This window comes from Pigmentiphaga kullae, assembly GCF_004216695.1.
GTDB classification, from domain to species: domain Bacteria; phylum Pseudomonadota; class Gammaproteobacteria; order Burkholderiales; family Burkholderiaceae_B; genus Pigmentiphaga; species Pigmentiphaga kullae.
The window spans coordinates 1675681-2579659 of sequence record NZ_SGXC01000001.1 but is presented as its reverse complement, the minus strand read 5'-3'; the positions used below and the strand labels follow the sequence as shown (position 1 = coordinate 2579659).

The following is a 903979-nucleotide window of genomic DNA, read 5'->3' as shown; positions in this document are numbered from 1 at the left end:
TCCTGACCCTGGACGACAAGTACACACGGCCGCGCGGCCGCGTCTACATGACCGGAACGCAGGCGCTGGTGCGCCTGATGCTGGCGCAGAAGCAGCGCGATGAAGCGGCCGGGCTGAACACCGCGGGCTTCGTCTCGGGCTACCGGGGCTCGCCGCTCGGGTCGGTGGACCTGGAGATGTGGAAGGCCGCCCGCCACCTGGAAGCCCACCGCATCAAGTTCGTGCCGGGACTCAACGAGGAACTGGCAGCCACCGCGGTCTGGGGCACGCAGATGGTCAGCCTGGACGCCCGGGCCACCACCGACGGCGTGTACGCGCTGTGGTACGGCAAGGGCCCCGGCGTGGACCGCTGCGGCGACGTGTTCAAGCACGGCAACATCGCCGGCTGTTCGCGGCATGGCGGCGTGGTGCTGGTGGCCGGCGACGACCACGCCTGCAAATCGTCCACCCTGCCCCACCAGAGCGAACACGCGTTCATCGCGGCCATGATCCCGGTCCTGAACCCGGCCGGCGTGCGCGAGCTGATCGAGTTCGGCCTGCACGGCTATGCGATGTCGCGCTATTCGGGCTGCTGGGTGGGACTGAAGGTCGTCAGCGACACCGTGGAGTCGTCCACCTCCATGGACATCGATCCCATGGCGGTGAACATCCGCGTGCCCGATACCTATCCCATTCCGGAGGGCGGTTTCCACATCCGCTGGCCGGATCCGCCGCTGGAGCAGGAGAATCGCCTGCAGCGTGAGCGCCTGTACGCGCTGCTGGAATACGTGCGCCAGAACGGCCTGAACCGCCAGGACTGGCACGTCCCGCGCGCCAGGCTGGGCATCGTGACCACCGGCAAGAGCTACCTGGACGTGCGCGAGGCCCTGGCCATGATGGGCATCGACGAGGCGGCCGCCCGCGCCATGGGACTGCGGCTGCTGAAGATAGGCGTGTCCTGGCCGCTGGAGCCCGAGTGCATCTGCGAATTCGCCGAGGGCCTGGACGAGATCCTGGTGGTCGAGGAAAAGCGCCAGATCATCGAATACCAGATCAAGGAGCATCTCTACAACGCGTCCATATCCGCGCGGCCGCGCGTGGTCGGCAAGTACGACGAGACCGGCGAATGGGTGCACGTGCCGCACGACGGCATCCTGCTGTCGCCCAACGGCGAACTGACGCCGGCCGCCATCGCCGGCGTGATCGCCTCGCGCATCGCCAAGGTGATCGGCCGCGACGCCCTGGACGCGCGCGCCTTGCCCTACCTGGCCGCACGCAAGCCGCCCGAGGGCTGCACCCGCGCAGTGCCCGGCGCGCCGCAGCGCCTGCCCTACTTCTGTTCGGGTTGCCCGCACAACACGTCCACCAAGGTGCCCGAGGGCTCGCGCGCGGTCGCCGGCATAGGCTGCCACTACATGGCGCAGTGGATGAACCGCCATACCGAGACCTTCACGCAGATGGGCGGCGAAGGCGCGACCTGGATAGGCCAGGCATTCTTCACCGACACGCCCCACATCTTCGCCAACCTCGGCGACGGCACCTACACGCACTCCGGCTCCCTGGCCATCCGGGCCGCGCTGGCGGCGGGCGTGAACATCACCTACAAGATCCTCGTCAACGACGCGGTCGCCATGACCGGCGGACAGCCGGTCGAGGGCGCGCCCACGGTGCCGCAGATCCTGCAGCAGATGGTGGCCGAGGGCGTACCCCACATCCACCTCGTGAGCGAGGAGCCCGACGCGCTGCGCGAGCTTCCTGGCCTGCCGGCGGGCATCGCCATCAGCCATCGCGACCGCATGGACGACATCCAGCGCGAACTGCGCGAGAAACCCGGGGTGTCGGTCATCGTCTACGTGCAGACCTGCGCCGCCGAGAAACGCCGCCGCCGCAAACGCGGCAAGCTGGCCGACCCGCCCCGCCGCGTGCTCATCAACGAGGAGGTCTGCGAGGGATGCGGCGATTGCGGCGTGCAGTCCAACTGCGTGTCCATCCTGCCGCTGGAGACCCCGCTGGGCCGCAAGCGCACCATCGACCAGAGCTCCTGCAACAAGGATTTCTCGTGCGTGAAGGGGTTCTGCCCCAGCTTCGTCACGGTCGAGGGCGGCGCGTTGCGCAAGCCCGCGGCGCGACAGGCCACGCCGCCGCGAGACCTGCCGGCGCCAGCCCTGCCCGGCCTGGAACAGGCCTGGAACATCGTCGTGACCGGCGTGGGCGGCACGGGCGTGGTCACGATAGGCGCGCTGATGGGCATCGCCGCCCACCTCGAAGGCAAGGGCGTCATCGTGCTGGACATGGCCGGACTGGCGCAGAAAGGTGGCGCGGTGATGTCGCACGTGCGGCTGGCCGCCACCCCCGCCGCGCTGCATGCCACCCGGGTTCCCTCCGCCCAGGCCGATGTCGTGCTGGGCTGCGATCTGATGGTCGCCTGCGGCCAGGACGCCATCGACATGATGGCCACGACGCGCACCCGCGCGGCGCTGAACCTGGACGTGTCGCCCACTGGCGCCTTCACCCAGGATCCCGACTGGCACGCCTCGCCCGAGGCCATGCTGCAGCGCGTGCGCGAAGCGGCCTGGCAGACCGAGGCGGTGGACGCCACCGAGATCGCCACCGGCCTCCTGGGCGACGCGATCGCCACCAACGTCTTCATGCTCGGCTACGCGTGGCAAAAGGGCTGGATCCCCCTGCGCGAGGATTCCCTGATGCGGGCGATCGAGCTGAACGCGGCGGCCGTGGAAATGAACAAGGCCGCGTTCGCGTGGGGCCGGCAGGCGGCGCTGGACCTGCAGGCGGCCAGCGTCGCCGCCGGGCTCAAGCGGCCCGGCACGGTGGTGGTGATGCCGCCGCGCCCGTACTCGCTGGATGCGCTGCTGGTCGACCGCACGCAGCGGCTCGCCCGCTACCAGAACGCCGCCTATGCCGCCCGCTACGAGACCTTCGTGCGCGAGATCGCCGCCCTGGAGGAAGAACGGATCGCCGGCAACCGGCTGGCGCGCACGGTCGCGGTCAGCCTCTACAAGCTCATGGCCTACAAGGACGAGTACGAAGTTGCCCGGCTGTTCGTCGAGACGGGTTTCGCCGAGCGCGTCGCGCGTCAGTTCGAAGGCGACTACCGCCTGCGCTTCCACCTGGCGCCGCCGCTGTTCGCCCGCCGCGACGCGCACGGCCATCTGGTCAAACAGACCTATGGCCCATGGATGCTGACCGCCTACAAATGGCTGGCGCGCGCCCGCGGGCTGCGCGGCACGCCGCTCGATCCCTTCGGCTACCTGCCCGAACGGCGCGCCGAGCGCGCGGCGATCGGCGGCTACGAGGCCCTGATGCGCCAGCTCGTCGCCACGCTTACCCCCGAACGCCTGCCCCTGGCACTGGAACTGGCCAGGCTTCCCCAGGAAGTACGGGGCTTCGGACACGTCAAGGAGGAAAACGCACGCATTGCCCGCATCAAGCAGGAACGCCTGCTGGCGCAGTACGCCGCGCCCACCGGCTCGGCCTCGCCGCAGGACCATCAGGCCCCTCACGCCGTGGCCTGACGCCTTCCTTTCCGCAGCAAGACAAGAATCGGAGACTTTCCATGATCCCGCTGCCTTCCCTGGATTTCGGCGTGAACGACACCATCGAGATGCTGCGCGAGGTGGTCCGCAGCTTCGCCGCCAACGAGATCGAGCCGCGCGCCGCGGCCATCGACAAGGACAACACTTTCCCCCGCGACCTGTGGAAAAAAATGGGCGAGCTCGGGCTGCACGGCATGACGGTGGGCGACGACTACGGCGGCATCGCGCTGGGCTATCTGGCGCATGTGGTGACCATGGAAGAACTATCGCGGGCATCGGCCGCGGTGGGCCTGTCCTACGGGGCACACTCCAATCTTTGCATCAACCAGTTGCACCGGCATGGCACGCCCGGGCAGAAGGCACGCCACCTGCCGCCGCTGGTCGCCGGGGATCACGTGGGCGCGCTGGCGATGAGCGAGACGACATCCGGCTCGGACGTGGTATCCATGCGCCTGCGGGCCACGCGCAAGAGCGGGCGCTTCGTGCTGAACGGCTCGAAGATGTGGATCACCAATGGCGGCGACGCCGACATCCTGATCGTGTACGCCAAGACCGACCCCGAGGCCGGACCGCGCGGCATCACCGCCTTCATCGTCGAGAAAGGCTTCCCCGGCCTGACCTTCGGCCAGAAGCTCGACAAGCTCGGCATGCGCGGCTCCAACACCTATCCCGTGTTCTTCGACGACTGCGAGGTCCCCGAGGAAAACGTGCTGGGCGGCGTCGGCAACGGCGTGGGCGTGCTGATGAGCGGACTGGACTACGAACGCGCGGTGCTTGCCGGCGGACCGCTGGGCATCATGGCGGCCTGCATGGACGTCGTGCTGCCCTACGTGCACGAGCGCAAGCAGTTCGGACAGAGCGTGGGCGAGTTCCAGCTGATGCAGGGAAAACTGGCCGACATGTACACCACCTGGCAGGCCTGCCGCGCCTACGTCTACGCGGTGGCGCGCAGCTGCGACAAGCCCGGCCACGGCCGCTCGCTGCGCAAGGATGCCGCCGGCGCCATCCTGTACGCGGCCGAGAAGGCCACCTGGATGGCCGGCGAAGCCATCCAGGCGCTGGGGGGCAACGGCTACGTCAACGACTATCCAACGGGCCGCCTGTGGCGCGACGCCAAGCTGTACGAGATCGGCGCGGGCACCAGCGAGATCCGGCGCATGCTGATAGGCAGGGAACTCTTCGCCGAAACCCGCTGACCCCTTCGCCCAGGAGCCAGGCCATGCATGCCCACCCCAGCCGGCTGGATACCCGTTCCCCGGAATTCCAGGCCAATGCCGATGCCATGCGCCGCCTCGTGGCGGACCTGCGCGCGCGGGCCGCGCAGGTCGCGCAAGGCGGCGGGGACGCCGCCCGCGCCCGCCACGCGGCGCGCGGCAAGCTGCTGCCGCGCGAGCGCATCCGCCTGTTGCTGGATCCCGGTTCCCCCTTCCTGGAAATCGGCCAACTGGCCGCTCTGGGCCTGTACGGCGACGAAGCCCCCTGCGCCGGCCTGATCGCGGGCGTCGGCCGCATCCACGGCGTGGCCTGCATGGTCGTGGCCAACGACGCCACGGTCAAGGGCGGCACCTACTACCCCATGACCGTGAAGAAACACCTGCGGGCCCAGGAGATCGCCCAGGCGAACCACCTGCCCTGCCTCTACCTGGTGGACTCCGGCGGCGCCTACCTGCCGCTGCAGGACGAGGTCTTCCCCGACCGCGAACACTTCGGCCGCATCTTCTACAACCAGGCCAACATGTCGGCCCAGGGCATCGCGCAGATCTCGGTGGTGATGGGGTCGTGCACCGCCGGCGGCGCCTACGTACCCGCCATGAGCGATGAAACCATCATCGTGCGGGGCCAGGGCACCATCTTCCTGGGCGGCCCGCCGCTGGTGAAGGCCGCGACCGGAGAGATCGTCAGCGCCGAGGACCTGGGCGGCGGCGACGTGCACACCCGCGTCTCGGGCGTGGCCGACCACCTGGCCGAGAACGACGCCCATGCGCTGCACCTGGCGCGCGGCATCGTCGGCAACCTGAACCGTCCCGCCGCGCCCGCGCTGGCCGAGGGCGACGAACCCGTTCACGACCCCGGGGAACTGTACGGCATCGTGCCGCAGGACGTCCGCAAACCCTACGACGTGCGGGACATCGTCGCCCGGCTGGTGGACGGGTCGCGCTACGACGAGTTCAAGGCGCGCTACGGCCCCACCCTGTTCACCGGCTTCGCGCGCCTGTACGGCATGCCCGTGGGCATCGTCGCGAACAACGGCATCCTGTTCTCGGAATCGGCGCAGAAAGGCACCCACTTCATCGAGCTGTGCGCCCAGCGGGCGATCCCGCTGATCTTCCTGCAGAACATCAGCGGCTTCATGGTGGGACGCAAGTACGAGAACGGCGGCATCGCCAAGGACGGCGCCAAGATGGTGACCGCGGTCGCCACCGCCCGGGTGCCCAAGCTGACCGTCATCATCGGCGGCAGCTTCGGCGCGGGCAACTACGGCATGTGCGGGCGCGCCTACGGCCCCCGCTTCCTGTGGATGTGGCCCAACGCCCGCATCGGCGTCATGGGCGGAGAACAGGCCGCCTCGGTCCTGGCGACGGTGCGGCGCGACACCGAGCAGTCGCGCGGCGAGGCTTGGAGCGAGGAGGAAGAGGAAGCCTTCAAGGCGCCCATCCGCCAACAGTACGAGACCCAGGGCCATCCCTATTACGCCACGGCCAGGCTGTGGGACGACGGCATCATCGATCCGGCGCAGACGCGGCGCGTGCTGGGCCTGTCGCTGGCGGCGGCGCTGAGCGCCCCCGTGGAACAAACCCGCTTCGGCCTGTTCCGGATGTAGTTGCCTGAAAGGAAAGCCCATCGTGTTCGACAAGATCCTGATCGCCAATCGCGGGGAAATCGCCTGCCGGATCATGGCCACGGCCCGGCGGATGGGCGTGGCGACCGTGGCGGTGTATTCGGACGCCGATGCCGGCGCGCGGCACGTCCGACAGGCCGACGAGGCCCGGCGCATCGGTCCCGCGCCGGCGCGGGACTCCTATCTGCGCGCGGACGCGCTGGTCGAGGCCGCGCTGGCCAGCGGCGCGCGGGCGGTCCACCCGGGCTACGGCTTCCTGTCCGAGAACGCCGCCTTCGCCGAGGCCTGCGAGCGTGCGGGCCTGGTCTTCATCGGGCCGCCCGCCGACGCGATCCGTGCGATGGGGTCCAAGTCCGCCGCCAAGGCCCTGATGGAACAGGCCGGCGTGCCGCTTACCCCGGGCTACCACGGCAGCGACCAGGACCCCGCGCTGCTGGCCCGCGAAGCCGCCCGCATCGGCTATCCGGTACTGATCAAGGCCAGTGCGGGAGGCGGCGGCAAGGGCATGCGCCGCGTCGACCGGGACGAGGACTTCGATGCGGCGCTGGCCGCCTGCAAGCGGGAGGCCGCCGCGGCCTTCGGCGACGATCGCATGCTGGTCGAACGCTACGTCCTTCGTCCGCGCCACATCGAGATCCAGGTCTTCGGCGACCGCCACGGCAACATGGTCCATCTGTTCGAGCGCGACTGCTCGGTCCAGCGCCGCCATCAGAAGGTGCTGGAAGAGGCGCCCGCGCCGGGCATGGCCGCCGGCCGGCGCGAGGCCATGGGCCGGGCCGCCATCGATGCCGCGCGCGCCGTGGGCTACGTGGGCGCCGGCACGGTGGAGTTCATCGTCGACCCGGACGGCGGCTTCTATTTCATGGAGATGAACACACGGCTGCAGGTCGAGCATCCGGTCACCGAAATGATCACCGGGCTCGACCTGGTCGAATGGCAGTTGCGCGTGGCCAGCGGCGAACCCCTGCCGCAGGACCTTCGGCCGCCGGCCCCGTCCGGCCATGCGCTGGAAGCTCGCCTGTACGCCGAGGATCCCGGGCAGGGCTTCCTGCCCGCGGCCGGCCGGCTGCGATATTTCGTGCCCCCTCCCGCCGCCCCCTGGCTGCGGCTGGACGCCGGCGTCGACCAAGGCGACACCATCACGCCCCACTACGACCCGATGATCGCCAAGCTCGTCGTCCACGGCGCCGACCGGCGCGAGGCCCTGGCCCGCATGCGGCAGGCCTTGTCCGCCTGCCGCATCGTGGGCCTGCCCACCAATCTCGCCTTCCTGTCGCGGCTGGTCGCCACGCCCTCGTTCGACCGGGCGGATCTGGACACCGGCCTGATCGAACGCGAGCATGACAAGCTGTTCGCGCCTGACGCCGCGCCGCCGCGCGAGGCGTGGCTGCTGGCCGCGCTGGCGCAGATGCGGCATGTCGCCGAGGCGGCGCCGGCCGGCTCGCCATGGCACGCGGACGGCTGGCGCCTGAACGCGGACGCCGCCACGGTATTCCTGTTCTCGTGCGGCGACCATCGCCGCGAGATCTCGATCACGTCCGCGCCCGCAGGAATGATCGCCGGGCTGGAGGGCTCGACCGTTGCCGTCGGCCTGCGCGGCGAAGGCTCCCGGCTGGAGGCGGTGCTGCCCGATCGCACGCTGCGCGCGGACGTCTACCGGGACGGTGCCCGCCGCATCGTGTACGGCGACGGCGGGACCTGGACCTTCACGCTGGTCGATCCGCTGCTGGCCTGGGAGCAAGGCCAGGACGCCGGCACCGGGCTGGCCGCGCCCATGCCGGGCCGGATGGCCGCCCACCTGGTGGCGCCCGGCGCACGGGTGGCCGCCGGCACGCCGCTGCTGGTGCTCGAGGCGATGAAGATGGAACACACCATCGGCGCCCCGGCCGACGGACGGGTAAAGGCCTTCCGCTTCGCGGTCGGCGATGCGGTGAACGACGGCGACGAACTGGTGGACTTCGAGACCTGACGTCCCGCCGGCCTCAGGCCTCGCCCGCCTCCGGTGCCGACACCGCCTTGCGCCGTTGCCTGGCGGCCAGCACGGCGCCCCACGCCAGCCCCGCCGTGGCGGCCACGGCCGATGCCGTCAGCACGCCCAGCTTCGCCGCCCCCAGCAGGTTCTCGTCGCCGAACGCCAGGTTGGCGATGAAGATGGACATCGTGAAGCCTATGCCCGCCAGCAATCCCACCAGCGCGACCCCGCTCCACGTGGCGCCGGGCGGCAGCCTGCACCATCCCAGCCGCACCGCGATCCAGCTGGCCGCGACGACGCCCAGCGGCTTGCCTGCCACCAGCGCCACCGCCACGCCCAGCATGACGGCCTGCGACGAGGACGCCGACAGGTCCACGCCGTCCAGCGTGACGCCGGCGTTGGCCAGGGCGAACAGCGGCATGACGACATAGGCCACCCACGGGTGCAGGGCCATCTGCACCCGCGTCACGGGCGCCAGCAGCTCGCGCTGCGCCCACCGCAGCCGCCGCGCCTGCTCCGCCGTGCCATCGGTGTCGGCGGCACCCGCGCGCACCAGGAAATCCGCCGCGCGGCGCACGATGTCCAGTGGGTGCTCGTGACGCGGCGCGGGCAGCACCGGCGTCATCAGGCCCAGCACGACGCCCGCCAGCGTGGGATGCGCCCCCGTCTGCAACAGGCCGATCCACAGCACCGCGCCGGGCAGCACATAGGCGTAGGCCGTCCCCACCCCCATGCGCTGCAGGGCCAGCACCATCAGGATGCCCACGGCGGCCACGAGCAATCCGGTGTAGTCCAGGCCGCCCGAATAGAACATCGCGATGATCAGGACGGCGACGATGTCGTCGATGATCGCCAGCGCCAGCAGGAAGATGCGCACGCTGCCGGGAATGGACCGGCCCAGCAGCGCCAGCACGCCGACCGCGAACGCGATGTCGGTGGCGGTGGGCACGGCCCAGCCCTGGCTTTGCGGCGCCTGGCCGTTGAACGCGAGATAGATCAGCGCCGGCACCGCCACGCCGCCCAGCGCGGCCGCCAGCGGCAGCGCCGCCTGGGCCAGGCTGGCCAGCGCGCCCTCATGGATCTCGCGCCGTATCTCCATGCCGACCACGAGAAAGAACACGGTCATCAGCGCGTCGTTGATCCAGAAATGCAGGGACTGCGAAACGACGTAGCTGCCCACGCCGAAGGTGAGCGGCGCGTGCCACAGGGCGTGGTAGCCGGAAGCGTAGGAGGAATTGGCCCAGACCAGGGCGAGGGCGGCCGCGGCCAGCAGCACGATGCCGCTGACGGCTTCGATGTGAAGGAATCTTTCCAGCGTGAGCAGGGCTCGGGCGGCAAGGTCCTGGGCGCGCGGAACGGGTCGGCGCGGGGCGTGTCGGTTCATGCAGATCATCCAAAGGCGATGCTGCACCGGCGGCCCGACCGATGCCCAGAACCTGCTCCCGCATGTACAGCGGCAGCACCCGGCGTTATTTTATACGAACCCGCGCCGCATCCTGCCAGGAGAACCCGTCATGAAAGCCATTGCGCTCGGAGCCCCAGGCGGGCTCGACCACCTCCAATCGATCGACCTGCCCGACCCCGGCGCGCCCGCCGCCGGCGAAATCCGCGTGCGCCTACACGCCAGTTCGCTGAACTACCACGACTATCTCGTCGCGCTGCGCACGGACGAGCGGTACTTCGGCCGCATCCCGATGGCGGACGGCGCCGGCGTGGTCGAGCAGGTGGGCCGGGGCGTCGAGGAGTTCGCCGAAGGCGACCACGTGGTCTCGACCTTCTTTCCCCACTGGCTGGACGGCGAGGCCCGGGTCGGCAACTTCTCCACGGTGCCCGGCGACGGCGTGGACGGCTACGCGCGCGAGGCCATCGTCCGCCCGGCGACCTGGTTCACGCGCGCGCCGCGCCACCTCGATCATGCCGAATCTGCCACGCTGACCACGGCCGGGCTGACTGCCTGGCGCGCGCTGGTGGGCGACGACCGGCTCAAGGCGGGCGACACGGTGCTGGCGCTGGGCACGGGCGGCGTCTCCATCTTCGCGCTGCAGCTGGCCAAGGCCATGGGCGCGTCCGTCATCATCACCTCGTCGTCGGACGAGAAGCTGGCGCGCGCCCGCGCCCTGGGCGCCGATCACGTCATCAACTACCGCGACGATCCGGAGTGGGGCGACACGGTGCGCAAGCTGACCGGCGGCGGCGTGGACCACGTCATCGAGGTCGGCGGCCCGGGCACGCTGGCGCAGTCAATCAAGGCCGTGCGCATAGCAGGGCACATCTCGCTGATCGGCGTGCTGACCGGCGGCAGCGGCGAGATCCCCACCGCGGCGCTGATGGCCAAACAGGCGCGCCTGCAAGGCCTGATCGTGGGCAGCCGCCGGCAGCAGCAGGAGATGGTGCGCGCCCTGGAAGCCATCGACCTGCACCCGGTGATCGACCGCCGCTTCCCGCTGGAACAAATCGCCGACGCCTTCCGCCACGAGGCGGCCCACGCCCATTTCGGCAAGATCTGCCTGGAGTTCTAGACACGAAGGAGCCCGCATGACCTACGAGTTCTGGTACTGGAACGGCATACCCGGACGCGGCGAATTCGTCCGGCTGGCGCTGGAAGCCGGCGGCATCCCCTACCGGGAATGCGCGCGCGAGCCCGGCGTGCAGGCCTCGGACCTGGTGGCCGACATGACCGCCGACCGCGACAGCCCGCCCTTCGCGCCGCCCTACCTGGTGGCCGGCGACATGACGATTTCCCAGACGGCCAACATCCTGCTGTTCCTGGGCGAACGCCACGGCCTCGCGCCGGCCGACCTGGCGGGACGGCTGTGGATCAACCAGATCCAGCTGACCATCGCCGACATGGTGGCCGAGGCCCACGACGTCCATCACCCCATCGCCTCCGGCCTTTACTACGACGAACAGAAAGCGGAGGCACTGCGGCGCGCGGGCGATTTCCGCGGCCAGCGCATGCCCAAGTTCCTGGGCTACTTCGAACGCGTGCTGGCCCGCCGCGGCGACTGGATCGGCGGGGGCGACCGCTGGACCTATGCCGATCTCTCGCTCTACCACCTGGTCGACGGCCTGCTGTACGCCTTCCCCCGGCGGATGGCCACGCTCGCGCGCGATTACCCGGGCGTCATGGCGCTGCACGCGCGCGTGGGCGGCCTGCCGGAACTGCGGGCCTACCTGGCAAGCGGGCGGCGCCTGCCCTGGGGCGACGGCATCTTCCGCCACTACCGGGAACTCGACGCCGGCTAGCGGGCGTGTTTGCGGGGAAAGGGCGGGAGCCTGTACGCTTGGGGCGATGTCTCTCCGTCCGCCTCCCATGCCCGCCCTCCTTGTCCGCCACCTGCTGTGGGCGGCCGCCCTGTGCGCCGCTGCTCCCGTCCATGCCGAAAGCTTCATCACCCGCCTGCTGAACAAGCCCGTTCCCGGCGGCGTGGCGGTCGTTCCGCTGGGGGACGGCCCCACCGCCCCCGTGGCGACCTATCTCGACCGCAGGACGATGGTCCTGCGCGACGACGGCGGACAGTGGATCGCGGTCGTCGGCATTCCGCTCGGCACCAGGCCGGGCACGCAGCGCCTGGCGGTACAGGAAGAAGCGGGCACGCGCACGCTGGACTTCCAGGTCGGAACCAAGACCTACGTCGCCCAGCACATCAAGCTCAAGAACAAGCGCCAGGTCAATCCCGATCCGGCCGACCTCGCGCGCATCGAGAAGGAAACCGCCGAACAACTGGCCGCCTACCGCGCCTTCCGCCCGCAGGGCCCCAGCAACGTCATGCTGGATCGCCCGGTGGCCGGCGGCCGGCTGTCCAGCCCCTTCGGATTGCAGCGCTTCTTCAACGGCGAACCCCGCAACCCCCACTCCGGCCTGGACTTCGCCGTGCCCGCCGGCACGCCGGTCAAGGCGCCCGCCGCGGGGCGCGTGGTCCTGGTGGGCGACTATTTCTTCAATGGCAAGACCGTGTTCGTGGACCATGGCCAGGGCTTCATCAGCATGTTCTGCCACCTGTCCGGGATCGGCGTGCGCGTGGGCCAGGACGTCGCGCGCGGCGAGGAAGTCGGACGGGTCGGATCGACCGGCCGCGCCACCGGCCCCCATCTGCACTGGAACGTCAGCCTGAACGACGCGCGGGTGGATCCGGCCATCTTCATCGGCGCCTTCAAACCCTGAGGTCGGCGCAACACTTCATTACACATCTTCCGCTTGCGCGCCGGCCGGGCGTATGGGATGAATGCCTGGATCGCCCGCGCGGCACCCCAAGGAGGTTCCATGAGCAAGGTCCTGGTTCTCTATTACTCGTCATACGGCCACATCGAGAAAATGGCCGAGGCCGTCGCCGAGGGGGCGCGCGGCGCCGGCGCCCAGGTGGACATCAAGCGCGTGCCGGAAACCGTGCCGCCCGACGTCGCGAAGAATGCCCACTACAAGCTGGACCAGGCCGCGCCCGTGGCCACGGTGGCCGACCTGGAAAACTACGATGCCATCGTCATCGGCACCGGTACGCGCTACGGACGCATGTCCTCGCAGATGGCCGCCTTCCTGGACCAGACCGGCGGTCTGTGGGCGCGTGGAGCCCTGAACGGGAAAGTGGGCGCGGCCTTCGCCTCCACCGCCACGCAGCATGGCGGGCAGGAGACGACGCTGTTCTCCATCATCACCAACCTGCTGCATTTCGGCATGGTGGTGGTGGGCCTGCCGTACAGCTACCAGGGCCAGATGACCCTGACCGAGATCGTGGGCGGCGCGCCCTACGGCGCGACCACCATCGCCGGCGGCGATGGCTCGCGCCAGCCTTCGGCGGCCGATCTCGCGGGCGCGCGCTTCCAGGGCGAACTGGTCGCCCGCACCGCCAACAAGCTGTTCGGTTGACCGTTTGTGCGCATCGCGGGCGCCTGCCCGCGATGCGCCTTACTTGGCCATGTCGCGCGCGCGCTGGGCCAGGTTGGGATTCTGCTCCACGGCCTGGCCGATGCCGTTGAACTCGTCCACCGTCAGGCCTTCGCGGTGCACGGCGTCGACCATCTTGTCGTCGGCCTCCTTGTGCACCTGCTGCTGCGATGCGGCGTCCGTCGCGGCGTTGAGCCTGGGCGTGTACTCCTGCGAAATCATGGCCACCTTCTGCGCGGCGCTCACGAACTTGCGCAGTTGATCGTCCGACACGTTGGCCGCGGGCTGGGGCTGCGCGGGCATCGCGCCTTGCGTGGGATCGGGCGCGGGCGCCTGTTGCGGGGCCTGCGCCATCGCGGCCGACGCCATCGCGATCAGGCAGGCGCCCACGGCGGGGATGTAGCTTCGTTTCATGGCAATCTCCAAATGGGGTTCCTGGTGCCACCATCCTGCCAAAACCGCGCGGTGCGCCGGGTTGCCGTATGTATGCGAGAAAGCGCCACGGGCCTCACAGGCCGTAACATCCGCGCGCCGCTCGGCGCGCCTGCAAGGCATGGACGAGCCCGATGTGCCGCTGCGTCGGGACCGAGGACACAAGACCGCCGACGCCCCCGGCGCCGATACGGGCCGCCGGCGGCGATGCCGACGCTTACATCTTGGCCGCGGAGCGGCTGACACGGCCCACGGAAGTGGGGGGAATCCAGACCGTGGCCGCCATGACCAGCAGCGCGATGACCAGCACGGCCCAGAACGTCATGTGCAGCGAATCCTGCATGGCTGCCTGGATGACGGGGTTCGCGCTGGCGGACTCCAGCGCGTGCTTGAGCTGTTCGGAGGAGATAGGCGAGTCGCTGGTCGAGCGGGCCAGCCCGAAGTTGAATACCGCGCCCAGCGCGGTGGCCCCCAGGGTGCTGCCCAGGTTGCGCGCGAAGATGTTGGAAGCCGTCGCGCTGCCGCGGTCGGACACATCCACGATCTCCTGGATCAGCACCAGCGAACAGACGCCCAAGAAGCCCATGCCCAGGCCCACGATCAGCGAGCCCGCCCCCGCCAGCACGGGCGAATTGTCCGGCCGCAGCAGCAGGAACGCACAGGCCCCGATCGGCACGAGCACGCTGCCCAGCAGCAGCATGGGCCGCAGGCCGTAGCGGGGAAACACCTTGGCCGCCACGGTGGAGCCCAGCGGCCAGCCCACCATGATCATGGTCAGCGCCAGCCCCGCCACGACCGGCGTGCGGTGCTGCACGCTCTGCACATACATGGGCAGGAAGGTCGTCAGCCCCATGATGACCATGCTCCCCAGCAGCATCGCGACGTTCGCGGCGGCCACCGGGCGCCGGCTCCACAACGCGAAGGACACGACGGGATGCTCGGCGCGCCGCTCCTGCAGCACGAACAGGACCAGGCAGACGACGAACGCGCCCGCGGCCATCCACGCGCGCGAGGCCAGGCCGTCGCCGGCATCGGTCAGGGCGATCATCAGCGCCGCCACGGTGGCCGTGAACAGCGCGGCGCCGGTCACGTCGATGGACATCGGCCGCCGCTCGCGCTGCTCGTGCAGGAAGAACACGAAGCCCGCCGTGGCCAGCAGGCCCAGCGGCACGTTCATCCAGAAGATCCACGCCCACGAGAACTGGTGGATGATCAGCGCGCCCAGCATGGGGCCCAGCACGCCGGAGATCGCCCACACGCTGGCCAGATACCCCTGGACCTTGCCGCGCTCGCGCACCGGATACAGGTCCGCCACGATGGTCATACCCACGGGCTGTATGGCGCCCGCGCCTATGCCCTGGATGAGCCGGAACACGATCATCGACGGCATGGACCAGGCGAAGCCCGCCAGCACCGAACCCAGCAGGAACGCGGCGATGCCGGCCAGCATCATCGGCTTGCGGCCGTAGATGTCGGACAGCTTGCCGAAAACCACGGTCATCGCGGTCTGGGTCAGCAGGAACGACGCGAACACCCAGCTGTACAGCTTCAGCCCGCCCAGGTCCCCGGCGATCTGCGGCATGGCGGTCGCCACGATGGTCGCCTCGATGGCGATCATGAACATGGAGGCCATCACCGAGGCAATGACGAGGGGACGCGAGGAACGTGATGCGGCGGAAGACACGATGCGGAATCCGTTGCGGAGGGTGGCTCGGGCGGGCCCGACGAGTGTAGAGCACGGGGCTCGATCCCGGAAATGCGGCATGTCAGCCGCCTGTCAGGATCGGGATCGGCAACCTGTTGTCAGCATCGGTATCGGCAACTGGTTCGCGCCACCGTCCTGGTATACGCTTGAGCGGCATCCGGCGACGGGCCCCCGGCCCTTGCCGGACCATCCACGCCGTCAAAGGAGATCAAACATGTCGACCACTGCCCCCCGTCTCGCCGCCATTGCCCTGGGCCTCTTCCTCGCGGCTTCCACCGCCCAGGCCCAGCTCCTGGATTCCGTCAAGGGTGCGCTGGGCGGCGGCGGCCAGCAATCGTCGGGCGGCGGGGGCTCACTGCTGGGGGGACTGGGCGGCGCCTCCATGCCATCGCTGGGATCGGTCGGCACCGGCAACATCACCGGCATCCTGAGCTATTGCGCCAAGAACAACTACCTGGGCGGCGGCGCCTCGTCCGTCAAGGACAAGCTGCTCGGCAAGCTGGGCGGCGAACAGCAGGCCCAGTCCGATCCCGGCTATCGCGAAGGCCTGAGCGGCATCCTGGGCGGCAACAGCGGACAGAAGGTGGAACTGGGCGGCGGCGGGCTCAAGCAGCAGATCACCGAAAAGGTCTGCGACCAGGTGCTGGAGTACGGGCAGTCGCTGCTGTAGCCCGGCAGCACGATCGCGCCGGCCTGGCTGGCCCGGTACGGACACGGGCCGGCGCGGAGCTCCTATGAACCTTATAAGCTTATTAGCAATAATACGTTGATGTTTTGTTGACGAAAGCATAACGTTTACGTCGATCCACGGCCCCGCCGGCCTTCGCGTCGCGGCGCCGTTTCCCCACCATCGACCGAGAACCGACGTGCCGACGCGACTCCCCTTCCGCCGCCTGCTGGCGGCCACCGCAGCCTCCGGCCTGTTGTCCGCCCCCGCACTGGCCGCGGAATCCCCGATCACCATCGGCCTGTTCACCCACCTGTCCGGCAACTTCGCCGAGTACGGCGCGAGCTTCAAGAACGCCGTCGAGCTGTATCTGGACAAGGTCAATGCCGACGGCGGCGTCAACGGCCGGCCGGTCAGGCTGGTGGTCGAGGACGACCGCAATTCGCCGCAGGAAGCGGCCACCGTGGCGCGCAAGATCGTGGCCACGCCCGGCGTGGTGCTGGCCATCGGCTCCTGGTCGACCACGGCGTCGCTGGCGGCGGCGCCCATCTTCACCGAGGCCAGGATCGCGCAGATCAGCCCCACCTCGTCGCACCCGGACTTCAGCAAGCAAAGCCCCTACCAGTTCCGGCAGAACAATACCGACGACGTGCTGGCCCAGTACAACGCCGACACCATCCACAAGCAGCTCAAGGCCAGCCGCATCGTCATCCCGTACTCGCAGGACGACTGGGGCCTGTTCACCGTCAAGGCCACCTCGGCCGCGATCGAGAAGGACGGCGGCAAGGTGCTGCTGACCGAGGCCGTGATGCCCAACGCCCGGGACTTCCGGCCGCTGGTCAGCAAGATCAAGTCGCTCAAGCCCGACGGCGTCTTCCTGGCCCTGCCCTATCAGGAAGCCTCGATCTTCATCCAGCAACTACGCCAGGCCGGCGTCGACATCCCGGTGGGCGGCGGCGTGCCGCTGACCTCGCCCAAGTTCATCGAACTGGCGGGCAAGGCCGCCGAGGGCGTGGTCGTCCACAGCATCTTCTTCGCCGGCGATCCGTCCAAGAAGGCCTTCGTCGACGCCTACCGCGCCAAGTACAACCGTACGCCAGACCAGTTCGCCGCGCTGGCCTATGACGCGGCCGGCGTGGGCGTGGCCGCCATCCGCCGCGTCGTGCAGTCGGGCAAGCCGCTGACCGGGCAGAGCGTGCGCGACGAACTGGCGGGCGGCCCCGCCTACGAGGGCGTCACCGGCGTGACCAAGTACGAGAACGGCAACGTCCGCAAGGCACCCACTTTCCTGGTGATACGCAACGGCGAATTCCAACTGAACAAGTAATTTCCTTCAGCGCCTGCCGCCGGCCCGCCTCACGGCGCGGCCGGCGCAGCCTTTTCCGGCCACCGCACTCACTCCCATGCTCGAATTATTCGCCAGCCAGATTCTGAACGGCCTGGCCATCGGCCAGGTCTACGCCCTGATCGCGCTCGGCTTTTCGCTGGTGTTCGGCGTTTCCAATCTGATCAATTTCGCGCAGGGCGCGCTGTTCATGCTGGGCGCCTTCATCGCCTTCACCGGCGTGGCCGTGCTGCAACTGCCGCTGCCCGTCGCGGCCACCGGCTCGGTGCTCATCGTCGCACTGCTGGGCATGCTGCTCGAACGGGTGGCGCTGCGGCCCCTGGAGAACGCGCCCTATATCGCCCCCGTGCTGTCCACGCTGGCGATCAGCCTGATCATCGAGCAACTGGCCGAGATCATCTGGTCGCCCGAGAGCCAATCCTTCCCGCTGTCGTTCGACGAAGCCACCTACTACTTCGGCAACGCCTACATCACCAGCACCGACCTGCTGATCTTCGGTTTCGGGGCGCTGGCCACGCTGGCCCTGACGCTGTTCCTGTCGCGCTCGTGGTGGGGCCGCGCACTGCGCGCCACCGCGCAGGATCGCGACGCCGCGGCGCAACTGGGCGTGCGCACCGGCAGCGTGCGGCAACTGGCCTTCGCCCTGGCCGGCGCGCTGGGCGCCCTGAGCGGCGTACTGGTCGCGCTCTATTTCAAGAGCGTGTTCCCGCAGATGGGGCTGCCCTTCGGCCTGAAAGGCTTCGCGGCAGCGCTGCTGGGCGGCTTGACCAGCACGCCGGGAGCGGTGCTGGGCGGCCTGCTGCTGGGCGTGGTCGAGACCCTGGCCAGCGCCTACATCGGAGAAGGATCGCGCGACCTGGTGGCGTTCTGCCTGGTGCTGGTCTTCCTGGTGTTCCGGCCGCACGGGCTGCTGGGCGACCGGCGCCTGGACGCGCTGGGCGGCGCCAGCGGCGCGGCGGGCGCCATGCCGACCACCAGCGTGCTGGCTTCGTCCTCCAGCCAGCGCGGCGCCGTGCGCGCCTGGGAACTCCCGCCCTGGGGCTTCCTGGCCGTGGCGGCCGTGCTGGCACTGCTGCCGGCGCTCACGCAGAACGCCTATTTCCTGCAAGCCGTGGTCTACGCCATGATCTTCGCGCTGCTGGTGGCCAGCGTCACGCTGGTCTCCGGCGCGCTGGGCGTGCTGTCCATCGGGCACACCGCCTTCTACGGCGTGGGCGCCTACGCGGTGGGGCTGCTGGCCCGCAATCTCGGCTGGCCGGCAGAAGCCGCGCTGATCGGCGCCGCCGCGGTCACCGCCTGTGTGGCCGTGGTGGCCGCCCTGCCCCTGCTCAAGCTCAGCGGCCACACCGCCGCGCTGGGCACGCTGGCCGTCGGGCAGATCGGCTATCTGGTGTTCATGAGCTGGCTGGACGTCACGCGCGGCCCCATGGGCTTCATCGGCATCCCTGCGCCCAGGCTGGCGCTGCTGGGCGGACTGCCGCTGTCGAGCCTGGCCGGCAAGTTCTGGCTGGTGGCGGCCGTGGCCGGAATCGCCCTGTTTCTGGCCCAGCGCCTGCTGGACTCCGGCGTGGGCCGGGCCTGGCGCGGCATACGCGAGGACAGGCTGGCCGCCCACACCGCCGGACTGCCGGTGCGCCGCTACCTGCTCGTGGGCTTCGCCTGTTCCGGCCTGCTGGCGGGCCTGGCGGGCGGCCTGTTCGCCTATGTGCAGAGCGTGGTCAGCCCCGAGAGCTTCACCGTCAGCGCCTCCATCCTGCTGCTGACCATCGCGGTGCTGGGCGGCCTGGGCAACCTGACCGGCGCGGCGCTGGCCGGCTTCGCGCTGACCCTGCTGCCCGAACTGCTGCGGCCCTTCGCCGAATGGCGCATGGTGGCCTACGGCCTGGCGCTGCTGCTCATGCTGCGCCTGCGCCCCCATGGCCTGCTGGGAGCAAGATGAAACCCACCCCCTACGCGCTACGCGCGCCCCCTCAAGGGGGCGGCACTGGCGGACCGGCAAAGCCGGATCCGCTGTGCCCTCGATCGAAACACGCGTCGCAACGGACTCCTCTTTGCCATGAACGACTGATATGACGACTCGCGATGAACAACGAGGACTGCGGGTGGAGCGCCTGAGCCGCCATTTCCGCGGCGTCAAGGCGGTGGACGACGTCAGCTTCGCCGTCGCCCCGGGCCAGACCGTGGCGCTGGTGGGCCCCAACGGCGCCGGCAAGTCGACCCTGATCCAGTTGCTGAGCGGGGTCGAGAAACCTTCGTCGGGACATGTCTTCCTGGACGGCCGCCGCATAGACGGACTGGCCCCCGAGCGCATCGCCCGGCTGGGCCTGGGCCGCAGCTTCCAGACCTCGCGCGTGTTCCCCGCCCTGAGCGTGTGGGACAGCGTGATGCTGGGCACCCAGGCCGGGCTGCTGCGCCGCACGGGATCCGCGCGGCTGGTCGATCCGCTGACCGAGATCGCCGGCGAACTGCTCGGCCTGCCGGCCTGGCGCCGCCGCCGCGCCGAGGCGCATGAACGCGCCCGCGCGGCCCTGCAACGCTTCGGCGAACGGCTCTGGCCCCGGCGCGACCAGCCGGCCTACAGCCTTTCGTACGCGAACCGCCGCCGCCTGGAACTGGCGCGCGTGCTGGCGGCCCGGCCGCGCTTCGTGCTGTTCGACGAGCCGGCGGCCGGCATGAACCCCAGCGAAACCGCCGAGCTCACCGACCTGTTGCTGGCGCTGCGCGCGGAACAGCCGCAGCTCGGCATCCTGGTCGTCGAGCACAAGCTGTCGCTGGTCCGCCGCATCGCCGGCCACGCCATCGTCCTGAACCAGGGGCGGATACTGGCCACCGGCACACCGGCCGAGGCCCTGGACCATCCCGAAGTCGTCGAAGCCTATCTCGGCCGCGCCCGCAGGCGGCCGGTCAACTCGGATGCCCATCTTGGCTGAGCTGCCCTCTTCCACCCCCTTGCTGCAACTGGACGCGGTCGACGTCCACTACGGCGCCGTCCAGGCCCTGTTCGGCGTCAGCCTTCGCGTCCAGGCCGGAGAAGTGGTTTCCGTGCTGGGCGGCAATGCCTCGGGCAAGTCGACGACGCTGAAATCGGTGCTGGGCCTGGCCCGCCCGTCCAGCGGCCGCGTCCTGCTGGACGGCCGCGAGATCCAGGGCCTCGCGCCCGCCGAGGTCATCGACCTCGGCGTAGCCAGCGTGCCCGAGGGACGCCGCGTCTTCCCCGACATGACGGTACGCGAGAACCTGCTGCTGGGCGCCTACCCGCGACGCCACGACAAGGCCGCCGTGGCCGCCGACCTCGACGAAGTGTTCCAGGCCTTCCCGCGCCTGGCCGAGCGCCGCGGCCAACTGGCCGGCACGCTGTCGGGCGGGGAACAGCAGATGCTGGCCCTGGGCCGCGCGTGGCTGCGGCGCGGGCGGCTGGTCTGCATCGACGAGCCGTCGATGGGCCTGTCGCCGAAATTCGTCGACGCCGTCTACGAGGTGCTGTTCCGCTGGAAGGCCTCCGGGCAGACCATCCTGCTGGTCGAACAGAATGCCCGCATCGCGCTGGAACTGGCCGACCGCGCCTATGTGCTGCAGCACGGCCACGTCGTGCTGCAAGGCCGGGCCGCCGACCTCGCGGCGGACCCCGCCGTGCAGCAGGCCTACCTGGGCGCCGAGGCCCCGGCCCGGGAATTGGAGGGGGCGCCGCCCCCCAACGGAGAATGAACATGTCCCATCCCAACCTGCACACGCTGGAAACCGACGTGCTGGTGATAGGCGCCGGCGGTGCCGGCATGAGCGCGGCCATCGCCGCGTCCCAGGCCGGCAAGCGCGCGCTGCTGGCCGACCGCAGCCTGATCGGGCGCGGCGGCGCCACCATCATGGCCCAGATGACCGTGGCCGCCGCCCTGGGCGAGCAAGGGCCCGACCACTGGCAGCATCACCTGCGCGACACGCTGGCGGCCGGCCGCGGCCTGTGCAGCGAGCCGCTGGCCCGGCTGCTGTGCGAGGAAGGCGTGGACGCGATCCGCCTGCTGGACCGCTGGGGCGTGGGCTGGGCCCGCGACGGCGAGCGGATGGCGCAGACCCGCGCCCCCGGCCACGACCGCCCCCGCTGCGTCTACGTGGACTACCTGAACACCGGCCCGGCGGTGGCCAAGACCCTGCGCGCGCAGGCCGCGCGCGAAGCCGGCGTGCGGCGCGTGGGCGACCTGCTGGTGGTGGAACTTCTGCGCAAGAACGGCCGCGTCGTCGGCGCGGTGGCGCTGCACCTGGGCACCGGCGATCCGGTCCTGATACGCGCCGGAGCCACCATCATCGCCACCGGCGGCCTGACGCGCCTCTACCGCCGCAACAGCGCCTCGCTCAACATGGGCGGCGACGGTTTCGCGCTGGCCCTGCGCGCGGGCGCCCGGCTGATCGACATGGAGTTCGTGCAGTTCTTCCCCATCGGCCACCTGGCGCCGCGCCTGGTCGGCTTCGACCCCATCATGTGGGATCCCTTCCGCTACAAGCTGGGCGGCAAGCTGCTGAACAACCAGGGCGAGGAATTCGTCGAACGCTACGGCAACGCCGCCGAGGGCCAGGGCTACACCACCACCCGCGACGCCGCGACCTACGCCATCCTGAAGGAAGTCGAGGCCGGCCGCGGCACGCCGTCCGGCGGCGCCTGGCTGAGTTTCCGCCACGTGCCGGAAGACACGCTGCGCGCGGCGTTCGGCCCCATCATCAACAAGCTGGCCAAGGCGGGCATCGACCTGACCAAGCAGATGATAGAAGTGGCGCCCATCGCCCACTATCACATGGGCGGCATCCGGGTGGACACCGACCTCGCCACCGACGTGCCCGGCCTGTATGCCGCGGGCGAGGCCGTGGGCGGCGCCAACGGCGCCAACCGGCTGTCGGGCAACGCCATTACCGAAGCGATCGCCTTCGGGCTGCGGGCCGGCCGCGTCGCCGCCGCCGACTGCCCGCCGCCGCCCTCGCTGCAAGAACTCGAGGCCCTGGCCCACCCCTGGCTGCAGCGGCTCGCGCCGAGCCACGGCGAACCGGACGGGCTCAATGCCGCGGCGCTGATCGAGGAATTGCAGGCGCTGATGCAAACCCACGTCGGCCCTTTCCGCACCGAGGAAGGCCTGCAGCACGCGCTGAGCGAACTGGACGCGCTGCGGACGCGGGCCGGCGACGGCCTGCCGGGCGGCGGGCCGCAGGATCCCGTGCGGCTGGACACGCTGGACCTGCGCAACATGCTGCTGGTGGCGCAGGCCGTGACGCGCTGCGCGCTGGCGCGGCGCGAAAGCCGGGGCGCCCACCAGCGCGAAGACCATCCCGGGCAGGAAGACGCCTGGACGCTGAACCAGACCATCGCATGGCGCGACGGCAACTGGACGCTGGCCACGCAGCCCGTCCAGCGCCTCGAGACCGCGCAGGAGGACATCGCATGACATCGCCCAACGACTCCATCCACCTGAAGATCCGGCGCGCCGGCCCCGACGCCGAGTCCCGCGTCGCCGAATACGACGTGCCGCCCCAGGCGGCCGCCTCGCTGCTGGACGCGCTGCGCTGGGTGCGCGCGCACCAGGACGACACGCTGGCCTTCCGCTATGCCTGCATCAACGCCAATGCCTGCAAGGAATGCATGATGCGCCTGGACGGCAAGGTCGTGTACGCCTGTCTGGCCAAGCTCGAACCCGGCAGCTCGCACACGGTCGAACCCCTGCCCAACAAACCGCTGGTGCGCGACCTGGTGACCGAGATCGCACCGCCCAAGGAACGCCTGTTCGCCGGCGAGGACGACGACGATGACGAATGACCGCCGGCGCGGCGACGCGCCGGACGATGCCGGCGAACGCCTGCGCATCCTGTCCTCGGCGCACCTGGCCACGGGCCCGCACGCGGAGCTGTCCGAACTCGAGTTCGGGCTGATCATCGCCCACAACGCGTTCAGCCGCTGGGTGGTGCGCTGCATGGCGGCCGCCGGCACGGCCGATCTCGCGGTCACGGACGTGCTGGTGCTGCACCACGTCCACCACCGGGAGCGGGGCAAGAAGCTGGCCGACATCTGCTTCACCCTCAACTACGAAGACACGCACGTCATCAACTATTCGCTGAAGAAGCTGGCCGGCCTGGGCCTGGTGCGCGGCGAAAAAAGCGGCAAGGAAGTGCTCTACGCCACCACCGACGAAGGCGCGGCGCTGATCGACCGCTTCCGCGCCGTCCGGGGCCGCTGCCTGCTTGCCAGCGTCGAGGGCGAACTGGCCGACGGCGCTTCCCTGTCCGACGTGGCCCGGCGCCTGCGCATGCTGTCGGGCCTTTATGACCAGGCCGCCCGCGCGGCCTCATCGCTATGAACACTGCCTCTCCCTCTCCCGCCGACGACGCCCGCTGGGAATTCTGGATAGACCGCGGCGGCACCTTCACCGACGTGATCGGACGCCGTCCCGACGGCTCGCTGGCAACCGCCAAGCTGCTGTCCGAGAACCCCGGCCGCTACGACGACGCCGCCGTCGAAGGCATACGCCGCCTGCTGGAGCTGGCTCCGGGCGAACCCGTGCCTGCCGATCGCATCGAGGTCGTGCGCATGGGCACCACGGTCGCCACCAACGCGCTGCTGGAACGCAAGGGCGAGCGCGTGCTGCTGGCCGTCACCCGGGGCTTTCGCGACGCCCTGCGCATCGCCTACCAGAACCGGCCGCGCCTGTTCGACCGCGAGATCATCCTGCCCGAACAGCTCGCCAGCCACGTGGTCGAGATCGACGAACGCCTGGCCGCTGACGGCGCCGTCGTGGCCGGACTGGACGAGGCGCAGGCCCGGGCGGCCCTGGCCGAGGGCCGATCGCAAGGCTACCAGTCCATCGCCATCGCGCTCATGCACGGCTACCGCAACCCGGCGCACGAACTGCGGCTGGCGGCGATCGCGCGCGAACTCGGCTATGCGCAGGTCTCCGCCTCGCATGCCGTCTCGCCGCTGATCCGCTTCGTCGCGCGCGGCGATACCACCGTGGTGGACGCCTACCTGTCGCCCGTGCTGCGCCGCTACGTCGACCGCGTCTCGTCCGCCCTCCCCGGCGTGCGCCTGCAGTTCATGCAATCGAGCGGCGGCCTGACCGACGCCCGCGCCTTCCAGGGCAAGGACTCCGTCCTGTCGGGCCCGGCGGGCGGCATCGTCGGCATGGCCGGCGTGTCGGCCGCCGCCGGCTTCGACCGGATCATCGGCTTCGACATGGGCGGCACCTCGACCGACGTATCCCACTATGCCGGCGAATACGAGCGCACCTTCGATACGCTGGTGGCGGGCGTGCGGCTGCGCGCGCCCATGATGAGCATCCACACGGTGGCCGCCGGCGGCGGATCCATCCTGCGCTTCGACGGCACACGCCTGCGCGTGGGCCCGGAATCGGCCGGCGCCGACCCCGGCCCCGCCTGCTATCGGCGCGGCGGCCCGCTGACCGTCACCGACGCCAACGTCATGTTGGGCCGCATCCAGCCCGCCCACTTTCCCGCGGTGTTCGGCCCCGACGGCAACCAGCGGCTGGACGCCGAGGTGGTCCGCGCGCGCTTCGCCGAACTGGCCCGCGAGGTCGAGCGCGCCAGCGGCCGCCCCACCACGCCCGAGGCGCTGGCCCACGGCTTCCTGGAGATCGCGGTCACCAACATGGCCAACGCGATCAAGCTGATTTCCGTACAGCGCGGCTACGACATCACCCGCTACACCCTGACCACCTTCGGCGGCGCCGGCGGCCAGCATGCCTGCGCCGTGGCGGACGCGCTGGCCATGCCGCGCGTGCTGATCCACCCGCTGGCCGGCGTGCTGTCCGCCTATGGCATGGGCCTGGCCGTCGCCACCGCCGTGCGGGAACGCTCGGTGGAGCGCCGCTTCGACCCCGACGGCCGCGCCGAGGCGCGCCGGGTGCTGGACGAACTGGGCGCCGCGGCCAAGGCCGAGTTGCAGGCCCAGGGCTGCGAGGCGGCCGACATACGCGTTGCCGAGCGGGCTTACCTGCGCTACGAGGGCACCGACACCGCGCTGCCGGTCCCGCTGGGCGAGACCCCGGCCATGCTGGCGGAGTTCGAGCGCGCCTATCGGCAGCGCTTCGCCTTTCTGATGCCCGGCCGCGCGCTGGTGATCGACTCCGTGATGGCCGAAGCCACCGCCGAGGAAGGCCCCCAGAGCGCGCGCGCCGCCTGGTTCGACCGCCCCGCGCGCGAGGCCGGCACGCGGCTGCAGGCCCGCGACAGCGCCGCCATCCATGCCGGCGCCTGGCAGGACAGCCCCCTTTACGCGGCCGCCGACCTGCGCGCCGGCGACGTCATCGCGGGCCCCGCCATCATCACCGACGCCAACGCGACCACCGTGGTCGATCCCGGCTGGCGCGCCACCGCGACCGCGAACGGCGACATCGTGCTCGAACGCGCCATGCCCCGGCCCGAACGCCGCGCCGTCGGCACGCAGGCCGACCCGGTGATGCTGGAGATCTTCAACAACCTGTTCATGTCCATCGCCGAACAGATGGGCTGGCGCCTGCAGAACACCGCGCACTCGGTCAACATCAAGGAGCGCCTGGACTTCTCGTGCGCGATCTTCGACGCGCGGGGAGACCTGGTCGCCAACGCGCCCCACATCCCCGTCCATTTGGGGTCCATGGGCGCCAGCGTGCGGGCCGTCATCGACAGCACCCAGGGCACGCTGCGGCCCGGCGATGCCTACGTGCTCAACGATCCCTATGCCGGCGGCACCCACCTTCCGGACGTCACGGTCATCACCCCCATCTTCGACGAGGCCGGCACCCGCGTGCTGTTCTACGTGGGCTCGCGCGGCCACCACGCCGACATCGGCGGCCTGACGCCGGGTTCCATGCCGCCGGACTCGCGCACCATCGACGACGAGGGCGTGCTCATCACCAGCTTCCTGCTGGTGCGCGACGGCCACCTGCGCGAGTCCGAGATGCGGCAACTGCTGGCCGCCGCGCGGCATCCGGCGCGCAACATCGACCAGAACATCGCCGACCTGCGCGCCCAGGTGGCCGCCAACGAGAAGGGCCGCGAGGAGCTCATGGCCATGGTGCGCTACTTCGGCCTGGCCGTCGTGCAGGCGTACATGGGCCACGTGCAGGACAACGCCGAGGAATCCGTGCGCCGGGCCATCAGCCGCCTGCGCGACGGACGCTTCACGGTGTCGCTGGACAACGGCGCCCAGGTCCGGGTGGCCGTCACGGTGGACCACGCCACCCGCAGCGCCACGTTGGACTTCACCGGCACCTCTAAGCAACTGCCCAACAACTTCAACGCCCCGCGCGCCGTCACCTCGGCCGCCGTCCTGTACGTGTTCCGCACCCTGCTGGACGAGGACATCCCCATGAACGCGGGCGGCCTGAAACCGCTCACCATCGTGGTTCCCGAAGGCTCGATGCTGAACCCGCGCTATCCGGCCGCCGTCGTGGCCGGCAACGTCGAGACCTCGACCTGCGTCACCAATGCGCTGTACGGCGCGCTGGGCATCATGGCCAGCAGCCAGCCGACCATGAACAACCTGACCTTCGGCAATGCCCGCCACCAGTATTACGAGACCATCTCGGGCGGCTCGGGCGCGGGCGGCCGCTTCGACGAAGCCGGCGACCTGGCCGGCGGTTTCGACGGCACGTCGGTGGTCCAGACCCACATGACCAACTCCCGCCTGACGGACCCGGAAGTGCTGGAGCTGCGCTTCCCGGTGCGGCTGGAGCGCTACGAGATCCGCCACGGCTCGGGCGGCGACGGCCGCTGGCGCGGCGGCGACGGCGGCGTGCGCACGCTGCGCTTCATGGAACCGATGACGGTTTCGCTGCTGGCCAACGGCTGGCACCATCCCGCTTTCGGGCTGCGCGGCGGACAACCCGGCGCGCCGGGCCTGGCCCGCGTGCTGCGCGCCGACGGACGGGTCGAACCGCTGGACCACGCGGATCGCGCGGAGTTGCAGGCGGGCGACCGGGTCGAGATCGAGACGCCGGGCGGCGGCGGCTACGGGGAAGCCTGACCACGGCCCGTGGCCGGCCTCAGCCCCCCTGGCAGGTGGCGTACAGGCTGGCGATCTCTCGCGTCAGCAGGGCCTGCCAGCGCATCATGACGTAGTTGCAGACGGCCGACGAATGAATGCCCTCGCACGGCCAGTTCAACGGCAAGGTGCCGTTGTCGGCCCTGGCGATGCTGTTGCCGCCGCCGTCGCTCTGGTTGGCGGTGGTGGCCGAATCGCGCGCCGCCTGGTCGGACTGTTCGGCCTGCTGGCGCAGCACCTCGGCATTGCCGCCGCCGGCCTTCACCTTGGCCAGCGTCGAGGCGACATCCATCTGCAAGGCTTCCTTGCGGACCTCGGCCAGGAGGGGGTTGGTATAGGGCCGCAGCTGCGGGGCGAGGTGCGCCATCGTCCCCGTGCAGCGCCCACCACCGCCCTGGCCGCTGGAAGCCCGTGCCGCCGCGGCCCCGGAACTTGCCTGCGCCGCGCCGCCATCGCGCGCGCCCGCCGCCTGCGGCCTGGGCTGCGCCTTGGGCGCGGGGCCGTCGGGCAGCACCAGCTTCACCGTCTGCCCGGCCGGCGTGGTCACGCTGGCATTGCGCAGTTCCAGGTAATCCTCGTCAATCGCGCGCAGCTCGCCCGTCACGCTCATTTCCTTCGCGTCGGCGAATTGCCGGGCCTGCGCCGGCGGCAGCGGCACCATGACCGGCACGTTGCGCCAGGAGCCGATGAACATGCCCCGGTCGGCGTCGTAGTCCCGCAGCGCGACCTTCATCGCATGCGGCAGCGTCAGCGTGGCCAGCCGCTTCTGGTACTCGGCCGAGGTCTCGAACCTGTCCTTCTTCAACGCGGCCAGGAACGCCGCGGCCGGCTTGCCCGAGTCGTCGTGGGCGAACCGCCAGAGACGGGTGCGCCAGTTGTACGACTGGCCGGTCAGCAGGTCCTGCTGGATGATGAAGCCCGACTGGAACCGCCCTGCCGGCAAGGTGCGCAGCAACTGGCCCGTCTTCGTGTCAAACAACTGCGCGGGTATCCGGGACTCGGTCGCATACGACGTCACCAGCACCTGGTCCGGGTGGCCCGGCAGCTCCTGGAACACGCCGGAGAACGACCGGTCCTGCGGAGACTGGCGGTGCAGCGTCTGCAACGTGATGCGGCGCTGCCACGTCGACGGATCCAAGACGTCGACCTTGCCGGTCTGCTCGTCGTGCAGGTAGGCGTTTTCTCCCCAGCCCAGCAGCCGCTCGTTGCCGTTGCTGACGCGCGCCATCGAACAATCGGGCAGGTTCACCCTGACGGGCGGCTGTGCCGTCAGGACATTGCCCCGCTTGTCGGCATACGGTATCCCGGCGACATGGCCGGGCAGCTCGCACAGCATCCTGCCGTGGGCCACGTCCCAGATCCGCAACCGATGCGACGGGCTGCTCCAGTCGCCCATCTCGGAATAGGCATAGGGCGTGTTGCCTATCCAGCGGTAGTCCAGGCGCTTGTACTGGTCCGCCGGCCGCCGGTCGTCCCCACGGAACTCGCCGGCCTTGGCGCCATTGACGTAATAGCTGACCACGCCGTCCTTCTGCGCGAAGAACTCCTGCCGGCCCTGGTCGTCGATGCGGGCGGCGCAGGCGTCGGCATCGTCCACCGACACGCCTCCCAACTCGGCTCCCCTGGCGTCGTAGTAGCTCACCCCCAGGCAGCGCCGCCCCTTGTCGAAATCGGTCATCCGCAAGTGCTCGACGACGTGGCGTCCGCCCACCTCCTTCGGCCACGGGAAATACCCGCCAGGCGGCAGCGTGCGCAGCGAATTGCCTTGCAGGTCGACCAGTTCGGAACCGTTCTTCAGCTCGCTGACCAGCAGCGCCTCGTTGCCGACGAAGCTCAGCGTGCGGGAAGACTGGCCTGACGGCACGCGCGTCGGCACCGCCCGGTCCTTGCCCGTGGCCGTATCGCGCAGCATGATCCGCCCGTCCGTCGCCTCGAAGGCCAGCCAAGCGCCATCGGGAGAGATGCTGGTGGTGCTGCGCGCCGTGATGTCGAAATCGGGCCGGGCATTGCCCGTTTCCTGCATGCCGAGCAGGCGCTTGTGGATCACGATGCGGCCCTGGTATTCGGGCGGAGGCGCCAGCGCCTGCAAGGCCTGCTCCTGTTCCTGCCGGACCGCCTCCTGCTGCTGCCGCTGCCGCGCCGCGGCCTCGCGCTCCCGCTGCGCCTGCTGCTCCCGCTCGCGGCGGGCATTCTCGGCGGCGCGCTGCTCCTGCTCTTCCTGGCGGCGCTGGTCCTCGGCAATGACCCGGCCGGTCTGTTCGATCATCTGGCCGAGCTGGCGGAACAGTGCGCCGGAATCGGCGGCCGATGCCGGCCAGCAACAACCCGCGGCAGCCAGCACGGCCACGCCGCGCAATACGCGAAAACGGGGGAAAGACGGGATATCCATGATGTCGAATCGGCCAGGCGAACAAACCGGGAAACCTGGGCGGAAACCGCCCAGGTCCCAGAATATCGTTACGGCAGAACCGTCACATCACTCAAATGAGGGGCAAACCCTGGAACGGGCGCAGGCAATCAAGGCAAACCCTATTGCTGCATTTGGTTTAATCAATTGGCAGGATATGGAAGCACCCACTATCATCGCAGGGCATTCGCCCTAACTTCGATGTTGGATGAAACCCATGCTTCTGGAAGTTCTGCTGGTCTGGCTGGCCTGTGCGCTGCTGGTGGTATATAGCGTCGAGCGCAAGAGAAGAAGACGAGATTCGGCCAGGAATGACCACGCCGTGCGCTAGCACGGCCACGACGGCCCGTTGCCCTTACAGGCACCCCACGGCAAAGCTGGACAGCAGCCGGGACTCCGGCACACCGCCGGCATGGCAGGCAAGGCGCAGGATCGCGGCGTTCAGGAAACACACGGCCAGGAAAGCGACGAGGACACGCAGGAATCGCTTGAGTCCTGGCCTTTCTGTCTCGCTGTAATAGCTCATACAAGCGCTTGGCAATTGATTCTAATTGCTAAACACGTTACAGCATCCTCCCTTTATTCGCAATTATGCGAACGACGTAGGTGTGATATAGACCGCCGGCCACAAGCTAGACGGACATGCCTCCCGACACCTCCAACGCCACGCCATTGACGTAGCTCGCGTCATCGGAAGCCAGAAAGGCGTATACGCTGGCGATTTCCTCCGGCGCCCCCAGCCGCCTCATCCAGCAGGCGGTCCGGAAACCGTCCAGCACCTTCTCCGGCATGCTCTTGAGGATGTCGGTCTCGACGAAGCCCGGACAGACCGCGTTCACCCGTATCCCCTTGGGACCCAGTTCGCGGGCCCAGGTCTTGGTGAAGCCGATCACGCCGAACTTGCTGGCCGCGTAGTTGGTCTGCCCGAAATTCCCGTACAGGCCGACCACGCTCGACGCATTCAGGATGACGCCGCGCTGCTGCGCCAGCATGGTGTCGACGACCGCCTGGGTGCAATTGAACACGCCCTTCAGGTTCACGTCGATGACCTGGTCGAACTGCTGTTCGGTCATGCGCGCCAGCCGGGCATCCTGCGTGATGCCCGCGTTATTGACCAGGATGTCTATGCGGTGGAACCTGGCCTTGATGGCGGCGACCACCGCGTCTATCCCTTCGCGGTCGGTCACGTCCAGCGCATGGGCCTCGGCCTGGTGGCCGGCTTCCCGCAGGGCCCTGGCCTGCTCGCGCGCGGCGTCGGCCGCCCGGTCGCACAGGATCACCGTGGCGCCCTCGCCGGCGAATTTCCATGCGGTGGCCCGGCCGATGCCGGCGGCGGCCCCCGTGATGATGGCTACTCGGTCTTTCAGCTTCACTGACATCCCCCTCCTGGATGGAATCCGGCCTCTTCCGCAACGCCGGGCCGGGCGCCGCATCGGCGCCAGTGTGTTTTTACCCTGTCCGGCAAAACCCCGCATCCGCAGCAATGACGCGGTCATATCGACCCCCTAATCTGCGCCGCTTTCGGGGGAACAAACGATGTCCATACGTATCGCCAAGAGTATCGCCAAGACCGGGCGCGGGGCGGCCGCCGCCCTGGCGCTCGCCGTGCTGTCCACGCTGGCCGCCTGCGGCGGAGGTGGAGACGGCTCCGCTTCGACCGATCCCGGTACGCCTGGCGGCCCGGGCACGCCGACCGATCCCGTCACGCCCACGCTGCGTGTCGGCATCCTGCCCGACACCCAGGGCGGCGATTCCGGCGTCGCCCTGCATCCCATGAAGGCCATCCTGGACCTGTACGCCAGATCGGGCGTCAACGTGGTCCTGGCGGTGGGCGACCTGGTGGAGAACGGCACGCCGGCCGAATACGCGCTGTGGCGCGGCCTGGCCGAGCAGTACAAGGGCAGGATGACCATTCTGCCCATCATGGGCAACCACGACCCCAAGGGCATAGACCAGGACTGGTACGACACGGTGGAGGGCTTCATCCCCGCCGACGCGCAGCACATGCCCGGTTCGGCCTACAAGAACTACGCGCTGGTGCGCGACAACGTGCTGTTCATCAACATCTCGTACGGCTGGCTGGAGCGGGCCTACGATTTCGTGGAAAGCATGGTCAAGGAGCACCGCGGCAAGGTCGACCACATCATCCTGCAGACCCACAACTCCTTCGCCGGCAACCGCTACGGGCTGGTGCGCGAGAACCTCGTCGACGGCAGCCTGGCCATCGTCAACGACGTCAGGTTCCGCGAGGCCTACGACAAGTACCGCAAGCTGTTCGCCGAGCACGACGTGATCTATGTCTCGGGCCACGAGCATCACTATGCGCGCAGCCTCATCCGCGACGATTCCGACCTGGGCTTCCAGCAGATCATCTCGGGCGATTCGGCCTACAAGGGCTACGAGACCCGCTTCGGCGAACACGAGCGCATCCAGAACGTGCTGATGCACAAGGTGCAGCACGAGGACACCGGCTTCGTCGACGCCAACGCCTCGATCTTCACCATCCAGGGCGGCATGCTGGACTACCGCTCCTACTTCGCCACCCATTCGGTCGCCCGCAACGAGGACGGCCCCAAGGAACTCGCCACGCCGCAGTGGAAACTGCTGGACCGTTTCGTGCGCTCCACGCAGCGCTGCGAAAAGGTCGTGTTCCCCGGCAGCGTGCCCGCGGACATCCAGCGCAACAGCGCCTACGACCCGTCCTACCGCACCAGCTACTGCGCCTCGGCCAGCGGCCATCGCGCGCGCCTGCTGGACGGCACCAACCGCAGCTTCAACCGCTACGACACCCGCACCCGCGGCATGAGCGCCACGCCGGGCTATTCCTATGCCGGCAGCAACATGGAAATGCTGTCCATGATGTACCGCTACATGTTCATCAGCGACGAGAGCTTCAGCCGCAACCTGAACAACAGCCGGCGCGCGCGGCTGGTGAACGAGGGCACCGGCGACGAGGAGATCGAGGTCCGCGCCACCACCATCGACCTGAAGAAACTGGTGGCGCTGAACTGGCGGAAGCGCGGCAAGGACACGGTGTCCGACGTGCTGTGGGTCAGCGGCATCGCGGGGCAGACCGGCACCTACATCGATCCCTGGGGACGCGCCAAGGACATCACGACCGCGACGGGCCTGCCGGGCAGCTACGGCGACGGCTCGGAAAGCGGCAAGCTGCCGGTGCGGTTGCCGGCCCACGCCACGCGCCAGTGGGAACTCAGCGCCGACCAGAGCGGCGACGCCTACGTGCTGGAGTTCGCGCTGCCCGAGGGTGCCGACGCAGGCGCGACCACGCTGGCGCGCCGCGACGCGAACGGCAAGTGGATCGCGCTGGCGCCGGCTTCGTGCATCAGCAAGCTGCCCTACCAGGCCGCGTTCCTGTCCGCGCTGCCGGCCGACGTCGACGCCTCGTGCGCCGCGGCCGTGGGCTATGACGCCACGAAGTCGGCCTACTGGGCCAGGGTCGACAAGGAAGGAGCGTTCGCGGTAGTGACGCGCTAGGCTGAAGCGAGACACGTCCGGCGTTTCCAGGAGCCGGCCATCCCTATATCATTCCAGGGAACATGGCCACGATCCCTCTTTCCTGACATGCCGGCGGCGGCCAGCAGCCCCACTCCCGCCACCGCGATCTCGCGCGGATCCCTGACGATCGCCGCCCTGTCGACGATCGTCGAGTGGTACGACTTCACGCTGTACCTGTACTTCGCGACGGTCCTGTCCCGCGTCTTCTTCGGCGGAGGCGACCTGTCGCTGCTGGCCACCCTGGCCGGCTTCGCCGTCTCGTACTTCATGCGGCCCCTGGGCGCCCTGGTGTTCGGCCATATCGGCGACCGCTTCGGCCGTCGCCGGACACTGCTGCTGTCCATGGCGCTGATGACGGCCGCCATGCTGGCGACCGCGCTGCTGCCCGCCTACGGCAGCCTGGGCGCCACCGCCGGCGTGCTGCTGCTCCTGCTGCGCTGCCTGATGGCGTTCTCGGTGGGCGGCGAATACACCAGCGTGGTGGCCTACCTGCTGGAAGGCGCGCCGCCCGGCCGCCGGGGCCTGGTCACGTCGCTCGCGTCAGCCGCCAGCGAAGTCGGCGCGCTGCTGGCGGTGGCGGTCTCGGCCGCGACCGTCGCCCTGCTCGCCCCCCCCCGACTCGACGCCTGGGGATGGCGCATTCCCTTCTTCGTCGGCGCGGCCCTGGCGGGCAGCATCTGGATCGCGCGCTCGGCCATGCAGGAATCGCCGGACTTCGAAAGGCAGCGGCGCCAGGGCACCATACCCGCCTCGCCCATCCTGCACACGCTCACCCATCATCGCGCAGCCGTGCTGCGGACCTTCGCGATCTCGGCGCTGGGCTCCATCACCTATTACGTCGGCATCACCTACGTGCCCGCGTTCCTGACCTCGGCCGGCGGCCGCGCGGAAGCCGAATCGCTCTGGCTGTCGACCGTCGCCGCCGTGGCCGTCATCGTGGTCACGCCCGCGGCCGGCGCGCTGTCGGACCGACTGGGACGCCGGCGCATGCTGATGGGACTGGCGGCCCTGGGCGCGGCCCTGCCCTTGTTCATGTTCACCTACATGGCGCACGGCACGACCGTGCAGGTCGCGCTGGGCGCGATCGCGCTGGCGCTGGTCGCCGGCGGCGTCAGTGCCGTGGGCGCTCCCGCCACGGCCGAGCAGTTTCCCGGCGAAGGCCGCCTGAGCGGACTGGCGCTGGGCGCGACCGCGGCCACCGCGCTGTTCGGAGGGCTGACGCCTTTCCTGGCGCAATGGCTGGTCCAGGCCACGGGCTGGACGGCCGCGCCGGGCGCGATGATCGCACTGGTCGCGCTGGCGGTGCTGCCCGTCCTGTGGAAAATGCCGGAGACCGCACCTTCGCGCTAGGCGCCCCACGCCTCCAGCGCGCGCGCCAGCACCTGGAAGATCCTGCCGTCGCCCGATTGCGAAACGTTGAAGCGCAGGAAACCCGCGGCGCTGCGCGACTGGCTGAACGCATTGCCCGGCGCCAGCACCACGTCGTCTTTCAGGCACGAACGCGCGATGTCGGCGGCATCCACGCCATCGGGCAGGCGGCACCAGACGAACATGCCCGCGGGCGGGACGAGCCAGGGCTGGATGTCCAGGGTTCTCAGCCGCGCGACGGTCTTGTCCATCGCCTCGGCCAGCCTATGCCGGACCTCCTCCATGTGCTTGCGATAGCCGCTGTGGGTCAGCGCGGCAAGCAGGACCGAGGCCGCCAGGTGTCCGTTGCCGAAGGTCGTGGCGATCTTCAGGTCGACCAGGTTGTCGATCCAGTCGGCCCGCGCGGCCACGTAGCCGCAGCGCAGCGAAGCCGAGACGGTCTTGGAGAAACTGCCGATGTGGATCACGCGATCCAGGCCATCGAAGGCGGCCAGCCGGGGGGCCGGCGCCGTCTCGAAATCGGCGAAGATGTCGTCCTCGACGATGACCAGCCCCGAGCCGTCGGCCAGCTTCAGCAGCCGGTGCGCCGTCACGGGCGACAGCGTCGCCCCCGTGGGATTGTGGATGGCGGAATTGGTGATGTAGAGCCGGGGCGCATGTTCCCGCAGCGCGGCCTCGAAAGCCGCGACATCCGGTCCGTTCGGCGTGTAGGGAATCCCCACGGCCTTGGCCCGGTGCGCCTTCAGCAAGGCATGGAAATTGAAGTAGCACGGATCGTCGACCAGTACGGTGTCGCCCGGCTCCAGCAGGAAACGGCAGATGAGGTCGATGGCCTGCGTACCCGAGTCGGTCAGCATGATCTGCTCGGGCGCTGCCTCGATGCCGGTGGCGGCCATCCTGCGGGCAAGCAGCTGGCGCAGCGGCGGCAGGCCCAGCGGCGTGCCGTAGTCCGCCAGCACGGGCGCGTCGGCGCGCGCCATGGCCCGCAACGCCCGGCGCATGCCGTCCTCGTACATCCATGCGGGAGGCAGCCAGCCGCAGCCGGGCTTGGGCACGGCATCGCCGGTCTCCAGCGACTGGCGCGATATCCACAGCGGGTCGACTTCCCGGTCCAGCTTCGGACCGATTTCCGACAGGGCCAGGGGCGCCGCCGGCCCGGACACGTAGAACCCCGAACCCGGACGGGACCGGATGGCGCCTTCGGCCGCCAGCCGCTCGTAGGCCTCGACCACGGTCGAGACCGACAGCCGCATGGCCTGGGCCTGCGCGCGCACCGAGGGCAGCCGTGCCCCCGGCGGATAGGCGCGCGAGGCGATCCTGGAGCGGATCGTTTCCATCACGGCGTCGATGCGCGTTCCCTGTCCCTTCATGACACCCCCGACTGTACCGATCCAATATCCATAACAGTTATCTTGAATTGTACTGGACCGTATCTGGGCCCGGATACCCGCCCATGCTCTACTTAGAGCCCCATGCACAGGTGGCACATGAACAAGACGACGAACGGATGGATCAACGGATTGATAGGCGTGGTGATTTTCGCCGGCTCGCTGCCGGCCACGCGGGCCGCGGTCATGGACCTGGATCCGATGTTCCTGACCGGCGCGCGGGCGGCCATTGCCGCCGTGCTGGGCGGGATGCTGCTGCTGGCCTTCCGCGAGCGCCGTCCGGCCCTGGTTGACCTGCCGGCACTGGCCGTGGTGGCCCTGGGCGTGGTGGTGGGCTTTCCGCTGTTGACCGCGCTGGCGCTGCGGCACGTCTCGTCCGCGCATTCCATCGTGTTTCTGGGACTGCTGCCGCTGTGCACCGCGATCTTCGGCGTATTGCGCGGCGGCGAACGCCCCCGTCCGGCATTCTGGCTGTTCTCGCTGCTGGGCAGCGTGTTCGTGGCCGGCCACGCCGCCCTGGGCGGCATCGGCGCATCGCTGCGCGGCGACCTGCTGATGCTGGCCGCCATCGTCGTGTGCGGCCTGGGCTACGCGGAAGGCGCACGCCTCTCGCGCCGGCTGGGCGGCTGGCAGGTCATCAGCTGGGCGCTGGTGCTGTCCCTGCCCGTCATGCTGCCCATGGCGCTGCTGGCCCGCCCCGTGTCCTTCGACCACGTGGGCGCGCCGGCCTGGTTCGGCCTGGCCTACGTGTCGTTGTTCAGCATGTTGATCGGCTTCGTGTTCTGGTACCGGGGTCTGGCGCAGGGGGGCATCGCGGCGGTCGGGCAATTGCAATTGCTGCAACCCTTCCTGGGCCTGGGACTGGCCGCGCTGTTCCTGCACGAATCGGTCAGCGGCACCATGGTGGCCGCGACGCTGGGGGCGGTGGGATGCGTGGCGGGCGCCAGGCGATTCGCGTGAACGAGCCGATACCGCGCGCTATTCCTCGGGCACCTTGAGCAGCACCGTATCGTCCGGCCCCACCGACCGCCCGTCCGGCGTACGGATGTCGAGACGGACCGGCAGGCCGGTCTCGCGATCGACCAGTTCCGAATGCGCCTCGCCCGGCTTGAACAGATGCCGCTCGCCGAACTGGCGCAGGGCGACCATCACCGGGAACAGGTCCCGGCCCACGGCCGTCAGGCGGTACTCCATCCGCGCGCCGCTATCCCCCACCGGGACGGCCTCCAGGATGCCGCGCGACACCAGGGTGCGCAGGCGCTCGGTCAGGATGTTCTTCGCGATGCCCAGGCTCTTCTGGAATTCGCTGAAACGCGTCAGGCCGTCGAACGCGTCGCGCACGATCAACAGCGACCACCAGTCGCCGATCACGTCCAGCGACCGGGCGCTGGGGCAGTAATCCCCCTTCAGGCTTTTTCGTCCAACCATGGCCCGCACTCCATCGAATTTTAAGTTGCATTATAAAACTTAAAATCTTATCCTTCCGAACGGTTGCGTAATAAAACCAAATTATTCGGGAGTCTTGAACATGGGTTCCACAACAGGCGCGGCGCCATCGCCGCTCACGCGTCCCGTCACGCTGCTCTTCGCGGTCGCCAGCGGCCTGGCCGTCGCCAACGCCTATTTCGCCCACCCCCTGCTGGACGTCATGGCCGACGATCTCGGCCTGTCCCGCGCGGTGGCCGGGCTCATCGTGGGCGCGACCCAGCTCGGGTACGGGCTGGGCCTGGTCCTGCTGGTGCCGCTGGGCGACCTGCTCGATCGCCGCAAACTCATCGTCGGGCAGTCGCTGCTTTCCGTGCTGGCCCTGGCCTGCGTGGGGTTGTCGTCGACCGCGGCCATGCTGCTCGCGTCCATGGCGGCGGTGGGCCTGCTCGCGGTCGTCACGCAGGCGCTGGTCGCCTATGCCGCCACCCTGGCCCGGCCCGGGGAACGGGGCCAGGTCGTGGGCGTGGTCACCAGCGGCATCGTGCTTGGCATCCTGCTGGCGCGGACGGCCGCGGGCCTCTTGACCGACCTGTCGGGATGGCGGACGGTCTATCTGGTGTCGGCCGCGCTGACGCTGGTGATCGCCGGGCTGCTCTACAAGGCCCTGCCTCGCCAGGGGCGCACCGGGCCGCGGATCTCCTATCCGCGCCTGATCGCCTCGGTGTTCACGCTGTTCCTCAAGGAACCGGTGCTGCGCATCCGCGCCGTCATCGCGATGCTGATCTTCGCCGACATCACCACGCTGCTCGCGCCCATGGTGCTGCCACTGGCCGCGCCGCCCTTTTCGCTGTCCCACACGGAAGTCGGCCTATTCGGGCTGGCCGGCGCCGCCGGCGCGCTGGGCGCCGCCCGGGCCGGCCGCTGGGCCGACCGCGGACATGGCCAGCGCACGACCGGCATCGCGCTCGCGCTGATGCTGGCCGCGTGGCTGCCGATCTCGATGCTGCCGCACTCCATCCTGTGGCTGGTCCTGGGCGTGCTGGTGATCGACTTCGGCCTGCAGGCGGCGCACGTCACCAACCAGGGCATGATCTACCGCGTGCGGCCGGAAGCGCAGAACCGCCTGACCGCCGCCTACATGGTGTTCTATTCCATCGGCAGCGCGGCCGGCTCGTCCATCTCGACCCTGGTCTATGCCCGCGCGGGCTGGAACGGCGTCTGCCTGATGGGCGCGGGCATCGGCGCGCTCGCGCTGCTGTTCTGGGCCGCCACCCTGCGCGCGACGCCGGCGGCGGCAACGTGTCAAACTAGCGCACCGACATTGTCCTAGGACGACATGAGAATACGAGGAAAGAGCGCGGCCGAGATCTTCGACAGCGTTCGCGCGCAGGTCCAGGCCCAGCAGCTCCTGCCCGGCCAGGGCCTGCCGCCCGTGCGCGAACTGGCGGCGCAGCTGGACGTCAACCGCAATACCGTGGCCGCCGCGTACAAGCGCCTGGTGGCGGCGGGCATCGCCACCGCGCAGGGGCGGCGCGGAACGACCATACGCGGCCAGGGCCCCGGCGAACAGGAAGGCGCGCTGCCCGATTCGCCGCTGGTGGACCTGGCCAGCGGCAACCCCAACCCGGCCTGGCTGCCGGACCTGTCCGCCGCGCTGCGCGCCAGGCCCTACCGGCCCCGGCTCTACGGCGAACCGTTGATCAACGCGGGGCTGGAGGCGCGCGCCCGTGCCTGGTTCGCCCCGGACTGCCCGGCCTCGTTCGAGGTCGACCTGGCCCATGGCGCGGTCGATGCCATCGAACGCCTGCTGGGCGCCCTGCTGGTCCCGGGCGACAAGGTCGCCGTGGAGAACCCCTGCTTCCTGAGCAGCATCAACCTGCTGCGCGTGGCCGGCCTGCAGGCGGCCGGCGTGCCGGTCGATGCCGAGGGCATGCAAGCCCAGGCCCTGGATGCCGCGCTGGCCAAGGGCGCCCGGGCGGTCATCCTGACGCCCCGGGCGCACAACCCCACGGGCTGCAACCTGAGCGCGCGGCGGGCGCGGGCCTTGTCGCGCGTGCTGGCCAAGCACCCTCACGCCGTCGTGATCCTGGACGACCATTTCGCCCTGCTGTCGAACGCCGCCTACCATTCGGTGCTGCCGGCGGGCCCCCGGCGCTGGGCGCTGGTGCGCTCGCTCACCAAGGCACTGGGGCCCGACATCCGGATGGCGCTGGTGGCAAGCGACGAAGCGACCTCCCGGCAGTTGCGCCTGCGCCTGGCATCGGGCACGAACTGGGTCAGCCACCTGCTGCAGGACATGGCGGAGACCACGCTGGGCAGCCCCGAGGCGGCACGGCTGATGAGGCGCGCCGGCAAGGACTATGCCTTGCGCAGGAAGCGCCTGGAAGACGCGCTGGACGGACAGGGCATCGCCTGCCTGGCCGGCGGGGACGGACTCAATCTGTGGGTACCGTTGGCCACCGATGACCAGGCGGTCGCCCGGGCGCTGGCCCGGCGGGGCTGGCTGGTGCGCCACGGGCAGGCCTTCGGGGTGCGCGATGCCGTGCCGGGGCTGCGTATCACGCTTTCCGGGATCGAGCCGGCGCAGTGCCGGCGTCTCGCCTCGGACCTGCGACACTGCCTCGGCTAGGGCGCCGGCGCCACGCAGGCCTCCGGACCGCATCCCGCATCCGCCGGTCCGTTCGCGGTCGGACCGGCGCCACCTTCGCCCCGCGCCGCGCCCTCTTCCAGCAATCGGCCGATGGCCGAGCCCAGGGCCAGGTCGTCGATGCTGCCCAGGTGATGCAGGCGGATGTGCCCCCTGCGGTCCAGCAGCACCAGGCTGGGCGTGCCGCCCAGGGCATAGTCCCGCATCGTCATCGGAATGTTGCCGTCCGGCGCGGGACGGTCGATGCCGATGGGGAAGCTCCAGCGATATTCCTGCGTGAACGCCCGCAGCGCGGCCGGCCCCGTCACGTCATGGTGCTCGAACACCGTATGCAGGCCGATCACGGCCACGTCGTCCTCGCGGAACATGCGATGCACGCGCTCGGCCTGCGGCAGGCCATGCGCCAGGCAGGCCGGGCACAGCATCTGGAAGGCGTATAACAACACCACCTTTCCCCGCAGGCCGGCCAGATCGACGGGGGCGCAGACATTGAGCCACTCGTCCACCTGCAGCGGCGGCGCTTCCACGGTATGGACCTTGGGTCGGGACATGTCGGACTCCTGTAGTCGTGCCCGAACATGATACTCTTTTGGCATAGGACAAAACCAACGAGCCGGACATGAGCGCGGACAGCGAAGCCCCCGGGGCCGATACCCCCACCCAGCACGACCAGCATGGCCGCTGGCCCCAGGCCACCTCGGTCGAGGATTTCCGGCGCAACCTGGCCACGGTGCGCGAACGCATCGCCACGGCCTGCCGGCGCGCCGGCCGCGACCCGGCCGGCGTGCGGCTGCTGCCGGTCAGCAAGACCGTGGACGAAGCGCGCATCCGGCTGGCCTATGACGCCGGCTGCCGCTTCCTGGGCGAGAACAAGCTGCAGGAAGCGGCGCGCAAGTGGGAAGCGATGTCCGACCTGGCCGACCTGAAGTGGTCCATCATCGGCCACCTGCAGACCAACAAGGCCAAGCTGGTGGCGCGCTTCGCCGCCGAGTTCCAGGCGCTGGACAGCCTGAGGGTGGCCGAGGCGCTGGACCGCCGGCTGCAAGCCGAGGGCCGCGCGCTGGACGTGTTCGTGCAGGTCAACACCTCGGGCGAGGCCAGCAAGTACGGCCTGCATCCGGACGATGTCGAGGACTTCCTGCGCGCAATGCCTGCCTTTTCCGCCCTGCGCGTGCGCGGGTTGATGACCCTGGCCCTGTTCTCCGCCGAAACCGAACGGGTCCGGCGGTGCTTCGTGCTGCTGCGCACGCTGCGCGACCGCCTGCGGCAGGACGCGCCGGCCGGCATCGGCCTGGACGAGTTGTCCATGGGCATGTCGGGCGACTACGAGATCGCCATCGAGGAAGGCGCGACCGTGGTGCGCGTGGGCCAGGCCATCTTCGGCGCCCGCAGCACGCCGGACGCCTACTACTGGCCCGCCGCCGACCCGGAGCCCGCATCATGAACAATCCCGGCCCGCTCCCGCTGGACGTGCTCTCCATCATGTCCCAGGTCGTCTACGGCCGCGTCGGCAATTCCGTCGCGGTGCCCAGGCTATGCCGCGCCGGCCTGCATGTGGCCGCCGTCCCCACCGTCGTGCTCAGCAATACGCCCCACTACCCCACGATGCATGGCGGCGCCCTGCCGCTGGACTGGTTCCAGGGCTACCTGGACGACCTCGTGGCCCGCGACGCGCTGCACCGGCTGCGCGCCGTGGTCGTGGGCTTCCTGGGCAACGCCGCGCAGGCCCAGGCGCTGGGCCGGTGGCTGGACAGGATACGGCCGGACCACCCGGACCTCATGCTGATCGTCGACACGGTCATCGGCGACCACGACCACGGCATCTACGTCGACCCGTCGCTGGTCGACGCCTACCGCGACCACCTGGTCGGCCAGGCTCGCGGCCTGACGCCCAACGGCTTCGAACTCGCGCAACTGACCGGCCTGCCCGTGGACGGCATCGACGACGCCATCCGCGCCGCGCGCCAGTTGCTGACGGGCAATACCGAATGGGTGGTCGTCACCAGCGCGGCGCCCGCGACCTGGACCCCGGACGACATGAAGATCCTGGTCGTGACCCGCGCCGGCACGACGACCATCGTTCATCCCCGACTGGCCCTGACGCCCAAGGGCACCGGGGATCTCTTCACCGCTTCGCTGGCCGCGCACCTGCTGGCAGGCGCGACTATCGAAACAGCGGCGCGGCGAGCCGCCGATGACGTCCTGTCGGCGCTGCGGGAAACGCAGCGCGCAAATTGCGCCGAACTGCTGCTGCCGCCCCATCCCTGAACGCCGAACCGGAGTCCCCGAAGATGAACCGTCAAGCCCTGGTTGTCCGCCACGTCGCCTTCGAAGACCTGGGCACGCTGGCCCCGCTGCTGGCCGAGCGAGGCTACGGCGTGCGCTACCTGGAAGCCGGCGTCGATGCGATCGATCCCGGCCCGCTGGCCGCGGCCGACCTGGCCGTGATCCTGGGCGGCCCGATCGGCGTCTATGAAACGGACCGCTATCCTTTCCTTGAAGCGGAGCTGGCGGCCATTGCCGAACGGCTGAAACAGGACCGGCCGACCCTGGGCATCTGCCTGGGCGCGCAATTGATGGCCAAGGCGCTGGGGGCGGACGTCAAGCCCACCGGACGCGTCGAGATCGGCCATGCGCCGCTTGCCCTTACCGACGAAGGGCAGCACTCGGTGCTGCGCGGCATCGGACAGGTGCCCGTGCTGCACTGGCACGGCGACCAGTTCGACATCCCGCCCGGCGCCGCTAGACTGGCGCAGACGCCCGGCTTTCCCAACCAGGCCTTCTCCCTGGGACCCCGCCTGCTGGGCCTGCAATTCCACCTGGAAGCCCAGGCCTCGCACATCGAACGCTGGCTGATCGGCCATGCCTGCGAACTGGCGGCGCACCGGATCGACGTCGCCGCCATCCGGCGGGATGCGGCGCGCCACGGCGCCGAACTCGAACGCGTGGCGCGCCAGGTCGTCGGCGACTGGCTGGACGGCTGCTGACGTCCGCGCCTCAGATCCGCGCCGCCTCGTCCCCCATGGCAGCCTCGGCCGCCTGGATGCCCGACAGGACGGCGGACGGCACGCCATAGCCCGGGAACGTGGTCTGCCCGGCCAGATACAGGCCGGACAGCGGCGCGCGGTGTGGAAAGAAGCGGTCCGGCGATGCGCCGGGCGCCACGCCATACAGCGCCCCCTCGTACAAATACCGCTGGCGGGCGAAGTCCTGCGGATCCAGCACACGGACGGCGTCGATCTCCAGCCCCGGCACGCACCGCCGCATGGCCTCCAGATAGCGGTCCACGGTCGACCGGGTCATGTCGGGCGTCCAGTCGTGGGCCGAGGCAATGCCGGTGGCCGGCGCGTACAGCTCCAGGATGGACCGGCCCGGCGGCGCCAGATCCGGCAAGACCTGCGTGGGGCAGGTGTACGCCAGCCAGCGCGGCGCATCCGGCGACGACACATGCAGCCGCCCCTGCTCGCGCATCGCCGGCACGTGGTTGACGATGAACGCGTCCGGCCTGGCGGCGACGGAGCCCCCCAGCTGGATCGATATCGCGCGATGGGACAGCGGCGCACGGCGCGCGCGCCGCGCCAGCGCCCGCGGAACCGCCTCGGCGGGCAGCAGGCGATTGACCACGTCGAAGCCCGAGCAGGCGGCGATCACGCAATCGGCCTGGATGCGCTCCCCACCCGCAAGCATGATGCCGCGCGCCACGCCGCCAGCCACCGCGATACGCTCGACCGGCCGGCCGCACAGGATGCGCACGCCATGACGCTCCGCCGCGCGGTACAACGCCTGGCTGATGGCCCCCATCCCGCCCCGGGGAAGATGGAAGCCCTCTTCCAGCAGGGCCACCAGCCCGATGATCTGCGTGGCGGGCAGCCGTTCCGGGCCCATGCCCGTATACAGCAAGGTGGACGCGACGGCGGCCTGCAGCCCGGCATCCGGGAAACGCCCGGCGATGAGGCGATCGGCCCGCCCCGACAGCGTGGGCAGGTAGCGCCACAGCCGCCCCAGCGTCCTGGCCAGGGCCGGCTCGAACGGCAGCACTTCCCGGACCAGCGTGCGATAGATCGGCGCCCAGCGGTGCCGCAGTTCGCCCAGACCGTCCCGCAGCATGGCCGTTCGTGCCTCGTCGCCCTCGACCAGGGAATCCTCCACGCCGGCCAGCCGTACCACCGTGCCGTCATCCAGATGCGTCGCATGTGGACGCGCGATGGCGACCAGTTCGGCCTCCCGGTCCAGATCCATGCCCAGCCGCGCGAAACCCGATCTCAACAATGAAGGAACCGCCACGTACACGGCGCCGTTGTTGAAGGTGAACCCCTGTTCGCCGACGGTGGAGCAGCAGCCCCCCGCCGCCTCGCCGGCTTCGGCCAGCACGACATCGATGCCCCGCCGGGCCAGCGCCACGCTGGCCGCCAGGCCCGACAAGCCCGCGCCGATGACCACCGCCGACCGTATCGACCTTCCCATGGCACTGCCTCCTTGCCCGCAAAAATTAGACAATGTACAAAATTCTACACTGTATAATTCCTTCATGACCAAGTCCGCCCTTCCCTCCAAGCGCCAGCGCACGCGCGACCACATCGCGACCGTGGCGGGCGGGCTGTTCGAACGCCACGGCTACGAGGCCGTGACGATGGAACAGATCGCCGTCGAGGCGGGTGTCGTGCGGGGAACGCTATACAACCACTTCGCGGTCAAGGAAGCCGTGCTTGCCGAATGGATGCACGCGCGCCTGGCCCGGGACCTGGCACCGCTGATGCAGGCGGTCATGAAGCGCAAGGCCTTCGCGTCCCGCGTCGCGGCGATCCTGGACGCCTCGGCCCGGTGGTGGGAGGAACATCGGCCGTACGCCGCGCCCTATATCCGCTTCCGCTTCCAGCAGGTGCGCGACGGGGCGGGCGGGCAGGCCTCCTCCGACATGGTCGCCGCGTACGCGGCGCTGATCCACGCGGCGCAGCAGGCCGGAGAAATCCGCAACGGCGAATCGCCCGGACGCCTGGCCAACTACCTGCATTTCCTGTATCTGTCGGCCCTGATGGCCTGGCTGGAGGACCCGAAGGCTTCGCTGCGCAGGGAGTTCGCGCGCGCCTTCGATTTCTTTCTTCAGGGCGCGTCGCGCCCCTGAGCTTCGCCGCCGTCCCCGCGCCGTCCACCGACCGCGATCCGGAAGGCCCCCAGCGCCATCACCGTCAGGAAGATCTGCACCACCGCGCAGGAGATGGCCGGATCCGCCCCATAGCCGACGAGCTTGGTGCCCAGCGCGCCGGCCGCCATCTGCCCGAACCCGTACAGGCCCGCCGCCGAACCCGTCAGCCCCGGGGCCGAGGACAGGGCTCGCGACAGCCCCGCCGGACTGGCCATGCCGCACCCCATGGTCAGCACGAAAGTGATGGCGATCAGCACCGGCACGTTCAGCCAGCCCATGGCCTGCACACCCAGGAACACCACGGCCATGGCCAGGCTGAGCCCCGCGCCCATGTAAAGGAACAGCTCCGTGTTCAACCGCCCCACCAGCCGCCGGGTCGTGGCCGAACCCAGGCTGGCCCCCACGATGGTGATCGCCGCGAACCAGCCGATCTGCGAGATGGGCAGGCCCAGCTGTCCGTGTACGATGTAGGGCGCCGTGGCCAGATAGGGATAAAGCGCCGTGCTGGAACAGGCCCCGCCCACCATGAACCCCAGGAACCGCCGGTTGCCGGCCAGATGGCCGTAGTCCCGCGCGATCTTGCCGAAGGCCAGCGGCGAGCGGTTCAGGTTGGTCTCGGGCAGCAGCCGCCAGGCGCACAGCACCATCGCGGTCGCCATGCACACCAGGAAGACATAGATCGCCCGCCAGCCAAAGCTGTCGGCCAGGTACGACCCCAGGATGGGCGAGAGCCCCGGCCCCACCAGCGTCAACAGGTTCAGCAGCGCCAGATCCTTGGTGGCCCGCTCGGACGTGGAGATGTCGCGGACGATGGAGCGACCCAGCGTAATGCCCGCCGCGCCGCCCAGGGCCTGCGCCAGGCGGGCGGCCAGCAGCCATTCGAGCGTGGGCGCGAACAGCGCGAACACGCTCGCCGCCAGATAAATGCCCAGGCCCAGCAGCAGCGTGGGCCGGCGCCCGATGGTGTCCGACACCGGCCCGTAGATCAGTTGCCCGAACGCCAGCCCCACCACGTACAGCGTAATGGTCTGCTGCATGCCGGCCGGGCTCGCGCCCAGGTCGGCGCCGGCCAGCGGCAGGGCCGGCATGAAGATGTGCATGGCCATCGTGCCGCTGAGCGTCACCAGCACCAGAAGCCACAAGGGCGCCCGGACGGAAGGGGCAATGGGCGGATGCGCGGGGGTCATCGAGGGCCTTTCTACAGCGTGTCGAACCGGCGCGCGATCTTTTCCAGGGCCTGGCGGGTGATGCGCAGTTCCTGCGCGGTCAGGTCGTCCAGCAGGCTGGCTTCGATTTCCAGGCTCTTGGCCACGATCCGTTCGGCCAGGGCGCGCCCGTGGGAAGTCAGGCGGATGGCCTTCGCGCGGCGGTCGTCCTCCGCCGCTTCCCACTCGATCAGGCCCAGTTCGCGCAACTGCGACAGGATGCGGACCAGCGACGACTTCTCCAGCGACAGCGTCTCGGCCAGATCCTTCTGGCGCACCACCGGTTCACGGGATTCGTACAGGGCCAGCAGCGGCGCGCGCGTGGCGTCCGTCAGCCCCATTTCCTTGAAATGCTGGTCGACCACCCGGCGCCACTTGCGGTAGACCGCGCCGACCAGCCGGCCGAAGCGGGCCCGGACGTGCTCGTCGAGCTGGGGAGGGGTCGCGGAATTAGGTTGCATGCGAACTATTTTCCCAGAAAATTAGTTCGCATGCAACCTAAGTCACGGACACGCCGCCTGTCGAACTGCCTTATATTCCGTAGCTCGGATGACAGCCCCTCTACCCATGAGCCCCCCCTACCCATGAGCCCCCCTACCCATGTCGATACGCCCTGAACAGCCGGACGACGCCGCGGCCATCGCGCACATGATCACCCTCGCCTTCGCCACCGCGCCGCATGCCAGCGGCACCGAGGCGAAAATCGTCGACGCCCTGCGCGAAGCCGGCGCGCTGGCCGTTTCGCTCGTGGCGCAAGCGGATGGACAGGTGGTGGGCCATGTGGCCCTGTCTCCCGTGGCGCTGTCCGACGGCACGCCCGGCTGGTACGGCCTTGGTCCGCTGGCCGTCGCCCCCGGACACCAGGGCAAGGGCATGGGCGGGCATCTGGTCGCGCATGCGCTCGATACGCTGCGCGCGCGCCACGCGGCGGGATGCGTGGTGCTGGGCGAGCCGGAATACTACGGCCGCTTCGGGTTCCGGGCCGATCCCGACTTCGTGCTGCCAGGCGTGCCGCCGGAATACTTCCAGGTAATCCGGTTCACGCCTGGAGCGGGTGGAGGAACGGTGGCGTATCACCCGGCGTTCGAGGTGGCGGCCTAGGGCCTGTTCACACTAAAGGGAGGCTCGCACAGGCCCTAGAGATCGCGGCCCCGCTTGCGGTACTCCCACGGCGCGACGGGCGCCGGCAAGGCCCACAGGCCGCGGCGCCCCGCCTTCGCCTCCCCCTGCATATCCACCAGCGCGCGTTCCGCCGTGAACGTGGGATAGACCCAGGCGTAGCCGTGCCGCAGCATCGTTTCCTGCACGCTGCCATGGCCGCAATCGACGTCGCCCAGCGTCCGGCCATAGCGATCACGGCCATGCCGCGACAGCCTGGCCTGCGTGCCCACCGGGCACAACGCCCGCAGGAAATCGCGCGAGGCGATCCCCGCGGCCTGGCCGATCTCCGGCGCATCGATCCGCTCCAGGCGCACCGGCGCGCTTTTCTTCTGCGAAGGACATAGCAGGCGCATGGTGTCGCCGTCGTGAACGGACGTGACAGTGCAGACCTGCGCGTAAGTGGCCCATGGCAAGGCGAAGGCCGCGATGCCTGCCAGATACCGAATCGTCGAAATCGTCATTTTCATGGCCCGCATTATCCCAGCCCCGGCCATCCGGCCCGCCGCACCATTACCGGGCGCGCGCGCCCCCGAGTCGAGCGCGCTGGCGCGCCACTCCTGTGCGCGGCCGGGCATCGCGGCCGCGCACCCACCGGATCCCCGCGGTTTTCCTGCCTGGCACGGCTCTTGAATAGGTTCATCCGAACTTGTACACAAGAGGGAATACCAGATGCGCGGATGGACGATTTCCGACTGGCTCGACGCATACCGGGCCGGCGCCCAGCCGGCACGCTTGCTTGGCGAGTTGCTGGAATCCCTGGCCGGGCCGGATCCGGCCTGGATTTCGATCGCCAGCCAGCAGGCGCTTCAGGCGCAGTTGTCGGCGCTCGACAACCGGCTGCGGTCGGTCGGCGGAAACATCGGGAAGCTGCCGCTGTACGGTGTGCCGTACGCGGCCAAGGACAACATCGATGCCGCCGGATTCGCGACCACCGCGGGCTGCCCGGCGTTCGCCTACACGCCGGCGGCGAACGCGACGCTGATCGCGCGGCTCGCGCAGGCCGGCGCAATACTGATCGGCAAGACCAATCTCGACCAGTTCGCGACGGGGCTGGTGGGCGTGCGTTCGCCCTATGGCATACCGACGAATGCCTTCGATGCCGAATACATCTCGGGCGGATCGAGCTCCGGCTCGGCCAGCGTCGTGGCGCGGGGCATCGTTCCGTTCTCGCTGGGAACCGACACCGCCGGCTCGGGCCGGGTGCCCGCCGGGCTGAACAACATCGTCGGGCTCAAGCCGACGCGAGGCGCGTTCAGCAACACCGGCGTCGTGCCGGCGTGCCGGACGCTCGACTGCGTGTCGGTGTTCTCGACGACCGTGGAAGATGCGGTGCGGGTCCACGAGGTCGCCGCATCGCTGGACCTGGCCGATGGGCTCTCGCGGCAGGCGCCCGCTGCCGCGCTGACGTGGCGGGTTCCCGGCACCCCGCGCTTCGCCATCCCGGCGGACCCCGAATTCTTCGGCGACGCCCTGTCCGAGCAAGCCTTCAAGGCCGCGGTCGCGCACATCGAGGCGCGCGGCGCGACGTGCGTGCCGGTCGACTTCTCGGTATTGGACGAGGTGGCCGCGCTGCTCTACGACGGCCCCTGGGTGGCGGAACGGTATGCGGCCATCCGCGCCTTCGCGGCGGAGCACGAAGCCGACATGCATCCCGTCGTTCGCGACGTCATCTTCAAGGCGCGCGATTTCTCCGCCGCCGATGCCTTCGACGGCATCTACCGGCTCGCGGACCTGAAACGCCGGGCCGATGCGCTGCTGGCGCAGTTCGACGCGCTGCTGGTTCCCACCGCGCCGACCCACTACCGGATCGCCGAACTGCTGGCCGATCCGATACGCCTGAACAGCAACCTGGGCAAGTACACGAATTTCGTCAACCTGCTCGACTGGAGCGCCATCGCGGTGCCGGCGAACCTGCGCGAAGACGGACTGCCGTTCGGCATCACCCTGATCGGCGACGCCTGGCGCGAAAAGGCCCTGGCCGGCTTCGCCGCGTCGTGGCACAAGGCGACCGGCTTGACGCGCGGCGCGACGGGGCTGCCGCTTGTCCCGGATGAACCCGCCACGGCGCGGGCCGCGGACGTCGCCCCGGCGGACGAGGCTATCCGCGTCGCGGTGGTCGGCGCCCATCTGCGCGGCATGCCCCTGAACCACGAACTGACCTCGCGGGCGGCCCGCTTCGTCGAGGCGACCACGACCGCCGCCGACTATCGGCTCTATGCGCTGGCCAACACGACGCCGCCCAAGCCCGGCCTCGCGCGCGCGGGTCAGGGCAAGCCGATACGGGTGGAACTCTGGGACGTTCCGGCGGCGGCATTCGGCTCGTTCGTCGCGGGCGTTCCGGCGCCACTGGGCATCGGCACGCTGACCCTGGCCGACGGCCGGCAGGTCAAGGGCTTCATCTGCGAACCCTACGCCCTGAACGACGCCAGTGACATCACCGAATTCGGCGGCTGGGCGAATTACCTCGACAGTCGGCGCCAAGACACCGAGCCGTCACGTTCCTGAATCCGGAGCCCTCATGTTCGATACCGTACTGATCGCCAATCGAGGCGAAATCGCCTGCCGCATCGCACGCACGCTCAAGCGGATGAACGTCCGTTCGGTGGCGGTCTATTCCGACGCGGACCGCAACAGCCTGCACGTCTCGGCGGCCGACGTGGCCGTGCCGCTGGGCGGCAACACCGCCGCCGAAAGCTACCTGCGCGCCGACCTGATCATCGCGGCGGCCAGGCAGACCGGCGCGCAGGCCATCATTCCCGGCTACGGCTTCCTGTCCGAGAACGCCGAATTCGCCGCCCGGTGCGAGGCCGAAGGCATCGCGTTCGTCGGCCCCACCTCGCGGCAGATGGAGCAATTCGGCCTGAAGCACGCGGCGCGCGAACTGGCCCGGCAGGCCGGCGTTCCGCTCACGCCCGGCTCGGGCCTGCTGGCCGATGCCGACAGCGCGCGCGCCGCCGCCCAGGCCATAGGCTATCCGGTCATGCTCAAGAGCACGGCGGGCGGCGGAGGCATCGGACTGACGCGCTGCGACGACGACACCGAGCTGCTCGCCGCCTTCGAGTCCGTGCAGCGGCTGGGCCAATCGTTCTTCGCGAACGGCGGCGTATTCGTCGAGCGCTTCGTCGACCGCGCCCGTCACGTCGAGGTGCAGATCTTCGGGGACGGCAACGGCAACGTGGTCGCGCTGGGCGAGCGGGACTGCTCGCTGCAGCGGCGCAACCAGAAAGTGGTCGAGGAAACGCCCGCGCCGGATCTGCCCGCCCAGGTGCGCGGCAGGCTGCTGGCCGCGGCGGAAAGCCTGGGCCGCTCCGTGGGCTACCGCTCGGCCGGCACGGTCGAGTTCATCTACGATGCCGCGCAGCAGGCGTTCTACTTCCTCGAAGTCAACACGCGGCTCCAGGTCGAGCATGCGATCACCGAGAGCGTGACCGGCATCGACCTCGTCGAGTGGATGATACTGACCGCCGCCGGCACGCCCCCCGCGCTGGACCGGCCGATCACGCCCAAGGGGGCATCGATCGAGGTGCGCATCTACGCCGAGAACCCGCTGCGCAACTTCTCGCCCAGTCCCGGCACCCTGACCGAAGTCAGCTTTCCGCCCGGCATCCGGGTGGACGGCTGGGTGGAAACCGGCACCGAGGTATCGGCCCACTACGATCCCATGATCGCCAAGCTGATCGCGCACGGGGCCGACCGGCCCGCCGCCATCGCGGCGATGGCGCGCGCGCTCGACGCGACCCGCCTCTGCGGCATCGCGACGAACCTCGACTACCTGCGCAAGATCGTCGCAAGCCAGGGGTTCCGCGACGGCGATGTCTCGACCCGCTATCTGGACGGCTTCGCCTACCGCCCGTCGGTCGTCGAGGTGATCGACGCCGGCACGTACACGACCGTCCAGGACTACCCCGGGCGCGTGGGCTACTGGGACATCGGCGTGCCACCGTCGGGTCCGATGGACGACTGGGCCTTCCGTCTGGCCAACCGCATCGTGGGCAACGACGAAAAGGCGGCCGGCATCGAGGCGACGGTGCTCGGCCCGACGCTGCGCTTCCACGGCGACACCGTGATCGCGCTTACCGGCGCGCCCACGGATGCGCAACTCGATGGCTTGCCGGTCGAATTCTGGGCGCCGGTCACCGTCCGGGCCGGACAGACCCTGAAGATAGGCAAGGCCAAGAGCGGCTGCCGGACCTACCTGGCCGTGCGCAACGGCCTGGACGTACCGCTGTACCTGGGCAGCCGGTCCACGTTCGCGCTCGGCCAGTTCGGCGGCCATGCCGGGCGCCCGCTGCGTCCGGCCGACGTGCTGCCGATTGCCGATCCGGCGCTGGCCGCGACCGCGGACCTGGCGCCCATCCATGCCCCCGCTCCGCTACCGTCCGCTCTGGTGCCCGCCTACGGGCGGGAATGGGAGATCGGCGTCCTGTACGGCCCGCACGGCGCCCCCGATTTCTTCAAGCCGGAGTCGATCGAGACGTTCTTCGCCAGCCAATGGGAAGTCCATTACAACTCGAACCGCCTGGGCATCCGGCTCAATGGTCCCAAGCCCGAGTGGACGCGCTCGGACGGCGGGGAAGCCGGCCTGCATCCGTCGAACATCCATGATTGCGAATACGCGATCGGCAGCATCAACTTCACGGGCGACATGCCGGTCATCCTCACGCGCGACGGCCCGAGCCTGGGCGGCTTCGTCTGCCCGGTCACGATCGCCAAGGCCGAGCTGTGGAAGGTCGGGCAGGTCAAGCCCGGCGACCGCATCCGCTTTCGCGAGATGTCGTTCGACGAGGCGCTCGCGCTGGAGCGGCGGCAGGATGCCTTCATCCGCGACTGGAATGCGGCATCGATCGATGCCCCGGCGTTTTCCGCGCACCGCGGCTCGCCCATCCTGTTCGAGGCGCCCGCGCTGGGCGAAAGGCCCAAGACCGTCTTCCGGCAGGCCGGCGACAAGTACATCCTGGTCGAGTACGGCGACAACGTGCTCGACCTGAACCTGCGATTCCGCGTCCACGCGCTGATGGAGGCGCTCAAGGCGGACGGCCTGGCCGGCGTGCTCGAACTGTCGCCGGGCGTGCGATCCCTGCAGGTGCGCTACGACAGCCGGATCATCGGCCAGCGGGCGCTGGTCGATGCGCTGGCGGCGACCGACGCAACGCTGGCCGGCATCTCGACGATGAAGGTGCCGAGCCGGGTGGTGTACCTGCCCATGGCCTACGAGGATTCGGCGACGCTGGACGCGGTGGCGCGCTACCGGCAGTCGGTGCGCGACACCGCGCCATGGCTGCCCAGCAACACCGAGTTCATCCGGCGCATCAACGGCCTGGGCTCGGCCGGGGACGTGCGCGATACGATCTATCAGACGAGCTACATGGTGCTGGGCCTGGGAGACGTCTACCTGGGCGCCCCCTGCGCGGTACCGGTGGACCCGCGCCACCGCCTGCTGACCTCGAAGTACAACCCCGCGCGCACCTACACGGCCGAAGGCACGGTCGGCATCGGCGGCGTGTACATGTGCATATACGGCATGGACTCGCCCGGCGGATACCAGCTGGTGGGACGGACACTGCCGATCTGGAACAAATTCCTCAAGAACGAAGCATTCGTCGATGGCAAGCCATGGCTGCTGCGCTTCTTCGACCAGGTCCGCTTCTACCCCGTTACCGAGGTCGAACTGGACCGGCTGCGCAGCGACTTCCGGGAGGGCCGCCAGGGCGTGCGCATCGAGGAAGAGATCTTCGATCTCGGTGAATACAACGCCTTCCTGGCGCGGATCGAACCGGAGCTGGCGGTGCTCCGGGCCACCCAGAAACAGGCGTTCGACGCGGAAGTCGCCCGCTGGGCAACCCAGTCCGACGCGGTTGGCGCCGCCGAAGGCGGCCCGGACGACGCCGTTGTGCACGAAGACCCGACGGGCTCGATCGTTGCCGCCGACATCACGGGCAACGTCTGGAAGCTGCTCGTCGAGCCCGGGGCAGCCGTGAAGGCGGGAGACTCGCTGCTGATCCTGGAGGCGATGAAGATGGAATTCCACATCTCCGCGCCGCACGACGGCCTGGTCAAGAGCCTGCACTGCCGCCCCGGCATGATGATCAGCGCCGGCGATCCCCTGGTGTCGCTGGCATGACCGCCGCCCCATAACCATTCCTGGAATTCCGTATGGCGGACAACCGCGCGCCGGGCGAGCCGGCGCAGAACGCGAACAACCTCGCGACACAGATCTACGCCCGCTTGAAGGCGGACATCTTCGACTTCCGATTGCTGCCCGGCGACAAGTTCAGCGAAGGCGACGTCGCCGCGCGCATGCAGGTCAGCCGCACGCCGGTGCGGCAGGCGCTGTTCTGGCTGCTGCGCGAGGGCTACGTGGACGTACACTTCAAGAGCGGCTGGCAGGTACGGACCTTCGACTTCAAATACTTCGAAGACCTGTACGAGATCCGCGTGATGATGGAAACGACGGCAATCGGCCGCATCGTCGCCGGACGCCAGACGGCGCAGCTCGATCCGCTGCGGGAGATCTGGTGCGTGCCGCCGGCAATGCGCGAGCACGACCCGGCCAAGGCGGCGGCGCTCGACGAGGGCTTCCACGCGGGGCTGGTCGCCGCGACCGGCAACCTCGAGCTGGCGCGGATGCACACGGACGTGGCCGAACGCATACGCATCATCCGCCGCCTCGACTTCACGAAGCCGCCGCGCGTGGCCGCCACGTACGACGAACACGCGGAAATCCTCGAGGCCATCGGCAAGGACGACGCCGCGCTCGCCCAGCGGATGATCCGCGCGCACATCGCCGAGAGCCAGGCCGAAGTCAAGCGCATCACGCTGTACATGATGCAGACCGCCCGCGAGCGCTACGCGTCGCGCGAGCAAGCCTGAATCTCCCGGGATGCGTGCGGGGCGCACCAGCATGGCGCCGCCACGCACCGACATCAGTCACGGCCAGGCACGCACGGCCCGTCGCATCTCTTCTTCCCAAGGCCGAGCGCGCGGCCCATCCGCTGGCCCGGAAGTTGCATCTTCAATGCCGTCTTGTATCCAAGACGAAATACAACCTTCCACTTCCAAGGACGATCAATGAAAAAGCGTGAGTTTCTGAAGGTCGCATCGGCAGCGGGCCTGGCGGGAATCGCCGGCAGACTCCCTTCCGCATTCGCGCAGGGTGCGAACAAAGGGCCGATCAAGGTGGGCATCCTGCATTCGCTGTCGGGCACGATGGCGATCTCGGAAACGTCGCTGAAAGACACGGCGCTGATGACGATCGCCCAGATCAACGCGGCGGGTGGGGTGATGGGCCGGAAAATCGAACCGGTCGTGGTCGATCCGGCCTCGAACTGGCCGCTCTTCGCGGAAAAGGCGCGCCAGTTGATTTCGCAGGACAAGGTCGCCGCCGTGTTCGGATGCTGGACGTCGGTATCGCGCAAGTCCGTGCTGCCCGTGTTCGAAGAGCTGAACGGCCTGCTTTTCTATCCGGTGCAGTACGAGGGCGAGGAGATGTCGCGCAACGTGTTCTACACCGGCGCCGCGCCCAACCAGCAGGCCATCCCCGCGACCGAATACCTGATGAGCGCGGAAGGCGGCGGCGCCAAGCGCTTCTTCCTGCTGGGCACCGACTACGTCTACCCGCGCACGACCAACAAGATCCTGCGGGCCTTCCTGCAATCGAAGGGCGTGCAGGACGCCGACATCCAGGAGGTCTATACGCCGTTCGGCCACAGCGACTACCAGACCATCGTCGCGAACATCAAGGCCTTCGCTCGCGGCGGCAAGACCTGCGTCATCTCCACGATCAACGGCGACTCGAACGTGCCGTTCTACAAGGAACTCGGCAACCAGGGCCTGAAGGCGGCCGACGTGCCCGTCGTGGCGTTCTCGGTGGGCGAGGAAGAACTGCGCGGCATCGACACCAAGCCGCTGGTCGGCAACCTGGCCGCGTGGAACTACTTCATGTCGCTGCGCAATCCGGAGAACACGAAGTTCAGGGAAATGTTCGCGGACTGGGTGAAGAAGAACAACCTGCCGGGCGGCGCGAAGCGCGTGACCAACGATCCGATGGAGGCCACCTACGTCGGCCTTCACATGTGGAAGCAGGCGGTCGAGAAGGCCAAGAGCACCGACGTCGACAAGGTGCGCGCCGCGATGATAGGCCAGAAGTTCGCCGCCCCCTCGGGCTTCACGCTGGAGATGGACGGCAACCACCACCTGCGCAAGCCGGTGATGATCGGCGAAGTGCGCGCGGACGGCCAGTTCAACGTCGTCTGGCGCACCAAGGCGCCGGTGCGCGCCCAGCCGTGGAGCCCCTACATCCCCGGCAACCAGGGCAAACCGGATGTAGTCGGCGCGCTTCCCGGGCTGCCGCGCCTGGCTTGAGCCCGATGGCCGGGGCGCGGCGCGGTTGCCGCGTCCCGGCGGATTTCCGCCCTTGTTCAACCCGATCCCGCTTACATGAACCTGCGCCCATACCTGCGTGCCGTGGCCGTCTCGGCGGCGCTCGCGTGCCCCGGCCCGGCGGCCTTCGCCCTAAACGCGGCCGACGTCGCTCCGCTGGGCGGTGACGACTTCGATGCCAAGCTGACTGCGATCGACAAACTGATCGAGACCCGCGACGAGCCCTCGTTCGCGCTGCTCCAGGCACTTTCCGACGACAACGCGCTGGCCACCGACGCGGGGCAGGTGTTGATCCGGTCGGACGAGACCACCCGCGACGCGGCGACCGGCGGGCCGGTCGGCCAGGACGTGGCCGATGCCGCGCAGCCTGTCACGCTGAACAATCTGCTGCGCGCGAAAGTCGCCGGCGCGCTGGCCGGCCTGCAGCTCGCATCGCCCGATGCCGCCGCGCGCGGCGCGGCGATCGACGCGCTGCTGAAGAATCCGGATCCGTCGATGAAGCCCCTGATCGACGCCGCGCGCGCGCGGGAAGCCGATCCCGCCCTGAAGCAGCGCCTCGACACGCTATGGTCGATGACCGCGCTGCACGCCCCGGATGCCGCGACCCGGCTCGAAGCGGTCAAGCTCGTCGCCGCCCGCAAGGATCCGGGCATGTACGAACTGCTGCGCCCGCTGACGGCCAAATCGGCGACCGGCGCATGGCAGGAACCCGACCCGCAGGTACGGGCCGTCGCCCAGCAAGGGCTCGACACGCTGGACGGCATCGAGCGCCGCGGCCGGATCGCCGGCACGCTCTTCGCCGGCCTGTCGCTCGGCAGCGTGCTGCTGCTGGCCGCGCTGGGCCTGGCGATCACCTATGGACTGATCGGCGTCATCAACATGGCACACGGCGAATTCCTGATGATCGGCGCCTACGCGACCTACGTCGTGCAGACACTGTTCCAGCGCTACGCGCCCGCGGCCTTCGACTGGTATCCCCTGGTGGCGGTGCCGGTCGCGTTCATGGCGGCGGCGCTCGGCGGCGCGGCCATCGAACGCCTGGTCCTCAAGCACCTGTATGGCCGGCCGCTGGAGACGCTGCTGACCACCTTCGGCATCAGCCTGATCCTGATCCAGGGCACGCGCATGATCTTCGGCGCACAGAACGTCCAGGTGGAAAACCCTTCATGGATGAGCGGGGGCGTGACCGTCATGCAAAGCCTGATCCTGCCCTACAACCGGATCGCGATTCTTGCGTTTTCGCTGGCGGTGGTCGCGCTGGCCTGGGCCGTGCTGACGCGAACGCGCCTGGGCCTGTTCGTGCGCGCGGTCACGCAGAACCGCCGGATGGCCGCCTGCGTCGGCGTGCGAACCGCGCGCGTGGATGCCTATGCGTTCGCGTTCGGCGCCGGCATCGCCGGTCTGGGGGGCTGCGCGCTATCGCAGATCGGCAACGTCGGGCCCGACCTGGGCCAGAGCTACATCATCGACTCCTTCATGGCCGTGGTGCTGGGCGGAGTCGGCCAGATCGCCGGCACGGTCATCGGCGGCTTCGGACTGGGTCTCGTCAGCAAGGCGATCGAACCGTTCTGGGGCGCCGTGCTCGCCAAGATCGCCGTGCTCGTGCTGATCGTCCTCTTCATCCAGAAACGTCCGCAGGGCCTGTTCGCCCTGAAGGGCCGCAGCGCGGAGGCCTGACATGGCTGTCACGATATCGACGATGCCCGGAATCCCCCCCGCCGCCCGCCAGGACACCGCCCGGGCGCTGGGCCTGCCGCCGCGCCCCGCGCTGCTCTCGCGCAACGCCTGGCTGGCGCTGCTGGCCCTGAGCCTCGCGGTGGGCATAGGCGTGCCGGTCGGCGCGCTGGTGGTGCCCGAGACGAGCGCCTTCCACCTGTCCGCCTACGCGATGACGCTGGCCGGCAAGTTCATGTGCTACGCCATCGGGGCGCTCGCGCTGGACCTCGTCTGGGGCTACTGCGGCGTGCTGAGCCTGGGGCACGCGCTGTTCTTCGCGCTGGGCGGCTACGCGATCGGCATGTACCTGATGCGCGCCATCGGCAGCGACGGCGTATACGGCAGCGAACTGCCCGACTTCATGGTGTCCCTGAACTGGCAAGCCCTGCCCTGGTACTGGGAAGGCACCCAGCACCTGGGATACGCACTGCTGCTGGTGGTGCTGGTACCCGCGGCCGTCGCCTGGATATTCGGCTTCTTCACGTTCCGCTCGCGCGTCAAGGGCGTGTACCTGTCCATCATCACCCAGGCCCTGACCTTCGCCGCGATGCTGCTGTTCTACCGCAACGAGACCGGATTCGGCGGCAACAACGGCTTCACCGACTTCAAGCGCATCGCCGGCTTCGCCATCACCCACCCCGGCACCCGCACCGCCCTCTTCCTGCTGACGTTCGCCACCCTCGTGCTCGCGTTCATCGCCGCGCGCGCCATCGTCACCTCCAAGCTCGGCCGCGTCGTCACCGCGGTGCGCGACGGCGAGACCCGGCTGATGTTCCTGGGCTACAACCCGCTGGGCTACAAACTGTTCGTGTGGACCGTATCGGCCATGCTGTGCGGCATCGCGGGCGCCCTGTACGTGCCCCAGGTCGGCATCATCAACCCCGGGGAAATGTCGCCCGGCAACTCCATCGAAATGGCGATCTGGGTCGCGGTCGGCGGGCGCGGAACGCTGATCGGCCCCATCCTCGGCGCCTTCACGGTCAATGGCGCCAAAAGCTTCTTCACCGCCAACTTCCCCGAATACTGGCTGTTCTTCCTTGGTCTGATCTTCGTGCTGGTGCCGCTGCTGCTGCCGCGCGGCATCATGGGCCTGATCGAAAACGTCTTCAAGCGGAGCAAGCACTGATGGACACGCATCCAGCAACTGACCGCGCGAAGGCACCGGCGCCACGCGGCGCGCCGGGACTCGGCGACGGCCTCGACCGGCCCGCCCTGTCGGGGGCCCCCGCCCTGGGACACGTGGTCCAGCCCAACGCCATCGACGTGTCGCACGGCACCATCCTCTACCTGGAAGACGTGACGGTCAGCTTCGGCGGCTTCCGCGCATTGAACAAGCTTTCCCTGACGGTCGACGCCGGGGAACTGCGATGCGTGATCGGCCCCAACGGCGCGGGCAAGACGACGATGATGGACGTCATCACCGGCAAGACCTCGCCTGACTCCGGCAAGGTCTACCTGGGCCAGAGCATCGACCTTACCCGCCTGAACGAACCGCAGATCGCCCAGACCGGCATCGGCCGCAAATTCCAGAAACCCACCGTGTTCGAACAGCACCCGGTATGGGAAAACCTGGAGCTCGCGATGAAGGCGGACAAGCGCTGGTGGGCGTCGCTGCGCGCGCGCCTGGACCGCCCGGCCCAGGCCCGGATCGAACACACGCTGGAAGTGATACGCCTGGAGAGCGATGCGCGCCGGCTCGCGGGCGAACTCTCGCATGGCCAGAAGCAGCGGCTCGAGATCGGCATGCTGCTGATGCAGCAACCGGCCCTGCTCTTGCTGGACGAACCCGCCGCCGGCATGACCGACGACGAAACCATGGAACTGGCCGTGCTGCTGAACCGCCTGCGCGGCACCTGCTCCATGATGGTGGTCGAACACGACATGGAATTCGTCGCCGCGCTGGCCGGCGCAACCGGCCGCGTGACGGTCATGGCCGAAGGCCGCGTGCTGGCCGAAGGCTCCCTGGACCACGTGAAACGGGACGAAGCCGTCATCGAGTCCTATCTGGGACGCTGATCTTGCGGGAAACAGACGATGCTGAACATTGAAGGATTGAACCAGTTCTACGGCGGCAGCCACATCCTGCGCGACGTCTCCATGACCGTGCCCGACGGCAAGCTGACCGTGCTGCTCGGCCGCAACGGCGTCGGCAAGACCACCCTGCTGCGCTGCCTGATGGGCGTCGTGCCGGCCAAAAGCGGCACCATCGCCTGGCACGGCCAGCCCTTCACCAAGCTGCCCACCTACGAACGCGTCGCCCGCGGCCTCGCCTACGTGCCCCAGGGGCGCGACATCTTCCCGCGCCTGACGGTCGAGGAAAACCTGCTGGTCGGGGCGGCCAGCCGCAGGGCGCCCGCCGGCGTGCCCGAGCACATCTACGCGCTGTTCCCGGTACTCAAGGACATGCGGGCCCGGCGCGGCGGGGATCTCTCGGGCGGCCAGCAACAGCAACTGGCCATCGGCCGCGCCCTGATGAGCGAGCCGCAGCTTTTGATCCTGGACGAACCCACGGAAGGCATCCAGCCCTCGATCATCCAGGAGATCGGCAGGACCCTGCGCCGCCTCGTCGACGAAATGGGACTGACGGTGCTGCTGGTCGAGCAGTATTACGACTTCGCAAAGGCGATCGCGGACCGGTACTGGGTGATGAACCGGGGGGAAATCGTGGCCAACGGGCTGGGTGCGGACATGGATGCGCAAGGGGTGCGGGAGATGATTGCGGTCTGACAACCGGAGCCGCCGCAGGCAGCAGGTGCCAGCAGCACGCAGGTGCTGATCAGGGTGCGCGGGAACATGTATGGCGTCTCCGGCGACGGCCCGAATATCGATCAGCGCTCGTTGGATCATGCTCCTTCTGTCTGGCTTGCGCTGTCGCTGGGATTTGTTACCAACATAAAATCTCGACGACGCCCGAGCGCAATAAACTCCACTTCCCGCATCCATAGGAAATTCCATGAAGCTAGTAGCCGCTCTCGTTTTTCTTGCCTCGACATTGACTGCCTGTGCCGTGTACACGCCTGATGGAGCAGTGATCGTCGATCCAGGGATGAGCCGTGGAGGTGGGGGTGGAGGCGGTTTCTGTCCTCCGGGCCAAGCGAAAAAGGGGAACTGCTGACTGCTCCCCGGGGGCGCTACAGCTGCACGGAGGCATGAGCTACTAGTTGCCGGAGTCCCCGCTATCCGGCGGGCACGCCATGCCGCCAGATCGGCCAGGGAATCGCGCCTGGTGGCCGATTCCTGGACCTCACGCTTGGTCGGAAAGGCGACGGTTTCGCGGCGACCTTGACGCATGATCTCTGTGCGCCATGTGTCGCCGCGCTTGCGATAGGACAGCATCGGCGGTTGGCGCCAGGAGTGTGATGGCCGATGTATCCGTGGTGCCCCGGGGCCGGAATCGAACCGGCACGCCTTGCGGCGGGGGATTTTGAGTCGGTGATTTACAGTGTTTCTACAGGGAAATGGGGCGAATTCTAGCGTAGGGTGAAATAGGTAAAACCAATTTAGAATCAGTAGGTTAGCGTATTTTTACTTAATTGGTGAGAACTGGTCACTGTACTTATACTGTACTGAAATTTCGGTACAGTGTTGACGAGGGAAGGCCACCGCAACTGACCGCACTCGACCCGAGGAAAAGTTCGGATGTGCTCTAGACAATGCCGAATGACGGCTTAGCGGTCCTTGGGTCTTTGGCAGGAAGCTGCTATTGGTTCACTCGTAACCGATGCCAACATCGTCGCATCAACTTTTCTTATGAATTTGAAGGCAAGTTGGGACGCAAGGCGTACAGCCGAGTGATGTACTGGACGTAGGCAGTCTCCAGTAGTTCTAGGTCCGACAACTTAGACTGACCTAAATTTCGTTCCAAAATTAGTCTAGGGACAACGCAGTGTTAGCCCTGTGGGGAGGCCACCTCCAACTTCGGTTCGCGAACCAAGTTGATGGTCTTGAAAGATTCCCCCATAAAGCTAAATTTCTTTGAAAACAGCGATGCGACTCGAGTGTCTGCGGTGGCAAAGAAGATTTGCCTTCCCGAGTTTACGGCAAGGTCACGCAGGTAATCTAGGAAGGACAGAGAATTCAGGTCGTCGATGTGCGCAATTGGATCGTCGATTAGCAAGACCGGAGGCGCGGACGTAGCTGTGCGATTTCTAGCAAGGAATATTGATAGCGCGAATGCGGCGCGTTGCCCCGTGCTGACCTGAGCCAGCGAGCGAGCTTCATGACTATCTGCAGTCTGGAGAAGAACGTCTGGGCTACCGACATATTCGTATTCTTGAGGCGAATGGATTCGCGAGAACACTTCATTGATTTGCGCACCGATTGCATCGAGTGCCTCCCTCGTGGCGTTTTCCAGCGAAGCGTTCTCTAAAAGGTCGTCCAAGATTTTGCCTGCTTCGTGCAGCGCTGTCTCTTCGCTTCGAGCCTTCCCCAAATCCCGTTTATAACTCTCAATCTTGGATGGCAGATTTCGCTGTTCGGTCGAAATCTCTGAATCGCTGCGTGACGCTTCATCAGCTTGCTTGAAGGCGGAGGCTACGGCAGCGATGCGTGCTTGTACCTCGGCGAGCGGGACCTCGTTACCCACCTCGAGGTATGCTCGAAGATCCTCCGAATTCTTCGCGACAGCAGTGAACTCGTCCTGTAGCGCCACAAGTGAAGCGAACGACCCGATGTGCGGGATTTGCGTGACCCAGCCATCAACGTCCATGGCCCGCGAAACGCTCGAAATGGCCTGAGTGAGAGTATCTATGTTTCGACGGCACTCGTCGAGCGTCTTTCGAGCTTCTTCCAACGCATCCGACTGACGTAGCCGCTCCGCAGACGCGACGTCTACGGTGAGGCTGTGCAAGTCAGGCTCGAACAGCCCGACAATTCGGCTCCAGACCAAGTCAGCCTCGTTGCTTGAGAAGCCAGCATTGCGCAGGTCCTGCCCTTCTCGAGTAATGCGTTGCAGCTCCAGCTGTGCCTGGCTGGCGCGTTCCCTCAGTCCAACGAGCTCTTCAAGCGCTTCCTTGGGAGTAGACCCTTTCAACTCTAATAATGCCGCGTTCTTCTGGTAGAACTCAACGCCAGCCGCAGATCTCCTCGCTTCGTTGGCTTCTTGTTCGGCGAGACGCAATGACTCAGCCAGACTCTGTACCTCAAGAGAGGTCTCTGATCCGGAGGTGAGCTCTTCGATGAGATGCATCAGAGCGCCGCTGGCATGCACCGTGCGACACACCGGGCACATGTCAGGGTTCTCGGACGATTTGAGTGCCTCCTTAGCGGCATCTTTCAGCTTCGCTGCCGTGGTAGCGCGGGCCGATGCCGCCCTGCCGTGAAGGTCGAGCGCTTGCTTAGCACGGGTGAATCTCAATTCAGCAGCCGTGGACGCTTCGACCGCGGCGCGCAATGCATCTTGAAGAGGCAGGGAAGCATACTGAGGCGGGATCTGCGGCAGGTCACCGGCGATCATTCCGCCGAGACGAGTGGCCAGCTGTTCCGAGACCCTTCGTGCTGACTGATACCGCTTGCGCACGTCATGGAATCCCGCAGTCTCGTAGGCAATCCAGCGGTCGAGATGGCTGATGTTGGCGTCCAGTTGTTCAATCTTCGTGACAAGTCCCTTCTCTTGATTCGTCAGACCCGCAAGCTGCGCATCGAGCGGCTTGGCTCTGCCAACCGCAGCCTCCAGTTGCGTGAAGCGATGTTCGATATCTTTAAGGGACCGAGCTGCTGGTCCCAGAGAGGTGAGGGCTTGTACGAGTGACAGGGCCGCCAGAAGCTCTTGACCTTCTTTTGACATGGGTGCGTCGGCTTCGGAACGTCTCTTCCAAGCAATGGCCGCAAGCGCAGAGCGATAGGCATCCGTCAGAGTCTTCGCTGTGGATGGCTTGCTTTGCAACTCCTTCAACCGCTTTTCGAAGACAGCTAACTCTGCCTGCAATTCACTAGCCCGGCGTTGGGTTTTGTCCCATGCTTTATCGACGTCTGCACGAATCTTCTCTAGATAGTCGAAGGTCGTAGCAGCTGACGAGCCGACCAGCAACCGGCTCAACTCGGCAGTGACGTCCGCCGGCTTCAGGTTGGCGGACAGGCGATATGCGGCGTCCGTGTCGAGAAAGTTGTACAGCGAGAAACTATCAACAATCGCATCGACGCTGTGCTCCTTGCGGTTGTACCAAGCGAGGCAACGAGACTTTATGCGAGGTCCGTCAGACGTCGATCGAAGTTCGATGGTGCTGCCACCTGAGGTTGGCAACAGCTTTCCTTTGAGACGAACCAAGCCGACGGACTTACTTCTGCGGGTGTTCCCACAGTAGAAATGCTCGATGGCCTCGAGTAGCGACGTTTTTCCCGTACCGTTCGCGCCGACGATTAGGGTAACGTCGCCGAAAGAGTAGCTTTTACCGTCATGTACCGGACGGAACTGCGCAACTTCCAAACTCAACAGCTTTGAGGCCGACAGCGGCACGTCGGCAGCATGCAGTTCCTTTCCCCTCTGCCGCTCGTCTGGGGCCACACCTGCTCTGCGTTGGGCAATCTTTTCCACAACTCCGGTGCGAGGGGTGACGCAGTCAAGTAAGAGCTCGAGCTGCCCCGCTGCTAGTCGTTGGCGCCAATCCGACAGTACGTCGTAGGCATCGCCGCACTCAGCGGTCTCGAACAGCTTCGCCCCTCCCAGCAGGGATTCAAGGTCCGCCTCGGAGATGACGCGTTTACGAGCGTAGTCCTTGTCTGCTTCGATTATGGCCTTGGCTGCGGAAAACTGAGGATTCTTCCTGGAGTTCGGGCCTGCGATGATGTAGAGGTACTTGTTCCAGCGTAGGTCGCCCGGCGAGTCGAAGAAGTCATCAGCAAGAATGCGCTCCTGGAAGTTGCGGAGATGCAGCGAACGTTCAACGACCTCATCAGCGAAGTCGACGTAGGCAACCGCATAGGTCTGCTCGCCGAGCTTCTTTTCGCCACGGACAACCGAATCGTCAACGTCGTGAAGCTCGACGAGAAGATGAGTCAGCGCTTCACGCGCAGCGTGCATCTCAGGCATGTCACTGTCCTCCTGTGATGGACGCCATGCTGCTTCCATCATATGTAATGTCAGTTTGTTGTTTGATATCAGCGAACTTCGTGACGCCAGTCACCGTGCGATAGCAGATGGCCACGCGGTTCTTGTGATCCTTGTTTTCTCTGCGAAGGAGTTCGAAAGCGCTTTCGCAAACTCTCTTGACCATATCCATCGACGGGTTCTCCCCGAGATAGGCCACCAGGGCAGGGCGCACGCCGGCCTTAAAGACGTTGGTGTTGGGTGAATCGGGAGACCAAGCGATGAAGGCCCCTCCGCCGCCGAGGTCTTTTATCTGTGCCGGAAGCGGGGCAGTTTGAAGGATGTGGCCAAGCACTGTGACACGACTTATGCGCTGTTGACGTTCTCGCGTGGCGGCGACGTCGCGATCGAGCTGGAGAGTGGCGCGGGCGATGACTTCCGACTCGGGGATACGGCACACGTCCAGGTTGTCCACGCGATGCCACTGCTCCTTCATGCTATGAGGACCACAGGAAAGTGAGATCGCTCGCTCGATATTCAGCCGGTTCGCGACGTCCTGAAGGCTTTGGAACGCTGCGGTGACTTCCGGGTCGGCGTTGATGATTTCGGCCCACCCAGTCTCCGGACAGCTTGTGCTTTTCAGCCATGTCCCGGCGTCTGCATCCCAGACGAACCGCGTATCAAGTTGTGGTCCGATGAGCACGTCGTGGACCGCCGGACCAACCTGAAGAACTTTGGGGACTGTCAGCGCGAAAACGGCCTCGTCGTAGTGGAAGTGCAGGACGTGGCGCTTCTTCTCATGCCAAGTGTAGTAAAGGCCCTTGGCTTCATTGCTGGCAACCTCGTCGTCTTTTACCGAGCAGCGACGCTCAGGGACATACCAGGCTGAGCCGCTCTCATTTTTCCAAGCGTGCGGCCCATGGTTGGGTGAATCATATTGGACGACGTTCTGCGCCCAGTTCAAGCATAGGACGTCGCAGTCGGTCGTGACCGGACTGCGTCTGAATACCTCGTTCCGATACCTGCGGTAGTCGGTGTGCTTCGGCTTCGGGTTTAGCTGGATGTGGATGAGGATAGTTCTGTCTGACAGCTTCTTGTTGGCGTCAGCGTCCTCGCCAAGGTCTAGCGCGTCGGAACAGATGATGGTGGAAAGCTTGATATAGCCGTCTTTCCCCTGGAAGCGGTAGATGGCGCGGCCGCAGCGCAATTGCTTGTTTTCAAATCCATGGTCGTCCCGGGATGGCGCGGTCTTGAACTGAAATAAAACGACTCGTTTGAGCATCTTCTCCGAGTCAAGGGTGACAAAGCAGTACGCCACGGGGTCGAAGTAGTTGCCCTGCACCGCTGGAAATGGGTCTTCTTCGTAGATGACGTCGCAATGGCCAGCGCAGTCAGCCTTGAAGCTCTCGAGCCTTGCGGGGGTCATGCTTTCGCATCCAAGCACCCAAAGAGCGCCTTCTGCGGGAAAGGGGCCACCCTGCGCAGCCTTTTCGAGAGAGCTCACGGGGAGAAAGTACTCAGGTGTGACCACAAGTTGGTCGCCGCGCTGTGCAGCCAACTCAAGGAAGCTGTCCGCCCGGGCGGCTGCGGCGGCCAAGTCTAAGTGCCCAATTCGCTGGCTGTCTGCGTAGATTGGTCCCGAAGGCTGGAGAAGCAGGGCGCGGTAGCTTTGGTGTGTCGCTTGAAGCAACGCAAGGTCGGGCGTCTCAAGACCTCGCAAGGCAAGGACGTCTTCAACGTCTCTGATGAATACAGGTGAAGCCATTTTCCCTTCCTGGCGATGCTTGCCCTATTTAAGGTAATAGTGCCTGCGTGTTGGGCAGCCACGTGTAGATGTGCCACATTCCGCAATAAGTTGGTGTCGACCAGACCATCGTATCTGCAAATTTAAACCGATCACGGCTTCGATCAGGCGAACCCTCAGCAGCCGCTGGAGGAATGTCCGGTAATGGCTGAAAGCTGCCAATTCTTAATCACCGCCTCCGCAAGAGATTCGTCTCATCTGAATACGGAGTTGCATAGGTATTACAAAAACCGGCGACAGCCTATCCTGCACTAGTCCCCAAATCCTAAATTTCTTCGTCATGACGAAGACTTTGGGAGCGTTAACGCGTCAGCGCGCGGCTGCACAAACTCTTGCAGGCTGATCTGAGCATCTATGAAACGCTGGGCGTGGGCCTCATCTGCTTCACTGAGCGAGAAACCTTCTAGACCGACGGAGGCCCGCGCGTAGTTAACAGCCGATTGGCGTCGACCGCGTTCGGCATCTGATATGGTTTTGTGGGGCTGTAACCCGCATTTACCTTTGCCAGCCATGGTGTCCCCTTGCTGTAGGTAACGCGATTTTACAAGAGGTACGGGTATTTTGGTTTAGGTACACGCAACCTCCAGGGCGGTACGCTGAAATTGTCTTGTTTTATTTGCTATGGATCGCCTGTGTTGGCCGCGTACTCGCCTGCATCGTAGTTTCCAAAGAGGCTTTGCCTCTCTGGACTCTCCACCCTCGCCGGCGGGAGCCTCGGGAGCAGGGGTTGCGGGCCTTTGGCCCGGAACTCCTGCCCCTGGGCATAGCGTGGGGCGCTCCTGCCGCGTCAAGGGGCCGTGTCCTCGCCCTGTGGGCTGCGGGCCGCACCAACCCCTTGACCCGCCATTCGCTCGACGGCATTGCTACTGACGTCGTTTGGCCGGAAGAGGTGTCAAGGGCGGGACCGGAAGCCGCAGCCCGAAGCGCAGCGCAGGGAACGGGTGAGAATCCCGGGCGAAGCCTTCACCCTTGATGCCTCTGGAAGCCATGCTGCCTGTCGGCCGGGGGGGAGGGGGGGGGGGGGAACAAGGCGAAGCCGCTGGGCCTGCCCCCGCGGCCAGTCCGGCAAGAACGGACGCGGGATGCAACCGAAGGGGTTGCCCAAGCGTAGCGCGGAGATATGTGCGGCCGTAAATGAAAAGGCCTCGCTGATGGCGAGGCCGATGCGGACGTAACATGCACATCACTTACCGTTCACGGAGCCGCCCGTTGCCGGTCCCCAGTTCTTGCCCATGTTCTGCAAGACGTGTTGCCGATAGGCTGGGTTCCACATGGTGTTGCCTGCAATCATGTGGTTGGTTCGGCCAGCAGTAACCATCATGCCCGACTGCATATCGCGGCGAGTCGTCTTAGGATTCACCACGTTGCCAATACCCTGCGCCATGCTCCTGAATGTCACAGCGTCAAAGGCGATGCCGCCAGCCAGTCTCGCCCCTAACCTTGTGGACCGAGGCCCTGAGTCAGCCGATGTTCTGAAATGGTTGGAGCGCCCGTGGTTTCACGCGATCTGTGGGAATCACGACCTGATGACGTGGCGACGGGCGATGGGCAATCCGATTCCGGACGTTGATCATCGCGCCCACGGCGGCGGATGGTTGGATGCCTGTGCCGGCGATGTTCGTGAACGCATTGCGGCCTGCTTGAGTGCCTTGCCGCTGGCTATCGAGGTGGAAACGCCGAGTGGTGTAGTGGGTATGGTTCACGCCGACTTCCCCTATGACGATTGGCAGGCCATTCATGGCGCTACTTTCAGCCCGGAGGATGAGGATGCCTGCCTATGGTCCGTAGACCGCTATCGAATGCAGTATTCCCAGCCTGTCCGCAATGTACGTGCGGTAGTCCATGGACATATGACGCTGCGCAAGCCTGCACAGCTTGGCAACGTTTACTACATCGATACAGGTGGATGGCAGGATGCGGGGCGGTTCACGTTGCTGGATTTGCACACGCTTAAGTGGTGGCCACGCTAATTTCATTCTGCCACCTCTGGAATACATCGCGTAGCCTTTAAAGGCCGACATACGGGCAGATGAGAGAAGTGATCAGTTAGGGCAAAAGAAAAGCTTCATCACCGATTTCCGGGGAAGGTTTCTCGCGTGACTTTTTCGAGATTGCGCAATAGCAGCCAGCGCGAGGACCTGACGATCTTGCGCGCCACTCGGTCGCCGCGTAGGTGGGGTTGCTTCGCTCAGGAAGACATAAGGCCGAGTTCGGCCAAGAGCGGACAGTCCTGGCATCCGTAGATCTTGAGGTTTTAAGAGACAGTGGAAGATTTTTCGCGGAGGCTGTGACAGTAGAGTCGTACGGCTCATAACCGCATATCCTGGTGCAAGTCCGGGCACGCTCCGCACCTTCTCAACTCTTAGCTTTTTCGGTCAGTTTCATTCGCTTCGCGCAAAGGTTTTGGCTTGAAGCGTCGCGGCTTTCTCAAGCATAGCGCCTACAGCTATCATTCAGTTTCGTCCCGCCGGGTTGAAGGTCCCAACACCTAACCCGGCGGTCAAGCGGACTTGCTACGCAAGCCGCATACCTTGTGCGTTAGGTTTACCCCAGTGCAAGTGGGTTTCAATAAAAGGAAAAATCAATGGCTTACGGAGTCGTTTGCACTTTTGACCTGAAAAATGCATCCAGCACGGACTATCAAAATGCATATTCTGATCTTGAAGCGCTCGGCCTCAAGCGCGCACAGGCAAATAGCAGTGGAGGTGAAACTGTTATTCCTACAACAACGGTTCTTGGCTCATACAACGGCGAGAGCGCAGCATCTGTTCGAGACCATGTTCGCACGAAGGTGCAGGCCGCTTTCAAGGCTCGCGGCTTGCGCTCTGAGATTTTCGTTGTTGTGGGAGGGCAAGACTGGACTTGGGGATCCACAACATCCTGAAGACTAGAAAATGCACGTTCACCGCATTTACCTCACCATTAGCTCAAGCCGAGCGCCTTCGGCGGCAGCTTGGCTTGTTCGTCAGGTCGCATAGAAAGTGATCGAAATCCTCAAAAGTTTGGATTCACGGGAACTCGCAACAGCGATTTGGCTCGGTATTTTTATTGTTTGGTGCCTGACAAAGCCAGGCGTACGCAAGAGCTTCGGAAGCGTACTTTCGGCGGCGACTGCTCGCCCAATCGTAATAGCTTTCTTTCTCGCAATAGCATATCTGGTGGCCGTGACGGTAATATTGCGTCACTTTGATTTGTGGACGCTCAAGCAATTCAAGATCACGGCACTATGGCTCGTTGTCGCCGGTATTCCGGCTCTCGCGGACACCCCTGAAATCAGCAGAAATCCAAGTTTGCTTAAAACCGCTGTTGCGAAGAACTTCAAGTTATCTCTGCTTCTAGATTTCTTTATCAATCTTTTCAAGCTTCCACTGCTTGGCGAGCTCATCTTTGTTCCATTTACAGCGCTGCTGGGCGGCTTGCTGGCCGTAGCACAAAGCGATGATAAATATGCCCCCGCCCACAAATTTCTCAACGGAGTTTTGATTGTCATGGGCCTAGGATTTCTGGTATTTGAAAGCTATAAGGTTCTAACAAGCTTTGACACAATCGCCCATCTAGATACGTTGCGTGATTTCATACTACCGGTCATCTACAACATTGCATTCATTCCTCTTCTCTGGGCAATGAGTATCTACGTAGCATATGAGTCTGTGTTCGTTCGGCTGAGATTCGTCATCAAGGATCAAACGCTGCATTCCTACGCAAGGCGCAAGCTAATCACTGGCTTCCGCACCGACATTGGTGCATTAAACGCATGGTTCAAGGAAGCCTGGTCCGGCGCATTTACTTCCCGCAGCGACGTAGCTCAATCAATCGCAGCTATCGAAAGGTCACGAGATGCAGCCTAACAATTTATTCAAGCCGAACCCGCTTCGCGGGTCGGCTTAATTAAGGTGTTATGTGCTTATTTCCATATGAATCATTCACTGACCAGTTTGGGTGGTTCCGCGACCCCCAACCGCCTCGCAGATTGGCGTAGCCCCAAAGAGAAGGCCCTTCACTCCAGGTGAAAGGCCTTTCGTTCTACAGCTGGCTCAGGGTTATTATCCGCGCTTGAACAGGCGCTCGTGCATCCATCCATCGTTGGTCAGGATGACAGCCGCCTTACCCTGTATATCTCCCTGAGTCTGTTCTGCAAAATTCTTGTAATTGGCACGCATGCTTTCCGATTTGGTCCAGTCATCTGCACCTTCTACCTTATAGCGGTAGTTCACCTGCGACAGCTTTACGCCCATCATGTCGCTGGGTTCAGTGAAGTTGCTCACTTCCACAACGGTGTACTTGCCGGTGCAGAAGGCATCTTGTCCAGCCATCGTATTGGCACCATTGGCGACGAGGAATTTCTTGCCGGTGTCAGTGATTTGGTACTCGGTGGCCGGCTCCATCTTGTTGCCAAACATGGCTTTGACTTCGGTGTCTCGCTTCTTCAGCAGCCCGGCATCGACCAGCGCGTCGGCGCGCTTCTTGCTCTGACCGCCCAGCATGTCTTGATTCGCCAGGGTGAACGGCACGCCCTTAGCAGGAATCGCAGCGCATAGGCCGTTTTGAGTGTCCAGGTATGCCTGTATGGCCTTGCTGAAGTTGCTCTTGTTGGCGTCTTTTGCGCTGCCGCACGCGGCAAGGGTAAGGGCAAGGCTGCTGATGGCGACGATCTTGATAGCGGTATGCAAAACTAGCTTCCTCCGTAGGTTAAGACAATCGGTTATTCATTATGGCAACGCGATGGAGCGATTATGCGTTGTTCTCTGTTTGGGAGTCGGCCTCACTCCGTTGTTTAGAAGTGGACGGCGCGCGACGCGCAAGGCGGTCAAGCTTCTGCACCAGGTCTTCGGCCCGCAGGTGCGTATAGCGCTTGAGCATCTGCATCGACTTGTGGCCGCTGATGGCCGATACCTCCTGATCGCTCAAGCCGGCTTCCACGAACCGGCTGACAGCCTCGTGCCGCAGGTCGTGAAAGCGGAAGTCTTCAAGGCCCGCTACCCGCTTGGCATCGGTCTACGCTTTGTCGAACAGGTAGGGGCGTCGTATGCCATCCCGGCCGGGTTCGCCGAAAAACACCAGTTCGGTTTCGGCTGGGCGCAAGGGGTTGGCAAGTGCCTCGGTGAAAACGCGCGTTGCCTCGGCAGTCAACGGGACGGTGCGGGGCGAAGAGTTCCTGGTGTGCTCCAGCCGAACGACGCGCCGCTCGATGTCCGCTTGCCGAATGCGCAGCGTCGCAATCTCAGACAGTCGCATGCCAGTCTGGACGGCAATACGGACGATCCAGCCGAACATCGGGTTCGAATGTTTATCGACGGCTTGCAGCAGACGGTTCTGCTCTTCAGGAGTCAAGCGCCGGTTGCGGCCCAAGCCGGGGCCGGGCGGCGAATGTTGGACACGAGATCGAAGAGCAGGCCGATGCCCCATTCCTTGATCGCGACGATGAACAGGTGGCCTAGCAGGGCCAGTTCCAAGCGTACCGTGTTGTTACTGCGAGGCCGTAGCTTGCCATTCTTGTCCGGGTCGCCCGCCAGTCGCATGTCCCGGAACTGCGCCACGATCTCGGCGTTCAGGGCGGCCAGCGAGTACTTGTCAAGATGGCGGATGATGACCTGTGCTTTCTTGTGTTCGCCGGCTTGGGTCGAAGCCCGCTTGGTCGGCGTGACTTCCTTGAGGTAGCGGGTCAGCGCCGCTTCGACGGTCATGCGCTCGGCGGGCGCCCGCTGGGTGTATACGCCGCGCACCATTTCGTCTTCGGTCCGGCGTGTCTAGTCTTTGGCGTCCCGCTTTGTGCCGAACGTCTTGGCCGTGGCTGCTAGCTAGCCAGTCTTGCGGATGTGGGATTTCCAAGTGCCCGAGGAAGTCTTAACGATCGTAGCCATGCGTACTCCGGTATGAGGCTAGCGCCGCATCACTGTACCGAAACTGTACCTGACCACAATTTTAGGAAAATCCCCCGGTGCGGGGTTTGTACTGGGACATCTTCTAATGGCTTGAATCATCAGAAGATTTTTAGATGGTGCCCGAGGCCGGAATCGAACCGGCACGCCTTGCGGCGGGGGATTTTGAGTCCCCTGCGTCTACCAATTTCACCACTCGGGCAGGTTCTTCCGGCGCGAAGGGCCGAAAGGAAGGGAGCCATAAATTATACCCGTAATTTGCGGTACTCTGCTTGCTCTTACCAAGGAGCAAATCATGGCCCATGCAAGCGCCCGCCACATCCTGGTCTCCACCGAGGCCCAGTGCAACGAACTGAAAGCCGCCATCGAAGGCGGCGCCGACTTCGCGCAGGTCGCGCGCGAGCATTCCAGCTGCCCCTCGCGCGCCCAAGGCGGCGACCTGGGCACCTTCGGTCCCGGCCAGATGGTGCCGGAGTTCGACAAGGTGGTGTTCAGCGCCCCCGTCAACGTCGTCCAGGGCCCGGTCAAGACCCAGTTCGGCTATCACCTGGTGGAAGTGACCAGCCGCCAGGACTGACGCGCCCCGCCCGCGGCCGCGCTGGGGGTTCGCCCCTCAGCCCGCCGCAACGACCCGCTGTGTCTGGGTTCCCAGCACGCCGCCGCCCAGCGTGACCACGTCACCCGCTTCCAGGTAGCGCGGCGGGCGGGCCCCCATCCCCACCCCGGCCGGGGTACCGGTGATGATGACGTCGCCGGGTTCCAGCGTCATGACGCGGCTGCACTCGCTGACCAGTCTGGCGCAGGAGAAGATCATGTCGCCGGTGTGCCCCGTCTGCCGGCGTTCGCCATTGAGTTCCAGCCACAGTTCCAGGTCCTGCGGGTCGGGCACTTCGTCCGCCGTGACCAGGTAGGGCCCCAGCGGGCCGAAGCTGTCGAAGCCCTTGCCCTTGCCCCACTGGCCGCCGCCACGGTCGATCTGGTATTGGCGCTCGGACACGTCGTTGGCCAGGCAGTAGCCGGCCACGTGGCGCAGGGCGCCGGCCTCGTCGACGGCCCGCGCGCGGCTGCCGATGACGATGCCCAGTTCCACTTCCCAGTCGACACGGGTGCAGCCGGTCGGAATGACGATGTCGTCGTCCGGGCCCGAGATGCAGCTGGTCCATTTGCAGAACAGCGTGGGTTCGGCCGGGATGGCCATGCCGGCCTCGGCCGCATGGCGCCCGTAGTTCAGCCCGACCGCGACGAATTTGCCGATGCCGCGCCAGGGCGTGCCCAGGCGCGGCGCGCCGTCCACCATGGGCAGGCGCTGCGGATCGAGCGCAGCCAGCGCTTGCAGGGCGGCCGGCGACAGGGTGTCGGGCCCGATGTCGGCCAGCAGGCCGGACAGGTCGCGGATCGCGCCGCCGGCGTCGAGCAGGCCGGGCCGCTCCAGGCCCGGCGGGCCGTATCTCAACAGCTTCAAGGAAACTCTCCGTATGGACGCGTTCAGTTGGGGGTGATGTCGGCCAGCTTGACCGCTTTGCCGAACTTGTCGAGGTTGTTGCGGATGTTGGCGGCATAGCCGTCGGGGCTGCTGCCGATGGCGGTGGCGCCCATGGCTTTCAGGCGGACGACGGTATCGGGCTGCTTGAGCGCCCGCGCCACCGCGGCCGAGAGCCGCTGCACCACGGTCTGCGGCGTACCCGCCGGCACCACGATGCCCATCTCGGAACTGAAGTCGTAGCCGGGCACGGTTTCGGACACGGCCGGGATGTCGGGCGTCATGGCCGGACGGTCGAGCGTGGTGACGGCGATGAATCGCGCCTTGCCGGTCCTGACGTATTGTTCCAGCGCCGGATAGGCGGCGATCACCAGGGAGGTCTCGCCCCCCATGAAGGCGGGCACCGACTGCCCCGACCCCTTGTACGGCACGTGCACGACGTTGATGCCAAGGCCGTGCAGCATCGATTCCATGGCGATGTGGTGGATGCTGCCTATGCCCGACGATCCGTAGGTCAACGCGCCCGGCCGGGCCTTGGCCAGGGCGACGAGCTCGGCCAGGTTGTGCACGTTCAGCGACGACTGCACGGCGATGTAGAGCGGAATGGTCGCGGCCAGGGTCACGGGCGTGAAGTCCTTGTCGGCGGCATACGGCAGCTTCGCGAACAGGTAGGGGTTGATCGCAAGCTGCTGGATGTCGGAGAAGAACAGCACGTGGCCGTCCGGGGCGGCGCGGACCACGCTTTCGGCCGCGCCGATGCCGCCCGCGCCGGGCCGGTTCTCGATCACGAACTGTTGCTTGAAGAACTCCGACAAGCCCGGCGCCAGCGAGCGCGCCAGCACGTCCGGCGCGCCGCCGGGGGCGTACGGCACGATCATCCGCACGGGGCGGGTCGGATAGTCATCGGCCTGGACGGCCGGGGCCGCGGACGCCAGGATCGACATACAGGCCAGCACGCGGCCGATGCGCAACAGGGATTTCATCGTGAACCTCCATGGGCAAGAGCGCCGACGCGCATCCTTAGAACGGCTGGGTCAGTTGCGGGAAGCTCTGGTCGCAGTTGGTGAGCCGCACGCACTTCTGGACGATTTTCAAATGCGCGCCGTCGAGCCGCAGCGTGTGCAGATAGCGACCGCCATACACGCGGCGGTCGGCGCCGGGCCGGTCCTCCAGCATGATGAATTTGCTGCGGACGCGGAAACGGTCGCCGTCGGCGGCTTCCAGACCGAAGTTCGACAGCACGCGCACCGTCGTGGAAGGCGGGTCCTGGCAATGGATCATCGGGTGCTTGAGCCGCGCCACGCGCGTCTTCATGGTGTGCTTCTCGTCATAGTAGAGCGACACGTGGCTGATCCAGTCGGCCTGGTCCTGCGCGGCCGGCACCCAGTACACGGCGTCGTCGCTGTACAGGTCCAGCCAGTCGTCGAAGCGGCGGCTGTCGAGCAGGTCGGCCTCGTGTTCGACGAAGTCGCGCAGGGTGTCCAGGGACGGCGCGGCGTGCGCGGCGGGGGTAAGTCTTGCTAGCGTGTTCATGGTGGCTCTCTGGTGGAATCAGGCGCTCATCAGGTCGCGCCAGGCATAGTGCTTGGCGCGCTGGCCGACTTCGCTCGAACGCGCGCCGAACAGCACGCCGTCGCCTTCGTCGACCTCGGCGCCCATGCCGCGCGCGACCAGCACCCAGTCGCTGCCCTGTGCCTTCAGTCCTTCCTGGCAACGCTCGAAGGCTTCGAGATCGTCGGTCTGGATGAACGACGACGCGGAGTGGGTCATGTTGACGTACTTGACCAGGTCGTCCGAAATCACGGCCGGCGCGCCCGCCAGCCTGACCGGCCAGATCTCGACCTCGGTCAGGTCCACCGCGATGGGCTTGACCACGCGCACCGAGGTCTGGGCGATCAGGATGTCCAATGTCGGGAACAGCGTCAGGCTGTGCCGGCGGTTCTTCAGAATGTCGGCGGTGCGTTCCTCGCCATGGCGCGCGACCATCAGGGCGCGGTAGTCGTCCCAGACGCCGCCGGCCTGCTCCTTGTCGAACAGGGATTGTTCCGAACTGTGGCCATGCGGGAAGCCGCGCACGCCCAGCTGCGACACCACCGCTTCGCCGTTGGGCGCGAAGAACAGGGCCGCGCCGCCCTGGTCGCCGGCACGCCGCTGGAACTGGCGGCCGTCCGGCCCGACGGTCGAGCCGTGGGCCGCCGCGGGATGGTAGGTGTCGGCCATGTTGTCCATCTGCAGCTTCCAGTTGCCGCGAAAGTGGTAGCGATGACAGCCGGCGGCGAACTCGACCCGGCCTTCGGGCGAGCGGTCCACCAGTTCGTCGATGCCCTTGCGCGCCTCGCCCAGGAAATCGAGCAGCGGCATCACGCCAGGGTCGAGCGAGGCGAACACGAAGCCGCGATAGCTGTCGACGCGCGGCAGCGGCTCCATGCCCGCGCGTGGCTCGCGCAGCGCCTCCTCGGGGAAGTCGGCCCGCATGGGCACGCCCGCCAGCTCGCCATTGGGGCGGAATGCCCAGCCGTGATACATGCACGAGAACACGCGCGCGTTGCCGCGCGTGCGCGACAGCACCTTGGCGCCGCGATGGCCGCAGCGGTTGTACAGCACGTGCACCGAACCGCTCTCGTGGCGGCTCAGCACCACCGGCTGGCCGGCCAGCGTCGTGCAGTAATAGTCGCCCGGGTCGGGCACCAGGCTGTCGTGGCCCACGTAGACCCACACCTTGCCGAATACCTTGGCCATCTCGGCCTCGAACACGGCCGGATCGGTGTAATAGGCCCGGTGCACGCGATCCGCCTGGACCAGGCCGGCGAGTTGCTCTTTGCTGTACGTCATCGAGTTTCCTGCTGAAGAATGAAGAAGGGTCAGCGCCGCAGGACGCCGCGGCCGGCTTCCTGGTCGTAATGGAAAATGCCGTTCAGGAACATCTTGTGCCGCTCGTAGTGCATCGGCCTGCGCGGCGCGGGCGGCGTGCGGTCCACCGGGCGGCCGGCCTTCAGGATGAGGTCGAAGCGCGACGGTTTCTGCAGCAGCCCGATGTCGGCCAGCGGATCGCCGTCGACCACGATGATGTCGGCGTAGCGCCCGGCCTCGAGCTTGCCGACCCGCCCGCCGAAGCGGCGGAACAGGCGCGTGGCGCCCAGCGTGCCCGCATGCAGGGCCTGCCCGGGCGACAGGCCCAGGTCGTCCACGAATATCTGCATCTCGCGGGCGTGCCACTGGCCGTAGGGCACCGGCGACCAGCCGCTTTCCGAGCCGGGCACCAGCGGGACGCCGGCACGGCTGGCGCGCCCCAGGTTGGTCAGCGCCGCGTCGACCTCGCGCTGGAACCCGGCATTGGCCGGATTGGCCGACCCGCCCGTGGCCTCGATCGCGTTGACCAGCAAGGGCAGCGTCGGCACGATCACGCAGCCGTTGCGCAGGCACAGATCGATGCCTTCGTCGTCGATGAACGACGCATGGAAGATCACGTCGAAGCCGGCGCGCGCGGCATCGGCCACGGCATCGCGGGAACGCGCATGCACCGTGCACATGCGGCCGAGCCGGTGGGCCTCGTCGGCCACGATCCGGTACTCGTCATAGGTGAAGGCCGAGCCGTCGAGCGAATCGGGGGTGATGAAGGAATCGTTCGATCCCGACACCTTGATGGCATCGACGCCGTCCTTGACCTGGTAGCGGATCTGCTCGACCAGTTCGTCGCGGCTGCGGATCAGCACGCCCGCCTGCCCCGGCGGAAACTCCATCCAGTTGGGGAAGGAATCCTCCAGCCCCTGGTGGGAGGTCAGCTGCCGCCCCGACACCGCGAGCCGGGGCCCCTCGAACATACCGCTGTCGATCGCATCGCGCACCGATTGCGCGATGTTGAACGTGGTGGCGGCATCGAAAGCGCTCGTCACCCCCGCCTGCAGCACCTTCTTCGCGTTCCACACCGCCTTCAGCGTCCGGAACTCCACCGGCGTGTACAGCGCGAGCTCCTCTTCGGAGCGCGCCTCGCCGAAGGAGATGTGGATGTGCCCGTCGACCAGGCCGGGAAGGATGCTGCGGCCGGGAAGATCGATCACCTGGGCGCCGGACCGCGCGTAGCTCGGGGGCAAGGCGGCCTCCTCGCCCACCCACGCGATCTCTTCGCCCTGCGTCACGACCGCGCCGCGCGCGATGGGCGCATCCAGCGTGCCGTCGATCACCTGGCCCTTCAGGATGTAGGCCGGCTCACCCATGCGCCCCCCCGGCGAAGAACGGCACGGCCAGCGCCAGGAACTTCTCCGGCCACTCGAAGGCGACCGAATGGCCGCAGCGGCTCAGCAGGTGCACGTCGGCCCGGGCGATGGAACGCGACATGGGCAGCGTCAAGGCGTCGGCGGGGAAACCGCGATCGTCGCGGCCGTGCAGCATCAATACCTCGCAGCCGATAGCGGCCAGTTCATCCGCGGTCAGCGCCACGTCATCGATGAAGCGCTGCTTGTCGCCCGCGAACATCTGTTCGAAGCGCCGGCCGTGGTCGCCCTCGCGCAGGATGCGTTCGCGGCCGTCCAGATAGGCCTCGTCGATCAGCGCCGGATCGTGCACCAGCAGGCGCGAGGCCCGCTTCAGCGCCTCGCGGTCGCCGGGAAAGCTCCAGGCGGTTTGCGTGGCGGGGTTGGCGGCGAACGACGCGCCCATGGTCGCCGTCGTCAGCACGCGCGCCACGCGCGGCTCGCGGGCAGCCAGACGCAGGGCCAGGGTGCCGGACAGGGAATGCCCGATCACGCCTATCCGTTCGCCCGGCATGCGCGCGATCATTTCGCGGCACTGGCGCAGCCACAGGGCATAGTCGAAATGCGGTCCGGCTGGCTTGGCGCCGGACCGGCCGAAGCCGATCAGGTCCATCGCGTGCACGTGGTGCCGCTCGGCCAGCCGCGGCAGCACGCGCTGCCAGTTGCCATGGCTGGACGCGCCCGCCCCCGAGCCGTGCAACAGCAGCAGCGGCAGGCCGACGCCCCCTTCGACGTAGCGCACCGGGATGCCGTCCAGCTCGAACCCGCCCTCGCGCAAACAGGAGTTCATAGCGCCGCGACCGCCTGCACTTCGATCAGCAGATCCTCGCGCACCAGGCGATCGATCATCAGCAAGGTGTTGGTCGGATAGGCCCGGGTGCCGAACATGCCCGGAAAGGCACGCTCGCGGTAGGCGCCCAGCCGGGGGATGTCCTGCGAATGCACCAGGTAGGTCGTGAACTGCAGCACGTTCTGCCAGGTGGCGCCCACTTCCTTCAGCGCGATGTCGATGTTGCGGAAGACCTGCACGCACTGGGCGTCGAAGTCGCCCGCGCCAACGGTGTTCCCGTGCTGGTCGGTCGCCACCTGCCCGGCGATGAAGACGAACTCCGAGGCCTTGACGCGGGCCACCTGGGAATACTGGGCAAGCGGGGTACCAAGGCCAGCGGGGTTGAGGATCTGGATATCGGGCATGGCGTGTCCTGGGTGGTTTTCAGATTAGACGCACTAACTTGATGCATCCGGAGTATCGTTCTGGCGCCGGATAGGCCCCTCTGATTTACGGACTACTATAGGGAGCACCCCCAGGGCTGTCACACGAATTATCTTCCCTCATGAAGTTAGAAAAACTAATCTGAAAAAATGAGCCATACGCTGCCCCCGCTGACCGCGCTCCGGGCCTTCGAGTCGGCCGCCCGCCACCGCAGCCTGAAGAAAGCGGCCGAGGAACTGAACGTCACGCCGGCCGCCGTCAGCCACCAGATCCAGATCCTGGAGGACATGCTGGGCGTGCGCCTTTTCCGCCGCGTCCATCGCGGCATCGAACTGACCGCCAGCGCCGAGATCTTCTTTCCCAAGCTGGAAGAAGGCTTCGACTGCCTGCGCCAGGCGGTCGGGCGGCTGCGCGACCATCGCGGGGCCGACGTGCTCGAGGTCGGCGCGCCGCCGTCCTTCATCTCCAACTGGCTGATGCCTCGCCTGCATCGCTTCGTGACCGCCTGCCCCGACATCGACGTGCGCGTCTCCACCCGGGTGCGGCAGTTCTCGCGCCTGCCGCGCGGGCCGCGTGGCGACGTCGCCAGCGTGATGGGCTGGGTGGACGAGGTCGACGTGCTGATCGTGTTCGGCAACGGCGGCTACCCGGGCATGCGGGTCGACCAGTTGATGCCGCTGACCGTCACCCCGCTGTGCAGCCCCGCCCTGCTCGAAGGCGACGACCCCCTGCGCGAGCCCGACGACCTGCGCCGCCACGTGCTGCTCCACGACGATCGCGGCGTGCTGTACGAAGGGCCGTCGTTCTGGGACATGTGGCTGGAAAAAGCCGGCGTGACGGGCATCGACACCTCGCGCGGCCCCCACTTCTGGCACTCCATCCCCGCCATGGAGGCCGCCGTCGCCTGCAAGGGCGTGGTCGCGACCACCAAGGAACTGGCCCGCCTGGACCTGGCGACCGGGCGGCTGGTGGCGCCCTTCCCGCTGGAGGTCCGGCTGGCGTCCAGCTACCACATCGTCAGCAACGAGCCCGCCTCCAAGCGCGAGGTCGTCAGGCTGTTCCGGGACTGGCTCGGGAAGGAGGCGCGGACGGCGGGAGCCGGCCGGGGGGACGGCGATTCCAGGCTATGATGGTGGGTTGCCGTGCGCTTTCCCAACCCTGTCTTACCCGTGCCAGATCTCACTCTCGACGATTTCGACTACGAACTTCCGCCCGAGCTGATCGCCCAGACCCCCGCCGCCGACCGCACCGCCAGCCGCCTCCTCCACCTGGATGCGCAAGGCGGGCTGCACGACCGCCGGTTTGCCGATCTGCCCGGCCTGCTGCGCCCGCACGACCTGCTTGTCTTCAATGACACGCGGGTGATCAAGGCGCGCCTTTTCGGCGAAAAGAGCAGCGGCGGCAAGGTGGAGGTGCTGGTCGAGCGCATCACCGAACCCGACCGCGCGCTGGTGCACCTGCGCGCCAGCAAGTCGCCCAAGTCCGGCGCGGTCATCCGCCTGGCGGGGGCCTTCGACGTGACCATGCTGGGCCGCCAGGGCGATCTGTTCGACCTGCGGTTTCCCGGCCCCGTGCTGGAGCTGCTGGCCGAGCACGGCCAGACGCCGCTGCCCCCCTACATCACGCACACGCCGGACACCGGCGACGACGCCCGCTACCAGACGGTCTACGCCCGGGAACCCGGCGCGGTGGCCGCCCCCACGGCGGGGCTGCATTTCGACGACGCACTGCTGGCCACGCTGCGCGCCCAGGGCGTGCGCACGGCCTTCGTGACGCTGCACGTGGGCGCCGGCACCTTCCTGCCAGTGCGGGTGGACAAGCTGTCCGAGCACGTCATGCACAGCGAGCTGTATACGCTGCCCCAGGCCACCGTGGACGCCATCGCGCAGGCCCGCGCCGCCGGCGGCCGGGTGGTCGCCGTGGGCACGACCAGCGTGCGGGCCCTGGAATCGGCCGCCGCCACCCACTGGCCGCTGCGCGAGACGCGCGGCGACACGCGCCTGTTCATCACGCCGGGCTTCGAGTTCCGCGCGGTGGACGCGCTGGTCACCAATTTCCACCTGCCCAAGTCGACGCTGATGATGCTGATCTCGGCGTTCGCGGGCATGGACCCCATCCGCCGCGCCTATGCCCACGCCGTGGCCCAGCGCTACCGCTTCTTCAGCTACGGCGACGCGATGTTTATAGAACGATGAACGGACTCAAATTCGAACTCCTGGCCACCGAAGGCCAGGCGCGCCGCGGGCGCGTGACGCTGAACCATGGCGTGGTCGAGACGCCCATCTTCATGCCGGTGGGCACCTACGGCACGGTCAAGGCCATGGCGCCCTACGAGCTGGACGAGGTGGGCGCGCAGATCGTGCTGGGCAACACCTTCCACCTCTGGCTGCGGCCGGGCACGCAGATCATCGACGCCCACGGCGGCCTGCACGGCTTCATGCAGTGGCACAAACCCATCCTGACGGACTCGGGCGGCTTCCAGGTGTTCAGCCTGGAGGGCCTGCGCAAGATCACCGAGGAAGGCGTGCGCTTCGCCTCGCCCATCGACGGCGCGCGGCTGATGCTCACGCCCGAGGAATCGATGCGCATCCAGCGCAGCCTGAATTCGGACATCGCGATGGTGTTCGACGAATGCACGCCCTACGCCATCGACGGCCGGCCGGCCACCGTGGACGAGGCGGCCACCTCGATGCGCATGTCGCTGCGCTGGGCGCGCCGCTCGCGCAACGAGTTCGACGCGCTGGAGAACCCCAATGCGCTGTTCGGCATCGTCCAGGGCGGAATGTACGAGGCCCTGCGCGACGAATCGCTGGCTGGCCTCACGGACATCGGCTTCCACGGCTACGCCATCGGCGGGCTGTCGGTGGGCGAGCCCAAGGAAGACATGCTGCGCATCCTGGCCCACGTGGCGCCCCGGCTGCCGCAGGACGCCCCCCGCTACCTGATGGGCGTGGGCACGCCCGAGGACCTGGTGGACGGCGTGGCCGCCGGGGTGGACATGTTCGACTGCGTGATGCCCACGCGCAACGCCCGCAACGGCTGGCTGTTCACCCGCTACGGCGACGTCAAGATCCGCAACGCGCGCTACCGCGACGATACCCGTCCGCTGGATGAAACCTGCGGCTGCTATACGTGTCAGAACTTCTCCCGCTCGTACCTGCACCACCTGTTCAGGTCGAACGAGATCCTGGGGGCGCGGCTCAATACGATCCACAACCTCCACTATTACCTGCAATTGATGCAGGAAATGCGCGATGCCATCGCCGGCGGCGTTTTCGCCGCCTGGCGCGCGGAATTCGCCGCCAACCGGGCGCGTGGCGTCTAGAATTGCACCTCCCGGCCCCGCCGTGGCCAACCAGGAGCTCGCGGCCACTGGTCAGCATGGCGGATCCGGCCGGGGTTATCCCTAAAAGAGGCCCGGTTCCGCCCTGGGCGGGCTGGGCTACAATTTTGAGTTATTTTCGACGCAAGTCATTGATTCTGGAGAAGAAATGCTGACATCCAACGCGCTCGCCAATGTCCTGGCGCAAGCTCCTGCGGCCGGAGGCGAAGGCGCCCTGATGGGGATGCTGCCCATCGTCCTGATGTTCGTGATCCTCTATTTCCTGATGATCCGTCCTCAGATGAAGCGCCAGAAGGAGCACAAGAACATGGTCGCCGCCCTGGCCAAGGGCGACGAAGTCGTCACCGCCGGCGGCATCCTGGGCAAGGTCGTCCAGGTCAACGATACCTACGTCTCGGTGGAAATCTCGCGCGAGGGCGACAAGGCGGTGGAAGTCCTGGTCCAGAAGACCGCGGTCCAGACCGTCCTGCCCAAGGGCACCATCAAGGCTCTGTAAGCCAGGCGCTCGCGTCCATGCCGCCCGCGCGGCATCGATGCACTGCCGGGGGCTGGCGCCAGGCGCCGCCCCTTTTTCGCGTTCTGCGGCCGGGCCCGCCGCGGGCACCGGCGCCGATGCGCCAGCCTTCCGAGGTTTGATTACCGATGAATCGCTATCCTCTCTGGAAGTACATCATGATCGCCGTGGTGGTCGTGATCGGCTTCGTCTACACCTTGCCGAACTTCTTCGGCGAATCCCCCGCCGTCCAGGTCTCCAGCGCCAAGGCGACCGTCAAGGTCGACAACTCCATGATGGAGCGGGTGGACCAGACCCTGCAGGCCGCAGGCATCTCCAACACCGGCCTGTACTTCGAGCAGAACGGCCCGGTGGGCACGGTGCGGGTGCGGCTGAACACCCCGGACCAGCAGTTGCGCGCGCGCGACCTGCTCGAGAAATCGCTGAATCCCGATTCGTCCGACCCCAGCTACGTGGTCGCGCTGAACCTGCTGTCGGCCTCGCCCGCCTGGCTGCGCGCCTTGCACGCGCTGCCCATGTACCTGGGCCTGGACCTGCGCGGCGGCGTGCACTTCCTGCTGCAGGTGGACATGAAGGGCGCACTGACCAAGCGCTACGACGCCATGACCGGCGACGTGCGCTCGCTGCTGCGCGACAAGAACATCCGCCACAACGGCATCGACCGCGTCGGCCAGAGCATCGAGATCAAGTTCCGCGACGCCGCCACCCGCGATGCTGCGCGCGACGTGCTGCGCACCAGCCTGCCCGACCTGCAGCTGAGCGACCAGGACGCCGGCGGCGACTTCAAGCTGACCGGCGCGCTGACCCCGCAGGCCATCAAGACCGCCCAGGACAACGCGCTGCGCCAGAACATCACGACGCTGCACAACCGTATCAACGAACTGGGCGTGGCCGAGCCGGTCATCCAGCAGCAAGGCGCCGACCGCATCGTGGTCCAGCTGCCGGGCGTGCAGGACGTGGCCAAGGCCAAGGACATCCTGGGCCGCACGGCCACGCTGGAAGTGCGCATGGTGGACGATTCGCCGGAAGCCACCAGCGCGCTGGCCAGCGGCACCGTGCCCTTCGGCCTGGAACGCTACACCGACCGCGACGGCCGGCCGGTGCTGGTACGCCGCCAGATCGTGCTGACCGGCGAGAACCTGCAGGACGCCCAGGCCGGCTTCGACGGCCAGACCCAGCAGCCCGCCGTGCACCTGACGCTGGACGCCAAGGGCGCCCGCATCTTCCGCGACGTGACCCGCGACAACGTGGGCAAGCGCATGGCCATCCTGCTGTTCGAGAAGGGCAAGGGCGAGGTCGTGACCGCGCCGGTGATCCGCACCGAGATCAGCGGCGGCCGCGTGCAGATCTCCGGCAGCATGACCACGGTCGAGGCCAACGACACCGCCCTGCTGCTGCGCGCCGGTTCGCTGGCCGCGCCCATGGACATCATCGAGGAACGCACCATCGGCCCCAGCCTGGGCGCCGACAACATCCAGAAGGGCTTCCACTCGGTGGTCTACGGCTTCGCCGCGATCGCCATCTTCATCATCCTGTACTACGGGCTCTTCGGCGTGTTCTCGGTGATCGCGCTGGCGGTCAACCTGCTGCTGCTGATCGCGCTGCTGTCCATGCTGCAGGCCACGCTGACCCTGCCGGGCATCGCGGCCATCGCGCTCACGCTGGGCATGGCGATCGACGCCAACGTGCTCATCAATGAGCGGATACGCGAGGAACTGCGGGCCGGCGCCGCGCCCCAGCAGGCCATCCACCTCGGCTTCGAGCGGGCCTGGGGCACCATCCTGGACTCCAACGTCACCACGCTGATCGCGGCGGTGGCGCTGCTGGCCTTCGGGTCGGGTCCGGTGCGGGGCTTCGCCATCGTCCACACCATCGGGATCCTGACCTCGATGTTCTCCGCCGTGGTCGGCGCCCGCGCGCTCGCCAACCTCTGGTACGGCCGCCGCAAGAAACTCGCCAAGCTGTCGATTGGCCAGGTCTGGAAACCCAAAGAGGTCTGAGCAACATGGAATTCTTCCGCATCCACAAGACCATCCCGTTCATGCGCCACGCGCTGGTGCTGAACCTCATCAGTCTGGTCACGTTCCTGGCGGCGGTGTTCTTCATCGCCACCAAGGGCTTTCACCTGTCCATCGAGTTCACCGGCGGCACGGTCATGGAGGTGGCCTACCCGCAGGCGGTGGAACTGGACAAGGTGCGCGGCACCATCTCGCAGAAGGGCTACAGCGACTTCCAGGTGCAGAACTTCGGCACCTCGCGCGACGTGATGATCCGGCTGCCCAACGTCGAGGGCAAGACCTCGACCCAGCAGAGCAACGAGGTCATCGAGGCCTTGAAGGCCACCGACCCCGCCGTCGAACTGCGCCGCGTCGAATACGTCGGCCCGCAGATCGGCAAGGAACTGGCCCACGACGGCCTGCTGGCGCTGCTGTTCGTGGTGGTCGGCATCATGATCTACCTGGCGTTCCGCTTCGAGTGGAAATTCGCCGTGGCGGGCGTGGTGGCCAACCTGCACGACGTGGTCATCATCCTGGGTTTCTTCGCGTTCTTCCAGTGGGAGTTCTCGCTGCCGGTGCTGGCGGCGGTGCTGGCGGTGCTGGGCTACTCGGTGAACGAATCGGTGGTCATCATGGACCGGATCCGGGAAAACTTCCGCAAGCAGCGCAAGGCCTCGGTGCGGGAAGTGATCGACAGCGCCATCACGGCCACCATCTCGCGTACCATCATCACTCACGGATCGACGCAGATGATGGTGATCGCGATGCTGATCTTCGGCGGCCCGTCGCTGCATTATTTCGCGCTGGCGCTGACCATCGGCATCTGGTTCGGCATCTACTCGTCCGTGTTCGTGGCGGCCGCCATCGCCATGTGGCTGGGCGTCAAGCGCGAGGACCTGGTCAAGCCGGCCAAGAAGGATACCGGCGAAGTCGTGGGCTGACGCCCGCGCCGTCCCAGACGACGTCCCGAAGCGCCCGGCTCCGCCGGGCGTTTTTGTTTGTCATCGGGCCATCCGACCCGACGGAGCACTTCCATGAATCCGCGATTCGATCTGCTGACCCTGCAACTGCTGCGCAAGGTCGATGAAACCGGCAGCGTGGCGCGCGCGGCCGAGACCATCCACCTGACGGCCTCGGCCGCCAGCAAGCGCATCCTGGAGCTGGAATCCCAATTGGGCATCGCCCTTTTGACCCGGCGGCCGGAGGGCGCGCGCCTGACCGCCGCCGGCCAGGCGGTGGCGCGGCGCACCGAACGGGTGCTGGAGCAATTGCAGGGCTTGCAGCAGGACCTGGCGGGGTTCGCCGACGGCACCTCGGGCACCGTCAGGATCGCCTCCAACACCTCGGGCATGTGCGCGGGGCTGGCCGACCTGATGGCCCGGTTCTCGGCGCAATACCCCGGCATCCGCATCTCGGTGCGGGAAGCCACGAGCGCGGCGGTGCTGGAGGCGGTGGCCAACGGGTCGGTCGATCTCGGCATCGCCCACGCCGGCGCCCAGGCGGAGCATCTGCAAAGCCTGCCCTATACGCGCACGCCGCTGGTCCTGGCGGTGCCCGCCGGCCATGAGCTGGCCGGGCGGGACGCCGTGTTCTACGAAGAAACGCTGCGGTTCCCGCACATCGCACGCTCGGCCGGCAGCGCGCTGGCGCAGTTCTCGGGCCAGGACGGCCCGGGCACGCCGCACCCGGCCGCCGTATCCACCCAGGTGACCAGCTTCCCCGCGGTATTCTCGCTGGTCAGCGCGGGGCTGGGCGTGGCCGTGGTGCCCGCCGCGCCCGCCGACTGGCACGTGCCGGCCAACATCCGGCAGGTGCCGCTGGCCGACGACTGGGCCAGCTTCGAACTGCGCCTGGTGGTGGATCCCGGCGTGGTCCCCACGCCCGCGGTGTCGCGCCTGCTGGAAGCGCTGTTGTCGCAGGCCGCCTAGTCGATGCTGACCGAGGCGTCGCGCACCACCTTGCCCCACTTGACCTTGTCCGAGGCGATCAGGGCCGAGAAAGCATCCACCGTGTCGGACGCGGGCTCGTAGCCGTTCTCGATCAGCTTCTGTCGCACGGCCGGCCTGGCCACGTAGGCCCGCATCGCCGTGTTCCACTTGCGCACCACGTCGGCCGGCGTGGCCCGGGGCGCCGCGACGCCCCACCACTCGTCGGCCACGTAGCCGGGCAGCCCGGCCTCGGTCACCGTGGGTACATCGGGAAAGCTTGCCGCGCGCGCGGCGCCGGTGGTGGCCAGCAGCTTGACCCGGCCCGACTTGATGTAGGGCGTGGCCGGCCCCAGGATGGCGAACATCATGGATATCTGGCCGCCCAGCAGGTCGTTCAGCGCCGGGCTGGTGCCGCGGTAGGGAACGTGGCGGATGTCGATCCGCGCCATGGACTTGAACAGTTCGCCGGGCAGGTGCCCCGCGGCGCCGTTGCCCGCCGATCCGAAGGTCAGCATGCCCGGCTTGCTCCTGGCCAGCGCGATCAGCTCGCCGATGGAGTTCACCCCCAGCGACGGATGCACCAGCACGCCGAACACGGTCGAGGCCACGCGGCTGACCGGCGTGAACTGCTTCTCGGGATCGTAGGGCAGCGACTTGTACAGACTGGGATTGATGGCCGAGACGCCCGCGGTGGTCATCAGCATGGTGTAGCCGTCGGCCTTGGCCGCGGCCACCGCCGCCGCGCCGATGGCGCCGCCCGCGCCGGGACGGTTCTCGACGATGACGGGCTGGTGCCATTGCTGGTCCAGCTCACGCGCGAGTTCGCGCGCCAGGATGTCGGTGCCGCCGCCGGCGGGGAAAGGCACCACCAGCCGGATGGGCCCGGCCGGGTAGGCATCGGCCGCCTGCGCGGCGTACGGGCCCGCCAGCGCAAGGCCGGCGATCAGAAGGACACGGAACGATTTCATGCGAGCACTTCCCTTGCAGGCTCGGCGGCGGGCGCTTCCAGCGTCGCCTCCGGAAAATAGACGATACCGGCGTACAGGCGCCGGGCGGTGCGAAGCAGGCTGGCCGAACGGATCTGCGTACCGGCGTCGCCCTGGCCCGCGTCGATCCCCACGCGCAGCGTGCCCGCGGGGTGCTCGATGGCGACCTCGCCCGCATCTGCCCGACCAGCGATCCGCGCGGCCACGGACCCCGGCACCTGCACGGCCGCCGCCAGGCACACCGCGCCGGTCACGGCGAACGAGGTATGGCAGGTGTAGGGCATGAAATACCGGGCACTGATGGTACCTCCCGCCACGGGTCGCGCCACGGTCACCAGCTTGGGCATCTCCAGCCGCGAGACGTCGCCCAGCCCCATCGCCCGGCCGGCCGCGCAGCGCACGCGCTCGACGCGGGCCAGCAGATCGTCGCGGGCGTTGATCTCGTCGGCGGTCTCGTAGCCGGTCATGCCCAGCTCGGCGGCTTCGACGATGGCCATGGGCACGGCCGCGTCCACGCAGCTCACGCGCACGCCTTCCAGCGTTTCGATGGCCTGCCCCGTGGGCAGCAGCCTGCCGGTCTTGGCGCCGGCCACGTCGCAGAAGCGCAGCCAGACCGGCGCGGCGGTGCCGGCCACGCCGTCGATGGCCGCTTCGCCCGCATAGACGGCGCGGCCGTCCCGGGTCCGCACGGTGGCGACGATGCGCTTGCCGGTGTTGACGTTGAAGATGGCGACTTCGGTGGAAGCGCCCCCGGCGGCCGCGACCAGGCCCTCGTCGATGGCGAACGGGCCGACGGCGGCCAGCATGTTGCCGCAGTTCACCGAGTAGTCGATGGTGTTCTTGTGGACGCAGATCTGGGCGAACAGATAGTCCACGTCCACGTCCGGCCGGGTGCTGCGCGAAATGATCGCGACCTTGTTGGTAAGCGAATCGATGCCGCCTATGCCGTCTATGCGCCGCGGCTCCAGGGCCCCCATCAGCCTGAGCAGCGCGGCGTCGCGCCGCGGTCCGGCCGGCGGCAGGTCGTCCGCCAGGAAAAACGGCCCCTTGGACGTGCCGCCGCGCATCAGTACGCAGCGCAGCCCCAGTTGATCGGAAAATGTCTGCATGGCTTTCCTCCTTGCGGGGCAAGTCTGGGCCGTCCCGGCGGGCCGGGCAAACGACGAATCGGCGCGGGGGGCGCGAAAAAAATTCACGTCTGCCCGGGGGCCGGCCCCACGCATACTGGCGGCCATGCGACACCTGGACTATTTCCGACTGTCGGCCGGCGAGATCGCCGCCCGCCTGCGCGACGGCGCCTTGGCCCCGGCCGACATCTCCCGCAGTGTGCTGGAGCGGCACGCCTGCCTCGAACCGGCCCTGAGCGCGTGGAGCTGGTTCGAGCCCCGCCGGGTCGAACTCGCCTATCGCGACGGCCTGCCTCCCGCCCATCCTGCCCTCCCCCTGCTGGGCGTCCCCGTGGGCGTGAAGGACATCATCGACGTCGAAGGCATGCCGACCGGACTCGGCCTGCCCGGCGCTGCGGCCCCGGCGCCCCGCAGCGCGGCCTGCGTCGAGTTGCTGCGGACGGCCGGCGCCGTGCCGGTCGGCAAGACGGTGACCGCCGAACTGGCCTTCTCCCACCCCGGCCCGACGCGCAATCCGCACGTGCCCGGCCATACCCCCGGCGGGTCGTCCAGCGGCTCGGCCGCGGCGGTGGCCGCCGGCATGGTGCCGCTGGCGCTGGGCACGCAGACCGGCGGGTCGATCATCCGGCCCGCGGCCTATTGCGGCGTGGTGGGCGTCAAGACCTCGCTGAACGCGGTGCCCTCGGCCGGCGTCGCCCCGGTGGCCGACAGCCTGGATTGCCTGGGCTGGTTCGCCCGATCCGTGGCGGACGCCATCCTGGCCGGGAGCGTCCTGCTGCCGTGGCAGGACCTGGCGCCCCGCCCCCCCGGGAACGGCTTGCGCGTCTGGCGCCTGGACGCCACGGAGCTGGGGCCGCTGGCCCCCGAGGCACGGCGGGCGCTGGACGATGCGTCCGCCGCGCTGCGCGGGGTGGGCTGCGCGGTCGTGGAAGCGCCGCTGGCCGGCCTCCTGCCCGCGCTGGCCGAATGCCACCGCCGCATCATGCTGCACGAGCTGGCCCGCACGCTGCTGCCGGTCATCCGCACGCAAGGCCGCGAATTGAGCCCGACCATGCTGAAGGCGATCGAGGCGGGACGCGCGGTCAGCGCCAGCCAGTACCAGGAGGCCAGGCACCAGGTGCGCGAGGCACGCGCCACGCTCGATGCCCGGATGCGGGAGGCCGACGTCATCCTGACTCCCAGCGCGGTCGGCGAAGCGCCGGCGGGCCTGCATCATACCGGCGACTCGACCTTCAACCGGATCTGGTCGGTGCTGGGCTGGCCCGCTGTCCACCTGCCGACGGACTGGTCCCCGCGCGGCCTGCCGGTGGGCGTGCAACTGGTGGGCGGGCCGGGCGAAGACGAGACGCTGCTGCGACACGCCCAGGCCGTCCACCCCCTGATCGACCGGCGCGGACCGGCACCGCGCATCCAGGCACCGATGGCACAATAGCCACTCTCCCGCTTCCTCGGTGGCTGCCCCATGTCCAACCCAAGCAAGATCCGCGTCTGGGACCTTCCCACCCGCCTCTTCCACTGGCTGCTCGTCATCTGTGTGATCGGGGCCTTCGTCACCATCAAGGTCGGCGGGCTCTGGACCGAATACCATCTGCTGTTCGGCTACGCCGTGCTGGGGCTGATCCTGTTCCGCATCGTCTGGGGATTCGTGGGCAGCAGCCATGCCCGCTTCGCGCGCTTCGTGCGCGGACCGCGGGCCATCGCCGCCTACCTGGGGGGCGCCATGCCGCGCACGCCCGGCCACAATCCGCTGGGGGCGCTGTCGGCGGTGGCCATGATCCTGCTGCTGGGCTACCAGGCCGTCACGGGGCTGTTCGCCAACGACGACATCTTCACGGAAGGACCGCTGGCCGGCCTGGTCGGCAAGGATTGGTCGGACCGGCTGACCGGGCTGCACAAGCTGGACGAACTGCCCATCCTGATCCTGGTCGGGCTGCACGTCCTGGCGATCGTCTGGTATCGCGTCGCGAAGAAGCAGAAGCTGACCCGCGCCATGATCACCGGCGACGCTCCGGCCGAGGAATTCGCCGCCGGCGCCGACTCCGCCCGCGATACCGCGGGCACCCGCCTGCTCGCGCTGGTCATCGCGGCCGCGGCCGCCGCGGTGGTCTACGGCATCGTGTCGCTGCGGCCCGCCGCCATGTTCTGATTCGCGCCGGGCCCCAGGGTCTGTTCCCGCTAAAAGGAGGCTAGCACAGGCCCTAGCGGTCAGCGGCCGCCGTGATGGCCGCCACCACCTCCGCCGCCGCCGGCCATGCCCACGCTGCCGCCGCCACGGCCTTCACCGCCATGGCCGCCTCCGCCCGCGCGGCCGAAGTCGCGTCCACCGCCGAAGTCACGTCCACCGCTGAACTCGCGGCCGCCCTGCGGACCGCTCCAGCCCCGGCCCGCGCCGGGCCCCGCCTGGACTCCGCCGCCTTCGCCACGGCCACCGGCCCATTCCCGGCCACCGGACGGACGCGAGGGCATGCCCGCGGCGCCGCGCGGGCCGTCCTGGCCCGGACGCGACGCCTGGGGCCCCTGCCCGCGTCCACCCTCGGCTCCCGGCATCCCCGCGCCGCCACCGGGCACGCGGCCCGGCATCGCGCCCGGGTTACCCGTCTCGCGGCCCCGGCCGCCATCGGCCCTGGGGCCGCTTCCCGGTCCATCGAAACGGCTGCCGGGCGTGCCGCGGTCGCCCGCCGCTCCCGGCCGCCCGCCGTCGAAGCGGCTGCCCTGGCCACCGTCGAACCGGCTGCCGTGGCCGCCGTCGAAGCGGCTGCCGAAATCCCTGCCCGGGTCGCGCAGCGATGCGCGGTCGATATTGGGCAGGTCGCGCCGCCAGGCATCGGCCCGGGCGCGATACGCCTCGCGCGCGGCGAAATGCCCGGCCGGATCGCCGCCGTAGAACTGGCGGCCGCGCCCAGGATCGCCATAGCCCACGTTGCGGCGGTGGTAGGGGTCATGCCGCCAGTCGACGTGGCTGAACCGCGTGCGGTTGAAGTTGTTGTAGTTATAGATGTTGACGACGTTGACCCGGTGCGCGTGCCAGTCGTAGCCGCCCCACAGCGCATGCCCGATGAACAGGCCCACGCCGAACGAGAACACCACGCCGGCGGCCACGTAGCCCGGCGGGTACCAGTAGAACGGCGTGTAGGCCGGATACAGCCACGGCCCGTAGACGACCGTGGGGTTGTAGACCGGCACGTAGACCACGTCCGGGCGCGTGGGCTCGATGCGGATGACGGTGGTGCCGCCCGAGGCCGGCACGGTGGTGACCGTCTGCTCCGACCCCGAGCTCAGGTTGCCGGCCGCCTGGGCCCGCGACCGCAGCACCTGGACCTGGTCCATCAGCGCATCCTGCTGCGACAGGAAGACATCGCCCAGCCGGGTGGTCCAGCTCAGGCGTTCGTTCATCATGTCCAGCACGTTGGGGAAGGCGACCAGCGACTTGACGCTGGGATCCCAGTCCTGGTTCTGCATCGCGCCCTCCAGGTCCGCGCCCGTCACGCTGGGATGGTCCTTCTGCCAGCGGGCGGCCTCGACCACCTCCAGCGGATAGGTGGACGCCATCAGGATCTGCGACAGCAGCGCATCCGGATACAGCGCGATGGGCGCCACCAGTTGTTCGAGTTCCGCGGGCTGCGCGACGCCGTTGCGCGTCGATGCCGTGGGCTGGGCCGCGACGGGAACAGGCAGGCCGGCCACGGTGGAAAAGGCGGCGGCCATGCACAAGACGATTTTCGATACGGAAGCCATGATGGGCCCCCCATGAGCGGGAATACACAGGTATTCGACCGCCCGGAAACGAAAAAAGCCAGGGTGGACCTGGCTTTTTTTTGAAACAACGGGCTTACAAGCCCTGAAACCTATTTCGATCGATTACCGGTTCCGGAAATTGTCGTGACAGGCCTTGCAGCTGGCGGCAACCGCGCCGTACGCGGTCCGCACCTGGGCCAGATCGCCGGTGTCGGCCGCCGCCACCAGCTTGTCGATGTCGCCGTGCAGACGCTCCTGGCCCTGCTTGAACCTGGCGTTGTCGGACCAGACCGCGGGTTTGGCGCCGCCGCCTTCCGTTCCCGGGCCGAACGCGCTCCAGGGCAGCTTGGACATCATGGCGACGATGGCCACGTCGGCCTTCACCTGCGCCGCATCGTAGGGCTGCTGCCCCCGCACGACCGGCGCGATGCGGCCGAAGTGGCTGGACATGACGGTAAGCGCCGATTGGCGATACTTGACGGCGTCCTCGGGCTTGGCGAACTGGGCGGCGGCCGTGGCGGGCAGCAGCATGGGGGCGGCGGCGATACAGGCGACGGACAGTACGCGCAAAAGTCTCTTCATCAGGGGCTCCTGGGTAGGACGGACAGGGGGGAGGATCTACCGGACGACAGACCGGTCGGACAACGATTCCAACGTGTTCGATGCGCGCGGCGCGCCAGGGTTCCCGGGATGTGGGCGCCGGCGCCCACATCCGGCGGGTTGCCTTGCTACAGCTCGCGCGCCAGCTTGGCCGCCAGGCCGATGTAGTTGCGCGGCGTCATCGCCAGCAACCGGACCTTGGGCTCGTCGGGCAGCTCCAGCCCCAGGATGAACTCGCGCAGCGCCTCTTCGCTGATGCCCTTGCCGCGGGTCAGGGCCTTCAACTGCTCGTAGGGCTGCGGCAGGCCGTAGCGCCGCATGACGGTCTGCACGGGTTCGGCCAGCACTTCCCAGCAGGCGTCCAGGTCGGCGTCGATGGCCGCGCCGTTGATCTCCAGCTTGTCGAGCCCGCGCAGGCAGGCATCGTAGGCCACCAGGCAGTAGCCGAAGGCCACGCCCAGGTTGCGCAGCACGGTGGAGTCGGTCAGGTCGCGCTGCCAGCGGGACACCGGCAGCTTGTCGGCCAGGTGGCGCAGCGTGGCGTTGGCCAGCCCCAGGTTGCCTTCGGAATTCTCGAAGTCGATGGGGTTGACCTTGTGCGGCATCGTGGACGAGCCGATCTCGCCTTCCTTCAGGCGCTGCTTGAAGTAGCCCAGCGCGATGTAGCCCCAGATGTCGCGGTTCACGTCGAGCAGGATCACGTTGGCGCGCGCCACGGCGTCGAACAGCGTGGCCATCCAGTCGTGCGGCTCGATCTGGATGGTGTGGCGGTTCTGCGTCAGGCCCAGGCCCTGCAGCACCTTGGCGCTGAAGGCTTCCCAGTCGATCTCGGGATAGGCCGACAGGTGGGCGTTGAAGTTGCCGGTGGCGCCGTTGAGCTTGGCCAGCGGTTCGACGCGTTCGATCTCGGCGATGGCCCGGCCCAGGCGCGCCGCCATGTTGGCGAACTCCTTGCCCATGGTGGTGGGGCTGGCGGGTTGGCCGTGGGTGCGCGACAGCAGCGGCTGGTCGGCATGCTGCTCGGCTAGGGCCGCCAGCTTGTCGTAGACCTTGCGCAGCGAGGGCACGAGGGCCTGGTCGCGGGCGGCACGCAGCATCAGCGCGTGCGAGGTGTTGTTGATGTCTTCGGAGGTGCAGGCGAAGTGGATGAACTCGGCCGCGGCGGACAGCTCGGCGTTGTCGGCCACCTTTTCCTTCAGCCAGTACTCCACCGCCTTCACGTCATGGTTGGTGGTGCGTTCGATGTCCTTGATGCGGGCGGCGTCGGATTCGGAGAATTCCGCCACCAGTTCCGCCAGGCGCTGGCGCGCGGCGACGGAGAAGGGTTGCAATTCGGGCAGTCCCGCGTCGGACAGCGCCACCAGCCACGCGACCTCGACCTGCACCCGGTGATGCATGAAGCCGGCTTCGGACAAGAGCGGGCGCAGGAGCGCGCCGCGGCTGGCATAGCGGCCGTCCAGCGGCGACAATGCATTGAGGGGGGTCAGCTGGTCGGAAGTCTTCATAAGCGCTTGAAAGTAAAAAGAAATTGTAGCACCGCACCTTATCCGGGGACGGGTCCGGATGGTATACTCCGCGGCCCATCCATGCCCGCCGGCCGGCCCTGATTTTAGGACCATCCGGCTCTCGCCCTATGAAACTTATCGGCTCGTTGGCCAGCCCCTTCGTCCGCAAAGTCCGCATCGTCCTGGCAGACAAGAAGCTCGACTACCAGTTCGAACAGGAAAACGTGTGGGCGGCGGACACCCGCATCCAGGACTCCAACCCGCTCGGCAAGGTCCCCTGCCTGATCATGGAGGACGGCGGCGCGGTCTTCGATTCCCGGGTCATCGTCGAATACCTGGACACGATCACGCCCGTGTGCCGGCTGCTGCCCCCGTCGGGCCGCGAGCGCTCCGAGGTCAAGTGCTGGGAAGCCCTGGCCGACGGCCTGCTGGATGCCGCCGTGCTGATACGCGCCGAATACACCCAGCGCCCCGAGGCGCTGCGCAGCGAGAGCTGGATCGCGCGCCAGCAGGGCAAGATCGACGCCGCTGTGGAAGCCATGGAAACCGGCCTGGGCGAAAAACCCTTCTGCGCCGGCAACAGCTACACGCTGGCCGACGTCGCGGTCGGCTGTGCGCTGGGCTACCTGGACTTCCGCTATCCCGAGCGCGACTGGCGCGACGGCCACCCGAACCTGGCCCGCCTGGCCGAGAAGCTGGCGCAGCGCCCCTCCTTCGCCGACACCGATCCGCGCCAGGGCTGATCCCGGCCCCGCCGTCCCGCGCTGCTATGCTTGACTCCGTTTCAGCCCCAAGGAGTCGCGCATGTCCTGGTTTGCCCCCCGATACACCACGCTATGGCTGGCCGTCCTGGGCACCGTGGTATTCGGCCTGCTGGCCGCGGACGACGCCGACTGGGGGATCCCGGCGCTGATATTCGCGGCGCTGCTGGCGCTGGGAATCTTCGACCTCCTGCAGCGCAAGCACGCCATCCGCCGCAACTATCCCATCCTGGGCAACCTGCGCTTCCTGTTCGAGTTCATCCGTCCCGAACTGCGCCAGTACTTCTTCGAAGACGACACCAAGGCCGCGCCGTTCTCGCGCAACCAGCGCTCCATCGTCTACCAGCGCGCCAAGCAGGACATCGACAAGCGCCCGTTCGGCACCCAGGAAGACGTGTACGAACGGCGCTACGAATGGATCAACCACTCGATGGCCCCGGTGCACATCGAGAACTTCGATTTCCGCGTGACCGTGGGCGGGCCGGACTGTACCCAGCCCTACAGCGCCTCGATCTTCAATATCTCGGCCATGAGTTTCGGCGCCCTGTCCGCCAACGCGGTGACAGCGCTCAACACCGGCGCCCGCAAGGGCAATTTCGCCCACGATACCGGCGAAGGCGGCATCAGCCGCTATCACCGGGCGCCGGGCGGCGACCTGGTCTGGAACATCGGGTCCGGCTATTTCGGCTGCCGCGACGCCGACGGCGGTTTCAGCGAGGAAGCCTTCGTGGCCAACGCCACCTCGCCGCAGGTGCGCATGATAGAGATCAAGCTCTCGCAAGGCGCCAAGCCGGGCCACGGCGGCATCCTGCCGGGTGCCAAGGTCACGCCCGAGATCGCCGAGGCGCGTGGCGTGCTGGTGGGGGTGGACTGCAACTCGCCCTCGCGCCACGGCGCGTTCTCCACGCCCATCGGCCTGATGCAGTTCGTGGCGCGCCTGCGCCGGCTCTCGGGCGGCAAGCCCGTGGGCTTCAAGCTGTGCGTGGGGCACCCCTGGGAATGGTTCGCCATCGTCAAGGCCATGCTGCAGACCGGCATCACGCCGGACTTCATCGTGGTGGACGGCGCCGAAGGCGGGACCGGCGCGGCGCCGGTGGAATTCACCGACCACGTCGGCGTGCCGCTGCAGGACGGCCTGCTGCTGGTCCACAACACCCTGGTCGGCGTGAACCTGCGCGACCGGATACGGATAGGCGCCTCGGGCAAGATCATCACCGCCTTCGACGTCGCGCGCACGCTGGCGCTGGGCGCCGACTGGTGCAACAGCGCGCGCGGCTTCATGTTCTCGCTGGGTTGCATCCAGGCGCAGGCCTGCCACACCGACCGCTGCCCCACCGGCGTCACCACGCAGGATCCGCTGCGGCAGAAGGCCCTGGTCGTGCCGGACAAGGCCGAGCGGGTCTACAACTTCCACCGCAATACCCTGCGCGCGTTGAGCGAACTGGTGTCGGCGGCGGGCATGGACCATCCGTCCAAGCTCAGCCCGGAGCACATCGTGCGCCGGATCTCGGGCAACGAAGTCAAGCTGCTGGCCAGCCTCTTCCCCTTCCTGAAGCGCGGCGAGCTGCTGGCCGGCACGCCGCCCTACGAGGTCTACCGGAAGTACTGGCCCATGGCCCAGGCCGAATCCTTCGAGGCCATGCTGCCCCAGACCCAGGCCGCTTCCTGACGGCGGCCACCTACCCCTCGCTTCCCTTCCGGCCGTCCGGCCGGAAGAAACGGATATCAGGCTTCAGCCGTTACCGGGTTGCGCAGCAGGCCGACCTTCTCGATCTCGATTTCCACCACGTCGCCCGGCTTCATCCAGACCTGCGGATTGCGCGCCTGGCCCACGCCGGCAGGCGTGCCCATGACGATCACGTCGCCCGGCTCCAGGGTCAGCACTTCGGTCAGCAGCTCGATGGTCTCGGGAATGTCGAAGATCATGTCGCTGGTGTTGGCGTCCTGCATGACCTGGCCGTTCAGGCGGCACTTGATCGACAAGCCCTTGGCGGCGGCCGGCAGTTCGTCGGCGGTGACCAGGTGCGGACCGAAGGCGCCCGTGGCGTCGAAGTTCTTGCCGATGGTCCACTGCGGCGTGCGCTTCTGGTAGTCGCGCACCGAGATGTCGTTGAAGCAGGCATAGCCGAACACGAGGTCCATGGCCTGGTCGCGCTTGACGTGGCGGCCGGCCTTGCCGATCACCACGGCCAGTTCGGCTTCGTAGTCGAACTTGTCGGACACGCGCGGACGCACCGTGGGTTCGCCATGGGCCAGCAGCGAGGTGGCGCCGCGGAAGAAGAACCAGGGGTATTCGGGCTTGTCGCGGCCGCCTTCCTTGGCATGGTCGAAATAGTTCAGGCCCAGGCAGATGATCTTGCCGGGACGGGGCACCACGGGGGCGTAGGCGATGGAGTCGGCCGGCAGGCGCGGAGCCGACGACGCGATGGCGGCCTTGGCGGCGGCCTGGAGGTCGACGCCGGCCTGCAGCGCGGCGCCCAGGTCCGCCGGGACCTGCGGCTGGGCCTGGTTCAGGTCGATGATGCCGTCATCGGCCAGGACGCCCAGGCGCACGGCGCCATCCTTGCGGAAACTCACGAATTTCATCTCTAACTCCGATAGTGGGGTGAAAACGCACGTGCCTGCACGCGCAAAGACGCCGGCCCCGCGGGGCGGTTATTCCTTTGGTTCCGCCATTTTATATACATTTTTCAGGAAGGCAATTTTTTATACATATTTTCCATTCATGCGGCGTTTTATACACTTTCATATAAAATCCACCGGGCCGGCACCCCGCACGGCTGCCCCGCAACGGGCCTCATGGAGTTTTCGTGGCCAAGACCCCCGCCCCACCGGCCGACCCCGGCGCCCCCGCCGCCACCCAGGCCACCACGCTGTACGACCGCATGCGCGCCGATCTGCTGGCGGGCCGGTTGCTGCCGCCCGGGCGCAAGCTGCAGATCGAATTCCTCGGCCACCACTACGGCGCCGGCCAGACCCCCGTGCGCGAGGCGCTGAACCGGCTGACCGCCGATGGCCTGGTGGAGCAGCGCGACCAGCGCGGCTTCGCCGTGGCGGCGGTCAGCCCCGCCGACCTGGTCGAGATCACCAACACCCGCTGCTGGCTGGAAGAGATCGCCCTGCGCAAGTCCATGGCATCCGGCTCCGCGCAATGGGAAGAGGACCTGGTCCTGGCCTTCCACCGCCTGTCCAAGACGCCGCGCTCGCTGCGGGACGACCGCTTCGAGGCCAACCCGGAATGGGAACAGCGCCACCGGGCCTTCCACCGGGCGCTGATAGGCGGATGCGGGTCGCGCTGGCTGATCGGCTTCTGCGAACAACTGGCGGACCAGTTGTACCGCTATCGCCAGTTGTCGGTGCAGAAGATCTTCCCGGACCGTCCGATCCAGGCCGAACACGAAACCTTGATGGAAGCCATCACGGCGGGCGACGCCGATCGGGCCGTCGAACTGCTGACCGAGCACTACCAGAAGACCGCGCGGATCGTGCTGGATGACCCCGAGGCCTTCGAGGGATAGTCCGCCGCGCCGGCGCCCCCCCTTTGATAAAATCCCCCATGGATCCGAACGAGTACCCTCCATGGTCTGGACGCCCCGAGTCACCGTCGCCGCCGTGATCGAGCGCGACGGCAAGTTTCTGGTCATCGAGGAAGACACCGACGACGGCGTCAGGCTGAACCAGCCGGCTGGCCACCTCGAAGCCGGCGAGTCGCTCGAGTGCGCCGTCAGGCGCGAAACCCTGGAAGAGACCGCGCATCCCTTCGTACCGTCGGGATGGCTGGGCACGTACCTGTGGCGCCCCGAAGCCGCCGATGCGCCGACTTTCCTGCGCTTCGCCTTCGTGGGCGAGGCAGGCCAGCCGATTCCCGGCCGCGCCCTGGACGAAGGCATACGCCGCGCGTTCTGGATCTCCGCCGACGAACTGCGCGCCCGGCAGGCCGAGCACCGCAGTCCGCTGGTCATGCGCTGCGTGGACGACTATCTGCGCGCGCGGGCGTCGGGCCGGCCGTGGCTGGCGCTGGACGCGCTCTACACACATACGGCAATCGTGGATACGCATCATGGCAAGCAGTAAGGGACGCATCGTAGTGGGCATGTCCGGCGGCGTGGATTCGTCGGTCAGCGCCTGGCTGCTGAAACAGCAGGGCTACGAGGTGGTCGGCCTCTTCATGAAGAACTGGGAAGACGACGACGATTCCGAGTACTGCTCGACCCGCCAGGACTGGCTGGATGCCGCCAGCGTGGCCGACGTCATCGGCATCGACATCGAGGCGGTCAACTTCGCCGCCGAATACAAGGACCGCGTGTTCGCCGAATTCCTGCGCGAGTATTCGGCCGGCCGCACGCCCAATCCCGACGTGCTGTGCAACGCCGAGATCAAGTTCAAGGCCTTCCTGGACCATGCCATGCGCATGGGCGCCGAACACATCGCCACCGGCCACTACGCGCGCGTGCGCCGTGTGGAGTCGGGGCCGCAGGCCGGGCGTCACCAGTTGCTCAAGGCCCTGGACCACACCAAGGACCAGAGCTATTTCCTGCATAGGCTGAACCAGGCGCAACTGTCGCGCACGGTCTTTCCGCTGGGCGAGATCCGCAAGACCGAGGTGCGGCGCATCGCGCACGAACTGGGTCTGTCCAATGCCGCCAAGAAGGACTCGACCGGCATCTGCTTCATCGGCGAGCGGCCTTTCCGCGAATTCCTGAACCGCTACCTGCCCACCCAGCCGGGACCGATCCGCACGCCCGAGGGCCAGGTGCTGGGCCAGCACGTGGGCCTGTCCTTCTACACGCTGGGCCAGCGCAAAGGCCTGGGCATAGGCGGCGTCAAGGGCCGGCAGCAGGAAGACGGCACCGCCGACGCCTGGTACGTGGCGCGCAAGGATCTGGCAAGCAATACGCTGTATATCGTGCAAGGCCACGATCATCCCTGGCTGCTGGCCGATAGCTTGCGGGCCCAGCAGGCCTCGTGGGTGGCGGGCGAGCCGCCGGCGCCGGGCAGCTATGGCGCCAAGACGCGCTACCGCCAGCCCGACGCCCCCGCGATGCTCGCCGCCGCCGGCGGCGAAACCTTCGAACTGAGTTTCCCCGAGCATCAATGGGCCGTCACTCCCGGGCAATCCGCCGTTCTGTACGACGGCGAAGTCTGCCTGGGGGGCGGGATCATTTGCTGACCCCCTTCGGGGCGCGGGGGCGCGGCTAGATATCCAGTACCAGCTTGCTGCCCTTGCAGCCCGACACGCAGACCATCATGGTCTTGTTCGATTCCCGCTCGCGCTCGGTCAGCACCGAATCGCGGTGATCGGGCGTGCCTTCCAGCACCGCGGTTTCGCACGCGCCGCACACCCCTTCGCGGCAGCTGTAGTCGGCGTCGATACCCGCTTCAAGCAGCGCATCGAGCAGCGCCATGCAGGCCGGCACGTCGATGGTCTTGCCCGACTTGGCCAGTTCGACCTGGTAGCTGCCCTCCTGCGCCGCCGTGACTTCGCCGGCGGCGGCGAAACGCTCGATATGCACGTTCTGGTAGCCCAGTTCCTTGCAGGTGGCCTCGAAGGCATCCAGCATGGGCGTGGGACCACAGCAATAGAAGTGCGTGTCGGCAGGCTGCGAACCGAGCAGCTCGCGCAGGTTGGGCGGACCGCCCGCCTGGTCGTCGAAGCGCGTCGTGACCTTGCCGCCCGAGGCCACCAGCTCGTCGACGAACGCCGCCTCGCTCTTGGTGCGCGCGCAATAAACCAGTTCCACCGGCTTGCCGATGGCGCGCAGGCGGTTGTACATGCAGAAGATGGGCGTCACGCCGATGCCGCCGGCCAGCAGCACCGACTTGGCCGCCGACTCGTCCAGCTCGAAGTTGTTGCGCGGCGGCGCGATCTTGATGGTCGAGCCCACGCGCAGCTGCTCGTGCACGAAGCGCGAACCGCCGCGACTGTTACGGTCGTTCAGCACGCCCACCACGTAGCGATGCCGCTCTTCGGGCGAGTTGAACAGCGAATAGCTGCGCACCAGGCCGTTGGGCAGATGCAGGTCGATGTGGGAGCCCGCGGCGAAGGCAGGCAGTTCTTCGCCCGTGGGCGAGCGGAACTCGACACTGATGATGCCCTGCGCTTCAAGGCGGATGGCGTGAACCAGTACCGTAAGGAGTGAGCTGCTGTTCATGAAGGGATCGTTGAAGAAACAGGTGAGGCAACGGCGCGCAAGGCGGCCGCGCCCCGCTTCGCCACTACTGCTCTATCTCGAGGTTCCGCTCCTTGGCCAATTTGGACCAGCGAAGCGTGTCGCGCGCCATGATCGAGGCAAGTTCGGCGCCCGTCGACCCGACCGGTGTCATGTAGAGCGCTTCCATCTTCGTCCTGACGGCCGGCTCCTCCAGCACGCGGCGGATGTCCTGACCGATCTTGTCGACGATGGCCTGGGGCGTACCAACAGGGGCGAATGCGCCGACCCACATGTCTGCCTGGTATCCGGCCACGCCCTCTTCGGCAATGGTCGGCAGATCCGGAAACGCCCGGCTCCGTTCGGAAGAAGCGATCCCGATCGGACGCAGCCGGCCGCTCTTGATGAAGCCGCTGGCGCTGGCCAGATCGGCGATGGTGATCTGCGTATCCCCCGCGATCGTACTGGCAAGCGCCAGCGCAGCCCCCTTGTAGGGAACCTCGAGATACTCGATGCCGGCCATGGCCTTGAACAACTGGGACGGCAGCAAGGTTCCCGGGCCGCCATTGGCATGATTCAAGGCGCCCGGCCGTTGCCTGGCAAGAGTGATCAGGTCCTTGGCCGTGTTCGCCTTCAGGGACGGATTGGCCAGCAGCACGAGCGGAATGCTGTTGATCAGCGAAATCGAGACGAAGTCCTTGCCGGGTTGGTAGCGCAGCGTCTTGTAGACAGCCGGATTGATGGCCATGGCGCCGTCGTGGACCACCATCAAGGTATAGCCGTCCGGCTGGGCGCGCGCGACCGCTTCGGCCCCGATCATCATCGACGCGCCGGGCCGGTTCTCCACGACCACCGGCTGGCCCCAGACCTCGAGTAGCTTCTCGGCAAGAATGCGCGCGGTCGTGTCGATCGATCCGCCGGGCGCGGTCGGGACGACGATCTTGACCGGACGCGACGGGAATTTGTCGGCATCGGCCGCGATGGCGGCGCCCGTCGCCACGCAACTACAGGCGACGACGATCCAGGCGACATGGCGCCGCAGGCTGAAACTCGTTTTCATACAGTCTCCTTCATGGTAAATGCGCGCCAGTCCACCTCCGAACCGTCGAAGGAAACCGACCTGGCGTGGATCGACGCATAGTCGAAGCCGGTACGCCACGGCGCTTCGCCGGTGCCCAGCCGCTTCAAGGCCTCGAGAAAAAGCCGGCGCACCTTGACGATGATGATGTCGGCCGACCCCAGTTGCTCTTTGGTCCGGTCGACCCGCTTGCCCATCGACGACTGGACGACGAAATCCTCGAACGACAGGTTGGTGGTAAGCCCGCTGAAATGCCCGTTCTTCATCGCGGCGCGATCCTGGCCCCACAGGTGTTCCGGCTGGCCGAGATTGGCGGCGAAGTTGTCCGGATCGTCGGCGGTTCCATGGAACAGCGTCGTGATCGCTTCCTCGGACAGCGGTCGGGTCGGGTGATAGAGGATGTACCACTCCGCGCTGGTCTCGTCGTCGATCGGCACGCTGATCCGGGCGCTGAAGGGGCCTTCTTCGGGACCGGGGATGAAGGTGTAGAACGGCATGACGATCTCGCGGATGCGGGCATAGACCGAACCATCGTCCAGGCCGCGCAACGCCGCTTCCTGCAAGCCGTAGGGCGTATCGTTCATTTCGAACTTCGGCGTCGTATCCTGCATCATCATGGCAAGATTGTCGCGGGTGCTCGTCTCGATGGGACCTTCCTCACCCAGGAAACCGCGGTGCAGGAATGCCACGTGGGACGAATCGATGTGAGCCTCCACGCCTTGCATCCAGTTGTACGGAACCACGCCGCGCCGGATGCACACCTGTTCCGCAGGCAGGGTGTTGAACAGGAAATCCGGGAATGGCGGCGCTTCGCCCTGTCCCAGGTAGACCCAGACCACGCGGCCCGCTTCCCGCACCGCGTATTGGCTGACCCGCACGCTCGCGCAGAAGCGTTCACGGCGCGCCTCGGGCTCACAGGGTGCATCGACCAGACGCCCCGCGGTGTCGAATTTCCAGCCGTGGAAAATGCACCGCAGGCCGTTTTCCTCGTTGCGCGCCAGCGCCATCGACACGCCCCGGTGCGGACAGGCCTCGTCCAGCAATCCAACGCGGCCGTCCGTCCCCCGGAAAGCGACGAAGTCCTCATTGAAAAGACGCACGCGCACAGGCGCGCCATCCCGCTCCAGCGCGCCCGACCGGATCGCCGGTATCCAATACTGGCGCAGCAGGGTACCCATGGGCGTACCCGGCCCGGTACGCGTCAACAGTTCGTTCTCTTCCGCTTTCAAAGGCATGTCGAATGTCCAGGTCTGACTAACATGCCGGCATGATAGGTTGAGAAATAACTCAATAAAATTGAATTTTGATATATAACAGTTGAGATAAAACTCAACCGCAACGCCAGGACGGACGACAGATGAAATCCGAGGCGATCGAAAGATTCTTCCGGACACGGCTCCGCATGAGCCAGATACGCCTGATCGCGGCCATCGACGATCTCAAGCAGCTACGCCGCGTGGCCAGCCTGCTCAACGTCACGCCCCCCGCGATCTCGAAGCAGATCGCGGAAATGGAAGGGGACCTGGAAGAGAAAATTCTTCGGCGCGTCGGCAACCGGGTGGAGTTCACCCCGACCGGCACGCTGCTGGCCCGCCATGCCCGCCAAGTGCTGGATCAGATAGAACGGACGCGGATCGAGCTCATCGAGTTGCTCGCCGGCGCCGCCGAGCAGATCGGCATCGGCGCGGTCCCCACCGTGGCGCCTTTTTTTCTGCCCGCGCTGGTGCGCGATCTGCGCGCGAGGTTTCCGGGGACGACGATCCGGCTGCGCGAGGGCCGGTTCGCCGAACTGGCGCCCTTGCTGGCGGACGGCACGCTGGACATCATCCTGGCCCGTGATACGGAGCACCGGCTGTCCCCCCGCTTCGAGCAGCGCGTGATCATGAAAGATCCGCTCGCCATCGTGTGCGGCCCCGGCCATGCCCTGGCGACGAGACGAAGCGTGCAGTGGCGCGACGCGGATGGCCTGCCCTGGATACTGCCGATCCAGGGTTCGTCCACCGCCATCCTGCTGGAACGGATTTTCCATGCGCAAGGCATCCGGCCGGGGAACGGTTCGGTCGAGTCGATCGCGCTGTCGGTCAACACGTCGTTGCTGCGCGCGAACAGCATGCTGGGAATCATGCCGACCGCCTACGTCCGCGACTATGTCAAGGCGGGAGACATCAGCGTCCTGCCGCTCTCGACCGCGGCCGCGCAGGACGAGATCAAGGTCGTCTGGCGGCTCGACGACACCGCGCCGGCCACCGACCTGCTGCTACGGTTCGTTCACGAACACGCCAGGCTGCTGTAGAACCGGCTCCAGCAGCGAGGGGACACCCATTCGTGGACGGCGATTCAGTCTTCTCTCAACCCCGGCATGTCGAAGCCCAGTTCCTCCAGCTTGCCGATCAGCTCCGCTTCCTGCTCCCCCGGCAGCTCGGTCAACGGCGGACGCACGGCGCGCCAGGCCTGGTCTTGCGCGAAATAAGAGATGACCGCCTTGAGCGCCGGGATCATCGAGTACTTCTGCACCAGTTCGCGGGTCTGGGTGACCTTCTGCTGCAGGGCTTCGGCGTCGGGGCCCTGCCAGTTGGCGTAGAGCTGGCTGATGGGACCGGGGTTGATGTTGCCGGTGGCAGTGATGCAGCCCTTGCCGCCCGCGCGCAGGCCGCGCAGCAGCAGCGTTTCGCTGGCGGGGAAGACGTCGAAGCCGGTCGAGGCGAAGGCGTCGATGACGGACTTGGAGTAGTTCCAGTCGCCCGACGAATCCTTCAGGCCCACGACGGTGTCGGGATAGGCCTTGATCAGGCGCTCGATCAGCGGCAGCGAGATCGGCACCTGCGACACCGGCGGGATGTGATACAGGTAGACGCGCAGCGCCGAGTCGCCGACGTTCTCGATGACCTGGCTGTAGTAGCGGAACAGGCCTTCGTCGGGCACGCCCTTGTAGAAGAACGGCGGCAGCATCAGCACGCCGGCCGCGCCATGCTTGACGGCGGCGGCGGTCAGTTGCGAGGCCTCGGGCACCGAGCACGCGCCGGTGCCGGGCATCAGCTTGGCGCCGGGGATGCCGTCGGCGACGAGCTTGCCCATCAATTCGATCTTCTCGGTGGCCGACAGCGAGTTGGCCTCGCTGTTGGTGCCGAAGATGGCCAGGCCGGCGCAGCCGCTGTCGAGCAGCCACTGGCAATGGCGAGCGAAGCGGTCGGCATCGGGCAGCATGTCGGGCTGGAACGGCGTGACGACCGGGGCAAGCAGGCCTTGCAGGCGGGGAGGTGCGGACATGTCTCTCTTCCTTGGGTCAATGAGATTGGATGCGTTGCAGGCGGGCCATGGCGTTGCTCATGTGGGCATGGGCGGCCTGCCGGGCGGCGGCTGGATCGTGCGCGGCGATGGCCTCGTAGATGGCCTCGTGTTCCATCGTGATGTCGGCCAGCCAGCCTGCCTGCTCGCAATTGCGGCGGCTGATGGAGAGCTGGTTGCGGGTATGGCGTTCCAGGAATCCGAAGAAATCGTCGTAGACCGGGTTGTTGGCGGCGCGCGCGATGGCCCGGTGGAACAGGATGTCTTCCTCGACCCCGTCGCCGCCACGCTGGCTGGCCTGGTTCAGGATCTTGAGCGCCTGGCGGATGTCCTTGACCTGAGCCGCGGTGGCGCGGGCGGCGGCCAGGGCCGCGGCCTCGGTCTCCACGCCTATGCGCAGTTCGAACACCTGTTGCACGATGGCGTTCGCCTCCTGCCGCTCGCCATCGATGCGGAACGGCCGGCCCGCGGGCGTGGCCGCGACGAAGGCGCCCAGCCCCTGGCGGGTGGTGACCAGGCCGTCGGACTTCAGGCGCGCGATGGCCTCGCGCACCACGGTTCGGCTGACGCCGAAATCTGCGGCCAGGCGTTCTTCGGTGGGCAGGCGGCTGCCGGCTTCGCGTTCGCCCGACACGATCTGCGTGGCGAGCACTTCGCTGAGCTGTTCGGCCAGGTTGCTGCTGCGCAAGGGAGTGGATGACATGCGGTGACGAAAGCGGTGGGAAAACATCGAAGCAAGCATATTGCCCGGTTATCATACAACCCGTCAACCAGAGGAGAATTGCGTGCCGTGCCGTGCCGGCCCGAGCGGCCGATTTGACGGGGCATGCTAGGATGCTCCGGGCGACGCGAGGGGAATCGCCACAGGCCGCGCAAGACGGCAACGCCCTTGTGTTCGACCGCCACAACGCAACGAGGAGAATCTCATGAAGATTGGGGTCCCGACTGAAATCCGGCCGGGGGAGACACGTGTTGCCGCAACGCCGGAAACCGTGAAAAAACTGTCGGCAGGCGGCAACCAGGTGCTGGTGCAGGCCGGCGCCGGGCGGCAGGCCAGCTTCCCCGACGAAGCCTACGCCGCCGCGGGCGCCACGCTGCTGCCCGATGCCGCGCAGGTCTACGCGCAGGCAGAACTGGTGCTGAAGGTCCAGGCCCCGCAGGAGTCCGAACTCGCGCTGCTGCGCGCGGGCCAGATCCTGCTGGGCATGCTCAACCCCTTCGACGCGCAAGGCCTGGAGAAACTCGCCGCCACCGGCGTGACCGGCTTCTCGCTCGAGGCCGCGCCGCGCATCACGCGCGCGCAGAGCCTGGACGTGCTGTCCTCGCAGGCCAACATCGCGGGCTATAAGGCGGTCATCGTCGCGGCCGACCACTACGGCCGCTTCATGCCCATGCTGATGACCGCCGCCGGCACCGTCAAGGCCGCGCGCGTCGTCGTGCTGGGCGCGGGCGTGGCGGGGTTGCAGGCCATCGCCACCGCCAAGCGGCTCGGCGCGGTGGTCGAGGCCTCGGACGTGCGTCCCGCCGCCAAGGAGCAGATCGAATCGCTGGGCGCCAAGTTCATCGACGTGCCCTACGAGACCGACGAGGAACGCGAGATCGCCCAGGGCGTGGGCGGCTACGCGCGCCCCATGCCGGCGGCGTGGATGGCGCGCCAGGCGGCGCTGGTGGCCGAACGCTGCAAGCAGGCCGACATCGTCATCACGACCGCGCTGATTCCGGGCCGCCCCGCGCCCGTGCTGGTCAGCGAGGAAACCGTGGCCGGCATGAAACCGGGTTCGGTCATCGTCGACCTGGCCGTGGAACGCGGCGGCAACTGCCCGCTGTCCCGGCCCGACCAGGTGGTCGAGGCGCACGGCGTGAAGATCGTCGGCTACACCAACCTCGCCGCGCAGGTGGCGACCGACGCGTCCGCCCTGTATGCCCGCAACCTGCTGGACTTCCTGAAGCTGGTGGTCGCCCTGGACGGCGCTCCCGCCATCCAGCGCGAAGACGAGATCGTTGCCGCCTGCATGGTGTGCGACGCCAACCGCGTGCTGAGGAACAAGTAATGGAACTCATCGACCATACCATCATCAACCTCATCATCTTCGTGCTGGCCATCTACGTGGGCTACCACGTGGTCTGGAACGTCACGCCGGCCCTGCACACCCCGCTGATGGCCGTCACCAACGCCATCTCCGCCATCATCATCGTCGGCGCCATGCTGGCCGCGGCGCTGACCGACACCGGCCTGGGCAAGACCATGGGCGTGCTGGCCGTCGCGCTGGCCGCGGTCAACGTGTTCGGCGGCTTCCTGGTCACGCGGCGCATGCTCGAGATGTTCCGCAAGAAGCCCAAGGCCGCCCCGGCCGACGCCGCCAAGCAGGAGGCCCGCTGATGCTATCGCTCAACGTCGTCACCCTGCTCTACCTGATCGCCTCGGTGTGCTTCATCCAGGCGCTCAAGGGCCTGTCGCACCCCACGACCTCGCGCATGGGCAATACCTTCGGCATGGTCGGCATGGCCATCGCCGTGCTGACCACCGCCGCCCTGATCGGCAAGCTCGCCGCCGAACCCCTGGCCGGCCTGGGCTGGGTCGTGCTGGGCCTGCTGGTGGGCGGCACCGCCGGCACCATCATGGCCAAGCGCGTGGAAATGACCAAGATGCCCGAGCTGGTCGCCTTCATGCACAGCATGATCGGCCTGGCCGCGGTGTTCATCGCCATCGCGGCGGTGGCCGAACCGCATGCCTTCGGCATCGCCGATCCAGGCATCCCCATTCCCACCGGCAACCGCATCGAGCTGTTCATCGGCACCTTCGTGGGCGCGATCACCTTCTCCGGGTCGGTCATCGCCTTCGGCAAGCTGTCGGGCCGCTACAAGCTGCGCGTGTTCCGCGGCGCGCCGGTGGTGTTCGCCGGCCAGCACATGCTGAACCTGCTGCTGGCCCTCGTCATGATCGGATGCGGCATCTGGTTCGCGGCCACCCAGGACTGGACGCCGTTCGTCATCATGACGGCGATCGCCTTCGTGCTGGGCGTGCTCATCATCATCCCCATCGGCGGCGCCGACATGCCCGTCGTGGTGTCGATGCTCAACAGCTACTCCGGATGGGCGGCGGCCGGCATCGGCTTCTCGCTCAACAACCCCATGCTGATCATCGCCGGGTCGCTGGTGGGCTCGTCGGGCGCGATCCTGTCCTACATCATGTGCAAGGCGATGAACCGGTCGTTCTTCAACGTGATCCTGGGCGGCTTCGGCGGCGACGCCTCGGCGGCCGGCGCGGCGGGCGAACAACAGCAGCGCAGCGTCAAGTCGGGCAGCCCCGACGACGCGTCCTTCATGCTGACCAATGCCGAGACCGTGGTGATCGTGCCCGGCTACGGCCTGGCCGTGGCGCGCGCGCAGCATGCGCTGAAGGAACTCACCACCAAGCTGACCGAGAAGGGCGTGAACGTGAAGTACGCGATCCATCCGGTGGCCGGCCGCATGCCGGGGCACATGAACGTGCTGCTGGCGGAAGCCGAAGTTCCCTATGACCAGGTATTCGAAATGGAGGACATCAACTCCGAGTTCGGCCAGGTCGACGTGGTGCTGGTGCTGGGCGCCAACGACGTGGTGAACCCCGCCGCGAAGAACGATCCCAAGTCGCCCATCGCGGGCATGCCCATCCTCGAGGCCTACAAGGCGCGCACCATCATCGTCAACAAGCGGTCGATGGCGGCGGGCTACGCCGGCCTGGACAACGAACTGTTCTACCTGGACAAGACCATGATGGTGTTCGGCGACGCGAAGAAGGTCGTCGAGGACATGGTCAAGGCCGTGGAGTAGGTCCGGTGGACTGATTGGCCGGAATCTCGCGGCGGGCGCGCCCCGCCGCCGGGATTCCGCCATCCCCTGGCGGGATCAGACGTCGTCCTCGCCCGCCGTGCCGCCTTCGGTTTCCCAGCGCCGTATGGCCTGGACCGCCCTTCGGTTGAACTTCAGGCGCACCCCTTCGCCCGCCCCGTTCTCGGCCAGGAACACCGCCCCGGCCTGTTCCAGGGCCTCCTGCAACTGCTGACGAACCGGGTCGCCGGGTTGACGGGTTCGATACTCGAAATCCCGGATGACATCGACGTCGATGCCGGAAGCCTCGGACAATTGTTCGCGGGACCACTCGATCAGGGCACGTGCGGCTCGGCACTGGGCAGCGCTAATCATGGCAACATCCTTTTCAAGATTGCGGGTTCCTGCAGGCGACCACGATGGATCGCTTCAGCTCCCCCATAGTGCCATGACCGTCAACCGCTGAGAACCGCACCGCCGATCAGCGCGCGCAGGACGGCGACCAGCGCCACCGGCTGGTCCAGCATCAGATAGTGGTAGGCCTGTGGCACGACCACAGGCCCGCGCCCATGCCTGAGATGAGCCACGGTGCGCTCGGCATCCTCCTGCCGGATGACGCTGCTGAACTCCCCACGCACATAGTCCACGGGTATATCCAGGCCGGCCAGCAGGCCCGACATGTCCGCCTCATGCGGTCCCGGCGGCAGGTGGGGATCGAATTTCCACAGCCAGCCGCCCTGCTGCCGCCTGAGGGAATGATGGGCGACGTGATCGACCAGGAACCCGTTGTCGCAGGGCTGCGGCGGCGTCAGCCGGTAACGGGCCCGCGCGCTGGCGAAGTCCGGATACGGGTCGAGCCTGGGACGCCGGGGCGGCGCGGCATGGCTGGGCGGACTGTCGGCAAAGCGACAGATGCTGTCCACCGCCACGACGTGCCGGATCCTGTCGGGAAAATCCGCGGCGGCGCGCAGGGCCCGCGCGCCGCCGAAACTGTGTCCCACCACGACCGCCGGCCCCAGCGCCGCATGCTCGATCACGGCGCCGATGTCGGCGGCAAAGCCCCGGGCCGTGTAGGCAGAGCGATGGCCGCTGTCGCCCATGCCCGACAGGTCCATGGCCACGACCCGGAAAGCGTCGGTGAAATACGGGGCGATGAAATCCCAATAGCGGGCATGCGCGCGATAGCCATGCACGAACAACAGACCGGGCTTGTGGGCGTGCTCGAGCCCCCAGGCCAGGTAGTGCAGGCGCGCGCCTTCCGCCATGACCCAGTGCGATTCGGCCGGCCGGGCCATGACGCGGAGATACCAGTCTGGGCCGGACAAGGGGACCGCCGCTTCGCTCGCCTGCATCGGTCAATCCAGGCGGGCGCGGGGTTGCGCGCCGGCGGCGTCGAGAATGGACGCATGGCGGCTGGACTCGGCGATGTCCAGGCGGGCCTGGGCAACCTCCTGGATATGCCGGACGATGGTGGCGCGGCGCTCGGCCAGCACCAATCGCTTGGTCAGGCGGTTGGCGTGGAAGGAGTTGCCCGCCAGCGTGCGCGCCAGCGCCAGCGCCTCGGCATAGGGATCGGCGGCGATCCGGTTCACCAGGCGGATCGCCTGCGCTTCTTCGGCCGAGTAGGCCCGGCCGGTCAGCATGATCTCGAGCGCAGCCGCTTCGCCCACCAGGCCCGGCAACGTGATGTCGCTGATGCCGGACAGCATGCCGTGTTCGACCTCGGGGAAGGACAGGCGCGCGTCGGGGCCGGCAATGCGCAGATCGCAATGGATGGCCAGCGTCAGGCCGAAGCCGATGACATAGCCGTGCAAGGCGGCGACCACGGGCTTGGTGAGCTCCACGCCCACGGACGGAATCGCATTGGCCAGGACGTCGGTACCGACGGTGCCGCCGGTCTCTTTCATCGCCTTGAAATCCGAACCGGCCGAGAATGCCCGCGGGCCTGCCCCCCGCATCACCAGGGCCCGCACCTCGTCACGCGCCTCGGCCTGCCGCCATATGTCGGCCAGCGCCTGTTTATGCGCGGCATCCAGCGCGTTGAGCCGCTCCGGACGGTTCAGCGTGACGACGAACACGCCGTCGCCCATGCCTTCGAATTCGATGCTCATCGGTTGCTCCGCCGTGCCCCGGTTGCGGGGCACATCCTGGGCGATTTTAGGAAGAGTTTGTATAGAGCACAACTTGTGTTTATTATGAACATACCTTTTCCCATTCGACGCCATGACCCTCCCTGCGCTTCTCGAACAAGCCCGCCGGGCCTGGCCCGACCGCTGCGCCGTGATCGACGCGGACAGCGGCCGGCGCTATGGCTTTCCGGAGTTGGTGGACGAAGTGTTCGCCTTCTCGCGCCGGCTGCTCGCGGCTTGCGGCACCCGGCCGGGCGACCGTGTCGCGCTGCTGGGGGATGCCACGCCGGACTTCCTGTTCGCGGACTATGGCGTCATGAGCGCGGGCCGCGTCCGGGTATCGCTGGACCCCGCCCTGGATCCGGCCGAGCAGCTTGCCCAATTGCGCGACGCCGGCGCCAGGCTGTTGCTGTACTGCCCCTCCCAGGCCGACCGGGTGCAAGCCTTGCGCCCGGACTTGGCGGCCGGCGGCATCGAGGCCCGTCCGCTGGACAGTCTTGCCGACGCCGCCGGCCCGATCCCGCCCGGCGCGCCGCCACCCGTCGCGTGCGAGCCGGACTGGATCGCCGCGCTGAACTACACGGGCGGCACCACCGGCCTGCCCAAGGCCGTGGTGCACACGCACGGCAGCTATTGCGCGGCCCTTCACAACATCGTGGCGGCGCGCCGGCCGTGGACGGGCGACCGGATGCTGAACGTGCGCCCGCTCTGGCCGATCGCGGCGATTTCGCTGCTGGCCCATCTGCTGCAAGGCGGCACGCTGATTCTCGGCGCCCACTTCGAGCCCCGGCGTTTTCTCGACCTGGTGGCGCGCTACCGGCCGACCTGCACCTCGCTGGTCCCGACGCACCTGGTCCGCATCCTGCGGGCCTTGCCCGAGGAGCGCACCGGCCTCGACACGCTGTCGTGCATCGAAATCGGCGCCGCCGCGATGCCGCCGGAACTGTTCGAACAGGCGGTGGCCGCCTTCGGCCCCGTCTTCTCCGTCATCTACGGCCTGACCGAAGCGCCGTGGACCTGCTACCGGCCGCCGCCCGCCGCCTCCGAACTGCTGGCCGATCCGGCCGGCACGCTCGGCCTGGTCGGCCCCACGACCGACCGTGCCGAAGTCGCCATCGGCGACGGCCGGGCTCCCCTGCCCGCGGGCACGGTCGGCGAGGTGCTGATACGCGGCGCCCACGTCATGCGCGGCTATTGGAACCAGCCCGGACTGACGGCGGCCGTCCTGGACGGAGGGTGGTTCCATACCGGCGACCTGGGCTGCCTCGATGACCAGGGGCGACTGCGCATCCAGGGGCGGGCCAAGGCCATCATCCGCACGGGCGGCAAGTCGGTGCAGCCGGCCGAGGTGGAGCAGGTGCTGTGCAGCCACCCTTGCATTCTCGAGGCAGCCGTCGTCGGCATCGCGGATCCCGAATGGGGAGAGATCGTCGCCGCGGCCGTCGTCGCGCGGCCCGGCACCCATCCGGGCGGCGATGAACTGGCGGCCTTCTGCCGGGAACGTCTGTCCGCGCACAAGCGCCCCAAGCGCCTGGTATTCATGGACGCCCTGCCGCGCTCCCATTACGGTAAAGTGTTGACCAGGAAGATCCAGGACGCGATCGCCGCCCGCCAAGACTGCCCCCCTTTAGCGTGAACAGGCCCTAGCCTTGCAGATGACGCCAGAACACCGCCCGCCGGACGCCGAAGGCACCGGGCGGGTGCAATCCGTAGACCGCGCCTTCATCGTGCTGCGCGAACTGGCCAGCACGCCGCAGGGCGCCACGGCGCTGGACCTGTCCCGCCGCACGGGCATAGAACGGACCACCGTCCATCGCCTGCTCAAGACACTCGTGCATTGGGACATGGTCACGGCCGACGACGGCGTCTATGCGCTGGGCCCCGAGTGCCTGCTGTTCGCCACGGCGCATGCCAGCCGGCTCAACGTGCGGCGCGCGGCGCTGCCCTACGCGGTCGAGCTGCAGGAAAAAGTCCTGCACGGACGTTCGGCGCTGGTTTCGATATCGGTGCCGGCGCGCGACCGCGTCATCATCGTCGAACGCATCTGGACGCCGCGCACGCCCATGAACGTCATCATCGACATCGGCAACCAGTTCCCCATCGACGACTGCGCCAGCGGCAAATCCATCCTGTCCACGTATCCCGATGATCTGTGCCTGGCCACGCTGGGCCAGGCCCGTTACGACAAGGTCCGCCCCACGCTGCGCAAGATACGCCAGGCGGGCGGATTCTGCGCCACCGTCGGGCAATACAAGCGCGGGCTCGCCTCGCTCGCCTGCCCCTTCCATGGACGGGGTCCGGCGGCGCTGGGCGCCATCGTCGTCTCCGGCCTGGACCTGGACGACTGCCTGGACACGGACTCCTCGCTGGCGCAGCACCTGTACCGGGCCTGCGAGAACGTCTCGGCCGCGCTGCAGCACGGCTGACGCCGCGCGCGCGTCAGGCCTGCGGATAACGGCGCGGCCGCAGGCCCGCCTGGAACCAGTTGATCAGCGACACGCCGTCGAACACCGGGATGCCGAAGCGTTCGGCGATGTCGGCGCTGAACGGCGTCATGTTGGCGCATTCGGACACGATGGCGCCGACGTCGGGATGGCTGCCCAGCAGGCGCTCCGCCGCCTGCAGCACTTCGGCGCGCATGGCCTCGAACCGCGGCACGGTATCGCCCGACTTGATGGCCGTGACGAACACCGAATCGGCCGGCATGCCTTCCACCGGCGTGTCGGCCGCCACGCCCACCGCCTCGAGATGCGAGGCATGCAGGCTCTCGCGGCTGAAGGTCAGTATCCCCACCCGCTTGTCCGGCGCGATCAGGCGATGCGCCAACGGCACCTGCAGCAGGCTGCTGGAGGCCACCGGCACGCCGCAGGCCGCCGTCAGTTCCCGCTGGTACAAGGCCAGGAAACCGCAGGTCGTCGCGATGCCGTCTACGCCGCCGGCAACCAGGTCCAGCGCGGCGGCCTTGAACTCGTCCAGCAGCCCCGAGGACTCGAGCGCCATCATCTTGTCCGGCGTCGCGCCTTCGACGACGCGGTACTGCACCGGGAAGTCCCAGGTACCCGCATGGCCGACGTCGCCCGGCAGGCGGCGAAACCCGGTCTTGACCATCAGGATCCCCACGGACACGCCGTGGAAAGTTTTCTTGCGTCCGGCCACCCTTGCTTTCTCCGTCGCGTTCACTTGGGTTCGATCTTCGCGTCCGCGACGGCCTGCGCGTACTTCTTGCTTTCCTGCAGGACGTAGTCGCCGAACTGCTTGCCCGTGACCGTGCCGGCCACCATCCCCTGCTTGTCCAGCCACGACTTGAACTGGGGCGACCCCAGTACCTTGGTCAGGCCGGCCTGGATGCGCCTGGACACGGCTTCCGGTATGCCGGCGGGCCCCCACATGCCGTACCACGAGACGAAGTCCATGTTCGGCACTCCCGCCTCGCCCAGGGTGGGTACCGAAGGCAGCAGCGCGCTGCGGCGCTCGCCCGTCACGGCGATGGCCTTCAGGCGGCCGGTGCTGACGAAAGGCAAGGTTGTCAGCACGGGATCCATGATCGCGCTCAACTGGCCGCCCACGATGTCGGTCAGCGCCGGGGCCGATCCCTTGTAGATCACCATGGGGATCGACGTGCCCGCGCGGACGTTGAAGGTCTCCATGGCCAGGTGGCCGCCGGAGCCGAAGCCGCCGACGCCGAAGTTGATCTTGTCCGGATGCGCCTTGGCCTGCTTGATGAAGTCGCCCACGTTGTCGATGCCGCTTTGCGGCGAGACGACGAAGACCAGCGGCGTGCTGGCCACCATGCCGATGGGCGTGAAGTTCTTGTGCAGGTCGAAGCGCTGCTTCTCTTTCATCACGAGCGGATTGACGATGACCGTGCTGGCCGTCAGCAGCAGCACGTGGCCATCGGGCTCGGCACCGGCGACATATTCGGCGCCGATGTTGCCGGAGGCCCCCGCCCGGTTCTCGACCACCACCTGCTGGCCGAACTCTTCGGACAACTGCGCGGCAAGCGCGCGCGACAGTGCATCCACCGTGCCGCCGGGCACATAGGGCGCGACGATCCGCACCGGCTTGACGGGGAACCCCTGCGCAAAGGCCTGGCCCGCCACGAGAGCCAGAACAGCCGTTGCGCCCACCGTCATTCTCTTCATCATCCTGACCGCTTTCTGCATTCCGATACCCTCGATCGATTGTTCGCAATATGGACAACCTGTGCGAATCAAGGTTAGGTTATGCGCGGCGCCGGGTTCGGTCAACGAATTTTTGGGAAGACGCTTATGGCTCCCGGTATGAACGCACCGCTTGTGCGTCCAGCTTCTGAGCAAATGCGAATTTCTTGGTTGGGTTCCGGGGCCCGCGGGCTTATGGTGACAGCCTCGACATTCGGCAGCCCGCCATGTACTCGATCCTGACCATTACCGGCAGCCCCTCGGCCGTCTCGCGTTCCACCCTGCTGGCCCACACCCTGGACGCGCACCTGGAACAGGCGGGCTACGCGACCCGCACGCTGAACGTGCGCGACCTGCCCGCCCAGGCCCTGCTGGCGGCCGATACCGCCGACACCCGCATCGCCGCAGCGCTCCGGCCCCTGGCTTCGGCAGATGCCGTGGTCATCGCCACGCCCATCTACAAGGCCGCCTACAGCGGGATCCTGAAGACCTTCCTGGACCTGCTTCCCCAGACCGCGCTGCAAGGCAAGATCGTCCTGCCGCTGGCCACGGGAGGCTCGCCGGCCCACCTGCTGGCCGTGGACTATGCCCTGCGGCCCGTGCTGAACGCGCTGGGCGCGCGCCATATCCTGAGCGCGGTCTTCGCCGCCGATGCGCAGATATCGGGCGATGCCGTGACCGGCTACCAGCTCTCGGCGGAGATCGCCGACCGGCTGCACGCCAGCGTGCGCGAATTGAACGCCGGCGTGGCCGCCAGCCGCCCGCGCGTCCAGCCGGTGGAGCGGGAACGGCTGTACGCCTGAACGAGCGGGCGGCCACCTGCCCGCGAAAGGCTACGGCGCCGAGACCCAGGGGTCGAACAGTTCGCGGATGTCCGCATCGCCGATCGCGACGCCGTTGTTCGCCTGCTGGGACTGGATGTACATGTTCATGATCATCTTCATGCCATCGACCGGATAGTTCAGCCTGACGCCCTGCCCCTGGGCGATGCGCCGGCTCCATTCGGCGCGTATGCGGCGCCAGTAATCCGACGTATTGTCCCAGTAGGCATAGCCGGTGCCGAAGTTGAAGCCGGTGATGCGGCGATAGTCGTTGACGCCGGTCTCGTTCACCAGCGTCGCGCGTTCCCGCTCGCCTTCGCGCACCACCTTGCGGTTCGCCTGTTCGTGCAGCCAGCCCTCGGCCGTGATGCGATGCGTGTTGACGATGCCCAGCGCGTTGTAGTCGCTGCGCTGGGTGTATTCGCGGCGGGGCAACGGCCTCCACCCGGCATCCGAGGTCCAGGTCGGCACGTCGTTCTCGTAGGTCCACTTGCCGGTGCCGCAGTAGCGCGGCGCATCGCTGACCTCGTAGACGCACTGCGTCCAGGCTCCCTTGGTGACGGCCGGGTCGATGGGACGCAGGCGCCAGGTCTGGTTCTCGGTGAATTCCAGCCGCGCCGGCGCCTGATAGCGCCAATCCTGGCGCCAGTGCTTGACCACGAAACCGGCGGTGCGATGCACCAGCAGGTGCTGGAGCACGATGCGGTCGCCCTGGTCGTCGGCCACCAGCACCATCTCGTAGGCGCCGCTGCGGTAGCGCCGCCTGGGCTCGTAGCCAGGCGCGGGATCGCTTTCCTCGAAATTGAAGCTGACCCGGTACTCGCCCGCCATCGCCAGGATGGCTTGCCGGTCGCGCGCCAGGCCTTCGGCATGGCTGATGACCTGCGGGCGCTTCTCGTCCGGCACGGCGCGGACGTGGGCGGTGGACAGGCAGCCCCCCAGCAGCAACGGGAGCAGACACGGGAAGAACAGGTGTCGGAGTCGGGTCTTCATGATGTGGTATTCCTTGCGGGGTCGTCAAAAAACCTTGGTGAAGCCCAGCGTGAGGCGGTTCTTCTCGTAGGTATGAAGGTGCGGGATGCTGCTGCGATTCTTGCGGTACTCGTAGCTCAGGGTGGGCGTCATCCCGTGCCAGGCGTAGCCGGGTAGCGATACGTTCACGTACAGGCTGCCCTCGTGGTCGCGCTGGCGCTTCTCGAACAGCGCGACAGCCTCGTCCGCCTGCCGCTGGCGGTAGCCGTAGGCCATGTTGACGGCCACCTTGCCGCCGAACGATTTGTAGATTCCCAGACGCGCGCTCTTTTCGCGGTAGGCGAAAATCCCCAGGCGCGCCCCGCTCTCGCGCCAGACCAGGCTGCCGTACACCAGCAGATCGGGGCGGATGACGTACTGTCCGAACAGCCCTATGCTGCGAAAGTCGCCTTCCAGGCTTTCCAGCCGCTGCGCGAAATGGCGACGCTTGGTCTCGTAGCTGGCTTCAAGCATCGCGCGCGGGCTGAACTGCCGGCTGATGCTGGTTCGAAAACCGAAGGCGTGGTAAGCCTTGAGCCCGCCTTCGCGGTCGTATTCGAACAGCGGCAGGAACTGGAACTGATTGCGCGCCGACCCGTACTGGTAACCGAGGTAGGTGGTCGATGCGAGGTTGCCGTAATCGTCTTCGTGCCGATAGCGGTTGCCATAGTTGAGGCTGCGCAGCATAAAGGCGTGGTTGCCCGCCAGCGGCCATAGCTTGTTGAGAGTGCCTTCAAAATAGGCGCCGGTGTCGGCGACCTTGCGACCCGGCACGTTCTCGAAGCAGGCGTCGAGGAACCGCAATGCGCACGGGTCCACGATCGTCGAGGCATTGTTCAGATTGTCCTCGCGTACCGCCGACAGGGACAGCGTGATCCGCATGCGTGTGCGCTGCTCGATGGCCGCGAGATAGTCGGCTATGTGCCGTTCGATTTCCGGAGGAAGCGGCCGGGCCTGCAGCCGCTGGAAGATCTCCTGCGCATCGCGCAAGCGATTGTCGACGAACAGCACGCGCGCCAGGTCCAGGTCGCCTCGGGTGAACAAGGGATTGGCCTGCAGCACCTGGCGGTAGCGGTCGATGGCGTCGGCATGATCGCCCAGTGCCGCCAGGCGGCTGGCCTCGACGAACGTGAACAGTGCCGGATCGTGCCTGGGAACCTGTCGGTACTGGCGCAGCAGCCGGTCCGCACCGAACCAGTCGTGCTGGTTGACGGCGTTCAGGATGGCGAGCGTGAGCTGCCCTACCCGGGCTTCGGGAACCTGCCAGGCCGACAGCATGGACTCGTGGACCCAGCTTCCCTGGCCATCGGGTCGGGACGGGACCGCCTGGCGGCGGATTTGCCGGGATTGCTGCTCGGCCCCCTGCCAGAGCCGGTCAGCCGTGTCTTGCTGGGCCCAGGCGGTGCCCAGGCCCAGGCACCACAGCCATGCGATCCAGCAGAGAGAGCGAGGAAATGAAACTGTCATGGGGCCGGCGCGATACAAGTCGACCAGGCCCCATCCGTAGGCGGGGCCTGGAGAAACCGCGCATCGCCTTGTCAGGCGGCGGCTTCTTTTTTGGTGGACATCAGGGAAGACGGGTACCGCTTATTTCTGGCGCGCGCCGAAAGAAGCGACATAGCCCGTGCCGAGATACGTGCCGCTGGCAACCCCCGCCAGCGCGCTGGCGCTCGCGCCGGCATCACCGAAGAATTGGCCCTGGCTGGTACCGTTCGTCGCGCCCGGTGCGGTCGTCCCCACGTAGTACTTGGCGGTTCCGCTGAAAACCGCGCCGCCGGTGGCCGCGATTTCCAGCGTTTTCTTGCCTGTGCCGCTCCCCGCGGTGAATTGCCCCGAAATGGATGTGGCGCCCGACGACACCGTCAACTGGCCAGGCAGCACGCTCGGTGCGTTGACGGCGGTGCTCGGGGTGGCCACCAAGGCCACGCCCACGTAGTCGGTCGACGACGACGGCAGGACCCGGTCCTTCTTGTCGCCCACGTACCATGCCTGGTGGTCCACCAGGCCCGGCGTGGCGGAGTCCGCGCTGGCGATGCCGAAATAGACGCTCTTAGCCAGGCCGGGAATCTTGATGCCGTCCAGGCCGACCGCCAGCGGTTCCTCGCCCTCGTGTTCCGGCTCGGTATGGATGAAGCCGGGCGCCAACTGATGGTAGGTGAAGACCCAGTTGGTGCTGGTGCCGGCCAGGGTCTGGTCCAGCGCGGAGACGTGGGTGAACGACTCGATGCTTTGCAGGCTGATGTAGTCGCTGGTGCCGGCGGCCGCGATGCCCGGTGCGCCGATCGGACCATGGAATCCACCCACGGTGGTGGGGCCGAGGTTGACGAGGTTCACCACGCCCGCCTTGTCGCTCACGACCTCGTAGGTCTGCGCCTGCGCCGCGCCGGAGACGGCGAGAATGGCCAGTGCAATCAGTGCTTGCTTCATGATCATCACTCCTTCGATGTGTGCCAGGCACACGGGACGCCCGTGGCGGAATGCCGCGGACAGGCGGCCCGGCGCCCGCCGGGCCGCGGCCTCTCCAACCGGCCGCGAACGTTCAATTGAGCGGCCCCCGATGCAAGGTGTAGCCTTCCTTTTCCGCGACCCGGAAAGACCACGTGAACTGATAGGCATCCACGATCCTTTGCAGGCGCGCTCCCTCCGCATTGCCCTCGGCCGTATTGCCCAACGCCGTCCATGCGGCATGGAGCCCTGCTTCATTGGCGATGGGCGGACGCTCCAGGGAAAACTCCACCGAGTCGCCCTTGCGAATCACCTGGTTGTTCCGAAGACCGTTGAAGACGGGCTGGTAGCCCTCGACCACCGTGGACGTGCCCAGGTCCACGATGGTGTAGTCGCGGTCGAAGGCCGTCAGGCGAAAGCGTTCGACGGCCAATGACGTGGCGCCGCTTTCCACCGGCTGGACGTTGCTGAAGCGCGCATTCGCGGCAGCCGTGAAGGGGAAGAACAACTGGATGTTGCCGTCCACGTCCGAATCGCGGTCATTGGCCGGGAGCCGCTCCAGCAATAGCGTCGGATAGTTCTCGCGCCCCCTGATGACCGTGAAAGCCACGCGCTTGGGTTCCGAAACGGCAACCCCGTCGCTGATCCTGGCTTCCACCACGTAGTCGCCGGGTACCACGAGGTCGAGGCTGCTGCCATTGGGATGGCACCTTTCCCCGGCCGCCGTCGAGCACGAATAGGAAGGGAAGCTGGCGCCTTCGGGCTGCTTGACGACAGAAATGTCGTAGTACAGCGGCGAGTCCTGATCCGGGTCGAACATATATTGGACGTTCGAGGTGATAAACATCGGGGCGGACTCGGCGATCACCGGCTGGCCCGGCGTGGTTCCGCTATCCAGGCCGCCATTGCCGTTCGGATACCAGATGTAGTGATTCTGAAGCGAAAGGCGCGTCAGCACCGGCGGGTTGTTGCCCACCTTGGCGAAGGCGCTGGCGCTGGTGGTCGCCCCCACCCGGTTGCTGATCGCTCCCTTGGAATCCTTGACCTGCAGAAAGGCGATGTACGGGCCGGGCCTATCGGCCACCACGCTGGCCGTTGGATCGTTCTGGCTTTGCGTCAGCACGGCGCTGCTGCCGGCCGGGCGCTCCAGGGTCCAGGTGTAGAAAAGCTGGTCGCCGTTCTTGTCGGAGCTGGCGCTGCCGTCGAAGGTGATGGCCTGGCCGACCAGTACCTTGGCCACGTCCACCCTGGCGCTGGCCACCGGTGCGACATTGGCGCCCGTCTTGATGCTGAGCGCATAGTCCGCGACCGCGCTGTCCAGCTTGCCGTCGCTGACGACGAGCTCGAACCGCCAGTTGCCCGTCTTGCTGCCATCCAGCACCACGGAGCTGGCCGTCGACGTCAGCCGCTCGCCCGGGCTGGCCTGGTTCCAGTAGGTCCACTGGTAGGTCAGCGGATCGCCTTCGGGATCGTAGGAGGCATAGGCGGCGATCGTGCAATAGGGATAGTAGATGGAGGTGCCGCCGAGCTCGCATTCGCCGGTGCCCGAGATGCCGGCGACCGGTGCTGTATTGACGGTATCGTCCGCGGCTTTCGAGACGTTCACGATCACGCGCTGCGTGGTGGCGGCGTGTCCGTCGTAGGCCATGAAGTCGAAGGTGTACTTGCCGACGACATCGGGGACGAACTCGGCCTTGGCGCTATCGGCGTTGACGATCGCGGCCTTGCTGCCGACCGGAATGGCGGCGGTGGCCGGGAACCGCCAGCGGTAGCCCAGCGCATCGCCGTCGGGATCCTTGCTGCCGCTGCCGTCGAGCACCACGGGCCGGCGCAGCGTGCCGGCAAAGACCAGGTAGCCGTTGCGGTCGTACGCGGCATCCGCCGGCGCGGCGATGGAAACGACCGGCAGGCTGTTGCCGGTATTGACGGCGATCCTGACGTCGGCCGGCTCGCTGGTCTTGTCTCCATGGCGCACGACGAGGCTGGCTCGGTAGATGCCGACGCGGTCTGCAAGAAAACTGGCCTTCGCGGTGGTCGCGTCTTTCAGGGCGGTGATCAGCTCATTGTCGGGTTGCTCGATCAGGGTCCATTGATACCGCAGCTCGCCCACGGCCCCGCCGGTGGGTGCAAGACTGTGGCTGCCGTCCAGCACGACGGTGGCGCCACGCAATACCGTCTGTTCCGCGGGGATGACCACTGCCAGCGGATTGACGCTGGTCGCCGTGATCGTGACGCGCGCGCTGCCGCTGGAAGTGCCGTCGCTGACGATCAGATCGGCCGCGTAGTCGCCCGGAAGATCGGGGGTCAAGGTCGGCTTGGCGGTGGCGTTGCCGGACAACACCGCGCCGCTGCCCTCGGGTTTGGCCGACAAGGTCCACGCATAGCGCAGCGTGCCGCCGTTGGGCGTGGTGCTGGCGCTGCCATCGAGCGTGACGGCCGTGCCGATGGGCACGCTGGTCCGGTCGGCGGTGGCCACCGCGGTGGGCCGGGCGGCGCCGGAGCCGGCATCGCCGCCGCCATCTCCGCCGCCGCATGCGGCAAGCAGCATGACGGCGATGCCCGCCAGCCCTGCCCTGAGGTTGCGCAAGGAAAGAATCATGGCTGTGGAACCCTCTGGTGGTTGAATGGAATATCCAAGGTCTCAGTACCTCAAGGTCACGCTTACCCGAGCCGTACGGCCCGGCGCGGGAATCAGTCCCAGGCTCAGGGCGTCGAGGTAATAGCGGTCGGTGATGTTGTCGAGGTTGAAATCGATGCTGACGCGGTCGTTGACCCGATAGCTGGCGAACAGATCGAACACCCGGTAGGCATGCCAGGGCACGATGGACAGGAAGCTGCGGTGGGTGTCGTCGTTGTATTGCGGCGCATTGGTACGCTGGCCCATGAAGGTGCCGCGCACGCCCAGTACGAGCCGGTAGTCCAGCAGGCGCGCCCCCAGGGTGATGCTGCCGTGCCACTTGGGCGGCACCATGTTGTTGATGTAGCTGCCGGCGATGCCGTAGTCGTTGCAGCGCTCGGCCCGATAGCTGCCGGTATGGCAGATCTCGATCTTGTTGTACTTGGTGGCGCCGAATTGCGTGAACACCACGCCCAGGTCGTACGAACCCGACAGCTCCAGCCCGTTGAAGGTCGCGCTGTCGATGTTGCGCATGGTGAAGTTGGAGGCCTGGCTCAGCTCGCCGCCCGCGCCGCCCTCTTCCCACAGGTTGGGCGTCGTACGCGTCAGGTAGTCCTTGGTGTGGTTGCGAAAGTAGGCCAGCTTCAGGCGCAATCTGTCGCGGCCAGCCAGGATGCCGTCCTTGAGATAGTTGACGCCGACTTCCTTGCTCCTGGTGTGTTCTGGCTTGAGGATGACGTCGGGCGCGGCATCGAACGAAAAGCCGGAGGTGCTCTCGAACAGGCTGGGCATGCGGTAGGCCTCGGCATAGCGGCCGTAGAACTGCAGACCGTGCTTGCCCGGTTCCCAGCTCAGGCTGATGACCGGCGCGGTGCCGCTTTGCTTGTTGCGGTTGGGCAGCGGATCGCAGGCGCCATCGCCATCGGCATCCACGCAGTTCGGGCTCTGCGGGTCGTAGACCGTGATGGGCTTGTCGTCATGCGACTTGAAGCGGGTATGGCGCACGCCCACGTCCAGGGCCACGGTTTCCACGGGCTTGTACAGCCAGGCCACGAACGCGCTGTATTCGTCGCGGCTGCCCTGCCGCCCCGCCAGCCCCCGGAAGTCCGGCGTCAAGGGCGTGGTGCCGACATCCTCCCATTGCCCGGCCAGGCCATAGCGCAACTGGCTTTCGCCCCAGGCGCGATGATCCAGGCTGGAGGTGTTCTCCAGGGTCAGCCCCCAGCGCCGGTACTTCTCGCGCTCGTTGTTGTAGAGATCGGGCTGGGTCGCGCTGGGACTGTTGTTGGTGGCGCGGGTGCGGGTGTGCCAAAGATTGGCGCGCAGGTCCAGCAGGGGCATACCGGCCGGATTCCAGTGGTAGCGGCTGGTGTAGGTATCGACGGTGACGTCGCTGTTGCGCGGCTGCGTGATCGGCGCGAAGTTGGCGAAGCGAATGATCTGCGAGGGCATGATCTCGCTGTACACGCTGCGGTAGCGCAGGTAGCTCAGTTCGAGTTCCTGGTCGTCCGGCAGGTAGAACGTGCCTTTGAGCAACGCGGACTTGCTTTCATAGTTGGTGCCGGGAATGCGTTCGCCGGCCTGGAAATACGAGGCCCCGCGGATCTCGGGGCGAACCTCGGTATAGAACGGCAATCTGCGCCGGTTCGAGACATCGACCCAAGCCGAGGGACCGTGCGCGCCGGCGTAATAATTGCCTTGCTCGCGTTGCGCATAGGCCGCGACCAGATCGAATTTCTCCCAGCGCCTGGCGATGGCCAGGCTGCCGGCATAGCTCTTGGGCCGGAAGGTGCCGGGCCTGTCCAGCCCCTCGGGGTTGCCCCATTCCTCGGGCAGGGCGTATCGCCCGGAGCAGGCGGCGGGCGTCACGCAATCGGTCCGATAGACCGGCGCAACGCCCAGCGTGCCGCCGGTATACAGCCCGGCCGGCGTATCGGCTGCCACGGGCGAGCCGCTGTTGTTGCCGATCGCCTGCCCGCGCACGCGCAGGCCGAAGTCCTGGCCGGGCCGGACGATGTCCTCGGCCTTGATGGTCCGCATGCTGACGAGTCCGCCGGTGGCGCCGGTGCCTTCGGCCGACAGGGTCGGCCCCTTGTCGATCTGGATGCCGCCGATCAGGTCGGGGTCGATGTAGCTGCGCGAGACCGCGCCGGAATATCCCCGATACACCGTGGTCTCCTGGCGCGCGCCATCCACCAGGACCGGCACCCGTCCCTGGCCCTGCATGCCGCGGATGTTGATGTCCAGCCCGCCGCTGTTGCGAAGCTCGCCCACCAGCACGCCGGGCGTGCCGCGAAAGATGTCGCCCACCGACGTACCGCGATTGCGCTCGATGTCTTCGCGGGTCAGCACGCTGCGCGAGCCTGCGGTCCGGTAGACCTCGTCCTTGGGATCCTGCTCGCGCATGCCCTCGACCGTGATGGTCGGCAGCATCGACTGACCCATCGAACTGCGCCGCAGGGAATAGATGCCGGCATCGTGGGCGGTCTCGAAGCCGCTGGCCTCCAGCAAGGTGTTGAAGCCCTGCTGCACCGTGAACGTCCCGCGCAGGCCGGGGCTGCGCATGCCGGCCAGCCAGGAAGCATCGAACGACAGCACGACGCCCGCCATGCCGGCGAACTGGCTGAGCGCCGCCCCCAGCGGCCCGGCCGGCACCTCGTAGTAGCGCGCCTCGGTCGCCGCGGCGGCGCCCGCCTGCAACATCGCCGGCAGGCTGGCCGCCAGCATCAAGCCCCATAACAATCGACGCGCGACAGTGCGCCGGCAAGCGCACACGCAGCCCTGCAACATGGTCATCCTTTGGCCAAGACGTTCGTGGAATTCGTGCTCCTGATAGGGAGTCGAACGAACGCGCCCAAAAGGACAATCGCCCGGAAAAAAATGTCGCGGTCCGCTAGCGGCGGACGATGCGCGTCCAGTAGCGGGTCCGCCGCTGGATCTCCACCGGAAAGGTGCGCCGCAGGGCTGCCAGCGCGGCATCGCTGTCTTTCAGGGGAAACGAGCCGGACACCCGATAGCCGGCGACAGCGGGGTCGCAGCCCAGCCAGCCGGGCCGGTAGCGGGCCAGCTCCGCCACCACCTCGGCCAGCGGCCAGTCGGAAACGACCAGCACGCCCTTGGCCCACAGCGCCCGCGCGGGATCGGCCTGCATCACCGCCTCGACCTCCCGCGCCGACATGACGGCCTCCTGCCCCGCCCGGATCAGGCGCGACGGCGCGGATGCCTGGGCGGAACGCAGCAGAACCGCATGTTCGAGCACGGCGACGCGGGTGGCGTGCGCCTCCAGCCGGACGGTGTAGCGTGTCCCGACCGAGGTTGCCAGGCCATGGACCGTTCCAACCCGGAACGGACGCCGAGCCGGATCGGCCGCCGTCTCGACCAGCACGTTGCCGGCATGCAGCCAGACCAGGCGCTGGGTAGCGTCGAAACGGACGTCGACGGCGGCCTGGCTGTCGAGGACCAGTCGCGTGCCGTCCTCGAGCACGAGGGGGAGAATCTCGCCCTTGGCCGCCTGGTAGCCGACGCCGGGAAAGACCGAGCGACGGACCACCAGCAGCCCCCCGCCCAACATGGCAAACCCGCCCAGGCCCCGCAGCACCGCCCGGCGGCTGCTTGCCCGTGATCCGGCCAGCTCCAGCGCCGCCGCCGACATCTTGCCCGGCACGCTGCCCAGGCGGCGTTGCAGCCGTTCGAGCTGGTCCCAGGCCCACTGGTTGTCGGCATTGCCATCGCGCCATCGGACCCACCGTTCGCGCTGCACGGCGTCCAGCGGTTCGGCGCACAATTGCGCATGCCATTGCGCGGCTTCGCGCAGCGCCAGGAGACGGGGGGCGGAAACGGCACCCGGGCCGGCGGCCGTCACGCGGCGAACTCGCCGGCCCGCACCAGGAAGAGCAGGCATTGCTCCGTCGCCCGCGCCATGTACTTCTTGACGGAACTTACCGTAACCTCCAGACGCAGGGCGATCTCGGCGTAGCCCAGCCCCTCGAGCTGCGACATCAGGAACGCCTGCCGTGGCTTCGCGCCCAATCCTTGCAGCATCGCATCGATCTCGCAAAGCGTTTCGATCGCGGCCAATTGCGTCTCGGGCGAGAACTGGACGGGCTCGGGAGCGAGCGCCAGCGCGTCCAGCCATGCCCGCTCCAGCGCCTGGCGCCGGAAATGGTCGACCATGACGCGGTTGGCGATGGTGACGAGGTAGTGGCGCGGTTCATGCAGCACCGGCGACTGCCCTTTGGCGACGCCCGCCAATATCCGCAGGAAGGTGTCCTGGGCGAAATCGGCGGCCATGTGCGTATCGCCCAGCTTGCGCCGCAGCCAGTCCTGCAGCCACCGCTGGTTCTCGCGGTACAGCGTCGACATGGACTGAGGCGACGGTGAAGTATTGACGGCATCCATGGAGAATCGCCCGCCCCGTTTTTATGGATCTTAATGATAATGATACTTGTTATTATTTAATAATCAAGAAGATCCATGACGCCCCCGGGGTGTTGCCCACCCCACCGCGCCCGGCCTGGCCGGGCGCGTAAGAGACGATCAATCGCCCACGATCTTGCGGTCCCGGATGATGGCGCCGAAGCGCTTGGCATCGTATTCGGCCCGTTCGTGGAACTGCTCGGGCGTCATGGGCGCGGGATCGCCGCCCAGGGCCACCAGGCGCTCGCGGAAGGCGGGCGTGCTCACGATCTTGTTGATCTCGGTATTGAGCCTGGCGACGATGTCCTTGGGCGTGCCGGCGGGCGCGTAGAACCCGAACACGGTATCGGCATCGAAGCCCTTCAGGCCGGCCTCGTCCAGCGTGGGCACGTTGGGGAACATGGGCGAACGCGTCATGCTGCCCACGGCCAGCATGTTGAGCTTGCCCGATTGCACGTGCTGCATGGCGATGCCCGGGTCGAAGGCGAAGTCGATCTGTCCGGCCAGCAGGTCCACCAGCGCGGGCGCGGCGCCGCGGTACGGGACGTGGACGGCGCTCACGCCGGCCTGGCTCTGGAACATTTCGGCCGCCAGGTGGGGCGAGCTGCCGTTGCCCGGCGTGCCGTAGGTCAGCTTGCCGGGGTTGGCCTTCAGGTAGCCGATGAACGACTTGACGTCGGTGGGCAGCTTGCCCGGCTTGACCACCAGGAACACCTTGACCTTGGCGGCCGCGGCCACCGGCGCGAGATCCTTGATGGGGTCGAAGGACATCTTGGGATAGATGTACGGGTTGACCGAAACCATGCCGCCGGAGCTCATCAGCAGGGTGTAGCCGTCCGGCGCCGAGCGGGCCACCGCCTCGCCGCCGATGTTGCCCCCCGCCCCGCCCTTGTTCTCGACCACCACGGGCTGGCCCAGCACCTCTTGCAAGGGACCGGTGATGGCGCGCGCGATCTGGTCGGCGGCGCCGCCCGGCGGGAAGTTGACCACGACCTTCACGGGCTTGGTCGGATAGGACTGCGCCATGGCCCCGAAGGCCACCGCGCATCCCAGCGCCAGCGCGCTCCATCTGGCCGCGAAGGCCGGCTTGCCTGCTTGATGGTTCATGTCTGTCTCCTGTTTTGTCATGAACGAACACGGGTCCCCGCACTGCGTCCGGCCGCGGCGTGCGGCCGGCGCGGGGCGATCAGAACGGGTAGTGTCGAGGCGTGGTCTGCACGGTGATCCAGCGCAGCTCGGTGAACTCGTGGATGCCGGCGTTGCCGCCGAAGCGTCCGATGCCGCTGGCCTTGACGCCGCCGAACGGCATCTGCGCCTCGTCGTGCACGGTGGGGCCGTTGACGTGGCAGATGCCCGACTCGATGCGCTTGGCCACCTGCATGGCGCGCGCCACGTCGCGCCCGAACACGGCCGAGGACAGGCCGTACTCGGTGTCGTTGGCGCTGTCGATGGCGGCCTCGACGCCGTCGACCCGCACCACCGCCTTGACCGGCCCGAAGGACTCTTCGCCGTAGATGCGCATGTCGGGCGTGACGCGGTCCAGGATGGTGGCGGGCATGAGCGTGTTCTCGGCCTTGCCGCCGCACACCAGCACCGCGCCCTTGGCCAGCGCGTCGTCGATCATGGCGTTGCAGCGTTCGACGGTAGCCATGTCGACCACCGATCCCAGGACCGCGGGTCCCTTGCGCGGATCCTGCAGCGGCAGCGACCTGGCCTTGGCGCCGAAGCGCGCGATGAATTCGTCGGCGATCTTCTCGTCGACGATGATGCGCTCGGTGGACATGCAGATCTGGCCCGAGTTGGCGAAGGCGCCGAAGGCGGCGGCGCTGACGGCCGCGTCCAGGTCGGCGTCGTCCAGGATCACCAGCGGCGCCTTGCCGCCCAGCTCCAGCACGACCGGCTTGAGGTACTTGGCGCAGGTCTGCGCGATGATCTTGCCCACGCGGGTCGAACCGGTGAAGTTCACCCGGCGCACGGCGGGATGCGAGACGGCGGCCTCGACCACCGCGCCGGCATCCGCCGGGGCGTTGGTGACGAAGTTGACCACGCCCGCGGGAAAGCCCGCTTCGTTCAGCGCCTCGACGATCAGGCCATGGGTGGCCGGGCACAGCTCGGATCCCTTGAACACGACCGTGTTGCCGCAAGCCAGCGGCACGGCCACCGATCGGACGCCCAGGATCACGGGCGCATTCCACGGCGCGATGCCCAGCACCACGCCGGCGCCCTGGCGCACGGCCATGGCCAGGCTGCCCGGCACGTCGGACGGGATGACCTCGCCGCTGATCTGGGTGGTCAGCGCGGCGGCCTCTTGCAGCATGCCCGCCGCCAGGTGGACGTTGAAGCCGGCCCACATGGCCGACGCGCCGGTCTCGGCGGCCATCGCCTCGATGAAGGCCGGCGCCTTGGCTTCGAGCGCCTGGGCGGCCTTGAGCAGCAGCGCCCGGCGCTCGCCCGGGCCGGTCTCGCGCCAGCTCGTGAACGCGCGCGCGGCGGCGTCGACCGCCTTGGTCATGTCCTCGGGGGTGGCGGCCGGTGCCCGGGTCGCGACCGAGCCGTCGAGCGGATTGCGGCGCTCGAAGGTCGCCTTGCCGGTGGCCTCGGCCGATTGGCCGTCGATCAGCATGGTCAGGGTTTTCATGTCAGTCTCCTGCTCTGGAAGAATGGGGATGGGGACGGCGGACTCAGGCGATTTCCACGTCCACCAGGATGGGCACCGGCGATGCCAGCGCCTCGCGCAGCACATCGGCCAGCCTGGCGGGGTCCGACACCCGGATGCCTTGGCAGGCATGCCCGCGCGCCAGCGACACGAAGTCGAGATCGGGCAGGTCGGTGCCGGCCAGCGGGTCCTCGGGCTTGAAGCCGAAGGTGGGGGCGAACTCCGTCAGGGCAGCATAGCGCCGGTTGTTCAGGATCACGAAGGTGATCGGCAGCTTGAGCTGCGCCGCGGTCCACAGCGCCTGGATGGAGTACATGCTGGAGCCGTCGCCGATCAGGCCGATGACCTTGCTTTGCGGCTTGGCCAGCGCGACGCCCACGGCGGCCGGCATGCTGTAGCCCAGGCCGCCGCTGCACATGGTGTAGAAGGTCTCGCTTTGCAGCATGGGCAGATACTTGTGCATGACCGGCCGCGCGCTGGGCGACTCCTCGACCACGATGGAGGCGGGATCGCGCACCTCGGCCAGCGTCTGCAGCACATAGGCGACCGACATGGGCGAGGACGGCTCGGCGCGCGGCAGCGGCGCCCGCGGGGCCGGCAGTTCGCGGACCGGCGGCGACGTCCGCGCCAGCAGTTCGCGCACCCCCAGGCTGATGCTGCCCACCGCCGCGGTGCCCACCGGCGCCCAGGCCGCGACCTGCGGGTCGTCGGTAAGCTGGACCAGCTTCGCGCCGGACGGCAGATGCGGCCCGAAGCCCTCGACGTGGTAGGTGAAGGCCGGCGCGCCGATCACGAAGATGCAGTCGTAGCCGCCCAGCATCGAGACGATCTTCTCGCGGATGGCGGGCAGGAAGCCCATGAACTGGCGATGGTCCTCGGGGAAGCCGCAGCGGCCCGACATGGGCGCGACCCACACTCCGGCCTTGTGGCGCTCGGCCAGTTGCACCACGTCGTCCCAGGCGCCGTCGCGGTCGACGGCGGCGCCGATGACGAAGGCCGGACGCCGCGCCGCGTCCAGCGCGCCGGCGATCTCGGTCATGATCTCGGGATCGGGCCGCAGCAGCTTGCCGACGCGGCGCGCTTGGACCGGCTCGCACTCGCGCGACCAGTCATCCGCGGGCACCGAGATCAGCACCGGCCCGCAGGGCGGCTGCATGGCGATGTAGTAGCCGCGCGCGATCGCCAGCGGCACGTCCTCGGCCCGCGCCGGCTCGCAGCTCCACTTCACGTAGGGCTTGGGCAGCTCGGTGGCCTGCGCCGAATGCAGGAAGGGATCGAAGGGCAGGATCGAGCGCGACTGCTGGCCGGCGGTGATGACCAGCGGCGTGCGGTTCTTGTAGGCGGTGAAGATGGTGCCCATCGCGTTGCCCACGCCCGCCGCCGAATGCAGGTTGATGAACGAAGCGTTGCGGCGGGCCTGCGCGTAGCCGTCGGCCATGGCGACCACCACGCCTTCGTGCAGCCCCAGCACGTAGTCGAAGTCGCTGGGGAAATCCAGGAACAGCGGCAGCTCGGTGGATCCCGGGTTGCCGAAGATGGTGGTCATGTCGAAGGCGCGCAGCAGGTCGAGCACGGCTTCGCGGACGGTGGTCATGGGGGTCGTCTCCGCGTTGGGGTGGGTGCGGGCTGGAGCCCGGCGAATTCCGAGAGTATGGCGAGCGTACCCTTGCCTGAACATTGCTTTTTCAGGAAAAAGTCATTACCTTTTGGCATGACCTTCGACATACGCCAGCTCAACGCCTTTCTGGCCGTGGTCCAGCACGGCACGCTGGGGCGCGCGGCGCAAACGCTCAACATCACCCAGCCCGCCCTGAGCCGCACCATCCGCCGCCTGGAAGACCAGGTCGGCGCCCCGCTGTTCGAGCGCTACGCCACCGGCATGATGCTGACCAGCTTCGGCCAGGCCCTGCTGCCCCATGCCACGCTGCTGCAGCGCGAGGCCGAGCAGGCCACCGAGGAGATCGACGCGCTGCGCGGCCTGTCGCGCGGCACCATACGCGTCGGCGCGGTGGCCAGCGCGGTCAGCCTCGTGCTGCCCATGGCCATCGGGCGCGTGCTGGCCCAGTGGCCGAACCTGCAAGTGCATCTGGTCGAAGGGGTGGGCGACTTGCTGACCGACGCGCTGCTGACCCACGACATCGACCTCGCCATCGGGGTGTCGATGCCCAATACCACCGACATCTGCGTCATCCCCGACTGCGAATGGCAGGACACCAGCCAGGTCATCGCCGCGGCCGCGCATCCGCTGCGCAAGCGCGCGCGGCTGCGGCTGGAAGACACGCAGGGCCACAAGTGGGTGCTGCCGCCGCGCGGCACCGCGCCGTTCGACGAACTGATGCACCTGTTCGCCGCGCGCGGCCTGCCCCCGCCCGACATCGTGGTCGAGACGCGCTCGATCATCGCCATCAAGAGCATGGTGGCCCACGCCGGCTTCCTGAGCTGGATGCCGCACCCCATGTTCGAGGCCGAGCGCGGCGCCGGGCTGGTCGATGTCCTGTCCATGCCCGGCGCGGCCCTGCAACGCCGGCTGATGGTGTTCCGCCGCACCAAGGGCATTCTTCCGCAGCCGGCCGTCAAGCTGCTGGACGAACTGCGGCTGATGTGGGCGCGGCCCGCTAGCCGCTGACGCGGCTGCCGGACAGCGCGGCGTCGACCGCTTCGATCCAGTGCATGACGGGGGTCGCGGTGCCTGCCTGCAAATGCGCCAGGCAGCCGACGTTCGCCGACAGGATGAGATCGGGATCGGCCTTGTCCAGCTCGGCCAGCTTGCGGTCGCGCAGTTCGCCGGCGATCTCCGGCTGCAGCACCGAGTAGGTCCCCGCCGATCCGCAGCACAGATGGCTTTCGGCGAACGGCCGGAGCGCGAAACCCAGGTCCGCCAGCAGGCGTTCGACCAGCGGCCTCAAGCCCTGCCAATGCTGGAGCGTGCACGGCGGATGGAAGACCGGCCGCGCGGCCAGCCGGCCGGCCAGGCGCGGCGCGAGTTCGCCCGCGTGCGGCGCCAGGACCTCCGCGATGTCGCGCACCATGCCCGACACCCGAGCCGCCCGGCCGGCATAGGCCGGATCGTCGCGCAGGTGGTGCGCATATTCACGCACCGTGGCGCCGCAGCCCGAGGCGTTCATCACGATGGCTTCGATCCGGCCGGCGTCGATGTCGGCCCACCAGGCGTCGATGTTGGCGCGCATCTGCGCCAGCGCCGCCGCCTGCTGGTTCAGGTGGAAACGCGCCGCCCCGCAGCAGCCCGAACCGGCCGCGACCGATGCCGAGATCCCCACGGCATCGAGCACGCGCAGGGTGGCCGCGTCGATGGCCGGCATCATGGAAGGCTGCACGCAGCCCGCCAGCATCAGCACCTGGCGCTCGTGGCGGCGGCGCGGCACCGGACCCGCCGGCCGCCGCGGCGGCACCTTGGCCGCCAGCGCGGACGGCAGCAGCGGGCGCAGCGCCTGCCCCAGCCTCATGGCCAGCCCGAAGGCCGGCGTGGCCATCGTCCTGCCCAGCACCGCGCGCTTGAGCTGGTCGCCGGGCGCCCGCTCCACGCGCGTCTCGACCATGCGGCGGCCGATGTCGATCAACTGCCCGTACTCCACGCCGGACGGACAGGTCGTCTCGCAATTGCGGCAGGTCAGGCAGCGGTCCAGATGCAGCTGTGTGCTGGCCGTGACCTCGCCGCCCTCCAGCATCTGCTTGATCAGGTAGATGCGGCCGCGCGGGCTGTCCAGCTCGTCGCCCAGCACCTGATAGGTGGGGCAAGTGGCGGTACAGAATCCGCAATGCACGCACTTGCGCAGGATGGCCTCGGCCTGCCTGCCATCGGGGGTGTCCTTGATCGACTCCGTCAGCCGTGTCTGCATGGAATGGGTGATGCGTATCTAGAGGTCGGGATACATGCGGCCGGGATTGAGCACCCCTTCCGGATCGAATTCGTTTTTCAAGCGCCGGTGGATGGCGGCCACGGGCGTGGCCAGCGGATGGAACACACCCGATGCCCGCGCCTCGTCCGCCGACGCGGCGCGAAACAGCGTGGCATGCCCGCCCGCCAGCGCGGCGGCCTGGCGCACGCGCTGGGCCGACTGCGGGCCGCACAGCCATCGCTGCGCGCCGCCCCATTCGATCAGCGTGGGGCCCAGGCCCAGCGGCCGGGTCACCGAAGGCACCGACAACCGCCACAGCGAACGCACGGCCAGGAAAGGATGCGTATGGTCGCGCAGCGATCGCCACCATGCCTGGGCCTCCTCGTCGGCCAGCGCCTCGCCGCCCAGCGCCGCGCGCGCCGCGGCGATCGCGGCCTCGGCTCCAGACAGGCGCACGGTCAGGCACCCGGCGCCGTCGCCGGCGCTCCAGGCCGTGGCGCTGACCGGCAGCGCCTGCCCGCCCCAGGCGTTCATCCGGCTCAGCGCCGTCGCCTCGTCCATCTCGAAACGCAGCGTGGTCTCGCAGGCGGGCCGGGGCAGCACCTTCAGCGACACCTCCAGGATCGCGCCCAGCGTGCCCAGCGAACCGGCCACGAGGCGGGACACGTCGTAGCCCGCCACGTTCTTCATGACCTCGCCGCCGAAACGCAGCACGCGCCCTTGGGCATCCAGCAGGCGCAGGCCCAGCACGAAGTCGCCGACCGAACCGGCGCTGGCCCGGCGGGGTCCGGCCAGCGCCGTCGCGATGCAGCCGCCCAGCGTCGCGCCGGCCGCGAAATGCGGCGGCTCGAAGGCCAGCATCTGGCCCTGCTCCGCCAGCATCTCCTCCACCTGCGCAAGGGGCGTGCCCGCCCTGGCGCTCAGCACCAGTTCGCTGGGCTGGTAGTCGATGACTCCCGCATAGGGCAACAGGTCGAGCACGGCATCGTGGTCCACCGGCAGCCCGTAGAAACCTTTGGTGCCGCCGCCGCGGATGTACAGCGACTTGCGGCCCACATGGGCCATCAGCACGCGGGCGCGAAGATCGGATAACAGAACGTCCATTGGATGAGGATCAGAAGCGGGGGATTTCAGGAAAGCGGATGGCATCGCGGTGCACGTGCCGGCGTCCGTATTCGTTGCACCGGGCCAGCGTGGGGATGGCCTTGCCGGGATTGAGCAGGCCGGTCGCGTCGAAGGCGTGCTTGATGCCGAAGAAGACGTCCAGTTCCTCGCGCGCGAACTGCACGCACATCTGGTCGATCTTCTCGGCCCCCACCCCGTGCTCGCCGGTGATCGTGCCGCCGACCTCGACGCACAGCTCCAGGATCTCGGCGCCGAAGCGCTCGGCCCGTTCGACCTCGTCGATGTCGTTGGCATCGAACAGGATGAGCGGATGCAGGTTGCCGTCGCCGGCATGGAACACGTTCGCGCAGCGCAGGCCGTACTTGTGCTCCATCTCGGCGATGGCCGACAGCACGCGTCCCAGGAAGCGGCGCGGGATGGTTCCGTCCATGCAGTAATAGTCGGGAGAAATCCGGCCCGCCGCCGGAAAGGCATTCTTGCGGCCCGCCCAGAACAGCAGCCGCTCGGCCTCGGAACAGGAAACCTGCAGGCGCGTCGCGCCGCATTGGGCGAACAGCGATTCGACCCGGCAGATCTCGTCGGCCACTTCCTCTTCGGTGCCGTCCGATTCGCACAGCAGGATGGCCTCGGCATCGAGGTCGTAGCCCGCGCACACGAAGGGCTCCACCATGTGCACGGCGCGCCGGTCCATCATCTCGAGTCCGGCGGGAATGATGCCGGCGGCGATGACCCGCGCCACCGCATCGCCGGCCGCCTCGACCGACGCGAAACTGGCCATGACCATCCGCGCCACGGCCGGACGCGGGATGAGCCTGACCGTGACCTCGGTCACGATGCCCAGCATGCCCTCGGAGCCGACGATGATGGACAGCAGGTCCAGGCCGGGTTCGTCCAGCGCCGACGAACCGAGCTCCAGCACCTCGCCGTCCATCGTGACCACGCGCGCCGCCAGCACGTTGTGCACCGTCAGGCCGTACTTCAGGCAATGCACGCCGCCCGAGTTCTCGGCCACGTTGCCGCCTATGGTGCAGGCGATCTGGCTGGAGGGATCGGGCGCGTAATACAGCCCGTGGGGCGCCGCGGCCTCGGAAATGGCCAGGTTGCGCACGCCCGGCTGCACCACCGCCTGGCGCGCCTCGGGATCGACCTGGATGATGCGGTTGAACTTCGCCAGGCCCAGCAGCACGCCCTCGGCATGCGGCGTCGCCCCACCCGACAACCCGGTCCCCGCGCCGCGCGCCACCACCGGCACGCTCATCCGCTTGCACAGGCGCAAGACCTGCCGCACCTGCTCCTCGGTCTCGGGCAGGACCACGACCATGGGCACCTGGCGAAACAGCGACAGGCCGTCGCATTCGTAGGGACGCGTGTCTTCTTCCCTGAACAGCACGCAGTAGTTGGGAAGCACATCGCGCAATGCCTGCACCACCTCTACCTGGCGCTCGGTCGCGATCGGGTCCAGCCCGATTTCTGTTGGGGCGTTCATGCACATCTCCAGTAACTTCTGAAGATAGCCTGCCCCCGCCTTCCCCAATAGTGGTATTACCCCCCCCTACGCCCTAAGGGAAGCCCACCCCCTACCCGCTACGCGGGCCCCCTCAAGGGGGCGAAACCGGCGGACTGGAAGGGAAGCCCACCCCACGCGGCCTATGGCCGCGCCCCTCAAGGGCGGCGCTGGCGGACCGGCAAAGCCGGATCCGCAGCGCCCAGGATCAAAGCAAGTATGCGATGCTCCGCACCAAGACAACCCCACCCAGACCACGACACGGTGGATCCGGCTCCGCCGGTCCACCGCCGTCGGCCCCCTGGGGGGCGCGCGTCAGCGCGTAGGGGGGGGCAATATCTTCCCGGGATTGAGAATATTCAACGGATCGAAGGCCTGCTTCACCTGCCGCATCAGCGCCAGCGCGTCTTCGCCATGCTCCTCGGCCAGGAATTGCATCTTGTGCAATCCCACCCCGTGTTCGCCGGTGCAGGTACCGTCCATGTCCAGGGCGCGCCGGACCATGCGGCGGTTGATGGTCTCGGCTTCGGTCCATTCGGCTTCGCTGTCCGGGTCCAGCAGCATCTGCACGTGGAAATTGCCGTCGCCCACGTGTCCGACCACGCAGGTCGGGAAGCTGGCCCGGGCCAGGTCGGCGTTGGTTTCCCGGATGCAGTCGGCCAGCCGGGAAATGGGCACGCAGACGTCGGTGCTGGAGGCGCGGGCACCTGGACGAAGTTGCAGGGTCGCGAAGTACGCGTTGTGGCGCGCGGCCCAGAGGCGGTTGCGGTCCTCGGGATGCACGGCCCATTCGAAATCCATGCCGCCGTGCTCGCGCGTGATCTCCTGCACCGTCGTGGCCTGCTCCTCGACCCCCGCCGGGCTGCCGTGGAACTCGAACAGCAGCAGCGGCGTCTCGCGCAGGGTCAGCTTGCTGTAGAGATTCAGCGCGCGCACGGTGGCGGTGTCCAGCAGTTCGACCCGGGCGACCGGAACGCCCATCTGTATGGTCTGGATGACCGCCGCCACGGCCGCGTCCACGCTGGGGAAGTTGCAGACCGCCGCCGACACCGCCTCGGGCTGGGGATACAGGCGCACCGTGACCTCGGTGATGATGCCCAGCGTGCCTTCGCTGCCGATGAAAAGACGGGTCAGGTCGTAGCCGGCCGAGGACTTCTTGGCGCGCCGCGCCGTGCGGATGACCTTGCCCTGGGCCGTGACCACCGTCAGGGACACGATGTTGTCGCGCATGGTGCCGTAGCGCACCGCGTTGGTCCCGGACGCCCGCGTGGCGGCCATGCCGCCCAGCGAGGCGTCGGCGCCCGGATCGATGGGAAAGAACAGTCCGGTATCGCGGATCTCGTTGTTGAGCTGCTTGCGCGTGACGCCGGCCTGCACGGTAACGGTCAGGTCGTCGGGATTGACCGACAGGACCCGGTTCATGCGGGACACGTCCAGCGTGATGCCGCCTTCGACCGCCAGCACATGCCCTTCCAGCGACGAACCCGACCCGTAGGCGATCAGCGGCACGCCATGCGCGGCGCAGGCCTGGACCGCCGCCACCACGTCATCGGTGCTCTCGGCGAACACCACGGCGTCGGGCGGCACGGCCGGATAGGGGGATTCGTCGCGGCCGTGGTGTTCCCGCACGGACGCGTTCAGCGACAGGCGGTCGCCGAAACGGGCGGCCAGCGCATCGAGACAGGCCTGGGGCACCGGACGGCGCAGGGAGGGGGCTAAAGCGGGGGCATTCATGAATCGACAGCCTAAGGGTGGATCCCCCGATTCTACGCCCTGCCCCGGCCCCGATCAGGCCCGCCGCACCGCCGGCGGCTCGAAAGCGGTGACCGGCGGCGCGTCGTCGAAGCGCTCGATCTCGACCAGCGCGGTCTGCGCCATCGAGCCCTGCGTCAGGCTCGACGTGCCCTTGTCCAGCGTCACCATGTTCGGGTTGCCGTGCTTGTCCAGCGAGCCGGACTCGCCGCCCCGCAGCGGGTCGTACCAGGCGCCGGTGGCGATCTGGGCGACGCCCGGCACCAGGTGCCCGGCCAGCACGGCCCCCGCCAGGAAGGCCCCGCGGTCGTTGAACACGCGGACCACGTCGCCTTCCCGGATGCCCCGCGCCGCCGCGTCGCCGGGATGCAGGGAAATGGGCTCGCGCCCGGCGACCTTGCTGGCGCGGCTGGCCTGCGCCGGATCGAGCTGGCTGTGCAGCCGGGTGGCCGGCTGGTTGGACAGAAGATGCAGCGGATAACGCGCGGCCCGCTCGCCGCCCAGCCACTCGGCCGGCTCCAGCCACGCGGGATGGGCCGGGCAGTCGGCGTAGCCGTAGCCTTCGATCGTGCGCGAATGGATTTCTATTCTGCCCGAGGGCGTGGCCAGCGGATGGGCGCCGGGATCGCGCCGAAAGTCCTCCAGCAGGATGCTGCCGGCCTCGGGCTGCGGAAAGGCGAACTGCCCCGCCTGCCAGAACGCATCGAACCCGGGCGGCGCGTAGCCCGCCTCCCGCGCCTTGGCGGCCGCCACTTCGTACATGTGGCGCAGCCAGCCCATCTCGTCGCGTCCTTCGGTATAGGACGCCTCGAAACCCAGCCGTCCCGCTACCTCGGCCAGGATGTCGAAGTCGTTGCGCGCCTGCCCCACCGGCGGGATCACCTGCCGCATGGCCAGCCAGTACGGGGAGTTCTCGTGCGCCAGGATGTCGTTGCGCTCCATGGTGGTGGTCGCCGGCAGCACGATGTCGGCATGCCGGGCGGCGGGATTCCACCAAGGTTCGTGGACGATGACCGTTTCCGGCGCCTGCCAGGCGCGCAGGAAGCGATTCAGGTTGGTGTTGTGATGGAAGGGGTTGCCGCCTATGGAATAGACCAGGCGGATGTCCGGGAAGGTGATGGCCCGGCCGAAGCACTCGATCTGCCTGCCGGGGTGCAGCAGCATGTCGGCGATGCGGCCCACCGGCACATAGGTCTTGATCGCGTTGGGCCCGAGCGGCAGCGTCGGGCGCGGCATGCCCTCGACGCGCGGCGCCATCATGCCGTTGACCGCGCCGAAGCCGATACTGAAGCCACCGCCGGGCAGCCCGATCTGCCCCAGCATCGCGGCCAGGGTGACCAGCATCCACACCGGCTGCTCGCCGTGGTCGGCGCGCTGCACCGACCAGCTCAGGTTCACCATGGTGCGGCTGGCCGCCATCCTGCGGGCCAGCGCGCGGATCTCGCCGGCCGGCACGCCGGTGATGGCCGCCGCCCAGTCGGCGCCGCGGGGCGGCCCGCCCTCGCGGCCCAGCAGATAGGACTCGAAACGCTCGTAGCCTTCGCAATGGCGCGCCAGGAACTCCCGGTCGTGCAGGCCTTCGGTGGCCAGCGTATGGGCGATGCCCAGCATCATCGCGGTATCGGTATGCGGCCGGATGGGCATCCACTCCGAGCGGGACGCGGGCGGCTGGTCCGCGCGCGAGGGGCTGATGGTCACGAACAACGGCCCGCTGCCCCCGGCATGCCGGTACCAGTCGGGGTTGTCGTGCACCACGGCGCCGCCGGGATCGAGCTGGGTGTTCTTCAGGGCGGCGCCGCCGAACATCACCATCAGTTCGGTCGAGGCCATGACCTCCGGCCACGATGCCACGAGATTGGTGATGTCCGAGCGCCCCAGGACATAGGGCATGATGCCCAGCGCGGCCCCGAAGCTGTGGTTGCCGCGCTTGTCCACGTAGCCGCCGTGCAGCCCCAGGAAACGCTTGAGCACGCTGGGCCCGTGGTGCAGCCGGCCGGCGCTGGCCCAGCCATACGAGCCGCCGTAGATCGCCTCGTTGCCGTGCTCGGCCTTGACCCGCGCCAGTTCGTCGGCGACCAGGTCCAGGGCCCGGTCCCAGCCGACGGGCACGAACTCGTCGCCGCCGCGCCCCTGGCCGTTGCGGTGGCGCAGATAGCCGGCCCGCACGTAGGGCTGGTCGATGCGCAGAGGCCCGCGCACGATCTCGGGCAGGCCCCGCACGAAGCTGGCCGGGTGCGGGTCGGCATGGAACGGCACGGTGTCGACGATGGCGCCGTGTTCGTCGGTCACGACGTCGTAGACGCCCCAATGCGAAGCGGTCTGGGTGGTTCGGGTCGCCACAAAGCCTCCTGGAAAGATGGAACCATTGCCGGCCGTCAATCGGCCTGTATCTTCAATTCGTCGATCAGCCGCCCCAGTTGCCGGTAGTCGGCGGCCACCTGCGCCCCGAGCCTGCCGGGCGAGCCACCCGCCGGCACGGCGGACATCGCCGCCAGCGCCTCCACCACGTCGGGCAGCGCGAGCACCTGTCCCAGCTTGTCGTTCAACCACGCCACCACCGGCGCCGGCGTGCCCGCCGGCGCGAAGAACGCGTTCCAGGCGCGCAGGCGCACCTCGGGATACCCGGATTCGGCAATGGACGGCACGTCCGGCAGGAACGGCGTGCGGTCGGGATCCGCCACCGCGATGGCCGTCAGCTTGCCGGCCTTGAGATACTGCCTGACCGGCCCGATCGTCACAAGCGCGACCGGAATGTGGCCCGCCACGACATCCGTCACCGACGGCGCGACGCCCTTGTAGGGAATGTGCTGCAATCCCGTCCCCGCCGATCGGTTCAGCCATTCGCCCACGATGTGCATGGGCGACCCGGATCCCGAGGTGCCATAGGAGATCCGCTGGCCGCGGCGCGAAGCCTCGACGATGTCGCCCAGCGTCCTGAAGCCCGAACCGGGATGGGCGACCAGCAGCAGCGACGAGGTCGTCATCTGGATGACGGGCTTGAAGTCCGTCACGGGATCGTAGCCGGCGGCGCCGGCCTGCCTGAGCACCAGCGGCGCCGTGGCGAAGGTCGAGGGCGCGAACAGCAGGGTATGGCCGTCCGGCGCCGCGTGCGCCACGTGGCTGCTGCCCAGCATGCCCGACGCGCCGGCGCGGTTGACCACCAGCACGGGCTGCCCGGCGCGGGGAGCGAGCTTCTCGGCGTACAGGCGCGCCATGACGTCGGTGTCGCTGCCCGGTGGATAGGCGACCACGATAGTGATAGGCTTTTCCGGATAGCGTTGCGCGTAGCCGGCCGCGCTCCAGACGACCCCCGCGGCGGCCAAGGCCGCGCCCAACCGCCGGCGAGTGATTTTCAACATGACGTTCCTCCGTGGAATTCCCGGCACTATAGGAATCGCCCGCCCTCCCCACTGGCGAGAAACCGTCAGTTTTCGGCGAAGAACCGACATATGAATGCATTGCCCGTGCCCCTGTCCGTGGACATGGCGGGCGAGCCGCTGCGCGTCGTCGTGCGCGAAGGCCAGGCGGGCGAAACCTCGCTGCACACGCACGCCTGCGGCCAATTGCTGTATCCCGAACGCGGCGCAACGCTCCTCCAGACCGAACATCACCTGGTCCGGCTCGGCCCCAGCCGCGCCGCCTGGATCCCGCCCGACCTTCCCCACGCGGTGCTGATGGAGCGCCCCTACCGGTATCACAGCGTCTATGTCGACGCGGCCGTGTATGCCGAACCGGCCTTTTCCGTGACGGACATCAGCCCCTTGCTCAGGGAACTGATCTTCGACGCGGGGCGCTGGGATGCCTCGGGCGCCGACGCGCCGTCGCGCCACTGGAAAATCCAGGGCATCCTGGACGAGATCCGCCGGGCGCCGCGCGTGGCCGCCGGCCTTCCCATTCCCGACGACGCGCGCATCGCCATGGTCTGCCGGGCGCTGGAGGCGGACCCGTCCGACGGACGGACGCTAGCCGAATGGGCAGCGCAGGCCGGGGCCAGCGAAAAGACGATGCAGCGCATCTTCGTCAGGCTGACCGGACTGTCGTTCCAGCAATGGCGCAACCATGCCCGCATGACCCGCGCGATCGAGCTGCACAGCCTGGGCCGCCGCATGCTCGACATCGCCGTCGAGCTGGGCTATTCCAGCGAAGGCGCCTATTCCCACGCATTCAGGCAGTTCTACGGCTACTCGCCCGGCCAGTTGAAAAGAAAGAAAACGGAAGCACCCTGATCATGGAGCATTCATGGGACATCGATTGAGCGTGATCGCCACGCGCACCGGCGACGACGGCACCACCGGCCTGGCGACCGGGCCGCGGGTGGCCAAGGACTCGCCGCGCATCGCGGCCATCGGCGACGTGGACGAACTGAACAGCGCGCTGGGCCTGCTGGCGACGGAGGCCCTGCCGCAGGACATCGCGCACGACCTGCTGGACATCCAGCACGACCTGTTCGACCTGGGGGGGGAACTCAGCATGCCCGGACAGGCCCTGCTGGCGGAAGCGCGCGTGGCGCACCTGGACGGCCTGCTGGCCGACTACAACGCCCGGCTGCCGCCGCTGCGCGAATTCGTGCTGCCCGGCGGGAGCCGGCCGGCGGCCCTGGCCCACGTGGCCCGCACCGTGTGCCGACGGGCCGAGCGCGCTGTGGTGGCGCTGGCCCGCGTCGAAACCGTCCACGCGCCGGTGCGGCAATACCTGAACCGCCTGTCGGACCTGCTGTTCGTGCTGGCCCGCGCCATCAACCAGGACGCCGGCACGCCGGAAGTCCTGTGGCGCTCGGGCCGCACCCGGGGCGGCTAGCCCCGGGGCCTGTTACTTGCCGCTGCTGGTCGCCACCAGCCGCCGCGCCTGCACCGCCTGCGCCAGGCGTTCGAGCACCTGCACCGAGACATCCCAGTCGATGCAGCCATCGGTGATGCTCTGGCCGTAGACCAGCGGCTTGCCGGGAACCAGGTCCTGGCGGCCGGCCACCAGGTGGCTTTCCACCATCACGCCGACGATGCGGTTGTCGCCCGCTTCCATCTGGCGCGCCACGTCGTCCAGCACCTGGGGCTGGTTCTCGGGCTTCTTGCTGCTGTTGGCGTGGCTGGCATCGATCATCACGCGCTGCGCCAGGCCGGCCTTGGCCATGTCCTGGGCGGCGGCTTCCACGCTGGCCGCGTCATAGTTGGGGGCCTTGCCGCCGCGCAGGATGACGTGGCAGTCCTCGTTGCCGTTGGTGGACACGATGGCCGACACGCCGCCCTTGGTCACCGACAGGAAATGGTGAGGCTGGGACGCCGCCTTGATCGCATCGACCGCGATGCGGATGTTGCCGTCGGTCCCGTTCTTGAAGCCCACCGGACACGACAGGCCGGACGCCAGTTCGCGGTGGACCTGGCTTTCCGTGGTGCGCGCGCCGATGGCCCCCCAGGAGACGAGGTCGGCGATGTACTGGGGCGTGATCATGTCCAGATATTCACACCCCGCAGGCAAGCCGAGGGCGTTGATCTCCAGCAGCAGTTGGCGGGCGGTGCGCAGGCCCTTGTTGATGTTGAAGCTGCCGTCCAGGTCGGGATCGTTGATCAGGCCCTTCCAGCCCACCGTGGTGCGGGGCTTCTCGAAGTACACCCGCATCACGATCTCGAGTTCGCCGGCGAAGCGGTCGCGCTCGGCCTTCAGGCGGGAGGCGTATTCCAGGGCGGCCTTGGTGTCGTGGATGGAACACGGCCCGATCACCACCACGAGGCGGTCGTCCATGCCGTGCAGGATGCGGTGCAGCGCCTGCCGGGTGGAGTAGACCGTCTCCGAGACGTTGGTGGTGCAGGGAAACTCGCGCATCAGGTGCGAAGGCGGAGCCAGCTCCTTGATTTCTCGAATGCGCAAGTCGTCGGTGTTGTGGGACACGATCCTCTCCTGGATTTCAATGATGTCTGGTGTACATGTCTTGGGGGGTTTGCCCCACCGTTTCGTCCAGGCACAAAAAAAGCCGCCAGGACGCTGGCGGCTTTTTTGGGGCAGGAATCCGTTAGATACGACGCTTCCTTTCCTCCGCCAGCGGCTTTGGAAATCCAAAAAAGTAAAAGTAAAAATACGTGGAAGCGTAGTTCATAAAATATATCGTAGCAGGCGCCGGCCGCTTCGGCAAGCAGCGGGCACCGTTCTTGCGGACGGCGTGCAACCATGGCCACACATGCCTCTTCCTCGTGGGGTCCGCCACGCCGGCGGCGCCACCGCCTGCTTTTCTGGGCGCTGGCGGCCGCGGCGCTGTGGCTGGGCTGGCCCGTCGTCCGGCCCGCCCTGGAAATCCCCCTGTACGGACTGCGCCTGGCGACCATGCCGGCCCCGGCGCGCCTGCCCGTGCCGGTCGAGGGCGTGCGGCCGCGCGACCTGCGGGACACCTGGAACGCCCCGCGCGCCGACGGCCGGCGCCACGAAGGCATAGATATCTTCGCCCGCCGCAACACCGCCGTACTGTCGGCCACGGAAGGCATCGTGACCCGGATCGGCCCCAACACGCTGGGCGGGAACACGGTCTGGGTCATGGGCCCGGGCCGGCAGATGCACTACTACGCCCACCTGGAACGCTATGCCGACCTGCGGCCGGGGCAGCGCATCCAGGCCGGGATGCCGCTGGGCTACGTGGGCAACAGCGGCAACGCGCTCGGCACGCCCACGCACCTGCACTACGGCATCTATGCGGCCGGAGGCGCCATCAATCCGTATCCGCTGCTGGCCGGGCGCTGAGGGCGCCTCCATTCATCCTCGGCCGAAGAACTCCAGCAGCATCCGGTTCGTCGCCTCCGCCTGCTCGAACTGCACCCAGTGCCCGGCATCGGGAACCACGCGCCACTGGCGCTCGGGCCGGCCGTCGACCCACCACGGCCCCACCCGATCCGGATGCGCGGTCACGTCGTGCTCGCCCCAGGCGAACAGGATGGGCATGGAAAAGCCGTCCAGGATGCCTTTGGTGGGACTGCTCTGCGACAGGGCCTTGCTGCGAAAGCGCGTGGCCTCGCAGGCCTGGCGGTGCACCGCGACGGCCAGCGCGTCGATGCTGCGTTCGTCGTGCAGCATCAGGGCGCGCAGGTTGTGGCGCAGGTCCTCGACCAGGGCCGCCTCGCCGCTTGCCAGCCGCCAGTTGACCATCGCGGCCTTCTGCCGGCGCGGCGTACCGTGGCCGGCGGCGCCCAGCAGGGCCAGGCGCGCCACGTGCCCGCGCCGGGCGGCCAGATGGGCCGCGCACAGGCCGCCGAACGAGAAACCGGCCAGGTCGATCGGCGTTTCGGCCCCCACGAGCTGGTCCAGCGTCGCCGCCGTGGTCGCCACCAGATGGTTCAGGTCGGCGGGCGATGTCAGCGTGCCGGATTCGCCGAACGACGGCATGTCCGGCACCCATACGGTATGGCGCAGCGCGAGCGCCCCGAGGTTGCGTATCCAGTGCCGCCAACTGCCATGCCCGCCGTGCAGCAGCACCAGCGGACTTCCCTGCCCGGCCGAACGCCAGACGACGCGCGTACCGGCATGCTCGGCCTCGTGGCGGACGGTGGCGGCGTCCATGGCGGCGATGGCCGCCTCGGCCTGGGCACGGTCGTCGTTCGGGAAAAGAATGGGATCGATGTCGCTCATGGCGGGGAATCGCGGGAAGCAGCCGGGCAAAGGCGCAAGCTTAACCCGGCGGGCGGCGGCCCCGGCCCATCCACTACACTAGCGCCTCCGCATCGATTCTTTCCCGTGGCCAGCATGTCCGAACCCGTCCGCCTGTCCAAACGCATGTCCGAACTGGGACTCTGCTCCCGCCGGGAGGCGGACGAATGGATCAGCCGTGGCTGGGTGCGCGTGGACGGCGCGGTGGTCTCGGTGCTGGGCAGCAAGGTGCTGCCCGGCCAGAAGATCACCATCGAACGCCAGGCCAGCGCCGAGCAGGCGCAACGGGTCACGATCCTGCTGAACAAGCCGGTCGGCTACGTCAGCGGCCAGGCCGAAGACGGCTACCAGCCGGCCGTGACCCTGGTCAAGGCCAGCACCCGCTGGACCGGCGACCGCTCGCCCACCCGCTTCCAACCCAGCCAGTTGCGCAGCCTGGTGCCGGCCGGACGGCTGGACATCGACTCGGTCGGGCTCCTGGTACTGACCCAGGACGGCCGCATCGCCAAGCACCTGATCGGCGAAGACTCCACCGTCGACAAGGAATACCTGGTCCGCGTCCAGTACACGCGCCCGGGACGCCTGCCCGACGCCGACCTGAAGCGGCTCAACCACGGCCTGTCGCTGGACGGCAAGCCGCTGCGGCCGGCCGTGGTGCGCTGGCAGAACGACGACCAGTTGTCCTTCACGCTGCGCGAGGGCAAGAAACGCCAGATCCGCCGCATGTGCGAACTGGTCGGCCTGAAAGTGGTGGGCCTGAAGCGCGTGCGCATCGGCGGCGTGACGCTGGGCGACCTGCCGCCGGGGCAATGGCGCTACCTGCGGCCCGACGAGCAGTTCTGAGCGGGTCCTAATCGTGGTCCTGCCGGGCCAACGCCTCGTAGACGTAGACGGCGGCGCCTTCGATATGAGCCCGCAGCAGGCCGCAGGCCTTGTCGGCGTCGCGCTCCAGGCAGGCCTCGACCAGTTGGTGATGTTCCAGCACGACGCGCTGGTCCACCGTGCGGTTGGCCAGGAACAGCCGCCGGTAGCGGTCGCCCCGGTCATTCAGCATGGAACAGAACTGCAGCAGCAATGGCATGCGGCAGGCCGAAATCAGGCTCATGTGCAGTTGCCGGTGCAGGCGTTCCCAGCGCTCCACCCGCTGCTGCCCGTTGTCGGTCTTCTCCTGGCGCGATAGCTGCATCAGCGTGCCGGTGATCCGGACTTCCCATTCCTCGTCGGCATGCAGGATGGAGTCGCGCAGGGCCTTGGGCTCCAGGTCTGCGCGCAACTCGACCACCTCGGCCAGGTTCTCGGCGGACACCGGCGCCACACGCACGCCGCGCTGGTCTTCGATCAGCAGCAAGCCCTCGGACCCCAGGCGGGACACCGCCTCGCGCAGCGGACTCAGGCTGACGCCGTAGCGGTCGCGCAATTCCTCCAGCCGGATCCTCTGCCCCGGCAACAGTTCCCCCGACAGCACTTCCTGCCGCAAGCGTTCCACCAGCGATGTCGCCAGCGTGGCCCGGCCTCGTTCGGGGGCGGGCTCGGAGCCGATCGGGATCTGTCTTGTCATGAGGCGGGCGGGGCGGAATGGGATCCCGGGATTTTAGCCAGTTGTTGACCTGAAAAACGATAATGAGCAAAATATCGATGATTTAAAAATAATCGATATTCAAGAACGGGCCGTCAGCGACGGCTTTCCGCAAGCAAGGAGACACGATGGAATACACCCCGCTCAGGCTGCTGATCGATGGCCAATGGCTGGACGGCCAGGGGCGCGAGACGCTGCCGGTCATCAATCCCGCCACCGAGGCCGTGCTCGGCCAGTTGCCCGTGGCGTCCGAGGCCGACGTCGAGCGCGCGGCCCGCGCCGCGGAGCGCAGCTTTCCGGCATGGCGGGACATGTCCGCCTACGACCGCGCGAAGATCCTGTTCCGCACCGGGGAAGTGCTGCGCGACCGCGTCGAGCGCATCGCGCGGCTGATGACCCTGGAACAGGGCAAGCCCTTGAACCAGGCGCGCCAGGAAGTCGTCCATCTGCCCGACATGCTCATCTGGCATGCCGAGGAAGGGCGCCGCGTCTATGGCCGGACCATTCCGGCCCGCGACCTCGGGCACCGCCAGGTCTCGGCGCGCGAGCCCATGGGCCCCATCGCCGCGTTCACGACCTGGAACTACCCCGCCGTGATTCCCATGAAGAAGGTCTGCGCCATCCTGGCGGCCGGCTGCACCTGCGTGCTCAAGGGCGCGGAAGAAACCCCGGCTTCGACCATGGAACTGGTCAGGGCCTTCTCCGACGCGGGGCTACCCGACGGCGTGCTCAATCTGGTCTACGGCGCGCCCGACCGCATCTCCAGCCAGTTGATCGCCTCGCCTGCCATCCGGGGCATCTCGTTCACCGGCTCGACCGCCGTCGGCCGCAAGCTGGCGGAACTGTCGGGCCGGCACCTCAAGCGCACGGTCATGGAACTCGGCGGCCACGCCCCCGTCATCGTCATGGACGACGTCCGCGACCTGGCGGGCCTGGTGCGCGCGTCGGTCCTGCGCAAGTTCCGCAACTCGGCACAGGGCTGCGTAAACCCGAGCCGCTTCTTCATCCACCGCAAGCTCTACGAACCCTTCGTCGAAGCCTTCGTTGCCGAGACCCGGGCGCTGGCCATCGGCGACGGCTTTTCTCCCGGCGTCGACATGGGACCGCTCGCGCACGAACGCAGGCTGGGCGCGATGCGGCACTGCGTCGACGATGCATTGGCGCACGGCGCCACGCTGCGATGCGGCGGCAAACGGCTGGACCGGCCGGGCTACTTCTGGGAGCCCACCGTTCTGACCGATGTGCCGACCGGCGCGCTGGTCATGAACGAAGAGCCCTTCGGCCCCGTCGTTCCCATCAATGCCTTCGACGACGTCGAGCAAGTCCTGGCCGAAGCCAACCGGCTGCCGGTGGGGCTGGCGGCCTATGCCTTCACCAACTCGACGCTCTGGGCCAACCGCCTGTCGCGGCGGCTGGAAGCCGGCATGGTCGCGATCAACTCCTTTGCCTTCGGCGCCGCCAATGCCAGCAGCACGCCCGAGGTTCCGTTCGGCGGGATCAAGGCCAGCGGCTTCGGCGCCGAATGCGGCAGCGAGGGCATAGAGGGCTACCTGAACATCAAGTTCGTCAGCGAATACGAACAGGCGTGATACGCGCCGTCATAACCATCCAGGAGACAAGCATCATGACCTTTACCCGACGCATTCTTGCGGGCATCGCGCTGGCGCTGGCCGCCAGCGGCGCCAGCGCCACCTACCCCGACCGGCCCATTCGCTTCATCGTTCCCATGGCGGCCGGCGGCCCCGCCGACCAGACCGCCCGCCTGCTGGCCCGGATGATCAGCGACCAACTGGGGCAGCCCGTCGTGGTCGACAACCGCAGCGGCGCGGGCGGCGTGGCGGGCACGGACGTCATCGCCAAGGCGGCGCCGGACGGCTACACGATAGGCATGGGCACCATCAGCAGCTTCGGCATCAATCCGGGCCTGATGGCCAAAATGCCGTTCGACGCGCAAAAGGATTTCACGCCCATCGGCAACGCCTCGGCCACCAGCGGCATCATCCTGGCGACCCGCGACGCTCCCTTCAAAGACCTGCCCGGCCTGGTCGCCTATGCCAGGCAGAACCCCGGCAAGGTCACCTACGCGTCCGCCGGCATCGGCTCGGTCGGCCACATGGTGGGCGAGTCCCTGAACCACGCAGCCGGCATCTCGCTGACGCACGTGCCCTACCGCGGCACCACGCCGGCAGCGCAAGGCCTGCTGGCCGGCGACGTCATGCTGTTCATCGAGACCTCGTTCAGCACGGCCATGCAGTATCTGCCCACGGGCCGCATCAAGGCCATCGCCGTCACGCGCAAGCAGCGCTCGCCCCTGCTGCCCGACGTCCCCTCGATGGGAGAAGGCGGATTCCCTCAGATCGACAGCCCGGCCTGGTTCGGCGTGGTCGGTCCGGCGGGCATGCCGCCGGAGGTCGTCAGGCAGTTGAACGCCATCCTGCAGAAGGGATTTTCCACGGCGGAGACCCGCGAGCAACTGGCCCGCTTCGGCGCCGAGCCCGTACCCTCGACGCCCGAAGCCTTCAGCGCCTACATCGGCGAGGAAATCGGGCGCTGGACCCGGGTCATCCGCGCCGCGGGCATCAAGCCCGAGTAGCGGGCCGGCTCAATCCAGCGACGCGCCCGATTCCTTCACCGCCGCGGACCACAACTTGTTGTCCGCCACCAGCTTCCTGGCGAACTCCTCGGGCGTATTGCACAGCACGCTGACGCCGATGGCGGCGAGCTTGGCGCCGAACTCGGCATTCCGGCCCGCCTCGGCCAGGGAATCGGCGATCTTGTTGACGATCTCGGCCGGCGTGCCGGCCGGGGCCGCCACGCCGTTCCAGGTCTCGGTCGTGAAACCCGGATAGCCCTGCTCGGCAACGGTCTTGACACCCGGCAGGTCGGCGGAGGGCTTGGTGCCGGAGGTCGCCACGATGCGCAGCCGGTTCGTCGTCGAATAAGGCAGCACCTCGGCCACGTTCGCGAAATACATCGGCACCTGCCCGCCCACCACGTCGGCGATCGCCGGCGCGCCGCCGCGATACGGCGCATGGATCATCGACAATTCCGCGCGCTTGACGAACATCGCCATCGTCAAATGGCTGACCGACCCGCTGCCCGCCGAGGCATACGCCACCTGGCCGGGATGCGCCTTCACGTAGGACACCAGCTCGGGCAGCGTCTTGGCCGCGAAGCTCGGATGCACCGCCAGCGCGAACTCGTTGGTCGCCACGATCGACACCGGCGCGAAATCCTTGATCGGGTCGTAGCGTACCTTCTGCAGGTACGGCACGATGGCCATCTGCGGCGCCGTCGCCATGAACAAGGTGTAGCCGTCGGGCTTGGCCCGCGCCACGTAATCGGCGGCGATCGCGCCATTGGCGCCGGGCCGGTTGTCGACCACCACCGTCTGCTTGAGCCTGGCGGTCAGCCATTCGGCGGTGATCCGCGCGATGCTGTCGGTGTTGCCGCCGGCGGCGAACGGCACGACCAGCGTGATCGCGCGCTCGGGCCATGCCGCGTGCGCGGTGCCCGCCGTGGCCAACGAAAGAAGAATCCCTGCAAAAGATCGCCACTTCATTTTCATGCCCATCCCCGACGTACGTGGTTGAAAAATCAGGCTGCGTGATTCATTTCCCGGTAGACGTCGCGCGCTTCGGCCTCGGCCGCCTTCACGTGCGCCACGGCCACGGCGCGCGCCACGCGGGCGTCGCCTTTCTCCAACGCGTCATAGATGGCCTCGAGCTCGCGCACGCTGTGCTTGGCGCGGCCGGGGCTGGCCATGGTCCGGGCCCGCAGGAAGTTGATGCGTGTCAAGAGGCCGTGCAGCACCTCGCCCATGACCGCGTTCCCGCAGCATTGGATGATCACTTCATAGAAATCCGCCGTGGCCGAGATGCGCGTCTTCCAGTCCTGCCGGTCGACGGCGGCGGCAAAGGTGTCGAGCGCCCCGCGCATGCGGCGCAGGTCGTCCGGCTTGACGCGCCCGGCCGCCAGCGCCGCGGCCTCGCCTTCGAGCAGCGCGCGCAGGTGATAGATGCTCTCGGCTTCTTCCCAGCTCAGTTCGGCCACCGACGGCCCTTTGTTAGGCACGATGGTGATCAGTTTTTCCGTCGCCAGCACCCGCAGCGCCTCGCGCACGGAGGTGCGGCTGACGCCCAGCAGGCTGCACAGCTTGGCCTCGACCAGCCGCTCGCCCGGCTTGAAGTAGCCGCTGGTGATGGCTTCGCGGACCAGGCGCACCGTTTCCTGTTGCACCGAGCGCGGAGATATCTTCAGGTCCATGGTGTCGTCTCCGGTCACAGCGGCGGCAGTTGCCGGGCCTGGCGGCGGTCGAACAGGTCGTAGGCCCCCTTGAACCAGGGCTGGTCGGCCAGGCGCGCGCGCCAGGGCGTGGCGCGCGCCTTGGCGCGGGCCGGCGACTCCAGCGCCCCGGCGTCGTCCAGGTAGTGCAGCGCCAGCCGGTTGTAGCGGCCCGGCTCGCCGTCCTTGACGTGGAAGCGCCGCACCGCGCGCCACTGCGGGCACTCCAGCAGCAACGGCACGTGGTCCTGTTCGTACCAGGCATCGAAATCAGCCAGGTGTTCCTCCGGCACGTTGAACCAGACGGCATACAGCACCGGGGCATCGAGCGCTTCGGCCGAGGCGTCGCCGGCGCTGCCGATTTCCTCGCACAGGTAGCGCGTGAATCCGGTCACGTTGCGCAGCATCCAGGCCGTTTCCTCGGAAGGGTGCTGCTTGATGGCCTGGTAGGCGACGGTGCGCAGCGCGGCCAGATCGTCCATTTCATAGACGGCCAGGTAGTTGCGCTCGGGCGCCGCATACCGCTGGGCGCTGACGAAACCGCGCAGGCCCATGCGGATGGGGATGTGTTCGGTGTCGTACCAGCGGTTGAACTTCTCTTCCCACTCGGGGGCCGGCTTCATCTCCGAGAACAGAATGGCGCGTCCGCGCATGGCGTCCTCCTGACCTTCATTGACTTTATGATTGTATGACAATAATATCGTCAAACATTCGGTTCAACAAGAATTTGAAACCCTCGCCGAGGGTGGCTGACGTCAGGAGCGACACATGCAATTGAAAGTACGCAGGTGGCAGGCGATCGTGGAAGAGAAGCTCGAGGAAGCCGGCCGGCCCGCCGACGAATCGCTGCGCAAGGCGGCCATCGTGGCCTTCGTGGAAAACCCCTACGCCGGCCGGTACGTGGAAGACCTGTCGCCCATGATCGAGGCCAGCCCCGAACTGGGCGCCCGCATGGCCGCCCGGCTACGCGCGGCCTACGGCGACCACCCCATCCTGTCGTACGGCAAGGCCGGCGTCGTCGGGCTGGGCGGCGAACAGGAACACGCCAACGCGCTGCTGACGACGGCGTCGGCCGAACCGCTGCGCAAGGAGATCGGCGGCGGCAAGGCCTGGATTTCGTCGGTGACCAAGATAGGCGGCCCGGGCACGGTGCTGGACGTGCCGCTCGCCTCCAAGGATGCGCTGTACGTGCGCTCGCTCTATAACGCCATGACGCTGTATTTCGCCGACGGCCCCCTGCCCGACGAAATCGCGCTGGTGTTCGCCGTCTCCAACCGCGAGCGGCTCAACGCCCGCGTGGGCGGCCTGCGGCTGCGGGACGTGCAGGGCAAGGACGGACTCGTTTAAGGAGCGCACGATGAAACTCGCCATCGTCAACCTGGGCCGGATACTGACCGGCGAATGGCGCGAGCCCTACGCCTCGGGCGACGCCATCCTGATGCAGGACGGACTGATCGCCAAGGTCGGCACGCTAAGCTCCGCGGAAGTCGAGGGCGCCGACGTGGTCATCGACGCCGCCGGCACCACCGCCATCCCCGGCCTGATCGACTCGCAGGTGCACAACACCTTCGGCGACTACACGCCGCGGCAGAAGACCGTGGGCTTCCTGGAAAGCTACGTGCACGGCGGGGTCACCACCGGCATCACCGCCTCGGAAGTGCACACGCCCGGCCGCCCCAAGGACCCGGCCGGCGTGAAGGCGCTGGCGGTGGCCGCCCAGCGCTGCTTCCAGGACTACCGCCCGGGCGGCATGCGCGTGTACGCCGGCTCCATCATCATCGAACCGGGCCTGGTGGAACAGGACTTCGCCGACATCGCCGCACAGGGCGTGTGGCTGGCCAAGGCCGGCTTCGGCGCGGTCAAGACCCCGTACGACTACGTGCAGGCCATAGGCTGGGCGCGCAAGCACGGCATGATCACCACCGTGCATACCGGCGGCTCGTCCATACCCGGGTCGTCGGGCATCTGGGCCGAGCACCTGATCGCCATGAACCCGCATGTCTCGTTCCACGTCAACGGCGGCCCCGTGGCCATGCCCGACGAGGGCTTCCCCAAGATGGTGCACGAGTCGGAAATCGCGCTGCAGGTCTGCACCGCGGGCAACCTGCGCACCACGCTCATGCTGGGCGACATGGTGCGCAAGGCCGACCAGTTCGACCGCTTCCTGATCGCCACCGACACGCCCACCGGCAGCGGCATCATGCCGCTCGGCATGATGTACACGATCACCCACCTGGCCAGCCTGACCGACATGCCGGTGGAATGGGCCATCGCGGCGGCCACCGGCAACAACGCCCGGGTCTACGGCATCAACAGCGGCTTCCTGAAGCCGGGCAAGGATGCCGACGTGGTCCTGCTGGATGCCTGCGTGGGCGGGTCCAAGGACGATCCGCTGGATGCCCTGCGTAACGGCGACATCGCTGCCGTGGCGGCCGTCGTGACCGACGGCGTTCCGCGTTTCGTCGGCAAGAGCCGCAACACCCCGGCCGGCAACCGCCCCGTCCGCGTCGCCCGCTGCGACATTCCCCAGGACTACTCCACCGGAGGCCATTGAATGAGCAAGCACATCGCCATCGTCGGCGCCGGACCGGTCGGCGTCGTCGCGGCGCTGGCCGCCGTGCAGCAAGGCTTCCGGGTCTCGTTGTACGAGGCCGAGTCGCGCGTGGACGACAGCCCCCGCGCCGCCACCACCCATAGCTCGACCCTGGAGATGATCGCCCGCGTGGGGCTGATCGACCGCTTCGTCAAGGAAGGCCTGACGGCGCGCTACTTCCAGTTCTGGGACCAGGCCGCGCAGAAAATGGTCGCCCAGTTCGACCACGAGATCCTGAAGGACGAGACGCCCTACCCCTTCGTCGTGCAGACCGAGCAGCACAAGCTCGGCAACATGGGCATCGAGAAGCTGCGCACCTGCGCCGACGCGTCGGTCCACTTCGAGCATCGCATCACGGCGGTCGCGCAGACCGACGACGGCGTGACCCTGACCGCGCAGGCACCCGACGGGCCGGTGCGCATCGAGGCCGACTACGTGATCGCGGCCGACGGCGGCCGCAGCGCGCTGCGCAAGGCGCTGGACATCCCGTTCGAAGGCATGACCTGGCCCGAGCGCTTCATCGTCATCACGGTCAAGGACGACTTCGAGCGCCTGATGGGCTGCTGCTACCGCAACTATCTCGCCCACCCCGATGCCTGGACCAACCTGTTCAAGATCTCGGGGGACGACATGCAGGGGCGCTGGCGCGCGGTGTTTCCATCTGGCGTGGACGAGACCGACGAAGAGGCCCTGAGCGATGCCGCGGTGGCCCGCCGCCTTGCCCACGTGTTCCCCAGGACCGAACCCTACGAGGTGCTGCACCGTAACATCTACCGCGTCCACCAGCGCGTGGCGGCGCGCTTCCGGCAGGGCCGGGTGTTCCTGGCGGGAGACGCCGCGCACGTCAACAATCCCATCGGCGGCCTGGGGCTGAACTGCGGCATCCACGATGCCATGGAGCTGGTGGACATGCTGACCGCGGTCGAACGGGGCGAGGAAGACGCGTCGGTCTTCGATCGCTACGAGCGCCGGCGCCGGCAGATGAACATCGAATTCGTGCAGCAGCAGACGGTGAACAACAAGAAGCGCCTGGAGGAAAAGGACCCCGCCGTGCGCGCGCAGGCGCTGGACGACATCCGCAGGATCGCCGACGATCCGCAGCGGCACCGCCAGTTCCTGCTGCGCAGCTCGCTGATCGACAGCGTGCGCAAGGCCAGGACGATCGCCTGAGGCCCCGGGCCGGTTCGCCGGCCCTATCTCGCCGCGCAGTACGGCGCCCGGCCGCCGCCCGGCACCGCGCGTACGCTGGCGGCGATGGCATCGGCCACCAGGGCGACCAGGCCCTGGTGGGCCGCCACCACGTCGGCGACCGACCCACCGGCCGCGGCCTGCTCGAAGCGGCCCAGGCAGACCTGCCCCGCGCCACCCGCCGACGGTTTGACCGACCACGCCACCGTGGCCTCGACCGGTCCGCCCAGGCGCGCGTCCAGGCGCGAGAACTCGACGTTGATGCGATAGGCGGGCTTGCCCGCCACGCCGCCCTTGGCCACGTCCACCGCATGCAGCCGGCCCTGGAGCGCCGAGGACAAGGCATCCTGCAACTCGTCCCCCAGCGTGGCGGACCACCGCTGCCCTTCCAGCATCTGCAGCTTCGCGCCATCCTCGCGCAGCACGATCTGGCGGCGGCGCAGGCGCTCGGGCAGCGCCACGGGAGCCAGGTCGATCACCATGGCCGGTCCGGCCGAGGGCACCGCTGCCGCTTCCCCCGACGGGACCTGCAGCGTGTAGACGTCGGGCGCCGGCGGCGCGGCGCATCCCGACAGTCCGGCGGCCAGCACCGCCACGGCCAGCGCGTGTGTCTTCATCGTTCTTCCTTGGGCTTTCCGCGCAGCAGAGACTGCGGGTTCTCTTCCAGATAGTCGGTCAACTGGCGCAGCGAATTGGCGGTGCGCATCAGCTCCTGCAACGCGCGCCGCAGGTCCTGCTGCATGGGAGCATCGGCCGAGAACGTGCCTTCGGCGGCCTTGAGCGTCTTGCGCGCGTCTTCCATGGTCGCCACGATCTCCGGGGCGACCTGCCCGTCCAGCCGTTTCACCAGCTTGTCGGCCGACGCCATGGTCTCGCGCATGCCGGCCAGCGCCGCCGTCAGGTCGCGGCCGATGGCGTCGAACGGCACCTTGCCGATCTTGTCCACGATGTCGGCCAGCTTGCCCTGCAATTCGTCGAAGGCGCCCGGTATCGTCGGGAACTCGTCCAGGCCCTGGCTGCGGCCCATGCTGGCGGGCATCGGCACGCCCTTGAAGAAGTCGATGGCGACATACATCTGCCCGGTCAGCAGATTGCCGTTGCGCAGCTGGGCGCGCATGCCGCGGCGGACCAGCACGTCCATCAGCCGGCGCTCTTCATCGGCATTCAGCGCGCCCGGCTCTCCGGACCGGCGCAGGCCCAGGCGCGAGGGATAGAAGTCCACCACCACCGGCAGGCGGAAGGAATTGGTGGACCGGTCGAACTCGATGCCGATCGAGCGGACGGCGCCGATGACGACCCCGCGGAAGTCGACCGGCGCGCCGGGCGATAGACCCCGGACCGACTGTTCGAAATACATCACCGCGCTGGTCGGCGGACCGTCCTCGACCTTGAGCGCGTCGTCCTGGTTGCCGGCAAGCTGGTACACGGCGTCGTCCTGCGCCGGCTGCCCCGGCGGCAGATGGGGCGAGTCGATGAACGAGACGCCGCCCAGCAGCACGGTGGAGATCGATTCGGTCTGCAGCTTCAGGCCGTCGGCGTCGACCTTGAGGTTGACGCCGCTGGAATGCCAGAACCGGGTGCTGGTCGTGACGAAGCTGTCGTAGGGCGAGCGGACGAACACGCGCACGGTCACGCCCTTGCCGTCCTGGTCCAGGTCATAGGCCACGACCTGGCCCACGTTGACGCGGCGGAAATACACCGGCGAACCGATGTCGAGCGACCCCAGGTCGCCGGCGTGCAGCACGAACTGCTTGCCCGGCGTGTCGGCGGTCACGATGGGCGGTACCTCCAGGCCCGTGAACGAGTCCTCGCGTTCCTGCGAGCGTCCCGCATCCACGCCTATGTAGGCGCCCGACAGCAGCGTGCCCAGGCCGCTGACGCCGCTGGCGGCGATGCGCGGCTTGACCACCCAGAAGCGGCTGTCTTCGACGGCGAAGCTGGAGGCGTTGGAGGTCAGCTCGACTTCGACGATGACGTGCGACCGGTCCTTCGCGAGCTCGATGGATTTCACCAGGCCGATGTCCACGTCCTTGTAGCGGACCTTGGTCTTGCCCGCCTCGATGCCTTCGGCCGAGCGGAAGGTGATGTCGATGGTGGGCCCGCGGGCATACCAGCTGTTGACCGCGAACGAGAGGCCGGCGATGGCCGCGACGATGGGAATCAGCCAGACCAGCGACGGCAGCCACCGGCTGGGGCGGCGGCGCGCCGGTTCGCCCGGCGTCGCGTCGGAAGGGATATCAGGCTTGTTTGTCATGGGCGTCTATGGGGTCCCAGATAAGGCGAGGATCGAAGCTCATCGAGGCAAGCATGGTCAGCACCACCACCGCGCCGAACGCGATCGCGCCCGGCTCGGGCCGGACGGTGGCCAGCGCGTCCAGGCGCACCAGCGAGGCCAGCAGCGCGACCACGAACACGTCCACCATGGACCAGCGCCCGACGGCTTCGACCATGCCGTACAGGCGGGTGCGTTCGACCGGCCGCCAGGTCGAGCGGACCTGGACCGTGACGACGAGCATCAGCAATACCGCGAGCTTGAAGATGGGAATGACGATGCTGGCGCAGAAGACCACGGCGGCGACGAAATAGGAGCCGTCCTCCCACAGGTAGACGACGCCGCTCAGGATGGTGTTGGTCTGCGAGCCCAGCAGCGTGCCGGTGGTCATGATGGGCAGGATGTTGGCCGGCAGGTACAGCGCCATCGCGGCCAGCAGGAAGGCCCAGGTGCGGTGCAGGCTGTCGGGCTTGCGCAGGTGCAGCGCCGCGCCGCAGCGGTCGCACGCGGTGCCGCCGCGCCGGCGGGGATGGATGGCCGAGCACTGCGGGCACTCCATCACGCCCGCCTGCGCCGCCGTGCGCACCGGGCTCATGGCCGATCCTCCGCGGCAAGCGGGTAGCCGGCCTCGATGGCCTCGGCATGCTCCCACAGGTCGGCGGGATCGAAGCTGACCACGACCGCCAGCAGCACGGTCAGCGCCCCGAACGCCCACAGCGCCACGCCGGGAATCACCGTCGCCATGGCGGACAGCTTCACCAGCGAGGCCACGATGCCCAGCATGAAGACTTCGATCATGCCCCAGGGCCGGCCCAGCCGGATCAGGCGCACCACCGGGCCGAAGCCGACCGGGATCCGGCCCAGCCACAGCGGCACCAGCAGGTAGGCCAGCAGGCCCAGTTCGACCAGCGGCATCAGGATGGTCGTGACGAAGACCAGGGTCGAGACCGACAGCATGTCCTCCAGCGCCAGCACCCGGACCGCGCCCCAGACGGTGGTGCGCGTGCTCACGCCCTGGATCTCCATCGTGACGATGGGAAAGGCGTTGCAGCAGATGAAGACGATCAGGCTGGCCAGCACCACCGGCAGCAGGGCCCCGTAGCGCCGGTCGTTGTTCCGGTACAGTTCGGTTCCGCAGCGCGGGCAATAGGCCCGCTCGCCCGGGTCGAGCCGGATCCGGCGAAACGCGGCATCGCAGTGTTCGCACAGCTTCAGCGACGTGTCGGCGCGAGGATCGGAATAGTCGGGCATGAAGGGGTCTGTCCGCTTCCGCCGCGGGCGGATTGGGCAAGAAGGCATTTACAGACAAGCGTGTATGTATATGCCAGAGCCATGATATCGCAGATTGCCGCGGACGCGCATCGCCTCAGGGCGACTGCGCCAGGGCCCGGGCCTCTTCCTCCAGGCATTCGATCAGTGCCCGCATGGCGGGCGAAGGCTCCAGGCTGTCGTGGCGTATCACGCCGATGGGGCCGAACACCGGAGGCAGTTCCACCGCCAGGATCGCCAGCGCGTGGCGGCGCGCATGATAGGCGGCCACCGCGCGCGGCATTACCGACAAGGCCTGGCTGTTGTCCATCAGGACCATGTTGTTCAGCACCGAGGCCGATTCCACCCGCGAGGCCGGCCGGACGTCCTCGCGCTGGAACAGCATGTCCAGCCCGGCCCGCACCGGACTGCCGCGCGGCGGGAGGATCCACGGGTAGGCCGCCAGGTCCTTCCAGGACGGCCGCTTCCTGGCCGCCAGCGGGTGGCTGGCCGACCCGCACACGCACATCGGTTCTTCGCACAGGATGCGCGTGGCGAGTCCGGCGCCGGCCGTTCCCGCCCCCAGCCGCGCCACCACCAGGTCCAGCTTGCGGGTCTGGAGATCGGGCAGCAGCGCCTCGATCGAACCTTCGCGCACCAGCACGTTGATGCCCGCCGCCCGGCGCTCGAGCCGCAGCAGCATGCGCGGGACCAGGAAGGCCGCGGACGAGGAATTGATGCCCATGCTCAGGGTCTCGATGCCCAGGCCGCCGGGCTCGGACCATTCCCGCCCCATGCGTTCGAGGTCGCCCAGCACCCAGCGCGCGTGCCGGATCATCGAGGCGCCATGCACGGTCGGAAAGGTCCCCTTCGAGGTGCGCTCGAACAGCCTGGCCCCGACCATCTCCTCGAGCTCGGCCAGCATCCGGGAGACCGCCGGCTGGGTGGTGGCCATGCGGCGCGCGGCCTCGCCCACGTTGCGCACGTCGTCCATCACCACCAGCAGGCGCAGGTGGCGCAGCCGCAGCCGGCCGCGCAGGAACCAGTCCGCGCGCAGCGCGGCCTCGGGAGCGTCTGACATTACATACCAGTTCTGATATGAGAATGGCCAAATATATCATTGGACCGCAATGATCGAGATCGGCCATCATCTGCCGCAGATGAAACGTCCGCCGCCAGGAACGGGCGTGTCGAAGGAGACAACCATGCTGAAATCCGCGACCGGCCTCGTGGCCGCCCTTGCCTTCTCGGCCGGTGCCCAGGCCGCCTATCCCGACCGCCCCGTCACGCTGGTCGTGCCCTCGGTGCCCGGCGGCGCCGCCGACATGGTGGGCAGGCTGGTGGCCGAGCAGCTCGGCAAGCAGTGGAACGTGCCGATCATCGTCGAGAACAAGCCCGGCGGCGCCACCATCATCGGCACCCAGGCGGTGATCAAGGCCGCGCCCGACGGCTATACCCTGCTGCTGGGCATCGACGCCTCGTTCGCCGCGGTGCCTTTCCTGATGGAGAAGATGCCCTACCAGCCGCAGAAGGACCTGGAACCGGTCGCCACGCTGTCCACCCTGCGCTATGTGCTGGTGGCCTCGCCCACGGCCCCGTTCAAGTCGGTCGAACAACTGCTGGCCCAGGCGCGCGCCCGCCCCGACACGATCACCTATGCCAGCGGCGGCGAAGGTTCCACCCACCACCTGGGCATGGCGCTGTTCGAGCAGGAGGCCGGCGTGTCGTTCAAGCACGTGCCGTACAAGGCGGCGCCGCAGGGTTTCGTGGACGTGATGGGCGGGCACATCGACATGATGTTCCTGGCCGCCAGCACGGCCATCCAGCCGGTGCGGGGCGGCAAGGTGCAAGGGCTGGCCAACACGGCCGCCACGCCCATCCCCGATCTGCCTGATCTGCCCATGCTCAAGGACAAGGTGAAGGGCTTCACCTTCGACAGCTGGTTCGGCCTGTTCGCGCCCGCCGGCACGCCGCCCGCGGTGATCGACAAGCTGACCGCGTCGGTCCGGTCGGTACTGCGCGACCCTCAGGTGCGCGACAAGCTGCAGGCCCAGGGCCTGGCCGCGGGCGAAGGCGGCCCGCGCGAGCTGCGCGAGCGCATCGGCGCGGACACCCGCCGCCTCGCCCCCGTCATCGCCAAGATCAAGAGTCAGCAGAACAAACCATGAAGCGCCCCAACATCCTGCTCATCACCACCGACCAGCACCGGGGCGACTGCCTGGGTTTTGCCGGACGGCGCGTGAAGACGCCCCACATCGACGAGCTGGCCCGCACCGGCACGCACTTCTCGTCGTGCATCACCCCCAATCTGGTGTGCCAGCCGTCGCGGGCGTCCATCCTGACCGGCCTGCTGCCGCTGACCCATGGCGTCTGCGACAACGGCATCGACCTGGACGAGCGCACCGGCGAAGCCGGCTTCGCCGGCAGCCTGTCGGCGGCGGGATACGCCACGGGCTTCATCGGCAAAGCGCATTTCTCCACGCACCACACCTTCGCCCGCACCGGCCGGCCCGAGTGCCAGCACACCGAGGCCGAACTGGGGCCCGACTGGTCGGGTCCCTACATGGGCTTCGGCCACGTGGAACTGGTCGTCGAAGGCCACAACTACTGGCTGCCCACGCCGCTGCCCGGCGGCCTGCACCACTCGCGCTGGCACTACGGCGACGGCTTGGGGGAAATGCGCAACCGCCTCTACCAGACCGACCTGGGTCCACCCAGCGGCGCGCCGCAGACCTTCAACTCGGCCCTGCCCGTGGCCTGGCACAACTCGACCTGGATCGGCGACCAGACCATCGACTACCTGCGCGCGCACCGCGACGAGCCCTTCTGCCTGTGGGCCTCGTTCCCCGATCCGCACCACCCCTTCGACTGCCCCGAACCCTGGTCCCGGCTGCACCATCCGGACGACGTGGACCTGCCCCGGCATCGCACCACCGACTACGACCGCCGCCCCTGGTGGCACCGCGCCAGCATGGAAAGCCGGCCGGTGGGCAGCGCCGAAGTCCAGGCGCTGCGGCAGAACTTCTCGCGCATCCCGACCCAGCCCGATGCCCAGTTGCGCAACATCATCGCCAACTACTACGGGATGATCTCGCTGGTGGACCACCAGGTGGGCCGCATCCTGAAAGCCTTGCACGAATACGGGCTGGACCAGGACACGCTGGTCGTCTTCACCTCGGACCATGGCGAATGGCTGGGCGACCATGGGCTGATGCTCAAGGGACCCATGGCCTACGAAGGCCTGCTGCGCGTGGCGATGGTGGCGCGCGGCCCGGGCGTGCGGGCCGGCGTGCAGGTACGCGACCCGGTCTCGACGCTGGACCTCGCGGCCACGATGGCCGACTACGCGAACGCCGCCGCGCTGGGGCCGCAGCACGGCCGCAGCCTGCGGCCGCTGCTGGAAGGCGCGGACGCCGGCCGGGACTACGCGTTGAGCGAATGGGACGTGGCGGCCTCGCGCTGCGGCGTGGAGCTGAAGCTGCGCACGGTACGCACCCGCGACTGGAAGCTCACGCACGAACAGGGCAGCGGCGCGGGCGAGATGTACAACCTGGCCGACGATCCCGACGAGATGGACAACCTGTTCGACGATCCGGGCTACGCGGGCCGGCGGCGGGAATTGCTGGACATGCTGAGCGAGCGGCCCGACGATCGGTTGCCTGGGCGGCTGCCTGCTTCGGGTGTTGCCTGAGGCCCGGCGCCCGACGTTTCTCCTGTTGACGGAAGCGGTCTAAATATTTATCGTACATAACGTACTTAAGTTAAATATTTAGGCCATGCTGACACCCTATCAAGCAGAAACGAAGAAATTCCGCCAGGGCACCGACACGCCGCGCGATTACCTGGAGCGGACAATCGCGCGCCTGGAGGAAGTGGAACCCCGGTTGCGCTCCTTTGCCTCGCTGGCCATCCCCAGGGCCAGGATCGCCGCCGACATGGCATCCAGGCGCTGGAAGGCCGGCGCGCCGCTGTCGCCGATCGACGGCATGCCAATAGGCATCAAGGACGTGATCGAGACCTTCGATCTCCCCACGATGATGGGCTCGCCCACCTACGACGACTGGCGATCGGGACGCGATGCCGCTGCGGTATTCGCGCTCAGGGACGCAGGAGCCGTCATCCTGGGCAAGACCAAGACGACCGAATACGCCGGCAGCTATCCGACCGACACCCGCAATCCGCACGACTACGAACGCACCTCGGGCGGCTCCAGCGCCGGATCCGCCGCCGCGGTCGGTGCGGGCATCGTGCCCACCGCTCTGGGAACCCAGGTGATGGGCTCGATCATCCGTCCTTCCAGCTTCTGCGGCGCGTTCGGCTACAAACCCACGGTCGGCGGCATCAATCGCGGCGGCAGCCACGATTATCAGAGCCATAGCTGCATCGGCGTCATCGGGGCCAGCCTGGAGGACATGTGGGCCACGGCCCATGCCATCGTGGAACGGGCCGGGGGCGATCCCGGCGCCATGGGCCTGGTCGGCACGGCCGCGCTGAGCGGGTCGGCCCGGCCGGCCGCGTTGGTTCTGTTCGAGACGCCGGGCTGGGACAGCGCGACCGCCCAGGCCCGCGAGGCATTGATGGCCCGCGTGGATATGCTTGGCCGGCTGGGGGTGCGCATCCTATCGCGCCACGACGACGCGCGTGTCCAGGCACTGGAAACCGCCTTGGCCGATATCCGTGAACTGGGACTCAGCATTTTCGGCTTCGAATCCCGCTGGCCCGCCAACAGCGCCATGTACCGGGACAAACTCGGCCTGAGCCCCTTGGTCCACGATCGCATGGAACGCGCGGCCGCGTTGGGTCTGGAAGGCTACCGCGCCTGCCTCGCGCAACGAGCAGCGCTGCGGGCGCAGTTCGAGGCCATCGCGGGCGAGGTCGACGCCTTCATCACCTTGAGCGCCCCCGGCGCCGCGCCGCGGGGCATCCAATGGACAGGCGATCCGATCTTCAACGTCTCGGCGTCGGTGCTGGGCGCACCTTCGGTCTCCCTTCCCATCCTTGCCGATGACGGCATGCCTCTGGGGCTGCAATTGATGGGCGCCCAGCACCGCGATCAGCACATCTTCGAAATTGCGCAATGGGTCCTGGCGCAGTCGCGCTGAGCCCCTTCATCGTTCGGCCTCGACCGGGACATGCCATGCCAGAGAACACCATCGGCAGCAGGGAACAAGGTTTCATCTACACATCACAGCAGGGTTGGGGCCACTTGCGGTTCGAGCGCCCCCAGGCCGGCAATCGCGTGAGCCTGGACATGCTTCGCGCGATGACCGATCTGCTGCGCCAGGAAAGCGGCAGGACGGGCGTGATCCTGATATCGGGTCAGGGCGCGGATTTCTGCCTGGGCCGCGAGCGAAGCGAACAGAGTTCGCCGGTCGCCCCCTTCGATGCCTTCCGCCCCGTCGCCGCGTTCTACCGTGCGCTGTCCGACTTTGCCGGGTTGACCCTCTCGGCCGTCCATGGCCGCGCGCTGGGCTTCGGGGTCGGTATCGCCCTGCGCTCGGATATCTGCCTGGCGGCCGACGATGCGAGTTTCACGCTGGATGAAGTTCCCCATGGGATCCCTCCCATGTTCGTGCTGGCCGAACTGGTCGACCACCTCCACCCCAAGCACCTGATGGAAATGGTCATGACCGGCCGCTCGGTGGATGCTGCGGAGGCCGTGGCCCTGGGCATTGCTTCGCGCATGCATCCCGCGGCCGAACTGGCGCAGGCGGCCGAAACCGCGGCTCGGCGCATGGCCGAATCCCATGCGGGGCTGATCGTTGCCTGCAAGCGCTATATGCGGCAGATCCGGGCTGTGCCGCACGCCAACCGCCTGGACACCGCTCTGAGCGCGCAGACCATGTACGCAGTAGGCTGAGCCGGCCTCTCAGCTCAGGTCGAGTCCGAAACCCGCGTAGAAGGCGAAGATCTCCATGGCTGCCCGCTGGTCGGTTTCGGACAGCTTGCCATGGAAATACTGCACTTCACGATGCAGATCATCGACGATGGCGTGCAGGATCTCCACTCCCGCAGGCGTCGTGCACGCCCACGTAGCTCGGCGATCCTCTTCGGAAGGTACGCGGCGCACATAGCCGCTGTCTTCGAGCTTGGTGACCAGCCTGGAGGCCAGCGCCGACGAGGAGATGTCCAGCCGTTCGGCCACCTGTCCGATCGGCAGGCGCTGCTCGGGTGCTCCATAGATCTGCACCAGGGCCTGTTGCTCCAATGGCTCCAGTCCGTGCTTGCGGACGCAATCGTCGATGATGCGCTGGACGCGCCTGATGACGTAGCGAGCAGCCGCCACGCTCTGCATGTAGTCGTGGAATTCGTACGAGTGGAAGCCATGATTGGTATCCACCCATTTGACGAAACGCAAACCTTCTTTCGTAGCGGCGCGCTTTCCTGCCATGTGTCGTCCTCTTGATTATTTCAGCCACCAGGCGGATACCTCGGCAGGCGCAAGAAACTTGCCTTTGGTAGTTTATCAAAAACACTTACCTGGAACCCCTAGTGCCTCTGGGTGGCCGAACACTGTCCGCTTTTCTTTCTTCGCACTTTTATACTTTACTTAAGTAAGGTATATTGAGCACATATAAGCCGGGCTAGACGCACGGCCCCACCACGGGAATCCGGAACGATGAACATTCACGAACGACCATTGCTCGCGTGGCCCCAGGAACCAGGGCGCGTCCCGTACTGGGTCTATACCGACAGGCGCGTCTACGAGCGGGAGCTGGCACGCATCTTCAACGGTCCGACATGGAGCTACGTCGGGCTGGAATGCGAGATCCCGGAAACGGGCAGCTACAAGAAGACCACGCTTGGCGAACAATCCGTTCTGGTCGTGCGCGGCAAGGATGGCCAGGTACGAGTCTTGGCCAATCGATGCGCGCATCGCGGCGTCGAGCTGTGCCAATCCCAATCGGGCAAGGTGCAGGATTTCATGTGCCCGTACCATCAATGGGTCTACGACCTGGAAGGTCAATTGCGCGGCGTGCCGTTCAAGCGGGGCGTACAGGGCAAGGGCGGCATGCCCGAATCCTTCCGCACTGGGTCCGTGTCGTTGCGCCGCCTGGCTGTGCATACACGCGGCGGCGCCATCTTCGCCAGTTGGAGCGAGGATCCACCGCCTTTCGAAGAGTATCTCGGCCCCGCGATCCTGGGCTTCTACGATCGCGTGTTCGATGGCCGGCCGCTACGGCTGCTCGGCTACCTGCGACAGAAGATCGCCGGCAACTGGAAGCTGATGCTGGAAAACATCAAGGACCCCTATCACGCCAGTCTGCTGCATGTCTTTTTCGTCACCTTCGGCTTGTTCAGGGTGGACAATCCGTCGCGCGTGATCACGGACGAATCCAAGCTGCACACCGCGCTCGCCTCGCGCCGCGGCAGGCAGGAACTCAACGATGGCACGTCGCAAATGCGATCCTTCAACGCGAAGCTATCGCTCAGCGGCCCCGAGTTGCTCGACTCGCAGAAGGAGTTCCCGGGCGACGAAACAGTGGTCATGCATACGATCTGGCCCAATCTCATCCTGCAACAGCAGTCCAACACGCTGGCCTGCCGGCAGATCGTCCCCTGCGGACCGGATGCCTTCGAATTGCACTGGACGTTCTTCGGCTACATGTCCGACAGCGACGAAATGACCGAACGCCGGCTGCGCCAGGCCAACCTGATGGGCCCCGGCGGCCTGGTATCGATGGATGACAGTGAAATCGTGGCCCGCATCCAGGACGGCATACGCGCCAATGCGCCCGACGAGGCGGGGATCGTCGAAATGGGCGGGCTGGGAGCCGAGACAGAGACCGACCATATGGTGACCGAGGTCGCCATACGTGCCTTCTATGAAGGATATCGCAAGGTGATGGATCTATGAGCGCGCCCACCCAGCAACAGATTTTCGACCGCATCTACCTTGACTACGCGGACGCCATCGATGGCGGCTCGCTGGCGGAGTGGCCCGGATTTTTCACCCGGGAAGGCGTCTATCGCATCCTTTCCAGGGAGAATCACGACCGCAATCTTCCGCTTGGCCTGATGTACTGCAAAGGCATGGGCATGCTCAAGGACAGGGCCCACGCCAGCGCGAACCTGAACGTCTACGCTCCCCGCGCATGGCGGCACCTGATCTCCAACATGCGGGTGCGGGAAGAACGCGGCAGCTTCGTCGCTTCCGCGAACTTCGCGGTCCTGGAGACCATCGAGGGCAAGTCCACGCAACTCCTGGTGGCTGGCCGGTACGCCGACCGCATACATTGGGATGGCGAAATACGGCTCGCGCACCGCCTCGTGATTCACGACACGAACCTTGTTCCCGGCTCCATCGTTTTCCCGATCTGACCCGATGCGGTGCCGCGCCTAGGAATCGGAAGCGGCACCGCGCATGGCGACGAGTCTTTCGCGCAAGGTCTTGCCGAGCAGCATCGTCATCATCACGGTGTGGTAGGTCATTCCCATCGCCACGTGCTCGCCGTATTCGGCCTGCGAGAACGCATTTGCCCCCACTGCGATGCCCGCTTGCCTGCACGCGCCCACACACTCGGCCACGGCGGCAACGACCTTGGGGTGCCGGCCGTCGCCGGGAACGCCCAACGAGTAGGACATGTCCGTCGGGCCGATACACACCGCATCCACGCCCGGCACCGCCAGGATCTCGCCCAGGCGCTCCATGGCCGCCGCCGTTTCGATCATGAGCACCACGGCGATGCCTCTGTTCGAGGACTCGATGTGCCCTTGCCTGTCGGCAAAACCGTAGTGCGCGGCGGGAGTGGAGAACGCGACCGATCGTCCCCCCGCCGGGGGGTAGCGGCATGCCCGCACGATCCGCTCTGCCTGTTCCGGAGTTTCCACCAGGGGGACCTGGATACCACCGGCCCCCGCGTCGAGCAGGCGGGAAATATCCGGCTCGAACGTGCGGACAATGGGGACCAGGCCCACGCCCAGGGCGGCGCGAATCGCCTCGCCCGTCGTCTCGATGCTGGCCGGCCCGTGCTCATTGTCCAGTACGACGAAGTCGTAGCCGGCGTAGCCGCACATCTGCACCAGCGCAGGATGCGGCACCCCGACCGAGACTCCATGGACACGGTTGCCTGCCTGCAGGCGAGGAGCCATGCCAGCGCCATGGACCATCGATGTTTCCCCCATCGCCGCGCCTACTGCGGCTGCATGTTCATGGTGGCGGCCACGCTACGCAGGCGCCCATTCTCTTTGCGCACATTGCGTGCGGCGTCCTCGCCCACGCTCCATGACGGCGTCAGCCCCAGGCGCAACAGTTGCTCGTTCATGTCGCGATCGCTCGCGACCTTGGCCAGGGCATCGACCAATCGCCGCTGTACGTTGGCGGGCAGGCCCCGGGGCGCGAACAACCCGAACCAGCCCCCTGCTTCGAATCCTGGAAACCCTTGTTCCGCAATCGTTGGAATGTCCGGCGCCAGCGGGCTGCGCTGCAAGGATGAGATGCCCAGGGCCCGGACCTGGCCCGCCTTGACCAAAGGGATGACCGCCGAGGTATCGGCCACGGTGAACGCAACGTGCCCCGCGGCCACATCGGCCAGGCTGGGCCCCGTGCCTTTGTACGGGACGTGCAGGAACTCGACCCCCGCCTCTTTCTCGAACATGGCGATGAAGAACGGGTTGGCGCTCCCTCCGGTCGCGGCGCTGAGGGGACGTTTGCTACTTTTCGCGTAGGCCACCAATCCTGGAATGTCGCGCACCGGGACCTTCTCATTCACCACGAAGATCTGGACCCCCGTCGCGGCGATCGCCAGGGCCGTGAAATCGCGGTCGGGATCGTAGCGCACGCTGGAATTGATCAGCGGCAGGATGGAAATGGTCGCCGTGGACCCCAGCAGCAGCGTATAGCCGTTCGGCTCGGCCGAAGCGGCCGCTTGGGCGCCGATGCCGCCGCCGGCACCGCCCTTGTTGTCGACATAGACCGACTGCCCAAGCTCTGCGCCGAGCTTGCCGGCAAGCAGCCTGCCCACGGAATCGACCGGCCCGCCGGGAGGAAATGGAACGATGAGCCTTACAGGCGCGGCAGGATACGGCTCGGCAGCGGCGGACCGTCCCGGCACGGCCGCCATCGCGACCATGACCAGAAAGGAAAGAAGAACAAGGTTCCGAACGTTCATGATCACCCCATTCACCAACTAATTCCATCCTTAAATTAAATACCAAAATACCTTACTCTAGTAAATTATTTTGTAAAACCGCCCGGCATTGCTTCGGCATGGGTACTCGATCATTTTTATTGCACTAAAGTATGGTTTTAAAGTACGATAAAAAATCCATTCGAAGGGAGACTACGATGGCCTTGCCCGCGTCCAAGCAAATATCCGTTTCCGAAGTGCCAGTCGTCGACCTGGCCGCCATGCATGTCGGCTCCTCGCACGAGAAGGCGCTGCTGGCCGAACGCATGGCAACGGTCTGTCGCGACATCGGATTCTTCTATGTCGTCAATCACGGCCTCTCGCCGGCCGACATGCGGGCCCCATTCGACGCGGCACGCCGCTTCTTCGCCCTTCCCGCCGAACACAAGCAGGCAGTCGCCATGGCCGGATCGCGCGACTATCGGGGCTACCTGCCGATGAAAACGCTGGGCGACGATCCCGCCCTGAAAGGCAACATCCACGAAGCCTTCCACTTCTACCTGGAACGCGATGCGGACTATCCGGAGAACCTGCCGCTGCGCGGCCCCAACCAATGGCCGGCCGACCTCCCCGGGTTCCGCGAAACACTGCTGCGCTACTACACGCAAGTCGATGCACTGGCCTATCGGATGCTGTCTGTCTTCGAACAAGGACTGGGACTGGAGGAAGGCCGGCTGCGCCGGTACTTCTCGGACCCCATGACCATGGTCAGGCTGCTTCATTACCCCCCTCAGCCACCGACAGACTCCGGCGAACACATAGGCGTGCGCCCGCATACGGACAATGGCGCCTTCACCATTCTTTCCCAGGACGAAACCGGGGGACTCGAGATCCTGGGCCGCAGCGGCGAGTGGATCGCCGTTCCCCCCATTTCCGGCAGCTTCGTCATCAACCTGGGCGAAATGATGAAGTTGTGGAGCGACGGCCTCTTCCTTGCCACGCCGCACCGCGTGGTGAACCGCTCAGGATTGGAACGCTATTCCGTCCCCTACTTTCTGATGCCGGACCACGACGTTCGCATCGAGCCGCAGATCAAGAACGATGGGGAATTCAACGAACCCGTCCTGCACAACACCATTGCCCGCGGCCAGGACCTGAGCTGCGGCGAAATCCTGGGCAAGGTGTGGCAGCGCATCTGGCCCAGCCTGGACCGCCAGCGCGCAGATTGACCGCCTCCATGATCCCCATCGACTCGCAAGGAGCCTGAACATGGCCTGCTATCTGATCAGTGAAATCGAATGGCTGGATACCGGCCCGATGCAGCGCTATCTGCATCTGGTCGCGCTGTCCAAGCAGAAATACGGGGGACGCTACCTGGTACGTGGCGGTGACCCCAGGCTGCTGGAAGGTAGTGGAGACGTACGCCGCATGGTGGTTACCGAGTTCGATTCGGTCGAGCATGCCATGCGCTGGTGGAACTCCCCCGAATACGCGGAAGCGAAAGCGATCCGTCAACCTGTGACCCGCTGCCGCGTGGTCCTGGTCGATGGCGTATCCGAGCGGGAACTGGCCAGCGCGGCCTAGCCGCTCAGTCCACGCGCACGTTGGCGCTGCGGATCAGCGAGCGCCATTTTTCCGTCTCCTGCTGCACCCGAACCTTGGCCGACGAAGCGTCGGTAATGACGGGCAGCACACCGGCCGCCTGCAGACGTGCTTGCACGGCGGGCTTGGACAACTGGGCAGCCAGCCTGGTGGAAAGACCATGGACGATGCCCGGGGGCGTCCCCGCCGGGGCAAAGACACCGAACCAGCCACCGCTCTGGACGCCTTTGAGCCCCTGTTCATCGAGCGTGGGCACGTTAGGAACCAGGGGGTTGCGCTGCATCGCGGCGATACCCAGAGGCTTCAAGCGGCCGGCCTCGAGAAAAGGCAGAAGCGCCGAGGCATCGGCCGCAATGACCGGTACGTGCCCGGCGGCGACGTCGGCGATGGCCGGGCCCGTTCCCTTGTACGGAATATGCGAGAGCGCGATGCCCGCCTCTCTCTCGAGCAGATAGAGCGCCAGGTCGTCCGGCGTTCCCGCCCCTCCAGCGGCCGCGGCAAGCGGTACGGATTGCGAGCGGGCATATGCGACGAACGATTTCATGTCGTCGGCCGGTACCTTGGGATTGACGGCAAAGATATGGACCCCCGTGGCAACGACGCTGATGGGGATCAGGTCGCGCAACGGGTCGTAGCCGACATTGGCCTTGAGTGAAGGCAGGATGGAGATGGTCGCGGTCGATCCGATCAGGAGCGTGTAGCCGTCCGCTTGCGCATGGATGGCGGCGAGCGTGCCCACCGTCCCGGAACCGCCCGGCCGGTTGTCCACGTAGACGTTGTGTTCCACGCTCTCTCCCAAGGCCTGGGCTACCAGCCGGCCGATCACGTCGACGGGACCGCCCGGCGCATAAGGAACGATCAGGCGGATCGGACGGCTGGGATAGCTTTCCGCACACGTTGCGGGAGCAGTTGCCGCGGCGCCGGCCAAGACAATGATGGCGCTCAGGATCGGTCGTCTCAGGAACATGTCACGCTCGCATGGGAAAGTCGAGAAACCCGGCGTCATCCACCGAATGCCACTTCGGCGATCTGCCCGAAGCCATAGCCGTTGTGCTGAGGAAAATCGGGCGCCAATCGCCGCCTGTTGCGGCTGCTGAGCCAGAGCCGCAACATATGCCGCCGCCGATCCGGCTCATCCCAGTCCTCGAAATCCGTCCGGGAGTGGAGGATGGTGTAGTTATTGCACAGTTGCATGTCGCCCGGCTGCAAGTCCATGTCCACATGCAACCGGGGATCGGCGGCCAGTTGGTCCACGCAATCGAGCGCTTCCTGCTCCAATGCGGACAGGGAGGTACCGGTACGGGCACAGGCGGCTTCGATCTGCGCACGGATGTAGCGGCAGCTGACGATGCCGTCCGTCTGCCCGAACACGGGCACGCGAGAGGCGGTGACCGGATCGTCGGTCATGGCAGCCTCGCGCTTGATGTAGTGGAACCCTCGATACAGCACCGGCAGGAACTCCGGATGGTGCGCCTGTATTTCGTTGTGCACCGCAAGCGCGCTGACGATGCTGCTCAACCCGCCGGCTTTTGCCTTTCTCAGGCACATCAATCCCACCAGATCGCACCCGTCCGTATGGAATGGCAGATGCGCGTTGGTTTCATAACCTCGAACGTCCAGCCCTCCGAACTTACGACCGTAGTCCATGACGTGGCCCATCAACTCCCCCCTGGGGTTCTGGGTGACAGGCTGCCCCAGGTAACATCCCAGCCCCCAGAAAATCTTCTCCACGTCCTGCGGCGTGTATGCCTGGGCGGGAAAACCCTGGACCAACACGAAACCGCGGCCGCGTTCGATTTCGTCGGCCCAGGCGGAGAGCCGCTCGGCCAGGCGGGGTAGCGGGAACCGATCGCGGCCGATGTGCGCCAGATCCAGGCCCATGCGGTTGACGCCACGTAACGCGGTATCCAGTTCGGCGACGTCGTCCGCATCGAGACGGTGCGTCCAGACTCCGGAGATATCCAGATCGGCACGTACCCAGGCGGCCGGATGAGTAATCGGTTGCTCGTAGATTTCGGACATGAACGGACTCCAGCAATGAAGTGATTCACTCGGAAGGCTTGATGCCGAACTCGGCCACCGCCTTGCGCCATCGTTCGCCTTCCCGGGCGACATGGGCCGCGAACTCCGGCCGCGTGCTCGTGGCCGCAGTCACCCCTACGCTGGCCAGCCTGGCGCGTACTTCCGGATCAGCCACGGCCTGTTGCAGCGAGCGTGACAGTTTGTCGAGCACGGGCTCGGGCGTTCCCGCTCTTGCGAACACGCCAAACCACCCCCCGCTCTCGATCCCGGGCAATCCTTGTTCCGCAACGGTAGGCAGGTCGGGCAGCACCGGACTGCGCTTGTCCGCGGCAATGCCGATGGCCCGCACATGGCCGCTCTCGACGAACGGGAGCGCGGCAGCCAGTTCGACGACCATGAACTGGATCACTCCACTGGCCAGGTCGTTGAGCGCGGGGCCGCTGCCTCTGTAAGAGACTCGCTGCAGCGAAAGCCCCGTGTCCCTCGCGAAGAGATATCCCGCGAGATCCTGCGGCGATCCCAGGAAAGTCCCGAAGCTCACCGGCCGTCCCTGCTTTCTGGCATAGGCAACGAACTCGCGGACATCGCGAGCCGGCGTACGGCTGTTGATGACAAGAACGTGGGGACCGGTCGCCACCAGTCCGACCGGCGCCAGATCGTGGCTCGCGTCGTACTGGATGGCCGGGGAAATGTTGGGAAGAATGGAGATCGGAGTGGGCGATCCCATCAATAGCATGTAGCCATCCGGACTCGACTTGGCGACTGCCTGGGTTCCGATTGCTCCCGAGGCGCCGGAGCGGTTCTCGACGACCACCGATTGCCCCAGGCTGCTGGTGAGCTTCTGCGCCAGCACCCTGCCGATGATATCCAGCGACCCGCCCGGCGGATATGGCACCACCAACCGCACAGGCTTGTCCGGGTAGGCGGTGTCGGCCGCCATCCCGGTGCCGAAGGCGGCGGCGAACACACACGCGATACCGCCACGAACCCACCATCCAGACAGACGCATGAGTTTCTCCAGGGAGAGAATCGTTGCTGGCGGCCATGATCCACGGCCACCAAATACCACCTAAAAAGCAATGACTAAAATATGGTACTCAAATTACCTATTTTATTGCCTTTAGTCAACGATCCCTGCGAGAAGAACGATGCCGTCCTCTGGAATACCCCTATTTCCTCATTGAGGCTTGACCCCCAGCTCGGCGAACAACGAACCCTTGGTTTCGTAGCTCTTGCGCGCCTCGGCGGCAAAGGCGGCGCTTCTCATGGGCACCACCGCCGCGCCTTGTTTCTGAGCCGCCGTCTGGTATTCCTCGGTCTGCACCGCCTTGATGCACATGCTCTCGAGCTTGGCGATCACCGGCTTGGGCGTCTCGCGCGGGGCATACAGCCCCTGGTAGCCGGTGAAGAAATTGGCATAGCCCAGCTCGACCACGGAAGGCACGTCGGGCAGCGCGGGATGCCGGCGGTCCCAGAACACCGCCAGGGGCCGGACATCGTTGCGGGACGCCACCGACACCACCGAGTTGATGGTGAACTCCAGATCGCCGGCCAACAGCCGCAGCAGATTGGGGCCGTCGCCGCGATAGGCGATGTCCTGCACCTGTATGCCCGCCTGCCTGGCCAAGGTCAGCATGTTGAGATGGACGTCGGTATAGGTTCCGGAATGCCCATAGTTGAATTTCCCCGGCTGCTTGCGCGCCGCTTCGACCAGATCCTCCAATTTCTTGTAGGGAGAATCGGCGCGTACCGCAAGCACGAAGGCATTGACGTTGAGTTGGCAGACGAAGTCGAAGGAATCGAACGTGTAGGACAGGTCCTTCTGCGTATAAGGCAGGTTCGTCATGACGATGGAAGGACCGATCATCAATGTGTAGCCATCGGGCTGCGCCCGGGCCACCGAGGCGGCGCCGATCGCGCCGGAGGCTCCTTCGCGATTGATGTAGACGAATTGCTCTCCGCCGATCTTCCTCATCGCCATGGCGAACACCCGGAACAACGAGTCCGTTCCGCCGCTGCCAAAGGGATAGATCAGTTGAACCGGCCGCGCCGGATACGTGTCCTGCGCCGCCGCCGGCCCACCGAGAGAGAACAGTACAGCGAACAACCCTGCCCATTTGACGCTCTTCATGATGCGACACACTCCGTAGTTGGTTTGTCCCTGTCCCTGCCCTTTAGGCATCGACGCGCTGCACCTTGGTCGACGGCCAGATACGGCCATACAGATATGTCAGGATCTCGCCGCAAGTGATCGGACGATCCCCGGCCACCGAAGTGGCGAACCGGGGCATCTCGGCAGCCTTCTCCCGGTCCGGGTTGGACAGCAGCGGCGTGATCACCGCATCGAAATCCGGCGTGGCGAAGAAAGGCATGGAGTAGCGTTCCAGGCCGTAGCGATTGATGACGCGGTGCGGCGTGGCGGCATACATGCCATCGGTCCAGATCTTCATCATTTCGCCGATGTTCATCACGAAGCTGCCGCGCAGCGGCGGGACGGTGATCCAGTCGCCCGCCGGGCTGAGGATTTCCAGGCCGCCGACCTCGTCCTGGGCAAGGAAGGTGAAAGCCCCGGAATCCGTGTGGGGCCGGGTGCCCAGGTGATCGCCCGACTCCGTGGGTTCCTGGGGCGGATAATGCATGATGCGCAGTTGCATCATGGGGCACTGGAAATAGCGGGTGAACGAATCCGGCGGCAGGTCAAGGCCGACCGCGAACATACGCAGAAACGTCTGCGACAGCGCCGACATGTCGCGGAAGTAATCGAGCATCGCAACCTTGAGCTCGGGCAGGGATGCCGGCCACTGGTTGGCGCCATGAAGAGGCTTGCCCGCCAATACGGCCGGATGATCCGGCGGCAACTCGGTATGGATCTGAAAGGCCTCGTGCAGGTTGCCCTTCAGACTCGGATCCGCGCCCATCATCTTGAACGGCAGATAGCCGCGATATTTGTCGGACAGCGCCAGCCGGATCGCCATCTTCTCTTCCAGGGGCAACGCGAAGAATCGCCTGGCCACGTCGAACATCGCGTCGATACGGCTCGCGGGCATGCCGTGATTGACGACGTAGAAGAACCCCATGGTGTGCGAGGCCTCGGCAATGCGATGAGCGATGTCGCGGTACACCGCCGGGTCGCCGGACTTCAGGACTGACAAGTCGATGACGGGCACCTCGTGGGCAAAGACTTTCTTGAACTCTGGTAAGGCCATGATCATCCCCAATCAAATGCGGGCCCCGCCCGCTCCGACTACACAAGAAGCCTGGACAATGCGCTAGCCCGGCGCCCCCTCGCGGGCGGCCGCTACCTCCCTGGCCAGCCGCATGCAGGTCATCGCCGCCGGAAAGCCGCAATAGACGGCCGCATGCAGGAATACCTCGGCCACTTCCTCCATCGTCATGCCGTTGTTGATGGCTCCGCCGATGTGCGTCTTCAACTCGGTGGGCCGGTTTTGCGCGGCAAGCATGGCGATGGTCGCCAGGCTGCGGTCGCGCAGGCTGAGCTGTCGGCGCGACCATATGTCCCCCCAGGCGAACTCTGTCAGGTATTGCTGCAAGTCCGCGTTCAGCTCGCCTTGCGCCGAGCTCACCCGCTGCGCCACCGGCGCCTCTCCCAGCACCTGCTTGCGCACGGCCAGGCCTTTGTCGAAACGTTCACCCATGGATATCTCCAGATAAGGGCCGGCGGTTCAAGCCGCGGCACGGTCGGCCGGAAGTGCGACGCCGGCAAGCGCCCGATCGACCAGCGACGTGGCCGCATCGAAATCGTAGGTCCGGAACATGTTCTGCTTGACCAGGAAGGACGCGCCGCCGTAGAACTTCTCGTACTGCTGATGGCGGCCAGCGAATTCGCTGCCGATCAAGTCCCAGGCCATCTTCAACAGCGCCACCCGGTCACGCGCGGGATAACCGGGCGACGCGATGTACCGTTCCAGGTCACGCGCCGCGTCGGGATGATCGAAGTCGGCCAGCGACGGCGGCAACATGATCATCGAACCACCCGATAGCTCTCTCAACATGTCGACCATGCGGGAATTCAGTTCGCCCTGCAGCGACATGACCGCATACAGTGCGGACTTCGCGGGCCAGACCACGCCTTCGTCGTCGATCGTGGCCCGCGTCTCCTGCGCGTCGATCATCAGCTCGACCACCGTGGCATGGGCGGCCAGTTCGCCCAGTTGCACGCGCACGGGCGGCATGGAACCGACGCCGGTGATCTCGGTCACCCGCTTGGCCAGTCCCAACAGAAAGCGCAGCTTGGTCGCATAGCGCACCTGGGCCTGGTAGTTGCCATAGGAATGCGCGGGGGTCTTCCACCACTGGTTCCAGCACACGTCCAGGTTCCGGTGAATGAATACGTGCTCCCAGGGTACGAACACATCGTCGAGCACCAGCAACGCGTCGGTTTCGTCGAAACGGGCGGACAGCGGGTAGTCGCGCGCGTCGCCAGCCTGGGCGAAGGACTTGCGGCTGTAGACCTTCAACCCGGGAGCGTTCATGGGGATGACTACGCCGAACGCGTGGTTCTCGTCCCCTGGCTGAAGGGGATGGATGCAACTCACATAGACATAGTCAGACAGCACGGCTCCCGTGGCCAGTTGCTGTGCTCCCTTGAGAACGATGCCATCGTCCCGCTCGGCGACGACACCCGCGTACAAGGTCGGATCGGACTGCTGGTGCGCCGGTTTGCTGCGATCGATCTGCGGCGGCACGATGGCGTAGGACACATAAAGATGCCGATCGCGGGCGAACTGGAAGAAACGCTGGACGTTGCCGGCGTATGCCTCTCCCCCAGCGGCGAACAGCGACGGCTTGGCGGCGAATCCCGACAGGAATCCCGCCACGTGATCCGGCGTTCGGCCCATCAGTCCGCAGGTCGCCTCGGCCCAGACCGCGGACATGCCGCGCGCGGCCCGCAGGTCTTCCACCGACCGAGGCACGCGGTAACAGTGCAGCGCCCGGCGGCCCGAGGCGTCGACCTCGTACGTCATCCGCTCGCGGTTGCCGGGGTGCGCGGCCAGGTCGTAGAGCGATGCCACCGAGGCAATCGCTCCGCGGAAAGCAGGGTGCCGGGTCACATCTCGGACGATTTCGCCGTTGTAGTAAACGGTACGCCCGTCGGCGCGTATGGCATCCATGTAGTCGGCCCCGGTACGCAAGCCACCGGACGTGGCCGGCGACCTCGAGACAAGCATGTTCATGCGGTTCTCCGAATGACGCGATCGTTCGTGGAAATGAAGGAAGGTGCGACTGGCGCGGCATAGGCGCCGTCGACGTACAACAGCGGAGCCGCCGCATCCGGGACATGGACGCGCGCGACCGACCCGATCAGCACAGCATGGGTATCCATGACCAGCATCTGTTCGACCAAGCACTCGAACACCGCCGCGGCATTGCCCAGCACGGGCAGTCCGTCGGCATCGCGCCAGTCGGCATCGGCGAAGAGCTTGTCCAGGCACTTGTCCGCGCTGGAAAAATCGCGCGCCACCTGTTCCTGGTGCAGCGCCAGCACGTTCACCGCCATGCGGCGGCTGGCGCTGGCGAAGCGGTAGGTGGCCCCGCGCAGGTTGACGCAGGCGAGCAGCCGGGGGGGCGATGCCGACAGGGAGCAGACGGCGGTGGCCGTCATGCCGGTAAGCTGTCCTTCCAGGCACGTGGTGATCACGGTCACCCCGGCGGCCAGGCGCCTCATGCCCGACCTGAAATCGTTCGCGTCGCAACTCATGCACGGCTCCGTCGTCGGCGTTTCAACGGTTCCATCGAACCGTTTCCGGCATCCTAGTTACGTCAACATATATTTGTCAACTAGTTTAGTTAACTAATATAAATGCGAGAAAAGGCAGGGCTGATTACAATGGCGGCGCAGGCCGATTCGCCACGCGCGACGCCGCCATCGAAGTCGAGAAGGAGACCCGAAGGTGCCAGACACCATAGACGCACACAGACTGGAGAAGCGCCGCCAGGCAACGATCCGGTCCCGTTCCAGAAAGGACAAGCACGTCTACTTCCAGGGTGTCGCCAACGCACGCTACCTGCTGCGCAAGGTGTTCCGCATGGTCGAGGAACGGGCCAAGCGTGCCCGTATCGATCCGCTCGCGCATCAGGCGCTGATCCAGATCTACGGCAGCCAGGGCAAGAGCCTGCGCGTCAAGGATGTCGCGGACCGCCTCGACATTTCCCAGGCATTCGCTTCCAGCCTGGTGCGCGTGCTGGTCGACAACGGCTACGCGATCCGCAGCCGGGAAGGCGAGGACAAGCGAGAGACGCGGGTGACGGTCACCGAGGCCGGCGTCGCCCTGCTGATCGGCATCGACGCCGCGGTGCAGGCCGATGTGGACGCGTTCACCGAGAGCCTGAGTGAAGAAGACAAGGAGCAGGCCTTGTCCATCCTGTTGTTCTACGTGGGAACGTCGATCGAATCGTCAACCAGCGACGCTCCGCTCTGAAAACCCTAGTCCGCTAGACGGGATCCGGCTTGAGCCGGCCCAATGCGCCGGCAACCCGGTCGGCCGATTCGACCAGCCTGGCCAGATAGCGGTCCACCGCCTCGGTCGACGTCATCACCGAAGAGAACCAGGTCAGGCCCAGCGTGGCGGCAACGCCGCCGCGGTGAAAAACCGGAACCGCCAGCGTGCAGGACTGCTGGCTGAGCTCCGGCACGCGCAGGGCATAGCCCTGCCGGCGGGTCTCGTCCAGCAGCCGCTCCAGCCCCTGCGGGTCATGCGCCAGCGCGTCTTCCTCGCGGCCCGTGCGGCGAACCACGTCCAGGATGAACTCGCGCTCCTGAGGATCGCAGAACGCGAGGTAGGCCAGGCCCAGCGCCCGCCCCACCAGGCTGCGCCGCAGGTTGATCGACGAATGCAGCAGCGACAACGGCGATTGCGGAATGGTACTGTAGCGCACGACCATCGCGTCGACGTCCAGCAGCGCCAGCGTGACCGGCCACTTGAATTCGCGCGTCAGCGCGTCGCACACCGGCGTGGCCACCTCGATCACCTGCGGCTGGTGGTTGTAGCCGCAGCACAGCGACGCCACGCCCGAAGCGAGGTAATACGCGCCGAACCGCACCGATTGCGCCACCAGTCCCCTGGCTTCGAACGTGCGCAGCAGCCGCGCGATCGTGGACTTGGGTATGCCCGTGCGCCGGTGCAGATCGTCGATGCTCGATACCGACTGCCGGTTCAGGGCCTGCAACAGCTCGATCGCCCGCTCCACGCTGCGGATACCGCCGCGGGCACGTTCGTCCGGCGCATCCGGATGCGGCCGGGTCATGCCGGCCGCGCCCCGTCGGCACGCGCAGCCATGTGCTGGCGGTAGGTGCTCAGGCGATAGCCCAGGTCGGGGGAAGCCTCTTCCACATGCATGGAGACCGCGATCGGCAAGCGGTCGGACAAGGGCTTGAACCGCGCGAGGATGGCTGCGAACAGGCGGTCGGTCGACGCCTTTTTCACCTCCGGATCCCGGCCGGGCAAGGTGCGCAGGACGAAATGCACGAAGACGTTGTCGGGATGGGCGTCGGCGATGCGGTAGCGCCGGACCGGCACCGCGCGGGTGCGCAGCCCCGCCAGCGGAAAAACGCCATCGGCCGCCACCTCGCGGTGCACGTCGTCGAGCAGCGCGTCGACATCGACGTGCGACTCCAGGTTGTCGGAATACTCCATCCACAGATGCGGCATGTCGGTCCCCTGGTTTTACTGGATGCGCAACTGATGGCGCTGGATGAAACCGGCGATGTCCTGCGCCTCGCCACGATACTTCTTGCCGAAGGCCGCCGCACTCTGCACGTCCAGGATGATCCCCTCTTCCCCCAGCTTGCTCCGGACCGCCGGATCGCCGAGCGCGGCATTGATGGCCGTATTGAGCCGCTCGACCACCTCGGGCGGCGTGGAGGGCGGGGCGAACACCCCCAATGCGCCGCTGGCGTTGAAGCCCGGCGCGCCGCTGCGGGCGATCACCGGCAGCTTGGGAAAGGCCGGGCTGGGATCGGGCGAGCCGATGGCCAGCGCCCGCACGGTACCGCTTTGCAAATGGCCGGCGGCCAGCGACGACGAGCTGAAGATGGCCTGCACCCGGCCGCCCAGCATGTCGGTCAGCATCTGGGCCGCGCCCTTGTACGGCACCGCGGTCATCTTCAGGCCGAAGGCGGCGTTCAGGTGCTCCAGCGCGAAATGATTGGGCGAGCCTATGCCGCTGGTGCCGAAGTTGTAGATGCCCGGCCTGCTCTTGACCAGCGCCACGAACTCCTCGAAGGTCCTGGCCGGAAAATCGGCGCGCACCAGCAGCAGCGTGGTCGGCCGCCCCACCGAGGCCACCGGCAGCAGGCCATTGACCGGATCGAAGCTGAGCCCCTGGTTGGTGGCCGCGGCGATCTGCAGCGAGGTATAGGCGGTGAACAGGATGGTGTGGCCGTCGGGCCTGGCCTTGGAGGCCAGGTTGGCGCCGACCAGGCCCGCCGCGCCGCCCTTGTTCTCGGGCACGACGGTCTGGCCCAGCATGGGGCCCAACACGCTCGACAACTGGCGCGCGACGGTATCGACGATGGCGCCGGGCGGATAGCCGATCAGCATGGTCACGGGCTGGCTGGGATACGTACCCTGGGCCTGCGACGGCGCGGCGGCCAGCAACGCGAGAACGGCGCCCAGCAGGCGCGCGGCGGTACGGACGGCGCGCGGGCAGGCGCGCGCCGCCGAAAGCTCGGAACGGTACATGGATGTCTCCTGGAATGAATCGTTATGGGTGCGGCGCCCCTCAGGCGCCGGCGGCCGGATCCTCGTAGTCGGCCGAGTTGCAGATCCAGTGGTGCGCGATGAAATCGCGCCGGGGCGGTGAAAACACGTCGATCAGCAGGTGGTAGCCCGGACCGACGCCTTCCGTGGTGTGGACCAGGTTGACCGGGATCACCAGCAGCGTGCGCGGGTCGGCCTGCAGATGCATGTCGTCGCGCCAGCGCGTCGCGTCGCTGCCCCACGGCGTGCGCAGGTGGTGCACGAACTTGCCTTCGATGGCCAGCGAGCCCTGCTCGAAGCGCGAATGGCTGTGGGGGCTGAGTTGGGTGCGGTCGCGCGGGCCGTCGTACTCGACCCAGTTGATGCTGAGGGTGTCGGTCTGCAGCATCTTCAGGCGCTTCTTGTCGGGCGGCGGAATGATGTCGTCGACGGGAACGACGACCAGCTCGCCCGCCTTGCGCACGCGGCGGAAGGCCGGCGTCGAGGCGACGATGCGCGGGTCGTGCTCCACGGCGTTCAGGTAGTCCTGCTCCCGCAGGTCCGGGCGCGAACTGGCGATCAGGATGCCGGGGCCCGGCGCATCCAGCGTGATCGTGCAGCTGCCGGCCGGCACGATGCACAGCGAACGCCCGGGCGCATCGGCCCGCCCCCCTTCGTACTCGATGTGGGCCCCCGCGCCCGGCAGCAACAGCAGCAGTTCGTGCTCGCTGCGGGCCACATGGGGCTGGGTGCTGTCTATCCATTCGACCGAGAAGTTCTGGGCGCGGCCGATGCGCCGGCCCGCGGCCGGCTGCGTGGTGTCCAGGTCGATCAGGTCTGCGTCGTGCAGCACCGTGGAGTCGTTATCGCTTGCCATGGCTGGATTCGTAGCGTGTCGTTCAGTTGAGCGGAGGGTTGGGGCGGGTCAACTCGACCAGTTCGCCGACGGAGGAATACTGCGAGCCGCCCAGGCGCGTCAGCGGACGCGTGCGGGCCACGTCGAAATGGCCTTGCGGCGTCATGAACGCCTCGTCCAGGTGCACGCCGACGATGCGGCCGAACACCACCGAACTGCGGGTCTCGCCGGGCCGCTCGGGTTCGATCTCGACGATGCGCAGCAGGGTGCATTCGAGATGGGCTGGCGAGGCGCCCACGCGGGGCGGACGCACTTTGACGCTGGGGAGCTTCTCCAGCCCCGCCAACGCGAATTCGTCGGTGCCATGCGGCACGTTCAGCGAAGTCTGGTTCATCGCCTCGCGCAGGTCCCAGGTGACCAGGTTGGCGACGAATTCCCCGGTGGCGCGGACGTTGGCCAGCGTGTCTTTTTCGGGACGATCGCCCGCCGCGTTGCACGAGAAGATCAGCACCGGCGGCGCGGTGGAGACAAGGTTGAAATGCGAGAACGGGGCGAGATTGGCCACCCCCGTGGCGCTCAGGGAGCTGATCCAGCCTATCGGCCGCGGCGCGACGATGGCGTTGAACAGGCTGCGCTTGAAACCGGGTGCGGTCTCGGGATCGAGAAACATGGCGGCGGGACGAGAAAAGCGGGTGATGGGCGCAGCGGCGACATGCGGCTGCGTGCGGTTCGCGAAAAATATACGAACCCGCGCATCAGGCTGTCCATCGACATTTCCCGACTTTTCTCCCAGTGGAAAGCTCGGCCGCCGCCGGGCTTGCCCCAGGCGCGGCTGCTCAGGCGGTGCCGCCCACCGTCAGCCCTTCCATCCGCAGCGTGGGCTGCCCGACGCCGACCGGCACGCTTTGCCCGTCCTTGCCGCAGGTGCCCACGCCGGAATCTAGCTTCATGTCGTTGCCGATCATGCCGACCCGGGTCATGGCGTCCGGGCCGTTGCCGATCAACGTCGCGCCCTTGACCGGATAGGTGATCCGGCCGTCCTCGATCATGTAGGCCTCGGAAGTCGAGAAGACGAACTTGCCGTTGGTGATGTCCACCTGGCCGCCGCCGAAGTTGACCGCATACAGGCCGCGCTTGACCGAGCGCACGATTTCCTCGGGGTCCTTGTCGCCGGCCAGCATGTAGGTGTTGGTCATGCGCGGCATGGGCAGGTGGGCGAACGATTCGCGCCGGCCGTTGCCGGTCACCGCCGTCTTCATCAGCCGCGCGTTCAGCGAGTCCTGCATGTAGCCGCGCAGGATGCCGTCCTCGATCAGCACGTTGCGCTGCGAGACGTTGCCTTCGTCGTCGATGTTGAGCGACCCCCGGCGGCCGGGGATGGTGCCGTCGTCGACCACCGTCACGCCCTTGGATGCCACGCGTTCGCCGACGCGGCCGGAGAACACGCTCGACCCCTTGCGGTTGAAGTCGCCTTCCAGCCCGTGGCCCACGGCCTCGTGCAGCAGGATGCCCGGCCAACCCGAGCCCAGCACCACGGTCATCTCGCCCGCCGGCGCCGGACGCGCCTCGAGGTTGACCAGCGCCTCGTGCACGGCATGGTCCACGTACTGCTGCAGCAGCTCGTCGCTGAAATAGTCGAAGCCGGTACGCCCGCCGCCACCGCCGTGGCCCACCTCGCGCCGCCCGTCCTGCTCGACGATCACGGTCAGGGACAGCCGCACCAGCGGCCGCACGTCGGCGGCCATGCGGCCGTCGCTGCCGGCCACCAGGACGACGTCGTATTCGGCGCCCAGGCCGGCCATGACCTGCACCACCCGCCTATCCTTGGCCCGCGCCATCCGTTCCACGCGCTCGAGCAGCGCGACCTTGTCCGGGGCCGGCAGCGAGACCAGCGGATCCTGCGGCAGGTAAAGCGAGCGCCCCTCGGTGGGCCGATAGCCGCTGGCGACCTTGACGCGGCCGGCACCCTGCCGCGCGATGGTGCGCACCGCGCGCGCCGACGACAGCAGGGCATCCCGGGACAGCGAGTCCGAATAGGCGAACGCGGTCTTCTCGCCGCTGAGCGCGCGCACGCCCACGCCCTGCTCGATGGAGAAGCTGCCGGTCTTGACGATGCCTTCCTCCAGGCTCCAGCCTTCGCTGCGGGTGTACTGGAAGTACAGGTCGGCATAGTCGACCTTGTGGGCGAAGATCTCGCCCAGCGCGCGGGACAGATCCGCCTCGTCCAGGCCCCAGGGGTCCAGGAGCAGGGATTTGGCGATGGCCAGGGACTGGATGTTCGGTTCTACGAGTTGCATGGATGGGTAATCAGGAAATCGTTGCGAAACGCGGCGGGCGCCACGGGGTCTACAGTACACGATGGCGCAGCGCAGGCAGCGCGGCGCGCACCTCGGCGATGCGGGCGGGGTCCAGCAGGCCGTCGATCACGCCCGGGCCCTCGGGCAGCACGGACTGCACCGTCCCCCAGGGGTCGACCAGCATCGCGTGGCCCCAGGTCCGGCGCCCGTTGGGATGCGTGCCGCCCTGCGCCGGCGCCAGCACGTAGCACTGGTTTTCTATCGCGCGGGCGCGCAGCAGGATTTCCCAATGCGCCTGGCCTGTGGTGTAGGTGAAGGCGGCCGGCACCAAAATCAAGTCCACCTGCCCCAGCGCCCGGTACAGCTCGGGAAACCGCAGGTCGTAGCAGGTGGACAGGCCGACCCGCCCCCAGGCCGCGTCGAAGCCCACGGGCGAGGCGCCCGGCCGGATGCTCAGCGCCTCGTCGTAGGACTCGGCGCCGCGGCGGAAATTGAACAGGTGGATCTTGTCGTAGCGCGCCAGCGCCGCGCCATCGGGACCGTAGACAAAGGCGGTGTTGTAGACCCGGTCGGGATCCGGGCACTCCAGCGGCAGGGTTCCCCCCGCCAGGTAGATGCCGTGCCGGCGCGCCTGGGCGGCCAGGAACGCCTGGACCGGCCCGTGCCCCTCGCGTTCGCGGATGGCCACTTTCTCGCGGTCGCTGCGCCCCATGAAACAGAAATACTCGGGCAGGGCCACCAGGTTGGCGCCACGGCCGGCGGCTTCGGCGATCAGGACCTCGGCATCGGCCAGATTGCGCTCCACGTCCGGGGTCGAAACCATCTGGATGGCCGCCACGCGCACGGCGGCGTCGGAAACTGTCATGGGCGGGGGTTCCTGGCTGTGTGTTGCACGGGCATGCCGCTATTGTCGCGCAGAATCACGGCGGGGGCGCCGCCGGCTCGGCCACCGGCGGCGCCGCTTCCTTGCCCGCCGCGTCGACCTTGGCGCTGCCGACCTTGGCTACCTGCGGATCCGTCCAGGTACCCGTGACCTCGTACTGGTAGGCCAGGACCTTGGACAGCGGATCCTTCAGCAGCAACTGCGTCAGAAAAACGCCCAGACCCACGGCCGGATTGACCGCCAGCCCGTACAGCAGCGAGGCGGCGCCGGCATCGAGCTTGGGCACCACCACCACCTGCAGGCGCTGGGTCTCGCGCGCCAGGTCGGCATCGCCGGCGATGACCACGGTGGCGTTCACGCCATTCATCTTGAAATCGTCGGTATGGGCCACGCCGTCGGCGATGGATGCGTGCGCCCGTATCGTGTCGTAGGCGAAACCTTCGCTGAAGATGTCGCGGAAATCCAGCGTCACCCGGCGCGGCAGCGATTGCAGCGACAGCACGCCCAGCAGCTTGGCGATGCCCGGCTCGGCCTTCAGGAACTGGCCCTTGTCCAGCGACAGCTCGACCTTGCCGGACAGGCTGGCCAGGTCCAGCGTATAGGGCAGGCCCCGCCACGACACCTGGGCCGACATGCTGCCCGAGCCGCCGGCCATGGTGCCGTGCACGCCCATGCGCTCCAGGAACTTGCCGGTATCGGCCAGCTTGAGCACCGCGTCGAGCGACATCGCGCGCCGCCCGCCGGGGCGGGCGCCGGCCTCCAGTTTCCAGACGCCCGATCCGTCCAGTTCGGCGTCCGGGTTCTTCACGTTCAACCGGCGCAGCCGCCACTCGCGGCCCCGGTCCGAGCTCTGGGCCAGCACCTCCAACCGCCCCAGGGCCTTGCCGAACAACTCGAAGTGCTCGGCCACCAGATCGATTTCCGGCACGTCCTGATCGTCCGCGGCGGATTCGTCCAGCGCGCCGCCGCGATCCGCGTCCTCGGTCTCGCTGTCGACCACCAGCCGCGACAGCCGCGCGCTCAGGCGGTTGGGCCCGTCGCCGCCGCGGGTTTCGGCCCACGACAGGCGGCCGGCCAGCTGGGCCGATTCGACATCGGCGCGCCAGTTGGCATTGCCGCCGGTCTCCTGCCGCACGGCGAACAGCGCGACCTTGTCGAGCTGGCGGCCATGCACGCGCAGCACCGGCGTCGACAGGCTGACGCGGTTGAGCGGCACGCCCGCGCCGCCCCCCTGGCCGGATTCCGCCGCCGCGTCCCGGGGCGGTTCGAACTCCGCCGCGACCTTGCGCAGGCTGTCCACGTCCACCTCGGGCAGCGAGGCGCTCACGCTCAGCCCCGCACCGCTGATCGTGGCGGCGCGGTTGACGCCGATGGCGCCGCGCGTGGCGGCCACGGCGCCGTCGGCGGCGTAGTCGCGCTCGACGTGCAGGTTGACCGCGGGCCCCACGCTGCCGGCGAACCAGTCCATCCTGGGCTTCTCGGCCGTGGCGGCGGTGCCGCTCCATTCCAGCCGCGACGGGCGCGCCTCCTGGGCCGTCTTGCCCAGCGGCGCGGGCAGGTCGGCGGCCAGCCCCACCAGATCGGACTCCACCAGCACCGTGGGCATCTTGCCGGGCGGGATCCGGACCGAGGCCTTGTAGGCCGTGCGGCCGGACAGCCGTGCCATGCCGGGGGCCTTCCACCAGAAATCCAGCGCCGCGGCCGATGCGGTGCCCTCGGCCCGCAGCAGGTCGGTACCGTCCGGCTGCGGGCCGCCGGACAGTCTCAGCGGGCCGTCCAGGGCCGTGCCCGCCACGTTGCGCAGGGCGATGCCATGCTGGTCGAACGCCACCGTCCCGGTCAGCCGCGAGAACGGCGGCACGGCGGGCGCCAGCGCGAAATCGTTGCCCGACAGCCGGACCTCGCCCTTGACCTGCACCTCGGCCTGGGCGGGATCGGCCTCATGATGGTCGAGCGGTATGCGCAGCGACAAGGGCACCACGAAATTGCCGCTCGCCGAGGCATCGTCCAGCGCGCCGCCTATCATGCGGCCCACGGGCGAGCGCTTGACGAAGGCCAGGAACGCCGGCGCGGCCCCGCGCGTCTCGCCATCGATCTCCAGCAGCGGCCCATGCTCGAGGTTGGCGATGGAGGCGCGCGTGCGCCCCATGGCCACGGTGGTCGAGCGGTCGACCCGCACGCGGCCGGAACGGACGTCCACGCCCATGGAAACGCGGTCGAACACGAGATCCCCCACGAGATCTTCCAGCCGGGGCCAGAAGTCGCCCTCGGCCAGGGGCTCGGGCAGGTAGTCCAGGGTCACGCCCCTGACCTTGCCCGCCACCCGGAACTCCCCGGACTTGTCCGTTCCGTACGGGAAAGTGTCCAGGTCGCCGCGCACGCGCACCGCCACGTTCTCGGCCTGCCCCGAGACCAGCGCGTGCTGGAGCCAGGTCCGGACATCCGCGCCGACCACGATGGGGATGTAGCGGTAGACCTCGCGCACGTCGGCGCGCGCCAGCGTGCCCCGCAGGTCCAGGGTCCCGGCGGGACTGCGGCCATGGCTGCTCCAGCTGCCGCTGAAACTGCCCTCCACGCCCCGGCGGCTGAAATCCAGGTGCTCGACGTCGACCGTCCAGGCGCCGTCGGTCCCCTTGCGCGCCGCGGCCCGCGCGTTGAAGACGTCCATGGGCAGGTCGGGCTCGGCGAACACGCCCGGAAAGCGCAGGACGGCGTCGCGCGCCTGCACGTCGATGCGTCCGCCCTGTGCGTCCACCTCGATGCTGCCCCGCAGGTTGGCGAAACCCGGCCGCTGCGGATGGTTGCCGTCGTTGACCGCCGGCTCCGGCGCCGCCGCGATCGACAGCCCCGAGAATGTCGCGCGGCCCGATACCGACTCGGGCTGCGTGGGCGCCCCCTGCCAGCCCAGCCGCAACGCCTCGATCCGGCCCTCGGGCCGCAGCTCGGCCAGCTTCTCGCGCGCCGTACCGGGCAGGGGCAGGCGATCCGCCAGGTGCAGGCCCGTGGCGAGGTCGAACCCGTCCGCCTCGATCTGCGTGGCCGGCGGCGTGCCCTGGCGTCCCGGGGTCCAGGTGGCGGCCAGCCGCTGGGGGTGCAGCGCCAGGCCGTCGGCGGTCGTCGCATCCAGTCCGGCCAGGTCCAGCTTATAGCCGCCGCCGGCCACCGGCGCCAGTTCGGCCCGGCCGGCCAGGCTGGCCACGTCCAGCGGCGGCAGTTCCGGCCCGAGCCGCACGCTCAGGTCGCGCAAGGCCAGTTGCGCGGTGCCGGCGCGGACGTGTCCGCGGTCGTAGTCCACCCAGGTCCGCAGCGTGCCCGTGCCCCGCGAGGCCTCGCCCGGCAGGTCCAGCCAGGGCCGCCATCCCGCCAGATCGACGCGATCCAGCGCCGCGTACAGCGATCCCCGCCATTGCTGCGGATCGGCGGCATCCAGCGTGAACCAGCCATGGGTGAAGTCCGCGCGCACGTCCAGCATGGCCCCCAGCGCGGCGGGCGGCTCGGCCCTGAGCGCGGCGCGATGGTGGCGCCCGCTGTTGTGCATCACGAAGGCCACGTTGCCGATTTCCAGCGGCGGGGCTTCCCGCAGGGCATCGTTCCAGCGCAGGCGGGCGCCGCGCACGACCACCTCGCGCTGGGCCAGCAGCCAGTCCAGGCCTTCGCGCGATCCGCCCCGGGCCTGGGGGTCGACTTCCCAGCCGGCGACCCAGTAGCGCCCCTGGGCGTCCCGGCGCGCATCGAGTTCCGGTGCGTCGAGCTGCAGGCGCAGCAGGCGCGGCTCCAGCACCAGCAGGCTGCGCCATGACAGGATGGCCGACACGCGGGGCAGGCTGAGCCCGGGCTGGCCGGAGGCATCCGAGACCTGGACCGAGGACAGTTCGAAGCTGGGATGCAGGCCCAGCCATTCGGCGTCGATCCTGCCGATGGTGACCGAGGCCCCGATCGCCCGGCCGACCATGCGCTCGATGCCCGGCCGGTAGTCGTCGATGGCGGGAAGCACGGCATAGCGCACGACCACCAGGGCAACCGCGAACAGGAAATAGGCGGCCAGGATCACCCAGACCAGGGGCCGCACGACAAGGCGATAGAGATAAGCTAGGTCGATATGCACGAAGAAACGGCGAAACGCAGTCGTTCCGTCGAAGCGGCCGCGATGGCCTGGGTGGAGGAATGGGAAAATGGAAGCTTATACCGCCCCGCATGTCTTATGCTGGCTTATGCGCAAAACTTCTTCGCGGCGCACAATTCTGTAACGCACTGCCACAACTTTCGCCATGACAGATACCTCGCTGCTCACTCCCGCGCTTTCCTGGTCGGGCCACCTGCGCCGACGCATAGACGCCCAGCCCGACTACGGGCGGTGGCTGGCCGACGCGGTGACGCGGCCGGTCGACGCCGTGGCCCTGTCGGCCTGGTTCGACGAATTGCGCGCGGCCCGGGGCGCGCCGGCGGCCGGCCCGCTGCCGGTGGCCGACTGCCGCGCGGTGCTGCGCAGGCTGCGCGAGCGCGTGTTCTGCGCCGTCATGGCGCGCGACCTGGCGGGCCTCGCGCCGCTGGAGGAAGTCGTGGGCGCGATGACCCGGCTCGCCGACCTGGCCATCGAGCAGGCCTATCGCAGCGTCGCGGCCGAACTGGCCGAGGTGCACGGGATCCCGCGCGAGGCCGGCTCCGGCCTGCCCCAGGAAATGCTGATCGTGGGCATGGGCAAGCTGGGCGGCGAGGAACTGAACGTCTCGTCCGACATCGACCTGGTCATGCTGTACGGCGACGAGGGCGAGACCGACGGCCGCCGGCCCATTTCCCACCATGAGTTCTACGGCAGGCTGACACGGCGCATGATGCCGGTCATCTCCGAGATCGACGCCGACGGCCACGTATTCCGCACCGACCTGCGGCTGCGGCCCGACGGCGACGCCGGACCGCTGGCCTGGAGCCTGGACGCCTTCGAGAACTACCTGATCTCGCAGGGCCGGGAATGGGAGCGCTATGCATGGCTGAAGGCGCGCCGCATCGAGGCCCAGGCCTTCGAGGGCAGCGACCCCGCCGCCCAGGCGGCGCAACTGGAAGCGCTGCGGCGCCCATTCGTCTACCGCAAGTATTTCGACTTCGACGCGCTGGCGGCGCTGCGCGCGCTGCGCGAGCGCATACGCGAGGACTGGAACCGCCGCTCGTACAACGGCACGGGCGAACAGGCCACGCAGGCCGACAACGTCAAGCTGGGCGAAGGCGGCATCCGCGAGATCGAGTTCGTGGTCCAGCTCTCGCAGTTGATACGCGGCGGCCGCGCGCCGACGCTGCAGGAACGCGGCCTGCTGGCCGCGCTGCACGCCGAACGCGAGGCCGGCCTGGTCCGGCCGGAGGATGCCGAACGCCTGGAGGCCGCCTACCGCTTCCTGCGGCGGGTCGAGCATGCCCTGCAATACCGCGAGGACCAGCAGACCCACCTGCTGCCCCGGGACGACGAGCGGCGCGCCGAACTGGCCCGCGCATTGGGTTTCGACGACCCCGCCGCCTTCGAGCGCACGCTGACCGCGCACCGGGAGTTCGTCGAGACCACCTTCCGGGGCGTGTTCGGCCAGAACGACGGCGAACAGGCCCACGACGGCCGCGGGGCCGGCGACCCCGAGGACCAGTTGGTCGAACGCATACGCGCAACCCTGCCGGCCGAGGCCGACAGCCTGCTGCCGCGCGCCGCCGCGCTGCTCGACAGCCCTCGCATACGCAGCCTGCCCGACAACAGCCGGCGGCGCCTGGCGGCCCTGCTGCCGGCGGCGGTGGACGCCTGCGCCGGCACCAAGGCGCCCGCCGCCGCGCTGGTCCGCATGTTCGGGCTGATCGAGCACATCGCGCAGCGCAGCGCCTACATGGCGCTGCTGGCCGAGTACCCCGACACACTGGCCCGCGTGGCCCGCATCTTCGCGGCCAGCGACTGGGCCGCGGGCTACCTGACCCGGCATCCGCTGCTGCTGGACGAACTGCTGGACTGGCGCACGCTCATGGTCGAGCCCGACCTGCCCGCCATGGCCCGCAAGCTGAGCGACGAACTGGATGCCTGCGTGATCGACGGCACCGGCGCGCCCGACGTCGAGCGGCAGATGAACCTGATGCGCGACACGCAGCGCCAATGGGGCTTTCATCTGCTGGCGCAGGACCTGGAAGGCCAGTTGACGGTCGAGCGGCTGGGCGACTACCTGTCCATGGTCGCCGACATCATGCTCGCGGAAACCCTCAAGCGCGTCTGGTACAGCGTATCCAGGGACGAAGGCCGCACTCCCGCGCATTTCGCGGTCATCGCCTACGGCAAGCACGGCGGCAAGGAACTGGGCTACGCCTCGGACCTCGACCTGGTGTTCCTGTTCGACGACCCGCGCGAGGACGCCGGCGAAATCTACGCCCGCTTCGGCCAGCGCATCCTGTCGTGGCTCGGTTCCATGACCGCCTCGGGACGCCTGTACGAAGTGGACCTGCGCCTGCGCCCCGACGGCCAGGCCGGGCTGATGGTGATCTCGACCGAGGCCTTCGAGCGCTACCAGAAGGAACACGCCTGGCCCTGGGAACACCAGGCCATCACGCGCGCCCGCTTCGCCGCCGGCGACCCCGAAGTGGGCCGGCAGTTCGAGCGCATCCGGCGCGAGGTGCTGCTGATGCCGCGCGATGCCCGCCAACTGGCCGACGAAGTCATCGCCATGCGCCGCAAGATCGGCGAAGGCCATCCCAACCGCACGCCGGACTTCGACCTCAAGCACGATCCGGGCGGCATGGTGGACGTCGAGTTCGTCACCCAATACCTGGTCCTGCTGCATGCCCGCGAACACGAGATCCTGGTGCAGAACCTGGGCAACATCGCGCTGCTGCGCCTGGCCGCCGAAGCGGGCCTGATCCCCGCCGACCTGGCGCGGCGGGTGGGCGACGCCTATCGCACGCTGCGGCGCGAGCAGCACGCGCTGCGCCTGCAGGACGTGGAGAAGGCGCGCGTGCCGCAGGACGCGCTGACCGCCGAACGCGCCGCCGTGATCGAACTGTGGGAACAGGTGCTGGGCCCCCGTTCCTGATCCCCCCGGGGGTTTTGCCGCCCCCGCCTTTTCCTTTCCCTCTCCCTGTCTGCTGCCGCTTTCCCCTGGGAAGCGGCACGCGGCCGCCTGCCCGCTTTCCACTCCACCTAGGGTTTCACACAGGTCTTATTTTTGAGTTTTTTACGTAATATGCAAAAAACTCTATTTTTAATGGCGATTATTCGCCGCACATCAGGCCGTATTTTTCATCATGACCCAAAGACCCGGTCTTTCCTTCAGCCACGTCGGCATCTTCGTCACCGATATCCAGCGGATGGCCGATTTCTATTCGCAAGTGCTGGACTTCACGATCACCGACCGGGGCATGCTCGACGGCCCCCACGGCCCGATCGAACTCGTGTTCACCAGCCGCGATCCGGACGTCCACCACCAGATCGTGCTGGTATCGGGGCGGCCCGCCGATGTCCGTTTCAACGTCATCAACCAGTTGTCGCTGATGGCCGACTCGCTGGAAACCCTGCAGCGCTACCACCGCCGCCTGGTGGACGCCGGCGTCGCGGAACTGGCGCCGGTCACGCACGGCAACGCGCTGTCGCTGTACTGCCGCGACCCGGAAGGCAACCGGCTCGAGCTGTACATCGACACGCCCTGGTACGTCTCGCAGCCCATGCGCGTCCCCATGCCCATCGAGCTGCCGCCGGCCGAACTCATGGCCTGGGCCGAGCGGCACGCGCGCGCCCTGCCCGGCTTCCGCAGCCGCCAGGCGTGGCGGGCCGACATGGCCCGGCGCATGGGCGTGGAGCAGGCGCCCGCATGACGGAAAGCGCATCCAGCCTGGGCCGCATGCTGACGCTGCTCGATGCCTATACGCACGACCGGTATGCCTGGACGGTGGACGACCTGGCCAGCCACTTCGGCTTCACGCCCTCGTCCACCTACCGCTACGTCAAGGAACTGTGCGCGGCCGGATTGCTGATACGGCTGCCGCGCGGTATCTACGTGGTGGGCGCGCGGGTGGTCGAACTCGAGGCCCTGATCCGCGAGACCGACCCCGTCACCCGCGCCGCCCAACCCATCCTGCGCGGCCTGGCCCAGGAAACCGGCTGCCACGTGCTGCTTTCCAACGTCTACGGCGAGCACCTGCTGAACGTGGCGCACGAAGCCGGCGTCGAACCGCTGGAACTGACCTACATGCGGGGCAAGAGCCTGCCCTGGTTCCGCGGCGCGCCGTCGCTGTCGGTGCTGGCGTTCTGGCCGCGGGCGCGCGTGCGCAGCCTGTTCGAGCAGATCCACCCCGGCGCCGGCGAGCAGGCCTGGAACGCCACCTGGGCCGGCCTGAAGGCCATACGCAAGGCGGGATACGCCATCAGCCACGCCGGGCTGGATCCCGACGTCATCGGCTACGGCGTGCCCGTGATGGCCGAGGACGAAGTCATAGGAACGATCTCGCTGGTCTGCTCGAAACAGCGGGGCGAGTTCCTCAACGGCGCGGCCCTGGGGGCCGTGCTGCAACAGAAAAGCCGCGAGATTTCCGCCCTCCTGCAGACGGCGGACTGAGCGGCCTCACGCGCGCCCCCGACGGGGCCGCACGAAAACGGGGACGAAGAGGAGACCCACCATGCACAAGAAAATCACCGGCCGCCGCCATGCCCTCGCCGCGGCGGGCATCCTGGCCGCGGTACTGGCCTGCCCCGCGCACGCGCAGAACACCTACCCGAACCGGCCCATCAAGCTGCTGGTCGGCTTCGCGGCCGGAGGCGGCAGCGACGTCGTGGCCCGGCTGGTCGGCAAGGCGCTGTCCGAGCGGATCGGCCAGCCCGTCATCGTCGAGAACCGCGCCGGCGACGGCGGCAACATCGCCTCGGCCCAGGTCGCCAAGAGCGAGCCCGACGGCTACACGCTGGTGCTGATGACCAGCGGCCACGGCACCAATGCCGCCATGCGCAAGGACCTGCCCTTCGAGCCGGTCAAGGGTTTCAGCTGGGTCTCCACGATCACGACGTATCCGTTGACGCTGGCCGTGGCGCCGTCGTCGCCGATCAAGTCCTTCGACGACTTCGTCCGCCGCATCAAGACCGAAAAGGACCGCTACACCTACACCTCGGTCGGCGTCGGCACCGCCATGCACCTGGTGGGCGAATGGATCATGGCCGAAAGCGGCGGCAGCGCGCTGCACGTGCCCTTCAAGGGCGGCGCCGGCCCGATGACCGAGCTGCTGGCCGGCCGCGTGGACGTCATGATCGACACGATGACCAACACCGCGCCGCTGTTCAAGTCCCAGCGCGTGCGCCTGCTGGCGACCACCGCGCCCAAGGGCGTGCAGGCGCTGCCCGGCGTGCCGAGCGTGGCCGACACGCTGCCCGCCGTCGTCTTCGAATCGTGGCTGGGCATCGCCGCGCCCGCCGGCACGCCGGCCGACGTGGTCGCGCGCCTGAACCGCGAACTGCGCGCAGTGCTGGATACGCCCGCCGTACACCAGCAACTGGTCGACTGGGGCGGCTCGCCCAAGGCCTCCACGCCCGACGAATTCCAGGCGCGGGTCGAGAACGACATCCGGCGGCTGCGCGCGGTCGTGGTCCAGCGCAACATCCAGGCCGAATGAAAGAAAAAGGGGCGCGGGCGCTCAGCCCGCCAGCCACCTCAGCAGCCACAGCGTGGCCATGCCCGCGCCTATCATCGCGATCGTGTTGCGGGTGGCCACCATGACCCCCACCGCGGTCACGGCGGCCAGGGCGCGCCAGTCGAACACCGGCAGGCTGCCCGGCGCCCAGGGCAGCAGGTCCGGCACGATCACGGCCGCCAGCGCGGCGGCGGGCGCGTAGCGCAGCGCCCGCCTGACGCCTTCGGGCAGGGGCACGTTGTCGCCCAGCAGCAGAAAGCCGGCGCGCGTAAGCACGGTGCACAGCGCCAGCGCGATGATGACCAGCCAGACATAGAGCGAATCGGACACCGGCGGCAGCGTGGACGGACTCATGCCCCGACCCCCTTGCGGCGCTCCAGCGCCCGCTCCGTGGCCACGCCGGCCCAGACCCCCGCCACCACCGCCAGGACCAGCCCCAGCCGCAACGGCAGCGGCTGCCCCGCCCATCCGGCCAGGGACGCCGCCCCCACGGCCGCGGCCACCGGCCAGCTCGCGACCATGGGCACCACGATGGCGATCAGCGCCAGCACCGCGGCGAATTCCAGCGACCAGGACTGCGGCACCACCGCGCCCAGCAGGATGCCGGCCACCGAGCACACCTGCCAGGTCACCCAGTTGCCCAGGGCCGAGCCCAGGAAGAACCAGGTCTGCTCGGGCGTGCCCTTGACGGCCGCGTCGCCGTAGCGGGGCATGAACAGCACGAAGCCGATGTCGCTCGTCAGGAAGCCCAGCCCCAGGCGGCGCCAGCGGGAGAAGCGGCGGAAATACGGATGCAGCGCCGCCGCGAAGATCACGAATCTCAGGTTGACCACGCAGCCGGCGGCGAACACCAGCCATACCGGCGCCCCCGCCACGATCAGCGGCAGCGCAGCCAGCTGGGCCGAGCCCGCGTACACCAGGAAGGTCATCGCCAGGGCCAGGGACTGGCTCAGGCCGATCTTGACCATGGCCACGCCGCTGACCATGCCCCAGACGCCGATGGCGACCGTGGTGGGCGCCAGCGCCTTCAGGCCCGCGACGATGGCCGCCCTGCGTTCCTGCGGGGAAAGGCCGGGCACTGCGGCGGACGGACGCATGGCGGACATGGGGATGGGGGAACGGCGGCTGGCTCCCGGCGGCGGGCCGGGAAGGAGTAAAGTGACGGCTTACAGCTATTGTAAGTGATTACCCGAATCTCCCTGGATTCCCGGGAAGCATCGGGCGCGGATTCCTGCGCGCCCGCTTTGCCGCTGGATCCCGTCGCAGATTGGTACAATATCTGGTTCATTTCGGAGATCCTCATCATGTCGATGTCAGACCGCGACGGCTTCATCTGGTACGACGGCAAGCTCGTGCCCTGGCGTGAAGCCAACACCCATGTGCTCACACACTCTCTGCACTACGGGTTGGCGGTATTCGAGGGTGTGCGCGCGTACAAGACCGACATCGGAACCTCGATCTTCCGGCTCAAGGAACACACCGACCGCCTGGTCAATTCCGCCCACATCTACCAGATGCAGATCCCGTACAGCCGGGAAATCCTGATGGAAGCGCAGAAGGAAGTGGTCCGCGTCAACAAGCTGGAATCCTGCTACCTGCGTCCCATCGCGTTCTACGGTTCGGAAAAGATGGGCGTCTCGCCCAAGGGCGCCAAGGTCCACGTGGCCGTCGCCGCCTGGGAATGGGGTGCCTACCTGGGCGCCGAAGCCCTGCAGAAGGGCATCCGGGTCAAGACCTCGTCCTATGCCCGCCACCACGTCAACGTGACCATGCCCCGCGCCAAGCTGGCCTCCACCTACGCCAACTCCATCCTGGCGAACCTGGAAGCCACCGAGGACGGCTACGACGAGGCCCTGCTGCTCGACACCGAAGGCTTCGTGGCCGAAGGCTCGGGCGAGAACGTCTTCATCGTCAAGGACGGCGTGCTGATCGAGCCCGAGATCGCCTCGGCCCTGACCGGCATCACGCGCTCGACCATCCACAGCCTGGCCGCCGACCTGGGCATCAAGGTCGTCACCAAGCGCCTGACGCGCGACGACATCTACATCGCCGACGAAGCCTTCTTCACCGGCACGGCGGCGGAAGTCACGCCCATCCGCGAACTGGATCGCCGCAAGATCGGCGCCGGCCAGTGCGGCCCGGTCACGGCGCGCCTGCAGCAGGCCTTCTTCGATCTGGTCGCGGGCCGCAACGCCAAGTACGGCCACTGGCTCACGCACGTCTGATCGGGAGGAACGGCCATGACCACCGAAGCCGCCAACGCCATCATCGAAGTCGATGCCGACGCGCTTCCGCTTTCGTGCCCGGGGCCGCAGACTCCGCTCTGGAACATGCATCCCAAGGTGTTCCTGGACATCGGCACGACGGGCGAAGCGAAGTGCCCGTACTGTGGCGCCGAATACCGTTTGAAGGGCCCCCTCCCTACGCACTGACGTGCGCCCCCCAGGGGGCGGCACTGGCGGACCGGCAAAGCCGGATCCGCTGTGCCCACGAAAGGGGGACATAGCTGACGCTGCCCCGGTCCGCCGGGGTTTGCTTTTTATTCACAGGACCTCCCCGTGCAGCACAACGATTACATCCTGACGCTCGCCTGCCCCGATACGACCGGCATCGTGTACCACGTGTCGGGATTCCTGTTCGAGCGCGGCTGCAACATCCTGGACTCGCAGCAGTTCGGGGACGAGGACACCCGGCTGTTCTTCCTGCGCGTGCACTTCACGGCTCCGGACGGCCTGGACGCCGACACCGTGCGCAAGGAATTCGCCGCCGTGGGCGAGCGCTTCTCCATGCAGTGGCAGATCCGCGACCCGCACCGGCGCGCGCGCGTGCTGCTGATGGTCAGCAAGCACGGCCACTGCCTGAACGACCTGCTGTTCCGCGCCAAGAGCGGGCAGCTGCCCATCGACATTCCCGCGGTGGTCTCCAACCACCCCGACTTCGCGCTGCTGTCCGCCTCGTACGGCGTGCCCTTCTACCACCTGCCGGTGGCGCAGGGCGGCAAGGAACAGCAAGAGCGCCAGGTGCTGCAGATCGCCGAGCGCGAGAACGTCGACCTGGTCGTGCTGGCCCGCTACATGCAGATCCTGTCGCCCGAGATGTGCCGGGCGCTGGCCGGCCGCGCGATCAATATCCACCACAGCTTCCTGCCCAGCTTCAAGGGCGCGCGCCCGTACTACCAGGCGCACGACCGCGGCGTGAAGCTGATCGGCGCCACCGCCCACTACGTCACGCCCGATCTCGACGAAGGCCCCATCATCGAACAGGACATCGCCCGCGTGGACCACAGCATGTCTCCGGAAACCCTGACCCAGGTCGGCCGCGACGTCGAATGCCTGGTGCTGGCGCGCGCCGTCCGCTGGCACGTCGAGCATCGCATCCTGCTGAACGGCCACAAGACGATCGTATTCGCGTAATGGTGCTCAAATCCCGCGGCGCGCCGCTGTTCGCCACCTCCGAAGAAGCCGAGCAGGCGTTCTACGACGCCCTGGAGCAAGGCGACCTCGCCCAGCTGATGGCGGTCTGGGCCGACGACGAGGACATCGTCTGCATCCATCCGGGCGGGCCGCGGCTGATCGGGCACGACGCCGTGATGGAATCGTGGCGCGAGATCCTGGGCAGCTCCCCGGTGCCGATACGGCCCACGCGCGTCCACGCCGTGCAAAGCATGATGAGTTCGGTCCACACCGTGGTCGAACAGCTCGTGGTCGACACCTCCCAGGGCAAGCAGCTCGTCAACTGCTATGCAACCAATGTCTTCCATAAAGGTCCCACAGGCTGGCGGCTGGTCCTGCACCACTCGTCGCAAGCCCCTGCCGACCTCGGTCCGACCGAGCTCCAGGACGTTCCCGACCTCCTGCATTGAGTCGCCCGCCCATCCCGCATGCCCGCTTACCTGGACACGACCCCCTGCCCCACTCCCGCATGGTTGCCCGAAGGACATAGCCAGACCATCTTCGCGTCGCAGCTCTCGTCGCACCATCACGCCTCGTTCCAGCGCGAACGGGTGGACACGCCCGACGGCGATTTCATCGACTTCGACTGGACGGCTCCCGGCCTCGGACCCGACACGGGCGTCGGCCCCGACCTGTTCGCGCGGCTGGCCGAGACAGCCGGCACCGCCGCCGCCTCGCGCAACGGCCTCGTGCTGTTCCACGGACTGGAAGGCAGCAGCGCCAGCCACTATGCGCAGGCCATCTCGCAGTATTTCCGGGCCCGCGGCTGGACCGTCGTCGTGCCGCACTTCCGCGGCTGCTCGGGCGAACCGAACCGCCTGCCCCGCGCCTACCACTCGGGCGACTCCGCCGACGTCGGCTTCATGCTGGACGCCGTGCGGCAGCGCCTGCCGCAGATGCGCTGGCACGCCGCCGGCATTTCGCTGGGCGGCAACGCGCTGCTGAAATACCTGGGCGAGGCCGGCGGCACCGCCGGCTGGCTCGCGGCGGCGGCGGGCGTCTCGGCGCCGGTCGACCTGATGGCCGGCGGACGCACGCTGGGCACCGGGCTGATCAACCGCCGGATCTACACCCACATGTTCCTGCGCACGCTGAAGTCCAAGACACTCCAGAAGGCGCAGCGCTTCCCCGGCACCATAGACGTGCTGCGCGTGGCCAACGCGCGCGACCTGTACGAATTCGACGACGCCTACACCGCGCCCACGCACGGCTTTCGCGACGTCGCCGACTACTGGACGCGCGCCTCCAGCAAGCCCCTGCTGATGGACATCGCCATCCCGACGCTGGTGCTCAATGCGCGCAACGACCCCTTTCTGCCCGGCCGCTACCTGCCCACGCCCGAGCAGGCGTCCGGCCACGTGGTCCTGCACCAGCCCGAGCAGGGCGGCCACGCGGGCTTTCCCACGGGAAGCTTCCCGAGCAACCTGAACTGGCTGCCGCGCAGGCTGGCGGATTTCTTCCGGACCGGACGCTAGGGCCCGTTCCCCCATCGGGGCAAGCCCCCGCTGACATCCCTGGCGTTTTCTTCGACAATGGGGAAAACCACACGGATGCTTCCATGGCCTCGAATTCCACGGTTTCCAACGCTTCCACCACCACCGGCGGCCGCCTCCTGGTCGACGCGCTGACCGCCAACGGCGTCGACCGCGTCTTCTGCGTCCCCGGCGAAAGCTACCTGGACGTGCTCGATGCCCTGCACGCCCACGCCGACATCGACGTCGTCGTCGCCAAGCACGAAGGCGCCGCCGCCAACATGGCCGAAGCCGACGGCAAGCTGACCGGACGGCCGGGCATCTGCTTCGTCACGCGCGGCCCGGGCGCCACCCACGCCAGCATAGGCGTGCACATCGCCCAGCAGGACTCGACGCCGCTGATCCTGTTCGTCGGCCAGGTCCCCACGCGCGAGCTGGGCCGCGAAGCCTTCCAGGAAATCGACTACCCGTCCATGTTCGGCGGCATCGCCAAGTGGGTCGTCAGCGTCGACGATGCCACGCGCATTCCCGAACTCGTGGCGCGGGCCTTCGCCTGCGCCACCTCCGGCCGCCCCGGCCCGGTGGTGGTGGCCCTGCCCGAGGACGTGCTGAGCGCCGCCTGCCCGTCCGCCCCCGCCGCGGTCGCCCCGACGGCCGCCAGCGGCCCCGATCCCGATGCGGCCCCGCGCCTGCGCGAGATGCTGGTCCAGGCCCGCCGTCCGCTGGTCCTGCTGGGCGGATCGAACTGGAGCGAACGCGCCGCCTCGGATTTCTCCGCCTTCGTCCAGGCCTGGAACCTGCCCGTGGCCTGCGCCTTCCGCCGCCAGGACATCTTCGACAACCGCCTGCCCCAGTACGCCGGCCACCTGAGCCTGGGCATGAACCCCGAACTGGCTGCGCTGGTGCGCGATGCCGACCTCATCCTGGCCGTGGGCACGCGGCTGGGAGAAATCGCCACCGGCGGCTACACGCTGCTGACGCCGCCTCGCCCCGCCCAGAAACTGATCCATCTGCACGCCGACGCGGCCGAGCTGGGCCGCGTCTACCAACCCGACCTGGCCATCCAGTCGGCGGCCGCGCCCGCCGCCGCCCTGCTGCGCGGCCTGGAAGCCCCGGCCTCGCGCGCCTGGGACGACTGGACCCGCCGGGCCGGCGAACTGCACGCGCGCTACCAGGTCGTGCCGGCGCCGCATGCCGAGGCCCGCGGCATCGACCTGGGCCAGGTCATCGCCCATCTGGACCGCACCCTGCCCGACGACGCCATCATTGCCAACGGCGCCGGCAACTACGCGGTGTGGCTGCACCGGTTCTACCGCTACCGCCAGCCGCGCACGGAAATCGCCCCCACCTGCGGCGCCATGGGCTACGGCCTGCCCGCGGCGATAGCCGCCAAGCTGCGCCACCCCGACCGCACCGTGGTCTGCGTGTCGGGCGACGGCTGCTTCCTGATGTATCCCCAGGAACTGGCCACCGCGCTGCAGTTCGATTCCCCCGTGGTCGTCATCGTCGTCAACAACGGCATGTACGGCACCATCCGCATGCACCAGGAAAAGCGCTTCCCCGGCCGGGTCAGCGCCACCGACCTGCGCAACCCCGATTTCGTCGCGCTGGCCCTGTCGTTCGGCGCCCACGCCGAACGGGTGGAAAGCGCCGATGCCTTCCCCGCCGCGTTCGAGCGCGCCCGGGCGGCCGGCCGCCCGGCGCTGCTGGAGCTGCGCACGGATCCCCGGCAGATCACGCCGCAGTCGTGGCTGGCGGGGCATGGATAGCGATGTCCTTGCCGCCATGGCGCGCTGGCCCGATGTGCCGGACGCCTATGGCTGGTTGTCGCTGGATGCGCGGGGCCGCTGGCGCCTGCATCCCGCCGGCGATGCCCTGGCGGGCGGGCCGGGCGTCTCCATTTCCAACATCGGGATCCTGGCCTTCATCGGGCGCAACTACGCGCACGACGAACAGGGGCGCTGGTTCTTCCAGAACGGCCCGCAGCGCGTGTTCGTCAGGCTGGACGCGGCACCGCTGATCCTGCGCCAGGCGGATGCGGCCGGCACCCTGGCGACCCATGCCGGCCAGATGGTGTCCCGGGTGGACAGGTGGGCGCTGGACGCCGAAGGCAGGCTCTACGCCGCGACCGAACACGGCCCCGCCATGGTCGAGGATCGCCACCTGCCGGAGGTGCTGGAACGCATGACGCTGGCGTCCGGCCAGCCGCTGCTCGATGCGGCGCCCGGCTGGCTGGCCGCCCCGGGGCCGGAACCGGCGGCCTCCGACTCAATCCTCGTGGCCTATCCGCCCCTGATTCCGGCCACCGCGCCCCTGGAGCGGCTGCGGGTGCCCGCCAGCGACGCATTCGGGTTCGTCGACCGGCCCGCTCCCCGCCCCTAGCGGGATGTCCCGATGCATCCTGACGGTCTCGGGCGTGGGCAGGCGAGCCACCGCCGCGACCAGTCGCTGGCCCAGTTCGTCTCCGGCCGGCGTCATCGGCAGACGCAGCTCGTGTGCAATCAATCCCTGCCCGGCAAGAAAATGCTTCAACGGAGCCGGATTGGGCTCGGCGAAAACCAGGTCGATCACCGCACGCATGGGGTCGAACAATCGACGCGCGGCGGCCTCCCTGCCCGACCGCGCCAACGCCATGACGGCAGCGAAAAGATCCGGCCGGATATGCGCCGCGGCCGTCACCGCTCCCGCGCCGCCAAGCAGGAAATGATCCAGGAAACAGGCGTCGTCGCCGCACAGCAGCGGCGCGACCCCTTGAACATTGCAGTCCGACAGCGCAGCGGGGTCGCACATCTTGATCGCGGCGCAATCGCCGTCCCGAAGCAATGCGCCGACGGTCTCTCCGGACATCCTGCAGCCGGTGCGCGCCGGGACGTCATACGCGATCACGGGCACCCCTCCCGCGGCCTGCGCCACCTTCCGGTAGTGCCAGGCGATGCCGGCCGGCGCGGGCCGCAGATAGTAGGGCGGAGGCACCAGCCAGCCCTCGGGGCGCAGCGGCGCCATGCGCCGCAGCGCCGCGCAGAGGTCCAGGGTATCGACCCCGCCCGCCCCGATCACCAGCGGCAGCCCCGGCGCGGCCTCGCGCACGGCCCGGACGCCCAGTATCTTCTCCTGCTCCGAGATCAGGCTGCCCTCGCCCGTGGATCCGAACAAGACGAAGCCATCGAGGCCTGCTTCGGCATACGTGCCAGCCAGGAGACGCAGGGCATGCAGGTCGATGAAACCGTCCCGCAAGGGGGTCACCAGCGGCAGCCAGAGCCCTTGAAACGTCGAGGGGCTCATTGCTCGAAGGCCCGCGCGCCCGCACGTATCGCCCCGAACTCGGCCTCGGGCAGGCCAGCCATGATGGCGCTCATCAGCGTATCGACCGAGCAGCATCGAAGCCTCACCTGGAATGTGCAGCGTCCGGTGCGGTGATCGTCGCGTATGGAGTAGAGCGAAATCCTGTCGCCCAGGCACGCATGCAGCACCTGCCTGGCCAGCGCGGCATGGCAGGAATCGACTCTCAGGACTATCAGCACACGGTCGACCGCGGCATTGGGCATCGGCCGTTCGACGGCTCGCGGTCGTGGCAGGACGGCAGGGGATCTGGGCGCCATGGCGTGGAAACGCAGGAAGTTTCGACGCCTCCACTATAGGAAGCCGAGTATATAAATGGCGCAAAAAAAAGCCGGGCAGGCGTAAAAATAAAAGCCGGGCAGGCGTAAAAATGCCGTCCTGGCGGACGGCATCGCTCAACTCTGGAAACGCTTGAGCAGGTCGCGCTCTTCCTTCAGCCGGCGCTGGTATTCGCGCACCTTGGCATCGATCTGCGACTGCTCGTAGAAGTCTTTCGAGGCCGCGCGCGCCTGCTGCAACTGCTCGACCGCGGCCGGCAAGGCGCCGGTCATCGCGTAGTAGTCGGCCATGTTGCGGCGCTCGTTCACGGCGCTGCCCAGCCGCGAATAGCTGACCGCGGCCATCTGGTAGAAGCGGGGCTCGTCGCTCCACTTGAGCATCTGTTCCTTCAGGAAATCGACCGCCTCCTGGTTGCGGCCGGCGCGCTGCAGCGATTCGGCCATCGCCATGGCCAGGCCGCGCTGCTCGGGCCACCGCGCGACGGCGCTGCGCGCCAGGCTTATGGCCTGCTGCGTGTCGTTGCGGGCCAGCGCCAGGTCGATGGCCAGGTGCTCGAGCATGAAATGGGTGCGTGCGCCGGACGTGGCGGCCAGGTACGCGTCGTTGGCCTTGTCGTACTGACGCTGGCGCACGTAGCCCAGGGCCATGCCGTAGTAGGCCGCGGACCGCTCGATGCCCTGGGCCTCGGTGGTACGGTTCTCGAAATAGCGGATGGCCTCGAGGGTGTCCTGCCCGCTGTTGGCCTGCAGCATGCGCATCTTGGCGCGCACGAAATAGAAGTCCGAGGAGCTCGGACGGTCGTGGATCACCACGCCGCGCGCCCGGTTCTGCATGTCGGACATACGCTCGATGGACAGCGGGTGGGTGCGGGTGAAAGCCTGGCCGGTCCGCTCGTTCAGCCCCGACGCCTGCATCAGGCGGCCGAAGAACGAGGCCATGCCGTTGACGTTGTAGTTGGCTGCCTCCAGCATCTGGAACCCGGTACGGTCGGCTTCGCGCTCGGCCTCGCGCGAGAAGCCCAGTTGCGAATTGATGGCCGCCGCCTGGCCGAAGGCCATCGCCGCCTCGGGCGCCTGCGAATTGCCGCGCGCCGCCACCAGCGCCGCCAGCAGGGCCGCCACCATGATCAGCGTGTCCTGCTTCTGCTGCACCAGGCCCCGGGCGATATGCCGCTGCACCACGTGGCCGATTTCGTGCGCCAGCACGCCGGCCAGTTCGGACTCGGACTGCGCGGCCACCACCAGCCCGGTATGCACGCCTATGTAGCCGCCCGGCATCGCGAACGCGTTGATGCTGGGGTCGCGCACCGCGAACACGTTGATGTTGGGCGTGCCCACGGGCGCATGGGCCGACAACTGGCGCGCCATGCCGGTCAGGTACTGGAGCAGGTCCGGATCGTCGATATAGGCCGGATCGCGCAGGGATTCCATCATGATGGCGTCGCCCAGCCGCTGTTCCAGCCTGGGGGAAAGCTCCTGCGCCGCCGAATCGCCCAGGTCGGGCAGCCCCACCGGCTGGGCGGGCGCCAGCGCCGGCGCGGCCGCCGCCAACAGGGCCGGAAGCAGCAGCGCGGCGGCCTTGCGGCGCAGCGACGGGGAACGTTCGGAATTCGGCATACCGGTATGATAGCCAGCTTGGGCGACGGGTTCCCGCTTCCCAGGCGAAACGTGAAAAATTTACCAATGCCGGCCGGAGCCAGACCGGCCGCATGGCAACGCTTACAGGACATGCCATGAGCATCAGCACCCTGATTTCCGCGCAGGCGCTGCACGCGCTGCTGCAATCCTCCTCGCCGGCCGTCGTGTGCGATTGCAGCTTCGACCTGGCGGACACCGGCGCGGGCGAGCGCGCCCACGCGGCCGCGCATATTCCCGGCGCCCGCTACGTCCACCTGGACCGCGACCTGAGCGGCGCCAAGACCGGCGACAACGGCCGCCACCCCCTGCCCCGGCGCGAGGACTTCGCCGGCCTGATGGCCCGCCTGGGCGTCTCGGGCGCCACCCAGGTGGTGTGCTATGACACCGCCGGCGGCGCCATGGCCGCACGCCTCTGGTGGCTGCTGCGCTGGGCGGGCCACGAGGCCGCCGCGGTGCTGGACGGCGGCCTGGCGGCCTGGCGCGAGGCGGGCTACCCGCTGGAGTCCGGCCAGCCCGCCGCGCCGGCGCCCGGCACGTTCACGCTGCGGCCGCCGCTGGTGGCGACCACTACCTACGAGGACGTGCGGGCCAACCTGGACGCGCCAGCCCCGCGCCTGGTCGTCGATGCCCGCGCCCCCGACCGCTTCCGTGGCCAGAACGAGACCCTGGATGCCGTGGGCGGCCACATCCCCGGCGCCGCCAACCGCTTCCTGCGCGACAACCTCCAGCCCGACGGACGCTTCAAGCCCGCCGCCCAGTTGCGGTCCGAGTTCGAGGCGGTGCTGGGCGGCACGCCCGCCGACCGGGTCATCAGCCAGTGCGGCTCCGGCGTCACCGCCTGCCACAACCTGCTTGCCATGGAAGTGGCGGGCCTGTCCGGGGCGGCGCTGTACCCCGGCTCGTGGAGCGAATGGAGCAGCCGCCCCGGCTCGCCCATCGCCACCGGAGACGCATGATGGCGCAATCCCCCCTGACCCACTTCGACGCGGCCGGACAGGCCCACATGGTGGACGTGGGCGCCAAGCCGGCCACCGCGCGCGTGGCCGTCGCCGCCGGCACGATACGCATGCAGCCGGCCACGCTGGCCCTGATCCGCGACGGCAACGCCAAGAAAGGCGACGTACTGGGCATCGCCCGCATCGCCGCCATCATGGGCGCCAAGAAGACCTCGGACCTGATTCCGCTGTGCCACCCGATTCCGCTGACGCACGTGGCCTGTGACTTCGCCCTGGACGACGAAGCCGGCGCCGTGCACTGCACCGTGCGCGCCGAGACCGTGGGCGGCACCGGCGTCGAGATGGAGGCGCTGATCGCCGTCAACGTCGCGCTGCTGACGATCTACGACATGTGCAAGGCGGCGGACCGGGGCATGGTCATGACCGACGTGCGGCTGATGGAGAAGAAAGGCGGGAAATCGGGTCACTGGACCCGGTAGACCCCGCGCCGGGACGCGGACCGGGTCCGGCGCGCGTCACAGGCTGGACCACGCGGGCGTCGTCATTCCTTCGGGCGTGACGGCGCTGTACACGCCGCGCGCGATGGCGCGGGCCAGCACGTCGGCGGCCAGCGCGCCCAGCCGGCAGACGATGAAGGGCCGCGGGTCCACCGGCCCTTCCATCGCCGGCGCCTCGCGCCGACCGGTCGAGATCGCGAACACCGTATCGCCGTCGAACGGCGCGTGGATGGGGCGGATGGCCCGGGCCAGTCCGTCCTGCGCCATGGTCGCCACGCGCTGCAGTTCGTCGGGCGACAGCGCGACGTCGGTGGCGATGCAGGCGATGGTGGTGTTGGCGCGGGGCTGGGGATCGAGCTTGGCGAATTCCCAGTTCTCGCCCTCGGCCCGGGTATCGGCCGGCCCCAGGCCGCCGAACTCCTCGCCGATCTCGAAGGCTCCAGCCCAGAAACGCCGGCCTTGCGGCGCCACGACCGAGCCGAAGCTGTTGCAGGCCACGATGGCGCCCACCGTCATGCCGTCGTGCGTGACGTAGGACGCGGACCCCAGCCCTCCCTTGAGCGAACCCGCCGAGGCGCCGAAACCCGCGCCATGCGTGCCCAGGTCGAAACCGGACTGGACACTCCGGGCAGCCCGCATGGCCAGGTCGCGATAGGGCGGCGTCTCGCCCCATTGCTTGTCGCCGCCGTTGGCCAGATCGTACAGCACCGCGGTCGGCACGATGGGCGAAGGCGGCACGCCGGGCTGGCGCAGCAGCGTGAAGCCGCGGCCCTGCGCTCCCAGCCACGCGGCCACGCCGTCGCCGCTGGCCAGGCCGTAGACCGAACCGCCGGACAGTACGATGGCATCGACCGAACGCACGAGATTGGATGCGCCCAGGGTATCGGTCTCGCGCGTACCCGGCCCGCCGCCGCGGATGTCCACCGCGGCCATGGCCCGCTCGTCCGGCAGGATCACGGTGACGCCGGTGCAGGCCCGCGCATCGTGCGCCTGCCCCACCCGCAGGCCGGCGACGTCGGTGATCAGGTTGCGCCCGCCGGGGCGGCCGGCCATTGCGTCGCGTGCGTCCATGCGGGAACTCCGTCGGGGAAATGAAGTGGAGGCTATTGTAGGGACCGGCCGGCAAGCCGGCCACCCGCCCGCTTCATTCCTGGTCGCTGAGCTGCCTGGCCCGCGCGATGAAGCTGTCCAGCATGGTGAAAAACCGGGCCATGTCGGCCGCGGAATGCCCATCGAGCACGTGCCGGTTCCGGGCCTGGGCGGCGGCGGTCAGTTCCGCGTGCATGGCCAGCCCCTGCGGCGTCAGCGACAGTTCCGCCTCGCGGCTGTCGCGCGCGCTGCGCGCGCGGTTGACGTCGCCCCGCGCCACCAGCGCCGACACCGCGCGGCTGATCTGCGCGGCATCGAGCATGGCGTGATAGGCCAGTTCCCGTATGGACACCGGCTGGAACACGCCCAACAGGGTGACCACCTGCCATTCCACCTGGGACAGGCCGTACTGCGCCTTGGCGAACTGAACGGCGCTGCGGGTGAGCGCCTTGCTCAGGGTACTGACTCGCGGCGCCAGCAGGCCGCCCTCCGGAAAGGCCTGGGCCTGACCGGGCCGGCGCGGCGGGTTCGCCGATGAGGATCGCGCCATGGCCTACTCCGTACCCGCGCGCGCCAGCGCCGCGTCGAGTTCGTCGAAGGACGGCGGCGACACGGCCAGGAGCCGGCCTTCCCGCACGACCAGGCGGTCGGACTGGGGCCGGGCCAGCAGCCGGGAAATGCCCCCAGCGTCGAAAATCACGAAGTCCGCCATTTCGCCCGGTTCGAGCCGCCCCGATCCTCCCTGGCGCATCAAGGCCGCGGGAGTCGCCGTCACGCTGGCGGACCAGTCGCCGGCGTGGCTGTCCAGGTGGCCGTTGCGCACGGCTTCGCGGAATACTTCCAGCATGTCGTAGTCTCCGTAGGCATGAAACGCATCTGCGCAATTGTCGCTCGATAACGCCACGGCAATGCCACGGGCCGAGATTTCCTGCAGCGGCGGCAACCCGCGCAGCCTGGGCGTGCGGCCCGGCGCCCGGTCCTGCAGGAACAGATTGACCAGCGGCAGGCTGACGATGGCCAGGCCCGCGTCGCGGCAGGCATCCAGCACACGCTCGCGGGTTTCGTCCGCCTGTACGGCCAGGCTGCAGCAATGGCCGCATACGACCCGCCCGCCCAGTCCGCGCGCCTGGGTCCGCCGCGCGACCTCCAGCAGGGAGTCCGCCTCGGGTTCGCAGGATTCGTCCACGTGCAGGTCCACGTCCAGGCCGTAGCGCACGGCCCAGTCCAACAGCGCATCCAGGGCCAACCCCAGGCGCTGCCGCGCGGCGGGCGGCGGCAGCCCCGGCATGCGCGTCACGCCGCCCAGTACGCCGCCGGTCTCGGCCACCCGGCGCACGAAGTCCTCGGCGCCGTCGCCCAGATAGGTTTCCATGGGCGCCATGGCCACCATCTGCACCCGCACCCGGGACCTCCATCGCTCGCGCAGGGCGAGCATGGTGTCCCAGGCCATGCGCGCCTGCGGCCCCGCCGCGTCCAGGTGCGTGCGCAGGCCGGCCGTGCCGTGCGCCCAGGCGCAGCGCAGGGCGAAGTCGGCGCGCGCATCCAGCTCGCCCGGACGCCAGCGCGCGTGGTCGGCCATCACGGCCTTGACCGCGCCCGGCAGCGTGCCGTCGGCGTTGGGCGCGCGCGCCAGCGTATGCGTCTTGTCCAGGTGGGTGTGCAGATCATGGAAGGCCGGCCAGACCTGCCGGCCGGCCAGGTCCGGCCCCGCAGCGCCCTGCAGCGTCCGGGCGGGCGCGACCGCGCTCAGGCGCCCTCCTTCGACCGCCAGGTCCACGTCCGCCAAGCCCTGCCCGTCGCCCAGTCCGGCCAGCTCGGCGGGCAGCAGCGCCACGGGCACCCGCGCGCCGCTCAGAACGTAGGCGCCCGCCGCCCGTTCGAGCTCCGCGGCCAGCGATTTCAAGATTCGCGCTCCATGGCGCTTTCGTGCCAGCGCCGCAGGATGCGCTGCGACCCCCACGAGGTCGCCAGGAAGATCAGCACGCCGGTGCAGGAAATCATCAGCAGGGCCGCGAACATGCGCGGCGTCTTCAACTGGTAGCCGGCCTCCAGGATGCGATAGGCCAGCCCCGAACCCTGCCCGCCCGCCCCGGCTACGAATTCCGCCACCACCGCGCCGATCAGCGACAGGCCGCCGGAGATGCGCACGCCCGCCAGGAAGTACGGCATGGCCGACGGGATGCGCAGCCGGCGCAGCGTCTGGCCAGGCGTGGCGCCGTAGAGCCGGAACAGGTCGCGCAGGTTGTGGTCCGCGCTGTTCAGGCCGACGATGCTGTTCGACAGGATGGGAAAGAAGGCCACCAGCCACGCGCAGATCAGCAGCGCCACCTGGACGTTGTCCACCCAGATGATCAGCAGCGGCGCGATGGCGACCACCGGCGTGACCTGCATGATGACCGCATAGGGAAAGAAGGTCAGCTCTATCCACTTGGACAGGCTGAACAGGATGGCGATGGCGCCGCCCACCAGCACGGCGCTGACGAAGGCCGACGCGGTGATCTTCAGCGTGACCCACAGCGCCGCCGACAGCAGCGGCCAATCCTCGACCAGCGCCCGGCCGATGTCGGCCGGACCGGGCAGGATGTGGGGCGAGATGCGCAGGCCGCGCACGATCGCCTCCCAGGCCACCAGGCACAGCACGCCCATGACGACGGGCAGGACGATGCGCGCGGTACGGAGCTTGGAGTTCATGCGTTCATCGCCTTTTCGAGGGCTTCCGAGGCCTGCCTGCACAGGTGCGCGTATTCGGCCGAGGTGCGGAACGACTCGCCGCGTTCGGCGTCGGGAGAAATGGCAAGATCGGCATGGAGCCGCCCCGGCCGCGCGGCCATGACGATCACCCGCTGGGACAGGTACACCGACTCGAACACCGAATGCGTGACGAACACGGCGGTGAAGCGCTGGTCCTGCCACAGCCGCAGCAGGTCGTTGTTCAGCTTGAACCGCGTGATCTCGTCCAGCGCCGCGAAGGGCTCGTCCAGCAGCAGCACCTGTGGCCGGGTCACGATGGCCCGGGCGATGGAGACGCGCATCTTCATGCCGCCGGACAGCTCGCGCGGCAGGGCATCCTCGAATCCCTTCAACCCGACCTTATCGAGCGCCTCGGCGGCGCGACGCCGGGCCTCGTCGCGCGGCACGCCCGCCAGGTCCAGCGGCAGCGTGGTGTTGGACAGCGCCGTCTCCCACGGCATCAGCGTGGGCTCCTGGAAGACGAAGCCGATCGCCCCTTTGGTCCCCTGCCGCACGACATCGCCGGAGGTGGGCTCGGACAGTCCGGCGATCATGCGCAGCACCGTGCTCTTGCCGCAGCCCGAGGGTCCGAGCAGGCTGACGAAGCTTCCCCGCGCCAGCGACAGGCCGAGGTTCTCGACCGCCAGCGTACCGTTGCCGAAGCGCTTGGAGATGTTCCGCAGTTCCAGCACCCGGTCGATATCCATGGCCGTTTCAGTCATCGCATGCCGACCTTCTTGTTGACGAACCTCAAGGTGTAGGCCTTGCGTACGTCCAGGCCCTTGGGCAGCACGCCCACGTCCACCATGGACTGGTAGAAATGGTCCCAGCGCGCGTCGGTCATCGCGCCGATTCCCAGCCGCTTCGCATCGCCGGAATCGATCAGGCCGCGTTCCTTCATCGCGCTGATCGCGAAGGCGATCTGCTCGTCGGTCATCTCGGGATTGTTGCGCTTGATCAGCTCATTGCCGGCCGACGGATCGTCGTACAGGTAGCTGTACCAGCCCTCGATGGACGCATCGACGAACTTCTGCACGAACTGCGGCCGCTTCTCGACGTTGTCGCGGGTGGTGACGATGGTCGTCATGTAGGGATCCCAGCCATAGTCCGCCAGCAGGAAGGACACCGGATTCTCGACCCCGGCCTTCTTCAGCGCCAGCGGTTCGTTGGTGATGAGCCCCTGCTGCACCACCTTCTTGTCGGCCAGGAACGGCGCCAGCGAAAAGGTATAGGGCTTGACCTGGTCGTCGGTGAAGCCGAAGCGCCCGCGCAGGTAGGGCCAGAAGGTCGCCATGCCCAGCGCGCCCACCAGCACCGTGCGGTCCTTGATCTGCTCGATCCTGTCCACGCCCTGGTTGGGGTGGGCGATCAGCACCCGCGGGTCCTTCTGGAAGATCGCGGCCACCGACATCAGGGGCGCGCCCTCGCGCGCCGCGTTGAGCGAGGTGCCGCTGCTGCCCGCCGTGAAATCCACGCGCCCGGCCAGCAGCATGGGCGTGGGATTACTTTGCGGATTGCCCAGGCGGATCTCGACGTCCAGCCCGTGCTTGCGGTAGATGCCCTTGGCCACGGCCTGGAAGAAACCACCCCACTCGGCCTCGGCCCGCCAACCGATGAACATGACGGCCTTCTCGGGCGCGGCGGCGGACGGCTGGGCGCCGGCCAGGCCCGGCTGCGCACAGGCCAATGCCGCGCAGAACAAGAGCGCGCGGCGAACCCTGGAATCGGACTGCTTCATGACGATCTCCCGATAGTGACAAACACCCATCCGCGCGCGGCGGCTCCGAAACTCAGAAGAACTGCTCCACGTCGATGTCGTGGTCGAGCAGGCCGGCGCCGCGCAGCACGGTCACCCAGCCGCGGTACATGGCCTTGACCTCGGGATCGTCCATGCCGAAGGGATGGAAAAGCGTGGTCTTGAATCCGATCTCGCGCAGCAGCGCGGAATCCTGGCTGGTATGGCGGGCCATTGCATCGAGCGCGGCCGACGGATCGGCGTACACGACGCCCACGGCCTCGGCCAGCGCATCGGCCGTGGCGGCGAACAGTTCCGGATTGCGCGCGCAGGCCGCCTGCGTGGTCCACCAGTTCGACACCAGCGACGGATTACCCGTGCTGGCCATCGCCAGCGAGCCCTCGCCCAGCACCTCGTCCACCGCGCGGCCCAGGCCGCGCCTGAGCATCAGGGTGACCAGCGGCTCGACGCAGATGGCGACGTCGATCTCGCCCGCGGCCAGCGCGTCGGGCATCTTGTGGAAGGGCATGGGCACCCACTGCACGCGCGAGACGTCGACGCCGTGCTGGTTGAACAGGTGCAGCGGCGCCGAATGGGTGATGCCTCCGTCCAGCGCGAAAGCGCCCAGGCGCTTGCCTTCGAAGTCCGAGGGCCGCTCGATCACCACGTCGTGGCGGGCGATGAGATTCATGAAATCGGCGCTGCGCCCGGCATAGGTACCGCGCAGCGCGGCGGCCGAGACGAAGCGGGACGGCAGGCCGAACCGTTCGCGCGCCATGATGGTGAGCGTGGGGCCGGAGAAGGTCAGATCCATGCGGTCGGCGCGCATGTCCTCGATGGCCTGCACCGCCGACCGCTGCACGAACACGGGTTCGATGCCGCGCTTGGCGAACAGGCCGGCGTCGATGGCGGTGAACAGGGGAACCAGCCCCATCATGGGGTCGGGATGGGCATCGATTCTGAGTTTCATGTCGTTCCAGCCACTGGGTGGGTCATGACGATTTACATGACTTTATCATGCAAATTTTGGCTGTCAATGAAACCCGGGACAGGGACAAACCCTGGGCTGGAGGACGACTGGCGGGCCTAGTGCAGCTTGACGCGGGGCTGCGAACGGCGGCTCAGGAAGCGGCTGAGCGAGCGCACGCTGGCGCCCCACCAGCCCAGTACCGCGGCGTAGTGGGACCAGTGCGTGCCGGCGTACATCATGCGGGCGATCCATCCTTCCACCAGCAGCTTGCGGCCGGAAAGATTACCCATCAGGCTGCCCACGCCCTCGGCATGGCCGATGGACACCAGCGAACCGAAATCGCGGAAGCGGAACGGCTCCGCGAACGCCGACTCGCCGCGTATGCGGGCGGACAGCAGCGGCAGCAGATACGATGCCTGCTGGTGCGCGGCCTGGGCACGCGCGGGCACGGTCTTGCCGGTCTCGCGCCACGGCGCCGCGGCGCAATCGCCCAGGGCGTAGATGTCGGGATCCTGGGTACGCAGCGTCTCGTCCACCTGGACCTGCTGCATCGGGTTCAGCGGCAGCCCCAGCCGCGACAGCAGCGACGGCGCCTTGATGCCCGCCGCCCAGACGCACAGATCGGCGTCGAACACCTTGTCCTGAGCCACCACGGTATGCGGCGTGACCTCGGACACGCGGCAGTCGGCCACCACCGCCACGCCCCGCTCCACCAGCAGTTCTTCGGCCGCCTTGGCGACGCGCTCGGGCAGCGGTCCGAGTATGCGCGGCCCGCCCTCGATCAGCGTGATGCGCAGGTTCTGCCGCGTCATGCCGGGCAGGCCGTAGGCCGAGATCGTATTGCCCGCCTCGTGCAGTTCGGCGGCCAGCTCCACGCCGGTGGCGCCCCCGCCCACGATCACCACGTTGACGACGCCCGGCGTGGCCTCGTCGATGCCGGCCGAGGCGCGCGCCATGGCCTTGAGCAGCGCGAGCCGGAAACGCTCGGCCGCATCCGTTGTGTCGAGCGAGATCGCATACCGGTCGGCGCCCGGCGTGTTGAAGAAATTGCCCAGGCTGCCCACGGCCAGCACCAGCGTGTCGTAGGGCACGTTGCGTTCGGGCAGGATGATGGTGCCGTCGGCGTCGCGCAGCGCCGCCACCCGCACGTCGCGCGCCTGGCGGTCGACGTCCTGGATTTCTCCCAGCACGAAGCGAAAACCGTTGTCGTGCGCCAGCATCGCGTAGGAAAGCCCGTCGCGGTGGATGTCCACCGTGCCCGCGGCGACCTCGTGCAGCGAGGGCTTCCAGATGTGGAAGGGCGTGGCGTCGATCAGCGTGACGTGCTCGGGACCGTGGCGGCGTCCCAGGCGCACGGCCAGTTCGAGCCCACCCGCGCCGCCGCCGGCGATGACGATGCGATGCACAGACTTTGCGTTCATAGGCTTTCCCCGATGACTGGCGCACGAAACGCCGGACGGCCCCGCTCCGGCGGCAAGACCTTCAGCGTCCGGCGATCGACATCTCCGGCAACAGGATGGACCCGGTCGTCTTGGTGCCGCGCGTAAGCGTGTCCGCCCCCACCGCGGCGATGCCGCCGAACATGTCCTTCAGGTTGCCGGCGATGGTGATCTCCTGCACGGCATGCTGGATCTCGCCGTTCTCGACCCAGTAGCCGAACGCGCCGCGGGAATAGTCGCCGGTCACGTAGTTGATGCCCTGCCCGATCAGCTCGGTCACCAGGAGGCCGGTGCCCAGCTTGCGCAGCATGGCGCGGAAATCGTCGCCGCGGCGCGTCTTGCGCGAGGCCAGTACCAGGTTGTGCGAGCCGCCGGCATTGCCGGTCGTGGCCATGCCGAGCTTGCGCGCCGTGTAGCTGGACAGGAAATAGCCCTGGACCACGCCGCCGTCGACGACCTTGCGCGCCTGCGTGCGCACGCCTTCGTCGTCGAACGCGCCGCTGCCCTGGGCCCCCTTGATGGTGGGATCTTCGAGCACGTCGATGTGCGCGGGAAAGACCTGCCGGCCCAGGCTGTCGACCAGGAAGCTGGATTTGCGGTACAGCGCCCCGCCGCTCAGGGCCTGCGTGAGCGAGCCCAGCAGGCCGCAGGCCAGGGGCGCCTCGAACAGCACCGGATACCTGCCGGTGGGAATGCGGCGCGCGGACAGCCGCGACAGCGCGCGTTCGGCGGCGTAGCGGCCGACGCTGACGGGATCGGCCAGCCGGGCCCAGTCGCGGTCGCTGGTGTACCAGTCGTCGCGCTGCATGTTGTTGCCACGCCCCGCGATGGGCGATACCGACAGCGAATGCCGCGAATACGGGTAGCCGTTCAGGAAGCCCCGGGTGTTCCCCATCACGAAGTGCCCTTCGTACGAGGACACGGACGCGCCGTCGGAGTTGGCGATGCGCCTGTCGGTGGACAGGGCCGCGCGCTCGGCCTGCAGCGCCAGTTCGGCTGCCGCCTCGGCCGGCAGGTTCCACGGGTGGTAGAGGTCCAGGTCGGGGAATTCGGTGGCCAGCAGGTCGGCGTCGGGCAAGCCCGCGGCCGGATCCTCGGCGGTGTGGCTGGCGATGTGGAAGGCGGCCTGGACGGTGTCGCGCACCGCCTGGTCCGAGAAGTCCGAGGTCGAGGCCGAGCCCCGGCGCTGCCCCACGTACACGGTGATGTCCAGCGACCGGTCGCGCGTCTGTTCGACGGTTTCCAGCGAGCCCCGGCGCACCGACACGGCCAGCCCCTGGCTTTCGGACACCTCGGCCGCGGCGTCGGTGGCGCCGACGCGCCTGGATTCGTCCAGCACCCGTTCGATCAACTGGCGGAACGCGGCGGGGTCGGTATCGAGCGCGGGACGGGTGGGCGCGGCGGTCGTTTTCTTGCGGGACGGGGAAGTGGCCATGGAGTTTCTTCGGGAAGGAGGCGGCCCGGACATGCGGGCAAGGCGGCCCGGGCAGGAAGGCAAGGCTTTATGATAGCTGGTGTCAGCCTTCTTACCGTCGAAGCACGCCATTTTCCATGTCCCGCTCCAAACGTAGTCCATCGCCCCTGGTCCCGGTGCAAGAAGCCGATCCGGACGGCGAATACCAGTCCCCCAGCAAGTCGCAGCTCAAGCGGCAGATGGCCGCCCTGCAGGACTTGGGGGAACGCCTGGTCGGGCTGCCCGACGCCAAGCTGCGGCAACTGCCCCTGGCCGAACGCCTGTACGACGCCATACGCGAGGCCCAGCGCATCACCTCCCACGAAGGCAAGCGCCGGCAGCTGCAGTACGTCGGCAAGCTGATGCGCGAAGCGCACGTCGAGCCCATCCAGGCCATGCTGGCCGAGTGGGACGGCGAATCCATGGAACAGATCGCCGCGTTCCACCAGCTCGAACTGTGGCGCGACCGCCTGCTGGCCAGCGACGAACACTTCACGGGCTTCATGGACCTGTACCCGCACGCCCAGGCACAGCCCCTGCGGGCGCTGATACGCGGCGCCCGCAAGGAACAGGCCGCCAACGCCGCCCTGCTGCCCGGGCGCGAGCCGCAGCGCAAGCACTATCGCGCGCTGTTCCAGGAAATCAAGCGGCTGCAGGCCGCCCCCGATGCCGGGTCGCCGTCCCCCGACGGCGACGAAGACGAACACTGATCCCACCGCCGCCATGACCACTTCCGCCAAGCGCCTCGTGCGCAACCATCCCGACGAACTGCTGTGCGGCCTGGTGTCCATCAGCGACCGCGCCTCCAGCGGGGTCTACGCCGACGAAGGCATCCCCTCGCTCAAGGCCTGGCTGGACGGCGCCCTGCGCACGCCGGTGCGCTACGTCGAGCGGCTGATCGCCGACGACGCGCCGGCCATCTCCGCCACGCTCACGGAACTGTGCGACGAAGTGGGCTGCGACCTGATCCTGACCACCGGCGGCACCGGCCCGGCGCGGCGCGACGTCACGCCCGAGGCCACGCTGGCGGTGGCCACGAAGGAAATGCCCGGCTTCGGCGAACAGATGCGCCAGATCTCGCTGCGCTTCGTACCCACCGCCATCCTGTCGCGCCAGGTCGCCGTCATCCGCGAACGCGGCGCGTCGGCGGCGGACGGCGCCGCCCTCATCATCAACCTGCCCGGACAGCCCAAGGCCATCCGCGAGACCCTGGAAGGACTGCGCGAGGCCGACGGCAAGCTGGCGGTGCCCGGCATCTTCGCCGCCGTCCCCTATTGCATCCAGCTCATCGAAGGCCCCTACGTCGAAACCGACGAGACCGTGTGCAAGGCGTTCCGCCCCAAGACGGCGATCCGTCCCGCGCCCTGAGCGCCGGCACCCTCCTTCATCGAGAACGCCATGACCGATACCCTGCTCGACTGCGTCCAGGCCGAAACCGGCCCGAATCCCACCCGCGCCGTGATCTGGCTGCACGGCCTGGGCGCCGACGGCCACGACTTCGAGCCCATCGTCCCCGAACTGGACCTGCACGGCCTGCCACCCGTGCGCTTCGTCTTCCCGCACGCCACCGTGCAGCCCGTGACCATCAACGGCGGCATGGCCATGCGCGCCTGGTACGACATCATCGTCAGCGACCTCGTCCGGCGCGAGGACGATGCCGGCATCCGCGCCTCGCAGCGCCTGGTCGAAAACCTGATCGCGCGCGAAAACCAGCGCGGCATCGCCACCGAACACATCGTGCTGGCCGGCTTCTCGCAGGGCTGCGCGATGACCCTGCACACCGGGCTGCGCCTGCGCGACAAACTCGCCGGCCTGGTGGCCCTGTCCGGCTACCTGCCCCTGGCCGCCACCTTCGCCGCGGAACGCAGCCCCGCCAACGCCGGCACGCCCATCTTCATGGGCCACGGCACCGCCGACCCCATCGTCATGCTCGACCGTGCCACGGCCTCGCGCGACCTGCTGCGGCAGGAAGGCTACGACGTCGAATGGCATGCCTACCCCATGCCCCATTCGGTCTGTGCGCCGGAACTCGGGGACATCTCGGCCTTCCTGCGCAAGGTACTGGCTTGATGCCGATCAAGACACAGCCGCCCAAGATGTGGTGTACTGCGCGGTAACGAAAACGCCCGCGCACCGCACCGGCGTTCGAGCGGTCATCTTCGTGATCTTCAAGGAGAAAACGTCATGTTCAAGAAAATCCTGATCCCCACCGATGGCTCGCCGCTGTCCGCCCAGGCCGCCAACGCCGGCGTCAGCTTCGCCCGCTCGGTGAACGCCGAAATCGTGGCCCTGCACGTCACCCAGCCCTTCGCCGCCACCATCGGCTTCGACGGCATGGCCGCCGCCTACGCGATCACCGACGACGCCTACGAGAAGGCCTCGGCCGAACAGGCCGCCAAGTACCTGGACGCCGTCACCAGCCGCGCCGACACCGCCGGCGTCAAGAGCACCGCGCTGTCCGTCTCCAACTTCAACGTCGCCGACGGCATCGTCCAGGCCGCCGCCGAAACCGGCTGCGACCTGATCTTCATCGGCAGCCACGGCCGCAGCGGCCTCTCGCGCCTGCTGCTGGGCAGCGTCACCGCCAAGGTCCTGTCCCTGGCCCACGTCGCCGTCCTGGTCTACCGCGTGAAAGAAGAGAAAGAAAAGAAGGCCGCCGCGCCCGCCCGCTGACCCACGGCCGGCACATCAGGGGCCCCGGACGCCGCACGTCGGCATCCGGGGCCCTGCTCATTCCTGCCGATAGCCCAGCATCCCCTGCGTGGCTTGCACCGCCTGCCTGAGCAGCGCCAAGCTTTCCACCCGTTGCGCCGAGCCCATGCGCGCCGACAGGTCCAGCACGGCCAGCGCCCCGCAAATGTGCCCCGTGTGGTCGAAAATGGGAGCCGCCAGCGCGCAGCATCCCGCATCGGCATAGAACTCGGCCTCGGTCATGGCGTACCCCTGATCATGTACGGCCTGCAGGCGGGCAGCGAAGTCGGCGTCCCGAGACACACCGGCACGTTCCTTGGCCACGAAGGGCCCGGTCAGCGCCGGACTCTGATGCGCCAGGAACACCAGCCCGGTCGCCGACGAGCACAGCGGCACCACGAAACCTATGCGCACCGGCACCGGCACCGGGCACGCTCCCTCCAGGTTCTTGACGACGGTAGGCCCATAGTTGCCCCAGATGGAGAGATGCACGTGATGCCCGGTGGCGGCGTGCAAGCTGCGCATGGGGACATCGGTAACGTCGACCACGTTCGATTTCTTCAGCGCAGCCAGTCCCAGTTGCAGGGCATACGGCCCCAACAGGTAGTGGCCATTGCCGTCGCGCGCCAGGACGCCCAGCTCCACGAAGGTGGACAGATACAGGTGGGCATTGCTGCGCACCATGCCGGCCTGCTGGGCCACTTCCTTCAAGGATAGCGCCCGGCCCGCTTCCTCGACGGCGCGCACCAGGCGGAATCCCACCTCGAGCGACTGAATCTTGCGGGCGCCGGCGGCGTGTTTCTCAGGGTTAGTCGGCATATCGGCGTGCATCCATGCTGCCTATCATCGTTATTAAATAACGAACATCATTATATATTATATAACAAAAAGGAGGCAAGCATGCTCGCAGAGGCGCTGGCAGGCTGCGTTGTCGACGACCCCGACCAAGGCATCTTCACGGTGCACCGCGACGTCTACCGCGACCCCGCCATATTTGCGCTCGAGATGCGATACATCTTCGAGCGCACGTGGGTCTTCCTGGGCATCGAGGACCAGATCGCGCGGCCGCACGACTACCTCGCCACATGGATCGGCCGCCAGCCCGTACTGGTGATGCGCGACGGCGACGGCAAGGTGGGGGCCTTCCTGAATACCTGCCGTCATCGCGGCGCCGTGTTGACGCAGCGCGAGCGCGGTAACGCGCGGGTCCACGTATGCGCCTACCACGCCTGGACGTTCCACAGCAACGGCCGCTGCGCCAGCATCAAGGACCATAAGGATGGCGGCTATAGCGAAGCCTTCGAACGCGAAGACCACGATCTGGTACCGGTGGCGCGCTTTGCTTCGTACCGCGGCCTGATGTTCGGCAGCCTTGGCGCCGACGTGCCGCCGCTGGAAGAGCACCTGGGCGACACGCGCTTCTTCCTGGACCTGATACTGGATCAGAGCCCCCATGGCATCGAGTTGCTCCCGGGTTCGTCCACCTATGTGTACAAGGGCAACTGGAAGATGCAGTTGGACAACGCCCTGGATGGCTACCACCTGACCTCGGTGCACCCCAGCTTCATGAAGATCGTCAAGCAGCGCCAATCCGGAGAGTCGCAGAACCAGTTGGCGACCATCGATTTCGCGGCCTACCGGCAGCGCGGCGGCTTCACGTTCGGCAACGGCCATGCGGCGGTCTGGACCCGCAATCCCCTGCCCCAGATCCGCCCGCTCTATGGACTCGTCGATGAACTGCGGCAGCGGGTGGGCGAGACGCGTGCCGGCCTGATGCTCGACACACGCAACGTGGTGCTGTTCCCCAACGTCCAGTTCGCCGAGAACGCCTCGTTGCAGTTGCGGGTGCTGCGCCCCCTGGCGGTGGATCGCACCGAGATGCGCAGCTACGTCATCGCGCCCAAGGGCGAACCGCCCGAAGCGCGCGAGTTGCGATTGCGGCAGTTCGAGGATTTCTTCAACAGCTCGGGACTGGCGACGCCGGACGACACCACTTGCTACGAAGACTGCCAGACCGGCTACCGGGCCCAGGACGTGGGCTGGACCCAGGGCTATGCGCGCGGGATGACCAGCGTGCGGCGCGGCGCCAACGCGCTGGCGAAGCAGCTCGGCATCGAACCGGCCACCAGCCAGTACGGCGACGTCGCCATTCAGGACGAAACCGTATTCCATTCGGGCTACCGCGAATGGAGGCGGTTGATGGTCAAGGGGGCCAACGACGATGCGGTGGCAAAGGCCACCGGCCGGGAGGGCGGACGATGAGTTCCGACTCCATCCTGGGCGCTGCGCTGCTGTACCGCGAGGCCGCGCTGCTGGACGAACGCCGCTGGGACGACTGGCTGGCCCTTTTCACGCCGGACGCGGAGTACTGGGTGCCCGCCTGGCGCAACGAAGACGAACCCACCAGCGACCCGCGCGCCGAGCTTTCCCTGATCTACTACCGCACCCGGGCCGGCCTGGAAGACCGGGTATGGCGCGTGCAGTCGCGGCGCTCGGTGGCCTCGGCGGTGCTGCCTCGCACCCAGCACGCCGTCACCAACATACGCCTGGCCGAAGGTTCGGGCCCCACCCTGCTCAAGCTGCGGTCGAACTGGACAACCCAGCAATTCCTACCCAAGGAAAAAGAGGTCGAGATCTACTTCGGCCGCCAGGAACACGACTGGCAACTGGTGGGTGGGTCCTGGCGCATCGTGCGCAAGAAGGTCCTGCTGCTGAACGACTATCTGAACGCCAAACTCGATTTCTACAACTTGTAGGAAGCAGCGCAATCCCCATGGGCCATGACGATGCGCCACGCACGCATCGAGCCCCCGCCGCAACGAAAAGGAGGCGACAAATGAACCGCAGAACCCACCTGGCGCGGATGCGCACCGCTGTCATGTCATTGGCCTGTCTGGCCCTCCCGGCGGGCGCAGCCCCGGCCGATACCTACCCGAGCAAGCCCATCCAGATCGTGCTGGGCTTTCCTCCGGGCGGCAGCACCGACATCCTGGCACGCATGGTGGCCCAGCACCTGCAGCAGGCCTGGGGCCAGCCCGTGGTGGTGGTCAACAAGCCCGGCGCGAGCACCATCATCGCCACCGAATCGGTGGCACGCGCCGCCCCTGACGGCCACACGCTGCTGGTGGGAGCCAGCAGCGCCATGACGATCAATCCCGTGATCTACAAGGCCCTGCCCTATGACGCGAAACGCGACTTCGCGCCCATCGCCATCATGGGAAGCTTTCCGCTCGTCCTGGCGGTGCAGCCGTCGATGAAGGTCAAGACCGTATCGGAATTGATCGCCGCTGCCAGGACCGAGTCGCTCAACTACAGCTCGGCTTCGACCCTGTTCCAACTCGCGGGCGAGATGTTCAAGCAGACGGCCGGCGTGGAAGTCACCCACATTCCCTACAAGGGAAGCGTGCAGGCGCTGACCGCGCTGACCTCCGGCGATGTGCAGATGCTGTTCCTCGATCCGGCTCCGGTCATCACGCAGATGAAAGCCGGCAAGGCGCGAGCGCTGGCCGTCAGCACGGCGCAGCGGTGGTCGCTGATGCCTGACGTGCCAACCATGACCGAATCCGGCGTGCCGGGCTACGACTTCGCCGGCTGGATCGCGCTGTTCACGCCCAGCGGCACCCCGCCCGACGTGGTCGCCAAGGTACAACGCGAGGTGGCGCGCATCGTCGAACTGCCCGACGTGAAAGGCAAGCTCGAAACCCTGGGCATCGATGCCGGCGGCCGCGCGCTCGGCATCGGACCGGCCGACAATGGACCGGCGGCGCTGTCGCGAGTCATCCAGACCGAAGGGGAGCGTTTCACCAAGGTCATCCAGACCGCCAACATCAAGCCCGAATAAGGAGTCCGCCATGAACGCCCCTGCCCCGCAGCCCGGCATGTTGCTCGAAGTCCGGCCCGAGGGACTCACCATACCGGAGCCGCCGCGCTTCGACGACCCGCACGCCGAACGCCTGCATCGCAAGCAGCGGCTGGCTGCCTGTCTGCGCATTTTCTCCATGCATGGCTTCGACGCCGGCATCGCCGGACACATCAGTTGCCGCGACCCCGTCCTGCCCGACCACTTCTGGGTAAACCCGCTGGCCCTGCACTTCAGCCGAGTCAAGGTGTCGGACCTGGTCCTGGTGGACCACGACGGCCGTATCGTCGAAGGCCGTCATCCGGTCAACGCCGCGGCCTTCTCCATTCATTCGCGCATTCATCGCGCACGGCCCGACGTAGTGGCGGCCGCCCATTCGCATTCGTTGTACGGCACCACTTACGCGTCGCTGGGCAAGCCGATCCCCCCTATTACCCAGGAGGCCTGTGCCTTCTACCAGGACCACGCCGTCATGCAGGCCTACAACGGCATCGCCTCCGAGTTGTCGGAGGGAGAGTCCATCGCCCGCGCCCTCGGACCTGGCAAGGCGGTGATCTGCCGCAATCACGGTCTCTTTACCGTTGGACAGACGGTGGAAGAAGCCGTGTCCTGGTTCCTGCGCATGGAGCGCTCGTGCGAGCAAGTCTTGCGGGCCACTGCCGCCGGCCGGCCCATCGAAGTGGACGAGGCCACGGCCCTGATGACCCGCAAGCAGGTGGGTTCGCCCAAGGCCGGATGGTTCGGCCTGCAACCGCTGGTGGACAAGGTATTGGCCGAACAGGCCGACGTGCTGGGCTAAAGCGCATGAAACTCTGTGTATTCGGTGCCGGCGCGATCGGGGGACTGATCGCCGGACGCCTGGCCCAGGCCGGCCAGTCCGTTTCGATCGTGGCGCGCGGCGCCCATCTCCAGGCCATTTGCCGCGGCGGGCTGACGGTGCGCAGTGCCCAGGGCGACTGGAATGGTCCCGTGCATGCCGCGGCCCGAGGCGAAGAACTGGGTGTGCAAGACGCGGTGATCGTGGCCGTCAAGACCTGCGGCCTGGCCGCCGCGCTGCCCGCCCTCTCCCCGCTCGTCGGTCCGTCCACCGTAGTGGTGCCGGCCATGAACGGCGTCCCGTGGTGGTTCTTCTCGGGCTTCGAAGGCCGCCTGGCCGGAACCAGGCTCGACAATCTCGACCCTGGCGGGCGCATCGACGCCGCCCTGCCCAGACGCCAGATCCTGGGCTGCGTGGTGTATCCCACCGCCTACCTTGCGGCACCGGGAGTGGTGCAACACACCGGCCGCTGGGAACTGCACCTGGGAGAACCGGACGGCAGCCTGTCGCCACGCGGACGAACCCTGCAAACGCTGTTGTCGCATGCCGGTTTCGCCTGCAGCCTGACCACGGACATCCGGCGCGAGATCTGGCTCAAGTTGATCGGCAATGCCGCCTTCAACCCGGTCAGCGCATTGACTCGGGCCACGCTCGACCGCATGTTGGCCGACCCCGACGTCCATGCGCTGCTGCAAACCTTGATGAGCGAGGCCATCGCGGTAGGAGCAGCGCTCGGCCTGGACACCGGCGAAATGCCCCGGGCCCGGCTGGAACGCGGGCGGCCCCTGGGACAGGTCCGATTCTCGATGCTGCAGGACCTGGAACAGGGCCGGCCGCTGGAACACGAATCGCTGAGCGGCGCGGTATCGGCGATCGGCGACCTGTTGGGCGTACCCACCCCGGCCATGCACGCCGTGCATGGGCTGGTGCGCACGCTCGCGGCGCGAAGCGCCGCCTAGCGGCGCCCGCCGAGTCAGGAATCCCCCTGCCCCCTGACCACTTCCCTCAGACACTCCAACGCCACCTCCACCCCCGCCGGCCGCAATCCGTCATTGCGCCAATACATTTCCACCGACCCGAACCCTGACAGCCGCAGCGGCACGATCCGCACCGCGTTCATCGTCACCAGCCGCATCGCCGCCCGGTGCGACGCCACGCCCACCATGTCGCTGTGGGCCAGCAGGGTCATGTTCAGCGTGGCCGAATTCGACTCCACGTAATCGACCGGCAGATCCCGCCCCGCCGCCGCCAGCGCCGAATCCAGCGCGTTGCGTATCGGCGTGCCCCGGGGCCACAGAATCCATCGATGGCCCATCACCGCGTCCCACGTCGGCTCGCCGCCCTCGAACAACGGGTGCAACGGCCGCGCCACGAAATGGATGGGCTCCAGGTATAGCGCCTCGGACCGGATGGCGGGATCGTGCAGTTCAGGGGCGGAGCGGCCCACGACGATATCCAGTTCCCCCTGCGCCAATTGCCCCATCAACTGGTCCATCGTGCTTTCCACCACCCGGATCCGGGCCTGCGGCATGCGCCGCAGCAGCGCCAGCATCGCCAGGGGAACCGTGTCCGGCGCCGCCGCGCCCGAGGTGCCGATCAGCACCTGCCCGCTGCCCCCTTCGCGCATGGCTTCCATGTCGCTGTGGGCACGGTCCAGCTGGGCCTCGATGCGCCGGGCATGGGCGATCAGCGCCTCGCCGTAGGACGTGGGCCGCAGCCCGCGCGCATGCCGCTCGAACAGCGGCAGCCCGAGGTCGTCCTCCAGTTCGCGCAGCCACTTGGACAGCGCGGGCTGCGTGGTGTTGAGCGCGGCGGCCGAATGGCTGATGTTGCGGGTCTGGGCAAGGCTGAGCAGCATCTGGAGGTTGCGCAGCCGCAGGCGATGGGTCCAATCCATGGGCGAACACCGGAAACGAAGGGGTCATCCCAGCCATATCGCGCTGGATATGGATGAGAACAAAAATTCATTTTCCAAAGCATATCGCTTTCCGCATACTGGCAGGAGACCATATCAAGGAGACATCGAGATGCTTAGACCCCTGCGCGCGCTGGGCGCCCTTGCCCTGGCCTGCTCGTGCGCCAGCGCCTACGCCTGGCCCGACCGCCCCATCACTTTCATCGTCCCCTACACTCCCGCCACCGGCATCGACCTCGTCGCCCGCCAGCTCTCCACCCAGCTCGGCAAGACCCTGGGCCAGCCCATCGTGGTCGAGAACGTGGCCGGCGCCAGCGGCAACATCGGCAGCGAACGCGCCGCCCGCGCCGCGCCCGACGGCTACACCTTCATGGTGCAGGTCAATACCCTGGTCATGAACCGCAGCCTGTACAAGTCGCTGCCCTACGACCCGGTGGCCGACTTCGATCCCGTGGCGCTGACCTCGTGGGGCACGCTGCTGCTGGTGTCGCCCGCCTCGCGCAAGCCCGCGACCGTGGCCGAACTGGTGGCCGCGGCCAAGGCCGAGCCCGGCAAGCTGACCTACGCGACCCCCGGCGTGGGCACGCCCCACCACCTGTCCATGGCGCTGTTCCTGCAACAGACCGGAGCCCAGATGATGCACGTGCCCTACAAGGGCACGGCGGGCGCCGTCACCGACATCCTGGGCGGACGCATAGACGCGATGTTCCTGCCCGTGCACGTGGCCCTGCCGCAGATCAAGGGCGGCAAGCTCAAGGCCATCGCCACCGGCAGCGCGAAACGCCTGGCCCAGTTGCCCGGCGTCCCCACCCTGGAAGAAGCGGGCATCAAGGGCGGCAATGTGGACATGTGGTACGGCGTCTTCGCGCCCAAGGGCACGCCGCCCGAGATCATCGCCCGCATGAACAAGGAGATCTCGCAGGCGCTGCAATCGCCCGCCACCGCTTCCGCATTCGAGGCGCAGGGCATGGTGCCGGCCACCTCCTCGCCGGCCGAATTCGGCAAGCTCGTCGCCAAGGACGCCCAGCGCTGGGCGGACGTAGTGAAGGCGGCGCACATCACGGCCGAATGAACCGGCGGGCGGCCGGGAAAGCCGCCCGTGGCCTGTGGTAAGGTGGGTCGGCGCGGGGCGAAATCCCCCACGGCCCGTGGGCTTGTTTCGGCCGCGAGCGCCCCTATCCTCTCCTAGAGAACTCATCCGGGAGGCCCACTTGGCCGATCTACAGACGCTGCTCGTGCTCTATGGAGCATGGCTGGTCTTCTTCAACGTGCTGCTGGAACAGGCGGGGCTGCCCATACCCGCCTATCCCCTGCTGGTCGTGGCCGGCGCGCTGGCCGCGCAGGACCAGCTCTCATGGCCGCTGATCCTGGCCGGCACCGTGGCGGCCAGCCTGATCGCCGACAGCGCCTGGTACGCGGCCGGACAGCGCCACGGCGCGCGGCTGCTCAGCACCATCTGCCGCATCTCCCTGTCGCAGGACTCCTGCATACGCCAGACCCAGAGCCGGTATCTCCAGGTGGGGCCGCGCCTGCTGCTGGTGGCCAAGTTCCTGCCCGGCGCGGGCGCCCTGAGCACCGTGATGGCCGGCCTGACCCGCGCGCCCTATCGCACCTTCGTCGGCTACGAGATCGCCGGCACGCTGATCTGGGGCGGCTCGGCGGTGCTGCTGGGCGCAGTCTTCCATCCCGTGGTGGCCGACATCCTGCAGGCCATCGACCAGTACGGCCAGATGGGCCTCCTGTTCCTGGGCACCCTGCTGGCGCTGTACATCGCCTATCGGCTGGTGCAGCGGTGGCGCGTCGTCAAATACCTGCGCACCGTGCCCCGCCTCCCGGTGGACGAACTGGCCTCCTGGGAACGCGCGGGCCGCCGGCCGGTCTTGCTGGACGTGCGGCCCCGGCCCGACGATCCCCTGCCGGGCGCCATCGCGGTGGACGTGCACGCACCGCTCGACGGCCTGGAGCTCGGCCCCTACGACACCGACATCGTGGTGTACTGCGCCTGTCCCAACGAAGTCTCGGCGGCCATGCTGGCGACCAAGCTGCGCGCGGCCGGCTATACCAACACCTGGGCGCTGCTGGGCGGCCACGACGCCTGGCGGGCCTACCGCGAGACGCCCGAATCCCCACTCGCCTCCCCGGCAACGGAGCAATCATGAGCGTACACGTCAAATCGAACATGCCCGGCGGCATGCGCTACACCATCTCCCTGGGCGCGCACGACGTGCCCCTGGACATGCCCGCCCCCAAGGGCGAGGGCCCGTCTCCCCATGATTATTTCGATGCCGCGCTGGGCGGCTGCAAGGCGCTGACGCTGATGGTCTACGCCAAGGGCAAGAACATTCCCCTGGATGGCGTCGACGTGGAAATCGTGCGCGACGACAAGGACGAGCGGCGCGGCGAATACCGGCTGACCGCCCGCCTGCTGCTGAGCGGCGACCTGACCGACGAACAGGTGGCGGAGCTGCACGCCGTGGCCGACCGCTGCCCCGTGCACAAGCTGATGACCACCACCACGATCAAGATCGACAGCGAGGTCGCGCGCGCCTGAGCGGTCCGCTCAGCTGGCGGCGCCCGCCAGCTTCAGCAATTGCCGCGTCTCGGCCTGCGCCACCTCGCGCAGCCATTCGATGAACAACTGCGCGGGCGGTCCGGCGTCCGGCGCCACGCCGTAGTAGTAGCGGTCCAGCCCCAGCCGCAGGTCGGGCAGGGGCGCCGCCAGGCGCCCCCTGGCCAGGTCGTGGCCCAGCAGCGAGACCGGGGCCAGCGCCAGCCCCAAGCCGTCCAACGCCGCCTGCATCACGAAATGCAGGTGGTCGAACTGCAGCGTCTGCTGCTGGCGCGCGCGCGGCCGGCCGACCTGCGTGAACCAGGCTTCCCAGTCGGACCGGCGCGAACGCGAATACAGCAGGACGTGTCCCGCCAGGTCCGCGAGGCGCTCCACCGGCCGCTCGCGCAGCAGTTCGGGCGCGGCCACCACCAGTCCCTCGTCCTGCATGAAGGCGCGCGCCTCGATCGAAGGCGGCCAGCCGCGGCGCCCGCGCCGGACGGCCACGTCGAAGCTTTCGAGCGCCCTCTCCGGCGCCAGGGTGCTGGTCACGACTTCCGGCTTGACCTGAGGATGGCGAGCCACGAAATCCGGCAGGCGCGGAATCAGCCAGCGCACGGCGAAGCTAGGACGCACGTTGATCCGGACCACCCGCGGCGCGCCGCGCCCGACGAAGACGTCGGCGGCAGCCGAGATGCTGGCCAACGCGGGCGCGGTGTCGGCCAGGAACTGCGCGCCCGCCGCCGTCAGGACGATCTGCCGGGTCCGGCGTTCGAACAGCTCGACGCCCAGGTAGTCCTCCAGTTGCCGGACCTGGCGGCTGATCGCGCCATGGGTCACGCCCAGCTCCTGTCCGGCGCGGGTGAAGCTGAGATGGCGGGCGGCGGCGACGAAAGCCCGGACGGCATTGAGAGGCGGAGGGCGATGGACCATGCGTGCAATTTTCTCACGTGTGGCGCCAGTTTAAATCGTTTGTCGCGCTGTCACGCCACCGTCACCATGTCGGCCTATGTCCGATCCCGACGCTTCCACCGCCGATCGCCACTCGCGCGATGCCTCCATCGTCCTGGGCCTGTGCCTGCCCGCCGACACCGTCCTCTACCTGCTGCTCCCCGTCCACGCCCAACAGTTCGGCGTCAGCCTGGCCCAGGCCGGCATCCTGCTGGCCGCCAACCGGCTGGTGCGGATCGCGGGCTATGGCTGGGTCGCGAGGCTGTACGCCGAGCGCGGCGATCGCGCCGTCTGCACGCTGGCGGCGCTGGCCTCGGCCTGCTGCGCGCTGGGCTATGCGCTGTTCCCGGGCTTCTGGCTGCTGCTGGCCGTCCGGCTGCTGTGGGGCCTGTCCTACGCGGCGCTGAACCTGTCCACCCTGGCGCTGGCCACCGCCAGCCTGTCCGGATCGGCACAGCGCACCGGCCGCTCGCGCGCCCTGATCGCCGCGGGCCCCATGCTGGCGCTGCCGGCAGGCGCGTGGCTGGCGGACCTGGCCGGACCGCGCTTCATCTTCTTCATCCTGGCCGCCCTGGCCCTGCTGGCCCTGCCGCTGGCGCGCCGCCTGCCCGCCCACAACCGGCCCCGGAGCGCGCCGCAGCTCGCGCGCCGGATACGGCCGCCGGGCAGCCTGGATGCCTGGTCCTTCATGGAAGGGCTGACGCTGGACGGCCTGTTCATCATCGGCCTGTCGCTGCTGGCGCAGGATGCGCTGCCCGACTGGGCCCTGCTGGCCGCCGGCGTGCTGATGGCGCTGCGCTACCTGTCCGAGATCCTGCTCAGTCCGCTGGGCGGCCGCATCGCCGACCGCCTGGGCGCAGAACGCATGCTGGTCGTGCTGTCGCTGGCCACCTCGGCCGCCCTGGTCGGTTTCGGCGCCGGCTGGCTGTGGGCCTGCGCCTTCCTCATCGTCGTGCTGCGCGCCCTGCAACTGCCGCTGCTGGCCCCCATCGTGGCGCATCGCCATCCCGGCCACGAACGCATCCAGGCACTCGCCTCGCGCGCGGTCTGGCGCGACATCGGCGCGGGCACGGGGCCCATGCTGGCCGGCCTGCTGCTGCCGGCCGCGCCCGCCGTGCTGATCTACGGCGGGGCCGCCCTGCTGCTGTCGGCCGCGGCGCTGGCCTGCCTGCGCCGCGCCTGATCCGCCAGCGCGGTCCGCGTCAATCGATGCTGATGCCCGTCTGCCGCACGACCTGCCCGTAGCGCTCGACCTCGCGCGCCATCATCGCCGCCAGATCGGCCGGCGTGCCGGTCTGGATCTCGAAGCCCTGCATGGCGAATTTCTGCCTGACGTCCGCGTCCTGCAACGCGCGGTTCATCTCCGCATTGATGCGCGCGACGACCGCCTCCGGCGTTCCCGCCGGCGCGAACAGGGCCAGCCCGCTGGGCACGTCGACGCCCGGCATACCGGCCTGCACCATCGAAGGCACGCCCGGCACCAGCGGCGATTCGGCCGCCGTGGTCAGCGCCAGCGCACGCAGCTTGCCTTCGCGTATCTGCGGCACGACGGCGACGTCGGCGATCATGAAATCCACCTGGTTGCCCAGCAGCGCGATCACCGCCGGCCCCACGCCCTTGAAGGGCACGTGCGTGAACGACACCCCGGCGGCGCGCGCGATGATCTCGGTCACCAGGTGCGGCGCGGCGCCGTTGCCGCTGGAGGCATAGCTCAGCCGCCCAGGCTGCCTGCGCGCGGCCTCCAGCAGGTCCTTCAGCGACTTCGCCGGCGAGGCGGGATGGACCACCACGATGAACGGGGACACGGTCATGTTGCCGACCGGCGCGAAACCGCGCAGCGCGTCGTAGGGCAGCTTCTTGTACAGCGCCTGCGAACTGGCATGGGTGATCGGCCCGGTCACGTACAAGGTGTAGCCGTCGGGCGCCGAGGAGGCGACATACGCGGCGCCTATGGTGGTGCCCGCGCCGGGCTTGTTCTCGACGTAGACCGGCTGCCGGAACCCTTCGGCCAGCTTGGCCGCCAGGATACGGGCCGCCACGTCGGTCGAGCCGCCCGGCGGAAACGGCACCACGATCTTGACGGGCTTGCCCGGATATTCCTGCGCATGCAGGGCCGCCATCGGCAGCAGCGCGGCCAGCGCCAGCGCCGCGATGCGGCGCGCGCCCGTCATGCCTGCCTCCCCGCGGCGGCCATTTGCGCCGGTTCGCGCGCCACCTCGATCCCGGCGCCGCGCAGCAGCTGCTCGATACGCCGGATCTCCTCGGCGCGCGGCTCGGGCATGGGCGGACGCATGCGCGGCGACTCGATCAGGCCGCGCAGCCAGGTCGCGATCTTGTAGCGCACGTGCAGCCGGCCCGGCTCGGCGTAGATGTATTCGTGCAGGCGCGCCAGGCCCGCGTCCCAGATGCGGCGGGCGGCGACGAGGTCGTTCGCGCGCATCGCCTCGATGTGGTCCAGCATGGGCTCCAGCGCATAGTTCCACGAACCGCTGATGGTGCCGTCGAAATTGCCGCTGGCCAGGTACTCGTGGAAGAAATGCGCGCTCGAGCACAGCAGCGCGACGCCGGGCGCCTGCTCGCGCATGGCCCGCGCCAGGATGCGATGCCCCTGGTAGGCGTAGGTGGTCTTCCAGCCCACGATGTTGGGCACCTCGCGGCAGAATTTCAGCGTGGGCTCCAGCGGCAGGCCCAGCCCCCATGGCTGCGACGCGTTGGTGATCGGGTGGGTGAAGATGGGCAGGTCCACGGCCGCGTCCTGCGCCTTGATCTGGTCCAGCCAGACCTCCGGATAGCGGACCGAGTCCCAGGCGATGGCCACGTCCATGGAACCGGCCGGCGGCACCACGAAGATGCCCTGGACGCCCAGCGCCTTCGCGTCCAGCGCCGTCTGCACGGTTTCCGCCGTGGTCCAGGCAAAGGTGCCGGCCAGCACCGGCATCCTGCCCGCGGCTTCCTCCATCACGATTTCCAGCACTCGCCGCTTCTCCTCGCGGGTCAGGTAGAAGGCTTCGCCCGCCTCCGGGTTGGCGATGAGGCCCCCCTCGGCGGCGAACCTCGGCTGTTGCAGGTAATAGCGCACCAGCCGGCGCAGGCCCGGCTCGTCGATGCCGAGGTCGTCCCTCAACGGCAGGACCAGTGCCGTGTAGAGACGGCGGGCGATGGGATGGAACGAGGTGTTGCTCAACGGAAGCTCCTGAAAGAAAGAATGGGGCGGTGCATCATTCGGGGGCGATGCCCGCGTCGGCGATGATCTGTTTCCACTTGCGCCGGTCGCGCGCGACGCGCTCGGCGAAGGCCGCGCTGGTGCCGCCCGCGGGGTCGGCCGCCAGGTTGGTGATCTCGGTGCGCAGGTCGGGCGAGGCGATCGCGGCGTTGAGCACGCCGTTGAGCCGCTCGACGATGGGCGCGGGCGTGCCCGCCGGTGCCCACAGGCCGAAATAGGCTTCCATGTCGAAGCCCGGCACGCCGGCCTCGATCAGCGTCGGCACGTCCGGCAGCACCGGCGTACGCTTGCGCCCGGCCACGGCCAGCGCGCGGATGCGCCCGCCCTTGAGCACCGCCAGCGCGGACACGGCGCTGTCGAACATCATCGTCAGCTGGCCGCCTATCAGGTCCTGCACGGCCAGCGACATGCCCTTGTAGGGAATGTGCGTCATCTCGACGCCGGCGGCGCGCTTGAAGGCTTCGCCGTTCAGGTGCGCCAGGGTGCCCACGCCGGCCGAGCCGAAATTGTTGCCGGCGCCGCGGCTTTTCATCAGCTTGACCAGCGAGGCCACGTCCTGGATGCCCGAAGCGCTGGATACCAGCAGCACGCTCTTGCCGTTGGCGATCTCGACGATGGGCGCGAAGCTCTTCTCCGGATCGTAGGGCAGCGAGGACTTGATGGCGGCCGCCAGCGAGTGGGTGCTGGTGGTGGACAGCAGCAAGGTATAGCCATCCGGCGCCGCGCGGGCCACCGCCGCCGCGCCGATGATGCCGCCCGCGCCGGGCTTGTTCTCGACCGCCACCGGCTGGCCCAGCGATTCGCTCATCTTGCGCGCGACCAGCCGCGCCATCACGTCGGCCGCGCCGCCCGGAGGAAACGGCACCTGCAGCAGGATGGGCCGGCCGGGATAGGTGTCGCCGCGCGCCACGGTCGGTGCGAGCAAGGCTCCGCCCGCGACCTTCAATAATTGACGTCGATCCATGTTCGTTTCCAGGAAGGAAGAAGGGAGGGCCGGCCACGCCGGCCCCGGTCACTTCGGGGGCTGCCTGCCGCTCTGCTCCAGCGTGCCGCCGTGGCCCCAGGTGCTTTCATAGTCGGGACGGCTGTCCTCGGCCAGGAACCGGCGTTCGAGTTCCATCACTTTCGGAATGCCCGACAGGGTCTTGTAGTCCGCCGGCCCGTCCGGGCAGGCATGGACCTGGGCGGCCCAGTCGGCCAGCGCGGCCTGGCCGCGCCGGCGGAAATCGTGCAGCACGCGCCAGGCGGCCTGCATCCCGGAGGACGCGGCGATGGTCGGATACAGCACCACCCGCAGGCCCAGCTCGCGGTATTCCTCCAGCGTGGGCGCCGGGCCCTGCCCGCCCCAGATGGTCAGCACCGGCACGGGGATCTCGCGGCAGGCGATCTTCAACTGCTCGCGGCTTTGCACTGAATTGAGCCAGACCAGGTCCACGCCGCCCTGCTCGGCATAGGCGACGCAGCGGTTCAGCGCGGACTCGAAGGTCTCGCCGGCGGCCCCGAGCGCGTCGCAGCGCGCGCACACCACGAACTCCCGGTCGATCTCGTCGCGGGCGGCGACGGCCGCGCGGTACTTGCCCACGGCCTCGTCCACCGGAATGCAGCGGCGGCCCGCGCTGGTCCCGGACTTCTTGGGCGCTTCCTGGTCCTCGATCTGCAAGCCCGCCACGCCGGCCCGCACCGCCTCCTGCACCGCGTACCAGACATTGACCGCGTTGCCGAAACCGGTGTCGAAGTCGAGGAAGATAGGGATGTCGGTCCGGGCCGCGACGTGCCGCGCATGGTCGACCACGTCGCGCATGCCCATCACGCCGGTGTCGGGGTATCCATACAGGAACGCGCACAGCTGCGAACCGGCGATGAAATAGCTTTCGAACCCGGCATCCTGCGCGATGCGGGCCAGCAGGGGACTGAAGCCTCCGGGCATGACCAGCAGTTCGTCCCTGGCCAGTAGTTCGCGGAATTGCCGCCGCTTGGCTGTCGCCTCGTTCATCGCCTCGTCTCCCGTCGCCCCGTCCGGTCTGGCCGGCGGGTGCATCTGTGCTTGCTTGCGGGAAATTCTAGGAACAGCCGTTTAATTTGTCTAATATATCTCTTATATCTATTGATTTACATTACTTATGAATCTCTCGATCCGGCATTTCAAGGCTTTCCTTTCCGTGGTGCATACGCGCAGCTTCACGCGCGCGGCGGAGCAGATGCACATCAGCCAGCCCGGCCTGAGCCTGATGATGCAGGACATGGAGGGCCAGCTGGCATGCCGGCTGTTCGAGCGGACGACCCGCTCGGTCCACCTGACCGCGGCCGGCCAGCGGCTGGTACCCGTGGCCCAGCACGTCGTGGACGAAGTGGAAACCATCGCGCCCGTCCTCAGCCAGCTCTCGGAAGAACGGCGGCGCACGCTGCGCGTGGGCGCCACGCCCATATTCTCCGCCAGCGTGATGCCGCACGTGTACATGAAGCTGCGCGTTGCCCAGCCCACGCTGGACCTGCACGTGTTCGACCTGCCCAAGCCCGAGGTCGAACGCCGCGTGCGCAGCGGGGAACTCGACTGCGGGCTGGGCATCTTCCCCCGGCACGTGCCCGAGGTCTCGCGGCGCCCGCTGTTCGAATTCGACTTCCTGTACCTGGAATGCCGCAACGCCCCGCTGCGGCTGAAGGCGCAGGGCAGGCCCCGGCGCATACGCTGGGACGATCTGCCCGACGTGCCCTTCGTCGAGCTGCACCCCACCTCGGAACTCCAGCAACTGATCGACAAGCGCAAGGCGGCGTCGAAACGCCTGCGCCCGGAAGGCGGCATCCGCATGAACAACCTGGAGTCGCTGATCGGCATGGCGGCGGCCGGCGTCGGTCCCACCATCATTCCCTCCTTCGCCGCGCCGGTCGGGCCCGACGTGCCGGTCGTCACCGCGCTGCTGACCGACCCCGTGCTGTCCCTGGGCTTTCACCTCATCACCAAGCGCGGACGGGAACAGCCGGCGGTCCTGGAAGCGTTCACCGGCACCCTGCTGGAGGTGATCGCCGAACGCGGGGAGCGCACCTACGGGACGCCCGAAAACTGACGTTCCGCTGAACGATCCGGGCCACGGAAACTCGACATCCCTTCAACGAAAATTCGACGCGCGCCCGACCATACTGGCGCCGTTTCCGTCGTTCGTTCCGAGTGTTCCATGGATGTCCAACACGATCTGGATGGCTTCGGTCCGGCGCTGCCCGGCGTGGTCCTGCCTCGCCCCGAGGCGGCCGCAGTCCGGGACGGCACCTTCCACGACGTCCACGTCAGCTGTGTGCTGCCCTGCCTGAACGAAGCCCGCAACCTGCGCGAGCTTCTCCCCCTCTTGCGGACCCGCCTCGACACGCTGTGCCGAAGCTGGGAGATCATCGTGGTCGACGACGGCAGCACCGACGAGACACCCGAGCTCATGGCCCGCTGGAGCCAGGTTCCCGGTTTCCGCTACCTGCAGCTGTCGCGCAACTTCGGCAAGGAGGCCGCGCTCAGTGCCGGCCTGGAAGCGGCGGACGGCGACGTCGTCATCAGCATGGACGCCGACCTGCAGCATTCGCCCGAACTGATCGACCGGATGCTCGCCCGGTGGAGCGCCGGCGCCGACATGGTCTATGCCGTGCGCAGCCATCGCGACGACGAGCCGGCGCTCAAGCGCCTGGGCTCGCGCCTGTTCTACCGGCTGCTGAGCTCGCACGGACGCGTCGACGTTCCCGCGCATGCCGGCGATTTCCGGCTGATGGATCGCCGCGTCGTGGATGCCCTGATCGCCCTGCCCGAACGCACCCGCTTCATGAAGGGCCTCTACGCGTGGGTAGGCTTCAAGGCAGAACCGCTGCCCTACGTCCCGGGCGACCGCGCCCACGGCAGCAGCCACTTCCGGCCGCTGCAACTGGGGCGCCTGGCCCTGGACGGGCTGACCGCGTTCACCACCTGGCCGCTGCGCATGGCCAGCCTCGTGGGCGGGCTCTTCGCCACGCTGTCCATCGCCTATGGCTGCTACGTGGTGGGCGAATACCTGGTCAAGGGGAACATCGTGGCGGGCTGGACGACCATCGTCGCCGCGCTGCTGTTCTTCGCCGGCCTGAACCTGATCTCGCTGGGCATCGTGGGCGAGTACGTCGCCCGCATCTTCGACGAGGTCAAGGGCCGGCCGCTGTACGTGGTGCGTTCGCGCCGAGGCACGGGGACTCGCAGCCGCCGCGCAGGCATGCGATGAAAAACGGCCCCCACGCTTGCCGCCGCGCGGCGGCGCTGCCCCCAAGGGGGCGTTTTCATCTTGGGGCGGCCCGGCGATGAAAAAAACCAGCCTGTTCTTCGCCGCCATCGCGGCCTGGCTCGCCATGCTGTCCTGGGTGCGGCCGCTGATGCTGCCCGACGAGGGGCGCTATGCCGGTGTGGCGTGGGAAATGTTGCGCAGCCACTCCCATGCCGTGCCGCTGTTGAACGGCATGCCCTATTTCCACAAGCCGCCGCTGTTCTACTGGCTGGCCGAGGCCTCGTTCTCGGTGTTCGGACTGAACGAGTTCGCGGCGCGCCTGCCCTCGGTCCTGGCGGCCTGGCTGGCGGCGGCGGGCCTGTACCTGTTCGTGCGCCGGCGGCGCGACGCCGGCACCGCCGCGGTCGCCACGCTGATCCTGGTCACCCTGCCCTTCTTCTACGGCGCCGCGCAGTTCGCCAACCTGGACATGCTGGTGGCCAGCCTGATCTCCCTGTGCATCCTGGCCGGCGCCGAAGCGCTGCTGCGCGCCCGCGAAGACGCCTCGCCCCGCGGCATGATGCTGGCCTGCGCGGTACTGGCCGGCCTGGCCGTGCTGGCCAAGGGCCTGATAGGCGTCGCGCTGCCGGCGGCCGTGCTGGTGCTATGGGTGGCGTCGGCGCGCCGCTGGAAAGACCTGCTCGTCCTGCTGTGGCCGCCCGCCATCGGCGTCTTCCTGGCCGTGGCGGTGCCGTGGTTCTGGCTGATGCAGCTGCGCTATCCGGAGTTCTTCCACTACTTCTTCATCTACCAGCAGTTCGAGCGCTTCTCCGCCGGCGGCTTCAACAACGTACAGCCGGCCTGGTTCTACCTGCCGGTGCTTGCCGCGCTGGCGCTGCCCTGGTCGGCCTGGGCGGCCGGCCTGTTCGACAAGCGCTTCTGGAGCACGCCCGACGGCGGACTGCGACGGCTGATGCTGGTCTGGCTGGCCGTGATCCTGGCCTTCTTTTCCATCCCCAGTTCCAAGCTCATCGGCTACATCGTGCCGGCGCTGCCCGCCTTCGCCTTCCTGCTGGCCGAGGTCGTCATGTCGGTCCGGCGCGGCGGCCGCGGCCTGCGCTGGCGGCGCCTGTTCCCGCTGTCCGTCATCGGCGCCGCCACGCTGTGCGGCGCGGCGATGGCCGCGGCCGCCGCCTATTCGCACCAGGCGCCCAAGTCCCTGGCCACCGATATCGGCACGCGGCTGCGGCCCGGCGACACGCTGGTCGCGCTGCACGAGTACCCCTTCCAGCTACAGCTTTATTCCCGCTCCCCCGCCCCCATGTGGGTCGTGGACGACTGGCTGGACCCGCAGATTCCCTTGCGCGACAACTGGCGCAAGGAACTGTACGACGCCTCGCATTTCGACCCGGTCCAGGGCCAGCAGGTGCTGCTGTCGGACCGGCTGCTGCGCGAACGCCTGTGCGCGGCGCCCGCCGGGGAACGCTACTGGATCTGGGGCGGCGCCGACGACGCCGCGCGCAAGCCATTCCTGGCGAACCGGCAGCCCGTGCTGAGCGAAGACCGCAGCCGGGTATGGCTGGTCGAGGCCGGCGACGGGCTCATGCGCCAGGCGTGCGGCGAAACGCCCATAGCCGGCTTGCAATGAAGGTACCCACGGCAATCCCCGCCAACACCGCTGCCAGCAAGACGTCATACCGCACCGAGGACACATGGAGCAGCCAGGCATAGGCCATTTCGTTGACTGCGAAGCCGCCCGCGGATACGAGAAAGAATCTCGCCGCGGCGTGCTGCCACGCATGCAGCGGATGCCGGAATGTGAACAGCAGATGGCCCGCGAACGACACGCAGAAAGCGGCCAGCCAGCCCACCACGTTGGCCCGCAGAGGCGCGAGGCCCAGCATTTCGACGCAGGCCACGGCCACGACCCAGTGGGTCGCGGCGGCCAGGCAGCCGACGGCGACGAAGCGGAGGATCTGTCCGGCAAGCAGGCGCATGAAGAGCCATCCAACGGATACGTGATGAACGGAACGCCATTATCCGGCAGGCGGATCGTCGTGTGTGCGGACGACTTCGGCATGGACGCATCGGTCGACCTGGCCATCCTGGCCCTGGCCGCGCACGGGCGCGTCAGCGCCGCCAGCTGCATGACGCTGGGCCCCAGCTTCGGCGCCCATGCCGGGCTGCTGGCCGGCTCGGGCATCGAGACCGGCCTGCATGTGGACTTCACGGCCTTTCCTGACACGCCCGCCGAGCGGCTGTCCCTGTCCGCGCTGATTGCCCGCGCCTATGCGGGCCTGCTCGACGGTGGCTGGATCGACGCAAGGCTCGCCCGGCAGTTCGACGCCTTCGAACGGGCCTTCGGCCGCCCGCCCGACTACGTCGACGGCCACCAGCACGTGCACCAGTTGCCCCACATCCGCGCCCGCCTGGTCGCGCTGCTGGCGCGGCGTTATGGCGACGCCCCGCCGTGGCTGCGCGCCACGCGCGCCGCGTCCCTGCCCGGCATGCCGCACCCGCCGCGCCTGAAGGCGCACGTGATCGCCGCGCTGGGCGCCGCCGGGCTGGCCCGCCTGGCGCACGGCCATGGCATGCGGACCAATGCCCGCCTGCTGGGCGTGTACGGTTTCCAGGGCGGAGAACAGCACTATGCCGCACTGGTGCGCAACTGGCTGCGGCACGCGGGCGACCGGGACGTGCTGATGTGCCATCCGGCCGTCGCCCCGGTGCCCGACGATCCTCCCGGCGGGCAGCGCGTGGCGGAATACCGGGTGCTGGCCGGCCCGGCCTTCTCGCGCTGGCTGGACGAGGAAGGCCTGCGCGTGGGGCCGCTGGCCTGAGCGGGCGCGCGCGCCTCCCGGCTCAGTACCTGGCGAACGGCAGGCTGCGCGCGTTCTCGATGGTGATGCCGATGGGCGACGGTCCGCGCTGGTCCAGGCACAATGACTTGAACAGCTCGATCGAATTCATCAGCACGTTCTTCTTGTGGACGATGCCGATATCGACCAGGATGGGCCGGCCCGCGCAGCGCAGCAGGCTCAGCCGGCGGCTGGCCACCTCGTCGGCCAGCGCGTAGACCGGCATGAGCGCGACGCCGGAACTGATCGAGACGATGCGCTTGATGAACTGCGCGTCGTTGGACTCGGTCAGGATGGACGGATAGCCGCCGTCCGGCAGGAACAGTTCATCGGTGATGGCCCGCGTACCGCTGCCCGGCTGGAACAGGACGAACGGAAACTCCCGCAGCTGGTCCAGCGAGACGGTTCCCCGCTTGGCCAGCGGATGGCCGCTGCGGACGATGAACGCGTGCTCGGTGCTGCCCAGCGCCACCCGAACCATCTGGCTGCTGCCTTCGGCCAGCGGACCGAACGCCACGTCGGCCGTCCCGACCTGCACCCGCCTGACGGCGGCCTCGGCGCTTTCGGTGGCGGTGAAGATCAGTTCGATGCCCGGATACTTCTCGATGAAGGCTTCGCACAGGTCGCCCAGCACGTAGACGATGGACAGCGTGGTGGCCGCGATGCGCAGCGTCCCCGTGACCGGTCCGGTCTTGGAGCGCGCGAAGCGCGCTTCCAGCGCCATGATCTCGGCGCGTATCTTCTGCGCCGAGGCCAGCACCGCCAGCCCCGCCGGGGAAGGATAGACCTTGGGCCGGGCCCGGATCAGCAGGGTTTCGTCCAGTTCGGCCTCGAGATGGCGCACCTGGTGGCTGAGCGCCGACTGGGTCAGGCCGAGCTGGGCCGCCGCCTCGCCGAAACTGCCGGTGTCGGCGATGGCCTGCAGCGCTCTGAGTTGCTTCAATTCCATGGCGGTATCGCGAAAGTCGTCCGGGAATGCGCATGGCGCGCACCGGCATTTTGGCATCGATCGCGCCATGCGGGCGCACCAGCGGCGTGCATGAAAAGAATTCATCGCATGCCGCAGGAAATCGCGTTGACGGGTCTCGCGGCCGCCCTCTAACCTCGGTCCGCCTCGCCATCCCATCCATCCAACCCCGTACCGCCGCCCTCGCGGGCCCGCGCTCCGCGAAAGAAGCCGGCAATGGAGACAACATGCTCAGGTCCCTCGTCAACCCCGGTCCCCGTTCCCCGCAAGGAAAGCGCCGCGCCCTCCTCGCGGCCGCCGCGCTCGCCTGTCTGGCCGCGCCGGCCCTGGGCCAGGCCCAGCAGGTCACCCTGCGCGCCGTCAGTTCCTTCGACGAGAAGACCTTCTTCTCCCGCCACTTCGAGCGCTTCGTGGAGAAGGTCAACCAGGAGGGCAAGGGCCTGGTGCAGATCAACTACATCGGCGGCCCCAAGGCCATCCCGCCGTTCGAGGTGGGCAACGCCGTGCGCAACAAGGTGGTCGATCTGGCCAACGTGACGGGCGTCTTCTACACCAACATCGTGCCCGAGGCCATCGCCATGTCCTACACCGACCTGACGACCCGGGAACTGCGCGCGAACGGCGCCATCGACTACATGAACACGCTGCTGGCGCCCAAGGGCCTGGCCTACCTCGCCCGGCTCAGCGACGGCGTGCCCTATCACATCTACACCAACAAGGGCTTCACCGGCGACCTCAAGGGCCAGAAAATGCGCATCACGCCGGTCTACCGGGACCTGTTCCTGAGCCTGGGCAGCACCGTGGTGCAGACCGCGCCGGGCGAACTCTACACCGCCCTGGAACGCGGCGTGGTGGACGGCTACGGCTGGCCCATCGCCGGCATCTTCGACCTGGGCTGGCAGGAAAAGACCAAGTACCGCGTGGACCCCGGCTTCTACGGCTCGGAGAACGGCATCCTGATGAACCTGTCGTCCTGGAAGAACCTGACGCAGGCCCAGCGCGATTTCCTCCAGAAGCAGTTCGCCTGGGCCGAGGAGCAGAACGCCACCTACAAGGACGAGGTCGCGGCCGAGAGCAAGCGGCAGGCCGAGGCGGGGGTCAAGACCATCGCCCTGTCGCCGGAAGACAGCCGCAAGCTGCTGGATGCCGCCCACGATGCCGCCTGGAAACGCATGGCCGAGGTCAGCCCCACGCACGCGGCCAGGCTGAAGTCGCTGTTCTCGCGCCCCTGATCCGCCATGCAGACGATTTCACGCGCCTACGGGCAGTTGCTCTATCTCTGCTTCTCGCTGGCCTGCCTGATCCTGCTGGCGATGACCGTCATGATCTGCGCCGACGTGTTCACCCGCAACACCGGCCTGGCCGACCTGTCCTGGAGCAACGAGATCTCGGAGACGATGCTGTCCGCCATGACCATGCTGGCCGCGCCCTGGCTGCTGCGCCAGGGCCAGCACATCCGCGTCGACATCCTGCTGCAGGCCTTGCCGGCGCGCGCCGGCTGGGCCTGCGAATGGGCGGCCGACCTGCTCGGCTTCGCCTGCAGCGTCGCCCTGGCCTACCACGGCTGGCTGGTCACGCATGAAAGCTACCTGGGCGGAGGCATGATCACCAAGACCCTGGTGACGCCGGAATGGTGGGCGACGGCCCCCTGGGTGCTGAGTTTCTCCCTGTTGTCGGTCGAGTTCCTGTTCCGCATGGACCGGCTGCGCAAGGCCGAACACCGGCCGCGGCACGACGCCGTGTCGGCCAGCTAGGAGGCGCCCATGACCTGGCAACAAGCCTCGCTGCTGCTGTTCGGCGGCTCCACCGCCCTGCTGTTCCTGGGCCTGCCCGTGGCCTTCTCCTTCCTGGTCGTCAACCTGGCCGGGGCGCTGCTGTTCCTGGGCGGCGAGCCCGGCCTGGGCCAGTTGGTGCGCAACGGCTCGGCCTCCATTACCAGCTTCTCGCTCACGCCCATTCCGCTGTTCGTCCTGATGGGCGAGGTCCTGTTCCATACCGGCGTCGCGCTCAAGGTGATCGACGGCATCGAACGCCTGATCCGCCGCATGCCGGCGCGTCTGGCCGTGGTCGCGGTCGTGGCCGGAACCATTTTCTCGGCCATCTCGGGCTCCACCATCGCCACCACGGCCATGCTGGGCAGCCTGATGCTGCCGCTCATGCTCCAGCGCGGCTATCACCCGACCATGGCCTGCGGCCCCATCATGGCCATCGGCGCGGTCGACATGCTGATCCCGCCCTCGGCCATCACCGTGCTGCTGGGTTCGCTGTCCGGCATCTCGATCTCCAAGCTGCTGGTGGGGGGCGTGACGCCCGGCTTCATCCTGAGCCTGTCGTTCATCGCCTACATCGTGGTCCGCGCCAGCCTGCGGCCCGCCATCGCGCCCAACGGCCCGCTGGACGAACACCGGGGCTGGGAGCGCGTGCGGCCCTTCCTGGTCTACGTGCTGCCGCTGGCAACGATCTTCGGCGTGGTGGTCGGCTCGATGATCGCCGGCTGGGCGACGCCCACGGAGTCGGCCGCGCTGGGCTCGATGGCGACCATCCTGGTCACCGCCTGCTACCGGGCGCTGACGCCGGCCCGGCTGTTCGCCGCGCTCAAGGGCACGCTGGTGATCTCGGCCATGATCCTGTTCATCATTCTGGGCGCCACCACCTTCTCTCAGATACTGAGCTTCTCGGGCGCGACCAACGGGCTGGTGCAGACGGTGACGGGCACGGGGCTGTCCCCGCTGGCCATCGTCGCGGGCATGCTGGCGCTGTTGATCTTCCTGGGTCTGTTCGTGGAGCAGATCTCCATGATGATGATCACGCTGCCGGTGTTCATGCCCATCGTCAACCAGCTGGGCATCGATACGGTGTGGTTCGGCATCATGTACCTGATCTGCATGCAGCTGGGCCTCCTGCTGCCCCCGCACGGCATGCTGCTGATGACGATGCGCGGCGTGGCGCCGGCCGAAGTCCGGATGACCGACATCTTCAAGGCGGTCACGCCCTACGTGGCGATGACGATGCTGCTGCTGGTGGCGATCTTCTTCTGGCCCGCGATCGCCACCTGGCTGCCCACGAGGTTCTAGGGAAGAGACATTTCCCGCGCACCGCGCGCGTCCCCCGCTCCTTCTTCCCCCATGGTGGCCGTCCGTCGACGGCCGCCGGGGTCCCTTTCATCTTTTTTCCGGAACGCTTATGGCAGAGCGATCATTCAAGCAGGAAGTCACGAAGCTGCGCCTGGGCGCAGGCCAGGAGTTCGAAGGCGAAGGCATCCTGGCCGTGACCAAGGCCCTGCTGCAGTCCGGCGTCTCGTACGTCGGCGGCTACCAGGGCTCGCCCGTCTCCCATCTCATGGACGTCCTGGCCGATGCCAGCGAAATCCTGGACGAGCTGGGCGTGCACTTCGAAAGCAGCGCCAGCGAGGCGACGGCGGCCGCCATGCTGGGGGCCTCGGTCCACTACCCGCTGCGCGGCGCCATCACCTTCAAGTCCACCGTCGGCACCAACGTGGCCTCGGACGCGCTGTCCAACCTCGCCTCGGGCGGCGTGACCGGCGGCGCGCTCATCATCCTGGGCGAGGACTACGGGGAAGGGTCCAGCATCATCCAGGAACGTTCCCACGCCTTCGCGATGAAGTCGCAGATGTGGCTGCTGGACCCCCGCCCCAACCTGCCTTCGCTGGTGCGCGCCGTGCAGCAGAGCTTCGAACTGTCCGAGGCCAGCAACACGCCCGTGATGCTGACGCTGCGCATCCGCGCCTGTCACGCCCACGGCCGCTTCGCCACCACCGACAACAAGCGCCCCGCGTTCTCGCTGAAGGACGCCGTCGAGCAGCCGCGGCGCGACGTGGAACGGATGGCCCTGGCCCCCGCCACCTTCGTGCACGAACACGAGAAGATCACCCGGCGCTGGAAAGCGGCCGAGGATTTCGTGCGCGCGCACGGCCTGAACGAATGCTTCGACGGCGAGGCCCGCCATGTGGGCATCATCGTCCAGGGCGGCCTGTACAACACCCTGATGCGGGTATTGGAGCTGATGGGGCTGGCCAACATCTACGGCGACACCGCCATACCCATCTATGTCTTGAACGTCGTCTATCCCGTCGTGGAAGACGAGGTGCTGGACTTCTGCCAGGGCAAGGATGCGGTGCTGATGCTGGAGGAAGGGCAGCCCGAGTTCATCGAACAGGCGCTGCATACCATCCTGCGCCGCGCCGGCGTCGCGACCGTGCTGCACGGCAAGGACATCCTGCCGCGCGCCGGGGAATACACGCCCCGGGTCGTGATGAAGGGACTGCGCCGCTTCCTCGAACGCCACGCTCCCGAGCTGGCCGGGCGGCGGCCGCTGCCCGAGGGCGTGGCCCGGATGCTGGAGCCCAGGATCCCGCCCATCGTGCCGTCCATGCCCGGCGTCGCATTGGAGAAGGTGGACGAGGTGCTGCCGCGGCCGCCCTCCTTCTGCACCGGCTGTCCGGAACGCCCCATCTTCACCGCGATGAAGATGGTGGAGCGCCGCATCGGCAAGCACTACGTCAGCGCCGACATCGGCTGCCACCAGTTCGCCGCGCTTGCCCCGTTCGACATCGGCGCGACCTCGATGGGCTACGGGCTGGGCGCCGCCGGCGCGGCGGCCCTGAACACCGGCGAGACCGACCGGCGCACCGTCAGCATCATGGGCGACGGCGGCTTCTGGCACAACGGCCTGACCTCCGGCATCGGCAACGCCGTCTTCAACCGCAGCAACAACGTCACGATCATCGTCGACAACGGCTACTCGGCGGCGACCGGCGGCCAGGACATCCTCTCGTCCTCGGCCGACACGCCCACCCGCTCCACCCGCCACGGCATCGAGGCCGCGGTGCGGGGCGTGGGCGTCGATTGGGTCCGCACCGTCACCCATACCTACGACCTCCAGCAGATGCAGTCGGTCCTGGACGAGGCGCTGACGTCCGACGAACCCGGTCCCAAGGTCGTGATCGCCCAGTCCGAATGCATGCTGAACAAACAGCGGCGGATCAAGCCCCGACAACGCCAGATGGCCAGGGAAGGCCGGCGGGTCGTCAAGGAACAGTTCGGCGTCGACCACGACACCTGCACCGGCGACCACTCGTGCATCCGCCTGTCCGGCTGCCCCTCGCTGTCGATCAAGGACAACCCCGACCCGCTGCGCCGCGACCCGGTCGCCACCGTGCTGCCCAGCTGCGTGGGCTGCGGCCTGTGCGGCGAGGTCTCGCACGCCGCCGTGTTGTGCCCGTCGTTCTACCGGGCCGACGTGGTGACCAACCCCACCCGCCTCGAAACCCTGGGCGCGCGCCTGGCCGGAAAGATCATCGGCTTCCTGCAGCGCCGCCTTGCCAAGCAGGAGTACCGCCATGCCGCTTGAGGCAACCCCGCGCCCCATCAAGATCGCCATCCTCGCCATGGGCGGGGAAGGCGGCGGGGTGCTGGCCGACTGGATCGTGGCCACGGCCGAACACGCGGGCTTCCACGCCCAGTCCACATCCGTGCCCGGCGTCGCGCAGCGCACCGGCGCCACGATCTACTACGTGGAGGTCCTGCCCGGCCCCCGCGACCGGACACGCACGCCCGTGCTCGGCCTGATGCCCGTCCCGGGCGACGTGGACGTGGTGATCGCCTCCGAGCTGATGGAGGCGGCCCGGGCAGTGCAGCGCGGGCTCGTGACCCCGGACCGGACGGTGCTGATCGCCTCGTCGAACCGCGTCTACGCCCTGCCCGAGAAGATGGCCATGGGCGACGGGCGCAAGGACTATGCATCGCTGTACGAGGCGGGACGCGCGGCCGCCCTCGAATTCGTCTGCCGCGACTATTCGGCCCTGGCCGAACGCAGCGGCAGCGTGATCAGCGCGACCCTGTTCGGCGCGCTGGCCGCCACCGGCGCGCTGCCCTGGGACCGGCAAGACTTCGAGGCCGCCATCGAGCGCGGCGGGATAGGCGTGGCCGCCAGCCTCCTGGCCTTCGACGCGGGCTTCCGCGCCCATGCCGACGCCCCCGCGCCCACCTCGGCGCCACAGACGACCGGCGCCGCCATCGACGCCCGGCTCGCGCCGCTGGACGCCCGCATCGACCGGGAGTTTCCCGCCCGGCTCAAGGAGATCCTGCGGGCGGGCATCGTCCGCACCGCCGACTACCAGGACCCGGCCTACGCCGCCCTGTACCTCGACCGGCTGCGGCCCCTCGTGGACGCCGTCCGGAACGTCGACCCGGCCGCCCGCCTGCTGCGCGAGACCGCGCGCTATCTCGCCCTGTGGATGACCTACGAGGACACGGTGCGCGTCGCCGAACTGAAGATCCGCGCGACCCGTTTCGACCGTGTCCGGCAGCAGCACGGCGCCCGTGCCGGACAGATGCTGCGCATCAACGAATTCTTCCACCCCCGTCCGGAGGAAATCGCCGACATGCTGCCGGCCGGCCTGGGGCGATGGCTGCTGGACTCGCGCTGGGCCGGCCCGCTGCTGGCTCGCGCTACCCGCCGCGGCCGCATCGTGCGCACGTCGAGCCTGCGTGGCTTCCTGCTGCTGTACGGCGTCGCGTCTTTCAAGCGGCTGCGGCCACGGTCGCTGCGGCAGGAGCGGGAGACCGCCGGCATGCGGGACTGGCTGGACCTCGTCGCGCGGCACGCGTCCGAGGACTACGACCTGGCCTGCGAAATCGCCGAATGCCCGCGGCTGATCAAGGGCTACGGCGACACCCACGCGCGCGGCCTGGGCAGCTACCGCAAGATCATTGCCATGCTGCCCGCCCTGCGCGGCCGCGGCGATGCCGCGCGCACCGTGGCCAGCCTGCGCGAGGCCGCGCTGGCCGACGACAGCGGCGAGCAGCTCGCCCGGCAACTCTCCGGCATCGAGCCTGCCGCGCGGGGAGCCCGGGCATGAGGTCTAATTGAGGGCCGCGGCCCCCCCCCCCCCCGCGCCCGCCCGTTCCATCCATCGAGGAAACCGCATGGTAACCATCCATGTCATGCCGGTCGAGATCGGCTTCAAGCACTGCGACCCCGCCGGCATCGTGTTCTATCCGCGCTATGTCGAGATCCTGAACGACACCGTCGAACACTGGCTCCGGCACGGCCTGGGCACCGGCTTCGCGGCGCTGCACGGCGAACGGCACATCGCCATCCCCATCGTCAACCTGCAGGTCGATTTCCTGGCCCCCAGCCGGCTGGGGGAGGACATCGTCTCGGCGCTGCGGATCGACGGCGTCGGACGCACCTCGCTGAAGATCGCCATCGAACTGAGCCGCGCCGGCGACGACCAGCCGGTGCGCCTGCGCGCCGCGCTGGTCCTGGTGTTCATCGACATGCACACCATGCGGCCCATCGAGGTGCCCGAGGACGTGCGCCGCGCCATCGAGGCGGGCGGCTATTGGCGGGGCTGAGCGGCCAGCATCCCGCGCCCCGGTTCCGCGGTTACCTATTCCCGAGGCCTCGCTCCGGAAAATGTAACTCGGCCATCATGGCCGGCCATGCTCCCGCCATGTGTATCCGTTCGCTAGCAAGCGAGCCGTTCGTCCTCGGCCACACGGCCTTCGTTCCGGGTTTCCCCGCAAGTTTCATCCCTCATTCAGCCACTGTTCAGGCGCCTTTGTTGCTCCTGGAGCAATTTCCCCCGCCCGCTCGACGCGCTTTTCGCAGAAAAAAGAAATGGGCTCTTTCTAACAATTGAGACATCCTGCAAACTTCCGATAACACACGGCCCCTATACTCGTTCGCGCAATTACAACGGGAAGAGCATGATTGTTTTCATTGCCATCATCGCTGCCATCTGCGTAGGGGTCCTCGTGGTCAAGGCTCGCCAACGGGCGAAGGCGCGCGAAATCGCCCGTGAAAAGCATGGCAAGCAGTGCCCGAGCTGCGGCAAGTACGTGCATCCCGCCGCTGCCATCTGCAAGCACTGCTACGCCCGGCTGCCGGCGTCCAAGACCTAGGGTTTGCGGAATTTCAGCAGGAACCCGTCGGCTTCCCCGATCGCGGCGTAGCGTTCGCGGTCCTTGTCGCCCAGCCGGAAGGTGGGCGGCAGCGTCCAGACTCCCGCCGGGTGATCCTTGGTATCCCTGGGATTGGCCAGCGCCTCCGAACTGCCGACGAAGACAAAGCCCGCCTGCTGCGCGAGCCGTATCGCGTAGTCCTGCCGCACGTAACCGTCGGCCGCGCGCGGGTCCTGGGGCCTGTCGGTCCGGCCGCGGTGGGCCTCGATGCCCAGGATGCCGCCGGGCTTGAGGGCGCGGTAGAAGGCGGCCAGCACCTCCTCGGCATAGCCGTCGTTCATCCAGTTGTGCAGGTTGCGGAAGGTCAGCACGATGTCGGCGCTGCCAGGCGGAGCGATGTCGTAGCGGCCCTTGCCGAAGGCCGTCACCCGGACCCGGTCGTACAGGGCCGGATTGGCGTCCAGCTTGGCGCGGAAATTCCGGTAGTACTCCTGGTAGTAGGCGCGTCCGCCGCCGTCCTGCGGATACTGGGCCGCATAGTAGGTCCCGCGCGGCTTCAGGTACGGCGCGAGGATCTCGGTCCAGTAGCCGGCCCCGGGCGAGATCTCGACCACGGTGGCGTCCGGCCGCAGTTCGAAGAAATGCAGCACCTCGTAAGGCTTGCGGGCGGCATCGCGGGCGGCGAACGCCGGCGTACGCGCCGGGCTGGCGATGGCCTGCTTCAGCGCGGCGTCTTCGCCGGCGGGCGCGACGGCGCACCCCGCGGCGGCCAGCGACATTCCAACTACCGCGACCAGGCTTTTGAATGACATGCGAAAGGCTCCTGTGGACGAGGACCATGCAGGGGGCGGGGCACAGTCCGTGGCTGCGCATACAATGGCGTCGTTCCACGTTTTAACACCGGCCCGCCCCAGCGGGCCATGCCAAGACCGCATATCGATCTGCGTTTCCCGTCGCTGCCCCACTTCGCGACCGAAAGGCAGCCCCCTCCGGGGCCGCGGCGCTTTTTCCCTTTCCCTTCATGATCTCAAACGCATGCGGCGTCGATTTCGGGACGTCCAACTCCACCGTCGGCTGGCACCGGCCCGCCGCCCCCTCCCTGCTGGCGCTGGAAGACGGCCAGCCGACCTTTCCGTCCGCGGTCTTCTTCCACGCCGAGGACATCGAGACCAGTTTCGGCCGCGCGGCGGTCCGGGACTACCTGGAAGGCTATGACGGCCGGCTGATGCGGGCGCTGAAAAGCCTGCTGGGCACCCCGCTGATGGAAGGCCACACCGAGGTCCAGGGCCGGGCGCTGCCGTTCCGTCTGCTGCTCTCCCGCTTCATCGGCGAGCTCAAGCGGCGCGCCGAGCGCGCGGCCGGCAGGACTTTCGACCAGGCGGTATTCGGCCGCCCCGTCTTCTTCATCGACGACGATCCGCGCGCGGACGCCAAGGCGCAGGAGACGCTGGCCGACATCGCCCGCGAGGTCGGCTTTCGCCACGTCGAATTCCAGTACGAGCCGATGGCGGCCGCCTTCGACTATGAATCGCAGATCACCGGCGAGGAACTGGTGCTGGTGGTGGACATCGGCGGCGGCACGTCGGACTTCACGCTGATACGCCTGAATCCCGCGCGCGCCGCCAATGCCGACCGGCGCGACGACATCCTGGCCAACGGCGGGGTCCACATCGGCGGCACCGACTTCGACAAGTACCTGAGCCTGCGCACCGTGATGCCGCTGCTGGGATTGGGCAGCCGCCTGGCCAGCGGCAAGGAGATGCCGTCGACACCCTACTTCAACCTGGCATCGTGGCACACCATCAACCAGGTCTATGCCCGCAAGTCTGCCACCATGCTGGCCGAGCTGTTCCACGAATCGGCAGAGAAAGACAAGCTTGCCCGGCTGCTGGAACTGGTCAAGGAACGCGCGGGCCACTGGGTGGCCTTCCAGGTCGAGGAAGCGAAGATCGCGCTGGCCGCCGAGCCCGAGGCCCGGATGGACCTGGGCCGCGTCGAGCCCGGGCTGGTCCAGGTGGCGACGCGCGCCGACCTGGATGCCGCCATCGAACACCTGGTGGACCGGATAGGCGGGACGATCGCGGGACTGCTGGACACCGCCGGCATTGCCGCGCACGCGGTCGATACGGTGTTCTTCACGGGAGGATCGAGCAGCGTGCCGCTGCTGCGCAATCGGGTGGCGTCGCTGCTGCCCGCGGCGCGCGCGGTCCAGGGAGACACGTTCGGCAGCATAGGAACGGGCCTGGCCCTGGACGCCGCGCGGCGCCTGGGATGAAACGCCGGCCGGGGCTCAGCGCCCCGACACCTGCTCGCTTTCCACGGTCATGTCCAGCACGTAGGCGTAGCGCGAGGCGTCGGCCGGCGGGTTGGCGACGGTATAGCGCTTGATCCGCAGCACGTTGCGCACGCCGGCCGAGTGGGTATAGCCCTGGATGTTGCCGTAGAAGGCTTCCCAATCGCCGTAGCCCTGCTTGATGCCGGCGCCGTCGTAGCTGACCGTGCGCACCCGCATGCACTTCATGTTGGGGATCAGGGGATGGCTGCACGGCACCAGGTCGGGCGCCACCTCCAGGAACATGGTCTCGCCCGCCGAGCCGTAGCGCGTCTGGTCGGTGGGCGTACCGGCCAGCCGCCATTGGCTGCCGTCGGCGAAGGTCAGCTTCAGGGCGGGCTGCGCCGCCGCGTCAGGCCGCGCGGCACCGCCCAGGATCTCCCAGCCCGACACCGTCGGCAGCCGCTCGGCCACGTCCCGCTCGTATTTCATCAAGGCCTGGTCGGGACACATGCGCAGGGTGCCGACCATCTGCGTGATGGACATCCGCCCGCCATCGACGCGGTAGCCGCCGCCCAGCGTATTGCACAGGCCGGCCACGGCCACGCGCTCGCCGGCGAAGGTCAGTTGCAGCGCCTGGCCGCCGTGGGTGTTCACCGCATCGGGCTGGGGCGCGCCGGTCGCGTTCAGCGCCTGCTGCAGGCGCCAGTGATAGGCCGTCAGGATCGAGGCATCGGTCTTGGCGCCTGAGCCGCCGGCCGCGCCGCCCTGCTGGGCGCAGGCCGCCAGCCCCTGCACCACGACCGCCGCGAGCAGGATTTTCCAGGTCCGTTTCATGGACGTTCTCCTTCTTCTTGAGGCCATCAAGCGTAGCATTCCACGGCGCCCACGCGCGCGGCGGCCCGCCCGGGGGGTGCTACAACTGCAATAATCGCCCCATACCCGCAACAAGTCCTGACAAAGAAACGATGCCGGCGCACTATTTCATGGCCATCGGCCTGACCGTGGTCTTCTCCATCGGTACCGTCGCCCTGCACTACGAAGCCTTGCGCTTCATTTCCTCCATCCATCCGCGGCGCTGGAGCGGGCGGGCGAACATAGGCGTGCTGATCTGCGCCATCATCGCCGCCCATTGCCTGGAAGGCCTGCTGTTCGGCGCCGGTTACTGGATAGGCGCGGAATGGCTGGGACTGGGGCACCTGACCGGCGCGGCCAGCGCGGGCCCACTGGCCTACATCTACTTCGGACTGGAAACCTTCACCACCCAGAGCCTGGGCGACATCTTTCCCACCGGGCCGCTGCGCCTGCTGGCCTCGGTGGAACCCCTGGTGGGCCTGATCCTGATCGGCTGGTCCACCTCGTTCACGTTCATTCTCATGCGGCGCAACTGGCGGGAGCGCCAGGGCGGCGCAGACCGCCGCTGAGCGCCCCCGCACCGTCCAGGCCTATATCCTTCCCATCAACAGCAGGACGATCAGCACGACCAGGATCACCCCGATGATGCCCGAGGGTCCGTATCCCCAGTTGGCAGCATGGGGCCATGCGGGAAAGGCGCCGATCAGCGCCAGCAGCAGGATGATCAGAATTATTGTGGTGAGCATGGCGTTCTCCTCGATAGCGAAGGAAGCGGCCTTGGCAAGGCCTGCCTGCCCCTCAGCAAGATGCGCGCCCGCCCTGCGCTTCAGACTCCCAGCCTGGCGCGCAGCGCCTGGCGATAGGGCCGCGACACCGACCAGGGTTGACCCAGGCCGCGCAACTGGACGGTCCACGGCATCGAAGCGCCCCGCTCCAGCGCCTTGACGTGCCCCAGGTTGACCAGCGCCGTACGGTGGATGCGCATGAAGCTCTCCTGCGGCAGCAGCGCCGCCCAGGCGGACAGGGGCCGCATGTCCCGGACCGAACCGCCGCCCGCCAGCCAGATCTGGGAATAATCGCGCGCCGAGCGCACGCCCAGGATGTCCGCCGGGGCCAGTCCGCGGGTTCCGTGCCCCAGCCGCAGGTAAAGCAGGGGCTCGTAGAGCTGCGCCCGCGCCCGGCTGCGCTCGGTTTCCGTGCCGCCATAGCGGGCCTGCGCGACCAGGTCCGCGCACAGGAACAGGCCCAGCGCCTGCGCCGGCTGCCAGCGCACCGGCGCGCGCGTCGCATCGAAGCCTATGCAGGCGCGCAGGCGGCCTTCATGGAACACGGGCACGCTCAGCACGCTGCGATCCTGCTGGCGCAGCATTTCCGCCTGCACCGACCTTGCCGCGCGCGGCATGCGCGCCACGTCATGGATCATGACGGCGCGCCGCTGGCTCAGGGCGCGATGCAGCCACGCGATCATCGTGACCGGCGCATCCTGGAGATCGCTCACATGGGAGGTGATGCCGGACCGGCACCATTCATGGGTGTTGCGAAAGCGCAGGGCGCGCGCATCGTATTCGAACATCCATGCGCGATCGACCTGAGCCAGCGTTCCCAGCGCCTGCAGGGCAAGGAAAATGGCCTCGTCCTGGGGCCGGCTCATCAGGGCCAGGGCAACCTGGTGGACCCAGGTCCCCAGCGCCGGAGCCGGCGCGCACTGGTCGCGCTCCAGGGTCTCGAAGGGCGCGTCGCTGTCCATGGCTGGCCTCTTGCGGCGCTATTTGCGGATGGCGTCCACGCACGCCTGCAACACCGGGCGCACGGCCTTCACGAACGCCTGGAAAGGCGCGCCCGTGCTGGTTTCCGGGCCGCGCCAGTTGTAGGTGAAGCAGAACGTGACCGGCACCCGGTCGACGATCATCTGGCCGGGAAAGCTGATGGTGTGGAAGTCCAGCCAGTCGATGCTGCCGCCCTTGCCATACGCGATGATGTCCGCCGGCACCACCAGCGAGATCGCGTCGGCCATCGCCAGTATCCGCTTGTACTCCGTCAGGGTCGCCGGCTGGGTGAAGAACTTGCCCGACAGCGATTGCCGGTACCACGCCACCAGCTCGGTGGCCGTGCTGAGCATCGACTGCCTGTCGTTGATCGCCTGCCGCGCATTCGGCAGCGAAGGCTTCGCCAGCTCCGCCATCAAGGCCTCCCAGCCCAGGTCCACGCCGTCGGGCGCCCCGGCCAGGTACGAGAACAGGCGGCGTGTCGAATCCGGGATCCGGGTGCGCGTCAGCCCCGCCCGGGCTATCAGCTGCCGCACCCGGTCCGCCCCCACGGCGGCATAGGCCATGTCGGTGGCGGTGTTGTCGCTGTGGGCGATCATCGCCTCCAGCGCGTACTTGGCGGGCAGCGTGCCGTTCAGATCGACGAATACGGGGCTGCCGGGCGAGCGGACCTCGTCGCCGATGGTCTGCGGCATGTTCCCGGAAATGCCGTTGTACGACGTTTCCGCGTCGATCACGAACTGGCCCAGGATGAAGGTCTTGATCGCGCTGCCGATGAACAGTTGCCGGTCGGGGTTGTAGCTTGCGCTCCACGAAGCATCGGGCACGTCGGCCCGCACCAGGCAGTGCGTGCCTTCGGGCGCCAGCGCGCCGAAATCGGCCACCGCCTTGAGAACCGCGTCGCTGGCATTGCCATCGGCGGCATGGGCATCGCCCCCGCACGCGGCCACCGCCTGCACGGCCAGCGCCGACGCGGTGAACTTGAAAAGCCTGCGGCGCTGCAGATCGGCCGGGTCGATGGGGAATTGCATGGTCGGGGACACTCCGCTGGTTGACGCCCGCTCCCGCACGGCCCGCCGCATCGGCAGCCGTCATACGGGGCACGCATGGACGTCGCGGATATTGGAAGTGGGTGTGGCAATTGTCAACCAGGAACGATCAATCGACATCATTCGCCGACGAATCGACATACGCCCCGCTGGCAGCCGGCGCCCGCCAGCGAAGGCGGGCGCCAGTTTCCGCGACTCATCGCTGCATCGAGCCTCCCGGCGGCGAGCCGCTGTCAGGCGAAGGAACCTGCTTGCCCGACGCGCCCGACGACGGCCCCATGTCAGTCCGGGATTCCCGGTCGTTGCCGCCGGGCCGGGTGCGGTCGCCGGAAGGCTGAGCCGCGTCCGAGCCGCCGCGGCCGGCGGGCAAGGGCTTGCCCGAGGCTCCGCTGGACGGCCCCATGTCGCTGCGGCTTCCGTGCTCGACGGGCCCGGTCCGCTTCGTGGACTCGGGCTGCGGACTGTTCTTCCCCTGGCCCGCGGGCAGGGGCTTGCCGGACGAGCCGGTGGATGGGCCCATGTCGGTCCTGGCATCCTGGCTCGTCTGGTTGGGCGAGCTGGTCTGCGCGATGGCGAGTGGCGTGGCAGCCGCCAACAGGACGGCGAGCAGCGTGTTGCGAGTGGAACTCGAGCATTTCATGGCATCACCTCTTTGGTCTTTGGGTATGGAAGCGGTATTCCGCAAATCGCATGCCCGGCTCCGCGAGGCGGCAAAAGCCATGACCAACGCCCAAACAAAAAGGCTAGTGGCTGCTAGCGCACTAACCCTTGGAATTCCTTGGCGGGCTACGCCACATGCGCCAATCGAACGAGGGGTACTGGACTAGCCATGAACCGTCTCGCCGCGTTGGAGCATCTCGACGAAATCAGCGATACGCTTGGCGCGCGTTTCGGACCTTTTCGCCGTGCTGACGCGATAGAGGATCGCGTAGCGGTTCGCACCTTTCAAAGTCGCGAAGAACTCTGCGGCCCGGGGCGCGGCATCGAGCGCGGCCTGCAGATCGGGCGGCACCTGCGCGGAGCTCGCGGGCGCATAAGCAGCATCCCACCGACCGTCGGCCTTGGCGGCCTGCACCTCGGCCAAGCCAGTGGACTGCATCTGACCCTGCTTGATCAACTCCACAGCGCGGGTCCGATTGACCTCGGACCATTTGCTTGCGCGCTTGCGCGGCGTGAAGCGAACTAGCCAGCTCTCCTCGTCATACTTGTCGAGCTGGCCGTCGATCCAGCCATGGCAAAGCGCCGCGTCGATTGCTTCCGCTTTCGAGAGACTGGTAACCGCCGCGCCCTTTTTGGCGAGTTTTAGCCACAACCCCCTCGAAGTCCTCGGTTCCGCCGCCAGCCAAGTGCCGAAGGCGGCGGCGTCCTCAAAGCCGATTATTGGAAGGCCCGCTCGGATCTCCATTTCCATCTCCATCAGGTGGGGAGCATATTACGCCTGCCTCGTGGGGCAACGGCAGATGTCTGCGTCGGGCTGCCTTAGGCCAAGTCCCACAAGCCATCATTCAGCAGCCGAGCGTAGCGGCGACGGCTCAAAAGTCGAAACGGCGGCGAATGGCGGAATGGCGGGGCACGCCGATGAAGATGAGACTATGTCTACGCTGTAGCACTACGATAAACGTTGTGGTCTCACCGCGACCATGGCCCAACGTGGAGGTCGATCGCGAGGAAGTCCGGACATGGGCTCAAAGAGCAACCTGCTACGCGTGCTCACCCCTAACGGCGTAGGAACGGCGGCGGGCGGAGTGCCCACTGTTGTTCCGAAGTGGCGGAGCGGACGGGACTCGAACCCGCGACCCCCGGCGTGACAGGCCGGTATTCTAACCAACTGAACTACCGCTCCGCAGCGGCGTTTTTTACTGCTGCCAACCTGGGCGATTGGCGTCCCCTAGGGGATTCGAACCCCTGTACTCACCGTGAAAGGGTGATGTCCTAGGCCTCTAGACGAAGGGGACCTGGAACTGCTTTGTGGTGGAGGTAAGCGGGATCGAACCGCTGACCTCTTGCATGCCATGCAAGCGCTCTCCCAGCTGAGCTATACCCCCACTGCGTACTGCCATCCATCTGGGTGGATGCCCGCGGAAATTTTTTCAAGCGGGATCTGGATTATAGCCATATTTTTGCTTGCGGGTCCAAGCAGGGCGGCACTCGAACCCAAGCATCTCACCCATGTTCTCAATGCGTGGACACAGCCTCTTCGATGGTCTTCGCAATCCATTGATTGAGGCTTTCGCCCTCCGCCGCCGCGGCAATGCTCGCGGCTTCGTGTACCTTCGCGGAAACACGCAGATTGAATTTCCCTGAAAAGTGCTTACGCGGCTCAATGCCACGCTCCTCACATATGTCGAGAAAGACCTTGAGCGATGCCTTCCCTTCGCGAACGAGGCCGGGAACATCCGACGCGTAGAAGTCGGCCCCACCATTGAGTCCGACGAACTCTCCCCGGAACATCTTTTTGGTACCAAAATCCAAGACTCGAAAGCTTGATGGGCTCCCAAGAATGCCGGGACAGAAAAGCAAAAGCCCTGCTAAACACGGGAATTTAGCAGGGCTTTCTGATTCTTGGCGGAGCGGACGGGACTCGAACCCGCGACCCCCGGCGTGACAGGCCGGTATTCTAACCAACTGAACTACCGCTCCGCAGCGGCGTTTTTTTACTGCTGCCAACCTGTGGCGGTTGGCGTCCCCTAGGGGATTCGAACCCCTGTACTCACCGTGAAAGGGTGATGTCCTAGGCCTCTAGACGAAGGGGACCCGGAACTACAGTACTGCAACAACTTCTTCCCGGACTGGTGGAGGTAAGCGGGATCGAACCGCTGACCTCTTGCATGCCATGCAAGCGCTCTCCCAGCTGAGCTATACCCCCGTCCTGCGAAGAAGCGAGATTATGCACGGTTTTTAAACCGCGTGCAAGCGGGCCAGCACTTTCTCGCGACCGAGCAGTGACAGGACCGCATCGATGGCCGGCGTCTGCGCCCGCCCCGTCACGGCCACCCGCAGCGGTATCCCGAGCGCCGGCATCTTGACGCCATGCTTGGCCAGGGTGGCCTTCATCAGCGCCGCGATCTGCTCACGGGTCCATTCGATCGAGCCGGCCTCCTGCGCGAAGTCGCGCAGGATGGCGCGCGCAGCGTCGGTCAGGTGCTGCGCGACCAGTTCAGGCGGCGTGGCGGCGGCATCGAATTCGCCGCAGAACAGCATGGCATCGTCGGCCAGTTGCTCGAGCGTTTCGGCCCGCTCCTTGAGCAGCGCCATGATGGCCGGCAGGTCCACGCCCTCGACCGCCCCGCCCCGCCTGGCGATGCGCGGCGCAACGCGCGCGGCCAGGTCGGCATCGGCGCTCTGCTTGATGTAGTGGGCGTTGACCCAGTTGAGCTTCTTCGGATCCCATTGCGCGGCGGACTTCGACAGGCTGCGGGTATCGAACCACTCGACCAGCTGCTCGCGCGTGAAGATCTCGTCGTCGCCGTGGCTCCAGCCCAGGCGCGCGAGATAGTTGATCATGGCTTCCGGCAGGTAGCCCTGGTCGTCGTACTGCATGACGCTGACCGCGCCATGGCGCTTGGACAGTTTTTCGCCGTCCGGCCCCAGGATCATGGGCACGTGGCCGTATTCCGGCAGCGTGGCGCCCAGGGCCTGCAGGATGTTGATCTGGCGCGGCGTGTTGTTGACGTGGTCGTCGCCGCGGATGACGTGGGTGATGCCCATGTCCCAGTCGTCCACCACCACGCAGAAGTTGTAGGTGGGCGTGCCGTCGGGCCGGGCGATGATCAGGTCGTCCAGTTCGGCGTTGGCGATGGTGATGGGCCCCTTGACCAGGTCGTTCCAGGTGACGTCGCCGTCCAGCGGGTTGCGGAAGCGCACGACGGGCTTGCGGCCCTCGGGCACCGGCGGCAGGGCCTTGCCCGGCTCGGGCCGCCAGGTGCCGTCGTAGCGCGGCTTGCGCCCTTCGGCGCGGGCGCGCTCGCGCATGGCTTCGAGTTCGTCGGGCGAGCAGTAGCAGTAGTAGGCCGACCCCGCGGCCAGCATGCCCGCCAGCACCTCGCGATAGCGGTCCATGCGCCGCATCTGGTAGAACGGGCCTTCGTCGTGCTCGAGCGCCAGCCACGCCATGCCGTCCAGGATGGCCTGCACCGCTTCGGGGGTGGAACGCTCCAGGTCGGTGTCCTCGATCCGCAGCACGAAAGTGCCGCCATGATGGCGCGCGAACGCCCACGAGAACAGCGCGGTGCGTGCGCCGCCCAGGTGCAGGAAGCCGGTGGGCGACGGCGCGAAGCGGGTACGGACCGCGGGATTGCGGCCGGACGACGAGGAATCGGTGCTCATAGGAAAACGGCTCTCGTGCTGAGGTGAATACTGGGCGCGCGAAGCGCGCGAGGGTCGACTGACCGGGGTAGTATTGTATGGCAGCGAGACCGTGCGGCCCCCGAGGGCCGCCGCGCACCGCCGCGTCCTCATCCAAAAAGGAGGGCCATGTCCCAGCACGCCCTGTCCCCGCTGTTCGATCCCCGCTCGCTGATCGCCGTCAGCGACCGCCCGCTGCCGCTGATGGCATCCCTGCCCGCCGCGCTGCGCGCCCGCACCACCGAACTGCGGCTGGACGAGCGGCAGGCCTGCGCGCTGCCCGCGGAACTGGCGCAGGCGGCCGAACGGCCCGATCTGGCGGTGGTGTCCGTCCCCCGCGAGGCGCTGCGGACCACGCTGGAGACGCTGGCGCCGGCCCGGCCGCGGGCAGTGGCGGTGCTCACGCACGAGCCGTCGCTCGAGGACAACGATTTCTGCCGCGCCTGGGCCTCGGACCACGACTGCGTGCTGCTGGGGCCGCACAGCTTCGGGCTGCAACGGCCGCACGCCGGCCTCAACGCCAGCGTGCATCCCTCGCTGGGGCGCTCGGGCCGCGTCGCCCTGGTCACGCAGTCGCGTTCCATCATGGCGGTGGTCATGGACTGGGCCGACGACAACCGGACCGGCTTCTCGACCGTCGTGTCCCTGGGCAGCGAAGCGGCGCTGGACGTCCCCCGCGTGCTGGACTTCCTGGTGGCCGACGCGCGCACCGACAGCATCGCGCTCTACCTGGAGGACGTGCGCGACGCCCGCGAGTTCATGAGCGCGATCCGCGCCGCCGCCAGCGTCAAGCCGGTGGTGGTGCTCAAGGCCGGACACGCGGGCCGCGAGCGCACCAGCGTGCGGCCGCTGGCCGCGGACGAGGCGGCCTGCGCCTTGCCGCCGGGGCCGCCCACCGTCCCGTCCGACATGGTCTTCGACGCCGCGCTGCGGCGCGCCGGCGCGGTGCGGGTCCGCTATTTCGTGCAACTGTTCTCGGCGGTCAAGGCGCTGGGCTTCGCCAAACTGCCCAGCGGCCGGCGCATCGCGGTGCTGGCCAACGGCAGCGGTCCGGCGCAACTGGCGCTCGACCAGTTGGGACCGGGCCGGCCGGTCATGCGCGCGGAACTGAGCGAAGACACGCGCCGGCAACTGGCGGACACCCTCAGCGCCAATGCCTGGACCGACAACCCCGTGGTCGAGTTCTCGGCGCCCGATCCGCAGGCCTGCGCGCGGGCCGTGCAGGCCATCGTCGCCGACGCCGGCGTGGACGGCGTGCTGGCCGTGCTCTCGCCCGACCCCGAGGCCGACATGCGCGCGGTGGCGCAGGCCCTGGCCGCCAGCGCCCCCAAGGCCCCGAAGCCGGTCATCACCTGCTTCATGGGCGACGCCGCCATGCGGCCGCTGCGCCGCATCCTGGACGATGCCGGCTCGCCCTCCTTCCGCACGCCCGAGGCCGCGGTGGACGCCTTCGGCAATCTGGCCACCTATCACTACAACCAGCAGTTGCTGCTGCAGACCCCGCCGCCCGAGCCGCCCGGCCAGGAACCCGACCTGGCCGGCGCGCGCATCCTGCTCGACGGCGCGCGCAGGGAGGGCCGGCTGACCCTGACCGAACCCGAGAGCAAGGCGCTGCTGGCGGCCTTCCACATCCCGGTGGTCCAGGTCCTGCTTGCCCGCACGCCGGCCGAGGCGGTGATCGCCGCGCAGCAGATCGGCTTTCCCGTGGCCATCAAGATCGACTCGCCCGACGTGGTGCGCAAGTCGGCCGTGCGGGGCGTGCACCTGGACATCCGCAACAGCACCGAACTCGTCACGGCGTACCAGCGCATGCTGGCGAACGCCCACGCCGCCGCGCCGCAGGCCTACATCGAAGGCATCACGGTGGAAGCCATGGCCGGCCCCCCCGGATCGGCCAAGGTCTCCATGGGCGTGGCGCGCGACGCGTTGTTCGGACCGGTGATCCGCTTCGGGTCCGCGCGTTCGCGCAGCGAAAGCCCCTCCAACCGCAGCCTGGAACTGCCGCCGCTCAACGGCTTCCTGGCACGCCGCCTGATGGAACGCTCGCCGGTCTGGCGCTACGCGCTGGCGGGCCAGCTCTCGCCGCGCGCCCTCGACGCGCTCGAGGACGTGCTGGTCCGCATCTCCGAAATCGTCTGCGCGCTGCCCGACATCGAGACCATCGACATCGACCCCGTCATGATCGACGGCGACCGGGTCGTCGCGGCCGACACCCGCATCACCCTTACGCGCGAGACCGCGGGCGAGGCCGACGCGGGGCTGGGCGGCTACGCCCACATGGCCATCCACCCCTACCCCGCCCGCCTGGTCCGGCACCTGCAGTTCAAGGACGGCTCGCCCTACACCATCCGCCCCATCCGGCCCGAGGACGCCGCGCCGCTGCAGGACTTCACCCGCCAGTTGTCCGAACACACCCGCTACATGCGTTTCATCTCGTTCATGCGCGAACTCTCGCCGCGGACGCTGGCGCGCTACACCCAGGTCGACTACCACCGCGAACTGGCCCTGGTGGCGACGGTCTGGGAAACCGACCCCGACCACCCCGGCGAGCTGCGCGAGACCGTCATCGGCGTGGCGCGCTACCTGCTGAACGCCGACGGCGAAAGCGCCGAGTACGCGCTGGTCATCGGCGATGCGTGGCAGCGCCGCGGGCTGGGCATCCAGCTCATGACGACGCTGGTGGACGCGGCGCGCAGGCAGGGACTGGCCATGATCGAGGGGGTGGTGCTGGGCAACAACCGGCCGATGCTGACACTGATGGGCAGGCTGGGGTTCCACATCGACGTAGACCCCGACGACTTCAGCATGCGGCGGGTGTGGCTGCGCCTGCAAGGCGGCGACGCGGCCACGGACGAAAGCGCGGCAGGCTAGCGCGCGCGGGCGCCCTCGTGCCTGGCCAGGCCGGCGACGAACCCCAGCGCGGCCAGGGCCGCCAGCGCCGACACGGCAAACCCCAGCACCGCCCCATGCGCCAGCAGACCCGCGCCCAGCGCGGTCCCCAGGGCGATGCCCAGGTAGATGCAGGAGGCATTGAGCGCCACCACCAGCGGCGCCTCCTGCGGCGCGGCGTTGGTCAGGCGAAGTTGCTGCGGCGGCGTCTGCCCCCAGCTGCTCATGCCCCAGACCAGCACCAGCAGCCCCACCGCCACGTCATGCCCGGCGCCGGCCACGGCCAGCCACGCCATGATCCCGAATGACGCCGCCATGGCCACATAGGCGGTGACCGACACCGGCGTGGGGCCCCAGCGATCGGTCGCGTAACCGGCAAGCAGATTGCCCAGCACCGCTCCGACGCCATAGCAGAGCAGCATCATGCCGATGCGCCCGTCGGCGATCCCCAGGGCCTGCAACGCGGGCACGCTATAGGCATAGACAATGTAGCAGGCCGTCATGCCGACCACCGTGAGCGGCAGCACCCAGGCCACCGCCGGCCGGCGCAGCACCGCCAGGCGCGCGCGCAGCGACGAACGCGGCTGGCCCGGCAGGGAAGGCATGATCAACGCCACGCCCGCACAGGCCAGCCCCGCCAGCGCGGCCACCATGCCCAGCGCCGTGCGCCAGCCGAACCACTGGCTGACCAGGTTGCCCAGCGGCACGCCCAGCGCCGTCGCCACCGTCAACCCGCCCGTGACCAGCGAAAACGCCCGCGCCCGCAACTCCGGCCGCACCAGCGCCCCACCCGCCGCCGTCGCCGTCGGCGTATAGGCCGCCGCCCCCACGGCAGCCAACGCACGGCTGGCCAACAGCGTCCAGATATCCGGCGCCAGCGCCGACAGCAGATTGGCCACCGCCAGCACCACCAGCGCCCCCACCAGCACCCGATTACGCGCCCACGGCGCCGTGACCGTCGCCAGCACCGGCGCCAACAGCGCATAAGTCCCCGCGAACACCGTGACCGACAACCCTGTCAGGGAATTCGACGCCTGCAACGACTGCGCGATCGACGGCAGGAACCCCGACACGATGAACGCATCCGTCCCTACCGCGAACGTCCCCAGCGCAAGAATGGCAACCGATCCCAGCCCCTGCCCCGGCAAGGCACTGGCGGACGAAGAAGAGCTACGCGTCATGATGAATAACTCGACAGGAAGCAAGGCAACGCCTCAATCTAGATATCTTATATCCAGATTAAGAACAAAACAAACCCCAAATCCAGCCAGCGAAGCACAGATGCCACAAACCAAGACAACAGCACCAGACCCAGGAAACCGCGGATCTGGCTCCGCCAGTCCGCCGGTTTCGCCCCCTGGGGGGCGCGCGAAGCGCGTAGGGGGGGGCCTACTTCAAGCTGAAATCCACCCCCGTCTGCTTCGCGCCCTCGGCGGCCTTGGCCTCGACCTTGGGCGCAACCACGAAGGCCCGCTCGCCCAGCTTGGCTTCGCGCAGCACGGCCATCACGGCCTGCGCGCGCCGTACGGCCAGTTCGCGCAACTGCTCGGGCCCCACGTTCACGCTGGCGGCCAGCAGCGATTCCATCTCTGGCCCGGGCAAGGACTTGGCAAGCCCGATCATGTTGCGCGGCTTGTCGATCTTGGCGGCCTTGTAGGCGCTTTCCAGGTAGCGGGCCCGCTGCGCGGCGTCCAGGGGCGGCAGGTCCTTCGCGTCGCCGTCGTCGCCCTTCTTGCGCAGGTCTTCGCGCTGCTGGGCGCGGATCAGGGCCTCGACACCCGCCTTGCGCAGGCCGTCGGTGTCCACCGATGGGTTGGCCCGGCCGGCCACGTCCAGCTTCAACGCCGGGCGGTCGTTCAGCGCCTTGACCAGCGTCTCGATGCGCTTGCGCGCATCGTCGTCGAGCACGGCGCGGCCCGGCGCGAAGTCGATGTGGGACAGTTCCTCGCCCGAGCCGAAGGCCGAGGCCAGCAGCGAGAACGGCGCCGTCACGGCGCGCACGATCAGGTTGACCAGCGCGCGGAAGATGATGCCGCCCACCGAGAACTGCGGATCGTCCAGCGACCCCGAGATGGGCAGCTCGATGTCGATCTCGCCCCGGCTGTTCTTGAGCAGCGACACCGCCAGCAGCACCGGCAGCTTCAGGGCGTCGGGACTGTCGACGCGTTCGCCGAAGGTGAGCTGGTCGAGGAAGATCTTGTTGGTGGCCTGGAGCTTGCCGTCCTGGATCAGATAATGCACGTCCATCGACAGCTTGCCGCGCTCGATGGCATAGCCGGCGTACTTGGCCGCGTAGGGCGTCAGCGCCGGCAGCTCCACGCCCTTGGCGCTGGCATGGATGTCCGTGTACAGCCGCGGCCCGAAAGGATGGAGCTTGCCGGTGATATCCACCGGCGCGTCGCCGTCCACCTTGGCCGTCACCTGCACGTCGGCCGGCTGGCTGTCGGCCGATGACACGGCCGAGATGCTGCCGGCGATGTCGGTCAGGTTGGCGCGATAGTTGGGCTTGACGAAGTTGTCGGTGAAATTGATGTGGCCCCGCGCCAGCTGCACCGCGCCCACACGGATGTCGCGCGGCATGCCGCCCGCCTCCGGGGCGGCACTGGCTTCCTTGGCCGGCTGGGCAACCGCGGGTTTGCTTTCCCCGGGTTTGCTTTCCCCCTTCGCGGCCGGTTCCGCTGGCTTTTCGGCCGTGATGGACCCGGCCTCTTCGCCCGGCTGGACGATCAGTTGCGACAGGTTCAGCCGCCCCTGCTCGCTCAGGATCACGCGCGCGAAGAAGTCCTCCAGCGAGATGTCGCCCAGGTCGGCCTTGAGCGTCTCGCCCGCGCTGACCACGTTCAGGCGCTTGAACGCCAACCGCTTCCATTTCAGGAAATCCGCCGCGTTGAGCTTGTCGACCAGATCCAGGTTGGAAACCTCGGCGGCGCCGGTCCAGACCGCGCGCTGCGGCTGCCTGCCGGTGGCTGCCGCGAATTCCAGCCTGCCGTTGGCGCCCGCCACGACGCTCTTGACGGTGGCGTTGAGCCGCTCGGCCAGGTAGGGGGCCAGCGCGGTCAGGTCGAGCCGGTCGGCGCGCACCTGGGCCTTGACCGCAAGCGGCTCGGGCACGACCGTGCCCTTGATGTCGGCGGTGCCGCGGCCCTGGACGGACGAGCGCAGCGAGAAATCGACGGGGGCGCGCAGGTCGGAACCGACATTGCGCGCCTCCATCTGCAAGCCGTCCAGGCGCAGCGCCACACGGGGCGACACGGATTCGTCCGTCAGCCGCAGCGAGCTCTTGGCCACCGACAGCGTGCCGGCGGTCACCTTCCACGCGGCCTGGGCGGGCGCCGAAGAAGCCGGGGCCGGCTTGCCGGCGGACCGGGCGCGGGGCGCGGCGGGAACCGCGATGTCCGCCCAGCTCACGGCCGACGAGGCCGACCGGGTGGCCGCCAGGGCCAGGCCGTCGATGGCGATGCGCTCGATCCGCGCCGTGCGTGCCGCCAGGTCGCCCGCCAGGCCGCCCACCTCCAGCGATTCCAGTTTCAGACTGGAGGCCTTGTCCGAAACGGGCGCCGCGGCCAGCTTGCGCAGCGCGACGCTGCCGTCGCTCCAGCGCACCGCCAGGGATTCGCCCTGCTCGACGTGCAGCTTGGCCGCCGCGCCCAGCGAACCGTCGTCGATGCGCAGCGCCAGATAGGGTTTCCACAGCGGCGCCAGCGCGGGCAGCGCCAGCGCATCCAGCTTGAGATCGAGGTCCGCCGAGAAAGGCTGGAGGCGGATCGGGCCGCTCACGTCCAGGCGCCCGGCCTCGCCCACGCGCGCGGCCACGGTCAGCGGCGTGGCCTGGTCCTGCGCGGCGGGCAGGTTCAGGCCGCGCAACTCGGCCGCGAACTCGGAGATGCGGTAATCGAAACGGTCCTGCTCATCGTGCCAGGCAAGCTCGCCGTCCTGCAACGCCACGGTTCCCACCGACACATGCCAGGCATCGGCCTGTGCGGGGGCCGGCGCGGCGGGCGTGGAAGGCTGCGGGGACGAAGGCGCCGGAGCGGCGCTGGCGGGCGGCTGCGGCGGCGCGGCCGCGGGGGCAGGTGTCGCCGGCTGCTGGAAACGCGCGGCCACCTCGGCCAGGTTCACGCGCCCGTCGGCCGAGCGGCTGGCATGGATCGACGGGCCGGCCAGAACGATGCGTTCGGCCTGGAAACGGCGCGCCAGCGGCTCCAGCGCGAATTTCTCCAGCGCCAGGCTCTTGAACGCCAGCAGCGCGGCATCGCCCTGGTCGCGCACGTCCACCTCGCGCACGGTGGCGCTGCCCTCCAGGCGCACCTTGGGCGCCGCCGAGCCGCCCTCCTCGAACACCAGTTGGGCATCGCTGTCGAGCCGCGCATGCTTGAGCACCACCGGCACCGCGCCCGGCACGGCATCGGCCAGCGCATCCAGCCCCAGGTCGTCGATCTTGAGATGCAGCGAGGACGTGCGCGGCGTATCGAAGGGCCGCGCGGTGCCCTCCAGGTTGAACGGACTGCCGTTGACCAGCGCCGACAGCCGGGGCTGCACGTCGATGTCGGTGGCATAGGCCAGCGTGGACAGGAAAGGAATGCCCACCTGCAGGTCGCGCACCGTATGCTGGCGGCCCGTGACCTTGTCGTCGATGGTGATCTCGCCGCCGTCCAGCTTGAGGTTGTTCAGCGAAAAGCGGGGCGGTGGGCCGTCTTCCGAGGGCTTGGCGGCCAGCCGCTCGAGGATGTCGCTGATGTTGAAGCGCTGCGGCCCTTCGCGCACCAGCGAAACGCGCGGCGCGGTGATCGCCAGCCCGTCCACCACCGGCGCGAACCGGAACAGCGACGAGATCGAGGCATTGACCTCGACCTGCTCGACCGAGAAATCCGGATTGGCGCCGGCCCGGTCGAGGATGGCGAAATCATGGACACGCAGGCGCAGCTTGAAGGGATTGAACGAGACCTCGCCCATGCGGGCCGTGCGGCCCAGAACCTCCGGCACCTGCGCCAGCGCCACGCTGCGGACCAGCCGCGGAATGCCCCAGGCGGTCAGGGCCAGGAACAGCAGCCACAGCGCCAGCAGGACGATGAGAATACGCACCAGCGGCTTGCGCCGCCGCTTGATGCCGTCGACCGCACCCGCCAGCGTGAAAGCCACGTCGCGGTCCGGTCAGAGGGAATTGCTGGCCGACATGAACAGCTTGGTCGATCGCGCCCCGCTGCGGCAGAAGGCCAGGACCGGCCCCGGCAGCGTCTTGAGCAGCGACGCGAAGGTGGAAACGTCGCCGGGCTGGATGTTCGCGCCGTTGACCGGCTGGTGGACGTAGTTCAGCCCCGCCGCCTGCGCCGCGGCCTCCATCTGCTGGCTGGAGGGCTGGGCCGGGCCACCTTCGAAGTCGGGCCGGTTGTTGATGACGCTCTTGAAACCGGCCGCCGCGACGGCCGCCATGTCATCGGGAGCCAGCTGGGGCGCCACGGCAAAGTTTTCGGTAAGGGAAGTGAATGCGGACATGCGTGTCTCCGGAAGGCCCCCCCACGCGCCGCGCGCGCTCCCGAAAGCGCCTTGCGGGGCGCGCGTTGCGGGAGATCGATAAGGGGTAATCCTAACTCGGAGACGTCCGCCAGACAAACGAAATGCGCACTGTAAGCCGAGGTTCCGCGCCGCCCCCGGGGGCGGCGCGGACCGGCTCACGACGAACCGGCCTTGCCCTGGATCTCGATGACCACCCGGCGATTCGGCGCCAGGCAGGCGATCAGCTCGTTGCGGTTGCGCTGGTCGCACTGCACCACCGGTTCGCGCGAACCCCTGCCGTCCGAACTGATCAGATTGGACGGCACGCCGGAATTGACCAGGTAAGTCACCACCGTGGCGGCCCGCTGGCGCGACAGCCTGTCGTTGTAGCTCGCGCTGCCCAGCCGGTCGGCATGGCCGATCACGCGCACCCGCTCGACGTCCACGCTGCGCAGTTCCTTGCCGATCTCATTCAGGCGGCGGCGCCCCTCGGGCGAGATGCTGGCCAGGTCGGACTTGTCGAACGCGAACAGCGCGTCGGCGCCCAGCGTGATCTGCCTGGGAGCCGGCTTGACCGGCACGGGCGCGGGCGGCGGCGGAGGCGGCGGCGCGGCCACCGGGCGCGGGAATACGAAGTCCGCGCACTCGCGCCGGTTCCAGTTGCCGGCCTCGGTCTGCATGTCCTTGTTGAAACGCAACTGGTACTGGCAGGTGATGAACTCGTTGCCGTTGCCGGTGCGGAAATTGAAGATGTAGTTCCAGGTGCGCACGCCGAACACGCCCTCGCTGAAGTGCGGAGGGCCCAGCAGGTCGTAGACCTGCGGCTTGGTCATGCCCGGGATCATCTGCCTGAGATTGTCCAGGTTGACGAATGTGCCTTCCTTCAGCGACGCGGATTCGCGGGCCGGGAACTCCACCGCGGACCCGTTCGCCGCGGCCGCCGAGGACGGCGCCGGCGAGGCGGGCTCCTTCGAGCTGCGGAACATCGAGCAGCCGCTCATCACGGCCAGCGAAACCACGCATGCGGTCAGCAGCGCGAGACGCCTGCCGGCCTGGCCGGCGCGGCGGGCATGGGGGTTCTTTTCTTGCATCCTGACCTCCGATGATTCGTTCATGCGCGCTACCACTGGTAACCCGCGCCGATGACGGCGCCCACCTTGCCCTGCGAATTGACGTTGCCGGCAATCTTGTAGACCCAGCGGCCATTCTCGGAAATGGTGGACAGCCCCACGGCAATGGCGGACTGTCCGAGATAATGGCTGGCGGCCGCCGAGGCCATGCTGCGTCCCGGGGTGTACGCCTGCGGCAGGCCCGCCACCGCCATGGCCGAGGCCGCGCCGGCGTTGGCGTTGCGCTCGACCTTGCGCAGGTCGTCGCGCACGCTGCTGATGCTGCTGGTGAAGTCCGAGGTGGCGCTGCGCAACTGCCGCAGGTTGACGGCATCCGTATCCGCGGTGCCGTCTCCCACGTTGACGATCTGCCGCTCCTGGCCCGCCGCGCCCACCGACACCACGTTGGGCCGGTTCGCCACCGAGTTCGTGCCCAGGGCCACGCTGTTGGCGCCGCTGGCCTGCGCCCCGGTGCCCAGCGCCATGCTGTTGGCCACCGTGGCCTGGGCGTTGTTGCCCAGCGCGACGGTGTTGCTCTGGGCGGCATTGGCCTGATTGCCGATCGCGACCGAATTGGTGGCCGCCGCGCCCGTCTGCGCGCCGTTGCCCATGGCCATGCTGCCGCTGCCCTCGGCCTTGGCGCCGGTGCCGAAGGCCGAGGCGTTGGCGCCGGAAGCCAGCGCGGAATTGCCCACCACCGTCGAGTTGGCGCCCAGCGCCTGCGCCGAATTGCCGACCGCCGTCGAGTTCTCGCCCTTGGCGATGGAGGCATTGCCGACCGCCGTCGCCGCCGCGCCTTCGGCCACCGCGCCCGCGCCGCCGGCCACCGAATCCTTGCCGGTGGGCTTGGGCTTGTCCCGCGCGAGCGAGTTCTCGATCTGGAACATGCCGTCCTTGCCTTCCTGGATGTTCGTCACGTCCTTCTTGATATTGGTGACGTCGCCCGAGACTTCCTTCAACTGCGCGTAGTTGACGGCGTCGGTATCCTCCGTGCCGCGCGCCACGTTGGTGATCTGGCGCTCCTTGCCCGCGGCACCCACCGATACGGTGTTGTCGCGGTCGGCCACCGAACCCGCACCCAGCGCGACGCTGTTGTTCGCCTTGGCCTCGGAATTGGCGCCGATGGCGGTCGAATCCGTACCGGTGGCCTTCGAGCCCGACCCTACGGCGGTCGCGTTGGCGCCGCTGGCGGCCGAGCCGGAACCCATCGCCGTCGACTGCGCGCCGGTGGCCTTGGCATCGGAACCCACCGCCGTCGAAGCCGCTCCGGAGGCCGTCGAGGCGCCGCCCATGGCCACGCTGTTGTCGGTGGCCGTGGTCGCGCCGTTGCCGACCGCCACGCTGCTCGCGCCGTTGGCCACCGCAGCCGGACCCGCCGCGACGCTGTTCGCGCCGACGGCCTGGGCCCCGTCCAGGGTCGAATTGGCCTTGAAGTACTTGGTGTCGACGCTGATGTCGTTGATGCGCTTGTACAGGCTCAGGTTGCTCATGACGTTGGTCTCGTCCTGAGTCCATCCCCACAATTGCGAACCGTTGATCGCCTCGGTGCTGGTCGAGGTGACCGCCCCCTTGGCGACGTTCGAGATCACCGTGCCGGTGCCGCCCGGATTCAGCGTGATCTTGGTCTTGGTGTCGTCGTCGTACTTCACCGCCAGCTTGTCCACGTCGCCGATGCGGTTGTCCACCGCCTTCAATTGCGCGATGTTGGCCGCGTCGTTGTCGGCGCTGCCCGCCGACACGTTGGTGATGCGGCGCGTGGCGCCGGCGCTGCCCACCGAGACTTCGCCCGCCGAAGCTTGCCGTGCGGTCAACGCATAGGCGACATAGTCGGCCTGCGCGCCCACGGTCGTGGTCGAACCGGCGCCCAGCGCAACGCTGTTGGCCATGCTGGCATTGGCGCCATTGCCCAGCGCCACGGCATTGGCGGCCGAGGCCACGGACGCGCCGCCGGCGGCCACGCTGTCCGCGCCGGCGGCCGAGGCGGCCGCCAGGGTGGAGTTCGCCTTGAAGTACTTGGTGCCGCTGTTGTCGATGTTGGTGACGCGGTTGTCCACGTTCGTCACGCGATTGTCGACGTTGGTAATGTTGGTATTGGTGTCGTTCAACTGCGAGCCGTTCACCGCGTCGGTGCTGGTCGCGTTCACGGCGCCGGCCTTGACGTTGGTCACGACCGTGCCGCCGGCGCCGGCCAGCGTCACCTTGCCGCGGGTAGCGTCGTCGTACTTGACCGAGTTGACATCGACGTTATCGATCTGGTCGGACACGGCCTTGAGCTGGCGCACGTTGACGGCATCGGTATCGGCCGTGCCGCCCGCCACGTTGATGATCTGCCGCTCGTTGCCCGCCGAACCCACGGACACCGCGCCGCGCACCGGCACCGCAGCGTTGGAGAACAATTCCTTGCCGCCGCCTTCGCGGTCAGACACGGACTGGAAGCCCAGCGCGACGCCGCCCGCCACGGTCGACGACGCGCTAGCGCCGACGATGGTCTGGCCGTTGGCGTTGCCGTAGGTGCTGTCGCCGATCAGGACCGAGTGGCCCTTGCGCGCCGCGTAGTTGGTGTCGGGCACGCCCGGCATGTTGGGATCGGTGAAGATCGTCCCGGCGTCCTCGTTGGGCAGGATGTGCTTGGCGTTGGTGCCGATCACGACTTCCTGCGAACCGTTGGCCGAAGCGCCGTCGCCGATCAGCACCTGATTGTTCTGCGCCGCGGGAATGTCCCAGCAGGTGGCGCCGGCCAGGCCCAGCACGTTCAGGCAGTTGTTCTTGTCCACCCACGACGGCGGCTGCGTGCCCGGCAGCAGCAGGCCATTGTTGTAGGTCAGGCCGGAATTGATGTTGGTGATGTAGTTGCCCGAGGTCACGCCGCCCAGCAGGGTGAGCTTCTGTTCGGGCAGCGAACCGCCCAGCGTGCCTTGCAGCGTGCCTGTGACCGGCGCCAGGTCCAGGATGGGAATGCCCAGCACGTTGACCACGCTGAAGCGGGCGTTGATGTTCTCGCGGTTCACGCTCAGCGCGCCGGAGCGCATCCACGCTTCCTTCTGGCCGAACAGGCTCATCGTCAACGGCTGCAGGCCCTGCCCGACGCCGCCCAGCAGGCCGGCCGTGCCGATCACCAGGCCGGTGGGCGCGGGTGGATTGAGCGGCGGCGGCTCCGAGCCCGACGAGGCGGCAACCGCCATGGTCTGACGGTTGGAGCTGCTGGGGAACAGCGAGCCTCCGGTCGGCAGGATGCCCAGCGTACCGTTGCCGCTCAACGGCGACATGGGCGAAGCCGGCACGCTGTTGGACAGCGTGGCGACCGACCCCAGCGACGCCGCCGAAGCGACGGCGCCATCGACGGGCGAGGCGGCATTCCGGCTCTTGTCGACCGGCGCGGAAGCCAGCACCTCGGCCAGCTTGGCGGGGACCGACTCGACGGCGGTGCCGACCTTGCCCGGCAGCGCCGAGGCGACCTTCTTCGTCACCGCGGCGGGCGCGGCGGCGATGGCCTGGACCGCGGCGGGAACCGGCGCGGCGGCCAGCACCTCGCTGACCACGGGCAGCGACGGCACGGCTTCGGCAATGGGTACCTGCTGCAATGCCGAGGCCGGCGGCAACATGGGCGAACCGATGCCGGCCAGGGCCGCCGCGGTCTGCGAAACGCCCTGCTGCACGGCCGACGCCACGGGGGCGATGCTGGGCGCCGCATTGGTCGTGGCCTGCAGCAGCTGGCTCATCACGCCCACCGCGGCGCCATCGGTCAGCCGCGCGTTCGACAGGCCCGGCACGCCGTGCATGCCGTCGGCCGCCGCCGGCGCCGCCCAGGCGCCTGCCATCAGCGCCACGGCAAGCGCGCCGGCCTTGGCGGCGCCGCCCTTACCCCTGGCACGCGCGGTCTCGGCAACCGCCACCCAACATCCGAGCCTCTGGCTCCACACGGTGCGATAGGTCTTGTTCAATTTCAGCCCCCACGGATAGGTATCCCACCAGTGCCGCGATCCGCCGGATGGGGAATCGGTCGCTGCTGGAAAACACGTTTGCGGGAGCTTCGAGCAAAAGCTATGCCATCGGCTTCGGACCTATGCGGCACGGGCCTGCGCGGACCTTGAAACCAAGGCTCGCGAAGCGGCGGAAACGTTGAAAACAAACGGGATATCGGCAATCCGAAGATGTTCCTTCGGTGCGATAGTCACACCGATTCCCGGTCCCGCGACCGGGCCGCGGAGCCGAAACGTTACGTACCATACGCAGGAGCGTTACGTAACGCGCAGGGGCCGGGAACGTCCCGCGACGACATCGCGCGCCACCTCGATGAAGGCCGCCGCCGCGGCCGAGGGCGAACGGAAGCGGTCGCGTATCAACGCGATGTCGGAGCGGACCACGGGATCGCGCAGCGGCCGGACCACCGAGTTGCCTTCGCCCGGGACCAGCGCGCCATAGGGCGGCATGATGGCGGCGCCGAACCCGGCCTCCACCAGGCTGATGACGGTGCTCAACTGGACGACCTCGACGGCGATCCGCGGCTGCAGGTCCAGGCGGGCGAAACATCCGTCCAGGAATTGGCGGAAGGAATTTTCCGGCGTGAGCGCGACCAGGGGCGTCGCCGCCAGGTCCGCCCACTTCAGATGGCGGCGGCGCGCCAGCGAATGGTCGCGAGGCAGCAGCGCCACCAGCGGCCCCTCCACCAGGGCTTCGGCCAGGTATTCGTCGCGATCCGCCGGCAGCATGCCCAGGCCCAGGTCGATGTCGGCCGAGGCGATGCCCGCGGGAATGGCTTCCGAGGGGATGTCGCGCAGCGTCAGCGCGATGTGCGGATAGGCGCTGCGGAACCGCGCGGCGATGCCCACCACCAGACGCGACATCAGCAGCGGCGGCGCGGCCACCGTCACGTGGCCATGCTGGCGCGAGGCCAGCCCCTTGACGTTGCCGACCGCCGCCGACAGGTCGGCCAGCAGGCGGGCCGCCGGCACCCGGAACTCGCGCCCGGCGTCGGTCAGGCTGACCTGGCGTGTGCTGCGGTCGAACAGCCGGCACTCCAGGCTCTGTTCCAGTTCACGAATCAGGATGCTCAGGCCCGACTGGGAAATATGGATGCGCTGGGCCGCCTTGCTGAAATTGCCTTCGTTGCACACCGCGACGAAGGCCTCGAGTTGGCGCAGGGAGATCGACATCGTGCGGATCCGCCGGTGAAGTATTGGAAATCACTATGAATCTATATGAATATTTCAATTTTTACAATTAGTCGACTCTGCTAGATTTGCCGGAACGCTTACCGCAGGAGCCATCCGGCCGTGCCGTCCACCCTGGTCCTTCACCGAGGCAAGATCATCACCTGCAACGACCGCGGCGACATCGCCCCGGCCGTCGCCATCCGCGGCCGCCACATCGCCGCCGTGGGCCGCGATGACGACGTGCTCGCCATGGCCGGCCCCGATGCGCGGCGCGTGGACCTGGGCGGCAAGGCGGTGCTGCCGGGGCTGACCGACGGCCACGCCCACATGGACCGCGAGGGCCTGCGGCGCCACCTGCCCAGCCTGGCCGGCGCGCGCACGCGCGACGACGTCCTGGACATCATTTCCGCCGAAGTCGCCAAGGCGCCGCCGGGAACCTGGATCGTGACCCAGCCGGTCGGCCGGCCGCCCGAATATCCCGAACCCGACGACGCGCTGGCCAACGGCCCCTACCCCACCCGCGACGACCTGGACCGGGTCAGCCCCGACCATCCCGTCTACATCCGGCCCATCTGGGGATACTGGCGCAACCGCGCGCCGCTGGTCTCGGTGGCCAACAGCCGCGCCCTGGCGCTGGCGGGCGTGACGCCGGCCACGGCCTCGCCCTCGCCCGACGTCGACATCGAACGCGATGCCGCCGGGCGCCCCACCGGCCGGTTCGTCGAGCGCACGCTGGTACCCATCGTCGAACACACCCTGATGCGCGCGGCCCCCGGCTTCTCCGCCGAACAGCGCGCCAGCGGCCTGCGGCACGCGATGGCCGAATACAACCGCTACGGCACCACCGCCGTGTTCGAAGGACACGGCGTGGCCGGCGAAGTCATCGACGCCTATGAGACGGTCCGCGGCCAGGGGGCGTCGACCGTGCGGTCCACCCTGGTCCTGAGCCCCTATTGGGGACCCCGTGGCGAAGGACAGGCGCTGGAGTTGCTGCGCGAATGGAGCGCCTGGCTGGCGCGCCGCGGCCGGGGCGACGACATGCTGCGGGTGCAGGGCCTGTATGCCGAGATCGACAAGGATCCGCTTAACAACATGCTGCGGGCCGGCAACCACCCCTGTACCGGCTGGGCCGGCTTCCAGGCGGGCGCGGCCCTGGATGCCGACACGCTGGCGCCGCTGCTGGCCGAGGCCGCCCGCGCCGGCATCCGCGTGGCGGGCATCTGGCCCGACCTGCTGCCCCTGTTCGAACAGGCCCACCGCCTGCACCCCATCGACGGCCAGCGCTGGGTACTCGGCCACCAGCCGGTGATCGACGCCGACACCCTGGCCCGGATACGCGACCTCGGCCTGGTGCTGACCACGCATACCAACCGCCACATCTACAAGGACGGCGATCTCTGGATGCAGCGCCGCGGCGCCGCCGGCCAGGACGACATCGTGCCGCTGCGCCGCCTGCGCGAGGCCGGGGTGGCGGTGGCGTTCGGCAGCGACAACCTGCCCGTTTCGCTGTTCGGCCCCATCTGGCACGCGGTCGCGCGCCGCAGCCGCGGCGGCGGCCGGGTGGCCCCCGGCCAGGCGCTGAGCCGGCAGGAAGCGCTGGACATCGCCACGCGGGGCGGCGCCTGGCTGACATTCGACGAAGACACCCGAGGTTCGATCGAGCCCGGCAAGCTGGCCGACCTGGCGGTATTGAACGCCGATCCGCTGACCTGCGCCGAGGACGAGATCGCCACGCTGCATTCCCTGTTGACGGTGGTCGACGGCCACATCGTCGCCCCACCCCCTGAAGGAGCTTGCCCATGAAATCCGTTCCGTTCCCGGCCCGCCGGCTGGCGGTCGCCAGCATCGCCGCCGCCTGCGTCCTGGCCTCGACCGCCGCCGTGGCGGCCGATGCCTGGCCCTCGCGCCCGATACGCGTGGTGGTTCCCTACGCGCCCGGCAACACCGGCGACATCACCCTGCGCTTCGTCCAGCTGCAACTGGAGAAGCAGTTCGGCGTGCGCATCCTGATCGACAACAAGAGCGGGGCCTCGGGCAACATCGGCGCCGACGAAGTGGTACGCGCCACTCCGGACGGCTACACCTTCCTGCTGGGCGCGACCAACAACTTCGTCACCAACCAGTATCTGTTCAAGGGCATGCGCTTCGATCCGACCAAGGACCTGGTGCCCGTGTCCCTGCTGAGCAACGGCCCGTCCGTGCTGGTGGTCAATGGCTCGCCCGAGATCCGCACCCTGTCCGATCTGACCGCCGAGGCGAAGAAGAACCCCGGCAAGCTGAACTTCGGCTCGCCCGGCAACGGCACCCCGCCCCACCTCGCGGCCGAGCTGTACAGCCAGCTCGCCAACGTGCAGCTGACCCACGTTCCCTACCGGGGCTCGCCGCCCGCCGTCCAGGCGCTGATGGCGGGCGAGATCCAGCTTTACGTGACCGCGCTCAGCTCGGTGGCCGGCCACGTGGCCAGCGGCAGACTGCGCGCCATCGCCGTGGCCGACGGCGAGCGCCTGGCCATGCTGCCGTCGGTGCCGACCACGGCCGAGCAGGGCCTGCCGGGCCTGGTCACGGGCAACTGGTGGGGACTGGCCGCGCCGGTGGGCACCGATCCGCAGATCATCGACAAGTTCTCGCGCGCGCTGCGCGAGGTCCTGAAGGATCCCGCCATCCGCAAGCAGTACACCGACATCGGCGTCACGCCCATAGGCAGCACCCCGGCGGAGTTCGCCGCGCGCATCAAGCAGGAGGCGCAGGCCTGGAAGGCCGTGATCGACAAGGCCAACATCCAGCCGGAATGACAAGGACGCGCGCGGCGCCTCAGAATTCGGTGTGCAGGCGCAGCGCGAACACCTTGGCCGGTCCCCGGTCGCGGTTGTAGCCCGGATGCCGGATGTATTGCGCATCCGCGGTGATCCACAGCCGCTTCAAGGGGCGCCAGCTGTAATAGGCTTCGGCGATCTGCTCGGGCCCGTAGTTCAGCGTGCCGTCGCCCAGAAAGGCGCCCAGCCCGCCACGGCGCAGGTATTCGCGGTGGGAGGCGCTGAGCGCGTTGACCGCGGCCGCCACGCCCGCGGTGTCGCCCGCCCGCCCCCAGGCCACGCCGTCGAACGCCACGCCGCCCGAGACCGAGCGGTCGATTTCGGTGAAGGCATAGGTTTCGGTCTTGCCGTCGGCCCAGTTCAGGCGGAGAAAGGCCGTGGCGCTGTCGGTCAGGGCCTGCTCCAGGCTCACCCCCATCCCCAGCTTGGTTCGTTCCTTGCGCACCGCCGCCAGTTCGGGCGTCCCGCCCCGCGCCGCCACCAGCGCGTCGTCGTAGCTCCCCATGTTCGCCTTGTTGCGGAAAGCCAGCACGCGCAGCGTGCCGGGCCGATCCAGCACGGCGTAGGATTTCTCGAACTCGACCTGGTCGCCATGGTGGCGGCCCAGCCGCCGGTCCAGCGGCAGGCCGTTGGACTCCCGGGGCTGCATGAAGCGGCCGGCGCGCACCGCCCAGCCGTCATCGATGTACTCCAGCGCCGCACCCCAGGTGTAGCCCCGGGCATCGGCGGCATAGTCGTAGCTGCCATGGGCCATGAAGGCCCAGTTCATGAACTGCGTGCGGGGGTCATGGCTGACCGACACCCCGTCGAACACGTCCAGCACCGAGATGTTGCCCGCCGTCAGCACGATGCGCCGCTTGTCGGCGAAGCCGGCGAGCTGGTTCATGTCCGGCTCGACCGCCTCGCGTCCGCCGCCCAGTCCCCAGGTCTGCCGCAGGAAGGCGCGGGCACGGTAGAAGACCATGTCCGAGCCAGCCGTCTTGGCCAGTTCGCCGTTGGGCAGGCCGCCCAGGCCATGCAGGCCGGAGAACGCGATGCCTTGCGCGCCTTCGCCGTTGAAATGGACCTCGGCACCCTCCCACAGCCTGGCGCCCAGGTCCACGGTGGCCGTCAGCGAATAGCTCTTTGCGCGGGTTCCCGACAGCGAGTTCTCCCCCTCGTACGCAGAGGCGAACGAGGGCTTGCGCTGCCAGACGTAGGTCGATTGGGCATGGATGGCGAAGTCCTCCGCCCGGACCGGCGGAGATTCCTGCGCCATGGCCGGCACAGCCAGGAAACCGGCCAGCAGGAGCCCACACACCCGCGGCCGGCGGAACACGACCCTCATTCTTCTTGTACTCGCGACGCAATCACCCAACGTACAATTATGCCGGCCCCGCGTGACACAGCGGTGACGCGGGGCGCCGAACGACGAGGAGACACCACCCCATGACCCAACCGCCGGCCGATCGTCCGCGCCAACGCCTGATCATCGCCATCACCGGAGCCAGCGGCTCCATCTACGGCCTGCGCCTGCTCGAGGCGCTGCGCGAACTGCCCGACTGGGAAAGCCATCTGGTCGTGTCCGAGGCCGGCGTGCTCAACACCATGCACGAACACGGACTGGGCCGCAAGGACCTGGCATCGCTCGCCGACGTGGTCTACCACCCCGGCGACGTCGGCGCCGCCATCGCCAGCGGTTCGTTCCTGACCGCCGGCATGGTCATCGCCCCCACCTCGATGAAGACCCTGGCGGCCGTGGCCCACGCCTACGCCGACAACCTGATCACCCGCGCCGCCGACGTCGTCCTGAAAGAACGCCGCCGCCTCGTGCTCCTGACCCGCGAAGCCCCCCTGAACCTCGCCCACCTGCGCAACATGGTGGCCGTCACCGAAATGGGCGGCGTCGTCTTCCCCCCCGTCCCCGCCTTCTATTCAGGCGCCCAGAGCGTCGACGACATCGTCAACCACACCGTGCTGCGCACCCTGGACCTCTTCGGCATCCACTCCGACCGCCTCAAGAGATGGAAAGGTTTAGGCGGCCGCTAGAAGCCCCCCCTACGCGCTGAGGGGAAGCCCACCCCCTACGCCCTTCGGGCGCCCCCCAGGGGGCGGCGCTAGCGGACCGGAAGGAAAGCCCACCCCACGCGGCCTATGGCCGCGCCCCTCGAGGGGCGGCGCTGGCGAACCGGCAAAGCCGGATCCGCGGCGCCCAGGATCAAAGCAAGCATGCGGTGCTCCGCACCGAGACACCCTTACGCAGACCCAGGATGCGGTGGATCCGGCTCCGCCGGTCCACCCGCATCGCCCCCTGGGGGGCGCCCGAAGGGCGTAGGGGGGAGCTCAATACGGCAAGCCGACGTAGTTTTCCGCAAGGGCTGTGGAGGCGGCTTCGGAACCGACCAGGTAGCCCAGTTCGGCATGCTGGATCTTCTGACCGAAGTCCCCGTTCTCCGGGAACTTGTGCATCAGCGAGGTCATCCACCACGAGAAGCGGACGGCCTTCCAGACCCGGTCCAGGCAACGTTCGGAGTACGTGTCGATGCCCTGCCGGTCGCCGCCGTAGTGGCGGATGATGGCATCGGACAGATAGCGCACGTCCGAGACCGCCAGGTTCAGGCCCTTGGCGCCCGTGGGCGGGACGATGTGGGCGGCGTCGCCGGCCAGGAACAACCGGCCGAAGCGCATGGGCTCGGCCACGAAGCTGCGCAGCGGCGCAATGCTTTTCTCTATCGACGGACCGGTCACCAGCGATGCGGCCGCCTCGGCGTCCAGCCGGCTGCGCAGTTCGTCCCAGAACCGTTCGTCGGACCAGTTCTCGACCTTGTCGTCCAGCGGGCATTGCACGTAGTAGCGGCTGCGCGTGTGCGAACGCATGCTGCATAGCGCGAAGCCGCGCTCGTGGTTCGAGTAGATCAGCTCGTCCGACACCGGCGGCGTCTCGGACAGAATGCCCAGCCAGCCGAAGGGATAGATCTTCTCGTAGGTCTTGATGGCCGAAGCCGGCACGCTGGCCCGGCTCACGCCGTGGAAGCCGTCGCAGCCGGCGATGAAGTCGCACTCCACCACGTGCTCGACGCCATCCTTGCGGTAGGTGACCTTGGGATGATCGGTGTCGAAGTCGTGCACGCGAACCTGCTCGGCCTCGTAGACCGACGCATAGCCGGCCGCCTCGCGGGCGTCCATCAGGTCGTGGGTGACTTCGGTCTGGCCGTAGACCATGACGCTCTTGCCGCCCGACAGCGCCTTCAGATCGATGCGGTGGCGCTGGCCGTCGAAGCACAGTTCGATGCCGTCGTGCACCAGGCCCTGCTCGTGCATGCGGCGGCCGGCGCCGATCTCGTCCAGCAGGTCGACCGTGCCCTGCTCCAGGACGCCCGCGCGGATGCGGCCGAGCACGTATTCCTTGCTGCGCTGCTCGATGATCAGCGTTTCGATGCCTGCCCGGGAAAGGATCTGCCCGAGGAAAAGCCCGGCCGGACCGGACCCGATGATTGCGACTTGGACCCTCATGGCGTGTCTCCTGCATGGGTTCTGACTTCCAGGCATCTTAAGAGCCGGGTCGTCGGCGCGCGATAGATTATGGAGACATCTTCATGGATAATCCGAACATCTTCGGCGCCAGGAACCGTGGCCATGAAAAGCATCGTCCCCACCTATGCCCTGTATGGAGAACACGGCAAGAACCTCGTTCCGGAAAGCCTGCATTGCGAATCCATCCCGCAGCGCAGCCGCCTGTACGACTGGGAGATCAAACTGCACCGCCACGACCTGTTCGTGCAAATTCTGTACATACGGTCAGGCACCGCCGAGATCCAGTTCGACGACCGCCGCTTCACGGTCCACGGTCCGTGCTCCCTGTTCGTGCCCGCCCTGCACGCGCACGGCTTTCGCTTTTCCGAGGACATAGACGGCGCGGTCATCACCATCGTCACGCAGCAGATGGAAAGCCTGCTGGCGCACCACGCGGACCTGTTTCCCCATTTCCAGGCGCCGCGCCACGTCCCGTTCGATCCCGAGGAAGCGGCCTATGCACCCTTCGCGCAATCGATCGAGCTGCTGCTGGCCGAGTACGACGAGACCCACGCCTGGCGGCTGGCCCTGCTCGAATCGCTGCTGGGCACCGTGCTGGTCCTGCTGGCGCGCAAGGTCGCCACGCTGGCGGGCCCCCGGCCCGGCCGGCGCAGCTCGCGCGGCGTCATGCACCTGCACCGCTTCAAGACCCTGCTGAACCGCAGCTTCCGCGAACAGCGCGACATCGCCTATTACGCCGAACGCCTGGGCATCACGCCCACGCAGTTGAACCGCATCTGCCGCGACGAACTGGGCCTGTCGGCCCTGGGCGTCATCAACGACCGCCTGCTGACCGAGGCGCGCCGCGACCTTGCCTATTCGTCGCTGAGCGTGAAGGAAATCGCCCTTACGCTGGGTTTTTCCGACCCCAGCTATTTCTCGCGCTTTTTTACCAAGCATGCGGGCGCATCGCCCAGCGACTTCCGCACCATGGTGCGCGACCAGCTCGACCGCAACCGCGCCGCGCCGCCTCCGGGGGCTTGACCGCCGTCGGCTTTCGCCGGTACTTTCAGGAACTTGTAAGTTTTCCGCCCGCGCGCCGCCGCCGGGCGCGCCGCTTGCCGCCGCTGGACGATCACGCACCCCTGCCCCTGCATCGAGGACCCTCCCGTCATGAGCAACGCGTTTCCCGCATCGCCCCCGCATGCGTCCAATCCGGATGCCGCCGCCAAGCCCGCCACGCGCCCCCTGCTGGGCACGCTGGACATCATGGCGCTGGTCGTGGGCATCGTCATCGGGGCCGGCATCTTCAGCGCGCCGTCGCTGGTGGCGATGCACGCCGGATCCCCGACCGCAATGATGATGGCCTGGGTCGTGGGCGGCATGATCTCCGTCGCCGGCGCGCTGTGCTACGCGGAACTGGCCAGCACCTACCCGCACGCCGGCGGCGACTACCACTACCTGCGGCGCGCCTTCGGCACCCGGCTGTCCTTTCTGTTCGCGTGGGCCCGCCTGACCGTCATCCCCACCGGCTCGATCGCCCTGCTCGGCTACATCTTCGGCGACTACGCCTCGCAGATCGTCAATCTCGGGCCGGCTTCGCCGGCCATCTACGCCGCCGCGATCATCGTCGTGCTGACCCTGGTCAACGTGGCGGGCCTGAGCACCGGCAAGTGGACGCAGAACCTGCTGACGGCCCTGGAAGTGGGCGGGGTCGTGCTGATCATCTCGGTGGGCCTGCTGTTCGCCCCCGATGCGGCGCCGGCCGCCCCGGCCGCGCCCGCCCCGGGCGTCGCCAACTGGGGCCTGGTCCTGATCTTCGTGATGCTGACTTACGGCGGCTGGAACGAGGCCGCCTACATCTCGGCCGAAGCCTCCGGTCCGGGAAGGACCCTGCCGCGGGCGCTGTTCTGGAGCCTGGCGCTGATCACCCTGCTGTACCTGCTGGTCAACCTGGCCTACCTGAACGTGCTGGGCCAGGACGGCATGGGGGCTTCGTCGGCCGTCGCCGCCGACATGATGCGGCGGGCGCTGGGCGAACCGGGCGCGCAGCTGATCGCGCTGCTGATCGCGATCTCGGCGCTGACCTCGGCCAACGCCACCATCCTGACCGCCGCGCGCACCACCTATGCCTTCGGCCAGGACACGCCGGCCTTCTCGATGCTGGCCAAATGGCATCCGCAATGGAACACGCCGGTCAACGCCCTGTGGGTCCAGGCGGCCATCTCGCTGGCGCTGGTCGCGCTGGGGGCCTTCACCCGCAGCGGCTTCGCCACCATGGTCGAATACACCGCGCCGGTGTTCTGGCTGTTCTTCGTGCTGAGCGGCGTGGCGCTGTTCGTACTGCGGCGCAAAGACCCCGGCGCCCACCGCCCCTTCCGCGTGCCGCTCTATCCGCTGACGCCGCTGCTGTTCATCGCCACCAGCGGCTACCTGTTCTATGCCAGCCTGCGCCACACCGGCGTCGGCGCCCTGGTGGGCGTGGCCGTGCTGGGCGTCGGCGCGCTGCTGATGCTGACCCAGCCCCGGGGCGGCACACCCCCCGCATCCTGATCCGTCCAACTTCCAGGAGCCTTGCAGCCATGAACCGCCGCCAGTTCTGCCTGACCACCCTCGCCGCCGCCGCGGCCGCCCCCGCCTGGGCCCAGTCCTTCGGCACCGCCAAGCCCGTTCCCCGCACCCCCGACGTGATCTACGTGCCCACGCCCCAACCGGTGGTGGACGCCATGCTGCAGGTGGCCAAGGTGGGCCCCAGCGACGTCCTGTACGACCTGGGCTCGGGCGACGGCCGCATCCCGGTCACCGCGGCCAGGCGCTTCGGCACGCGCGGCGTGGGCATAGACCTGGACCCCCAGCGCATCAGCGAGGCCAACGCCAACGCGCGCAGCCAGCAGGTCACCGATAAGGTCCGTTTCATCCACGGCGACCTGTTCGAACAGGACCTGAGCCCCGCCACCGTCATCACCCTCTACCTGCTGCCCCATCTCAACCTCAAGCTGCGGCCCACCCTGCTCGCGCTCAAGCCCGGCACCCGCATCGTCTCGCACGCGTTCGACATGGGCGACTGGGAGCCGGAACAGACATTGACGGTGGACAACAAGCGGATCTACTTCTGGACCGTGCCGGCTCGCTAGGCTGAATCGACATTCATGATGTCTAAGGATGCCAGGGCGTTTCATCAATTGCAGGATGGAGTTCTTGATCCGCCCTTGGTCGGTGGGGCGGGCGCCCCGGACAAGACCGGATAAAGAAAATGAATGTCGAGTCAGCCTAGGTTGACAGCGGATCAGAACCTCTCGACCCGTTCCAGAATCTCCTGGCCATAGGCCTCGAGCTTGCGCGCCCCCACCCCGCTGATCGCCCCCAGCTCGGTAAGCGAGTCCGGCCGCGCCAAGGCGATTTCCCGCAGCGTCGCGTCGTGGAAGATGACATACGCCGGCACGCCGTGGCTGCGCGCCACTTCGCCGCGCCAGGTGCGCAGCGCGGTGAACAGCGCCTCGGCCTCGGGCGGCAGGGTGACGGCGGAACGCGCCCGCGAGCTTTCGCGCGCGCGGGCCGGCTTGGCGGGCTCGCGCCGCAGCATCAGCGTGCGCTCGCCCTTGAGCACGCTGCGGCTGCCCTCGGTCAGGGCCAGCGTGCCGAAGGCCTCGTGGTCCACCGTCAGCAGGCTTTGCGCGATCAACTGGCGCAGCACGTTGCGCCAGTCCTTCTCGCTCAGGTCCGCGCCTATGCCGAACACGCTGAGTTCGTCGTGCCGGTGCTGCTCGACCTTTTCGTTGCGCTTGCCGCGCAGGATGTCGATGACGTGCCCGGCGCCGAAACGCTGGCCGCGCTCCTTCCACAGCCGGTAGACCGCCGACAGGATCTTCTGCGCCGCTTCGGTGCCGTCCCAGGCCTGCGGCGGTTCGAGGCAGGTGTCGCAATTGCCGCAGGCCTGCGAGGCCTGCCCGAAATACTGCAACAGCCTAACGCGCCGGCACTCCACCGTCTCGCACAGCCCCAGCATCGCTTCCAGCATAGAGGCCGAGCGGCGCTTGTAGGCTTCATCGCCGGTGGACTCGTCGATCATGCGGCGCTGCTGCACGACGTCCTGCAAGCCATAGGCCATCCAGGCCGTGGCCGGCAGGCCGTCGCGGCCGGCGCGGCCGGTTTCCTGGTAGTAGCCTTCCACCGACTTCGGCAGATCCAGGTGGGCGACGAAGCGCACGTCGGGCTTGTCGATGCCCATGCCGAAGGCAATGGTAGCCACCATGACCACGCCGTCCTCGCGCAGGAAGCGCGCCTGGTTGGCGGCCCGCGTGGCGGCATCCAGCCCGGCGTGGTACGGCATGGCATCGATGCCCTGGGCCCGCAGGGCCTCGGCAGTTTCCTCGACCTTGGCGCGCGACAGGCAATAGACGATGCCGGAATCGCCCGCGTGCTCCTGCTTCAGGAAATCGAGCAACTGGCGGCGCGGATCGTTTTTTTCGACGATGCGGTAGCGGATATTGGGGCGATCGAAGCTGGACACGAAATGCTGCGCGTCCTCCAGCCCCAGCCGCTGGGCGATCTCGACCCGCGTCGCCTGGGTGGCGGTGGCCGTGAGCGCGATGCGGGGCACGTCCGGCCAGCGCTCGTGCAGCGCGGACAGGCCCAGGTATTCCGGCCGGAAATCGTGGCCCCACTGCGACACGCAGTGGGCCTCGTCGATCGCGAACAGGGCGATGCGGCCGCGCTCGAGCAGGGACAGGCAGCGGTCGGTCAGCAGGCGCTCGGGCGCCACGTACAGCAGATCAAGCTCGCCATCCACGAAGGCGCGCTCGACCTCGCGCACGCGGGCGAAATCCTGCGTGGAATTGAGGAAGGCGGCCCGCACGCCCAGTTCGGTCAAGGCATCGACCTGGTCCTGCATCAGCGCGATCAGGGGCGAGACGACCACCCCCGTTCCGCTGCGGACCAGCGCCGGCACCTGGTAGCACAGGGACTTGCCGGCGCCGGTGGGCATCAGCACCAGCGCATCGCCGCCGCCGATCACATGCTCGACGATCTCCTGCTGCGGTCCACGGAACTGGTCGTAGCCGAAAACCCGGCTCAGTACCTCCAGCGCGCCGCCGTCAGCCATGCGCCGCGGCCTTGCCGTCCTGCAGCAGGTCCAGTCCCTGGCGCAGGTCGGCGATCAGGTCGGCCGGATCCTCCAGGCCGATGTGCAGCCGCACGGCGGGCCCCTCGGGCTGCCAGCGGGTGGCCGTGCGATAGGCCGCGGCGTGCACGACCGTGATCAGGCTTTCGAAGCCGCCCCAGCTCGAACCGATGCCGAACAGCTTCAGGCCATTGACGAAACGCGCCAGCGCGGCGTCGTCGACCGGCTTGAGCACCACCGAGAACAGCCCCGAGGCGCCCCGGTAATCGCGCTTCCAGAGCGCATGGCCCGGGTCGCTTTCCAGCGCCGGATACAGCACCCGCGACACTTCGGGCTGGGCTTCGAGCCAGCGCGCCACCTGCAGCGCGTTGCGCTCGTGCTGGCGCAGGCGCACGCCCAGTGTGCGCAGGCCGCGCAGGGCCTGGTAGCAGTCGTCGGGACTGACGCTGTAGGCGTAGTCGTACACCGTCTGGCGCACCGGCTTCCAGTAGCGCTCGTTGGTGGCGACCACGCCTATCATCAGGTCGGAATGGCCGCCGATGTACTTGGTGCCGGCGTGGATGGAGATGTCCACGCCCAGTTCGAACGGCGACGCGAAATACGGCGTGACCCAGGTATTGTCGGCCAGCACCGGGATGTCGCGCGCGTGGGCCGCCGCCGCGATGGCGGGGATGTCCTGCATTTCGAAGGTGAGCGAACCCGGGGATTCGCAGAACACCGCGCCGGTGTTCTCGCGCAGCAGGCCGGCAATGCCGGCGCCGATGAGCGGATCGTAGTATTCGACCTCGATGCCCAGCGGGACGAGCCTGCGGTCGCAGAAGCCGCGCGCCGGCGAATAGGCCGAATCTGCCACCAGCAGGTGCTGGCCCGGCTTCAGGACCGCCAGCAGGGCCACGACGATGGCCGACAGCCCGTTGGGCGTGGCCACCGCCTGGTGCGCCCCCTCGAGCCTGGCCACGGCCTCTTCGAAGGCGAAGGTGGTGGGCGTGCCATGGCGGCCGTAGCTGACCGGTTTCTTCATCAGGTCGCGCGGCGCCTCGTACGACTCGATCGTGGGGTGGATGACGGTGGAAGTGCGGAAGACGGGCGTGTTGACCATGCCGGCATAGGCTTCGGGAGCGCGTCCGGCATGCGCCAACAGCGTATCGGGCTTGGGCATGGACATCTCTGGCAGGTTCGGGCGGGGCGCCGATCAAAGGGGGATTTTAGCGAAGTCGGCTGGGTACCGAAGCCGGGCCGGCCCGAACCGGGACAAGAAGGACTCAGTGGGCGGCCGGTTCCCGCCCCCGGGCCAGGTCCGCGACGATGCGATCGACGATCTCCCCAGGCGTGCGCTCGGCATCGACCACGATGCCCCGCCGGGGCGCCTCCAGCGTCTGGAACTGGCTGCGCGCCAGGGCGGGATCGAAGAAATGCCCCCGGCGGCGCGCCAGCCGCTGCATGACCGTCTCGTAGGACACGTCCAGATGGACGAACACGACGTCGTCGCCGGGACGGGCCAGCGCGTCGCGATAGCGCTCGCGCAGGGCGGAACAACTGAATACGTGGGTGCGGCCGCCGGCCAGGACGGTCTGGATGGCGGCGCGCATGGCCCGCAGCCATGGCTCCCGGTCGGCATCGCCCAGCGCCTCCCCGCGGGACATCTTCTCGATGTTGGCCCGGGGATGGAACTCGTCCGCGTCCGAATAGCCGCAGCGCAGACGGGCGGCCAGCAGCTTGCCTATGGTCGTCTTGCCGCTGCCCGATACTCCCATGATGATCACCACCATGCCCGTCTCCCGTCATGGCCGTCCGCGAACGCCCGGCAAACCCGCCTTTCGCAAGAAACATACCTCGTCGCGGCGAAAAAAAACCGGCGCATCGCTGCGCCGGTTTCACTGCCTGCCGGGATCAGCCCTTGGACGGAGCGTCCGGGCGGCGATGCTCGCGCATGCGGTCGCCCCGCTCCAGACGCTTCTTGACCGCGTCGGTCACGACCTGCTTCTGCTTGCCGTCCAGCGAGTCGTAGGCGGCCAGCCAGGCGTCACGGGCGGCATCCAGCCTGGGCTTGGCGGCCGCGCGTTCGGCGTCGTGCCGGGCGCTCAGGGCGCGCAGGTCCAGGGGGCCGGCGGCGACCTGCGTGCGCAGGTCCTTGATGCCTTCCTCGCGCTGGGCCCGCATGGCCTGTCCGGCTTCACGGCTGGCGTTCTGCGCCGCGTCCCACAGCTTCTGCTGCGTATCGGTCAGGTTCAGCCTGGACCTCAGGTGTCCCAGCATGGCCAGCGGCGACTGCTCCATGCCGCCCCGGAAGTGATGTCCCTTGGCCCCATGGTGCCCCATGGGGCCCCGGTGGCGCTCCGGCGCGGGCTTCTGTTCGGCCTGCGTGGTATTGTCGCCCGCAGCCTGCGCATGGGCGGCCTGCAGCACGCCGGCGCCCCCGGTAGCCAGGGCCAGCGACAGCGCGATCGTACGAAGGGCGTTCTTGGTCATTGCGTTACTCCTTGTCGACACCGCATCGGACTGCGGCGGTGAGGGCATTCTTGTTCCAGACCCGTTTCGGACCGGTTGCGAGGCGGGGCCCATCTGTTTCAACCGATTTCAGGCCGCTTGCGGGTCCGGCCCCGCCACGCGAACATTCCCCCATGGAAAAATCCGCCCTCAAACTGCTCGTGGTCGATGACGACCCGGCCCTGCGCCAGTTGCTGGCCGACTACCTGAACAAGCAGGGCTACGACACGCTGCTGGCGCCGGACGCCACCGACCTGGAAGCGCGCATCACCCGCTACGCCCCCGCGCTGCTGGTACTGGACCGCATGCTGCCGGGCGGCGACGGCGCGGAGGCCTGCCGCCGGCTGCGCGAGCGCGGCGAGGACCTGCCGGTGATCCTGCTGACCGCGCGCGACGAAACGGTGGACCGCATCATCGGCCTGGAATCCGGCGCCGACGACTATCTGGGCAAACCCTTCGATCCGCGCGAACTGCTCGCCCGCATCGAGGCGGTGCTGCGGCGCAAGAGCGGCCCCTCGGCGCTGGTCAAGGATGCCCCGGTCTCGTTCGGCCCCTTCATCTTCGACGCCAAGGCCCGTACGCTGCACCGCGGCACCGAACAGGTACGCCTGACCGGCGGCGAATTCAATCTGCTCGAAGCCCTGCTGCGCAACGCGGGCAAGCCGCTGTCGCGCGAACGGCTGCTGGCCCTGGCGCGCGACGACGAGGCCGGCGAGCGCAACGACCGCGCCATCGACATCGCCATCCTGCGCCTGCGCCGCGCCATCGAGGACGACCCCAAGCAGCCGAAGTGGATCCAGACCGTCTGGGGCATCGGCTACCGTTTCTCGCCCCTGACGCCGAACGACGACCCGGCACCGGCCTCGCCGTCGCAGCCATGAACAGCCCCGCGCCTCGCGGCTGGGCGAGCCGCCTGATGCCGCGCTCGCTGCGCGCGCGCCTGGTCCTGCTGATCCTGGGCGCGGTGCTGGTCGCGCAGGCCACGACCTTCCTGGCCATCGAGCACTACCGCCGCAACGTCCTCGAGAACGTCACGCCGGACCTCATGGCGACCACCATCCGCACCCTGCGCGCCTCCATCGCGCAGATCGACGAAAGCGAACGCGCCGCCTTCGTCGCGGCGGCCTCGCAGGGCGAATGGCGGCTGGTCTCCCGGCCCGCGCCGCCCCGGCCGCGCCCCGGCGAGCACCCACGGCGGGAAGGCCGCCCGGCCCACCCCCGTTTCGAACCGCTGCCGGGGGGGCGCATGCCGCCCGACTACCGGTCCGGCGAATTCCGCTTCGGCCCCGAGCGCCGCGGTCCGCGCGAGGCCCCGCGCTGGGCCGACGACGATCCCCGCCACGCCATGCGGGGCCTGATCCAGCGCCTGAACGCCCAGTTGGCGGACGGCTCGCGGGTGGCCCTGTCGCGCGGCCCCGAACCCGCCCTGTTCATTTCGCTCACGCCCGGGCTGGGCAACGACGAGGAGCCGCTCATGCGGTCCTGGCTGGTGATTTCGCTGGAACGCATCAGCCCGCCCGTCAAGACGCCCCTGATCGTCATGTGGCTGGGCGGGGTGGGGGCGATCCTGCTGCTGGCCGCCTGGTTCTCCTGGCACATCACGCGCCCCATCACCTCGCTCGCCCATGCGGCCGACCGCCTGGCGGCCGGCAAGCCGGAGCGGGTGGAACCGGCCGGTCCGCACGAAACCCAGGTCCTGGGCGAACGCTTCAACGCCATGCTCGACGCGCTGAACGAGTCGGACACGGTGCGCCGCACGCTGCTGGCGGGCCTGCCGCACGACCTCAAGGGCCCGCTGTCCAGGATGCGCCTGCGCACCGAGATGGTCGACGACCCGGCGCTCAAGGACGGTTTGCGCAAGGACGCCGAGGACATGCAGCACATCGTCGACCAGTTCATCGGCTTCGTGCGCGGCACCGACCGCGCCACCTACCACTTCACCCCCATCGACCTGGGCGACTGGCTGCGGGAACGGCTGCACACCTGGCAGGGCACCGGCTGCCAGGTCGAACTCACCTCGACGGCCGAAGACGTGGTGGTGGCCGGCGATGCCGTCGCACTGGGGCGGCTGGTCGACAACCTGATCAACAACGCGCTCCAGCACGGGGCACCGCCCATACACGTCGCGCTGTCCGCCGCCAACGGCCAGGCCCTGCTGACGGTGGCGGACCACGGCAAGGGCATACCGCTCGAGCGGCGCGCCGAAGCCCTGCAGCCCTTCTCGCGCCTGGACGCGGCGCGCAGCCGGACCGGCAACGTGGGACTGGGGCTGGCGCTGGTCGACGCCATCGCGCGCGCCCATGGCGGCGGCATCTCCCTCGGGCAGGCGCCGCACGGCGGCCTGCAGGTGGACGTCAGGCTGCCCTTGACCCCGGCGTAGGCGCCGGTGAAGACCGTGGACCCGGTGTCCTTGAAGCGGCCGCCTCTAGGGGGAACCCTAGTTATGGCAAAATCGAAACAGGGACACTTCGTCCAACCCATACAACGATGACCACACCGAACAAACCTGCCCCGGCTCCCGCCACCAATTTCCTGCGCAATATCGTCGAGGCCGACCTGGCCGCCGGGCGGTATGCCGAGAAGCACTGGGCCGGCCATCCCGGATCGGCGTCGGAACTTGCTGGAGCCCCGCTGGATCCGGCCCGCATCCGCACGCGCTTTCCGCCCGAGCCCAACGGCTACCTGCACATCGGCCATGCCAAGAGCATCGCGCTGAACTTCGGCCTTGCCCGCGACTACGGCGGCGTCTGCCACCTGCGGCTGGACGACACCAACCCCGAGAAGGAAGAGCAGCGCTACGTCGACGCCATCGTCGACGCCGTGCGCTGGCTGGGCTACGACTGGACGGCGTTCGGCACCGAACACTACTACCACGCCAGCGACTACTTCGACTTCATGTACGAGGCGGCCGAGGCGCTGATCATGGCCGGCCACGCCTACGTGGACGAACAGAGCCCCGAGGAAATCCGCGCCATGCGCGGCACGCTGACCGAGGCCGGCACCGATTCGCCGTGGCGCGACCGCCCGCCCGAGGAATCCGTGGCCCGCCTGCGCGAGATGCGCGACGGCAAGCACCCGGACGGCTCGATGGCGCTGCGGGCGAAGATCGACATGGCTTCGCCCAACATGAACCTGCGCGACCCGGTGCTGTACCGGATCCGCCACGCCACCCACCATCGCACCGGCGACAAGTGGTGCATCTACCCGATGTACACCTACGCCCATCCCATCGAGGATGCGCTGGAAGGCATCACCCACAGCATCTGCACGCTGGAATTCGAAGACCAGCGGCCGTTCTACGACTGGCTGCTGAACCACCTGCGCGAGCTGGGCCTGCTGGAGGCGCCCCTGCCCCACCAGCACGAGTTCGCGCGGCTGAACCTGACCTACATCATCACCAGCAAGCGCAAGCTGCTGCAACTGGTCAACGACGGCCACGTCAGCGGCTGGGACGACCCGCGCATGCCCACCATCCTGGGCCTGCGCCGCCGCGGCTACACGCCCGAGGCCATCCAGTTGCTGTGCGAGCGCACCGGCGCCTCGAAGTCGGATTCCTGGATCGATTATTCGCTGCTGGAACAGGCGCTGCGCGACGATCTCGACCCCAAGGCGCCGCGCACCGTGGCGGTGCTGCGGCCGCTCAAGCTGGTCATCACGAACTATCCGGAAGGCCGGACCGAGGAATGCTCGGCCCCCCGCCATCCCCACCACCCGGAAATGGGCAGGCGGACCTTCCCGTTCGGGCGCGAGCTGTGGATCGAACAGGAAGACTTCGAGGAAACCCCGCCCAAGGGCTTCTTCCGCCTGTTCCCCGGCAACATGGTGCGGCTCAAGTACGGCTACGTGGTCAAGTGCACCGGCTTCGTCAAGGACGAAGCCGGCAAGGTGGTCGAGGTCCAGGCCGAGTACCTGCCCGACACCAGGAGCGGCACGCCCGGCGCGGACAGCGTCAAGGTCAAGGGCAACATCACCTGGCTGCACGCCCCCACCGCCGTGCCCGCCGAGATCCGCCTGTACGACCGCCTGTTCACCGAGGCCAACCCCAGCGCCGGCGGCAAGGACTTCATCGAGTACCTGAACCCCAGCTCGGTCGAGACCATCCAGGGCTACCTGGAACCCGGCACCGACGGCACGCCGGGCACCTCGTACCAGTTCGAACGCTTCGGCTACTTCGTCGCCGACCGAGAAGACTCGTCCACCCTGGCCCCGGTCTTCAACCGCACAACCACCCTCCGCGATACCTGGAAGTAGAGGATCCCCAACTGATACTAGACCCAGGGCGCCGCGGATCCGGCTTGGCCGGTCCGCCAGCGCCGCCCCCTTGAGGGGGCCCGCGTCAGCGGGTAGGGGGTGGGCTTCCCCTCCCACTCGACACAACCGCTAACGCCCAGGAAGCGCCGCGTACCGGTAGAATCTGGACTTTGCGCATTTGCGCCATTCGGCGCCGCCCATGGAAGCCAGTCCCGTACTTGATATCAAGAGCACCTCGCTCTACGCCATTCGCGTGGTGTTGCATTCCTCCGACCTCCGGGCCGTGCTGGCCGCGCTGGACCAGCGGATGGAGGAAGCCGCCGGCTTCTTCGAAGACGAGCCGGTGGTCATCGACGCCTCGCGGCTGGCCGAACCGCTCGACTGGAACCAATTGGCCGAGGCCCTGAAGCGGCACGGCCTGCCGACCATAGGCATCATGGCTCCGGCGGATCTGGCCGAATCGGCGCGCCAGGCCGGCCTGGCCCTGTTGTCGCTGCCCGCCGCACCGGCCCGGTCGCCCGCGCCCGAGCCCGAGGCCGCCGCCGAGCCGGAACCCGCGCCAGCCGCCCAGGCCGCGCCGGCTCCCGCCCCCAGCCAGCCGGAAACCCCGCCCGCCACCGAAACCGTGGCCGAGCAGCCGCCCGCGGCGCCGCACGCCGTGCCGACCATGGTCATCGACAAGCCCCTGCGCTCGGGCCAGCGGGTCTACGCCCGCCATGCCGATCTGATCGTCATGGGCGTGGTCAGCCACGGCGCCGAGGTGATCGCCGACGGCAACATCCACGTCTACGGGCCGCTGCGCGGCAAGGCCATGGCGGGCGCCCGCGGCGACACCAAGGCGCGCATCTTCACCACCCGGCTCGAAGCCGAGCTGGTCGCCGTGGCCGGCGTCTACCGGACGCTGGCCACGGCCCTTTCCCCCGACATCCAGGACAAACCGGCACTGATCCGCCTCGACGGCGAGAAACTGCTGGTCGAACCGTTGCCCATCTAACTCATAAGGATCCACTCCCCATGGCACGTATCGTTGTCGTGACTTCAGGCAAAGGCGGCGTCGGCAAGACCACCTCCAGCGCCGCCTTCTCGGCAGGACTGGCACTGCGCGGCCATAAGACCGCCGTGATCGACTTCGACGTCGGCCTGCGCAACCTCGACCTGATCATGGGTTGCGAACGCCGCGTGGTCTACGACCTGATCAACGTCGTCCAGGGCGAAGCCACCCTGAACCAGGCCCTGATCCGCGACAAGCAGCTCGACAATCTCTACATCCTGCCGGCCTCGCAAACGCGCGACAAGGACGCGCTGACGCAGGAAGGCGTGGAAAAGGTCATGGAAGGCCTGAAAGAGATGGACTTCGAATACATCGTCTGCGACTCGCCCGCCGGCATCGAGTCCGGCGCGCTGATGGCGGCCTACTTCGCCGACGACGCGCTGGTCGTGACCAATCCGGAAGTCTCGTCGGTGCGCGACTCGGACCGCATCCTGGGCATCCTGTCGGCCAAGTCGCGCCGCGCCGTCAACGGCGAAGACCCCGTCAAGGAGCACCTGCTGCTGACGCGCTACAACGCCAAGCGCGTGGCCGACGGCGAAATGCTGTCGCTCAAGGATGTCGAGGACATCCTGCGCATCAAGCTGATCGGCGTCATTCCCGAATCCGAAGACGTGCTGCAGGCCTCGAACCAGGGCCTGCCCGCGATCCACCTGAAGGGCACCTCGGTGGCCGAGGCCTACCAGGACGTCGTCGACCGCTACCTGGGCGAGGACAAACCGCTGCGTTTCATCGATTACGAGAAGCCCGGCCTGTTCAAGCGTCTGTTCGGAGGGAAATAATCGATGTCGCTGCTCTCCTTTTTCCTAGGACAGAAAAAGCCTTCGACGGCCGGCGTCGCCAAGGAACGGTTGCAGATCATTCTCGCCCACGAACGATCGGGCGCCGGCGCCTCGGCCGACTACCTGCCGCAGTTGCAGAAAGAGCTGGTGGCCGTCATCTCGAAGTACGTCAAGATCAATCCGGACGACATCAAGGTGCACCTGGAACGCCAGGACACCCTGGAAGTGCTGGAAGTCAAGATCGAGATGCCTTCGGCGACCTGACGCCGCCGCTTGCGCGCGGCCCCGGCGCCCCCGCGCCGGCGGCCCGCCAGAACGCCTCGGCCGCGGCAGGCTCGGCCTCGCCGCGGCGGTACAGGCGGATGTCCAGCGCGATGCGCCAGGACGCCTCTCCCGCCTCCATCAGTTTCCCCTGATCCAGTTCGTCGCCCACCAGGCTGGCCGGCAGCCAGGCCACGCCGCGGCCGCTGCGCGCCATCGACTGCAACACCGTCGCCAAGTGGGCGGTTACCGCCACGTCGGCCCGCAGCCGCGCCAGCGCGGCCCCGTGCACGGCCCGGACGATGCGGCCCAGGCCCGACTCCGCGCTGTACGCCAGGATGGGCACGCGCCTGCCCGAGGCCCCGCCCAGCATGAAACGCGGCCGGCCCTGCCGGTCCGGCGCGCAGACGGGCACCAGCACGTCGTCGCCCACCTTGACCGACGGATAGGCCGACGGATCCAGCCGCGCCGGCGCCTGCTCGTGGGCGTGGCACAGGAAGAACTGCGCCCGCCCCTGGGTCATCAGCGCCTCGCACTGCTGGGCGACGTCCGACACCAGCTGGATGGGGCCCAGGCTCAGGCCGGACTCCAGGCCGCGCAGCCAATCGGGCAGGAAGGTCAGCGACAGGGCATGCGTGGCCGCGAAGCGCAGCGTGGCCGAACTGGCCTGCGCCACCCGGCGCGCCTCGTCCGGGATGCGCTCCACGCGCGCCAGCATGTCCTGGGCCGTGGTCCGGAACCACAGGCCCGTTTCCGTCAGGGTGACCGGATGCGTGGCCCGGTCGAACAGGGTCACGCCCAGCCATTCCTCCAGCATGCGTATGCGGCGGCTGAAGGCCGGCTGGGTCATGTGCCGCAGCTCGGCCGCACGCGAGAAGTTGCCGCACTCGGCAAGGACCAGGAAATCTTCCAGCCAGATCAGGTTCATGGCCGATGCTTACAGAGCATGGAAAAAGAGAAAACTAGCATTGGCCGCCCCGTGCGGCAAACGGCATGATACGTCCACGCAGCCGGCCATCCGCCCGGCCCTTCTGGAGTATCCATGTCCGTCCGCATCCTTGAAATCCGCGAAGTCACCAAGCCCATCTCCTCGCCCATCCGCAACGCCTACATCGACTTCTCCAGGATGACCAGCAGCCTCGTGGCCGTGGTCACCGACGCGGTGCGCGACGGCAAGCGGGTGATCGGCTACGGCTTCAACTCCAATGGCCGCTACGGCCAGGGCGGACTGATCCGCGAACGCTTCGCGCCGCGCATTCTCGAGGCCGATCCGAAGTCGCTGCTGAACGATGCCGGCACCAACCTGGATCCGCACCGCGTCTGGGCCGCCGCGATGTCCAACGAAAAACCCGGCGGGCACGGTGAACGCTCGGTGGCCGTAGGCACGATAGACATGGCGGTCTGGGATGCCGTGGCCAAGATCGAAGGCAAGCCCCTGTTCCGCCTGCTGGCCGAACGCCATGGCGTGACGGCCGATCCGCGCGTGTTCGTCTACGCCGCCGGCGGCTATTACTACCCGGGCAAGGATTTGTCGGCCCTGCGCGCCGAGATGCGCTCGTACCTGGAGCGCGGCTACGACGTGGTCAAGATGAAGATAGGCGGCGCCTCCATCGACGAGGACCGCCGGCGCATCGAAGCGGTATTGGCCGAGATCGAGGGCCGCGGGCAGCTGGCGGTGGACGCCAACGGCCGCTTCGACCTGGATACCGCCATCGCCTACGCGAAGATGCTGCGCGACTATCCCCTGTTCTGGTACGAGGAGGCCGGCGATCCGCTGGACTACGCCTTGCAGGCCGCGCTGGCCGAATACTATCCGGGCCCCATGGCCACCGGCGAGAATCTGTTCAGCCACCAGGACGCCCGCAACCTGATCCGCTACGGCGGCATGCGGCCGGACCGCGACTGGCTGCAGTTCGATTGCGCGCTGTCCTACGGCCTGGTCGAATACGAGCGCACGCTACAGGTGCTGCGCACGCACGGCTGGTCGCCGCGCCGCTGCATTCCCCATGGCGGGCACCAGATGTCGCTGAACATCGCCGCCGGGCTGGGGCTGGGCGGCAACGAAAGCTATCCGGACCTGTTCCAGCCCTACGGCGGCTTCCCCGACGGCGTGCGGGTCCAGAACGGACACATCGTCATGCCCGAGCTGCCAGGCATCGGCTTCGAGGGCAAGAGCGACCTGTACGCGGAGATGCGGCAACTGGCGGAGTAGATCCGCCAGTCCGCTCCTTGCGTTTACAGGTCGCCCTCGGCGATCGACGTGCTCTTGCCCGAGGAAGACTTGACGGAGATCGTCGTGACGCCCTTGTCCGAAGTGGCGATGGTCGTATCGACGGTCTCGGCGTCGGTCTTGGCGCGCAGGCCGCCGCTGATCAGCTCGCCGAAAGCGATCCGGGCCACGACGGGCGAAGTCATCGACACCCGGTAGTCGAACTCGCCCAGCGGCGAGCGGGAACCCTTGGCCCGGTAGTCGACCTTGGTCATCGTGTCGGTGTCCGTGGCATGGTCGGTGCTGAACTCGGAGGCATACTCGCTGATCTCCATCGACACGCCGCTTTCGGTCAGCTTGACCGCGCCCGAGATCTTCAGGGTGCTCGTGCCGTCGTCGGTGTCCGGAGCGCCACCGGGCGTGGTAGCCGCCTTCAGCACGAAATCGCCGTCCAGCGTGGTGTCGTCGTCCACTTTCATGCCGCGGAACGGAAACGTCATCGTCGCCGCGGCCGGCTCGTCGTCATCGAAGATGTCGCCGCTGACGTCGCTGAACGTGACAGTCGTCTTGCCTGTCAGCACCACGTCATCGTCATTGCACCGGTCGAACTGGATGTCGACCTTGTCGCCGTTGCCCGGGATGGGGCCGCTGCCGGCCCGAGTAAGCGTGGCCGTATAGGTGCCGCCGTCGTCACACGGCTGGGGACCGCTCGGCGCGCCATCGTCCAGGAAGCTGAGTGCCTGGCCGGCCGCGGACATCGTGACCTGCGGCACGCCCAGGCTGATACCTATCACATCGAAGGCGAGCTCCTGGAGCTGCTTCTCGGAATAGGTGGGCTTGGCGGGATCGTCGCTGCCGCCACAGGCGGCCAGCAGGGCCAGCGCGACAGCGGCGCCGGTGGTTTTCAGGACATGGTGCATCTGGATTCCCCCAGGGTGTTTTCTTGGAATGGCTCGATGGCCATCTGCATCCTAGGAGGCGTACTTCCCGGCGACAATCCTCCAAATTGAGGATTTCTCATCGATCAGATTTTTCTTGACAGCCGCGTCCATGAAATCCGGATACCGGGAATATTGATTAAAGCGACCACTTACTCCTTTTTCTGGTGGCCTGGTAAGGTGATGGAAACACGAAGGCCGCCCAGATCCGGGGAACGCGAGAAACCGATCACGCCCCGGTAGGCCTCGACCAGATCCCGGGCGATCGCCAGGCCGAAACCCGTGCCCGGGCGGGACTCGTCCCAGCGGCGGCCCCGCTCGATGCGCAGGGCTTCGTCCTCGGGCAGCCCCGGGCCGTCGTCCTCGATGACCAGCGTCCAGTCCCTTGCACCGGCTTCGCGCGCCACGAGCCGGATCTGGCCGTGTGCCCACTTGCGCGCGTTGTCCAACAGATTGCCGAGGATTTCCATCAGATCGCCCTCGTCGCCCGCGAAGCAGAGCCCCGGGGCGACCTCGGCGTCCCAGTCCAGCGACTGCGCGCCCGGCAGCGTCTGCAGCGCGCGCAGGGTCTTGTTCACCGCGTCGCCCACCGGCGTCGAGCGATACCCGAGGGCGGCCGCCATGCCGGCGCGGGCGCGGGCCAGCGTGCGGTCGACCTGGCGCCGCATGGCGCCGACCTGCTCGTCGATCTCGTCGGCCAGCGCCGCCTGGCCACCGTCGCGGGCCCGCCGAGCCGCCGCGCCCATGACGGCCAGCGGCGTCTTCAGGCCATGCGCCAGGTCGCCGGCCTGGGTGCGCGCGCGTTCGAGCGAGGCATCGTGGAAGGCCAGCAGCCGGTTCAGCTCGTCCACCACCGGCTGGACTTCGTCGGGCACGCCGCGCGGCAGCTCGCGGCCGTGCCCGCTGCGCACCGCCTGCAAGTGGGCCTGGAGATCGCGGAAAGGCCGCAGCGCCAGATGGATGAACCCGGCCATGGCGATGATGAGCAGCAGGCCCAGCCCGACCAGCGAGGGAACGAGCAGGCTCAGGAACGAGCGGCGTTCGGCCTGCAGGTCGGCGCGGTCGAGCGCCACCAGCAGGTGGACCTTCGTGTCGGTGGCGGTATCGTCCAGGACGATGGTGCGCTCGACCGACAGCAGGCGGGATCTCTCCGGCCCGTCTATCCAGCGCGCCCGCAGGGGGCGCCCCGGCGGCGTATCGACGGTGGGCAGGGCCTCGTCCCACAGCGAGCGTGAACGCAGCTGCTGGCGCCCGGGGCCGTCGATCTGCCAGTACAGGCCGCCATAGGGCTGTTCGAAGCGCGGATCGCTGGGCGTGGCCTCCAGCCCCATCGTCCCGTCGGCGTCCAGGCGGACCTGCGCGGCCAGCGCCTTCAGGTACAGGCTCAGTTCGGCCACCGCGCGCCGCTCCATCTGGCGATCGAAGATCAGCGTGAGCCCCGCGCCCCCCGCCGCCAGCGCCAGCAGGATCATCAGCGCCGCGGCGCAGCCCAGCCGGACGAGCAGCGACCGGCGGTTCATCGCGCGTCGTCGGGAATCAGGTAGCCGTGGCCCCGCCGCGTCTCGATCAGGTCCACCCCCAGCTTGCGGCGCAGCCGGGCGACCAGCGCCTCGATGGCATTGGTGTCGCGGTCGCTGCCGGTTTCGTAGATGTGCTCGATCAGCTCGCTCTGCGACAGCACGCGCCCCGGGTGGTGCAGAAAATAGGCCAGCAGCCGGTATTCCAGCGACGACAGCGTCATCGCGGTCCCGTGCACCGTGACCAGCCGGGTGCGGGTGTCGATCTCGACCGGGCCGGCGCGCAGGATGGCCGACGACTGCCCCGCCGCGCGGCGCGTGATCGCGCGCAGCCGGGCCAGCATTTCTTCCATCTGGAAGGGCTTGGCCAGGTAGTCGTCGGCGCCGGCGTCGATGCCCTCGACCTTGTCCCGCCAGCCGTCGCGCGCGGTCAGGATCAACACGGGGGTGGCGATGTCCGCCGCGCGCAGGCGTTTCAGCACCGTCAGCCCGTCCAGTTTGGGCAGGCCCAGGTCCAGCACGATGGCGTCGTAGTCCTCGGTGCCGGCCCGGAACCACGCGGTTTCGCCATCGGCCGCCTCGTCCACGGCATAGTGCGCGCGCTCCAGTCCGGTGCGGATGTCGGCCGCGATGCGCGGCTCGTCTTCGACTACCAGTATGCGCATGTCTACTTGATCTTCAGGATTTCCAGGGTACGGGCGTCGATCTCGAGCTTCTTGCGCCGGCCGCTGGGCGGCAGCACCTTGACCTCGTAGACCCAGATGCCGTCTTCGCGATCGAGCTCGATCTCAATGATATCGCCCGGCACCTTGTCGCGCACCACGCCCAGCACCTCGGACAAAGGACGGATCTCGCCGTGCACCAGCGCCTCCCGCGCGCAGTCCTGGTCCCGCCTGCAACGGTCGTCTCGGGCCAGGGCCGGCGACGCCGCGCAGGCAAGCACCGCGGCGAGCAGGATGGCGGACAGGCGGGGAAAACGGATGAAGCTTGCAGACATGGACGGCACACTAACAGTCGCTGGCTGATAAAACGCTGACACCGGCGGTCAGGAAGGCGGGGCGCATGGTGGCTATTCTGCCAGCCATGGACCACCCACCCACACCAACGAGGACCGCCATGCGCATGCTGCCCACCCTGATCATCGCCCTTGCCGCCACCGCTTCCTACGCCACCGCCGCCCAGGCCGCCGACAAGTGCGCCTACGTTCCCCACGACCGCTGGATTCCCATCGACCAGGCCATACGCAAGGCCGAATCGCTGGGCTACGAGGTGCGCGAGGTCGAGCGGGACGACGGCTGCTGGGAAGTCGAAGGCTTCGACAAGAACGGCGCCAAGATCAAGCTGTACCTGGATCCGGCCAACGGCGAAGTGGTCAAGCCCTCGGACTGGCTGCCGGGCAGGAGCCGCAAATGATCGCCGCCCAGACGCTTTGCCGCACTCTAGCCCCGAGGAAAGATGCCGTGAACCAGCCCGCGTTCTCCGATGACAGCGAACCCAGCCTGTTCGACACCCATCATGCCCCGGGAACCATCGGCGCCGACGCCGGCCTGCGCGGCCGCATCGAAGCGGCGCTGGCCGACCTGGGCCGGGCGCGCGAGGAATGCTTCGGCTACGCGGCGTACGGCGCGGTGGTGGCGGGCCTGAAGCGGGACTTCGCCATCCCCTCGTACGTGCCGTGGACGGACATCTGGAACTGGCCCGCCGATCGGGCCGATGAAATCCTGAACTACCTGCACGGCCGCCACGCCGAGACCCTGGGACGGCCGGCGCAGCGGCGTTCAGCGTAAGGCGTAGTGCACCATGCGCGCCAGCGGCGGCTCGATGCCGTTCAGCACGCGGGCGGGCAGGTTCAGCGGCTTGAGGAACATCTTCACGCTCATGTCGGCGCTGACGTTGCGCTGGACCAGGCGCCGGGCATCGGCATTGATGCGCTCGATCCAGGCCTTGTCGTTCGCATGTTCGGGATGGCGATGGTTCAACACATGGCGGATGGCGCACTCGGCGTCGTCGTTGCGGATCTCCAGCAGGCGCCGGACCAGCGCGCCCAGCACCTTCACGCGCCCGTTTCCTTCCAGCGTGTTGTAGCGGTTGAAATAAAGATAGAAGTACTTGTAGTGGCGGACCTCGTCCGTCCGGATGTTCGTGGTGATCTCGCGCAGCACGGGTTCGGCGGCGTACTCGGCCAGGCTGCGATAGAGCGTGGCGGTGCCCATCTCGACCACGCAGCGGGCAGCCAGTTCGAGCGCCCGCGTGGGTTCGAACTCCTCCAGCGTGCAGCGCCGGGAATATTCATCGAAGAAACTGTCGAACGCGGCCTGCCAGTCGAACTCCGGCCAGACGTGTTCGATATAGGCGCGCAGCGCGCGGCCATGCTGCAGTTCTTCCTGTTCCCAGTGCTGGCCCAGCCAGCCAGCCACATCCTGGTCGTCCTGGTAATAGTTCACCAGATTGCGGGTATAAAGATCGGAACCGCTTTCTATGAACGAAGCGCTGCACAAGAGGTAGAACAGCGTTTCGTCGTCCCGGACCAGGTTCCGTTCGATGCGGCTCAGGTCGATATCCTCGAGCCGCCAGGGCATTTCCGTTGCAACAGCGTCCACCGAAAAATCTCCGAAGTGCGCAGTTCATCCTTGCAGCATAAGCCCAATCGGCCCTTGATTCGAGTCCCGACAGGCTTCCGGATGCATCCGGCGGGGGTTACTTTGTGTAATGCTTGTCGAGTTCGTTCACAGACAGCCTGGGGCGAATCTGTCACTGTTGATCCAAGCTGCGGCGCGACGGTCGATGCCGCCAGTACACGACTACGTACTATAGGGAGTCACTCATGAACAAGAATCTCATTGCCAAGCTGATGATCGGTGCTGCCCTGGTGGGCTCGGCAGCGGGGTGTGCCAGCTGGGACAGCATGTCCGGGCGGCAGAAAAGCACCGTGGTCGGCGCCGGCGTCGGCGGCGTGGCCGGTGCGGCCGTGACCGGGGGCGGCATCCTGGGCACCGTGGGTGGCGCGGCCATCGGCGGCGTGATCGGCGACCAGGTCGGCAAGCGCCGCTGATGCCGCGGGGCCGGCTCCTGGCCGGCCTCTTCCAACGACGCCACAGCCCCGGCTCCTTGCGGAGATCCGGGGCTGTTGCTTTTATACGACAAAATGTATCAGAAGTGGCGGACCGCCTATTCCGGCATGATGTTGGCGGCCTTGACCACTTCCCGCCACTTGGCCAGCTCCGCCCTGGAGGCATCCCCCAGCGCCTGCGCGCTCATGGGACGCGGCGTGACGCCCTGTTTGAGCAGGGTACCGCGCACGTCGTCGTTTTCCAGCAACCGGTTGAACGCGTCGTTGTAACGGGCGACCTGCTCGCCCTTCATCCCCTTGGGCCCCCAGACCGCGTACCAGGCATCGGCGTCGTAGTTCGGCAGCCCCGCCTTCGCCAGCGGCGGGATCGCGGGGTAGACGGGGTCCTGTTCGCGCCGGGAGGCGCCCAGGATGACCAGGCGCTTCTCCTGCTGCATGGGCACGGCGACATGCATGGGCTGGAACATGGCCTTGATGTGGCCGGCCAGGAGGTCGGTCGTGGCGCCGGCCGACCCCTTGTACGGCACGTGCACCATGTTCAACCCGAGCTGGGCGGCGAGCATCTCCATGCACAGGTGATGGAAAGTCCCCTTGCCCGGCGAGCCGTAATTGACCGTGCCGGGATGCCGCCGGACGTACTCGATGAACTGGGCCAGCGTCGTCACGCCCAGTGACGGGTGCACGCACAGCGCGAAATTGGTCGAGCCCAGCATGGCGATGGGCGTGAAGCTGTCGATGACGTCGAACGGCACCGACGAATAGACCAGCGGTAGCGTCAGGGCCGTGTTCGTGCTGAACGCGATCGTGTGGCCGTCGGGCGCCGCCTTGGCCACTGCCCCCAGGCCGATGATGCCCGAGGCGCCGGGCTTGTTCTCCACCACGAAGGTGCGGCCGGACCGTTCGGCCAGCCGGGGCGAGAACAGCCGGGCGCACAAATCCGGGGTGGTGCCGGGCGTGAAGGGTACGACCACCTGGACGGTCTTGTCCGCCAGGCCCAGGTCGTCTCCGGCGGCGATCAGGCGGGCCGGCACGAACGCGCCCGCCGCCAGCGTGGCGACGAACGCCCGGCGTCCGGTAAGGGTTGCGGAATCGTGCATGCTTTGTCTCCTGGTTCTTTATGGGGGTCTTGGCCGGCAGCGGCCGGCTATTGGATTTCGTTTGCCCGCCTCACGCTGGCGATCATGGACGAGTTGATCAGGTACTGGCGATGGGCGTCGGCGTCGGCCACGGTGGCGCGCAACTCGTCCAGGCGTTCCTGGCGCACCTTCGGATCGCGCTCTTCCAGCAGGCGCTTGTTGCGTATGGTGATGGCCTGCACGTATTCCACGTTCACCGTGCGCCGCTGGCGGTGGTAGCGATCGAGCAGGTCGTCGGGCGCGCCGTGCAGCATGACCTCGGCCAGCTTGCCGGTCAGGTTCATCGCGTCATGGATGCCACTGTTCAACCCCATGCCGCCCAGCGGATTGTTCACGTGGGCGGCATCGCCCGCCAGGAATACCCGGCGGTCGCGGAAATCCTTGGCAACCCGCTGGTGGACGCGATAGACGCTCTTGTAGGGAATGTCATAGTCCTGGTCAGGAGACAGGAAACCCTTGATCTTGCCCTGCACGAAATCCGGCGCCAGGACCTCGGCTTCTTCCATGCCCGGGGCGATGGGAAACGCGATGCGCCAGATCGGCGGCGGCCCGTCGTGGGGCTGGATGAAGATCGCGCTCCATTCGTCCGGATCGGCGATATAGGCATTGCCGGTGTAGCCCTGCTGGCGCAGGTCGTAGCGCGTGGCGAACACCAGGAAGCGTTCCGGCCAGGTGAAGCCCTCGAACTCGGTGTCCATGGTCTTGCGCACGATGCTGCGCGCGCCGTCCGCGCCGATCAGGTAGCTGGCGCGGATCTCCTGACGCCCGTCGGGTCCGGCGACCTGCACCGTGACGCCGTCGGCGTCCTGCTCATAGCCGGCGCACTCGTGCGCGAACAGCAGGCGCGCGTTGCCGTGCCCGCGCAGCGCCTCGGCCACGATGGCCGACAGCTTGTGCTGTTCGACGTGCAGGCGGAAGGGATACGGTGTCAGGTCGGCGATCATGCCCAGGTCGAACTGGGCCACCAACCCATCCTTGCGATCGCGTATCTGCCACTCGGGCACGCGCAGCGCGCGCGAACGCAGGGTCTCGCCTATGCCCAGCGAGTCGAGCATCTCGACCGTGGGAGGGTGGAAAGTACCGGCCCGAAGGTCCTGGGGAATATGGTCCTCGCTTTCGAGGACGACGACGTCCACGCCCTTCTGCGCGAGCGACAGGGCGGCCACCAGCCCCACGGGGCCGGCGCCGGAAATGACGACAGGATGCTGTTGCATGATTCGGTTCTACGATGACTGGAATGATTCGAATACGGAGCGGCCGGTCAGTCCCGGCTTTCGCGCCACAGGCCCAGCAGTTCCTGGACCGGGCGGTCCGAGAAACTGAACAGGACCGACGGTTCCCGCGCCACCAGCCGATGCGCGGTCCAACTGGGAATGACGAAGACGTCGTTGGGCTCGGCCACGAAGACGCGATCGTCCAGGACGGCCTCGACCCGGCCTTCGAGCACCGTGAACACCGTGCCCGACGAGCAGCGATAGGACGCCGTGGAGAAATCCCTGGGCAGCAGCTGCGCGTAGGCGCCCATGGTCGGCATGGGCGAGCCGCCGGTCAGCGGGTCCACGTAGCGCAGCTTGTAGCCAAGGTGCGGATCGGGCGCGCCCGCGGCCTGCATGCCCAGCAGCGACTCGCGCGTGCGCTCGTACGGATAGCAGAACAGCGGCGAGGCCCGGTTGGCCGGCGGCGCCCAGTCCACGGGCGCCAGCCCGTTGCCATAGCGCAGCAGGCTGTCGCCCACCGGACGCCGGAGCTCCTGGCGGTCCTCGGACGAGGCCTCGGCGAAGCTGGCATCCAGCATGGCGACCAGTTGCACGTCCAGGCCGTCGAGCCAGATCATCGGGGCGTCGCTGTCGTTGCCGTGGTCGTGCCAGGTCCATGAGGGCGTGGTGACGAAATCGCCGCGCCGCATGATGGTCTTCTCGCCCTCCACCGAGGTATAGGCGCCGCTGCCCTCCAGGATCAGGCGCATCGCGGCCTGGCTGTGCCGGTGGGCGCGCGCCACCTCGCCCGGCAGGATGGCCTGCAGGCCGGCGTACAGCGAGGTCGTGATGGCCGCCTTGCCCCGCAGCCCGGGGTTCTCGAGGATGAGCACCCGGCGCTCGGCTTCCTCGGCGGTGATGAGCGAGGTCGCCTCGGTCAGGTAGGGCCGCACCTTGCCGTACGACCAGTGGGCCGGCTGGCAATCGGAACGCGGCGTGCGCGTGACCAGGTTGTGCAGCTGTTCCCACAGCGGCGCGAGATTGTCGGCGCCGATGCGGGCGTAGAACGCTTCGCGCTCCGCCCGCGTCGCGGCGGCCGCCGGTGCTTGCCTGGAATCGTTCATGTGTCTCCTCCGCCCTGTGGCATCGCTGCCGTTCAGCGCACCGCCACGTCCATCTCGCCCAGGCCCTCGATGCGGGCATGCATGACGTCGCCCGGCTGCACCGTGTTCACGCCCTCGGGCGTGCCGGTCATGATGACGTCGCCCGGATACAGGGTGTAGACGTGCGAGGCCACCTCGATCAGCTCGGCGATGCCCGTGATCAGGTCGCGCGTATTGGCGCGCTGGCGCGGTTCGCCGTTGACCTCGATCGAGAAATCCAGGTTGCCCGCATCGGCGATCTCGTCCGCCGTCACCAGCCAGGGGCCCAGCACGGTGTAGCTGTCGGCCGACTTGCGATAGCTGCGGTCTTCCGTGCCGCGCACGGTCATGTCCAGGCCGATGCAGTAGCCCGCCACGTAGGCCATGGCGTCGGCGGCCTTGATGTCCTTGCCCTGCTTGCCGATCACCACCGCCAGCTCGACCTCGTGGTCGTTGCGCCGCCCCGGAAAGGCGATGCGCACGCCCTGGCTCGCGCCCACGACCGACTGCGCCGATTTCAGGAACACCCCGAATTTGGCGACCGGGCTCTTGAAACCCTCGTAGTGGGCGATGTGCACATTGTTGTGGATCTGGGCATCGGCCAGCGACTCGTCCACGTGGGCGTGGTAATTCAGCGGCGCGGCGATGACCTTGGACGGCGTGGCGACCGGGCTCAGCAGCCGGACGTCGGCGAGGCGGCGCGTGGCGGCGCCGGCCTTGGCGGCCTGGATGGCGGGCACGAGCTCGCCCAGCCGTTCGATGAACAGGTCGCCCGGCGGCACCGGCCAGGCCAGCGCGGGCAGTTGGTCTTTCACGGACGACACGTCATAGACGGTGTCTCCTTCCACCAGGCCGATCCGGCCTTCGTCGTAGCGGCAAATCTTCATTTGGTCTCCGGTGCCGCTGGGCGGCGGCCTTTCAAAATTTTGAGCACGTTCAATTTTAGGGAGAACGAGGGCCGATCGTCAAGGCGGATGATTGCTGACATCTGGCAAATTGACGGCGTTTGCGCATCCCCGTTTTGGGGGATGCGTCTGCAAGAACCCCACCCCCATACTCGATCCATCGACAACATGCGCGGCAAATCCGCGCGATTTCCGGGGGGAATCCGACATGAACACCACAATCAAGACAGCCGGCTCCATCCTTGCCCTGTCCATCCTGGCCGCCTGTGGCGGCGGCGATGGCGCCTCGAGCAGTTCGGGAGGCAACGGAGGGGGCGGAGGCGGAACGCCGCCGGCCAAATACACCAAGCAGCAACTCGAATGGGCCAGCCATGAAAGCGTCTATGCGGCGTTGGGCGTCACCCAGATCCCGGGTTTCATCGCCGACCTGGCCATCGATTTCGTCGGCTACGCGGCCGCAGAAGACATCACGACGGACACCGCCACATGCGATGGCGCATCTCCGGGCAAACTCGTCGCCACGCTTACCGACACCAACGGCGACCACAAGATCGGCAACGGCGACAAGGTAGTCTTCGATTTCGACAACTGCCATCTTGAAGACGAAGACCTGCTGCTGGACGGCGTGGTCACCGTCACGTTCAGCGGCGTGTCCGGCGACGTCCTGGACGAAGCGACCTCTTCCGCCGTTACCATGACCCTCCCTCTAACGGGCTTCAAGCTGGATGGCAGCGAGACGCTCGACGGCACGGTCGTCATCGCCTACAAGCATGACAGCAAGGGGACAGCAAGCGACAACGACGATACCTACTCGTATAAGACCACCGTCGCGCAACTGGACATCGCCCGCTCGGACGGCGGCAAGAGCTACGCCACGCGCATCGAAAACTATCTCAGCGACTACGTCTACGACTACGCCACCGACCTGAACACGTTCTCGGCGATCAGCTATGGCACCAGCGGCACCGACCCGCTTCTCGGGTCGTTCGACTACGACGTCACCATGACCACGCCTCTCGTCTACTGGGAACACTCCGATACCGGTGAACCCGATGCGGGAGCCTTCAAGACGGTTACCGCAGCCGAAACCTTCACGACTACCTTCGTCCCCAATGACGGCAAGGGGCAGGTGAAAATCGAATCGACCTCGGGTGTCTCGTCGACGATGGACTTCTCCGCCTTCGACGATCTCTGACCTCCCGGCTTCCAGGCAACTCCTGCAAGCGGCCCGGCTCTTCTCCGGGCCGCTTTCGTTTCAAGCAGGACTTTAGTCCAATGCGCCGCGCGGCTGCCGCAGGCAAGATGCTCTCCAGCCATTTCTATCGGGGGGCACCATGAAATCAGGATTGAAGACCGCCGGCGCGCTGGCGCTGACCACGCTGCTGGGCGCATGCGGCGGGGGCGACGGAGACGCAGGCAAGGACAGCGGTGGCGGCACTCCCGTGCCGATGAGCCAGGCCGAACTACGCCTGTTCGCTGGCGGCGCCTACGAAACGGGCCTGTTCCTGCCCTACTTCGCAATGGGCTTCATCAACAGCCTGCTCGACCACGTCGGCGACGGCATGCCCGACGAACCGCAGCCGTGTGCGGACGGGCAAGGCAGCCGCACGTCGGTCTACGTCGACGCCGATCGCGACGGCAAGATCAGCGCCGGGGATTCGTTGACGATAGACATGACCGATTGCGCCACGCGCGGCCTGGGCGATGCGCTGAACGGGCGGGTCAGGATCGCGGTAAAGGAGATACAGGGCGACATCCTGAACGCGTTCAACACCGTGGGCGTTTTCACCCTGGAAGTCCCGGAACTGAAGCTGTCGGCCAGCGAATCGATGTCGGGCACGCTGCAGGTCCGGTTCGAGCAGACCACCCACGACGTCCCCGAGGCCTCGGCCGGCATCGAAGACGTCGAGGAGACCATGGAAGTCAGCCAATCCGGCGGCGGCGATTTCAAGCTGCGCTACACGGAAGACGGCAAGGACTATGAACAGGCCATCAGCGGGTACGACAGCAAGTCGCACTTCCTGTATGCGACCGGCACGGAACGCTACACCGCCCTGGGGTTCACCCATCGCGGACAAGGTGTCACCCTGGGCGCCTTCGACTACCGCATGGCGCTGGTCGACCCGCTAGTCACCGTCTATGACAAGGACGGCAGCACCCCTGGCTCGATAGCCGGCCGCTACACCGTGGAGACGCGCGGTGAAACGATCACGACGACCTTCAGCAGCCCGACCGCGGGCACCAGCGACGTCCGGATCGAGTCTTCCTCGGGCGTAAGCTGGAGCGGCTCGTCCGACGACGAGGGCGATCTCTGAGCTTCAGGCGCCGCAAACGGCGAGGCCGGGCCTGCCACGCAGGCCCGGGCATCCGCTACTTCAGCGGTTTGAACCGCACCCGCTTGGGCTTGGCCCCTTCCTCGCCCAGGCGGCGTTTCTTGTCGGCCTCGTACTCCTGGTAGTTGCCGTCGAAGAACACCACCTGCGAGTCGCCCTCGAAGGCCAGGATGTGGGTGGCGATCCGGTCCAGGAACCACCGGTCGTGGCTGATCACCATGACGCTGCCGGCGAACTCCAGCAGGGCGTCCTCCAGCGCGCGCAGGGTTTCCACGTCCAGGTCGTTGGACGGTTCGTCCAGCAGCAGCAGGTTGCCGCCGGCCAGGAGGGTCTTGGCCAGGTGGAGCCGGCCGCGTTCGCCGCCCGACAGGTTGCCGACGGTCTTGTTCTGGTCCCCGCCCTTGAAGTTGAAACGGCCCAGGTAGGCGCGCGACGACATCTCGAAGCGCCCCACCGTCAGGATGTCGGCGCCGTCGGCCACGGCGTCGAACACGGTCTTGCCGTCTTCCAGCGCGTCGCGCATCTGCTCGACGTAGGCCAGCTTGACGGTCCCGCCGCGCACGACTTCGCCGCTGTCGGGCTGCTCCTTGCCGGCGATCATGCGGAACAGGGTCGACTTGCCGGCGCCGTTGGGGCCGATGATGCCGACGATGGCGCCGGCCGGCACCTTGAAGCTCAGATCGTCGATCAGCAGGCGATCGCCATAGCCCTTGCTGACGTTCTTGAACTCGATGACCTCATTGCCCAGGCGCTCGGCCACGGGAATGAAGATCTCGGAGGTCTCGTTGCGCTTCTGGTATTCGTGCGAGCTGAGTTCCTCGAAGCGGGCGATACGCGCCTTGGACTTGGCCTGGCGCGCCTTGGGATTCTGGCGCACCCACTCCAGTTCCTTCTTGATGGTCTTCTGGCGGGCGGATTCGTTGGCCTCTTCCTGCTTGAGGCGGTCTTCCTTCTGTTCCAGCCAGGAGCTGTAGTTGCCCTTCCACGGAATGCCGTGGCCCCGGTCCAGTTCCAGGATCCATTCTGCGGCGTTGTCCAGGAAGTAGCGGTCGTGGGTCACCGCGACCACGGTGCCCGGGAACTTCTGCAGGAACAGCTCCAGCCAGTCCACGCTTTCCGCGTCCAGGTGGTTGGTGGGCTCGTCCAGCAGCAGCATGTCGGGCTTGGACAGCAGCAGGCGGCACAACGCGACGCGGCGCTTCTCGCCGCCCGACAGGTGGCCCACCACCGCATCCCAGGGCGGCAGGCGCAGGGCATCGGCGGCGATTTCGAGCTGGTGCTCGATGTCGTCGTTGCCGCTGCCGCTGCCCGCCGCGATGATGGCCTCGAGCTCGGCCTGCTCGGAGGCCAGCGCATCGAAGTCGGCGTCGGGTTCGGCGTAGGCGGCATAGACCTCGTCCAGCCGCTTCTTCGCGGTGAACACACCACCCAGCCCGGTCTCGACCGCCTCGCGCACGGTATGCTCGGGATCCAGCTGGGGTTCCTGCGGCAGGTAGCCGATGCTCAGGTTGGCCATGGGGCGCGCTTCGCCCTCGATGTCCTGATCCACCCCGGCCATGATCTTGAGCAGCGTGGACTTGCCGGAACCGTTCAGGCCCAGCACGCCGATCTTGGCGCCCGGGAAGAACGACAGCGAGATGTCGCGCAGGATCTGCCGCTTGGGCGGCACGATCTTGCCGACGCGATTCATGGTGAAGACGTATTGGGCCATGGATGGACGACGAAAAGGAAAAATGGGCGCGGGGCCGGCCAGGCCGGCCCCGCTGTGACGAAGCAGACAGTGTAGGCCGGTTCGCGCGGGAAAGGCGAACCGGGGGCCGGCGCTACTCCAGCTTGATGCCGGCCTGCCGGATGATGTCGCGGTTGTTGTCGTACTCGGCGCGGATCAGGCGCGCGAACGCCGCCGCGCTGCCGCCGGTGGGCACGTTGTCGCTGTCCACCAGGCGCGCGCGCAGGTCCGGCTGCGCCAGCGCCTTGTTGATTTCGGCGTTCAGCCGGTTCAGCACCGCCTCGGGCGTGCCCGCCGGCGCGAACACACCGAACACCGACATCAGGTTGGCCTTGGGAAAACCGGCCTCGGCGAAGGTCGGCACGTCGGGCAGCAGATCGATGCGCTCGGGCGCGCCCACGGCCAGCGGCCGCAGCTTGCCGGCCTTGATGTGGCCGTTCAGCACTGGGCCGAGATTGGTGGACAGCAGCTCGAACTGGCCGCCCAGCGCATCGTTCTGCTGCTGGCCGCCGCCCTTGTAGGGAATGTGGGTGATGTCCACGCCGGCCGCGCGCTTGAACTGCTCCAGCGTGATGTGGCCGACCGTGGCCAGGCCCGAGGTGCCCCAGCGCAGCGCACCCGGGCGGCTGCGCGCCTGCTCGACCACGTCGGCCAGGCTCTTGCCCTGGAACGCCGGCGTGCCCAGCAGCACTACCGGCGAATACATCACGCTGGCGACCGGCGCAATGTCCTTGAACGGATCGTAGTTGACCCGGCCCAGCAGCGGATTCAGGGACAGCGGGCTGATCGAGGAAAAACCGACGGTATGGCCGTCGGGCGCCGCCTTGGCGACCGCGTCCATGCCCAGGGTGCCGCCGGCGCCGGCCTTGTTCTCGACGATGACGGTCGTGCCGAGCTGGCCGCCGAGCTTGTCGGCCAGGGCGCGCGACACGATGTCGCTGACTCCGCCGGGCGGATAGGCGACGATGATGCGCACAGGCTTGGCGGGCCAGGTCTGGGCCGTGGCGGCGGTGCCGGCCAGCGCCAGCAGGCCGGCGCACAGGGGAAGCAGGATACGGTTCATGGTGGTAACAAGGAAGCGGCCGCGACGAAAGCCCCGGATGGCGCGCCGGCGCGGCCCGGCGGACGGCGTCCATTGTAGTGGAGTGCCGCGGCCCGGCCCTTGGTATGCTGTGCTCCGGGACGACTACCGGTAAGCGACGCCATGCTGCCTTTCGACTGGAATTTCCCCTATCCCTCGCAGAAGATGCCGCTGCTGGCGGCCAACGCCGTCAGCACCAGCCAGCCGCTGGCCTCGCAGGCCGGCCTGCGCATGCTGTACGAAGGCGGCAACGCCGTCGATGCCGCGCTGGCGGCCGCCATGGTGCTGACCGTGGTCGAGCCGGTCATGAACGGCATAGGCGGCGACCTGTTCGCCATCGTCTGGCACGAGGGACGCCTGCACGGCATCAATGCCAGCGGCCGCTCGCCCGCCGCCTGGACCCTGGACCACTTCCGCGGCCGCGCGGCCATGCCGGTCACCGGATGGGACGCCGTCACGGTGCCCGGCCAGGTCGCCGGCTGGCGCGCGCTGTCCGAGCGCTTCGGCAAGCTGCCTTTCGAACAACTGTTCCAGCCCGCGCTGCACTACGCCAGGGAAGGCTTCCAGGTCACGCCGCAGATCGCCCGCCTGTGGGCCCGCCAGGCCCCCAACCTGGCCAGGGAACCCGGCTTCGCCGAGGCCTTCTTCCGCGACGGCCGCACGCCCCGGGCCGGCGACCGCTGGCGCTTCCCCGAGCAGGCCGACACCCTGGCCGACATCGCCCGGACCGGCGGCGACAGCTTCTACCGCGGCGCGCTGGCGCAGAAAATCGTCGACTTCGCGCAGCGCACCGGCGGCGCGATGACCCTGGCCGACCTGGCCGCCCACGAAGTGCAGTGGGTCGAACCCCTGCGTCAGGATTTCCGCGGCTACACCCTGCACGAGATCCCCCCCAGCGGCCAGGGCATCGCCGCGCTGGCCGCGCTGGGCATGCTGGAACGCCTGGACCTCGAAGGCATGGGCCTGGACAGCCCCGCCATGTACCACGCCATGATCGAGGCCATGAAACTGGCCTTCTCCGACCTGCACGAACACGTCGCCGACCCCGCCGCCATGCGCCTGGGCCTGGCCGACCTGCTGGACCCCGCCTACCTCGCGCAGCGCGCCGCCCTGATCGACCCCACGCGCGCCGGCACCCCCACCGCCGGCACCCCCAAGCTGGGCGGCACCGTCTACCTGGCCGCCGCCGATGCCGACGGCACCATGGTCTCGTTCATCCAGTCCAACTTCCAGGGCTTCGGCTCGGGCGTCGTGGTCCCCGGCACCGGCATCTCGCTGCACAACCGCGGCATCGGCTTCAACCTGCGCCCCGGCCACGTCAACTGCGTCGCCCCGTCCAAGAAGCCGATGCACACCATCATCCCCGGCTTCGTCACCCGCGCCGGCCAGCCCGTCATGGCCTTCGGCGTCATGGGCGGCTCGATGCAGGCCCAGGGCCACATGCAGATGCTGGTGCGCCTGGGCGCCTTCGGCCAGAACCCGCAGGCCATGAGCGACGCCCCGCGTTTCCGCGTGGAGCCCGGCGAGGTCCGCCTGGAAGCCCACACCCCCGCCGCCGTGGTCGACGGCCTGCGCAAGCTGGGCCACACCGTCGAGGTCTCGGAGCGCCACAGCCTGGACTTCGGCACCGCCCAACTGATCTACCGCAGCGACGAGGGCTACATCGCCGCCTCGGACTCCCGCCGCGACGGCCAGGCCGTCGGGTACTAGCGCCCACCCCCGCCCGGGGCCTCGGCCCCGGCGGCCTCTTCCTCCTCCACCTCCCGGCTCTCCAACCGGACCAGCCGGCTCCCCACCTTCCGCAGCGGTCCCAGCACGCCCCCGATCAACCCCAGCTGCGTCAGCACCAACCGGTGCCCGTCATCGGCATCGTCCTCGGGCAACTGCTCCAGCGCCCGCGCCAAGGCCCCTTCCTCCTCGCTGCTGGCCGCCAGCCCGCCCTTCCCGGCCAAGCCCGCCGCGATCCCGTCCAGCGCGTCGATCACCCCCATCGTCATCCGCGCGATCTGCGCATCGCTCGCATGGTCCGACAGGCTTTCCCGATGCGCCCCCAGCCCCGACAGATAATTCAGCAAGGTATGCGACAACGTCAGGAAGCGCAGCCCCGCGTCGGCATCGCGCCGGAAATGCCCCGGCTCGGCCAACATGTTCGACATCGCCATCGACAAGGCCGCATCCGCGTTGTGCGCGTTGCGCCGCGCCAGCCGATAGGCCAGGTCGTCGCGCTTGCCCGTCTCGTACTGGATCATGATCTCGCGCAGATACCGGCTGTTCGCGGCCAGCGCCCTGGCCGCCGCCTGCGTCAGCCGGCGCCCCTGCCAGTCCGGCATCACCACCAGCACAGCCAGCCCCGCGATCCCCGCGCCGATCAACGTATCCACCAGACGCGGCACGAACAGATCGTAGCCGTTGCCGATCTGGTTGAAACACAGCAGCACCAGCACCGTGATCGCCGCCGTGCCGATCATGTAGCGGGTGGAACGCGTGGCAAAGAACGCCACCCCCGCCACCACCGCGAACAGCGCCTGCACCAGCAGGCTGGAGAACAGCTTGAACAGCACCCACCCCACCAGCAGCCCCAGCACCGTGCCCAGCACCCGCTGCACCAGCCGGGTACGCGTGGCGCCATAGCTGGGCGCGCAGACGAACAGCGTGGTCAGCACGATCCAGTAGCCCTGCTGCGGATGGACCAGGTGCAGCATCCCGTAGCCCGCCGCCATCGCCAGCGTCAGCCGCACGGCATAGCGGAACACCGGCGCGCCCGGCGTCAATTGCAGCCGCACGCGGTCGAAGGCCTCGCCCACCGACTGCGGCGACCGGTCCAGCAGGCTGTTGTCCTGCTGCTGCTCGTCCAGCTTGTCGGGATTGCTGGCGCTGCCCAGCCGCCGGTCCAGCTCCGCCAGGTTGGCCGACAGCGCCCCCACCGACCGCAGCAGCCGCGCCCACTCGGGCCGGCCCTGCCGGCGCAGGTAGTCCAGCGAGGCGTCCAGGTCGGCCCGCGCCTGCCGCGCCTCGTCGCCGGCATCGAAGGGCTGGCGCATCCGGATCGCCCGCGCCAGCCGGCGGCAGGCCTGCCCTTGCAGGCCCAGCAGCCGCTGGCAGCGGAACATGATGTCGCTGTGGAAGAAGGCGTCGGCCAGTTCGTCATAGGGATAATGCGAGGAACTGGCGCGCTCGTGCACGTCCTGCGCGATGAAATACAGCCGCAGATAACGGGCCGTCTTGCGGCCCGGCCGGCTCTGGCCCAGGCGGCTGAAGATGCTTTCCTTGGCCGCGTTCAGCGCCACCACCACCTTGCTGTTGAGCTGCGCCAGCTCCAGCCGGCGCGCCTCCAGGTCGATGCCGCGCACCGGCTCGAACAACGACGCCTTCAGCAGCAGGTAGTCCCCCAGCACGGCGTACAGCCGCGCCAGCCGCTGCTGCACCGGCTGGTGCACGAACAGCGCCGCCCACAATACCGACAGCAGGCCGTACCAGGCCGCGCCGGCCATCAGCAGCGCCGGCTCGTGCCAGAAGCCGCCCTCGCCCCGGCCCTGCTCCACGCCTATGGTGGTGTAGATGGCCAGGATCAGCGTCGCATACCCGATGGCGCGATAGCGCTCGCCGATGGCTCCCAGCATGGTCAGGCAGAACGTGGACAGCACCATCCCCGCCAAGAACAGCCACGGATGGGGGAACAGCGCCTTGACCGCGACGGCCGCCACGGCGAAGCAGGCCAGCGTGACGACCTGGGCCAGCAGCCGGCCGCGCCAGTTGTCGTCGGTCTCGGCCAGCGCGCAGGCGATGACGCCCAGGAACGCCGGGATGACCAGGTCCATCCGGTCGTGCCACCAGCACAGCGCCATGACGCTGGCCAGGGCGATGAACACGCGCAGGCTGTAGACGAAGGTGTCGTGCGCCCAGAGGCGGCGCAGGGTATCGGGAATGGAGGCGGAATGCATCGATGCGGCAGGGGGGACGGACAGACGTAACTATCGCATGCAGGACTCGTGCCAGGGTCCCCGGCCTGCAACGCCCGGCCCGGGTTGCGCGGTCTTCGCGCCACCTGGCCGCCCCCGGGGACATGCGATAATCATGGCTGGCGGGCGCCTTTCGCCCGGCCGTCGCATCTGTGCAGCCCAGGCCCATGAAACAATACCTCGACCTCGTCCAATCCGTCCTCGACAACGGCTCGTGGCAAGTGAACAGAACGGGCATCCGCACCCTCAGCCTGCCCGGCGCTTCGCTGCGGTTCGACCTGCGGCAGGGCTTCCCCGCCGTCACCACCAAGAAGCTGGCGTTCAAGTCCGCCATCGGCGAACTGGTGGGCTTCCTGCGCGCCTCGCGCAGCGCCGCGGAGTTCCGCGCGCTGGGCTGCAAGGTCTGGGACCAGAACGCCAACGAGAACGCGCAATGGCTGGCCAACCCCTACCGCGAAGGCGACGACGACCTGGGCCCCGTCTACGGCGTCCAGTGGCGCCAGTGGCCGGCCTACAAGGTGCTGGACGCGTCGCGCGCCGCCCGGTTGCAGGACGCACTGGGCCGCGGCTATGCCCGCGTGGCCGAGTTCGACGAAGACGGCACGCGCAAGGTGCTGCTCTACAAGGCCGTCGACCAGTTGCGCCAGTGCCTGGACACCATCCACAGCAACCCCGGCGACCGCCGCATCCTGTTCCATGGCTGGAACTGGGCGCAGATCGAGGAAATGGCGCTGCCGCCCTGCCACCTGCTCTACCAGTTCCTGCCCAACGCGACCACGCGCGAGATCTCGCTGTGCCTGTACATCCGGTCCAACGACATCGGCCTGGGCACGCCGTTCAACCTGACCGAGGGCGCCGCGCTGCTGCACCTGGTGGGCCGGCTGACCGGCTACCAGCCGCGCTGGTTCAGCTACTTCATGGGCGATGCCCACATCTACGAGAACCACCTGCCCATGCTGCGGGAACAACTGACCCGCACGCCCTTCCCCGCGCCGCAGCTGGCCCTGTCCGACCGCATCCCCGACTACGCCGTCACCGGCAAGTACGAGCCGGAATGGCTGGAGCGCGTGGAGCCGGGCGACTTCTCGCTGGTCGGATACGAACACCACGCGCCGCTGACGGCGCCCATGGCCGTCTAGGGCAGGGTCACTCCGGCGTCAGCCCCGCTGCCTTCACGCCCTCGCGCCACCGGGCCAGGTCCGCCTGGATCTGCTCGGCATAGCGCCGGGGCGTCGTGCCTTCCGGCGCCAGCCCCAGCCCCTCCAGTTGCCGCGCGACGTCCGGCAGCTTCACGATGGCGGCGATCTCGCCCTGCAGCTTGTCGATGATCGCCTGCGGCGTCCCGGCCGGCGCCATCATCCCGTACCAGGAATTGATCTCGTAGTCCGGAAACCGCTCGGAAATGGCCGGCAGTTCCGGCTGCAGCGCCGACCGCCGGCGCGTGCTGACCGCGATGCCGCGCAACTGCCCGCTTTTCAGATAGGCCACCGCCCCCGAGATGTTCAGGAACGCCATGTCGATCTGCCCGCCCAGCATGTCCGTGATGACGGGGGCCGCGCCCTTGTACGGCACGTGCAGCAGTTCCACGCCCGCCTTCTTGCCCAGGATCGCCCCCGCCAGGTGCGTGGTGCTGCCCGGCCCCACCGACCCATAGGACAGCTTGCCGGGATGCGCCTTGGCGTAGGCGATGAGTTCGCCCAGGTCGTGGATGGGAAGCTGCGGCCGGACCACCAGCACCAGCGGCGCGGACACCACCTGGGTGATGGGCGCCAGGTCCTTGACCGGGTCGTAGGGCATGTCGCGCTGCAACGCCGGGCTGATAGTGATCGGCCCCACGTGCGAGAACAGCAGCGTGTAGCCGTCCGGCCGGGCGCGGGCGACCATGGCCGAACCGATCACGCCGTTGGCGCCGGCGCGGTTCTCGACCACGAACTGCTGCCCCAGGCGTTCGGACAGCTTCTGCAGGATGGGGCGCGCCACGGCGTCGGCCGGACCGCCGGGCGTCCAGGGATTGATGACGGTGACCGGACGGACCGGATAGGACTGGGCCAGGGCGCCGCCGGCAACCAGCAGTCCGGCAACCAGCGCCGCCCAAGGCCGGCGCGGTGGGTGGCGCCCGGCGGGACGCACGCATTCGATCGACATGACAGGTCTCCTTTATCGTTGTTCGCGTCCCGCGTTCAGCACTCGGGAATCCTGGCGCCGAGATCCGACACGCCGTAGAACTGCAACACCTGCTCGAAGCGGCGCGGATCCGGCGACTGGTGGAAGTAGCCATGGTTGCTGGGCCGCATGCCGCTCAGGCGGCGCAGGTCCACCATCATCTCGGCCATCTTGAACGAGACGGCCAGCCCGTCGACCACGGTGGCGCCGCCTATCCGGTCGACTCCCGCCTTCGACAGCAGCAGGTTCATCGGCATCTCCCCCGGCACGATGACGTCGGCCCCGGTCTCGCGCACCAGCTTCTCGCCCTGCTCGACGATGCGGGCCACCACGGCATCGCGTCGCGACGGATCCATGTGCCCGGCCAGCACGTCCTTGAAGGACACCCCCGCGTGCTCGATGCCGGCGAAGCGGTTCTCCAGCCCCCAGTGGCGCAACTGCTCGGGCCAGAAGTCCAGCCTCTCCTTGATGAAGAACAACATGCCGGCGCGCCGGCCGTACAGGCCCGCCAGGTTGAACGCCGCCTCGCCGTAGCCGACCACGGGGATGTCGACGATGGTCCGGATCTCGCGCGCCATCGGGCCGGCGATGCTGGCCAGCACCATCGCGTCGAAGCCCTGCCGCTGCGCCTCGCGCGCCGCGGCCAACCATTGCAGGCCGTGCATCCAGTACAGCACGCCGTAGGCCAGGTCCGAGCCCGGATAGTCGCTGGTATAGGTGCCGGGTATCTGCCCGTGCAGGACGACTTCGGTATCGGGCCGGACCACCTCGCCTATGCGCAGCTTGAGCGCGTCGGCGTAGGCCGGCAGGTCCTGCAGTACGGTAAAGCTCTGGTGCCAGATGCGCATGATGGTTGCTCCGGGGATCAGGGGATAGAGGCTTCGCGCCGGCGCGCCCACTCGCGCAGGACGTGGCGCTGCAGCTTGGAACCGTTGGCCGCCGTATGGTAGGGCAGCTCGTCGACGAAATAGACGGCCCGCGGCGTCTTGAAATTGGCGATGCGCACGCGGCACCAGGCGATCAGTTCATCCGCGCCCGCCGACATGCCCGGATGCAGCTTGACGAATGCCACGGGCACCTCGCCCAGCCGCGGATCGCTGCCGGCCGCGACCGCGACGTCGGCGACAGCCTCGTGGGTCCGCAGCAGCTCTTCGACCTCTTGCGGCGCCACGTTGAAACCGCCCACCTTCAGCATGTCCTTGAGCCGGCCCACGTAGAACAGGAAGCCGTCCGCGGTCCGCACGCCCAGGTCGCCGGTATGGAACCAGCCGTTTCGAAACGCCGCGGCGGTGGACTCGGGATCGTTGTAGTACCCCCGCATGACCGTCGGCCCGCGCACCACGATCTCGCCTTCCTGCCCCGCCGCTCTGTCCTGGCCGGAAGCGGGGTCGACCACGCGCACCTCGACGCCGTCGGCCACGCGGCCGCCCGCCCTCACGCTGACCTCGAACGCGTCGTCCAGGCGGTTGTACAGGATCATGGGATTGGTCTCGGTCATGCCGTAGGCATGGATGAAACGGTGGATGCCCAGCCCGGGCCCCATCTCGCGCGCCAGCGCCTCGTCCAGTCCGGCGGTGAAGGCGATGGTGGCCCGGCGTTCGGGTTCGCCGCCCGGGGGGTGGAGCCGGCACGCCGCCATCAGTTCGCGTACCTGCACGTCCACGCCATGGATCACGGTGCAGCGCTGCGAGCGCAACAACCCGGCCGCTTCGTCCGGCCGGTAGCTGTCCTGGAAGACCAGCCGCGCGCCGGCGCCCAGCGTGGACAGGACCTTGTTGGCGCCCCCCGAAATCCCGAAGAACGGGTACAGCGTCAGCACGCCCTCGCCCGGCTCCAGCTCCAGCCAGCGCCCGCCTCGCACCGAATGCGGCAGCAGGTTCGCATGGGTCAGCGGCACGCCCTTGGGGAACGAGGTCGTGCCCGAGGTGTAGAACAACGCCGCGACGGCATCGGCGTCGTCCGCGCGGGGCGGCGCGCCACGCTCGCTCAGCCGCCGGCGGCCCGCTTCGAGCAGGTCCGCCGTGTCCCGCGCATCCGCGGCGGGCGCCGTATGCACGCCGATCACGGTCTCCAGCGCCGGCAGCGCCGCATCGGCGCGGGCCTCGGCGATCTGGCCGGCGTAGTCGTGGCCCAGATAGCTGCCCATGGCGATCAGCGCGCGGGCGCCGGAATGGCCCAATACGTGCCGCAGCTCGCGGCCGCGGAACCGCGGGTTGACCGGAACGAACACCGCCCCCAGCCGCGTGACGGCGAACAGATACAGCACCCATTCCGGAAAGCTCGACAGCATCACGCCGACCCGGTCGCCCGGCCGCACGCCTTGCCGCATCAGCGCCCATTGCAGCGCGCACGCATCGCGCGCCAGTTCCGCGTAGGTCCACCGGCGCAGGCCGGGACCATGCTGCCGGTCGCTGGCCACCAGGGCCAGGCCATCGCCGAAACGCGCGCCGATCTCGTCGGCGAAGCGCCCCAGGGTCCAGCCGTCCACGTCGGCCAGCGGCCCGTTCGCGGCCGCGGTCATGCGAACATCTCCCGGCCCAGGCATGCCCGCGCGATCTGATTCTTCTGGATCTCGCTCGTACCCTCGCCGATGCGAAAGGCGCGGACATCGCGGTAGATCATCTCCACCGGCGATTCGGCCATGTAGCCCGCGCCGCCCAGCAGTTGCAGCGCGCGGTCCGCCACCCGGCCCCCCATCTCGGTAGCCGACAGCTTGGCCATGGAAACCGCCGCGCGGGCGTCCACCCCCCGGTCCATCTCGCGCGCCGCCGCATAGAGCAGGGCGCGCGACTGCTCGATGTCCACCGCCATCTCGGCCACCATCCATTGCAGGCCCTGGAAGCTGCCCAGCGCCCGCCCGAACTGCCGCCGCACGCGCAGGTGTTCGGTCGCGTAGTCGTAGGCGCGCTGGGCCATGCCCACGCAGTGCGCGGCCACGCCTATGCGCGACTCCAGGATGTTGGCCAGCCCCAGCCGCAGGCCGTCGCCGATCTCGCCCAGCACGTTCGCATCGGCCACGAACACCTCGTCGAACACCAGCTCGCACACGGGATAGCCGCGCCATCCCATCTTGCGATGCACGCGCCCCACGGTGAAACCCGGCGCGCCTTGCTCCACCACGAAGGCGGCCGGCGCTTCGCCGTCGCCCCGCCGCGCCTTGGCGATCACGATGATCCGGTCGGCATGGTTGCCGTGCGAGATGAAATGCTTGGTGCCGGTCAGGCGCCAGCCGCCTTCGACGCGGACCGCGCGGGTCCGGATGGCCCCGGCATCCGATCCGGCGCCCGGCTCGGTCAGGGCGAAGGCCCAGACCTGCTCGCCGCGCACGGCGGGCGCCAGCAGGCGTTCGCGCTGCTCGCCGCGGCAGGCCAGCAGGGCCTTGGGCGGACGGCCCGCCATGTCGGCCAGCGCCACGCTCGCCTGCCCCAGTTGTTCGCGTATCAGGACCTGCGCCAGATAGGGCAGCCCGGGGCCACCGGCCTCTTCCGGCATGTTGAAGCCGAACAGGCCCAGTTCCACCGCCTTCGCCCGCAGGCCGCGGGCCAGATCGGGCGGCATGCGGTCGGCGCGCTCCACGTCTTCTTCGTGGGGCCACAACTCCTTCTGCACGAACTGGCGCGCCAGATCGGCGAACTGCACGAACTCCGCGGGGATCAGGTAATCCATGTCAACCTTCTGCAACGACGAATACGGGTATCGATACGGCCGGTTCGGGCGACGGAGCGAAGCGGCAGCGCACCCGCAGGCCCGTACGCAGCGCGCCGGCGCCGGTGCCGACGATGCGGGTGAACAGGCGCACGCCTTCATCCAGCTCGACGAAGGCCACGACGTAGGGCACGTCGGCCTGGCATTCAGGCCGCGGTGCGCGAGTCACCACGCTCCAGGTCGACAGACGCCCGCCGCCGCTGGCCTCGCGCCAGTCCGGCGCGCCGCCGCAATGCCGGCAGGCGGCGCGGGGCGGCCATTGCCACGTCCCGCAATCGACGCAGCGAGGCAAGAGCAGCACGCCCCGCCCGGCCGCCTCGCGATACGGCGCCAGCCGTCCCGAAGAAACGGAAATCATCGCGGCGCTCCCAGCAGCAGTGCGCCGTGCGTGGCGAACACGCCGCCCATGCCATGCGCCAATGCCAGCCGCCTTTCGCCGGCCTGGCGCGCGCCGGCTTCGCCGCGCAATTGCACGACCGCCTCGACCACGTTGCCGATGCCCCCGGCCCGGGCGGGATGGCCGTGCGACAGCAGGCCGCCGTGGGTGTTCACGGGCAGCGCGCCCACCGGGCCGAAACGGCCGTCCAGGAACCCCCTGCCCGCCCGTCCCGGCCCCGCCAGCCCCAGGTCCTCCAGGTTCACCAGCATGGCGATCGTGAAGCAGTCGTAGACCAGCGCCAGGTCGATGTCGTCCCGGTCTGCCCCCGCCTGCCGCAATGCCGCCTCGAGCGCCCTGCCGGCCGAGAATGACGTCAGCGATGCGGCCGCCGACAGATGCATGTGGCCGGCGGCGAATCCCGCGCCCCGGACCGGCACCCGGCGCGCGCCCGGCACCCCGGTCACCACCAGCGCGCCGCCGCCGTCGGACACCGGCGCGCAGTCCAGCAGACGCAGCGGATCGGCGATCAGTCGGCTGGACCGATGGGCCGCCGCGTCGATGGCCTCCCGGTGATGCGCGTTCGGATGCGCGGCCGCGGCCGTCCGGTCATGGACCGCCACGGCGGCCAGTTGTTCGTCGGTGCCGCCCCAGCGCTGCGCATAGGCACGGGCGACCAGCGCGAACATCGCGGGAACGGTGGGACCGTAGGGCACTTCCCATTCCGGATGCACCGGCCCCGCCTCGGCCAGGGTCTTCACATAGGCGTCCCGCGACGCGGCGCCCAGCGGCATGTCGGCGGCCACGATCAGGACCGTGGCCGCGCTGCCGCCGCGTATCAGGCCGCGCGCGGTCTCGACCATCGCCATGGGCGCCGCGCCGCCGGCTTCCAGGGTCCAGGCCACGGCGGGTTCGATGCCCAGGTGTTCGGCCAGGGCGGCGGCGTGGATCAGATAGAGGTCGGTGCGGGGCGGGACCGTCAGCACCGCGTCCACCTGCGCCAGTTCCATGCCGGCGTCCTCGAGCGCGCGGCGGGCCAGCTCCGCATGCAGCGCCATGGTGTCCGGCAAGGGCGACCGGCCCTGCGGCAATTCCCCCACGCCGGCGATGTAGGCCTGGTCCATGATCAACCGGCCTGCGTCTGGCGCCGGAACGCCGCGCAGACCGCCACCCGTCCGTCGGCGCCGCCGAACTCGACCCCCAGTCCATGCACGCCGGGAGACTGTTCGTAGGCCCTTACCACGGTGGCCAGCGCATCCTCGATATCGACCGGCTCGGCCGGCCATTCCTGCAACTGTTCCCCCAGGTCGTCGACCAGGGCCAGCAGGTCCGCGCCGGTAGCGGGCAGCGCGCGCACCACGCGGTGCGTGCCGACCCGGTACGCCGGCAGCCAGTTGGCCATGATGACCGGACCGAAGTCCCTGTCCCGCGCGATCTCCACCCGCAGCCAGGGTACGGCCGACGCCGAGACGTCCAGCCCGTGGCGCGCCAGCAGCTCGCCCGCCTGCCGGCCATGGACGGCCCGTGCGTCCGCCGTCCGCGCCGGCAGCGGCGGCGCGGGCACGGGTTCTTCGGCCGGACGGCAGGCGATCCGCGCCAGCGCGCGCAGGCACAGCTCGGGATCGAGCAGCACGGCAATGCCGTGCTCGGCCAGGGCCGCGTGGACGTCGGGCGCCAGCGGCACGCCGCAGCACACCACCATGGCCTTGCCCGTGGCGTTCACGAACTCGATCAGCATGGGGTAGTAGCGGTCGATGATGGGCCGCCCGAACAACATCCAGACGTTGATGCTGTCGTCCTCGCGCAGCGCCGCCAGCGTGTGCCCGAGGATTTCCCCGCGCGCCACCACGTCGGCCGACAGGTCGACCGGATTGCTGGACGAGCCGTAGACCGGAATGCCGCGATCCAGCGTCTGTTGCAACGCGGGCGGCAGTTCGGGCAGCTCCAGCCCCGCCTGGATCACGTGATCGGCGATGACCGAGCAGGCGCCGCCCGAGGCGGAGATGATGCCCACGCGCGGCCCCAGCCGGTCGCCCACGCTGGTCAGCAGCGTCATCACATAGCTCAGTTCCGACAGCGACACCACCTGGATCACGCCCAACTGCCGGAAGACGCCCGCGTAGACGTCGCGGTCGGTGGGATGGCGGGCGGTGTGCGCGATCGTGGAACGCACGGAATCGGGATACTCGCCGGCCTTGAGCACGACGATACGCTTGCCGGTGCGCCGCGCCGCCTCGGCGGCGGCGATGAACTTGCGCCCGTCCCGTATCCCTTCCATGTAGCAGATGATGGTGTGGATGTCCGGGTCGGCGCTGAAGTGGGCGATGAAATCGGCCGTCTCCAGCGTGGCTTCGTTGCCCAGGCCTATCCAGTAGTCCACGCCTATGCGATTGAGCTGGAGCGACGAGAAGATCAGGCCGCCCACGCTGCCGCTGTGCGTGACGATGGCCACGCCGCCGCGCTGGCCGGTGTCCCGGCCGTACCAGTCCGCGAAGGTCAGCGGCAGCCGCTTGCGGAAATTGACCATGCCGACGGTGTTGGGCCCGACCACGTGCATGCCGGTCTCGCGGCACAGGTCCTGCAATCGCGCCAGGCGGGCCCGCCCTTCGTCGCCGCTGCGCCCCTCGCCGAAGCCGCCCGTCATCAGGACGCAGAACCGGACGCCGCGGCGCGCCGCCGCCTCGATCGAATCGAAGGCGGCGGCGATGGGCACCACGCACACCAGCAGATCGACCGCTTCGGGCAAGGCCTCGACCGACGGATAGCACGGCATGTCGGCGATGGTCTCGTAGCGGGGATTGATGGGGTAGACCCGCCCCTGGAAACCGCTGCGCGACAGAAAGCCCAGGATCATCCCGGACAGCTTCGAGGGATCGGCCGACGCCCCCGCGATGGCGACGGAACGCGGCTCCAGCAAGCCTTGCAGATTCATGACTAGGTTCTCCGTCCTGGTGCCCGGCTAGCGGCCCGAGAAGCGCGGTGGCCGCTTCTCCAGCCAGGCCGCCACGCCCTCCGCCTTGTCCTCGGTGCCGCAGACGATGCCGAACAGGCGCCGTTCGTAGTCGAGCCCGTCGGCCCGCCCCAGGTCGCCCGCGCGGCGGACGCACTCCATGATGGCGCGCATCGCCACCGGCGGCCCCGCGGCCAGTTCCTGCGCCAGCGCCAGGCCCCGCTGGCGCAGTTCGCCGGCCGGCGCGATCTCGGTCACCAGGCCCATGCCCAGTGCCTCGTGGGCATCGACGATGCGGCCGCGCAGCATCAGTTCCAGTGCCCGCCCTTCCCCCACCAGCCGCGGCAGGCGCTGCGTGCCGCCCAGCGCGGGGAAGATGCCCAGCTTCACCTCGGGAAAGCCGCCCCGGAAGTCCTCGGAGGCCAGCCGCACGGTGAACGCCAGCGCCAGTTCCAGTCCGCCTCCCAGCACGTACCCGTGCAGCGCGCCGATCACCGGCTTGGACAAACCCTCGACCATCGTGTCCAGGCGCTCCGGCGCCCACCCGGCTTCCAGCATGGTCCGCGCCCGCAGTTCGCGTATGTCCGCGCCGGCGCAGAAATGGCGCCCTTCCCCGGTCACCAGCACCGCCCTCACGCCCGGGTCGGCCTCGGCCTGCCGGAACGCCGCAGCCAGCGCCTGGCGCACCGGCGTGTTCAGGGCATTGCGGGCATCGAGCCGGTTCAGCGACACGTGCATCACCGCGCCCTCGCGGCGCACCAGCACCGTGTCTTCGGCAGGTTCGCAGGCGGGGTTATCCATGGGCATGTCCTGCACGATCAGTTATCCAGCTTGATGTTGAGCCGGCGCATCAGTTCGGAGAACTTGCGGATCTCGGCCTTGACGAAAACGCCCGCCTCTTCCGGCGAGGTCCCGCGCGCTTCGCCGCCTATGGACTTGAAGCGCTCGGACAGTTCCGGCGACTTGAGCGCCGCCAGCGTGGCGGCGTTCAACCTGGCGACGATCGCCGGCGGCGTCGTGGCCGGCACGAACAGCCCATACCACCCCATGGTCTCGACATCCACGCCCTGTTCCCTGGCGGTCGGAATGTCGGGCAGCATCGGCGACCGCCTGGCGGTGGTGATCGCCAGGGCCCGCAACTGGCCGCTCTGGATGGCCGGCGTGGCCAGCGACGAACCGGCGATCACGTAGTCCACCTGGCCGCCCATGAGATCGGTGATGGCCGGCGCCACGCCCCGGTAGGGCACGTGCAGCGCCTCGATGTCGGCCGCGGCGTTGAACGAGGCCTCGGACAGGTGGATGGAGGTGCCTATGCCCGAACTACCGTAGCGCAGCTTGCCGGGGTGGGCGCGCGCGTAGGACACCATGTCCTGCAGCGTCTTGAAGGGGCTGTCCTTGCTGACCAGCAGGATCTGGGCGCCGGAGAACAGCACCGAGACCGGCGTCAGCTCGCGCAGGAAGTTGTAGGGCAGCGAGCGGCCGCTGGCCGTGTTGATGGTAGCGGCGTCGCCGCTCAGCAGCAGCGTGTAGCCGTCGCCGGGCGCCTTCGCCACATAGTTCACGCCGACGATGGTGCCGGCCCCGTCGCGGTTGACCACCACCACCGACTGGCCCAGCTCGCGCTGCAACTGCTCGGCCACCGAACGCCCGATCACGTCCGCCGCGCCGCCCGGCGCAAAGGGCACGACCAGCCGCAGCGGCTTGGATGGAAACGCGTCGCTTCCCTGGACCAGGCACGGTTGCGCGACCAGCAGCGGCGCCAGCGCGGCGGCGGCCGCGAGCACCGCGCGCCGCGCGGAAGAATGAGCGGACATCGATGACGGACGGGACGGACCCATGGTTGTCTCCTCGTGCGGCGGCAGGCCGCGGCGCCCGGATGGGCGGAAGTCGCGGCTGCGTGCTTCGCGCGGCCGGCTGTTGATCGGCGGCCATTGTGGAATCGGCCCCGGGAGGCGTCCAATGAAGAATGCGGACGGGTTCATTACCCCGGGGTAATGCTGCACCGCACCCAGATACGGCGCCGGCCGCCCCGGTGCTAAGATCGCCCGCACTTCGTCCGACGGAAGCAGGCATGACGCAGCTCGACTGGTACATACGGAACGAATTGCGGCCCCGGCACCTGCGTTTGCTGGTGGCGCTGGACGAGCTGCGCCACATCGGCAAGGTCGCCGCCCACATCAACGTCACACAGCCGGCCGTCTCCAAGATGCTGGGCGAGATGGAGAAGGGGCTGGACCTGAAGCTGTTCGAGCGCACCCCCAAAGGCGTGACGCCGACGCTCTACGGGGAATGCCTGATCCGCCACGCGCGCCGGCTGCTGAACGATTTTTCCCAGGCGCGGGACGAACTCAAGGGCTTGCTGGACGGCGATACGGGCCGCATCCGCGTCGGCGTGCTGTCCAACGTCGTGCCCGCCCTGCTGCCGCGCAGCGTCGCGCTGCTCAAGCAACGCGCGCCCAGGACCAACGTCCTGTTGCGCGAAGGCACGATGGAGCGGCTGCTGCCGCAGTTGCTTCAGGGCGAACTGGATCTGATCGTCGGACGCCTGGCCGAGAAGCACGCCTTGCCCGAACTGGGCGGCAAGGTGCTGTCGCAGGAACCGGTGGTGCTGATCGCCCGGCCCGGTCATCCTCTGGCGCGGCGCAAGCGCCTGGAGTGGGCGGACATCATGCACTGCCCCTGGGTGCTGCCTTCGTCCGAGGGACTGCTGCACGAACCGCTGGAACGCACCTTCGAGCAGCACGGTTTCCCGATGCCGGCCGATTTCGTCGAGGCGCTGTCGGTGCAGTTCGTGCTGGCCTATCTGCAGGAAACCGATGCCATCGCCACCATGACGCGCGACATCGCCCACCACTACCGGCGCCAGGGCCTGGTGTCGGTGCTGCCCTTCAATTTCCCAAAGCTGATGCGCCCATTGGGCATCACCTGGAACCTCAACCGGACCATGTCCCCCAGCACGACGCTGCTGATCGAATGCCTGGAGGAAGCCGCTGCGTCCGGCGCGCCGGCCTAGGAGCGGTTTTCCCCAGAGCCTGCGGCCGGACGGCGTTTCGCGTCAGCCCACGTGCTGGCGCAGGAACTCCAGCGAGCGCGACAGCGCCAGGTCGGCACTGGGCTTGTCGTACGAACCCCGCATCTCGCAGTTGAAGCCGTGGCCGGCCGCATAGGTGTGGACGATCACGTCGGGCTGGGCGGCGCGGATTTTCTCGACGTCGGCCATCGAAATCGAGTGGTCTTTCTCGCCGAAGTGCGCCATGGTCGGGATGCGCGGCTTCTTGTCGGCCATGCCGGCGATGCCGCCGCCATAGTAGGGAATGGCGGCCGACAGGCCGTCCAGGCGGCCCGCGGCGGCCCATGCCACGGTGCCGCCCCAGCAGTAGCCGACGATGCCGACCTTGCCCGCCTCGCTGGCGATGGCCAGGGCGGCGGCGACGTCCTTCAGGGCGTTGTCGATGGAGACCTTCTGCATCAATTCGCGTCCCTTGGCGATGTCGTCGGGCTCATAGCCCAGTTCCACGCCCGGCTGAACCCGGTCGAAGAACGCGGGGGCGATGGCCAGGTAGCCTTCCTGGGCATAGCGGTCGCACACGCCGCGGACATGGACGTTGACGCCGAAGATCTCCTGGCACACGATCAGGCCGCCGCGCGGCTTGCCGGCGGGGTCGGCGCGGTAGGCGGAAATGGTGACACCGTCTGAAGCGGTCAATTCGATCTGCGTTCCCATGATTCCCTTGTCGATTGGTGATGGATGATTGTCGTTGCGGTCCGGCCGCGGCGCGAACCGGGCCCACAGCCTTGCGTTGTATCAGAAATCACGCGGTCTGGCAGCCATCCGTCTCAACCGGCGAGCCACCGGAGACCGGTGGCGTTCATGCTAGATTGCGGGCTGGATACGCCAGATTCTTTCCCGCCATGCCCGCCCAGCTCATCCTTATCGTCGCCTACGCCAGCAACCGCGTCATCGGACGCGACAACGCCCTGCCCTGGCGCCTGCGCGGCGACCTGGCGCACTTCAAGCGCACCACGCTCGGCCATCCCATCGTCATGGGACGCAAGACCTGGGAATCGCTGGGCCGGCCGCTGCCGGGCCGGCAGAATATCGTCGTCACACGCGACCCGGCCTATGCGGCCGAGGGCGCGACAGTGGTGCACACGCTGGAGGAGGCCCTGGCCGCGGCCGGGGACGCCGGGCAGGTATTCGTGATCGGCGGCGCCCAGATCTACGCCGCGGCGCTGGACCGCGCGGACATGCTGATCGCGACCGAGGTGCACGCGGAGGTGCCGGGCGATGCCTGGTTTCCGCCGCTGCCCGCCGGCCAATGGCGCGAGGCCTCGCGCGTAGCGCAGCCGCCCGAAGACGGCCTGGGCTACGACTTCGTGACCTACGACCGGGTGCGGGCGTAGCCTGAACCTAGGCCAGCGCGCGCCCGGCCAGGCCGTGCAGCCAGGCCAGGAAGGGCAGGGTCAGCAGGACGCGGTCCCCACGCGTTTCCTGGCCCGCCGCCAGGGCCAGCGGGCAGAACTCCGGCGACAGCATCACCGAATGCAGGGGCGAGCCCGGCTGCTGGCGCCGGCACAGGGTGGCTTCGGACTCCAGCCATCCCATGCCCAGCGACGCGCTGCGCTTGACCAGCAGCGTGGCCTGCCGGTCCGGCACGTCCAGCACCAGCAGCGTGACACGGCTGCCCGCGGCCATGCCGGCGGCGAGCGCCGCCGCCAGCGCCACCAGCACCGCTGCGACCACGATCGGCTTGCGCATCGCCGCCTCCCTCAGCGCGCCACGGGACGCAGGGTCCACGAATCGGCCTTCACCGCGTCGATCGCGCCGCGCGTATAGACCATCGGGAAGTAGTCGCCCTTGGCCCAGGCCTCCAGGAGGTTGTCGTAGTACGGGCTGGCCGGATCGGCGGACTGCCCCGGCACGTTGATCGCGAGCGACTTGTCCCAATCGGCCACGTCGATGATCTGCCGGTAGGATGCGCCGCTGGTCACGCGGTAGTCCGACGTGCGGTACGAGGCGCGATGGACGGTGTCGCCGGTGCCGCCGACCTGGAAGCGCTGGGTGGCCAGGTCTCCGGCCATGCCGGCATCCAGGAACGCCGCCAGTTCGTGGTCGAACTTGATGTGGTGCAGCGATCCCCACTTCCACGCCGAGACGTCGCCGCCCAGCCGCGTCTTCAGGTCGCCCATGGCCGACTTCAGCGTGTCCAGCAGCAGCGCGTTGCGCCCCGCCACCGGATCGGGCCCGAACACCGCGTCGGGCGCCGCCAGCCGCGCGAACACCACGGGCTTGGACAGCGTCCCGAACAGCGAACGGCCCGCCGGGGGCACGACCAGACTGGTGACCTGCGCGGACACCTTGGGCAGCCACGCCTCGAAGATGGTAGCGGCCACGGAGTCGACGCTGGCCACGTAGTCCCAGGCGCGCAGGCGCTGCAAGGCATCGGCCACGTCCGCGTCGCCGGAGTTCAGGCCGGCCAGCATGGGCACCAGCGTGCGCGCCGGGATCGACAGTTCGTCGATCTGCAGCTTGGCCGAATCCTGCACGGTATGCCGCGTGGAGGTCTTGAGCACCTCGACGATGCGGTCGTAGCGATAGGGTTCGGCCCAGCCCATGGTGTTGGTCAGGTCGCGGTAGGCGTAGTCGTCGGGCACGTTGAACTGGTTGGCCGTGGCGAAGTAGCCCTCGCGGGGATTCAGGATGCGCGGCAGCAATGAGCCGGACAGATAGCCCGCCCACTCGTAGCGCCCGTCGCCCGGCACCGGCAGCAGTCCCGTCCAGTCCGGGTTGGGCCGTATCGGCACCAGCGATCCGCCGAACCAGCCGATGTTGCCGTCCACGTCGGCATAGACCATGTTCTCGCCCGGCGTGAAATGGCGCGCCATGCCCTCGCTGAACTCGGTCCAGTTGTTCGCCTGGTTCAGCCGCAGGCTGGCCAGGTAGGCCGCGGTGCCCGGGAACTCCAGGTAGGCGGCGCGCACGGCGTAGGCCTTGTTGGCCCCCGCGTCCTCGTACACCACAGGGCCATGGCGCGTGAACTTGAGCGTCACCGTCTGCTCGGCCTGGTCCCTCACGGGCACTTTTTCCTCCACCTTCCTCATGGTTTCCCAGGCGCCCTTGTAGCGGTACTGGTCGGGATTGGCCGGATTGGTCTCGTAGACGTACAGGTCTTCCTCGTCGCCGTAGGCGAAGATGGTCAGGCCGAAGGCGATGCGTTCATTGTGTCCCATCGACACGCCCGGCAGCGCCGGCTCGCCGGCGCCGATCACGTTCCAGCCCGGAGCATGCAGGTGGACCATGTAGCGCAGCGAAGGCATGCTGATCGCGCGGTGCGGATCGCCCGCCAGGATGGGCTTGCCGGAGGCGGTGCGGTCCCCGGACACCGTCCAGTTGTTGCTTTCGTGCTGGAGGGCCAGCAGTTCCTCGGGCTCGCGCTTGGCCGTGCCGCCGCTGGCCGACAGGGCGGAAGCCAGGCGCTCGCGGTCGAGCGGCGCAAGCGGGCTGCGCGGGAAATCGCCGGCCTCGAACGCCATGCCGCCGCGCGCCAGTTGATACTCGGCCAGGATGGCCGTGGTCAGGGTCCCGACATCCAGGCCCGCCGGCACCTGCAGGGTCCTGGGCGGCTGCTGGTCGGTCAGTTCCTGCGTGGTCGGCAGGCCCACGGCCGCGATGCGGCGCGCCATGGAAATCTCGGTGCTGACGTTGCGCGTGATGCCGTAGATGCGGATCAGCGACGAGGTGGGCGACCAGCGGCCGGGCTCGGTGCCGGTCAGGCGGAACTCGATGGGCAGCTTGGCCGGATCGGCCTTGACCTCATCGACGTAGGCGTTGATGCCGTCGGAGAAGGCGGTCAGGATTTCCTTGCCCTGCGGATGGTAGCTGGCGAACTCCGCCTCGGCGTCGCCGCGGAACAGGAACTTGCGCGCCGCGCGGTCGGCCGGCACGAAGCGGGCGCCGAACTGCTCGGCCATCTTGCCCTCGCCCCGCCGCCGCCACTGATCCAGCTGCCAGAGGCGGTCGCGCGCGGCGTTGTAGCCCTGGGCGAAGAACAGGTCGCGCTGGTTCTGGGCAAAAATATGGGACACGCCATGGCGGTCCCGTACGATTTCCACTTGCTCCTTGACTCCGGGCACCTGGGCGCCGGGCCCCGGTGGCGGACTCGAACCTCCGCCATCACCATCGCCGCCCCCGCAGGCGGCCAGCAACAAGGCGGCCGCCGCCAGCGACGACCATCGGATTCGTCCGTACCTGTCCATGTCTGTCTCCGTTTTTTCTTTGCGACACATCAGTCATCGCAGGCCACCGCGCCGATGCGGCGGACGGCAGGCGGACCGTGCAATATCCATGCCATCGGGCGCGGCCCGCGCGCATATGAAAACCGGCCCTGGTGGGGGCCGGTATTGCCATATCTCAGAAAAACAACGAAAAATTTGTCCGGACAACCGCACCGGCCGGCATACCCGGGGTCAACCGCCGGGCTGCCACAGGTAGTCGCAGCGCGCCACCTCGCTCATCCAGACCAGGCCGTCGCCGACGTGGCCGGTCGTGGCCGCCTGCTTCAGGGCCTCGTACAAGGTGTCGGCATATTCGTCCGCCGCCACCATCTCGATGCGCACCTTGGGCGAGAAATCCAGCAGCTCTTCCTTGAGATTCTGCGGCTGGTGCCGCCCCGGCGCGCTGCACCCTTCGACGTGCGTGACGGTCATGCCGGGAAAACCCGGCGTGCGCATCAGCGCCTCGCGCACGTCGTCCAGGCGCACCGGCCGTATGATCGCCTTGATTTCCTTCATTCGATTTCTCCTTGCATTCGTCTATGCCTCGGGCGACTCTTCGTCGAACCACCGGTACAGCATCGGCAGCACCAACAGCGTCAACGCCGTGCACGTGATCAATCCCCCGATCACCACCACCGCAAGCGGCTTCTGCACTTCGGACCCGGGCCCCGTGGCGAACAGGAAAGGCACCAGGCCCAGCATCGCCACGGTGGCGGTCATCATGACCGGGCGGAAACGCATGGTCGCCCCTTCCACCACCGCCTCGGCCAGCGGCCTGCCCTCCATCCGCAGCTTGCGTATGTAGGACACCATCACCACCCCGTTCAGCACGGCGATGCCCCACAGCGCGATGAAGCCCACCGACGCAGGCACCGACAGGTACTCGCCCGTCACGAACAGGGCGATGATGCCGCCGATGGAGGCGAACGGCAGCACGGTGATGATCAGCGTCGCGTAGCGCACCGAATTGAACAGCAGGAACAACAGGAAGAAGATGGCGGCCACGGTGGCGGGCACGATGATGGACAGGTGGCCAAGCGCCCGCTCCATGTTCTGGAACTGGCCGCCCCACTCCAGGTAGTAGCCGGTCGGCAACTGCACCTTGCCCTGCACCGTCTGCTGCAGCTCCGCCACGAAACCGCCCAGGTCGCGGTCCTGCACGTTGATGGCGACCACCACGCGCCGCTTGCCGCCTTCGCGGCTGATCTGCGCCGGTCCGTCGCGCACTTCGATGGCGGCCAGGCTTTCCAGCGGCACGCGCACGCCGTGCGGCGTGGTCAGCAGGATCTGGCGGATGGACTGCACGCTGCCGCGGAAGCTCTCGGGCAGGCGCACGGCCGCCGAGAACCTGCGCTCGCCTTCGTAGATCTCGGTGGCGGTCTTGCCGGCGATGGCCACTTCGATCACATCGTGCACGTCCGACACATTCAGGCCGTAGCGGGCGATGGCCTGTCGGTCGATATTGATGGACAGGTACTGCTGGCCGCTGACGCGATCCACCCTCACGTCGCGCGCGCCCTGCACCGTCTCGGCCACCCGCGCGATCTCCTGGGCCTTCTGCAGCAGCCGGTCCAGGTCCTCGCCGAATACCTTCACGGCCACATCCGAGCGCACACCGGTGACCATTTCGTCGACGCGGTCGGAAATCGGCTGCGCCATGATGATCTGCGCGCTGGGGATCACTTCCAGGCGCTTGCGGATCTCCTCGGCGATGGTGTCCTGGGTCCAGCCCTCGGGCCATTCGTCCTGCGGCTTGAGACTGACGATGGGCGTGGACTCGTTCTGCGCCTGCGGATCGGCGGGACTTTCGCCCCGGCCCACCCCGGATATCGCCGATTTGACGCCTGGCACGCCCATGACGATCTTCATGGCCTGGCGCTCCAGCTCGATCGACTCCTCGAGCGAGATGTTGGGCACGCGGTTGATGCCCGGTACGATCGATCCCTCCTTCATCTCCGGAATGAAGGAGGTGCCCAGGAAGGGCAGCACGGCCACCGAGGCGCCAAAGGCCAGCACCGCCATGACGAGCGTCTTCTTCGTGTTGCGCAGCACCCAGTCCAGCATCCGCAGGTAGTGCCGCTTCATGAAGGCGATCATGCGCGTATCGTGCTCGGCCCCGCCCTTGAGCAGATAGGACGACAACACCGGCGACAGCGTCAGCGACAACACCAGCGAGATCGCCAGCGCGATGGCGATGGTGTAGGCCAGCGGCGCGAACATCTTGCCTTCCATGCCCTGCAGCGTCATCAGCGGCAGGAACACCAGGATGATGATGCCTATGCCGAACACCACGGGCGTCGCCACCTCGGCCACCGCCTTGAGGATGATGCGGACCTTGCTCTCGCCGCTGTCCTTGGCGTGGCCCAGATGGGCAAAGGCGTTTTCCACCACCACCACGGAACCGTCCACCATCAGGCCGATGGCGACCGCCAGTCCGCCCAGCGACATCAGGTTGGCCGAGATGCCCAACCGGTTCATCGCGAAGAAGGTCAGCAGCGGCGTCAGCACCAGGGTCGCCACGACGATCAGCGAGGACCGCACGTCGCCCAGGAACAGGAACAGGATGACGACGACCAGCAGGACGCCTTCCAGCAGCACCTTGGCCACGGTCCACAGGGCCGCGTCGACCAGTTCGCTGCGATCGTAGTAGGGCACGATCTGCAGGCCGTCGGGCAGCATGCCCTGGCTGTTGATCTCGGCCACCCGCTGCTTGATGCGCGCCACCACCTCCTTGGCGTTCCCGCCGCGCATCATCATGACGATGCCGCCCACGGACTCGGTCACGCCGTTCTTGACCACGGCGCCGTAGCGGACCTCGTGTCCCATGCCGACCTCGGCCACGTCGCGCACATAGACCGGCGTGCCGTTGGACTCGGCCAGCACGATGTTGGCGATGTCCTGCAGGTTCTCTATCAGGCCCACGCCGCGTATCAGGTACTGCTCGGCGTAGTGCGGCAGGATGCCCCCGCCCGAGTTGGCGTTGTTGCGCGCCAGCCCTTCGTACACCTGATGCAGCGTGATGCCGTAGTGGCTCATGCGGTCGGGATTGACCAGTACCTGATACTGCTTGACGTAGCCGCCCTGCGAATTGATCTCGGCCACCTGCGGGATGGACCGCAGCAGCGGACGCACCACCCAGTCCTGGACGATGCGCCGTTCCGTCAGTTCCTTCTGCGTCAGTTCCCGGTCGCCGTCATCGGGCCGGTCCAGGGTGTACTGGTAGACCTCGCCCAGGCCCGTGGACACGGGCCCGAGCACGGGCGTCACGCCGGTGGGCATGCGCGAGCCGATCTCGATCAGCCGCTCCATCACCAATTGGCGCGCGAAATAGACGTCGGTCGCGTCGGTGAAGACCAGGGTGATCAGCGACAGTCCAGGCTTGTTCAGCGAACGCATCTCCTGCAGTCCGGGCAGGCCTGTCATCGCGATCTCGATAGGCACGGTCACGAAGCGCTCGACCTCTTCCGGCGAACGGCCGGTGGCGTCGGTCGCGATCTGGACCTGGACGTTGGTGACGTCCGGGAAGGCATCCACCGACATCTTGCGCATGGCGTCCAGGCCGACCACGAGGGCCACCACCGCCAGTACGGCGATGATCAGCCGCTGCTGCAGGGCAGCGCGGACGATTTTCTCGAGCATGATCGTTACTCCGGATCGACGCCAGCGCGCTGGTTGTTGAGGTGGAAGGCCCCTTCGACGACGACTCGGTCACCGGCCTTCAGGCCCGAGGCGACCACGCGCTTGCCGTTGTACGAGGCGCCCATCTGTACCTGGGTCGCGCGAAAGCGTCCCGGTTCGATCTCGACGTAGACCAGGTCTTCGTTCTCGAAACGCACCACGGCCGAGGCGGGTATCACGAGCTGTTCTGTCGGGCGGCTGACGATCAGCATGGTCGCCAGCATGGCCGGCTTGAGCCGGCCGTCGGCGTTGTCGATGGACGTCCTGACCGGCACGGTGCGCGTGGCCGGGTCGACCACCTGGCCGACGAAGATCAGTTCGCCCGAGATCTTGCGGTTGCCCAGCGCCGGCACCTCGATGTCGACGGTCTGGCCCGCCGCCACCAGGTCCGCCTGCTGCTCGGGCACTTCGGCCACGGCCCACACGCGCGACAGGTCGGCCACCGTAAACAGCGCGTCGGCGGGCTGGACCACCTGCCCCGGCGACACATTCAACTCGACCACTGACCCGCGCAGCGTGGACACCACAGGCGAGAAGGAACTGATCTCGCCCGATTTCCCCATGCGGGAGATCGCCGACGGCGACATGCCCAGCACGCTCAACTGGTCGGACGCGGCGCGCAGCTCGGCCGCGGCCACCGCGTATTCGTTCTCGCGCCGCTGCAGTTCGGCCTTGCCGATCACGTCGGCGGCGAACAGCAGGCGAGCCCGCTCGCGGGCGTTCTGTTGCAGTTCGGACTGGGCCTTGGCCTTCAGGTAGGCCAGCTGCGCGCTACCCAGCTCGGTGCTGTGCAGCCGCGCCAGCACGTCGCCCGGCTTGACCGCCGCGCCCAGCGTGGTGTTGATGTCGGTGACCCGCCCCGTCACGGGTGCGCCGATCCGGGCCATGCGCTGGCGGTCGAAATCGATGCGGCCGGCCACGCGCAGCACGTCGCTGAACGGCTCGGTCGCGATCGGGGCGACCTGGATGCGGGCCTGCATGGCCTCGCTCGCGACCACGATGCTGGGGTCGAGCGCTTCGGCCGGCTCGGCCTCGATCGCGGGCTTGTCGCCGCAGGCGGCCAGCACGAGGCAGAATGCCGCCAGGAAGCTCCACCGTCCGGCGGCAGGCGGGACACGGCGTGCGCCGTCGGAAGTCTTGCGGGAAGAACGCGGAATCATGAGGGGTCACCTGCGAAAGAGTTGGCCAGCAGCCGCTCGATTTCCACGGCGGCCATCTGCAGATCGAATTGGGCGGCGATGAGGTCGTTGCGCGCGGTGCGCAGCACGCGCTGCGCATCGAGATAGTCGATGATGCCGCGCTCGCCGTAGCGATACGCGGCCTCTGCCACGTTCAGCGCGGCCTCGGCCTGGCGCACGATGCCCGACTCCAGCGCCTCGACCTGCGAGGCGGCGATCTGGAACTGCTGGTAGGCGGAGTCCAGTTGCTGGGTCAGCTCGAACTCCCGCGCCTCGAGCTGGCTGCGCGCGCGGATGACACCGGCTGCGGCTTCGTTGACCGGGCCCTCCCGGCGATCCCACAGCGGCACGCTGACCACCACGCCGAATTGCGTATCGCGCACGTCCGGATCGCGGCTGGACGTGGCCTTGAGCGCGACCGACGGCAGACGCAGCGAACGCTCGTAGTCGACCGATGCGCGGGCCCGCTGCAAGGCGGCCCGGTATTCGGTCAGTTCGGCATTGCCCGCCAGCATCGTCTCGCGCAGCTTGGCAAGCGGCTCCAGCGACCATGTCCGCCCCAGCCTTCCCTGCAGCGCGAAGCCGGCGGGCAGGATCTCGCCGACCTGCTGGCGCAGGAACGACTTGGCCTGGTTCACGCGCAGCAGCGCGCTCTGGTTGTTCTTCTGGGCATTGAGCAGTTCCGCCCCGACCCGTATGGCCTCGTACTTGGGCGCATCGCCCACGTCGACCCGGATCTGGGCACGGTTGTACAGCTGCTGGGTCAGCGCGAGGTCTTCCTGGGCCGCCGAGAACTCGGCCTCGCGCCGGAGCGTTTCGTAGAATCCGCGCTTGACCCTGGCCACGAGATCCACGACGAACGATTCGTGGCTCGCGGTGGTGGCCCGCAGCGTTCCCGTGGCGACCTCGTAGCGCAAGCGCCGCTGGTTGGGCAGGTCGATGCGCTGGGTGATGGACAGCGTCTGTCCGACGCCGGTGGCGGAGCCGGGCTGGCGCGCGGAAACGCGCCCCGTGGTGAATTCCACCTCGGGATTGGGATAGGCCCTGGCGGTGGTCAGGCCGGCCCGGGCGACGTCGACGCCGGCCGAAGCGGCCTCGACGCCCTTGTTGCCCTGCAGGGCTAGGGACAATAGCTGGTCGAGCGTGTAGGGCTGCGCCGCAGCCGCATGGGTACACATGCCCGCCAGCCACACTGACAAAACGAGTGTGATGGGCTTCATGATGGTCGTAGGAACGGACACGCGCGGCGGCCCGAGGCCGCCGGCAAGGCGCGTGCGGCGGCTACCAGCCGCCGCAGACGAGGGTGACGCGGATCAGGCCGTCAGCGACGGCGGCCGGTAGGCCCGGAATACCGGGGCCGGCGCGGGGGGATGCTGCGAAGCGACGAACAACGTATCGCCCAGGGCGGGCGCGGCGATCGCGACGCACAGGGGAAGGTCGAACTCGTGGGGGTCGAGCGGGGCGCCCCCGTGGGAATTGTCGTTGGCCGGCGGCCGGCAGACCAGGTCGTCCACCGCCACGTCGCCCCAGTCGGGCTCGGAAATCTGCTCGACGATGTCGAATTCCTCGTCCAGCTCGAACTCCCAGCGCGGCATGTCGATCCGGACGGCCGCGCCCACCTGGGGCGCCTCGCGCAGTTCCTGGCCGGCCGCCACCGGCAGGTGGGACGCGACACGGGCGTGCTGGTAGCTGGCCACCACGTGCGCCTTGAGCTGGCACGCGGCGGACTCCGCCCACACCCATTGCAGGGGCAGGAACAGCAATACGAGAAACACGTACCAATGTCGCATGTGCAGCATTTTAAGCGCTGCGACAGTTTTTGCAATTCACTCTCATTTCGCCGCGGATACGCACCGGCGCGGTCCCCGAATGGATCACCCCGCGTCCGGCGCGGCCATGTTGTTGCGGACGCGTTGCAGCAATCCTATCAACTGGCCTTGCTCGGCCTCGGTCAGGCCGCGCAGGGCGAAATCGGCCAGTTCGTCGCCCACGTTCAGCGCCTCCGCCAGCATGGACTCGGCCTTGGCCGTGGCCTCGACGCGGAACGCCCGCCTGTCGCCGGGCACCGGCATGCGCGTGACCCAGCCGCCGTCCTGCATCCGGTCCAGCATGCGGGCGACGGTCATGGGCGTGACATCCAGGGTCTCGGCCAGTTGCGCCTGCGTCATCGGCCCCAGGAAGGACAGGTACAGGGCCAGGCGGCACTGCGCGCGGCTGAGCTCCAGCCGCCCGCGCGCCCGGCGATCGAATTCGGTGCTCATCAGCCGGCCGATGTCGGACACCAGGAAACCGAAGCGCTTGTCGTAGGGAGTCGCCATGGGAAGACCGCAAGAGGAACGCGCGTTATTGTCGCCCATCGCCGCGCGTTCGGGAATATGTAAGCAAGCATATGATATACCTACATATCATTCCAGTCCCGCCGGGCGCTTACCGTGCAAACCCCCGCCGCGCCGCTCAACCGGCGCATGATCACCCTGTCCATCATGCTGGCCACGCTGATGCAGACCCTGGACAGCACCATCGCCAACGTCGCGCTGCCCCACATGCAGGGTACGCTGTCCGCCTCCCAGGACGAAATCAGCTGGGTCCTGACCTCCTACATCGTGGCCGCCGCCATCGCCACGCCGCTGACCGGCTGGCTGGCCGCGCGGCTGGGCGTCAAGCGCCTGCTGGCGGTGGCGGTCAGCGGCTTCACCGTGGCCTCGCTGCTGTGCGGCCTGTCCGAAACCCTGGCCCAGATCGTCGGCGCACGGCTGCTGCAAGGCCTGTTCGGGGCCGCGCTGGTGCCGTTGTCCCAATCCATCCTGCTGGACATCAATCCGCGCGACAAGCAGCCGCAGGCCATCGCGATCTGGGGCGTGGGCGTGATGGTGGGGCCGATACTGGGCCCCACCCTGGGCGGCTGGCTGACGGACAGCTACAACTGGCGCTGGGTGTTCCTGATCAACCTGCCCATCGGCGCCTTCGCGCTGTTCGGCGTACTGACCTACCTGCCCCGCTCCAAGCCATCGGCCAGGCAGGCGCTGGACTTCTTCGGGTTCATCACCCTGTCGCTGGCCATCGGGGCGCTGCAGGCCATGCTGGACCGCGGCCAGCAGCTGGACTGGTTCGGCTCGCTCGAAATACGCATCGAGGCCGCCGTCGCGCTGGTCAGCTTCGTCTTCTTCGCGCTGCACACGGCCACGGCGGGCAAGGGATCCTTCTTCCGCTACGAACTGCTGAAAGACGGCAATTTCGTCACCGGCACCTGTTTCATCTTCGTGATCGGCGCGGTGATGTACGCGACGCGCGCCCTGCTGCCCCCCATGCTGGAGGCACTGATGGGCTATCCGGTGGCCACCACCGGCCTGGTCACCGCGCCAAGCGGCGTGGGCACCATGGTAGCCATGCTGATCGCGGGACGGCTGGTCGGGCGCATGGACGTGCGCATGATGCTGCTGGCCGGCTTCCTGGTGTCGGCGGTCGCGCTCTACCAGATGATGGGCTACACGCTGGTCCTGTCCGAAAGCGACATCGTCTGGCCGGGCGTCATCCAGGGCGTGGGCCTGGGCTTCGTATTCGTCCCGCTGAGCGCGGTCACCTTCGCCACGCTGGCCCCCGAACTGCGGGCCGACGGCACGGCCATCTTCAGCCTGATGCGCAACATCGGCAGCAGCATAGGCATCTCGGTGATCCAGGCCCAGGTCACGCGCAATACCCAGGTCGTGCATGCCTCGCTGGTCGAGCACATGAATCCGGCCAACGCCGCGCTGGTGCAGAACTACGACCTGAGTTCGCCCACGGCGCTGGAGTCGCTGAACCGGATGGTGACGCAGCAGGCCTCGATGATCGCCTACGTCGACGCCTTCAAGCTGATGTTCATCGCCACCCTGTGCGTGGTGCCGCTGCTGGCCATCGTGCGCTCGCGCCGGCGCGCGGCAGGCGAGGACGCCCCGCACGTGGCCATGGACTGATCGCGGCTAGGCATAGTCGCTCGTGGGCGGGCACGAGCAGGCCAGGTTGCGGTCGCCATACAGGTTGTCCACCCGCCCCACGGGCGGCCAGTATTTGTGCTCGCGCAGCGACGGCACAGGATAGGCCGCGCGCTCGCGCTCATAGGGGTGCGGCCAGTCCCGCGCCAGCAGCGCCTCGGCGGTATGCGGCGCGTTCTTGAGCAGGTTGTCGGCGCGGTCCTGCTGCCCTGCTTCGATCTCGGCGATCTCGGCGCGGATGGCGATCATCGCTTCGATGAAGCGATCCAGCTCGGCGCGGCTTTCGGATTCGGTCGGCTCCACCATCAGCGTGCCGGCCACCGGAAAGCTCATCGTGGGCGCATGGAAGCCATAGTCGATCAGGCGCTTGGCCACGTCCTCGGCGTCGATGCCGCAGCGCTGCTTGATGGGCCGCAGGTCCAGGATGCACTCGTGCGCCACGTGGCTGCCGCGGCCGGTGTACAGGACGGGATAGTGTTCGGCCAGCCGGCGGGCCACGTAGTTGGCATTCAGGATGGCGACCTGGGTCGCCTTGCGCAGCCCCTCGGCCCCCATCAGCGCCACGTAGGCCGCGGGAATGGGCAGGATGCCCGCCGACCCCAGCGGCGCGGCGGCCACGGGGCCGCAGGGCGTGCCCGCCGGCAGCCGGCCGTCCTCGCCCACCACGCCGGGCAGATACGGCGCCAGGTGCGCCCGCACCGCCACCGGCCCCACGCCCGGCCCGCCGCCGCCATGCGGAATGCAGAAGGTCTTGTGCAGGTTCAGGTGGGACACGTCGGCGCCGATGCGGCCGGGCTTGACCAGGCCGACCAGGGCATTCATGTTGGCGCCGTCCAGGTAGACCTGCCCGCCGTGGTCGTGGACGATGCGGCAGATCTCGCCGATGGCGTCCTCGAACACGCCATGGGTCGACGGATAGGTCACCATCAGCGCCGCCAGCCCCCGCCCCGCCTCGGCCGCCTTGCGGCGCAGGTCCTCGACGTCGACGTTGCCCTGCCGGTCGCACGCCACCACCACGACGCGCATGCCGGCCAGTTGGGCGGAGGCGGGATTGGTGCCATGGGCCGAGGCCGGGATCAGGCAGATGTCGCGCGCCGATTCGCCGCGCGCGGCATGGTAGGCGCGCACCGCCATCAGGCCGGCGTACTCGCCCTGCGCCCCGGAATTGGGCTGGAAACTGATGGCGTCGTAGCCCGTGATTTCGCACAGCGCGCGCGACAGCCCGGCGACCAGCTCGCGATAGCCCTCGGCCTGCCACGCCGGCGCGTACGGATGCAGCGCGGCGAAGCGCGGCCAGGTGATCGGCATCATTTCGGCGGTGGCGTTGAGCTTCATCGTGCATGAACCCAGCGGGATCATGGTGCGATCCAGCGCGAGGTCCATGTCCGACAGCCGCCGCAGCCAGCGCAGCATCTCGGTTTCCGAACGGATGGAGCGGAACACGGGATGGGACAGCGCCGGCGTATCGCGCGCCAGGTCCGGCGGGACCGCGGACGGCCCGGCCGCGCCGGCCGCGGCCGCACCGCCCTTCCTGCCGCAGCCTTCGGCGAACACCGCCAGCAGGGACGCCAGGTCGGCGTCGGTCACGGTCTCGTCCAGCGACACCGCCAGATGCGCCGCGTCGAGCTTGCGCAGGTTGATGCGCGCCGCCTCGGCCGCGCGGACGATGGCGGCGGTATGGTCGCCCGTGCGCAAGTGCAGCGTGTCGAAAAAGGATTCATGCCTCGCCTCGATGCCGAGGCGGGCCAGCGCGTCGCGCAGCGCCACCGTCTGGCGATGCACGCGGGCCGCCATGCGCGCGAGGCCATCGGGGCCGTGCCAGACCGCGTACATCGCGGCCATGACGGCCAGCAGCACCTGCGAGGTGCAGATGTTGGAGGTGGCCTTCTCGCGGCGGATGTGCTGCTCGCGCGTTTGCAGCGCCAGCCGCAGCGCCGGCCGGCCCGAGGCATCGCGCGACACGCCCACCAGCCGTCCGGGCAGGTTGCGCTTGAGTTCGTCCCGGCACGCCATGAACGCGGCGTGCGGGCCGCCGTATCCGGGCGGGATGCCGAAGCGCTGCGACGAGCCGACGGCGATGTCCGCCCCCCAGGCGCCCGGCGGCTGGATCAGCGCCAGCGCCAGCAGGTCGGTCGCGCACGCGACCACGCCGCCGGCCGCCTTCACCTCGGCGGCCAGCCGCGCGTAGCGCCGCACTTCGCCGGTGCTGCAGGGATACTGCAACAGGATCCCGAAGCACGCGGGCACGCCGGCGGCTTCGTCGCCGACCACGACGTCGATGTCCAGCGCGCAGGCCCGGGTGCGCAGCACCTCGATGGTCTGCGGATGGCAGCCCGAGGACACGAAAAACACCCGGCTGTCGCTGGCGGAGCCGCGCCGCGCCAGGGTCATGGCCTCGGCGGCCGCGGTGGCCTCGTCCAGCAGCGACGCATTGGCGATGTCCAGGCCGGTCAGCTCGCACACCATGGTCTGGAACACCAGCAGGGCCTGCAGCCGGCCCTGGGATATCTCGGGCTGGTAGGGGGTATAGGCGGTGTACCAGGCCGGGTTCTCCAGGATGTTGCGCTGGAGGACCGGCGGCGTGTGCGTGCCGTAGTAGCCCTGGCCGATATAGCTGCGGAAAAGCATGTTGCGCCCCGCCAGGGCCTCGAGTCCGGCCAGCGCGCCGGCCTCGGTCATCGGGCCCGGCAGGTCCAGCGGAGCGGTTTCCAGGATGGCCGCCGGCACCACGCGGCGTACCAGGTCATCCAGGCTGTCGGCCCCGACCACGGCCAGCATCGCGGCCTGGTCGGAATCGGAAGGCCCGATATGGCGGGCCGTGAATGCCGCATCGTCTTCAAGCGCCTTGAGCATGGGAACCCGTCCTGTCGTGGGCCTGCGATGGAATGGCTAAGAGGCGCGCACCCGTTCGCCGCGCGGGTGCCGGCCGCGGCCCGGACGGGCCGCGGCGGTGGCGTCATTCGGCGTCGACCGAGGCCTGGTAGCCCGCCGCGTCGAGCAGGCCGGCGGTGTCTGCCATGTTGTCGGGCCGCAGCTTGAAGATCCAGGCGGTGTAGGGCGCCTGGTTCAGCTGCTCGGGGCTGGCCGAGAGGTCTTCGTTGAAGGCCACGATTTCGCCCGCCACGGGCGCATAGATGTCGGAGGCCGCCTTGACCGACTCCACCACGCCCGCCGTCTGGCCGGCCTGGAGCCTGGCCCCGACCTTGACGTCGCCGACATAGACCAGGTCGCCCAGCTGGTCCTGCGCATGGTCGGTGATGCCCACCACCAGCAGATCGCCGTCGGCGCGTATCCATTCGTGGGTCTTGGCGTACTTGAGTTCGGAAGGAAGATTCATGGAGGCGGATCCTGGTGATGGGGAAGAGTCTGGAGGAATTGTAGTGAACCTTGGCGACGGCGGGCGCGGATCAAGGCTCGCCGCTGTCGAGCACCTTGCCGCGCCGCACGAAGGGCAGCCGGCAGACCACCGCCGGCACGCGCCGGCCGCGAATCTCCACCTCGGCCGCGTCGCCGGGCGACACGCTGTCCGGCAGGCGGGCGAAACCGATGGACGTGCCCAGGGTGGGCGACATGGTGCCGCTGGTGACCATGCCGGCGCCCTCGGCCGTCTCGACCGCCATCTGGGCGCGCATCACGCCCCGGTCCAGCAGCTTGAGCCCCAGCAACTGCCACTTCAGGCCGTAGGCCAGCGCCGCGCGCCCGACGAAGTCGCGCTGCGGATCGTGGTCGGACACCGTCCAGGCCAGCCCGGCCTCGGCCGGCTGGGTCAGTTCGTCCATGTCCTGCCCGTACAGGTTCAGGCCGGCCTCGATCCGCAGCGTGTCGCGCGCCCCCAGGCCGCAGGGCGCGACGCCCGCCGCCAGCAGGTCCCGCCACAGGGCGGGCGCATCGGCGCCGGGCAGCACCACTTCCACGCCGTCCTCGCCGGTGTAGCCCGTCCGCGCCACCAGCACGCCCTCGGCCCCTTCGGCCGTGAACGGCGCCAGGCCACGCGCCAGGCGCCCCAGCGCCGGCCTTGCCTGCGCCAGCCGGTCGCGGGCCTGCGGCCCCTGGACCGCGATCATCGCCAGTTCGCGGCGCGGCTCGATCGCCACGTCGTAGCCGCCCGCCTGGGCGACGCGCGCCATCCACACCAGGTCCTTGTCGGCCGACGCGGCGTTGACCACCAGCCGGTAGTGCTCCGGCGTCAGCAGGTAGACGATCAGGTCGTCGACCACGCCCGCCTGGGGATTGAGCATGCAGGAATACAGCGCCCTGCCCGGCTCGGCCAGGCGATCGACGTCGTTGGCCAGCAAATGCCGCAGGTAGGGCCGCGCCTGGCTGCCCACCACGTCCACGTTGAGCATGTGCGAGACGTCGAACATGCCCGCGCCGCGCCGGACGGCATGGTGCTCGTCGATCTGCGAACCGTACGAGACGGGCATGGACCAGCCGCCGAAGTCGATCATCTTGCCGGACAGGGCCAGATGCTCGGCGAAGAGCGGGGTCTGTTTCAGGGGGAGGGACGCGGTCATGCGGATTCCTGCGTAACGGAATGGACGGACGGGATGGACGGACGTCAGCCGCGCACGGCGGACCACGAAGCCGGCTTACCCCCGGCGCGCGTGCCTTGCATGGTGTTGCCATTGACCTTGCCGCGATAGCGTACCCCGTTCACCGAGAACGAGATCTCGTCGCCGCGCAAGGTGGCATCGTCGAGGGGCCGGGCATCCAGGGTGCCGCTCAGCCGCTGGTACTGCTGGGCGAGCTTCAGTTCGCGGCCGTCGAGTTTCCACGCGCCTTCGACCTTGGCGGGCACGATCCACAGCAGCGCCGAGCACCAGGTCTGGCATTGCTCGGTGACCGTGGCCTGCTCGTCGGGCCGCCAGTCGCCCATGGGAAAGGTGTTGGACACGACGCGGGTGCCGGGCTTGAGGTCCAGCAGGCGCGGCCGCAGCTTCTCGTTGATGGTGGGCAGCAGGAACAGCGTGACGACCGTGGCGCGGGAAAGGTCGGTCTCGAACAGGTCCGCCTTCTCGAAGGTGGCGCGGCCGGACACCCCGGCCGCCTGGGCGTTGCGGCGGGCCAGTTCGACCATCTCGGGGTTGTATTCGATGCCATGGGCCTTGATGCCGCGCTGGGCGGCGGTGATCACCAGGCGCCCGTCGCCCGAGCCCAGGTCGATCAGGGTATCGCCGGGCGCGGCCTTGGCCATGTCCATCATCTTGTCGACCAGGGTCTGGGGGGTCGGCACCCACACCACGTCCTTGCCTTCCTGGCCAACGTCGGGCACATACGACGAATCCGGCTTTTCCGCCGCCTGGACGGCGGCCAGGGCCGGCAGCGCGCAGGCGGCCAGGACGGCCATCCCCCGCGCGCACCGGCGCAACGCTTTCGACTGCAACGAACTACCCAACAACGCGAGCATCATGGGGTTTCCCCTTTTCTGGTGAACGAGTAAGCGGGACGTGGGTGCGTCGGATTCGATTGTGCCTGACTCGATGTCGGCGCGAAAGCAGGCTGGGCTTGCAGGGGATTCTCAACGACCGAGACGGGTGTTTGACCCGTCGTGCCGGGACGCGGCACGATTCCCCCATGAAAAATTCGAGGAGACAGCCATGGCCGCATTCCCGTTCCCCCTTGCCTGGCGACCACTGGCCGCCCTCTGCCAGATTGCCCTGGTGGCGGTCTGCGCTGTGCCGCAGGCGGCGGCGCAATATCCCGATCGACCCGTGCGCATCGTCACGCCCTTTCCGGTCGGCAGCGGCGTCGACGTGAACCTGCGCATGGTGACCGAACGCCTGTCCAAGGCCTGGGGCAAGCCCGTACTGGTCGAGAACAAGCCAGGCGCGGCCGGCTTCATCGCCATCGAAACCGCCAAGCGCGCCGCGCCCGACGGCTATACCCTGCTGCAACTGGACAGCGCGCAGATGGCCGCGCAGCCCTACCTGTTCAGCAAGCTTCCCTACGATCTGAAGCGTGACTTCACGCCGGTCACGACCTTGTTCCGCAATTATTTCTTCGTGGCGGTTCCCGCTGACAGCCGCTACCGCAGGGTGGGCGACCTGATCGCCGACGCCAAGGCGGCGCCGGGGAACATCGACTACGGATCCTGGTTCGTGGGCAGCCCCGGACATCTGGGAGGCGCCATGCTCGACCAGGCGGCGGGCACGTCCATGACGCACATCGCGTACAAGGAAATGTCGCAGCTCTACACGGCCGTGGCGAGCAGCCAGGTACCCTGGGCATTCGGCACCATAGGAAGCATGAACGCGCTCTACAAGGGGGGCAAGCTCAGGCTGCTGGCGGCCGCGGCGCCTTCGCGGGTGCAAGGGTTCGAGTCGATTCCCACCATGGGCGAGGCCGGCGGCCCGCAAGGTTTCGAGCTCAGCGCCTGGGTGGGCATCCTGGCGCCCCGGGGCGTTCCCGATGCCATCGCGGCCAGGATCCGCCGCGACATCGCCACGGCACTGCAGGACCCGGAACTGCGCGAGCGCTACATGCAGCTGGCCTACGAACCGCTGGCGATGACGCCCGAGCAATTCCAGGCCCAGCTCGATGCCGATTCGCGCCGGTATGGGCAGGTCATCAAGCGCTTGAACATTTCCTTGGATTAGGCCCGGGCCTGGGCCAGGATGCTGCGCAGCATGTCCACGAGTTTCAGCGCCGCCGGCGACAACGCGTGGCCGGGCAGCGTCACGATCGCCATGCTGCGGACCAGGGTGGGACGGACGATGCGCAGCTTCTGCACACCGGCGCCCAGCGTGCGCGGCAGCGCGGTCGTCGGCAGGATGGCGGCGCCCAGGCCGGCCGTCGCCATGGATATCAGCGTCTGCGAATGCATGAACTGGAAGCGCGTGGCCAGCTGCAGCCCCTGCGCGGCCATCGCTTCCTCGACGATGGCGCGCAGCGCGGTGCCCTGTTCCAGCACCAGCAGCGGCATGGCCGCCAGCGCCTTGAGCGAGATGGTCTTGCGGTCGCCGTCCAGCAGCGCGCGCGGCACCAGCGCGACCAGCTCGTCGGTCAGCAGGGGCTCGAAGCGGAACTCGGGCGAACCGGTCATCACGCTGATGCCGAAATCCACCTCCCGCTGCCTGACGCTTTCGAACAGCGCCGCCGCGGTGATCTCGCGCACGAAGACCTGGATGCCGGGATACCGGCCCTGGAAGGCCGCCAGCACGTCGCCCAGGTAGGCGCCGGCGATGGTGGGCGCGCAGGCCAGCGCGATGCGCCCGCGCTGGACGTCGGCGGCTTCCTGGATCGCCTGCAATCCGCCTTCCACCTCCTGCAGGGCACGCCGGACGCACTGGAGCAGTTGTTCGCCTTCGCGCGTCAGCGTGACCTGGCGCGTGGTGCGATGGAACAGCGGCACGCCCAATTGCTCTTCCAGGCGGCGGATCTGGCCGCTGACCGCCGAACCGGAGCGGTGGGCGCGCCCGGCGGCGGTACGGAAGCTGCGGCTCTCGCCCACGAGCATGAAGGTATGCAGCAGTTTCAGGTTGACCGAAGAGATCGGATCGCCGGGTCTGGCCATGGACGCTCGCCTGGTTTCACGGACCAGGAGATTGTACGGAAAATCTTCTTAATCCTAACAATAATCGCGATTGTCGTTCCACCAGACGCTTCCTAAACTGCGCGGCATGGAAACCGCACGATGCCCGCGACCGGCCGGCACGATGCGGCCGGGCCATCCGGGCCCGGACCTTCTGGAGACAAGCCATGAACCGTCCACGCCCCTTCGGACTCCTGCTGTCCGCCCTTGCCGCGGCCCTGCTCGCGGCCGCTCCGGCCGCCGGCCAGGGCTATCCCGCCAAGCCCATCCGCATCATCGCGCCCTTCCCGCCCGGCAATTCGTCCGACGTCGCGGCGCGCTTCCTGGGCGAGCAACTGGCCGCCCGGCTCGGCCAGCCGGTGGTGGTCGAAAACAAGGTCGGCGCCTCCGGACAGGTGGGCGCGGCCTATGTGGCCAAGTCCGATCCCGACGGCTACACGCTGCTGATGACCTCCACCTCGGCCACCATCAGCCCGGCCATCTACAAGTCGATTCCGTTCGACATCCTGGGCGATTTCTCGCCCATCGTGCGGGTGGCCGTGGCGCCCATGGTGCTGCTGGTCCGGGCCGACGCGCCGTATGCCAGCCTGGAGGATTTCGTGGCGCAACTGCGCAGCCACCCCGAACGCTATACCTACGCCACCGCGGGCAGCGGGACGATCCAGCATCTGACCATCGCCGCGTTCCTGTCCCGGCTGAAAACCGACGTGCTGGGCGTGCCTTACAAGGGCAGTCCGCAGGCGCTGACCGACCTCATCGGCGGCCAGGTGCAGTTCATGTTCGACGCCGTGTTGTCGGGCAAACCCCACGTGGATTCCGGACGGCTCAAGCCGCTGGCCGTGGCCAGCCTGGCGCCCATCGCGCAGATGCCGGGCGTGCCGGCGGCCGCGCAGTCCGCCATTCCGGAGCTCAAGGACTTCGAGATCGAAGGCTGGGTCGGCCTGCTGGCCCCCCGCGGAACGCCGGCCGCGATCACGCAGCGCCTGAACCGCGAGATCGTGGCGGTCCTGACCTCGCCCGACATGCGCGAGCGGCTGGCCAAGGCCAACATCGCCACCGCCGCGGCCAATACGCCGGAAGAGTTCTCGCAGTTCCTGCGCAAGGACGCGCAGCGCTGGAAAGACATCGTGACCGCCGCCCGGATCCCCCAGGAATGACCATGTCCCCAGACACCGACGCCGTCGCGGCGCTGTGTGCCCTGCTGCGGCAGGCATCGGCCGCCGCCGCCTATGAAGCCATGGAGCGCGGAGGGCACATGTCGCCCACGCTGTCGGCCCTCGTGGCCGGCGTGCTGTGCACCGGGCCGGCGTACACCGTGCGCGCCCCCGCAGGCTACGGCGACGAGATCGTGCGCGCGGCCGATGAAGCGCCGCCGGGCTCGGTCATCGTGATCGACGTCGGCCCCGCGCCGGACGCCTGCACCTGGGGCGGCACGGGAACGGTCGTCGCCCAGCGGCGCGGCGTCTCGGGCGTCGTCAGCAACGGACGGGTGCGCGACCTGGCCGAGATACGCCGCGCACGCTTTCCCGTATTCGCCCGCGGCGCGGTCGCCACCGGCTGGTCGGGCGGCCGCCGGGGCGAGACGGGCGTGCCGGTGTCGGTGGGCGGCCGGGTGGTCCAGGCCGGCGATGTCCTCTGCGCCGACGACGACGGCATCGTCGTCATCCCGCGCGCCGGCGCGGCCCCCTTCCTGGAGCGGCTGCGGGCGCGCCTGGACTTCGAACGCGAGGCCGCCCGCATCGTCGACGAAGGCGGCCGCTACGCCGACGTCATGGCCCGCAAGCCCGCCTGACACCGCCCCCATGAACCGTATCGCCTCCAGAATCCCGCAGACGGGCGCCGAGAAGATCCTCGCGCGCGCCAGCGGCAAGCCCTGCGTCCGCCCCGGCGACATCGTTTCGCCGGAACCCGAACTGGTCATCATCCACGACGGCTACGTGGAGTCCGCCTACAACGAGTTGTCGAACCTGGGGTACCGCCGCATCGCCCGCCCCGAACGCGTGATGTTCGTGACCGACCATGAAGTGGCCTACGCCAGCCCGGCCTCGGCCCTGCGCGCCCGCCGCATCCGCCAGATCGCCCGCGAATGGAACGTGGGCCGCTTCTTCGACGCCGGCCGCGGCGGACATGGACATCTCTTCCCCATCGAGGCCGGCCTGGTGCGGGCGGGCATGTTCCTGTCCTGCTACGACATGCACGCCACGAATTTCGGCGCGGTCGGCGCGGTGGCCTGCGCGCCCGGACCGGAAATTGTCTCGGTGCTGGCCACCGGTTCGGTCTGGGAACAGGTCCCCGCGACCGTGCGCGTGCGCCTGCAAGGCGCCACGGGGCCGGCGCTGACCGCGCGCGACGTCGGCTTCCATGTCACCCGCCTGTTCGCCGACGGCCGGCTGCCGGCGCACGACAACCGCATGATCGAGTTCGCCGGCGACTATGCGGCCGGGCTGCCGCTGTCGGAACGCGTGGCCCTTTGCAATTCGCTGACCGAGATCGGCGTCGCCAACGTCTGGTTCACCCCGGCCGGCGACGGCTCCATTCACGCCGGCGATGCCGACGCGCCGGTCGAGGCCGAGGTCGACATCGACCTGGCGGGCCTGGCGCCGCAGGTCGCCCTGCCCGGCGGCCCGCATCTGGGCGTGGACGTAGACGAGGCGGCCGGGCGGCACGTGGACCACGCCTACATCGGGTCGTGCGGATCCGGCATGTACGAGGATTTCGCCGCGGCCGCGGCCCTGCTGCGCGGCCGCCGGATCGCAGACCACGTGCGCATGTTCATCGTCCCGGGCACCGTCGAGACCTCGCTGCGCATGGCCCGCGACGGACTCGCGGAGGTGTTCCAGCAAGCCGGTGCGATGCTGCTTCCCCCCGGATGCGGCCCCTGCGCGGGCGGCGTGATGGGGCCCCTGGCCGAGGGCGAAACGTCCATTTCCACAGCCGCCACCAACCATGCCGGCCGCTTCGGCGCGAAGACGGCCCAGGCCTACCTGGGCAGCCCCTTGACGGTGGCGGCATCGGCGCTGGCTGGCCGCATCGCCGATCCGCGCGCGCTGATGCCAGAACGGGAGCCCATCCGATGACCGGCACGATGCGACGCGTCGGACGCTGCCACGTGTTCGGCGACGACATTCCCCTGGACGACGGCCTGATCCCCTTCGAGATGGCGATACGCCGCATCGACGATCCGCAACGCTTGCGGCCCGAGCTGCTCAGGATGGTGGACCCGGCCTTCCCCGAGCGGGTAGAGCCGGGGGACATCGTCGTGGCCGGCGCGAACTTCGGCTGCGGCAAGCCGCACTTCCAGGGCTTCATCGCGATGGCGGCGCTGGACCTGTCGGTGCTGTGCGTATCCATGCCCTACAAGACGCTGCGCGGCGCGATCTCGAAAGGCGTGCCGGTCCTGGCCGGCCTGCCCGGCATCGATGCGGCCCTGCGCACCGGCCACCGGCTGGACGTCGATTTCGCCAGGGGTACGGTCGTCAATCTGGACACCGGTCAGCGCATCGAGGTTCCGCCCTTGTCGCCGCTGCTGGCGGACGTCGTCCGGCGCGGCGGCACGCGCGGCACGCTGGCCGCCTGGCTGGATGCCCATCCGGACATGCGCCTGCCCGCCCCGGCAGCGGACGCGTGATCAGACCGCCTGGCCGCAGGCCACGCCGGACGCCCAGGCCCACTGGAAGTTGTAGCCGCCCAGCCAGCCGGTCACGTCCACCACCTCGCCGATGAAGTGCAGGCCGGGGACGGCCTTGGCTTCCATGGTCTGCTGGTCCAGGCCGCGGGTATCGACGCCGCCGCGCATGACCTCGGCCTTCCGGTACCCTTCGGTGCCCGACGGCGTCAGGGTCCAGCGCTTCATGCCCTCGGCCACCTGGCGCAGCGCCTTGTCGGGCAGGTCGGCGATACGCTGCTCGCCCAGGCCGGGATGCGCCGCGGCCAGCCACTGTTCGGCCAGCCGGCGCGGCACCATGCCGGCCAGCACGTTGGCCAGGTGCTGGCGGCCCCCGGCCTTGGCGGCCAGCAGGTCCGCCACCAGGTCCACGTCCGGCGCCAGGTCGATCACGATGGGCTCGCCCGGCTGCCAATAGCTCGATATCTGCAGCACCGCCGGACCGGACAGGCCGCGGTGGGTGAACAGCAGGTCCTCGCGGAACGAGGCCGCGCCCCGGCCCGAACCGGTGCGGATGTCGACCTCCAGCGCGACGCCGGCCAGGGGCACGAAGGGCTGCCATGAGGCGGCGTCGAAGGTCAGCGGCACCAGCGCCGGGCGGGGTTCGACGATCTTCAGGCCGAACTGCCGCGCGATGCGCAGGCCGAAGTCCGAGGCGCCGATCTGCGCGACGGGCAGCCCGCCGGTCGCGATGACCACGCGTTCGGCGCCGATGGCGCCGGACGAGGTACGAAGCATGAAACCCGCATCGCCCCGCTCCACCGATTCGACCGTGCAAGGCATGCGCCACGCCACGCCGCCCGCGTCGCACTCGGCGCGCAGCATGCGGATGATGTCCTCGCTGGATTCGTCGCAGAACAGCTGGCCCCGGTGCTTCTCGTGCCAGGCGATACGGTGGCGCGCCACCAGCGCCAGGAAATCGCGCGGCGTGTAGCGCGACAACGCCGAGCGGCAGAAGTGGGGATTGCCGGAAATGAAGTTGGCGGGTCCGGCATCGCGGTTGGTGAAATTGCACCGCCCCCCGCCCGAGATGCGGATCTTCTCGGCCAGCCGCCGGGCGTGGTCGATCAGCACCACGCGCCGGCCGCGCTGGCCGGCCACCGCCGCGCACATCATGCCGGCGGCGCCCGCGCCGATCACCGCCACGTCGAAGGCCGCGTCGCGCGGCCCGTCCGCCGCCATCAGGCGTCCTTGACGCAATCCACGTAGAAGCGCATGTCGCCGTTGGGCAGCACTTCTTCCACCAGCCCATGGATGTCGGTGTCGAAGCCCGGGAACTGGGCGTTGAACTTGCGGGCGAACTGCAGATACTTGACGATGGTGCTGTTGAAGCGTTCACCCGGGATCAGGAGCGGGATACCCGGCGGGTAAGGCGTCAACAGCACGCTGGTCACGCGTCCCTCCAGGTCGTCGATGTCGACCCGCTCGATTTCCCGATGCGCCATCTTGGCGAAGGCCTCGGACGGCTTCATGGCCGGCACCATGTCGCTCAGGTACATCTCGGTGGTCAGGCGCGCCACGTCGTGAGAGCGGTACATCTCGTGGATGCGGGTGCACAGGTCGCGCAGCCCCACCTGCTCGTACTGCGGATAGTCGTGGCAGAACTCGGGCAGGATGCGCCACATGGGCTGGTTCCTGTCGTAGTCGTCCTTGAACTGCTGCAGCGCGGTCAGCAGCGTGTTCCAGCGGCCCTTGGTGATGCCGATGGTGAACATGATGAAGAACGAATACAGGCCGGTCTTCTCGACGATCACGCCGTGCTCGGCCAGGAACTTGGTCACGATGGAAGCGGGAATGCCGGTCTGGCCGAAGGTGCCCGACACATCCAGGCCCGGCGTGACGATGGTCGCCTTGATCGGATCGAGCATGTTGAAACCGGGCGCCAGGGCGCCGAAGCCGTGCCAGTTGGCGTCGGTCTCGAGCAGCCAGTCGTCGCGCTCGCCGATGCCGTCGGCCACCAGGTTGTCCGGGCCCCAGACCTTGAACCACCAGTCGCTGGCGCCGAACTCGGCCTCCACCTTGCGCATCGCGCGGCGGAAGTCCAGCGCCTCGAGAATGCTTTCCTCGACCAGCGCCGTGCCGCCCGGCGGCTCCATCATCGCCGCCGCCACGTCGCAGGACGCGATGATCGCGTACTGCGGCGAGGTCGACGTATGCATCAGGTAGGCCTCGTTGAACACGTAGCGGTCCAGCCTGCGGGTCTCGGATTCCTGCACGATGATCTGCGAGGCCTGCGAGATGCCGGCCAGCAGCTTGTGCGTGGAGTGGGTCGCGTACACCATCGCCTCGGTGCTGCGCGGACGGTCCTTGCCGATGGCGTGCATGTTCCGGTAGAACTCGTGGAACGCCGCATGCGGCAGCCAGGCCTCGTCGAAGTGCAGGGTATCGATGCTGCTGCCCAGCAGTTCCTTGATCATCTCGACGTTGTAGACCACGCCGTCGTAGGTGCTCTGCGTGATGGTCAGGATGCGGGGCTTGCGGCCGGCGTTGTCCTTGGCGAAGGGATTGGCGTCGATCTTCTTCTGGATGTTCTCGGGGCGGAACTCCTCCAGCGGAATCGGCCCGATGATGCCCAGGTGGTTGCGCGTGGGCCGCAGGAACACCGGCACCGCGCCCGTCATGATGATGGCGTGCAGGATGGACTTGTGGCAGTTGCGGTCCACCACCACCACGTCGCCCGGCGCCACGTTGGCGTGCCAGACGATCTTGTTGGACGTGGACGTGCCGTTGGTCACGAAGAAGCAGTGATCGGCGTTGAAGATGCGCGCCGCGTTGCGCTCGGACGCCGCGACCGGGCCGGTGTGGTCCAGCAGCTGCCCCAGTTCGTCCACCGCGTTGCAGACGTCGGCGCGCAGCATGTTTTCGCCGAAGAACTGGTGGAACATCTGGCCCACCGGACTCTTCAGGAACGCCACGCCGCCCGAGTGCCCCGGACAGTGCCAGGAATACGAGCCGTCCTGCGCATACTTGACCAGTTCGCGGAAGAACGGCGGCGGCAGCGATTCGAGATAGCTCTTGGCTTCGCGGATGATGTGGCGGGCCACGAACTCCGGCGTGTCCTCGAACATGTGGATGAAGCCGTGCAGCTCGCGCAGGATGTCGTTCGGGATGTGCCGCGAGGTGCGGGTCTCGCCGTACAGGTAGATGGGGATCTCGGCATTGCGAAAGCGCAGTTCGCCGATGAAGGCCCGCAGCTTGCTGACGGCATTGGCCACGTCCTCGGGCATGCCCTCGCCGAATTCCTCGTCGTCGATCGACAGGATGAACGCGCTGGCGCGGCTCTGCTGTTGCGCGAACGACGACAGGTCGCCGTAGCTGGTGACGCCCAGCACCTCCATGCCCTCGGCCTCGATGGCCGCGGCCAGCGCGCGCACGCCCAGTCCGGAAGCGTTCTCGGAACGAAAATCTTCGTCGATGATGACGATGGGGAAACGAAATTTCATTGAAGTCCCCCCCTACGCGCTGACGCGCGCCCCCCAGGGGGCGGCACCGGCGGACTGGCGGAGCCAGATCCGCTGTGCCCTGGCAGGGCACGTGGCGGCAGGGAAATCGGTTGAAAAACGGCCGGCCGCAAGCAAGTTGCCTCGCACAGCGCCTCCGGGCGTAAAAAACATACAACTAGCGTAAAACAATTCAGTGTCGGTTTGAGGACCACCCTCGCCCCAGCCAATGCCCCCCAGACCACGACACGGGGGATCCGGCTCCGCCGGTCCCCCGCCGTCGGCCCCCTGGGGGGCGCGCGTCAGCGCGTAGGGGGGGGCTACGTCCGCGGCAGCGTCACGCCCTGCTGGCCCTGGTACTTCCCGCCGCGGTCCCGGTACGAAGTCTCGCAGACTTCGTCGCTTTCCAGAAACAGCATCTGGGCGCAGCCCTCGCCCGCGTAGATCTTGGCGGGCAGCGGCGTGGTGTTCGAGAACTCCAGCGTCACGTGGCCTTCCCACTCGGGTTCCAGCGGCGTGACGTTGACGATGATCCCGCAGCGCGCATAGGTGCTCTTGCCCAGGCAGATGGTCAGCACGCTGCGCGGGATGCGGAAGTATTCGACGGTGCGGGCCAGCGCGAAGGAATTGGGCGGGATGATGCAGACATCGCCCTTGAAGTCGACGAAGGACTTCTCGTCGAAGGCCTTGGGATCGACGATGGTCGAATTGATGTTGGTGAAGATCTTGAATTCGTCGGCGCAGCGCACGTCGTAGCCATAGCTGCTCGTGCCGTAGCTGACGATGCGCTTGCCGTCGTGCGCCCGGACCTGGCCGGGCTCGAATGGCTCGATCATGCCTTCGGCCGCCACGCGGCGGATCCAGCGGTCGCTTTTGATACTCATGGACGGGGGTCTCGTCAGGGGACGTCTACGTGAAAGGGGGAATTGTAGCTGGACTGGGGATACCCCCAATACCCCCCGCCGTCCCCGCCCCCTGCCCCCTCAGTCCAGCCGGATGTCGAGCGCCTTGATCACCTCGCCGTACCTGCGCGAATCCTCGGCGATGGCCCTGGAAAGATCGTCCGGCGTTCCCCCCAGGCCCACCGTGCCCTGGCGCGCCAGCAGTTCCTGCGCCTGGGGCGACCGCATCGCCCGGGTAACCGCCCGGGCGATCTTCTCGCGCAGCGCCAGCGGAGTCGCGGCCGGCGCCATCAGCCCCGACCACGACACGGCATCGCCGAAGGAAAGCCCGGTGGTTTCCTTCAAGGTCGGCATCTCGGGCACCAGCGGCGAGCGTTGTTCCGCGACCACACCCAGCGCCTTGACCCGCCCCCCGCGGATGAACGGCAGCGCGGCCGGCAACTGCGCGATCATCATGTCGATCTGGCCGCCGGCCACGTCCGCCAGCGCCGCCGACACGCTGTTGTAGGGCACGTGCAGCAGGTTGACGCCCGCACGCCCGGCGAAGATCTCGGCGGCCAGGTGCGCCTGGCTGCCTATGCCCGGCGACGAATAGCTCAGGCGCCCGGCCCTGGCCTTGGCGATCAGCGCCCTGGCATCGGCCACGCCCAGCGTGTTCGACACCACCAGCACGTTGGGCACCGCCCCTACCTGGGCCACGGGCGCCAGGTCGCGGGCGATGTCGAACGGCCGCTTCCGATACAGATGCGGGTTGACCGCCAGGTCCGACACCGGCACGGACACCAGCGTATAGCCGTCGGGCGCGGCCTTGACCACGGCCGAGATGCCTATGGTCCCCACCCCGCCGGGCTTGTTCTCGACGATGACCGGCTGGCCCCAGTCCTGCGCCAGGCGTTCGGCCAGGACGCGCGCCAGCAGGTCGGCCGCGCCGCCCGCGCCATAGGGCACGACGATGCGGACGGGGCGCTCGGGATAGGCATCGGCGGCATGGTCCTGGGCGAACGCCGGCGCGGCCAGGCAGGCCGCCGCGGCGCAGGCGGCCGCCCGCAGGAGGCTCGCCCGGGCTAGGGAAAAACGAGTGGTCTTCATGGACATATCCTTGGAAACGATGGGATCCGGGCGCCGCAGGCGGCGCCCCCGGGCTATTCGCAATCGGGACAAAAAGAAGGCGGGCACATCATCCGGGCGGTGCGCCGCAGCGGGTCCCAGTCCTGGACCTGGCCCCATACCTTTTCCGCGAAGGCCTGGGCCTCGGCCCGCAGGCCGCCCAGGTCGACGTCGGGAATGCGGCCGTCGCGCATGCGGATCTCGCCGCCGGTGACGACCAGGTCCACGTCGTCGCCCACGCCGCACTCGACCAGGCTGCATATCGGGTCCCAGATCGGCCCGTAGCGCAGCACGTCCTTGCGCCCCAGGTTGATGGCGACGATGTCCGCCCTGGCGCCCGGCGCCAGCCGGCCCAGGTCCTCGCGGCCCAGCGACCGGGCGCCGCCCAGCGTGGCCGCCTCGAACACCTCCTGCGCACTGGCCGCCGTCAGGTCGTGGCTCATGACCTTGCCATGGTAAGAGGCCGTGCGCATGTTCATGATCATGTCGCGCGGATAGGTATCGCTGCCTATCGTCATGTTCACCCCGGCCTCGCGATACGACTTCCACGAATCCAGCACGCGGGCCCGGCGCACGATGTTGATCGGGCAATGGGACACCGAGACCTGGCTCTTCCCCATGCGCTTGAGATCGCTGCCGCCCGAGTAGTTCAGGCGCGGACTGTCCGAGATGAAGTTGGCGTGCCCGATGTTCAGCGCGGGGGTCAGCATCTCCACGCTGTCCAGCAGCTCGATGGGCGTCTTGCGGTGCTCGCGCACGGTCTCGTAGAACTCGATGACGTTGTAGCCCGCGTGCGTCGCCATCGGCACGCCCAGGTCGCGCGCGGCCGCCACCGTCCGGCGCAGGATGTCGACGCTGCAGTTCTCGACCTCGCGCGGCACCAGGATGCCGTGGACCAGATCGCTCGGATCGCGCTCGACCCGTTCGATGAACGCCACCGCGTCGTTGAACAGGTGCAGGCCGCCGTCGGGATAGGGCACGCGCGTCAGGTTGCCGTCATCGTCCGAGGCCCAGCGGCCGCTGTCGTAGCCCGGTCCCAGGTAGCCCCGCACCCCCAGCGCCTCGCACTGCCTCCACAGCGCCTCCTGGACGATCACGTGCCCGCCCAGCTCGACGAAGGTGGTCACGCCGTTGCGCAGCAGTTCGCTGACCGTGAACGCCGCATGCAGGGCGATGCCGGGGTCCACCTGCGCCTGCTCCCTGGTCAGGTAGTTGGGATAGCCCTGTATGCGCGTGCCCGACCGGGCAATGGTGACGTCCATGTAGGGCTGGCCGAACAGGTCCGGCCGGCCGTGGTCGGTCAGCAGCTTGTGCAGCGCGCGATGGCCCGAATGCACGTGCGTGTCGATGAAGCCCGGCGACAGCAGGCAGCCCGGCGCCTCGATGACGCGGTCTGCCTCGCCCCGGTAATCGTCTCCCGCGTAGACGATGCGGTCGCCGTCGTAGACCACGCAGGCCTGCCGGTAAAGCACATGCCCGCCGTCCTGGAATCCCACCACCCAGTCGCCGTTGATCCTGGTTTTCATGCTGGTCTTTTTCCCTCGTTCTGCGAATATTGATACCGCGATGCACTGCCACTGACAGGTTCTCAGCATGCTGAGCAATTGCCGGGACTGTCAACGCGGGGAGACCGGCCATGGGGAGCCCGAAGCCCTGCTCGCAGAGGCCATGGAACGAGAACGGACACGACGCGAAAATGCGCGAGATCGATGCAGAACGAGCGTGATGAAGGAAGAAGCGGGATGGAGAACACGCGGCCCCATAGCGAACATCTGGTCGAGCCGCGCCTTGCGGCCAAGAATGGCTATCTCGATTCCGTTGTGGAATATTTGATTATGACGGCCGCCCGGCGGCCCCGACGAAGCCCGGACCCATGGACATCAAGCACGTCGACCTGCACCTCCTGATGATTTTCGATGCGGTACTGGCCGAGGGCAACGTGACCCGCGCCGCCAATCGCATCGACATCAGCCAGTCCGCCGTCAGCAAGGGGCTGGCGCAGCTGCGCGAGATCTTCCACGACCCGCTGTTCCTGCGGAACGGACGCGGCGTCGTCCCCACCCACAAGGCCATGGAGATGGCCACCGGCGTGCGCCACGCCATCCTCGCCCTGAATGGACTGGCCTCGCCGTCCGAGCCCTTCGCGCCGCATGCCGCGCGCATGCACTTCAACATCGCGGCCACGGACTACGTTACTTTCACCCTGCTGCCCGCGCTCATGCGGCGCCTGGCCTCGGTGGCGCCGTCGGTATCGGTGGCCATCCATCCGATCGAGCCCCTGATGCCCGAGGAATTGCTGCTGCTGGGCAAGGTGGACCTGGTGCTGTCGCCGGTCGCCACCGCCACCTACCCGATCTACCGGCAGGAACTGTTCAGGGACGACTACGTCTGCCTGCACCGCATCGGCCACCCGCTGGACGGCCAGGCCCTGGGCCCCCGGCAGTTCGCCTCGGCGCGGCACGTCGCCATGCCTCGCCAGAACGGCGCGCGCGAACGGGTGCTGCAGGACGCGATGCAGCAGCACGGCATCTCGCGGGACGTCGCCGCCCAGGTTCCCCACATGCTCGCCATCGCCCCCACGCTGGCCTGCACCGACCTGATCGCCACCGTCACGCGCCGCATCGCCCAGGCTTTCTGCGCCCTCTATCCCCTGCGCATGGCGCCCCACCCGCTGCCGCTGGGCGAGTTCGTCGTCTCGCAGCTCTGGCACGAACGAACCCATCCCAGCCAGTCCCAGCGCTGGCTGCGGGAATTGATCTTCGAGGTCTGCCGGGAATTGTGACGCGCTCAGCAATTTGCCGGCGCCATCCTGGCCGCGGTCCATTTCCGCTCGTACTCCATGCGCGCGAAATGGCTGGTCAGGAAATCGATGAATACCCTCGTCTTGGCCGGCAGGTACTTGCGGGTCTGGTAGGCGATGTTGATCGACAGCCGCGGCAGATCCCAGTCTTCCAGCACCGGCACGAGACGTCCGGCCTCCACGTCGTCGTAGATGCTGTAGGCAGTCTGCACCAGGATGCCCTGGCCCTCCAGCGCCGCAGCGCGCAGCAGCACGGCATCGTTGGCCTCCAGGCTCGAGCGGATCCTGACGCGCCGGGCGGTCGCGCCGCGCGACAGATGCAGCACGTGAGGGTGCAGGGAGTAGCTGTAGACCAGGAACCGATGTGCAGCCAGGTCTTCGGTACTGCGCGGCACCCCGCATTTGCGCAGATAGGCCGGCGCCGCGGCCAGGATGCGGCGCGTCTGCGCGAGCGGGCGTACCGTCATGCTGGAATCGGCCTCGTATTCGCGGGTGCGGACGGCCACGTCGATGCCGGCGTCGATCAGGTCCAGATAGCGGTTGGCCGCGATGAGCTGCACATCGATGTCAGGGTATGCGCTGGCGAAGGAAGACAGCAGCGGCACCAACTGCGTCATGCAGAACGACAGCGAGCCCGTGACCCGCAAGGTGCCCGACGGTCGCGAAGCGACCGCGTTCGCCTCGTCCTCGGCTTCCTGCATCTCGGCCAGGATGGCCTTGCTGCGGTGATAGAAGGCGTCGCCCACGTCAGTCAGCACGAAGCGCCGCGCGCTTCGGTCGACCAGGCGCGCATTCAGGCGTCGCTCCAGCGCGGCCAGCTTGCGGCTGGCGGTCGCGTTCGAAACCGACAGACACTCGGCTGCCTTGCTCAGGCCGCCGTGCTCGACCGCCTGCACGAAGAGTTCCACCTCGGCCCACCGATCCATCGCCTGTCTCCCTTGTTTGCATTTTCCGCAATCTTAGTTTGCCGTGACGGCCTTCATCTTCATTCCATGAGCCACTACAGTGAGCCGATCCCGAGACTCATAAGAAAGGAGACCTCCGATGAACCGACTCCATGCCGCCGGCGCCTGTCTGACGGCCTTCGCCGCCCTGGCCGCCCCGGCGTGTGCCGACGACTATCCCAGCAAACCGATCCGGCTGGTTGTGCCTTTCGCCCCAGGCGGCGGCACGGACGTCGTCGCACGCATCCTGGCCGAGAAACTGCAGGCCAGGCTGGGCCAGCCCGCCATCGTCGACAATCGCCCCGGCGCGGGCGGCAACGTCGGCGCCGAACTGGTCTACCGCTCCGCACCCGACGGCTACACCTTGCTGCTCACGCCCCCACCGCCCCTGGTCATCAACGAAAGCCTGTATTCCAGGCTCGGTTTCAAGCCTGAGCGATTCACGCCCGTCTCGCTGATCTCGGCCAGCCCCAATATCCTGGTGGTGCATCCTTCGGTGCCGGCAAAAACCGTGCGGGAATTGATCGACTACGCCGGCGGCCATCCGGACAGTCTCAACTACGCCTCGCAAGGAAACGGCACGACCTCCCACCTGACGGCGGAAATGCTGAAATCCATGGCCGGTATCTCGCTGACGCACGTGCCCTACAAGGGCAGTGGGCCGGCAATGGCCGACCTGATGGGCGGCCAGGTGAACATGATGTTTGCCGAGATCAGCACCGCAGTGAACCTGGTCCGCTCCGGAAAGCTGCGCGCGCTGGCAGTGGCCAGCGCGCAGCGCAACCCGTCGCTGCCGGATACCCCAACGATGCAGGACACCCTGCCTGGCTTCGTGTCGGCCACCTCGTCCAGCCTGGTCGCGCCGCCCGGCACGCCGCCCGCCATCGTCGACAAGTTGTCGGCCGTGGTCGCCGAGGCCATGCGCGACCCCGCCGTGATCGACAGGCTCACCCAGTTGTGCGCCGAACCGCTGGGCACCACACCGGCCCGCCATGCCCAATACCTGGACGAAGAACGCAAGCGCTGGGGCGACGTGATACGCGCAGCCGGCATCCAGCTCGATTGACGGTCCCACGGAGACAACCATGAGCAACGCAATCTGGGACCCCTTCCTGACATCGCGCGACCGGGCAGTCATCTCGGCCAGCGGCTTCGGCGCCGAACAGGGATTCGGCGACCGGCCCGCCCTGCTGGTGATCGACGTCAACTACAACTTCTGCGGCGACCAGCCCGCTCCTATTCTGGAATCGATCAAGACCTGGCGCACCTCGTGCGGCGCCGACGCCTGGGCCGGCATCGCGGCGATCCGGCCGCTGCTCGAACGGGCACGCGCCAAGGGGCTGCCGGTGATCTACACCACGGGCGTACGGCGTCCCGACAACTGGGACGCCGGAGCCTGGGCCTGGAAGAGCACGCGCAGCCACGAGCGCAGCGTCACGGCGGGCACCCAGGCCGACGGCGATGCCATCGTGGCCGAGATCGCGCCGCAAGCACGGGACATCGTGGTCCTCAAGCAGAAACCCAGCGCGTTCTTCGGCACGCCGCTTGACAGCTATCTGACTCTGCTACAGGCCGACAGCCTGATCGTCACCGGCGCGACCACCAGCGGCTGCGTGCGCGCCAGCGTGATCGACGCGTTCTCGCGCAACTACCGCGTGGCGCTGGTCGAGGAAGGCTGCTTCGACCGTTCGCAATCGAGCCACGCGATGTCCTTGTTCGACATGCATGCAAAATACGCCGACGTGGTCGGCCTGGAGCGTGCCCTGGCGCACATCGAGCAACTGCCGGCGGGCCTGTTCGAGCTGCCGCCGGTTCGCTAGTCCGAAGCGGCAACGCCCGAGGGAGCCGCCAGCCCCGCCGCCAGGAAATCCAGCAGACGCGCCAGGGTCAGGTCGACGCTGGCCGCGGACACCGGCGCGGCGCGCACGTCCGGCATCAGCCGGGCGACGCGGCCATTGTCGGCACGGATGTACATCATGCTGCCGAACACGCATTGCAGGCGCAGATACAGCTCGTCGCGCGCCAGGTGCGGACAGGCGCGGGCCAGGATGTCGACGAACAGCCGGCCCACCTCGTCGTGGACGCCGAACACGATGTTCTTGACCGCCGGATCGGGCTCGACCGAACAGATGGCGGACAGCCGGTTGAAACGGGCGCCTTCCTCGGTCTGCCCCACGCGCATGCCGGGCCCGATGAAGGCTTCGAGCACGGCGCGGACCTCGGGCCGCGCCTGCGGATCGGCGGGCACGCAGGCTTGCAGCAGCGCATGGCGCTCGTCGTTCATCCGGCCCACCCGCGCCTCGAAGATCGCCCGCAACAACCCTTCCTTGGTCCGGAAGTAGTAATGCACGGCGGCCATGTTGACGCCCGCGGTGGCGGTGATCGTGCGCAGCGACACGCCGTTGTAGCCGTGCTCGGCGAACAGCCGCTCGGCCACGTCCACGATGCGGTCGCGGGTGGAGGCGGATTCGGCGGGGTCGGCGGCGGGAGTGGGCATGAACGCGTCCGGAAGGCGGTGGGGAGTCTATGTTACCCGTAAAGCCCCCGGATTTGTTTCAGTCGATTGATTAAATCATTCGTTTGACCGAATCACCGGGAATTCCTATGATAGCCCCTGACACGCGCCATCCGGCGCATCCGCATGAGGAACTCCATGAACGGAAAGATTCGCCGCGTCGTAACCGGCCATGACCAGCAGGGCCGCGCCGTGGTGCTGGAAGACGGCTATGCGCCCAACGTCCGCCACGACGCCAGCCGCCCTGGCTACTACCTGACCCAGCTGTGGCTGACGCCCACGGCTCCCGCCCCCATCGATAACGGCGCCGACCCGACCCTGGGGCCGGTATCGCTGGCGCCGCCCGCGCTGGGCACGGTCGTGCGCATCATCGAATTCCCGCCGTCCGGCCTGGAACTGCGCGACGTGGATGCGGATGCCGCCAGGCAGGCGTTCTCGATGTTCGGCGGCCAGCATGCCTTGACCGGCCAGGGCGGCAAGCAGCGCCATCCCTTCATGCACCGCACCGAAACCATCGACTACGCCATCGTGCTGTCGGGCGAAATCACCATGCTGCTGGACGAGTCCGAAGTCACCCTCAAGGCCGGCGAAGTCCTGATCCAGCGTGGCACCAATCACGCCTGGACCAATCGCACGGACGAGGCGGCCCGCGTGCTGTTCGTCCTGGTCGACGGCAAGTTCGACCCCGCTCTCCCGCAGCAATAACCCCCACTCCAAGAGGAGACCAAGCATGTCGTTCAAGAAGATCCTGTTCGTTCCGCTCCTGGCCGCCATCTGCGGTTCGGCCGCCGCGCAGACCTACCCGTCGCGTCCGGTCGAACTCATCGTCCCGTATTCGGCGGGCGGCAGCGTGGATGTCATGGCGCGCGCCTTCGGCCGCGAACTGTCCGAGATCCTGTCCACGCAGGTCGTCATCAACAACCGCGACGGCGCGGGCGGCACCATAGGGGTGGCCGCCGTGGCCTCGGCGCGCGCCGACGGCTACACGGTGCTGTTCTCTCCCTCCTCGCCGCTGACCCAGGCGCCCTTCCTGATGGGCCGCCTGCCCTACCAGCCCGACAGCATCACGCCGATCTGCCAGATCTTCGAGAACCCGTTCGTCATCGCCGTGCGCAAGGACTCGCCCATAGCCAGCGTCAAGGAACTGCTGGAGCAGGCGCGCCAGCAGCCGGGCAAGCTGTCCTACGGCCACGCCGGCCCCGGCTCGGTACCGCACCTGGCCACGGCCAACCTGGCCAAATCCTCGAACGTGAGCTTCAACGAGATCGCCTTCCGCGGCGACGCCCAGGTCATCCCCCAGCTTCTGGGCGGCCACATCGACTTCGGCGCGCTGGGCGTCTCGTCGGTGGTGGGCAAGGACCTGCGCATCCTGGCGGTGTACGGCGACAAGCGCCTGCCCGGCCTGCCCGAGGTGCCCGCCATCACCGAGTTCGGCATCAAGCACGCGGTCATCGCCCGCAACGGCCTGTACGTCAGCCAGGGCGTCCCGCAGGCCGCGCGCGACAGGCTGCAGCAGGCATGCCGCGCCGCCACGGAAAAGGCCGAGTTCCAGAAGGCCGCCGGCCAGCTCTACCAGCAGGTCAACTACCTGGACAGCGCCACCTTCGCCAGCCGGCTCGCCAGCGACAACGAGACCAACCGCGCGCTGATCCAGTCGCTCGGCCTGCTCAAGACCGGCAACTGAGCGCAGCCATGTACGAAATCATCGATGCGTCGCTGCGCGCCTTCGTCGACGTCGAGCCCGACAGCGACTTCCCCATCCAGAACCTGCCCTACGGCATCTTCTCCACGCCCGAGGGCGGGGTCCGGGCCGGCGCCGCGCTGGGCTCGTGGGTGGTGGACCTGCACGTGCTGGAGCGTGCCGGGCTGCTGCCCGCGCCCGCGGGACCGGCGCTGTTCGGCCAGGCCAGCCTGAACGCCTTCGCCGCCGCCGGCCGGCCGGCATGGAACGCGGTGCGGGCCCGGCTGGCGGCCCTGCTTTCCGGTTCGGACGCCCGTCTGCGCGACGACGCCGAACTGCGCGCCCGCGCCTTGGTGCCCATGGATGCGTGCACGCTGCACCTGCCGTTCGAGGTCGCGTCCTATACCGACTTCTATTCGTCGGAGGACCACGCCACCAACGTCGGCAAGCTGTTCCGCGATCCGGCCAACGCGCTCACGCCCAACTGGAAGCACCTGCCCATCGGCTACAACGGCCGCGCCAGCTCGGTCGTGCTGTCCGGGCACGACGTGCACCGTCCCATGGGACAACTGCCGGTCGCGGGCGGCGCGCCCGAGTGGGGGCCGTGCCGACAACTGGACTTCGAGCTGGAGACGGCCTTCTTCGTGGGGCCGGGCACGGCGCTGGGCAGCCGGCTGGACCCCGACGCCGCCGCCGGACGCATCTTCGGCATGGTGCTGATGAACGACTGGAGCGCGCGCGACGTCCAGCGCTGGGAATACGTTCCCCTCGGCCCCTTCCAGGCCAAGGCGTTCGCCACGTCGATCTCGCCATGGGTGGTCACGCTGGACGCGCTCCAGCCCTTTCGCGTCGACGCGCCGGAGCAGGATCCGGTACCGCTGCCCTATCTGCGCGAAGGCGATCGCCATGCCTACGACATCGAGCTGTCGGTCGAACTCGGCACGCCGAACGGCGCGTCCACGACCATCGCGCGCAGCAACTTCCGGCACCTGTACTGGACCATGGCCCAGCAGCTCGCGCACCACACCAGCAGCGGCTGCAACCTGCGCACCGGCGACCTGATGGGTTCGGGCACCATCAGCGGCCCGAGTCCCGAGGCGCGCGGCTGCCTGCTGGAACTGACCGAGAACGGCAAGCGGCCGCTGGCCCTGTCCGATGGGGCCACGCGCGACTTCCTGCAAGACGGCGACGAAGTCGTGATTCGCGGCCATGCCCGCCGCGGTGCGCTGCGCGTGGGCTTCGGCAGCGTGCGGGGCCGGGTGCTGCCGGCCATCCCCTGAACGACGCGAGGACCCGTTTTACCGGGCCCTTGCGCTTTCATCGGTCAGTCGTCGAACAGCACGAAATAGAGCAGGTCCAGGCCGTTCAACGTTCCTCCCTTGGCAACCGCCGACAGGCGGTTGCTCAGGCGGTAGCTGAGCTTGACCACGCCGTCGCGGCCGGACAGCGCCTGCTCGAAGCTGGCGTAGATCCGGTCGGACAGGCGCTTGCCCACCACCAGGAACTGGTTGTTCGACAGGGTATAGGCCGACGAGGTACTGTCGCCCGCCACCGTACGGTCCGGCAAGAGGCCGCGGCTGCTGCCCACGTTGCCCGAGCGCACGCCGATCTCGTCCAGGCCCAGTTGGCGCGAGATCGGCTCGCTGCCCTGCGGTCCCAGCAGCGAAGTCGCTGCACTGAGCAACAGCGTGGCGTCGGCGCCGCCCCCGCCTTCGTCGGGGCCCCGCCCCAGCAGCAGCCACGAGAGTTTTTCCACGTCGCTGACCTCGGGCGTGGAAACCAGCGCGATGCGGGGCCGGCGGGCCGTGCCGCTGATGCGCACGCCCGCCTCCACGCGCGGACCGACGCGCACCGCCACGACGTCCAGCAAGGGATCGTCGATCGGCCCCTGGAAGGTCAGCACGCCGCGGCGCACCGTCAGCGTCTGGCCGTAGGCATCGAAGCGGCCGCCACGCGTGCGCACCGTGCCGCTCGAGGACAAGGCTCCCACCATGCCGACGATGCGCAGGTCGCCGGTAATGCCGGTGTCCAGGCCATAGCCGCGCAGGTAGAAGCGTTCGCCCAGCTTGGCGCCCACGTCGATGGCGATACCCAGCGTCTTCTTCTGCCGTTCCTCGCCGGTGCGGCGCACGTAGACGTCGTCCGACAGCTTGGCGGGCGCCTGGGTGCCCATGTCGACCCAGCCGGTATCGGCCTCGAACAGGCCCGCGATACGCATGCGGTCCGGGATGATGTCCATGTCCACCCGTCCGGATCCGGCCACGAAGCGGTCGGCGCGCTGGATGGCGGGGAAGCGTTCGGCCTTGAGGGTGGCGTGGCCCGAGGCCTGCGACATCCGCCAGTCGGCGCTGATCTCCATCCAGCCGCCCTGGCTCTCGTTCTTGATCCACTGCTGCACCCGCGAATCGCGCGGGTTGACGCGGATCACGCTGGGAAAGCGCAGGGATTCGAGCACGATGCGGTCATCCTCCAGCGTCGCTTTCAGCTTGCCGTCCAGAAGCCTGAGCCCATCGTCCAGCCGCACGACCCGGATGCCTTCGCCCTGCAGCCCGCCGGTGGCGTGCCACTGGCCGCCGGACTGGGTCACGCGCGCCGAGCCCGCCACCTTGCCGCCCACCTCGACGCTGTCGCCAATGAACAGGCTGACCCAGCTCAGGTCCTTCAGGTCGACCTGGGCCTCGAGCTGGGCCGGACGGTCGCGGTCCAGGCCGATCGCGCCGTCGCGGGCCACCACGCCGGCCTCGCCGTCCACCCGCACGCTGCCCACGCGCTCGCCCTCGACCAGGGCTTGCAGCACGACGCGGCTATGGCCGGCATTGCCATCCGGCGTCGCCCGCACGCTGGCATCCAGCGTGCGCAGGCCCAGCGCCAGCGGCGGCGTGCCGGGCACCCACAGGTCGCCGGAGCGGCGGCGGATGTTCGCCGCCCCTTGCAGCGAACCGGCGAAACGCATGTCCCACTCGGCATCCAGCACGATGATGCGCTCGCGCGGAATGGGCTTGCCGCCCAGGGCTTCCAGCAGAATCTCCGGCGCCCAGGCCAGCCCCTCGGCGCGGCCGCGCGACTCCCAGCGGCCACCCCCGCCGCGCGCCCCCTCGTTGACCAGCCTGCCGGTCTGCCCGCCCGGCAGGCGCAGGGCGATGCCCGCGGAACCGACCTCCCATTGCCATTGCGGCGCCGCGGCGGCCGGCACGTAGCTCAGGTCCACCGGCGCTTCGAGCGACATGCCCAGCGGCGCGCGGGCCAGCTCCAACTGTCCCACCTTGCCGCGCCACCCTGGCAGCGCGCCGCGTTCCGGACCCGTACCCCAGCCGCCGTCGAAACGGACCGCCAGCGTGGCCGGCGCCGACCGGTCGGCGGGCACGAACTCGGCGTCCACCGCCCCTTCGTGCCGTGCCATCGTGCCCTGCAGGCGCAGGGTTCCATGGCTCATCGTGGCCTGCGGCGCGCTGGACACGGCCACGTTGTCGATGCGCAGGTCGAGGTCGGCCGGCGCGGCCGCGAACCCGCCCTGCGGACGCTTGCCGTTCACCGGCGATCCGCCCAGGTTCGCGCGGCCCTGGACCTTGCCCACGCGCACGCCGCCGGGCAATTGCAGCTCGCCCGCGTCCAGCGTCATGTCCAGCACCGGCGCATCCAGCGTTTCACCCAACGAGCCGCGCGCGGACAAGCGGCCGTTCAGCAACGACGACAAGGTCTGCAGGCGTGGCGCGTCCACATCGAAATTCAGTTTGTCGCCCGGACGCCCGAACGCGCCCTTGGCCGTCAGCCGGTTGTTGCCGGCGTTAAGCGCTGCGTCGGCGCGCGTGACGCGCATGCCCGCGAAGACCAGTTCGCCATGTCCGCCCAGGGGCTGTCCGTTCCAGCGGCTGCCGTCCTCGATATGCAGTTGCGCCGTCCCGCCCGGTTCGGGCAGCAAGGCCCCTTTCACCTCGGCCCGCGCCGAGACCAGGGCCGGCGGCAGGGCCTCGCTGCGCACCCAGTGGCTGGGATCGAAGCGGTCCAGCCGCAGCTCGGCGGCAAAGCGGCGCGGCTCGGCCAACTGCAGTTCGCCCTTGCCGGTCGCGCGCGCCTCGCCGGCGGTCAGCGCGAACTGCGGCACGCGCACGACCTCGTCGCGTAAGCCCGCCTCGAGCTTGAGCGCCAGCGGCACCTTGCGCGACCGGTCGGACAGGTCGGCGGTCAGCGACTGGGTTGCCGTGTCAGCCGAAAAGGCCAGCGTTCCCGCCAGCTTGGTCGGCAGCGCGGCACCATGCAGCCGCGACGCGTCGACGCCGGTGGCCTGCAGCCGGCCCTGCACGCGTCCCGCGTCGCCGGCCGAGGCATCGCGGCGCCAGTCCATCTGGCCCGCCAGGCGCCCGCCGCCCGCGAACTCGATCACGAGCCCGGCGACATCCAGCGCGTCGAAAGTCTCGACCGGCGCGCTCAGTCGCCCCGAGACGGCAGCCACCGGCACGCCGTCCTTGTCCAGGGGGCGCGGCGTGGAATTGGTCAACGCGAATGGGCCTTGCAGCAGCGCCGGCCCGGCGCCCCCGGCCACCGTCAGGTCGGCGGTCAGGCCCAGGTTGGCGGACGGCGCGCCGGGCACCCAGGCCGAGGGATCGATGCCGCGCAGTTCCAGCTTGAGCCCGCGCAGCGGAAACCCCTCCAGCAGCGCCGCCTGCCCTTCGGCATTGACGTCCACGCCCGCGCCGTCGCCCTTCACGGCGAAGGCCAGGCGCTCCAGCGATCCGGTGGCCGAGGCGCCCAGGTCGAAGGCGTGCGCGGCCTGACGGCCGCCGGCATGCAGCGCCAGCTTCACGGGGAACGGCGCGTCGGCGCCGACGCTGGCTTCGCCCCGCAGCGTCGCCTCGGCCTGCGGGGCCGCCACGTGCAGGTTGGCCAGCAGGATCCGATGCTCGGCGCCCGATGAAGTCGCGCGCAGGTCGATGCCGTCGAAACTGGCGGGCAGCCGCTGGCCGTCCATCTCGATGTCCAGCGTGCCGAGCCCCAGCTTGTCCACGTCGATGGCAAGCGGCAGCCGCAGCGAAGTCAGCGGCGTGCTGGGTTCGTCGGACGGCCGCAGATTCAGCCTGGCCCGCCGCGCCGACAGCTCGGACACGTGCAGCCGCGCGCCGCGCAGCGCACGCCACCGGACGTCCAGGCGCAGCTTTTCCAGGTCTGCATCCACCGTCGGCAGCCGCAGCTCCAGCGTGTCGATGTCCAGCCCGCCCAGCAGCGAGCCGCGCACGCCCTCCAGCCGCGCCGACCCGCCCGCCAGCTGCACGCCGGTGCGCACGGCCCAGGCCGCGCCGCTGGCCGAGGACGCGATCCATGCGCCCGCGCCGGCCACCGCGGCCACGCCCAGCGCGAAGACGCCCGCCACGGCCCAGGGCCAGCGGCGGCGACGCGGAGCGGGCTTGGGGGAAGGAGTGACGGGCCCGTTCAAAATGCGATCCCCAGGGAAAAGTGCAGGCGGATGTTCTTGTCGCGCAGCGCGTAGGCCAGGTCCACGCTCAGCGGCCCCGCCGGCGTGCGGACCCGCAGGCCCGCGCCCACGCCGGTCGCCAGCTTCATGTCCGAGAAGCGCGAGGCGACGTTGCCGGTATCGACGAAGATCGCCCCGCCCAGCCGGTCGTCGAAGTAACGCGTGGCCTCCACGCTGGCGACGAACAGCACGGCATCGCCCAGCACCGCGTTGCCCACCTGGCGCCCCAGGCCCAGGTAGCGATACCCGCGCACCGAACGCGCGCCGCCGGTGCGGAACGAGAAATCGTCCGGCACGCGGTTGATGTCCTGCGCCCACAGGCGCCCGACCTCGCCGCGCACCGTGATGACGTCGCGCTTGGTGGGCGACCACCAGAACTGGCCGCGCGCGGTCAGCCGGTTGAAATGATTGCTGGCATCGAGCGCGGTACCTGCGCCGGCTCCCAGCGCGAACAGCGTGCCTTCGCGCGGATCGTACTTGTCGTTGACGTCGCGGCGGATGATCTCGGCCGTGGCGGTGGCCGTGTTGGTAGTGAAGGAGTTGTAGCCGTCGATGTCGATCATTTCGTGCGCGACCCGCGCGCCGTAGCGGGTCTCGTACTCGACGCGGCTCTGGAAACCGGCGGGATAGGTCTTGGCGCGGATGGCGCCCACCGCCAGCCGCCGCACGTGCAGGCCCTGCACGTCCGAGTCCTGCGCCAGCACGCCGAAGCTGTCGCGAAAGCCGTTCTCGTTGGGCGCGAGATGAATGTCGGCATAGCCGAGCTTGCGCAGGCGGTCCAGCCGCAGCCCGGTCTCGAGCTCCACCGGCTGGCCCAGGACCACGTTCTGCCGGTAGACGGTCTCGATGCGCGGTCCGGCCTCATCGTCCACCCCCAGCGCGACGCTCATGCGGCGGGGGCGCGACTCGACCACGTCCGCCAGCACCGGCAGCGTCAGGTGGCTGGGACCCTGGTAGGCCCGCTCGGTGCGCGTCTGGTCCGGCTCCAGCCCCTTGGGCATCAGGGCGGGATCCTCTTCATGGTTGGGCGCGATGCCCTGGCGGTCGATGTCGAGCTTGGCGCCCGAGAAGAACGGCGAGGACTGGAGCGTCTGCTGCCAGTCGACCATGCGGTCGCGGTCGTAGGGCTCGCCCGGACGGATGCGGACATAGCGCTCGACCGTCCCCCGGGGCACACGTTTCAGGCCGCGGACCTCGACGCCCGACAGGCGCACGGCCGGGCCGCTGTCGAGCTTGATGTGCAGGGCCGCCCGGGCACGGTCAGCGTCCACGTCGGCCGCCGTATCGACCAGGCGGGCCACCGGGAAGTCGCGCTCGGACGCCGTGTCCAGCAGATTGCGCTTGGCGGTCTCCCATTCCTCGTTGCGAAAGGGGCTGCCTTCCTTGAGATCCCAGTCCTGCCGCAGCTTGGCGACGCGCTCTTCGAATTCCGGACCGGATATCGCGCCCAGGAAGGAGATGTCCACGGTCTCGACCAGGGTGCGCTCGCCCGGCACGATGGTGATGTCCCAGGTCGGGCCGGCCACGTCGGTGCCGGCCTCGAGTTCGACCTGGGGCGAGAAATAGCCTTCGGTGGCCAGGGCGTCCAGCGTGGCCTCGCGGGCGCGGCGGCGCAGGCGTATGCCTTCGCCGCCATCCTGGTCGTCGGCCATGTCGGCCATGCTGTCCACGGCGTGCGTGACGGCCTCCAGGGCACTGGCCGGCAGGCCCCCCGGGTCGATGGTGATCTCGGGCCGCGCCGCGAACGCGGGCTGGGCCAGCAAGGCGCACAGGAGGACGGGCGCGAAAGGCAGGCGCATCACGTCCGCGGGGCAGGCAATACGTTTCCGTTCGCGACCGCGGCGCCAGCCCCGCCGGCGCCCGAGAGAGGATCGATCATGGTGTGCACGGCCGCGCAGGCCCGTTCGACTGACAAACTCATGACGCTTCCGCTGTATTGGTTTTCAAACGCAAGCATAGCGGATCGCGCGCGCGTTCCGTGATCGTGCGACGAGTATTGTTTCCATGTGTTTACGCGGGCTGCGGCGCCCGTAAGTAGCATTGCTCATTTGGAATACGGCCATCCTCGGCTATGCTACGGGGTCTTCATAACAGTAGGTGGGGGAAATTCGGTCAAATAAGACCGGTTTCGCTGGCGTTACAAGCGTTTTCCAAACAAAAAGGGGAATGCCCGCCTGACCGACCCGCCTGAAAAAATGGAAATTGGCTTACTTCTGATTCTATTCATCGCCAACGGCATTTTCGCCATGAGCGAGATCGCCGTTGTCACCGCCCGCAAATCCCGCCTGCAGCAGCGCGCCGACGAAGGCGATGCCAAGGCCCGCGCCGCGCTCGAACTGGCCGAACACCCCACGCGCTTCCTTTCCACCGTCCAGATCGGCATCACCTCGATCGGCATCCTGACCGGTATCGTCGGCGAAGGCGCCCTTGCCAAGCCGCTGGCCGAGGCCATCCGCGACCACTTCCCGGCGCTGGCCGAGGCCGCCAGCGCGATCGCGCTGACGCTGGTGGTCATCGTCATCACCCTGATGTCCATCATCATCGGCGAGCTGGTCCCCAAGCGGCTGGGCCAGATGCATGCGGAAACCATCGCCGGCCTGATCGCCGCGCCCATGCGCCTGCTGTCCTGGATTGCCACGCCCTTCGTCAAGCTGCTGTCGCTGGCCACCGATACGGTGCTCAGGCTGATGGGCGTCAAGGAAAACAACGACCAGCTCGTCACCGAGGAAGAAATCCAGGTGCTGATGGCCCAGGGCGCCACGGCGGGCATCTTCGAGCAGGCCGAGCAGCTGATGGTGCGCAACGTCTTCCGGCTGGACGAACGGCGCCTGTCCTCGCTCATGGTGCCGCGCTCGGACATCGTCTTCCTGGACGTCAACGCGCCGCTCGAGGTCTCGCGGGCGAAGATAGAAAGCTCGCACTACTCCCGCTTCCCGGTCGTGCGGGAAGACCTGTCGGACGTGATCGGCTTCGTGCGGGCCAAGGACCTGCTGGCCCAGCTCATGGCTGGCGAGCCGCTCGATCTCGCCAGCCGGCTGAGCCCGGTACTGTACGTGCCCGAGACGCTGACCGGTACCGAACTCGTCCAGAACTTCCGCGACTCGCACACCCAGACCGCGCTGGTCGTGGACGAATACGGCGAAGTACAGGGCCTGGTGACCCTGCGCGACGTGCTCGAGGCCATCGTGGGCGAATTCCATACGTCCACGGCGCCCGAGGAGTCCTCGGCCGTGCAGCGCGAGGACGGTTCATGGCTGCTCGACGGCCTGCTCGACGTGCACGAGATGGAGGATATGCTGGGTTTGCAGCATCTACCGGAAGGCGATTCGGGCACTTACCATACGCTGTCCGGCATGCTGATGCTGCTGCTGGGACGCATCCCGCACACCGGCGAACAAGTCGACTGGGCGGGCTGGAACTTCGAAGTGGTCGATATGGATGGCAAACGCATCGACAAGGTCATCGCCACCCGTATCGAACCTGCCGAGACTCCGGAAGAACCCTATTGAACCCGGCCGCGGGACCCCCATTTACAGGGTAAGACCCAAAAATCGGGAACTTTTCCAACCCCGTGGCCGACCAAACGCTTTGATCGCCCGTTACCGGGCCGCTCCCGCCCGACGCACCATCTATGACTGACACCATCGCCAAATTGCTACGCACCGCCTTCGTGGCGGGCATCGCCCTGGTCGGCATGATCATGGCGGCCATCCTCCTCGCCTCGACCGCCGTCGCCCTGGCCATCGTCTACGTCGTGGCCAAGCTGCGCGGCAAGCCCTTCGTCGCCAATACCTACTGGAAGCGCTCGCAAACCCGCTGGGGCTTCGGCGGCAACGCCCAGGAGGGCGCCACCGCGGCGGCGGCTCCCGCCCGCTCCACCAGCGGCTACGCCAACCGCATGAAGCGCAGCGACATCGTCGACGTCGAGGTAAGAGAGCTGTCCTGAAAGGAAAGAGGAAAGCCCTCCCCCACGCGGCCTTCGGCCGCGCCGTCGTCAACCTACCGGTACAACCCGCGTTTGGCCAGCCACTCGTTGATCAGCGCGGACACTTCGAGGTTGTTCTTGTCCATCATCACCATGTGTGAATTGCCCTTGATACCCACCTTGGGCAGATCGACCTCGTCCACCTGGCCCCCGGCCTCCCTGACCGCCTGAGCGAAGCGCGCCCCCTTGGCGCGGATCGCCGGCCAGCGCGAATCCTGTTCGATGTAGTCGCCGTAGACCATCAGCGCGGGCACCGACTTCAGCGCGGCGATCTTTTCCTTGTCCTCATCACCGACCTCGGCGGGCTCGACCGCCACCACGGCGCGGATCTTGTCCGGGCGCGCCTGCGCGGCCTGGAAGCCGAACTTGCCGGCCTGGCTGTGCACCAGCAGCACGCACGGGCATACCTTGTCCACCAACTGCAGGTAGGCCTTCAGCGTCGGTTCGTCCGTCGTGATCCAGCGGGGCACGAATTGCCGCGAGAACTGCCAGATCTGGTCGGCCGGGAACTGGTTGCCGGGCAGGAGCTTGCGCTGCGCCGGATCCTCGCTCCACGATCCCGCCCCGCCGATGCGGAAGCGTTCATAGGCATTGGCCGCGGTGACCAGCACCGGATCGCCCTTCCACACCGGCTTGGCCGTGGCCGGCCACCCCGAGCGGCCGCGTTCGACCGCATCCGAGTTGTAGACCGCCCATCCCTTGCGCAGGAAATCGTTCAGCCACCCGGGCCGGCCGTCCGGCGTCGTCTCGTACGTCACCCCCGTCAAGCCGCCGCCATGCCACATCAAGAGCGGCACCGCGCCCTTGCGGGGCTCGGGGATGAAGTACTGCACGTACATCTGCCCGACCATGTAGGTGCCGTTGGGATCGATCTTCAGCGGCACGCCGTTGGCGGTGAACTTCACCTCCTTCACCGGCTCGCCCGACACCACGAAAGGCTCGCCGCCGACATGGAACGACCCCATGTCGCGCAGCACGATAGGCTGCGCCACCGCCGCCACCGCCCAACCCGACACCACCACCGCAACCGCTGCAACTGTCCTCTTCATATCTCCTCCTGATAAAGAAAAAGGCGGTGCAAGCACCGCCCGCACCGCCCTCTAAACGACTCTGCCCCCCTCGAGGGCACAGCGGATCCGGCTCCGCCGGTCCGCCAGTGCCGCCCCCTGGGGGGCGCGCGAAGCGCGTAGGGGGGGGCCTCTTATTCAGTCGTGATCTTCGCCGCTTCCACCACCTTCCTCCAGCGAGCCACTTCCGACTTCACGAATTCGCCCAGTTCCTGCGGCGTGCTGCTCTTCGTCTCGGCGCCCTGCTCCTTGAACTTGGCGATGACTTCGGGGTCATGCAGCGCGGCGTTGAGTTCCTTGTTCAGGCGATCGACGATGGCATCGTCGGTGCCGGCCGGCGCGAACAGCGCATACCACTGGGGCACGCTGACGCCCTTGACGCCCAGTTCTTCCAGCGTCGGCACGTCCTTCAGAACGTCGGAACGCTTGTCGCCGGCCAGGGCCAGGGCCTTGATCCGGCCCGAAGCCAGGTGGGGATAGGCACTGAACAGGCTGGGGAACATGACTTGCGTCGTGCCGGCCAGCGTGTCGGTCATCGCCGGCGCCGAACCCTTGTACGGCACGTGCAGCATGTTGGCGCCCGTCACCATCTTGAACAGCTCGGCCGTGACGTGCGGCGCGGTACCGGCACCCGCCGAGGCGTAGCTCAGACCCTTGGGGTCCTTCTTGGATTTTTCGATCAGGTCCTTGACCGAGGTGATTCCGGAGGCCGAGGACACGACCAGCAGCGTGGGCGAGCTGGCCAGCAGGCCGATGGGCTTGAAGTCCTTGACCGGGTCGTAGCGCAGCTTCTGCAGCGCGGGGTTGATGCCGTGCGTGGCGATGTAGCCGAACAGGATGGTGTAGCCGTCCGCCGGGGCGCGCGCGACGTACTCGCTGCCGATGGCGCCCTGCGCGCCGGCCTTGTTGACGACCACGACGCTTTGCTTGAGGCTGTCGCCCATCTTCTGGGCGATGACGCGCGCGAACGCATCGTTGCCGCCGCCGGGAGCGGTGGGAACGACGATGGTGATCGGACGCTCGGGCCAGGCGGCCTGGACGCTGACGGCGCCCAGGGACAGGGTAAAGGCAGTGACGAAGGCGGCGATGGCCGGCACTCGGAACGAGGCTTGCATTGAAGGGTCTCCGTTTGGTTCTTCGGATCTACCGAAGCGTAAGCGGCTTCCGCCGGGCGCGATGAAAGCGCCCGATGGCGGATGACGCGGTCCTAAAAAAAGCGGGCAGGAATGTAAAGCTGCCCTTCCATGATTTTCCGGGCTGTGCGAATCAGGCCGGCACCGCACACTTCGATCGAAGGCGCCGTGCCGCGCAATTCGACATCGACCTCGATGCGTCCCGAGGGATGCGCCACGGCGATGCGATGCATGCCGGCCGCGCGAGGCGCGCCCAGCTCGAACGCCACCGTGCCCGGAGTCACGAAGGCGGTTGCCACACCGATAGCGCCGGTCACGGCATGCGAGCGGTGGCACTTGTGCGGCGTGAAATACCGCGACACCACCGTATCCGCATCCGCCGACGCGCTGACCAGTACCGGCTTGGGAATGACGCTGTCCGTGACGTCGCCCAGCCCCATGCGCCGGCCGGCTTCCAGGCGCAGCGCCTCCAGCCGTTCGAGCATGGCCTTGTCGGCATCCAGCTCGACCGCCGTCTCGTCGCCCTTCACGCCCAACAGCGACGCACGCACGATCATCAGCGGCATGGCCGCGTCGATGCACGTGACGGGCACGCCGTCGATGACGTCCTGGGTGTTGCCGGTGGGAAACACCTTGCCCGTGACCGAGCCCCAGGCGTCGAGGAAGTTCAGCCGGATCGGCGCGCCGGTGCCCGGCACGCCGTCGATGCGGGCGTCGCCCTCGTATTCGGTCTTGCCGCCCGGCGTCTGCACCACGGCGTCGATGGTCGAATTCGTGTTGACATTGTAGATCCGCACGCGGGTCTCGCCGTCGCTGGCGGCGACCATGCCCTGGTCGATCGCGAAAGGCGCGACGCCGGACAGCATGTTGCCGCAGTTGGGACGGGTGTCCACCAGGGCTCGGTCGACCGACACCTGCGCAAACAGGTAGTCGACATCGCAGCCGGGACGCGTCGAGGGCGACACGATGGCGACCTTGCTGGTCAGCGTGTTCGCGCCGCCCAGCCCGTCGATCTGGAGTTCGTGCGGCGAGCCCATGGCGGCCAGCAGCACCTGATCACGCTTGGCGACGTCCTGCGGCAGCCATTCGGCGCGAAAATAGGGACCGCGGGACGTACCGCCCCGCATCAGTACACAAGGTATGGCTTTTTGCATGACGAAATGATGCACCTGGCTTGTGCATTAGTAAATTGCATTTTTTATATAATTTGATGCATGGCACGCATTAGTTTCGACCTCCAGGAATTGCAGGCTTTCGTCGCGGTGGCTGAACGCTCCAGCTTTCGCGCGGCCGCGGACGACCTGCACCTTTCCCAGCCCGCGCTCAGCCGGCGCATCGAAAAGCTCGAGGCCATTCTTGGTGCGCGCCTGCTGGACCGCACCACCCGGCACGTTTCGCTCACCAATGTGGGGCGCGTGTTCCTCGAACGGTCGCGCGCCGCACTGGACGAGCTGGAAAGCGCCATGCTGGGCGTGAGCGACCTCGCGGCGCAACTGAGCGGCCTCGTCACGGTGGCCTGCGTACCATCGGTGGCCTATTACTTCCTGCCCTCGGTGCTGCGCGACTTCACCGCCAAGCACCCGCGCATCCGGGTGCGCGTCATCGACGAAGGCGCCAACACCGTCCTGAACGCCGTCATCTCCGGCCGGGCCGATTTCGGCGTGAACTTCATCGGCACCCAGGAGGCCGAGGTCGATTTCAAGGCCATCTTCAAGGAAAACTTCGTGCTGGCCGCGCGCAAGGACCATCCCCTGGCCCGGCGCAAGTCGGTCACCTGGGAGGACCTGACGCGGGAACGCGTCATGACCGTCGACAAGGGCAGCGGCAACCGCCTGCTGATCGAGGCCGCGCTGGCCAAGAGCGGCAAGCGGTCGCAGACCGCCATCGAGGTCAGCCACATCCTGACCCTGCTGGGCATGGTGGAGGCCGGCCTGGGCGTGGCCGCCGTCCCGCAACTGGCCCTGCCTCTGACCACGCACGCGACCCTGGTCGGCATTCCGCTGTCGCAGCCACGCGTCAGCCGCACCCTGGGCCTGATCTCCAAGCATGGGCGGCCGCTTTCCCCGGCCGCCAACCTGCTCTACGACATGCTGCGCAACGCCGGCCGCGCGGCACGCGCCTGACGGCGCCCGCCTTCAGGCCGGCGGGTCGATCAGGGCCAGCGCCTCGCGTATCTGCCCCGCCTGGCCGGGGCGCACCAGGCGCGCCACTTCGCGTCCCCGGTCCAGGAACACGAGCGTGGGCCACAGCTTCACCCCGAACGAGCGCCCCAGCGGCCGGCCCTTGCCGTCCTCGACCTTCAGGTGCCGGACCCTGGCGTGCCCCTCGAAGGCGGCCTCGATCAGCGGCTGGGCCGCCAGGCAATGCCCGCACCAGGGCGCGCCGAATTCCAGCACCGTGGGCTCGCCCAGGGCGTCGATCTCGTCCCGGGCGGGTTCCCGGGTCGCGTAAACGGTGTTCATGGACATGGATGCCTCCTTGCGCCCAGTATGGCAAAAACGGCGGCCCGGCGGCGCACGCAAGCGCCGTGCCCGGCCATCGGCCGCCCCAGCGGCTAAAATCCCTTATTCGATACTTTCTTCGCCCCCTCGTTTCCGCCCCATGTCGCGCACACTATTCGTCACCACCGCCCTGCCCTACGCCAACGGATCCTTCCACATCGGCCACATCATGGAGTACATCCAGGCCGACATCTGGGTCCGCAACATGCGCATGCAAGGCCATACGGTCCACTTCGTGTGCGCCGACGACGCCCATGGCGCGCCCATCATGCTCAAGGCGGAAAGCGAGGGCATCACGCCGCGCGAACTCGTCGCCCGCATCGCCGCGGAACGCCCGAAGTACCTCCAGGGCTTCCATGTCGCGTTCGACCACTGGCACTCCACCGACACCGACGAGAACACCGAGCTGTCGCGCCAGATCTACCTGAAACTGCGCGACGCCGGCCTGATCGAGACCCGCACCATCGAGCAGTTCTACGACCCGGTCAAGGGCATGTTCCTGGCCGACCGCTACATCAAGGGCGAATGCCCCAAGTGCGGCGCCAAGGACCAGTACGGCGACTCCTGCGAGGTCTGCGGGGCCGTCTACGCCCCCACCGACCTGCGCAACCCGTACTCCACCCTGACCGGCGCCACGCCCGTGCTGAAAAGCTCGGACCACTTCTTCTTCAAGCTGTCCGACCCGCGCTGCTACGCCTTCCTGCAGGAATGGACCGGCAGCGTCAACGGCAACGGCACGCCGCGCCTGCAGCCCGAGGTCTATGCCAAGACCCGCGAATGGCTGGGCGAGGAAGGCAGGCTGGCGGACTGGGACATCTCGCGCGACGCGCCGTACTTCGGCATCGAGATCCCCGACGCGCCGGGCAAGTATTTCTACGTCTGGCTCGACGCGCCGGTGGGCTACCTGGCCTCGCTGAAGGCTTATTGCAAGAAGACCGGGCTGGACTTCGATGCGCTGCTCGACCCGCAGTCCGATACCGAGCAGTACCACTTCATCGGCAAGGACATCGTCTATTTCCACGCCCTGTTCTGGCCCGCGATGCTGCACTTCGCGCAGCGCAAGACGCCCGACGGCCTGCACGTCCACGGCTTCATCACCGTCAGCGGCGAGAAGATGTCCAAGAGCCGCGGCACCGGCATCTCGCCGCTGCGCTACCTCGACCTCGGCATGAACCCGGAGTGGCTGCGCTACTACATCGCGGCCAAGCTCAACGCCCACGTCGAGGACATGGACTTCAACCCCGACGACTTCATCGCCCGCGTCAACAGCGACCTGGTCGGCAAGTACGTCAACATCGCCAGCCGCGCCTCGAACTTCCTGATCAAGCATTTCGACGGACAGCTGTGCTTTGACGGCGGGACGCCCATCGAACTCGAGAACGAGCTCAACGCCGCGGCCACCCTCGTGCGCAACGCCTTCGAGGCGCGCGAGTTCGGCAAGGCGATCCGCGAGATCATGGCCACCGCCGACCGCATCAACCAGGCCTTCGACGCGGCCCAGCCCTGGGTGCTGGCCAAGCAGCTGGACGATGCGGACAGGAAGCGCGAACTGCACGAGATCTGCTCGCGCACCATGATCGGCTTCAAGGCGCTGTCGGTCATGCTGGCGCCGGTCCTGCCCGAGCTGACGCGGCGGGTGGCGCACGAACTGTTCGGCCTGGGACGCGACTTCGAATGGCGCGACGTGGTCGTGCCGCCGCAGCGCATCGCGCCCTACAAGCACCTCGCGCAGCGGGTCGACCCCAAGCTGCTCGACGCGCTGCTGGAAGCGCCCGCCGCGCCGGCGCCCTTGGCGCCCACGCCCGGCGGCGAGGAGATCGCGCCCGTCATCACCATCGACGACTTCGCCAAGATCGACCTGCGCATCGCCAGTATCGTCAATTGCGAATACGTGGAAGGCTCGGACAAGCTGCTGCGGTTGACGCTGGATGCCGGCGAAGGCCGCACCCGCAATGTTTTCTCCGGCATCAAGTCGTCCTACAAGCCGGAAGACCTGATCGGCAAGCTGACCGTGCTGGTGGCCAACCTCGCGCCGCGCAAGATGAAGTTCGGTGTATCCGAGGGCATGGTGCTGGCCGCGAGCCACGCCGATGAAAAGACGCAGCCCGGCATCTATGTGCTGGAGCCCGTGGCGGGCGCCCAGCCGGGCATGCGCGTACGGTAGGCGGCACGGCGGGCCGCGCCCTTGCCGCGGGCCGCGCCCGCCGCCCCTAGCGCGCCCGGGCTTGCGATGCTTGCGAGGCCGGCACGTGGCCGGCCTTGACCCGGTTCACCACCATCCTGTCGTTCAGGTTCTTGATGATGGACGAACCGGTGCGCACGCACAGGAACGGGAACAGGCCATGGACCAGGGCCGCCAGCCCCCCCATCAGCATGCGGAACGCGAACCCCCACGAGGCGGCGAGATGTTCGAAGTACGTCTCGCCCACGGAGGCGGGATGCGAAGTGAACGACCATTTGCTCATGGGATTGCCGGAAAGTAGGGAAACTGCGGATACTTTATCAACGGAGTCCCGCAAAATTACTGCAAATTTACGTCCCATCCGCGCCAGGATATGAAAATTATTCCCCAAATCCGGCAGAAAAAAGAAAATTCCACCCATCGCTCCCGGCCACCCGTCCAGGGGACCGTCCGGCCGGCGCCGCGGCCCGGCGTGCAGTAAACTCCCGGGTGCACAGAAGACGTTCCGACCGCCGGCCCACGCGCCGGCGGCACGGCATGCCAGAACAAAGGTTAGTCATGGCCAAGAGTTACGAATCCGAAATCACCCAGTTCCTGCAGGACCTGAAGCAGCGGCGCCCCAATCTCGAAAGCGAGCAGAAGCAGGGTCGCGCGCGCCTGTGGGACAAGACCATCGATCCGGAACTCGTCGAAGGTTTCAAGGCCGGGACGGTGCCGCAGAAGCCCTATGTCTATCAGACTGAAGACTGAACATCTCCCGCATGGGCTCTTCCCCGCCCCCCAACGACGGGCTGGCAGCATTGGCTGAACCCCCGGTCGACAGCACGCCCGACGTCGTCGACGGCGTTGCCATCGCCCGGCTCTACGGCGAGCCGCTGTTCGCGCTGCCCCAGGACCTGTACATCCCCCCCGATGCGCTCGAGGTGTTCCTCGAGACCTTCGAGGGGCCGCTCGACCTGCTGCTCTACCTGATCCGCAAGCAGAACTTCAACGTGCTCGACATTCCCATGGCGGAAGTCACGCGCCAGTACCTGTCGTACGTCGACCAGATCCGCAAGCACAACCTGGAACTGGCGGCCGAGTATCTGCTCATGGCGGCGCTGCTGATCGAGATCAAGTCGCGCATGCTGCTGCCCGTTCGCAAGGCGGACACCGACGAGGAGGTCGAGGATCCGCGCGCCGAACTCGTCCGGCGCCTGCTCGAATACGAGCAGATGAAGCTGGCGGCGCAGAAGCTGGACCGCTTGCCCCAGCTGGGCCGGGACTTCGTGCGCGCCCAGGTGCTGCTGGAACAGACCACCGTGCGCCGGCTGCCCGACGTCAACGTCGAGGAACTGCGCGACGCGTGGGCCGACATCGTCAAGCGCGCCAAGCTCAATGCGCACCACCACATCTCGCGCGAGGAACTGTCCGTGCGCGATCACATGAGCCAGATCCTGCGCCGGCTGCAGAACGTGCGCTACATGGAGTTCACCGAACTCTTCATGGAGCGCGTGCAGGACGGCGCCGGCGTGCCGGTGATCGTCGTGCACTTCATCGCCATGCTGGAACTGGCCCGCGAGTCGCTGCTCGAGATCACCCAGGCCGAGCCGTACGCGCCGATCTACGTGCGCCTCGCCTTCACTTCCGTCCATACCCACTGAGGCTCCGGCGCGCGGCCCCGCCGCCCGCCCCGCCGGCCGCCAAGCCCACCTTACCGAATCCAACGCCATGAAGGTCGTTCACACCATCGAAGAATTGCGCGATCAATTGCGCGGCCAGCTCCGGGTCTCTTTCGTTCCCACGATGGGCAACCTGCACGAAGGCCATCTCGCCTTGATGAAGACGGCACGCCAGCACGGCGACCCGGTCGTCGCCAGCATCTTCGTCAATCGCCTGCAATTCGGGCCCAACGAGGATTTCGACCGCTACCCGCGCACACTGCCCGCCGACATCGAGAAGCTCGAGCGCGACCGCAACGTGTACGTGCTGTTCGCGCCCGACGAGCGCGAGATGTACCCCGAGCCGCAGAACTTCCGCGTCCAGCCGCCCGACGACCTGGGCGGCATCCTGGAAGGCGAGTTCCGCCCCGGCTTCTTCGCCGGCGTCTCGACCGTCGTGCTCAAGCTGCTGTCCTGTGTGCAGCCGCGCGTGGCGGTGTTCGGAAAAAAGGACTACCAGCAGTTGATGGTGGTGCGGGCCATGTGCCGGCAGTTCCAGTTGCCGATCGAAATCGTGCCGCAGGAGACGATACGCGCTGACGACGGCCTGGCCCTGTCCTCGCGCAACGGCTACCTCAGCGCGGACCAGCGCGCCGAAGCGCCGCAGTTGTACGCGACGCTGCGCCGCGTGCAGGCCGACCTGCGGGGCGGCAACCACGACGTCGCCGCGCTCGAGCGCGGGGCCGTCGCCACGCTGGACGGACGGGGCTGGAAGGTGGACTACGTTTCGGTGCGGCGCCAGCGCGACCTGCTGCCGCCCACGCGCGAGGAAGTCGAAGAGGGTGAACCGCTGGTGGCGCTGGCCGCCGCCAAACTCGGCACGACCCGGCTGATCGACAACCTGGAACTGTAGGCGGGCCTGGCCATCCGGCCTCGGTTGCGAGGCTTGCAAGCAATTGATACAGCGGCAGGCGGCCGGGTTCCCGGCTGCGTGCCGTTCGCTACAATTCCCGGCACTGGATGGTTTACGATACGCCCATGATCGAAGATCTCGACCTTCTCGCCAGCCGCATACGCCAGCTCACCGAACTGACGCAAAGCCTGCGCGACGAAAACGTGGCGCTGGGCAAGAGCCTTGCGCAACGCGATTCGCACATCCGCGTGCTGCGCGATACGCTGGCCGCCGCGCAATCGCGGGTCGAGGGCGTGCTGGCGCGCCTGCCCGGCGGAGAAGCCCCCGCCGAGGAAGTCGAGGGCGACGCCGATGCGCCGGACAACGCTTCCTCACCTGGATCAGAAGGCGCCGACCCGGGCGCTCGGAGTCTATATGGAACGTCTTGACGTCACGATCCTCGGCAAGGATTATCCGCTGGCCTGCGAACCCTCGGAAAAGGAAGCGCTGCTGACCGCGGCCACCATGGTCGACCGGGCCATGCAGCGCATCAAGGCCGGCGGCAAGGTGGCGGGCACCGAGCGCATCGCGGTGATGGCGGCGCTGCAATTGGCCGCCGAGTTGATGAATGCGAATTCTCCCGACTCACGACTTGCAGTCGGCGACTACAAGCGTAAAATTGAAGACATGCATCGCATGGTCGATGCAGCCCTGGGGGCCCAAGAGAAGTTGTTTTAAGTTTTGATGTTTGTGCGGTACTTTTCTGTGCGGCACAAACGCGTATGATCAGTCTTCCCTGCCGTGCTCGTGTTTGGCCTTATATTTCTTGGACCCATGCTTATGGCATGAGGTTGTGGAAATTGCCCGCGGGCGTGATCGTCTCTCCGTCAGACGAACCCGAAGCGCGGCTGACCGCGACCACCTTGAACCCCGGTTCAAGATGCCGGCCTAGCGACACAGGCGGGGATCCTATCCGACCCGGAGCATATACGCTATGCTCCGGGTTTTTTTATCCCCCCTACGCGCTTACGCGCGCCCCCCAGGGGGCGGCACCGGCGGACCGGCGGAGCCGGATCCGCTGTGCCCTGGATGGGCGGGGGAGTTGCCGAGGTAGTGTTCTTTCGGTGCGGTAGAACTACTAGAACAAGCGGGCGGGTCTTGGGGAGAAGAGACGCGTCCACCGATTTACCAACTATCGTCAAGACTTCAACATGGATCCATTGTTTATCGTTGCCTTGCTCGTACTTGGGGCCTGCACCGGCTTTGCCGCGGGGCTGCTCGGCATAGGCGGGGGCATGATCATGGTGCCCTTCCTGACCATGCTGTTCACGTGGCAGCGCCTGCCGCCCGAGCTGGTGGTACATGCGGCGATCGCGACGTCGATGGCGTCCATCCTGTTCACGTCCATCTCCAGCGTGCGCGCGCACCACAAGCGCGGCGCGGTGCGATGGGAGATCGTGGCGCGCTTCGCGCCGGGGTTGGTGATCGGCGGGCTGCTGGCGGGCGGGGCGGTATTCTCGGCGCTCAAGACCGGCTGGCTGGCGCTGGTGTTCGCGGTGTTCGTCGGCTATTCGGCCATCCAGATGCTGCTGGACAAGAAGCCCAAGCCCAGCCGCCAGATGCCGGGCACACTGGGCACGTCGGCGGCGGGAACCGGCATCGGCTTCCTGTCGGGGCTCGTCGGCGCCGGCGGCGGTTTTGTTTCCGTCCCTTTCATGACCTGGTGCAACGTCCCGTTGCACAATGCCGTGGCCACCTCGGCCGCGCTGGGTTTCCCCATCGCGCTGGCCAATACCGCGGGTTACATCTGGTCAGGCATGCAGCATCCCAGCGGGCAACCCGGCATGCTCGGGTATGTCTATTGGCCGGGGCTGATCGTGTTGATCGTTTCCAGCGTGCTGCTGGCACCGGTGGGTGCCCATACCGCGCACAAGCTGCCGGTACGTTCGCTCAAACGCATCTTCGCTTACCTGTTGATGCTGCTGGCGGTCTATATGCTATACAAGGCCGTCACCGCGCTGACGGGGGCCTGACAGGCGCCGCGGTCCGGGTCGCGGTGCAAGTGGTCAGCCCTTCCATCAATCAGAACAAGGACTCACACCATGGCTTACCGCCCCACCCTCGCTCCCACCATGCGCCGCGCCCTGTGCGGCGCGGCACTGGCCGTCTCGGCCGCGATGTCGTCCATCGCCGTCGCCCAGGCCGCGCCGGACACCGCCAAGCCCGACCGGCCGACGCTGTCGCTGTCGGCCGCCGCCACCTCGGAAGTGGCGCAGGACAAGGTGACCATCACGCTGGCCAACGAGATCGAGGGCAATGACCAGGCCAAGCTGTCGCAACAGCTCAACCAGCTGCTCGAAGCCACGCTGGCCGAGGCCAAGCGCAACACCGCGGTCACCGCACGCAGCGGCAACTACAACGTCTGGGCCAACACCGACCGCAACGGCCGCATCACCACCTGGCGCGGACGGGCGGAACTGATCCTGGAGTCCAAGGACTTCGGCGCCGCCTCCAAGCTGGCCGGCGAACTGAGCCGCCAGATGGCGGTCTCGAACGTGTCGTTCTCGTTGTCGCGCGAAGCGCGCGAGGCCGAGGAACAGCGCCTGCTGGCCGAAGCGGCCAAGGCCTTCACCACGCGGGCGACCCAGGCCGCCAAGGCATTCGGATTCTCGGGCTATGCGGTCAAGCAGCTCGACCTGAGCGGCAGCGGCACGGTCACGCCCATGCCGCGCGCCTACGCGATGGCGGCTCCCGCCATGGAAGCCAAGGCGGCCGACCTGCCGCTGGAAGGCGGCAAGTCGTCGGTGTCGGTCTCGGTGCGCGGCACGGTCTATCTGCAATAGGCGGTGCCTGCCGGTCCGGCGGTCAGGCCGCCGGCGCCGGCCGGCGTGCCCACACGAACAGGGCCAGTCCCGCCAGCACCATGGGCAGCGACAACCACTGCCCCATGCTCAGCCCTCCCGCCAGGATGCCGAGGAAGCTGTCCGGTTCCCGCGTGTACTCCACCATGAAGCGGAAGAATCCATAACCCATCAGGAACACGCCGCTGACCTGGCCCACCGGCCGGGGCTTGCTGGCGAACAGCCAGACCAGCGCGAACAGGGCCAGGCCTTCCAACCCCACCTCGTACAACTGCGAGGGATGACGCGCGACACCGTCGCCCGCCTGCGGAAACACCATGCCCCAGGGCACGGTCGTCGCCCGGCCCCACAATTCGCCGTTGATGAAATTACCCAGGCGCCCCGCGGCCAATCCCAGCGGCACCAGCGTCGCGACGAAATCGCCCACCTGCAGGAAGCGGAAGCCGCGGCGCCGCGCGAACAGAGCCATGACCAGCAGCACGCCCAGCAGCCCGCCGTGGAACGACATGCCGCCGTGCCAGACGGCAAGGATCTCCAGCGGATGCGCCAGGTAGTAGGCCGGCTTGTAGAACAGGACATAGCCCAGGCGCCCGCCCAGCACCACCCCCAGCACGCTATAGAACAGGAGATCGTCCAGGTCGCGTGCCGTGAGCGCGGTCTTGCCGTGGCGGATGCGCCAGCGGCCCAGGGTCCAGGCCAGGAGGAACGCGACCAGGTACATGAGGCCATACCAACGCACCGCCAGGGGTCCGATCTCGAACGCGATGGGAGAAAACTGCGGGTGAACCAACATGTTTGCGCGCGCCTTTCAAGGAAAGGCCGGGCGCCTGCCCGGCCACGGTGTCTGTCGAACAGTGGCGATGATAACGCCCCTTGTCCCGGCCCCCTGTGACAGATCGACGCAGGCGGCCCCGGATCCGGTGTACGCCGGATCCGGTTGTATATACTCTGCCGCGTCGAAAAGTACGCGCCTTGCGCATTCAACGGAGAAGCCTTCATGTCCATTCGTTCCCTCAGCCTGGGCGCGGTGGTGGCCCTGGCCGCCCTGCACACGACCGCTGGAGCGCAGACTACCGGACTCGATCTCGCCAAGGCCAAGAACTGCATGGCCTGTCACGACGTTGCCTCCAAGCGCGTCGGCCCCTCCTACCAGAGCGTGGCCGAGCGCTATGCCTCGGACGCCGAAGCGGCCGACAAACTGTTCGCCTCGATACGCAAGGGCAGCTTCCGCAAGTGGGGCGCCATTCCCATGCCCGCCCAGAACGCCGTCAACGACGACGAGGCGCGCAAGCTGGCTCAGTGGATCCTGACGCTGAAGAACTGACGCCCGCAGGGACCGGCCCACGGCCGCTTCATCCCGAGCGCATACACTATCGTCATGGGCGCCCCTGGCGCCGGCTCTCTTCAAGAGGACGATCATGCCCGCACAAGTCGAGACAGCCGTGTTCGGCGGTGGCTGCTTCTGGTGTATCGAAGCCGTGTTCCAGCAGATCGAGGGCGTACTGCGCGCCGATTCCGGCTACGCCGGGGGACATGTAGACCGCCCCACGTACGAGCAGGTCTGCGACGGCGATACCGGCCACATCGAGGTCGTCACCGTCTCCTACGATCCCGCTTCCGTCACCTATCACGAACTGCTGGAAATCTTCTTCGCCTCGCACGACCCGACCACCGTGGATCGCCAGGGCAACGACGTCGGGCCGCAGTACCGCTCGGCCATCTTCTGGCAGTCCCCGGCCCAGGAAGAGGCTGCGCGCGAGGTCATCGCCGACCTGGAAGCGCGCCAGGTATTCGGCGCTCCCATCGTGACCCAACTGCTGCCGCCCGCCACCGTCTGGCCGGCCGAGGACTACCATCGCGACTACTTCCTGCGCAATCCCGGCCAGGGTTATTGCGCCTTCGTGGTCGCGCCCAAGGTGGCCAAGATGCGCAAGAACTTCGCCCACAAGCTCAAGCAATCCTGAAGGAACATCCCTCATGAACCGACGCCGGGTCTTGCTCGCCTGCGGCGCGACGATCGCGGCGGCCTGCCTGTCCGGGCCAGCCGCCGCGCAGGACGCCGCCTATCCCACGCGCCCCATCCGCTTCGTCGTCCCGTATCCTCCCGGCGGCCCGCTGGACATCATGGCGCGCGCGCTGGCCGAAAAGGTCCGCCCCACGCTGGGCCAGCCCGTGGTCGTGGAGAACAGGCCGGGCGCCGGCGGCAATATCGGCGCCGACCTCGTCGCCAAGTCGGCGCCGGACGGCTATACGCTGGTGATGGGGGCCGTCGCCACGCATGCGATCAATCCTGCGTTGTTTGCGTCCATTCCCTACGATCCGGTCAAGGACTTCGCCCCCATCGTGCTCGTGGCGTCGGTGCCCAACGTCCTGGTGATGAACCCCGCCACGTCCGCCAGGCTGGGCATCCAGTCCGTGCAGGACCTGATCGGCTACGCCCGCCGCAACCCAGGCAAGCTCAACATGGGCTCGGGCGGCAACGGCAGCGCCGGGCACCTGGCCGGGGAACTCCTGAAGACCCGCGCCGGCGTGTTCGCTGCGCATATCCCCTATGCCGGCGCCACGCCGGCGCAGGTGGCGCTGATGAGCGGGCAGACCGATTTCATGTTCGACAACCTGGCTGCCGCCTCGCCGCTGATCGCCGCGGGCAAGCTCAAGGCCCTGGCGGTCACCACGGCGGTCCGGTCGCGCCTGCTGCCCGAAGTGCCGACCATGATGCAGGCCGGCGTGCCGGACTTCGACCTGGGAACGTGGTTCGGGATCTTCGCGCCGGCGCACACGCCTGAAACCGTGGTGCAAAAACTCCATAATGAATACGCGCAGGCGCTCGGCAGCACCGACATGCGCCGGCGCCTGGCCGACATGGGCTCGGACGCCGCGCCCGGCACGCCCGCGTCGCTGGCCGCGCTGGTGCAGTCCGACCTGCGCAAGTACGCCGAGATCGTCAGGGTCTCGGGCGCCAAGCTGAACTGAACCCGGGTCCGGCTCAATCGGCGCGGCGGTCCCAGCCATCCGCGCCGCCCTCGGCCACCCGCAGGCCCTGCATCTCGGCCACCACGGCCATCCTGTCCGTATGCATGCGCCAGACCAGCTCGACCGCGTTGCGCGCGCCCAGCTTGGCCAGCACCCGCGCGCGATGGACCTCCACCGTCCTGATGGATATGCCCAGCCGGTCCGCGATCACCTTGTTGGCGCGCCCCTCGACCAGCAGGTCCATGACTTCGCGTTCCCGCGGCGTCAGCGACTTGCCTCGCTCCTGGCCATGGCGCCACCCGTGCATCGACTTCATTGTTCTTCCCCCTTCATTGATAACCTTGTCCTGGGCGGGGCCTTGCGCCCCTGGGGGAGTCTGGCACGACACTTTCGATGCGAAAAAGCTGTCAAGGCTGACAGGAGTCTGAATGTCCTATGGATCAATTTGGCACAAAGTTGTGCCGATCCATCATTTTTCGGGAAAACCCCGACTCATTGCGAGCAATTTCGTTATTCACGCTCGCTTCGCGTGAGCTAACATGCCGGCCTTGCAAGTGAAGTCAGATAGGAGCCCACTTCCAATGCGCATTCAGTCAAAACAAAATTTCTGGTCCGGGGTGATGTTCGTCTGCCTCGGGCTATTTTTTGCCGGGTTCGCCGTCGAGTACCAGATGGGGACGGCAGCCAAGATGGGGCCGGGCTACTTCCCGTTCTGGCTCGGCGTGATCCTGGCGATCCTCGGTGCGATCATCGGCATCTCCGCCCTGTCGCCCAAGGCTGAACCCACGGAGATCGCGAAATTCAATCTCAAGACCACGGGCATCATCCTGGGCAACGTGGTGCTGTTCGGCATCCTGCTGCGTCCCCTGGGCGTGTACGTGTCGGCATTCCTGCTCGTGCTGCTGTCCAGCATGGCCAGCCACGAATTCAAGTGGAAAACGGCCATCATCAACGGCATCTGCCTGGTGGTCGCCGTCCACCTCATCTTCATTGTGGGCCTGGGTCTGATCTTCCCGCTGTGGCCTTCGTTTCTCGGTTTGAACTAAGGAAAGCCATCCATGGAAGTGTTAGAGCACTTGGCCCTAGGTTTTGAAACGGCGCTTTCGTTTCAGAACATCATCTACGCATTTCTCGGTTGCCTGATCGGCACCTTGGTGGGCGTGCTGCCCGGCTTGGGTCCCGTTCCGACCATCGCGATGCTGCTGCCCATCACCTACGCGCTGCCTCCCGTGGCCGGCCTGATCATGCTGGCCGGTATCTACTACGGCGCCCAGTACGGCGGTTCGACCACCGCCATCCTGGTGAACCTGCCGGGTGAAACCTCCGCGGTGGTGACCTGCCTCGATGGCTACCAGATGGCGCGGAACGGCCGCGCCGGACAGGCGCTGGCCATTGCGGCCATCGGGTCGTTCTTCGCCGGCTGCGTGGGCACGCTGCTGATCGCCGCCTTCGCGCCCCCGCTGGCCGAAGTGGCCTTCCAGTTCGGTCCCGCCGAATACTTCTCGCTGATGTGCCTGGGCCTGGTTGGCGCGGTCGTGCTGGCGTCGGGTTCGCTGGTCAAGGCCATCTGCATGATCTTGCTGGGTCTTTTGATCGGCATGGTCGGCACGGACGTGAACTCGGGCGTGGCCCGCTTCTCGTTCGGCATCCCCGAACTGACCGACGGCATCGACTTCGCCGCGGTTGCCATGGGTGTGTTCGGCTTCTCGGAAATCATCAACAACGTCGAGCAGAAGGAAGAGCGCGAAGTCTTCCTGGACAAGATCGGCCACCTGTATCCCACCTGGCCCGACCTGAAGGAAGCCGCCCCCGCCATCATCCGCGGCACGGCCATCGGCTCGGCCCTGGGCATCCTGCCCGGCGGCGGCGCGGTGATGTCCTCGTTCGCCTCGTACACGGTGGAAAAGAAGCTCGCCAAGGATCCCTCCAGCTTCGGCAAGGGCAACATCCGCGGCGTGGCGGGTCCGGAATCGGCCAACAACGCCGGCTCGCAAACCTCCTTCATCCCGCTGCTGACGCTGGGTATCCCGGGTAACGCGATCATGGCCCTGATGGTCGGCGCCATGACCATCCACAACATCCAGCCTGGTCCCCAGGTCATGACCAGCAACCCGGACCTGTTCTGGGGCCTGATCGTGTCGATGTGGATCGGCAACCTGATGCTGGTCATCCTGAACCTGCCGCTGATCGGTATCTGGGTCAAGCTGCTGAAGGTTCCCTACCCCATCCTGTTCCCGGCCATCCTGCTGATCTGCTCGATCGGTGTCTACACGCTGAACTACAACGTGTTCGATATCTGGATGACGGCAGCCTTCGGCCTGATCGGCTACACCTGGTCCAAGCTGAAGTGCGAAGGCGCTCCGCTGCTGCTGGGCCTGGTGCTGGGTCCCATGATGGAAGAGAACTTCCGCCGTGCCCTGCTGCTGTCGCGCGGTGACTTCTCGACCTTCGTGACCCGCCCGCTGTCGGCGACCCTGCTGGTCATCGCCGTCATCCTGGTGCTGATCGTGGCCTCGCCCACCATCCGCAGGAAGCGCGAAGAAACCTTCGTCGAAGACTGACGACACCAGCCGCTTCGGCGGCTGCAAGAAAAAAGGCGCCCACGGGCGCCTTTTTTCTTGCCTGCGCTCCGAACGTCCCCCGCGTCGCCATCCACCGGAAACAGGGATCCGGGACGCTATACACTTGCCTCTGGCAATGGAGAATCAGCATGGCATCGATTGGCACCAAGACCTACGACAGCACCTCCCCGCTCAACCTCAGCTTCATCGGCCTGGGCGTCATGGGCTTTCCCATGGCCGGCCACCTGGCCCAGGCCGGGCATGCGGTCCGGGTCTACAACCGCACCCCGTCCAAGGCCCGCGACTGGGTACAGGAATTCGGCGGCAGCCACGCGCCGACGCCGCGCGAAGCCGCCCAGGACGCCGACATGGTCTTCCTGTGCGTGGGCAACGACGACGACCTGCGCAGCGTCGTGCTGGGCGCCGACGGCGCGCTGGCGGGCATGAAGACCGGCTCGCTGCTGGTGGACCACACCACCGCCTCGGCCAAGGCCGCGCGCGAACTGCATGCCGCGGCCCTGGACCAGGAGATCGCCTTCATCGACGCCCCCGTCTCAGGCGGCCAGGCCGGCGCGGTCAACGGCGTGCTCACGGTAATGTGCGGCGGCGACGCCGACGCGTTCGAGCGCATGAAACCCGTGGCGCTGGCCTATTCGCGGGCCGTCACCCTGATCGGCGAACCCGGCGCCGGCCAGTTGGCCAAGATGGTCAACCAGATCTGCATCGCCGGACTGGTGCAGGGGCTGTCCGAGGGCATCGCGTTCGGCCAGAAGGCCGGCCTGGACATGAAGCTCGTCCTGGACGTGATCTCCAAGGGAGCGGCGCAAAGCTGGCAGATGGAGAACCGTGGCGCGACCATGGTGGACGGCCAGTTCGACTTCGGCTTCGCGGTGGACTGGATGCGCAAGGACCTGGGCCTGGTGCTGGACGAAAGCCGCAGCAACGGCGCGCGGCTGCCCGTCACGGCGCTGGTCGACCAGTTCTATGCCGACGTGCAGCAGATGGGCGGCAGCCGCTGGGACACCTCGTCCCTGATCAAACGACTAGGCTAGGCCCCCCCTACGCGCTTACGCGCGCCCCCCAGGGGGCGGCACCAGCGGACCGGCAAAGCCGGATCCGCGGTGCCCGGGCAACCAACAGGCTGATGAATGAGGTCTGTTAAGCGCTCAGAGCGGCCAAGGTTCGGTCGAGGGGCCAGGCCAGATCCACGACCAGATTGGCGATGCCGGGAAGGTCGTCCAGGTCGACGAAAGGCAGCGACGCCTGGCCGGCGGGGGGCACGTCGCTGACGACGGCGCCTATGCTGGCGTCGTCGGGATACAGCCACGGCTTGCCATTGGCGGCGCGGTGGATCTCGATCTTGACGTGCGGATCGCGCTTGAAGCCCTCGACCAGGATGAAGTCGACGGGCGAAAACTTGTTCAGCAGCTCGCCCAGCCGGGGCTCGACCTGGCCGCGCAGTTCGTGCATCAGCGCCCAGCGGCTGCCCGAGGCGACCAGCACTTCCCCGGCGCCGGCCTCGCGGTGGCGATGGGAGTCCTTGCCCGGCTTGTCGATGTCGAACGAATGGTGCGCGTGCTTGAGCGTGGACACGCTATAGCCCTTCTCCCGCAAGGCGGGGATCAGCCTCGTCAGCAAGGTGGTTTTGCCGGCTCCGCTCCAGCCGGCCAGCCCCAGGACGCGCGTCATCAGATCAGTCCGTCGAAAGGCAGGACGTCGACCGGGTCGCCGGCCGCCACGTTGCCCTGCTCGTGCCCCAGCACGACCAGGCCGTTGGCCTGGCTCATGCTGCGCAGGATGCCCGACCCCTGCGAACCGGTGATGCGCACTTCCCAGCCGCCGCCCGCGGCGGGCGTGACGATGCCCCGCTGGTATTCGGTGCGCCCCGGCTTCTTGCGGATGGCGCCCGCGCTGGCCGCGCGCAGCATGGGCAGCGGCTGGGCCGGCGCGCCGGCCATGGCCAGCAGGGCGTCGCGCACCAGCGCGTAGAAGGTCACCATCACGGCCACCGGATTGCCGGGCAGGCCGAACAGGATGGCGCTGCGCCCCCCGGTGGCGATGCGGCCGATGGCCATGGGGCGGCCCGGCCGCATGGCGATGCGCCAGAACAGCACGTCGCCCAGCTTGGCCATGATGGCCTTGGTGTAGTCGGCCTCGCCCACGCTCACGCCGCCCGACGTGATGACCACGTCGGCCTGCGCGGCGGCGTCGCGGAACGCGGACTCGAGCGCCCGCGGATCGTCGCGCACCACGCCCATGTCGAGCACCTCGACGCCCAGCCGCTGGAGCATGCCCCACAGCGTGTAGCGGTTGCTGTCGTACACGCAGCCCGGATCGAGGGGCTCGCCGATCGAGCGCAATTCGTTGCCGGTGGAGAAGAAAGCCACGCGCAGGCGGCGCCAGACCGGCACCTCGGCGCGGCCGAGCGAGGCCAGCATGCCCAGGTCCGCCGGGCGCAGCACGCGGCCGGCCGACAGGGCCACGTCGCCCCGGGCCAGGTCCTCGCCCGCCAGCCGGCGGTTCTCGCCGGTCTTGACCGCGCCGGCGGGCACGACGACGCGGTCGCCGTCCTGCCGGACGAATTCCTGCGGAATCACGGTATCCAGCCCGTCGGGCATGGTGGCGCCGGTCATGATGCGCACGCACTGCCCGGGCGCGACGCTGCCCGCATAGCCGTTGCCGGCCAGGCCGCTGCCCACGACCTGCAGGACCGTGTCGCCGCCGGCGGCCAGATCGGATCCGTAGAGCGCGTAGCCGTCCATGGCCGAGTTGTCGTGGGCCGGCACGTCGATGTCGGACACGATGTCGCGCGCCAGCACGCGCCCCATCGCCGAGCGCAGCGCCAGCATCTCCACGCCTTCCACGCGCGGCACGAGCCGGGCGATGAATTCGCGGGCCTGCTCGACCGGCAGCGCGTTCGGGTCGTAGCCGCTGACACAGGACGAGATTTCTTCTAGCGAGGGGGCGGGCTTGTCGTTCATGGCATCAGAGCTGCTGCAATTCGGCGATCGTGTTGGCGCCCGCGAACGCCGCGGGGTCGTCGAAAAGGACCTCGACACAGCGATGGGTGGCGGTCCACTTGTCGATCTTGCGCCCCCCCGCGGCGGTGAAAGCCACGAGACTGTCCAGCAGTTCCGCCCGCAGCAGGCAGAACACCGGCTGGGTCCGCACGGCGCCGTCCTGGCGGGTGGCCACCATGGCAATCTCGGCGCAGGCGGCTGACAGCTCGCCAGCCAGGCGGGCGACGAGGTCCTCGGGAAACTTGGGGGTATCGCAGGGCACGGTGGCCAGGTACTCGGTCTCGCAATGCTCGAGCCCGGTCAGGAATCCGGCCAGCGGCCCCGCGTAGTCGGGCAGCGCGTCGGGCCACACCGGCACGCCCATGGACTCGTAGGCCGCCAGGTTGCGGTTGGCGTTGACCAGGAGCTGCCCCACCTGGGGTCCCAGCCTGAGCAGCGCATGCATGGCCATCGGAATGCCCTGGTAGTTCTGCAGGCCCTTGTCGACGCCGCCCATGCGGCTGCCGCGCCCGCCCGCCAGGATCAGGCCGGTAATGGAGTCCTTGTCGATCATGCGGCTGAGTATAGACGAGGCGCCACGGATTTCGCCGCCCGCGGGCTGGTGGTCTAATATCCCTCATCGGCCTGCGACACGCAGCGTCCCACTTACGAGTCCGCCCCCTTCCCATGGCCACTTCCGAAACCCTGCTCCAGGCCCTGCAAACCGTCGTCGATCCCAACACCGGCAAGGATTTCGTCTCGACGCGAGCCATCAAGAACATCGAGATCAACGGCGGCGACGTCTCCTTCGACGTCCTGCTCGGCTATCCCGCCAAGAGCCAGGTCCCCGCCCTGCGCAGCGCGCTGATCGCGGCGGCCCGCACCGTGCCCGGCGTCGCCAACGTCAGCGCCAACGTGCGCAGCGAGATCATCGCCCACGCGGTCCAGCGCGGCGTGCCGCTGCTGCAGGGCGTCAAGAACATCGTCGCCGTCGCCTCGGGCAAGGGCGGCGTAGGCAAGAGCACCACGGCGGTCAACCTGGCGCTGGCGCTGGCGGCCGAAGGCGCGCGCGTCGGCCTGCTCGACGCCGACATCTACGGCCCCAGCCAGCCGCTCATGATGGGCATCGACGCGCGCCCCGTCAGCGACGACGGCAAGACCATGGAGCCGCTCGAGAACTACGGCGTGCAGGTCATGTCCATCGGCTTCCTGGTCGCCCACGACGAAGCCATGATCTGGCGCGGCCCGATGGCGGTGCAGGCGCTCGAGCAACTGCTGCGGCAGACCAACTGGAAAGACCTCGACTACCTGATCGTCGACATGCCCCCCGGCACCGGCGACATCCAGCTCACGCTCAGCCAGCGCGTGCCCATGACCGGCGCCGTCATCGTCACCACGCCGCAGGACATCGCGCTGCTGGACGCGCGCAAGGGCATCAAGATGTTCGAGAAGGTGGGCGTGCCCATCCTGGGCGTGGTCGAAAACATGGCCGTGCACGTGTGCAGCCAGTGCGGACACGTCGAACACATCTTCGGCGCCGAGGGCGGCAAGAAGATGGCGGCCGAATACGACACGCCCTACCTGGGCGCGCTGCCGCTGGACATCAACATCCGCTTGCAGGCCGACAGCGGCAAGCCCTCGGTGGTGGCCGACCCCGACGGCGAGATCGCCGGCCTGTACAAGACCGTCGCGCGCCAGGTGGCCGTGGCCATCGCCGCCCGGAACAAGGACTTCTCGTCCAAGTTCCCGACGATCTCCATCAGCGCCGACTCCTGACCGAGGCCGCCATGACCAGCCAGGCTCCCCGTATCGACGTCGCCGTGATCATGCGCAAGGAGCGCGTCCACGGCCCGATGAGCCGGTGGCAGCCCTGGCGGTGGACGCTGGCGGACGTGGTGGCCGACGAACCGGCGTTCGGCGGCGCGCCCCACCGGCTGCGCAAGGACGCGCACGGCGAACTCTGGCTGCATCCCGGCTTCGCGGTCGAGCTGTTCAAGGACGATGCCGAGGGCTACTACCTGAACGCCACGACCGAAGCGCCCTGCTGGTTCGTGATGTGGCGCATGGAGGAAACCGCGGGCCTGGACGATGAACCGCTGGCGCGGCCGGAGCTGGTCACCCTCAGCTACTACCACGCGGGCCGCCTGCTGGACGCGCAGGAAACCGTTGAGCAGGTACCCGCCCCCGACGACGTCGTAGGGTGGCTGCGAACCTTCGTGGCGGAGCACTACGTGGCCGAGCCCAAGCGCAAGCGCCGTCCGGTCAGCTTCGTGCCGCTGCAGGACCGCTTCGGCAACCCGGCGTCGGTCAGCACCGGCAGGCGCAAGCACACCGAAGAGCCATGAACGACGACGGCGAAGGCTTCCTCGGCCGCTGGTCGCGGCGCAAGGCGCGGTCCCGGGCGGGCGTGGACGAGTTGCCCGCCGACGCCGACCTCCTGCCCGAAACCGGGGCAGGCCCGCGTGAGGCCGCGCCAGTCGTACCCGCCACGCCATCCGCGCAGGCCCAGGACCGCTCCGCCGACGAAACCACGGCCCCCGCCCGCGCGGCGCATGCTCCGGACGCTGCCGGCCAGCCCGCGCCCGCCCCGACGCGGGAAGACCTGGCCGCGCTGACGCACGACTCCGATTTCTCGCCCTTCATGCGGCCGGCGGTCGAGCCCGACGTCAAGCTGGCCGCGCTCAAGAAGCTTTTCTCCGATCCGCACTACAACGTCATGGACGGGCTGGACGTCTACATCGACGATTATTCCTCGCCCGAGAAGCTGCCCGAATCCACGCTCAGGCAGATGGTCAGCGCGCGCGTGCTGGCCCTGGTCCAGGACGATCCCGCCCCGCCCACCGGCGATGCGGCGCCCGGCCACGACCCCGCAGGCGAGGCGCCGGCCGATGATCGCGCGCGGGGTTCCGTGCTAGAGTCTGGCGCATCCACCGGCCAGACGCCCAGCGACGGCCAGACGCATTTCGACTTTCCCGAGCCCGATTCCTCCAGGTAGCCGGGCTCTCCAGAGCGCCCATGCCTACACTGATCTGCGACTGCAACAAGACCATGCCCCTGGACGCCGACGCGCTCGGCGCGGCGCTGGACGAAAAGCTGGTCCTGCACTCCACGCTCTGCCGCCACGAGGCCGGCGCCTTCCAACAGGCCGTTGGCGGCAGCGCGCCCGTCACCGTCGCCTGTACGCAGGAAAAGCGCCTGTTCGCCCAGATCGGCGAGCACACCGAAGCCGCCGTCGCGCCCGTGCGCTTCGTCAACATCCGTGAAACCGGAGGCTGGAGCCGCGACGCCTCGCAGGCCATGCCCAAGCTGGCCGCGCTGCTGACGGCCGCGCGACTGCCGGATCCCGACCCGGTTCCCACCGTCGGCTATCGCAGCGCTGGGCGGCTGCTGATCGTCGGTCCGCTGGACGAGGCCGAACGCGCCGCGGCCATGCTGGACGACACGCTCGACGTCACGATCTTCGCGCGCGGCCCCGGCGCGGCGGGCGCAAGCCAGGAACGGCGCCATCCCGTGCTGGCCGGCCGCCTGGAATCGCTGCAAGGCTGGCTGGGCGCGTTCGACCTGGCCTGGGTGCAGGACAACCCCATCGACCTCGACCTGTGCACGCGCTGCAATGCCTGCCTTGCCGCGTGCCCCGAAGGCGCGATCGGCCTCGACTACCAGATCGACCGCGACCGCTGCCGCGACCATCGAGCCTGCGTGGCATCCTGTACGACCGCGGGCGCGATCGACTTCGCCCGCGCCCCCGAACGGCAGGAAGCGCGCTTCGACCTGGTCCTGGAACTGGGCGGCCGCACGCTGTTCGAGCAGCATGCGCCGCCGCAAGGCTATTTCGCCTGGAACGGCGCGGATCCGGCTCCGCTCCTGCGCTTGCGCGAGCTCGTCGGCGAATTCGAGAAACCCAAGTTCTTCGACTACAAGCAGTCGCTGTGCGCGCACAGCCGCAACGACACGATCGGCTGCCGCGCCTGCATAGACATCTGCTCGGCCCGCGCCATCGAAAGCGACAAGGCGCGCCAGCAGATCAAGGTCAATCCCAACCTGTGCGTGGGCTGCGGCGCCTGTACCACCGCGTGCCCGACCGGCGCGATCACCTACGCCTATCCGCGCATGACGGACCAGGGCGCGGTGCTGCGCACGCTGCTGTCCACCTACGCGCGGGCGGGCGGCCAGGCGCCGGTCGTGCTGGTGCACAGCCAGGAGGCCGGCCGCGCGATGGTCGAACGCCTGGGCCGCGATGCCAGCCTGGGCAGGCTCCACGGCGTGCCCGCCAACGTCATTCCGCTGGCCGTCTGGCATACCGCCAGCCTCGGGCTGGACGCGTGGCTGGGCGCCATCGCGCTGGGCGCCTCGCAAATCGCCATCCTGGCCACGGCCGAGGAAGCACCCCAGTACCTGGACAACCTGGCCGCGCAACTCGCGGTGGGCCAGGCCATCCTGGACGGCCTGGGCTACCCGGGACCGCACCTGCACCTGCTGCGGCCCGATACACCGCAGGCGCTGGACGCGGCGCTGCGCGAACTGGCGGCGCGCCGCCCCGGCGTGCCGGCCGCGCCGGCGCGCTTCGCCATGGTGCGCGAGAAACGCAGCACGCTGGACTTCGCGCTGGACCATCTGATCGCCCATGCCCCCGCCGCGCGGGACGAGATCGCCCTGCCCGGCGGCCCGCCGGGCAGCGGCTCGCCCATCGGCGGCCTGGCCATCGACAAGGACGCCTGTACGCTGTGCATGAGCTGCGTGGGCGCCTGTCCGTCCAGCGCCCTGCTCGACAACCCGGACGCGCCGCAGTTGCGCTTCCTGGAAAAGAACTGCGTGCAGTGCGGCCTGTGCGTCGAGACCTGTCCCGAGAACGCGCTGGCCCTGGTGCCGCGCCTGCTGCCCACGGCCGAGCGCGCCCGGGCGCGCGTGCTGAACGAGACGGCGCCCTACCACTGCGTGCGCTGCAACAAGCCCTTCGGCACGCAGAAGGCGATCGAGGCCATGCTGGCCCGGCTGGGCGGCCATCCGATGTTCCAGGGCGCCGGCCTGGAACGGCTGAAAATGTGCGGCGACTGCCGCGTGATCGACCTGTACTCGGGCGCCAACCAGACGCGCATCACGGACCTATGAACGCATCCATCTCCCCCGCCGACATCGGCTCGGCCTCGCTCGACGAGGAGATCGCCCGGGCCGAACTCTATGGCGTGCTGGCACGCCTGTTCTACGCGCCGCCCGACGCCGCCTTCGCGGCCAGCCTGCGCGCGGCGGCCACCGAGGCCCCCATGGCGGGCGCCTTCCTGGAAACCCCGTGGCGCGACCTCGTGGCCGCCGCCCAGTCCGCCGACGACACGGCGCTGCGCGACGAATACGAAACCCTGTTCGGCGGCCTGGGCAAGCCCGAGGTCTACCTGTACGGGTCGCACTACCTGAACGGCTTCCTGAACGAGAAATCGCTGGTCGGCCTGCGGAACGACCTCGCCGCGCTGGGCCTTGCGCGGGATCCGGCCATGCCCGAGACCGAGGATCACATCGCCTACCTGTGCGAGGTCATGCGCTACCTGATCGCCGGGGACGACGCCGGCCAGTGCCACCTGGCCAACCAGCGGAAATTCTTCGGCAATCACCTGCTGCCGTGGGTGCCCGCCATGTGCGACGCCCTGTCGGCCCACCCGCGCGCCCGCTTCTACGCGGCGCTGGGCGAATTCACGCGGGCCTTCGCCAGCGTGGAGGCGCAGGGCTTCGACATGCTGCCCTGAACTCGCCACGGTCGAGGGTATACCCGAGGCACAGAGAGGCCCGCGGCATTGCCTGTAACCGGTTACCGGGGGTACAGTATGCACAACACTTCATATCTGCCAGCCCCAACGGAGACAGAGATGCCCAAGACCGCCGCCAACCTATCCCGCCGGGGCTTCTTCGTAGGCGCCGCCACCGCGGGCGCCGCTGCCGTCGGCGCGGCCGTCGCGCCCTCGCTGCGCCCCGACCCGGCTCCCCAGGCAGCCGCCAGGCCCGCCCCCGAACGGGGCGGCGGCTACAGCGTGACCGATCACGTCAAGCGCTACTACAAGTCCACGCTGGTCTAACCACCGGAGCACGGCATGTTGCTGACCAAGAAAACGGGCGCCGGCGACTCCGGCGCAGCTTCCTCCTCGTTCGTCCACAGCCTGCGCCGCGGCATGGCCCACGCGCTGCCCACCATGGACCGCCGCACCTTCCTGCGCCGCTCCGGCCTGGGCGTGGGCGCGGGGCTCGCCGCCACGCAGCTCGGCCTGGTCCGGAAGGCCGGCGCGGCCGACGGCGACCAGAAGGCCGGCATGGGCAAAGGCAAGGTCGCAGTCAGGCGCACCGTCTGTACGCACTGTTCGGTGGGCTGTTCGATCGACGCCGTGGTCGAGAACGGCGTCTGGGTCCGCCAGGAACCGGTGTTCGATTCGCCCATCAACCTGGGCGCGCACTGCGCCAAGGGCGCCTCGGTGCGCGAGCACGGCCACGGCGAGCACCGCCTGCGCTATCCGATGAAGCTGGTCGACGGCAAGTACCAGCGCATCAGCTGGGACACCGCGCTCGAGGAAATCTCGGCCCGCATGCTCCAGTTGCGCAAGGAAAGCGGCCCGGATTCGGTCTACGTGATCGGCTCGTCCAAGCACAACAACGAGCAGTCCTATCTGCTGCGCAAGTTCATGAGCTTCTGGGGCAGCAACAACTGCGACCACCAGGCGCGCATCTGCCACTCGACCACGGTCGCCGGCGTAGCCAATACCTGGGGCTACGGGGCCATGACCAACTCGTACAACGACATGCAGAACTCCAAGGCTGCGTTGTACATCGGCTCGAACGCCGCCGAAGCCCACCCGGTGTCCATGCTGCACCTGCTGCACGCCAAGGAAAAGGGCTGCAAGGTCATCGTCGCCGACCCCCGCTTCACCCGCACGGCCGCCAAGGCCGACCACTACGTCCGCATCCGTTCCGGCACCGACATCCCCTTCCTGTTCGGCGTGCTGTATCACATCTTCAAGAACGGCTGGGAAGACAAGAAGTACATCAACGACCGCGTCTACGGCATGGACCAGGTCAAGGCCGACGTCCTGGCCAAGTGGACGCCGGACAAGGTCCTGGACGCCTGCGGCGTGGACGAGGCCACCTGCTACAACGTTGCCAAGACCATGGCCGAGAACCGCCCCAGCACGCTGGTGTGGTGCATGGGCCAGACCCAGCACAGCATCGGCAACGCCATGGTGCGGGCCTCCTGCATCGTGCAGCTCGCGCTGGGCAACGTCGGCGTCTCGGGCGGCGGGGCCAACATCTTCCGCGGGCATGACAACGTGCAGGGCGCGACCGACATCGGCCCCAACCCCGATTCGCTGCCTGGGTACTACGGCCTGGCCGAAGGCTCGTGGCGCCACTTCGCCAAGGTCTGGGACGTCGACTACGACTGGATCAAGGGCCGCTACGCCTCGCCCGCGATGATGACCAAGTCGGGCATCACCGTCTCGCGCTGGATAGACGGCGTGCTGGAAAAGAACGACGTCATCGACCAGGACTCCAACCTGCGCGCCGTCTTCTACTGGGGCCATGCGCCCAACTCGCAGACGCGCGGCCTGGAAATGAAGCGGGCCATGGACAAGCTCGACCTGCTGGTCGTGGTCGATCCGTACCCGTCGGCCACCGCCGCGATGGCGGCCATGCCCGGCAAGAGCGAAGACCTGAACCCCAACCGCGCAGTCTACCTGCTGCCCGCGGCCACGCAGTTCGAAACCAGCGGCTCCTGTACCGCCTCGAACCGCTCGCTGCAATGGCGCGAGAAGGTCATCGATCCGCTGTGGGACAGCCGCACCGACCACATGATCATGTACCAGCTCGCGCAGAAACTCGGCTTCGGCGCCGAACTGTGCAAGAACTACAAGATGCAGAAGGTCAAGGGCCAGGACGAGCCCGTGATCGAGGACATCCTGCGCGAGATCAACCGCAGCAACTGGACCATCGGCTACACCGGCCAGAGCCCGGAACGGCTCAAGGCCCACATGCGGCTGATGCACGCCTTCGACGTCAAGACCCTGCGCGCCAAGGGCAGCGTGGTCGACAAGGAAACCGGCTACGACATCCAGGGCGACTACTTCGGCCTGCCGTGGCCCTGCTTCGGCACGCCCGAGCTCAAGCACCCCGGCTCGCCCAACCTGTACGACACGTCCCGCCACGTCATGGACGGCGGCGGCAACTTCCGCGCCAACTTCGGCGTGGAACGCAACGGCGTCAACCTGCTGGCCGAGGACGGCTCGCACTCCAAGGGCGCCGACATCCCCACCGGCTATCCGGAATTCGACCACGTGCTGATGAAGAAGCTCGGCTGGTGGGACGAACTGACCGACGCCGAGAAGGCCGCGGCCGAGGGCAAGAACTGGAAGACCGACCTGTCCGGCGGCATCATCCGCGTGGTGATGAAGAACCACGGCTGCCACCCCTTCGGCAACGCCAAGGCGCGCGCGGTGGTCTGGAACTTCCCCGACCCCATCCCGCAGCACCGCGAACCGATCTACGGCACGCGTCCGGACCTCGTCGCCAAGTACCCCACCCACGACGACATGAAGACCTTCTGGCGCCTGCCGACGCTGTACAAGTCGCTGCAGCAGAAGAACGTGGACGACAAGCTGTACGAGAAATTCCCCATCATCCTGACCTCCGGCCGCCTGACCGAATACGAGGGCGGCGGCGACGAGACCCGCTCCAACCCCTGGCTAGCCGAGCTGCAGCAGGAAAGCTTCGTCGAGATCAACCCGAAGGCGGCGGCCGAGCGCGGCATCACCAACGGCTCGCGCTGCTGGGTGGTCACGCCCACCGGCGCGCGGCTCAACGTGCAGGCCCTGGTCACCGAACGGGTCGGACCGGACACCGCCTTCATGCCCTTCCACTTCGCCGGCCGCTGGCAGGGCAAGGACCTGCTGGCCTACTACCCCGAGGGCGCGGCCCCCATCGTGCGCGGCGAGGCGGTCAATACCGGCACCACCTACGGCTACGACAGCGTCACCATGATGCAGGAAACCAAGACCACCATCTGCAACATCGAGAAGGCATAAGGAGCGCGCCATGGCCAGAATGAAGTTCATCTGCGATGCGGAGCGCTGCATCGAATGCAATGCCTGCGTCACCGCCTGCAAGAACGAGCACGAGGTGCCGTGGGGCGTGAACCGCCGCCGCGTGGTCACGCTGAACGACGGCGTGCCGGGCGAGAAATCCATCTCGGTGGCCTGCATGCACTGCAGCGACGCGCCCTGCATGGCGGTCTGCCCCGTCAACTGCTTCTACCACACCGACGAAGGCGTGGTGCTGCACAACAAGGACACCTGCATAGGCTGCGGCTATTGCTCGTACGCCTGTCCGTTCGGTGCCCCGCAGTTCCCCTCGCAGGGCACCTTCGGCGTGCGCGGCAAGATGGACAAGTGCACCTTCTGCGCCGGCGGCCCCGAGGCCCATGGCAGCGAGGAAGAGTTCAAGAAATACGGCCGCAACCGGCTGGCCGAAGGCAAGCTGCCCGCCTGTGCCGAGATGTGCTCGACCAAGGCGCTGCTGGGCGGCGACGGCGACGTGATCGCCGACATCTTCCGCACCCGCGTCGTCGCGCGCGGCAAGGGCGCCGAAGTCTGGGGCTGGGGCACCGCCTACGGCTCCAAGCAGGCCGGCCAGCCGCCGCAGAATCCCCAGCCGGGCGGTACCACCACCGGAGGCAAGTGATGAAAGCCAGCGTCTTTCTCGCCATCCTGCTCGTTTTCGGCACCGCGGCCTGCACCGAACGGGACCAGTCGCTCTACCAGGGCAAGGTCCAGAACGGCGAGCCCGCGTACAAGGGCACCGGCGTTTCGGCCTTCACCGCGCCGGGCTGGACCCCGGGCGACCGGAACAGCTGGGAACAGGAACTCAAGACCCGGGCCCAGCAAGGCCAGAACGAATACAACCGGGTGAACTGACCGGAGGTCGCCATGATACGGTCGCTACTCGCCACGCTCGCGCTGTCCGGCGCCATGCTGGCATCTCCCGCCGGCTTCGCGGCGGATGCCGCGCAGCCCCCCGCCGGCACCTCGATGGGCGCCATCCAGAGCGCCAACATCTTCGAGGTCAAGCCCGACGCCAGTCAGGATCCGGGCTATGCCGACCAGACCAACGCCGAGCGCGCCAAGGTCCAGCCGGGCAACAACGCGCCGAACTGGCGCCTGGTCAATTCCGGCCAACCCGGCTATAGCAGCCTGCCGCACAGCCAGGCCCCGGAAGCCGGCGTGCTGATCCAGCGCTTCGTGCAGTACCCCGGCTCGAAATACACCTCGGCCGGCGAAGCCTGGCGGCAGGTGCGCAACGACTGGCTGATCCCCTACGGCGGCTCGCTGCTGCTGATCGTGCTGGTGGCCATCGCGCTGTTCTATTTCACCAAGGGCCCGCTGACCGTCCACGGCGCAGAGACCGGCCGCAAGATCGAACGCTTCACGTATTTCGAGCGGGCGGCCCACTGGGTCAATGCCGCCGCATTCGTGATACTGGCGATCTCGGGCCTGATCATGGCCTTCGGCAAGTTCTTCCTGCTGCCCATCATGGGCAGCGCCCTGTTCGGCTGGATGACCTGGCTGCTCAAGACCGCCCACAACTTCGTGGGCCCGCTGTTCGCGGTTTCGCTGGTGGTGGTCTTCCTGACCTTCATCCGCGACAACCTGCCCACGCGCGACGACATGGTCTGGCTGCGCAAGGGCGGCGGGCTGTTCAACGGCCAGCACGTGCCCACCGGCCGCTTCAATGCCGGGGAAAAACTCGTGTTCTGGGGCGGCGTGCTGTTCCTGGGCTTCATCGTCATCGGCTCCGGGCTGGTGCTGGACCGGGTCATCCCCGGCCTGGTCTACACCCGCGGCACCATGCAGGTCGCCCACATGGTCCACGCCGTGGCGACCATCCTGATGATGTGCATGTTCCTGGGCCACATCTACCTGGGCACCCTGGGCATGAAGGGCGCCTACAAGGCCATGAAGACCGGCTACGTGGACGAGGCCTGGGCCCGTGAGCACCACGAACTCTGGTACAACGACATCCAGGCGGGCAAGATCCCCGCCCAGCGCACCCAGCCTGCGCAGAAGAAGCCGGACACCCGGCCGGCAAACGCCTGACCCCGTCGGCCTCGACCAGGAGATTCCGCATGAAAACCGCTCTCGCGCTGCTGCTGGCCGTCTTCTCCACCGCGGCCATGGCCAAGCTCCCGCCGCCCAGCCCCGAGGCCCAGGCCAAGGCGGCCGAGGCCGCCGCGCGTACCGCCTGGACCGGCAAGGTCGACGGCTACAAGCTCTGCCAGGCGCAGAACAAGACCGCGGCCGCCTATTTCGCCAGCGCGCGCGCCGCCGGCAAGTCCGTGCACGAGCCCGCGTCCACGCCGCCTTGCGCCGATCCGGGCCCGTTCGTCTACACGCCGCCCGAGGCCAAGCCGCTGGAAGCCGCCGGCGCGCACTCTCCTTCGGAAACGGCCAAGGCGCCGCACAACACCGCCGCGCCCGACGCCGCCACGCCCAAGCAGTGACCGCGTCGTCCCGCCACCGTCCTTTCCTGACCGACGCCCGGGCGCCGCTGACGCGCGAGATCGCCGTCGTCAATGAACATGGCCTGAGCGACACGGTTTCCATCCCGGCCGAACGGTCGCTGACCGTCTACGTCGACAAGCGCGAACTGGTCACGCTGATGACCCTGGGCGCCATGCCCGAACTGCTGGTGCTGGGCTATCTGCGCAACCAGCGCCTGGTCCGCTCCATCGACGAGGTCGAGGCGGTCACGGTCGATTGGGAAGTCCAGGCGGCGGCCGTGCAGACACGCCACGGCATCCGGGATCTGGAAGCCCGCACTTCCCAGCGCGTGGTCACCACGGGCTGCGGCCAGGGCAGCGTCTTCGGCGGATTGATGGACGAGATCGACGAGATCCGCCTGCCCGACGACGCACGGCTCACCCAGGGCCAGCTCTACGGCCTGCTGGATGCCATCCGGCAGCAGGAGACCACCTACAAGTCCGCCGGCTCCGTGCACGGATGCGCGCTGTTCCAGGGCGAGCGCATGCTGATGTTCGTCGAGGACGTCGGGCGCCACAATGCCATCGATACTATCGCCGGATGGATGTGGCTGCAGGACCCGGCCCGGATGGCGGGCCGCGACAAGGTGTTCTACACCACGGGCCGGCTTACCAGCGAGATGATCATCAAGGCGGCGCAGATGGGCATTCCCATCGTCGTCTCGCGCAGCGGCATCACGCAGATGGGTTTCGAACTGGCCGAGCGGCTGGGCCTGTGCGCGATCGGCCGCGCCACCAACAAGCATTTCCTCTGCTATACGGCGCCCTGGCGGCTGGTCCTGCAGCCGGAACTGGCCACCGCGCCCCGCCCGGTTCGAGCCGCGCCGCAGGACGCCTGACCGGACCGCCTCAGCCGCGCTTGCCGGCCTTGGGCGTGCGGAAATTCCACCAGGGCAGCACGCGCCGCATCGACAGCACCTCGCCGCTTTGCTGCGGCCGGTACCCCGGCATGGCCGCCAGCCTGCGCTGCCAGGCCTCGCTGCGCAGGATGCCCAGCAAGGCTTGCGTGGACGGCAGTTCCAGCGTGGACTTCAGGCACACCAGGAAATAGTTTTCGGACACCAGCGGAATGAAATCCAGCCGGCTGGCCCGGGCGGCGACCTCGATGCCCAGGCCCGCGTCCGCGGCGCCCGAGGCGACCGCGTGCGCCACCGCCGTGTGCGACGGCTCGGTATGGGCGTAGCCCTGGATGGCCGACGGCGGCAAGGCCTGCCTGGCCAGCAGTTCATCCAGCAGCACGCGCGTGCCCGTGCCCAGCGGGCGATTCACGAAACGCACGTCGGGCCGCGCGAGATCGGCCAGCGAGGCGATGCCCAGCGGGTTGCCCCGCGCCACCATCAGCCCCTGGCTGCGTCGCGCGAAGCCGATGATCTTGTGCTGGCCGGGTTCGAGCAGCGGCTTGTAGGTGCGCTCGGCCAGCGAGCCCGGCGGAGAATCGGCGGGGGCATGAAAGCCCGCCATCACGCACCGGCCTTCGTTCAAGGCCTTGATCGCGTCGACGCTGCCGGTGAAGCGTATGTCCAGGTGCAGCTTGTCGCTGGCCACGGCGTGCTCGCGCAGCGACGCCAGCGCGTCGTCGTGGCTGGCATGCAGGGCGACCACGTGGGCCGCGTCGTCGAAAGCGACCGCGAAGGCCCGCTCCAGGTCGGCATACAGGGCGCCGATCTGCGGCGCCAACCGCGCCTGCGCCTGCCGCTCGGCCCACAGCAGCTTGTTGCCGAATTCGGTCAGCCGCGCGGGCTGGCCCTTGTCCCAGACCACCAGCGCGTGTCCGAGCTGTTTCTCCCAGCGTTTGAGTTCGCCCCATACGTGGCGATAGGACAGGTCCAGGGCCTTGGCGGCGGCCGAGATCGAGCCCTGTTCGCGGATGGCATGCAGCAGGTCCATCAGCGGATTGCGGATGGAGGCGGCATGGGCGCGCGGTACGCCAAAGGTATAGGAAAGCTCGATCTGATGCACTGCTGGAGTATAGCCCCCCCTACCCGCTTGCGTGGGCCCCCTCAAGGGGGCGAAACCGGCGGACTGGCAAAGCCAGATCCGCGGTTTCCTTGGTGTGTCCGGCGCCTATGCAAACTACTTCATATCGCTTCGTCTGTTCCACTCCGTTACGCTGGGGCGGCACATTTGAAGACGGCATGAACACTCTTGCGGAAAGCGCGGTCACAGCGCTGCGCCTCATCACCTCTCTCGATCCCGTCCTGCTCGACATCGTCAGGTTGTCGCTGGCGGTCAGTGCCTGTGCCTGTCTGCTGGCCTGTGCCGCCGGGCTGCTGCTGGGGGCATGGCTGGGGGTGGCGCGATTCCCGGGACGGGGGGCCGTGCTGACGCTGCTCAACACCATGCTCGCCTTGCCCTCCGTCGTGGTGGGGCTGCTGGTCTACCTGCTGCTGTCGCGTTCGGGGCCGCTGGGCTTTCTGGGCTGGATGTTCTCGTTCCAGGCCATGGTGGTGGCGCAGTCCATCCTGGTGCTGCCGGTGGTCATGGCGTTGACGCGGCAGGTGGTCGAGGATGCCGACCGCAGCCATGGCGAGCAGTTGCGTTCGCTGGGCGCGGGCACCTTCATGCGCGGGCTGCTGCTGACCTGGGACGAGCGTTTCGCGCTGCTGACCATCCTCATCGCGGCATTCGGCCGGGCGGTCTCGGAAGTGGGCGCCGTGATGGTCGTCGGCGGCAACATCGAGGGCTACACGCGGGTCATGACGACGGCCATCGCGCTCGAGACCAGCAAGGGCGACCTGCCCCTGGCCGTGGCGCTGGGCATGGTGCTGCTGGCCGTGGTGCTGCTGCTGAACACGCTGATCTCGCTGGTGCGCCGCTGGCGCGAACGGCGCGACGCGGGCCTGTCCGCGTGGCTGCGCATGCCGGGTCCGGCCGCATGAAACGCGTGGCCTCGATCATGCCCCTGGACGCCGACCCGGCCCTCGCGATTCCGGCCGCGGCGGACGTGCGGGAGCCAGCCCCTGCGCCGGCCCTGTTCTCGCTGCGCGACGTCGATCTGCACTACGGGCGGGTGCGCGCGCTGCACGGGGTCGACCTGTCCATCCACGCGGGCGAGCGCGTCGCCCTGGTCGGTACGAACGGCAGCGGCAAGAGCACGCTGCTGCGCGTGCTGCACGGCCTGCTCGCCCCCACTTCGGGCACCGTCTCCTGCCTGCCGCGCAACCGGCAGGCCCTGGTGTTCCAGCGGCCGCACATGCTGCGCACCTCGGTACGGAACAACGTCGCGCTGGGACTGTGGCTGCGAGGCATGGGATGGCGCCAGGCGCGGCAGTCCGCGGTGGACGCGCTGGCGCGCGTCGACATGGCCGAACTGGCCGGCCGCAACGCCAAGGCGCTGTCCGGCGGGCAGCAGCAGCGCGTGGCGCTGGCCCAGGCCTGGGCCATGGATGCGGACGCTCTCCTGCTGGACGAACCCACCGCCAATCTCGATCCGCACGCCAAGCGCGAGGTGGAAGCCTTGATGCAGGAATTCGCGCAGCCGCGCTCGGGACGCACCATGACCATGGTGTTCAGCAGCCACAACCTGGGCCAGGTCAAGCGCCTGGCCAGCCGCGTGGTCTATCTGGAACGGGGCCGCGTGCTGGCGGACCTTCCCGTCCACGCCTTCTTCAACGGGCCGCTGCCCGAGGAAGCCGGTCTTTTCGTCAAAGGAGAAAAAATATGAAGCTCTTCCATCGCCTGCGTCCGCTGGTCCTGGGCTGCCTGCTGCCCGCGGCCGCCGCCCTGGCCAGCCTGCCCGCGGCGGCCGAGACCATCGTCATGGCCTCGACCACGTCCACCGAGCAGTCCGGCCTGTTCGCCCACCTGCTGCCGGCCTTCAAGAAGGCCAGCGGCATCGACATCAAGGTGGTCGCACAGGGTACGGGCCAGGCGCTGGACACCGGCCGGCGCGGGGACGCCGACGTGCTGTTCGTGCACGACCAGGCCGCCGAGGAGAAATTCATCGCCGAGGGCTACGGCGTCAAGCGCTACCCGGTCATGTACAACGACTTCGTGCTGATCGGCCCCGCCGCCGATCCCGCCGGCGTCAAGGGCAAGGACATCGTCCAGGCGCTGAAGAAGCTGTCGGCGGCAAACGCCGAGTTCATCTCCCGCGGCGACAAGAGCGGCACGCACTCGGCCGAGCTGCGCTACTGGAAGGAAGCCGGCCTGGACGACAAGAAGGGCAGCGGCTACAGGGCCTGCGGCTGCGGCATGGGCCCCGCGCTGAACATGGCGTCCTCCACCGGCGCCTACGTGCTGTCGGACCGAGGCACCTGGCTCAGCTTCAAGAACCGGGGCAAGCTGGCCGTGCTCGTGGAAGGGGACGAACGCCTGTTCAACCAATATGGGGTGATGGTGGTCAATCCGGCCAAGCATCCGCACGTCAAAGCCGCGGCCGCCCAGAAGTTCGTCGACTGGGTCATTTCCCCCGCCGGCCAGCAGACCATCGCCAGCTACAAGATCGACGGCCAGCAGTTGTTCTTCCCCAACGCCAAGCCATGACGGCCGGCCCGGCCCAGCCGCCGGGCCTTGCCACGCATTCCTGCGGAGCGGCCTTTCCAGGCCGCTTTTTTTGTCCTTCGCAAGCTGTCCCGAACGATCCGACTCTTACAACTTCCCCATTGAAATAGAATTGATAATAATTATCATTAAAAGATTTATTTCCACCCACGTCGGACGTCGTTCCCATGCCATCCTTCTCCACCCCACTGCGCCGCGCGGGCCTGGCCGCTGAAGCGCCGCGCGATATAAGCGGCCCGATTGGTGCGATAAATCTCCGGTCGAGGGATTTCACCACCAGTAACCTAATTCCACGCTAGAAAAGCCCGGCCGGCTCGGCGTCCCGGTCCCAGCTGTAGATAATCAGCTCGCGCCGGTCGGCCGCCTTGCCAACTGCCAGCGTGTACGAGATGTCGACGGCCTCCATCTGGAACCCCTGGAACGCCCGCCGGACGTCCGGATGGTCGTTCAGGCTAACCAGCGCTTTTCCCTTCAGGGACCTGAGCACATCGGCCATGCGCTCGTACTGCTCCCAGGCGAACGCCACGCCATAGCCCTCGGTCTCCCAGTACGGCGGATCCATGTAGAAGAAGCTGTGGGGGCGATCGTAGCGCTGGATGCACTCCTGCCAGTCCAGGTTCTCGATATAGGCGCTGGCCAGGCGCAAATGCGCTGCGCTCAGGTTCTCCTCGATCCTAAGCAGGTTGACCGGCGGCGCCGTAGTCGCAGTGCCCCACGACTGGCTCTCGACCCGCCCACCGAACGCGTTGTGCTGTAGGTAGAAGAACCTGGCCGCCCGCTGGATGTCCGTCAGCGTCGCCGGCACGGTCAGCTGCAGCCACTTGAACATCTCCCGGCTGGCCAGGGACCATTTGAACTGCCTGACGAACTCCTCGAGGTGGTGCTTGACGACCCGGTACAGGTTCACCAGCTCGCCGTTGACATCGTTGATGACCTCCACCTCGGCCGGGTGCCTCAGGAAATAGAGCGCGGCCCCGCCGGCGAACACCTCGACGTAGCAGGTATGGGGCGGGAAGCGGGTGAGCAGCGTGTCGGCCAGGCGGCGCTTGCCGCCCAGCCACGGGATGATCGGTTGAGGGTTCATTCTTGCAAGCCTATTTCGTAGGTTGAAATATTTCTGGTAGGCTTGGCACGCTCTGTACAGGGTGGCGGGCCTTGCCTGGCTTGCAGCTCGCTCTGCAATCTGGGGGCGTGGCCAGGTGTTCCAGCACCTGGCCACGTCGCCCGTCTTCAAACCGTTGCTTCGAGGGTCGCCCCTTCAATCGCGATGGGCGTGCCCGCCGCCTTCGGCAGCACGTGGATGTCGAGATGGGTGCCGGCGGGATAGGCCGGTAGCAGCAGCTCCCGGCCCGCCACGGCGATCGCCCCACTGATAGGCACCTGTTCGAACGGCCCATGATTGGCCGCCACGGTTACCTCGGCGCCATAGGCGTTGTCCAGCTCCCACCGCAACATCCAGGCGCCAGCGGCCGCGGGAGCCAGCGCAGGGTTGAACGCCCGGGCGACCAGGCCATCGTCCGCCGGGATGGCCGGGGTGCCGCTCCAGCCATATTCCAACGGGTAGTACTCCTCGTATTCGTCGCGGGCGGTGATCCGGACGCGTCCGCGCTCGCCCGGCTCCATGGCCATGATCCGCACTCGCTTACCCGGGGTGGGCGTCGGGCCAGCGAACAGCGTCCAGTCCTCCGGGATTGACCTCGGGAACACGCTGCCAGCGTTCTCGGTGCCTAACGTCGACGACAGCACGCCCGGCGCGCTGGCCACCGGCCACGCGCTGACCACGTCCAGTTCCTGTACCCGGCCGACTGGCGGGACACACTCCACGCTGGCCCAGGTGTTGTCCGGCCGCCGCACCCAGACGTAGAACGTCGCGGCGCCGGACGGATTCTCGACCCAGCACGACAGCGAGATGCGGCGGATCTGGCCACCGGCGGCCTCGAGGCCGACCAGGCGGCCGCTGTACGCCCATTGCGTGAGATCGTGGGCCAGGGCCACGATGTCGCCGCGTTGCACGAGCGCGGCATCCCAGCCGCTCTGCCACATGATCCTGCGCCGGTGGAAGTACTTGGACGCCGCGACCAGGTTGTTCTGCCGCTGGGCCTGGCTACGAGGCATGGCGTAACCGGCCGGGCTGGACTTCTGGTTAACCGGCAGCGGCACACCCGGCACTGGGGAATACACCGTGTCCGCCGCGTAGTCGTCGTCGCTGTTGGTGTAGGCCAGCACGAACTCGTCGACCGATTCATCGGTGTCATACGCGATCTGGAACGAGCCTGCGACGATGTTGGCCATGCCGAACGAACCGACGGTCGGCTGGCCAGGCGCCTCCCAGACGACGCCCAGCCGCCCCGTCGCCCAGGTTTTCGAGGCGCGGCCGGCTCCAGCGATGACGTCCAGAACCTCCCCGGCGGACATCTGCTCGATGACCACCATGCGGCATTCCAGGCCGTTTGCCTGGCAGAACTGCCCCCAGGCGATGATCGCGGCATAGTCCAGCCGGTCATTCGTCAGGCCGGCGCCGAACAGGCGGGGGCCGTTCGTAGGGTCGGGCCGATCCAGCCAGCCCTGGCCACCGCCCAGGTAGGCGGGCGTCGCGCTGCTGTTCAGGAAGCCGCCCCGGGCGTAGTAGAGGAAGAGCCAGGCGGGGTTCGTCGTGTTTCCCCACACCCAGGGCGCTGCCCCGTCGCCGGGATAGAGCCCTGGCGTCCACGGCGCTGCGCTGTCCCAGATCCAATGCCGGGGCCTCACGAACGCGCTCAGGCGCTCCAGACGCCCATTGAGCTGGCCCGAGGCCCTGATCAGCAGCGCCAGGCGCCGCTGGGCGGGGTATAGCGCGGGATCGGGGCGAAAGAATTTGATCCGCGTCAGCTCCAGCTCGCTGACGTCGTTCGCCTCGGTCGGGTCTGGGGTGAGGCGTCGCACGCGTACGTCGTAGTTGGCCACCTCGGGCATGTAGTGCCGGAACGTATGTCGCACCGGCGTTGTGCTGCCGCTCGAGATCGAGATCGAGAACGGAAACGCGGTCCAGCCCGCGTCGCCGACCTTGCGATACTGGCCCTCGAAATCGCAGGCGAGCGTCTCAATACCGCCGCCGGCAGACCGGAACAGCCGGCCGGCGATGTCGAACTGGACGTAGTTGCAGCCCACCCCGCTACTGCGGCGCTCGATCCAGCCATCGTTGTCGACGCCCTCGTGCTGCTCGAGTTTTCCGCCCTCCGCGATCTGAACGTTGGTCGGGAAATCGTCGCCGATCCAGCCGTCCGTCGTGTAGCCCGTCAGCCGGGTGCGATCGAGCTGGCCAGCGGGCACCCAGCTGTCATGCCGGGACCACGCGGAGTACTGTTCGAGAGGCGAGGAGCCGATGCGCAGCGCCGAGACCTCCAGGTCGCCGAAGCCGAGATTAAATATGCTGCAGAGCCGCTCGCTGTTGAACGTCTCGTAATACCCATAACCAACGATGATGTCGAGATACGTGCCGGGGTCGTGCCAAGTTGGCGGCGGCCCAGGGAATTCGCCACCGGTCTGCCAGGCCGCATAGCTGTCGTAGGTCGCAATGTGCTCGAATGGGCCGCCGGGGTTGTACCGCGTGACGAACGTATGGGGCTGCGTAACCGTCCCGCCCACCCGTTCGTATTCACGGACTTGGCCATCACCGTAATACCCGTAGCCGGAGATGTCGGGCGGCAGCAGCTCGACCCAGGGCGCCTCAGGCTCGTCGGCGATCGCATCCCAGACGAATGCCGGCGCGGTCTGGGACTCGTAGCGCGGGGTGTTGTTGACCACCTCGTGCGTGGTGCTCGGGTCAGGCACGTTCTCGGACCATGGCCGCGACGCGTAGTCCGGGAACACCTGGTGTTCGCCCAGCACCAGAGGAAGCGGGCCGTAGGTGCGCACCTGGTTGCTGCCGCCGTCCAGGGAATAGTTCGCCGGATCGTTGCGGGCCTTCGCGGCCGCCTGGCGCTTCGGGCCGAACAGCGCTTGCGCGACGAACGACAGCGCCACGCCGATTGCCAGGTTCACCGCGAAGGTCACGGCCAGATTGATCGCCGCGGCCGTGGCTGCGGTCTTCCCCGCGGCAACAGCCGAGGCCGCGGCGGCCTCACCCGCACCGGTTCCCCGCACGACCTGCCGCATGACCAGCAGATCCCCCGCACGAACGCGCACCCGCGGCCAGCGCCGCCGCGGGATGGACCTGGCGTTCAGCGTGACCTCGAGCGGGGTCGCCTGCAGCGCCAGGCGCCGCACCACGCTGTCCACTGTGTCGTGGCCGGTGCCCAGCAGCCGGGTGATCGTGCGGCGGCTGGCGGGCATCAGCGGGTTCGGCAGATAGACCGCCTCGAGGACGCCGGCTTTTTTAGAGCCAGGCGTAGTAGCCTTGGATGACATACCGGTTTTCCAGACGGTTGACGGGTTCGCGCACCGATGCGCCAAACCACTCGTCGCTGTGAAGGATGTACCCCTGCTCGATCGCGCAGTACAGGCCGATGTGTGCTGCCCGGCCCCTGGCCAGGATCAGCACGCCGGCCCCATCGAACGGCGCGTCGACGGGGCGCGCGAAATCCTGGGCGTACTTGGTGATCAGGCGCGCGCGGTGCAGCAGGTTGGACGACTGCTTGCGGGGAAACGTCATATCGCGGCCGAACACGTCGCGCAGCACCAGCTCCACAAGCTCGCCGCAGTCGCGCTGCGCGTGGGGAATATCGATGTAGGAATCGGACCAATGCGGCATCAGAACAACCCCGGGGCCGTCTCCGGCCGATAGGTGTAAGGCGTACCGGGTTTGTTGAGCACGTCGTCGTAGCCTAGGTCGGCCTGGATGGTTGGCACGGCCGCGACCACGTTGCTCATGTCCAGCACGAACTCGTCTTCGATGAAATCGGGCTGGCTGCGCAGGATCTGCAACACCTTGAGGACCGCGCCCCGGCCGCCGTGTGTGCGCTCGAGGAACGCCGAGATATCGCCTCCCAGGGTATCGATGGACAGCCTGGCCCGAGGCGTCGTCCGATCCTGATCGGACGGCAGCTGCACCGCGAACGCGCAGGCGACGTAGTTGTTGCCGTTGCTGACGACGTCCTGGTTGTCGTTGACGAATCGCAGCGGCGTGGCCACGAGAACATGCGAGATCTCGAGCAGGTAGATCGGCGCCTCGTCGGCCGACAGCGCCAGGGCATTTTCGACGTACCGCGAGGACTTGAGACGCGCCATGTCAGACCCAGTACTCCAGGGAGAACGAGACCGTCCATTCGTCGAATCGGTCCGTCAGCGGGGTGTATTCCACCGTGCCGCCGACGATCCTGGCCCGGCGCAGCTCGTGGTAGACCGGGTCGTACCACTCGAAGTGCAGCGCACCGGACCGCAGGGCCTGCCGCCGCCAGGATTCGAAGGCGAGCTGCTCGGCCTGCGTATGCAGCCGGTACTGCACGGGCACCTCGTATCGCTGGCGCGTATTGAGGGGATCCTGTTTGACATAGCCGTCCTCGAACTCGGTGCGATCGACGTTGTCCGCCGGCTGCAGCTTGTAGTTGTCGACCAGGAACTCCGGGTAGTCCGGAAAGGTTGGGTACGCCACGTCATGCCCCGCCGCGGTTGAAAACGGTCGGCAGCCCCCGGCTGATCGGACCGCCCGTCTCGATGTCCTCGAGCACGACAGCCAGCACCAGATCCCGGCCAGACAGTTCCTGGCTTTGGCTAGCGATGCGCTTGGGCGTGCCGTTGTTGGTGAACTGGACGACGACGTTCGGCGCGGCATCGGCGCTCGATGCCGCGACCGAACCACCCGTCGCATACCTGGCGATCGCTTGCGACGCGCGGACCAGGCCGCCGAACGCAAAGGACGGCCGGGGGAATTTCAGCGTGCGGATCGACTCCATGAAGCCGACGCCGTAGTGATTCACCGCACGCTCTGGCTGGATGAACTCGTTGTTGGCAACCCGGATCGGGCGCGACCCATCGACCACGGCCGGGATGCTGTCGCTCGTCCCCGTCCCTGGCCCGCGGATCAGGCCGCCCTGGGCGAAGCCGAAAATGCTCCCCACCGCGCTGAACAAGCTCCCGGCCAGCGATCCACCGCCGCCGCCGGCGGAGCCCGGGGTAAACGCGTCCGTGAGCAACTGCTTGATGCCGCTGCGCACGATGTCCCCTGCGATTTGCTTCAGGGTGCTCGCCGCCGCGTCACGCAGGTTGTGGAAATTCGCCACGGCCGACCCTGCCGCGTCGGCCAGCCCGTCAATCACCGTGTTGCGCATGCGCGTGCCCAGGTCGACGACAACGGGAGTCGTCGCCGCGATCTGGTTCTGCAGCGTACCGAGGCTCGTCGTCATGCTGTCGAGAGTCGCCGCGGCACCGGGCGGCAGGGCGTCGCGCACGCGTTGCAGCTCCGCGGCGATTGCCTGCAACATGGGGATCTGGGCGGCGCGGGCGTGATTGATCTGCCCTTGCGCCTCGATCTGACTAATCGCCCCGGTGCTGGCACGCTGCTGGATGGCTTCCTCCAGCACCGCGAGCTGCGCCTGCAGCCGCTGGGCCTCAGCCAACTTGTTGTTGAACTCGGCCTGGGCGGCGCCGGCCTGGATCAGCAACTCGATCCGTTCGCGGTCTTTCGCAGCAGCGGCTGGATCCTCGTTCCTGCCTGCAACCTCGAGATCAGCAGCGTATTGCTGCCGCAACTGCGCCTCGATTGCCGCCCGGTCGAAGTTCCCCGTGATCGCGGCCGTGTCCACCCGTAGCCGGATCGTCAGGTTGACCAATTTCAACTCTTCGGCCCGCTTCCAGGCGTCGAGGTCACGGCTCGCGGCGGCTTTGGACTGCTCCAGAACCTTGATCTGGGCAGCGATTTCGATCTTCCGAGACGACGTCATCCCGGGCGCGGTCAGTTCCTTCTCCAGAGCCTCGCGCTGGGCGTCGTAGTCGCGGTTGATGTCCGCGATCCGGCGGGCGTAAGCGTCGTTCAGGCTCATCCGCCCGCGCTCGAGTTCCTGCACCACCAGGGCGTCGCTGTCCCGAATCTGGGCCTGCAGGATCTGCAGGTCGGCCTTGATCCGCGCTGCGGCCACCTGGCCAGCGCGGTCGCCGGCCGGCGTGCCCTTGTTCGCCCGGTCCCGGATCGCCTTGAGGCGCGCGTCGTACTCCGCCTGGCTGATGCCACCGCCATCGGGGCCGGCGGCGAGCAGCTCGTCCAGCTTCTCCTTTTCTTTCTGGAGCTGCTCCGCGCCAGTCTGGTACGTCTTGGTCTCCGCATCGAACTGCTCGCGCAGCAGCTTGATGCGGCGATCCTTGGTTACCTTGGCCGCGCTCTCGTCGGCCTTGGCCGCCTCCGTCGCCTGTTGCTGCTGCAGCGTGGCCAACTGCTCCTGGGCCGCCTTCAGCATCGCTGGCAGCTTGAGGGCGGCCCGGGTGCCGCCTGCGGCGATCTGGGACTCCAGATTGGCGATCGCGGTCTTCTGCGCCTCGATCTGCTTCTCGAGGGTGGGGGCCTGGCCCCACCGCAGCATCGCGGCGAACGCCCCGCCGATGGCGCCAGTTACCCCCTCCCAGGCGCGTTGGAGCACGCCCAGGTTGCGCGGCAGGACCGTGCCGAACTGCTCGGCCAGGCGTTGGCTGAGCTGGAGCTGGGCCTCCTCGGTGCGCCCCTGTTCCACCAGCAGCGCGATGTGCCGGCGCTCGGCGGCGGTCAGCAGGTTGAACTGGTCGTCGAGCTGCTTGGCGGCCTGGGCCGGGTTCACAAACAGCTTGGCCAGGTTGGCCGCGGCGGCGTCGGTGCTGGACTTGGTGGCCTTGGCGTAGCCTTCCACCGCTGTGACCAGGTTGGCGATGACCGGCATTCCCAGGCGACCGGCCTGAACCATGGCGACGGCGGCGTCCTCCGCCACACGTTCGTTGATCCCGCTGATGCGGTTGGCCTGCTCGGCCACCGCCTCGATACGACCGGCCGTGGCGCCCGCGGCGTTGCCGGTCGTCTGCACTGCTACGGCCAGCGCTAGCGCCCGCCGCTCGGCCGCGACCATGTTCGCCACCAGCAGGCCGCCGACGGCCGCCAGGCCACCCAGCGCGAGAGATGCAGGGCCAATCGCGGCACGCATGGCTGCCAGCGCAGGCTTGATCCCGCCGAACGAATCTTTGATCTGGCCGCCCTGCTGGATAGCGACCATCCAGATCGGCATGCCGGAGACGATCGAGGTCGCGATGTCCGTGAACTGCGCCGGCAGCATGCGCATCGCCGCGGCGGTCTGGGCAGCCGAAACCCGCGTGCCAGCATAGCGCTGCTGCACAAGCGCCATCATGCGGGTGTGCTGATCAGCGGAGATCGCCCCTTTGTCGAGGGCGGCGTTCAGCGTTGCCTGGGCCGTGGCGAGCTGCTGGGCCTGGCCAGCGGCCGGATCCAGGATGGCGACCAGGCGGTCCAGGGCCTGGCGCTCTTTCTCCGTTGCGTCGCCGGCATCGTTGGCGGCCTGGGCCTGTTTCTTCTTGAACTCCTGCGCCTTGCGCTCTTGCTCCTCGTTCGGCGCCGACTGAGCGAGTGCGCGCGCCCGGCGCTCCTCCGCCGACGTGACCTGGTCGACGGCCTCGGCCAGGTCCTCCTGAGTGGCGACGACGGTCTCCGCCGCCCGGGCGGCATCGCGGGCCGATTTCGCAGCAGCATCGAACGGCGCCGTGGCGCCATTTGCCATGCCGGTGGTCGCCTGCTGGCCCGCCTGGCCCAGGTCGACAATGTCGCCCTTCAGGCTTTGGACAGCCTTGCGTGCATCGTCCAGCTTGGCCTGGACGCGCAGGGCTACTGTGAGATCAGCCGCCATGGAGCACCCTAGCCGCCGCCATGCAGGGCAACAGCCGTATGCGCTGCCTGGCGTTCGGCGTTTCGTTCATTCTGAGCTGCGATCGCGTTGAGATAGCCGATCAGTTCGGCGTAGGAGTAGCGGCGGATATCATCCCTGGCGTGACCGGCAGCGATGAGCTGCTGCGCAACTGCAAACCAATCGACATCAGCCGCTGCTGTATCGGCTGGATGGCCGCCAGGGTTGCCATAAAAAAATCCAGGTTCTCCTCGAGAACGACGTAGACGGCCTCGGCGATCGCCGCGATCGGCATGGCGCCGATGTCTGCAACCGTCAGCGCTACCGCCTGGTCGTCCTCGATCGGCATGACGCAGGCCGCCAGCAGGCGGTCCAGCGCGGCGCGCACCGGGTCGCCCTTCCGGAGCGCCTCCAGGGCTGTGAGATCGAACATGTCGCTCCGGTCCTGCATCCAGTTGCCGACGGTCAGAGCATCGTCAAATACCTCGAATGGGAGTTTCAATATATCGACCGCGCGGCCGGCTATTTCGCGTCGAGCTGGGGTTTGAAAAACGGATCTGGTCATTTGTGTTTACCTACTCTGAATCGTTGGTCGTACTGATGAACGGCGTCTGGCTATATGACGGACACGATCGACTCCAGGAACAGCCGCCGACGATCTCGCAGTGCCTTGAGCGCATTGAGGGTCAGCGGTGCCGAGGTAATCCCACACTCGGCACAGTCGAATGACCCCCCTTGAGTGCTCGTATAGGTATCCCGCCCCAGGGTCAGAAACGGTGTCGCACCGGATTTCGGCAGATAGGAGCCGGAACCGGTACCGTCGTAGCCGCTGGAGCTGTTCCCAACCAGCGCGGTCGCGCGCGTGGGAGTCGCGCCCATGTTGACCGTCGTGGCGAGAAAAACCCATTGCCCAGGCTGAACCGTTCCGACGATCGTGCTGTTGAAGGTTGTGCCGCGAAATGTCAGCCCAACATTGCGGACCCCTGAGCTAGCGGGTCCCGCGTACATGCCACCTCCCACTGACGCCTCCAAACTGCCAAAGGGCGTGTAGAGATACGCATCGTCCGGGAATCGATAGATCCCCCAGAGCGTGCAACGCCGGTTCTCTGAATCAGCGTAGTCGGTGCGCATCCCCTTGCCGGTAGCGTTCGGAATGGTGATGTGGGTATCGTTGTCGGTCGGGGCGGTAGAGATTGGCGTGAGTTCGTGGCCGGTGACCGGGTCCACCAGGCCGCTGGCCGGGTCGTAGAACTGCCAGTGTGCATATGAACCGACTTCGTAACCAGCAGGTGCGCCAATCAGTTCGAAATCGTCTGGCGACAATTCCGGCACGGTCGGGTCGTCGGCCATGTCGATAGGAATCATCAGTGTCAGCGTTCCCATATCGTCCTCGTTCAATGAAAAATTCTGATGATGTCGCGTTCGAAGTGGGGGCAGGCGTTAAACAGTCGATGCTCAATGCCATGATCGATAACCACCTCGTCTTCGGAGTCGCGCAGGTTGGTACTGGCTCCTTCGAGCACGATCAGCCCAGACCCTAGGTAGTCGAGGCCGGCCCGCAACTTCGCGCCCGCCTCCAGCGGTCGATCATGCGTCCACCGAACCTTGTCGCCGTCAACAATGGACTGGCCGGTGATCGTGACAGGTCCGAAGTTATCGACAATCCGGAATCCGTAGTCCGTGGTGGGAGCGAGGTTTTCAACGTCGAACCGCAACGGCTTCACCGGTACATCGAACACACCGGTGGTGGTGTTGCCCGACGAGTACGCCGACTTGAGTCGTAGCCAGCGTGGGCGCTCCCCCAGCGTGCTGATCGCATGTCGCTGCCGCGCGGCCAGCAAGCCAGTCTTGATATAGCCCGGCGCCAGCAAATGGACCTGATCCGACGCATATGCGCAGTGGTACGTGGGGCTGACGAGAGCAAAATTGTCGGGCTCCTCCTCGCACAGGTCATAGATGGCCAGCGCAGGACCTGGATTCGTTGTGAGCCGATAGCTCTCCTGCTGCAGGAGAAACTTGACCTTGTTGTTGCGGCCCGTCTTCGTGTGATAGGTCGCTTCTACCGACGCGCGCCAGGTGCGCAGCTGGCTCTTGAACGCGGCATAGGTCGTCCCTTGACCCGCGTCATTGGCCCCTATCAGTATGTGAACCGCATGCATCGCATAGGTCTTGGCCAACGCGGTAACCAGATCGAATCCCGCCTGAATGTGTGCCTCGGTCAGCCCGTACCAGCTGGCCCCCTCCCACACCTCTACGATTTTCGCCCCGCCTTTGCCTGCAGTGCTGCCTAGCCGGATGTTGGCACTGGGCGGTATGCCCGACGAGATGGCAGCTAGCTCGACCACCCGGTTGCTCGCGGCGCTGCACGGCGTTTCCCCGCGGTTGACGCCGGCATCAGGGGCTGGCGTGAGATCGTTCTCAACCAGCGGCGTCAGCGATGTCAGGCCTCCCAGACCGGATCGTGGTCCATCCGTGAATGTCAGATTGGCGTACGGTTGGGCTACGGTCAGCACGGGAATGCCGCGCGCACCAACCGACAGCGATTCACCTAGAACCAGATCGTGGACTACATCGGCGCGCGGCACGACCTCCCCCACTGGCAATGGGGTCGACGGAGTGCGTTCCGGAAGCTGCCCGCCAGCACCTTGACCAATCGGCCGGTTGGTCAGGGTGTCCCAGCCATTGATCACGCGAAAGTCGCGGGAAATCTGAAAGGCGATATACCGGCCGCCAGCCCGCTGCCGCAAGACCGATATAGAACTCAGCGTTCGGCCCACCGCACTGTCGGCCAGTGTGGCCACCGTATCGGGCGAAACCGCACCCCGGTAGACGAGTTCGCCGTTCCATTTGACGTAGACCAATGGCCGCCCGGTCACCGGATTGTGCGCTAGCACCCCGGCGACCTCCGGATGTGAACCCCGCCACACGGCAACCTGGGCGCGAGCAAACCGCTGGTTCAGCGTGTTGACATCGGCACGAACGGCGTTCACCTGCGATGCTGTTTGAACCGGCTCACCTATGGGCGTGGCGCTGCTGTTGCTGTCCTTGCGGTAGGGCTGCAACGAGCCATCCGGCAGCAACACCGAGAAATTGGCACCGATCGCGATCGTCGCATCGTCCAATCCTTCCAGGACGGAATCGCGGATGGCGGCGACTGCGAACGCGGAGTCACGCGCAATCTCTGAGCGGCTCGCCTCATTCGTTGCTAGCGTGACCAACGGCTGGATGGCGGCGGTTGCCGCAGCGACGGCCGGCTCGGTGTCAACAACGCTAAACGCTTCCCAACTGCTGCCCGTGTTCAGCCAGCTCTCCGTTCCACCCACCAGCCCCGCCCGGACGCCACGCCGAGGTTCGTAGTGTTTCCACGTCCCGGCGTTGAACGTTGCGTAGGTCCCATCGGAGTAAATCTGACCGTCTCCATTGGCCGGATCCAGGGGGTAGGACGTACCAGGCGGCTGCGGCGCGCTCAACGTGTACAGCCCCATGTGATCGTCGAGGCGGCGCAGGTTCTCATCCATGCCGTTGGGAGAATCAAATGGGTTCGTGTCCGAGCCGAACCCGACGAACAATCCTCGTGCTAGCTGATCAGTCATGGGTCACACTCATTGTGCGGTACCAGCGCGGCCGGACACTCAATGGCGGCAGCACCGGCTCGATGTTGATGTTGAGGGCGACAGCCGAGATGCTGTCGGCGATCACGTCCAGCGACTGGGTCGGCTGGATCTGGGTGCGATATGCGTCGACGCGCACGGGACGCTGCGTGATCGCATTCACCCCGTGGTAGACGATGCCCACGTAGCGGCCAGGCGCCGCGTGCCCCTCGATGATGTCCGTCCCGCTGGCACTGCGATAGCGGATGTCGACGTGAGTCCCATACGGGGCGGAAAACCCCCTGAGCATCCGGACGCCGAATGCTGCCCGTTCCCAGTGCTCACCCTCAACCCACGTCGTCCAGCTCGGTTCGACAACCACCGGCTGCGCCAGGTCGATCGGCTCACTCGAGAACAGCATGCTCTCTCGGATGACGGGAGCGTTTCCGACGTAGAGCCGGTCGGAGATATCTCGTCCCACGGATTCCGACCAGGTCCCGCCCAGACAGTCCGCCAGATTCGCGGCGCCCAGGCCGTACAGCGTCAGAGTCGCTGCGGTTGAGAGCACGATGGGGCCACCCCGTCGCTGACCGGGTCGTGGGTACGCGGCAACCCGAGGCATCTGCACCTGCTGCGTGATGGTCAACCCACCCGCGTTCCCAATGAACCGCCCCGGCGGCATCGCGAGCCCGGGTGTGGCAGGTTCGGTCGGCCAGTTGTTGCCCACGGAACCGCCCGTCGCATCGACGGCGCCGTTGGGCAGCAGCGGCGCCGTGAAATGCACACGGCCGCGGCCGACGTGGGCGTGCTGCGCAGGCATTTCAGATCTTCAGCGTGCCGTATTGGCTGAACGGGTTGCTGATCGTGCCTAGCGGGCGGGTCGGATCGCGCAGGACATTCCCCGTCAGCTCGAGCTGGGCGATGTTGTCGCTGATCACGTTCACTGTGGCGGCCGGGCCGAACTGCACTCGGAACAGGTCGAAATGAGTGGGGTCAGCACCACCTTCGGCCACGTTGTACCCGTCGAAATGCAGGGTCAGCTCGCGCGCCGGCTGCGAGTAGAGCTGGATCAACCTCTGCTCGCGGCGGGTGTAGCTAACCGCGATGTTCGGTTGGCCCTTCCCGGTCGTGATGGTCGGCGCGGGGATACTGCCGCCGACCACGTGCTCGATCGATCCGGACGGCGTGACGATGTAGTCGACGCCGGCCACATACGTTGTATCCCCATCCGGACTGGTGACCACCACGGGAATGTTGTCGTCGATCAGGTGCGTCAGCGGCTCCACAGCTCCCAGATGCAGCACGTGGGGTTCGTCCTCGACCGCAGCGCTGGCGATGGTGTTGTCGTAGCCGCTGCCGCTGGTGGCCAGCGCCCAGTTGTGCGGCGAATGGCAGCGCAGCGTCAGGGCAACGGCCACCGCGTCGATTTCTCGGCGCGAGCAGAAGGTGCCACCGGCCGGCGACGTGTAATCCTTGACGGTCTCGGTGGTTTCGGTGGCCGTCAGATTGAGCACCGGAGCGTTACCGAGGGGGATAAGGCCGGCGACCTTGGCCAGGTAGTCGGCATAGCCGGCGGCACTGATGACGCCGCGGCCGAGGAAGCAGCAGTATTGACGGGTGGCCACGTTAGGCTCCTTTCATGTTGCGTTGATGGGCAGGCTGGCGCGACGGGCGCGTGGCCGGACTGGAGGGAGCGGGCGGCGGGTTGGACACCGGCGGCGGGACGATCGCACCGCCGCGCTGCAGCCGCTCCTGTTGCCGAGGGCTGACAGGTGGCAGCTCGCCCCCGGGCTGGACTTCGACCACGGAGCCATCCCCGCGATGGAGAATGATCAGGCGGGCCGCGATCAGCGGAGCGGGCAGCGCGGCCGCTGGCGTCTCCACGAGGGGGGCGACCGCCGGCGTCGTGTCGGTGATCTGTTCAGATTGGTCCATGATTCACACACCCATATTCGTCTGACCACCACAGGTGTCCATCGCCCGTGAACTGGACGAGTTGGCCACCCATGAACTCCACCGGGTCATGATGTTGGTCGGGTTGCCAACCGCGCAGCGCGCCGGCAACGGCGCGGCGCAGGGCAGGCAGTTCGGCGAGGGCCTCGCCTCCGGTTGCATCGCGCACCTGGTCGACGACCAGCAACACCGCGTACAGCTCTATCCGGCCGCCGGCACAGCCGAGTTGGTCATTGCCTCTCTGCCGTGGCCGGTCCGACAGCGGCACAACGTAGATCGACCGGGGTCGCAGCGTGCCGCGCCTGGCGGCATCCAGGTCTGCGGCGCCGCCGATCTCCGCTACGTCGCGCAGCGTGATGCGTTCCTTGAGACGGTCGACGAGGAATCGCACGTCCATGCGTCCCCCTACCGGAAGTGCCGCAGCTGTTTGCGGCCGAAGGCGTTCGGCGCGCCGGTGATCCGGACGTCCGTGGGACTGGTGCGGCTGCCGGCAATCGGGTCGGTTTCACCGAGACTGAACTTCCCGTCAGCGGCGAGCTGGAGCAGCCGGAGCGCGTCCTTGTAATCCCGGACCACGGGGTCCGTCGCTTCCTGCGTGACCCGGTCCTTGTTGAGGAGGTAGCGGGTGATCGCCCTGGACCAGGACGTGACGACGTTCTTGCCAGTACTCGTCGGCGGTAGCTGTAGCGGCAGCACGTAGCGCTGCGCCAGGAATCCGTCGATCAGGGCGTCCGCTTCGCGCACCGCATCGGAGATCCGCGCAGCTGCTGCGTCCGCGTCGGCGATTTCCTCGGGCGACCAAGCACTGCGGTCCAGGCCGCGCAGCGTGGCGTCCATGAGCGCGAGGTCCCGGACGTCATGCTCGCGGGTGCTACCCAGCTGCGCGAGTTCGCGCGGGCCGGGCCGCTCAGCAAGTTCGGGCAGCGTGATGTAGGCCACTTACGCCTCGGTCGAGGTTTCTGCGGCGACGCCCAGCTCGGCGGCGGTCGGCGCGTCGATGGTCCCGCGTTCGGTAACCAGGTCTGGGTCGTTCTCGAGCCGCTCGAGCTGTTCGTCGGTCAGCCCCGAGATCACGATGCCGTAGGGTTCCTGGGAAAACCGGAAACCACAGCGCCGGATGGTGGTCGGGATGCTGCGAACCATGATCACGTCGACCTGCGGCTGGTTCGTCGAGGCTCCGGCCGACTCGTCGACCGGCCGAACCTGCGCCGCTGACACCGTGGCCACGGGCTTCGCCCTCGTTGCGGGCGCGCGCGGGGTCTTTCTGGGGGATTTGGTTGCCACCTGTTGCTCCTGTTGATTCCGCAGCCCACAAGGGCCAGGGCTGCGGGTGCATCCAGCTCTCACGCTTCAGGCCATCGCGTGGAGTAGTTCTGCTTCGCGCTCTCGGGGTGTATCAGGCCAGCCGGGGTGTAGCGAGCACGTCGACCACGTCGCGGTTGATGTTGGTCGCGCCGGCGGCGTTCCGCTCGGCCTTGACGACTTCAAGGGCGGCGGCGCGCAGCGAGGGCGGCACGAGCAACAGCTTGGGACGGATGCCCAGCGGGTTGCCGTTGTCGCCTTTGAGGGACTGCATGGCGGCGTAGACGTCGTTGAACGACTGGCTGTCCAGCGGCTCCTTGCTGGCATAAGCCAACTGCCAGAGGCCGAACCCAGTGTTCACACGCGCATCGGTGCCGTAGATGTACTCCTTGCGCATGAAGACGTTTTCGTCGGTTTCGTCCTGCAACGCCACGAAGTTGTAGTCCTTCCGCTTCTGGAAGATGATCGGTTTGATCACCCGGGTGAGGTCCAGCAGGTACCAGGCCGTGCCCGTGCCGCCCTGGAAGTTGCTGACGCTCACCTCGCGATTGCCGACCTTGACGGGGTGGTCGGTATCGAAGAAGTTCTGCCCGTCGTAGCACTTCTGGTTGAATCCGTCCGCTAGCAGGCGGAATACCAGCGTGTCGGGGTGCTCCTTGGCGTCCTGTCCCAGCTGCGCCATCAAGGGGCTGAAGACACCATAGCTGTCGTCTTCGATGGCCTCGCGATTTACGCCTACCGTGTTTTCGAAGGGCTTGTTCTTGATCGTGTAGTCGTGCAGCTCGAGGTTCTGGATGACGCGATCGCCGATCCACTCCCGAAAGCCCGTCGTTTTGCCTAGCCAGGGATAGGTTTCCTTGGACGTGGTGCTTGGCACGGTCAGAGCGATCTGCTGATACTCGCTCGGGGCACCGGCGAACGCGTTCTGAAACGCGGTCTGGTAGCCGATGAAGAGGTTCCGCAGGTTGGCGCGGTTGATTTCCATTTTGCTTGCTCCAGTCTGAATTGACGTTGCGAGATGGCCAGCGATCAGGGGGCGGCAGCCGCAGCGATAGCGGCGGCCAGCACCGGAGCCTGACTCACATCGACCCAGACCTGGCCGTCCTCGATGTCGATCACCAGGCCGGCCACCGCGGTGCCCGTTTTGCTGACGGTCTGGTCATCGGCCACGTAGGCCACCTTGCCGATGTCGGCGCGGGTCAGCTCGCCGGCTCCCGCCGAGTTGTCGAACAGGTACGTGCTGCGGCGCCCTTCGACGCGGCTGTCACCGGCGGCCAGGGACACTTGTTCCTGGGCTACGGCCCGGACGGTGTTGCCGGCCGCCGTGGCCGCGACGGCGTTGCCACTGTTGTCCAGGGCGTACATCGCGCCCACGTAGAGCACCGCGGCGGCGGCGAGGGGGTCGGAAACGAGTTCCCCGTCGCGGCGCGGGGTATTGCGGTCTGCTGTCAGAGCGGTCATGGCTGTCTCTCGATGTGGTGGAGGACTGGCGGTTAGGCGGCAGGCAGGTTCTTGGCGTAGGCGGCCGGATCCAGTCCCATGTTGGTGCAGATGGCCAGTTGGTCGGTGGTGAGTTGGGATGCGGCCTCACCGCCGTCCTTCGGCTTCCTGCCGCCGGTCTGCGTCCCGGCCAGCGCTGGGATCGGCTGGGCGACGTCCAGGTACGAGGTCAACGCGGCCAGGTTGGTATTGCCCAGGTCACGAGCCCACTTCTCCTGGGCCGGCAGCAGCTTCCCGGTCGCCAGGCCGTCCTTGACCAGCTGGTCCACCTCACCGTTGGTCAGTTTCTGGTTCAGCGCGGCCAGGTCGTTCTTGACCTGCTCGAACGTGGCCAGGGGCACGTACTGAGACAGGTCGGGGGATGCGCCGGCCGCGCGCGTTTGCAGCGCGCCGACGGCCGTCAGCACCGCGGTCATGGGCGAACCGGCGGGCACGCCCACCGCGGCGCACAGCGCGGCGACTTCGGATTCGGCCGGGGCGGCAGTCTTGGACTTGAGCCCGTTGACGGCCTCGATCGCTTGGTCGGCGGTGCTGTCGGCCGGCAGGCCCAACGCCTCCAGCAATCGCTTGAGCAGTTCGTTCATGGGAATCTCCTGTAGGGCAGTGAGGCTGGCCAGGCCGAATTGAGCCGCGGCCGCAGCGACGTCGCGCAACGCGATGGGCTGCATGCCGTCGATACCGGGGGTGTTCGTAATGGCGCCCATCAAAAGTTCGTGGACGCCGCCGGTTTCGTCGAAGGTGAAAACCGGCGAGAAGAAGAGATATTCCTTGGCATCGACACGCTGCCGTGCCAGAGCGGTCAGATCCACGCGGGCGAAGAGTCCTTCGCCGTCGCGCCAGAGCAGCTCACGAAACCAGCCCGCCGCTGGCGCCGGCTGGCCGTTCTTCTCCTTCAGGAGCGTCTGGTGCTCGTAGTCGATGACCAGCGGCGTGATCCGCGCATTGAATCGTGCGATGGCCTGCGCGGCGAGTTCGCTGTCGATATGCCAGAACGGCACTTTCATCTCGCGCCCATCGTTCGGCCGGAACTCGCCCGCAGGCGTAACCTGAATCTCGACCTGGCCGCTCGACATCGCCGGCAACTGAAATGCGCACGCGGCCACGGCAGCGCCGAGGACGGAATGTAGAGGCGGAGGGGTGTGGCGTTTGCTCATGCCTCGCATCTTGGCGAGGGGGGAGCCGGCTGTATTTTTCCCGCGGGAAAAATCGTGCAGGCCGTTGCAGCCCGCTGGTGGAATTCTGGCGGAGATCGGGACTCACCGCCAGTCGGCAGGGGTTGCCCCGGAGCCGTCGGGGTCGGACGGCCCCACAGAGGCGTTTATAAACGTTTAGGGGCGCTCGCGCATGCCGCCGCCGTACACGTGGGGGCAACGGGCAGAAAAACGCCCTAGAGGCGCTCTAGCCGAATGGGGTCACGAGGCCGCCGCAGCCAGGTAGTCCTCGACCAGGTCATTGATCTCAGCGAGGTCATCTGCGGATGTGCCGAGGTATGGGCGCGCCGGGAGCGTCACCGAGCTGAGGAATCGGCCACCTACACGCAGCGCTCGGCCCGTGCGTGGCTTGATGGTCCCGCCGAACTGCTGGATCGCCGCATAGACCAGGTTCGATCCCACGACAGCCTCATCATCTGTCGCCTGAGCCACCAGCGTGCCGCTGAGGTAGCCATTCAGCGTCAGGATCTTGTCCTGGTTCTTGGACTTCTGTCGCTGATACTCCGGATTGAGTGCCGCCCACGGGGTGCCATCCGGGGCCTGCTGTGTCCTGAATCGCTCACGCGAGCTGTTGTAGAGGTACTGGGCAATGTCGTCCATCAACGGCTGCGGGTGCTCCAGCGCGGCAGCTTGCCGGTCCAGGCCGGCTTCCGCGGCCCGGGTATCGAGGTCGATATCGACAGAAAGGAACGCACCAGCCATCAAAATCTCCTAAAATGGGCACGCGGCCCATCGATCGAGCAGCCCCTGCCGGGGCCTCCAATCCTACGATCGGGGGAGCCGGGTGCGGCAGCGCCCGGCCCGCACCGCTCACTCTCCATCCCTGCGGTACAACCGCACACCCAGTCGCATCGCTTCCAGGTACGCACCATCATTGGCCTGGAACGTTGTCACCCCAGCCCAGCCGTCCGCACCCACCTCGAATACCGCCAGCGCAGGCGTCGATTCGCCTTGAATCTGGAACCGGGCCAGGTAGCGCCGCCGCACGACCGCGCGGGCCGCACGGGCGAGCCATTCGATGCGCACCCAGATCTCGTCCGGATCGAGCAGCGCCTGGGCGAGGAGCGGCAAATAGCGTTCACGCCCACGTTTCAGCACCTTCCACTCGCCGTTCGTGACGTCGCGGAAGAGATCCGCTCCGACGACCAGGCGTTCGCCCACCACGTCCTGCACGATGGCGGGCCGGTCCAGCGTCGCTCCGAACTCCTGCAGGTAGTTCTCGACGTAGTACTCCGGCGTACCGCCGGCGGGCAGCAGCTGCTCCGCGTTGAATCGGCGGGGAGGTGGAAGCGGATCGGATGGGCGACGGTTCGGCACGCCAGGCCCCGACGAGCTGCTCGGACCAGCATCGTCGGGCCGCTCGCGTGGGATCGCCGACTGCAAGCGGCCGCGGCCTGGCGTGTAGGCCCACCCGGGATCAACCCCCTCGGGAACTCGCACCGTCCGCGGTCCGGTCGCGCTGTTCTTGCCGATGACCTGGTCGACCCACTTGATGGGTGGGGCCGTGTCCGGCCCTTTCTTGCCCATCCTGGCCAGGTCGCGGTCGTTGTGCGCGGACACCCAGCACTGACAGCCCCAGCCGTTCGGGCCGAAGTGGGTCTCCCACCAGGGATCATCCGCATGCAACACCGTGCCGTCCCATTCCAGGTGCAGCGGACGAGGATGCTCGACTGCATCGGAGTGGTTGTACCGCCACCAGGGGCGGCGCTCCTTCACTGCCTGCAGCTGCTGGTAGCGCCCGGCGGCATAGCTGCTGCGCAGGTTGGCGTCGTAGATCACCTTGCTGCGCCAGTTGCGCGAGCCGTTGTAGTCCCAACCGTGCGTGGCAACGATGCGATCGAAGTCCTGGCGGAACTGCTCCAGAGTTCCGCCTTGGGAGATGACCGCGTCGACAGCCTGGCGGAAATCGGTCAGCAGATCGTCCCGATTCGCTCCGGCGACCACGAACGCCCAGTCATGCTCGGCGCCGTAGATGTCAGCGTAGCTGGTCGTCCCGAGATTGAGTTTGCGGCGAAAGAACGCGATCTGCTCGGGAAACGGCATGGCGCCGTAGCTAACGCCCGTCGCCACCGGCAACCTCCTGCAGAATCTCGTAGCGGCCGGCCAGGGCCGCAGCGGTCAGGGCCTGGGCCATGCGCAGCGCATAGTCGTCCACCGACAGGTTCGGGTACAGCGTATCCAGGCCGTCACGGATCTCCTCGAGCGACTGGGCACGTTCGACCAGGCCGCGGATCTGGTCGACCCAGTCGGTTACCGCAGGCCCGACCGCCCGCGACGTTCGGGGCACCCACTGTGCTGGCGGATCGCCTACGGGCTGCCGGGCAGGCTGGGCGGTCAGCGCCGCCAACCCGGTGGCCGGCGCTGCGGCCGGTGCGGTCAGAATGTCCTCGCCTTCATCCGGTTCAGGAATACTCAGTCGCTCCTGCGCCCATTGCCTGCCGATCCGCATCCCCATGCCCACCAATTTCGGCAGGGACTCGGCGTATTGCCCGATGTCCTCTGGCTCCTCGATCGTTAGTTTCAGGCGCGGGGCGCGGCGGATTCCGCCAGGCGCCAGTCCGTTCAGCCACGCCATCGGGTAGATCAGATCGCGCGACAACGTCGACGAGATCTGTCGGCAGTCCGAAACCTGCAGATCCTTCCGGACCTCGTTGTGGACGTTGCCTAATGCGTTGGTGCTGCTCTTGCCGTCAGCCTGGCTGGTCAGGGTGCCACCCAAGATCGCCTTGCTTTCGCTGCGTTCGCACCAGTTGATCATCAGCTCGAACCCGGCCGGGTCCCCGCTGGCGGCATCCTTGAAATCGATCTTCATGCCTTCCGGGATGATCCCGGCGGCGTTGTGGCCAATCGATACCAGGGCGCGCAACAGGGTCGCCTTTTCCGCCTCCGAAGCGTTGGGCGGGTAGCTGCCCAGGCGCAGGGGAATGCCGGAGATCTCCAGGAACTCTGCCAGATCCCCTACGGAGTAATTTTTGAACAGATACGGCCACACCAGGACCCGGAACAATGCGGCACGCTCGATGTAGCCCGACTTCGCGCGGTGCGTGTGCGTGATCCAACCGAAGGGCTGCAGGGGTTCCCCCTGGCCACCGTTGCGCAGCAGGATCTCCTGCCGGTAGCCCCGAGCCAGTTTGAACCAGCTCTGAGGGCGATGGGTGATCGATGCGGGGATCCACAGACCCTCGACCCGGTGCCAGGCCAGCTCCAGGTTGGCAAATCCTTTGCCGATGGCGTCCGAGACATCAAACAGGGTTTCCTCGAAGTCGGGGATGTCGGTCATCATCTCCTCGAGCTGCTTCGCGTCCCGTTTCTCCCGGGCGGACGGGTTGGGCGGCGGCAGGATCTCATAGTCGCGGATGATGGCGCGGCGGCGCTTGCCCATTTCGCTGGCGATATGGGCGTCTTTCTCCTCCATGTCCTCAAACAGCTCGTACTGGGCAACGATGTCGCCCTGTTCGGCCGTGTCCAGGATCTGGGCCAGTCGGGACGGCGTCAGGCCGCGGGTCGGATGCCCCTGCCATTCGTGGCGCAGCATCGCTACGCGCGAGGTCTGCGGCTCTTCCAGGATGTCACGCGTAATGGGCCGGCCGTCCGGCCCCAGGATTTGCGGGGTCACCATGCTCCATGCTCCGGCAGGTTGATTTCAGGAATGTCGTCATCCGGCGCGCGCATTCGGCCGCGGCCGGTGCGATCGACCACGTTGTCGAACCCGCGCGGCGGGACCGGGATGGGCGTAAACGCGATCGCGCTGGACAGGTTCAGCGTGGCGTAGTTGGCCAGGCACAGCGCGATCGCGGAATCGCCGTGGCGCAGCAGCTCGGCGTCGACCAGGTCGCGGGTCCGAACCTCGGGCACCATGGGGATGCCATCGACGTTCTCGACTACGCGCAGATCGCTCTCGATATTGGCGTCCCGCGGCAGGTCGATCATCCCGTCCTCGAACAGATCCACCATCTTCGGCATCCACACGCCATACCACGCACGATTGAGCGTGACCTGGTGGACTCGGGTGGCACCGAACTCATCGGCGGTGTACTCCGCCATGATCTGGCCTGAGCCTGTGGCATCAATCGCCGCAGTGAATAGCCCAAGGAACCGAAGCACGTGCCAGAGGATCTGCTCCTGCTGGCGGCTCGGCACCTTGTGCAGCTCGATGATGAATGGGCAGGTCCGGCGCAACGTGCGCGTCACGCCCAGCGGCACGATTTCCGAGAAATCCCGGTGACGGGCGTAGTCCATGCCTATGCCCCAGCGCAACGATCGGTCCAAGGTGGCTAGCACCGGGTCGAGTTCCTTGGCAATCCAGTCCGCCACCCACGCTTCGCGCACGGGGGGGAGCCAGGACGTGAACGAGTCATCCAGCGTCAAGCGCAGGACGGGGCGTTCCTCCGGCATGGCGGCCTCGATCCAGACGCTCGGGATACATACGCCGTTGCCGTCCCGGGGAACGGCGTCCAGTTCTTCGCGCATGGCCGACACCCGTGGGCCGTAAGCGTTTCGGATCCGCATGTACCAGTCGCGTTTGCCGTCGGCAGTCGCGGGCGTCCCGTTCATCATGCAGACCCGCTCGTACAGGCCGTTGGCGACCGCATCGTCGAATGTCACCGTCATGACGATGGCATCCGGCCCGTACCGGCCCGCCTCGACGTCCTTCACGAACTGATTGAACGGGTTTTTCTTGCCGTTGTGGGACGAAATGACCGTGATCTGGCCGCCCCAGATCAACAGGGCAATGGCAGCGTCGAGCACACCCTGCACGTCCGGGTGAAACGCCGCCTCGTCGATGACCACGTGGCCCTGCAGGCCGCGAATGTTAGCCGGACGGCTCGACAGTGCACAGATCTGGAAACCGGAGGCAAATCGAATCCGATAGGCGTTGATGTGTCGCGTATTACCCTGGTCGTCCTGGTCCTCGAACAGGAATTCCTCAATGCTGGAGACACCTTCGCCCTGGGCCTGGACGATGACACGGGCGAACTTGGCGCAATAGCCAACAAATTCCAGCCCTTTTTCTTTCGTATCGCCGATGTAGTAAACGTTGTCCCCGCCGGCGGACTTGCGGGCGGCGGCGACGAGGGTTTTGTCCAGCGCCGTGGCGAAAGTGATCCCGGTCCGGCGCCCCTTCGGGCATACCTTGATCGACGCCGTCAGGGCTGCGAACTCCCGCTGGTGGCGCATGAGTACGCCCTCGGTCAGCGGGTTGAATCCGGCCGGGATCTCGCGGACGCGTGCCGGCAGCTCTTCCCAGTCGATGACTCGCTGGGTGCTCGATAGCGGCTGAACGCCGCTCATGACGCCATCCCGAGGACTTTCTTGCGCCAGAACTCGACCTGGTCGGCGTCCATGCCCTGGGCCTGGGCCACCTCCTGCAGGTTCGCTTCCTGCTCCCGCTGCAGCCGCTCCCGCGCGTCCTGTTCAATGGCCCGGCGCTCTTTCAGGCTCATGGTGCGGGCCTCCATGGCGGCCTTGGCCGCGCGGGCGAGCTGAGCGACTTCCTTGATGGACACGTCCTTGTCACCATGGGCCGACAGCGCCGCGTTGGCGGCCAACGTCGTCACGGCCTGGGCCAGCAGCGCCCCGGCGCGATCGCCGATGCCTTCGCCCAGTTCGCCGATCATGGCCCGCGCGCCTTCCTCGATCTCCCGCATGCGGGAGGTCAGCTCGGCAAAATTGGCCTGGTATCGATGGACGGCCGACCGGCTGGGCGTCTCTTCTTCCGGAAAACGGTCGCGCAGGTCGGCAATCATCTCGTTGAGGGTCAGCCGGTCCTCGCGGAGCAGCTTCTCCAGATGAGTGCGGACGGCCGGCGGCAACTTCTTGACGCTCGACTTACGGGCCATGTCAGGCCCCCGGCCGCTTGACGCCGGGCGCGACTGCGCGGCCGGTGGCCACGTCCTGGCCGCGCTCCCGCAGCGTGGCGACCAGGACGACATCCAGATTCTCGATGTCGAGCAGCCCCTGCTCCTCTAGCCAGCGCAGCTCGGTCTTGACCTGATCGCGTGACATCGAGTGGCCGAAGCTCTCCAGCGCGGCCCGCAGCACCGAGCTGTTCGCGCGATAGGCGGGCTGCTCGGCCAGCAGCCGCAGGATCACCAGACGCTGGTCCTCGCGCAGGAAATCCGAGAATTTGCTCATTGGGGGTTCCCCGTTACTTGTTGTTCAGCAGGTAGTTGTTGATGCGGTCGACGGTTGTCGTCAGAGGCACCAGGGCCTCGCGCAGCGCATCCAGCGTCGCCTTGACCGCCTTCACGTCGCCGGCCAGGTCGTGGACCAGTTCCTGGTCCGGCAGATGCCGCACGTGCTCCTCCAGGGCCGCGAGCTGCTGGCGCAGTGCCGCAACCTCCGCGGCATTGGCCGCATTCCGGCCCATCAAGTGCGCGTAGAGGGCGATGGCGCCCATCACCAGCCACTGAAGCAGGCCAACGCCCCATCTCAGGTCTTCGATGCTCATCGGCGTGATTGCTCCGTGGCCAGCCAGTTGATCAGGTCCATGTGGATCCCGGCGCATTTGCCATACAGCCCGTACATCACATCCAGCGCCTCGGTCATGTCGTCCCCATGGTTGCTACTCGGCGCCGCCGGCTCCGGACACGGCACCGCCATTTCCGCGGGCAACACCAGCGGCGGTGCCGGAGGTGGCGGCGGTGGCGGCCCGGATTCGGGAGGCTTCCAGGCGGCGCATGACGTCGTCGTCATAGCGGCAACCAAGGCGATCGCCAGCGGTTTTCTTGAGCGCATTGCGCAGCTCCTCGGTGGATTGAGAGTTGATGCGCCCAGCCTCGGCCAGGAGCCTGCTGAGTTGCGAGCTGGCAGCATTGCTGCGCGCAACCAGGTCATTGGTCCCGCGCAGCACGGTATTGAGCTGGTTCACCACGTTCGTGCTGCTGGCCGCGGTCACGCTGTCCTTGCCGGCCTGCTTGCCCTGCGCGAAGCCCGCCCGCTGGCCCAGGCCATACCCGGCCCCGATTCCCAGCAGAACCGCCAGGACCACCACAACGCCTGCGATCCATTTCATGGACATACCCCCGGCCCCCATCCAGCCGCGGCATACAGCGGCTGATGGCGGCGAATGATCCGATCGGGATAGGCACGGTTCTCGCGCCAGTTCGCCGCCGAGCGGCCTGCGTTGACCCGCTCGACGGACGAGAACCATGCCAGCGGATCGAGCCCCAGACTCGATGCCAGCGCCTGGTCACGGCTGATCCAGCCGAGGCCGCCGTTGTACGCAGACAGGGCCATGGCCATCCGCTCGCAGTCATCGCGTGCGCGGATGCGGTCGAACAGCCAGCGGTCGTAGGTTACGAGGGCGCGCAACGCCCATGCCGGGTTGTAGGGCCTGTTCTCGGCCAGCGCGGGGTACAGCCGCGAGATCCAGGCGGCGGTCGCCGGCATGAACTGGGCGAGGCCCTGGGCCCCCACGGCGGATACCGCATCCGGCCGCCAGGTGCTCTCCTGGTGAATCTGGCCTGCGAACGTCGCTACCGGGGCGTTCAGACCCCAGGCGTAGCGTGCGTTGCGCACCAGATCGTCTCGATACGCCAGGGCCGCGCGCGGAACATCCGCCGCGGCTGCGCAGCCCAGCCAGAGGATCAGGGGCAACAGCACTGCTGTCTGGATGCGCATCACAGGCCCAGCGCAACGCCCACGACGACAGCGAGGACGACGACAGCACGACGGATCATGGCCGCGCAGAAGACGAGCGCATAGCCATCCGCTACCGGGTAGTCGACGGATTCACACCCGCCACCGTCCAGCTCGCACCGCCAATCTTCCTTGAGGTAGCCGTCCGGCCTCGCGTAGGGGAACAGCGCACGATCCAGCCAGTACGCCACGACGGCGGCCAGGCTGATCAGCGCCAGTTTGTACAGGGCCACCGGCAACTGGGCGGGCGATACCAAGTAGATGGCAATGACCAGGATGATCGAGAGGATCAGCCAGGTGGTCAGGCGTGGGAGGAAGCGATAAACCGGGGGGACCAGATTGGCGGACATGCGACGTCTCCTGAAGGAACGTCGCCATCGTGCCGCTGCCCGCTATGGGCGTCTTTTGGACGAGGGAAAAATACGACCGAAAGACACGAGGGCTAAGGTACTACGAGCCCTCCCGTGGAATTGATCAATCCCGATCCATCAGCTCGATTATCGCTTTTTCCAATGCGTCGAAATAAGCTCTCCAAGCGTTCAGGGCCCGTCCGATTTGCTCAATATCGGAGCTGGCGGCCAGGGTTTCGCACTCGGCGGTGGCACGGTAGTACCCCTTGGCCAGGGTGCGCACAGAGGGTATCCCGAGCAATGCAACGGCGTAGGCTTGCGCGGCAACGGTGGACGGTAGCTCTTCGGCAGGCGTTTGCGGCCAACGTCGCCCCTCATCTCGCTGATTCAGCATTCGAGTCTGAGATTGCAAGATATACCCCCAGAACTCCTGGACAAGAGCCGCTTGCCGATCCTCCTTTTCCTTGGCTTCGGTGCGTCGCCAGCTCGCTTCTTCTCGCTCTTGTTGTTGGGTTACTTGTTTACTGGCTGCTCGTGCTGACAGGAGTTGGCTGACGATCCCCGCGGCCAAAGTCCCCACCGCTGTAATCAGGGCAACAAGCACCACATCGCTGATCTCGGACATCTCGGTTTCCGCCTCCCGCTTGACCGTGCCTACATGTCCCGTTTCTTCGCGGCTTCCATCGCCGCACGGCGGCGGGCGATCTCGTCAGCACCGTAGGCCGAGGTAATGGTCAGGAAACCGTTTTCGCCGACCAGCTTCTCGAGAAGCGAGATTGAGTTGCCCTGGGCATCCTTCCATTTTGCCCTCCGTCGATCCGGAATCGACGTGTCCAGTGTGGGAGGCCCATATTTCTCTGTCAGCGCGGCAACGATCTCATTGAAATACACCCGCCACGGGTCGACTTCGATGCTGACAACGCGCCCGTCCAGTACATAGGCGCGCAATTGAGTTGGCTTTCCCATGTAGGTCTTGTCTGGAAACGAGTCTGGTAAGCAAATCTCGTCATAGGGGCCATGCTGTGGTTTTACAGGCGTGCATTTCCAATGATGAAGCTGAAGAAAGGCTTCCTGGCTCTCACCAATGGGAAAACCCTTGAATTCAAATGCTGTGGCTTGAGCCGCCACCATTGAAAATGCTATTCCGAGCACTGCACGGAGAAAGACGCTCATCCCATCCCCCACATCAAGTATTCAGTAAACGAATCACGCGGAACTCAATTTACCGCCATGTCCGCCGTTTTTTTTATGTCTTTCGGCGAGGGGCAGCTGTAGCCAGGCGACGCCGCCAGTCATTTTTTTTGCGGGACATAGCTCGGCAATATCCGACGGTCCCAACACCAACACCGTCACGACCCGGTCTCCCTTCAACCGCAGATGGATGTGCTGTCGAATATTCGGTTTGTAGTTATCGATCGTGTGTGCTGCTTGCCCCACCCACCTCTTCATTTCTTCTTTTTCCCCACGTTGATGGTCAGTCCGTCCTGTCTGACTGGCCCGTGGATGAGCTGACCTATTTCCAGACGCTCTGCCTCGACTGAGTACTTGGCGGCCTTTTTATGAGCCACAGCACCCCGAAGTGCCCCCACTGCTGCGGCCTTACCAGCAGTCGGGGCCGTGCGATATAGCGCCAACAGTGCAATCTCGTCTTCAGAAAGAGACGGCGCTGGCGCCTGAGTGGTCGCCCAATCTCCTGTAAGCACATAGAGAACGTCGACCCCAAGCGTCGCTAGTGCCGAAAGCTGCACTGCTGTTGGGGACGAGACGCCCTTTTCCCAATCGATCAGCGTTCGCTTCTTGGCACCAGCAGCATCCGCAAACGCCGGCTGGGTGAGCCCGAGCCGTTCTCGTTCGGCCTTCAGACGCGCGCCAATGGCGCAGATATCCGCATCTTCCATGTTGACAGGTGCAGATTTCCGCACCAAAATATGTTGAAGAAATTGCCAATTTCATCGCATCAACTCCGGCCAAGGACAGCGCGAGAAATTGGCACTCCACCGTCAATCCGATCAGGAGCCCAGCATGACCTCTGACCAAATCAAGGCCAAATTCCGCCGCGAGGGCCGGACGTTCTCGGCCTTCGCTCGCGAGCACAACTACCGTTTGAACGATGTCTACCGCGTTCTGAACGGCCAATACAAGGGGCATTACGGCAAGGCGCACGAAATCGCTGTCGCCCTGGGCCTCAAAGCCAGCGCTGACCGTCAAGCCGCGTGAATGCGGCCATGTCCGATCCACAAGCGCCATGCCAATTATGCCCGCTGAAATGATTTTCTACACGTCGAAATCCCGGCTTTGTTTGGACGCCGGTATTCAACGCCGCTGAGGGGACCGTCCAACCATGCGCAGGAACTGGAAATCGGTTCAACCGAATAGCTTGCTGGAGGCGCTACGACTCGCGAAGGATTTTGCGATCGAGCGGCGCAGGCTCTCGGTTGAACGAATCGCCGATCTCATGGGCGTCACGCATGACGCCCTCTACAAGTGGCTCAGCACGGGCCGCATGCCCGCGAATCTGATCCCTGTCTACGAACACGCGTGCGGATGCAATTTCGTGACTCGCTGGCTGGCCGCAAGCAGCGGAAAACTCGTGATCGACCTCCCGGTCGGCCGCGATGCGACCGCGGCTGACATGCAGGCACTGCAAGAGCAATTGCATGGGGCGGTTGGCGCGCTCCTGCAGTTCTACGCGGGCCGCGCGGACCAGGATTCAACCATCTCGGCAATTCAGCTAGGCCTGGAAGGTCTGGCATGGCATCGCCACAACGTGCAGCAGCACGAGACCCCTCAACTTGATCTAGGAGTCCAGTCATGACCCGTGACGACATTCTCTATGCACTGGCGAAGCAGGTCCCGGATATGGAGCGCGGCTTCGAGATCCATACCAGCTACGGCGCCATCGTCATTCCGGCCGGGCCGTTGGCCGATTGCCTGCAGGCGGCCGTTCGTAAGGGCCTGCAGATCCAAGAGCACGCTGCGCGCAAGCTGGAGCAGATGACCAAGTGCTGCTCTCAGCACGCCGAGCGCCCACCTACGTGGGTGCCGAATCCTCTGTTCCCGACGACGGCTGATCACGGCGATTTCCTGCGTGCACTTATCCGTCCGAATCCCCAGGCCGTGCAAAGGGTCGTAGAACGGGCCTTAGCCAATCCGGAGTCCTATCGAGCTCAGACAGCGAGTCTGCGTGCCGATATAGAACGGCTAGCACTGGAGCACGGGATGCCTGATCTCGCTGCATCCCTTCGAGCCTTGTGTACAGGCTCTGAGCAATCGCCTGCCGGGCCGGTAGATCCTCAAGGTGGAGCCCCCAAATGAGTTCCTCCACGAGGATTTCCATGACCTGCAGGCGCTCTTCGAGCGTCAGCGGCTCGCTTTCGGCTTTGTTCATGACGGCTGTTCCCGGTGTCAAGAACTGGACGGTATCACACGGGGGACTGTCGAAATGAGCGATGACCGCTACGTCAGCGACCAGGTCCAGCGCACGCTGAAAGTCATGCTTGCCCTGGCCGCCCGCGATTTCCAAGGGTTGCGGCTCAAGGACGTCGCCGCCGCCGTCGATATCCCGGCCCCAACGGCATTACGCGCGCTGGAGAACCTGCGGGCCGCCGGCCTGGCCGAACGCGATCCGACCCAATCCGATATGTGGCTGCTCGGACCGAAGCTGGTCCAGGTCGCCCATGCATTCGACGCCGCCATGGGCCGCGCACAGACCGCCCTGGACGAGCGCCGCCAACGCTATACCCGCCTGCCGTAAGGAGCACATACCGTGGCCAGAAAGAAAACCGAAGTCGCCGTCGCGGCACCATTGCCCGAGGTGAACACACAGGCATACGTCGAAGACGTCATCGCCGTCCGCACGGTCGCCGACATACAACGGCAGGACGAAATGGACGAGGTCCTCGCGGCCGGAGTCGACCTCGGACGGCTGGAGGCGCTCGACTTTGTGGCGACCGTCGCCAATTCCGCCTTGATCCAGATATTTGAAAACGTAAAGAAATCAAAGGCTTGGAGGTTGCTGCGGAATCCCAAGAGTGGCGACGGTCGCCATTTTGAAAGTATTGACGAGTTCTGCGAAGCCAAGCTGGGCAAGAGCTACAGGCGCATGCGCGAGATCGCATCCAACCATCGGCTCCTGGGCCAGGAGGCGTTCGAGCAAGCGGAGCGCATCGGCCTCCATCAGCGCGACTACAACGCGATCAAGGCGCTGCCGGCGCCCGACCAAGAGCTGATCCGGCGGGCCGTCGAAGAGGCCAAGACCCGGGATGAGGTTGTGGACCTCATGCAGGAGCTGGCGGTCCGCCATGGCAAGGAGCGGGAAGCCCATGGCAAAGAACTGGAGGACGCCAAGGCCGAACAGCGGGCGCTGGAGAAACTGTCCGCCGACGCAGCGAAGGAGAAACAGCGCCTGCAGGTCAAGCTGGAGAAACTGCAACTGGGCACCGCCTCCTGGGAAGACAAGGTTGCCGAGTTCAAAGAGGAGATCGGCAAGCGCCAGGCCATCGTCGACGAGGCGCTGGGCCGCCACCTGGAGGCTGCCACGGCGCTGGATGCGTGGTGGACTGAACAGGTGACCAGCCGCGACGGCTACGACCCTGAAATGCAGGTTGACCTGCCGGTACCGGTACTCACGGTGCTGATGCAGTTGGTGGACGCTGTCGATCGCAGTGCGCAGGTCGTGGCGGCGGTCCAGGCCGATCTGCACAACCGGTTCGGCCAAGAGATCGACCAGTTCCGATCGCACCGGCTCGCCGACTCCGATGAGGGGGGCAGCGATGACGACATGGAGGCATAGCGTCATGGCGATCGCACACGACTCGCTGACCTACCTGCGCGACGTGGCCGCCCAGCTGGATAACCTGGGAGCCCGAGCCGGCCGCCGCGCGTTGATCGAACGTGCCGCGACGTTCCTGGGCTGCTCACCGCAGACCGTGTACCGACAGCTGCAGACGAATTGCGGTTGGACATCGGGTCGCAAGGCCCGTATCGACAAGGGCTCAACGTCTGTCGCCACGGAAGCCCTGCAGGCCCTGGGCGCCGCACAGCGCGAATCAGTGCGGGACAACGGCAAGCAGACGATGTTCACGCCGGTGTCGCGCAGCATCCTGGTCAACAACGGCGTCACGTTCGGCGTCAGCAACAGCCAGCTCAACCGGCTGATGCGCGACCGGCGCCTGAATGTCGCCGCCCAGCGCAGCGGCAGCACGGTGCAGCGACTACGCGCACTGCACCCGAACCATGTTCACGAGATCGACCCGTCGCTGTGCCTCGTTTACTACCTGCGTGGCAAGCAATACATCATGCGCGACTCCGAGTTCTACAAGAACAAGCTGGAGAACTACGCCAAGGTCAAGTTCAAGGTCTTTCGTTACGTGCTCTACGACCGCGCGAGCGGTGTCGTCATCCCCTGGTACACCGAAGCCGCGGGCGAGGACATGCACGGCCTGTTCGACTTCCTCATGTTCGCCTGGGGCCAGCAGGACGGGCGGCTGTTCCACGGCGTGCCGCACCTGGTGCTGTGGGACAAGGGCTCGGCCAACCGCGCAGGCCCGATCCTGAACCTGCTGGAGGCGCTGGATGTCCGGTACGAGACCCACGAGGCCGGCCACGCGCGAGTCAAGGGTGGCGTCGAGAACGGCAACAACTTGGTCGAGACCCAATTCGAGAGCCGCCTGCGGTTCGAGCCCGTGCATGACGTCGTCGCGCTCAATCGCGCCGCCAGTGCCTGGACCAATGCGTACAACGCCAACCTGATTCCGGAGCAGGACACGCGCCTGCGGCGCAATGGGCGAGTGGTCGGTGCCCGCCTGGATCTGTGGCAGACCATCACCGCCGATCAACTGCGCATTCTCTGGCCCGTCGACATCTGCCGGGCGCTGATGGCCAGTCGGCCGGAGGAGCGCAAGGTGCGGCCCGACCTGACGATCACGTTCAAGCACCCGAATGCAGCGAGCGCGAACAGCTATCCGCTGCGCGGCCTGGCCGGAGTCAACCGCGGCGACACGGTGCTGGTGCAGGCGCTGGCCTACGGCGACGACGCGATCCAGGTGAAGGTGCCGCGATACGACGGCGAGATGCTGGTCTATCGCGTCGAGCCCGAGCGTGACGTCGATCGGTACGAGCAGCGCCTGTCGGCCGCCGTCATCGGCGAGGAATACAAGGCCGCGCCGCAGACCGACATCGAGCGAGCCGCCCGGGTGCTGGATCAGACCGCCTATCCCGGCCTGAGCGTCGAGGAGGTCAAGAAGGCGCGGTCACGCAAGGCCGTCCCGTTCAACGGCCAGCTGAACGCGCATTCCCACCTGGAGGATGTTGCGCTGCCGGCCTATCTGCCGAAGGTTGGCGAGGAGATCGACACGCCCGCGCACGTGGCCGCGGTCATCCCAACGTTGTCGGCCGATGCCGCCATGCTGCGACTGGTCGATGCGTTGCGCCGCAGCCTGACCCCGGAGGAGAACGCCTGGTTCCGTCGCTCGTATGCCGAGGGTGTGCGCGAGGACCAGGTCGACGCCCTGATCGAGCAATTCCGACAACCCCGGCGCCCCGAAGTCGGTGCCCCAACGCTGCGCATCGCATAGGAGGCATCGCGCCATGTCGCTGAAACTCAAGCTGGTCCTGGCTGATAACCGGATTTCCTACAACAAGCTGGGAATGCTGATCAAGTCGCAGGGCGGAGCCACCTGGTCGCCCGCGACGTTCTCTCAGATCGTGAATCACAACCGCTGGCCGACCGGAACACCGCTGCACGAGCAACAGCAGCAGATCCGCAAGGCCCTACGGGCGGCAGGTGTGCCGCCCACCGAGTTCAACCAGTTGTTCGACGAGCTGAAAGCCGGCGTGGACGTCCTGGCAGATACCACGCCGGCCGAGGCTGATCCCTTAGACGAAGAGGAGCCCCACAAGATGTTACTCCGAAAGCAACCCCTGACCCCGGAATGCCGCCGGCATTTCAAGATCGTGCGCGACCCGTTCACCGACGAGATGGAGTCGTCCGAGGACGTCTATCTGTCCGACGACATCCGCTACGTGCGGGCCGCAGTACGCCAGTGCGCCAAGCACGGCGGCATGCTCGCCGTCGTGGGGGAGTCGGGCGCCGGCAAGACGACCATCAAGCGGGACCTGAAGGAGTGGATCTCCACCACACGCGAGCCGATCACTGTGATCGAGCCCTACGTGCTGGGCGTCGAGGACGGCGAAAGCGCCAAGTTCAACCGCACGATGCGCGCGCAGGACATCGCGTCCGCGATCATTCGCGGCATCGACCGCCTGGCCATCGTGCGCCAAACCGCGCAGTCGCGCAGCGAGCAGGTGCATGAGCTGCTGCGGTCATCGGCAAAGGCTGGCCACCGGCATGTCCTGGTCATCGAGGAGGCCCACGACCTGCCCATCCCGACGCTCAAGCACCTGAAGCGATTCTACGAACTCGAGCCCGAGAGCGGATTCGGTCGGCTGCTGTCCATCCTGCTGATCGGCCAGACCGAGCTGGCCTGGAAGCTGGACGATCGCAATCCGCGAGTTCGAGAAGTCGTCCAGCGCATGGAGATCGCCACGCTCGGCCCGCTGGATGACGAGCTGCAGCCGTACCTCAAGCACAAGTTCAAGCGGGTCGAGATCGATGCCGATTCCATCTTCGACGCCACCGCGTTCGACGAGATGCGCACCCGCCTGCAGGCATCTCAGACGGTCGGCCGCGGCCAGGGGCGGCGCGTTGTCACGCGTTCGATCTGCTACCCGCTCGCGGTCAACAACCTGGCCAGCATCGCGCTGAACCAGGCCGCCCGGATCAGCGCGAAAAAGGTGACCGGCGAGCTGATCGCCGCCGCCATTCGCGCGCAAGTGGAGTTCTGACCATGACCACGACCCTGCAACTGGTAGAGGCCGACACCGTCGACCTGCGCCCCTCGCGCATCTTCACATCCGACTTCATCGCTCGACTGTCTGCGCTGAACGCGGCGGGCCGCCGGCTGCGCGAACTCGGCTTCACGATCAACGGGGAATGGGTGCGCATGGATCGCGGCTGCCCGCTCATCACCCTCGACGTCCACCCCTACGACTGGCAGTCGCAGCGGCTGCTGCGCCGGTTCATCTCGATTCGCTGCCTGGTGGCCGAAGGCATGAACCGTACTGAGCACGGATCGCTGGAGGGCGTCGATGTGTGCTGGCCGGCGTCGCCCGATTTCGTGGGCATCGACGAGTCGGCCACGGGGAGCGGGCTATGAGCGGACGCATCCAGATCACCCAGGGGCCGACTCTGGCCAATCCCGACGCCATCCAGGACGAGCGAGAACTGCGGGCAGAGCTCGATCGCTTGAACGAAACCTGCCTGCAAGCGACGGCGTTGCTGCACGAAATGACCGTCATCGCTCGACGCCAGGCGGACCTGATCAGCGGCCTGATCGACATGTACGAATCGGGGGATGCAACGGGTCTCTCGCGGCAATTGCGGCACCTGGCCGGCCACCGCCTACAGCAGCTCCAGATCGGCAAGCCGGTCGCCCATTGAGCTGCAGATTCTCAACCTTCGACAGGAGTACTTCGATGACCAAACCCGTTCCAGACGGCTACATGGAGGACGGCCAGGGTCGACTGATCCCGGTGGACGCTATCAAGCCGATCGACCTGGCCCGCGACGCCCTGGTGCGCGAGATTGCGGAAAAGGCCCGCGCGATGTCCGGCCAGCTCAAGGCGTTGAAACAAAGCACGTTCGCTGACATCGAGGCGTTCGTTGACATGTCCGCCGAGCAGTACGGCATCAATCTGGGCGGCGCCAAGGGCAATGTGACGCTGCTGTCGTTCGACGGCCGCATCAAGATTCTGCGCGCTACGGACGACCAGATCGTCTTCGACGAACGTCTCCAGGCCGCCAAGGCTCTGATCGACGAATGCCTGAACGAATGGACGGCCTCGGCTGGCCCCGAACTGCGGGCGATCGTTGATCGCGCGTTCGAGGTCGACAAGGCCGGCAAGCTCAGCACCAGCCGCGTGTTGTCTTTGCGCCGTGTCGATATCAAGGATGCCCGCTGGCAGGAGGCAATGCGCGCAATCAGCGACTCGATACAGATCGTGGGCAGCAAGAGCTACGTGCGTGTCTACGAGCGCATCGACGACACCGATCGGTATCGCCAGATTCCGCTCGACGTCGCGGGAGCCTGAGATGCGGATCGAGCTGCTCACGCGCCCCTGGCCGAGCTACTTCAATACGCGCCTCGGCGCGCTGGTCGGCGAAATGGCCGAGGCCGGCAGCGACGACGTGGCGATGACCTTCCTGAAAGACGGACAACCCGTATGCGCCGTGATCGTCCTGACCAGCGATCCGGCGACCGTTCGGGCCTACATGGACGCGGTCACCGCCGTGGGCGACCGCGTCCAGATAGGCCCTACCGACGTTTAAACCCGCAGCCGGCCGGGTATCTCCGCCGGCACAACCACAAGGAAATCGACATGAGCCTCACCAAAAAAGAATTGATCGCCAAGGTCGCCGACGAAACCGGCTACTCGCGCAAGGACACCGAGCTTGTGCTCGACAGCCTGGCTGGCACGCTGTCCCAGGCGCTGGCCAGCGGGGCCGAGTTCGTCCTGCCGGGCGTCGGCAAGTTTTCGACTAGCCAGCGCGCCGCGCGCACGGGCCGGAATCCGGCCACGGGCGAGTCCATTCAGATCCCGGCCTCCACGTCCGTGAAGTTCAGCGCCACCAAGGCCCTGAAGGACGCCGTGAACGCGTAGGGAAGCGAAACCGCCCGGTGGGGCGGTCTGCCGAGCGTGGTGGCTCGGTACTGATGAGCAGCCATAGGAGATTCACGATGGAAAAGAGCTTGGCAGCCGAAGCGGCCATTGCACAGATCAAGGAGGTGGTGCGCCAGTACACCGCACCGGCGGGCATTCCGAAGTACGAAGCACTGCGACAGATCATCGACATCGTCGAGGACTATGTGGCTCCAGCGCAGTCTGCCGAGGTTTTCGCGGAGGAGATCACGGCGGCCATGATTGCAGCCGGGGCTGCTGCGGCACGGATCAATGTTGAGCGTACCGGCGGCAACGATCCCGTTGTCATTTACCGGGCGATGCGCACCGAGGCCATCAAGGCCGCCCTGGGCGCGCCGGCATGTTCCTCTGGAGAATGACATGCCCACGAAAACTGACCAGATCCTGGATATGATCGCCGCCCGGCCGGGTATCCGCTCGGTCGAGATCGCTGAAGAAATGGCCATGGAAGCCACGGCTGTCTCGAGCCTGTTGAAGAGGTTGGTCGACGGAGGAAGGCTGCGCGCTGAACAGGTAACAGCTCCCAATGGCCGCAAAGTGACCGCATACACCATGATCGGAACGTTTGGCGATGGCAGCGAAGTACTTGTGCCGCGACAGCTCTGGAGCCGCGTAGTGGGCATACCCGAGAAGGGGCCATTCTCCGTTGGGCTGGCAAGCAACGGCCGGCTGACCCTTGAACTCGGCCGCAAGTCCATGGTGCTGTCGGCGGAGCAAGCACGCCAGCTCGTGCAGTACTTGGATGGCATCAACGTCGAGAAGATCCTCGGCCCAGGGAGCGCGGCGTGAACGTGCCCGACAGGCGCCTCCAGCTGATCCGCCTTGTCCATGTTGCCGCCCGCGAGCTGCAACTGGACAAGGACACCTATCGTGCCGCCCTGCAGGCTGCTACGACGACGGCTGCCAGACCAGGCAAATCCAGCGCGGCCGAGATGTCGGCGGTAGAGCTGGAGCGGGTGCTGGCCCATTTCAAGCGCACTGGGTTCAAGGTTCGCTCCAAGGACAGTGGAGGCCGTCAGGGGAGGCCGCTGGATCAATCTCCCACGGCTAGCAAGCTTCGCGCCGTATGGCTCGATCTCGCAAGCCTGGGCATCATCCGCGACGCGTCGGAGGCGGCTCTGGCCGCGTGGGTCCAGCGGGAAACCGGCATCGCCGCGATCGACTGGCTGGACGGGGAGCAGCGTAGCAAGTGCATCGAGAAGGCCAAGAAGTGGCGCGACCGAATCATCCACGGCCGACGCGTTGCTCTAGCTGGTGCGCTGGGCGTCGCGTTTTCATCCCGTGGCGCCGGATTGGCGGCTCTCCGCAAGGCTATCGACGCGGCCGCCCAGAAAGTCCTGGGGCGATCGATCGACGTCGAGAGCATGCATGAGGACGAGTACCAGCTGCTGCTCCGCTCGGCGGGGCGGCCCCAGTAGGAGGCGACATGGAAGCCCCACAGCCTAAGCGCGTATCCCCCGCCGAGATCAAGCGCCACGAGCTGCTCTCCGACATCATGGCGCACGCGCGCCAGGTGCTCCTCGAGCACGGGGTGGCCGATGCTGTGGCTGAGCAGGTTGCCGTCGCAATCGCCGACCACCTGGCCCAGCATTGGCGCGGCCAGGTCATCACGATCCCGGCCGACTACCACTATGGGATCGCGGTCCGTGACGAGGCGCTCTACAGGCAGTTTCGTGGGGATTACGGCGCGCTCGCCCGGCTGGCGGGCATGACCGAGAGCGGGGTGCGCAAGATGGTCGCCCGCGTCCAGCAGCGCCTCCACGCCCGAAACCAGGGCCGCCTGTTCGACTGATTCGGCCGCCCGGCTGAATTACACCCCTCGCAACGCTATTTCAAACAGGTTCCCGATATTTCCCGGTTCATCCCGGCCTGTTTCGGATTTATCGCGGTTATCGGGGTGGATATATCTCACCTCTGTTCAGGCCGCCGCGCTGGGCGCGCTCCCCGCCGCCCTGCTCGCGCAGACCACCGAACCGGCCACCTTGCAGGAAATCCGCGTCGAAGCCACCCCCGAGCGCGAGACCGCCACCGGCCCCGTCTACGGCTACGCCGCCAGGCGCTCGGCCACGGCCACCAAGACGGACACGCCATTGCACGAGACGCCGCAGTCGGTCACCGTGGTCACGCGCGACCAGTTGACGGACCAGGGGGCCACCAATCTGCAGGACGCGCTGGGCTACGCGGCCGGCGTGCGGTCCGACGCCTATGGCATCGACTCGCGCGCCGATTCGGTCCGCATACGCGGCACCGAGCCCACCCTGTACCTGGACGGCCTGCGCCAGCACTACGACTACTACACCAGCACCACCCGTATCGAACCCTACACGCTGGAGCGCCTGGAGGTGCTGCGCGGGCCGGCCGCCATGCTGTACGGCCAGGGCAGCACCGGCGGCATCATCAACATGGTCAGCAAGCGCCCGCAGGCCGAATTCCAGGGCGAAGCGGGCATACAACTGGGCAACCGCGGCCGCAAGCAGGCGCAGGTGGACCTGACCGGGCCGCTGACGGCCGACGGACAGTGGCTGTACCGGCTCGTCGCGCTCAAGCGCGATGCCGACACCCAGGTCGATCATGTGAAGGACAACCGCAGCCTGGTCATGCCCTCGCTGACGTGGCGTCCCAGCGCATCGACCTCGCTCACGCTGCAAGGCCTGTGGCAGAAGGATGAAAGCGGCTCGACCGCGCAGTTCATGCCGTGGTCGGGCATGCGCACCGACAACCCCAACGGCAGGATTCCCACCAGCCGCTTCATCGGCGAACCCGGCCACGACCGCTACGATTCGCGCCGCACCTCGTTCGGCTGGCTGTTCGAGCACCGCTTCAACGACCAGTGGTCCTTCAGCCAGGGCTTTCGCCATGCCAACAACAAGGTGGATTACCTGACGCATTATGCGGACTCGTTCACCGATCCGGGCGGCTGGGCCGCCGACCCGATCAACCAGCGCCGCATCGCCCGCTATGCGGACGACGCCATCACCAAGGTACGCATCGACACGCTGGACCAGCACCTGACCGGCAAGCTGCAGACCGGTATCGTGCAGCACCAGGTCCTGCTGGGCTTCGACTGGACCCGCTACCGCCGCGACCGGCGCAGCGGCATCGCCGACGGCGGCACCATCGACGCCTACGATCCGGTCTACGGCAACTACACGCCGCCCGAATTGACCGACGAGCCGCGCTACACGCTGCGCCAGGCAGGCCTGTATCTGCAGGACCAGATGAAGATAGGCAGGCACTGGATCGTGGCCGCCGGCATCCGCCACGACCGCACCACGGCCGGACTGGCCGGCAGCGCCGACGAGAAGGACAATGCCACGACCAAGCGCCTGGGCGTGATGTACGTGGCCGACAACGGCCTGGCGCCCTACGTCAACTACAGCGAATCCTTCACGCCGGTACCCGGCACCGACAAAAGCGGCGCACGCTTCAAGCCCCTGCGCGGCGAACAGTGGGAAGTGGGCGTCAAGCACCAGTCGGCCGACGGCCGGCGCATGGCCACCGCCTCGGTCTACCAGCTCAAGGAAAAGAACCAGTTGGCGGGCGACCCGACCAATCCGCTCTATTCCGTCCAGGTGGGCGCCACCAAGACCAAGGGCCTGGAGCTCGAATACCGCGGCGCGATCACCCGCAGCTTCGACCTGATCGCGCACTACAACTACATCGACCTCGACAAGTCGCTCGAAGGCATGCCGCGCCACCAGGCGGCGGCATGGGGCAAATGGCGCTTCGCCGTGGGCGACGTGAACGGCTTCGCGCTGGGTGCCGGGGTACGCTGGATGAGCTCGTTCCGCGACGGCGTGGCCCCCACCACGCCCTCGGTCACGCTGTTCGACGCCATGGTCTCGTACGAGACCGACCACTGGCGCTACGCGCTCAACCTGAACAACCTGACCGACAAGACCTACGTGGCGACGTGCCTGTCGCGCGGGGATTGCTGGTACGGCGCGCGCCGCAGCATCATCGCCAGCGCGACCTACAAGTTCTAGCCGCCGGCGCCAGCCATACCCCTCACGTATGGCTTCCAGCCGAAACCCGTCTTGGACAGGGCCGCCTCCCGCGCGGTCCAATTCTCCTCCAGAGCCACCGAGTGGCCGTTCACATTCCATGGAGGAGAAATGGACCAGGACTTGCAGATCGACGACCCCTTGTTCAAGGAAAAGGGCTTCGGGCGCCGCATCGGTTTCGGGCGCCACTGCGCGCTGATCGTCGTCGACATGATCCGCGGCTTCACGGACCCGGCGCAGCCCCTGGGCGCCGACCTGAAGCAGGCGGTGCTCGCCACCAACCGCCTCGTCGCCGCATGCCGCCGGATCGGCGCGCCCATTCATTTCTTCACGGTGGGCTACCGGGCCGACCTGTCGGACGCCGGCGTCTGGCAGCGCAAGATGGGCGGCATGGCCAGCCTGCTGGAAGGCAGCGACAACGTCCGGCTCGATCCGCGCCTGGACACGGTGGATGGCGACTCCATCATGTCCAAGAAATACGCGAGCTGCTTCGCCGGCACGGACCTGGCCGCGCGCCTGGTCTCGCAAGGCGTGGATACCGTCATCGTGACGGGCTGCACCACCAGCGGCTGCGTGCGGGCGACGGTGGTGGACGCGGTGCAGAGCGGCTTCCGCCCCATCGTCGCGCCCGAAGCCGTGGGCGACCGCTCCGGCGCGGCCCATCGCCAGAGTCTGCTCGACATGGATGCGAAGTACGGCGACGTCGTCCCGCTGGACGAGGTCATCGCCCATCTTTCCCGCATCGCGCAACCGGTGGAGGCCTGACATGAAAAAGCCAGCTCTATTCGCCGCCCTGCTGCTGGCAATGGCTCCCGCCGCTGGCCATGCCGACGCCGGGTTTCCCAGCCGTCCGATCAAGATGGTGGTGGCCGCGCCCACCGGCGGCGTGCCCGACGTCATCGCGCGCCTGGTGGGCCAGCACATGTCCGCCTCGCTGGGGCAGCCCATCGCCGTCGAGAACAAGACCGGCGCGGGCAGCATCATCGCCCTGGAATCGGTGGCCAAGGCCAATCCCGATGGCTACACCCTGCTGGTGGCCGATTCCAGCCCGCTTACCATCAACCCCACGCTGTACAAGAAGCTGCCCTACCAGGGCATGGACAGTTTCGAGCCCATCGCCTTCCTGGGCGCGGCCCAGCTCTTCCTGACGGCCGGCCCCTCGCTGAAGGCCAACTCCTTCCAGGAAATGGTGACCCAGGCCAAGGCCGCCCCGGGCAAGCTCACCTACGGCACCATAGGCATCGGTTCGCTGCACCACGTCATGTTCGAGGAAATCCGGCGCTCGGCCGGCATCGACATCATGCACGTCCCGTTCCGCGAACAGCCTTCCGCCCCCGTCGCGGCGGGGACGGCCGACATGCTGCTGGCCGGCCTGCCCTCGATAGAAGGGCTGGTGCGGGCGGGCCGCCTGCGGCTGCTGGGCGTGACCAGCAAGGCGCGCGTCGCGCAGTTGCCCGACGTGCCGACGCTGGAGGAAAGCGGCCTGCCCGGCTACGTATTCACCGCCGACATCGGCCTGCTGGCACCGCGCGGGACGCCGCCCGAACACCTGCGCAAACTGGCCGAAGCCGCCCGCCACGCCGTGGCCCAGCCCGACGTGCGGCGCAAACTGGCCGACCTGGGCATCGTCCCCGACGGCCGCGTCCTGGCCGAGTACGGGGACTACATGCGGCGCGAGATCGACCGGTTCGGCGGCATGGTCCAGCGCGCGGGGCTGGCCGGCACCCAATAGCTCGCCACCTTCCGCCGCGGTGCCGGCCGCGGCGGAATCGGCCTACTATAGGGCGGAATCCCCCATGCCTGCCGCCTATGATCACGCTGAAGCGACTCGAATACTTCGCCAAGGTCGTGGAGACGAGAAACATCACCCGCGCCGCGGAACAGCTGCACATCGCCCAGCCGGCCCTGGGCACCCACATGCGCGAGTTGGAAGCAGCCCTGGGCGTGCCCCTGCTGTCGCGGCATTCGCGCGGCGTGGATCCGACGCCGGCCGGCCGCCTGCTGCTGGAACGGTCGCGCCAGATCTTCGAGCTGGTCGCGCGGACCCAGGATGACGTACGGCGCGCCGACCAGGCCGCGCCGGTGCGCTTCAACCTGGGGCTGACCTCCAGCATCATGCTGCTGATCGGCTCGGACCTGCTGCTGACCTTGAAGCGCCGGTACCCCCACATCGACCTGCAGTTGTACGAGAACCCGAGCTTCCTGCTGGTGGATGCGCTCGAGCGCAAGGACATCGATGCCGCGCTGGCCTATTCGGTCGCGCCCCGTCCCGGCCTGTCGACCACCCCGGTACTGAAAGAACAACTGCTGCTGACGGTCCGGGCCGATCTGGCGCCTTCCTCCGGCCCCGTCGCCATGGACGAAGTGCTGGCGCACGAACTGGTCCTGGGCAACGAACGCGACGTCGCGCGCCGGCTGGTCGAAGCCAGCGCCTTCGAGAAAGGCACGCAGCCCCGCATCCAGTGCGAGACGCACTCCATCACCAGCCAGCGCGACCTGGTGCTGCGCGGCGCGGCGGCGGCCGTCATGCCCCTGGGCGCCATCGTCCGCGAGTTGGAGCGGGGCGAGGTCGTCGCGCGCCCCATCACCGACCCGGGCATGCACATCACGCTGTTCATCGTTCGCCGGCAGGCGCCGGACGAGGCCAGCCGCCAGTATGTCGACCAGACCCACCCCATCGTCCAGGCCTGCGTGGATATGATCGCGGCGCGGCTGGGGGAACTGGGCAGCGCCGTCTAGAACGCAAAAGTTGCGCTTGCCTCTCGTTTGCGGCTATGGTGGCCGTTACCCTTCGACACATCCCCAGTCCTTCCGCCCGGCATCTGCGGCCACGGCGGTCCGCCTGGATACACAAACTCATATATAAGATGGACACGAACGGGACAGCGCTCCAGTTGCTGGAGCGGCTTTATGACGGCGTACTTTCGGCGGACAGTTGGAGGCAATCGCTGCGTGACATCAGCCTGTCGCTCGGTGCGGCCAGCGCCGGGCAGGTCGCCCTGCACACGCCGACGGACTCGCTGGAGCTCGATGAACTCATCGGCATGCCACCCGGAATGGTCGCGCATTTCAACGAGATGCAGGACCTGGATCCTGGCCGGGCCGCATCGGCGCTGCTGGCCGCGGGCCGCATCTACGTGGACTACGAATTCCATGGCCGGGCGCGCCTGCAGCGCGAGCCCTTCTACCAGGAATTCCTGAAACCGAACGGCCTGGGCACCTATGCCCTGCTCCCGCTGGGGCAGGACGAAGAACGCATCTACACCTTCTCCGTGCAAAGAGAGCACGGCCGTTCGCCACTGAGCGACGACGAGACCCGGCTGATGCAAGCCGTACTGCCTCATCTTCGCACCACCTTGCACCTGCAACTTCGATTCCGCCAGCAACAGGCCGAATCGCTGCTGCTGCGGCACATGCTGGACCGGCTCGGCTTCCCCTTGCTGGTCTGTTCCGCGCGTGGCGGCATCGTGCAGTCCAACCACCTGGGCGACATCTGGCTGCAACAGCCCGACTGCCCCCTGAGCGTCCGCGCTTCCAATCTGCCCCAACCCATCCGCCGGCTGCTGGACAGAGCCTGCGGCCACGGCATCGAGGCGCCAGCGGCCGGCTCGCTCGCGTTGCCGGACGGCGGCCGGCTCATCGTCCTGCCATGCCCGCTCACCCAGGACCTGCGAGGCGGCGACGCCCTGGCGCTGCTTGCCGCGCAGGGGCCGCAATGGCGCCCCACCCCGAGGGGCACGCTGCTGCGCACCCTGTTCCGGCTGACGCCGGCGGAAATCCGCCTGGCCCATCACCTGGCCCGGCACGACGACCCGCTGCCCTCCGTTGCCGAAACCCTGGGCGTTTCGCTCAACACACTGCGCACGCAGCTGCGGTCGATTTTCGACAAGACCCAGACCCGGCGGCAGGCGGACCTGGTGCGGCTGATGGGACACCTGGGCCTGCTGACGCCGGGCGACTGACGGCGATTACAAGTCGTCGAACTCCCGGTAGCTCATCGTCTTGCTGCCCCCCAGACTGGACGAGAAGGTGACCGTGCCCGGCGCGTTGCCATCCGCCAGGAAGCGGGTGGTGATCGTCTCGGCCGAGGTCTTCGTGGCGAACGCACCCGCCAGGAAACCGCCCGCCTCGTGCGAGAAGAGAACCGTCTCGGTCATGCTCGCATCGTAGGCATAATCGGGACCGAGCACGGGATCCGAGCCGCCGACCGAGAACGAAATGCGCGAATAGGTATCGGCATCCGTACCGGGATCGTAGGCCACGGCCACGGCGTAGTCCTTGAACTTCATCGTCACGGCACCGCCATCCTCGGTCAGGACGAGCGAGGGAATATCGAACTCGGCGCGCTGCCCCTTGGGTTCGGCCGAACTCACGTCGTTGGACGCCTTCACGGAAGCCGTGCCCGACGCGGACGTCCCGTCGAAGGACGCGCCCTCGCCCAGCGTGACCCTGGCGGCCAATGTCCAGTCCGACTCCTCTTCCAGCAGGTCTCCCTCCACCTGGTCGAAATCGACCGTCGCCTTGCCCGTGAACGGAATGCCGTTGTCGGACACGCGACAGTCGTTCATGGTCAATGCCACCGAGTCCCCGGCCGACAGGGTGCCGCTGTCGTCCGCATCGGTCCAGACGCCCGAGACCGTCCCGCCGTCCAGGCACTCGGGCGTGCCGTCCCGGCCAATGACGATTCCGTTCTCGAGCATGGGTTCGAACGCCTGGTGCAGGGACACGGCCGAGAACGCCGTCTCGTGGCCGTACCAGATCTGTTTCTCGCTGAGCGTCTTGCCGTCGCCGCCGCCCCCACCGCCGCCTCCGCCACCGCCCGAATCATCACCGCCGCCGCCCCCGCAGGCGGCCAGCGATGCCGCCATCAAGGCGGCGCAAAGTGCGGTCAACGATTTCGACATGCTCGACTCCTTACTGAATGAATAGGCAATGTCGGCATTCTCGAAAATCGCGCCGCCCGGCGCATCACAGGATCCAGTGAAGAAAACCGGGCGGGCCCGGCTGGCGGTCCTGTTCAGAACACGCCGCGATACGACCCTCCATCCAGTTGCAGGTTCTGCCCCGACAGATAACCTGCCTGCGCGCTGCACAGGAAGGCGCAGGCGTCGCCGAACTCCCGCGGCTGCCCCAGCCGGCCGGCTGCGATGGTATCGACGATGCGCTGCCTCGCTTCTTCATAGCTCAGGCCCTGCTCGCGCACCATGCGCTCGGCCATGAAGCGCTGGCGATCGGTGTCGAAACGCTCGGGCAACAGGTTGTTGATGGTGACGTTGTCGGCCACCACCTCGCGCGAGATGGCCTTGCACAACGCCGTCAGGCCGGTGCGCGCGGACGTCGACAAGCCCATGGCCGGGCTGGGCGACTTCACCATGGCGGAGGTGATGTTGACGATGCGGCCGAACCGCCTGGCCCGCATACCGGGCAGTACCGCCCGGATCAGCAGGGCGGGCGCCAGCATGTTGGCCTCGATCGCGCGCAGGTAGTCCTCGCGCTCCCAATCGACGAAACGTCCGGGCGCCGGCCCCTCGTTGTTCGTCACCAGAATGTCGGCATCCGGGCAGGCCGACACCAGCGCCGCGCGGCCCGCATCGGTATTGATGTCCGCCGCGACCGCGCGCACCACGCCGCCGGTTTCGGCGGCCAGTTCCCGGGCGGCAGCGGCGGCCGAGTCCGGCGACCTTCCATTGATCACCACGTGCACGCCCTCGCTCGCCAGCGAAGCGGCGCACGCACGCCCGAGCCCGCGGGTGGACGCGCACACGATGGCCTTGCGGCCGCGAATCTGCAGATCCATGAGTCTTCCCGCCTATGCCTGTTGGTGGGCCGGCACCGGCCGGCCGATGGATTGCATCAGATGCCGCGCAAGCTCGGCGCGCGTGCCTATCCAGATGTCGTCCGCCGCCGTGGCGATCTCCAGCAACCGCTGGAACGCCGCCATCCCCGCCGGGCGTCCGCATACGTGGGCATGCACCGTGGGATCGATCTTCTGCGGCGTGCGTTCCCACTTGCGGACGTAGTCGAGCCAGTCTTCGAAGATGTCCACCATGGCGCTGGGCGGCTGGCCGTGGCGCATCACCAGCGGCAGGTCATTCACTTCCATGGTGCCGGGCACGGCCACGATCGCGTGGTCGCCGAAATCGACCAGGTAGGGCATGTCGTCGTTCAGCGTGTCGCCATGCCAGAGATAGCCGGCCTGCGCCAGCAGGCGCGCCGTGCGGTGGCTGGGCGTGCCGCGCGGGCTGATCCATCCCAGCGGCGTCCGGCCCGTCGCCGCCGCGATCAGGTCGGTCGTGCGGCGGATGTTGTCGCGCTCCTGCGCCTCGTCCAGATAGGCGGGAATCACGTCCATCGCATACGAATGCGCGACGACGTCGTGGCCGGCCTGGGCGATGCCCTTGACCTCGTCCGGGTAGCGCTCGGCCATGATCCCGCTCACCAGGATGGAGGCCCGGACGCCGTTGCGGGCCAGCGCCTCGAGCACGCGATGCACGCCGCGCCGGTGGCCGTACTCGGCCCAGCCGACCGCGTTCAGGTCGGGAATGCCGCCCTTGAGCGGATTGCCCATGGGACCGATACCGGGCCACGCGCCGTCCGACCACCATTCGTAAGCCATGCGGAACACCACGCCTATGCGCTTGCCGCCGGGCAGCAGGAAGCCGGCGGGCGGATGGATCTCGGTCGCGCCGGCGTGCAGGTTCAATACATCCATGTTGGTTCCTCGTTCGGTCAGGGTCATCGGATCATTGGGCTTCGATGCCGGCACGCTTGACGGCTTCCGCATAGCGGGCGGAATCGGCGCGCACCAGTTCGGCGAAGGCCTGGCCGGCGCGTGGGTCGGGCTCGTAGCCGCCGTCGCGCAGCATCTTGGCGAACGCCGGCTGGGCGACGATGTCGCGCACCGTGGCGGCAATCGTGTCGATCGCCGCCTGCGGCGTGCCGGCCGGCGCGAACAGGCCCTGCCAGGCCGCCGGCAGCACGAAGTCGGCAACGCCCGCCTGCGCCATGGTCGGCGCATCGGGATACTCGGGCGTGCGCTGTTCCCCGGTGAAGCCCAGCGGACGCACCTTGCCGGACTGGACGTAGGGCAGCGCGATCGTCGGCGGAATGAACATGATGTCCACGTCGCCCGCCGCCACCGCGTTCAGCGCCTGCGACGCGCTCTTGTACGGCACGTGCAGCATGCTCATGCCGGCACGCGCGGCGAACAGCTCGCCCGCCAGGTGCAGGGTATTGCCTATGCCCGGCGACGAATAGGTGATCGGCTTGGCGGCCTTGCGGCCATAAGCCACCAGCTCCCCCACCGTGCGCACGGGCAGCGCGGGATTGACCATCAGCAGATAGCCCGTGCCCGTCGCCACGTTCGCCACCGGCACGAAATCCTTGCCGATGTCGTAGGGCAGCTTCTTGTAGACATGGGGATTGATGACGAACGAGGTCGTCACGTGCAGCAGGGTGTAGCCGTCGGGCGCGGCCTTGGCCATGTCGGCCGCCCCGATCACGCCATTGGCCCCGGGCTTGTTGTCCACCACCACGCGGGTCTTCAGCCGCTTGTCCATCTCGGCGGCCAGTTGCCGCGCCACGGTGTCCGGCGTCCCGCCCGCGCCGAACGGGACGACCACCCGGATCGGATGCGACGGATAGGGCGCCTGCCCATGGGCGAGCGGGCCCAGCGCCATCATCGCGGCCAGCCCCCACCATCGGATCGTTTTCATAGTCTCTCCTTTTTTATCGATAAAAAATATTTCTTTTCTATTTTTATCGATCACAGACGAAAAACAAAACCACGGAGAAACCCGTACATGCATCGCCCCAGTGCGATCCCCAAGCTGTGTATGATTTATCGATAAAAACTTGATCCATCATGCTGGAATCCAACGACTCCCTTCCCCCCGGCCGCACCGTGCCCGCCACTCTCGCCTCGCAGACCTACGAGCGCCTGCGGCGCGACATCGTGGATGCGCACTACGCGCCCGGGCAGAAACTGGGCACCCGCCAGTTGAGCGAGCGCTACGACGTCGGCCTTGCCCCGCTGCGGGAGGCGCTGACGCGGTTGTCGCGCGAAGGACTGGTCGTCCAGCACGACCGGCGCGGCTTCGCGGTGCCCAACTTCGGCGGCGCACATCTGGAAGAGCTCTCGCGCACCCGCGCCTGGCTCAACGACATCGCCCTGCGGGCCTCCATCGACTACGCGGACCAGACCTGGGTCCAGGGGCTGGTCCAGGCCTATCACCGGCTGACGCGGCTGGACCGCTACCTGGAAGGCGAAGCCGGACCACGCGAGAATCCCGAGTGGGAAGCCGCGCACCGGGACTTCCACACCGCCCTCATCGCCGGCTGCCGGTCGCGCTGGATGATCGACTACTGCAACCAGATGTTCGAAGCCTCCACCTACTATCGCCGCTACTCCCGCATCACGGCCGAGCATCGCAAGGGCCGCGAGAACGAACACGAGAGACTGTTCCAGGCGGCGGTATCGCTGCAGGCCGACGAAGCCGCGCGCCTCATGCGCAAGCACGTCATGGAGACCGCCCAGCGCGTGCAGGAACGATTGCTGGCCGAGTCGGCCAGGCCGGGCCTGCGATCCTGACACGCGCGATGGTGCAATGCGCAAGCGATGCGCGTTGGACATTGGCCGCCGCCAGCCTATACTTACGCCCGTGACGCAGGGGTACTCATCGCCGGTTCGGCGTGGGTTGAGATGACACCCTCAGCACCTGTACGGATAATGCCGATGCAGGGAGCGTTTTCCGGCGGAACCTCGCGTTCCCGGCGTGCGGCCCACAGCCCTTCTCCCAGTCCGTGCACGGGCATCATCGGGAGGCCACCCGGAAAATCCCTTCCTTCGTTCGGCTCCGGAAACCTTTTCTTGGAGCTTCCATGAACGCCAATCCCAAGTTCATCGCCGCCACGGCCCAGGTCGACCAGGCCGCCATCCAGCCGCTGCCCCGGTCGCGCAAGATCTACGAGCAAGGCTCGCGCCCCGATATCCGCGTGCCCTTCCGCCAGATCGAGCAGGCCGATACGCCCACCATGTTCGGCGGCGAACAGAATCCGCCCATCACCGTCTACGACACCAGCGGCCCCTACACCGATCCGGACGTCAAGATCGACATCCGCTCGGGCCTTGCCCCGCTGCGCGAGAACTGGATCGCCGAACGCGGCGATACGGAACAGCTCGACGGCCCCAGCAGCGCCTACGGCCGCGAACGCCTGGCCGACCCCAAGCTGGCCGAACTGCGCTTCAACCTGCACCGCGCCCCGCGCCGCGCCAGGGCCGGCGCCAACGTGACGCAGATGCACTACGCGCGCCGCGGCATCGTCACGCCCGAGATGGAATACGTGGCAATCCGCGAGAACCTGCGCCGCGAGCAATACATCGAGTCGCTGCGCGCCAGCGGCCCGCAAGGCCAGCGCCTGGCCGAACTGCTGGGCCGCCAGCACCCGGGCCAGTCCTTCGGCGCCTCGATTCCCGCGCGCATCACGCCCGAGTTCGTGCGCGACGAAGTCGCCCGCGGCCGGGCCATCATCCCGGCCAACATCAACCACCCGGAAATCGAGCCGATGGCCATCGGCCGCAACTTCCTGGTCAAGATCAACGCCAACATCGGCAACTCGGCCGTCACCTCCTCCATCGCCGAGGAAGTGGAAAAGATGACCTGGTCCATCCGGTGGGGCGGCGACACGGTCATGGATCTTTCGACCGGCAAGCACATCCATGAAACGCGCGAGTGGATCATCCGCAACTCGCCCGTGCCCATCGGTACCGTGCCCATCTACCAGGCGCTGGAGAAGGTCGACGGCAAGGCCGAGGAACTGACCTGGGAAATCTTCCGCGACACGCTGATCGAACAGGCCGAACAAGGCGTGGACTACTTCACCATCCACGCCGGCGTGCGCCTGCCCTTCGTGCCCATGACCGCCAAGCGCATGACGGGCATCGTCTCGCGCGGCGGCTCCATCATGGCCAAGTGGTGCCTGGCGCATCACAAAGACAGCTTCCTGTACGAGCGCTTCGAGGAAATCTGTGAAATCATGAAGGCCTACGACGTCAGCTTCTCGCTGGGCGACGGCCTGCGTCCCGGCTCGATCTACGACGCCAACGACGACGCGCAGCTGTCCGAATTGCGCACCCTGGGCGAGCTGACCCAGGTCGCCTGGAAGCACGACGTGCAGGTCATGATCGAAGGCCCCGGCCATGTGCCCATGCACATGATCAAGGAAAACATGGACCTGCAGCTCGAGCACTGCCATGAAGCGCCCTTCTACACGCTGGGCCCCCTGACCACCGACATCGCCCCCGGCTACGACCACATCACCTCGGGCATAGGCGCCGCGCAGATCGGCTGGTACGGCACGGCCATGCTCTGTTACGTCACGCCCAAGGAACACCTGGGCCTGCCCAACAAGAAGGACGTCAAGGACGGCATCATCACCTACAAGATCGCCGCCCACGCCGCCGACCTCGCCAAGGGCCACCCCGGCGCGCAGATCCGCGACAACGCGCTGTCCAAGGCCCGCTTCGAGTTCCGCTGGGACGACCAGTTCAATCTGGGCCTGGATCCGGACACCGCCAAGGAGTTCCACGACGAGACCCTGCCCAAGGACTCGATGAAGGTGGCCCACTTCTGCTCGATGTGCGGACCGCACTTCTGCAGCATGAAGATCACGCAGGACGTGCGCGAGTACGCCGAGCAGCAGGGCGTGAGCGAGGCCGAGGCCCTGAACAAGGGGATGCAGGAGAAGGCGGTGGAGTTCGTGAAGAAGGGGGCGGAGATCTATCACAGGTCGTAAGCCGTACCGCCCGTTCGGTTCGGGGCATGCAAGCCCCTTGGGTACACTGCACCTATTCACCCCGGGCACAGCGGATCTGGCTCCGCCAGTCCGCCAGTGCCGCCCCCCGGGGGCGCGCGTGAGCGCGTAGGGGGGCATTCCTCTAGGATCCAACCATGACAGACACATTCACTCTTGCCGGCAAGACCTACTCCTCCCGCCTGTTGGTGGGCACCGGCAAGTACAAGGATTTCGACGAGACCAAAGCGGCCATCGACGCCAGCGGCGCCAATATCGTGACGGTGGCCATCCGCCGCACCAACATCGGCCAGAATGCGGGCGAGCCCAGTCTGCTGGACTACCTGCCTCCCAGCGAATACACCATCCTGCCCAACACCGCCGGCTGCTATACCGCCGACGATGCCGTGCGCACGCTGCGCCTGGCGCGCGAGCTGCTGGATGGGCATGACCTGGTAAAGCTGGAAGTGCTGGGCGACTCGCACACCCTGTTCCCGAACATGCCCGAGACCCTGAAGGCCGCGGAAACGCTGGTCAAGGACGGTTTCAAGGTGATGGTGTACTGCACGGACGATCCCATCCAGGCGCGCATGCTGGAAGAGATCGGCTGCATCGCCGTCATGCCGCTGGCCTCGCTGATCGGCTCGGGCATGGGCATCCTGAATCCGTGGAACCTGCGGCTGATCATCGACCAGGCCAACGTGCCCATCATCGTGGACGCGGGCGTAGGCACGGCCTCGGATGCGGCGATCGCCATGGAGCTGGGCTGCGACGGCGTGCTGATGAATACCGCCATCGCAGCGGCCAAGGATCCGGTGCTGATGGCCAGCGCGATGAAGAAAGGCGTGGAAGCCGGGCGCGAAGCCTTCCTGGCGGGCCGCATGCCCAAGAAGCTCTACAGCGGATCGCCCAGCTCGCCTACGACCGGGCTGATCCAGTCATAAAGCCGCGCCCGGCCCGTCACCCTTGCCGCAGCTTGGCGATCGTCGCCCGCGGCGAGATCACGTCGGGGTCGGTCTTCAGCGCCAGCAGGGCCGGCCGGCCCGCCGCCAGCGCCCGGGCGAACGCGGCGGGGAAATCGGCGGTGGTCGGGACCTGCTCGGCGTGCAGTCCGTAGGCCGACGCCAGCGCGACGAAATCGGGATTGCGCAGGTCGGTGCCATGGACCCGGCCCGGGTAGTGCCGCTCCTGGTGCATGCGTATGCTGCCGTACATCCCGTTGTCCACCACGATGAACACGGCATTCGCGCCGTACTGGACCGCCGTCGCCATCTCCTGCGAATTCATCAGGAAACAGCCGTCCCCCGCGAAGCAGACCGCGGGCCGATCGGGGTGGACGAGCTTGGCGGCGATGGCAGCCGGCACGCCGTAGCCCATGGTCCCGCTGGTGGGCGCGAGCTGCGTGCGCCAGCCCCGGTACTGGTAGAAGCGCTGCACCCATAGCGTGTAGTTGCCGGCCCCGTTCGTGATGATGGACTCGGGCGGCAGCACCTCGCGCAGGTGGGCCATGACGTCGCCCAGGTCCACGGGGCCAGGCATGGGCGCGTGCCGCAGGTTGTCGAGATAGTCCGCGCGGGCCTGCGCCGTCCAGTCGGCCCAGGCCGGAGGCGCGGCGGGCGCCAGTTGAGCGGCCGCCGCGGCGAAGGACGCCATGTCGGCGTTGATGGCGACGTCGGCGCTGTAGACGCGTCCCAGTTCGCCCGCGTCCAGATGGACGTGCGCCAGCTTCTGGCGCGGCCGGGGCACGTCCAGCAGCGCATAGCCGTTGGTGGAGGTCTCGCCCAGGCGGGGCCCGACCGCGACGATCAGGTCGGCCTGCCCGATGCGGCCGGCCAGGCGCGGGTCCATGCCCAAGCCCGACTCGCCCACGTAGCGGTCGTTGCGGTTGTCGAACAGGTCCTGCCGCCGGAAGGTGCAGGCCACGGGCAGGTCGAAGGCGCGCGCGAAGCGCTCGATGTCTTCGCAAGCCGCGCGCGACCAACCCCCGCCGCCCAGCAGCATCATGGGCCAGCGGGCCTCGGCCAGCAAGGCCGCCAGATCGTCCATATCCCGCGCCGCGGGCGCCTGCGCGATGCGCCGGTAGCGCGGAGCGTCGTGCGCCACCGCCATCTCCGCCAGCATGTCCTCCGGCAGGGCCAGTACCACCGGACCGGGGCGGCCCGAGGTCGCCACGTGGAAGGCGCGGCTGACGTATTCCGGAATACGGCGTGCATCGTCGATCTGTTCCACCCACTTGGCCTGGGTGCCGAACATGTGGCGGAAGTCGATCTCCTGCCAGGCTTCTCGCCCCATGTCGCCGCGCGCCACCTGGCCGACGAACACGATCAGCGGCGTCGAGTCCTGCCGCGCGGTATGGATGCCGATGCTGGCATTGGTCGCGCCCGGCCCGCGCGTCACGAAGCAGATCCCGGGCTCGCCGGTCAGCTTGCCATAGGCCTCGGCCATGTGCGCGGCCCCGCCCTCCTGGCGGCACACGACCAGCCGTATCGCGTCGCGCGCTTCGTACAACGCGTCCAGCACGGCCAGGAAACTCTCGCCCGGGACGCAGAAGGCGGTGTCCACGCCGTGCGTGCGCAGGGCGTCCACCAGTATCCGGCCGCCGCTGCGTGCCTCGGATGTTCCACTCATGTCGGTTCCTTGAAATCTCGTTGGGCGCGCCTCAAGCCACGCCGGCGCTGCGGTAGATGTGCTTGGTTTCCAGGAAGTCGCCCAGCCCCTCGTAGCCATGCAGCCGGCCCAACCCACTCTGGCGGTAGCCGCCGGTTTCCGCCTCGGCGAACAGGCGGTTGTGGTCGTTGATCCAGACCGTGCCGTTGCGCAGAGCGCGTGCGACACGCAATGCGCGGTCGCCGTCGGCGGTCCAGACGCTGGCGGACAGCCCGTACACCGTGTGATTGGCGCGCCGCACCGCCTCGCGCTCGTCGTCGAAGGACTCGAGCACCACGAAGGGGCCGAAGATTTCTTCCTGGCAGAAGAAGGCCGAGCTGTCGCGATGCGCGACCAGCGTGGGCGTCAGATAGCTGCCGCCGGCCAGCGCCCCCTGCGGCCGGCCACCGCGCAGCAGGACTTCGTCGCATTCGTCCAGCGCGCGCTGGACCGCCTCGTCCACGGTGCGTACCGCCTGCGCGTCGATCAGCGGGCCCATGCCCGAGGACTCGTCCGCTCCGGGGCCGACCACGATGGCGGACAGGGCCTGCGTCAAGGCACGCTTCATCTCGTCCAGGCGCGAGGCATGGACCAGCACGCGCCGCGCGGCCGTGCACTGCTGCCCGGAAATGATGGTGGCCGCCGCTGCCAGCTGGCGCGCGGTCGCCTCGATGTCCGCATCGGGAAAAACCAGGCAGCACGACTTGCCGCCCAGCTCCAGCGACAGCTTCTTCATCGTGGGCGCGGCCGCCGCCATGATGTGCTGGCCGACCAGGTTCGAGCCGGTGAAGCTCAGCACGTCCACGTCGGGCGACGCGACCAGCTCCCTGGCCACGTCGCTGCCGGTCTCGCACACCAGGTTCAGCACGCCGGAAGGCAGGCCGGGCACCTGCGCCAGTTCGTGCAGCACCGCCGCCGTGATCTGCGCAGTCTGCATCGCCGGTTTGACAATGACGGTGCATCCGGCTGCCAACGCCGGCGCAAGCGCCCGGATCAGCAGCACCACCGGAGCGTTCCAGGGAATGATGAGCCCCGCCACTCCGGCCGGTTCGCGCAGCGTGGCCGCGAAGGCTCCGGGCTCCACTTCCATGAAATGCCCGGGCATGTGGCGCGCCAGCCCGGCGTAGTAGCGGATCTCGGAAATGGCGCCGGCCATCTCGCCGCGCGCTTCGCGCAGCACCTTGCCGTTCTCGCGCGTCAGCAGCGCTGCCAGGTCCGTGCGGCGTTCGAGCCGGTCGGCCCATTGCAGCAGGACCTGCTGCCGCACGCGCGGGCTTTGCGGCCAGGCCGTCGTGTCGAAGGCATGGCGGGCGGCGGCGATGGCCGCCCGCGCCTCGGCGCGACCGCCGTCGGCCAGCGTGCCGATGGTCTCGCCCGTGGCGGGGTCGATGCTGGCAGCCGTGCGGCCGTCGTTGGAAGGCTGCCAGTGTCCATCGATCAGATGGCGGGCGTCGAGCAACTGCATGAACAATCTCCGGAATGGGTGCGGAATGCTGAAGGCGGGCCGGGCCGGACCAGGTATCGTCGATCCAGGTCCTCGATGTCGGCGCACCCCAGCAGGGCGAGGTCGACGTCGATCTCGCGCTTGAGCAGGGCCAGCACATGGGCGACGCCCGCCTGGCCGCCCACGGCGAGTCCGTACATAAAGGGACGGCCGATGAAGACGAAGTCGGCCCCCAGCGCCAGCGCCTTCAGGATGTCGGTCCCGCGGCGAAAGCCGCTGTCGACCATGATCGCCAGCCGCGGCGCCGCGGCCGCGATGGCGGGCAAGGCATCCAGCGGCGCCAGCGCACTGTCGAGCTGGCGGCCGCCGTGGTTGGAGACGATGAGGCCGTCGGCGCCGATGGCCTGGGCCCGCCCGGCATCCTCCGGATGCAGCAGGCCCTTGATCACCAGCCGGCCGCGCCAGCGCTCGCGCACCCAGGCCAGATCGTCCCACGACAAGGCGGCGCGGCCGGCGCGATGGTCGCCGGTCGCCGCGGTGATGATGCGGTTGCCGCGTACCGCGGAGAAATTCTCGAACCGCGGGATGCCCTGGCGCAGCAGCGTCCTCAGGAAGGTCCGCGCCAGCCAGCGGGGACGGACCAGGCCGCCGGCCACCAGCCGCGGCGTGAGCCGCAGCGGCAGGCTGAAGCCGTTGCGCAGCTCCACCTCGCGCGTCGAGGCGATCGGCACGTCCACCGTCACCACCAGCACCGTAACGCCCGCCCGCTCGGCGCGCTGCAACAAGGCGCCGATCAGTTCCCGGTTGGACGGGACATAGGCCTGGAACCAGCTTCCCGGCGCCTGTTCCAGCACGCGCTCCATGGGCGTGGTCGAGGCGCCGCTCAACACGAAGGGTACGCGGGCCTCGGCCGCCGCGCGCGCCATCGCGAGGTCGCCGTCGAAACCGCAGATGCCGGCCACGCCCATGGGGGCGATGCCGAACGGCGCGGCGTATTGCGTACCGAACAGGCTCCTGGCCTGCGACCGGCGCGACACGTCCACCAGGAAGCGCGGCACGAACCGCCAGGCATCGAAAGCCTGGCGATTGCCGCGCAGCGCGCATTCGGTTTCCGAGCCGCCCGAGACATAGCCGTACACGCTGGGCGGCAGGCGCCGCCGCGCGGCCTGTTCCAGATCGCCGGTGGACAGGATGGAAGCCAGAGTCATCGCCATTCCTCGCGCGTCGCTAACCGACCGTGCCGGTTTCCCAGTCGACCACGGCATTGGGCACGATCTGGGCGGCGATGTCTATCTCCTCTTCGCCCGGGATCCTGACCTTGGTGAAGATGTGGCCCGCATAGGCCAGCGGCCGCGTGGCGTCCAGCCCCATCTTGGCGCCGATGCCCTGCAGGGCGGGCGGCAGGTTCTCGATGTCGTCCACACCCACGGTGGTGGAGGGATCGAGCACCGAGCCCTGGGCACCGCTTATCACCACCAGGTCGCGGTCGGCCTGGAAGCGCGTGGCCACGGCCCATTCGACCTGCTTGGGATCGTGCACGTCGACGTCGTCATCCACCACGATCACCTGCTTGAGATCATAGTGCGCCCCCAGCGCACACAGCAGCACGTTCTTGGGCTCGCCCTCGCGGCGCTTCCTGAACTTGACGAACAGGTGGTAGCGCCCCACCCCGCCCATGCTCAGATGCACGTCCAGCACGCCGGGAAAGCTGCGCTGCAGGTGCGACAGCAGCGTGGCCTCGCGCGGGATGGATCCGAGCAGCAGGTGCTCGAGTTCGGCCGGCACGATGGTGTGGAAGACGGGACCGCGCCGGTGCGTGATGGCATCGACCGCGATCACCTCGCGTTTTTCCTTGGCGCTGTAGTAGCGCGGGAACTCGCCGAACGGCCCTTCCTCTTCCCGCACGCCCGGCAGCAGACGCCCCTCGATCACGATCTCGGCGCGGGCCGGGACGCGCACGTCGCTGGTCAGGCACTTGACGACTTCGAGCGGTTCGCCGTGCAGGGCGCCGGCGATCTCCAGCTCGTCGTAGTCGATGGGCGTGATCGCCTGCGACGCCAGCAGCGTCAGCGGGTCGGCGCCGATCACCACGGCCACCGGCAACTCCAGGCCGCGCGCCTCCGCCTCCTGGTAGAACGCGTGCAGATGACGCGGCAGCAGCAGGATGGCCATGCGATCGCGCGCATGGACCTGGATGCGGTTGATCGAGACGTTCTGCACGCCGGTGACGGGATTGCGCGCGATCACCATGCCGGCGGTGATGTACGGGCCGCTGTCGAACTCGCTGTGGGTGGGAATGGGCAGTTGCGCCAGCAGGTCGACGTCGCGCAGCACGACCTCCTGGCAAGGCGCCGAGCCGGCCTCGACCTCGCGCCACGGCAGCGGCGACTCGGCCGCCGTCCGGAAGGCTTCCAGCAGCCCGGCCGACTCCACCCCCAGGGCCTCGGCGATCCAGGCGCGCTGCGCCATGAAGCCCGACACGACGGGCATGGCATGGCCGCCGGGGCGCGGGAAATAGGCGGCCTTATGGCCGTCCAGCAGCTTGGCCATGGCCGCCAGCGTGTGCTTGAGCGGCACGCCCTCGCGCAGGACCGCGAGCCTGTCCGTCCGCGCCAGGTGCGCCAGCCACTGTCGCATGTCCCGGGGCCTGTTCTTGCCTGTCATGATTCCTTTCCTCTTCAATTGCGCCAGGCTCCGCTACTCCAGGGACACCTTGGCGTCGTGCACGACCTTGGACCAGCGCTGGGACTGTTCCTTGAAATAGGCCGAGAAATCCTCCAGCGATCCGCCCAGCGGCTCCACGCCCTGGTCGGCGAAAATCTTCCTGACCTCGTCGGTCGCCAGGATCCGGTTCAGTTCCCGGTTCAGCTTGGCCAGGATGGCGGGTGGCGTCCGGGCCGGGGCGCCCAGGCCGTACCAGACGGCGACCTCGAAGCCGGGATAGCCCTGCTCGGCGATGGTGGGAAGATCGGGCGCGAGCGGCGAGCGCTTCGCGCCGGTGATGCCCAGCGCGCGCATCTTGCCCGCGCGCACGTGGGGCAGCACGTGCGGCATGTTGTCGAACATCACGTCCACCTGCCCGCCCAGCAGGTCGGTCACCATGGGCGCGCTGCCCTTGTAGGGCACCTGCGCGAGGTCGATGCCCGCCACGCTCTTGAAGTACTCCATGGTCAGGTGGTTCGAGGTGCCGTTGCCGGCGGTCGCGTAGTTCAGCTTGCCCGGGCGGCGCCGGGCCTCGGCCACGAGATCCTGCAGGCTGCGTATGCCCGAGTTCGCGCTGACCACCAGCAGGTTGGGCGAACGCGCGCCCAGGATCACCGGCGCCACGTCCTTGACCGAATCGTAGGGCAGCTTCTTGTACAGGAACTGGTTGGCCACCAGCGGGAAGCCCACCACCACCAGCGTATAGCCGTCGGGCTCGGCACGGACCCCGTGCTCGGTCCCGATGATGGTGCCCGCGCCCGGCTTGTTCTCGACGATGACCGGCTGGTGCCAGCTTTCCTGCAGCTTGCGCGCGAACACGCGCGCCATGGCGTCGTTGAAGCCGGCCGGCGTATAGGGAACGATGATGCGTATGGGCTTTTCCGGGTAGGCGTCGGCCACCCGGTCCGCCAGGGCGGGCGCGGTGGCCGCCAGTGCCGCGGCGCCCGCGGCGATCCTGATCCACGTCGTGAAGTGCATGTTCCTGTCTCCGTTTGTCTGTTTGATGGATTGCTGCGTCATACGTAGGCCGGCCCTTCTATGGCCGGATGGGCGCGCAGGAAGTCCTCGTCCACCTCCACGCCCAGGCCCGGCCCCTCCAGCGGCCGGACACAGCCGTCGTCGCCGATCGCGAACGGCGTGCTCGTCAGGCGGTCGCGAAACAGGTTCACGCGCGAGACGTCCGCCTCGAAATACCCGCCGTTGTCCACGGCGGCGAGCACGTGGACGCAAGCGGCCAGGTTGATGCCCGTCATCGACGAGTGCAGGTGCACCGGCAGCTTGTGGGCCGAGGCCATCGCGGCGATGCGCAGCGTCTCGGTGATGCCGCCCGCCTTGGACAGGTCGGGCTGCAGTACGGTGACCACGCCGTCGTCCACGAGCCGGCTGAACTCATAGCGGGTGTAGTGGTTCTCGCCCGCCGCCAGCGGCACCCGCCCGAAGGTCCGGGCCTGCGCATAGCTACGATGGTCGTGCGCAGGGAAAGGCTCTTCCAGCCAGCCCACGCCCAGCTCGTCCAGCCCCGGCATCGCGGCGCGTGCGTCGTCCACCCCGTAGGCGGTATTGGCGTCGGCCAGGATGACCAGCTCGCCGCCGAACGCCTCGCGCACGGCGCGCACGCGTGCCAGGTCGCGCGCCACGCTGTCGCCCAGCCGCAGCTTCACCGCGCGGTAGCCCGCCTCGACGTGGCGGCGCGCCTCCTCCACCAGCGCGGCGGGATCCTGCCAGCCCAGCGCCACGCCTCCGGCATAGGCGGGCACCGCCCGCGCCGCGCCCCCCAGCAGCCGGTGCAGCGGCCAGCCGACCGCCTTGCCGCGGATATCCCACAGCGCCATGTCGATGCCGCTCATGGCCATCGCGCAGGCGGCGCCCAGGCCATGGCTGGCGAGCTGGCGCATGTAGATGTGATGCCAGATCCCGTTCACGTCGGCCGCGTCCCGGCCCACCACGAACGGCCGCAGCGCGCTGTTCACGAAATGGGCGATGGTGGTGTGGGCGCGCCCGTGATGCGATTCGCCATATCCCACCAGCCCGCATTCGGTCGTCACCTTGACCACCACGGCATCGCGCTTGATCACCCGCCCGACGCCCAGCGTCACGCTGCTGGAGGCGGGAACCGGAAACGAGGTAGCCCACGCCTGCACGTCGCGCACCACCAGCGGAGCGGCCGCCTTCATTGCGGCACGATCCCGGCCTGCCGGACCACCTGTTTCCAGAGGTCCATCTGCCCGGCGATGAAGGCGCGGAACGCCTCCGGGCTGCCGCCATCGGGCACCACGCCCTGCTGCTGGAAGACCTTGCGCACGTCCTCCATGGCCAGAATGGCCTCGATCCGGGCATTGAGCTTGTCCACCACGGGGCGGGGCGTGCCGGCCGGCACCACGAATCCGTGCCAGGACGACACTTCGTAGCCGGGCACGCCCGCCTCGGCAACGGTGGGCAGTTCCGGCATGAGCGCCGACCGCCGCGCATCGGCGATCGCCAGCGGCTTCACCCTGCCCGACTGGATGAAGGGCAGCACGTGCGGAAAGGCGTCGAAGGCCAGGCCGACCTGGCCACCGGCCAGATCCGTCAAGAGCGGCGTGCTCCCCTTGTACGGCACCGAGGTCATCTTGACGCCGGTCATGCCGGCGAAACGCTCCATCGCCAGGTGATTGGAGGAACCGTCGCCCGAGGTGCCGTAGTTCAGGCTGCCGGGCCGGGCCCGCGCCGCCGCCAGCACGTCGGCCACGGAACGCAGGCTGGACTCGGCATTCGCGACCAGCAGCATGGGCGAGCGCCCGGCCAGTATCACCGGCGTGAAATCCTTGACCGTGTCGTAGGGCAGGCGCTTGTACAGCCAGGGGTTGGCGGCGAACGGAAACTGCACGACCAGCAGGGTGTAGCCATCCGCCGGCGCCCGCGCCACCGCCGCCGAACCGATCTGCGTGCCCGCGCCCGGTTTGTTCTCGACGATCACGGGCTGGCCCCAGGCCTCGTGCAGCTTGGCCGCCACCAGCCGCCCCAGCGTGTCATTGAAGCCGCCCGTCGGATAGGGCACGACGATGCGCAAGGGCTTGGAGGGATAGCCATCGGCCGCCTGGGCGGTCCCGGCCGACACCACAGCCAGGCCGGCTGCCGCCACCACCGCCAGGGCGGACAGGCGCAAGGGGGAACGGGTCATATCGCGTCTCCACTTCTCTTTCTTGTGGAGCGGAAGTCTAAGATCGCGTCATAATCAGTTCAATTAATATTTAATTATTGTCTATATCAATTTTTCTGAATATAAAGACGAGACGAATGCGCTTTTCTCCTTGTGTAGAGCGGCGATAATTCACCAGACAGAGATCGTTGTCTGCCGCCATTCGTTCATGGCTTTTTATGATCTCCATCAGAAAAACTGAACATACGGACTCGGCATGGAATTCCGGCAAATCCAATACTTCATCTGCCTGTTCGAGGAAGGCACGGTCACGAAAGCCGCGCGCCGGCTGAACATCGTCCAGCCCGCGCTCAGCATGCAGATCTCCAAGCTCGAACAGGAGGTCGGACAGCGGCTGTTCGAGCGCAGCCCCCAGGGCATGCTGCCCACCGCCACGGCGCGGCACATGTACAGGCTGTTCCTGCCCATCATGCGCGACTTCTCGCAGGCCCGCGACGAAGTGCTGTGCAACGACGGAGAAATCGCGGGCCACGTCAACATCGGCCTGATCGCCTCCATCACCGAAGGCGTGCTGGCCGAGACCATGACCAAGTTCTCGGCCAGCCATCCCAAGGTCTCGGTTACCGTGGCCGACGGCTACAGCGCCACCCTGAGCGACTGGGTGGCCGGCGGACAGCTCGACGCCGCCATCATCAACAAGCCGCGGCGGCCGCTGGCGCTGAGCGTGGACCACATCGTGGACGAGGAACTGGTGCTGATCACCGGCACCCGGCATGCGGGCAACCTGCCCGCGCGGCTCACGCTGGGCCAGATCGCCTCACAGAACCTGTCGCTGGTGCTGACCACGCGGCGCCACGGCCTGCGCCACATCATCGACAGCTTCGCCCAGCACGACAACGTCGAGCTGGCCCCCTCGCTGGAAGTCGATTCCCTGGTCACCGTGGTCAAGCTGGTCGAGCAGAACCAGCTGGCGACGATCCTGCCGCGCATCGCCGTGCACGACCGGCTGCGGGCCGGCATCCTGCGGGCGCACGCCATCGTCTCGCCACGGTTGATACGGCAGGTGGTGTCGGTGGTCCATCCGCGCCGGCCGCTGAACCCGGCGGCGGCGGCCTTCATGGCCATGCTTACCCGGCAGATCCGGCTGCGGGCACAGGAGCAGGCGCCCGGGGCGAATGCGGCGCCCGACTCGCCCGTTGGTTGATTTTCGCTGCGAGGTCTAGAGGTACGGCCGTCCAGGCCATGGCAGCGCCTCATAGAAAACTCGGGCCACCTCGTACGCCACCGTGAACGGCGGCGGCACATCAACCAGTTGCTCAAGCTCGCTGTAACGTTCGCGAGTACGCGCGATCAGCCCCTCGTCCCTCATTTCCATTCCCGTCGGCACCGGCAACTTGCCCTCGGCCGAACGCAAGAGTTTTGCCAAGACCGCCGCGCACAGCACGCCGTCGATTTCGCCGCATGTGGACAAAAGCAAGTGCAGATCGTAAACATCCTGATAGCGGGTACGATTGCGCACTGTCTGCTGCAACAAGGAACGATATTTTTCCGCGATCAAGTCGGTCAGGTCATAGGCCTGAATAGGCGTCCCTTGATCGACCGCAATCACTTCGGTCGCAGCTGGCCACTCGTTGAAGCTGTAGTCGATGGAAAAAGCATGCGGAGCCATCCCCGCGAACAGCCGCCGCAATTCGGGCGCCCTGCTCAACCGAGCCACGCCTACCTTGACCTGAAGCGTGGGAAACGTTGCCTCCGGGCGTGGAGGATTGACCCGATGCCCCTGGATGCGGCAGGCCATGTCGTAGCCCAGCGCATCCGCTTCCCGCTGTAGACGCGCAGCAAGGTCGCCGACGAAGATGGCCACATCCATTTCGTCCAAACGGGCAGTGGTCGAGTAATCGACGTCCGTCGTAAACCGTGCGCTTCCATATCGCACGGCCATCAATACCCCCCCTTTCATGACCATGGCCGGAAACCTGCCGTCGAGCCGAGCCGTGGCCAGCATCACCGCATGCATGCCTTGCCTGACCAACCCGCGAACGGGATCGATCTCCGCTTCCACCCATTCGGCCAGACTACGCATCGGGATCGTCCAGAAAGTCGACATTCAAGGACAAGCACCAGCGAGCCGAATAATTCGGACGGTACTCTTCCTTGGGATCGAGCTTGCGCGACCCTCCTCGGGCCGCCAGACGAACCCATTCGTCGAAGATCGGATGCGCAAGCCCGCAGAACTCTTCGAGGATATAGCCTGCCCGGACCTTGTCTATGGCTTTGCCGTGCCGTTCCACCTCGTCCACGATCGTCGCCAGGTTCGTGGACGCATGGGAACGAAAGACCGTCAACACATGCCACATTCCCCCGCACAGTCCCGGCTGCTCGAGCATGTCGAGATAAGTGCGCCCCAAGGTCGCGACACGCAAGGGGCTCCCCCGCACGATTCTGAACGCCCCCGAATGCAGGCTGTTGAACTCGATCACGGTCCGGCCACCGATTTTCTTTGCAAAAACCGGCCGAGCCAAGCTCGGCACCCCTGCCTTGAGCGCCATCTCATGGTCTTCGCCGTAATCGCCGCGCATGCGCTCCCTGGCAAACCGGCTCCAGGCACGAGGCGCCGGCCGCGTGATGTGCAAGACTGCGGGCAACCTGTCCGTCAGGCCATGGTGCTCCATGGCGCTCAGATGGGACACATAGCAAAAGGGATCGGCGCTGCAGACGATCTCGGCCGGCTGCAGAGCGGTTCGACCCAACAGCGCATACATGCGTGGTGAAACGACCGCCCCCACGGCATCCAGTACGCCAGCCTTGGCCAGTTGGTCGATTGCGCGGGCGACGTCCTTCTTTTCAGGATGAATCTTGCCAAGGCCGAGCGATTCGCCACGGAATTCGCCGCTGCGATAAAGCCGCCAGAGGATCAGACCGATCACATAGGGTGAAACGATGGCGCCATCGAGCTCACCCAAAGAAAGAAGCACCGCTTTGGATAGGTGCATAATGTCCTGGCTTTATAATGACGTCCTTAGGACGTCATTATAAAGCCAGGATCTATCCCTTTTCATTCCTGCGACGCGAACACTTGCAAGATCTTTAAATATAATATAAGCTACGCCCGTCCTTAGGACGGGCGTAGCTTATATTATAAATCCAGAACGAAACGCACGTTGAATCATTATCCTGCGCCAGAACTACCGCTACCACCACCCGTGGAAATGATGCACCGGCCCGTTCCCCGACCCCACGCCCAGCCGGTCCGCATGGCGGATGGCTTCGGTCAGGTAATGCTTCGCCCGGCGTGCCGCCTCGGGCACGTCCTGCGCCTGGGGCAGCAGCGCCGCCAGCGCGGCCGACAGGGTGCAGCCCGTGCCGTGGGTATTGCGGGTCTCGATGCGCGGTGCGGCCAGCTCGATCATCCGGTCGCCGTCGTGCAGCAGGTCGATGGCCATGTCGCCCGGCAAGTGCCCCCCTTTCAGGAACACCCAGCGATGGCCGTTGTGGGCCAGTTGTTCGCGCAGCCGCTCGGCCACGCGCCGCATCTCCTTGACCGTCTCCACCGGCCGCTGCTCGAGCAGCACGCCGGCCTCCGGCAGGTTGGGCGTGATCATCGTCACCTGCGGCATCAGCACTTCGCGCAGCGCGCCGATGGCGTCGCGCGCCAGCAGGGCGTCGCCACTCTTGGCGATCATGACGGGGTCGAGCACCACGTGCGGCGGCTTCCAGTGCGCCAGCCGCTCGCCCACGACCTGCGTGACCGGCCGGCTGCCCAGCATGCCGATCTTGACCGCGTCGGCCGGCACGTCGGCGAACAAGGTGTCGATCTGCTGCGCGACGAAGGCGGGATCAACCGGCAGCACGCCCGTCACACCCTGGGTGTTCTGCGCGGTCAGCGCCGCGATGACGCCGCAGGCGTATGCGCCCAGCGCACTCATGGCCTTGACGTCGGCCAGCACCCCGGCGCCGCCCGAGGGGTCCACGCCCGCGATGGTCAGGGCCTTGGGAATGGGACGAACGGCAGACATGGCGATCCTCTGGAAACGAAACGCGCCGCCCCGCGGGCGACGCACGCCGCCAGTATAGTCCGCCCGCCGCGCGCGAACCCGGGTAACATGGCAGGCCGTTCTGTGGAAGGCCAACCATGATCTACGAACTCGCGCACATCGAAATCCAGCCCGGCACCCAGGAAAAATTCGAGGCCGGCGTCCAGGAAGCGGCCCCCCTCTTCCAGCGGGCCAAGGGCTGTCACGGCATGGAACTGCACCAGACGCTGGAGGATCCCAACGCCTATCTGCTGGTGGTGCAGTGGGAAACACTGGAAGACCACACCGTCCACTTCCGGGGTTCGGAAGACTTCCAGGCCTGGCGCGCGCTGGTGGGCGGCTACTTCGCCAAGCCGCCCGAGGTCCGTCACGCAACCACGGTCGCCAAGCCGTTCTGACCCGGTTAGAATGGTTCGTTTTGTTACGGTTTCCTGCCCAAGTACTGCCATGAACGCTGCTTCCCTTCCCGACGTCGAACACGCCCGCTTCAACATGGTGGAACAGCAGATCCGCCCCTGGGACGTCCTCGACCCCAAGGTGCTGGAACTGCTGTTCAAGATGAAGCGCGAAGAATTCGTGCCCCCCCCGCTGCGCACCCTCGCCTTCGCCGACACCGAGATCCCGCTACGGCTCGACGACTACGACAGCGGCGAAAGCATGCTCGCGCCCAAGGTCGAGGCGCGCCTGCTGCAGGAACTCGCGCTCAAGCCCACCGACAGCGTGCTCGAGATCGGTACCGGCTCGGGCTACCAGACGGCGCTGCTGGCCAGCCAGGCCCAGACGGTCACCTCGGTCGAGATCCTGCCCAAGCTGGCCGCCTTCGCCCAGGCCAACCTGAAGCGCGCCGGCATCGCCAACGCCACCGTGCAGGTGGGCGACGGCAGCAAGGGCTGGGGTTCGACCGAATACGACGCCATCCTCGTCACCGGCTCGGTGCCCGAAGTGCCCGACAGCCTGAAGTACCAGCTGCGCGTGGGCGGCCGGCTGGCCATCATCGTCGGCCAGGCCCCGGTCATGACCACCCTGCTCATCACCCGCACCACGGCCGCCAGCTTCGAGACCACCTCGCTGTTCGAAACCCTGGTCAAGCCCCTGCGCGGCGTCACCGTTTCCAAGTTCAAGTTCTAAGCGGAGCTTCGTGCCCATGCGCGCCAGGCCGTACTACGTCCAGACGCTGTGCGCGCTGTTCGGCGCCTGCGCTTTCGTTCCCGCGGTCGCGGCACTGGACCTGGAACAGGCCTACCAGTCGGCCCTGGCCAACGACGCGACCTTCGCGTCGGTACGCTCGGCCTATACCGCCACGCTTGAAAAGCTGCCCCAGGCGCGCGCCGCGCTGCTGCCCGCCATCTCGCTCACCGGCAGCCGCGCCGAGGCTTCCACGACCCGCCTGCCGGGCGTGACCTACACGAACGAGACCTATACGCTGCAACTGATCCAGCCGCTGTTCCGCTGGTCGGGCTGGCACACCTACGAACAATCCAAGCTGCAACTGGCCGTGGGCGAAACCCAGCTCGCCCAGGGGCGCCAGGACCTGATCCTGCGGGTGGCGCAGGCCTATTTCGACGTGCTGGCGGCGCAGGACAACCTGGCCTTCATCGGCGCCCAGAAAATCGCCATCTCGGAACAGCTCGAATCGGCCAAGCGCAATTTCGAGATCGGCACGGCCACCATCACCGACACCTACGAGGCCCAGGCGCGCTACGACCTGGCCCAGGCCCAGGAGATCCAGGCCGAATCCGACCTCGCGGTCCGCATCGGCGCGCTGCAGCAGATCATCGGCACGCCCGCGGGCGACCTGGCCAAGCTGCCGCCCTCGGTCAACGTGCCGGCGCCGCAGCCGGCCCGGATCGACGCCTGGACCGAACAGGCCGCCGCCAACAACCTGGCGGTCGCCCAGGCCACGCTGAACAGCGAGATCGCCCAGCGCGGCATAGAAATCGCCAAGAGCGGCCACTACCCCTCGGTCGACCTGGCGGCCAACGTGGGACGCACGCGGGGCCTGGTCGGGCAGACGGTGGTCAACGATTTCTACACCACGCGCTCGGTGGGCGTGCAGGTTTCCGTACCCATCTTCGCCGGCTTCGGCACCACCTCCAAGGTGGACGAGGCCGTCGCGCTGTCCGAGAAGGCCCGCAACGATCTCGAAGTCGCCCGCCGCGCCGCCGTGCAGAACACGCGGATCGCGTTCCAGGGCGTGAACGCGGGCCTGGCCCAGGTCCGCGCGCTGGAAGCGGCGGAAGTGTCCAGCCGCAGCGCGCTCGACGCCAACAAGACCGGCTACGAAGTGGGCGTGCGCATCAACATCGACGTGCTGAACGCCCAGCAGCAGCTCTATTCCACCGAACGCGACCTGGCCAAGGCGCGCTACGACGCGCTGCTGTCGGGCCTGCGGCTGAAGGCCGCGTCCGGCATCCTGACGGAAGACGACGTCCGGCAGGTCAACGCGCTGCTGCGCTAGGCGCGGTTCTTCAACCTGCCGTACACCCGGTAGGCATTGCCCGAGTAGATGCTCGCCCTGTCGGCCTCGCCCAGGACGGCGGCGTCGATGTAGCGGCGCGTATCGTCGAAATGATGGCCGGTCTCGGGATCCACGCCGCGCACCGCCCCCACGGTCTCGGACGCGAACAGGATGTTCTCCGGCGGGATCACCTTCAGCAGCAGGTCTATGCCCGGCTGATGATAGACGCAGGTGTCGAAGAACACGTTCTGCAGCAGTAGTTCCTTGAGCGGCGGCAGGCCCATGTCCTGCGCCAGTCCGCGATAGCGCCCCCAGTGATAGGGCACCGCGCCGCCGCCGTGCGGGATGATGAACTTCAGCGTCGGGAAGTCCTTGAACAGCGAGGACGTCAGGAACTGCATGAAGGCGGTCGTGTCGCCGTTGATGTAGTGCGCGCCGGTCGCGTGGAAATGCGGGTTGCAGGAGCCGCTTACGTGGATCATGGCCGGCACGTCCAGCTCGACCATCTTCTCGTACAGCGGATACCACCACTTGTCGTGCAGCGGCGGATCCTTCCAATAGCCGCCGGTGGGATCGGGATTCAGGTTGCAGCCGATGAAGCCCAGTTCCTTCACGCAGCGCTCGAGCTCGGGTATGCACCGGGCCGGCTCCACGCCCGGGCTTTGCGGCAGCTGGCAGACTCCGGCGAAATTCTCAGGGTACAGCTGGCAGGCGCGATGGATGAGGTCATTGCAGACGATGGCCCACTCGCTGCTGGTCCGTTCGTCGCCGATGTGGTGGCCCATGCCGACCGCGCGCGGCGAGAAGATCGTCAGGTCGGTGCCGCGCTCGCGCTGGATGCGCAATTGCTTGGTCTCCAGGCTTTCGCGTATCTGGTCGTCCGAGATGACGGGGCGCGGGAAGATCTCGCACTTGCCGCATTCGCAGGCCGACACCTGCAGGCGCCGGTACTCGTTCAAGGCTTCGGGCGCGGTCGTGTAGTGCCCATGGCAATCGATGATCATGCGGACTCCTTGCTCCTGTCGTCGTGAGTCGTGGGCGGGCCGGCATCGGCCCGCAATGCCGGATACAGGCGTTCAGCCGTCCGGTGGAAGATCCAGGCGAGGTCGTCGTCGCCCGCCCAGGCCAGCGCCTGCAGCGCCTCGTCCAGGAGGGTTTTCAGCGATCCCGCGGTGGCGGGGAAGTTCGAGCCCCAGGCGATGCGCGAGGCGCCGAACTCGGCCAGTACGCGCCCGAAGAAGGATTGCGGGCTGGCCTGGCCCAGATGCGCTCTGGCCAGGATGACCGGGGTCAGCTTCAAATGGATGTTCGGATGCGCGGCCAGGCGGAACAGCTCCTGCGCCGACGCGTAGGGCGGCCCCTCGTCCAGCGGCAGCGCGAAGAAATGGTCGAGCACGATGGGCACGCGTGGATAGCGCGCCAGCAGCACGCGCAGTTGGGGCACGCCGGCGATGCGCATCTGCACGCATACCGGCAGGCCCAGGTCGGCGGCGCAGTCCCACGCGGCAAAGCTGCGCGGATCGTCCAGCCCGGACACCTGCCCTTCCACGGTGCTGCCCGCGGTGAACAGGCGCAGCCCCGTCAACCCGCGCTCCACCCAGTGGCGCATGCGCGCGGGCGCGTCGGCCGCCAGCATGTCCACGGAAAAGACACCGGTGAAGCGATCGGGATGCGCCGCCACCGCATCGGCCACATAGCTGTTGTCATAGCCGTAGCAGGTCGATGCCTGCACGATGGCGGCCCGGGCCACGCCCGCCTCGTCCATGGCCTGCAGCAATTGTTCCGTGCTGGCCGGCCGCTCCTGCGACCAGACCGATGGGCGGCCCCACAGCGGGTCGCGCGGATAGGCGCGGGTATCGGTGCTGATAACGTGGGGGTGGATGTCTATGACTCTGCGCTTCATGCGATGCCTGTCCTGGATGGCGTCTTGGAATCGGGGGCCCGGTCTATTGCAGCGGGATCTCGGCGGTCTCGATCACCGCCTTCCATTTGGCGGCGTCGCGCTCGATACGCGCGGTCATCTCGGCCGGCGTGCTGGCGCTGGCCACATAGCCCATGGCTTGCAGCGAGGACTGGACCTCGGGCGACTCGACCGCCGCGCGGATCTCGCGCGCCAGGCGTTCGACCACCGGCGCGGGAGTGGCCGCCGGCACGCTGATGCCGGCCCAGGACGAGGCCTCGAAGCCCGGCACGCCGCCCTCCGCCACCGTGGGCACGTCCGGCAGGCCCGGAAAGCGCCGGGCGGAGGTCACGCCTATCGCCCTGACGCTGCCCGCCGACAACTGGCCCAGGATGGGCGACAGCACTTCGAACGCCACCTGTACGTCGCCCGCGCGCACGGCCGCGATCATGTCGCCCGTGGTCTTGTACGGGACGCTGACGGCGTCGATGCCGGCCATGGACTTGAACAGCTCGGCGGCCAGATGCTGCGTGCTGCCTATGCGCGAGGTCCCGATATTGAGCTTGCCCGAATTCGCCTTGGCGTAGGCGATGACGTCGGCCACCGACTTGAAGCGCGAATTGCCGTCGGTGATCAGCGCCAGGTCGAACGACGCGACGGACGAGACGTGCCGGAAGTCGCGCGACAGGCTGTACGGCAGGCTCTTGAACAGCACGGAACTGATGGCCGTGCCGTTGCCGGTCAACAGTGCCGTATAGCCATCGGGACGGGCCTGGGCCACCGCCACGGCCGCGGCCGCCGCGCCGGCGCCCGGCTTGTTCTCGACCACCACCGGCTGGCCGATGCGCGCCGACATGGCCTGCGCGATCTTGCGCGTGACGAGATCGCCCGCGCCGCCCGGGCCGAAGGCCACGACGATGGTGATCGGCTTGGAAGGATAGGACTGGCCCTGGGCACACGCGCCCGCCGCGGCCAGCGCGAGCACGGCCGCGCCGGCCATCCGGGCGAAAACATTCCTGGGGTGCATAGCGTCTCCTGGATCTTGTGGGCTTGCGTCGGGCACCAGTCCCGCGCAGGCATTCCGCATTCTGCCGGCGGCCAGGCACGCGCACCCATTGAGTAATGCTTCCGCCGACTTGAGGAAACGCTCAACCCCCGCCGTCCCGCGCGGCCGCCTTAACCATCCGCTCAACCCCGCGGAAGTTTTACTCAATAGACCCCGCCGCGCCTCGCATGCAACCATCCTTGCCAGTACGACATCGGCGCACCCCAGAACGCCGGGACAAGGAGACGAGCCGTGACATTCCCCGCATTGCGTATGCTGAAGTACCCCGTTGTGCTGTTCACCGCCGCGCTGTCGGCCGGCATCCCCCCTCCGGCCTGCGCGGCCGACTATCCGGAACGGCCGATCCGGATGTACCTGCCCTACGGACCCGGCGGCATCGGCGACCTGACGGCGCGCGTGGTCACTCAGAAGGTCAGCGAGATCCTGGGCCAGCAGATCGTGATCGACAACAAGCCCAGCGCGGGCGGCGTGCAGTCGTTCCAGGCCGGCCTGCAGGCCCCCGCCGACGGCTACACGCTCGTGCAGGGCGGCAACGGCACGGCCATCACCCAGACGCTGGTCAAGGACCTGCCCTACAGCATCGTGGACGACTTCACCCAGGTCGCCACGCTGTCCAGGTTCAACCTGATCCTGACGGTCAAGCCCGATTCGCGCTTTCACAACCTGAAAGAGCTCATCGCCTACGCCAAGGCCAACCCCGGCAAGCTGAGCCTGGGCACCACCAACGTCGGCTCGAGCCAGCACCTGGGCGCCGAGCTGTTCAAGTCGGTGGCTGGCATCAAGGCCGAGACCATTCCCTACAAGACCAGCGCCGCGCTGCTGACCGGCGTGCGCTCCGGCGACATCGACGTGGGCTTCGATTTCGTGCCGCCCATGCTGTCGTCGATCAAGAGCGGCGCGGTGCGCGCGCTGGCGATCTCGGCCGACAGCCGCAACGCCAACCTGCCGGACGTGCCGACCACCGCCGAAAGCGGCCTGGACGGCTACGTGGTCGCGTCGTGGAACGGCGTGTCGATCCGCCAGGGCACGCCGCGCGCCATCATCGACAAGCTGAACCAGGCCTTCGTGGCCGCCGTCAATTCGCCCGAAGTCGCGCAGAAGCTGCGCGAGATGAATTCCGAACCCTACGCCCTGGGCGTGGACGAATCGCGCGCCCTGATGAAGGCCGACATCGCCAAATGGAAGGCGGTGATCGAGAAGGCGAACATCCCCATCAACTGAACGAGAGCAACATGAAGAACGTCGTCGTACGCAACATCCCGCGCGGCCCGCAGGACCTCATCGCCGAGCTGGCCACGCACGGCGTGGCCACCGTGCACGAGGCCATGGGACGCGCCGGCCTGATGGCGCCGTACCTGCGCCCCATCTACGCCGGCGCCAGCATTGCCGGTTCCGCCGTGACCGCGCTGACCGCGCCGGGCGACAACTGGATGCTGCACGCGGCCATCGAGCAATGCCGGCCGGGCGACATCCTGGTGGTGGGCGTCATGTGCGAGAACACCGACGGCATGATCGGCGACCTGATCTGCACCTCGCTCAAGAAGCGCGGCGTCCTGGGCGTGGTCATCGACGCCGGCTGCCGGGACGTGCGCACCCTGACCGAGATGCGCTTTCCCGTGTGGTCGCGCGCCATTTCCGCGCGCGGCACGGTCAAGGCCACGCTGGGCCACGTCAACCTGCCGGTGGTATGCGCCGGCATGAACGTGAACCCGGGCGACGCCATCGTGGCGGACGACGACGGCGTGGTGGTCGTACCCCGCCTGGAGATCGCCCGCACGCTGGAACTGGCGCGCCAGCGCACCGCCAAGGAAGAAAAGTCGCGCAAGCGCTACCTGGCCGGCGAGTTGTCGCTGGACGTGGCCAACATGCGCCAGGACCTGGAAGCCGCCGGCCTCCTTTACGTCGATTGCGCAGAGGATCTGGCCAAGCTAAACGCCTGACATTCCCACACCATTCCCGCCTTCCCTCCGACCAAGCAGCCATGACATCCAAGCAGCCCCTCCCCCTGAAGATCGCCATCGCCACCTACGGCCACACCGCGGCGCTCAAGCGCGGCGACGTCTCCATCGACGGCGTCCAGCCGGACTTCGTCGAGATCAAGCCCATCATCGCGGCCTTCCGGCGCATGGTGCGCGACGTCGAGTTCGACGTCTGCGAAATGGCCCCCGCCACCTACATGATCGCCCGCGAGGCCGGCGCCCCGTTCAAGGCGCTGCCCGTATTCATTTTCCGCCGCTTCCACCATGCCGGCCTGGTCTACCGCGACGATGCCGGCATCCGCGAACCGCGCGACCTCGAAGGCAAGCGCGCGGGTGTGCGCGCCTATTCGGTCACTACCGGCATCTGGACGCGCGGCATCCTGACCAACGACTACGGCGTCGACAACGCACGCATCACCTGGGTGGTGGACGACGAGGAACACGTCTCCTCGCTCCAGCTGCCGCCCAACGTCGAACAGGCCAGGGACGGCAAATCGCTGGTGGACCTGATGGCCAGCGGCTACCTCTCGGCCGCCTTCACCGACAACGCCGGCATCGGCCGCGCCGGCGCGCCGGCCGACGGCTGGCAGGCGGGCGGGCGGATCAAGCCGCCGGAATACCTCGAAATGTTCCCCGACGCCGACCGGCTCGAAGCAGAGTGGTACCGCAAGACCGGCATCTATCCCGTGCACGGCCTGATCACCGTCAAGGACGACGTGCTGGCCAAGCACCCGTGGGTGGGCAAGGCCCTGTACGACGCCTTCCTGGCCTCGAAGAACATCTACCTGCGCCAGCTCGCCGCCGGCGAATCGGTGTCGGACAAGGACGAGCACTACCGCGCCATGGGCCGCATCGTGGGCGACCCCCTGCCCTACGGCATCGAGGCCAACCGGCCGTCCATCGAGGCCATGATGAATTACTGCCACCAACAGGGCCTGCTCAAGAAGCGCTACGCCGTCGACGACATGTTCATCGACGTCGGCGTCTGACCCCGCGCGACTCCCCGACGACACCTATTCCTTGCTCGACACCGCCATGACCACACGCCTGATCGACATCCATCCGCACATCATCTCGCCCGACACCACCCGCTACCCGCTCGACCCGCTGGGCGGCGAACGTTCGGGCTGGTCCGCCACCCGGCCCGTCACCTTCGAACAATATGCCGCCGCCATGGACGCCGTCGGCATCGACAAGGCCGCCATCGTCCATTCCTCGACCACCTACGGCTTCGACAACTCCTACGTGGCCGACTCCATCGCCGCGCAGCCCAAGCGCTACGCCGGCGTCTACTCGGTCGACATGCTCGCCCCCGACGCCACGCAGAAGATCCGCTACTGGCGCGGACGCGGCCTGGCCGGCCTGCGCGTCTTCACCACCGGTAGCACCATGCCGGGCCAGGCGCCCACGCTGGAAGATCCCGCCCTGCACCCCGCCTGGAGCCTGGCGGGCGAACTGGGCATTCCCGTGTGCGTGCAGATCACCAAGGCCGCCATCCCCGCCCTGGAGAAACTCCTGACCGCCTTCCCCCAGACCCTGGCCATCGTCGACCACATGATGAAGCCGGACATCAGCAGCGGCCCGCCCTATGCCGGCGCCCAGCACCTGTTCGACCTGGCCCGCTTCAAGAACCTCTACCTCAAGCTCAGCAGCCGCAACACCGAGTCCGCGTATTCCGGCAAGGCCACCCCCGAGACCTTCTTCGGCCGCGTGGTCCGGGAATTCGGCGCCGACCGCATCGCCTGGGGCTCCAACTTCCCCGCCGCCGAGGACAGCCTGGCCGACATCGTCAAGGCTCTCAAGGACTACATCGCCTTCCTGCCCGCCGCCGACCAGCACTGGATCATGGCCGGCACCGCGCAGAAGCTCTACCCTGTGCTGAAGGACTGACCCCATGACCACCGCACACGCCACGCGCGTCACGCTGAAAACCAACCTGGCCGACTCCCCCGTGGCCGCGGCGATGAAGGACGGCCGCGTCGCCTCGGACATCGTCCGGCTCGACTTCTGCGGTCCCAAGACCGCGCACGACGGCTTCAAGCCGATGATCCGCGACAACGCCTTCGACGCGGGCGAACTGGCCATCGTCACCTACCTCCAGGCCAAGGCCTACGGCAAGCCGTTCGTGATCCTGCCCGCGCCCATGGTCGGCCGCTTCCAGCACCATTGCGTCGGCTTCAACAAGGAATTCGGCCACCTCGACCCCCAGGACATCGAAGGCAAGAAGGTGGGCGTGCGCACCTATGCGCAAACCACCGGCCTGTGGGTGCGCGGCATCCTGCAGCACGAATACGGCGTCGATCCCAACAAGGTCGAGTGGTACACCGTGGACGAATCCCACCTGGCCGAATACCGCGACCCGCCCAATTGCCACATGCTGCCCAAGGGGTCGTCGATTCCCGAGATGATGCTGAACGGCGAACTGGCCGCCGCCATCCTCGGCAACGACATGCCCAAGGACCCGCGGGTGCAGACCCTTGTCCCGGAACCCATCGCGGCCGCCAAAGCCTGGTACCAGCGCGAAGGCGTCGTGCCCATCAACCACGTCTTTGCCGTCCACCAGGACGTCACCCGCAAGCATCCCGAGGCCGTGCGCGAGATCTACCGGATGATCGCGGAAAGCCGCGCGCTTGCCCCGGCCGCCGCGCTGGAGACCCTGCCGCCGCTGGGCCTGGAAGCCAACCGCAAGGGCCTGGAGATGGCCATCGAGTGGTCGTACGAACAGAAGATCATTCCACGCCGGTTCACGGTGGACGAATTGTTCGACGACGTCACCGGCGCGCTGGGTTGATGCGGCACACCGGTGCCGGTTGAGTAAAATCCCCCCGCTTGAACAACCGGCAACGGACCTTACCCCGGGGGGCGGCATGACGCAGATCGACTGGTATCTCCAGATCAACTTGAAGGCACGCCACCTCCGACTCATCACCGCGCTGTACGACCACGGCAATCTCAAGCAGGTGGCCGAAAGCTCGCACGTCACCGTGCCCGCGGTCTCCAAGGCCCTGGCCGAACTCGAGAAAGGCCTGGGCCTGGAGCTTTTCACCCGCACCGCCCAGGGCCTGCGCCCCACGGCCTACGGCGAATGCCTGGTGCGCCATGCCCGTACCCTGCTGACCGAACTGCATCAGGCGCGCGACGAACTCAACTCGCTCAGCTCGGGCGCGGTGGGCAAGATCCACATCGGCGCCTTCCCCGCCGCCACCTCCATGCTGCTTCCGCAGGCCATCGCCATCCTCAAGCAGCGCTCCCCCCACACCAACGTGCTGGTCACCGAAGGCACCGCCCAGACCCTGCTGCCCGAACTCTGGCAGGGCCGCGTGGACCTCGTGGTTGGCCGGCTGCCCCTGCGCAGCGCCGCCGACGGCTTCGAGGAAAAGGAACTGCTGGACGACCCCGTGCAGCTCATGACGCGGCACCAGCACCCGCTGGCCCGCCGCAGGCGCCTGAAATGGTCCGACCTGCAACCCTACCCGTGGATCCTGCCGCCGGCGGGCAGCATCCTGCGCGCGCCGCTGGAGCGCACGCTGGAGGAACACGGCATGACACTGCCCAACAACTACGTCGAGACCCTGTCCACGCACCTGGCGCGCGCCTACCTGCACGTCACCGACGCCATCGCCGTCATGGCCGGTGCCGTCGCGGCCGACGCGTCGGAACCGCTGGCGGTGCTGCCGCTAAGCTTCCCGCACCTGATGCGGCCGCGCGGCGTGCTATGGAATCGGAACCGAGGGCTGACGCCCGGGGCGGAGTTGATGATCGCCTGCCTGGAAGAAGCTGCGGCGGGGATGCAGCATAGAGGCGAGCCGTAAGTCATCGTGCCGACACCTTCCGCGTCGTCTACTCCATCCGCCTCCGACACGCCGTTCATGTGCTGCATGCGTTTCAGAAAAAATCGGTGTCTGGCATTGCAACGCCTAGACCCGATGTGGCCGTGATCGTACAGCGCTGGAAAATCGTGCTGGCACGCGAACAGGCGAGCCATTGACATGCGAGGAAATGATCATGGATGCAGGAACCCCATCAGGCGGTACCGACAATGTCTTGTTCGATCTTGGCTTTGCTGACGCCGGGGAACTTTCGGCCAAGGCGTCTTTGGCAATGAAGCTCAATCGACTGATCGATGACCTTCATATCACCCAGGCGCGAACGGCCGAGCTCACCGGCATGACGCAGCCCAAGATCTCGCAGGTCCGCAACTACAAGCTACGGAACATCTCTCTGGAGCGCCTGATGCAGGCGTTGGTAGCCCTGGACCAACACGTCGAAATCGTCGTTCGTCCGGCTCGACGTGCCCAACAGGCTGGAATCACCGTAGCGGCCTGACACAAGCCACGACGCGAAGCTCCATGGGCGTCACCCCAGCCAGGGCCCCACCGCCCGCATCACCCGCTGCGTCGCGCCGGTATGCGTGGCGCTGAACCGGCCCGCGGCGGCGCGCATGCCGGCGCGGCGGTCGCCGTCGTCGATCAGTTCCAGCGCGAGCCGCCAGGCCGCCTGGGCGCTGTCCGCGCGCAATGCGGCGCCCGCTTCGATCGCATCTTCCGAGGCTTGCGCGAAATTGAAGGTATGCGGACCGACGATGACCGGCACACCGCAGGCAGCGGCTTCGATCAGGTTCTGCCCGCCCAGCGGCGCGAAGCTGCCCCCCACGATGGCCACGTCGGCGCCGGTGTAGTAGAAAGGCATCTCGCCCAGGCTATCGCCCAGCAGCACGGCGGTGTCTTGATCGATCGGACCGAACGGCATGCCGGGCATGGACGAGCGGCGCCGCATGGACAGGCCCGAGGCCAGCACCATGGCCGCCACCTCGTCGAACCGCTGGGGATGCCGGGGAATCAGGACGGCCAGCGGCGCCTGTCCGCCCTTCGTGCGGGGCATGTCGCGCAGCGCCGCCAGGATGGACTCTTCCTCGCCCTCGCGCGTGCTGGCCCAGGCGATGACCGGCCGGCCCAGGCGCTGGCGCCAGGCGGCGCCAGCCTGCATCAGGTCGTAGGGCAGTTGCAGGTCGAACTTCAGATTGCCCACCACCTGCGGATCGCGCGCCCCCACCTGCCGCAGCCGTTCGGCGTCGGCCCGGGTTTGCGCCAGCACCGCATCCAGGCGCCCATAGGTGCGGCGCGCCAGACTGGCCACCCGCATGGTCTTGCGTGCCGACGAGGCCGACAGCCGCGCGCTGACCAGGGCGATCGGCACCGCATAGCGCCGCGCGCCCGCCACCAGGTTGGGCCAGACCTCGGTCTCGACCAGCAGGCCGCAGCGCGGCGCGAAATACCGGTAGAAGCGGTGCACGGCGCCCGGCATGTCGTAAGGCAGCCAGACCTGGCGCAACCGGCCTTGCACGATGTCCTGCTCGAACAGGCGCGCCCCTTCGGTACGGCCGGTGGCCGTCATGTGGGTCAACAGCACCGGCAGGCCACGATCCAGCAGCGCCCGGACCAGCGGCTGCGCCGCCCGCGTCTCGCCCAGGCTGACCGCATGCACCCAGACCGGCGCGGCCCGGAACCCGCCGCGCGCCGGCGCATGCCGGCCGCTGCCATAGAAACCGAAGCGCTGGGCCGGGTGGACGCCATACACCGGCTCGCGCCGCGCGCGGCGCCAGATGCGCCACAACAGGAAGGGCGTGGCCAGCCGCCACAACGACGAATACACGGCCTGCAGCACCGCGCCCCGCATCAACGTACCGCTCCGGACACGGCCGCCTCGGCCGGCAGGGCCTGCCCGACGGCCGCCAGCACCTGTTCGCACGAGGGCGGCGTCCCGCGCCCGCCCAGGCTGGCCGTATAGGCCGAGCCGGTCACCGGCGCCAGCGCCGGATCGTAGTCCGCATAGATGCCGATGGTGGGCCGCCCCAGCGCACCGGCCAGATGCGTCAGCCCACTGTCCAACCCCACCACCACCGATGCGCCCGCCAGCACGCCGGCCACCTCGGCCAGCCCCATGCGCGGCAGCGCCCGGGCACCGGGTATGCCGGCGATCAGGCGCTGCGCCCGGGCCGCCTCGTCTTCCGTGCCGGCAAACACCAGCGGCGTATGCCCCGCCACCGCCAGCCGCTCCAGCACCGTGCGCCAAGACGTCTCGGCCCACAGCTTGGTCGGCCGGCTGGCCGACGGCATGATCGCGGCATAGCGGGCAGGCAGGCCCGCGGGCGGCTCGGCGCGAATGCCGAAATCCGGCGGCCCAGCCAGCTCGTATCCCAACGAAAACGCGGCCAGTTCCCGCATGCGCACCACCGCCGACTGCTCGAACACCACCCGGTAGCGATAACGGTAGAAAAAGGAAGCGAAAGGGTCGCGCGCCGAGCGCAGGTCGCAGCCGTGCAGCGGCCCATTCGCCATGCGCGCCACCATCGCCGACTTCCAGAGCCCCTGCATGTCGATCACGGCGTCATACCTATGTTCGAGCAGCCGCTTGCGAAAGGCCGCGCGCTCGGCCTTCACCGACGCCGACCACCAGGCCTTGCGCCAACGGCGCAGCGCCACGGGAATGACGGCGTTCAGCCGCGGATGCAGGGCGGGAATGGCGGCGAATGCCTCTTCGGCCACCCAGTCGATCCGCGCGTCCGGCATGTGGCGGACGATATCGGAGACGGCGGGCAGCGCATGGACGATGTCGCCCATGGACGAGGTCTTGACGAGGAGAATTCGGGGCACGGACGGAAGCCGGCGGGAAACCGGCTGCGTGGAAAGGGCGGATTTTAACCGGAGGGAAGGACCGGCACTCAATCGCACGGATCGGCCCCGAATGAGAACCACCGCTTCGACCGGCCCCGCCGGTGCCGATTTATTGGACAATACCCAGGCAGGCTGGCCGCACGGCCTGTCCACTTTCTTCTCCAACAAGCAATCGCTTCATGGCTCTCGACTCCCTGCTGCTACGGTCTCCCCCCAATCTCACGAGCCTGCCCGAACAGGTCGCCGAAGCCATCGCCGAAGCGATCATGAAGAACGAGATCGCGCCCGGCGCCAGCCTGCGCGAAATCCCGCTGGCAAGCTACTTCGGGGTCAGCCGCAGCAGCGTGCGCGAGGCCCTGCGCATTCTCGAACGCGACGGCGTGGTGTCCATACAGCCGCGGCACGGCGCCAAGGTCACCGCGCTGAGCCACGACGAAATGGTCGAGATCTACCAGATCCGTGCCGCGCTGCTGGGCGTCGCGTGCGATCTTTTCGCCCGGTCCCGCACCGACGCCCACCTGCGCCGCCTGGACGATACGCTGGCCCGCATGGCCGCCCTCGAAGGCACCGACGAACAGGCGCGCGCGCTGGAGCATGCCGCGCTGTCCGCCAGCATGGCCCAGTTGATCTGCGCACACTGCGGCAACAGGAAACTGGCCAGCATGCTGAACCAGATGTCGCTGCAGATCGCCCGCTACACCAACCTCGGCCTGTCCGCCGCCACTCGCCGCGAACAGTCGCTGGACAACTGGCGCAGGTTGCTCGATGCGCTGCGCAGGCAGGACCATGCCGGCGCCAATCTTTGCGGCCAGAAACTGGTCCAGGACAACCTGGCCTATGCGTTGAGCGTGCTCGCGGCCTGACAGCGCCGCACGCCGGGTTCATTGTCGACAAGACAACACAATGAATCGGAATGCATCTTCGAATTCACCCTGATGTGCATTTAATCCCTTAATTTTCAGTAAAAACCCCTAGATTGACATCACGGCCATTTATTGTCGACAATCAAACAAAACGAGGAGACATGATGGACGAGACGACTTTCGCAGACAGCTATCGCACCGCCAGCGGCCTTACCGTCCGCAAGCTCACCGAGCACATCGGCGCCCAGATCGTGGGCGTCGATCTGTCCCGGCCGATCCCCGCCGACGCCGTCGCGGACATCCGCAGCGCCTGGGAACGGCACGGCGTGGTGATCTTCCGGGACCAGGACCTGCCCGCCGCCGCCCACCGCGACTTCAGCGCGCACTTCGGTCCACTGATCGGCCACGTGGTCAATCGCTTCAACATGGCCGATTGCCCGGAAGTCACCATTCTTTCCAACATCACCAACGAGAAAGGGGAAAAGATCGGCGCCGACCGCGCGGGCATGCTCTGGCATTCCGACATGTCGTTCCTGCCCCGCCCGAGCATGGGCTCGCTGCTGTACGGGGTCGAATGCCCGCCGCAAGGCGCGGATACGGAGTTCGCCAGCATGTTCGCCGCCTACGACGCGCTTCCCGCCGAAGAACGGCAGCGCCTGGCCGGCCTGCGCGGCATCCACGACTATCCGTGGCACTACCGCACCTACCTGAGCCACCGCCAGCCGCTCACGCCGGAAGAAGAAGCCAAGACGCCGCCCGTCGCGCATCCGCTGGTGCGCACCCATCCCTCCACGGGCCGGCAGGCGCTGTACGTCGGCGAAGGCCTGACCCGCAGCATCGAAGGCATGGACGACGATGCCGGCCGGCGCCTAGTCGTGGAACTGAGCGACTTCGCGACCCAGCCCGCCTTCGTCTATCGCCACAAATGGCAGCCGGGCGATCTCGTCTTCTGGGACAACCGGTCGACCATGCACCGGGCCACCGACTTCGACAATACCTACCGCCGGCTGATGCGGCGCACGACGATCCAGGGCGATGCGCCGTTCTATCGCCCTGCCGGGCATTGACGCGGACCGCGCCGCAACCTCCAAGGAAACCGCCATCATGAAACGCCGAACTCTTCTCGGGCTGACGGCTGCCGCGGCCATCGCCCCCGTCATGCAAGCCGCGCAGGCCAAGGAAGACAGCTGGCCCAATCGGCCGGTACGCATGATCGTCCCCTTCCCCGCCGGCGGGGCGACCGACATCATCGCCCGCATCCTGGCCGACAAGCTGTCCGCGTCGCTGGGCCAGAGCTTCATCGTCGACAACCGGGCCGGCGCCTCGGGCATCATCGGCCAGGAAGCCGCCGCCCGGGCCCCCGCGGACGGCTATACCCTGCTTCTGACCGGCAACGGCCCGCATGCGGTCAACATCAGCCTGTTCGAACGCATGCCCTACGATCCGCTGAAGGATTTCACGCAGATCTCGCTCACGTCCATCCTGCCGCTGGTACTGAACGTGCATCCCTCGGTCCCGGCCAAGACCCTGGCGGAATTCATTCGATGGGTGAAGGCCAACCCGGGCAAGCTGAACTACGCCTCGCCCGGCGTGGGCTCCCCGCCGAACCTGACGATGGAACTGCTCAAGAGCCAGCAGGGACTCGACATCGTGCACGTGCCGTACAAAGGCAGCAGCCTGGCCTTGGCCGACCTGATCAGCGGACAGGTCTCCGTGATGTTCGACAATGCGCTCGCCTCCTACCAGCACATCAAAAGCGGCAAGGTGCGCGCGCTTGCGATCGGCGCCGACCAGCGGCTGTCTTCGCTGCCCGATGTCCCCACCTTCGTCGAATCGGGCATGGCCGGCTTCGAGGCCTACACCTGGACGGCGCTGGTAGGCCCCGCCGGCCTGCCGCGCGCCATCGTCGATCGCCTCGCCCGCGAAACCGCGCTTGCCCTGTCGGATACGGCCGTCAAGGAAAAGCTGAATGCGCAAGGCGCCATCGCCGCCAGTTCCACGCCACAGGAACTGGAAGACAAGACGCGCCAGGAAATCCGCAAATGGGCCGGCGTCATCGAACAGGCCCATATTCCGCGCGTCGCGCTTTGACCGCACCGGCACAACCCATCATCCATCACCCATGAAACTTCTACGCCATGGCCCCAAGGGCCGCGAAAAACCCGGCCTCGTGGATGCGCGCGGCACGATGCGCGACCTGTCCTCGCATCTGGACGACATCACCAACGCCACCCTGTCTCCGGCCGAGCTCGGCCGCCTGCGCGCGCTGGACACCGAGCACCTGCCCATCGTCCCGGCCGGAACGCGCCTGGGCGCGCCCTACCGCGGCACGGGGAAATTCATCTGCGTCGGACTGAACTACAGCGATCACGCGGCCGAGTCCAACCAGCCCGTCCCCCAGGAACCGGTGCTGTTCGCCAAATGGAATAGCTGCATCCAGGGTCCCGACGACCCCATCGTCATGCCGCGCGACTCCACCAAGACCGATTGGGAAATCGAACTGGGCATCGTCATCAGCACGCGCGCCCGCTACGTCGACCCCGCGGATGCCCGCCGGCATATCGCAGGCTTCTGCGTCATCAACGACGTCTCGGAACGCGAGTACCAGCTCGAGCGCTGCGGCCAATGGGACAAAGGCAAGGGCTGCGACACCTTCGGCCCGATCGGCCCGTGGCTGGTGACGGCCGATGAAGTGCCGGACCCGCAGGACCTGCGCCTATGGCTGGACGTGAACGGCAAACGCCGCCAGGACGGCAGCACGCGCAACATGGTCTTCGGCGTGGACTTCCTGGTCAGCTACATCAGCCGCTTCACCACGCTCGAACCCGGCGACCTGATCGCCACCGGCACCCCGCCCGGCGTCGGGCTGGGACAAAAGCCCCCGGTCTACCTCAAGGCGGGCGACGTCGTCACGCTGGGCATTCCCGGCCTGGGCGAACAGCGCCAGGTCGTCCACGCCTGGGACCCCGCGCTGCTGGATTGAAGGCCTGCCGGCCTACATTCCGCCATTGCCCCACTGCGCCACCCAGTACGCGGTGGACGCATCGTGGCCGCCAGCCGGCGCCTTGCCGGCCAGTTCCCGGGCAATGCCCGTGGCCAGGACCTTGCCGTATTCGACGCCCCACTGATCGTAGGGGTTGATGCCCCATACCAGCCCCTGCACGAACACCTTGTGCTCGTACAGCGCCAGCAGCGCCCCCAGCGCATGCGCGCTCAGGCGCGGCAGCACGATCAGCGTGGACGGCCGGCCGCCGGGATGCATCTTGTGGCGCGCCAGCCAGGCCGCGCGCGCCGGGTCGCTTTCCTTGGGCGCCAGTTCTGCCTCGAGCACGGACGCCGATTTGCCGCGCAACAGCGCCTCGCGCTGGGCCAGGCAATTGGCCACCAGCAGCCGATGGTGCTCCGGATAGGGATGATCCGCCTCGCGGCAGATGATGAAATCCACCGGGGCGCCTTCCGGCCCCTGGTGCAGCCATTGAAAGAACGTGTGCTGGCCATCGGTGCCCGGCATGCCCCAGACCACGGGCCCGGTCGGCACCGTGACCGGCCGCCCCTCGAGGTCGACCGACTTGCCCAGGGACTCCATCTCCAGCTGCTGCAGATAGGGCACGAGATGGACCAGCCGCGCGTCGTAGGGCGCAATGTTCAGCGACGCATAGCCGAACGCGTTGCGGTTGGCCAATCCAGCCAATGCCAATTGCACCGGCCCATTCGCGGCCAGCGGCGCCGTGGCGAAATGCACGTCCATCGCCGCCGCGCCCTGCAACAGCCCGTCCAGCGCCTCGGCGCCCAAGGCCAGCGCGATCGGCAGCCCGATGGCCGACCAGACCGAATAGCGGCCCCCGGCCCAGTCCCAGAACGTGAAGGTGCGCTCGGGCGCCACGCCCATGTCCCGCGCCGCGTCGGGATTGGCCGTCACGGCCACCACCTGCTCCCACGGATCGGCGATGCCGGCCTCGCGCAGCCAGCGCAGCGCACAGTCGGCGTTGTGCAGCGTTTCGGTCGTGTTGAACGACTTGGACGACACCACCACCAGCGTGCGCCTGGGGTCCAGCCCGATCAGGCCCGCCTCGATGGCATGGCCATCGATATTGGACACGAAGCGCATCTGCCTGCGCGTACCCGCGTAGCCCAGCGCGGCCACCACCAGCTTGGGGCCCCAGTCGCTACCGCCGATGCCGATGTGCACCACGCTGTCATAGCGCCCTTCGGCATCCACATGACGCACGAAGGCACGCACCCGGTCGCGCTCGGCCAGCACCCGGCCCGCCACCCGCCCGGGCGGCTCTTCCGCGCGCAGCGCGGTGTGCCAGGCAGCGCGGTTTTCCGTGCAATTGGCAATGCCGCCTTCCAGCAGGCGCGCACGCGCGGCCTCGAAATCCCGGGCTGCCAGCAGCGACGCGCCGGCAGCCGACAGTTCGTCCGATTGCGCCTGGGTACTCAAATCCACCGACAAACCGGCGGCTTCCACCACCCGCAGCGTGCCCGCGCGACGATCCGCCCGATGAGCGGCCTCGACGAAGGCGCGCCACTCGGCCGTCCCGGCCAATGGTGCGAGCCCTTCCTGCATGGCCTCGCCTCCTTAGAACGGCAGCTTGGCGTCGGGCGCGACGCGCAGCAACTGCGTGCGGAAATCCTGCTGGATGCGCGCCAGCGCGGCGTCGTCATCCGCCTCGAAACGCAGCACCACCACCGGCGTCGTGTTCGAGGCACGGGCCAGCCCGAAGCCATCCGCATATTCCACCCGCACGCCATCGATCGTGATCACCTCGCGCGCGCCGGTGAACTGCCCCTGCTCCTGCAGGCGCTTGACCACCTCGAACTGCTCGCCCTCGGCGGTTTCCATCTTCAGCTCGGGCGTGGACCTGGCCTGCGGCAAAGCTTCCAGCACGGCCGACGGATTGTCCGAGCGGGACACGATCTCCAGCAGCCGCGCGCCTGTATACAAGCCATCGTCGAACCCGTACCAGCGCTCCTTGAAGAAGATATGCCCGCTCATCTCGCCCGCCAGCGGCGCGCCGGTCTCCTTCAGCTTGGCCTTGACCAGCGAATGCCCGGTCTTCCACATCAGCGGCTTGCCGCCCGCCGCCTTCACTTCCTGCGCCACGTAGCGGCTGCACTTCACGTCGTAGATGATCTCAGCGCCCGGATTGCGCGACAGCACGTCGCGCGCGAACAGGATCAATTGCCGGTCGGGCCAGATGATCTGCCCCGACTTCGTCACCACGCCCAGGCGGTCGCCGTCGCCGTCGAAGGCCAGGCCGATCTCGCAATCGGTTTCGGCCAGGCAGCGGACCAGGTCTTCCAGGTTGTGCGGATCGGCCGGATCCGGGTGGTGGTTGGGGAAGGTTCCGTCCACGTCACAGTACAGCTCCACCACCTCGCAGCCCAGCACTTTGAACAACTGCACCGCCACCGGGCCGGCCACGCCGTTGCCCGCGTCCACCGCGATCTTCATCCTGCGGGCCAGCTTCACGTCGCCCACGATGCGCTGCAGGTACTCCGGCACGGCATCCCATTCCTTGCGGGAACCCGGAGTGGCCGCATCCCCGCCGGCATTCTTCACCATGGGCTCGCGCAGCGCGGTAATGGCATCGCCGTACAGCGTCGTGCCGGCCAGCATCATCTTGAACCCGTTGTACTGCGGCGGATTGTGGCTGCCGGTAATCGCCACGCCCGACCCCGTGCCGCCGACGTTGGCCGCGTAATAGACCAACGGCGTCGGCACCATGCCCACGTCCAGCACGTCGATGCCGCCGGCCATCAGGCCGGCCTGCAGCGCCTGCGCCAGATCCGGCCCGCTCAGGCGGCCGTCGCGGCCGACCACCACCTGCCGCACGCCGGCCCGATGCGCTTCCAGCGCCAGCGCCGCGCCCAGGCGGCGGGCGAACTCCGGGCTGAGCGGCGACGGAACCACGCCCCGGATGTCATAGGCCTTGAAGGCGGAAGCGGCGATGTCGACGGGTGAAGATGAGACGTTGGTCCCCACGGGATGCTCCTGATTCAGATTCGTTCGATGGGTCGTAATGGTGCGATGCGTCCGCCAGACACGGCCAAGCCGCGCAATCAGCACTCACTTACCTGTTTGGATGTTCATGCACCGCCCTTCCAGGCGATATAGTCCGGTGCAAATCCCGGAAAGTTCACTGGGACTATAGATGAAGTTGAGGTACGAAAACCCTGTTTTCTTGTATGACGTAACCCGGCGTAACGGGGCGACAATTATGCGATACCTCGCGATACCTGGAATCGCGTGACACACCCCCGGTTGTCGGATATACGAATAACAGGCTAAACAATCCTTTGCGCCGGCAGCGGACCGGCGTTCACCTGCGGCGAGCATGCATGCTCAATCTGACGATCAGTTTCATTGTTTCCCTACTCGTGACCATGCTTATGGTGCGCTTCGCCAATCGCGACAGCGCCGCGGCGGACCACGACCTGGACGGCGTCCAGAAATTCCATGTCCGGCCGGTGCCCCGTATCGGCGGTCTTGGCATCGTCGCGGGCTGTACGGTCGCGGTCGCCGCCCTGACCACGCGCGACTTTCCCCTGGCCATCGACCTTGCCTTGCTGCTGCTGTGCTCGGCCGTGGTGTTCGGAATCGGACTGGCAGAAGACTTCACCAAGCGCGTCAGCCCGACCCTCCGCCTGCTTTGCGCATTCGCCGGCGCCGCCCTGGCCGCCGTCCTGCTGCAGGCCACCGTCACGCGCATCGACATCCCCGTGGCCGACGCCTGGCTGGCCATCCCGGTGGTGGGCGGCCTGGCCGCCGTGGTCTGCGTGGGCGCGATGGTCAACGCCGTCAACATCATCGACGGCTTCAACGGCCTGGCCGCCGCCGCGGCCCTGGCCATGTTCGCCTCACTGGGCTACGTCGCCTTCAAGGTCAGCGACCCCCTGATCCTGGGCGGCTCGCTGCTGATGATCGGCGCCATCCTGGGTTTCCTGGTCTGGAACTATCCCTATGGACTGATTTTCCTGGGCGACGGCGGCGCGTATTTCCTGGGCTTCATGCTGGCCGAACTGGGCATCCTGCTGGTGGTCCGCAATCCCGTGGTCTCGGCCTGGTATCCCGCGCTGCTGTTCATCTACCCCATTTTCGAGACGCTATTTTCCATATATCGAAAGAAATATCTCCGGGGCATGTCCCCCAGCATGCCGGACGGGGTGCATCTGCACATGCTGATCTACAAGCGGGTCATCCGGTGGGCCATCGGCACCCGCAACGCACGCTTGCTGACCCAGCGCAACGCCGTCACGTCCCCTTATCTGTGGGCGCTCAGCCTGGTCGCCATCGTCCCGGCCACCGTGTTCTGGGACCGGGGACTAGTGTTAATGCTATTTCTCGCCACCTTCATAGCTGTCTATACTTGGCTGTATACAGCAATCGTGCGCTTTCGCACCCCCCGGTGGCTGGTCCTGCACCGGTCCAGGGAATGACTCCAGCGCGGGGACTTTCCCAGATGGGCAAAGACCGCAAATCTCCGAACATTAGTTAAACAGCGTAACAAATTGTAAGCGCTGACATCCCAGGGGCCCGGTGTGGGGCCACCCGGGCATTACCCCATTCTGGGGACCATCTCCCGTATTTTGTTACATAGCGGAAGTGGAGTGTCATACTTCCCCGCCTATGCTGTCGTCCGTGTGGCTTGCGTTGGCTAAACGGCAGATTTCCATAAAAGCCGTAGTGGGGAATCATGGCGGCCTGTCTCTACCGGTGCTCCGATAAAAAGGAACGCCAGGCGTCGCTTTCCTCGTCAACCAAGCAAAGAAGCATGAGGCAATAAGAACGCACGGAAGAAATCATGGCTGCAACACAAGTTAAATATTTCGGCACCGATGGCATCCGGGGCAAAGTGGGCGGCGCGGTCATCAATCCCGCCTTCGCCCTGCGCCTGGGCCACGCCGCCGGCCAGGTCCTCCTGGCCCAGGCCCCGCGCGGGCACCGCCCGTCCGTCCTGATCGGCAAGGACACCCGCATCTCCGGCTACATGCTCGAATCCGCGCTGGAAGCCGGCCTTTCCGCCGCCGGCGTGGACGTCGTCCTGGCCGGCCCCATTCCCACCCCCGCCGTCGCCTACCTGACCCGCGCGCTGCGCCTGTCCGCCGGCATCGTCATCAGCGCCTCGCACAACCCCTTCGACGACAACGGCATCAAGTTCTTCTCGGCCCAGGGCAGCAAATTCCCCGACCAGACCGAACAGGCCATCGAAGCCGCGCTGGACCAGCCCATGGGCTGCACGCCTTCCGAAGGGCTGGGCCGGGTCAAGCGCCTGGACGACGCCGCCGGCCGCTACATCGAGTTCTGCAAGGCCAGCTTCCCCCCGGACATGGACCTGAACGGCCTGCGCATCGTGGTCGACGCCGCCCACGGCGCCGCCTACCACATCGCTCCCAACGTCTTCCGGGAACTGGGCGCCACGGTCATCACCATCGGCTGCGAGCCCAACGGCTTCAACATCAACGAAAAAGTGGGCGCCACCCACCCGGAAACCCTGGCCGAGAAGGTCAAGGAACACCGCGCCGACCTGGGCGTTGCCCTGGACGGCGACGCCGATCGGCTGCAGATGGTCGATGCCAGCGGCCGCATGTACAACGGCGACGAACTGCTCTACGTGGTCGTGCGCGACCGCATGACGCAAGGCCCCGTGGCCGGCGTGGCGGGCACCGTCATGACCAACTACGCGTTCGAGCGCCGCATGGCCGACCTGGACGTTCCCTTCGTCCGCACCTCCGTTGGCGACAAGAACGTGATGCAAGCCCTGCAGGACAAGGGCTGGCTGTTCGGCGGCGAAAGCTCCGGCCACATCCTGTGCCTGGACCGCCACTCCACCGGCGACGGCGTCATCGCCGCCCTGCAGGTCATGGCCGCCATGCGCCGCAGCGGCAAGGGCCTGCCGGCCCTGACCTCGGAACTGCACCTGCTGCCGCAGAAACTGGTGAACGTGAAGCTGCAACCCGACCTGGAATGGGAATCCCACCCGGGCCTGGCCGCGGCCTACCGGGAGGTTTCCGCCACGCTGCAAGGCCGCGGACGGGTCTTGATCCGGCCTTCGGGCACCGAACCCAAGCTACGCCTGATGGTGGAGGCGGACGAGGAAATGCTGGCGGTCCGGTGCGTGGACCGGCTGGCTACCAGCCTGGCTTGATCGTCATTCCGGCGTCCGGGGTTCGCAATATATATGTAGATATTACAAATCCGGGCTCGTCCCAGAACCGCGCGGCCTATAACGAGGGGGCAGGAAATCGGCGAAGCAATCACGGCAACCGGCAAATGATCGCTACGTTTTGCATTTCTCAAAAATGAGATTGCCTATTTCGCGCATGCACAAACTGATGCAATCTTTTTGCAAGCTTTTACGATAGGCGCATCGCGACATGCTAATCTTTCAGACCGTCCTGAATTCGCTGGAAAGACCGTACTCCGGCTTTCCGCAATCCCTCAAATCGGGGATTGCCGCAATTCGGCGCGCCAACCAGAATACCGCCGCCGCACTACCGAGTGCCAACTGTCTTCCTGCCGGGCAGTCGATGGGGAATGAGTCACGAAGGGGTGTGTATCCCCCGGGGGCCAGATTCGTCACCCGCGATCGGATTGGTACAAGGTAATCATGCAGACGAAACTACGCGACTTTCTTCTTTCCCTTTCCCGGCCGCAAAAGATCGCGGTCATGCTCATGGCGGATGCTATCGCTCTTCCCGCCAGCCTCATCGCTGCCTTCTATCTCCGCTTAGGTGATGCTGGCATTCTGCAAAGATACGGAATCAGCGCACCCATTATCATGGCCCTGGCGGCCATACCCATTTTCTATTTGTGCGGGCTGTATCGCAACGTAGTGCGCTACATGGATATCTCCATGCTGCGCTCTACGGGCTTTGGGCTGGCCGTCTTGGCCATCGGTACCTACATCGCCTGCGTATTGTTCAACGTGCCCCCCCCTCCCCGCAGTACGCTATTGATTTATTGGTTCATTGCTTTCTCGTATGTAGTCACTTCCCGCTTCGGTGCCCGCCACATACTGCGTACCCCACTTCGCAAGCACATCGTCGCGCCTCGGGTTGCCATCTACGGTGCCGGCGAAGCCGGCTTCCAGTTGGCCGTCGCCATGCGAACCAGCCATGCCTATACACCGATCTGCTTCTTCGATGATGATAAGCGCCTGGCCAACAAGCATGTGGGCGGCCTGAAGGTCTATGCACTAAGCCGGCTCAGCGACATCGTGCGCAAGTATGAAGTACAGCAAGTAATTCTGGCCATCCCCTCAGCATCCCCCGAGCGCCGACGCACGATCGTCAATCACCTATCCACCCTAGGCATTCCAGTACGCACGCTTCCGACTATGGCGGAAATGGTGGAAGGTAAGGTCCTGGAGAGCACAATACGGGAAGTTCAGGTAGAAGACCTGTTGGGCCGCAAACCCGTACCCCCACGACGTGATCTGTTCTCAAAATGCGTCACAGGCAAATCGGTATTGGTGACGGGGGCCGGTGGCTCCATAGGCAGCGAACTATGTCGCCAGATCGAATCGCAGAAACCGACCCAACTCGTACTCTTAGACCACTCCGAATACGCTCTGTATGCAATCGAGCACGAATTGCGGGAACGCTTTCCTGCGACCGTCTTGGTCGCCTATATGGGAAACGTATGCGACAACGAACTGGTCTGCCGCATCGTCCGCGAACATCGAGTCAACACCATTTACCATGCCGCGGCCTACAAGCACGTGCCTCTGGTAGAGAACAACATGGTTGCAGGCATCCGCAACAATGTGATGGGGACTTGGTCTGTAGCACTAGCAGCAGCCCAAAACAATGTCGACACTTGCGTATTGGTTTCGACCGACAAGGCAGTGCGCCCCCCTAACGTCATGGGCGCCAGCAAACGCTGCGCAGAACTGATCTTCCAAGCCTTTGCCCTCCGTCCCAACAATCGTACGGTGTTCAGCATGGTCCGCTTCGGTAACGTCCTGGGCTCATCCGGCTCAGTTGTTCCGTTGTTCCGCAATCAGATTCGACGGGGCGGGCCCATGACGGTTACTCATGCCGACGTGACCCGCTACTTCATGCTGATCCCTGAAGCTGCGCAACTGGTCATCCAAGCTGGCGCCATGGCGCGCGGTGGTGAAGTCTTCGTGCTGGATATGGGGGAACCCGTTCGGATCATCGACCTGGCTCGCACCATGATCCAGTTGTCTGGTCTGACTGAAAAAGGGCCGGGAAGCCCCAACGGACACATTGAAATCAAGGTGATAGGTCTGCGGCCAGGCGAAAAACTGTACGAGGAGTTGCTGATCGGCGGAGACACCATGGCAAGCGACCATCCCCGCATTCTCTGTTCGCGCGAGCACTACCTCACACTGGGACAGCTCGAGCCGTTACTGGAAGCGCTGCACACAGCGTGCCGGAGCGGCTCCAGCCAAGCCGTACGCACCGCTCTGCAAAAGCTGGTCCCGGAATACACACCATATTCTTTGCTTAGCGATAGACCGGCCACGCCAATGGCGAGCGAGCCTGCCACAATCCCCTCCCGCGAAGACAGGGATGCCTCTTCCGCACCAAGCTACAAACAGAATGTAGTCGTAGGCCACCCCGCATAACCTCTTCGTTCCTATCAGACCCGTAACGGTTTCCAGCACCTTCGTCACAAGACATAGTTTCATGGCAAAACGAGTATTCGACATTGTCCTGGCAGCGATAGCTCTTCTATTACTCAGCCCGATCATCCTGCTGTTATGCATCGCAGTCCGGCTGAAGCTTGGCTCACCGATATTTTTCCGCCAAATCCGCCCGGGCTTGCATGGCAAACCGTTCCAGATGGTCAAGTTCCGCTCCATGCGCGACGCCGTGGGGTTCGACGGCCGCCCCTTGCCGGATGAGCAGCGTCTGACCTCATTCGGACGGCTTCTGCGAAGCACCAGCCTGGACGAACTGCCCGAACTCTGGAACGTCCTTCGGGGAGACATGAGCCTTGTCGGCCCCCGCCCTTTGCTAATGGAATATCTGCCGCTGTACGACTCGTATCAATCGCGACGCCACGAAACCCGTCCCGGCGTAACCGGTTGGGCGCAGATCAATGGGCGTAATGCATTGTCTTGGCCCGAGAAATTCGATTTGGACGTCTGGTACGTGGACAACCACTCGCTGTCGCTCGATCTGAAGATCCTGTGGGTAACAATGCGTAAAGTCCTGATCCGCGAAGGCATCAGTGGCGAAGGCCAAGCCACGATGGAACGCTTTCGCGGCAATAACCCATGAAACGCCTAGCGATACTGGGCGCTGGCGGTCATGGCCGCGTCGTCGCAGATGCGGCAGAGGCGAGCGAGCAATGGCAGGAGATTGTCTTTTTCGATGACGCATGGCCTGAAAGCAGGAACAAGGGGCCTTGGCCCATCCTGGGGGGCCAGACCGCCTTGCTCCGACAATGCCAGGAGTTCGATGGCGTCGTGGTCGGTATAGGCGTCAATCGAGTACGCCTCTCCAGTAGCGAAACCTTGGTTGCAGCGGGAGCCCGCTTGGCCACCATCATTCATCCACGCGCCACGGTCAGTAGGCACGCCAGGGTCGAGGCCGGCAGCGTCATATTCGCGGCAGCGGTCGTTAATATTGGGGCTCATATCGGCCGCGCTTGCATCATCAACACCGGGGCGACCGTGGACCACGATTGCCAAATAGCAGACGGCGTCCACCTTAGCCCCGGGGCCAACCTCGCAGGAGGGGTCACAGTAGGCGTTTGCAGCTGGATTGGTACCAACGCCGGCATTCGCCAGCAGATATCCATCGGCGCTCACGCCGTGATTGGCATGGGTGCGGTTGTCGTCAGCCCACAACCAGACGGGATCACTGCAGTGGGCAATCCGGCAAAAGCTTTGAACAGGAGCACGTAAACATGCTGAATGTACCTTTTTCTCCCTGGCCGTCCTTCACCGAAGAGGAATCGGAAGCAGTTAAACAAGTGCTGCTGTCGAACAAGGTCAATTACTGGACTGGGCAGGAATGCAGGGAATTCGAAAAGGAGTTCGCGGTATGGTGTCATACCGAACATGCAATAGCGTTGGCCAACGGCACGGTAGCGCTGGACCTGGCCTTGAAGGCACTGGAGATCGGGCCAGGCGATGACGTCATCGTCACCCCACGCACCTTCCTTGCGTCTGTTTCGAGCATCATCAACGCTGGTGCGCGCCCGATCTTCGCCGACGTCGACTTGGACAGCCAGAACATCACCGCCGCTACCATCCGCGAGGTTCTGACACCCAACACCCGAGCCGTGATCTGCGTCCACTTGGCGGGCTGGCCGTGCGACATGGACGCCATCATGACCCTGGCGAAAGAAAAGAATTTCTTCGTAATTGAAGATTGCGCCCAGGCTCACGGCGCCACATACAAAGGCCGCCCCGTGGGCAGCATCGGTCACATCGGGGCTTGGTCATTCTGCCAGGACAAGATCATGACTACCGGCGGAGAAGGCGGCATGGTCACCACCAATGATCATGCGTTGTGGTCGCGGATGTGGTCTTATAAGGATCACGGCAAGTCCTGGGAAGCCGTCTATGAACGTCAACACCCCCCTGGATTCCGTTGGGTTCACGATTCATTTGGGACAAATTGGCGCATGACGGAGATGCAGGCGGTCCTCGGCCGGCTGCAATTGCGCAAGATAAAAGCCTGGGGTGATGCGCGGCGAGCCAACGCTTTGGCTTTATCCGCAACCATTGCCAACCATTCCGCCCTTCGCGATCCCATCCCTGGCGAAGAAATTGTCCACGCAATGTACAAGAAGTACGCATTTGTCCGCCCTCAATCTCTCAATACCGGCTGGTCTCGGGATCGTATTATCGAAGAACTCGCTCACCGCGGGATTCCCTGCTATCAAGGGTCCTGCTCGGAGGTTTATAACGAGAAGGCCTTCGAGGGAACTGGCTATGCCCCGTCATCTCCTCTACCAAACGCTCGGGTGCTCGGCGAGACCAGCCTTATGTTTCTGGTCCATCCCACGCTTACGCAGGACGAAATCGGCCGGTCCGCATCGGCGATCACGGAAGTCCTAAAACTCGCCAGTTCCCCTTGCTAGTTCAGACACACTCTATAAACATCGACGATGCCCGCTCAACCCACACTGCGAGGAAAACGGGCCCTTGTGATAGGGGGCCTCTCTACGTCCCTCATCAAATTTCGGTGGCCGCTCATCGTTGGCCTAGCAGACCATGGCTATCAAGTATATGGCTGCGCAGCCGAACCGGATGATGACGTAAAATCCCGGTTTAAAGAACTTGGCGGGGATTACTTTTCGGTTCCACTTGCCCGGGCTGGCCTGAACCCGATAAAGGATCTCCAGACTTATTGGCGAATACGTGCACTGGCTTCATCTATCCAGCCTGACTTGGTCATTGCCTACACGGTCAAACCTATCGTCTATGGACTCATGGCCGCCAGGCATGCTGGTGTCAAACAAACCTATGCGCTGATAACTGGGCTCGGCTATGCCTTCACAGACGCCTCATTCAGCCTTCGCCGACAAATCGTCGGTCAGCTGGCCCGTCGTCTGTATCGCGCCTCCCTGCGCAAGACTGATCATATTTATTTCCAAAACCCTGACGATCAGCAAGCGTTTTTTTCGTTAAAGATCATGGATCCCGACGCCTCGACCTCTGTCGTCAACGGTTCCGGGGTCGATCTGTCCGAATTCGGCGTCGCCGCCTCGCGCTCCGAGTCGGAATTTCTGATGATTGCACGACTGGTTGCAGATAAAGGTGTCCGGGAATATGTTTCTGCCGCTCGAATCATCAAGGCCAAGTACCCTGAAGCTAAATTCCTGCTTGCGGGACCTCTAGACCCCAACCCCTCGGCCATCTCGCCTCAGGAACTCTCCGTATGGCAGGAAAATGGGCTGATCAAGTATCTCGGTGCCCTCAATGACGTACGGCCGGCCATAGCACAGGCCTCGGTCTACGTACTGCCGTCTTACAGGGAAGGTACCCCCCGTACCGTGCTGGAAGCCATGGCGATGGGGCGTTCAATTATCACCACTGATGCTCCTGGCTGCCGGGAAACCGTCGTCCCCGGCTACAACGGACTGCTGGTCCCTCCCCGAGACTCTGAACAACTCGCGAATGCGATGGAGCAAGCTATTCTTAATCCAGAAAGATTCGCGCAGTATGGTCACAACAGCCGTAGCCTCGCAGAAGAAAAATATGATGCACAAAAGGTGACCAGCCAGATGCTCGCCCCCATTTTGTCCAGAACAGCCGAATTTTGAACTTCTAACTTTTCGATTTCTAAAATGACAATTCGCCTATCAGACATTAAGCTCGCAGTTATCGGCCTCGGCTACGTAGGTCTGCCGCTTGCAGTGGAATTCGGCAAGAAAAGAGCCGTTCTGGGATTCGATATCAATACAACCCGAATCGACGAGCTTCAGGCCGGCCACGACAACACTCTCGAGGTCAGCAATAAAGAGTTGCAGGCCGCCACTCAGCTCGCATACAGCGCCGACCCGCAGGTCTTGAAAAACTGCAACGTGTTCATCGTCACTGTCCCCACTCCAATCGATGCCCACAAACGACCCGACCTGACGCCACTGATCAAAGCATCCGAGACCATCGGCAAGATTCTGAAAAAGGGCGACATCGTCATTTACGAATCCACGGTCTACCCTGGGGCGACCGAGGAAGATTGCGTTCCGGTTCTGGAAAAGCATTCGAACCTGCGCTACAACATGGATTTTTTTGCCGGTTACAGCCCCGAGCGCATTAATCCCGGCGACAAACAGCATCGAGTCTCGACCATCAAGAAAGTAACATCCGGGTCGACACCCGACGTCGCGGAACTGGTCGATAGCCTTTATCAAGAAATCATTACTGCCGGCACCCATAAGGCCGAGAGCATTCGCGTAGCCGAAGCAGCAAAAGTGATCGAGAACACTCAGCGAGATCTCAACATCGCGCTTATCAACGAACTGGCTATCATTTTCAACAGAATGGGCATCGATACCGAAGCGGTGCTGCAAGCAGCAGGTACGAAATGGAATTTCTTGCCATTCCGCCCAGGCCTCGTGGGCGGTCACTGCATAGGAGTTGACCCCTATTACCTGACCCATAAGGCCCAAAGCATAGGCTATCACCCGGAAGTCATTCTGGCTGGCCGCCGCCTCAATGATGGCATGGGCGCCTATGTCGTATCCCAGCTGGTCAAGGTCATGCTGCGCCGGCGCATCCAGGTGGAAGGCTCCCGAGTCCTTGTGATGGGGCTTACATTCAAGGAAAACTGCCCCGATCTTCGCAACACCCGTGTCGTGGATATCATAAAAGAACTACAGGAATATAACGTAGTTGCCGACGTTTATGACCCCTGGGTTGATGCCAATGAGGCTCTGCATGAATATGACATCACGCCGATAGACAAGCCGACCACCAACACCTATGACGCGATCATAATGGCTGTTGCCCACGACGAGTTCAAGGAAATGGGAGAGACAGCGATTCGCGAATTCGCCAAATCGCGACATGTCCTTTACGACCTCAAGTACATCCTGCCTCGGCACAGCGCCGATATGCGTCTGTAAGCCTTTCCATTACCATGCCATTAAGCGCGTCCTAGACAATGCTCTCTCAGCAAATTTTTCGTCGCATTCAATCTACGCCAAGAAAATGGCTCGTCACAGGCGCGGCTGGGTTCATTGGCAGCAATCTCGTTGAAACCCTTCTACGGCTGGATCAAGACGTAGTCGGACTCGACAATTTCTCGACCGGGCACCGACGCAACCTGGACGAAATTCGGGAAAGGGTATCCAATCAGCAATGGCAACGCTTTATATTCATTGAAGGCGACATCCGAGATTTAAACGTCTGCACACAAGCCTGCTCCGGCGTCGATTACGTGCTCCACCAAGCGGCCCTGGGTTCCGTGCCGCGCAGCTTGGAGAACCCTCTGCTGACGAACTCGGTCAATATAGATGGGTTTTTGAACATGCTTGTCGCCGCGCGCGATGCGCAAGCAAAAAACTTCGTCTATGCGGCGAGTAGTTCTACCTATGGTGATCACCCCGATCTTCCCAAGATTGAACATAGGATTGGGAAGCCCCTTTCTCCGTATGCCATCACGAAGTATGTAAACGAGCTATACGCCGAGGTGTTCGCTCTAAGTTACGGTTTCAAGACAATCGGGTTGCGATACTTCAACGTATTCGGACCTCGCCAAGATCCCGAAGGCGCCTATGCTGCTGTCATTCCGAAATGGATCGCCTCAATGATCCGCAACGATGCGATCTATATCAATGGTGACGGACAAACAAGCAGGGATTTTTGTTTCATAGACAACGTTATTCAGGCCAATCTCTTGGCAACACTCTCCCCAGCAATAGCAAGAAACGAGGTCTACAACGTTGCGGTAGGTGGGAAAACCACCCTAAACCAGCTTTTCTCCATCCTCAAAGATGGCTTGAAAGAAAAAGACATCGTCTATGAACAACAGCCCATCTACAGAGACTTTCGAGCTGGAGATGTCCTGCACTCGCAAGCGGACATCGCAAAAGCCCGTGAACTTCTCGGATACGTTCCCACTCATGATGTCATAGCCGGCATAGAAGCCGCTATGCCTTGGTACATAAGCCATTACTTGAACCTATCAGCAGCAAAGAATTAAGCACAGATAGGCCCTTCTTTGGCCCCCAGATCTGTGCCCTGAAAACTCCCGACCGCATCTTTAAGCGAGCCCCCTATGTTTACAGTTTCTCCTATTCAAGGCCGAAAAGTTCGATTTGCTCTCGTTGGATGCGGTCGAATTGCTCAAAATCACTTTTCCGCGATTGCCAGCCACGCTGACAAATGTGAACTCGTAGATGTATGTGATACATCGCCCGCCGCCCTGGAGGATGCAACAAAAAAAACTGGCGCCCGGGGCCACTCCCAGTTGGGAGAGTTGCTGGAAAATACCTCCGCTGACTGCGTCATTCTTACCACGCCCAGCGGCCTGCACTCCTCCCAAACGTGCAGGATTGCCCCTACCGGCAGGCACGTCATGACTGAAAAGCCGATGGCGACTAGATGGCAAGACGGGCTTCGCATGGTTGAAACGTGCGACAAATCCGGCGTCTATCTCTTTGTTGTCAAGCAAAACCGCCGCAACGCCACGCTGCAGCTCTTAAAACGCGCCGTCGAACAAAAACGGTTTGGCAGGATATATAACGTTGCAGTCAACGTTTTCTGGACCCGCCCTCAGGATTATTATGATAGTGCGAAATGGAGAGGCACCTGGGAATTCGATGGCGGGGCGTTCATGAATCAAGCAAGCCACTATATCGATTTACTTGATTGGCTAATAGGACCAGTCGAGAGTGTCATGTCATACACCGGCACGCAGGTGCGCAACATCGAAGTGGAAGACAGTGGGGTGGCTGCCCTTCGCTGGCGCAGCGGAGCAATGGGAACCTTGAACGTTTCCATGCTCACATACCCCAAGAATCTTGAAGGCAGCATTACCATAATCGGAGAGAAGGGTACGGCTAAAATAGGCGGCGTGGCCGTAAACGAAGTACTGCATTGGGATTTTTCCGATAGTCGACCCGAAGACGCGGAAATCCAGCAAGCAAGCTACAGCACTACGTCAGTCTACGGCTTCGGGCATCCGCTTTATTATGAGAACGTCATTCAAACCTTGCGAGGCGAAGCACATCCGGAAACGGACGGGCGGGAAGGACTGAAGAGCCTAGAACTACTTATCGCCATGTATATGTCCGCCCGCGATGGCTGCAAAGTCGCTCTGCCCTTGGAATATTGAGCAATGCGCATAGCTGTTGTCGGCGCCGGCATTATTGGGGCTTCCACAGCCTGGTCACTAGCGCGCCGCGGAGCCAAGGTAACACTCATTGAACGAAAGCAGCCGATGGAGGAAACCAGCCGAGCTTCCTCCAAACTGCTTCACGGTGGGCTACGCTACCTCGAAACCTTTCAGATTCGCCTGGTACATAAAGCATTGCAAGCTCGCAGCCAATGGCTGCGACAAGCGCCACATCTTTGCTCGCCCTTGGAATTGCTCCTGCCCCTGTATCAAGGTCAAATGCGGCCCACCTGGCTGGTCGGCGCAGGAATAAAATTGTACGACCTACTGGCCTCAGGTAGCGGCTTTCCAAAAGCATCCTGGCTCACGCCCAAACAGGTTCTCATGCGGCAGCCCGCGCTGACTCAGCGCAATCTTCTTGGCGCATATTCATTTTATGACGCGCAGATGGACGACTACGCTCTGGGGAAATGGGTAATCGAGCGATTCCAGGGAGACGGCGGCCAGCTCGTAACCGGCCACACAATAACCGATTTTGACGAGCTTGAGCAGTTTGATCGAATCGTAAATGCGGCCGGCCCTTGGGCGATGGATTTGCGTTCCACACACGGCACCCGGCCACCCTACTCCTTGGATTGGGTTCGCGGCAGCCACATCGTGCTTGCGCGCCCCTGCCCTACCGCGCTTTTTTTACAAGTCCCGCACGAGAAACGCATCATATTCGTCCTACCTTACAAGGGCGAGACATTAGTGGGGACCACCGAAATTCGGCAGGACAACCCTTCTAACCCTGGTGCTAGCCCAGAAGAAATCAGTTATCTACTCAAAATTTTTAATCATTATATAGAGCCCTCGGCAAGCATCACTGAAATAACAAAAACATATTCTGGCATACGCCCGCTCATACGAAGTGCCAATAATCCGTCGAACAACACCCGAGAATGGGCTTTTGAGCGTATCGGCAATGTCTTGCATATCTACGGAGGCAAATGGACAACCGCGCAAATTCAGGGAGAAGAAGCCGCGATGAGGATTCTCAAATGACAAACCGGAGCAATTATACTGTCCACCCGACTGCCGTGATAGATGAAGGGGCGCGCATCGGGGAAGGGTCTCGGATATGGCACTTTGTACATATCTGCGGCGGCGCACAAATCGGCAAGAACGTGTCTCTAGGTCAAAACGTTTTCGTCGGAAATAATACCCAAATAGGCGATCATTGCAAAATACAAAATAACGTTTCTGTGTACGATAACGTGACACTGGCCGATGGTGTTTTTTGCGGCCCTAGCATGGTCTTTACAAACGTTTACAACCCTCGCGCCCTAGTCGAGCGAAAAAGTGAGTACCGAAATACTCGAGTAGGTCGAGGTGCAACGCTCGGGGCCAATAGCACCATCGTTTGCGGCATAACAATTGGACCATTTGCTTTCATAGGGGCAGGGGCAGTGGTAAATAAAGATGTCCCCGCCTATGCTCTAATGGTTGGCGTTCCCGCCCGCCAAATCGGATGGATGAGCGAATACGGCGAGCAGATACCATTACCGTTGGAAGGCACAGGCGAGTACATTTGCCCCCATACCGGTAGCCACTACATCCTGACTCAAAGAAAACTCTGCAAGGAGGAAGTTTCGCAATGATCGAATTCTGTGACCTCAAATCCCAGCAACAGCGCCTCAAGGAAAAAATCACCGCAGGCATCGATCGGGTCCTTGCACACGGACGGTATATTCTAGGCCCCGAGGTAGAAGAACTAGAGAACAAACTCGCACAATACGTAGGCTCCAAGTATTGCATAACCTGCGCCAACGGCACCGATGCGCTTCAGATAGCCGAGATGGCTTTAGGAGTAACCTCCGGCGATGAGATCATCACCCCGGGATTCACTTATATCGCCACCGCCGAAACCAGTGCTCTTTTAGGAGCAAAGCCGGTTTATGTCGACATCGAGGAGAAGACGTATAACCTAGACCCGGCAAAACTCGAAGCGGCGATTACGCCTCGGACCAAGGCAATCATTCCGGTATCGCTCTATGGCCAGTGCGCGGATTTTGACGCCATCAACGCAATTGCCGAGAAATACAACCTTGCTGTTATCGAAGATGCAGCACAGAGTTTTGGTGCCACATATAAAGGCCGGTACTCCTGCAACCTCAGCACAATTGCATGCACCAGCTTCTTTCCCAGCAAACCACTCGGCTGCTACGGAGACGGGGGGGCCATCTTCACCAACGATGACGATCTAGCCAAGACGATACGCCAAATTGCCCGTCATGGACAAGACCGCCGGTACCACCATATCCGGGTGGGCGTAAACAGTCGCCTAGATACGTTGCAGGCGGCGATCCTCCTGGCAAAACTCGAAATTTTCAGTGACGAAATGGATCAGCGCCAACAAGCAGCTACCCTATACTCCAAGTTGCTCACACAAGCGGGGGTCGCTTCCATTCCTCGCATTGAAGATCATAATGTCAGCGCCTGGGCTCAATATACCATTCGCGTTTCACAACGCGACGAGGTACAACGTGCTCTGACCGCTGCAGGTATCCCAACGGCTATTCACTACCCGATCCCACTCAACAAGCAGCCTGCAGTCGCTGACTCTCAAGTCGTCCTTCCTATCGGAGACTTGGTCGCCAAGGAAGTGCTGAGCCTGCCTTTTGGCCCATATATTAGGGAAGCCGATATCCAGCAAATTGCTGATCAACTCAAGAAAGTGCTGTGATACTCCAATGAAGGAGAGCAGCTACCGTCGGAATGTGCTTACGTTGATGTCCGGCTCAGCAATAGCTCAGGCTCTGCCAATAGCCGCATCCCCAATTCTCACCCGACTTTATACGCCGGATGACTTTGGACTTGCCGCGCTGTTTCTGGCTATCGCTGCCGTGGCAGCATCGGTTGCCAATGGCAGGTACGAATTAGCCATTGGTCTTCCTGAATCGGATGAAGACGCCATCAACATAGCGGCTCTTGGTGCGGCTCTCGCCGTAATTGTTTCCGCTTTGTTCCTCGTCATCGTGGTTTTTTTTGGCAAGTGGCTAGCCGTTTTACTACAGGCGGAATCCATTGCCCCCTGGTTATATTTGATTCCGGTTTCAGTACTTCTAACCGGAATTTTCAACGTGCTTAACTACACAAACAATCGCATCGGAAAATTCAAAGACATCGCCGCTGCCAATCTATACAAATCCCTTTTCTCCACAGCCACGCAGTTAGGCCTCGGCCTCGTGACTAGAGGAAGTGCGGGACTGATCACCGGCGGCATGATCGGACAGCTTACGTCAAACCTCAAACTCTACCGCAATGCAAAAAAACATTTCGACTTTGGGGCCATCACCTGCGCTAGGGCGGTCTCTTTAGGAAGACGTTACCAAAGCTTTCCGAAATATAGCATGTGGTCCGGCTTTTTTAATACCTCAGCAACCAATGCGATTAACTTCCTTATGCCCATGGTCTTTGGTCTTAGCACCTTGGGCTTCTACAACATGGCAATGCGCATACTGGGAACACCAGCCACATTGATTTCTTCTGCTTTTGGGCAGGTTTTTTTACGAGAAGCCACGCTGGAGAAGCAAAAAACGGGATATGCGAGGACTGCATTCAACAAAACCGTCAAACGACTTACGCTCATTGGTGCGCCTATTTTCATAGCGGCTTTCTTTCTCTCGGAACCCTTATTCAGCTTAGTCTTCGGTGAACAGTGGCGGATTGCCGGGACCTATGCCGCAATCATGAGCCCTCTTCTTTTTATCCGCTTCGTCGTCTCGAGTCTTACTGTGATGAACGTCGTTTTCGAAAAAAATCACATCGGTTTCTACTGGCAACTGATCCTAGTGCTCCTGAGCGTCGGACTAGTTTACACAGCCCACATATTGAATTGGTCATTCTCTCAATATCTTCATATTAACACGGCCGCCCTGACAGCCCACTACATGGTTCTGCTAGCCATTATGTTCACCTACAACCGGAGAGCGGAAAAAATATGAAAATCCCACTTGATCTAACATTCAAGGGCAATCGCCACTACATACAAGGCGGAGACCTCTTTAATAGCGCTGAAGCAGTCATACAAGCTTTCTTCAAATCTGAGAAGGCCTATATCAATCGACTCAGCTTTACCCGGTTTGCTTATAATCAATGTGATCTTCTCATTGGGGATATCCCGTCGCCCGAGGAGAAAATTGGCGAAGGCTCCCTAACGCTACCAGATGGCGAAACCAGACTCTTTTATCTGTGTGAAAAATCGACTAAGCTGCTTGAGCGTCGACCTTATGATGAAGAGTCTATGGTCGCTCCGGCAACATACGAAGATCGCTCCGCAATGTTGCTGGCGCCTCTCCCCTACACAAGCATCGAAGCCGTTATAGCACTTACGAAAGTACTTAGCTACAGATTGAACGAGCCAGCCCAGGGAAAATGGGTTTTTGGCAAGATCGATCTACAACAAAAGCTGCCAGCCATACGCGAAAATCTTACGATCAGGCAGGTCAAAGCTTTGCCTGGTCGCTTTTCAGTCAATGATGTCGTCATAGACAATATTCGAGTAGCTCAGATTCACTTCATCGTGGGGGCGCCATGACTATTCGACTGCAAGCTATTGCATCGTACATACCTAGGGGGGGTATTGACAATCTCCTTCAAGCGGCGGCCTTTGGAGAAACGGAGGATTCCGTTCTGCATAAAATCGGAGCCCGTTGGCTCCCTAGAAAAGCGGAAGATGAGGAAACGTCCGATCTGGCCACCAAAGCGGTGGCCATCCTACTAGAGAAGACGCAGTTAAGCCCTGGTAATGTAGGAGCCTTGGTGGTGGTAACTCAAAATGGCGACGGCTATCATCTGCCACACACCTCCGCATTCGTGCATGCAAAACTCGGACTTCCGACGTCCGTACCAGTTTTCGATATCTCTCTGGGATGCTCGGGATATGTTTACGGACTGCATATTCTGAGGAGCTTGATGCAGGCCAGCAATCTTGATAACGGCATTCTCGTTACCGCGGACCCCTATTCCAAGATAATCAACCCGCAAGATAAAGCTACCACCCTCCTTTTTGGCGACGCTGCCACGGCCACACTTTTGAGCAATCAGGGACACTGGTCCCTATCGAATCCCCGCATGGGATCTGATGGTAAAAATGCCGAGCAAATCATGGTAAAAGACGGTCAATTTTTCATGAATGGCCGCCAAGTCTTCAATTTTGCAGCGCTCTTGATACCAAAAGAAATTCAAGCGCTTTTGCAAGAAAATGGCTTGAATGAAACAGATATCGACAGCTATTGTCTTCACCAGGGTAGCGCTGGGATTCTGGACGCCATCGCTCGCAGGTTTCCAGCCGTGAAAGATCGTTTTATTAACAAACTTTATTCGACAGGCAACACCGTTTCTTCTTCAATTCCCCTATTACTTGAAGAACAAATATCTCGAGCCGAAACCAAAAGAGTACTCATATCCGGTTTCGGCGTAGGTCTGTCCTGGGCCTCAATGATTCTTAACCGAAAGGAAATTTAAATGCAAATCAGTCACGATGAAATTCGCGAAATAATAAAGAACGTTGCCTCCTCTGTCGACGTGGCAAAGATCGACCCCAACACCAAGCTCAGGGAGTACGGGGTAGACAGCTTGGATTTCTTTGATATCGTGCTTCAGCTGCAAGAGAAACTCGGAAGAGAAATCTCTGATGAAGAGGTTGATGAGTTGAGGACGCTCAATTCCATTCAATCTTTTTTCCTGAAAGACTCCAACTAATCATCATGAAGTTCACCCACCGGCGCTACCAGAACGGCGATGCCGAGCGTATAAACGCTCTTTACTTTTCAATAAGCGGCATACAAAGAAGCCTGCCTGAGTTCTCATGGCAATGGCTGGAATCGCCGGCGGGTGAATCTGAAATCTGGCTAATAGAAGCGGAGCTTCCGGGCAGTGAGCCAAAGCTGATTGGCCACCATGGAGTTATGGCGGAGAATTTTTGTTTCCGTGGCACGCCGATAAGAGGCGGAAAGACGGAAAACACCATGGTGCTGCCGGAGTACCGCGACAAGATTTTATATCCAAGACTCGAGAAGGATTTTCTCTCGAATTATCAGGATAAGTTCGACATCCTGTTTTCTACCACGGGGCCGGCCCCGGCTCTACGCTTGCGGAAAGCCCTGGGATATACCTTTGAGCAAGCCTGGCAGACGGTTTATTTCGGCTCCGAGCCAGCGATCAGTCTGTCCCTTTTTTCAGAGAAAATCCTCCCAAAATTGGCAATCGATCCAGGTCCGGTTTTGGACACTCCCGGCAAAGAATCCTGGCAGGGTCTAACGATTGAAACAATCCTACCCCAACAGTCAGAGTTTGACCTCGACAACCTGTGGGCCTCTGCTTCTGCTAACTACGGAGTTACACCTTCCCGAACCAGGCGAGATCTCGAGTGGAGGTTTTGGAATAATCCATATAAAAAGCATTGGATGTTAAAGATAGGCCACGAATCGGATATTTTCGTTTGTGTACTTTCCCATAGGAAGGGAAGGGGGTTATTTGTCGACGATATTTACGGAACGACACCGGCGAAAACCATCCAGATCGCTAATCAAGTACTATCCTGGTGCCGAGTCAAACTGGGGGTAACGTATTTACGGACGACGACCACCACTGACTGCGAGTCTTTCTTTTCGGGTGCGCGGTATTTCGCCGACACCTGGCTGATGAGAGGCGCTTCGCTCATTGGTCAGGAACGTGAGCAACCCAAAATGCCTCGCAAGGTTACAGATCGCGGCAAAAAAATGGGAATAACAGATGATTCTCTTTGGTATGTAACGCCATTCTTTTTGGAAGGGCGCTAGCCATCTGAGGAAATAGCTGGCAATGGAGCTTCGTCTTTGAGCATTCGTCACCTATGAGACTTAACCAGTTTACCAAAGCTGCTATTTTGTGGCTCGAAACCCTGCTTTTCGAGCGATATGGACATCGTTTTTCTTTGGAACAGAATGGCGAGACCATTCGCATACATTTATCTGGCTCGGAAAGATACATCATCTTCCCTCAGTGTGTTCCAGAGTTTCGCTCATTTGATTCGCAATTCGGCTGCATGGTCTGGAGTGCGGAAGCCGAATCCTTCTCCTCTCCCCTTGGTCTTCCCATCCCTACCCCGTCACCCACTCCGCTTGCAAAGCCAATCATGGAAGACCAAGGGGATCATTATGTCGTCAACTACGATATTCCCGGGCTAACCTATTGGATGCTCTCCCGCGTCGAGGAAGTGAATGCAAAGGATTTGGATAATCATTCGCGCTTTCCTGCGAAGGCCTCCCATGCGTTCAAGCACTCCTATCTGGAACGTCCCATCGTGGATGAATGGCTTGATATACTCCGCCAAGTCATTCACCGTGTTTGGCCTGCACTTGAACTGAAAACTCATCGGTTTTCCGTCCGAGTGTCGCACGATGTGGATTGCCCCAGTAAATATGCCTTCACCGATGTAGCTGGCTTTCTGCGAGTATTAGCGGGTGACATCATAAAAAGAAGAGATTTCCGTAGCGCACTGACTGCGCCACTTATCAAGTTTGCCTCCAGAACATCACTTCACCGTGCGGATCCAATGAACACGTTTGAATGGATTATGGATGTCTCCGACGCCCACGGGTTGAAAAGTGCATTCTATTTCATTTGCGGTAGAACGGACAAGCACTTCGATGCTGATTACAACATCACGGATCCAGCCTTAAGATCTCTTATACGCAGGATCTACGAGCGTGGCCATGAAATTGGTCTTCACCCTAGCTATAAAACGTACCTAAACTCTCAACTCCTCGCCCAGGAAGCAAAAGCCTTGTGGAGCGTCTGCGACCAGGAGGCCGTTTACCAAGAAAAGTGGGGGGGGCGGATGCATTTTTTGCGTTGGTCCCATCCATATACACTTCGCGCCTGGGCCGATGCCGGAATGGATTACGACAGCACGTTCAGTTATGCGGACCTTCCCGGCTTTCGTTGCGGAACATGCCACGAATATCCAGCATTTGACCCAGTCGATCAGATCCAACTCGGTCTCCGCATACGCCCATTGGTAGCAATGGAATGCACCGTCATAGCAAAGCGTTACGCGAATCTGGGTACAGGAAACGTTGCGCTGCGGAAGTTTTCTGCACTGAAAGATGCATGTCGAGCTGTACAGGGTACTTTCACTTTACTTTGGCATAACTCGTTGTTTTCCACAGAAGGCGAACGAGATTTGTATTGTAAAATATTGGAAAACTAGTTAGAAATTCGTCCATACGATATCTCTAACAGCCGTCCGAAGCAAAGCAAATCGAATATCATGAAAATACTCACAGTCGTTGGTGCCCGGCCGCAATTCATCAAAGCGGCGGTTGTTTCTCGAGAAATCGCCGATCGGCCTGGGATCACCGAAATCATTGTCCATACCGGCCAACATTACGATGCCGAGATGTCCGAGATTTTTTTTGAACAAATGCACATCCCGAAGCCGCACTACAATCTTGCGATTGGAGGTGGAAAACACGGAGAAATGACTGGACGGCAATTGGAGAAAATCGAAGGTGTCCTGCTAAAGGAGGCTCCCGACTGGGTACTCGTTTACGGCGACACGAACTCCACATTGGCAGGTGCCCTTGCTTCGGCCAAGTTGAACATACCCGTAGCGCATGTTGAAGCAGGCCTCCGTTCGTTCAACCGGAAGATGCCCGAAGAAATTAACCGCATTCTGACCGATCATGCTTCGACGTTGCTTTTCGCGCCTACAGACACTGCCGTGCAAAACTTGGAGAATGAAGGCAGGCCTCCACAATCAATACGGAGGGTTGGTGACGTCATGCTCGATGCGACGTTATTTTATGCCCCCAAGGCGGTGGAGCCCCCCTGGTTTCGCCAGATGACACTTACCCCCCAAAAGTACGTGCTTTGCACCATCCATCGAGCTGAAAACACCGACGATATCGGCAGATTGGTGTCGATCCTCGAAGGATTAGCGCGGAGCCCTTTGCCCATCATCCTGCCGCTCCATCCACGAACGAAACAGGTGTTGGCGAAAGCTAATTTGAATCTACCCTCCACTGTCAGGCTCGTTCCCCCTGTCGGATATCTGGAGATGGCTTGGTTGGAGAAGAATTGTGCCTCCATCGTCACTGACTCGGGAGGCGTTCAGAAGGAAGCCTATTTCCACAACAAACTGTGCATCACGATAAGAGACGAAACGGAGTGGACGGAGCTGGTTACTGCAGGAGTCAACATCCTGGTTGGCACTGCTCCTGACAGAATTGAAGCTGCCCTAAAATCGCCGAGCCCGGAGATCTATCCATTTGGCCTATATGGTGATGGGCACGCCGCCTCCAAGATTGTTGAGGCGCTGCTATGAGCCTGAGAGTCGGCCTTATTACATACAACTGGCCGCCACGCAATGCCATAGGTACTTTTCGCGCTTACAGTTGGGCCAAGTACTGGGCGGAAGAGAACGGAGTAGAAGTCTTCGTATTCACTCCAACAAAACAAGCTTTTGACGCGCCTTTAGATCTGCATTTACCCATTTCCTCTAGAATAACGGTTTTTCAAATTGAATCCACCAAACCGCCCACCGGCTCAGTGCTTGGCAAATCAAAAAAACTCATGAAATTGGGGCGGGCTCTCAACTCTTGGTTGAAGATCAGACTTGGCCTCGTACTTGATCCCAGAGATTACTGGATTGCACCAGCTTGTCAAAAAGTAGATTGCGTTGCCGCGAACCTCGACGTCATTGTCAGCACTCATGGCCCCAGATCCACTCATCTCATCGCTTCCCATGTAAGAGCCAGACATCCTCATTTAAAATGGATCGCTGACTATAGAGACTTGTGGAGTCAAAACCACCTCGCCTCTTACGGGCCTACCGCTCAAAAAAGAGAAGCGGCCATCGAACGACGAGCGATGAAAGAAGCAGATGCCTTTATCACGGTATCCGACGAGCTTGCTGCACAATTAGAGACACTAGTGTGCTCCCATGTCCATGTGATTCCAAATGGCTTCGATCCCGAAGACTATCTTGGCTATCCCGACGCACCGACCCACGAAGATCCCCCTAGGCTTGTCTACACGGGCATGCTGTATCGACAGCACCGCGACCCGAGCCCTCTGTTCCAGGCCCTATCAGAACTGCACCAGGAGGGTGCGATAAGTCCCGGAGACATTCACGTCGATTTCTATGGCCCACCCGATTCATGGCTTGATGAGTTGATTAATCGCTTCGGCGTCCATCCGTTCGTCAACCTCATGGGTCGGGTACAAAGGCCTGATGCCCTAAAAGCACAATCACGAGCTTCGGCCCTCCTATTGATAGAGAGTGCAGCCCCCGAGGCGCGCGGAGTTTTAACGGGTAAACTATTTGAGTACTTGGCAATGGGCAAGCCGATCCTAAGTTTGGGCAGCCCGCCTGGCTCTGCTATCGGACGCGTTTTGAGCAGCACAGCTACCGGCTTGATTGCCGAGAATGATGTGCAGAAGGTTAAGTCCTTCCTCCTCTCGATGATGAAGAGAGAGCCCCTTAAGTGGCACTCTCCTCGAAAGGATGTAATCTCTCAATTTTCGAGGCCCTCTCAAGCCAAACAAGTTCTCCAGATCATGCAAAATCTAATGGCAAAGTCTGGAGATTAGGCCACTCACACAATGTTGAATCTACGACGAATCCTCTCTTTCTGGATGACGCTTGGCCTCATAATGCTCCCTCTTTATCTGTGGGGATCCGGTGGCGTACAACCCTCGCACTTCATCATATTCGCTGGCGCTGTTTGCCTCTTCTTGTCCAGAGGACTTAGACTGGACGCCGGGGGTTTGATTCTTCTAATCCTTTTCTTCTTTGTGGCTCTGCGAGAAAGTGCTTTCGCTCTTCAGGGGAGCTCGTTGCGAAACACTTTGCCTGCATTCTATATCGCATTTTCCTGCTTTATATATATAGCGATGCGACAATGGTTATCTGATACGAAGAATTTGATATTTTGCGTGGTTGGACTTGCAGCAGCCGCTCTCATAGCCGTTGGCGGAGTATTCTTCATGGGTTACGGATCCACCATCGACTTCGAAGGCGGGCGATCTATTGGAACTTTCAACAACCCGAATCAGCTCGGGTATTTTTCCGTCTGCCTTTTTTCTCTGGCTGCAGCCTTGTATCTTAGAGGATCGATTTCGCGCCTGATTCTTCTCGCTTTCATAGTAACAGCTGTTTTTCTTGCCATTGCCTCTCTCTCGAAAGCAGCGATGGTGGCTTGTGCTTTCGGAGTTTTGAGTATTGTTTATAGGATGAGCAAATCCAAAGCGGGCATACTCTTGGGACTTCTTCTAAGCGCGATTCTAGTGCTGGCTTCCTTCTTTCTTTTTACGTCCGGACAACTGGACGACTACAAATTTACCCACCGACTCTCCAGCATAGGGAGCCAAAGTGATGACTCCTTGGAAGGGCGAGGATATGGAATTCTGCTTGACGTGGATGCCATCCAACTTCTCTTCGGACATGGCTCCGAGGGCGTAAGCAAGATCCTTGGCCATGAGCTTCATAGCACGATCGGTAGTTTTTTTGCAAACTACGGATTGATTGGTGGAATTTTATTTATAGTTTTTTTGATTTTCTGGTTCAAGAAAACTTGGAACAACTATGGATTTACGGGTTTGCTCACTATTGTTGTCCCTCCTATGCTTTACGGCCTGACGCACAACGGTAGCCGATTCACGGTTTTCTGGTTGCTGCTGGCACTCTCTACGGTTCAGCTCCCTTCGAGTGTTCGTCGAAAGAAACGCACTCTGCCAGGAGATACCGTCACCCTTTCCCCTGCGAAGTAGCCGGCTTAAGATCTTTGTGGCAGTTAACACTGCCACACCCCAAGATGGAGTTTTTTTGTGCGCTACCGCCCTGAAATTGACGGCCTTCGTGCTCTGGCAGTTCTTCCTGTCTTATTTTTTCATGCCGGCATTCCCTCTTTCAGCGGAGGGTTTACCGGCGTTGATATTTTTTTTGTGATTAGTGGCTATTTAATCACCACTATCATCCTGCAGGAAATTAGAGGCGGCACCTTCAACCTGCTTACCTTTTATGAACGCCGAGCCAGAAGGATTCTTCCCGCGCTTTTCATTGTCCTTGTGCTCAGCGTCATTGCGGCTTGGTTCATTTTGCCGCCGCGGGACATGAGGGATTTTTCGAAGGGCCTAGTAGCAACGTCTTTATTCTCAACGAACATTCTGTTCTGGCTAACCAGTGGGTATTTTGAGACAGCTTCGGAACTTAAGCCATTATTGCACACATGGAGTCTGGCCGTAGAAGAACATTTCTACCTTCTCTTTCCACTTCTGCTGATCATCACGTCGAAACTGACGAAGCGCAAACTTCTTATCCTTTTCGTTGTATTTCTAGCCTTCAGCCTTCTTCTTGCTGAAGTGATGATTCCGACAACACCCGATGCAGCGTTTTACTTATTGCCTACTCGCGCCTGGGAACTTCTGGTTGGGTCAATAGTATCTTTGATTTTGACGAAAGAAATGGCTCTTCCTCGATGGATGCGGGAGGGAGGTGGAGTCATTGGACTTCTTCTCGTCCTTTACGCCATTTTTCGCCTGAATCATTCCACCCCATTTCCTGGAGTTTATGCACTCATTCCCACCGTGGGCGCCGCGTGCATAATTTTTTTCTCGGATAGTCAAACCACAGTCGGAAGGCTGCTTTCTTTTCGGCCCGTGGTATTCATAGGCCTAATCAGCTATAGCTTATATCTCTGGCATCAGCCCCTTTTTTCACTTTTCAGAGTATGGCACTTCGGAAATACACACACCATCGACTTCCTTTATCTAATTCTTTTTGCGTTGTTTCTCTCCGTTCTCTCCTGGAAATATGTCGAAAAACCATTTCGAGACAAGGGACGAATAAAAAAGGGCGATGTTTTCAAGTTCTCCATTTTTGGTCTTACCCTTTTCCTCAGCGTCGGGGTCGCGGGCTTTTTTTCAAACGGCTTCGTCAAAGCCAGAGCAACGCCGGAGCAGCTCTCTGTTCTTTCCACTGCCAAGTTCAGCCCCAAGCGAGAGCATTGCCATACCGACGGCAAGCAGTATTTAAGGCCGGAGAACGCATGTGAGTATTATGACGGGCAACTCTCCTGGGCCATATTCGGCGATAGCCACGCCGTCGAACTGGCCTATGAAATGGCGAAAGTGCTGCGGCCTCATGGCGAAAAACTTCGCCATTTGTCATTCAGCGGTTGCTTTCCTACCTATGGGCGTCAACTCGATGGAAGATACGGCCCGTGCTCCGAATGGACCGAGCTGGCAATCAGGAATATTATTCACACCCCTCAGATCAAGAACGTTGTTATTGCTTATCGGATCAACTCCGAGCTTTTCGGGGACCACACCCAAACATACCCGCTTTTGCCCAATAAGGTTGCTGAATCCGAAAGAGAGCTACGGTGGCGTTCCTACGTGGCCACGTTGAAAACTTTCGTCGACGCACACAAGCGCGTATTCCTGGTTCTGCAGGCTCCGGAGCTTCCAAAGCCCATTGATTTTCTTATTTTTAACTCCAAACAACCGGAGGGAGATATTCCCGGAGTCAATATAAACTGGTGGAGCGAGAGAAGTAATTTTGTCAAGCAGCGGTTAAGCCAGCTTCCACCCTCGGTCGAGGTTATTGATCCAGCGAAGCTACTGTGTACTAAAGAGAGATGTTTCGCCGCAAGGAACGGTACTTCATTTTACTTTGACAATCATCACCCATCGCTTGCGGGTGCATCGCTAATAGCCGCAGAAATCGCGAGCAAAGCCGTCAGCGTCCGTGGCACTCCAGTTAAGTAGACAACAACCGATAGAGATTCAAAGCTTTGGTTCGCCGAGACATGTACAGCTTCGGCGGGACTCCGCTCTGAACTCATGTGGGCGATATTCGTCGCCGGCGGCTAATCATTGATCGGTGATGGCTTGAACCTGTTCCAGATTGGCCAACAAATAGGCGTCAAGCACTTTGGTCCGATAGGTTTAAGTGAACCGCTTGATGAAGGCGTTGTGGTTTGTTTTCCCGGTTGGATGTATCTCACGACAATGCCTTTGGCCGCGCTACCCAACCGCAGTCCGCAATGCAGAGCGTGTGCATGAAATCCAGCGCCCAGCCCTTGGCTCCTCCGCAGGCCCAAGGGCTGGCGTGGCCGCTTTAGCAGCCGCTTCTTGCTACGACATGCCAAGTTTCATTCCATCTTGCAAGACGCCCGCCGAACGCGCTTCTTGTTCCAACGGCAGCCATCGAGCCCTGGCTAGGCGAAGCACTTCCAGAGTACCCATCGCCCATGCCTACTCACCCGACCTTGCTCGATCACTTCTGCATCGCTGTATTGACCCAGCAGAACCTGCTCAGGTTAAGCGGCTAATGCAAATGCCTGAGCCGGGGTCTTCATGCCAAGCGCCTGGTGCGGGCGTCGGCCGTTGTAGAAGCGTATCCAATCGCCGATCACGCGGCTGGCGTGTTGGATCGTCTCGAAGCGGTGCCGATGCACGCACTATTCCTTGAGCGTGCGGATCACCCGTTCGATCATGCCGTTCTGCTGAGGGCAGTGCGGCGTGATGAACTCCTGGCGCAAGCCGTAGCTGCGCACGAGGGCGGTGTAGCTGCGCGAGGTAAAAACCAAGCCATTGTCCGAGCGCAGCAGAAACGGCATCGGCACGCGCCCCAGCGTTCCGAAGCGAGCGATCAGAGCGTGTTCCAGTGCAGCACCCGCCGTGCAGGCCCTACCGCTTCGCGACAGGTGTCAGCCAAGCGACTCACGTGTGTGGCAGTCGATCACCAGCGCCAGCGTTGCCCAGCCGTCCCGTCCAGCCCATACCCGGCACAGATCCGTGGATCAGCGTTCGTTGGGCATCGTTGCCACCGATGGCAGCGCCTGGATGCGGGGCCTGAAGCCTATGGGCCGCTTGCGAACCTGCCAGCCCATCAGTTGGAACACGCGTTGCACGGTGTTCTTGTTGAACCCCAGCAGGTGCGCCACCGTCCGGTACCCGAACGACGGCGATTCCTCGATCGTCGCCTTGATCGGCACGGCGAGCTTGGGATCAACCTTGGGCGCGGACTTCACCGGCTTGTAGTACACCGTGCGGCGCGGCACGCCGAACCAGCGGCGCAGCTTGGAGATCGAGACGGTGATGCCGTCGGCTTGCAGTCCCTGGCGGATCGTCTCGATCACTTCTCGTCCTCGCCCAGCAGGGACTGCAATTTTTTTCTGGCGCGCAGCTCCAGCATCGCCTCGCCATAGGCTTCTTGCATGTCCTTGAGCTGGCGTTCGTACTGTTCGCGCAGGTCCTGCGGGTTGGCTCTCAGGGCGTTCTCCATGCCCCGCTTGCCGTCATCGACCCACTGTTCGACCTCCGACGGCGACAGATCGTACTGCCGGCTCGCCTCGGTCACGGTGGTCTTGCCCTGAATGATGTCCAGCACCAGCGCGCTCTTGCGCTTGGCTGTCCAGCGTTTGATGTCCTCTTCCATCTTCATGCTCATCGTCAACTTCCTCGATTATGACGTGAGCAGGATTTCACTGGGTCAATACATGCAGACCTGACATATCACTCTCTTCTCAGCCCGGCCTATTTAAGAAATGCGTTGTTTCGCGCCGCTTCCTCTCTCCGCGGGACACCTCTTGACGCTTCTTAAGGTGATGTCCTGCTGGCTTCCGCGCAGCCGGCAGGGCTGCATGCGGGACCCGCTCTATACTCCACTTGCCATATCGAGCCGCTATTCAACGTTTTTGGCAACAAGTCACTGGATCAACACAACTTTGACTAAAGCGCTTGATGCCCCCGAGTACAGCATCGAACGATAAAAACTCAGGCGCCTTTCATCTTGATACGCCGGTGCAGTCGTTGAGAAAAATCAGTACAAATCCAACTTTCTTTCAACCCCCCTTCCCATCGCATATTTTCCCGAACTAGTTTCTCTCCAACTTTCTTTTTTATAGCGACCGGAGACAACGACCCGATAACTTCTCGATGCATTCTTGTTTATATGCAAATAAAATCCATGCACATTCGAAAAATCGACATTCTGCAGAATCAACTCTGAGTAGGTCCCTTCATCTGCCCCTGCATTGAACGCAACACGCCTTCCTGCAACTTTTCCTCCGTCAAACTCCCAAACCCCGCACCTGTACGCATTGCAAGTTCCTTCCAATCTGGAATCAAAATTGCAATCAGCAAATTTGAATTTTGGCGCTTGCTGCTCCTTCGCCGGCGCCCCGATCAGAGCGAAACCTCTGGGATTGATGGCGTCGTCCCCCGCATCTATTACAAAGCTGCACTTATCAAATACGGCGCTGACGGCATACCCTCCTTTCGTAGGATTTCTAATGTAAAGCCCCTGTACTCTATTTTTTTCTTTTTCATACGGTAATTTTATTTTACTATTAGTTACCTGCAAGGTTATCGGTGATTGATAGTCCTTCGTTTTCCATTCAGAATTGATGACCTTTGCGTGCACCCCTCTCACTAAAAATTTTTGAGGTATCTTCGAGTCAAAAACTTCGATATAGCTGAAACCCCCTCTGTCAGTATATTCGACAACACCAATGGTGGAATTCCGTATCGTCGTTTTCCTCAACCTACTTGTGTCACTAGGCTCTGTGGGCTCACTTTGAACGTAGATAGCTCGACAGCTATCCACCACTACGTTCTCACAATCACACTGAAACTCGAAATCCCCCCTTTGTCCCCAGCTCTTGTTAGCCGCCGTTGGGTGTTCTAATGACTCACAGTTCGTGACCAAAATCTTGGAGAATTTTGTCGGCGAGGTGCTGAAGTTTACGCATGCTCCCGCCCGATCTATAAAAGAACAATTATTAAAAACTACTTCAGCTACAAGAGATCTACTCCCTCCGGCCCAACAAAAGGTATGAGCTTGCTCATAGCCATATCGACGTTTCGGATACCGATTGCTGCGAGCATTTTTATCAAAGGTCATTTTTTGAAAAACGAAACTTCCGCCCTTGAGCTTCGTATCGTCTATCGAATAGTAGAACATCTTAGTGAATCTCCCGCCCCTTTCCGTCGCACCGTCGGCTTCGACAAAGATGGTTCTATTTATGCCCTCTCCAATCATGTACAGGCCTTGCGAATCTCGAGACAGATTGTTCAGCCTTACCGCTCCATCCACGGAAGGATCGATGACATACAATCCAGCGGGCACATACAAATCAGTGCTGTTCTGAATACATTTATCAACCGCTGCTTGAATATAAGGCTTCAAATTCTCCCTATTTGTTCCGTTTTTTATGCTCGCATGCAGATCCTTGGGGATGAACTCCAAAATGGAAATCCTTGAGCGGTTCGCCGATGCGATGTCCTTTGCTGAAATCTCCTCCTTCGCTCTTTCAAGGGCCAAACTCTTTTTCGGAAAAAAAAGCATAGCCGCAGCAGAAAGTCCTGATTGAATCAGCAAGCGTCTTTTCGACTTTTCCATCCCAAACTCCTAGCTGAACCCATTGTCGATCGACCGGCGGAACGACCATCATCACTTTCATTCTAGAACAACAGGGGGGAGAGGCATCAAGCGCAATTACACAATGACGGATCGTCCGAGAAAAGATGGCCATACCGGAAATCGATGTCCTGATGGGATTCGATGGGCGTTCCATTTAGCCCTTCCCACGGATGGATCTGTTTGTTCTCGTTCCGCGCGAGCGCTATAGGCTTCCGACGCTCCAGAAGCGAAAGGTCGCTTGTGCAATCTCGATATTGCAGACAAGCGACCTAGAGACGATTTTGAATTGTAAAAGGCCCTAAGGCCTTAGGAGTACCAATGTCACTTCGAACCGTAGCTGTAGTAGTAGCGATAATTGTAGCCGTAGGCTATCCGCTTCCTCTTGATACCATTGAAGATAAATCCCTTGACCACACCACCGGCCGAGCTGAGTTTCTTCACTGCATCCTGAACTTCACCCACGGTACTGTACTCAGATCTGACGACCATGAACACAGCGTGAGCAACACGCGCAACCGCAAGCGTATCGCCAACCGGCAAGATCGGCGCAGAGTCAAAAATTATATAATCATATTTTGACTGTACAGATTCGATCAATTCCGAGAATCCCTCGGTGAGCAACAACTCTCCCGGATTGGGAGGAATCGAACCTGAGGGCAGAACATCCAACTCACCGCCGAGCAGTTTTTCGTGATAAATGACTTCCGAAAAGGTCGCGGCTTTCGCCAGGACCTCAGCCAACCCCTTCTTTTCTTTATACCCAAAATAGGTACCCAGCTGCGGGCGCCTCATATCTGAATCAATCAGCAAGACCCGCTTTCCACTAGCAGCCAGGAGCGCACTCAGGTTTGCCGACACAAAGCTCTTTCCTATGCCAGCCGTGGCACCAGTGATAACGATGTTTTTGTTTTCCACCCCCATTAGAGCAAAGGCAAGTCCTGTCCTCAGAGAACGCAAGCTCTCGATGGCGGGATCCTCGGGAGCCAGCACAGCCAATAGCTGACTTCGCCCCTCTACAACAGCCTTGCGCCCCTTGCGATCCCTATGATGGGAATCAAGTTTCTCTTGCGACTGGCTCTCGGGGATACTTGCATAAGAAACAAGTCCAGTAGCCCGTTCGATCTCCACCGCTTCCCGTACTGTTGGCCGAAGCACACGGGCAATTGCCGCCGCTCCGATTCCCAGCACCAACCCGGCAAAAATCGTAATTGCGATCGCGACGGGTTTATTGGGAGCTACCGGAGTCTCATCTCGAACAGCGTAATCGACGACACGAACATTCCCAACTGTCCCCGCTTTTGCCACGCTCAACTGCTGCACATTGTTCAGAAGTGCGATATACAGCTGATTGCCGACTTCCGCATCTCGCTGCAACCTGAGCATGTCTCTTTGCGACGCAGGCAGCTTGTTGACTTGCTCATTCACCCTGGCGGCTTCGCGCTCCATCTCACCTAATTGGGCTTCAATTGCTTTCAACTGCGGATGATCTGACTTAAAACGTTGCTTAAACTCGTCTCTTTTCAGCTGAAGCTCGAGCCTGTTTCTCTCAACATCAACAGACTGCTTCAGCAAGCCGTCGGCCTCGCGCTCTACACTTACCGTATTGGTTTTGGTACGAAAATCAGTCAGCGCGTTCTCGGCTCGCTCCACATTCCTTTTAACTTCAGGCAATTGACCATTGAGGAATTTCAGGCTCTGATCTGCTTCGGCGCTACGACGTTCGACGTTCTGAGTTAGATAGGCTTTCGCAATAGCGTTAACGAGATTCCTCCCGAAATCGACATCGTTGCTCTCATAAGATAATCTTATAATTCCGCTTTGACGGGTGGCTTCTTCCGCCTTCAAATCGGCTACGATGCTTTTATATGCCCGTGTAAGCGGGATCTTTCTTACTTCAAACGTAACACCGGAACGAGCCTTCAAAGCAGATATGGCTCCCCGAACCTTTTTTGCACCAGAGCCGAACTCAAAAACCTGACCAACTCGGGCCTTGGCAAGCGGAGATCCATCTTCGCCTCTTATCTCAACGCCATCTTCCGCGGTTACGAAATCGAAAGAATGGCCCAGTAGCGCATCTCCAATCTCCAGAAAACTCAAGGCCAGTGATTCCCCGCCCCACGCGTAAGAATTCATGCCTAGCGGCACTTTATCAATATTATCGTTCCTACGGGCATACCACGCCCCCAGGACAGGGAAACGCTTGGGCGCGATATTGATGTCTGATCCCGTTTCAGTGATCGCTTTTAGAACGACCTCTCGCGATTTGAGAATCTCTACCTCGCCGCTCACGGGGCTGGAACTCGTCCCCAAGGCGTCGGCAATAGCTTGCACGCCAGTCAACGTGGCGGGCTTGTTGTCTTCGACCTGGATCAGAGCGTCAGCCCTATAAACCGGGGGAGCGAGGACGACATAGGCTCCCCCTAGGACAAGGACAAAAGTAAAGACCGCGACGATTGTCCATATATACTGAAGCAAAACATCCAGTATATCTGCCAATTTTAGATCATTCGAATCATCAGCAATGTTTTCAGCACTCATTTCACGATCGGGTCTTAGTTTTGAATGTAGGGACGGGCCACAGTAGCCGTTGGAAGTATGTTTCTCAGCACTCGGCTAAATCGAGCCACCGCGGCAGGATCGACGTAAACAATGTCGCGAGGTTCCAACTCAAACTGATCCGCCAACATGAGAGCATCCGGACTGGCCGCATTAAGATGCCAGATTTGGGGACGCTCATTTTGCCCCATACGAATGACGTAAAGCTGGCCGGCATTGGCGGACAGAGGATCAAACCCTCCAACATCCGATATGGCCTCGGCTAAGCTGAACCTGCCTCGGGGCATGACCAATGACTGGGGCTTTCCAACTTCGCCCAAGACAAATACCTTGTTATACCTGTTCTCAGGAATGGTAACAACATCTCCCGCTCTAAGCAGAATGTTCTGTGATATGTCGCCCTTGTAATAAAATCCGTACAAATCTATCGTCTGCGTCTTGTTGTCACGCATCAACGTTGCGGAATTCAGATTGGCCTCGGGTTTTAGTCCACCAGCAGCCGAAATCAAATCGGCAATCGTCATGGGGACATCAGTCAAAGGAACAACCCCTGGCTTCTCCACCTGCCCCAGGATGTACGCTCTCTTACTCCGATAGTGAAGCACAGATACGTCTACCTGGGGATCGACCAAGACCTTAGTCAAGCTCTTGACGAGGGCGGCCTGGATATCAGCGACAGTCTTGCCTACAGCGGGAACCCTTCCTACATAAGGGAAGAAAAAGCTCCCATCCTCATTGACCACCCGCCCCGTCAGCGCCGCATTCATAGAGCCCGCCGGATTATTGATCTCGGGATGATTCCACACGGTTATAAGCAAGACATCCTGAGCCCCAACGCGGTACTCCGTGGACGGGCTTTGGCGGAAAGAGCTTTGATGCGCCTTTATCTGGGCATCGACCTCTTGCCGCTTCTGGATTTGCTCAGCAATGGTTGTAGGATTGATGGAAAAAACGTCTGCACGCTCTTCCACGGACTGCACATCCGAAGCATCGTAGACATAATCTTTATCGGTCTCATTAATTGTTGGCGTAACACCCAAATACTGACCAGGCACCAGGGCGCAGCCACTGACAAGCAAGGCTCCAGCACAACTCATCCAAAACTTGAATTTCATTTTTTTCAGAAAAAACGGAGAGATCATATAGGCAGACGCATTTAACATGGGCTTAATTAAAAGATCCTTTCCAATACATCATCTGCCTAGGACAACATGCCGACCTTTTTCAAACGCCCAACCCACTCGCGAGCGCCTTCGTCACACTGTGCCCAGACGCTCTCAAAAAAAGACTCCGGCTTGTCGATCGGATCCAGAATTTCACAATTCTGCCACTGTCCCAGCAGGAAAGTTTTTCCCGCAGATCCTGGATAGTTTTTTTGAATATCCCTGCGATGCTCATTATCCATTACAAAAATCACGGAAGCTGCGGCCATATCTCCCCCCGTAACTGACGATGCCCGCTTGTCAGATCGAATAGGAACACCCCGTGCTTCGGCAATTTTGCGCGCATGTTCATGAGGAGATCGCCCCACCGGAGCAGCCAGGCCCCGCGAAAGAACAGTAGCCTTCAGGTTTTGCTCGGCGAGGTGGTAGCGCAGCAGAGCTTCAGCCATTGGGCTCCGGCAAACATTTCCGGTACACAAAACCAGAATAACGGTGGAAGAAAATTCAGACGACATACCATCAACACGCTTAAAAAACCCTCTAAAAGCCGCTCAGAGGGATGTCCATTCCAAGAAGCACAGAGAACGTATTATCAAACTTCCCTGCGGTACGCCTTAACACTACGAGCCCGGCTTTTAGATTGACAGGCCGCAGCCGCCAGCTGTAGGAAAGCTCCGCACCATACCAGCGAGCCGAATCAGGAAAGACCTGATTGATTTTCTGGCTGGCCTCATTCACCTCAGCCTGCAGAATCCGGAATTTATATCTGGAAAAATAGCGAAAATCATCAGGAATTACGGTTACCCCTGCAGAGACCAAACGCCCCGACCCCCCAATCGGGTAGCCTATGGGCATTCCGTCGTGATACAGTCCATTGCTATACGTCGAATGACGATAGGCTGTTCCTATCATCCCTTGTCCCAGTCCGAACACTCGTCGAGCGGTCGTATCTGCAGCCTCCGCATACCAGTGAAGGCGAGTGCTTCCTATGGCATGCTTAAACTGCATTCCCATCTGAGCTAAAAAATGGGAAGGCATTCCGCCTGCCTCGTCTTCGCCAGCCAATTGACCGTAAATGGTGAGCGGATTGCCCCTTGCGTTAATGGTGTATCTAAAATCAACGCCAGACAACTCATTGCTCGGATCGTTCGCCAAATTATTGGAATTCCCCTTCAAGGCATTCCAAATCGCATTGAATCCGTTATTTTTCCCGCTGCCTCCCCATTCGATAAAGCGGGAAGCTCCCAGTTCCAGCCCCACAAACGGCCGAAAGAAGAGACGCATATTCATCACTCTGGCATCCGGGACGGCCGTATCATGCTGCAACTGGCCGAGAAAAATGTCGTATCCCCAAGGCCCAATCCACGACAACCACTTGCTTTGCGGGGCACTTTGCTTGGCTCGTTGCAAGCCAATACCTGGAATAGCCGTTCCAGCGTTACCCCAGTTCAGGCTTCCGTCAACCCCCGGGCCCCAGTAATGCGCGAGCTGGCCGACATACAACGCTTGTCCGAGAAAGCGAGCCGACACATAGCTCCCTTCCACGTTGGCCTTCGACTGTTTGCTGGTGAGGGGATCCAGCAGTCCGTTAAGTTGCAGCTTTCCTGCAAAGGTCTCATTCCCCCCGCGCAGGTACACGCCTCCGGTAACCACAGCACGACTTTGGTTCGCAAACCCCAACTGCGGCACGGAATCCGTATTGATTTGCGTGGTGACCCCGAAATTGAAACTCTTCTGGTCATCCAGGTAACGGCGCACGGCAAGGATTGCATGCACATCCGCGCGTGTCAGGCCCTTCTTTTTGCGAACTTCTAAGGCTGACTCCAGTGCTGAAACCGGAATCGGCCACGTTGAAGTGGATACATATCCGATGATCCCTCGATCAACCAGCCACTGGACGTCATCTCTCAGTTCCTGATTGCCTGCCTCGATCATGGCAGCATCCTGCGCCCGGGCGGTCCCAGTCCCATCGAAAAGGGCACAGGCAGTGCCCAGCACGCTAGCCGCAATCAAGCGGCAGACATGTTTGTTGACGGGCAAGTCCAAGCGGATTAGAGCACTTTTGTGCACGATAGGCGTCAAGAGGAGGGAGGTGCCCGTAGAGCATAGGCGTTTACCCTAGGTTTCGCGAAAAAAGGAAAGGCGAGCAAACATACCATGAAACCCTACACCTCCATATCGCACTTAATTTCTATAACAAATTTGCGATCATCCCGCTATGAAGGTTTCACGTACGTCTGATTGCGTCTCCCGTGTGGGCAATGATAGCTCCCGTTACGAGAGTTTGATCAACGGTAACAAGCGCTTTTTCCTTTTTCTTCCCGCTCAATTTCGCCCCCCCTTGCCCCCCGGGACGAGAAGCAAGTCGAGTAACATGCCTAGCAACACAGCATTCTCACCCTTTCTCGAGTCGCTTCTATGAAACCCATCCGCACTGCCGTCTTTCCTGTTGCCGGCCTGGGCACGCGTTTCCTTCCTGCAACAAAAGCCATGCCGAAGGAGATGCTGCCCGTCATCGACAAGCCCCTAATCCAGTACGCCGTCGAAGAAGCGGTAGCGGCAGGGATCTCTACTATGGTCTTCATTACCGGCCGCAACAAGCGGGCAATCGAGGATCACTTCGACACGATTCCCGAGCTGGAGGCCGAACTGGTGGCCAAGCACAAGATCGAGTTGCTGCGCACGGTGAAGAACATCATCCCGCCATCGGTGAACTGTATCTATATTAGGCAGCCTGCTCCCCTGGGGCTGGGCCACGCTGTGCTGTGCGCCGAGCCGGTGGTGGGCAAGGAGCCGTTCGCGGTACTGCTGGCCGACGATCTGATCGATGCCGACGTGCCTGTTACAAAGCAGCTTGTCGATGCCGCCTTGGCGAACGGCGGCAGCGTGTTGGGTGTGCAGGACGTGGACCGGCAGGATACGTCGAAGTACGGAATCGTCGACACGCGGGACGCTTCGGGGCAGACCGCCCAGGTGTTCAACATGGTTGAAAAACCCGCTCCGGAGGACGCCCCGTCCACGCTGGCGGTGGTGGGCCGCTATGTTCTGGAAGGCGAGATATTCGATCACTTGCGTACGTTGGGCAAGGGCGCCGGCGGCGAGATCCAGTTGACGGACGGGATCGCGGCGCTGATGCAGGCCAAGCGCAAGGTATTCGCGCACCGCTACGACGGCAAGCGTTATGACTGCGGCAGCAAGACGGGGCTGTTCGAAGCCACGGTCGCGCTGGGCAAGAAGTACCACGGGTTCGAGGTGAAGTAAGCCGCGGCGGGGTCGGCCGTCCCGCGCCGGCCATCCTTTACACTAACGGCCTGTCCCTTCCCCTATACGCCGTGAACACCGCCCGCCGCTACCTGGCCACCGAAATCTATCGTTCCTCTTCCGTCGTCCTGATGGCGCTGGTGGGGTTGTTCTCGTTCTTCGCCCTGGTGGACGATCTGGACCAGGTGGGTCGTGGCGGCTTCAAGCTGTACCACCTGCTGTTCCTGGAACTGCTGGCGTTGCCGACGCGGATCTACGACATCCTGCCCATCGGGTTGCTGATCGGGGCGATCCTGGCGTTGGCGGGGCTGGCGCAGCGGCACGAACTGGTGATCCTGCGGGTATCCGGGGTCAGCGGGATGCGGCTACTGGGGATGCTGTGGCTGGTGTCGGTGCCGGTGATGCTGCTAGCGATCGTGCTGGCCGAGTGGTTGACGCCGGCGGCGGAGATCAAGCTGAACGAGACGCGGCTGACAATCACGGGTAGCGCTGGGGGGCGGTCGTCGGGGGTGTTGCGCAGCGGCTATTGGTTCAAGGAAGACGCCCCGGGCGGTGAGCGCATCATCAATGTGGGCACGATGCAGGCGGGCGGCAGCGCCACGGACGTGACGCTGTACGACTTCACGTCGTCGCGGCAGCTGGCGTCGATCACGCAGGCGAAGACGGGCAGTTTCGGGACGAATGAGCTGCGTCTGCATGACGTGGCGATCACGACGGTTTCCCCGACGCTGGAATCGGCGCTGCACGCGGGAACGCGGGCCACCGAGGCCCCAGTGGTAGTAACGCATGAGGCCGAGCGCACGGTGCCGACGACGTTGACGCCGGAACTGTTGCTGGCACGGGTGCTGACGCCGGAGCGGATGTCGTTCACGGATCTGCTGGACTATGTGGGGTATCTGAACAAGAACCACCTGACGTCCGACCGGCAGATCGTTGCCATCTGGCGAAAGCTGATCTATCCGTTCACGCTTCTGGCGATGATCACCATCGCCGCGCCGATCGGGTTCATGCAGACGCGGCGCGGTGGGATCGGGGTGAAGATTTTCCTGGGCATCCTGCTGGGCGTGGGCTTTTTCATGTTGAATCAGTTGGCGCTGAACGTGGGCATGCTGAATCGCTGGCCGGCCTGGGTGACGGCGGTGGCGCCGAATGCGCTGGCATTGGGTGCCGCGCTGCTGGCGATGCTGGGGATGGAGTACGGCAATCTGCTGCGCGCCCGGTGGCGTCAGGCGGCGGGTGCGACGACATGAGTATCTGGATGATCGGCGACTTGCAGGGGTGCTGCGCACCGCTGGAGTCGCTGCTTGCGCGGCCGGAGATCGCGGGCGATGCCGATGCGCGGTTCTGGTTCGCGGGTGATCTGGTGAACCGGGGGCCAGCCTCGCTGGCGACGGTGCGCAAGGTGATGTCGCTGGGCGAACGCGCGGTGGCGGTGCTGGGCAATCATGACTTGCATCTGCTGGCGGTGGCGGCCGGGCTGCACAAGGTGGGCAAGTCGGACACGATCCAGGAGGTCCTGGATGCGCCGGATGCCGCCGACATATTGGCCTGGCTGCGGCATCGGCCGTTGGCGCATTTTCAGTTGGGACATCTGATGGTTCACGCGGGCGTACTGCCCGCCTGGACGGCGGCTCAGACGCTGGCGCTGGCCGGCGAGGTGGAGTCAACGCTGCGCGGGCCCCACTGGCGGGATTTCCTGGCGCAGATGTATGGCAATCAGCCGGCGGCCTGGGATGACGGGCTGCAGGGCGCGGATCGGCTGCGGGTGATCGTGAATGCGTTGACGCGGATGCGTTTCTGCGCGGCGGACGGCACGATGGAGTTCGCGGCCAAGGCCAATGCCAAACATGCGCCGGACGGGTTCATGCCTTGGTTCGACGTGCCGGGCCGGGCGACGGAGTCGGTCACGGTGGTATTCGGGCATTGGTCGACGCTGGGGCTGCTGGAGCGTCCGGGCCTGCTGTCGCTGGACACGGGCTGTGTCTGGGGCGGGCAATTGACGGCCGCGCGCCTGGAGGACCACAAGCTGGTGCAGGTGGCCTGCCAGCAGTATCAGGTACCGGGCTGATCGCCCGCCGGCAAAAGGGGTAATCGTGGACGTGCTGGAGACCCGCCTGCCGGAAGTGCTGGTGTTCGCGCCCGAGGTGCGGCGCGATGCGCGCGGGTATTTCGTGGAAACGTTCCGGGCGAGCTGGCTGGAGCAGGCGGGCATCCAGGCGGAGTTCCTGCAGGAGAATCAATCGCTGTCGCGGCGCGGTGTGCTGCGCGGACTGCATTTCCAGTGGCCGGGCGCGCAGGGCAAGCTGGTGCGGGTGGCGCGGGGCCGGATTTTCGACGTGGCGGTGGACGTGCGCTTGGGGTCGCCGCGTTTCGGGGCCTGGGTGGGCACGGAGATCGATGGCGATACCCACCGGCAGGTCTGGATTCCTCCGGGCTTCGCACACGGTTTCTGCGTGCTGTCGGACGAGGCCGAGGTCGTCTACAAGTGCACGGCCTATTACGACCCAGCCGCCGAAACCGGCGTGCGCTGGAACGATCCCGCGCTGGACATTGCATGGCCCGACGTCGGGCCCTACGCGCTGTCGGCCAAGGACGAAGCGCAGCCATTGCTGGCGGAGCTGCCGCGCGACCGTTTGCCGGTCCATGCAGGCACGCCATGAGCATCCTGGTGGCGGGAGCAGGCGGGCAGTTGGGGCGCGAACTGGTGTCCCGAGGAGCGGCCCTTGGGGTCGTGGGGCTGGATCACGGGCAGTGGGACCTGACCGATCCCACCACGACCGACCGCATCATGGCCGGGCATCGCCCCCAGGTCGTCATCAACGCAGCCGCCCATACAGCGGTGGACAAGGCGGAGCGTGAACCCGCGCTCGCCCTGGCGGTTAACCGGGACGGGGTGGGCCATCTGGCCCAGGCTTGCGCGGCTCGGGGGGCTGCGCTGCTGCATCTGTCGACCTGTTATGTGTTCGATGGGGCCAAGGGCGCTCCCTACGTCGAGGATGACGAGCCCCGGCCGCTGAATGTGTACGGCCGCAGCAAGTGGGAGGGGGAACGGCTGTTGCGCGCGTCGCTGACCCGCCATCTGACGCTGCGGGTATCGTGGGTGTTCGGCGCGCAGGGCGACAATTTCGTCCGCACGATGCTGCGGCTGGCGCGCGAGGGCCGGTCGCTGCGCGTGGTGGCCGACCAGGTGGGCACGCCTACGCCCGCGGGCGCCATTGCCGGGGCTTTGTTGCAGTTGGCCACGCGCATCCAGGGCGGCGAAGAGCTGCCGTGGGGCACCTATCACTACCCAGGCGGTCCGGCGACAACGTGGCACGGCTTCGCCCAGGCCATTCTGGCCGAGGCGCACGAATTGGGTCTGCTGGATTCGACACCCGAGGTCGCGGCCATCGACAGCGGCGACTACGCGACCCCGGCCCGGCGGCCACGCCATTCGGTGCTGGACGGCACGCGGGCGCGCGAGGTCCTGGGCCTGGCGCCGCCGGACTGGCGCACAGGATTGCGAGAGGTATTGTCCGCATGGAAGGACGCGGCATGAATCATGTTCCCCGGCATGTCCTGGTCACGGGCGGCGCCGGCTTCATCGGCTCGAACTTCGTGGCCTGTCTGCTGGCCGGCGATCCCGGCGTGCGGGTGGTCAATCTCGACCTGATGACCTACGCGGCGGATCCCGCCATCCTTCCCCGTTTCGACGCCAGCGGCCGCCATGTCTTCGTCCACGGCGACATCTGCGACGCGGCGCTGGTCGATCGGCTGCTGCGCGATCACGACGTCGATACCATCGTCCACTTCGCCGCCGAGACGCACGTGGACCGGTCCATCAGCGGGCCGGGCGATTTCGTGCGGACCAACGTGGACGGGACCTTCGTGCTGCTGGAGGCGGCGCGGCAGGCCTGGCTGGCCGAGGGCCGTTCCGTGCAGGGGCGGCGTTTCCATCACATTTCCACGGACGAGGTCTACGGTTCGCTGGGGCCGGACGACGCGCCGTTCACCGAGTCCTCGCCGTACGCGCCGAACTCGCCCTACTCCGCCAGCAAGGCGGCCTCGGACCACCTGGTGCGGGCCTATCACCGCACTTATGGGCTGCCGGTAGTGACGACGCATTGCTCGAACAACTACGGCCCCTATCAGCACGACGAGAAGTTCATTCCCACGATCATCCGCTGCTGCCTGGCGGGCGAGCCCATACCGGTGTTCGGCACCGGCGGCAATTCGCGCGACTGGCTATATGTGGACGATCATTGCCGCGGCATAGACCGGGTGCTGCGGGACGGACGCACGGGCGAGACCTACAACATCGGCGGCGGCTGCGAGCTGAACAATATCCAGGTGGCCGAGAAGCTATGCGCGTTGATGGATGAACATCATCCCGAGGGCGCGCCGCATCGCCGGCTGATCAGTTTCGTAGCGGACCGGCCGGGTCATGATTGGCGGTATGCCATCGATGCGGCACGGATGCGCGATGAGCTGGGATGGGAGCCGAAGGAAAACTTCGACGGCGCGATGCGGAAGACGCTGGCCTGGTACCTGGCCAGGGCCGCCGTATGATGGACGGCATCGCCCGTATGCCGCGAAACACGGGCAACACCAATTCGGAAAACGCTCCATGACCCACGACGCGGACGACTACGCTTCGCTCACCCGCCTGCTGAACGACCGCTGGAGCTGCCGCGGCTTCCTGCCCGAGCAACTGCCCCGCGACACCATCCAGCGCATCCTGGCGCTGACGCAGCGCACGGCCTCCTGGTGCAACACGCAGCCCTGGGAAGTGATCGTGACGGCGGGCGCGGGCACGGAGCGGTTCCGGCAGGCCCTGTTCGACCACGTGATGTCGCGGCCGCAGGCGCATCCCGATTTCCCGTTCCCGCGCGAGTACCCTGGCATCTACCGCGAGCGGCGGCGGGAATGCGGCTTCCAGCTGTACGACAGCGTGGGCGTGCAGCGCGGCGACCGCGAGGCCTCGGCCCGCCAGGGCGCGGAGAATTTCCGGTTCTTCGGCGCGCCGCACGTGGCCATCATTACCACGCCCGAGGCGCTGGGCGTGTACGGGGCCGTGGATTGCGGCGCCTACGTGGGCAATTTCATGCTGGCGGCGCGCAGCCTGGGCGTGGCGACGATCGCGCAGGCCGCGCTGGCGGAGTATTCGGGCTTCATCCGCGGGCACTTCGGTATCGGGCAGGATCGCCAGGTGGTCTGCGGGATTTCGTTCGGCTTCGCGGATCCGGGCCACCCCGCCAACGGCTTCCGCACGTCGCGGGCGGCGGTGGATGACGTTGTCAGGTGGGTGGAGGAGTAGAAAATCCTCACGGTCCTAAGGATTTTTCCGTAATTCCGAGTTCATCATAGAAAATCCTTAAGTTCATGAGGATTTTCTTGTCAAATTGGGCATACTGATCAAGAATCCTTTTGACCGTGAGGATTTCATGAAAATTACGCTCGCCGACGCAACCAGCCTTGGCCCGATAGTACGTGCTGTCCGCAAAGCTCAGGGCATCCGCCAAGACGATGCCGCTGGAAGCATGGGTGTAAGCGAGAATTTTTTGGGCAAGATCGAGCGTGGCGGCGAAACCGCGCAGTGGGGCAAACTCTTTCAAGTCCTTGACGGACTGGGGATCCGAATCATCCTCGATCTACCGGAAGATACCGCAGGCCGTCTTCCTGCTTCGTTCGGAAGTGATGCCCAAAGACCATGAGCAGACGCACGCTCATTGCCAGCATCAACGGTCGCCGTATCGGTGAACTTTGGGAGCAGGATGGCCTGTGGGCCTTCCAGTACGACGCGGCCTGGTACGCCGACAGCAGCGGCTATCCATTAAGCCCCCACCTTCCATTGCAGCGTGCACCGTTGATCGACGGCGCGAGCAAGCGTCCGGTGCAATGGTATTTCGACAATCTATTGCCGGAAGAAGGCCAGCGCGTCTTGTTGGCCGCCGACGCACACATCGATGCAGCGGATGCGTTCGGGTTGCTAGGCTATTACGGTGCGGAATCCGCGGGCTCTGTCACGCTGGAAGCAGGTGACACACCGGACACCGGTACTCCCGAGGGCCTGAAGCCACTGCCCGACAGCGAGCTGTCACGCCGGATCCGCCAGTTGCCTCGCGTTGCACTGACCCATGGGTCGAGCAAGCGGATGTCCCTGGCCGGAGCGCAGCACAAGCTTGCCGTCGTACTGCACAACGACGAACTTTATGAGCCATCGGGTTCACTGCCTTCGCTCCAGATCCTGAAACCAGAACACGTGGATCCGGCCTATCCGCATTCCGTCGCCAACGAATGGTTCGTCATGCAGTTGGCATCCAGGATGGGGTTGGACGTACCGACCGTACGGCGACGCTACGTTCCTGAACCGGTCTATGTCATCGACCGATTCGACCGCGTCTCGACCAGCGGAGCCTGGGAACGACGTCACGTCATCGATGCCTGCCAGCTTCTGGGACTGGACCGCACGTTCAAGTACGCGCAGGGCAGTCTCGAGAATCTCGCGCGCCTGGCCGACGCGTGTCGAAGCTCCGCCATCACGCGTACGCGGCTCTATTCATGGCTGGTCTTCAACATGCTGACCGGGAACGGCGACGCACACCTGAAGAACCTGAGCTTCTTCGTGTCGGCCTCCGGCGTACAGTTGGCTCCGCACTATGACCTCGTCAGTACCTCGGTCTACGATACGCCAGCCTTTGACGGGCGAGACTGGCCCGATGCGACGCCGTTGGCCTGGCCGTTGCTGAATGCTCGAAGATTCGCGGAAATCGACCGGCCGTTGATGATTGAGGCAGGCACGGCGCTGGGCATTCGCCGAAACACGTCGACAAGACTGCTGGATGTTCAACAGCGCAGCGTGGTGAACTCGGCCGTCTTGCTGTATGAGGCATTCCTGGCCGATGCGAATGATCGAATGCACGCTCAACCTGCGCTTCAAGCCGTGATCGCCGGCGAGGCTCGCTGCCTGCGCGCCATCGTTTACAACGTGATCAAGGAAATGGCCGAGCGCCTGGCCTGAACGCTACAGCCCCGCCAGCCCGCGCGCCGCGACCACCGCCTCGGTGCGGTTGCGCACGTCCAGCGCGCGGAAGATGGCGGCCAGGTGGATCTTGACGGTGCCTTCGCTGATGCCCAGGTCGCGGGCGATGAGCTTGTTGGGTTTGCCCTGGGACAGCAGACGCAGCACGTCGATCTGCCGTTCGGTCAGCAGGCCTCGCAACTGGTCCAGTGAAGTCGAGCGGGCGCCGCCGGCGGTGTCCGCCGCGGCCACGGGGACGCCGGCCGGCTGGTGGGACATGCCGGACAGCATCATCTGCGGCACGAACACGCCGCCGGCCAGCACCAGCCGCACGGCCGAGAGCATGACGTCGGGCGAGTAGGCCTTGGGGATGAAGCCCAGGGCGCCCAGGTCGATGGCGGCGCGCATGACGTCGGGGTCCTCGACGCCGGACAGCACGATGATGGGCAGCGCGGGCAGGCGCTCGCGCAGTTCGGCGATGTGGCTGTAGCCGTCGGCGCCGGGCATGGTGAGGTCGATCAGGGCCAGGTCGAGATCGTCGGTGGCCGCGTGCCGCAGGTCCTCGACCTTGAGCGCCATCCTGAATTCGACGTCGGGCCCCAGTTCGGCCAGCTTTACCTTGACGGCCTCGATGACCAGCCTGTGGTCATCAGCAATCAGGATCTTCATATTCCCCCCATATCCCTGACACCGTAAAGATAGTCGGCCCGTCCGCGCTAGGCAAGGACTGGCGGCTTGCACCAACGATATAGGCCGCTCGGAATATGGCCCGGACATATCCCGTCTGAAAGAATCGCCTTCACTTTCTACGAGGACGCGGACCATGGGACTGCACTCCCGCCCCCCGTGCCGGTCCATGCCAGGTTTATGGTCGGCGCTGCGATCGTTGTTGCTGGCGCTGGCCTGCGCGGCGGGGGTGCCGGCGTTCGCGTCGGCGCAGCCGGGCGCGGCGCAGCGCGAGGACGAACCGCCGGTGGAGGCCTGGCGCCAGTGGCGCAGCGTCCTGTTCCGGGTGCAGGCGCCTGCGGCGGCCCCGGACGCGGCGGGCGGCGCGGCGGCCGAGTCGGTCAATTTCATCTTCGGCACCATCCATTTCGGCGACCCCCGCGAACTGGCGCTGGATACCGGGGTGATGCGGGAGGCGATGAGCCATACCCGGATCCTGGTCAACGAGGTGGCCAATGACGCCCATTGGGACGCCTCGAAGGAACGCTACCGCCTGCTGGCCGACCAGGCCGGCCTGCCCGGCCTGATCGGGCCGCAGGCGTATGCCGAGCTGCAGCGGCTGCTGCCGGCGGTGCCGCCGGCCCTCTTGCATCGCCTGAAACCCTGGGCCGCGCTGGCGCTACTGGAGGCGCGCGGCGAGGTCGCGGGCGAACAGACGCTGGACCGGCGGCTGGAGCGCTGGGCGGCGGACATGCAGCTGCGCACCGAGCATCTGGAAACGCTGGACGAGCAATTGGCGGCGCTGGACTGCGTGCCGTCGGCCGAGCAGGCGCTGGTGTTGAAACAGCGGTTGCAGACGCCGTGGCTGTTCAGCGAGCAGTCGGCCCGGGTGCTGGAGTACTACCGCAACCGCAACCTGGCGGCGTGGCTGGACGAGATCGACGCGATGGTGGGGCTGGACGCGCGTGCCCGCCCCATCGAGGACAGGGCGCGGCGCTGCCTGATCGAGGCGCGCAACGAACGCTGGCTGCCCCGGCTGGACGAGCTGCTGAGACGAGGCGGCATGTTCGTGGCCGTGGGCGCCATTCATCTGACGGGGGCCGCCGGGCTGCTGGAACGCCTGAGGCAGCGCGGCTTCCTGATCGTGGCGGAACCGCTGTGAAACGGCGGCGCGCCATGGGGAGGACACGGGAATGTTGAACCGACAGCAGGTTTTCTGGGGCCAGGGCGCGTTCCTGGCCCCGCAGCATCTGCAATGTCACGAGGAATGGACACGGGCCTACGGCTGGGCCCTGCACGGCCTGCACGCGCCCTACCCGCGCGGCTTCGAGGTGCTGGAGCTGGACGAGCAGGCGCTGGCGGGCGGGGTGGTCCGGATCGTGCGCTACGCGCTGCTGACGGCGGATGGCCACTGGGTGGGCGGCGGCTCGGCCGGCGCGCCGCAGCCGGGCAATGCCCAGGTTCCCGAGCGCAGCCTGCTGGAGATGGCGGTGGCGGGCAACGATCCGATCTCGCTTCATCTCGTGCTGGCCCGCGATCCGACGGTGCAGGGGCTGGGGCCGGACCAGAAGTCGCTGCTGCCGGCGCGGCATGCGCTGCGCACGGAGCACGTGGCCGATCCCTTCGACCCGCAGGCGCCGTCGGTGGACGTGGATTTCGTCGATTGCCAGCCGCGGATCGTGTGCAGCCTGGACGAGCATGCCGAGGCGGTGCTGGGCAGCGCGGAATCCTGCAAGTTCGCCGAGATCCTGCCCAACGGCCCGGGCCGCTTCAAGCTGTCGCAGGACTACGTGCCGCCGATGGTGTCGCTGAACGCCTCGCCTAACCTGGCGCGCTGGACGCGCGCGCTGCGCGACCTGGTGGTGTCGCGCGGCCAGGATTTCGCCTCGGCCAAGCGCCAGCGCGGCATACGCGCGGCCTCGACCAGCGCGCAGGAAGTGATGCGGGTGCTGATGATGCAGACCTTCGCGCGCTACATCCCGCTGTTGCAGGAACACGTGCGGCTGGGCATGGTGCCGCCCTGGCCGCTGTACCAGGACCTGCGGCGGCTGGTGGCGGAATTCTCGGTGTTCTCGGAGGAGATCGGCTACGCCGGGGGGCTGCAACCCAACCCCGCGGAAACCGAGCTGCCGGTGTATGACCACGACGATCTGCGGCGCTGCTTCAAGCTGGCCTTCGCGCGCGCGGAAAGCCTGATCAAGGCGCTGACGGTGGGCGCCGAAGTGGGCATCACGCTGGCCTACGACGGCCGTTTCCACAAGGCCGACCTGCCGGTCAGCCTGTTCGCGTCGGACAAGACCCGCTTCTATCTGGCCTTCGAATCGTCGGTGCAGGGCATGGAGCTGGCCCAGCGGCTGCAGCGCACCGGCAAGATCGCCTCGAGCGAGGAAATGCCGCGTTTGCTGCAGGCGGCGCTGTTCGGCCTGAAGATCGACCTGCTGCCGGTGCCGCCCGAGGAACTGCCGCAGAAGACGCCGAACACCACGTATTTCCTGATCGATACCCGGCACCAGTTCTGGCAGTTCATCAAGGATCGGCGAAACATCTCGATCTTTTCCGATCTCCCCGCAGACGAGACGGTCATCAAGCTGTTCCCCGTCGGCGCAGAAGAATAGCAACAAGCGCCCAACCAGGAGTCATCCATGGCACGCCTGCTGGATTTCTTTTCACCGGTCTTCTCGTTCGGGCTGGAGCTGGACGAGCGGATCGCCGCCGGCACGGCCGGCAACGGGGCCGCCGAGGTGCAGGAGCACGCGCGCAGGCTGATCGCCGCGGCGAAGGCGGCGGCGCTGGCGGCCGGCAAGCGGCCCGAGCACGTGGAGTCGGCCTGCTTCGCGGTGGTGTCCTGGTTCGACGAGATCATCACGCGCAACCCGGCCTACTGGAACAGCGTCACGCCGCTGCAGGTCGCGCTGTTCAACACCAACAATGCCGGCAACGAGTTCTTCCACCATCTGTCCATCCTGAAGTCGGACGAGGACGAGGTGCGCGAGGTCTACTACCACGCGCTGCTGCTGGGATTCGTCGGCCAGTATTACTTCGAGACCGGCGACACCGGCGAACTGGGCAAGCTCAAGGAACTGCACAGCCGCCAGCTTCCCGTGCCGCCCGCGGCCCTGCACACGCTGCGCGAGGAACCCATCACGCCGCAGCCCTACCTGATGAAGGACCCGTCGGGGCCGCGCTATCCCAAGCAATGGGACAAGCTGCTGCTGAAGGCCGGCGCGGCGGTGGCGCTGCTGATCCCGATCGGCTATCTGCTGTGGCTGCTGGTGGCGGGCCCGCGCGAGACCGGTCCTTCGGTGGCGGACCTGGTGCAGGGGCAATTGCAGACCTACGCGTGTTCGGAACTGGGCGCCCAGGTGGCCGAGAACGGCGCGACCGCGGTAAGCGGTTTCGTCTCGCGCCCCGAGGACATCGCGCGGGTGCAGGCCGACACCGCCGGCATCAAGGGCGTGAAATCGCCCACCTTCGACGTCAAGGTGCGCATCTGGCCGCATTGCGAGGTGGTGTCGCTGCTCAAGCCTTACCGCGCGCGCAACCTCGACCGCCGGCATGGCTTGCAGGTCACGCCCACCACCGGCCACTCGGACCGCTTCACCGAAGGCGAACGCGTCACGGTCAAGCTGGGCCAGGCCGACTACGACGGCTATCTGTACGTGGACTACTACACGGTGGACGGGTCGGTCATCCACCTGTACCCCAACAAGCGCGAGCCGGAGAACGGCCGGCTGATACGCGCGGGCGAGCAGTTCAACGTGGGCGAGAAGATACCCGAGGGCTGGATCGTCGGGCCGCCATTCGGGCAGGAATTGATCACCGTGGTCAGTTCGCCCACGCCGCTGTACACGGCGGAACGGCCCGAGTACGAACCGGCCTCGGCCTACCTGCCCAAGCTGCGCGAGTTCCTGGACGCGCACCGGGGCAACGACAAGCTGGCCGCGAATTTCCTGTTCCTGCAAACCGAACCGAAGCGGTGACGCCATGAGTTTCCTCGACCGTATCGCCCAGCCGCTGGAACGCCTGCCCGGCATGAAAAAGCGGGCCGTGCGCGTGGCCACCGCGCTGGTCCTGCTGCTGGTGATCGCCGCGCTGCTCGTGCTCGTGGCCACGCTGGTGCTGCCGCTCCTGCCGGCCCGGTTCTGGCAGGTGCTGGCCCTGTGCCTGGTCGCCTTCGCCGTGCTGTGGTGGTTCGCCTCGGGTGCGAAGCGGTTCTCGCGGCGGGGCTTCGCGCGCAAGCGCATCGGCGACCTGGGTCCGGGCAATCCGGAGGACGAGAAGGTGGCGCTGGAGCGCATGCGCGCCGCCATCGCCCAGGCGCGCCAGGCCATCCAGCGTTCGCCCGAGATCGGCAAGGGCCGCGACCCGCTCTACCGCATTCCCTGGATGCTGTTCGTGGGCGACGAGCAGGCCGGCGTGGACGGCCTGCTGCGCGCGGCCAACCGGGTCTCGCCCTTCCCCCCGCCCGATCCCCAGCCCGACGGCTATTGGCGATGGTGGTTCTTCAAGTCCATGATCGCCATCGAGACGCCGCCGTCGGCGGTGTGCGACGCCTCGGCCCGCGTGGAGCGGGGGCTGTGGTACCAGGCGCTGATGCTGCTGTCCACCGAACGCGACAAGCTGCCGCTGAACGGCATCGTCGTGTGCATGGGCGCGCGCACGCTGCTGGCGGGCCCGGACGCGGTGCGGCCGGTGGCGATGCGGCTGCGGCGGCTGGTGGACGAGGCCCTGGAGCACTTGCAGGTCCAGCTTCCCGTGTACCTGGTGGTGACCGGGCTGGACCGGGTGCCCGGCTACGGCGCCTTCGCCGCCGCCGTGCCGGAGCAGGCGCTGGCACAGGCGGTGGGACACCGGTTGTCGGATACGGAAGAGATCAGCGCGGCCACCGGGAACCGGCTCGAGGAACTCTACGCGCCCATCGTGCAGCGCCTGCACGCGCTGCGCATCACCGCGCTGCGCAGCCAGGCCACGCCGGCCGGACGGCGCGCCATCTACGAATTCGTCGAGCACGTGCGGGCGCTGGCGCCCGGCCTGGAGACCCTGGTCGGCCTGATGCTGGAAGACAATCCCTTCCAGCGCACGCCCCGCTGGCGCGGCCTGTTCCTGACCGGCTCGCCGCCCGAAACGGCCGCGGGCAAGAGCGGCGCCGCGGGCGGTTTCCTGGACGATCTCTTCACCCGTTTCCTGCCCGCCGACCAGCCCCTGGCCTCGCCCAGCTTCCGCGGCAATGCCGGCAAGATGGCGATCGCGGCGGTGGGCGTGGGCGCGATGCTGGGCCTGTCGGCCATGTTGAGCTACGGTTTCGTCAACGCCCGGCAGGACGACGGCAAGCTGCTGGCGCAGACACAGACGGCCTGCCGCGAGCCCAGCGACGCGGTGGCGGCCGCGCGCATAGGCTGGCTGGCCCGCTGCGGCCGGACCATCGAGCAGTTGGAGGTGGCGCGCGCCGAGACCGGCCTGGGATTCGGACTGCGGCGGGCCGACTCCGACATCGAGCGGATGAAGGAACAGGTGCTGCGCGATTTCTCCAACCTGATCCTGGCTCCCTATGACCAGATCATCGAGACCGACCTGGCGCGCAACCAGGCGGGGCTGGAACACTTGCTGGCGGTATCGCAGCGGCTGCGCATGCTGGACCATTGCCGCCGGCAGAGCGATGCGTGCCAGCAGGAGGCCACGACCAACCTGGCATTCGACCAGGATGCGAGGCTGTTCAGCCCTTTTGTCTCGGGTGAGCAGGACGCGCGGGCCGATCGCGAACACGCCGCCGCCCTGCTCACCACCTACATGGGCTACCTGCGCTGGCAGCAGTCGGCCACGCTGGACGCGGAAGCCCAGCGCCTGCGCGCGCTGCTGGCCCGCCTGCTGGCGGCCCATACGCCGCGCCCGGAGGACGTCCGCGCCTGGGCCGACCAGCGGCGCGACCCGATCGCGCTGACCGCCTTCTGGCTGCCGCCGGACCGCGTCGTGGGCGTGGAGGCGGCCGCCATGCCCACGGTCTCGGCCGCCTTCACGCGCCAGGCCTGGCGGGAGGTGCTGGCGCCCATGCTGCGCACCGCCGTGGATGCGGTCCCCGAGCGCAAGCCTGTCCTGGAAACGTTCCGAGCCCAGTACTTCAGCGAGTACTTTCGCGCATGGGGGCGTTTCCAGGCCAGGTTCTTCGAAGGCACCCGGCTGTGGCGCCCGCAGCTCGACGCCATGGGCAAGCGCGCGGGAACGGCCGAGGATCCGTACGTGCTGCTGGCCGCCGCCACCGATCGCGAACTGCAGGGGCTGGACCTGGCGCTGCCCCTGGGCACGCGCTGGACCCGGACCTGGGCCCGCGCCAAGAGCGATTGGCTAGGCGCCTGGCGGCCCCTGGGCGGCTTCCTGGCCAGTGCCGTAGCGGGCATGTTCGGCCGATGGTGGGGCGCCGAGCCCGTCCAGCCCCCCGCCTGGCTGCTGGCCGAAATCGACACCACCGAACGCGTGCTGCGGCCGCAGCGTCCGGACTACGCGCGCGCCTATCTGCGCCTGCGCGCCGACGCCAGCGGCCAGGACGCCTACGACGTCGCGGCCGAGCTGTTCCGCGCCAAGGGCGCGCCGCCTCAGCCGCCGGCGGCCGATTATGCCGCGCTGCTTTCCTCGGTGGACAAGCCGGGGGAACAGTTCGCCGCGGTCTTCAAGGGCGACGACCTGGCCGCCTGGTCCGTGGTGCAGGGGCCATCGCGGCTGCTGCTGTACCTGACCGTGCAGCGCGCCGGCCAGTTCGTCCAGGCCCGCTGGAACGAGAGCGTGGTCGCCGCGCTGCGCGGCATGCCGCCCAAGGAGCAGGTCGACGCGCTGTACGGCGAACAGGGCCGGCTGACGGCCTTCGTGAAGGACTGGCTGCAGCCTTTCATTACCGAGCGCGAACGCACGCCCACGCGCATCGCCGGCATCGGCCTGCCGCTGTCGCCCGCCTACCAGGGCATGGTCGCGGCCGAACGGCGCATCCTGTCGACCCAGGTCAACAAGCCCTTTCTTGCCGGCAGTTTCCAGTTCTCGCAGCCCACGCGCATGGGTGCTGCCAGCGAAGGGCCGCAGGGTACGGTGCTGGAAGTGGTCTGCCGCGAGCGCACCTACCTGGCATCGACCCGCGCGGAATCGCTGGCCGAAGCGACGGCCCAGGTGTTCTGGTCGCCCGACAGCTGCATCGAGGCGCGCCTGCACATCTCGCTGCCCGTACCGCCGGAAGCACCCGCTGCCGCCGCGCCAGGCGCCGCGCCCGGAGCCGTGCCCACACCCGTACCCGCCGCCGCTCCCCCGCCCACACTAGGGCCACGGCTGACGCTGATCTACCCTGGCGCCGAAGGCTTCGCCACGCTGATCGCCGATTTCCGTTCGGGCTCGCACGCCTTCCGGCTGCCCGACTTCCGCACCTCGTACGGTCCCATCCAATGGAAGGAGCTGTCGGCCCGGCTGGCCCAGCAGGGCTTCACCGAGGCCCGGGTCTTCATGGACGTGCGCCCGTCCGACGAGATGCTGCGCTTCCTGAACGCCCGGACCGAGCCGGTCGCCGCGCTGCCGACCTCCATCCTGGAATGACGACCTGGAGATTCCCATGGCCATCGATATCGCCGAACTGATGCAACCCATCGCCGGGGGCGACCCCTGCGGCGAGGACGCCTCGTTCTCGGACACCTACGACCGCATCCGGGAAGCGCGCCGCGCGGACGACCCCTCGCTGTCGCAGGGCGACTGGCAGACCGAACTCAAGACCGCCGACTGGCGGGCCGCCGCCGACCTGGCGGCCGAGGTGCTGCAAAGCCAGAGCAAGGACCTGCAGGCCGCCGTCTGGCTGGGCGAGGCCCTGATCGCCCGCCACGGACTGGCCGGCGCCGCGGACGCGATGGGCGTGCTGCACGGCCTGCTCGACGCCTACTGGGACGGCCTGCATCCGCGGCCCGACGGCGACGACCTGGAGGAACGCGCCAGCAAGCTGGCCTGGTTCAACGTTTATGGCGGCCTGGCCTTGAAGAAGGCGCCGCTGACCGCTTCCGCGCCTTATGTCACGCTGATCGATTGGCAGGACTCGCGCGAGGTCGACAACCTGGCGCGCCAGAACGCCGCCGCCTACCAGGAGGCCCTGGACGCGGGCAAGCCCACGGGGGAATCGGTGGACAAGGCCATCGAAGGCAGCGGCCCGGGCTTCGTGTCGGAGACCCTGGCCGCCGCCGACGCGGCGCAGGCCGCCTTCGACCGCTTGCAGGCGCTGGTCGACCAGCGCTTCGGCCGCCAGGCGCCCAGCCTGGCCGACCTGGGCGACGGGCTCAAGCGTGCGCGCCAGGTGCTGGGGCGGGCGGCGCAGAACCTGGGGATCGCGCCCCGGCAGGGGCAGGAGGCCGGCGAAACCGCGGTCGTCGTTCCCACGGTGCCTGCCGCGATGCCGGCGCCCGCGGTGCAGGCCGTGCCCGCGGCCGCGCCTGCGATGACCGTGCCGCGCGTGATGGTGGACTTCCAGGCCCGCGCGGAACTGCTGCGCACCCTGGGCGAGATCGCCGCCCACTTCAAGCGCGTGGAGCCGCACAGCCCCGTGTCCTTCCTGCTGGAACGCGCGGTGAGCTGGGCCGACATGCCGCTGGATCAATGGCTGGCGGAGGTGGTGAACGACGATTCGGTGCTGGGGGTGATACGGGATCGGATAGGGGTGCCGCGGGGGTGAGGGGCTCAGCCGTGCATCGGCTCGAACTTCAGCTTGAGACCGAATGCTTGAATCAGCTTCCAGACGGTTTCATAACGCGGCTTGGAGCCCGGCGCCAGGGACTTGTACAGGCTTTCTCGCCCCAGGCCGGTACGCTGGGCGACTTCGGCCATGCCCACCGCCTTCGCAATGTCTCCCAGAGCAAGCAGGAAAACATCAGGGCCTTCCTCAATGGCGGCGGAGAGATATTCCGCGATCATCTCTTCGCTGTCCAGGTATTCCGATGCGTCGAATGGCCTGATTTCACGCCTCATGATCCACCTCTTTTGCAGCCCACACTCTGTGGGCTGTCTTGATGTCGTTGGCCTGGGTCGATTTGTCGCCGCCACAAAGCAACAGGTAGACCACCGCCCCTTGCCTCGCGTAATAGATCCGATATCCCGGACCCACGTCGATCTTCATCTCCATGACTCCGCGACCAAGCGCGCGATGGTTGCCGAAGTTCCCGGTTCGTGCGCCCTGGATCCGGGCGATGATCCGGGCCCTGGCCCGCAGATCCTTCAGGCCGTGCAGCCATTTTTCGAAAGCTTTCGTTGCAAGGATTGCGTTCATTAATAGTATCCCATTGGATACAAAAATCAAGCAGGACGAGGCGATTTTGCGGATAGATCCCTGTCATCGCCAAGGCACCTCAAGGACAATTTCGTCCCACCTCCCCCCTACCCCTTCCGGCCTATCTCCACGTCTGGCCGTCTGGCTACTACCGCCGCCGGCCCCGGCTTTCTAGACTGCACCGCATTCCCGTTCGACCGCCGGCTACGCCAAGGAGAGCGATCATGGCCAAGAAGGAAAGCACCCAACACAAGCTCGACCGTGTCCGCGCGCCGCGTGTCCAGCTGACCTACGACGTGGAGATCGGCGACGCCATCGAGAAGAAGGAACTGCCCTTCGTCGCCGGCGTGCTGGGCGATTTCAGCGGCAAGCCCGAGGAGCCGCTGCCCAGGCTGAAGGACCGCAAGTTCGTCAACGTCGACAAGGACAACTTCGACGACGTGCTCAAGGGCATGAAGCCGCGCCTGCAATACCAGGTGGACAACAAGCTGTCCAACGACGGCTCGCGCATAGGCGTGACGCTGGATTTCAAGAGCCTGTCCGACTTCGAGCCGGAGAAGCTCGTGCAGCAGATCGACCCGCTGCGCAAGTTGCTGGAGGCCCGCCAGAAGCTGGCCGACCTGCGCAACAAGATGGCGGGCAACGACAAGTTCGAGGAATTGCTGAGCGAGGTGCTGCAAAACACCGACAAGATCGCCCAGTTGTCCAGGGAAGTCGCGAAAGACGACAGCCCCGAAGCCTGACGCACCGCAGCCACCGGAGAACGCCCATGGCCGACACCCAACAACAAGGCGCGGCGCCCGCCGCTGCCGCCGCAGCCGAGTCCGCTTCGCTGCTCGACTCCATCCTGTCGCAAAGCCGCATCGCGCGCTCCGATTCCGAGAAGGAACGGGCGCGGGACCTCATTGCCGAGCTGGTCAGCCAGATCGCCGACGGCGAGGTCACGATTTCGCGCGATGCCATCGCCTCCATCGACGCGCGCATCGCGCAGTTGGACGCGGTGCTGTCCGACCAGTTGTCGGCCGTCATGCATGCGCCCGAGTTCCAGCAACTGGAAGGCAGTTGGCGCGGGTTGAAGTACCTGATCGACAGCTCGGAGACCAGCACCACGCTGAAGGTCAAGCTGTTCAACGCCAGCAAGAAGGAACTGGTGAAGGACCTGAAGAGCGCCTCGGACTTCGACCAGTCGGCGCTGTTCAAGAAGGTCTATGAAGAGGAATACGGCACCTTCGGCGGCGCGCCGTTCGCGACGCTGATCGGCGACTACGAGTTCACGCGCCATCCCGAGGACATGTACCTGCTGGAGGAGATGTCCCACATCGCCGCCTCGGCGCATGCGCCCTTCCTCTCGGCCGCCTCGCCCGAGCTGTTCGGGTTCGAGAGCTTCACCGACTTGTCTGGGCCCCGGGACCTGGCCAAGATCTTCGACACGGTCGAATACGCCAAGTGGAAATCCTTCCGCGCCTCGGAGGATTCGCGCTACGTCGGCCTGGCCATGCCGCACGTGCTGGGGCGCCTGCCCTACGGCCCCGACACCGCGCCGGTGGAGGCCTTCAATTACCAGGAAGACGTGACCGGCAAGGATCACTCCAAGTACCTGTGGAGCAACGCCGCATACTCGCTGGGCGCGCGCATCACCGATGCCTTCGCCCGCTACGGCTGGTGCGCGGCGATCCGCGGGGTGGAGGGCGGCGGACTGGTCGAGGGGCTGCCCACGCATACCTTCGCCACCGACGACGGCGAGGTCGCGCTGAAGTGCCCGACCGAGATCGCCATCACCGACCGGCGCGAGAAGGAACTGGCGGACCTGGGCTTTATCCCGCTGGTGCACTGCAAGGGCACGGACTACGCGGCCTTCTTCTCGACCCAGTCGGCGCAGAAGGCCAAGGAATACAACACCGATGCCGCCAACGCCAATGCCCGGCTGTCGTCGCAGCTGCAATACATCTACGCGGTCAGCCGCATCGCGCACTATCTGAAGACGATGATGCGCGACAAGATCGGCAGCTTCGCCTCGAAGGCAAGCGTCGAGACCTACCTGAACAACTGGGTCGCGCAGTACGTCCTGCTGGACGACATGGCCTCGCAGGAACGCAAGGCTCAGTTCCCGCTGCGCGAAGCCCGGATCGAAGTGGCCGAGATACCCGGAAAGCCGGGCGCCTACAAGGCCGCCGCCTTCCTGCGCCCGCACTACCAGCTGGACGAACTGAGCGTCTCGCTGCGCCTGGTGGCCGAACTTCCGCAATCGGCCCGCTAATTCACCACGAGGAGTCTGAATCATGGCATTCGATGCATTCATCCAGCTTGAAGGGATCAAGGGAGAAAGCACGGACGAGAAGCACAAGGACTGGATCGAGATCCAGAACTACGGCTTCGGCGCGGCCCAGCCCCAGTCGAACACCGCATCGTCGTCGGGCAACCTCGGGTCGGCGCGGGTCGAGGTGAAGAACTTCAGCTTCCTGCACAACCTGGACATCGCCAGCCCCAAGCTGTTCGAATACTGCTGCACCGGGGCCACGATTCCCAAGGCGACCATCACTCTGAACCGCGCCGGCGGGCAGAAAGAGAAGTACATGGAGTACAAGCTGACCGACGTGATCGTGACCTCGGTCAACCGCGACGGCTCCTCGGACAACACGCAGGACGTGCCGCTGGAAGCCGTTGCGCTGGGCTTCGGCAAGATCGAGATGACCTACAGCAAGATCGGCATCGACGGGAAATCATCGGGTAACGCCTCCGCCGGCTGGGACCTGAAGAAGAACGTGAAGGTGTAGAGGTCCCCCCCCTGCGCGCTGACGCGCGCCCCCCCAGGGGGCCCGCGTGAGCGCGTAGGGGGTGGGCTCCGCCCCCCATGAAGAGCCTGATCGAACGCCTGGAATCGGCGTCGGCCGACAGCGGCCGCGCCGATATCTACGCGCTGCGCGAAGCCGTCTCGCGCGACCTGGAAGCGCTGTTGAACACGCGCTCGGAAGGGGCGCGCCTGATTCCGCAGGCCTACGCCGAATGCCGCAAGTCCTCGCTGACCTACGGCATTCCCGATTTCTCGTCCTACAGCCTGCTCAGTCCGCACGACCGCGACCGCATACGGCGCGCGCTGGAGGCGGCCATCAGCCAGCACGAAAGCCGCCTGTCGCGCGTCAGGGTGGGGCTGGAGCCGCCTCGCCAGTACGAACGCGTGCTGCGCTTCAAGGTGGACGCCCTGCTGTCGCTGGGGCCCGACCGCGAGAAGGTGCAGTTCGACGCGGTATTGCAGCTCAATACGCAGGCCTACGCCGTCAAGTAGCGGTCGCCGCGCGCATCGCGCAGCACCGCAGCCAGCGCCTGCCTGAGCACTTCGCTGGTCACCGGCTTGTGCAGCACCGCGATGCCGGCCTCGGCGATCTCGCGCAGCCGGTCCGGCTTGGTCTCGCCCGTGACCAGCAGGCGCGCCGCGCGGCGGCCGTGCATGCCGGGGTGGGCGTCGAGCGCCCGCAGCACCTCCAGCCCGTTCTCGCCGTCGCGCAGCAGCAGGTCGGTGATCACCACGTCGGGCGGCCGCGCCCACTGCCCCGCCAGGGCCAGGACCTGCGCCCGGCTCTCGGCCACGGCCACTTCGGCGCCCCAGTTGCGCAGCACCAGCGACAGCCCTTCGAGGATGTTGGGCTCGTCGTCGACCACGAGCATGAACATGCCCGTGAAATCGACCTGGGCCCCCTGCGCCGGGCAGGGCGGCGGCGCCTCGGCCGGCGCCGCGGCCGGCGCGACCACGGACACCACGGTCCCCCGGCCCACGCGGGATTGCAGCCGCAGCGGCATGTCCAGCAGGTCGCACAGGCGGCGCACCGTGGCCAGGCCCAGCCCCAGGCCCCGCGATCCTCGCGAACTGGACGCATCGACCTGGTAGAACTCCTCGAACACCTTCTGCTGATGCTCCGGCGCGATGCCCACCCCGGTATCCCAGACGCCGATGCGCATGCCGCCCGCTTCCCGGCGGGCACCGACCAGCACGCCGCCCTGCGTGGTGTGGCGCAGCGCGTTGCTGACGAGGTTGTTCAGGATGCGCGACAGCATGACATAGTCGCAATCGACCCACGCGTCGGTCTTGCGCACGACCAGCCGCAGTCCCTGCTCTTCGGCCTGCGGGCGGAAGTTGCGGCTGATGTCGTCGAACAGGTGGTCCAGCGGGAATACGGCGCGCTGCACGCGCACAGCACCCGCGTCGATCTGCGACAGGTTGAGCAGTTCGGAGAACAGGCGGTCCAACGAATGCACGCACTCCTGGATGGAGGCGATGCAGGCCAGGCGCGGCGGATCGGTCTCGTCCGAGCGCAGGGCATCGGCGAACAGGGTGAGCGCATGCAGGGGCTGGCGCAGGTCGTGGCTGGCCGCGGCCAGGAGGCGCGTCTTGCCCTGGTTGGCGGCCTCGAGCTGGGCGTTCTTCAGGGCCAGTTCCTGGGTGGCCTGCACGATCTGGCTCTCCATGGTCCTGCGGCTGTCCGCCAGCGCCTGGGCCGCCACCTTGAAACCGTGCTGCAGGCGGCCGACCTCGGCGGTGGCGCCGGTGTCGACCACGACCTCGTCGCCTTCGCCCAGCCGGTCGACGACCTCGGCCAGCTTGCGGATGGGGGCGCTGATGCGCCGCGCCGCCCACCAGCCGGCGATGCCCACGCCCAGCAGGCAGGCGCCCAGCAGCGCGGCCAGGGTGGACCACAGGTTGCGGCGGGCAGCGTCGATGGAGTCCAGGTCGAACTCGACCATGACTTCGCCGGCGCGCGCCGACTCTTCGCTATCTATGGGTTCGAGCACCTCCAGCCCCGGCGGATCGGTGGGCTTGGTCCAGAAGCCCGACTGCGCGACGATCTCGCCATCCAGTGTCCGGATCTGCACCTGCCTGACGCCCGGCTGCTGGCTGCCGACGCGGGCGGCGTTGAGCAGCGCCCGGCGGTCCATGCGCATCAGCGACGTGCGCGACAGGGTCGCCACCTGGCGGGCCACCGCCCGGGCGTTGTTCTCGGTCAGTTCGGTCAGTTCGGTCAGGTAGTGGCGCGCCAGCACCGACATCGCCAGCAGAATGGCCACCGCGGCCGGCACCAGACTGAGCAGCATCAGCCGCACGGCAAGCGGCACGCTGCCGACGGAGCGGCGGGAAAGATCGGCGAGACGCGACGGCGTGGCCATGCGAAGGCGGAAAGTGACAGTCTCGTGATTGTGGATAGCGCCGTTCGCCAAGACAAGCGAAATCGATTCTTGCAGATTCTGTTGCTAAATATGTCGTCGCTTTCTGTCCGCACGGGTTGATGCGATGATCCGGTGCCCCGATCCACGCTACCGTCACCGTGTACACGCTCGCCCAGCTTCTCGTTCGCCGGATGTCGTTCGCGCTGCTGCTCGCCAGTGCCGCGCTGGCCGTCCTGCCGGGTGTGTCGCGGGCACAGGAAGCCGCGCTGCGCTTCGGGGTGCTGCCCCTGGGCGGCGCGCTGGAGTCGCGCCAGGACTGGAAGCCGCTGCTGGACGACATGGGCACCTCGGTGGGCCGCCCCGTCGTCGCCCTGTCCTTCACCTCGTACGAAGGCCTGCGCCTGGCCATGCAGGAGAACCGCGTGGACCTGGCCTTCGTATCGGGCAAGCTCGCGCTCGAGGCGGTGCTGCAGTACGGCATGGTGGTCCTGAACCAGGTCGTGCGGCCGGATGGCCTGCCCGGCTACCGCTCGGTCCTGATCGTGCGCAGGGACGGCCCCATCCAGGCCCTGGACGACGTCCTGAACCAGCCCGGCAAGTGGCGCCTGGGCATGGGCGAGACGCAATCGATGTCGGGCTACGTCATTCCCCAGCTGCAGCTTTTCGCGCCCCGCGGCATTGCCATCGAACGCCATTTCCCGAGCGAACTCGTCGACGGCCACCAGGGCACGGCGCTGGCCGTGGCCAACGGCGACGTGGACGTGGCGACCAACAACACCGCCGACCTGGACCGCTTCCGCACCCACTTTCCCCAGGAAGCCGCGCGCCTGAAGATCATCTGGGAGTCGGATCTGATTCCCCATGGCGCCATCGTCATGCAGCGGGGTTTTCCGGACGCGATGCGCGACCGCGTGCGCACCTTCCTGAGCGGCTACGGCCACGGCACCGGCGCGCGCGCCGACGCCGAGCGCGTGGTGCTGAGCCGGCTGCATGGCCTGGCCGGCTTCCCGACCGCGGACAACCGCATGCTGCTCCAGGTATTGCGATTGGAATACCAGCTCTCGCAGCGCCAGGCCCTCCAGGGCCAATGGGTGTCGGAGCAGGCGCGCCAGGCCCGGCTGGCGCGCCTGGCCGCCGAATACGAGGACCAGCGGCAGCGGCTCGCGGTAGCGCCCGCGCCTTAGGCCCTAAGTGGTATGGAACGGGCGCCGGCCAGGCGTCACACTGCATGGCCAGGATCCTGTCGGGAGAAGCGCCATGACGCCCGAGACCAGCCATGTTCAAGCGGGCCAGCCAAGGCGGGCCGCGCCGGGCCGGCTGTCCATGACGACCGCCGCCGGTGCCGGCCTGCTGGCGCTGGCCGCCTGTACCGCGCCGACCACTCGGCAGCCGGCGCCCGCCGTGCCCCCGGCCGCGACGGCCACGCCCGCCCCATCGGCGCCACGCACGCCCACGCCCCCGGGCGCCGCCCGCCCCGTGCCGGCCGCCGCTCCCGCCATGGACAGCGGCGCGCCCGCCCCCGGGCCAACCCCGCCGGACGACCTGGGCACGCCCTTCGCCACCCGATACGCCCGCTTCGAGCCGGTGCCGTTCTCGGCCCTGCCCGGCTGGTCGGCGGACTCGGCGCGCGAAAGCCTGAGCGCCTTTCGCCAAAGCTGCCTGGCCCTGGGCAGGAAGCCGGTCTGGGATGAACTGTGCACCGCCGCCGGCCGCATCCAGGCCAGCGACGACGGCGGCATCCGCCGCTTCTTCGAGCAGCGCTTCCACGCCTATTCCATGCAGAATCCGGACCAGAGCGACGAAGGCGTCATCACCGGCTACTACGAGCCGCTGCTGGAAGGCAGCCGCACGCGCAGTTCCCGCTACCCCTACCCCGTCCACGGCGTGCCGGCCGACCTGCTGTTCCTGGACGCGCAGGTGGCGGCGGCGGGCAAGCGGCAGTGGCTGCGGCTGGACGACCGGCGCCTGACCCCCGCCGCCCCCGGGTCGCCCGGCGCGCGGCAGTACGACGTGGACATGGGCGGCCTGACGCCCGGCATCCGCGACAAGCGTTATCGCGTGCGGGCCGAGGGCGGCCGCATCGTGCCGTACTGGTCGCGCCAGGATATCGAGCGGCGCGCGCTGGACGCGCAGGTGCTGGCCTGGGTGAACGATGCCTACGCGCTGTATTCGCTGCAGATCCAGGGCTCCGGCAAGATCCGGCTGGCCGGCGGCGAGACCCTGCGCGTCGCCTATGGCGAACAGAACGGCCATCCTTTCCTGCCCCAGGCATCGAGCGCCGATACCGCCACCGTCGGCGCCGCGATCAAGACCCGCGGCCTGGCGCTCGGAGCCAGCAGCGCCGCCGCCACCTCGTCGGCCGCGCAGCCGATGGCGAGCCCGCGCGCCGCCCCGGCCATCCAGCGCGATCCCGACGTGGCGCGCATCATCGCCGCGTTGCAGGGGCGCGGCAGCGCATCCCCGGCGCGCCCGGCCACGCCCGCGCCGGCCGCCGCGACGCCGGTGGCCGCGGCGGCCCCCTCCGCCCCGCCCGCCAGCCGGCCCGCGGCCCCCGATCCCGATGTCGCGGCCATTATCGCGGCGCTGGGCGGAAAGGCCCCGGCGCGGCCCGCCGCGAGTCCCGCGCCCGCTCCGGCCACCGCTTCCGGCGACAGCCCTCCGGCCGCGCCCGCCGCCATGGGCGGGGCCGGGCAGGCAACCGGCATCCCCGACCCCAGCTACGTGTTCTTTCGCCTGATCCCCGACGGCCCGCAAGGTCCGCTGGGCGCGCTGGGCGTGCCGCTGACGGCGGGCCGTTCGATCGCGGTGGATCCGCGCACGACGCCCCTGGGCTACCCGGTCTTCGTTTCCACCGGCGACCCGTCGCCCACGGCCGGCAGCGTCAATCGGCTGATGTTCGCGCAGGATACCGGCGGCGCCATACGCGGCACGGTGCGCGCCGACTACTTCTGGGGCTTCGGCCCCTCGGCCGGCGACCGTGCCTCGCGCATGAAGGAAACCGGCCGCATGTGGCTGCTGCTTCCGCGCGACCTCCAGACCTCGGCCATGACGGCGGCGGTGCGCACCCGCTCGGTGGGCGGCCCGGCGGTGTTGGCCGAATGCGTGGTGCCGGATCCGGACAACTGCGTGGAGTAGCGGGCGCCGCGGCGCCCGCCCCGATGCCACGAGTAATAGGCCATTCGGCGAATGGCCCGGGGCGCCGTCCCCTCCTAGACTGCATACTCCAACGCGCCGCATCGCCCCGCCCATGCTCGAGGAACTCCTTCCCTACTACGAAGACGAGCTCACGCACCTGCGCAAGCTCTCGAAGGAATTCGCCGCGCGCTATCCCAAGATCGCCGCGCGGCTGCTGCTGGACGGCGACGTCTACGAAGACCCGCACGTCGAGCGGCTGATCGAGTCCTTCGCCTTCATCGCCTCGCGCATCCACAAGAAGCTGGACGACGACTTCCCGCAGATCACCGAGGCCTTCCTGTCGGTGCTGTATCCGCACTTCCTGCGGCCGGTGCCCTCGATGTCCATCGCCCAGTTGCTGCTGGCGCCGGGCGCGGAACTGAGCGGCGCCCAGCGCGTCGAGCGCGGCACCACGCTGCTGACGCGTCCCGTGCAGGGCGAGCCCGTGCGCTACCGCAATGCCTGGCCGGTGGAGGTCTGGCCGCTGGAGGTCACGGCCGCCCGCTGCGAGTCCATCGAGCGTTCGGCCTTCGCGCTGCGCGGCGCGGAGACGGCCGCCACCATCAGCGTGCGCGTGGAGACCCGCGGCCAGGCCAGCTTCGCCAAGCTGGGCGTCGATACGCTGCGCTTCTACCTGGATGGCGAAAGCCCGCTGGTGCACGCGCTGCACGAGCTGCTGCTCAACAGCACCGGCCGCGTGCAGATCGCGGCGGCCGAGGGACAGCCCGCGGTCGAGCCCCTGGAATTGCCTGCCTCCTGCCTGCGCCCGGTGGGCCTGGGCGAAAGCGAAGGCTTGCTGGACTACGATCCCCGCTCGTTCCTGGGCTACCGGCTGATCCAGGAATACTTTGTCCTGCCGGAGAAATTCCTGTTCGTGGATCTGGCCGGCCTGGACCTGCGCCGCTTCGCGCGCGGCATCGACATACGTTTCCTGATCGCGCCCTTCGGCCGCCAGGAACGCCTGGGCCGGCTGGAACAGACGGTGGGCCGCGATACCTTCAAGCTGCATTGCACGCCCATCGTCAACCTTTTCTCGCAGCCGGCCGAGCCGGTGCGGCTGACCCACGAACTGCACGAGTATCCCGTGATTCCCGACGTGCGGCGCCCGCTGGGGCTCGAGGTCTATTCGGTGGACGGCGTGCGGCGGCACACCCGCGGCGTGTCGCAGGAACAGGTGCGGGAGTTCCTGCCTTTCTTCTCGGTGGCGCACGGCCTCGAACAGGAGCCGGGCACCTACTGGATCGCCCGCCGCGTGCCGTCGGCCCAGCCTTCGGACGACGGCACGGACATGCGCATCGCGCTGGTCGACAAGGACATGGACCCCAGCGTGCCATCGGTGGACACACTGTCCATCACGCTGACCTGCACCAACCGCGACCTGCCGGCGCTCCTGCCCTTCGGCGGCGAGGACAGCAATCTGCAGCTTGAGGACGCCGGCGCCGTTGCCGGCGCGCGGCTGCTGAAGAAGCCCACCGCCACCTGGCGCGCGCCCATGCGGCTGGCCAACCAGTGGCGGCTGATCTCCCATCTGGCGCTGAACCACCTGTCCATCGTCGAAGGTGGGCGCGAAGCGTTGCTGGAAATCCTGAGCCTGTACAACTTCACCGACTCGGCCAGCCTGCGCAAGCAGATCGCCGGCATCGTGGACGTGGCCGGCGCGCCGTCGGTCGCGCGCGTGGGCGCGGCGCCCCGCCAGGCCTTCGTGCGCGGCACCGACATCACGCTGACCTTCGACGAGAACCAGTACGTGGGATCGGGCGTGTATCTGCTGGCCTGCGTGCTCGACCGCTTCTTCGGGCTGTACTGCACCGCGAATTCCTGGACCCGGCTGACGGTGCGGACCTTGCAGCGCGAGACCGCCATGGCCACCTTCGCCCCGCGCTCGGGCGACCAGCACCTGGTGTAGCGACATGGCCGCCCCCATCCATAGCCACCTGGCCCTGCTGCAAGCACATCCGGAGCGGTATGGATTCTTCCAGGCCGTGCGGCTGCTGCTGCGCGGCGCCGGCGTGCCGGCGGGAGCACACGCGATTCCCCCCGGCACCCTGCGTTTCGGCACCACGCTGGGCCTGTTCTTCCCCCCTAACGAGATCGCCTCCATCGACCGTCCGGCATGGGCCGGCTCCGACGGACCGCAGTTGATGCGGGTGAATTTCATGGGCCTGGCCGGCCCCTCCGGGGTCCTGCCCCGCCACTACACCGAGTGGCTGATGGCGCTGCGCCAGGCGCGCGACCCGGCCGCGCAGGATTTCCTGGACCTGTTCAACCACCGGTTGATCGAATTGTTCTGGCGCGCCTGGGCCCGCCATCGGCCCGAAGTGGCGCTGGAATCGGATGCCGAATCGGGCGTGCACCGGCACGTCTACGACCTGATAGGCATGGGCACGCCGCATCTGTACGGCAGCCTGTTCCCGCGCCGTGCGACCGAGTCGCAGGCGCGGCGGCGCCCGCTGCCCGGCGCGGCGCTGGGCTATTACGCCGGCCTGCTGTCGCAGCGGCCGCACGGCGCCGGATCGCTGGCGCAGGTCATGAGCGACTACCTGCGCGCACCGGTCACGGTGGAAAGCTGCGTCGGCACCTGGCAGGACGTGCCCGCCGGCGACCGCACGCGCCTGGGCCGGCAGGCCGCGGCGCTGGGCCGGCAATGCGTGTTGGGCAGCCGTTTCTGGGACCGGCAGAGCACGCTGCGGCTGCGGGTGGGGCCGATGCGGCGCCGCCATTTCGAACAATTGCTTCCGCCCTCCGACAAGCGGACGGGCTGGCTGGACGGCACGGTGGAGCTGGCGCGGTTCATGACCGGGCTGGCGCTGGACCTGCGCATCCGGCTGGCGGTCCGTGCCGACGAAGTCCGGCCGCTGCGGCTGGGCGGCGCCGCCACGGACGCCGCCCGCCTGGGCTGGAACACCTGGCTGGGCGGACGGCGCGGCGCGCGGCCGGCGGACGACTGCGAATTTCAATTCAGCGCAACGGGAGGCCAGTCATGGCGGTGAACCTGCGGGCATTGGTGGGACGCCTGAACGGCGTATGCAAAGGCGCCATGGAAGGCGCGGCCGGCCTGTGCCTGTCGCGCACCCACTACGACGTCGAGATCGAGCACCTGCTGTACAAGCTGCTCGAAGCCGAGAACACGGACGTCACGCGCATCCTGCGTCAGTTCGACATTCCCCCCGATCAGGCGCGCAAGGAACTCGACCGCGCGCTGGACACCTTCAAGACCGGCAACTCGCGCACGCCGGCGCTGTCGCCCCATCTGCCGCTGCTGCTGGAGCGCGCCTGGGTGTTCGCGTCGGTCGAGTACGGCGAAGCCAGGATACGCAGCGGCCATCTGCTGATCGCGCTGCTGGCCGATGCCGACCTCAAGCGCCTGCTGGCTCCGGCCATCAAGTCGGTGCAAGGCATCAACCTGGAATCGCTGCAACAGAACTTCCACGCCATCGCCGCGGCGTCGGCCGAAGCGCGCGACGCGCTGGCGCTGGGCGACACCGGCGCGCCAGCCGACCAGCCACCGGCCGCCGACGGCGCGGGCGGCAAGCCCAGCGCCACGCCCAACCTGGACCGCTTCTGCATCGACCTGACGCAGCGGGCGCGCGACGGCCACCTGGACCCGGTGCTGGGCCGGGACGAGGAAATCCGGCTGATGGTGGACGTGCTGTCGCGGCGGCGCCAGAACAACCCCATCCTGACCGGCGAGCCGGGCGTGGGCAAGACCGCCGTGGTCGAGGGCCTGGCGGCGCGCATCGTGGCCGACGACGTCCCGCCCGTGCTGCGCGGCGTGACGCTTCTGTCGCTGGATCTGGGCCTGTTGCAGGCGGGCGCCAGCGTCAAGGGCGAGTTCGAGAACCGGCTCAAGGGCGTGATCGACGAGGTCAAGCGCAGCCCCAAACCCATCGTCATGTTCATCGACGAGGCCCACACGCTGATCGGCGCGGGCGGCGCGGCCGGCCAGAACGATGCGGCCAACCTGCTCAAGCCGGCCCTGGCCCGGGGCGAGATGCGCACCATCGCCGCCACCACGTGGAGCGAATACAAGAAGTACTTCGAGAAGGATGCCGCGCTGACCCGCCGCTTCCAGGTGATCAAGGTAGAGGAACCCGCCGACGCCAAGGCCGTCGGCATGCTGCGCGGCGTGGCGGCGGCCATGGCGAAACACCATGGCGTGCGCATCCTGGACGAGGCCGTGGCCGATGCGGTGAAGCTGTCGTCGCGCTACGTGGCGGGACGGCAGCTGCCGGACAAGGCCGTGAGCGTGCTGGATACGGCCTGCGCCAAGATCGCGGTTGGCCAGCATGCCACGCCCGCCGCGGTGGAGGATGCCCAGCGCCGGCTGGAGGCCATGGCCACCGAGCGCACGCAACTGGAAACCGAGGCCGCCACCGGGCTGGATCACACGGCCCGGCTGGAGGAAATCGCGGCCGATACGTCCCGCGTGCAGTCCGACCTGGACCGCCTGAAGGAAAAATGGGAGGCCGAACGCAAGCTGGTGGCCGAGATCGGCACCCGCCTGGACGCCCTGGCCAGCCTGCCGGGCGATGCGCCCGAGCGTGCCGGCGCCGCGCAGGAACTCGACCGGCTGCGCGCCGAGCTGCGCGCGGCCCAGGGCGATGCGCCCATGGTCCATGCGCTGGTGGACGGCAGCGCGGTGGCGGAAGTGATCGCGGGTTGGACCGGCATCCCGGTGGGCCGCATGGTGGCCGACGAGATCGACGCCGTGCGCCGGCTGGACTCCCTGCTGGCCGAACGCGTGATCGGCCAGGACCACGCCCTGCAGGCCATCGCCCAGCGCGTGCGCACCTCGCGCGCCAACCTGGAAGATCCGAACAAGCCCAAGGGCGTGTTCCTGCTGGTGGGCACCAGCGGCGTGGGCAAGACCGAGACCGCCATCGCGCTGGCCGACATCCTGTACGGCGGCGAGCGCAACATGATCACCATCAACATGTCCGAGTACCAGGAGGCCCATACCGTCTCCAGCCTGAAGGGCTCGCCGCCGGGCTACGTGGGCTACGGAGAGGGCGGCGTGCTGACCGAGGCGGTCCGCCGGCGCCCCTACAGCGTCGTGCTGCTGGACGAGATCGAGAAGGCCCACCCAGACGTGCTGGAACTGTTCTTCCAGGTATTCGACAAGGGCAACATGGAGGACGGCGAAGGCCGCGAGATCGACTTCCGCAACACGCTGATCATCCTGACCTCGAACGCCGGCACCGACGTCATCATGCAGGCCAGCGACAACGGCCGCACCCGGCCGCCCGTGGACCAGTTGCTGGACCTGCTGCGGCCCGACCTGCAGGAAGCCTTCAAGCCCGCGTTCCTGGGCCGTTGCGCGCTGGTGCCCTACTACCCGCTGCGCGACGAGAACATGAAACGCATCGTGCGGCTGAAGCTGGACAAGATCGCCCGGCGCATACGCGCCAACCACGCCGCGGCGTTCGAGTACGACGAGGCGCTGGTGGACGCGATCGCGCAGCGCTGCACCGAGGTCGATTCCGGCGCGCGCAACATCGACAACATTCTGACGGGCACCCTCTTGCCCGAGGTGGCCGATCTGGTGCTGGCCCGCATGGGGGCGGCCGAGGCGATCGCCCACATAGGCGCCGGCATCGGGGCCGACGGCGGCTTCGCCTACACCATCCGCTGACGGCCATGGCTATCTCCACCGCCGAACGCCTGTTCGACCTCGCCACCCCGCTTGGGGAGGACGCGCTGCTGGTCGAGCGCTTCGAAGGACACGAACGGCTGTCCGAGCCCTTTCGCTTCCACCTGACGCTGGCCTCGGAACAGGAGGACATCAAGCCTTCCGCCCTGCTGGGCCAGCGCGTGACGCTGCGCATCTACACCGAGGACGGCGAGCGCCACTGGACCGGCTGGGTGTCGAGCTTCGAGCGCGCCGGCGAGCCGCGCCAGAACGACGGCGACAACCACAGCACCCGCTACGTCTGCGACGTGGTGCCCTGGTTCTGGTTCCTGCAGTTGCACGAGGATTCGCGCATCTTCCAGAACCTGAGCATCCCCCGGATCGTCGAGGCCCTGTTCAAGGAATTCAGCTTCTCGGATTACGAGCTGCACCTGACCGAGGACTACCCGGACCTGGTCTATTGCACCCAGTACCGCGAGACCACCTTCAACTTCATCTCGCGGCTGCTGGAGCGGGCGGGCATCCACTACTTCTTCCGCCACGAGGAGGATGCCGAGATCATGGTCCTGACCGACAACCGGGACAACAACCCCAAGTTGGAGGCGGCCACGCTGCCCTTCCACCAGCAGATTCTGCTGGAAGAGCGCGACGGCATCTCGTGGCTGTCGCGCCGGTTCGCCTCGCGCACCGGCCGCTACGTGTCCAACGACTACGACTTCACCAAGCCCGGCACCGACATGCGGGTCTCGATCAATTCCCTGATCCGCGTGGGCAACAACGCCGAGTTCGAACGCTACCGCCACCCCGGCGGCTACGCCGAGCTGGCCGACGGCGACCAGTTGACCCGCGTGGAGATCGAAGCCGAGGAAGTCGAGTACGAGACGCTGGACGGCGCCAGCAACGTCCGCACGCTGACGCCGGGCTACGTGTTCGAACTGGAAGACCACCCCATCGACGCGATGAACGAGGAATACCTGGTCGTGTCGGTGGAGCACAGCGGCACCAACAACCTGGGCGACTTGGGCGGCGAAGACGCCAGCACCTACGCCAACCGGATCTCTGTGATCCCGCACCGGGTCACGTACCGCGCGCCGCTGCGCACGCCGCGCGGCCGCGTGAACGGCCCGCAGACGGCCGTGGTCGCGGGCCCCAAGAGCGAAGAGATCTACACCGACGAGTACGGCCGCATCAAGGTCCACTTCTTCTGGGACCGCCGCAGCCACCGCAACGAAAAAAGCTCGTGCTGGCTGCGCGTGGCCCAGGTCTGGGCGGGCAGGCAATGGGGCGCGATGTTCATCCCGCGCATCGGCCAGGAGGTCATCGTCGACTTCCTGGACGGCGACCCCGACCGGCCCATCGTGGTGGGCAGCGTCTACAACGCCGACAACATGCCGCCCTACGCCCTGCCCGCGGAGCAGACCAAGTCCACCATCAAAACCATGTCGAGCAAGGGCGGCGAAGGCTTCAACGAGATCCGCTTCGAGGACAAGAAGGGCGAGGAACAACTGTTCGTGAACGCCCAGAAGGACATGGACGTGCGCGTGGGGAACGATCGCCGCACCGCCATCGGCAACGACGACCACCTGGTGGTCGAGCGCGACCGGCTGACCGAGATCAAGCGCCACCGCCACGAAAAGATCAAGCAGGACCGCGTGGCCGAGATCGGCGGCGACGACCACCTGAAGATCACCGGCATGCAGGCCGTGGCCATCACGGGCTCGCAATCGGTGAAGGTGGACGGCGGCGTGGGCGAATCCTTCAAGAGCCACAGCGAGTCCGTCTCGCAAAGCTACTACCTGAAGGCCGGCATGAACGTGGTGCTGGAGGCCGGGGCCAAGCTGTCTCTGAAGGTCGGCGGCAGCTTCATCGACATCTCGGCGGGCGGCATCTACATCCAGGCGCCCATGGTGATGATCAACAGCGGCGGCGGCCCAGCCTCGGGCAGCGCGGCCTCGCTCGTGGCCCCCATGCAGGCGATGCAGGCCGCGCTGGCCACGCACGCCGACCCCGGCCAGGTCTTCAAGGGCGGCGGGGACGGCGACGAGCCGACGCACGACCAGACGTCGGAAGAGAACAAGGACAAGACGCACTACATCGAGGTCCAGTTGCTGGACGAGGAAGGCCAGCCCGTGACGGGGGAACGCGTGAAGTTCAAGCTGCCCAACGGCAAGACGGCCACCCGCTCCACCGACCAGGAAGGCGTGGCGCGGGTGGCCCGCCTCGACCCGGGGAACTGCGAGATCAGCTTCCCCGGCCTGGACGACTCGGCCTGGGAGTAAGCCATGCCCAACTACACGGTGGGAGAGAACGACAGCATCGCCAGCATCGCCAAGGACCACGGTTTCCTGTGGAAGACGATCTGGGACCACGGCAGCAACGCCAGCCTGCGCGCCAAGCGCAAGGACCCCAACCAGCTCGTGCCGGGCGATGAGATCTTCATTCCCGACAAGGGCACGAAGTCGGTCAGCAAGCCGGTCGACGCCCGCCACACGTTCACGCGCAAGGGCGAACCCACCAAGCTCAAGCTGCGGCTGACGGTGCTGGACGAACCCCGCGCCAAGGAAGCCTATACCCTGGTCTTCGGCGACAAGGTGATCCACGGCGTGACCGACGGCGACGGCAAGCTGGAGCACCCCATCCCGGGCGAGACGCGCAGCGCCACGCTGACGCTGTCCGAGGGAGCCGAGGTCTACGACATCGCCATCGGCGCGCTGCGCCCGGTCAGCGACACCGCCGGCGTGCAGCGCAGGCTGGAGAACCTCGGGTTCGATTGCGGCGGCGAGAGCGGGAGCATCGGCGACGCCACGCGTGATGCGCTCAAACGTTTCCAGACCCAGTATGGGCTGGAGGCAACCGGCGAGCCGGATGATGCCACCCGCGCCAAATTGGAAGAACTCCATGTGTAGGGGATATCTTCAATCGTCGCGAAGAATTGAGTTCTTGATCCGGTTTTGTCTGGTGGGGTGGGGGCAGGCAGGGGTAGGCTGGCGCAGCGAAGCCGGTCCCGCTGCGCCCCAGGGGCTGGGCGGCCCCGCCGCTTCGAACAAGACCGGATCAAGAACTCCCGTCATGCAGGCCCCGACGACGACCGAGGAGAAATAAGCGATGGGACTACTCGAAAGCGCCGCCGGCACAGCAGCGGACAAGGCCGATAGCGTCGCAGGAAAAGACTCGACCATAGGCGGACTGATCGACGACGTCGCCGGCAAACTCGGCGGCGGCGCCGGTGGCGTACCCAATGGCACACCGTACTACTACGCCCGCGAAGCCCTCAACGACAAACTCGGCCAACCACAGAAACTCTTCCTCAAACCCACCGCCCAGGGCTCCGAAAGCCAATCCTCGGATGAAAACCGCGGCAGCCGCCCCATGCCCATCGAATTCATCCACTTCGGCAAAGTCCACGGCGACATGAACGACACCTTCGCCGGCAAGGGACCGCCAGGACACGGCATAGGCTGCCGCGACGCCCTGCTGCGCGAGACCATGCTGCTGTTCAGCTTCGTCGACGCCGCCAAACACGTGCTCGAAACCAACATGCAAGGCGCGATCGGCGGCGCCATGGAAACCGTCGGCTCGCTGCTGGGCAGCGGCCAGAAATCCGCCGCGGTCGGCCCCGAGCAGTTCATGCCCCTGCTGGTCAAGATCCAGACCACCGGCGACAAACTGAACGCCGGATCCATCGACTACCCCACCCTGCACCAGGCCGGCGTGGACCTGCACCAGGCGCGCGCCGACTTTGCCGTGCTGTGCGCCTCGGCCTTCAAGCCGGGAGCCGGCGGCGGCGCGGGGCTGCCGTCGCTGCCCCTGCCCGGGCCGCTGGGGGCCGTCGGCGGGGTGGGCGGATTCATTGCCGACATTCCCAAGTACCTGTTCAAGGCCCAGGATACCTACAAGGCCATGTTCCAGGCGGCGCGCGCCGAATACGAAGCCGGTATCGAGGAAGCCTGCCGGGCCTTCTCCGTGGCGGCGATACGGGACGGCCGCGAACCCACCTTCGGCATCTGGTTCTTCGAGAAGGAAGCGGCGGGCGCGCAAGGCACGGCCTCGCCCGAACCCCCCAAGACCTACGCCGACAACCCCCTGGGCAAGGCCGAGAAGGCCGTCGACGATGCCCAGGACAAGATCGAAGAAGCGCAGGACAAGGCCAAGGGCGCCCAGGAATCGCTGACCGACTGGCTGGAGACCTCCGGCGCACGCACGCGCCCCGGCAGCGATGCGCTGGCCGCGGCTTTCGCCACGCTTTCGGGCGGCACGCGCTGGAACGAGCCCCGTACGGACCTCAAGAACCTCAACAAGATCGTTCCCGCGCCGGCGCTGATTTCGCGGGCGATCGCCGAGGGCACCGGCATCCAGCCCCTGCCCGGCTTCGTCGATACGGTGGTCCGGGAAATCGCCAAGGCCTCGGTCGCCATTCTCGAGCGCATCTACACCAACCTGCTGCTGGCCGCCGGCGACGGCGACCTGCGCGTGCTGACCGCGCTGTCCACGCGCGAAGCGCTCAGCAAGATGATCGTGGACCTGGTGTTCAAGCTGGCGGGTTTTCCTCCGCCCGGAGACAACAAGAAAGCCGAGGGCGAGACCCAGCTCGGCAAGGTCAGCATGGGCAAGCAACAGTTGCTCAACAAGGGCGCGGAGCTGCTGCGCGATTTCCTGACCAAGCACGCCGCCCACCTGGACGTCATCATCGACTTCATCGTCGAGGAGCTGAGCGGGGAATTGCAGAAGATGCGCGGGCAGGCGTTCAGCAAGGATGCCCGGACCATGGAGATCTGGCTGGGCCGGCTGCCCATGCTGCTGGCCCTGCAGGTGCGCAACACCCTGTTCCCGCTGTTCAACCTGCTGCTCGATGCCTTCGGCCTGGGCGATACCGTGGGGCAGACCGTCTGGAATCCGGTGCGCGACAAGATCAAGCAGGCCACCGGCGTGGTCCAGGACGTCAAGCACACCAAGGACAACCTCCTGGAGGCCACGGAACAGGCCAGGGAAAGCGGCAAGAAGATGGACGACGCGGTCAGCCAGCTGGGCGACAACAAGTTCAACTTCCTGGACCCGGCCAACAGCGCCAAGGACATGAAGGACAAGGTCGGCAATGTCGACCGGGCGCGCAAGGACGGGGTGCAGGACGTGCTGGACAAGGCCACGGGCGCGGACGAGGACAAGGCCAGGTCGCTGCTTGCCGGCGACCAGGATGAACCGCCCGCCGGCGATGCGCCCTTCAGCAATATCCGGGTGGACGACAGCGAGGCCATCCGGCCCGAGAAGCCCGACATCGATCGGGTCGGCAAGGTCGTGCTGGGCACCGAGGCGGCATAGCGGCGGGCCTGGCGTCCCTGTTCCGTCAAGGCACGAGTTCGGTCATCTGCCCCGGCATGGTGATGGTGATCACCCCGCCCCAGTTGCACATGCAGGTCGAGGTGTTGTTCAGGACCGGCTGGTTGGCCAGCATGACGGTGGGCGAGCCGGGTACCCAGGGAGAACTGGTCGCCGGCACGCAGGGCATGGGCGTGAGCACGCCCAGGGCGGCGGAGGTCGCCGAGGCGACCGAGGGGTTGCCCAGGCTGGCGCACATGCCGAAGGGCATGATGTTGACCATGGGCTTGTGGTCCATGATGTTGGCCGCCGGCTGGCTCGAGGACATCATCTTGTTGACGGGCAGCACCACCAGGGACGAAGGCGCCACGCCGAAGCTGCATTGCAGCAGCGCCCCGTTGACGACGTGCATGGCCATGGCGGTCCTCCCGCGGCGCGCCGGAACCCGGCGCGGTTACGAGCCGGTGGCGATGATTTCCACGCGCCGGTTCTCGGCGGCGCGCGGATCGGCCGGATTCAGCAATTCGGTCGGGCCCTTGCCCACCGTGCGCAGCCGCGCGGCATCGACGCCGTGGCCCACCAGATAGGTCTTGACCGAGGCGGCCCGGCGCTGCGACAGGCGCATGTTGTAGTCGGCCGACCCCACGCCGTCGGTATGGCCCGCCACGGTGAACATGCGGCCCTTCAGTTCATCGGAGGCCAGCGCCGCGGCCAGGTTGTCGATGGACCGACGCGAGCTTTCGGCGATCTGGTCCGAGCCGAACGCGAACTGGATCTGCATGGAAATGGCGGCGGGCGCGGCGGGGGCCGGCGCGGCCTCGGGCATCGCAGTGGCCTGGGACGAGGCGCCGGGGCGCAGCGCGCGCGTGCGCACGCCGGCGGTGGCATCGTCGCCGCCGCCGGCCTTGAGCTGGTCGATGATCTGGTTGACCGAGGGCGTCTCGGTGCCGAAGTTGCCGGACTGGGCATGCCCCGCATGCGGGATCGCAAAGGCGGCCGCGCAGGCCAGGGCCGCGGCGGCAAGAGGACCCGAGGGAAAGACGCGGGGCCGGACGGAGGTTTTCATGGCGCGCACTCCAGGAAGGTGGACAGGCGGATGCCATAGTGTGCGCAAATCCCCGGTCCGTATCGATATGCCAAGCGGCCTATCCCATCGCGCGCGGGCCTGGCGCGCCCGGCGGCGCGCCGGCCGGTGGCATAGGCCCTCTGCCCTATCGCCGCGCGCGCCGGGCTTACGTAGATTGCGGATACAGCTTCCACGAATCCTTGCAACGTGTTTCGACTCTCCGCGCCTCTGTTGCCGCTCCTGCGCCGGTTGGCCGCCCTATGGCTGGCCGCGCCGCTGGCCGCGCCCTGGGCGGCCGACATGACCCTCATCCTGGACGATACGGGCCAGCAGTATGGCGAATTCGCCGCGCAGCTGCGCAGCGTCAATGCCGCCTCGCACCGGCTGACCCAGGGCAAGGTCGACATCCTGCCGCTGGACGCGCTGCGCCAGCTCGACGGACCGCAGGCGAGCGCGCCGCGGTCCTCTGCGGACGACGGCGATTCCGTCCTGGCCGGCGTGCGCACGCGCAGCGCGCGCGGCTCCATGCTGCCCGACACGGGCGCATCGGCTTCGCCGCCGCCGGTCCGCGCCGAGAGCGGCGACCCGGGCGTCCTGGTCGCCGTGGGCCCCAGGGCGGCCCGGGCCGTGGTCCAGCGCGCCGGTAATGAACCGGTCCTGCTGGCCCTGCTGGGCCGCCTGGAATACGAGGAGTTGCGCGCGCTGCCCGCGCTGCGCCGCCCCGAGCGCGCCATAGGCGTGCTGCTGCGCGACCCTGCCGCGGCCGAACAGCTCAGCCTGATCGACGCCGTGCTGCCCGGCAAGCGCCGGGTGGGGGTCGTGACCGCGCCCCAGGCCGAACCGCTGATGCGCGAACTGGCCAGCGCGGCCCTGACCTGGCCGGCCCAGCATCCGTCGCGCGGCGGCCGCCCCTGGGCCATCGCCGCCGCCGACGCGCCCGACGCCAATGCGTTGACCGGCGCCTTGCAGACCGTGGTGCCCGCCAGCGACGCGCTGCTCGTGCTGCCCGACCCGGTGGGATCCACGTCCGCGGCGGCCCTGGCGCTGCTGCAATCGGCGGCCACGGCCAACCTGCCGGTATTCGCCACCAGCGAGGCCATGGTGCGCGCCGGCGCCCTGGCGGCGCTGGTGCCCGGCAGCGCGCAACTGGCCGAACAGGCCCATGCCCTAACCGTGCGGCTCAAGCAGGCGCCTCCAGGTCCGCCCGTGGTCGAGGCTCCGCGGCGGCTGACGGTGCGCACCAACCCGCACGTGGCCAGGCGGCTGGGGCTGGCCCTGCCGCCGGACGACGTCCTGACGGCGGCCGTGGCGCGCCGGGACTAGGGTTCCGCGCCGACATGCCTCCCATGCTCCCCGCCGCGCTTCGATCGAACAGCCTGCAACGCGACCTGATACGACTGGGGGTGCTGCCCTGCGCCACCGCCGCCGTGGCGTTGACGCTGTGGTTCACTCACGAGCGGCTGGATGCGCTGGAGCAGGCCTTCCGCGCCAACGGCGCGGCGATCGCGCGGCAACTGGCCGTGGCCAGCGACCTGAGCCTGTATGCCGGCGACGTGGAAACGCTGCGCGACCTGGCCGAGAACATGGTGGCCAAGGGCATCGCCTCGCGCGTCGAGATCGGCAACGGCACGGGCATCGCCATCGCGGCCGGCCCCGAATCGGAAAAGCTCAAGCATGCCCGCCCCTTCGCCGAACCGGTGCGCCTGCGCGCCACGCGCGGCCTGACCGACTACCCCCGCCCCGGCGGACCGGCGCTGGACATCGGCACCGTGCGGGTGTTCCTGGACGACGCCGAGCACCGGAGCGCGCGCGCCGCCTCGATGCTGGCCGGCGGCCTGATAGGCGGCACGGCCCTGCTGCTGGCCTGGCTGTCGGCCCGCCACATGGCGCGCGCCGTCGCCCGTCCGCTCAAGCGGATCTCGGCGACCGTCTCGTCGCTGCAGGGCGGCAAGCTGGACGCGCGCTGCGGCCCCTGTGGCCGCAACGAGATCGCCGCCCTGGCCAGCGACGTCGACCACATGGCGCAGCGCCTGCAGGACGCCTATTCGTCGCAGGAAGAGCGCATCCAGGCCGCCACCCGGGAAGCGCTGGCGCGGCTGTCGCAGGCCGAGCAGGCCACGCGTTCGCGCACGCGCTTCCTGGCCACGGCCAGCCACGACCTGCGCCAGCCGGTGCATGCGATGGGGCTGTTCATCGACGGCCTGCTGCCCACCGCCAGCGCGGCGCAGTTGCCCGCCATGCAGCGCCTGCAGGAAGGCACCCAGGTCATGAGCGCGCTGCTGGACGCGCTGCTGGACATTTCCCGGCTCGACGCCAACGTGCTGTCGCCGTCCTACGCGCCGGTGCGCGTGCGCGACCTGTTCGAGCAGCTCGACGCCATGCATGGGGCGATCGCGCGCGAGGCGGGCGTGGACCTGGTGTGGCGCGACCGGGGCCGCGCGGTCATGACCGATGCCAGCCTGGTCATGCGCGTGCTGGACAACCTGGTGCGCAACGCCGTGCGCCACAGCGAGGGCGGCCGGGTACTGGTGGCCGCGCGGCGCGACGGCGGCGGCACGCGGATCGAGGTCCGCGACAACGGCATAGGCGTCGCGCCCATCCAGCAGTCGCGCATCTTCGAAGAGTTCTACCAGGTCGCCAATCCCCAGCGCGACCGACGCAACGGCTTCGGCCTGGGGCTGTCCATCTGCGCCCGCATCGCCCGCCTGCTGCGCACCGACATCCGCGTGCGGTCCGCGCTGCGCCGGGGCAGCACGTTCTCGCTGCTGCTGCCGGCAACCGATGCACCGCCCGTGGCGCCCCTGGCCGCCGCCCCCGAGGCCGCCGGCGCGACCTCCCTGGACCTGGACTGTCTGCTGATCGACGACGACGAGGCCATCCTGGAAGGAACGGCCCACCTGCTGCGGCAATGGAACTGCCGCGTGGACCAGGCGCGCACCGCCGACGACGCGCTGCGCAAACTGCGCGACGCGAGCCGGCGCTACGACGTGATCCTGTGCGACCTGCAACTGGGCGACAGCGACGACGGACTCGCGCTGCTGCTGCAGGCGCGGGAGCTGCGGCCGCGCGCCACCGCCATCATGATCTCGGGCACGACCACGCCGGACATCCTGCAGCGGATACGCGAAGCCTCGGTCACGCTGCTGACCAAGCCGGTCGCGCCCGCCAAGCTGCGCGCGCTGCTGGGGCGCTGGACGCCGGCCGGGCGCGGTGCCCGGTCGGCCAGTCTCTAGAAGTCCGAGCAGGCGTTCCGGCGATCGGTGGACACGCAGTTGCTCAGGTTCGGCCGCGTCCGCACCCGGGACCATTCCCGGGCCAGCACGTCGCCCGCCTGCTCGACCCGGTCGCCGGCTATCGGTCCGGTGGCGAAACACATGGCCACGGGGGCCAGGTTCCGGTCGTACAGATAGGTGGTCGGTATCTCGCGCTGCAGGTCCACGCTGGGCAGGGTGTAGCTGTTCACGGTCAGCACGCCCGGCACGACGTTGATGAGATATCCCTCGGCCGAGACGAAGGGTGTGGCCGCCGTCACGGCATAGGTGCCGGCCGGGCTCGACGCATTGGCGGCCGAGCCGGCCGTGCCGCTGATGCCCGCCCCGGTATCGCCCAGGATCAGGCCGTCCAGGGTGTAGCCCAGGGCGGGATTGCCGATGCCGGCCGGCCGCGCTGCGCTGTCCAGCGTCACGGTCACCGTCGGTTGTTGCCGGTAGATGAAGTGGTTGTCCGCGTCGGCGATGGACGCGCCATAGGCGCGGCCGTACAGGTTGGGCAGCGTGCCCGAGCCGGCCATGCCGCCGCGCGTCTCGCCCTCCCAGGTGTCGGCCCACACGCGCCAGCGCCCGGAGGTATCGATGCGGGCGCCGTCCGGATTCTGGAAGCGCGCCGCCGCCACCAGGTCGGCGGTGCCGCCGGTCACGTCCGCATCCAGCGTCAGGTCGCCGGACTGGGTGCGCACGACCGAGGAAGCGGCGGCGATGCCTCGCTCGGCGCCCGCCAGCACGCCCTCGCCCGATCCCAGGGTCGGCAGCGTGACCTCGCCTATGCGCAGGGCGTCCGCATCCGTATAGGCGAATGCGTCGCGGGCCCCGCCCGCCACCGTCCCGACGCGGTTCGAGGCCTGGTCCAGGCCGACGCTGCCGCCGGTGCTGCGGGCCGCCAAACCGTCGGCGGTGATGGTTCCCGACGCGCTTTGGCCGATGTCGCCGCCGGCAAGCAGCGCGACCGTGGCCGCCTGCACGGACTGCCCGAGCGCGACGTTGCCGGTGTCCGCCTGCAACGACAGCCCCCCCGCCGCGGCCGATGCGGCGGCGATGGACAGATTGCCCGAGGTGACCCGCACGGACGCATCCTGGGCCGTCACGCCCGAGGCGGAGGCCGCCTGCGGCGCGCCCGCCGCATCGAGCATGCTGGCCGCCACGGCCGTCACGGCCAGGTCGCCGGCGCCGCGATAGCCCAGGCTGCCGGCCGCGCTACCGGCCAGTGCGCGCACGTCGTTGCCGCCGTTCTCCAGCAGCACGTCGCCGCCGGTCGAACGCGCCAGCAGCGCATCGGCCGCGATGCCGCCGGAGGTCGATTCGGTCACGTCGCCTGTGGCGAGCAATGCCACGGTCCGGGCCCGCACCGCGGCGTTCACGGCCACGGCGCCGGCATCGGCCTGCAGGCTGGCGGCATCGGTGGCCGTCACGCCCGAGGCGACCGTCAGGTTCCCCGTCCGCGCCGCGAGCCGCACCGTGCCGGCCTGCGCGCCGGCCACGGTCGATGACGACAGCCCGCCCGCCGCATCCTGAGTGGCGACGATGGCCTCGCCGACGGTCAGCGCGTTCGCGTCCGCGTAGCGCAGCTCGGTGGCCGCACTGCCCGCGAACACCCCGGCGTCGTTGCCGGCGGCGGTCAGCGTCACCGCCCCGGCCGTCGACCAGACCGCCAGCGTGTCCGCCGTGATGCCGGCGCCGGCCTGTTGGCCGATGTCTCCGCGGGCCAGCAGGGCCACGGTTCCCGCCTGCAGCGATTGCCCGACCTGCACACTTCCCGCGTCCGCCTGCAAGGTCAGCCCGTTGGATGCGTTTGAAGCCGCCTGGACCGACAGGTTGCCCGTGGTCGCCTGCACGATCGCATCGGTGGCCGTCAGGCCCGAGGCCGCGACGGCCTGCGGCGCGCCGACGGCGTCCAGCGCACCCGCCGTCACCGTTGCCACCGCCAGGTCGCCGCTGCCGCGATAGCGCAGGTCGCCCGCGGCGGATGCCGCCAGCGTGCGCACGTCATTGTTCCCCGCCGCCAGCAGGACGTCGCCCGCCGTGGACCGGGCCAGCAGTGCGTCGCCGGCAATGGCGCCGGTGGCGGCCTGCGTGATGTCGCCGCTGGCCAGCAGCGCCACCGTACGCCCCTGGACCGCGGCGCCCACCCCGATCGCGCCGGTATCGGCCTGCAGGCTGAGCAGATCGGCAGCCGAGACGGCGGCGGCGACGTCCAGGTCGCCCTTGCGGGCCGCGATCTGCGCCGTGCCGGCCGAGACGCCCGATACGGCAACGGTCTGCACGTTGCCCGCGGCGTCGTGGCCCACGACGGAGGCATTCCCCAGGGTCAGGCCGTCGGCGTCCGCATAGCGGAAATCGGTGGCCGCGCCGCCCGCCAGGATCCCGGCCCGGTTGCCCGCGTCCGTCAGCGTCACGCCCGCGCCGGTCGAACGGGCGACCAGCGTGCCGGCGGTAATGGCGGCGCCCGCCTGCTGGCCGATCGCGCCGGACGCCAGCAGGGCGACCGAACCGCTGTCCAGGGTCCGGTTGAGCTGGATGGCGCCGGCATCCGCCTGCAGCGTGATGGCCGTCGGCGCGGTGATCGCGGCGTTGGTCGTGACGTTCCCGGAACGGGCCTGCACGATGGCGCGGTCGGCCGAGATGCCATCCTGCGTGCGGTTCTGCACCGCGTTCGTCGCTGCGTCCATGCCCAGGGCCGACACGCTGCCTATCGTGATGCCGTCGGCGTCGACGTAGCGGAAATCGCCCGCCGCGCCGCCGGAAACCGTGGCCACGGCATTGCCCGGGTGGGTCAGCACGACGTCGCCCGTGGCCGACCGGGCCGTCAGCGCATTCGCGGCAATCGCGGCGGTGGGCGACTGGGTGACGTTTCCGCCCGCCAGCAGCGCCAGCGTGGCGGCCGTCACGCCGCCGCCCATCGCGATCGCCCCGCCCCCTTCGTTCTGCAGGGTCAGGTTGCCGGCCGTCGCCACGGCGCCGTCCACCGAGATGTCGGCGGCATGGGTATTGCTGCCGATGATGAGATTGGGCGCGTCCAGGTTCCCCATGTCGGCATCCGACAGCGAGAACCCGTTGCCGCCCGCCCCGCCCACGGAAATCCGGGTGGCGGCATGATCGGTGGCGTTGCCCGCGGCATCGACGCCGCCCGGCCGCAGGTTGATCGACACGCCCGACCTGACCGAAGCCTCGAGCGCAATCGCATCGGCACTGCCGTCGTTGTCGGCCCGCAGGACCACGCCTTGCTGGCCGTCGATGGCGTGCGACGACAGGCTGGACGATCCGCCTTGCAGGTCGATGCCCAGGCCGCTGCCTTCGGATTGCCCCGCCACCCGTACCCGGCCCGCCTGCGCGACCAACGAGGAACCTTCCAGGATCACGCCGGCGGCGGTCGTGCCCGCGCCCTGCGCCAATCCGCGCACATCCACGTCGCCGCTGGCGGACTGCACGTGCGCCCCCTCCAGCCTGACGCCTTCCGCGCCCGCCGACGAATCGCTGCCGCCGATACCGACGATGGAGATGTTGCCGGCGGTGGTCGTGATGCTGGCGTCGTCGCTGCCGCCCGACGTTATCTGCACGCCCTCCCCATAGTTGGAAGAAACGCCGCGCACCGTGACGCTGCCGGTGGCCGCGTCGATGCGGCCGCCCTGGATGTCCACGCTGGTCACCCCGTCGCCCGCGCCCCGCAGCACGACGTTCCCGCCGGCGCCGGCATCGCTCTGGCCGACGCGCGTGTCGATGAAGCTGTCCACCAGGCGGATGGCCGGCCCGCGGTTGGAACTGGCGCTGCCCGCGACCGGGTCGCTCTGGCCATACAGGCTGACCGATCCGCCGTTGGTGGTCAGCGTCGCATTCTGGAAGGCGATGGACTGGTCGCCCGACAAAGTGCCGCTGGCGTTGCTGTTGAACGCCAGGTCGAGCGCGCCCGCCTCGGACACGATGCTGAACGAATCGCCCTGTATGCCGCGGTAGGCGTCCAGCGCGAACTCCAGCGGCGCCGCGCCGGTCGTGCGGCGGATATCCACGCCGCTGGCGATGGTGATGTCGCCGCCCGTGCCGCTGCCCGCCCCGGTCCCTATGCGCACGCTCGTGCCCGCGTCCAGGGCGGTGTTGATGCTCGAATCCTGGATGGTGGTGTCGGCCACGGCCTCGAACGGACTGTCCACCGGCGCGCCGGGTCCCACGCCGTGGACGATGCGGACGTCGTAGGGATCGACGATCCAGTTTCCGGCCGCGCCGGTGCCGGTCCCGGCGTTGATCCGGACGCCGCTGGCATCCACGCCGCCGCCGGAAGTCTCGATCCGCCCGCCATTCCCCGCGCCCGTGCCGCGCGCCTGGAGCGAACCATGGACACGCAGGCCGTCCTGCCCCGTCAACAGCAGCTTGCCGCCGTCGCCATTGGCGCCGGTCGAGTTGGCCTGCACGCGCGCGAAGTCGTCCACCGCCGCCACGGCCTCGGCCTGCACCGTCACCTCGCCCCCGCCGGTAGCGCCATCGGCCAGCAGCGCAGTCGCACCCAGCACCCCCACGTTGCGTCCGGTAACCTCGACGCTGCCCCCCCGGCCGTCCGCGCTGCCGGCATCCACCTGCAGCGTCGCGCCCACCTTGGTCGGTTCGCCCGCCAGCCAGATGTCGCTGTCGCGGCCGGCGATGCGGATGCGCCCGCCGTCCGTGGCGATGTCGGGCGCCGTCCCGCCCGGCGCTTCCAGCGCCTCCACGCTTTTCTCGATGCGTACGCCGCGCGCGGCGATGGCGGAGTAGGTCGATCCTGATCCGCTATCGATGATCAAGCCGTCGCCGCCCGCAGCCCCGGTGATCAGGATGTCGCGGCGGGGACCGGCCAGCACCCGGGTATCGAGCATATGCACGCCATCGATGGCCTCGATGATGTCGTAGCCGAGCACGCCGAAGATGTCGGGCGACCGGGTCAGCGCATCCAGATTGGAACCCTTGCCGTCTATCGTCACGTCGCCGCCCGCCGACAAGGTCGTGTTCCGGATCGCCACGCCGGCCTCCGCGGTGTCCACGGGAAGATTGTTGGCCAGCGTGGCGTCAGCCGCCGTGCCGACGATGGTGATGTCGCCCCCGGCGCTCATAGGGTGCTGGGTGCCGCCTTCGCGGCGCCCGTCTATCCGTACGCCTGCCGCCGCCACGCCGCCACGGCCGGTGATCGAGATGTCGCCGCCCGCCGCCACGCCGGTCCCGCTGAAGGCGACGCCTTCGCCCCCTTCCACGCCCCGGGTGGAGGTCGCATCGACGGTGGTGATGCCGGTCCCCGCCGCCGCCAGCGAGCCGCCCGCCGCGCAGGCATCGTCGGCGCACAGCGACACGTCGCTCCAGCCCACGAAGATGCCGGTGCGGCGGGTCTGCGCCCGGCCGTTCACGAAGGACGTGCCGCCGATGGCCTTGCCGCCGGCGACATCGCTTTGTCCGAACAGGCGCAGGTCCCCGCCCCGGGTGGCGATGGTGGCGCCTTCCAGGTCGATGCTGCCGCCGCTTTCCTCGGCGAAATCGCTGGCGCCCTCCAGCCGGCGCATCGCGGCCTTGCCCGAGGAGTCGGCGTTGAATTCCACGTTCAGCGCGCCCGCCTGCGATTCGATGCGCGATCCGTTCCCCATGTCGATGTTGCGCATGGCATCCACGCGCAAGGTCGACGTTCCGCCCTGGGTCTTGACCACACTCGCGTCACCGTCGAACACGACGTTGCCGCTCTGCCCCCGGCCGCCGTCGAGCGCGAAGCCGGTGGCGGCCACGGTCACGTCGGTGCGGTTCCCCAGTGCTTCGCCCACGGCGCCACCCGACACGCGGCTGTCGCCGTCGGCCGCGGATACCTCGGTGGCGGGCCGTGCCGCCGGCGCGGCGCCCACGGTCACGTCGCCCTGCGAGGCGATCGTCCACTTGCCATTCGCGCCGCTGCCCGCGCCGGCCGCCGAGACATGGGCCGCCCCGACCTCGACCACGCCGCCCGACGTCGTGACGGCGCCACCCGCGCCGTTGCCCGCGGCATTCGCCGTCATGATGCCCGCCGCGTGCAGCCCCGGGGCATCGATGTCGATGGTCCCGCCATGGCCGGAGGCCAGCGCATCCGCATGCAGGCTGCTGCTTGCGTCCATCGTGATCGCGCGCCGGCCTTCCAGCTCGATGCCTCCGCCGCCGCCGTCGCCGGAGGCATCCAGGCGCGCCGAGCCGGTCCGGATGCCCCCGGCCTCGACACGGATGGTACCTCCCGATGTCCCCGCGGCGCCCGACGCATCCAGCGTGCCGCCCACCGTCACGTCGGCCTGGCCGGATGCGCCCAGGATGATCTCGCCATTGCGCGCGGTCAGCGATTGCGCGCGTATCGTGCCCTGCTGGTTGACCACGCGCTGCGCCACCTGGGTCGAATCGGCCAGCACCGCCACCCGGCCGCCGTTGGCCTGGAGCACCGCGCCGCTTTCGTTGCTGACCGCGGCCATGCTGGCGCCGGCGTCCGGCGCGAAGCGGAACGTGGTCAGGCCATCGCCCTGGAAGTCCAGGGTCACCTGGCGGGCCGACACCAGCCCCACGGTGCCGCCGTCGGCCACGATCTTCCCTTCGCCGCCGTTGACCACCGTCGCGGCCATCAGGGCGATGGTCGATCCCGGCGCGGTCAGGGTCCCCAGGTTCGTCACGGAGGCGTTGTTGGCGTCGTCGCGCTCGAACCGGAAACGGCCCGCCATGAAGTCGGCGTTGCTGATGTTGAGCGTCGAGGCGACCAGGCCGCCGGTTTCCACCTTCGATCCCTGCCCGAACAGCACGCCCGCGGGATTGATCAGGAAGATCCGGCCGTTGGCCGACAGCTCGCCCGAGATCCGCGACAGGTCCCCGCCCAACACCCGGTTCAGCGCGATGCTGGAGGCGCCGGGCTGCAGGAAGCGGACCGCATTGCCCGCGCCGATCGAGAACGTGCCCCACTCGATGATGGCCCGATCGCTCTGCTGCTGGATGGACATGGTATTGCCGCTCGTGACGGGCGCGAGCACGCTGCCCTGCACGGGGTTGAATCCGGTCGGCATCTGGGCGCCCGCGCTGGTGCCCACCAGGGCAAGGGCCAGCGCCAGCGGACGAGGATTCCAGCGCGCCTCCGGCGCCGGGAACGCGGGCCCGCGGGCCTTGCGCGAGGAACGGCTAGCTGCACTCATGTGATTCTCCTGGTCCCGGAGCGCGGTTCGCGCGCCGTGGGCGCCGGTCCCCCGCCGCCCCCGGGCCCTTAAAACACTTTCTGGAATTGCACGAAGATCCTGGGCTTGCGATCGCCGCCATCGGTGACCGGCGCCGAGGTGTTGCGGCGCCACGCCAGCGAGACGTTCACCATGAAATCGCCCGGCCGCGACCAGACGGCGCCAATGCCGAAGCCCTGCATGCTGCGGGTGTTGTTGGTGTCCAGGCTGGTGGGCGTATGGAACATCCGGCCCTTGCCCACGTCGTAGAACACGTAAGGCGTCAGGTCCTCGGTGGCGGACCAGCGCCACTCGACCACGCCCAGCACGCCCTCGTCCACCAGCAGTTCGCTGGACGGAAAGGCGCGCACGGCGCGGGCCCCGCCCAGCGCCAGCTTCTCGGACGCATCCAGGTTGCCATTGGTAAGCTGCCCGCCCAGGGACACGTACAAGCTATGGCGCGGCAGCACGGATTGCAGGCGCGACACCTGCCAGGTCAGCTTGGTGAATCCGCCGTCGGTCCGGTGGCCCGCCGGGCCCTGGTCCATCGCGCGCGTCAGGTCGTCCTTGATGTCCAGGCGGCCGTGGTACAGCGTGCCGGTGCTGGCCCAGTAGCCGCCGCCGAACAATTCGTCGCGCCGCTCCCAGCTCCACCCCAGCCCAACGCCCACGATGTTCTTGCGCGCCGAATACGAGAACATGGAAAGATCGTCGCGCAGTTCCTTGTGGTCCACGCCCAGGCGCAGGAACAGGTTCTGGCCGCGCTGCCGGATGACCGGATAGTTCAGCGACAGGTCGGCCACCGTGGCCCGTCCCTTCGCGCCCAGTTGCGACCAGGGCTGTCCCAGCTCATAACGCACGCGCGAGATACCCGCGCCCAGGCGCAGGCCGTCCGTGCCCAGCGGCGCCTCGTAGCCCAGCCGCCCGAAGTTCACCGAATTGCCCTCGGACATCATGAGGCGGGCGTCCAGGTTGTCGCCCAGGCCCAGCGGGCTGGCCACGCGCATGGTGCCGCCCGCGCGGACCCGGCCCGATTCGCGCGTGCCGTGGTTGTCCGCGTCGAAGGCGAAGGTCACGCGCCGCGCCTGGGTCACCTCGACCACCAGGTCCGTCGTGCCGGGCTCGCTGCCTTCCTGCAGGCCGGACGACACCTTGATGCCGGGCAGGTCGGACAGCAGCAGCATGGCGCGTTCGTAGCTTTGCGCGCTGACCGGCTGGCCCGGCTGCAGCGGCGCGAGGTAGGCGCGGATGCGCCCCTCGGAGATCGGCGCGTCCGGCGCGACCTGGATGTCCACCTTGCCCAGGCGCCCCTCGACCACGCTGATCTCGACCCGGCCGTCGCGCACGGTCTGCACCGGCACCAGCGCCTGGGCCAGGAAGTAGCCGCGGCTGCGATACAGCCCGGTCACGTCCCTCGCCAGCGCCTCCAGGTCGGACAGCGAAACGTCGCGCCCCACATATCCGGCCGCGAGCGCCTGCAACTCCTCCACGGGTATGGCGGCGGCGCCGGTGAAGCTCACCTGCTGCAAGCGGAAGCCCGCTTGCGCGGCGGGCGCGGGCGGCTCGGGCAGGCGCTGCGACGGCGCCTGCGCCAGCGGCCCGGGCGTCTGCGCCAGCGCGGCCGAGCACGCCAGCCCCATCGCCGCGGCGGCAATGCCCCGGCGATTCCATGTCTTGTCGGCACCCCGCATGCTTCAGCCCTCCACCGTCAGGCGCCAGTTCCCGATCAGGTTGAACGGCGCCCAGAAGAACGGGTGCGCCATCTTGTTACGCTTGAGGACGGCAAGCTGGCCGGCCTGCATCGCCCGCTGGATGTCGCTGCCCTTGGCCAGTTCGGCGTACAGGGTGCTCATCAGCAGCTCCGCCGCATCATCGGACACCGGCCACAACGACGCGATCAGGCTGGAGGATCCGGCGGACAGAAAGGACCGCGTGAAGCCCAGCACCTCGTCGCCCTGCGCGATCCGCCCCAGCCCCGACTCGCACGCCGACAGCGTGACCAGGGCCGTGCGGTTCATGTCCAGCCCCAGGATCTCGCGCGCCTCCAGGAAGCTCTGCCGGCCGTCCTCGTTGGCCAGCAGGATGCGCGAATAAAGCGGATCCACGGTGTCGGCCTGCGCGTGGGCGGCCACGTGGATCAGGGGCGCGCGGGCGGCGGCTTCCTTGAACTGGGTCTTGGTGGCGGCCGTGCCCATGTAGACGTTCTTCTGCGGGAACAGCCGCGCCAGTTCCTGCACCTCGCGCTCCGCGCCGGGCAGGTCGTACTGGTCCTCGATGCGTGGATTGCCGAAGGCGGTCAGCGTGGGCGAGACGCGCGGCGTGCGACGCGCCAGTTGCACGGCGATGCTCATCGACGGCGCCACCGACATCGCGTGGCTTTCGATCAGGTAGGCGCCGTTCAGGCGCAGCGCCTGGAACGGCAGATAGTGCAGCGGGCCGTGCGGCACGACGATCAGCCGCTGTCCGGGCGCGATGCCCAGCGGCGCGATCAGCAGTTCGCCCACCTTGGCCGCCCCATCCACCGCGCCGCGCTTGCCGTTGACGATCAGATCGCGCAAGGCGTCGACCAGTTTCGCCAGGTCGTCGCGTCCAATGGGAATGGACACTTCCCGCAGTTCGGACGGCCCCACGATCCATGCCTGGAGGCGCTCGGGCAGGGCATGGAACTGGATCACGCGTTCGTCGGGCGCCAGGGACTGCTGCAGGCCCGACAGCGACAGCGTGGCCATGGCGGCATCCGGCACGCTGCCGCGCCCCCGCACCGCGTCCAGCAGCGCGCGGCTGCGGCTGCGTTCGCTCAGTTCGAACGCAGCCGACGCATTGCCGAGATCGCTGTAGAGGCCGATCGCGCGCTCGAACACGGATTGCATGTCCGAGAACAGGCCCATCTTGAATTCGTCGCTGCGGAAACGCGCGCGCACGGCGTCCACGCCGTCGAGCGCCTTGCCCAGCGCGTCGGCCGCCGCCGGCTTGTTGCCCAGCGCCATCTCGCTGCGCGCCACGCCGTCCCAAGCCCACAACCGGTAGTAGCCGCTGTCGGTGCCGGTCTGCCGCGTCGTGAGCGAACGGTACAGGTCCGCCGCTTCCTGCGGCCGGTTCTCGGCCAAGAGGACCCGCGCGCGCGTGCGCTGCCATTGCGTGGCCAGGACCGGATCGGACGGCTGCGCGGTGGCGTCCAGCATCTGCCGCGCCCGCGCGGCGTCGCCGGTCTCGGCCAGCGCATTGACCAGCGACACCCGCACCAGGGGCGCGTAGCGTTCCGAACTGCTGGCCAGGGCCGCCTCGTAGCTCTTGATCGCGGCGGGATAGTCGCCGCGCCGGGCCTCGACGTCGCCCAGCACCTTGTGCACCGGGCCCAGGACCTTCTCGGGTTCCTTGGGCGTATGCCGCAGCGCCTCGCGCGCGAAGGACTCCGCCTTGTCCAGGCGGCCCGCGTAGCTGTAGGCGATCGCCAGGTCGCGATTGGCCAGCGCGGCCAGGTTGGGATCCTTGGTGGCCTGGGCCAGGTGCAGGGCCTTGCTGGCGGCGCGCACGCTCTGCCGGAATTCCCCCTGCTCGGCCAGCGCCACCGCCTGGCTGCAATATTGATAGCCGCTGAGCTTGACCGGATCCTGCGCATACAGGATGGCGCCGTCCTGGGTCAGCGCCAGCAAGGTGTCGGCGTCGGCCAGCCGCTCCTGCGCGACCTGCCCCACCTCGGCGTCCGGCACGGGCTCCTGGGCCCAGGCCGCGGAAAAGGCCAGTCCGAGCGCCAGCGCGCAAACGGCTCCGCGCGCGCCGCTCCAGAACATCTCCTTCCGCATCGCCCGCCCCATGCTGTCGTGCTCCACGTTCGCAGCGGGCAGCTCCCGCCATGGATATAGGAACGAAGTCTAGGTAGCGTGCGCTAACATGCCTATACGCAATAGGACATAGCGCTAAAGGGGTAAGGCCGCGTCATGCAGCTGTCACTCGATCTCGACGATCTGATGCTGTTCCAATCCGTGGTGGAAAGCGGCTCGCTCACGTCGGCCGCGAACAAGCTGGGCGTGCCGCGCGCCACGCTCAGCCGCCGCCTGATCGCGCTGGAGAAAAGCTGCGGCGCGATGCTGCTCAAACGCAATACGCGCAAGGTCTCGCCCACCGCGCTGGGCCTGGACCTGCTGCAGGAATGCGCCGACATCGCGCGTGCCCGGGACAGCATCGCGCGCAAGATCGCCCGCAGCGCCACCAGCATGTCCGGCACGCTCCACGTCGCAATGCCCATCGAGTTCGGCACCGCTTGGCTGGGCCAGGCCATCTCGGAATTCGCCCTGGAACACAACGACCTGCAGATCGTGGTCGACACCACCACGCGTCCCATCGACCTGATCGGCGAAGGCGTGGACATCCTGATCGCCTTCGGCGAACCCAAGCCGTCGCGGCTGACGGTGCGCAAGCTGGGCGAGATCCGCTACGGGCTCTATTGCAGCCCCACCTATGAGGCCGGCCTGCCGCAGCCCATATCCCTGGCCACGCTGCCCGCGCTCGACTGGGTGGTGACCGAGCTGCAATCCGGGCAAAGCCTGTGGAACACCGTGCCGTCGGGCGCGGGGCGCTCGGCGCTGGGCCGGGTGCGGGCGCGCGTGAACAGCATCCGGCTGCTGCGCGAGATGGTCTCGTGCGGAACCGGCGTCGGGCTGATCCCGGAGATCCTGGGCCGCGACTACGTGCCGGGCGGGCGCCTCAAGCGCATCGTGCCCGAGTGGGAGCCACGCCTGCCGCTCAACGCCTACATCGTCTCGCGCACCAGCGTGCCCCGCGCCACCCGGGCAATGCTCAAGTACCTGGCGGACGCCATCCGCAAATCGCAGGACGCGTAAAGCCCTACGCCTTGCCGAAGTGCCCCGCCATCATGGCCTCGAAGGCGGCCGGGTTCTCGAGCTGGGGCAGGTGGCCGGCGCCGGGGATCTCCACCCACTGGGCATGCGGCATCGCCCGCGCCTGCTCGCGCATGGCCGGCACGATGACCCCGTCGGCCTCGCCCGCCGTCAGCGTCGCCCTGACCGGGCTGCGCGCCAGCCCGTCGCGATAGTCGAAGCGGCTGATCGCCCGCGCGCAATGCGCATAGCCCTCGACCGGCGTCTTCAGGATCTGCTCGCGGACCTGCGCGACCAGGGCCGGTTCCCCCGCCAGCGTGGGCGGCGTGAACCAACGCGCCAGGGTCTCGTCCACCAGCGCCGCCATGCCCTCGCGCCGGGCGCGCGCGATCCGCTCGTCCCACAGCGCCGCGTAGTTGTCCGGCGTGCTGGACGGCGCATCGCAGGCCACCAGGCTGGCCAGCCGGTCCGCATGGCGCGTGGCCAGGTCGAATCCGATCATGGCGCCCAGCGATACCCCCATGAAATGGAAGCGCGCGAAGCCGAGCGTGTCCGCCAGCCGCGTAACCGCATCGGCCAGGCCTGACAGCGTCACCTCGCCGGCGACGGGCGCCTGGCCGTGGCCCGGCAGGTCGATGGCGATCACCCGGTACGTGCGTGCCAGCCAGGCCGACTGCCGCGCCCAGCTGGCCCCGTCGGACATGATCGAATGGACCAGCAGCACCGCCTCGCCCGCCGACGGCCCCTGCGCCGTGTAGTAAAGGCCCGATCCCGCATCGAACTTGCCCTGCGCGTTCATCACCGCATCTCCTCTGTTGAAGTACCCGGCATCATAGACGCCTGGCGCGCTTCAGGACACAGGCATGCCCGTCCCGGTCTCGACCGGCAGGGCCGCATCGCTGCCCCATTGGGTCCAGGAGCCGTCGTAGACCCGCACGTCGCCTTCGCCCAGCTTGTGCAGGGCCAGCGCCAGCACGCAGGCCGACACCCCGGAGCCGCAGGAGCAGACGAAGCTCGTACCGCGCCCCAGCTCCAGCCCATGCGCCCGCATGACCTCGGCCAGCCGGTCGTCCGGCAGATAGGCGTGCGAGACCGGATCGAGCAGTTGCTCGTAGGGCAGGTTGACGCTGCCCGGGATGTGGCCGGCCCGCAGCCCCGGCCGCGGCTCGGGCGCCAGGCCCCGGAAGCGCTCGGCGCTGCGCGCGTCCACCACCTGGGACGAAGCGTGCGCCGCGGCGGCGCGCGTCGCGGCGGCATCGGCTACCGCGTCATGCTCGCGCATCGCGCGCCATCCCCCTTCCCGCGCGGGCGCGGCCGGGCCCGAGGCCACCGCGCCGCCGGCCGCCCGCCACGCGGGCAACCCGCCGTCCAGCACCGCCACCCGCTCGTGGCCGTAGCCCCGGAACATCCACCACAGGCGCGGCGCGGTCCTGATGCCATGGACGTCGTAGACCACGACCAGATCCCCCGCCTGGATGCCCAGCCCGCGCATGACGGCCTCGAACTGCGCCGCCGGGGGCAGCATCGTGGGCAGGCCGGACGCCGGATCGCTGATCTCGGCCAGGTCCACGAAACGCGCGCCTGGAATGTGCGCCGCCTCGAACTCGCGGCGCGCGTCGCGCCGCTCCGTGGGCAGGTGGCTGGTGCAATCCAGGATGACCACCCCCGCGCCGCCGGCCAGGCGGGCCAGGTCGGCGGCGGCGATCAGCGGTCCGGACGGCGGCGCGGCCGTTTCACGCTCGTTGGCCATGTCTATTCCACCTTGATGCCGGATTCGGCCACGAAGCCTTGCCAACGCTTGATCTCGCCAGCCATGAAGGTCCGGAACTCCTCCGGCGACATGTCCCCGGGCGGGCTGCCCATGGCTTCGAGCTTGTCTTTCATGGCGGGTTCGTTCAGCGCCTTGCGCACCACCGCCGATATCTTCCGGACGATGGCGGGCGGCGTTCCGGCAGGCGCCAGCAGGCCCGTCCAGCCGTCCATGCCGAAGCCCGGCACGCCCGATTCGGCGATGGTGGGCAGGTCGGGGTTGCGCGGATAGCGCTTGGGACTGGTGATGGCGATTGCGCGCAGCCGGCCGGACTCGATCCAGGGCTGCACGTCGGAGTAGTTGGCGAAGGTCATCTGTACGTCGCCGGCCACGGCGGCCGCCACGGCCGGCGCGCCGCCCCGGTAGGGCACGTGCACCATGTCGGTCTTGGTGTCGTACTTGAAGACCTCGCCCGCGAACTGCGTCAGGCCGCCGGCGCCGCCGAAGTTCAGCTTGCCGGGATACTTGCGCGCATAGGCGATCACGTCGCCCACCGTCTTGACCGGCAGCGTGGGATGCACCGCCAGGATCAGCGGATTGGTGTTGAGCAGCGCCACCGGCGCGAAATCGTTCAGCCCGTGGTAGTCGAGCTTGTAGATGAACTGGTTCAGGGTCTGGGGCGCGGCCAGGCCCACCAGCAGCGTATAGCCGTCGGGCTTGCTCTTGGCCACGTACGACGTCGCCAGGCTGCCGCTGGCGCCCGGCTTGTTCTCGACGACGAAGGGCTGGTTGAACGCGGCCTGCAACGCCTCGGCCGTGATGCGCGCCATCTGGTCGGCGATGCCGCCCGGCGCGTAGGGCACGATCAGCCGCACGGCATGCCGCGGCCAATCGGTGTCGTCGGCCGCCTGCGCCGAGGCGATACAGGCGGTCCATGCCGCGGCGGCCAGGCCGGCGGCCCTCAGGCTTTTCTTCATGATGTGTCTCCTCCGGTGCGCGGCGCGCCCGTTATAGTGGAATGACGGTCAGCACGTCGACGCAGCGCGAATCCAGCACGACCACGCGCTCCCGCAGGCGGGGTCCGTCGCCCTGGGCATGGACGATGTCCAGGTACTTGCCGACCCCGTACAGCCGGGACTCGCCGGTCTCGAACGTGCGATAGACGCTGAAATTCGAGCGCACGCGCCAGCTGCCGTCGCCCACCGCGGCGATGCGGCTGGGACCCAGCACGTGCGTGTAGCAGTGCGGCTCGAAGATGTTGGCGGTACGCAGCGCCGCGACCCGATCGCGCAGCATGCCGCGCCCCTCGCAATGGATGATGCCCACCGGCAGGCCGGCCGCGACGTTCTCGCGCGTGGTCAGCCGGTAGGTGCCGTCGTCGGTGAAGAAGTCCGGCCAGGACTCCAGCTCGTCGTCGTCCAGCGCGTGGGCGTAGTCGGCCATCAGCCTGCCGATCGCGGCCTGGACGTCCTCGCGCACGGCGGGGGAAGAAGAAGTGCGTATGGTGGTCTGCATGATCAGCGTTCCGTCAGAATCCCATGATGTCGCGATAGCCGTGCCAGAACCCCCGCACGGAAGCCTCGGTGGCGCGCGACGACTCGTTCGACTCGGCCACGCGGCCGCCCATCTCGATGAACGCCGCGCGCCGGCCCGACCCCACCGTGCCGCGCTGCACGAACTCGTTGATGCAGCCGTCCTCCAGCGCCACCAGGCCGGCCGCGCCGGTCAGGTTGGACTGCATGATGCGCATCTTCGACTGTTCGGGCGTGTCGCGCTCGTAGCCCAGGAATATCCATTTCAGCTCGGTCTTGTCCACGCCCTGCGGCACGAAGAAGCGGATGGCCAGGGAATTGAGCGTGAACTGGAACACCACGTTGGGGAACACGGTCTGGATGCTGTGGGTGATGCCGTCGTCGAACTCCTCCCAGGCGTCCAGCAGTTCGGGGCCTTCCAGCGCCGATTCGCCGTGCTTGGCGCCGTACTTGGCGGAGTGCACCTCGGCCGTCAGGTACTCCTTGTCGAGGTTGAAGGTGGCGCGCTTGGAATAGCTGATGTGGTGCCACTTGCGGTCGGACAGGATGATGCCTCCGTCCATGTCCAGCCGGTTGACCTTGAACGTGGTGTAGAAGGTATGCAGCAGCGTCGCGTGATAGGAATCCCGCACGTTCTCGGCATACAGCTTCCAGTTGTTGTGGATGATCTGGCTGTGCCGGCCCAGCACCTTCAGCGGCCGGCCGAAGTTGCGCTGGATGAAGGCGCCCATGCGCGGGCCCAGGAACTCGTCCAGCGGCGGCGTCTCGTCCGACAGCGTGCCGAACACCAGCCCGCAGAAGACCTGGACGCGCACCGGTTGCAGCCGGTGGGCCTCGACGTCGAAATCCTCCGGCATGCCGCCCTTGCCGTTGACGCCATTCTGGAAGGCGATGGACCGCAGCCGGCCGTCCAGCCGGTACGACCACGCATGGTAGACACAGGTCAGGTTTTTGACCTTGTCCTTGCTTTTCAACGCGACCAGCGCGCCCTTGTGGGCGCAGCGGTTGACCATGGCGTTGACCTGGCCGTCGTGGTCGCGCGCGACGATCACCGGCGTCTCGCCCATCCAGGACGTGACCACGTCGCCGGGCTCGGGAATGTCCTGTTCGATGCAAAGAAACTGCCAGACCGGGCCGCGGAAGATCCGCTGCTGTTCCCGGTCGTAGACCTCCTGGTCGGAAAAGACCTGGAACGGCACCCGGGTGATGCCTTCGCTGGGCCAGTCGACCAGCGCCTCTGCTGCCTCCATCGTTTTCTCCAATGCGCCTCGCGAACTTGGGGCGACGGAAGCGATGGTAAGGATTAGCCCGGGCCGGGCATAGCCACATGGCTGGAACTCATCATCCCATTTTTGATGCAAATCACATTCAATTTTGGGCGGAATCGACATTCATGTTCTTTACCCGGTCTTGTCCGGGGCACCGTTGACCACGCAGATCCGCGGGCTTCAGTGCGGTCGGTCTTCTCTTCTTGAATGGGATAGAGAACTCTCATCACCGTCGGTAGTCCTTGATCGGTGGGGTGGGGCGGCCCGCGGTGGGGCGCATTCGGAGCCGCCGGAGTTGGCGCGGTTGGCGGGGAAGCAAGGGCGTGCATGTCTGAGCGCGGCCTTAGGGACAGTCCGGGGGACTGTCCCCGCGCGAGTTCACGCCCGCCCCGCCAACCGCGCCAACTCCGGGAAGTCCCGCGCAGCGGGACCGGCTTCGCTGCGCCCCACCGCGGGCCGCCCCACCCCACCGGTCAAGGACGGTTCAAGAACCCGATCCCTGTCCTTGAGGTCGACCATCTGCATGCCATGAATGTCGATTCAGCCCAGGCTAGCCAATCATCTTCGGCAGCCAGGTGGCGATGCCCGGCAGGAAGAACACCGCGCCCAGCAGCAGCAGGCTCATGACCACGTAGGGCACCACCGCGATGAAGATCGTGCCCATGGACACCGACGGCGGCGCCACCCCGCGCATGGTCATCAGCAGCAGGCCGTGCGGCGGCAGGAGCAGGCCGAGCTGCATGCAGATCAGGAACATGACGCCGAACCACACCGGATCGATGCCCAGCACCCCGACGATGGGCATGAAGATGGGCAGCGTGATCATCATCATGCTGATCTGGTCCACGAAGATGCCCAGGAAGATCAGCATCAGCATCATGCCCAGCACGATCATGCCGGTGGACAGGCCGTGGCCGGTGATCGTCTCCACCAGGCCGTTGCTCGCGCCCGAGAACGACAGGATCTGGGCGAAGGTCGTGGCCCCCAGGATGATGAACAGGATCATGCCCGAGATGGCGGCCGTTCCCTTGAGCGACTTGACCACGGCCTCCCAGGTCAGGCGCCGGTAGAGCGCGGCCAGCAGCATGGTGGCGAAGGACCCCAGCGCCGCGCATTCGGTGGGCGTGGCCCACCCCGCCGCCAGCGCGCCCACCACGACGCCGAAGATGGACAGCGTGGGCAGCACGTAGGCCACGAACAGGTTCCACCGATCCCAGCCGGTGCGCCGCTCGCCCGTGTCGGACGCCGGCGCCCAGGACGGCGTGATGCGCACCCGCACCACGATCCACAGCACGAAGGCCACCGACAGGATGATCCCCGGCATCACCCCGCCTATCAGCAGCTTGGAGATGGAGATGCCCGACAGCGAGCCCAGCAGCACGGTCAGCGCCGAGGGCGGGATCAGCATGTCCACCGCGCCGATGGCCATGATGGGCCCGGTCGCGATGCGCGGATGGTAGCCGCGCGACAGCATGACGGGCAGCATCAGCGATCCCAGCATGGCGGTGGTGGCGATGGTCGATCCGGAAATGGCCGAGAACACCGTTCCGGCCACCACCGCGACCACGGCCAGGCGTCCCGGCACGCGCGTGATCAGGCGTTCGATGCCGTCGATGACCTTGAGCGCCAGGCCGGTGTGGAACAGCACCTCGCCCATCAGCACGAACAGCGGGATGGGCGTGAGCGAGAAGGCCGCCACCGAACTGACGCTGTTGCGGGCGAGCTGCATCAGCCCGATCTCGCCCCCCATGTACAGCCATGCGCCGATGATGTTGATGGAAATGAAGGTCAGCGCCACGGGCATGCCGATGAACAGCAACACCGTGGATCCGCCCAGCAGGATCCAGGCCGCGATCTGCCAGCTCATGATGCGCTCACCGCTTCGTTGCGCGGACCCGCCTCGGCATGCAGCAGACGGTGCATGCGGAACAGCATTTCCACCGCCAGCAGCAGGAACACCACGGGCAGCGGCGCCAGCATCCACCACTCGGGCGTCACCAGCGTCTTGATGTTCATGGCGCCCGACTGGTAGCTGGCCCAGGCCGACTGGGCGCCGTACCAGGCGATCGCCAGGCAGCACCCCAGGCCCAGGACGTCGCCGAGCCACTCCAGCCCCCAGGCCAGGCGGCGCGGAATGGCCTGCAGCACGATGTCGACGCGGATGTGCTGGCCCTGGCGCAGCAGCCAGGGCGCCAGGCACAGCGTGATCAGGTACAGCATGGCCTCGGACACCTCGTTGCTCCAGGCCAGGCCGCGCGGCAGCCCGGCGATGGCGAGGTTGCGCAGCAGCACGTCGGCCACGATGACCAGCATCATGGCCAGCAGCAGCGCGCATCCCACGGCGGCGAGCGCCGTCAGCAGCCGCCCGTAGGCGGCGGACACGCGCGCGATCATGGGCGGCTGCCGGCGGCCGGACGGGACAGCAGCGACTTGAAGCGGGCCGCCACCTCGGGGCTCTGCTTGGCGGCGGTGGCCCAGCCCACGTCGTAGGCCATGTCGCGATAGCGCCTGGCGGTGGCGTCGTCGAACTTGATGGTCTGGATGCCGGCCTTGGCCTGCCGCGCCGTTTCCTCTTCGGCGTAGCGGTCCCAGAAGCCGTTCTGCGCCTCCAGCGCCAGCAGTTGCTTGTTCAGGTAGGCCAGTTGCGGCGGGGTCAGCTTCTTGTAGGCCGGCAGGTTCATGATCAGCGAGACCTCGGCGTCGTAGAAGCCCGGATCAACGCGGAACTTGGTCTTCTCCTGCCAGTTCAGGTCGAAGATCCCGCCTATGGGCCAGCCGTAGCCGTCCACCACGCCGCGTTCGAGCGCGGTGTAGACCTCGCCCGGGGGCGTGGTGATGACGTTGGCGTTCAGGGCCTGGAAGAATTCGCGGTAGACCGGCGTGATGCGGATCTTCATGCCCGTCAGGTCGGGCTTGTCGATCTTCTTGTTGATGTACAGGTGGAAGGGCTGGTGTTCGACCATCCGGGCCAGGTACTGCATGTTGCCCTTCTCGTTCCAGACCTTGTTGATGGCCTCGAAGGCGCCGTTCTTGCGCTGCTCGGCGACCGGGATGTCGCTCAGCTTCAGGAAGTCGGACTCGGGCAGCACGTTGGTGTAGAAGGCGCCGGTGTTCAGCGCGATGTCGACCACGCCGGTCTTGACCGCGTTGCCCACCTCGAACGGGGGCATGGTCTTGGGGCCGCCCAGGAAGTTGAGCTGCAGCACGCCCTTGCCTTCTTCATTGAACTTCTTGACCCACGCCTGCAGGTGCTGCACGTAGATGCCGTTCTCGGGAAAGGCCGAGATCAGGCGCAGCGTGGCCTGCTGGGCCTGGGCGGGGCCGGCGGACATGGCCGCGCAGGCCAGAAGCGCGGCGGCAGCCTTGATGAGCGGAAATTTCATGCGTTGTCTCCTTTCTTTTTGTACCGACGAAGTGCTGCTTGATAACGCCGCCTTATCCTAGACGGTCGCGAGTCTTTCCTCCAGCGCGCGGCCGCTGTCGTCCGCCAGGGCCGCCTTGACCAGCACCCGCAGGCGCGAGGGGCCGTCGGCGGCCTGCCGCAGCGCCGGCAGCGCCGACATGATGCGCTGGAAATTGCCCCAGCCGCGCACGTGGGTGTCGCCGTAGCCCTTGATCAGCCGCTGCGCGCGCGCCACTTCCACGGCCAGCGCCGGCTGGCCCGCAACCAGCGAGACGATGGTATCCATCCATCGCGCCATGCGTTCGCGTTCGACCTGGTAGCGCAGCGACCCGCGGCGTATGCCGCGCAGCCCGGCCACCGCGTACAACAGCAGGAAGCCGCGCAGCGAACTGGTGCGCACCACCCGGCCCTTGCGGGTGAAAGGCATGATGCAGGCGCGCGCGAAGGCGCTGCGCATCATCCATCGCCCCAGCCAGGCGGGCATGGCGTCGGCCAGTTCCTCCAGCCGGGGATGCATGAATTCATTGATGTCCAGTTGCTGCGCCGGCGTCAGGCGCACCTCGGCGGCCACGCGGGCGAAGCGCGTGCCGCGCGTCTTCAGGTCGGCCACCCGCGCCACGTCCTCGTAGGTCATCCACAGGGCCAGGTGGCGTGCGGTCTCGGACAGGACCTCCACGCTGGCGGGGCTGCGGTCCGGCAGCGCGGCCAGCAGCGGAGCGAGCCGGTCCAGGTACTCGCCGGCATAGGCCACGTCCTGGTAGTCCGCCGCGCGCACCAGGCCGGCGCGCAGCACCGCGTGGCACTCGGCCGGGAACTCGCGCGCCATGCGCTCGTGCACGGCCGCCAGCCGGGGGCCGACGGCGGCGGGCAGGCGGTCCGTGGACGCGGGTGCCCCGGCCGGCGCGACGGCCGCCGCCTCGCGCCGCACGGGGGTCTCGTGCAGCACCGTCTCCTGGCCGGCCATGGCGGCGTCGAAGCCCGCGGCGAAGGCCTGCAGGCTGGCCTTCACCCCCACGCCCCCGCGCCGGATGGCATCCTCGAACAGTTCGCGCCCGAAGGGCAGCGCGCCCGTCGCCGCCAGCGCCCCGTACAGCGCCGGGCTGATGGGGCTGCCGGCATCTTCGGCCATGCGGCTGAAGTCGGCGGCCACGAAGCGCCGCGCCGCCACCTGGCCGCCCTCGAGCAGTGCGGCCGAATCGACCCGGTCGTCGCCCATCGCCGTGCGCTCCGTCATGGAATACACGCGATGGGTGGACGCGATCAGCGTGGTGCGGTCGTCCGCGACCAGGCCCCGCTGCAAGGCGCGGCCCGCCTCCATCAGCTCGGACGCGATGACGACGTCGACCTCGCCGGGCACCGGCCCCAGCGCCATGACCGGGGCCCGGCCCGGCGGCACGTCCGCCTCGCGGAACATCTCGATGTAGTACACCGTGGCGCCGGTGCGCTGGGCCACGCCCGGCACCGAGGTGGTCTGGGCCAGGTAGCCGTTGTGCTCGGCCAGGTCCACCAGCCAGTCGGCCAGCACCCCGCCGCCCTCGCCGCCCATGGCCAGCACGGCGATGGTCAGCGCGCGCGGCGCGCCCGTGTCGTGGTTGAGGCTCATGCCGCCAAGCCCTCCAGCCGACGGTCGATGCGGCGCTGCAAGGCGCCGATGACGGTCTTCCTGAGCCGCGCCTTGAACTTGTCCCAGCGCCCCGGGTTGTTGATGATCTCGGCCCGGTAGAACGACGGGCACAGCACGGCGGCGTGCGAAACCTCGCCGCACAGCCCGCAGCCGACGCAGCTGTCCACCACCGCCGCGACCGGATCGGTGCGCAGCGGATCGGGATTGTCGCGGATGGTCAGCGAAGGGCAGCCGGACAGACGGATACAGGAATGGTCGCCGGTGCACGTGTCGGGATCCACGCCGAAGCGCTCGCGCACGACGCGCCGGCCTTCGCCTATGGCCTTGCGCATCAGCGGACGCACGCGGCGCTGCTTGTTCAGCATGCATTCGCTCTGCGCCACCACCACCTTCGGCCCCTTCTCCCGCGTGGTCAGCGCCTCGCGCAGCGTGTCGCGCATCTGCGCCACGCCATAGGTACGCGTCACCGTCCGCACCCACTTCACGCCCACCCCGCGCACGGCGTTCTCGATGGGGTTGTTGGTGCTGCGTATCGGGTTCTCGGCCTTGGACGACAGCACGTCCTGTCCGCCGGTGGCGGCCGAATAGCCGTTGTCCACCACCAGCAGCACGTTGTCGGTCTCGTTGAACACGGCGTTGCCCACGCCGCTGGTCAGCCCGTTGTGCCAGAAACCGCCGTCGCCCATGATGGAGATGGTGCGGCGCGAGGTCTCGCGCGTGTTCAGCGCCGAGGCGCCGGCCCACCCCAGGCCGTAGCCCATGGTGGTGGCGCCGAGGTTGAAGGGCGGCAGCACCGAGAACAGATGGCAACCGATGTCGCAGCTGATGTGGTGCTGGCCCAGCTCGCGCTCGACCAGCTTGATGGCGGTGAAGATGGGCCGTTCCGGACAGCCGGTGCAGAACGACGGCGGCCGCCCCTGGACCTGGTCGGAGGCCCGCTGGATGGCGAAGGCCTTGGGATTGTCCGGCATGCGCGCGGGCGTGGCCGGCCGCGCGGCGCGGGGCAGCGCCCGCCCTTCGAGCAGGCCGGGCTCGTAGCGGCGCACGTACTCCGCCAGCCCCTTGAGCAGCACGCCGCCGGTGTATTCCCCCGCCATCGGCAGCACGTCCTTGCCGTGGACCCGCGTATTCAGGTCGGCGCGCCGCAGGATGGCGTGCACCGCCTGCTCGATGTAGTCGGGCTGCCCTTCCTCCACGATCAGGATGCTGCGCTTGCCGGCGCAGAAGCGGACGAATTCTTCGTCCACCAGGGGATAGGTCACGTTCAATACGTACAGCGGGATCCGCGACTGGCCGAAAGCGTCGGCCAGCCCCAGCAGTTCCAGCGCGCGCAGCACGCCGTTGTACATGCCCCCCTGCATGACGATGCCGATGTCCTGCTCGTCGGCGCCGAAGAATTCGTTCATGCCGTGCTGGGTGATGTAGCGCACGGCCGCCGGCCAGCGCCTGGCGATCTTCTCGTGCTCGTGCAGGTAGGAGGCCGGCGGCAGCACGATGCGGTCGACGTCGCGCACGGGGTGCTCGATGGCGTCCTTGAGCGTGAACGCCGGACGCCGGTTGGCCCGCGTCGTGAAGCGGCCATGGACGTGACAGGCGCGGATGCGCAGTTGCAGCATGACCGGCGTATTGCTGGCTTCGGACAGCTCGAAGCCCCGCTCGACCGCGCCCACCATGCTTTCCAGGTTGGGCCGGGGGTCCAGCAGCCAGACCTGCGACTTCATCGCGAAGGCGTGCGAGCGCTCCTGCATGATGCTCGAGCCTTCGCCGTAGTCCTCGCCCACGATCAGCAGCGCGCCGCCGGTCACGCCGCCCGAGGCCAGGTTGGCCAGCGCGTCCGAGGCCACGTTGGTGCCCACGGTGGACTTGAAGGTGACGGCGCCGCGCAGCGGATAATTGACCGAGGCCGCCAGCGTAGCCGTGGCCGTCGCCTCGGAGGCGCTGTGCTCGAAGTGGACGCCAAGTTCTTCCAGGATGTCGTTCGCGTCGGTCAGCACATCCATCAGGTGCGAGATCGGCGCCCCCTGGTATCCCGCCACGTACGACACGCCGGACTGCAGCAGGGCCTTGGTCACGGCCAGGATGCCCTCGCCGCGGAACTCCTCGCCTTCGCCCAGCTTCAGCTTGCCGACCTCGTTCGTGAACGAACGCTCCGCCATGGTCCCGTTCTCCTCTGCCTGGTGTCAGCGCATCATTCTTCTCCTGCACCGGACCGCGGGCCAATGGTTTATTCGTATATTCCACATTCGTTTGGTGAATACCCCGTAGTATCCCTATAAAGATCATCCATGCATGCCGAGCCCGGTGTGTCGTGATTCCCTACATTTTCCGGTATTGATAAATCCATCCTTTGCTGCCAGCATGGCATTTGCGGTTTTGCTGCAAGGAGCGTGCTGTGAAGCAAGATCCTGGCTGGAACCCGACGGCCCGCGCGGACGCCACCGGCGCCGGCATGTCCCGCCGCGGCTTCCTGAAGGCCATCGCGGTGGGCGGCGTCACGGTGTGGATAGCCCCCTTGTACAGCGCCGCCTTCGGCGCCCTGTTCGAGGAACGCATCCTACGCGGCGCGCAGTGGAACCCGGCCGACGGCCGCACCCGCTTTCGCATCGACGGCCACGAGAAAGTGGTGGGCGGCAAGGTCTTCGCGCGCGACATCCGCGCCGCCGACATGCCGCACTGGCCCAGGCAGCAGTCCCATGCGCTGATCCTTCGCGCCACGCTGGCCGACCGGACCTACGAAGGCTTCGACCTGGGGTCGCTGGGCGACGACCTCAAACCCGACCGCGTGGTCACGGCCGAGGACCTGGCCCGCGACAGGCTGGCCTTCCCCAGCTTCTACGGCGACGACATGCTGCTGCCCGCCGGCAAGACGCCTGCCTACCTGGGACACGCGGTCGCCATCCTGATCTTCCACGATTTCGCCCGCTACCAGCTCGCCCGCGGACGGCTGCGCGCCACGCGGGACGTCATCCGCTACGGCGCGGCCACGGGGCCGCTCGACCGCGAGCCCTGGGGCGTGTTCCGGTACGTCCGCGTGGGCGGCGCCTCGCCGGACGACGAGGATGCTTACTCCAGCCTGAAAGACAGCCCGCTCTTCCCCACTGAAAAGAAGACCCTGATCTGGCCTTCGAGCAAGCCCGAGGACAGCCTGGATGCGCGCGGCATGCGCGCGGCCGAGCAGATCGGCGCGGAACTGGCCTCGCCGCCCGCCGACTGGCTGGTGATGAAGCGCCGCTACACCACGCAGTCCATCGACACCGCCGCGCTCGAGCCGGACAACGCGAATTGCTGGTACGACCCGGCCACCCGATCGCTGCACATGGTGCTGGCCACGCAGTCGCCGCAGGAAGTGGCCGAGGCCGCCGCCAAGATGGTGGCCGACAGCGGTTTCCCGCTGGAACACCTGTTCGTGCACCCCTGCTACACGGTCGGGTACGGCTCCAAGGACCACTGCAACGTGCCTTTCTACGGCCTGGTCGCCGCGCTGTACGGCGACGGCCATCCGGTGCGCTTCGCGGTCGACCGCTTCGAGCATTTCCAGACCTCGCTCAAGCGCCATGCCTTCGACATGCAGTACACGATGGCAGTGGACCGCAAGACCGGCAAGCTCCAGTCCTTCCAGGGCACCTTCACGGGCAACGGCGGCGGGCGTTCGAATTTCTCGCCCTCGGTGGTCATGGTGGCCGCCACCGCCGCACAGTCGGTCTATTACTTCCCCAAGAACGACCTGATCGCCGTGGCCGAGGCCACCCGGGCCATCGACGCCGGCTCGGCGCGCGGCTACGGCACGCTGCAAAGCATGGCCGCCACCGAGATGATGATCGACGAGATGGCCGGGGAACTCGGCATCGACCCGATCGAGTTCCGCATCCGCAATGCGCTGCTGTCGGGCATGAAGAACACCCAGGGCGCCATCGCCGGCGGCGCGCTGCGGGTGGACGAGGTGCTCGAGCGCGCGCGCCGCCACCCGCTGTGGACCGAACGGGCGCAGCGCAAGCTGGACTACGAGGCGGCCCATCCGAACGAGCGCTATGGCGTGGGCTTCGGCTGTGTGCAGAAGGACTTCGGCACCGGCGGCGAGGCCGCCTTCGTGCGCGTGGTGCTGACACCGGAGGGACGCATCGAGCTGCACCATACGGGCGTCGAGATCGGCACCGGCATGAGCACTTCGCAGGCCGTGATGTGCGCGCAATGGTTCGGCCGCCCCGCCGACGACGTGCGCACCGCGGTCACCGACTGGTCCGACCTGCCCATGGTCGGCAACGTCGACACCTATACAGTCAAGCAGGAAGAGCAGGACCGGCTGGCCGCCGACCCGATGTGGACGCCGGTCCACGCTTCGCCTTCCAGCGCCAGCAACTCGGTCTACTTCTTCGGGCACGCCACGAAGGAAACGGCCCGCGTCGTGTTCGAGCACGGCCTGTGGCCGGCCGCGATGGCGATCTGGAGCCGCGGCATCGGCGGCGGCCAGGCCGCGCCCCTGGTGGTGCGGCGCGAGGACGCGCGCTGGACCGAACGCGGCCTGACCGCGAACGGGCTGGAACCCCTGCCGCTCGAACGCCTGGTCAAGACCGCCTACGAATCGAACTTCGTGACCGCCGCGGTGGGCCATACCTTCAACCGCTGGCAGTGGGCCGAGGCCGACTTCGACGTGGGCGGCCAGAAGATCCGACGGCCGCTGGACGGCCTGGCCGTGCGCTACGGCGACGGCAGCCGCTCGCCCCAGCCTTACGACGTCATCAGGCGATCGAACGTCTTCTATCCGCCGGCCCAGCGCAACAACGCCGGCGTCACCTACTACAGCGCCAACGCCGCCCTGGCCGAACTGGCCGTCAACCCGACCAGCGGCAAGGTGCGGCTGCTGTCGCACCACTCGGTGCTGGAATGCGGCAAGCCGGTGGTCGAGGAACTGGTGTCGGGGCAATTGCAGGGCGGCATCGCGATGGGCATCGGCCACGCGCTGCACGAGTACCTGCCGCTGTACGAGGACGGCCCCGGCAACGGCACCTGGAACTTCGACCGCTATCACCTGCCGCGCGCGCATGACGTGGCCGTCTGGAGCCAGACCGGCGACATCCTGCCGCCCATCTCGGACACCGATCCCCCCAAGGGCATCGCGGAAGTCGTCATGATCCCCATCGTCGCCGCCATCGTGAACGGCATCGCGCATGCCATCGGCCACCGCTTCACCGACCTGCCGGTCACGCCGGAAAAAATACGGGAGGTCCTGGAACCATGACGATCACGACCTCGCCCCTGACGCTGACCATCAACGGCAAGCAGGTCGGGCCCATGGACGTGCCCGACGCCTTAATGATGGTCGACTTCCTGCACGAGTATCTGGGCCTGACCGGCTCGCGTCTGGGCTGCGGCATCGGCGTCTGCCATGCCTGTACGGTGCTGCTGGACGGCCCCGGCGGCGCCGAGGAGATCCGCACCTGCATCACCGGCGCCCACTACTTCAACGGCAAGCGCATCCGGACTATAGAAGGCCTGGCCGAGCGCGACGACCAGCGGAAGATCATCGCCATCACCCCCGTCCAGCAGGCCTATCTGGACCACTACAGTTTCCAGTGCGGCTACTGTACGCCCGGCTTCGTGATCGGCGCGACCGCGCTGATGGAGCGGCTCAAGGCCCACCCCGTGCGCGCCGACCAGCTGGAAGAAACGATTACCGAACACCTGGGCCGCCACATCTGCCGCTGTACCGGCTACGTGCGCTACTTCGAGGCGGCCAAGGCCGTGATCCTCGCCACCCCTGGCCTCGTCCTCAAGGAGAGCTGAGATGACCCGCCCGTCCCCCCGGCGACGCGGTCCCATCGTCGCCCTCGTCATCCTGGTCCTGATCGTCGCCGCCATCGCCGCGGCGATCCTGGGCAACCGCGACGCGCCGCCCGACCGCGCGCCGCAGCGGGTCCAGGCCACGCAGGAACAATTGCAGCTGGGCCGCTACCTGGCCCGCGCCGCCGATTGCGCGGCCTGCCACCAGACCGCCGACGGCGCCGCCTACGCCGGCGGCTTCCCGCTGCAAACGCCCTTCGGCACGCTGTACGGCACCAACATCACGCCCGACCCCGACCACGGCATCGGCCGCTGGACCGCCGACGAATTCCATCGCGCCCTGACCGAAGGCAAGGCCCCCCACGGCCGCAACCTCTACCCCGCCATGCCGTACACGGCCTACCACGACATCCCGCGCGCCGACGCCGACCTGATCTACGCCTACCTGATGAACGTGCGGCCCAGCGCCCAGCCCAACAAGAAGCCCGAGATCCCCTTCCCGCTCAATCTGCGCGTGCTGATGACGGGCTGGAACCTGCTGTTCGTCGACCACGACCCGCTGCCCGCCGCCTCGCAGGGCGAATCGGCGCAATGGGTGCGCGGCCGCTACCTGACCAACGTGCTGGGCCACTGCGGCGAATGCCACACGCCGCGCGGCAAGCTGGGCCAGCTGCACCGCGGCGACTGGCTGCAGGGCTACACCCTGAACCGCTTCGAGGCGCCGTCCCTGACCCCGCAGGCCCTGGCCGAACGCGGCTGGACGCCGGAAGACCTGCAACGCTTCCTGCGCATCGGCCTCGCGCCCCAGGGCATCGCCGCCGACGAGATGTACCCCGTCATCCTGCACAGCACCCAATACCTGACCGACGACGATCTGAAGGCCATGTCCGCCTTCCTGCTGGGCGACCAGCCCCCCAGGCTCGCCCCCGCCCCGCAAGCCAAGCCCGACAACGCCGCCCCCTCCCCCGGCCGGCGCGTCTACCTGAACACCTGCGCCGCCTGCCACGGCGTCGACGGCGAAGGCCACCCACCCGGCATGCCCCCCCTGGCCGCCAACAGCACCGTCCGCCTGGAAAGCCCCCGCAACCTGCTGCTCTCCATCCTGGACGGCCTGCCCGCCCAGCGCCTGCCCGACGGCACCAGCATCGGCGAGATGCCCGGCTTCGCCCACCGCCTGACCGACGACGAGGTCGCCCAACTGACCAACTACATGCGCACCACCTGGTCCACCCGCGAAGGCCAGGTCACCGCCGGCGACGTGGCGACACTGCGCGAGGGCAAATGAAAGGGGGTAAGCCCCCTTCATTTGCTCGCTGAATATTCCGTAGAATCCCCATAAGGCCCCCGGATACCCGCCCGCCCCTCATCCAGGACGCTCACCACCATCACACAGGCAGATGGCGCAGGCCGGCGGCAGGGGCGCAGGCCATGGGGGCGCATTCGGAGCCGCCGGTGGGTGGGTAGTCGGCGGGGAAGCAAGGGCGCAGCTGTTTGAGCGCGGCAGTAGGGACAGTCCGGGGGACTGTCCCCGCGCGAGTTCTGTGCCCGCCCCGCCGGCTGCCCACCCACCGGGAAGTCCCGGCAACGCCGGGACCGGCTTCGCTGCGCCCCCATGGCCTGCGCCCCTGCCGCCGGCCGTCTCAAGAACTCAAACCATCATGAACTTCCGCCAACTAGACCTGAACCTCCTACGCGTCCTGGTCTCCATCCACCAAACCCGCTCCGTCACCGCCGCCGGCAAACTCCTCTCCCTCTCCCAACCCGCCACCAGCAACGCCCTGGCCCGCCTGCGCTACTTCTTCGACGACGAACTCTTCCTGCGCACTCCCCAGGGGCTGGTGCCCACCCGCATCTGCGAACAGATCGCGCCCACCGTCGCAGCCGAGCTGCGCGCCCTGGAAACCGCGGTGACCGGACGCGAAGCCTTCGACCCCCAGCACAGCCACGTCGAATGGCGGGTCTCCATGTCCGACCTGGGCGAAATGACCTTCCTGCCGACCCTGGCCGCGGCGCTGCACACCGAAGCCCCGCACTCCCGGCTGACCAACATTTCCGTGCCCGCCAACGACGTCGCCGCCGCCCTGGAAGCGCGCGAAATCGACTTCTGCCTGGGCATCCTGCATCCCAAGCAGCGCGGCATCCAGGCCGACGTGCTGTTCCACGAACCCTACGTGGCGATCACTTCGCCGGACTGGACGCCCACGCCCGGACACAAGGGCAGGACGCTCAGCCCCACCGAACTGGCGAGCGCATCGCTGCTGGTGGCCTCGCCCACGGCGACCTTCCACGACAGCGTCAGCGAAATGCTGACGCGCCTGAAGCTCGACGACCGCATCGCCGTGCGGGCACGCCATTTCGGCGCGCTGCCCGAGATGGTCATGAACTCGCGCATGCTGGCCATCGTCCCCACGACGTATGCGCGCAACGCCCAGCCGCGCTATGGATTCAAGGTATGGACCCTGCCCTATGCGCCCGCCTACGACGTGCGCCTGCTGTGGCACGCCAGCACTGCGCGCGATCCGTCGCTGCAGTGGGTGCGGGCGCTGGTGCACAGGCTGTTCCGGGTGCCCACGGCGGGCGAGGATGGCGCCGCTCCGGCCAAACGCGCGCGGCGGCGGGCGGCGCCTCAGTGATAGTCGTCTTCGCGCTGGTGCCGTACGGCAAGGATGGTGACGGAATCAGGCCCATCGATCTCGAACAGGGCTACGTAACCCGTACCGCCGAAAGGAATCAGCAGTTCGCGCAGGTAGGGCGAATGCGGCGTCGCTTTTCTGCAGGTATAGGGCGAACGCTCAAGAATCTCGACGCCATCCCGGATTGCGGCCAAGGCCTGGCCGGCCAGGCCCGGATCATCGGGATCCCTCTCCAGGACAAAATCATAGAGCCGCAGAAGGTCCTGCTCGGCTTCCCGCGTGAAACGAACGCGGTACATCAAGACCGCTTGCGCCGGTCGACCTTCGCTGCCTCCAGGCGCTGCTGCAGCTTGTCCAATACGGCTTGCGACGATGCGTAGTCCCCCGACTCCCGCGCCCGGTCACGCGAGGCCAGGGCCCGGGCCAGGAAAGCAGCCTGCGCCTCGCGGCGCGATACAGCCGAACGAACAGCCTGCTCGACAAAGCTGGACAAACTCTCCCCGGCTTCGAGGACTCTTTCAGCAGCCTCGCGCAGTTCCGGCTCTACCCGCAGGGGGGGAAGCGTGGCGGTTTTCATGGCAACCCCCAAATGCATCGCATTTGCAATACATTAACGCAACGCAGGGCCATCGGCAAGCTAGGGGACGTATTCAATCCGCCTAGCGCACCTCGGCCCGTATGGCTTCCCGCACCCGCGCCGCCATCGCATGGCGGTGGTCCTCGTCGCCGTTCTCGGCCGTGATGGGCGGCAGGTAGACGACCTGCACCGCCACGCCGGTCGAGCCCAGTACCCGCCAGGCATTGCCCATCAGCGTTTCCTCGCCCACATAGGAAGGCAAGGTGCTGCGCGCGCCATGATGGAGATAGCGCAGCGCCACCGGCAGCACCGGCACGCCGGCACGCCGCGCGGGTTCGAACAGGGCGGCGTGGAAAGGCAGCACATCGAAACCATCGGAGGTGGTCCCCTCTGGGAACAGTCCGATCAATTGCCCCCGGTCGAACCGTTCACGCATGGCCTGGGCCACGTGATGCAGCGCGCGCCGGTTGCCGCGTTCGATGAACACCGTGCCGACCCCGGCGATCAGCCAGCCCAGCACCGGCCAGGAACGCAGTTCCTGTTTGCCGACGAAGATGGTGCAGCGCACGCTGCTGAGCGCGTAGATGTCCAGCCACGACACGTGGTTGGCGATCAGCAAGGCGGCGCCGTCCACGGGCGGATGGCCGCTGACATAGACCCGCACGCCGCACCAGCGCAGCAGCCAGCGGGACCACCAGTTGTTGATCCGGTCGCGCTGTGCCACCTCGAACCGCCGGAACACCGTGGCCAGCACGATGAGGCCGAATATCACCCACAACGTGACGAGCAGGAAACGCAGCGAGAACCGCAGCAGGTGGGCAATAAAGCGCAACCAAGCAATCACGTCAGTGTCTCCGCGTGCGAAGCTGCACGCTCTGATCCAGGGCACAGCGGATCCGGCTTTGCCGGTCCGCCAGTGCCGCCCCCTGGGGGGCGCGCGTCAGCGCGTAGGGGGGGGACACGATTCGTAGGCCACGTGACCGGCGACGATGGTCATGCGGACCTTGCCGGGCAACTCCATGCCCAGGAACGGCGTGTGCTTGCCCTGGCTTTGCAAGCTGTCTTCGCTGACCAGCCAGTGCGCGTCCAGGTCGACCAGGCAGAGATCGGCCAGCGCCCCGGCGCCCAGTTGCCCGCACGAGGCCAGCACCCTGGTGCCCAGGACCCGGGCGGGTTCGCTGGTGACCCGCGCCACCGCGCGCGCGACAGGCAGATCGGTGTCGCGGGCCCATTTCAGCGCCAGCGACAACAGCAGTTCCAGGCCCGTGGCGCCGGGCTCGGCCTCGCCGAAGGGCAACAGTTTGTAGTCCTCGTCCACCGGCGTGTGGTCCGAGCAGATCGCATCGATGGTGCCGTCCGCCAGGGCGGCCTGGATGGCGTCGCGGTCGCGCTGGCCGCGCAGCGGCGGCGTCAGCCGGCAATGCGCGTCGAAGTAGCCGATGTCGACGTCGGTCAGATGCACGTGGTGGGCGCTGACGTCGCAGGTCACCGGCAGGCCCTCGGCGCGGGCGCGGCGCACCAGCTCGATGCCGGCGGCGCTGGAGATGCGGCACAGGTGCAGGCGCGCACGGGTGGCGCGCTGCAGTTCGAACAGCGTGTGCAGGGCGATGGTCTCGGCCTGCTCGGGAATGCCGGCCAGGCCCAGGCGCGAGGCCATGGCGCCGCTGGCGGCCACGCCTTCGCGGGCCAGCCACGGGTCTTCCGGACGCAGCCACAGCGCGTAGTCGAAGGTGCGGGCGTACTGCATGGCGCGCAGCAGCACGTTGGTGTCGGCGATGTGCGCGTCGGCCTGCGAGAACGCCACGCAGCCGGCCTCGGTCAGCTCGGCCATCTCGGTGATGATCTCGCCCTTCAGGCCGACCGTCATCGCGCCCAACGGGTAGACGTGCGACTGGTTGAGCTGGCGCGCGCGGTGCTTGAGCATCTCGACCAGTCCGGGCTCGTCCAGCACCGGATCGGTGTCGGGCGGCAGCACCAGGCTGGTCACGCCGCCGGCCAGCGCCGCCTGCAGTTCGGATTCCAGCGTGGCGCGGTGCTCGAAGCCGGGCTCGCGCAGCCGGGCGGACAGGTCCACCAGGCCAGGCAGGACCGCCAGGCCCCGCGCATCGATCAGGCGATTGGGCACGAAGCCCGCCGGCGCCTGGCCGATGCCGACCACGCGCCCCGCGGCGATGTAGATGTCGTTGACGGCGTCCACGCCGTTGGCCGGGTCGATCAGGCGGCCGCCCTGGATATGGATTTTCATGGGTCAGGCTCCTGCGACGATGCTCATGACGGCCATGCGGACCGCGATGCCGAACGTGACCTGGTTCAGGATGACGGCCTGCTTGCCGTCGGCCACCGGGGAGTCGATCTCCACGCCGCGGTTCATCGGTCCGGGATGCATGACGATCGCATCGGGCTTGGCCAGCGCGAGCTTCTCCTGCGTCAGGCCGTAGTGCTTGAAGTATTCCTGCGCCGAGGGCAGCAGCGCGCCGCGCATGCGCTCGTTCTGCAGGCGCAGCATGATGATCACGTCCACGCCCTTGAGGCCTTCGGCCATGTCGGTGAACACGCGCACGCCCATCTGCTCGAGGCCGGAAGGCAGCAGCGTCAGCGGGCCGATGGCCCGCACCTCGGGCACGCCCAGCGTGGTCAGCGCGTGGATGTCGGAGCGGGCCACGCGCGAGTGCAGGATGTCGCCGACGATCGCCACCGTGAGCTTGGTGAAGTCCTTCTTGTAGTGGCGGATGGTGTACATGTCCAGCAGCCCCTGGGTCGGGTGCGCGTGGCGGCCGTCGCCGGCGTTGATCACGTGCACGTGGGGCGCCACGTGCTGGGCGATCAGGTGCGGCGCGCCGCTGGAGGCGTGCCGCACCACGAACAGGTCGGCCTGCATGGCCGACAGGTTGTTGATGGTGTCCAGCAGCGACTCGCCCTTGCTGGCCGACGAGGCGTTGATGTTCAGGTTGTAGACGTCGGCCGACAGGCGCTTGGCCGCGATCTCGAACGTCGTGCGCGTGCGCGTGGAGTTCTCGAAGAACAGGTTGAACACGCTCTTGCCGCGCAGCAGCGGCACTTTCTTGATCTCGCGATCGGCCAGCGGCACGAACGACTCCGCGGTGTCGAGGATCTGGTTCAGGATCGCGCGCGGCAATCCCTCCACGGTCAACAGGTGGGTGAGTTCGCCGTTGCTGTTGAGCTGCGGGTTACGCATGGTGCGGCTCCTGGGGCGGCAGGGTTTCGAAATCGATCTTGAAGGCATCCCCGGCGCGCGACAGCACGAGGCTTTGTCCCGGCGCCAGGTCGACGGTGGCCGCGGCGAAGTCGGCCGCCACGGGCAGCTCGCGCCCGCCCCGGTCCACCAGCACGGCCAGCCGGATGGACGCCGGGCGCCCATAGTCGAACAGCTCGTTCATGGCCGCGCGCAGGGTGCGGCCGGTGTAGAGCACGTCGTCGATCAGGACCAGGTGCTTGTCGTCCACGTCGAAAGCGATGTCGGAAGGCTTGACCTGGGGATGCAGGCCGATGCGCGCGAAGTCGTCGCGGTAGAAACTGATGTCCAGCTTGCCCGGCGCCTCGGGCAGGCCGAGGTCGCGGTGCAGCCGCTCGGCTATCCACGATCCCCCGGAATGGATGCCGACCAAATGGGTGCGGTCGGCCGGCAGCGTGCCCAGCAACTGGCGCACGGCGTCGCGCAGCCGCGCATACAGCGCCTCGGCGTCGAGGTTGGGAGGGGTTGGATTCATGGCAGTCTCGGATCAGGGAGAACGGGGCGTGTCGAAGTAGCTTTGCAGGATGATGGCGGCGGCCACCGCGTCCACGCGCAGCCCGCGGCCGGCCGCCCCCATCTCGGACTGGGCGGCCAGGCTGGTGCCGCGCTCGTCCACCAGTTCCACGGGCAGCCCGTAACGGCCGTTCAACTGGTTGGCGAAACGCCGGCACAGGGCCGTCATGGGCTGCTCGCCGCCGTCGGCGTCCAGCGCCAGGCCCACCACCAGGCGGGACGGCTGCCATTCGCTCAGCAATTGCTCGATGCGGCCGAAGCGCGCCTCGCGCGTGGTGTTGGCGATGACTTCCAGCGGACGCGCGTGGCCGGTCAGCGTATTGCCGACGGCAACGCCGATGAACTGGGTTCCGTAGTCGAAGGCGAGCAGCGTTTCGTCAGGCATGGCCGGCTTCGCCCGCCAGCATGATCGGGGCGATGCCCAGCAGCGCCAGCGCGGCGTCGAAACGGTCGGCAGGCGGAACGTTGAAGATGATGTCGGACGACGCCGACACGCTGAGCCAGGCGTTCTCGGAGATCTCGTCCTCGAGCTGGCCCGCGCCCCACCCCGCGTAGCCCAGGGTGACCAGCAGCTTGCCCGGCCCCTGGCCGTCGGACACCGCCTGCAGCACGTCGCGCGAGGTGGTCAGGGCCAGGTCGCCGACCTTGATGGAGGAGTTGTAGTCGCCCACCGGGGCGTGCAGCACGAAGCCGCGGTCGGTCTGGACCGGTCCGCCGAAGAACACCGGGGCTTCCGCCTGCGGGGAATCGTCCAGCGACAGCTCGATCCGCTCGAACAGGCCCGCCAGGGTCAGGTCGGTGGGACGGTTGATGACCAGGCCCAGCGCCCCCTTGGGGGTGTGTTCGCATACGTAGATGACCGCGCCGGCAAAGTTCGGGTCGGCCATGGCGGGCATGGCGATCAGGAACTGATTCGTGAGATCGATATTGGCGCGTTCGCTCATACCTGAATTGTAAACGCCCGGGGCGGGTCAGATCTCGACCATCTCAAAATCTTCCTTGCGGGCGCCGCATTCGGGACAAACCCAATTGGGCGGCACGTCTTCCCACTTGGTGCCGGGAGGAATACCCTCTTCCGGCAGGCCGGCTGCCTCGTCGTAGATCCAGCCGCAAATCAGACACATCCAGGTACGCATCGTCGTTCAATCTTACCAAGCCCCGCCCCCGCGAACCGGGAACCATCGGGCATCCATTAGAATCTCGCATCTTACCGAAACACCGTGGGCCTCGCCCGGATCCCCGCCGGACGACCCTGCCTTTCGAGACTTTTCGTTGCCAGCCGCTCCCACGCCACCCCTCGTTCTGACCTTCGCCCCCTCCGACCCCAGCGCCGGCGGGGGTATCCAGGCCGACCTGCTGACCTGTGCCAGCATGGGATGCCATGCGCTGACCGTGCTGACCGGCTACACCGTGCAGGACTCGGCCGGCCTGGAGGACGGCGAAGCCGTCGCGCCCGAATGGATCGACGACCAGGCCCGCAGCCTGCTGGAGGACATGCCGGTGCGTGCCTTCAAGATCGGCGGGCTATTCTCGGCCGAGGCGGTGTCGGCCGTGGCCGAGATCCTGGCCGACTACTCGGCCGTGCCGGTCGTGCTGCACCTGGGGGCCGATCCCCCGGACGCGGACGACGCCGAAACCGAGGACTCGGCCGAGGAAATCATGGCCGCCACCATCGAACTGCTGGTACCCCAGGCGACCCTGGTCGTGGCCGACAGCCTGCGGCTGGAGCAACTGGTGGCGGACGGCCTGCTGGACCTGGACTCGGCCGACGAGACCGCCGCCCAGGCGCTGCTGCGCCGGGGCGCCGCCTGGGTGCTGGCCACCGGCCTGCACCAGCCCGGCGACATCGTGGTCAACACGCTGCGCGGCGGCGGCGACAACGCCGCCGAACCCGCGGGCGAATACCGCTGGCCCCGGCTGCCCGGCAATTTCCGCGGCGCCGGCCCCACCCTGTCGGCCGCGCTGGCCGCCCTGCTGGCCAGCGGCATGGACGTGCGCGACGCCACGGCCGAGGCCCAGGAATACACGTGGCAGGCGCTGGCCTCGGGCTTCCAGCCCGGCATGGGCCGGCTGCTGCCCGACCGCTTCTTCTGGGCCAAGCAGGGCGAACAGGCGGCGGCCGGCGACGAGGCCGCGCCCGATTCCACCGAGGAGCCCACGCCATGAGTCCCGATCCGGCCCTGGCCCACCCCCTGCGCGGCCTGTACGGCATCACGCCCGAATGGGACGACACCGCCCGGCTGGTGGCCGCCGTGGAAGCGGCCGCCCGCGGCGGGCTGCGCGCCGTGCAGCTGCGCCGCAAGCTGGCCGAGCCGGCCAAGCGGCTGGAACAGGCGCGCGCCTTGCGCGCCGCCTGCGACCGCCTGGACGTGCTGCTGATCATCAACGACGACTGGCGGCTGGCCATCGAAGCCGGCGCCGACGGCGTCCACCTGGGTCGCGAGGACGGCGACATCGCCCCGGCCCGCCAGGCCGGCGGACCGGCGCTGCTGATCGGCGCCTCCTGCTACGACGAACCCGGGCGCGCCCGCGCCGCGCTGGCCGCCGGCGCCGACCACGTGGCCTTCGGCGCCGTGTTCGACTCGCCCACCAAACCCGCGGCCGTGCGCGCCCCGCTGTCCTGCCTGACCGAGGCGCGCGGCCTGCGGCGGCCCGACGGCACCCGGCCCGCCATCGTGGCGATCGGCGGCATCACGCCCGCCAACGCCGGGCTGGCCGTGGCGGCGGGCGCCGACGCGCTGGCCGTGATCACCGCGCTGTTCGGCGCCGACGACATCGAAGCCGCCGCGCGGGCCTTCGCCCAGGCCTGGGCCGAGGACCCCGCCGGCAATCCCACCAAGGCATGACCATGATCCGCAACGCAGAACTCTTCGAACGCGCCTGCCGCACCATTCCCGGCGGCGTCAATTCGCCGGTGCGCGCCTTCCGCTCGGTGGGCGGCACCCCGCCCTTCATCGAACGCGCCGCCGGTCCCTACACCTGGGATGCCGACAAGAAGCAGTACATCGACTACGTGGGCTCCTGGGGCCCGGCCATCCTGGGCCACGCCCATCCGGAAGTGATCCGGGCCGTGCAGGAGGCCGCCGTCAACGGCCTGTCGTTCGGCGCCCCCACCGAGGCCGAGATCGAACTGGCCGAGATGCTCGTGCACCGCCTGCCCTCGATCGAACAGGTGCGCCTGGTCAGCTCGGGCACCGAGGCCACCATGAGCGCGATCCGGCTGGCCCGCGGCTACACCGGCCGGGCCAAGATCATCAAGTTCGAGGGGTGCTACCACGGCCATGCCGACAGCCTGCTGGTGAAGGCCGGCTCGGGCCTGCTGACCTTCGGCAACCCGACCTCGGCCGGCGTGCCGCCCGAGTTCACCTCGCACACCCTGGTGCTGGACTACAACGACATCGCCGGCGTGGAAGCCGCATTCAAGCAGTACGGCGACGAGATCGCCTGTGTCATCGTCGAGCCCGTGGCGGGCAACATGAACCTGGTCCAGCCCGTGACCGGCTTCCTGCAGGCGCTGCGCGACCAATGCACCCGCCACGGCGCGGTGCTGATCTTCGACGAGGTCATGACCGGCTTTCGCGTCGGCCCGCAGGGGGTGCAGGGCCGCACCGGCATCGTGCCCGACCTGACCACCCTGGCCAAGGTCATCGGCGGCGGCATGCCCATCGGCGCCTTCGGCGGCCGGCGCGACATCATGGCCCACATCGCCCCGCTGGGCGGGGTCTACCAGGCCGGCACGCTGTCGGGCAACCCCGTGGCCGTGGCCGCGGGCCTGACCACCCTGCGCCTGCTGGCCGAGCCGGGCTTCTACGAAAAGCTGGAAGCCCAAACCGGCAAGCTGGTGCAGGGCCTGCGCGCGGCGGCCGCCAGCGCGGGCGTGCCCTTCAGCGCCGACCACGTGGGCGGCATGTTCGGCCTGTACTTCCGCGATACGGTGCCGACCACGCTGGCCGAGGTCTCGGCCTCGGATACCGCCGCGTTCAACAAGTTCTTCCACGCCGCGCTGGTGCGCGGCGTGAGCTTCGCGCCGTCGGCGTTCGAGGCCGGCTTCGTCTCGATCGCCCACGACGACGACGTCATCGCCCGTACCGTCGCCATCGCCGGCGAAGCCTTCGCCGAACTCAATCCCTGATCCGGCGGGGCGCAGGCCGCGCCCCGCTCCTTCCGCTCCGCGAGGACAGCCATGGCCGTCAATCTGCACATTCCCGCTCCCGAACTCGTCTTCCCGGTGGACGGCGTCGAAATCGGCGTCACCGAAGCCGGCATCCGCAAGGCCGGCCGCCGCGACCTGACCGTTTTCCGGCTGGCCGAAGGCACCAGCGTGGCCGGCGTCTTCACGCGCAACCGCTTCCGCGCCGCGCCGGTGCAGGTATGCGAGGAACACCTGGCGCAATCGCTGCCCATCCGCGCCATGGTCGTCAACACCGGCAATGCCAACGCCGGCACGGGCGAGCCCGGCCTGGCCGCCGCCCGCGCCACCTGCGACGCGCTGGCGAAGCTGCTGGGCCTGGATCCGCGCCAGGTCCTGCCTTTCTCGACCGGCGTGATCCTGGAGCCGCTGCCGGTGGACCGCATCGAGGCCGGCCTGCCGGCCGCCGTCAAGGCGCTGGCGCCCGGCAACTGGACCGAGGCCGCGCACGGCATCATGACCACCGACACGCTGCCCAAGATCGTGTCCAGCAGGGCCAACATCGGCGGCCACCCGATCACCCTGACCGGCATCAGCAAGGGCGCCGGCATGATCCGCCCCAACATGGCGACCATGCTGGGCTTCCTGGCCACCGACGCCGCCATCGCCCCGGCCCTGCTCAAGCGCATGGCAGGCCAGGTCGCCGACGTCTCGTTCAACCGCATCACGGTGGACGGCGACACCTCCACCAACGACTCCTTCATCATCGCCGCGACCGGCCGCGCCGGCCTGCGCATCGAGTCCGAATCGGATCCGCTCTACCCCGAGCTGCTGGCCACGCTGAAGGCCGCGGCGACCAAACTGGCGCAACTGATCGTGCGCGACGCCGAAGGGGCGACCAAGTTCATGACCATCCGGGTCGAGGACGCCGGCAGCCAGGAAGAGGCGCTCAAGGTCGCCTATTCGGTGGCGCATTCGCCGCTGGTCAAGACCGCGTTCTATGCCTCGGACCCCAACCTGGGACGCATCCTGGCGGCCATCGGCTACGCCGGCATCGACGACCTGGATGTGGGCCGGGTCAACCTGTGGCTGGACGACGTGTGGGTGGCGAAGAATGGAGGACGCAATCCCGACTACCGGGAAGAAGACGGCCAGCGCGTGATGAAGCAGGCCGAGATCGCCGTGCGCATCTCGCTGGGCCGGGGGAAAGTGACCGAGACGGTGTACACCTGCGATTTCTCGCATGAGTACGTGAGCATCAACGCCGACTATAGGTCGTAGAGGCCCCCCTACGCCCTTCGGGCGCCCCCTCGAGGGGGCAATGCGCGAGGACCGGAAGGGAAGCCCACCCCCTACGCCCTTCGGGCGCCCCCTCAAGGGGGCAATGCGCGAGGACCGGCAAAGCCGGATCCTCCGCATTCTGGATTAAAAGACCGCAATATCAGTCCTTATATCTATTAAGGACTGATATTGCGGTCTTTTTTGATTTTTGAGAATATGTCTGCAATTTCGGTCCTTAAGTTATTTTAGGACTAATATTGCAGACATGAAACGCGACGAAACTCCGCTGCTGCCTGATGGCCGGGTGACCGAGGCACGCTTGCTGGGCGAACGGATCACCCAATTGCGCCAGGGGCTGAAGCTGCGCCAGGCCGACGTCGCCGCGCGCGCGGGCGTCTCGCGCTCCACCGCCGTGCTGATCGAAAAAGGCGACCCCGGCCGCACCCTTGCCCAGGTTCTGCGGTACATCCATGCGATGGCGCCGGACGTCTCGCTGTTAGCCCTGTTGTCGGGCGAGGCGCCCGCCCTGATCGCCCTGCACGCGCGCAAGCTCCCGCAACGCGTGCGCGCCGCGACCAGGAACGAGCTGCGCGACCTGGACTTTTGAGGACTGACCTTGCCCCCCCGTCGCTCCCACGACCGCGTCGCGATCTTCGCCCACATCGCCGACCATGCCGACCACCGGCACCATTTCGTGCCTGCGGGGCTGCTGGACAAGGAACGCGCGGCTTCGGACCAGCAGGTCATGAGCTTCGCCTACGGCTTGCGCTATCTAAAGCGCCCGGAGGCCTTCGATGTCGACCCTCGCGCGTTGAGCCTGGCGCGAGCGCGGGAACGTCCCGGTACACGCTGGTATCCATCGGCCGGACTGGATGAATTCGGCGGCATCCGTGACGCCGCCCCCGACGCCTGGGGCCGGCGCGTCATCGAAGCGCGGCTGAACGCCGCGCCCAACAGCCTGGACGAGTTCACCTATCTGCTTGAAGCGGGCAGCGATCGCGTGGGCGCGCTTGACGTACGTGAAGCGCTGGATGCACCGACCCGAAATCCGGCCGGGAATCTAGCGAGCCTACGGTATCTGCTGCAAGCCGCTGCCGCCGTGGACGCGGGCGAGCCCGTCCCCGGCCATCTCATTCCGTACCTGGGCGGCGCTCCCTCGGCGGGCGGGGCACGCCCGAAGGCGTCCTTGCGCGACGAGGACGGCGTGCTGTGGCTGGCCAAATTCCCCGCGCGAAACGACGCCTACGACATGGCTATCGTCGAAGCCGGCGCCCTGGACCTGGCTCGCGCGGCAGGCCTCACTGTGCCACCGCTGCGAGTCCTCGCCGTCGGAGTCCAGCGCGTGCTGCTGGTGCGCCGCTTCGATCGCTACTGGGCGCCGGCCGGCCAACCCTTGCCGGTCGGCTCTCGCGGCTATGACTCCCGGCCCCAGGTCGGTTTCACCGAGGGGCGTATCCCCCAAGCCAGCGCGCTGACGATGATGGGATGTCCGGAGATGGACTCCGCGGCCAAAGGCTACAGGGATCTTGCACAGACCATACGCGAACAGGTGGCGCCTGCCTGCATCGCGGCCGACAACGAAGAATTGTTCGCCAGGATGGCACTGAATATCTTCATCAACAACGATGACGACCATCTGCGCAATCACGCCTTCTCCTATGACGCCCAATTGTCCGGTTGGCGGCTGAGTCCGCTCTATGACGTCGTCCCGCGTCCGACGGTCGCGCGAGAGCGCCGGCTGCACCTGAGCGTGGGCCTGCAAGGAAAGCTCGCCACACTGGACAACGCCATGAGCGAGTTCGCGGCTTTCGTTCCCGACAAGCCCGCCGCGCTGGGCGTGATCCGCCGCGTATGGGGTGCCGTACGCGGCTGGAAGCAAGTATTCGAAGCGCACGGTGCCACACCTACGCTCATCCGCACGCTGGAGCAGGCCATCCGCCCCTTGAGCGACATCGCCAGCCCGGAATTGGAACGCGAGTTGCGACGACGTCCGCCCGCCCCGCCGGGCGCACCATTGAAAAAAATGGTGCAATACCCGATGCCGTAGATGGATACCGGCCCGTGCGGCCTGCCCGCCCGGGCCGGTATCCATCGTTCAAGAACACGATCCGGGGCCCGCGCGGCGCCGGCCGAAGATAGGAACGCCGCTGTGCCGAACGAGTCCTCCCCACCTGTCGATCTGGCCTCTTTCCTGAAACGCGCCGAGGGCGTTCTCGCCCAGCTCGAAGCCTGGCTGCCCCCCGCCCCGCCTCCCGTGGACTGGAATTCCCACGCCTTCCGCTGGCGCAAGCGCGGAACGCGGGGCTGGCTGGAGCCGGTGCGGCACATCGCGCGCATCGACATGGACGACCTCCAGCACATCGATCGCCAGAAGGACGTGATCAACCGCAACACGGTGCAGTTCCTGGAAGGCAAGCCGGCCAACAACGTGCTGATGACGGGCGCGCGCGGCACCGGCAAGAGTTCGCTGGTGAAGGCCATGCTGGCCGCCCATGGCGACCGCGGCCTGCGCCTGATCGAGGTCGACAAGAGCGACCTGGGCGACCTGCAGGAAATCGTCGAGACCGTGGCCGAGCGGCCCGAGCGCTTCCTGATCTTCGCCGACGACCTGTCGTTCGAGGAAGGCGAGGCCGGCTACAAGGCGCTCAAGTCGGTGCTGGACGGCTCCATCGCCGCCTCGACCCAGAACGTGCTGATCTACGCCACGTCCAACCGGCGCCACCTGATGCCGGAATACATGCACGAGAACCTGCAGGCCAAGCACCAGAGCGACGGCGAGATCCATCCCGGTGAGACCGTCGAGGAAAAGATCTCGCTGTCCGAGCGCTTCGGCCTGTGGCTGTCGTTCTATCCGTTCAAGCAGGACGACTACCTGGACATCGTCGCGCACTGGCTGCGCGAGCTGGGATGCAGCGAGGAGTCCATCGCCAGGTCCCGTACCGAAGCGCTGCAATGGACGCTGGAGCGCGGCTCGCGCTCGGGCCGGGTCGCCTGGCAATTCGCGAAAGACTGGGCAGCGCGGAATGACTAAGATCGTCGATGTCGCGGTGGGCGTGATGCTGCGGCCGGACGGCAGTCTGCTGCTGGGGCAGCGGCCCGAAGGCAAGCCTTATGCGGGGTGGTGGGAGCTGCCCGGCGGCAAGCTGGAGCCGGGCGAGACGATATTGCAGGCACTGGCGCGCGAGCTGAAGGAAGAGCTGGGGGTGACGGTGCTGGAATCGTCGACCTGGGTCACGCACGTGCACGCCTACTCGCACGCCACCGTCAGGCTGTATTTCTGCCGCGTCACGCGCTGGGAAGGCGAACCTCGGGGGCTGGAGTCGCAGGCCCTGCAATGGGGGCGGATACGGGATGCGAGCGAGGCCGAGGTGCGGGCGGCAAGGCGCGATCACGAGGAACGGCTGCAGGCGCTGGAAGCGCGCATCGCCCGGGGCGAGCAGCCCACCGACCTGGAAGCGGCCCAGGCGCGCGCGCAGGCGCCGGAGGATGCGCTGGGACTGGCGCTGGAACCGCGTATCGGCCCCCTGCTGCCGGCCACGCTGCCGCCGCTGCGGTGGCTGCACGTGCCCGATACCTATGCCATCACGAACATCGGCGCGCCCGCCAACGTCGACACCTTCCTGCAACGCCTGGACGCCGCGCTGGCCGCGGGCCTGAAGCTGGTCCAGTTCCGCGAACCGGGCTGGCCCGGCGGCGCGGCCGACGAAGGGTTGCGCCAGGTGCTGGAACAGGTGGTGGCGCGCGCCCGCTCGGCCGGCGCACGGGTGCTGGTCAACAGTGCCCACCCGCGCGACTGGATCGCCGATGCCGACGGCCTGCACCTGCGCGCCGCCGACGTCCCGGCCCAGCGCCCCGCGCTGCCGCCCGGCGCGATGCTGGGCGTATCGGCCCACGACGCCGCGGAACTGGAGCGGGCGCGCCAGCTGGACGCCGACTTCGCGGTGCTGGCCCCGGTGCTGCCCACGCCCTCGCATCCCGGCCAACCCGGCCTGGGCTGGGAAAGCTTCGGCACGCTGGCGCTGCATGCCGGCCTGCCGGTGCTGGCGCTGGGCGGACAATCCGCGGACACGCGCGCGACGGCCGTGGCGCACGGCGCGCACGGCATCGCGGGCATCAGCGGCTTCTGGGGCGGCTGACCCCGGACGCCGGGCCGGCGGCGAGCGCCGCCGGCACCCTGGATCCCGGCCGCATCACTGCACGGTGATGCTGGCCTCCTTGATCACCTTCTCCCAACGCGCGGCCTCGGTATCGATCAGGCGCTTGAACTCGGCGGGCGTATTGCCCACCGTGATGCCGCCATGCGCCTGCACCTTCTCCTTGACGTCCGGCGACCGGGCGATCCGCGCGAAGGCGGCGGCCAGCTTGGCGACGATCTCCGGCGAAGTGCCGGCGGGCGCGACCACGCCGTTCCAGACGGTCGCCTCCAGGTCCAGACCCTGCTCCTTCAGCGTCGGCAGCTCGGGCATGGACGCCACGCGTTCGCCGCTGGTCACGCCCAGGCCGATCACCCGGCCCGACCGGATCGGCGCCATGCCCGAGCCGGTGAAGGCGAAATGGATGCGGCCGGCGTTCAGGTCGACTTCGGCCGAGGCGGTGGACTTGTACGGCACGTGCTGGGTGTCGACCCCGGTCATGGAGGCGAACAACGCGCCCACCAGATGCGGCGACGTGCCCGACCCCGGCGACGAGTAGTTGAGCTGGCCCGGCCGGGACTTGGCCAGCGCGACCAGATCCTTCACGGTCTTGACGCCCAGCGTGGGGCTGGCCATCAGGTAGAACGGCAGCGCCGCGACCATGGAAACCGGCGCGAAATCGCGCTTGGGGTCATAGGTGATGTTGGGATACAGGAACGGGTTGATCGACAGCGTGGTCACCGACGCCATCAGCAGCGTGTACCCGTCCGGGGCGGCCTTGGCGACGTAGTCGGCGCCTATCATGGTGCTGGCGCCGGCCTTGTTCTCGACGATGACCGGCTGCTTGAGCTCGCGCGCCAGGGCATCGGCGAAGATGCGCGACACGGTGTCGGCAACGCCGCCGGGACCGTGCGGCACCACCAGCTTGATGGGCCGGTCCGGATAATCGGCGTGCGCCGCCAGTGCCGGGACCGCCGCCAGCGCCAGGGCCGCGGCAAGAGTCTTGATGCGTGTCTTCATGCTGTCTCCTGTTTTCATGCGCCGGACGGGCACCGGCCTCCCGGCTCCGTCCGGCGGAAAGGCTTATTGCGCGCCCGCGTCCAGGGACACGTTCCAGGCGTCGTAACCATAGACCCAATCGGGGTTGGTGGACTCGCGCATCCAGTTGTTGGCGCTCGACCCGGCCTGCACCGCCGACGTCCGAGGCTTGCGGACCTGCTCGAACAGGCGGAACGCCGCGTCGAGATCGCTGCCGTGGGCGGCCACGCAGCGCGCCAGCACGACCGAATCCTCCAGCGCCATGGCCGCGCCCTGCGCCATGTAGGGCGTCATCGGATGGCAGGCATCGCCCATCAGCACGATGTTGCCCCGCCCCCAGTTGGGCAGCGGATCGCGCTGGAAGATCGCCCATTTGTGCACGTCGGGGCATGCCGCCAGCACCGCCCGCACGTCGGGATGGAAATCGGCATAGGCCGCGCGCAACACCTCCAGGTCGCCCTTGGCCGACCATGACTCCGGCGTCAGCCAGCCCGCGTCCTCGGGCTGGCTGGTGACGAAATAGACCTCGTCCTGGCGGCGGGTGACGTAGTAGATGACGATGTGGCGGTCCGGCCCCCACCATTTCGTGCGCGACTGGCCGATGTCCAGCGAACCCAGCCGGCTGGCCGGGAACGTCGTCCGATAGGCCACGCGGCCGGTAAAGCGCGGCTGCTCCTCGCCCAGCAGCAGTTCGCGCACCAGGGAATGCACACCGTCGGCGCCGATGACCGCGCGGGCGCGGGCCTCGGAGCCATCCTCGAAGCGCAGCGCGACCTCGCCATCGCCCTGTTCCAGATGCACCAGCTTCTTGCCCAGCGAGATATGCGCCTGCGGCACCTGCGCCGCCAGCGCCGCATGCAGGTCGCCCCGGTGCATGGCCAGGAAGGGCATGCCATAGCGCTCCAGGACGGCGCCGGCCAGCGGGAACTCGTTCGTCACCGCGCCGGTGTCGTGCGCCCGGTTCAGCGACGACCGGGGCGAAAAGGCGATCTCTTCCAGTTGCGGGCGCAGCCCCAGCCCATCGAGCACCCGCATGGCATTGGGCGTCATCTGGATGCCCGCGCCGATGCGCGCGAACTGCCGCGCCTGCTCGTAGACCTGCACGGCCACGCCCTGCGCGCGCAGCGCGGTCGCCGCCGCCAGTCCGCCTATACCCGCGCCGATGATCGCAACCGGCAACTCCGACTTCTTCATGAAACTCCTCCAAGGGTCCGCCATTGCGGAAGCGCCCATTATTGGAGCCAGGACATATCGAGTAAATTGCAGAACAGCTCTAGCAGCTATAGAACTTCTCTATGTGAAACGAGATCAGCATGGATATCAAGCAACTCGAGTACTTCGTCCAGGTAGTCGACGCCGGCAGCTTCACGCGCGCGGCCATGGTGCTCGAAATGACCCAGCCCTCCTTGAGCCGGCAGATCCGCCTGCTGGAGGTTGAACTGCACGAGCACCTGCTCTACCGCAACGGCCGCGGCGTGGAACCGACCGAGGCCGGCAGGCGCCTGCTGGAACATGCCCGGGTCGTCCTGGCCCGCCTGGCCACCGCGCGCCAGGAAATCCACGAGCTGAAGGCGGTGCCCCGGGGCAAGATCGTGGTCGGCTTTCCGCCGCGGATCGCCCACCTGCTCGCACCCAGCCTGGTACGCGGCTTCCGCCAGCGCCTGCCCGGCGCCGCGCTGACCGTGACCGAAGGGCTGAGCGTGAGCCTGCGGGAATGGCTGCACGAAGGCCGGGTCGACGTCGCGCTGCTGTACGACCCCGCCCCGGGCGAGACGCTGGACTACGAGCCGGTATTCCAGGAGGAGTTGATGCTGGTGGGATGCGTGCCGGGTCCGGGCGAACGCCTGCCCGAATCGCTGCCGGTCGATGCGCTGGCGGACTATCCGCTGATCCTGCCCTGCGAGCCCAACACCATCCGCGCGGTGGTGGATGCGGCCTGCCGCCGGCGCGGCATCGCGCTGGACATCGTCGCCGAGGTCAACGCCGTTCACACCATGGTGGCCCTGGCCGAAAGCGGGGAAGGCTACGCACTGCTGTCTGCCAGCGCCATCGGGCCGCAGCGCCGCGCCGGCACGCTGGCCACCGCCCGCGTGCACTCGCCATCCATGCACAACAACCTGATCATGTGCACGGCGCGGCTCCAGCCGCTGACCCGGTTGACGCGGGAGACCATGCAACTGCTCCGGTCGCTGGACATCCGGACCCTGCTGGAGAACAGCTAGTTCAGTTCATCGACTGCGGCGGAGGAAACAGCCGGCCCGAGGAGTCCCCGCTCAGATCATCGGTTTCCAGGGGAGCGCCCGGAATGGCGAATTTCTCGGCTGCCCAGGCGCCCAGGTCGATCTGGCGGCAGCGTTCGGAACAGAAGGGCCGCCAGGCGTTGTCGGGGCTCCAGGGAGCCGGCCTGGCGCAGGTGGGGCATTTGACTTTCTTGACCATGGCCGCATTGTAGCCAGGGGACGAGCGATCCGCCGCCTTCAGAAGCTGTTGCACAGCGTCAGCTGGAAGGGCACGTCGGCCACCACCGGCTGGGGCTTGAGATCGCCCCCCTGGGACGAGAAGCGCACCGACACCATGTACTTGTTGGCGCTGACCTCGGGAAACACGCCCAGCGCCTCGTCGACGTAGATGCGCAGCAGCTGGTAGGCCTTGCCGCCCAGCATCTGCTGGAAGGCCCCGCCCTCGGCCACCACCGCGACCTGCCGGCCCGATTCGCGCAGCATCTTCAGCACGATGGCCAGGCCGTCGCGTATGGGCAGGAAGGGTTCGACCCACTGGGCCAGGTCCTGGACCCGATGCTCGACGGGTTTGTGCTTCCAGGCGTGAAAGGACGGGACGTCGAACTCGCAGGCCCCGCCCGGGATGGCCAGGCGGCTGCGTATGCTGGTCAGCCACTCGTTCTGCCGCAGCGGCTGGCCGGTCTTGCCCTGGGCCACGAGCGAGCCCGTGGCCTGCTCGATGCTGGACAGCATGACGTCCAGGGTCTGGCGATCGACGCCGGGATGCTCGCGCAGCGAGCTCAGGGATTGGCGGTAGCGCTCCAGGTCCTGGAGCAGCTCGGACTTGAGGTCGGCGCGCGCCGACACATCCAGGATTTCGAACAGCGTGGTCAATGCGACGTGATGCCCGCGGGCATCCGGTTGCCGCACGAAGAAGAACAGATTGTCGAAGAGGCTTTCCAGACGCAGCAGCGTTCGGACGCGCTCGTTGAATGGGTATTCGTAAAGAACCACGTAGACCGTCCGGTATCGGAATTTCGTAGAAATATACCTGCACGGCATGGACACGGCGACACTTGCCTTGCCAGCTTCCGGACGGCCCTTGCGCGGGCGCCTCGGAACACCTCCCATCATTGTAGAGACGGAGCCCGCCGGAAAACACTCAACCGTAGCCCGATCCCCCTTTACTTTGAAGCAGGCGGCCCGGCAATACGGTTTCGAGTTGTGACGCCGGCCGCGTCGGCTGCCTGCAGCAGCGCCTCGTGGAAGTCGCGATGCAGTGCCGTATCGGGCGCGTCGCGATGGCGCAGGATACCCACCGTGCCCTGCCGGCGGGTGGGCAGGTCCAGCGCCACCAGATGGCCGGCGGACTGGAAATAGTCCAGCACCCGGCGCGACAGCGCGGTCAACAGGTTGGCCCGCTGCATCATCGCCACCAGCATCAGGATGCCGACCGCCTCCACCCGATAGCGGGGCGCGGGCAGGCCGGCCAGCGCGAATTCGGCGTCCAGTTCGCGCCGCAGCGGATTGCCCTCGGGCGGCACCACCCAGCCGCATCCGTCGAGATCCGCCCATGCGAGGCCGCTGCGGCCGGCCAGCGGGTGCGTCGGAGGCGCGGCCACCGCGATGCTTTCGCTGTAGACCGGCGTGCAGCGCAGGCGGTCGTCGATGGCGCCGCCTTCCAGGCGCGTCACCACGAAATCCAGGCGGCGCTCCAGCAGCGGCGGCAGAAGCTGGTCCAGGGTCGATTCGGTAATGGACAGATGGGTTTCGGGGCGGCGCGACAGCAGCAGGGCCACGCTGTCGGGCAACAGGCCGGTCGATACCGTGGCCGTCACCCCGATCGACAGGTGGCCGTCCGCGCCTTCGGCCATCAACGCCATGGCCTGGCTGGCCCGTTCGACCTCGGCCAGCATGATGCGGGCGTGTTCGGCCATGGCCGCGCCGAAGCGCGTGGGCACGAGGCCGCGCGAATGGCGTTCGAACAGCGGCACGCCCAGTTCGGTCTCCAGCTCGGCCAGCCACTTGGACAGGGCCGGCTGCGTCATGGAGAGGCGATCGGCGGTGTGGCTGAGATTGCACGTGTCGGCCAGGCTGCTCAGCACTTCGAGCTGCCGGATGCGCAAACGCCGGGTCCAGTCCATTGCCATGAATTTTATGTATGACAGACTGGAATTTTATCATTGGAAACAAATACCTCTCCGTTCCCATAATGCAGGCACGGCGCCGACCAGACTGGCCCAGCCAGCCCCGCCCCCCTTCCACGGAGACATCTCATGCGATTGCCTGCGCGCCTTTTCCTTGCCCTTTTCCTTCTTGCCGCCGCGCCCTGGGCCCGGGCCGCCGGCTACCCCGACCATCCGGTCAAGCTGGTCGTCAACTTCGCCGCCGGCGGACCGCTGGACCTGATCGCCCGCTTGATCGCCGAACAGGCGGCATCGCGCCTGAAACAGCCCGTCATCGTCGAGAACCGCGCGGGCGCTGGCGGCAACATCGGCGCCGAGTACGTTGCCCGGTCGCCCAAGGACGGCTACACGGCGCTGGTCAGCATCGACCACCTGCTGACGATCAATCCCTCGGTCTACAAGAACATGGGGCTGGACCCCCACCGCGACCTCGTGCCGGCCGGCATCTTCGGCACCACCTCGCAGGTGCTGGTGGCCCACCCCAAGCTGGGACTGAAGGATTTCCGCGATTTCCTGGCGCGCGCCAGGAAAGAAGACCTGACCTACGCCTCGGCCGGCCTGGCCTCGCCCGGCCACCTGACCTTCGAGCTGCTCAAGGCCAGGACCGGCATACGCGGCACGCACGTGCCCTATAAGGGCAATGCCCCCGCCCTGTCGGATGTGGTGGCCGGCCACGTGCCGCTGGCTTTCGTGGCCTCGACCAACACGCTGCCCTATGTGCGGTCCGGCGCGCTGCAGGCGCTGGTCACGTCCGCCGCCACGCGCAACCCCCAGTTGCCGCAGGTACCCACCGCGCAGGAACAGGGCGTGCCCGACTTCGACGTGCAGTTCAGCCAGATAGTGCTGTTTCCGGCGGGCACGCCGGCGGCCGTGGTCAAGACATGGGAAGGCCTGCTGCACGACATCCTGGAAAGCCCCGAGGTGCGCCGCCAGCTGGATCAGATGGCGGTCACGCCCTTCTGGGCGGATTCGGCGCGGACCACGGCCTGGCTGCGCGACACGCGCGCACGCTGGGATGCGTTGATCCGCACGCTGGACATCCAGTGAAGCCTTGGCGGGCCGCTAGCCGCGCAGCGCAAGCAGATCCAGCCAGGCGCGGTGCTGGGCCAGGGTCCGTTGCGCCAACTGCTCGGGCGTGGTCTCGCCATCGTTGACGATGACGTCGTCGGCCACCGCCAGGCGCTGGGCGCGCGTGGCCTGGGCGGCCATGATGCGGGCGACCATGTCGGGGGCCAGGCCGCTGCGGCGCTGGACGCGCCGGAGCTGGGTGGCCTCGTCGCAATCGACCACGCAAATGCGGTCCACCCGGTCCCGCCAGCGGCCGGACTCCACCAGCAGCGGCACCACGAAGACCTGGTAGAGCCCCTGGCGCCCGGCCGCCTCGCGTTCGACCTCCTGGCCGATGAGCGGATGGATCAGCGCTTCCAGCCGCGCCTTGGCCTGGACATCGGAGAACACCAGGGCCCGCATGCGGGAGCGGTCCATCGCGCCGTCGGGACCGATCATGTCCGGGCCGAATTCGCGCCGCAGGGGCTCGATGGCCAGGCCGCCCGGCGCGGTCAGCGCATGCGCGATGGCATCGGTATCGATCACGGCCGCGCCCCGGGCCGCCAGGAGATCGGCCACGGCGGTCTTGCCGGATCCGATCCCGCCCGTCAGGCCCACGCGCAGCGGCTGGGCGCGGGCAGAAGAAAGTGTGCCTACCATGCCAGCAGCTTAATCCATGCATCGCCCGCGAACAGCGCGGCCACGCCCGCGGCCGCCAGATACGGTCCGAAGGGCAGCGGCTGGCCGCGCTGCACCCGGCCGGCGATCATCAGCCCTCCCGCCACCGCCACGCCGGCCAGCGAGGCCACCACCATGACCAGCGGCAGGCTCTGCCACCCCAGCCAGGCGCCGATGGCGGCCAGCAGCTTGAAATCGCCATAGCCCATGCCTTCCTTGCCCGTCAGCAGGCGGAACAGCCAGTACACGGACCACAGCACCCCATAACCCGCCATCGCGCCGATGACCGCATCCGGCAGGAAGGCGAAGGCGCCCCACAGGTTGACGAACAGACCGGCCCACAGCAGCGGCAGCGTCAGGTCGTCCGGCAGCAGCGAGGTCTGGTGGTCGATCACGGCCAGCGCCAGGCAGACGGCGCAGAAAGCCATGGCCGCCAGGCTGCTCCACGTCACGCCGAACACGGCCACGCAGGCCGCGAACAGCGCCGCCGCCGCCAGTTCCACCAGGGGGTACTGCCAGGAGATGGGCGCGGCGCAATGGGCGCAGCGGCCGCGCAGCACGAGCCAGCCCAGCACCGGGATGTTGTGGCGCCACGAGATCGGGCGCCGGCAGGCCGGGCAGTGCGAAGCGGGATAGGCCAGGTCGAAACGCGCCGGTTCGGACTGCGCCTGCCCGTGCAGCTCGGCGCACTGTTCCTGCCAGGCGCGCTGCATCATCTGCGGCAGCCGCGCGATCACGACATTGAGAAAGCTGCCCACCACCAGCCCCAGCACGGCGGCAGCCGTGTAGGCCAGCCACGGCGTGGCCGCGAGTATCTGCACGAATGACATAGACGAGAATGAAAACGCCGCCCCGGCGGCCCCCCGCAAGCTTAACCGCCCCACGGGTCCGGCGTGGACTTTCCCGTCGCATGCCGGCAGACGCAACAGGTTAGACTTGCGGTAAATCTCAAGAGCCGGAGCCGCGATGACCAACCCGCCCCTTTCCTCCCGCCCCGCACCTTCCCGCCTTGCCACCCTGGCCGCCGCCGTGGTCGTGGCAGCCGGGCTGGGCGCATGCGCCATCCCCCTGCCCGACCGCGACCGCTCCGGCACCCTGACCGCCGCCGACGCCGTGATCCCGCCGCCGCCCGCCGTGACGCAGGAACAGGCCGAACGGGGCAGGCAGGACCGGGGGGTGCCCCTGGCCCAGCCGCAGACCTTCCGCGGCGTGATCCCCTGCGCCGACTGCGCCGGCCAGCGCGTCACCCTCACGCTGCTGCCCGACTGGACCTGGCGCATGCGCCGGGTGTATTTCGGCACCCGCGACAACAAGGAACTGAGCTTCGTCAGCACCGGACGCTGGGAACGCCTGGTCGATTCGCCCGACCAGATCCGCCTGATCGGCGACCGCAACGAAGGCGGCCTCTACGAATTCGTTTCCGGCACCACGCTGCGCATGCTGGACCAGAACGGCGAACCCATCCAGTCCACGCTGAACTACGCCCTGACCCAGCAGTTCGAAGCCGACTTCATCACCGACACCTTCACCATGCGCGGCAAGGTCGTCCCCAAGGACGGCCAACCCACCTTCGCCATCTGCAGCACCGGCAAGCGCTACCCCGTGGCGTCCACCGGCCAGGCCCAGGCGCTGGCCGACGCCTACGCCAAACTGCGCGTGGCGCCCGGCACCCCGGTCCTGATGTGGATAGACGGCCACATCGCCCGCACCGGCGAACCCCCGGTGGAATCGGTAGTCGTGGACAAACTCGCCCGCGGCACCCTGGACAGCCCCTGCGAGGACTAGGCCCCCCCCTACGCGCTTACGCGCGCCCCCCAGGGGGCCGACGGCGGGGGACCGGCGGAGCCGGATCCCCCATGTCGTGGTCTTGTGGGGCCATCTTGGTACGTCGCACGGTTGCTACCGCTGGCAGCCAGCGATAGCAACCGCGCCACACTCCAAGATAACGGTACCAGACCCAGGATGCGGTGGATCCGGCTCCGCCGGTCCACCCGCATCGCCCCCTGGGGGGCGCGCGTAAGCGCGTAGGGGGGTTCTTCTACCTAGCGCGTGAGATCCGGACCTCGGCGCCGCGGCGCTTCACTTCCAGGCCTTCGGACGGCAGGATTTTCAGGCCTTCCAGGCCCTTGGCGTAGCTCGACCCCTGCATCTGCATGACGCGGATCTTGTTGCGCATCACGCTGGGGTTGTGCACCGGCATGCCGAACAGCCAGACCTCGTCCAGGATGCGGGCGGAGTTGAATTCGCCGGTGTGCTGGGCGGCGGGGCCCAGGCACAGCATGTGGCCTTCGCGGCCGAAGACCGGCAGGCGGTCCAGTCCGCATTCGAAGGTCCAGCTCGTGCCGCCCTCGTAGCGCCAGCCCGTGTTCAGGTCCCACCAGGCTTCGCCCTTGGGGAAGTAGACGCGGATCTGGTTGCCGGGCTGCACCGCGGGCACGACCAGCAGCGCCGGGCCGAGCAGGTACTGCAACTCGTGGGCATGCGCCTCGGGATCGTCCGGGAAGGACAGGGCCATGGAGCGCTGCACCGGCAGGCCGGTGCGGGCGGCGTCCTCGATCACGCCCAATACGTAGGGAATGAGCCGGTAGCGCCACTGCATCAGCGTTTGCGCGTGCTGGAAGGCCTCGTCGCCGAAGTCCCAGGGCAGCAGCCCCGGCACCGCATGGAAGCGCAGGTGCGAACTGAACACGCCGGCGGCCAGCCAGCGCAGGTACAGCTCGGGCGTCATGGTTCCCAACGGATGCTCTGGCGAACCGATGTCATGGGCATGGGCCGGCAGGCCGCTGGCGCCCGAGGTCAGCGCGGCGCGCAGCGATTCGGCCAGGCCTTCCCAGGTATTGGGCACGGACACCGGCGCCTGCATGGGCAGGCGCTGGCCGGTCGGGAAGAGATCGCGGCTCCACACCACGCCCTCGGGCGGCGTCTTGTTCCAGGCCGCCGCCTCGAACAGGCAGCGCTTGGCCAGCATGGGATAGGCCGTGCGCAGCCGCGCGCCGGTATCGCCGTTGCGCGCCTCGACGCCGTCGGGGATGTCGAACTGGATGTCGCAGGACACCGCATCGACGCCCTCGTCCATGATCTGCCGGATCTTGTCGCGCCAGAAGGTCCACACGTCGCGATGGGTCAGGTCGAGCAGGCCGAAGCTGCCGCCGGCGCTGGCGGGCACGCCGGCGAACACCTGGGCGGCGCCGGTCTCGTCGGTCAGCAGCCAGCCCTTGTCCTCGAGTTCGGCGAACATGGGGCTGTGGGTGGGCACGCCCGGAAAGCCCGGCGCGCACACCTTCAGATCCAGGCCCTTGAACTCGCCCAGCACCTGGCGCGGATCGGGGAAGCGGGCGGCGTCCCATTCGAGGTTCAGCTTGGCGCGGATCTCCCAGGCCGCGGGCGGCCGGAACGACACGGCATCGACGGGCACGCCGCGGCTGCGCATCTGGCCGGCCACGGATGCGAGCTGTTCGGCGCCGGTGTCGGCAGCCTGGTGCAGCCACGCGCCCATGCTCCACAGCGTGGGCTGCCCGGCGCGGCCGGTCAGCTGGGTGTACTGGTTCAGGATCTCGGCCGGCTCGCCCACGAACAGGAACACGTCCAGCTGGGCGTCGGCCACGGTCACCACATAGCTGTCGGGCGCGAACTCGGGCAGGCCGATGTCGTGCACGACGGATTCGAGCGTATTGACGTACAGGCCCCAGCCGCGCGGGCTCCAGGCCAGCGGCAAGGCGCGCGACCCGGCCTCGTCGGAGACGACGCGTTCGGCGCGGCGATCCAGCATGATGCGGCTTTCGCCCAGGCCGTGGACGGCTTCGCCGGCCGCGAGGTCGAAGCACAGGGCCCACGACGCCGGGGCCGAGGCGTCCTCGGTGCCCAGCGGGCACAGGTCCTCGTCGGCGGACGAGGCCAGCACCTGCTGCCCCTTGCGGTACAGGGCCAGCCGCACGGGATGGGCGGCGATCTCGAGCACGTTGTCGCCCTGGACGATGCGCCAGCCGGGCTGGCCGCCCACATCCGCCTGTTCAACCACGGCCTCGCCTATGGCCTCGTCCCGGGCCAGCAGGTCGTGCAGGGCGGCGGCGCGGGTGGCCGAGCCAGAGGCCGGCTTGCCGGTCGCGGCCGGCGTGCCCATGCTCAACCGGAACACACCTGGCGCGCTGGCCTCGACCAGCACCGCCTGGCCCTGGTCCGTCGTGAAACGGATGGCAGCCGGGCTGGACGTGTTGAGAGACAGGGATTCCAGACGCTGGTAGCGGGAGGAGTCGAATTGAAGTGGCACAGGTTTCCCTCGATCGCTTTCGACAGATTGGCAATAGCAAAGACGCAAGCCTCGCGAGGCCCCGCTATCCGCCCCAAATGCGGTAGATGACCGCACTTTTTCGCCAAAACCTCTATTTTGACGGATTCGGAGAGGCAAATAAACCGTGGAAGCAGCCTTCTCCCGCCCAAGCGCGCCTTGCGGGGCCCCACGGGAGGCCCGGCAAGGCCGTATCCGGGGCCATCCTGCGACCCTGAAAGCGGCGGATCGGGACGCACGGGCCGGGCACCGCGCGCCCTTGGGCACGTCTTTTTTGCTGTTAATCCCTCTATTTTCCCACGATTCGGCCCGAGATCAGCGCCAGGCGATCATCCGCAGCAAATCCCCCTCCAGCACCATGGGCTCTCCCTCCAGCGAAGCGGCCAGGATGTCGCCCCCCAGGGCCGACCAACTGAGCCCGCGCGAGGCGTAGCCCGAGGCGGCCCAAAGCCCGCCGTGGACGGGCGATTCGCCTATCACCGGCAGCCTGCCGGGCAGTACGGCGCGCCAACCGGCCCAGCCCGTGAACGCGCCAGGATCCAGGCCGGCCCCGGCCAGTTCCGGCAGCAGCCGGGCAGCCCGCTCCAGGTTGACGGCGTGGCCCTCGGCCGTGGCGACGGCCCGCGCGGCATCGTGCACATAGGTGCTGCCGGCCACGCAATCGCCGTCCACCGCGGGCAGCACATAGCCGTCGCCCGCCACCACGCAGTGCGGCGGGCGCCAGCCGGCATCTTGCGCCGGCAGCAGCGTGATCTGCCCCGCGATGGCCTTTTGCCCGAAGAAGCCCGGCAGTTCGCCGCCGGTGGGCCCCAGGCTGCTGGCAGCCAGCAGCCGAGGGGCCTGGGCGGCATTGGCCAGCACCACGATCTCGGCCTCGGCCAGCGTAGCGCCCAGCCCATCGACGGCCCGCCACCGCCGCCCCGAGGGCACGTCCGCCTGCAGCGCCTCGATGCGGGCCACGCGAGCGGCCCGGACCTCGATGCCCGGCCGGGACAGCAGCGCCGCGCCCAGCAGGCGCGGGCGCACCCGCAGCCCGCCGGGGAAATACACGCCGCCACGCGCCGTCGGGCAGCCGGCCAGCCCGCTGGCCTCCTCCCGCGTCACCGCGCGCACCCAGTCGGCCGGAAAACCCAGTTCCGCCAGCATGGCATGCATGCCGGGCTCTTTGTCGTCGGACTTGGCCTGCTGCACGGTGCCGCAGCGGGCGACGATCCCGCCATCCATCCACGGCGCCCAGCGCGTGGCCGCGCGCAAGGCCCCGGCGCGGCTCAGGCGCGCGCGCGGGCTGTCGTCGCGGGCCAGCAGCGGCGTCAGCGCGGCGGCCAGGTGGCCGGCCCCCAGCGCCGGGGCTCCCCACGCCGCGTCGAACACGGACACGCGCCAGCCGCGCAGCGCCAGCGCATGCGCCACGCCGGCCCCGGCGATGCCCGCGCCCACCACCACGGCATGGCGCTCGGCGAAGGACGGTGGTTCGGCCGGCGCGTGGCGGCGCTCGAAACGCGGCGCGTAGCGCGCCACGGTCATGTGCAGCTTGCCGCCGAAGCCGTCCCGGCGTTCGACCTCGAAACCCGCCGTCTGCAAGGCCCGGCGCATCGCGCCGGCGCTCGCCCAGGTCGCCGCCGTGGCATCCGGCGCGGCCAGCCTGGCCAACGCGCGCATCAGCGGCTCGGACCACATGCCGGGATTCACCGAGGGCTTGAAGCCATCCAGGAAGAAGGCGTCCGCGCGCAGGACCAGCCGCGGCACGACCTGTTCGGCCAGGCCGAAAGCCAGGGTCAGCGTCACCGCGCCGCCATCCAGGTCCAGCCGGTGCAGCCCCGGCAAGAGCGGCGGCCATTGCGCCAGCAACTGCGTGGCCATGTCTTCCCAACCGGCGGGCAGCCGCGCGCGCAACAACTGCTCCAGGTCCTCGCGGGCGAAAGGATGGGCCTCGACGGACACCACGTGCAGCCGCCGGCTGCGCCGCGGGTCGTCGCGCCAGGCCCGCCACAGCGTCAGGAAGGTCAGCCCCAGCCCGAATCCCGTCTCGCACACGGTGAAACGCTCGCGCCCGCGCCATCGCTCCGGCAGACCGTTGCCCGCCAGGAACACATGGCGAGCCTGCTCCAGCGCCCCCTGGGCGGCATGATAGATGTCGCCATAAAGCGGGCTGTAGGGCAAACCATCCTGATCGAAGGCCGGCCGAGAAGGAGTCAGGGGCGTAAACACGGCGAGGATGATAACCCCCCCTACGCCCTTCGGGCGCCCCCCAGGGGGCGAAACCGGCGGACCGGCAAAGCCGGATCCGCGGTTTCCTGGGTCTGGGACGGCTTTCTTGGGACGGCAGCGGTGCTGCGTAGGGGGAAACCTCTTCATGGCGTACACTGGGCTCATGAGCATCCCTGCAGCTCCCACCATGGACAAACCCGTCCCGCTGGATCTCTTCAAGGCGCTCGAAGCCGCCGTCACCGCCGCGCATGCCGGCGCCGCGATCCTCCAGGCCTATGCGCACAAGCGCTCGGAACTGGTGATCGACCTGAAGGCGCGCAACGACCTGGTCTCGCAGGCGGACCGCGAAGCCGAGATCGCCATCATCGAGGTGCTGCGCGCGCGCACGCCGCAATACGGCATCGTGGCCGAGGAAACGGGCGGTTCGCCGTCGGGCCCCGCCAGCTGGTACATCGACCCGCTGGACGGCACCACCAACTTCGTCCACGCCATTCCCCACTACGCCGTCTCCATCGCGCTGGTGGCCCAGGAAGGCTGTGGCATCGCCTTCGAGGAAGCCCGGTGCGAACCGGGGCCGGTGGTGGCCGTGATCTACGATCCCTGCCGCGAGGAAATGTTCACCTCGGTCCGGGGCGTGGGCGCCTGGCTCAACAGCCACCGCATCCAGTGCTCGCGCACCGCGGCCTTGTCCGATGCCCTGCTGGCCACGGGCTTCCCCTACAGCGACATGTCGTTCACCGAAAGCTACCTGCCCATGCTGCGCGATGCCATGCACGGCACGCGCGGCGTGCGGCGCAACGGTGCCGCGGCGCTCGACCTGGCCTGGGTGGCCTGCGGGCGCTTCGACGGCTACTGGGAACTGCGGCTCAAGCCGTGGGACGTCGCCGCCGGCACGCTGCTGGTGCGCGAGGCCGGCGGACAGGCCTTCGATCCGTTCGGCCAGGCCCCCTGGCCCGAACAGGGCAACATCGTCGCGGGCGGCCCCGGCGTGGCCAAGGCCCTGCACGAGCTGATCGGCCCCAACCTCAAGGCCGCCGGCGCGGCCTGACGGCCGGGGCAGCCGTTCAGCGCACGATCATCAGGCCGATGCGCACCTGGGACCTGGCGCGCACGTTGTAGTCCAGCAGCGTCTCGCCGTAGCCGTTGAAATACTGCACGTGCAGGAAGCCGTTCAGGCGGCCCAGCCCCAGCTTGCGCAGCGGGTAGGCCATGTCCAGTTGCAGCGATCCCTTCTCGTGGCCCTTGCGCACCAGCGCCGACACCATCAGGCCGTCATCCTTGGCCCAGCGCAGTTGGTAGTCGACGTGGCCCCGATAGTCGGCGATGTCCGGATTGCCCTCGCGGGTCATGTAGTACTTGATCTTGGGGCCGAAGCTGAGCGTGCTGCCGTCGTCCAGGCGATAGCGCAGCGTGGGCCGGGCGTACAGGGAATTGATGGCGCGCGAGGTATCGCCGTCGCGCCCGTTGGATTCGTGCTCGAAGCCGCCGTCGAAACCCAGCGACTTGCGGCGGTCCTGCGACTCCCAGACCCGGTCGGACAGCCAGAAGACCGCGGGGCGATAGCTGCTGTCGCGGAACGGGGCCGAGTTCTCGCCTATGTCCCACAGCGAGGTCTGGCTATAGCCCAGGTACAGGTTGTTGAGAAAACCGGTTTCCTCGCCGTCGTAGGGCTGGAACAGCCGGAACTTCAGGCTGACCTGGAAGCGCGCGTTCAGGTTGGGGCGGGCGCCGAAGCTGAAATACACGGGCTCGTAGGGCGACAGCGCGCTGCGGAAGCGGCTCAGCACGTCATGCTCGTCGTTGCCCGGGGCGGTGGCGTCCGACGGCGCCGGCCCCGACAGCGCGGTGCTGCCCGGCCCCGAACCGGCCGACAGGCCGCTGACCGCCGCCAGCACGCCGTTGTCCGGCACCTGCGGCACCGCGCCGGGCGCGCGCGGATCGACGATGGGACCGATCGCGCGCGACCCCACGATGGCCCCTTTCTCGGCGGGCGTCGCATCCAGCGCCAGCAGCACCGGCTCGCCTTCGATCGCGATGGCCTGCAGGCCGCGCGCCTGCTCGGGCACCACGGCCGACCAGGTCGCGCGCGAGAACTGGCCCACGGGAATCTGCAGCACGGCGGTGCCGCCGTCCAGCCGCGCGGGCGCGCGCACGACGCGGCCGGCGGCATCCCGCCATTGCAGCACCAGTTCGCGCGGCGCGTCCCAGGTCGCCGTGGCGTTGCCGTCGTTGAAGAACATGGCCTCGATGCGCACGGTCTCGCCCGGCCCGGCCTGCATGCGGTCCAGCTTGAAGGTCACGCCCGCGTCGGCCCGCAAGGGCGCCGCGGCCATCAGGGCGAAAAGGCCCGCGGGCGCGAGCGCGCGGCGCACGATGCCATGCTGCGCACGAAGACGATGGTCAGCCATCCGACCTGGCATGTGGACTCCCGGACAACGCCCGCGATGGGGCAGACGCCGCCATTGTAGGGGCATGCCGGGAATAGTCCGTTACGCGGCGGCCTCGGTGCCGGTCCGCAGTTCGCGCCGCAGGATCTTGCCCACGTTGGTCTTGGGCAGCTCCGACCGGAATTCCACATAGCGCGGCCGCTTGTAGCCGGTCAGGCGATCGCGGCAGAACGCCTTCAGGTCCTGCTCGGTCAGCGCCGGGTCGCGCTTGACCACGACCACCTTCACGGCCTCGCCGGAATGTTCGTCTGGCACGCCGATGGCGGCGCACTCCAGCACTCCCGGGTGCTGGGATACCACGGCCTCGACCTCGTTGGGATAGACGTTGAAGCCCGACACCAGGATCATGTCCTTCTTGCGATCGACGATGCGGATGTAGCCGCGTTCGTCCATGATGCCGATGTCGCCGGTCTTGAAGAATCCGTCGGCCGTCATCACGCGGGCGGTCTCCTCCGGCATGTTCCAGTAGCCCGGCATGACCTGCGGGCCGCGCAGCGCGATCTCGCCGCGCTCGCCGATGGGCAGCGCGGCGCCGTCGTCGTCCAGGATCGCCGCGTCGGTGGACGGCAGCGGAATGCCGATGGTGCCGGAATATTCCTTGATATTGATGGGCGTGCAGCAGGCCACCGGCGACGTTTCCGACAGGCCGTAGCCCTCGCACAGAGGCGACCTGGTCACCTCGCGCCAGCGGTCGGCCACCGCCTTCTGCACCGCCATGCCGCCGCCCACGCTCACGCGCAGGCCCGAGAAGTCCAGCGACCGGAACTGCTCGTTGTTGAGCAGGGCGTTGAACAGGGTGTTGACGCCGGGAAACAGCGTGAAGCGGTAGCCCGACAGCGTCCTGACCAGGTCGGGAATGTCGCGCGGATTGGGCACCATCACGTTGAGGCCGCCGGCCCGCATGCCGAGCAGGGCGCACACCGTCAGACCGAAGATGTGATACAGCGGCAGGGCGCAGACGAAGATGTGCTGGGTGCGCTGTCCGCCCTGCCTGGCGGGCTGCTCGTCGGTCAGCAGCCAGGCATCGCATTGCAGGACGTTGGCGACGAGGTTCCGGTGCAACAGGACGGCCCCCTTGGCCACGCCCGTCGTGCCGCCGGTGTACTGCAGGAAGGCGACGTCGTCGGGCCCGATCTCGGGGCGCGCCAGTTCCCGCGCCGCCCCTTGCGCCAGCGCGCGCCGGAAGCTTACCGCGCCCGGCAGGCTGAACGGCGGGACGAGCTTCTTGACGTGGCGCACCACGGCGTTGACGAGGGCCCCCTTCACGCCGCCCATCAGGTCGCCCATGGACGCCACCACGATGTGCCGGATGGCCGTGGCGGACAGCACCCGCTGCAGGGTGTGGGCGAAGTTCTCCAGGATGACGATGGCCTCGGCGCCGCTGTCCTTGAGCTGGTGCTCCAGTTCCGGGGCGGTGTAGAGGGGGTTGACGTTGACCACCGTATAGCCGGCCCGCAGCACCGCCGCGATGGCCACGGGGTACTGCAGGACATTGGGCATCATCAGGGCCACGCGCGCGCCGCGCGGCAGTCCGCGCGATTGCAGCCAGGCTCCCAGCTTGCGCGACATGGCGTCGATGTCGGCGTAGGCAAGCGTCCTGCCCATGCAGACGAAGGCCGGGCGCTCGGCGTACTGCGCGAACGATTCCTCCAGCAACTGGATCAGGGACCGATAGCGTCCCGGGTCGATGTCGGCGGGAATGCCCGGCGGGTAGTACGCCAGCCACGGTCTTTGCATGCACGTCTCCTGGTCTAGTCTGTGCCGCGTGGTGTCGGCCTATGGGGCCGATGATAGCCCAGCGGCCTGCACGCGGTCGGTTTCCGCCTGCAATCGCCGCCGGCGCTCGGCATACGGCAGCCGCGCCAGCTCGCGCGCCTCGTCCAGGAACGGCGTCAGGCTGCCGTCGCGGCAACTCTCGCAGCGGCGCGCCATGGCCCGCAGCGCCGGCACCCACTGGTGGTACGCGCCCATGGCCGCGAACTGCGCGTTGTTCAACGCCTGCGCGAACCAGGCGTCGTAGCCGGCGTAGCCGTTCCAGCGCTCGCGCTTCATCCGTTCGTAGCGGGACCGCAGGTCGGCGATGATTTCGGCCTTACGCGCGCGCCGCCGCTCGATCTCGTCCGGCCCCAGGCCCACCGGATCGGGCGTGGTGGGCGCCGGACCCTGGCGGGCGCCGGTCTCGCCATAGGCCTGCGCCAGTTGCCGCCGGGTCTCCAGCAGCAGCGCGACGAAATCGCGCCGGCGCGCATCGAAGGCCTCGTAGGCCGGCCGCAGCGACTGGTTGCGGGGCTCCCGCAGCCAGCGCTCGACGCCGATCTGCTCGACCGCCGTGGCCAGCGACTCGTTGAACGTCGTGTCGTTCTTCGCGTAGACCGCCTGGTGGGTCAGTTCGTGGAAGACCAGGCGCGCGACCTCGGCCGGCGGCAGACGGATGAAAGTGTTGACGAAGGGGTCGGGATACCAGCCCAGCGTGGAATAGGCCGGCACGCCCCCCACATGCACGTCCCAGCCCTGGGCCTTCAGTTCGCCGGCCATCCGCCGCGCGTCGGCCTCGCTGTAGTAGCCCCGGTAGTCTATGCATCCCACCACCGGAAAGCAGGACTGCTTGAGCCGCAGGGACAATTCCGGCGTGGCGAACACGTTCCAGACGACATAGGGCCGCTTCACGTCGGCATATTCGGTGTAGCTGCGGTTGTCGGGCAGGCCCAGCGCCTGGCTGGCAAAGCTGCGGGCATCCTGCGCGTAGCGCAAACGCTGGCGCAAATCGGGCGATATCGACGGATCGGCCAGCACCTGCTCCACCGGCCGCGCGGCCTGCAGCAGCGAGGAATGCCCCCCTATGGATTGCGCGTAGTAGCGCAGGTCGGCGCATCCCGCCAGCGCCCCGGCCAGGACCAGGGCGCCCCAGGCCGCCCGGCCCCTTGTCGTTACACTCGCCATAGACCAGCTCATTGGAGATAATGGCTATGGTAACCGCCGGACTTCGGGCCCACGGCGCCCGGCCGGCGACGCCGGATACGGCGCGGCACATCTGCCCTTTCCGCCTTCGCGACCGCCTGGACAAGGCGCGGCGCGCTCGACCCCGCGGCAGGGCAACGTTCAGGAGTTCCCCATGAATCTGCTCGAACCCATCGTCGCCTTTCAAAGCGACCTGAAGACGATCCGACGCGACCTCCACGCCCACCCCGAACTGTGCTACGAGGAACACCGCACGTCGGACACCATCGCCCGCCTGCTTGAAGACTGGGGCATCCCCGTCGTGCGCGGCCTGGGAGGCACCGGCCTGGTCGGCGTGCTGGAAGGCACGGACAGGAACGGCCCGGCCATCGGCCTGCGGGCCGACATGGACGCCCTGCCCCTGCAGGAACTCAACACCTTCGAACACGCCAGCGTGAACCCGGGCAAGATGCACGCCTGCGGCCACGACGGCCACTGCGCCATGCTGCTGGGCGCCGCCCGCCACCTGGCGGCGCACCGGGACTTCCCCGGCACCGTCTACCTGATCTTCCAGCCGGCCGAGGAAGGCGGCGGCGGCGGCAAGGCCATGATCGACGACGGCCTGTTCACGCGCTTTCCCATGGAAGCCGTGTTCGGCATGCACAATTGGCCCGGCATCCCGGTCGGCAGCTTTGCCGTCACGCCGGGCCCGATGATGGCCTCCAGCAACGACTTCCGCATCGTCGTCCGCGGCAAGGGCACCCACGCCGCGCTGCCCCACCTGGGCATCGACCCGGTCATGATCGCGGTGCAGCTCGCGCAGTCGCTGCAAACCATCCTGACCCGCAACAAGAAGCCGATCGACACCGCAGTGCTCAGCATCACCCAGATCCACGCGGGCACGACCACCAACATCGTCCCGGACGAGGCCGAGATGGTCGGCACGGTGCGCACCTTCACCATCGAGGTCCTGGACCTGATCGAGCAGCGCATGCACGAGATCGCCCGGGGCATGGAGCTGGCCCACGGCGCCCGGATCGAGGTCGATTTCCAGCGCAAGTATCCGCCGCTGATCAACCATCCCGACGAGACCCGCTTCGTGACGGACGTGCTGCGATCCCTGGTCGGACCGAACCAGGTCGATGCCGCCACCGAACCCACGATGGGCGCCGAGGATTTCGCCTTCATGCTGCAGGAGAAGCCCGGCTGCTACGTCTTCATCGGCAATGGCGACGGCGCGCACCGCGAGGCCGGCCACGGACTGGGGCCGTGCACGCTGCACAACGGCAGCTACGACTTCAACGACGACCTGCTGCCGCTGGGCGCCAGCTTCTGGGTGAAGCTGGTCAGCGACTGGTTCGCTCGGCCTCGATCAGTATGACGCGGTAGTCGTTGACGTTGGTCAGCGTGGGGCCCGTCGTGACCAGGGTGTCGAGTTCGCGGAAATAGCCCCAGGCGTCGTTGGCGTCCAGCCACGGACCGGGCATAACGTCCCGGGCCGCCGCCCGGCGCAGGCGTTCGCTGTCCCACCAGGCGCCGGCGTTGTCCTCGCTGCCGTCGATGCCGTCGGTATCGCAGGCCAGGGCCGAGATCCTGGCTTCGCCGCACAACTCGGCGGCCAGCGACAGCAGGAATTCGGTGCAGCGCCCGCCGCGGCCGCCGCCGCGCACCGTGACCGTGCATTCTCCCCCGGACACCAGCGCCACCGGCGCATCGAAAGGTTCTCCATGCCGCAGGATCTGGCGCGCCAGCGCGGCATAGACCTTGGCCACCTCGCGGGCCTCGCCCGTGACGGTATCGCCCAGCACCACCGCCTGGATGCCCGCGCGCCGCAGGACGCGCGCGCCGGCCTGCAGGCTTTGCTGGGCGGTGGCGATGACGTGGTTCTCGACCCGCTCGAATACCGGATCGCCGGCCTTGGGGGTCTCGGGGTGGCGTCCGGCGGCGCCGCCTTCCAGCCAGTCGAGCACCGGCTGCGGCGCCTGCACGCCGTGGCGGCGCAGGATGTCCAGTGCGTCGGCGTAGGTGCTGGGGTCGGCCACCGTGGGGCCCGAGGCGATGGCGGACGGATCGTCGCCCGCGACGTCGGACACGATCAGGCCCAGGACCCGGGCCCGCGTCGATGCGGCCAGGCGCCCGCCCTGCAATTGCGACAGGTGCTTGCGCACCACGTTCATCGATTCGATGGGAGCGCCGCTGCGCAGCAGCGACTGGGTGACCTCGCGCAGCGCGGCCATGGGCACCGCCGGCACCGGCAGCGACAACAGGCTGGAACCGCCGCCGGACACGAGCACGATCAGCAGGTCGTCCTCGCCCAGTTCGCAGGCCAGCCGCAGAATGTCGCCGGCGGCCCGTTCGCCGGCCGCGTCGGGCACCGGGTGGCCGGCCTCGACGCAGGCGATGCGATCGAGCGGCATGCCGTGCCCGTAGCGGGTCACGACCAAACCTTCCAGCGGAGCGTCGGCGGGCCAGGCGGCCTCGACGGCGCGGGCCATGCTGGCGGCGGCCTTGCCCGCGCCGACGACGACCGTGCGGCCCCTGGGCGGGGCCGGAAGGTGGCGGGCGGTGATGTGAAGGGGGTCGGCGGCGGCGACGGCGGCTTGAAACGATTCCAGGAGGAGCTGATGCATACGCGGGAAACGGCTGATGTCTCTTTTCGTGGTAGCAGCCATTATGGCGGCCCGCCGCGGCTTGGCTAGCTGGATGAAATCCCTATTCCACCCGCCGCGCCGGCATGCGCCACGATCCCGCGTAGCACCTTGTTGCAACCGCCCTCAGGCGGCGGGCGCGGCCGGAATCTGCAAGCCCCGCTGCACCGCGGGACGCGCCACGAAGGCATCCAGCACCCGCTTCACGTTGGGAAAATCGGAGAACCCCACCAGTTCGCCCGCGCCGTAGAAGCCCACCAGATTGCGCACCCAGGGAAAGGTGGCGATGTCGGCAATGCCGTAGTCGTCGCCCAGAATCCAGGCCTTGCCTTCCAGATGACGCTCGAGCACGCCCAGCAGGCGGCGCGACTCGGCCACGTAGCGGTCGCGGGGGCGCTTGTCCTCGTAGTCCTTGCCGGCGAACTTGTGGAAGAACCCCACCTGGCCGAACATGGGGCCGATGCCGCCCATCTGGAACATCACCCACTGCATGGCCTGATAGCGGCCGGCGGCATCCTGCGGAATGAACTTGCCGGATTTTTCTGCCAGGTAGATCAGGATGGCGCCGGATTCGAACAACGGCAGCGGCTTGCCGCCCGGGCCGTGGGGATCGAGGATGGCGGGGATCTTGTTGTTCGGGTTGAGCGACAGGAACTCCGGCGACATCTGGTCCTGGCTGTCGAACGCCACCCGGTGCGGCTCGTACGGCAGGCCGGTTTCCTCGAGCATGATCGAGGCCTTCACGCCGTTGGGAGTGGGCAGCGAATAAAGCTGGATGCGGTCCGGATGCTGCGCGGGCCATTTGCGGGTGATCGGGAAAGCGGACAGGTCCGTCATGGGGAATCCTTGCTCGATGAAAGGGTCGATCCGCCGGACTATACCAGCCGCCCACCGCGGCAATAACGAAGGGCCGGGCCGTAGAATATTGATGAAGATCGATCAACCTTGAAGACCATGCCGCACAAGGACTACCTCAGCGCCAAGGAAGCCGTGGAACTGCTGGGCATACGCATGCAGACGCTCTATGCCTACGTCAGCAAGGGCTGGATACGCAGCGTCAAGCAGCCCGACACGCGGCAGCGCCTGTACCTGCACGAGGACGTGCTGCGAGCCAAGGCGCGCTCCAGCGCCCGCTCGGGGCACGGGGCGGTGGCCGCCTCGGCCATGAACTGGGGCGAGCCCATCATCCCCACCTCGATCACCGAAATCCGGTCCGACGGCCCGCACTACCGCGGCCACTCCGCCGTGCGCCTGGCCCGCGGGCATGCCAGCTACGAAGCGGTGTGCGAACTGCTGTGGACCGGCGTCTGGCACGATGCTCCGCGCCGCTGGGAAACCGGCATCACGCCCCGGCTCCAGGAAACCCTGCTGGAATCGCTCGCGCCGCCCAAGTCCAACAGCGGGCTGCTGGAGATCATGGCCATCGTCACCCTGCGCCTGGGCATGTCGCGCGGCTCGGTGGAGGATCGCATGCGCGGCGGCCACATGCACGAGGCGGCGCGGCAACTGATCAAGACCCTGGCCGGCTGCATGGGCCTGGTCTCGCGCCGGCGGCGCTTCCACGCCATTGCCGACGACGCGCCCATGGCCGAGGGCCTGCTGGCGGCCCTGGACCTGCCCGCCAACCCGGCCAACCTGCAGGCCATGGAAGCCTTCCTGGTGCTGTTCGCCGACCACGAGCTGTCCCCCAGCACCTTCGCCGCGCGCGTCGCGGCCTCGGGCGGATCGACGCTGCACAGCTGCGTCGCCTCGGCCATCTGCAGTTCGGCCGGCGTGCACCTGGGCCGGATGTACGACCGGATCGAGGATTTCCTGCGCAGCGCCGACAACGCCGCCGGCCTCATGCAGCAGGCGCGCGCCCAGCACGAACGCGGCGCCAGCGTGCCCGGCTTCGGCCACCCGCTCTATCCCAAGGGCGACGAGCGCGCCGAACTGCTGATCGAACTGGCGTGCAAGCGGCCGCGCCAGAAGGCGGCGCTCGAACAGATCCATCGCTTCATCGATGACGTACGCGGCGAGTTCGGCCTGCATCCCCGGCATGAACTGGGCGGCATCGTCCTGGCCATGGCCATGGGCGTGCCGCGTCAATCGGTGGGCACCCTCTTCACGCTGGCGCGCATGGCGGGCTGGGTCGCCCACGTGCAGGAACAGCGCCTGAGCGGCATGCTGCTGCGGCCCCGGGCCAAGTTCGTGGGCACCAGCGGCGAGCCCTGACCCTCAGGCGTCCGACGGCCAGAACGCCTCGATCTCGGCCCACAGGGCGTCGGGCGCTTCCTCGGCGATGTAGTGGCCGCAGTCCAGCGCCCGGCCGTCGACCTGCGAGGCCTGCCTGCGCCACAGGTCCAGCACGTCGAAATAGCGCCCCACCACGCCCTTCCCGCCCCACAGGACCCGCAGCGGGCAATCCACCCGGTTGCCCTGGCCGCGGTCGGCGCGATCGTGTTCCAGGTCGATGGTGGCGGCGGCGCGATAGTCTTCGCAGATCGCGTGCGCCCAGTGCGGATGGCGCGCGCAGCGTTCGTACTCGGCCATCGCGTGGCCGGTGAAGGGCGCCAGGCCCGCGTGGCGCCCGCCCATCACGGAACGCAGGTAGAAGGCCGGATCGGAACCGATCAGTTGTTCGGGGAAAGGCGCCGGCTGGATCAGCCAGAACCAGTGGTAGTAGGCCTGCGCGAAGCCGCGCGTGGTGCCCTCGTACATGTCCAGCGTGGGCGCGATGTCCAGCAGCATCATGCGCTCGATCCGCTCGGCATGGTCCAGCGCCAGCCGGTGCGCGACGCGCGCCCCGCGGTCGTGGGCCAGCACGCCGAAAGTCTCGTAGCCGATGCAGCGCATCACCTCCACCGCGTCCACCGCCATCGTCCGCTTGGAGAACGCCTCGTGCCCGGCCGGCTCGTCCGCCGGCATGCCGCTGTCGCCGTAGCCGCGCAGGTCGATGGCGACGCAGGTATAGCGATTGGTCAGCCGGCCCCACAGCTTGTGCCACATGGCATGGGACTGGGGATGTCCGTGCATCAGCAGCAGCGCCGGCCCGGTGCCGCCCACGCGCGTGGCGATGTCCACGCCATTGACGTGGAAGTGCTGCAGCCGGTCGTTGAAGAGCGAGATCTCGGACATGACAGGCCCTAGCTTTTCGCGACGATTTCCGCCACCGCCTTGCCGACATCGGAGGTGACCGCCTTGCCGCCCATGTCGGGCGTGCGCGGGCCGTCGGACAGCACGGTCTCGATGGCCGACAGGATGGCGTCGTGCGCCGCCTTGTGGCCCAGGAACTCCAGCATCAGCGCGCCCGACCAGATCTGGGCGATGGGGTTGGCCACGCCCTTGCCCGCGATGTCGGGCGCCGAGCCGTGCACCGGCTCGAACAGCGACGGGAAACGGCGGTCGGGATTCAGGTTGGCCGAGGGCGCGATGCCGATGGTGCCGGTGCAGGCGGGCCCCAGGTCGGACAGGATGTCGCCGAACAGGTTGGACGCCACCACCACGTCGAACCAGTCGGGATGCAGCACGAAATTGGCGGTCAGGATGTCGATGTGGAACTTGTCCACGCGCACGTCGCCATACTTGCCCGCCATCGCCTCCACCCGCTCGTCCCAGTACGGCATGCTGATGGCGATGCCGTTGGACTTGGTGGCCGAAGTCAGGTGCTTGCGGGGCCGCGACGCCGCCAGGTCGAACGCGAACTTCAGCACCCGGTCGACCCCGGTGCGCGTCATGACCGTTTCCTGCAGCACGACTTCGCGGTCGGTGCCTTCGAACATGCGGCCGCCCACGCTGGAATACTCGCCTTCGGTGTTCTCGCGCACCACGTAGAAATCGATGTCGCCCGGCTTGCGGTTGGCCAGCGGCGAGGGCACGCCGGGCATCAGCCGCACCGGACGCAGGTTCACGTACTGGTCGAACTCGCGGCGGAACTTCAAGAGCGAGCCCCACAGCGAGACGTGGTCCGGCACCGTGGCCGGCCAGCCCACCGCACCGAAGAAGATCGCGTCATGGCCGCCGATCCGCTCCTTCCAGTCGTCCGGCAGCATCGAGCCATGCCGGGCGTAGTACGCGCACGAGGCGAAATCGAAGCGGTCGAACGACAGCCCGATGCCGAAGCGCGACGCCGCCGCCTCCAGGACACGCAAGCCTTCTGGAACGACCTCGGTACCGATGCCGTCGCCGGGTATCACTGCAATGCGGTGGGCCATGGATGAAACGTCCTCGTCGTGGTGGCGCCGGCGCGCAAGCCTGTCGCGGAAACCGGCGCGGAATGGAATGGATCAAGTGTATCTCGCGCTTGCCCTTCATAATTGAACGAGATAAAAACCATTGTTGAACTGAAGTTAACGATGGACACCATCTCCGACCTCGCCTTCTTCTCGCTCCTGATCCGCCACGGCAGCCTGTCGGCCGCCGCCCGCGAACTGGGCCTGTCCACCCCCGCCGTCAGCAAGCGCCTGCAGCGGCTGGAACGGCGCCTGGGCGTGCGCCTGCTCAACCGCACCACCCGCCGCATCGCGCTGACCCATGAAGGCGAGCTCTACCTGCGCGAAGGCAACCGCATCCTGGCCGACGTCGAGGAACTCGAACACACGGTCGGCCGCAGCCGCGACGAACCCCGCGGCCTGCTGCGCATCAACGCCACCCTGGGCTTCGGCCGCCACCACATCGCCCCCGCCCTGTCCGACTTCCTCAAGCGCTTCCCCGCCGTCCAGGCCCAGCTCCACCTGACCGACCGCCCCGCCAGCCTGCTGGACGAATCCTTCGACGTCTGCATCCGCATCGGCGACCTCCCCGACGCCCGCCTGACCGCCCGCAAGATCGCCTCCAACCGCCGCCTGCTGTGCGCCTCGCCCATCTACCTGAAGCGCCATCCCCCGCCCGCCTCCCCCCGCGACCTTGCCCGCCACCCCTGCATCGTCATCCGCGAAAGCGACACCGCCTACGGCACCTGGCACCTGCGCTCGGGCACCCGCGCCGAAACCGTCAAGGTGCGCGGCCCCTTGAGCGCCAACGACGGCGAAAGCGCCCTGTACTGGGCCCTGGAGGGCCACGGCATCATCATGCGTTCGGAATGGGAGGTCGGCGCCTACCTGCGCTCGGGCCGGCTGGTGGCCGTGCTGGAGGACTGGCACACCCCCTCGGCCGACATCTTCGCGCTCTACCCCGAACGCCAGAACCTGTCCGCCAAGACCACCGCCTTCGTGGACTTCCTGGCGGAACGGTTCGCGCACCGGCGACGGGACGGGGAAGAAGGCTTGTCGTGGTAGCGGGGCCGCCGCACAAGCCGCCCCCTTCCAAATCAATGCGGCAAGATCTTCGACAGGAAATGGCGGGCACGCTCTGACCGCAGCGCCGACGGATCGAAGAACGCGTCCTTGTCGGTGTCTTCCACGATCTTCCCCCCGTCCATGAACACCACCCGATGCGCCACCTTCCTGGCGAACCCCATCTCGTGGGTCACCACCATCATCGTCATGCCCTCTTTCGCCAGATCCACCATCACATCCAGCACTTCGTTCACCATCTCCGGATCCAGCGCCGACGTCGGCTCGTCGAACAGCATCGCGATCGGATCCATCGACAACGCCCGCGCGATCGCCACCCGCTGCTGCTGCCCCCCCGACAACTGCCCCGGGAATTTCTCCTGATGCGCCTTCAACCCCACCCGGTCCAGCAGCTTGCGCGCCCGCTCGGCCGCCTCATCCTTCCCCCGCCCCAGCACCTTCACCTGCGCCAGCGTCAGGTTGTCCATCACCGACAGATGAGGAAACAGCTCGAAATGCTGGAACACCATCCCCACCTTCGACCGCAGCTTCGGCAGATCCGTCTTCGCATCTCCCACCGAAATGCCGTCCACCACGATCTCGCCTTCCTGGAAGGGCTCCAGCGCATTGACCGTCTTGATCAGCGTCGACTTGCCCGACCCCGACGGCCCGCACACCACCACCACCTCGCCCTTGGCCACCGACGTCGTGCAATCGGCCAACACCTGGAAAGACCCGTACCACTTGCTGACATGCTTGATCTCGATCATTCGAGACTCTCCTGAAAGTATCCCGGGCCCCGTCAGCGGACGATCGCCACCCGCTGCTGCAACCGCCGCACCAGCCTGGACGCGGCGAAGCAGATGATGAAATACACCACCGCCGCGAACACATACATCTCCACCAGACGCCCGTCGCGCTGCGCCACCTTCGAGGCCGCGCCCAGGAAATCCGTGATCGACAGCACGTAGACCAGCGACGTGTCCTGGAACAGCACGATGGTCTGCGTCAACAGCACCGGGATCATGTTGCGGAAGGCCTGCGGCAGAACCACGCTGCCCATGGTCTGCCAGTAGTTCAGGCCCAACGCGTAGGCGGCATAGGTCTGCCCGCGCGAGATCGACTGGATGCCGGCCCGCATGATCTCGCAGAAAAAGGCCGCCTCGAACATCGTGAAGGTGATCACCGAGGACCAATAGGCGCCGACCTTGATCGGCGTGGACGACCCGATGATCCACGCGCCGATGTAGGGCACGAGGAAATAGAACCAGAAGATCACCAGCAGGAGGGGCAGCGAACGCATCAGGTTCACGTAGGTGCCCGCCACCGCCGACAGCCAGCGGAAGCGCGACAGCCGCATCATCGCCAGCAGCGTGCCGAAGACGATGCCGCCCGCCGTGGCCATCGCGGTCAGCGTCAGCGTGAAGGTCATGCCCTCCTTGAACAGGTAGGGCGCCGTGCGCCAGATGACGTCGAAATCGAAATCGCCGAACATGTCCGCCCCCTTCAGTGCGAGCCGTCGCGCGCCGGCCCGATGAACCCGGGCACGGCCACGCGCCGCTCGACCCAGCGCATGAAGGTGACGACCACCAGGCTGACGATCAGGTACAGCACCGTGGCCGCGGCGAAGGCCTCGAACACCTGGAAGCTGAATTCCTGCATCGACCGGGCGCGGCCCGTCAGCTCCAGCAGGCCGATCGTCATGGCGACCGACGAGTTCTTGATGATGTTCATGAACTCGGAGGTAAGCGGCGGCAGGATCACCCGGTAGGCGATGGGCAGCAGCACGTAGCGATAGACCTGCGTACCGCGCAGCCCCAGCGCCGTGGCCGCCATGCGCTGCCCGCGCGGCAGCGATTCGATGCCGGCCCGCACCTGCTCGGCCACCCGCGCCGAGGTGAAGAACCCCAGGCACAGCACCGCCGGCCAGTACGCGCCCCACGGCGGCGCGATCTGCTTGATGGCGTTGCCCAGCGCCTCGGGCAGCAGTTCCGGCAGCACGAAGTACCACAGGAAAAGCTGCACCAGCAGCGGGATGTTGCGGAACAGCTCCACATAGGCACCGGCCAGGCGCACCGCCCACCTGACCTGCGTGGTGCGCACCATGCCGACGATGGAACCCAGCACGAAGGCGATCACCCACGCCGCCAGCGCGGTGGCCAGCGTCCACTGCAGGCCCGACAGCAGCGTATCCATGTAGGTGCCCTGGCCGTCGGGCGACAGCTCCCAGAAGATCTTCCAGTTCCAGTTGTAGTTCATCGCGGCTCCGCCCCGTGCTTACCCGGCCCGGCACCGGGCCGGACCCATGGAAACAGGGGACCGCTGGGGTCCCCTGGAGTCCTGCTCGATCATGCGCAGCGCATGGCCGGCTGCCTGGCCTTCCGGCCCGGCATCAGCGATAGGCTGCCGGATCTCCCGAGTCGGTCGGATTGGCGATGACCTTCTTGAGCGCGTCGCTCATCGGCACCTTCAGGTTGACGTTGCGCGGCGGGATGGGCGAGTTGAACCACTTCTGATAAAGCTTCTCGACCTCGCCGGACTTCATCAACGCCACGACCGCGTCGTCCACCACCTTCTTGAACGCCGGATCGTCCTTGGGCTCGATCATGCCGTAGGGTTCGACGGTATACGCCTTGCTGCTGACCATCCACTGGTCCGGGCTCTTGGAGTTGGCCACCAGCCCGTACAGCAGGATGTCGTCCATGAAGAACGCCGCGGCGCGACCGCTGTCGACCATCAGGAAGGCGTCGGCATGGTCCTTGGCCGGGATGATCTGCATGCCCAGGTTTTCCTTGCCGTTGGTCTCGGTCAGCCACTTCAGGTTGCTGGTACCGGCCGTCGACACGACGGTCTTGCCCTTGAAGTCTGAAAGATCGTTCAGTTTCGAGCTTTTCTTGGCGACGAAGCGCGTGGCCGTCACGAACGTGGTCGGCGCGAACGACACCTGCTGCTGGCGCTCGGCATTGTTGGTGGTGGAACCGCACTCGAGATCGACCGTGCCGTTGGCGATGAGGGGGATGCGGGTGGCCGAGGTGACCGGGGAAAGCGCGACGTTGAGCTTGGGCAGCTTCAGGTGGCTCTTGACCGCATCGGCGATCTTGTAGCAGATGTCCATCGAGTAGCCGATGGACTTCTGGTTGTCGTCCAGGTAGGAGAAAGGAATGGAGGAATCGCGATAGCCGAGCGTCAGCGTCCCCGTATCCTTGATCTTCTTGAGCCGGCCAGTCAGGTCTTGCGCCGAGACAGACGACACGGCGACCAGGGTCAGCGCGGCGGAGAGCAGCACGAGCTTCTTCATGGAATCTCCCTTCCGTAACTATGTCGGCCGAGTGTATCAACAAGCCGACAGTACGGACATGGATTTTTACCCGAGCCCAAGCCCCGGAACGTGCCGTCACTCTCCCAGGCCAGCCCTCATCTCAAACTGCCACCTTCTTGAACCGGTAGGGCCGCGTCAGCACCTCCGGCTTGAGCACCTGCTCCAGGGTTTCCGCATCCAGCAGCCCCGCCTCCAGCACCAGGTCCGCCACCGGCCGCCCCGTCCGCATCGCATCGCGCGCGATCCGCGTCGCCGCCTCGTACCCCAGCACGGGGTTCAATGCCGTCGCCAGCCCCGCCGACCGCTTCACCGCCTGCGCCAGCCGCTCGCGATTCGCCGTGATCCCCTTGACGCAGTTGTGCGTCAACGTGGTGCATGCCGCTTCCAGGTGCGAAATGCTCTTGACCAGGCTCCACGCGATGATGGGTTCGAAGGCATTGAGCTGCAGTTGGCCGCTCTCGGACGCCATCGTGATCGTCATGTCGTTGCCGATGACCTCGAAGGCGACCTGGTTCACCACTTCCGGGATGATGGGATTGACCTTCCCCGGCATGATCGAACTGCCCGCCGCGCGCTCCGGCAGATTGATTTCGTTCAGCCCCGACTGCGGGCCCGACGACAGCAGCCGCAGGTCGTTGCAGGTCTTGGACAGCTTGCAGGCCACCCGCTTCAGGACGCCGGACAACTGCACGAAGGCCCCGGTATCCTGCGTCGCCTCGATCATGTTCGCCGCGCGCACCAGCGGCAGGCCCGTGATCTCGGCCAGGTACTGCACGGCCAGCGGGCTGTAGTCGGGATCGGTGTTGATGCCGGTGCCGATGGCGGTCGCGCCCAGGTTCACCTCCACCATCAGCGTCCGGGCCTCGCCCAGCCGCGCCTCGTCCTCGCCCAGCATGACGGCGTAGGTCAGGAACTCCTGACCCAGCGTCATCGGCACCGCGTCCTGCAACTGCGTGCGGCCCATCTTCAGCACGTCGTCGAATTCCAGCGCCTTGGCCTCGAAGGCGCCGCGCAGTTCGGCCATGGCCACCAGCAGGCGCTGCAACGAGAAGCACATGGCGATGCGCAGCGCGGTGGGATAGACGTCATTGGTGCTTTGCGAGGCGTTCACGTCCTGGATGGGGTGCAGGACGTCGTAGTCGCCCTTCCTGGCGCCCAGCAGTTCCAGCGCGCGGTTGGCGATGACCTCGTTGGCGTTCATGTTGGTCGAAGTACCCGCCCCGCCCTGGATCACGTCGACGATGAACTGGTCGTGCAGCGCGCCCTCGATGATTTCCTGGCAGGCCTGGACGATCGCCCCGGCCCGTTCGGCGGGCAGCACGCCCAGGTCCTGGTTGGCCCGGGCCGCTGCCAGCTTCACGCAGGCCAGCGCCCGCACCAGATCGGCCTGGCCGCCTATGGTCGAGCCGGAAATCGGAAAGTTCTCGCGGGCGCGCAGGGAATGGATGCCCCAGTAGGCGTCGGCGGGAATCTCGCGCTCGCCAAGCAGGTCGTGTTCGATGCGGAAGAGGCCGGAAGCGGCATTGCTGCTCATTTGGATGTCCATCGGAAAGCCGCCGCACCATGCGGCGCACTATGGAAAACACTATAGGCAGGCGTCCCCCGATAGCGCCAATGCCGTGTTCGCATTGGCCAATGTTTTTTTTGCATTGCCAGGAAAACGCCCGGCGGCGGAAAACGTCAGCGCGCGCCGGACAGGTAGCCCCACAGGGCGTCGACCAGCGGCTTGGCGGGCGCGCCGGCCGGCGCGCGCTCGCGGTAGAGCCGGATCTCCATGGTCTCGGTATAGGCCTCGCCCGCGCAGGCCAGGCGGCGCGAGGCGACCTCGCGGGTGACCGCGCTCTCGGGCAGGAAGGCCACGCCGTGCCCTTCGAGCGCCATGGCCTTCAGGCCCTCGGCCATGTCGGTTTCATAGCGCTCGTCCAGCGGCGGCCGGGGATGGGCGCCCGCCAGGATCAGATCGACGATGCGGCCCAGGTAGGCGTTGGGCGCGTAGGCCAGGTAGGGCGCCGGGCCGCCTTCGCCTAGCACGTATTCCGGCGTGCCGTCGGGCTTGCTGCGCGCATAGGGGTAGACCGCCTCGCTGCCCAGTACCAGCATGTCGTAGTGGCGCGGATCGAGCTGGACCGGCTGGCGGGGATGGTAATAGACCATGACCAGGTCGCTGCCGCCCTGGACCAGGCTGATCGCGGCGTCGTGGACGTTCAGCGCCATCAGGCGGGCCGTGAAGTCGGGCAGGCCGGCTTCGGCCCGGATGCGGCTCAGCCAGCGCGGGAAAAAGGTCAGCGACAGGGTGTGGGGCACGGCGAAGTCGATCACCGCCTGCGAGGCGGGACGCATGCCGCGCAGCATGGCGCGGGTCTCGTCCAGCTTGGCCAGCATGGCGATGGCTTCGGCGCGGAAGGTCTCGCCGGCGGGTGTCAGGCGGGTGGGGTAGACGGCGCGGTCGACCAGATCGGTGCCGACCCAGGCCTCCAGGGCCTGGATACGGCGCGAGAAGGCGGGCTGCGTGATGTGTCGCAGCTCGGCCGCCCGCGAAAATGAACGGGTTTCGGCCAGCGCGATGAAATCTTCGAGCCACTTGGCTTCCATGCTTGCAACCGTCGAGGAACCGGCGGAAATTGTACCGTGGGCCGTTGCCGCGTCCGGCCGGGCCCGGCATACACTTGCCGCATGGCCCCGTGCCGCCGACCCTTCCCTGGAGCCCTGCGTGACCGATACGCTACCTTATCCGCCCCCCGCCCCCAATTCGCTGCCCGCCGGCCAGATGCCGGTGCTGCGCGTCATCCCCATGCCGGCCGATTCCAACCCGTCGGGCGACGTGTTCGGCGGCTGGATCATGGCCCAGGTCGACCTGGCCGGGTCGGTGCCCGCCCAGGGCCGCGCCAACGGCCGCGTCGCCACCGTGGCCGTGACGTCCTTCATATTCAAGGAACCGGTGTTCGTGGGCGACCTGCTCAGCTTCTACGCCCACATCGTCAAGACGGGCCGCACCTCGATCACGGTGGCGGTCGAGGTCTACGCCGAACGCATCCGGCTCAACTCCGAGGTCGTCAAGGTCACCGAGGCCACCCTGGTCTACGTGGCCACCGACCACCAGCGGCGCCCGCGCGCCCTGCCGGACCTGCGCGCCGGCTGAGCCCGTCTGGACACCCATGGCGATTAGTGGCACATTGACCACAAGGACGTCACCGCCCCAGCCCCGCCGGCACAGACCGGCCGGCCAGCCAACACGGCAGGCACGCAGGCCCTGCCCCCACGGCGAAGGAGACTCACCATGGACATATCCGGTTCGCGCCTGATTCCCGCCTCCCAGGAACACACCTGGAACAAGCTCGTCGCTCCCGAAACCCTCAAGGTCTGTATCAGCGGATGCGAGAAAGTCGAGCGCATCTCCGAGAACGAATACCGGGTCAACCTGCGGGCCGAGGTCGGCCCCCTGTCGGCCCGCTTCCACGGCCGCCTGCAACTGAGCGACATCCAGGCCCCGAATTCCTACCACCTCACCTTCGAGGGCGAAGGCGGCATGGCCGGATCGGCCAAGGGCCACGCCGACATCCGGCTGACGCCCGAAGGCGACGGCACGCGCGTCTCGTACACGGCCCACGCCGACCTGGAAGGCAAGCTCAGCCAGTTGCGCACCGACCAGGCCGAGAAGATCGCGCGCAAGATGATGGACAACTTCTTCGCGCTGTTCTCGGTCTGCGCCTGCCGGGCGCTGGAGCGCCCCGCGCCCCGGCCGCCGCGCATGGCCAGGCCGATGGCCGCGGGCGGCGGCGCGCATGCCCTGCACCTGCCCACGCAATGGGTCAACCGGCTGTCGTGGCTGGTGGCGGCGGGGGTCATCGCCGGGCTGGTCGTCTACCACACCTTCCTGCGCTGAACGCGGGAACGCCGCGCGCCGCGGCGTTCAGCGGCGCACGTTCTTCATCTTGATGCGCTGCGACAGGACCATCATCGCGGCGCAGAGCACGATGGCCATCACCATGCCGGCCTCGATGCCGGTATTGACCGACGTGCGTGCGATGACCAGCCCCACCAGCGCGGTGCCCACCGCGCTGCCCAGGGTGCGCATGGTCTGGATCAGCGCCGAGGCCACGCCCACGTCGCGGCGCTCGGCAATCATTTGCATGAACAGCGTCAGGTTGGGGATGATGAAGCCCATGCCCACGCCGGCCAGGCCGAACGAGACCACGGCGAAGGCCATGGACGAGCCGCGCTCCAGGAACATCACCCCCAGGCAGCCCACGGCCAGCAGCAGCGCGCCGAACACCATCAACCGCTGGGGCTGGCTCTGGCGCGGGAACAGGCGGCCGTTGATGACGCTGCCTATCGGTATGCAGGCCACCAGCGGCGCCAGGATCATGCCCGCCTGGGTCGGGCTCAGCCCCACTTCCACCTGCAGCAGCAGCGGACCGTAGTAGATCAGGATGAACATCACCGCGCCGGTCATCACGCCGACGACGTTCAACAGGCGCGACTCCTTGCGCTCGAGCACGCGCAGCGGAAACATGGGCTGCTCCAGGCGGCGCTCGTACCAGACGAGCAGGAAGACCGACACGACGGCCACGGCCAGGAACAACAACCCCAGTACCGGACGCGGATGGGTGGAGAAGCCCAGTTCGAGCGCCGCCATGGGCGTGCCCACGGCCAGTGCCAGCAGTGCCCCGCCCAGCCAGTCGATGCGGGGCGGCGTGTCGTGCCGGGGCTTGAGCGGCGGGAAATACCGCCACAGCATCACGAAGCCGACCACGCCCATCACCGGGCTGACGAAGAAGGCCGCCCGCCAGCCGAAGGCCTCGGTAATCGCCCCGCCCAGCAGCGGCCCGACACCGCTGGCCACCGCGAACGAGGTCGAGATCAGGGCCTGCCAGCGCACGCGCCGCATGGCGTCGGGGAACAGATCGGCGGGCGCCGCGAAGGCGGTGGCGATCATCATGCCGCCGCCCACGCCCTGCAGGGTGCGGGCCGCGATCAGGTGCGGCATGGACTGGCTGATGCCGCACAGCACCGAGCCCAGCGACACCAGGCCCAGCGAGACGAGGATGAAATATTTGCGGCCGAACAGGTCGCCCAGGCGGCCGAAGATGGGAATGACGATGGCCGAGGCCAGCAGGTAGCCCGTGCCGACCCAGGCATACAGGGGCATGCCGCCCAGCTCGGCCACCACGCGCGGCAGCGTGGTGCCGACGATGGTCGAATCCAGCGCCACCAGCATCACGACCGCGCAGATCCCGATCAGCGCCAGGATCAGCTGGCGCTGGTCTTCTACCGGTGAATCGAGATCGGAAGGCGGGCGGGGGCTGGCGTGCCCGGGCTGAGATGGCGGGTGCGGCGGGTTCTCGGACATTTGCGCATAATCATATACCGCGCCCCGGGTATACCCCTACCCCCCATGGCCCGCCGTTCAAAAGCGATAGCCGATAGCGATGGTCGGCACCCACGGATCGATGCGCGCCTTGCCGATCTGGCTGCCGTTCAGCTTCACCTTGGACGAAATGTCGATGTAGCGCAGGCTGGCGTTCAGGAACCAGCGCTCGCCCATCTTCACGTCCACCCCTACCTGCGCTGCCAGCCCCCACGAGTCGCCCAGGCTCAGGTCCTGGCCGGCCAGGGCGCCCGCGGCCCGGGTGTGGAAGAAGCGCGTGTAGTTCACGCCCAGGCCGACATAGGGCTGCACCTGCGAATCGGGCAGGAAGTGCCATTGCACGCTAAGCGTGGGCGGCAGTTGCCGGGACGAACCGATGTTGCCGCCCACCGCGCCGGAAGCGCCGATGTCGTGCCGGAAGGGTACGGCGGCCAGCAGCTCGATCCCGACGTTGCGGGTGGCCATGTAGGTCAGACTGGCGCTGGGCCGCGTCGAATTGCCGGCGTCCAGGCGCACGGCCCCGTTCAGGACGGTGCCGTTGTCCGATTTCGGCCGGACCTGGCTGATGCCGGCCTTGAGCAGCCAGTCGCCGGCTTCGTGCGCCTGCGCGGCCGAAAACGCCGCGGCAAGAAGGGCGGCAAGCAGGATGGGCGGCGTGCGGCGGGAAAACATGAGGAGCTCCATATCGAACGATGAGGCTCCAGCTTGGCAGCCCCTCGCCCCGCGCGCCTTGTCCCAGATCAAGCCGCCCTCGGGCACGCCGCTTGCTGGGGCATCCGGCTGCCCACGCGGCGCCCCACTATGGAGATCGACATGGCCAAGCCGTTGCAAGGACTCACCGTTGCCATCGTGGCAACCGACAATTTCGAACAGGTCGAACTGACGAGCCCGAAGGAAGCGCTGGAACGCGCGGGTGCCACGGTGCACATTCTTTCCGCCCAGGCCGGCGAGATCCGGGGCATGAAGCATGACGAGAAGGCCGACCGCTTCCGCGTGGAGGCGAGCTGGAACGACGCCGACCCCACCCGCTACGCCGGCGTGGTCGTGCCCGGCGGCGTCTTCAACGCGGACGTCATCCGCACCGACAAGGGCGCGCAGCGCTTCGTGCAGGCGCTGCACGACACGGGCAAGCCGGTGGCCGTCATCTGCCACGGCCCGTGGCTGCTGGTGTCGGCCGGCATGGTCGACGGCCGGCAACTGACCAGTTGGCCATCGCTGCAGGAGGACATCCGCAATGCCGGCGGACAATGGGTGGACGAAGAGGTCGTGCTGGACGGCAACCTGATCACCAGCCGCAAGCCGGACGACCTGCCGGCGTTCAACGCGAAGCTGATCGAGGCGCTGTCCAACGTCGAGAGCGCCGACACGCCCTCGGGAGCGCAGCCAACCTGAGTCCGGGTATGTGCCCGGCGCGGCCGCCGCCGGCAGCCCCTATACTTGCCGCGACCAGGCAAGAATAGGTGGCCTCGCCGTATGAATGTGACCCTGCGCCAGATGCGCGCGTTCGTCGAAGTCGTGCATTGCGGCGGTTTCACCGCGGCCTCGCGGCGGCTGCACCTGACCCAGTCCGCCACCAGCCTGCTGGTGCGCGAACTCGAAGGCCAGCTGGGCTTGCAGTTGCTGGACCGGTCTACGCGCAAGCTCGCGGTCACCGAGGGCGGCGCCGAATTCCTGCAGCATGCGGAACGCATCCTGGGCGAAGTCGAGCAAGCCATCCGCCGCACCCAGGACCTGGTGCAGATGCGCCGCGGGCGCGTCACGGTGGCGACCACGCCGGTCATGGCGGCCACACTGCTGCCCGACGCCATCGCCACCTTCCAGGCCGCCCATCCCGCCATCGAAGTCCGCCTGTCCGACGCGCCGGTCGACGTCATCCTGCGGCAGGTGCAGCAGGGCGAGGTCGACCTGGGCGTGGGGGTGTTCACCGGCAATGAGGTGGAGCTGAACCGCAGCCTGCTGATGCGCCATCCGCTGGGCGCCATGATTCCCAGCGCATGGCCGCTGGCGCGACGACGGCGGGACCTGGCTTGGGCCGACCTGGCCAGCCAGCCGATGATCGTCGTGCCGCAGTCCAGCGGCTCGCTGCCGCAGATCGACCGCGTACTGCACCAGTCGGGCATCGCGGCCGAGCCGCGCTTCGAGGTGCACTATCTGTGGTCGGCCATCGGTCTGGTCGAGGCCGGCCTGGGCATCGCGGTACTGCCGTCCTACGCGGGGCTGCTGGCCCGATCGAAGCGCGCGCGCTTTCGCGTGCTGCACGACCCGGTGGTGTATCGCAAGATCGAGCTGGTCACGCAGCCCGGCCGCTCGCTGTCGCCGGCGGCCGCGTCCTTCCGCGCCCACCTGGCGGCCCACTGCAAGCAGTTCGAGGAACGGGGCTGACGCCACGCCGGCCCGGCGGCCGGCGCGCGTTCACCGCGCGGCCAGCTCGCGCGCGGACTGGGCCGCGTCGCGCACGATCTGCGCGGAATCGCAGGCGGTCCATTGCCCGTGCCGGCGCAAGACCCGTCCGTCGACGATGACCGTGTCCACGTTGGCCGGCTGGGCCGAGTAGACCAGCGAGAAGGCCGGGTCCACCACCGGCGCCATGTTCAGGTCCGTGGTGCGGACCAGGATGACGTCGGCCCGCTTGCCCGCCTCGAGCGAACCGACGTGGTCCGCGATGCCCAGGTCGCGCGCGCCATCCAGCGTGGCCAGCCGCAGCAGGCGGCGCGCCGTAAGCGGTACCTCGGCGCCGAAACGCTGGCGGTGCGACCACAGCAGGGTGCGCATGCAGGAGAAGAAATCGGCATTGGCCGAGGCCGACGAACTGTCCACCGACAGGCTCTGCCGCACGCAGGCGCACTCCAGCTCGTGGAACTGGATCACGCCGCGCGATGCCTGGGCGTACAACACCTCGATCACCGGCGAACACGAGAACGAGACGCCGCAGGCGGCCAGCCGCAGTTGCTCCTGCGGCGACACGCCCTGAGGATGCACCAGTTGCAGGTCCGGCCCCAGCAGGCCGTGCGCGTCCAGCACCGACACCACGCCGGGACGCGCGTGCATGGTGATGGGCAGCCCCAGGCGCCGCACGCCCGCGAATTCCGTGCGCACGACGTCGATGGGTACGGTGCCGCGCGGATTGGAAACCGGCGTGCGCAGCGCCGCGCCCAAGTGGATCATGGGATCGCCGGCCGCTTCCCGGGCGACTTCGGCGAGGCCCGCCAGGTCCATCGCGCGGTCCAGCGGCAGGTCCTGCCCCCAGCCGTAGGCCAGGCGGCCCCGTATGCCCAGGCTGCGCATGGCCGCCAGTTCCGCGCGCGCGTGATCGGGCGTGCGGGTGTTGTGCGACCAGTTGTGGACCGTGGTGATGCCGCCCGCCAAACCTTCGGCCAGCCCCAGCCGCACCGAATGGTAGGAGTCGTCCGGCGTGAACTTCGGCCCCACGGACAAGGTCACGGGGAAATAGCCGCGCGCCGCCTCGTCGCCGCTCATCAGCGCGCGCAGCGAGCAGTTCCACAGGTGCCAGTGCGTGTCGACGAAGCCCGGCATCACGATCATGCCGCGCGCATCCAGCTCCCGCGCGCCCGGCACGCGCAGCCCCCGGCCGATCGCCACCAGCGTGCCGTCGCGGACATGGACGTCGGCGTCCGGCAGGTCGTCCATGCCGTCGGCCATGGTCATTACATGGCCGCCGCGTATCACGAACTCCTCGCGCGCGGGCAGGCCGGCCACGTGTCCGGCCGCCTCGCGCCATCTTGCTGACTGCATGCCCATCCCCTAGTCGGCCTTGGCACCGGTCAGGCGGATCAGGCGTTCCTTGTGGCGCATCTCGTCGCGCAGCGCGGCGGTGAACGCCGCCGGCGACGAGAACACCGGGTCGAAGCCGCGCGCGGCCACGAAGCGCTGCTGGAATTCCGGGTCGGCGGCGATCGCCTTCACGTCGGCATGGATGCGCTGGATCACGGCGTCGGGCGTGCCGCCGGTGGCGAACAGGCCGAACCAGGATTCGCGCGGGTCGATGTCGGCATAGCCCGCTTCCGCCAGGGTGGGCACGTTCGGTTCGGACGGCAGCCGGCTGGCCCGCGCGATGGCCAGCGGCTTCATCTTGCCCGCGCGGATGTGGGGCTCGGCGATGGCCGCGCCCACCATGGCCAGTTGCACCTCGCCGCCGAGCAGCGCCGTCACGGCCGGCATGATCCCCTTGTAGGGCACCTGGGTGATCTGTATGCCCGTCTTGTGCCGCAGTCCCTCGAACAGCAGGTGGGGCAGGCTGCCCGATCCCATCGAGGCATAGTTCAGTTCGTCGGGGCGGGCCTTCGCCAGCGCGACCAGCTCATCGAGCGAATTGGCCTTCACCGAGGGATGCGCCAGCACCATCTGCGGCAGGCTGACCAGTTGCGAGACCGGCGCCAGGTCGCGCACGGCATCGTAGGGCAGCTTGTCGTACAGGAAGGGGTTGCTGGTGATGGTCGATTCGCTCGTCACCAGGAGGGTATGGCCGTCGGGCGCCGCCTTGGCGACGGCGTCGGCGCCGATGATGGAAGCCGCGCCCAGCTTGTTCTCGACGATGACCGGCCGGCCCCATTTCTGCCCCAGCCGTTCGGCCAGGGCCCGGGCGATCACGTCCACGCCGCCTCCGGGTGCGTAGGGCACCACGATCCGCACCGGCCGCGCCGGCCAGGCCGGCTGTCCCATCGCGGGCACCGCGGCCGCGATACCCACGGCCGCGGCGCATGCCGCCAGCCACCGGCGACGACCCTTGCCCGCCTCTGCACTTCCCTGCCTCATTTCGTCTCCTTCCCGCCGGACGGCCCGGAAAGCAAGGCCCGCCTTCCGATGCCCCGCGGCGACATGGCAGGCATTTCACCCGTGGGCGGCGAGACAGGCAAACGAGAAAAAGTTGTGGTTCTATCAGTTGGCCATCTGAATCGCCGGCCCGCCGTGCTTACACGCTGTCATGAAAAAAGACGCGAAATCTGCAAGAATCGGGCGCTCCGCCTTCGCCGGCCGCGTCCCGCGGCCCTCTCTTGCGAGTCCCCATGGCCTACATGCTGCTCATCGTCGAACCCACCGGCCAGCGCGCCGAACGCAGCGAGGAGGCCGGCCGCGAACTCTACGACCGCATGGTCGCCTTCGGCGCCGACCTGAAGACGCGCGGCCTGCTGCTGGCCGCCGAATCGCTGGCCTCGCAGGACAGCGCCGTGCGCGTGCGGAAACAGGACGGACGTGCACGCCTGGTGGACGGGCCCTTCGCCGAAGCCAAGGAAATGATAGGCGGCTTCTTCCTGCTGGACTGCGCCACGCGCGAGGAAGCGGTGGCCATCGCGCAAACCTGCCCGGCGGCGCAATGGTGCACGGTCGAGGTCCGGGAAGTGGCGCCGTGCTATCGCTGAGCCGCTCGATCTGGTAGTTTCCCTAGGTCGCCTCCGCCATGTCGATTCCGGCACGCGCCGATCGTCGTAGGGTCAGAAGCCCACGTGCGGGCTTGCAACCACCGGAGAAACCGCCATGCGATTCATGATCATCGTCCGCGCCACCGCGGACACCGAGGCCGGCGTCATGCCCGAGGAACCCCTGCTGGCCGCGATGACCGCCTACCACGAGGAACTGGCCAGGGCCGGCGTGCTGCTGGACGCCAACGGCCTGAAGCCGTCGTCCCGGGGCTGGCGCGTCCGCTACCGGGCCGGCAAGGGTACGGTCATAGACGGCCCGTTCGCCGAGACCAAGGAACTGATCGCCGGCTACACGCTGATCCAGGTCCGCTCGCGCGAGGAAGCCATGGAATGGGCCCGGCGCTTTCCCTCGCCCATGGCGGATGCCGACGGCGAGATCGAGGTGCGCGAGCTCTTCGAGCTGGACGACCTCGGCCCGAGCGAAGCGGTGGACCGCTTCCGCAAGCTGGAAACCACCAGCCGATAACGCGCCCATCTTCCAAGGAACCCGCCATGCACAAGCAGATCTTCGTCAACCTGCCCGTCTCCGACCTGCCGCGCACCCAGGCCTTCTTCGGCCAGCTCGGCTTCACTTTCAACGCCCAGTTCACCAACGAAAAGGCCGCCTGCATGGTCATCGGCGAGAACATCTACGCCATGCTGCTCACCACGGATTTTTTCCGTGGTTTCGCCAGCAAGCCGATCAGCGATGCCCGGCAAAGCACCGAAGTCCTGGTGGCCCTGACCTGCGACAGCCGGGAAGCCGTCGACGACATGGTGCGCAAGGCCCTGGCCGCCGGCGGCACGGCGCCGCGGCCTGCGCAGGACCACGGCTTCATGTACAGCCATGGCTTCGACGACCCGGACGGCCATGCATGGGAGGTCTTCTACATGGACCCGGCCACGGTCGAGCAGGGCTGAGCCTGTGACGCAGGCCGCCACCCACCGGGCCATCGAAGCCGTCTGGCGGATCGAATCGGCCCGCATCATCGCGGGCGTCGCGCGGCTGGTGCGCGACGTCGGCCTGGCCGAGGAACTGGCGCAGGACGCGCTGGTGGCTGCGCTGGAGCGATGGCCCGGGGATGGCGTGCCGGACAATCCCGGAGCCTGGCTGATGACCACCGCGAAGAACCGGGCGCTGGACCGCCTGCGCCAGGCCGCCCTGCATGCGCGCAAGCACGAGGAATACGGCCACGAGACCGAACTGCTGGGCGCCGGCCACGCGCCGGACCCGGCGGCCCTGGTCGAGGCGGCGCGCGACGACGACGTGGGCGACGACCTGCTGCGCCTGATCTTCACCGCCTGCCATCCCGTCCTGTCCACCGACGCCCGCGTCGCGCTGACGCTGCGCCTGCTGGGCGGACTGACGGCGGGCGAGATCGCGCGCGCCTTCCTCGTGCCCGAGGCCACCGTTGCCCAGCGCATCGTGCGCGCCAAGCGTTCGCTGTCGGCGGCCAGGGTGCCGTTCGAGGTCCCCCGCGCGCAGGAGCGCGAGGCGCGGCTCGAATCGGTGCTGGAAGTGATCTACCTCATCTTCAACGAAGGCTATTCGGCCACGGCCGGCGACGGCTGGATGCGGCCGGCGCTGTGCGGCGAAGCGCTGCGGCTGGCGCGCGTGCTGGCGGAACTGGCCCCGAATGAAGGCGAGGCGCATGGCCTGTGCGCGCTGCTGGAGATCCAGGCCTCGCGCCTGCCCGCCCGCACCGACGCCGACGGCCGCCCCGTGCTGCTGATGGAGCAGGACCGCGCGCGCTGGGACCCGCTGCTGATACGGCGCGGCCTGGCGGCCCTGGCCCGCGCCGAAGCCTTGGGCGGGGCCCACGGCCCCTATGCGCTGCAGGCCGCGCTGGCCGCCTGCCATGCCCGGGCCCGCACGCCGGACGAAACCGACTGGGAACGCATCGTGGCCTTGTACGATGCCCTGGCCCAGGTCGCCCCCTCGCCCGTGGTCGAGCTGAACCGCGCCGTGGCGGTCGGCATGGCGTTCGGTCCCGCCGCCGGGCTGGCGCTGGCGGACGCGCTGCGCGCGGAGCCGGCCCTGGAGAATTACCACTGGCTGCCCAGCGTGCGCGGCGACCTGCTGCACAAGCTCGGGCGCCACGCCGAGGCGCGCGAGGAATTCCTGCGCGCCGCCGCCATGACCCGCAACCTGCGGGAACAGGAACTTCTGCTGGAACGCGCGGCCCAAGCCCTCCCCTCCCATTGACTCCTCCATGACCTCATCCCCGTCTCTCAAGGCTACCCGCAAGGAATGGATAGGGCTGGCCGTCATCGCGCTGCCCTGCATGGTCTACGCGATGGACCTGACCGTGCTCAACCTCGCCCTGCCCGCCATCAGCGCGCAGTTGAACCCGTCCAGCTCGCAGCTCTTGTGGATCATCGACATCTACGGCTTCCTGGTCGCGGGCCTGCTCATCACCATGGGCACCCTGGGCGACCGCATCGGGCGGCGCAAGCTGCTGCTGATCGGCGCCGCGGCATTCGGTGTCGCCTCGGCCATCGCGGCCTTCTCCGACAGCGCGGGCATGCTGATCGCCATGCGGGCCCTGCTGGGCATCGCGGGCGCCACCCTGGCGCCGTCGACCATGTCCCTGATCCGCAACATGTTCCACGACGAGCACGAACGCCAGTTCGCCATCGGCGTCTGGATCGCCAGCTTCTCGCTGGGCAGCGCCATCGGGCCGCTGGTGGGCGGGGTGCTGCTGCAATTCTTCTGGTGGGGATCGGTCTTCCTGGTCGCGGTGCCGGTGATGCTGCTCCTGCTCGTGCTCGGCCCGGTGCTGCTGCCGGAATACCGCGACCCGGACGCAGGCCGCATCGACCCGCCCAGCGTGGCGCAGTCCCTGTTCGCGGTGCTGGCGATGATCTACGGACTCAAGCAGATCGCCCAGCACGGCGCGTCGTGGGCCGCCGCCGCCATCATCGCGGCGGGATTCGCGGTGGGCGTGGCCTTCGTGCGGCGCCAGCGGCGCCTGCCCTATCCGCTGCTGGACCTGAACCTGTTCATGCGGCCGGCCTTCAGCGCCGCCATCGCCGCCTACGCGCTGTCCTGCCTCGCCATGTTCGGCGTCTACATCTTCATCACGCAGTACCTGCAACTGGTGCTGGGCCTGGACCCGCTGCGGGCGGGCCTGGTCACCGTGCCCTGGGCGCTGGGCTTCGTCACGGGCTCGCTGCTCGCCCCGAGGCTGGCCCGGCGCGTGCCGCCGCTGTCCATCTTCGTGGGCGGACTGCTCGCGGCCGCTGCCGGTTTCCTGATGGTGCTGCTGGCCGACCGCCCCTACGGACTCGAAGCCATCATGGCGGGCCTGATCGTGATGAGTCTGGGCATGGCGCCGGTGTTCACCATCGGCAACGAGATGATCATCACCTCGGCGCCGCCGCAGCGGGCGGGCTCGGCCTCGGCCATCTCCGAAACCAGCGCCGAATTCAGCGGCGCGCTCGGCATCGCGGTATTCGGCAGCATGGGCACGATGATCTACCGTTCCGGCCTATCGGCGGGCATGCCGGACGGCATTCCGGCACAAGTAGCCGAGGCCGCCTCGTCGACGCTGGGCGCCGCGGTGGCGGCGGCGCATGCGCTGCCCACGCCGCTGGCCGACGCCATGCTGGCGGTGGCACGCGGGGCATTCGTCGATGCGCTGCAACTCTCCGCGGCGGTCGGCGCCGTACTGACCCTGTGCGCGGCCGTGGCCGCGGCCTGCATCCTGCGCGGCGGATCCGCCCGCGCCCAGGCACTGCGCGACGACGCGGCGTAGCGCGGCCGGCCGCCGCTCAGCCGCCGAAGGCGAGCACCAGCGCGTGCAGGCCGATCCCGATCAGCCCGCCCACCAGCGTGCCGTTGTAGCGGATGTATTGCAGGTCGGGGCCCACGCTCAGCTCCAGCGCCTGCACCAGCCGCTTTTCGTCCCAGCCCTTGACGGTCTGGGCGATATGCTCGGTGACCCCTTCGCGCAGCCGGGCCGCCAGGCTGCGCGCGCCGGTCATGACATGTTCGTTGATCGCTTCGCGCAGGGCGGGATTGGCGGCCAGCTGGCGGCCCAGTCCCAGCAGGCTCTGCTCCAGGTGCCGCGCCAGCGGCGAGTCTTGCGCATCCAGGTTGCGGCGCAGGGCCGCGTGGATCTCTGCCCACAGCCCCTGCACGTACGCCTGCACCGAGGGGTGGTCGATCAGCCGCGACTTGATGCCGTCGATCTGCTCGCGCAGTTGCGGATCGTCGCGCAGCCGCGCCACGTAGTCCGCCACCCAGGCCTCGTAGTCCTGGCGCAGCGGATGATCGGGCCGCGACAACACCTCGTGCAGTTCATCCAGCAGCGCGCGCGCCAGCCGGTCCGCCAGATTGTCGGCGATCCCTTCGACCGGTTTCACCAGGTTCACGGTCCCGACGATCCTGGGCCATTCCTTGCGCGCGTATTTCACCATCAGGTCCGACACCCGCTCCTTGACGCCCTCGTCGTCCAGGTAGCCGCCCAGGCGCCGCAGGGCCTCGTCCAGCAATTGATGATGGCGGCCGTCGCGCGTCAGCAATCCCAGCACCTCTCCCGCCGTCGCCCCGGCATCCCACGCCCGCAGGCGGGCGACGACAAAAGACTGGATGGCCTCGCGCACGACCCGCTCGTCCAGCAGGTCCAGCGCCTGCGACAGCCACGTGCGCGCCATGCCCGCCGCCATGCGCGCCTGGGCCGGCTCGCTCAGCCATGCGCCCAGCCGGCTGGCCGGGTCGAATACCTGGAGCCTGGCCAGCAGCGCGTCGGGCGCCAGGAAATGATCGCGCACGAACACGGCCAGGTTGTCCCCCAGGCGCGCCTGGTTGGCGGGAACGATGGCGGTGTGGGGAATCGGCAGGCCCAGCGGCCGCTTGAACAGCGCCACCACCGCGAACCAGTCGGCCAGCGCGCCCACCGTGGCGGCCTCGCAGAAGGCCCGGACCCAGGCCCAGGCGCCCTGCCCGCCCATCGCATGGCTGAGCCCGAAACCCGCCAGCGACGCGGCAAGCAGGCCCAGCGCGCCCAGTTTCATGCGGCGCAGGCGGGCCAGGCGGGGATCGGCGGATGGGGAAGGATTCAAGACGGCGGTGCTTCGGTGGGCAAGCCTCCACTTTACCCACGGCCGCGGCGCGCTTCCAGCCGCGGGGGTCGCGGGCGATAGAATCTCCGGTCAAGATTCGCTTCCGGAGCACGACCGCCATGACCGTCCGCCGCATCGTCGCCAATCTCTCCACCCCTGACCCCGCCCTCGCGCGGGAGTTCTACGGCAGGCTGCTGGGCCTGGACGTGGTCATGGACCACGGCTGGCTCATGACCTTCGCGTCCGGCGGCAGCCAGACGCCCCAGGTCAGCGTGGCCAGCGAAGGCGGTTCGGGCACGCCCGTGCCGGCGCTGTCCATCGAGGTCGACGACGTGGACGACGTGCTGGCCCGCGCCCGCGCGCACGGGGCCGAGATCGTCTACGGGCCCTGCGACGAAGCCTGGGGCGTGCGGCGCTTCTACGTGCGCGACCCGTTCGGCAATCTGGTCAACATCCTGACGCATCGCTCGTAGGCCGGCACCCGGCCGAGCAGGCGTCCCGACGCGCGACGCCCCTATGTTCTAATCTGCCGGCAGGGCCGTGCCGGCCGCCGACTTACAGGAAGCAAACCATGGCATCCCAGATCCACATCCTTTCCTCGATGGCAACCAAGCAGTTGCTTGCCGATCTCGTCGCCCAGTACCCGCAGGCGCAGGCCCGGGACGTCCTGGTGGAGTCCGTCGGCGGCGTCGATGCCGCCCGGCGCGTGCAGTCCGGCGAAGCCTTCGACGCCATCGTGCTGGCCGCCAACGTCATCGACCAGATGACCGAGGCGGGCCATATCGTGGCGGGCAGCCGCGTGGACCTGGTCGAATCGGGCGTCTACGTGGCCGTGCGCGCCGGCGCACCGCGGCCGGACATCGGCTCCGAGGCCGCGCTCAAGCAGGCCGTGCTTGCCGGAGGCACCATCGGCTACTCCACCGGTCCCAGCGGCGTCTACCTGTCCAAACTGTTCGAACGCTGGGGCATCGCCGACCAGATCAAGGACCGCACCGTCCAGTCCAAGCCCGGCATCCCGGTGGGCACGCTGATCGCCAAGGGCGAAGTCGACCTTGGCTTCCAGCAGCTGAGCGAGATGATGAACGTGCCGGGCATCGACATCGTGGGGCCCCTGCCTCCCGGCCTGCAGATCATGACCACGTTCTCCGCCGGCGTCGCCGCTACGTCGGCCCAGCCGGACACGGTACGCGAGCTGCTGGCCTTCATGGCCAGCGCCGAGGCCGACGGGATCAAGCGCAAGAACGGCATGGAGCCCGTCTAAGGCCGCCATGAACGCCGCGGCGCCCCTGTTCCAGGCCGACCGGCTGACGCTGGGGCTGGCCCTGCCCTGGGTCGACGCCGCCGAACATGCCGGCCGGCGCGAGGTGGATTTCCCCCGCCAGTTGGATCTCGCGGCACAGGCCGAGGCGGCGGGCTTCGCCGCGCTGTGGGTGCGCGACGTGCCGCTGAACCATCCCGGCTATCCCGAAGCCATCGGCCACCTCGATCCCTGGACATGGCTGGGCGCACTGGCCACCCGCACCCGGCGCATCCATCTGGTGACCGGCGCCATCGTGCTGACGCTGCGCCATCCGCTGCACGTCGCCAAGGGCGCCGTCTCGGTCGCCGCGCTGGCGCCGGGGCGCTTCGTGCTGGGACTGGGATCGGGCGACCGACCGCCCGAATACCTGGCGTTCGGCCGAAACTCCGCCACGCGGCGCGAGGACTTCCGGGCCCGCTGGGAACAGTTGTCGGCCGCGCTGGACACGCCGCCGCGCGTCGTGCCCGACTTGCACGACGACCCGCCCGTGGCCTTCAGCCTGCGGCCACGCCCCGCTACCCCCGTGCCCATGCTGGCCGTCGGCTCGGCCGGCCAGAGTCTGGACTGGATCGCCCGCCACGCGGTGGGCTGGACCACCTACCATCGTCCGCCCGAGGTCCAGCGCGGCCGTCACGCCATGTGGCGCCAGGCGGTGGAGCGCGCCGCACCGGGCCAGTTCCGCGCGTTCGGCGTCGCCATGCGCGTGGAGTTGCTGGACCGCCCCGATGCGCCCGCCGAAGCCATCGAACTGGGCTACCGCACCGGCGTGCGGGCGCTGGCCGGCATCCTCGCCCGCATGCGCGAGGCCGGCACGCATCACGTCAGCCTGAACCTGCCGGCGGGCGCCCGGCCGCTGCCGGACATCATCGACGAACTGGCCCCGTTGAACGCCGGGCTGGCCTGAACCGCGGCGTCAGGACAGGCCCGTCACCGGCACCACCGCGCCGTGGATGGCGCGCGCCGCCGGCGAGGCCAGGAAGCGGATCACTTCGGCCAGGTCGGCCGGCGCCACCCAGCGCGCGGGATCGGCATCCGGCATGTCGCGCCGGTTCTCGGGCGTGTCGATGATGGTGGGCATGACGCCATTGACGTTCACGCCCCGTTCGCGCAGCTCCGCGGCCATCGATTCGGTCAGCCGCATGACCGCGCTTTTCGAGGCGCAATAGGCGCCCATGCCGGCCACCCCGCGCTGGGCGGCATGGGCGGCGACGTTGACGATCCGGCCTTCGCCCCGCTCCACCATGCCGGGCACGACGGCGCGCGCGGTATGGATGATGCTGCGGGCGTTCAGGTCCAGCAGGAAATCCCAGGTGGCGTCGCTGGTCTCGTGCACCGCCTCGCCCATGCGGAAACCGCCCGCGATATTGCACAGCACGTCGATCGCGCCGTAGCGGTCGCGCGCGCGGCCCGCGGCGTCCGCCACCGCGCCGGCATCCAGCAGGTCCACCGCCGCGACCAGGCACAAGGCCGCGTCCGGCCCCGCCGGCGGCCGCGCCTCGCGGCGGTCCAGCAGCACCAGGTTGGCGCCCTCGGCGGCAAAGGCCGCGGCAACCGCGCCGCCCAGCGTTCCGGCCGCGCCGGTGATCATCACCGTGCGCCGGCCCGTCTGTGTCGATGCCATGTCAGTTCCCTTGCGCCCGCGCGGCGTGGTAGGTGCCGGTGCCCCGGGTCATGATGTCGTCTCCCGGCAGCAGGACGCCGGGCTCCAGTTCGGCTTGCTGACGGATGCGCTCGTAGATGGGCGCGAAATCCACCTGCGCCAGCTCCAGCAACTCTTCCAGATCGTGCAGCACGAAATAGGTTTCCTGGAAATCGTCGATGCGATAGCGCGTCCGCATCACGCGCTCCAGTTCGAAGCGGACCCGGTTGGGCGAGGGATCGTCCAGCGCGAACAGGCTTTCCGCGTACGACGAGATGATGCCCGAGCCGTAGATGCGCAGGCCCTCGGCCTGCTGCACCAGGCCGAACTCCACGGTGTACCAGTACACGCGGGCCAGGTTGGGCAGGACGCCCATGCGCTGGGCCCGCAGCCCGCCTTCGCCGTAGGCCTGCACGAAATCCGCCAGGATGGGATTCATCAGCATGGGCACGTGGCCGAAGACGTCGTGGAAGACGTCGGGCTCTTCCAGGTAATCGAGCTGGTCGGCGCGGCGGATGAACTGCCCGGCGGGAAAGCGCCGGTTGGCCAGGTGGTCGAAGAATACGTCGTCGGGGACCAGGCCGGGCACCGCCACGACCTGCCAGCCGGTGCGCCGGGACAGCACCTCGCTCAGGCGGCGGAAATCGGGAATCTGGTCCGCGCCTATGGGCAGGTCGCGCATGCCCGCCTCGAATTCCCGGCAGGCGCGGCCCGGCACCAGCCTGGACTGCCGCTCGAACAGGAACTTCCAGACCGCGTGTTCTTCCTGGGTGTAATGGTCCCAGCCCTGGTCCACGGTCCAGTCCGCCCGCTCCGGCCGGCCCGCCTCGCCGGCGGCAAGACCGTGCTTGGGCGCGGTCGATGGCTGCTTCATCCTGGCCTCTTACCTGGAATGGGCGCGCGCGGCCTCGTCGGCATGGCGCGCCAGGTCGATGTCGCGCTGCGTCAGGCCGTTCGCGTCATGGGTGGTCAGCGTGACGTCCACCCGGTTGTAGACGTTGGACCACTCCGGATGGTGATCGTTCTTTTCCGCGTACAGGGCGATGCGCGTCATGAACGCGAAAGCCTGGCTGAAATCCTCGAACTGGAACCGGCGCCGGATGGCGCCCCGCTGCGCGTCCAACTGCCAGTCGGGCAATTCCGCCATCGCCTGCTCGATGTCCTGCGCATTCAACTTCTGCATGGCCTGCTCCTCGCGCCGGGAGTCCGCACCGCCAGCCGCGCCCCGGCTGTCCGCGCGGCCTGCGCTCCCCAGCAAATCTTATTCCGTTGCCTTGAAACCGGAAACCCGCATCCGGTCGCTCCACTGCCCCCGCTCGCGCTCCAGCCGGGGCCCGAGCCCGGCCGTGGGCCGGCCCGGCAAGGCGTAGCCCAGATCGGCGACCGCCTTGCGGTAGGCCGGGCTGGCCAGCACCGCATCGGCACGCGCCTGCCATTCGGCCAGCCTGTCGGCCGGCGTTCCCGCCTTCACGAAAAGACCGAACCAATCCACCGCCTCGAGCTGCGGCAGGCCCGCCTCGCGCGCGGTCGGCACACCGGGCAGCTTGGCGTTGCGCTGCGGCGAGGTGATCAGCACCGCGCGCAGCTTGCCCTGGGCCTGGTAGGGCACCAGCAGTTGCTCGGTCGTGATCAGCGCCGCGACCTGTCCGCCCAGCACGTCGGTGACGGCATTGGCGCCCCCGCGGTAAGGCACGTGCGTAAGCGGCGTACCGCCCTGCCTGGCCAGTTCCGCGCCCAGGAAATGCTGCGGCGTGCCCAGCCCGGGGGTCGCGTAGTTGGCCTGGTCGGCATGGCCCTTGGCCCAGGCCATGAACTCGGCCAGCGTGGCTCCCTGCGCGGCGGGTCCCAGCGCCACGCCGAAACCGTATTCGGCCAGCGCGGACACCGGGGCGAAATCCCGGACGGCATCGTAGTTGGCGGACTTCAGCACCATGGGCGTCAGCAGCAGCGAACTGGCGGGCATCACCATCAGCGTCTGGCCGTCGGCGGGCGCCGCCTGCACGGCGTCGATGGCCAGCTTGCCGGTCGCGCCGGCGCGGTTTTCCACCACCACCGGGATGCCGGCAACCTGCCGCAGGTGCTCCGCGAATACCCGCGCCACGGCATCGGGCGCGCCGCCGGCGGGATAGCCCACCAGCAGGCGCGCGCCGGCCTGCTGCGCCTGCGCCACGCCGGCCGCGGCGGCCAGCATGGCCGCGAGCAGTCCGCGCAGGACCTTGGAATACCTCATGTCATGTCTCCTGCCTGTTCGTTCTGTCGATGACGCGGCGCCAGGCGCCGCGATGAAAGCCATTCCTCACGCCGACACCGGCGTGTATCCCCCTATGCCCGCGCCCGCCCGGATCGCCGCGTCGCCGCCGTAGCGGCGGATCAATTCGGCCTGCCGGGCCCTGGCGCGGCGATCGACCTCGCCGGGGTCGCAGAAGCCGGCCAGCCGCTCGCGCCAGGCCCGCACCCGTCCCGGCGACTGCGCGGCGATGTCGCGCAGCTCGTCCGGATCGTCGTCCAGGTCGAACAACTGGGGAGGATGGTCGCAGTAGTGGACGTACTTGGTGTGGGCATCGCGCAGCATGAAGACGCCTGCGCGCGAGCCCACGGTATGGTATTCGGACAGCACCGCGCGGCCCGCGGGCAGCTCCCGCAGCAGCGAGCGCGCCGTTGGCGAGGCCCCTCCGGCCTCGGCCGGCACGCCCACGGCGTCGAGCACGGTATCGTAGACGTCGGTCTGGCCGACGGGCGTGCGCTCGATGCGCCCGGCCGCGATGTCCGGCCCGGACAGGATCATCGGTATGCCCACCGACTCGGCGTACATGGTGCTCTTGCCCCACAGCCCCCGGGCGCCCACGTTGTCGCCGTGGTCACTCAAGTACATGACACGGGTGCTGTCGTCCAGCCCGCAGGCCTTGAGCGCCTGGAGCAGCGCGCCGACCTTGGCGTCCAGGAAACTGACCAGGCCGTAGTAGCCGGCCAGCGCCCGCCTGACGTCCGACTCGTCGCGGAAATGCACGTTGTAGCCGGTCTCGCGCGCATATTGCCGGATAAAGGGATGGGCCTCGTCGTCGATGCCGAACCGATAGGCCTTGGGCAGGCGCAGCGGCAGCCCGGCATAGCGGTCGAAGAAGGGCGCGGGCACGGTCAGCGGAAAATGCGGCGCAACCAGCGACACCATCAGCACCCAGGGCTTGTCCGGGACGGGCGCCGCCGCCTTGCGCCGCAGCCATTCGACCGCCGTGTCGCAGATGCGGTCATCGTAGCGGTTGTAGTCCGACTCGCCCGCGCGCGCCGAGGCCAGCATGTTGGCGCCGTCGCCCAGCGAGGCGGGCGGATTGCGCAGCAGCATCTTGACCTCGCCCCGGCCGCCGTGGATGTGCATGGGCAGCAGGCTCTCGGAAAAGCCATAGTCGTCCCCCTGGGCGCCGCGGTAGTGGAGCTTGCCTATGGACACCACCTCGTGCCCGCGCTCGCGCAGGACGTGGTGCCAGCCGGGCACGGCGCCGTCGTAGGCATCGACGTTGTCCCAGTACCCGGCCTCGTGCACGGCCCGCCCGGTGGCGAGCGCGGCGCGGGCCGGCACGCAGATGGGACTGGCGCACACCGCGTTGGCGAAGCGCGTGCCCGAGGCGGCCAGCGCGTCCAGGTTGGGGGTCGACACCTCGCCATGGCCGGCACAGCCCATGACGCCGGGACTGTGTTCGTCCGACAGGATGATCAGGAGATTGGAAGCCATGAAGCGGGTCGTTGAACGATGCGGAAGAGACGATGCGCGTTTTTTGTTGTGTTGTCAATGATGTTTTGACAACGAATTGGCGTCCGACACGCTCTTCTGTCAACATGGCGCCTGTTCGTTCCACTCTCGTCCCGGCCGATGCCCATGACCGCCCCCTCCCGATCCTCGTCCCGCCGGCGCGGGCCCGCGCCGGTCGATTTCGAATTGGCTTCGCTGCTGGGCTTCGTCATCTTCCGCCTGTCGTCCAGCCTGGGCGGCCTGGCCGAACGGGATGCGCAGGAGGTGGCCGGCCTGACCCTGCCCGAATACCGCTGCCTGGTGGTGCTGGCCACGCGCGGCGACATGGGCGTCACGCCCCTGTGCCAGGTCATGCACATCGACAAGGCCTGGATCAGCCGCACACTGGCCAAGCTGGCGCAGGCGGGACTGGTGGGCTCGATCCCGGACCCCGCCGATGCCCGCCGCACCATCTTCAGCGTGACGCCGCGGGGCCGGCAGACCAGCCAGGCGCTGATCGCCCGGGCCATGGACAGGCAGGCCAGGATGCTGGAAGGATTCGACGGGGAAGACGTGGAACGGCTGCTGGAACTGCTGCGCCGGATGCAGGAGAACGCCGATCGCGCGAAAGGCCCGTAGGCGGGCGGCCTAAGCGTCGCCGGCCGGCGTCCCGCAGTCCGTGCACTTCATGGGCCCCCGGCGGGGCGGGAAGATGACGCTGCTCCAGCATAGCGTCACCAGCGCCAGCGCCACCTGCGGCCAGTTCACGTCGCGCGCGAACCGCGTGCCGCCGCAGGCCTCGCATCGCGCGGCGATGGGCTGGTCGAACACTTCCTGTTGGTATTCCCCGCTGTTGCGGCGCGCCAGCACGGCCTGCGCGCGCGGCAGCGACGTTGCGGGAACCTGCACCTGCACGCCGCCCAGGGCCAGCGAGAAGGGCCAGTTGGCCCATACCTGATGCTCGTTCTGCAGCAGCACCGGGATTCCCTCGCTTTCCAGCAGCCCGCGCGTGATGTGGGCATCCCAAGGGTTGGTATGGACTTCCAGGGTGACGAACTCGGCCATTGCGCATCCCTCCCGTCGCCGCGCGGCATCCCCGGCCGCATCTAGACCCGCTCGAAGATTCCCGCGGCGCCCATGCCCGTGCCCACGCACATCGTGACCATGCCGTACTTCAGGTTCCTGCGCCGCAGCGCATGCACCACGGTCGAGGCACGGATCGCGCCGGTCGCCCCCAGCGGATGGCCGAGCGCGATCGCGCCGCCCATGGGATTGACCTTGGACGGATCCAGGCCCAGGTCGCGGATCACCGCCAGCGACTGCGCGGCAAAGGCCTCGTTGAGCTCGATCCAGTCGATGTCGGGCAGCGACAGGCCGGCCTGCCGCAGCGCGGCGGGCACCGCTTCCTTGGGGCCGATACCCATGATCTCCGGCGGCACGCCCCGCACCGTGGCGGTCACGAAACGCGCCAGCGGCACCAGGTTGAATTCCTTGAGCACCTTCTCGGACACCAGCACCAGCGCGCCCGCGCCGTCCGAGGTCTGGGAACTGTTGCCCGCGGTCACGCTGCCCTTGGCCGCGAACACCGGCCGCAGGCGGCCCAGCGCCTCGGCGCTGGTATCGGCGCGCGGCCCCTCGTCCAGCGACATCGTGCGCTTGCGCACCGCCACCTTCTCCGCCTCCAGGTCGGGAAGGCGCGTCACCACTTCGATGGGCGCGATCTCGTCCTTGAACTCGCCCGCCTGCTGGGCGGCCAACGCCTTCTGGTGCGAGGCCAGCGCAAACGCATCCTGGTCCTCCCGCGACACCTTCCACTGGGCGGCCACCTTCTCGGCGGTCAGGCCCATTCCGTAGGCAATGCCGATGTTCTCGTCGCCCTCGAACACCTTCGGGTTCAGCGACGGATTGACGCCCATCATCGGCACCATGCTCATCGACTCGGTGCCGCCGGCGATCATCACGTCGGCTTCGCCCACGCGGATCCGGTCGGCGGCCATCGCGATGGCGGTCAGCCCCGACGCGCAGAAACGGTTCACCGTGACCGCGCCCACGCTTTGCGGCAGGCCGGCCAGCAGGGTGGAAATCCTGGCCACGTTCATCCCCTGCGCGCCCTCCGGCATCGCGCAACCAATGATGGCATCCTGGATCCGCTGCGGATCCAGCCCCGGCACCTGCGCCAGCGCCGCCCGCAGCGCATGGATCAACAAATCATCCGGCCGCACCGTCCGCAGCGCCCCCCGCGGCGCCTTCCCGATCGGCGTGCGCGACGCGGCAACGACATACGCATCCTGAACCTGACGTGACATCCCCATCTCCTTCAATTCGTCCGTGGCGCCGGCAAGCGCCGCCATATTCCAAAGCCCTGCTCACCCAGGATGCGGTGGATCCGGCTCCGCCGGTCCACCCGCATCGCCCCCTGGGGGGCGCGCGTCAGCGCGTAGGGGGGGGCCACATCAATTCCTCACAGGCTTGCCGGTCTGCATCATGCCCATCAGGCGCTCCTGGGTCTTGGGTTCGCCCAGCAGCGACATGAACGTCTTGCGCTCCAGCGCCATGATCCACTGTTCGTCCACCAGCGCCCCCGCCTCGATCTCACCGCCGCACAGGATCTCGGCAATCGCATGGCCCAGGCGGTAGTCGTAGTCCGAGATGAAACCGCCGTCGCGCATGTTCACCAGTTGCGCGCTCAGCATGGCGATGCCCTCGCTGCCGGCGGCCGCGAAAGGCGCCTTCCACGGCGCGCGCCAGCCCGTGTCGTGCAGCGACTGCGCCTCGCGGATGGCGGCGTACAGCACCTCGTGCACGTTGAACACGATGGGATCGTCGTCCAGCAGGTAGCCCATGCGCCGGGCCTCGACCGCGGACTTGGAAACCTGCGCCGTGGCGGCCTGGAAGGCATATTTCTTCAAGAAGGCCATCAGCGGCATGTCGGGCGCCAGCGCCCGCTCCTGCGCCGCGCGCCGGGCCAGGTAGGTCAGGCCGCCACCACCCGGGATCAGCCCCACGCCCACCTCGACCAGGCCGAGATAGGTCTCGAAGTGCGCCACGCGGCGCGCGCAGTACACCGACAGCTCGCAGCCTCCGCCCAGCGCCATGCCCGCCAGCGCGGCCACCGTGGGCACCTGGGCGTAGCGCAGCCGCAGCATCAACTGCTGCAGGCGTTCCTCCTCGGGCGCGACAGCCTGCACGCCGCCGCTCATGAACAGCGGCACGATGGCCTGCAGGTCGGCGCCCGCCGAGAACGGCTCGCCCGGATTCCAGACCACCAGCCCGCGGTAGCTTTCCTCGGCCAGATCCACCGCGCGCAGCAGCCCCAGCGTCACGGCGGGGCTGATGGTATGCATCTTGGTCTTGAACGAGGCGATCAGCACATCGTCCAGGCCGGTGCGGTCCAACGTCCACAGGCGCACGGCCTCGTCCTCGAAAACCGTCTTGCCGGCAGCCAGCGGCACGATGCCCTCGCCCGCCAGCGGCGCGCGGAAGATCTGGCGCGCGTAGACCGGCAGGCTGGAGCGCGGCTCGAACCTGCCCGCCGCCGGATTCCACGACCCTTCCGGCGTGTGCACGCCGCCGCGCTCGGCCACCGGACCGCTGGTCACCCAGGCCGGCAGCGGCGCGCTGGACAGCGTCTTGCCCGCCGCGATGTCCGCCTGCACCCACTCCGCGACCTTCAGCCAACCCGCCTGCTGCCACAGCTCGAACGGGCCCACGCCCTGGCCGAAGCCCCAGCGCATGGCGAAGTCCACGTCGCGCGCGGTGCCGGCGATGTCTGCCAGGTGCACGGCGATGTACTGGAAGGTGTCGCGCAGGATGGCCCACAGGAACTGGGCCTGCGGATGCTCGCTGTCGCGCAGCGCCTGCAGGCGCTGCCCGGCGTCCTTGTTCTTCAGGATGCGCGCGACCGCGTCGTCGGCCTTGCCGTCGGCCGGCACGTACTCGCCCTTGGCCGGGTCCAGCCGCAGGATGGCCTTGCCCTGCTTGCGGAAGAACCCCGCGCCCGTCTTCTGCCCCAGCGCGCCCTGCTTGATCAGCCCGGCCAGCACCGGCGGCGTGCCGTAGTGCGCGGCGAACGGATCGTCGGGCAGGTAATCCTCCATCGTCTTGATGACGTGCGCCAGCGTATCCAGCCCGACCACGTCGCCGGTGCGGAAAGTGCCGGATTTGGCGCGGCCCAGCTTGGCGCCGGTCAGGTCATCCACCACGTCGTAGGTCAGCCCGAAGCGCTCGGCCTCGATCATCGCCGACAGCAGTCCGAACACCCCGACGCGGTTGCCGATGAAATTGGGCGTGTCCTTGGCCCGCACCACGCCCTTGCCCAGCACCGTGGTCAGGAAGGCTTCCAGGCGGTCCAGGATGGCGGGCTCGGTATGCGCGGTGGGAATCAGCTCCACCAGGTGCATGTAGCGCGGCGGATTGAAGAAGTGCACGCCGCAGAAGCGCGGCAGCAGCGCCGGCGCCATGCCCTTGGACAGCTCGGTGATCGACAGGCCCGAGGTATTGGTGGCGAAGATGGCCTGCGGACCGATCGCCGACGCCACCTTCGCGTACAGATCATGCTTCCAGTCCATGCGTTCGGCAATGGCCTCGATCACGAGGTCGCATTCCTTCAGCTTGGCCAGGTCGTCTTCGTAATTGGCGGGCTCGATCAGCGCCGCCAGTTCCGGCACCGCCAGCGGGGCGGGGCTGAGCTTGCGCAGATTGTCGATGGCCTTCAGGACGATGCCGTTCTTGGGGCCTTCCTTGGCGGGCAAATCGAACAGCACGACCGGCACCTTGGCATTGACGCAGTGCGCGGCGATCTGGGCGCCCATGACGCCGGCTCCCAGCACGGCGACTTTGCGGACAATGAAATTCGACATGATCTTCCTGGCGGTAAGCGGGCCGGCATCGCCGGCCCCATCTATAAGGGGCATGCGTGGCGAGGCCGGCGCATGAGCGGACTGAGGAAACCCGGCATCAGGCGGCCACCCGCGCATCGGGCGGCCCGTCACACCGGATAGTCTACCGCCGTGGAGAACTTCCTGCGTCCTGGCGGCCACCCATGCGAAGCGTACGACTCCCTCACAGCGCCGGAGTCGCCGCTGCATGGTGCGCGAAGAATACGCCGGAACCGCCCACGGTGCACTTGCCACTCATGTCCACAGGCACCACTTCGCCTCCCGTCAAGGAGCTTGCCATGCGCAACAAGGCCTACGTCATCCTTTCCCTGCCCGTCTACCTGCTGGCCGCATGCTCGGCGATCCCAGCCAAAGTCAGCCTGCTGTCACAAGAAGACGGCAGCTACCGCAGCATCGCGATTGCTGCCAGCGAGCAACATTCATTGAACGATTCGCTCGGACTGGCCAAATCCACTTGTTTCAATCGGCAGCTTCGCCACATCGTAATCAAGACCCACTCTCGCCTTTTGGGGCCTCCCCTGAAAGCAGCCGGCCGACGCGGCCAACCCGCTGAACTGGCTGCCTATGTCAACACACCGGTGTTCCCTTCATTAAGCACCAGCAACGACTACGAAACAGACACCCAGTTCAGATGTGTATAGGACTACGCCGCGCGCTCCGTCTTACTGGTCCGTGCGGCACAGCGTCGCAGAAACCTACCGCCGCCCATCCATCACCCATGCGAAACATCGTTGAGGCATCTCTTCCTACAGGATAGCCACGACGGTCTCACTCAAGGAAATATCATGCATGTCACCCCTCACAACCCCTCACCGCTGGATACGGCTCACGCATCCGAGCCTCCCCCTCAAGAGGGCTCGAACCGTGAACGGCCTCCGCCTCCAACTTCGTTGAATACTTCTTCGAACGAATTGGTCAGGCGGGGCAACTCCATCGAACTGTCGCTTCGCGATGCCGTATCCATCCACAACACTTCTACGGCAACTCGGGTGGCACTTCGTGCGGACCTGCTCGCGGTAACCCAGCGACAGTTCGCCTCGTTCAAGAACGGAGAAAACGACGCCGCGGTCGAAGTGCTCGCGCAGCAGCGGGCGGACCGACTGCTTGAGCGGGGCGAAAACCCGCACGAATTGGAAAGCCTTTTTACCTTTGCCGATCTGGCTATCGATCTTCCCGCCAACGCCCTAAAGGGTTTCGCCAATGGCGCTCCATTTGCCATGGCCAATCTGATCGCCAAATTCCTGCCGGCGATGGCCCCGGCCAAGCAAGGTGCCCTATCCGGTGCGATAACAATTCTTCTGGTTCATTTCGGATCGAACATCAATAGCAAGGCAACGGACACGCCGTCGTGGGGCAAGACTCGCGAATCGCTGGAACCAACCTTAGCCGAAGGCGACCGCCGCGATCAGATGACCGCAATCGATGTATTCAAGAAGATAGGCACCACCTTCCAACTGTTCCCAGTCTCGTTCGCTGCCTCCGGTGCGATCAACTCCGGCCTCGCCCAAGCGAACCTTGATGCTGGAATCAAAGCTCAATTTGCCATCGGCCCGGCTACTGCAATGGTCGGCAGCGCCGTGGTGGACAGCGCGGGACATTTCGTGGAACTCAGTCCACGCTGAAGGCGTCCCGATGCGACTTGGTGCTGTAGAGCCCCGCATCGATCTTGCGCAACTGCGGCAGGCCGGTGCCCGCCTTGGGTTGGGCCGCGATGTACTCCAGGAACACATCGGCATCCAACACGCCCACGTCCAGCCTGCGCGACGCCGGGACCGCCGCCAGCGTGGCATAGCCGTCGCCGCCGTTGGCATTGAAGCTCAGCACGAACAGCTTGTAGGTGCGGGTGGCATCGCCCAGGTCCAGCAGCGCCCAGTTGCCGGTGGCGCTGTCGCGCAGCTCGATGTTGGCGACGCGGCTGCCCTTGGGCCGGGTGGCGTCCACGTCCCAGCGCAATCCGCCGGTGTAGGGATAGGGCCCGGTGGCGCCGGTGCCGCCATAGGTGGCCTCGATACCGTCTTCCAGCAGGTTCTTGATTTCCGTGGCGGTCACTTCCAGGCGGTACAACTGGTTGCCGAAGGGGACGACTTCGATCGCGCGTCCGGCGGTGATGTCGCCTTGCAGGGGTACGCGCACTCCGCCGCCGCTTTGCAGCGTCAGGTCGGCGCCGCCATAGGACTTCTGCGCGATTTCGAGGAAAGCCTGCGCGACGATCTGCTGGATGTCGCCGCCGCGGCGGGTCACGTCGCCCTGCGCATTGCAGGCCGCGCTCGAACGGCCGTAGTCGTTCCAGCCGGCGGTCTGCGTGGGCGATCCGCCCGGGACGCGGCGCGAGCACAGTTCCTCGGGAGCCTGCGCGACGACGGTCTTGTTGAACTCGTCCACCTTCAGCTTGAAGGGTTGCAGCCGCTGCGCGGCCGCGGCGTTGGGCGCGGTCACCTTGAGGAAGCCGCTGGCCTGCACGTCCGCCAGGATCGCGGTCCGGTCAGCCGCACCCACCGCCGCGCCGCCGATGGCGAAGTCATCGCCGATCAGGGCATGCGGCGTGCCCTCGCACTTGCTGACCTCGCCCTTCGCGTCGAACTCGACTTTCAGCTCGCCCACCACCCGGCTGTACTCCCAGACCTGGACCAGGCACACCGGCTTGCCCTGCTTGTCGGTCACCCGCGTGGGATACGCGCCGCCCGGCGTCGCGCCCATGCCGTAGGTGGCCGCCATCGCGTCGGGACCCAGCAGGGTGTGCGAATCGCCGCCCACCAGCACGTCCACGCCGTCGAGCCTGGCGATGATCTGCTTGTCGTAGCCGTAGCCGGTGTGGCTGAGCAGGATGATCTTGTCGATGCCCTGCTTGCGCAGCGCGTCGATCTGGCGCTGGGCGGCCACCGCCTCGTCCTCGAACACCGTGCCCTTGTCGGGGCTGGAGGAAGCCTGGGTTTTGGCCGCGATCGTCAGGCCGATGATGCCGATCTTCTGGCCGTCGCGTTCGACGATGGTCGAGGGCGACACGGCGCCCGGCGCGCGCGAGGGATGCAGCGCCGACGCCGCGGCGAAGCTGACGTTGGCGCTCAGCACGGGCGTCTTGCAGCTTCCGGCGTGGAGCAGGTCGATGAAACCCTTCAGGCCACTGTCACCTTTGTCGAACTCGTGGTTGCCCAGCGCGAAGGCGTCGAAGCACACGGTATTCATCATGGCGGCATCGGGCTCGCCCACCGCGCCCGCCCGGTTGAAATACAGCGTACCGGTCAGCGCGTCGCCGGCGTGCAGCTTCAGCACGTTGGGGGACTTCGCCGCCAGCTCGTCGATCGCGCTCTTGACCCGGGGGAAGCCGCCGGCCGACACCGTGACCGCCTTGCGCGAGCCGTCGGCCACTTTCAATTGCAGCGTGGACGAAGTCGCGTCCAGGTGGGAATGGTGGTCGTTGATATGCAGGATGGTCAGCGCCAGGGGCCGCGCCTGCGGCCCCGGGTCGACGGGAATGGGATCGTCGTCGCCCGACGACAGGCACCCCGCCGTCAGCAGAACCGCGGCCAGGCCCGCGCCGGCCCCCAGGATCTTTTTCATGGTCTTCGTCCGTATGTCCACAGAAGATCGCCAAGCATGGCGACCTGTCATGTAACGGTCGTGAAGCTTCCATGAACATCCTGTTGCACCCGTCAGAACAGCCCGAACAACGCAGCCAGCCCCAGACAGGCGAAGATCAGCGCCGCGATGCCATGCACCAGGCGCACCGGCAGCCTGTGGGCCAGCTTGTCGCCCAGCAGCACGGCCGGCACGTTGGCGATCAGCATGCCCAGGGTGGTTCCGGCCACGACGGCGTAATAGGCCTGGAACTGGGCGACCAGCGCGACGGTCGCGACCTGCGTCTTGTCTCCCATCTCCGCCAGGAAGAACGCCACGACCGTGGTGCCGAACACGCCCAGCCGGAGCCTGCCGGTGTCGGCTTCGTCGAGCTTGTCGGGAACGAGCATCCAGGCCGCCATGGCGATGAAGGAAACGCCCAGTATCCAGCGCAGCGCATCGGGGCCGATGACCTGCGTCAGCCATGCGCCGACGGCGCCGGCCAGGGCGTGATTGACGATGGTTGCGGTGAAGATGCCCAGGATGATGGGCCAGGGCCGCCGCCAGCGGGCAGCCAGGAACAGGGCGAGTAGTTGGGTTTTGTCGCCGATCTCGGCCAGGGCGACGATGCCGGTCGAGACGAGGAAGGCTTCCATGTTTGATACGCGCTCCGGGCCGGACGGTTGACCGAATGATCGTGCAACAGCCCCGGCCCACCGGAAGCTGCACGATCAAAGGTCTTGCCAAGTCCTGGACCGCCTGCGCCATGCCCGTAGGCAAGTGTGTTGACGCAGGCCCTTGCACCCGAAGGCAAGGAGGCTACTCCCCAATGACGGGCGCAAGTATAGCGCAACTGGCCCGCCGCGCGCCGTACGCCGCATAATATGCGCTGCTTCAAGATGGAATGCCCGAATGAAGAACCGCTCCTCCGACCAGGACGACCGGCGCCCGGCCGGTTCGCTGGCGCAAGCCACCGGCGCCTGTCTCGCCGCCGCGGCGCTGCTCTCGCCGGTCGCCCACGCCCAGGAAGACCCGCTTCTTCCCATCCCCGTCGGCTTCGTCCACCTGACCGACGTCGCCCAGACCGTGCGGCTGGACATCCGCTATCACGGCAGCGCCAACTTCATGGGCCGGCCGGCGGCGGGCTACGACGCCCCCACCTGCATCCTGACCGAACCCGCCGCGCGGCGCCTGCTGGCCGTGCAGCGCGAAGTCCGGCCCCAGGGCCTGACGCTGAAGATCTTCGATTGCTACCGGCCCCAGCGCGCCGTGACCGATTTCGTGGCCTGGACGCGCGACGCAGCCGACCAGAAGACCAAGGCCGAATACTTCCCCGGCGTGGACAAGGCCGCGCTGCTCGAACTGGGCTACATCGCCGAGCGATCCGGCCACAGCCGGGGCAGCACGGTGGATCTGACGCTGGCCGCGCTGGAGCCTGAAACCGCCTCCGCCCTGCCCGTCCGTGGTCCGCTGCTGGCCGGCGGCGAGGTCGACATGGGAACCCCCTTCGACCTTTTTGATGTAAAGTCGCATACAGACAATCCTGATTTACCCGAGGCTGTCCGACACAATCGCCGGTTCCTGAAGGAACTGATGGCCAGGCACGGTTTTCGCAACCTGCCCGAAGAGTGGTGGCACTACACTCTGGACGAAGAGCCGTATCCGGACACCTATTTCAATTTCCCCGTACGCTGATCCGCGCGCCGCGCGCACGGCGCACGCACAACAAGAAGATGCATCCCCTGGACGGACTTACCCCGCCGCGCAAGTACTGGGCCCTGGCAGCCACGATGCTGGCGATGGCGATGACCGTCCTGGAAACCACCATCACCAACGTCGCGCTGCCGTCCATCGCGCGTGACCTGGGCGTCTCGCCTGCCCAGGCCGTCTGGATCGTCAACACCTACCAGCTCGCGATCGTCGTCGCCCTGCTGCCCTTCTCGTCGCTGGGCGAAATCCTGGGCTACCGGCGGGTGTTCGGCGCGGGCCTGACGGCCTTCACCATCGCCTCGGCGGGCTGCGCGATGTCGCAGTCGTTCACGATGCTGATTTCCTTCCGCGTGTTCCAGGGCCTGGGCGCGGCGGCGGTCATGAGCGTCACGCCGGCGCTGCTGCGCTTCATCTATTCGCAGAAGCAGTTCGGCCGGGCCATCGGCTATAACGCGCTGGTCGTCGCGACCTCGTCCGCCGCCGGACCGATGATAGGATCGCTGATCCTGTCGGTCGCCTCCTGGCCATGGCTGTTCGCGGTCAACCTTCCCATCGGCCTGTTCATCCTGTCCATCGGCAGCCGCATGCTGCCCGAGACCGAACTCGCCAAGCGCCCTTTCGATGCCCTCAGCGCCGCCCTCAGCGGGTTGACCTTCGGCCTGATCGTGGTCGGCGTGGACCGGCTGCTGCACGATTTCATGACGGCGCTCGCGCTGCTGGCCTGCGGCGCGGTCAGCGGTCTGGCGCTGGTCCGGCGCGAACTGACCCAGGCGACGCCGCTGCTGCCGCTCGACCTGCTGCGCATCCGCCAGTTCGCGTTCTCGGTCGGCGCCTCGGTCTGCGCGTTCTCGGGCCAGACCATTTCCTACATCTCGCTGCCCTTCTACTTCCAGCAGACCCTGGGCCGCAGCCAGCTGGAAATGGGCATGCTGATGGTGCCCTGGCCGCTGGCGGTGGCCATCGCCGCCCCCGTGGCCGGGCGCTTGTCGGAGTCCATCGCGCCATCGATCCTGTGCTCGATAGGCGCGGGGCTGGTTGCCGGCGGCCTGGTGGTCATCTCGCTGCTGCCGGCCAGCACGCCCAACGGCTGGATCATGGCCTGCATGGTGGTCTGCGGCACAGGCTTCGGCATGTTCCAGACCCCCAATAACCGGGTCATGCTGACCGCGGCGCCGCGCCATCGCAGCGGCGGCGCGGGCGGGCTGCAGGCCACCGCGCGCCAGTTCGGCATGGCCCTGGGCGCGGCGCTGGTGGCGCTGGCCTTCACCGCCGCCTCGGCGCACGGGCCGACCACCGGCCTGGTGCTGGCCGCCGTGTTCCTGGCCGCGGCCTCCGCGGTCAGCGCGGCGCGGCCCGGCACGCAGTTGTCAGGGTAGTTCCAGTTCGGCCAGCAGCGGCGCGTGGTCGGACAGGCGCGTCCAGGGCCGGCCGTACAGCACGCTGGCCTGCCTGACCGAGAAGCCGCGCTGGTAGATGCGGTCCAGCCTCAACCACGGAAAGATGGCGGGGAAGGTGCGGGGCGGACGAGGCGCCATCAGCTCGTTGCCCAGGCCCAGCTTGGGCGGCCCCTGGAACCCCGGCCGCAGCCGCCAGGGCGAAGCTTCCCCGCCCCGCAGCACCCGGCCCAGCATGCGGACCGAATCGCGCAGGCGCGGCAGCTCCACGTTGTTGCCCCGCGGCGCGGTCGCGAACACCTCATGCAGCCCCAGGCGTTCGACCAGGATGTCCGACAGCACGTTGGTCCAGTCGTTGAAGTCGCCCGCGATCAGGATGGGGGCCGAAGGCGGCACGACTTCCTCGATGCGCGACACCAGCGCGCCGACCTGGCGCGAGCGGCTGCCCGCGAACAGTCCAAGATGGACCACGAAGCAATGCACCTCGTGTCCGCCTATGCCCACGCACGCGTGCAACAGGCCGCGCTGCTCCATGCGGTGATCGGAGATGTCCTGATTCTGGTGCGACAAGATGGGGAAGCGCGACAGCAGCGCATTGCCGTGGTCGGTATGCCGGTAGACGGCATTGCGCCCATAGGCGGCCTCCAGCCGCAGCGCCGCGGCCAGCATCTCGTGCTGCTCGTGCAAGGTGCCGGACCTGTCATTGCGGCCCTGGACTTCCTGGAGGAAGGCCAGGTCCGCGCGCAACCCGTGCAGACCAAGGCGCAGTTCCTGCACGGACTCGCGCTTGCCCAGGGCGGACACGCCCTTGTGAATGTTGTAGCTGACGATACGAACGACTGACATCGTGAGCATCAAGATGGGACAAGGGATACATTCTAGTGGATTCGCTGCGCTATCATGAATCGGCAGTTCCCCGCTCCGGAGCGGCCGGCCGCCACGCGTGGCCACCGCGCTCCGGCATCCCCTTTTCGCATCCAGATCCGGGAATCTTCATGAGCACCACCAAGATCGGCGTGATCATCGGCAGTCTCCGCAAGGAATCGTTCAACCGCCAACTGGCGAAGGCGGTGACGAAACTGCTGCCGTCCCACTTCCAGACCGAAGAAATCGCCATCGGCGACCTGCCCCTGTACAACCAGGATCTCGATACCGCCCTGCCGGCGTCCGTCGTCACGTTCAAGCAGCAGGTGGAGTCCGTGGACGGCCTGCTGTTCTTCACGCCGGAATACAACCGGTCGTACTCCGGCGTGCTCAAGAACGCGCTGGACTGGGGCTCGCGCCCCTGGGGCAAGAGTTCGTGGCCGGGCACACCCGCCGGCATCATGGGCGCCTCGCCCGGCCAGGTCGGCACCGCGCTGGCGCAGGAACACCTGCGCATGGTGCTGTCGGCGCTGGACGTGCCCGTGCTGCCTCAGCCGAGCATTTTCGTGCAGTACACGGGCGGGTTGGTGGACGCGGAAGGCAAGATCACCAACGAGGCCAGCGCCAAGTTCATCCAGGGATTCGTGGATCGGTACGTGGCTTGGGTGGAGAAGTTTCCCCCCCCTACGCCCTGAAAGGGAAGCCCACCCCCTACGCCCTTCGGGCGCCCCCTCGAGGGGGCGGCACTGGCGGACCGGCGGAGCCGGATCCGCTGTGCCCTGGCAACCAACGGGCTGGTGGGGGTCAGCGGTGGTTGGGCATGAGGGCGGCGATGGCGACGCCCAGCCAGCCTACGATCATGGCGCCGCCGCCGAAGGGGGCGGTGCCGCCCAGCAGTTTCATGCCGGCCAGCTGGCGCAGGGCCAGGTCGACGGAGAACAGCAGCGTGCCGGCGATGATGAGGGCCGCGGCGCCGATCAGGGCGGTGCGGCCGCGCTGGACGTGGGGCACCATGGCGGCCAGGCCGGTGATGGCGGCGGCGTGCAGCAGCAGGAACAGCGCGGCGGTGGACAGGATGCCGCCTCCCGTCAGGTGCGTGGCCATGGCGGCCAGCATGACGCCGGCGGCGCCCATCGGTGCGGCGCACCCCAGCAGGACTCGAGAAGATAACAACATGCAGCGCTTCCTTGAAAAATGCCCCCACGCTTGCCGCTTCGCGGCGGCGCTGCCCCCCAAGGGGGCGTTTTTCATCTTGGGGCGGCCCGGCGATGAAAAACCGGCCTGGCCGGGATCGCGCCGCCTGCCGGCTACTTCGCGAACACCTGGCCGAGGTCGCCAAATGCCTTGAATTCGAGCGCGTTGCCCGAAGGATCCAAAAAGAACATAGTAGCCTGTTCGCCCACTTCGCCCTTGAAGCGGACGTGCGGCTCGATCACGAACCGCGTGCCGGCCTGGCGCAGCTTCTCGGCCAGGGCCTCCCATTCGTCCATGGGCAGGATGGCGCCGAAGTGGCGCACGGGGACGTCGTCGCCGTCGACCGCGCTGGTATGGCGCGTGCCGGCCTCGCCCGGCGACAGGTGAGCCACGATCTGGTGGCCATGGAAGTTGAAGTCGACCCAGGCGTCGGAGCTGCGGCCCTCGGGACAGCCGAGCAGCTCGCCATAGAAGGCCCGCGCCTGCGCCAGGTCGTCGACGGGGAAAGCGAGGTGGAACAGGGGAATGCCAGCCATGAGGAAACTCCGGTGCAGGCCCGCCATCCGGGCCCGGGCTATGATTGTATTGAACGAAAGTTCCGATGCGAAACGAAAGTTTCCCGGCCTTGCCATCGATTTTTTCTATTAACTCCCCGCTGTTCCCATGGTGATCCGCTACCTCCAGACCTTCATCGCCGCCGCCCGCGGCTCGTCCTTCTCGGCCGCCGGCGCGCGCCTGGGGCTGACCCAGTCGGCCGTCAGCACCCAGATCAAGCGGCTGGAGGAAGACCTGGGCTGCCTGCTGTTCGAGCGGGCAGGCAAGTCGGTGCGCCTGAGCGAGCGCGGGCGCCAACTGCTGCCCGAGGCCGAGCACATCGTGCAGCGCTACCAGGCCATGCGCGGCGCCAGCCGGCAGCCGGCGCCGATGGCGATCACCGTGGGCGCGATCTCGACGGCGCAGACCGGGCTGCTGCCCGGCGCGCTGCGGCGCTTCCGGCTGTCCCAGCCCGCCGTGCACGTCAACGTCGTGCCGGGCATGTCCTCGCAGCTCCTGACGCAGGTGGACGAGCAGGAACTGGACCTGGCCGTGCTGATCAAGCCGAACCTGAACCTGCCCCGCCACCTGAAGTGGACGGCGCTGATGCGCGAGCGCTACGTCGGCATCGCGCCGCGCGGGACGCGGGGCGACTGGCAGGCGGTGGCGGCGGCGCTGCCCTTCATCCGCTACAACCGCAAGTCGCATGGCGGACATCTGGTCGATCAGTTCCTGCGTCGCCTCTCGAGCGGCGTGGACGAATTCATGGAACTGGACGAACCGGCCGTCATCCTGCGCATGGTCCGCGAGGGGCTGGGCTGCGCCGTCATCCCGGGCGCGCTGGTGGACGCGGCCGCCGACCGGCAGGTGCGCATCGTCGAGCTGCCCGGACCGCCCTTCTTCCGCGAGATCGGCGTGGTCGCGCACCCGCGCGACGCCAACGAAACCGTGCTGGCAGCGCTGATCGACGACATGCGCGAACAGGCGGTCGAGCTGGAAGCCCGGGCCTGACGCGGCGCCTTGTTCGCCACGCGGGCGCCGTGCTACGGTTTTCGTACGCCCCCCATGCTTTCCCGCTCCAGGAGACCGTTCATGACACGCACCTCCATCATGCCCTGCCTGGTCTATCGCGACGCCCCCGCCGCCATCGACTGGCTCTGCCAGGCGTTCGGCTTTGTCCAGCACCTGGTGGTACCGGGCGAAGGTGGCACGATCGCGCACGCGCAGCTCACTCTGGGAGACGGCATGATCATGCTGGGCTCGGGAACGAGCGAACTCATGCGCCAGCTCACCGCCTTTCCGGCCGACATCGGCGGCCGGCAGACGCAGACGCCCTACGTCGTGGTCGCCGATCCCGATGCGCACTACGCCACCGCCATCAAGGCCGGCGCCCGCATCGTGCGCCCCATCCAGGAAGAGGACTACGGCGGCAAGGGCTATACGCTCGCCGATCCCGAAGGCTACGTCTGGCACTTCGGCAGCTACGACCCGTGGCAGGACTCGGAACTGAATCCTCCGTAGCCGTTCGGCTTCAGCCCGCCACGCGGCGCGACAGGAACACGGCCAGCGCGGGCGCCACGGCGAAGGCGCCGAACAGCCAGAGCGCGGCGCCCTGGGCGCCGGCCACCCCACCCGGATCGGCCAGCCCGGCCGCGTTCGCCACCATGCCGGCCAGCGCCGAAGCCAGCGACATCGCGTACAGCTGCACCGTCGTGATCGAGGCCGACGCCAGGTTTTCTTCCCCGGCGGGCGCCGCGACGAACAGCCGTGTCAGCAGATGCGGCCAGCCCACGCCTATGCCCAGGCCCACGCCGGCCAGCGCCAGGCAGTACAGCACCAGGCCCGGCACGCTTTCCAGCCAGCCGGCGCGCGGCGTCAGGACCGCCAGCGCCACCAGCGCCGCCAGGCTGATCCACGGACCCGCGCGCACCATCCGGTCGGCCGCGGTGCCGCGCCGGCCGGCGCTGCCCACCGAACCCAGCGTCCAGCCCCCCGCCATGACGGCGGTCAGGTAGCCCGCAGCCAGCGGCGTCATGCCGTGGATGACCTGCAGGAAATACGGCACGAAGATCTCGGTCGTGATGCCGACCACCAGCAGGCTCATCAACGCGTACAGCATGCCCAGCCGGGCCGACAGCGAATACGCGCCCGTCGGCAGCAGCCGCGCGGCGGCGCACCGGTCGATCGCCGCGATGCCCACGGCCAGCAGGCAGCCCACCGCGACGCCGGCCAGGTTCCATAGCGCGCTCGAGGTCAGGCTGCCCAGGGACACGGCCAGCACCGACACGACCAGGAGGCCTATCGTCGCGTAAGGCGGACACATGCCGGCATCGCCCGCGGGCCGCGTCCGGCCCGGCAACTGGACGGACACGATGGCGGCCAGCACGGCGGCCACCGGAATCAGCGACCAGAAGGCCCAGCGCCAATGCCCTTCCCCGGCGAACAGTCCGCCCACCGCGGGGCCGCACAGCGTCGCCACGCCCCACATGCCCGACACCAGCCCCATCGCCCGGGGCCACAGGCGGGCCTCGAACACCTGGCGGATCAGCGCGTAGCTCAGCGCGAGCAGCACGCCGCCGCCGAAGCCCTGCACCGTTCTGGCGGCCAGCAGGCTGGGCATGGAAGGGGCCAGCGCGCACCATGCCGATCCCGCCGCAAAGGCGGCCAGCGCCAGCAGGTAGGCGCCGCGAGGCCCCAGCAGTTCCAGCAGCCGGGCCGACAGCGCCGACCCCACGATGGACGCGACGACGAACAGCGAGGTGTTCCAGGCGTAGTACTCCAGCCCGCCTATGTCGGCGATCATGCTGGGCAGGATGGTAGTTACGACATAGACGTTGATGGCATGCAGCGCGACGCCGCCGGCCAGCGCGATGGACCGCAGCGCATTGCGGCCGTGGAGCAGTTCGCCCCAGGAAGCGTCGGGCAAGGCCGATGCGCTCATGAATTTTCTCCTGCTGCGCCCATACCCCAGCCCAGGGCCTTGTACAAGGCCACCGCGTTCACGTACGAGGCGGTCTCCGCTTCCGTGGCCTCCTGGCTGATCTGGTAGTAGCTGCGCTGGTTCTCCAGCACGGCCAGGTACGGTCCCGCGCCGGCCCGATAGCGCCGCGTGGCGATCTCCAGCCCCGAACGCGCGTGCGCCGCGGACCGCGCCAGCGCCGCCAGGCGTTCCTGCTGGTGGGCCAGCCGCGTCAATGCCCCCTCGACCTCTTCCTGCGCCAGCAGCAGCGTCTGTTCGTAGCGGGCCTGCGCGCCGGTCGACTGCGCGTGCGCGGCGCGCAGCCGCGCGCGGGCGCTGCCCAGCCGGAACGCCGGCCAGTCGACGGTGGGCGCGACTTCGAACGCCCGCGCGGCGCCGCCGAGGTCGCCGCCGCGCAGCGCGAAAAAGCCGATGAACCCGCCCAGGCTCACGCGCGGATAAAGGTCGGCGGTGGCCGCGCCCTCGTTTTCGGTGCTGGCGGCAAGCAGTCTTTCGGCGCGCACCACATCGGGCCGGTTGCGGATCAGCGCGTCGACGTCGCCCAGCGGCAGGCGGCCCACCAGCGGGGCCTGCCCGCCGGCATCGGCCGGCACGGCCGTCTCGCCCGGCCGCCGCCCCAGCAGCACGTCCAGCCGGTAGCGGGTCTCCTGGCTGGCCGCCCACAGCGGCGCGATGGCCGCCTCGCTGCGGGCCAGGTTCGCGCGCGCGTTCTCCAGGTCCTCTCGCAGTCCGCTGCCGGCGCGGACGCTGGCGTCCACCAGCCGCACCGTCTGGCGCCAGCTCTCGGCCTGGGCCCGCGCGACCTCCAGGCGGCGCTGCAAGCCCTGGTACTCGTAGTGATAGCGGGCGACGTCGGCGGCGATGGCCAGCCGCACGCGGTCCAGGTCGGCCCGCGCCGCGTCGGCCTGTGCCTGGGCCGACGCGGCCAGGTGGGCCAGGCGGCCGAACAGGTCGATTTCCCACTGCGCATCGAACCCGGCGCGGAAGTTCTCGAAGGGCTTGCGCTCGGGATCGCCCGTGGCCATGGCCTGCTGCTGGACGCCACGGCGCCAGGCGGCCTGCGCGGTCACGGCGGGATAGCGATCCAGCTCGCGCTCGTCGTACATCGCCCGCGCGCCTTGCAGGCTGGCATAGGCCTGGCGGACATCGTGGTTGCGTTCCAGCGCGGCGGCGATCAGGCGCTCCAGCGCGGGATCGTCGAAGAACGACCACCAGGGCGCCGCGGAAGGTTGGGCGGAGAACCGGGCCTGCTCGGGACTGGCCAGCGCGATCGTAGCCACCGGCGGCGCCTCGTAGCGGGGCCCGACGGCGCATCCGGCGATCAGTGCCGCCATGGCCAGCATGGCGGGCATGACAGGTTGCTTGTACATGCGATGCTCCTCAATGCGCCTGCGGCGCGGCGGCGCCGGCCTCGGCCAGTTCACGCCGGCGCGCTTCGCCGGTGGCGTGGTCGCGGGCCAGCAGCGAATAGACGGTGGGCAGCACGAACAGGGTGAACAGCGTGCCCACCACCATGCCGCAGACGATGACGATGCCCAGGCCGAAGCGGCTTTGCGCGCCCGCGCCGGAGGCGCCCAGCAGCGGCAGCAGCCCGAACACCATGGCGGCCGTGGTCATCAGGATGGGCCGCAGGCGGATCTGCGCGGCGCGCAGCACGGCCTCGATAGGCGTCAGGCCTTCGGCGGCGCGCAGTTCGTTGGCGAACTCCACCATCAGGATGCCGTGCTTGCTGATCAGGCCGATCAGCGTCACCAGCCCGATCTGCGTATAGATGTTGAGCGTGGCCCCGCCCAGCGCCAGCGGCATCAGCGCGCCGCAGATGGACAGCGGCACGGTGATCAGGATGACCAGCGGATCGATCAGGCTTTCGTACTGGGCCGCCAGCACCAGGTAGATGACGATCAGCGCCGCGGCGAAGGCCAGCGCCAGCGCATTGCCCTCCTGCTTGTACTGGCGGGCGTCCGATTGCCAATCGTGGCTGAAGTCCGCGGGCAGGCTCGCCGCCACCGATTCCAGGAAGGCCACCGCATCGCCCAGCGTCACGCCGGGCGCGGGAATGGCCTGGAAGGTAGCCGAATTCTGCTGGTCGAACTGGGTCAGCTTGTTGGGCTCGACCTGCATCGACACCGCGACCACCGATGACAGCGGCACGAGGTCGCCCTCGGCGGTGCGCACGTACTGGAGTGCGAGCGCCTCGGGCGTAAGCCGCCGCTCGCGCGTGCTTTGCGGGATCACGTCGTACGAACGGCCGTCCAGGCCGAAGCGGTTGATGTAGTTCTCTCCCACCAGCACCGCCATCGATTCGCCGATGTCGCGCATGCCTATGCCCAGGCTGTTGGCCTTGGCACGGTCCACTTTCACCTGCACGACGGGATTGTTGTAGTCGAGGTCGCTGTCCACCACCACGAACAGACCGCTCTGCCGGGCACGCTGCTTGACGTCCTCCATGACATCGAACAGGGTGCGGTAGTCCAGCGAGCTGCGCAGCACCATCTGCACCGGCAGTCCGCCTGTGGAGCCCGGCAGCGCAGGCAGCTGGAACGCGAAGATGCTGCTGCCCTCGACGTCGTTCACGGCCGCCTGCAGCGCCGACTGGACCTCGGCTCCCGAACGGTCGCGCTCGCCCCAGGCCGACAGGTCGATGCCGCCTATGCTGGACGCCAGTCCGTCGCTGCCGTTGATGATCCAGCGGCCCGTGGTCTCGGGCAGACTCTTGTAGACGTCGTCCAGCTTGCGCGAGAAGTGTTCGACGTAGTCGAGGTTGGCGTACTGCGGCGACTTGACCGCGGTCAGCACGCTGGCCTGGTCCTCCACCGGCGCCAGTTCGCGCTGCGGCATCGAATACAGCACCGGCAGGCTCACGCAGACCGCCAGCGCCAGCGTGCCCGTCACCCAGCGGTGCCGCAGCGAACGTTGCAACACCGCTGCGTAGCCGCGCGTCAGGCCGCCGAAGAAACGCTCGGCCAGCCGGGCCATGCGCCCTTCGTTCTGCTGCGCGGGCAGCAGAAAGGAGCTCATCACCGGAGACAGCGTCAGCGCGATCACGCCGGACACCACCACCGAGCCCGCCAGCGTGAACGCGAACTCCTTGAACAGGGCGCCGGTCAGCCCGCCCATCAGGCCGATGGGGGCATACACGGCCGCCAGGGTCAGCGTCATGGCGATGACCGGGCCCGCCACCTCGCGCGCGCCGATCAGCGCGGCCGCGGCGGGCGAGCGCCCTTCCTCGATGTGGCGATGGACGTTCTCGACCACCACGATGGCATCGTCCACCACGAGCCCGATGGCCAGCACCATGGCGAGCAGCGTCAGCAGGTTCACGCTGAAGCCGAACGCCAGCATCAGCGCCGCCGCGCCCAGCATGGACAGCGGAATGGTGGCGATCGGCACCAGCACCGTGCGCAGCGACCCCAGGCACAGAAAGATCACCGCCACCACGATGACCAGCGCCTCGATCAGCGTGTGCACCACCTCGTCGATGGACGCCTTGATGAAGCGCGAGGTCTCGAACGCCAGCCGCGCGTGCACGCCCGGCGGCAGGGTCTTGTCGATCTCGGCCAGTTGCTTGCGTATGCCGTCCACGATCACCAGCGGATTGCCGGACGGCGTGGACGCCAGGCCCACGAAGATCGCCGGCGTGCCGTCCATGGTGGCGCTGCTCTCGGTCGAGGCCGCGCCCAGTTCCACGGTGCCGACGTCGCGCAGCCTCACCAGTCCGTTGGCGTCGCTGTGGACCACCATGTCGCGGAATTCCTCGACACTGATGAGATCGGTATCGACACGCACGTTGGCGATCACGTACATGCCCTTCACCTTGCCCGGCGCCGCCTGGTAGTTGTTGCGCCGCACGGCCTCGGCCACGTCGGCCGCGGTCAGGCCCCGCCCTGCCAGCCTGTCGGGGTCCAGCCACAGCCGCATCGCCAGCCGCTGCCCGCCATAGACCGAGACCTTGGCGACGCCCTCGATGCCGGAGAACTTCGGCTCCACCACCCGGCGCACGTAGTCGCTCAGCGCCGGCATCGACAGCGTGTCGCTGGCGAAGCCGACATAGGCGACGTCGGTGGACTCGCCGGCCGACCGCTCGATCACCGGGTCGTAGGCCTGCTCGGGCAGGCGGTAGCGCACCTGGTTGACCTTGGCCATGACCTCGGCCAGGGCCTGCGTAGAATCGCGATTCAACTCCATGCGCACCGTCACGATGCTGCGTCCCTGCACCGAAGACGAGGACAGGTAGTCGATGCCTTCCACCGAGGACACCGCCTGGGCGATGGGCTGCGTGACGAAGCCCTGCATCAGCTCGGCGGAGGCGCCGGGATATTCGGTCGTGATGGTGACGGTGGAACTCTCGAGCAGCGGATACTGGCGGATCGGCAGCCGGCTCAGGGACAACAGGCCCAGCAGCAGGATCAGCGCGCTGACCACCAGGGCCAGGACCGGGCGGCGGACGAAGACGTCGGTGAATGTCATGGCGGCACCCGGTTCAGATGCCGGAGACGCGCGTGGCGGACGCGGAGTCGCGCAGCGTATCGCCCGCGCTCAGTTCCACCGGCATGCCGTCGTTCAGCTTGAGCTGGCCCGAGGTGACCACGCGGTCGTTCTCGCGCAGGCCTTCTTCGATTTCCACCAGGCCTTCGTGGCGCGTACCGACCTTGACCGCCACCCGCTTGGCCACCAGCCCCTTGCCCGGCGCATCCTGCACGACGAACACCGTATCGCCGTAGGCGGTATAGGTGACCGCCGTCTCGGGCACCGCCAGCACCGAGGCCGGGCCATCCTGGCGCTCGACCCTGACGCTGGCGTACATGCCCGCTTTCAGCGCGCCTTCCGCATTGGCCAGGCTGGCCTGGACCCGCACGGTGCGCGAACGCGAGATCATCGGATCGATGGCGTTGATCGTGGCGCGAAAGCGCTTGCCCGGATAGGCGTCCACCCGCACGTCCACGGGCTGGCCGGTCCGCAGCCGCGGAACGGCCTGTTCGTCCAGCGAGAAATTGGCCCGCAGCGACGCGGCATCGACTAGCGTCGCGATGGGATCTGCGGCATTCAGATACTGCCCGGCATGGACACGGCGCAGACCCAGCACGCCGTCGAACGGCGCGCGGACCGTCTTCTGCGCGATCAGGGCCTGGACCCGCTGCAATTCCCCCTGCGCCATGTCCCGCGCGGCGCGGGCGTTGTCGAGCTGTTCGCGCGTGGCGGCATCCTCGTCCAGCAGGCGGACCACGCGGGCGAGCTGGAGTTCGGCGTTGCGCAGTTGCGCCTCCAGGCGACGCGCCTCGGCCTGTTCCGGGGCATCGTTCAACTGCACCAGCACCTGTCCGGCCTTGACTCGCTGGCCCGACTCGAAGGCGATGCGCGTGATGCGCCCGCCCACTTCGGTGGCCAGGAGGACCTGGCGGACGGCCTCCAGTTCGCCGACGCCCACGTAGACCTGGGGCAGCCGGGCGCGCTGCACGCCGGCCACCGCCACCTTGGGCGCGGGATAGGAGGCGGCGGGCGGAGCGTCGTCGCCGCCCGATGCGGCGACGCGCACGCCGGCCAGGACGACGGCGGCCAGTATCGCCGTGCCCACCAGGATTTTCTTGCGCATGATGCGAACCTTGAAGGAGGGAGGGAGCCCGTCCGGGCGCGGCCGCGGGACCGGGGAAACGCAAACGGCAACCCGGATTCCTCGACAACGGGACCGGCAAGGCCTATTATCAAAGCAGTTTCTTGCATATTAGAGAGCACCTTTTATTTATGCAAGAAAAACCTTGGAAAATTGAATGGTATTCCCTACCGCCGATCGCATCCTGTTCTTCATCAAGACCCATGGGCCGGTCTCCACCGCCACCCTCGCCCGCAAGCTGGACCTGACCTCCGAGGCCGCGCGCCAGCAGGTGCAGAAGCTGGTGGCGGCGGGTCTGGTGGAAGGCCGACAGCAGCCCGCGGCGGGCGCCGGCCGGCCACGCCAGGACTGGGTCCTGACCGAGGCGGGCAACCGTCGTTTTCCCGACACGCACGCCCAGTTGACGACGCAGTTGATCGATTCGATCCGGCAGTTGTTCGGCGAGGAAGGCCTGGACCGCCTGATCGCCAAGCGCGAGGCCGAAGCCCGCGTCGCCTATGCGGCGGCCTGCGATGGCGAAAGCCTGGAGGAACGCCTGCGCCAACTGGCGCAGGTCCGTTCCAACGAGGGCTACATGGCGCGGGTGGAGCGCGACGGCGCCGATTGGCTGCTGGTGGAGGACCACTGTCCGATCTGCGCGGCGGCGCAGGCATGCCAGGGCTTTTGCCGCTCGGAACTGCAGTTGTTCCAGGAGATCGCAGGCCAGGACGCCCAGGTGGCGCGCGAGCAGCACCTGCTGGCGGGGGGTGGCCGCTGCGTGTACCGCATCCACAAGGTGTAGGGGCGCTTACAAGAAAAAAAGAAAAAAGCCCCCACGCTTGCCGCTGCGCGGCGGCGCTGCCCGCCAAGGGGGCGTTTTTCATCTTGGGGCGGCCCGACGATGAAAAAAGCCCCGCCTCTTTCGAAGCGGGGCCCGGATGGCCGCGTGGCGAAGCCGGTCGCTTACTGCGCCGTCTTGACCTCGGCGGCGCGCAGGCGCACGTGCAGTTCGCGCAGCTGCTTCTCGTCCACTTCCGACGGCGCGCCCGTCAGCAGGCACTGGGCGCGCTGGGTCTTGGGGAAGGCGATCACGTCGCGGATGGACTCGGCGCCGGCCATCATCGTGACGATGCGGTCCAGGCCGAAGGCGATGCCGCCGTGCGGGGGCGCGCCGTACTGCAGCGCGTCCAGCAGGAAGCCGAACTTGACCTGGGCTTCCTCGGCATCGATCTTCAGCGCGCGGAACACCTTGCTCTGCACTTCCTCGCGGTGGATACGGACCGAGCCGCCGCCGATTTCCCAGCCGTTCAGCACCATGTCGTAGGCCTTGGCCAGGCAGGCGCCGGGATCGGTCTCCAGCAGGTCCTCGTGGCCGTCCTTGGGCGAGGTGAAGGGATGGTGGGCGGCGGTGTAGCGCTGCTCTTCCTCGTCGTACTCGAACATCGGGAAGTCGACCACCCACAGCGGCTTCCAGTCGCCCTCGAGCAGGCCCTGCTTGCGGCCGAACTCGCTGTGGCCGATCTTCACGCGCAGCGCGCCGATCGAGTCGTTGACCACGCGGGCCTTGTCGGCCCCGAAGAACAGGATGTCGCCGTCCTGCGCGCCACTGCGCTTGAGCAGCTCGGTCAGCGCGGCATCGTGGATGTTCTTGACGATGGGCGATTGCAGCCCGTCGCGGCCCTTGGCCAGTTCGTTGACCTTGATCCATGCCAGGCCGCGCGCGCCATAAATGGCGACGAATTGCGTGTAGGCATCGATCTCGCTGCGGCTCAGCTCGGCGCCGCCCGGCACGCGCAGCGCCACCACCCGGCCGCCTTCGCTGTTGGCAGCGCCGGCGAACACCTTGAAGTCGACGTCCTTCATGACGTCGGTCAGGTCGGTGAACTCGAGCTTGACGCGCAGGTCCGGCTTGTCGGAACCGAAGCGGCCCATGGCCTCGCTCCACGGCATGACCGGGAACGGGTTGGCCAGCTCGACGCCCTTCACCTCCTTGAACACGTGACGGATCATGTTCTCGAAGATGTCGCGGATTTCCTGTTCGTTCAGGAACGAGGTCTCGCAGTCGATCTGGGTGAACTCGGGCTGGCGGTCGGCGCGCAGGTCCTCGTCGCGGAAGCACTTGACGATCTGGTAGTAGCGGTCGAAGCCCGACACCATCAGCAGTTGCTTGAACAGCTGGGGCGATTGCGGCAGCGCGAAGAAATGGCCGGGGTTGACGCGCGAGGGCACCAGGTAGTCGCGCGCGCCTTCGGGCGTGCTCTTGGTGAGCATGGGCGTTTCGATGTCGATGAAACCCAGGCCGTCCAGGTATTTGCGCGACTCGATCGCCACGCGATAGCGCAGCATCAGGTTCTGCTGCATTTGCGGGCGGCGCAGGTCCAGCACGCGGTGCGTCAGGCGGGTGGTTTCCGACAGGTTCTCGTCGTCGAGCTGGAACGGCGGCGTCACCGACGCGTTCAGGATCTCGATGTCGTGCGCCAGCACTTCGATTTCGCCCGATTTCAGCGCGGGGTTGGTCGTGCCCTCGGGGCGCTTGCGGACCAGGCCGGTCACGCGCACGCAGAATTCGTTGCGCAGGCGCTCGGCGATCTGGAAGGTGTCGGCGCGATCAGGATCGCAGACGACCTGGGCCAGGCCTTCGCGGTCGCGCAGGTCGATGAAGATGACGCCGCCATGGTCGCGGCGACGATGCACCCAGCCAAACAGGGTCACGGTTTGTCCCAGGTGCTCGGTCGAGACCTGGCCGGTATAGCAGGTACGCATGAAATCTCCGTCTAAATTGGTGTGTATCGATGCAGGGCCGGGCCGCGCACGCGCGCGCCGGACGTCCTTGGGGACGTCAATTGCCCCGCGCCGGAGAACCCGGCGCCACCACCCCCATCGATACGATGTACTTCAAGGCCGCATCCACAGACATGCCGAGCTCGACGATATCGGCGCGCGGCACCATCAAAAAGAAGCCCGACGTCGGATTCGGCGTCGTCGGTACGTAAACGCTCACGCAGTCGGCGGGCAGGTGTTCGGCCACCTCGCCGCCCGGGGTCCCGGTCAGGAAGGCCAGCGTCCAGGATCCTTCGCGCGGATACTGCACCAGCACCGCCTTGCGGAAGGCCTGGCCGTTGGGCGCCAGCACCGTGTCGCTGACCTGCTTGACCGAGTTGTAGATGGAACGCACCAGCGGGATGCGGCCCAGCAGGCCTTCCCAGACCTCGAGCAGCTTGCGCCCGAGCAGGTTGGCCGCGCCCATTCCCGTCAGCAGCACCACCAGGATCACCACCGCCAGGCCGAAGCCGGGTATGTGGGTGCCGAACAGCGACTCGGACGTGAGCACCGACGGCACGACGGCCTCGAGCGTCGACACGACCAGGCCCAGGACCCACAAGGTGATGACCAGTGGGACCCAGATCAGCAATCCAGTGACGAAGTAGCGTTTGAACACGAAGGTTCCAGTAGGAGCGGACGGCGCCGCGTCCGGGTCAGGTCGAGGCTGGCGGCGTGCTCGGCGCGGGCGTGGCCGGCGCCGACGAAGCCGCGGAATCCGAGCCGGACGAAGCACTTGCCGTGGACGAGCTGTTTTCCGTGGACGAGCTGCCTTCCGTGGACGACGTCGACGAGGCGGCCGAACCGCCGGACTTGCCGCCACCGTTGTTGCGGAAATCGGTTACGTACCAGCCCGATCCCTTGAGCTGAAAGCCAGCCGCGGTCAATTGCTTGGAGAAAGTGGACTGCCCGCACTGGGGGCAGTCGGTCAACGGGGCATCGGACAGCTTCTGCAAGACATCCTGCTGGTGTCCGCAGGCACTGCACTTGTAGGCGTAGATAGGCATCGCCAAGACTCCTCAGGCATACCGGTTCATCCCCGCGTCCGCGGGGAACACTCAAAGAGCGGCCAAAGCTATCTGGACCGGCGGGCCGGACTTCGGGAAATTGATCAAAGCCTTGAATTTTAGCGACTTTTTGGGTATTTAGCGCGACGAGGCGGAAAAACGGCGCCGGCGGGAAATTCACCGCCCCTAGACCGGCAGCAGGAAGAAGACCGCCGCGATCGCCGTAGGCAGCGCGGCGCCCAGCAGCAGGGCGAGCGGCGTGATGGTCCCGCCCGGGAAGGAACCCTTCAGGACCGCAAAACCGGCCGGATTGGGTGCATTGGCGATGACGGTCAACCCGCCGCCCGTGACGGCGCCCGCCACCAGCATGGTGCGCCAGGCTTCCGAGGTGCCGTCCACCAGCGAACCCAGATAGGTCAGCGCCGCGTTGTCGGTGACGGCGGTCAGCGCGGTCGCGCCCCAGTACAGCACCAGCGGCGACATGTCGGCCAGCAGGTCCTGCAGCCACCATTTCTGCAGGCCGCCCAGCACCACCAGACCGGCCAGGAAGAACCCCACCATCAGGCCTTCCTTGATCATCAGCGGGCGCTGGTACTTCCGGTAGGCCTCGGTATAGCCGATGAACAGCAGGAACAGCCCGACGAACACCGCCGGATGGTGCGCGAACAGCACGACAGCCGCCAGAAAGGCCAGGTGCACGGCCGTCACGGTCAAGGGCACCCGGCGCTCCTGCCCGGCTTCGCCCGAGGCGGCGGGCGTCTGGGCCCGGACCAGGCGGTGGAAGCAAAGCGTCACGATCAGCGCGTTCAGGACCACCGCGCATGCCGCGCGCCAGCCGAAATGGGCCAGCATGTAGGCGCTGTCCCAGCCGAAGGTGGACGCCACCATCAGCACAGGAGGCGCCGCGTACGAGGTCAGGACCCCGCCGATCGAGACGTTGACGAACAGCACGCCCAGGGTGAAATACTTGAAACGCGTGTCCTCGATGCGGTGAAAGCTGGTGTCGCGCAGCATGACCGCCGCCAGCGTCATGGCCGCCGGCTCGGTGATGAACGAACCCAGCAGCGGCACCACCGACAGAGTCAGGAAGTAGACCGCGACCGACCGGCTGCCCGGCACCAGCGCGGCAACGGCGCCCACCAGTTGCGTCACCAGGTTCAGGATGGGCCGGCTGGCGGCGATGACCATGATGGCGAACACGAACAGCGGCTCGGTGAAATTGCGCGTGTCCATGTACTCGACGGCCGCCCCGGCGCCCGACAGGCCGGCCATGGCCACCAGCAGCACGAAGGCCCAGAACCCGAATACCGCCTCGACCTCGGACAGCAAGTGCCAAAGCCCCGCGTGCCGCCCACCCTTGTGCGCCAGCGCGGCAAAGGCGGGCACCGAAAAGGTATGGATGATCGCGATCGCGAACAGGACGGTGGCGATCAGCTCGATCGCGCTGACGGAGGCGAGAGTCATTACTGGTGGGCGTCTTAGACTGGCAAGGTGCCTGTGGAGTGTAGCCCACCCCCTACGCCCTTCGGGCGCCCCTCACGTCCTCAAGGTGCGGATGGTCTCGTCCAGGACTTGCGCCTGGTTCTGCAGCGACTCGGCCGATGCGACCGATTGCTGCACCGCCGCCGCCGATTCCTCGGAATACTGGGCGATCTGCTCGACCCGGCTGGCGATCTGCTCGGACGCCGATTTCTGTTCCATGGCGGCGTTCGAGATGTCGGCGATGACTTCGGCCGTGCGACCGGCGGCCTCGCGGATGCGGACCAGCACGTCGCCGGCCTGGCGCGCGCCTTCGGCCGAGCGCTGCATGTCGGCGTTGACCTGGCGCATGGCATCGGCGGCCACCGAGGTTTGCTTCTGCACCGCGGCGATGACCTGGGCGATCTGCGCCGTCGAGGACTTCGTCCGCTCGGCCAGGCCCCGGACCTCGTCCGCGACCACCGAGAAGCCGCGCCCTTCCTCGCCGGCGCGGGCCGCCTCGATGGCGGCGTTCAGCGCCAGCAGATTGGTCTGCTCGGCAATCTCCTGGATGGTCTTGACCACCGCCGAGATCTGCCGCGACGAGGCTTCCAGCTCCTGCACCACCTCGGCCGAACTGGCGACCTGGCCGGCCATCTTCTCGATTTCGGACACCGTCTGGGTCACGACCACCGCGCCTTCCTCGGCCGCCGTGCTGGACGTGCGGGAGAAACTGTTGGCTTCGCGGGTGTTGTCGGCGATCTGCGAAATGGACACGGTCAGTTGCTCGACCGCGGCGGCGACGCCGCTGGCCGCCTCGGACTGCACCTCGGTGCCCTTGCCGATCTGGTGCAGGGCCTGCAGCGTCTGGGTCGTGGCCGTGGCGACCTGCGAACCGGTGGAATTCATCTGCTGGGCGAGATGGGCGATGCGGGCGCGGGTGGCGTTGATGCGATCGGCCATGATGTGGATCTCGTTGCGCGAACCGCGCGGCCCAGCCGGCACGTCGCGCGTCAGGTCGCCGTCGCCCAGCCTCGCGATCCCTTCGACCACGTCCCGCACCGGCCGCAGCGCGGTGGACATCTGGTAGTAGATCAGGAGGCCGGTCAGGAGGCCTCCGGCCACCAGCAGGCCGACGATCAGCGCGAGCTGCCTGTACTGCACCGCCATGAACGCGGCCTTCGGCCCCGTCGCCACCAGCGTCCAGCCCCAGTTGGGCACGGTCTGGTACGAGACCAGCATATCGGAGTCGTCGGTGGAAAGGTGGGCCTCCAGGGAGCCCAGTCCATGGTCGACCAGGTCGCGGAAGAAGGGCCGGTCGGCTTCCGGGGTTTCCTCCACGGTCTTGCCCTTGTAGAGGGGATGGACCAGGAACTCCGAGGTGCCGTTCACGGACGGCGTCATCGCGAACATGGTGCCGTGGCCGGCCACCTCCGTCCTCTCGATGAAATCGAGCGCGCTGGCGACGTCGTCCGACATGTCGACCTGGAGGGCAATGCCGCCGAAGATCTTGCCGTTGTCGTCCTTGAGCGGCCGCACGTGCAGCGCATACCACCGCTTGTTGCGATAGACGACGTTGGTCGCCGCCTGCTGCGAGTCCATGGTGGTCGCGACGAAATCGTCGGCGGGCACCGGCTGGCCGGTCAGCGGCGAGCCATCGGGGCCACGCAGCAGGGTCGCGGCGCGGATCCACCGGTTGTTGTGGCGCACCACGAGTTCGGGCTCGGCGCCGGTGTAGCTGCGCATGCGCTGCAGGATGGCGGAATTGCCGTTGAGGACGTTTTCGCCCGCCCGCACCGTCATCACTTCGCCGGCGACCCCGGTTTCCGTAAGCGTGCCGTCCGGCGACGGGAGCTCGCCGAGCATGCGCTGGAACACCAGCAGTTGGCGTTCGACCCGCCCCCGCGAGGACTCGAAGGAGGACACGAGGCTGGAATTGACAGAACCGAGCGCGTCCATCATTTCGCGCTCGACCGCCTCCTTGCCCGCCTTCAAGCCCTGCCAGGCCACGACGACGGCGGTCACCAGCGAGACGACGGCGCTGACGGAAAGCGCCAGCACCAGTACCTGTTTGGCCAGCGAACGCCGACCCAAGCCGAGAGACACAGCCATTCTTTACCCCAAACCGTTGTTGCCGGCTCGTGCCGGTCGTTTCGTGCGCACACGTGCCCTTCGCGTGGCGGGCGTTTCCGTGTTTACGGCAGCGGGGGGCGGGAGTTGAGCATTTTTTGCTGGAGGATGACGGGCCGGCGCATCCGGGATATCCCGGTAGGCGGCATGGGAACGATTCCTGCGGGGCGAAGCGTTCGTTCCTCAAGGAGATCTTCATGTTCGCGCACAACAAACGCCTGCAATACACCGTCCGCGTCTCGGAATGCAATCCGGGGCTGGCCAACCTGATGCTGGAACAGTTCGGCGGCCCGCAGGGGGAGCTCGCGGCCGCGTGTCGCTATTTCACCCAGGGGCTGGCCGAGGACGACCCCGGCCGCAAGGACATGCTGCTGGACATCGCCACCGAGGAGCTGAGCCACCTCGAGGTGATCGGCACCATCGTCGCCATGCTCAACAAAGGGGCCAAGGGCAAGCTGGCCGAAGCGGCCGAGGAAACCGCCGAACTCTACCGGTCCATCACCGGCGCGGGCAACGACTCGCACCTGACCCAGGTGCTCTACGGGGGCGGCCCGGCGCTGGTCAATTCGGGCGGCGCCCCCTGGCATGCGGGCTACATCGACTCGATAGGCGAACCGACGGCGGACCTGCGGTCGAACATCGCCGCCGAGGCCCGCGCCAAGATCATCTACGAACGGCTGATCAACCTGACCGACGACGCCGGCGTGAAGAACGCGCTGCAATTCCTGATGACGCGGGAGATCTCGCACCAGCAGTCCTTCGAGAAGGCCCTGTACGCGATCACGCCCAACTTCCCACCCGGCAAGCTTCCGGGCGACCCGCACTTCGCCAACGTCTATTTCAATATGTCGCAAGGCGAAGGCGACATGCGCGGCTCGTGGAACGGCGACGGCCATTTCACCTACGTGTCCGAGCGCAAGGAGCAGTGCGCGGTGGATGGGGGTGACGGCCAGCCCCGGGTAGCGCTGGACCCGGACGAGGAAACCGCGCTGGAAGACCTTGCCGCGCGTACGGCCTCCGACCCCGACGCGGACCCCACCACCGGGGCCGAGCTGGGAGCGGAAACCGGACGCTAGCGCACGGCGGCCGGGACGGGCGAAGGCCGATGCGCCGGATGGCCGCCGGCCCGTCCCACGCCTTCATAGTGCAGGCCGCAGGATCGTACGTAGCCGGGATCGTACAGATTGCGGGCGTCGAAAACGGCCCGCGCGCGCAGGGCCCGGGCCAGGCCGCGGAAATCCGGCGACTTGAATTCGCGCCATTCGGTCATCACCACCAGCGCATCGGCCCCCTGGCACGCGGCCCGGGCATCGTCCGCGATGGAGAACCCATCCTGCCCCAGGACCCGCAGCGCATTGGCGCCGGCGACGGGGTCGTAGCCTCGCACCGTGGCGCCGGCGCGCAGCAGGCGCCCGATCAGGTCGATGGACGGCGCCTCGCGAATGTCGTCGGTGGCCGGCTTGAAGGCCAGGCCCCATACCGCGATGCGACGGCCGGCCAGCCTGCCGCGGAAGAAGCGGTCGATCTTCTCGTACAGCAGGGCCCGTTGGCGCAGGTTGACCGCTTGCACGCTGCCCAGTATGTCGGCCGCCGCGCCGTACTCGTCGGCCAGGCGTATCAACGCGCGCACGTCCTTGGGCAGGCAGGACCCGCCGTAGCCGGCCCCGGCATACAGGAAGTCATAGCCGATGCGCGGATCCGAGCCGGTGCCACGGCGTACCGACTCGATGTCGGCGTCCACCTTCTCGGCCAGGCAGGCCAGCTCGTTCATCAGCGAGATCCGGGCCGCCAGCATCGCGTTCGAGGCGTACTTGGTGAACTCGGCGGACCGGATGTCCATGCAGATGAGCCGGTCGTGGTTGCGGTTGTAGGGCGCGTAGAGGGTACGCAGCAAGGCGCAGTCATCGTCGTCGGAGGTGCCGATGACGATGCGGTCGGGACGCTGGAAATCCTCGACCGCATGCCCTTCCTTCAGGAACTCCGGATTGGAGGCCACCCTCAGTTCGCACGGGGCGCCGCGGCGGGCCAGTTCCGCCTCGACGACTTCGCGCACACGGTCGCAGGTCCCCACCGGCACGGTGGACTTGACCACCACCAGCAGGTCGCGCGTGGCCGAACGCGCGATGTCCGCGGCAGCCTGCAGCACCTGGCCGATGTCCGCCGCCCCGTCCTCGCGCGAGGGCGTGCCCACCGCGATGAATACCGCATCGGCGTCGGCCACGGCGCCCGGCAGGTCATCGGTGAACACCAGCCGGCCCGAGGACGCGTTGCGCGCGGCCAGCGCATCGAGCCCGGGCTCGTAGATGGGCAGATGGCCGCCCCGGAGCTGATGCAGCCGGGCGGCGTCGCGGTCGACGCAGTGCACCCGGTTGCCCACGTCGGCCAGGCATGCGCCGGTCACGAGTCCTACGTAGCCGGCACCGATGACGGCGAGATTCATGGCCTGCTCCCTGTGAATGTCGGATCTTCCATCCAGCAAGATCCGTTCCCCTGGCGCGGGTCTCAATCTCGTTACACCTGTTCCGCCCGGCCGGTGGCAAGGTAGCCGCCATGAGCCATTCACCACCTGCCCCGATCATCGTGTCCCCCCATCTGGACGATGCCGTCTTCAGTTGCGGCGAGCTGCTCGAGCGCACGCCCGGCGCCACGGTCGTCACCGTTTTCGCCGGAACGCCCACGGACTCCTGCCTGACCGACTGGGACCGCCGATGCGGTTTCCTGGACGCGGAACAAGCCATGCGTGCCCGCCGCGCCGAGGATGTCGCGGCGCTGGCGATGCTGGGCGCCAGGCCGGTGTGGCTGGACCTGCTCGATGCGCAGTACGGGGGCGACTATCGGCCCGAAGACATCGAAGAACGACTCGCCCCCTGCCTGGAGCGCCAGCGCGGCGGCATGGTGGCCGTGCCGATGGGCCTTTTCCACTCCGACCACCTCGTCGTCCACGAGGCGTGCCTGCGCATGCACGCGCGGTATCCGGACCTGGACTGGCTATGCTACGAAGACGCGTTGTACCGCCGCCTTCCCGGCCTGCTGCAGGAACGGCTGGCCTCGCTGCTGCGCTCGGGCTGGCGGCTGACGCCCGCCATCGCGCCGCCGGCCCGCGGCTTGAAAGCGCGCGCTGTGCGCGCCTACGCGAGCCAGTTGCGCGCCTTCGGCGAAGGCGGCCATGAGGATACGGATCTGCCCGAACGCCTATGGAGGCTGGCGCGCCATGGCACCGGCTGAACCCCGCGTCACCATCGTCGTCCTGACTCATGACCGGCGCGACGAAGTGCTGCGCACGGTCGGCGGACTGAGCGCGCTGCCCGACCGGGTCCGGCTGTGCGTGGTGGACAACGGCAGCCGCGACGGCACCGCGGACGCGCTGCGCGCAGCCTTTCCGGACCTGCACGTGATCGAGGCGGGCGGCAACCTGGGCGCCGCCGGCCGCAATCTGGGCGTGCAATGGACCCGCACGCCCTACGTGGCCTTCTGCGACGACGACACCTGCTGGCAGCCGCACTCGCTGGACCTGGCCGCTGACCTCCTGGACCGCCACCCCGACATCGCCGTGTTGTGCGCGCAAGTACGGGTGCGCGCCGAAGAACGTCCCGATCCCGCCTGCGAGCGCATGGCGCGCAGCCCGCTGCCTTCGCGCGGGCTGCCGGGCAAGGCCCTGCTCGGCTTCCTAGCCGGCGCCGCCGTCATGCGGGCCTGCGCCTTCCTGGAGACCGGGGGCTACCATCCCGCCTTCTTCATCGGAGCCGAAGAAGCATTGATGGCCCTGGACTTCGCCGCCGCCGGCTGGCGCATGGTCTATTGCCCGCGCATCGTCACCCGCCACCAGCCCTCGCCCAGGCGCGATACCCCGCTGCGGCGCCGCTTGCTGGCCCGCAACGAGATCTGGACGGCGTGGCTGCGCCTGCCCCTGGCCGAGGCCGGCCGGGAAACCCTGCGCATCCTAAGCGGCCTGCGGGGCACGGATCGGCTTGCCGTCGCCGTGTCGGCGCTGGGCGGACTGCGGTGGATTCCCGGCCAACGCCGCGTCGTTCCGCCCCGGGTGCTGGCCATGCGGCGGACCCTGGCGCGCGGCATGGAGGCAGGGGGCAGCCCCGTGCCGCCGCCCGGCCGGCGCTCGGCGCCATCCTCGCGCGAACGCTAGCGCTGCCGCATCCCGGGTATGCATATTGCTGTGGGCCGCGTTCCGGCGCGACCGCGCCGTCACGGGAGTCCGTCGTCCATGGCCCAGGCCACGAGCGCCAAGCCCCTCAGCCAGCAGCTCGCACGCACGCTGGGTCCGCCCCTCTGGGTGGCGCGGCGGCGCGTATTCGCGGCGTTGGCGCTGCTCATCCTGGCCAAGCTGGTCATGGTGGCGGTTCCCATGCTGCTCAAGAGCGTCGTGGACGAACTGAGCCAACCCGCTCATCCGCTGGTGCTGCCCGTCTTCCTGCTGCTGGCCTACGCGCTGTTGCGCTTCCTGGGCACCCTGTTCAACGAACTGCGCGACGTGGTGTTCTCGCCGGTGCTGCACGAAATCGTGGCCGGCTTCAACGAACGCACCTTCGCGCACCTGCACCGCCTGGGTCCGCGCTTCCACGTCGCGCGCCAGACGGGGTCGCTGGCACGCGACGTGGACCGCGGATCGGCCGGCATCACCTTCCTGCTCGGCACCACCTTGTTCACCGTCGTGCCGACGCTGTTCGAGATCGGCGTGGTCGCCGTCGTCCTGGCGATCGGCTACGACATCTGGTTCACCGTCATCGTGGCGCTGGCGCTGCTGGGCTACAGCATCTTCACCTTCGCGCTGACCGAGCGCCGCGCGGCGCTGCAACGCGAGATGAACGTCGCGGATTCCGCCACCAGCGGGCGTCTGGTCGATACGCTGCTGAACTACGAGACGGTCAAGTTCTACACCAACGAACGCTACGAACTGGTGCGCTTTCGCAAGCTGCTGGAACGATGGCGCGAAGCGGGCGTGGCCAACCAGCAGGCGCTGTCCGTGCTGCATGTCGGCCAGAGCGCCATCATCGCGATGGGCGTGGCCTCGGTCATGCTGCTGGCCGGCCGCGAGGTGGTCCTGGACCACATGACCGTAGGCAGCCTGGTCCTGGTCAACGCCTACATCATCCAGATCAGCCTGCCGCTCAATACGCTGGGCATGGTGTTCCGCCAGTCCAAGGATGCCGTCATCAACGCCGAGCGCCTGTTCGCGCTGCTCGACACCCCACCCGAGACGGACGAGGCGCGCCAATTGCCGCCGCTGGATTTCAAGCGGGGCGAGGTCCGGTTCGACTCGGTCGACTTCGGCTACGAACCTGGCCGGCAGATACTCTGGAACGTGGACTTCCGGATTGATCCCGGCGCCACGGTGGCCGTGGTGGGCGGCAGCGGCTCGGGCAAGTCGACGCTGGCCCGGCTGCTGTTCCGCTTCTACGAACCGGACGCCGGCCGCATCACCATCGACGGCCAGGACCTCGCGTCCATCGACCAGAAGAGCCTGCGCGCCCACATCGGCATGGTGCCGCAGGACACGGCGCTGTTCAACGAAACCGTGGCGTACAACATCGCCTACGGTCGGCCCGGCGCTTCGATGGCGGAGATCATCGAAGCGGCGCGGGCGGCGCGCATCCACGAGTTCATCAACGCCCTGCCCGCGCAGTACGACACGATGGTGGGCGAACGCGGCGTCAAGCTGTCCGGCGGCGAACGCCAGCGCATCGCCATTGCCCGCGCCATCCTGAAGAACCCGCCCATCCTCATCTTCGACGAGGCCACCTCGGCGCTGGACACCATGGCCGAGCGCGCCATCCAGACCGAGCTCGCGCAGTTGTCGCGCGACCGGACCACGCTGATCATCGCGCATCGGCTGTCCACCGTGGTCGATGCCGACGAGATCCTGGTGCTGGACCAGGGCCGCATCGTCGAGCGCGGCACGCATGAAGCGCTGCTGGCCAGCCAGGGCATGTACGCCCAGATGTGGAACCTGCAGCTCAAGCAGAGCGAACTGGAGCGCACCAGCCGCCAGCTCAGCCGTCAGCCCGTCAACATGGTGGCGCTGGTGGCCAGCGTGCTGGACGGGCTGCGGCCGTTGATCGAGGAGCGCGCCATCGAGCTCTACACCTTCATGGGGTCGCACCCATATCGGGTCACCGGCGACCCCAGCACTTTGCAGCAAGTCGTATCCGAACTCTGCATGAACGCCATCGCCGTCAGTCCGCCCGGCGGCCGCATGGAACTGCGGCTGGACACGACCGACGGCAATGCGCGGTTGTCCGTCACCGACGGCCGCGACGACGAGGCCATCGTCGCGCTGGAGCACGGCTCCGTGCCGCCCCCCGTGTCGCCGGACGGTTCGACGGTGTTCGATCCCATGCACATCCGGGCCGTGGTCGAGGGCCAGGGCGGCAAGCTGACGACACACGCGGTGCGCACGGGCCGGGGCGAGACGCGGGTGCTCAGCCTGCCGCTGCGCGCGGTGGCCGAAGAAGCTCCGCCCGCACACGGCAAGGCGGGCGCGGTGTCGCTGGACGGCATCAGCGTGATGGCCGTGGACGACCAGGCCGAAGTCCTGGAGCAGATCGGCGCCGTGCTGGAAACCTATCGGGCGAAGGTGCTGCCCATGGACTCCGGCCATGCCGCCCTGTCCTACCTGGAACGCACCCCGTCGGAGCAGTGGCCGGACGTGCTGCTGTGCGACCTGTCGCTGGGCGACGAAGACGGCCATCAAGTGCTGCAGGAGATCCGGAGCCTGGAATCCCGGCGTTCGGTCTCGCTGCCCGACCTCATGCCGGCGGTCGCGTTGACCGGCCGCACCCAGCCCATGGACCGCATGCGCGCGCTGCTGGCGGGTTTCCAGGTGCACCTGGCCAAGCCGGTGGACCCCGACGAACTGGCCGCCACGGTCGCCACGCTGGTGCGCGACCACACGCGCCCCGGCCCGGGTCCGACCGCCTGAGCCCCCCCCATTCCCACCACCAAGGAGTCTTCCCATGAACGGCAATCCCTTTCTTGCCTCGGCCTCCACGGTGTCCGCGCCCAGCTTCTACGCGGACAGGCAAGCGGCCGCACAGGCTGTCCGCATGGCGCTGCCGATGATCGAGGCCGCGATGCGCGACACCCGCGTCGGCGAAAGCGGCTTCCTGTATCTCGTCATCATGGATCCGGCCAGTTCCCCCGGCCGGGACCAGTTCGAGGAGGCCATTCTCTACGAACACGCCGTCGGCGACCCGCAGCAGTGGGATGCCGACTACGCCGCCTTCGCGCGCGGCAAGGCCCGGATCAGCTGGCGTACGGGTATCGAAAGCCACCTCGTGCAGACCGCGTATCCGCAACTGCTGCGGGAAACCGACTCCACGCTGTGGGGCACCGCGTGCCTGGACGGCTACGTGGTCGCGTCCAGCGGCGCCAACCCCTGGTACGACGAGGCCTTCGCGATGACCGTTGCCGCCTGCCTGCGGGCGATCGTCAAGGGCCGGGCACTGTCGGAGTCCCGCGGACTGGTCCTGTAGGAAACGTCGGCAAGAAGTTCACGCTCGTGTAGGCCTTACTGGTGTGGCCGGAAAGCCCATGGAGACTGGAGCCGCTTCTCGGGCCGGGAACGGAAGATGCGGTGCCTGTCCCCGTAGTTGTGCTGATCAACGAAAGGGACATCACCATGCGCACCATCGCCCTCGTCAGTGAACATGCATCCCCGCTGGCGCCCCCCGGCAGCGTGGACAGCGGCGGCCAGAACATCTATGTCGCGCACCTGGCGCGCGAGCTTGCCGCCCAGGGCAACCGGGTCGACGTCTTCACCCGCCTGGACGACCCTTCGCTGCCCCGCACGCTGGCCTGGCAGCCGGGCGTGCGGGTCATCCATGTTCCCGCCGGCCCCGCGCGCCCGATTGCCAAGGAATCGCTGCTGCCCTACATGGGGCACTTCTCGGAATTCCTGCTTCACTACTTTCGCAACAACTGGCCGATCTACGACGTCGTCCATGCCAACTTCTTCATGTCGGGCCTGGCGGCCCTGCCGGTCACGCGCGAATTCGGCGTGCCGCTGGTCATGACTTTCCACGCGCTGGACCGCGTGCGCCGCAAGCACCAGGGCAGCGCGGACCGGTTTCCCGCGGAACGCTACGCCATCGAGCTGGAACTGGTTCGCCGGGCCGAGAAGCTGATCGCCGAATGCCCGCAGGACCTCGAGGACCTGGTCGAGCACTATGCCGCCGACCCCGCGAAGATAGACATCATTCCCTGCGGCTTCGATGCCGACGAACTCGCGCCCATGGACCGGGCCGCCGCCCGCGTGGCGCTGGGATGGAGCCCGGAGAAATTCACGCTGCTGCAGCTGGGCCGCATGGTGCCGCGCAAGGGCGTGGACAACGTCATACGCGCGCTGGCCGTCCTGCGTCGCCGCCATGGCGTGGATGCCGTCCTGTGCGTGGTGGGCGGCGACGCGGCGCGGCCCGACGACCTGGCCACGCCGGAACTGGGACGGCTGCGCGGCATCGCGCACGAGGAAGGCGTAGGCGAGGCGGTGTCCTTCTGCGGACGATGCGACCGCGATCGCCTGGCGCTGTTCTACGGCGCGTGCGACGTGTTCGTCACCACGCCCTGGTACGAGCCCTTCGGCATCACGCCGGTCGAGGCCATGGCCTGCGCCAGGCCCGTCGTGGGCGCGGCGGTGGGCGGCATACGGTCCACCGTGATCGACGGCAAGACCGGCTATCTCGTCCCGCCGCGCGATCCCGAGGCGCTGGCCGAACGCCTGGCCTTCCTGGCCCGGCACGAGCAGACAGCCAGGCGGCTGGGCCGCAACGGCCTGCGGCGCGCGCAGAAGCTGTTCACCTGGAACTTCGTTGCCCGCGACATGCTGCGCGCCTATGCCGGCCTGGCCCAGGCCCCGGCCCTGCCCCGCCGCACGCGGCGCGAACCGATGGCCGAAGCCGCCTTGGCCGCCAAATGACATCAAGGAGAAAAGCATGACATCCCGGACACCCACGAGCATGGCAGGCAGGACGGTACTGGTGACAGGCGGGGGGCAGGGACTGGGCGCGGCCATCTGCCAGGAACTGGCGGCCGACGGCGCCCACGTCCTGATCGGCGACATCGACGAGGGCAAGGCGCATGCGATGGCCCGGCGCATCGGCGCGCACACCGATGCGATCGGCTTCGACGTGGGCAACGAGAGCGACGTGCGGGCTGCCATCGACCGCGCCATCTCTCGTTTCGGCCACCTGGATGCGGTGGTCAACAATGCCGCCATCGACCTGACCGTACCCATCGACGAACTGGGGCTGGCGGACTGGGACCGCATCCTGCGCACCAACCTGACCGGGCCCTTTCTGGTGTCCCGGCATGCCTGCGCCCACATGAAGCAGCGCGGACACGGACACATCGTCAACATCGCCTCGACCGCCTCCAAGCGCGCCTGGCCCAACGCCGCCGTCTACCACGCAACCAAGTGGGGCCTCCTGGGCCTGTCGCACGCCCTGCACGCCGAGCTTAGACCCCAGGGCATCAAGGTTTCGGCGGTGGTGGCCGGCGGCATGCGCACGCCCTTCCTGCTGGACCGCTTTCCCGACATCGACACGGACACGCTCCAGGACCCGGGCAACGTCGCGCGCACCGTGCGCTTCGTCCTGCTGCAACCCGACGAAACCGTCATCCCCGAGGTGATGGTGCTGCCGATGCGAGAAACGTCATGGCCCTGAAACCGGCGATATTCCTGGACAAGGACGGCACGCTGCTGGTGAACGACGCCTACAACGTCGATCCGGCGCGGATGCGCTTCGAGCGGGGAGTGGAAGCGGGCCTGCGGCGCCTCGGAGGCACGAACGCGCCCATGGTCGTCATCACGAACCAGCCCGGCGTCGCGCTCGGACTCTTCGAAGAAGAGGCGCTGATAGGCGTGCACCTGCAACTGGCGCGCATGTTCGAAGGCGCCCATGCGAGGCTGCACGGGTTCTACTACTGCCCCCACCTGGCGCGCGGCGTGCGCCGTCCCTATGCCCTGCCCTGCACCTGCCGCAAACCCCGACCCGGGCTGCTGCGCCAGGCAGCGCGCGATCTGGACCTGGACCTGGAGCGCTCCTGGTTCATCGGCGACATCCTGGACGACGTGGAAGCCGGCCGCCGCGCGGGCTGCCGCACCGTGCTGCTGAACAACGGCCATGAAACCGAATGGGTGGGGGGTCCGTTCCGCGAGCCCGACTACGTCGTGGATGGCTTCGGACAGGCGGCCACCATCGTGGCGGTGGCGCTACGCGCCAGGGAGGTGGCATGAGTGCCCCCGCGCGGCAGGACGACATGCCGGTGAACACGGGCTGGGACCGGGCCGCGAACCTGCTCTGCATCAGACTGGACAACCTGGGCGACGTGCTGATGACCACGCCGGCGCTGCGCGCGCTGAAGCAGTCGGCGGCCGGCCGGCGCGTCACGCTGCTATGCTCGCCCGCCGGCGCCCGGCTGGCCCCGCACCTGCCCAGCGTAGATGCGACGATCGCCTACGAGGCACCGTGGGTGAAGAACCTGCGGACGGCCAATCCCGCCCCCGACCTGGCCATGATCGAGCGGTTGCGCGCCGGAGGCTTCGACGCGGCGGCGATCTTTACCGTGTACAGCCAGAGCGCGCTGCCTGCCGCCCTGATGTGCCGGCTGGCCGGCATCCCGCGCGTGCTTGCCCATGCCCGCGAGAACCCGTACCAGTTGCTTACGGACTGGACGAAGGACGATGTCCCCATGGATGGCGGACGCCACGAGACCCGGCGCCAGCTCGACCTGGTGGCGTCGATCGGTGCCCGCCCGGCGGCCGAGGGACTGGAGTTCGCCGTGCGGCCGGCCGATCGTGCATCGATGCGGGGAAAACTCGCCGCCCGCGGCATTGCAGACGCAGCCTCCTGCATCGTGGTCCACCCGGGCGCCAGCGCGCCGTCCCGGCGCTATCCGCCCGAACTGTTCGCCCGGGTGGTCCGCGAACTGTCCGCCACCGCTCCGGTCGTGCTGACCGGAGACACCGGGGAACGGCCGCTGGCCGAGCACGTCGACGTCCTGGCGGGCCGGCGCGCGACCGACATGGCGGGTGCGTTGAGCCTGGGGGAACTGGGCGCGCTGCTGGCCGAAGCGGCGGTGCTCGTGTCGAACAACAGCGGACCGGTGCACCTGGCGGCGGCCGTCGGCACGCCGGTAGCGGACCTGTATGCGTTGACCAACCCCCAGCACGCGCCCTGGGGCGTCGAACACCGCCTGCTGAACCGCGACGTGCCCTGCAAGTACTGCTATCGCAGCGTCTGCCCGGAAGGCCACCACGCCTGCCTGGCGGGCGTCGACCCCGCCGCCGTGGTCCGGGCCGCGCACGAACTGCTGGCCTGGCGGCGCCGCTCAGGCGCCGCCACGCAGGCCGCCTGAACGTCCTTCAAGGAGTCCGTCCATGTACACACTGGGAATCAACGCGGTCTACCACGACTGTTCCGCGACACTGGTCCGCGACGGCGTGGTGCTGGCGGCGGCGGAAGAAGAGCGTTTCACCCACGTCAAGCACGGCAAGCGGCCAGTGCCGTTCACGACCTGGCAACTGCCTTTCCACGCCATCGACTACTGCCTGGCACAGGCCGGCATCGACCTTCGGCAGGTCGACCACTTCGCCTATTCGTACGACCCGTCCCTGCTGTTGCAGGAACAGGCCGTGGATGGGCACATCCTGCTGCCGCTGGAGCCCTCGCGCAGCGGCAGCCCCACGGCGACGACTTCGCCCTGGGATCCGCTGTTCCTGTCGTATGTGGTCAACGCGCCCCGCCAACTGGCCGACGGCGCCCCGCATCATCTCCAGGAACGTTTGCGCGGAGCGACCTCCGGCGACATCCTGCGGCGTTGGCATTTCGTCGAGCATCACCTGGCGCACGAGGCCAGCGCGTTCCTGGCCGCTCCCTTCGACGACGCGGCGGTCCTGACCATGGACGGCCGGGGCGAGCGCGCCACCACCAGCTACGGACACTACGCCGGCGGCGCCTACCGGCGCATCAAGCAGATCGACCTTCCCCATTCGCTGGGTCTGCTGTACGAGGAAGTCACCCGCCACCTGGGCTTCCTGCATTCCTCCGACGAATACAAGGTGATGGCCCTGGCCTCTTTCGGCGAACCGCGCCACGCGGATTTCTTCGAGGAGGTCATGCGTGTGGGCGACGACGGCGGCTATACCGTGTCGCCGCTGTCGCTGGCGCAGCGCTTCGGCCCGGCGCGGCGCCGGGGCGGCCCGCTGGAAAAGCATCACTACGATCTCGCCCGGTCCTTGCAGTTCGCGCTGGAGCAGACGGTGGAGCGCATGGCGCGCTGGCTGCATCGCGAGACGGGTTCGCCCAACCTCTGCATGGCCGGCGGCGTGGCGCTGAACTGTGTCATGAACGCGCGCCTGCGCGAGCGCGGCCCCTTCCGCGAGGTATGGGTGCAGCCGGCCGCGGGAGACTCCGGCACCTCGCTGGGCGCCGCGCTGTGGGTGGACAGCCGGCAGCGCGCGGGACAGGACCGCCGCTGGGTCATGGAGCACGCATTCCTGGGACCGGAATTCGGCGACGATGAGATCGAGGCCTTCCTGCAACGCTCGAAGCTGTCCTACCGCAGGCCGGCGGACATTGCCGAAGCCACGGCGGATCTGCTGGCGCGGGGCGGGATCGTGGGATGGTTCCAGGGCCGCATGGAATTCGGGCCGCGCGCCCTGGGCGCGCGCTCCATCCTGGCCTCGCCCATCGATCCGGGCATGCAGTCCCGGCTCAACGAGATCAAGGACCGCGAAGACTTCCGGCCGGTGGCGCCGGTCGTCATGGAAGAACGCGCCCGCGACTGGTTCGCCACTTCGCGCCCCGGCCCCATCGTCGCGCCCTTCATGCTGTTCGTCTTCGACGTCCTGGCGGACAAGGCCGATCGCATTCCTGCCGTGCGTCACACCGACGGCACCGCGCGGGTGCAGACGGTTCGGCGCGACCAGCATCCGGCGTACTACGACCTGCTTGCGGCGTTCGAACGCCGCACGGGCGTGCCGGTCCTGGTGAACACCTCCTTCAATACCCGGGGCGAACCCGTCGTATGCACGCCGCGCGATGCGATCGAATGCTTCTGGACGTCTCCGCTGGATGCACTCGCCATCGGCTCCTTCCTGTTGGAGAAATCGGCATGAGTACCTTTCCGGCCCCGCTGGTCTCGGTAGTCGTGCCGACCTATCGCCGGCCGCGCATGCTGCGACGCTGCCTGCGGGCGCTGACGTGGCAGGACCTCGATCCCCGGCGTTTCGAGCTGCTGGTGGTCGACGACGGCCCGGATCGCGAGACCCGCCGCGTGGTCGAAACGCTGGCCCGGGAACATGCCGCGCGCGGATTGAGCGTGCGCTGCCTTGAAGCCGAAGGCACGCAAGGCCCCTCCGGCGCACGCAACCGGGGCTGGGAAGAAGCGCGCGCCCCCATCATCGCCTTCACCGACGACGACACGATTCCCACGCCATCCTGGCTGCGCCGCGGCCTGGACGCGATGACGGAAGACGTCGATGCTGTCGTCGGCCGGATACGCGTGCCGCTGCCAGACCGGCCGCGCGACCATGAGCGGGATACCGGCGGCCTGGAACACGCGGAGTTCGCCACCGCCAACTGCCTGGTGCGCAAGCGGGCGCTGGTCGCCGTGGGCGGCTTCGACGAGCGGTTCACGCTGGCCTGGCGCGAGGACTCCGACCTGCAGTTCACGCTGCTGGCGCACGGCCGCCGGATCGCGCGGGCCGAGGACGCCGTCGTGCTGCATCCGGTCAGGCCGGCGCCCGTCGGCATCAGCGTGGGCCAGCAGCGCAAGGTGTTCTTCGACGCCCTGCTCTACAAGAAGCATCCGCTGCTGTACCGGTCGCGCATACGCCGCCGCCCCCCCTGGAACTACTTCGCCATCGTCGCGGCGGCGCTGGCCATCCTGGCGGGCGCCACGGCCGGCCTTCCGTTGCTGGCGTGGGGTGGGCTGGCGGTCTGGTCGGCCCTGACTCTGCACTTCTGCCTCGTCCGGCTGCGCGGCGCGTCGCTCGCACCGTCGCACGTGATCGAGATGCTGGTCACCTCGGTCCTGATCCCTCCGCTTTCCCTGTTCTGGCGGCTGCGCGGGGCGTGGCATTTCAAGGCGAAATTCCTATGACGGACACGCCGGACGTCCATCCGCTGTGGCAACCCGAACCCCGCCGCATCGCCGTGTTCCGCGCGCTGCAGCTGGGCGACATGCTGTGCGCCGTGCCGGCCCTGCGGGCGTTGCGCGCGCGCTTTCCCCACGCCCGGATCACCCTGGTCGGCCTGGCGGGGGCGCGGGCGTTCCAGCAGCGCTTCGCCCGCTATGTCGACGAACTGGCCGCCTTTCCCGGACTGGAGGGCCTGCCGGAACAACCTGCCCGCCCCGAGGCGCTGCCCGCCTTCTTCGACCGGGCCAGGGCGCAGCGCTTCGACGTCGCCCTGCAATTGCACGGCAGCGGCCGCCTGACCAACGACATCGTGCGCCGCCTGGGCGCCGCACGCCTGGCCGGCTTCCAGCCCGGGCAGGCGCCCGGCTCCGAGCGCAATGCCTGGTGGCTGCCCTGGCCCGATCGTCTGCCGGAAGTCGAGCGCTACCTGGCGCTGATGCGCTTCCTGGACGTTCCCTGCATGGACGCCGCGCTGGAGTTTCCGCTGGCGGACGAAGACAGGCAGGCGGCCGCCCGGTTGGCCGCGCGGGAAGGATTGCGGCCGGACCGCACGGTACTGGTCCACCCCGGTGCCCGCCTGTCCTCGCGCCGCTGGCCGGCGGACCGCTATGCGGCCGTGGCCTCGGCGGTCGCGCGGGCGGGCTTCGACGTGGCCTTGACCGGAAGCGGCGAAGAACGCGCGCTGACACGCCAGGTCGCGCGCCTGGCCGGTACGCCGCTGCGCGACCTGGCGGGCCGCACGGACCTGGGCACACTGGCGGCCCTGCTCGAACGATGCCGTCTGCTGATCTGCAACGATACCGGCGTCTCGCATGTGGCGGCGGCGATGCGCACCCCCAGTGTGGTGGTCGCCAGCGGCAGCGACGTGCATCGCTGGGCGCCGGCCGACCGTACGCGGCACGTGGTGCTCTGGCATGACGTGGCCTGCCGGCCCTGCGCCTACCCCGACTGCCCGATCGGCCATCCGTGCGCGCTCGGAATCAAGGCCTCGGAGGTGATCCGCCAGGCCGAACGCATGCTTTGCAAGGAGCCCAGCCATGCCTGATACCCCCGCGCGACCATTGCGCATCCTGACCTGGCACGTACACGGCAACTACCTTTATTACCTCACCCAGGTGCCGCACGAGTTCCACGTCGTCACGCGCCCGGACGGCGGGCCCGGCCATGCGCCGCTGGGACGCGGCCTGCCGTGGGGCCGCAACGTCCACGAAGTCTCCGCGGGGAAGGTGCGCGACATGCGCTTGGACTGCGTGTTGTACCAATCCCGGCAGGCCTACCTGGAGGATCGCGGTCAATTGCTGTCGGCCGCGCAGCGCCAGCTGCCGCAGATCTACCTGGAACACGACCCGCCGCAGCAGCACCCCACCAATACGGTGCACTGGTTCCAGGAGCCCCGCGGCACCCTGGTCCACGTCACCCCGTTCAACGCCCTGATGTGGGACAGCGGCTGCACGCCCGCGCGCGTGGTCGAGCACGGCGTGCGGCTGCCTCCGGACGTCGAATACCAGGGCACGACGCCGCGCGGCATCGTCGTGGTGAATCACCTGAAACGCCGCGGCCGGCGCCTGGGGGCCGATGTCTACGATGCGCTGCGCGCCCGCGTGCCGCTGGACCTGGCCGGCATGGACGCCCAGTCGCTGGGCGGCCTGGGCGAGGTGCCCAACCTCGAGCTGCCCGCGCTCATGGCCCGCTACCGCTTCTTCTTCAACCCCATCCGCTACACCAGCCTTGGGCTGGCCGTAATCGAGGCCATGATGGCGGGCGTGCCCGTCGTCGGCCTGGCCACCACGGAAATGAGCACCGTGGTCGAGAACGGCGCCAACGGCTACGTGGACACCCGCCTGGACTGCCTGGCCGACGTCATGCACGAACTTCTGGCCGACCCCGAACTGGCCCGCGCCTGGGGCCAGGAGGCGCGCCTGCGGGCCTTGCAGCGCTTCGGCATCGACCGCTTCGTACGCGACTGGATGGACGTCTTCGCGCAAGCGACGCGCACGTCCCCCGACCTGGCCGCCCACTCCGAGGAGATGCAATCATGAACCCACGCCTGCCACGCCGCATCGTCGTCACCGGCGGTGCCGGCTTCCTGGGGTCGCACCTGTGCACGCGGCTGATCGAAGCCGGACACGAGGTCCTGTGCGTCGACAACTTCTATACCGGCACCAAGGCCAACATCGCCCACCTGATCGGCCATCCTGCCTTCGAGCTGCTGCGCCACGACATCACCTTCCCGCTCTACATCGAGGCCGACGAGATCTACAACCTCGCCTGCCCCGCCTCGCCGGTGCACTACCAGCACGACCCGGTGCAGACCACCAAGACCTGCGTGCACGGCTCCATCAACATGCTAGGCCTGGCCAAGCGCCTGAACGCGCGCATCCTGCAGGCCTCGACCAGCGAGGTCTACGGCGATCCGGACCGCCACCCCCAGCGCGAGGACTACTGGGGCCACGTCAATCCCAACGGCATACGGGCCTGCTACGACGAAGGCAAGCGCTGCGCGGAAACGCTGTTCGCCGATTACCAGCGCCAGTATGGACTGCAGGTCAAGATCGCCCGCATCTTCAACACCTACGGCCCCCGCATGCGGCCCGACGACGGGCGCGTCGTATCCAACCTGATGATGCAGGCGCTGGCCGGAGAATCCATGACGGTCTATGGCGACGGCGGCCAGACCCGGTCGTTCTGCTACGTGGACGATCTGATCGACGGCCTGGTGCGCCTGATGAACAGTCCCGACGGCTTCCACGGCCCGGTGAACCTGGGCAACACCCACGAAACCACGGTGCTGGAAATAGCGCGGACCATCCGCGGACTGGCCGGTTCGGCGTCGGACATCGAGCTGCGGCCATTGCCCCAGGACGACCCGGTACGGCGCTGTCCCGACATCGATCTCGCCCGCCGCATGCTGGGTTGGGAGCCCGGCACGCCGCTGGAAGAAGGCCTGCGGCGCACCCTGGCCTATTTCCGGCAGCGCTTCTTCCAGTCGGGGCCGGCGCCCGCCGCCAAGCTTGTAACCAGCCTTGCTCATGCATCCGCCAGCCCTCTCTAGGATCTACAATCCGCCGGCAAGCATGCCGGCACCCCGTCGTGCAGCGCTATCCCACGCGTGGCCATATATGCCGGGAGGGGCTATGAGACTGGCCGACTTCATCGACGCGAACCTGGACCTGCTACTTAGCGACTGGCGCAATTTCGCCCGGCAACTGGACCTGCGGCGCTCGGCCGTGTCCGAGCATGCCCTGCAGACCTCGGCCCGGTCCCTGCTGCGCCAACTCGCGGCCGAGCTGCGGGCCGGCCCCCAGGGGACCGACAACGGGGAAGCCGCGCATGGCGTCACCCGCCAGGCGCACGTCCACGCCCGCAACCGGCTGCGAGCCGGCTTCACCCTGACCGAGATGGTGGCCGAGTTCTGCGCGCTGCGCGCCAACATCCTGGAGCGCTGGGGGCGCGAAACCGACGAGATGGGAACCGATGCGCGCGAAGACCTGGTGCGCTTCAACCAAGCGCTGGACCTGGCGCTGAAGGAATCGATTTCCCGCTACTCGGCGGGCCTCGAACGAGCCCGCGACCTGTTCGTCGGCATCCTCGCCCATGACCTGCGGACGCCCCTGGGCGCCATCGCCATGTCGGCGCAGGCCCTCATGCTGACCGACGAGCTTCCCGACCGGTGCAGGGAAGCCGCCACGCGCATCGGGCACAGCGGCTCGCGCATGCAGCGCATGATCGACGACCTGCTGGACTTCACCCGCACCCGCCTGGGCAGCCCGCTTCCGCTGGCGCTCTCGAACAGCGACCTGAAGGACGTCTGCGCGCGCGCGCTGGACGAGATCCGGGCCGTACATCCGGAACGGGACTTCTTACTGGAATGCCAGGGGCGGCTTGCCGGCCGCTGGGACGCCAACCGCCTCGCGCAGTTGCTGGCCAACCTGCTGGCCAACGCGGTCCAGCACGGCGACACCGACCGCCCGGTCGCGCTGCGGGTGCGCCGCGCCGAGGACGGCGTGATCGCCGAAGTCCACAACCAGGGAACGCCCATCCCGCCCCACATGCGGCACCAGATATTCGATCCGCTGATGCGGGGTCCGCGCCACGGCATCGAGCGGCGCCGCACCGGCCTGGGGCTCGGTCTCTACATCGCCCGGCAGATCGCGGTGGCCCACCAGGGCACCCTGACCGTCGCGTCCTCGGAATCGGGCACCACCTTCACCTTGTGGCTGCCCGACGATCCGTCCCCCGACTGACCGGCGCCGGCCGCGCTCAGCTCCGGTTGTCCGTCTCCGGAGCCTCGGGCGTCTGCCGGCCCGGATCGGCGGCGGCTTCACGGTCGACCCCAACTGGCAGCCCGATGCGAGACGGCATGCTGTTGGGATCCACCGGATGGTTGCCCACGGTGCGCTCGTGCTTGGCGCGGCCGGACCGCCCACCCCGTTCGTCGGGCGGAATGCCGGCCTGCTCCTGCTTTTCGTGCTCGGGCAGCTCGGTCAGCTCGGCGCCGGGATCTTCGTTGCCGGTCTCGTCCACCGCGGCTTCCGGCAGATTCGAGGGCGTGGACGGATGGGATGGGCGGGAAGCGGGCGATGCGGGTCTGCCGCGCCTGGGGTCGATGGGCATGGTGGCCTCCTTCGTGTCTGGCAAGCGCCAGCAATACGCGTGCCCGCCGTGCGCGCGGCCGCCCGCCTCAGGTGCCCTTCCCAGTATCGCTCCGTAGCACGCGGCATGGCGCGCGACCATCGCTTGTTCGGTAAAGTGGTCGACATAGCGCCGGCGGGCCGCTTCCCCCCAGGCCGTGGCCTGGGCCGGCTCCAGCCAGAAACGGTCCAGGGCGGCCCCCAGGGCCCGGGCATCGCAGGGCGGAACCACCAGGCCGGTTTCCTGGTGCAGGTTGACGAAGCTCGTACCGGTTCCCACCTCGCAGGAAATCATGGGCAAGCCATGCACCGATGCCTCGACCAGGGGCAGGCCGAAGACTTCGTCGCGGCGGCACGAAGGCAGGACGAAACCGTATGCCGCGGCCAGCAGATCGTGCTTGTCGTCTTCGCCCAGCGGGCCCAGGAAGCGGACGCTGCGCAGGCCCGCTGCCCGGGCGTGCGCCTCGAGCGCAGGCCGCTCGGGCCCGTCCCCGGCGACGGCGAGGGGGTAGTCGCGCCCCTGCATCGCATCCAGCAGATAGTGCAGGCCCTTGTAGTCGCGCAGGCCGCCCAGGAACACGAAGAAACGCTGGCCGATGCGTTGCCGCCAGCGCCACACGGCCTCGGGATCGCGTGCGGGAAGGTCCTCGATGCCCGCGGGCACCACCTCGACCTTGCCGTGCAGGCCGCGCAGGATCGCGCTTCCTTCCAGGTAGTTGGGCGACGTCACGATGATGCGGCGCATGCGCGCCAGGAACCCGTCCCGCCCGCGGCGAGCCAGGAGTCCGCCACCGGCCGCGTCGGCATGCACCGTTGCCATGGCCGGCACCGCGACGCGGCCGAGCAGATAGGCCCATTGGGCGCAGGGCCACGGAAAGTGGAAGTGCAGAAGATCGGCCCAGGCAGCCTCGCGGCGGAACCTGGCGATGAAGGCGGGAGAACCGCCGCTGCGCCATGCGGCATAGCGCTTGATGCGATATCCGGACAGATCGGCCTCGTCGCAGCCGCCGCGCGGCGACACCGTCAGCACGCGGCTGTCGATCCCGTGGGCGCCGCCCTTGGAAGCGATGCTGTGGACGGCACGTTCGGTCACGCCACATCCGTCAGGAAAATAGACTCTGCAAATATGGAGCACGCGCATGGAGAAAACAGACCTTGCTCGAAGCCCGGTCCATTCTACCGGCCATGCTGGGCGGGAGTCGATGCGCCAGCGCGCGAATCCTCCCTCTGATCGGCGTTTTCCGCTTCAGGTCTTGCGCCAGTACAGCAGTGTCAACAGGCCTATGCACGTGGCCAGCACCGCGGCCATGGTGCCGAACGCGCCGGTTACCGTGAATGCCTCCGAAAACGAACCGACCAGCAGATAGCCGAAAGGCATGGTGCCGTTGTAGGCCATGCCATAGAGGCCGACCAGCGCGCCGCGCACGGACTCCGGGCAGCGGCGCTGGATGGTGGCGTTGGTCGAGGTGGCCGAGAAGCTCAGGCAGAAGCCCAGCAGCACGAAGGCCAGGCCGCTGACGGCGCTGCTCCAGCTGATGGACAGCAGCGCCAGCGCCACGCAGGCGATCCAGGGCGCGAACCGCAGCAGGCTGGCGGTGCGCGATGCGATGGAGGACGACAGGACCACCGCGGCGGCCAGCGCGCCCATGCCTGCGCAGGCGAAGAAGACGCCGGTATATCGGGCGGCGTCGTGGAAGACCCGGTCCGCCAGCAGCGGCACCAGCGTCTGGTAGCTGCCCGCCAGCAGGCCCATGCAGGCCAGGATGGAAAGGTACTTGGCGGTGAAACGGTCGTCCAGCACGTAGACCAGCGCGTTGCGCAGGCCCCCGCGATCATGCGAAGGCGACGAGGCTGCCGCCGCGCGGCGGGGCATCGACCGCACGCACCAGGCCATGAACACCAGCGCGGCGGCATAGGTCAGGAAGGCCGCGGCCTGGCCGAACATGGGATAGATGATGGCGGCCATGCTCGGCCCCACCATGCGCCCCACGTTGTAGACCATGGTGTTCATGGCGATGGCGTTGGGCAGCAGCGCCGGGTCTTCCAGGCCGGTCAGCAGCAGGACCTGGCGGGACGGCGTCTCGATCGCGTTCAGCACGCCCGCGCACAGCGCCAGCGCCAGGATGATGGGCAGCGTCAGCCAGTGCAGCAGCGACAGCGCCGCCAGGATGCAGGCCACGGTCATCGAGGAATAGAGCACGCCGAGCGTCGAGCGGCGCGCGTTGGCCGCGTTGACCCGCGCCCCCGCCAGCGGCGCGACCACCAACTGCGGCCCGTACAGCAGGAAGTTGAGCAGGGCCAGCACGGCGGCCGATCCCGACAGATGGTAGACGACCAGGTTGAGCGTGACGTTCTGCGTCCAGCTCCCCAGCACCGATACCCCCTGCCCCATCAGGTAGCGCCGCATCGTGGGTTCGGACAATGCGGGGAATACGCGTTCGAGCTGCAGCATGGGACGGGGCGGCGTAAGTGGGCGGGACGACCCTGGATGTTAGCTCACGCCGTGCCGTCGAACTCGTCCACCCAGGCCCGCAGGGCCTCGATGGGCATGGGCCGGGCATACAGGAAGCCCTGCGCGTAGTACACCCCCTGGGCGGCAAGATAGTCGAGCTGTTCGCGCGTCTCCACGCCTTCGGCGGTCAGCTCCACCCCCAGCCGCGACGCCAGCCCGATGATCATCTCCAGCACCGAGGCATTGACCGCGTCCGTGCCGATGGCCGACACGAAACCTCGGTCTATCTTCAGGTAATCGACCGGAAACCTTTCCAGATAGGCCAGCGAACTGTGGCCCGTGCCGAAGTCGTCGATGGCCAGCTTCACGCCGCTGGCGCTGAGCACCCCCATGTTCTCGTAGACCTGCTCGATGGGAGGCAGGGGCTCGCGCTCGGTGATCTCCAGCACGAAATCCGCCGCACCCGAACCGACCACCTTGCGCAGGCGGGCAACGTCCTCGACGATGCCCGGCTCCACCAGATGGCTGGCGGTGACGTTCAGGCCGACACGGAATCGCGGGCCCATCGGACAGCGGCGCAGGTCCCGCCCCACCAGCTTGAACAGATGCCGGGTCAGCGGAATCGCCAGGCCGCTGGTCTCGGCCACGGCGAAGAACAGGTCCGGCCGCACCGCGCCCTGGCCGGGGCGAAACCAGCGCATCAGCGCCTCGGCGCCCGCGCACGATCCGTCGCGCAGATCGATGACGGGCTGATAGTGGACTTCGAACTCGCCGCGCCGCATGCCGCGCCGGATGGCGGCCACCAGCGAGAACCGGTACTTCAGGAAGTGGTGGCACAGATAGCCCAGCAGCAGGGCAAGCAGGACGACGAAGGGTGCGTAGCTGCCCGCCAGCCGCTTCCGATATTCGGCCAGCAATGCCGCATCCGCCAGGGACCGTACCCGGAACGGATAGATCGTCGATACCACGTCCTGCACGAAATGGGCGCCCGGGGGCGGAACCCCTACCCGCCGCCCCGCCAGCCCGTGCCGGCCATCCAGCGCCTCGATGCCGATCCGGTAGCGGCCGGTGCCGCCGACCGAGTCCAGCAGATCCCGCAGGTAGCGGCCATCCACCGTGACGATGACGCCGTCGCCGGCCTCGTCCAGGCGGATCGCCATCACCGCGGGCCGGTCCGGGACCATGGGAGTGCCGGGGACGAAATGAAAGGATCGCCCCGGCGGCACCTCGCCGTCCGGCAGCAGCCGCGCCAGCGGCAGCGAAAACGCTTCCGTGATCGAGGAACAATAGAGCACGCGGTGCCGAACCAGGACGATGGCGCGGAAATACGGCTGGAAGGCCGCCTCGCGCAGCGTGGCGTCGGCTTCGGCACAGGACTTGCCGGCCTGCGGCGCCATCTCGGCGGCCAGCCTGTCGGCCTCGGCGAACATGGCATCGGCCTGGCGCATCACCACTTCGGCGGCGCCGCGCGCGTCGTGGCGCGCCAGCAGGCCGGCCTGCATGTAGACGAAGGGCACCGCCACCACCAGCGGCAATGCGGCGGCGGCCGCCACCAGCAGCCACCTCAGCCACCAACGCTTGTCGTGCCGTCCCCCGGTCGCCACGCCGCCCCCTTTCACGCACGGATCATGGATCGCATCCTACCGTGCGAGTAGCACGCCCCGCTACTGGAACGCGGTCTCCAGGAAACTGCGCAGCTTGCGCGAATGCAGCCGCTCGGGCGGCATCTTGCTCAGGATCTCCAGCGCCCGCAGCCCGATGTCCAGGTGCTGGCCCACCTGCCGGCGATAGAACGCGCTGGCCATCCCCGGCAGCTTCAGCTCGCCATGCAGGGGCTTGTCCGACACGCACAGCAGGGTGCCGTAGGGCACGCGGAAGCGAAAGCCATTGGCCGCGATGGTGGCCGATTCCATGTCCAGGGCGATGGCGCGCGACTGCGAGAACCGTTGCACCGGCTCCAGGTGCTCGCGCAGTTCCCAGTTGCGATTGTCTATGGTCGCCACCGTGCCGGTGCGCATGATGCGCTTGAGTTCCCAGCCCGACAACCCGGCCACTTCTTCCACCGCCTGCTCCAGCGCCACCTGCACCTCGGCCAGCGGCGGTATCGGCACCCAGGTCGGCAGGTCCGCGTCCAGCACGTGGTCGTCGCGCACATAGCCATGCGCCAGCACATAGTCGCCCAGCCGCTGCGAGGCCCGCAGCCCGGCGCAATGCCCCAGCATCAGCCAGGCATGCGGACGCAGCACCGCGATATGGTCGGTGATGGTCTTGGCGTTGGACGGCCCCACGCCGATGTTGACCAGAGTGATGCCCGAATGCCCTTCGCGCACCAGGTGATAGGCCGGCATCTGCGGCAGCCGCGACATCGGTGCCGCCGGATCGGGCAGCGGGTCGCCCGCGCGGGTGACGCGGTTGCCCGGCTCGACCAGCGCGTCGTACTGCCCCTGCGCCACCAGCGTGCGGGCGCGCAGGCAGAATTCGTCCACGTAGAACTGGTAGTTGGTGAACAACACGAAATTCTGGAAATGCGAGGGCGCGGTGGCGGTGTAGTGCTGCAGGCGGTGCAGCGAGTAGTCGATGCGCGGCGCGGTGAACGGCGCCAGCGGCTGCGGCCCGTCCGGCGGGTGGCGATGGGAGCCGTTGACGATGGCATCGTCCGTGACCGCGAGATCGGGCGTATCGAACAGGTCCCGCAAGGGGCGCTTGAGCGCCTCGATGTCCTCGCCCTCGACGTAGATGCCATCGGGAAAGGCGAAATGCAGCGCGATGGGCACGTCGGATTCGCCGATCTCCACCGCGACGCCATGGTTGGCCATCAACTGCCGCAGTTGCTCGGTCAGGTAGGAGCGGAACAACTTGGGCTTGGTGACGGTGGTCTGGTAGACGCCGGGTTCGGCCACGTGCCCATAGGACAGGCGCGAATCCACCTCGTCGTAGGTGTTCACGCTGATCCGGATGAACGGATAGCAGGCGCGGAACCGGCCGGGCGAGGACGCCTGCGTGGCGACCACTTCCCGGAAACTGTCGCACAGGAAGGCGGTATTGCGCGTGTAGATGTCGATCAGGCGCTGGACGGCCGCGTCGGGATCGCGGAAGGATTCGGCGGGCCAGGGAGCGGGATGGCGAAGGAGGACACTGGCGGGCGGAGTCATGATCGGCTTTGAGAAGGGCTTGACATAGCTTAGCCGAACGCGGCTTGGCCGGTCCCGCGGCCTCGTACTACACTACCCCGCCTTCGCAAGGAGTCCCTCATGCTGCTCGCGGTAATCGCGATCGCCATCGGCGCCGCCGTCGGGGCGCTGCTGCGCTGGGTCCTGGGGCTGGGCCTGAACGCCCTGCTGCCGGCCATGCCGCCGGGCACCCTGGCGGCCAACCTCATCGGCGCCTACATCATCGGCCTGGCCGTGGCTTATTTCGCCAGCAATCCCGCCCTGCCGCCGCATTGGCGGCTGTTGATCATCACCGGCTTCTGCGGCGGGCTGACCACCTTCTCCACCTTCTCGGCCGAACTGGTCGCCCTGATCCAGCAACAGCGGCTGGGCTGGGTGGCCGCGACCATCCTGGTCCACGTGGGCGGATCCGTCGCGATGACCCTGCTCGGCATCGCCACCTACGCCGGACTGCGGCAGTCCTGACCCCGCAAGGAGACACATCGTGAACGGCTTCCAACTGACCTTCTTCACCCAGCAGGACCGGCGCCACGACGGCCAGCCCCTGGCCCACTGGCTGCTGGCCTTCGCCAAGACGCAAGGCGCACTGGGCGGCACCCTGGTGCCCGCCGGCGAAAGCTTCGGACACACCGGCCGCTTCCATTCGGCGCGCTTCTTCGAGCTGGCGGACCAGCCGGTCGAAGTCGCCATCGCCGTCGACGCGCCAACCAGCGACCGGCTGCTGGCCGCCCTGGCGCAGGAACCGATCGACCTGTTCTACGTCAAGCAAGCGGTGGAGTTCGGGCGGGTGGGTGCCCAGGCGCCGACGAAAGGCTGAAGACCGGCGGCGCGCTCAGACGCGCCGCCCCTGCGCATCGACCACGGGTGCGCCGTCCTCCTTGGCGTAGGCCCCGCGTTGCGGCGACGGCAGGATGTCCAGCACGGTTTCCGACGGCCGGCACAGGCGAGTGCCCAGCGGCGTGACGACGATGGGCCGATTGATCAGGATGGGGTGCTGGAGCATGCAATCGATCAGCGCCTCGTCGTCCCACTTAGGATCGTCCAGGCCCAGTTCCTGATAAGGCGTTCCCTTGATGCGCAGGACATCCCGCACCGGCACGCCCATCGCGGCGATCAGCCGCTTCAGCGTATCCCGGTCCGGCGGCGTCTTCAGGTATTCGATGACGACCGGCTCTTCACCGCTATTGCGAATCAGGCCCAGCACGTTGCGCGACGTGCCGCAGGCGGGGTTGTGGTAGATCGTGACTGCGCTCATGGGGACACCCCTGGGTTGGACGATGAAGCGGCTGCATTCGCGGTGCCGGCGTCATACCAGCCCCGGGAGCGGTTGACGATGCGCACCACCAGCAGCATCACCGGCACCTCGATCAGCACGCCCACCACGGTCGCCAGCGCCGCCCCGGAATGGAAGCCGAACAGACTGATGGCCGCGGCCACCGCCAGTTCGAAGAAGTTGCTGGCGCCGATCAGCGCCGACGGACAGGCGATGCTGTGCTGCTCGCCCACCCGGCGATTGAGCCAGTAAGCCAGGCCGGAATTGAAGAACACCTGGATCAGGATGGGCACCGCCAGCATGGCGATCACCAGCGGCTGGCGCAGGATGGCCTCGCCCTGGAACGCGAACAGCAGCACCAGGGTCAGCAGCAGCGCGGCGATGGAAAGCGGCCCGAGGCGGGCCAGGGCGCGGTCGAAGGCGGGCTGCCCACGGCGCAGCAGCGCTCGGCGCCAGAGTTGGGCGAGCAGGACGGGAACCACGATGTACAGACCGACCGACACCAGCAAGGTCGCCCATGGCACGGTGATCGCCGACAGGCCCAGCAGCAGCCCCACGAGGGGCGCGAAGGCGAACACCATGATGGTGTCGTTCAGCGCGACCTGGGACAACGTGAACACCGGATCGCCGCCGGTCAACCGGCTCCAGACGAACACCATGGCGGTACATGGCGCCGCGGCCAGCAGGATCAGGCCGGCGACGTAGCCGTCGAGCTGGTCGGCCGGCAGCCACGCGGCGAAGACGTGCCGGATGAACAGCCAGGCCAGCAGCGCCATCGAGAACGGCTTGACGGCCCAGTTGATGAACAGCGTGACGCCGATGCCGCGCCAGTGCCGCCGGACCTGGCCCAGCGCGGCGAAGTCCACCTTCAGCAGCATGGGCACGATCATGACCCAGATCAGCCCCCCCACCGGCAGGTTGACCCGCGCGATTTCCAGCCTGCCGATGGCCTGGAAGACGCCTGGCGCGGCCTGGCCCAGCGCGATGCCGGCGACGATGCACAGCGCCACCCACAGGGTAAGGAATCGTTCGAAGACGTTCATGGGGTCAACACTCGCATCGGGAGGCGGACACGTCGCAGACGGCCCCCTGGCAGCAGTGTTCGGTCAGGTATCCGATCAAACCGTTCATCTCGCCATACTCGGCCCGGTAGATCAGGTTGCGCCCCTGTTGCTCGACGCTGACGAGTCCGGCATGAGCCAGTTCCTTCAGGTGGAAGGACAAGGCATTGCGCGCAACCTCCAGTTGCCCGGCCAGGACGCTGGGGGTGAGCCCCTGCGGCCCGGCCACGACCAGGGCGCGGAACACGCGCAGGCGCTGGGGGTGGGCCAGGGCTCCCAGGGCGGCGATGGCTTGGTCTTCTTTCATAATTCAATGATACAACGATTATTGAATTATCGGCCATGAAAAAACTCCGCCAAGGCGGAGCGGGATTCGGCCGGTCAGGCCGCCGTGTTGATGACGGCCTCGATGCGGTTGCCTTCCGGGTCGACCACGAATGCCGCGTAGTAGGTCGGGCCATAGCGGGGCCGCAGCCCTGCCGCCCCGTTGTCGAGGCCGCCGTGGCGCAGGGCCGCTTCATGGAAGCGGTCGACGGCATCACGGCTTGGCGCGGAAAAGGCGAGATGGAAGCCTGGCCCCGGCACGGCAACCCCTTTCGTGCATTGCTTGAGTGCGAGCTTGTCGCCCCCTCCGGGAATGCCGTAGCCGATGGCTTGCGTATCGGGCTCGCCGTCGAAATCCGTCCAGACGCGCGCGTATCCCAGCGCCCCGAGCACCGCGTCGTAGAAACCGGCGGCCCGGCGCAGGTCGGCCACGCCGAAAGAAACGTGATGGAGCATCGAGGAGCCAGCCGTGCCCGTCAGAACGGGATGTCGTCGTCCATGTCGGCGAAGTTCGGCGCCGAGCTGGACTGCGAAGCCGGACGCTGGCCGCCGCCACCGCTGGCCGGACGGTTGGACGGGCGCTGGGCCGGCGCGGAATCGCCATAGCCGCCTTCGCCACCACCACCGCCGCCTTCGCGGCCGCCCAGCATCTGCATCTGGTCGGCGACGATCTCGGTCGTGTACTTATCGGCGCCGGTGTCCTTGTCCTGCCACTTGCGTGTCTTCAGGCGGCCTTCCACGTACACCGAACGGCCCTTCTTCAGGTATTCGCCGGCGATCTCGGCCAGGCGGTTGTAGAACACCACGCGGTGCCACTCGGTTTCCTCGCGGCGTTCGCCCGAGTTCTTGTCCTTCCATTGGGACGTGGTGGCGATGGACACGTTGCAGATCGCGGCGCCATCGGGCGTGTAGCGAACTTCAGGGTCGCGGCCCAGGTTGCCGACCAGGATGACTTTGTTGACGGATGCCATTACCACACTCCTATTGACTTATTCACCGGCCCGCGGCGAAGCGGAGGGATTGTAGCCACCCCCGCCCGGCGCGGCCACGGGCCACAAGAAAAAAACATCATTGGTTGAAAATGCGCCGACCGCAATACGGTCTCGTGCGTAAATGGGACAGGAAGGGCTCAGATGGCGGGGTGGGATACCCGCTCCGGCTGCGCGGCCCGCCTGGCGGGCAGGGGTTTCATCCCCCAGGCCGCCAGCAGCCATATTACCGCCAGCCCCGCCGCCACCTGGAATACCGCCGCGGCCCCCAGGTGGGAAACCAGCCAGCCCCCCAGCGCCCCGCCGGCGAAAAGCCCGATGGCCTGGCTCGTATTATAGAAACCCAGGGCCAGTCCCTTGAGCGACGGCGGCGCCACGCGGGACACCAGCGAAGGCTGCATGGCCTCCAGGATGTTGAAGACCGAGAAGAAGGCGATCATGGCGCCGACCAGCCAGCCGTAGTGGTCCTGCGCCCACGGCAGGAACATGCATACCAGCACGAGCCCGGCAACGGCGCCCAGCAGGGTCTTGCGGTGGGTGGCGTAGCGTTCGGTGACGCCGATCACCGGCACCATGACGACGAACGAGGCCAGCACCACCGGCAGGTAGACCTTCCACAGCGTGGAGGCGTCCAGGCCGCCGGTGTGCACCAGCGCGGCGGGCACCACCACGAACAGCGCGACCTGGATCAGGTGCAGGGTGAAGACGCCCAGGTTCAGCCGCAGCAGGTCGGGGTGCGACAGCACGCTGGACATGGATGCCGGCTCGCCCCGCGGCGCCGGCGGCGCGGCCGGGACCACCCAGGCGGCCACGCCCAGCGCGGCCACGCCCAGCGCGGCAATGGTCCAGAACAGGCCGGTCAGCCCGCCCCAGCCCACCACCACGGGGGCCAGCACCAGCGATACCGCGAAGGTCAGCCCGATCGAGGCGCCTATCATGGCCATGGCCTTGGTCCGCACCTCGTCGCGCGTGGCATCGGCCAGCCAGGCCGTCACCGCCGCCGAAATTGCGCCCGAACCCTGGATGGCCCGGCCGATCGTGATCCAGAACAGGTCGTCGGTGGTCGCGCAGACCACGCTGCCGGCGACGAACAGCACCAGCCCCATCACCACCACCGGCCGCCGGCCCCAGCGGTCCGAGACCAGCCCGAACGGAATCTGCATGAACGCCTGGGTCAGCCCGTACATGCCCAGCGCCAACCCCACCCGCGCCGGATCGTTCCCCCCCGGCAAGGCCTTCGCCGCCACCGCGAACACCGGCAGCAGCAGGAACAACCCCAGCATCCGGCACATGAACAGCGCCGCCAGCGACAAGCTCGCGCGACGCTCGAAAGGAGTCATCCGAAATGAAGGGTTAGCCATTCGTCAAAAAGCAAAATTAAAGGGGACCGCCCCCCCACGCGCCGACACGCGGCACCGCAGCTCCCCCTGCCAGCCAGCGAAGCACAGATGCCCCGCACCAAGAAAGCCGAACTAGACCAGGGCACGGGGGATCCGGCTCCGCCGGTCCCCCGCCGCCCGCCCCCTGGGGGGCGCGCGTCAGCGCGTACGGGGGGGTTATATTACCAAGTTGGCTTTCGCCACCGCTCGCGTAAAAGGTTTGCTTGATGGATGTCATCCGCATCAGGGGTGCGCGCACCCACAATCTGAAGAACGTCTCGCTGGAATTGCCCCGCCACCAGCTTGTCGTGATCACAGGGTTATCCGGTTCGGGCAAGTCATCCCTGGCATTCGACACCCTGTATGCGGAAGGCCAGCGGCGCTATGTGGAAAGCCTGTCCGCCTACGCCCGCCAGTTCCTGCAATTGATGGACAAGCCCGAGGTCGACCTGATCGAGGGCCTGTCGCCGGCCATCTCCATCGAGCAGAAGGCCGCCAGCCACAATCCGCGCTCGACCGTTGGCACGGTCACGGAAATCCACGATTACCTGCGCCTGCTGTTCGCGCGGGTGGGTACGCCCTACTGCCCCGATCATCAGCTGCCGCTGCAGGCGCAAAGCGTCAGCCAGATGGTGGACATCACGCTGGCCCTGCCGGCCGAAAGCCGGCTGGCGATCCTGGCGCCGCTGGTGCGCGACCGCAAGGGCAGTTTCGAGGACGAACTGGCCAACCTGCAGGCCCAGGGTTTCGTGCGGGTGCGCGTGGACGGCGAGGTGCTGGACATCGACAGCGTCCCGCCGCTGAAGAAAACCGAAAAGCACAGCATAGACGTGGTGATCGACCGCCTGCGCGTGCGGCCCGAGGCCCAGCAGCGGCTGGCCGAGAGCTTCGAGACCGCCATCGGCCTGGCCGAGGGGCGGGCCATCGTGCTGGAAATGGATGCCGGCGCCGACGACCATGAACGCGAGCACCTGTTCTCCAGCCGCTACGCCTGCCCGGTGTGCGGGCACAGCCTGCCGGAACTCGAACCGCGCCTGTTCAGCTTCAACAACCCCATCGGCGCCTGCCCGAGCTGCGACGGCATCGGCCACGTGGGCTTCTTCGATCCGAAGCGGGTGGTGGCGTTTCCCGAACTGAGCCTGGCCGGCGGCGCGATCCGCGGCTGGGACCGGCGCAACCCCTTCTACCATCAGTTGCTGACCAGCCTGGCGGCCTTCTACGACTTCGACGTCGACACCCCTTTCGAGGAACTGTCCGAGGACACCCAGCAGCGCGTGCTGTACGGCTCGGGCGAGCAGGAAATCGCCTTCACCTACGTGAACGAGAAGGGCCGCACGACCGTGCGCTCGCACCCCTTCGAAGGCGTGATCCCCAATCTCGAACGCCGCTGGAAGGAAACCGACTCGGCCACCGTGCGCGAGGAACTGGGCAAGTACCGGAACGTGCGGACCTGTCCCGACTGCGGCGGCTCGCGGCTGCGTGCCGAAGCCCGCAACGTCCGCGTGGGCGAGGACGACCAGGGGCGCGCGATCTACCAGTTGGAGGCCCTGCCGCTGTCCGACTGCCTGCACTGGTTCGAGCAACTGGCGCTGACCGGCGCCAAGCGCGAGATCGCCGACCGCATCGTGCGCGAGATCTCCGCCCGGCTCAGCTTCCTGAACAACGTCGGGCTGAGCTACCTGTCGCTGGACCGCAGCGCCGACACCATCTCGGGCGGCGAGGCCCAGCGCATCCGCCTGGCCAGCCAGATCGGCTCGGGCCTGACCGGCGTGATGTACGTGCTGGACGAGCCTTCCATCGGCCTGCACCAGCGCGACAACGACCGGCTGATCGGCACCCTGCGGCACCTGCGCAACCTCGGCAACAGCGTGATCGTGGTCGAGCACGACGAGGACATGATCCGCGAAGCGGACTGGGTCGTGGACATGGGCCCGGGCGCGGGCGAGCACGGCGGGGAGGTCGTGGCACAAGGCTCGCCGGCCGACATCGTGGCCGATCCGCAGTCGCTGACCGGCCAGTACCTGAGCGGCCAGAAGACCATCGCCATTCCCGCCCGCCGGCCTGTGGCCGGCCAGGACGAACTGCCGTGGCTGGAGCTCAAGGGCTGTTCGGGCAACAACCTCAAAGGCGTGGACCTGCGCATCCCGGCGGGCCGCCTGGTCTGCATCACCGGCGTCTCGGGGTCGGGCAAATCGACGCTGATCAACGATACGCTGGTCAACGTGGTCTCGCGCCACCTGTACAACAGCCAGACCGAGCCCGCGCCCTACGAGTCCATCGAGGGGCTGGAGCATTTCGACAAGATCATCAGCGTGGACCAGAGCCCGATCGGCCGCACGCCGCGCAGCAACCCGGCCACCTATACCGGCCTGTTCACGCCGATACGGGAGTTGTTCGCCGGCGTGCCGGAGGCCCGGGCCCGGGGCTACGATCCCGGCCGATTCAGCTTCAACGTCAAGGGCGGCCGCTGCGAAGCCTGCCAGGGCGACGGCGTGGTCAAGGTGGAAATGCACTTCCTGCCGGACATCTACGTCCCCTGCGACGTCTGCCACGGCAGCCGCTACAACCGCGAAACGCTGGAAATCCGCTACCGGGGCCGCAACATCAGCGAAGTGCTGGACCTGACCGTCGAGCAGGCGCTGGAGTATTTCGAGGCCGTTCCGGCCATCGCCCGCCGGCTGCAGACGCTGATCGACGTGGGACTGGGCTACATCCGCCTGGGGCAAAGCGCCACCACCCTGTCGGGCGGCGAGGCGCAGCGGGTCAAGCTGTCGCAGGAGCTGTCCAAGCGCGGCACCGGCCGCACTCTGTACATCCTGGACGAACCGACCACCGGCCTGCACTTCCACGATATCTCGCTATTGCTGGAAGTGATCGGGCACCTGGTGGACGCCGGCAACACGGTGGTCGTGATCGAACACAACCTGGACGTCATCAAGACGGCGGACTGGATCGTAGACATGGGGCCGGAAGGCGGCGGCGGGGGCGGCAGCATCGTGGCCCAGGGCACGCCCGAGGAAATCGCGCAGGCGCCGGGCAGCCACACCGGCAGCTATCTGAAGAAATTCCTGGCCGCCGGCGCGCCGCCCAAGGCTGTTCGCGCGCCCCGGCGCAAGGCCGGCTGACGCGGCCGGCCGATCACTCGTCGAATTCGCAGACGGTGTAGAGATTCAGCCCCGAATCGCGTATCGCCTTCGATCCGCCCAGTTGGGGCAGGTCGATGACGGCGGCCGCCTCGACCACGTTGGCGCCCAGCCGCTGCAGCAGCTTCATGCCGGCCAGCATGGTGCCGCCGGTGGCGACCAGGTCGTCCACCAGCACCACCCGCTGCCCCGGGCGCACGGCGTCGGCGTGCATCTCCACCGTCGAGCTGCCGTATTCCAGGGCATAGTGCTCGGCGATGGTGTCGTAGGGCAGCTTGCCTTTCTTGCGCACGGGCACGAAGCCGAGGTTCAGTTCGTGCGCGATCACGCTGCCGACGATGAATCCCCGCGCATCGATGCCGGCCACCAGGTCCAGGCGCTGGTTCATGTAGCGGTAGACGAACAGCTCGATCAGCACGCGGAAGCTGCGGGGGTCCTGCAGCAGCGGCGTGATGTCCCGGAACTGCACGCCGGGCTCGGGCCAGTCGGGCACCGTGCGTATGCGGTCTCGGATGTAGTTCGGGTCCAGGAACATGGCGGGCTCGACAGGAAGGAATCGGGGGGCAACCAGAGGGCGGCGCCCCGGCGGCACAGGACGCCACTGTAACGCAAAGAGCGTGAAGCAAGGATCGTGCCCTTGCTACTATACTGGTAGATCGTCGCAATTGAATGACCGTTGCCACGCGAGGCGACGCGAGGCGCGTTTTTTCGCCGCCCGCCCTCCCGCGGCACCGGCCCGGACCCATCATGAACACCTCAGACAACGGCACGTCCAACGTATACGTTCCCGGCGCTTCCGGCCCCGTCGACGTCATCGACTCGGCCCGCAGCACCCTGGCGGTGGAAATCGAGGCGCTCAAGGCCCTGTCCAGCCGCCTGGACCGCACTTTCGTGCGCGCGGTCGACATCCTGCTGGCCTGCCCCGGACGCGTGGTGGTCAGCGGCATCGGCAAGTCCGGCCACATCGCCCGCAAGGTCGCCGCCACCTTCGCCTCGACCGGCACGCCCGCCTTCTTCGTCCATGCCGCCGAGGCCGTGCACGGCGACCTGGGCATGATCACCGCCAACGACGTGCTGGTCACGATCTCGTATTCGGGCACCACGGCGGAACTGCTCACCATCGTGCCCGTCGTCAAGCGCCTGGGATCGCCGCTCATCGCCATCACCGGCAACCCGGACTCCGAACTCGCGCAGCTGGCCGACGTGCACCTGGATGCCAGCGTGCCGCAGGAAGCCTGCCCGCTGAACCTCGCGCCCACGGCCAGCACCACCACCGCGCTGGCGCTGGGCGACGCGCTGGCGGTGGCCTGCCTGGAAGCGCGCGGCTTCGGCCCCGAGGACTTCGCCCGCTCGCACCCGGGCGGCGCCCTGGGCCGCCGCCTGCTGACCCACGTCAGCGACGTCATGCGCACCGGGAAGGACGTGCCCATCGTACCGATCACGGCATCGGTCACCGAAGCCCTGGTCGAGATCACCCGCAAGAGCATGGGCATGACCGCCGTGGTCGACGGCGACCGCGTGGTCGGCATCTTCACCGACGGCGACCTGCGCCGCCTGATCGAGCGCGAAGGCGACATCCGCAATCTGACCGTGGTTGCCGGCATGACGCGCAACCCCCTCTACATCGGCCCGGACGCCCTTGCCACCGAGGCGGCCGCGCTGATGGACGACAACCGCAAGAACCAGTTGCTGGTGCTCGACGCCACCGGCCGGCTGGTCGGCGCCCTCCATACCCACGACCTGATGGCAGCAAAGGTGCTCTGAGTTCCATGGCGATTCCTCTCCCTCCCCATCCGGCCGAAGCCCTGATCCTGGCCCGCGTGCCGCAAGACGTGCGCGAACGCGTCGCCCGCCTGCGGATGATGATTTTCGACGTCGACGGCGTCCTGACCGACGGCCGCCTGTACTACGGCGAGCACGGCGAAACCGTGAAGCGCTTCCATGCGCTGGACGGCTTCGGGCTGCGCATGCTGCATGAAAGCGGGATCGAGGTCGTGTTCATGACCGGACGCGACTCGCCTACCGTGTCGCGGCGCGCCGCCGAGCTGGGCATCTCCGAGGTCCAGCAGGGCGTGCGCGACAAGAGCGCGGCCGTCACCGCGCTGGCGCAGCGCTGCAACGTCGAGCTGGACGACGTCGGATTCATGGGCGACGACATCATCGACCTGGCCGCGATGCAGCGCGTGGGCTTCGCCGCCAGCGTTTCCGAGGCGCCGGTCTACGTCGCCCAGGCCGCCCACTGGGTGGCCACCCGCCCCGCCGGCGACGGCGCGGCGCGCGAATGCTGCGACCTGATCCTGGCCGCGCAGGGCCGGCTGGGCGGCTACATCACCAGCCGCACCCGCACGACCATCACCGCCGGATCCTCTCCCCAATGAAAGACCGATTCGCCTCCGGGGTATCGATCGCGCTGCTGGCCGCCCTGGTGGCCGGCACGTGGTGGGCGGCCGACTACGCCAAGCGGGCGGTACGGGAAGATCCCCCGCGCCGGCTGACCCACGAGATCGACTCCTTCGTCGAGCAGTTCGTCATGGTCCGCAGCGACGAGCACGGCATGCCCATGACGCGGATGGAAGGCGACCGGCTGGAACACTACCCGGACGACGACTCGTCGGAAGTCACGCAGTTCCGCGCGGTCAGCCAGCGCACCGAGCGGCCGACCATGACGGCCACCTCGCAGCACGCCAGGATGGACCAGGACGGCGCGCGCGTGGTCATGCGCGGCGACGTCCAGTTGCGGCGGCTGCCCGGGCAGGGGCGTCCCGAGCTGAACATACGCAGCGAGGAAGTCACCCTGCTGCCCGACGAGGATGTCGCCTACACGGACCTGCCCGCCACCGTGGTCAACGGCACCACACGCGTACAGGGACGCGGCATGCGCTATGACAACGTCTCGCGCGAACTGAAGGTCAACGAGCAGACACGGGTGCAGATCGTGCCGGGCAGCACGCGGCCGGCCGCGCCCCCGGCCCGACAGCCATCCAAAGGATAGAAACACCGTGCCACATCACCGATTCTCCCGATACGCCGCCCAGGCCATGCTCGCCCTGGCGGCCCTCGCCTGCGGCGCCCAGGCGCTCGCGGCCGCCGCCGACCGCAACCAGCCGACCACGGTGGATGCCGATTCGCTGCGCTACGACGATCTGAAACAGACCAGCATCTTCACCGGCAACGTCGTGCTGACCAAGGGCTCGCTGATCCTGCGCGCCGACCGGCTCGAACTGCGCGAGGACGCCGAGGGCTATCAATTCGGCGTCGCCACCGCCAACGGCGGCAAGCTGGTCAACGTGCGCCAGCGGCGCGAGGGCACCGACGAATACGTCGAGGGCGTGGCCGAGCGCGTCGAGTACGACGGCCGCGGGGAGCTGATCCATTTCATCTCGAAAGCGGTGGTCAAGCGGCTGGCCTGCGAACAGATGGTCGACGAAGTGCGCGGCCAGCGCGTGACCTACAACCAGCGCACCGACACCTATACCGCGACCGGCGGGCCGCAGGCCCCCACGCCGAACCAGCGCGTGCGCACCATCATCCAGCCGCGCGGCCAGACGGCCGCCGGCACGCCGGCGGCGGGCTGTGGCGCCCCGGCTTCGGGCAAGGCCGCGCAATGAACGCGCCGATCGTCGAGGCCGGAAAGCCGGCCGGGGCGCCGCGCGCCGAGGAATCCGCCCAGGGCGAAGGCCGCCTGCGGGCCGAAGGCCTGCGCAAGTCCTACCAGGGGCGCACGGTGGTCAAGAACGTGTCGCTGCACGTGGACGGCGGCGAGGTGGTCGGACTGCTGGGCCCCAACGGCGCCGGCAAGACCACGTGCTTCTACATGATCGTCGGACTGGTGCCGGCCGACGCCGGCAGCATCGACATCGATCGCGTCTCGGTCACCAGCCTGCCCATCCACAAGCGCGCGCGGCTGGGCCTTTCCTACCTGCCCCAGGATGCCTCCGTCTTTCGCCGGCTCAACGTCGAACAGAACATCCGCGCGGTGCTGGAACTGCAGCGCGACGAACAGGGTGCGCCGCTCGGCACGAAACAGGTGAACGAAAGCCTGGAGTCGCTGCTGGACGAATTACAGATCGGACACATCCGCAGCAACGCCGCGATCTCGCTGTCCGGCGGCGAACGCCGCCGCGTCGAGATCGCCCGCGCGCTCGCCACCAATCCGCGCTTCATCCTGCTGGACGAACCGTTCGCCGGCGTAGACCCGATCGCCGTCATCGAGATCCAGCGCATCGTGCGCTTCCTGAAGGGGCGCGGCATAGGCGTGCTCATCACCGACCACAACGTGCGCGAGACCCTGGGCATCTGCGACCGCGCCTACATCATCAGCGACGGCACGGTCCTGGCCAGCGGGCACCCCGAGGAAATCGTCGGCGATCCCGCCGTGCGGCGGGTCTACCTCGGCGAACACTTCCGCATGTAAGCGGTGCCCATGCTCAAACCCGGACTCCAACTTCGCACCTCCCAGCACCTGGCGCTGACGCCGGCGCTGCAGCAGTCGATCAAGCTGTTGCAATTGTCGACGCTCGAACTCGAACACGAGATCGAGCAGATCCTGCAGGAGAACCCGCTGCTCGAACGCGAAGACGATCCCGTGGCGGCCACGCTGCGGGTCGACGCCGACGGCAGCATGCACACGACCACGCCCGCCTCGCCGGACGCCGACGGCGAACCGGCCGGCGACGCCACCGAGGCCCCGTCGCCGGCCGATGCCGGCGATGCGGCGGACCCGCCCGACCTGCCCGACATGCCGGAGCTGCACCGCCCCGGCGGCGAGCACGACGACGACACCGCGCCGCAGCTGGCGGCGCCCGATGCCTCGCTGCGCGAGCACCTGCTGGGCCAGCTCGCGCTCACGCAGGCCACGCCGCGCGATGCGGCGCTGGTGACGGCGCTGGTCGACGAACTGGACGACAACGGCTACCTGGACGTGTCGCTGGAAGAACTGGCCGCGCTGTTCCCGGCCGAGCTGGAGATCGATGCCGACGAGCTGCGTTCCGCGCTGGGACTGCTCCAGTCCTTCGACCCGGCCGGCGTGGGCGCCCGCAACATTTCCGAGTGCCTGTGCCTGCAATTGCGCGTGCCGGACCTCGATTGCCTGCCCGAGGCCCGCGATGCCGAAGTGCTGGCGCTGGCCCGCCAGATCGCCGCGCAGCACCTGCCGCTGCTGGGCGCGCGGGACTACGCCAAGCTGCGCAAGGCGCTGGGCTGCAACGACGACCAGTTGCGCGCGGCCCAGAGCCTGATCCGCCGGCTCGACCCGCGCCCCGGTTCACGCTATTCGTCGCCCGCCGCGGACTATGTCGTGCCCGACGTGATCGTGCGCAAGGCCGGCAGCCAGTGGCGCGCCATGCTCAACGGCGAAGCCATGCCGCGGCTGCGCATCAACCAGATGTACGCGCAGATCCTGAAATCGGAACGCAGCTCGGCCCATCCCGGGCTGTCCTCGCAGTTGCAGGAGGCGCGCTGGCTGATACGCAATGTCCAGCAACGCTTCGATACCATCCTGCGCGTGGCCCAGGCCATCGTCGACCGGCAGCAGGGTTTCCTCAACCATGGCGAGGTCGCCATGCGGCCTCTTGTATTACGCGAAATAGCAGATACACTAGGCTTGCATGAGTCGACGATCTCACGCGTCACCACGCAGAAATACATGCTCACCCCGCTGGGGACTTTCGAGCTGAAGTATTTCTTCGGCAGCCACGTCGCCACGGAGACCGGAGGAGCGGCATCGTCCACGGCGATCCGTGCGCTGATCAAGCAACTCATTGGTGCGGAGGATCCTACCCAGCCACTATCCGACAGCCAACTTGCGCAGACGCTGGGGGAGCAGGGTATCGTCGTGGCCCGCCGCACGGTGGCCAAATACCGCGAAGCGCTCAAGATTCCGCCGGTTTCCCTGCGTAAGAGCATCTAGTACGGATCGCGCCCGCGCGGCATCGCATGCCGCGTATCCATCACCCAATCGCGATGCTAGGGTTAGACCGTACTTGAAAGCCCCGGATAAAGGCTCATCTTTATAGCAACCGCTGAAAACGCATGTGCCAGCCACTTCGATTGCGTGGCGACATCCGGAACGTCGGAGCGACGCAAGCAAAGTGGCACGCTCGTGCCACAAGCGCCCATGCCCTGCGGACATGGGCGCGGGCTCCGGGAGATCTCCCGGTACATTGCTTCAAGGAGGGCTTTACATGAATCTGAGCATCAGCGGACATCACCTCATCGTGACCCCTGCCATACGTGAGTACGTCCTGAACAAGCTCACGCGGGTGCTGAGGCATTTCGATCACGTCATCGATATCCAGGTGCTGCTTTCCGTGGAAAAACTGCGCCACAGCGCGGAAATCACCATGCATCTCCGAGGCAAGGACGTCCATTGCGAGGCCCAAGAAGAAAATCTATACGCGGCCATCGACGCCCTTGTCGATAAAGTCGACCGGCAGGTCATCAAGTACAAGGACAAGGTCCAGCGACCTCGGGTCGAGGAAGCAATGAAAAGAATTCCCCCCCCTACGCCCTGACGGGCGCCCCCCCGGGGGGCGGCACTGGCGGACCGGCGGAGCCGGATCCGCGGTGCCCTGGATAAAACATCGGCTGGCGGGGAAAGGAGGCTTTTCCCGCCGTTGTTACGTTTAAAGGATGGGTTCGCGTCCAGTATCCGTGACCGGGATCGAGAAATGTCGCGCTGCGCCATGGTTTTCGGGGAAGGTCGTCTTGCCTCAGGTGGGCGCTTCCTTCGGGGAACGAGGGCATGCGGCGGTACGCGGAGGTACGGACGGGTTGTTTGCGGGGCACAAAAGTGCCGCTTTTCGTGACAGAACCGGGACGCTGGCTATAATCGACGTCCATCTCCAAAAGATGTCGCCCGGTCCATCCATTGTGCGAATTTGTATCGCCCGACCGGCGCATACGTTATGAATCTGATCTCGCGGATACTCCCCCCTTCGAACGTGCTGCTTGATCTGGAAGTCACCAGCAAGAAGCGCGTTTTCGAACAAGTCGGCCTATTGTTCGAGAACAATCACGGCATCGCCCGCTCGGTGGTGTTCGACAGCCTGTTCGCGCGCGAACGGCTCGGCTCGACCGGCCTGGGGCAAGGCGTTGCCGTCCCCCACGGCCGCATCAAGGGGCTGACCGATGCCGTGGCCGCCTTCGTGCGCCTGGCCCAGCCCATCAATTTCGACGCTCCCGATGGCAAGCCCGTGCAGATGCTGGTGTTCCTGCTCGTGCCCGAGCAGGCCACCCAGGTGCACCTGGAAATCCTGTCCGAGCTGGCGCAGATGCTGTCCAACCGCGCGCTGCGCGAGGCCCTGGCCACCGAACCTTCGGCCAGCGCGATCCACTCGCTGCTGACCCACTGGGAACCGGCCCAGTCCGACGCCGCGGTCTGACCCGGCCGGCCCCGGTCGGCCGCCTTTTCCGTGTGCCCCATGCTTACTATCGAAAAACTGGTCGACGAGAACACCGACAAGATTTCCTTGAGCTGGCTGGCGGGGCGCTCGAACGCGAATCGTTCGCCGCTGCCCGATACCTGCCTGGCCGCCGCCGACCTGGTCGGCCACCTGAACCTCATCCACCCGTCCCGCATCCAGGTCTTCGGCCACGAGGAACTGGCGTTCTACGCCCGCCTGGAAGCCCGCCGGCGCGCCCATCACCTGGATGAACTGCTGGCCAGCGGCGTGCCGGCCATCATCATGGCCGACGGCCTGGCCGCCCCCGCCGACCTGCTGGAACACTGCGAGCAGCGCAACGTGCCGCTGCTGGCCTCGCCCCGCTCGGCGGCGCAGGTCATCGACCTGCTGCGCATCTACCTGGCCAAGAAGCTCGCCCCCGTCACCACCGTGCACGGCGTGTTCATGGACGTGCTCGGCATGGGGGTGCTGATCTCCGGCGAATCCGGCCTGGGCAAGAGCGAGCTGGCGCTGGAGCTGATCTCGCGCGGCCACGGCCTGGTGGCCGACGACGCCGTGGAGTTCTCGCGCATCGCCCCCAACCTGATCGAGGGCCGCTGCCCGCCGCTGCTGCAGAACATGCTGGAAGTGCGCGGCCTGGGCCTGCTGGACATCCGCGCGATCTTCGGCGAGACCTCGGTGCGCCGGAAGATGAAGCTCAAGATCATCGTCCACCTGGTCCGCACCACTTCGCCCGAAGCCAATTTCGAGCGCCTTCCCCTCCAGGCCATGACCCAGGACGTGCTGGCCCTGCCCATACGCAAGGTCGTCCTGCCGGTGGCCGCCGGCCGCAACCTGGCCGTGCTGGTCGAGGCGGCGGTACGCAACGCCATCCTGCAACTGCGCGGCATCGACACCATGACCGAGTTCATGGAACGGCAGATGGACGCGATCCAGAACGGCGAGCCGTAGAGGCCCCCCCTACGCCCTTCGGGCGCCCCCCAGGGGGCGGCGCTGGCGGACCGGCGGAGCCGGATCCGCGGCGCCCTGGCAACCAATAGGCTGGCGTGGCAAGGGGGAAAGAGGGACAGGTCCAGGAGTGTGCGTTATTGTTCAGGCTTCGAACGAACCTCTTTTACGAGGCAAAGCCTGCTGTGTTACGTGTCGTTTTCATCACCGGTATCTCGGGCTCGGGCAAGTCCGTGGCTCTTCGTACCCTGGAGGATGCCGGCTACAACTGCGTCGATAATCTTCCTGTCCGCTTTCTTCACGATTTCATCGCGGCCGCGCACGATGAAGGGCTGCAGCGTGTCGGGGTGTCCATCGACGCGCGTTCCAGCGGGGCGATCGCCAGCCTGCCCGGCACCATCAATGCGCTGCGCGCGCTGGGCACCGAGATCCGGGTGGTATTCCTGGACGCCGACACCGGCACGCTGGTACAGCGCTATTCGGAATCGCGCCGCCGCCATCCGCTGACCGACAAGCTTTTCCACGAAGGCGTGGCCCCCTCGGTCGAAGCCTGCATCGCGCACGAACGCGAATTGCTGGGGCCGCTGCGCGAGCTGGGCCACGTCATCGACACCACGGGGCTGACGCCCTCGCAACTGCGGTCCTGGGTGCGCAACGTGGTGCAGGCCGATACCGTGCCGCTGGTGCTGACCTTCGAGTCGTTCGCGTTCAAGGAAAGCGTGCCGCTGGACGCGGACCTGATGTTCGACGTGCGCTGCCTGCCCAACCCCCACTACGATCCGGTCCTGCGGCCATTGACGGGGCGGGACGCCCCCGTGGCGAACTTCCTGGCGGCCATCCCCAGCGTGGGGCGCATGATCGACGACATCGCCGCCTTCATCCGCACCTGGCTGCCGGAGTACATGCAGGACACGCGCAGCTACCTGACGGTGGCCATAGGCTGTACGGGCGGCACGCACCGGTCGGTCTACGTGGTCGAACAACTGGCCGCGATGTTCGCGGGCCAGGGGCAGGTACTGGTGCGCCACCGTGCTCAAAAGCAGTTCGACCTTTATGATCCGGGCGGTGGCCCCGCCGAGGCGCCGCCGCCTGCCAGACCTTAGCATCCAGGACCCCAGACGATGAAGCAGACCGACCGGCCTCCCCTGCCTGGCGCGCGCCCCACCACCAGCCGCCCCCCGCGCGGGAGGATCGATGGCCCCCTGCTCTGGGCGGCGGTCTGCGCCACGGTGCTCCTGGCCGCCTGCGGCACCACGCCCAAGGGGCCGTCGGGCTCGGGTTCGCGCGGCGGCGGCTACTACAAGGACGATGGTCCGCCGTCCAACCCGCCCGCCAACCTGGACCTGGTGCCCGATCCGCTACCGGCCGTGGAACCCCTGGCCAGCGGCGCCAACAAGCCCTATGTGATCTTCGGCAAGCGCTACGTGCCCGACACCTCCATGCAGCCCTACAAGGTACGCGGGATCGCATCGTGGTACGGGCGCAAGTTCCATGGCGCGCGCACGTCGAACGGCGAAATCTACGACATGTACGCGATGACCGCGGCCCACACCACGCTGCCCATCCCCAGCTACGCCCGCGTCACGCGGGTCGGGACGGGCAAATCGGTGATCGTGCGCGTGAACGACCGCGGCCCCTTCCACAGCGACCGCATCATCGATCTTTCCTACACCGCCGCCTACAAGCTGGGCCTGCTGTCGCAGGGCAGCGGCGAGGTCGAGGTCGAGTGGCTGGGTCCGGAGGAAATCGCCAGGATCCGCAACGAACGCGGCAGCGCCCCCATGCTGGCCTCGGCCCCCGCCCCGGTGGCCGAGGCCGAGGTGGTCGCCATACCGGTGGCCACGCAGGCGCCGGCCGGCCAGGTACGGGAACTGCCGCCGCTGGCTTCCGCCCCGCCGGCAAGCCCCGCTCCCATGGCGGGCGGCGTCCAGGTCCCACTGGCGGCCGCAACGCCGGTGGTGTCGTCGCCGCAATCGGGCATTTTCCTGCAAGTGGGCGCCTTCAGCGGCCAGCGCAACGCCGAGGACCTGGCGGCCCGGATCCGGACCCAGCTGGGGGACCAGACCGAACCGCTGCGCATCGTGAACTCCGACAGCCTGCACCGCGTGCACCTGGGCCCCTACCCCTCGCGCGAGAGCGCGCTGGCGGCCGCGCAGCGCGTGCAGGCGCGGCTGGACATCGCCCCGGTCATCGTCGTGCGCTGACCGGGCGCCGCCGCTATTCCAGCTCGCCGCCCTTGGTCTCGGGCAGGAAGAAATACACGATGACCGCGGCCAGCGCAAAGAACCCTGCAGTGGCTCCCAGGGCGCTGGCGACGCCGTGGGTGGCCGAGAAAAAGCCCACCGCGGCCGGCGCCAGCGCGCTGGTGGCCCGGCCGGTGTTGTAGATGAAGCCCTGCGCGGTCGCGCGGATGCTGGTCGGGAACAGCTCGGCGAAGGTGGGCGCGAAACCGCTGTAGAAGCCGGTGCCGACGAAGGCGACCAGCGGCCCGAACGCCAGCAGCACCAGGCTGGATTCGATCTGCACGTACAGCGGCACGCACACGGCCGAGAGCAGGAAGAACAGGATGAAAGCCATGCGGCGGCCGATCCGGTCGGCGATGTAGCCGAAGCAGATGAAGCCCAGCGCCGCGCCCACCTGCATGATGACGATCCAGGTCGTGGACTTGGTCAGGTCCAGGCCGGCGCCACCCGCGCTGACGGGCGTGGCCAGATAGGTCGGGATCCAGGTGAACAGGCCCCAGTAGCCGCACATGGCCGCGGCGGTGAAGGCCAGGCCGACCACCGTGCTGCGCAGGTGCTGGCCGAACAGCAGCTTCAGGGTGGCGCCGACGCCCAGGCGCTCTTTCTGGCCCGCCCAGATCTCCGGCTCGGACGCATGGCGGCGCACCCAGAACGCAAACAGCGCCGGCACCAGGCCGACCGCGAACACCCAGCGCCAGCCCAGCGTGGGCAGCACCAGCGCCGCGACGATGGCCGCCAGCGCGTAGCCGGCGGCGAAGGCGCTCTGCACCCAGGCCATGACCTTGCCGCGGTGCTTGGCCGGCCATGTCTCGGTAACCAGGGCCGCGCCGGCCGACCATTCCCCGCCCACCCCCAGTCCCAGCAGGAAGCGGAAGATCAGCAACTGCGTGACGTTCTGCGAGAACCCGCACAGGGCCGTGCCGATGGAATAGCACGCGATGCTGAGCACCAGCGATCGCGTGCGGCCCAGCCGGTCGGCCAGGAAGCCGAAAATCAGGCCGCCGAAGGCCGTGGCCAGCAGCGTCATCGAGGCGATGACGCCGGCCGCGCCGCTGTCGAAGTTCAATTCGGCCCGCATCTGCGTGATCACCATGGCGAACAGCATCAGATCCATGATGTCCAGCATCCAGCCTATGTAGGCCGAACCGAACGCGCGCCATTGTTCCTTGGTACGCCCTACGTACCATTTTTCCTGGGCCACGCCGGATAGCGAGGTCGCGGAGGATGCCATACTTCGTCTCCTTGATGTATCGATTAACGATACAAACGTATCGATAAATATTCTATCCGAATATTCACAAGCCATGCATTCATGGTTTACGATAAATGATACGAACGTATTGTTTATCGATACAAACTGGTCCGTTGCCCGGCATGGGGCCGGCCATAGCCTCAGGAGTCATCCATGCGCAGTTTCATCATCAGGCTTTACGAAGACAGCATTCCCGCCGGCCATGCGCCGGTCTATCTGCCGCGCATGCCGCGGTCGGTCTACGTCGTGCAGGGCGGGGTCACGGTGGAATTCCCGGACGGCACCCAGCACCAGCGCCAGGAATCGGCCTGGGTGGGCCAGGACCCGATCGCGCTGGTGGCCGGCGAGGAAGACGCCGTGCTGTGGCGCTGGGAACTGGTGGCGCCCGATGCCCCCGCGGGCACGCTGCGCAGCGCCCCCGGCGCCACGTCCACCCTCAAGCTGCAACAGGAGATCGAACTGGACAGCCAGTTCGACTGGCTGATGCGCTGCGACCGCGTCGACTTCCCGCCCGGCGGCGTGGCGCTGACGCACGTGCACCAGGGCCCCGGCATCCGCTGCTGCCTGAAGGGCGAGATCACCATCGAGACCCAGGGCAAGACCACCGTCCACCCGGCGGGCTCGGCCTGGTTCGAACTGGGCCACGCCCCGGTCCTGGCTCCCACCACCGAGGCCACGGATACCAGCTTCATCCGGTGTTTCATCCTGCCCCAGGGATGCCGCCAGCGCAGCTCCCTGCGCTACGTTCTGCCGGAAGACGCCGGCAAGCCCAAGCGTCAGCATTATCATGTGTACGGCGAGCGCATGCTGACCCTGCCCTGACGGGCATCTTCCCGGCCCCCGGCCGGGGCGGACATGCGTCCATCGAGAACCCACCGGCCTTGCCAAGACACGCTTCGATCCATGCATCCCCCCGCCCCGGACCTCCTGCCCCCCGACGCCACCGCTCCCGCCGCGGACGACGCCCAGACCGGCCATGCGCTGCCGACCTCGGGCGACGAGGCGGCGATCTCGTCGACCTCGGTCATCTCCCTGCGCATCCTGGAATTGATGGCGGCCCAGGGCACCGAATGCGGGGTCACGGAACTGGCCGAACTGCTCGGGATGCCGAAGGCGCGGGTGCATCGTCACCTGACCGCCCTGCGCCAGCAGGGCTATGTCACCCAGAACAAGCGCACCAGCCGCTACCGCGTGGGCTGGCGCCTGTTCCTGCTGGGACGCAAGCTGGTGCAGCAGTTCGACGTCGTATCGCTGGCCAAGCCCATCATGGAAGACCTGCGCAACCGCGTCGGGCAGACTATCGTCATCACCACCTTCGACCCCAACAAGGTCGTCGTGCTGGACGTCGTACGGGGCCGCAGCGCGCTGGAGATCCTGCTCAGCCCCGGCACCCAGTTCCCCGGCTTCCACACCGTGGCCCAGGGCAAGGTCGTGCTGGCCTTCGGCCCGCCGTCGCTGCGCGACGCGGTACTGTCCCAGCCCCTGGCGGCCAGCACACCCAAGACCATCACCGATCCCGACCGCCTGCGGGCCGAGATCCAACTCGTCCACCAGCGCGGCTGGGCCGAGGCGCCCGAGGAAATCTTCACCGGCATCAACGCCCTGGCGGCGCCGATCTTCCAGGCCGACGGCTCGCTGTTCGGCGCCCTGGCCATCGTCGCCTCGATCCACTACCTGCCGGCGCGGGCCCATCCCGACACCGTGAGCGAGCTGATGCAGGCGGCCGCCGCGATTTCCGCCGTCCTGGGCGCGGGTCAGGCGGGCACGGCCGCGCGCTGAAACCGGGACACGCCTGTCCTACCCGCGCGCCGGCGCCCGTCCGATTGAGGCATGCTGGACGACCCGCGTTCCGGTCGCCACGCCATGCTCCTTCCCGCTCCTGCCCGCGCCGGCCTGGCGTCCTTTCCGCTACGCGTCCTTCAGCGCCAGCGCGCGGGCATACAAGGCGTCCCGCGGCGCGCCGGTGATACGGGCCGCCACCTTCGCGCTGTCCCGCACGCTCAATACCTCCAGCAGCGCCCGCAACACCTCGTCGGCCCGGGCATCCAGCGCGCCCGCCGCTTCCTCGGGCGCGGCCTCCACGATCAGCACGAACTCCCCCTGCGCGCGCTGCGGATGCGCGGCCAGCCAGGCCTGGGCCCCGGCCAGCGGCACGGTGGCGATTTCCTCGAAGCGCTTGGTCAGCTCCCGCGCCACGGTCAGTTGCCGCGCGGCGCCGCAGACCGCCAGCAGGTCGGCCATGGTCGCGGCCATCCGATGCGGCGATTCGTACATGACCACCGGCGCCGGCAACGCGCACCACTGGGCCAGCCAGCGCTGCCGGGCGGCCGCCTTGGGTGGCGGAAAGCCGGCGAAGACGAACGCCGGGTTCTCGTCCGAGGTCGCGCCGCTGGCCATCAGCGCGGCGATCACGGCGCTTGCGCCGGGCACCGGCACCACCGGGTGGCCGGCCGCGCGCACCTCGCGCACGATACGCGAACCGGGATCGCTGACGCCGGGTGCGCCCGCATCCGAGACCAGGGCTACCCGTTCGCCCGCGGCCAGCCTGCCGACGATGGCCTGGGCCGCCTGCGCCTCGTTGTGCCGGTGGGCGGCCATCAGCGGGGTGGAAATGCCCCAGGCATCCAGCAGGGGGCGAGTCATGCGCGTGTCTTCGGCGGCGATCACGTCGGCCCGCTGCAGGCAGGCCTGGGCGCGCAGGCTCAGGTCGCCCAGGTTGCCGATGGGCGTGGCCACCACATACAGCGCCGGGGCGGGCCAATGTTGCGCCGCCACCTTGTCCGCCAGCCGTTCCCAGGCGCCCGCGGCGGGCCGGGAGGATTCGATTTCGTTGTCCATGGCGCGAGGATACCGCGCGGGCGCCCATGACGGCGGCGGACACCCAGGCCGACGTCCAGGCCTACGCCCTGGCCCATGCGGCGCAGCGGCGGGCGGCACGCCGCCGCCCCCGTCCGGATCGCCGGCGGGAAACGGCCCCGCCGCCCCGCCGCTCGCCCGCGCAGCAGGCCGGCGACCGGGCCGAGAGCGAGGCGCTGGCGCACCTGCGCGCCGCCGGGCTGGTCCTGGTGGCCCGCAACGTGGCCTGCCGCGCCGGCGAAATCGATCTGGTCATGCGCGAGGGCGCCGTCCTGGTCTTCGTCGAGGTCCGCGCGCGTGCCCGTGGCCGCTACGGCGGCGCGGCGGCCAGCGTGGGCCCGGCCAAGCGGCTGCGCCTGGCGCGCACGGCCGCCTATTTCCTGCGCACCTGCTGGAAGGGGCCGCTGCCCGCCTGCCGCTTCGACGTCCTGGCCTTCGAGGCCGATGCCCCGCCGCGCTGGATACGGCACGCCTTTTCGCTCGAAGCGCTGCCCGGCTTCCGATAGCGAACGGACTCCCATCGGCCGGCCAGGGAAACTATCATTGCCCAAACCGCTCCAACGCCATGGCCGCCGCCCGCAACCGGGGCGTCACGGCCGGTTACAGCGGACACACTTGCCGGCGCGGCCGGCAAGCCGGCCGTTTCCCCTGCATGAGATAATCCCGGCATGGACCTTATCGCCCGCATATCCGCCCATTTCCGCGACGCCGTCGCGCTGTTCGAACACTGCCAGGACACCCTGTCGGCGCCCACCGCGGCCGCCGTGGACGCGCTGGTGTTCAGCCTGTCCAACAACGGCAAGATCCTGGCCTGCGGCAATGGCGGGTCGGCCGCCGACGCCCAGCACTTCGCCGCCGAACTGGTCGGCCGCTTCGAACGCGAACGGCTGCCGCTGGGCGCCATCGCGCTCAATACCGACACCTCCATCCTGACCGCGGTCGGCAACGACTTCGGCTACGACCGGGTGTTCTCCCAGCAGGTCAACGCGCTCGGCCAGCCGGGCGACGTGCTGGTGGCCATCTCCACCAGCGGCAACTCGGCCAACGTGATCGAGGCCATCGAAGCCGCCCATTCCCGCGAACTGCGCGTCATCGCGCTGACCGGCAAGGGCGGCGGCCGCATCGGCCAGATGCTGACGGAAGACGACGTGCACCTGTGCGTGCCGCACGACCGCACCCTGCGCATCCAGGAAGTCCACATCCTGCTGCTGCACGCCATGTGCGACGGCATCGACGCTCAACTGCTGGGAGATCTCTGATGTTTCGCAAACCGGCCGCTTCGGTACGCCCCCTGGTCCTGGCCCTCGTGGTCGCAAGCTCGGCGTGGGCGGTGTCCGCCTGCGCCCCCATCGTCCTGGGCAGCGCCTACGTCGGCACGATGGCCGCCACCGACCGCCGCACCGTGGGCATCCAGGTCGAGGACAAGAACATCGAGCTCAAGACATCCAGCCGCCTGTCGGGCCGCTATGGCGACAAGGGCCACATCAACGCCAACGCCTACAACCGCAAGCTGCTGCTGACCGGCGAAGTCCCCGACGAGGCCGCCAAGCGCGACGCCGAGGAACAGGCGCGCGGCGTCGAGAACGTCCGCGCCATCGTGAACGAGCTCCAGGTCGGCATCCCCACCTCGCTGGCCACCCGCTCGAACGACGTCTTCATCGAAGGCAAGATCAAGGCCTCGCTGGTGGACGCCAAGGACCTCTTCGCCAACTCCTTCCGCATCACGGTCGAGAACGGCGTGGCCTACCTGATGGGCCGCGTCACCGAACGCGAAGGCAAGCGCGGCGCTGAGATCGCCGCCGGCGTGAGCGGCGTCAAGAAGGTGGTCAAGGTATTCGACTACATCACCGAAGAAGAACTGCAGGACCTGTCCAAGGTGAAGGCCGAGCAGGACCAGTCGCAGGCCGCCAGCGGCGCGTCCGGCAGCCGCTGACCGCCGCCCCCGCCCGCCGCGACGCGGGCGGGCCGCGCATCCCGGCCTATAATGGGCCGCATCGCGGGCGCGGACACGCGCCGCCCTGCCCGCCACGCAACGGATCGCCCCCTATGCCGATTTCTGCCCCCTTCAACGGAACCGCCCGCGCCCAGCGCGGTGCCGCCAAGCTGGCCGCCATCCTCGTGGTCGCGCTGCTGGCCGCCGCCGGCGCCTGGTTCGCGCTGGCCCCCGCCGCCAAGGCGCCCGACACCACCTTCACCTCCATCCACGGCGACACGTTCACCACCGAAAGCCTGCGCGGCAAGGTGGTACTGGTCAACTTCTGGGCCACCAGCTGCGTGACCTGCGTGAAGGAAATGCCGATGATGGTCGAGACCTACAAAAAATACGCGCCGCAGGGCTATGAAATGGTCGCGGTGGCCATGAGCTACGACCCGGCCAACTACGTGCTCAATTTCGCGCAGTCGCGCGAGCTGCCCTTCAAGGTCGCGCTCGACCCGATGGGCGAGATCGCGCGCAGCTTCGAGGACGTCAAGCTCACGCCCACCTCGTTCCTGATCGACAAGCAGGGCCGCATCATCAAGCGCTACCTGGGCGAGCCCAACGTGGCCGAGTTCCACGCCACGATCGAGAAGGCGCTGGCCAGCTGACGCCATGAGCGCGCCCTCCCGCATCGTCCGCATCGATCACCGCTCCTGGAACGACGCGCCCGGCCAGGCCGGCGCGTCCACGCCCGTGGCCGAACTGGAACAAGGCAAGGTCCTGTACTTCCCCGAATTGCGGTTCGAATTGAGCCAGGCCGAGACCGGCCTGCTCGACCCCGCGCTGGTCGACCCCAAGCGCAAGAACATCAGCCTGAACGCCACGACCGGCAAGCTGACCGGCGTGGCCGTGGAAGACGAGCGCCAGGCCGCCATCGGCGCGCTGGTGCGCCGCTACTACGAGACCACGCGCCGTTTCCTGGACCGCCTGCTGCCCGAGTACGCCTCGCACCTGCACGCGCCCACCACCAGCCTGCGCCTGCATCGCATCGGCACCTGGAAGATGTCCTGGCGCAAGGACGACACCCGCCTGCACGTCGACGCCTTCCCTTCGCGGCCGGTGGGCGAACAACGCATCCTGCGCGTCTTCAACAACATCAACCCGCACGGCGACACCCGCCTGTGGCGGGTGGGCGAAGCCTTCGACACGCTGTCGGCGCGCTACCTGCCGCAGATGCCGGCCTACCGCCCCGGCGTGGCCTGGCTGCTGCACAAGCTGCACATCACCAAGAGCCGCCGCAGCGCCTACGACCACTTCATGCTGCAGTTGCACGACCGCATGAAGGCCGATGCCGGCTACCAGCGCGACGGGCTCCAGGAAAGCATCGAGTTCCCGCCGGGCAGCACCTGGATCTGCTTCTCGGACCAGACTCCGCATGCGGCCATGACGGGGCAGTTCATGCTGGAGCAGACATATCTGCTGCCGGTATCGGCCATGGCGCATCCGGATGCTGTCGCCCCAGCGGGTGCTGGAGCGGCAGGTGGCCGCCGCACACTAGGGCCTGTTCACCCTAAAAAGAGCCTCGCCCGCGCGGCCGCTTCAGAGATTTCCTTCGGCCCGCTCGCGCCGCTGCGCGGCCGCGGCGCGTATGCATTCGATCAACGCCCGCACCGCATGCGAAGGCACCGCGTCGCTGCGCAGCGTCAACCCGACCGAGGCCGAGGTGTGCTGCGTGTCGCAGGCCAGCCGCACCAGGCTGCCGGCGCGCAGGTCGTGCTCGACCACGCCCAGCGCGATCATCCAGACCGCGTCGGTATGGGCCACGTAGGACCGGGCGAAGGCATCGGACAGGGTCTCGATCGCCTCGCGCCCCACGCCCACGCCGTGCCTGACCATGTACGAATCGATGGTGTGGCGGATGGCCGTGCCCGGCAGCGGCACCACCATGCCGCAGGCAGCGATCTCTTCGGGCTCCACCCGGCGGGCCCGCGCCAGCGGATGCCCCGGCCGCGCCACCACCACGACCGGCTCCTCGTACAGGTGCTCGTACGACAGGCCCAGCATTTCCGAGGGCTCGGCCACGCGCCCCAGCACCAGGTCCAGTTCGCCCTGCTTGAGCAGCGCCAGCAGCCCGGCGTTCACGCCCGTGTGCACGCTGAGCCGCACCGACGGCCACTGGCGCTTGAACAGGCTGGCCGCCTGCGGTCCGATGGTGGGGGCGACGGTGGGCAGCGTGCCGATCGCGATGACGGCCACGTCGTCCCGCACGGCCGACGACACGTGGTCCAGGCCCTCGCGCAGCGTGCGCAGGCTGCTGCCGGCGTAGCCCAGCAGCACGCGCCCCTTGTCCGTCAGCGACGCGCCGCGCTTGCTGCGGACCACGAGCTGCGCCTGCACCACGTCCTCGAGCTCCGCCAGGGTCTTGGAGATGGCCGGCTGCGAGATGCCCAGCGCATCGGCCGCCTGACCCATGTGGCGGTACGCGGCGATGGCGACCAGGCATTGGAGGTGCCGCAGCTTGATGCGGCCCAGCCCCATGGTTATGCCGTGTTCCTGCATGCATCCTCTCCTGGTCAGCCCGAATCATAACCAAAAGGAAATCATCGCTTCTTATTTTTCATTTTTCATAACCAAAATAACTAAATACACTGCGGCAAAACATCAGCATCAGGAGCGAGACCATGCCCGTCCTTCGACCAGCCCTGCTGGCCGCCGCCATTCTTGCCATCTCTCCCTTCGCGCACGCGCAATCCGACTACCCGGCCAAGCCGGTACGCGTCCTGGTCGGCTCGCCGCCGGGGGCGCCCTCGGACATGGTCGCCCGCGTCCTGGCCGAGCGCCTGGGCAGCCGCTTCAAGCAGACCTTCGTGGTCGAGAACCGCGCCGGCGCCAACAACGGCCTGGCCGCGCAGCAGGTGGCCAAGGCCGCGCCCGACGGCTACACGCTGCTGGTCACGCCCGACACCGTGGTCACGGTCAACCCCTTCGTCTACAAGAAGATGGACTTCGACCCGCGCACCGACCTCGTGCCGGTTTCGCTGGTGGCCAACTTCAACCAGATGATGGTGTGCAACGCCGCGCTCAAGCTCACGTCCATGGAGCAACTGATCGCGCGCGCCCGGCAGACGCCGATGACCTATGCGTCCGGCGGCCAGGGCTCGCCCGGCCACCTCGCGGCCGAACTGGTCCTGAGCAAGGCCGGCGTCGCCATGACCCACGTTCCCTACAAGGGCCCCAGCCCGGCGATGACCGACGTCATGGGCGGCCAGGTCGACTGCGGCTTCCTGGCGACGCCCACCGTGCTGCCCAACGTCCAGGGCGGACGGCTGACCGCGCTGGCCGTATCCTCGGCCCGGCCCTCGCCCATGGCGCCCACCGTGCCGACCTTGCCGCAGGTCGGCCTGCCCAACATCGACGCCTCGTTCAACCAGTACCTGATGGCGCCCAAGGATACGCCGGCCGCCGTGGTGAAGGCGCTGCAGGAAGCCGTGGCGGCGGCCTTGCAGGAAGCGCCCGTGCGCCAGCGCCTGACTTCGCTCGACCTGACGCCGGTGGGCCAGGTGGGCGCGCAGGCCGCGGAAACGCTCAAGCGCGACACAGCGAAATGGGCCGAGGTGGTAAAACGCATCGATATAAGGGAATAGGCCTTCCCGGCTACTACACTACGGGGGCAGGCCGCCACGCAGCGGCCGCGCCGACAAGACATCCGCCTTCGGAGACCCCCCATGCCCGTATTCACCCGTCTGGCCGCCACCGGCATCGTTGCCACGCTTGCGCTGGCTGGCGCATCGCCCAGCCACGCCCAGGACTATCCCAGCCGCCCCATCCGCGTCATCGTTCCCTACTCGGCCGGCGGCGGCGCGGACAATGCGGCGCGGGTGATCGCTCAGCGGCTGGGCACCGCGCTGCGCACACAAGTCGTGATCGACAACCGGCCGGGCGCCAGCGGCATGATAGGCGCGCAGGCGGTGGCCCAGGCCGCGCCGGACGGCTATACCGTGCTGTACGACGCCTCGACCTACGCGGTGAACCCCGCGCTGCGCAAGATGCCCTTCGATCCGGACAAGGACCTCGTGCCCGTGTCGCTGGCGATCACGGTGCCGAACATCCTGGTCGTCCACCCCGACGCCCCCTACAAAAGCTTCAAGGAATTCGTGGACTACGCCCGCCAGCATCCGGGCAAGGTCAGCTACGCCTCGTACGGCGCCGGCAGCCCCGCCCATCTGGTGGGCGAACTGCTGAAGAACCAGGCCGGCATCGACATGCTGCACGTGCCCTACAAGGGCGGCGCCCCGGCCCTGGCGGACGTCATGGGCGGACAGGTGAACGCCTACTTCGCCAACGCCGCGTCGGGCCTGTCCTACGTCCAGTCCGGCCGCCTGAAAGCGCTGGCCGTCACCTCCGCCAAGCGCATGGCCGCGCTGCCCGATACGCCCACCATCGCGGAAAACGGCTTCAAGAACTTCGAAGTGCTGGAATGGAACGGCTTCTTCCTGCCCAAGGGCACGCCGGCGGCGGTGGTCGACCGCCTGGCGAAGGAGGTCAAGGCGGCGGTCCAGGATCCGGACACGCGCGCCAAGCTGAACAAGCTAGGACTGGACACCGTGGGCAGCACGCCGGCCGAGTTCGCCAGCTTCATCCAGGGGGAGACCCGCCGCTGGAAGGATCTGGCGACGGCGAACAAGATCACGGTGGAGTAGAAGCCCTCCAGGGCGCGATGCGGGATGGGACTCGGTCAAATTAGGCGTATCCTAGTCAGCTGATTTTTCTTCTCCTGTGTTAGAGCAGCATGGCTAGCCTGTCACGCGATGAACAGATCGCGGCACTGCGCCGGGATGGTCTGGTGGTGGTGCGCAATTTCCTGGATGACGATGCCTGCGCGGCGCTGCTGCAGATTGCGCGCGCGCAGCTCAATGCCCATATCGAGCCCATCGAGTACGAGGCGGACCTGGGTTATCCCGGCGCCCCGACCTCGCGCGAGGCCGACGGTGGGCGGACGGTGCGACGGCTGCTGGATGCATGGTCGCGCGACGAGGCCTATCGGCAGTACGCGACCTGTGCGCCCATCCGCGACTGGATGGCGGCGTATTTCGGCGAGCCGGCCAGGCTGTCGCTGGCCCATCACAACTGCGTCATGACCAAGCACCCGCGCTACGGCACGCTCACGGGCTGGCACCGCGACTTTCGCTACTGGTCGTTCCAGCGCGACGACATGGTCTCGATCTGGCTGGCCCTGGGCGACGAAGCGGACCGCAACGGCGCGCTGCACCTGGTGCCGGGATCGCACCGGGAAAGCTTCGATGCCTCGCGCTTCGACGAGCGCAAGTTCTTCCGCGACGACCTGCCCGCCAACCGCGCGATCATCGAGCGCGCCATCGTGCCGGAACTGCATGCCGGCGATGTGATGTTTTTCCACTGCAATACCCTGCACGCGGCCGATCGCAACGCCACGGACGAGGTGAAGTTCTCGGCGGTGTTCACCTATCACGCCGCCAGCAACCGTCCCCTGCCCGGCACCCGGTCGGCGGCCAAGGGCAGCATCAGCCTGGAAGGCGGCTGAGCCTAGCGCGCATGCGCGCGCGACTCCTGGGCCGCCAGTTCGTCGGCCAGCGCGCTGGCCTGCAGCAGGAACGGTGAACGGTCGTCCCGGCGGCGGCTCACGATCACCGGCGAGGTGAAGCCCGGGCTGTCCAGCGGCACATAGGCAATGTCTTCGCGCTGCAGGCGCTGCACCGACGCGGGCACCACGGTCACGCCCAGTCCGGCCGCGACCAGCCCGATGGCGGTCTGCAGTTCGTTGGCTTCCTGGACCACGTCCAGCCCATGGCCGGCCGCGCGGAACAAGCCCAGCACATGATCGGCATAGCTGGGCCGGGGGCGCGCCGGATACAGGATGAAGGGCTGCACCGCCAGTTCGGCCGCGCGCACCCCGTGCCGCGCGCGCCTGGCCAGCGGGTGCGAGCGCGCCACCACCGCTACCAGCGGCTCGGCCATCAGCACCTTGCGTTCGATATCCGGATCGTCGAACAGGATGCGCCCGAACCCGATGTCGATGCGCCCCGCCTTGAGCGCCTCCATCTGCTGCAGGGTCGTCAACTCGGACAGGCCCACTTCGACGTGCCGGTCCGCGCCCCGCAGGCGGCGTATCAGCTCCGGCACGAAGCCGTACAGCGTGGACGGCACGAAGCCCACGCCGAACCAGCGCCGCCCTTGCTGGCCGATGCGGCGCGTGGCCTCGGCGATTTCCTGGAAGCGCGCCGTCAATTGCAGCGAATGCTCGAGCAGGAAGCGGCCGGCCTCCGTCAATCGCAGCGATCGCCCCGTGCGCTCGAACAGGAGCACCCCGAGTTCGTCTTCGAGCGCACGGATCTGACGGCTGAGCGGCGGCTGGGCCATGTGTAGTTTCTCGGCCGCGCGCGTGACGTTCATTTCCTGCGCCACGGCCTGGAAGTATCGGAGCTGCTTGACGTCCATCGATACTTTTTTGGTATTGAAAACGCCGAATATAGTCTTGGACGCACGAAAAATCGAATCCCATACTGACTTCCCGAATCAAAACGAACCGGAAAAGTATGGTTTCCCCCTGCATCGAGTCGATCGAGGCCATCCTGGTCGACCTGCCCACCATCCGTGCCCACCAACTGGCGATGACGGTCATGAACGTGCAGACGCTCGTCATCGTGCGCCTGCGGTGTTCCGACGGCATGGAAGGGCTGGGAGAAGCCACCACCATCGGTGGGCTGAGCTATGGCGAGGAAAGCCCCGAGGGCATCAAGCTCGCCATCGACACCTACCTGGCCCCGGCGCTGCTGGGGCTGGATGCCTCGAACGTGCTGGCCGCGGCGCAGCGCATGAACCGGGTGGCGCGCGGCAACACTTTCGCCAAGTCGGCGCTGGAGACGGCGCTGCTCGATGCGCAGGGCAAGCGCCTGGGCGTGCCGGTCTCGACGTTGCTGGGCGGCGCCGTGCGCGATGCCGTGCCCGTGCTCTGGACGCTGGCCAGCGGCGATACCCGGCGCGACATCGAAGAGGCCGAGTCCCTGCTGGCCGCGCGGCGGCACGACACCTTCAAGCTGAAGATCGGCCGCCGCTCCGTGGCCGAGGACGTGGCCCACGTCTGCGCCATCAAGGAGGCGCTGGGCGCGCGGGCGCGCGTGACCGTGGACGTGAACCAGGCCTGGAGCGAATCGCAGGCGGCCACCGGCATTGCCCGGCTGGAAGCGGCCGGGGTCGACCTGATCGAACAGCCGCTGCCACGCGCCCATCGCGCCGGCATGGCCAGGCTGGCGGCGCGCTTCGTCGTGCCCATCATGGCCGACGAGGCCGTGCACAGCCCCGAAGACGCCATGGATCTCGCCCGCCAGGGCGCGGCCGACGTCCTGGCCTTGAAGATTTCCAAGTCGGGCGGCCTCTACGAAGTGCTGCGCACCGCCGCGGTCGGCGACGCCGCGGGCATGGCGCTGTACGGCGGCACCATGCTGGAAGGCAGCATAGGCACTGTGGCTGCCGCGCACGCCTTCGCCACGCTGCCCCGGCTGGAATGGGGCACCGAACTGTTCGGCCCCTTGCTGCTGGTCGACGACGTCGTCCGGCAGCGCCCCGCCTATCAGGAATTTTCGATGGCGCTGCCCACCGGACCAGGTCTGGGATTGGCGCTGGACGAAGAAAAACTCAGGCGCTATCGCCGCGATCGCTGAAGCGCCGCATCACCAGGAGAATCACATGTTGTTCCTCGTCCGCATGGATGTCCGCCTGCCGCCGTCCATGCCCAAGGAAGAAGCCGATGCGCTGAAGGCCACCGAGAAGGCCTATTCCCAGGGCCTGCAACGGCAGGGCAAATGGCCGCAGCTCTACCGCGTGGTGGGCGAATACGCCAACTACAGCATCTTCGACGTGGCCGACAACGACGAGCTGCATACCCTGCTGTCGTCGCTGCCGCTGTTTCCGTACATGCAGATCCACGTCACGCCGCTGGCCCGCCACCCCTCGTCCATCCACTGAACGCCCCCGGCGGCCCATCCGTATCTACTATTCATATCGGAGACAACGATGAAACCCTTGCACAAGACGACCGCCCTGGCCCTTGCCGCCCTGTCTGCCCTGCCGCTCGCCGCGGCCGCAGGCGACAATTATCCGGACCGTCCCGTTCGCTGGATCGTTCCCTTCCCGCCGGGCGGCGCCATGGACAACATCGCCCGCACGCTGGGCGAAGCCATGGGCAAGAGCCTGGGCCAGTCCTTCGTGATCGAGAACCGCGCGGGCGCTGGCGGCAACATCGGCGCCACCGCGGTGGCGCGCGCCAGGCCGGACGGCTACACCATCATGATCGTGGCCAACGGCATGGCGGTGAATCCCGCGCTGTATCCGGACATGGCCTACGATCCGGTCAAGGACTTCACGCCCATCTCGCTGCTGGCCGTCGTTCCCAACGTGCTGGTGGTCAATCCGCAGCGCATCCAGGCCAGGACCGTGCCGGAAGTCATCGCGCTGGCCAAGGCGCATCCCGGCAAGTACACCTATGCCTCGGCCGGCGTGGGCACCTCCATCCACCTGGCGGGCGAGCTGTTCGCCAAGATGGCCGGCGTGCAGATGCTGCACGTGCCCTACAAGGGCAGCGGCCCGGCGATCGCCGACATGCTGGGCGGGCAGGTCGACTACATGTTCGACAGCATCACCTCGTCCAAGCCGCACATCGACGCCGGCAAGCTCGTCCCCATCGCGGTCACCACCAGGAAGCGGTCGGCCGCGCTGCCCAACGTGCCGACGGTGGCCGAGGCCGGCCTGCCCGGCTATGAACTGACGCCGTGGTTCGCTGCCTTCGCCCCGGCCGGCACGCCGCCCGCCGTCATCGACAAGCTGAACCGGGCCATGCGCGACGCGCTCAAGACACCCAAGGTGCAGGGCACGCTGGCCTCGATCGGCGCCGAACCCATAGGCGGATCGCCCGCCGAGCTGCGCGACTACCTTGCATCGGAGATCAAGAGCGGGCGCGAGCTGATCGAGTCGCGCGGGATCAGGATGGAGTAAGGCGCAGGCGGGCCCTGCTCCCAAGGGCTGTTTCCGATGCGCATCCTCGCGCATAATGCGCCGTTCATCGAAGCGCAACCTGCGGAGACAGCCCATGAAAATAGAAACCCTGGCGGTACACGCCGGCTACAGCCCCGAACCCACGACCCACGCGGTGGCCGTGCCCATCTACCAGACGGTCGCCTATTCCTTCGACAGCGCGCAGCACGGCGCCGACCTGTTCGACCTGAAGGTGCCGGGCAACATCTACACCCGCATCATGAACCCCACGACCGACGTGCTGGAGAAGCGCGTGGCCGCGCTCGAAGGCGGCGTGGGCGCGCTGGCGCTGGCCTCGGGCATGGCGGCCATCACCTATGCCATACAGACCATCGCCGAAGCCGGCGACAACATCGTCGCGGCCAGTACCCTGTACGGCGGCACCTACAACCTGTTCGCCCATACCTTCCCGCAGCAGGGACTGGAGACGCGCTTCGCCGATCCGTCCGACCCCGCCTCGTTCGCCCCGCTGATCGATGCGCGGACCAAGGCCATTTTCTGCGAATCGGTGGGCAACCCGCTGGGCAACGTCACCGACATCGCCGCCCTGGCGGACATCGCGCACGCCCACGGCATCCCCCTGATCGTGGACAACACCGTGCCCAGCCCCTATCTGTGCCGGCCGTTCGAGCACGGCGCCGACATCGTGGTGCACGCGCTGACCAAGTACATGGGCGGCCACGGCAACAGCATGGCGGGCGCCATCGTGGACAGCGGAAAATTCCCCTGGGCGAAGCACAAGGACCGCTTCCGCCGGCTGAACGAGCCCGACGTCTCGTACCACGGCGTGGTCTACACCGAAGCCCTGGGCGAAGCGGCCTTCATCGGCCGGGCGCGCGTCGTGCCGCTGCGCAATACCGGCGCCGCGCTGTCGCCCTTCAACGCCTTCCTGGTGCTGCAAGGCATCGAGACCCTGCCCCTGCGCATGGACCGCATCTGCGACAACAGCCAGGCCATCGCCCAGTACCTGCAGGACCACCCCAAGGTGGGCTGGGTCAACTACGCCGGGCTGCCGGGCCACCCCGACCACCGTCTGGCCCGGCGCTACATGGGCGGGCGCGCCTCGGGCATCCTGTCGTTCGGATTGAAGACCGGCGGCCGCGAAGCCGGCGCCCGGGTGCTGGACGCGCTCAAGCTCTTCACACGGCTGGTCAATATCGGCGACGCGCGCTCGCTGGCCACGCATCCCGCTTCCACCACCCACCGCCAACTCGACGCCGACGAGCTGAAGAAGGCCGGCGTGAGCGAGGACATGCTGCGACTGTCCATCGGCATCGAGCACCTGGACGACCTGATCGCCGACCTGGACCAGGCGCTGGCCGCGGCCTGATCCGGGAACAAGGCAGCCCCAGGGCTGCCTGTTGCGACGGCTCAGGCCGCCGCGGGCGGCACGAAGGTCTGCCAGTACCCGGGGCGCGAGTCCTGGTCGGCGTAGGACGCCAGCCGGTCGGCCGCCACGCCCAGCAGGTCGGCGGCGCGCTTGCCCCGGCTCTGCACGTACTCGTCCAGTTCGCGCACGCTGCGCGCCAGCACCTCGTAGCCGCCGGTGAACACGGCCGAGGTCATCTCGGTGGCACAGGCGCCGGCCAGCAGGAACCGGGCCACGTCATGGCCGCTGCGCGCGCCGTTGGTGGCCAGCAGCGGATAGTCCGGCCCGAGCCGCCTGCGGCTCAGCGCCAGCCAGCGCGCCGTCAGCGGCAGCGCCCAGCCGCCGCCCAGCGCGGCGGAAGTGCCCAGCACGGGCGCTTCGGTGTCCAGGTCGGGCAGGAAGCCCATGAAGCGTCCCATCATCACGACCGCGTCCGCGCCCGCCTGTCTGGCCGCGTCGGCCAGGGCCGCGACGTCCTCGCTCTGCCCGGTCAGCTTGATCCACAGCGGCAGCCGGGTCGCGGCACGCAGCGTGCGGACGATGGCCGTGATGCGTTCGCTGCTGCGTTCCAGCACGATGGCGCCGCGCGCCGCTTCCTCGCCATGGGGCGCGCCGATGTTCACTTCCAGTACCCGCAGGCCCATCTGCTCGATGGCCCGCGCATAGCGCGCGCACTGGTCGAGATCGCTCAGGATCAGGCTGGGGATGACGTAGGCGCCCTGCGCCGCGGCTTCGCGATCCAGCGCGACCAGTTGCTCCATCCAGGGCTCGAACTCCAGTTGGATCAGGCCCGAGCGGCACAGCAGCTGCGCGTCCGCCGGCGGCGCGAAGTTCCAAGGCAGCCGGCGCCAGTCGCTGCCCAGCAGCGCGTAGTCGGTGCGGTCCAACTGCTGCTTGGCCGCGGCCGATTCATTGACGGACTTGGCGACCACGGCCCCCACGCCCGCCCGCAGGGCGGCGCGGATACCGTCGGCCGTCATGGTGTGTTCCCCCGATCCGCAGATCACGGGATTCTTCAAGGGCAGTGCCCCCACTGCCACTTCGAGTCTGGACATGGAATTCTCTTCGGATTGCGACGGGCACGCCCGGATCGCTTCAGTTCTTCCCGGCGCGGGCCAACCCCAGGCGCTCGTAGGAAACCCCGTTCAGGCGCTCGGTCAGCGCCGCCGCGGCCTGCTGCACCAGCTTGACCATTCCGGGGGGCGGCGGCGAAGGCACGTCCTTGCTCGCGCCGATCACGCCTATGATGCCCATCAGCTCGTCGCCCTTCTCGGCGCCGCGGAAAATGGGCGCGGCCAGCACGTTGATGCCTTCGAGCACTTCGCCGTTGGCTTCTTCGAACAGCCGCTCGCGTATCAGCGCCAGCCGTTCCAGGATGCGCGCCGGTTCGACCATGGAGCGGTCGGTATAGGCTTGCAGCTCGCGCCGGAGGATCTTGCGCTGCGTGGCGGGGTCGCAGTAGGCCAGCACGATCCGACCCTGGGCCGAGCAATGGTGCGGCACGCGGTTGCCGGGCTTGACGGTGATGCAGACCTGGTTGGTCGACTCCACCGACGAGATCACCAGCGCCGAATCCTCGGTGACCGCGGACAGCAGCGCCGTCTGGCTGGTCTGGTCGCGCAGCTGCGTCAGGTAGGGATCGGCGATCAGCCGCAGGTCGAACTGCTCGCCCGCGGCCGTTCCGTAGGACACCAGCTTGGCGCCCAGCCGGTATTTCTCGCTGACCAGGTCCTGTTCGACGACGCCGAGCTGCCGCAGGGAAGCCAGGTGCCGGTAGACGCGCGGCTTGGGCTCGTCGATGGCCAGCGCCAGCTCGGTCACGCCCAGCGGACGTCGCGCCGCGGCCAGTTGATCGAGTATCGTGAAGACGATGGCCACCGACTCCAGCAGCGCGGGTCCCGCCCCCTTGGCCGAGGTCGCGGGTGCTTCCGGTTCCGTCTTCTTTGCGGCGCTGGTCCTCATACCTCTCCTTAGATACCCATCAGGGCGGATGCGTTCGTGGAAGTCATTTTACGAACTTCCGCCTCGCCGTAGCCCAGGTCCAGGCAGGTGCGGATCACGTGGCGGAAACCGTCCACGATCCGCGGATTGCCCTGCTGGCCCAGATCCGACCCGAGTATGGTCCGGTCCACCGTGCCGGCCTCGATGATCTGGCGCAGGAACTCCGGCTCGTAGAACTTGAACTTGGAGCCGGGCACCCACATGCACATCGAATGCTCCATGTAGACGCCATCGCGCGCCAGCACCTTCATGTCGTCGAGCGTGGCATCCACCACGTAGGTGGGATGATTGACCAGCAGGCGCTTGACGCCCCGCTTGCGGGCCTCGTCGAACAGCGGCCAGATCTCCGAGATATGCAGGTGCCCCGCCGACAGCACCACGTCGGCCTCGGCGATCAGGTCGAGGATGTCCTTGACCTCTTCCTTGAGCTTGCCGTTGGCATCCAGCACCGTGAGCGGCACCGGATCGATCATCTTCTTCTTGGTCTGCGGGAATTTCTCGGTGAACTTGTGATCCTGCTTGTGATGGTCGATGTGGTTGGCCGACGAGAACGTCGGCATCCACACCAGGCGCGCGCCCAGCTTGATGCCGTGCTCGACCGCGTGCACGTTCAGGCCGCCCACCGCGTTGTTCAGCGGCACGCCCGACAGCATGAGCACGCCCAGGTTGCTGAAGTGCTTGTTCAGCAGATAGGTGACCGGGGTGGCCGAATAATAGTGGTCTTTCAGCAGCACGGCCTTCAGACCGGCCTCGGAAGCTTCCCGCATGGCCTCCAGGTGGTCCAGGTAGCGAGCCATCACCGACGGGCCGCTGTGGCAATGCAGGTCGATGGCGCCCCGCACGAGGTTTTCGACGCGGGGATCCAGCTCGGCGGCCGGTGTTGCGACGGCGGAAGTATTCATGGTTTGCACTCCGATGTTTGAAGAAAGGCCGCGGTCATATGCCCGTTCAGGCCCAGCGCGGCGGTACGCAGCCAGCTCTGGTCGGAGCCGATCACGAACAGACTGACGCCGCGGGCGGCGTAGGCGGCCAGCGCGCCGGCGTCGGGCAGGAAAATGCCCACGGCGACCCCGGCGGCCGCTCCGGCCTGGATCACCTTGTCGACCGCCTGCGCGACCAGCGGGTGATCGAGCTCCGCCACGCCATAAGAAACGGCCAGGTCCGCGCGTCCGATGAACAGGCAATCGACCCCGGGCACGGCGGCGATCTCGTCGATGTTGTCCACGCCCGCGCGGTCCTCGATCTGGCACAGCACGCTGGCGCCGGCATCGGCCTCCCGCATGTGGCGGGCCATGGGCAGCGCGCCGTATCCGCCCGAGCGCGGCGAATTGCTGTAGCCGCGGACACCGCTGGCGTAACGCGTCCGCGCGACGATCTCGCGGGCGCACGCGGCGTCGACCACGTGCGGCACCAGCACGCCCGCGGCTCCCATGTCCAGCACGCGCAGCACGCTGGAGGCGCCGGGATCGGGCAGGCGCACGACCGCCGCCGTGCTTGCGGCACGGGCGGCCAGCACACACTGGTCCAGCTGGGCCGGATCGAACACGGCATGCTCGGCATCGAGCACGACGAAGTCCAGGCCGGCGCCGCCGGCGATCTCGACGTGCTGGTACGCGGGCGTCTTGACGAACGTCCCGCCCAGCGGCGCGCGCTCGCGCAGGCGGGTGCGGAACGCCTGGTTCGCGGCGGCCATGGTCATTCGAACTCGGCGCGCTGGTACTCGACCAGATGCTTGTAGTCTTCCCGCAGCGGCGCGAACACATCCAGGTTCAGGACCACCTCGTCGCCCACGGGCTCGGCGTAGTGCACCACGTGCGGCGGAATGCGAATCATGCTGCCCGGGCCGCCCTCGACCACTTCGTCGCCCAGATGGAAGCGCACCCGCCCCTGCACGATGATCACCAGTTGTTCGAACGTGTGGCTGTGCGGATTGGTATCCATGCCCGGCGTGAGCCAGTTCATGACGCACATCACGTCGTCGCCGCGAAAACCGACCCGCTCCACGCCCTTGCGAACGGTCTCCCTGGACAGATCGTTCCAGTTATGCAGATTCGCCAATGCCATACCGCCTCCTTGAGTTCGCTTCATTGCACCGTGACGCCCGCGGTTTCCAGCAACTTGCTCCAGCGCGGGATGTCCAGCTTCAGGCGCGCCGTGACGCGGTCCGGCGCGCCCCCTTCCGGCTCGGCGCCGATGTCGGTGATGCGGCGACGGACGTCCTCCTTGGCCAACCCTTCGTTCAGAGCGCGATTCAGCTTCTGGATGATGGCCGCCGGCGTGCCGTGCGGAGCGTTCAATGAAAGCCAGGAGCTGGCGTCGAAGCCGGGATAGCCCAGCTCGGCCACGGTGGGCACCGACGGCAGCATGTTGGAGCGCTTGGGCGTGGTCACCGCCAGGGCGCGCAGCTTGCCCGACTTCACCAGCGGCGTGGCGGTCGGCACGATGTCCATCATCACTTGAACGTTGCCGCCGACCAGATCGGTCAGCGCGGGCGAACTGCCCTTATAGGGCACGTGCATCCAGCTGACGCCGGCCACCTGCTGGAAGTACTCCCCCATCAGGTGATTGATGCTGCCGCTGCCGGCCGACCCCATGGCCAGCGGGCGCGGGCTGGACTTGGACAAGGCGATCAGCTCGGCCACGTTGTCGGCCTTGAGCGCGGGATTCACCACCAGGATGCCCGGCGTGCTGGCGTACCAGATCACCGGGTCGAGCCGCTCCAGCGGATCGAACCTGCGCTCCTTGAACAAGGCCGGGCTGACCGTGAGCGGTCCGGCGGCGCCGACCGCGAGGGTATAGCCATCGGGAGCGGCTTTCGCCACTTCCTCCATGACCAGCAGGCCGCCCGCGCCGGGGCGGTTTTCCACGATCACGGCCTGGCCCAGGCTTTCGTTCAGCGACTGCGCCATCAGGCGGCCGACGATGTCGACCGCGCCGCCCGGCGCGAACGGCACGATGAGCCGGATGGGCTTGGCGGGATAGGTCTCGGCCACCGACACGCCACAGGCGGCCATGCAGGCCAGGAAAATGGCGCCGCCGCGCCAGGCGGTGGCGGGGAAAAGCCGCGGGAATGACATGATGCGTCTCCTTGTTCGAGCGTGAGCGTCCTCCTGCCTGCACGGCATGGACGCGAGATTCCGGGAACGAGGGAAAGGCGGGGAGATGGCGGACCCTGGGCCCGCTTTTGCCTCTCTTTTGTTCTTCTAAAAAGAAAATAATTTCTTTGTAAGAAACATGGTAAAGAGCCGGGCCAGGGGTGTCAAGCGCCCGCGCGAGCGATGGGCGAAAAAAAACGAGGCCCGAAGGCCTCGTTCTCGGCGGCGGAACCGGGACGCGTCAGGCCACGCCCGCCGCGTGCGCCTGCTGGTCGGCGTGGTAGGACGAACGCACCATCGCGCCCACCGCGGCATGGGTGAAACCCATGGCATAGGCCTCGCGCTCGAACATCGCGAAGGTATCGGGGTGCACGTAGCGCAGCACCGGCAGGTGGTGCTCGGAAGGCTGCAGGTACTGGCCGATGGTGATCATGTCGACGTTGTGCGCGCGCATGTCGCGCATCACCTGCAGGATCTCCTCGTCGGTCTCGCCCAGGCCCAGCATCAGGCCGGACTTGGTCGGCACGTCGGGATGCAGCGCCTTGAACTCGGCCAGCAGCTTGAGCGAATGCTCGTAGTTCGAGCCCGGGCGCGCCTGCTTGTACAGGCGGGGCACGGTTTCCAGGTTGTGGTTCATCACGTCGGGCGGGCCGGCGTTCAGGATGGCCAGCGCGCGGTCCAGGCGGCCGCGGAAATCGGGCACCAGGATCTCGATGCGGGTCGCGGGCGACAGCTCGCGCGTCTTGGCGATGCATTCCACGAAATGGGCGGCGCCGCCGTCGCGCAGGTCGTCGCGGTCCACCGAGGTGATCACGACGTAGTTGAGCTTCAGCGCGGCGATGGTGCGGGCCAGGTTCAGGGGCTCGTCGGTGTCCAGCGGATCGGGACGGCCGTGGCCCACATCACAGAACGGGCAGCGGCGGGTGCACTTGTCGCCCATGATCATGAACGTGGCCGTGCCCTTGCCGAAGCACTCGCCGATGTTCGGACACGAGGCTTCCTCGCACACCGTGTGCAGGTTGTGCTCGCGCAGGATGCGCTTGATGTCGTAGAAACGCGAACCCGGGGACGCCGCCTTCACGCGTATCCACTCCGGCTTCTTGAGCCGTTCCACCTGCACGACCTTGACGGGAATGCGCGAGACCTTGGATTCGGATTTCTGCTTGCGCAGCGGATCGTAGGCCGGCGCCGCCACGGGTGCGTCGGCATTGGCGCCCAGGGCGGACGTTTCGGGCACAGAGCTCATCGACTGTTTCCTGTTCGGCGTGACCGGGGTAGAACCGGGGGCCGGGATTAGTAAAGACCCTTATTCTACCGCCGCCGGGGTCGGGGCGGCCAAAGCCCCTGCCGCCGGCCGGGCCGCCAGGGACCGCTCCAGGTGCCGCGCCAGGAGGTCACCGGCCTCTTCCAGGCCGATCCGGACGCCGCAGGACGCCAGGTCCACGGTGCGCAATCCCGCATAGCCGCAAGGGTTGATCCAGGTGAAGGGCGACAGGTCCATCGCCACGTTCAGGGCGACGCCGTGATAAGTACAACCACGGTGGACCTTGATGCCCAGCGCGGAAATCTTGGCCAGTTCCAGCGCCGTCTCGGGGGGGCGGGGCCAGTCGACGTAGACGCCGGGCGCATCCGGCTTGCGGCGCGCGTCGGGCAGGCCCAGCCCGGCCAGCAGGTCGATCACCGCCTGCTCCACCCGCGCCACGTATTCCTTCACGAAGTAGCCCGCCCGCTTCAGGTCCAGCAGCACATAGGCCACCACCTGCCCCGGGCCATGGTAGGTCACCTGCCCGCCCCGGTCGCTCTTGACCACCGGCACGTCGCGCGGCGTCAGCACGTGCTCGGGCTTGCCGGCCAGGCCCAGCGTGAAAACCGGCGGATGCTCCACCAGCCAGATCTCGTCCGGCGTCTCGGGCCCGCGCGCGGCCGTGAAGGCCCTCATGGCCTCCCAGGTCTCGTGGTAGTCAGCGGGTGACGGCAGCCAGCGGATCAACATGCGGCGTTACAGCACGTACTTGACCATGGGGTGCGAGGTCAGCTCGCGGTACAGGGCGTCCAACTGCTCGCGCGAGGTGGCGCGCACGATGAAGGTCAGGCCCACGTAGTTGCCGCCCGAGCTGGGCCGCTTTTCCACCGATCCGGGGTCGAACCCGGGATCGTGGCGCAGCACGACCTCGGTCAGCACCGCGACGAAATCGGGGTGATGGGCACCCATGACCTTGATCGGGAAGTCCGACGGATATTCGATCAGCGAATCGGGAATTTCAGGTAAGTCTGCCATGATGGATCAAAGCCTTGCGATCGCCTCGTCGTATCCCTCGCGCAGCCGCGCATAGACCGGCCCGGGCCGGCCATCGCCGACGGGCTTGCCGTCCAGGGACACGACGGGCAGGATTTCCTTGGTGGCCGACGACAGCATCAGCTCGTCGGCCGCGTCGACCTCGGCCCGGGAAATCGGCCGCATCTCGAGCGCGATGCCGCGGGCCGCGGCCATGTCCTCGATGAAGCCGTAGCGGATGCCTTCCAGGATGAGGTTGTCCTTCACGGGCGCCAGCAGCCGGCCCTCCTTGACGACCCAGACGTTGCTGGACGAACCCTCGGAAAGATAGCCGTCGCGGAACATCACCACCTCGGGCACATCGCGATCAGCCGCGAACTGCCGCGCCAGCACGTTGCCCAGCAGCGAAGTGGACTTGATCTCGCAATGCAGCCAGCGCTCGTCCGGCATGCTGACCGTCTTCACGCCGTCCCGGCGCGCCTGCGCCGAGGGCCGCGCGAAGGGACTGCTCATGCCGAACACCGTGGGCACGACCTGCGCCGGGAAGGCATGGTCGCGCTTGGCCACGCCCCGGGTCAGCTGCAGGTAGACGATCTGGTCCTGCGCATCCGAGGTCTCGATCAGCTTGCCCACCAGGTCCTGCCACTGCTGGACCGTATGCGGATTCGGAATCCGGATCGCCGCCAGGCTGCGTTCCAGCCGGGCCAGGTGCTGCGCCATCCGGAACGGCTTGCGCCCGTACACGGGCACGACCTCGTAGATCCCGTCGCCGAAGATGAACCCCCGGTCCAACACGGATATCTTGGCCTGCGACAACGGCGTGAACTCGCCGTTCAGATAGACCCGAGGATCACCCTCGATACCAGGAATCATTTCCACTCCACGATGAGAGCCCGGACAAACATACCGCACGACAACCATCCTACACCCGCCATCACCCCGGTGTTACCCAGGATGCGGTGGATCCGGCTTTGCCGGTCCACCCGCATCGCCCCCTGGGGGGCGCGCATCAGCGCGTAGGGGGGTGCTTCAATTGAACCAGAGGCGGACCGCGTCGAACGCCCGGCCGAAGATGCCGGCCACGTCCACCGGTTCGAGCACGGTCAGCGGCACTTCGCGCACCGGCTTGTCGTTCAGGGTCAGCTTGACCGTGCCCACCTGCTGGCCGGCCTGCAGCGGCGCGACCAGCGGATCGGTGCGTTCGATGGTGGACTTGACGTTGCCGGCCTGGCCGCGCGGCACGGTCACCCAGATCGCCGACGGCGAACCCAGCTTGGCCTTGCCCACGCTGCCCTTCCAGACCTTGGGTTCCACCACCGCCTGTTTGGCGTCGTAGACCTTGACGGTATCGAAGTTCTGGAAGCCCCAGTTCAGCAGTTTCAGGCTTTCCTGCGCGCGGGCGTTCTCGCTCGCTGCGCCCACCAGCACCGTCAGCACGCGGCGGTCGCCCCGCATCGCCGAGGCGATCAGGCAATAGCCCGCGGCGTCCGTATGGCCGGTCTTCATGCCGTCCACCGACGGATCGACCCACAGCAGCCGGTTGCGATTGGGCTGGGTGATCTTGTTGTAGGTGAACTGGCGTTCCTTGTAATAGCCGTAGTAGTCGGGATGGTCCTGGATCAGCCGCTTGGCCAGCAGGGCCAGGTCGCGCACGGTGGTCACGTGCTGCGGATCGGGCAGGCCCGTGGAGTTGGTGAAGTGCGTCTCCTTCAGGCCCAGGCGCGTGGCTTCCTGGTTCATCAGCGCGACGAACGCGTCCTCGCTGCCGGCCACGGCCTCGGCCAGCGCCACGGTGGCGTCGTTGCCGGACTGCGTGATCATGCCGCGTATCAGTTCTTCGACCGTGACGGGCTTGCGCGGCTCGATGAACATGCGCGAGCCGCCGGTGCGCCACGCCTTCTGCGACACGTTGACCGTCTGGGCCAGCGTCAGGCGTTTTTCCTTGAGCGCGTTGAACACCAGGTAAGCCGACATGACCTTGGTGAGCGAGGCGGGCTCGATGCGTTCACCCGAACGTTCCTCGGCCAGGATCTGGTCGCTGGTGACGTCGATGGTCACCCAGGCGCGCGCCGCGATCGCCGGCGCCGGCACGGAGGACAGCAGGCCGACGGTCGACATCGGCGGTGCGGTCGGCGTCGCGGCGGAAGTGGTGGCGGGAGGCGCGGCGGCGGCCAGGGCGGAGGAAGGCACGGCGGCCGGGAACGCGAGGAAGCAAGCGGAAGCCACGGTGGCCAGCGCGAACCGACGTCCCGGACCAAACGAGAAAAAGCGCAGTTTCATGTGGGAGGATGGTCGTGCAAGAGGGGCGTGCCGCCGGGCCTGGCCTGGGAGCCGCCTGGCGCCCGCCCCGCGATGCGGGGTGGAAAACGTGATTATAGGCACCCGGGCCGCCGGGCCGGCGACGCGGCGCCGGACACCTGATGAAACCGAATGCTACAGCTGGGTTTCAGGCCGGCGTTCAGCCCAGGACCCGCGCCAGGTAGGCCAGCACCAGCCGTTTGACGACCACGAGGTTGCCGTGGAAGAAGTGGCCCGAGCCGGGGATGACCGTCACGGGCAGGCCTTGCGGGCGCGCCCAGTCCATGACCGATTGCAGCGGCACGGTGTCGTCCTGTTCGCCGTGGACGACCAGGGTGTCCTCCGGCACGCTGGCGACCGAGAACCGGCTGGCCGCGGTGCCCAGCAGCACCAGGCCCGCGATGTCCAGTCCGCGCTCGCTCTGCGGTCCGCAACCGGCGTGTACCTGGCTCGCGACCGCGCTGCCGAACGAGAAGCCGCCCAGCACGAAGCGGCCGCCGGCCAGCGCCGGGTAGCGGTCGCGGAACTGGTCCACCACGCCCAGCATGTCGGCGGCTTCGCCCTGGCCGTTGTCGAATTCTCCCGCCGATGCGCCCACGCCCCGGAAATTGGGCCGCAGCGCCGCCAGCCCCTGTTGGACGCAGGCGCGCGCGATCGTGGTGACGACCTTGTTGTCGCGCGTGCCGCCGAACAGCGGATGCGGATGCAGGACCAGCGCCCAGCCGCGCGCGGCCTCCAGGCCGCCTTCGGGGATATCGAGCGCGCAATCGACGGCGCCGGCGCCGCCTTCAAGAACCAGATGTTCCGTGGAGATGGCCATGCGGACCTCAGATCCTCAGGCGTTCGACCGGCTCGCCCCGCACCAGGTGCGAGTCGATGATCTCGTCGATGTCGCTCTGGTCCACGTAGGTGTACCAGACGCCCTCGGGATAGACCACCAGCACGGGGCCTTCCTCGCAGCGGTCCAGGCAGCCCGCCTTGTTGATGCGGATCTCGCCCTTGCCGGCCAGCCCCAGTTGCTTGATGCGCTTCTTGGCGTAGTCCTGCATGGCCTGCGCGCCCTGGCGCGCACAGCTGGGCCGGGGGGCATCGGCCCCGCGCTCGTTCAGGCAGAAGAAGACGTGGTGTTTGTAGTAGGACTCCATACCGGCTCGCAAAGGAATGGGGACTATCGAGATGGTCAGGCGGAACGCCGCCGGGCCAGGAAAAAGAGGGCCGCCAGCGGCCAGATCACGGACAGGCCGAGCGTGAGCGACTCCAGGTGCAGCCAGCCCGTGCGGGCCATCGCGGTCGTCATGTCGAAATACTGGTCGGACGGGAACAGGTTGACGATGGCCAGTTGCACGCACAGCGCCGTGATGCCCAGGCCGCGCTGCCATGCCGGTTTCAGGTAGGCCATGCCGGTCGCCAGCAGCAGTCCGGCCGCCGTGCCCACCGCGGCACCGGTGGTGACCCACGCGCCGGGCGCCTGCCCGGGAACGGCCAGGGGCTGCAAGGCCGCCTTGGCCAGCACGGCGCAGGCAACCAGCACGAGCGGAAGGATACCGCGCGCCGGCACCGGGCGCGCCATGTGCAGGAGCAGCATCGCGGCCCCCACCACCGCGGCGGCGGTGCAGACCTGTTCGGCCACGATGCGCTGCGCGGGCTCGGGCGACCACAGGAAGCCCACCACGTCCGACGGCAGCGCCGCCCAGTCGCCCAGCAGCAGCCACAGCTCGCCGGTGCCGAACAGCATCGGCTGGCGCGGGATCTGCATGAACACCCACAACATCGCCAGGATCAGCGCGGGACCGGCCTCGGCCCGGAACCACCGCTGGCGCCACCGCGCCAGCGCGCCGTGGCCGATCAGCCAGGAGGCCGTGGCGGTGCCGGCCAGCGCCCCCAGCAGGGCGCCGGCGGTATTGGCCGCGAGGTCCACGTTCGAAGCGATGCGATTGGGCAGGTAGGTCTGCAACGCCTCCAGCGCGCCCGACAGCAGTCCGCAGCACGTCGCGGCCAGGACCACGGCCAGCAGGCCGCGGCAGGCCGGATAGACGGCCCAGACGAACAGCGCGCCCACGGGCAGGTAGGCGGCGACGTTGGCGATGATCTCGGAGCCGACCCAGTATTGCGGCCACGGCGCCCGCAGGTAGGCGAACGCGGGCACGCCGACGTCCACCCAGCCCGAGAACGGATACAGGCTGGCATAGACGACCAGCAGGACGATGATGGACAGCGCCAGCCGCGCCAGCGGCGCGCCGTGCAGGCCCGGTGGCGCGGGCACGGCGGACGAGGGAATCGGGGTACCCTCGTGTCGCTGCGCGACATCCTCCGTGTGGGAGGGAGCACGTCCTTCGGGCGGCGTGCTCATGGGCGACGGGAGCAAAACGTAAACGACATGACTCAAGTTTATGCGTTTTGCGGGCCCCGGCATGCGAAATCCGCCGGCTCTGCCTACAATCCCGTCTTTCCGCGTTCCGCGCGCGGCCCTCGACGAAGATCCATGGTTGCACCAGATTCTGCCCTCTCCGATGCCCGGCTGGCCCCGCCGGCGGAGCTTGCCGCCGGCTTGCGGCGCCTGCTGCCGGACTGGACCGTGACGTGGCTGGACGCCACGGCATCCACCAATGCCGACCTGCAGCAATACCTGCGCCGCGGCGGCGCCGGGCCGGCGCTGCTGGGCAGCCACGAGCAGACCTCGGGGCGTGGGCGAGCCGGCCGGCCCTGGCGCACCCGCGCGGGCGACGCGCTGCTTTTCTCCTGCGGCTGGCAGGCCGATATCCCGCCCGCGCGCCTGCCGCCGCTATCGCTGGTGGCCGGCGTGGCCGCGTGCGAGGCCCTGAGCGGCCTGCTGGGCAGCGGTACCCAGGGCGCGCTGGCCCTGAAGTGGCCCAACGACGTGCAATGGAACACCGCCAAGCTGGCGGGCATCCTGGTCGAGACCGTGGCCGTGCCGGCTTCGGGGCGCATGGGCCTGATCCTGGGTATCGGCATCAACCTTCGCGGCGCGGCTGCGCTGTCGCGGGCGCTGGACCGCGAGGTCGCCGATTGGGCCCAGACCGGCGCGGCCGGCGACCCCGCGCGCCTGGCCGCCGCCGTGGCGCGGTCCTGGCACGACGCCATCGCCCGCTATGCCGCCGAGGGCTTCGGCCCGTTCCAGGCGTGGTTCGCCCGCTGGGACGCCTTGTTCGGCCTGCCGGTCCGGGTGGTGGACAACGGCCGCATCCTGTTCGAAGGCACGGCCCGGGGCGTGGACGAAGGCGGCAAGCTGCTGGTCCAGACCGCCGACGGCACGCGCGCCGTCACCGTGGGCGACATCTCCGTGCGGACGGCCGAGACATGAGCGCGCCCTCCCGGCCGCCCGAAGGGCGCGCGACCTCCCACGGGGAGAATGTCGCGCAGCGCGCGGGCACGCTGCTGATCGACGCGGGCAACACCCGCGTGAAATTCGGCTGGCGGGACGACGGCGCGGCCTCGGGACAGGCCGTGCCGCGCACGCCCCTGCAGGTTGCCTTCCGGCACGAGGAAGTCCCCGAGGCCCTGCTGCCCTGGCTGGACGAGGCGGGCCTGCGACCCCGCGCCGCGATGGGCTCGAACGTGGCCGGCGACGACAGCGAGCGCACCATCGCCGCGCTGCTGGCGCGCAACGGCTGCGCGGTGGACTGGATACGCGCCGGCCGGCGGCTGCTGGGCGTCACGAACGGCTACCGCCATCCCGAGCGCCTGGGCGCCGACCGCTGGCTCAGCCTGGTGGGGATCTGGAATCGCTGGCGCCGCCAGGCCGCGCCCGGCACCCCCGCGCCGGTGCACGTGCTGGCCCATTTCGGCACCGCCACCACCGTAGACACCCTGGATGGCGCGGGCCGTTTCGTCGGCGGCCTGATCCTGCCCGGCCGCGACCTGATGCGGCAATCGCTGGCGGCGGGCACGGCGGGCCTGCCGCGCGCCAACGGCCAGGTCGCGCCCTTCCCCGACAACACCGGCGACGCGATCATGTCCGGCGTGGCGGCGGCCCAGGCAGGCGCCGTGGCGCGCCAATGGCTGGCCGCGCGCGAACGCTTCCGGCAGGAACCGCTGCTGGTGGCCAGCGGCGGCGCGTGGGCCGCCATCGCCGGAGAGGTCGCCCACCTGATGCGCGCCGCCGGCTCGACGCGCCAGGTACTGGTCGTCGATAATCCCGTCCTCGACGGCCTGGCCTGCCTGGCCGAATCGGGGCTCGCCCCCTCCCCCTGACCCTTCCTTTCCCGGCTTTCCATGCGCAGCCTGTTCGTCGTCTTGCTCCTGGCCAACGTGGCGCTTTTCGCCCTGGATCGCGGCTGGTTCGGCCAACCTTTCTCTGAACGCGGCCGCGACCCCGCCCGTATGCGCTCGGAACTGCGCGCCGACACGATCCAGGTTCCCCGGCTGCCCGGCATCAACGCCGCCGACGAGGCGCCGGTCGCGCCCGCCGCCGAACCGGCGGAATCCGGCCAGGCGGCCCCGGCCACCGAGCCTTCGGCCAGCGCCGATGCCGCGCCAGGCTCCGCGGCAGAGACCGCCGAGCCCCCCCCGGCCGGCGCCATCATCCCCGCGGCCGCGCCGTCCGACGCCGCGCCGGCACCGGCAACTCCCCCTGCCGCTCCCCCTGCACCTGCCGCTGCCCCGGCCAACCCGCCCCCGCCGCGCGAACCGCTCGCCTGCGTCGAATGGGGCACGTTCAGCGAAGCCGATCTCATCATCGCCAGGAAATGGGCGAACGAACATCTGCCGGCCGCGAAACAGGGCACGCGGCGCGAACCGGGCAAGCAGGGATGGATGGTCATCGTGCCGCCGCAACCCAGCGCCTCGGCCGCGCAGGCCGCCGCGGCCCAGCTCGGCAGGAACGGGGTCAAGGACTACTTCGTGATCCAGGAAAGCGGCCCGCTCCAGCACGCCATCTCGCTGGGCGTCTTCAGCACGGAAGCCGCCGCGAAGAAACAGGCCACGGCCCTGCAAGGCCAGGGCGTACGCAACGCCAAGGTGGTGTCGCGCGGCGCCCAGGGCGGCAAGAGCTGGCTGCGCCTGGACGGCGTCGCCGCCACCGGCCGCCGCGCCATCGAAGGGGCGCGCAATCTGTTCGACCGCCCCTCGGTGCAAGACTGCCGCTGACGGCGCTCAGCGCGTCCGGATGCGCTGCACGAGCTTGGTGGTGGAGCGGTCGTGCTCGAAATCGATGGCCACCGCATCGCCGCCCCAACTGCGCACCAGCGCGGTCTCGGGCAACGTGTCCATGTCGTAGTCCCCGCCCTTGACGATCAGGTCGGGCCGCAACTGGCCGATCAACTCCAGCGGCGTGTCCTGGTCGAACCATGTCACCGCATCCACCGAGGCCAGCGCCGCCAGCAGCGCCGCGCGGTCGTCCTGGCCGTTCAGCGGCCGGTCGGGGCCCTTGCCCAGGCGGCGCGCCGAGGCGTCGGTGTTGACCGCCACCACCAGCATCGCGCCCAGTTGCGCCGCGGCATCCAGGTAGGTGACGTGGCCGCGGTGCAGGATGTCGAACACCCCGTTGGTGAAGACCAGCGGGCGCGGCCAGGCCGCGCGGGCGGCCACGCATTCGGCGGGACTGAGGATCTTGGATTCGAAGCGGGCTGGCACGGTCTGGCGGCGCGGAAATGGCGGAACGGCCCATTGTAGAGGGCTTCGGCGCGCGCATGGGGCGATACACTGTGCGCGTCCATGGCCGGGACCTGCCCCGGGACGAGGGAATGCGATGCGACTGCTGCTGGTCGAAGACGATCCGATGATAGGCGAAAGCGTGCTGGACGTGCTGCGCGCCGAACACTATGCGGTCGACTGGGTCAAGAACGCCGGCAGCGCGGACACCGCGCTGCGCACCGAAACCTACGACCTCGTGCTGCTCGACCTGGGTCTGCCCGACGGCGACGGCCTGGAGGTCCTGCGCGAGCTGCGCGCACGCAAGGCGCGCATCCCGGTCATCATAGCCACGGCGCGCGACGCCATCGGCCAGCGCATCGCCGGCCTGGACGCCGGCGCCGACGACTACGTCGTCAAGCCCTACGACGTGGACGAGATCCTGGCCCGCATCCGCGCGCTGATCCGCCGCAGCGCGGGCCGGGCCGAACCGCTGTACGAACACGACGGCGTCGTCCTCGATCCCGCCACGCATACCGCCACCGTCGATGGCCAGCCCGTCACGCTCACCGCCAAGGAATGGGCGGTGCTCGAACCCCTGCTGGCGCGGCCGGGCCTCATCCTGTCGCGCGCCCAGCTGGAAGAAAAGCTCTACAGCTGGAAGGACGAGATCAGCAGCAACGCGGTCGAGGTCTACATCCACGGCCTGCGCAAGAAACTGGGCACGCAATTCATCCAGACCGTGCGCGGCGTCGGCTACGTCATCCCCAAATCATGAAACTCGTACCCGGCCATTCCCTGCGCGCCCGCCTGCTGGCCTTCCTGCTGGCCGCCATCTTCCTGGCCGCGCTGGTACAGGGCGCCATCGCCTATCGCGGCGCGCTGGTCCAGACGGACGAGATCTTCGATCATCTATTGCAACGCACCGCGGAATCGCTCGGCAGCGGCAATCCGCTGTTCAGCACCGGGCCGGAAGGCGGACTGCTGGACGACCCGGCCGCGCGCGACCTCATCATCCAGATCTGGACGCCGGACGGCGTGCGCCTGTTCCGCTCCACCCCCAAGCTCGTACTGCCCGACCGCGTCGTCCTGGGCTTCTCCACCGTCCAGGCCGACGGCGCCACCTACCGCATGTACTCGATGGAGGCGCCGCTGCAGATCATCCAGGTCGCGCAGGACGTGCGGGTGCGTACCGGCACGGCGCGAACGCTGGCGCTGCGCACCATCTGGCCCATCGCAGCCATGGCACCGCTGCTGATGCTGGTCGTCTGGTGGGTCATCAGCGTCTCGCTCGGCCCGGTGGACCGCGCGCGCCGCCAGGTCGCCTCGCGCCAGGCCGACGACCTGTCGCCCGTCGGCGAAGCCGGCCTGCCCGACGAAGTGCGCCCCCTGGTCCACGAACTCAACCTGCTGCTCGGTCGCGTCCGCCAGGCCTTCGACGCGCAGAAACAGTTCGTGGGCGACGCCGCGCACGAACTGCGCTCGCCGCTGGCGGCGCTCAAGCTGCAGCTCCAATCGCTGCGCCGCGCCGAGGACGACGCCACCCGCCAGGTGGCGGTGGCCCGGCTGGCGGCCGGCATCGACCGCGCCACCCGACTGGTCGAGCAACTGCTGTCGCTGGCGCGCCAGGAAGCGCACGAACCGGCGCTCGCGACGCTGGACCTGGCCAACGTGGTGCGCACCGCGCTGGCCGACATCCTGCCCCAGGCCCACGCGCGCGGCGTGGACATCGGCATGGAAGGCGCCACCAGCGCGCGCGTCGCGGGCCAGGACGAAGCCCTGGTCCTGCTGGTGCGCAACCTGCTGGAGAACGCCGTCAAGTACGCCCCGGAATCCGGACGCGTGGACATCCGGCTGTCGGCCGGCCCGCAGGGCGTCACGCTGGACGTGGACGACGACGGCCCCGGCATCCCCCTGGTCGAACGCGGCCGCGTCTTCGACCGCTTCTACCGCGCCCAGGCCGCCGACACCCCCGGCAGCGGCCTGGGCCTGGCCATCGTCAAGGCCATCGCCGACCGCCACCATGCCACGATAGAACTCCTGGATTCTCCCCTGGGCGGCCTGCGCGCCCGGGTGCGGTTCCCCGTCGCCCCATAGCAACTCAAATTGTGCACGCGTCAAATCTTGCCGATTAAGCAGCAGGTTGCGCTTCCATTCCTCGTGGATCTCGCGACTCCATCGCGCCCGAAACCGACCTGATAACCCCAACCACATCAGGAAGTCTCTCAACGGCGCGGGATAAAGCACACATGCATCGTAGATAACCGTGAAGGGGGAATGCCTCATTCATACCCCATCTTCAACTCCTGCGACTGCCGCGCAAGTTCGCCCATGGCCTGCTCGGCGGCACAGTCACGCGCATCCTTGTACCGCATCAGATCGGCGAACCGCACACGGCGGTGCTTGCCCGTCCGGTGAAAGGGCAACACGCCATCCTCCAACAGCTTGACCAGATGCGGACGCGAAACATTGAGCATATCCGCCGCCTCCTGGGTGGTGAGTTCGGCGTGAACAGGCACGACCTTCACCGCATTGCCATCGGCCAGTTCGGCCAGTATGTCCACCAGCAGGCGCAACGCGGAGGTAGGCAGCTCTACCTGATGAGCCTGGTTCTTGTCATCGAAGATCTGGATTCGCTGCGTCTCGACACGCGTCGCCAGATAGGCCGCCAGCGCACGCTGGCCTTGCACGGCGGCTTGAACCTCCCGCTCGACAGGCAGCATCATCTTGGATGAAGCATTGGCCATGGCAAAACTCCCGAACGAAAAAACACCCCCATATTAATCGAAACACTCGAAAAACGAAACAAACGAAAATCCGTCTATCCCCCGATAGCAAACCCCGACCAAGCAAGAACACAGCCCCCACTAGACCCAGGATGCGGTGGATCCGGCTCCGCCGGTCCACCCGCATCGCCCCCTGGGGGGCGTGCGTCAGCGCGTAGGGGGTCTTAAGTTCCATTTAAGACAGCCGCTCCACCATGACGCCATGTTCCATCACCTGGCAGAGGAGCCCACCATGAACACCCGCAAATTCTCCGCTTCGCACCTGGCTGTCGCCCTGGTTGCCGCCGGAGTGTTCGGCGCCGCCGGCGCCGCCGCGTTCCAGCGCACCGCCACGACGCAGGCCGTACCGGTCTCCGCCGCGAGCACGCTGGCGGCCGCGCCCGTGGGCGCGGTGACACCCCCCGATTTCTCGCAGATCACTCAGCGCTACGGCCCGGCCGTGGTCAACATCAGCGTGACCGGCACCACCAAGGTCTCGGACGACGACGGCGATCCGTTCGCGCAGTTCTTCCGCGGCTTCCCGGGCTACCCCGGCGGTGGCGGCGGTTCGCACAGCGTGCCGATGCGCGGCCAGGGCTCCGGCTTCATCGTCAGTCCCGACGGCATCATCCTGACCAACGCCCACGTGGTGAAGGACGCCAAGGAAGTCACCGTCAAGCTGACCGACCGGCGCGAATTCCGCGCCAAGGTGCTGGGCTCGGACCCCCAGACCGACGTTGCCGTGCTGAAGATCGATGCGCGCAACCTGCCGGTCGTGGTCGTGGGCAACCCCCATGACCTGCACGTGGGCGAATGGGTGCTGGCCATCGGCTCGCCCTATGGCCTGGAGAACACGGTGACGGCGGGCGTGGTCAGCGCCAAGGGCCGCTCGCTGCCCAATGACGGCTCGGTGCCGTTCATCCAGACCGACGTCGCCGTCAACCCGGGCAACTCGGGTGGGCCGCTGTTCAACTCGCGCGGCGAAGTGGTCGGCATCAACTCGCAGATCTACAGCCAGACCGGCGGCTACCAGGGACTGTCATTCGCGATCCCGATCGACGTGGCGGCCAAGGTCAAGGACCAGATCGTGGCGCACGGCGAAGTCCACCATGCCCGCCTGGGCGTCACCATCCAGGAAGTCAACCAGGCGCTGGCCGACTCGTTCAAGCTGGACTCGCCCACCGGCGCGCTGGTCGCCAGCGTGGAAAAGGGCAGCCCCGCGGACAAGGCCGGCCTGAAGTCCGGCGACATCATCCGCAAGATCGACGGCAAGCCCGTGGTGGCCTCGGGCGACCTGCCCGCGGTGATCAGCCTGGCCACGCCGGGACAGGACGTCAGGCTGGAAGTCTGGCGCAACGGCTCGCCGCACGACATCGTCGCCAAGCTGGGCAGCGCCAAGGCCGAAGCCACCGCCAGCGCCGATACGCGCGGTGGCGCGGCGCACGGCCGGCTGGGGCTGGCGCTGCGTCCGCTCACGCCGCAGGAACGGATGGCCGTGGGCGACAGCGGTGGGCTGGTGGTCGAGCAGGTGGGCGGCCCGGCCGAACAGGCCGGCATCGAACCCGGGGACTTGCTGCTATCGCTGAACGGCGTCCCGGTGCAGAGCGTCGACCAGGTGCGCACGCTGATCGCGAAGTCGGGCAAGAACGTGGCGCTGCTCGTGCAGCGCGGCGATGCCAAGATCTTCGTGCCGGTGCAGCTCGGTTGATCCCCCGGCCCGGGATCGCGCCAGGGTTGGCCGCCGCTCAGCCCGCGGCCAGTTCCTTGCGGTAGCGGTTCAGATCCTGCACGGTCGCGAAGCTGCGGCCGAGCAGGGTCGACATGGTATGCAGAATGCGATCGGCCACCTTGCCTTCCCACTCCCGGTCGAACTGGATCTGGTCGTCCAGCCAGCGGTCGAGCCAGCCCGGCTCGGGCAGCCGGGACTGCACGGTGTCGTTGGGGAACAGGCTTTTGTTGACGTGCAGGTTGGTCGGGTGCAGCGCCTGCGAGGTGCGCTTGGCCGATGCCATCAGCACGCCTATCTTGGCGAAGGCGGCGCGCGCCTGGTCGGCCAGTTCCTTGCCTCGTTCAGTCAGCGCCCGCCTCATGTAGCGCAGGTAGGCCCCGGCGTGGCGAGCCTCGTCCTGCGCGATGAGCTTGTAGATGGCCTTGATGACCGGCTCGCTGTGCCATTGCGCGGCACGGCGATACCAATGGTTGAGCCGGATCTCGCCGCAGAAGTGCAGCGTCAGGGTCTCGAGCGCAGGCGCGGCGTCGAACTCGAAGCGCACGTGGTGCAGCTCGTCCTCGGTCGGCAGCATGTCGGGGCGGAAGCGCTTCAGGTATTCCTGCAGCACCAGCGAGTGCTTCTGCTCTTCATAGAACCAGATCGACATGAACGCGCTGAAATCGCTGTCCTCGCGGTTGTCCCGCAGGAACATCTCGGTGGCCGGCAGCGCCGACCACTCGGTGATCGCGTTCATCTTGATCGTGTGCGCCTGCTCGTCGGTCAGCAAACTGGCGTCGAACTGGTCCCACGGCACGTCCTTTCCCATGTCCCAGCGCACGGACTCCAGGGATTTGAATAGTTCCGGGTACAGCATGATGAGCCCTTGTATGGAAGCCGGCAGCTTGAGCATTCCAAGTCGCCGGAAGGTCGGCGAACGATATAGCGGGAGTCTTACCCCCGCATGACACATTCCTTCCAGATCCGGCCGGGCATGGCGCGGGACGCGCCTGTAACAGAATTTACAGGACCGGATGCAGCGCGGGCCGCTGGCGCGCCCGCACCACTTGGGGAAGCAGGCTGCCGGCCCAGATGCCGACGAATCCCGCCAGCAGTCCCGCCAATTGTGGCGGAAAATCTTCCGCGGCAAAAGCCCTGACCAGCAGCCAGGCGGCCACCCCCATCACCGACGACAGCAGCGCGCCCTGCGTGGTCGCGCGCCGCCAGTACAGGCCCATCAGCAGCGGCACGAAAGCCCCCACCAGCGTCACGGTATAGGCGCCCGCCACCATCTCGTAGATGCTGTCGGACGTATTCAGCGCGAAAGCCAGCACGCACAGTCCGAACAGCACCACGGACACGCGCATCGCGCGCAAGAAATGCTTGTCGGACATGCCCGGCAGGAAATGGCGCAGGATGTTCTCGGCGAAGGTGGTGGAAGGCGCCAGCAGCGTGGCCGAGGCGGTCGACATGATGGCCGACAGCAGCGCGCCGAAGAAGAACACCTGCGCCAGCGTGGGCATGCGCTCGAGGATGAAGGTGGGCAGGATCTTCTGGGGATCCTCCTGCAGCAGCGTCCCGACCGTGTCCGGCATCACGCTGAAGGCGGCCACGCCGATGTACATGGGGATGCAGGCGAACATCAGGTAGAGCAGCCCGCCGATGACGGGGCCGCGCCGGGCCGTCTTCACGTCCTTGGACGACATCACGCGCTGGTAGACGTCCTGCTGGGGAATGGAACCCAGCATCATCGTGACCAGCGCCGCGAAAAAGAACAGCACGTCGTGCGCCGTGGCCGGCGGCAGGAAATTGAGCAGGTCGCGGCTGGTCGCCTCGTGCACGACCACGCCCACGCCGCCGGCCAGGTCGGTGGCGAAATAGGCGATGGTGAAGAGCCCGGCCACGATCACGATCATCTGGAAGAAATCGGTCAGCGCGACCGACCACATGCCGCCGAACAGCGTGTAGGTCATCACGATCAGCGTGCCGATGATCATGCCGCTGGTCTGCGAGAACACGCCCGGGTCCAGCATGTGGAACACCAGCCCCAGGGCCTTGACCTGCGCGGCCACCCATCCCAGGTACGAGATGATGATCGCCAGGCTCATCAGCACCTCGACGATGGGGCCGTAGCGTTCGCGGTAGTAGTCGCCCAGCGTCAGCAGGTTGTGCCGGTAGAGCCGCGCGGCGAAGAACACGCCCACCAGCACCAGGCACATCGACGCGCCGAACGGGTCCTCGACCACGCCGCCCAGCCCTTCCCGCACGAACACGGCCGACACGCCCAGCACCGCCTCGGAGCCGAACCAGGTGGCGAAGGTCGTGGCGACCACGATGAACAGGGGTAGCGACCTGCCGGCCACCGCATAGTCGGTGGAGTTCGACACCCGGCGGGCGGCGACCACGCCGATGCAGATGGAAACCAGCAGGTAGAGCAAGACGAACCAGAACACCATGATGCCGAGCCCACCCGGGAAAAAAAGCCAAAACCGCGCGAGTATCGCACAGCGGGCCGGGGCTTTCCAGGCCCGTCAGGACTGGCGTATCGGTGTGCGGGGATGGGTGCGGCGGCGGGTCAGAAGCACAGATACAGGCCCAGCAGGCCGAGCCCCGTGAAGAACCCCCGGCGGAACGCCGCGGGGCTGATGCGGTGGCGCAGAACCTGGCCCGCCCACATGCCCGCCATGGCCGGCACCAGGGCCACCAGGGAGGCCGCCATCTGCTGGTAGCCCAGGGCACCGCCGCGCGCCAGCGCCAGGGCCAGCGCCAGCGTCGAGACGGTGAAGGCCATGCCCAGCGCCTGCACCAGTTCGTCCCTGGCCAGGCCCAGCGCCTGCAGGTAGGGCACGGCGGGAATCACGAACACGCCCGTGGCGGCGGTGACCGCGCCGGTCGCCAGGCCGGACAGCGCGCCCAGCCAGCGCTCGGCGCCGGGCGGCACGCGCAGTTGGAAGGCCATCAGGCCGAAGGCCGCGTACAGCACCAACGCCACGCCCAGCGCCCGGACCGCCCAGGGCTGCGACCCCGTGCCGGCCAGCGCCGCCGTCAGCCAGGTGCCGGCCACCACGCCGGCCAGCAGCGGCCACAGCCGCCTGGCCAAGTGCACGAAGCGCCCGCCGGCGGCCAGTTGCCAGACGTTGGTCACCATGGATGGCACCACCAGCAGCGCCGCGGCCTGCGCCGGAGCCATGGCCAGGCCCAGCAGCCCCATGGCGACGGTGGGCAGCCCCAGGCCGATGACGCCCTTCACGGCGCCGGCCACGAAGAAGGTGCCGAGAATGAGAAGGATCAGGGGCCAGCTGGCCGCGGAATACATCGAGAGCAGGGAGTCCATGGCGCCATGCTGCCGCAGGCCGCGCCGGCTGGAAATGCGGATTGCGCGGATCCAGCCTTCGGAAAATCCGTAGCCAGGAACAAGGCTAGCGAGCGACCGCCCACAGGGCCACGGCCACGCCCACCGCCAGCACGCCGGCGATCACGGCCATCAGGCGATTGGTCTGCTGCTGGGCGGCCCGCAGGCGCTGCAGCTCGGCCAGGGTATCGGCCGAACGGTCCGGACGGGCCAGCTGATGATGCACCAGGCGCGGCAGCTCGGGCAGCATCTGCGCCCACTGCTGCGATTCGCGCCGCAGGTTGTTGCGCAGCGCCGCCCAGCCGACGCGCTCGTTCATCCAGCGCTCCAGGTAGGGCTTGGCCGTCTTCCACAAGTCCAGCGAGGGGTCCAGCTCGCGCCCCAGCCCTTCGACGTTGAGCAGCGTCTTCTGCAGCAGCACCAGTTGCGGCTGGATCTCGACGTTGAAGCGGCGCGAGGTCTGGAACAGGCGCAGCAGCACCTGCCCCAGCGAGATCTCGGCCAGGGGCCGGTCGAAATAGGGCTCGCAGCAGGCCCGGATCGCCCCTTCCAGTTCTTCCTCGCGTGTGCCGGGCGGCACCCAGCCGGACTCGATGTGCAGGCGTGCGACCTGACGGTAGTCGCGCCGGAAGAAGGCCAGGAAGTTCTGCGCCAGATAGTTCTTGTCGAACTCGGACAGCGAGCCGACGATGCCGAAATCGAGCGCGATGTAGCGGCCCAGCGTGCGCGGATCGTCCGACACGTAGATGTTGCCCGGATGCATGTCGGCGTGGAAGAAGCCGTCCGCGAACATCTGGGTGAAACAGATCTCCACGCCATCCCGCGCCAGCTTCTTCAGGTCCACCCCCGCCTCGACCAGCCGCGCGGCGTGATTGACGGGGATGCCGCGCATGCGCTCCATCGTGAAGATGGACGACGAGCAATAGTCCCACATCACTTCCGGCACGATCAGCAGGTCGCCGCGGGGCCCGCCGGGGGCGAAATTGCGGCGCAGCTGACTGCAGTTGGCCGCCTCGCGCAGCAAGTCGAGTTCGTCGTGCAGGTATTTGTCGAACTCGGCCACCACCTCGCGCGGCTTCAGGCGCCGCCCATCGGCCGAGATCTTCTCGATCAGCGTGGCCGCCGCCCGCAGCAGCCGCAGGTCCTTGTCGATGACCGGCGCCATGTTGGGCCGCAGCACCTTCACCGCCACGTCGCGGCCGTCCTTGAGCACCGCGAAATGCACCTGCGCGATCGAGGCCGAGGCCACCGGCTCGCGCTCGAAGCTGGCGAACAGTTCGTCCGGGTGCCGGCCCAGTTCCTTGCGGATGCTGGCGATCGCCACCTCGGACGGAAACGGCGGCACGCGGTCCTGCAGGCGCGCCAGTTCGTCGGCGATGTCCGCGGGGATCAGGTCGCGCCGCGTCGACAGCACCTGGCCGAACTTGACGAAGATGGGGCCGAGCGTCTCCAGCGCCAGGCGCAGCCGCTCGCCGCGCGGCGCGTGCAGCTTGCGGCCCAGCCGCATCACGACCAGCAGGCGCTCGGTCCATGGATGCCGGATGCCGGAGATCACGAGTTCGTCCAGGCCATAGCGGAAACTGACGAACATGATGCGGATCAGGCGCAGGAAGGTGAACATGGCCTAGCCCTCCGCGCCCGGGCGGGTTTCGAGCCGGGCCAGCCGCGCCCGCAGGTGCTCGACCCGCTTGCCCGCGCGCTCGGCGTCGTCGCGCAGGCGCCGCACCTCGCCTCCCCAGGCTTGCAGCGCGTGCGAGGACGCCACCGCCCCGCTTTCCTCGGTCAGGTACTCCGCCACGTTCTCGGCCAGCCGCCAGGCGCCGGCGCGCAGCCCGTCCGCCACGCCGCGCGCCGTACGGACCAGGCGGGCGGCGGGTATGTCGCCGACGATCCCGGCCAGGTCCTCTTCCACGTCCCAGCGCAGGTCCCGCGCCAGGTCTCCCAGCACGTGGGCCAGCGCCGCATCGCCCTCGATGCGCACCGCCCCCATCCGGCGGGCGGCATCGCCCGACAACAGTTCCGGCAGCCTGCCGCCGTCCACGGTCAGCGTCACGTCGGGCACGGCCTCGGCCGCCGCGGCCTCGACCAGGCCCTGCGGAGTGACCGTCAGCACCACACGCAGGGAACCGGCGGCCAGGCAGGCCGTCTTGCCGGCATGCGGGCGCAGCCGCTCGCGGGCCCAGGGCTCGCGCAGCAGCAGCGTGTCGATCGCCCGGATGGCGGCGGCGGAAGAGTACGGCAGGGACACGGGCATAGGATGCAAGGCGGAAACCAGTAGGGAGAACCGACCGGCGATCCGGCCTACCAATGAAAAACAAAAACGCCCGTCCGAGGACGGGCGTTCCACGGGGTTCGACCCCGCAAGTTTACCGGTTGTGTTCCTGCACCGGGATCTGCTGCACGCCGGCCAGCAGCCAGCCACCGTCGTTGGGCTTGAACAGGTTCCAGACTTCCTCGAAGCGGAACGCCTCGGTGCCAGGGGCCTCGCGCAGCATGCCGGAGAAGCGGACGCTGGCCAGATGGCCGTCGGAGACGGTCTCGATGCCGAGCAGTTCCGCGTTCAGCAGCACCACCTCGGTCACGTTCTGGCCCTGGCGCTGGCCGATCTGCTGGCTGAGTTCGGCCAGCAGGTCGTCGGTGACCAGGTCGCGCAGTTCGTTCACGTCGCCGCGGTCCCAGACGCCTTGCAGCTGCACGAAGTAGTTCTTCGCGTGGCTGAGGAAGTTCGCGGTGTCGAAATCGCTGGGAATGCCCCACTCGCCGGTGGGGGCAGGACCCGCGGCGGCGACGGAAGCGGCAGGAGCGGCCGACGGCGCGGCGGCCGCGGGCGCCACCGATTCGCGCGCCATGGTGGCGGGCGGCTCGTTGCGCTGCTGGAAGCGGCTGTTGCCCGCGCTTTGGAGCGCCGGCTGCTGGCCGACGCCGCGCAGCCGGCGAACGATGAACAGCACGGCGAAGACGGCCAGCGCGATGAGCAGCAGGCTGCCGATGAACTCGGCCGCGGCCGCGCCCAGGCCCAGATGCGACAGCAGGGCCGCCAGGCCCAGGCCGGCGGCGATGCCGGCGATGGGACCCAGCCAGCGCGACATGCCGCTGCGCGCGGCGGTGGCGCCCGCAGCGGCCCCCGCGGCGGCAGGCGCCGCCGACGGCGCGGCCTGCTGGTTCTGCTGGGGCGTACGCGCCGGCGGCGTGGCCTGCCGCTGCGTCACGTTGCTGGACTGGCGGCCCATGCTGCCGCCCCCGCCCAGGCGCTTGGCCAGGGCGTCATGCGAGACACCCAGCATCGCCACCGTGGAGACGGCGATGACCAGAGCCGGGATGAACCTGGAAAAAAATCGTCGGGACATTGTGTGGATTCTCCTGTAATCAATGTCGTGGCGCCGTCCTGCCGGTCCCGATGCCGGGTCTGCCGGGCAGCGTGGGCGCCATTGCTGCCAGGTGGGGATGCCCGGCGCCGCGACGTCCCCGCAGACGGGCGGTCGTAGCAGCCTTTCCTGACAATAAGCTGAAATTTAACGGACTACGGCGCAAATCGCCAGTCGGAACGCCCCCGATTCGCGAAGGAATTTGCAACAAGGGAAGCTACAGCCGCACGCCCTCGTGCAGGGCGACCACCCCGGCGGTCAGGTTGAAATATTGGACACGCGCCAGGCCCGCCTGTTCCAGCATCCCGGCCAGGGTGTCCTGGTCCGGGTGCATGCGGATGGATTCGGCCAGGTAACGGTAGCTGGCCTCGTCCTGGGCCACCTTGCGCCCCAGCCAGGGCAGGATATTGAACGAATACCAGTCGTAGGCCGCCCGCAGCGGCCTGGCGACCCGGGAGAACTCCAGCACCAGCAGCTTGCCGCCGGGGCGCAGCACCCGTGCCATCTCGGCCAGCGCCCGATCCTTGTGGGTCATGTTGCGCAGCCCGAACGCCACCGAGACCCGGTCGAAATAGCCGTCCGGGAAGGGCAGCTTCTCGGCGTCGCAGACGGCGGTGGGCAGCATCAGCCCCGCATCCAGCATCCGGTCCCGCCCCACGCGCAGCATGGAATCGTTGATGTCGGTCAGCCAGACCTCGCCGGTGGGGCCGGCGCGCCGGGCGAATGCCTTGGCCAGGTCGCCGGTGCCGCCCGCGATGTCCAGCACCTTCATGCCCGGCCGCACGCCGGCGCGGGCCACGGTGAAAACCTTCCAGGCCCGGTGCATGCCGCCGGACATCAGGTCGTTCATGACGTCGTAGCGCGCGGCCACCGAGTGGAAGACCTCGGCCACCTTGCGCGCCTTGTCGGTCTCGGCCACCTGCTGGAAGCCGAAATGGGTCGTGCCCGGCGGCGTGTCGCCGGCCGGCGCGGAGGGGTGCTGCTTATCGCTCATTGCTTACCTTCACGGCGTACTTCGGTTGTTGCCATCCCGCCCTGGGGCTCGGGATCCCGCGAGGCCCCCGCCGCCTCCAGCGCGGCGAGATACTCCGCCCACAGGCGGTCCTGGTCGCGGCCCAGCGCATACAGGATGTCCCACGAATAGATTCCGGTCGTATGCCCGTCGGAAAACCGGGGCTGGACCGCGTAGTTGCCCACCGGTTCAAGCGAGACGAGATCCACGTCGCGCTTGCCCACCTGCAGGGTCTCCTGGCCCGGCCCGTGGCCGCGGACCTCGGCCGAGGGGCTGTAGACGCGCAGCAGCTCGAAAGGCAGCCGGAAACTGCTGCCGTCGTCGAAGGCGACCTCCAGCGTCCGGGACTGCCGGTGCACGACGATATTGGTGGGAAGAGGGGTATTCTTGTCCAGGCCAGCCATGTTGTTCTCGCGTAGGGACTCCATGGTAGCCGATGGGGGCCGCGGCCGCGCCCGGCGGCCTTCCCAGGGGCCGAATCATGTCACATACCTGAAACAATACCGCCATACTATGGACATGCTTCAGCAACCCAACCGGCATACCCATGTCCAGCACCATTTTAGTCGTCGAAGACGAACCGGCCATCCAGGAGCTGGTCTCGGTCAACCTGTCCTTCGCGGGCCACAAGGTCCTGCGCGCGGCTGACGCCGAACAGGCCCAGACCCTGATCCGGGCCGAACTCCCCGACCTGATCCTGCTCGATTGGATGCTGCCCGGCACCTCGGGCGTATCGCTGGCCCGCAAGCTGCGGACCGAGGAGCGCACCAAGGCCGTTCCCATCATCATGCTCACCGCCAAGGGCGCCGAGCAGGACAAGGTCGACGGCCTGGAGGCCGGCGCCGATGACTACATCACCAAACCGTTCTCGCCCAAGGAGCTGATGGCCCGCATCAAGGCCGTCCTGCGGCGGCGCGCGCCCCAGTTGACCGACGACCTGATCGACGTCGCCGGGCTGCGGCTGGATCCGGTCACCCACCGGCTCAACGGCAACGGCGTGACCCTGAACATCGGCCCCACCGAGTTCCGCCTGCTGCACTTCTTCATGACCCACCCCGAGCGCGTGTTCTCGCGTTCGCAACTGCTGGACCAGGTGTGGGGCGACCACGTCTTCGTCGAGGAGCGCACGGTGGACGTGCACATCCGGCGCCTGCGCAAGGCCCTCGAGCCCAGCAAGCACGACGGCCACGTCGAGACCGTGCGCGGCAGCGGCTACCGCTTCACCGCCCATCCTGTAGTCCAATAACCCCCCTACGCGCTGACGCGCGCCCCCCAGGGGGCGGCACGGGCGGACCGGCGGAGCCGGATCCGCCGTGCCCGGGAAAATTCACAAAAAAACCATAAAAGACGGCAGGGTCCGGGCTCCGGGCAATGCGACAATTCGCTCCATGGTCTGGATACGCAACCTCATCGTCGTCCTCTTGTGGGCCGGCCTGGCGGCCCTGACGCGGCCGATCACGGGCAGTTTCGGCTGGGCCGTCTTCAGTTTCGGCCTGGGCACGCTGCTGGTCTGGCATATCTGGCAGCTCTCGCGCGTCACGCGCTGGACCAACGACCTGCAACGGCCGCCGCCGCCCTCGGCGGGCTCGTGGGACGAAGCCCTGGCCCGCATCTACCGGCACCTGCGCAACCAGGAACGCCAGCTCGCGATGCTGGAAGGGAACGTGCAGGGCTTCTTCGCCGCCGCCCAGGCGCTGCCCGACGGACTGGTCACGCTGGACAAGGAATTCCACATCGACTGGTGCAACCGCATCGCCCGCCAGCACCTGGGCCTGCGCCTGCCGGCCGATCGCGGCCAGAGCCTGCTGAACCTGGTGCGGGCCCCCGAGTTCGTGAACTACGCCCGCCAGGAAGACTGGCCCGCGCCGCGCCTGGTGCGCAGCCCCGGCGGCGGCGATCGCCTGCTGATGGTGCAGCTCATCTCGTACAACAAGCACCAGCGCATGCTGCTGACGCGCGACGTGACACAGATCGAACGGCTGGAAACCACTCGCCGCGATTTCGTCGCCAACGTCTCGCACGAGCTGCGCACGCCGCTGACGGTGCTCTCGGGCTTCCTGGAAACGCTGCGCGACATGCCCACCGAAGCGCTGAGCGACGAGCAGCGCGAACAGTACATGAAACTGATGCTGGACCAGGCCCAGCGCATGCAGGCCATCGTGGCCGACCTGCTGACCCTGTCCACCCTGGAATCGTCCCCCACCACCGACCCGCAGCCGGTGAACATGCCGGCCCTGATCGAAACGGCCCTGAGCCAGGCGCGCGCCCTGTCGGGCGGCCGCCACGAGATCGTCGGCGAGATCGACGAAGGCCTGGACGTCCTGGGCACCGGCACCGAGCTCGCGTCGGCCATCTCCAACCTGCTGATCAACGCCGTGCGCTACACGCCCGAGGGCGGCCACATCACGGTGCGGTGGCGGCGCGAAGCCGACGGCGATGCCCGCTATTCCGTGAAGGACACCGGCATAGGCATCGCCTCGCATCATCTGCCCCGCCTGACCGAGCGCTTTTACCGCGTGGACCGCAGCCGTTCGCGCGAATCGGGCGGCACGGGGCTGGGGCTGGCGATCACCAAGCACATCGCCATGCGGCACGACGCCGAACTGGAAATCGCCAGCGAGCTAGGCCAGGGCAGCACCTTCGCGCTGCATTTCCCCGACAGCCGGGTGGCGTAGGATTGCGGGCGCCTGAACCCCTGACGCCCGTAGGCTCAAGGCCGTCCGCCGGCGGACCAGGCGTTACCATAGGACGTCAGCCTTTCAGCCGGAGCTGCTTTCCATGGCACAAATCGTCTTGCTCGAGAACATCCACCCCAGCGCGGTCGAGGTCTTCGCCGCCGCGGGCTACAGCGACATCGCCACCCACGCCGGCGCCCTGCCGCCCGACGCGCTGCGCGATGCCCTGCGGGGCGCCAGCGTGGTCGGTATCCGCTCGCGCACCCACCTGGATGCGAGCATCATCGACAGCCTGCCCGACCTGCGCGTCATCGGCTGCTTCTGCATAGGCACCAACCAGGTCGATCTCGCCACCGCGATGGAGCGTGGCGTGCCGGTCTTCAACGCGCCGTTCTCCAACACGCGCTCGGTGGCCGAACTGGTGCTGGCCGAGGCCATCCTGCTGCTGCGCCGGATCCCCGAGAAGAACCTGCGCGTGCACCAGGGCCACTGGGACAAAAGCGCGACCGGCGCCTACGAGGCACGCGGCAAGACCCTGGGCATCATCGGCTACGGCAACATCGGCTCGCAGGTCGGCATCCTGGCCGAGGCCCTCGGCATGCGGGTCATCTTCCACGATGTCGAGGCCAAGCTGCCGCTGGGCAACGCCCGCGCCTACCCCGACCTGTCCGCGCTGCTGGCCGAGTCCGACGTGGTGACCCTGCACGTGCCCGGTGGCCGCTCCACGGAAAACATCATCAACGAGGCCACGCTGTCGCAGATGAAGCGCGGCGCCATCCTGATCAACGCCTCGCGCGGCACCGTGGTCGACATCGATGCCCTGCGGGCCGCGCTGGATGCCGGCCTGCTGCGGGGCGCCGCGCTGGACGTGTTCCCGGTCGAGCCCAAGAGCGTGGACGAACCGCTCAAGAGCCCGCTGATCGGCCTGCCCAACGTCATCCTGACGCCGCACATCGGCGGCAGCACGGTCGAATCGCAGGAAAACATCGGCAAGGAAGTGGCCGAGAAGCTGGTGCGCTTCATCCAGGGCGGCACGACCAAGGGCGCGGTGAACTTCCCCGAGCTGTCCCACCAGGACCTGGCGGGCACCTCGCGCATCCTGCACGTGCATCGCAACGAACCGGGCGCGCTGGCCCTGCTCAACGCGGTCTTCGCCGAGCGCAAGATCAACATCTGCAGCCAGCAACTGCAGACCAAAGGTCCGATCGGCTATGTGCTGACCGATATCGGCAACCAGGCCGACGCGGCGCTGATGGACGCGCTGCGCGCGCTGCCGATGACGGTGCGCTGCGACCTGCTCTAAGGCGAAGGCAGGAAGCGCACCGCCAGGCGTTCCTGCAGGCGGCGGTGGAACTCGGGCACGCGCAGCGCCGCTGCCCGGGTCAGTTCGCGGAACGCCTCGGGCTCGGCGCCCGGCGCGACCCGGGGCGCGGCCCAGATCGCATCGGGAAAATGGCGGTCGCCGCGCCAGCGCGGAATGACGTGCCAGTGCAGGTGGGGCACCATGTTCCCCAGCGCGGCCAGGTTGACCTTGTCGGGCCGCATGTGATCGCGCATGACGGCCTCCACCTCCAGCACCACCCGCATCACGTGCAGCCGGTCCTCGTCGTCCAGGTCGGTCATCTCCGCCGCGTGGGTGCACCAGATCACGCGCACGTAGCCCGGATAGTCCGCATCGTCGACGGCGATCACGCGCAGCCGGTCGTCGCGCCACACGGCCGGCGCGCCGTCGCTGGCGCAAAGGGGGCAGGAATCGGCGGGAGAACTCATCTCGGAAACACCTTGGTGGTCATGACGAACCGCTCTGGCGCAGCTGCGCCTGGCTGATGAAATGCTGCAGGGCCCGCAGGCCGTCCTCGTCCAGGCCGTCCAGGGTGCAGCCCATGTGATGGCCCTGCTCCGGCGCCCGGCGCGGCGTGACATGCATCACCTTCAGGTCCACCCGCAGCCGGATCGCGGGCCCCAGGACCAGCGTCGCGCGCGGCAGCGGCGTGCCCACGGGAAAAGGCAGGCTGCCGGACGGCAGCAGCAAGCCGACCCCGGTCATGCTGATGTCGATCACTTCCAATTCGACGGGAGGGTCGGCCTGGCCGCGGCGCGCCCGCACCACCGGCGCGGGATGGACGGCCGGCCGAACCCGGAAGTACGAGCGCCGCTGGAAGCGGTACAGTTCCAGCGGCAGCAGGCAGGCCAGCCGGCCGCCGTCGGCGCCGGGCAGCCATTGCAGGTTGTGGACGCGAAACTGGATCTTGACGTGGTCCAGGTAGCCGACGGCCACCTTCCATGGCGAAGCGAGCAGGTGTTCCAGGCGGGCATCGCCCCGGGTGCCGAACAGCCACAACAGGCGCCTGCCACGGTCCACCCCGGCAATGGCCGACAGGCAGGACTCACCGTCGGCGGCAACCAGGGCCACGATTTCGGACTGCTCGGCCATGCGTCCGAGCAGTGTCAGGATTTCCAGCGGCTGGGAGATGCGGAAGTCCTCGAGCGAGGCGTCGTCGCTGGCAGGCTCGGGCGTCAGAGGCAGCAGCGGGTGCTCCCTCATGGCTCGCCCTTCCGTGCGTGCGCGCCCGTTCCCAATGCCGCGCCTACAACAGGACCCGCTCGATGCCGCCGTCGTTGGCGCGCCTGACGTAGTCCTCCATCCACTGCTGCCCCAGCACGTGGCGGGCGATCTCGACCACGATGTAGTCCGCGTCCAGGCTGGCGTCGTCGTTGTAGCGGCTGAGCCCCTGCAGGCACGACGGACAGGAGGTCAGCACCTTGACCTCGCCCTGGAAACCGTCGGCGCGCAGCTTGTCGGCGCCCTTGCGCAGTTCCTCTTCCTTGCGGAAGCGGATCTGCGTGGAGATGTCGGGGCGGGTCACCGCCAGCGTGCCCGACTCGCCGCAACAGCGATCGCTCTTGTCCACGCCCTCGCCCACCAGCGCCCGCACCGTCTTCATCGGATCCTGGAGCTTCATGGGCGTATGGCAGGGATCGTGGTACATGTACCGCGCGCCGGTCACGCCTTCGAGCTTGACGCCCTTCTCCAGCAGGTATTCGTGGATGTCGATCAGGCGGCAGCCCGGGAAGATCTTCTCGAACTCGTAGCCGGCCAGCTGGTCGTAGCAGGTCCCGCAGCTGACCACGACGGTCTTGATGTCGAGGTAGTTGAGCGTGTTCGACATCCGGTGGAACAGCACCCGGTTGTCGGTGATGATCTTCTGCGCCTTGTCGTCCATGCCGTTGCCGCGCTGCGGGTAGCCGCAGCACAGGTAGCCCGGCGGCAGCACGGTCTGCACGCCGGCATGCCACAGCATGGCCTGGGTCGCCAGGCCCACCTGCGAGAACAGCCGCTCGGATCCGCAGCCCGGGAAGTAGAACACCGCCTCGGTATCGGCCGAGGTGGCGCGCGGGTTGCGGATGATGGGGATGTACTTGGCGTCCTCGATGTCCAGCAGCTTGCGCGCGCCCTGCTTGGGCAGGTTGCCGGGCATCTTCTTGTTGACGAAGTGCACCACCTGTTCCCGCATGGGCGGCTTGCCCACCGTGGCCGGCGGATGTTCGGTCTGCTTGCGCGCGAACTTGGCCAGCACGTCGTGGGCCAGGCGCTGCGCCTTGTAGCCGACGTCGACCATGGCCTTGCGCGTGGCGTTGATGGTGCGCGGATCCTTGGCGTTCAGGAAGAACATGGCCGCGGCCGTGCCCGGGTTGAACGACTTGCGGCCCATGCGGCGCAGCAGGCTGCGCATGTTCATGGACACGTCGCCGAAGTCGATGTCCACCGGACAGGGCTTCTCGCACTTGTGGCAGACCGTGCAGTGGTCGGCCACGTCCTCGAATTCTTCCCAGTGCTTGATGCTGATGCCGCGCCGCGTCTGCTCTTCGTACAGGAAGGCCTCGACCAGCAGCGAGGTCGCCAGGATCTTGTTGCGCGGGGAATAGAGCAGGTTGGCGCGCGGCACGTGGGTCGCGCACACGGGCTTGCACTTGCCGCAGCGCAGGCAGTCCTTGATGGCGTGCGAAATCGCGCCGATGTCGCTCTGCTGCATGATCAGCGACTCGTGCCCCAACAGGTTGAAGCTGGGCGTATACGCGTGCCGCAGGTCGCCGCCGGGCATCAGCTTGCCGGCGTTGAAGCGGTTGTGCGGATCGATGCGGCGCTTGTAGTCCTGGAACGGCGCCAGCTCGGCCTCGGACAGGAACTCGTACTTGGTGATGCCGATGCCGTGCTCCCCCGAGATCACCCCGTCCAGGTTGCGCGCGACGTCCATGATGCGCGCGACGGCCTCGTTGGCCTCCTGCAGCATCTCGTAGTTGTCGGAGTTGACGGGGATGTTGGTGTGCACGTTGCCGTCGCCCGCGTGCATGTGCAGCGCGACGAACACCCGGCCCTTGAGTTCCTTGTCGTGGATCTCCTGGGCCCGGACCAGGATGGGCGCGCAGGCCTGGCCGGAGAAGATGCGCGACAGCGGCGCCTTCAGCTCGGCCTTCCAGGACACGCGCACCGTGCGGTCCTGCACCACGTCGAACACGCGCGCCGTGGGCTGCACCTGCAGCCGCTCCTGCAGGGCCGGCAGCAGTTGCCCCAGCCCGATGCGGGCGAACTCGCCCAGCGTGTCGGCCAGCGGCAGGTCCATGCTGCGCAGGATCCAGTTCCAGCGCTCGCGCACCGACTCCAGCAGCTCCAGCGCCTGCACGGCGCGGTCGCCCAGGATCTCTTCGCGCGACAGCTTCTCGCCCTCGCCGTCCTCGCTCTTGCCCACCGGCAGCTCGCCGTCGAAGAACTCGGCCAGCCGGTCGATCAGCCTCAGCTTGTTGCGGGTCGACAGCTCGATGTTGATGCGTTCGATCTCGTCCGTGTACTCGCCCATGCGCGGCAGCGGGATCACCACGTCTTCGTTGATCTTGAAGGCGTTGGTGTGGCGCGCGATGGCGGCCGTGCGCGAACGGTCCAGCCAGAACTTCTTGCGGGCCTCGGCGCTGACCGCGACGAAGCCTTCGCCGTGGCGGGTATTGGCCAGCCGCACGACCTCGCTGGCGGCCACGGCCACGGCGTCCTCGTCGTCGCCGACGATGTCGCCGATCAGGACCATCTTGGGCAGCGTGCCGCGCTTGCTCTTGGTGGCATAGCCCACCGCGCGCAGGTAGCGCTCGTCCAGGTGCTCCAGGCCGGCCAGGATGGCGCCGCGCGCCCGCCCTTCGCCGTCCAGGTAGCCCTTGACCTCGACGATGGACGGAATGGCGTCGCGGGCCTGCCCGAAGAACTCCATGCAGACCGTGCGCACGTGCTTGGGCATGCGGTGCAGCACCCAGCGCGCCGACGTGATCAGGCCGTCGGTGCCTTCCTTCTGCACGCCCGGCAGGCCGGCCAGGAACTTGTCGGTCACGTCCTTGCCCAGGCCTTCCTTGCGGAACACGCGGCCGTGGATGTCCAGCGTCTCGGTACGCAGCAGGTGTTCGCCCGGCTTGCCGGCGCCGTCGAACCACTTCAGCTCGAAGCGTGCCACCGCCACGTCGTGGATCTTGCCCAGGTTGTGCTCGAGGCGCGTGACCTCCAGCCAGTTGCCCTCGGGATCGACCATGCGCCACCAGGCCAGGTTGTCCAGCGCCGTGCCCCACAGCACCGCCTTCTTGCCGCCGGCGTTCATGGCGACGTTGCCGCCCACGCAGGAGGCCTCGGCCGAGGTGGGATCCACGGCGAACACGAAACCGGCCTTGTCGGCCGCGTCGGCCACCCGCTTGGTGACCACGCCCGCGCCGGTGAACACCGTGGCGACCTCGCGGTCCACGCCAGGCAGCGGCCCGACGGTGACTTCGCCCAGGGTCTCGAGCTTCTCGGTATTGATGACGGCGGACTTCCAGGTCAGCGGCACCGCGCCGCCGGTATAGCCCGTGCCGCCCCCGCGCGGGATGATGGTCAGGCCCAGCTCGATACAGCCACGCACCAGCGCGGCGATCTCGTCCTCGCTGTCGGGCGTCAGCACCACGAACGGGAATTCCACCCGCCAGTCGGTGGCGTCGGTGACGTGCGAGACCCGGGACAGCCCGTCGAACTTGATGTTGTCGCGCGCCGTCGTGCGGCCCAGCACCTTCTGCACCCGGCGGCGCAGTTCGGCGGTCTCGTTGAACTCCTGCTCGAAGGCCCGCACGGCGCTGCGCGCCATGTCCAGCAGCCGGCCCACCTTGCCGTCGCGCTCGGCGTCGTCGGGTTCGCGCCGGCGCTCGACCTCGCGCAGCCGGTGGTTCAGCGCCTCGACCAGCAGGCCGCGGCGTTTGGGGTTGTCCAGCAGGTCATCCTGCAGATAGGGATTGCGGCGCACCACCCAGATGTCGCCCAGCACCTCGTACAGCATGCGCGCCGACCGGCCGGTGCGGCGCTCCCCGCGCAGGTCGCACAGCATTTCCCAAGCCTGCGAGCCCAGCAGCCGCTGCACGATTTCCCGGTCGGAAAACGACGTGTAGTTGTACGGAATCTCCCGCAGGCGGGTCGGTGCGTGCGCAGGGGCGAGGGCGATGGGCAGAGGGGCGTTCATGGTGGGGGCTGTACTTCATCCCGAGGGTAGCCGACCATTCTAGCCGATTGCCCCGCCCTCTCGCCGGGGCCGCCCCCCTTTCCCGACCCGTGAAAAGGGTCATATCTCGCGGGAATTGCGTCGAACGCGAGGGAATCCGCCCCGCCGGCGGGCCTAGGAAGCCACGCCCAGGCGCCGCGCCCAGCTCGTTTCCGAGAACCCCACGCTGGCCACGCCGTCCGCCGTCACCAGCACCGGCCGCTTCACCAGCGTCGGATGTTCGGCCACCAGCGCCAGCCACTGCGCCTCGCCGGCGGGCTGCTTGCGGTCCTCCGGCAGGTTGCGCCAGGTCGTGGACGCCCGGTTCACCAGCTTCTCCCAGCCCCCCACCTCCCCCGCCCAGTTCCGCAGCGCGTCCGCGCCCACCGGATGCTCGCGGTAATCGATGAAATCGGCCTCCAGCCCCTGGGCAGCCAGCCATTTACGCGCCTTGCGGCAGGTATCGCAATTGTTCAGTCCGTAGACCCGCGTCGTCATGTGTCCAGATCCTGTTCCAGCTATTTATCGGGAAACACCCACAGCAACGCGGCGGTCATCGTGGCGTAGCGCCCGAACTTGCCGATGGCCATATAGACCACGCAGGCCCGGAAATCCAGGCGCAGCCAACCCGCCACCGCGCACAGCGGATCCCCCACCAGGGGCACCCACGACAGCAGCAGCGTCTTGGCGCCGAACCGCTCTATCCACGCGTGGGCATAGGCGTGCCATCGATCCTTCCGCGTAGGCGCATGCGCCTCGCCCTCGTCCGGCTCCGCCTCGTGTTCGTGAGGATGCCGGGCCTCGTGCCGCGCCTTGATGCGCTCCACCGCCCGCTTGGCCCCCACCCCCATCCAATAGCTGATCACCCCGCCCACGGTATTGCCCGCCGTCGCCACCAGCACCGCCACCCAGAACATCGGCGGCGCCAGCTTCACGTAGCCGAACACCGCCGGCTCGGACCCCATGGGCAGCAGCGTGGCCGATACCAGACTGACCAGGAAAACGGCCGACAGCCCCACCTCGGGCAGGGCCAGCGCGTGGAGCAACCAGTGAACGGAGGATTCCAGCCATTGATGCATGGCGAGAGTTTAGACCACCCCGTACCCGCTTACGCGGGCCCCCTCAAGGGGGCGGCGCTGGCGGACCGGCGGAGCCGGATCCGCGGCGCCCTGGGTAGGAGCCGGACCCGACTATTTCAGGGGGCGAAGCGCCTCTTGAGTCATCTGTGTCAAACTAAAGGACTACGGTTTTTCCACCAACCCCTGACGCAGCATCATGGCTACCGACTATCTCAAGCGCATTCTCACCGCCAAAGTCTACGACGTCGCTATCGAGTCCGCCCTCGAAGCCGCTCCCCAGATTTCGGCGCGAATTGCGAACACGGTGCTGCTCAAAAGGGAAGACACCCAACCTGTCTTCAGCTTCAAGCTGCGGGGGGCCTACAACAAGATGGCCAACCTGCCGCCCAAGGCGCTGGAACGCGGCGTCATCGCCGCCTCCGCGGGCAACCACGCCCAGGGCGTGGCGCTGGCCGCGCAGCGCATGGGCTGCCGGGCCGTCATCGTCATGCCGGTCACCACCCCCCAGCTCAAGATCGACGCGGTCAAGGCCCGCAACGCCGAAGTCGTCCTGCACGGCGAAAGCTTCACCGACGCCTACAACCACGCCAAGCAGTTGGAAGCGAAGGAAAAACTCACCTTCGTCCACCCCTTCGACGACCCCGACGTCATCGCCGGCCAGGGCACCATAGGCATGGAGATCCTGCGCCAGCATCCCGGCCCCATCGACGCCATCTTCGTGGCCATCGGCGGCGGCGGCCTGATCTCCGGCGTGGCTGCCTACGTCAAGCAACTGCGTCCCGAGATCCGCATCATCGGCGTGCAGACCGAAGACTCCGACGCCATGGTCCAGAGCGTGAAGAAAGGCCGCCGCGTCACCCTGCCCGACGTCGGCCTGTTCTCCGACGGCACCGCCGTCAAGCTCGTGGGCGAGGAAACCTACCGCCTTACCCGCAAATACGTGGACGACTTCGTCGTGGTCGACACCGACGCCATCTGCGCGGCGATCAAGGACGTGTTCGAGGAAACCCGCAACGTGCTGGAACCCGCCGGCGCGCTGGCCCTGGCCGGCCTCAAGAAATACGCCGCCCAGCACCGCATGAAGGGCAAGACCCTGGTGGCCATCGCCTGCGGCGCCAACATGAACTTCGACCGGCTGCGCTTCGTGGCCGAGCGCGCGGAAGTGGGCGAGGCCCGCGAAGCCGTGTTCGCCGTCACCATGCCCGAGGAACGCGGCAGCTTCCGCCGCTTCTGCGAACTGGTCGGCAACCGCAACGTGACCGAGTTCAACTACCGGATGGCCGACTCCGAACAAGCCCACGTCTTCGTGGGTCTGCAGACCGCGTCGGCCGGCGAATCCACCAAGATCGCCGCCAACTTCCGGCGCAACGGCTTCACCGCCATCGACCTCACGCACGACGAACTGGCCAAGACCCACCTGCGCCACATGATAGGCGGCAGCGGTCCCCAGGCCAATCACGAGCTGCTGTACCGCTTCGAATTCCCCGAGCGGCCCGGCGCGCTGATGCGCTTCCTGAACTCCATGTCGCCCAACTGGAACATCAGCCTGTTCCACTACCGCAACCAGGGCGGCGACTACGGACAGATCGTCGTGGGGCTGCAAGTGCCGCCGTCCGACAAGAAGACCTTCGCGGCCTTCCTGGCGGAACTGGGCTACCGGCACTGGGACGAGTCGGAAAACCCGGCCTACAAGCTGTTCCTGCGATAGGGCGCGGTCAAGCCAGCTCGAAAACGATATCCTGCGCGCCTTCCCACAGCGTCTTCACGCCCAGGGCGCGCAGGTTCTCCCTGCCCTCGACCACGGTCAGGAAATGGTTGCCCGCCAGTTGGCCCATCTTGCTGGCGAACATGCAGCTGCCATAGGCCAGGATGATTTCGGTCTCGCTGTAGCCGCCCGGATAGAACAGGATATCCCCCACCGACGGATGGCTGGTGTGGTTCTCGAACCCCACGCCCAGCTTGAACTCGCCCAGCGGAATCCAGCAGCCCTCGCCGCTCCAGCGCACGTGGATGATCTTCTGTTTGTAGGGCAGCAGCTTCAGGAAGGCGGCCACGGTCTCGGGAGCATCCGGATTGGTCTCGGCGATGAACTCGTATTCGGCGGCGCGTATGCGGATTCTTGTCATGGTTGCCTGCGTGAGGTGGGGCCGGTGACGGGCCCGGGATGAGGAGAAAAAGGCCGGCGAAGCCGCCTCGGTTTAATCAAATGGCCGGCCGGTTCAGGCCGCGGAGACGGGATCGGGATCGCCGATCCACTTCGTGACGGTCGGCGCCTTCCAGTCCGCCAGCCCATCGAGCAGCGCGCCCGGGTCGGCCTCGATCACGATCATGTCGCGGTGCTCGGGCTTCATGAAACCCTCCTGCACCGCGTGCGTCAGCATGGCGCGCATGGGCTCGTAGAAGCCCCGCACGTTCAACACGCCGCACGCCTTGGTATGGTCCCCCAGCTGCGTCAGCGTGGCGGCCTCGAACAACTCCTCGAAGGTCCCCAGTCCGCCAGGCATCGCGATGAAGGCATCGGCCAGGTCCGCCATGCGCGCCTTGCGCGCCCGCATATCCGCCACGATCTCGTGCGAAGTCAGGCCCGGATGCAGATGGCCGCGATCATGCAGGCGGCGATTGATGATACCCACCGCCTGGCCGCCGGCCTCCAGCACCGTGTCGGCCATGATGCCCATCAGGCCCTTGTGGGTGCCGCCGTAGACCAGCGTCAGACCCCGGGCCGCGATCTGCGCGCCCAACTGCCGCGCGGCCTGGGCGTACTCGTCCGAGAAACCGAAATTCGAGCCGCAGAAGACCGCGACCCGGCCCAGAGCAAACGCTGTGGTGTCCATGAAAAAACCCCCGTGCCGAAGCGTGAAAGTGTAAACGCAATGCCGCGCCTTCTCGACGGGAGTCACCACCGTGTAACGCGAGGCACGCAGGATGGCAGCGCTCCACACCCGAGCCTCCACCCACCCGCATCCCGAGAACGATGAGCGAACACACCTATCCCGTCATCCCCCTGGACTTCTCCCTGCGCCGGGCCTTCCTGCTCAAGACCTTCCGCACCGCCGGCGCAGTCAGCCTGACGGGCTTCCTGGCCGCCTGTGGCGGCGACGGCGACGACACCGCGCCGGTCGACCCCAAGCCCCCGGTCGAGAAATTCAACCCCTTCGCCAAGTTCACCGAACTGCAGCCCGCCGACGCCAACGGCGTGATGCTGCCCAAGGGGCTCTCGTCCCGCATCGTCGCGCGCAGCGGCAAGGCGCCGGTCAGCGGCGGCAGCTTCCTGTGGCATGCCGCGCCCGACGGCGGCGCCTGTTATGCCACCGACGACGGCGGCTGGATCTACGTCAGCAACGCCGAAATGACCGCCCCGCTGGGAGGCGTCAGCGCCCTCAAGTTCGACAAGGCCGGCAAGGTCATCGACGCCTACCCCATCCTGAAAAGCACCTCCGGCAACTGCGCCGGCGGCCCCACGCCCTGGAACACCTGGCTGTCGTGCGAGGAATTCGAACTCACCCAGCAGATCGCCGGCATGGTCTGGGAATGCGACCCCTACCACCCCTGGTCCGACGCCAACCCGCCCCGCGCCTGGCCCGCCCTGGGCAAATACGCGCACGAAGCGGTGTGCGTCGACCCGTCCAACCGCATGCTGTACCTGACCGAGGACGCCAGCGGCGGACGCATCTACCGCTACGTCTGCGACTCGACCGACTGGCCCGCCGGCGCTGATCGCCCCGTCAAGTTCGAATCCGGCCAGTTGCAAGTGCTGCGCATCGACGCCCTGCCCCGCGACGCCGACTCCTCCGACGCCGCCTACGCGAACCTCATCGGCTTCGGCAAGACACCGGTTTCCGTCACCTGGGAACCCGTGGCCTTCCCCGACCAGGGCCAGAAGAACATCCGCGACACCTTGCGCAAGGGCGGCATCCTGCCCCCCGGCAACTACTTCCAGAAAGCCGAAGGCATCTGGTTCTTCAACGGCATCGTGTTCTTCGTCACGTCCCGCAACAGCCGCATCTGGGCCTACGACACCGCCCACCGCACCCTCGAAGTCATCTTCGACGGCAAGCTGGGTCCGGCCGAGACCCACAGCATCGACGAACCGGACAACATCACCATCACCTCGTTCGGCGAAATGCTGGTGGCCGAGGATGCGGGCAACCTGGAGATCGGCGTGCTGCGCGACGATGGCACGTCGCAGGCCGTGATGCGACTGGTCGGCCACGACGACAGCGAAATCACCGGCCCCGCGGTGTCGCCCGACGGTACCCGGCTCTACTTCAGCTCGCAGCGCGGCACGGCGGGCAAGTCGGAGGAAGGGATCACGTTCGAGGTGTTGTTGCCGACGAAGCTGGTGATGTAGGGCTGCGGGGGCGGGCTGCCAGCCATAGGGCAGTCCGGACAAGCTGTACCGGGGGACGCGCAGGAAGGCAGAATTTGCTTCCTCCATCCTCTGGTTTTGTCCCCGCGGGAGCGGGGAACACTGCACCGCCTGATTGTTCAACTGCTCGCCCTTCGGTTCATCCCCGCTTGCGCGGGGAACACTTTACCCAAAAGTGCTACGACGGGCAGAACTTCGGTTCATCCCCGCTTACACGGGGAACACTCGTGGACATTCTCGGTCTCCTGCTGCGCCTGCGGTTCATCCCCGCTTACGCGGGGAACACACATGCCGCAGCCTCCAGCCGCGCGCCGAGTCCGGTTCATCCCCGCTTACGCGGGGAACACAAGCGCCAGGAGCCAAGGCTGGACGCCCTGCGCGGTTCATCCCCGCTTACGCGGGGAACACGGGCGTCGCGTTCGTCACGCTGGACCCGAAGCCAGTTCATCCCCGCTTACGCGGGGAACACATGATGCCGCCGAACGACAGCGCCCGTCCGCTCGGTTCATCCCCGCTCCCGCGGGGAACACCGAAGCGCGGCGCCCAGAACGCGGCGATCTCCGGGTTCATCCCCGCTCCCGCGGGGAACACACCAATTCTAACCACTTGTTTTCAAAGGAAAAAATTGGATGCCCAAAATCTACCAACTTTTTGTTAAAGAACCCTGCCCCCGACAAGCAAGACACCACACTAGAGCACTTCGTAGCCCTCGAGTCTCTACGACTGCCCCAAAACATCCATGCAGCCAGCAACCTCGCCGAACCTCCTGCCTCGCAACCGCGGCAAGACCTTGCTCCACCTGCATACGAAGCTGCCACCCAACGATCGAAACCGTCGACGACCCAAGTGTATCGACTTTGGCTGCAACCCTCTGGCCTGTCGTCACGAGGGTCCGAAACCTACGTCCGGGGCAACAGCTGAAATACCAGATAGCGATTCGTTGATCGGTATCTCTAGTCCCAAGGCAGCCAAGCCGGCCGCATGAGCGGCGTCATGGGCCAAATCGAAACGGTTTTCGATGGACAAAGAAAGATTGAGCGCATCCTTCAGCCTTGCATGGTCTGATGGCTTCAGGCCATCAGGGGCACCATCGTCGACCAGCATCACGCCATGGCCATGTCGTTCTTGCGCTGCGCCCACCCGGTCAGCCTGACTTCGACCAGGGCAGAAATCGCATACAGCGCGACGCCCAGCACCGCCAGGATGAACAAGCCGGCGAACACCAGCGGCACGTCGAAATTGCCGCTTGCGATCATCATCACGTTGCCGATGCCTTTGTTGGCGGCCACGGTTTCGGACAGCACCGTGCCGACGAAGGAAAGGGTAATCGCGATCTTCAGCGACGCGAACAGATAAGGCAGCGCGCGCGGCAGTCCCACGTTCCAGAGCACGTCGCCCTTGCTTGCCCCCAGCACCTTCAGGACGTCCTCCAGTTCCGGCTCGGTGTTGGCCAGCCCCGTGGCGACGTTGACCACCACGGGAAAGATGCTGATGACGAGCGAAGTCAGGATCGCGGGCATGGTGCCGGCGCCGAACCAGACGACGAAGATGGGAACCACGGCGACTTTGGGAATGCTGGAAAAGCCGACCAGCAGCGGATAGGCCACGTCGTAGGCCAGGCGCGAGGAACCGATGATCACGCCCACCACGATGCCCACCAGTACACCAAGCACGAAGCCGGTCACCGTCGTGTAGAGCGTCTGCACGGTATGCGGCCAGAGCAGCGGCATCTTCTCCACCAGCACGCCGGCAATCTGGCTGGGGCGCGGCAGGACCAGGTCGGATACGCCCGTTGCCAGGCAGACGGCTTCCCACAGCAGGAAAAAGCCCGCCAAGGCCAGGACGGACAGGATGCGGCGTTTCGCCTTGGGCGAAAGCAGCGGCGTGTTCTCTTCGTTCATGCGACTCTCCTGGCGAGCGGCTCGATCTTGGCGGGGGCGGTGTCTTGTTCCGTGCGCGCATGGGCGATGCGCATGCGCAGTTCCTGGACCAGGGTGGCGAACTCGGGCGCGTAGCTGTCCTCCAGCGTGCGCGGCCGGGCGAAATCGACCGTCCGGTCTTCCAGAATGCGGCCGGGGCGCGAACTCATCACGCAAATGCGATTGGCCAGGTATGCGGATTCGCGCAGGTCGTGGGTTACCAGCAGCACTGTCGGCCGCTTGGCGATCCAGAGATCCTGCATGATGGCCCACAGTTCTTCGCGGGTGAACTGGTCCAGCGCGCCGAACGGTTCATCCAGCAACAGCAGTTGCGGATCATGCACCAGCGCACGGCACAGCGATGCCCGCTGCAGCATGCCGCCGGACAACTGCCATGGGCGCTTGTCGCCGAAGCCTTTCAGGCCGACCTGCTCCAACAGCGCCTCGGCCCGCTCGGCGAACTCGCCCCGCTTCTTCCGGCCATAGTCGGCGCGGAATGGCTGGACGATCTTGAGCGGGATCATGACGTTCTCGCGTATGGTCAGCCAGGGCAGCATGGTGGGGTTCTGGAACGCCAGGCCGATGCGCACGCGCGGCGTATGCGGGTCGACCGGTCCGGCGCCTTTCGCACCCGCCTCCCGCCCGCCGACGATGACCCCGCCGGAACTGGGGCGGAGCAGTCCCGCCACCAGTTTCAGGATGGTGGATTTTCCGCAGCCGCTGGGGCCGACCAAGGCGACGAAGTCGCCCTGGCCGATGTCCAGGTCGGTATGGTCCAGCGCCAATGTGCCGCCGCCATAGCGCAGCGTCACGTCGGCCAGTTCGATGAAGGATCGAGTCATGGAATCATCCCCTGAGGAGAGACGGCGCGCCGATGCGCAGGGTGGCGGCCACGGGCCCGCCGCCGGCCGGCTTATCGAGGATGTTCGACGTGTAGGTCTCGACGTTGCGCGGCTTGGCGGCCGGCATGCGCTGCACGTCCTTGATCGACCGCCCCCACCCGGCGGCCTCCTCGACCAGCCGGCCATCGCGCATGACGAAGCGCCCGCGCACCAGCGTGTGCAGCGGATACCCCTTCACGGCGCGGCCGTTCCATGGCGAGATCTTGCTGATGCTGTGCAGCTTGCCTTCGGACAGCACCCCTTCGCGCTCCAGGTCCACGACGGCGATGTCCGCATGCGCGCCGGCGGCGATCACGCCTTTCGTGCCATAAAGCCCCCAGGCCTTGGCCGGGTTGACCGAACTCCAGCGCACATAATCCATGAGGCTTGCCCGACCTCGGCTGATTTCGGTCAGCATCAGCGGCATCTGCGTCTCCACGCCGGGAAAGCCGCAGTCGCATTGCCAGATATTGGGCCGGCTCTTCTCCTCCGGCGTGTGCGGAGCATGGTCGGTGGCGATCATGTCGATCACGCCCTCCATCAGGGCATCCCACAGCGGCTGGTTGTGATGAGGCTCCCGTATGGGCGGGTTCAGGCGCAGGATGCCGCCCAGGCGCGTCATGTCGCCGACGTTCAGCAATAGGTACTGCGGGCAGGTCTCGACCGTGACATCCACACCGCGCCGTTTGGCATCGCGCAGCAGGAACAGCGAATCGCGCGAGCTGTGATGGGCGATGTGCACCCGGGCCCCCGTCCATTCGGCCAGCGTCAGGACCCGGCCGATGGCCTCGATCTCGCACACTGCGGGCCGCGAGGCCAGATGGGCCATGGCGTCGATGCGGCCCGCCTCTTCCATGCGCTGCTGGCGGCGCGCCATGATGGAGGAGTTCTCGGCATGCACGACCGTGCGTATGCCCAGCGGCGCCAGTTTCTCGAACCCCTCCAGCAGCGCGCCGTCGGTCGGCGCGGGCAGATTGCCGAACGTATTGCCGACGAAGGCCTTGAAGCTGGTCACGCCCGCGTCCAGCAGTTCTTCCAGCCGGTCTATGGTGTCGTCGCCCAGGAGGCCATGGATGCCGTAGTCCACATACGAAGACTCCGCCGCCTTCTGCTTGATGCGCAGCGCCTCGACCGTGCCGGTGGCGGGATTGGTGTTGGGCATCTCGAACACGGTGGTGACGCCGCCGCAGGCCGCCGCCGCCGATCCGCTCTTCCAGGTTTCCTTGTTGGGATACCCCGGATCGCGAAAATGCACGTGGCTGTCGATCGCGCCGGGCAGGAGATACAGGCCGTCGGCCTGCAGCGTCTCGCGCGCGGAAGGCATCATATCGTCGTGGCCGACGGCGACGATGCGGCCATCGGCAATGGCGACCGACGCCTCGACGATCTGGTCGGGCGACACGATCCTGCCGCCACGGATGAGAAGATCCACCTGGCTCATGCGTCTTCTCCTTACAGTGCCGCCCAGCCGCCGTCGACCGGCAGGTCGACGCCGGTGATCTGGCGGGATGCCTCGCTGGCCAGGAAGAGGCAGGCCATGGCGACGTCCTCATCGGTGGAAACGCGGCGCAGCGCATAGTCGGCGGCATGGCGCGCCATGGCCTCTTCCAGCGGAATACCCTGCTTGCTCGCCAGGTCGGCGCAGACCTTCTCGCGAAAACGCGGGCCGTCGACCATGCCGGGAGCAACGCAGTTGACGTTGACGTTGTGCGGACCCGCCTCCAGGGCAAAGCTCTTGGTAATGCCCCGCAGGCCCCATTTCGATGCGGAATACGCCATGCGGCCGGCGCGGCCGCGCATGCCGAACGTACCTCCGACGTTGACGATCTTGCCGTAGCGCCGGCTGATCATGCCCGGCAGCACCGCGTGCATGGTGTTGAAGCAACCTTTCATGTTCAGGCCGACGATGTCGTCGAACTCCTCGGCGGTGGTCTCCCATCCGGTCTTGCCGATCGGGCCCGACCCGCCGGCAACGTTGACCAGGATGTCGACCCGGCCGAACAGCTCTTCGGCCTCCCGCCCCAGCGCCTCGGTCTGGCCGGCGTCGGTCAGGTCGCAACGGACCACCCTGACCCGCACCCCCAGCGCGCGCGCCTCGGCCGCGACCGGCTCGATGGCGGCGACATCCCGCCCGGCCAGCACCAGTGCGCATCCTTCGCGGGCGAAGGCCAGGGTGATCGCCCGGCCCATGCCTTTGGCGGGGCCGGTGATGACGGCCACTTTGTCTTTCAGCTGCAATTCCATGTTTTATCTCTCGTCCAATGCGGTAGTACTCGATCCCGCCCACGCCCGGCCGCCGCCGGCGCTGCGGGGGGTTCAGAAATGCGTGGGCCGCTCGGCGCGCGCCGGCAGGAAGCCGCGATCGAACACCGTCGATACGGCGGGCGTGCTGCCCAGCTGGTTGGCCTGCACCACGAGATCGATGGCCCGCTTCAGGCGGGCATCGTCCACGTCGCCGAGCCCGATCCTGGCGATCTCGGGATGGCTCATGTCGCGCTTCATGGTGGCCAGCAACTTCTCTTTCTCCAGGTCGGCCCTAAGCAGCGGTTCGCGCTTGAGCACCGCGGCGATACCGGCATCGGGATCGGCCACGACCTCCTTGAGCGCCTTGTTGAGCGCGCGCAGGAAGCCCTTGACCGCCTCGGGGTTCTCCTTGGCGAACTTGCGCGAGAACATGATGGTGTTGGAGTAGAGGTCCAGGCCGTAGTCGGCGTACTTGATGAAGCGCAGGTCCTTGTCGGGATCCATGCCGCTCAGCTTGGCGGCGAACCACACCGTGTTGACGTAGCCGAACACACCGTCGACCTGGTCGCGCAGCAGCATCTGCTCGCGCAGGTTGGGCGCCATGTTGTTGATCCTGACCTTGGCCGGGTCGAACCCCGCCACCTTCGCCAGCGTCGGGAACAGCTTCAGGGCGCCATCGGTGGCCGGCCCGCCAAGGGTGCGGCCTTCGAAGTCCCTGGGGCTCCGGATCGGACTGTCCTGCTTCACCACGACCGTGAACGGCGCGACGTTGTACAGCATGTAGACGGCCACCGGCGCATCGTCGGGGCGGCGCGCGGCAAAGTCGATCAGCGCGTTCATGTCGCCGAACGCAGCCGTATACGTGCCGGCGGCGACCTTGGGCACGCCGGCGGCCGATCCCTCGCCCTGGTCGATCTGGACATCGAGCCCCTCGGCCTTGAAATAGCCGCGCTCCTGGGCCAGGAAGAACCAGGCCTGAGCCCCCTCGTACTTCCAGTTCAAGGTCAGCTTGATCCGGGTCTGGGCATGGGCCGCCGCGGGAAGCGCCAGCAGGCACAATCCCAACGCGGCGGCACCGGCCGCGGCACGAGCCAGCCGTTTTAGACGATCGATCATGGAGCGACTCCCAGGGAGCGAGGGGTGGAGGAAAGCCCCGGCGATTGCGGAGCGTTGGCAGCCAAGGCGCCGGCCAGGTCTTGCGCGCTGGCGACAAAGCCGTGCAGTTGCCTGACCAGGAAATGAATGGCCTGGGTGACGTAGGCGGGCGACGGCGACCCGCAGGCATCGGCCAGGAGGATGTTGTCGTAGCCGAGAAACCCCGCGTCCTGCAGCGTGGAGAACACGCAGCGGTCGGTGTTCACGCCTGCGTAGAACAGTGTCGTGATGCCCTGCTGGCGCAGCAGGCTGTCCAGTTCGTTGTCCCAGAAGCCGCTGAGGCGATGCTTGTAGACGACCGCGTCGTCCGCCGCCAAGGGCAGTTCATCGACCACGCGCGCGCCCCACTCGCCGGCCACGACGCTGGGGCCGCGATCGTCGGGCGAGCGCTCGGCATAGCCCACGCCATCGGCGCTGCGCTTGCCCTTGAAAAGAAGCGTGGGACTCAGGTTGAGGCGATCGGCGCGCACGCCCCAGTTGAGCCAGACGACCCGGCCTCCCGCGGCACGCCAGGCCGGCAACAGCGCGGCAATGGCCGGGATGGGCGCGCGCATGGGCGAGACGTCCACGCCCTTCTGGCCGAACCAGCCGCTGGCATGACAGAAGTCATTCTGCATGTCGACCACGATCAACGCCGAGCGGGCAAGATCGAACTCCAGCGCCTGTCCGTCGGACGGCAGACGCAGCGGCCGGGGTGGGCGGGGCGAACGGACGAGACTCAGGCAATCGTCTCGTTGCGTCCAGGCGTTGTCCGGCGAAGGGCCGAAGGAATGGGTGAGAGCAGTCGGTACGGTCATGGTTGGGACGATGCGAGGGTCCCGGCGGATCCCGGAACATGATTTGCTCTATGCAATGACCGTACCCGTCCACCCGATTCAGCGATCCCGTTCAATGCCATTTAACGGACTACCCGTTGCCGTATCGGCAACGATGCGTAATCTGCCCGCGCCGCCCCTGGCGGGCGGCCTTTCCGCTCGGCAGGCCCCCTCGCCCATGCGGCGACCCCGCCGCCGCCGATGCGCCTCGGACACGTGCCGGCCCACGCACCAAATCGAAGCGGCATGCCCGCCGCCGGGCGGCCCGGGCCACGAAACGGTGCGCCCATCCTTTTCCCACTTCCAGGCCCTTCACTCATGAACCACCTGCGCTTTCTCCGCTACGTCGACGAAGTCGCCCGCGTCGGCTCCATCCGCCAGGCCGCCGAGCGGCTCCACGTCGCGCCGTCGGCCGTCAACCGCCGCATCCAGGACCTGGAGGAAGAACTGGGCACGCCCATCTTCGAGCGCCTTCCCCGGGGCATGCGGTTGACCACCGCGGGCGAGCTTTTCGTGCGCTACATACGCGGCCGGAGCGCCGAACTCGACGGCGTCCGGTCGCAGATCGAAGAATTGAAGGGAAAGCGCCGCGGCACCGTCCGGATAGTCGCCAGCCAGGCGCTCGGACCGGTCTACCTGCCCGGCGCGGTGTCCTCGTTCCGTGCCGCCCATCCGCTGGTCTCGTTCGAGGTGACCTTCGGCGATCACCTGCAGGCGCTCGAGGCACTGCGCGCTTTCGACGTGGATCTGGCGCTGGTCTTCAACCTCGCGCCGGAGGCCGACATCGAATCCATCAGGCAGTTCGACCAGCCCCTGGTCGCCCTGATGCACCGCAGCCATCCCCTGGCCGGGCAGCCCCGCGTCTACTTGCGCGACTGTGCCGACTACCCTGTCGTACTGCCCGATCGCGACATAGGCGGCCGCCAGTTGCTGGAGCGCTTCATGATGCGCAGTTCGGTCAAGCTGCGCCCGATGGTGGAAAGCAACTCGTTCGAATTCCTGCGCGGCTGCCTCTACTACCAGCAGGCCATTTCCTTCCAGATTGCCATCGGGGCGGTCACCGAGGGCGGGGAGCTGGTCGCGCGACAGTTGGAGGACCGGCATTTCCCCAGGGGCAAGCTGGTGCTGGCGAGTTTGCGGCACCGCCAGCTGCCGGTGATCGCGCATGCCTTCGTCGAGCACATCCAGCAGACGCTGGAGGCAGCCGAAGCTTGAGGCTCCGCCCCCGGGCGCGGATCAGACCACGCGCAGCGGCCCCGCCATGTGCATGCCGCGCTTGAACACGGCAAGCCGGGCCGCCTGCCGCAATATCGCGTCGGGCACGGAATGCGCATCCAGCAACACCAGATCCGCATGACGGCCAGGCTCCATGCCGTAGTCACGCAATCGCAGCATGCGCGCCGCATTGCCGGTCATGGTCGTCCAGATCCGCTCCAGTCCGGCGTTGTGGAGTTGGCGCGTGATCTGCGCGAGCAGCAGCATGGCCTTGAGCGGGTCGGCATCGCCATAGCGCACGAACGGATCGCGCATGTTGTCGGTGCCACAGGCCACGTTGACCCCGGCCTCCATCAACTCGAGCACGCGCGTGAGCCGCATGCGGGTCGGCAGTACGCAGACGTTCACCTCGGCGCGCCTGACGGCGTCGATCGCGTCGGCCGCCTCGGCATCGCCGACCGCGGCCAGCGATGCGATGTGCGATACCGCCACCCGCCCCTGCCATCCCTGCTCCAGCGTTTTGTGCGCCACATAGGGCAGGGTGAACGACTCGGGCGTATCCCAGTTGTCGAGGTGATAGTCGATGTCGCAGTCGTAGCGCGCGGCCAGCGCGAAGCTCGCGTCCACCTGGCGCTCGGGATCCGATGGCCACAGCGCCCGGTTGACGTTGCCGCCGACGATGCGCACGCCGGCCTCCAGGGCCTGCTCGATGTACGGTGCCGCGCCGTCCTCGATCGAGCCCGCGGTCTCGAACCAGCCTTCCTGGGGAAACGCGATGACCTGCACGTCCACCGCGCCGGCCAGCGCCCGGGCCGCCGCGCGCACGCCGGCCACGGCCCGCAGGCCGACATGGCGGTCAGCCTCGCAGTTGGTGCGCGCCGCGGTCGTGCCATGCGCCAGCCCCATTCGCAAGGACGCCGCCGCGCGGGCGGCGACGTCCTCCTCGGTGAAGCCGGCCTTCAGGCGGCGCACCGCCCGGATCGCCGCATCCAGGTCGGACGCGGCCACGGCGTCGTCCACCCGGTCGCTGGTCAGCGCCTTGTCCACATGGACATGAGGGTCGACGAAGGCCGTCGAGAGCAGCCGTCCGCCCGCGTCCCAGGCGTCGGCATATCGGCCGCCGTCGCCCTCCGGCGCGATCTCGGCAATGCGTCCCCCGGCCACGATCACGCGCCACCGCCCTTCGCGCCCGGGAAGGACCGCATTGCGGATGCCCCAGGCATCCGTTGCCGCCGGCACGGCCGTCATAGCGGCAGCTTGGCCGCGCGTTCGGCCTTGGGCGGCAGGAAGCTCCGGTTGAACACCTCGCCCACCGACGGCTTGCGGGGCAGGCCGTAGCTGTCGGCGATCTGATCGATGGCGCGCGCCATGCGCTCGTCCCGCACGTCGCCCAACCCGATTTCGGCCACCTCGGATGTCAGGATGGAATGCTTGAGAACGTACAGCATGCGGCGCTTCTCGATGCTCTTGTCGATCAGCGGTTCATTGCGCGCCAGGTTGTCGATGCAGGCGTCCGCCGCGGCGATGCATTCCTTCATCGCCCGATTGACCGCCTTCACCAGGCCACCCACCGCGCGCGGCTGCTCGGCCAGCAGCTTGGGAGATACCAGCACGCCATTGCTGTACAGATCGAGACCGTTGTCGTTGTAGAAGATCCAACGGATGTCCTTGTCCGGATCCACATGCTGGGCGACCAGGTTCATGTAGCTGGTGGCGGCGAATACCGCCGAGGCATCCACCTGCCCGCGCAGCAGCATCTGCTCCTGCAGGTTCGGGGCCATGTTGGTCCAGCTCACTTTCTTCTCGTCGATGCCGTTGCGCCTGGCGAGCGCGGTGAAGACCTTCAGCGCCGCCGCGCCCGCGGGCGACCCCAGCGTCTTGCCCTCGACGTCCTTGAGCGTCTTGATGGGCCCGTCGGCCTTGGTGATCAGCGCAAACGGCGCCTGGTTGTAGATCATGTAGACCATGACCGGCGCCTCGCCGGGCTTGGACGCGGCGTTCTGGATGATGGCGTTCACGTCGCCCACGCCCGCCTGGTAGCCCCCGGACATGACGCGTGTCACCGCCGCCGCCGACCCGTCGCCCTGGTCGATGGCCACGTCCAGGTTCTCGTCCTTGAAATAGCCCTTGTCCCTGGCCCAGTAGAACCAGGCATGAACACCCTGGATCTTCCAGTCCAGCATGAATCTGATCTTGGCGGGCGACTGCGCGGCGGCGGGCAAGGCGCACGCCAGGGCGACCAGGCCGGCGCCCCGGGTAATCCAGCGAAAAATAGACATGTCGGATCGTTCCTTCGATAAGGTTTCGACCCGGAAGGCAATCCGCCTCGCTGCTACGAGCGGCGGGATGCCCGCTGGTGGTGCATGCGGGGCCCCGCTCCAGGCCACGCCCGACTCATGCATACCTTGTGCCAGTTGGCGTACTCGAACCCTGCCTTTTCACGGCCCGTCCGTTGCCGTATTGGCAACGGACGGGCGGGCTGGCGTGCTCAGTGTCCGGATTTGCGCTTGCCGCCCGGTTCCAGCAGCCGCGGATCGAGCGCGTTCAGGTGTTCGTAGATGTCGAGCATGGCCGACTTCAGCCGGGCCACTTCGCTCCTGCCGAAACTGTGAATGGCCACTTCCTCGAACTCGACAGCCTGCGGAATCAGTTCTTCCGCCAGCCGTCTTCCTTCCACGGTGAGATTGATCGCTACGGCGCGCGCATTGTCCTCCAGCCGGTTCCGGACCACCAGGCCGCGCTCCTCCATGGTGCCGACCAGCCGCGACAGCGACGACACCTCCAGCGTGGTCGCCTTGCCCAGTTCGTTCAGTCTCTGGTCGCCCGTCTCCCATAGCGACACCAGCACGCGATACATCGGCAGCGTGAGGTCATAAGGCTTGAGCCGCTTGCTGAACAACTCGCCTATGCGCACACCCACGCGGTTGAGCAAGTAGGGAAAGGAATCGGTCAATCGATACATGGTCAAGGCTGCGCTCAGGAACCGGGGCAGAGAAAACCCCTATCTGATTTGAACTTTACAATAGTTGTATTTTCAATTGTTGTATGTGAAACTTTACGAACAGCACAAAGAACATGGAGGAAGACATATGGCCGCCACGCCTTCCGGCAACATGCAAGCCGCATTTCGCCAGGCCATGCGCAGCATCGCCGCCACCGTCTCCATCATCACCGCTGGCGACCGCGAGCGCGGCCATGGCATGACCGCCACCGCGGTCACCTCTGTATCGCTCGATCCCGCGGCGCTGCTGGTCTGCATCAATAACCGCACGCTGCTGCATCACATCATGTCCTCGACCGAGCGGTTCTGCGTCAACGTATTGGCGCAGGAGCACCAGGACCTTTCCGCCGCCTTCAGCGGCGCGGTCGCATCCGGCGAACGGTTTGCCCTGGGCGACTGGGCCGAAACCGAAGAAGGCATCAAGCACCTGGCCTCGGCGCAGGCTCGCATTTTCTGCGTCAAGAAACTCGCCGTTCCTTTCGGCACGCACACCGTCTTCATCGGCGAGGTCGACGACGTGCAGTTGTCAGACCGCAGCGCCCCGCTGCTTTACCAGAACGCAACTTATTGCCGCGCGATCCCCATGGCGTCGGGCTAGCGCATTTCCACTCTCTTGCACCGCGTACCGGGAGGCCGGTCATTCATGTACACAACTCGGAGGACCATCATGAGCAGTTTCGCGGAACACGCAATTCTGTCGCCGCCGGGCGGCACGGACGCTCCCTCCCCGACCCTCGTCGCCGCATTGCGCGAGCTGGCGCCCGGCTTGCGCGCCGCTGCGCGAGAAGTGGAGGCCGCACGCCGCATACCCGTTGCTCACATGGAACTCGTGCGCGCCACCGGCTTTTTCGACTTGGTCAAGCCGGCTGAATACGGCGGCGCCGAGCAAAGCTTCGCAGCGCTGGTCGAGGCCAATCTACTCCTCGCGCAGCACTGCGCATCGACCGCCTGGGTGTGCGGCCTGCTGGCCGCGCATCAATGGCTGCTGGCGGGCTTTCCGGCGGAAGCGCAGCACGACGTCTGGGGCGCCGACCCCGATGCGCTGCTATGCGGATCGTATGCACCGGCAAGCCGGGCGCAGCCGACCCCAGGCGGCCTGCGGTTGAGCGGAAGCTGGAGCTTTGCCAGTGGTTGCGAGAACGCCCGGTGGGCGCTCTGCGCCGCCATGGTGCCGTGCGCCGACGATCCGGCTCGCCTGGAGCCAGCCTTCCTGCTGGTACCCGCGGCGGACTATCGCATCGTCGACACATGGGATGTGGTCGGGCTGGCGGGCACGGGCAGCAAGACACTGGTGCTCGACGATGTGTACGTGCCTGCACATCGTCTGCTGACCTTCGCCCAGACCACGTCGGGCAACACTCCAGGCGCGGCGCATTACCGGCCAGTCCCTGGCTACCGCATTCCCATGCTGACCGTCATTCCCTCGTGCCTGGCCTCGGTCGCGGTAGGAGCCGCGCAGGGGGCACTCGACGAGTACGTAGCGGCCGTCAGCGGCCGCGTCACCCGCGGCGCGGTGGCCGGCGCGCATCAGAAGATGGCCGAGTTCGCCACCGTCCAGTTACGCGTCGCGGAAGCGGCAGCCAGCGCGGACGCGGCGCGGGAGATACTTCTACGCGACCTGCGCTGGGTCACCGCCAGGGTCGGCGGTGGCCATGCCGTGACCGAGGAAGACCGCATCGTTTGCCGGCGCGGCCAGTCGTTCGCGGTATCGCTGGCGCTGCAGGCGATCGAGGCCCTCAACGCGTCCACCGGCGGCGCGGGCCTGCAGATGGACAACCCGGTGCAGCGGGCCTGGCGCGACATCAACGCGGTCGGCCGCCACATCAGCATGAACTGGGATGCGGTGGGCACGATGTACGGTCAGATGGCGCTCGGGTTGACGCCGCGCGGGCAATATTGACCCCCCCCTACGCCCTTCGGGCGCCCCCCAGGGGGCGATGCGGGTGGACCGGCGGAGCCGGATCCACCGCATCCTGGGTCTAGTACCCGTTTCTTGGGTTGTGGCGCCGGTGCTTCGCTGGCTGCCAGCGGTAGCAGTGGCGTGACACCTCAAGAAGCTCGTACTAGATCCCGGGCACCGCGTGCTGCGTGAATTGGGATCTTGCATTTTCTGACTGCATGTAAAGGAGAGAGGAATGAAAGGAAAAATCGCGCTGGAAGAACATTTCGCCACGGAAGAGACCCTGATGGATTCGGCGGGCTTCGTGCCGGAGAAGGACTGGCCGGAGCTGAAGTCGCGGCTGCTCGATATCCAGGACAGGCGGCTGCGCTTGATGGACGAGCATGGCATCGAGGTCATGATCCTGTCGCTGAACGCGCCGGCGGTGCAGGCCATCGGGGACCACAGCAAGGCGCATGAGACGGCCCGCAGGGCCAACGACTTCCTGGCCGAGCAAGTGGCCAAGCGGCCGGACCGGTTCCGCGGCTTTGCCGCGCTGGCCATGCAGGAGCCGGAACTCGCGGCGGCCGAACTGGAGCGCTGCGTGAAGGACCTGGGTTTCGTCGGCGCGCTGGTCAACGGATTCTCCGAAGACGTACGGCATTCCAAGCCGCTGTACTACGACATGCCGCAGTACCGGCCGTTCTGGGCAACCGTCCAGACGCTCGACGTCCCGTTCTACCTGCATCCGCGCAATCCATTGCCACTCGACGCCGGCATCTACGACGGACACGGCTGGCTGCTCGGACCGACGTGGGCATTCGGGCAGGAAACGGCGGTGCATGCCCTGCGGCTGATGGGCTCGGGCCTCTTCGACCAGTTTCCGGCGCTGCGCATCATCCTGGGCCACATGGGAGAAGGCCTGCCCTACAGCATGTGGCGCATCGACCACCGCAACGCCTGGCTCAAGGCCAAGCCGAAGTATCCGGCCAAGAGAAAGATCGTCGACTACTTCAACGAGAACTTCTACCTGACCACCTCGGGCAACTTCCGCACGCAGACGCTGATCGACGCCATCCTCGAGATCGGCGCCGACCGCATTCTGTTCTCCACCGACTGGCCGTTCGAGAACATCGACCATGCGGCCGAATGGTTCGACTCAACCAGCATCAGCGAAGCCGACCGGCTCAAGATAGGCAGCGCCAATGCGGCGCGGCTGTTCAAGCTGGACCGGTAATCGCGCCCCCGCGGCCGGACATCGCATCCGGCCGGCAATCCCATCCCATAGATGGCCCGAGCCATCAGGAGGAAGACAATGAAGACGATCAATCGATGGTGGATCGTGGTCGGATCCGTGTTCGGCCTGTTGGTCGGCAATGGTCCCATCATGCAATTCACCTTCGGCGTGTTTCTGCTGCCGGTCACCAAGGAGTTCAACTGGTCGCGTTCCACCACATCGCTGGCCCTGGTGATCGGGCTGTGCGTGACCGCGCTATGCGTGCCGCTGGCCGGAAGGCTCGCCGACCGCCACGGCGTGCGCGCCGTCACCCTGCCGGCCATCACGCTGTTCGCGCTCTCGATGGTCGCGCTGGCCTTCCTGGCCGACACGCCCGCGAAGTTCATGATCATCTATGCGCTGATGGGCATCGCCGCAGCGGGCCAGACGCCCCTTCCCTACGCCAAAGCCATTGCCGCCTGGTTCGATGACAAGCGTGGGCTGGCGCTGGGCGTGGCCATGTCCGGCGTCGGCCTCGGAGCGGCGCTGGTTCCCCAGTTCGCCCAGGCGCTGGTCACGCACGTGGGCTGGCGTGGCGCATACGTCGGGCTGGCGGCGCTCACCTTCGTTGTCGGATTTACCGCAGTCGGCCTGGCGGTGCATGAACCGCCCCAGCGCACTGCGGCCGCCGGCCTGCCTGCGTTGCCCGGACTGACCGGCCGTCAGGCGCTGCGCAGCCCCCTGTTCTGGAAACTGGCCATCGCCTTTGCGGGCGTCGCCCTCGCCACGAACGGCGTTATCGCCCACGTGGTTCCGTTGCTGGTCGACCGCGGCATTGCCGCCACGCTCGCCACCTCGGCGCTGGGCTTCGCCGGTCTCGCGCTCATCGGAGGCAGGCTGCTGGCGGGCTTCCTGCTCGACCGCATCTTCGCGCCCTACGTCGCGGCCTTCTTCTTCCTGGTCCCGGTCGCCGGCATCACCCTGCTACTCGCCAACCCGTTGCCCGCCTATGCGGCCGTCGCGGTCGTGCTGATAGGGCTGGGCCTGGGCGCGGAAGTGGACCTGATCGCCTTCCTGCTGTCGCGCTACCTGGGCTTGAAGAGCTTCGGCGAGATCTATGGCTATCTGTTCGCCGCCTTCATGGCGGGGTCCGGCGCAGGCCCCTATGTCATGGGGTTCGCGTTCGACGCGACCGGAAGCTATTCGTCGGCATTGACTGGATTGAGCCTGGTCCTGCTGGCTTCCGCGATGCTGGTGCTGCGGCTCGGCGCCTATGCCTACCCGCGACAGAATAGCGGCGGCAATCGGTCGGAGGTGTTGCAGGGAACGCATTGACGAGCACGGCCTCACCGCGATGTAACGGGAAGCGGGGAGGATGGTAGCGCTTTGCACCTGCAGGCGCCTCCTCCCGACTGCTCCGGACCGCTACTCGTCGCTGACCAGAAACAACCGCCGGTGCTCCTTGATCGCATACCGGTCCGTCATCCCCGCGATGTAGTCGGCGATCGCGCGCGGCTGGTCGACGTTGGCGCGCGCCTGGTACTGCGGCGGCAGCAGGCGCGGGTCCTCCAGGAAGGCGATGAACAGATCGCGCAGCACGCGCTTGGCCTTGGTGGTCATGCGCAGCACGCGGTAGTGGCGATACAGGTTGTCGCGCAGGAATACCTTGAGCTCCTCGGCCTCCGCCTTCACGTCGGGGCTGAAGCCGGCCAGCGGCGGCGCACGGCGCACGTCGTCGATGGAGGCGGGCTGGTGCCGGGCGATGCGGGCCGCCGTGGTTTCGGTCAGGTCGATGATCAGGGTGTTGATCATGCGCCGCACGGTTTCGGTAATGGCGCGGCGTTCGGGCAGGTCCGGGTAGCGCTGCACGACTTCGGCATGATGGCGGCCGAAGATGCCGACCTGCCTCATCTGTTCGAGCGAGACCAGGCCGGAGCGCAGGCCGTCGTCGATGTCGTGATTGTTGTAGGCGATCTCGTCCGACAGATTGGTCAGTTGCGCTTCCAGCGAAGGCTGGGTGCGGTTCAGGAAGCGCTCGCCCACGTCGCCCAGCCGGGCCGCCCGGGTCAGCGAGCAATGCTTGAGGATGCCCTCGCGCGTCTCGAAGCACAGGTTCAGGCCGTTGAAGTCGCCGTAGCGTTCTTCCAGTTCGTCCACCACGCGCAGGCTTTGCAGGTTGTGCTCGAAGCCGCCGGCCTCGGGCGCGAATTCCTGCATGCAGGCGTGCAGCACATCCTGTCCGGCATGGCCGAAGGGGGTGTGGCCCAGGTCATGGGCCAGGGAAATGGCTTCGACGAGGTCTTCGTTCAAGCCCAGGTTGCGCGCGATGGACCGCGCGATCTGCGCCACCTCCAGGCTGTGCGTGAGCCGGGTGCGGAACAGGTCGCCCTCGTGGTTGACGAAGACCTGGGTCTTGTACTCCAGCCGCCGGAAGGCGTTGGAATGGATGATGCGATCGCGGTCGCGCTGGAATTCGGAGCGTCCCTGGGGCGGGGCTTCGGGGTGGCGCCGGCCGCGGGTGGCGGCCGGGTCGGCGGCGTAGGGAGCGAGGACTTGGGGCATGAACGTCGGGGCTCCTCCGAGCGGTGGGGTCAGGCAAGCGTGGCTGGTTGCTCGCCCGCTGTCCTGGCGACGGTCCGGTCCAGGACCTGCCGGACCAGGCCGGCCTCGGCCGGGGTCCGTACCGCTTCCCCCAGCCTGGGCAAAAGGATGAAGCGGATCTGGCCGGCTTCGGTCTTCTTGTCGCCCTGCATCAGGTCGAACCAGCGGTCGGTGCCCAGGTCGGGCGCGTAGACGGGGCAGCCGATGGCCAATACCAGGCCGCGGATGCGTTCGGCGTCGGACTGCGGCAGCCCGGCGGCACGCGCGGACAGTTCGGCCGCCTGCACCATGCCGCAGCCGACGGCCTCGCCGTGCAGCCAGGCGCCGAAGCCCAGCCCGGCCTCGATGGCGTGGGCGAAGGTGTGGCCGAAGTTCAGGATGGCGCGCAGGCCGGTTTCCCGTTCGTCCTGCGAGACGACGTAGGCCTTGAGTTCGCACGAGCGGGCGATGGCGACGGCCAACGCGCCCGGCTCGAGCGCGCGCAGGTCCTGGGCGTGGGCCTCGCACCAGGCGAAGAAGTCGGCGTCCAGGATGGCGCCGTACTTGATGACTTCCGCCAGCCCGGCGGACACTTCGCGCGCCGGCAGCGTGGACAGCACGTCGGTGTCGATTTCCACGGCGATCGGCTGGTAGAACGCGCCGATCATGTTCTTGCCGATGGGGTGGTTGACGGCGGTCTTGCCGCCCACCGAGGAGTCGACCTGCGACAGCAGCGTGGTGGGCACCTGGATGAAGCGGATGCCGCGCATGTAGACCGCCGCGGCGAAGCCGGCGATGTCGCCGATCACGCCGCCGCCCAGCGCGACGATGACGGCCTTGCGGTCGCAGTGCCGGGCCAGCATGGCGTCGAAGATCAGGTTCAGGGTCTGCCAATCCTTGTATTGCTCGCCATCGGGCAGTTCGATGCGCAGGATGGGCCGGCCGGTGGCCGCCAGAGCCTGCTCGGCGCGTTCGGCGTACAGCGCCGCCACGGTGGGGTTGGTGACCACGACCAGGGTGGTGGCGTCGGCCGGCACGGCCTCGGCCAGGCGATCGAGGCGGCCGGGGGCGATCCGTATGGGATAGCTTCCGCCCGGCGTCTCGACACGGACTTCTTTCATAGACACTCCAGCGGGGGCAGGTCGTCGGCGGGCGGCCGGACCGGCTTGTTGCAGGTTGCGAGCATGGGCAGGATGCGGCCGACCAGCCGCGCCACCGACACCTTGCCGGTGTCGACGACCAGGTCGGCGATTTCCTCGTACAGCGGTTCGCGCTGGCGCAGCAGCTCGGTGATGCGGCCCAGCGGGTCGGCCGTCTGCAGCAGCGGCCGGTTGCGGTCGTAGCGGGTGCGCTGGTAGAGCTCCTCGGCCCTGGCCCGCAGGTAGACGACCGTGCCGCGCTGCTGGAGCATGCGGCGGTTTTCCTCGGCCAGCACGGCGCCGCCGCCGGTGGCCAGGACCACCCCGGAAATCCGGCTGCACTCGTCCAGCGCGTGGGTTTCGCGGCGCCGGAAGCCGGCCTCGCCTTCCAGCTCGAAAATCGTGGGCACCCGGACCCCGCAGCGCTCTTCCAGCACCAGGTCCACGTCCAGGAACTGGCGCGACAGCGCCCGGGCCAGGCCGCGGCCGATCGTGGTTTTGCCCGCCCCCATCATGCCGACGAGGAAGACGGGCGGCACGAATACCGTGCCTGACGGCCCCGTGGCGGCGGCCGCGCATGAATCGTAAGAGACCTGATCCACTAGCTCGTGAGGCCGAAGCCACAGAAAGATATCGATATAAGATGCATTATCCCGCAAGAGGGCCGGAAGCGGAAAATCGGCCCCCCGGCGCCGGCACACCAACTGTTACAGGAACGCCCGGGCCGCCGGGCGGTCTATAAGCCGATCCGTTTCGATGTTCCTATAATGGGTCTCGTCCTCGCACGAGAAGCTGCTTCCTCATGTCCCGTATTCTCCTGAAGGTCGCCGGCGTTCTGGCCGGGCTGGCCGTTTGTGGCGCCCTCCTGGTGGGGCTGGCGCTAGCGCTCGCCTACCCGAACCTGCCCGACCTCGACGCCCTGACCGACTACCACCCCAAGATGCCGCTGCGCATCTATACCGCGGATAACGCCCTGATCGGCGAATTCGGCGAGGAAAGGCGCAACGTGGTGCGCATCCGCGACGTGCCGGATGTGCTGAAATCGGCGATCTTGTCGGCAGAAGACGACCGTTTCTACCAACATGGCGGCATAGACTGGTCCGGCGTCATGCGCGCGGCCCTCACCAACATGGTGAATCTGTCCAAGAGCCAGGGCGCCAGCACGATCACCATGCAGGTGGCACGGAATTTCTATCTGTCGTCGGAAAAGACCTGGACCCGCAAGCTCTACGAGATCCTGCTGACCTTCAAGATCGAGGCCAACCTGACCAAGGACCAGATCCTGGAGCTCTACATCAACCAGATCTACCTGGGCCAGCGCGCCTACGGCTTCGCCTCGGCCGCCCGCATCTACTACGGCAAGCCGCTGTCGGAAATCACCGCCGCCGAGGCCGCGATGCTGGCCGGCATCCCCAAGGCCCCGTCGCGCTACAACCCCGTGGTCAACCCGACCCGCGCCAAGCTGCGCCAGCAATACGTGCTGCAGCGCATGCTGAGCCTGGGCTACCTGACCGAACCCGAATACCGCGCCGCGCTGGACGAAAAGCAGCAGGTCCGGCAACTGGGCGGGGAATTCGGCGTGCGCGCCGAATACGTAGCCGAGCTGGCGCGCCAGCTGGTCTACGACATCTATAAGGAAGAGACCTACACCCGCGGCCTGAACGTCTACACGACCGTGAACCGCGACATGCAGGATGCCGCCTACGACTCCCTGCGCGACGGCGTGCTGGACTACGAGCGCCGCCACGGCTACCGCGGCCCCGAGGCCTTCGTCGACCTGCCCAGCGGCATCGACAACAACCCCGAGAAGCTGAACGAGGCCGTCGACGACGCCCTGAACGACTACCCCGACAGCGACACCCTGCTGTCCGCCGTGGTCCTGGCCGCCGATGCCAGCAAGGTCCGCGTGGCCCGCAGCTCGGGCGAGATCATCGACATCGCCGGCAAGGGGCTCAAGTTCGTCCAGCCGGCGCTGTCGGCCAAGGCCCAGCCCTCGGTGCGCATCCGCCGCGGCGCCATCGTCCGCATCCTGAAGACCGGAAACGAGTGGGAAATCCTGCAGACGCCCCAGGTCCAGGCCGCCTTCGTCTCCACCGACCCGCAGAACGGCGCCATCCGCGCCATGGTCGGCGGTTTCGATTTCCACAGCGGCAAGTTCAACCGCGTCACCCAGGCCTGGCGCCAGCCCGGCTCCAGCTTCAAGCCCTTCATCTACGCGGCCTCGCTGGAACGGGGCCTGACCCCCGCCACCATCATCTCCGACGACCCCTTCGTGCTCGAAGCCTCGGCCACCGGCTCGCAGCGCTGGGAACCCAAGAACTACGACGGCAAGAATGAACCGCCCATGACCATGCGCCAGGGGCTGGCCAAGTCCAAGAACATGGTGTCGATCCGCGTGCTGCAAAGCATCGGCCCGCAGTACGCCCAGGACTACATCACCCGCTTCGGCTTCGACGCCGCGCGCCACCCCGCCTACCTGACCATGGCGCTGGGCGCGGGCTCGGTCACGCCGCTGCAAATGGCCGGCGCCTATTCCGTATTCGCCAACGGCGGCTATCGCGTCACCCCCTACCTGATCGACAAGGTCACCGACAGCACCGGCCGCGTCCTGATGCAGGCCCGCCCGACCAAGGCCGGCGACGAATCGCTGCGCGCCATCGATGCCCGCACCGCCTACATCGCCGATTCCATGCTGCGCGACGTGGTGCGCACCGGCACCGCCCGCGCCGCCCTGTCGCTCAAGCGCCAGGACGTGGCGGGCAAGACCGGCACCACCAACAACTCGGTGGACGCCTGGTTCGCCGGCTACACCCCCGGCCTGGTGGGCGTGGCCTGGCTGGGCTACGACCAGCCCCGCTCGCTGGGCGTGCGCGAAACCGGCGGCGGCGCCGCCATGCCCATCTGGCTCAAATACATGCAGCGCGCGCTCAAGGAAATCCCCCAGCGCGAACAGCCCATGCCGTCCGGCATCATCGTGCAGAACGGCGATTACTACTTCGCCGAATTCCCGCCCGGCCAGGCCGTCGCCTCCGTCGGCCTGCCGCCCCCCTCCACCGATCCCATGTCGCGGCTGATCGACAGCCTGGGCAACCTGATCAATGGCAATGGCGGCAGTTCGTCGGGCAGCAGCGGCGGCGCCAACAACCGCCAGGAATACCTGCCCTAACCGTCTTTACACCCGCCCGCGCCCCGCGGGCGGCCGCTCCCAAGCCCCAACCGGGCTCAAAGCCTGACCGGCAGCTCCTCGACCACGACTTCCTCCCCCGACTGCTCGGAACAAATCCGAGACAACGCCCGCGCCAGCTCCTCCCCCGACCGCGTATCCAGCCACTTCCCGTCCTTCAGGCGATAATGGAACCCACCGCTGCGCGCCGCCACCCACATTTCCTGCATCGGCGCCTGGCTATTGACCACCGCCTGGCTGCGATCCGCGAAGGTCAGCGTCAGCACGTTGCCGCTGCGCGTCGCCTCGATATCGATGTCGCGCTGCTCGAACCACACGTCGGCCTGCCGCTCGATGGAATCGAGAATGGCGTCGGCCAAGGCAAGAAACTCGCTTTCGTTCATAATTTCGACTATGTCCGACATGAAACCCACGCGCCCTGCGCGCGCCGCATGCCCAGACCTCTCGTTGGTTGCTGATACCGGCATTGTAGCCAGCGGCGCCCGGCCGGCCCTGCGCCGCCTGGTCCCGCTGCTGGCGGCCCTGCCGCTCGTGCTGCTGGCCGCCTGCGGCATCAAGGGCCCGCTCTACCTGCCGGCCACGCCCGCGCCCACGGCGTCAGCGCCGGCCGCGCAGCCCGCCCCCGCGCCAGCCTCCAAGACCACGGGCGATATCGACGACATTTCCCGGCGCAACGAATCCCTCTCGCATACCCCCCTGACACAATGACCACCCCCGTTTCCCTGCCCACCCCGGTCGGCAGCCCCCACTTTGCCTATCGCGACGGCGTGCTCCACGCCGAAGGCGTCTCCGTGGCCCTGCTGGCCGACAAGCTGGGCACGCCGCTATACGTCTATTCGCGCGCCGCGCTGCATGCCGCCTACGACGCTTACCGGCGCGGCATCGGCTCGCGCGACGTGCTGGTCTGCTACGGCATGAAGGCCAACTCCAACCTGGCGGTGCTGCGCGAGTTCGCGCGCATGGGGGCCGGTTTCGACATCGTGTCCGCGGGCGAACTGCAGCGCGTGCTGGCGGTGGGCGGCGATCCGGCCAAGGTGGTCTTCTCGGGCGTGGGCAAGCAGGCCGCCGAGATGCGCCTGGCGCTGGAAGCCGGCGTCAAATGCTTCAACGTCGAATCCGTGCCCGAACTGCACCGCCTGTCCGAGGTCGCGCACGCAATGGGCAAGCGCGCCCGGGTCTCGCTGCGCGTGAACCCCGACGTCGATCCCAAGACCCACCCCTACATCTCGACCGGGCTGAAGGAAAACAAGTTCGGCATCGCCATCGACGACGCCCCCGCCGCCTACCGGACCGCGGCCGCGCTGCCCGGCATCGAGATCGTGGGCGTCGATTGCCACATCGGCTCGCAAATCACCGAGACCGCGCCCTTCCTGGACGCGCTGGACAAGCTGCTCGACCTGCTGGACAAGCTGGCCGCCGACGGCATCCAGGTCGAGCACCTGGACCTGGGCGGCGGACTGGGCATCCGCTATGCCGACGAAACCGCGCTCGCTCCGGCCGACCTGCTGTCCCGCGTGTTCGAGCGCATCGACGCGCGCGGCTACGGTTCGCGCCAGATCGTGCTGGAGCCCGGCCGCTCGCTGGTCGGCAACGCCGGCCTGCTGGTGACGCGCGTGGAGTATCTCAAGCCTACGGAAGCGAAGAACTTCCTGATCGTCGACGCGGCCATGAACGACCTGATCCGTCCGACGCTGTACGAGGCCTACCACGGCGTGCTGGCCGTGGCCCCCCGCGCGGGCGAGGCGGCCGGACGCTACGACGTGGTCGGGCCGGTGTGCGAAAGCGGCGACTGGCTGGCCAAGGACCGCGATCTGGCCGTACGCGAAGGCGACTACCTGGCCGTGGAGTCGGCGGGCGCCTACGGCATGGTCATGGCCAGCAACTACAACACCCGCCCCCGCGCCGCCGAGGTCATGGTGGACGGCGACCACTATCACGTCGTGCGCGCCCGCGAGACCGTCGCGCAATTGCTGGCGCTGGAATCGACCCTGGGCTGACCGGCCCCCGGGCCGCGCGAGGTCATTCCTCGCGCGGTTCCGCGCAGGCCGCACGCAACGCATCGGCGACCTGCCTGGCCTGCGGCGTGGGCGAGCGGTGGACGTGCAGCAGCACCTGGGTGCGGGCATCGCATTCGGCCAGCGCCACCAGGCGCACGTCGGCCCGCGCGTCGGCCGCCATGTCCGCCGGCACCAGCGCGACGCCGAACCCCAGCTCCACCAGCCTCAACAGGGTTGCCTTGCGGGACACCGCCTGGGCGGCCTCGGGAAAGAATCCGGCCTGCCGGCACAGCTCCACCACCCGATAGCTCAATCCGCCCCGATGGGGATGCGGCAGCGACACGAAGCGTTCGCCGCGCAAGGCGTGCAGCGGTACCTCCCGCCGCGTCGCCAGCGGGTGCCCGGGCGGCACGGCCAGCACCAGCGCTTCTTCGTACAGGACCTCCGTCAGCACGTCGGGCAGTTGCCGCAGCACGGGCGCGCGCGCCAGCCCCAGGTCCGCGCGGCCATCCTGGATATCCTGCGCCTGTTGCTCCGACGATGCGGTCGAGATCGACAGACTGACGCCGGACCGGCGCGACAGGTGGCGCCGCAGCGGCGCCAGCAGCGCCCGGCCCAGCGGCACGGAACTCGAATGCAGCAGCGCCACGCTGCCCTGCACGCCGCGCTCGGCCTGGCGGGCCCGGCTGGCCATCTCGCCCAGGCCCGCCAGCATGCGCACCGCGTCCCCGTGGAAGGCCCGGCCCGCCGCCGTCATTTCCACCTGCCGCGTGGTGCGCGCCAGCAGCGCCACCCCCACCTCTTCCTCCAGCAATTTGATCTGCCGGCTCAGCGCCGACTGCGCGATGTGCAGCCGCTCGGCCGCCTCGCTGAAGCTGCCGGCCTCGACGATCGCCACGTAGTATCCAAGCTGCCTGACCGAGATCATTTATCGCGCAAAGAGATGGGTGAGGCCTGATTTTAGAATTGGACCGCCGCGCGCCCAGGGCCCAGACTGCGGCCGTTGCCCCGATCGAGCCCCGCCGTGGATGCCCTCCTGTCCCTACTACCCGTTTCCTTGCCCCAGTTCGCGCTGATGTTCGCCGGCGTGGCCGCGGCCTACGTCATCTTCGGCATGGCGGGCTTCGGCACCGCGCTGGTCGCCGGCCCGCTGCTGGCCAACTTCGTGCCGGTCGCCACCATCGTACCGCTCCTGGCGCTGCTGGACTTCGCCGCCGCCACCGCCAGCGTGGCGCGCGACGTCCGCCACGCCTCGGTGGGCGAGCTGCGTAGGCTGGTGCCGGCCATGGTCCTCGGCAGCCTGGTGGGCGCCGTCGTCCTGCTGCGCAGCCGGCCCGACGCCTTGCTCCTGCTGCTGGGGCTCTTCGTCATCGCCTACGCGCTGTATTCGCTAAGCGGCTTTCGTCCGCACCGGTCGCTGCCGCCGCGGTCGGCCTACGTCTTCGGCACGGTGGGTGGCGTGTTCTCGGCGCTGTTCGGCAGCGGCGGCTTCATCTACGCCATCTACCTGGCCGGCCGCCTGCGGGACAAGAACGACATCCGGATCACGCAAAGCACCCTGATCGGCCTGGCCACCTTCACGCGCGCCGTCTTCTTCCTGGCGGCCGGCGTCTATGCCGACAGCGGCCTGCTGGCCAGCGCGCTGATGCTGGCACCCGCCATGCTGCTGGGCACCTGGGCGGGCCGCCGCATCACGCTGGCGCTCAGCCGCGAGGCCTTCCTGCGCCTGGTGGCGCTGGTCGTGCTGGCCTCGGGCGCGGTCCTGGTCGTGCGCTACTTCACGTCATGACCGGCGGCCTCAGCCCAGCGCGCCGGCGATCTTGCGCTCCTGCTCTTCCCGCACGGCCGAGCCGAACAGCTGCTCGAACCATCCTTCCTTGGCCAGCTTGAGCACCAGGCCGTTGTCCACGACCTTGCGCAGGTCCAGCTTGCGCACGGCCGGCGTCTGCTCCGCCAGCCGGTCGATGGTGGCCTGGATGGCCGCCTTGGAAATCAACGGCACGCGGTCCAGCACGTTGCGCTTGACGTAGATGTCGTAGACCCGGCTGATGTCCGCTTCGCTCTCGGGCTGGTCGAATGCCTTGAAGGTCGCCACGGCGAAGGCCTTGTCGTCGTAGAAACGCTTGATCGCCTCGGCGTGGGCGCGGATCAGGCCCTCGGCCCGGCCCCGCTGCTCGGCCAGGTAGCTGCGCTTGTGGAGGAAAGCCGTGCTGACGTAGATGTCCTCGTGGTCCGGCAGTTCGGTCAGCACCTTCAAGCCCTGGGTTTCCAGCTTGAAGTACGACGGCGCCGTCAGCAGCCCGGCGTCCACCTGCCCGCCCAGCAGCATGCTCGCGCGCGACGCGGCGTCGGTGCCGGTCGACACCCATTGCACGTCATTGGGCGCGAGGCCGTACTTGCGCAGCAACTCGACGGTATAGAAGTACGGTGGGTCGCCCAGGCGGCCGACGCTGATGCGCTTGCCCTTCAAGTCCTTGACGCTGGCGATCTCGCCGCGCGCCACCAGCGCGAAGTTCCCCTTGTTGAGCATGCTGTGCGTCATGACCATGCCGGGATCGCGCACCAGCGCGGGGATGACCTGGTCCAGCCCGGAGTTGATGCCCTGCGCCTCGCCGCTGACCAGCATCGCCACGCCGGCCGGATGCACGCCGAATACCAGTTTGGCGTCGATGCCGTATTTCTCGTAGAGACCGGCGCGCTTGGCGATCCACATCGGCCAGGTGGCGCCGCTGCGGGTCGGGTAGGCCAGGGTCATCGCGGCCGGCTTGTCCGCCGCCGCGCCCAGCGCCGACCAGCCGAGCATGGCCGCGCCGGAGGCACCCGCGATGAACCGGCGCCGACCGGATTGCGATGGAGTGTCGTTGCGTTCGTTCATGGTCTTGCTCCTTGCTTCCGACATGTCTAGCGCCCGCCTACGTGCTCGGGCCGCCAGCGCTGGAACCGGCGCTGGATGCGCTCGGCGCCCCAGGTGATGACCATGCCGGCGAAGGCCGTGACGAGCACGCCCACCATGAGCGTGTCGGTGGCGAACATCTGCCCGGCGTAGGCGATCATGAAGCCTATGCCTTCGTTGCCCGCCGACAGCTCGGCGATGATGACGCCGATCAGGCCATGCGCCACACCCTGCCGCACGCCAGTCAGGATGAAGGGCACCGAATAGGGCAGCGCGACGGTGGTGAAGATCTGGCGGTCCGTGGCGCAGAAGGCGCGCGCGGCGCGCAGGAGGTCCGCGTCGATGTTGCGCACGCCGGCCAGCGTATTGACCATGATGGGCAGCATGGCCGACAGGAACACCACGAAGATCTTCGAGCCGCTGCCTATGCCGAACCAGATGATGATCAGCGGATACAGCGCGATGCGCGGCGTCGCATACAGCGCGTTGATCAGCGGATCGAACATCATCAGCGCGCGCCGGTACCAGCCCAGCAGGATGCCCAGCGGCACGCCTACGAAGAAGGCCAGCACCAGGCCGATCAGGTAGTTCTTGCCGCTGTACAGCGCGTTGGCGGCCAGTTGTCCGTCGGCGCACAACTCGACGAACTTGCGCGCGATGGCCGACGGCCCGCTGAAGAACAAGGGCGAGATCCAACCCATCTGCCAACAGAATTCCCAAATGGCGATCAACACCGCCAGGGTGGACAGACCGAGGATGGCGGCTTCGTGCCGCTTGTAGAAGCCAGCCTTGCGCGCTGCCGGCCGGCTGACCGGCAGCGAAGGAGCGATGCTTGCCATGTTGTCTCCCGGGGTCATTCCGTACGGATCACGTTGATGCGGTCGGCCTCTTCCTCGATCAGCCTCCAGATGCCGTCCGACATCCGCAGGAAGTCGGCCCCGCGCTTGAGCGACAGTTCGCGCGGGCGGGGGAAGTCCACGCGGAACTCCCGCTTGATCCGGCCCGGCCGCGTTCCCATCACGACCACGCGATCGGCCAGGTATACGGCTTCGTCGATCTGGTGCGTGATGAACAGCACCGTCTTGCGCGAACGCGCCCAGATGTTCAGCAGCTCGGACTGCATGAACTCGCGCGTCTGCGCGTCCAGCGCGGCGAAGGGTTCGTCCATCAGCAGCACGTCGGGATCGGTGGCCAACGCGCGGGCCAGGTTCACGCGCTGCTGCATGCCGCCGGACAGTTCGGACGGGTAGCGTTCCTCGAAGCCCGCCAGGCCCACCATCCTGATGAACTGTTCCGTGCGGCCGTCCATCGTGGCGCGGTCGAAGCGGCGCTGCATCTCCATGCCATACCGGACGTTGCCCCGCACGGTGCGCCACGGCAGCAGGCTGGCGGACTGGAACACCATCGAGCGCCCCACCCCGGGACCGTTGACCGGTTCGCCGTTGATGCGCATGGTCCCTTCCTGGTAGCGCAGCAGGCCCGCCACGATATTCAGCAGCGTGGTCTTGCCGCAGCCGCTGGGGCCGACGATGCAGACGAACTCCCCTTCGCGCACGTCCAGCGACACGTCGTCGAAGGCCAGGAATTCCGTCTGGTTGCGTTCGACCCAGTAACGATAGGTCATGTGGTCGATTTCCAGCTTCGACCGGCTCGTGGCCGCGTGTCGCCGGACCTGGGCCGCTACCGCGCTCATACCGTCTCCTTGTGGATCACGCCCTTCTTATTCTTATGAATATAATACAGTTATATTGTTATCAACCTCCTAGGGATTTCACGGGAGAAGCGCGCGGCGCCGCCTCCCTGGCGGGATGAACGTCCAGCAAACGGAAGGGTTCTTTCAGCCGCGCGCCGGCGCGCGCCATGCCTCGGCGGCGCCCACCCGCGCCAGCCGCCGGCTCATCGCCTTGCGCGCCCCCTCGGCATCGCCGTTGGCGATCAGGTCGTACAGGCGGACGTTGTCGGCGATCACCCGTTCGGCGATCTCTTTCTTGTTCGACATCGAATAGGCCGGCTGCAGCACGTGGCGCAGCGCGCGGAAGTGGGCCGAGAGCCCGCGGTTGTGCGCGGCCTCGACGATGGCGGCGTGAAAATCCATCGCGCGCGCGGCGAAGGCGGCGGGGTCGTCGATGCAATCGGGCATGCCGTCCAGGATGGCCTGCATGCGCGCCAGGTCGTCGCGCGTGGCCCGCGCCGCCGCCAGGCCCGCGGCGTGGATCTCGACCGCCGCCTGCGTCTCCAGCATCTCTTCCCGGGAAATACTGATCAGCTTGAGCTGGATCGCCAGCGCATCGGCGAAGCGATCGAGCTTGCCATTGGCGATCCAGGCCCCGCCATGCTTGCCTGGGCGTATCGCCACCACGCCCAGGGCCGCCAGCGACCTGAGCGCATCGCGCGCCGCCATGCGGCTGACGCCGTAGCGCTCGGCCAGCGACGCCTCGGTGCCCAGGAAGTCCCCGCTCTTGAGCTCATCGGCGAACAGGGCCTCGCGGATGTGCGACACGATGCGCCAGGACAGCGTCTCGGGCGGCGTGGCGGCGTGGGCGACGCCCGCCGCGCGCCGGGGTTCGGCGGCCGGCTCCTGGCCGGCGCCGGAAGTTGGAATTTTCATGGGGAAGATCATAGCCATAAGTTCTTCATGTCATAAAAATATTATCTTTTATGCAACGAAACGATTGTTTTTCCCAAGCAAACTCTGTGAATCTCCAACAAAAAACTGCTTCTTCATAATTATTATTATGATATTTTATTGACCGAGCTGCCGACATCTCGGCAGCCGTCGCATCACCCCCGCCATCAAAGGAGACACACCATGGGCAAGTTTTTGATCGGACCGCACATGCGGCTGCAGGAGTGGGTTGCCGAGGAAAAAGGCTATTTCGCCGACGAAGGACTGGACTACGAGTTCGTCGCCAAGGGCGGCTCGAAGAACCTGTCGGTGAAGTCGGCGGTGGAGCTGCCACGCGACCAGATCCGCGGCGCCTACCAGACCATCGAGGAAGGCCGCACCTGCGACGTGTCCAGCGCCTGCCACTGGACGGTCAACATGGCGGCCGCCGCGGGACACGGCAAGCTGTGGGCGGATGCCTATTCGGTCGCCGCCGCCGGCATCTACGTTCCCGAGGACTCGCCCATCCGCCGGCCCGAGGACCTGGCGGGCGTGCCCATCACCGTGGGCTACCAGTCGGGCAGCCACTACGCGACGCTGCAGGCGTTGGAATCCGTCCTGCCGCGCGACCAGATCAAGCTGCACTTCGGCGGCATGCTGATGCACCGCCTGGACCTGCTGGTCGATCGCCAGGCCCCCGCCGCCACGATGTTCAACGCGCCGATGTACTTCGCCGAGCAACTGGGCTTTCGCAAGGTCATCGACTGCACGTTCATGATCGCGTCGGTGGTGCCCGGCGACGCCGCCACCGAGGACATCGCCAGGTACTTCCGTGCGCTCCAGCGCGCGCAGCAGGACATCGACCTGCGATTCGAGCGCTACACGCACTACTACAAACGCGAGATGCCCGAGAAGTACCGCGACCGGATGGACACCCGCCTGTACGGTCCGGGCGAGCGCCTCGTCTTCCTGCCCTATACGCAACAGATATTCGAAGAGACCCAGCAATGGGTGAACGACTGGCAGATCTTCGACGACAAGCCCGAGCAGCGCATGGGCTACGGCGACTCGGTCCTGCATGCCTGAACCGGCGGGGCGCCGCCGTGTCGCCCCGCCCGCGCTTGCGAGTGAAAGTAAAAAAATAACTAAAAAATTTTACTAACCTCAAAAACACGCATATACTTTTATTGTCATATTAAAAGTAAAGGCGGATCGCCACACGCGGTCCGCTCCGCCCCCTACCCCCCGGGGCCTGTCCAGACCTCAGTTCCAGCAAGACCCGCTGCATCCGCAACCCGACCGCCCCGATCGCGGGGAGTCCGCTCGCGCGTGCCGGCAGGACCGGTTGCAGCCACGAGCCGCGCGCCCCAATGCGGGCCGCGATCGCTTCGATTCATGCGTCATTTCCGGAGGAGACATCCATGAGCGCATTCTTCGACCACCTGGGCCAGTCCGGCCTGGGCACGACCCGTCGCGAATTCCTGGTGAAGGCCCTGGCCGCGGGCGGCAGCGGCCTGTTGCTGGCGACCATGAACGCGTGGGGAGCGGGCATCGCTTCCACCGCCGGCGCCCCGCCTGTCCTGCAAGGCGGCGGCCGCGGCAAGAAGGTGGTCATCCTGGGGGCGGGCCTGGCAGGCATGACCGCCGCGCTGGAACTGGGCAAGGCAGGCTATCAGTGCGAAGTGATCGAGGCGCGCAGCTACGCCGGCGGCCGCTGCCAGACGGCGCGTCGCGGCTTCACGCTGAGCGAACTGGGCGGCGAGACCCAGGTCTGCGATTTCGACGAAGGGCAATACATCAACCACGGCCCGTGGCGCATCCCCTTCTGCCATCGCTCCACGCTGCATTACGCCGCCGAGCTGGGCGTGCCGCTGGAGCTCTACAACAACGACAACGACGCCGCCTACATCTATTACGAGAACGCCGGCCCGCTGTCGGGCAAGCGGCTGCGCCGCTTCGAGGTCAAGGCGGACATGCGGGGCAACGTGGACGAGCTGCTGGCCAAATCCATCCGCAGCGGCCAGATGGACCAGACACTGAGCGCCGAGGACAAGACCCTGCTGCTCGAATACCTGGTCAACGAGGGCTATCTCAACCGCGACGACCTGACCTATCGCGGCACCAACGGCCGGGGCTACAAGGTCTACCCCGGCGCCGGCAACCAGCCCGGCGTGGAGTCCGATCCGCTGGGCTTTGGCGACCTGCTGAAGTCCAAGCTCGGCCGCATCTATCGCTCCGTCAACGACATCATGAGCCAGTCCACCATGCTGCAGGCGGTGGGTGGCATGGACCAGATCGCCAAGGCCTTCGAGCGCAAGGTGGGACATCTCATCCGCTACGGCACCGAGGTCACGCAGATTCGCAACGGCAAGGACAAGGTCACGGTCCAGTGCAAGGATCTGAAGACCGGCGCCCTGCGCACCCTGGAAGCGGACTTCTGCCTGTGCACCATTCCCCTGTCGGTGCTCAAGCAGATGGATACCGACTTCTCCGCCGAATTCAAGCAGGCCATGCAGGGCAACGCCTACATGCCCACCGGCAAGATGGGCCTGCAATTCAACCGCCGCTTCTGGGAACTCGACCACCAGATCTACGGCGGCCACATCGGCAACGACATCAAGAACATCGGCATCATCTCGCTGCCCTCCACGCAGTGGCAAGGGCCGAAGGGAACGATGCTGGGCTACTACAACTTCGGCGCCACGGCGGCCGAGGTCAGCGCGCTGTCGCACAAGGAGCGGACGGAACTCGCGCTGGCCGCAGGCGAGAAGATCTTCCCCGGCGAATACCGCAAGCACTTCGCCAAGTCGTTCTCGGTCGCCTGGCATCGCGTGCAGTACAGCCTGGGCGGCTTCTCCACCTGGTCGGGCGAATCGCGCAAGACCGCCTTCCCGCGCCTGCTCGAAGGCGAAGGCCGGACCCTGCTGGCGGGCGAGCACATGAGCTACCTGGGCGGCTGGATGGCCGGCGCGATCGAATCGTCGTGGCAGCAGATCGAGCGCATGCACGCGCGCAACGCCGCCTGACTCCCCGCCATCAAGGAAACCGAACCATGACGTCCAAGCCGCTCATCGCGCTCATCGCGCTGATCATTCCCTGCGCGACGCAGGCCCAGGAATCGGGCGCGTCGCTCTACCAGAAGAACTGCCTGGCCTGCCACCAGGCCAAGGGGCAGGGCATCCCCGGCGCCTTCCCCGCCCTGGCTGGCAGCGCCTTCGTCGCCGGCGACCGGACCGAGCTGCTGGCCACGATCCTGAAGGGGCGAGGCGGCATGCCCGCCTTCGCGGGATCGATGAACGACGAGCAGATCGCCGCCGTGGCCAGCTATCTGCGCGACGACTGGAACGGCAAGGCCGGCGCGGTGCAGGCCGCCCAGGTCGCCGCCGTGCGCAAAGGCGGCAACGCCGTGCAGTACAGCCAGTCCCAGGCCCGCCCCAACAACTGATCCCACCCCCGAACGACAACAAGGAAACCTCATGTCTTTCACCGCTCGCGCCGCGCTCATGATCCTTCCCTCCGCTCTCCTGCTCGCGCAGGGCGCACAGGCCGAGGGCATCGTGCGCCATGCCTCGTCCAACCCGAATGCGCCGATGTCGTCGGCGGTCCAGATCCCGCCGTCGGCCACCACCTACTACCTGAGCGGCCAGGTCCCCGCCGCCGTCAACCCCAACGCTCCGCGCGAATCGCGCGAGGCCTTCGGCGACACCGAGACCCAGACCGTCAGCGTGCTCGAACGCATCGAGGCCACGTTGAAGCCGCTGGGCCTGGGCATGAAGGACGTCGTCAAGATGCAGGTGTTCCTGGTGGCCGACCCGCAGAAGAACAACAAGATGGACTTCCGCGGCTTCATGGCCGGCTACGCGAAATTCTTCGGCAAGACCCAGCCCAACCTGCCCGCGCGTTCGGTGATGGAGGTGGCTCGCCTGGCCAACGACGGCTGGCTGGTCGAGATCGAAGTCATCGCCGCCAAGGCCAACTGAATCCACGCCACGCCCGCCGGACGCGCCCCGTAGGCAGCAACGCCCGCTGACGCGGGACGCTTCCGGCGACACGGATCCACCACGCAAGTCCGCATATCGGCGCACAGCCGCCGAGGGGGAGGCTCGCGCCCGAGAAAGCGCGGGTCCGCAATAACGACATAAAACGAGGAGCAGGCCATGTACCAGAGGATACTCATCGCGGGAGCCGCGGCACTTCTATCGACGCAGGTCCACGCGCAGTCCAGCGTGACCATCTACGGCGTCGCCGACGTCAGCATCCGCTATCTCACCCACGCCGACCGCGCCACCGGACGCAGCAAGCTGTCCATGGAGAACGGCGCCGTCTCGAACAGCCGCTGGGGATTCCGCGGTGTGGAGGACCTGGGCAACGGCTTGTCCGCCCTCTTCAACCTGGAAGGCGGCATGAACCTGGACGACGGGACCCAGTCGACCGCCGGCAGGATCTTCAACCGGCAGTCGTTCATGGGCCTGAGCAGCCGCACCGCCGGCACGCTGACCATCGGCCTGCAGAACAACCCGCTGTTCGATTTCATGGTCGGCCCCTACGACCCCATGACCCTGGGCAACTACAGTCAGAACTCCTGGATGGGCACGGTGTTCAGCGTGGCCGGCCGGCGCGGCAAAGACAACTCGATCAAATACACGAACACCTTCGGCGATTTCCGGGTCGCCGCGTTCTACGGCATGGGCGAACAGCCCGACAACCATCGCAAGAATGAGGCCTGGAGCGGCACGGTGTCCTACACCAAGGGCCCGTTCAGCACCGGCGGCGGCTTCGTCCTGACGCATGATGCCCTGGGCAACAAGCAGACCGTCTACAACCTGAACCTGCGCTACAAGCTCGGACCCGCCACGCTGTTCCTGGGCCACTTCAACAGCAAGGACCATACGGGCTTCGTCGACGCGTTCCTGAACGGCGGCGCCACGCCCAGCGCCACGGCCCCGCGCCGCGACAACGCCTGGTTCACGGGCCTGACCTACGATGTCATGCCGTCGCTCAAGCTGACCAGCGCGTTCTACTACGACCGCAGCAAGAACGTGCGCGCGGTCCAGGGGGACGCCGGCGAAGGCACGCGCTACGCGCTGGTGCTGCTGGCCGACTACTATCTGTCGCGGCGCACGACGCTGTACGCCACCGTCGACTACAACAAGGTCAAGGATGCGGCGCGCGTCGACATCCCCGGCGGGAACAGCCAGACCGGCGTCGCGATCGGCCTGCGCCACCGTTTCTGATAGACATCGTGACGGGGTCCAGTAAACTCGAGAGGATCGAGCACAGCCACTTGGGAACGATGTCGACTCGCGCCAGCAAGGCCAAAGCCAAGGACAAGGACTCCGCCTCGGACGAGACCTTCGTCTGGATAGGCGGGCAGATCCGCAGCCTGCGCAAGGCGCGCAACCTTTCGCTGGACGAGCTCAGCCGCGCGACCGGCTTTTCCATCGGCTATCTCAGCCAGATGGAGCGCGGCCTGGCCAAGACCTCGATCGGTTTCCTTAAGAAAGTCAGCCTCGCGCTGGACGTGCCGCTGGGCTGGTTCTTTCCCAGCGGCCAGCCCAGCGATCCCACCGACCGCGGCGTGGTCGTCCGCGCCGCGCGCCGCCGTCAACTGACCTCGAACGCCGGCGTGTCCGACTTCCTGCTGTCGGCCAATCTGGACGGCCAGCTCAAGCTGTTCTATTCGGTGCTGGAACCCGGCGCGCGCAGCGGCGACGCCTATGCGCACCAGGGCGAGGAAGGCGGCTACGTGGTCAGCGGCAGCCTGGACCTGTGGGTGGGGGACGATCACTTCGTCGTCAACGCGGGCGACAGCTTCAGCTATCCCAGCACGACGCCGCACCGCCACGCCAACCACGGACGCGATGCCGTGGTCATCATCTGGGCCGTCTCGGGCGGCCCGGGCAAAGGGTAGGAAAGCGGGGGCCATGCGCCCCCGCCCGCGGATCACAGGAACTTGGTCGGCCAGATGATCGTGCGCCACATGTGCGCCACCGGGCTGCCGTCGAAGCCCAGGCCTTCCTTGGGCTGCTTGAAGTTGCGGCCGATGATGTCGATGAAGTCATCCATGCTGACCACCGCGTTCGGATCGAACGAATAGATGTCGTTCAGCGTGATCAGCCGGCTCGTCATGTACCACTTGTGGTTGCGCGCCTCCTGATAGGCCTGCTCCACATAGGGCTCGGGCCGGTAGTCTTCGCCGAAGTAGCGGATGTAGGCATCGGGATAGGCATAGCCCACGGACTCGTCGGGGAAGAAACGCAGCGCCTGGTGGTAGCGGATGGCCCAGCTCACTTCCTCGTCCACGTAGGGTTCGAGCAATTGCGCGCCCCAGTAGCCGTGGTCGACGCGGATGAAGCCGGACACGGCGATGTCGTGCAGCAGACAGGCCAGCACGACCTTCTCGCTATGCCCGCCCTTGAGCGCGTGGGTCGCGCTTTGCAGCAGGTGGTTGGCCGGCGCGAAGCGGTACTTGAAGAAGTCCAGCAGCGTGGGTTTCTCCGGCATCCTGGGCAGGCGCGGATCGTCGCCCATCAGGAAATGCTTGGGCTTGCCCTGCTCGCGCGCTGCCCCCTGCGGCATGATGGGTTGTCTCGGGTCTTTTTCGCCCGAAGTGAACAGCACGGACTTCACCACCTTGCGATCGAGTTCCTCGATCATCTGGTGTTCGAGCGCGTCCGCGCGCTGGGACAAGGTCATTGCCATGATTGCGTCCTTAGCAGGTACTGGATTTCCGCGCCGCGGCCCTTGCATGACGATGGGCCCAGCTAATTAGCATACAGTATGCGTCTTAACGAAAAGTGTCAAGGCTGGGCAGGCCCGGCATGGGCGCGAAGGCAGTCTGCTAAGATTCCAGCCCGTCGCGCGACGCACGCCACGCATTCATCCGAGATCGCCGCATGTCGAGCCCCCTGCCCCATCCCGCCGCCTTCCCGCCCAACGGTGCCGACCTCGGTGCGCCCGCGGGCAAGACGGGCAGGATCCTGCAGATCCTGCAGGCGCGCTTCGCCAGCGGGCACTACCGCTTCGGCGAGAAGCTCTCGGTGGTGGACCTGGCCCAGGAGTTCGGCGTCAGCCGCCAGCCCATCATGACGTCCATGCGCGACCTGGCCGGCGACGGCTTCGTCATCATCACGCCCCAGGTCGGCTGCGAAGCCGCCGCGCCCGACCGCAACGAGATCCAGGATTTCTTCTCGGTCTTCGCGAAGATGGAAGGACGCATGGCGGGCATGGCCGCCGAACGCCACGACGACGCCGATATGGTCCAGTTGCGCGCCGCCCAGGCCAGCTTCGAGCAGTCGCCCAGCGGCGGCGGCCATTGGAACCTGGACAGCGTCAGCCATTTCCACAGCGTCATCCGTCACATGGCCCGCACGCCGGCCCTGGCCAACCGCATCGGCAAGTTCTGGCACATGGCCAACTACATCCTGCGCAACGGCCAGCGCGACTACCCCGAATCCGTGCGCACCGTCGGCAATCGCGAACGCGCCGGCATCGTGGCCGCCATCGCCGAACGCGATGCGCAAGACGCCGAACGTGCCATGGAACTGCACGTGCTGGGCAAGCCGCGCCGCGTCGGCCTGCTCTGACCCTTCCTTCCCGCGCCGGCCGCCAGGCGGCCTTTTTTCGCGCGCCCGACGGCATGCCCGCACGCACCTGAAGCCCTTCCCGTCCCTTGCTTCGGCGGTTTCGCCCCAATTGACATACTAGAATCTTAGTTATAGAGTGCCGGCCATAGACCTGCCACGGAGGCCCGGTGAAGCTGCTGATCGTCGACCACTATTTCAGCCAGGCGTACGCCCTGGCCCTGCAATCCCGGTTTCCCGGCCTGGAGATCGCGCACGGCCGCAGCTTCGCCGAAGTTGCCGCCGCGCACGGCAGCGCCGAAGCGGTCTTCGCGCTGGGCCATCTGTTCAACGACGCGCTGGTCTCGCGCATGGCCTCGCTGCGGTGGGTCCAGGCGCTTACCACCGGCACGGACGCGATACAGGCGCTGTCGGCGCTGCCGCCCGGCGTGACGGTAACGTCGGCCCGCGGCATCCATGCCCCGCAGATGTCGGAAATGGCGTTCATCCACATGCTGGCGCTGGCCCACCAGTTGCCCCGGATGCTGCGCAACCAGGCGAACAGCCGCTGGGAGCGGTGGCCGCAGTCGCTGCTGTACCGCAAGCGCGTGCTGATCCTGGGCGTGGGCGTCATCGCCGAAGGGCTGGCCCGGCGCTGCAAGGCCTTCGACATGGAAGTGGTCGGCGTCTCCGGCACGCCCCGCACCGTCCCCCACTTCGATCGCGTGGCGCCGCGCGCCGACCTGCACGCCGAACTGGCGCAGGCCGACTACGTGGTCAGCCTGCTGCCGGCCGGCCCCGAGACCGACGGTTCGATCGGCGCCGCGTTCTTCCGCGCCATGCGCCCCTCGGCCTGCTTCGTCAACATGTCGCGCGGCAGCGTGGTGGACGAGGCCGCGCTGCTGGATGCGCTGCGGTCGGGCGCCATCGCCGGCGCCGGGCTGGACGCCTTCGCCGTCGAGCCCCTGCCGGCCGACCACCCGTTCTGGCGCGAGCCCCGGATCCTGATTTCCCCCAAGCACGGCGGCACCACCGACATCTATGTCGAGCAGGTGATGCCCATCCTTGAACACAACGTGGCCTGCTACCTGGACGGCCGACTGGACGACATGAAGAACATCGTCCTGCGCGGTGCCACCCCGGCGGCCCTTCACTCCCTGGAAGCACGATGAGCCATCCCCTTCCCGACTCGCCCGAGCAGCGGGTCCTGCATCCCATCCCCCGGCGCGAGCTGGAGCGCCGCTGGCGCGCGGTCCGCGAACGCATGGACGAACTCGGCATCGATGCGCTGGTCATGCAGAACTCCAACGACTGGCTGGGCGGCTATGTCAAATGGTTCACCGACCGGCCTGCCACCAATGCCTATCCGCGCGCCGTCGTCTTCCCCCGCGAGGGCCGCATGGTGTCGGTCGAACAGGGCCCGACCGGCGGCATCCGCGAGGTCCCCCCCGACGACCTGATCGACCCCGGCGTCGAGAAAATCGTGTTCACGCCCAGCTATGCGTCCATCCACTACACCGGCACCTACGACGCGGAACTGGTGCAGGCCGAACTGCGCCGCCGCGGCTACAAAACCGTGGGCCTGGTCGGCACGGCCTGCATGTACCACGACTTCTGCGCCCACCTGAAGCAGACGGCAGGCTCGGTGCGCTTCGTCGACGCCACCGACATGGTTGATCACATCAAGGCCATCAAGAGCGCCGACGAGATCGAGGCCATCGGCCGCATGGCGGCCATGCAGGACGAGGTGCTGCAGGCCCTGGCCCGGCACATCCGCCCCGGCATGAAGGACTTCGAGGTCGCCGCCTACGCCCAGTACGCGGGCCAACTGCGCGGCAGCGAGCAGGGGTTGTTCATCGGCTCGTCCTCGCCCGCCGGACGCGCCGCGATGTACAAGCCGCGCCACCTGCAAGGCCGCGAAATGCGCGAAGGCGATTCCTTCACGCTGCTGATCGAGAACAACGGACCCGGCGGCTACTACGGCGAACTCGCCCGCACCTTCGTGCTGGGCAAGGCCTCGCAGGAACTGCTGGACACCATGGCCCTGCTGGTCGAGGCCCAGCGCCACACGCTGGACCACTTGAAGCCCGGCGCGATGCCCGCCGACATCCTGGCCGCCCACAACGCCTTCATGCGGGCCCGCGGCATGCGCGAGGAAACGCGCCTGTATGCCCACGGCCAGGGCTACGACATGGTCGAGCGTCCGCTGATACGCGAGGACGAGACCATGCCCATCGCCGCCGGCATGAACATCGTGGTCCACCCCGGCCATGCCACCCCCAGCGTCTTCACCACCGTCTGCGACAACTACATCATCGGCGCCGACGGACCCGGGGAATGCCTGCACAAGACGCCCAAGACCATCATCGAACTCTGAACCCACCCGCCGCGCGGCCCGCGCGGCGCTTCGCCGCATTTCCCCTGCCCTTCCCCATCTGGAGGCACGCCATGCAACGCAACGGATCGACCCCTTTCCGCCTTCCCGCGCGATACATCCTCGCGCCCACCCTGACGGCCGCTGCCGCGGCGCTCGCGCTGGCCGCCCCCGCGGCCCACGCGCAACGCTACCCGGAACGTCCGGTTCAGGTCATCGTGCCCTACGCGCCCGGCGGCAGCGTGGACGTGATCGCGCGCTCCCTGGCGCAGAAGCTGACCGAACGCATGGGCCAGACGGTGTTCATCGAGAACCGCGCCGGCGCCGGCGGCACGATAGGCGTGAGCGCGGTAACGCGCGCCAAGCCCGACGGCTATACACTGCTGCTGACCTCGCTGGGCGCGGTGACCGTGACGGTGCATCTGACCAAGGCCGGCTACGATCCGTTGACGGATCTCGCGCCCATCTCGCTGCTGGCGACCAGTGGCCTCGTGCTCTCGGTCAAGGAAGGCTCCCCCATCCGGTCGGTGCGCGACCTGATCGCCGCGGCGAAGGCCAGGCCGGGCACCATCAATTATTCCGTGACTGGCGTGGGCAGCCAGACCTTCCTGGCGGGCGAACTGCTCAAGCGTTCGCTGAACCTGGACATGGTGCCCGTGCAGTACAAGGGAGGCGGCCCCGCCGCGGCGGCCGTGGCGGCGGGCGAGGTACAGGCGGGCATCACCGACTCCGGCCCCATCCAACCGCTGCTCCAGTCGAAACGGGTGCGCGTGCTGGCCGTGACCGGCAGCCAGCGGGCCTCGGCCATGCCCGACGTGCCGACGATGGAAGAAGCCGGCGTGCCGGGCTTCAAGATCGACTCGGCCATCGCGCTGTTCGCGCCAGCGGGCACCCCGCCCGAGATCGTCGACAAGCTCAATGCCGAAGTCGCCGCCGCGCTGAAATCGCCCGACCTGATCGACCGCGTCCATGCCGCCTCGCACGACCCGAAGCCGAACAGCCCGGCCGAGATGAAGACCATGCTCAAGTCGGAGTTCGACCGCTGGGGCGCGATGGTGCGCGAGGCCGGCGTCAAGCTGGAATAGCGCCATGAGCGGACTCGAGCTCAGTTTCGCGGCGGGTCCGTACGACCGCCTGCAAGGGCTGTACGACGGCAGCGTGGCGATCGACGGCGTGCGCATCCTGCCGCACGTCCGCCAGCGTCCGGTGGACATCTTCAGCCCCATGATCGAGCACGGCGCCTTCGACATCGCCGAGATGTCGCTCACGCACTGCTATGCCCTGACGGCGCAGCGCCGCGCCAACTTCGTCACGCTGCCGGTGTTCCCGTCGCGCATGTTCCGCCACGGCTTCATCTTCGTGAACGAGGCGGCCGGCATCCGCTCGCCGGCCGACCTGGCGGGCAAGCGCATAGGCGTGCAGGGCCACCAGATGACGGCCGCGGTCTGGATACGGGGACTGCTGCGCGACGGCCATGGCCTCGACCTGGCCGACGTCGAGTGGTACGAAGGGGGCGTGAACGAATACGGCGTCGCCGGCGGCGACATCATGGAACTGCGGCCCAGCCGCCCCCTGCGATGGCAACGCATCCCGGCCACCACCTGCCTGTCGGACATGCTGGCCGAGGGCAGCATCGATGCGCTCATCGGCGCCTTCATTCCGCGCTCGTACGGCAAACACCCCGCCGTGCAGCGCCTGTTCCCGGACTACAAGCGCGCGGAAGCCGCCTATTACGCGAAGACCGGCGTGTTCCCCATCATGCATGCCCTGGTGCTGCGGCGCGACCGCCACGAGGCGCATCCGTGGCTGGCTCCGGCGCTGGTGCGGGCTTGCGAGCAGGCCAAGGACCAGGCCTGGCAGCGGCTGCGTTTCAGCGGCGCGCTGGCCGCCACGCTGCCCTGGCTGATGGACCACGTCGAAGAGACCGTGGCCGCGTTCGGCGCGGACCCATGGCCTTATGGCGTGGCCCCCAACCTCGCGACGCTGGACGCCTTCTCCGCCATGTTGCATGACGATGGCTACCTGGATCGCGCGTTGCCGCCGGACGAGGTGTTCGCGCCACTGCCCCAGCCGCGGGCGTAGCGGAACATAGCCCGCGCCCGTGAAAAGCCTTAGCATGGAGGCTTCGCAGCCAATAATTAATTAACCGCTTATGAAATTGGTCAGCGGCCGCCGGGGCACCCCCGCAGCCCAAACCAGGCGCAAGGCCGGACAGAAGGGCCCCGGCCGGCCCGAGGGCACCAGCGTCGTCCGGGACGACATACTCGATGCAGCGGAAGAACTCTTCTCCAACCTGGGCTACGCGGGCACCACGCTGCGCGAGATCGCCGACCAGGCCAAGGTCACGCAGGCGCTGATCAACTACTACTTCGGTTCGAAGTACGGCCTGTACGAAGCCGTGTTCATGCGCCGCAGCCAGATCATCTCGCAGCAGCGCCTGGAGAACCTGGCGCAGCTACAGGCCAAGCCCGGCCGCCCCAAGGTGCGCGACGTCGTGCAGGCCTTCCTGATGCCGACGCTGGCCTTCCGCTCGACGCCCGAGGGCCGGTCGTTCCTGCGCCTGCAGGCCCGCCTGCACACCGAACCGCCGCAGATTTCCTACAAGCTGCGGACCGACGCCTACGGCAACTCCACGCGGCTCTATGTGGAAGCGGTGCGCAAGGCCCTGCCCAACCTGCCCGAACTGGACGCGTACTGGCGCGTCACCCTGATGGTGGGCACGTATCTCTATGCGTTCTCGGATACCCACCGCATGGAAGAAATGGCGCCCGCGGGCCTGTACGATCCGGACGATACCGACAGCCTGATCGACCAGGTCACCCGCTTCGTGACCGGCGGCATGCAGGCGCCCTGAAGCCGGGGCTCCCGCCCCGGCCCCAGGATGCGCGCAGCCTAGGCCAGCCGTTCCTCGATCAGCCGACCATCGATCACCACCTCGCTGCCGTCCAGCGACACCGTGCAGCGGCGCAGCGGGATGTCCATGTGGCAGGCGGTGCTGCGGGACCCGCCCACCTCGTTGTTGGGGCCGAGCGAGAACAGGAAATTGCCGGCATAGGCGCGCGCGTCCATGCCTATCGTGGCCTCGCGGTCGTACAGGCCCAGCGTGGACCAGCGCGCGCGGTTCTGCGCCCCCCAGCCTATGTGCGACATGGCGTAGGCTTCCGGATCGCCGAAGGACTCCATGTAGTCGCGAAGCAGTTCGGCGTCCATCCCGCCCTCGATGGACGTGACGTAGCCGTCCTTGACCTCCATCACAATGGGATCGTTCACGTACGACTTCATCGGCAACAGGATGTCGCCCTTGTCCACCACGATGCGGCCGCGCGTGGCCCGCTCGTTCGGCCAGGTCAGCGCGAAGCCGCTGGGCCAGTGGTCCCAGCGGCCCGGCTCGTCGACGAAACCGTATTCCTTGACCACCGGGAACTCTCCCAGCGGGCACACCAGGTCGGTGCCCGCCGCCGACGTCACCCGCATCTCGCGCGCGTTTTCCAGCAGCGCCCCGCAGGCCAGCACGCGCGCGCGGTCGGCCTCGGTGGGCACCATGCGCAGCAGGATCTCGGGCGGCTCGACGGCCAGCAGGATCTTGCCACCGCCTTGCAGGATGTCGTGCTGCTCGGGCGAGAAGAGCAGCGTCATCAGGTCGACCACGAGGTCGCTGGCCTTGAGCGCGGCGATGGCCGCGCGGTTGCCGCTCAGGGGCGTGGTACCCAGATAGGCCAGCGAATCGCGGCTGAGCGATTTCTCGCCATTGACCGGCGCCAGGTCGAGCCGGTTCACGCGCGCCCCCAGCAGCCCGGCCGCCGTCACCGCGCAGCGCAGCGTCTGGGGATGAGTCACGCCTTCGGTGGTCAACACCGTGACGGTGTCGCCGCGCTTCAGGCGCGACAGCGTCAGGACCTGGGTCCATGCCCGGATCAAATCGGAATCGCTGACAGCCATGGTCTGCTCCTTGCTAAAGAGGGGTTCCCAGAAAGGTGCCGAAGCCCTGGAAGAAACCTTCCTCGTCGTCCCAGGGGATCATGTGTCCGGCCTGCTGCACGGTGCGCACTTCCAGCCGGGGCACGAGCCTTCGGATCTCGTCGATGTCGGCCGCCTCGATGACGCCGCCCTTGCCCGCGACCATCAAGAGCGCGGGCACCGCGACCGCCGGTAGGTCGGCATGCATGTCGTGCGTGCCGAAGGCGTGGTAGGCGCACACGATGGCGTCCTCATCGCAGGTGTGCAGCCATTCGGCCCGCAGCCGCAGCTGCGCCTCGGTCCAGGTGGGCGAGAACGGCTTGAGCTGTTCCCAGTCCGCGCCCGCGCGCATGAGCCGGATGGAGTCCACGTACCAGTCGAGCCTGGCCGGATAAGGCCGGCGGCCCGGCCCCGACACGGGCGGGTCCACCATGACCAGACGCGCGAGCCCTTGCGCGTGATGCGCCGCCACGATGGCGCCGATACGCGCCCCCATGGAATGCCCGACCAGGAAGTAATCCTCCAGGCCCAGCGCCTGGGCAAAGGCGCCCACGTCGGCCGCGCAGGCCTCCAGGCTGTAGTCCATGCCCGGCGCGGTCTCGGACAAACCACGCCCGCGGACGTCGAGCACGTAGGTATCGAACTGCCGCCCCAGCCGTTCGGCCACGAAGGCCCAGGTCACCGCGGGGCTGGTAATGCCGGGCACCAGCACCAGGGGGCGGCCCTTGCCGCCGAAGCGCAGGTAATGCTGGCGTATGCCGTTGGCGCGCACGTTGGCGCCGTATAGAAACGTGCTGCTTGCGCAATCGTGGGATGTCATGGATGCTCTCCGCCCGTCACGCCGCCAGCGCCTGCCGGCCGAAGCGCTGCGCGCACGTGGTCGCGTCGTAGATGTAGACCCAATTGGCCTGGATGCCCACGGCATTGGGGTTGATCAGTTCGCGCCACCGGTACAGCAGGTCGCGCTTGAACTGCGCCCACGGCGACGGCAGGTGATAGGTCTTGCCGCGCTCGCGGGCTTCCAGTTGCACGCGGCTGGTGCGCGGCCGGCGCTCGGCCTCGTAGGCCTGCAGCGCCGCGCCGATGTCGCGGCCGTAGTGCTCCAGCGCCGCGCCCAGCACGTAGCCGTCCTCGATGGCCATGGCCGCGCCCTGCGACAGGAAGGGCAACATGGGATGCGCCGCGTCGCCCAGCAGCGTGACGCGGCCCTTGGACCAGGCCGGCATCGGGTCACGGTCGAACAGCCCCCACTTGTAGACGTCCTGGGTCCGGCTGAACAGTTCGATCACGTCGGGATGCCAGCCTTCATAAGCCTTGGTGAGTTCTTCCCGGCTGCTGCGCACGTTCCAGGATTCCTCCACCCAGTTGCGCGATTCGTTCACGGCCACGATGTTCACCGCCGCGCCGCCATTGACGTAATAGGTGACCAGGTGGCCGTGCGGCCCCATCCAGAAGGCCGCATCCGGGCTGACGAACTTCAGCGGATGGCGGTCGACCGGCACCAGGGCCCGCCAGCACATGTGGCCGGTGAACTGCGCCGACTCCGTGCCGAACAGGGCGTCGCGCACCACCGAGCGCACGCCGTCGGCGCCCACGATCAGGTCGGCCTCGTATTCGCTGCCGTCGCTCAGGGTGGCCACCGCCATCTCGCCTTCGGTGCGCACGCCGGTGCAGTGGGTCCCCAGCGTCGCGCCCTTGCCGTCGGCCAGGTGCTGCGACAGGATGGCGTGCAGGTCGGCGCGATGGACGTGATAGAACTCGGCGCCATAGATCTGCGGGCAGCTTTCCTTCAACGGCGTGCGGAACAGCTCGCGCCCCGAGCGCCAGTTGCGCCCGACCATGGCCTGCGGCAGAAAACCCACCCGCTTCAGGTCGTCGCCCAGGCCCAGCGCCTTGAGGACCTTGACGGCGTTGGGCGTGACCTGCACGCCGGCGCCGACTTCGCCGAACGCCGACGCCCGCTCGAACACATGATTCTCGATGCCGCGCAGCGTCAAGGCGCGCGACAGCGCCACGCCCCCGATCCCGCCACCCACGATGCCTACGCGCAAAGGACGACTCATACGGCTTCTCCTTTCCTTCCTGCGGGAACAGGCGGCTTGCCGGCTCCCAGAAAATAATTAAACAGAAAATTAATAATTGCTTGAGCGGGACTTTGGTCCCACCCGGCCTAGCCGCCGAGATAGGCGGTCAACAGTTCCGGGTCCCCCAGCAGGCCGGCGGACTCCCGCTCGGCCACGACCCGGCCGGTCTCGAACACATAGGCGCGCGACGCGGCGGTCAGCGCGTTGTGCACGTTCTGCTCGACCAGGAGAACGGTCACGCCCTGCCGGCTGATCTCGCGCACCACGTCGAACACCTCGTCGGCCATCTTGGGGCTGAGCCCCAGACTGGGTTCGTCCAGAAGCAGCAGCACGGGCTCGGACATCAGGGCCCGGCCGATCGCCAGCATCTGCTGTTCGCCGCCGCTGAGCGTGCCGGCCAGCTGCTGGTGGCGCTCCTTGAGCCGCGGAAAACGTTCGTACACCTTGGCCACGCGCTGCTGCACCGTGGCCTGCGAACGGCACAGATAGGCGCCCAGCACGAGGTTTTCATAGACCGTCATCGAGGGCCAGACATGGCGCTCTTCCGGGCTCTGGGCGATGCCCAGCCCGACGATGCGGTCCGGCGCCATGCCGCCGATGTCGCGCCCGTTGAAGCGGATGCTGCCGCGCGTGGGCTTGAGCAGGCCTGAAATGGCGCGCAGCGTCGTGCTCTTGCCCGCCCCGTTGGCGCCGATCAGCGCCACGGTCTCGCCCGGCTGCACGCGCAGGCTCACGCCATGCAGCGCGGCGGTCTTGCCATAACCGACGTGAAGATTGTCCAGCTCCAGCAGCGGAGCGGTTGCAGCCTGAACGGTGCTCATGCCGCCCGCCCTCCCCCAAGATAGGCCTCGATCACGCGCGGGTCGCGCTGCACGTCCGCCGGCACGCCCTCGGCCAGTTTCTCGCCGAAGTGCATGACGACCACGCGGTCCGATACGCTCATGACCAGCCCCATGTTGTGCTCGACGATCAGGATGGACTGCACCTGCGTGCCGCGCAGCCTTTTCAGGATGCGCCCCAGTTCCATGGCCTCCTGGCTGTTCAGGCCCGCGGCCGGCTCGTCCAGCATCAGGATGTCCGGCCTGGCCGCCAGCGCCAGGCCGACCTCCAGCAGGCGCAGTTCGCCGCAGGACAGCAGGTAGGCCGGCGCGTTCATGCGCTCGCCCAGCCCCATGATGTGGACGATGCGCTCGGCCTCCTCGCGCACGGCGCGCTCGGCGGCACGGACCGCGCGGCCCGGGAAGAAGGTCCGCAGCAGGCCCTGGCGGGCGCTCAGGTAATGGCCGGCCAGGATGTTCTCGAACACCGACAGCGACTTCAGGATGTTCGTCTTCTGGAAGCTGCGGACGATGCCCTTCCTGGCCATCTGGTAGGGCTTGGCGCCGGTCAGGTTCTCGCCCTTGACGTGGACCTCGCCCGAGGTGGGCGCGTAGAACCCGGTGATCAGGTTGAAGCAGGTCGTCTTGCCGGCGCCGTTGGGCCCGATCAGGCCGACGATCTCGCCGGCCCCGACCTGGAAGCTGATGTCCTTGACCGCCTTGATGCCGCCGAAGGTCTTGCACAGCCCGCGCACGTCCAGCATGGGGGCGTGGCCAATTGCATGCACAGTTGTCATTTCGGTTTCCCAAGGCGCCACGCGCCGCTTACACCGGATAGAATGGCGCCCCCCCGACCCAGGGCACAGCGGATCTGGCTCCGCCAGTCCGCCGGTGCCGCCCCCTGGGGGGCGCGCGACAGCGCGTAGGGGGGAGTCCTCATCTCTCGGCGGGTCGTCAGGAAACCCATCAGGCCGCGCGGCAGGAACAGCACGATGGCCATCACCGCCAGGCCGAACAGCGACAGCCGCAGCTCCTTCGCCTCGCGCAGGTATTCCTCCAGGAAGGTCACCAGCAGCGCGCCGATCAGCGGCCCGACCAGGGTGCCCTTGCCGCCCACCAGCACCATGATGATCATGCTGACCATGAAGGCGAAGCGAAACACTTCGGGCCCGACGAACGAGATGTAGTGCGCATAGAAACCCCCGGCCATGCCGGCCAGGAAAGCGCCCAGCACGAACGCCAGCATGGCGTAGCGGAACGGCCGGATGCCGATGGACTGGGCGACGTAGCGGTTCTCGCGCACGGCCACCGCGGCCCGCCCCGCATTGGAATAGACGAAGCGGTACGCCAGGTAGAGCGACGCCGCCAGCACGCCCCAGGCCAGGTAGAAGAAGAACTGCCTGGTCGCCAGGTTGCCGGCCTGGGCCAGCCACGCCGGCTGCGGCACCCCGGCGATGCCCATGGGGCCGTTGGTGAAGGCGACCCAGTTGTCCGCCACCAGCCGCAGCACCTCGGCGAACGACAGCGTCACGATGACGAAGAACGGCCCTTGCAGGCGCAGCGTAATGCTGCCGATCAACAGGCCCATGGCCGCCGCCAGCACGCCGGCGGCGGGAATCGTGGCCCACATCGGCCAGCCCAGCTGGGTGGACAGCAGCGCCGCGGCATAGGCCCCCGTGCCCAGAAAGGCCGTATGGCCGAGCGAGAACTCGCCCACATAGCCCACGACCAGGTTCAGGCTGGTGGCCAGCACGGCATAGAACAGCACCATGATGGCCACGTGCAGCAGGTACTGGTCGTGGACCACCAGCGGCAGCAGCCCTGCGACCAGCAGCGCAACCAAGATCGCGTTACGTTCGAACTGCATCTCAACTCCCCATGACGTATGCAAATGCCCTGCCCGATCCAGGGCGCCGCGGATCCGGCTTTGCCGGTCCGCCAGCGCCGCCCCCCTGGGGGCGCCCGAAGGGCGTAGGGGGAGGCGTCATCTAGGCTCTCTCGGCGCGTTTGGAAAACAGGCCGTAGGGCCGGAACACCAGGGTAAGGATGACGATGACGAAGCCGATGATGTCGACCCAGCCGGTGGCGACGTAGCCGCCCCAGAGCGCCTCGGCCACGCCCAGCACCAGTCCGCCGACGATCGCGCCGGCGAAGCTGCCCATGCCGCCCAGGATCACCACCACGAAGGCCTTCATGCTGACCAGCCCGCCCACCGACACCTGCGCCGAATAGATGGACCCGAGCAGCATCCCCGCCAGCGAAGCGATGACCGTCCCCAGCGCGAAGGTGCAGGCGTAGACGTTCGCCGTCTTGATGCCCGCCAGCTGCGCGGCCATCGGATCCTGGAACGTCGCCCGCATCGCGCGGCCCAGGCGGGTCTTCTGGATCAGCAGATAGGCGGCCACGATCAGCACCGCGCACACCGCGACGGCGAACAGCCGGATCTTGGTGACCACGATGGGCCCCAGGAAAACCGGCCCGCTGGAGACCGGCCCTGCCACCTTCAGCGGCGCGGTGCCCACCACCAGCAGCGCCGTGTTGGCCAGGAAGATGGACAGGCCGATGGTCAGCAGGATGCCCGGCTCTTCGCCCTGTCCGCGGATGCGCTCGATCAGCACGCGGTCGACCAGCCAGCCGAACACGCCCATGATCAGCGCCACCAGCGCCAGGCCCGTCAGAAAGTCCAGGCCCAGGGCGGTGGTCACCCACCAGCCCAGCACGCCGCCCAGCATGTACAGCTCGCCATGGGCGAAGTTGACGACCCGCATCAAGCCGAGGATAAGCGTGAGCCCCAGCGCCGACAGCGCGTAGAAAGATCCGATCACCAGTCCGTTGGCCAGGAACTGTGGCAACAAATCCATGGTTTCTCCCGACTCGGGGCGCGCGGATCAGGGCCGCTCGGTGGGGGCCTGCGCCACCACCTTCGGCTCGCGGTTCTGGATCTGCACCAGCACGACGTCGAAGCCGTAGCCCTCGCCCTTCTCGGTGAACTTGAAATGGCCGTTGGGCGCGGCGTAGTCCGTCTTGCGCAGCGCATCGCGGATCGCGTCGGCCTGCGTGTTGCCCGCCCGCGCGATCGCCTCCATGACGATGTTCAGCGCGTTATAGCCGGCGGCGCCGTACTTGCCGGGCTTTTCCTTGTAGGCGGCGCTGTAGTACTGGACGAACGACTGATTGCGCTCGCCCGGCATGCTGGAGGCATAGGGCACGGCCGCGTAGATGCCTTCCGAGGCATCGCCCGTCAGGCCGATGAAATCGGACGTCGCCCACGACCCCACGCCGAATATCTTGGTCTGGATGCCGAATTCCTTGAACTGCTTGACCAGGATGGAGCCGTCCTGGGTTTCGGCCGCGACGAAGACGCCGTCGGGCTTGGCCGCGCGCAGCTTGGTCAGCAGGGTGTAGAAGTCGGTGGCGCCGTGGTCGAAGTACTCCTTCATCACGGTCTTGACTCCGAGCGCGGACAGGTCCTTGGAGAAATCCTCCACGCCGCCGCGGCCCCAGTCGTCGTTGACGCCGATGTAGGCCACGGTTTTCAGTTGCAGCTTCTGCGCCAGGATCTTGCTGAAGGTCTTGGACATCAGCCGGTCGGTTTCGGCCGAACGGAAGAAGTACTGAAGCCCCTTTTCGGTCAGGTCCGCCTTCGAGGACACCCCGGTCAGCATGGGCAGCTTGTACTTCTCGGCCACGGGCATGACCGCCGCCGTGGCCGAGCTGCAGAAGGCGCCCGTCAGCGCCACGACCTTGTCGCGCACGATCAGCTTTTCGGCGGCGTTCACCGAATTGGCGGGACGGCACTGCCCGTCCTCGATGACCAGTTCGATCTTCCTGCCCAGCACACCGCCGGCGGCGTTGCGGCGCTCGACCGCGAGCTTGGCACCGTTGACGTAGGTCAGCCCGTTGTAGGCGACCGATCCCGTCAGCGGCTGGATGACGCCGATCTTGATGGTTTCCTGCGCCCATGCCACGGGGGCTGCCCCGCCCATGGTTCCCGCCAGCAACAACGCCCAAGACAGCTTACGCATAGCGACCTCTCGCAAAGGTTTCGATTGAGAATTGCCCACCGCCTACGATTAATTAAACAAGTAATTAATTTATCGATGAATTAGGGTTTACGGCAATCGGGATGAGACCATCGCTTCGTAAGCATGAAGAGTGCCAGCACGCCCGCCTGGCCAGCGTGCCGGCCGGGCGCCCATGCGGTGCGCGCACCGCACCGGCAGCGGGGAGCGCGCACCGGCATGGCGCGGCGCAGGCGGCGAAACAGGTTCTACTCCAGCTTGGCGCCCGACGTCTTCACCATCCGCTCGACCACGGGCGCCAGTAGCTCGTATTCCTTGCGGGCGTCTTCAGCCGAATTGCCGATCGCATCCATGCCATAGGCCTGGATACGCGCCTGCATCTCGGGGGTCGCGATCGCGGCGCGCGCCTCTTTCTCCAGCAGCCTGGATACGGCCTCGGGCATGCCCGCCGGCGCCAGCATCGCGAACCATCCCATGGGCTTGAACTCGGTATCCTTCATGCCCGCTTCCGCCATGGTGGGCACGTTGGGAAGCTCCTTGGGCCGCTGATCGGCAATCACGGCCAGCGCGCGCAGCCGGCCGGTCTGCAAATGCGGTACGACCGGCCCCAGGGTCGTGAATCCCCACGACACCCTGCCCCCGACCAGTTCCTGGATCAGCGGCACCTCGCCCTTGAAAGGCACGTGCGTCATGTCCAGGCCACGCGAATGGCTGAGATAGGAAGCAACCAGGTGGCCCGAAGTGCCCACGCCGAACGAACCGTAGTTGACCTTGCCGCGATTCCGCGCGGCCCAGTCCATGAACTCCTTCATATTGCGCGCCGGTATCTCGTGATTGACCACCAGGACCAGTTGGCCGCTGGAGATCTGCGTGATGAAGCGCAGGTCGCGGTTCACGTCGTAGGGAACCTTGTCGAACATGTAGGGCAGCGTCAGCACCGGCGTCGAGTTCGTGACCAGCAGGCTATAGCCGTCGGGCTTGGCGCGCGCCACCGCGTTGGTGCCGAGCATGCCGGATGCCCCCGGCCTGTTCTCGACGATGAAGGTCGTGCCCAGCCGGCGTCCCATTTCCTCGCCCAGGGTGCGCGCCAGGGCATCGGCGGCGCCGCCCGCCGGCTGCGGCACGACCAGGGTAATCGGCCGGCTCGGAAAAGATTCGGCCGCTTGCAGCGTTCCACAAGCCAGCGCCGCAGTCAGCAAGAGCAGGGGTTTGATCATGTGAATGTCTCCTGATTTCAATGGGCGACCGCCGGCAATTCGGCTCCGGCAATCTCCTTGCCGAATTCGAAATCGCCGGGCCGGCGCCAGGTCTTGAGCGGCTTGCCGTCGCGCAGCGCGCGCATCTCGCGCGCCCACATGCGGCGCAATACCGCGATAGCCCTGTCCGACTGTCCGAGATGCTCGGCGTCGCGGTCCGCGATCACACCCTGCCCGCCCAGCGCGACCGTGTCCTGGATAATCGGCAGCAGGGGATGATTCTGGTCCACTTCGTCGAGCGTCATTTCGCAGCGCATGACGCGCGCGGCGATCTCGGCTGGATCCTCTACCTCGCCCGGATCGGGCAAGGCTGTGTTGAAGGTGCCGACACGGTTGACCATGGCGCTGAAGGTCGTCGTATCGTCCATCGGCACTCGCCATGCGAGCAGGATGGACATCTTCGAGCGGTCCTGCGGAATGGGAACCTCGCGCAGCAGGACATTCGGCATGAAGCCGTAGCCGACACGCTTGCGGCCATCCTTTCGCGTGGAAACGACCACCAGCCCATGTTCGGTTTCTTCCGCGGCGACTTTGGGGATCTGGTCCAGGCCGTACTTCGCCATCAGGTGCTTGTGCGTGAAGAACACATGCGCCTCGTCGTGGTCGTTCTCCACTCGCTGGAAGAAGTTGTAGTCGAGTACGACAGCCTGGGTGAGCAGCGTGCCGCGGCTGTCATCCTCCAGTTCAGGGAAGCGCGGAAACTCCGGCGGTTCCCCTTCCCCGACATAGCAGAAGATCAGGCCCAGATACTCCCTGACCGGATAGGTGCGCAGCGACAGGCTACGCGCATAGGCCGCGCTCTCGGCGGGAAACTCCTCTCCCCTTCCTTCGGCGTCGAACTTCCAGCCATGGTAGCGGCAGCGTATGCCGTTGCCTTCGACCCAGCCGTAGGCCAGGCTCGTCCCCCGGTGGGGGCAGCGGTCCTGCGTCATGCGCGGCTGGCCGTCCTCGCCGCGGTAGAGCGTGTAGTGCGTGCCCAACAGCTTGACGCGCATCGCGCGGCCGGCCACGCATTTCTCGGCCAGCGCCACGGGCTGCCAGAAGCGGGCGACCAGGCGGCCGGCGAGCGCGTCGCCTTCGACCCGGGCGAAGTCGATGTCGGGGTAAAGACTCATGGCGGATCTCCTCGAAAGCTTGGGATTCTTTATCGAAAAATACTATGCTTCCATAGCAATGGTAAATTTGGCGCAAAGAATTCACAATGCTTGTTTCGCCCGCCTCGTACTAGTATTTCCCCTAGCGCCCAGCCATGAACAAACCGACGAGCAGCAAGCCCACCCCCGGGAAAATCGCCACCCAGCCGTCCGAAGACAGCGTGGGCTACCAGCTCAGCGCCACCTACCGAGTACTCAACCGCGCGCTGCAGGCGCAGGTCGCCCGGCTCGACGTTCCCGCGGGAACCTGGATATTCCTGCGGACGATATGGGAAGAAGACGGGCTGACGCAGCGCGAGGTCGGCCGACGGGTGGGGATCATGGAAGCCGCGGCGGGCTCGGCCTTGAACAAGCTGGAGAGCCGCGGCCTGATCCGGCGCGTGCGCAATGCCGACGACCGGCGCAAGATAAACATCTACCTGACCGAGCGCGGCCGCGCCCTGGGACACGAACTGATGCCCAAGGCGGACGAGTTGACGGCCCGTATGGTGGAAGGATTCGAGCACTTCGAGGTGGCGCAGTTGTGCAACTACCTGATGCGGGTCAGGCGAAACCTGCGTGCGGTCGAATCGGCGGCGGGCATCAAGAGCGAAGACACTGAAAATACTATTGATTCATAGTATTTAGGCGCGTCGCTCGTGGCCGATCAGGTCTTCATCTTGTACCCGGTGCGGAAGATCCAGGCCACGATGCCCAGGCACACCAGCAGGAACACCAGCGTCATGCCCAGGCTGACCACGACGTTGACGTCGGACTGGCCGTAGAAGCTCCAGCGGAATCCGCTGATGAGGTAGACCACGGGGTTGGCCAGCGTGATCTTCTGCCAGATCGGCGGCAGCATGCCGATCGAGTAGAACGCGCCGCCCAGGAAGGTCAGCGGCGTGACTACCATGAGCGGAATGATCTGCAGCTTCTGGAAATCGTCGGCCCACAGGCCGATGATGAAACCGAACAGGCTGAAGGTGACAGCGGTCAGGACCAGGAAGCCGACCATCCAGACGGGATGCTCGATGTGGTACGGCACGAAGATGCGCGCCGTGACCAGGATCAGGAGGCCCAGCATCATCGACTTGGTGGCCGCCGCCCCGACGTAGCCGACCACCGCCTCGACGGGTGACACCGGCGCCGACAGCAGCTCGTAGATGGTGCCCGTCCACTTGGGCAGGTAGATGCCGAACGAGGCGTTGGAAATGCTTTCGTTCAGCAGCGACATCATGATCAGGCCGGGAATGATGAAGGCTCCGTAGCTGACGCCGCCGATCTCGCCCATGCGCGAACCGATGGCGGTGCCGAACACGATGAAGTAGAGCGACGTGGACAGCACCGGCGAGGCGATGCTCTGGGTCAGCGTGCGGAAGGTGCGCGCCATCTCGAACCGGTAGATCGCCCGGATTGCGTAGAAGTTGATCATGCTTGCTCCCGCACCAGGCTCACGAAAATATCCTCCAGCGAACTTTCGCTGGAATGCAGGTCCTTGAAGTCGATGCCCTGCTCGTTCAGGGCCCGCATCAGCGAGGCGATGCCTGTGGCCTCGCCCTGGGTGTCGAAGGTGTAGACCAGCGCATTGCCGCCGTCGGCCAGCTCCAGCGCGTAGCCGGCCAGCGCCGGCGGCAGCGCCTGGAGCGGGGCCTGCAATTGCAGCGTCAGTTGCTTCTTGCCCAGCTTGCGCATCAGCGCCCGCTTTTCCTCGACCAGCACCAGCTCGCCCTTGTTGATGACGCCGATGCGATCGGCCATGTCCTCGGCTTCCTCGATGTAATGGGTGGTCAGGATGATGGTCATGCCCTCGTCGCGCAGGCGGCGCACCATCTTCCACATGTCCCGCCGCAGCTCGACGTCCACGCCGGCGGTCGGTTCGTCCAGGAACAGCACCTTGGGTTCGTGGGCCAGGGCCTTGGCGATCAGCACGCGCCGCTTCATGCCGCCGGACAGCGTCATGATCTTGGCATTGCGTTTGTCCCACAGCGACAGGTCGCGCAGGATGCTCTCGATGCGCGCCGGATTGGCCGGGTGGCCGAACAGGCCGCGGCTGAAGCTGACGGTGGCCCACACCGATTCGAAGGCATCGGTGGCCAGCTCCTGCGGCACCAGGCCGATGCGCGTACGCGCCGCGCGGTAGTCGCCGATGATGTCGTGGCCGTCCACCAGCACGGTGCCGGCGGTCGGGCGCGACAGTCCACAGACGATGCTGATCAAGGTGGTCTTGCCGGCGCCGTTGGGGCCCAGCAGGGCGAAGATCTCGCCCTTGCGTATCTGCAGGTCCACGCCCTTGAGCGCGTGGAAGCCATTGGCGTAGGTCTTGGCGAGGCCCGAGATGGAAACGATCGCGGGCGCCTCGCCGGGAAGCGGGGGGCGGGTCGAGACTGGCTGCATGGCGTGATGAGCACACCGCGGGGGAATGGGAGGGGAAATGGCACGGTCCCGGCGGCGGAAGTCGAGTGTATAGGATAGGTCCGGAGGCGTCCTCAAGCCTGTTCCGCCAGCAGGGACATTTCCCGCGTGGCCGACCCGGTATCATCCTGTTTTCGCGGCCGGCACCCCGCCCGCCGCCGCACGACCGGAGCATTCCCCCATGAACCATCCCCCGGAAAACGTCAGCATGGCGCTGTTCTGCGACTTCGAGAACGTGGCCCTGGGCGTGCGCGACGCCAAGTACGAGCGCTTCGACATCAAGCTGGTGCTCGAACGCCTGCTGCTCAAGGGCAGCATCGTGGTCAAGAAGGCCTATTGCGACTGGGACCGCTACAAGGGCTTCAAGGCCACCATGCACGAGGCCAACTTCGAGCTGATCGACATCCCGCACGTGCGCCAGTCGGGCAAGAACTCGGCCGACATCCGCATGGTGGTCGACGCGCTGGACCTCTGTTACACCAAGTCGCACGTCAACACCTTCGTGATCATCAGCGGCGACTCCGACTTCTCGCCGCTGGTCTCCAAGCTGCGCGAGAACGCCAAGCAGGTCATCGGCCTGGGCGTCAAGCAATCCACCTCGGACCTGCTGATCGCCAATTGCGACGAATTCATCTTCTACGACGACCTGGTCCGCGAGACGCACCAGGCGGCCCGGCGCGAGCCGCGCGGCGCGCAGCCCGCCAACCGCCGTCCGCACGACGAGGACAAGTCGCGCAAGGACGAACTGGAATCCCGGCGCGAGAAAGGCATCGCGCTGGCGGTCGAGACCTTCGACGCGCTGCTGGCCGAGCGCGGCGACACCGGCAAGATCTGGGCCTCGGTGCTGAAGGAAGCCATCAAACGGCGCCGGCCCGACTTCAACGAGTCCTATTACGGCTTCCGCGCCTTCGGCAATCTGCTGGAGGCGGCCCAGTCGCGCGGGCTGCTGGAATTCGGCCGCGACGAAAAATCGGGCGCCTACGTATACCGCGCCAGCGGCGAAACCGCGCCGGTCGAGCCAGCGGCGCCCAGGTCCGTGCCGGTGCCGGTGCCGGCCCCTGCCCCGGCCATCGAGCCCGCCGAGGTCCCCGCCGGCGAAACGCCCGCCCCCCGGGCGGATAAGCGGCGCAACACCCGCAGCGCCGGCAAGAGCGCCTCCCGCCGGGCACGGCCCGAGGCCGAGGCGGCCGGGGACACGGCGCGGCAAGAACCCGCCACCACCCTGCCCCTGGTTGCCGCCGAGCCGGCCGCGCGGCCCGCGCCGGTCGCACCAACGCCCGAACCGGTCCAGCCCCCCGCCGCTGAGACCACCGGCACCGGCGGCGCCGATGCCGCCGACACCCCGGCCGGCGCGCCCGCCAAGAAGGCGGCACGCAAGACCGCCCGCAAGACGCCCGCGCGCCCCCGCGCCCGCAAGACCGCGGCGAAGGCCCAGGAAGGTTAGGCGCCAGCCGGACGGCCGCCGAAGGCGCGCGCCAGCGTCAGCACTTCGCCGGTCGCCACCGGCTCATAGCCCGGCAGCGCCTCCAGGCGCCGTATGAAGCCGGGCGCCTTCAGGATCGCCAGTACGTCGTCCAGCCGCCGGGCCTCCAGCGCCGACTGCTCCACCGCGAAGAAGTAGCGCTCGGTGACCAGCGGCACGAAATCCAGCCCGAAGCGCCGGGCGGCGGTCTCGATGCCGAACCCCACGTCGGCCATGCCGCTGGCGATGTAGGCAGCCACGGCCGCGTGCGTGAACTCGGTGCTGTCGAAACCGTTGATGGCCTGCTGCGCCACCTGGTCGCGCGCCAGCATCAGCTCCAGCAGCATGCGCGTGCCCGAGCCCGCCTGCCGGTTGACGAAGCGCACACCCGGCCGCGCAAGATCCCCCAGCGCCCGGATGCGCTTGGGATTGCCCGGCGCCACGCACAGCCCCTGCACCCGCAGCGCCAACTGGACCAGCACGTGCTTGCGCGGATCCAGCCATTGCAGGTACTGGCGCACCGCGTCCCGCTCGAAGGGACCGATGGGCACGTGGAAGCCGGCCAGGTCGCATTCGCCGCGGGCCAGCGCGGCCACCGCCTCGGTGCTGTTGCGGTAGCGCAGTTCGACCGGCATCTGCGCGGTGTTGATCCAGTCCACCAGGGCCGCCACGGCGAAACCGTGGCTGGCATACAGCCGCAGCGGCGAGCGTTCGGGCGCTACGGCCTTGCGGATCTCGGCCTCGAGCTCCGAAGCCAGGCTGTCCAGCGTGGGCGACAGGCGGGCGCGGATGCGGTCTTCAGCCAGCAGCAGGACCGTACCCAGGTGGCTGAGCCGCGTGCCCTTGCCCGGCCGCTTCTCCAGCAGCGGCGTGCCGAACAACTGCTCGGCGTTGCGCAGCAGGCCCCATACGTGGCGATAGGACAGCCCTTCCAGGCGTCCGGCCGCCGCGATCGAGCCCGATTCGCGGATGCTGGCCAGCAGGCGCAGCAGCAGGGACGTATCCACCGCGGACGAGGCTTCGGCCCCCGTCCCCTGGATGTGCCAGCCGGGTTGGATCGCGATCTTGAACATTTATGTAATCCTGAACATATTTTTCGCGGGAAGTTTCTTTGTTAGAGTGGGTTGCGTAGCGAGACATATGTTCTGAATTTCATATATTAGCCGTTTCCGCCCACCGCGACGCACGGCATGGAACCCCATGGACCAGAAAGTCATCCCCATCGTCGCGGCGGCGCCCACGCGCGAACGCAAGCGCCAGCAGCCCAAGGGCCGCCGCGTCGACCCCGCCGCGCTGGCCGAGGTGCGCGCATTGCTGGGGGACGCGCCGCGCCGGCGCGACCTGCTGATCGAACACCTGCATCGCATCAACGACCGCTACGGCCAACTGGGCACCCGCCACCTGGCGGCGCTGGCCCAGGAACTGCGCATGGCGCAGGCCGAGGTCTATGAAGTGGCGTCCTTCTACCACCACTTCGACGTGGTACGCGACGACGGGCAGGCCGAATCCGGCACCGCGCCGCTGACCGTGCGGGTCTGCGGCAGCCTGTCCTGTGAACTGGCGGGCTCGGGGCCGCTGCTGGAGCGCCTGCCGCAACTGCTGGGCACCGGCGTGCGCGTCGTGCCGGCGCCGTGCCTGGGACGCTGCGAACAGGCTCCCGTGGCGATGGTGGGCCAGCGCCCCATTGCCTGTGCGACGGCCGATACGGTGCAGGCAGCCGTCGCGAGCGGCGACACCCGCGACCTGCCCGGCGCCTACATCGACTACGCCGGCTATGTCGCGCAGGGCGGCTACCGCGTGCTGCGCGAATGCGCGTCCGGACAGCGCGACGTGGAGTCCGTGCTCAAGGCCATGGAAGACTCGGGCCTGCGCGGCCTGGGCGGCGCGGGCTTTCCCGCCGGCCGCAAGTGGCGCGCGGTGCGCGCCGAACCCGCCCCGCGCCTGATGGCGGTCAACGTGGACGAAGGCGAACCCGGCACGTTCAAGGACCGCCACTATCTCGAGCGCGATCCGCATCGCCACCTGGAAGGGCTGCTGATCGCGGCGTGGGCGGTGGAGGCGCAGGCCGTCTACATCTACCTGCGCGACGAATACCACGGCTGCCGCGCGATCCTGCAGACCGAACTGGACCGCCTGCGCAACGATCCGCCCGTTCCCGGCCTGCCCCGCATCGAATTGCGGCGGGGCGCCGGCGCCTACATCTGCGGCGAGGAATCGGCCATGATCGAATCCATCGAGGGCAAGCGCGGCATGCCCAGGCTGCGCCCGCCCTACGTCGCGCAGGTCGGCCTGTTCGGTCGCCCCACGCTGGAACACAACTTCGAGACGCTGCACTGGGTGCGCGACATCCTGGAACGCGGCGGCGCCTGGTTCGCCTCGCAAGGCCGGCGCGGGCGCAAGGGCCTGCGCTCGTTCTCGGTGTCGGGGCGCGTGCGCCAGCCCGGCGTCCACCTGGCGCCGGCCGGCATCACCATCCAGGAACTGATCGACGAATACTGCGGTGGCATGCAGGATGGCCACGATTTCTACGCCTACCTGCCGGGCGGCGCGTCTGGCGGCATCCTGCCAGCGTCGATGAACGACATCCCGCTGGATTTCGACACGCTGCAACCCTACGGCTGCTTCATCGGCTCGGCGGCGGTCATGATCCTGTCCCATCGAGACACCGCCGTGGGCGCGGCGCGCAACATGATGGGCTTCTTCAAGGACGAATCCTGTGGCCAGTGCACGCCCTGCCGCGTGGGCACGGCCAAGGCGCTGGAGCTGATCCGCCAGCCCGACTGGGACATCCCGCTGCTGGAGGAATTGTCCGCCGTCATGCGCGACGCCTCGATATGCGGGCTGGGCCAGGCGGCGCCCAACCCCGTGGACTGCGTCATCAAGTATTTCCCCCAGGAACTGGGCCCAGGGTCATCGGGCTGCGCCACGGACCATTGACATGAATGCCATCAATCGCCGCGAGCTCGGCCTCTCTCCCGTCACCGTGAACTTCCGCCTGAACGGGCAGGCGGTCAGCGCCGCCGACAACGAAACCCTGATCCAGGTGGCCGACCGCCTGGGTATCGAGATTCCCCGCCTGTGCCATGCCGACGGCCTGGAGCCGGCCGGCAACTGCCGCTCGTGCGTGGTCGAGATCGCCGGCGAACGCGTGCTGGCGCCGTCGTGCTGCCGTACGCCGCGCGAGGGCATGGAGGTCACGACCGACAGCGAGCGCGCAGTGCGCGCGCAGAAGATGGTGCTCGAGCTGTTGCAGGCCGACATGCCCGAGACCTCGTACACGCGCGACAACGAAGTGGACCTCTGGGCACGCAAGCTGGGCGTGGGCAAGCCGCGCTTCGCGCCGCGCTCGCCGGTGGCCGCCGACACCTCGCACCCGGCCATCGCCGTCAACCTGGATGCCTGCATCCAGTGCACGCGCTGCCTGCGCGCCTGCCGCGACGAACAGGTCAACGACGTGATCGGGCTGGCCCATCGGGGCGACCATGCCAGGATCGTATTCGACATGGACGACGCCATGGGTGCCTCGACCTGCGTGGCCTGCGGCGAATGCGTGCAGGCCTGCCCCACCGGCGCGCTGATGCCCGCGCGCGAAGTGGCGCTACAGGTGCCGGACAAGGAAGTCGCCTCGGTCTGCCCCTATTGCGGCGTGGGCTGCCAGCTGACCTACCACGTCAAGGACAACCGCATCCTGTACGTCGAGGGCCGCGACGGCCCGGCCAACCACGCGCGCCTGTGCGTGAAGGGCCGCTACGGCTTCGACTACGCCCATCATCCCCACCGCCTGACCCGGCCGCTGATCCGCCGCGCGGACGCGCCCAAGCGCGGCGACGCGGTCATGGATCCGGACCGCGTCATGGAGGTCTTCCGCGAAGCGACGTGGGACGAAGCGCTGGATCTGGTGGGCGAGCGGCTGCGAACGATCCGCGACACGCACGGCAAGCGCGCGCTGGCCGGCTTCGGCTCGGCCAAGGGCAGCAACGAGGAAGCCTATCTGTTCCAGAAGCTGGTGCGCACGGGCTTCGGCAGCAACAACGTCGATCACTGCACGCGGCTGTGCCATGCCTCGTCTGTGGCGGCGCTGCTGGAGGGCATAGGCTCGGGCGCGGTGTCCAATCCCGTGATGGACGTGGGCAAGGCCGAAGTGGTGATCGTGATCGGCGCCAACCCCACGGTCAACCACCCGGTGGCGGCGAGCTGGATCAAGAACGCGGTGAAGAACGGCACCCGGCTCATCGTGGCCGACCCGCGCCGCTCGGACCTCGCGCGGCTGGCGCACCGCTTCCTGCAATTCAAGCCGGACACCGACGTGGCGATGCTGAACGCCATGATGCACGTGATCGTCCATGAAGGTCTGGTGGACGAGGACTTCATCGCCAGCCGCACCATCGGCTACGACGAGCTGCGCAGGAACGTGGAAGGCTACAGCCCCGAGAGGATGGCGCCGATCTGCGGCATAGACGCGGACACGCTGCGCGAGGTGGCCCGGCTATACGCCACGTCCAAGGGCTCGATGATCCTGTGGGGCATGGGAGTCTCGCAGCACGTGCACGGCACGGACAATGCGCGCTGCCTGATCGCGCTGGCACTGATGACCGGCCAGATCGGCCGCCCGGGCACCGGCCTGCATCCGCTGCGCGGCCAGAACAACGTGCAGGGGGCGTCGGACGCGGGGCTGATTCCGATGATGTATCCGGACTACCAGCGCGTGGACAACGCGGCCGCGCGCCAGAAGTTCGAGCAGTTGTGGGGCATGCCGCTGGATCCGCAGCCGGGGCTGACGGTGGTGGAGGTGATGCACGCGATCAAGGCCGGCACGGTGCGGGGCATGTATGTGATGGGCGAGAATCCGGCGATGTCGGATCCGGATGCCAATCATGCGCGCGAGGCGCTGGCGGCGCTGGACCATCTGGTGGTGCAGGATATCTTCCTGACCGAGACCGCCTATCTGGCGGACGTCATCCTGCCGGCCTCGGCCTTTCCCGAGAAGACGGGAACGTTCACGAATACGGACCGGGTGGTGCAGATGGGCCGCCAGGCGCTGGAGCCGCCGGGCGAGGCGCGCCAGGACTTGTGGATCATCCAGCAACTGGCGGCGCGCATGGGGCTGGACTGGCGCTATCGCGACGTGTCGGAGGTGTTCGACGAGATGCGCCATTCGATGCCGAGCATAGGCGGCATCACGTGGGGCCGCCTGCAGGCGGAGCATGCGGTGACGTATCCGTGCCTGGTGGAGGGCGACGCTGGCGATCCCGTGGTGTTCACCAGCACGTTCCCGACGGAAACGGGGCGCGCGCGTTTCGTGCCTGCCGACATCATTCCGGCGAATGAGCGGCCGGATGAGGAGTATCCACGGGTGTTGATCACCGGGCGGCAGCTGGAGCACTGGCATACGGGAAGCATGACGCGTCGGGCGTCGGTGCTGGATGCGATCGAGCCGGATCCGGTGGCGTTGGTGCATCCGCTGGATCTGGAAGAGATCGGGGTGCGGCCGGGGGACGTGATCACGCTGGAGTCGCGGCGCGGGGAAGTGTCGTTGTATGCGCGGGCGGAGGAAGGAACGCCGCGGGGGGCGGTGTTCGTGCCGTTCTGTTATTACGAGGCGGCGATCAACAAGCTGACGAATGCGGCGCTGGATCCGTTCGGGAAGATTCCGGAGTTCAAGTATTGCGCGATACGGATCCGGGCGGGGGGGATGGAGCCGGTGCAGAGCAGTTACGGGGGTGGGCAGATATTGGGCTTGGGTTCTTGAGCCGGTCGTTGGTGAAAAGGGTCACAACAAGCCCTGGTCAACCTTGGGCACTTCCGGCGCAATCCGAATCAGCCGTTCGGCTTGAGTGACCACGAACTGGGCAATGTCCTGTACCCGTCCGCGTTCGTCTCCAAGATACACCGCATCCCGGGCCAGGCCAGGCGCCAGCCTCCTGGCTTGCCTTGCCATGGAAGTCAGTTCCCGAGCGACCAATGTCGCGGGCAAAGCGGTGCGATGGGCAAAGTCCGCCAGATCGAAGGCCGTCATGGCCTGGCAGTGAAACTCATCGCCATAGCCCATGGCCATCTCCTGCTCGATGGCTTTGCCATAGGTATGGGCGCAGACCAGATCGTAGAGATTGGCGGGGGCAAGTCCGACGCCACTCAGGAAGAACGATAGGTTCTTCCCGTGGGCGTCACTGTTTCCGATGAGCAACTGCAAGATCGCCCAGCGCAAAAAAAATTGGCGCGCGACGGCGGGGTTCTCGAAATCCTTGGCCAGCATGAAAAGCTTTTCGAAGCTCACGCCATCCCGAATGTGCCGGACATGCTCGGTGCTGCCCATGTTGCGCTCGTACTTGAGCGCGACAGGTACATCCAGGGCCTGGCAAGCGTCGATGACATGTCGCCGGTGCACTGCCGTGGCAACATGGCCATCTTGTGCTCGAACGACGGTCCTGTCGAATCGTTCGATGAGAAGGATAGGCTCGGGTATGCGCCGGATGTGTACAGGCGCCACCGGCAGTCCCATGCATGAGGCCAAGGTCATGCAGAAGTGCTCGTTGGCCACCATGAAGGGCGTAGCGGGGTTGTGCGATTCCGGCTTGAGGATATGCGTGGACGCCAGGGGCGCCTCGACCAGGCTGATTTGCTCGCCTTCTAGAAGCACTTGCAGTTTGTCCTGAAAGCCTGCCACCGATAGCCGAACCTGCCCGTCCCAAACGGGGAAGGGAATGCTGTCGCGTTTGCGAATTCGCTCGCTCAATTCCGCGTCGGCGATCAGTCGGCGCTGCGCAGGGGCCGCCGCCTGCCCCGCCTCGCCCCCTTCAGGCAGAAAGCTCAACGCCCCCACGGGTTCGCGGCCAAGGAGGTTGATCAGCCCGAAGATGTTGTTCTTGGAAATGTGGTGAAGGCTTGATGCGACATCAAGCGCACGCCCCTCTGGCAGCAGGTTTTGCAGAAACCGGGCGACCACGCCGGAAGCGGCGGGCGGCCCGGCCAGCGGGATGTGTGGCGACAGAGGAAAGGCCTGCGCGACCCCTGGCCAACCGGGATCGTAGGCAAATTCGTACCGGTCCTCCGTGGATTCGAAAGCCAGGATTCCTACATGCCCTTGCGGTGCGGTGACATTCAAGGCATGGCGAGCCATCAGTCGACTTCCTTCATCCCGGGATCGCCCTTGATCGCATTCAATGCCGTGGCAGCCTGGGGCTTGTCCACAACGAAGAACGCCAAGCCCAGCCCTTGGAGAACAGCCATCAGCTTGTCGGTGCCGACAGCTTTGCCGTTTTCCAGGCGCGACAAGGTGTCCTTGGACACGCCAACGAGAGCGGCCGCATCGTCGATGCGGAGCTGCGAATGCACACGTCGATTTCGAACCAGTTGCCCAAGGACGTGAAGATCCACAACGAGCGGACTCTGCGGCTCGGTGGGCTTGGTAAGCGTTCTGGCCATAATTCTCACATTTCAGGAATAATAGCTGCAACGACTCCAGCCGTCTGATTATTCCTTAAATATTAGAACTAATCAATGAAAGGTCTTTGTCTCGCTATAATTCCTTATAAATGCGAACAATGGAAGCGGGCGGCCATACACCGCCCCCCACCGCCAACAACCTCACAGCGAATTGCTGTCCTGGTAGATGACCTTCGACTCCGTGAAGTCGTTCAGCGCCTCATGCCCATGCAGGCGCCCCAGTCCGCTGCGGCGATAGCCGCCGGTTTCCGCTTCGGCCATCAGCTTGTTGTGATCGTTGATCCACACCGTGCCCCGGCGCAGCTTGCGCGCGACGCGCTGGGCGCGGGCGCCATCGCGGGTCCAGACGCTGGAGGACAGGCCGTAGACGGTGTGGTTGGCACGGGCGACGGCTTCGGCTTCGTCGTGGAATTTCTCCAGGACGACGAAAGGGCCGAAGATTTCCTGCTGGACGAAGAAGGCGCCGGTGTCGCCGTGGGCGACCAGGGATGGCGTCAGGAAGGCACCGTGCGGGTGCTGGCTGTCCAGCGTGGAGCCCTCCAGCAGGACTTCGTCGGCCTCGTTCATGGCGCGGTGGATCTGGGACTGGACGCGGTCGCGCGAGGCGCGGTCGATCAGGGGGCCCAGGTGGTGGCCGGGCAGCCAGCCGGGGCCGGTCTTCAGCGCGGCCAGGGCGTCGCGCAGGTGGGTGCGGGCGGCGTCGTAGGCGTTGGCGTGGACCAGTACGCGGCGCGCGGCGGTGCATTGCTGGCCGGAAATGATGGTGGCGGCGTCGGCGATCTTGCGCATCACGTCGGGGATGGGCGCGTCGTCGAAGACGATGCAGCTGGCCTTGTCGCCCAGCTCCAGCGACAGCTTCTTCATGGTGGGCGCGGCCGAGGCATAGATGCGCTGGCCGGTCTCGTTCGAGCCGGTGAAGCTGATGACGTCGACGTCGTCGGACTGGCAGATCAGTTGCGACACCTCGACGCCATCCTCGACCACCATGTTGACCACGCCCGGCGGCAGGCCCGGGATCCTGATCAGTTCCTTCAGCATCTCGCAGGTGACGAGCGCGGTCTGCCAGGCGGGCTTGATCACCGTGGCGCATCCCGCCGCCAGCGCGGGCGCCAGGCTGCGCACCAGCAGCAGCGCCGGGGCGTTCCAGGGCACGATGATGCCGGCCACGCCGGCGGGCTCGCGCAGCAGGGTCGACAGCACGCCCGGGCTGACCTCCTGCGCGTTGCCGGCGATGTAGCGCGCCAGGCCGGCGTAGTAGTTGATCTCGGAGATGGCGCCGTGCAGCTCGCCCGCGGACTGGGCCATGACCTTGCCATTCTCCATGGTCAGCAGCATCGCCAATTCTTGGGCGCGCGGGGCGAGGTTGTGCGCCCACTGCAGCAGCACGTCCTGCCGCAGGCGGGGGGAATTGGCCCAGGCCGAGTCCTCGAAAGCCTGGCGGGCCACACCGATGGCGGCCCGGGCGGTGGCGGCGTCGGCCGTGGCGACCGTGCCGACGATCTCGCCGTTGGCGGGGTTGATGTTGTCCAGGATCGGCGCCGTGCCGGATTCCTGCAGGGCGCCGGCGATGATCAGGCCGGAGTGGTGTCGGGTCGTCATGTTTTCTCCAGGTTCTCTCTGGCTACTCGACCTTGATGTCGTTCTCGCGCGCCACCTTGGTCCAGAGCGGCACTTCCTTCTCGATCAGTCGGCGGAACTCGTCGGAGGTGCTGGCATGGGCCAAGCAGCCGAGAGTGGCCATCTTCTTGCTCACCTCGGGCAGGGCGACTACGCGCGCGATCTCCCGCTGCAATACCTGGACCACGTCCGCCGGCGTCCCGGCCGGCGCCAGCAGGCCCGCCCACAACTCGACATCCAGATCCACCCCCGCCTCCCGCATGGTCGGGACCTCGGGCAGGAAGCCGGCCCGCTGCGGAGAGGTCACGGCCAGCGCCCGCACGCGCTTGCCCTGCAAGCCCGTCATGGCCGGCGCCGGATCGGTGATGGCCATGGTGACGTTGCCCGCCATCACGGCCTGGATCGATTCGTTGCTGCCTTTGTAGGGAATGTGCGCGAAGCGCGCGCCGGTCTTGCCGTTGAACAGTTCGGTCACGAGCTGGAACGAGGCGGCGCTGGAACCGTAATTGGCCTTGTCCGGATGCTGCTTCGAATAGGCCACCAGGTCGCTCACCGACTTGATGGGCAGCGAGGCATCCGAGACCAGCACCAGCGGGAACTTCGCCGTCAGCGAAACGGGGGTGAAGTCTTCCACCTTGTAGGGCAGCTTGGCGTACAGGGCGGGATTGAACGAGATGGGACCGCTCGCCCCCCAGAACAGGGTATAGCCGTCGGGCCTGGCCTTGGCCACGTAGGCCGCCCCCACGATGGAGGCCACGCCGGGGCGGTTCTCGACGATCACGGGCTGCTTGAGCCCCTTGGTCATTTCCTCGGCCACGATGCGGGCCAGGACATCGTTGCCCCCGCCCGCGGCGTAGCCGACGATAATGGTGATGGGGCGCGCGGGATAGGACGGCTGCGCGTGCGCGGCCGGCAGGCCGAGCGGCGAGATGGCCAGCCCCAGCGCGGCCAGGTTCAGGATGCGGCGTACTTGCATGGTGTCTCCTTCCGTGGGACTCGTTCGTTCCCTTGTTTCCGGCCACGGGCGGCGTCGGCCGCCCGCGCCGCTAGATCCCGCCGATGCGCACGTGCAGCACCGCGGCCCGGCCTTCATCGACGGCCTGCAGGCAGCGGGCGATCGCGGCCGGCACGTCGTCGGGGTCCTCCACCATCTCGCCATGGCCGCCGAAGGCCTGGGCGACCAGTTCGAAACGGCGCGTCTCGCCGTGCAGGCGCGCATGGAACTCGTCCGTATCGGCCGCCGAGCCATCCGGATGGACGCGCAGCACGGCCTCCTTCACCGCCTGCCAGCCGCCGTTGTCCAGCACCACGGTCAGGATGGGCAGCCGGTAGCGCTGCGCGACGTCGTAGACCGAGGTGGGCGTGCCGAAGTGGAAACCGCCGTCGCCGACCATCTGCACCACGCGCGCATCCGGCCGCGCCAGCTTGACGCCCAGCGCCATGCCGCCGCTGTAGCCCAGGCCGCCGCCGGCCGTGCCCAGCAGCGTCAGCGGCCGGGTCCGGCGAATGTGGCCCAGCACCGCGGGCGCGTTGCGGATGGCTTCGTTGATGACCACGTCGTCCTGGGACAGCGCCGCGCTCAGTTGCGCGCACAGATAGGCGGGCGAGATCGCGCCGCGCGTGCCGCGCTTGCCTGCGGCCTGGGACAGGCCCTCGGCGCGGGCCTTGGCCTGCGCCCGGTAGCCGTCCAGGCGCACCCGCACCCGCTCGTGGAAGTCCTGGCCGGCACGGGTCCGGACGATGTCGATGACCTGGCGCAGCACCGTGGCGCAATCGGCCTGCACGCGCACGTCGGTCGCGAAACCCCACATGGGGAAGTCCTTCTTGATCGGATCGACGTCGACATGCAGCCAGCGCATGTCGGGCCGCTCGGCCACGTACTTGGGCAGCCAGGGCACGTCCACGTCCAGCAGCAGGCCCAGGTCGGCATCGGCCTGCGCCGCGCCGGGATCGAAGCCGCCGAAGCAGGGCGAATCGCGCGATATGCCCAGGTAGCTGGGCGCGAACTCGAAGACGCGGATGCCGCACAGCAGGGCCAGCTCCTCCAGCGCCTCGACCGCCTCGGCCTTGCGGCCGAGATAGGCGGTGACGGCCATGGGCCGCTCGGCGCCCATCAGGGCCTCGGCGATCTGTTCGGCGCGCGCCGCATCGATGCCGCCGGCGGCGACCGGACCGTAGCGGTCCTGGCCGAAGGCCTGGACCTGCTCCTCGGCCCATTCCTGGGTCAGGGCCTCGCGCGGCAGGGTCAGGTAGACGGGACCCGGCGGATCGCTCTGCATGACCGAGTGGCCGCGCCGCACCACCTCGCGCGCGTTGATGCCGGTCGACAGCGAATATTCCCATTTGACGTAGGGGCGCACCAGGCTGGCCATGTCGAACGGGTCCTGCACGAAATGCACATAGTTGTCGCGCGACCCCGGCAGCTCGCCGCGCACGGTGCCCGGCGCGCGCCCCGCCATCAGCATGACCGGCAGCCGCGAGCGGAACATGTTGTGCATGCCCATGGCGGCGTTGGCCGTGCCTGCGTCCACGTGGACCATCACCGCCTGCCCCTGCCCCGTCATCGCCGCGTAGCCGGCGGCCATGTGTATCGCGACGTTCTCGTGCGGGCAGAGCATGAAGCGGGGATGCCGGCGCCCCTGCTCGCGCCAGCGAGCGAGCTCCTCGATGACGGAGGCGTGGTCGGTACCCAGGTTGGAAAACACGTACTCGATGCCGAGGTCGGTGAGTCCCTGGAGCAAGTAGTGGGCGCTGCTGTACATGGGGTCTCCTGTAGGGGTTCGCCCATCTTAGGAATGGCAGTGAAATCCGTAAAATGAAATGAACTGATGTCTGACATGCACGAGAGGTATATCTACCCCATGGCCAAGCGTCTTTCGCACCAGGTGGACCTGAATCTGCTCGAGCTCTTCCTGGCGGTGTACGGCAGCCGCAACCTCACCACCGCTGGCCGGGAACTGGGCCTGAGCCAGCCCGCCATGAGCCGTGCCCTCGCCCGCCTGCGCGACGCCTACGGCGACCCGCTGTTCGTGCGGCAGCCGCACGGCCTGCTTCCCACCCCCTTCGCCGACAGCCTGAATTCATCGCTGCACCAGGCCCTGGACATCGTGCGCTGGACCCTGCATACGCCGGCCTTCATCCCCGCCAACGAACGGCGCGTGTTCACCCTGGCGATGTCGGACATCAGCGAGCAGGTGTTCCTGCCCGGCCTGGCCCGGCGGGTGGCGGAACAGGCACCCGGCGTGCACCTGCGCACCAGCCAGCTGCAGGGCAAGGCGCTGCGCGACGCCATGGCGGAAGGAGGCGTGGACCTGGCCATCGGCCACCTGCGGCTGGACCCGGAAGGCTTGCAGGCCGACCGCCTGTTCTCCGCGCGCTATGCCTGCATCGCCCGCAGCGACCACCCCGCCATAAACGGCCGGATGACCATGGCGAATTTCCGCCAGCTCGGCCATGTGATCTCGGAAGGCTCGATGACGGGCCATGCGCACATGCTGGAAGGCATCCTCGCCTCGCGCAAGGTGGGCGCATCCGTCGCCCTGCGCGTGGGCCATTTCCTTTCCATCGGCCGCATCGTCGCCCAGACCGACTACATCGCCACCATTCCCCGCACGCTGGCAGCCACCTTCGAGACCGCCTGGGGCGTCAGGAAATACACGCCGCCGATGCGGCTGCCCGCCTACGACGTGTCGCAGTTCTGGCACGAGCGCTATGCGCGCGAGCCCGGACTGGTCTGGCTGCGGACCGTGATCCGCGAACTATTCGGCCGGCTCCCCCCGGCGCCGGCGGTTCTGTAACCGGGCTCGACATCCCGGACGGCCCGTTGCTATGTTGCCTGACCATGGATGCACACGATACGAACTCCGGCGGCCGTAGCGACGGCGGCTACGGCTGGGTCATCGTCGCCGCGGGCGCGCTGATCACCTGCGTGGCGGCCGGCGCCATGTTCTCGCTGGCGGTCTACCTCCAGCCCATCTCGGCCGACACGGGCTGGTCGCGCGCCGGCATCTCGGCGGCCATGACGCTCGATTTCCTGGTGATGGGCATCGCCGCCTTCGGCTGGGGCGCGCTGAGCGACCGCTACGGCACGCGCCCCGTGGTGCTGGCCGCGTCGCTGCTGCTGGGCCTGGGGCTGCTGCTGGCCAGCCGCTCCACCTCGTTGCCGGCCTTCCAGCTCGGCTACGGCGTGCTGGTGGGCGCGGCGGGCGGCGCGTTCTTCGCTCCGCTGATGGCCCTGACCACGACCTGGTTCGAGCGCCACCGGGCGCTGGCGGTCTCGCTCGTTTCGGCGGGCATGGGGGTCGCCCCCATGACGGTCTCGCCATTGGCGAGCTGGCTCATCCTGGAATACGGCTGGCGCGCGGCGATGGCCGCCACAGGTATCGCCGCCCTGCTGCTCCTGATCCCCGCCGCCCTGCTCATCCGCCAACCGCCCACCGCCAGCCTGGCCCGAGACGTCCAACCCGAGGCCGCCGGTCCCGCCCCGTCCGTGCGGCAGGCCCTGCGGTCGGCGCCGTTCGTCGCGCTGGCGCTGACTTTCTTCCTGTGCTGCGCCGCCCATTCCGGCCCGATCTTCCACGTGGTCAGCTTCGCCACGTTCTGCGGCATCGCGCCCATGGCGGCCGTGACCATCTACAGCGTGGAAGGACTGGCGGGACTCGGGGGACGCCTGCTGCTGGGCGCGCTGGCGGACAGGCTGGGCACCAAGCGGGTGCTGATCGCGGGCCTGCTGCTGCAGGCGGTGGTGATAGGCGTCTATTCGCAGGCGCGCCAGATCGGCGAATTCTACGGCCTGTCCATCCTGTTGGGCGCCGCCTACGGCGGCGTGATGCCGCTGTACGCCGTGCTGGCGCGGGACTACTTCGGGCCGCGGATCATGGGCAGCATCTTCGGCGCCGCGGTCATGGCCTCGAGCCTGGGCATGGCCTTCGGGCCCCTGGCCGGAGGCTGGATCTTCGACCACTTCAACGGCTATGCCTGGCTGTACCTGGGCTCGGCCGCGGTCGGCATCGGCGCGGTCGCGATGGCGTTCGCCTTCCCGCCGTCGCCGGCCAGGGCAGCGCTTCAGACGGATTGAATCGCGGCTTTTCCCTCCCGCCAAAATGTTACTATATGTGTCTAATTATTAGTAACCTGAATCGACGAGGGGAGTGGAATGATACGCAGTGTTGGTGCGATGGTTGTCGCGATAGTGCTTTCAGGCTGCGCCATGAACGCGCCGCAGTACTCGGCCCGAATGGACAATGTGCTCAAGCTGAAGGAAGCGGAATTCCGGGACGCCAAGGTGGCGGACTTCAGCAGCCTGGCCGCCAAGGACAACGCCAATCCGATTTCCCTGCGCGCCGACCGGCTCGAGTCGCCTTACGGCAAGTCCTATTCCGCCTACCTGACCGAGGCCATCAAGCAGGAGCTCACGCTCGCGGGCAAGTACTCGCAGGCCTCGAACGTGGAAATCTCGGGTGAACTCCAGAAGAACGAGCTGAACGCGGGATCGTTCACCACCGGTGACGGCTTCATCGCCGCGCGGGTGGTGGTCAGGAAAGGCGGGCAGGTCGCGTACGACCAGGTCAAATCCGCCACGATCACCTGGCCTTCCTCCTTCGCAGGCGCCGTTGCGATCCCCGCCGCCGCTCAGTCCTATCCCACGCTCGTGCAGACGCTGCTGGACACACTGTTCAGCGACAAGGCGTTCCTGGACGCGCTCAAATAATCGACACGGAGTCTCCGCATGAACCTCATCAAGCGCCTGGGCGCCTTGGCGGCGGTCCTGGTCCTGGCCGGCTGCGCCCATCCCATATCGATCGCTCCCGACGTCGCCAAGCTGGCCCCCAGCGAAAGCGGACGGCGGATCGAGGCTCGCGTGGCCTACCACATTCCCGATTCGCTGCAGGAGAAGGACGTCATTACGGCGGGTGGTGGCGGAGACAAGGTCCAGTACAAGCCGTACAAGGACATGGAAGCCGCTTTCTATGTGATGCTGGGCAACGTCTTCGCGCAGGTCACCAAGACGAAGGCCGTCCCCCCCGCCGCCTCGGAGAACGTCAGCTACGTGATCACGCCCGAGATACTGACCGCCTCATCGTCCGAAAGCCTGCTCACCTGGCCACCGACGCGCTTCCAGACCCAGTTGACCTGCGTCGTCACGGATGCCGCGGGCAACCCCGTGACCACGGTCAGCGTAATGGGGGAAGGACTCGCAGAATTCGACGAGTTCAAGACCAACTTCAATCTTGCGGCGCAGCGGTCGACGGAAAGCGCCCTGCTGAAAATGCGGGACGCCTTGCTGGCCGATGCAACGCTGAAGAAATAGCCTGGAAACCCCCGCCCCTCAGGCGGGGTACATCGGCTTGTTGTCGTTCAGGTTCAGCCAGCCCTTCACGATGCGGTAGATGTACCAGATGAAGGCCACGAACCACACGACCCAGCCGATGAAGGCCCACACCGTCAGCGCGCCCACGATGGCCCACAGCACCGAGAACCAGAACGTGCGGATCTGCCAGCGGAAGTGGCTGTCCAGCCAGGTGCCGGCCATGTCGCCCTTCTTGACGTAATTGATGATGATCGCGACGATGCTGCTCAGGCCGATGAGAATGGCCAGCGCATACAGCGCATAGACCACGGTGGTCAGGTTCTTGGCGGATTGAAGCTTGGCGGTGTCGACCGTGACGTCGTTCATGATGCACCTCTTGTTGTTGTCGGCAGCGGGCATCGGGAAGCGCATGGCCGGGCGGCCCGCGCCGCCTGCCCCGCTTACGGCCTGGCGGCCCGCCGGCGCACCAGGCGCCATCCCATCAACCCCGCGAAGACCACAGTGTAGAGAAACACCGCCGAAAAATCATTCTTGCCGGCCTTCTGCCACCAATAGTGCAACAGCACGAGCACGCCGATCAGGTAGACCAGCCGGTGCAGCGACTGCCAGCGCGACCCCAGCCGCCGCATCCAGCCGCGCGTGGAGGTGGCCGCGAGCAGACACAGCCCCAGGAAGCCGGCGAATCCCATCGTGATGAACGGACGCTTGGCCACGTCGCGCGCGATGGACATGAGGTCGAACCACTGGTCCCACCAGATGTAGGTGGTGAAATGCAGGCAGGCGTAGAAGAAGGCGAACAACCCGCACATGCGGCGCACCCGTAGCAGGGCCGGCTGGCCCAGCAGGACGCGCAGGGGGCTGATCGCCAGCGTGACCAGCAGCGCCACCAGGGTCCAGGTGCCCGAGGAACGGGTCAGGAACTCGACGGGATTGGCCGTCAACCCGTCCGTTGCCCCCAGCCACACCCAGCGCGCCAGCGGCAGCAGCGCGACGATGAACAGCAGGACCTTGATGCGCCCCACGGCCAGCCCGAACACGCGCGGCTCGGACGGCGCTGCCCGGGTGGCGGTACGCGGCGGCGCGGCGGGCATGTCCGCCATCTCAGTAGTCGCGGGCCAGGTCCATGCCGGCGTACAAGCTGGCGACCTGGTCGCCGTAGCCGTTGAACATCAAGGTCTTGCGCTTGGGCGAGAACAGGCCGTCCTCGCCGATGCGACGCTCGGACGCCTGGCTCCAGCGCGGATGGGGCACGTTGGGATTCACGTTGGCGTAGAAGCCGTATTCCTGCGGCGCGGCCTTGACCCAGCTGGTGGCGGGCTGTTTTTCCACGAAGCGTATCTTCACCAGCGACTTGCCCGACTTGAAGCCGTATTTCCAGGGCACCACCACGCGCACCGGGGCGCCGTTCTGGTTGGGCAGGGTTTCGCCGTAGACGCCGAAGGTAAGCAGGGTCAGCGGCTGCATGGCCTCGTCCATGCGCAGCGCCTCGACATAGGGCCAGTCGAGCACGCGCGTGCGCAGGCCGGGCATGGTGTCGGGCTGCACGGCGGTGACGAACTCGACGAAGCGGGCGTTGCCGGTGGGTTCGACCCGGCGGATCAGCGCCGCCAGCGAATATCCGGTCCAGGGAATCACCATGGACCAGCCCTCGACGCAGCGCAGCCGGTACACCCGCTCTTCCAGCGGCGCCAGCTTGCGCAGGTCGTCCAGGGACAGCACCTGCGGCTTCCTGACCTCGCCCTCGATCGCGACGGTCCAGGGCGAGGTGCGCAAACGCCCGGCGTAGTCCGAGGGATCGCCCTTGTCGGTGCCGAACTCGTAGAAATTGTTGTAGGTGGTGACGTCCTTCTGCGAGGTCGGCTTGTCCATCACCACGAAAGCGCCATTGCGCTGCGCCGCCAGCTTCACGCCCGTCGTCTGCGCGAACGCCCGCCGGTCGCTCCACCCCGCCAGCCCCATCGCCGACGCGGCCAGCCCCGCCTGCAGCATCAACCTCCGCCGGTCGCGATAGACCGCCTCGGGCGTGATCTCGGAAGGCAAAACATCGGAAGGCCTGCGTATCAGCATGACGGTCTCCAGTCCGTATAAAGCCCACCCCGTACCCGCTTACGCGGGCCCCCTCAAGGGGGCGACGCGGGTGGACCGGCAAAGCCGGATCCACCGCATCCTGGGTCTAGGACCGCTATCTTGGGGTGTGGTTCCGTTGCTATCGCTGGCTGCCAGCGGTAGCAACCGTGAGCCAATGTCAGAGCTCTCCATAGGAGTGCAGTCCCGACAGGAACATGTTCACGCCCAGGAAGGCGAAACCCGTCACCAGCAGGCCCACCAGGGCCCAGTAGGCGGCGGCGTTGCCGCGCAGGCCCTTGATCAGGCGCATGTGCAGCCAGGCGGCGTAGTTGAGCCAGACGATCAGCGCCCAGGTTTCCTTGGGATCCCACTGCCAGTAGGCGCCCCAGGCGTCGGCCGCCCACAGCGCGCCCAGCACCGTGGCGACGGTGAAGAACGCGAAGCCCACGGCGATGGCCTTGTACATGATGTCGTCCAGCACCTCGAGCGCGGGCAGGCGCTCGGCAAGCTGGCGGCGGCCCAGCAGGATGCCGCCGACGATCAGCGCGGCCACGCCGGCGTAGGTCATCCAGTAGGCCGGCATGCCGCTCTGGCGGAAGATCATGGGCTCGACCGCCAGCAGCACGCCCAGGACGAACAGCGGCGCCAGCTTCACCCACGAGGAAGTCTTGCCGTGCGCCTTGACGAGGTAGGCGAAGGCGACCATGGCGGCCAGCGAGAACGTGCCGTAGCCGATGAAGTTGGCCGGCACGTGCAGCTTCATCCACCAGCTTTGCAGGGCCGGCACCAGCGGCTGGATCTGCTGCGCGCCGCGGTCGAAGGTGTACCAGACCAGGAAGGCGACGGCCGAGGCGATGACCAGCAGCACGAAACCGCCCAGGCTGCGCGTGTCGTACTTGCGCTCGTAGTACAGGTAGAACAGCGCCGTGATCAGCGAGAAGAGGATGAAGACTTCGTACAGGTTGCTGACGGGGATGTAGCCGATGTCCGGGCTGAGCAGGTAGCTTTCGTGCCAGCGCACCAGCAGGCCCGTCACGCCGGCGAACACCGCGCTCCAGGTCAGCGCCGTCCCCAGCCAGGAGGCGGTGAAGCTGCGGGCGATCAGGCCTATCCAGTAGCACGCGGTGGCGATGACGAACAGCGCGCACATCCACAGGATGGCGGATTGCGAGGACAGCAGGTACTTGAGCAGGAAGGCCTGGTCGGCCCGCGCGAGGTCGCCCTGGTAGAGGGTGACGGCCAGGCCGCCGCTGATGGCCACCGCGATCATCAACGCGCGCAGCGGGCGCCACAGCCAGGCCAGCCAGGCCAGCACCACCACGGCACCGGCCAGGATGGCCTTGTCGTAGTAGTTCATGATCCCGCCCACCCGCTGGAACGCGAAGGCGGCGCCCGCGGCCAGCAGCACGGCGAAGGCGATGTCGGTCCAGTCGATCCCGCGCGGGCCGTCCATGCCCCGGCGGGCGGTCCGGCCGGCGCCGTCGTGCGCGGATGAGGTCAGTTCCATTTAGCTACCCTTTCTGCTGCGGCGGCAAGGCGGCGATGTCCGCCTTGAGCCGCTCGAATTCCTGGTTGAAATCCAGCGTGCGCCGCTGGGAAGTCATGGCCATCAAGGTCTGCGCGCCGTGCCCGTCCTGCCCCGGCTTGACCCACAGCCAGACTCGGCGCTCGCGGATGTAGAACATCGAGAACACGCCCAGGATCAGCAGCACGCAGCCCAGGTATACCGCATTTTTGCCGGGGGTCCGGCTCAATTGGAACACGCTGGCCTGGACGTGATGGAAATCCTTCAGGCTGAGCACGACCGGCGCCGGATACAGGAACAGGTCCGACATCGCGCCCACGGCCGCCTGGGTCCAGGCCACCGCCTCGGCGGCTTCGGGGCCGCCGGTGGGCAGCGCGGGCAGTCCGGCGCGCTCGCGCTCGACCGCGCGCAGCTCGGCCATCGCGCCGCCCAGCAGCTTGACCACGACGTCGGCCGCACGCTGTTGTTCGCCGGACGAGACGTTGGTTTCCAGGAAACGGGCAATGGATTGCAGGCCGCCGTCGGCGAAGGTGTCCAGCGCCCGCTCGGCCGAGGCCTGCAGCTGGGCGGTCAACTCGGCGTCGGCGGCGCTGCCCGCGGCCATCCGGTTGGCGTGGGCGAAGCGGCGCGCGGCCAGCGCGCGGGCCTGCGGATCCTGCAGGATGGCGCGCAGCCCCAGGAATTCCTTCAGGGAGTTGTCGGCGTCGGCCGGCATGCGCACGTAGCGGAAATCCTCGTCGGGATTGGTGCGCACCCCGGACAGGAAGACCTTCACGCCGTCGACGTCGACCGGCAGCATGTAGTTGTGGAACTCGTGCGCCTGGCCGCTGGCGTCGCGCAGCTTGTACTGCACGCTGGGGCCGACGTTGCGGAAATCCTCGTTCTGGCCCACGCGGGCGGCGCTGCCGGACACCGCCGCGACGTGTTCGCGCAGGGCCTTGGGCTCGGCCGCGCCCACGCGGCCGTTGGCGAAATTCTCGACGTTGATGGGGCGGAAACCGCTGAACTCGACGGTCAGGTCCTTCAGCGCATCGTTGGCCGGGGCGCCGTCGGCCACCAGTTGCGCCGTGCCGCCGACCTTGCCCGAGACCGGGAAGGTATAGGGTTGGCCGCCGCGCAGGGCGTAGCCGGTCAGTTCCAGGGTACTGCCGCCGTCGTCGAAGCTGGACTGGTAGACCGTGACGCCCTTGTAGCGCAGCGGTTCATTGACCTTGATGGTGGCGGGGAAGTGTTCGCCGGTTTCATTGTCGGTGACCTCGACCTCGCTCGCGAACAGGCGCGGCATGCCGGTGGAATAGTATTCGACAATGAATTTCTTCAGTTCCAGCGTGAACGGCAGGGGCTGGACCAGCGCGCCGTCGTCCACCATGACGATGCCGTTGCGGGCCTTGCCGCCTTCGGGCACCAGCACGCTGCTGCGAAAGCTGGGGTTGCCCAGGCCCAGGCGCCCCGAGGCGGGCACGTCGGCGATGGCCATGTTCTCGAACAAGGGCTTCTTGCCGGCCAGCCAGATCTGCAGCCGTATCGGCAATTCGCTGTCGAGCAAGCCGCCTATGCAGACGATGACGATGGCGGTGTGGGCGAAGATGTAACCCAGCCGGTTGCCGCTGCCCCGCTTGGCCGCCAGCAGCGTGGCCGGGCCCTCTGTGCGGGTGCGCACGGCATAGCCCTGGCGCTTGAGCAGTTCGGCCAGCGCGCCGGCCATCCGGCCGGGCGCCGCCGGCGACGCGAACTCGGCGCGATGATGGAAGGACCGCAGGCTGTTCTCGCGCACGTGTTCGCGGAACGAACGCATGTCGCGGACCATCTTGGGCGCCGTGCGGATGATGCAGAGGCTGGTGGAGACCACCAGGAAACCCATGATGAGCAGGAACCACCACGCGTTGTAGACGTGATAGAGCGAGAAGGTCTCGAACACCTCGAACCAGAACTGCCCGAACTGGTTGACGTAGTTGTTCGACGGCTGGTTCTGCACCAGCACCGTGCCGACGATGCTGGCCAGGCAGATGAAGACCAGCAGGCTGACGGCGAACCGCATCGAAGCCAGCAGCTCGAGCAGGTCGGCGCCGAGGCCGCGCGAGGCCGGGCGGGAAGCGGAGGAAGTAGCGGTGGTCATGATGGTGCTGCGGACCTCGGTTCGGACAGGTCGGTTGCCGCTGGAATCCTGCCAAAATGCAAAAGGGGCGGAAGATCCGCCCCTTCAATGACCGCGATCGACAGCAGTGGTTCCGGGCGCGGATCAGCGCAGGCCGGCGATGTAGTCGGCCACGGCCTTGATTTCGGCGTCGGTCATCTTGTTGGCGATCTGCGCCATCGGCACGTTATTGTGCCGCGCGCCGCTGCGGAAGGCCACCAGCTGGGCCTCGGTGTACTCGCCGAACTGGCCGCCCACGCGCGGATATTGCGACGGGATGCCGGCGCCGTTGGCGCTGTGGCACGAGGCGCAGGCCGGAACGCCCTTGCTGGCGATGCCGGCGCGGAAGATGCGCTGGCCGAGTTCGACGGTGTCCTTGCTCTTGGCCACGGCGGGTTTGAGGGTCTGGGCACCGAGGTAGGCCGAGATGTTGCGCATGTCCTCGTCGGTCAGGCCGGCGACGTTGGCGTTCATGACGGCATTGACGCGCTCGGGCGTCTTGGCGCCTTCCTTGACCTTGAAATTGACGAGCTGCTTGTAGATGTAGTCGGGGTGCTGGCCGGCCAGCTTGGGGTTGGCGGCGCCGGCGCTGTTGCCGCCGGGGCCATGGCAACTGGCACAGGAAATGATGTTGCGGGCCGCGTCGCCGTTGGTGAACAACTGTTCGCCCTTGGCCGCATCGACCTTGGGACGGGGTTGGGCATCGGCGGCCACGGACGGCAGGGCCACCGCCGCACCCAGGATTGCACCGCTCGCGACAAGCATCAGGGACAGCACACGCTTCATGAAAACCTCGACCTAAATTCCACAATCAGGCTACGGATACGCGACTCACGGATGCCCTGCTCCTGCTGCTCCAGCCGGCGTGCGGCAAGAATTCTCCTGCAGGTGTCTCCGCGGGGCCCACCTACCCCGTTATCGATTCGACCCGGCTCGCGCCGGAGGTGATCGTTCTTCTACTGCGAGTTTTGTTCTACTGCAAACCCCGTTCGCCCCCCGCTTCCGCGAGGGAGCGCATAGGCAAGCCCAACCGCGCTTTCCTATGTTAAGTAACCGCTTATTATAGCAACTACAACGTAGCCCATAGAAAACTATTCGGGAAGGACCATCATGGCTGTCTACCAGCTCGGCGCCGACGCGCCCCACATTCCGGACTCGGCGTACGTGGCCGAGCAGGCCACCGTCATCGGCAAGGCCAGGCTGGGCGAGAACGCCAGCGTCTGGCCGGGCGCGGTGATCCGGGCCGACAACGACGACATCGTCCTGGGCGACTCCAGCAATGTCCAGGAGGGCGCGGTGCTGCACACCGACCCGGGGCTCAAGCTCACCATCGGCGACTACGTGACCGTCGGGCACCAGGCCATGCTGCACGGCTGTACCATCGGCGACGGCTCGCTGATCGGCATCCAGGCCGTGGTGCTGAACCGCGCGGTCATCGGCAGGAACTGCCTGGTGGGCGCGGGCGCTATCGTGACCGAGGGCAAGGAATTCCCCGACCGCTCGCTGATCCTGGGCGCGCCCGCCAAGGTCGTGCGCCAGCTGACCGACGAGGACATCGCCCGCATCCGGGCCGGCGTGGAAAGCTACGTGAAGCGGCAGCAGCTGTTCAAGAAGGAATTGAAGCGGGTCGGCTGACGGGCGGCCGCGCCGCGGGGCCGGTCGTACAATAGCGGGTTATTGCTTAACTTCGCCGGCCGGCGACGCCCAGTGTCCATTCTCCATCGCGCCCATTTCACGACGTCCGCCGCCCGGCTCGACCAGTTGCCCCCGCCCGGGGCGCCGGAGGTCTGCTTCGTCGGCCGCTCCAACGCCGGCAAGTCGTCGGCGATCAACGTGCTGACCCAGCAAAGGCGCCTGGCCTTCTCCAGCAAGACGCCGGGGCGCACCCGGTTGATCAACATGTTCGGCCTGCCCGATCCGCTCGAACCCGAGCGCGACCTGGGATTCCTGGTCGACCTGCCCGGCTACGGCTATGCCTCGGTGGCCCGGGAGGACCGCTCGCAGTGGGCCCAGGTGCTGGGCGGCTATCTGCGCAACCGGACCTCGCTGGCCGGCGTCGTGCTGCTGGTGGACATCCGCCGCGGCGTGACCGACCTGGACCGCAACCTGATCGACTGGATCGCGCCGTCCGGCAAGCCGGTACTGGCCCTGCTGACCAAGGCCGACAAGTTTCCCTACGGCCAGCGCATCAAGGCCCAGTTCGCCGTCAAGAAAGAACTGGCCGCCATCGGCGCGCTGCACACCGTGCCGTTTTCCTCGACCCACCGCATCGGCCTGGACGAAGCGGCCGCCCATATCGAGGGTTGGCTGATGCCCCAGGTCGCGGCATGACGCCTGCGGGGGCGCGATGATATCTTGCGATGGCAGGGAGCCCATTCCTGGCCTCGCGGCATTGACAGGACGACAACCGCAATGAGCCAACACGAAGTATTCGCCGATTTTCCCGCCGGACGCCCCCGCCGCCTGAGGCGCGACGACTTCACCCGCCGCCTGGTGCGCGAGAGCCGGCTGTCGGCCGACGACCTCATCTACCCCGTGTTCGTGGCCGAGGGCAAGGGGCTGCGCCAGCCGGTGCCGTCGCTGCCCGGCGTGGAACGCTACAGCCTGGACACGCTGCTACCGGTGGCCGAGGAATGCGTCGAACTCGGGATCCCGGTCCTGGCGCTGTTCCCCGTGATCGCGCCGGAACTGAAGACCCCGGACGGCATCGCCGCGACCCGGCCCGACGGCCTGATCCCGCGCGTGGTGGCCGAGCTCAAGAAACGCCTGCCCGAACTGGGCATCCTGACCGACGTCGCGCTCGACCCCTACACCAGCCACGGGCAGGACGGCCTGATCGACGAATCCGGCTACGTGCTGAACGAGCCCACCGTCGAAATCCTGGTCAGGCAGGCCCTGGCGCAGGCCGAGGCCGGCGTGGACATCGTCGCGCCCAGCGACATGATGGACGGACGCATCGGCGCCGTGCGCCAGGCGCTGGAAGGCAACGGCCACATCCACACCCGCATCATGGCCTACTCGGCCAAGTACGCCAGCGCGTTCTACGGCCCCTTCCGCGACGCGGTCGGCTCGGCCTCGAACCTGGGCAAGTCCAACAAGGCCGCCTACCAGATGGATCCGGGCAACATCGACGAGGCCCTGCGCGAGGTCGCGCTGGACCTGCGCGAAGGCGCGGACATGGTCATGGTCAAGCCCGGCATGCCCTACCTGGACGTGCTGCGGCGGGTCAAGGACACCTTCCGCGTCCCCACCTTCGCCTACCAGGTCAGCGGCGAATACGCGATGATCAAGGCGGCCGGCGCCAACGGCTGGCTGGACGAGGACAAGGTCGTCATGGAAGCCCTGCTGGCGTTCAAGCGCGCCGGCGCCGACGGCATCCTGACCTATTTCGCGCTCGACGCGGCCCGCAGGCTGAAAGGCTGAAGCCATGGACGTCCTCTGGATCTCGGAACACGGAGGGCCCCGTCCACACAACGCGGCGCAGCTGGCCGCCAGCAAGGGCTTCCTGTGGATAGACGCGGGCGCCGAGGACCTGGCGGCCGACCCCGACGCCTGGCGCGACGAGATCGCGCGGCTGACCGGCGTGCAGTTGCACGACCTGCACCTGCAGGACGCCGCCAACCCGGTCCACCCCTCGTACTTCGACAACACCACCGCCTACGAGATGGTGGTGTTCCGGCGCATCGTGACCGACGCGCCGACGGACGAGCCGCGTCCCGCGGCCAACGGCAAGATGGGCATTCCGCTGCTGGCCAGCCTGCGCACGCAGCCCGTGTCGTTCTTCGTGCTGGGGCAGGCGCTGATCACCGTCCGCCACGGCTACAGCGCCACCTGCCAGGAAATGAAGCGCCGCCTGGCCGAACAGCGCGGCGAGGTCCCGCCCGAGGGACGGCGCGACCGCGCGCCCAGCAGCATCGGCCCGCTGGGCCGCGTCCCGTCCGGCCCCGCCGAACTGATGCTGCGGCTGCTGAACGGCATGGTCGACAAGTACCTGGCGCTGCGCCAGCCGCTGACCCTGCAGCTCGATCGGTGGCAGCGCGAGCTGCTCAATCCCAACGGCCGTTTCCGCAACTGGCTGGCGCTGCTCGATGCGCGCATCGTGCTGCGGCGCCTGGAGAATATCTGCGAGGAACAGTACGACGCGCTGTCCGAGCTGCGCGACGCGGCCATGGACCGCAGCGAGGATGCCTGGGGCTCCGGCGCCTTCGACCAGCGGCGCGATGCGCTGCTGGTCCGCATCAACGACGTCATGGAGCACGTGAACCGCGTGCTGAGCCATGCGCGGCGCATGGAGTCGTCGGTGGAGACCGCGGTGCAGCTGCACTTCTCCGCCACGGCCCACCGCACCAACGAGATCATGCGCATCCTGACCGTGGTCACGGTCATCTTCATGCCGCTCACGCTGATCACCGGCATCTTCGGCATGAACGTGGATCACCTGCCCTTCGTGCACGACAGCGGATCGTTCTGGTGGATCATGGTCGGCATGGCGCTGCTGGCGCTGCTGCTGTGGAGCTGGTTCTCGGCCCGGCGCTTCCTGGAAATGCGGCCCTACCGGGTGGCCGAGGCCCTGGCGCGCAAGGCGGGGCTGCGGGCCGGCAGGGAAGACCCGGACGCCGCCGACAGGCTTTGACCCATGGCCGCCCGCCCCCCGCTCCAGGACTGTTCGCGATCGATCGTGGCGTGCCTGTATGAAGGCATCGCGGCGCCGGATCAATGGCAGGCCGGGCTGGCCCTGCTGAGCGCCAGGATCGGCGGCCAGGCCTTCCACCAGGTGACGGTGGACGCGCGCGACAGCAGTGTGACCGACAGCGTGATCTGTGACGCCGCGCCGCTGCACAAGTTCGACGAATACGCCGAGCACTACGTCCAGGGCGATGAACGGCTGGCGCTTTTCGCGCATCTGCGGGAAGGCTGCTTCATCCTCGACCACGAGCACCTGGACAGCCGGCAGATATCGCGTTCAGCCGTCTATTCGGACTTCCTTCGCAGCGTGGACCTGCGCCATACCGTGTGCGTGCTGCAACGCGACGATGACGATTCACGCGACTACCTGGGCATCATGCGGCCGGTGGACCACCGCCCCTACGGGGAGCGCGAACGTGCCCTGCTCGACCTCGTCATGCCCGACATGGTCCGGGCGGCACGGCTGCGCGCGCGCATGCGGCAGTTGCAGCGCGAAGCGCTGGTCGGCCGCGCCGCGTTGGACGGGCTGCCGCGAGGCGTGGCCGTGGTCGATGCCCGTGGCCGGATCGAATACGCCAACGCGCGCGCCGAACGGTACATACGCACATCGCCGTGGCTGGACACGAAAGGCGGCCTCCTGGGCATGTGGGACACGCCCACCCAGCGGCGCTTGCGGACCGCGCTGAGCCAGGCCTGCTCCATCGCGAAGAAGGCGGACATCTTCCCCGCCAAGAACCCTTTTGCAACGGTCTGGATCACCGTCCTGCCGCTGGACACCCGGCACGTGCTGGCCGGGCTGCGCGACACCCCGCTGGCTCTGGTGATTTTTTCCGTGCCCGCCGACAGCCTGCCGCTGGACGCCCGCCTCATCGCCCAAGCCCTGGGGATCACGCCGACGGAGGCGCGCCTGGCCCAGGCCCTGGCCACCGGCCAGACCATCAAGGAATACGCCGCCACGCAGGCCGTCTCGCCGGAAACCGCGCGCAGCCACCTGAAGAACCTGTTCAGGAAGACCGGCTGCCGGCGGCAGGTCGAGCTGGTGCAGTTGATCCGGACGCTGGCCTGACCGGCGAGGCCGCGTCAGCGCGCGGCCGTCGCCAGCACGTCGTCCAGCACGCGGGCGAAGCGCTCCGCCCCCTGGAAGCCGATCACCCGCTGCGGCAGCGGCGCGCCGCCCGGCGCGAAGAACACGATGCCGGGGGGGCCGAACAGCCGGAAGCGCTTGAGCAGTTCGCGATCGTCGGCGTTGTTGGCGGTCACGTCCGCCTGCACGAGGCGCATGCCGGCCAGCCGCTGCGCGACGTCGGGGCGGGGAAAAGTCAGCGCCTCCATCTCCTTGCACGACACGCACCAGTCGGCATAGAAGTCCAGCATGACCGGGCGGTCGGACGCCGCCAGCAGCGCATCCAGCTCGGCCACCGAGCGCACGCGCTCGAATGTCGCCGCGGCGCCGGGGCGCGACGAGGCGCCGCCGGGAGGACTCCACAATCCTTCCCCGCCCTGAGCCGGCGCCGGTGCCGTCGGCGCGATGGCGGGAACCGGGCCCGCGCCGCCCGACGCGGCAAGATGGCCCAGCGGCTGCCACGGATCCCGGCCGCCGCTGGCCACTCCCACGGCCTGCAGGACGCCGACCAGCGCGAACAGGATGCCCAGGCCCTTGAGCACGCGGCGGCCGGTGCCGGCGTCGGCGGGCAAGGCATCGAAGGCGTGCAGCAGGGTAGCCGCCAGGATGGCCAGCACGGCCCAGCCCGACATCTGCACCCAGCCCGGCAGCACCGGCCAGAGCATCCACCACGCCACGGCCAGCAGCAGCATGCCGAAGAAGCGCTTCACTCCATCCATCCAGACTCCCGCCTTGGGCAACAGCGCGCCCGCCGAAGCACCGGCGGCCAGCAGCGGCACGCCCATGCCCCAGGCCAGCGCGAACAGCGCCAGGCCGCCCAGCAGCACGTCGCCCGTCTGCGAGACGTACAGCAGCGCGCCCGCCAGCGGCGCGGCCACGCACGGTCCGACGATCAGCGCGGACACGGCGCCCATGGCCAGCGCCCCGGTGGCGCGGCCGCCGGGCAGGCGCGAGACGCGATCCGACAGGGAGGTCTGCCAACTGGACGGCAATTGCAGCGTGAAGACGTCGAACATGGCCAGGGCCAATACGGCCAGCAGCGCGGCGAACACGCCCAGCACCCAGGGCGTCTGCAAGGTGGCCGCCAGGCTGACGCCGCTCAGCGCCGCCAGCAGGCCGACTGCGGTGTAGACCACCGACATGCCCAGCACGTAGGCCGCGGCCAGCCCCAGGCCGCGCAAACGGGGTCGGGCGTGGCCGGCGGCGTCGCCGACCACGATGGCCGACAGGATGGGCACCATGGGCAGCACGCAGGGCGTGAGCGACAGCAGGATGCCCAGGCCCAGAAAGATCAGCGCCGTACGGAAGAGGCCGCTGCCGGCCAGCATGTCGGCCAGGCCCACGTCGTCGGCGCCGGCGAAGGCCGACCAGCGCAGGCCGCCGCCCGTTGCGCCCTCGATCTGCGGCAGGCCGCCGGGCGTCGAGGCGGCCACGACGCGCACCTTGTGTTCGGCCGGCGGATAGCACAGGCCGGCGTCGGCGCAGCCCTGGCTGGTGACGGCCAGCGCGAAGGCCGTGCCGGTGGGGATCGTCAGGCGGGCCGCCACCTTGTCGCGGTAGGTCTCGACCTCCTTGTCGAAGGTCTGGTCGAACTTGACCTGGCCGGGCGGCAACTGGGGATCGCCCAGCGCCACTTCCGGCGGATCCGCGACGAAGCGGAACTGCTCGCGGTACATGTAGTAGCCGGGCGCGATCGCCCAGGACAGCTCGATGGCATCGGGCGCCACGGCGCGGGCGGAAAAGCGGAAGGCCTGCTCGGGCGGCAGGAAATCCTCCGCCGGCGCGGAGCGCGGCAGTAGCGCGGCGCAGACCCACAACAGGCCGGCCAGAACCCGGAGCATGCGCGGGCCGGCCGCCCGTAAACGGAACATGGACATCAGTTTTTCGTTTCCTGCCGGACCCAATCCAGATAGGCCGGCAATCCTTCGGTCACGGGCACGGCGATGATCTCGGGCACCTCGTAGGGGTGCAGCCGGGCGATCGTCTCCTGCACGGCCCTCTGGCGGGCCGCCGTGGTCTTGATCAACAGCGGAATCTCGTCGGCGGACTCCACTTCCCCCTTCCACCGGTAGATGGACAACACCGGCGCGCCGACGTTCACGCAGGCGGCCACCCCGTCTTCGACCAGGCGGCGGGCAATAGCCCGGGCGGTGTCGGCATCGGGGGCATTGCAGAATACCAGTACCACCTGGCGGGCGGCCTCGAACGGCGACGACATGGCAATCTCCAGGACTTCAACGCAGCAGGCGGCGGCGCATCAGCGCCGTGGCCAGCCAGATGGCGACGGCCGCGGTCAGCGCCAGCTGGAGCACCTGTTCCCACGGCTGGGCGGGCATCCGCCCCAGCACCAGCGGCCTCACCAGCTCGATGGCCGGAGCCAGGGGCAGCAGCCGGGCCGCCTGCACCAGCGCCTCGGGCAACTGCGACACGGGAAAGAACACGCCGGACAGGAACACCATGGGCGTCACGCCCAGCGTGAAGTAATACATGAAGAAATCGAAGCCCTTGGCCAGCGCCGACATGACCAGCGCCAGCGCTGAAAAGGTCACGCCCAGCAACACCAAGGCCGGCGGGATCCACAGCAGCGTGGGCGCGCGCGAGATGTCCAGCGCCACCACCACCAGCAGGATCGCCAGCCCGCTCTTCATGCTCTTGGCGGCGGCCCACAGGATCTCGGCGAACACCACGTCGTCCAGCGACAGCGGCGTGTTCAGCATCGCATCCCAGGAGCGCTGGATGTGCAGCCGGGAAAAGGCGCTGTAGGTGGCCTCGAACGTGGCCGCGTACAGCGCCCCCATGCAGATCGAACCGGCGGCCAGGAACGTCACATAGGGCACGCCCTCGATGCCCGGCAGCAGGCTGCCCAGGCCATAGCCCAGCGCCAGCAGCGCCACCATCGGATCCATGACGTCGCCCAGCACCGTGGTCAACGCCGTCTTGCGCCAGACCAGGAAATTGCGCCGCAGCACCGGCACGCACCCCCGCCCCGGCCGAGGCAGCCCCCAAATCCCCAATCGCGAAACATCCATCGCCCATTCACTCATATCATCTCAGCCCTTAATCCAGGAAACCGCGGATCCGGCTCCGCCGGTCCGCCAGTGCCGCCCCCGGGGGGCCGGCGCCGGGCCGCCCCAAGGCGGGCCCCCGGCCCCCTGGGGGGCTGCCGCGCAGCGGCTGGGGGCCCACCATGCTGGGCGCGCGTAAGCGCGTAGGGGGGGGGGTCATTCTCTTAAATCGCGGCCGGCCAGCCTCAGAAAGAGGTCTTCCAGATTGGCCGGTCGGTGCAGGTAGCGCACCCGGCCTCCCTCGCGCAGCAGCGCCAGCACGCGATCCGGTTCGGCCGTATAGCAATAGACCGTCTCGCCGCTGACCTCGACGCGGTCCGGCATGGCGGCGCGATGACGCTCCAGCCAGTCCAGGGCCCCTTCTCCGAACACCTCCACCACCTCGGGTTCGACATGGCGCGCGATCAGGTCCTGGGGCGCCCCTTCGGCAATCATCCTGCCCCGGTCCAGCAGGCCCAGCCGGTCGCACAGGCGCTCGGCCTCGTCCATGAAATGCGTGGTCAGCAGAATGGTCTTGCCCCGCGCCAGCAGCGTCTTCAGGCGCTCCCAGATCAGGTGGCGCGCCTGCGGATCCAGCCCGGTCGTGGGTTCGTCCATCACGATCAGGTCGGGGTCGTTGACCAGCGCCCGCGCCAGCGTCAGCCGCCGCTTCATGCCGCCCGACAATTCGTTGATGCGCGCCGTGCGCTTGGCGGCCAGCGACGCGAATTCCAGCAGCTCCGGAATGCGGCGGCGGATCTCGGCGTCGGCCAGGCCGAAGTAGCGGCCGAACACGAGCAGGTTTTCCTCGACCGTGAAATCCGGGTCGAGATTGTCGATCTGCGGCACCACGCCTATGCGCGCCCGGGCCTGGCGCGCCCGCGCCGGGACCGCGTGATCCAGCAGCCGGATCGAACCGCCGTCCACCGGCGTCAGGCCCAGGATGGACCGCAGGGTGGTGGTCTTGCCCGCGCCGTTCGGCCCCAGCAGGCCATAACATTCGCCGCGCGCGATCTCGAAGGACAGCGCGTCCACGATGACGCGGCCGCCGTAGCGCTTGTCCAGCCGCTCGACCCGCAGCGCGGGTCCGGGAGATGCCAGGGGCCTGGCCCCCGCGTGCAGCGAATTGGTGGTCATGCGCCGATAGTACCCCGTGGCCCGCCCGCGCCGGCTGCGACATCCGCGCGCAGGGTTTTCCTGATGTGGACGGATCGATGAAAGTGATTGCCCGCTTCGCATGTTGCGTAACATGATGTAACCACCCGTTCAACCATACGAATATCATGGGTATTACTCCCTCCCAGGAAACCTACGACTCCCTCGTCGGACTCTGCTACGACAGCGTGCTGGACAGCGCCCGATGGCCGGCGCTGCTCGACGCGTTGGCCGCCGCCAGCGGCAGGCAGTTCGGCGCGATCGCCATCAACCCTCCCGGCGAAGCCGCCGCCACCGTCATGCTGGCGGCTCGGTGCGATCCCGCCGCCATCCAGGCCTACAACGCCCACTATGGCGCCATCGACCCGATGCGCGAGCTGATCGCCGCGACGGAAGACGGCCGGTGGAATCACGACCGCCGCGAACTGCCCGCCGAAACGCTCGACCGCCACCCCTACTACCAGGAGTTCCAGCGGATCCAGGGCATGGACGACCGCGCCTCGATCCGGCTGAACGGCCAGGGCGCCTGCGTCTACGTCGCGCTGCTGACCGCCATCGGCGTGCGGCCCGACGCCGGCCAGGACGACCTGCTGACGCGCATCGCGCCGCACCTGCAGCGTGCCGGCACGCTGTACGACACGCTGACCGGACTGCGCGACGGCCTGGCGCTGCGCAACCAGGTGCTGGACAGCCTGCCCACGCCGCTGTGGCTGCTCGACGAAGGACGGCGCGTGGCCTACCGCAACGCCGCGGCCCAGCGGCATGCCGCGCTGCCCGATGGCGCCCTGTGCGAACACAACGGCCAGATCCGCCCCCGCCACGCCGCCGCCAGCCGGCTGGAAACGGCCATCCTGCAAGCCACGGGCAATTCCGGATCGCGCCGTGCCTCGCGCATCGCGCCGCCCACCGCCGGCGGCCCGGACGTCGTGGTCACGCCGCTGTCCGAGGACCATCCCGACAACCCGCTGCAACGTCCGCTGGTCGCGGTCAGCGTGGTCGATCCCGAGCAGCAGAATCTGCGCGTGAACGACCTGTTCCAGTTCAGCCGGGCCGAGGCGCGCCTGGCAACCAAGCTGCAGGAAGGACTCAGCCTGGCCGAATACGCCGAACGACAAGGCATCGCGCTCAGTACCGCGCGCACGCAGTTGCGCGCGCTCTTCACGAAGACCGGCACGCACCGCCAGGGCGAGCTCGTAAGCCTGCTGCTGCGACTGGCGCGGCATTGATCCGCACCCGCGCGATACCCGGGATGGCAATGGCGCAAGGCCCATGCTATCCTGGTTCGCACCAGGAGAACGAAGCGGCTTGCCGCTTCTACCGAAGGCGTATCCCCTGAAACGCTCAGGTCACGAGACTGGCAACCAAACAACTGGAGAGCGTCGCGCCCTAACCCGCGCGGCCGCCGAAGGGGCAAGCGACGCCGACCGGCGGGCGCGAATCTCTCAGGCAAAAGGACAGTAGGGGCAAGCGGCAGGCATCTGCCGCTTGCCCCTGTTTTTTTCCGAGAGCCTGCAATGAAAGTCATCGTCATGGGCGCCGGCATCACCGGCGTCACGTCGGCCTGGTACCTCGCCAAGGCCGGGCACGAGGTCGTCGTCCTGGAACGCAACGCGGGCGCCGCGCGCGAGACCAGCTTCGGCAACGGCGGCCAGATCTCCGTCAGCCACGCCGAGCCCTGGGCCAACCCGTCCGCCCCGCTGAAGCTGCTGCGCTGGCTGGGCCGCGAGGACGCCCCCTTGCTGTTCCGCCTGCGCGCCGATCCCGACCAATGGAAGTGGGGCCTGCAATTCCTGCGCGAATGCACCTCGGCGCGATCACGGCACAACATGATCCAGATCCTGAACCTGGGTACCTACAGCCGCGCCAGCCTGCAGGAGTTGCGCGCCGAGACCGGCATCCGCTACGACCACCTGCAACGCGGCATCCTGCATTTCTACACCAGCCAGAAGGAGTTCGACGCCGCGCTGGAACCGGCCCGCATCATGCGCGAGATGGGTTGCGAGCGGCAGGTGATCGACCGCGACGAAGTCGTGCGCCTCGAACCCGCGCTGGCGCAGATCGCCCCCCGCCTGGCGGGCGCCACCTACACCAGCGCCGACGAATCGGGCGACGTGCACTTGTTCACCACCCGTCTGGCCGAGCTGTGCGCGCAGCGCGGCGTGCGTTTCCGCTACGGCGTGCGTGTGCAGGCGCTGCGCACCGAGGCGGGGTCCATGAGCGGCGTCGAGATCGCCAGCGAGACCGGCGGCTACGAGACCGTGACGGGCGATGCCTACGTGCTGGCGCTGGGCAGCTTCAGCCCGCAACTGGCCCGGCAGGCCGGCGTTCCCTTGTCCATCTATCCCGCCAAGGGCTATTCGGCCACCCTGCCCGTGCTCGATCCCGCGCTGGCGCCCGAGGTCAGCCTGACCGACGACGAATACAAGCTGGTGTTCTCGCGCCTGGGCGACCGGCTGCGCGTGGCCGGCACCGCCGAGCTGAACGGCTACGGGCTGGCGCTGAACCCGGTGCGCTGCGAGGCCCTGGTCAAGCGCACGCTGGAAATCTTCCCCGGCATGAGCCGGCCCGAGCTGGCGCAGTACTGGGCCGGCCTGCGGCCGGCCACGCCGGGCAACGTCCCCTACATCGGCGCCTCGAAAGTGCGCGGCCTGTACCTGAACACCGGCCACGGCACCCTGGGCTGGACGCACGGCTGCGGCTCGGGCCGCGCGGTGGCCGAGATCATCGACGGCCGCCAGCCCGAGGTGGACTTCGCCTTCACCGGCCGCGAGACGATGCCGCCAGCGCCCCGGCTGGCGGCGGCCTGACGCCGGTCAGGCCGGGACGGTCCCGCGCGCGGGGAACGGACGCAGCGCCGATGTCCCGCGCCTGTTGTCGCGCGCCAGCGGCGGCCGGCCCAGGATGTGGTCGGCCGCCTTCTCCGCCATCATGATGATGGGCGCGTTGGTCGGCCCGCGCACCACGCGCGGCATGGCCGATCCGTCCACCACGCGCAGGCCGTCCACGCCGCGCACCCGCAACTGCGCATCGAGCACGGCATCGGGATCGGCATCGCTGCCCATCCTGCAGGTGCCCACCGGGTGGTGCAGGGTGATGGCCGTGCGCCGGATGAAGGCATCGATGTCGGCGTCGCTGGTGGCCCGCGGGCCGGGTGCCAGTTCCTCGGCCCGGAAGGGCGCCAGCGGCGGCTGTTCCCCAATGGCGCGCATGATGCGCACCATCTGCCGCACGGCGCGCCGGTCGTAGTCGGTGGACAGAAAGTTCTGGCGGATCACGGCGGGCGCCGTGGGATCGCCGCTCGCCAGCGAGACGCTGCCCCGGCTCTCGGGCGTGATGAAGACGCCCTTGATGGCGAAGGCATCGACGTAGGGCTTGAGCAGCGGACCGAAATGCGGGCCGGCGTCCATGGGCGCGGCGGCCAGCAGCAATTGCAGATCGGGCAGCGACAACTCGGGATGGCTGCGCACCAGGCCCACGGCCGCGGCGGGCACCTTGCTGGACAGGCCCGAGCCGAACATCCAGGTCCGCAGCAGATCGAAGCCGATGCGGTCCAGTCGCAACGCGCGGTGCAGGGGCCCCGTTTCCTTGCGGCGCCAACGGACGTCGCACACCACGTGGTCCTGCAGGTTGCGCCCCACTCCCGGCAGATCGACGCGGGTCGCGATGCCGTGCCGGCCGAGTTCCGAGGCGTCGCCGATGCCCGACAGCATCAGCAGTTGCGGCGAATTGATCACGCCGCCCGCCAGCAGCACCTCGCGTTCGCACCGTACCTGCTCGCGGCGGCCGCCGCGCAGGACTTCGACGCCCACGGCGCGGCCCTGTTCCATCAGCACCTTCGTGGTCAACGCGCCGGTCCACACGGTAACGTTGCCGCGCGCCACGGCGGGCCGCAGGTAGGCCGACGCCGCGCTCCAGCGGCGGCCGCGGCGGATGGTCGCCTGCATGGGGCCAAAGCCTTCGATGCTGGCGCCGTTATAGTCGTCGTTGCGTCCGTGCCCGGCCAGGTCCGTGGCGCGCAGGAAGGCATCCACCAGCGGGTCCTCGTAATGCAGCCGTGTCACCGTCAGCGGACCGTCGCCGCCGCGCAGCTCGCTGGCGCCCTCTTCCCACGACTCGCTGCGGCGGAAATACGGCAGCACGTCGTCGTAGGACCACCCCTCCAGCCCCAGGCCGCGCGCCCAGTGGTCGTAGTCCTCCCTGGCGCCGCGCGCATAGGCCATGCCGTTGATCGAGGTCGAACCGCCCAGCACCTTGCCGCGCGCGCATTCGATGCGGCGGCCGTCCATGCCCGGCTCGGGCTCGGTGAAATAGCCCCAGTCGTACATCCGGTGCTTGAGGATCAGGCCCCAGGTCAGCGGAATCCGGATCACGGGCGAACGGTCGGGGCCGCCGGCCTCCAGCACCAGTATCTTCAGCGCCGGGTCGGCGCCCAGCCGGTAGGCCAGCGTGCACCCCGCGGAGCCCGCGCCCACGATGATGTAGTCGTAGTTGTTCATGTCGGTTGTCCGCGCCCGAAGCGCGGGTATGGACTTCAGCCCAGTTTTAGATTCACGTTCTTGGTGTAGGTGAACTCCAGGAGTTCCTCGAAGCATTCCTCGCGGCCGATGCCCGACTGCTTCACGCCGCCGAAGGGCGCGCCGATGAAGTGCTGGCTGGTGTTGTTGATCCAGACGTAGCCGGTGTGGATGCGGCGGGCGGCCCGGTGCGCGGTGTCGAGGTCGCGGGTCCAGATCGAACCGGTCAGGCCGAAGTCCACGGCGTTGACGTCGGCCCACATCGCGTCCTCGTCGGACCAGCGGAACACCGACATGATGGGACCGAACACTTCCTCGCGCGCCAGCCGCATGTCCGGCCGCATGTCGGCGAAGATGGTCGGTTCGAAGAAGAAGCCGTCGCGCAGCGCGGGATCGTCGGGCTGCCTGCCGCCGGCCACCAGCCGTCCGCCCTCGTCCAGTGCGGACTGCACGAAGCCGCGCACCTTCTCGAGCTGCGCCCGGCTGACCAGCGACCCCATGGTCGTGGCCGGATCGGTCGGGATGCCCGGCCGGTGCCGCCTGGGCAGCAGTTCGGCCACGCGCGCCAGCACCTCGTCGTGGATGCTGTCGTGCAGGAATACGCGGCTGGTGGAGCCGCAGCTCTGGCCCGACCACGTGAAGTTCATGCCGCCCACGATACCGTCCACCAGCTTGTCGAGGTCCGCATCGGGATAGGCCACCAATGCGTTCTTGCCGCCCAGTTCCAGCAGCACCGGCTTCAATCCGTCGGCCGCCGTCTTCATGACCGACTTGCCCGTGGGCACGCCGCCGATCAGCGTGATCTTGCGCACCAGCGGATGCTCAGCCAGCGCCTGCCCGCACTCGCGGCTGCCGCACAGGAAATTGACCACGCCCTTGGGGAAGACGTGGCCGATCAGTTCAGCCAGCCGGATGATGGACAGCGGCGCCTGGTCGGGCGACTTGACCACGACCGTGTTGCCCGCCGCCAGCGGCGCCGCCAGGCGCATGGCGGCGAACATCAGCGGATGGTTGTAGGCGACGATGCGCGCCACCACGCCCAGGGGCTCGCGCACGGTGTAGTCGAGATAGCCGGGTCCCATGGGCAGGGTCTCGCCCTTGACCTCCGTGGCCAGGCCGGCGAAATACTCCAGGCTGTCGGCCGCGAAATCCGCGTCCTTGGCCAGGATGGACACCGGATTGCCGTTGTTCAGCGCATCCAGCAGCGCCAGTTCCCGGGCATGGGCGCGCAGGATGTCCGCCGCCCGGCGCAGCATGCGGCCGCGCTCCATCGGCGGCGTGGCGGCCCAGGCGGGAAAGGCGTCCTGGGCCGCGCGCACCGCGGCGTCGACGTCGCGCGCGTCGGCCACCGGCGCATCGGCCAGGGGCTCGTCATACGCGGGATTGATGGTCGGCGCGTAGACGCCGGCCAGGGGTTCGTGCCAGTCTCCCCCATAGAACAGCTGGCGGTGGGCCGGCAGGATGCCGGCGGGAATCTCGTGTGCGCGCATGGCGTCTCCGATAAATCAGTACAGTCGGTTCTCATGGCCCTGTATCCCCAGGGCCGTCCCTCCAGGACGCCGCGGATCCGGCTTCGCCGGTCCGCCAGCGTCGCCCCCTCGGGGGGCGCCCGCAGGGCGTAGGGGGGGTCAGCTCCTGAGACGGGTGGCCGCCGCGCGCAATGCCTCGTAGTCCTTGCGGGCATCGGCCGACAACTCCTTCATCGCGGCGGGGATCACCGCGTCCAGATAGGCCTTGGCGTCGGCCGAGGACAGCTCGATCATTTCGCCGCCGCCCTTCTCCCAGATCGCCCGTGCCTCGGCCACGCGCGCATGCACGCGCGGACCGATCTCGGCATCGGTCTTGCGCGCTGCCTGGCGCAGCGGCTGCTCCAGCGGCCCGGCCGACTTCAGGAAGGTGGGACTGGCCAGCCCGACGATGGCGATGTAGGTGGACGGCAGCAGCGTCTGCGACTTGGCGACGTCGAAGTACTTCAGCGCCGACGGAATGGGCGTGCCGGAATAGACGCCGTCCAGCGTGCCGTTCTGGAACGCGGGCAGCACCTCGCCCAGCGACATCGACACGGGGTTCGCGCCCAGTTGCCGCAATTGCGCGATCAGGATCGAGGAACCGGGCACGCGGATCTTCTGCCCGGCCAGGTCCGACAGCTTGCGGATGGGCTTGCGCGAAACGATGCTGCACTGGGAATGCACCAGCGTGGTCAGCACCTCGACGCCCTTCTTCGAGGCGATGGACGCCAGCCTGGCCTTGACCTCCGGGTCGGCCAGCACCTTCATGCCATGGTCGATGCTGTCGAACACGCCGGGCACGGCCAGCGCGCCGAAGCGCGCGTCCAGGCCCTCGTACATGCCCGAGGCGTTCAGCGCCATCTCGACGGTGCCCATGCTCACGCCTTCGATCGTGCGCTGCGCGGTGCCGAGCTGGCTGGCCGGATACACCTGGCCCTTGACCTTGTTCTGCGTGGCCGCCTCCAGGTTGACCTTGTAGGCGTTCAACCAGTCGACGCCCAGGTCGTCGGACGTGGTGGTGGTGAGCTTCATGACCAGGTTCTGCGCGCGGGCGGTGGGCAGGAGCGCGAGCGCTCCCAGGCCGGCCAGATGCGCCAGGCATAGACGGCGATTCATGGTGATGTCTCCAGTGGTGGTTGGCCGGCGGACGGCCGTCAGTTCAACAGCAAGCGCATGCCCCAGAGGGATATGTCCGGGATGTAGGTGATCAGCCCCAGCGCGATCAGGTAGATGACGACGAACGGCACGATGCCGCGGTAGATGCTTTCCAGCGGCAGCTTGAGCACGCTTTGCGCGACGAAGATATTGATGCCGAAAGGCGGGTGGAAAAGACCGATGGACAGGTTCACCGTGATGATGATCCCGAAGTGCACGGGGTCCACGCCGATGGCGGTGACCAGCGGCATCAGCAGCGGCGACAGCAGCAGGATGGCCGACAGCGGATCGATGAAGCAGCCCACCGCCAGCAGCAGGACGTTGATCGCCAGCAGCAGCGACCAGCCCGGCAGGTGCAGGTCGGTCAGCCATTGCACCAGCGCGGCGGGCACCTGGTGCACCGTCAGCAGCCAGCCGAACACGTTGGCGCAGGCCACGATGATCAGGATCTGCCCGGTGAACACCGCCGTCGTGCCGGCGCTTGCCAGGATGTCGCGCCAGGACAGCTCCCGGTAAAAATAGCGCGCCACGACGATGGCGTACAGGCAGGCCACGGCGGCCGCCTCGGTGGGCGAGAACACGCCGCCGTAGATGCCCCCCAGGATGATGACGGGCGCGCCCAGCGCCCCCAGGCCGCGCGCCGCGGCGCGTCCGAAGGCCGCCCACGAGAAGCGCTCGCCGCCGCCGATGCGATGGCGGCGGGCGTACCACATGACGTAGGCGCACAGCATGCCGGCCAGCAGCAGCCCGGGCAGCACGCCGGCCGCGTACAGCCGGGGCACGGACTGCTGCGCGGCCGCGCCGTAGACGATCATCGGAATGCTGGGCGGAATGATGATGTCGATGGCCCCCACCGCCGTCAGCAGCCCCGCCGAGAACTTCTCGGGATAGCCATTGCGCCGCAGCGCGGGCAGCATCACGCGGCCGATGGTGGCGACGGTGGCTGCGCTCACGCCCGAAATCGCACCGAACAGCGCCGACGACCCCACGGTGGTCACCGCCAGGCTACCGCGCACCGAGCCCACGCCGGCGTTGACGAAGCTCACCAGCCGGTCCGCCACCGACCCCCGGCCCATCAGTTCGCCGGCGAAGATGAAGAAGGGAATCGCCAGCAGCGCATAGGCATCGATGGCGCCGAACAGATTCTGGTGCAGGGCCGTGAGCGGCACGTCCATGAAGAACAGCAGCGCCACGCTGACCGAGGCCAGCAGCACGAGGAAAATGGGAAAGCCCAGCAGCAGCAGGCCCAGGGGTAGGAAACCCAGCGCGAAACTCATGACAGCGCCTCCTCGGCCGCATCCACCGGATCGGGCTGGCGCAGGCCGCCGCCGGCCGCGCGCAGCGCCACGTCGCACAGGCCGACGATCACCATGGCGGCGAACGCCACCGCCACCAGCGAATGCGGGATCCACATCGGGATGTGGCCGTTCTCGCTCACGCTGCCGATCTGGTGGATACGCCAGGCGTATTCCGACGAAATGAAGCAGACGAAGCCACACAGCGCCACCGCTGCCAGCGCCTCGAGCGTGGACAGGAAGCGCCGCAGCTCCACCGGGAAATAGCGGTTCAGCACGTCCATGCGCAGATGCTGCCCGCGCACCGCCGCCACCGCCGAGCCGAAGAAGGCCAGCGCAGCCATCAGGTAGACCTGCAACTCGTCGGCCCCGGTGATCGAACGGCCGAACACGTAACGCGCCACCACGTTGGCCACGTTGATCGCGACGGCCGCCAGCAGCGCGCTGGCCAGGGCGCGCTCGAGACTGGTGGCGGCGCGCTCCAGGCCGCGCAGGATGCGCCGCGCGCCGCCGGGCTGGGTACTGGACATGATGTCTCCTCTCGTTGTGGGGAGAGATCCTAGGTTGACGCCAACCATTCGTCTAATTCAAATATTTACCTAATTACATAGCCAATCAACTATGAATTGAACCCATGGCCCGCTTCGATCCCTACCTCACTCTGCAAAAGCTCGAGGTCTTCTGCGTGGTTGCCGAACTGCAGAGCGTCACGCGCGCCGCGGACTACCTGTTCGTCACCCAGCCGGTCGTCACCTCGCACATCCGCAGCCTGGAAGACAAGCTGGGCACGGCGCTGGTCCGCCGCGAAGGCCGCGGCATCGCGCTGACCGCCACCGGCCAGCGCGTCTACAAATGGGCGCAGGAGGTCGTCACCCGCACGCGCGAACTGGAGCGGGAACTGGGCGGCTCGACCGATCTCGCGCCGGGCCAGGCGGTGGTCGGCTCGTCCATGAGCGTGGGCACCTATCTGCTGAGCCAGTTGATCTGCGACTTCCAGGTGCAGCGTCCCGACGGCCAGGTCCACGTGTCCATCTCCAACCCGCAGGTGGCGCTGGAAGCCACGCGCACCGGCGCCTGCGACTTCGCCGTCCTCATCATCGCGCCCACGCAGAACCTGGATGGCCTGGCGGTGCGCCCGCTGTGGGACGAGGACCTGCTGCTGGTCAGCGCTCCGGACAGCCGCTGGGTGGGCGACGAGGCGCGGCGCGAGGACATCTCGCGCCTGCCCTTCATCAGCACCGCCAACAGCACCGTCATGCAGCAGTTGGAGGAAGGGCAGCTGCGCGCCAACGGCATCCCGTCCCGGCGCATCGTGCTCAACCTGGGCCACCCGGAAGCGCAGAAGGAAGCCGTGCGGCGCGACCTGGGCGTGTGCTTCTTCTCCAAGACCGCGGTGGAACGCGACCTGGCGCGCGGCGAGCTGCGCTGCGTACGGACACCCGGCCTCGCGCTGACATTGCCCCTTTACCTGGCCAGCCGCGAAGACAAGGAGTTCTCCGCCTTCCAACTGGCCCTGAAGCGGCACATCGAAGAAGCCCGACCGCCAGGACTCAAGCCTTTTCAGGGCAAGCCGGAACCTTAATTTGTCTTATATATAAGACGATGATTTATTAATGGAACATTTCTGATCCAGATCAAGGCACCGGCCGGCCGCCGTTCCTAGACTGGCAACTCCGTTTCCCACCATGCCGCAAGCAGGAGCTGCCATGAACGATCCCGTCGATACTCTGATCGATGCCGCCAAACCCACCCTCCGGCGCCCCGAGGGCATGAGCTTCGGCGACTGGATGAACTCGCGCTGCGTGCAGCGCTCCACCCGCAAGTACGACTGGAACGCCCTGAAGTTCCAGGCCGACCACGACCCCAAGTACGGCCGCGCCCAGATGCGCTATCTCGGCACCGGCGCCACCGGCGTCGCCAGCGATTCGAACACCGTGCCCGCCGTGCACTTCACCTTCTCGACCATGATCATCCCCGCCGGCCACGTCGGCCCGCTGCACCTGCACGAAGACACCGAGGAAGTCTTCTTCGTGCTGCGCGGCAAGGTCCGCATCATGTGCGAATCGAAGGAAGGCGAATACTGGGAGATCGAAGCCGGCGAACGCGACCTGATCTCGGTCCCGCCCGGCGTCTACCGGGGCGAGGTCAATATCGGCGACGAAGAGGCGCTGATGTGCGTGATGCTGGGCTCGCCCAAGCCGCAGACGCCGACCTACAAACCGGACGACCCGTTGTCGCGGATCAAGCGCTAGGAACGCGCCGGCCAAGCCGGCGCCACGCCCTCGACCCAGTCCAGGAACGCCTTGACGGCGGGTTTGCAATAGGCCCGCTCGGTGCACACCGCGTAGTAGTCCAGGCCATCGCGCGCCTCCCAGGACGTTGCGCGCACCAGACGGCCGATGGACTCGGCGTCGGCCACCAGCGATGAACGGCTGATGGCCACCCCCAGCGACGCCTCCGCGGCCGCGAGCATCGAGGCGGAGTCGTTGAAATCGATGCGCTGGTCGCCGTGCGGCAGTTCGTCCAGCCCCTCCACCCGCAGCGATGCGTCGTCCCGTTCGATATTGCGCAGCAGCGGTACGCGCGGGCGTGCCGCCGGATCGCGCAGTTGTTCGCGGATCGCGGACGTGCACACCGGTACGATGCAGTCCCGCGTCAGGCGCAGCGCGCGACAGTCCGGCCAATCGCCGCCTCCCAGCCGGACCGAGACATCCACGCCCGAGCTGGCGATGTCGGCGAAATAGCGATGGATGTCCAGGCTCAGGTGAATGTGCGGATGGGCTTCGGTGAAACCCGCCAGGCGGGGAATCAGGACGCGCAGCGCAAAGCTGCGCGCCACCGAAAGCACCAGGGTCTGGCGCTCGGCCCGCAGCGTGAGCCGGCCTATGCCCGCGCCCAGCGTCTCGAAGCCGCGACGGGTGAAGTCATAAAGCAGCTCCCCTTCCTGCGTGAAACGCAGTCCGCGCGCGTGGCGCTCGAACAGGCGCACGCCCAGGTGGTCTTCCAGCGCGCGGATCTGGCGGCTCAGGGCCCCCTGCGTGATCCCGAGCTCCTCGGCCGCGCGCACCAGGTTCAGATGGCGCGCCGAGACGTCGAAGGCCAGCATGAGGCGCGTCGACGGCAGCCGTGCCAAGAGCGCGGAGGACGAGAGCGGGGAGGCGGAGCCGGAAGTCATCAGTGCAGCCGGATGTCGGCTTCCTTCAACAAGGTCTTGTACTTGGCGACTTCGCGGCCGACGAACTCCTTGGCCTGGGCCGGCGTCGTCTGCATGGGCACACCGGCCGTGTCGAGCAGTTTTTTGGCGATGTCCGGCTGCCGCATGGCCTGCTGGACCAGGGCGTTGACCTTCTGGATCACCGGCTCGGGCGTGCCGCTGGCGGCGAACATCCCGAACCAGCTTTCGACGTTGAACGACGACACCTCGGGAGCTTCGCGAATCGTGGGCACCTGCGGCAGCGGCGGATAGCGTTCGGGCAACGCCATGCCCAGCATCTTCAGTTCGCCACGGTCGACGAAGCCGCGGATGGAGCCCGGACTGGCATAGGTCATGGTCACCCGTCCCGTCGCCACTTCCATGGTGGCCTGCGGCGCGCCGCTGTAGGGCACGTGCCGGGCCTCGATGCCGGCCATCTTGTTGAAGACCTCGCCGGTCACGTGCTGGATGGTGCCCACGCCACTCGAGGAAAAGGTCAGTTCGCCCGGATGCTTGCGAGCGTAGGCAATCAACTCGGAGACGCTGTTCGCCGGAAAATCCCGCTTCACGACCAGCACGTTGGGCGCGGTGGTAACCATGCTGACGGGCGTCAGGTCCCGGCTGGTGTCGTAGTCGACTTCCTTGTTGATGACGGGATTGATCACGATCTCGCCCGCGGCACAGACCAGGAAGGTATAGCCATCGGCGGGAAAGCCCAGCACGTGCTTGATGGCGATGATGCCCCCCGCGCCCGGCTTGTTCTCGACCACGACCTGCTGGCCCAATTGCTCGGACACGTAGCGTCCGATCATGCGCGCGGCCACGTCCACCGCGCCGCCGGCGGCATAGGGAACGACAAAACGCAGCGGCCGGGTGGGATAGGCGTCCGCCGCCATCGAGGGGAAGGCCGCCAGCGCGATGGCCATGGCCGGCAGCCACCGCGCCAGCCGGTAAACAGTCTTGATCGGGTACATGAGGATTCCTCTGCCTTGTATGTATTGGAAAAACTCGCGGCAACCGCCGCGCTGCCTGACTGTGTCTCCCTGCTCTTCGATGCGCGGCCAAGGCCTCCAGAAGGCCCCGGCCGCGCCGGATTCACGCGAGCGTCCCGTAGCCGCCCGCTCCCGGCGTGCACACCCGCAGGACGTCGTTCCTGCGCAGCCGGATTTCCGCCGCCGCCGGCGGCAGGCGCCGCTCTCCGGACGTACCCGGATTCAGGATGAATTCCCCCAGGGCGCCGTCGGCCCCGCCGGCCATGCCGGCGGCCGGCACGTTCTGGCGCTCGGACGACAGGCTCAGCACCGTATCGTCACCCAGCGCGCGATAGTCGCGCACCACGCCCTGGCCGCCGCGGTGGCGTCCCGCGCCGCCCGAGCCCCTGCGCAGCGCATAGCGCTCGATCAGAAACGGGTAGGCGTGTTCCAGCGCCTCCACCGGCAGGTTGGACGAACCCGAGGCGTGCACCCGCACCGCGTCGACGCCCGGCTGGTAGGCCCGCGCGCCCATGGCGCCGGCGATGGTCTCGTAGTTCACGTAGTAGCCGCCGGTGCGCGGATCGGTACCCGCCAGGACGATCAACTGGTGCGGCCCGCAGCCGGCCAGGGCCCGCTCGGGCATGGCCTGCGACAGCGCGGCGGCGATCGCGTCACCGAGCACCGCGCACGAAATCGAACGCGCGCCGACCGCCGCCGGCGACACCGGCCCGACCACCGAGCCCGCCGGCGCGCTGATGTCCATGGTCCGGAAATAGCCGGAGTTGGCGGGTACGTCGGGATCGAGCAGGCTCTTGACCACGGTATAGACCGTGGCCACCAGCGCCCGCAGCGGAATGTTGCGCGCCGCCGCCAGTTGCGGCGCGGACCCCGCGAAATCAAAGCCCAGCTTGCCTTCACCCACGGTCAGGACGAGGCGTATCGCGGCCTTCTCTCCCTCTTCGACGCCGTCCAGATACTCGCAAGCCTCGTAGCGGCCGGGCGGCACCTTGGCGATTGCTGCGGCAAAGCGGCGTTCGGTGAAATCCAGATAGGCAGCCATGATGGCCTGCGTCTGCGCCACGCCGTAGCGCTCGAACAGTGTCTGCACGCTGCGCTGGCCTACCGTGTTGGCGGCGATCTGCGCACGCAGGTCGCCCGCCCGTTCATCCGGCGTGCGCGAATTCAGCATCAGGAT

Annotated in this window: 834 protein-coding genes, 7 tRNA genes, 2 other RNA genes, 5 pseudogenes, 1 CRISPR repeat array and 2 riboswitches (2 of these 851 running past the window's edge); of the genes and pseudogenes, 411 read left to right on the top strand and 437 right to left on the bottom strand. The window is 67.5% G+C overall.

Annotation, left to right across the window (positions count from 1 at the left end; translation table 11 throughout):
- The 4 genes in view from EV675_RS12510 to EV675_RS12495 are tightly spaced (at most 41 nt apart) and all read left to right on the top strand, a layout consistent with a single transcriptional unit that may run on beyond the window.
- On the top strand, window positions 1-3512 hold the 3' portion of the coding sequence (locus EV675_RS12510; RefSeq protein ID WP_130357542.1) for an indolepyruvate ferredoxin oxidoreductase family protein. The gene continues 25 nt to the left of window position 1, outside the view; only the last 3512 of its 3537 coding nucleotides appear in the window; the start codon falls outside the window, past its left edge; its stop codon occupies window positions 3510-3512.
- Window positions 3513-3553: 41 nt separating this feature from the next.
- Window positions 3554-4729, top strand: a complete 1176-nt coding sequence (locus EV675_RS12505; RefSeq protein WP_278044763.1) for an isovaleryl-CoA dehydrogenase — start codon at window positions 3554-3556, stop codon at window positions 4727-4729.
- Window positions 4730-4752: 23 nt separating this feature from the next.
- Window positions 4753-6354, top strand: a complete 1602-nt coding sequence (locus tag EV675_RS12500) for a carboxyl transferase domain-containing protein (RefSeq protein WP_130357541.1) — start codon at window positions 4753-4755, stop codon at window positions 6352-6354.
- Window positions 6355-6376: 22 nt separating this feature from the next.
- Window positions 6377-8341, top strand: a complete 1965-nt coding sequence (locus EV675_RS12495; RefSeq protein WP_130357540.1) for an acetyl/propionyl/methylcrotonyl-CoA carboxylase subunit alpha — start codon at window positions 6377-6379, stop codon at window positions 8339-8341.
- 13 nt (window positions 8342-8354) lie between these two features.
- On the opposite strand, the gene nhaA is transcribed toward EV675_RS12495, so the two are convergent.
- On the bottom strand, window positions 8355-9728 hold the full coding sequence (nhaA, locus tag EV675_RS12490) for a Na+/H+ antiporter NhaA (RefSeq protein WP_130357539.1): 1374 nt from the start codon (window positions 9726-9728) through the stop codon (window positions 8355-8357).
- A 130-nt stretch (window positions 9729-9858) separates the two neighbouring features.
- Here nhaA and EV675_RS12485 point away from each other — a divergent pair, with 130 nt between their 5' ends.
- The 4 genes from EV675_RS12485 to wrbA all read left to right on the top strand — a co-directional run bounded on the left by EV675_RS12485 (window position 9859) and on the right by wrbA (window position 13208).
- On the top strand, window positions 9859-10863 hold the full coding sequence (locus EV675_RS12485) for a zinc-dependent alcohol dehydrogenase family protein (RefSeq protein WP_130357538.1): 1005 nt from the start codon (window positions 9859-9861) through the stop codon (window positions 10861-10863).
- A gap of 16 nt (window positions 10864-10879) precedes the next feature.
- The gene (locus EV675_RS12480; protein ID WP_130357537.1) at window positions 10880-11590 is read left to right on the top strand and encodes a glutathione S-transferase; all 711 of its coding nucleotides are present in this window, start codon (window positions 10880-10882) and stop codon (window positions 11588-11590) included.
- A 67-nt stretch (window positions 11591-11657) separates the two neighbouring features.
- A complete protein-coding gene (locus EV675_RS12475) occupies window positions 11658-12509 on the top strand; it encodes a peptidoglycan DD-metalloendopeptidase family protein (protein ID WP_130357536.1) in 852 nt (283 codons plus the stop codon).
- 99 nt (window positions 12510-12608) lie between these two features.
- Window positions 12609-13208: an NAD(P)H:quinone oxidoreductase gene (wrbA, locus tag EV675_RS12470; RefSeq protein WP_130357535.1), complete on the top strand. Its 600-nt coding sequence runs from the start codon at window positions 12609-12611 to the stop codon at window positions 13206-13208.
- Between the two features lie 39 nt (window positions 13209-13247).
- On the opposite strand, the gene EV675_RS12465 is transcribed toward wrbA, so the two are convergent.
- Entirely contained in the window at window positions 13248-13640 is a 393-nt protein-coding gene (locus EV675_RS12465; protein ID WP_130357534.1) for a DUF4168 domain-containing protein, read from the bottom strand.
- Window positions 13641-13875: 235 nt separating this feature from the next.
- Window positions 13876-15291 carry an MDR family MFS transporter gene (locus EV675_RS12460; protein WP_207221981.1) on the bottom strand — a complete coding sequence of 472 codons (1416 nt, stop codon included), beginning with the start codon at window positions 15289-15291 and terminating at the stop codon, window positions 13876-13878.
- A 286-nt stretch (window positions 15292-15577) separates the two neighbouring features.
- Here EV675_RS12460 and EV675_RS12455 point away from each other — a divergent pair, with 286 nt between their 5' ends.
- The 9 genes from EV675_RS12455 (at window position 15578) to EV675_RS12415 (ending at window position 27366) form a co-directional block, all read left to right on the top strand.
- On the top strand, window positions 15578-16033 hold the full coding sequence (locus EV675_RS12455; protein WP_130357532.1) for a DUF2501 domain-containing protein: 456 nt from the start codon (window positions 15578-15580) through the stop codon (window positions 16031-16033).
- A 196-nt stretch (window positions 16034-16229) separates the two neighbouring features.
- Complete coding sequence (locus EV675_RS12450) at window positions 16230-17357, top strand: ABC transporter substrate-binding protein (RefSeq protein ID WP_165404568.1); 1128 nt, start codon at window positions 16230-16232, stop codon at window positions 17355-17357.
- A gap of 76 nt (window positions 17358-17433) precedes the next feature.
- Window positions 17434-19314, top strand: coding sequence for an ABC transporter permease (locus EV675_RS12445; protein ID WP_130357530.1), 1881 nt, complete (start codon window positions 17434-17436; stop codon window positions 19312-19314).
- A 130-nt stretch (window positions 19315-19444) separates the two neighbouring features.
- Window positions 19445-20305 carry an ABC transporter ATP-binding protein gene (locus tag EV675_RS12440; protein WP_130357529.1) on the top strand — a complete coding sequence of 287 codons (861 nt, stop codon included), beginning with the start codon at window positions 19445-19447 and terminating at the stop codon, window positions 20303-20305.
- Window positions 20289-21080 (top strand): ABC transporter ATP-binding protein, encoded by a 792-nt coding sequence (locus EV675_RS12435; RefSeq protein WP_207221945.1) that lies wholly within the window; start codon window positions 20289-20291, stop codon window positions 21078-21080. The genes EV675_RS12440 and EV675_RS12435 overlap by 17 nt, the downstream gene beginning before the upstream one ends.
- A gap of 2 nt (window positions 21081-21082) precedes the next feature.
- Entirely contained in the window at window positions 21083-22798 is a 1716-nt protein-coding gene (locus tag EV675_RS12430; RefSeq protein ID WP_130357528.1) for an FAD-binding protein, read from the top strand.
- The gene (locus EV675_RS12425) at window positions 22795-23166 is read left to right on the top strand and encodes a 2Fe-2S iron-sulfur cluster-binding protein (protein ID WP_130357527.1); all 372 of its coding nucleotides are present in this window, start codon (window positions 22795-22797) and stop codon (window positions 23164-23166) included. The genes EV675_RS12430 and EV675_RS12425 overlap by 4 nt, the downstream gene beginning before the upstream one ends.
- Window positions 23156-23704: a winged helix DNA-binding protein gene (locus EV675_RS12420; RefSeq protein ID WP_130357526.1), complete on the top strand. Its 549-nt coding sequence runs from the start codon at window positions 23156-23158 to the stop codon at window positions 23702-23704. The genes EV675_RS12425 and EV675_RS12420 overlap by 11 nt, the downstream gene beginning before the upstream one ends.
- Window positions 23701-27366: a hydantoinase B/oxoprolinase family protein gene (locus tag EV675_RS12415; protein WP_130357525.1), complete on the top strand. Its 3666-nt coding sequence runs from the start codon at window positions 23701-23703 to the stop codon at window positions 27364-27366. Before EV675_RS12420 ends, EV675_RS12415 begins: the two co-directional genes overlap by 4 nt.
- A gap of 19 nt (window positions 27367-27385) precedes the next feature.
- Here the strand turns inward: EV675_RS12415 and EV675_RS12410 are convergent, their stop codons facing one another.
- The 3 genes from EV675_RS12410 to fabG form a co-directional block, all read right to left on the bottom strand.
- Window positions 27386-29773 (bottom strand): hypothetical protein, encoded by a 2388-nt coding sequence (locus tag EV675_RS12410; RefSeq protein WP_130357524.1) that lies wholly within the window; start codon window positions 29771-29773, stop codon window positions 27386-27388.
- A gap of 373 nt (window positions 29774-30146) precedes the next feature.
- A complete protein-coding gene (locus EV675_RS29705) occupies window positions 30147-30317 on the bottom strand; it encodes a hypothetical protein (RefSeq protein WP_165404567.1) in 171 nt (56 codons plus the stop codon).
- Window positions 30318-30423: 106 nt separating this feature from the next.
- Window positions 30424-31164, bottom strand: a complete 741-nt coding sequence (gene fabG / locus EV675_RS12405) for a 3-oxoacyl-[acyl-carrier-protein] reductase (RefSeq protein WP_130357523.1) — start codon at window positions 31162-31164, stop codon at window positions 30424-30426.
- Between the two features lie 163 nt (window positions 31165-31327).
- Here fabG and EV675_RS12400 point away from each other — a divergent pair, with 163 nt between their 5' ends.
- Window positions 31328-33286 carry a metallophosphoesterase family protein gene (locus tag EV675_RS12400; RefSeq protein WP_130357522.1) on the top strand — a complete coding sequence of 653 codons (1959 nt, stop codon included), beginning with the start codon at window positions 31328-31330 and terminating at the stop codon, window positions 33284-33286.
- An 87-nt stretch (window positions 33287-33373) separates the two neighbouring features.
- Window positions 33374-34657, top strand: coding sequence for an MFS transporter (locus EV675_RS12395; RefSeq protein WP_130357521.1), 1284 nt, complete (start codon window positions 33374-33376; stop codon window positions 34655-34657).
- Here EV675_RS12395 and EV675_RS12390 read toward each other — a convergent pair.
- Window positions 34654-36045 carry an aminotransferase-like domain-containing protein gene (locus EV675_RS12390; RefSeq protein WP_130357520.1) on the bottom strand — a complete coding sequence of 464 codons (1392 nt, stop codon included), beginning with the start codon at window positions 36043-36045 and terminating at the stop codon, window positions 34654-34656. The genes EV675_RS12395 and EV675_RS12390 overlap by 4 nt on opposite strands.
- A 117-nt stretch (window positions 36046-36162) precedes the next feature.
- On the opposite strand from EV675_RS12390, the gene EV675_RS12385 reads away from it, so the two are divergent.
- Entirely contained in the window at window positions 36163-37023 is an 861-nt protein-coding gene (locus EV675_RS12385; RefSeq protein WP_130357519.1) for a DMT family transporter, read from the top strand.
- A gap of 18 nt (window positions 37024-37041) precedes the next feature.
- On the opposite strand, the gene EV675_RS12380 is transcribed toward EV675_RS12385, so the two are convergent.
- A complete protein-coding gene (locus tag EV675_RS12380) occupies window positions 37042-37491 on the bottom strand; it encodes a winged helix-turn-helix transcriptional regulator (RefSeq protein WP_130357518.1) in 450 nt (149 codons plus the stop codon).
- A 100-nt stretch (window positions 37492-37591) separates the two neighbouring features.
- On the opposite strand from EV675_RS12380, the gene EV675_RS12375 reads away from it, so the two are divergent.
- Entirely contained in the window at window positions 37592-38821 is a 1230-nt protein-coding gene (locus tag EV675_RS12375; RefSeq protein ID WP_130357517.1) for an MFS transporter, read from the top strand.
- A gap of 6 nt (window positions 38822-38827) precedes the next feature.
- Entirely contained in the window at window positions 38828-40120 is a 1293-nt protein-coding gene (ptsJ, locus tag EV675_RS12370; protein ID WP_130357516.1) for a MocR-like B6 salvage transcription factor PtsJ, read from the top strand.
- Here the strand turns inward: ptsJ and EV675_RS12365 are convergent.
- Window positions 40117-40689, bottom strand: coding sequence for a TlpA disulfide reductase family protein (locus EV675_RS12365; protein ID WP_130357515.1), 573 nt, complete (start codon window positions 40687-40689; stop codon window positions 40117-40119). The genes ptsJ and EV675_RS12365 overlap by 4 nt on opposite strands.
- A 68-nt stretch (window positions 40690-40757) precedes the next feature.
- Here EV675_RS12365 and EV675_RS12360 point away from each other — a divergent pair, with 68 nt between their 5' ends.
- From EV675_RS12360 to EV675_RS12350, 3 genes are read left to right on the top strand one after another with little or no spacing between them, the layout of a single operon-like run.
- Window positions 40758-41582, top strand: coding sequence for a YggS family pyridoxal phosphate-dependent enzyme (locus EV675_RS12360; RefSeq protein WP_130357514.1), 825 nt, complete (start codon window positions 40758-40760; stop codon window positions 41580-41582).
- Window positions 41579-42406 (top strand): pyridoxine/pyridoxal/pyridoxamine kinase, encoded by an 828-nt coding sequence (pdxK, locus tag EV675_RS12355; RefSeq protein WP_130357513.1) that lies wholly within the window; start codon window positions 41579-41581, stop codon window positions 42404-42406. The genes EV675_RS12360 and pdxK overlap by 4 nt, the downstream gene beginning before the upstream one ends.
- Window positions 42407-42429: 23 nt before the next feature.
- Entirely contained in the window at window positions 42430-43125 is a 696-nt protein-coding gene (locus EV675_RS12350; protein WP_130357512.1) for a glutamine amidotransferase, read from the top strand.
- A 10-nt stretch (window positions 43126-43135) separates the two neighbouring features.
- On the opposite strand, the gene EV675_RS12345 is transcribed toward EV675_RS12350, so the two are convergent.
- Window positions 43136-44602: a phytoene desaturase family protein gene (locus EV675_RS12345; RefSeq protein WP_130357511.1), complete on the bottom strand. Its 1467-nt coding sequence runs from the start codon at window positions 44600-44602 to the stop codon at window positions 43136-43138.
- Between the two features lie 64 nt (window positions 44603-44666).
- Here EV675_RS12345 and EV675_RS12340 point away from each other — a divergent pair, with 64 nt between their 5' ends.
- Window positions 44667-45260 (top strand): TetR/AcrR family transcriptional regulator, encoded by a 594-nt coding sequence (locus tag EV675_RS12340; protein WP_130357510.1) that lies wholly within the window; start codon window positions 44667-44669, stop codon window positions 45258-45260.
- Here the strand turns inward: EV675_RS12340 and EV675_RS12335 are convergent.
- Window positions 45239-46468, bottom strand: a complete 1230-nt coding sequence (locus EV675_RS12335) for a multidrug effflux MFS transporter (RefSeq protein WP_242621394.1) — start codon at window positions 46466-46468, stop codon at window positions 45239-45241. The genes EV675_RS12340 and EV675_RS12335 overlap by 22 nt on opposite strands.
- 11 nt (window positions 46469-46479) lie before the next feature.
- Complete coding sequence (locus EV675_RS12330; protein WP_130357509.1) at window positions 46480-46947, bottom strand: MarR family winged helix-turn-helix transcriptional regulator; 468 nt, start codon at window positions 46945-46947, stop codon at window positions 46480-46482.
- A 139-nt stretch (window positions 46948-47086) separates the two neighbouring features.
- Between EV675_RS12330 and EV675_RS12325 the strand changes: the two genes are divergently transcribed.
- The gene (locus EV675_RS12325; RefSeq protein WP_130357508.1) at window positions 47087-47587 is read left to right on the top strand and encodes a GNAT family N-acetyltransferase; all 501 of its coding nucleotides are present in this window, start codon (window positions 47087-47089) and stop codon (window positions 47585-47587) included.
- Between the two features lie 35 nt (window positions 47588-47622).
- Here the strand turns inward: EV675_RS12325 and EV675_RS12320 are convergent, their stop codons facing one another.
- Window positions 47623-48114 carry a thermonuclease family protein gene (locus EV675_RS12320; protein WP_165404566.1) on the bottom strand — a complete coding sequence of 164 codons (492 nt, stop codon included), beginning with the start codon at window positions 48112-48114 and terminating at the stop codon, window positions 47623-47625.
- Between the two features lie 202 nt (window positions 48115-48316).
- On the opposite strand from EV675_RS12320, the gene atzF reads away from it, so the two are divergent.
- From atzF to urtE, 8 genes are all read left to right on the top strand, one after another.
- Window positions 48317-50152, top strand: a complete 1836-nt coding sequence (atzF, locus tag EV675_RS12315; protein ID WP_130357506.1) for an allophanate hydrolase — start codon at window positions 48317-48319, stop codon at window positions 50150-50152.
- A 13-nt stretch (window positions 50153-50165) separates the two neighbouring features.
- Entirely contained in the window at window positions 50166-53768 is a 3603-nt protein-coding gene (gene uca / locus EV675_RS12310; RefSeq protein ID WP_130357505.1) for an urea carboxylase, read from the top strand.
- A gap of 32 nt (window positions 53769-53800) precedes the next feature.
- Window positions 53801-54517 (top strand): GntR family transcriptional regulator, encoded by a 717-nt coding sequence (locus tag EV675_RS12305; RefSeq protein ID WP_130357504.1) that lies wholly within the window; start codon window positions 53801-53803, stop codon window positions 54515-54517.
- Between the two features lie 198 nt (window positions 54518-54715).
- Window positions 54716-56008 (top strand): urea ABC transporter substrate-binding protein, encoded by a 1293-nt coding sequence (gene urtA, locus EV675_RS12300; protein WP_130357503.1) that lies wholly within the window; start codon window positions 54716-54718, stop codon window positions 56006-56008.
- 75 nt (window positions 56009-56083) lie between these two features.
- Window positions 56084-57703: an urea ABC transporter permease subunit UrtB gene (urtB, locus tag EV675_RS12295; RefSeq protein WP_130357502.1), complete on the top strand. Its 1620-nt coding sequence runs from the start codon at window positions 56084-56086 to the stop codon at window positions 57701-57703.
- A 22-nt stretch (window positions 57704-57725) separates the two neighbouring features.
- On the top strand, window positions 57726-58868 hold the full coding sequence (gene urtC, locus EV675_RS12290) for an urea ABC transporter permease subunit UrtC (protein ID WP_242621393.1): 1143 nt from the start codon (window positions 57726-57728) through the stop codon (window positions 58866-58868).
- Window positions 58868-59758 carry an urea ABC transporter ATP-binding protein UrtD gene (urtD, locus tag EV675_RS12285; RefSeq protein ID WP_130357500.1) on the top strand — a complete coding sequence of 297 codons (891 nt, stop codon included), beginning with the start codon at window positions 58868-58870 and terminating at the stop codon, window positions 59756-59758. The genes urtC and urtD overlap by 1 nt, the downstream gene beginning before the upstream one ends.
- Before the next feature lie 18 nt (window positions 59759-59776).
- Window positions 59777-60469: an urea ABC transporter ATP-binding subunit UrtE gene (urtE, locus tag EV675_RS12280; protein ID WP_130357499.1), complete on the top strand. Its 693-nt coding sequence runs from the start codon at window positions 59777-59779 to the stop codon at window positions 60467-60469.
- Between the two features lie 1162 nt (window positions 60470-61631).
- Here the strand turns inward: urtE and EV675_RS12275 are convergent.
- The 3 genes from EV675_RS12275 to EV675_RS12265 form a co-directional block, all read right to left on the bottom strand.
- Window positions 61632-64769: an AAA family ATPase gene (locus EV675_RS12275; RefSeq protein ID WP_165404565.1), complete on the bottom strand. Its 3138-nt coding sequence runs from the start codon at window positions 64767-64769 to the stop codon at window positions 61632-61634.
- Between the two features lies 1 nt (window position 64770).
- On the bottom strand, window positions 64771-66531 hold the full coding sequence (locus tag EV675_RS12270; protein ID WP_130357497.1) for a hypothetical protein: 1761 nt from the start codon (window positions 66529-66531) through the stop codon (window positions 64771-64773).
- A 317-nt stretch (window positions 66532-66848) separates the two neighbouring features.
- The gene (locus tag EV675_RS12265) at window positions 66849-67082 is read right to left on the bottom strand and encodes an antitoxin VbhA family protein (RefSeq protein WP_130357496.1); all 234 of its coding nucleotides are present in this window, start codon (window positions 67080-67082) and stop codon (window positions 66849-66851) included.
- 1032 nt (window positions 67083-68114) lie between these two features.
- Here EV675_RS12265 and EV675_RS12255 point away from each other — a divergent pair.
- The 3 genes from EV675_RS12255 to EV675_RS12245 all read left to right on the top strand — a co-directional run bounded on the left by EV675_RS12255 (window position 68115) and on the right by EV675_RS12245 (window position 70418).
- Window positions 68115-68540 carry a metallophosphoesterase family protein gene (locus tag EV675_RS12255; RefSeq protein ID WP_049806315.1) on the top strand — a complete coding sequence of 142 codons (426 nt, stop codon included), beginning with the start codon at window positions 68115-68117 and terminating at the stop codon, window positions 68538-68540.
- Window positions 68541-69154: 614 nt separating this feature from the next.
- Complete coding sequence (locus tag EV675_RS12250; protein WP_080564224.1) at window positions 69155-69454, top strand: hypothetical protein; 300 nt, start codon at window positions 69155-69157, stop codon at window positions 69452-69454.
- Between the two features lie 97 nt (window positions 69455-69551).
- Window positions 69552-70418, top strand: coding sequence for a hypothetical protein (locus EV675_RS12245; RefSeq protein ID WP_130357495.1), 867 nt, complete (start codon window positions 69552-69554; stop codon window positions 70416-70418).
- A gap of 195 nt (window positions 70419-70613) precedes the next feature.
- On the opposite strand, the gene EV675_RS29700 is transcribed toward EV675_RS12245, so the two are convergent.
- The 3 genes and pseudogenes from EV675_RS29700 to EV675_RS12230 all read right to left on the bottom strand — a co-directional run bounded on the left by EV675_RS29700 (window position 70614) and on the right by EV675_RS12230 (window position 72651).
- A complete protein-coding gene (locus EV675_RS29700; protein ID WP_165404564.1) occupies window positions 70614-71240 on the bottom strand; it encodes a hypothetical protein in 627 nt (208 codons plus the stop codon).
- 61 nt (window positions 71241-71301) lie between these two features.
- A pseudogene (locus EV675_RS12235) lies at window positions 71302-72431 on the bottom strand (site-specific integrase).
- A 135-nt stretch (window positions 72432-72566) separates the two neighbouring features.
- Window positions 72567-72651, bottom strand: a tRNA-Leu gene (locus tag EV675_RS12230).
- A gap of 93 nt (window positions 72652-72744) precedes the next feature.
- Between EV675_RS12230 and EV675_RS12225 the strand changes: the two genes are divergently transcribed.
- A complete protein-coding gene (locus EV675_RS12225) occupies window positions 72745-73026 on the top strand; it encodes a peptidylprolyl isomerase (protein ID WP_130357494.1) in 282 nt (93 codons plus the stop codon).
- A gap of 36 nt (window positions 73027-73062) precedes the next feature.
- Here EV675_RS12225 and EV675_RS12220 read toward each other — a convergent pair whose 3' ends face one another.
- Genes EV675_RS12220 through EV675_RS12190 form a run of 7 tightly spaced genes read right to left on the bottom strand, consistent with a single transcriptional unit; the run spans window position 73063 to window position 79373 of the window.
- Window positions 73063-73911 (bottom strand): fumarylacetoacetate hydrolase family protein, encoded by an 849-nt coding sequence (locus tag EV675_RS12220; protein WP_130357493.1) that lies wholly within the window; start codon window positions 73909-73911, stop codon window positions 73063-73065.
- A gap of 23 nt (window positions 73912-73934) precedes the next feature.
- Window positions 73935-74912 (bottom strand): Bug family tripartite tricarboxylate transporter substrate binding protein, encoded by a 978-nt coding sequence (locus EV675_RS12215; protein WP_087837006.1) that lies wholly within the window; start codon window positions 74910-74912, stop codon window positions 73935-73937.
- A gap of 37 nt (window positions 74913-74949) precedes the next feature.
- Window positions 74950-75462, bottom strand: a complete 513-nt coding sequence (locus EV675_RS12210; protein WP_130357492.1) for an aromatic-ring-hydroxylating dioxygenase subunit beta — start codon at window positions 75460-75462, stop codon at window positions 74950-74952.
- Window positions 75463-75480: 18 nt separating this feature from the next.
- Entirely contained in the window at window positions 75481-76761 is a 1281-nt protein-coding gene (locus tag EV675_RS12205) for an aromatic ring-hydroxylating dioxygenase subunit alpha (protein ID WP_130357491.1), read from the bottom strand.
- A gap of 29 nt (window positions 76762-76790) precedes the next feature.
- Window positions 76791-78143, bottom strand: a complete 1353-nt coding sequence (locus EV675_RS12200) for a metal-dependent hydrolase family protein (protein ID WP_130357490.1) — start codon at window positions 78141-78143, stop codon at window positions 76791-76793.
- Window positions 78136-78969, bottom strand: a complete 834-nt coding sequence (locus EV675_RS12195; RefSeq protein ID WP_130357489.1) for an alpha/beta fold hydrolase — start codon at window positions 78967-78969, stop codon at window positions 78136-78138. Before EV675_RS12195 ends, EV675_RS12200 begins: the two co-directional genes overlap by 8 nt.
- Window positions 78966-79373: a RidA family protein gene (locus EV675_RS12190; protein WP_130357488.1), complete on the bottom strand. Its 408-nt coding sequence runs from the start codon at window positions 79371-79373 to the stop codon at window positions 78966-78968. Before EV675_RS12190 ends, EV675_RS12195 begins: the two co-directional genes overlap by 4 nt.
- A gap of 168 nt (window positions 79374-79541) precedes the next feature.
- Between EV675_RS12190 and EV675_RS12185 the strand changes: the two genes are divergently transcribed.
- The 7 genes from EV675_RS12185 to EV675_RS12155 all read left to right on the top strand — a co-directional run bounded on the left by EV675_RS12185 (window position 79542) and on the right by EV675_RS12155 (window position 87174).
- Window positions 79542-80522: a LysR family transcriptional regulator gene (locus tag EV675_RS12185; protein WP_130357487.1), complete on the top strand. Its 981-nt coding sequence runs from the start codon at window positions 79542-79544 to the stop codon at window positions 80520-80522.
- A 39-nt stretch (window positions 80523-80561) separates the two neighbouring features.
- Entirely contained in the window at window positions 80562-81587 is a 1026-nt protein-coding gene (queA, locus tag EV675_RS12180; RefSeq protein WP_130357486.1) for a tRNA preQ1(34) S-adenosylmethionine ribosyltransferase-isomerase QueA, read from the top strand.
- Window positions 81584-82717, top strand: a complete 1134-nt coding sequence (tgt, locus tag EV675_RS12175) for a tRNA guanosine(34) transglycosylase Tgt (RefSeq protein ID WP_130357485.1) — start codon at window positions 81584-81586, stop codon at window positions 82715-82717. The genes queA and tgt overlap by 4 nt, the downstream gene beginning before the upstream one ends.
- Window positions 82718-82883: 166 nt before the next feature.
- On the top strand, window positions 82884-83231 hold the full coding sequence (gene yajC / locus EV675_RS12170; protein ID WP_124688279.1) for a preprotein translocase subunit YajC: 348 nt from the start codon (window positions 82884-82886) through the stop codon (window positions 83229-83231).
- A 146-nt stretch (window positions 83232-83377) separates the two neighbouring features.
- A complete protein-coding gene (gene secD / locus EV675_RS12165) occupies window positions 83378-85249 on the top strand; it encodes a protein translocase subunit SecD (protein WP_130357484.1) in 1872 nt (623 codons plus the stop codon).
- A 5-nt stretch (window positions 85250-85254) separates the two neighbouring features.
- Entirely contained in the window at window positions 85255-86187 is a 933-nt protein-coding gene (gene secF, locus EV675_RS12160) for a protein translocase subunit SecF (RefSeq protein ID WP_130357483.1), read from the top strand.
- Window positions 86188-86280: 93 nt separating this feature from the next.
- Window positions 86281-87174 (top strand): LysR family transcriptional regulator, encoded by an 894-nt coding sequence (locus EV675_RS12155; protein WP_087837037.1) that lies wholly within the window; start codon window positions 86281-86283, stop codon window positions 87172-87174.
- Here EV675_RS12155 and EV675_RS12150 read toward each other — a convergent pair.
- Together EV675_RS12150 and EV675_RS12145 are read right to left on the bottom strand one after the other, a co-directional pair.
- Window positions 87171-88142 carry a Bug family tripartite tricarboxylate transporter substrate binding protein gene (locus tag EV675_RS12150; protein ID WP_130357482.1) on the bottom strand — a complete coding sequence of 324 codons (972 nt, stop codon included), beginning with the start codon at window positions 88140-88142 and terminating at the stop codon, window positions 87171-87173. The genes EV675_RS12155 and EV675_RS12150 overlap by 4 nt on opposite strands.
- The gene (locus EV675_RS12145; protein WP_130357481.1) at window positions 88139-89269 is read right to left on the bottom strand and encodes a 4-oxalomesaconate tautomerase; all 1131 of its coding nucleotides are present in this window, start codon (window positions 89267-89269) and stop codon (window positions 88139-88141) included. The genes EV675_RS12150 and EV675_RS12145 overlap by 4 nt, the downstream gene beginning before the upstream one ends.
- Before the next feature lie 124 nt (window positions 89270-89393).
- On the opposite strand from EV675_RS12145, the gene EV675_RS12140 reads away from it, so the two are divergent.
- Window positions 89394-90719: an amidase gene (locus tag EV675_RS12140; protein ID WP_165404563.1), complete on the top strand. Its 1326-nt coding sequence runs from the start codon at window positions 89394-89396 to the stop codon at window positions 90717-90719.
- 30 nt (window positions 90720-90749) lie between these two features.
- Window positions 90750-91433 (top strand): cytochrome b/b6 domain-containing protein, encoded by a 684-nt coding sequence (locus EV675_RS12135; RefSeq protein ID WP_130357479.1) that lies wholly within the window; start codon window positions 90750-90752, stop codon window positions 91431-91433.
- A gap of 59 nt (window positions 91434-91492) precedes the next feature.
- Here EV675_RS12135 and EV675_RS12130 read toward each other — a convergent pair whose 3' ends face one another.
- From EV675_RS12130 to purB, 3 genes are all read right to left on the bottom strand, one after another.
- Window positions 91493-93022 (bottom strand): DUF3300 domain-containing protein, encoded by a 1530-nt coding sequence (locus tag EV675_RS12130; protein WP_130357478.1) that lies wholly within the window; start codon window positions 93020-93022, stop codon window positions 91493-91495.
- A gap of 123 nt (window positions 93023-93145) precedes the next feature.
- Complete coding sequence (locus EV675_RS12125) at window positions 93146-93604, bottom strand: c-type cytochrome (RefSeq protein ID WP_130357477.1); 459 nt, start codon at window positions 93602-93604, stop codon at window positions 93146-93148.
- A 146-nt stretch (window positions 93605-93750) separates the two neighbouring features.
- Window positions 93751-95127 (bottom strand): adenylosuccinate lyase, encoded by a 1377-nt coding sequence (gene purB / locus EV675_RS12120; protein WP_130357476.1) that lies wholly within the window; start codon window positions 95125-95127, stop codon window positions 93751-93753.
- Window positions 95128-95255: 128 nt separating this feature from the next.
- Between purB and EV675_RS12115 the strand changes: the two genes are divergently transcribed.
- Window positions 95256-95870: a glutathione S-transferase C-terminal domain-containing protein gene (locus EV675_RS12115; protein ID WP_124688269.1), complete on the top strand. Its 615-nt coding sequence runs from the start codon at window positions 95256-95258 to the stop codon at window positions 95868-95870.
- A gap of 61 nt (window positions 95871-95931) precedes the next feature.
- The gene (locus tag EV675_RS12110; RefSeq protein WP_130357475.1) at window positions 95932-97557 is read left to right on the top strand and encodes an FMN-binding glutamate synthase family protein; all 1626 of its coding nucleotides are present in this window, start codon (window positions 95932-95934) and stop codon (window positions 97555-97557) included.
- Window positions 97558-97613: 56 nt separating this feature from the next.
- Here the strand turns inward: EV675_RS12110 and EV675_RS12105 are convergent, their stop codons facing one another.
- Entirely contained in the window at window positions 97614-98474 is an 861-nt protein-coding gene (locus EV675_RS12105) for a fumarylacetoacetate hydrolase family protein (RefSeq protein WP_087837046.1), read from the bottom strand.
- Between the two features lie 224 nt (window positions 98475-98698).
- On the opposite strand from EV675_RS12105, the gene EV675_RS12100 reads away from it, so the two are divergent.
- The 3 genes from EV675_RS12100 to mnmA all read left to right on the top strand — a co-directional run bounded on the left by EV675_RS12100 (window position 98699) and on the right by mnmA (window position 101058).
- A complete protein-coding gene (locus tag EV675_RS12100) occupies window positions 98699-99406 on the top strand; it encodes a GntR family transcriptional regulator (RefSeq protein WP_242621392.1) in 708 nt (235 codons plus the stop codon).
- 61 nt (window positions 99407-99467) lie between these two features.
- A complete protein-coding gene (locus tag EV675_RS12095; RefSeq protein ID WP_242621391.1) occupies window positions 99468-99962 on the top strand; it encodes an NUDIX hydrolase in 495 nt (164 codons plus the stop codon).
- Window positions 99949-101058, top strand: coding sequence for a tRNA 2-thiouridine(34) synthase MnmA (gene mnmA, locus EV675_RS12090; RefSeq protein WP_130357473.1), 1110 nt, complete (start codon window positions 99949-99951; stop codon window positions 101056-101058). The genes EV675_RS12095 and mnmA overlap by 14 nt, the downstream gene beginning before the upstream one ends.
- Window positions 101059-101083: 25 nt before the next feature.
- Here the strand turns inward: mnmA and EV675_RS12085 are convergent, their stop codons facing one another.
- The 3 genes from EV675_RS12085 to EV675_RS12075 form a co-directional block, all read right to left on the bottom strand.
- Window positions 101084-102040, bottom strand: coding sequence for a PDR/VanB family oxidoreductase (locus EV675_RS12085; RefSeq protein ID WP_130357472.1), 957 nt, complete (start codon window positions 102038-102040; stop codon window positions 101084-101086).
- A 64-nt stretch (window positions 102041-102104) separates the two neighbouring features.
- The gene (locus EV675_RS12080) at window positions 102105-103097 is read right to left on the bottom strand and encodes a tripartite tricarboxylate transporter substrate binding protein (RefSeq protein ID WP_130357471.1); all 993 of its coding nucleotides are present in this window, start codon (window positions 103095-103097) and stop codon (window positions 102105-102107) included.
- Complete coding sequence (locus EV675_RS12075) at window positions 103094-104350, bottom strand: Rieske 2Fe-2S domain-containing protein (RefSeq protein WP_130357470.1); 1257 nt, start codon at window positions 104348-104350, stop codon at window positions 103094-103096. Before EV675_RS12075 ends, EV675_RS12080 begins: the two co-directional genes overlap by 4 nt.
- A 167-nt stretch (window positions 104351-104517) precedes the next feature.
- Here EV675_RS12075 and EV675_RS12070 point away from each other — a divergent pair, with 167 nt between their 5' ends.
- Window positions 104518-105408, top strand: a complete 891-nt coding sequence (locus EV675_RS12070) for a LysR family transcriptional regulator (RefSeq protein ID WP_165404562.1) — start codon at window positions 104518-104520, stop codon at window positions 105406-105408.
- A gap of 44 nt (window positions 105409-105452) precedes the next feature.
- Here EV675_RS12070 and EV675_RS12065 read toward each other — a convergent pair whose 3' ends face one another.
- Both EV675_RS12065 and EV675_RS12060 read right to left on the bottom strand, forming a co-directional pair.
- A complete protein-coding gene (locus tag EV675_RS12065; protein ID WP_130357468.1) occupies window positions 105453-106382 on the bottom strand; it encodes a dihydrodipicolinate synthase family protein in 930 nt (309 codons plus the stop codon).
- Window positions 106383-106398: 16 nt separating this feature from the next.
- Window positions 106399-107103, bottom strand: a complete 705-nt coding sequence (locus EV675_RS12060) for a FadR/GntR family transcriptional regulator (protein ID WP_165404561.1) — start codon at window positions 107101-107103, stop codon at window positions 106399-106401.
- Between the two features lie 223 nt (window positions 107104-107326).
- Between EV675_RS12060 and EV675_RS12055 the strand changes: the two genes are divergently transcribed.
- The 3 genes from EV675_RS12055 to EV675_RS12045 are packed head-to-tail and all read left to right on the top strand — an operon-like array spanning window position 107327 to window position 110213.
- Window positions 107327-108451, top strand: coding sequence for a Re/Si-specific NAD(P)(+) transhydrogenase subunit alpha (locus tag EV675_RS12055; RefSeq protein WP_130357466.1), 1125 nt, complete (start codon window positions 107327-107329; stop codon window positions 108449-108451).
- Window positions 108451-108780 (top strand): NAD(P) transhydrogenase subunit alpha part 2, encoded by a 330-nt coding sequence (locus EV675_RS12050; RefSeq protein WP_124688255.1) that lies wholly within the window; start codon window positions 108451-108453, stop codon window positions 108778-108780. The genes EV675_RS12055 and EV675_RS12050 overlap by 1 nt, the downstream gene beginning before the upstream one ends.
- Window positions 108780-110213 carry an NAD(P)(+) transhydrogenase (Re/Si-specific) subunit beta gene (locus EV675_RS12045; protein WP_130357465.1) on the top strand — a complete coding sequence of 478 codons (1434 nt, stop codon included), beginning with the start codon at window positions 108780-108782 and terminating at the stop codon, window positions 110211-110213. The genes EV675_RS12050 and EV675_RS12045 overlap by 1 nt, the downstream gene beginning before the upstream one ends.
- A 75-nt stretch (window positions 110214-110288) precedes the next feature.
- Here the strand turns inward: EV675_RS12045 and EV675_RS12040 are convergent, their stop codons facing one another.
- From EV675_RS12040 to EV675_RS12030, 3 genes are all read right to left on the bottom strand, one after another.
- Window positions 110289-110585, bottom strand: a complete 297-nt coding sequence (locus EV675_RS12040) for a helix-turn-helix domain-containing protein (RefSeq protein ID WP_130357464.1) — start codon at window positions 110583-110585, stop codon at window positions 110289-110291.
- A gap of 80 nt (window positions 110586-110665) precedes the next feature.
- The gene (locus EV675_RS12035) at window positions 110666-111562 is read right to left on the bottom strand and encodes an alpha/beta fold hydrolase (RefSeq protein WP_130357463.1); all 897 of its coding nucleotides are present in this window, start codon (window positions 111560-111562) and stop codon (window positions 110666-110668) included.
- Between the two features lie 3 nt (window positions 111563-111565).
- The gene (locus tag EV675_RS12030; protein ID WP_130357462.1) at window positions 111566-112321 is read right to left on the bottom strand and encodes an enoyl-CoA hydratase/isomerase family protein; all 756 of its coding nucleotides are present in this window, start codon (window positions 112319-112321) and stop codon (window positions 111566-111568) included.
- Window positions 112322-112433: 112 nt separating this feature from the next.
- On the opposite strand from EV675_RS12030, the gene EV675_RS12025 reads away from it, so the two are divergent.
- On the top strand, window positions 112434-113975 hold the full coding sequence (locus EV675_RS12025) for a class I adenylate-forming enzyme family protein (RefSeq protein ID WP_130357461.1): 1542 nt from the start codon (window positions 112434-112436) through the stop codon (window positions 113973-113975).
- A gap of 64 nt (window positions 113976-114039) precedes the next feature.
- Complete coding sequence (locus EV675_RS12020; protein ID WP_207221944.1) at window positions 114040-114765, top strand: IclR family transcriptional regulator; 726 nt, start codon at window positions 114040-114042, stop codon at window positions 114763-114765.
- 13 nt (window positions 114766-114778) lie between these two features.
- On the opposite strand, the gene EV675_RS12015 is transcribed toward EV675_RS12020, so the two are convergent.
- Both EV675_RS12015 and EV675_RS12010 read right to left on the bottom strand, forming a co-directional pair.
- Window positions 114779-115495: an aspartate/glutamate racemase family protein gene (locus EV675_RS12015; protein ID WP_130357459.1), complete on the bottom strand. Its 717-nt coding sequence runs from the start codon at window positions 115493-115495 to the stop codon at window positions 114779-114781.
- Between the two features lie 20 nt (window positions 115496-115515).
- A complete protein-coding gene (locus tag EV675_RS12010; RefSeq protein WP_130357458.1) occupies window positions 115516-116502 on the bottom strand; it encodes a Bug family tripartite tricarboxylate transporter substrate binding protein in 987 nt (328 codons plus the stop codon).
- Window positions 116503-116726: 224 nt separating this feature from the next.
- On the opposite strand from EV675_RS12010, the gene ssuE reads away from it, so the two are divergent.
- A complete protein-coding gene (ssuE, locus tag EV675_RS12005) occupies window positions 116727-117302 on the top strand; it encodes an NADPH-dependent FMN reductase (RefSeq protein WP_130357457.1) in 576 nt (191 codons plus the stop codon).
- Between the two features lie 30 nt (window positions 117303-117332).
- Here ssuE and EV675_RS12000 read toward each other — a convergent pair whose 3' ends face one another.
- From EV675_RS12000 to mdlC, 10 genes are all read right to left on the bottom strand, one after another.
- The gene (locus tag EV675_RS12000; protein ID WP_207221943.1) at window positions 117333-118313 is read right to left on the bottom strand and encodes a DUF6607 family protein; all 981 of its coding nucleotides are present in this window, start codon (window positions 118311-118313) and stop codon (window positions 117333-117335) included.
- Between the two features lie 24 nt (window positions 118314-118337).
- Complete coding sequence (locus EV675_RS11995) at window positions 118338-119798, bottom strand: porin family protein (RefSeq protein WP_130357456.1); 1461 nt, start codon at window positions 119796-119798, stop codon at window positions 118338-118340.
- 120 nt (window positions 119799-119918) lie between these two features.
- Window positions 119919-120758: a HupA family protein gene (locus EV675_RS11990; protein ID WP_130357455.1), complete on the bottom strand. Its 840-nt coding sequence runs from the start codon at window positions 120756-120758 to the stop codon at window positions 119919-119921.
- 112 nt (window positions 120759-120870) lie between these two features.
- Entirely contained in the window at window positions 120871-123375 is a 2505-nt protein-coding gene (locus EV675_RS11985) for a PKD domain-containing protein (protein ID WP_130357454.1), read from the bottom strand.
- Between the two features lie 42 nt (window positions 123376-123417).
- Entirely contained in the window at window positions 123418-126189 is a 2772-nt protein-coding gene (locus EV675_RS11980) for a TonB-dependent receptor (protein ID WP_165404560.1), read from the bottom strand.
- Between the two features lie 97 nt (window positions 126190-126286).
- Entirely contained in the window at window positions 126287-127255 is a 969-nt protein-coding gene (locus tag EV675_RS30190; RefSeq protein WP_165404559.1) for a FecR domain-containing protein, read from the bottom strand.
- Window positions 127252-127791 carry a sigma-70 family RNA polymerase sigma factor gene (locus EV675_RS11970; protein WP_130357451.1) on the bottom strand — a complete coding sequence of 180 codons (540 nt, stop codon included), beginning with the start codon at window positions 127789-127791 and terminating at the stop codon, window positions 127252-127254. Before EV675_RS11970 ends, EV675_RS30190 begins: the two co-directional genes overlap by 4 nt.
- Before the next feature lie 138 nt (window positions 127792-127929).
- Window positions 127930-128916 carry a Bug family tripartite tricarboxylate transporter substrate binding protein gene (locus tag EV675_RS11965; RefSeq protein ID WP_130357450.1) on the bottom strand — a complete coding sequence of 329 codons (987 nt, stop codon included), beginning with the start codon at window positions 128914-128916 and terminating at the stop codon, window positions 127930-127932.
- Between the two features lie 79 nt (window positions 128917-128995).
- Entirely contained in the window at window positions 128996-130447 is a 1452-nt protein-coding gene (locus EV675_RS11960) for an aldehyde dehydrogenase (protein ID WP_130357449.1), read from the bottom strand.
- Between the two features lie 43 nt (window positions 130448-130490).
- Window positions 130491-132059: a benzoylformate decarboxylase gene (gene mdlC / locus EV675_RS11955; protein ID WP_242621390.1), complete on the bottom strand. Its 1569-nt coding sequence runs from the start codon at window positions 132057-132059 to the stop codon at window positions 130491-130493.
- A 117-nt stretch (window positions 132060-132176) separates the two neighbouring features.
- On the opposite strand from mdlC, the gene EV675_RS11950 reads away from it, so the two are divergent.
- Window positions 132177-133091 carry a LysR family transcriptional regulator gene (locus tag EV675_RS11950; protein ID WP_242621389.1) on the top strand — a complete coding sequence of 305 codons (915 nt, stop codon included), beginning with the start codon at window positions 132177-132179 and terminating at the stop codon, window positions 133089-133091.
- Here the strand turns inward: EV675_RS11950 and glcF are convergent.
- The 6 genes from glcF to EV675_RS11920 all read right to left on the bottom strand — a co-directional run bounded on the left by glcF (window position 133081) and on the right by EV675_RS11920 (window position 142062).
- Window positions 133081-134322 (bottom strand): glycolate oxidase subunit GlcF, encoded by a 1242-nt coding sequence (glcF, locus tag EV675_RS11945; protein ID WP_130357446.1) that lies wholly within the window; start codon window positions 134320-134322, stop codon window positions 133081-133083. The genes EV675_RS11950 and glcF overlap by 11 nt on opposite strands.
- An 18-nt stretch (window positions 134323-134340) precedes the next feature.
- A complete protein-coding gene (gene glcE, locus EV675_RS11940) occupies window positions 134341-135426 on the bottom strand; it encodes a glycolate oxidase subunit GlcE (RefSeq protein ID WP_130357445.1) in 1086 nt (361 codons plus the stop codon).
- A 10-nt stretch (window positions 135427-135436) separates the two neighbouring features.
- Window positions 135437-136933 carry an FAD-linked oxidase C-terminal domain-containing protein gene (locus EV675_RS11935; RefSeq protein ID WP_130357444.1) on the bottom strand — a complete coding sequence of 499 codons (1497 nt, stop codon included), beginning with the start codon at window positions 136931-136933 and terminating at the stop codon, window positions 135437-135439.
- A gap of 333 nt (window positions 136934-137266) precedes the next feature.
- Complete coding sequence (locus tag EV675_RS11930; protein ID WP_130357443.1) at window positions 137267-138685, bottom strand: FAD-binding oxidoreductase; 1419 nt, start codon at window positions 138683-138685, stop codon at window positions 137267-137269.
- 54 nt (window positions 138686-138739) lie between these two features.
- On the bottom strand, window positions 138740-141043 hold the full coding sequence (locus tag EV675_RS11925) for a molybdopterin-dependent oxidoreductase (protein ID WP_130357442.1): 2304 nt from the start codon (window positions 141041-141043) through the stop codon (window positions 138740-138742).
- A gap of 35 nt (window positions 141044-141078) precedes the next feature.
- A complete protein-coding gene (locus EV675_RS11920; protein WP_130357441.1) occupies window positions 141079-142062 on the bottom strand; it encodes a Bug family tripartite tricarboxylate transporter substrate binding protein in 984 nt (327 codons plus the stop codon).
- A 90-nt stretch (window positions 142063-142152) separates the two neighbouring features.
- Between EV675_RS11920 and EV675_RS11915 the strand changes: the two genes are divergently transcribed.
- On the top strand, window positions 142153-142929 hold the full coding sequence (locus EV675_RS11915; RefSeq protein WP_130357440.1) for a helix-turn-helix domain-containing protein: 777 nt from the start codon (window positions 142153-142155) through the stop codon (window positions 142927-142929).
- Between the two features lie 13 nt (window positions 142930-142942).
- Window positions 142943-143500: a cob(I)yrinic acid a,c-diamide adenosyltransferase gene (locus tag EV675_RS11910; protein ID WP_130357439.1), complete on the top strand. Its 558-nt coding sequence runs from the start codon at window positions 142943-142945 to the stop codon at window positions 143498-143500.
- Between the two features lie 12 nt (window positions 143501-143512).
- On the opposite strand, the gene aroG is transcribed toward EV675_RS11910, so the two are convergent.
- Window positions 143513-144586 carry a 3-deoxy-7-phosphoheptulonate synthase AroG gene (gene aroG, locus EV675_RS11905; RefSeq protein WP_130357438.1) on the bottom strand — a complete coding sequence of 358 codons (1074 nt, stop codon included), beginning with the start codon at window positions 144584-144586 and terminating at the stop codon, window positions 143513-143515.
- Window positions 144587-144862: 276 nt separating this feature from the next.
- On the opposite strand from aroG, the gene EV675_RS11900 reads away from it, so the two are divergent.
- Window positions 144863-145426, top strand: a complete 564-nt coding sequence (locus tag EV675_RS11900) for a M23 family metallopeptidase (RefSeq protein WP_130357437.1) — start codon at window positions 144863-144865, stop codon at window positions 145424-145426.
- Between the two features lie 12 nt (window positions 145427-145438).
- On the opposite strand, the gene EV675_RS11895 is transcribed toward EV675_RS11900, so the two are convergent.
- Window positions 145439-146308 (bottom strand): alpha/beta fold hydrolase, encoded by an 870-nt coding sequence (locus tag EV675_RS11895; RefSeq protein ID WP_130357436.1) that lies wholly within the window; start codon window positions 146306-146308, stop codon window positions 145439-145441.
- A 114-nt stretch (window positions 146309-146422) separates the two neighbouring features.
- Between EV675_RS11895 and EV675_RS11890 the strand changes: the two genes are divergently transcribed.
- Window positions 146423-147169 carry a pseudouridine synthase gene (locus EV675_RS11890; protein WP_130357435.1) on the top strand — a complete coding sequence of 249 codons (747 nt, stop codon included), beginning with the start codon at window positions 146423-146425 and terminating at the stop codon, window positions 147167-147169.
- A gap of 7 nt (window positions 147170-147176) precedes the next feature.
- Here EV675_RS11890 and EV675_RS11885 read toward each other — a convergent pair whose 3' ends face one another.
- On the bottom strand, window positions 147177-147884 hold the full coding sequence (locus EV675_RS11885; RefSeq protein ID WP_130357434.1) for a GntR family transcriptional regulator: 708 nt from the start codon (window positions 147882-147884) through the stop codon (window positions 147177-147179).
- 146 nt (window positions 147885-148030) lie between these two features.
- Between EV675_RS11885 and EV675_RS11880 the strand changes: the two genes are divergently transcribed.
- Together EV675_RS11880 and EV675_RS11875 are read left to right on the top strand one after the other, a co-directional pair.
- Entirely contained in the window at window positions 148031-149491 is a 1461-nt protein-coding gene (locus EV675_RS11880) for an NAD-dependent succinate-semialdehyde dehydrogenase (RefSeq protein WP_130357433.1), read from the top strand.
- 35 nt (window positions 149492-149526) lie between these two features.
- Complete coding sequence (locus EV675_RS11875; RefSeq protein ID WP_165404558.1) at window positions 149527-150495, top strand: Bug family tripartite tricarboxylate transporter substrate binding protein; 969 nt, start codon at window positions 149527-149529, stop codon at window positions 150493-150495.
- 9 nt (window positions 150496-150504) lie between these two features.
- Here EV675_RS11875 and EV675_RS11870 read toward each other — a convergent pair whose 3' ends face one another.
- The 3 genes from EV675_RS11870 to EV675_RS11860 are packed head-to-tail and all read right to left on the bottom strand — an operon-like array spanning window position 150505 to window position 152839.
- Window positions 150505-151470: a Bug family tripartite tricarboxylate transporter substrate binding protein gene (locus EV675_RS11870; RefSeq protein WP_165404557.1), complete on the bottom strand. Its 966-nt coding sequence runs from the start codon at window positions 151468-151470 to the stop codon at window positions 150505-150507.
- 29 nt (window positions 151471-151499) lie between these two features.
- A complete protein-coding gene (locus EV675_RS11865; protein WP_130357430.1) occupies window positions 151500-152168 on the bottom strand; it encodes a GntR family transcriptional regulator in 669 nt (222 codons plus the stop codon).
- Between the two features lie 14 nt (window positions 152169-152182).
- Complete coding sequence (locus tag EV675_RS11860; protein ID WP_130357429.1) at window positions 152183-152839, bottom strand: DUF4286 family protein; 657 nt, start codon at window positions 152837-152839, stop codon at window positions 152183-152185.
- A 115-nt stretch (window positions 152840-152954) separates the two neighbouring features.
- On the opposite strand from EV675_RS11860, the gene EV675_RS11855 reads away from it, so the two are divergent.
- From EV675_RS11855 to EV675_RS11845, 3 genes are read left to right on the top strand one after another with little or no spacing between them, the layout of a single operon-like run.
- A complete protein-coding gene (locus EV675_RS11855; RefSeq protein WP_130357428.1) occupies window positions 152955-153533 on the top strand; it encodes an amino acid synthesis family protein in 579 nt (192 codons plus the stop codon).
- A 10-nt stretch (window positions 153534-153543) separates the two neighbouring features.
- The gene (locus tag EV675_RS11850) at window positions 153544-154740 is read left to right on the top strand and encodes an amidohydrolase family protein (RefSeq protein WP_130357427.1); all 1197 of its coding nucleotides are present in this window, start codon (window positions 153544-153546) and stop codon (window positions 154738-154740) included.
- Window positions 154741-155949, top strand: a complete 1209-nt coding sequence (locus EV675_RS11845; RefSeq protein WP_130357426.1) for an FAD-dependent oxidoreductase — start codon at window positions 154741-154743, stop codon at window positions 155947-155949.
- Window positions 155950-155972: 23 nt separating this feature from the next.
- Here EV675_RS11845 and EV675_RS11840 read toward each other — a convergent pair whose 3' ends face one another.
- From EV675_RS11840 to EV675_RS11820, 5 genes are all read right to left on the bottom strand, one after another.
- Window positions 155973-156584 carry a PqiC family protein gene (locus tag EV675_RS11840; RefSeq protein WP_130357425.1) on the bottom strand — a complete coding sequence of 204 codons (612 nt, stop codon included), beginning with the start codon at window positions 156582-156584 and terminating at the stop codon, window positions 155973-155975.
- The gene (locus EV675_RS11835; RefSeq protein WP_130357424.1) at window positions 156581-158221 is read right to left on the bottom strand and encodes a PqiB family protein; all 1641 of its coding nucleotides are present in this window, start codon (window positions 158219-158221) and stop codon (window positions 156581-156583) included. Before EV675_RS11835 ends, EV675_RS11840 begins: the two co-directional genes overlap by 4 nt.
- Window positions 158205-158834 carry a paraquat-inducible protein A gene (locus tag EV675_RS11830; protein WP_130357423.1) on the bottom strand — a complete coding sequence of 210 codons (630 nt, stop codon included), beginning with the start codon at window positions 158832-158834 and terminating at the stop codon, window positions 158205-158207. Before EV675_RS11830 ends, EV675_RS11835 begins: the two co-directional genes overlap by 17 nt.
- On the bottom strand, window positions 158831-159490 hold the full coding sequence (locus EV675_RS11825; RefSeq protein WP_242621388.1) for a paraquat-inducible protein A: 660 nt from the start codon (window positions 159488-159490) through the stop codon (window positions 158831-158833). The genes EV675_RS11830 and EV675_RS11825 overlap by 4 nt, the downstream gene beginning before the upstream one ends.
- A 115-nt stretch (window positions 159491-159605) precedes the next feature.
- Entirely contained in the window at window positions 159606-160568 is a 963-nt protein-coding gene (locus tag EV675_RS11820) for a LysR family transcriptional regulator (protein ID WP_130357421.1), read from the bottom strand.
- Window positions 160569-160692: 124 nt separating this feature from the next.
- Between EV675_RS11820 and EV675_RS11815 the strand changes: the two genes are divergently transcribed.
- From EV675_RS11815 to EV675_RS11800, 4 genes are all read left to right on the top strand, one after another.
- On the top strand, window positions 160693-161655 hold the full coding sequence (locus EV675_RS11815; RefSeq protein WP_165404556.1) for a Bug family tripartite tricarboxylate transporter substrate binding protein: 963 nt from the start codon (window positions 160693-160695) through the stop codon (window positions 161653-161655).
- Window positions 161652-163178, top strand: coding sequence for a sulfatase-like hydrolase/transferase (locus EV675_RS11810; protein ID WP_130357419.1), 1527 nt, complete (start codon window positions 161652-161654; stop codon window positions 163176-163178). Before EV675_RS11815 ends, EV675_RS11810 begins: the two co-directional genes overlap by 4 nt.
- 85 nt (window positions 163179-163263) lie before the next feature.
- Window positions 163264-164589, top strand: a complete 1326-nt coding sequence (locus tag EV675_RS11805; protein WP_130357418.1) for an amidase — start codon at window positions 163264-163266, stop codon at window positions 164587-164589.
- A gap of 35 nt (window positions 164590-164624) precedes the next feature.
- The gene (locus EV675_RS11800; protein ID WP_165404555.1) at window positions 164625-165347 is read left to right on the top strand and encodes an enoyl-CoA hydratase/isomerase family protein; all 723 of its coding nucleotides are present in this window, start codon (window positions 164625-164627) and stop codon (window positions 165345-165347) included.
- A 9-nt stretch (window positions 165348-165356) separates the two neighbouring features.
- Here the strand turns inward: EV675_RS11800 and EV675_RS11795 are convergent, their stop codons facing one another.
- Window positions 165357-165845 carry a MarR family winged helix-turn-helix transcriptional regulator gene (locus tag EV675_RS11795; RefSeq protein WP_165404554.1) on the bottom strand — a complete coding sequence of 163 codons (489 nt, stop codon included), beginning with the start codon at window positions 165843-165845 and terminating at the stop codon, window positions 165357-165359.
- 261 nt (window positions 165846-166106) lie between these two features.
- On the opposite strand from EV675_RS11795, the gene EV675_RS11790 reads away from it, so the two are divergent.
- Together EV675_RS11790 and EV675_RS11785 are read left to right on the top strand one after the other, a co-directional pair.
- Entirely contained in the window at window positions 166107-167345 is a 1239-nt protein-coding gene (locus EV675_RS11790) for an aromatic ring-hydroxylating dioxygenase subunit alpha (protein WP_130357415.1), read from the top strand.
- The gene (locus EV675_RS11785) at window positions 167342-167809 is read left to right on the top strand and encodes an aromatic-ring-hydroxylating dioxygenase subunit beta (RefSeq protein WP_130357414.1); all 468 of its coding nucleotides are present in this window, start codon (window positions 167342-167344) and stop codon (window positions 167807-167809) included. The genes EV675_RS11790 and EV675_RS11785 overlap by 4 nt, the downstream gene beginning before the upstream one ends.
- 18 nt (window positions 167810-167827) lie before the next feature.
- On the opposite strand, the gene EV675_RS11780 is transcribed toward EV675_RS11785, so the two are convergent.
- Both EV675_RS11780 and EV675_RS11775 read right to left on the bottom strand, forming a co-directional pair.
- Complete coding sequence (locus EV675_RS11780; protein WP_165404553.1) at window positions 167828-168580, bottom strand: HpcH/HpaI aldolase family protein; 753 nt, start codon at window positions 168578-168580, stop codon at window positions 167828-167830.
- 41 nt (window positions 168581-168621) lie between these two features.
- On the bottom strand, window positions 168622-169599 hold the full coding sequence (locus tag EV675_RS11775) for a Bug family tripartite tricarboxylate transporter substrate binding protein (protein ID WP_130357412.1): 978 nt from the start codon (window positions 169597-169599) through the stop codon (window positions 168622-168624).
- A gap of 176 nt (window positions 169600-169775) precedes the next feature.
- On the opposite strand from EV675_RS11775, the gene EV675_RS11770 reads away from it, so the two are divergent.
- Window positions 169776-170786 carry an isopenicillin N synthase family dioxygenase gene (locus EV675_RS11770; RefSeq protein WP_165404552.1) on the top strand — a complete coding sequence of 337 codons (1011 nt, stop codon included), beginning with the start codon at window positions 169776-169778 and terminating at the stop codon, window positions 170784-170786.
- Window positions 170787-170826: 40 nt separating this feature from the next.
- Window positions 170827-171141: a DUF1330 domain-containing protein gene (locus EV675_RS11765; RefSeq protein ID WP_130357410.1), complete on the top strand. Its 315-nt coding sequence runs from the start codon at window positions 170827-170829 to the stop codon at window positions 171139-171141.
- 4 nt (window positions 171142-171145) lie between these two features.
- On the opposite strand, the gene EV675_RS11760 is transcribed toward EV675_RS11765, so the two are convergent.
- The 8 genes from EV675_RS11760 to EV675_RS11725 form a co-directional block, all read right to left on the bottom strand.
- The gene (locus tag EV675_RS11760) at window positions 171146-172126 is read right to left on the bottom strand and encodes a Bug family tripartite tricarboxylate transporter substrate binding protein (RefSeq protein ID WP_165404551.1); all 981 of its coding nucleotides are present in this window, start codon (window positions 172124-172126) and stop codon (window positions 171146-171148) included.
- A gap of 35 nt (window positions 172127-172161) precedes the next feature.
- Window positions 172162-173181, bottom strand: a complete 1020-nt coding sequence (locus EV675_RS11755) for a TauD/TfdA family dioxygenase (protein ID WP_165404550.1) — start codon at window positions 173179-173181, stop codon at window positions 172162-172164.
- Between the two features lie 25 nt (window positions 173182-173206).
- Window positions 173207-174190, bottom strand: coding sequence for a Bug family tripartite tricarboxylate transporter substrate binding protein (locus EV675_RS11750; protein ID WP_130357407.1), 984 nt, complete (start codon window positions 174188-174190; stop codon window positions 173207-173209).
- Between the two features lie 168 nt (window positions 174191-174358).
- Window positions 174359-175312 (bottom strand): Bug family tripartite tricarboxylate transporter substrate binding protein, encoded by a 954-nt coding sequence (locus EV675_RS11745; RefSeq protein ID WP_165404549.1) that lies wholly within the window; start codon window positions 175310-175312, stop codon window positions 174359-174361.
- A gap of 43 nt (window positions 175313-175355) precedes the next feature.
- Complete coding sequence (locus EV675_RS11740; protein WP_165404548.1) at window positions 175356-176387, bottom strand: isopenicillin N synthase family dioxygenase; 1032 nt, start codon at window positions 176385-176387, stop codon at window positions 175356-175358.
- A gap of 63 nt (window positions 176388-176450) precedes the next feature.
- Window positions 176451-176837 (bottom strand): carboxymuconolactone decarboxylase family protein, encoded by a 387-nt coding sequence (locus EV675_RS11735; protein WP_130357404.1) that lies wholly within the window; start codon window positions 176835-176837, stop codon window positions 176451-176453.
- Window positions 176838-176864: 27 nt separating this feature from the next.
- On the bottom strand, window positions 176865-178376 hold the full coding sequence (locus tag EV675_RS11730; protein ID WP_130357403.1) for a 4-hydroxyphenylacetate 3-hydroxylase family protein: 1512 nt from the start codon (window positions 178374-178376) through the stop codon (window positions 176865-176867).
- Window positions 178373-178900, bottom strand: coding sequence for a flavin reductase family protein (locus EV675_RS11725; RefSeq protein ID WP_130357402.1), 528 nt, complete (start codon window positions 178898-178900; stop codon window positions 178373-178375). The genes EV675_RS11730 and EV675_RS11725 overlap by 4 nt, the downstream gene beginning before the upstream one ends.
- A gap of 193 nt (window positions 178901-179093) precedes the next feature.
- Between EV675_RS11725 and EV675_RS11720 the strand changes: the two genes are divergently transcribed.
- Entirely contained in the window at window positions 179094-179621 is a 528-nt protein-coding gene (locus EV675_RS11720) for a MarR family winged helix-turn-helix transcriptional regulator (RefSeq protein ID WP_130357401.1), read from the top strand.
- A 13-nt stretch (window positions 179622-179634) separates the two neighbouring features.
- Here the strand turns inward: EV675_RS11720 and EV675_RS11715 are convergent, their stop codons facing one another.
- The 8 genes from EV675_RS11715 to EV675_RS11680 form a co-directional block, all read right to left on the bottom strand.
- Window positions 179635-180447, bottom strand: a complete 813-nt coding sequence (locus EV675_RS11715; protein ID WP_130357400.1) for a DNA-binding transcriptional regulator — start codon at window positions 180445-180447, stop codon at window positions 179635-179637.
- Entirely contained in the window at window positions 180444-180851 is a 408-nt protein-coding gene (locus EV675_RS11710; RefSeq protein WP_130357399.1) for a 5-carboxymethyl-2-hydroxymuconate Delta-isomerase, read from the bottom strand. Before EV675_RS11710 ends, EV675_RS11715 begins: the two co-directional genes overlap by 4 nt.
- Before the next feature lie 15 nt (window positions 180852-180866).
- The gene (locus EV675_RS11705; RefSeq protein ID WP_130357398.1) at window positions 180867-181883 is read right to left on the bottom strand and encodes a Bug family tripartite tricarboxylate transporter substrate binding protein; all 1017 of its coding nucleotides are present in this window, start codon (window positions 181881-181883) and stop codon (window positions 180867-180869) included.
- 40 nt (window positions 181884-181923) lie between these two features.
- Entirely contained in the window at window positions 181924-182757 is an 834-nt protein-coding gene (locus EV675_RS11700; protein ID WP_130357397.1) for a cupin domain-containing protein, read from the bottom strand.
- Window positions 182758-182779: 22 nt separating this feature from the next.
- Window positions 182780-183406: a flavin reductase family protein gene (locus tag EV675_RS11695; protein WP_130357396.1), complete on the bottom strand. Its 627-nt coding sequence runs from the start codon at window positions 183404-183406 to the stop codon at window positions 182780-182782.
- A 166-nt stretch (window positions 183407-183572) separates the two neighbouring features.
- Window positions 183573-185033 carry a metalloprotease TldD gene (tldD, locus tag EV675_RS11690; protein WP_130357395.1) on the bottom strand — a complete coding sequence of 487 codons (1461 nt, stop codon included), beginning with the start codon at window positions 185031-185033 and terminating at the stop codon, window positions 183573-183575.
- A gap of 49 nt (window positions 185034-185082) precedes the next feature.
- Window positions 185083-185898 (bottom strand): carbon-nitrogen hydrolase family protein, encoded by an 816-nt coding sequence (locus EV675_RS11685; RefSeq protein ID WP_130357394.1) that lies wholly within the window; start codon window positions 185896-185898, stop codon window positions 185083-185085.
- A gap of 55 nt (window positions 185899-185953) precedes the next feature.
- Complete coding sequence (locus EV675_RS11680; protein ID WP_165404547.1) at window positions 185954-190021, bottom strand: YhdP family protein; 4068 nt, start codon at window positions 190019-190021, stop codon at window positions 185954-185956.
- 163 nt (window positions 190022-190184) lie between these two features.
- Between EV675_RS11680 and glnE the strand changes: the two genes are divergently transcribed.
- The 4 genes from glnE to EV675_RS11660 all read left to right on the top strand — a co-directional run bounded on the left by glnE (window position 190185) and on the right by EV675_RS11660 (window position 195525).
- Window positions 190185-192962, top strand: a complete 2778-nt coding sequence (gene glnE / locus EV675_RS11675; RefSeq protein ID WP_130357392.1) for a bifunctional [glutamate--ammonia ligase]-adenylyl-L-tyrosine phosphorylase/[glutamate--ammonia-ligase] adenylyltransferase — start codon at window positions 190185-190187, stop codon at window positions 192960-192962.
- A 211-nt stretch (window positions 192963-193173) separates the two neighbouring features.
- A complete protein-coding gene (locus EV675_RS11670) occupies window positions 193174-193740 on the top strand; it encodes a VOC family protein (protein ID WP_130357391.1) in 567 nt (188 codons plus the stop codon).
- Window positions 193737-194480, top strand: coding sequence for an IclR family transcriptional regulator (locus tag EV675_RS11665; protein ID WP_130357390.1), 744 nt, complete (start codon window positions 193737-193739; stop codon window positions 194478-194480). Before EV675_RS11670 ends, EV675_RS11665 begins: the two co-directional genes overlap by 4 nt.
- 61 nt (window positions 194481-194541) lie before the next feature.
- Window positions 194542-195525, top strand: coding sequence for a Bug family tripartite tricarboxylate transporter substrate binding protein (locus EV675_RS11660; RefSeq protein WP_130357389.1), 984 nt, complete (start codon window positions 194542-194544; stop codon window positions 195523-195525).
- A gap of 21 nt (window positions 195526-195546) precedes the next feature.
- Here the strand turns inward: EV675_RS11660 and EV675_RS11655 are convergent, their stop codons facing one another.
- The gene (locus EV675_RS11655) at window positions 195547-195897 is read right to left on the bottom strand and encodes an AzlD domain-containing protein (RefSeq protein ID WP_165404546.1); all 351 of its coding nucleotides are present in this window, start codon (window positions 195895-195897) and stop codon (window positions 195547-195549) included.
- Complete coding sequence (locus EV675_RS11650) at window positions 195894-196640, bottom strand: AzlC family ABC transporter permease (RefSeq protein ID WP_130357388.1); 747 nt, start codon at window positions 196638-196640, stop codon at window positions 195894-195896. Before EV675_RS11650 ends, EV675_RS11655 begins: the two co-directional genes overlap by 4 nt.
- Before the next feature lie 207 nt (window positions 196641-196847).
- Between EV675_RS11650 and EV675_RS11645 the strand changes: the two genes are divergently transcribed.
- The 7 genes from EV675_RS11645 (at window position 196848) to EV675_RS11615 (ending at window position 202849) form a co-directional block, all read left to right on the top strand.
- Window positions 196848-197768: a branched-chain amino acid transaminase gene (locus EV675_RS11645; RefSeq protein WP_124688196.1), complete on the top strand. Its 921-nt coding sequence runs from the start codon at window positions 196848-196850 to the stop codon at window positions 197766-197768.
- Window positions 197769-197783: 15 nt separating this feature from the next.
- Complete coding sequence (locus EV675_RS11640) at window positions 197784-197975, top strand: zinc-finger domain-containing protein (RefSeq protein ID WP_130357387.1); 192 nt, start codon at window positions 197784-197786, stop codon at window positions 197973-197975.
- A gap of 126 nt (window positions 197976-198101) precedes the next feature.
- Window positions 198102-198956, top strand: coding sequence for a formyltetrahydrofolate deformylase (gene purU, locus EV675_RS11635; RefSeq protein ID WP_130357386.1), 855 nt, complete (start codon window positions 198102-198104; stop codon window positions 198954-198956).
- 26 nt (window positions 198957-198982) lie between these two features.
- Window positions 198983-199405 carry a YybH family protein gene (locus EV675_RS11630; RefSeq protein WP_130357999.1) on the top strand — a complete coding sequence of 141 codons (423 nt, stop codon included), beginning with the start codon at window positions 198983-198985 and terminating at the stop codon, window positions 199403-199405.
- A gap of 18 nt (window positions 199406-199423) precedes the next feature.
- Window positions 199424-200470 carry a YheT family hydrolase gene (locus EV675_RS11625; RefSeq protein ID WP_130357385.1) on the top strand — a complete coding sequence of 349 codons (1047 nt, stop codon included), beginning with the start codon at window positions 199424-199426 and terminating at the stop codon, window positions 200468-200470.
- An 83-nt stretch (window positions 200471-200553) separates the two neighbouring features.
- Entirely contained in the window at window positions 200554-202236 is a 1683-nt protein-coding gene (locus EV675_RS11620) for a thiamine pyrophosphate-binding protein (protein WP_130357384.1), read from the top strand.
- The gene (locus tag EV675_RS11615) at window positions 202229-202849 is read left to right on the top strand and encodes a DUF2946 family protein (RefSeq protein ID WP_130357383.1); all 621 of its coding nucleotides are present in this window, start codon (window positions 202229-202231) and stop codon (window positions 202847-202849) included. The genes EV675_RS11620 and EV675_RS11615 overlap by 8 nt, the downstream gene beginning before the upstream one ends.
- Here EV675_RS11615 and EV675_RS11610 read toward each other — a convergent pair.
- The 3 genes from EV675_RS11610 to EV675_RS11600 all read right to left on the bottom strand — a co-directional run bounded on the left by EV675_RS11610 (window position 202736) and on the right by EV675_RS11600 (window position 205701).
- Window positions 202736-203749 (bottom strand): dihydrodipicolinate synthase family protein, encoded by a 1014-nt coding sequence (locus EV675_RS11610; RefSeq protein WP_130357382.1) that lies wholly within the window; start codon window positions 203747-203749, stop codon window positions 202736-202738. The two genes, EV675_RS11615 and EV675_RS11610, sit on opposite strands and share 114 nt — an antisense overlap.
- Window positions 203746-204012, bottom strand: coding sequence for a hypothetical protein (locus EV675_RS11605; protein ID WP_130357381.1), 267 nt, complete (start codon window positions 204010-204012; stop codon window positions 203746-203748). Before EV675_RS11605 ends, EV675_RS11610 begins: the two co-directional genes overlap by 4 nt.
- A 189-nt stretch (window positions 204013-204201) precedes the next feature.
- Complete coding sequence (locus tag EV675_RS11600; RefSeq protein ID WP_130357380.1) at window positions 204202-205701, bottom strand: M48 family metalloprotease; 1500 nt, start codon at window positions 205699-205701, stop codon at window positions 204202-204204.
- Window positions 205702-205817: 116 nt separating this feature from the next.
- On the opposite strand from EV675_RS11600, the gene EV675_RS11595 reads away from it, so the two are divergent.
- On the top strand, window positions 205818-206678 hold the full coding sequence (locus tag EV675_RS11595) for a sulfurtransferase (protein WP_130357379.1): 861 nt from the start codon (window positions 205818-205820) through the stop codon (window positions 206676-206678).
- Window positions 206678-207157, top strand: a complete 480-nt coding sequence (gene moaC / locus EV675_RS11590; protein ID WP_130357378.1) for a cyclic pyranopterin monophosphate synthase MoaC — start codon at window positions 206678-206680, stop codon at window positions 207155-207157. The genes EV675_RS11595 and moaC overlap by 1 nt, the downstream gene beginning before the upstream one ends.
- 36 nt (window positions 207158-207193) lie before the next feature.
- Here the strand turns inward: moaC and EV675_RS11585 are convergent, their stop codons facing one another.
- The 9 genes from EV675_RS11585 to pmbA all read right to left on the bottom strand — a co-directional run bounded on the left by EV675_RS11585 (window position 207194) and on the right by pmbA (window position 216573).
- Complete coding sequence (locus tag EV675_RS11585) at window positions 207194-208246, bottom strand: P1 family peptidase (protein ID WP_130357377.1); 1053 nt, start codon at window positions 208244-208246, stop codon at window positions 207194-207196.
- A 73-nt stretch (window positions 208247-208319) separates the two neighbouring features.
- On the bottom strand, window positions 208320-208814 hold the full coding sequence (locus EV675_RS11580) for a MarR family winged helix-turn-helix transcriptional regulator (protein WP_130357376.1): 495 nt from the start codon (window positions 208812-208814) through the stop codon (window positions 208320-208322).
- A gap of 3 nt (window positions 208815-208817) precedes the next feature.
- On the bottom strand, window positions 208818-210167 hold the full coding sequence (locus EV675_RS11575) for a cytosine deaminase (RefSeq protein ID WP_207221942.1): 1350 nt from the start codon (window positions 210165-210167) through the stop codon (window positions 208818-208820).
- Window positions 210164-210955 (bottom strand): ABC transporter permease, encoded by a 792-nt coding sequence (locus tag EV675_RS11570; protein ID WP_130357375.1) that lies wholly within the window; start codon window positions 210953-210955, stop codon window positions 210164-210166. Before EV675_RS11570 ends, EV675_RS11575 begins: the two co-directional genes overlap by 4 nt.
- Complete coding sequence (locus EV675_RS11565) at window positions 210952-211701, bottom strand: ABC transporter ATP-binding protein (protein ID WP_242621387.1); 750 nt, start codon at window positions 211699-211701, stop codon at window positions 210952-210954. The genes EV675_RS11570 and EV675_RS11565 overlap by 4 nt, the downstream gene beginning before the upstream one ends.
- An 11-nt stretch (window positions 211702-211712) precedes the next feature.
- Window positions 211713-212732, bottom strand: a complete 1020-nt coding sequence (locus EV675_RS11560) for an ABC transporter substrate-binding protein (RefSeq protein WP_165404545.1) — start codon at window positions 212730-212732, stop codon at window positions 211713-211715.
- Window positions 212733-212784: 52 nt separating this feature from the next.
- The gene (locus EV675_RS11555; RefSeq protein WP_130357372.1) at window positions 212785-213699 is read right to left on the bottom strand and encodes an ABC transporter substrate-binding protein; all 915 of its coding nucleotides are present in this window, start codon (window positions 213697-213699) and stop codon (window positions 212785-212787) included.
- A 116-nt stretch (window positions 213700-213815) separates the two neighbouring features.
- Window positions 213816-215120, bottom strand: a complete 1305-nt coding sequence (locus tag EV675_RS11550) for an NAD(P)/FAD-dependent oxidoreductase (protein WP_130357371.1) — start codon at window positions 215118-215120, stop codon at window positions 213816-213818.
- Window positions 215121-215181: 61 nt separating this feature from the next.
- Window positions 215182-216573, bottom strand: a complete 1392-nt coding sequence (gene pmbA, locus EV675_RS11545; protein WP_130357370.1) for a metalloprotease PmbA — start codon at window positions 216571-216573, stop codon at window positions 215182-215184.
- 116 nt (window positions 216574-216689) lie between these two features.
- Between pmbA and yjgA the strand changes: the two genes are divergently transcribed.
- The 4 genes from yjgA to EV675_RS11525 all read left to right on the top strand — a co-directional run bounded on the left by yjgA (window position 216690) and on the right by EV675_RS11525 (window position 219264).
- The gene (gene yjgA / locus EV675_RS11540; protein ID WP_130357369.1) at window positions 216690-217301 is read left to right on the top strand and encodes a ribosome biogenesis factor YjgA; all 612 of its coding nucleotides are present in this window, start codon (window positions 216690-216692) and stop codon (window positions 217299-217301) included.
- A gap of 13 nt (window positions 217302-217314) precedes the next feature.
- Window positions 217315-217959, top strand: a complete 645-nt coding sequence (mog, locus tag EV675_RS11535; protein WP_130357368.1) for a molybdopterin adenylyltransferase — start codon at window positions 217315-217317, stop codon at window positions 217957-217959.
- A 30-nt stretch (window positions 217960-217989) separates the two neighbouring features.
- Window positions 217990-218661, top strand: coding sequence for an alpha/beta hydrolase (locus tag EV675_RS11530; protein WP_130357367.1), 672 nt, complete (start codon window positions 217990-217992; stop codon window positions 218659-218661).
- A gap of 114 nt (window positions 218662-218775) precedes the next feature.
- Window positions 218776-219264, top strand: coding sequence for a universal stress protein (locus EV675_RS11525; protein ID WP_130357366.1), 489 nt, complete (start codon window positions 218776-218778; stop codon window positions 219262-219264).
- A gap of 57 nt (window positions 219265-219321) precedes the next feature.
- On the opposite strand, the gene EV675_RS11520 is transcribed toward EV675_RS11525, so the two are convergent.
- The gene (locus EV675_RS11520) at window positions 219322-220101 is read right to left on the bottom strand and encodes an IclR family transcriptional regulator (RefSeq protein WP_165404544.1); all 780 of its coding nucleotides are present in this window, start codon (window positions 220099-220101) and stop codon (window positions 219322-219324) included.
- Between the two features lie 81 nt (window positions 220102-220182).
- On the opposite strand from EV675_RS11520, the gene EV675_RS11515 reads away from it, so the two are divergent.
- From EV675_RS11515 to EV675_RS11495, 5 genes are all read left to right on the top strand, one after another.
- Window positions 220183-221544 (top strand): aromatic ring-hydroxylating oxygenase subunit alpha, encoded by a 1362-nt coding sequence (locus tag EV675_RS11515; RefSeq protein WP_130357364.1) that lies wholly within the window; start codon window positions 220183-220185, stop codon window positions 221542-221544.
- Window positions 221541-222038 (top strand): aromatic-ring-hydroxylating dioxygenase subunit beta, encoded by a 498-nt coding sequence (locus EV675_RS11510; protein WP_130357363.1) that lies wholly within the window; start codon window positions 221541-221543, stop codon window positions 222036-222038. Before EV675_RS11515 ends, EV675_RS11510 begins: the two co-directional genes overlap by 4 nt.
- 80 nt (window positions 222039-222118) lie before the next feature.
- The gene (locus EV675_RS11505; protein ID WP_165404543.1) at window positions 222119-223123 is read left to right on the top strand and encodes a Bug family tripartite tricarboxylate transporter substrate binding protein; all 1005 of its coding nucleotides are present in this window, start codon (window positions 222119-222121) and stop codon (window positions 223121-223123) included.
- A gap of 10 nt (window positions 223124-223133) precedes the next feature.
- On the top strand, window positions 223134-223940 hold the full coding sequence (locus tag EV675_RS11500) for a class II aldolase/adducin family protein (protein ID WP_130357361.1): 807 nt from the start codon (window positions 223134-223136) through the stop codon (window positions 223938-223940).
- Between the two features lie 5 nt (window positions 223941-223945).
- On the top strand, window positions 223946-224917 hold the full coding sequence (locus EV675_RS11495) for a ketopantoate reductase family protein (protein WP_165404542.1): 972 nt from the start codon (window positions 223946-223948) through the stop codon (window positions 224915-224917).
- Between the two features lie 14 nt (window positions 224918-224931).
- On the opposite strand, the gene EV675_RS11490 is transcribed toward EV675_RS11495, so the two are convergent.
- Window positions 224932-225855 carry a LysR family transcriptional regulator gene (locus EV675_RS11490; RefSeq protein ID WP_130357359.1) on the bottom strand — a complete coding sequence of 308 codons (924 nt, stop codon included), beginning with the start codon at window positions 225853-225855 and terminating at the stop codon, window positions 224932-224934.
- A 130-nt stretch (window positions 225856-225985) separates the two neighbouring features.
- On the opposite strand from EV675_RS11490, the gene EV675_RS11485 reads away from it, so the two are divergent.
- The 3 genes from EV675_RS11485 (at window position 225986) to EV675_RS11475 (ending at window position 228424) form a co-directional block, all read left to right on the top strand.
- Window positions 225986-226945 carry a Bug family tripartite tricarboxylate transporter substrate binding protein gene (locus EV675_RS11485; RefSeq protein ID WP_130357358.1) on the top strand — a complete coding sequence of 320 codons (960 nt, stop codon included), beginning with the start codon at window positions 225986-225988 and terminating at the stop codon, window positions 226943-226945.
- Between the two features lie 139 nt (window positions 226946-227084).
- Window positions 227085-228032, top strand: a complete 948-nt coding sequence (locus EV675_RS11480; RefSeq protein WP_130357357.1) for a DedA family protein/thiosulfate sulfurtransferase GlpE — start codon at window positions 227085-227087, stop codon at window positions 228030-228032.
- A complete protein-coding gene (locus tag EV675_RS11475; protein WP_130357356.1) occupies window positions 228029-228424 on the top strand; it encodes an OsmC family protein in 396 nt (131 codons plus the stop codon). Before EV675_RS11480 ends, EV675_RS11475 begins: the two co-directional genes overlap by 4 nt.
- Before the next feature lie 9 nt (window positions 228425-228433).
- Here the strand turns inward: EV675_RS11475 and EV675_RS11470 are convergent, their stop codons facing one another.
- A complete protein-coding gene (locus tag EV675_RS11470) occupies window positions 228434-229354 on the bottom strand; it encodes a LysR substrate-binding domain-containing protein (RefSeq protein ID WP_130357355.1) in 921 nt (306 codons plus the stop codon).
- A 76-nt stretch (window positions 229355-229430) separates the two neighbouring features.
- Here EV675_RS11470 and EV675_RS11465 point away from each other — a divergent pair, with 76 nt between their 5' ends.
- The gene (locus tag EV675_RS11465; RefSeq protein ID WP_130357354.1) at window positions 229431-230555 is read left to right on the top strand and encodes an MFS transporter; all 1125 of its coding nucleotides are present in this window, start codon (window positions 229431-229433) and stop codon (window positions 230553-230555) included.
- A 19-nt stretch (window positions 230556-230574) separates the two neighbouring features.
- Here EV675_RS11465 and EV675_RS11460 read toward each other — a convergent pair whose 3' ends face one another.
- The 4 genes from EV675_RS11460 to EV675_RS11445 are packed head-to-tail and all read right to left on the bottom strand — an operon-like array spanning window position 230575 to window position 234588.
- Window positions 230575-231543, bottom strand: coding sequence for a Bug family tripartite tricarboxylate transporter substrate binding protein (locus tag EV675_RS11460; RefSeq protein WP_130357353.1), 969 nt, complete (start codon window positions 231541-231543; stop codon window positions 230575-230577).
- Window positions 231540-232556, bottom strand: a complete 1017-nt coding sequence (locus EV675_RS11455; RefSeq protein WP_130357352.1) for a dihydrodipicolinate synthase family protein — start codon at window positions 232554-232556, stop codon at window positions 231540-231542. Before EV675_RS11455 ends, EV675_RS11460 begins: the two co-directional genes overlap by 4 nt.
- A gap of 34 nt (window positions 232557-232590) precedes the next feature.
- Window positions 232591-233559: a Bug family tripartite tricarboxylate transporter substrate binding protein gene (locus EV675_RS11450; protein WP_130357351.1), complete on the bottom strand. Its 969-nt coding sequence runs from the start codon at window positions 233557-233559 to the stop codon at window positions 232591-232593.
- Window positions 233560-233607: 48 nt separating this feature from the next.
- Window positions 233608-234588, bottom strand: a complete 981-nt coding sequence (locus tag EV675_RS11445) for an isocitrate lyase/PEP mutase family protein (RefSeq protein WP_165404541.1) — start codon at window positions 234586-234588, stop codon at window positions 233608-233610.
- Window positions 234589-234715: 127 nt separating this feature from the next.
- Here EV675_RS11445 and EV675_RS11440 point away from each other — a divergent pair, with 127 nt between their 5' ends.
- From EV675_RS11440 to EV675_RS11430, 3 genes are all read left to right on the top strand, one after another.
- On the top strand, window positions 234716-235657 hold the full coding sequence (locus EV675_RS11440) for a LysR family transcriptional regulator (protein ID WP_130357349.1): 942 nt from the start codon (window positions 234716-234718) through the stop codon (window positions 235655-235657).
- 108 nt (window positions 235658-235765) lie between these two features.
- Window positions 235766-236818 (top strand): glycosyltransferase family 2 protein, encoded by a 1053-nt coding sequence (locus EV675_RS11435; RefSeq protein ID WP_130357348.1) that lies wholly within the window; start codon window positions 235766-235768, stop codon window positions 236816-236818.
- A 76-nt stretch (window positions 236819-236894) separates the two neighbouring features.
- Window positions 236895-238445: an ArnT family glycosyltransferase gene (locus tag EV675_RS11430; protein ID WP_130357347.1), complete on the top strand. Its 1551-nt coding sequence runs from the start codon at window positions 236895-236897 to the stop codon at window positions 238443-238445.
- Here EV675_RS11430 and EV675_RS11425 read toward each other — a convergent pair.
- The gene (locus EV675_RS11425; protein WP_130357346.1) at window positions 238399-238794 is read right to left on the bottom strand and encodes a GtrA family protein; all 396 of its coding nucleotides are present in this window, start codon (window positions 238792-238794) and stop codon (window positions 238399-238401) included. The two genes, EV675_RS11430 and EV675_RS11425, sit on opposite strands and share 47 nt — an antisense overlap.
- Before the next feature lie 24 nt (window positions 238795-238818).
- On the opposite strand from EV675_RS11425, the gene EV675_RS11420 reads away from it, so the two are divergent.
- Window positions 238819-239637 carry a ChbG/HpnK family deacetylase gene (locus EV675_RS11420; protein WP_130357345.1) on the top strand — a complete coding sequence of 273 codons (819 nt, stop codon included), beginning with the start codon at window positions 238819-238821 and terminating at the stop codon, window positions 239635-239637.
- 22 nt (window positions 239638-239659) lie between these two features.
- Here the strand turns inward: EV675_RS11420 and EV675_RS11415 are convergent, their stop codons facing one another.
- Window positions 239660-240604 (bottom strand): LysR family transcriptional regulator, encoded by a 945-nt coding sequence (locus EV675_RS11415; protein WP_165404540.1) that lies wholly within the window; start codon window positions 240602-240604, stop codon window positions 239660-239662.
- A 245-nt stretch (window positions 240605-240849) separates the two neighbouring features.
- On the opposite strand from EV675_RS11415, the gene dctP (EV675_RS11410) reads away from it, so the two are divergent.
- The 7 genes from dctP (EV675_RS11410) to EV675_RS11380 all read left to right on the top strand — a co-directional run bounded on the left by dctP (EV675_RS11410) (window position 240850) and on the right by EV675_RS11380 (window position 248550).
- Window positions 240850-241854 (top strand): TRAP transporter substrate-binding protein DctP, encoded by a 1005-nt coding sequence (gene dctP / locus EV675_RS11410; RefSeq protein WP_130357343.1) that lies wholly within the window; start codon window positions 240850-240852, stop codon window positions 241852-241854.
- Window positions 241855-241860: 6 nt separating this feature from the next.
- Complete coding sequence (locus EV675_RS11405) at window positions 241861-242376, top strand: TRAP transporter small permease (RefSeq protein WP_242621386.1); 516 nt, start codon at window positions 241861-241863, stop codon at window positions 242374-242376.
- A gap of 9 nt (window positions 242377-242385) precedes the next feature.
- Complete coding sequence (locus EV675_RS11400) at window positions 242386-243696, top strand: TRAP transporter large permease (RefSeq protein WP_130357342.1); 1311 nt, start codon at window positions 242386-242388, stop codon at window positions 243694-243696.
- Window positions 243697-243805: 109 nt separating this feature from the next.
- Window positions 243806-245992: a thiamine pyrophosphate-dependent enzyme gene (locus EV675_RS11395; protein WP_130357341.1), complete on the top strand. Its 2187-nt coding sequence runs from the start codon at window positions 243806-243808 to the stop codon at window positions 245990-245992.
- Window positions 245982-247502, top strand: coding sequence for an indolepyruvate oxidoreductase subunit beta family protein (locus tag EV675_RS11390; protein ID WP_130357340.1), 1521 nt, complete (start codon window positions 245982-245984; stop codon window positions 247500-247502). Before EV675_RS11395 ends, EV675_RS11390 begins: the two co-directional genes overlap by 11 nt.
- Window positions 247503-247569: 67 nt before the next feature.
- A complete protein-coding gene (locus tag EV675_RS11385) occupies window positions 247570-248001 on the top strand; it encodes an acyl-CoA thioesterase (RefSeq protein WP_130357339.1) in 432 nt (143 codons plus the stop codon).
- A 354-nt stretch (window positions 248002-248355) separates the two neighbouring features.
- A complete protein-coding gene (locus EV675_RS11380; RefSeq protein WP_130357338.1) occupies window positions 248356-248550 on the top strand; it encodes a PhlB family protein in 195 nt (64 codons plus the stop codon).
- Here EV675_RS11380 and EV675_RS11375 read toward each other — a convergent pair.
- Window positions 248547-249362, bottom strand: coding sequence for a class I SAM-dependent methyltransferase (locus EV675_RS11375; RefSeq protein ID WP_242621385.1), 816 nt, complete (start codon window positions 249360-249362; stop codon window positions 248547-248549). The two genes, EV675_RS11380 and EV675_RS11375, sit on opposite strands and share 4 nt — an antisense overlap.
- A gap of 209 nt (window positions 249363-249571) precedes the next feature.
- On the opposite strand from EV675_RS11375, the gene EV675_RS11370 reads away from it, so the two are divergent.
- Window positions 249572-250825 (top strand): Hsp70 family protein, encoded by a 1254-nt coding sequence (locus EV675_RS11370; protein ID WP_130357337.1) that lies wholly within the window; start codon window positions 249572-249574, stop codon window positions 250823-250825.
- 15 nt (window positions 250826-250840) lie between these two features.
- On the opposite strand, the gene EV675_RS11365 is transcribed toward EV675_RS11370, so the two are convergent.
- Window positions 250841-251659, bottom strand: a complete 819-nt coding sequence (locus EV675_RS11365) for an META and DUF4377 domain-containing protein (protein ID WP_130357336.1) — start codon at window positions 251657-251659, stop codon at window positions 250841-250843.
- 131 nt (window positions 251660-251790) lie between these two features.
- On the opposite strand from EV675_RS11365, the gene EV675_RS11360 reads away from it, so the two are divergent.
- The gene (locus EV675_RS11360) at window positions 251791-252246 is read left to right on the top strand and encodes an ion channel (RefSeq protein WP_130357335.1); all 456 of its coding nucleotides are present in this window, start codon (window positions 251791-251793) and stop codon (window positions 252244-252246) included.
- 21 nt (window positions 252247-252267) lie between these two features.
- On the opposite strand, the gene EV675_RS11355 is transcribed toward EV675_RS11360, so the two are convergent.
- The 13 genes from EV675_RS11355 to gltX form a co-directional block, all read right to left on the bottom strand.
- Window positions 252268-252423 (bottom strand): DUF3309 family protein, encoded by a 156-nt coding sequence (locus EV675_RS11355; protein WP_087779361.1) that lies wholly within the window; start codon window positions 252421-252423, stop codon window positions 252268-252270.
- 80 nt (window positions 252424-252503) lie between these two features.
- Window positions 252504-253424, bottom strand: coding sequence for a LytTR family transcriptional regulator DNA-binding domain-containing protein (locus EV675_RS11350; protein ID WP_242621384.1), 921 nt, complete (start codon window positions 253422-253424; stop codon window positions 252504-252506).
- 18 nt (window positions 253425-253442) lie between these two features.
- A complete protein-coding gene (locus EV675_RS11345) occupies window positions 253443-254474 on the bottom strand; it encodes a serine hydrolase (RefSeq protein ID WP_165404539.1) in 1032 nt (343 codons plus the stop codon).
- A gap of 214 nt (window positions 254475-254688) precedes the next feature.
- Window positions 254689-255132 carry a hypothetical protein gene (locus EV675_RS11340; protein WP_130357333.1) on the bottom strand — a complete coding sequence of 148 codons (444 nt, stop codon included), beginning with the start codon at window positions 255130-255132 and terminating at the stop codon, window positions 254689-254691.
- Window positions 255133-255315: 183 nt separating this feature from the next.
- Window positions 255316-255897 carry a YdeI/OmpD-associated family protein gene (locus EV675_RS11335; protein ID WP_242621383.1) on the bottom strand — a complete coding sequence of 194 codons (582 nt, stop codon included), beginning with the start codon at window positions 255895-255897 and terminating at the stop codon, window positions 255316-255318.
- Between the two features lie 361 nt (window positions 255898-256258).
- Window positions 256259-256335, bottom strand: a tRNA-Asp gene (locus EV675_RS11330).
- Window positions 256336-256371: 36 nt separating this feature from the next.
- Window positions 256372-256447: transfer RNA gene (locus EV675_RS11325), tRNA-Glu, on the bottom strand.
- Between the two features lie 14 nt (window positions 256448-256461).
- Window positions 256462-256537 (bottom strand) — tRNA-Ala (locus EV675_RS11320).
- Window positions 256538-256667: 130 nt separating this feature from the next.
- Window positions 256668-256964 (bottom strand): type II toxin-antitoxin system HicB family antitoxin, encoded by a 297-nt coding sequence (locus EV675_RS11315; RefSeq protein WP_130357331.1) that lies wholly within the window; start codon window positions 256962-256964, stop codon window positions 256668-256670.
- A 91-nt stretch (window positions 256965-257055) separates the two neighbouring features.
- A tRNA-Asp gene (locus EV675_RS11310) sits at window positions 257056-257132 on the bottom strand.
- A gap of 38 nt (window positions 257133-257170) precedes the next feature.
- Window positions 257171-257246, bottom strand: a tRNA-Glu gene (locus EV675_RS11305).
- A 36-nt stretch (window positions 257247-257282) separates the two neighbouring features.
- Window positions 257283-257358 (bottom strand) — tRNA-Ala (locus EV675_RS11300).
- Window positions 257359-257390: 32 nt separating this feature from the next.
- Entirely contained in the window at window positions 257391-258818 is a 1428-nt protein-coding gene (gene gltX, locus EV675_RS11295) for a glutamate--tRNA ligase (protein WP_130357330.1), read from the bottom strand.
- Window positions 258819-258965: 147 nt separating this feature from the next.
- Here gltX and EV675_RS11290 point away from each other — a divergent pair, with 147 nt between their 5' ends.
- Window positions 258966-261707, top strand: coding sequence for a bifunctional acetate--CoA ligase family protein/GNAT family N-acetyltransferase (locus EV675_RS11290; RefSeq protein ID WP_130357329.1), 2742 nt, complete (start codon window positions 258966-258968; stop codon window positions 261705-261707).
- Here the strand turns inward: EV675_RS11290 and EV675_RS11285 are convergent.
- The 6 genes from EV675_RS11285 to EV675_RS11260 form a co-directional block, all read right to left on the bottom strand.
- Entirely contained in the window at window positions 261704-262906 is a 1203-nt protein-coding gene (locus EV675_RS11285) for an MFS transporter (protein WP_130357328.1), read from the bottom strand. The two genes, EV675_RS11290 and EV675_RS11285, sit on opposite strands and share 4 nt — an antisense overlap.
- 208 nt (window positions 262907-263114) lie before the next feature.
- Window positions 263115-266864, bottom strand: a complete 3750-nt coding sequence (locus EV675_RS11280) for a DUF748 domain-containing protein (RefSeq protein WP_130357327.1) — start codon at window positions 266862-266864, stop codon at window positions 263115-263117.
- 12 nt (window positions 266865-266876) lie between these two features.
- Window positions 266877-267218, bottom strand: coding sequence for a protein tyrosine phosphatase family protein (locus EV675_RS11275; protein WP_130357326.1), 342 nt, complete (start codon window positions 267216-267218; stop codon window positions 266877-266879).
- Between the two features lie 176 nt (window positions 267219-267394).
- Entirely contained in the window at window positions 267395-268333 is a 939-nt protein-coding gene (locus EV675_RS11270; protein ID WP_130357325.1) for an OmpA family protein, read from the bottom strand.
- A gap of 5 nt (window positions 268334-268338) precedes the next feature.
- Window positions 268339-272268, bottom strand: coding sequence for a YadA-like family protein (locus EV675_RS11265; protein WP_130357324.1), 3930 nt, complete (start codon window positions 272266-272268; stop codon window positions 268339-268341).
- Window positions 272269-272565: 297 nt separating this feature from the next.
- Entirely contained in the window at window positions 272566-273480 is a 915-nt protein-coding gene (locus EV675_RS11260; RefSeq protein WP_130357323.1) for a LysR family transcriptional regulator, read from the bottom strand.
- A gap of 120 nt (window positions 273481-273600) precedes the next feature.
- Between EV675_RS11260 and EV675_RS11255 the strand changes: the two genes are divergently transcribed.
- Together EV675_RS11255 and EV675_RS11250 are read left to right on the top strand one after the other, a co-directional pair.
- Window positions 273601-275283 (top strand): amidohydrolase, encoded by a 1683-nt coding sequence (locus EV675_RS11255; protein WP_130357322.1) that lies wholly within the window; start codon window positions 273601-273603, stop codon window positions 275281-275283.
- Complete coding sequence (locus EV675_RS11250; RefSeq protein WP_130357321.1) at window positions 275280-276272, top strand: Bug family tripartite tricarboxylate transporter substrate binding protein; 993 nt, start codon at window positions 275280-275282, stop codon at window positions 276270-276272. Before EV675_RS11255 ends, EV675_RS11250 begins: the two co-directional genes overlap by 4 nt.
- Before the next feature lie 19 nt (window positions 276273-276291).
- On the opposite strand, the gene EV675_RS11245 is transcribed toward EV675_RS11250, so the two are convergent.
- A complete protein-coding gene (locus tag EV675_RS11245) occupies window positions 276292-277620 on the bottom strand; it encodes a carbohydrate porin (protein ID WP_130357320.1) in 1329 nt (442 codons plus the stop codon).
- Between the two features lie 101 nt (window positions 277621-277721).
- On the opposite strand from EV675_RS11245, the gene EV675_RS11240 reads away from it, so the two are divergent.
- Window positions 277722-278321 (top strand): UbiX family flavin prenyltransferase, encoded by a 600-nt coding sequence (locus EV675_RS11240; protein WP_130357319.1) that lies wholly within the window; start codon window positions 277722-277724, stop codon window positions 278319-278321.
- 294 nt (window positions 278322-278615) lie between these two features.
- Here EV675_RS11240 and pobA read toward each other — a convergent pair whose 3' ends face one another.
- Window positions 278616-279785 carry a 4-hydroxybenzoate 3-monooxygenase gene (pobA, locus tag EV675_RS11235; protein ID WP_130357318.1) on the bottom strand — a complete coding sequence of 390 codons (1170 nt, stop codon included), beginning with the start codon at window positions 279783-279785 and terminating at the stop codon, window positions 278616-278618.
- 123 nt (window positions 279786-279908) lie between these two features.
- Here pobA and EV675_RS11230 point away from each other — a divergent pair, with 123 nt between their 5' ends.
- The 3 genes from EV675_RS11230 (at window position 279909) to EV675_RS11220 (ending at window position 282919) form a co-directional block, all read left to right on the top strand.
- Window positions 279909-280829 (top strand): helix-turn-helix domain-containing protein, encoded by a 921-nt coding sequence (locus EV675_RS11230; RefSeq protein ID WP_165404538.1) that lies wholly within the window; start codon window positions 279909-279911, stop codon window positions 280827-280829.
- Window positions 280830-280958: 129 nt separating this feature from the next.
- Window positions 280959-282338 (top strand): APC family permease, encoded by a 1380-nt coding sequence (locus tag EV675_RS11225; protein WP_130357316.1) that lies wholly within the window; start codon window positions 280959-280961, stop codon window positions 282336-282338.
- Window positions 282339-282367: 29 nt separating this feature from the next.
- On the top strand, window positions 282368-282919 hold the full coding sequence (locus EV675_RS11220) for an SAM-dependent methyltransferase (protein ID WP_130357315.1): 552 nt from the start codon (window positions 282368-282370) through the stop codon (window positions 282917-282919).
- Between the two features lie 152 nt (window positions 282920-283071).
- On the opposite strand, the gene recQ is transcribed toward EV675_RS11220, so the two are convergent.
- The 4 genes from recQ to EV675_RS11200 all read right to left on the bottom strand — a co-directional run bounded on the left by recQ (window position 283072) and on the right by EV675_RS11200 (window position 287373).
- A complete protein-coding gene (gene recQ / locus EV675_RS11215; RefSeq protein ID WP_130357314.1) occupies window positions 283072-284886 on the bottom strand; it encodes a DNA helicase RecQ in 1815 nt (604 codons plus the stop codon).
- Window positions 284879-286063: a cystathionine beta-lyase gene (metC, locus tag EV675_RS11210; RefSeq protein ID WP_165404537.1), complete on the bottom strand. Its 1185-nt coding sequence runs from the start codon at window positions 286061-286063 to the stop codon at window positions 284879-284881. Before metC ends, recQ begins: the two co-directional genes overlap by 8 nt.
- Window positions 286064-286166: 103 nt before the next feature.
- Complete coding sequence (locus EV675_RS11205) at window positions 286167-286673, bottom strand: gluconokinase (RefSeq protein ID WP_130357312.1); 507 nt, start codon at window positions 286671-286673, stop codon at window positions 286167-286169.
- A 121-nt stretch (window positions 286674-286794) separates the two neighbouring features.
- Window positions 286795-287373, bottom strand: a complete 579-nt coding sequence (locus EV675_RS11200; protein ID WP_165404536.1) for a Spy/CpxP family protein refolding chaperone — start codon at window positions 287371-287373, stop codon at window positions 286795-286797.
- A gap of 152 nt (window positions 287374-287525) precedes the next feature.
- Here EV675_RS11200 and EV675_RS11195 point away from each other — a divergent pair, with 152 nt between their 5' ends.
- From EV675_RS11195 to minE, 6 genes are all read left to right on the top strand, one after another.
- Window positions 287526-288272, top strand: coding sequence for a response regulator (locus EV675_RS11195; protein WP_130357310.1), 747 nt, complete (start codon window positions 287526-287528; stop codon window positions 288270-288272).
- Window positions 288269-289771 (top strand): ATP-binding protein, encoded by a 1503-nt coding sequence (locus EV675_RS11190; protein WP_207221941.1) that lies wholly within the window; start codon window positions 288269-288271, stop codon window positions 289769-289771. The genes EV675_RS11195 and EV675_RS11190 overlap by 4 nt, the downstream gene beginning before the upstream one ends.
- Window positions 289772-289878: 107 nt before the next feature.
- Window positions 289879-291642: a glutamine--tRNA ligase/YqeY domain fusion protein gene (locus tag EV675_RS11185; RefSeq protein WP_130357309.1), complete on the top strand. Its 1764-nt coding sequence runs from the start codon at window positions 289879-289881 to the stop codon at window positions 291640-291642.
- Between the two features lie 199 nt (window positions 291643-291841).
- On the top strand, window positions 291842-292636 hold the full coding sequence (minC, locus tag EV675_RS11180; RefSeq protein ID WP_130357308.1) for a septum site-determining protein MinC: 795 nt from the start codon (window positions 291842-291844) through the stop codon (window positions 292634-292636).
- Window positions 292637-292656: 20 nt separating this feature from the next.
- Window positions 292657-293472, top strand: coding sequence for a septum site-determining protein MinD (minD, locus tag EV675_RS11175; protein WP_130357307.1), 816 nt, complete (start codon window positions 292657-292659; stop codon window positions 293470-293472).
- Between the two features lie 3 nt (window positions 293473-293475).
- Window positions 293476-293736 carry a cell division topological specificity factor MinE gene (minE, locus tag EV675_RS11170; protein WP_130357306.1) on the top strand — a complete coding sequence of 87 codons (261 nt, stop codon included), beginning with the start codon at window positions 293476-293478 and terminating at the stop codon, window positions 293734-293736.
- Here minE and EV675_RS11165 read toward each other — a convergent pair.
- Window positions 293708-294661 carry a LysR family transcriptional regulator gene (locus EV675_RS11165; protein WP_130357305.1) on the bottom strand — a complete coding sequence of 318 codons (954 nt, stop codon included), beginning with the start codon at window positions 294659-294661 and terminating at the stop codon, window positions 293708-293710. The two genes, minE and EV675_RS11165, sit on opposite strands and share 29 nt — an antisense overlap.
- Window positions 294662-294775: 114 nt before the next feature.
- On the opposite strand from EV675_RS11165, the gene EV675_RS11160 reads away from it, so the two are divergent.
- A complete protein-coding gene (locus EV675_RS11160; RefSeq protein ID WP_130357304.1) occupies window positions 294776-295945 on the top strand; it encodes a mandelate racemase/muconate lactonizing enzyme family protein in 1170 nt (389 codons plus the stop codon).
- Window positions 295946-295968: 23 nt separating this feature from the next.
- Here EV675_RS11160 and EV675_RS11155 read toward each other — a convergent pair whose 3' ends face one another.
- The 4 genes from EV675_RS11155 to EV675_RS11140 form a co-directional block, all read right to left on the bottom strand.
- Window positions 295969-296862 carry a hypothetical protein gene (locus EV675_RS11155; RefSeq protein WP_130357303.1) on the bottom strand — a complete coding sequence of 298 codons (894 nt, stop codon included), beginning with the start codon at window positions 296860-296862 and terminating at the stop codon, window positions 295969-295971.
- Between the two features lie 170 nt (window positions 296863-297032).
- Window positions 297033-298400: a sensor histidine kinase gene (locus EV675_RS11150; RefSeq protein WP_130357302.1), complete on the bottom strand. Its 1368-nt coding sequence runs from the start codon at window positions 298398-298400 to the stop codon at window positions 297033-297035.
- The gene (locus tag EV675_RS11145; RefSeq protein ID WP_130357301.1) at window positions 298397-299062 is read right to left on the bottom strand and encodes a response regulator transcription factor; all 666 of its coding nucleotides are present in this window, start codon (window positions 299060-299062) and stop codon (window positions 298397-298399) included. The genes EV675_RS11150 and EV675_RS11145 overlap by 4 nt, the downstream gene beginning before the upstream one ends.
- 2 nt (window positions 299063-299064) lie before the next feature.
- Entirely contained in the window at window positions 299065-299394 is a 330-nt protein-coding gene (locus EV675_RS11140; protein ID WP_130357300.1) for a PepSY domain-containing protein, read from the bottom strand.
- A 119-nt stretch (window positions 299395-299513) separates the two neighbouring features.
- Between EV675_RS11140 and EV675_RS11135 the strand changes: the two genes are divergently transcribed.
- Both EV675_RS11135 and EV675_RS11130 read left to right on the top strand, forming a co-directional pair.
- Complete coding sequence (locus tag EV675_RS11135; RefSeq protein ID WP_207221940.1) at window positions 299514-299810, top strand: PepSY domain-containing protein; 297 nt, start codon at window positions 299514-299516, stop codon at window positions 299808-299810.
- A 47-nt stretch (window positions 299811-299857) separates the two neighbouring features.
- Entirely contained in the window at window positions 299858-300184 is a 327-nt protein-coding gene (locus EV675_RS11130) for a hypothetical protein (RefSeq protein ID WP_130357299.1), read from the top strand.
- Here EV675_RS11130 and EV675_RS11125 read toward each other — a convergent pair.
- Complete coding sequence (locus EV675_RS11125; RefSeq protein ID WP_130357992.1) at window positions 300176-300976, bottom strand: ferritin-like domain-containing protein; 801 nt, start codon at window positions 300974-300976, stop codon at window positions 300176-300178. The genes EV675_RS11130 and EV675_RS11125 overlap by 9 nt on opposite strands.
- Before the next feature lie 245 nt (window positions 300977-301221).
- On the opposite strand from EV675_RS11125, the gene EV675_RS11120 reads away from it, so the two are divergent.
- A complete protein-coding gene (locus EV675_RS11120; RefSeq protein WP_130357298.1) occupies window positions 301222-301449 on the top strand; it encodes a glycine zipper 2TM domain-containing protein in 228 nt (75 codons plus the stop codon).
- A 116-nt stretch (window positions 301450-301565) separates the two neighbouring features.
- Here the strand turns inward: EV675_RS11120 and EV675_RS11115 are convergent, their stop codons facing one another.
- Genes EV675_RS11115 through EV675_RS11100 form a run of 4 tightly spaced genes read right to left on the bottom strand, consistent with a single transcriptional unit; the run spans window position 301566 to window position 305828 of the window.
- Window positions 301566-302564, bottom strand: coding sequence for a Bug family tripartite tricarboxylate transporter substrate binding protein (locus EV675_RS11115; RefSeq protein ID WP_130357297.1), 999 nt, complete (start codon window positions 302562-302564; stop codon window positions 301566-301568).
- 47 nt (window positions 302565-302611) lie between these two features.
- Window positions 302612-303817, bottom strand: coding sequence for an FAD-dependent oxidoreductase (locus EV675_RS11110; RefSeq protein WP_130357296.1), 1206 nt, complete (start codon window positions 303815-303817; stop codon window positions 302612-302614).
- Window positions 303818-303864: 47 nt separating this feature from the next.
- Entirely contained in the window at window positions 303865-304923 is a 1059-nt protein-coding gene (gene gtdA, locus EV675_RS11105) for a gentisate 1,2-dioxygenase (RefSeq protein ID WP_130357295.1), read from the bottom strand.
- A 32-nt stretch (window positions 304924-304955) separates the two neighbouring features.
- Window positions 304956-305828 (bottom strand): fumarylacetoacetate hydrolase family protein, encoded by an 873-nt coding sequence (locus EV675_RS11100; RefSeq protein ID WP_130357294.1) that lies wholly within the window; start codon window positions 305826-305828, stop codon window positions 304956-304958.
- A gap of 226 nt (window positions 305829-306054) precedes the next feature.
- Here EV675_RS11100 and EV675_RS11095 point away from each other — a divergent pair, with 226 nt between their 5' ends.
- Window positions 306055-307041: a hypothetical protein gene (locus EV675_RS11095; protein WP_130357293.1), complete on the top strand. Its 987-nt coding sequence runs from the start codon at window positions 306055-306057 to the stop codon at window positions 307039-307041.
- Between the two features lie 139 nt (window positions 307042-307180).
- The gene (locus tag EV675_RS29850) at window positions 307181-308161 is read left to right on the top strand and encodes a hypothetical protein (RefSeq protein WP_207221939.1); all 981 of its coding nucleotides are present in this window, start codon (window positions 307181-307183) and stop codon (window positions 308159-308161) included.
- Between the two features lie 55 nt (window positions 308162-308216).
- Here EV675_RS29850 and ettA read toward each other — a convergent pair whose 3' ends face one another.
- Both ettA and EV675_RS11080 read right to left on the bottom strand, forming a co-directional pair.
- Complete coding sequence (gene ettA, locus EV675_RS11085; protein ID WP_130357292.1) at window positions 308217-309890, bottom strand: energy-dependent translational throttle protein EttA; 1674 nt, start codon at window positions 309888-309890, stop codon at window positions 308217-308219.
- 112 nt (window positions 309891-310002) lie between these two features.
- Window positions 310003-310971 (bottom strand): Bug family tripartite tricarboxylate transporter substrate binding protein, encoded by a 969-nt coding sequence (locus EV675_RS11080; protein ID WP_130357291.1) that lies wholly within the window; start codon window positions 310969-310971, stop codon window positions 310003-310005.
- 141 nt (window positions 310972-311112) lie between these two features.
- On the opposite strand from EV675_RS11080, the gene ggt reads away from it, so the two are divergent.
- Window positions 311113-312699, top strand: a complete 1587-nt coding sequence (ggt, locus tag EV675_RS11075) for a gamma-glutamyltransferase (RefSeq protein ID WP_130357290.1) — start codon at window positions 311113-311115, stop codon at window positions 312697-312699.
- Here the strand turns inward: ggt and yccS are convergent.
- Window positions 312696-314930 (bottom strand): YccS family putative transporter, encoded by a 2235-nt coding sequence (gene yccS, locus EV675_RS11070; protein ID WP_130357289.1) that lies wholly within the window; start codon window positions 314928-314930, stop codon window positions 312696-312698. The genes ggt and yccS overlap by 4 nt on opposite strands.
- A gap of 185 nt (window positions 314931-315115) precedes the next feature.
- On the opposite strand from yccS, the gene EV675_RS11065 reads away from it, so the two are divergent.
- The gene (locus tag EV675_RS11065) at window positions 315116-316087 is read left to right on the top strand and encodes a thymidylate synthase (RefSeq protein ID WP_130357288.1); all 972 of its coding nucleotides are present in this window, start codon (window positions 315116-315118) and stop codon (window positions 316085-316087) included.
- Between the two features lie 7 nt (window positions 316088-316094).
- Here the strand turns inward: EV675_RS11065 and EV675_RS11060 are convergent, their stop codons facing one another.
- From EV675_RS11060 to EV675_RS11020, 9 genes are read right to left on the bottom strand one after another with little or no spacing between them, the layout of a single operon-like run.
- A complete protein-coding gene (locus tag EV675_RS11060; RefSeq protein ID WP_130357287.1) occupies window positions 316095-317093 on the bottom strand; it encodes a Bug family tripartite tricarboxylate transporter substrate binding protein in 999 nt (332 codons plus the stop codon).
- Between the two features lie 35 nt (window positions 317094-317128).
- On the bottom strand, window positions 317129-317959 hold the full coding sequence (locus EV675_RS11055; RefSeq protein ID WP_130357286.1) for an aspartate/glutamate racemase family protein: 831 nt from the start codon (window positions 317957-317959) through the stop codon (window positions 317129-317131).
- A 17-nt stretch (window positions 317960-317976) separates the two neighbouring features.
- Window positions 317977-319632: a class I adenylate-forming enzyme family protein gene (locus tag EV675_RS11050; protein ID WP_165404535.1), complete on the bottom strand. Its 1656-nt coding sequence runs from the start codon at window positions 319630-319632 to the stop codon at window positions 317977-317979.
- On the bottom strand, window positions 319629-320777 hold the full coding sequence (locus EV675_RS11045) for an acyl-CoA dehydrogenase family protein (protein ID WP_165404534.1): 1149 nt from the start codon (window positions 320775-320777) through the stop codon (window positions 319629-319631). The genes EV675_RS11050 and EV675_RS11045 overlap by 4 nt, the downstream gene beginning before the upstream one ends.
- Before the next feature lies 1 nt (window position 320778).
- Entirely contained in the window at window positions 320779-321174 is a 396-nt protein-coding gene (locus EV675_RS11040) for a Zn-ribbon domain-containing OB-fold protein (RefSeq protein WP_130357283.1), read from the bottom strand.
- Window positions 321171-322316: a thiolase family protein gene (locus EV675_RS11035; protein ID WP_165404533.1), complete on the bottom strand. Its 1146-nt coding sequence runs from the start codon at window positions 322314-322316 to the stop codon at window positions 321171-321173. The genes EV675_RS11040 and EV675_RS11035 overlap by 4 nt, the downstream gene beginning before the upstream one ends.
- 2 nt (window positions 322317-322318) lie before the next feature.
- A complete protein-coding gene (locus EV675_RS11030) occupies window positions 322319-324124 on the bottom strand; it encodes an acetate--CoA ligase family protein (RefSeq protein ID WP_130357281.1) in 1806 nt (601 codons plus the stop codon).
- 27 nt (window positions 324125-324151) lie between these two features.
- Complete coding sequence (locus EV675_RS11025) at window positions 324152-324943, bottom strand: enoyl-CoA hydratase/isomerase family protein (protein WP_165404532.1); 792 nt, start codon at window positions 324941-324943, stop codon at window positions 324152-324154.
- A gap of 17 nt (window positions 324944-324960) precedes the next feature.
- Complete coding sequence (locus EV675_RS11020) at window positions 324961-325980, bottom strand: Bug family tripartite tricarboxylate transporter substrate binding protein (RefSeq protein ID WP_165404531.1); 1020 nt, start codon at window positions 325978-325980, stop codon at window positions 324961-324963.
- A 233-nt stretch (window positions 325981-326213) separates the two neighbouring features.
- On the opposite strand from EV675_RS11020, the gene EV675_RS11015 reads away from it, so the two are divergent.
- On the top strand, window positions 326214-327155 hold the full coding sequence (locus EV675_RS11015; protein ID WP_165404530.1) for a LysR family transcriptional regulator: 942 nt from the start codon (window positions 326214-326216) through the stop codon (window positions 327153-327155).
- 42 nt (window positions 327156-327197) lie between these two features.
- Here EV675_RS11015 and EV675_RS11010 read toward each other — a convergent pair whose 3' ends face one another.
- Complete coding sequence (locus EV675_RS11010; RefSeq protein WP_130357277.1) at window positions 327198-327866, bottom strand: dienelactone hydrolase family protein; 669 nt, start codon at window positions 327864-327866, stop codon at window positions 327198-327200.
- Window positions 327867-328054: 188 nt separating this feature from the next.
- On the opposite strand from EV675_RS11010, the gene EV675_RS11005 reads away from it, so the two are divergent.
- Window positions 328055-328546, top strand: a complete 492-nt coding sequence (locus EV675_RS11005) for a dihydrofolate reductase (protein WP_130357276.1) — start codon at window positions 328055-328057, stop codon at window positions 328544-328546.
- A 7-nt stretch (window positions 328547-328553) separates the two neighbouring features.
- Here EV675_RS11005 and EV675_RS11000 read toward each other — a convergent pair whose 3' ends face one another.
- The 8 genes from EV675_RS11000 to EV675_RS10965 all read right to left on the bottom strand — a co-directional run bounded on the left by EV675_RS11000 (window position 328554) and on the right by EV675_RS10965 (window position 338591).
- Window positions 328554-328901 (bottom strand): hypothetical protein, encoded by a 348-nt coding sequence (locus EV675_RS11000; protein ID WP_130357275.1) that lies wholly within the window; start codon window positions 328899-328901, stop codon window positions 328554-328556.
- Between the two features lie 11 nt (window positions 328902-328912).
- Window positions 328913-331399, bottom strand: a complete 2487-nt coding sequence (locus tag EV675_RS10995) for a penicillin acylase family protein (RefSeq protein WP_130357274.1) — start codon at window positions 331397-331399, stop codon at window positions 328913-328915.
- 210 nt (window positions 331400-331609) lie between these two features.
- Window positions 331610-331933 (bottom strand): P-II family nitrogen regulator, encoded by a 324-nt coding sequence (locus EV675_RS10990; RefSeq protein WP_130357273.1) that lies wholly within the window; start codon window positions 331931-331933, stop codon window positions 331610-331612.
- Window positions 331934-331954: 21 nt separating this feature from the next.
- On the bottom strand, window positions 331955-335056 hold the full coding sequence (locus EV675_RS10985; protein ID WP_130357272.1) for an efflux RND transporter permease subunit: 3102 nt from the start codon (window positions 335054-335056) through the stop codon (window positions 331955-331957).
- A 5-nt stretch (window positions 335057-335061) separates the two neighbouring features.
- Complete coding sequence (locus EV675_RS10980; protein ID WP_130357271.1) at window positions 335062-336255, bottom strand: efflux RND transporter periplasmic adaptor subunit; 1194 nt, start codon at window positions 336253-336255, stop codon at window positions 335062-335064.
- Window positions 336252-337493, bottom strand: coding sequence for a TolC family protein (locus tag EV675_RS10975; RefSeq protein ID WP_130357270.1), 1242 nt, complete (start codon window positions 337491-337493; stop codon window positions 336252-336254). The genes EV675_RS10980 and EV675_RS10975 overlap by 4 nt, the downstream gene beginning before the upstream one ends.
- Before the next feature lie 93 nt (window positions 337494-337586).
- Entirely contained in the window at window positions 337587-338048 is a 462-nt protein-coding gene (locus EV675_RS10970; RefSeq protein WP_130357269.1) for a hypothetical protein, read from the bottom strand.
- A gap of 99 nt (window positions 338049-338147) precedes the next feature.
- The gene (locus EV675_RS10965; RefSeq protein ID WP_130357268.1) at window positions 338148-338591 is read right to left on the bottom strand and encodes a MarR family winged helix-turn-helix transcriptional regulator; all 444 of its coding nucleotides are present in this window, start codon (window positions 338589-338591) and stop codon (window positions 338148-338150) included.
- Between the two features lie 147 nt (window positions 338592-338738).
- On the opposite strand from EV675_RS10965, the gene EV675_RS10960 reads away from it, so the two are divergent.
- The gene (locus EV675_RS10960; protein ID WP_130357991.1) at window positions 338739-340226 is read left to right on the top strand and encodes a DHA2 family efflux MFS transporter permease subunit; all 1488 of its coding nucleotides are present in this window, start codon (window positions 338739-338741) and stop codon (window positions 340224-340226) included.
- Between the two features lie 6 nt (window positions 340227-340232).
- Here the strand turns inward: EV675_RS10960 and gcvP are convergent, their stop codons facing one another.
- The 4 genes from gcvP to EV675_RS10940 form a co-directional block, all read right to left on the bottom strand.
- Window positions 340233-343097, bottom strand: coding sequence for an aminomethyl-transferring glycine dehydrogenase (gcvP, locus tag EV675_RS10955; protein WP_130357267.1), 2865 nt, complete (start codon window positions 343095-343097; stop codon window positions 340233-340235).
- A gap of 103 nt (window positions 343098-343200) precedes the next feature.
- Entirely contained in the window at window positions 343201-343581 is a 381-nt protein-coding gene (gcvH, locus tag EV675_RS10950) for a glycine cleavage system protein GcvH (protein ID WP_130357266.1), read from the bottom strand.
- Between the two features lie 70 nt (window positions 343582-343651).
- Window positions 343652-344758: a glycine cleavage system aminomethyltransferase GcvT gene (gcvT, locus tag EV675_RS10945; protein WP_130357265.1), complete on the bottom strand. Its 1107-nt coding sequence runs from the start codon at window positions 344756-344758 to the stop codon at window positions 343652-343654.
- Window positions 344759-344802: 44 nt separating this feature from the next.
- Entirely contained in the window at window positions 344803-345654 is an 852-nt protein-coding gene (locus EV675_RS10940) for an SAM-dependent methyltransferase (RefSeq protein ID WP_242621381.1), read from the bottom strand.
- 187 nt (window positions 345655-345841) lie between these two features.
- Here EV675_RS10940 and EV675_RS10935 point away from each other — a divergent pair, with 187 nt between their 5' ends.
- On the top strand, window positions 345842-346840 hold the full coding sequence (locus EV675_RS10935; RefSeq protein WP_130357264.1) for a Bug family tripartite tricarboxylate transporter substrate binding protein: 999 nt from the start codon (window positions 345842-345844) through the stop codon (window positions 346838-346840).
- Here the strand turns inward: EV675_RS10935 and EV675_RS10930 are convergent.
- Window positions 346837-347757, bottom strand: coding sequence for a LysR family transcriptional regulator (locus tag EV675_RS10930; RefSeq protein ID WP_130357263.1), 921 nt, complete (start codon window positions 347755-347757; stop codon window positions 346837-346839). The genes EV675_RS10935 and EV675_RS10930 overlap by 4 nt on opposite strands.
- 185 nt (window positions 347758-347942) lie before the next feature.
- On the opposite strand from EV675_RS10930, the gene EV675_RS10925 reads away from it, so the two are divergent.
- Genes EV675_RS10925 through EV675_RS10910 form a run of 4 tightly spaced genes read left to right on the top strand, consistent with a single transcriptional unit; the run spans window position 347943 to window position 351403 of the window.
- Window positions 347943-348932 carry a Bug family tripartite tricarboxylate transporter substrate binding protein gene (locus EV675_RS10925; protein ID WP_130357262.1) on the top strand — a complete coding sequence of 330 codons (990 nt, stop codon included), beginning with the start codon at window positions 347943-347945 and terminating at the stop codon, window positions 348930-348932.
- A gap of 2 nt (window positions 348933-348934) precedes the next feature.
- On the top strand, window positions 348935-349567 hold the full coding sequence (locus tag EV675_RS10920; RefSeq protein ID WP_165404528.1) for an RraA family protein: 633 nt from the start codon (window positions 348935-348937) through the stop codon (window positions 349565-349567).
- A 10-nt stretch (window positions 349568-349577) separates the two neighbouring features.
- Window positions 349578-350852 (top strand): aconitase family protein, encoded by a 1275-nt coding sequence (locus EV675_RS10915; protein ID WP_130357260.1) that lies wholly within the window; start codon window positions 349578-349580, stop codon window positions 350850-350852.
- On the top strand, window positions 350849-351403 hold the full coding sequence (locus EV675_RS10910) for a 3-isopropylmalate dehydratase small subunit (RefSeq protein WP_130357259.1): 555 nt from the start codon (window positions 350849-350851) through the stop codon (window positions 351401-351403). The genes EV675_RS10915 and EV675_RS10910 overlap by 4 nt, the downstream gene beginning before the upstream one ends.
- Here the strand turns inward: EV675_RS10910 and EV675_RS10905 are convergent, their stop codons facing one another.
- The 5 genes from EV675_RS10905 to EV675_RS10885 all read right to left on the bottom strand — a co-directional run bounded on the left by EV675_RS10905 (window position 351404) and on the right by EV675_RS10885 (window position 358414).
- Complete coding sequence (locus EV675_RS10905; protein ID WP_130357258.1) at window positions 351404-352621, bottom strand: BaiN/RdsA family NAD(P)/FAD-dependent oxidoreductase; 1218 nt, start codon at window positions 352619-352621, stop codon at window positions 351404-351406.
- The gene (locus EV675_RS10900) at window positions 352621-354882 is read right to left on the bottom strand and encodes an arginine/lysine/ornithine decarboxylase (protein WP_130357257.1); all 2262 of its coding nucleotides are present in this window, start codon (window positions 354880-354882) and stop codon (window positions 352621-352623) included. Before EV675_RS10900 ends, EV675_RS10905 begins: the two co-directional genes overlap by 1 nt.
- A 317-nt stretch (window positions 354883-355199) precedes the next feature.
- Complete coding sequence (gene dcd / locus EV675_RS10895) at window positions 355200-355763, bottom strand: dCTP deaminase (protein ID WP_130357256.1); 564 nt, start codon at window positions 355761-355763, stop codon at window positions 355200-355202.
- Window positions 355764-355862: 99 nt separating this feature from the next.
- Window positions 355863-356870, bottom strand: a complete 1008-nt coding sequence (locus EV675_RS10890; protein ID WP_130357255.1) for a Bug family tripartite tricarboxylate transporter substrate binding protein — start codon at window positions 356868-356870, stop codon at window positions 355863-355865.
- Between the two features lie 53 nt (window positions 356871-356923).
- Complete coding sequence (locus tag EV675_RS10885) at window positions 356924-358414, bottom strand: chlorohydrolase family protein (protein ID WP_130357254.1); 1491 nt, start codon at window positions 358412-358414, stop codon at window positions 356924-356926.
- Between the two features lie 347 nt (window positions 358415-358761).
- On the opposite strand from EV675_RS10885, the gene EV675_RS10880 reads away from it, so the two are divergent.
- Window positions 358762-359670, top strand: coding sequence for a LysR family transcriptional regulator (locus EV675_RS10880; protein WP_130357253.1), 909 nt, complete (start codon window positions 358762-358764; stop codon window positions 359668-359670).
- 5 nt (window positions 359671-359675) lie between these two features.
- Here the strand turns inward: EV675_RS10880 and EV675_RS10875 are convergent, their stop codons facing one another.
- A complete protein-coding gene (locus EV675_RS10875; protein WP_130357252.1) occupies window positions 359676-360614 on the bottom strand; it encodes a LysR family transcriptional regulator in 939 nt (312 codons plus the stop codon).
- A gap of 118 nt (window positions 360615-360732) precedes the next feature.
- Between EV675_RS10875 and EV675_RS10870 the strand changes: the two genes are divergently transcribed.
- Window positions 360733-361698: a Bug family tripartite tricarboxylate transporter substrate binding protein gene (locus tag EV675_RS10870; RefSeq protein ID WP_130357251.1), complete on the top strand. Its 966-nt coding sequence runs from the start codon at window positions 360733-360735 to the stop codon at window positions 361696-361698.
- Between the two features lie 19 nt (window positions 361699-361717).
- Window positions 361718-362452 carry an isochorismatase family protein gene (locus EV675_RS10865; RefSeq protein ID WP_130357250.1) on the top strand — a complete coding sequence of 245 codons (735 nt, stop codon included), beginning with the start codon at window positions 361718-361720 and terminating at the stop codon, window positions 362450-362452.
- Here the strand turns inward: EV675_RS10865 and EV675_RS10860 are convergent.
- Window positions 362449-363129 (bottom strand): TetR/AcrR family transcriptional regulator, encoded by a 681-nt coding sequence (locus EV675_RS10860; RefSeq protein ID WP_130357249.1) that lies wholly within the window; start codon window positions 363127-363129, stop codon window positions 362449-362451. The two genes, EV675_RS10865 and EV675_RS10860, sit on opposite strands and share 4 nt — an antisense overlap.
- Before the next feature lie 156 nt (window positions 363130-363285).
- Here EV675_RS10860 and EV675_RS10855 point away from each other — a divergent pair, with 156 nt between their 5' ends.
- From EV675_RS10855 to fahA, 3 genes are read left to right on the top strand one after another with little or no spacing between them, the layout of a single operon-like run.
- Complete coding sequence (locus EV675_RS10855; RefSeq protein WP_130357248.1) at window positions 363286-363852, top strand: cupin domain-containing protein; 567 nt, start codon at window positions 363286-363288, stop codon at window positions 363850-363852.
- Window positions 363853-363877: 25 nt separating this feature from the next.
- Window positions 363878-364831, top strand: a complete 954-nt coding sequence (locus EV675_RS10850) for a Bug family tripartite tricarboxylate transporter substrate binding protein (RefSeq protein WP_130357247.1) — start codon at window positions 363878-363880, stop codon at window positions 364829-364831.
- 8 nt (window positions 364832-364839) lie between these two features.
- Window positions 364840-366108 (top strand): fumarylacetoacetase, encoded by a 1269-nt coding sequence (gene fahA / locus EV675_RS10845; protein WP_130357246.1) that lies wholly within the window; start codon window positions 364840-364842, stop codon window positions 366106-366108.
- Between the two features lie 44 nt (window positions 366109-366152).
- Here the strand turns inward: fahA and EV675_RS10840 are convergent, their stop codons facing one another.
- The gene (locus EV675_RS10840) at window positions 366153-370256 is read right to left on the bottom strand and encodes a translocation/assembly module TamB domain-containing protein (protein WP_130357245.1); all 4104 of its coding nucleotides are present in this window, start codon (window positions 370254-370256) and stop codon (window positions 366153-366155) included.
- Window positions 370253-372094, bottom strand: a complete 1842-nt coding sequence (locus EV675_RS10835; protein WP_130357244.1) for an autotransporter assembly complex protein TamA — start codon at window positions 372092-372094, stop codon at window positions 370253-370255. The genes EV675_RS10840 and EV675_RS10835 overlap by 4 nt, the downstream gene beginning before the upstream one ends.
- A 396-nt stretch (window positions 372095-372490) precedes the next feature.
- Here EV675_RS10835 and EV675_RS10830 point away from each other — a divergent pair, with 396 nt between their 5' ends.
- Window positions 372491-373804, top strand: coding sequence for a hemolysin family protein (locus EV675_RS10830; RefSeq protein WP_130357243.1), 1314 nt, complete (start codon window positions 372491-372493; stop codon window positions 373802-373804).
- Between the two features lie 122 nt (window positions 373805-373926).
- Window positions 373927-374241, top strand: coding sequence for a hypothetical protein (locus EV675_RS10825; protein WP_130357242.1), 315 nt, complete (start codon window positions 373927-373929; stop codon window positions 374239-374241).
- A gap of 53 nt (window positions 374242-374294) precedes the next feature.
- Here the strand turns inward: EV675_RS10825 and EV675_RS10820 are convergent, their stop codons facing one another.
- The 3 genes from EV675_RS10820 to EV675_RS10810 form a co-directional block, all read right to left on the bottom strand.
- Entirely contained in the window at window positions 374295-375329 is a 1035-nt protein-coding gene (locus EV675_RS10820) for an alpha/beta hydrolase (RefSeq protein ID WP_130357241.1), read from the bottom strand.
- A 152-nt stretch (window positions 375330-375481) separates the two neighbouring features.
- Window positions 375482-376462, bottom strand: a complete 981-nt coding sequence (locus EV675_RS10815; protein ID WP_130357240.1) for a Bug family tripartite tricarboxylate transporter substrate binding protein — start codon at window positions 376460-376462, stop codon at window positions 375482-375484.
- Window positions 376463-376554: 92 nt separating this feature from the next.
- Complete coding sequence (locus EV675_RS10810) at window positions 376555-377634, bottom strand: 4-oxalomesaconate tautomerase (protein ID WP_130357239.1); 1080 nt, start codon at window positions 377632-377634, stop codon at window positions 376555-376557.
- Window positions 377635-377694: 60 nt separating this feature from the next.
- On the opposite strand from EV675_RS10810, the gene EV675_RS10805 reads away from it, so the two are divergent.
- Complete coding sequence (locus EV675_RS10805) at window positions 377695-378603, top strand: LysR family transcriptional regulator (protein ID WP_087837231.1); 909 nt, start codon at window positions 377695-377697, stop codon at window positions 378601-378603.
- Window positions 378604-378615: 12 nt separating this feature from the next.
- Here EV675_RS10805 and EV675_RS10800 read toward each other — a convergent pair whose 3' ends face one another.
- Window positions 378616-378948 (bottom strand): thioredoxin family protein, encoded by a 333-nt coding sequence (locus EV675_RS10800; RefSeq protein ID WP_130357238.1) that lies wholly within the window; start codon window positions 378946-378948, stop codon window positions 378616-378618.
- A gap of 133 nt (window positions 378949-379081) precedes the next feature.
- On the opposite strand from EV675_RS10800, the gene metG reads away from it, so the two are divergent.
- Window positions 379082-381145, top strand: coding sequence for a methionine--tRNA ligase (gene metG / locus EV675_RS10795; RefSeq protein ID WP_130357237.1), 2064 nt, complete (start codon window positions 379082-379084; stop codon window positions 381143-381145).
- A 46-nt stretch (window positions 381146-381191) separates the two neighbouring features.
- Here metG and EV675_RS10790 read toward each other — a convergent pair whose 3' ends face one another.
- Window positions 381192-381446 (bottom strand): DUF6356 family protein, encoded by a 255-nt coding sequence (locus EV675_RS10790; RefSeq protein ID WP_130357236.1) that lies wholly within the window; start codon window positions 381444-381446, stop codon window positions 381192-381194.
- Between the two features lie 275 nt (window positions 381447-381721).
- Here EV675_RS10790 and EV675_RS10785 point away from each other — a divergent pair, with 275 nt between their 5' ends.
- From EV675_RS10785 to EV675_RS10750, 8 genes are all read left to right on the top strand, one after another.
- Entirely contained in the window at window positions 381722-381913 is a 192-nt protein-coding gene (locus tag EV675_RS10785) for a DUF3460 family protein (protein ID WP_130357235.1), read from the top strand.
- An 11-nt stretch (window positions 381914-381924) separates the two neighbouring features.
- On the top strand, window positions 381925-382806 hold the full coding sequence (locus tag EV675_RS10780) for a segregation and condensation protein A (RefSeq protein WP_130357234.1): 882 nt from the start codon (window positions 381925-381927) through the stop codon (window positions 382804-382806).
- Between the two features lie 67 nt (window positions 382807-382873).
- The gene (panC, locus tag EV675_RS10775; protein ID WP_130357233.1) at window positions 382874-383716 is read left to right on the top strand and encodes a pantoate--beta-alanine ligase; all 843 of its coding nucleotides are present in this window, start codon (window positions 382874-382876) and stop codon (window positions 383714-383716) included.
- Window positions 383717-383841: 125 nt separating this feature from the next.
- A complete protein-coding gene (locus EV675_RS10770; RefSeq protein WP_130357232.1) occupies window positions 383842-384144 on the top strand; it encodes a hypothetical protein in 303 nt (100 codons plus the stop codon).
- A complete protein-coding gene (locus tag EV675_RS10765; protein ID WP_087837239.1) occupies window positions 384131-384433 on the top strand; it encodes a cell division protein ZapA in 303 nt (100 codons plus the stop codon). Before EV675_RS10770 ends, EV675_RS10765 begins: the two co-directional genes overlap by 14 nt.
- 52 nt (window positions 384434-384485) lie before the next feature.
- Window positions 384486-384666, top strand: a non-coding RNA gene (ssrS, locus tag EV675_RS10760) — 6S RNA.
- Window positions 384667-384906: 240 nt separating this feature from the next.
- Complete coding sequence (locus tag EV675_RS10755; RefSeq protein ID WP_130357231.1) at window positions 384907-385728, top strand: sulfite exporter TauE/SafE family protein; 822 nt, start codon at window positions 384907-384909, stop codon at window positions 385726-385728.
- 69 nt (window positions 385729-385797) lie between these two features.
- Window positions 385798-386538 carry an SIMPL domain-containing protein gene (locus EV675_RS10750; protein ID WP_238160294.1) on the top strand — a complete coding sequence of 247 codons (741 nt, stop codon included), beginning with the start codon at window positions 385798-385800 and terminating at the stop codon, window positions 386536-386538.
- 22 nt (window positions 386539-386560) lie between these two features.
- Here EV675_RS10750 and lgt read toward each other — a convergent pair whose 3' ends face one another.
- Window positions 386561-387349, bottom strand: a complete 789-nt coding sequence (gene lgt / locus EV675_RS10745) for a prolipoprotein diacylglyceryl transferase (RefSeq protein WP_130357230.1) — start codon at window positions 387347-387349, stop codon at window positions 386561-386563.
- Between the two features lie 204 nt (window positions 387350-387553).
- Between lgt and EV675_RS10740 the strand changes: the two genes are divergently transcribed.
- From EV675_RS10740 to EV675_RS10730, 3 genes are all read left to right on the top strand, one after another.
- The gene (locus tag EV675_RS10740) at window positions 387554-387880 is read left to right on the top strand and encodes a c-type cytochrome (protein ID WP_130357229.1); all 327 of its coding nucleotides are present in this window, start codon (window positions 387554-387556) and stop codon (window positions 387878-387880) included.
- Window positions 387881-387974: 94 nt separating this feature from the next.
- Window positions 387975-388520 (top strand): peptide-methionine (S)-S-oxide reductase MsrA, encoded by a 546-nt coding sequence (gene msrA, locus EV675_RS10735; RefSeq protein ID WP_130357228.1) that lies wholly within the window; start codon window positions 387975-387977, stop codon window positions 388518-388520.
- A gap of 13 nt (window positions 388521-388533) precedes the next feature.
- Window positions 388534-389529 carry a Bug family tripartite tricarboxylate transporter substrate binding protein gene (locus tag EV675_RS10730; RefSeq protein WP_130357227.1) on the top strand — a complete coding sequence of 332 codons (996 nt, stop codon included), beginning with the start codon at window positions 388534-388536 and terminating at the stop codon, window positions 389527-389529.
- A gap of 13 nt (window positions 389530-389542) precedes the next feature.
- Here the strand turns inward: EV675_RS10730 and EV675_RS30270 are convergent, their stop codons facing one another.
- Window positions 389543-389845 carry a response regulator transcription factor gene (locus EV675_RS30270; RefSeq protein ID WP_130357226.1) on the bottom strand — a complete coding sequence of 101 codons (303 nt, stop codon included), beginning with the start codon at window positions 389843-389845 and terminating at the stop codon, window positions 389543-389545.
- A gap of 265 nt (window positions 389846-390110) precedes the next feature.
- Between EV675_RS30270 and EV675_RS10720 the strand changes: the two genes are divergently transcribed.
- The 3 genes from EV675_RS10720 to EV675_RS10710 all read left to right on the top strand — a co-directional run bounded on the left by EV675_RS10720 (window position 390111) and on the right by EV675_RS10710 (window position 393142).
- Window positions 390111-390575 carry a tripartite tricarboxylate transporter TctB family protein gene (locus tag EV675_RS10720; RefSeq protein ID WP_130357225.1) on the top strand — a complete coding sequence of 155 codons (465 nt, stop codon included), beginning with the start codon at window positions 390111-390113 and terminating at the stop codon, window positions 390573-390575.
- A gap of 12 nt (window positions 390576-390587) precedes the next feature.
- Window positions 390588-392090 carry a tripartite tricarboxylate transporter permease gene (locus EV675_RS10715; protein WP_130357224.1) on the top strand — a complete coding sequence of 501 codons (1503 nt, stop codon included), beginning with the start codon at window positions 390588-390590 and terminating at the stop codon, window positions 392088-392090.
- Window positions 392091-392239: 149 nt separating this feature from the next.
- Entirely contained in the window at window positions 392240-393142 is a 903-nt protein-coding gene (locus EV675_RS10710; RefSeq protein WP_130357223.1) for an NAD(P)-dependent oxidoreductase, read from the top strand.
- A gap of 106 nt (window positions 393143-393248) precedes the next feature.
- On the opposite strand, the gene mobB is transcribed toward EV675_RS10710, so the two are convergent.
- Genes mobB through mobA form a run of 3 tightly spaced genes read right to left on the bottom strand, consistent with a single transcriptional unit; the run spans window position 393249 to window position 395663 of the window.
- Window positions 393249-393779: a molybdopterin-guanine dinucleotide biosynthesis protein B gene (gene mobB / locus EV675_RS10705; protein ID WP_130357222.1), complete on the bottom strand. Its 531-nt coding sequence runs from the start codon at window positions 393777-393779 to the stop codon at window positions 393249-393251.
- Window positions 393779-395071 carry a molybdopterin molybdotransferase MoeA gene (gene moeA / locus EV675_RS10700; RefSeq protein ID WP_130357221.1) on the bottom strand — a complete coding sequence of 431 codons (1293 nt, stop codon included), beginning with the start codon at window positions 395069-395071 and terminating at the stop codon, window positions 393779-393781. Before moeA ends, mobB begins: the two co-directional genes overlap by 1 nt.
- Window positions 395072-395075: 4 nt before the next feature.
- The gene (gene mobA, locus EV675_RS10695; protein WP_130357220.1) at window positions 395076-395663 is read right to left on the bottom strand and encodes a molybdenum cofactor guanylyltransferase MobA; all 588 of its coding nucleotides are present in this window, start codon (window positions 395661-395663) and stop codon (window positions 395076-395078) included.
- 113 nt (window positions 395664-395776) lie between these two features.
- Between mobA and apbC the strand changes: the two genes are divergently transcribed.
- From apbC to EV675_RS10635, 12 genes are all read left to right on the top strand, one after another.
- Window positions 395777-396865, top strand: coding sequence for an iron-sulfur cluster carrier protein ApbC (apbC, locus tag EV675_RS10690; RefSeq protein ID WP_130357219.1), 1089 nt, complete (start codon window positions 395777-395779; stop codon window positions 396863-396865).
- 11 nt (window positions 396866-396876) lie between these two features.
- Window positions 396877-397434, top strand: a complete 558-nt coding sequence (locus EV675_RS10685) for a DUF3305 domain-containing protein (protein ID WP_130357218.1) — start codon at window positions 396877-396879, stop codon at window positions 397432-397434.
- Window positions 397431-398084, top strand: a complete 654-nt coding sequence (locus EV675_RS10680) for a DUF3306 domain-containing protein (RefSeq protein WP_130357217.1) — start codon at window positions 397431-397433, stop codon at window positions 398082-398084. The genes EV675_RS10685 and EV675_RS10680 overlap by 4 nt, the downstream gene beginning before the upstream one ends.
- A 20-nt stretch (window positions 398085-398104) precedes the next feature.
- Window positions 398105-400198, top strand: a complete 2094-nt coding sequence (locus EV675_RS10675) for a 4Fe-4S dicluster domain-containing protein (protein ID WP_130357216.1) — start codon at window positions 398105-398107, stop codon at window positions 400196-400198.
- On the top strand, window positions 400195-400824 hold the full coding sequence (locus EV675_RS10670; RefSeq protein WP_130357215.1) for a TorD/DmsD family molecular chaperone: 630 nt from the start codon (window positions 400195-400197) through the stop codon (window positions 400822-400824). Before EV675_RS10675 ends, EV675_RS10670 begins: the two co-directional genes overlap by 4 nt.
- Before the next feature lie 120 nt (window positions 400825-400944).
- Window positions 400945-401151 carry a formate dehydrogenase gene (locus EV675_RS10665; RefSeq protein WP_165404527.1) on the top strand — a complete coding sequence of 69 codons (207 nt, stop codon included), beginning with the start codon at window positions 400945-400947 and terminating at the stop codon, window positions 401149-401151.
- Between the two features lie 15 nt (window positions 401152-401166).
- Complete coding sequence (locus EV675_RS10660; protein WP_130357213.1) at window positions 401167-404139, top strand: formate dehydrogenase subunit alpha; 2973 nt, start codon at window positions 401167-401169, stop codon at window positions 404137-404139.
- A gap of 10 nt (window positions 404140-404149) precedes the next feature.
- Window positions 404150-404794, top strand: a complete 645-nt coding sequence (gene fdh3B / locus EV675_RS10655; protein ID WP_130357212.1) for a formate dehydrogenase FDH3 subunit beta — start codon at window positions 404150-404152, stop codon at window positions 404792-404794.
- Entirely contained in the window at window positions 404794-405027 is a 234-nt protein-coding gene (locus EV675_RS10650; protein WP_130357211.1) for a hypothetical protein, read from the top strand. Before fdh3B ends, EV675_RS10650 begins: the two co-directional genes overlap by 1 nt.
- A 12-nt stretch (window positions 405028-405039) precedes the next feature.
- Window positions 405040-406206 (top strand): formate dehydrogenase subunit gamma, encoded by a 1167-nt coding sequence (locus tag EV675_RS10645; RefSeq protein WP_130357210.1) that lies wholly within the window; start codon window positions 405040-405042, stop codon window positions 406204-406206.
- 29 nt (window positions 406207-406235) lie between these two features.
- Window positions 406236-406610: a hypothetical protein gene (locus tag EV675_RS10640; RefSeq protein WP_130357209.1), complete on the top strand. Its 375-nt coding sequence runs from the start codon at window positions 406236-406238 to the stop codon at window positions 406608-406610.
- Window positions 406607-407488 carry a formate dehydrogenase accessory sulfurtransferase FdhD gene (locus EV675_RS10635; protein ID WP_130357208.1) on the top strand — a complete coding sequence of 294 codons (882 nt, stop codon included), beginning with the start codon at window positions 406607-406609 and terminating at the stop codon, window positions 407486-407488. Before EV675_RS10640 ends, EV675_RS10635 begins: the two co-directional genes overlap by 4 nt.
- Window positions 407489-407498: 10 nt before the next feature.
- On the opposite strand, the gene EV675_RS10630 is transcribed toward EV675_RS10635, so the two are convergent.
- The gene (locus EV675_RS10630; RefSeq protein ID WP_087837265.1) at window positions 407499-408608 is read right to left on the bottom strand and encodes a substrate-binding domain-containing protein; all 1110 of its coding nucleotides are present in this window, start codon (window positions 408606-408608) and stop codon (window positions 407499-407501) included.
- A 176-nt stretch (window positions 408609-408784) separates the two neighbouring features.
- Here EV675_RS10630 and EV675_RS10625 point away from each other — a divergent pair, with 176 nt between their 5' ends.
- The 3 genes from EV675_RS10625 to EV675_RS10615 are packed head-to-tail and all read left to right on the top strand — an operon-like array spanning window position 408785 to window position 411134.
- The gene (locus EV675_RS10625) at window positions 408785-409528 is read left to right on the top strand and encodes an ABC transporter permease (RefSeq protein WP_087837266.1); all 744 of its coding nucleotides are present in this window, start codon (window positions 408785-408787) and stop codon (window positions 409526-409528) included.
- On the top strand, window positions 409525-410313 hold the full coding sequence (locus tag EV675_RS10620) for an ABC transporter ATP-binding protein (RefSeq protein WP_242621380.1): 789 nt from the start codon (window positions 409525-409527) through the stop codon (window positions 410311-410313). Before EV675_RS10625 ends, EV675_RS10620 begins: the two co-directional genes overlap by 4 nt.
- Window positions 410310-411134, top strand: a complete 825-nt coding sequence (locus EV675_RS10615) for an ABC transporter substrate-binding protein (protein WP_130357207.1) — start codon at window positions 410310-410312, stop codon at window positions 411132-411134. Before EV675_RS10620 ends, EV675_RS10615 begins: the two co-directional genes overlap by 4 nt.
- Before the next feature lie 313 nt (window positions 411135-411447).
- Here EV675_RS10615 and EV675_RS10610 read toward each other — a convergent pair whose 3' ends face one another.
- The 32 genes from EV675_RS10610 to EV675_RS10455 all read right to left on the bottom strand — a co-directional run bounded on the left by EV675_RS10610 (window position 411448) and on the right by EV675_RS10455 (window position 439386).
- Window positions 411448-412236, bottom strand: coding sequence for a DNA adenine methylase (locus tag EV675_RS10610; RefSeq protein WP_130357206.1), 789 nt, complete (start codon window positions 412234-412236; stop codon window positions 411448-411450).
- A 146-nt stretch (window positions 412237-412382) separates the two neighbouring features.
- Window positions 412383-415538 carry a host specificity factor TipJ family phage tail protein gene (locus EV675_RS10605; RefSeq protein WP_130357205.1) on the bottom strand — a complete coding sequence of 1052 codons (3156 nt, stop codon included), beginning with the start codon at window positions 415536-415538 and terminating at the stop codon, window positions 412383-412385.
- Complete coding sequence (locus EV675_RS10600) at window positions 415507-415881, bottom strand: hypothetical protein (RefSeq protein WP_130357204.1); 375 nt, start codon at window positions 415879-415881, stop codon at window positions 415507-415509. Before EV675_RS10600 ends, EV675_RS10605 begins: the two co-directional genes overlap by 32 nt.
- Entirely contained in the window at window positions 415881-416357 is a 477-nt protein-coding gene (locus EV675_RS10595) for a DUF1833 family protein (protein ID WP_130357203.1), read from the bottom strand. The genes EV675_RS10600 and EV675_RS10595 overlap by 1 nt, the downstream gene beginning before the upstream one ends.
- 1 nt (window position 416358) lies before the next feature.
- Window positions 416359-416721, bottom strand: a complete 363-nt coding sequence (locus tag EV675_RS10590) for a hypothetical protein (protein WP_130357202.1) — start codon at window positions 416719-416721, stop codon at window positions 416359-416361.
- A 1-nt stretch (window position 416722) separates the two neighbouring features.
- Window positions 416723-419944, bottom strand: coding sequence for a phage tail length tape measure family protein (locus tag EV675_RS10585; protein ID WP_130357201.1), 3222 nt, complete (start codon window positions 419942-419944; stop codon window positions 416723-416725).
- A gap of 100 nt (window positions 419945-420044) precedes the next feature.
- Window positions 420045-420506 carry a hypothetical protein gene (locus tag EV675_RS10580; RefSeq protein WP_130357200.1) on the bottom strand — a complete coding sequence of 154 codons (462 nt, stop codon included), beginning with the start codon at window positions 420504-420506 and terminating at the stop codon, window positions 420045-420047.
- Window positions 420507-420556: 50 nt separating this feature from the next.
- Window positions 420557-421339, bottom strand: a complete 783-nt coding sequence (locus EV675_RS10575; protein WP_130357199.1) for a hypothetical protein — start codon at window positions 421337-421339, stop codon at window positions 420557-420559.
- On the bottom strand, window positions 421336-423534 hold the full coding sequence (locus tag EV675_RS10570; protein ID WP_130357198.1) for a hypothetical protein: 2199 nt from the start codon (window positions 423532-423534) through the stop codon (window positions 421336-421338). The genes EV675_RS10575 and EV675_RS10570 overlap by 4 nt, the downstream gene beginning before the upstream one ends.
- Entirely contained in the window at window positions 423527-424351 is an 825-nt protein-coding gene (locus tag EV675_RS10565) for a hypothetical protein (protein ID WP_130357197.1), read from the bottom strand. The genes EV675_RS10570 and EV675_RS10565 overlap by 8 nt, the downstream gene beginning before the upstream one ends.
- A 1-nt stretch (window position 424352) precedes the next feature.
- The gene (locus EV675_RS10560; RefSeq protein ID WP_130357196.1) at window positions 424353-425156 is read right to left on the bottom strand and encodes a phage tail tube protein; all 804 of its coding nucleotides are present in this window, start codon (window positions 425154-425156) and stop codon (window positions 424353-424355) included.
- 1 nt (window position 425157) lies between these two features.
- Window positions 425158-425466, bottom strand: a complete 309-nt coding sequence (locus tag EV675_RS10555; RefSeq protein WP_130357195.1) for a hypothetical protein — start codon at window positions 425464-425466, stop codon at window positions 425158-425160.
- On the bottom strand, window positions 425453-425881 hold the full coding sequence (locus EV675_RS10550; RefSeq protein ID WP_130357194.1) for a phage tail terminator protein: 429 nt from the start codon (window positions 425879-425881) through the stop codon (window positions 425453-425455). The genes EV675_RS10555 and EV675_RS10550 overlap by 14 nt, the downstream gene beginning before the upstream one ends.
- Before the next feature lie 8 nt (window positions 425882-425889).
- Window positions 425890-426423 carry a gp436 family protein gene (locus EV675_RS10545; protein ID WP_130357193.1) on the bottom strand — a complete coding sequence of 178 codons (534 nt, stop codon included), beginning with the start codon at window positions 426421-426423 and terminating at the stop codon, window positions 425890-425892.
- Window positions 426424-426711, bottom strand: coding sequence for a hypothetical protein (locus EV675_RS10540; protein WP_130357192.1), 288 nt, complete (start codon window positions 426709-426711; stop codon window positions 426424-426426).
- A 169-nt stretch (window positions 426712-426880) separates the two neighbouring features.
- Window positions 426881-427771 (bottom strand): Mu-like prophage major head subunit gpT family protein, encoded by an 891-nt coding sequence (locus EV675_RS10535; RefSeq protein WP_130357191.1) that lies wholly within the window; start codon window positions 427769-427771, stop codon window positions 426881-426883.
- A gap of 44 nt (window positions 427772-427815) precedes the next feature.
- On the bottom strand, window positions 427816-428247 hold the full coding sequence (locus EV675_RS10530) for a hypothetical protein (RefSeq protein ID WP_130357190.1): 432 nt from the start codon (window positions 428245-428247) through the stop codon (window positions 427816-427818).
- Window positions 428248-428279: 32 nt separating this feature from the next.
- A complete protein-coding gene (locus tag EV675_RS10525; RefSeq protein ID WP_130357189.1) occupies window positions 428280-429440 on the bottom strand; it encodes a phage protease in 1161 nt (386 codons plus the stop codon).
- A gap of 258 nt (window positions 429441-429698) precedes the next feature.
- Window positions 429699-430199, bottom strand: a complete 501-nt coding sequence (locus tag EV675_RS10520; protein ID WP_130357188.1) for a phage virion morphogenesis protein — start codon at window positions 430197-430199, stop codon at window positions 429699-429701.
- A 108-nt stretch (window positions 430200-430307) separates the two neighbouring features.
- Window positions 430308-431567, bottom strand: a complete 1260-nt coding sequence (locus EV675_RS10515) for a PBECR2 nuclease fold domain-containing protein (protein ID WP_242621379.1) — start codon at window positions 431565-431567, stop codon at window positions 430308-430310.
- Entirely contained in the window at window positions 431551-433116 is a 1566-nt protein-coding gene (locus EV675_RS10510; protein WP_130357187.1) for a DUF935 domain-containing protein, read from the bottom strand. Before EV675_RS10510 ends, EV675_RS10515 begins: the two co-directional genes overlap by 17 nt.
- Window positions 433110-434789 carry a hypothetical protein gene (locus EV675_RS10505; protein WP_130357186.1) on the bottom strand — a complete coding sequence of 560 codons (1680 nt, stop codon included), beginning with the start codon at window positions 434787-434789 and terminating at the stop codon, window positions 433110-433112. The genes EV675_RS10510 and EV675_RS10505 overlap by 7 nt, the downstream gene beginning before the upstream one ends.
- Window positions 434786-435337, bottom strand: coding sequence for a phage protein Gp27 family protein (locus tag EV675_RS10500; RefSeq protein ID WP_130357185.1), 552 nt, complete (start codon window positions 435335-435337; stop codon window positions 434786-434788). The genes EV675_RS10505 and EV675_RS10500 overlap by 4 nt, the downstream gene beginning before the upstream one ends.
- Before the next feature lies 1 nt (window position 435338).
- Window positions 435339-435632: a VpaChn25_0724 family phage protein gene (locus EV675_RS10495; protein ID WP_130357184.1), complete on the bottom strand. Its 294-nt coding sequence runs from the start codon at window positions 435630-435632 to the stop codon at window positions 435339-435341.
- 13 nt (window positions 435633-435645) lie between these two features.
- Entirely contained in the window at window positions 435646-435948 is a 303-nt protein-coding gene (locus tag EV675_RS10490; RefSeq protein ID WP_130357183.1) for a DUF2730 domain-containing protein, read from the bottom strand.
- 114 nt (window positions 435949-436062) lie between these two features.
- Entirely contained in the window at window positions 436063-436512 is a 450-nt protein-coding gene (locus EV675_RS10485) for a hypothetical protein (protein ID WP_130357182.1), read from the bottom strand.
- Window positions 436509-437120, bottom strand: coding sequence for a transglycosylase SLT domain-containing protein (locus EV675_RS10480; protein WP_130357181.1), 612 nt, complete (start codon window positions 437118-437120; stop codon window positions 436509-436511). The genes EV675_RS10485 and EV675_RS10480 overlap by 4 nt, the downstream gene beginning before the upstream one ends.
- Window positions 437120-437488 (bottom strand): putative holin, encoded by a 369-nt coding sequence (locus tag EV675_RS10475; protein ID WP_130357180.1) that lies wholly within the window; start codon window positions 437486-437488, stop codon window positions 437120-437122. Before EV675_RS10475 ends, EV675_RS10480 begins: the two co-directional genes overlap by 1 nt.
- A gap of 124 nt (window positions 437489-437612) precedes the next feature.
- On the bottom strand, window positions 437613-438113 hold the full coding sequence (locus EV675_RS10470) for a hypothetical protein (RefSeq protein WP_130357179.1): 501 nt from the start codon (window positions 438111-438113) through the stop codon (window positions 437613-437615).
- 29 nt (window positions 438114-438142) lie between these two features.
- Window positions 438143-438661: a hypothetical protein gene (locus tag EV675_RS10465; RefSeq protein ID WP_130357178.1), complete on the bottom strand. Its 519-nt coding sequence runs from the start codon at window positions 438659-438661 to the stop codon at window positions 438143-438145.
- 33 nt (window positions 438662-438694) lie between these two features.
- Complete coding sequence (locus tag EV675_RS10460; protein ID WP_130357177.1) at window positions 438695-438937, bottom strand: hypothetical protein; 243 nt, start codon at window positions 438935-438937, stop codon at window positions 438695-438697.
- Complete coding sequence (locus tag EV675_RS10455; RefSeq protein WP_130357176.1) at window positions 438934-439386, bottom strand: helix-turn-helix domain-containing protein; 453 nt, start codon at window positions 439384-439386, stop codon at window positions 438934-438936. Before EV675_RS10455 ends, EV675_RS10460 begins: the two co-directional genes overlap by 4 nt.
- A 124-nt stretch (window positions 439387-439510) precedes the next feature.
- On the opposite strand from EV675_RS10455, the gene EV675_RS10450 reads away from it, so the two are divergent.
- From EV675_RS10450 to EV675_RS29690, 22 genes are all read left to right on the top strand, one after another.
- Window positions 439511-439705 (top strand): DNA-binding protein, encoded by a 195-nt coding sequence (locus tag EV675_RS10450; protein ID WP_130357175.1) that lies wholly within the window; start codon window positions 439511-439513, stop codon window positions 439703-439705.
- Between the two features lie 124 nt (window positions 439706-439829).
- On the top strand, window positions 439830-440303 hold the full coding sequence (locus EV675_RS10445) for a hypothetical protein (RefSeq protein ID WP_130357174.1): 474 nt from the start codon (window positions 439830-439832) through the stop codon (window positions 440301-440303).
- On the top strand, window positions 440300-440803 hold the full coding sequence (locus EV675_RS29695) for a hypothetical protein (protein ID WP_165404336.1): 504 nt from the start codon (window positions 440300-440302) through the stop codon (window positions 440801-440803). Before EV675_RS10445 ends, EV675_RS29695 begins: the two co-directional genes overlap by 4 nt.
- A gap of 127 nt (window positions 440804-440930) precedes the next feature.
- Complete coding sequence (locus tag EV675_RS10435; RefSeq protein WP_130357173.1) at window positions 440931-441242, top strand: helix-turn-helix domain-containing protein; 312 nt, start codon at window positions 440931-440933, stop codon at window positions 441240-441242.
- Between the two features lie 12 nt (window positions 441243-441254).
- Complete coding sequence (locus tag EV675_RS10430; RefSeq protein WP_130357172.1) at window positions 441255-442280, top strand: hypothetical protein; 1026 nt, start codon at window positions 441255-441257, stop codon at window positions 442278-442280.
- A gap of 4 nt (window positions 442281-442284) precedes the next feature.
- On the top strand, window positions 442285-444063 hold the full coding sequence (locus tag EV675_RS10425; RefSeq protein WP_130357171.1) for an integrase: 1779 nt from the start codon (window positions 442285-442287) through the stop codon (window positions 444061-444063).
- Window positions 444064-444076: 13 nt separating this feature from the next.
- Entirely contained in the window at window positions 444077-445333 is a 1257-nt protein-coding gene (locus EV675_RS10420) for an ExeA family protein (RefSeq protein ID WP_130357170.1), read from the top strand.
- Between the two features lie 2 nt (window positions 445334-445335).
- On the top strand, window positions 445336-445704 hold the full coding sequence (locus EV675_RS10415; protein WP_130357169.1) for a hypothetical protein: 369 nt from the start codon (window positions 445336-445338) through the stop codon (window positions 445702-445704).
- Window positions 445701-445988 carry a hypothetical protein gene (locus tag EV675_RS10410; protein ID WP_130357168.1) on the top strand — a complete coding sequence of 96 codons (288 nt, stop codon included), beginning with the start codon at window positions 445701-445703 and terminating at the stop codon, window positions 445986-445988. Before EV675_RS10415 ends, EV675_RS10410 begins: the two co-directional genes overlap by 4 nt.
- Before the next feature lie 35 nt (window positions 445989-446023).
- The gene (locus EV675_RS10405; RefSeq protein ID WP_130357167.1) at window positions 446024-446638 is read left to right on the top strand and encodes a DUF3164 family protein; all 615 of its coding nucleotides are present in this window, start codon (window positions 446024-446026) and stop codon (window positions 446636-446638) included.
- A 1-nt stretch (window position 446639) separates the two neighbouring features.
- Window positions 446640-446876, top strand: coding sequence for a hypothetical protein (locus EV675_RS10400; RefSeq protein ID WP_130357166.1), 237 nt, complete (start codon window positions 446640-446642; stop codon window positions 446874-446876).
- A 50-nt stretch (window positions 446877-446926) separates the two neighbouring features.
- On the top strand, window positions 446927-447208 hold the full coding sequence (locus tag EV675_RS10395) for an HU family DNA-binding protein (RefSeq protein WP_130357165.1): 282 nt from the start codon (window positions 446927-446929) through the stop codon (window positions 447206-447208).
- A 2-nt stretch (window positions 447209-447210) separates the two neighbouring features.
- Window positions 447211-447275, top strand: an RNA gene (locus tag EV675_RS10390) — hammerhead ribozyme type II.
- Window positions 447276-447285: 10 nt separating this feature from the next.
- The gene (locus tag EV675_RS10385) at window positions 447286-447606 is read left to right on the top strand and encodes a hypothetical protein (RefSeq protein WP_130357164.1); all 321 of its coding nucleotides are present in this window, start codon (window positions 447286-447288) and stop codon (window positions 447604-447606) included.
- A gap of 1 nt (window position 447607) precedes the next feature.
- Window positions 447608-448036 carry a MarR family transcriptional regulator gene (locus EV675_RS10380; RefSeq protein WP_130357163.1) on the top strand — a complete coding sequence of 143 codons (429 nt, stop codon included), beginning with the start codon at window positions 447608-447610 and terminating at the stop codon, window positions 448034-448036.
- Window positions 448033-448665, top strand: a complete 633-nt coding sequence (locus EV675_RS10375) for a gp16 family protein (RefSeq protein ID WP_207221937.1) — start codon at window positions 448033-448035, stop codon at window positions 448663-448665. The genes EV675_RS10380 and EV675_RS10375 overlap by 4 nt, the downstream gene beginning before the upstream one ends.
- Before the next feature lie 8 nt (window positions 448666-448673).
- Window positions 448674-449039, top strand: coding sequence for a Mor transcription activator family protein (locus tag EV675_RS10370; protein WP_130357162.1), 366 nt, complete (start codon window positions 448674-448676; stop codon window positions 449037-449039).
- Window positions 449040-449229: 190 nt separating this feature from the next.
- Complete coding sequence (locus tag EV675_RS10365; protein WP_242621378.1) at window positions 449230-451233, top strand: TonB-dependent siderophore receptor; 2004 nt, start codon at window positions 449230-449232, stop codon at window positions 451231-451233.
- Between the two features lie 129 nt (window positions 451234-451362).
- A complete protein-coding gene (locus EV675_RS10360) occupies window positions 451363-452016 on the top strand; it encodes an isochorismatase family protein (protein WP_087779405.1) in 654 nt (217 codons plus the stop codon).
- A gap of 1 nt (window position 452017) precedes the next feature.
- Window positions 452018-452983, top strand: coding sequence for a Bug family tripartite tricarboxylate transporter substrate binding protein (locus EV675_RS10355; RefSeq protein ID WP_165404526.1), 966 nt, complete (start codon window positions 452018-452020; stop codon window positions 452981-452983).
- A 77-nt stretch (window positions 452984-453060) separates the two neighbouring features.
- A complete protein-coding gene (locus EV675_RS10350; protein WP_130357159.1) occupies window positions 453061-453990 on the top strand; it encodes a LysR family transcriptional regulator in 930 nt (309 codons plus the stop codon).
- 128 nt (window positions 453991-454118) lie between these two features.
- Complete coding sequence (locus EV675_RS29690) at window positions 454119-455213, top strand: helix-turn-helix transcriptional regulator (protein WP_165404525.1); 1095 nt, start codon at window positions 454119-454121, stop codon at window positions 455211-455213.
- A gap of 6 nt (window positions 455214-455219) precedes the next feature.
- On the opposite strand, the gene EV675_RS29845 is transcribed toward EV675_RS29690, so the two are convergent.
- From EV675_RS29845 to EV675_RS10325, 4 genes are all read right to left on the bottom strand, one after another.
- Entirely contained in the window at window positions 455220-456155 is a 936-nt protein-coding gene (locus tag EV675_RS29845) for a hypothetical protein (RefSeq protein ID WP_207221936.1), read from the bottom strand.
- Window positions 456156-456268: 113 nt separating this feature from the next.
- On the bottom strand, window positions 456269-457048 hold the full coding sequence (locus EV675_RS10335; RefSeq protein WP_130357158.1) for an SDR family oxidoreductase: 780 nt from the start codon (window positions 457046-457048) through the stop codon (window positions 456269-456271).
- Between the two features lie 12 nt (window positions 457049-457060).
- Entirely contained in the window at window positions 457061-457963 is a 903-nt protein-coding gene (locus EV675_RS10330; protein ID WP_165404524.1) for a polysaccharide deacetylase family protein, read from the bottom strand.
- 31 nt (window positions 457964-457994) lie between these two features.
- Complete coding sequence (locus EV675_RS10325) at window positions 457995-458966, bottom strand: Bug family tripartite tricarboxylate transporter substrate binding protein (RefSeq protein WP_165404523.1); 972 nt, start codon at window positions 458964-458966, stop codon at window positions 457995-457997.
- A 149-nt stretch (window positions 458967-459115) separates the two neighbouring features.
- On the opposite strand from EV675_RS10325, the gene EV675_RS10320 reads away from it, so the two are divergent.
- From EV675_RS10320 to EV675_RS10310, 3 genes are all read left to right on the top strand, one after another.
- The gene (locus EV675_RS10320) at window positions 459116-459841 is read left to right on the top strand and encodes a GntR family transcriptional regulator (protein WP_130357155.1); all 726 of its coding nucleotides are present in this window, start codon (window positions 459116-459118) and stop codon (window positions 459839-459841) included.
- A gap of 290 nt (window positions 459842-460131) precedes the next feature.
- On the top strand, window positions 460132-462045 hold the full coding sequence (thiC, locus tag EV675_RS10315; RefSeq protein WP_130357154.1) for a phosphomethylpyrimidine synthase ThiC: 1914 nt from the start codon (window positions 460132-460134) through the stop codon (window positions 462043-462045).
- A 155-nt stretch (window positions 462046-462200) separates the two neighbouring features.
- Window positions 462201-462986: a thiazole synthase gene (locus tag EV675_RS10310; protein ID WP_130357153.1), complete on the top strand. Its 786-nt coding sequence runs from the start codon at window positions 462201-462203 to the stop codon at window positions 462984-462986.
- Window positions 462987-463002: 16 nt separating this feature from the next.
- Here the strand turns inward: EV675_RS10310 and EV675_RS10305 are convergent, their stop codons facing one another.
- The 7 genes from EV675_RS10305 to EV675_RS10275 are packed head-to-tail and all read right to left on the bottom strand — an operon-like array spanning window position 463003 to window position 471995.
- Window positions 463003-464670 carry a thiamine pyrophosphate-binding protein gene (locus EV675_RS10305; RefSeq protein ID WP_130357152.1) on the bottom strand — a complete coding sequence of 556 codons (1668 nt, stop codon included), beginning with the start codon at window positions 464668-464670 and terminating at the stop codon, window positions 463003-463005.
- 31 nt (window positions 464671-464701) lie between these two features.
- Window positions 464702-466153 carry an aldehyde dehydrogenase family protein gene (locus EV675_RS10300; protein WP_130357151.1) on the bottom strand — a complete coding sequence of 484 codons (1452 nt, stop codon included), beginning with the start codon at window positions 466151-466153 and terminating at the stop codon, window positions 464702-464704.
- The gene (locus EV675_RS10295) at window positions 466126-467340 is read right to left on the bottom strand and encodes an alpha-hydroxy acid oxidase (RefSeq protein WP_130357150.1); all 1215 of its coding nucleotides are present in this window, start codon (window positions 467338-467340) and stop codon (window positions 466126-466128) included. The genes EV675_RS10300 and EV675_RS10295 overlap by 28 nt, the downstream gene beginning before the upstream one ends.
- A gap of 19 nt (window positions 467341-467359) precedes the next feature.
- Window positions 467360-468796, bottom strand: a complete 1437-nt coding sequence (locus EV675_RS10290) for a UbiD family decarboxylase (protein ID WP_130357149.1) — start codon at window positions 468794-468796, stop codon at window positions 467360-467362.
- A 33-nt stretch (window positions 468797-468829) separates the two neighbouring features.
- Window positions 468830-469813: a tripartite tricarboxylate transporter substrate binding protein gene (locus EV675_RS10285; protein WP_130357148.1), complete on the bottom strand. Its 984-nt coding sequence runs from the start codon at window positions 469811-469813 to the stop codon at window positions 468830-468832.
- A gap of 38 nt (window positions 469814-469851) precedes the next feature.
- A complete protein-coding gene (locus EV675_RS10280; RefSeq protein ID WP_207221935.1) occupies window positions 469852-471009 on the bottom strand; it encodes a mandelate racemase/muconate lactonizing enzyme family protein in 1158 nt (385 codons plus the stop codon).
- Complete coding sequence (locus EV675_RS10275; RefSeq protein ID WP_130357147.1) at window positions 471006-471995, bottom strand: tripartite tricarboxylate transporter substrate binding protein; 990 nt, start codon at window positions 471993-471995, stop codon at window positions 471006-471008. Before EV675_RS10275 ends, EV675_RS10280 begins: the two co-directional genes overlap by 4 nt.
- Before the next feature lie 235 nt (window positions 471996-472230).
- Here EV675_RS10275 and EV675_RS10270 point away from each other — a divergent pair, with 235 nt between their 5' ends.
- Window positions 472231-473178 (top strand): LysR family transcriptional regulator, encoded by a 948-nt coding sequence (locus EV675_RS10270; protein WP_130357146.1) that lies wholly within the window; start codon window positions 472231-472233, stop codon window positions 473176-473178.
- A 15-nt stretch (window positions 473179-473193) separates the two neighbouring features.
- Here the strand turns inward: EV675_RS10270 and EV675_RS10265 are convergent, their stop codons facing one another.
- From EV675_RS10265 to thiD (EV675_RS10255), 3 genes are all read right to left on the bottom strand, one after another.
- Window positions 473194-474081 (bottom strand): nucleotidyl transferase AbiEii/AbiGii toxin family protein, encoded by an 888-nt coding sequence (locus EV675_RS10265; protein WP_130357145.1) that lies wholly within the window; start codon window positions 474079-474081, stop codon window positions 473194-473196.
- The gene (locus EV675_RS10260) at window positions 474050-474967 is read right to left on the bottom strand and encodes a type IV toxin-antitoxin system AbiEi family antitoxin domain-containing protein (RefSeq protein ID WP_130357144.1); all 918 of its coding nucleotides are present in this window, start codon (window positions 474965-474967) and stop codon (window positions 474050-474052) included. Before EV675_RS10260 ends, EV675_RS10265 begins: the two co-directional genes overlap by 32 nt.
- 198 nt (window positions 474968-475165) lie before the next feature.
- Complete coding sequence (gene thiD, locus EV675_RS10255; RefSeq protein ID WP_130357143.1) at window positions 475166-475990, bottom strand: bifunctional hydroxymethylpyrimidine kinase/phosphomethylpyrimidine kinase; 825 nt, start codon at window positions 475988-475990, stop codon at window positions 475166-475168.
- A 116-nt stretch (window positions 475991-476106) separates the two neighbouring features.
- Between thiD (EV675_RS10255) and EV675_RS10250 the strand changes: the two genes are divergently transcribed.
- The 3 genes from EV675_RS10250 to EV675_RS10240 are packed head-to-tail and all read left to right on the top strand — an operon-like array spanning window position 476107 to window position 478466.
- Window positions 476107-476406 (top strand): antibiotic biosynthesis monooxygenase family protein, encoded by a 300-nt coding sequence (locus tag EV675_RS10250; RefSeq protein ID WP_130357142.1) that lies wholly within the window; start codon window positions 476107-476109, stop codon window positions 476404-476406.
- A gap of 49 nt (window positions 476407-476455) precedes the next feature.
- Complete coding sequence (locus EV675_RS10245) at window positions 476456-477136, top strand: protein-L-isoaspartate O-methyltransferase family protein (RefSeq protein ID WP_130357141.1); 681 nt, start codon at window positions 476456-476458, stop codon at window positions 477134-477136.
- Between the two features lie 16 nt (window positions 477137-477152).
- Window positions 477153-478466, top strand: a complete 1314-nt coding sequence (locus EV675_RS10240) for a TolC family outer membrane protein (RefSeq protein WP_130357140.1) — start codon at window positions 477153-477155, stop codon at window positions 478464-478466.
- Here the strand turns inward: EV675_RS10240 and EV675_RS10235 are convergent.
- Genes EV675_RS10235 through EV675_RS10225 form a run of 3 tightly spaced genes read right to left on the bottom strand, consistent with a single transcriptional unit; the run spans window position 478463 to window position 481393 of the window.
- Window positions 478463-479470 (bottom strand): amidohydrolase family protein, encoded by a 1008-nt coding sequence (locus EV675_RS10235; RefSeq protein ID WP_130357139.1) that lies wholly within the window; start codon window positions 479468-479470, stop codon window positions 478463-478465. The two genes, EV675_RS10240 and EV675_RS10235, sit on opposite strands and share 4 nt — an antisense overlap.
- Window positions 479467-480369, bottom strand: coding sequence for an amidohydrolase family protein (locus tag EV675_RS10230; RefSeq protein ID WP_130357138.1), 903 nt, complete (start codon window positions 480367-480369; stop codon window positions 479467-479469). The genes EV675_RS10235 and EV675_RS10230 overlap by 4 nt, the downstream gene beginning before the upstream one ends.
- A gap of 43 nt (window positions 480370-480412) precedes the next feature.
- The gene (locus EV675_RS10225; protein WP_130357137.1) at window positions 480413-481393 is read right to left on the bottom strand and encodes a Bug family tripartite tricarboxylate transporter substrate binding protein; all 981 of its coding nucleotides are present in this window, start codon (window positions 481391-481393) and stop codon (window positions 480413-480415) included.
- 270 nt (window positions 481394-481663) lie between these two features.
- On the opposite strand from EV675_RS10225, the gene EV675_RS10220 reads away from it, so the two are divergent.
- The 8 genes and pseudogenes from EV675_RS10220 to EV675_RS10185 all read left to right on the top strand — a co-directional run bounded on the left by EV675_RS10220 (window position 481664) and on the right by EV675_RS10185 (window position 487737).
- Complete coding sequence (locus EV675_RS10220; RefSeq protein WP_130357136.1) at window positions 481664-482653, top strand: Bug family tripartite tricarboxylate transporter substrate binding protein; 990 nt, start codon at window positions 481664-481666, stop codon at window positions 482651-482653.
- An 11-nt stretch (window positions 482654-482664) separates the two neighbouring features.
- Entirely contained in the window at window positions 482665-483372 is a 708-nt protein-coding gene (locus tag EV675_RS10215; RefSeq protein WP_130357135.1) for a 4-carboxy-4-hydroxy-2-oxoadipate aldolase/oxaloacetate decarboxylase, read from the top strand.
- Between the two features lie 41 nt (window positions 483373-483413).
- On the top strand, window positions 483414-484400 hold the full coding sequence (locus EV675_RS10210; protein WP_130357134.1) for an ABC transporter substrate-binding protein: 987 nt from the start codon (window positions 483414-483416) through the stop codon (window positions 484398-484400).
- A 46-nt stretch (window positions 484401-484446) separates the two neighbouring features.
- Entirely contained in the window at window positions 484447-485301 is an 855-nt protein-coding gene (locus EV675_RS10205; RefSeq protein ID WP_130357133.1) for an amidohydrolase family protein, read from the top strand.
- A gap of 4 nt (window positions 485302-485305) precedes the next feature.
- Window positions 485306-486202 carry a substrate-binding domain-containing protein gene (locus EV675_RS10200; RefSeq protein ID WP_130357132.1) on the top strand — a complete coding sequence of 299 codons (897 nt, stop codon included), beginning with the start codon at window positions 485306-485308 and terminating at the stop codon, window positions 486200-486202.
- A gap of 76 nt (window positions 486203-486278) precedes the next feature.
- Window positions 486279-487223, top strand: coding sequence for a LysR substrate-binding domain-containing protein (locus EV675_RS10195; RefSeq protein ID WP_130357131.1), 945 nt, complete (start codon window positions 486279-486281; stop codon window positions 487221-487223).
- Window positions 487224-487234: 11 nt separating this feature from the next.
- Window positions 487235-487399: pseudogene (locus EV675_RS10190) on the top strand (type II toxin-antitoxin system RelE/ParE family toxin); the annotation flags it as partial.
- Window positions 487400-487416: 17 nt separating this feature from the next.
- Entirely contained in the window at window positions 487417-487737 is a 321-nt protein-coding gene (locus EV675_RS10185; RefSeq protein ID WP_087840886.1) for a helix-turn-helix domain-containing protein, read from the top strand.
- Between the two features lie 30 nt (window positions 487738-487767).
- Here the strand turns inward: EV675_RS10185 and EV675_RS10180 are convergent, their stop codons facing one another.
- The gene (locus EV675_RS10180) at window positions 487768-489075 is read right to left on the bottom strand and encodes a 3-deoxy-D-manno-octulosonic acid transferase (protein WP_423213225.1); all 1308 of its coding nucleotides are present in this window, start codon (window positions 489073-489075) and stop codon (window positions 487768-487770) included.
- Between the two features lie 11 nt (window positions 489076-489086).
- Window positions 489087-490031 (bottom strand): lipopolysaccharide heptosyltransferase I, encoded by a 945-nt coding sequence (waaC, locus tag EV675_RS10175; RefSeq protein WP_130357983.1) that lies wholly within the window; start codon window positions 490029-490031, stop codon window positions 489087-489089.
- A 233-nt stretch (window positions 490032-490264) separates the two neighbouring features.
- Here waaC and EV675_RS10170 point away from each other — a divergent pair, with 233 nt between their 5' ends.
- The 4 genes from EV675_RS10170 (at window position 490265) to EV675_RS10155 (ending at window position 493931) form a co-directional block, all read left to right on the top strand.
- Complete coding sequence (locus EV675_RS10170) at window positions 490265-490948, top strand: GntR family transcriptional regulator (RefSeq protein WP_130357130.1); 684 nt, start codon at window positions 490265-490267, stop codon at window positions 490946-490948.
- Window positions 490949-491112: 164 nt separating this feature from the next.
- Window positions 491113-492015, top strand: coding sequence for a TauD/TfdA dioxygenase family protein (locus EV675_RS10165; RefSeq protein ID WP_165404522.1), 903 nt, complete (start codon window positions 491113-491115; stop codon window positions 492013-492015).
- Between the two features lie 37 nt (window positions 492016-492052).
- Window positions 492053-493039 (top strand): Bug family tripartite tricarboxylate transporter substrate binding protein, encoded by a 987-nt coding sequence (locus EV675_RS10160; protein WP_165404521.1) that lies wholly within the window; start codon window positions 492053-492055, stop codon window positions 493037-493039.
- A gap of 31 nt (window positions 493040-493070) precedes the next feature.
- The gene (locus tag EV675_RS10155) at window positions 493071-493931 is read left to right on the top strand and encodes a fumarylacetoacetate hydrolase family protein (protein ID WP_130357127.1); all 861 of its coding nucleotides are present in this window, start codon (window positions 493071-493073) and stop codon (window positions 493929-493931) included.
- 12 nt (window positions 493932-493943) lie between these two features.
- On the opposite strand, the gene pgi is transcribed toward EV675_RS10155, so the two are convergent.
- Together pgi and EV675_RS10145 are read right to left on the bottom strand one after the other, a co-directional pair.
- Window positions 493944-495518, bottom strand: coding sequence for a glucose-6-phosphate isomerase (pgi, locus tag EV675_RS10150; RefSeq protein WP_130357126.1), 1575 nt, complete (start codon window positions 495516-495518; stop codon window positions 493944-493946).
- 12 nt (window positions 495519-495530) lie between these two features.
- The gene (locus EV675_RS10145) at window positions 495531-496937 is read right to left on the bottom strand and encodes a phosphomannomutase/phosphoglucomutase (RefSeq protein WP_207221934.1); all 1407 of its coding nucleotides are present in this window, start codon (window positions 496935-496937) and stop codon (window positions 495531-495533) included.
- A gap of 356 nt (window positions 496938-497293) precedes the next feature.
- Between EV675_RS10145 and EV675_RS10140 the strand changes: the two genes are divergently transcribed.
- From EV675_RS10140 to EV675_RS10030, 23 genes are all read left to right on the top strand, one after another.
- Window positions 497294-498391, top strand: a complete 1098-nt coding sequence (locus EV675_RS10140; protein WP_130357125.1) for an MraY family glycosyltransferase — start codon at window positions 497294-497296, stop codon at window positions 498389-498391.
- 365 nt (window positions 498392-498756) lie between these two features.
- Window positions 498757-500100, top strand: coding sequence for a phosphoglucosamine mutase (gene glmM, locus EV675_RS10135; protein ID WP_130357124.1), 1344 nt, complete (start codon window positions 498757-498759; stop codon window positions 500098-500100).
- A 462-nt stretch (window positions 500101-500562) separates the two neighbouring features.
- Window positions 500563-502548, top strand: a complete 1986-nt coding sequence (locus tag EV675_RS10130) for a polysaccharide biosynthesis protein (RefSeq protein WP_130357123.1) — start codon at window positions 500563-500565, stop codon at window positions 502546-502548.
- 61 nt (window positions 502549-502609) lie between these two features.
- On the top strand, window positions 502610-503206 hold the full coding sequence (locus EV675_RS10125) for a sugar transferase (protein WP_130357122.1): 597 nt from the start codon (window positions 502610-502612) through the stop codon (window positions 503204-503206).
- Window positions 503203-503835, top strand: a complete 633-nt coding sequence (locus EV675_RS10120) for an acetyltransferase (RefSeq protein WP_130357121.1) — start codon at window positions 503203-503205, stop codon at window positions 503833-503835. The genes EV675_RS10125 and EV675_RS10120 overlap by 4 nt, the downstream gene beginning before the upstream one ends.
- A gap of 2 nt (window positions 503836-503837) precedes the next feature.
- Window positions 503838-505019, top strand: a complete 1182-nt coding sequence (locus EV675_RS10115) for a DegT/DnrJ/EryC1/StrS family aminotransferase (RefSeq protein WP_130357120.1) — start codon at window positions 503838-503840, stop codon at window positions 505017-505019.
- Between the two features lie 27 nt (window positions 505020-505046).
- Complete coding sequence (locus EV675_RS10110; protein WP_130357119.1) at window positions 505047-506204, top strand: glycosyltransferase family 4 protein; 1158 nt, start codon at window positions 505047-505049, stop codon at window positions 506202-506204.
- 30 nt (window positions 506205-506234) lie between these two features.
- Window positions 506235-507509, top strand: a complete 1275-nt coding sequence (gene tviB, locus EV675_RS10105; RefSeq protein ID WP_130357981.1) for a Vi polysaccharide biosynthesis UDP-N-acetylglucosamine C-6 dehydrogenase TviB — start codon at window positions 506235-506237, stop codon at window positions 507507-507509.
- Window positions 507510-507547: 38 nt separating this feature from the next.
- Entirely contained in the window at window positions 507548-508588 is a 1041-nt protein-coding gene (locus EV675_RS10100) for an NAD-dependent epimerase/dehydratase family protein (protein ID WP_130357118.1), read from the top strand.
- Window positions 508589-508663: 75 nt separating this feature from the next.
- Window positions 508664-509722 (top strand): Gfo/Idh/MocA family protein, encoded by a 1059-nt coding sequence (locus EV675_RS10095; RefSeq protein ID WP_130357117.1) that lies wholly within the window; start codon window positions 508664-508666, stop codon window positions 509720-509722.
- Window positions 509723-509725: 3 nt separating this feature from the next.
- A complete protein-coding gene (locus EV675_RS10090) occupies window positions 509726-510766 on the top strand; it encodes a glycerol-3-phosphate dehydrogenase/oxidase (RefSeq protein WP_130357116.1) in 1041 nt (346 codons plus the stop codon).
- Complete coding sequence (locus EV675_RS10085) at window positions 510763-511362, top strand: acyltransferase (RefSeq protein WP_130357980.1); 600 nt, start codon at window positions 510763-510765, stop codon at window positions 511360-511362. Before EV675_RS10090 ends, EV675_RS10085 begins: the two co-directional genes overlap by 4 nt.
- Window positions 511359-512447, top strand: coding sequence for a DegT/DnrJ/EryC1/StrS family aminotransferase (locus EV675_RS10080; protein ID WP_130357115.1), 1089 nt, complete (start codon window positions 511359-511361; stop codon window positions 512445-512447). The genes EV675_RS10085 and EV675_RS10080 overlap by 4 nt, the downstream gene beginning before the upstream one ends.
- A 7-nt stretch (window positions 512448-512454) precedes the next feature.
- Window positions 512455-513708 carry a lipopolysaccharide biosynthesis protein gene (locus tag EV675_RS10075; protein ID WP_130357114.1) on the top strand — a complete coding sequence of 418 codons (1254 nt, stop codon included), beginning with the start codon at window positions 512455-512457 and terminating at the stop codon, window positions 513706-513708.
- Window positions 513705-514301: a hypothetical protein gene (locus EV675_RS10070; protein WP_130357113.1), complete on the top strand. Its 597-nt coding sequence runs from the start codon at window positions 513705-513707 to the stop codon at window positions 514299-514301. Before EV675_RS10075 ends, EV675_RS10070 begins: the two co-directional genes overlap by 4 nt.
- Window positions 514298-515230: a ketoacyl-ACP synthase III gene (locus tag EV675_RS10065; protein WP_130357112.1), complete on the top strand. Its 933-nt coding sequence runs from the start codon at window positions 514298-514300 to the stop codon at window positions 515228-515230. Before EV675_RS10070 ends, EV675_RS10065 begins: the two co-directional genes overlap by 4 nt.
- A complete protein-coding gene (locus tag EV675_RS10060; RefSeq protein ID WP_130357111.1) occupies window positions 515231-515467 on the top strand; it encodes an acyl carrier protein in 237 nt (78 codons plus the stop codon). It begins immediately after the preceding gene.
- Between the two features lie 5 nt (window positions 515468-515472).
- A complete protein-coding gene (locus tag EV675_RS10055) occupies window positions 515473-516546 on the top strand; it encodes a hypothetical protein (RefSeq protein WP_130357110.1) in 1074 nt (357 codons plus the stop codon).
- Between the two features lie 53 nt (window positions 516547-516599).
- The gene (locus EV675_RS10050; RefSeq protein ID WP_130357109.1) at window positions 516600-517958 is read left to right on the top strand and encodes a polysaccharide deacetylase family protein; all 1359 of its coding nucleotides are present in this window, start codon (window positions 516600-516602) and stop codon (window positions 517956-517958) included.
- A 60-nt stretch (window positions 517959-518018) separates the two neighbouring features.
- Entirely contained in the window at window positions 518019-519074 is a 1056-nt protein-coding gene (gene wecB / locus EV675_RS10045; protein WP_130357108.1) for a non-hydrolyzing UDP-N-acetylglucosamine 2-epimerase, read from the top strand.
- On the top strand, window positions 519071-520342 hold the full coding sequence (locus tag EV675_RS10040; RefSeq protein WP_130357107.1) for a glycosyltransferase: 1272 nt from the start codon (window positions 519071-519073) through the stop codon (window positions 520340-520342). The genes wecB and EV675_RS10040 overlap by 4 nt, the downstream gene beginning before the upstream one ends.
- Window positions 520343-520588: 246 nt before the next feature.
- Window positions 520589-521521 carry an O-antigen ligase family protein gene (locus EV675_RS10035; RefSeq protein WP_165404520.1) on the top strand — a complete coding sequence of 311 codons (933 nt, stop codon included), beginning with the start codon at window positions 520589-520591 and terminating at the stop codon, window positions 521519-521521.
- Between the two features lie 57 nt (window positions 521522-521578).
- Window positions 521579-523519 carry an acyltransferase family protein gene (locus EV675_RS10030; RefSeq protein WP_130357105.1) on the top strand — a complete coding sequence of 647 codons (1941 nt, stop codon included), beginning with the start codon at window positions 521579-521581 and terminating at the stop codon, window positions 523517-523519.
- Window positions 523520-524073: 554 nt separating this feature from the next.
- On the opposite strand, the gene EV675_RS10025 is transcribed toward EV675_RS10030, so the two are convergent.
- The 9 genes and pseudogenes from EV675_RS10025 to EV675_RS09985 form a co-directional block, all read right to left on the bottom strand.
- Window positions 524074-524211, bottom strand: a complete 138-nt coding sequence (locus EV675_RS10025) for an integrase core domain-containing protein (protein WP_130357104.1) — start codon at window positions 524209-524211, stop codon at window positions 524074-524076.
- A gap of 3 nt (window positions 524212-524214) precedes the next feature.
- Window positions 524215-524337, bottom strand: a pseudogene (locus tag EV675_RS30185) (IS3 family transposase); the annotation flags it as partial.
- Between the two features lie 219 nt (window positions 524338-524556).
- A complete protein-coding gene (locus EV675_RS10015; RefSeq protein WP_130357102.1) occupies window positions 524557-524895 on the bottom strand; it encodes an integrase in 339 nt (112 codons plus the stop codon).
- The gene (locus EV675_RS10010) at window positions 524892-525206 is read right to left on the bottom strand and encodes a DUF1153 domain-containing protein (protein WP_130357101.1); all 315 of its coding nucleotides are present in this window, start codon (window positions 525204-525206) and stop codon (window positions 524892-524894) included. The genes EV675_RS10015 and EV675_RS10010 overlap by 4 nt, the downstream gene beginning before the upstream one ends.
- Window positions 525207-525578: 372 nt before the next feature.
- Window positions 525579-527159, bottom strand: a complete 1581-nt coding sequence (locus tag EV675_RS10005; RefSeq protein ID WP_130357100.1) for a hypothetical protein — start codon at window positions 527157-527159, stop codon at window positions 525579-525581.
- A gap of 342 nt (window positions 527160-527501) precedes the next feature.
- Window positions 527502-529718 carry a polysaccharide biosynthesis tyrosine autokinase gene (locus tag EV675_RS10000; RefSeq protein WP_130357099.1) on the bottom strand — a complete coding sequence of 739 codons (2217 nt, stop codon included), beginning with the start codon at window positions 529716-529718 and terminating at the stop codon, window positions 527502-527504.
- 14 nt (window positions 529719-529732) lie between these two features.
- The gene (locus EV675_RS09995) at window positions 529733-530878 is read right to left on the bottom strand and encodes a polysaccharide biosynthesis/export family protein (protein ID WP_165404519.1); all 1146 of its coding nucleotides are present in this window, start codon (window positions 530876-530878) and stop codon (window positions 529733-529735) included.
- A 59-nt stretch (window positions 530879-530937) separates the two neighbouring features.
- The gene (locus tag EV675_RS09990) at window positions 530938-531414 is read right to left on the bottom strand and encodes a low molecular weight protein-tyrosine-phosphatase (protein ID WP_130357097.1); all 477 of its coding nucleotides are present in this window, start codon (window positions 531412-531414) and stop codon (window positions 530938-530940) included.
- Between the two features lie 25 nt (window positions 531415-531439).
- Complete coding sequence (locus EV675_RS09985; protein WP_130357096.1) at window positions 531440-532834, bottom strand: capsule assembly Wzi family protein; 1395 nt, start codon at window positions 532832-532834, stop codon at window positions 531440-531442.
- 483 nt (window positions 532835-533317) lie between these two features.
- Between EV675_RS09985 and galU the strand changes: the two genes are divergently transcribed.
- The 9 genes from galU (at window position 533318) to EV675_RS09940 (ending at window position 541160) form a co-directional block, all read left to right on the top strand.
- Window positions 533318-534160 carry a UTP--glucose-1-phosphate uridylyltransferase GalU gene (galU, locus tag EV675_RS09980; protein WP_124687958.1) on the top strand — a complete coding sequence of 281 codons (843 nt, stop codon included), beginning with the start codon at window positions 533318-533320 and terminating at the stop codon, window positions 534158-534160.
- A gap of 71 nt (window positions 534161-534231) precedes the next feature.
- On the top strand, window positions 534232-535410 hold the full coding sequence (lptG, locus tag EV675_RS09975; protein ID WP_130357095.1) for an LPS export ABC transporter permease LptG: 1179 nt from the start codon (window positions 534232-534234) through the stop codon (window positions 535408-535410).
- Complete coding sequence (locus EV675_RS09970) at window positions 535407-536228, top strand: symmetrical bis(5'-nucleosyl)-tetraphosphatase (protein ID WP_130357094.1); 822 nt, start codon at window positions 535407-535409, stop codon at window positions 536226-536228. Before lptG ends, EV675_RS09970 begins: the two co-directional genes overlap by 4 nt.
- Window positions 536229-536250: 22 nt before the next feature.
- The gene (gene rfbC, locus EV675_RS09965) at window positions 536251-536820 is read left to right on the top strand and encodes a dTDP-4-dehydrorhamnose 3,5-epimerase (RefSeq protein ID WP_130357093.1); all 570 of its coding nucleotides are present in this window, start codon (window positions 536251-536253) and stop codon (window positions 536818-536820) included.
- On the top strand, window positions 536817-537698 hold the full coding sequence (gene rfbD / locus EV675_RS09960; RefSeq protein ID WP_130357092.1) for a dTDP-4-dehydrorhamnose reductase: 882 nt from the start codon (window positions 536817-536819) through the stop codon (window positions 537696-537698). The genes rfbC and rfbD overlap by 4 nt, the downstream gene beginning before the upstream one ends.
- The gene (rfbB, locus tag EV675_RS09955; RefSeq protein WP_130357091.1) at window positions 537695-538708 is read left to right on the top strand and encodes a dTDP-glucose 4,6-dehydratase; all 1014 of its coding nucleotides are present in this window, start codon (window positions 537695-537697) and stop codon (window positions 538706-538708) included. The genes rfbD and rfbB overlap by 4 nt, the downstream gene beginning before the upstream one ends.
- Before the next feature lie 58 nt (window positions 538709-538766).
- Window positions 538767-539456: a nitroreductase gene (locus EV675_RS09950; protein ID WP_130357090.1), complete on the top strand. Its 690-nt coding sequence runs from the start codon at window positions 538767-538769 to the stop codon at window positions 539454-539456.
- A gap of 127 nt (window positions 539457-539583) precedes the next feature.
- On the top strand, window positions 539584-539853 hold the full coding sequence (locus EV675_RS09945; protein ID WP_130357979.1) for a helix-turn-helix domain-containing protein: 270 nt from the start codon (window positions 539584-539586) through the stop codon (window positions 539851-539853).
- Window positions 539850-541160, top strand: coding sequence for a HipA domain-containing protein (locus tag EV675_RS09940; RefSeq protein WP_130357089.1), 1311 nt, complete (start codon window positions 539850-539852; stop codon window positions 541158-541160). The genes EV675_RS09945 and EV675_RS09940 overlap by 4 nt, the downstream gene beginning before the upstream one ends.
- Window positions 541161-541163: 3 nt before the next feature.
- Here the strand turns inward: EV675_RS09940 and EV675_RS09935 are convergent, their stop codons facing one another.
- Complete coding sequence (locus EV675_RS09935) at window positions 541164-541829, bottom strand: response regulator (protein ID WP_130357088.1); 666 nt, start codon at window positions 541827-541829, stop codon at window positions 541164-541166.
- A 187-nt stretch (window positions 541830-542016) separates the two neighbouring features.
- On the opposite strand from EV675_RS09935, the gene EV675_RS09930 reads away from it, so the two are divergent.
- The 5 genes from EV675_RS09930 to tssA are packed head-to-tail and all read left to right on the top strand — an operon-like array spanning window position 542017 to window position 550509.
- Window positions 542017-542988, top strand: a complete 972-nt coding sequence (locus tag EV675_RS09930; protein ID WP_130357087.1) for a TraB/GumN family protein — start codon at window positions 542017-542019, stop codon at window positions 542986-542988.
- Between the two features lie 31 nt (window positions 542989-543019).
- On the top strand, window positions 543020-544441 hold the full coding sequence (gene tssK / locus EV675_RS09925) for a type VI secretion system baseplate subunit TssK (protein WP_130357086.1): 1422 nt from the start codon (window positions 543020-543022) through the stop codon (window positions 544439-544441).
- 27 nt (window positions 544442-544468) lie between these two features.
- Window positions 544469-545806 (top strand): DotU family type IV/VI secretion system protein, encoded by a 1338-nt coding sequence (locus EV675_RS09920; protein WP_130357085.1) that lies wholly within the window; start codon window positions 544469-544471, stop codon window positions 545804-545806.
- Window positions 545807-545810: 4 nt separating this feature from the next.
- The gene (locus tag EV675_RS09915) at window positions 545811-549392 is read left to right on the top strand and encodes a type VI secretion protein IcmF/TssM N-terminal domain-containing protein (protein ID WP_130357084.1); all 3582 of its coding nucleotides are present in this window, start codon (window positions 545811-545813) and stop codon (window positions 549390-549392) included.
- Between the two features lie 16 nt (window positions 549393-549408).
- The gene (gene tssA, locus EV675_RS09910) at window positions 549409-550509 is read left to right on the top strand and encodes a type VI secretion system protein TssA (RefSeq protein WP_130357083.1); all 1101 of its coding nucleotides are present in this window, start codon (window positions 549409-549411) and stop codon (window positions 550507-550509) included.
- A 5-nt stretch (window positions 550510-550514) separates the two neighbouring features.
- On the opposite strand, the gene EV675_RS09905 is transcribed toward tssA, so the two are convergent.
- Together EV675_RS09905 and EV675_RS09900 are read right to left on the bottom strand one after the other, a co-directional pair.
- Complete coding sequence (locus tag EV675_RS09905; RefSeq protein ID WP_130357082.1) at window positions 550515-550802, bottom strand: addiction module antidote protein; 288 nt, start codon at window positions 550800-550802, stop codon at window positions 550515-550517.
- Window positions 550792-551100, bottom strand: coding sequence for a type II toxin-antitoxin system RelE/ParE family toxin (locus EV675_RS09900; protein ID WP_130357081.1), 309 nt, complete (start codon window positions 551098-551100; stop codon window positions 550792-550794). The genes EV675_RS09905 and EV675_RS09900 overlap by 11 nt, the downstream gene beginning before the upstream one ends.
- 224 nt (window positions 551101-551324) lie before the next feature.
- On the opposite strand from EV675_RS09900, the gene tssB reads away from it, so the two are divergent.
- The 4 genes from tssB (at window position 551325) to tssE (ending at window position 554383) form a co-directional block, all read left to right on the top strand.
- A complete protein-coding gene (tssB, locus tag EV675_RS09895; protein WP_130357080.1) occupies window positions 551325-551843 on the top strand; it encodes a type VI secretion system contractile sheath small subunit in 519 nt (172 codons plus the stop codon).
- A gap of 26 nt (window positions 551844-551869) precedes the next feature.
- A complete protein-coding gene (tssC, locus tag EV675_RS09890; RefSeq protein WP_130357079.1) occupies window positions 551870-553357 on the top strand; it encodes a type VI secretion system contractile sheath large subunit in 1488 nt (495 codons plus the stop codon).
- Between the two features lie 22 nt (window positions 553358-553379).
- Entirely contained in the window at window positions 553380-553874 is a 495-nt protein-coding gene (locus EV675_RS09885; RefSeq protein ID WP_124687939.1) for an Hcp family type VI secretion system effector, read from the top strand.
- A 77-nt stretch (window positions 553875-553951) separates the two neighbouring features.
- Window positions 553952-554383, top strand: coding sequence for a type VI secretion system baseplate subunit TssE (gene tssE / locus EV675_RS09880; protein WP_130357078.1), 432 nt, complete (start codon window positions 553952-553954; stop codon window positions 554381-554383).
- On the opposite strand, the gene EV675_RS09875 is transcribed toward tssE, so the two are convergent.
- Entirely contained in the window at window positions 554368-556257 is a 1890-nt protein-coding gene (locus tag EV675_RS09875; RefSeq protein WP_130357077.1) for an ATP-binding response regulator, read from the bottom strand. The genes tssE and EV675_RS09875 overlap by 16 nt on opposite strands.
- Window positions 556258-556415: 158 nt before the next feature.
- Between EV675_RS09875 and phnD the strand changes: the two genes are divergently transcribed.
- From phnD to EV675_RS09835, 8 genes are all read left to right on the top strand, one after another.
- Window positions 556416-557441 (top strand): phosphate/phosphite/phosphonate ABC transporter substrate-binding protein, encoded by a 1026-nt coding sequence (phnD, locus tag EV675_RS09870; protein WP_242621377.1) that lies wholly within the window; start codon window positions 556416-556418, stop codon window positions 557439-557441.
- A 73-nt stretch (window positions 557442-557514) separates the two neighbouring features.
- Window positions 557515-559392 (top strand): MltA domain-containing protein, encoded by a 1878-nt coding sequence (locus EV675_RS30230; protein WP_130357076.1) that lies wholly within the window; start codon window positions 557515-557517, stop codon window positions 559390-559392.
- Between the two features lie 112 nt (window positions 559393-559504).
- Entirely contained in the window at window positions 559505-561337 is a 1833-nt protein-coding gene (gene tssF, locus EV675_RS09860; protein WP_130357075.1) for a type VI secretion system baseplate subunit TssF, read from the top strand.
- 4 nt (window positions 561338-561341) lie between these two features.
- A complete protein-coding gene (gene tssG / locus EV675_RS09855) occupies window positions 561342-562421 on the top strand; it encodes a type VI secretion system baseplate subunit TssG (RefSeq protein ID WP_130357074.1) in 1080 nt (359 codons plus the stop codon).
- A complete protein-coding gene (gene tssH, locus EV675_RS09850; RefSeq protein ID WP_207221931.1) occupies window positions 562412-565063 on the top strand; it encodes a type VI secretion system ATPase TssH in 2652 nt (883 codons plus the stop codon). The genes tssG and tssH overlap by 10 nt, the downstream gene beginning before the upstream one ends.
- Before the next feature lie 5 nt (window positions 565064-565068).
- Window positions 565069-567339, top strand: coding sequence for a type VI secretion system tip protein TssI/VgrG (gene tssI / locus EV675_RS09845; RefSeq protein ID WP_130357073.1), 2271 nt, complete (start codon window positions 565069-565071; stop codon window positions 567337-567339).
- Between the two features lie 3 nt (window positions 567340-567342).
- The gene (locus EV675_RS09840; protein WP_130357072.1) at window positions 567343-567966 is read left to right on the top strand and encodes a peptidoglycan-binding protein; all 624 of its coding nucleotides are present in this window, start codon (window positions 567343-567345) and stop codon (window positions 567964-567966) included.
- A 199-nt stretch (window positions 567967-568165) separates the two neighbouring features.
- Window positions 568166-570376: a hypothetical protein gene (locus EV675_RS09835; RefSeq protein WP_130357071.1), complete on the top strand. Its 2211-nt coding sequence runs from the start codon at window positions 568166-568168 to the stop codon at window positions 570374-570376.
- 25 nt (window positions 570377-570401) lie between these two features.
- On the opposite strand, the gene EV675_RS09830 is transcribed toward EV675_RS09835, so the two are convergent.
- Together EV675_RS09830 and EV675_RS29970 are read right to left on the bottom strand one after the other, a co-directional pair.
- On the bottom strand, window positions 570402-570791 hold the full coding sequence (locus EV675_RS09830) for a DUF4280 domain-containing protein (protein ID WP_130357070.1): 390 nt from the start codon (window positions 570789-570791) through the stop codon (window positions 570402-570404).
- 36 nt (window positions 570792-570827) lie between these two features.
- Window positions 570828-571439 (bottom strand): OmpA family protein, encoded by a 612-nt coding sequence (locus EV675_RS29970; protein WP_130357069.1) that lies wholly within the window; start codon window positions 571437-571439, stop codon window positions 570828-570830.
- Between the two features lie 207 nt (window positions 571440-571646).
- On the opposite strand from EV675_RS29970, the gene EV675_RS09820 reads away from it, so the two are divergent.
- Entirely contained in the window at window positions 571647-572762 is a 1116-nt protein-coding gene (locus tag EV675_RS09820; protein ID WP_242621376.1) for an ABC transporter substrate binding protein, read from the top strand.
- A 14-nt stretch (window positions 572763-572776) separates the two neighbouring features.
- Window positions 572777-574672, top strand: coding sequence for a hybrid sensor histidine kinase/response regulator (locus tag EV675_RS09815; protein WP_130357068.1), 1896 nt, complete (start codon window positions 572777-572779; stop codon window positions 574670-574672).
- Here the strand turns inward: EV675_RS09815 and EV675_RS09810 are convergent.
- The 3 genes from EV675_RS09810 to EV675_RS09800 form a co-directional block, all read right to left on the bottom strand.
- Window positions 574669-581850 carry a two-partner secretion domain-containing protein gene (locus EV675_RS09810; RefSeq protein ID WP_130357067.1) on the bottom strand — a complete coding sequence of 2394 codons (7182 nt, stop codon included), beginning with the start codon at window positions 581848-581850 and terminating at the stop codon, window positions 574669-574671. The genes EV675_RS09815 and EV675_RS09810 overlap by 4 nt on opposite strands.
- A gap of 68 nt (window positions 581851-581918) precedes the next feature.
- Entirely contained in the window at window positions 581919-583559 is a 1641-nt protein-coding gene (locus tag EV675_RS09805) for a ShlB/FhaC/HecB family hemolysin secretion/activation protein (protein WP_130357066.1), read from the bottom strand.
- A gap of 3 nt (window positions 583560-583562) precedes the next feature.
- Window positions 583563-585671, bottom strand: a complete 2109-nt coding sequence (locus EV675_RS09800; RefSeq protein ID WP_242621375.1) for a CHAT domain-containing protein — start codon at window positions 585669-585671, stop codon at window positions 583563-583565.
- Window positions 585672-585806: 135 nt separating this feature from the next.
- On the opposite strand from EV675_RS09800, the gene EV675_RS09795 reads away from it, so the two are divergent.
- Window positions 585807-586709: a LysR family transcriptional regulator gene (locus EV675_RS09795; RefSeq protein ID WP_130357065.1), complete on the top strand. Its 903-nt coding sequence runs from the start codon at window positions 585807-585809 to the stop codon at window positions 586707-586709.
- Window positions 586710-586713: 4 nt separating this feature from the next.
- On the opposite strand, the gene EV675_RS09790 is transcribed toward EV675_RS09795, so the two are convergent.
- The 10 genes from EV675_RS09790 to EV675_RS09745 all read right to left on the bottom strand — a co-directional run bounded on the left by EV675_RS09790 (window position 586714) and on the right by EV675_RS09745 (window position 598439).
- Complete coding sequence (locus tag EV675_RS09790; protein WP_130357064.1) at window positions 586714-587505, bottom strand: alpha/beta fold hydrolase; 792 nt, start codon at window positions 587503-587505, stop codon at window positions 586714-586716.
- A gap of 51 nt (window positions 587506-587556) precedes the next feature.
- On the bottom strand, window positions 587557-588456 hold the full coding sequence (locus EV675_RS09785) for a sulfurtransferase (protein ID WP_130357063.1): 900 nt from the start codon (window positions 588454-588456) through the stop codon (window positions 587557-587559).
- 2 nt (window positions 588457-588458) lie between these two features.
- Window positions 588459-589433 (bottom strand): Bug family tripartite tricarboxylate transporter substrate binding protein, encoded by a 975-nt coding sequence (locus tag EV675_RS09780; RefSeq protein WP_130357062.1) that lies wholly within the window; start codon window positions 589431-589433, stop codon window positions 588459-588461.
- Between the two features lie 31 nt (window positions 589434-589464).
- Window positions 589465-589971 (bottom strand): aromatic-ring-hydroxylating dioxygenase subunit beta, encoded by a 507-nt coding sequence (locus EV675_RS09775; protein ID WP_130357061.1) that lies wholly within the window; start codon window positions 589969-589971, stop codon window positions 589465-589467.
- 13 nt (window positions 589972-589984) lie between these two features.
- Complete coding sequence (locus EV675_RS09770) at window positions 589985-591238, bottom strand: aromatic ring-hydroxylating oxygenase subunit alpha (RefSeq protein WP_130357060.1); 1254 nt, start codon at window positions 591236-591238, stop codon at window positions 589985-589987.
- 568 nt (window positions 591239-591806) lie between these two features.
- Window positions 591807-593123, bottom strand: a complete 1317-nt coding sequence (locus EV675_RS09765; protein ID WP_130357059.1) for a TRAP transporter large permease — start codon at window positions 593121-593123, stop codon at window positions 591807-591809.
- A complete protein-coding gene (locus tag EV675_RS09760) occupies window positions 593120-593650 on the bottom strand; it encodes a TRAP transporter small permease (RefSeq protein WP_242621374.1) in 531 nt (176 codons plus the stop codon). The genes EV675_RS09765 and EV675_RS09760 overlap by 4 nt, the downstream gene beginning before the upstream one ends.
- Window positions 593647-594639: a TRAP transporter substrate-binding protein DctP gene (dctP, locus tag EV675_RS09755; RefSeq protein WP_130357058.1), complete on the bottom strand. Its 993-nt coding sequence runs from the start codon at window positions 594637-594639 to the stop codon at window positions 593647-593649. The genes EV675_RS09760 and dctP (EV675_RS09755) overlap by 4 nt, the downstream gene beginning before the upstream one ends.
- Before the next feature lie 57 nt (window positions 594640-594696).
- Window positions 594697-596262: an indolepyruvate oxidoreductase subunit beta family protein gene (locus EV675_RS09750; RefSeq protein WP_130357057.1), complete on the bottom strand. Its 1566-nt coding sequence runs from the start codon at window positions 596260-596262 to the stop codon at window positions 594697-594699.
- Complete coding sequence (locus EV675_RS09745; protein WP_130357056.1) at window positions 596259-598439, bottom strand: thiamine pyrophosphate-dependent enzyme; 2181 nt, start codon at window positions 598437-598439, stop codon at window positions 596259-596261. Before EV675_RS09745 ends, EV675_RS09750 begins: the two co-directional genes overlap by 4 nt.
- Window positions 598440-598732: 293 nt before the next feature.
- On the opposite strand from EV675_RS09745, the gene EV675_RS09740 reads away from it, so the two are divergent.
- From EV675_RS09740 to EV675_RS09725, 4 genes are all read left to right on the top strand, one after another.
- Window positions 598733-601519, top strand: coding sequence for a xanthine dehydrogenase family protein molybdopterin-binding subunit (locus tag EV675_RS09740; protein WP_130357973.1), 2787 nt, complete (start codon window positions 598733-598735; stop codon window positions 601517-601519).
- Complete coding sequence (locus EV675_RS09735) at window positions 601516-602064, top strand: (2Fe-2S)-binding protein (RefSeq protein WP_130357055.1); 549 nt, start codon at window positions 601516-601518, stop codon at window positions 602062-602064. The genes EV675_RS09740 and EV675_RS09735 overlap by 4 nt, the downstream gene beginning before the upstream one ends.
- A gap of 1 nt (window position 602065) precedes the next feature.
- Entirely contained in the window at window positions 602066-603346 is a 1281-nt protein-coding gene (locus EV675_RS09730) for a c-type cytochrome (protein ID WP_130357054.1), read from the top strand.
- A gap of 373 nt (window positions 603347-603719) precedes the next feature.
- Window positions 603720-604694 carry a LysR family transcriptional regulator gene (locus tag EV675_RS09725; RefSeq protein ID WP_130357053.1) on the top strand — a complete coding sequence of 325 codons (975 nt, stop codon included), beginning with the start codon at window positions 603720-603722 and terminating at the stop codon, window positions 604692-604694.
- On the opposite strand, the gene EV675_RS09720 is transcribed toward EV675_RS09725, so the two are convergent.
- The 9 genes from EV675_RS09720 to EV675_RS09680 form a co-directional block, all read right to left on the bottom strand.
- Window positions 604688-604996, bottom strand: a complete 309-nt coding sequence (locus tag EV675_RS09720) for a type II toxin-antitoxin system RelE/ParE family toxin (RefSeq protein ID WP_130357052.1) — start codon at window positions 604994-604996, stop codon at window positions 604688-604690. The genes EV675_RS09725 and EV675_RS09720 overlap by 7 nt on opposite strands.
- Window positions 604993-605271, bottom strand: a complete 279-nt coding sequence (locus tag EV675_RS09715; protein WP_130357051.1) for a YlcI/YnfO family protein — start codon at window positions 605269-605271, stop codon at window positions 604993-604995. Before EV675_RS09715 ends, EV675_RS09720 begins: the two co-directional genes overlap by 4 nt.
- An 82-nt stretch (window positions 605272-605353) precedes the next feature.
- Entirely contained in the window at window positions 605354-606115 is a 762-nt protein-coding gene (locus tag EV675_RS09710) for a lysophospholipid acyltransferase family protein (RefSeq protein WP_242621373.1), read from the bottom strand.
- A gap of 96 nt (window positions 606116-606211) precedes the next feature.
- A complete protein-coding gene (locus EV675_RS09705) occupies window positions 606212-607516 on the bottom strand; it encodes a dihydroorotase (RefSeq protein WP_130357050.1) in 1305 nt (434 codons plus the stop codon).
- A 3-nt stretch (window positions 607517-607519) separates the two neighbouring features.
- Window positions 607520-608515: an aspartate carbamoyltransferase catalytic subunit gene (locus EV675_RS09700; RefSeq protein ID WP_130357049.1), complete on the bottom strand. Its 996-nt coding sequence runs from the start codon at window positions 608513-608515 to the stop codon at window positions 607520-607522.
- Complete coding sequence (gene pyrR / locus EV675_RS09695; RefSeq protein ID WP_130357048.1) at window positions 608460-608999, bottom strand: bifunctional pyr operon transcriptional regulator/uracil phosphoribosyltransferase PyrR; 540 nt, start codon at window positions 608997-608999, stop codon at window positions 608460-608462. Before pyrR ends, EV675_RS09700 begins: the two co-directional genes overlap by 56 nt.
- A gap of 12 nt (window positions 609000-609011) precedes the next feature.
- Window positions 609012-609422, bottom strand: coding sequence for a Holliday junction resolvase RuvX (gene ruvX, locus EV675_RS09690; RefSeq protein ID WP_130357047.1), 411 nt, complete (start codon window positions 609420-609422; stop codon window positions 609012-609014).
- Window positions 609415-609981 (bottom strand): YqgE/AlgH family protein, encoded by a 567-nt coding sequence (locus tag EV675_RS09685; RefSeq protein ID WP_130357046.1) that lies wholly within the window; start codon window positions 609979-609981, stop codon window positions 609415-609417. Before EV675_RS09685 ends, ruvX begins: the two co-directional genes overlap by 8 nt.
- A gap of 27 nt (window positions 609982-610008) precedes the next feature.
- A complete protein-coding gene (locus tag EV675_RS09680; protein WP_087780643.1) occupies window positions 610009-610173 on the bottom strand; it encodes a rubredoxin in 165 nt (54 codons plus the stop codon).
- Window positions 610174-610309: 136 nt separating this feature from the next.
- Between EV675_RS09680 and thiD (EV675_RS09675) the strand changes: the two genes are divergently transcribed.
- The 8 genes from thiD (EV675_RS09675) (at window position 610310) to EV675_RS09640 (ending at window position 618583) form a co-directional block, all read left to right on the top strand.
- A complete protein-coding gene (gene thiD / locus EV675_RS09675; RefSeq protein ID WP_130357045.1) occupies window positions 610310-611203 on the top strand; it encodes a bifunctional hydroxymethylpyrimidine kinase/phosphomethylpyrimidine kinase in 894 nt (297 codons plus the stop codon).
- Window positions 611200-611883, top strand: a complete 684-nt coding sequence (gene thiE, locus EV675_RS09670) for a thiamine phosphate synthase (protein WP_130357044.1) — start codon at window positions 611200-611202, stop codon at window positions 611881-611883. The genes thiD (EV675_RS09675) and thiE overlap by 4 nt, the downstream gene beginning before the upstream one ends.
- A gap of 2 nt (window positions 611884-611885) precedes the next feature.
- Entirely contained in the window at window positions 611886-613169 is a 1284-nt protein-coding gene (hemL, locus tag EV675_RS09665) for a glutamate-1-semialdehyde 2,1-aminomutase (RefSeq protein WP_130357043.1), read from the top strand.
- Between the two features lie 51 nt (window positions 613170-613220).
- Window positions 613221-614447, top strand: coding sequence for a bifunctional glutamate N-acetyltransferase/amino-acid acetyltransferase ArgJ (gene argJ, locus EV675_RS09660; RefSeq protein ID WP_130357042.1), 1227 nt, complete (start codon window positions 613221-613223; stop codon window positions 614445-614447).
- Between the two features lie 265 nt (window positions 614448-614712).
- Complete coding sequence (locus EV675_RS09655) at window positions 614713-615054, top strand: helix-turn-helix domain-containing protein (protein ID WP_130357041.1); 342 nt, start codon at window positions 614713-614715, stop codon at window positions 615052-615054.
- Between the two features lie 9 nt (window positions 615055-615063).
- Window positions 615064-616494, top strand: coding sequence for a type II toxin-antitoxin system HipA family toxin (locus EV675_RS09650; RefSeq protein ID WP_130357040.1), 1431 nt, complete (start codon window positions 615064-615066; stop codon window positions 616492-616494).
- A gap of 132 nt (window positions 616495-616626) precedes the next feature.
- The gene (locus EV675_RS09645; protein ID WP_423213224.1) at window positions 616627-617478 is read left to right on the top strand and encodes an ATP-binding protein; all 852 of its coding nucleotides are present in this window, start codon (window positions 616627-616629) and stop codon (window positions 617476-617478) included.
- The gene (locus EV675_RS09640; protein WP_130357038.1) at window positions 617471-618583 is read left to right on the top strand and encodes a thiamine phosphate synthase; all 1113 of its coding nucleotides are present in this window, start codon (window positions 617471-617473) and stop codon (window positions 618581-618583) included. Before EV675_RS09645 ends, EV675_RS09640 begins: the two co-directional genes overlap by 8 nt.
- Before the next feature lie 54 nt (window positions 618584-618637).
- On the opposite strand, the gene EV675_RS09635 is transcribed toward EV675_RS09640, so the two are convergent.
- Entirely contained in the window at window positions 618638-619600 is a 963-nt protein-coding gene (locus EV675_RS09635) for a Bug family tripartite tricarboxylate transporter substrate binding protein (protein WP_165404517.1), read from the bottom strand.
- A gap of 63 nt (window positions 619601-619663) precedes the next feature.
- Complete coding sequence (locus EV675_RS09630; protein WP_130357036.1) at window positions 619664-620812, bottom strand: FAD-dependent monooxygenase; 1149 nt, start codon at window positions 620810-620812, stop codon at window positions 619664-619666.
- A 119-nt stretch (window positions 620813-620931) separates the two neighbouring features.
- Between EV675_RS09630 and EV675_RS09625 the strand changes: the two genes are divergently transcribed.
- A complete protein-coding gene (locus EV675_RS09625; RefSeq protein ID WP_130357035.1) occupies window positions 620932-621840 on the top strand; it encodes a LysR family transcriptional regulator in 909 nt (302 codons plus the stop codon).
- A gap of 1 nt (window position 621841) precedes the next feature.
- Here the strand turns inward: EV675_RS09625 and EV675_RS09620 are convergent, their stop codons facing one another.
- The 3 genes from EV675_RS09620 to EV675_RS09610 form a co-directional block, all read right to left on the bottom strand.
- Complete coding sequence (locus EV675_RS09620) at window positions 621842-622057, bottom strand: DNA gyrase inhibitor YacG (protein WP_130357034.1); 216 nt, start codon at window positions 622055-622057, stop codon at window positions 621842-621844.
- A 38-nt stretch (window positions 622058-622095) separates the two neighbouring features.
- Window positions 622096-622851: a cell division protein ZapD gene (gene zapD / locus EV675_RS09615; RefSeq protein WP_130357033.1), complete on the bottom strand. Its 756-nt coding sequence runs from the start codon at window positions 622849-622851 to the stop codon at window positions 622096-622098.
- A gap of 170 nt (window positions 622852-623021) precedes the next feature.
- Window positions 623022-623987 carry a LysR family transcriptional regulator gene (locus tag EV675_RS09610; protein ID WP_130357032.1) on the bottom strand — a complete coding sequence of 322 codons (966 nt, stop codon included), beginning with the start codon at window positions 623985-623987 and terminating at the stop codon, window positions 623022-623024.
- Between the two features lie 126 nt (window positions 623988-624113).
- On the opposite strand from EV675_RS09610, the gene EV675_RS09605 reads away from it, so the two are divergent.
- Window positions 624114-625070, top strand: a complete 957-nt coding sequence (locus EV675_RS09605) for a Bug family tripartite tricarboxylate transporter substrate binding protein (RefSeq protein ID WP_130357031.1) — start codon at window positions 624114-624116, stop codon at window positions 625068-625070.
- Window positions 625071-625085: 15 nt separating this feature from the next.
- Here the strand turns inward: EV675_RS09605 and coaE are convergent, their stop codons facing one another.
- Together coaE and EV675_RS09595 are read right to left on the bottom strand one after the other, a co-directional pair.
- The gene (gene coaE / locus EV675_RS09600) at window positions 625086-625730 is read right to left on the bottom strand and encodes a dephospho-CoA kinase (RefSeq protein WP_130357030.1); all 645 of its coding nucleotides are present in this window, start codon (window positions 625728-625730) and stop codon (window positions 625086-625088) included.
- The gene (locus tag EV675_RS09595; RefSeq protein ID WP_130357029.1) at window positions 625724-626578 is read right to left on the bottom strand and encodes a prepilin peptidase; all 855 of its coding nucleotides are present in this window, start codon (window positions 626576-626578) and stop codon (window positions 625724-625726) included. The genes coaE and EV675_RS09595 overlap by 7 nt, the downstream gene beginning before the upstream one ends.
- Window positions 626579-626714: 136 nt before the next feature.
- Here EV675_RS09595 and EV675_RS09590 point away from each other — a divergent pair, with 136 nt between their 5' ends.
- Complete coding sequence (locus EV675_RS09590; RefSeq protein ID WP_130357028.1) at window positions 626715-627533, top strand: copper resistance protein NlpE N-terminal domain-containing protein; 819 nt, start codon at window positions 626715-626717, stop codon at window positions 627531-627533.
- Between the two features lie 253 nt (window positions 627534-627786).
- On the opposite strand, the gene EV675_RS09585 is transcribed toward EV675_RS09590, so the two are convergent.
- Window positions 627787-630015 (bottom strand): glycoside hydrolase family 31 protein, encoded by a 2229-nt coding sequence (locus EV675_RS09585; RefSeq protein ID WP_130357027.1) that lies wholly within the window; start codon window positions 630013-630015, stop codon window positions 627787-627789.
- Between the two features lie 333 nt (window positions 630016-630348).
- On the bottom strand, window positions 630349-632250 hold the full coding sequence (gene mnmC / locus EV675_RS09580) for a bifunctional tRNA (5-methylaminomethyl-2-thiouridine)(34)-methyltransferase MnmC2/FAD-dependent 5-carboxymethylaminomethyl-2-thiouridine(34) oxidoreductase MnmC1 (RefSeq protein ID WP_130357971.1): 1902 nt from the start codon (window positions 632248-632250) through the stop codon (window positions 630349-630351).
- Between the two features lie 178 nt (window positions 632251-632428).
- Between mnmC and EV675_RS09575 the strand changes: the two genes are divergently transcribed.
- Window positions 632429-633289 carry an inositol monophosphatase family protein gene (locus EV675_RS09575; RefSeq protein WP_130357026.1) on the top strand — a complete coding sequence of 287 codons (861 nt, stop codon included), beginning with the start codon at window positions 632429-632431 and terminating at the stop codon, window positions 633287-633289.
- 16 nt (window positions 633290-633305) lie between these two features.
- Here EV675_RS09575 and EV675_RS09570 read toward each other — a convergent pair whose 3' ends face one another.
- From EV675_RS09570 to EV675_RS09560, 3 genes are all read right to left on the bottom strand, one after another.
- Window positions 633306-634649, bottom strand: a complete 1344-nt coding sequence (locus tag EV675_RS09570; protein WP_130357025.1) for a phospholipase A — start codon at window positions 634647-634649, stop codon at window positions 633306-633308.
- An 81-nt stretch (window positions 634650-634730) separates the two neighbouring features.
- A complete protein-coding gene (locus EV675_RS09565; protein WP_130357024.1) occupies window positions 634731-636425 on the bottom strand; it encodes a long-chain-fatty-acid--CoA ligase in 1695 nt (564 codons plus the stop codon).
- Window positions 636426-636464: 39 nt separating this feature from the next.
- The gene (locus EV675_RS09560) at window positions 636465-637628 is read right to left on the bottom strand and encodes an aminopeptidase (protein ID WP_242621370.1); all 1164 of its coding nucleotides are present in this window, start codon (window positions 637626-637628) and stop codon (window positions 636465-636467) included.
- Between the two features lie 172 nt (window positions 637629-637800).
- On the opposite strand from EV675_RS09560, the gene EV675_RS09555 reads away from it, so the two are divergent.
- Window positions 637801-639006, top strand: a complete 1206-nt coding sequence (locus EV675_RS09555) for a M20 aminoacylase family protein (protein WP_130357022.1) — start codon at window positions 637801-637803, stop codon at window positions 639004-639006.
- Here the strand turns inward: EV675_RS09555 and EV675_RS09550 are convergent.
- Window positions 638972-640255, bottom strand: a complete 1284-nt coding sequence (locus tag EV675_RS09550; RefSeq protein ID WP_130357021.1) for a glycerate kinase type-2 family protein — start codon at window positions 640253-640255, stop codon at window positions 638972-638974. The genes EV675_RS09555 and EV675_RS09550 overlap by 35 nt on opposite strands.
- Window positions 640256-640399: 144 nt before the next feature.
- Window positions 640400-641110: a glutathione binding-like protein gene (locus EV675_RS09545; RefSeq protein WP_130357020.1), complete on the bottom strand. Its 711-nt coding sequence runs from the start codon at window positions 641108-641110 to the stop codon at window positions 640400-640402.
- A 117-nt stretch (window positions 641111-641227) separates the two neighbouring features.
- On the opposite strand from EV675_RS09545, the gene EV675_RS09540 reads away from it, so the two are divergent.
- A complete protein-coding gene (locus tag EV675_RS09540) occupies window positions 641228-642487 on the top strand; it encodes a citrate synthase family protein (RefSeq protein ID WP_242621434.1) in 1260 nt (419 codons plus the stop codon).
- Between the two features lie 3 nt (window positions 642488-642490).
- Here the strand turns inward: EV675_RS09540 and EV675_RS09535 are convergent, their stop codons facing one another.
- Both EV675_RS09535 and EV675_RS09530 read right to left on the bottom strand, forming a co-directional pair.
- On the bottom strand, window positions 642491-643390 hold the full coding sequence (locus EV675_RS09535) for an alpha/beta fold hydrolase (RefSeq protein ID WP_130357019.1): 900 nt from the start codon (window positions 643388-643390) through the stop codon (window positions 642491-642493).
- A gap of 8 nt (window positions 643391-643398) precedes the next feature.
- Window positions 643399-644466, bottom strand: coding sequence for a tartrate dehydrogenase (locus tag EV675_RS09530; RefSeq protein WP_130357018.1), 1068 nt, complete (start codon window positions 644464-644466; stop codon window positions 643399-643401).
- A gap of 141 nt (window positions 644467-644607) precedes the next feature.
- Between EV675_RS09530 and EV675_RS09525 the strand changes: the two genes are divergently transcribed.
- Window positions 644608-645528 carry a LysR family transcriptional regulator gene (locus EV675_RS09525; protein ID WP_130357017.1) on the top strand — a complete coding sequence of 307 codons (921 nt, stop codon included), beginning with the start codon at window positions 644608-644610 and terminating at the stop codon, window positions 645526-645528.
- A gap of 32 nt (window positions 645529-645560) precedes the next feature.
- Here EV675_RS09525 and EV675_RS09520 read toward each other — a convergent pair whose 3' ends face one another.
- The 6 genes from EV675_RS09520 to EV675_RS09495 form a co-directional block, all read right to left on the bottom strand.
- Window positions 645561-646295, bottom strand: a complete 735-nt coding sequence (locus EV675_RS09520) for an amino acid ABC transporter ATP-binding protein (RefSeq protein WP_130357016.1) — start codon at window positions 646293-646295, stop codon at window positions 645561-645563.
- 32 nt (window positions 646296-646327) lie between these two features.
- A complete protein-coding gene (locus EV675_RS09515; protein WP_130357015.1) occupies window positions 646328-647020 on the bottom strand; it encodes an amino acid ABC transporter permease in 693 nt (230 codons plus the stop codon).
- 11 nt (window positions 647021-647031) lie between these two features.
- Window positions 647032-647784 (bottom strand): amino acid ABC transporter permease, encoded by a 753-nt coding sequence (locus EV675_RS09510; RefSeq protein ID WP_130357014.1) that lies wholly within the window; start codon window positions 647782-647784, stop codon window positions 647032-647034.
- Window positions 647785-647917: 133 nt separating this feature from the next.
- Window positions 647918-648823 (bottom strand): amino acid ABC transporter substrate-binding protein, encoded by a 906-nt coding sequence (locus EV675_RS09505; protein ID WP_130357013.1) that lies wholly within the window; start codon window positions 648821-648823, stop codon window positions 647918-647920.
- 121 nt (window positions 648824-648944) lie between these two features.
- Window positions 648945-650378: an aspartate ammonia-lyase gene (gene aspA, locus EV675_RS09500; protein ID WP_130357012.1), complete on the bottom strand. Its 1434-nt coding sequence runs from the start codon at window positions 650376-650378 to the stop codon at window positions 648945-648947.
- Window positions 650379-650524: 146 nt separating this feature from the next.
- The gene (locus tag EV675_RS09495) at window positions 650525-651436 is read right to left on the bottom strand and encodes a LysR family transcriptional regulator (protein WP_130357011.1); all 912 of its coding nucleotides are present in this window, start codon (window positions 651434-651436) and stop codon (window positions 650525-650527) included.
- 175 nt (window positions 651437-651611) lie between these two features.
- On the opposite strand from EV675_RS09495, the gene EV675_RS09490 reads away from it, so the two are divergent.
- Complete coding sequence (locus tag EV675_RS09490) at window positions 651612-651983, top strand: acyl-CoA thioesterase (RefSeq protein ID WP_130357969.1); 372 nt, start codon at window positions 651612-651614, stop codon at window positions 651981-651983.
- Between the two features lie 138 nt (window positions 651984-652121).
- Entirely contained in the window at window positions 652122-652727 is a 606-nt protein-coding gene (locus tag EV675_RS09485; RefSeq protein WP_130357010.1) for an SRPBCC family protein, read from the top strand.
- A gap of 27 nt (window positions 652728-652754) precedes the next feature.
- Here EV675_RS09485 and EV675_RS09480 read toward each other — a convergent pair whose 3' ends face one another.
- Both EV675_RS09480 and EV675_RS09475 read right to left on the bottom strand, forming a co-directional pair.
- Entirely contained in the window at window positions 652755-654194 is a 1440-nt protein-coding gene (locus tag EV675_RS09480) for an MFS transporter (protein WP_341273599.1), read from the bottom strand.
- Between the two features lie 57 nt (window positions 654195-654251).
- Entirely contained in the window at window positions 654252-654884 is a 633-nt protein-coding gene (locus EV675_RS09475) for an OmpW/AlkL family protein (RefSeq protein ID WP_087837593.1), read from the bottom strand.
- Between the two features lie 141 nt (window positions 654885-655025).
- On the opposite strand from EV675_RS09475, the gene EV675_RS09470 reads away from it, so the two are divergent.
- Window positions 655026-655604, top strand: coding sequence for a type 1 glutamine amidotransferase domain-containing protein (locus EV675_RS09470; RefSeq protein WP_130357009.1), 579 nt, complete (start codon window positions 655026-655028; stop codon window positions 655602-655604).
- Between the two features lie 81 nt (window positions 655605-655685).
- Complete coding sequence (locus EV675_RS09465) at window positions 655686-656594, top strand: LysR family transcriptional regulator (RefSeq protein WP_130357008.1); 909 nt, start codon at window positions 655686-655688, stop codon at window positions 656592-656594.
- Window positions 656595-656624: 30 nt separating this feature from the next.
- On the opposite strand, the gene EV675_RS09460 is transcribed toward EV675_RS09465, so the two are convergent.
- Complete coding sequence (locus EV675_RS09460) at window positions 656625-657965, bottom strand: amidohydrolase family protein (RefSeq protein ID WP_130357007.1); 1341 nt, start codon at window positions 657963-657965, stop codon at window positions 656625-656627.
- A gap of 9 nt (window positions 657966-657974) precedes the next feature.
- Window positions 657975-658985 (bottom strand): Bug family tripartite tricarboxylate transporter substrate binding protein, encoded by a 1011-nt coding sequence (locus EV675_RS09455; protein ID WP_242621369.1) that lies wholly within the window; start codon window positions 658983-658985, stop codon window positions 657975-657977.
- A gap of 251 nt (window positions 658986-659236) precedes the next feature.
- Here EV675_RS09455 and EV675_RS09450 point away from each other — a divergent pair, with 251 nt between their 5' ends.
- The 5 genes from EV675_RS09450 (at window position 659237) to EV675_RS09430 (ending at window position 663387) form a co-directional block, all read left to right on the top strand.
- Window positions 659237-659590, top strand: a complete 354-nt coding sequence (locus EV675_RS09450) for a YciI family protein (RefSeq protein ID WP_130357006.1) — start codon at window positions 659237-659239, stop codon at window positions 659588-659590.
- 115 nt (window positions 659591-659705) lie between these two features.
- Window positions 659706-660116 carry a YciI family protein gene (locus tag EV675_RS09445; protein WP_130357005.1) on the top strand — a complete coding sequence of 137 codons (411 nt, stop codon included), beginning with the start codon at window positions 659706-659708 and terminating at the stop codon, window positions 660114-660116.
- A gap of 26 nt (window positions 660117-660142) precedes the next feature.
- Window positions 660143-660550, top strand: coding sequence for a VOC family protein (locus EV675_RS09440; protein ID WP_130357004.1), 408 nt, complete (start codon window positions 660143-660145; stop codon window positions 660548-660550).
- A 4-nt stretch (window positions 660551-660554) separates the two neighbouring features.
- Window positions 660555-661835, top strand: coding sequence for an RNA polymerase sigma factor (locus EV675_RS09435; RefSeq protein WP_130357003.1), 1281 nt, complete (start codon window positions 660555-660557; stop codon window positions 661833-661835).
- Window positions 661836-661842: 7 nt separating this feature from the next.
- Window positions 661843-663387: an MFS transporter gene (locus EV675_RS09430; RefSeq protein ID WP_207221930.1), complete on the top strand. Its 1545-nt coding sequence runs from the start codon at window positions 661843-661845 to the stop codon at window positions 663385-663387.
- Between the two features lie 16 nt (window positions 663388-663403).
- On the opposite strand, the gene EV675_RS09425 is transcribed toward EV675_RS09430, so the two are convergent.
- A complete protein-coding gene (locus EV675_RS09425) occupies window positions 663404-664648 on the bottom strand; it encodes a DUF445 domain-containing protein (protein WP_130357966.1) in 1245 nt (414 codons plus the stop codon).
- Between the two features lie 167 nt (window positions 664649-664815).
- On the opposite strand from EV675_RS09425, the gene EV675_RS09420 reads away from it, so the two are divergent.
- The 3 genes from EV675_RS09420 to EV675_RS09410 all read left to right on the top strand — a co-directional run bounded on the left by EV675_RS09420 (window position 664816) and on the right by EV675_RS09410 (window position 666900).
- Window positions 664816-665169: a VOC family protein gene (locus EV675_RS09420; RefSeq protein WP_087837586.1), complete on the top strand. Its 354-nt coding sequence runs from the start codon at window positions 664816-664818 to the stop codon at window positions 665167-665169.
- Between the two features lie 98 nt (window positions 665170-665267).
- A complete protein-coding gene (locus EV675_RS09415; protein WP_130357001.1) occupies window positions 665268-665957 on the top strand; it encodes a substrate-binding domain-containing protein in 690 nt (229 codons plus the stop codon).
- 7 nt (window positions 665958-665964) lie between these two features.
- Window positions 665965-666900 (top strand): TIGR03571 family LLM class oxidoreductase, encoded by a 936-nt coding sequence (locus tag EV675_RS09410; protein WP_130357000.1) that lies wholly within the window; start codon window positions 665965-665967, stop codon window positions 666898-666900.
- Window positions 666901-666909: 9 nt separating this feature from the next.
- Here EV675_RS09410 and EV675_RS09405 read toward each other — a convergent pair whose 3' ends face one another.
- The 5 genes from EV675_RS09405 to EV675_RS09385 all read right to left on the bottom strand — a co-directional run bounded on the left by EV675_RS09405 (window position 666910) and on the right by EV675_RS09385 (window position 671362).
- The gene (locus EV675_RS09405; RefSeq protein WP_130356999.1) at window positions 666910-667617 is read right to left on the bottom strand and encodes an SDR family NAD(P)-dependent oxidoreductase; all 708 of its coding nucleotides are present in this window, start codon (window positions 667615-667617) and stop codon (window positions 666910-666912) included.
- Between the two features lies 1 nt (window position 667618).
- Window positions 667619-668509, bottom strand: a complete 891-nt coding sequence (phhA, locus tag EV675_RS09400) for a phenylalanine 4-monooxygenase (protein WP_130356998.1) — start codon at window positions 668507-668509, stop codon at window positions 667619-667621.
- Between the two features lie 9 nt (window positions 668510-668518).
- Window positions 668519-668890, bottom strand: coding sequence for a 4a-hydroxytetrahydrobiopterin dehydratase (locus EV675_RS09395; RefSeq protein WP_423213223.1), 372 nt, complete (start codon window positions 668888-668890; stop codon window positions 668519-668521).
- Window positions 668891-668896: 6 nt separating this feature from the next.
- Window positions 668897-669865, bottom strand: coding sequence for a tripartite tricarboxylate transporter substrate-binding protein (locus EV675_RS09390; protein ID WP_165404516.1), 969 nt, complete (start codon window positions 669863-669865; stop codon window positions 668897-668899).
- Between the two features lie 66 nt (window positions 669866-669931).
- A complete protein-coding gene (locus tag EV675_RS09385; RefSeq protein ID WP_130356995.1) occupies window positions 669932-671362 on the bottom strand; it encodes a sulfatase family protein in 1431 nt (476 codons plus the stop codon).
- Window positions 671363-671506: 144 nt separating this feature from the next.
- Between EV675_RS09385 and EV675_RS09380 the strand changes: the two genes are divergently transcribed.
- Window positions 671507-671998, top strand: coding sequence for a MarR family winged helix-turn-helix transcriptional regulator (locus EV675_RS09380; protein ID WP_165404515.1), 492 nt, complete (start codon window positions 671507-671509; stop codon window positions 671996-671998).
- Between the two features lie 9 nt (window positions 671999-672007).
- On the opposite strand, the gene EV675_RS09375 is transcribed toward EV675_RS09380, so the two are convergent.
- The 3 genes from EV675_RS09375 to EV675_RS09365 form a co-directional block, all read right to left on the bottom strand.
- Window positions 672008-672424, bottom strand: a complete 417-nt coding sequence (locus EV675_RS09375; RefSeq protein WP_130356993.1) for a putative signal transducing protein — start codon at window positions 672422-672424, stop codon at window positions 672008-672010.
- A 41-nt stretch (window positions 672425-672465) separates the two neighbouring features.
- On the bottom strand, window positions 672466-673665 hold the full coding sequence (locus EV675_RS09370; protein WP_130356992.1) for an acetyl-CoA C-acyltransferase: 1200 nt from the start codon (window positions 673663-673665) through the stop codon (window positions 672466-672468).
- Between the two features lie 147 nt (window positions 673666-673812).
- Entirely contained in the window at window positions 673813-676218 is a 2406-nt protein-coding gene (locus tag EV675_RS09365) for a 3-hydroxyacyl-CoA dehydrogenase/enoyl-CoA hydratase family protein (RefSeq protein WP_130356991.1), read from the bottom strand.
- Window positions 676219-676535: 317 nt separating this feature from the next.
- On the opposite strand from EV675_RS09365, the gene EV675_RS09360 reads away from it, so the two are divergent.
- A complete protein-coding gene (locus EV675_RS09360) occupies window positions 676536-676898 on the top strand; it encodes a hypothetical protein (RefSeq protein ID WP_130356990.1) in 363 nt (120 codons plus the stop codon).
- A gap of 144 nt (window positions 676899-677042) precedes the next feature.
- On the top strand, window positions 677043-677879 hold the full coding sequence (locus EV675_RS09355; RefSeq protein WP_130356989.1) for a hypothetical protein: 837 nt from the start codon (window positions 677043-677045) through the stop codon (window positions 677877-677879).
- Here the strand turns inward: EV675_RS09355 and EV675_RS09350 are convergent.
- Both EV675_RS09350 and EV675_RS09345 read right to left on the bottom strand, forming a co-directional pair.
- Window positions 677866-679815, bottom strand: a complete 1950-nt coding sequence (locus EV675_RS09350; RefSeq protein ID WP_130356988.1) for a bifunctional metallophosphatase/5'-nucleotidase — start codon at window positions 679813-679815, stop codon at window positions 677866-677868. The two genes, EV675_RS09355 and EV675_RS09350, sit on opposite strands and share 14 nt — an antisense overlap.
- 92 nt (window positions 679816-679907) lie before the next feature.
- Window positions 679908-680468 carry a TMEM165/GDT1 family protein gene (locus EV675_RS09345; RefSeq protein ID WP_130356987.1) on the bottom strand — a complete coding sequence of 187 codons (561 nt, stop codon included), beginning with the start codon at window positions 680466-680468 and terminating at the stop codon, window positions 679908-679910.
- Between the two features lie 17 nt (window positions 680469-680485).
- Window positions 680486-680652: riboswitch (yybP-ykoY riboswitch) on the bottom strand.
- 72 nt (window positions 680653-680724) lie between these two features.
- Between EV675_RS09345 and EV675_RS09340 the strand changes: the two genes are divergently transcribed.
- On the top strand, window positions 680725-681507 hold the full coding sequence (locus EV675_RS09340; RefSeq protein ID WP_130356986.1) for a M15 family metallopeptidase: 783 nt from the start codon (window positions 680725-680727) through the stop codon (window positions 681505-681507).
- 38 nt (window positions 681508-681545) lie between these two features.
- Window positions 681546-682898 (top strand): MFS transporter, encoded by a 1353-nt coding sequence (locus EV675_RS09335; protein ID WP_130356985.1) that lies wholly within the window; start codon window positions 681546-681548, stop codon window positions 682896-682898.
- Here EV675_RS09335 and EV675_RS09330 read toward each other — a convergent pair.
- Complete coding sequence (locus tag EV675_RS09330) at window positions 682890-683762, bottom strand: endonuclease/exonuclease/phosphatase family protein (RefSeq protein ID WP_130356984.1); 873 nt, start codon at window positions 683760-683762, stop codon at window positions 682890-682892. The two genes, EV675_RS09335 and EV675_RS09330, sit on opposite strands and share 9 nt — an antisense overlap.
- Before the next feature lie 149 nt (window positions 683763-683911).
- On the opposite strand from EV675_RS09330, the gene EV675_RS09325 reads away from it, so the two are divergent.
- Entirely contained in the window at window positions 683912-684475 is a 564-nt protein-coding gene (locus tag EV675_RS09325) for an NADPH-dependent FMN reductase (RefSeq protein WP_130356983.1), read from the top strand.
- Window positions 684476-684584: 109 nt separating this feature from the next.
- Here EV675_RS09325 and EV675_RS09320 read toward each other — a convergent pair whose 3' ends face one another.
- On the bottom strand, window positions 684585-684956 hold the full coding sequence (locus EV675_RS09320) for a DUF423 domain-containing protein (RefSeq protein WP_165404514.1): 372 nt from the start codon (window positions 684954-684956) through the stop codon (window positions 684585-684587).
- A gap of 131 nt (window positions 684957-685087) precedes the next feature.
- Window positions 685088-685510 (bottom strand): VOC family protein, encoded by a 423-nt coding sequence (locus tag EV675_RS09315; protein WP_130356981.1) that lies wholly within the window; start codon window positions 685508-685510, stop codon window positions 685088-685090.
- A gap of 127 nt (window positions 685511-685637) precedes the next feature.
- On the opposite strand from EV675_RS09315, the gene EV675_RS09310 reads away from it, so the two are divergent.
- Both EV675_RS09310 and EV675_RS09305 read left to right on the top strand, forming a co-directional pair.
- Window positions 685638-686519, top strand: a complete 882-nt coding sequence (locus tag EV675_RS09310) for a LysR family transcriptional regulator (RefSeq protein ID WP_341273598.1) — start codon at window positions 685638-685640, stop codon at window positions 686517-686519.
- Between the two features lie 81 nt (window positions 686520-686600).
- Complete coding sequence (locus tag EV675_RS09305) at window positions 686601-687029, top strand: VOC family protein (RefSeq protein ID WP_130356980.1); 429 nt, start codon at window positions 686601-686603, stop codon at window positions 687027-687029.
- 10 nt (window positions 687030-687039) lie between these two features.
- Here EV675_RS09305 and EV675_RS09300 read toward each other — a convergent pair whose 3' ends face one another.
- From EV675_RS09300 to EV675_RS09285, 4 genes are read right to left on the bottom strand one after another with little or no spacing between them, the layout of a single operon-like run.
- Window positions 687040-688449, bottom strand: coding sequence for an MFS transporter (locus tag EV675_RS09300; protein WP_130356979.1), 1410 nt, complete (start codon window positions 688447-688449; stop codon window positions 687040-687042).
- Window positions 688446-689858 (bottom strand): efflux transporter outer membrane subunit, encoded by a 1413-nt coding sequence (locus EV675_RS09295; RefSeq protein ID WP_130356978.1) that lies wholly within the window; start codon window positions 689856-689858, stop codon window positions 688446-688448. The genes EV675_RS09300 and EV675_RS09295 overlap by 4 nt, the downstream gene beginning before the upstream one ends.
- A gap of 10 nt (window positions 689859-689868) precedes the next feature.
- Window positions 689869-692955 (bottom strand): MexW/MexI family multidrug efflux RND transporter permease subunit, encoded by a 3087-nt coding sequence (locus tag EV675_RS09290; RefSeq protein ID WP_130356977.1) that lies wholly within the window; start codon window positions 692953-692955, stop codon window positions 689869-689871.
- Between the two features lie 13 nt (window positions 692956-692968).
- Window positions 692969-694078 carry an efflux RND transporter periplasmic adaptor subunit gene (locus EV675_RS09285; RefSeq protein WP_130356976.1) on the bottom strand — a complete coding sequence of 370 codons (1110 nt, stop codon included), beginning with the start codon at window positions 694076-694078 and terminating at the stop codon, window positions 692969-692971.
- Window positions 694079-694253: 175 nt separating this feature from the next.
- On the opposite strand from EV675_RS09285, the gene EV675_RS09280 reads away from it, so the two are divergent.
- Window positions 694254-694877: a helix-turn-helix transcriptional regulator gene (locus tag EV675_RS09280; protein WP_130356975.1), complete on the top strand. Its 624-nt coding sequence runs from the start codon at window positions 694254-694256 to the stop codon at window positions 694875-694877.
- A gap of 161 nt (window positions 694878-695038) precedes the next feature.
- Here the strand turns inward: EV675_RS09280 and aspS are convergent, their stop codons facing one another.
- From aspS to EV675_RS09255, 5 genes are all read right to left on the bottom strand, one after another.
- Complete coding sequence (gene aspS / locus EV675_RS09275) at window positions 695039-696838, bottom strand: aspartate--tRNA ligase (RefSeq protein ID WP_130356974.1); 1800 nt, start codon at window positions 696836-696838, stop codon at window positions 695039-695041.
- Window positions 696839-696914: 76 nt separating this feature from the next.
- Window positions 696915-697514 (bottom strand): DUF502 domain-containing protein, encoded by a 600-nt coding sequence (locus EV675_RS09270; protein ID WP_124687835.1) that lies wholly within the window; start codon window positions 697512-697514, stop codon window positions 696915-696917.
- Between the two features lie 37 nt (window positions 697515-697551).
- Window positions 697552-697902 (bottom strand): FmdB family zinc ribbon protein, encoded by a 351-nt coding sequence (locus EV675_RS09265; protein WP_130356973.1) that lies wholly within the window; start codon window positions 697900-697902, stop codon window positions 697552-697554.
- Between the two features lie 186 nt (window positions 697903-698088).
- Window positions 698089-699366 (bottom strand): putative Na+/H+ antiporter, encoded by a 1278-nt coding sequence (locus EV675_RS09260; RefSeq protein ID WP_130356972.1) that lies wholly within the window; start codon window positions 699364-699366, stop codon window positions 698089-698091.
- A 72-nt stretch (window positions 699367-699438) separates the two neighbouring features.
- Window positions 699439-701472: a methyl-accepting chemotaxis protein gene (locus tag EV675_RS09255; RefSeq protein WP_130356971.1), complete on the bottom strand. Its 2034-nt coding sequence runs from the start codon at window positions 701470-701472 to the stop codon at window positions 699439-699441.
- 215 nt (window positions 701473-701687) lie between these two features.
- Between EV675_RS09255 and EV675_RS09250 the strand changes: the two genes are divergently transcribed.
- Complete coding sequence (locus tag EV675_RS09250; RefSeq protein WP_130356970.1) at window positions 701688-702566, top strand: manganese catalase family protein; 879 nt, start codon at window positions 701688-701690, stop codon at window positions 702564-702566.
- Here EV675_RS09250 and EV675_RS09245 read toward each other — a convergent pair.
- Window positions 702563-703930 carry a UDP-glucose dehydrogenase family protein gene (locus tag EV675_RS09245; RefSeq protein ID WP_130356969.1) on the bottom strand — a complete coding sequence of 456 codons (1368 nt, stop codon included), beginning with the start codon at window positions 703928-703930 and terminating at the stop codon, window positions 702563-702565. The genes EV675_RS09250 and EV675_RS09245 overlap by 4 nt on opposite strands.
- Before the next feature lie 110 nt (window positions 703931-704040).
- Between EV675_RS09245 and EV675_RS09240 the strand changes: the two genes are divergently transcribed.
- From EV675_RS09240 to EV675_RS09175, 14 genes are all read left to right on the top strand, one after another.
- Complete coding sequence (locus EV675_RS09240) at window positions 704041-704715, top strand: PIG-L deacetylase family protein (RefSeq protein ID WP_130356968.1); 675 nt, start codon at window positions 704041-704043, stop codon at window positions 704713-704715.
- A complete protein-coding gene (locus tag EV675_RS09235; RefSeq protein WP_242621368.1) occupies window positions 704702-705631 on the top strand; it encodes a glycosyltransferase family 2 protein in 930 nt (309 codons plus the stop codon). The genes EV675_RS09240 and EV675_RS09235 overlap by 14 nt, the downstream gene beginning before the upstream one ends.
- Window positions 705632-705709: 78 nt before the next feature.
- Complete coding sequence (locus EV675_RS09230; RefSeq protein WP_130356966.1) at window positions 705710-708424, top strand: ATP-binding cassette domain-containing protein; 2715 nt, start codon at window positions 705710-705712, stop codon at window positions 708422-708424.
- Between the two features lie 34 nt (window positions 708425-708458).
- Window positions 708459-708977, top strand: coding sequence for a hypothetical protein (locus tag EV675_RS09225; protein ID WP_130356965.1), 519 nt, complete (start codon window positions 708459-708461; stop codon window positions 708975-708977).
- Window positions 708978-709123: 146 nt separating this feature from the next.
- Entirely contained in the window at window positions 709124-710416 is a 1293-nt protein-coding gene (locus EV675_RS09220) for a glycosyltransferase (protein WP_130356964.1), read from the top strand.
- A gap of 1 nt (window position 710417) precedes the next feature.
- The gene (locus tag EV675_RS09215; RefSeq protein WP_423213222.1) at window positions 710418-711164 is read left to right on the top strand and encodes an SDR family oxidoreductase; all 747 of its coding nucleotides are present in this window, start codon (window positions 710418-710420) and stop codon (window positions 711162-711164) included.
- Window positions 711155-711736 carry a D-glycero-alpha-D-manno-heptose-1,7-bisphosphate 7-phosphatase gene (locus EV675_RS09210; RefSeq protein ID WP_130356962.1) on the top strand — a complete coding sequence of 194 codons (582 nt, stop codon included), beginning with the start codon at window positions 711155-711157 and terminating at the stop codon, window positions 711734-711736. The genes EV675_RS09215 and EV675_RS09210 overlap by 10 nt, the downstream gene beginning before the upstream one ends.
- Window positions 711733-712857 carry a glycosyltransferase family 9 protein gene (locus tag EV675_RS09205; protein WP_130356961.1) on the top strand — a complete coding sequence of 375 codons (1125 nt, stop codon included), beginning with the start codon at window positions 711733-711735 and terminating at the stop codon, window positions 712855-712857. Before EV675_RS09210 ends, EV675_RS09205 begins: the two co-directional genes overlap by 4 nt.
- 22 nt (window positions 712858-712879) lie before the next feature.
- Window positions 712880-714619 carry a carbamoyltransferase family protein gene (locus EV675_RS09200; RefSeq protein WP_130356960.1) on the top strand — a complete coding sequence of 580 codons (1740 nt, stop codon included), beginning with the start codon at window positions 712880-712882 and terminating at the stop codon, window positions 714617-714619.
- Window positions 714616-715605, top strand: a complete 990-nt coding sequence (locus tag EV675_RS09195; protein WP_242621367.1) for a glycosyltransferase family 2 protein — start codon at window positions 714616-714618, stop codon at window positions 715603-715605. Before EV675_RS09200 ends, EV675_RS09195 begins: the two co-directional genes overlap by 4 nt.
- The gene (locus EV675_RS09190; protein ID WP_130356958.1) at window positions 715602-716687 is read left to right on the top strand and encodes a glycosyltransferase family 9 protein; all 1086 of its coding nucleotides are present in this window, start codon (window positions 715602-715604) and stop codon (window positions 716685-716687) included. Before EV675_RS09195 ends, EV675_RS09190 begins: the two co-directional genes overlap by 4 nt.
- Window positions 716680-717681, top strand: coding sequence for a glycosyltransferase family 4 protein (locus tag EV675_RS09185; protein WP_130356957.1), 1002 nt, complete (start codon window positions 716680-716682; stop codon window positions 717679-717681). The genes EV675_RS09190 and EV675_RS09185 overlap by 8 nt, the downstream gene beginning before the upstream one ends.
- On the top strand, window positions 717678-718694 hold the full coding sequence (locus tag EV675_RS09180; RefSeq protein WP_130356956.1) for a UDP-glucuronic acid decarboxylase family protein: 1017 nt from the start codon (window positions 717678-717680) through the stop codon (window positions 718692-718694). Before EV675_RS09185 ends, EV675_RS09180 begins: the two co-directional genes overlap by 4 nt.
- Window positions 718695-718776: 82 nt before the next feature.
- A complete protein-coding gene (locus EV675_RS09175; RefSeq protein WP_165404513.1) occupies window positions 718777-719886 on the top strand; it encodes a sensor histidine kinase in 1110 nt (369 codons plus the stop codon).
- Window positions 719887-719902: 16 nt separating this feature from the next.
- On the opposite strand, the gene EV675_RS09170 is transcribed toward EV675_RS09175, so the two are convergent.
- From EV675_RS09170 to EV675_RS09155, 4 genes are all read right to left on the bottom strand, one after another.
- On the bottom strand, window positions 719903-721366 hold the full coding sequence (locus EV675_RS09170) for a glycosyltransferase (RefSeq protein ID WP_165404512.1): 1464 nt from the start codon (window positions 721364-721366) through the stop codon (window positions 719903-719905).
- A 153-nt stretch (window positions 721367-721519) separates the two neighbouring features.
- Window positions 721520-722725 (bottom strand): MFS transporter, encoded by a 1206-nt coding sequence (locus tag EV675_RS09165; RefSeq protein ID WP_130356953.1) that lies wholly within the window; start codon window positions 722723-722725, stop codon window positions 721520-721522.
- 44 nt (window positions 722726-722769) lie between these two features.
- A complete protein-coding gene (locus EV675_RS09160) occupies window positions 722770-724329 on the bottom strand; it encodes an EAL domain-containing protein (protein WP_130356952.1) in 1560 nt (519 codons plus the stop codon).
- A 60-nt stretch (window positions 724330-724389) separates the two neighbouring features.
- Window positions 724390-725877 (bottom strand): AMP nucleosidase, encoded by a 1488-nt coding sequence (locus EV675_RS09155; protein ID WP_130356951.1) that lies wholly within the window; start codon window positions 725875-725877, stop codon window positions 724390-724392.
- A gap of 99 nt (window positions 725878-725976) precedes the next feature.
- Here EV675_RS09155 and crcB point away from each other — a divergent pair, with 99 nt between their 5' ends.
- Both crcB and EV675_RS09145 read left to right on the top strand, forming a co-directional pair.
- A complete protein-coding gene (crcB, locus tag EV675_RS09150; protein ID WP_130356950.1) occupies window positions 725977-726360 on the top strand; it encodes a fluoride efflux transporter CrcB in 384 nt (127 codons plus the stop codon).
- A 19-nt stretch (window positions 726361-726379) separates the two neighbouring features.
- Window positions 726380-726712 carry a DUF190 domain-containing protein gene (locus EV675_RS09145; protein WP_130356949.1) on the top strand — a complete coding sequence of 111 codons (333 nt, stop codon included), beginning with the start codon at window positions 726380-726382 and terminating at the stop codon, window positions 726710-726712.
- Window positions 726713-726727: 15 nt separating this feature from the next.
- On the opposite strand, the gene arsC is transcribed toward EV675_RS09145, so the two are convergent.
- The 6 genes from arsC to EV675_RS09115 form a co-directional block, all read right to left on the bottom strand.
- Window positions 726728-727150 carry an arsenate reductase (glutaredoxin) gene (arsC, locus tag EV675_RS09140; protein ID WP_130356948.1) on the bottom strand — a complete coding sequence of 141 codons (423 nt, stop codon included), beginning with the start codon at window positions 727148-727150 and terminating at the stop codon, window positions 726728-726730.
- Entirely contained in the window at window positions 727147-728211 is a 1065-nt protein-coding gene (gene arsB / locus EV675_RS09135) for an ACR3 family arsenite efflux transporter (protein ID WP_130356947.1), read from the bottom strand. The genes arsC and arsB overlap by 4 nt, the downstream gene beginning before the upstream one ends.
- Before the next feature lie 4 nt (window positions 728212-728215).
- Window positions 728216-728536 (bottom strand): ArsR/SmtB family transcription factor, encoded by a 321-nt coding sequence (locus EV675_RS09130; protein WP_130356946.1) that lies wholly within the window; start codon window positions 728534-728536, stop codon window positions 728216-728218.
- A gap of 74 nt (window positions 728537-728610) precedes the next feature.
- Window positions 728611-729009: a VOC family protein gene (locus EV675_RS09125; protein WP_130356945.1), complete on the bottom strand. Its 399-nt coding sequence runs from the start codon at window positions 729007-729009 to the stop codon at window positions 728611-728613.
- 20 nt (window positions 729010-729029) lie between these two features.
- A complete protein-coding gene (gene ssb, locus EV675_RS09120; protein ID WP_130356944.1) occupies window positions 729030-729524 on the bottom strand; it encodes a single-stranded DNA-binding protein in 495 nt (164 codons plus the stop codon).
- A gap of 158 nt (window positions 729525-729682) precedes the next feature.
- Window positions 729683-730882 (bottom strand): MFS transporter, encoded by a 1200-nt coding sequence (locus tag EV675_RS09115; RefSeq protein WP_130356943.1) that lies wholly within the window; start codon window positions 730880-730882, stop codon window positions 729683-729685.
- 266 nt (window positions 730883-731148) lie between these two features.
- Between EV675_RS09115 and uvrA the strand changes: the two genes are divergently transcribed.
- On the top strand, window positions 731149-734046 hold the full coding sequence (gene uvrA, locus EV675_RS09110) for an excinuclease ABC subunit UvrA (RefSeq protein ID WP_130356942.1): 2898 nt from the start codon (window positions 731149-731151) through the stop codon (window positions 734044-734046).
- A gap of 13 nt (window positions 734047-734059) precedes the next feature.
- On the opposite strand, the gene EV675_RS09105 is transcribed toward uvrA, so the two are convergent.
- The gene (locus EV675_RS09105) at window positions 734060-734599 is read right to left on the bottom strand and encodes an adenine phosphoribosyltransferase (protein WP_124687806.1); all 540 of its coding nucleotides are present in this window, start codon (window positions 734597-734599) and stop codon (window positions 734060-734062) included.
- A gap of 212 nt (window positions 734600-734811) precedes the next feature.
- On the opposite strand from EV675_RS09105, the gene EV675_RS09100 reads away from it, so the two are divergent.
- The 11 genes from EV675_RS09100 to EV675_RS09050 all read left to right on the top strand — a co-directional run bounded on the left by EV675_RS09100 (window position 734812) and on the right by EV675_RS09050 (window position 744619).
- A complete protein-coding gene (locus EV675_RS09100; RefSeq protein ID WP_130356941.1) occupies window positions 734812-735828 on the top strand; it encodes a KpsF/GutQ family sugar-phosphate isomerase in 1017 nt (338 codons plus the stop codon).
- A gap of 5 nt (window positions 735829-735833) precedes the next feature.
- The gene (locus EV675_RS09095; RefSeq protein ID WP_130356940.1) at window positions 735834-736442 is read left to right on the top strand and encodes a KdsC family phosphatase; all 609 of its coding nucleotides are present in this window, start codon (window positions 735834-735836) and stop codon (window positions 736440-736442) included.
- Window positions 736439-737056: an LPS export ABC transporter periplasmic protein LptC gene (lptC, locus tag EV675_RS09090; protein WP_130356939.1), complete on the top strand. Its 618-nt coding sequence runs from the start codon at window positions 736439-736441 to the stop codon at window positions 737054-737056. The genes EV675_RS09095 and lptC overlap by 4 nt, the downstream gene beginning before the upstream one ends.
- A 7-nt stretch (window positions 737057-737063) precedes the next feature.
- A complete protein-coding gene (gene lptA, locus EV675_RS09085) occupies window positions 737064-737672 on the top strand; it encodes a lipopolysaccharide transport periplasmic protein LptA (RefSeq protein ID WP_242621366.1) in 609 nt (202 codons plus the stop codon).
- Complete coding sequence (gene lptB / locus EV675_RS09080; RefSeq protein WP_130356938.1) at window positions 737669-738478, top strand: LPS export ABC transporter ATP-binding protein; 810 nt, start codon at window positions 737669-737671, stop codon at window positions 738476-738478. Before lptA ends, lptB begins: the two co-directional genes overlap by 4 nt.
- 9 nt (window positions 738479-738487) lie before the next feature.
- The gene (locus EV675_RS09075; RefSeq protein WP_130356937.1) at window positions 738488-739972 is read left to right on the top strand and encodes an RNA polymerase factor sigma-54; all 1485 of its coding nucleotides are present in this window, start codon (window positions 738488-738490) and stop codon (window positions 739970-739972) included.
- Window positions 739973-740246: 274 nt separating this feature from the next.
- Window positions 740247-740576, top strand: coding sequence for a ribosome hibernation-promoting factor, HPF/YfiA family (gene hpf / locus EV675_RS09070; protein ID WP_124687799.1), 330 nt, complete (start codon window positions 740247-740249; stop codon window positions 740574-740576).
- 393 nt (window positions 740577-740969) lie between these two features.
- Complete coding sequence (ptsN, locus tag EV675_RS09065; protein ID WP_087837517.1) at window positions 740970-741446, top strand: PTS IIA-like nitrogen regulatory protein PtsN; 477 nt, start codon at window positions 740970-740972, stop codon at window positions 741444-741446.
- 39 nt (window positions 741447-741485) lie between these two features.
- Window positions 741486-742418 carry an HPr(Ser) kinase/phosphatase gene (gene hprK, locus EV675_RS09060; protein ID WP_124687798.1) on the top strand — a complete coding sequence of 311 codons (933 nt, stop codon included), beginning with the start codon at window positions 741486-741488 and terminating at the stop codon, window positions 742416-742418.
- A gap of 182 nt (window positions 742419-742600) precedes the next feature.
- Entirely contained in the window at window positions 742601-743518 is a 918-nt protein-coding gene (gene rapZ / locus EV675_RS09055; RefSeq protein WP_130356936.1) for an RNase adapter RapZ, read from the top strand.
- Between the two features lie 18 nt (window positions 743519-743536).
- Window positions 743537-744619, top strand: a complete 1083-nt coding sequence (locus EV675_RS09050; RefSeq protein ID WP_165404511.1) for a septal ring lytic transglycosylase RlpA family protein — start codon at window positions 743537-743539, stop codon at window positions 744617-744619.
- 13 nt (window positions 744620-744632) lie between these two features.
- Here EV675_RS09050 and EV675_RS09045 read toward each other — a convergent pair whose 3' ends face one another.
- Window positions 744633-745889, bottom strand: a complete 1257-nt coding sequence (locus EV675_RS09045; protein ID WP_130356935.1) for an MFS transporter — start codon at window positions 745887-745889, stop codon at window positions 744633-744635.
- Window positions 745890-746063: 174 nt separating this feature from the next.
- Between EV675_RS09045 and EV675_RS09040 the strand changes: the two genes are divergently transcribed.
- Together EV675_RS09040 and EV675_RS09035 are read left to right on the top strand one after the other, a co-directional pair.
- Window positions 746064-746732, top strand: a complete 669-nt coding sequence (locus tag EV675_RS09040; RefSeq protein WP_130356934.1) for a cupin domain-containing protein — start codon at window positions 746064-746066, stop codon at window positions 746730-746732.
- 81 nt (window positions 746733-746813) lie between these two features.
- Window positions 746814-747689 (top strand): IclR family transcriptional regulator, encoded by an 876-nt coding sequence (locus tag EV675_RS09035; protein WP_165404510.1) that lies wholly within the window; start codon window positions 746814-746816, stop codon window positions 747687-747689.
- Window positions 747690-747818: 129 nt separating this feature from the next.
- On the opposite strand, the gene rsmI is transcribed toward EV675_RS09035, so the two are convergent.
- A complete protein-coding gene (gene rsmI, locus EV675_RS09030; RefSeq protein ID WP_130356932.1) occupies window positions 747819-748748 on the bottom strand; it encodes a 16S rRNA (cytidine(1402)-2'-O)-methyltransferase in 930 nt (309 codons plus the stop codon).
- A gap of 26 nt (window positions 748749-748774) precedes the next feature.
- Between rsmI and EV675_RS09025 the strand changes: the two genes are divergently transcribed.
- The 5 genes and pseudogenes from EV675_RS09025 to kdoO all read left to right on the top strand — a co-directional run.
- Window positions 748775-749272 carry a YraN family protein gene (locus tag EV675_RS09025; protein ID WP_130356931.1) on the top strand — a complete coding sequence of 166 codons (498 nt, stop codon included), beginning with the start codon at window positions 748775-748777 and terminating at the stop codon, window positions 749270-749272.
- Window positions 749273-749434: 162 nt separating this feature from the next.
- On the top strand, window positions 749435-750025 hold the full coding sequence (locus tag EV675_RS09020) for a phosphoheptose isomerase (RefSeq protein ID WP_124687792.1): 591 nt from the start codon (window positions 749435-749437) through the stop codon (window positions 750023-750025).
- A complete protein-coding gene (locus EV675_RS09015) occupies window positions 750025-750699 on the top strand; it encodes a BON domain-containing protein (RefSeq protein ID WP_130356930.1) in 675 nt (224 codons plus the stop codon). The genes EV675_RS09020 and EV675_RS09015 overlap by 1 nt, the downstream gene beginning before the upstream one ends.
- A 113-nt stretch (window positions 750700-750812) precedes the next feature.
- On the top strand, window positions 750813-751352 hold the full coding sequence (locus EV675_RS09010; protein ID WP_130356929.1) for a TlpA disulfide reductase family protein: 540 nt from the start codon (window positions 750813-750815) through the stop codon (window positions 751350-751352).
- Between the two features lie 4 nt (window positions 751353-751356).
- Window positions 751357-752211: pseudogene (kdoO, locus tag EV675_RS09005) on the top strand (Kdo hydroxylase KdoO); the annotation flags it as partial.
- 72 nt (window positions 752212-752283) lie between these two features.
- On the opposite strand, the gene pcaQ reads toward kdoO, so the two are convergent.
- Window positions 752284-753243 (bottom strand): pca operon transcription factor PcaQ, encoded by a 960-nt coding sequence (pcaQ, locus tag EV675_RS09000; protein WP_130356928.1) that lies wholly within the window; start codon window positions 753241-753243, stop codon window positions 752284-752286.
- A gap of 122 nt (window positions 753244-753365) precedes the next feature.
- Between pcaQ and EV675_RS08995 the strand changes: the two genes are divergently transcribed.
- From EV675_RS08995 to EV675_RS08985, 3 genes are all read left to right on the top strand, one after another.
- A complete protein-coding gene (locus tag EV675_RS08995) occupies window positions 753366-754328 on the top strand; it encodes a Bug family tripartite tricarboxylate transporter substrate binding protein (RefSeq protein WP_130356927.1) in 963 nt (320 codons plus the stop codon).
- Between the two features lie 81 nt (window positions 754329-754409).
- Window positions 754410-755384 carry a Bug family tripartite tricarboxylate transporter substrate binding protein gene (locus EV675_RS08990; protein ID WP_130356926.1) on the top strand — a complete coding sequence of 325 codons (975 nt, stop codon included), beginning with the start codon at window positions 754410-754412 and terminating at the stop codon, window positions 755382-755384.
- An 89-nt stretch (window positions 755385-755473) separates the two neighbouring features.
- Window positions 755474-756244 carry a phytanoyl-CoA dioxygenase family protein gene (locus tag EV675_RS08985; protein ID WP_130356925.1) on the top strand — a complete coding sequence of 257 codons (771 nt, stop codon included), beginning with the start codon at window positions 755474-755476 and terminating at the stop codon, window positions 756242-756244.
- A gap of 2 nt (window positions 756245-756246) precedes the next feature.
- Here EV675_RS08985 and EV675_RS08980 read toward each other — a convergent pair whose 3' ends face one another.
- Window positions 756247-757158, bottom strand: coding sequence for a LysR family transcriptional regulator (locus tag EV675_RS08980; RefSeq protein ID WP_130356924.1), 912 nt, complete (start codon window positions 757156-757158; stop codon window positions 756247-756249).
- 98 nt (window positions 757159-757256) lie between these two features.
- On the opposite strand from EV675_RS08980, the gene EV675_RS08975 reads away from it, so the two are divergent.
- The 4 genes from EV675_RS08975 (at window position 757257) to EV675_RS08960 (ending at window position 761080) form a co-directional block, all read left to right on the top strand.
- Window positions 757257-758381, top strand: coding sequence for a muconate/chloromuconate family cycloisomerase (locus tag EV675_RS08975; protein ID WP_130356923.1), 1125 nt, complete (start codon window positions 757257-757259; stop codon window positions 758379-758381).
- 25 nt (window positions 758382-758406) lie between these two features.
- Window positions 758407-758685, top strand: a complete 279-nt coding sequence (gene catC, locus EV675_RS08970) for a muconolactone Delta-isomerase (RefSeq protein WP_130356922.1) — start codon at window positions 758407-758409, stop codon at window positions 758683-758685.
- Between the two features lie 48 nt (window positions 758686-758733).
- Window positions 758734-759711: a tripartite tricarboxylate transporter substrate binding protein gene (locus EV675_RS08965; protein ID WP_130356921.1), complete on the top strand. Its 978-nt coding sequence runs from the start codon at window positions 758734-758736 to the stop codon at window positions 759709-759711.
- A 94-nt stretch (window positions 759712-759805) separates the two neighbouring features.
- Window positions 759806-761080 (top strand): O-acetylhomoserine aminocarboxypropyltransferase/cysteine synthase family protein, encoded by a 1275-nt coding sequence (locus tag EV675_RS08960; protein WP_130356920.1) that lies wholly within the window; start codon window positions 759806-759808, stop codon window positions 761078-761080.
- A gap of 41 nt (window positions 761081-761121) precedes the next feature.
- Here the strand turns inward: EV675_RS08960 and EV675_RS08955 are convergent, their stop codons facing one another.
- The 14 genes from EV675_RS08955 to EV675_RS08890 all read right to left on the bottom strand — a co-directional run bounded on the left by EV675_RS08955 (window position 761122) and on the right by EV675_RS08890 (window position 773138).
- Window positions 761122-762174 (bottom strand): beta/alpha barrel domain-containing protein, encoded by a 1053-nt coding sequence (locus tag EV675_RS08955; protein WP_130356919.1) that lies wholly within the window; start codon window positions 762172-762174, stop codon window positions 761122-761124.
- A 40-nt stretch (window positions 762175-762214) separates the two neighbouring features.
- Window positions 762215-763081 carry an IclR family transcriptional regulator gene (locus EV675_RS08950; RefSeq protein ID WP_130356918.1) on the bottom strand — a complete coding sequence of 289 codons (867 nt, stop codon included), beginning with the start codon at window positions 763079-763081 and terminating at the stop codon, window positions 762215-762217.
- A gap of 8 nt (window positions 763082-763089) precedes the next feature.
- A complete protein-coding gene (locus tag EV675_RS08945; RefSeq protein WP_130356917.1) occupies window positions 763090-764022 on the bottom strand; it encodes a DUF6282 family protein in 933 nt (310 codons plus the stop codon).
- Window positions 764019-764813 (bottom strand): HpcH/HpaI aldolase family protein, encoded by a 795-nt coding sequence (locus tag EV675_RS08940; protein ID WP_242621365.1) that lies wholly within the window; start codon window positions 764811-764813, stop codon window positions 764019-764021. The genes EV675_RS08945 and EV675_RS08940 overlap by 4 nt, the downstream gene beginning before the upstream one ends.
- 2 nt (window positions 764814-764815) lie before the next feature.
- Window positions 764816-765184 (bottom strand): cupin domain-containing protein, encoded by a 369-nt coding sequence (locus tag EV675_RS08935; RefSeq protein WP_130356915.1) that lies wholly within the window; start codon window positions 765182-765184, stop codon window positions 764816-764818.
- Window positions 765185-765204: 20 nt separating this feature from the next.
- Window positions 765205-766197 carry a Bug family tripartite tricarboxylate transporter substrate binding protein gene (locus EV675_RS08930; protein WP_165404509.1) on the bottom strand — a complete coding sequence of 331 codons (993 nt, stop codon included), beginning with the start codon at window positions 766195-766197 and terminating at the stop codon, window positions 765205-765207.
- A gap of 259 nt (window positions 766198-766456) precedes the next feature.
- Window positions 766457-767461 (bottom strand): lipoyl synthase, encoded by a 1005-nt coding sequence (gene lipA, locus EV675_RS08925; protein ID WP_130356913.1) that lies wholly within the window; start codon window positions 767459-767461, stop codon window positions 766457-766459.
- Window positions 767462-767521: 60 nt separating this feature from the next.
- Complete coding sequence (lipB, locus tag EV675_RS08920; protein WP_165404609.1) at window positions 767522-768205, bottom strand: lipoyl(octanoyl) transferase LipB; 684 nt, start codon at window positions 768203-768205, stop codon at window positions 767522-767524.
- 9 nt (window positions 768206-768214) lie between these two features.
- On the bottom strand, window positions 768215-768493 hold the full coding sequence (locus tag EV675_RS08915; RefSeq protein WP_130356911.1) for a DUF493 family protein: 279 nt from the start codon (window positions 768491-768493) through the stop codon (window positions 768215-768217).
- Between the two features lie 6 nt (window positions 768494-768499).
- Window positions 768500-769363: a D-amino acid aminotransferase gene (locus tag EV675_RS08910; protein WP_130356910.1), complete on the bottom strand. Its 864-nt coding sequence runs from the start codon at window positions 769361-769363 to the stop codon at window positions 768500-768502.
- A 156-nt stretch (window positions 769364-769519) separates the two neighbouring features.
- Window positions 769520-770770 (bottom strand): D-alanyl-D-alanine carboxypeptidase family protein, encoded by a 1251-nt coding sequence (locus EV675_RS08905; RefSeq protein ID WP_130356909.1) that lies wholly within the window; start codon window positions 770768-770770, stop codon window positions 769520-769522.
- A gap of 178 nt (window positions 770771-770948) precedes the next feature.
- Window positions 770949-771608: an alpha/beta hydrolase gene (locus tag EV675_RS08900; protein WP_130356908.1), complete on the bottom strand. Its 660-nt coding sequence runs from the start codon at window positions 771606-771608 to the stop codon at window positions 770949-770951.
- A gap of 7 nt (window positions 771609-771615) precedes the next feature.
- The gene (locus tag EV675_RS08895) at window positions 771616-771933 is read right to left on the bottom strand and encodes a (2Fe-2S) ferredoxin domain-containing protein (RefSeq protein ID WP_087836781.1); all 318 of its coding nucleotides are present in this window, start codon (window positions 771931-771933) and stop codon (window positions 771616-771618) included.
- A 35-nt stretch (window positions 771934-771968) separates the two neighbouring features.
- On the bottom strand, window positions 771969-773138 hold the full coding sequence (locus EV675_RS08890) for a VanZ family protein (RefSeq protein ID WP_165404508.1): 1170 nt from the start codon (window positions 773136-773138) through the stop codon (window positions 771969-771971).
- A gap of 132 nt (window positions 773139-773270) precedes the next feature.
- Here EV675_RS08890 and EV675_RS08885 point away from each other — a divergent pair, with 132 nt between their 5' ends.
- Genes EV675_RS08885 through EV675_RS08875 form a run of 3 tightly spaced genes read left to right on the top strand, consistent with a single transcriptional unit; the run spans window position 773271 to window position 775894 of the window.
- Complete coding sequence (locus EV675_RS08885) at window positions 773271-774110, top strand: biotin--[acetyl-CoA-carboxylase] ligase (RefSeq protein ID WP_165404507.1); 840 nt, start codon at window positions 773271-773273, stop codon at window positions 774108-774110.
- Window positions 774107-775000: a type III pantothenate kinase gene (locus EV675_RS08880; protein ID WP_130356905.1), complete on the top strand. Its 894-nt coding sequence runs from the start codon at window positions 774107-774109 to the stop codon at window positions 774998-775000. The genes EV675_RS08885 and EV675_RS08880 overlap by 4 nt, the downstream gene beginning before the upstream one ends.
- A gap of 21 nt (window positions 775001-775021) precedes the next feature.
- Window positions 775022-775894: an SPOR domain-containing protein gene (locus tag EV675_RS08875; protein WP_130356904.1), complete on the top strand. Its 873-nt coding sequence runs from the start codon at window positions 775022-775024 to the stop codon at window positions 775892-775894.
- A 6-nt stretch (window positions 775895-775900) separates the two neighbouring features.
- Here EV675_RS08875 and rfaE2 read toward each other — a convergent pair whose 3' ends face one another.
- On the bottom strand, window positions 775901-776380 hold the full coding sequence (gene rfaE2, locus EV675_RS08870) for a D-glycero-beta-D-manno-heptose 1-phosphate adenylyltransferase (RefSeq protein ID WP_130356903.1): 480 nt from the start codon (window positions 776378-776380) through the stop codon (window positions 775901-775903).
- A 115-nt stretch (window positions 776381-776495) separates the two neighbouring features.
- Here rfaE2 and EV675_RS08865 point away from each other — a divergent pair, with 115 nt between their 5' ends.
- Window positions 776496-777155 (top strand): response regulator, encoded by a 660-nt coding sequence (locus tag EV675_RS08865; RefSeq protein WP_130356902.1) that lies wholly within the window; start codon window positions 776496-776498, stop codon window positions 777153-777155.
- Complete coding sequence (locus EV675_RS08860) at window positions 777152-778474, top strand: ATP-binding protein (protein WP_130356901.1); 1323 nt, start codon at window positions 777152-777154, stop codon at window positions 778472-778474. Before EV675_RS08865 ends, EV675_RS08860 begins: the two co-directional genes overlap by 4 nt.
- 3 nt (window positions 778475-778477) lie before the next feature.
- Here the strand turns inward: EV675_RS08860 and EV675_RS29965 are convergent.
- Together EV675_RS29965 and EV675_RS08850 are read right to left on the bottom strand one after the other, a co-directional pair.
- Window positions 778478-778663: pseudogene (locus EV675_RS29965) on the bottom strand (PIN domain-containing protein); the annotation flags it as partial.
- On the bottom strand, window positions 778660-779124 hold the full coding sequence (locus tag EV675_RS08850) for a helix-turn-helix domain-containing protein (protein WP_130356900.1): 465 nt from the start codon (window positions 779122-779124) through the stop codon (window positions 778660-778662). The gene EV675_RS08850 and the pseudogene EV675_RS29965, both read right to left, overlap by 4 nt.
- 271 nt (window positions 779125-779395) lie before the next feature.
- Here EV675_RS08850 and EV675_RS08845 point away from each other — a divergent pair, with 271 nt between their 5' ends.
- Entirely contained in the window at window positions 779396-780850 is a 1455-nt protein-coding gene (locus tag EV675_RS08845; RefSeq protein WP_130356899.1) for a DegQ family serine endoprotease, read from the top strand.
- Between the two features lie 37 nt (window positions 780851-780887).
- Here the strand turns inward: EV675_RS08845 and EV675_RS08840 are convergent, their stop codons facing one another.
- From EV675_RS08840 to EV675_RS08805, 8 genes are all read right to left on the bottom strand, one after another.
- Window positions 780888-781727, bottom strand: coding sequence for a ferritin family protein (locus tag EV675_RS08840; RefSeq protein WP_124687747.1), 840 nt, complete (start codon window positions 781725-781727; stop codon window positions 780888-780890).
- A 145-nt stretch (window positions 781728-781872) separates the two neighbouring features.
- Entirely contained in the window at window positions 781873-783306 is a 1434-nt protein-coding gene (locus tag EV675_RS08835) for a high affinity choline transporter 1 (RefSeq protein WP_130356898.1), read from the bottom strand.
- 119 nt (window positions 783307-783425) lie between these two features.
- Window positions 783426-784166, bottom strand: a complete 741-nt coding sequence (locus EV675_RS08830; RefSeq protein WP_242621431.1) for a sulfite exporter TauE/SafE family protein — start codon at window positions 784164-784166, stop codon at window positions 783426-783428.
- Between the two features lie 103 nt (window positions 784167-784269).
- The gene (ubiB, locus tag EV675_RS08825) at window positions 784270-785823 is read right to left on the bottom strand and encodes a ubiquinone biosynthesis regulatory protein kinase UbiB (protein WP_130356896.1); all 1554 of its coding nucleotides are present in this window, start codon (window positions 785821-785823) and stop codon (window positions 784270-784272) included.
- 3 nt (window positions 785824-785826) lie between these two features.
- The gene (locus tag EV675_RS08820; protein WP_242621430.1) at window positions 785827-786456 is read right to left on the bottom strand and encodes a ubiquinone biosynthesis accessory factor UbiJ; all 630 of its coding nucleotides are present in this window, start codon (window positions 786454-786456) and stop codon (window positions 785827-785829) included.
- A 112-nt stretch (window positions 786457-786568) separates the two neighbouring features.
- A complete protein-coding gene (locus tag EV675_RS08815; RefSeq protein WP_130356894.1) occupies window positions 786569-787549 on the bottom strand; it encodes a Tim44 domain-containing protein in 981 nt (326 codons plus the stop codon).
- A gap of 235 nt (window positions 787550-787784) precedes the next feature.
- Window positions 787785-788561: a bifunctional demethylmenaquinone methyltransferase/2-methoxy-6-polyprenyl-1,4-benzoquinol methylase UbiE gene (ubiE, locus tag EV675_RS08810; protein WP_130356893.1), complete on the bottom strand. Its 777-nt coding sequence runs from the start codon at window positions 788559-788561 to the stop codon at window positions 787785-787787.
- On the bottom strand, window positions 788558-788983 hold the full coding sequence (locus tag EV675_RS08805; protein WP_130356892.1) for a gamma-butyrobetaine hydroxylase family protein: 426 nt from the start codon (window positions 788981-788983) through the stop codon (window positions 788558-788560). Before EV675_RS08805 ends, ubiE begins: the two co-directional genes overlap by 4 nt.
- Before the next feature lie 143 nt (window positions 788984-789126).
- Here EV675_RS08805 and phoB point away from each other — a divergent pair, with 143 nt between their 5' ends.
- The 3 genes from phoB (at window position 789127) to serA (ending at window position 792557) form a co-directional block, all read left to right on the top strand.
- Window positions 789127-789825: a phosphate regulon transcriptional regulator PhoB gene (phoB, locus tag EV675_RS08800; RefSeq protein ID WP_130356891.1), complete on the top strand. Its 699-nt coding sequence runs from the start codon at window positions 789127-789129 to the stop codon at window positions 789823-789825.
- Window positions 789826-789967: 142 nt separating this feature from the next.
- Window positions 789968-791254, top strand: coding sequence for a phosphate regulon sensor histidine kinase PhoR (phoR, locus tag EV675_RS08795; protein WP_130356890.1), 1287 nt, complete (start codon window positions 789968-789970; stop codon window positions 791252-791254).
- A gap of 103 nt (window positions 791255-791357) precedes the next feature.
- A complete protein-coding gene (gene serA / locus EV675_RS08790; protein WP_130356889.1) occupies window positions 791358-792557 on the top strand; it encodes a phosphoglycerate dehydrogenase in 1200 nt (399 codons plus the stop codon).
- Here the strand turns inward: serA and EV675_RS08785 are convergent.
- From EV675_RS08785 to EV675_RS08765, 5 genes are all read right to left on the bottom strand, one after another.
- On the bottom strand, window positions 792554-793024 hold the full coding sequence (locus EV675_RS08785; RefSeq protein ID WP_130356888.1) for an HIT family protein: 471 nt from the start codon (window positions 793022-793024) through the stop codon (window positions 792554-792556). The genes serA and EV675_RS08785 overlap by 4 nt on opposite strands.
- 19 nt (window positions 793025-793043) lie before the next feature.
- Window positions 793044-793799: a flagellar brake protein gene (locus EV675_RS08780; protein WP_130356887.1), complete on the bottom strand. Its 756-nt coding sequence runs from the start codon at window positions 793797-793799 to the stop codon at window positions 793044-793046.
- Window positions 793800-793842: 43 nt separating this feature from the next.
- Window positions 793843-797772: an FAD/FMN-binding oxidoreductase gene (locus EV675_RS08775; protein ID WP_130356886.1), complete on the bottom strand. Its 3930-nt coding sequence runs from the start codon at window positions 797770-797772 to the stop codon at window positions 793843-793845.
- A 153-nt stretch (window positions 797773-797925) separates the two neighbouring features.
- Window positions 797926-798288 (bottom strand): arsenate reductase, encoded by a 363-nt coding sequence (locus EV675_RS08770; protein ID WP_130356885.1) that lies wholly within the window; start codon window positions 798286-798288, stop codon window positions 797926-797928.
- Window positions 798289-798308: 20 nt separating this feature from the next.
- Window positions 798309-798869: a YqaA family protein gene (locus tag EV675_RS08765; RefSeq protein WP_130356884.1), complete on the bottom strand. Its 561-nt coding sequence runs from the start codon at window positions 798867-798869 to the stop codon at window positions 798309-798311.
- Between the two features lie 196 nt (window positions 798870-799065).
- On the opposite strand from EV675_RS08765, the gene ilvA reads away from it, so the two are divergent.
- Entirely contained in the window at window positions 799066-800577 is a 1512-nt protein-coding gene (gene ilvA, locus EV675_RS08760) for a threonine ammonia-lyase, biosynthetic (protein ID WP_130356883.1), read from the top strand.
- Window positions 800578-800584: 7 nt separating this feature from the next.
- On the opposite strand, the gene EV675_RS08755 is transcribed toward ilvA, so the two are convergent.
- Together EV675_RS08755 and EV675_RS08750 are read right to left on the bottom strand one after the other, a co-directional pair.
- Complete coding sequence (locus EV675_RS08755) at window positions 800585-800995, bottom strand: DUF3830 family protein (protein WP_130356882.1); 411 nt, start codon at window positions 800993-800995, stop codon at window positions 800585-800587.
- Window positions 800996-801088: 93 nt separating this feature from the next.
- Window positions 801089-801703: an LOG family protein gene (locus tag EV675_RS08750; RefSeq protein WP_130356881.1), complete on the bottom strand. Its 615-nt coding sequence runs from the start codon at window positions 801701-801703 to the stop codon at window positions 801089-801091.
- A gap of 140 nt (window positions 801704-801843) precedes the next feature.
- Between EV675_RS08750 and EV675_RS08745 the strand changes: the two genes are divergently transcribed.
- The gene (locus EV675_RS08745) at window positions 801844-803220 is read left to right on the top strand and encodes an alkaline phosphatase PhoX (protein WP_130356880.1); all 1377 of its coding nucleotides are present in this window, start codon (window positions 801844-801846) and stop codon (window positions 803218-803220) included.
- Window positions 803221-803375: 155 nt separating this feature from the next.
- Window positions 803376-803829: direct repeats of the CRISPR family, unit length 27 nt; unit sequence GTTCATCCCCGCTTACGCGGGGAACAC.
- A 291-nt stretch (window positions 803830-804120) separates the two neighbouring features.
- Here the strand turns inward: EV675_RS08745 and EV675_RS29685 are convergent.
- From EV675_RS29685 to EV675_RS08715, 7 genes are all read right to left on the bottom strand, one after another.
- Window positions 804121-804345 carry a hypothetical protein gene (locus tag EV675_RS29685; protein WP_165404335.1) on the bottom strand — a complete coding sequence of 75 codons (225 nt, stop codon included), beginning with the start codon at window positions 804343-804345 and terminating at the stop codon, window positions 804121-804123.
- Window positions 804342-805139 carry an ABC transporter permease gene (locus EV675_RS08740; protein WP_207221927.1) on the bottom strand — a complete coding sequence of 266 codons (798 nt, stop codon included), beginning with the start codon at window positions 805137-805139 and terminating at the stop codon, window positions 804342-804344. Before EV675_RS08740 ends, EV675_RS29685 begins: the two co-directional genes overlap by 4 nt.
- Window positions 805136-805999: an ABC transporter ATP-binding protein gene (locus tag EV675_RS08735; RefSeq protein ID WP_130356879.1), complete on the bottom strand. Its 864-nt coding sequence runs from the start codon at window positions 805997-805999 to the stop codon at window positions 805136-805138. Before EV675_RS08735 ends, EV675_RS08740 begins: the two co-directional genes overlap by 4 nt.
- 4 nt (window positions 806000-806003) lie before the next feature.
- Entirely contained in the window at window positions 806004-807479 is a 1476-nt protein-coding gene (gene allB / locus EV675_RS08730; RefSeq protein ID WP_130356878.1) for an allantoinase AllB, read from the bottom strand.
- 11 nt (window positions 807480-807490) lie between these two features.
- Window positions 807491-808282: an SDR family NAD(P)-dependent oxidoreductase gene (locus EV675_RS08725; RefSeq protein WP_130356877.1), complete on the bottom strand. Its 792-nt coding sequence runs from the start codon at window positions 808280-808282 to the stop codon at window positions 807491-807493.
- A 72-nt stretch (window positions 808283-808354) separates the two neighbouring features.
- The gene (locus tag EV675_RS08720) at window positions 808355-809398 is read right to left on the bottom strand and encodes an ABC transporter substrate-binding protein (protein ID WP_130356876.1); all 1044 of its coding nucleotides are present in this window, start codon (window positions 809396-809398) and stop codon (window positions 808355-808357) included.
- Window positions 809395-810234 carry a cysteine hydrolase family protein gene (locus EV675_RS08715; RefSeq protein WP_130356875.1) on the bottom strand — a complete coding sequence of 280 codons (840 nt, stop codon included), beginning with the start codon at window positions 810232-810234 and terminating at the stop codon, window positions 809395-809397. The genes EV675_RS08720 and EV675_RS08715 overlap by 4 nt, the downstream gene beginning before the upstream one ends.
- A 336-nt stretch (window positions 810235-810570) precedes the next feature.
- On the opposite strand from EV675_RS08715, the gene EV675_RS08710 reads away from it, so the two are divergent.
- Window positions 810571-811467 carry a LysR family transcriptional regulator gene (locus EV675_RS08710; RefSeq protein WP_130356874.1) on the top strand — a complete coding sequence of 299 codons (897 nt, stop codon included), beginning with the start codon at window positions 810571-810573 and terminating at the stop codon, window positions 811465-811467.
- A 21-nt stretch (window positions 811468-811488) separates the two neighbouring features.
- Here the strand turns inward: EV675_RS08710 and EV675_RS08705 are convergent, their stop codons facing one another.
- The 3 genes from EV675_RS08705 to EV675_RS08695 form a co-directional block, all read right to left on the bottom strand.
- A complete protein-coding gene (locus tag EV675_RS08705) occupies window positions 811489-812715 on the bottom strand; it encodes an amidohydrolase family protein (RefSeq protein WP_130356873.1) in 1227 nt (408 codons plus the stop codon).
- On the bottom strand, window positions 812712-813746 hold the full coding sequence (locus EV675_RS08700; RefSeq protein WP_207221926.1) for an ABC transporter substrate-binding protein: 1035 nt from the start codon (window positions 813744-813746) through the stop codon (window positions 812712-812714). Before EV675_RS08700 ends, EV675_RS08705 begins: the two co-directional genes overlap by 4 nt.
- A 209-nt stretch (window positions 813747-813955) precedes the next feature.
- Window positions 813956-814429, bottom strand: coding sequence for a MarR family winged helix-turn-helix transcriptional regulator (locus tag EV675_RS08695; RefSeq protein ID WP_130356872.1), 474 nt, complete (start codon window positions 814427-814429; stop codon window positions 813956-813958).
- Window positions 814430-814556: 127 nt separating this feature from the next.
- On the opposite strand from EV675_RS08695, the gene EV675_RS08690 reads away from it, so the two are divergent.
- The 4 genes from EV675_RS08690 (at window position 814557) to EV675_RS08675 (ending at window position 818898) form a co-directional block, all read left to right on the top strand.
- The gene (locus EV675_RS08690) at window positions 814557-815066 is read left to right on the top strand and encodes a flavin reductase family protein (protein WP_242621364.1); all 510 of its coding nucleotides are present in this window, start codon (window positions 814557-814559) and stop codon (window positions 815064-815066) included.
- A gap of 69 nt (window positions 815067-815135) precedes the next feature.
- Complete coding sequence (locus EV675_RS08685) at window positions 815136-816368, top strand: acyl-CoA dehydrogenase family protein (RefSeq protein ID WP_130356871.1); 1233 nt, start codon at window positions 815136-815138, stop codon at window positions 816366-816368.
- Between the two features lie 235 nt (window positions 816369-816603).
- Window positions 816604-817584 carry a gamma-resorcylate decarboxylase gene (gene tsdA / locus EV675_RS08680; protein ID WP_130356870.1) on the top strand — a complete coding sequence of 327 codons (981 nt, stop codon included), beginning with the start codon at window positions 816604-816606 and terminating at the stop codon, window positions 817582-817584.
- A gap of 78 nt (window positions 817585-817662) precedes the next feature.
- Window positions 817663-818898, top strand: coding sequence for an MFS transporter (locus tag EV675_RS08675; RefSeq protein WP_130356869.1), 1236 nt, complete (start codon window positions 817663-817665; stop codon window positions 818896-818898).
- A gap of 90 nt (window positions 818899-818988) precedes the next feature.
- On the opposite strand, the gene EV675_RS08670 is transcribed toward EV675_RS08675, so the two are convergent.
- Genes EV675_RS08670 through EV675_RS08660 form a run of 3 tightly spaced genes read right to left on the bottom strand, consistent with a single transcriptional unit; the run spans window position 818989 to window position 821797 of the window.
- On the bottom strand, window positions 818989-820125 hold the full coding sequence (locus tag EV675_RS08670) for a deoxyguanosinetriphosphate triphosphohydrolase (protein ID WP_130356868.1): 1137 nt from the start codon (window positions 820123-820125) through the stop codon (window positions 818989-818991).
- Between the two features lie 29 nt (window positions 820126-820154).
- A complete protein-coding gene (gene aroB, locus EV675_RS08665) occupies window positions 820155-821264 on the bottom strand; it encodes a 3-dehydroquinate synthase (RefSeq protein ID WP_130356867.1) in 1110 nt (369 codons plus the stop codon).
- A complete protein-coding gene (locus EV675_RS08660) occupies window positions 821261-821797 on the bottom strand; it encodes a shikimate kinase (protein WP_130357959.1) in 537 nt (178 codons plus the stop codon). The genes aroB and EV675_RS08660 overlap by 4 nt, the downstream gene beginning before the upstream one ends.
- Before the next feature lie 287 nt (window positions 821798-822084).
- Here EV675_RS08660 and EV675_RS08655 point away from each other — a divergent pair, with 287 nt between their 5' ends.
- Window positions 822085-824448, top strand: coding sequence for a penicillin-binding protein 1A (locus EV675_RS08655; RefSeq protein ID WP_130356866.1), 2364 nt, complete (start codon window positions 822085-822087; stop codon window positions 824446-824448).
- A gap of 56 nt (window positions 824449-824504) precedes the next feature.
- On the opposite strand, the gene cyaY is transcribed toward EV675_RS08655, so the two are convergent.
- On the bottom strand, window positions 824505-824849 hold the full coding sequence (gene cyaY, locus EV675_RS08650; RefSeq protein ID WP_130356865.1) for an iron donor protein CyaY: 345 nt from the start codon (window positions 824847-824849) through the stop codon (window positions 824505-824507).
- A 64-nt stretch (window positions 824850-824913) separates the two neighbouring features.
- Between cyaY and lptM the strand changes: the two genes are divergently transcribed.
- Both lptM and lysA read left to right on the top strand, forming a co-directional pair.
- The gene (gene lptM / locus EV675_RS08645; RefSeq protein ID WP_130356864.1) at window positions 824914-825174 is read left to right on the top strand and encodes an LPS translocon maturation chaperone LptM; all 261 of its coding nucleotides are present in this window, start codon (window positions 824914-824916) and stop codon (window positions 825172-825174) included.
- Window positions 825171-826463, top strand: coding sequence for a diaminopimelate decarboxylase (gene lysA, locus EV675_RS08640; RefSeq protein WP_130356863.1), 1293 nt, complete (start codon window positions 825171-825173; stop codon window positions 826461-826463). The genes lptM and lysA overlap by 4 nt, the downstream gene beginning before the upstream one ends.
- A gap of 22 nt (window positions 826464-826485) precedes the next feature.
- On the opposite strand, the gene EV675_RS08635 is transcribed toward lysA, so the two are convergent.
- Complete coding sequence (locus EV675_RS08635) at window positions 826486-827391, bottom strand: LysR family transcriptional regulator (protein WP_130356862.1); 906 nt, start codon at window positions 827389-827391, stop codon at window positions 826486-826488.
- Window positions 827392-827487: 96 nt separating this feature from the next.
- Here EV675_RS08635 and EV675_RS08630 point away from each other — a divergent pair, with 96 nt between their 5' ends.
- The gene (locus EV675_RS08630) at window positions 827488-828252 is read left to right on the top strand and encodes a sulfite exporter TauE/SafE family protein (RefSeq protein ID WP_242621362.1); all 765 of its coding nucleotides are present in this window, start codon (window positions 827488-827490) and stop codon (window positions 828250-828252) included.
- Window positions 828253-828261: 9 nt separating this feature from the next.
- On the opposite strand, the gene EV675_RS08625 is transcribed toward EV675_RS08630, so the two are convergent.
- The 4 genes from EV675_RS08625 to EV675_RS08610 form a co-directional block, all read right to left on the bottom strand.
- Window positions 828262-829338 (bottom strand): ABC transporter substrate-binding protein, encoded by a 1077-nt coding sequence (locus EV675_RS08625; protein ID WP_165404506.1) that lies wholly within the window; start codon window positions 829336-829338, stop codon window positions 828262-828264.
- A 26-nt stretch (window positions 829339-829364) separates the two neighbouring features.
- Window positions 829365-830195, bottom strand: coding sequence for an ABC transporter permease (locus EV675_RS08620; RefSeq protein WP_165404505.1), 831 nt, complete (start codon window positions 830193-830195; stop codon window positions 829365-829367).
- Window positions 830196-830209: 14 nt separating this feature from the next.
- Window positions 830210-831049, bottom strand: coding sequence for an ABC transporter ATP-binding protein (locus tag EV675_RS08615; RefSeq protein ID WP_207221925.1), 840 nt, complete (start codon window positions 831047-831049; stop codon window positions 830210-830212).
- Between the two features lie 144 nt (window positions 831050-831193).
- Window positions 831194-831964, bottom strand: a complete 771-nt coding sequence (locus tag EV675_RS08610) for a FadR/GntR family transcriptional regulator (protein WP_165404504.1) — start codon at window positions 831962-831964, stop codon at window positions 831194-831196.
- 201 nt (window positions 831965-832165) lie between these two features.
- Between EV675_RS08610 and EV675_RS08605 the strand changes: the two genes are divergently transcribed.
- The 6 genes from EV675_RS08605 (at window position 832166) to EV675_RS08580 (ending at window position 837872) form a co-directional block, all read left to right on the top strand.
- Window positions 832166-833047, top strand: a complete 882-nt coding sequence (locus EV675_RS08605) for an ABC transporter substrate-binding protein (RefSeq protein WP_130356858.1) — start codon at window positions 832166-832168, stop codon at window positions 833045-833047.
- Between the two features lie 335 nt (window positions 833048-833382).
- Complete coding sequence (locus EV675_RS08600) at window positions 833383-834987, top strand: flavin monoamine oxidase family protein (RefSeq protein ID WP_165404503.1); 1605 nt, start codon at window positions 833383-833385, stop codon at window positions 834985-834987.
- A gap of 26 nt (window positions 834988-835013) precedes the next feature.
- The gene (locus tag EV675_RS08595; protein ID WP_130356857.1) at window positions 835014-835406 is read left to right on the top strand and encodes a c-type cytochrome; all 393 of its coding nucleotides are present in this window, start codon (window positions 835014-835016) and stop codon (window positions 835404-835406) included.
- A 31-nt stretch (window positions 835407-835437) separates the two neighbouring features.
- Window positions 835438-835941, top strand: coding sequence for a RidA family protein (locus tag EV675_RS08590; RefSeq protein WP_130356856.1), 504 nt, complete (start codon window positions 835438-835440; stop codon window positions 835939-835941).
- Window positions 835942-836118: 177 nt separating this feature from the next.
- The gene (locus tag EV675_RS08585; RefSeq protein ID WP_130356855.1) at window positions 836119-837195 is read left to right on the top strand and encodes a porin; all 1077 of its coding nucleotides are present in this window, start codon (window positions 836119-836121) and stop codon (window positions 837193-837195) included.
- A 59-nt stretch (window positions 837196-837254) separates the two neighbouring features.
- Entirely contained in the window at window positions 837255-837872 is a 618-nt protein-coding gene (locus EV675_RS08580) for a helix-turn-helix domain-containing protein (RefSeq protein ID WP_130356854.1), read from the top strand.
- A gap of 32 nt (window positions 837873-837904) precedes the next feature.
- Here EV675_RS08580 and EV675_RS08575 read toward each other — a convergent pair whose 3' ends face one another.
- Window positions 837905-838663, bottom strand: coding sequence for an HD domain-containing protein (locus EV675_RS08575; RefSeq protein WP_207221924.1), 759 nt, complete (start codon window positions 838661-838663; stop codon window positions 837905-837907).
- 194 nt (window positions 838664-838857) lie between these two features.
- On the opposite strand from EV675_RS08575, the gene EV675_RS08570 reads away from it, so the two are divergent.
- The 6 genes from EV675_RS08570 (at window position 838858) to EV675_RS08545 (ending at window position 844751) form a co-directional block, all read left to right on the top strand.
- Complete coding sequence (locus EV675_RS08570) at window positions 838858-839547, top strand: GntR family transcriptional regulator (protein WP_130356853.1); 690 nt, start codon at window positions 838858-838860, stop codon at window positions 839545-839547.
- 167 nt (window positions 839548-839714) lie between these two features.
- Window positions 839715-840695, top strand: coding sequence for a D-2-hydroxyacid dehydrogenase (locus EV675_RS08565; protein WP_130356852.1), 981 nt, complete (start codon window positions 839715-839717; stop codon window positions 840693-840695).
- The gene (locus tag EV675_RS08560) at window positions 840692-841900 is read left to right on the top strand and encodes a M24 family metallopeptidase (protein WP_130356851.1); all 1209 of its coding nucleotides are present in this window, start codon (window positions 840692-840694) and stop codon (window positions 841898-841900) included. Before EV675_RS08565 ends, EV675_RS08560 begins: the two co-directional genes overlap by 4 nt.
- A 71-nt stretch (window positions 841901-841971) precedes the next feature.
- The gene (locus EV675_RS08555) at window positions 841972-842982 is read left to right on the top strand and encodes a Bug family tripartite tricarboxylate transporter substrate binding protein (protein WP_165404502.1); all 1011 of its coding nucleotides are present in this window, start codon (window positions 841972-841974) and stop codon (window positions 842980-842982) included.
- A 4-nt stretch (window positions 842983-842986) separates the two neighbouring features.
- The gene (locus tag EV675_RS08550) at window positions 842987-843979 is read left to right on the top strand and encodes a substrate-binding domain-containing protein (RefSeq protein WP_130356849.1); all 993 of its coding nucleotides are present in this window, start codon (window positions 842987-842989) and stop codon (window positions 843977-843979) included.
- Between the two features lie 70 nt (window positions 843980-844049).
- Window positions 844050-844751: a TetR/AcrR family transcriptional regulator gene (locus EV675_RS08545; protein ID WP_130356848.1), complete on the top strand. Its 702-nt coding sequence runs from the start codon at window positions 844050-844052 to the stop codon at window positions 844749-844751.
- A gap of 38 nt (window positions 844752-844789) precedes the next feature.
- Here EV675_RS08545 and EV675_RS08540 read toward each other — a convergent pair whose 3' ends face one another.
- The 10 genes from EV675_RS08540 to EV675_RS08495 form a co-directional block, all read right to left on the bottom strand.
- Window positions 844790-845836, bottom strand: a complete 1047-nt coding sequence (locus EV675_RS08540) for a 2,5-dihydroxypyridine 5,6-dioxygenase NicX family protein (RefSeq protein ID WP_130356847.1) — start codon at window positions 845834-845836, stop codon at window positions 844790-844792.
- A 13-nt stretch (window positions 845837-845849) separates the two neighbouring features.
- A complete protein-coding gene (locus EV675_RS08535; protein ID WP_130356846.1) occupies window positions 845850-846674 on the bottom strand; it encodes an alpha/beta fold hydrolase in 825 nt (274 codons plus the stop codon).
- A gap of 16 nt (window positions 846675-846690) precedes the next feature.
- Complete coding sequence (locus EV675_RS08530; protein WP_130356845.1) at window positions 846691-847917, bottom strand: FAD-dependent monooxygenase; 1227 nt, start codon at window positions 847915-847917, stop codon at window positions 846691-846693.
- A 107-nt stretch (window positions 847918-848024) separates the two neighbouring features.
- Window positions 848025-848759, bottom strand: coding sequence for an ABC transporter ATP-binding protein (locus tag EV675_RS08525; protein ID WP_130356844.1), 735 nt, complete (start codon window positions 848757-848759; stop codon window positions 848025-848027).
- Window positions 848756-849553 carry an ABC transporter ATP-binding protein gene (locus EV675_RS08520; protein ID WP_242621361.1) on the bottom strand — a complete coding sequence of 266 codons (798 nt, stop codon included), beginning with the start codon at window positions 849551-849553 and terminating at the stop codon, window positions 848756-848758. The genes EV675_RS08525 and EV675_RS08520 overlap by 4 nt, the downstream gene beginning before the upstream one ends.
- Entirely contained in the window at window positions 849550-850623 is a 1074-nt protein-coding gene (locus tag EV675_RS08515; RefSeq protein ID WP_130356843.1) for a branched-chain amino acid ABC transporter permease, read from the bottom strand. The genes EV675_RS08520 and EV675_RS08515 overlap by 4 nt, the downstream gene beginning before the upstream one ends.
- A gap of 121 nt (window positions 850624-850744) precedes the next feature.
- On the bottom strand, window positions 850745-851617 hold the full coding sequence (locus EV675_RS08510; protein ID WP_130356842.1) for a branched-chain amino acid ABC transporter permease: 873 nt from the start codon (window positions 851615-851617) through the stop codon (window positions 850745-850747).
- Window positions 851618-851644: 27 nt separating this feature from the next.
- Window positions 851645-852781: an ABC transporter substrate-binding protein gene (locus EV675_RS08505; protein ID WP_242621360.1), complete on the bottom strand. Its 1137-nt coding sequence runs from the start codon at window positions 852779-852781 to the stop codon at window positions 851645-851647.
- Between the two features lie 245 nt (window positions 852782-853026).
- On the bottom strand, window positions 853027-853995 hold the full coding sequence (locus EV675_RS08500) for a Bug family tripartite tricarboxylate transporter substrate binding protein (protein ID WP_130356841.1): 969 nt from the start codon (window positions 853993-853995) through the stop codon (window positions 853027-853029).
- Window positions 853996-854012: 17 nt separating this feature from the next.
- On the bottom strand, window positions 854013-855149 hold the full coding sequence (locus EV675_RS08495) for a Rieske 2Fe-2S domain-containing protein (RefSeq protein ID WP_130356840.1): 1137 nt from the start codon (window positions 855147-855149) through the stop codon (window positions 854013-854015).
- A 134-nt stretch (window positions 855150-855283) separates the two neighbouring features.
- Here EV675_RS08495 and EV675_RS08490 point away from each other — a divergent pair, with 134 nt between their 5' ends.
- Complete coding sequence (locus EV675_RS08490; protein WP_130356839.1) at window positions 855284-855808, top strand: MarR family winged helix-turn-helix transcriptional regulator; 525 nt, start codon at window positions 855284-855286, stop codon at window positions 855806-855808.
- Between the two features lie 26 nt (window positions 855809-855834).
- Here the strand turns inward: EV675_RS08490 and EV675_RS08485 are convergent, their stop codons facing one another.
- Together EV675_RS08485 and EV675_RS08480 are read right to left on the bottom strand one after the other, a co-directional pair.
- Entirely contained in the window at window positions 855835-856596 is a 762-nt protein-coding gene (locus EV675_RS08485; RefSeq protein WP_130357952.1) for an ABC transporter permease, read from the bottom strand.
- The gene (locus tag EV675_RS08480) at window positions 856596-857561 is read right to left on the bottom strand and encodes an ABC transporter ATP-binding protein (protein ID WP_130356838.1); all 966 of its coding nucleotides are present in this window, start codon (window positions 857559-857561) and stop codon (window positions 856596-856598) included. The genes EV675_RS08485 and EV675_RS08480 overlap by 1 nt, the downstream gene beginning before the upstream one ends.
- 199 nt (window positions 857562-857760) lie before the next feature.
- Here EV675_RS08480 and EV675_RS08475 point away from each other — a divergent pair, with 199 nt between their 5' ends.
- On the top strand, window positions 857761-859023 hold the full coding sequence (locus EV675_RS08475) for an NYN domain-containing protein (protein WP_130356837.1): 1263 nt from the start codon (window positions 857761-857763) through the stop codon (window positions 859021-859023).
- Here EV675_RS08475 and EV675_RS08470 read toward each other — a convergent pair.
- Window positions 859020-860114: a substrate-binding domain-containing protein gene (locus EV675_RS08470; RefSeq protein ID WP_130356836.1), complete on the bottom strand. Its 1095-nt coding sequence runs from the start codon at window positions 860112-860114 to the stop codon at window positions 859020-859022. The two genes, EV675_RS08475 and EV675_RS08470, sit on opposite strands and share 4 nt — an antisense overlap.
- 127 nt (window positions 860115-860241) lie before the next feature.
- Between EV675_RS08470 and EV675_RS08465 the strand changes: the two genes are divergently transcribed.
- Together EV675_RS08465 and fdhF are read left to right on the top strand one after the other, a co-directional pair.
- Complete coding sequence (locus EV675_RS08465; protein ID WP_130356835.1) at window positions 860242-861978, top strand: NADH-ubiquinone oxidoreductase-F iron-sulfur binding region domain-containing protein; 1737 nt, start codon at window positions 860242-860244, stop codon at window positions 861976-861978.
- Between the two features lies 1 nt (window position 861979).
- Window positions 861980-864790 (top strand): formate dehydrogenase subunit alpha, encoded by a 2811-nt coding sequence (gene fdhF, locus EV675_RS08460; protein ID WP_130356834.1) that lies wholly within the window; start codon window positions 861980-861982, stop codon window positions 864788-864790.
- Window positions 864791-864811: 21 nt separating this feature from the next.
- On the opposite strand, the gene EV675_RS08455 is transcribed toward fdhF, so the two are convergent.
- The 5 genes from EV675_RS08455 to EV675_RS08435 form a co-directional block, all read right to left on the bottom strand.
- Window positions 864812-866158: a HipA domain-containing protein gene (locus EV675_RS08455; RefSeq protein ID WP_130356833.1), complete on the bottom strand. Its 1347-nt coding sequence runs from the start codon at window positions 866156-866158 to the stop codon at window positions 864812-864814.
- Window positions 866158-866463, bottom strand: coding sequence for a helix-turn-helix domain-containing protein (locus EV675_RS08450; protein WP_130356832.1), 306 nt, complete (start codon window positions 866461-866463; stop codon window positions 866158-866160). The genes EV675_RS08455 and EV675_RS08450 overlap by 1 nt, the downstream gene beginning before the upstream one ends.
- A 162-nt stretch (window positions 866464-866625) precedes the next feature.
- Window positions 866626-868083, bottom strand: coding sequence for an aldehyde dehydrogenase family protein (locus tag EV675_RS08445; protein ID WP_130356831.1), 1458 nt, complete (start codon window positions 868081-868083; stop codon window positions 866626-866628).
- Between the two features lie 22 nt (window positions 868084-868105).
- Window positions 868106-869077 (bottom strand): Bug family tripartite tricarboxylate transporter substrate binding protein, encoded by a 972-nt coding sequence (locus EV675_RS08440; protein WP_165404501.1) that lies wholly within the window; start codon window positions 869075-869077, stop codon window positions 868106-868108.
- Window positions 869078-869147: 70 nt separating this feature from the next.
- On the bottom strand, window positions 869148-870863 hold the full coding sequence (locus tag EV675_RS08435) for a thiamine pyrophosphate-requiring protein (protein WP_130356829.1): 1716 nt from the start codon (window positions 870861-870863) through the stop codon (window positions 869148-869150).
- Window positions 870864-870962: 99 nt separating this feature from the next.
- Between EV675_RS08435 and EV675_RS08430 the strand changes: the two genes are divergently transcribed.
- The 4 genes from EV675_RS08430 to EV675_RS08415 all read left to right on the top strand — a co-directional run bounded on the left by EV675_RS08430 (window position 870963) and on the right by EV675_RS08415 (window position 874411).
- Complete coding sequence (locus EV675_RS08430) at window positions 870963-871898, top strand: LysR family transcriptional regulator (RefSeq protein ID WP_165404500.1); 936 nt, start codon at window positions 870963-870965, stop codon at window positions 871896-871898.
- 44 nt (window positions 871899-871942) lie between these two features.
- Window positions 871943-873178, top strand: coding sequence for an MFS transporter (locus EV675_RS08425; protein ID WP_130356827.1), 1236 nt, complete (start codon window positions 871943-871945; stop codon window positions 873176-873178).
- Between the two features lie 132 nt (window positions 873179-873310).
- Window positions 873311-873811 (top strand): hypothetical protein, encoded by a 501-nt coding sequence (locus EV675_RS08420; RefSeq protein ID WP_242621359.1) that lies wholly within the window; start codon window positions 873311-873313, stop codon window positions 873809-873811.
- Between the two features lie 18 nt (window positions 873812-873829).
- Window positions 873830-874411 carry a hypothetical protein gene (locus tag EV675_RS08415; protein WP_130356825.1) on the top strand — a complete coding sequence of 194 codons (582 nt, stop codon included), beginning with the start codon at window positions 873830-873832 and terminating at the stop codon, window positions 874409-874411.
- Between the two features lie 18 nt (window positions 874412-874429).
- Here EV675_RS08415 and EV675_RS08410 read toward each other — a convergent pair whose 3' ends face one another.
- From EV675_RS08410 to EV675_RS08385, 6 genes are all read right to left on the bottom strand, one after another.
- Window positions 874430-874777 (bottom strand): DUF4870 family protein, encoded by a 348-nt coding sequence (locus EV675_RS08410; protein WP_124687672.1) that lies wholly within the window; start codon window positions 874775-874777, stop codon window positions 874430-874432.
- A gap of 74 nt (window positions 874778-874851) precedes the next feature.
- Window positions 874852-875511: a protein-methionine-sulfoxide reductase heme-binding subunit MsrQ gene (locus EV675_RS08405; protein ID WP_165404499.1), complete on the bottom strand. Its 660-nt coding sequence runs from the start codon at window positions 875509-875511 to the stop codon at window positions 874852-874854.
- A gap of 1 nt (window position 875512) precedes the next feature.
- The gene (gene msrP, locus EV675_RS08400; protein WP_130356823.1) at window positions 875513-876478 is read right to left on the bottom strand and encodes a protein-methionine-sulfoxide reductase catalytic subunit MsrP; all 966 of its coding nucleotides are present in this window, start codon (window positions 876476-876478) and stop codon (window positions 875513-875515) included.
- Window positions 876479-876656: 178 nt separating this feature from the next.
- The gene (gene ccsB / locus EV675_RS08395; protein WP_242621429.1) at window positions 876657-877931 is read right to left on the bottom strand and encodes a c-type cytochrome biogenesis protein CcsB; all 1275 of its coding nucleotides are present in this window, start codon (window positions 877929-877931) and stop codon (window positions 876657-876659) included.
- A 58-nt stretch (window positions 877932-877989) separates the two neighbouring features.
- Entirely contained in the window at window positions 877990-880122 is a 2133-nt protein-coding gene (locus EV675_RS08390) for a cytochrome c biogenesis protein ResB (protein WP_207221976.1), read from the bottom strand.
- A 120-nt stretch (window positions 880123-880242) separates the two neighbouring features.
- Window positions 880243-880923: a c-type cytochrome gene (locus EV675_RS08385; RefSeq protein ID WP_130356821.1), complete on the bottom strand. Its 681-nt coding sequence runs from the start codon at window positions 880921-880923 to the stop codon at window positions 880243-880245.
- Window positions 880924-881247: 324 nt separating this feature from the next.
- On the opposite strand from EV675_RS08385, the gene EV675_RS08380 reads away from it, so the two are divergent.
- The 5 genes from EV675_RS08380 to EV675_RS08360 all read left to right on the top strand — a co-directional run bounded on the left by EV675_RS08380 (window position 881248) and on the right by EV675_RS08360 (window position 885889).
- On the top strand, window positions 881248-881772 hold the full coding sequence (locus tag EV675_RS08380) for a gamma carbonic anhydrase family protein (RefSeq protein ID WP_130356820.1): 525 nt from the start codon (window positions 881248-881250) through the stop codon (window positions 881770-881772).
- A gap of 72 nt (window positions 881773-881844) precedes the next feature.
- Window positions 881845-882468 carry a ribosome biogenesis GTP-binding protein YihA/YsxC gene (yihA, locus tag EV675_RS08375; RefSeq protein ID WP_130356819.1) on the top strand — a complete coding sequence of 208 codons (624 nt, stop codon included), beginning with the start codon at window positions 881845-881847 and terminating at the stop codon, window positions 882466-882468.
- An 81-nt stretch (window positions 882469-882549) separates the two neighbouring features.
- Complete coding sequence (gene hemB / locus EV675_RS08370) at window positions 882550-883560, top strand: porphobilinogen synthase (RefSeq protein WP_130356818.1); 1011 nt, start codon at window positions 882550-882552, stop codon at window positions 883558-883560.
- Between the two features lie 4 nt (window positions 883561-883564).
- On the top strand, window positions 883565-884770 hold the full coding sequence (locus tag EV675_RS08365) for a magnesium transporter CorA family protein (protein WP_130356817.1): 1206 nt from the start codon (window positions 883565-883567) through the stop codon (window positions 884768-884770).
- 3 nt (window positions 884771-884773) lie between these two features.
- Window positions 884774-885889 carry a helix-turn-helix transcriptional regulator gene (locus EV675_RS08360; RefSeq protein WP_130356816.1) on the top strand — a complete coding sequence of 372 codons (1116 nt, stop codon included), beginning with the start codon at window positions 884774-884776 and terminating at the stop codon, window positions 885887-885889.
- A gap of 14 nt (window positions 885890-885903) precedes the next feature.
- On the opposite strand, the gene dsbD is transcribed toward EV675_RS08360, so the two are convergent.
- From dsbD to EV675_RS08340, 4 genes are all read right to left on the bottom strand, one after another.
- Window positions 885904-887823, bottom strand: coding sequence for a protein-disulfide reductase DsbD (gene dsbD, locus EV675_RS08355; protein ID WP_130356815.1), 1920 nt, complete (start codon window positions 887821-887823; stop codon window positions 885904-885906).
- Window positions 887823-888164: a divalent-cation tolerance protein CutA gene (cutA, locus tag EV675_RS08350; protein ID WP_130356814.1), complete on the bottom strand. Its 342-nt coding sequence runs from the start codon at window positions 888162-888164 to the stop codon at window positions 887823-887825. The genes dsbD and cutA overlap by 1 nt, the downstream gene beginning before the upstream one ends.
- Window positions 888165-888180: 16 nt before the next feature.
- Entirely contained in the window at window positions 888181-888990 is an 810-nt protein-coding gene (locus tag EV675_RS08345; protein ID WP_423213209.1) for an ABC transporter permease, read from the bottom strand.
- A gap of 177 nt (window positions 888991-889167) precedes the next feature.
- A complete protein-coding gene (locus tag EV675_RS08340) occupies window positions 889168-890127 on the bottom strand; it encodes an ATP-binding cassette domain-containing protein (protein ID WP_130356812.1) in 960 nt (319 codons plus the stop codon).
- Window positions 890128-890273: 146 nt separating this feature from the next.
- On the opposite strand from EV675_RS08340, the gene EV675_RS08335 reads away from it, so the two are divergent.
- A complete protein-coding gene (locus EV675_RS08335) occupies window positions 890274-891371 on the top strand; it encodes a helix-turn-helix transcriptional regulator (protein WP_130356811.1) in 1098 nt (365 codons plus the stop codon).
- 133 nt (window positions 891372-891504) lie between these two features.
- Window positions 891505-891613, top strand: a riboswitch (glycine riboswitch).
- Window positions 891614-891659: 46 nt separating this feature from the next.
- Window positions 891660-892952, top strand: coding sequence for a D-amino acid dehydrogenase (locus tag EV675_RS08330; RefSeq protein WP_130356810.1), 1293 nt, complete (start codon window positions 891660-891662; stop codon window positions 892950-892952).
- Window positions 892953-892958: 6 nt separating this feature from the next.
- Here the strand turns inward: EV675_RS08330 and EV675_RS08325 are convergent, their stop codons facing one another.
- The 5 genes from EV675_RS08325 to EV675_RS08305 all read right to left on the bottom strand — a co-directional run bounded on the left by EV675_RS08325 (window position 892959) and on the right by EV675_RS08305 (window position 899147).
- On the bottom strand, window positions 892959-894641 hold the full coding sequence (locus tag EV675_RS08325) for a GMC family oxidoreductase (protein ID WP_130356809.1): 1683 nt from the start codon (window positions 894639-894641) through the stop codon (window positions 892959-892961).
- A gap of 35 nt (window positions 894642-894676) precedes the next feature.
- A complete protein-coding gene (locus EV675_RS08320) occupies window positions 894677-896149 on the bottom strand; it encodes an aldehyde dehydrogenase family protein (protein ID WP_130356808.1) in 1473 nt (490 codons plus the stop codon).
- A 138-nt stretch (window positions 896150-896287) separates the two neighbouring features.
- Window positions 896288-897283, bottom strand: a complete 996-nt coding sequence (locus tag EV675_RS08315) for a TRAP transporter substrate-binding protein (protein ID WP_130356807.1) — start codon at window positions 897281-897283, stop codon at window positions 896288-896290.
- Window positions 897284-897321: 38 nt separating this feature from the next.
- On the bottom strand, window positions 897322-898599 hold the full coding sequence (locus tag EV675_RS08310) for a TRAP transporter large permease (RefSeq protein WP_130356806.1): 1278 nt from the start codon (window positions 898597-898599) through the stop codon (window positions 897322-897324).
- Window positions 898596-899147, bottom strand: coding sequence for a TRAP transporter small permease (locus EV675_RS08305; RefSeq protein WP_165404498.1), 552 nt, complete (start codon window positions 899145-899147; stop codon window positions 898596-898598). The genes EV675_RS08310 and EV675_RS08305 overlap by 4 nt, the downstream gene beginning before the upstream one ends.
- 104 nt (window positions 899148-899251) lie before the next feature.
- On the opposite strand from EV675_RS08305, the gene EV675_RS08300 reads away from it, so the two are divergent.
- Together EV675_RS08300 and EV675_RS08295 are read left to right on the top strand one after the other, a co-directional pair.
- A complete protein-coding gene (locus EV675_RS08300; RefSeq protein WP_130356804.1) occupies window positions 899252-900199 on the top strand; it encodes a LysR family transcriptional regulator in 948 nt (315 codons plus the stop codon).
- A 187-nt stretch (window positions 900200-900386) separates the two neighbouring features.
- Window positions 900387-900869 (top strand): cupin domain-containing protein, encoded by a 483-nt coding sequence (locus tag EV675_RS08295; protein ID WP_242621428.1) that lies wholly within the window; start codon window positions 900387-900389, stop codon window positions 900867-900869.
- Here EV675_RS08295 and EV675_RS08290 read toward each other — a convergent pair.
- The 3 genes from EV675_RS08290 to EV675_RS08280 form a co-directional block, all read right to left on the bottom strand.
- A complete protein-coding gene (locus EV675_RS08290) occupies window positions 900866-901792 on the bottom strand; it encodes a LysR substrate-binding domain-containing protein (protein ID WP_130356802.1) in 927 nt (308 codons plus the stop codon). The two genes, EV675_RS08295 and EV675_RS08290, sit on opposite strands and share 4 nt — an antisense overlap.
- A complete protein-coding gene (locus EV675_RS08285; protein WP_130356801.1) occupies window positions 901792-902784 on the bottom strand; it encodes a Bug family tripartite tricarboxylate transporter substrate binding protein in 993 nt (330 codons plus the stop codon). The genes EV675_RS08290 and EV675_RS08285 overlap by 1 nt, the downstream gene beginning before the upstream one ends.
- 121 nt (window positions 902785-902905) lie before the next feature.
- Window positions 902906-903979: the 3' portion of a hydantoinase B/oxoprolinase family protein gene (locus tag EV675_RS08280; protein ID WP_130356800.1), read on the bottom strand. Its footprint extends 507 nt past the window's final position; the window shows 1074 of its 1581 coding nt (coding positions 508-1581); its start codon lies beyond the right edge, outside the window; it ends in the stop codon at window positions 902906-902908.

What these genes read in the sequence shown, in the direction of transcription:
- EV675_RS08625 (WP_165404506.1), bottom strand. Translation starts at nt 829,338, where the DNA reads ATGAACGAACGCAACGACACTCCATCGCAATCCGGTCGGCGCCGGTTC.
- EV675_RS11340 (WP_130357333.1), bottom strand. Translation starts at nt 255,132, where the DNA reads ATGAAATGCTCGAGTTCCACTCGCAACACGCTGCTCGCCGTCCTGTTG.
- EV675_RS11270 (WP_130357325.1), bottom strand. Translation starts at nt 268,333, where the DNA reads ATGAACGAATCATCGGAGGTCAGGATGCAAGAAAAGAACCCCCATGCC.
- tgt (WP_130357485.1), top strand. Translation starts at nt 81,584, where the DNA reads ATGAACGGACTCAAATTCGAACTCCTGGCCACCGAAGGCCAGGCGCGC.
- EV675_RS09485 (WP_130357010.1), top strand. Translation starts at nt 652,122, where the DNA reads ATGGACATATCCGGTTCGCGCCTGATTCCCGCCTCCCAGGAACACACC.
- EV675_RS09405 (WP_130356999.1), bottom strand. Translation starts at nt 667,617, where the DNA reads ATGGCATCGACACAGACGGGCCGGCGCACGGTGATGATCACCGGCGCG.
- EV675_RS08865 (WP_130356902.1), top strand. Translation starts at nt 776,496, where the DNA reads ATGCGACTGCTGCTGGTCGAAGACGATCCGATGATAGGCGAAAGCGTG.
- EV675_RS09190 (WP_130356958.1), top strand. Translation starts at nt 715,602, where the DNA reads ATGACGGACACGCCGGACGTCCATCCGCTGTGGCAACCCGAACCCCGC.
- EV675_RS10395 (WP_130357165.1), top strand. Translation starts at nt 446,927, where the DNA reads ATGAGCCTCACCAAAAAAGAATTGATCGCCAAGGTCGCCGACGAAACC.
- EV675_RS11470 (WP_130357355.1), bottom strand. Translation starts at nt 229,354, where the DNA reads ATGGTCCATCGCCCTCCGCCTCTCAATGCCGTCCGGGCTTTCGTCGCC.
- EV675_RS29845 (WP_207221936.1), bottom strand. Translation starts at nt 456,155, where the DNA reads ATGTCGAAATCGTTGACCGCACTTTGCGCCGCCTTGATGGCGGCATCG.
- recQ (WP_130357314.1), bottom strand. Translation starts at nt 284,886, where the DNA reads ATGGCTGACGGCGGCGCGCTGGAGGTACTGAGCCGGGTTTTCGGCTAC.
- EV675_RS08490 (WP_130356839.1), top strand. Translation starts at nt 855,284, where the DNA reads ATGAACAAACCGACGAGCAGCAAGCCCACCCCCGGGAAAATCGCCACC.
- EV675_RS09015 (WP_130356930.1), top strand. Translation starts at nt 750,025, where the DNA reads ATGTTTCGCAAACCGGCCGCTTCGGTACGCCCCCTGGTCCTGGCCCTC.
- EV675_RS11045 (WP_165404534.1), bottom strand. Translation starts at nt 320,777, where the DNA reads ATGGATTACCTGATCCCCGCGGAGTTCGTGCAGTTCGCCGATCTGGCG.
- tssK (WP_130357086.1), top strand. Translation starts at nt 543,020, where the DNA reads ATGTTGAACCGACAGCAGGTTTTCTGGGGCCAGGGCGCGTTCCTGGCC.
- EV675_RS10800 (WP_130357238.1), bottom strand. Translation starts at nt 378,948, where the DNA reads ATGTCCATGAACACCGTTTACGCGACCCGGGAACCCGCCCGGGACGAG.
- EV675_RS08980 (WP_130356924.1), bottom strand. Translation starts at nt 757,158, where the DNA reads ATGGACGTCAAGCAGCTCCGATACTTCCAGGCCGTGGCGCAGGAAATG.
- EV675_RS08750 (WP_130356881.1), bottom strand. Translation starts at nt 801,703, where the DNA reads ATGGACACCACAGCGTTTGCTCTGGGCCGGGTCGCGGTCTTCTGCGGC.
- EV675_RS09105 (WP_124687806.1), bottom strand. Translation starts at nt 734,599, where the DNA reads ATGTTCCTGGACCCGAACTACATCCGAGACCGCATACGCACGGTGCCC.
- EV675_RS12415 (WP_130357525.1), top strand. Translation starts at nt 23,701, where the DNA reads ATGAACACTGCCTCTCCCTCTCCCGCCGACGACGCCCGCTGGGAATTC.
- EV675_RS08875 (WP_130356904.1), top strand. Translation starts at nt 775,022, where the DNA reads ATGCGCAGCCTGTTCGTCGTCTTGCTCCTGGCCAACGTGGCGCTTTTC.
- EV675_RS08765 (WP_130356884.1), bottom strand. Translation starts at nt 798,869, where the DNA reads ATGCATCAATGGCTGGAATCCTCCGTTCACTGGTTGCTCCACGCGCTG.
- EV675_RS08895 (WP_087836781.1), bottom strand. Translation starts at nt 771,933, where the DNA reads ATGGAGTCCTACTACAAACACCACGTCTTCTTCTGCCTGAACGAGCGC.
- EV675_RS08345 (WP_423213209.1), bottom strand. Translation starts at nt 888,990, where the DNA reads ATGAGTGAATGGGCGATGGATGTTTCGCGATTGGGGATTTGGGGGCTG.
- EV675_RS11110 (WP_130357296.1), bottom strand. Translation starts at nt 303,817, where the DNA reads ATGCAACAGCATCCTGTCGTCATTTCCGGCGCCGGCCCCGTGGGGCTG.
- EV675_RS11020 (WP_165404531.1), bottom strand. Translation starts at nt 325,980, where the DNA reads ATGGGTCCGTCCCGTCCGTCATCGATGTCCGCTCATTCTTCCGCGCGG.
- EV675_RS08595 (WP_130356857.1), top strand. Translation starts at nt 835,014, where the DNA reads ATGACGTCCAAGCCGCTCATCGCGCTCATCGCGCTGATCATTCCCTGC.
- moaC (WP_130357378.1), top strand. Translation starts at nt 206,678, where the DNA reads ATGGCGCAATCCCCCCTGACCCACTTCGACGCGGCCGGACAGGCCCAC.
- EV675_RS11060 (WP_130357287.1), bottom strand. Translation starts at nt 317,093, where the DNA reads ATGTCGATCGAATGCGTGCGTCCCGCCGGGCGCCACCCACCGCGCCGG.
- EV675_RS10090 (WP_130357116.1), top strand. Translation starts at nt 509,726, where the DNA reads ATGCGCATAGCTGTTGTCGGCGCCGGCATTATTGGGGCTTCCACAGCC.
- EV675_RS11650 (WP_130357388.1), bottom strand. Translation starts at nt 196,640, where the DNA reads ATGCGTCCGTCCGCCGCAGTGCCCGGCCTTTCCCCGCAGGAACGCAGG.
- hpf (WP_124687799.1), top strand. Translation starts at nt 740,247, where the DNA reads ATGAATCTGAGCATCAGCGGACATCACCTCATCGTGACCCCTGCCATA.
- purB (WP_130357476.1), bottom strand. Translation starts at nt 95,127, where the DNA reads ATGAAGACTTCCGACCAGCTGACCCCCCTCAATGCATTGTCGCCGCTG.
- EV675_RS11335 (WP_242621383.1), bottom strand. Translation starts at nt 255,897, where the DNA reads ATGGAGATCCGAGCGGGCCTTCCAATAATCGGCTTTGAGGACGCCGCC.
- EV675_RS09595 (WP_130357029.1), bottom strand. Translation starts at nt 626,578, where the DNA reads ATGTCATTCGTGCAGATACTCGCGGCCACGCCGTGGCTGGCCTACACG.
- gltX (WP_130357330.1), bottom strand. Translation starts at nt 258,818, where the DNA reads ATGAGCACCGATTCCTCGTCGTCCGGCCGCAATCCCGCGGTCCGTACC.
- EV675_RS11025 (WP_165404532.1), bottom strand. Translation starts at nt 324,943, where the DNA reads ATGGATAACCCCGCCTGCGAACCTGCCGAAGACACGGTGCTGGTGCGC.
- EV675_RS11185 (WP_130357309.1), top strand. Translation starts at nt 289,879, where the DNA reads ATGACCACACCGAACAAACCTGCCCCGGCTCCCGCCACCAATTTCCTG.
- EV675_RS09700 (WP_130357049.1), bottom strand. Translation starts at nt 608,515, where the DNA reads ATGCCTTCAAGATCGATTTCGAAACCCTGCCGCCCCAGGAGCCGCACC.
- EV675_RS08775 (WP_130356886.1), bottom strand. Translation starts at nt 797,772, where the DNA reads ATGAACGCCCCTCTGCCCATCGCCCTCGCCCCTGCGCACGCACCGACC.
- EV675_RS11615 (WP_130357383.1), top strand. Translation starts at nt 202,229, where the DNA reads ATGGATAGCGATGTCCTTGCCGCCATGGCGCGCTGGCCCGATGTGCCG.
- EV675_RS09875 (WP_130357077.1), bottom strand. Translation starts at nt 556,257, where the DNA reads ATGGCCACGCCGTCGCGTCTCGCCGATCTTTCCCGCCGCTCCGTCGGC.
- EV675_RS09785 (WP_130357063.1), bottom strand. Translation starts at nt 588,456, where the DNA reads ATGGCCAACGAGCGTGAAACGGCCGCGCCGCCGTCCGGACCGCTGATC.
- EV675_RS12200 (WP_130357490.1), bottom strand. Translation starts at nt 78,143, where the DNA reads ATGGGTGAGCCGGCCTACATCCTGAAGGGCCAGGTGATCGACGGCACG.
- EV675_RS08285 (WP_130356801.1), bottom strand. Translation starts at nt 902,784, where the DNA reads ATGTACCCGATCAAGACTGTTTACCGGCTGGCGCGGTGGCTGCCGGCC.
- EV675_RS11220 (WP_130357315.1), top strand. Translation starts at nt 282,368, where the DNA reads ATGAACCGCCGCCAGTTCTGCCTGACCACCCTCGCCGCCGCCGCGGCC.
- EV675_RS10765 (WP_087837239.1), top strand. Translation starts at nt 384,131, where the DNA reads ATGGAACGTCTTGACGTCACGATCCTCGGCAAGGATTATCCGCTGGCC.
- EV675_RS10715 (WP_130357224.1), top strand. Translation starts at nt 390,588, where the DNA reads ATGGAAGTGTTAGAGCACTTGGCCCTAGGTTTTGAAACGGCGCTTTCG.
- EV675_RS09245 (WP_130356969.1), bottom strand. Translation starts at nt 703,930, where the DNA reads ATGAATCTCGCCGTCATCGGTGCCGGCTACGTAGGACTCGTGACCGGC.
- EV675_RS08335 (WP_130356811.1), top strand. Translation starts at nt 890,274, where the DNA reads ATGGGTATTACTCCCTCCCAGGAAACCTACGACTCCCTCGTCGGACTC.
- EV675_RS10410 (WP_130357168.1), top strand. Translation starts at nt 445,701, where the DNA reads ATGAGCGGACGCATCCAGATCACCCAGGGGCCGACTCTGGCCAATCCC.
- EV675_RS08570 (WP_130356853.1), top strand. Translation starts at nt 838,858, where the DNA reads ATGTCGAGCCCCCTGCCCCATCCCGCCGCCTTCCCGCCCAACGGTGCC.
- EV675_RS10675 (WP_130357216.1), top strand. Translation starts at nt 398,105, where the DNA reads ATGCCTACACTGATCTGCGACTGCAACAAGACCATGCCCCTGGACGCC.
- EV675_RS11120 (WP_130357298.1), top strand. Translation starts at nt 301,222, where the DNA reads ATGAACAAGAATCTCATTGCCAAGCTGATGATCGGTGCTGCCCTGGTG.
- EV675_RS08590 (WP_130356856.1), top strand. Translation starts at nt 835,438, where the DNA reads ATGTCTTTCACCGCTCGCGCCGCGCTCATGATCCTTCCCTCCGCTCTC.
- EV675_RS10930 (WP_130357263.1), bottom strand. Translation starts at nt 347,757, where the DNA reads ATGGCCAGACCCGGCGATCCGATCTCTTCGGTCAACCTGAAACTGCTG.
- EV675_RS08890 (WP_165404508.1), bottom strand. Translation starts at nt 773,138, where the DNA reads ATGAGCACGCCGCCCGAAGGACGTGCTCCCTCCCACACGGAGGATGTC.
- tsdA (WP_130356870.1), top strand. Translation starts at nt 816,604, where the DNA reads ATGAAAGGAAAAATCGCGCTGGAAGAACATTTCGCCACGGAAGAGACC.
- EV675_RS09205 (WP_130356961.1), top strand. Translation starts at nt 711,733, where the DNA reads ATGAGTGCCCCCGCGCGGCAGGACGACATGCCGGTGAACACGGGCTGG.
- EV675_RS12185 (WP_130357487.1), top strand. Translation starts at nt 79,542, where the DNA reads ATGAGCCATACGCTGCCCCCGCTGACCGCGCTCCGGGCCTTCGAGTCG.
- gcvT (WP_130357265.1), bottom strand. Translation starts at nt 344,758, where the DNA reads ATGACCGCGTCCCTCCCCCTGAAACAGACCCCGCTCTTCGCCGAGCAT.
- EV675_RS08560 (WP_130356851.1), top strand. Translation starts at nt 840,692, where the DNA reads ATGAGCCATCCCCTTCCCGACTCGCCCGAGCAGCGGGTCCTGCATCCC.
- EV675_RS10360 (WP_087779405.1), top strand. Translation starts at nt 451,363, where the DNA reads ATGGACCAGGACTTGCAGATCGACGACCCCTTGTTCAAGGAAAAGGGC.
- EV675_RS11750 (WP_130357407.1), bottom strand. Translation starts at nt 174,190, where the DNA reads ATGCGTCTGTCTGGATGGTGGGTTCGTGGCGGTATCGCGTGTGTGTTC.
- EV675_RS08965 (WP_130356921.1), top strand. Translation starts at nt 758,734, where the DNA reads ATGAAACCCTTGCACAAGACGACCGCCCTGGCCCTTGCCGCCCTGTCT.
- EV675_RS30230 (WP_130357076.1), top strand. Translation starts at nt 557,515, where the DNA reads ATGACGCCCGAGACCAGCCATGTTCAAGCGGGCCAGCCAAGGCGGGCC.
- EV675_RS09280 (WP_130356975.1), top strand. Translation starts at nt 694,254, where the DNA reads ATGGTATTCCCTACCGCCGATCGCATCCTGTTCTTCATCAAGACCCAT.
- rsmI (WP_130356932.1), bottom strand. Translation starts at nt 748,748, where the DNA reads ATGGACAACGAAATCGAATCCTCCCGGCCCGCCGCGGGCGCCTGGGAA.
- EV675_RS10205 (WP_130357133.1), top strand. Translation starts at nt 484,447, where the DNA reads ATGACCACACGCCTGATCGACATCCATCCGCACATCATCTCGCCCGAC.
- EV675_RS09125 (WP_130356945.1), bottom strand. Translation starts at nt 729,009, where the DNA reads ATGCTCCATCACGTTTCTTTCGGCGTGGCCGACCTGCGCCGGGCCGCC.
- EV675_RS09445 (WP_130357005.1), top strand. Translation starts at nt 659,706, where the DNA reads ATGCGATTCATGATCATCGTCCGCGCCACCGCGGACACCGAGGCCGGC.
- EV675_RS10470 (WP_130357179.1), bottom strand. Translation starts at nt 438,113, where the DNA reads ATGTCCGAGATCAGCGATGTGGTGCTTGTTGCCCTGATTACAGCGGTG.
- EV675_RS11990 (WP_130357455.1), bottom strand. Translation starts at nt 120,758, where the DNA reads ATGAAGCAAGCACTGATTGCACTGGCCATTCTCGCCGTCTCCGGCGCG.
- EV675_RS09545 (WP_130357020.1), bottom strand. Translation starts at nt 641,110, where the DNA reads ATGACGGACCTGTCCGCTTTCCCGATCACCCGCAAATGGCCCGCGCAG.
- EV675_RS09680 (WP_087780643.1), bottom strand. Translation starts at nt 610,173, where the DNA reads ATGCGTACCTGGATGTGTCTGATTTGCGGCTGGATCTACGACGAGGCA.
- EV675_RS10885 (WP_130357254.1), bottom strand. Translation starts at nt 358,414, where the DNA reads ATGAAAACCAGGATCAACGGCGACTGGGTGGTGGGATTCCAGGACGGC.
- tssC (WP_130357079.1), top strand. Translation starts at nt 551,870, where the DNA reads ATGGCCGACACCCAACAACAAGGCGCGGCGCCCGCCGCTGCCGCCGCA.
- EV675_RS09520 (WP_130357016.1), bottom strand. Translation starts at nt 646,295, where the DNA reads ATGATCGAGATCAAGCATGTCAGCAAGTGGTACGGGTCTTTCCAGGTG.
- EV675_RS10520 (WP_130357188.1), bottom strand. Translation starts at nt 430,199, where the DNA reads ATGGCTGGTGCGTTCCTTTCTGTCGATATCGACCTCGATACCCGGGCC.
- EV675_RS10240 (WP_130357140.1), top strand. Translation starts at nt 477,153, where the DNA reads ATGCGCGCCAGGCCGTACTACGTCCAGACGCTGTGCGCGCTGTTCGGC.
- ccsB (WP_242621429.1), bottom strand. Translation starts at nt 877,931, where the DNA reads ATGGACGGCCCGCGCGGGATCGACTGGACCGACATCGCCTTCGCCGTG.
- EV675_RS12365 (WP_130357515.1), bottom strand. Translation starts at nt 40,689, where the DNA reads ATGTCCCGACCCAAGGTCCATACCGTGGAAGCGCCGCCGCTGCAGGTG.
- EV675_RS10075 (WP_130357114.1), top strand. Translation starts at nt 512,455, where the DNA reads ATGAAGGAGAGCAGCTACCGTCGGAATGTGCTTACGTTGATGTCCGGC.
- EV675_RS11195 (WP_130357310.1), top strand. Translation starts at nt 287,526, where the DNA reads ATGGAAAAATCCGCCCTCAAACTGCTCGTGGTCGATGACGACCCGGCC.
- EV675_RS10170 (WP_130357130.1), top strand. Translation starts at nt 490,265, where the DNA reads ATGGCTCTCGACTCCCTGCTGCTACGGTCTCCCCCCAATCTCACGAGC.
- EV675_RS09790 (WP_130357064.1), bottom strand. Translation starts at nt 587,505, where the DNA reads ATGAACGCGCAGGGCAAGTTCGATGCGGGATCGGGCCTTTACTACACG.
- EV675_RS11050 (WP_165404535.1), bottom strand. Translation starts at nt 319,632, where the DNA reads ATGACCGCGGCCGCGAACGGGCCGCTGGCCGACGTGGACGGCTGGACC.
- EV675_RS10115 (WP_130357120.1), top strand. Translation starts at nt 503,838, where the DNA reads ATGCTGAATGTACCTTTTTCTCCCTGGCCGTCCTTCACCGAAGAGGAA.
- arsB (WP_130356947.1), bottom strand. Translation starts at nt 728,211, where the DNA reads ATGAACGTCTTCGAACGATTCCTTACCCTGTGGGTGGCGCTGTGCATC.
- EV675_RS08380 (WP_130356820.1), top strand. Translation starts at nt 881,248, where the DNA reads ATGGCTGTCTACCAGCTCGGCGCCGACGCGCCCCACATTCCGGACTCG.
- EV675_RS08470 (WP_130356836.1), bottom strand. Translation starts at nt 860,114, where the DNA reads ATGTTCAAGATCGCGATCCAACCCGGCTGGCACATCCAGGGGACGGGG.
- EV675_RS09630 (WP_130357036.1), bottom strand. Translation starts at nt 620,812, where the DNA reads ATGAAGAAGTCGGAGTTGCCGGTTGCGATCATCGGCGCGGGTATAGGC.
- fdh3B (WP_130357212.1), top strand. Translation starts at nt 404,150, where the DNA reads ATGGCCAGAATGAAGTTCATCTGCGATGCGGAGCGCTGCATCGAATGC.
- EV675_RS08540 (WP_130356847.1), bottom strand. Translation starts at nt 845,836, where the DNA reads ATGGCTGTCAGCGATTCCGATTTGATCCGGGCATGGACCCAGGTCCTG.
- EV675_RS09610 (WP_130357032.1), bottom strand. Translation starts at nt 623,987, where the DNA reads ATGGCAATGGACTGGACCCGGCGTTTGCGCATCCGGCAGCTCGAAGTG.
- EV675_RS11620 (WP_130357384.1), top strand. Translation starts at nt 200,554, where the DNA reads ATGGCCTCGAATTCCACGGTTTCCAACGCTTCCACCACCACCGGCGGC.
- EV675_RS11695 (WP_130357396.1), bottom strand. Translation starts at nt 183,406, where the DNA reads ATGTTTCTCGATCCCGAGACCGCACCCGGTTTCAAGCGCAGCCTGTTC.
- EV675_RS09010 (WP_130356929.1), top strand. Translation starts at nt 750,813, where the DNA reads ATGCCGATTTCTGCCCCCTTCAACGGAACCGCCCGCGCCCAGCGCGGT.
- EV675_RS12095 (WP_242621391.1), top strand. Translation starts at nt 99,468, where the DNA reads ATGGTCTGGACGCCCCGAGTCACCGTCGCCGCCGTGATCGAGCGCGAC.
- EV675_RS12335 (WP_242621394.1), bottom strand. Translation starts at nt 46,468, where the DNA reads ATGACCCCCGCGCATCCGCCCATTGCCCCTTCCGTCCGGGCGCCCTTG.
- EV675_RS11360 (WP_130357335.1), top strand. Translation starts at nt 251,791, where the DNA reads ATGCCGGCGCACTATTTCATGGCCATCGGCCTGACCGTGGTCTTCTCC.
- minE (WP_130357306.1), top strand. Translation starts at nt 293,476, where the DNA reads ATGTCGCTGCTCTCCTTTTTCCTAGGACAGAAAAAGCCTTCGACGGCC.
- EV675_RS08405 (WP_165404499.1), bottom strand. Translation starts at nt 875,511, where the DNA reads ATGGCGGACATGCCCGCCGCGCCGCCGCGTACCGCCACCCGGGCAGCG.
- metC (WP_165404537.1), bottom strand. Translation starts at nt 286,063, where the DNA reads ATGCCCAAGCCCGATACGCTGTTGGCGCATGCCGGACGCGCTCCCGAA.
- fahA (WP_130357246.1), top strand. Translation starts at nt 364,840, where the DNA reads ATGTACGAAATCATCGATGCGTCGCTGCGCGCCTTCGTCGACGTCGAG.
- EV675_RS09285 (WP_130356976.1), bottom strand. Translation starts at nt 694,078, where the DNA reads ATGCGCAAGAAAATCCTGGTGGGCACGGCGATACTGGCCGCCGTCGTC.
- EV675_RS09460 (WP_130357007.1), bottom strand. Translation starts at nt 657,965, where the DNA reads ATGCAGTCAGCAAGATGGCGCGAGGCGGCCGGACACGTGGCCGGCCTG.
- EV675_RS08770 (WP_130356885.1), bottom strand. Translation starts at nt 798,288, where the DNA reads ATGACGACGCGGGTCTACGGACTGAACAATTGCGATACCTGCCGCAAG.
- EV675_RS11780 (WP_165404553.1), bottom strand. Translation starts at nt 168,580, where the DNA reads ATGGCTCCTCGCCTGCAGGCAGGCAACCGTGTCCATGGAGTCTCGGTC.
- ilvA (WP_130356883.1), top strand. Translation starts at nt 799,066, where the DNA reads ATGGCTACCGACTATCTCAAGCGCATTCTCACCGCCAAAGTCTACGAC.
- thiD (WP_130357143.1), bottom strand. Translation starts at nt 475,990, where the DNA reads ATGTCTGCCGTTCGTCCCATTCCCAAGGCCCTGACCATCGCGGGCGTG.
- EV675_RS12505 (WP_278044763.1), top strand. Translation starts at nt 3,554, where the DNA reads ATGATCCCGCTGCCTTCCCTGGATTTCGGCGTGAACGACACCATCGAG.
- EV675_RS09265 (WP_130356973.1), bottom strand. Translation starts at nt 697,902, where the DNA reads ATGCCTATCTACGCCTACAAGTGCAGTGCCTGCGGACACCAGCAGGAT.
- EV675_RS09130 (WP_130356946.1), bottom strand. Translation starts at nt 728,536, where the DNA reads ATGAAAGAAGACCAAGCCATCGCCGCCCTGGGAGCCCTGGCCCACCCC.
- EV675_RS08840 (WP_124687747.1), bottom strand. Translation starts at nt 781,727, where the DNA reads ATGCTGTACCCGGAACTATTCAAATCCCTGGAGTCCGTGCGCTGGGAC.
- EV675_RS11710 (WP_130357399.1), bottom strand. Translation starts at nt 180,851, where the DNA reads ATGCCGCATCTGTGGATGGAGTATTCCGACAACCTGGAGTCGCACGTC.
- EV675_RS10910 (WP_130357259.1), top strand. Translation starts at nt 350,849, where the DNA reads ATGACCGGCACGATGCGACGCGTCGGACGCTGCCACGTGTTCGGCGAC.
- EV675_RS11995 (WP_130357456.1), bottom strand. Translation starts at nt 119,798, where the DNA reads ATGACAGTTTCATTTCCTCGCTCTCTCTGCTGGATCGCATGGCTGTGG.
- EV675_RS10380 (WP_130357163.1), top strand. Translation starts at nt 447,608, where the DNA reads ATGCCCACGAAAACTGACCAGATCCTGGATATGATCGCCGCCCGGCCG.
- EV675_RS10990 (WP_130357273.1), bottom strand. Translation starts at nt 331,933, where the DNA reads ATGAAGGAAATCAAGGCGATCATACGGCCGGTGCGCCTGGACGACGTG.
- EV675_RS11785 (WP_130357414.1), top strand. Translation starts at nt 167,342, where the DNA reads ATGAGCGCGCCCACCCAGCAACAGATTTTCGACCGCATCTACCTTGAC.
- ggt (WP_130357290.1), top strand. Translation starts at nt 311,113, where the DNA reads ATGCTGCCTTTCGACTGGAATTTCCCCTATCCCTCGCAGAAGATGCCG.
- EV675_RS12140 (WP_165404563.1), top strand. Translation starts at nt 89,394, where the DNA reads ATGCGACACCTGGACTATTTCCGACTGTCGGCCGGCGAGATCGCCGCC.
- EV675_RS11860 (WP_130357429.1), bottom strand. Translation starts at nt 152,839, where the DNA reads ATGCGCGGACGCGCCATTCTGTTCTCGGAGATGAAGCCGGCCCCCGAG.
- EV675_RS08675 (WP_130356869.1), top strand. Translation starts at nt 817,663, where the DNA reads ATGAAGACGATCAATCGATGGTGGATCGTGGTCGGATCCGTGTTCGGC.
- EV675_RS09735 (WP_130357055.1), top strand. Translation starts at nt 601,516, where the DNA reads ATGACGATCACGACCTCGCCCCTGACGCTGACCATCAACGGCAAGCAG.
- minD (WP_130357307.1), top strand. Translation starts at nt 292,657, where the DNA reads ATGGCACGTATCGTTGTCGTGACTTCAGGCAAAGGCGGCGTCGGCAAG.
- EV675_RS11500 (WP_130357361.1), top strand. Translation starts at nt 223,134, where the DNA reads ATGAACGCCCCTGCCCCGCAGCCCGGCATGTTGCTCGAAGTCCGGCCC.
- EV675_RS12360 (WP_130357514.1), top strand. Translation starts at nt 40,758, where the DNA reads ATGAGCGCGGACAGCGAAGCCCCCGGGGCCGATACCCCCACCCAGCAC.
- EV675_RS08575 (WP_207221924.1), bottom strand. Translation starts at nt 838,663, where the DNA reads ATGGCAATGACCTTGTCCCAGCGCGCGGACGCGCTCGAACACCAGATG.
- EV675_RS10120 (WP_130357121.1), top strand. Translation starts at nt 503,203, where the DNA reads ATGAAACGCCTAGCGATACTGGGCGCTGGCGGTCATGGCCGCGTCGTC.
- EV675_RS11705 (WP_130357398.1), bottom strand. Translation starts at nt 181,883, where the DNA reads ATGTACCGTTCCGAGCTTTCGGCGGCGCGCGCCTGCCCGCGCGCCGTC.
- ptsJ (WP_130357516.1), top strand. Translation starts at nt 38,828, where the DNA reads ATGAGAATACGAGGAAAGAGCGCGGCCGAGATCTTCGACAGCGTTCGC.
- EV675_RS11405 (WP_242621386.1), top strand. Translation starts at nt 241,861, where the DNA reads ATGCAGACGATTTCACGCGCCTACGGGCAGTTGCTCTATCTCTGCTTC.
- ubiE (WP_130356893.1), bottom strand. Translation starts at nt 788,561, where the DNA reads ATGAGCGATAAGCAGCACCCCTCCGCGCCGGCCGGCGACACGCCGCCG.
- EV675_RS08860 (WP_130356901.1), top strand. Translation starts at nt 777,152, where the DNA reads ATGAAACTCGTACCCGGCCATTCCCTGCGCGCCCGCCTGCTGGCCTTC.
- EV675_RS10850 (WP_130357247.1), top strand. Translation starts at nt 363,878, where the DNA reads ATGTCGTTCAAGAAGATCCTGTTCGTTCCGCTCCTGGCCGCCATCTGC.
- EV675_RS12155 (WP_087837037.1), top strand. Translation starts at nt 86,281, where the DNA reads ATGAATCCGCGATTCGATCTGCTGACCCTGCAACTGCTGCGCAAGGTC.
- yajC (WP_124688279.1), top strand. Translation starts at nt 82,884, where the DNA reads ATGCTGACATCCAACGCGCTCGCCAATGTCCTGGCGCAAGCTCCTGCG.
- EV675_RS09800 (WP_242621375.1), bottom strand. Translation starts at nt 585,671, where the DNA reads ATGCGGAAGGAGATGTTCTGGAGCGGCGCGCGCGGAGCCGTTTGCGCG.
- EV675_RS09750 (WP_130357057.1), bottom strand. Translation starts at nt 596,262, where the DNA reads ATGAGCCTCAACCACGACACGGGCGCGCCGCGCGCGCTGACCATCGCC.
- EV675_RS09155 (WP_130356951.1), bottom strand. Translation starts at nt 725,877, where the DNA reads ATGACTCCGCCCGCCAGTGTCCTCCTTCGCCATCCCGCTCCCTGGCCC.
- EV675_RS09420 (WP_087837586.1), top strand. Translation starts at nt 664,816, where the DNA reads ATGACCGTCCGCCGCATCGTCGCCAATCTCTCCACCCCTGACCCCGCC.
- EV675_RS10915 (WP_130357260.1), top strand. Translation starts at nt 349,578, where the DNA reads ATGAACCGTATCGCCTCCAGAATCCCGCAGACGGGCGCCGAGAAGATC.
- EV675_RS10350 (WP_130357159.1), top strand. Translation starts at nt 453,061, where the DNA reads ATGATCACGCTGAAGCGACTCGAATACTTCGCCAAGGTCGTGGAGACG.
- EV675_RS09655 (WP_130357041.1), top strand. Translation starts at nt 614,713, where the DNA reads ATGAAACGCGACGAAACTCCGCTGCTGCCTGATGGCCGGGTGACCGAG.
- EV675_RS09390 (WP_165404516.1), bottom strand. Translation starts at nt 669,865, where the DNA reads ATGAGGTATTCCAAGGTCCTGCGCGGACTGCTCGCGGCCATGCTGGCC.
- phhA (WP_130356998.1), bottom strand. Translation starts at nt 668,509, where the DNA reads ATGAAGCAGCCATCGACCGCGCCCAAGCACGGTCTTGCCGCCGGCGAG.
- EV675_RS10550 (WP_130357194.1), bottom strand. Translation starts at nt 425,881, where the DNA reads ATGGACGTGCGATTCCTCGTCGACCGTCTCAAGGAACGCATCACGCTG.
- EV675_RS08885 (WP_165404507.1), top strand. Translation starts at nt 773,271, where the DNA reads ATGGTTGCACCAGATTCTGCCCTCTCCGATGCCCGGCTGGCCCCGCCG.
- EV675_RS10195 (WP_130357131.1), top strand. Translation starts at nt 486,279, where the DNA reads ATGACGCAGATCGACTGGTATCTCCAGATCAACTTGAAGGCACGCCAC.
- EV675_RS11505 (WP_165404543.1), top strand. Translation starts at nt 222,119, where the DNA reads ATGAACCGCAGAACCCACCTGGCGCGGATGCGCACCGCTGTCATGTCA.
- EV675_RS09260 (WP_130356972.1), bottom strand. Translation starts at nt 699,366, where the DNA reads ATGACTCTCGCCTCCGTCAGCGCGATCGAGCTGATCGCCACCGTCCTG.
- EV675_RS08745 (WP_130356880.1), top strand. Translation starts at nt 801,844, where the DNA reads ATGAGCGAACACACCTATCCCGTCATCCCCCTGGACTTCTCCCTGCGC.
- EV675_RS08710 (WP_130356874.1), top strand. Translation starts at nt 810,571, where the DNA reads ATGAACCACCTGCGCTTTCTCCGCTACGTCGACGAAGTCGCCCGCGTC.
- EV675_RS10740 (WP_130357229.1), top strand. Translation starts at nt 387,554, where the DNA reads ATGTCCATTCGTTCCCTCAGCCTGGGCGCGGTGGTGGCCCTGGCCGCC.
- EV675_RS10155 (WP_130357127.1), top strand. Translation starts at nt 493,071, where the DNA reads ATGAAACTTCTACGCCATGGCCCCAAGGGCCGCGAAAAACCCGGCCTC.
- urtB (WP_130357502.1), top strand. Translation starts at nt 56,084, where the DNA reads ATGAACCTGCGCCCATACCTGCGTGCCGTGGCCGTCTCGGCGGCGCTC.
- EV675_RS11875 (WP_165404558.1), top strand. Translation starts at nt 149,527, where the DNA reads ATGACCTTTACCCGACGCATTCTTGCGGGCATCGCGCTGGCGCTGGCC.
- EV675_RS11490 (WP_130357359.1), bottom strand. Translation starts at nt 225,855, where the DNA reads ATGGATTGGACCCATCGCCTGCGGCTGCGCAACCTCCAGATGCTGCTC.
- EV675_RS12500 (WP_130357541.1), top strand. Translation starts at nt 4,753, where the DNA reads ATGCATGCCCACCCCAGCCGGCTGGATACCCGTTCCCCGGAATTCCAG.
- EV675_RS09930 (WP_130357087.1), top strand. Translation starts at nt 542,017, where the DNA reads ATGCCAGGTTTATGGTCGGCGCTGCGATCGTTGTTGCTGGCGCTGGCC.
- EV675_RS10080 (WP_130357115.1), top strand. Translation starts at nt 511,359, where the DNA reads ATGATCGAATTCTGTGACCTCAAATCCCAGCAACAGCGCCTCAAGGAA.
- EV675_RS10295 (WP_130357150.1), bottom strand. Translation starts at nt 467,340, where the DNA reads ATGACTCTGGCTTCCATCCTGTCCACCGGCGATCTGGAACAGGCCGCG.
- EV675_RS10475 (WP_130357180.1), bottom strand. Translation starts at nt 437,488, where the DNA reads ATGTCCGCCAATCTGGTCCCCCCGGTTTATCGCTTCCTCCCACGCCTG.
- EV675_RS09905 (WP_130357082.1), bottom strand. Translation starts at nt 550,802, where the DNA reads ATGAGGCGTGAAATCAGGCCATTCGACGCATCGGAATACCTGGACAGC.
- EV675_RS11625 (WP_130357385.1), top strand. Translation starts at nt 199,424, where the DNA reads ATGCCCGCTTACCTGGACACGACCCCCTGCCCCACTCCCGCATGGTTG.
- EV675_RS10530 (WP_130357190.1), bottom strand. Translation starts at nt 428,247, where the DNA reads ATGACCGCTCTGACAGCAGACCGCAATACCCCGCGCCGCGACGGGGAA.
- EV675_RS12070 (WP_165404562.1), top strand. Translation starts at nt 104,518, where the DNA reads ATGAGCCAGATACGCCTGATCGCGGCCATCGACGATCTCAAGCAGCTA.
- EV675_RS09885 (WP_124687939.1), top strand. Translation starts at nt 553,380, where the DNA reads ATGGCATTCGATGCATTCATCCAGCTTGAAGGGATCAAGGGAGAAAGC.
- EV675_RS10610 (WP_130357206.1), bottom strand. Translation starts at nt 412,236, where the DNA reads ATGAACCCTCAACCGATCATCCCGTGGCTGGGCGGCAAGCGCCGCCTG.
- catC (WP_130356922.1), top strand. Translation starts at nt 758,407, where the DNA reads ATGTTGTTCCTCGTCCGCATGGATGTCCGCCTGCCGCCGTCCATGCCC.
- EV675_RS10875 (WP_130357252.1), bottom strand. Translation starts at nt 360,614, where the DNA reads ATGGATCGGTGGGCCGAGGTGGAACTCTTCGTGCAGGCGGTCGAGCAC.
- EV675_RS10525 (WP_130357189.1), bottom strand. Translation starts at nt 429,440, where the DNA reads ATGAGCAAACGCCACACCCCTCCGCCTCTACATTCCGTCCTCGGCGCT.
- EV675_RS08845 (WP_130356899.1), top strand. Translation starts at nt 779,396, where the DNA reads ATGAACACCCGCAAATTCTCCGCTTCGCACCTGGCTGTCGCCCTGGTT.
- tssI (WP_130357073.1), top strand. Translation starts at nt 565,069, where the DNA reads ATGGCTATCTCCACCGCCGAACGCCTGTTCGACCTCGCCACCCCGCTT.
- EV675_RS11950 (WP_242621389.1), top strand. Translation starts at nt 132,177, where the DNA reads ATGACCTTCGACATACGCCAGCTCAACGCCTTTCTGGCCGTGGTCCAG.
- EV675_RS10480 (WP_130357181.1), bottom strand. Translation starts at nt 437,120, where the DNA reads ATGCGCATCCAGACAGCAGTGCTGTTGCCCCTGATCCTCTGGCTGGGC.
- EV675_RS11495 (WP_165404542.1), top strand. Translation starts at nt 223,946, where the DNA reads ATGAAACTCTGTGTATTCGGTGCCGGCGCGATCGGGGGACTGATCGCC.
- EV675_RS10420 (WP_130357170.1), top strand. Translation starts at nt 444,077, where the DNA reads ATGTCGCTGAAACTCAAGCTGGTCCTGGCTGATAACCGGATTTCCTAC.
- EV675_RS11200 (WP_165404536.1), bottom strand. Translation starts at nt 287,373, where the DNA reads ATGACCAAGAACGCCCTTCGTACGATCGCGCTGTCGCTGGCCCTGGCT.
- tssA (WP_130357083.1), top strand. Translation starts at nt 549,409, where the DNA reads ATGGCCATCGATATCGCCGAACTGATGCAACCCATCGCCGGGGGCGAC.
- EV675_RS12320 (WP_165404566.1), bottom strand. Translation starts at nt 48,114, where the DNA reads ATGAAAATGACGATTTCGACGATTCGGTATCTGGCAGGCATCGCGGCC.
- dctP (WP_130357058.1), bottom strand. Translation starts at nt 594,639, where the DNA reads ATGAAATTTCCGCTCATCAAGGCTGCCGCCGCGCTTCTGGCCTGCGCG.
- EV675_RS09210 (WP_130356962.1), top strand. Translation starts at nt 711,155, where the DNA reads ATGGCCCTGAAACCGGCGATATTCCTGGACAAGGACGGCACGCTGCTG.
- EV675_RS11920 (WP_130357441.1), bottom strand. Translation starts at nt 142,062, where the DNA reads ATGTTGAAAATCACTCGCCGGCGGTTGGGCGCGGCCTTGGCCGCCGCG.
- EV675_RS10585 (WP_130357201.1), bottom strand. Translation starts at nt 419,944, where the DNA reads ATGGCGGCTGATCTCACAGTAGCCCTGCGCGTCCAGGCCAAGCTGGAC.
- EV675_RS09415 (WP_130357001.1), top strand. Translation starts at nt 665,268, where the DNA reads ATGGCATCCCAGATCCACATCCTTTCCTCGATGGCAACCAAGCAGTTG.
- EV675_RS08690 (WP_242621364.1), top strand. Translation starts at nt 814,557, where the DNA reads ATGGCCGCCACGCCTTCCGGCAACATGCAAGCCGCATTTCGCCAGGCC.
- EV675_RS09505 (WP_130357013.1), bottom strand. Translation starts at nt 648,823, where the DNA reads ATGAAGAAGCTCGTGCTGCTCTCCGCCGCGCTGACCCTGGTCGCCGTG.
- EV675_RS12475 (WP_130357536.1), top strand. Translation starts at nt 11,658, where the DNA reads ATGCCCGCCCTCCTTGTCCGCCACCTGCTGTGGGCGGCCGCCCTGTGC.
- EV675_RS09590 (WP_130357028.1), top strand. Translation starts at nt 626,715, where the DNA reads ATGACCAACCCGCCCCTTTCCTCCCGCCCCGCACCTTCCCGCCTTGCC.
- EV675_RS10235 (WP_130357139.1), bottom strand. Translation starts at nt 479,470, where the DNA reads ATGATCATCGATTGCCATGGGCACTACACGACCGCGCCCGAAGCCTTG.
- EV675_RS08950 (WP_130356918.1), bottom strand. Translation starts at nt 763,081, where the DNA reads ATGAGGACCAGCGCCGCAAAGAAGACGGAACCGGAAGCACCCGCGACC.
- EV675_RS09540 (WP_242621434.1), top strand. Translation starts at nt 641,228, where the DNA reads ATGCCGCACAAGGACTACCTCAGCGCCAAGGAAGCCGTGGAACTGCTG.
- EV675_RS11245 (WP_130357320.1), bottom strand. Translation starts at nt 277,620, where the DNA reads ATGAGGGTCGTGTTCCGCCGGCCGCGGGTGTGTGGGCTCCTGCTGGCC.
- EV675_RS10050 (WP_130357109.1), top strand. Translation starts at nt 516,600, where the DNA reads ATGAGACTTAACCAGTTTACCAAAGCTGCTATTTTGTGGCTCGAAACC.
- ssb (WP_130356944.1), bottom strand. Translation starts at nt 729,524, where the DNA reads ATGGCATCCGTCAACAAAGTCATCCTGGTCGGCAACCTGGGCCGCGAC.
- argJ (WP_130357042.1), top strand. Translation starts at nt 613,221, where the DNA reads ATGGCCGTCAATCTGCACATTCCCGCTCCCGAACTCGTCTTCCCGGTG.
- EV675_RS10325 (WP_165404523.1), bottom strand. Translation starts at nt 458,966, where the DNA reads ATGAAAACGATCCGATGGTGGGGGCTGGCCGCGATGATGGCGCTGGGC.
- EV675_RS11515 (WP_130357364.1), top strand. Translation starts at nt 220,183, where the DNA reads ATGCTCGCAGAGGCGCTGGCAGGCTGCGTTGTCGACGACCCCGACCAA.
- EV675_RS11775 (WP_130357412.1), bottom strand. Translation starts at nt 169,599, where the DNA reads ATGAACGTTCGGAACCTTGTTCTTCTTTCCTTTCTGGTCATGGTCGCG.
- EV675_RS11725 (WP_130357402.1), bottom strand. Translation starts at nt 178,900, where the DNA reads ATGAGTTGCGACGCGAACGATTTCAGGTCGGGCATGAGGCGCCTGGCC.
- EV675_RS12395 (WP_130357521.1), top strand. Translation starts at nt 33,374, where the DNA reads ATGCCGGCGGCGGCCAGCAGCCCCACTCCCGCCACCGCGATCTCGCGC.
- EV675_RS09165 (WP_130356953.1), bottom strand. Translation starts at nt 722,725, where the DNA reads ATGCTGCAGCTCGAACGCGTATTCCCCGCATTGTCCGAACCCACGATG.
- EV675_RS10270 (WP_130357146.1), top strand. Translation starts at nt 472,231, where the DNA reads ATGGAATTCCGGCAAATCCAATACTTCATCTGCCTGTTCGAGGAAGGC.
- EV675_RS08465 (WP_130356835.1), top strand. Translation starts at nt 860,242, where the DNA reads ATGGACCAGAAAGTCATCCCCATCGTCGCGGCGGCGCCCACGCGCGAA.
- EV675_RS08295 (WP_242621428.1), top strand. Translation starts at nt 900,387, where the DNA reads ATGAGCTTCGGCGACTGGATGAACTCGCGCTGCGTGCAGCGCTCCACC.
- EV675_RS11000 (WP_130357275.1), bottom strand. Translation starts at nt 328,901, where the DNA reads ATGCGCAAGCCGATCGTGGTCGCAGCGGTGCTGGTGGCGCTGGCGGCG.
- EV675_RS10260 (WP_130357144.1), bottom strand. Translation starts at nt 474,967, where the DNA reads ATGCACCTATCCAAAGCGGTGCTTCTTTCTTTGGGTGAGCTCGATGGC.
- dsbD (WP_130356815.1), bottom strand. Translation starts at nt 887,823, where the DNA reads ATGTCCATGTTCCGTTTACGGGCGGCCGGCCCGCGCATGCTCCGGGTT.
- EV675_RS09220 (WP_130356964.1), top strand. Translation starts at nt 709,124, where the DNA reads ATGCGCACCATCGCCCTCGTCAGTGAACATGCATCCCCGCTGGCGCCC.
- EV675_RS08290 (WP_130356802.1), bottom strand. Translation starts at nt 901,792, where the DNA reads ATGACTTCCGGCTCCGCCTCCCCGCTCTCGTCCTCCGCGCTCTTGGCA.
- EV675_RS10055 (WP_130357110.1), top strand. Translation starts at nt 515,473, where the DNA reads ATGAAGTTCACCCACCGGCGCTACCAGAACGGCGATGCCGAGCGTATA.
- EV675_RS09385 (WP_130356995.1), bottom strand. Translation starts at nt 671,362, where the DNA reads ATGGCTTCCAATCTCCTGATCATCCTGTCGGACGAACACAGTCCCGGC.
- EV675_RS10450 (WP_130357175.1), top strand. Translation starts at nt 439,511, where the DNA reads ATGACCTCTGACCAAATCAAGGCCAAATTCCGCCGCGAGGGCCGGACG.
- EV675_RS08320 (WP_130356808.1), bottom strand. Translation starts at nt 896,149, where the DNA reads ATGCGCGCACACGAGATTCCCGCCGGCATCCTGCCGGCCCACCGCCAG.
- EV675_RS11040 (WP_130357283.1), bottom strand. Translation starts at nt 321,174, where the DNA reads ATGATTTCCGTTTCTTCGGGACGGCTGGCGCCGTATCGCGAGGCGGCC.
- EV675_RS10815 (WP_130357240.1), bottom strand. Translation starts at nt 376,462, where the DNA reads ATGCAAGCCTCGTTCCGAGTGCCGGCCATCGCCGCCTTCGTCACTGCC.
- EV675_RS12215 (WP_087837006.1), bottom strand. Translation starts at nt 74,912, where the DNA reads ATGAAATCCCTGTTGCGCATCGGCCGCGTGCTGGCCTGTATGTCGATC.
- urtA (WP_130357503.1), top strand. Translation starts at nt 54,716, where the DNA reads ATGAAAAAGCGTGAGTTTCTGAAGGTCGCATCGGCAGCGGGCCTGGCG.
- EV675_RS10505 (WP_130357186.1), bottom strand. Translation starts at nt 434,789, where the DNA reads ATGAGCGGCGTTCAGCCGCTATCGAGCACCCAGCGAGTCATCGACTGG.
- EV675_RS10210 (WP_130357134.1), top strand. Translation starts at nt 483,414, where the DNA reads ATGACATCCAAGCAGCCCCTCCCCCTGAAGATCGCCATCGCCACCTAC.
- EV675_RS09780 (WP_130357062.1), bottom strand. Translation starts at nt 589,433, where the DNA reads ATGAAGAAAAGCCTGAGGGCCGCCGGCCTGGCCGCCGCGGCATGGACC.
- EV675_RS10130 (WP_130357123.1), top strand. Translation starts at nt 500,563, where the DNA reads ATGCAGACGAAACTACGCGACTTTCTTCTTTCCCTTTCCCGGCCGCAA.
- EV675_RS12485 (WP_130357538.1), top strand. Translation starts at nt 9,859, where the DNA reads ATGAAAGCCATTGCGCTCGGAGCCCCAGGCGGGCTCGACCACCTCCAA.
- EV675_RS08815 (WP_130356894.1), bottom strand. Translation starts at nt 787,549, where the DNA reads ATGTCCCGACGATTTTTTTCCAGGTTCATCCCGGCTCTGGTCATCGCC.
- EV675_RS11935 (WP_130357444.1), bottom strand. Translation starts at nt 136,933, where the DNA reads ATGAACGCCCCAACAGAAATCGGGCTGGACCCGATCGCGACCGAGCGC.
- EV675_RS10980 (WP_130357271.1), bottom strand. Translation starts at nt 336,255, where the DNA reads ATGATTCCGCGTTCTTCCCGCAAGACTTCCGACGGCGCACGCCGTGTC.
- EV675_RS10830 (WP_130357243.1), top strand. Translation starts at nt 372,491, where the DNA reads ATGGAAATTGGCTTACTTCTGATTCTATTCATCGCCAACGGCATTTTC.
- EV675_RS10415 (WP_130357169.1), top strand. Translation starts at nt 445,336, where the DNA reads ATGACCACGACCCTGCAACTGGTAGAGGCCGACACCGTCGACCTGCGC.
- EV675_RS09995 (WP_165404519.1), bottom strand. Translation starts at nt 530,878, where the DNA reads ATGATCTCTCCGTTTTTTCTGAAAAAAATGAAATTCAAGTTTTGGATG.
- EV675_RS12040 (WP_130357464.1), bottom strand. Translation starts at nt 110,585, where the DNA reads ATGATTAGCGCTGCCCAGTGCCGAGCCGCACGTGCCCTGATCGAGTGG.
- EV675_RS11595 (WP_130357379.1), top strand. Translation starts at nt 205,818, where the DNA reads ATGAGCATCAGCACCCTGATTTCCGCGCAGGCGCTGCACGCGCTGCTG.
- cutA (WP_130356814.1), bottom strand. Translation starts at nt 888,164, where the DNA reads ATGTCGTCGCCGTTCGAGGCCGCCCGCCAGGTGGTACTGGTATTCTGC.
- EV675_RS11440 (WP_130357349.1), top strand. Translation starts at nt 234,716, where the DNA reads ATGAATCTCTCGATCCGGCATTTCAAGGCTTTCCTTTCCGTGGTGCAT.
- EV675_RS08655 (WP_130356866.1), top strand. Translation starts at nt 822,085, where the DNA reads ATGTCCCGTATTCTCCTGAAGGTCGCCGGCGTTCTGGCCGGGCTGGCC.
- EV675_RS11095 (WP_130357293.1), top strand. Translation starts at nt 306,055, where the DNA reads ATGAACACCACAATCAAGACAGCCGGCTCCATCCTTGCCCTGTCCATC.
- EV675_RS09560 (WP_242621370.1), bottom strand. Translation starts at nt 637,628, where the DNA reads ATGGCGAGTGTAACGACAAGGGGCCGGGCGGCCTGGGGCGCCCTGGTC.
- EV675_RS11520 (WP_165404544.1), bottom strand. Translation starts at nt 220,101, where the DNA reads ATGCCGACTAACCCTGAGAAACACGCCGCCGGCGCCCGCAAGATTCAG.
- EV675_RS08670 (WP_130356868.1), bottom strand. Translation starts at nt 820,125, where the DNA reads ATGCCCCAAGTCCTCGCTCCCTACGCCGCCGACCCGGCCGCCACCCGC.
- EV675_RS11880 (WP_130357433.1), top strand. Translation starts at nt 148,031, where the DNA reads ATGGAATACACCCCGCTCAGGCTGCTGATCGATGGCCAATGGCTGGAC.
- EV675_RS11640 (WP_130357387.1), top strand. Translation starts at nt 197,784, where the DNA reads ATGACCACCGAAGCCGCCAACGCCATCATCGAAGTCGATGCCGACGCG.
- EV675_RS10400 (WP_130357166.1), top strand. Translation starts at nt 446,640, where the DNA reads ATGCGGATCGAGCTGCTCACGCGCCCCTGGCCGAGCTACTTCAATACG.
- EV675_RS11380 (WP_130357338.1), top strand. Translation starts at nt 248,356, where the DNA reads ATGATTGTTTTCATTGCCATCATCGCTGCCATCTGCGTAGGGGTCCTC.
- EV675_RS09795 (WP_130357065.1), top strand. Translation starts at nt 585,807, where the DNA reads ATGCAGCTGTCACTCGATCTCGACGATCTGATGCTGTTCCAATCCGTG.
- EV675_RS09350 (WP_130356988.1), bottom strand. Translation starts at nt 679,815, where the DNA reads ATGAAAAAGATCCTGGGGGCCGGCGCGGGCCTGGCCGCGGTTCTGCTG.
- EV675_RS08900 (WP_130356908.1), bottom strand. Translation starts at nt 771,608, where the DNA reads ATGGCCATCTCCACGGAACATCTGGTTCTTGAAGGCGGCGCCGGCGCC.
- EV675_RS10565 (WP_130357197.1), bottom strand. Translation starts at nt 424,351, where the DNA reads ATGCCTGCGCAGCACGCCCACGTCGGCCGCGGCCGTGTGCATTTCACG.
- EV675_RS11870 (WP_165404557.1), bottom strand. Translation starts at nt 151,470, where the DNA reads ATGAAAATGAAGTGGCGATCTTTTGCAGGGATTCTTCTTTCGTTGGCC.
- EV675_RS11165 (WP_130357305.1), bottom strand. Translation starts at nt 294,661, where the DNA reads ATGAACCTGATCTGGCTGGAAGATTTCCTGGTCCTTGCCGAGTGCGGC.
- EV675_RS12270 (WP_130357497.1), bottom strand. Translation starts at nt 66,531, where the DNA reads ATGGCTTCACCTGTATTCATCAGAGACGTTGAAGACGTCCTTGCCTTG.
- EV675_RS08495 (WP_130356840.1), bottom strand. Translation starts at nt 855,149, where the DNA reads ATGAGTCTTTACCCCGACATCGACTTCGCCCGGGTCGAAGGCGACGCG.
- EV675_RS11645 (WP_124688196.1), top strand. Translation starts at nt 196,848, where the DNA reads ATGTCGATGTCAGACCGCGACGGCTTCATCTGGTACGACGGCAAGCTC.
- EV675_RS08990 (WP_130356926.1), top strand. Translation starts at nt 754,410, where the DNA reads ATGCCCGTATTCACCCGTCTGGCCGCCACCGGCATCGTTGCCACGCTT.
- EV675_RS12390 (WP_130357520.1), bottom strand. Translation starts at nt 36,045, where the DNA reads ATGAAGGGACAGGGAACGCGCATCGACGCCGTGATGGAAACGATCCGC.
- EV675_RS12265 (WP_130357496.1), bottom strand. Translation starts at nt 67,082, where the DNA reads ATGGCTGGCAAAGGTAAATGCGGGTTACAGCCCCACAAAACCATATCA.
- EV675_RS11460 (WP_130357353.1), bottom strand. Translation starts at nt 231,543, where the DNA reads ATGACGGGCGCGCGCCGCATCGCGGCGCTGGCGCTGGCCGCGCTGCTG.
- coaE (WP_130357030.1), bottom strand. Translation starts at nt 625,730, where the DNA reads ATGGTAGGCACACTTTCTTCTGCCCGCGCCCAGCCGCTGCGCGTGGGC.
- EV675_RS11475 (WP_130357356.1), top strand. Translation starts at nt 228,029, where the DNA reads ATGAGCGTACACGTCAAATCGAACATGCCCGGCGGCATGCGCTACACC.
- EV675_RS11510 (WP_130357363.1), top strand. Translation starts at nt 221,541, where the DNA reads ATGAGTTCCGACTCCATCCTGGGCGCTGCGCTGCTGTACCGCGAGGCC.
- EV675_RS09775 (WP_130357061.1), bottom strand. Translation starts at nt 589,971, where the DNA reads ATGCAGACCACCATACGCACTTCTTCTTCCCCCGCCGTGCGCGAGGAC.
- EV675_RS10805 (WP_087837231.1), top strand. Translation starts at nt 377,695, where the DNA reads ATGGCACGCATTAGTTTCGACCTCCAGGAATTGCAGGCTTTCGTCGCG.
- tssH (WP_207221931.1), top strand. Translation starts at nt 562,412, where the DNA reads ATGGCGGTGAACCTGCGGGCATTGGTGGGACGCCTGAACGGCGTATGC.
- EV675_RS08735 (WP_130356879.1), bottom strand. Translation starts at nt 805,999, where the DNA reads ATGACTCGATCCTTCATCGAACTGGCCGACGTGACGCTGCGCTATGGC.
- EV675_RS10370 (WP_130357162.1), top strand. Translation starts at nt 448,674, where the DNA reads ATGGAAGCCCCACAGCCTAAGCGCGTATCCCCCGCCGAGATCAAGCGC.
- EV675_RS11420 (WP_130357345.1), top strand. Translation starts at nt 238,819, where the DNA reads ATGAACGGAACGCCATTATCCGGCAGGCGGATCGTCGTGTGTGCGGAC.
- EV675_RS10940 (WP_242621381.1), bottom strand. Translation starts at nt 345,654, where the DNA reads ATGATGCTCGCGTTGTTGGGTAGTTCGTTGCAGTCGAAAGCGTTGCGC.
- EV675_RS10330 (WP_165404524.1), bottom strand. Translation starts at nt 457,963, where the DNA reads ATGGATGTATTGAACCTGCACGCCGGCGCGACCGAGATCCATCCGCCC.
- EV675_RS10040 (WP_130357107.1), top strand. Translation starts at nt 519,071, where the DNA reads ATGAGCCTGAGAGTCGGCCTTATTACATACAACTGGCCGCCACGCAAT.
- EV675_RS10490 (WP_130357183.1), bottom strand. Translation starts at nt 435,948, where the DNA reads ATGAGCATCGAAGACCTGAGATGGGGCGTTGGCCTGCTTCAGTGGCTG.
- pobA (WP_130357318.1), bottom strand. Translation starts at nt 279,785, where the DNA reads ATGAGGGTCCAAGTCGCAATCATCGGGTCCGGTCCGGCCGGGCTTTTC.
- fdhF (WP_130356834.1), top strand. Translation starts at nt 861,980, where the DNA reads ATGAATGCCATCAATCGCCGCGAGCTCGGCCTCTCTCCCGTCACCGTG.
- EV675_RS08580 (WP_130356854.1), top strand. Translation starts at nt 837,255, where the DNA reads ATGTCGACTCGCGCCAGCAAGGCCAAAGCCAAGGACAAGGACTCCGCC.
- EV675_RS11685 (WP_130357394.1), bottom strand. Translation starts at nt 185,898, where the DNA reads ATGACAGTTTCCGACGCCGCCGTGCGCGTGGCGGCCATCCAGATGGTT.
- EV675_RS12455 (WP_130357532.1), top strand. Translation starts at nt 15,578, where the DNA reads ATGTCGACCACTGCCCCCCGTCTCGCCGCCATTGCCCTGGGCCTCTTC.
- EV675_RS11560 (WP_165404545.1), bottom strand. Translation starts at nt 212,732, where the DNA reads ATGAAGCAGTCCGATTCCAGGGTTCGCCGCGCGCTCTTGTTCTGCGCG.
- EV675_RS09920 (WP_130357085.1), top strand. Translation starts at nt 544,469, where the DNA reads ATGGCACGCCTGCTGGATTTCTTTTCACCGGTCTTCTCGTTCGGGCTG.
- EV675_RS09320 (WP_165404514.1), bottom strand. Translation starts at nt 684,956, where the DNA reads ATGTTGTTATCTTCTCGAGTCCTGCTGGGGTGCGCCGCACCGATGGGC.
- EV675_RS10835 (WP_130357244.1), bottom strand. Translation starts at nt 372,094, where the DNA reads ATGCGCCTGCCTTTCGCGCCCGTCCTCCTGTGCGCCTTGCTGGCCCAG.
- EV675_RS12190 (WP_130357488.1), bottom strand. Translation starts at nt 79,373, where the DNA reads ATGCCCGATATCCAGATCCTCAACCCCGCTGGCCTTGGTACCCCGCTT.
- EV675_RS12255 (WP_049806315.1), top strand. Translation starts at nt 68,115, where the DNA reads ATGGGCAATCCGATTCCGGACGTTGATCATCGCGCCCACGGCGGCGGA.
- EV675_RS11760 (WP_165404551.1), bottom strand. Translation starts at nt 172,126, where the DNA reads ATGTTCCTGAGACGACCGATCCTGAGCGCCATCATTGTCTTGGCCGGC.
- EV675_RS11015 (WP_165404530.1), top strand. Translation starts at nt 326,214, where the DNA reads ATGACGCAGCTCGACTGGTACATACGGAACGAATTGCGGCCCCGGCAC.
- EV675_RS11190 (WP_207221941.1), top strand. Translation starts at nt 288,269, where the DNA reads ATGAACAGCCCCGCGCCTCGCGGCTGGGCGAGCCGCCTGATGCCGCGC.
- glnE (WP_130357392.1), top strand. Translation starts at nt 190,185, where the DNA reads ATGACAGATACCTCGCTGCTCACTCCCGCGCTTTCCTGGTCGGGCCAC.
- EV675_RS11770 (WP_165404552.1), top strand. Translation starts at nt 169,776, where the DNA reads ATGGCCTTGCCCGCGTCCAAGCAAATATCCGTTTCCGAAGTGCCAGTC.
- minC (WP_130357308.1), top strand. Translation starts at nt 291,842, where the DNA reads ATGGAAGCCAGTCCCGTACTTGATATCAAGAGCACCTCGCTCTACGCC.
- EV675_RS08475 (WP_130356837.1), top strand. Translation starts at nt 857,761, where the DNA reads ATGAACCATCCCCCGGAAAACGTCAGCATGGCGCTGTTCTGCGACTTC.
- EV675_RS09355 (WP_130356989.1), top strand. Translation starts at nt 677,043, where the DNA reads ATGCATGTCACCCCTCACAACCCCTCACCGCTGGATACGGCTCACGCA.
- EV675_RS11365 (WP_130357336.1), bottom strand. Translation starts at nt 251,659, where the DNA reads ATGAAACGGACCTGGAAAATCCTGCTCGCGGCGGTCGTGGTGCAGGGG.
- EV675_RS09100 (WP_130356941.1), top strand. Translation starts at nt 734,812, where the DNA reads ATGAACACCTCAGACAACGGCACGTCCAACGTATACGTTCCCGGCGCT.
- EV675_RS09940 (WP_130357089.1), top strand. Translation starts at nt 539,850, where the DNA reads ATGAGCAGACGCACGCTCATTGCCAGCATCAACGGTCGCCGTATCGGT.
- EV675_RS10335 (WP_130357158.1), bottom strand. Translation starts at nt 457,048, where the DNA reads ATGGATCTGCAGATTCGCGGCCGCAAGGCCATCGTGTGCGCGTCCACC.
- EV675_RS10935 (WP_130357264.1), top strand. Translation starts at nt 345,842, where the DNA reads ATGGCCGCATTCCCGTTCCCCCTTGCCTGGCGACCACTGGCCGCCCTC.
- EV675_RS09805 (WP_130357066.1), bottom strand. Translation starts at nt 583,559, where the DNA reads ATGCGGGGTGCCGACAAGACATGGAATCGCCGGGGCATTGCCGCCGCG.
- EV675_RS10720 (WP_130357225.1), top strand. Translation starts at nt 390,111, where the DNA reads ATGCGCATTCAGTCAAAACAAAATTTCTGGTCCGGGGTGATGTTCGTC.
- EV675_RS08520 (WP_242621361.1), bottom strand. Translation starts at nt 849,553, where the DNA reads ATGACAACTGTGCATGCAATTGGCCACGCCCCCATGCTGGACGTGCGC.
- EV675_RS10860 (WP_130357249.1), bottom strand. Translation starts at nt 363,129, where the DNA reads ATGCCCACTCCCGCCGCCGACCCCGCCGAATCCGCCTCCACCCGCGAC.
- EV675_RS11150 (WP_130357302.1), bottom strand. Translation starts at nt 298,400, where the DNA reads ATGAACCGCCGGTCGCTGCTCGTCCGGCTGGGCTGCGCCGCGGCGCTG.
- EV675_RS09300 (WP_130356979.1), bottom strand. Translation starts at nt 688,449, where the DNA reads ATGAGCGCATCGGCCTTGCCCGACGCTTCCTGGGGCGAACTGCTCCAC.
- EV675_RS11735 (WP_130357404.1), bottom strand. Translation starts at nt 176,837, where the DNA reads ATGGGTGAACGTTTCGACAAAGGCCTGGCCGTGCGCAAGCAGGTGCTG.
- thiC (WP_130357154.1), top strand. Translation starts at nt 460,132, where the DNA reads ATGAACGCCAATCCCAAGTTCATCGCCGCCACGGCCCAGGTCGACCAG.
- EV675_RS11445 (WP_165404541.1), bottom strand. Translation starts at nt 234,588, where the DNA reads ATGAACGAGGCGACAGCCAAGCGGCGGCAATTCCGCGAACTACTGGCC.
- EV675_RS10710 (WP_130357223.1), top strand. Translation starts at nt 392,240, where the DNA reads ATGGCATCGATTGGCACCAAGACCTACGACAGCACCTCCCCGCTCAAC.
- EV675_RS12150 (WP_130357482.1), bottom strand. Translation starts at nt 88,142, where the DNA reads ATGAAATCGTTCCGTGTCCTTCTGATCGCCGGCCTTGCGCTGGCGGGC.
- EV675_RS11465 (WP_130357354.1), top strand. Translation starts at nt 229,431, where the DNA reads ATGTCCGATCCCGACGCTTCCACCGCCGATCGCCACTCGCGCGATGCC.
- EV675_RS09075 (WP_130356937.1), top strand. Translation starts at nt 738,488, where the DNA reads ATGCTCAAACCCGGACTCCAACTTCGCACCTCCCAGCACCTGGCGCTG.
- EV675_RS12075 (WP_130357470.1), bottom strand. Translation starts at nt 104,350, where the DNA reads ATGCCTTTGAAAGCGGAAGAGAACGAACTGTTGACGCGTACCGGGCCG.
- EV675_RS08805 (WP_130356892.1), bottom strand. Translation starts at nt 788,983, where the DNA reads ATGGCTGGCCTGGACAAGAATACCCCTCTTCCCACCAATATCGTCGTG.
- EV675_RS10890 (WP_130357255.1), bottom strand. Translation starts at nt 356,870, where the DNA reads ATGAAGACCACTCGTTTTTCCCTAGCCCGGGCGAGCCTCCTGCGGGCG.
- EV675_RS10245 (WP_130357141.1), top strand. Translation starts at nt 476,456, where the DNA reads ATGAACGCTGCTTCCCTTCCCGACGTCGAACACGCCCGCTTCAACATG.
- EV675_RS09840 (WP_130357072.1), top strand. Translation starts at nt 567,343, where the DNA reads ATGCCCAACTACACGGTGGGAGAGAACGACAGCATCGCCAGCATCGCC.
- EV675_RS12375 (WP_130357517.1), top strand. Translation starts at nt 37,592, where the DNA reads ATGGGTTCCACAACAGGCGCGGCGCCATCGCCGCTCACGCGTCCCGTC.
- EV675_RS10730 (WP_130357227.1), top strand. Translation starts at nt 388,534, where the DNA reads ATGAACCGACGCCGGGTCTTGCTCGCCTGCGGCGCGACGATCGCGGCG.
- EV675_RS11805 (WP_130357418.1), top strand. Translation starts at nt 163,264, where the DNA reads ATGCTGACACCCTATCAAGCAGAAACGAAGAAATTCCGCCAGGGCACC.
- EV675_RS10685 (WP_130357218.1), top strand. Translation starts at nt 396,877, where the DNA reads ATGACCAGCCAGGCTCCCCGTATCGACGTCGCCGTGATCATGCGCAAG.
- EV675_RS11970 (WP_130357451.1), bottom strand. Translation starts at nt 127,791, where the DNA reads ATGGATGCCGTCAATACTTCACCGTCGCCTCAGTCCATGTCGACGCTG.
- EV675_RS12340 (WP_130357510.1), top strand. Translation starts at nt 44,667, where the DNA reads ATGACCAAGTCCGCCCTTCCCTCCAAGCGCCAGCGCACGCGCGACCAC.
- lgt (WP_130357230.1), bottom strand. Translation starts at nt 387,349, where the DNA reads ATGTTGGTTCACCCGCAGTTTTCTCCCATCGCGTTCGAGATCGGACCC.
- hemB (WP_130356818.1), top strand. Translation starts at nt 882,550, where the DNA reads ATGAGCCAACACGAAGTATTCGCCGATTTTCCCGCCGGACGCCCCCGC.
- EV675_RS10750 (WP_238160294.1), top strand. Translation starts at nt 385,798, where the DNA reads ATGGCTTACCGCCCCACCCTCGCTCCCACCATGCGCCGCGCCCTGTGC.
- mdlC (WP_242621390.1), bottom strand. Translation starts at nt 132,059, where the DNA reads ATGACCACCGTCCGCGAAGCCGTGCTCGACCTGCTGCGCGCCTTCGAC.
- EV675_RS08940 (WP_242621365.1), bottom strand. Translation starts at nt 764,813, where the DNA reads ATGGCCGCCGCGAACCAGGCGTTCCGCACCCGCCTGCGCGAGCGCGCG.
- EV675_RS10755 (WP_130357231.1), top strand. Translation starts at nt 384,907, where the DNA reads ATGGATCCATTGTTTATCGTTGCCTTGCTCGTACTTGGGGCCTGCACC.
- EV675_RS12465 (WP_130357534.1), bottom strand. Translation starts at nt 13,640, where the DNA reads ATGAAACGAAGCTACATCCCCGCCGTGGGCGCCTGCCTGATCGCGATG.
- EV675_RS08330 (WP_130356810.1), top strand. Translation starts at nt 891,660, where the DNA reads ATGAAAGTCATCGTCATGGGCGCCGGCATCACCGGCGTCACGTCGGCC.
- EV675_RS11140 (WP_130357300.1), bottom strand. Translation starts at nt 299,394, where the DNA reads ATGTCTGCAAGCTTCATCCGTTTTCCCCGCCTGTCCGCCATCCTGCTC.
- EV675_RS10085 (WP_130357980.1), top strand. Translation starts at nt 510,763, where the DNA reads ATGACAAACCGGAGCAATTATACTGTCCACCCGACTGCCGTGATAGAT.
- mobB (WP_130357222.1), bottom strand. Translation starts at nt 393,779, where the DNA reads ATGACGCGCGTCCTGGGGCTGGCCGGCTGGAGCGGAGCCGGCAAAACC.
- EV675_RS10225 (WP_130357137.1), bottom strand. Translation starts at nt 481,393, where the DNA reads ATGCACCCCAGGAATGTTTTCGCCCGGATGGCCGGCGCGGCCGTGCTC.
- EV675_RS09760 (WP_242621374.1), bottom strand. Translation starts at nt 593,650, where the DNA reads ATGATCGCGCGCGTGTCCGCCGCCTACGGGCGGCTGCTGACGGCGCTC.
- uvrA (WP_130356942.1), top strand. Translation starts at nt 731,149, where the DNA reads ATGGATGTCATCCGCATCAGGGGTGCGCGCACCCACAATCTGAAGAAC.
- EV675_RS08960 (WP_130356920.1), top strand. Translation starts at nt 759,806, where the DNA reads ATGAAAATAGAAACCCTGGCGGTACACGCCGGCTACAGCCCCGAACCC.
- EV675_RS10300 (WP_130357151.1), bottom strand. Translation starts at nt 466,153, where the DNA reads ATGCAGTTGCTCGACGCCCGCCATCTGATCGATGGACACTGGCAGCCT.
- EV675_RS09310 (WP_341273598.1), top strand. Translation starts at nt 685,638, where the DNA reads ATGGTGATCCGCTACCTCCAGACCTTCATCGCCGCCGCCCGCGGCTCG.
- EV675_RS12030 (WP_130357462.1), bottom strand. Translation starts at nt 112,321, where the DNA reads ATGAGCATCGAATTCGAAGGCATGGGCGACGGCGTGTTCGTCGTCACG.
- EV675_RS09200 (WP_130356960.1), top strand. Translation starts at nt 712,880, where the DNA reads ATGTACACACTGGGAATCAACGCGGTCTACCACGACTGTTCCGCGACA.
- EV675_RS10125 (WP_130357122.1), top strand. Translation starts at nt 502,610, where the DNA reads ATGGCAAAACGAGTATTCGACATTGTCCTGGCAGCGATAGCTCTTCTA.
- EV675_RS11840 (WP_130357425.1), bottom strand. Translation starts at nt 156,584, where the DNA reads ATGAAGACACACGCGCTGGCCGTGGCGGTGCTGGCCGCCGGACTGTCG.
- EV675_RS09250 (WP_130356970.1), top strand. Translation starts at nt 701,688, where the DNA reads ATGTTCGCGCACAACAAACGCCTGCAATACACCGTCCGCGTCTCGGAA.
- EV675_RS10165 (WP_165404522.1), top strand. Translation starts at nt 491,113, where the DNA reads ATGGACGAGACGACTTTCGCAGACAGCTATCGCACCGCCAGCGGCCTT.
- EV675_RS08755 (WP_130356882.1), bottom strand. Translation starts at nt 800,995, where the DNA reads ATGACAAGAATCCGCATACGCGCCGCCGAATACGAGTTCATCGCCGAG.
- waaC (WP_130357983.1), bottom strand. Translation starts at nt 490,031, where the DNA reads ATGGGCGACATCGTCCATGCGCTGCCCGCCGTCTCCGATATCGTCCGC.
- EV675_RS11230 (WP_165404538.1), top strand. Translation starts at nt 279,909, where the DNA reads ATGAAAAGCATCGTCCCCACCTATGCCCTGTATGGAGAACACGGCAAG.
- EV675_RS11865 (WP_130357430.1), bottom strand. Translation starts at nt 152,168, where the DNA reads ATGGACCTGAAGATATCTCCGCGCTCGGTGCAACAGGAAACGGTGCGC.
- EV675_RS11355 (WP_087779361.1), bottom strand. Translation starts at nt 252,423, where the DNA reads ATGCTCACCACAATAATTCTGATCATCCTGCTGCTGGCGCTGATCGGC.
- EV675_RS08955 (WP_130356919.1), bottom strand. Translation starts at nt 762,174, where the DNA reads ATGTCCAGACTCGAAGTGGCAGTGGGGGCACTGCCCTTGAAGAATCCC.
- EV675_RS11345 (WP_165404539.1), bottom strand. Translation starts at nt 254,474, where the DNA reads ATGCAATTCCCCATCGACCCGGCCGATCTGCAGCGCCGCAGGCTTTTC.
- EV675_RS09240 (WP_130356968.1), top strand. Translation starts at nt 704,041, where the DNA reads ATGAGCCATTCACCACCTGCCCCGATCATCGTGTCCCCCCATCTGGAC.
- secD (WP_130357484.1), top strand. Translation starts at nt 83,378, where the DNA reads ATGAATCGCTATCCTCTCTGGAAGTACATCATGATCGCCGTGGTGGTC.
- EV675_RS10405 (WP_130357167.1), top strand. Translation starts at nt 446,024, where the DNA reads ATGACCAAACCCGTTCCAGACGGCTACATGGAGGACGGCCAGGGTCGA.
- EV675_RS08685 (WP_130356871.1), top strand. Translation starts at nt 815,136, where the DNA reads ATGAGCAGTTTCGCGGAACACGCAATTCTGTCGCCGCCGGGCGGCACG.
- EV675_RS11605 (WP_130357381.1), bottom strand. Translation starts at nt 204,012, where the DNA reads ATGCCCAATGCCGCGGTCGACCGTGTGCTGATAGTCCTGAGAGTCGAT.
- EV675_RS10985 (WP_130357272.1), bottom strand. Translation starts at nt 335,056, where the DNA reads ATGCTCGAGAAAATCGTCCGCGCTGCCCTGCAGCAGCGGCTGATCATC.
- EV675_RS11820 (WP_130357421.1), bottom strand. Translation starts at nt 160,568, where the DNA reads ATGTCAGACGCTCCCGAGGCCGCGCTGCGCGCGGACTGGTTCCTGCGC.
- EV675_RS09330 (WP_130356984.1), bottom strand. Translation starts at nt 683,762, where the DNA reads ATGTCAGTCGTTCGTATCGTCAGCTACAACATTCACAAGGGCGTGTCC.
- uca (WP_130357505.1), top strand. Translation starts at nt 50,166, where the DNA reads ATGTTCGATACCGTACTGATCGCCAATCGAGGCGAAATCGCCTGCCGC.
- EV675_RS10975 (WP_130357270.1), bottom strand. Translation starts at nt 337,493, where the DNA reads ATGAAGCCCATCACACTCGTTTTGTCAGTGTGGCTGGCGGGCATGTGT.
- EV675_RS08830 (WP_242621431.1), bottom strand. Translation starts at nt 784,166, where the DNA reads ATGTATTCCGCGGCCAGCTGGCCCCTGATCCTTCTCATTCTCGGCACC.
- EV675_RS11275 (WP_130357326.1), bottom strand. Translation starts at nt 267,218, where the DNA reads ATGTCCGCATTCACTTCCCTTACCGAAAACTTTGCCGTGGCGCCCCAG.
- EV675_RS10620 (WP_242621380.1), top strand. Translation starts at nt 409,525, where the DNA reads ATGAAACGCGTGGCCTCGATCATGCCCCTGGACGCCGACCCGGCCCTC.
- EV675_RS09040 (WP_130356934.1), top strand. Translation starts at nt 746,064, where the DNA reads ATGCGCAGTTTCATCATCAGGCTTTACGAAGACAGCATTCCCGCCGGC.
- EV675_RS09370 (WP_130356992.1), bottom strand. Translation starts at nt 673,665, where the DNA reads ATGTCACGTCAGGTTCAGGATGCGTATGTCGTTGCCGCGTCGCGCACG.
- EV675_RS10455 (WP_130357176.1), bottom strand. Translation starts at nt 439,386, where the DNA reads ATGGAAGATGCGGATATCTGCGCCATTGGCGCGCGTCTGAAGGCCGAA.
- EV675_RS10780 (WP_130357234.1), top strand. Translation starts at nt 381,925, where the DNA reads ATGGGCTCTTCCCCGCCCCCCAACGACGGGCTGGCAGCATTGGCTGAA.
- EV675_RS10965 (WP_130357268.1), bottom strand. Translation starts at nt 338,591, where the DNA reads ATGGCGACTCCCTACGACAAGCGCTTCGGTTTCCTGGTGTCCGACATC.
- EV675_RS10925 (WP_130357262.1), top strand. Translation starts at nt 347,943, where the DNA reads ATGAACCGTCCACGCCCCTTCGGACTCCTGCTGTCCGCCCTTGCCGCG.
- EV675_RS09115 (WP_130356943.1), bottom strand. Translation starts at nt 730,882, where the DNA reads ATGACTCCTTTCGAGCGTCGCGCGAGCTTGTCGCTGGCGGCGCTGTTC.
- EV675_RS12060 (WP_165404561.1), bottom strand. Translation starts at nt 107,103, where the DNA reads ATGTCATCCACTCCCTTGCGCAGCAGCAACCTGGCCGAACAGCTCAGC.
- EV675_RS10265 (WP_130357145.1), bottom strand. Translation starts at nt 474,081, where the DNA reads ATGTCGACTTTCTGGACGATCCCGATGCGTAGTCTGGCCGAATGGGTG.
- EV675_RS11555 (WP_130357372.1), bottom strand. Translation starts at nt 213,699, where the DNA reads ATGAAACTCAGAATCGATGCCCATCCCGACCCCATGATGGGGCTGGTT.
- EV675_RS10215 (WP_130357135.1), top strand. Translation starts at nt 482,665, where the DNA reads ATGAAGAACGTCGTCGTACGCAACATCCCGCGCGGCCCGCAGGACCTC.
- EV675_RS09225 (WP_130356965.1), top strand. Translation starts at nt 708,459, where the DNA reads ATGAACGGCAATCCCTTTCTTGCCTCGGCCTCCACGGTGTCCGCGCCC.
- EV675_RS12440 (WP_130357529.1), top strand. Translation starts at nt 19,445, where the DNA reads ATGACGACTCGCGATGAACAACGAGGACTGCGGGTGGAGCGCCTGAGC.
- EV675_RS08425 (WP_130356827.1), top strand. Translation starts at nt 871,943, where the DNA reads ATGGATGCACACGATACGAACTCCGGCGGCCGTAGCGACGGCGGCTAC.
- EV675_RS11810 (WP_130357419.1), top strand. Translation starts at nt 161,652, where the DNA reads ATGAAGCGCCCCAACATCCTGCTCATCACCACCGACCAGCACCGGGGC.
- EV675_RS08505 (WP_242621360.1), bottom strand. Translation starts at nt 852,781, where the DNA reads ATGCGTAAGCTGTCTTGGGCGTTGTTGCTGGCGGGAACCATGGGCGGG.
- EV675_RS11155 (WP_130357303.1), bottom strand. Translation starts at nt 296,862, where the DNA reads ATGCACCATGTCCTGAAAACCACCGGCGCCGCTGTCGCGCTGGCCCTG.
- lipA (WP_130356913.1), bottom strand. Translation starts at nt 767,461, where the DNA reads ATGAGCTCTGTGCCCGAAACGTCCGCCCTGGGCGCCAATGCCGACGCA.
- glcF (WP_130357446.1), bottom strand. Translation starts at nt 134,322, where the DNA reads ATGCAGACACGGCTGACGGAGTCGATCAAGGACACCCCCGATGGCAGG.
- EV675_RS08535 (WP_130356846.1), bottom strand. Translation starts at nt 846,674, where the DNA reads ATGACATCCCACGATTGCGCAAGCAGCACGTTTCTATACGGCGCCAAC.
- EV675_RS10065 (WP_130357112.1), top strand. Translation starts at nt 514,298, where the DNA reads ATGACTATTCGACTGCAAGCTATTGCATCGTACATACCTAGGGGGGGT.
- EV675_RS09685 (WP_130357046.1), bottom strand. Translation starts at nt 609,981, where the DNA reads ATGAGCGAACGCGCCAATATCGATCTCACGAATCAGTTCCTGATCGCC.
- allB (WP_130356878.1), bottom strand. Translation starts at nt 807,479, where the DNA reads ATGAGCCAGGTGGATCTTCTCATCCGTGGCGGCAGGATCGTGTCGCCC.
- tssF (WP_130357075.1), top strand. Translation starts at nt 559,505, where the DNA reads ATGCTCGAGGAACTCCTTCCCTACTACGAAGACGAGCTCACGCACCTG.
- EV675_RS10435 (WP_130357173.1), top strand. Translation starts at nt 440,931, where the DNA reads ATGAGCGATGACCGCTACGTCAGCGACCAGGTCCAGCGCACGCTGAAA.
- EV675_RS09335 (WP_130356985.1), top strand. Translation starts at nt 681,546, where the DNA reads ATGCATCCCCTGGACGGACTTACCCCGCCGCGCAAGTACTGGGCCCTG.
- EV675_RS08360 (WP_130356816.1), top strand. Translation starts at nt 884,774, where the DNA reads ATGGCCGCCCGCCCCCCGCTCCAGGACTGTTCGCGATCGATCGTGGCG.
- EV675_RS09640 (WP_130357038.1), top strand. Translation starts at nt 617,471, where the DNA reads ATGACTAAGATCGTCGATGTCGCGGTGGGCGTGATGCTGCGGCCGGAC.
- EV675_RS08545 (WP_130356848.1), top strand. Translation starts at nt 844,050, where the DNA reads ATGAAATTGGTCAGCGGCCGCCGGGGCACCCCCGCAGCCCAAACCAGG.
- EV675_RS11730 (WP_130357403.1), bottom strand. Translation starts at nt 178,376, where the DNA reads ATGAACATGCTTGTCTCGAGGTCGCCGGCCACGTCCGGTGGCTTGCGT.
- EV675_RS10580 (WP_130357200.1), bottom strand. Translation starts at nt 420,506, where the DNA reads ATGACCAGATCCGTTTTTCAAACCCCAGCTCGACGCGAAATAGCCGGC.
- EV675_RS12350 (WP_130357512.1), top strand. Translation starts at nt 42,430, where the DNA reads ATGAACCGTCAAGCCCTGGTTGTCCGCCACGTCGCCTTCGAAGACCTG.
- EV675_RS08975 (WP_130356923.1), top strand. Translation starts at nt 757,257, where the DNA reads ATGGTTTCCCCCTGCATCGAGTCGATCGAGGCCATCCTGGTCGACCTG.
- EV675_RS09715 (WP_130357051.1), bottom strand. Translation starts at nt 605,271, where the DNA reads ATGAAAACCGCCACGCTTCCCCCCCTGCGGGTAGAGCCGGAACTGCGC.
- EV675_RS09340 (WP_130356986.1), top strand. Translation starts at nt 680,725, where the DNA reads ATGAAGAACCGCTCCTCCGACCAGGACGACCGGCGCCCGGCCGGTTCG.
- EV675_RS09480 (WP_341273599.1), bottom strand. Translation starts at nt 654,194, where the DNA reads ATGTCCGAGAACCCGCCGCACCCGCCATCTCAGCCCGGGCACGCCAGC.
- yjgA (WP_130357369.1), top strand. Translation starts at nt 216,690, where the DNA reads ATGTCCCGCTCCAAACGTAGTCCATCGCCCCTGGTCCCGGTGCAAGAA.
- crcB (WP_130356950.1), top strand. Translation starts at nt 725,977, where the DNA reads ATGCTGCTCGCGGTAATCGCGATCGCCATCGGCGCCGCCGTCGGGGCG.
- tssB (WP_130357080.1), top strand. Translation starts at nt 551,325, where the DNA reads ATGGCCAAGAAGGAAAGCACCCAACACAAGCTCGACCGTGTCCGCGCG.
- serA (WP_130356889.1), top strand. Translation starts at nt 791,358, where the DNA reads ATGGCACAAATCGTCTTGCTCGAGAACATCCACCCCAGCGCGGTCGAG.
- EV675_RS12325 (WP_130357508.1), top strand. Translation starts at nt 47,087, where the DNA reads ATGTCGATACGCCCTGAACAGCCGGACGACGCCGCGGCCATCGCGCAC.
- EV675_RS08850 (WP_130356900.1), bottom strand. Translation starts at nt 779,124, where the DNA reads ATGGCCAATGCTTCATCCAAGATGATGCTGCCTGTCGAGCGGGAGGTT.
- EV675_RS08410 (WP_124687672.1), bottom strand. Translation starts at nt 874,777, where the DNA reads ATGAACGACGTCACGGTCGACACCGCCAAGCTTCAATCCGCCAAGAAC.
- EV675_RS08340 (WP_130356812.1), bottom strand. Translation starts at nt 890,127, where the DNA reads ATGACCACCAATTCGCTGCACGCGGGGGCCAGGCCCCTGGCATCTCCC.
- ruvX (WP_130357047.1), bottom strand. Translation starts at nt 609,422, where the DNA reads ATGCCTGACGAAACGCTGCTCGCCTTCGACTACGGAACCCAGTTCATC.
- ssuE (WP_130357457.1), top strand. Translation starts at nt 116,727, where the DNA reads ATGTACTCGATCCTGACCATTACCGGCAGCCCCTCGGCCGTCTCGCGT.
- nhaA (WP_130357539.1), bottom strand. Translation starts at nt 9,728, where the DNA reads ATGAACCGACACGCCCCGCGCCGACCCGTTCCGCGCGCCCAGGACCTT.
- moeA (WP_130357221.1), bottom strand. Translation starts at nt 395,071, where the DNA reads ATGAACGACAAGCCCGCCCCCTCGCTAGAAGAAATCTCGTCCTGTGTC.
- rfbD (WP_130357092.1), top strand. Translation starts at nt 536,817, where the DNA reads ATGAGCATCCTGGTGGCGGGAGCAGGCGGGCAGTTGGGGCGCGAACTG.
- EV675_RS11565 (WP_242621387.1), bottom strand. Translation starts at nt 211,701, where the DNA reads ATGGATATCGACCGGGTGCTGGAACTGCGGAACATCTCCAAGCGCTTC.
- EV675_RS10005 (WP_130357100.1), bottom strand. Translation starts at nt 527,159, where the DNA reads ATGGAAAAGTCGAAAAGACGCTTGCTGATTCAATCAGGACTTTCTGCT.
- EV675_RS10680 (WP_130357217.1), top strand. Translation starts at nt 397,431, where the DNA reads ATGAACGACGACGGCGAAGGCTTCCTCGGCCGCTGGTCGCGGCGCAAG.
- EV675_RS08610 (WP_165404504.1), bottom strand. Translation starts at nt 831,964, where the DNA reads ATGAAAATTCCAACTTCCGGCGCCGGCCAGGAGCCGGCCGCCGAACCC.
- EV675_RS11350 (WP_242621384.1), bottom strand. Translation starts at nt 253,424, where the DNA reads ATGGACAGCGACGCGCCCTTCGAGACCCTGGAGCGCGACCAGTGCGCG.
- EV675_RS09810 (WP_130357067.1), bottom strand. Translation starts at nt 581,850, where the DNA reads ATGAGTGCAGCTAGCCGTTCCTCGCGCAAGGCCCGCGGGCCCGCGTTC.
- EV675_RS09440 (WP_130357004.1), top strand. Translation starts at nt 660,143, where the DNA reads ATGCACAAGCAGATCTTCGTCAACCTGCCCGTCTCCGACCTGCCGCGC.
- EV675_RS09450 (WP_130357006.1), top strand. Translation starts at nt 659,237, where the DNA reads ATGGCCTACATGCTGCTCATCGTCGAACCCACCGGCCAGCGCGCCGAA.
- EV675_RS11965 (WP_130357450.1), bottom strand. Translation starts at nt 128,916, where the DNA reads ATGAACCATCAAGCAGGCAAGCCGGCCTTCGCGGCCAGATGGAGCGCG.
- EV675_RS12205 (WP_130357491.1), bottom strand. Translation starts at nt 76,761, where the DNA reads ATGACGTACAGCAAAGAGCAACTCGCCGGCCTGGTCCAGGCGGATCGC.
- EV675_RS08715 (WP_130356875.1), bottom strand. Translation starts at nt 810,234, where the DNA reads ATGACCGTACCGACTGCTCTCACCCATTCCTTCGGCCCTTCGCCGGAC.
- EV675_RS08450 (WP_130356832.1), bottom strand. Translation starts at nt 866,463, where the DNA reads ATGGCCAGAACGCTTACCAAGCCCACCGAGCCGCAGAGTCCGCTCGTT.
- EV675_RS11415 (WP_165404540.1), bottom strand. Translation starts at nt 240,604, where the DNA reads ATGGAATTGAAGCAACTCAGAGCGCTGCAGGCCATCGCCGACACCGGC.
- lptB (WP_130356938.1), top strand. Translation starts at nt 737,669, where the DNA reads ATGAACGCGCCGATCGTCGAGGCCGGAAAGCCGGCCGGGGCGCCGCGC.
- EV675_RS08315 (WP_130356807.1), bottom strand. Translation starts at nt 897,283, where the DNA reads ATGAATCGCCGTCTATGCCTGGCGCATCTGGCCGGCCTGGGAGCGCTC.
- EV675_RS08300 (WP_130356804.1), top strand. Translation starts at nt 899,252, where the DNA reads ATGGCCCGCTTCGATCCCTACCTCACTCTGCAAAAGCTCGAGGTCTTC.
- EV675_RS11225 (WP_130357316.1), top strand. Translation starts at nt 280,959, where the DNA reads ATGAGCAACGCGTTTCCCGCATCGCCCCCGCATGCGTCCAATCCGGAT.
- EV675_RS10920 (WP_165404528.1), top strand. Translation starts at nt 348,935, where the DNA reads ATGTCCCCAGACACCGACGCCGTCGCGGCGCTGTGTGCCCTGCTGCGG.
- EV675_RS10665 (WP_165404527.1), top strand. Translation starts at nt 400,945, where the DNA reads ATGCCCAAGACCGCCGCCAACCTATCCCGCCGGGGCTTCTTCGTAGGC.
- EV675_RS11830 (WP_130357423.1), bottom strand. Translation starts at nt 158,834, where the DNA reads ATGAGCCCGGTGCGCACGGCGGCGCAGGCGGGCGTGATGGAGTGCCCG.
- EV675_RS11670 (WP_130357391.1), top strand. Translation starts at nt 193,174, where the DNA reads ATGACCCAAAGACCCGGTCTTTCCTTCAGCCACGTCGGCATCTTCGTC.
- ettA (WP_130357292.1), bottom strand. Translation starts at nt 309,890, where the DNA reads ATGGCCCAATACGTCTTCACCATGAATCGCGTCGGCAAGATCGTGCCG.
- EV675_RS11205 (WP_130357312.1), bottom strand. Translation starts at nt 286,673, where the DNA reads ATGGTGGTGATCATCATGGGAGTATCGGGCAGCGGCAAGACGACCATA.
- EV675_RS11885 (WP_130357434.1), bottom strand. Translation starts at nt 147,884, where the DNA reads ATGACAAGACAGATCCCGATCGGCTCCGAGCCCGCCCCCGAACGAGGC.
- EV675_RS08480 (WP_130356838.1), bottom strand. Translation starts at nt 857,561, where the DNA reads ATGCAGCCAGTCTCGACCCGCCCCCCGCTTCCCGGCGAGGCGCCCGCG.
- EV675_RS10200 (WP_130357132.1), top strand. Translation starts at nt 485,306, where the DNA reads ATGACCACCGCACACGCCACGCGCGTCACGCTGAAAACCAACCTGGCC.
- msrA (WP_130357228.1), top strand. Translation starts at nt 387,975, where the DNA reads ATGCCCGCACAAGTCGAGACAGCCGTGTTCGGCGGTGGCTGCTTCTGG.
- EV675_RS29705 (WP_165404567.1), bottom strand. Translation starts at nt 30,317, where the DNA reads ATGAGCTATTACAGCGAGACAGAAAGGCCAGGACTCAAGCGATTCCTG.
- EV675_RS10785 (WP_130357235.1), top strand. Translation starts at nt 381,722, where the DNA reads ATGGCCAAGAGTTACGAATCCGAAATCACCCAGTTCCTGCAGGACCTG.
- EV675_RS08910 (WP_130356910.1), bottom strand. Translation starts at nt 769,363, where the DNA reads ATGATTCCTGGTATCGAGGGTGATCCTCGGGTCTATCTGAACGGCGAG.
- EV675_RS08420 (WP_242621359.1), top strand. Translation starts at nt 873,311, where the DNA reads ATGAACGCGCCGCAGTACTCGGCCCGAATGGACAATGTGCTCAAGCTG.
- pgi (WP_130357126.1), bottom strand. Translation starts at nt 495,518, where the DNA reads ATGCAGGAAGGGCTCGCACCATTGGCCGGGACGGCCGAGTGGCGCGCC.
- EV675_RS09095 (WP_130356940.1), top strand. Translation starts at nt 735,834, where the DNA reads ATGGCGATTCCTCTCCCTCCCCATCCGGCCGAAGCCCTGATCCTGGCC.
- EV675_RS09465 (WP_130357008.1), top strand. Translation starts at nt 655,686, where the DNA reads ATGAATGTGACCCTGCGCCAGATGCGCGCGTTCGTCGAAGTCGTGCAT.
- EV675_RS09345 (WP_130356987.1), bottom strand. Translation starts at nt 680,468, where the DNA reads ATGGAAGCCTTCCTCGTCTCGACCGGCATCGTCGCCCTGGCCGAGATC.
- EV675_RS08725 (WP_130356877.1), bottom strand. Translation starts at nt 808,282, where the DNA reads ATGGAATTGCAGCTGAAAGACAAAGTGGCCGTCATCACCGGCCCCGCC.
- EV675_RS09295 (WP_130356978.1), bottom strand. Translation starts at nt 689,858, where the DNA reads ATGTACAAGCAACCTGTCATGCCCGCCATGCTGGCCATGGCGGCACTG.
- EV675_RS30270 (WP_130357226.1), bottom strand. Translation starts at nt 389,845, where the DNA reads ATGAAGTCGATGCACGGGTGGCGCCATGGCCAGGAGCGAGGCAAGTCG.
- mobA (WP_130357220.1), bottom strand. Translation starts at nt 395,663, where the DNA reads ATGATCGACAAGGACTCCATTACCGGCCTGATCCTGGCGGGCGGGCGC.
- EV675_RS09290 (WP_130356977.1), bottom strand. Translation starts at nt 692,955, where the DNA reads ATGACATTCACCGACGTCTTCGTCCGCCGCCCGGTCCTGGCCCTGGTG.
- EV675_RS10310 (WP_130357153.1), top strand. Translation starts at nt 462,201, where the DNA reads ATGACAGACACATTCACTCTTGCCGGCAAGACCTACTCCTCCCGCCTG.
- EV675_RS10870 (WP_130357251.1), top strand. Translation starts at nt 360,733, where the DNA reads ATGAACCGACTCCATGCCGCCGGCGCCTGTCTGACGGCCTTCGCCGCC.
- EV675_RS12050 (WP_124688255.1), top strand. Translation starts at nt 108,451, where the DNA reads ATGGAACTCATCGACCATACCATCATCAACCTCATCATCTTCGTGCTG.
- EV675_RS10280 (WP_207221935.1), bottom strand. Translation starts at nt 471,009, where the DNA reads ATGAAGGCGGCCGCTCCGCTGGTGGTGCGCGACGTGCAGGCGTGGGCT.
- EV675_RS12135 (WP_130357479.1), top strand. Translation starts at nt 90,750, where the DNA reads ATGTCCAACCCAAGCAAGATCCGCGTCTGGGACCTTCCCACCCGCCTC.
- EV675_RS08820 (WP_242621430.1), bottom strand. Translation starts at nt 786,456, where the DNA reads ATGCCCGTGTCCCTGCCGTACTCTTCCGCCGCCGCCATCCGGGCGATC.
- EV675_RS10465 (WP_130357178.1), bottom strand. Translation starts at nt 438,661, where the DNA reads ATGAGCGTCTTTCTCCGTGCAGTGCTCGGAATAGCATTTTCAATGGTG.
- EV675_RS11715 (WP_130357400.1), bottom strand. Translation starts at nt 180,447, where the DNA reads ATGACCCGGCCGCATCCGGATGCGCCGGACGAACGTGCCCGCGGCGGT.
- EV675_RS09900 (WP_130357081.1), bottom strand. Translation starts at nt 551,100, where the DNA reads ATGAACGCAATCCTTGCAACGAAAGCTTTCGAAAAATGGCTGCACGGC.
- secF (WP_130357483.1), top strand. Translation starts at nt 85,255, where the DNA reads ATGGAATTCTTCCGCATCCACAAGACCATCCCGTTCATGCGCCACGCG.
- EV675_RS12115 (WP_124688269.1), top strand. Translation starts at nt 95,256, where the DNA reads ATGAAACTTATCGGCTCGTTGGCCAGCCCCTTCGTCCGCAAAGTCCGC.
- EV675_RS08500 (WP_130356841.1), bottom strand. Translation starts at nt 853,995, where the DNA reads ATGATCAAACCCCTGCTCTTGCTGACTGCGGCGCTGGCTTGTGGAACG.
- EV675_RS12000 (WP_207221943.1), bottom strand. Translation starts at nt 118,313, where the DNA reads ATGAAGACCCGACTCCGACACCTGTTCTTCCCGTGTCTGCTCCCGTTG.
- EV675_RS11915 (WP_130357440.1), top strand. Translation starts at nt 142,153, where the DNA reads ATGAATGCATTGCCCGTGCCCCTGTCCGTGGACATGGCGGGCGAGCCG.
- EV675_RS10615 (WP_130357207.1), top strand. Translation starts at nt 410,310, where the DNA reads ATGAAGCTCTTCCATCGCCTGCGTCCGCTGGTCCTGGGCTGCCTGCTG.
- EV675_RS10855 (WP_130357248.1), top strand. Translation starts at nt 363,286, where the DNA reads ATGAACGGAAAGATTCGCCGCGTCGTAACCGGCCATGACCAGCAGGGC.
- EV675_RS09990 (WP_130357097.1), bottom strand. Translation starts at nt 531,414, where the DNA reads ATGTCGTCTGAATTTTCTTCCACCGTTATTCTGGTTTTGTGTACCGGA.
- phoR (WP_130356890.1), top strand. Translation starts at nt 789,968, where the DNA reads ATGGTCTGGATACGCAACCTCATCGTCGTCCTCTTGTGGGCCGGCCTG.
- EV675_RS10790 (WP_130357236.1), bottom strand. Translation starts at nt 381,446, where the DNA reads ATGAGCAAATGGTCGTTCACTTCGCATCCCGCCTCCGTGGGCGAGACG.
- EV675_RS09495 (WP_130357011.1), bottom strand. Translation starts at nt 651,436, where the DNA reads ATGGAAGCCAAGTGGCTCGAAGATTTCATCGCGCTGGCCGAAACCCGT.
- pcaQ (WP_130356928.1), bottom strand. Translation starts at nt 753,243, where the DNA reads ATGCAGGAACACGGCATAACCATGGGGCTGGGCCGCATCAAGCTGCGG.
- lysA (WP_130356863.1), top strand. Translation starts at nt 825,171, where the DNA reads ATGACCACCCCCGTTTCCCTGCCCACCCCGGTCGGCAGCCCCCACTTT.
- EV675_RS10650 (WP_130357211.1), top strand. Translation starts at nt 404,794, where the DNA reads ATGAAAGCCAGCGTCTTTCTCGCCATCCTGCTCGTTTTCGGCACCGCG.
- EV675_RS11585 (WP_130357377.1), bottom strand. Translation starts at nt 208,246, where the DNA reads ATGGACGCACGCGACGCAATGGCCGGCCGCCCCGGCGGGCGCAACCTG.
- EV675_RS08445 (WP_130356831.1), bottom strand. Translation starts at nt 868,083, where the DNA reads ATGACGACCCGACACCACTCCGGCCTGATCATCGCCGGCGCCCTGCAG.
- EV675_RS09815 (WP_130357068.1), top strand. Translation starts at nt 572,777, where the DNA reads ATGCCTCCCATGCTCCCCGCCGCGCTTCGATCGAACAGCCTGCAACGC.
- EV675_RS08415 (WP_130356825.1), top strand. Translation starts at nt 873,830, where the DNA reads ATGAACCTCATCAAGCGCCTGGGCGCCTTGGCGGCGGTCCTGGTCCTG.
- EV675_RS12345 (WP_130357511.1), bottom strand. Translation starts at nt 44,602, where the DNA reads ATGGGAAGGTCGATACGGTCGGCGGTGGTCATCGGCGCGGGCTTGTCG.
- EV675_RS11660 (WP_130357389.1), top strand. Translation starts at nt 194,542, where the DNA reads ATGCACAAGAAAATCACCGGCCGCCGCCATGCCCTCGCCGCGGCGGGC.
- EV675_RS09185 (WP_130356957.1), top strand. Translation starts at nt 716,680, where the DNA reads ATGCCTGATACCCCCGCGCGACCATTGCGCATCCTGACCTGGCACGTA.
- EV675_RS09315 (WP_130356981.1), bottom strand. Translation starts at nt 685,510, where the DNA reads ATGGCTGGCATTCCCCTGTTCCACCTCGCTTTCCCCGTCGACGACCTG.
- EV675_RS09525 (WP_130357017.1), top strand. Translation starts at nt 644,608, where the DNA reads ATGGACACCATCTCCGACCTCGCCTTCTTCTCGCTCCTGATCCGCCAC.
- EV675_RS11375 (WP_242621385.1), bottom strand. Translation starts at nt 249,362, where the DNA reads ATGTCATTCAAAAGCCTGGTCGCGGTAGTTGGAATGTCGCTGGCCGCC.
- EV675_RS12025 (WP_130357461.1), top strand. Translation starts at nt 112,434, where the DNA reads ATGACCCTCCCTGCGCTTCTCGAACAAGCCCGCCGGGCCTGGCCCGAC.
- EV675_RS10485 (WP_130357182.1), bottom strand. Translation starts at nt 436,512, where the DNA reads ATGAAATGGATCGCAGGCGTTGTGGTGGTCCTGGCGGTTCTGCTGGGA.
- EV675_RS08435 (WP_130356829.1), bottom strand. Translation starts at nt 870,863, where the DNA reads ATGTACAGCAGCGCCCACTACTTGCTCCAGGGACTCACCGACCTCGGC.
- EV675_RS11790 (WP_130357415.1), top strand. Translation starts at nt 166,107, where the DNA reads ATGAACATTCACGAACGACCATTGCTCGCGTGGCCCCAGGAACCAGGG.
- EV675_RS12045 (WP_130357465.1), top strand. Translation starts at nt 108,780, where the DNA reads ATGCTATCGCTCAACGTCGTCACCCTGCTCTACCTGATCGCCTCGGTG.
- EV675_RS11145 (WP_130357301.1), bottom strand. Translation starts at nt 299,062, where the DNA reads ATGCGCATACTGGTAGTCGAAGACGAGCCGCGCATCGCGGCCGACATC.
- EV675_RS10555 (WP_130357195.1), bottom strand. Translation starts at nt 425,466, where the DNA reads ATGGACCAATCTGAACAGATCACCGACACGACGCCGGCGGTCGCCCCC.
- EV675_RS08660 (WP_130357959.1), bottom strand. Translation starts at nt 821,797, where the DNA reads ATGATGGGGGCGGGCAAAACCACGATCGGCCGCGGCCTGGCCCGGGCG.
- EV675_RS12330 (WP_130357509.1), bottom strand. Translation starts at nt 46,947, where the DNA reads ATGCAACCTAATTCCGCGACCCCTCCCCAGCTCGACGAGCACGTCCGG.
- thiE (WP_130357044.1), top strand. Translation starts at nt 611,200, where the DNA reads ATGAGTCCCGATCCGGCCCTGGCCCACCCCCTGCGCGGCCTGTACGGC.
- EV675_RS09325 (WP_130356983.1), top strand. Translation starts at nt 683,912, where the DNA reads ATGAGCACCACCAAGATCGGCGTGATCATCGGCAGTCTCCGCAAGGAA.
- EV675_RS11700 (WP_130357397.1), bottom strand. Translation starts at nt 182,757, where the DNA reads ATGGCAAGCGATAACGACTCCACGGTGCTGCACGACGCAGACCTGATC.
- EV675_RS09020 (WP_124687792.1), top strand. Translation starts at nt 749,435, where the DNA reads ATGGACCTTATCGCCCGCATATCCGCCCATTTCCGCGACGCCGTCGCG.
- EV675_RS12195 (WP_130357489.1), bottom strand. Translation starts at nt 78,969, where the DNA reads ATGAACTCCTGTTTGCGCGAGGGCGGGTTCGAGCTGGACGGCATCCCG.
- EV675_RS09935 (WP_130357088.1), bottom strand. Translation starts at nt 541,829, where the DNA reads ATGAAGATCCTGATTGCTGATGACCACAGGCTGGTCATCGAGGCCGTC.
- pmbA (WP_130357370.1), bottom strand. Translation starts at nt 216,573, where the DNA reads ATGGCCACTTCCCCGTCCCGCAAGAAAACGACCGCCGCGCCCACCCGT.
- EV675_RS08705 (WP_130356873.1), bottom strand. Translation starts at nt 812,715, where the DNA reads ATGACGGCCGTGCCGGCGGCAACGGATGCCTGGGGCATCCGCAATGCG.
- EV675_RS10425 (WP_130357171.1), top strand. Translation starts at nt 442,285, where the DNA reads ATGGCGATCGCACACGACTCGCTGACCTACCTGCGCGACGTGGCCGCC.
- EV675_RS11430 (WP_130357347.1), top strand. Translation starts at nt 236,895, where the DNA reads ATGAAAAAAACCAGCCTGTTCTTCGCCGCCATCGCGGCCTGGCTCGCC.
- EV675_RS12420 (WP_130357526.1), top strand. Translation starts at nt 23,156, where the DNA reads ATGACGAATGACCGCCGGCGCGGCGACGCGCCGGACGATGCCGGCGAA.
- EV675_RS08935 (WP_130356915.1), bottom strand. Translation starts at nt 765,184, where the DNA reads ATGGCATTGGCGAATCTGCATAACTGGAACGATCTGTCCAGGGAGACC.
- dctP (WP_130357343.1), top strand. Translation starts at nt 240,850, where the DNA reads ATGCTCAGGTCCCTCGTCAACCCCGGTCCCCGTTCCCCGCAAGGAAAG.
- EV675_RS09915 (WP_130357084.1), top strand. Translation starts at nt 545,811, where the DNA reads ATGAGTTTCCTCGACCGTATCGCCCAGCCGCTGGAACGCCTGCCCGGC.
- EV675_RS08455 (WP_130356833.1), bottom strand. Translation starts at nt 866,158, where the DNA reads ATGGCTCGCCATGCCTTGAATGTCACCGCACCGCAAGGGCATGTAGGA.
- EV675_RS12480 (WP_130357537.1), top strand. Translation starts at nt 10,880, where the DNA reads ATGACCTACGAGTTCTGGTACTGGAACGGCATACCCGGACGCGGCGAA.
- EV675_RS11765 (WP_130357410.1), top strand. Translation starts at nt 170,827, where the DNA reads ATGGCCTGCTATCTGATCAGTGAAATCGAATGGCTGGATACCGGCCCG.
- EV675_RS08525 (WP_130356844.1), bottom strand. Translation starts at nt 848,759, where the DNA reads ATGAGCACCGTTCAGGCTGCAACCGCTCCGCTGCTGGAGCTGGACAAT.
- tssE (WP_130357078.1), top strand. Translation starts at nt 553,952, where the DNA reads ATGAAGAGCCTGATCGAACGCCTGGAATCGGCGTCGGCCGACAGCGGC.
- EV675_RS09740 (WP_130357973.1), top strand. Translation starts at nt 598,733, where the DNA reads ATGTCCCGCCGCGGCTTCCTGAAGGCCATCGCGGTGGGCGGCGTCACG.
- EV675_RS09830 (WP_130357070.1), bottom strand. Translation starts at nt 570,791, where the DNA reads ATGGCCATGCACGTCGTCAACGGGGCGCTGCTGCAATGCAGCTTCGGC.
- EV675_RS10625 (WP_087837266.1), top strand. Translation starts at nt 408,785, where the DNA reads ATGAACACTCTTGCGGAAAGCGCGGTCACAGCGCTGCGCCTCATCACC.
- EV675_RS09835 (WP_130357071.1), top strand. Translation starts at nt 568,166, where the DNA reads ATGGGACTACTCGAAAGCGCCGCCGGCACAGCAGCGGACAAGGCCGAT.
- EV675_RS11980 (WP_165404560.1), bottom strand. Translation starts at nt 126,189, where the DNA reads ATGACCATGTTGCAGGGCTGCGTGTGCGCTTGCCGGCGCACTGTCGCG.
- EV675_RS29690 (WP_165404525.1), top strand. Translation starts at nt 454,119, where the DNA reads ATGGACACGAACGGGACAGCGCTCCAGTTGCTGGAGCGGCTTTATGAC.
- EV675_RS11390 (WP_130357340.1), top strand. Translation starts at nt 245,982, where the DNA reads ATGCCGCTTGAGGCAACCCCGCGCCCCATCAAGATCGCCATCCTCGCC.
- EV675_RS09575 (WP_130357026.1), top strand. Translation starts at nt 632,429, where the DNA reads ATGGACAAACCCGTCCCGCTGGATCTCTTCAAGGCGCTCGAAGCCGCC.
- EV675_RS11890 (WP_130357435.1), top strand. Translation starts at nt 146,423, where the DNA reads ATGTCCGAACCCGTCCGCCTGTCCAAACGCATGTCCGAACTGGGACTC.
- EV675_RS10900 (WP_130357257.1), bottom strand. Translation starts at nt 354,882, where the DNA reads ATGAAATTTCGTTTCCCCATCGTCATCATCGACGAAGATTTTCGTTCC.
- EV675_RS11665 (WP_130357390.1), top strand. Translation starts at nt 193,737, where the DNA reads ATGACGGAAAGCGCATCCAGCCTGGGCCGCATGCTGACGCTGCTCGAT.
- pdxK (WP_130357513.1), top strand. Translation starts at nt 41,579, where the DNA reads ATGAACAATCCCGGCCCGCTCCCGCTGGACGTGCTCTCCATCATGTCC.
- EV675_RS09035 (WP_165404510.1), top strand. Translation starts at nt 746,814, where the DNA reads ATGCATCCCCCCGCCCCGGACCTCCTGCCCCCCGACGCCACCGCTCCC.
- pyrR (WP_130357048.1), bottom strand. Translation starts at nt 608,999, where the DNA reads ATGAATCCAACCCCTCCCAACCTCGACGCCGAGGCGCTGTATGCGCGG.
- EV675_RS11900 (WP_130357437.1), top strand. Translation starts at nt 144,863, where the DNA reads ATGGCCACACATGCCTCTTCCTCGTGGGGTCCGCCACGCCGGCGGCGC.
- EV675_RS11125 (WP_130357992.1), bottom strand. Translation starts at nt 300,976, where the DNA reads ATGCCCTGGCGGCTCGAGGATATCGACCTGAGCCGCATCGAACGGAAC.
- EV675_RS09050 (WP_165404511.1), top strand. Translation starts at nt 743,537, where the DNA reads ATGAAGCAGACCGACCGGCCTCCCCTGCCTGGCGCGCGCCCCACCACC.
- EV675_RS11600 (WP_130357380.1), bottom strand. Translation starts at nt 205,701, where the DNA reads ATGCCGAATTCCGAACGTTCCCCGTCGCTGCGCCGCAAGGCCGCCGCG.
- EV675_RS09195 (WP_242621367.1), top strand. Translation starts at nt 714,616, where the DNA reads ATGAGTACCTTTCCGGCCCCGCTGGTCTCGGTAGTCGTGCCGACCTAT.
- EV675_RS08835 (WP_130356898.1), bottom strand. Translation starts at nt 783,306, where the DNA reads ATGGTGTTCTGGTTCGTCTTGCTCTACCTGCTGGTTTCCATCTGCATC.
- EV675_RS09725 (WP_130357053.1), top strand. Translation starts at nt 603,720, where the DNA reads ATGAACTTCCGCCAACTAGACCTGAACCTCCTACGCGTCCTGGTCTCC.
- EV675_RS10645 (WP_130357210.1), top strand. Translation starts at nt 405,040, where the DNA reads ATGATACGGTCGCTACTCGCCACGCTCGCGCTGTCCGGCGCCATGCTG.
- EV675_RS09430 (WP_207221930.1), top strand. Translation starts at nt 661,843, where the DNA reads ATGACCTCATCCCCGTCTCTCAAGGCTACCCGCAAGGAATGGATAGGG.
- EV675_RS11525 (WP_130357366.1), top strand. Translation starts at nt 218,776, where the DNA reads ATGTTCAAGAAAATCCTGATCCCCACCGATGGCTCGCCGCTGTCCGCC.
- EV675_RS11010 (WP_130357277.1), bottom strand. Translation starts at nt 327,866, where the DNA reads ATGGGAACGCAGATCGAATTGACCGCTTCAGACGGTGTCACCATTTCC.
- EV675_RS12460 (WP_207221981.1), bottom strand. Translation starts at nt 15,291, where the DNA reads ATGGCCTCCATGTTCATGATCGCCATCGAGGCGACCATCGTGGCGACC.
- EV675_RS09570 (WP_130357025.1), bottom strand. Translation starts at nt 634,649, where the DNA reads ATGGCTGACCATCGTCTTCGTGCGCAGCATGGCATCGTGCGCCGCGCG.
- EV675_RS09620 (WP_130357034.1), bottom strand. Translation starts at nt 622,057, where the DNA reads ATGGTCAAGAAAGTCAAATGCCCCACCTGCGCCAGGCCGGCTCCCTGG.
- EV675_RS12125 (WP_130357477.1), bottom strand. Translation starts at nt 93,604, where the DNA reads ATGAAGAGACTTTTGCGCGTACTGTCCGTCGCCTGTATCGCCGCCGCC.
- urtD (WP_130357500.1), top strand. Translation starts at nt 58,868, where the DNA reads ATGGACACGCATCCAGCAACTGACCGCGCGAAGGCACCGGCGCCACGC.
- EV675_RS12105 (WP_087837046.1), bottom strand. Translation starts at nt 98,474, where the DNA reads ATGAAATTCGTGAGTTTCCGCAAGGATGGCGCCGTGCGCCTGGGCGTC.
- EV675_RS09555 (WP_130357022.1), top strand. Translation starts at nt 637,801, where the DNA reads ATGAATCTGCTCGAACCCATCGTCGCCTTTCAAAGCGACCTGAAGACG.
- EV675_RS12380 (WP_130357518.1), bottom strand. Translation starts at nt 37,491, where the DNA reads ATGGTTGGACGAAAAAGCCTGAAGGGGGATTACTGCCCCAGCGCCCGG.
- EV675_RS08620 (WP_165404505.1), bottom strand. Translation starts at nt 830,195, where the DNA reads ATGGCAAGCATCGCTCCTTCGCTGCCGGTCAGCCGGCCGGCAGCGCGC.
- EV675_RS09025 (WP_130356931.1), top strand. Translation starts at nt 748,775, where the DNA reads ATGACGGCGGCGGACACCCAGGCCGACGTCCAGGCCTACGCCCTGGCC.
- EV675_RS10960 (WP_130357991.1), top strand. Translation starts at nt 338,739, where the DNA reads ATGATCACCCTGTCCATCATGCTGGCCACGCTGATGCAGACCCTGGAC.
- EV675_RS10000 (WP_130357099.1), bottom strand. Translation starts at nt 529,718, where the DNA reads ATGAGTGCTGAAAACATTGCTGATGATTCGAATGATCTAAAATTGGCA.
- EV675_RS12080 (WP_130357471.1), bottom strand. Translation starts at nt 103,097, where the DNA reads ATGAAAACGAGTTTCAGCCTGCGGCGCCATGTCGCCTGGATCGTCGTC.
- EV675_RS10355 (WP_165404526.1), top strand. Translation starts at nt 452,018, where the DNA reads ATGAAAAAGCCAGCTCTATTCGCCGCCCTGCTGCTGGCAATGGCTCCC.
- EV675_RS11755 (WP_165404550.1), bottom strand. Translation starts at nt 173,181, where the DNA reads ATGTCCGAAATCTACGAGCAACCGATTACTCATCCGGCCGCCTGGGTA.
- EV675_RS08310 (WP_130356806.1), bottom strand. Translation starts at nt 898,599, where the DNA reads ATGAGTTTCGCGCTGGGTTTCCTACCCCTGGGCCTGCTGCTGCTGGGC.
- glcE (WP_130357445.1), bottom strand. Translation starts at nt 135,426, where the DNA reads ATGGACGTTCTGTTATCCGATCTTCGCGCCCGCGTGCTGATGGCCCAT.
- aspS (WP_130356974.1), bottom strand. Translation starts at nt 696,838, where the DNA reads ATGCGTACCTGCTATACCGGCCAGGTCTCGACCGAGCACCTGGGACAA.
- EV675_RS11740 (WP_165404548.1), bottom strand. Translation starts at nt 176,387, where the DNA reads ATGGCCTTACCAGAGTTCAAGAAAGTCTTTGCCCACGAGGTGCCCGTC.
- EV675_RS11035 (WP_165404533.1), bottom strand. Translation starts at nt 322,316, where the DNA reads ATGGACCAGGCCTACATCGCCGGCGTGGGGGAATTGCCGCAGGGCCGG.
- galU (WP_124687958.1), top strand. Translation starts at nt 533,318, where the DNA reads ATGAAACCCATCCGCACTGCCGTCTTTCCTGTTGCCGGCCTGGGCACG.
- EV675_RS11745 (WP_165404549.1), bottom strand. Translation starts at nt 175,312, where the DNA reads ATGAAGAGCGTCAAATGGGCAGGGTTGTTCGCTGTACTGTTCTCTCTC.
- EV675_RS11160 (WP_130357304.1), top strand. Translation starts at nt 294,776, where the DNA reads ATGTCCGTCCGCATCCTTGAAATCCGCGAAGTCACCAAGCCCATCTCC.
- EV675_RS08905 (WP_130356909.1), bottom strand. Translation starts at nt 770,770, where the DNA reads ATGAAACTGCGCTTTTTCTCGTTTGGTCCGGGACGTCGGTTCGCGCTG.
- EV675_RS29970 (WP_130357069.1), bottom strand. Translation starts at nt 571,439, where the DNA reads ATGAAAACCTCCGTCCGGCCCCGCGTCTTTCCCTCGGGTCCTCTTGCC.
- EV675_RS08440 (WP_165404501.1), bottom strand. Translation starts at nt 869,077, where the DNA reads ATGCAAGTACGCCGCATCCTGAACCTGGCCGCGCTGGGGCTGGCCATC.
- EV675_RS08385 (WP_130356821.1), bottom strand. Translation starts at nt 880,923, where the DNA reads ATGAAGCGTGTGCTGTCCCTGATGCTTGTCGCGAGCGGTGCAATCCTG.
- EV675_RS12010 (WP_130357458.1), bottom strand. Translation starts at nt 116,502, where the DNA reads ATGCAGAAAGCGGTCAGGATGATGAAGAGAATGACGGTGGGCGCAACG.
- EV675_RS10095 (WP_130357117.1), top strand. Translation starts at nt 508,664, where the DNA reads ATGTTTACAGTTTCTCCTATTCAAGGCCGAAAAGTTCGATTTGCTCTC.
- EV675_RS09470 (WP_130357009.1), top strand. Translation starts at nt 655,026, where the DNA reads ATGGCCAAGCCGTTGCAAGGACTCACCGTTGCCATCGTGGCAACCGAC.
- EV675_RS09950 (WP_130357090.1), top strand. Translation starts at nt 538,767, where the DNA reads ATGACCCACGACGCGGACGACTACGCTTCGCTCACCCGCCTGCTGAAC.
- EV675_RS10385 (WP_130357164.1), top strand. Translation starts at nt 447,286, where the DNA reads ATGGAAAAGAGCTTGGCAGCCGAAGCGGCCATTGCACAGATCAAGGAG.
- EV675_RS12085 (WP_130357472.1), bottom strand. Translation starts at nt 102,040, where the DNA reads ATGAACAGCAGCTCACTCCTTACGGTACTGGTTCACGCCATCCGCCTT.
- EV675_RS10010 (WP_130357101.1), bottom strand. Translation starts at nt 525,206, where the DNA reads ATGAGCATGAAGATGGAAGAGGACATCAAACGCTGGACAGCCAAGCGC.
- EV675_RS09365 (WP_130356991.1), bottom strand. Translation starts at nt 676,218, where the DNA reads ATGTCGAATTTCATTGTCCGCAAAGTCGCCGTGCTGGGAGCCGGCGTC.
- EV675_RS09490 (WP_130357969.1), top strand. Translation starts at nt 651,612, where the DNA reads ATGCCGGTGCTGCGCGTCATCCCCATGCCGGCCGATTCCAACCCGTCG.
- EV675_RS08695 (WP_130356872.1), bottom strand. Translation starts at nt 814,429, where the DNA reads ATGTATCGATTGACCGATTCCTTTCCCTACTTGCTCAACCGCGTGGGT.
- urtE (WP_130357499.1), top strand. Translation starts at nt 59,777, where the DNA reads ATGCTGAACATTGAAGGATTGAACCAGTTCTACGGCGGCAGCCACATC.
- EV675_RS10140 (WP_130357125.1), top strand. Translation starts at nt 497,294, where the DNA reads ATGCTCAATCTGACGATCAGTTTCATTGTTTCCCTACTCGTGACCATG.
- EV675_RS11930 (WP_130357443.1), bottom strand. Translation starts at nt 138,685, where the DNA reads ATGAATGCCCCCGCTTTAGCCCCCTCCCTGCGCCGTCCGGTGCCCCAG.
- EV675_RS08785 (WP_130356888.1), bottom strand. Translation starts at nt 793,024, where the DNA reads ATGAGTTCTCCCGCCGATTCCTGCCCCCTTTGCGCCAGCGACGGCGCG.
- EV675_RS12400 (WP_130357522.1), top strand. Translation starts at nt 31,328, where the DNA reads ATGTCCATACGTATCGCCAAGAGTATCGCCAAGACCGGGCGCGGGGCG.
- EV675_RS10825 (WP_130357242.1), top strand. Translation starts at nt 373,927, where the DNA reads ATGACTGACACCATCGCCAAATTGCTACGCACCGCCTTCGTGGCGGGC.
- EV675_RS08305 (WP_165404498.1), bottom strand. Translation starts at nt 899,147, where the DNA reads ATGTCCAGTACCCAGCCCGGCGGCGCGCGGCGCATCCTGCGCGGCCTG.
- EV675_RS11825 (WP_242621388.1), bottom strand. Translation starts at nt 159,490, where the DNA reads ATGCCCGACTATTCCGATCCTCGCGCCGACACGTCGCTGAAGCTGTGC.
- EV675_RS10500 (WP_130357185.1), bottom strand. Translation starts at nt 435,337, where the DNA reads ATGGCCCGTAAGTCGAGCGTCAAGAAGTTGCCGCCGGCCGTCCGCACT.
- urtC (WP_242621393.1), top strand. Translation starts at nt 57,726, where the DNA reads ATGCCCGGAATCCCCCCCGCCGCCCGCCAGGACACCGCCCGGGCGCTG.
- EV675_RS08995 (WP_130356927.1), top strand. Translation starts at nt 753,366, where the DNA reads ATGCCCGTCCTTCGACCAGCCCTGCTGGCCGCCGCCATTCTTGCCATC.
- EV675_RS12275 (WP_165404565.1), bottom strand. Translation starts at nt 64,769, where the DNA reads ATGCCTGAGATGCACGCTGCGCGTGAAGCGCTGACTCATCTTCTCGTC.
- EV675_RS08550 (WP_130356849.1), top strand. Translation starts at nt 842,987, where the DNA reads ATGAGCGGACTCGAGCTCAGTTTCGCGGCGGGTCCGTACGACCGCCTG.
- EV675_RS10185 (WP_087840886.1), top strand. Translation starts at nt 487,417, where the DNA reads ATGGATGCAGGAACCCCATCAGGCGGTACCGACAATGTCTTGTTCGAT.
- EV675_RS09045 (WP_130356935.1), bottom strand. Translation starts at nt 745,889, where the DNA reads ATGGCATCCTCCGCGACCTCGCTATCCGGCGTGGCCCAGGAAAAATGG.
- lptC (WP_130356939.1), top strand. Translation starts at nt 736,439, where the DNA reads ATGAAAGACCGATTCGCCTCCGGGGTATCGATCGCGCTGCTGGCCGCC.
- panC (WP_130357233.1), top strand. Translation starts at nt 382,874, where the DNA reads ATGAAGGTCGTTCACACCATCGAAGAATTGCGCGATCAATTGCGCGGC.
- EV675_RS09410 (WP_130357000.1), top strand. Translation starts at nt 665,965, where the DNA reads ATGAACGCCGCGGCGCCCCTGTTCCAGGCCGACCGGCTGACGCTGGGG.
- EV675_RS11580 (WP_130357376.1), bottom strand. Translation starts at nt 208,814, where the DNA reads ATGGCGCGATCCTCATCGGCGAACCCGCCGCGCCGGCCCGGTCAGGCC.
- EV675_RS10570 (WP_130357198.1), bottom strand. Translation starts at nt 423,534, where the DNA reads ATGACTGATCAGCTAGCACGAGGATTGTTCGTCGGGTTCGGCTCGGAC.
- EV675_RS10250 (WP_130357142.1), top strand. Translation starts at nt 476,107, where the DNA reads ATGATCTACGAACTCGCGCACATCGAAATCCAGCCCGGCACCCAGGAA.
- dcd (WP_130357256.1), bottom strand. Translation starts at nt 355,763, where the DNA reads ATGAGTATCAAAAGCGACCGCTGGATCCGCCGCGTGGCGGCCGAAGGC.
- EV675_RS11055 (WP_130357286.1), bottom strand. Translation starts at nt 317,959, where the DNA reads ATGCGCATCTGGCACCAGAGCTTTACCGTACTGCAGGACCTGCCGGCC.
- EV675_RS11080 (WP_130357291.1), bottom strand. Translation starts at nt 310,971, where the DNA reads ATGAACCGTATCCTGCTTCCCCTGTGCGCCGGCCTGCTGGCGCTGGCC.
- EV675_RS10305 (WP_130357152.1), bottom strand. Translation starts at nt 464,670, where the DNA reads ATGAGTGGAACATCCGAGGCACGCAGCGGCGGCCGGATACTGGTGGAC.
- EV675_RS09380 (WP_165404515.1), top strand. Translation starts at nt 671,507, where the DNA reads ATGACCGCCCCCTCCCGATCCTCGTCCCGCCGGCGCGGGCCCGCGCCG.
- EV675_RS09730 (WP_130357054.1), top strand. Translation starts at nt 602,066, where the DNA reads ATGACCCGCCCGTCCCCCCGGCGACGCGGTCCCATCGTCGCCCTCGTC.
- EV675_RS08585 (WP_130356855.1), top strand. Translation starts at nt 836,119, where the DNA reads ATGTACCAGAGGATACTCATCGCGGGAGCCGCGGCACTTCTATCGACG.
- EV675_RS12430 (WP_130357528.1), top strand. Translation starts at nt 21,083, where the DNA reads ATGTCCCATCCCAACCTGCACACGCTGGAAACCGACGTGCTGGTGATA.
- EV675_RS08720 (WP_130356876.1), bottom strand. Translation starts at nt 809,398, where the DNA reads ATGATCGATCGTCTAAAACGGCTGGCTCGTGCCGCGGCCGGTGCCGCC.
- EV675_RS10905 (WP_130357258.1), bottom strand. Translation starts at nt 352,621, where the DNA reads ATGGCGGCGGACGGGCCGCGCGACGCGGCCTTCGACGTGGCGGTGATC.
- EV675_RS10495 (WP_130357184.1), bottom strand. Translation starts at nt 435,632, where the DNA reads ATGAGCAAATTCTCGGATTTCCTGCGCGAGGACCAGCGTCTGGTGATC.
- EV675_RS11985 (WP_130357454.1), bottom strand. Translation starts at nt 123,375, where the DNA reads ATGATTCTTTCCTTGCGCAACCTCAGGGCAGGGCTGGCGGGCATCGCC.
- EV675_RS09425 (WP_130357966.1), bottom strand. Translation starts at nt 664,648, where the DNA reads ATGAAACTGGGCGCGCTGGGCCTGCTTGCCGCGTCGCTGGCGGGTTTC.
- EV675_RS12055 (WP_130357466.1), top strand. Translation starts at nt 107,327, where the DNA reads ATGAAGATTGGGGTCCCGACTGAAATCCGGCCGGGGGAGACACGTGTT.
- EV675_RS08780 (WP_130356887.1), bottom strand. Translation starts at nt 793,799, where the DNA reads ATGAGGGAGCACCCGCTGCTGCCTCTGACGCCCGAGCCTGCCAGCGAC.
- EV675_RS09360 (WP_130356990.1), top strand. Translation starts at nt 676,536, where the DNA reads ATGCGCAACAAGGCCTACGTCATCCTTTCCCTGCCCGTCTACCTGCTG.
- EV675_RS09565 (WP_130357024.1), bottom strand. Translation starts at nt 636,425, where the DNA reads ATGCAAAGACCGTGGCTGGCGTACTACCCGCCGGGCATTCCCGCCGAC.
- EV675_RS12445 (WP_130357530.1), top strand. Translation starts at nt 17,434, where the DNA reads ATGCTCGAATTATTCGCCAGCCAGATTCTGAACGGCCTGGCCATCGGC.
- EV675_RS08555 (WP_165404502.1), top strand. Translation starts at nt 841,972, where the DNA reads ATGCAACGCAACGGATCGACCCCTTTCCGCCTTCCCGCGCGATACATC.
- EV675_RS11835 (WP_130357424.1), bottom strand. Translation starts at nt 158,221, where the DNA reads ATGACAAACAAGCCTGATATCCCTTCCGACGCGACGCCGGGCGAACCG.
- EV675_RS11260 (WP_130357323.1), bottom strand. Translation starts at nt 273,480, where the DNA reads ATGTCGATCTCCCTGCGCCAACTCGAGGCCTTCGTCGCGGTGTGCAAC.
- EV675_RS11895 (WP_130357436.1), bottom strand. Translation starts at nt 146,308, where the DNA reads ATGAGCGACATCGATCCCATTCTTTTCCCGAACGACGACCGTGCCCAG.
- gcvP (WP_130357267.1), bottom strand. Translation starts at nt 343,097, where the DNA reads ATGCTCAAGGCGCTTGAAGACGATGCGGCATTCACGGCCCGCCATATC.
- EV675_RS10995 (WP_130357274.1), bottom strand. Translation starts at nt 331,399, where the DNA reads ATGGACAGGTACGGACGAATCCGATGGTCGTCGCTGGCGGCGGCCGCC.
- EV675_RS08930 (WP_165404509.1), bottom strand. Translation starts at nt 766,197, where the DNA reads ATGTCATTCCCGCGGCTTTTCCCCGCCACCGCCTGGCGCGGCGGCGCC.
- EV675_RS08700 (WP_207221926.1), bottom strand. Translation starts at nt 813,746, where the DNA reads ATGTCTATTTTTCGCTGGATTACCCGGGGCGCCGGCCTGGTCGCCCTG.
- EV675_RS10445 (WP_130357174.1), top strand. Translation starts at nt 439,830, where the DNA reads ATGCGCAGGAACTGGAAATCGGTTCAACCGAATAGCTTGCTGGAGGCG.
- EV675_RS12250 (WP_080564224.1), top strand. Translation starts at nt 69,155, where the DNA reads ATGGCTTACGGAGTCGTTTGCACTTTTGACCTGAAAAATGCATCCAGC.
- EV675_RS11800 (WP_165404555.1), top strand. Translation starts at nt 164,625, where the DNA reads ATGCCAGAGAACACCATCGGCAGCAGGGAACAAGGTTTCATCTACACA.
- EV675_RS11530 (WP_130357367.1), top strand. Translation starts at nt 217,990, where the DNA reads ATGACCGATACCCTGCTCGACTGCGTCCAGGCCGAAACCGGCCCGAAT.
- EV675_RS10600 (WP_130357204.1), bottom strand. Translation starts at nt 415,881, where the DNA reads ATGCCGCATTGGTCCGATTCCTACATCGATATTCCCCACGCGCAGCGC.
- glmM (WP_130357124.1), top strand. Translation starts at nt 498,757, where the DNA reads ATGGCTGCAACACAAGTTAAATATTTCGGCACCGATGGCATCCGGGGC.
- EV675_RS11115 (WP_130357297.1), bottom strand. Translation starts at nt 302,564, where the DNA reads ATGCACGATTCCGCAACCCTTACCGGACGCCGGGCGTTCGTCGCCACG.
- EV675_RS11250 (WP_130357321.1), top strand. Translation starts at nt 275,280, where the DNA reads ATGAAATCCGTTCCGTTCCCGGCCCGCCGGCTGGCGGTCGCCAGCATC.
- EV675_RS11550 (WP_130357371.1), bottom strand. Translation starts at nt 215,120, where the DNA reads ATGAACGCAAAGTCTGTGCATCGCATCGTCATCGCCGGCGGCGGCGCG.
- EV675_RS11395 (WP_130357341.1), top strand. Translation starts at nt 243,806, where the DNA reads ATGGCAGAGCGATCATTCAAGCAGGAAGTCACGAAGCTGCGCCTGGGC.
- EV675_RS12110 (WP_130357475.1), top strand. Translation starts at nt 95,932, where the DNA reads ATGTCCTGGTTTGCCCCCCGATACACCACGCTATGGCTGGCCGTCCTG.
- EV675_RS10110 (WP_130357119.1), top strand. Translation starts at nt 505,047, where the DNA reads ATGCCCGCTCAACCCACACTGCGAGGAAAACGGGCCCTTGTGATAGGG.
- EV675_RS11370 (WP_130357337.1), top strand. Translation starts at nt 249,572, where the DNA reads ATGATCTCAAACGCATGCGGCGTCGATTTCGGGACGTCCAACTCCACC.
- EV675_RS11850 (WP_130357427.1), top strand. Translation starts at nt 153,544, where the DNA reads ATGAAACTCGCCATCGTCAACCTGGGCCGGATACTGACCGGCGAATGG.
- EV675_RS10865 (WP_130357250.1), top strand. Translation starts at nt 361,718, where the DNA reads ATGAGCAACGCAATCTGGGACCCCTTCCTGACATCGCGCGACCGGGCA.
- EV675_RS11845 (WP_130357426.1), top strand. Translation starts at nt 154,741, where the DNA reads ATGAGCAAGCACATCGCCATCGTCGGCGCCGGACCGGTCGGCGTCGTC.
- wrbA (WP_130357535.1), top strand. Translation starts at nt 12,609, where the DNA reads ATGAGCAAGGTCCTGGTTCTCTATTACTCGTCATACGGCCACATCGAG.
- EV675_RS10810 (WP_130357239.1), bottom strand. Translation starts at nt 377,634, where the DNA reads ATGCAAAAAGCCATACCTTGTGTACTGATGCGGGGCGGTACGTCCCGC.
- EV675_RS11425 (WP_130357346.1), bottom strand. Translation starts at nt 238,794, where the DNA reads ATGCGCCTGCTTGCCGGACAGATCCTCCGCTTCGTCGCCGTCGGCTGC.
- EV675_RS12425 (WP_130357527.1), top strand. Translation starts at nt 22,795, where the DNA reads ATGACATCGCCCAACGACTCCATCCACCTGAAGATCCGGCGCGCCGGC.
- EV675_RS10290 (WP_130357149.1), bottom strand. Translation starts at nt 468,796, where the DNA reads ATGACAGGCAAGAACAGGCCCCGGGACATGCGACAGTGGCTGGCGCAC.
- EV675_RS12130 (WP_130357478.1), bottom strand. Translation starts at nt 93,022, where the DNA reads ATGGCTTCCGTATCGAAAATCGTCTTGTGCATGGCCGCCGCCTTTTCC.
- EV675_RS10230 (WP_130357138.1), bottom strand. Translation starts at nt 480,369, where the DNA reads ATGAAGCGCAGAGTCATAGACATCCACCCCCACGTTATCAGCACCGAT.
- EV675_RS09305 (WP_130356980.1), top strand. Translation starts at nt 686,601, where the DNA reads ATGACACGCACCTCCATCATGCCCTGCCTGGTCTATCGCGACGCCCCC.
- aroB (WP_130356867.1), bottom strand. Translation starts at nt 821,264, where the DNA reads ATGAAAGAAGTCCGTGTCGAGACGCCGGGCGGAAGCTATCCCATACGG.
- EV675_RS09945 (WP_130357979.1), top strand. Translation starts at nt 539,584, where the DNA reads ATGAAAATTACGCTCGCCGACGCAACCAGCCTTGGCCCGATAGTACGT.
- EV675_RS11135 (WP_207221940.1), top strand. Translation starts at nt 299,514, where the DNA reads ATGCGCATGCTGCCCACCCTGATCATCGCCCTTGCCGCCACCGCTTCC.
- phoB (WP_130356891.1), top strand. Translation starts at nt 789,127, where the DNA reads ATGTCCAGCACCATTTTAGTCGTCGAAGACGAACCGGCCATCCAGGAG.
- gcvH (WP_130357266.1), bottom strand. Translation starts at nt 343,581, where the DNA reads ATGAATCTTCCTTCCGAACTCAAGTACGCCAAGACCCACGAATGGATA.
- EV675_RS11610 (WP_130357382.1), bottom strand. Translation starts at nt 203,749, where the DNA reads ATGAGCCCCTCGACGTTTCAAGGGCTCTGGCTGCCGCTGGTGACCCCC.
- EV675_RS09535 (WP_130357019.1), bottom strand. Translation starts at nt 643,390, where the DNA reads ATGTCCGAGATCTCGCTCTTCAACGACCGGCTGCAGCACTTCCACGTC.
- EV675_RS10880 (WP_130357253.1), top strand. Translation starts at nt 358,762, where the DNA reads ATGGACATCAAGCACGTCGACCTGCACCTCCTGATGATTTTCGATGCG.
- EV675_RS11855 (WP_130357428.1), top strand. Translation starts at nt 152,955, where the DNA reads ATGCAATTGAAAGTACGCAGGTGGCAGGCGATCGTGGAAGAGAAGCTC.
- metG (WP_130357237.1), top strand. Translation starts at nt 379,082, where the DNA reads ATGTCGCGCACACTATTCGTCACCACCGCCCTGCCCTACGCCAACGGA.
- EV675_RS08530 (WP_130356845.1), bottom strand. Translation starts at nt 847,917, where the DNA reads ATGAGTCGTCCTTTGCGCGTAGGCATCGTGGGTGGCGGGATCGGGGGC.
- EV675_RS10070 (WP_130357113.1), top strand. Translation starts at nt 513,705, where the DNA reads ATGAAAATCCCACTTGATCTAACATTCAAGGGCAATCGCCACTACATA.
- EV675_RS10460 (WP_130357177.1), bottom strand. Translation starts at nt 438,937, where the DNA reads ATGAAGAGGTGGGTGGGGCAAGCAGCACACACGATCGATAACTACAAA.
- EV675_RS09625 (WP_130357035.1), top strand. Translation starts at nt 620,932, where the DNA reads ATGGATATCAAGCAACTCGAGTACTTCGTCCAGGTAGTCGACGCCGGC.
- EV675_RS10100 (WP_130357118.1), top strand. Translation starts at nt 507,548, where the DNA reads ATGCTCTCTCAGCAAATTTTTCGTCGCATTCAATCTACGCCAAGAAAA.
- EV675_RS11065 (WP_130357288.1), top strand. Translation starts at nt 315,116, where the DNA reads ATGAAACAATACCTCGACCTCGTCCAATCCGTCCTCGACAACGGCTCG.
- EV675_RS09510 (WP_130357014.1), bottom strand. Translation starts at nt 647,784, where the DNA reads ATGAACTACAACTGGAACTGGAAGATCTTCTGGGAGCTGTCGCCCGAC.
- EV675_RS10285 (WP_130357148.1), bottom strand. Translation starts at nt 469,813, where the DNA reads ATGCACTTCACGACGTGGATCAGGATCGCCGCGGGCGCCGCGGCACTG.
- arsC (WP_130356948.1), bottom strand. Translation starts at nt 727,150, where the DNA reads ATGAGCGCAGTCACGATCTACCACAACCCCGCCTGCGGCACGTCGCGC.
- EV675_RS09230 (WP_130356966.1), top strand. Translation starts at nt 705,710, where the DNA reads ATGGCCCAGGCCACGAGCGCCAAGCCCCTCAGCCAGCAGCTCGCACGC.
- EV675_RS10060 (WP_130357111.1), top strand. Translation starts at nt 515,231, where the DNA reads ATGCAAATCAGTCACGATGAAATTCGCGAAATAATAAAGAACGTTGCC.
- EV675_RS10605 (WP_130357205.1), bottom strand. Translation starts at nt 415,538, where the DNA reads ATGTCATCCAAGGCTACTACGCCTGGCTCTAAAAAAGCCGGCGTCCTC.
- EV675_RS08915 (WP_130356911.1), bottom strand. Translation starts at nt 768,493, where the DNA reads ATGGCAGACTTACCTGAAATTCCCGATTCGCTGATCGAATATCCGTCG.
- EV675_RS10595 (WP_130357203.1), bottom strand. Translation starts at nt 416,357, where the DNA reads ATGGCGCGTCTCAAGTCCTCGCGGTACGTCGAAAATGCCCTGGCGCTG.
- EV675_RS08510 (WP_130356842.1), bottom strand. Translation starts at nt 851,617, where the DNA reads ATGGATTTGTTGCCACAGTTCCTGGCCAACGGACTGGTGATCGGATCT.
- EV675_RS10535 (WP_130357191.1), bottom strand. Translation starts at nt 427,771, where the DNA reads ATGGAAATCAACCGCGCCAACCTGCGGAACCTCTTCATCGGCTACCAG.
- EV675_RS11655 (WP_165404546.1), bottom strand. Translation starts at nt 195,897, where the DNA reads ATGAGTCCGTCCACGCTGCCGCCGGTGTCCGATTCGCTCTATGTCTGG.
- apbC (WP_130357219.1), top strand. Translation starts at nt 395,777, where the DNA reads ATGGCCACTTCCGAAACCCTGCTCCAGGCCCTGCAAACCGTCGTCGAT.
- EV675_RS10660 (WP_130357213.1), top strand. Translation starts at nt 401,167, where the DNA reads ATGTTGCTGACCAAGAAAACGGGCGCCGGCGACTCCGGCGCAGCTTCC.
- EV675_RS10770 (WP_130357232.1), top strand. Translation starts at nt 383,842, where the DNA reads ATGATCGAAGATCTCGACCTTCTCGCCAGCCGCATACGCCAGCTCACC.
- EV675_RS08605 (WP_130356858.1), top strand. Translation starts at nt 832,166, where the DNA reads ATGGGCAAGTTTTTGATCGGACCGCACATGCGGCTGCAGGAGTGGGTT.
- hprK (WP_124687798.1), top strand. Translation starts at nt 741,486, where the DNA reads ATGCTTACTATCGAAAAACTGGTCGACGAGAACACCGACAAGATTTCC.
- EV675_RS08880 (WP_130356905.1), top strand. Translation starts at nt 774,107, where the DNA reads ATGAGCGCGCCCTCCCGGCCGCCCGAAGGGCGCGCGACCTCCCACGGG.
- EV675_RS10670 (WP_130357215.1), top strand. Translation starts at nt 400,195, where the DNA reads ATGAACGCATCCATCTCCCCCGCCGACATCGGCTCGGCCTCGCTCGAC.
- EV675_RS09605 (WP_130357031.1), top strand. Translation starts at nt 624,114, where the DNA reads ATGCGATTGCCTGCGCGCCTTTTCCTTGCCCTTTTCCTTCTTGCCGCC.
- EV675_RS09175 (WP_165404513.1), top strand. Translation starts at nt 718,777, where the DNA reads ATGAGACTGGCCGACTTCATCGACGCGAACCTGGACCTGCTACTTAGC.
- gtdA (WP_130357295.1), bottom strand. Translation starts at nt 304,923, where the DNA reads ATGAACGATTCCAGGCAAGCACCGGCGGCCGCCGCGACGCGGGCGGAG.
- EV675_RS08600 (WP_165404503.1), top strand. Translation starts at nt 833,383, where the DNA reads ATGAGCGCATTCTTCGACCACCTGGGCCAGTCCGGCCTGGGCACGACC.
- EV675_RS11570 (WP_130357375.1), bottom strand. Translation starts at nt 210,955, where the DNA reads ATGAACTCCAAGCTCCGTACCGCGCGCATCGTCCTGCCCGTCGTCATG.
- yccS (WP_130357289.1), bottom strand. Translation starts at nt 314,930, where the DNA reads ATGCATTCCGCCTCCATTCCCGATACCCTGCGCCGCCTCTGGGCGCAC.
- rfbB (WP_130357091.1), top strand. Translation starts at nt 537,695, where the DNA reads ATGAATCATGTTCCCCGGCATGTCCTGGTCACGGGCGGCGCCGGCTTC.
- EV675_RS12145 (WP_130357481.1), bottom strand. Translation starts at nt 89,269, where the DNA reads ATGCAGACATTTTCCGATCAACTGGGGCTGCGCTGCGTACTGATGCGC.
- EV675_RS11290 (WP_130357329.1), top strand. Translation starts at nt 258,966, where the DNA reads ATGTCCCAGCACGCCCTGTCCCCGCTGTTCGATCCCCGCTCGCTGATC.
- EV675_RS10275 (WP_130357147.1), bottom strand. Translation starts at nt 471,995, where the DNA reads ATGACCCGTTCCCCCTTGCGCCTGTCCGCCCTGGCGGTGGTGGCGGCA.
- EV675_RS08985 (WP_130356925.1), top strand. Translation starts at nt 755,474, where the DNA reads ATGGCTAGCCTGTCACGCGATGAACAGATCGCGGCACTGCGCCGGGAT.
- EV675_RS12225 (WP_130357494.1), top strand. Translation starts at nt 72,745, where the DNA reads ATGGCCCATGCAAGCGCCCGCCACATCCTGGTCTCCACCGAGGCCCAG.
- EV675_RS11450 (WP_130357351.1), bottom strand. Translation starts at nt 233,559, where the DNA reads ATGGATCGACGTCAATTATTGAAGGTCGCGGGCGGAGCCTTGCTCGCA.
- mog (WP_130357368.1), top strand. Translation starts at nt 217,315, where the DNA reads ATGACCACTTCCGCCAAGCGCCTCGTGCGCAACCATCCCGACGAACTG.
- EV675_RS09455 (WP_242621369.1), bottom strand. Translation starts at nt 658,985, where the DNA reads ATGAGGCAGGGAAGTGCAGAGGCGGGCAAGGGTCGTCGCCGGTGGCTG.
- EV675_RS12035 (WP_130357463.1), bottom strand. Translation starts at nt 111,562, where the DNA reads ATGCAGGCGAGCGAAGCGGCGGTCCCCTTGTCCGGCCCAGACTGGTAT.
- cyaY (WP_130356865.1), bottom strand. Translation starts at nt 824,849, where the DNA reads ATGAACGAAAGCGAGTTTCTTGCCTTGGCCGACGCCATTCTCGATTCC.
- EV675_RS09255 (WP_130356971.1), bottom strand. Translation starts at nt 701,472, where the DNA reads ATGGCTGTGTCTCTCGGCTTGGGTCGGCGTTCGCTGGCCAAACAGGTA.
- EV675_RS09770 (WP_130357060.1), bottom strand. Translation starts at nt 591,238, where the DNA reads ATGGAGGCAGCAGAGGCGCTGGTCGACTGGCCCAGCGAAGGCATCACC.
- aspA (WP_130357012.1), bottom strand. Translation starts at nt 650,378, where the DNA reads ATGAGCAGCAATGCCGCTTCCGGCCTCTTCCGCATCGAACACGACCTG.
- EV675_RS11030 (WP_130357281.1), bottom strand. Translation starts at nt 324,124, where the DNA reads ATGAATCTGCAAGGCTTGCTGGAGCCGCGTTCCGTCGCCATCGCGGGG.
- EV675_RS09970 (WP_130357094.1), top strand. Translation starts at nt 535,407, where the DNA reads ATGAGTATCTGGATGATCGGCGACTTGCAGGGGTGCTGCGCACCGCTG.
- EV675_RS09375 (WP_130356993.1), bottom strand. Translation starts at nt 672,424, where the DNA reads ATGGCCGAGTTCGTCACCCTGGAAGTCCATACCAACCCTTGGGATGCC.
- EV675_RS11285 (WP_130357328.1), bottom strand. Translation starts at nt 262,906, where the DNA reads ATGACGCGTAGCTCTTCTTCGTCCGCCAGTGCCTTGCCGGGGCAGGGG.
- EV675_RS12065 (WP_130357468.1), bottom strand. Translation starts at nt 106,382, where the DNA reads ATGTCCGCACCTCCCCGCCTGCAAGGCCTGCTTGCCCCGGTCGTCACG.
- EV675_RS12385 (WP_130357519.1), top strand. Translation starts at nt 36,163, where the DNA reads ATGAACAAGACGACGAACGGATGGATCAACGGATTGATAGGCGTGGTG.
- EV675_RS10160 (WP_165404521.1), top strand. Translation starts at nt 492,053, where the DNA reads ATGAAACGCCGAACTCTTCTCGGGCTGACGGCTGCCGCGGCCATCGCC.
- EV675_RS09515 (WP_130357015.1), bottom strand. Translation starts at nt 647,020, where the DNA reads ATGTTCGGCGATTTCGATTTCGACGTCATCTGGCGCACGGCGCCCTAC.
- EV675_RS09550 (WP_130357021.1), bottom strand. Translation starts at nt 640,255, where the DNA reads ATGCATCAGCTCCTCCTGGAATCGTTTCAAGCCGCCGTCGCCGCCGCC.
- EV675_RS09705 (WP_130357050.1), bottom strand. Translation starts at nt 607,516, where the DNA reads ATGAAAATCCATATCCAGGGCGGCCGCCTGATCGACCCGGCCAACGGC.
- tldD (WP_130357395.1), bottom strand. Translation starts at nt 185,033, where the DNA reads ATGCAACTCGTAGAACCGAACATCCAGTCCCTGGCCATCGCCAAATCC.
- EV675_RS10510 (WP_130357187.1), bottom strand. Translation starts at nt 433,116, where the DNA reads ATGGTGACCCCGCAAATCCTGGGGCCGGACGGCCGGCCCATTACGCGT.
- EV675_RS11910 (WP_130357439.1), top strand. Translation starts at nt 142,943, where the DNA reads ATGGGACATCGATTGAGCGTGATCGCCACGCGCACCGGCGACGACGGC.
- mnmA (WP_130357473.1), top strand. Translation starts at nt 99,949, where the DNA reads ATGGCAAGCAGTAAGGGACGCATCGTAGTGGGCATGTCCGGCGGCGTG.
- msrP (WP_130356823.1), bottom strand. Translation starts at nt 876,478, where the DNA reads ATGCTGATACGCAGGCCTTCCGATGTTTTGCCTTCCGAGATCACGCCC.
- EV675_RS29695 (WP_165404336.1), top strand. Translation starts at nt 440,300, where the DNA reads ATGACCCGTGACGACATTCTCTATGCACTGGCGAAGCAGGTCCCGGAT.
- EV675_RS08430 (WP_165404500.1), top strand. Translation starts at nt 870,963, where the DNA reads ATGGCCAAGCGTCTTTCGCACCAGGTGGACCTGAATCTGCTCGAGCTC.
- EV675_RS11960 (WP_130357449.1), bottom strand. Translation starts at nt 130,447, where the DNA reads ATGAAAACCCTGACCATGCTGATCGACGGCCAATCGGCCGAGGCCACC.
- EV675_RS08945 (WP_130356917.1), bottom strand. Translation starts at nt 764,022, where the DNA reads ATGAATACTTCCGCCGTCGCAACACCGGCCGCCGAGCTGGATCCCCGC.
- EV675_RS09530 (WP_130357018.1), bottom strand. Translation starts at nt 644,466, where the DNA reads ATGGCCCACCGCATTGCAGTGATACCCGGCGACGGCATCGGTACCGAG.
- EV675_RS11100 (WP_130357294.1), bottom strand. Translation starts at nt 305,828, where the DNA reads ATGAAGATTTGCCGCTACGACGAAGGCCGGATCGGCCTGGTGGAAGGA.
- EV675_RS09985 (WP_130357096.1), bottom strand. Translation starts at nt 532,834, where the DNA reads ATGATCGAGGCAGGCAATCAGGAACTGAGAGATGACGTCCAGTGGCTG.
- EV675_RS08365 (WP_130356817.1), top strand. Translation starts at nt 883,565, where the DNA reads ATGGACGTCCTCTGGATCTCGGAACACGGAGGGCCCCGTCCACACAAC.
- EV675_RS09765 (WP_130357059.1), bottom strand. Translation starts at nt 593,123, where the DNA reads ATGAGCTGGCAGATCGCGGCCTGGATCCTGCTGGGCGGATCCACGGTG.
- hemL (WP_130357043.1), top strand. Translation starts at nt 611,886, where the DNA reads ATGATCCGCAACGCAGAACTCTTCGAACGCGCCTGCCGCACCATTCCC.
- EV675_RS10320 (WP_130357155.1), top strand. Translation starts at nt 459,116, where the DNA reads ATGCTGGAATCCAACGACTCCCTTCCCCCCGGCCGCACCGTGCCCGCC.
- EV675_RS09745 (WP_130357056.1), bottom strand. Translation starts at nt 598,439, where the DNA reads ATGGCGGAGCGTTCGTTCACGAACGAGGTCGGCAAGCTGAAGCTGGGC.
- EV675_RS08635 (WP_130356862.1), bottom strand. Translation starts at nt 827,391, where the DNA reads ATGATCTCGGTCAGGCAGCTTGGATACTACGTGGCGATCGTCGAGGCC.
- EV675_RS12435 (WP_207221945.1), top strand. Translation starts at nt 20,289, where the DNA reads ATGCCCATCTTGGCTGAGCTGCCCTCTTCCACCCCCTTGCTGCAACTG.
- EV675_RS08615 (WP_207221925.1), bottom strand. Translation starts at nt 831,049, where the DNA reads ATGAGCGCGGTAGCGGCCCAGGTCCGGCGACACGCGGCCACGAGCCGG.
- EV675_RS29850 (WP_207221939.1), top strand. Translation starts at nt 307,181, where the DNA reads ATGAAATCAGGATTGAAGACCGCCGGCGCGCTGGCGCTGACCACGCTG.
- EV675_RS12210 (WP_130357492.1), bottom strand. Translation starts at nt 75,462, where the DNA reads ATGAACACGCTAGCAAGACTTACCCCCGCCGCGCACGCCGCGCCGTCC.
- EV675_RS10640 (WP_130357209.1), top strand. Translation starts at nt 406,236, where the DNA reads ATGAAAACCGCTCTCGCGCTGCTGCTGGCCGTCTTCTCCACCGCGGCC.
- EV675_RS09635 (WP_165404517.1), bottom strand. Translation starts at nt 619,600, where the DNA reads ATGAAGACACGCATCAAGACTCTTGCCGCGGCCCTGGCGCTGGCGGCG.
- EV675_RS09475 (WP_087837593.1), bottom strand. Translation starts at nt 654,884, where the DNA reads ATGTTTTCCCGCCGCACGCCGCCCATCCTGCTTGCCGCCCTTCTTGCC.
- EV675_RS08515 (WP_130356843.1), bottom strand. Translation starts at nt 850,623, where the DNA reads ATGCAGTTCGAACGTAACGCGATCTTGGTTGCGCTGCTGGTCGCAGGG.
- EV675_RS12305 (WP_130357504.1), top strand. Translation starts at nt 53,801, where the DNA reads ATGGCGGACAACCGCGCGCCGGGCGAGCCGGCGCAGAACGCGAACAAC.
- EV675_RS11485 (WP_130357358.1), top strand. Translation starts at nt 225,986, where the DNA reads ATGCTTAGACCCCTGCGCGCGCTGGGCGCCCTTGCCCTGGCCTGCTCG.
- EV675_RS11385 (WP_130357339.1), top strand. Translation starts at nt 247,570, where the DNA reads ATGGTAACCATCCATGTCATGCCGGTCGAGATCGGCTTCAAGCACTGC.
- ubiB (WP_130356896.1), bottom strand. Translation starts at nt 785,823, where the DNA reads ATGTTCACCTTCCTGCGCCTGATCCGCATCATGTTCGTCAGTTTCCGC.
- wecB (WP_130357108.1), top strand. Translation starts at nt 518,019, where the DNA reads ATGAAAATACTCACAGTCGTTGGTGCCCGGCCGCAATTCATCAAAGCG.
- EV675_RS11435 (WP_130357348.1), top strand. Translation starts at nt 235,766, where the DNA reads ATGGATGTCCAACACGATCTGGATGGCTTCGGTCCGGCGCTGCCCGGC.
- EV675_RS10820 (WP_130357241.1), bottom strand. Translation starts at nt 375,329, where the DNA reads ATGAAGAGGACAGTTGCAGCGGTTGCGGTGGTGGTGTCGGGTTGGGCG.
- EV675_RS11400 (WP_130357342.1), top strand. Translation starts at nt 242,386, where the DNA reads ATGACCTGGCAACAAGCCTCGCTGCTGCTGTTCGGCGGCTCCACCGCC.
- EV675_RS09180 (WP_130356956.1), top strand. Translation starts at nt 717,678, where the DNA reads ATGAACCCACGCCTGCCACGCCGCATCGTCGTCACCGGCGGTGCCGGC.
- ptsN (WP_087837517.1), top strand. Translation starts at nt 740,970, where the DNA reads ATGAATCTGATCTCGCGGATACTCCCCCCTTCGAACGTGCTGCTTGAT.
- EV675_RS08325 (WP_130356809.1), bottom strand. Translation starts at nt 894,641, where the DNA reads ATGAACAACTACGACTACATCATCGTGGGCGCGGGCTCCGCGGGGTGC.
- atzF (WP_130357506.1), top strand. Translation starts at nt 48,317, where the DNA reads ATGCGCGGATGGACGATTTCCGACTGGCTCGACGCATACCGGGCCGGC.
- EV675_RS11240 (WP_130357319.1), top strand. Translation starts at nt 277,722, where the DNA reads ATGACCCAACCGCCGGCCGATCGTCCGCGCCAACGCCTGATCATCGCC.
- EV675_RS08740 (WP_207221927.1), bottom strand. Translation starts at nt 805,139, where the DNA reads ATGAACGAAGAGAACACGCCGCTGCTTTCGCCCAAGGCGAAACGCCGC.
- EV675_RS09235 (WP_242621368.1), top strand. Translation starts at nt 704,702, where the DNA reads ATGGCACCGGCTGAACCCCGCGTCACCATCGTCGTCCTGACTCATGAC.
- EV675_RS11005 (WP_130357276.1), top strand. Translation starts at nt 328,055, where the DNA reads ATGCCCGCCCAGCTCATCCTTATCGTCGCCTACGCCAGCAACCGCGTC.
- EV675_RS12410 (WP_130357524.1), bottom strand. Translation starts at nt 29,773, where the DNA reads ATGGATATCCCGTCTTTCCCCCGTTTTCGCGTATTGCGCGGCGTGGCC.
- EV675_RS11815 (WP_165404556.1), top strand. Translation starts at nt 160,693, where the DNA reads ATGCTGAAATCCGCGACCGGCCTCGTGGCCGCCCTTGCCTTCTCGGCC.
- tssG (WP_130357074.1), top strand. Translation starts at nt 561,342, where the DNA reads ATGGCCGCCCCCATCCATAGCCACCTGGCCCTGCTGCAAGCACATCCG.